At 68.8% G+C, this 900116-nt stretch carries 861 protein-coding genes, 4 tRNA genes, 1 other RNA gene and 16 pseudogenes (2 of these 882 running past the window's edge); 431 read left to right on the top strand and 451 right to left on the bottom strand.

Translation table 11 applies throughout. The features are described 5' to 3' along the window. On the top strand, window positions 1-893 hold the 3' portion of the coding sequence (locus tag ABIE45_RS10405; RefSeq protein WP_192706646.1) for an amino acid aminotransferase. The gene continues 313 nt to the left of window position 1, outside the view; the window shows 893 of its 1206 coding nt (coding positions 314-1206); the start codon falls outside the window, past its left edge; it ends in the stop codon at window positions 891-893. Window positions 894-897: 4 nt separating this feature from the next. After that, entirely contained in the window at window positions 898-1929 is a 1032-nt protein-coding gene (locus ABIE45_RS10400; protein WP_192706645.1) for a hydroxyacid dehydrogenase, read from the top strand. A gap of 87 nt (window positions 1930-2016) precedes the next feature. On the opposite strand, the gene ABIE45_RS10395 is transcribed toward ABIE45_RS10400, so the two are convergent. The 3 genes from ABIE45_RS10395 to ABIE45_RS10385 form a co-directional block, all read right to left on the bottom strand. After that, window positions 2017-2808 (bottom strand): TIM barrel protein, encoded by a 792-nt coding sequence (locus ABIE45_RS10395; RefSeq protein WP_192706644.1) that lies wholly within the window; start codon window positions 2806-2808, stop codon window positions 2017-2019. A gap of 3 nt (window positions 2809-2811) precedes the next feature. Continuing rightward, window positions 2812-3483 carry an aspartate/glutamate racemase family protein gene (locus ABIE45_RS10390; RefSeq protein ID WP_192706643.1) on the bottom strand — a complete coding sequence of 224 codons (672 nt, stop codon included), beginning with the start codon at window positions 3481-3483 and terminating at the stop codon, window positions 2812-2814. Window positions 3484-3588: 105 nt separating this feature from the next. Beyond that, window positions 3589-4629 (bottom strand): LacI family DNA-binding transcriptional regulator, encoded by a 1041-nt coding sequence (locus tag ABIE45_RS10385; protein ID WP_192706642.1) that lies wholly within the window; start codon window positions 4627-4629, stop codon window positions 3589-3591. A 173-nt stretch (window positions 4630-4802) separates the two neighbouring features. Here ABIE45_RS10385 and ABIE45_RS10380 point away from each other — a divergent pair, with 173 nt between their 5' ends. From ABIE45_RS10380 to ABIE45_RS10345, 8 genes are all read left to right on the top strand, one after another. Then, the gene (locus ABIE45_RS10380; RefSeq protein WP_192706641.1) at window positions 4803-6110 is read left to right on the top strand and encodes an alpha-hydroxy acid oxidase; all 1308 of its coding nucleotides are present in this window, start codon (window positions 4803-4805) and stop codon (window positions 6108-6110) included. Between the two features lie 13 nt (window positions 6111-6123). Beyond that, the gene (locus ABIE45_RS10375) at window positions 6124-7194 is read left to right on the top strand and encodes a lactonase family protein (protein ID WP_192706640.1); all 1071 of its coding nucleotides are present in this window, start codon (window positions 6124-6126) and stop codon (window positions 7192-7194) included. Between the two features lie 190 nt (window positions 7195-7384). Next, window positions 7385-8680 carry an MFS transporter gene (locus ABIE45_RS10370; protein ID WP_192706639.1) on the top strand — a complete coding sequence of 432 codons (1296 nt, stop codon included), beginning with the start codon at window positions 7385-7387 and terminating at the stop codon, window positions 8678-8680. A 31-nt stretch (window positions 8681-8711) separates the two neighbouring features. After that, complete coding sequence (locus ABIE45_RS10365; RefSeq protein WP_192706638.1) at window positions 8712-9548, top strand: NAD(P)-dependent oxidoreductase; 837 nt, start codon at window positions 8712-8714, stop codon at window positions 9546-9548. 235 nt (window positions 9549-9783) lie between these two features. Continuing rightward, entirely contained in the window at window positions 9784-10485 is a 702-nt protein-coding gene (locus ABIE45_RS10360; protein WP_192706637.1) for a substrate-binding domain-containing protein, read from the top strand. Between the two features lie 59 nt (window positions 10486-10544). Next, complete coding sequence (locus ABIE45_RS10355; RefSeq protein WP_192706636.1) at window positions 10545-11867, top strand: MFS transporter; 1323 nt, start codon at window positions 10545-10547, stop codon at window positions 11865-11867. A gap of 148 nt (window positions 11868-12015) precedes the next feature. Further along, entirely contained in the window at window positions 12016-13647 is a 1632-nt protein-coding gene (locus ABIE45_RS10350) for an AarF/ABC1/UbiB kinase family protein (protein WP_192706635.1), read from the top strand. Between the two features lie 256 nt (window positions 13648-13903). Then, window positions 13904-15133: a PAS domain-containing sensor histidine kinase gene (locus ABIE45_RS10345; RefSeq protein WP_192706634.1), complete on the top strand. Its 1230-nt coding sequence runs from the start codon at window positions 13904-13906 to the stop codon at window positions 15131-15133. A gap of 74 nt (window positions 15134-15207) precedes the next feature. On the opposite strand, the gene ABIE45_RS10340 is transcribed toward ABIE45_RS10345, so the two are convergent. Beyond that, window positions 15208-15564, bottom strand: a complete 357-nt coding sequence (locus ABIE45_RS10340; RefSeq protein ID WP_192706633.1) for an Hpt domain-containing protein — start codon at window positions 15562-15564, stop codon at window positions 15208-15210. A 366-nt stretch (window positions 15565-15930) separates the two neighbouring features. Here ABIE45_RS10340 and ABIE45_RS10335 point away from each other — a divergent pair, with 366 nt between their 5' ends. The 3 genes from ABIE45_RS10335 to ABIE45_RS10325 all read left to right on the top strand — a co-directional run bounded on the left by ABIE45_RS10335 (window position 15931) and on the right by ABIE45_RS10325 (window position 20245). Next, window positions 15931-17391, top strand: coding sequence for a HAMP domain-containing sensor histidine kinase (locus ABIE45_RS10335; protein WP_192706632.1), 1461 nt, complete (start codon window positions 15931-15933; stop codon window positions 17389-17391). Next, complete coding sequence (locus ABIE45_RS10330; protein ID WP_192706631.1) at window positions 17376-18779, top strand: sigma-54 dependent transcriptional regulator; 1404 nt, start codon at window positions 17376-17378, stop codon at window positions 18777-18779. The genes ABIE45_RS10335 and ABIE45_RS10330 overlap by 16 nt, the downstream gene beginning before the upstream one ends. A gap of 146 nt (window positions 18780-18925) precedes the next feature. Beyond that, window positions 18926-20245 (top strand): MFS transporter, encoded by a 1320-nt coding sequence (locus ABIE45_RS10325; RefSeq protein ID WP_192706630.1) that lies wholly within the window; start codon window positions 18926-18928, stop codon window positions 20243-20245. A 175-nt stretch (window positions 20246-20420) separates the two neighbouring features. Here ABIE45_RS10325 and ABIE45_RS10320 read toward each other — a convergent pair whose 3' ends face one another. Then, window positions 20421-20636 carry a hypothetical protein gene (locus tag ABIE45_RS10320; protein WP_192706629.1) on the bottom strand — a complete coding sequence of 72 codons (216 nt, stop codon included), beginning with the start codon at window positions 20634-20636 and terminating at the stop codon, window positions 20421-20423. 169 nt (window positions 20637-20805) lie between these two features. On the opposite strand from ABIE45_RS10320, the gene ABIE45_RS10315 reads away from it, so the two are divergent. The 3 genes from ABIE45_RS10315 to eda all read left to right on the top strand — a co-directional run bounded on the left by ABIE45_RS10315 (window position 20806) and on the right by eda (window position 24803). Next, entirely contained in the window at window positions 20806-21927 is a 1122-nt protein-coding gene (locus ABIE45_RS10315; RefSeq protein ID WP_192706628.1) for an asparaginase, read from the top strand. A gap of 400 nt (window positions 21928-22327) precedes the next feature. Then, window positions 22328-24154 (top strand): phosphogluconate dehydratase, encoded by a 1827-nt coding sequence (gene edd / locus ABIE45_RS10310; protein ID WP_192706627.1) that lies wholly within the window; start codon window positions 22328-22330, stop codon window positions 24152-24154. 22 nt (window positions 24155-24176) lie between these two features. Next, the gene (eda, locus tag ABIE45_RS10305; protein WP_192706626.1) at window positions 24177-24803 is read left to right on the top strand and encodes a bifunctional 4-hydroxy-2-oxoglutarate aldolase/2-dehydro-3-deoxy-phosphogluconate aldolase; all 627 of its coding nucleotides are present in this window, start codon (window positions 24177-24179) and stop codon (window positions 24801-24803) included. Window positions 24804-25009: 206 nt separating this feature from the next. On the opposite strand, the gene ABIE45_RS10300 is transcribed toward eda, so the two are convergent. Then, the gene (locus ABIE45_RS10300) at window positions 25010-27121 is read right to left on the bottom strand and encodes an ABC transporter ATP-binding protein/permease (RefSeq protein WP_192706625.1); all 2112 of its coding nucleotides are present in this window, start codon (window positions 27119-27121) and stop codon (window positions 25010-25012) included. Between the two features lie 152 nt (window positions 27122-27273). Then, window positions 27274-27591, bottom strand: coding sequence for a hypothetical protein (locus tag ABIE45_RS10295; RefSeq protein WP_192706624.1), 318 nt, complete (start codon window positions 27589-27591; stop codon window positions 27274-27276). A gap of 290 nt (window positions 27592-27881) precedes the next feature. Here ABIE45_RS10295 and ABIE45_RS10290 point away from each other — a divergent pair, with 290 nt between their 5' ends. Continuing rightward, a complete protein-coding gene (locus ABIE45_RS10290) occupies window positions 27882-28514 on the top strand; it encodes a 2OG-Fe(II) oxygenase (RefSeq protein WP_192706623.1) in 633 nt (210 codons plus the stop codon). A gap of 22 nt (window positions 28515-28536) precedes the next feature. Then, a complete protein-coding gene (locus ABIE45_RS10285) occupies window positions 28537-29184 on the top strand; it encodes a peptidase inhibitor family I36 protein (RefSeq protein WP_192706622.1) in 648 nt (215 codons plus the stop codon). A 3-nt stretch (window positions 29185-29187) separates the two neighbouring features. Here the strand turns inward: ABIE45_RS10285 and lpxB are convergent, their stop codons facing one another. The 9 genes from lpxB to ABIE45_RS10240 all read right to left on the bottom strand — a co-directional run bounded on the left by lpxB (window position 29188) and on the right by ABIE45_RS10240 (window position 41092). Beyond that, window positions 29188-30363: a lipid-A-disaccharide synthase gene (lpxB, locus tag ABIE45_RS10280; RefSeq protein WP_192706621.1), complete on the bottom strand. Its 1176-nt coding sequence runs from the start codon at window positions 30361-30363 to the stop codon at window positions 29188-29190. Next, on the bottom strand, window positions 30360-31223 hold the full coding sequence (locus ABIE45_RS10275) for a UDP-2,3-diacylglucosamine diphosphatase LpxI domain-containing protein (RefSeq protein WP_192706620.1): 864 nt from the start codon (window positions 31221-31223) through the stop codon (window positions 30360-30362). The genes lpxB and ABIE45_RS10275 overlap by 4 nt, the downstream gene beginning before the upstream one ends. Window positions 31224-31235: 12 nt before the next feature. Continuing rightward, on the bottom strand, window positions 31236-32054 hold the full coding sequence (gene lpxA / locus ABIE45_RS10270) for an acyl-ACP--UDP-N-acetylglucosamine O-acyltransferase (protein ID WP_192706619.1): 819 nt from the start codon (window positions 32052-32054) through the stop codon (window positions 31236-31238). Continuing rightward, window positions 32051-32527: a 3-hydroxyacyl-ACP dehydratase FabZ gene (gene fabZ, locus ABIE45_RS10265; RefSeq protein WP_192706618.1), complete on the bottom strand. Its 477-nt coding sequence runs from the start codon at window positions 32525-32527 to the stop codon at window positions 32051-32053. The genes lpxA and fabZ overlap by 4 nt, the downstream gene beginning before the upstream one ends. A 291-nt stretch (window positions 32528-32818) precedes the next feature. Further along, the gene (gene lpxD / locus ABIE45_RS10260) at window positions 32819-33877 is read right to left on the bottom strand and encodes a UDP-3-O-(3-hydroxymyristoyl)glucosamine N-acyltransferase (protein WP_192706617.1); all 1059 of its coding nucleotides are present in this window, start codon (window positions 33875-33877) and stop codon (window positions 32819-32821) included. 50 nt (window positions 33878-33927) lie between these two features. Next, window positions 33928-36498, bottom strand: a complete 2571-nt coding sequence (bamA, locus tag ABIE45_RS10255) for an outer membrane protein assembly factor BamA (protein WP_192706616.1) — start codon at window positions 36496-36498, stop codon at window positions 33928-33930. 428 nt (window positions 36499-36926) lie between these two features. Continuing rightward, on the bottom strand, window positions 36927-38081 hold the full coding sequence (locus tag ABIE45_RS10250) for an RIP metalloprotease (RefSeq protein ID WP_192706615.1): 1155 nt from the start codon (window positions 38079-38081) through the stop codon (window positions 36927-36929). Window positions 38082-38246: 165 nt separating this feature from the next. After that, the gene (locus ABIE45_RS10245) at window positions 38247-39833 is read right to left on the bottom strand and encodes a DHA2 family efflux MFS transporter permease subunit (protein WP_192706614.1); all 1587 of its coding nucleotides are present in this window, start codon (window positions 39831-39833) and stop codon (window positions 38247-38249) included. 8 nt (window positions 39834-39841) lie between these two features. Then, window positions 39842-41092, bottom strand: a complete 1251-nt coding sequence (locus tag ABIE45_RS10240; protein WP_192706613.1) for an HlyD family secretion protein — start codon at window positions 41090-41092, stop codon at window positions 39842-39844. A 139-nt stretch (window positions 41093-41231) separates the two neighbouring features. Here ABIE45_RS10240 and ABIE45_RS10235 point away from each other — a divergent pair, with 139 nt between their 5' ends. Beyond that, on the top strand, window positions 41232-41870 hold the full coding sequence (locus ABIE45_RS10235) for a TetR/AcrR family transcriptional regulator (protein WP_192706612.1): 639 nt from the start codon (window positions 41232-41234) through the stop codon (window positions 41868-41870). Between the two features lie 54 nt (window positions 41871-41924). Here the strand turns inward: ABIE45_RS10235 and dxr are convergent, their stop codons facing one another. From dxr to ABIE45_RS10205, 6 genes are all read right to left on the bottom strand, one after another. Continuing rightward, window positions 41925-43103: a 1-deoxy-D-xylulose-5-phosphate reductoisomerase gene (gene dxr / locus ABIE45_RS10230; RefSeq protein WP_192706611.1), complete on the bottom strand. Its 1179-nt coding sequence runs from the start codon at window positions 43101-43103 to the stop codon at window positions 41925-41927. Between the two features lie 19 nt (window positions 43104-43122). After that, window positions 43123-43980 (bottom strand): phosphatidate cytidylyltransferase, encoded by an 858-nt coding sequence (locus ABIE45_RS10225; protein WP_192706610.1) that lies wholly within the window; start codon window positions 43978-43980, stop codon window positions 43123-43125. Between the two features lie 19 nt (window positions 43981-43999). Next, window positions 44000-44563 carry a ribosome recycling factor gene (frr, locus tag ABIE45_RS10220; RefSeq protein ID WP_020092978.1) on the bottom strand — a complete coding sequence of 188 codons (564 nt, stop codon included), beginning with the start codon at window positions 44561-44563 and terminating at the stop codon, window positions 44000-44002. Window positions 44564-44873: 310 nt separating this feature from the next. Continuing rightward, complete coding sequence (pyrH, locus tag ABIE45_RS10215) at window positions 44874-45596, bottom strand: UMP kinase (protein WP_192706609.1); 723 nt, start codon at window positions 45594-45596, stop codon at window positions 44874-44876. Between the two features lie 436 nt (window positions 45597-46032). Then, window positions 46033-46959 (bottom strand): translation elongation factor Ts, encoded by a 927-nt coding sequence (gene tsf / locus ABIE45_RS10210; protein ID WP_192706608.1) that lies wholly within the window; start codon window positions 46957-46959, stop codon window positions 46033-46035. Window positions 46960-47077: 118 nt separating this feature from the next. Continuing rightward, a complete protein-coding gene (locus ABIE45_RS10205) occupies window positions 47078-48145 on the bottom strand; it encodes a 30S ribosomal protein S2 (RefSeq protein WP_192706607.1) in 1068 nt (355 codons plus the stop codon). A 460-nt stretch (window positions 48146-48605) separates the two neighbouring features. Between ABIE45_RS10205 and ABIE45_RS10200 the strand changes: the two genes are divergently transcribed. Further along, window positions 48606-51641: a patatin-like phospholipase family protein gene (locus ABIE45_RS10200; RefSeq protein WP_192706606.1), complete on the top strand. Its 3036-nt coding sequence runs from the start codon at window positions 48606-48608 to the stop codon at window positions 51639-51641. A 10-nt stretch (window positions 51642-51651) separates the two neighbouring features. Here the strand turns inward: ABIE45_RS10200 and ABIE45_RS10195 are convergent, their stop codons facing one another. The 7 genes and pseudogenes from ABIE45_RS10195 to ABIE45_RS10165 form a co-directional block, all read right to left on the bottom strand. Beyond that, complete coding sequence (locus ABIE45_RS10195; RefSeq protein ID WP_192706605.1) at window positions 51652-52392, bottom strand: pseudouridine synthase; 741 nt, start codon at window positions 52390-52392, stop codon at window positions 51652-51654. Continuing rightward, entirely contained in the window at window positions 52389-53294 is a 906-nt protein-coding gene (locus ABIE45_RS10190; protein ID WP_192706604.1) for a class I SAM-dependent methyltransferase, read from the bottom strand. Before ABIE45_RS10190 ends, ABIE45_RS10195 begins: the two co-directional genes overlap by 4 nt. Before the next feature lie 408 nt (window positions 53295-53702). After that, window positions 53703-54677, bottom strand: a complete 975-nt coding sequence (era, locus tag ABIE45_RS10185; RefSeq protein WP_192706603.1) for a GTPase Era — start codon at window positions 54675-54677, stop codon at window positions 53703-53705. Beyond that, window positions 54674-55453 carry a ribonuclease III gene (gene rnc / locus ABIE45_RS10180; RefSeq protein ID WP_192706602.1) on the bottom strand — a complete coding sequence of 260 codons (780 nt, stop codon included), beginning with the start codon at window positions 55451-55453 and terminating at the stop codon, window positions 54674-54676. The genes era and rnc overlap by 4 nt, the downstream gene beginning before the upstream one ends. Next, window positions 55450-56236 (bottom strand): annotated as a pseudogene (gene lepB, locus ABIE45_RS10175) (signal peptidase I). Before lepB ends, rnc begins: the two are co-directional and overlap by 4 nt. Before the next feature lie 191 nt (window positions 56237-56427). Next, window positions 56428-56838, bottom strand: coding sequence for a holo-ACP synthase (gene acpS / locus ABIE45_RS10170; protein ID WP_192706600.1), 411 nt, complete (start codon window positions 56836-56838; stop codon window positions 56428-56430). Further along, entirely contained in the window at window positions 56835-57584 is a 750-nt protein-coding gene (locus ABIE45_RS10165) for a pyridoxine 5'-phosphate synthase (protein WP_192706599.1), read from the bottom strand. The genes acpS and ABIE45_RS10165 overlap by 4 nt, the downstream gene beginning before the upstream one ends. 405 nt (window positions 57585-57989) lie before the next feature. Between ABIE45_RS10165 and rpsF the strand changes: the two genes are divergently transcribed. The 10 genes from rpsF (at window position 57990) to ABIE45_RS10115 (ending at window position 66837) form a co-directional block, all read left to right on the top strand. Next, a complete protein-coding gene (rpsF, locus tag ABIE45_RS10160) occupies window positions 57990-58451 on the top strand; it encodes a 30S ribosomal protein S6 (protein ID WP_192706598.1) in 462 nt (153 codons plus the stop codon). A 3-nt stretch (window positions 58452-58454) separates the two neighbouring features. Then, window positions 58455-58706 (top strand): 30S ribosomal protein S18, encoded by a 252-nt coding sequence (gene rpsR, locus ABIE45_RS10155; RefSeq protein WP_007561044.1) that lies wholly within the window; start codon window positions 58455-58457, stop codon window positions 58704-58706. A 129-nt stretch (window positions 58707-58835) separates the two neighbouring features. Further along, complete coding sequence (locus ABIE45_RS10150; protein WP_192706597.1) at window positions 58836-59852, top strand: hypothetical protein; 1017 nt, start codon at window positions 58836-58838, stop codon at window positions 59850-59852. A 40-nt stretch (window positions 59853-59892) separates the two neighbouring features. Next, window positions 59893-60465, top strand: a complete 573-nt coding sequence (rplI, locus tag ABIE45_RS10145) for a 50S ribosomal protein L9 (protein ID WP_192706596.1) — start codon at window positions 59893-59895, stop codon at window positions 60463-60465. 315 nt (window positions 60466-60780) lie between these two features. Then, entirely contained in the window at window positions 60781-62268 is a 1488-nt protein-coding gene (locus tag ABIE45_RS10140) for a replicative DNA helicase (protein ID WP_192706595.1), read from the top strand. 241 nt (window positions 62269-62509) lie between these two features. Next, on the top strand, window positions 62510-62959 hold the full coding sequence (locus ABIE45_RS10135) for a cupin domain-containing protein (RefSeq protein WP_192706594.1): 450 nt from the start codon (window positions 62510-62512) through the stop codon (window positions 62957-62959). 9 nt (window positions 62960-62968) lie between these two features. Then, window positions 62969-63871: an SMP-30/gluconolactonase/LRE family protein gene (locus tag ABIE45_RS10130; RefSeq protein WP_192706593.1), complete on the top strand. Its 903-nt coding sequence runs from the start codon at window positions 62969-62971 to the stop codon at window positions 63869-63871. After that, a complete protein-coding gene (locus ABIE45_RS10125) occupies window positions 63868-64764 on the top strand; it encodes a VOC family protein (RefSeq protein WP_192706592.1) in 897 nt (298 codons plus the stop codon). The genes ABIE45_RS10130 and ABIE45_RS10125 overlap by 4 nt, the downstream gene beginning before the upstream one ends. Before the next feature lie 79 nt (window positions 64765-64843). Beyond that, window positions 64844-65752, top strand: a complete 909-nt coding sequence (gene lgt, locus ABIE45_RS10120; protein ID WP_192706591.1) for a prolipoprotein diacylglyceryl transferase — start codon at window positions 64844-64846, stop codon at window positions 65750-65752. Beyond that, window positions 65749-66837 carry an SAM-dependent methyltransferase gene (locus ABIE45_RS10115; protein WP_192706590.1) on the top strand — a complete coding sequence of 363 codons (1089 nt, stop codon included), beginning with the start codon at window positions 65749-65751 and terminating at the stop codon, window positions 66835-66837. Before lgt ends, ABIE45_RS10115 begins: the two co-directional genes overlap by 4 nt. A 27-nt stretch (window positions 66838-66864) precedes the next feature. On the opposite strand, the gene ABIE45_RS10110 is transcribed toward ABIE45_RS10115, so the two are convergent. Then, window positions 66865-67143: a fibronectin-attachment protein (FAP) gene (locus ABIE45_RS10110; RefSeq protein ID WP_373622268.1), complete on the bottom strand. Its 279-nt coding sequence runs from the start codon at window positions 67141-67143 to the stop codon at window positions 66865-66867. A 66-nt stretch (window positions 67144-67209) separates the two neighbouring features. Here ABIE45_RS10110 and pgeF point away from each other — a divergent pair, with 66 nt between their 5' ends. From pgeF to ABIE45_RS10095, 3 genes are all read left to right on the top strand, one after another. After that, window positions 67210-67980: a peptidoglycan editing factor PgeF gene (gene pgeF, locus ABIE45_RS10105; RefSeq protein WP_192707345.1), complete on the top strand. Its 771-nt coding sequence runs from the start codon at window positions 67210-67212 to the stop codon at window positions 67978-67980. 271 nt (window positions 67981-68251) lie between these two features. Beyond that, complete coding sequence (locus ABIE45_RS10100; protein ID WP_192706589.1) at window positions 68252-69103, top strand: porin family protein; 852 nt, start codon at window positions 68252-68254, stop codon at window positions 69101-69103. Window positions 69104-69306: 203 nt separating this feature from the next. Further along, window positions 69307-70089: a DUF2076 domain-containing protein gene (locus ABIE45_RS10095; RefSeq protein ID WP_192706588.1), complete on the top strand. Its 783-nt coding sequence runs from the start codon at window positions 69307-69309 to the stop codon at window positions 70087-70089. 94 nt (window positions 70090-70183) lie between these two features. Here the strand turns inward: ABIE45_RS10095 and ABIE45_RS10090 are convergent, their stop codons facing one another. Continuing rightward, a complete protein-coding gene (locus ABIE45_RS10090) occupies window positions 70184-71023 on the bottom strand; it encodes a L,D-transpeptidase (RefSeq protein ID WP_192706587.1) in 840 nt (279 codons plus the stop codon). Between the two features lie 289 nt (window positions 71024-71312). Between ABIE45_RS10090 and ABIE45_RS10085 the strand changes: the two genes are divergently transcribed. From ABIE45_RS10085 to ABIE45_RS10065, 5 genes are all read left to right on the top strand, one after another. Further along, the gene (locus ABIE45_RS10085; RefSeq protein WP_192706586.1) at window positions 71313-72029 is read left to right on the top strand and encodes a protein phosphatase CheZ; all 717 of its coding nucleotides are present in this window, start codon (window positions 71313-71315) and stop codon (window positions 72027-72029) included. 79 nt (window positions 72030-72108) lie between these two features. Next, window positions 72109-74169, top strand: a complete 2061-nt coding sequence (gene uvrC / locus ABIE45_RS10080; RefSeq protein WP_192706585.1) for an excinuclease ABC subunit UvrC — start codon at window positions 72109-72111, stop codon at window positions 74167-74169. A gap of 73 nt (window positions 74170-74242) precedes the next feature. Continuing rightward, entirely contained in the window at window positions 74243-74842 is a 600-nt protein-coding gene (gene pgsA / locus ABIE45_RS10075) for a CDP-diacylglycerol--glycerol-3-phosphate 3-phosphatidyltransferase (protein WP_192707344.1), read from the top strand. A gap of 52 nt (window positions 74843-74894) precedes the next feature. After that, the gene (gene moaD, locus ABIE45_RS10070; RefSeq protein ID WP_192706584.1) at window positions 74895-75146 is read left to right on the top strand and encodes a molybdopterin converting factor subunit 1; all 252 of its coding nucleotides are present in this window, start codon (window positions 74895-74897) and stop codon (window positions 75144-75146) included. Between the two features lie 212 nt (window positions 75147-75358). Then, a complete protein-coding gene (locus ABIE45_RS10065; RefSeq protein WP_192706583.1) occupies window positions 75359-75589 on the top strand; it encodes a hypothetical protein in 231 nt (76 codons plus the stop codon). Window positions 75590-75685: 96 nt separating this feature from the next. Here the strand turns inward: ABIE45_RS10065 and ABIE45_RS10060 are convergent, their stop codons facing one another. After that, window positions 75686-76462: an SDR family oxidoreductase gene (locus ABIE45_RS10060; protein ID WP_192706582.1), complete on the bottom strand. Its 777-nt coding sequence runs from the start codon at window positions 76460-76462 to the stop codon at window positions 75686-75688. Window positions 76463-76619: 157 nt separating this feature from the next. Between ABIE45_RS10060 and ABIE45_RS10055 the strand changes: the two genes are divergently transcribed. Beyond that, window positions 76620-77015: a flagellar biosynthesis repressor FlbT gene (locus ABIE45_RS10055; RefSeq protein ID WP_192706581.1), complete on the top strand. Its 396-nt coding sequence runs from the start codon at window positions 76620-76622 to the stop codon at window positions 77013-77015. Window positions 77016-77027: 12 nt separating this feature from the next. Here the strand turns inward: ABIE45_RS10055 and flaF are convergent, their stop codons facing one another. Next, complete coding sequence (flaF, locus tag ABIE45_RS10050; protein ID WP_192706580.1) at window positions 77028-77399, bottom strand: flagellar biosynthesis regulator FlaF; 372 nt, start codon at window positions 77397-77399, stop codon at window positions 77028-77030. A 111-nt stretch (window positions 77400-77510) separates the two neighbouring features. On the opposite strand from flaF, the gene ABIE45_RS10045 reads away from it, so the two are divergent. Further along, entirely contained in the window at window positions 77511-77813 is a 303-nt protein-coding gene (locus ABIE45_RS10045; protein WP_373323623.1) for a hypothetical protein, read from the top strand. On the opposite strand, the gene ABIE45_RS10040 is transcribed toward ABIE45_RS10045, so the two are convergent. The 3 genes from ABIE45_RS10040 to ABIE45_RS10030 form a co-directional block, all read right to left on the bottom strand. After that, window positions 77814-77957 carry a hypothetical protein gene (locus ABIE45_RS10040; RefSeq protein WP_192706579.1) on the bottom strand — a complete coding sequence of 48 codons (144 nt, stop codon included), beginning with the start codon at window positions 77955-77957 and terminating at the stop codon, window positions 77814-77816. 88 nt (window positions 77958-78045) lie between these two features. After that, entirely contained in the window at window positions 78046-78369 is a 324-nt protein-coding gene (locus ABIE45_RS10035; RefSeq protein WP_192707342.1) for a hypothetical protein, read from the bottom strand. Window positions 78370-78498: 129 nt separating this feature from the next. Further along, window positions 78499-79008, bottom strand: a complete 510-nt coding sequence (locus tag ABIE45_RS10030; protein WP_192706578.1) for a metallophosphoesterase — start codon at window positions 79006-79008, stop codon at window positions 78499-78501. Between the two features lie 148 nt (window positions 79009-79156). Here ABIE45_RS10030 and ABIE45_RS10025 point away from each other — a divergent pair, with 148 nt between their 5' ends. The 6 genes from ABIE45_RS10025 to ABIE45_RS10000 all read left to right on the top strand — a co-directional run bounded on the left by ABIE45_RS10025 (window position 79157) and on the right by ABIE45_RS10000 (window position 86738). Further along, window positions 79157-79876 (top strand): cytochrome c biogenesis protein CcdA, encoded by a 720-nt coding sequence (locus ABIE45_RS10025; protein WP_192706577.1) that lies wholly within the window; start codon window positions 79157-79159, stop codon window positions 79874-79876. Window positions 79877-79910: 34 nt separating this feature from the next. Continuing rightward, the gene (gene selD / locus ABIE45_RS10020) at window positions 79911-80957 is read left to right on the top strand and encodes a selenide, water dikinase SelD (RefSeq protein ID WP_192706576.1); all 1047 of its coding nucleotides are present in this window, start codon (window positions 79911-79913) and stop codon (window positions 80955-80957) included. 87 nt (window positions 80958-81044) lie between these two features. Next, window positions 81045-83024, top strand: coding sequence for a glycosyltransferase (locus ABIE45_RS10015; RefSeq protein ID WP_192706575.1), 1980 nt, complete (start codon window positions 81045-81047; stop codon window positions 83022-83024). After that, complete coding sequence (locus ABIE45_RS10010) at window positions 83021-84124, top strand: glycosyltransferase (RefSeq protein ID WP_192706574.1); 1104 nt, start codon at window positions 83021-83023, stop codon at window positions 84122-84124. The genes ABIE45_RS10015 and ABIE45_RS10010 overlap by 4 nt, the downstream gene beginning before the upstream one ends. Window positions 84125-84406: 282 nt before the next feature. Further along, window positions 84407-85882, top strand: a complete 1476-nt coding sequence (locus ABIE45_RS10005) for a GumC family protein (protein WP_192706573.1) — start codon at window positions 84407-84409, stop codon at window positions 85880-85882. Then, entirely contained in the window at window positions 85875-86738 is an 864-nt protein-coding gene (locus ABIE45_RS10000) for a WecB/TagA/CpsF family glycosyltransferase (protein ID WP_192706572.1), read from the top strand. Before ABIE45_RS10005 ends, ABIE45_RS10000 begins: the two co-directional genes overlap by 8 nt. 2 nt (window positions 86739-86740) lie before the next feature. Here the strand turns inward: ABIE45_RS10000 and ABIE45_RS09995 are convergent, their stop codons facing one another. From ABIE45_RS09995 to ABIE45_RS09975, 5 genes are all read right to left on the bottom strand, one after another. Further along, a complete protein-coding gene (locus ABIE45_RS09995; protein ID WP_192706571.1) occupies window positions 86741-87316 on the bottom strand; it encodes an NUDIX hydrolase in 576 nt (191 codons plus the stop codon). A gap of 38 nt (window positions 87317-87354) precedes the next feature. Next, complete coding sequence (locus tag ABIE45_RS09990) at window positions 87355-87612, bottom strand: sulfurtransferase TusA family protein (protein WP_192706570.1); 258 nt, start codon at window positions 87610-87612, stop codon at window positions 87355-87357. 81 nt (window positions 87613-87693) lie between these two features. Continuing rightward, window positions 87694-88023: a hypothetical protein gene (locus tag ABIE45_RS09985; RefSeq protein ID WP_192706569.1), complete on the bottom strand. Its 330-nt coding sequence runs from the start codon at window positions 88021-88023 to the stop codon at window positions 87694-87696. Between the two features lie 99 nt (window positions 88024-88122). Then, window positions 88123-89490, bottom strand: a complete 1368-nt coding sequence (locus ABIE45_RS09980) for a glutamate--cysteine ligase (RefSeq protein ID WP_192706568.1) — start codon at window positions 89488-89490, stop codon at window positions 88123-88125. A 295-nt stretch (window positions 89491-89785) separates the two neighbouring features. Further along, entirely contained in the window at window positions 89786-90538 is a 753-nt protein-coding gene (locus ABIE45_RS09975; RefSeq protein ID WP_192706567.1) for a 16S rRNA (uracil(1498)-N(3))-methyltransferase, read from the bottom strand. 220 nt (window positions 90539-90758) lie between these two features. Here ABIE45_RS09975 and ABIE45_RS09970 point away from each other — a divergent pair, with 220 nt between their 5' ends. Continuing rightward, window positions 90759-91238, top strand: coding sequence for a hypothetical protein (locus ABIE45_RS09970; RefSeq protein ID WP_192706566.1), 480 nt, complete (start codon window positions 90759-90761; stop codon window positions 91236-91238). Window positions 91239-91322: 84 nt separating this feature from the next. Next, window positions 91323-92270 carry a 4-hydroxybenzoate octaprenyltransferase gene (gene ubiA / locus ABIE45_RS09965; protein WP_192706565.1) on the top strand — a complete coding sequence of 316 codons (948 nt, stop codon included), beginning with the start codon at window positions 91323-91325 and terminating at the stop codon, window positions 92268-92270. Between the two features lie 15 nt (window positions 92271-92285). On the opposite strand, the gene ABIE45_RS09960 is transcribed toward ubiA, so the two are convergent. Then, on the bottom strand, window positions 92286-92741 hold the full coding sequence (locus tag ABIE45_RS09960) for a DUF6101 family protein (RefSeq protein ID WP_192706564.1): 456 nt from the start codon (window positions 92739-92741) through the stop codon (window positions 92286-92288). A gap of 410 nt (window positions 92742-93151) precedes the next feature. On the opposite strand from ABIE45_RS09960, the gene ABIE45_RS09955 reads away from it, so the two are divergent. After that, window positions 93152-93967, top strand: coding sequence for a 3'(2'),5'-bisphosphate nucleotidase CysQ (locus ABIE45_RS09955; protein WP_192706563.1), 816 nt, complete (start codon window positions 93152-93154; stop codon window positions 93965-93967). Between the two features lie 249 nt (window positions 93968-94216). Here ABIE45_RS09955 and ABIE45_RS09950 read toward each other — a convergent pair whose 3' ends face one another. Together ABIE45_RS09950 and ABIE45_RS09945 are read right to left on the bottom strand one after the other, a co-directional pair. Continuing rightward, window positions 94217-94453 (bottom strand): AsnC family transcriptional regulator, encoded by a 237-nt coding sequence (locus tag ABIE45_RS09950; RefSeq protein WP_192706562.1) that lies wholly within the window; start codon window positions 94451-94453, stop codon window positions 94217-94219. Between the two features lie 240 nt (window positions 94454-94693). Continuing rightward, a complete protein-coding gene (locus ABIE45_RS09945; RefSeq protein ID WP_010682786.1) occupies window positions 94694-94903 on the bottom strand; it encodes a cold-shock protein in 210 nt (69 codons plus the stop codon). A 317-nt stretch (window positions 94904-95220) separates the two neighbouring features. Between ABIE45_RS09945 and ABIE45_RS09940 the strand changes: the two genes are divergently transcribed. After that, a complete protein-coding gene (locus ABIE45_RS09940; protein ID WP_192706561.1) occupies window positions 95221-95610 on the top strand; it encodes a hypothetical protein in 390 nt (129 codons plus the stop codon). Between the two features lie 20 nt (window positions 95611-95630). Here ABIE45_RS09940 and ABIE45_RS09935 read toward each other — a convergent pair whose 3' ends face one another. Then, window positions 95631-95834 (bottom strand): hypothetical protein, encoded by a 204-nt coding sequence (locus tag ABIE45_RS09935; RefSeq protein ID WP_192706560.1) that lies wholly within the window; start codon window positions 95832-95834, stop codon window positions 95631-95633. Between the two features lie 159 nt (window positions 95835-95993). Here ABIE45_RS09935 and ABIE45_RS09930 point away from each other — a divergent pair, with 159 nt between their 5' ends. Further along, window positions 95994-96572, top strand: a complete 579-nt coding sequence (locus ABIE45_RS09930) for a type 1 glutamine amidotransferase domain-containing protein (protein WP_192706559.1) — start codon at window positions 95994-95996, stop codon at window positions 96570-96572. Between the two features lie 335 nt (window positions 96573-96907). Here ABIE45_RS09930 and ABIE45_RS09925 read toward each other — a convergent pair whose 3' ends face one another. Beyond that, entirely contained in the window at window positions 96908-98206 is a 1299-nt protein-coding gene (locus tag ABIE45_RS09925; protein ID WP_192706558.1) for a L,D-transpeptidase family protein, read from the bottom strand. A 301-nt stretch (window positions 98207-98507) separates the two neighbouring features. On the opposite strand from ABIE45_RS09925, the gene ABIE45_RS09920 reads away from it, so the two are divergent. From ABIE45_RS09920 to ABIE45_RS09900, 5 genes are all read left to right on the top strand, one after another. Then, the gene (locus tag ABIE45_RS09920; protein WP_373622265.1) at window positions 98508-98822 is read left to right on the top strand and encodes a hypothetical protein; all 315 of its coding nucleotides are present in this window, start codon (window positions 98508-98510) and stop codon (window positions 98820-98822) included. 41 nt (window positions 98823-98863) lie between these two features. Beyond that, window positions 98864-99844, top strand: coding sequence for a DUF1775 domain-containing protein (locus ABIE45_RS09915; protein ID WP_192706556.1), 981 nt, complete (start codon window positions 98864-98866; stop codon window positions 99842-99844). Between the two features lie 106 nt (window positions 99845-99950). After that, window positions 99951-100331: a hypothetical protein gene (locus tag ABIE45_RS09910; protein ID WP_373622264.1), complete on the top strand. Its 381-nt coding sequence runs from the start codon at window positions 99951-99953 to the stop codon at window positions 100329-100331. A gap of 44 nt (window positions 100332-100375) precedes the next feature. Continuing rightward, on the top strand, window positions 100376-102520 hold the full coding sequence (locus tag ABIE45_RS09905) for a TonB-dependent receptor (protein WP_192706555.1): 2145 nt from the start codon (window positions 100376-100378) through the stop codon (window positions 102518-102520). Between the two features lie 180 nt (window positions 102521-102700). Beyond that, window positions 102701-103231, top strand: coding sequence for a DUF1465 family protein (locus ABIE45_RS09900; protein WP_192706554.1), 531 nt, complete (start codon window positions 102701-102703; stop codon window positions 103229-103231). A 164-nt stretch (window positions 103232-103395) separates the two neighbouring features. Here the strand turns inward: ABIE45_RS09900 and rpmE are convergent, their stop codons facing one another. Beyond that, a complete protein-coding gene (gene rpmE, locus ABIE45_RS09895) occupies window positions 103396-103644 on the bottom strand; it encodes a 50S ribosomal protein L31 (protein ID WP_012322259.1) in 249 nt (82 codons plus the stop codon). A gap of 243 nt (window positions 103645-103887) precedes the next feature. Between rpmE and ABIE45_RS09890 the strand changes: the two genes are divergently transcribed. Beyond that, window positions 103888-105732 carry an ABC transporter transmembrane domain-containing protein gene (locus ABIE45_RS09890; protein WP_192706553.1) on the top strand — a complete coding sequence of 615 codons (1845 nt, stop codon included), beginning with the start codon at window positions 103888-103890 and terminating at the stop codon, window positions 105730-105732. Between the two features lie 49 nt (window positions 105733-105781). Beyond that, the gene (locus tag ABIE45_RS09885) at window positions 105782-106804 is read left to right on the top strand and encodes a D-cysteine desulfhydrase family protein (protein WP_192706552.1); all 1023 of its coding nucleotides are present in this window, start codon (window positions 105782-105784) and stop codon (window positions 106802-106804) included. A 17-nt stretch (window positions 106805-106821) separates the two neighbouring features. Here the strand turns inward: ABIE45_RS09885 and ABIE45_RS09880 are convergent, their stop codons facing one another. The 7 genes from ABIE45_RS09880 to ABIE45_RS09850 form a co-directional block, all read right to left on the bottom strand. Continuing rightward, window positions 106822-107289: a methyl-accepting chemotaxis protein gene (locus ABIE45_RS09880; protein WP_192706551.1), complete on the bottom strand. Its 468-nt coding sequence runs from the start codon at window positions 107287-107289 to the stop codon at window positions 106822-106824. A gap of 547 nt (window positions 107290-107836) precedes the next feature. After that, a complete protein-coding gene (locus tag ABIE45_RS09875; RefSeq protein WP_192706550.1) occupies window positions 107837-108850 on the bottom strand; it encodes a peptidoglycan -binding protein in 1014 nt (337 codons plus the stop codon). Then, window positions 108850-109824, bottom strand: a complete 975-nt coding sequence (locus ABIE45_RS09870; protein WP_192706549.1) for a MotA/TolQ/ExbB proton channel family protein — start codon at window positions 109822-109824, stop codon at window positions 108850-108852. Before ABIE45_RS09870 ends, ABIE45_RS09875 begins: the two co-directional genes overlap by 1 nt. Before the next feature lie 100 nt (window positions 109825-109924). Continuing rightward, entirely contained in the window at window positions 109925-110743 is an 819-nt protein-coding gene (locus ABIE45_RS09865) for a TIGR00282 family metallophosphoesterase (RefSeq protein WP_192706548.1), read from the bottom strand. 3 nt (window positions 110744-110746) lie between these two features. Next, the gene (locus tag ABIE45_RS09860) at window positions 110747-111358 is read right to left on the bottom strand and encodes a 5-formyltetrahydrofolate cyclo-ligase (RefSeq protein WP_192706547.1); all 612 of its coding nucleotides are present in this window, start codon (window positions 111356-111358) and stop codon (window positions 110747-110749) included. Next, window positions 111348-111504: non-coding RNA, 6S RNA (ssrS, locus tag ABIE45_RS09855), on the bottom strand. The genes ABIE45_RS09860 and ssrS overlap by 11 nt, the downstream gene beginning before the upstream one ends. Window positions 111505-111601: 97 nt before the next feature. Beyond that, on the bottom strand, window positions 111602-113101 hold the full coding sequence (locus tag ABIE45_RS09850; protein WP_192706546.1) for a formyl transferase: 1500 nt from the start codon (window positions 113099-113101) through the stop codon (window positions 111602-111604). A 261-nt stretch (window positions 113102-113362) separates the two neighbouring features. Between ABIE45_RS09850 and ABIE45_RS09845 the strand changes: the two genes are divergently transcribed. Both ABIE45_RS09845 and ABIE45_RS09840 read left to right on the top strand, forming a co-directional pair. Further along, a complete protein-coding gene (locus tag ABIE45_RS09845; protein ID WP_192706545.1) occupies window positions 113363-115468 on the top strand; it encodes an exopolysaccharide transport family protein in 2106 nt (701 codons plus the stop codon). Next, complete coding sequence (locus ABIE45_RS09840; protein WP_209578320.1) at window positions 115468-116763, top strand: VpsF family polysaccharide biosynthesis protein; 1296 nt, start codon at window positions 115468-115470, stop codon at window positions 116761-116763. Before ABIE45_RS09845 ends, ABIE45_RS09840 begins: the two co-directional genes overlap by 1 nt. Before the next feature lie 7 nt (window positions 116764-116770). Here ABIE45_RS09840 and ABIE45_RS09835 read toward each other — a convergent pair whose 3' ends face one another. Beyond that, the gene (locus ABIE45_RS09835) at window positions 116771-118006 is read right to left on the bottom strand and encodes a cellulase family glycosylhydrolase (protein WP_192706544.1); all 1236 of its coding nucleotides are present in this window, start codon (window positions 118004-118006) and stop codon (window positions 116771-116773) included. Then, a complete protein-coding gene (locus tag ABIE45_RS09830; RefSeq protein ID WP_192706543.1) occupies window positions 118006-119187 on the bottom strand; it encodes a DUF1972 domain-containing protein in 1182 nt (393 codons plus the stop codon). Before ABIE45_RS09830 ends, ABIE45_RS09835 begins: the two co-directional genes overlap by 1 nt. Window positions 119188-119377: 190 nt before the next feature. On the opposite strand from ABIE45_RS09830, the gene ABIE45_RS09825 reads away from it, so the two are divergent. The 3 genes from ABIE45_RS09825 to ABIE45_RS09815 all read left to right on the top strand — a co-directional run bounded on the left by ABIE45_RS09825 (window position 119378) and on the right by ABIE45_RS09815 (window position 122866). Continuing rightward, window positions 119378-120490, top strand: coding sequence for a glycosyltransferase family 4 protein (locus ABIE45_RS09825; RefSeq protein WP_373622260.1), 1113 nt, complete (start codon window positions 119378-119380; stop codon window positions 120488-120490). A 253-nt stretch (window positions 120491-120743) separates the two neighbouring features. Then, the gene (locus ABIE45_RS09820; protein ID WP_192706541.1) at window positions 120744-121733 is read left to right on the top strand and encodes a sterol desaturase family protein; all 990 of its coding nucleotides are present in this window, start codon (window positions 120744-120746) and stop codon (window positions 121731-121733) included. A 2-nt stretch (window positions 121734-121735) separates the two neighbouring features. After that, entirely contained in the window at window positions 121736-122866 is a 1131-nt protein-coding gene (locus ABIE45_RS09815) for a GNAT family N-acetyltransferase (protein WP_192707339.1), read from the top strand. 31 nt (window positions 122867-122897) lie between these two features. On the opposite strand, the gene ABIE45_RS09810 is transcribed toward ABIE45_RS09815, so the two are convergent. Both ABIE45_RS09810 and ABIE45_RS09805 read right to left on the bottom strand, forming a co-directional pair. Next, entirely contained in the window at window positions 122898-124232 is a 1335-nt protein-coding gene (locus ABIE45_RS09810) for a lipopolysaccharide biosynthesis protein (RefSeq protein WP_373622259.1), read from the bottom strand. Window positions 124233-124356: 124 nt separating this feature from the next. After that, window positions 124357-125541, bottom strand: a complete 1185-nt coding sequence (locus ABIE45_RS09805) for an aminotransferase class V-fold PLP-dependent enzyme (protein WP_373622258.1) — start codon at window positions 125539-125541, stop codon at window positions 124357-124359. Between the two features lie 103 nt (window positions 125542-125644). Between ABIE45_RS09805 and glp (ABIE45_RS09800) the strand changes: the two genes are divergently transcribed. Both glp (ABIE45_RS09800) and ABIE45_RS09795 read left to right on the top strand, forming a co-directional pair. Further along, on the top strand, window positions 125645-126895 hold the full coding sequence (gene glp, locus ABIE45_RS09800; protein ID WP_192706540.1) for a gephyrin-like molybdotransferase Glp: 1251 nt from the start codon (window positions 125645-125647) through the stop codon (window positions 126893-126895). 66 nt (window positions 126896-126961) lie between these two features. Next, the gene (locus tag ABIE45_RS09795) at window positions 126962-127834 is read left to right on the top strand and encodes a 4-(cytidine 5'-diphospho)-2-C-methyl-D-erythritol kinase (protein ID WP_192706539.1); all 873 of its coding nucleotides are present in this window, start codon (window positions 126962-126964) and stop codon (window positions 127832-127834) included. Between the two features lie 11 nt (window positions 127835-127845). Here the strand turns inward: ABIE45_RS09795 and ABIE45_RS09790 are convergent, their stop codons facing one another. Both ABIE45_RS09790 and ABIE45_RS09785 read right to left on the bottom strand, forming a co-directional pair. After that, window positions 127846-128319 carry a hypothetical protein gene (locus tag ABIE45_RS09790; protein WP_192706538.1) on the bottom strand — a complete coding sequence of 158 codons (474 nt, stop codon included), beginning with the start codon at window positions 128317-128319 and terminating at the stop codon, window positions 127846-127848. Continuing rightward, a complete protein-coding gene (locus ABIE45_RS09785; RefSeq protein WP_192706537.1) occupies window positions 128316-130130 on the bottom strand; it encodes a chloride channel protein in 1815 nt (604 codons plus the stop codon). The genes ABIE45_RS09790 and ABIE45_RS09785 overlap by 4 nt, the downstream gene beginning before the upstream one ends. Window positions 130131-130293: 163 nt before the next feature. On the opposite strand from ABIE45_RS09785, the gene ABIE45_RS09780 reads away from it, so the two are divergent. Continuing rightward, window positions 130294-130734 carry a helix-turn-helix domain-containing protein gene (locus tag ABIE45_RS09780; RefSeq protein ID WP_192706536.1) on the top strand — a complete coding sequence of 147 codons (441 nt, stop codon included), beginning with the start codon at window positions 130294-130296 and terminating at the stop codon, window positions 130732-130734. Window positions 130735-130776: 42 nt separating this feature from the next. Further along, the gene (locus ABIE45_RS09775) at window positions 130777-131655 is read left to right on the top strand and encodes a methyltransferase (protein WP_192706535.1); all 879 of its coding nucleotides are present in this window, start codon (window positions 130777-130779) and stop codon (window positions 131653-131655) included. A gap of 9 nt (window positions 131656-131664) precedes the next feature. Here ABIE45_RS09775 and ABIE45_RS09770 read toward each other — a convergent pair whose 3' ends face one another. Continuing rightward, window positions 131665-132684: a polyprenyl synthetase family protein gene (locus ABIE45_RS09770; protein ID WP_192706534.1), complete on the bottom strand. Its 1020-nt coding sequence runs from the start codon at window positions 132682-132684 to the stop codon at window positions 131665-131667. Between the two features lie 171 nt (window positions 132685-132855). On the opposite strand from ABIE45_RS09770, the gene ABIE45_RS09765 reads away from it, so the two are divergent. Both ABIE45_RS09765 and ABIE45_RS09760 read left to right on the top strand, forming a co-directional pair. After that, window positions 132856-133080, top strand: coding sequence for a DUF2007 domain-containing protein (locus ABIE45_RS09765; protein ID WP_192706533.1), 225 nt, complete (start codon window positions 132856-132858; stop codon window positions 133078-133080). Beyond that, complete coding sequence (locus ABIE45_RS09760) at window positions 133077-133823, top strand: methyltransferase (protein ID WP_192706532.1); 747 nt, start codon at window positions 133077-133079, stop codon at window positions 133821-133823. Before ABIE45_RS09765 ends, ABIE45_RS09760 begins: the two co-directional genes overlap by 4 nt. A gap of 9 nt (window positions 133824-133832) precedes the next feature. Here the strand turns inward: ABIE45_RS09760 and ABIE45_RS09755 are convergent, their stop codons facing one another. Together ABIE45_RS09755 and ABIE45_RS09750 are read right to left on the bottom strand one after the other, a co-directional pair. Continuing rightward, complete coding sequence (locus ABIE45_RS09755; RefSeq protein ID WP_192706531.1) at window positions 133833-134144, bottom strand: hypothetical protein; 312 nt, start codon at window positions 134142-134144, stop codon at window positions 133833-133835. A gap of 38 nt (window positions 134145-134182) precedes the next feature. Further along, window positions 134183-134857 (bottom strand): trna delta -isopentenylpyrophosphate transferase, encoded by a 675-nt coding sequence (locus tag ABIE45_RS09750; RefSeq protein WP_192706530.1) that lies wholly within the window; start codon window positions 134855-134857, stop codon window positions 134183-134185. A gap of 538 nt (window positions 134858-135395) precedes the next feature. Here ABIE45_RS09750 and ABIE45_RS09745 point away from each other — a divergent pair. Genes ABIE45_RS09745 through ABIE45_RS09735 form a run of 3 tightly spaced genes read left to right on the top strand, consistent with a single transcriptional unit; the run spans window position 135396 to window position 136958 of the window. Beyond that, window positions 135396-136193 (top strand): heme ABC transporter permease, encoded by a 798-nt coding sequence (locus ABIE45_RS09745; protein WP_192706529.1) that lies wholly within the window; start codon window positions 135396-135398, stop codon window positions 136191-136193. 10 nt (window positions 136194-136203) lie between these two features. Then, window positions 136204-136347 carry a heme exporter protein CcmD gene (gene ccmD / locus ABIE45_RS09740; RefSeq protein ID WP_192706528.1) on the top strand — a complete coding sequence of 48 codons (144 nt, stop codon included), beginning with the start codon at window positions 136204-136206 and terminating at the stop codon, window positions 136345-136347. Continuing rightward, window positions 136344-136958 (top strand): DsbE family thiol:disulfide interchange protein, encoded by a 615-nt coding sequence (locus ABIE45_RS09735; RefSeq protein WP_192706527.1) that lies wholly within the window; start codon window positions 136344-136346, stop codon window positions 136956-136958. Before ccmD ends, ABIE45_RS09735 begins: the two co-directional genes overlap by 4 nt. 3 nt (window positions 136959-136961) lie before the next feature. Here the strand turns inward: ABIE45_RS09735 and ABIE45_RS09730 are convergent, their stop codons facing one another. Further along, window positions 136962-137576, bottom strand: coding sequence for a septation protein A (locus tag ABIE45_RS09730; protein WP_192706526.1), 615 nt, complete (start codon window positions 137574-137576; stop codon window positions 136962-136964). A 133-nt stretch (window positions 137577-137709) separates the two neighbouring features. Continuing rightward, on the bottom strand, window positions 137710-139050 hold the full coding sequence (gene ftsY / locus ABIE45_RS09725; protein ID WP_192706525.1) for a signal recognition particle-docking protein FtsY: 1341 nt from the start codon (window positions 139048-139050) through the stop codon (window positions 137710-137712). Window positions 139051-139107: 57 nt separating this feature from the next. On the opposite strand from ftsY, the gene ABIE45_RS09720 reads away from it, so the two are divergent. Further along, window positions 139108-139782, top strand: coding sequence for an RNA pseudouridine synthase (locus ABIE45_RS09720; RefSeq protein ID WP_192706524.1), 675 nt, complete (start codon window positions 139108-139110; stop codon window positions 139780-139782). A 327-nt stretch (window positions 139783-140109) separates the two neighbouring features. On the opposite strand, the gene mtaB is transcribed toward ABIE45_RS09720, so the two are convergent. Together mtaB and dapF are read right to left on the bottom strand one after the other, a co-directional pair. Next, window positions 140110-141336, bottom strand: a complete 1227-nt coding sequence (mtaB, locus tag ABIE45_RS09715; RefSeq protein WP_192706523.1) for a tRNA (N(6)-L-threonylcarbamoyladenosine(37)-C(2))-methylthiotransferase MtaB — start codon at window positions 141334-141336, stop codon at window positions 140110-140112. Next, window positions 141336-142223 carry a diaminopimelate epimerase gene (gene dapF, locus ABIE45_RS09710; protein WP_192706522.1) on the bottom strand — a complete coding sequence of 296 codons (888 nt, stop codon included), beginning with the start codon at window positions 142221-142223 and terminating at the stop codon, window positions 141336-141338. Before dapF ends, mtaB begins: the two co-directional genes overlap by 1 nt. 197 nt (window positions 142224-142420) lie before the next feature. Here dapF and ABIE45_RS09705 point away from each other — a divergent pair, with 197 nt between their 5' ends. From ABIE45_RS09705 to tam, 5 genes are all read left to right on the top strand, one after another. Continuing rightward, complete coding sequence (locus tag ABIE45_RS09705; protein WP_192707336.1) at window positions 142421-143164, top strand: GyrI-like domain-containing protein; 744 nt, start codon at window positions 142421-142423, stop codon at window positions 143162-143164. Window positions 143165-143410: 246 nt separating this feature from the next. Continuing rightward, the gene (gene nth / locus ABIE45_RS09700) at window positions 143411-144172 is read left to right on the top strand and encodes a Fe-S cluster assembly protein HesB (RefSeq protein ID WP_192706521.1); all 762 of its coding nucleotides are present in this window, start codon (window positions 143411-143413) and stop codon (window positions 144170-144172) included. A gap of 93 nt (window positions 144173-144265) precedes the next feature. Continuing rightward, entirely contained in the window at window positions 144266-145330 is a 1065-nt protein-coding gene (gene trpS / locus ABIE45_RS09695; protein WP_192706520.1) for a tryptophan--tRNA ligase, read from the top strand. Continuing rightward, entirely contained in the window at window positions 145327-146028 is a 702-nt protein-coding gene (locus ABIE45_RS09690; RefSeq protein WP_192706519.1) for a haloacid dehalogenase type II, read from the top strand. Before trpS ends, ABIE45_RS09690 begins: the two co-directional genes overlap by 4 nt. Before the next feature lie 23 nt (window positions 146029-146051). After that, window positions 146052-146834 carry a trans-aconitate 2-methyltransferase gene (tam, locus tag ABIE45_RS09685; RefSeq protein ID WP_192706518.1) on the top strand — a complete coding sequence of 261 codons (783 nt, stop codon included), beginning with the start codon at window positions 146052-146054 and terminating at the stop codon, window positions 146832-146834. Window positions 146835-146846: 12 nt separating this feature from the next. On the opposite strand, the gene ABIE45_RS09680 is transcribed toward tam, so the two are convergent. The 11 genes from ABIE45_RS09680 to aroQ form a co-directional block, all read right to left on the bottom strand. Further along, window positions 146847-148922: a methyl-accepting chemotaxis protein gene (locus tag ABIE45_RS09680; protein WP_192706517.1), complete on the bottom strand. Its 2076-nt coding sequence runs from the start codon at window positions 148920-148922 to the stop codon at window positions 146847-146849. A gap of 245 nt (window positions 148923-149167) precedes the next feature. Continuing rightward, a complete protein-coding gene (locus ABIE45_RS09675; RefSeq protein WP_192706516.1) occupies window positions 149168-149821 on the bottom strand; it encodes a pyridoxamine 5'-phosphate oxidase family protein in 654 nt (217 codons plus the stop codon). Between the two features lie 168 nt (window positions 149822-149989). Continuing rightward, window positions 149990-151009, bottom strand: coding sequence for a ketol-acid reductoisomerase (ilvC, locus tag ABIE45_RS09670; RefSeq protein ID WP_012322218.1), 1020 nt, complete (start codon window positions 151007-151009; stop codon window positions 149990-149992). 12 nt (window positions 151010-151021) lie between these two features. Then, on the bottom strand, window positions 151022-151675 hold the full coding sequence (locus tag ABIE45_RS09665) for a TetR/AcrR family transcriptional regulator C-terminal domain-containing protein (RefSeq protein ID WP_192706515.1): 654 nt from the start codon (window positions 151673-151675) through the stop codon (window positions 151022-151024). Between the two features lie 86 nt (window positions 151676-151761). Then, window positions 151762-152406 (bottom strand): glutathione S-transferase N-terminal domain-containing protein, encoded by a 645-nt coding sequence (locus tag ABIE45_RS09660; protein ID WP_192706514.1) that lies wholly within the window; start codon window positions 152404-152406, stop codon window positions 151762-151764. Between the two features lie 125 nt (window positions 152407-152531). Further along, complete coding sequence (gene ilvN, locus ABIE45_RS09655) at window positions 152532-153074, bottom strand: acetolactate synthase small subunit (protein ID WP_192706513.1); 543 nt, start codon at window positions 153072-153074, stop codon at window positions 152532-152534. A gap of 82 nt (window positions 153075-153156) precedes the next feature. Further along, on the bottom strand, window positions 153157-154932 hold the full coding sequence (locus ABIE45_RS09650; protein WP_192706512.1) for an acetolactate synthase 3 large subunit: 1776 nt from the start codon (window positions 154930-154932) through the stop codon (window positions 153157-153159). 425 nt (window positions 154933-155357) lie between these two features. Continuing rightward, window positions 155358-156803: an amidase gene (locus tag ABIE45_RS09645; RefSeq protein ID WP_192706511.1), complete on the bottom strand. Its 1446-nt coding sequence runs from the start codon at window positions 156801-156803 to the stop codon at window positions 155358-155360. Window positions 156804-156978: 175 nt separating this feature from the next. Continuing rightward, window positions 156979-158058 (bottom strand): dihydroorotase, encoded by a 1080-nt coding sequence (gene pyrC, locus ABIE45_RS09640; RefSeq protein WP_192706510.1) that lies wholly within the window; start codon window positions 158056-158058, stop codon window positions 156979-156981. 11 nt (window positions 158059-158069) lie between these two features. Then, window positions 158070-158771 (bottom strand): orotate phosphoribosyltransferase, encoded by a 702-nt coding sequence (locus ABIE45_RS09635; protein WP_192706509.1) that lies wholly within the window; start codon window positions 158769-158771, stop codon window positions 158070-158072. Between the two features lie 146 nt (window positions 158772-158917). After that, on the bottom strand, window positions 158918-159367 hold the full coding sequence (gene aroQ, locus ABIE45_RS09630) for a type II 3-dehydroquinate dehydratase (RefSeq protein ID WP_192706508.1): 450 nt from the start codon (window positions 159365-159367) through the stop codon (window positions 158918-158920). A gap of 175 nt (window positions 159368-159542) precedes the next feature. On the opposite strand from aroQ, the gene ABIE45_RS09625 reads away from it, so the two are divergent. The 3 genes from ABIE45_RS09625 (at window position 159543) to ABIE45_RS09615 (ending at window position 160853) form a co-directional block, all read left to right on the top strand. Next, window positions 159543-160385: a 3-keto-5-aminohexanoate cleavage protein gene (locus ABIE45_RS09625; RefSeq protein WP_192706507.1), complete on the top strand. Its 843-nt coding sequence runs from the start codon at window positions 159543-159545 to the stop codon at window positions 160383-160385. Window positions 160386-160429: 44 nt separating this feature from the next. Continuing rightward, window positions 160430-160503, top strand: a tRNA-Gly gene (locus ABIE45_RS09620). 62 nt (window positions 160504-160565) lie between these two features. Then, the gene (locus tag ABIE45_RS09615) at window positions 160566-160853 is read left to right on the top strand and encodes an MTH1187 family thiamine-binding protein (RefSeq protein ID WP_192706506.1); all 288 of its coding nucleotides are present in this window, start codon (window positions 160566-160568) and stop codon (window positions 160851-160853) included. A 47-nt stretch (window positions 160854-160900) separates the two neighbouring features. Here the strand turns inward: ABIE45_RS09615 and ABIE45_RS09610 are convergent, their stop codons facing one another. Further along, window positions 160901-161074 (bottom strand): metallothionein, encoded by a 174-nt coding sequence (locus ABIE45_RS09610; protein WP_192706505.1) that lies wholly within the window; start codon window positions 161072-161074, stop codon window positions 160901-160903. Between the two features lie 154 nt (window positions 161075-161228). On the opposite strand from ABIE45_RS09610, the gene ABIE45_RS09605 reads away from it, so the two are divergent. Both ABIE45_RS09605 and ABIE45_RS09600 read left to right on the top strand, forming a co-directional pair. Beyond that, window positions 161229-163547: an FdhF/YdeP family oxidoreductase gene (locus ABIE45_RS09605; protein WP_192706504.1), complete on the top strand. Its 2319-nt coding sequence runs from the start codon at window positions 161229-161231 to the stop codon at window positions 163545-163547. Between the two features lie 45 nt (window positions 163548-163592). After that, window positions 163593-164954, top strand: a complete 1362-nt coding sequence (locus ABIE45_RS09600) for a pentapeptide repeat-containing protein (protein ID WP_192706503.1) — start codon at window positions 163593-163595, stop codon at window positions 164952-164954. 30 nt (window positions 164955-164984) lie between these two features. Here ABIE45_RS09600 and ABIE45_RS09595 read toward each other — a convergent pair whose 3' ends face one another. Together ABIE45_RS09595 and selA are read right to left on the bottom strand one after the other, a co-directional pair. Then, window positions 164985-165455, bottom strand: a complete 471-nt coding sequence (locus tag ABIE45_RS09595; RefSeq protein ID WP_192706502.1) for a MarR family transcriptional regulator — start codon at window positions 165453-165455, stop codon at window positions 164985-164987. Window positions 165456-165569: 114 nt separating this feature from the next. Beyond that, window positions 165570-167024 (bottom strand): L-seryl-tRNA(Sec) selenium transferase, encoded by a 1455-nt coding sequence (selA, locus tag ABIE45_RS09590; RefSeq protein WP_192706501.1) that lies wholly within the window; start codon window positions 167022-167024, stop codon window positions 165570-165572. Between the two features lie 198 nt (window positions 167025-167222). On the opposite strand from selA, the gene ABIE45_RS09585 reads away from it, so the two are divergent. From ABIE45_RS09585 to ABIE45_RS09570, 4 genes are all read left to right on the top strand, one after another. Further along, a complete protein-coding gene (locus ABIE45_RS09585) occupies window positions 167223-168653 on the top strand; it encodes a mannose-1-phosphate guanylyltransferase/mannose-6-phosphate isomerase (RefSeq protein WP_192706500.1) in 1431 nt (476 codons plus the stop codon). 129 nt (window positions 168654-168782) lie between these two features. Further along, window positions 168783-169796, top strand: a complete 1014-nt coding sequence (locus ABIE45_RS09580; protein WP_192706499.1) for an SDR family oxidoreductase — start codon at window positions 168783-168785, stop codon at window positions 169794-169796. Window positions 169797-169808: 12 nt separating this feature from the next. Next, on the top strand, window positions 169809-170708 hold the full coding sequence (locus ABIE45_RS09575) for an alpha/beta fold hydrolase (RefSeq protein ID WP_192706498.1): 900 nt from the start codon (window positions 169809-169811) through the stop codon (window positions 170706-170708). A 285-nt stretch (window positions 170709-170993) separates the two neighbouring features. Further along, on the top strand, window positions 170994-171194 hold the full coding sequence (locus ABIE45_RS09570; RefSeq protein ID WP_192706497.1) for a hypothetical protein: 201 nt from the start codon (window positions 170994-170996) through the stop codon (window positions 171192-171194). 41 nt (window positions 171195-171235) lie between these two features. On the opposite strand, the gene ABIE45_RS09565 is transcribed toward ABIE45_RS09570, so the two are convergent. Further along, window positions 171236-171664 (bottom strand): cupin domain-containing protein, encoded by a 429-nt coding sequence (locus ABIE45_RS09565; RefSeq protein WP_192706496.1) that lies wholly within the window; start codon window positions 171662-171664, stop codon window positions 171236-171238. A gap of 98 nt (window positions 171665-171762) precedes the next feature. On the opposite strand from ABIE45_RS09565, the gene ABIE45_RS09560 reads away from it, so the two are divergent. Continuing rightward, window positions 171763-172386, top strand: coding sequence for a ribonuclease D (locus tag ABIE45_RS09560; protein ID WP_192706495.1), 624 nt, complete (start codon window positions 171763-171765; stop codon window positions 172384-172386). A 170-nt stretch (window positions 172387-172556) separates the two neighbouring features. Here ABIE45_RS09560 and ABIE45_RS09555 read toward each other — a convergent pair whose 3' ends face one another. After that, window positions 172557-173195, bottom strand: coding sequence for a VOC family protein (locus tag ABIE45_RS09555; RefSeq protein ID WP_192706494.1), 639 nt, complete (start codon window positions 173193-173195; stop codon window positions 172557-172559). Window positions 173196-173434: 239 nt separating this feature from the next. On the opposite strand from ABIE45_RS09555, the gene ABIE45_RS09550 reads away from it, so the two are divergent. Then, a complete protein-coding gene (locus ABIE45_RS09550) occupies window positions 173435-174355 on the top strand; it encodes a class I SAM-dependent methyltransferase (RefSeq protein ID WP_192706493.1) in 921 nt (306 codons plus the stop codon). Window positions 174356-174452: 97 nt separating this feature from the next. Here ABIE45_RS09550 and glnA read toward each other — a convergent pair whose 3' ends face one another. Beyond that, the gene (gene glnA, locus ABIE45_RS09545; RefSeq protein ID WP_192706492.1) at window positions 174453-175862 is read right to left on the bottom strand and encodes a type I glutamate--ammonia ligase; all 1410 of its coding nucleotides are present in this window, start codon (window positions 175860-175862) and stop codon (window positions 174453-174455) included. A 337-nt stretch (window positions 175863-176199) separates the two neighbouring features. Between glnA and ABIE45_RS09540 the strand changes: the two genes are divergently transcribed. Next, the gene (locus ABIE45_RS09540; RefSeq protein WP_192706491.1) at window positions 176200-177234 is read left to right on the top strand and encodes a glutamine synthetase beta-grasp domain-containing protein; all 1035 of its coding nucleotides are present in this window, start codon (window positions 176200-176202) and stop codon (window positions 177232-177234) included. Between the two features lie 270 nt (window positions 177235-177504). On the opposite strand, the gene ABIE45_RS09535 is transcribed toward ABIE45_RS09540, so the two are convergent. Both ABIE45_RS09535 and ABIE45_RS09530 read right to left on the bottom strand, forming a co-directional pair. Continuing rightward, the gene (locus ABIE45_RS09535; RefSeq protein ID WP_192706490.1) at window positions 177505-177684 is read right to left on the bottom strand and encodes a DUF2735 domain-containing protein; all 180 of its coding nucleotides are present in this window, start codon (window positions 177682-177684) and stop codon (window positions 177505-177507) included. A gap of 185 nt (window positions 177685-177869) precedes the next feature. Further along, complete coding sequence (locus tag ABIE45_RS09530; RefSeq protein ID WP_003600526.1) at window positions 177870-178208, bottom strand: P-II family nitrogen regulator; 339 nt, start codon at window positions 178206-178208, stop codon at window positions 177870-177872. Between the two features lie 194 nt (window positions 178209-178402). Here ABIE45_RS09530 and ABIE45_RS09525 point away from each other — a divergent pair, with 194 nt between their 5' ends. Continuing rightward, the gene (locus ABIE45_RS09525; RefSeq protein ID WP_192707335.1) at window positions 178403-179905 is read left to right on the top strand and encodes an NAD(P)H-hydrate dehydratase; all 1503 of its coding nucleotides are present in this window, start codon (window positions 178403-178405) and stop codon (window positions 179903-179905) included. 4 nt (window positions 179906-179909) lie between these two features. Here ABIE45_RS09525 and ABIE45_RS09520 read toward each other — a convergent pair whose 3' ends face one another. Then, on the bottom strand, window positions 179910-181388 hold the full coding sequence (locus tag ABIE45_RS09520) for a multicopper oxidase family protein (protein WP_192706489.1): 1479 nt from the start codon (window positions 181386-181388) through the stop codon (window positions 179910-179912). A gap of 148 nt (window positions 181389-181536) precedes the next feature. On the opposite strand from ABIE45_RS09520, the gene ABIE45_RS09515 reads away from it, so the two are divergent. The 7 genes from ABIE45_RS09515 (at window position 181537) to ABIE45_RS09485 (ending at window position 188972) form a co-directional block, all read left to right on the top strand. After that, a tRNA-Leu gene (locus tag ABIE45_RS09515) sits at window positions 181537-181621 on the top strand. A gap of 132 nt (window positions 181622-181753) precedes the next feature. Beyond that, entirely contained in the window at window positions 181754-183163 is a 1410-nt protein-coding gene (gene tig / locus ABIE45_RS09510; protein WP_192706488.1) for a trigger factor, read from the top strand. A 124-nt stretch (window positions 183164-183287) separates the two neighbouring features. Then, window positions 183288-183914, top strand: coding sequence for an ATP-dependent Clp protease proteolytic subunit (locus tag ABIE45_RS09505; protein WP_012322036.1), 627 nt, complete (start codon window positions 183288-183290; stop codon window positions 183912-183914). A gap of 184 nt (window positions 183915-184098) precedes the next feature. Beyond that, entirely contained in the window at window positions 184099-185370 is a 1272-nt protein-coding gene (gene clpX, locus ABIE45_RS09500) for an ATP-dependent Clp protease ATP-binding subunit ClpX (RefSeq protein WP_091712519.1), read from the top strand. Between the two features lie 246 nt (window positions 185371-185616). Then, on the top strand, window positions 185617-188043 hold the full coding sequence (lon, locus tag ABIE45_RS09495; protein ID WP_192706487.1) for an endopeptidase La: 2427 nt from the start codon (window positions 185617-185619) through the stop codon (window positions 188041-188043). Window positions 188044-188113: 70 nt separating this feature from the next. After that, window positions 188114-188836, top strand: a complete 723-nt coding sequence (locus tag ABIE45_RS09490; protein WP_192706486.1) for an aspartate/glutamate racemase family protein — start codon at window positions 188114-188116, stop codon at window positions 188834-188836. 60 nt (window positions 188837-188896) lie between these two features. After that, a tRNA-Val gene (locus ABIE45_RS09485) sits at window positions 188897-188972 on the top strand. A 151-nt stretch (window positions 188973-189123) separates the two neighbouring features. Here the strand turns inward: ABIE45_RS09485 and ABIE45_RS09480 are convergent. Further along, entirely contained in the window at window positions 189124-190029 is a 906-nt protein-coding gene (locus ABIE45_RS09480) for an EamA family transporter (RefSeq protein WP_192706485.1), read from the bottom strand. A gap of 103 nt (window positions 190030-190132) precedes the next feature. Between ABIE45_RS09480 and ABIE45_RS09475 the strand changes: the two genes are divergently transcribed. Continuing rightward, window positions 190133-191359 carry a glycerophosphodiester phosphodiesterase family protein gene (locus ABIE45_RS09475; protein ID WP_192706484.1) on the top strand — a complete coding sequence of 409 codons (1227 nt, stop codon included), beginning with the start codon at window positions 190133-190135 and terminating at the stop codon, window positions 191357-191359. Between the two features lie 11 nt (window positions 191360-191370). Here the strand turns inward: ABIE45_RS09475 and ABIE45_RS09470 are convergent, their stop codons facing one another. From ABIE45_RS09470 to ABIE45_RS09450, 5 genes are all read right to left on the bottom strand, one after another. Then, a complete protein-coding gene (locus ABIE45_RS09470; protein WP_192706483.1) occupies window positions 191371-191553 on the bottom strand; it encodes a hypothetical protein in 183 nt (60 codons plus the stop codon). A 26-nt stretch (window positions 191554-191579) separates the two neighbouring features. Continuing rightward, on the bottom strand, window positions 191580-191819 hold the full coding sequence (locus ABIE45_RS09465) for a hypothetical protein (protein ID WP_192706482.1): 240 nt from the start codon (window positions 191817-191819) through the stop codon (window positions 191580-191582). Between the two features lie 21 nt (window positions 191820-191840). Continuing rightward, complete coding sequence (locus ABIE45_RS09460) at window positions 191841-192134, bottom strand: hypothetical protein (RefSeq protein WP_373622256.1); 294 nt, start codon at window positions 192132-192134, stop codon at window positions 191841-191843. Between the two features lie 542 nt (window positions 192135-192676). Beyond that, a complete protein-coding gene (gene phbB / locus ABIE45_RS09455; RefSeq protein WP_192706481.1) occupies window positions 192677-193405 on the bottom strand; it encodes an acetoacetyl-CoA reductase in 729 nt (242 codons plus the stop codon). A gap of 114 nt (window positions 193406-193519) precedes the next feature. Next, window positions 193520-194704, bottom strand: a complete 1185-nt coding sequence (locus ABIE45_RS09450) for an acetyl-CoA C-acetyltransferase (protein ID WP_192706480.1) — start codon at window positions 194702-194704, stop codon at window positions 193520-193522. A 324-nt stretch (window positions 194705-195028) separates the two neighbouring features. Between ABIE45_RS09450 and phaR the strand changes: the two genes are divergently transcribed. Further along, window positions 195029-195619: a polyhydroxyalkanoate synthesis repressor PhaR gene (gene phaR, locus ABIE45_RS09445; protein WP_192706479.1), complete on the top strand. Its 591-nt coding sequence runs from the start codon at window positions 195029-195031 to the stop codon at window positions 195617-195619. A gap of 452 nt (window positions 195620-196071) precedes the next feature. Here the strand turns inward: phaR and rpmF are convergent, their stop codons facing one another. Then, complete coding sequence (rpmF, locus tag ABIE45_RS09440) at window positions 196072-196260, bottom strand: 50S ribosomal protein L32 (protein WP_003601373.1); 189 nt, start codon at window positions 196258-196260, stop codon at window positions 196072-196074. 226 nt (window positions 196261-196486) lie between these two features. On the opposite strand from rpmF, the gene ABIE45_RS09435 reads away from it, so the two are divergent. Further along, a complete protein-coding gene (locus tag ABIE45_RS09435; protein ID WP_192706478.1) occupies window positions 196487-196846 on the top strand; it encodes a helix-hairpin-helix domain-containing protein in 360 nt (119 codons plus the stop codon). A gap of 4 nt (window positions 196847-196850) precedes the next feature. Here ABIE45_RS09435 and ABIE45_RS09430 read toward each other — a convergent pair whose 3' ends face one another. Both ABIE45_RS09430 and ABIE45_RS09425 read right to left on the bottom strand, forming a co-directional pair. Next, window positions 196851-197489: a hypothetical protein gene (locus tag ABIE45_RS09430; RefSeq protein WP_192706477.1), complete on the bottom strand. Its 639-nt coding sequence runs from the start codon at window positions 197487-197489 to the stop codon at window positions 196851-196853. After that, window positions 197486-197788 (bottom strand): hypothetical protein, encoded by a 303-nt coding sequence (locus ABIE45_RS09425; RefSeq protein WP_192706476.1) that lies wholly within the window; start codon window positions 197786-197788, stop codon window positions 197486-197488. Before ABIE45_RS09425 ends, ABIE45_RS09430 begins: the two co-directional genes overlap by 4 nt. A 195-nt stretch (window positions 197789-197983) precedes the next feature. On the opposite strand from ABIE45_RS09425, the gene ABIE45_RS09420 reads away from it, so the two are divergent. Then, the gene (locus ABIE45_RS09420; protein WP_192706475.1) at window positions 197984-200863 is read left to right on the top strand and encodes a phosphoenolpyruvate carboxylase; all 2880 of its coding nucleotides are present in this window, start codon (window positions 197984-197986) and stop codon (window positions 200861-200863) included. 115 nt (window positions 200864-200978) lie between these two features. On the opposite strand, the gene ABIE45_RS09415 is transcribed toward ABIE45_RS09420, so the two are convergent. From ABIE45_RS09415 to ABIE45_RS09405, 3 genes are all read right to left on the bottom strand, one after another. Next, entirely contained in the window at window positions 200979-202349 is a 1371-nt protein-coding gene (locus tag ABIE45_RS09415) for a PAS domain-containing protein (protein ID WP_373622255.1), read from the bottom strand. Window positions 202350-202667: 318 nt separating this feature from the next. Next, on the bottom strand, window positions 202668-203120 hold the full coding sequence (locus tag ABIE45_RS09410) for an NfeD family protein (RefSeq protein ID WP_192706473.1): 453 nt from the start codon (window positions 203118-203120) through the stop codon (window positions 202668-202670). 5 nt (window positions 203121-203125) lie between these two features. Next, window positions 203126-204103: an SPFH domain-containing protein gene (locus tag ABIE45_RS09405; RefSeq protein WP_192706472.1), complete on the bottom strand. Its 978-nt coding sequence runs from the start codon at window positions 204101-204103 to the stop codon at window positions 203126-203128. A 351-nt stretch (window positions 204104-204454) separates the two neighbouring features. On the opposite strand from ABIE45_RS09405, the gene ABIE45_RS09400 reads away from it, so the two are divergent. Genes ABIE45_RS09400 through ABIE45_RS09390 form a run of 3 tightly spaced genes read left to right on the top strand, consistent with a single transcriptional unit; the run spans window position 204455 to window position 207679 of the window. Next, window positions 204455-205549, top strand: coding sequence for a glycosyltransferase (locus ABIE45_RS09400; protein ID WP_192706471.1), 1095 nt, complete (start codon window positions 204455-204457; stop codon window positions 205547-205549). A 1-nt stretch (window position 205550) separates the two neighbouring features. Continuing rightward, window positions 205551-206639 (top strand): glycosyltransferase, encoded by a 1089-nt coding sequence (locus tag ABIE45_RS09395; RefSeq protein ID WP_192706470.1) that lies wholly within the window; start codon window positions 205551-205553, stop codon window positions 206637-206639. After that, on the top strand, window positions 206636-207679 hold the full coding sequence (locus tag ABIE45_RS09390; RefSeq protein ID WP_192706469.1) for a glycosyltransferase: 1044 nt from the start codon (window positions 206636-206638) through the stop codon (window positions 207677-207679). The genes ABIE45_RS09395 and ABIE45_RS09390 overlap by 4 nt, the downstream gene beginning before the upstream one ends. A 415-nt stretch (window positions 207680-208094) precedes the next feature. Here ABIE45_RS09390 and ABIE45_RS09385 read toward each other — a convergent pair whose 3' ends face one another. Beyond that, window positions 208095-208277, bottom strand: coding sequence for a hypothetical protein (locus ABIE45_RS09385; RefSeq protein ID WP_160533674.1), 183 nt, complete (start codon window positions 208275-208277; stop codon window positions 208095-208097). Window positions 208278-208577: 300 nt separating this feature from the next. On the opposite strand from ABIE45_RS09385, the gene ABIE45_RS09380 reads away from it, so the two are divergent. From ABIE45_RS09380 to ABIE45_RS09365, 4 genes are all read left to right on the top strand, one after another. Then, entirely contained in the window at window positions 208578-209738 is a 1161-nt protein-coding gene (locus ABIE45_RS09380; RefSeq protein WP_373622862.1) for an efflux RND transporter periplasmic adaptor subunit, read from the top strand. A gap of 21 nt (window positions 209739-209759) precedes the next feature. After that, complete coding sequence (locus tag ABIE45_RS09375) at window positions 209760-212897, top strand: efflux RND transporter permease subunit (RefSeq protein WP_192706467.1); 3138 nt, start codon at window positions 209760-209762, stop codon at window positions 212895-212897. Between the two features lie 201 nt (window positions 212898-213098). Beyond that, the gene (locus tag ABIE45_RS09370; protein ID WP_192706466.1) at window positions 213099-213656 is read left to right on the top strand and encodes a DUF4337 domain-containing protein; all 558 of its coding nucleotides are present in this window, start codon (window positions 213099-213101) and stop codon (window positions 213654-213656) included. Between the two features lie 135 nt (window positions 213657-213791). Continuing rightward, the gene (locus tag ABIE45_RS09365; protein ID WP_192706465.1) at window positions 213792-214319 is read left to right on the top strand and encodes a phosphate-starvation-inducible PsiE family protein; all 528 of its coding nucleotides are present in this window, start codon (window positions 213792-213794) and stop codon (window positions 214317-214319) included. A gap of 64 nt (window positions 214320-214383) precedes the next feature. Here ABIE45_RS09365 and ABIE45_RS09360 read toward each other — a convergent pair whose 3' ends face one another. Then, entirely contained in the window at window positions 214384-214902 is a 519-nt protein-coding gene (locus ABIE45_RS09360) for a TspO/MBR family protein (RefSeq protein WP_192706464.1), read from the bottom strand. 91 nt (window positions 214903-214993) lie between these two features. Between ABIE45_RS09360 and ABIE45_RS09355 the strand changes: the two genes are divergently transcribed. From ABIE45_RS09355 to ABIE45_RS09345, 3 genes are all read left to right on the top strand, one after another. Further along, window positions 214994-216199 (top strand): aminotransferase class V-fold PLP-dependent enzyme, encoded by a 1206-nt coding sequence (locus tag ABIE45_RS09355; protein WP_192706463.1) that lies wholly within the window; start codon window positions 214994-214996, stop codon window positions 216197-216199. Window positions 216200-216384: 185 nt separating this feature from the next. Next, a complete protein-coding gene (locus ABIE45_RS09350; protein ID WP_192706462.1) occupies window positions 216385-217050 on the top strand; it encodes a response regulator transcription factor in 666 nt (221 codons plus the stop codon). Continuing rightward, window positions 217047-218438 (top strand): sensor histidine kinase N-terminal domain-containing protein, encoded by a 1392-nt coding sequence (locus ABIE45_RS09345; protein WP_192706461.1) that lies wholly within the window; start codon window positions 217047-217049, stop codon window positions 218436-218438. The genes ABIE45_RS09350 and ABIE45_RS09345 overlap by 4 nt, the downstream gene beginning before the upstream one ends. On the opposite strand, the gene ABIE45_RS09340 is transcribed toward ABIE45_RS09345, so the two are convergent. Further along, window positions 218422-218766, bottom strand: a complete 345-nt coding sequence (locus ABIE45_RS09340) for a cytochrome c (protein ID WP_192706460.1) — start codon at window positions 218764-218766, stop codon at window positions 218422-218424. The two genes, ABIE45_RS09345 and ABIE45_RS09340, sit on opposite strands and share 17 nt — an antisense overlap. A gap of 11 nt (window positions 218767-218777) precedes the next feature. Then, window positions 218778-220010, bottom strand: coding sequence for a molybdopterin-dependent oxidoreductase (locus tag ABIE45_RS09335; protein ID WP_373622251.1), 1233 nt, complete (start codon window positions 220008-220010; stop codon window positions 218778-218780). A gap of 176 nt (window positions 220011-220186) precedes the next feature. Here ABIE45_RS09335 and ABIE45_RS09330 point away from each other — a divergent pair, with 176 nt between their 5' ends. From ABIE45_RS09330 to ABIE45_RS09320, 3 genes are all read left to right on the top strand, one after another. Continuing rightward, window positions 220187-220645, top strand: a complete 459-nt coding sequence (locus ABIE45_RS09330) for a hypothetical protein (RefSeq protein WP_192706459.1) — start codon at window positions 220187-220189, stop codon at window positions 220643-220645. A 105-nt stretch (window positions 220646-220750) separates the two neighbouring features. Then, window positions 220751-221680, top strand: coding sequence for an AEC family transporter (locus ABIE45_RS09325; protein ID WP_192706458.1), 930 nt, complete (start codon window positions 220751-220753; stop codon window positions 221678-221680). A 113-nt stretch (window positions 221681-221793) separates the two neighbouring features. After that, a complete protein-coding gene (locus tag ABIE45_RS09320) occupies window positions 221794-223023 on the top strand; it encodes an acyl-CoA dehydrogenase (protein WP_192706457.1) in 1230 nt (409 codons plus the stop codon). 174 nt (window positions 223024-223197) lie between these two features. Here ABIE45_RS09320 and addB read toward each other — a convergent pair whose 3' ends face one another. Together addB and tcuA are read right to left on the bottom strand one after the other, a co-directional pair. After that, the gene (gene addB, locus ABIE45_RS09315) at window positions 223198-226362 is read right to left on the bottom strand and encodes a double-strand break repair protein AddB (protein WP_192706456.1); all 3165 of its coding nucleotides are present in this window, start codon (window positions 226360-226362) and stop codon (window positions 223198-223200) included. A 355-nt stretch (window positions 226363-226717) separates the two neighbouring features. Continuing rightward, a complete protein-coding gene (tcuA, locus tag ABIE45_RS09310; RefSeq protein ID WP_192706455.1) occupies window positions 226718-228214 on the bottom strand; it encodes an FAD-dependent tricarballylate dehydrogenase TcuA in 1497 nt (498 codons plus the stop codon). Window positions 228215-228329: 115 nt separating this feature from the next. Here tcuA and ABIE45_RS09305 point away from each other — a divergent pair, with 115 nt between their 5' ends. Beyond that, window positions 228330-228983 carry a GntR family transcriptional regulator gene (locus ABIE45_RS09305; protein WP_192706454.1) on the top strand — a complete coding sequence of 218 codons (654 nt, stop codon included), beginning with the start codon at window positions 228330-228332 and terminating at the stop codon, window positions 228981-228983. 13 nt (window positions 228984-228996) lie between these two features. Here ABIE45_RS09305 and ABIE45_RS09300 read toward each other — a convergent pair whose 3' ends face one another. The 9 genes from ABIE45_RS09300 to ABIE45_RS09260 form a co-directional block, all read right to left on the bottom strand. Beyond that, window positions 228997-230304, bottom strand: coding sequence for an MFS transporter (locus ABIE45_RS09300; protein ID WP_192706453.1), 1308 nt, complete (start codon window positions 230302-230304; stop codon window positions 228997-228999). Between the two features lie 24 nt (window positions 230305-230328). After that, the gene (locus ABIE45_RS09295) at window positions 230329-231711 is read right to left on the bottom strand and encodes a 2-hydroxycarboxylate transporter family protein (RefSeq protein ID WP_192706452.1); all 1383 of its coding nucleotides are present in this window, start codon (window positions 231709-231711) and stop codon (window positions 230329-230331) included. A gap of 319 nt (window positions 231712-232030) precedes the next feature. Beyond that, complete coding sequence (locus ABIE45_RS09290; RefSeq protein ID WP_192706451.1) at window positions 232031-233632, bottom strand: porin; 1602 nt, start codon at window positions 233630-233632, stop codon at window positions 232031-232033. 655 nt (window positions 233633-234287) lie between these two features. After that, window positions 234288-235895, bottom strand: coding sequence for a porin (locus ABIE45_RS09285; RefSeq protein ID WP_192706450.1), 1608 nt, complete (start codon window positions 235893-235895; stop codon window positions 234288-234290). 962 nt (window positions 235896-236857) lie between these two features. After that, window positions 236858-238507, bottom strand: a complete 1650-nt coding sequence (locus ABIE45_RS09280) for a porin (RefSeq protein WP_192706449.1) — start codon at window positions 238505-238507, stop codon at window positions 236858-236860. Between the two features lie 387 nt (window positions 238508-238894). After that, window positions 238895-239584, bottom strand: a complete 690-nt coding sequence (locus ABIE45_RS09275; protein ID WP_192706448.1) for a metal ABC transporter permease — start codon at window positions 239582-239584, stop codon at window positions 238895-238897. 114 nt (window positions 239585-239698) lie between these two features. Then, complete coding sequence (locus tag ABIE45_RS09270; protein ID WP_192707333.1) at window positions 239699-240064, bottom strand: LysR family transcriptional regulator; 366 nt, start codon at window positions 240062-240064, stop codon at window positions 239699-239701. Further along, a complete protein-coding gene (locus ABIE45_RS09265) occupies window positions 240061-240669 on the bottom strand; it encodes a HupE/UreJ family protein (protein WP_192706447.1) in 609 nt (202 codons plus the stop codon). The genes ABIE45_RS09270 and ABIE45_RS09265 overlap by 4 nt, the downstream gene beginning before the upstream one ends. Window positions 240670-240739: 70 nt before the next feature. Continuing rightward, window positions 240740-241303 (bottom strand): PilZ domain-containing protein, encoded by a 564-nt coding sequence (locus ABIE45_RS09260; protein ID WP_192706446.1) that lies wholly within the window; start codon window positions 241301-241303, stop codon window positions 240740-240742. Between the two features lie 349 nt (window positions 241304-241652). On the opposite strand from ABIE45_RS09260, the gene ABIE45_RS09255 reads away from it, so the two are divergent. The 6 genes from ABIE45_RS09255 (at window position 241653) to ABIE45_RS09230 (ending at window position 248701) form a co-directional block, all read left to right on the top strand. Then, window positions 241653-243140, top strand: a complete 1488-nt coding sequence (locus ABIE45_RS09255; protein ID WP_192706445.1) for an ABC transporter substrate-binding protein — start codon at window positions 241653-241655, stop codon at window positions 243138-243140. After that, window positions 243140-244084: an ABC transporter permease gene (locus ABIE45_RS09250; protein ID WP_192706444.1), complete on the top strand. Its 945-nt coding sequence runs from the start codon at window positions 243140-243142 to the stop codon at window positions 244082-244084. The genes ABIE45_RS09255 and ABIE45_RS09250 overlap by 1 nt, the downstream gene beginning before the upstream one ends. Then, window positions 244081-245010, top strand: a complete 930-nt coding sequence (locus ABIE45_RS09245) for an ABC transporter permease (protein ID WP_192706443.1) — start codon at window positions 244081-244083, stop codon at window positions 245008-245010. The genes ABIE45_RS09250 and ABIE45_RS09245 overlap by 4 nt, the downstream gene beginning before the upstream one ends. After that, a complete protein-coding gene (locus tag ABIE45_RS09240) occupies window positions 245007-246023 on the top strand; it encodes an ABC transporter ATP-binding protein (RefSeq protein WP_192706442.1) in 1017 nt (338 codons plus the stop codon). Before ABIE45_RS09245 ends, ABIE45_RS09240 begins: the two co-directional genes overlap by 4 nt. Beyond that, window positions 246020-246943 carry an ATP-binding cassette domain-containing protein gene (locus ABIE45_RS09235; protein WP_192706441.1) on the top strand — a complete coding sequence of 308 codons (924 nt, stop codon included), beginning with the start codon at window positions 246020-246022 and terminating at the stop codon, window positions 246941-246943. The genes ABIE45_RS09240 and ABIE45_RS09235 overlap by 4 nt, the downstream gene beginning before the upstream one ends. Before the next feature lie 156 nt (window positions 246944-247099). Next, window positions 247100-248701, top strand: a complete 1602-nt coding sequence (locus ABIE45_RS09230; protein ID WP_192706440.1) for a gamma-glutamyltransferase family protein — start codon at window positions 247100-247102, stop codon at window positions 248699-248701. 190 nt (window positions 248702-248891) lie between these two features. Here ABIE45_RS09230 and prfB read toward each other — a convergent pair. The 3 genes from prfB to ABIE45_RS09215 form a co-directional block, all read right to left on the bottom strand. Next, window positions 248892-250020, bottom strand: a protein-coding gene (prfB, locus tag ABIE45_RS09225; RefSeq protein ID WP_192706439.1) for a peptide chain release factor 2 whose coding sequence is annotated in 2 segments (ribosomal slippage) — window positions 248892-249950 and window positions 249952-250020 — 1128 coding nt in all. Because the reading frame shifts where the segments join, the coding sequence is not laid out codon by codon here. A 195-nt stretch (window positions 250021-250215) separates the two neighbouring features. After that, window positions 250216-250575: a hypothetical protein gene (locus ABIE45_RS09220; RefSeq protein ID WP_192706438.1), complete on the bottom strand. Its 360-nt coding sequence runs from the start codon at window positions 250573-250575 to the stop codon at window positions 250216-250218. Between the two features lie 113 nt (window positions 250576-250688). After that, window positions 250689-250901, bottom strand: a complete 213-nt coding sequence (locus ABIE45_RS09215) for a hypothetical protein (RefSeq protein ID WP_192706437.1) — start codon at window positions 250899-250901, stop codon at window positions 250689-250691. Window positions 250902-251222: 321 nt separating this feature from the next. On the opposite strand from ABIE45_RS09215, the gene ABIE45_RS09210 reads away from it, so the two are divergent. After that, entirely contained in the window at window positions 251223-251444 is a 222-nt protein-coding gene (locus ABIE45_RS09210; RefSeq protein WP_210331574.1) for a DUF4287 domain-containing protein, read from the top strand. A 400-nt stretch (window positions 251445-251844) separates the two neighbouring features. On the opposite strand, the gene bchE is transcribed toward ABIE45_RS09210, so the two are convergent. The 3 genes from bchE to ABIE45_RS09195 form a co-directional block, all read right to left on the bottom strand. Continuing rightward, the gene (gene bchE / locus ABIE45_RS09205) at window positions 251845-253395 is read right to left on the bottom strand and encodes a magnesium-protoporphyrin IX monomethyl ester anaerobic oxidative cyclase (RefSeq protein WP_192706435.1); all 1551 of its coding nucleotides are present in this window, start codon (window positions 253393-253395) and stop codon (window positions 251845-251847) included. A gap of 304 nt (window positions 253396-253699) precedes the next feature. Beyond that, window positions 253700-254917, bottom strand: a complete 1218-nt coding sequence (locus ABIE45_RS09200) for an LL-diaminopimelate aminotransferase (protein WP_192706434.1) — start codon at window positions 254915-254917, stop codon at window positions 253700-253702. A gap of 109 nt (window positions 254918-255026) precedes the next feature. Next, window positions 255027-255377 carry a hypothetical protein gene (locus tag ABIE45_RS09195; protein WP_192706433.1) on the bottom strand — a complete coding sequence of 117 codons (351 nt, stop codon included), beginning with the start codon at window positions 255375-255377 and terminating at the stop codon, window positions 255027-255029. A gap of 252 nt (window positions 255378-255629) precedes the next feature. Here ABIE45_RS09195 and ABIE45_RS09190 point away from each other — a divergent pair, with 252 nt between their 5' ends. Beyond that, window positions 255630-257411 carry a PHA/PHB synthase family protein gene (locus ABIE45_RS09190; RefSeq protein ID WP_373622249.1) on the top strand — a complete coding sequence of 594 codons (1782 nt, stop codon included), beginning with the start codon at window positions 255630-255632 and terminating at the stop codon, window positions 257409-257411. Window positions 257412-257576: 165 nt separating this feature from the next. Here ABIE45_RS09190 and ABIE45_RS09185 read toward each other — a convergent pair whose 3' ends face one another. Then, window positions 257577-258896, bottom strand: a complete 1320-nt coding sequence (locus tag ABIE45_RS09185; protein ID WP_192706431.1) for an OmpP1/FadL family transporter — start codon at window positions 258894-258896, stop codon at window positions 257577-257579. A gap of 415 nt (window positions 258897-259311) precedes the next feature. Here ABIE45_RS09185 and ABIE45_RS09180 point away from each other — a divergent pair, with 415 nt between their 5' ends. Continuing rightward, complete coding sequence (locus tag ABIE45_RS09180; protein ID WP_192706430.1) at window positions 259312-260196, top strand: fumarylacetoacetate hydrolase family protein; 885 nt, start codon at window positions 259312-259314, stop codon at window positions 260194-260196. A 78-nt stretch (window positions 260197-260274) separates the two neighbouring features. Next, the gene (gene bioB / locus ABIE45_RS09175) at window positions 260275-261273 is read left to right on the top strand and encodes a biotin synthase BioB (protein WP_192706429.1); all 999 of its coding nucleotides are present in this window, start codon (window positions 260275-260277) and stop codon (window positions 261271-261273) included. A 149-nt stretch (window positions 261274-261422) separates the two neighbouring features. Here the strand turns inward: bioB and ABIE45_RS09170 are convergent, their stop codons facing one another. From ABIE45_RS09170 to mnmA, 4 genes are all read right to left on the bottom strand, one after another. Continuing rightward, window positions 261423-262901 carry a HAMP domain-containing sensor histidine kinase gene (locus ABIE45_RS09170; protein ID WP_192706428.1) on the bottom strand — a complete coding sequence of 493 codons (1479 nt, stop codon included), beginning with the start codon at window positions 262899-262901 and terminating at the stop codon, window positions 261423-261425. Window positions 262902-263098: 197 nt separating this feature from the next. After that, entirely contained in the window at window positions 263099-263881 is a 783-nt protein-coding gene (locus ABIE45_RS09165; protein WP_192706427.1) for a VTT domain-containing protein, read from the bottom strand. Continuing rightward, window positions 263878-264531 carry a class I SAM-dependent methyltransferase gene (locus ABIE45_RS09160; protein ID WP_192706426.1) on the bottom strand — a complete coding sequence of 218 codons (654 nt, stop codon included), beginning with the start codon at window positions 264529-264531 and terminating at the stop codon, window positions 263878-263880. Before ABIE45_RS09160 ends, ABIE45_RS09165 begins: the two co-directional genes overlap by 4 nt. A 25-nt stretch (window positions 264532-264556) precedes the next feature. Beyond that, window positions 264557-265711: a tRNA 2-thiouridine(34) synthase MnmA gene (mnmA, locus tag ABIE45_RS09155; protein WP_192706425.1), complete on the bottom strand. Its 1155-nt coding sequence runs from the start codon at window positions 265709-265711 to the stop codon at window positions 264557-264559. A gap of 250 nt (window positions 265712-265961) precedes the next feature. Between mnmA and ABIE45_RS09150 the strand changes: the two genes are divergently transcribed. From ABIE45_RS09150 to ABIE45_RS09115, 8 genes are all read left to right on the top strand, one after another. Then, on the top strand, window positions 265962-267506 hold the full coding sequence (locus ABIE45_RS09150; protein WP_192706424.1) for a flagellar hook-length control protein FliK: 1545 nt from the start codon (window positions 265962-265964) through the stop codon (window positions 267504-267506). Between the two features lie 74 nt (window positions 267507-267580). Then, window positions 267581-268267, top strand: coding sequence for a flagellar hook capping FlgD N-terminal domain-containing protein (locus ABIE45_RS09145; protein ID WP_192706423.1), 687 nt, complete (start codon window positions 267581-267583; stop codon window positions 268265-268267). A gap of 91 nt (window positions 268268-268358) precedes the next feature. Further along, window positions 268359-268634 (top strand): DUF1153 domain-containing protein, encoded by a 276-nt coding sequence (locus ABIE45_RS09140; protein ID WP_007569077.1) that lies wholly within the window; start codon window positions 268359-268361, stop codon window positions 268632-268634. 425 nt (window positions 268635-269059) lie between these two features. Next, complete coding sequence (gene fliF / locus ABIE45_RS09135; RefSeq protein ID WP_192706422.1) at window positions 269060-270691, top strand: flagellar basal-body MS-ring/collar protein FliF; 1632 nt, start codon at window positions 269060-269062, stop codon at window positions 270689-270691. Window positions 270692-270716: 25 nt separating this feature from the next. Next, entirely contained in the window at window positions 270717-271763 is a 1047-nt protein-coding gene (locus ABIE45_RS09130) for a flagellar motor switch protein FliG (RefSeq protein WP_192706421.1), read from the top strand. Beyond that, entirely contained in the window at window positions 271760-272371 is a 612-nt protein-coding gene (locus tag ABIE45_RS09125; RefSeq protein ID WP_192706420.1) for a FliH/SctL family protein, read from the top strand. The genes ABIE45_RS09130 and ABIE45_RS09125 overlap by 4 nt, the downstream gene beginning before the upstream one ends. A gap of 10 nt (window positions 272372-272381) precedes the next feature. Then, window positions 272382-272714: a flagellar motor switch protein FliN gene (gene fliN / locus ABIE45_RS09120; RefSeq protein ID WP_192706419.1), complete on the top strand. Its 333-nt coding sequence runs from the start codon at window positions 272382-272384 to the stop codon at window positions 272712-272714. Between the two features lie 79 nt (window positions 272715-272793). Continuing rightward, the gene (locus ABIE45_RS09115; RefSeq protein ID WP_192706418.1) at window positions 272794-274155 is read left to right on the top strand and encodes a sigma-54 dependent transcriptional regulator; all 1362 of its coding nucleotides are present in this window, start codon (window positions 272794-272796) and stop codon (window positions 274153-274155) included. A gap of 125 nt (window positions 274156-274280) precedes the next feature. Here ABIE45_RS09115 and ABIE45_RS09110 read toward each other — a convergent pair whose 3' ends face one another. Both ABIE45_RS09110 and ABIE45_RS09105 read right to left on the bottom strand, forming a co-directional pair. Then, window positions 274281-274565, bottom strand: coding sequence for a hypothetical protein (locus ABIE45_RS09110; protein WP_192706417.1), 285 nt, complete (start codon window positions 274563-274565; stop codon window positions 274281-274283). A 100-nt stretch (window positions 274566-274665) separates the two neighbouring features. After that, on the bottom strand, window positions 274666-275979 hold the full coding sequence (locus ABIE45_RS09105; protein ID WP_192706416.1) for a capsule biosynthesis protein: 1314 nt from the start codon (window positions 275977-275979) through the stop codon (window positions 274666-274668). 179 nt (window positions 275980-276158) lie between these two features. On the opposite strand from ABIE45_RS09105, the gene ABIE45_RS09100 reads away from it, so the two are divergent. The 6 genes from ABIE45_RS09100 to ABIE45_RS09075 all read left to right on the top strand — a co-directional run bounded on the left by ABIE45_RS09100 (window position 276159) and on the right by ABIE45_RS09075 (window position 281307). Further along, window positions 276159-276617: a hypothetical protein gene (locus ABIE45_RS09100; protein WP_192706415.1), complete on the top strand. Its 459-nt coding sequence runs from the start codon at window positions 276159-276161 to the stop codon at window positions 276615-276617. A gap of 64 nt (window positions 276618-276681) precedes the next feature. Continuing rightward, window positions 276682-277737 (top strand): flippase-like domain-containing protein, encoded by a 1056-nt coding sequence (locus ABIE45_RS09095; RefSeq protein WP_192706414.1) that lies wholly within the window; start codon window positions 276682-276684, stop codon window positions 277735-277737. A 17-nt stretch (window positions 277738-277754) separates the two neighbouring features. Further along, window positions 277755-278537: a flagellar type III secretion system pore protein FliP gene (fliP, locus tag ABIE45_RS09090; RefSeq protein ID WP_192707332.1), complete on the top strand. Its 783-nt coding sequence runs from the start codon at window positions 277755-277757 to the stop codon at window positions 278535-278537. 84 nt (window positions 278538-278621) lie between these two features. Next, a complete protein-coding gene (locus tag ABIE45_RS09085) occupies window positions 278622-279158 on the top strand; it encodes a TadE/TadG family type IV pilus assembly protein (RefSeq protein WP_373622248.1) in 537 nt (178 codons plus the stop codon). Further along, on the top strand, window positions 279158-279865 hold the full coding sequence (locus ABIE45_RS09080) for a TadE/TadG family type IV pilus assembly protein (protein WP_192706412.1): 708 nt from the start codon (window positions 279158-279160) through the stop codon (window positions 279863-279865). Before ABIE45_RS09085 ends, ABIE45_RS09080 begins: the two co-directional genes overlap by 1 nt. Next, window positions 279856-281307, top strand: coding sequence for a pilus assembly protein TadG-related protein (locus ABIE45_RS09075; protein WP_192706411.1), 1452 nt, complete (start codon window positions 279856-279858; stop codon window positions 281305-281307). Before ABIE45_RS09080 ends, ABIE45_RS09075 begins: the two co-directional genes overlap by 10 nt. Before the next feature lie 351 nt (window positions 281308-281658). Here ABIE45_RS09075 and ABIE45_RS09070 read toward each other — a convergent pair whose 3' ends face one another. The 3 genes from ABIE45_RS09070 to ABIE45_RS09060 all read right to left on the bottom strand — a co-directional run bounded on the left by ABIE45_RS09070 (window position 281659) and on the right by ABIE45_RS09060 (window position 286190). Beyond that, window positions 281659-285030 carry a hypothetical protein gene (locus ABIE45_RS09070; protein ID WP_192706410.1) on the bottom strand — a complete coding sequence of 1124 codons (3372 nt, stop codon included), beginning with the start codon at window positions 285028-285030 and terminating at the stop codon, window positions 281659-281661. A 176-nt stretch (window positions 285031-285206) separates the two neighbouring features. Further along, complete coding sequence (locus ABIE45_RS09065) at window positions 285207-285911, bottom strand: invasion associated locus B family protein (RefSeq protein ID WP_192706409.1); 705 nt, start codon at window positions 285909-285911, stop codon at window positions 285207-285209. A 102-nt stretch (window positions 285912-286013) separates the two neighbouring features. After that, window positions 286014-286190 (bottom strand): hypothetical protein, encoded by a 177-nt coding sequence (locus ABIE45_RS09060; RefSeq protein WP_192706408.1) that lies wholly within the window; start codon window positions 286188-286190, stop codon window positions 286014-286016. A 454-nt stretch (window positions 286191-286644) separates the two neighbouring features. Here ABIE45_RS09060 and ABIE45_RS09055 point away from each other — a divergent pair, with 454 nt between their 5' ends. Continuing rightward, entirely contained in the window at window positions 286645-288090 is a 1446-nt protein-coding gene (locus tag ABIE45_RS09055) for a saccharopine dehydrogenase NADP-binding domain-containing protein (protein ID WP_192706407.1), read from the top strand. A gap of 157 nt (window positions 288091-288247) precedes the next feature. On the opposite strand, the gene ABIE45_RS09050 is transcribed toward ABIE45_RS09055, so the two are convergent. The 3 genes from ABIE45_RS09050 to ABIE45_RS09040 form a co-directional block, all read right to left on the bottom strand. Then, the gene (locus ABIE45_RS09050) at window positions 288248-289129 is read right to left on the bottom strand and encodes a transporter (protein WP_192706406.1); all 882 of its coding nucleotides are present in this window, start codon (window positions 289127-289129) and stop codon (window positions 288248-288250) included. Window positions 289130-289269: 140 nt separating this feature from the next. Then, on the bottom strand, window positions 289270-290121 hold the full coding sequence (locus ABIE45_RS09045; protein WP_192706405.1) for a metallophosphoesterase: 852 nt from the start codon (window positions 290119-290121) through the stop codon (window positions 289270-289272). 8 nt (window positions 290122-290129) lie between these two features. Then, entirely contained in the window at window positions 290130-290735 is a 606-nt protein-coding gene (locus tag ABIE45_RS09040; protein ID WP_192706404.1) for a cation transporter, read from the bottom strand. Between the two features lie 188 nt (window positions 290736-290923). On the opposite strand from ABIE45_RS09040, the gene croR reads away from it, so the two are divergent. The 4 genes and pseudogenes from croR (at window position 290924) to ABIE45_RS09020 (ending at window position 293523) form a co-directional block, all read left to right on the top strand. Beyond that, entirely contained in the window at window positions 290924-291397 is a 474-nt protein-coding gene (croR, locus tag ABIE45_RS09035; RefSeq protein ID WP_192706403.1) for a 3-hydroxybutyryl-CoA dehydratase, read from the top strand. 73 nt (window positions 291398-291470) lie between these two features. Then, entirely contained in the window at window positions 291471-292235 is a 765-nt protein-coding gene (locus tag ABIE45_RS09030; protein WP_192707331.1) for an RNA methyltransferase, read from the top strand. Between the two features lie 25 nt (window positions 292236-292260). Beyond that, window positions 292261-292818 (top strand): annotated as a pseudogene (locus ABIE45_RS09025) (TonB-dependent receptor domain-containing protein); the annotation flags it as partial. A gap of 327 nt (window positions 292819-293145) precedes the next feature. Further along, window positions 293146-293523 carry a hypothetical protein gene (locus ABIE45_RS09020; RefSeq protein ID WP_192706402.1) on the top strand — a complete coding sequence of 126 codons (378 nt, stop codon included), beginning with the start codon at window positions 293146-293148 and terminating at the stop codon, window positions 293521-293523. Window positions 293524-293567: 44 nt separating this feature from the next. Here the strand turns inward: ABIE45_RS09020 and ABIE45_RS09015 are convergent, their stop codons facing one another. Then, the gene (locus ABIE45_RS09015) at window positions 293568-294383 is read right to left on the bottom strand and encodes a hypothetical protein (protein WP_192706401.1); all 816 of its coding nucleotides are present in this window, start codon (window positions 294381-294383) and stop codon (window positions 293568-293570) included. A 246-nt stretch (window positions 294384-294629) separates the two neighbouring features. On the opposite strand from ABIE45_RS09015, the gene ABIE45_RS09010 reads away from it, so the two are divergent. From ABIE45_RS09010 to ABIE45_RS08990, 5 genes are all read left to right on the top strand, one after another. Next, on the top strand, window positions 294630-295340 hold the full coding sequence (locus tag ABIE45_RS09010) for a L,D-transpeptidase (RefSeq protein WP_192706400.1): 711 nt from the start codon (window positions 294630-294632) through the stop codon (window positions 295338-295340). Between the two features lie 276 nt (window positions 295341-295616). Then, window positions 295617-297206, top strand: coding sequence for a phytoene desaturase family protein (gene crtI, locus ABIE45_RS09005; RefSeq protein ID WP_192706399.1), 1590 nt, complete (start codon window positions 295617-295619; stop codon window positions 297204-297206). A 5-nt stretch (window positions 297207-297211) separates the two neighbouring features. Continuing rightward, window positions 297212-297637 (top strand): DUF2141 domain-containing protein, encoded by a 426-nt coding sequence (locus ABIE45_RS09000; RefSeq protein WP_192707330.1) that lies wholly within the window; start codon window positions 297212-297214, stop codon window positions 297635-297637. Between the two features lie 4 nt (window positions 297638-297641). Next, window positions 297642-298631 (top strand): ABC transporter ATP-binding protein, encoded by a 990-nt coding sequence (locus ABIE45_RS08995; protein ID WP_192706398.1) that lies wholly within the window; start codon window positions 297642-297644, stop codon window positions 298629-298631. Next, window positions 298628-299836, top strand: a complete 1209-nt coding sequence (locus ABIE45_RS08990) for an ABC transporter permease (protein WP_192706397.1) — start codon at window positions 298628-298630, stop codon at window positions 299834-299836. Before ABIE45_RS08995 ends, ABIE45_RS08990 begins: the two co-directional genes overlap by 4 nt. 24 nt (window positions 299837-299860) lie before the next feature. Here the strand turns inward: ABIE45_RS08990 and ABIE45_RS08985 are convergent, their stop codons facing one another. Together ABIE45_RS08985 and ABIE45_RS08980 are read right to left on the bottom strand one after the other, a co-directional pair. Further along, window positions 299861-300313 carry a cache domain-containing protein gene (locus ABIE45_RS08985; protein WP_373622247.1) on the bottom strand — a complete coding sequence of 151 codons (453 nt, stop codon included), beginning with the start codon at window positions 300311-300313 and terminating at the stop codon, window positions 299861-299863. Between the two features lie 131 nt (window positions 300314-300444). Continuing rightward, window positions 300445-300747: a hypothetical protein gene (locus tag ABIE45_RS08980; protein ID WP_192706395.1), complete on the bottom strand. Its 303-nt coding sequence runs from the start codon at window positions 300745-300747 to the stop codon at window positions 300445-300447. A gap of 270 nt (window positions 300748-301017) precedes the next feature. On the opposite strand from ABIE45_RS08980, the gene ABIE45_RS08975 reads away from it, so the two are divergent. The 4 genes from ABIE45_RS08975 to ABIE45_RS08960 all read left to right on the top strand — a co-directional run bounded on the left by ABIE45_RS08975 (window position 301018) and on the right by ABIE45_RS08960 (window position 305552). After that, entirely contained in the window at window positions 301018-301860 is an 843-nt protein-coding gene (locus ABIE45_RS08975) for a type 1 glutamine amidotransferase (protein ID WP_192706394.1), read from the top strand. 104 nt (window positions 301861-301964) lie between these two features. Continuing rightward, window positions 301965-303494: a phytoene desaturase family protein gene (locus ABIE45_RS08970; RefSeq protein ID WP_192706393.1), complete on the top strand. Its 1530-nt coding sequence runs from the start codon at window positions 301965-301967 to the stop codon at window positions 303492-303494. Between the two features lie 95 nt (window positions 303495-303589). Next, window positions 303590-304348: a lysophospholipid acyltransferase family protein gene (locus ABIE45_RS08965; protein WP_192707329.1), complete on the top strand. Its 759-nt coding sequence runs from the start codon at window positions 303590-303592 to the stop codon at window positions 304346-304348. A 67-nt stretch (window positions 304349-304415) separates the two neighbouring features. After that, complete coding sequence (locus ABIE45_RS08960) at window positions 304416-305552, top strand: glycosyltransferase family 2 protein (RefSeq protein ID WP_192706392.1); 1137 nt, start codon at window positions 304416-304418, stop codon at window positions 305550-305552. 25 nt (window positions 305553-305577) lie between these two features. On the opposite strand, the gene ABIE45_RS08955 is transcribed toward ABIE45_RS08960, so the two are convergent. Both ABIE45_RS08955 and cutA read right to left on the bottom strand, forming a co-directional pair. After that, window positions 305578-306084 carry a hypothetical protein gene (locus tag ABIE45_RS08955; protein WP_373622246.1) on the bottom strand — a complete coding sequence of 169 codons (507 nt, stop codon included), beginning with the start codon at window positions 306082-306084 and terminating at the stop codon, window positions 305578-305580. A gap of 98 nt (window positions 306085-306182) precedes the next feature. Then, on the bottom strand, window positions 306183-306566 hold the full coding sequence (gene cutA / locus ABIE45_RS08950; RefSeq protein ID WP_192706390.1) for a divalent-cation tolerance protein CutA: 384 nt from the start codon (window positions 306564-306566) through the stop codon (window positions 306183-306185). 143 nt (window positions 306567-306709) lie between these two features. Between cutA and ABIE45_RS08945 the strand changes: the two genes are divergently transcribed. Together ABIE45_RS08945 and ABIE45_RS08940 are read left to right on the top strand one after the other, a co-directional pair. Further along, window positions 306710-307477 (top strand): NAD kinase, encoded by a 768-nt coding sequence (locus tag ABIE45_RS08945; RefSeq protein WP_192706389.1) that lies wholly within the window; start codon window positions 306710-306712, stop codon window positions 307475-307477. Window positions 307478-307479: 2 nt separating this feature from the next. Then, window positions 307480-307962: a GNAT family N-acetyltransferase gene (locus ABIE45_RS08940; protein WP_192707328.1), complete on the top strand. Its 483-nt coding sequence runs from the start codon at window positions 307480-307482 to the stop codon at window positions 307960-307962. A gap of 106 nt (window positions 307963-308068) precedes the next feature. Here ABIE45_RS08940 and ABIE45_RS08935 read toward each other — a convergent pair whose 3' ends face one another. The 6 genes from ABIE45_RS08935 to ABIE45_RS08910 form a co-directional block, all read right to left on the bottom strand. Further along, window positions 308069-308269, bottom strand: a complete 201-nt coding sequence (locus ABIE45_RS08935; protein WP_192706388.1) for a hypothetical protein — start codon at window positions 308267-308269, stop codon at window positions 308069-308071. 37 nt (window positions 308270-308306) lie between these two features. Next, a complete protein-coding gene (locus ABIE45_RS08930; protein ID WP_192706387.1) occupies window positions 308307-308675 on the bottom strand; it encodes a DUF6481 family protein in 369 nt (122 codons plus the stop codon). A gap of 109 nt (window positions 308676-308784) precedes the next feature. Next, window positions 308785-308994, bottom strand: a complete 210-nt coding sequence (locus ABIE45_RS08925; RefSeq protein ID WP_020090869.1) for a cold-shock protein — start codon at window positions 308992-308994, stop codon at window positions 308785-308787. Window positions 308995-309352: 358 nt separating this feature from the next. Beyond that, window positions 309353-310480, bottom strand: coding sequence for a beta-ketoacyl-ACP synthase (locus ABIE45_RS08920; protein ID WP_192706386.1), 1128 nt, complete (start codon window positions 310478-310480; stop codon window positions 309353-309355). 7 nt (window positions 310481-310487) lie between these two features. Next, window positions 310488-310955: a 3-hydroxyacyl-ACP dehydratase FabZ family protein gene (locus ABIE45_RS08915; RefSeq protein WP_192706385.1), complete on the bottom strand. Its 468-nt coding sequence runs from the start codon at window positions 310953-310955 to the stop codon at window positions 310488-310490. Between the two features lie 39 nt (window positions 310956-310994). Then, window positions 310995-311303, bottom strand: a complete 309-nt coding sequence (locus ABIE45_RS08910; protein ID WP_192706384.1) for an acyl carrier protein — start codon at window positions 311301-311303, stop codon at window positions 310995-310997. Between the two features lie 298 nt (window positions 311304-311601). On the opposite strand from ABIE45_RS08910, the gene ABIE45_RS08905 reads away from it, so the two are divergent. Further along, window positions 311602-312732: an AI-2E family transporter gene (locus tag ABIE45_RS08905; RefSeq protein WP_192706383.1), complete on the top strand. Its 1131-nt coding sequence runs from the start codon at window positions 311602-311604 to the stop codon at window positions 312730-312732. A 115-nt stretch (window positions 312733-312847) separates the two neighbouring features. On the opposite strand, the gene ABIE45_RS08900 is transcribed toward ABIE45_RS08905, so the two are convergent. Then, window positions 312848-313339: a thermonuclease family protein gene (locus ABIE45_RS08900; RefSeq protein WP_192706382.1), complete on the bottom strand. Its 492-nt coding sequence runs from the start codon at window positions 313337-313339 to the stop codon at window positions 312848-312850. Window positions 313340-313537: 198 nt separating this feature from the next. On the opposite strand from ABIE45_RS08900, the gene ABIE45_RS08895 reads away from it, so the two are divergent. Next, a complete protein-coding gene (locus ABIE45_RS08895; protein WP_192706381.1) occupies window positions 313538-313801 on the top strand; it encodes a hypothetical protein in 264 nt (87 codons plus the stop codon). A gap of 141 nt (window positions 313802-313942) precedes the next feature. On the opposite strand, the gene ABIE45_RS08890 is transcribed toward ABIE45_RS08895, so the two are convergent. Then, on the bottom strand, window positions 313943-314623 hold the full coding sequence (locus ABIE45_RS08890; protein WP_192707327.1) for a L,D-transpeptidase: 681 nt from the start codon (window positions 314621-314623) through the stop codon (window positions 313943-313945). Window positions 314624-314794: 171 nt separating this feature from the next. On the opposite strand from ABIE45_RS08890, the gene ABIE45_RS08885 reads away from it, so the two are divergent. Continuing rightward, entirely contained in the window at window positions 314795-315238 is a 444-nt protein-coding gene (locus ABIE45_RS08885; RefSeq protein ID WP_192706380.1) for a VOC family protein, read from the top strand. Here ABIE45_RS08885 and ABIE45_RS08880 read toward each other — a convergent pair whose 3' ends face one another. Continuing rightward, the gene (locus ABIE45_RS08880) at window positions 315239-315682 is read right to left on the bottom strand and encodes a cyclic nucleotide-binding domain-containing protein (protein WP_192706379.1); all 444 of its coding nucleotides are present in this window, start codon (window positions 315680-315682) and stop codon (window positions 315239-315241) included. 133 nt (window positions 315683-315815) lie between these two features. Here ABIE45_RS08880 and ABIE45_RS08875 point away from each other — a divergent pair, with 133 nt between their 5' ends. Then, window positions 315816-316577 carry an electron transporter gene (locus ABIE45_RS08875; RefSeq protein ID WP_373622245.1) on the top strand — a complete coding sequence of 254 codons (762 nt, stop codon included), beginning with the start codon at window positions 315816-315818 and terminating at the stop codon, window positions 316575-316577. A gap of 9 nt (window positions 316578-316586) precedes the next feature. Here ABIE45_RS08875 and ABIE45_RS08870 read toward each other — a convergent pair whose 3' ends face one another. Then, a complete protein-coding gene (locus tag ABIE45_RS08870; RefSeq protein WP_192706377.1) occupies window positions 316587-316793 on the bottom strand; it encodes a hypothetical protein in 207 nt (68 codons plus the stop codon). A gap of 242 nt (window positions 316794-317035) precedes the next feature. Between ABIE45_RS08870 and ABIE45_RS08865 the strand changes: the two genes are divergently transcribed. Beyond that, window positions 317036-317224 (top strand): general stress protein, encoded by a 189-nt coding sequence (locus ABIE45_RS08865; protein ID WP_010683678.1) that lies wholly within the window; start codon window positions 317036-317038, stop codon window positions 317222-317224. A gap of 140 nt (window positions 317225-317364) precedes the next feature. Here the strand turns inward: ABIE45_RS08865 and ABIE45_RS08860 are convergent, their stop codons facing one another. Both ABIE45_RS08860 and ABIE45_RS08855 read right to left on the bottom strand, forming a co-directional pair. Then, window positions 317365-317727: a hypothetical protein gene (locus ABIE45_RS08860; RefSeq protein ID WP_192706376.1), complete on the bottom strand. Its 363-nt coding sequence runs from the start codon at window positions 317725-317727 to the stop codon at window positions 317365-317367. Between the two features lie 428 nt (window positions 317728-318155). Then, the gene (locus ABIE45_RS08855; RefSeq protein ID WP_192706375.1) at window positions 318156-318959 is read right to left on the bottom strand and encodes a response regulator; all 804 of its coding nucleotides are present in this window, start codon (window positions 318957-318959) and stop codon (window positions 318156-318158) included. 175 nt (window positions 318960-319134) lie between these two features. Here ABIE45_RS08855 and ABIE45_RS08850 point away from each other — a divergent pair, with 175 nt between their 5' ends. Then, window positions 319135-319485 (top strand): NepR family anti-sigma factor, encoded by a 351-nt coding sequence (locus tag ABIE45_RS08850; RefSeq protein ID WP_373622244.1) that lies wholly within the window; start codon window positions 319135-319137, stop codon window positions 319483-319485. Between the two features lie 168 nt (window positions 319486-319653). Here the strand turns inward: ABIE45_RS08850 and ABIE45_RS08845 are convergent, their stop codons facing one another. Then, window positions 319654-319830 (bottom strand): DUF1328 domain-containing protein, encoded by a 177-nt coding sequence (locus ABIE45_RS08845; protein ID WP_007568853.1) that lies wholly within the window; start codon window positions 319828-319830, stop codon window positions 319654-319656. A gap of 206 nt (window positions 319831-320036) precedes the next feature. Here ABIE45_RS08845 and ABIE45_RS08840 point away from each other — a divergent pair, with 206 nt between their 5' ends. Next, entirely contained in the window at window positions 320037-320213 is a 177-nt protein-coding gene (locus ABIE45_RS08840) for a hypothetical protein (RefSeq protein WP_192706374.1), read from the top strand. A 258-nt stretch (window positions 320214-320471) separates the two neighbouring features. Beyond that, entirely contained in the window at window positions 320472-321350 is an 879-nt protein-coding gene (locus ABIE45_RS08835; protein ID WP_373622857.1) for an MBL fold metallo-hydrolase, read from the top strand. Between the two features lie 19 nt (window positions 321351-321369). Here the strand turns inward: ABIE45_RS08835 and ABIE45_RS08830 are convergent, their stop codons facing one another. Further along, window positions 321370-322149 carry a DUF1499 domain-containing protein gene (locus ABIE45_RS08830; protein ID WP_192706372.1) on the bottom strand — a complete coding sequence of 260 codons (780 nt, stop codon included), beginning with the start codon at window positions 322147-322149 and terminating at the stop codon, window positions 321370-321372. A 64-nt stretch (window positions 322150-322213) separates the two neighbouring features. Beyond that, a complete protein-coding gene (locus ABIE45_RS08825) occupies window positions 322214-324046 on the bottom strand; it encodes an AsmA-like C-terminal region-containing protein (protein ID WP_192706371.1) in 1833 nt (610 codons plus the stop codon). 308 nt (window positions 324047-324354) lie between these two features. Between ABIE45_RS08825 and ABIE45_RS08820 the strand changes: the two genes are divergently transcribed. Then, a complete protein-coding gene (locus ABIE45_RS08820; RefSeq protein WP_192706370.1) occupies window positions 324355-325095 on the top strand; it encodes a CoA transferase subunit A in 741 nt (246 codons plus the stop codon). A gap of 24 nt (window positions 325096-325119) precedes the next feature. Next, window positions 325120-325782, top strand: a complete 663-nt coding sequence (locus ABIE45_RS08815) for a 3-oxoacid CoA-transferase subunit B (RefSeq protein WP_192706369.1) — start codon at window positions 325120-325122, stop codon at window positions 325780-325782. A gap of 55 nt (window positions 325783-325837) precedes the next feature. On the opposite strand, the gene ABIE45_RS08810 is transcribed toward ABIE45_RS08815, so the two are convergent. The 4 genes from ABIE45_RS08810 to ABIE45_RS08795 all read right to left on the bottom strand — a co-directional run bounded on the left by ABIE45_RS08810 (window position 325838) and on the right by ABIE45_RS08795 (window position 332890). Then, complete coding sequence (locus ABIE45_RS08810) at window positions 325838-327535, bottom strand: methyl-accepting chemotaxis protein (protein WP_192706368.1); 1698 nt, start codon at window positions 327533-327535, stop codon at window positions 325838-325840. A 320-nt stretch (window positions 327536-327855) separates the two neighbouring features. Beyond that, window positions 327856-328542 (bottom strand): metal ABC transporter permease, encoded by a 687-nt coding sequence (locus tag ABIE45_RS08805; RefSeq protein ID WP_192706367.1) that lies wholly within the window; start codon window positions 328540-328542, stop codon window positions 327856-327858. 306 nt (window positions 328543-328848) lie between these two features. Next, complete coding sequence (gene acnA, locus ABIE45_RS08800; RefSeq protein ID WP_192706366.1) at window positions 328849-331548, bottom strand: aconitate hydratase AcnA; 2700 nt, start codon at window positions 331546-331548, stop codon at window positions 328849-328851. A 538-nt stretch (window positions 331549-332086) separates the two neighbouring features. Beyond that, window positions 332087-332890: a tetratricopeptide repeat protein gene (locus ABIE45_RS08795; RefSeq protein WP_192706365.1), complete on the bottom strand. Its 804-nt coding sequence runs from the start codon at window positions 332888-332890 to the stop codon at window positions 332087-332089. Between the two features lie 126 nt (window positions 332891-333016). Here ABIE45_RS08795 and ABIE45_RS08790 point away from each other — a divergent pair, with 126 nt between their 5' ends. Further along, window positions 333017-334417: a leucyl aminopeptidase family protein gene (locus ABIE45_RS08790; RefSeq protein ID WP_192706364.1), complete on the top strand. Its 1401-nt coding sequence runs from the start codon at window positions 333017-333019 to the stop codon at window positions 334415-334417. 256 nt (window positions 334418-334673) lie between these two features. Here the strand turns inward: ABIE45_RS08790 and chrA are convergent, their stop codons facing one another. From chrA to mobB, 7 genes and pseudogenes are all read right to left on the bottom strand, one after another. Beyond that, window positions 334674-336047 carry a chromate efflux transporter gene (gene chrA, locus ABIE45_RS08785; RefSeq protein WP_192706363.1) on the bottom strand — a complete coding sequence of 458 codons (1374 nt, stop codon included), beginning with the start codon at window positions 336045-336047 and terminating at the stop codon, window positions 334674-334676. Beyond that, window positions 336005-337177 carry a M20 aminoacylase family protein gene (locus tag ABIE45_RS08780; protein ID WP_192706362.1) on the bottom strand — a complete coding sequence of 391 codons (1173 nt, stop codon included), beginning with the start codon at window positions 337175-337177 and terminating at the stop codon, window positions 336005-336007. The genes chrA and ABIE45_RS08780 overlap by 43 nt, the downstream gene beginning before the upstream one ends. Window positions 337178-337683: 506 nt before the next feature. Then, entirely contained in the window at window positions 337684-338304 is a 621-nt protein-coding gene (locus ABIE45_RS08775) for a 5-formyltetrahydrofolate cyclo-ligase (RefSeq protein WP_192706361.1), read from the bottom strand. A gap of 78 nt (window positions 338305-338382) precedes the next feature. After that, complete coding sequence (locus tag ABIE45_RS08770) at window positions 338383-338709, bottom strand: hypothetical protein (protein ID WP_192706360.1); 327 nt, start codon at window positions 338707-338709, stop codon at window positions 338383-338385. Between the two features lie 338 nt (window positions 338710-339047). After that, window positions 339048-339401, bottom strand: a complete 354-nt coding sequence (locus tag ABIE45_RS08765) for an avidin/streptavidin family protein (RefSeq protein WP_192706359.1) — start codon at window positions 339399-339401, stop codon at window positions 339048-339050. Window positions 339402-339539: 138 nt separating this feature from the next. After that, window positions 339540-340797, bottom strand: a pseudogene (gene glp / locus ABIE45_RS08760) (gephyrin-like molybdotransferase Glp). Between the two features lie 4 nt (window positions 340798-340801). Beyond that, window positions 340802-341320, bottom strand: a complete 519-nt coding sequence (gene mobB, locus ABIE45_RS08755; RefSeq protein WP_210331568.1) for a molybdopterin-guanine dinucleotide biosynthesis protein B — start codon at window positions 341318-341320, stop codon at window positions 340802-340804. Between the two features lie 245 nt (window positions 341321-341565). Between mobB and ABIE45_RS08750 the strand changes: the two genes are divergently transcribed. The 3 genes from ABIE45_RS08750 to fdhF all read left to right on the top strand — a co-directional run bounded on the left by ABIE45_RS08750 (window position 341566) and on the right by fdhF (window position 346689). Continuing rightward, a complete protein-coding gene (locus tag ABIE45_RS08750; protein ID WP_192707325.1) occupies window positions 341566-341880 on the top strand; it encodes a hypothetical protein in 315 nt (104 codons plus the stop codon). A 62-nt stretch (window positions 341881-341942) separates the two neighbouring features. Next, a complete protein-coding gene (locus ABIE45_RS08745) occupies window positions 341943-343661 on the top strand; it encodes an NAD(P)H-dependent oxidoreductase subunit E (RefSeq protein ID WP_192706356.1) in 1719 nt (572 codons plus the stop codon). A 55-nt stretch (window positions 343662-343716) separates the two neighbouring features. Next, window positions 343717-346689, top strand: coding sequence for a formate dehydrogenase subunit alpha (gene fdhF, locus ABIE45_RS08740; RefSeq protein WP_192706355.1), 2973 nt, complete (start codon window positions 343717-343719; stop codon window positions 346687-346689). Between the two features lie 347 nt (window positions 346690-347036). Here the strand turns inward: fdhF and ABIE45_RS08735 are convergent, their stop codons facing one another. The 3 genes from ABIE45_RS08735 to ABIE45_RS08725 form a co-directional block, all read right to left on the bottom strand. Beyond that, the gene (locus ABIE45_RS08735; RefSeq protein WP_373622243.1) at window positions 347037-347474 is read right to left on the bottom strand and encodes a winged helix-turn-helix domain-containing protein; all 438 of its coding nucleotides are present in this window, start codon (window positions 347472-347474) and stop codon (window positions 347037-347039) included. 93 nt (window positions 347475-347567) lie between these two features. After that, window positions 347568-349556, bottom strand: a complete 1989-nt coding sequence (locus ABIE45_RS08730; protein ID WP_192706354.1) for a molybdopterin biosynthesis protein — start codon at window positions 349554-349556, stop codon at window positions 347568-347570. Further along, window positions 349553-350644, bottom strand: coding sequence for a molybdopterin-binding protein (locus ABIE45_RS08725; RefSeq protein WP_192707323.1), 1092 nt, complete (start codon window positions 350642-350644; stop codon window positions 349553-349555). Before ABIE45_RS08725 ends, ABIE45_RS08730 begins: the two co-directional genes overlap by 4 nt. Window positions 350645-351162: 518 nt before the next feature. On the opposite strand from ABIE45_RS08725, the gene ABIE45_RS08720 reads away from it, so the two are divergent. The 4 genes from ABIE45_RS08720 to ABIE45_RS08705 all read left to right on the top strand — a co-directional run bounded on the left by ABIE45_RS08720 (window position 351163) and on the right by ABIE45_RS08705 (window position 355968). Further along, on the top strand, window positions 351163-351858 hold the full coding sequence (locus tag ABIE45_RS08720) for an ABC transporter permease (RefSeq protein WP_192706353.1): 696 nt from the start codon (window positions 351163-351165) through the stop codon (window positions 351856-351858). After that, window positions 351855-352565: an ATP-binding cassette domain-containing protein gene (locus tag ABIE45_RS08715; RefSeq protein WP_192706352.1), complete on the top strand. Its 711-nt coding sequence runs from the start codon at window positions 351855-351857 to the stop codon at window positions 352563-352565. The genes ABIE45_RS08720 and ABIE45_RS08715 overlap by 4 nt, the downstream gene beginning before the upstream one ends. Continuing rightward, window positions 352538-353383 (top strand): substrate-binding domain-containing protein, encoded by an 846-nt coding sequence (locus tag ABIE45_RS08710; RefSeq protein ID WP_192706351.1) that lies wholly within the window; start codon window positions 352538-352540, stop codon window positions 353381-353383. Before ABIE45_RS08715 ends, ABIE45_RS08710 begins: the two co-directional genes overlap by 28 nt. A 764-nt stretch (window positions 353384-354147) precedes the next feature. Continuing rightward, window positions 354148-355968 (top strand): PAS domain S-box protein, encoded by a 1821-nt coding sequence (locus ABIE45_RS08705; RefSeq protein WP_373622242.1) that lies wholly within the window; start codon window positions 354148-354150, stop codon window positions 355966-355968. Window positions 355969-356141: 173 nt separating this feature from the next. Here ABIE45_RS08705 and ABIE45_RS08700 read toward each other — a convergent pair whose 3' ends face one another. Then, entirely contained in the window at window positions 356142-356381 is a 240-nt protein-coding gene (locus ABIE45_RS08700; RefSeq protein ID WP_192706349.1) for a DUF2188 domain-containing protein, read from the bottom strand. A 322-nt stretch (window positions 356382-356703) separates the two neighbouring features. On the opposite strand from ABIE45_RS08700, the gene ABIE45_RS08695 reads away from it, so the two are divergent. Beyond that, the gene (locus ABIE45_RS08695; RefSeq protein ID WP_192706348.1) at window positions 356704-357858 is read left to right on the top strand and encodes an alpha/beta fold hydrolase; all 1155 of its coding nucleotides are present in this window, start codon (window positions 356704-356706) and stop codon (window positions 357856-357858) included. A gap of 138 nt (window positions 357859-357996) precedes the next feature. Here the strand turns inward: ABIE45_RS08695 and ABIE45_RS08690 are convergent, their stop codons facing one another. The 12 genes from ABIE45_RS08690 to ABIE45_RS08635 form a co-directional block, all read right to left on the bottom strand. Continuing rightward, a complete protein-coding gene (locus ABIE45_RS08690; protein WP_192706347.1) occupies window positions 357997-358548 on the bottom strand; it encodes a hypothetical protein in 552 nt (183 codons plus the stop codon). A gap of 58 nt (window positions 358549-358606) precedes the next feature. Continuing rightward, window positions 358607-358846 (bottom strand): hypothetical protein, encoded by a 240-nt coding sequence (locus ABIE45_RS08685; RefSeq protein ID WP_192706346.1) that lies wholly within the window; start codon window positions 358844-358846, stop codon window positions 358607-358609. 30 nt (window positions 358847-358876) lie between these two features. Beyond that, window positions 358877-359914: a formate dehydrogenase subunit gamma gene (locus tag ABIE45_RS08680; protein WP_192706345.1), complete on the bottom strand. Its 1038-nt coding sequence runs from the start codon at window positions 359912-359914 to the stop codon at window positions 358877-358879. 89 nt (window positions 359915-360003) lie between these two features. After that, the gene (gene fdh3B, locus ABIE45_RS08675) at window positions 360004-360600 is read right to left on the bottom strand and encodes a formate dehydrogenase FDH3 subunit beta (protein WP_012320149.1); all 597 of its coding nucleotides are present in this window, start codon (window positions 360598-360600) and stop codon (window positions 360004-360006) included. A 16-nt stretch (window positions 360601-360616) separates the two neighbouring features. Beyond that, on the bottom strand, window positions 360617-363559 hold the full coding sequence (locus ABIE45_RS08670) for a formate dehydrogenase subunit alpha (RefSeq protein WP_192706344.1): 2943 nt from the start codon (window positions 363557-363559) through the stop codon (window positions 360617-360619). Window positions 363560-363566: 7 nt separating this feature from the next. Then, window positions 363567-363809 (bottom strand): formate dehydrogenase, encoded by a 243-nt coding sequence (locus tag ABIE45_RS08665; RefSeq protein ID WP_024829467.1) that lies wholly within the window; start codon window positions 363807-363809, stop codon window positions 363567-363569. A gap of 88 nt (window positions 363810-363897) precedes the next feature. Beyond that, window positions 363898-364470 (bottom strand): molecular chaperone, encoded by a 573-nt coding sequence (locus ABIE45_RS08660; RefSeq protein WP_373622241.1) that lies wholly within the window; start codon window positions 364468-364470, stop codon window positions 363898-363900. A gap of 139 nt (window positions 364471-364609) precedes the next feature. Next, window positions 364610-365359: a DUF3306 domain-containing protein gene (locus tag ABIE45_RS08655; protein ID WP_192706343.1), complete on the bottom strand. Its 750-nt coding sequence runs from the start codon at window positions 365357-365359 to the stop codon at window positions 364610-364612. After that, entirely contained in the window at window positions 365356-365868 is a 513-nt protein-coding gene (locus ABIE45_RS08650) for a DUF3305 domain-containing protein (RefSeq protein WP_091785514.1), read from the bottom strand. The genes ABIE45_RS08655 and ABIE45_RS08650 overlap by 4 nt, the downstream gene beginning before the upstream one ends. Before the next feature lies 1 nt (window position 365869). Beyond that, window positions 365870-366880: a DUF6352 family protein gene (locus tag ABIE45_RS08645; RefSeq protein ID WP_192706342.1), complete on the bottom strand. Its 1011-nt coding sequence runs from the start codon at window positions 366878-366880 to the stop codon at window positions 365870-365872. Between the two features lie 4 nt (window positions 366881-366884). Continuing rightward, entirely contained in the window at window positions 366885-367436 is a 552-nt protein-coding gene (locus tag ABIE45_RS08640; RefSeq protein ID WP_192706341.1) for a DUF6505 family protein, read from the bottom strand. Beyond that, complete coding sequence (locus tag ABIE45_RS08635; protein WP_192706340.1) at window positions 367433-368182, bottom strand: biotin/lipoate--protein ligase family protein; 750 nt, start codon at window positions 368180-368182, stop codon at window positions 367433-367435. The genes ABIE45_RS08640 and ABIE45_RS08635 overlap by 4 nt, the downstream gene beginning before the upstream one ends. A 194-nt stretch (window positions 368183-368376) precedes the next feature. Between ABIE45_RS08635 and ABIE45_RS08630 the strand changes: the two genes are divergently transcribed. Next, on the top strand, window positions 368377-370362 hold the full coding sequence (locus ABIE45_RS08630) for a 4Fe-4S binding protein (RefSeq protein WP_192706339.1): 1986 nt from the start codon (window positions 368377-368379) through the stop codon (window positions 370360-370362). A gap of 8 nt (window positions 370363-370370) precedes the next feature. On the opposite strand, the gene ABIE45_RS08625 is transcribed toward ABIE45_RS08630, so the two are convergent. The 6 genes from ABIE45_RS08625 to ABIE45_RS08600 all read right to left on the bottom strand — a co-directional run bounded on the left by ABIE45_RS08625 (window position 370371) and on the right by ABIE45_RS08600 (window position 378056). Continuing rightward, a complete protein-coding gene (locus ABIE45_RS08625) occupies window positions 370371-371657 on the bottom strand; it encodes a c-type cytochrome (RefSeq protein WP_192706338.1) in 1287 nt (428 codons plus the stop codon). Between the two features lie 269 nt (window positions 371658-371926). Then, window positions 371927-372166, bottom strand: coding sequence for a hypothetical protein (locus ABIE45_RS08620; protein WP_192706337.1), 240 nt, complete (start codon window positions 372164-372166; stop codon window positions 371927-371929). A gap of 27 nt (window positions 372167-372193) precedes the next feature. Then, on the bottom strand, window positions 372194-372826 hold the full coding sequence (locus tag ABIE45_RS08615; RefSeq protein WP_192706336.1) for a PRC-barrel domain-containing protein: 633 nt from the start codon (window positions 372824-372826) through the stop codon (window positions 372194-372196). Window positions 372827-373193: 367 nt separating this feature from the next. Further along, window positions 373194-373490 (bottom strand): hypothetical protein, encoded by a 297-nt coding sequence (locus ABIE45_RS08610; RefSeq protein WP_192706335.1) that lies wholly within the window; start codon window positions 373488-373490, stop codon window positions 373194-373196. A gap of 1621 nt (window positions 373491-375111) precedes the next feature. After that, entirely contained in the window at window positions 375112-375585 is a 474-nt protein-coding gene (gene cueR, locus ABIE45_RS08605; protein WP_192706334.1) for a Cu(I)-responsive transcriptional regulator, read from the bottom strand. Continuing rightward, the gene (locus ABIE45_RS08600; RefSeq protein ID WP_192706333.1) at window positions 375582-378056 is read right to left on the bottom strand and encodes a heavy metal translocating P-type ATPase; all 2475 of its coding nucleotides are present in this window, start codon (window positions 378054-378056) and stop codon (window positions 375582-375584) included. Before ABIE45_RS08600 ends, cueR begins: the two co-directional genes overlap by 4 nt. Before the next feature lie 181 nt (window positions 378057-378237). Here ABIE45_RS08600 and ABIE45_RS08595 point away from each other — a divergent pair, with 181 nt between their 5' ends. Beyond that, a complete protein-coding gene (locus ABIE45_RS08595) occupies window positions 378238-378840 on the top strand; it encodes a glutathione S-transferase family protein (RefSeq protein ID WP_192706332.1) in 603 nt (200 codons plus the stop codon). Here the strand turns inward: ABIE45_RS08595 and ABIE45_RS08590 are convergent. The 11 genes from ABIE45_RS08590 to ABIE45_RS08540 form a co-directional block, all read right to left on the bottom strand. Continuing rightward, window positions 378831-380126, bottom strand: coding sequence for an ATP-binding protein (locus ABIE45_RS08590; protein WP_192706331.1), 1296 nt, complete (start codon window positions 380124-380126; stop codon window positions 378831-378833). The two genes, ABIE45_RS08595 and ABIE45_RS08590, sit on opposite strands and share 10 nt — an antisense overlap. Window positions 380127-380145: 19 nt before the next feature. Further along, a complete protein-coding gene (locus ABIE45_RS08585) occupies window positions 380146-381231 on the bottom strand; it encodes a lysylphosphatidylglycerol synthase domain-containing protein (RefSeq protein ID WP_192706330.1) in 1086 nt (361 codons plus the stop codon). Between the two features lie 151 nt (window positions 381232-381382). Beyond that, the gene (locus ABIE45_RS08580; protein ID WP_192706329.1) at window positions 381383-382012 is read right to left on the bottom strand and encodes a uracil-DNA glycosylase; all 630 of its coding nucleotides are present in this window, start codon (window positions 382010-382012) and stop codon (window positions 381383-381385) included. Then, window positions 382002-382760 carry a PIG-L family deacetylase gene (locus tag ABIE45_RS08575; protein WP_192706328.1) on the bottom strand — a complete coding sequence of 253 codons (759 nt, stop codon included), beginning with the start codon at window positions 382758-382760 and terminating at the stop codon, window positions 382002-382004. Before ABIE45_RS08575 ends, ABIE45_RS08580 begins: the two co-directional genes overlap by 11 nt. A gap of 186 nt (window positions 382761-382946) precedes the next feature. Continuing rightward, entirely contained in the window at window positions 382947-384185 is a 1239-nt protein-coding gene (locus ABIE45_RS08570) for a glycosyltransferase family 4 protein (RefSeq protein ID WP_192706327.1), read from the bottom strand. A 160-nt stretch (window positions 384186-384345) separates the two neighbouring features. Next, window positions 384346-385218 (bottom strand): sugar phosphate isomerase/epimerase family protein, encoded by an 873-nt coding sequence (locus tag ABIE45_RS08565; RefSeq protein ID WP_192706326.1) that lies wholly within the window; start codon window positions 385216-385218, stop codon window positions 384346-384348. Then, on the bottom strand, window positions 385215-386816 hold the full coding sequence (locus ABIE45_RS08560) for a YcaO-like family protein (protein ID WP_192706325.1): 1602 nt from the start codon (window positions 386814-386816) through the stop codon (window positions 385215-385217). The genes ABIE45_RS08565 and ABIE45_RS08560 overlap by 4 nt, the downstream gene beginning before the upstream one ends. Window positions 386817-387040: 224 nt before the next feature. After that, window positions 387041-388036, bottom strand: a complete 996-nt coding sequence (locus ABIE45_RS08555) for a Gfo/Idh/MocA family protein (protein WP_192706324.1) — start codon at window positions 388034-388036, stop codon at window positions 387041-387043. Then, window positions 388036-389217 carry a methyltransferase domain-containing protein gene (locus tag ABIE45_RS08550; RefSeq protein WP_192706323.1) on the bottom strand — a complete coding sequence of 394 codons (1182 nt, stop codon included), beginning with the start codon at window positions 389215-389217 and terminating at the stop codon, window positions 388036-388038. Before ABIE45_RS08550 ends, ABIE45_RS08555 begins: the two co-directional genes overlap by 1 nt. A gap of 44 nt (window positions 389218-389261) precedes the next feature. Then, on the bottom strand, window positions 389262-390191 hold the full coding sequence (locus ABIE45_RS08545) for a hypothetical protein (protein ID WP_192706322.1): 930 nt from the start codon (window positions 390189-390191) through the stop codon (window positions 389262-389264). A gap of 149 nt (window positions 390192-390340) precedes the next feature. Then, on the bottom strand, window positions 390341-391531 hold the full coding sequence (locus ABIE45_RS08540) for an inositol-3-phosphate synthase (RefSeq protein ID WP_192706321.1): 1191 nt from the start codon (window positions 391529-391531) through the stop codon (window positions 390341-390343). 321 nt (window positions 391532-391852) lie between these two features. Here ABIE45_RS08540 and ABIE45_RS08535 point away from each other — a divergent pair, with 321 nt between their 5' ends. Continuing rightward, window positions 391853-393073 (top strand): transglycosylase SLT domain-containing protein, encoded by a 1221-nt coding sequence (locus tag ABIE45_RS08535; RefSeq protein ID WP_192706320.1) that lies wholly within the window; start codon window positions 391853-391855, stop codon window positions 393071-393073. 215 nt (window positions 393074-393288) lie between these two features. On the opposite strand, the gene ABIE45_RS08530 is transcribed toward ABIE45_RS08535, so the two are convergent. Together ABIE45_RS08530 and ABIE45_RS08525 are read right to left on the bottom strand one after the other, a co-directional pair. After that, a complete protein-coding gene (locus tag ABIE45_RS08530) occupies window positions 393289-394899 on the bottom strand; it encodes a DHA2 family efflux MFS transporter permease subunit (protein WP_192706319.1) in 1611 nt (536 codons plus the stop codon). A gap of 65 nt (window positions 394900-394964) precedes the next feature. Beyond that, window positions 394965-396233, bottom strand: a complete 1269-nt coding sequence (locus tag ABIE45_RS08525; protein ID WP_192706318.1) for an HlyD family secretion protein — start codon at window positions 396231-396233, stop codon at window positions 394965-394967. 193 nt (window positions 396234-396426) lie between these two features. Between ABIE45_RS08525 and ABIE45_RS08520 the strand changes: the two genes are divergently transcribed. Together ABIE45_RS08520 and ABIE45_RS08515 are read left to right on the top strand one after the other, a co-directional pair. Next, a complete protein-coding gene (locus ABIE45_RS08520) occupies window positions 396427-397080 on the top strand; it encodes an HdeD family acid-resistance protein (RefSeq protein WP_192706317.1) in 654 nt (217 codons plus the stop codon). A 149-nt stretch (window positions 397081-397229) separates the two neighbouring features. After that, complete coding sequence (locus ABIE45_RS08515; protein WP_192706316.1) at window positions 397230-399704, top strand: PBP1A family penicillin-binding protein; 2475 nt, start codon at window positions 397230-397232, stop codon at window positions 399702-399704. A gap of 4 nt (window positions 399705-399708) precedes the next feature. Here the strand turns inward: ABIE45_RS08515 and ABIE45_RS08510 are convergent, their stop codons facing one another. Then, entirely contained in the window at window positions 399709-400137 is a 429-nt protein-coding gene (locus ABIE45_RS08510; RefSeq protein WP_192706315.1) for a DUF1810 domain-containing protein, read from the bottom strand. 58 nt (window positions 400138-400195) lie between these two features. On the opposite strand from ABIE45_RS08510, the gene ABIE45_RS08505 reads away from it, so the two are divergent. Next, window positions 400196-400573 carry a hypothetical protein gene (locus tag ABIE45_RS08505; RefSeq protein WP_192706314.1) on the top strand — a complete coding sequence of 126 codons (378 nt, stop codon included), beginning with the start codon at window positions 400196-400198 and terminating at the stop codon, window positions 400571-400573. A gap of 22 nt (window positions 400574-400595) precedes the next feature. Here ABIE45_RS08505 and ABIE45_RS08500 read toward each other — a convergent pair whose 3' ends face one another. Continuing rightward, on the bottom strand, window positions 400596-400838 hold the full coding sequence (locus ABIE45_RS08500; protein WP_373622239.1) for a hypothetical protein: 243 nt from the start codon (window positions 400836-400838) through the stop codon (window positions 400596-400598). A gap of 418 nt (window positions 400839-401256) precedes the next feature. Between ABIE45_RS08500 and pcaD the strand changes: the two genes are divergently transcribed. From pcaD to ABIE45_RS08485, 3 genes are all read left to right on the top strand, one after another. Continuing rightward, on the top strand, window positions 401257-402054 hold the full coding sequence (gene pcaD, locus ABIE45_RS08495) for a 3-oxoadipate enol-lactonase (protein ID WP_192706312.1): 798 nt from the start codon (window positions 401257-401259) through the stop codon (window positions 402052-402054). A 114-nt stretch (window positions 402055-402168) separates the two neighbouring features. Next, window positions 402169-403479 carry an O-antigen ligase family protein gene (locus tag ABIE45_RS08490; RefSeq protein ID WP_192706311.1) on the top strand — a complete coding sequence of 437 codons (1311 nt, stop codon included), beginning with the start codon at window positions 402169-402171 and terminating at the stop codon, window positions 403477-403479. Between the two features lie 28 nt (window positions 403480-403507). Further along, window positions 403508-406852 carry an ATP-binding protein gene (locus ABIE45_RS08485; RefSeq protein ID WP_192706310.1) on the top strand — a complete coding sequence of 1115 codons (3345 nt, stop codon included), beginning with the start codon at window positions 403508-403510 and terminating at the stop codon, window positions 406850-406852. A gap of 168 nt (window positions 406853-407020) precedes the next feature. Here the strand turns inward: ABIE45_RS08485 and rimM are convergent, their stop codons facing one another. Genes rimM through ABIE45_RS08460 form a run of 5 tightly spaced genes read right to left on the bottom strand, consistent with a single transcriptional unit; the run spans window position 407021 to window position 410235 of the window. Then, window positions 407021-407716, bottom strand: a complete 696-nt coding sequence (rimM, locus tag ABIE45_RS08480) for a ribosome maturation factor RimM (protein WP_192706309.1) — start codon at window positions 407714-407716, stop codon at window positions 407021-407023. 11 nt (window positions 407717-407727) lie between these two features. Next, on the bottom strand, window positions 407728-408090 hold the full coding sequence (gene rpsP, locus ABIE45_RS08475; protein ID WP_192706308.1) for a 30S ribosomal protein S16: 363 nt from the start codon (window positions 408088-408090) through the stop codon (window positions 407728-407730). Between the two features lie 7 nt (window positions 408091-408097). Further along, window positions 408098-408430 carry a chorismate mutase gene (locus ABIE45_RS08470; protein ID WP_192706307.1) on the bottom strand — a complete coding sequence of 111 codons (333 nt, stop codon included), beginning with the start codon at window positions 408428-408430 and terminating at the stop codon, window positions 408098-408100. Next, window positions 408427-409998, bottom strand: coding sequence for a signal recognition particle protein (gene ffh / locus ABIE45_RS08465; RefSeq protein WP_192706306.1), 1572 nt, complete (start codon window positions 409996-409998; stop codon window positions 408427-408429). The genes ABIE45_RS08470 and ffh overlap by 4 nt, the downstream gene beginning before the upstream one ends. 18 nt (window positions 409999-410016) lie before the next feature. Then, a complete protein-coding gene (locus tag ABIE45_RS08460; protein ID WP_192706305.1) occupies window positions 410017-410235 on the bottom strand; it encodes a glutathione S-transferase in 219 nt (72 codons plus the stop codon). Between the two features lie 311 nt (window positions 410236-410546). Here ABIE45_RS08460 and ABIE45_RS08455 point away from each other — a divergent pair, with 311 nt between their 5' ends. From ABIE45_RS08455 to ABIE45_RS08430, 6 genes are all read left to right on the top strand, one after another. Further along, window positions 410547-411173, top strand: coding sequence for an ATPase (locus ABIE45_RS08455; protein WP_192706304.1), 627 nt, complete (start codon window positions 410547-410549; stop codon window positions 411171-411173). Window positions 411174-411583: 410 nt separating this feature from the next. After that, complete coding sequence (locus ABIE45_RS08450; RefSeq protein WP_373622856.1) at window positions 411584-412621, top strand: Rieske 2Fe-2S domain-containing protein; 1038 nt, start codon at window positions 411584-411586, stop codon at window positions 412619-412621. 107 nt (window positions 412622-412728) lie between these two features. After that, the gene (locus ABIE45_RS08445; RefSeq protein WP_192706302.1) at window positions 412729-412965 is read left to right on the top strand and encodes a hypothetical protein; all 237 of its coding nucleotides are present in this window, start codon (window positions 412729-412731) and stop codon (window positions 412963-412965) included. Between the two features lie 86 nt (window positions 412966-413051). Then, window positions 413052-414113, top strand: coding sequence for an MBL fold metallo-hydrolase (locus ABIE45_RS08440; RefSeq protein ID WP_192706301.1), 1062 nt, complete (start codon window positions 413052-413054; stop codon window positions 414111-414113). Window positions 414114-414261: 148 nt separating this feature from the next. Then, window positions 414262-415881, top strand: coding sequence for an ABC transporter substrate-binding protein (locus tag ABIE45_RS08435; RefSeq protein WP_192706300.1), 1620 nt, complete (start codon window positions 414262-414264; stop codon window positions 415879-415881). A 377-nt stretch (window positions 415882-416258) separates the two neighbouring features. Continuing rightward, on the top strand, window positions 416259-416672 hold the full coding sequence (locus ABIE45_RS08430) for an EF-hand domain-containing protein (RefSeq protein ID WP_192706299.1): 414 nt from the start codon (window positions 416259-416261) through the stop codon (window positions 416670-416672). Between the two features lie 106 nt (window positions 416673-416778). On the opposite strand, the gene ABIE45_RS08425 is transcribed toward ABIE45_RS08430, so the two are convergent. After that, window positions 416779-417792 (bottom strand): GTP-binding protein, encoded by a 1014-nt coding sequence (locus tag ABIE45_RS08425; RefSeq protein WP_192706298.1) that lies wholly within the window; start codon window positions 417790-417792, stop codon window positions 416779-416781. Window positions 417793-418084: 292 nt separating this feature from the next. Between ABIE45_RS08425 and ABIE45_RS08420 the strand changes: the two genes are divergently transcribed. From ABIE45_RS08420 to ABIE45_RS08410, 3 genes are all read left to right on the top strand, one after another. Beyond that, window positions 418085-419407, top strand: coding sequence for an efflux RND transporter periplasmic adaptor subunit (locus ABIE45_RS08420; protein WP_192706297.1), 1323 nt, complete (start codon window positions 418085-418087; stop codon window positions 419405-419407). Window positions 419408-419423: 16 nt separating this feature from the next. Further along, window positions 419424-422573: a CusA/CzcA family heavy metal efflux RND transporter gene (locus tag ABIE45_RS08415; RefSeq protein ID WP_192706296.1), complete on the top strand. Its 3150-nt coding sequence runs from the start codon at window positions 419424-419426 to the stop codon at window positions 422571-422573. A 134-nt stretch (window positions 422574-422707) separates the two neighbouring features. Continuing rightward, window positions 422708-424243, top strand: coding sequence for an efflux transporter outer membrane subunit (locus ABIE45_RS08410; protein ID WP_192707321.1), 1536 nt, complete (start codon window positions 422708-422710; stop codon window positions 424241-424243). A 12-nt stretch (window positions 424244-424255) separates the two neighbouring features. Here the strand turns inward: ABIE45_RS08410 and ABIE45_RS08405 are convergent, their stop codons facing one another. The 4 genes from ABIE45_RS08405 to ABIE45_RS08390 all read right to left on the bottom strand — a co-directional run bounded on the left by ABIE45_RS08405 (window position 424256) and on the right by ABIE45_RS08390 (window position 428430). Next, a complete protein-coding gene (locus tag ABIE45_RS08405) occupies window positions 424256-425047 on the bottom strand; it encodes a flagellar hook basal-body protein (protein WP_192706295.1) in 792 nt (263 codons plus the stop codon). Window positions 425048-425207: 160 nt separating this feature from the next. Then, window positions 425208-425675 (bottom strand): secondary thiamine-phosphate synthase enzyme YjbQ, encoded by a 468-nt coding sequence (locus ABIE45_RS08400; protein ID WP_192706294.1) that lies wholly within the window; start codon window positions 425673-425675, stop codon window positions 425208-425210. Further along, window positions 425672-427390, bottom strand: a complete 1719-nt coding sequence (locus ABIE45_RS08395) for a cisplatin damage response ATP-dependent DNA ligase (protein ID WP_192706293.1) — start codon at window positions 427388-427390, stop codon at window positions 425672-425674. Before ABIE45_RS08395 ends, ABIE45_RS08400 begins: the two co-directional genes overlap by 4 nt. Further along, window positions 427387-428430 carry a ligase-associated DNA damage response exonuclease gene (locus ABIE45_RS08390; protein ID WP_192706292.1) on the bottom strand — a complete coding sequence of 348 codons (1044 nt, stop codon included), beginning with the start codon at window positions 428428-428430 and terminating at the stop codon, window positions 427387-427389. The genes ABIE45_RS08395 and ABIE45_RS08390 overlap by 4 nt, the downstream gene beginning before the upstream one ends. Before the next feature lie 68 nt (window positions 428431-428498). Between ABIE45_RS08390 and ABIE45_RS08385 the strand changes: the two genes are divergently transcribed. Beyond that, window positions 428499-429446 carry a methyltransferase domain-containing protein gene (locus tag ABIE45_RS08385; protein ID WP_192706291.1) on the top strand — a complete coding sequence of 316 codons (948 nt, stop codon included), beginning with the start codon at window positions 428499-428501 and terminating at the stop codon, window positions 429444-429446. 68 nt (window positions 429447-429514) lie between these two features. Next, complete coding sequence (locus ABIE45_RS08380; RefSeq protein WP_192706290.1) at window positions 429515-430309, top strand: YoaK family protein; 795 nt, start codon at window positions 429515-429517, stop codon at window positions 430307-430309. 24 nt (window positions 430310-430333) lie between these two features. On the opposite strand, the gene arfB is transcribed toward ABIE45_RS08380, so the two are convergent. Both arfB and ABIE45_RS08370 read right to left on the bottom strand, forming a co-directional pair. After that, window positions 430334-430765, bottom strand: a complete 432-nt coding sequence (gene arfB / locus ABIE45_RS08375) for an alternative ribosome rescue aminoacyl-tRNA hydrolase ArfB (protein ID WP_192706289.1) — start codon at window positions 430763-430765, stop codon at window positions 430334-430336. Between the two features lie 291 nt (window positions 430766-431056). Continuing rightward, window positions 431057-431353: a BolA family protein gene (locus tag ABIE45_RS08370; RefSeq protein ID WP_192706288.1), complete on the bottom strand. Its 297-nt coding sequence runs from the start codon at window positions 431351-431353 to the stop codon at window positions 431057-431059. A 109-nt stretch (window positions 431354-431462) separates the two neighbouring features. Between ABIE45_RS08370 and ABIE45_RS08365 the strand changes: the two genes are divergently transcribed. The 4 genes from ABIE45_RS08365 to cobT all read left to right on the top strand — a co-directional run bounded on the left by ABIE45_RS08365 (window position 431463) and on the right by cobT (window position 435706). After that, window positions 431463-432089: a J domain-containing protein gene (locus ABIE45_RS08365; protein ID WP_192706287.1), complete on the top strand. Its 627-nt coding sequence runs from the start codon at window positions 431463-431465 to the stop codon at window positions 432087-432089. Window positions 432090-432297: 208 nt separating this feature from the next. After that, a complete protein-coding gene (gene cobS, locus ABIE45_RS08360; protein WP_192706286.1) occupies window positions 432298-433281 on the top strand; it encodes a cobaltochelatase subunit CobS in 984 nt (327 codons plus the stop codon). Between the two features lie 17 nt (window positions 433282-433298). Further along, entirely contained in the window at window positions 433299-433793 is a 495-nt protein-coding gene (locus ABIE45_RS08355; protein WP_192706285.1) for a DUF29 family protein, read from the top strand. 5 nt (window positions 433794-433798) lie between these two features. Beyond that, on the top strand, window positions 433799-435706 hold the full coding sequence (cobT, locus tag ABIE45_RS08350; RefSeq protein ID WP_192706284.1) for a cobaltochelatase subunit CobT: 1908 nt from the start codon (window positions 433799-433801) through the stop codon (window positions 435704-435706). A 280-nt stretch (window positions 435707-435986) separates the two neighbouring features. Here cobT and rpmB read toward each other — a convergent pair whose 3' ends face one another. Next, window positions 435987-436289 (bottom strand): 50S ribosomal protein L28, encoded by a 303-nt coding sequence (gene rpmB, locus ABIE45_RS08345; protein ID WP_091778228.1) that lies wholly within the window; start codon window positions 436287-436289, stop codon window positions 435987-435989. 374 nt (window positions 436290-436663) lie between these two features. Here rpmB and ABIE45_RS08340 point away from each other — a divergent pair, with 374 nt between their 5' ends. From ABIE45_RS08340 to ABIE45_RS08305, 8 genes are all read left to right on the top strand, one after another. Continuing rightward, the gene (locus ABIE45_RS08340; protein ID WP_192707320.1) at window positions 436664-437581 is read left to right on the top strand and encodes a DUF3108 domain-containing protein; all 918 of its coding nucleotides are present in this window, start codon (window positions 436664-436666) and stop codon (window positions 437579-437581) included. A gap of 72 nt (window positions 437582-437653) precedes the next feature. Further along, window positions 437654-437944 carry a DUF1330 domain-containing protein gene (locus ABIE45_RS08335; protein ID WP_192706283.1) on the top strand — a complete coding sequence of 97 codons (291 nt, stop codon included), beginning with the start codon at window positions 437654-437656 and terminating at the stop codon, window positions 437942-437944. Window positions 437945-438048: 104 nt separating this feature from the next. Further along, window positions 438049-438357 carry a hypothetical protein gene (locus ABIE45_RS08330; protein WP_192706282.1) on the top strand — a complete coding sequence of 103 codons (309 nt, stop codon included), beginning with the start codon at window positions 438049-438051 and terminating at the stop codon, window positions 438355-438357. Between the two features lie 90 nt (window positions 438358-438447). Then, window positions 438448-441804, top strand: coding sequence for a helicase-related protein (locus ABIE45_RS08325; RefSeq protein ID WP_373622238.1), 3357 nt, complete (start codon window positions 438448-438450; stop codon window positions 441802-441804). A 9-nt stretch (window positions 441805-441813) separates the two neighbouring features. Continuing rightward, window positions 441814-442107 carry an RNA-binding S4 domain-containing protein gene (locus ABIE45_RS08320; protein WP_192706281.1) on the top strand — a complete coding sequence of 98 codons (294 nt, stop codon included), beginning with the start codon at window positions 441814-441816 and terminating at the stop codon, window positions 442105-442107. A 214-nt stretch (window positions 442108-442321) separates the two neighbouring features. After that, on the top strand, window positions 442322-442660 hold the full coding sequence (fdxA, locus tag ABIE45_RS08315; RefSeq protein WP_192706280.1) for a ferredoxin FdxA: 339 nt from the start codon (window positions 442322-442324) through the stop codon (window positions 442658-442660). Between the two features lie 506 nt (window positions 442661-443166). Then, window positions 443167-443772 (top strand): CarD family transcriptional regulator, encoded by a 606-nt coding sequence (locus ABIE45_RS08310; RefSeq protein ID WP_192706279.1) that lies wholly within the window; start codon window positions 443167-443169, stop codon window positions 443770-443772. 314 nt (window positions 443773-444086) lie between these two features. After that, on the top strand, window positions 444087-444962 hold the full coding sequence (locus ABIE45_RS08305) for an RNA polymerase factor sigma-32 (RefSeq protein ID WP_192706278.1): 876 nt from the start codon (window positions 444087-444089) through the stop codon (window positions 444960-444962). Window positions 444963-445412: 450 nt separating this feature from the next. On the opposite strand, the gene ABIE45_RS08300 is transcribed toward ABIE45_RS08305, so the two are convergent. The 3 genes from ABIE45_RS08300 to ABIE45_RS08290 form a co-directional block, all read right to left on the bottom strand. Beyond that, on the bottom strand, window positions 445413-446645 hold the full coding sequence (locus tag ABIE45_RS08300; protein WP_192706277.1) for an MFS transporter: 1233 nt from the start codon (window positions 446643-446645) through the stop codon (window positions 445413-445415). A gap of 135 nt (window positions 446646-446780) precedes the next feature. Next, window positions 446781-447173 (bottom strand): tautomerase family protein, encoded by a 393-nt coding sequence (locus ABIE45_RS08295; protein ID WP_192706276.1) that lies wholly within the window; start codon window positions 447171-447173, stop codon window positions 446781-446783. A 26-nt stretch (window positions 447174-447199) separates the two neighbouring features. Further along, window positions 447200-447760 carry a DUF4865 family protein gene (locus ABIE45_RS08290; protein ID WP_192706275.1) on the bottom strand — a complete coding sequence of 187 codons (561 nt, stop codon included), beginning with the start codon at window positions 447758-447760 and terminating at the stop codon, window positions 447200-447202. Between the two features lie 88 nt (window positions 447761-447848). Here ABIE45_RS08290 and ABIE45_RS08285 point away from each other — a divergent pair, with 88 nt between their 5' ends. Continuing rightward, complete coding sequence (locus ABIE45_RS08285; RefSeq protein ID WP_192706274.1) at window positions 447849-448724, top strand: LysR family transcriptional regulator; 876 nt, start codon at window positions 447849-447851, stop codon at window positions 448722-448724. Window positions 448725-448743: 19 nt separating this feature from the next. On the opposite strand, the gene secB is transcribed toward ABIE45_RS08285, so the two are convergent. Further along, window positions 448744-449244, bottom strand: a complete 501-nt coding sequence (gene secB / locus ABIE45_RS08280) for a protein-export chaperone SecB (protein ID WP_192706273.1) — start codon at window positions 449242-449244, stop codon at window positions 448744-448746. A gap of 337 nt (window positions 449245-449581) precedes the next feature. Between secB and ABIE45_RS08275 the strand changes: the two genes are divergently transcribed. From ABIE45_RS08275 to gmk, 8 genes are all read left to right on the top strand, one after another. Further along, window positions 449582-450295, top strand: coding sequence for a Tim44/TimA family putative adaptor protein (locus tag ABIE45_RS08275; protein ID WP_192707318.1), 714 nt, complete (start codon window positions 449582-449584; stop codon window positions 450293-450295). A gap of 24 nt (window positions 450296-450319) precedes the next feature. Next, window positions 450320-451513, top strand: coding sequence for an MltA domain-containing protein (locus ABIE45_RS08270; RefSeq protein ID WP_210331562.1), 1194 nt, complete (start codon window positions 450320-450322; stop codon window positions 451511-451513). Next, window positions 451510-452145: a Smr/MutS family protein gene (locus tag ABIE45_RS08265; protein ID WP_192706271.1), complete on the top strand. Its 636-nt coding sequence runs from the start codon at window positions 451510-451512 to the stop codon at window positions 452143-452145. The genes ABIE45_RS08270 and ABIE45_RS08265 overlap by 4 nt, the downstream gene beginning before the upstream one ends. Window positions 452146-452346: 201 nt before the next feature. Further along, complete coding sequence (gene mutM, locus ABIE45_RS08260; protein WP_192706270.1) at window positions 452347-453237, top strand: bifunctional DNA-formamidopyrimidine glycosylase/DNA-(apurinic or apyrimidinic site) lyase; 891 nt, start codon at window positions 452347-452349, stop codon at window positions 453235-453237. A gap of 151 nt (window positions 453238-453388) precedes the next feature. Continuing rightward, entirely contained in the window at window positions 453389-454801 is a 1413-nt protein-coding gene (mltG, locus tag ABIE45_RS08255) for an endolytic transglycosylase MltG (protein WP_192706269.1), read from the top strand. An 82-nt stretch (window positions 454802-454883) separates the two neighbouring features. Next, window positions 454884-455312 carry a VOC family protein gene (locus ABIE45_RS08250; RefSeq protein WP_192706268.1) on the top strand — a complete coding sequence of 143 codons (429 nt, stop codon included), beginning with the start codon at window positions 454884-454886 and terminating at the stop codon, window positions 455310-455312. Between the two features lie 117 nt (window positions 455313-455429). Next, on the top strand, window positions 455430-456305 hold the full coding sequence (locus ABIE45_RS08245; protein ID WP_192706267.1) for a YicC/YloC family endoribonuclease: 876 nt from the start codon (window positions 455430-455432) through the stop codon (window positions 456303-456305). Between the two features lie 49 nt (window positions 456306-456354). Next, window positions 456355-457017 (top strand): guanylate kinase, encoded by a 663-nt coding sequence (gmk, locus tag ABIE45_RS08240; RefSeq protein WP_192706266.1) that lies wholly within the window; start codon window positions 456355-456357, stop codon window positions 457015-457017. A gap of 15 nt (window positions 457018-457032) precedes the next feature. Here gmk and ABIE45_RS08235 read toward each other — a convergent pair whose 3' ends face one another. From ABIE45_RS08235 to ABIE45_RS08185, 11 genes are all read right to left on the bottom strand, one after another. Next, window positions 457033-457479: a DMT family transporter gene (locus ABIE45_RS08235; RefSeq protein ID WP_192706265.1), complete on the bottom strand. Its 447-nt coding sequence runs from the start codon at window positions 457477-457479 to the stop codon at window positions 457033-457035. A 127-nt stretch (window positions 457480-457606) separates the two neighbouring features. Then, window positions 457607-458212, bottom strand: a complete 606-nt coding sequence (locus ABIE45_RS08230) for a biliverdin-producing heme oxygenase (RefSeq protein WP_192707317.1) — start codon at window positions 458210-458212, stop codon at window positions 457607-457609. Window positions 458213-458226: 14 nt separating this feature from the next. After that, a complete protein-coding gene (locus tag ABIE45_RS08225) occupies window positions 458227-460842 on the bottom strand; it encodes a histidine kinase dimerization/phosphoacceptor domain -containing protein (protein ID WP_192706264.1) in 2616 nt (871 codons plus the stop codon). 76 nt (window positions 460843-460918) lie between these two features. Then, window positions 460919-462313, bottom strand: a complete 1395-nt coding sequence (locus ABIE45_RS08220; RefSeq protein WP_192706263.1) for a dihydrolipoyl dehydrogenase — start codon at window positions 462311-462313, stop codon at window positions 460919-460921. A 134-nt stretch (window positions 462314-462447) separates the two neighbouring features. Then, a complete protein-coding gene (gene truB / locus ABIE45_RS08215; protein ID WP_373622237.1) occupies window positions 462448-463476 on the bottom strand; it encodes a tRNA pseudouridine(55) synthase TruB in 1029 nt (342 codons plus the stop codon). A gap of 53 nt (window positions 463477-463529) precedes the next feature. Next, window positions 463530-463955 (bottom strand): 30S ribosome-binding factor RbfA, encoded by a 426-nt coding sequence (gene rbfA, locus ABIE45_RS08210; RefSeq protein ID WP_192706262.1) that lies wholly within the window; start codon window positions 463953-463955, stop codon window positions 463530-463532. Window positions 463956-464061: 106 nt separating this feature from the next. Next, window positions 464062-467007, bottom strand: a complete 2946-nt coding sequence (infB, locus tag ABIE45_RS08205; RefSeq protein ID WP_192706261.1) for a translation initiation factor IF-2 — start codon at window positions 467005-467007, stop codon at window positions 464062-464064. 76 nt (window positions 467008-467083) lie between these two features. Beyond that, entirely contained in the window at window positions 467084-467806 is a 723-nt protein-coding gene (locus tag ABIE45_RS08200; RefSeq protein WP_192706260.1) for an RNA-binding protein, read from the bottom strand. Window positions 467807-467829: 23 nt separating this feature from the next. Next, window positions 467830-469464, bottom strand: coding sequence for a transcription termination factor NusA (nusA, locus tag ABIE45_RS08195; protein ID WP_192706259.1), 1635 nt, complete (start codon window positions 469462-469464; stop codon window positions 467830-467832). Between the two features lie 64 nt (window positions 469465-469528). After that, window positions 469529-470293, bottom strand: a complete 765-nt coding sequence (rimP, locus tag ABIE45_RS08190; protein ID WP_192706258.1) for a ribosome maturation factor RimP — start codon at window positions 470291-470293, stop codon at window positions 469529-469531. 299 nt (window positions 470294-470592) lie between these two features. Then, a complete protein-coding gene (locus ABIE45_RS08185; protein WP_192706257.1) occupies window positions 470593-471603 on the bottom strand; it encodes an aldo/keto reductase in 1011 nt (336 codons plus the stop codon). 181 nt (window positions 471604-471784) lie between these two features. On the opposite strand from ABIE45_RS08185, the gene ABIE45_RS08180 reads away from it, so the two are divergent. The 3 genes from ABIE45_RS08180 (at window position 471785) to ABIE45_RS08170 (ending at window position 473654) form a co-directional block, all read left to right on the top strand. Beyond that, window positions 471785-472714, top strand: a complete 930-nt coding sequence (locus tag ABIE45_RS08180; protein ID WP_192706256.1) for a protein-methionine-sulfoxide reductase heme-binding subunit MsrQ — start codon at window positions 471785-471787, stop codon at window positions 472712-472714. 68 nt (window positions 472715-472782) lie between these two features. Beyond that, window positions 472783-473172, top strand: coding sequence for a hypothetical protein (locus ABIE45_RS08175; RefSeq protein WP_192706255.1), 390 nt, complete (start codon window positions 472783-472785; stop codon window positions 473170-473172). 110 nt (window positions 473173-473282) lie between these two features. Further along, window positions 473283-473654 carry a hypothetical protein gene (locus tag ABIE45_RS08170; RefSeq protein ID WP_192706254.1) on the top strand — a complete coding sequence of 124 codons (372 nt, stop codon included), beginning with the start codon at window positions 473283-473285 and terminating at the stop codon, window positions 473652-473654. A 164-nt stretch (window positions 473655-473818) separates the two neighbouring features. On the opposite strand, the gene ABIE45_RS08165 is transcribed toward ABIE45_RS08170, so the two are convergent. Together ABIE45_RS08165 and ABIE45_RS08160 are read right to left on the bottom strand one after the other, a co-directional pair. Continuing rightward, window positions 473819-473995, bottom strand: a complete 177-nt coding sequence (locus ABIE45_RS08165) for a hypothetical protein (protein WP_192706253.1) — start codon at window positions 473993-473995, stop codon at window positions 473819-473821. Window positions 473996-474144: 149 nt separating this feature from the next. After that, entirely contained in the window at window positions 474145-474552 is a 408-nt protein-coding gene (locus tag ABIE45_RS08160; RefSeq protein WP_192706252.1) for a DUF4174 domain-containing protein, read from the bottom strand. 121 nt (window positions 474553-474673) lie between these two features. Here ABIE45_RS08160 and ABIE45_RS08155 point away from each other — a divergent pair, with 121 nt between their 5' ends. Further along, window positions 474674-475693, top strand: a complete 1020-nt coding sequence (locus tag ABIE45_RS08155; RefSeq protein ID WP_192706251.1) for an NADP-dependent oxidoreductase — start codon at window positions 474674-474676, stop codon at window positions 475691-475693. 168 nt (window positions 475694-475861) lie between these two features. After that, complete coding sequence (ssb, locus tag ABIE45_RS08150) at window positions 475862-476413, top strand: single-stranded DNA-binding protein (protein WP_192706250.1); 552 nt, start codon at window positions 475862-475864, stop codon at window positions 476411-476413. An 85-nt stretch (window positions 476414-476498) separates the two neighbouring features. On the opposite strand, the gene ABIE45_RS08145 is transcribed toward ssb, so the two are convergent. Continuing rightward, a complete protein-coding gene (locus ABIE45_RS08145) occupies window positions 476499-476771 on the bottom strand; it encodes a hypothetical protein (RefSeq protein WP_373622236.1) in 273 nt (90 codons plus the stop codon). Window positions 476772-476870: 99 nt separating this feature from the next. Between ABIE45_RS08145 and ABIE45_RS08140 the strand changes: the two genes are divergently transcribed. The 5 genes from ABIE45_RS08140 to ABIE45_RS08120 all read left to right on the top strand — a co-directional run bounded on the left by ABIE45_RS08140 (window position 476871) and on the right by ABIE45_RS08120 (window position 482229). After that, window positions 476871-479198 carry an FdhF/YdeP family oxidoreductase gene (locus ABIE45_RS08140; protein WP_192706249.1) on the top strand — a complete coding sequence of 776 codons (2328 nt, stop codon included), beginning with the start codon at window positions 476871-476873 and terminating at the stop codon, window positions 479196-479198. A gap of 100 nt (window positions 479199-479298) precedes the next feature. After that, entirely contained in the window at window positions 479299-480030 is a 732-nt protein-coding gene (locus ABIE45_RS08135) for a Crp/Fnr family transcriptional regulator (protein ID WP_192706248.1), read from the top strand. Between the two features lie 4 nt (window positions 480031-480034). Continuing rightward, entirely contained in the window at window positions 480035-480457 is a 423-nt protein-coding gene (locus ABIE45_RS08130) for a hypothetical protein (RefSeq protein WP_192706247.1), read from the top strand. Between the two features lie 165 nt (window positions 480458-480622). Next, window positions 480623-481720, top strand: coding sequence for a PAS domain S-box protein (locus ABIE45_RS08125; protein ID WP_192706246.1), 1098 nt, complete (start codon window positions 480623-480625; stop codon window positions 481718-481720). Window positions 481721-481800: 80 nt separating this feature from the next. Further along, entirely contained in the window at window positions 481801-482229 is a 429-nt protein-coding gene (locus ABIE45_RS08120) for a SufE family protein (RefSeq protein ID WP_192706245.1), read from the top strand. Between the two features lie 76 nt (window positions 482230-482305). Here ABIE45_RS08120 and ABIE45_RS08115 read toward each other — a convergent pair whose 3' ends face one another. Then, entirely contained in the window at window positions 482306-483154 is an 849-nt protein-coding gene (locus ABIE45_RS08115; RefSeq protein WP_373622233.1) for a DUF6456 domain-containing protein, read from the bottom strand. 93 nt (window positions 483155-483247) lie between these two features. Then, window positions 483248-483469, bottom strand: coding sequence for a hypothetical protein (locus ABIE45_RS08110; RefSeq protein ID WP_192706244.1), 222 nt, complete (start codon window positions 483467-483469; stop codon window positions 483248-483250). A 357-nt stretch (window positions 483470-483826) separates the two neighbouring features. Between ABIE45_RS08110 and ABIE45_RS08105 the strand changes: the two genes are divergently transcribed. Together ABIE45_RS08105 and ABIE45_RS08100 are read left to right on the top strand one after the other, a co-directional pair. After that, on the top strand, window positions 483827-485962 hold the full coding sequence (locus ABIE45_RS08105; protein WP_192706243.1) for a S9 family peptidase: 2136 nt from the start codon (window positions 483827-483829) through the stop codon (window positions 485960-485962). Between the two features lie 312 nt (window positions 485963-486274). Then, complete coding sequence (locus tag ABIE45_RS08100; protein ID WP_192706242.1) at window positions 486275-487015, top strand: DUF4336 domain-containing protein; 741 nt, start codon at window positions 486275-486277, stop codon at window positions 487013-487015. 27 nt (window positions 487016-487042) lie between these two features. On the opposite strand, the gene ABIE45_RS08095 is transcribed toward ABIE45_RS08100, so the two are convergent. After that, window positions 487043-487288, bottom strand: a complete 246-nt coding sequence (locus tag ABIE45_RS08095) for a hypothetical protein (protein ID WP_192706241.1) — start codon at window positions 487286-487288, stop codon at window positions 487043-487045. Between the two features lie 206 nt (window positions 487289-487494). Between ABIE45_RS08095 and ABIE45_RS08090 the strand changes: the two genes are divergently transcribed. Beyond that, window positions 487495-488958 (top strand): catalase family protein, encoded by a 1464-nt coding sequence (locus ABIE45_RS08090; protein ID WP_210331509.1) that lies wholly within the window; start codon window positions 487495-487497, stop codon window positions 488956-488958. Window positions 488959-488979: 21 nt separating this feature from the next. Here ABIE45_RS08090 and ABIE45_RS08085 read toward each other — a convergent pair whose 3' ends face one another. Both ABIE45_RS08085 and ABIE45_RS08080 read right to left on the bottom strand, forming a co-directional pair. Further along, window positions 488980-489279 carry a hypothetical protein gene (locus tag ABIE45_RS08085; protein ID WP_192706240.1) on the bottom strand — a complete coding sequence of 100 codons (300 nt, stop codon included), beginning with the start codon at window positions 489277-489279 and terminating at the stop codon, window positions 488980-488982. A gap of 60 nt (window positions 489280-489339) precedes the next feature. After that, window positions 489340-489603, bottom strand: a complete 264-nt coding sequence (locus tag ABIE45_RS08080) for a hypothetical protein (protein ID WP_192706239.1) — start codon at window positions 489601-489603, stop codon at window positions 489340-489342. A gap of 148 nt (window positions 489604-489751) precedes the next feature. Between ABIE45_RS08080 and ABIE45_RS08075 the strand changes: the two genes are divergently transcribed. After that, window positions 489752-490015 (top strand): hypothetical protein, encoded by a 264-nt coding sequence (locus tag ABIE45_RS08075; protein WP_192706238.1) that lies wholly within the window; start codon window positions 489752-489754, stop codon window positions 490013-490015. A gap of 52 nt (window positions 490016-490067) precedes the next feature. Then, complete coding sequence (locus tag ABIE45_RS08070; protein WP_373622232.1) at window positions 490068-490349, top strand: hypothetical protein; 282 nt, start codon at window positions 490068-490070, stop codon at window positions 490347-490349. A 17-nt stretch (window positions 490350-490366) separates the two neighbouring features. Here ABIE45_RS08070 and ABIE45_RS08065 read toward each other — a convergent pair whose 3' ends face one another. Then, complete coding sequence (locus ABIE45_RS08065) at window positions 490367-490612, bottom strand: hypothetical protein (RefSeq protein ID WP_192706237.1); 246 nt, start codon at window positions 490610-490612, stop codon at window positions 490367-490369. A 170-nt stretch (window positions 490613-490782) separates the two neighbouring features. On the opposite strand from ABIE45_RS08065, the gene ABIE45_RS08060 reads away from it, so the two are divergent. Together ABIE45_RS08060 and ABIE45_RS08055 are read left to right on the top strand one after the other, a co-directional pair. Then, on the top strand, window positions 490783-490950 hold the full coding sequence (locus ABIE45_RS08060) for a hypothetical protein (RefSeq protein WP_192706236.1): 168 nt from the start codon (window positions 490783-490785) through the stop codon (window positions 490948-490950). Window positions 490951-491201: 251 nt separating this feature from the next. Continuing rightward, window positions 491202-491435 (top strand): DUF2171 domain-containing protein, encoded by a 234-nt coding sequence (locus tag ABIE45_RS08055; RefSeq protein WP_192706235.1) that lies wholly within the window; start codon window positions 491202-491204, stop codon window positions 491433-491435. Window positions 491436-491465: 30 nt separating this feature from the next. Here ABIE45_RS08055 and ABIE45_RS08050 read toward each other — a convergent pair whose 3' ends face one another. Continuing rightward, the gene (locus tag ABIE45_RS08050) at window positions 491466-491801 is read right to left on the bottom strand and encodes a hypothetical protein (RefSeq protein ID WP_192706234.1); all 336 of its coding nucleotides are present in this window, start codon (window positions 491799-491801) and stop codon (window positions 491466-491468) included. Window positions 491802-491880: 79 nt separating this feature from the next. Then, the gene (locus ABIE45_RS08045; protein WP_192706233.1) at window positions 491881-492639 is read right to left on the bottom strand and encodes a CDP-diacylglycerol diphosphatase; all 759 of its coding nucleotides are present in this window, start codon (window positions 492637-492639) and stop codon (window positions 491881-491883) included. Window positions 492640-492750: 111 nt separating this feature from the next. On the opposite strand from ABIE45_RS08045, the gene ABIE45_RS08040 reads away from it, so the two are divergent. The 3 genes from ABIE45_RS08040 to ABIE45_RS08030 all read left to right on the top strand — a co-directional run bounded on the left by ABIE45_RS08040 (window position 492751) and on the right by ABIE45_RS08030 (window position 494417). Then, window positions 492751-493116, top strand: coding sequence for a hypothetical protein (locus tag ABIE45_RS08040; protein ID WP_192706232.1), 366 nt, complete (start codon window positions 492751-492753; stop codon window positions 493114-493116). A gap of 106 nt (window positions 493117-493222) precedes the next feature. Continuing rightward, entirely contained in the window at window positions 493223-493525 is a 303-nt protein-coding gene (locus ABIE45_RS08035) for a hypothetical protein (protein WP_192706231.1), read from the top strand. Between the two features lie 352 nt (window positions 493526-493877). Further along, entirely contained in the window at window positions 493878-494417 is a 540-nt protein-coding gene (locus ABIE45_RS08030) for a MucR family transcriptional regulator (protein ID WP_192706230.1), read from the top strand. A 46-nt stretch (window positions 494418-494463) separates the two neighbouring features. On the opposite strand, the gene ABIE45_RS08025 is transcribed toward ABIE45_RS08030, so the two are convergent. Next, complete coding sequence (locus ABIE45_RS08025; RefSeq protein ID WP_192706229.1) at window positions 494464-494682, bottom strand: hypothetical protein; 219 nt, start codon at window positions 494680-494682, stop codon at window positions 494464-494466. Between the two features lie 138 nt (window positions 494683-494820). On the opposite strand from ABIE45_RS08025, the gene ABIE45_RS08020 reads away from it, so the two are divergent. The 4 genes from ABIE45_RS08020 (at window position 494821) to ABIE45_RS08005 (ending at window position 498778) form a co-directional block, all read left to right on the top strand. Beyond that, window positions 494821-495081: a hypothetical protein gene (locus ABIE45_RS08020; protein ID WP_192706228.1), complete on the top strand. Its 261-nt coding sequence runs from the start codon at window positions 494821-494823 to the stop codon at window positions 495079-495081. A 115-nt stretch (window positions 495082-495196) separates the two neighbouring features. Then, entirely contained in the window at window positions 495197-496243 is a 1047-nt protein-coding gene (locus ABIE45_RS08015; protein ID WP_192706227.1) for a phosphatase PAP2 family protein, read from the top strand. Between the two features lie 72 nt (window positions 496244-496315). Beyond that, window positions 496316-497245: an oxidoreductase gene (locus ABIE45_RS08010; protein WP_192706226.1), complete on the top strand. Its 930-nt coding sequence runs from the start codon at window positions 496316-496318 to the stop codon at window positions 497243-497245. A gap of 60 nt (window positions 497246-497305) precedes the next feature. Then, a complete protein-coding gene (locus ABIE45_RS08005; RefSeq protein WP_192706225.1) occupies window positions 497306-498778 on the top strand; it encodes a protein adenylyltransferase SelO in 1473 nt (490 codons plus the stop codon). A gap of 30 nt (window positions 498779-498808) precedes the next feature. On the opposite strand, the gene ABIE45_RS08000 is transcribed toward ABIE45_RS08005, so the two are convergent. The 3 genes from ABIE45_RS08000 to ABIE45_RS07990 all read right to left on the bottom strand — a co-directional run bounded on the left by ABIE45_RS08000 (window position 498809) and on the right by ABIE45_RS07990 (window position 502128). Further along, entirely contained in the window at window positions 498809-499024 is a 216-nt protein-coding gene (locus tag ABIE45_RS08000) for a hypothetical protein (RefSeq protein WP_192706224.1), read from the bottom strand. A 273-nt stretch (window positions 499025-499297) separates the two neighbouring features. Then, entirely contained in the window at window positions 499298-499774 is a 477-nt protein-coding gene (locus tag ABIE45_RS07995) for a BLUF domain-containing protein (protein ID WP_192706223.1), read from the bottom strand. Further along, window positions 499771-502128: an EAL domain-containing protein gene (locus ABIE45_RS07990; RefSeq protein WP_192706222.1), complete on the bottom strand. Its 2358-nt coding sequence runs from the start codon at window positions 502126-502128 to the stop codon at window positions 499771-499773. The genes ABIE45_RS07995 and ABIE45_RS07990 overlap by 4 nt, the downstream gene beginning before the upstream one ends. 342 nt (window positions 502129-502470) lie before the next feature. Between ABIE45_RS07990 and ABIE45_RS07985 the strand changes: the two genes are divergently transcribed. From ABIE45_RS07985 to ABIE45_RS07970, 4 genes are all read left to right on the top strand, one after another. Then, complete coding sequence (locus tag ABIE45_RS07985) at window positions 502471-503379, top strand: ABC transporter substrate-binding protein (protein WP_192706221.1); 909 nt, start codon at window positions 502471-502473, stop codon at window positions 503377-503379. A gap of 101 nt (window positions 503380-503480) precedes the next feature. Continuing rightward, the gene (locus ABIE45_RS07980; protein ID WP_373622231.1) at window positions 503481-504689 is read left to right on the top strand and encodes an ABC transporter permease; all 1209 of its coding nucleotides are present in this window, start codon (window positions 503481-503483) and stop codon (window positions 504687-504689) included. Continuing rightward, a complete protein-coding gene (locus ABIE45_RS07975; protein ID WP_192706220.1) occupies window positions 504686-505618 on the top strand; it encodes an ABC transporter ATP-binding protein in 933 nt (310 codons plus the stop codon). The genes ABIE45_RS07980 and ABIE45_RS07975 overlap by 4 nt, the downstream gene beginning before the upstream one ends. Next, complete coding sequence (locus tag ABIE45_RS07970; protein WP_192706219.1) at window positions 505615-506355, top strand: ABC transporter permease; 741 nt, start codon at window positions 505615-505617, stop codon at window positions 506353-506355. Before ABIE45_RS07975 ends, ABIE45_RS07970 begins: the two co-directional genes overlap by 4 nt. 63 nt (window positions 506356-506418) lie before the next feature. Here ABIE45_RS07970 and ABIE45_RS07965 read toward each other — a convergent pair whose 3' ends face one another. After that, window positions 506419-506706, bottom strand: a complete 288-nt coding sequence (locus tag ABIE45_RS07965) for a GCG_CRPN prefix-to-repeats domain-containing protein (RefSeq protein ID WP_192706218.1) — start codon at window positions 506704-506706, stop codon at window positions 506419-506421. A gap of 817 nt (window positions 506707-507523) precedes the next feature. Here ABIE45_RS07965 and ABIE45_RS07960 point away from each other — a divergent pair. After that, window positions 507524-508033 (top strand): hypothetical protein, encoded by a 510-nt coding sequence (locus ABIE45_RS07960; RefSeq protein ID WP_192706217.1) that lies wholly within the window; start codon window positions 507524-507526, stop codon window positions 508031-508033. A gap of 125 nt (window positions 508034-508158) precedes the next feature. Further along, complete coding sequence (locus ABIE45_RS07955) at window positions 508159-508614, top strand: hypothetical protein (RefSeq protein WP_373622230.1); 456 nt, start codon at window positions 508159-508161, stop codon at window positions 508612-508614. Window positions 508615-509054: 440 nt separating this feature from the next. Here the strand turns inward: ABIE45_RS07955 and ABIE45_RS07950 are convergent, their stop codons facing one another. From ABIE45_RS07950 to ABIE45_RS07935, 4 genes are all read right to left on the bottom strand, one after another. After that, a complete protein-coding gene (locus tag ABIE45_RS07950) occupies window positions 509055-509309 on the bottom strand; it encodes a hypothetical protein (RefSeq protein WP_373622229.1) in 255 nt (84 codons plus the stop codon). Beyond that, window positions 509306-509497, bottom strand: a complete 192-nt coding sequence (locus tag ABIE45_RS07945; protein WP_373622228.1) for a hypothetical protein — start codon at window positions 509495-509497, stop codon at window positions 509306-509308. The genes ABIE45_RS07950 and ABIE45_RS07945 overlap by 4 nt, the downstream gene beginning before the upstream one ends. Further along, a complete protein-coding gene (locus ABIE45_RS07940) occupies window positions 509497-509757 on the bottom strand; it encodes a hypothetical protein (RefSeq protein ID WP_192706216.1) in 261 nt (86 codons plus the stop codon). The genes ABIE45_RS07945 and ABIE45_RS07940 overlap by 1 nt, the downstream gene beginning before the upstream one ends. A gap of 132 nt (window positions 509758-509889) precedes the next feature. After that, complete coding sequence (locus ABIE45_RS07935) at window positions 509890-510291, bottom strand: cupin domain-containing protein (RefSeq protein ID WP_192706215.1); 402 nt, start codon at window positions 510289-510291, stop codon at window positions 509890-509892. Between the two features lie 548 nt (window positions 510292-510839). Between ABIE45_RS07935 and ABIE45_RS07930 the strand changes: the two genes are divergently transcribed. Beyond that, window positions 510840-511265: a GFA family protein gene (locus ABIE45_RS07930; protein ID WP_192706214.1), complete on the top strand. Its 426-nt coding sequence runs from the start codon at window positions 510840-510842 to the stop codon at window positions 511263-511265. 27 nt (window positions 511266-511292) lie between these two features. Here ABIE45_RS07930 and ABIE45_RS07925 read toward each other — a convergent pair whose 3' ends face one another. The 4 genes from ABIE45_RS07925 to ABIE45_RS07910 form a co-directional block, all read right to left on the bottom strand. Beyond that, a complete protein-coding gene (locus ABIE45_RS07925; protein ID WP_192706213.1) occupies window positions 511293-513143 on the bottom strand; it encodes an ABC transporter ATP-binding protein in 1851 nt (616 codons plus the stop codon). Window positions 513144-513346: 203 nt separating this feature from the next. Next, entirely contained in the window at window positions 513347-514279 is a 933-nt protein-coding gene (locus tag ABIE45_RS07920) for an ABC transporter permease (protein ID WP_192706212.1), read from the bottom strand. Continuing rightward, window positions 514245-515204 (bottom strand): ABC transporter permease, encoded by a 960-nt coding sequence (locus ABIE45_RS07915; protein WP_192706211.1) that lies wholly within the window; start codon window positions 515202-515204, stop codon window positions 514245-514247. Before ABIE45_RS07915 ends, ABIE45_RS07920 begins: the two co-directional genes overlap by 35 nt. Before the next feature lie 34 nt (window positions 515205-515238). Further along, on the bottom strand, window positions 515239-517029 hold the full coding sequence (locus ABIE45_RS07910; protein WP_192706210.1) for a peptide ABC transporter substrate-binding protein: 1791 nt from the start codon (window positions 517027-517029) through the stop codon (window positions 515239-515241). Window positions 517030-517204: 175 nt separating this feature from the next. Between ABIE45_RS07910 and ABIE45_RS07905 the strand changes: the two genes are divergently transcribed. Continuing rightward, window positions 517205-518626, top strand: coding sequence for a M20 family metallopeptidase (locus tag ABIE45_RS07905; protein ID WP_192706209.1), 1422 nt, complete (start codon window positions 517205-517207; stop codon window positions 518624-518626). On the opposite strand, the gene ABIE45_RS07900 is transcribed toward ABIE45_RS07905, so the two are convergent. Then, entirely contained in the window at window positions 518566-519525 is a 960-nt protein-coding gene (locus ABIE45_RS07900) for a LysR family transcriptional regulator (protein WP_192706208.1), read from the bottom strand. The two genes, ABIE45_RS07905 and ABIE45_RS07900, sit on opposite strands and share 61 nt — an antisense overlap. Before the next feature lie 192 nt (window positions 519526-519717). Between ABIE45_RS07900 and ABIE45_RS07895 the strand changes: the two genes are divergently transcribed. The 4 genes from ABIE45_RS07895 (at window position 519718) to ABIE45_RS07880 (ending at window position 523177) form a co-directional block, all read left to right on the top strand. Continuing rightward, entirely contained in the window at window positions 519718-521028 is a 1311-nt protein-coding gene (locus ABIE45_RS07895) for a dicarboxylate/amino acid:cation symporter (RefSeq protein ID WP_192706207.1), read from the top strand. A 39-nt stretch (window positions 521029-521067) separates the two neighbouring features. After that, window positions 521068-521907 (top strand): bifunctional allantoicase/(S)-ureidoglycine aminohydrolase, encoded by an 840-nt coding sequence (locus ABIE45_RS07890; RefSeq protein ID WP_192706206.1) that lies wholly within the window; start codon window positions 521068-521070, stop codon window positions 521905-521907. Continuing rightward, the gene (locus tag ABIE45_RS07885; RefSeq protein ID WP_192706205.1) at window positions 521904-522422 is read left to right on the top strand and encodes an ureidoglycolate lyase; all 519 of its coding nucleotides are present in this window, start codon (window positions 521904-521906) and stop codon (window positions 522420-522422) included. Before ABIE45_RS07890 ends, ABIE45_RS07885 begins: the two co-directional genes overlap by 4 nt. Window positions 522423-522511: 89 nt before the next feature. After that, window positions 522512-523177 carry an SOS response-associated peptidase gene (locus tag ABIE45_RS07880; protein WP_192706204.1) on the top strand — a complete coding sequence of 222 codons (666 nt, stop codon included), beginning with the start codon at window positions 522512-522514 and terminating at the stop codon, window positions 523175-523177. A gap of 19 nt (window positions 523178-523196) precedes the next feature. Here the strand turns inward: ABIE45_RS07880 and ABIE45_RS07875 are convergent, their stop codons facing one another. The 3 genes from ABIE45_RS07875 to ABIE45_RS07865 all read right to left on the bottom strand — a co-directional run bounded on the left by ABIE45_RS07875 (window position 523197) and on the right by ABIE45_RS07865 (window position 524679). Continuing rightward, window positions 523197-523964: a transglycosylase SLT domain-containing protein gene (locus ABIE45_RS07875; RefSeq protein WP_192706203.1), complete on the bottom strand. Its 768-nt coding sequence runs from the start codon at window positions 523962-523964 to the stop codon at window positions 523197-523199. Between the two features lie 102 nt (window positions 523965-524066). Further along, window positions 524067-524327, bottom strand: coding sequence for a hypothetical protein (locus tag ABIE45_RS07870; RefSeq protein WP_192706202.1), 261 nt, complete (start codon window positions 524325-524327; stop codon window positions 524067-524069). Window positions 524328-524385: 58 nt separating this feature from the next. Beyond that, window positions 524386-524679 (bottom strand): hypothetical protein, encoded by a 294-nt coding sequence (locus tag ABIE45_RS07865; protein ID WP_210331653.1) that lies wholly within the window; start codon window positions 524677-524679, stop codon window positions 524386-524388. Window positions 524680-524807: 128 nt separating this feature from the next. On the opposite strand from ABIE45_RS07865, the gene ABIE45_RS07860 reads away from it, so the two are divergent. Further along, window positions 524808-525029 carry a hypothetical protein gene (locus tag ABIE45_RS07860; RefSeq protein ID WP_192706201.1) on the top strand — a complete coding sequence of 74 codons (222 nt, stop codon included), beginning with the start codon at window positions 524808-524810 and terminating at the stop codon, window positions 525027-525029. A 119-nt stretch (window positions 525030-525148) separates the two neighbouring features. Here ABIE45_RS07860 and ABIE45_RS07855 read toward each other — a convergent pair whose 3' ends face one another. Next, window positions 525149-526441: a hypothetical protein gene (locus ABIE45_RS07855; RefSeq protein WP_373622227.1), complete on the bottom strand. Its 1293-nt coding sequence runs from the start codon at window positions 526439-526441 to the stop codon at window positions 525149-525151. Between the two features lie 107 nt (window positions 526442-526548). Between ABIE45_RS07855 and ABIE45_RS07850 the strand changes: the two genes are divergently transcribed. The 3 genes from ABIE45_RS07850 (at window position 526549) to der (ending at window position 529352) form a co-directional block, all read left to right on the top strand. Continuing rightward, entirely contained in the window at window positions 526549-527157 is a 609-nt protein-coding gene (locus ABIE45_RS07850; RefSeq protein WP_192706200.1) for an NnrU family protein, read from the top strand. 106 nt (window positions 527158-527263) lie between these two features. Beyond that, entirely contained in the window at window positions 527264-527974 is a 711-nt protein-coding gene (locus ABIE45_RS07845) for a tetratricopeptide repeat protein (RefSeq protein WP_192706199.1), read from the top strand. Window positions 527975-528002: 28 nt separating this feature from the next. After that, window positions 528003-529352, top strand: coding sequence for a ribosome biogenesis GTPase Der (gene der, locus ABIE45_RS07840; RefSeq protein ID WP_192706198.1), 1350 nt, complete (start codon window positions 528003-528005; stop codon window positions 529350-529352). Between the two features lie 135 nt (window positions 529353-529487). Here der and ABIE45_RS07835 read toward each other — a convergent pair whose 3' ends face one another. Both ABIE45_RS07835 and ABIE45_RS07830 read right to left on the bottom strand, forming a co-directional pair. After that, window positions 529488-530606, bottom strand: coding sequence for a carboxylate-amine ligase (locus ABIE45_RS07835; protein ID WP_192706197.1), 1119 nt, complete (start codon window positions 530604-530606; stop codon window positions 529488-529490). Window positions 530607-530718: 112 nt separating this feature from the next. After that, window positions 530719-531939 (bottom strand): YbfB/YjiJ family MFS transporter, encoded by a 1221-nt coding sequence (locus ABIE45_RS07830; RefSeq protein WP_192706196.1) that lies wholly within the window; start codon window positions 531937-531939, stop codon window positions 530719-530721. Window positions 531940-532013: 74 nt separating this feature from the next. Here ABIE45_RS07830 and ABIE45_RS07825 point away from each other — a divergent pair, with 74 nt between their 5' ends. Beyond that, entirely contained in the window at window positions 532014-532967 is a 954-nt protein-coding gene (locus ABIE45_RS07825) for a LysR family transcriptional regulator (protein WP_192706195.1), read from the top strand. Here the strand turns inward: ABIE45_RS07825 and ABIE45_RS07820 are convergent. The 4 genes from ABIE45_RS07820 to ABIE45_RS07805 all read right to left on the bottom strand — a co-directional run bounded on the left by ABIE45_RS07820 (window position 532898) and on the right by ABIE45_RS07805 (window position 536440). Continuing rightward, the gene (locus tag ABIE45_RS07820; RefSeq protein WP_043759157.1) at window positions 532898-533308 is read right to left on the bottom strand and encodes a dihydrofolate reductase; all 411 of its coding nucleotides are present in this window, start codon (window positions 533306-533308) and stop codon (window positions 532898-532900) included. The genes ABIE45_RS07825 and ABIE45_RS07820 overlap by 70 nt on opposite strands. Window positions 533309-533405: 97 nt before the next feature. Then, a complete protein-coding gene (locus ABIE45_RS07815; RefSeq protein ID WP_192706194.1) occupies window positions 533406-534155 on the bottom strand; it encodes an SDR family NAD(P)-dependent oxidoreductase in 750 nt (249 codons plus the stop codon). A gap of 75 nt (window positions 534156-534230) precedes the next feature. After that, window positions 534231-535700: an amidophosphoribosyltransferase gene (purF, locus tag ABIE45_RS07810; protein ID WP_192706193.1), complete on the bottom strand. Its 1470-nt coding sequence runs from the start codon at window positions 535698-535700 to the stop codon at window positions 534231-534233. Window positions 535701-535831: 131 nt separating this feature from the next. Beyond that, on the bottom strand, window positions 535832-536440 hold the full coding sequence (locus tag ABIE45_RS07805) for a CvpA family protein (protein WP_192706192.1): 609 nt from the start codon (window positions 536438-536440) through the stop codon (window positions 535832-535834). 531 nt (window positions 536441-536971) lie between these two features. Between ABIE45_RS07805 and alr the strand changes: the two genes are divergently transcribed. Both alr and radA read left to right on the top strand, forming a co-directional pair. Further along, window positions 536972-538066, top strand: a complete 1095-nt coding sequence (gene alr, locus ABIE45_RS07800) for an alanine racemase (RefSeq protein WP_192706191.1) — start codon at window positions 536972-536974, stop codon at window positions 538064-538066. Window positions 538067-538241: 175 nt separating this feature from the next. Then, on the top strand, window positions 538242-539678 hold the full coding sequence (gene radA / locus ABIE45_RS07795; protein WP_192706190.1) for a DNA repair protein RadA: 1437 nt from the start codon (window positions 538242-538244) through the stop codon (window positions 539676-539678). 109 nt (window positions 539679-539787) lie between these two features. Here the strand turns inward: radA and moaA are convergent, their stop codons facing one another. Further along, complete coding sequence (gene moaA / locus ABIE45_RS07790; protein WP_192706189.1) at window positions 539788-540840, bottom strand: GTP 3',8-cyclase MoaA; 1053 nt, start codon at window positions 540838-540840, stop codon at window positions 539788-539790. A gap of 81 nt (window positions 540841-540921) precedes the next feature. Here moaA and ABIE45_RS07785 point away from each other — a divergent pair, with 81 nt between their 5' ends. Both ABIE45_RS07785 and ABIE45_RS07780 read left to right on the top strand, forming a co-directional pair. Then, entirely contained in the window at window positions 540922-541353 is a 432-nt protein-coding gene (locus ABIE45_RS07785) for a gamma-butyrobetaine hydroxylase-like domain-containing protein (RefSeq protein ID WP_192706188.1), read from the top strand. 224 nt (window positions 541354-541577) lie between these two features. Continuing rightward, window positions 541578-541904, top strand: a complete 327-nt coding sequence (locus ABIE45_RS07780; RefSeq protein ID WP_192706187.1) for a cupin domain-containing protein — start codon at window positions 541578-541580, stop codon at window positions 541902-541904. A 53-nt stretch (window positions 541905-541957) separates the two neighbouring features. Here ABIE45_RS07780 and ABIE45_RS07775 read toward each other — a convergent pair whose 3' ends face one another. Beyond that, the gene (locus ABIE45_RS07775; RefSeq protein ID WP_192706186.1) at window positions 541958-542623 is read right to left on the bottom strand and encodes a L,D-transpeptidase; all 666 of its coding nucleotides are present in this window, start codon (window positions 542621-542623) and stop codon (window positions 541958-541960) included. Window positions 542624-543036: 413 nt separating this feature from the next. Next, window positions 543037-544968 carry a glucans biosynthesis glucosyltransferase MdoH gene (gene mdoH / locus ABIE45_RS07770; protein WP_192706185.1) on the bottom strand — a complete coding sequence of 644 codons (1932 nt, stop codon included), beginning with the start codon at window positions 544966-544968 and terminating at the stop codon, window positions 543037-543039. A gap of 271 nt (window positions 544969-545239) precedes the next feature. On the opposite strand from mdoH, the gene ABIE45_RS07765 reads away from it, so the two are divergent. Then, window positions 545240-546754, top strand: a complete 1515-nt coding sequence (locus ABIE45_RS07765) for a glucan biosynthesis protein (protein WP_192706184.1) — start codon at window positions 545240-545242, stop codon at window positions 546752-546754. A gap of 102 nt (window positions 546755-546856) precedes the next feature. Here the strand turns inward: ABIE45_RS07765 and ABIE45_RS07760 are convergent, their stop codons facing one another. From ABIE45_RS07760 to ABIE45_RS07750, 3 genes are all read right to left on the bottom strand, one after another. Then, window positions 546857-547057 carry a hypothetical protein gene (locus ABIE45_RS07760; RefSeq protein WP_192706183.1) on the bottom strand — a complete coding sequence of 67 codons (201 nt, stop codon included), beginning with the start codon at window positions 547055-547057 and terminating at the stop codon, window positions 546857-546859. A 121-nt stretch (window positions 547058-547178) separates the two neighbouring features. Continuing rightward, window positions 547179-548651: a glucose-6-phosphate dehydrogenase gene (gene zwf, locus ABIE45_RS07755; protein WP_192706182.1), complete on the bottom strand. Its 1473-nt coding sequence runs from the start codon at window positions 548649-548651 to the stop codon at window positions 547179-547181. 210 nt (window positions 548652-548861) lie between these two features. Next, entirely contained in the window at window positions 548862-549704 is an 843-nt protein-coding gene (locus ABIE45_RS07750; protein ID WP_192706181.1) for an SDR family NAD(P)-dependent oxidoreductase, read from the bottom strand. 154 nt (window positions 549705-549858) lie between these two features. On the opposite strand from ABIE45_RS07750, the gene ABIE45_RS07745 reads away from it, so the two are divergent. Next, complete coding sequence (locus ABIE45_RS07745; protein WP_192706180.1) at window positions 549859-551037, top strand: endo-1,4-beta-xylanase; 1179 nt, start codon at window positions 549859-549861, stop codon at window positions 551035-551037. On the opposite strand, the gene ABIE45_RS07740 is transcribed toward ABIE45_RS07745, so the two are convergent. Continuing rightward, a complete protein-coding gene (locus ABIE45_RS07740) occupies window positions 551024-552142 on the bottom strand; it encodes an acyltransferase (protein ID WP_192706179.1) in 1119 nt (372 codons plus the stop codon). The genes ABIE45_RS07745 and ABIE45_RS07740 overlap by 14 nt on opposite strands. Window positions 552143-552530: 388 nt before the next feature. On the opposite strand from ABIE45_RS07740, the gene ABIE45_RS07735 reads away from it, so the two are divergent. Continuing rightward, window positions 552531-554183: a L,D-transpeptidase family protein gene (locus tag ABIE45_RS07735; RefSeq protein ID WP_192706178.1), complete on the top strand. Its 1653-nt coding sequence runs from the start codon at window positions 552531-552533 to the stop codon at window positions 554181-554183. A gap of 299 nt (window positions 554184-554482) precedes the next feature. Here the strand turns inward: ABIE45_RS07735 and ABIE45_RS07730 are convergent, their stop codons facing one another. Beyond that, window positions 554483-557158, bottom strand: coding sequence for a bifunctional acetate--CoA ligase family protein/GNAT family N-acetyltransferase (locus ABIE45_RS07730; RefSeq protein WP_192706177.1), 2676 nt, complete (start codon window positions 557156-557158; stop codon window positions 554483-554485). Window positions 557159-557568: 410 nt separating this feature from the next. On the opposite strand from ABIE45_RS07730, the gene ABIE45_RS07725 reads away from it, so the two are divergent. Both ABIE45_RS07725 and ABIE45_RS07720 read left to right on the top strand, forming a co-directional pair. Then, the gene (locus tag ABIE45_RS07725) at window positions 557569-557982 is read left to right on the top strand and encodes a MucR family transcriptional regulator (protein ID WP_192706176.1); all 414 of its coding nucleotides are present in this window, start codon (window positions 557569-557571) and stop codon (window positions 557980-557982) included. 98 nt (window positions 557983-558080) lie between these two features. Continuing rightward, a complete protein-coding gene (locus ABIE45_RS07720) occupies window positions 558081-558830 on the top strand; it encodes a restriction endonuclease (protein ID WP_192706175.1) in 750 nt (249 codons plus the stop codon). A gap of 5 nt (window positions 558831-558835) precedes the next feature. Here ABIE45_RS07720 and ABIE45_RS07715 read toward each other — a convergent pair whose 3' ends face one another. Together ABIE45_RS07715 and ABIE45_RS07710 are read right to left on the bottom strand one after the other, a co-directional pair. Then, window positions 558836-559477 (bottom strand): DedA family protein, encoded by a 642-nt coding sequence (locus ABIE45_RS07715; protein ID WP_192706174.1) that lies wholly within the window; start codon window positions 559475-559477, stop codon window positions 558836-558838. A gap of 92 nt (window positions 559478-559569) precedes the next feature. Next, on the bottom strand, window positions 559570-560049 hold the full coding sequence (locus tag ABIE45_RS07710) for a peroxiredoxin (RefSeq protein ID WP_192706173.1): 480 nt from the start codon (window positions 560047-560049) through the stop codon (window positions 559570-559572). A 181-nt stretch (window positions 560050-560230) separates the two neighbouring features. On the opposite strand from ABIE45_RS07710, the gene ABIE45_RS07705 reads away from it, so the two are divergent. After that, the gene (locus tag ABIE45_RS07705) at window positions 560231-560851 is read left to right on the top strand and encodes a YqgE/AlgH family protein (protein WP_192706172.1); all 621 of its coding nucleotides are present in this window, start codon (window positions 560231-560233) and stop codon (window positions 560849-560851) included. A gap of 112 nt (window positions 560852-560963) precedes the next feature. Here ABIE45_RS07705 and ABIE45_RS07700 read toward each other — a convergent pair whose 3' ends face one another. Continuing rightward, entirely contained in the window at window positions 560964-561956 is a 993-nt protein-coding gene (locus ABIE45_RS07700) for a hypothetical protein (protein WP_192706171.1), read from the bottom strand. Window positions 561957-562347: 391 nt separating this feature from the next. On the opposite strand from ABIE45_RS07700, the gene dnaK reads away from it, so the two are divergent. From dnaK to ABIE45_RS07680, 4 genes are all read left to right on the top strand, one after another. After that, window positions 562348-564264, top strand: coding sequence for a molecular chaperone DnaK (dnaK, locus tag ABIE45_RS07695; protein ID WP_192706170.1), 1917 nt, complete (start codon window positions 562348-562350; stop codon window positions 564262-564264). A 253-nt stretch (window positions 564265-564517) separates the two neighbouring features. Beyond that, window positions 564518-565666, top strand: a complete 1149-nt coding sequence (gene dnaJ, locus ABIE45_RS07690) for a molecular chaperone DnaJ (RefSeq protein WP_192706169.1) — start codon at window positions 564518-564520, stop codon at window positions 565664-565666. 140 nt (window positions 565667-565806) lie between these two features. Then, window positions 565807-566445 carry a class I SAM-dependent methyltransferase gene (locus ABIE45_RS07685; protein ID WP_192706168.1) on the top strand — a complete coding sequence of 213 codons (639 nt, stop codon included), beginning with the start codon at window positions 565807-565809 and terminating at the stop codon, window positions 566443-566445. A 354-nt stretch (window positions 566446-566799) separates the two neighbouring features. After that, complete coding sequence (locus ABIE45_RS07680; protein ID WP_192706167.1) at window positions 566800-567120, top strand: hypothetical protein; 321 nt, start codon at window positions 566800-566802, stop codon at window positions 567118-567120. A 103-nt stretch (window positions 567121-567223) separates the two neighbouring features. Here the strand turns inward: ABIE45_RS07680 and deoA are convergent, their stop codons facing one another. The 9 genes from deoA to ABIE45_RS07635 all read right to left on the bottom strand — a co-directional run bounded on the left by deoA (window position 567224) and on the right by ABIE45_RS07635 (window position 575843). Then, entirely contained in the window at window positions 567224-568522 is a 1299-nt protein-coding gene (gene deoA / locus ABIE45_RS07675; protein ID WP_192706166.1) for a thymidine phosphorylase, read from the bottom strand. A gap of 2 nt (window positions 568523-568524) precedes the next feature. Further along, window positions 568525-569256, bottom strand: a complete 732-nt coding sequence (deoC, locus tag ABIE45_RS07670) for a deoxyribose-phosphate aldolase (protein ID WP_192706165.1) — start codon at window positions 569254-569256, stop codon at window positions 568525-568527. Next, window positions 569249-570073, bottom strand: a complete 825-nt coding sequence (locus tag ABIE45_RS07665; protein ID WP_192706164.1) for a purine-nucleoside phosphorylase — start codon at window positions 570071-570073, stop codon at window positions 569249-569251. Before ABIE45_RS07665 ends, deoC begins: the two co-directional genes overlap by 8 nt. Beyond that, the gene (cdd, locus tag ABIE45_RS07660; RefSeq protein WP_192706163.1) at window positions 570066-570494 is read right to left on the bottom strand and encodes a cytidine deaminase; all 429 of its coding nucleotides are present in this window, start codon (window positions 570492-570494) and stop codon (window positions 570066-570068) included. The genes ABIE45_RS07665 and cdd overlap by 8 nt, the downstream gene beginning before the upstream one ends. Window positions 570495-570567: 73 nt before the next feature. Then, window positions 570568-571332 (bottom strand): anti-sigma factor, encoded by a 765-nt coding sequence (locus ABIE45_RS07655; protein ID WP_192706162.1) that lies wholly within the window; start codon window positions 571330-571332, stop codon window positions 570568-570570. Between the two features lie 93 nt (window positions 571333-571425). Beyond that, window positions 571426-572061, bottom strand: a complete 636-nt coding sequence (locus tag ABIE45_RS07650; protein ID WP_209578322.1) for a sigma-70 family RNA polymerase sigma factor — start codon at window positions 572059-572061, stop codon at window positions 571426-571428. A gap of 56 nt (window positions 572062-572117) precedes the next feature. Continuing rightward, window positions 572118-572672: a glutathione peroxidase gene (locus ABIE45_RS07645; protein ID WP_192706160.1), complete on the bottom strand. Its 555-nt coding sequence runs from the start codon at window positions 572670-572672 to the stop codon at window positions 572118-572120. Between the two features lie 118 nt (window positions 572673-572790). Next, a complete protein-coding gene (locus ABIE45_RS07640; RefSeq protein ID WP_192706159.1) occupies window positions 572791-574482 on the bottom strand; it encodes a CHASE3 domain-containing protein in 1692 nt (563 codons plus the stop codon). A 233-nt stretch (window positions 574483-574715) separates the two neighbouring features. Beyond that, window positions 574716-575843 carry a patatin-like phospholipase family protein gene (locus ABIE45_RS07635; RefSeq protein WP_192706158.1) on the bottom strand — a complete coding sequence of 376 codons (1128 nt, stop codon included), beginning with the start codon at window positions 575841-575843 and terminating at the stop codon, window positions 574716-574718. 353 nt (window positions 575844-576196) lie between these two features. On the opposite strand from ABIE45_RS07635, the gene ispG reads away from it, so the two are divergent. The 6 genes from ispG (at window position 576197) to ABIE45_RS07605 (ending at window position 584219) form a co-directional block, all read left to right on the top strand. After that, window positions 576197-577525, top strand: coding sequence for a flavodoxin-dependent (E)-4-hydroxy-3-methylbut-2-enyl-diphosphate synthase (gene ispG / locus ABIE45_RS07630; protein ID WP_192706157.1), 1329 nt, complete (start codon window positions 576197-576199; stop codon window positions 577523-577525). 423 nt (window positions 577526-577948) lie between these two features. Next, complete coding sequence (locus ABIE45_RS07625) at window positions 577949-579958, top strand: potassium transporter Kup (RefSeq protein WP_192706156.1); 2010 nt, start codon at window positions 577949-577951, stop codon at window positions 579956-579958. 207 nt (window positions 579959-580165) lie between these two features. After that, window positions 580166-580501, top strand: coding sequence for a hypothetical protein (locus ABIE45_RS07620; RefSeq protein ID WP_192706155.1), 336 nt, complete (start codon window positions 580166-580168; stop codon window positions 580499-580501). A gap of 453 nt (window positions 580502-580954) precedes the next feature. Next, entirely contained in the window at window positions 580955-581434 is a 480-nt protein-coding gene (locus ABIE45_RS07615; RefSeq protein ID WP_192706154.1) for a (2Fe-2S)-binding protein, read from the top strand. Further along, window positions 581431-583761, top strand: coding sequence for a xanthine dehydrogenase family protein molybdopterin-binding subunit (locus tag ABIE45_RS07610; RefSeq protein WP_192706153.1), 2331 nt, complete (start codon window positions 581431-581433; stop codon window positions 583759-583761). Before ABIE45_RS07615 ends, ABIE45_RS07610 begins: the two co-directional genes overlap by 4 nt. A 74-nt stretch (window positions 583762-583835) precedes the next feature. Then, window positions 583836-584219 carry a hypothetical protein gene (locus ABIE45_RS07605; protein WP_192706152.1) on the top strand — a complete coding sequence of 128 codons (384 nt, stop codon included), beginning with the start codon at window positions 583836-583838 and terminating at the stop codon, window positions 584217-584219. Between the two features lie 245 nt (window positions 584220-584464). Here ABIE45_RS07605 and ABIE45_RS07600 read toward each other — a convergent pair whose 3' ends face one another. The 3 genes from ABIE45_RS07600 to ABIE45_RS07590 form a co-directional block, all read right to left on the bottom strand. Then, on the bottom strand, window positions 584465-585259 hold the full coding sequence (locus ABIE45_RS07600; protein ID WP_192707307.1) for a DUF1194 domain-containing protein: 795 nt from the start codon (window positions 585257-585259) through the stop codon (window positions 584465-584467). A gap of 311 nt (window positions 585260-585570) precedes the next feature. Continuing rightward, window positions 585571-585795 carry a hypothetical protein gene (locus tag ABIE45_RS07595; RefSeq protein ID WP_192706151.1) on the bottom strand — a complete coding sequence of 75 codons (225 nt, stop codon included), beginning with the start codon at window positions 585793-585795 and terminating at the stop codon, window positions 585571-585573. A gap of 218 nt (window positions 585796-586013) precedes the next feature. Further along, the gene (locus ABIE45_RS07590) at window positions 586014-586727 is read right to left on the bottom strand and encodes a Sir2 family NAD-dependent protein deacetylase (RefSeq protein WP_192706150.1); all 714 of its coding nucleotides are present in this window, start codon (window positions 586725-586727) and stop codon (window positions 586014-586016) included. A 120-nt stretch (window positions 586728-586847) separates the two neighbouring features. Between ABIE45_RS07590 and ABIE45_RS07585 the strand changes: the two genes are divergently transcribed. The 8 genes from ABIE45_RS07585 to ABIE45_RS07550 all read left to right on the top strand — a co-directional run bounded on the left by ABIE45_RS07585 (window position 586848) and on the right by ABIE45_RS07550 (window position 595271). Beyond that, window positions 586848-587408 (top strand): isochorismatase family protein, encoded by a 561-nt coding sequence (locus ABIE45_RS07585; RefSeq protein WP_192706149.1) that lies wholly within the window; start codon window positions 586848-586850, stop codon window positions 587406-587408. Then, window positions 587405-588499: a helix-turn-helix domain-containing protein gene (locus tag ABIE45_RS07580; RefSeq protein WP_192706148.1), complete on the top strand. Its 1095-nt coding sequence runs from the start codon at window positions 587405-587407 to the stop codon at window positions 588497-588499. The genes ABIE45_RS07585 and ABIE45_RS07580 overlap by 4 nt, the downstream gene beginning before the upstream one ends. 246 nt (window positions 588500-588745) lie before the next feature. Further along, window positions 588746-590173 carry a dihydropyrimidinase gene (hydA, locus tag ABIE45_RS07575; RefSeq protein WP_192706147.1) on the top strand — a complete coding sequence of 476 codons (1428 nt, stop codon included), beginning with the start codon at window positions 588746-588748 and terminating at the stop codon, window positions 590171-590173. 48 nt (window positions 590174-590221) lie between these two features. After that, window positions 590222-591217, top strand: coding sequence for an ABC transporter ATP-binding protein (locus ABIE45_RS07570; RefSeq protein ID WP_192706146.1), 996 nt, complete (start codon window positions 590222-590224; stop codon window positions 591215-591217). Window positions 591218-591234: 17 nt separating this feature from the next. After that, complete coding sequence (locus ABIE45_RS07565) at window positions 591235-592497, top strand: extracellular solute-binding protein (protein WP_192706145.1); 1263 nt, start codon at window positions 591235-591237, stop codon at window positions 592495-592497. After that, window positions 592494-593504 carry an ABC transporter permease gene (locus tag ABIE45_RS07560; RefSeq protein ID WP_192706144.1) on the top strand — a complete coding sequence of 337 codons (1011 nt, stop codon included), beginning with the start codon at window positions 592494-592496 and terminating at the stop codon, window positions 593502-593504. Before ABIE45_RS07565 ends, ABIE45_RS07560 begins: the two co-directional genes overlap by 4 nt. A 2-nt stretch (window positions 593505-593506) precedes the next feature. Then, a complete protein-coding gene (locus tag ABIE45_RS07555; RefSeq protein WP_192706143.1) occupies window positions 593507-594394 on the top strand; it encodes an ABC transporter permease in 888 nt (295 codons plus the stop codon). A gap of 190 nt (window positions 594395-594584) precedes the next feature. Continuing rightward, entirely contained in the window at window positions 594585-595271 is a 687-nt protein-coding gene (locus tag ABIE45_RS07550) for a 50S ribosomal protein L25/general stress protein Ctc (RefSeq protein ID WP_192706142.1), read from the top strand. A gap of 341 nt (window positions 595272-595612) precedes the next feature. On the opposite strand, the gene pdxH is transcribed toward ABIE45_RS07550, so the two are convergent. Beyond that, complete coding sequence (gene pdxH, locus ABIE45_RS07545) at window positions 595613-596236, bottom strand: pyridoxamine 5'-phosphate oxidase (protein WP_192706141.1); 624 nt, start codon at window positions 596234-596236, stop codon at window positions 595613-595615. Window positions 596237-596329: 93 nt separating this feature from the next. Here pdxH and ABIE45_RS07540 point away from each other — a divergent pair, with 93 nt between their 5' ends. Continuing rightward, window positions 596330-596821, top strand: a complete 492-nt coding sequence (locus ABIE45_RS07540; protein ID WP_192706140.1) for an RT0821/Lpp0805 family surface protein — start codon at window positions 596330-596332, stop codon at window positions 596819-596821. Window positions 596822-596877: 56 nt separating this feature from the next. Here the strand turns inward: ABIE45_RS07540 and ABIE45_RS07535 are convergent, their stop codons facing one another. After that, complete coding sequence (locus tag ABIE45_RS07535; protein ID WP_192706139.1) at window positions 596878-597174, bottom strand: hypothetical protein; 297 nt, start codon at window positions 597172-597174, stop codon at window positions 596878-596880. Window positions 597175-597516: 342 nt separating this feature from the next. Between ABIE45_RS07535 and ABIE45_RS07530 the strand changes: the two genes are divergently transcribed. The 9 genes from ABIE45_RS07530 (at window position 597517) to ABIE45_RS07490 (ending at window position 608153) form a co-directional block, all read left to right on the top strand. Next, window positions 597517-599118, top strand: coding sequence for a formyl transferase (locus ABIE45_RS07530; RefSeq protein WP_192706138.1), 1602 nt, complete (start codon window positions 597517-597519; stop codon window positions 599116-599118). A 127-nt stretch (window positions 599119-599245) separates the two neighbouring features. After that, a complete protein-coding gene (locus ABIE45_RS07525; RefSeq protein ID WP_192706137.1) occupies window positions 599246-601222 on the top strand; it encodes a monovalent cation:proton antiporter-2 (CPA2) family protein in 1977 nt (658 codons plus the stop codon). Between the two features lie 8 nt (window positions 601223-601230). Next, a complete protein-coding gene (locus ABIE45_RS07520; RefSeq protein WP_192706136.1) occupies window positions 601231-602667 on the top strand; it encodes an MATE family efflux transporter in 1437 nt (478 codons plus the stop codon). A 109-nt stretch (window positions 602668-602776) separates the two neighbouring features. Further along, complete coding sequence (locus tag ABIE45_RS07515) at window positions 602777-603532, top strand: DUF937 domain-containing protein (RefSeq protein WP_192706135.1); 756 nt, start codon at window positions 602777-602779, stop codon at window positions 603530-603532. A 76-nt stretch (window positions 603533-603608) separates the two neighbouring features. Further along, a complete protein-coding gene (locus tag ABIE45_RS07510) occupies window positions 603609-603926 on the top strand; it encodes a cupin domain-containing protein (protein ID WP_192706134.1) in 318 nt (105 codons plus the stop codon). Window positions 603927-604469: 543 nt separating this feature from the next. Continuing rightward, window positions 604470-605774 (top strand): serine hydroxymethyltransferase, encoded by a 1305-nt coding sequence (gene glyA / locus ABIE45_RS07505; protein ID WP_192706133.1) that lies wholly within the window; start codon window positions 604470-604472, stop codon window positions 605772-605774. A gap of 112 nt (window positions 605775-605886) precedes the next feature. Next, window positions 605887-606420 carry a transcriptional regulator NrdR gene (gene nrdR, locus ABIE45_RS07500; RefSeq protein ID WP_192706132.1) on the top strand — a complete coding sequence of 178 codons (534 nt, stop codon included), beginning with the start codon at window positions 605887-605889 and terminating at the stop codon, window positions 606418-606420. Continuing rightward, window positions 606417-607526 (top strand): bifunctional diaminohydroxyphosphoribosylaminopyrimidine deaminase/5-amino-6-(5-phosphoribosylamino)uracil reductase RibD, encoded by a 1110-nt coding sequence (gene ribD, locus ABIE45_RS07495; RefSeq protein WP_192706131.1) that lies wholly within the window; start codon window positions 606417-606419, stop codon window positions 607524-607526. The genes nrdR and ribD overlap by 4 nt, the downstream gene beginning before the upstream one ends. A 3-nt stretch (window positions 607527-607529) precedes the next feature. Then, window positions 607530-608153, top strand: coding sequence for a riboflavin synthase (locus tag ABIE45_RS07490; RefSeq protein ID WP_192706130.1), 624 nt, complete (start codon window positions 607530-607532; stop codon window positions 608151-608153). A gap of 90 nt (window positions 608154-608243) precedes the next feature. Here the strand turns inward: ABIE45_RS07490 and ABIE45_RS07485 are convergent, their stop codons facing one another. The 12 genes from ABIE45_RS07485 to ABIE45_RS07430 all read right to left on the bottom strand — a co-directional run bounded on the left by ABIE45_RS07485 (window position 608244) and on the right by ABIE45_RS07430 (window position 620055). Next, entirely contained in the window at window positions 608244-608672 is a 429-nt protein-coding gene (locus ABIE45_RS07485) for a PaaI family thioesterase (RefSeq protein ID WP_192706129.1), read from the bottom strand. 203 nt (window positions 608673-608875) lie between these two features. Next, the gene (locus tag ABIE45_RS07480) at window positions 608876-610453 is read right to left on the bottom strand and encodes a SpoVR family protein (protein ID WP_192706128.1); all 1578 of its coding nucleotides are present in this window, start codon (window positions 610451-610453) and stop codon (window positions 608876-608878) included. A 132-nt stretch (window positions 610454-610585) separates the two neighbouring features. After that, on the bottom strand, window positions 610586-611887 hold the full coding sequence (locus tag ABIE45_RS07475; protein ID WP_192706127.1) for a YeaH/YhbH family protein: 1302 nt from the start codon (window positions 611885-611887) through the stop codon (window positions 610586-610588). Window positions 611888-612077: 190 nt separating this feature from the next. Beyond that, a complete protein-coding gene (locus ABIE45_RS07470) occupies window positions 612078-614030 on the bottom strand; it encodes a PrkA family serine protein kinase (protein ID WP_192706126.1) in 1953 nt (650 codons plus the stop codon). Window positions 614031-614249: 219 nt separating this feature from the next. Beyond that, window positions 614250-614693, bottom strand: coding sequence for an Ig-like domain-containing protein (locus tag ABIE45_RS07465; RefSeq protein ID WP_192706125.1), 444 nt, complete (start codon window positions 614691-614693; stop codon window positions 614250-614252). A 120-nt stretch (window positions 614694-614813) separates the two neighbouring features. Beyond that, window positions 614814-615233: a hypothetical protein gene (locus ABIE45_RS07460; RefSeq protein WP_192706124.1), complete on the bottom strand. Its 420-nt coding sequence runs from the start codon at window positions 615231-615233 to the stop codon at window positions 614814-614816. Between the two features lie 88 nt (window positions 615234-615321). After that, complete coding sequence (locus ABIE45_RS07455; protein WP_192706123.1) at window positions 615322-615813, bottom strand: MerR family transcriptional regulator; 492 nt, start codon at window positions 615811-615813, stop codon at window positions 615322-615324. Window positions 615814-615953: 140 nt separating this feature from the next. Then, window positions 615954-616274 carry an integration host factor subunit alpha gene (locus ABIE45_RS07450; RefSeq protein WP_192706122.1) on the bottom strand — a complete coding sequence of 107 codons (321 nt, stop codon included), beginning with the start codon at window positions 616272-616274 and terminating at the stop codon, window positions 615954-615956. Window positions 616275-616441: 167 nt separating this feature from the next. After that, entirely contained in the window at window positions 616442-617449 is a 1008-nt protein-coding gene (locus ABIE45_RS07445) for a beta-ketoacyl-ACP synthase III (protein WP_192706121.1), read from the bottom strand. 104 nt (window positions 617450-617553) lie between these two features. Further along, window positions 617554-618588 carry a phosphate acyltransferase PlsX gene (plsX, locus tag ABIE45_RS07440; protein ID WP_192706120.1) on the bottom strand — a complete coding sequence of 345 codons (1035 nt, stop codon included), beginning with the start codon at window positions 618586-618588 and terminating at the stop codon, window positions 617554-617556. Window positions 618589-618967: 379 nt separating this feature from the next. Further along, on the bottom strand, window positions 618968-619483 hold the full coding sequence (locus ABIE45_RS07435; RefSeq protein ID WP_192706119.1) for a YceD family protein: 516 nt from the start codon (window positions 619481-619483) through the stop codon (window positions 618968-618970). Then, window positions 619480-620055 (bottom strand): ubiquinol-cytochrome C chaperone family protein, encoded by a 576-nt coding sequence (locus ABIE45_RS07430; protein WP_192707306.1) that lies wholly within the window; start codon window positions 620053-620055, stop codon window positions 619480-619482. Before ABIE45_RS07430 ends, ABIE45_RS07435 begins: the two co-directional genes overlap by 4 nt. A gap of 191 nt (window positions 620056-620246) precedes the next feature. On the opposite strand from ABIE45_RS07430, the gene ABIE45_RS07425 reads away from it, so the two are divergent. Next, window positions 620247-620744, top strand: a complete 498-nt coding sequence (locus ABIE45_RS07425; protein ID WP_192706118.1) for an outer membrane protein assembly factor BamE — start codon at window positions 620247-620249, stop codon at window positions 620742-620744. On the opposite strand, the gene ABIE45_RS07420 is transcribed toward ABIE45_RS07425, so the two are convergent. The 3 genes from ABIE45_RS07420 to ABIE45_RS07410 all read right to left on the bottom strand — a co-directional run bounded on the left by ABIE45_RS07420 (window position 620681) and on the right by ABIE45_RS07410 (window position 624508). Next, the gene (locus ABIE45_RS07420; protein WP_192706117.1) at window positions 620681-621397 is read right to left on the bottom strand and encodes an HAD hydrolase-like protein; all 717 of its coding nucleotides are present in this window, start codon (window positions 621395-621397) and stop codon (window positions 620681-620683) included. The two genes, ABIE45_RS07425 and ABIE45_RS07420, sit on opposite strands and share 64 nt — an antisense overlap. A gap of 1 nt (window position 621398) precedes the next feature. Next, complete coding sequence (locus ABIE45_RS07415; RefSeq protein ID WP_192706116.1) at window positions 621399-623312, bottom strand: PAS domain S-box protein; 1914 nt, start codon at window positions 623310-623312, stop codon at window positions 621399-621401. A 104-nt stretch (window positions 623313-623416) separates the two neighbouring features. Continuing rightward, the gene (locus ABIE45_RS07410) at window positions 623417-624508 is read right to left on the bottom strand and encodes an alkene reductase (RefSeq protein WP_192706115.1); all 1092 of its coding nucleotides are present in this window, start codon (window positions 624506-624508) and stop codon (window positions 623417-623419) included. On the opposite strand from ABIE45_RS07410, the gene ABIE45_RS07405 reads away from it, so the two are divergent. Further along, window positions 624507-624641, top strand: a complete 135-nt coding sequence (locus ABIE45_RS07405; protein WP_373622226.1) for a hypothetical protein — start codon at window positions 624507-624509, stop codon at window positions 624639-624641. The two genes, ABIE45_RS07410 and ABIE45_RS07405, sit on opposite strands and share 2 nt — an antisense overlap. Window positions 624642-624704: 63 nt before the next feature. Here ABIE45_RS07405 and ABIE45_RS07400 read toward each other — a convergent pair whose 3' ends face one another. The 5 genes from ABIE45_RS07400 to ABIE45_RS07380 form a co-directional block, all read right to left on the bottom strand. Then, window positions 624705-626849, bottom strand: a complete 2145-nt coding sequence (locus ABIE45_RS07400) for a sodium-translocating pyrophosphatase (protein WP_192706114.1) — start codon at window positions 626847-626849, stop codon at window positions 624705-624707. A gap of 439 nt (window positions 626850-627288) precedes the next feature. Next, a complete protein-coding gene (gene thiL / locus ABIE45_RS07395) occupies window positions 627289-628284 on the bottom strand; it encodes a thiamine-phosphate kinase (protein WP_192706113.1) in 996 nt (331 codons plus the stop codon). A 4-nt stretch (window positions 628285-628288) separates the two neighbouring features. Next, window positions 628289-628909, bottom strand: a complete 621-nt coding sequence (gene nusB / locus ABIE45_RS07390) for a transcription antitermination factor NusB (protein WP_192706112.1) — start codon at window positions 628907-628909, stop codon at window positions 628289-628291. Window positions 628910-628920: 11 nt separating this feature from the next. Then, a complete protein-coding gene (gene ribH, locus ABIE45_RS07385) occupies window positions 628921-629415 on the bottom strand; it encodes a 6,7-dimethyl-8-ribityllumazine synthase (protein ID WP_192706111.1) in 495 nt (164 codons plus the stop codon). Between the two features lie 156 nt (window positions 629416-629571). Then, window positions 629572-630153: a carboxymuconolactone decarboxylase family protein gene (locus ABIE45_RS07380; RefSeq protein ID WP_192706110.1), complete on the bottom strand. Its 582-nt coding sequence runs from the start codon at window positions 630151-630153 to the stop codon at window positions 629572-629574. 202 nt (window positions 630154-630355) lie between these two features. On the opposite strand from ABIE45_RS07380, the gene ABIE45_RS07375 reads away from it, so the two are divergent. The 10 genes from ABIE45_RS07375 (at window position 630356) to ABIE45_RS07330 (ending at window position 642434) form a co-directional block, all read left to right on the top strand. After that, window positions 630356-631078 carry an SDR family oxidoreductase gene (locus ABIE45_RS07375; RefSeq protein ID WP_192707305.1) on the top strand — a complete coding sequence of 241 codons (723 nt, stop codon included), beginning with the start codon at window positions 630356-630358 and terminating at the stop codon, window positions 631076-631078. Window positions 631079-631110: 32 nt separating this feature from the next. Next, on the top strand, window positions 631111-632229 hold the full coding sequence (locus ABIE45_RS07370) for a hypothetical protein (RefSeq protein ID WP_192707304.1): 1119 nt from the start codon (window positions 631111-631113) through the stop codon (window positions 632227-632229). Then, window positions 632226-632711, top strand: coding sequence for an NUDIX hydrolase (locus ABIE45_RS07365; RefSeq protein ID WP_192706109.1), 486 nt, complete (start codon window positions 632226-632228; stop codon window positions 632709-632711). Before ABIE45_RS07370 ends, ABIE45_RS07365 begins: the two co-directional genes overlap by 4 nt. Next, on the top strand, window positions 632708-633166 hold the full coding sequence (locus tag ABIE45_RS07360) for a TIGR02301 family protein (protein WP_192706108.1): 459 nt from the start codon (window positions 632708-632710) through the stop codon (window positions 633164-633166). Before ABIE45_RS07365 ends, ABIE45_RS07360 begins: the two co-directional genes overlap by 4 nt. A 159-nt stretch (window positions 633167-633325) precedes the next feature. After that, window positions 633326-633580 carry a hypothetical protein gene (locus ABIE45_RS07355; protein WP_160534062.1) on the top strand — a complete coding sequence of 85 codons (255 nt, stop codon included), beginning with the start codon at window positions 633326-633328 and terminating at the stop codon, window positions 633578-633580. Between the two features lie 104 nt (window positions 633581-633684). Beyond that, window positions 633685-634536 (top strand): folate-binding protein YgfZ, encoded by an 852-nt coding sequence (locus ABIE45_RS07350; protein ID WP_192706107.1) that lies wholly within the window; start codon window positions 633685-633687, stop codon window positions 634534-634536. Between the two features lie 140 nt (window positions 634537-634676). Next, complete coding sequence (locus ABIE45_RS07345) at window positions 634677-635864, top strand: FAD-binding protein (protein WP_192706106.1); 1188 nt, start codon at window positions 634677-634679, stop codon at window positions 635862-635864. A 57-nt stretch (window positions 635865-635921) separates the two neighbouring features. After that, complete coding sequence (glcF, locus tag ABIE45_RS07340; RefSeq protein ID WP_192706105.1) at window positions 635922-637253, top strand: glycolate oxidase subunit GlcF; 1332 nt, start codon at window positions 635922-635924, stop codon at window positions 637251-637253. Between the two features lie 745 nt (window positions 637254-637998). Continuing rightward, a complete protein-coding gene (locus ABIE45_RS07335) occupies window positions 637999-641019 on the top strand; it encodes a ribonuclease E/G (protein ID WP_192706104.1) in 3021 nt (1006 codons plus the stop codon). Window positions 641020-641192: 173 nt separating this feature from the next. Beyond that, window positions 641193-642434, top strand: a complete 1242-nt coding sequence (locus ABIE45_RS07330; protein WP_192706103.1) for a methyl-accepting chemotaxis protein — start codon at window positions 641193-641195, stop codon at window positions 642432-642434. A gap of 7 nt (window positions 642435-642441) precedes the next feature. Here the strand turns inward: ABIE45_RS07330 and uraD are convergent, their stop codons facing one another. From uraD to ABIE45_RS07300, 6 genes are all read right to left on the bottom strand, one after another. Then, window positions 642442-642951: a 2-oxo-4-hydroxy-4-carboxy-5-ureidoimidazoline decarboxylase gene (uraD, locus tag ABIE45_RS07325; RefSeq protein ID WP_192706102.1), complete on the bottom strand. Its 510-nt coding sequence runs from the start codon at window positions 642949-642951 to the stop codon at window positions 642442-642444. Between the two features lie 5 nt (window positions 642952-642956). Then, entirely contained in the window at window positions 642957-643310 is a 354-nt protein-coding gene (gene uraH / locus ABIE45_RS07320; protein WP_192706101.1) for a hydroxyisourate hydrolase, read from the bottom strand. Window positions 643311-643348: 38 nt separating this feature from the next. Further along, window positions 643349-643918, bottom strand: coding sequence for a hydroxyisourate hydrolase (gene uraH / locus ABIE45_RS07315; protein ID WP_373622225.1), 570 nt, complete (start codon window positions 643916-643918; stop codon window positions 643349-643351). 138 nt (window positions 643919-644056) lie between these two features. Beyond that, window positions 644057-644722 (bottom strand): dihydrofolate reductase family protein, encoded by a 666-nt coding sequence (locus ABIE45_RS07310; RefSeq protein WP_192706100.1) that lies wholly within the window; start codon window positions 644720-644722, stop codon window positions 644057-644059. Continuing rightward, the gene (locus ABIE45_RS07305) at window positions 644715-645215 is read right to left on the bottom strand and encodes a VOC family protein (RefSeq protein ID WP_192706099.1); all 501 of its coding nucleotides are present in this window, start codon (window positions 645213-645215) and stop codon (window positions 644715-644717) included. The genes ABIE45_RS07310 and ABIE45_RS07305 overlap by 8 nt, the downstream gene beginning before the upstream one ends. A gap of 16 nt (window positions 645216-645231) precedes the next feature. After that, the gene (locus tag ABIE45_RS07300) at window positions 645232-646023 is read right to left on the bottom strand and encodes a VOC family protein (RefSeq protein ID WP_192706098.1); all 792 of its coding nucleotides are present in this window, start codon (window positions 646021-646023) and stop codon (window positions 645232-645234) included. 129 nt (window positions 646024-646152) lie between these two features. Between ABIE45_RS07300 and ABIE45_RS07295 the strand changes: the two genes are divergently transcribed. Beyond that, complete coding sequence (locus ABIE45_RS07295; RefSeq protein WP_192706097.1) at window positions 646153-646845, top strand: transcriptional regulator; 693 nt, start codon at window positions 646153-646155, stop codon at window positions 646843-646845. Between the two features lie 60 nt (window positions 646846-646905). Here ABIE45_RS07295 and ABIE45_RS07290 read toward each other — a convergent pair whose 3' ends face one another. The 3 genes from ABIE45_RS07290 to ABIE45_RS07280 all read right to left on the bottom strand — a co-directional run bounded on the left by ABIE45_RS07290 (window position 646906) and on the right by ABIE45_RS07280 (window position 648528). After that, entirely contained in the window at window positions 646906-647130 is a 225-nt protein-coding gene (locus ABIE45_RS07290; RefSeq protein WP_373622224.1) for a DUF2934 domain-containing protein, read from the bottom strand. 95 nt (window positions 647131-647225) lie between these two features. Then, window positions 647226-647396, bottom strand: coding sequence for a DUF3606 domain-containing protein (locus tag ABIE45_RS07285; protein ID WP_192706095.1), 171 nt, complete (start codon window positions 647394-647396; stop codon window positions 647226-647228). A gap of 121 nt (window positions 647397-647517) precedes the next feature. Next, complete coding sequence (locus ABIE45_RS07280; protein ID WP_192706094.1) at window positions 647518-648528, bottom strand: 2-keto-3-deoxygluconate permease; 1011 nt, start codon at window positions 648526-648528, stop codon at window positions 647518-647520. 195 nt (window positions 648529-648723) lie between these two features. On the opposite strand from ABIE45_RS07280, the gene ABIE45_RS07275 reads away from it, so the two are divergent. The 3 genes from ABIE45_RS07275 to pdxA all read left to right on the top strand — a co-directional run bounded on the left by ABIE45_RS07275 (window position 648724) and on the right by pdxA (window position 652061). Continuing rightward, window positions 648724-649497: an FCD domain-containing protein gene (locus ABIE45_RS07275; RefSeq protein ID WP_192706093.1), complete on the top strand. Its 774-nt coding sequence runs from the start codon at window positions 648724-648726 to the stop codon at window positions 649495-649497. A 427-nt stretch (window positions 649498-649924) separates the two neighbouring features. Further along, window positions 649925-651016: a four-carbon acid sugar kinase family protein gene (locus ABIE45_RS07270; protein ID WP_192706092.1), complete on the top strand. Its 1092-nt coding sequence runs from the start codon at window positions 649925-649927 to the stop codon at window positions 651014-651016. 19 nt (window positions 651017-651035) lie between these two features. Continuing rightward, window positions 651036-652061: a 4-hydroxythreonine-4-phosphate dehydrogenase PdxA gene (gene pdxA, locus ABIE45_RS07265; RefSeq protein ID WP_192706091.1), complete on the top strand. Its 1026-nt coding sequence runs from the start codon at window positions 651036-651038 to the stop codon at window positions 652059-652061. Window positions 652062-652244: 183 nt separating this feature from the next. Here pdxA and yidD read toward each other — a convergent pair whose 3' ends face one another. After that, a complete protein-coding gene (yidD, locus tag ABIE45_RS07260; protein ID WP_192706090.1) occupies window positions 652245-652583 on the bottom strand; it encodes a membrane protein insertion efficiency factor YidD in 339 nt (112 codons plus the stop codon). Between the two features lie 4 nt (window positions 652584-652587). Continuing rightward, complete coding sequence (locus ABIE45_RS07255) at window positions 652588-653031, bottom strand: iron-sulfur cluster assembly scaffold protein (RefSeq protein ID WP_192706089.1); 444 nt, start codon at window positions 653029-653031, stop codon at window positions 652588-652590. A 406-nt stretch (window positions 653032-653437) separates the two neighbouring features. On the opposite strand from ABIE45_RS07255, the gene folE reads away from it, so the two are divergent. The 6 genes from folE (at window position 653438) to ABIE45_RS07225 (ending at window position 659541) form a co-directional block, all read left to right on the top strand. Beyond that, window positions 653438-654109 (top strand): GTP cyclohydrolase I FolE, encoded by a 672-nt coding sequence (folE, locus tag ABIE45_RS07250; RefSeq protein ID WP_373622853.1) that lies wholly within the window; start codon window positions 653438-653440, stop codon window positions 654107-654109. A gap of 23 nt (window positions 654110-654132) precedes the next feature. Further along, window positions 654133-654555 (top strand): phosphoribosyl-AMP cyclohydrolase, encoded by a 423-nt coding sequence (gene hisI / locus ABIE45_RS07245; RefSeq protein ID WP_192706087.1) that lies wholly within the window; start codon window positions 654133-654135, stop codon window positions 654553-654555. Further along, the gene (locus tag ABIE45_RS07240) at window positions 654552-655535 is read left to right on the top strand and encodes a patatin-like phospholipase family protein (RefSeq protein ID WP_192706086.1); all 984 of its coding nucleotides are present in this window, start codon (window positions 654552-654554) and stop codon (window positions 655533-655535) included. The genes hisI and ABIE45_RS07240 overlap by 4 nt, the downstream gene beginning before the upstream one ends. 330 nt (window positions 655536-655865) lie before the next feature. Continuing rightward, the gene (gene aqpZ / locus ABIE45_RS07235; RefSeq protein WP_192706085.1) at window positions 655866-656606 is read left to right on the top strand and encodes an aquaporin Z; all 741 of its coding nucleotides are present in this window, start codon (window positions 655866-655868) and stop codon (window positions 656604-656606) included. Between the two features lie 721 nt (window positions 656607-657327). Continuing rightward, window positions 657328-658392: a hypothetical protein gene (locus ABIE45_RS07230; RefSeq protein WP_192707302.1), complete on the top strand. Its 1065-nt coding sequence runs from the start codon at window positions 657328-657330 to the stop codon at window positions 658390-658392. Between the two features lie 45 nt (window positions 658393-658437). Next, a complete protein-coding gene (locus ABIE45_RS07225) occupies window positions 658438-659541 on the top strand; it encodes a TAXI family TRAP transporter solute-binding subunit (RefSeq protein WP_192706084.1) in 1104 nt (367 codons plus the stop codon). A 7-nt stretch (window positions 659542-659548) separates the two neighbouring features. Here ABIE45_RS07225 and phnN read toward each other — a convergent pair whose 3' ends face one another. From phnN to phnG, 8 genes are read right to left on the bottom strand one after another with little or no spacing between them, the layout of a single operon-like run. After that, on the bottom strand, window positions 659549-660079 hold the full coding sequence (gene phnN, locus ABIE45_RS07220) for a phosphonate metabolism protein/1,5-bisphosphokinase (PRPP-forming) PhnN (RefSeq protein ID WP_192706083.1): 531 nt from the start codon (window positions 660077-660079) through the stop codon (window positions 659549-659551). Continuing rightward, complete coding sequence (locus tag ABIE45_RS07215; RefSeq protein ID WP_192706082.1) at window positions 660079-661215, bottom strand: alpha-D-ribose 1-methylphosphonate 5-triphosphate diphosphatase; 1137 nt, start codon at window positions 661213-661215, stop codon at window positions 660079-660081. Before ABIE45_RS07215 ends, phnN begins: the two co-directional genes overlap by 1 nt. A gap of 9 nt (window positions 661216-661224) precedes the next feature. Continuing rightward, the gene (gene phnL, locus ABIE45_RS07210; protein ID WP_192706081.1) at window positions 661225-661932 is read right to left on the bottom strand and encodes a phosphonate C-P lyase system protein PhnL; all 708 of its coding nucleotides are present in this window, start codon (window positions 661930-661932) and stop codon (window positions 661225-661227) included. Next, window positions 661929-662702 carry a phosphonate C-P lyase system protein PhnK gene (gene phnK, locus ABIE45_RS07205; protein ID WP_192706080.1) on the bottom strand — a complete coding sequence of 258 codons (774 nt, stop codon included), beginning with the start codon at window positions 662700-662702 and terminating at the stop codon, window positions 661929-661931. Before phnK ends, phnL begins: the two co-directional genes overlap by 4 nt. Continuing rightward, complete coding sequence (locus ABIE45_RS07200) at window positions 662699-663568, bottom strand: alpha-D-ribose 1-methylphosphonate 5-phosphate C-P-lyase PhnJ (RefSeq protein ID WP_192706079.1); 870 nt, start codon at window positions 663566-663568, stop codon at window positions 662699-662701. Before ABIE45_RS07200 ends, phnK begins: the two co-directional genes overlap by 4 nt. Further along, on the bottom strand, window positions 663565-664671 hold the full coding sequence (locus ABIE45_RS07195; RefSeq protein ID WP_192706078.1) for a carbon-phosphorus lyase complex subunit PhnI: 1107 nt from the start codon (window positions 664669-664671) through the stop codon (window positions 663565-663567). Before ABIE45_RS07195 ends, ABIE45_RS07200 begins: the two co-directional genes overlap by 4 nt. Before the next feature lie 3 nt (window positions 664672-664674). Next, a complete protein-coding gene (phnH, locus tag ABIE45_RS07190; protein ID WP_192706077.1) occupies window positions 664675-665262 on the bottom strand; it encodes a phosphonate C-P lyase system protein PhnH in 588 nt (195 codons plus the stop codon). Window positions 665263-665264: 2 nt separating this feature from the next. Beyond that, window positions 665265-665735 carry a phosphonate C-P lyase system protein PhnG gene (gene phnG, locus ABIE45_RS07185; protein WP_192706076.1) on the bottom strand — a complete coding sequence of 157 codons (471 nt, stop codon included), beginning with the start codon at window positions 665733-665735 and terminating at the stop codon, window positions 665265-665267. 79 nt (window positions 665736-665814) lie between these two features. On the opposite strand from phnG, the gene phnF reads away from it, so the two are divergent. Further along, entirely contained in the window at window positions 665815-666558 is a 744-nt protein-coding gene (phnF, locus tag ABIE45_RS07180; RefSeq protein WP_192706075.1) for a phosphonate metabolism transcriptional regulator PhnF, read from the top strand. Window positions 666559-666749: 191 nt separating this feature from the next. Here phnF and phnE (ABIE45_RS07175) read toward each other — a convergent pair whose 3' ends face one another. The 7 genes from phnE (ABIE45_RS07175) to ABIE45_RS07145 form a co-directional block, all read right to left on the bottom strand. Then, window positions 666750-667619: a phosphonate ABC transporter, permease protein PhnE gene (gene phnE, locus ABIE45_RS07175; protein ID WP_192706074.1), complete on the bottom strand. Its 870-nt coding sequence runs from the start codon at window positions 667617-667619 to the stop codon at window positions 666750-666752. Then, the gene (gene phnE, locus ABIE45_RS07170) at window positions 667616-668497 is read right to left on the bottom strand and encodes a phosphonate ABC transporter, permease protein PhnE (RefSeq protein WP_192706073.1); all 882 of its coding nucleotides are present in this window, start codon (window positions 668495-668497) and stop codon (window positions 667616-667618) included. Before phnE (ABIE45_RS07170) ends, phnE (ABIE45_RS07175) begins: the two co-directional genes overlap by 4 nt. Window positions 668498-668513: 16 nt before the next feature. Continuing rightward, entirely contained in the window at window positions 668514-669443 is a 930-nt protein-coding gene (gene phnD, locus ABIE45_RS07165) for a phosphonate ABC transporter substrate-binding protein (protein WP_192706072.1), read from the bottom strand. 102 nt (window positions 669444-669545) lie between these two features. Further along, entirely contained in the window at window positions 669546-670394 is an 849-nt protein-coding gene (gene phnC / locus ABIE45_RS07160; protein ID WP_192706071.1) for a phosphonate ABC transporter ATP-binding protein, read from the bottom strand. Window positions 670395-670487: 93 nt separating this feature from the next. Beyond that, window positions 670488-671126: a chloramphenicol acetyltransferase gene (locus ABIE45_RS07155; RefSeq protein ID WP_192706070.1), complete on the bottom strand. Its 639-nt coding sequence runs from the start codon at window positions 671124-671126 to the stop codon at window positions 670488-670490. After that, entirely contained in the window at window positions 671119-671805 is a 687-nt protein-coding gene (locus ABIE45_RS07150) for a DUF1045 domain-containing protein (RefSeq protein WP_192706069.1), read from the bottom strand. The genes ABIE45_RS07155 and ABIE45_RS07150 overlap by 8 nt, the downstream gene beginning before the upstream one ends. Before the next feature lie 28 nt (window positions 671806-671833). Then, window positions 671834-672982 carry a ceramide glucosyltransferase gene (locus tag ABIE45_RS07145; protein WP_192706068.1) on the bottom strand — a complete coding sequence of 383 codons (1149 nt, stop codon included), beginning with the start codon at window positions 672980-672982 and terminating at the stop codon, window positions 671834-671836. Window positions 672983-673290: 308 nt separating this feature from the next. On the opposite strand from ABIE45_RS07145, the gene ABIE45_RS07140 reads away from it, so the two are divergent. After that, window positions 673291-674919, top strand: coding sequence for an inorganic phosphate transporter (locus ABIE45_RS07140; RefSeq protein WP_192706067.1), 1629 nt, complete (start codon window positions 673291-673293; stop codon window positions 674917-674919). 86 nt (window positions 674920-675005) lie between these two features. Here the strand turns inward: ABIE45_RS07140 and ABIE45_RS07135 are convergent, their stop codons facing one another. After that, the gene (locus ABIE45_RS07135) at window positions 675006-675257 is read right to left on the bottom strand and encodes a hypothetical protein (RefSeq protein WP_192706066.1); all 252 of its coding nucleotides are present in this window, start codon (window positions 675255-675257) and stop codon (window positions 675006-675008) included. 3 nt (window positions 675258-675260) lie between these two features. Next, a complete protein-coding gene (locus ABIE45_RS07130) occupies window positions 675261-675668 on the bottom strand; it encodes a MucR family transcriptional regulator (protein ID WP_192706065.1) in 408 nt (135 codons plus the stop codon). 184 nt (window positions 675669-675852) lie between these two features. Here ABIE45_RS07130 and ABIE45_RS07125 point away from each other — a divergent pair, with 184 nt between their 5' ends. Further along, window positions 675853-676881 (top strand): helix-turn-helix domain-containing protein, encoded by a 1029-nt coding sequence (locus ABIE45_RS07125; protein ID WP_373622223.1) that lies wholly within the window; start codon window positions 675853-675855, stop codon window positions 676879-676881. A 99-nt stretch (window positions 676882-676980) separates the two neighbouring features. Next, window positions 676981-677937, top strand: coding sequence for a helix-turn-helix domain-containing protein (locus ABIE45_RS07120; protein ID WP_192706064.1), 957 nt, complete (start codon window positions 676981-676983; stop codon window positions 677935-677937). A 33-nt stretch (window positions 677938-677970) separates the two neighbouring features. On the opposite strand, the gene ABIE45_RS07115 is transcribed toward ABIE45_RS07120, so the two are convergent. From ABIE45_RS07115 to ABIE45_RS07095, 5 genes are all read right to left on the bottom strand, one after another. Next, window positions 677971-679299, bottom strand: a complete 1329-nt coding sequence (locus tag ABIE45_RS07115) for an MFS transporter (RefSeq protein WP_192706063.1) — start codon at window positions 679297-679299, stop codon at window positions 677971-677973. A 282-nt stretch (window positions 679300-679581) separates the two neighbouring features. Beyond that, on the bottom strand, window positions 679582-680517 hold the full coding sequence (locus ABIE45_RS07110; RefSeq protein WP_192706062.1) for a hydroxymethylglutaryl-CoA lyase: 936 nt from the start codon (window positions 680515-680517) through the stop codon (window positions 679582-679584). Then, window positions 680514-681707, bottom strand: a complete 1194-nt coding sequence (locus ABIE45_RS07105; RefSeq protein ID WP_192706061.1) for a CaiB/BaiF CoA-transferase family protein — start codon at window positions 681705-681707, stop codon at window positions 680514-680516. Before ABIE45_RS07105 ends, ABIE45_RS07110 begins: the two co-directional genes overlap by 4 nt. A 318-nt stretch (window positions 681708-682025) precedes the next feature. Further along, entirely contained in the window at window positions 682026-682967 is a 942-nt protein-coding gene (locus tag ABIE45_RS07100; RefSeq protein ID WP_192706060.1) for a LysR substrate-binding domain-containing protein, read from the bottom strand. 29 nt (window positions 682968-682996) lie between these two features. After that, window positions 682997-683371, bottom strand: coding sequence for a hypothetical protein (locus ABIE45_RS07095; RefSeq protein ID WP_192706059.1), 375 nt, complete (start codon window positions 683369-683371; stop codon window positions 682997-682999). Window positions 683372-683562: 191 nt separating this feature from the next. On the opposite strand from ABIE45_RS07095, the gene ABIE45_RS07090 reads away from it, so the two are divergent. The 7 genes from ABIE45_RS07090 (at window position 683563) to ABIE45_RS07060 (ending at window position 690023) form a co-directional block, all read left to right on the top strand. After that, window positions 683563-684198 (top strand): LemA family protein, encoded by a 636-nt coding sequence (locus ABIE45_RS07090; protein WP_192706058.1) that lies wholly within the window; start codon window positions 683563-683565, stop codon window positions 684196-684198. Between the two features lies 1 nt (window position 684199). Beyond that, entirely contained in the window at window positions 684200-685015 is an 816-nt protein-coding gene (locus ABIE45_RS07085; RefSeq protein ID WP_373622222.1) for a YgcG family protein, read from the top strand. Further along, complete coding sequence (locus ABIE45_RS07080; RefSeq protein WP_192706056.1) at window positions 685005-685637, top strand: hypothetical protein; 633 nt, start codon at window positions 685005-685007, stop codon at window positions 685635-685637. The genes ABIE45_RS07085 and ABIE45_RS07080 overlap by 11 nt, the downstream gene beginning before the upstream one ends. A 259-nt stretch (window positions 685638-685896) precedes the next feature. After that, a complete protein-coding gene (locus ABIE45_RS07075; RefSeq protein ID WP_192706055.1) occupies window positions 685897-687216 on the top strand; it encodes a nucleotide disphospho-sugar-binding domain-containing protein in 1320 nt (439 codons plus the stop codon). A 2-nt stretch (window positions 687217-687218) separates the two neighbouring features. After that, a complete protein-coding gene (locus ABIE45_RS07070; RefSeq protein ID WP_373622221.1) occupies window positions 687219-687452 on the top strand; it encodes a ferredoxin in 234 nt (77 codons plus the stop codon). Then, window positions 687449-688774, top strand: a complete 1326-nt coding sequence (locus ABIE45_RS07065; RefSeq protein WP_192706054.1) for an FAD-dependent oxidoreductase — start codon at window positions 687449-687451, stop codon at window positions 688772-688774. The genes ABIE45_RS07070 and ABIE45_RS07065 overlap by 4 nt, the downstream gene beginning before the upstream one ends. After that, complete coding sequence (locus ABIE45_RS07060; protein ID WP_192706053.1) at window positions 688767-690023, top strand: cytochrome P450; 1257 nt, start codon at window positions 688767-688769, stop codon at window positions 690021-690023. The genes ABIE45_RS07065 and ABIE45_RS07060 overlap by 8 nt, the downstream gene beginning before the upstream one ends. A 260-nt stretch (window positions 690024-690283) precedes the next feature. Here ABIE45_RS07060 and ABIE45_RS07055 read toward each other — a convergent pair whose 3' ends face one another. Further along, window positions 690284-691396 (bottom strand): alkene reductase, encoded by a 1113-nt coding sequence (locus tag ABIE45_RS07055; RefSeq protein WP_192706052.1) that lies wholly within the window; start codon window positions 691394-691396, stop codon window positions 690284-690286. Between the two features lie 273 nt (window positions 691397-691669). On the opposite strand from ABIE45_RS07055, the gene ABIE45_RS07050 reads away from it, so the two are divergent. Both ABIE45_RS07050 and ABIE45_RS07045 read left to right on the top strand, forming a co-directional pair. Beyond that, window positions 691670-692842 carry a zinc-dependent alcohol dehydrogenase gene (locus ABIE45_RS07050; RefSeq protein ID WP_192706051.1) on the top strand — a complete coding sequence of 391 codons (1173 nt, stop codon included), beginning with the start codon at window positions 691670-691672 and terminating at the stop codon, window positions 692840-692842. Between the two features lie 335 nt (window positions 692843-693177). Further along, window positions 693178-694656, top strand: coding sequence for a PAS domain-containing methyl-accepting chemotaxis protein (locus tag ABIE45_RS07045; RefSeq protein ID WP_192706050.1), 1479 nt, complete (start codon window positions 693178-693180; stop codon window positions 694654-694656). 267 nt (window positions 694657-694923) lie between these two features. Here the strand turns inward: ABIE45_RS07045 and ABIE45_RS07040 are convergent, their stop codons facing one another. From ABIE45_RS07040 to ABIE45_RS07025, 4 genes are all read right to left on the bottom strand, one after another. After that, entirely contained in the window at window positions 694924-695133 is a 210-nt protein-coding gene (locus ABIE45_RS07040) for a hypothetical protein (protein ID WP_192706049.1), read from the bottom strand. 99 nt (window positions 695134-695232) lie between these two features. Continuing rightward, complete coding sequence (locus ABIE45_RS07035) at window positions 695233-695772, bottom strand: cytochrome b (protein ID WP_192706048.1); 540 nt, start codon at window positions 695770-695772, stop codon at window positions 695233-695235. Between the two features lie 139 nt (window positions 695773-695911). Then, window positions 695912-697051: an acyl-CoA dehydrogenase family protein gene (locus ABIE45_RS07030; RefSeq protein ID WP_192706047.1), complete on the bottom strand. Its 1140-nt coding sequence runs from the start codon at window positions 697049-697051 to the stop codon at window positions 695912-695914. 14 nt (window positions 697052-697065) lie between these two features. Then, a complete protein-coding gene (locus tag ABIE45_RS07025) occupies window positions 697066-697575 on the bottom strand; it encodes a DNA polymerase ligase N-terminal domain-containing protein (RefSeq protein WP_192706046.1) in 510 nt (169 codons plus the stop codon). A 428-nt stretch (window positions 697576-698003) separates the two neighbouring features. Here ABIE45_RS07025 and ABIE45_RS07020 point away from each other — a divergent pair, with 428 nt between their 5' ends. The 5 genes from ABIE45_RS07020 (at window position 698004) to ABIE45_RS07000 (ending at window position 702561) form a co-directional block, all read left to right on the top strand. Continuing rightward, the gene (locus ABIE45_RS07020) at window positions 698004-698516 is read left to right on the top strand and encodes a DUF892 family protein (protein ID WP_192706045.1); all 513 of its coding nucleotides are present in this window, start codon (window positions 698004-698006) and stop codon (window positions 698514-698516) included. A gap of 72 nt (window positions 698517-698588) precedes the next feature. Next, window positions 698589-698939, top strand: a complete 351-nt coding sequence (locus ABIE45_RS07015; RefSeq protein ID WP_192706044.1) for a DUF3140 domain-containing protein — start codon at window positions 698589-698591, stop codon at window positions 698937-698939. Between the two features lie 3 nt (window positions 698940-698942). Then, window positions 698943-699134 carry a hypothetical protein gene (locus ABIE45_RS07010; RefSeq protein WP_192706043.1) on the top strand — a complete coding sequence of 64 codons (192 nt, stop codon included), beginning with the start codon at window positions 698943-698945 and terminating at the stop codon, window positions 699132-699134. An 88-nt stretch (window positions 699135-699222) separates the two neighbouring features. Further along, window positions 699223-700290, top strand: a complete 1068-nt coding sequence (locus ABIE45_RS07005) for a phosphoesterase (RefSeq protein ID WP_192706042.1) — start codon at window positions 699223-699225, stop codon at window positions 700288-700290. Window positions 700291-700605: 315 nt separating this feature from the next. Next, entirely contained in the window at window positions 700606-702561 is a 1956-nt protein-coding gene (locus tag ABIE45_RS07000) for a YgiQ family radical SAM protein (RefSeq protein WP_192707299.1), read from the top strand. A 93-nt stretch (window positions 702562-702654) separates the two neighbouring features. Here ABIE45_RS07000 and ABIE45_RS06995 read toward each other — a convergent pair whose 3' ends face one another. After that, entirely contained in the window at window positions 702655-703101 is a 447-nt protein-coding gene (locus tag ABIE45_RS06995) for a helix-turn-helix domain-containing protein (protein ID WP_192706041.1), read from the bottom strand. Window positions 703102-703203: 102 nt separating this feature from the next. On the opposite strand from ABIE45_RS06995, the gene ABIE45_RS06990 reads away from it, so the two are divergent. Continuing rightward, on the top strand, window positions 703204-703974 hold the full coding sequence (locus tag ABIE45_RS06990; protein WP_192706040.1) for an SDR family oxidoreductase: 771 nt from the start codon (window positions 703204-703206) through the stop codon (window positions 703972-703974). 47 nt (window positions 703975-704021) lie between these two features. Next, a complete protein-coding gene (locus tag ABIE45_RS06985; RefSeq protein ID WP_192706039.1) occupies window positions 704022-704255 on the top strand; it encodes a tautomerase family protein in 234 nt (77 codons plus the stop codon). A 19-nt stretch (window positions 704256-704274) separates the two neighbouring features. On the opposite strand, the gene ABIE45_RS06980 is transcribed toward ABIE45_RS06985, so the two are convergent. The 3 genes from ABIE45_RS06980 to ABIE45_RS06970 all read right to left on the bottom strand — a co-directional run bounded on the left by ABIE45_RS06980 (window position 704275) and on the right by ABIE45_RS06970 (window position 706042). Then, window positions 704275-704625: a hypothetical protein gene (locus ABIE45_RS06980; RefSeq protein ID WP_373622220.1), complete on the bottom strand. Its 351-nt coding sequence runs from the start codon at window positions 704623-704625 to the stop codon at window positions 704275-704277. 19 nt (window positions 704626-704644) lie between these two features. Then, window positions 704645-705568: a formylglycine-generating enzyme family protein gene (locus ABIE45_RS06975; RefSeq protein WP_192706038.1), complete on the bottom strand. Its 924-nt coding sequence runs from the start codon at window positions 705566-705568 to the stop codon at window positions 704645-704647. Window positions 705569-705751: 183 nt separating this feature from the next. Beyond that, window positions 705752-706042 carry a hypothetical protein gene (locus ABIE45_RS06970; protein ID WP_192706037.1) on the bottom strand — a complete coding sequence of 97 codons (291 nt, stop codon included), beginning with the start codon at window positions 706040-706042 and terminating at the stop codon, window positions 705752-705754. Between the two features lie 1026 nt (window positions 706043-707068). On the opposite strand from ABIE45_RS06970, the gene ABIE45_RS06965 reads away from it, so the two are divergent. The 5 genes from ABIE45_RS06965 to ABIE45_RS06945 all read left to right on the top strand — a co-directional run bounded on the left by ABIE45_RS06965 (window position 707069) and on the right by ABIE45_RS06945 (window position 712236). Continuing rightward, the gene (locus tag ABIE45_RS06965; protein WP_192706036.1) at window positions 707069-708091 is read left to right on the top strand and encodes a transporter; all 1023 of its coding nucleotides are present in this window, start codon (window positions 707069-707071) and stop codon (window positions 708089-708091) included. A gap of 250 nt (window positions 708092-708341) precedes the next feature. Then, a complete protein-coding gene (locus ABIE45_RS06960) occupies window positions 708342-709640 on the top strand; it encodes an ammonium transporter (protein ID WP_192706035.1) in 1299 nt (432 codons plus the stop codon). 107 nt (window positions 709641-709747) lie between these two features. Further along, window positions 709748-711073, top strand: coding sequence for an alpha-amylase family protein (locus ABIE45_RS06955; RefSeq protein ID WP_192706034.1), 1326 nt, complete (start codon window positions 709748-709750; stop codon window positions 711071-711073). A gap of 174 nt (window positions 711074-711247) precedes the next feature. Then, on the top strand, window positions 711248-711448 hold the full coding sequence (locus tag ABIE45_RS06950; RefSeq protein WP_192706033.1) for a hypothetical protein: 201 nt from the start codon (window positions 711248-711250) through the stop codon (window positions 711446-711448). A 326-nt stretch (window positions 711449-711774) separates the two neighbouring features. Then, complete coding sequence (locus tag ABIE45_RS06945; RefSeq protein WP_192706032.1) at window positions 711775-712236, top strand: sigma-70 family RNA polymerase sigma factor; 462 nt, start codon at window positions 711775-711777, stop codon at window positions 712234-712236. 57 nt (window positions 712237-712293) lie between these two features. On the opposite strand, the gene ABIE45_RS06940 is transcribed toward ABIE45_RS06945, so the two are convergent. The 3 genes from ABIE45_RS06940 to ABIE45_RS06930 are packed head-to-tail and all read right to left on the bottom strand — an operon-like array spanning window position 712294 to window position 718250. Next, window positions 712294-715083 carry a hypothetical protein gene (locus ABIE45_RS06940; RefSeq protein WP_192706031.1) on the bottom strand — a complete coding sequence of 930 codons (2790 nt, stop codon included), beginning with the start codon at window positions 715081-715083 and terminating at the stop codon, window positions 712294-712296. 38 nt (window positions 715084-715121) lie between these two features. Continuing rightward, window positions 715122-716483 (bottom strand): HlyD family type I secretion periplasmic adaptor subunit, encoded by a 1362-nt coding sequence (locus ABIE45_RS06935; protein ID WP_192706030.1) that lies wholly within the window; start codon window positions 716481-716483, stop codon window positions 715122-715124. Window positions 716484-716486: 3 nt separating this feature from the next. Continuing rightward, a complete protein-coding gene (locus tag ABIE45_RS06930) occupies window positions 716487-718250 on the bottom strand; it encodes a type I secretion system permease/ATPase (RefSeq protein ID WP_192706029.1) in 1764 nt (587 codons plus the stop codon). A 364-nt stretch (window positions 718251-718614) separates the two neighbouring features. Between ABIE45_RS06930 and ABIE45_RS06925 the strand changes: the two genes are divergently transcribed. Continuing rightward, window positions 718615-718941: a helix-turn-helix domain-containing protein gene (locus ABIE45_RS06925; protein WP_192706028.1), complete on the top strand. Its 327-nt coding sequence runs from the start codon at window positions 718615-718617 to the stop codon at window positions 718939-718941. A 72-nt stretch (window positions 718942-719013) separates the two neighbouring features. Here ABIE45_RS06925 and ABIE45_RS06920 read toward each other — a convergent pair whose 3' ends face one another. Then, window positions 719014-719208, bottom strand: a complete 195-nt coding sequence (locus ABIE45_RS06920; protein WP_373622219.1) for a hypothetical protein — start codon at window positions 719206-719208, stop codon at window positions 719014-719016. 490 nt (window positions 719209-719698) lie between these two features. Between ABIE45_RS06920 and ABIE45_RS06915 the strand changes: the two genes are divergently transcribed. Further along, window positions 719699-720373 (top strand): sigma-70 family RNA polymerase sigma factor, encoded by a 675-nt coding sequence (locus ABIE45_RS06915; RefSeq protein WP_192707298.1) that lies wholly within the window; start codon window positions 719699-719701, stop codon window positions 720371-720373. 139 nt (window positions 720374-720512) lie between these two features. Here ABIE45_RS06915 and ABIE45_RS06910 read toward each other — a convergent pair whose 3' ends face one another. Together ABIE45_RS06910 and ABIE45_RS06905 are read right to left on the bottom strand one after the other, a co-directional pair. Beyond that, window positions 720513-720737 (bottom strand): hypothetical protein, encoded by a 225-nt coding sequence (locus ABIE45_RS06910; RefSeq protein ID WP_192706026.1) that lies wholly within the window; start codon window positions 720735-720737, stop codon window positions 720513-720515. Window positions 720738-721023: 286 nt separating this feature from the next. Continuing rightward, the gene (locus ABIE45_RS06905; RefSeq protein WP_192706025.1) at window positions 721024-721278 is read right to left on the bottom strand and encodes a hypothetical protein; all 255 of its coding nucleotides are present in this window, start codon (window positions 721276-721278) and stop codon (window positions 721024-721026) included. Window positions 721279-721538: 260 nt separating this feature from the next. Between ABIE45_RS06905 and ABIE45_RS06900 the strand changes: the two genes are divergently transcribed. The 3 genes from ABIE45_RS06900 (at window position 721539) to ABIE45_RS06890 (ending at window position 724731) form a co-directional block, all read left to right on the top strand. Further along, window positions 721539-722774, top strand: a complete 1236-nt coding sequence (locus ABIE45_RS06900; protein WP_192707297.1) for an MFS transporter — start codon at window positions 721539-721541, stop codon at window positions 722772-722774. Window positions 722775-723182: 408 nt separating this feature from the next. Further along, window positions 723183-724343 (top strand): AraC family transcriptional regulator, encoded by a 1161-nt coding sequence (locus ABIE45_RS06895; RefSeq protein WP_373622218.1) that lies wholly within the window; start codon window positions 723183-723185, stop codon window positions 724341-724343. A 76-nt stretch (window positions 724344-724419) separates the two neighbouring features. Further along, complete coding sequence (locus tag ABIE45_RS06890) at window positions 724420-724731, top strand: hypothetical protein (protein WP_192706023.1); 312 nt, start codon at window positions 724420-724422, stop codon at window positions 724729-724731. 8 nt (window positions 724732-724739) lie between these two features. On the opposite strand, the gene ABIE45_RS06885 is transcribed toward ABIE45_RS06890, so the two are convergent. The 3 genes from ABIE45_RS06885 to aspT all read right to left on the bottom strand — a co-directional run bounded on the left by ABIE45_RS06885 (window position 724740) and on the right by aspT (window position 730384). Next, the gene (locus tag ABIE45_RS06885; protein WP_192706022.1) at window positions 724740-726899 is read right to left on the bottom strand and encodes a hypothetical protein; all 2160 of its coding nucleotides are present in this window, start codon (window positions 726897-726899) and stop codon (window positions 724740-724742) included. A 132-nt stretch (window positions 726900-727031) separates the two neighbouring features. Beyond that, complete coding sequence (locus tag ABIE45_RS06880; protein ID WP_192706021.1) at window positions 727032-728681, bottom strand: bifunctional aspartate transaminase/aspartate 4-decarboxylase; 1650 nt, start codon at window positions 728679-728681, stop codon at window positions 727032-727034. 26 nt (window positions 728682-728707) lie between these two features. Then, window positions 728708-730384, bottom strand: coding sequence for an aspartate-alanine antiporter (aspT, locus tag ABIE45_RS06875; RefSeq protein ID WP_192706020.1), 1677 nt, complete (start codon window positions 730382-730384; stop codon window positions 728708-728710). Window positions 730385-730782: 398 nt separating this feature from the next. On the opposite strand from aspT, the gene ABIE45_RS06870 reads away from it, so the two are divergent. Next, the gene (locus ABIE45_RS06870; RefSeq protein WP_192706019.1) at window positions 730783-731706 is read left to right on the top strand and encodes a DUF4344 domain-containing metallopeptidase; all 924 of its coding nucleotides are present in this window, start codon (window positions 730783-730785) and stop codon (window positions 731704-731706) included. Window positions 731707-731808: 102 nt separating this feature from the next. On the opposite strand, the gene ABIE45_RS06865 is transcribed toward ABIE45_RS06870, so the two are convergent. The 6 genes from ABIE45_RS06865 to ABIE45_RS06840 all read right to left on the bottom strand — a co-directional run bounded on the left by ABIE45_RS06865 (window position 731809) and on the right by ABIE45_RS06840 (window position 738364). Next, complete coding sequence (locus ABIE45_RS06865; RefSeq protein ID WP_192706018.1) at window positions 731809-732174, bottom strand: PRC-barrel domain containing protein; 366 nt, start codon at window positions 732172-732174, stop codon at window positions 731809-731811. A 39-nt stretch (window positions 732175-732213) separates the two neighbouring features. Further along, window positions 732214-732387: a hypothetical protein gene (locus tag ABIE45_RS06860; RefSeq protein ID WP_192706017.1), complete on the bottom strand. Its 174-nt coding sequence runs from the start codon at window positions 732385-732387 to the stop codon at window positions 732214-732216. A gap of 145 nt (window positions 732388-732532) precedes the next feature. Further along, window positions 732533-733372 (bottom strand): polyphosphate kinase 2, encoded by an 840-nt coding sequence (ppk2, locus tag ABIE45_RS06855; protein ID WP_192706016.1) that lies wholly within the window; start codon window positions 733370-733372, stop codon window positions 732533-732535. Between the two features lie 15 nt (window positions 733373-733387). Next, window positions 733388-736579 carry a multidrug efflux RND transporter permease subunit gene (locus ABIE45_RS06850; protein WP_192706015.1) on the bottom strand — a complete coding sequence of 1064 codons (3192 nt, stop codon included), beginning with the start codon at window positions 736577-736579 and terminating at the stop codon, window positions 733388-733390. A gap of 4 nt (window positions 736580-736583) precedes the next feature. Next, window positions 736584-737702: an efflux RND transporter periplasmic adaptor subunit gene (locus ABIE45_RS06845; RefSeq protein ID WP_192706014.1), complete on the bottom strand. Its 1119-nt coding sequence runs from the start codon at window positions 737700-737702 to the stop codon at window positions 736584-736586. Window positions 737703-737797: 95 nt separating this feature from the next. After that, window positions 737798-738364: a hypothetical protein gene (locus ABIE45_RS06840; RefSeq protein WP_192706013.1), complete on the bottom strand. Its 567-nt coding sequence runs from the start codon at window positions 738362-738364 to the stop codon at window positions 737798-737800. 459 nt (window positions 738365-738823) lie between these two features. On the opposite strand from ABIE45_RS06840, the gene ABIE45_RS06835 reads away from it, so the two are divergent. Together ABIE45_RS06835 and ABIE45_RS06830 are read left to right on the top strand one after the other, a co-directional pair. Continuing rightward, entirely contained in the window at window positions 738824-739294 is a 471-nt protein-coding gene (locus ABIE45_RS06835) for a hypothetical protein (RefSeq protein WP_192706012.1), read from the top strand. 91 nt (window positions 739295-739385) lie between these two features. Then, entirely contained in the window at window positions 739386-739805 is a 420-nt protein-coding gene (locus tag ABIE45_RS06830; RefSeq protein WP_373622217.1) for a hypothetical protein, read from the top strand. A 66-nt stretch (window positions 739806-739871) separates the two neighbouring features. Here ABIE45_RS06830 and ABIE45_RS06825 read toward each other — a convergent pair whose 3' ends face one another. Further along, window positions 739872-741551 carry a SulP family inorganic anion transporter gene (locus ABIE45_RS06825; RefSeq protein WP_192706011.1) on the bottom strand — a complete coding sequence of 560 codons (1680 nt, stop codon included), beginning with the start codon at window positions 741549-741551 and terminating at the stop codon, window positions 739872-739874. Window positions 741552-741706: 155 nt separating this feature from the next. Further along, window positions 741707-742135 carry a potassium channel family protein gene (locus ABIE45_RS06820; protein ID WP_192706010.1) on the bottom strand — a complete coding sequence of 143 codons (429 nt, stop codon included), beginning with the start codon at window positions 742133-742135 and terminating at the stop codon, window positions 741707-741709. 138 nt (window positions 742136-742273) lie between these two features. Here ABIE45_RS06820 and ABIE45_RS06815 point away from each other — a divergent pair, with 138 nt between their 5' ends. The 6 genes from ABIE45_RS06815 (at window position 742274) to ABIE45_RS06790 (ending at window position 750222) form a co-directional block, all read left to right on the top strand. After that, the gene (locus ABIE45_RS06815) at window positions 742274-743635 is read left to right on the top strand and encodes a TAXI family TRAP transporter solute-binding subunit (RefSeq protein WP_192706009.1); all 1362 of its coding nucleotides are present in this window, start codon (window positions 742274-742276) and stop codon (window positions 743633-743635) included. Between the two features lie 562 nt (window positions 743636-744197). Beyond that, window positions 744198-745367: a cystathionine beta-lyase gene (locus ABIE45_RS06810; RefSeq protein ID WP_192706008.1), complete on the top strand. Its 1170-nt coding sequence runs from the start codon at window positions 744198-744200 to the stop codon at window positions 745365-745367. A 645-nt stretch (window positions 745368-746012) separates the two neighbouring features. Continuing rightward, window positions 746013-746354: a hypothetical protein gene (locus tag ABIE45_RS06805; RefSeq protein ID WP_192706007.1), complete on the top strand. Its 342-nt coding sequence runs from the start codon at window positions 746013-746015 to the stop codon at window positions 746352-746354. Between the two features lie 212 nt (window positions 746355-746566). Beyond that, complete coding sequence (locus ABIE45_RS06800; protein WP_373622216.1) at window positions 746567-747685, top strand: DUF3829 domain-containing protein; 1119 nt, start codon at window positions 746567-746569, stop codon at window positions 747683-747685. A 56-nt stretch (window positions 747686-747741) separates the two neighbouring features. Continuing rightward, complete coding sequence (locus ABIE45_RS06795; RefSeq protein WP_192706005.1) at window positions 747742-749895, top strand: M48 family metallopeptidase; 2154 nt, start codon at window positions 747742-747744, stop codon at window positions 749893-749895. 48 nt (window positions 749896-749943) lie between these two features. Further along, window positions 749944-750222 carry a hypothetical protein gene (locus tag ABIE45_RS06790; protein WP_192706004.1) on the top strand — a complete coding sequence of 93 codons (279 nt, stop codon included), beginning with the start codon at window positions 749944-749946 and terminating at the stop codon, window positions 750220-750222. Window positions 750223-750600: 378 nt separating this feature from the next. Here ABIE45_RS06790 and ABIE45_RS06785 read toward each other — a convergent pair whose 3' ends face one another. Continuing rightward, the gene (locus tag ABIE45_RS06785) at window positions 750601-751470 is read right to left on the bottom strand and encodes an AraC family transcriptional regulator (protein ID WP_192706003.1); all 870 of its coding nucleotides are present in this window, start codon (window positions 751468-751470) and stop codon (window positions 750601-750603) included. A gap of 164 nt (window positions 751471-751634) precedes the next feature. On the opposite strand from ABIE45_RS06785, the gene ABIE45_RS06780 reads away from it, so the two are divergent. Further along, window positions 751635-752198 carry a DUF308 domain-containing protein gene (locus ABIE45_RS06780; RefSeq protein ID WP_192706002.1) on the top strand — a complete coding sequence of 188 codons (564 nt, stop codon included), beginning with the start codon at window positions 751635-751637 and terminating at the stop codon, window positions 752196-752198. Window positions 752199-752573: 375 nt separating this feature from the next. Here the strand turns inward: ABIE45_RS06780 and ABIE45_RS06775 are convergent. Both ABIE45_RS06775 and ABIE45_RS06770 read right to left on the bottom strand, forming a co-directional pair. Then, window positions 752574-752672: pseudogene (locus ABIE45_RS06775) on the bottom strand (AraC family transcriptional regulator); the annotation flags it as partial. A 662-nt stretch (window positions 752673-753334) separates the two neighbouring features. Further along, entirely contained in the window at window positions 753335-754333 is a 999-nt protein-coding gene (locus ABIE45_RS06770; RefSeq protein ID WP_192706001.1) for an autotransporter-associated beta strand repeat-containing protein, read from the bottom strand. Between ABIE45_RS06770 and ABIE45_RS06765 the strand changes: the two genes are divergently transcribed. From ABIE45_RS06765 to ABIE45_RS06755, 3 genes and pseudogenes are all read left to right on the top strand, one after another. Next, complete coding sequence (locus tag ABIE45_RS06765; RefSeq protein ID WP_192706000.1) at window positions 754311-755174, top strand: autotransporter domain-containing protein; 864 nt, start codon at window positions 754311-754313, stop codon at window positions 755172-755174. The two genes, ABIE45_RS06770 and ABIE45_RS06765, sit on opposite strands and share 23 nt — an antisense overlap. A 55-nt stretch (window positions 755175-755229) precedes the next feature. Further along, window positions 755230-755658: pseudogene (locus ABIE45_RS06760) on the top strand (MerR family transcriptional regulator). Further along, window positions 755594-755983 carry a carboxymuconolactone decarboxylase family protein gene (locus tag ABIE45_RS06755; RefSeq protein ID WP_192705999.1) on the top strand — a complete coding sequence of 130 codons (390 nt, stop codon included), beginning with the start codon at window positions 755594-755596 and terminating at the stop codon, window positions 755981-755983. The pseudogene ABIE45_RS06760 and the gene ABIE45_RS06755 overlap by 65 nt, the downstream one beginning before the upstream one ends. 271 nt (window positions 755984-756254) lie before the next feature. On the opposite strand, the gene ABIE45_RS06750 is transcribed toward ABIE45_RS06755, so the two are convergent. Further along, a complete protein-coding gene (locus ABIE45_RS06750; protein ID WP_192705998.1) occupies window positions 756255-756458 on the bottom strand; it encodes a hypothetical protein in 204 nt (67 codons plus the stop codon). 45 nt (window positions 756459-756503) lie between these two features. Between ABIE45_RS06750 and ABIE45_RS06745 the strand changes: the two are divergent. The 6 genes and pseudogenes from ABIE45_RS06745 to ABIE45_RS06720 all read left to right on the top strand — a co-directional run. Further along, window positions 756504-756743: pseudogene (locus ABIE45_RS06745) on the top strand (transposase); the annotation flags it as partial. 85 nt (window positions 756744-756828) lie between these two features. After that, window positions 756829-757583 (top strand): IS5 family transposase gene (locus tag ABIE45_RS06740; RefSeq protein ID WP_373622215.1). Its coding sequence is split into 2 segments (ribosomal slippage): window positions 756829-757153 and window positions 757153-757583, totalling 756 coding nucleotides; the frame shifts between segments, so codons are not numbered across the junction. Window positions 757584-758246: 663 nt separating this feature from the next. Further along, window positions 758247-759122 carry an ImmA/IrrE family metallo-endopeptidase gene (locus tag ABIE45_RS06735; RefSeq protein WP_373622214.1) on the top strand — a complete coding sequence of 292 codons (876 nt, stop codon included), beginning with the start codon at window positions 758247-758249 and terminating at the stop codon, window positions 759120-759122. Window positions 759123-759251: 129 nt separating this feature from the next. Further along, entirely contained in the window at window positions 759252-759503 is a 252-nt protein-coding gene (locus ABIE45_RS06730; protein ID WP_192711720.1) for a hypothetical protein, read from the top strand. A 254-nt stretch (window positions 759504-759757) separates the two neighbouring features. After that, window positions 759758-760015: an amino acid transporter gene (locus ABIE45_RS06725; RefSeq protein WP_192711721.1), complete on the top strand. Its 258-nt coding sequence runs from the start codon at window positions 759758-759760 to the stop codon at window positions 760013-760015. After that, a complete protein-coding gene (locus ABIE45_RS06720; RefSeq protein WP_192711722.1) occupies window positions 760012-760191 on the top strand; it encodes a hypothetical protein in 180 nt (59 codons plus the stop codon). Before ABIE45_RS06725 ends, ABIE45_RS06720 begins: the two co-directional genes overlap by 4 nt. 129 nt (window positions 760192-760320) lie before the next feature. Here ABIE45_RS06720 and ABIE45_RS06715 read toward each other — a convergent pair whose 3' ends face one another. Beyond that, window positions 760321-761169 carry a metal-dependent phosphohydrolase gene (locus tag ABIE45_RS06715; RefSeq protein ID WP_192711726.1) on the bottom strand — a complete coding sequence of 283 codons (849 nt, stop codon included), beginning with the start codon at window positions 761167-761169 and terminating at the stop codon, window positions 760321-760323. Window positions 761170-761508: 339 nt separating this feature from the next. Between ABIE45_RS06715 and ABIE45_RS06710 the strand changes: the two genes are divergently transcribed. The 9 genes and pseudogenes from ABIE45_RS06710 (at window position 761509) to ABIE45_RS06670 (ending at window position 769567) form a co-directional block, all read left to right on the top strand. Continuing rightward, the gene (locus ABIE45_RS06710; protein WP_003600567.1) at window positions 761509-761691 is read left to right on the top strand and encodes a DUF3606 domain-containing protein; all 183 of its coding nucleotides are present in this window, start codon (window positions 761509-761511) and stop codon (window positions 761689-761691) included. Window positions 761692-761736: 45 nt separating this feature from the next. Next, window positions 761737-762447, top strand: a complete 711-nt coding sequence (locus ABIE45_RS06705; protein WP_192711723.1) for a hypothetical protein — start codon at window positions 761737-761739, stop codon at window positions 762445-762447. A 112-nt stretch (window positions 762448-762559) separates the two neighbouring features. After that, complete coding sequence (locus ABIE45_RS06700; protein WP_192711724.1) at window positions 762560-763150, top strand: hemerythrin domain-containing protein; 591 nt, start codon at window positions 762560-762562, stop codon at window positions 763148-763150. Window positions 763151-763444: 294 nt separating this feature from the next. Further along, complete coding sequence (locus ABIE45_RS06695) at window positions 763445-763891, top strand: hypothetical protein (protein WP_246695523.1); 447 nt, start codon at window positions 763445-763447, stop codon at window positions 763889-763891. Between the two features lie 110 nt (window positions 763892-764001). Continuing rightward, window positions 764002-764346 (top strand): annotated as a pseudogene (locus ABIE45_RS06690) (enoyl-CoA hydratase-related protein); the annotation flags it as partial. Window positions 764347-764476: 130 nt separating this feature from the next. Further along, entirely contained in the window at window positions 764477-764674 is a 198-nt protein-coding gene (locus tag ABIE45_RS06685; RefSeq protein WP_373622908.1) for a hypothetical protein, read from the top strand. Window positions 764675-765047: 373 nt separating this feature from the next. After that, window positions 765048-766433 (top strand): cupin domain-containing protein, encoded by a 1386-nt coding sequence (locus ABIE45_RS06680; RefSeq protein WP_192711725.1) that lies wholly within the window; start codon window positions 765048-765050, stop codon window positions 766431-766433. A 524-nt stretch (window positions 766434-766957) separates the two neighbouring features. Continuing rightward, window positions 766958-767927, top strand: a pseudogene (locus ABIE45_RS06675) (IS110 family transposase). Window positions 767928-768298: 371 nt separating this feature from the next. Then, window positions 768299-769567 (top strand): NAD(P)/FAD-dependent oxidoreductase, encoded by a 1269-nt coding sequence (locus tag ABIE45_RS06670; protein WP_192711771.1) that lies wholly within the window; start codon window positions 768299-768301, stop codon window positions 769565-769567. Window positions 769568-769601: 34 nt separating this feature from the next. Here the strand turns inward: ABIE45_RS06670 and ABIE45_RS06665 are convergent. After that, window positions 769602-769736, bottom strand: a pseudogene (locus tag ABIE45_RS06665) (class II aldolase/adducin family protein); the annotation flags it as partial. 187 nt (window positions 769737-769923) lie between these two features. After that, on the bottom strand, window positions 769924-770139 hold the full coding sequence (locus ABIE45_RS06660; RefSeq protein ID WP_192711765.1) for a hypothetical protein: 216 nt from the start codon (window positions 770137-770139) through the stop codon (window positions 769924-769926). A gap of 647 nt (window positions 770140-770786) precedes the next feature. On the opposite strand from ABIE45_RS06660, the gene ABIE45_RS06655 reads away from it, so the two are divergent. After that, a complete protein-coding gene (locus tag ABIE45_RS06655; RefSeq protein ID WP_192711766.1) occupies window positions 770787-771155 on the top strand; it encodes a hypothetical protein in 369 nt (122 codons plus the stop codon). A gap of 470 nt (window positions 771156-771625) precedes the next feature. On the opposite strand, the gene ABIE45_RS06650 is transcribed toward ABIE45_RS06655, so the two are convergent. Continuing rightward, complete coding sequence (locus ABIE45_RS06650; RefSeq protein WP_192711767.1) at window positions 771626-771841, bottom strand: hypothetical protein; 216 nt, start codon at window positions 771839-771841, stop codon at window positions 771626-771628. Window positions 771842-772095: 254 nt separating this feature from the next. Between ABIE45_RS06650 and ABIE45_RS06645 the strand changes: the two genes are divergently transcribed. The 4 genes from ABIE45_RS06645 (at window position 772096) to groL (ending at window position 775053) form a co-directional block, all read left to right on the top strand. Continuing rightward, on the top strand, window positions 772096-772284 hold the full coding sequence (locus tag ABIE45_RS06645) for a DUF3606 domain-containing protein (protein WP_192711768.1): 189 nt from the start codon (window positions 772096-772098) through the stop codon (window positions 772282-772284). After that, on the top strand, window positions 772281-772703 hold the full coding sequence (locus ABIE45_RS06640; RefSeq protein ID WP_192711769.1) for a response regulator: 423 nt from the start codon (window positions 772281-772283) through the stop codon (window positions 772701-772703). Before ABIE45_RS06645 ends, ABIE45_RS06640 begins: the two co-directional genes overlap by 4 nt. 325 nt (window positions 772704-773028) lie before the next feature. Then, the gene (gene groES, locus ABIE45_RS06635; RefSeq protein WP_192711770.1) at window positions 773029-773316 is read left to right on the top strand and encodes a co-chaperone GroES; all 288 of its coding nucleotides are present in this window, start codon (window positions 773029-773031) and stop codon (window positions 773314-773316) included. Window positions 773317-773415: 99 nt separating this feature from the next. Next, window positions 773416-775053 (top strand): chaperonin GroEL, encoded by a 1638-nt coding sequence (gene groL, locus ABIE45_RS06630; RefSeq protein WP_373622213.1) that lies wholly within the window; start codon window positions 773416-773418, stop codon window positions 775051-775053. A gap of 454 nt (window positions 775054-775507) precedes the next feature. Here the strand turns inward: groL and ABIE45_RS06625 are convergent, their stop codons facing one another. The 4 genes from ABIE45_RS06625 to ABIE45_RS06610 form a co-directional block, all read right to left on the bottom strand. Further along, on the bottom strand, window positions 775508-776371 hold the full coding sequence (locus ABIE45_RS06625; RefSeq protein ID WP_192711700.1) for a transglutaminase family protein: 864 nt from the start codon (window positions 776369-776371) through the stop codon (window positions 775508-775510). Between the two features lie 402 nt (window positions 776372-776773). Then, complete coding sequence (locus ABIE45_RS06620) at window positions 776774-777526, bottom strand: Crp/Fnr family transcriptional regulator (protein ID WP_192711701.1); 753 nt, start codon at window positions 777524-777526, stop codon at window positions 776774-776776. A gap of 81 nt (window positions 777527-777607) precedes the next feature. Next, window positions 777608-777856, bottom strand: coding sequence for a hypothetical protein (locus tag ABIE45_RS06615; RefSeq protein WP_192711702.1), 249 nt, complete (start codon window positions 777854-777856; stop codon window positions 777608-777610). Continuing rightward, window positions 777853-778632 (bottom strand): Crp/Fnr family transcriptional regulator, encoded by a 780-nt coding sequence (locus ABIE45_RS06610; protein ID WP_192711703.1) that lies wholly within the window; start codon window positions 778630-778632, stop codon window positions 777853-777855. Before ABIE45_RS06610 ends, ABIE45_RS06615 begins: the two co-directional genes overlap by 4 nt. Before the next feature lie 695 nt (window positions 778633-779327). On the opposite strand from ABIE45_RS06610, the gene ABIE45_RS06605 reads away from it, so the two are divergent. After that, window positions 779328-779816 (top strand): response regulator, encoded by a 489-nt coding sequence (locus ABIE45_RS06605; protein ID WP_192711704.1) that lies wholly within the window; start codon window positions 779328-779330, stop codon window positions 779814-779816. Between the two features lie 663 nt (window positions 779817-780479). Here the strand turns inward: ABIE45_RS06605 and ABIE45_RS06600 are convergent. The 7 genes from ABIE45_RS06600 to ABIE45_RS06570 form a co-directional block, all read right to left on the bottom strand. Further along, complete coding sequence (locus tag ABIE45_RS06600; protein WP_192711705.1) at window positions 780480-780704, bottom strand: hypothetical protein; 225 nt, start codon at window positions 780702-780704, stop codon at window positions 780480-780482. A 162-nt stretch (window positions 780705-780866) separates the two neighbouring features. Next, window positions 780867-781049 (bottom strand): hypothetical protein, encoded by a 183-nt coding sequence (locus ABIE45_RS06595; protein ID WP_192711706.1) that lies wholly within the window; start codon window positions 781047-781049, stop codon window positions 780867-780869. Between the two features lie 282 nt (window positions 781050-781331). After that, a complete protein-coding gene (locus ABIE45_RS06590) occupies window positions 781332-781526 on the bottom strand; it encodes a hypothetical protein (RefSeq protein WP_373622212.1) in 195 nt (64 codons plus the stop codon). Window positions 781527-781897: 371 nt separating this feature from the next. Beyond that, window positions 781898-782098, bottom strand: coding sequence for a hypothetical protein (locus ABIE45_RS06585; RefSeq protein ID WP_192711707.1), 201 nt, complete (start codon window positions 782096-782098; stop codon window positions 781898-781900). A gap of 7 nt (window positions 782099-782105) precedes the next feature. Continuing rightward, window positions 782106-782360, bottom strand: coding sequence for a hypothetical protein (locus ABIE45_RS06580; protein WP_209578462.1), 255 nt, complete (start codon window positions 782358-782360; stop codon window positions 782106-782108). A gap of 753 nt (window positions 782361-783113) precedes the next feature. Then, on the bottom strand, window positions 783114-783254 hold the full coding sequence (locus ABIE45_RS06575; protein ID WP_192711708.1) for a hypothetical protein: 141 nt from the start codon (window positions 783252-783254) through the stop codon (window positions 783114-783116). Then, window positions 783254-783505: a hypothetical protein gene (locus ABIE45_RS06570; RefSeq protein ID WP_192711709.1), complete on the bottom strand. Its 252-nt coding sequence runs from the start codon at window positions 783503-783505 to the stop codon at window positions 783254-783256. Before ABIE45_RS06570 ends, ABIE45_RS06575 begins: the two co-directional genes overlap by 1 nt. Window positions 783506-785114: 1609 nt before the next feature. On the opposite strand from ABIE45_RS06570, the gene ABIE45_RS06565 reads away from it, so the two are divergent. From ABIE45_RS06565 to ABIE45_RS06545, 5 genes and pseudogenes are all read left to right on the top strand, one after another. Then, the gene (locus ABIE45_RS06565) at window positions 785115-786086 is read left to right on the top strand and encodes an alpha/beta fold hydrolase (RefSeq protein ID WP_192711710.1); all 972 of its coding nucleotides are present in this window, start codon (window positions 785115-785117) and stop codon (window positions 786084-786086) included. 399 nt (window positions 786087-786485) lie between these two features. After that, window positions 786486-787304, top strand: a pseudogene (locus ABIE45_RS06560) (IS5 family transposase). Further along, window positions 787192-787632 carry a S8 family serine peptidase gene (locus ABIE45_RS06555; protein ID WP_373622851.1) on the top strand — a complete coding sequence of 147 codons (441 nt, stop codon included), beginning with the start codon at window positions 787192-787194 and terminating at the stop codon, window positions 787630-787632. The pseudogene ABIE45_RS06560 and the gene ABIE45_RS06555 overlap by 113 nt, the downstream one beginning before the upstream one ends. Window positions 787633-787689: 57 nt before the next feature. After that, a complete protein-coding gene (locus ABIE45_RS06550; RefSeq protein ID WP_192711696.1) occupies window positions 787690-787962 on the top strand; it encodes a hypothetical protein in 273 nt (90 codons plus the stop codon). 63 nt (window positions 787963-788025) lie between these two features. After that, window positions 788026-789168, top strand: coding sequence for a hypothetical protein (locus ABIE45_RS06545; protein ID WP_192711695.1), 1143 nt, complete (start codon window positions 788026-788028; stop codon window positions 789166-789168). A 24-nt stretch (window positions 789169-789192) separates the two neighbouring features. Here the strand turns inward: ABIE45_RS06545 and ABIE45_RS06540 are convergent, their stop codons facing one another. The 3 genes and pseudogenes from ABIE45_RS06540 to ABIE45_RS06530 form a co-directional block, all read right to left on the bottom strand. Next, window positions 789193-789519, bottom strand: a complete 327-nt coding sequence (locus tag ABIE45_RS06540; RefSeq protein WP_373622211.1) for a hypothetical protein — start codon at window positions 789517-789519, stop codon at window positions 789193-789195. A gap of 128 nt (window positions 789520-789647) precedes the next feature. Beyond that, on the bottom strand, window positions 789648-790250 hold the full coding sequence (locus tag ABIE45_RS06535) for a hypothetical protein (protein ID WP_373622210.1): 603 nt from the start codon (window positions 790248-790250) through the stop codon (window positions 789648-789650). 61 nt (window positions 790251-790311) lie between these two features. Continuing rightward, window positions 790312-791586, bottom strand: a pseudogene (locus ABIE45_RS06530) (IS3 family transposase). 376 nt (window positions 791587-791962) lie between these two features. Here ABIE45_RS06530 and ABIE45_RS06525 point away from each other — a divergent pair. Continuing rightward, the gene (locus ABIE45_RS06525; protein WP_373622209.1) at window positions 791963-792091 is read left to right on the top strand and encodes a hypothetical protein; all 129 of its coding nucleotides are present in this window, start codon (window positions 791963-791965) and stop codon (window positions 792089-792091) included. Window positions 792092-792207: 116 nt separating this feature from the next. Here the strand turns inward: ABIE45_RS06525 and ABIE45_RS06520 are convergent, their stop codons facing one another. From ABIE45_RS06520 to ABIE45_RS06490, 7 genes are all read right to left on the bottom strand, one after another. Further along, complete coding sequence (locus tag ABIE45_RS06520) at window positions 792208-792576, bottom strand: hypothetical protein (protein WP_192711694.1); 369 nt, start codon at window positions 792574-792576, stop codon at window positions 792208-792210. Window positions 792577-792748: 172 nt separating this feature from the next. Further along, the gene (locus ABIE45_RS06515; protein ID WP_192711693.1) at window positions 792749-793012 is read right to left on the bottom strand and encodes a hypothetical protein; all 264 of its coding nucleotides are present in this window, start codon (window positions 793010-793012) and stop codon (window positions 792749-792751) included. 12 nt (window positions 793013-793024) lie between these two features. Further along, complete coding sequence (locus ABIE45_RS06510) at window positions 793025-793291, bottom strand: hypothetical protein (protein ID WP_192711692.1); 267 nt, start codon at window positions 793289-793291, stop codon at window positions 793025-793027. A 325-nt stretch (window positions 793292-793616) separates the two neighbouring features. After that, a complete protein-coding gene (locus ABIE45_RS06505) occupies window positions 793617-793796 on the bottom strand; it encodes a hypothetical protein (RefSeq protein WP_192711691.1) in 180 nt (59 codons plus the stop codon). Between the two features lie 261 nt (window positions 793797-794057). Next, window positions 794058-794276: a hypothetical protein gene (locus ABIE45_RS06500; RefSeq protein WP_192711690.1), complete on the bottom strand. Its 219-nt coding sequence runs from the start codon at window positions 794274-794276 to the stop codon at window positions 794058-794060. Between the two features lie 172 nt (window positions 794277-794448). After that, on the bottom strand, window positions 794449-794649 hold the full coding sequence (locus tag ABIE45_RS06495) for a hypothetical protein (RefSeq protein WP_192711689.1): 201 nt from the start codon (window positions 794647-794649) through the stop codon (window positions 794449-794451). A 70-nt stretch (window positions 794650-794719) separates the two neighbouring features. Then, on the bottom strand, window positions 794720-794980 hold the full coding sequence (locus tag ABIE45_RS06490; RefSeq protein WP_192711688.1) for a hypothetical protein: 261 nt from the start codon (window positions 794978-794980) through the stop codon (window positions 794720-794722). A gap of 170 nt (window positions 794981-795150) precedes the next feature. Between ABIE45_RS06490 and ABIE45_RS06485 the strand changes: the two genes are divergently transcribed. The 4 genes from ABIE45_RS06485 (at window position 795151) to ABIE45_RS06470 (ending at window position 797115) form a co-directional block, all read left to right on the top strand. Further along, complete coding sequence (locus ABIE45_RS06485) at window positions 795151-795465, top strand: hypothetical protein (RefSeq protein WP_373622208.1); 315 nt, start codon at window positions 795151-795153, stop codon at window positions 795463-795465. Continuing rightward, the gene (locus tag ABIE45_RS06480; RefSeq protein ID WP_192711687.1) at window positions 795462-795659 is read left to right on the top strand and encodes a hypothetical protein; all 198 of its coding nucleotides are present in this window, start codon (window positions 795462-795464) and stop codon (window positions 795657-795659) included. Before ABIE45_RS06485 ends, ABIE45_RS06480 begins: the two co-directional genes overlap by 4 nt. Before the next feature lie 296 nt (window positions 795660-795955). Next, a complete protein-coding gene (locus ABIE45_RS06475) occupies window positions 795956-796786 on the top strand; it encodes a cobalamin-dependent protein (RefSeq protein WP_192711686.1) in 831 nt (276 codons plus the stop codon). Window positions 796787-796893: 107 nt separating this feature from the next. Next, window positions 796894-797115 carry a hypothetical protein gene (locus tag ABIE45_RS06470; protein ID WP_192711685.1) on the top strand — a complete coding sequence of 74 codons (222 nt, stop codon included), beginning with the start codon at window positions 796894-796896 and terminating at the stop codon, window positions 797113-797115. A gap of 65 nt (window positions 797116-797180) precedes the next feature. Here the strand turns inward: ABIE45_RS06470 and ABIE45_RS06465 are convergent, their stop codons facing one another. Continuing rightward, entirely contained in the window at window positions 797181-797384 is a 204-nt protein-coding gene (locus ABIE45_RS06465; protein ID WP_192711684.1) for a hypothetical protein, read from the bottom strand. A gap of 78 nt (window positions 797385-797462) precedes the next feature. After that, complete coding sequence (locus ABIE45_RS06460) at window positions 797463-797672, bottom strand: cold-shock protein (protein ID WP_192711697.1); 210 nt, start codon at window positions 797670-797672, stop codon at window positions 797463-797465. Between the two features lie 220 nt (window positions 797673-797892). Here ABIE45_RS06460 and ABIE45_RS06455 point away from each other — a divergent pair, with 220 nt between their 5' ends. Continuing rightward, entirely contained in the window at window positions 797893-798171 is a 279-nt protein-coding gene (locus tag ABIE45_RS06455) for a hypothetical protein (protein WP_192711683.1), read from the top strand. A gap of 37 nt (window positions 798172-798208) precedes the next feature. On the opposite strand, the gene ABIE45_RS06450 is transcribed toward ABIE45_RS06455, so the two are convergent. The 6 genes from ABIE45_RS06450 to ABIE45_RS06425 all read right to left on the bottom strand — a co-directional run bounded on the left by ABIE45_RS06450 (window position 798209) and on the right by ABIE45_RS06425 (window position 802034). Beyond that, window positions 798209-798364, bottom strand: coding sequence for a hypothetical protein (locus ABIE45_RS06450; protein WP_192711682.1), 156 nt, complete (start codon window positions 798362-798364; stop codon window positions 798209-798211). A 133-nt stretch (window positions 798365-798497) separates the two neighbouring features. Then, complete coding sequence (locus tag ABIE45_RS06445) at window positions 798498-798713, bottom strand: hypothetical protein (protein WP_192711699.1); 216 nt, start codon at window positions 798711-798713, stop codon at window positions 798498-798500. 231 nt (window positions 798714-798944) lie between these two features. Further along, the gene (locus ABIE45_RS06440; protein WP_373622207.1) at window positions 798945-799136 is read right to left on the bottom strand and encodes a hypothetical protein; all 192 of its coding nucleotides are present in this window, start codon (window positions 799134-799136) and stop codon (window positions 798945-798947) included. Between the two features lie 12 nt (window positions 799137-799148). Beyond that, the gene (locus tag ABIE45_RS06435; protein WP_373622206.1) at window positions 799149-799310 is read right to left on the bottom strand and encodes a hypothetical protein; all 162 of its coding nucleotides are present in this window, start codon (window positions 799308-799310) and stop codon (window positions 799149-799151) included. 900 nt (window positions 799311-800210) lie between these two features. Continuing rightward, window positions 800211-800965, bottom strand: a protein-coding gene (locus tag ABIE45_RS06430; protein ID WP_373622205.1) for an IS5 family transposase whose coding sequence is annotated in 2 segments (ribosomal slippage) — window positions 800211-800641 and window positions 800641-800965 — 756 coding nt in all. Because the reading frame shifts where the segments join, the coding sequence is not laid out codon by codon here. Between the two features lie 814 nt (window positions 800966-801779). Further along, entirely contained in the window at window positions 801780-802034 is a 255-nt protein-coding gene (locus ABIE45_RS06425; protein WP_192711674.1) for a hypothetical protein, read from the bottom strand. Window positions 802035-802143: 109 nt separating this feature from the next. Between ABIE45_RS06425 and ABIE45_RS06420 the strand changes: the two genes are divergently transcribed. Further along, window positions 802144-802680 carry a hypothetical protein gene (locus ABIE45_RS06420; RefSeq protein WP_192711662.1) on the top strand — a complete coding sequence of 179 codons (537 nt, stop codon included), beginning with the start codon at window positions 802144-802146 and terminating at the stop codon, window positions 802678-802680. Window positions 802681-802724: 44 nt separating this feature from the next. On the opposite strand, the gene ABIE45_RS06415 is transcribed toward ABIE45_RS06420, so the two are convergent. Together ABIE45_RS06415 and ABIE45_RS06410 are read right to left on the bottom strand one after the other, a co-directional pair. After that, complete coding sequence (locus tag ABIE45_RS06415) at window positions 802725-802922, bottom strand: hypothetical protein (protein WP_192711663.1); 198 nt, start codon at window positions 802920-802922, stop codon at window positions 802725-802727. A 1079-nt stretch (window positions 802923-804001) separates the two neighbouring features. Beyond that, window positions 804002-804139, bottom strand: coding sequence for a hypothetical protein (locus tag ABIE45_RS06410; protein WP_373622204.1), 138 nt, complete (start codon window positions 804137-804139; stop codon window positions 804002-804004). Between the two features lie 1588 nt (window positions 804140-805727). On the opposite strand from ABIE45_RS06410, the gene ABIE45_RS06405 reads away from it, so the two are divergent. After that, entirely contained in the window at window positions 805728-805889 is a 162-nt protein-coding gene (locus ABIE45_RS06405; RefSeq protein WP_192711664.1) for a hypothetical protein, read from the top strand. Between the two features lie 462 nt (window positions 805890-806351). After that, window positions 806352-806570 (top strand): hypothetical protein, encoded by a 219-nt coding sequence (locus ABIE45_RS06400; protein WP_192711666.1) that lies wholly within the window; start codon window positions 806352-806354, stop codon window positions 806568-806570. A gap of 51 nt (window positions 806571-806621) precedes the next feature. Here the strand turns inward: ABIE45_RS06400 and ABIE45_RS06395 are convergent, their stop codons facing one another. The 3 genes from ABIE45_RS06395 to opgC all read right to left on the bottom strand — a co-directional run bounded on the left by ABIE45_RS06395 (window position 806622) and on the right by opgC (window position 808418). Then, the gene (locus ABIE45_RS06395) at window positions 806622-807017 is read right to left on the bottom strand and encodes a response regulator (RefSeq protein WP_192711667.1); all 396 of its coding nucleotides are present in this window, start codon (window positions 807015-807017) and stop codon (window positions 806622-806624) included. A gap of 226 nt (window positions 807018-807243) precedes the next feature. Further along, window positions 807244-807771: a DUF4142 domain-containing protein gene (locus ABIE45_RS06390; RefSeq protein WP_192711668.1), complete on the bottom strand. Its 528-nt coding sequence runs from the start codon at window positions 807769-807771 to the stop codon at window positions 807244-807246. A gap of 152 nt (window positions 807772-807923) precedes the next feature. After that, on the bottom strand, window positions 807924-808418 hold the full coding sequence (gene opgC / locus ABIE45_RS06385; protein WP_192711675.1) for an OpgC domain-containing protein: 495 nt from the start codon (window positions 808416-808418) through the stop codon (window positions 807924-807926). Window positions 808419-810186: 1768 nt separating this feature from the next. Between opgC and ABIE45_RS06380 the strand changes: the two genes are divergently transcribed. Continuing rightward, window positions 810187-810363 carry a hypothetical protein gene (locus tag ABIE45_RS06380; RefSeq protein WP_192711669.1) on the top strand — a complete coding sequence of 59 codons (177 nt, stop codon included), beginning with the start codon at window positions 810187-810189 and terminating at the stop codon, window positions 810361-810363. A gap of 345 nt (window positions 810364-810708) precedes the next feature. Beyond that, on the top strand, window positions 810709-811125 hold the full coding sequence (locus ABIE45_RS06375; RefSeq protein ID WP_192711670.1) for a response regulator: 417 nt from the start codon (window positions 810709-810711) through the stop codon (window positions 811123-811125). A 265-nt stretch (window positions 811126-811390) separates the two neighbouring features. On the opposite strand, the gene ABIE45_RS06370 is transcribed toward ABIE45_RS06375, so the two are convergent. After that, a complete protein-coding gene (locus tag ABIE45_RS06370; RefSeq protein ID WP_192711671.1) occupies window positions 811391-811657 on the bottom strand; it encodes a hypothetical protein in 267 nt (88 codons plus the stop codon). A gap of 1010 nt (window positions 811658-812667) precedes the next feature. Between ABIE45_RS06370 and ABIE45_RS06365 the strand changes: the two genes are divergently transcribed. Together ABIE45_RS06365 and ABIE45_RS06360 are read left to right on the top strand one after the other, a co-directional pair. Further along, window positions 812668-813078 (top strand): DUF1236 domain-containing protein, encoded by a 411-nt coding sequence (locus ABIE45_RS06365; RefSeq protein WP_192711672.1) that lies wholly within the window; start codon window positions 812668-812670, stop codon window positions 813076-813078. A 913-nt stretch (window positions 813079-813991) separates the two neighbouring features. Next, window positions 813992-814840, top strand: coding sequence for a porin family protein (locus ABIE45_RS06360; protein WP_192711673.1), 849 nt, complete (start codon window positions 813992-813994; stop codon window positions 814838-814840). A gap of 307 nt (window positions 814841-815147) precedes the next feature. Here the strand turns inward: ABIE45_RS06360 and ABIE45_RS06355 are convergent. Further along, window positions 815148-816289 (bottom strand): IS3 family transposase gene (locus tag ABIE45_RS06355; protein ID WP_373622203.1). Its coding sequence is split into 2 segments (ribosomal slippage): window positions 815148-816022 and window positions 816022-816289, totalling 1143 coding nucleotides; the frame shifts between segments, so codons are not numbered across the junction. Between the two features lie 298 nt (window positions 816290-816587). Here ABIE45_RS06355 and ABIE45_RS06350 point away from each other — a divergent pair. After that, window positions 816588-818726, top strand: a complete 2139-nt coding sequence (locus tag ABIE45_RS06350; protein WP_192711733.1) for an ATP-binding protein — start codon at window positions 816588-816590, stop codon at window positions 818724-818726. Window positions 818727-819053: 327 nt separating this feature from the next. Here ABIE45_RS06350 and ABIE45_RS06345 read toward each other — a convergent pair whose 3' ends face one another. Both ABIE45_RS06345 and ABIE45_RS06340 read right to left on the bottom strand, forming a co-directional pair. Then, a complete protein-coding gene (locus tag ABIE45_RS06345; protein WP_192711732.1) occupies window positions 819054-819422 on the bottom strand; it encodes a response regulator in 369 nt (122 codons plus the stop codon). 8 nt (window positions 819423-819430) lie between these two features. Beyond that, window positions 819431-820411, bottom strand: a complete 981-nt coding sequence (locus tag ABIE45_RS06340; protein WP_192711731.1) for a histidine kinase dimerization/phosphoacceptor domain -containing protein — start codon at window positions 820409-820411, stop codon at window positions 819431-819433. A 118-nt stretch (window positions 820412-820529) separates the two neighbouring features. Between ABIE45_RS06340 and ABIE45_RS06335 the strand changes: the two genes are divergently transcribed. Together ABIE45_RS06335 and ABIE45_RS06330 are read left to right on the top strand one after the other, a co-directional pair. After that, on the top strand, window positions 820530-822317 hold the full coding sequence (locus tag ABIE45_RS06335) for a CHASE3 domain-containing protein (RefSeq protein ID WP_192711730.1): 1788 nt from the start codon (window positions 820530-820532) through the stop codon (window positions 822315-822317). A 2-nt stretch (window positions 822318-822319) separates the two neighbouring features. Then, complete coding sequence (locus ABIE45_RS06330) at window positions 822320-822766, top strand: response regulator (RefSeq protein WP_192711729.1); 447 nt, start codon at window positions 822320-822322, stop codon at window positions 822764-822766. A gap of 260 nt (window positions 822767-823026) precedes the next feature. Here ABIE45_RS06330 and ABIE45_RS06325 read toward each other — a convergent pair whose 3' ends face one another. From ABIE45_RS06325 to ABIE45_RS06300, 6 genes and pseudogenes are all read right to left on the bottom strand, one after another. After that, on the bottom strand, window positions 823027-823287 hold the full coding sequence (locus ABIE45_RS06325) for a PilZ domain-containing protein (RefSeq protein ID WP_192711728.1): 261 nt from the start codon (window positions 823285-823287) through the stop codon (window positions 823027-823029). Window positions 823288-823397: 110 nt separating this feature from the next. Then, a protein-coding gene (locus tag ABIE45_RS06320; RefSeq protein WP_373622202.1) for an IS3 family transposase occupies window positions 823398-824749 on the bottom strand; the annotation gives its coding sequence in 2 pieces (ribosomal slippage) (window positions 823398-824411 and window positions 824414-824749; 1350 coding nt in all). A 389-nt stretch (window positions 824750-825138) separates the two neighbouring features. Beyond that, window positions 825139-825360 (bottom strand): annotated as a pseudogene (locus tag ABIE45_RS06315) (hypothetical protein); the annotation flags it as partial. After that, entirely contained in the window at window positions 825357-826307 is a 951-nt protein-coding gene (locus tag ABIE45_RS06310; protein WP_373622127.1) for an IS481 family transposase, read from the bottom strand. The gene ABIE45_RS06310 and the pseudogene ABIE45_RS06315, both read right to left, overlap by 4 nt. A gap of 376 nt (window positions 826308-826683) precedes the next feature. Next, window positions 826684-827052, bottom strand: a complete 369-nt coding sequence (locus ABIE45_RS06305) for a DUF488 family protein (protein WP_192711593.1) — start codon at window positions 827050-827052, stop codon at window positions 826684-826686. A gap of 1 nt (window position 827053) precedes the next feature. Then, window positions 827054-827857: an FCD domain-containing protein gene (locus ABIE45_RS06300; protein WP_192711592.1), complete on the bottom strand. Its 804-nt coding sequence runs from the start codon at window positions 827855-827857 to the stop codon at window positions 827054-827056. 174 nt (window positions 827858-828031) lie between these two features. On the opposite strand from ABIE45_RS06300, the gene ABIE45_RS06295 reads away from it, so the two are divergent. Further along, window positions 828032-828652: a LuxR C-terminal-related transcriptional regulator gene (locus ABIE45_RS06295; protein WP_192711591.1), complete on the top strand. Its 621-nt coding sequence runs from the start codon at window positions 828032-828034 to the stop codon at window positions 828650-828652. A gap of 401 nt (window positions 828653-829053) precedes the next feature. Here ABIE45_RS06295 and ABIE45_RS06290 read toward each other — a convergent pair whose 3' ends face one another. Together ABIE45_RS06290 and ABIE45_RS06285 are read right to left on the bottom strand one after the other, a co-directional pair. Beyond that, the gene (locus tag ABIE45_RS06290) at window positions 829054-829890 is read right to left on the bottom strand and encodes an alpha/beta fold hydrolase (RefSeq protein ID WP_192711590.1); all 837 of its coding nucleotides are present in this window, start codon (window positions 829888-829890) and stop codon (window positions 829054-829056) included. 165 nt (window positions 829891-830055) lie between these two features. After that, window positions 830056-831345: an adenylate/guanylate cyclase domain-containing protein gene (locus tag ABIE45_RS06285; RefSeq protein WP_192711589.1), complete on the bottom strand. Its 1290-nt coding sequence runs from the start codon at window positions 831343-831345 to the stop codon at window positions 830056-830058. A 686-nt stretch (window positions 831346-832031) separates the two neighbouring features. Here ABIE45_RS06285 and dld point away from each other — a divergent pair. The 7 genes from dld to ABIE45_RS06250 all read left to right on the top strand — a co-directional run bounded on the left by dld (window position 832032) and on the right by ABIE45_RS06250 (window position 840554). After that, window positions 832032-833768 (top strand): D-lactate dehydrogenase, encoded by a 1737-nt coding sequence (gene dld, locus ABIE45_RS06280; protein ID WP_192711588.1) that lies wholly within the window; start codon window positions 832032-832034, stop codon window positions 833766-833768. Between the two features lie 121 nt (window positions 833769-833889). Next, on the top strand, window positions 833890-835626 hold the full coding sequence (gene poxB, locus ABIE45_RS06275) for a ubiquinone-dependent pyruvate dehydrogenase (RefSeq protein ID WP_192711595.1): 1737 nt from the start codon (window positions 833890-833892) through the stop codon (window positions 835624-835626). 45 nt (window positions 835627-835671) lie between these two features. After that, complete coding sequence (locus ABIE45_RS06270; RefSeq protein ID WP_192711587.1) at window positions 835672-837084, top strand: cytochrome ubiquinol oxidase subunit I; 1413 nt, start codon at window positions 835672-835674, stop codon at window positions 837082-837084. Between the two features lie 2 nt (window positions 837085-837086). Beyond that, window positions 837087-838073, top strand: coding sequence for a cytochrome d ubiquinol oxidase subunit II (cydB, locus tag ABIE45_RS06265; RefSeq protein WP_192711586.1), 987 nt, complete (start codon window positions 837087-837089; stop codon window positions 838071-838073). 118 nt (window positions 838074-838191) lie between these two features. Next, window positions 838192-839283, top strand: coding sequence for an FUSC family protein (locus tag ABIE45_RS06260; RefSeq protein ID WP_192711585.1), 1092 nt, complete (start codon window positions 838192-838194; stop codon window positions 839281-839283). Continuing rightward, window positions 839283-839492, top strand: a complete 210-nt coding sequence (locus ABIE45_RS06255) for a DUF1656 domain-containing protein (RefSeq protein ID WP_373622850.1) — start codon at window positions 839283-839285, stop codon at window positions 839490-839492. The genes ABIE45_RS06260 and ABIE45_RS06255 overlap by 1 nt, the downstream gene beginning before the upstream one ends. Window positions 839493-839531: 39 nt before the next feature. Further along, window positions 839532-840554, top strand: a complete 1023-nt coding sequence (locus ABIE45_RS06250; RefSeq protein ID WP_373622849.1) for an efflux RND transporter periplasmic adaptor subunit — start codon at window positions 839532-839534, stop codon at window positions 840552-840554. Between the two features lie 441 nt (window positions 840555-840995). Here ABIE45_RS06250 and ABIE45_RS06245 read toward each other — a convergent pair whose 3' ends face one another. From ABIE45_RS06245 to ABIE45_RS06220, 6 genes are all read right to left on the bottom strand, one after another. After that, window positions 840996-841523, bottom strand: a complete 528-nt coding sequence (locus ABIE45_RS06245) for a chromate transporter (protein ID WP_192711582.1) — start codon at window positions 841521-841523, stop codon at window positions 840996-840998. Beyond that, window positions 841520-842122 carry a chromate transporter gene (locus ABIE45_RS06240; RefSeq protein WP_192711581.1) on the bottom strand — a complete coding sequence of 201 codons (603 nt, stop codon included), beginning with the start codon at window positions 842120-842122 and terminating at the stop codon, window positions 841520-841522. Before ABIE45_RS06240 ends, ABIE45_RS06245 begins: the two co-directional genes overlap by 4 nt. After that, window positions 842100-843029: a phosphatidylserine/phosphatidylglycerophosphate/cardiolipin synthase family protein gene (locus ABIE45_RS06235; protein ID WP_373622847.1), complete on the bottom strand. Its 930-nt coding sequence runs from the start codon at window positions 843027-843029 to the stop codon at window positions 842100-842102. Before ABIE45_RS06235 ends, ABIE45_RS06240 begins: the two co-directional genes overlap by 23 nt. A gap of 110 nt (window positions 843030-843139) precedes the next feature. After that, complete coding sequence (locus tag ABIE45_RS06230) at window positions 843140-843421, bottom strand: hypothetical protein (protein ID WP_192711579.1); 282 nt, start codon at window positions 843419-843421, stop codon at window positions 843140-843142. Window positions 843422-843771: 350 nt separating this feature from the next. Beyond that, window positions 843772-844635 (bottom strand): alpha/beta fold hydrolase, encoded by an 864-nt coding sequence (locus ABIE45_RS06225; RefSeq protein ID WP_192711578.1) that lies wholly within the window; start codon window positions 844633-844635, stop codon window positions 843772-843774. Window positions 844636-846009: 1374 nt separating this feature from the next. Then, a complete protein-coding gene (locus ABIE45_RS06220) occupies window positions 846010-846714 on the bottom strand; it encodes an alpha/beta fold hydrolase (RefSeq protein ID WP_210332094.1) in 705 nt (234 codons plus the stop codon). A gap of 1065 nt (window positions 846715-847779) precedes the next feature. Between ABIE45_RS06220 and ABIE45_RS06215 the strand changes: the two are divergent. Continuing rightward, window positions 847780-848412: pseudogene (locus ABIE45_RS06215) on the top strand (IS3 family transposase); the annotation flags it as partial. Window positions 848413-848535: 123 nt separating this feature from the next. On the opposite strand, the gene ABIE45_RS06210 reads toward ABIE45_RS06215, so the two are convergent. From ABIE45_RS06210 to ABIE45_RS06200, 3 genes are read right to left on the bottom strand one after another with little or no spacing between them, the layout of a single operon-like run. Further along, a complete protein-coding gene (locus ABIE45_RS06210) occupies window positions 848536-849486 on the bottom strand; it encodes an IS481 family transposase (protein WP_373622127.1) in 951 nt (316 codons plus the stop codon). A gap of 57 nt (window positions 849487-849543) precedes the next feature. Beyond that, window positions 849544-849948: a response regulator gene (locus tag ABIE45_RS06205; protein ID WP_192711465.1), complete on the bottom strand. Its 405-nt coding sequence runs from the start codon at window positions 849946-849948 to the stop codon at window positions 849544-849546. 7 nt (window positions 849949-849955) lie between these two features. Beyond that, entirely contained in the window at window positions 849956-851239 is a 1284-nt protein-coding gene (locus ABIE45_RS06200) for an ATP-binding protein (protein ID WP_192711464.1), read from the bottom strand. A 304-nt stretch (window positions 851240-851543) separates the two neighbouring features. Between ABIE45_RS06200 and ABIE45_RS06195 the strand changes: the two genes are divergently transcribed. Then, window positions 851544-852440, top strand: coding sequence for an AraC family transcriptional regulator (locus ABIE45_RS06195; protein ID WP_192711463.1), 897 nt, complete (start codon window positions 851544-851546; stop codon window positions 852438-852440). Between the two features lie 206 nt (window positions 852441-852646). Next, window positions 852647-853621, top strand: a complete 975-nt coding sequence (locus tag ABIE45_RS06190; protein WP_192711462.1) for an AraC family transcriptional regulator — start codon at window positions 852647-852649, stop codon at window positions 853619-853621. 138 nt (window positions 853622-853759) lie between these two features. Here ABIE45_RS06190 and ABIE45_RS06185 read toward each other — a convergent pair. After that, window positions 853760-853978: pseudogene (locus ABIE45_RS06185) on the bottom strand (transposase); the annotation flags it as partial. 1 nt (window position 853979) lies between these two features. Further along, window positions 853980-854217: pseudogene (locus ABIE45_RS06180) on the bottom strand (helix-turn-helix domain-containing protein); the annotation flags it as partial. Between the two features lie 548 nt (window positions 854218-854765). Here ABIE45_RS06180 and dps point away from each other — a divergent pair. After that, window positions 854766-855308, top strand: coding sequence for a DNA starvation/stationary phase protection protein Dps (gene dps, locus ABIE45_RS06175; protein ID WP_192711461.1), 543 nt, complete (start codon window positions 854766-854768; stop codon window positions 855306-855308). Window positions 855309-855708: 400 nt separating this feature from the next. Beyond that, a complete protein-coding gene (locus ABIE45_RS06170; protein ID WP_192711460.1) occupies window positions 855709-856134 on the top strand; it encodes a MucR family transcriptional regulator in 426 nt (141 codons plus the stop codon). 751 nt (window positions 856135-856885) lie between these two features. On the opposite strand, the gene ABIE45_RS06165 is transcribed toward ABIE45_RS06170, so the two are convergent. The 3 genes from ABIE45_RS06165 to ABIE45_RS06155 all read right to left on the bottom strand — a co-directional run bounded on the left by ABIE45_RS06165 (window position 856886) and on the right by ABIE45_RS06155 (window position 861681). Next, window positions 856886-858502: a cyclic nucleotide-binding domain-containing thioredoxin-disulfide reductase gene (locus ABIE45_RS06165; RefSeq protein WP_192711459.1), complete on the bottom strand. Its 1617-nt coding sequence runs from the start codon at window positions 858500-858502 to the stop codon at window positions 856886-856888. Window positions 858503-858932: 430 nt separating this feature from the next. Next, window positions 858933-859133 carry a hypothetical protein gene (locus tag ABIE45_RS06160; protein ID WP_192711458.1) on the bottom strand — a complete coding sequence of 67 codons (201 nt, stop codon included), beginning with the start codon at window positions 859131-859133 and terminating at the stop codon, window positions 858933-858935. A 1177-nt stretch (window positions 859134-860310) separates the two neighbouring features. After that, the gene (locus ABIE45_RS06155) at window positions 860311-861681 is read right to left on the bottom strand and encodes a PAS domain S-box protein (RefSeq protein WP_192711457.1); all 1371 of its coding nucleotides are present in this window, start codon (window positions 861679-861681) and stop codon (window positions 860311-860313) included. 793 nt (window positions 861682-862474) lie between these two features. On the opposite strand from ABIE45_RS06155, the gene ABIE45_RS06150 reads away from it, so the two are divergent. Continuing rightward, the gene (locus ABIE45_RS06150; RefSeq protein WP_373622201.1) at window positions 862475-862663 is read left to right on the top strand and encodes a hypothetical protein; all 189 of its coding nucleotides are present in this window, start codon (window positions 862475-862477) and stop codon (window positions 862661-862663) included. Between the two features lie 44 nt (window positions 862664-862707). Here the strand turns inward: ABIE45_RS06150 and ABIE45_RS06145 are convergent, their stop codons facing one another. Next, window positions 862708-862911 (bottom strand): hypothetical protein, encoded by a 204-nt coding sequence (locus tag ABIE45_RS06145; protein WP_192711466.1) that lies wholly within the window; start codon window positions 862909-862911, stop codon window positions 862708-862710. 247 nt (window positions 862912-863158) lie between these two features. Here ABIE45_RS06145 and ABIE45_RS06140 point away from each other — a divergent pair, with 247 nt between their 5' ends. Further along, complete coding sequence (locus ABIE45_RS06140) at window positions 863159-868972, top strand: HAMP domain-containing protein (RefSeq protein ID WP_192711456.1); 5814 nt, start codon at window positions 863159-863161, stop codon at window positions 868970-868972. Beyond that, window positions 868969-871053, top strand: a complete 2085-nt coding sequence (locus tag ABIE45_RS06135) for a response regulator (RefSeq protein WP_192711455.1) — start codon at window positions 868969-868971, stop codon at window positions 871051-871053. Before ABIE45_RS06140 ends, ABIE45_RS06135 begins: the two co-directional genes overlap by 4 nt. A 374-nt stretch (window positions 871054-871427) precedes the next feature. Here ABIE45_RS06135 and ABIE45_RS06130 read toward each other — a convergent pair whose 3' ends face one another. Beyond that, the gene (locus ABIE45_RS06130; RefSeq protein ID WP_373622200.1) at window positions 871428-872453 is read right to left on the bottom strand and encodes an IS110 family transposase; all 1026 of its coding nucleotides are present in this window, start codon (window positions 872451-872453) and stop codon (window positions 871428-871430) included. A 1294-nt stretch (window positions 872454-873747) separates the two neighbouring features. Here ABIE45_RS06130 and ABIE45_RS06125 point away from each other — a divergent pair. Then, window positions 873748-873870, top strand: coding sequence for a hypothetical protein (locus ABIE45_RS06125; RefSeq protein WP_373622199.1), 123 nt, complete (start codon window positions 873748-873750; stop codon window positions 873868-873870). Between the two features lie 38 nt (window positions 873871-873908). On the opposite strand, the gene ABIE45_RS06120 is transcribed toward ABIE45_RS06125, so the two are convergent. Continuing rightward, window positions 873909-874334 (bottom strand): hypothetical protein, encoded by a 426-nt coding sequence (locus ABIE45_RS06120; RefSeq protein ID WP_373622198.1) that lies wholly within the window; start codon window positions 874332-874334, stop codon window positions 873909-873911. Between the two features lie 388 nt (window positions 874335-874722). Between ABIE45_RS06120 and ABIE45_RS06115 the strand changes: the two are divergent. The 6 genes and pseudogenes from ABIE45_RS06115 to ABIE45_RS06090 all read left to right on the top strand — a co-directional run bounded on the left by ABIE45_RS06115 (window position 874723) and on the right by ABIE45_RS06090 (window position 881406). Next, window positions 874723-876023: pseudogene (locus tag ABIE45_RS06115) on the top strand (flagellin). A gap of 168 nt (window positions 876024-876191) precedes the next feature. Beyond that, window positions 876192-876518 carry a hypothetical protein gene (locus tag ABIE45_RS06110; RefSeq protein WP_192711451.1) on the top strand — a complete coding sequence of 109 codons (327 nt, stop codon included), beginning with the start codon at window positions 876192-876194 and terminating at the stop codon, window positions 876516-876518. An 827-nt stretch (window positions 876519-877345) separates the two neighbouring features. After that, window positions 877346-877849: a hypothetical protein gene (locus ABIE45_RS06105; RefSeq protein ID WP_192711450.1), complete on the top strand. Its 504-nt coding sequence runs from the start codon at window positions 877346-877348 to the stop codon at window positions 877847-877849. A gap of 75 nt (window positions 877850-877924) precedes the next feature. Beyond that, window positions 877925-879052 (top strand): ABC-three component system protein, encoded by a 1128-nt coding sequence (locus tag ABIE45_RS06100; RefSeq protein WP_192711449.1) that lies wholly within the window; start codon window positions 877925-877927, stop codon window positions 879050-879052. Next, entirely contained in the window at window positions 879049-879549 is a 501-nt protein-coding gene (locus tag ABIE45_RS06095) for an ABC-three component system middle component 2 (protein WP_373622197.1), read from the top strand. The genes ABIE45_RS06100 and ABIE45_RS06095 overlap by 4 nt, the downstream gene beginning before the upstream one ends. Before the next feature lie 3 nt (window positions 879550-879552). Next, window positions 879553-881406: a hypothetical protein gene (locus ABIE45_RS06090; protein WP_192711447.1), complete on the top strand. Its 1854-nt coding sequence runs from the start codon at window positions 879553-879555 to the stop codon at window positions 881404-881406. Window positions 881407-881836: 430 nt separating this feature from the next. Here ABIE45_RS06090 and ABIE45_RS06085 read toward each other — a convergent pair whose 3' ends face one another. From ABIE45_RS06085 to ABIE45_RS06050, 8 genes are all read right to left on the bottom strand, one after another. Continuing rightward, the gene (locus ABIE45_RS06085) at window positions 881837-885013 is read right to left on the bottom strand and encodes a CHAT domain-containing protein (protein ID WP_373622196.1); all 3177 of its coding nucleotides are present in this window, start codon (window positions 885011-885013) and stop codon (window positions 881837-881839) included. Between the two features lie 463 nt (window positions 885014-885476). Next, the gene (locus ABIE45_RS06080; protein ID WP_192711445.1) at window positions 885477-886691 is read right to left on the bottom strand and encodes a hypothetical protein; all 1215 of its coding nucleotides are present in this window, start codon (window positions 886689-886691) and stop codon (window positions 885477-885479) included. Further along, complete coding sequence (locus ABIE45_RS06075; RefSeq protein WP_192711444.1) at window positions 886691-887905, bottom strand: site-specific integrase; 1215 nt, start codon at window positions 887903-887905, stop codon at window positions 886691-886693. The genes ABIE45_RS06080 and ABIE45_RS06075 overlap by 1 nt, the downstream gene beginning before the upstream one ends. A gap of 145 nt (window positions 887906-888050) precedes the next feature. After that, window positions 888051-888140: transfer RNA gene (locus ABIE45_RS06070), tRNA-Ser, on the bottom strand. A gap of 60 nt (window positions 888141-888200) precedes the next feature. After that, a complete protein-coding gene (locus ABIE45_RS06065; RefSeq protein ID WP_373622127.1) occupies window positions 888201-889151 on the bottom strand; it encodes an IS481 family transposase in 951 nt (316 codons plus the stop codon). 78 nt (window positions 889152-889229) lie between these two features. Further along, window positions 889230-890348 carry an ATP-dependent RecD-like DNA helicase gene (locus ABIE45_RS06060; RefSeq protein WP_192711334.1) on the bottom strand — a complete coding sequence of 373 codons (1119 nt, stop codon included), beginning with the start codon at window positions 890346-890348 and terminating at the stop codon, window positions 889230-889232. Next, entirely contained in the window at window positions 890345-891277 is a 933-nt protein-coding gene (gene hemF, locus ABIE45_RS06055) for an oxygen-dependent coproporphyrinogen oxidase (RefSeq protein WP_192711335.1), read from the bottom strand. The genes ABIE45_RS06060 and hemF overlap by 4 nt, the downstream gene beginning before the upstream one ends. Window positions 891278-891346: 69 nt before the next feature. Next, complete coding sequence (locus tag ABIE45_RS06050) at window positions 891347-891760, bottom strand: PaaI family thioesterase (protein WP_192711336.1); 414 nt, start codon at window positions 891758-891760, stop codon at window positions 891347-891349. Between the two features lie 435 nt (window positions 891761-892195). On the opposite strand from ABIE45_RS06050, the gene ABIE45_RS06045 reads away from it, so the two are divergent. Further along, window positions 892196-892699 carry a MucR family transcriptional regulator gene (locus ABIE45_RS06045; RefSeq protein WP_192711337.1) on the top strand — a complete coding sequence of 168 codons (504 nt, stop codon included), beginning with the start codon at window positions 892196-892198 and terminating at the stop codon, window positions 892697-892699. Window positions 892700-892773: 74 nt separating this feature from the next. Here the strand turns inward: ABIE45_RS06045 and ABIE45_RS06040 are convergent, their stop codons facing one another. Next, window positions 892774-892953 carry a hypothetical protein gene (locus ABIE45_RS06040; protein WP_192711338.1) on the bottom strand — a complete coding sequence of 60 codons (180 nt, stop codon included), beginning with the start codon at window positions 892951-892953 and terminating at the stop codon, window positions 892774-892776. 176 nt (window positions 892954-893129) lie between these two features. Here ABIE45_RS06040 and ABIE45_RS06035 point away from each other — a divergent pair, with 176 nt between their 5' ends. The 3 genes from ABIE45_RS06035 (at window position 893130) to ABIE45_RS06025 (ending at window position 894606) form a co-directional block, all read left to right on the top strand. Then, window positions 893130-893657: a hypothetical protein gene (locus tag ABIE45_RS06035; RefSeq protein WP_192711339.1), complete on the top strand. Its 528-nt coding sequence runs from the start codon at window positions 893130-893132 to the stop codon at window positions 893655-893657. Window positions 893658-893717: 60 nt separating this feature from the next. Continuing rightward, complete coding sequence (locus ABIE45_RS06030) at window positions 893718-894179, top strand: GNAT family N-acetyltransferase (RefSeq protein WP_192711340.1); 462 nt, start codon at window positions 893718-893720, stop codon at window positions 894177-894179. Between the two features lie 70 nt (window positions 894180-894249). After that, entirely contained in the window at window positions 894250-894606 is a 357-nt protein-coding gene (locus ABIE45_RS06025; protein ID WP_192711341.1) for a hypothetical protein, read from the top strand. A 115-nt stretch (window positions 894607-894721) separates the two neighbouring features. On the opposite strand, the gene ABIE45_RS06020 is transcribed toward ABIE45_RS06025, so the two are convergent. Then, window positions 894722-895435 (bottom strand): peptidoglycan-binding domain-containing protein, encoded by a 714-nt coding sequence (locus ABIE45_RS06020; protein WP_192711342.1) that lies wholly within the window; start codon window positions 895433-895435, stop codon window positions 894722-894724. A 27-nt stretch (window positions 895436-895462) separates the two neighbouring features. Beyond that, on the bottom strand, window positions 895463-897352 hold the full coding sequence (locus ABIE45_RS06015) for an ATP-binding protein (protein ID WP_373622195.1): 1890 nt from the start codon (window positions 897350-897352) through the stop codon (window positions 895463-895465). 254 nt (window positions 897353-897606) lie between these two features. Between ABIE45_RS06015 and ABIE45_RS06010 the strand changes: the two genes are divergently transcribed. After that, complete coding sequence (locus ABIE45_RS06010; RefSeq protein WP_192711344.1) at window positions 897607-897912, top strand: hypothetical protein; 306 nt, start codon at window positions 897607-897609, stop codon at window positions 897910-897912. A 10-nt stretch (window positions 897913-897922) separates the two neighbouring features. On the opposite strand, the gene ABIE45_RS06005 is transcribed toward ABIE45_RS06010, so the two are convergent. Continuing rightward, window positions 897923-899053, bottom strand: a complete 1131-nt coding sequence (locus ABIE45_RS06005) for a DUF2336 domain-containing protein (protein ID WP_192711345.1) — start codon at window positions 899051-899053, stop codon at window positions 897923-897925. A gap of 859 nt (window positions 899054-899912) precedes the next feature. Here ABIE45_RS06005 and ABIE45_RS06000 point away from each other — a divergent pair. Then, window positions 899913-900116, top strand: partial view of a porin family protein gene (locus ABIE45_RS06000; RefSeq protein WP_192711346.1) — the beginning only. 621 nt of this gene lie beyond the right edge of the window; 204 of the gene's 825 nt are visible here — the first part of the coding sequence; the start codon lies at window positions 899913-899915; its stop codon lies off the right edge, out of view.

Raw genomic sequence — 900116 nt, 5'->3', positions numbered from 1 at the left:
GCGGCACCGGCGCGCTGAAGACCGGCGCCGACGTGCTGGCCAAGCTGTACCCGGGCGCCACCGTCGCGGTGAGCAACCCGAGTTGGGAGAACCACAAGGCCCTGTTCAGCCAGGCCGGCTTCACCGTGGTCGACTACCCTTATTTCTCGGCCGAGACCGGCGGCGCCGACTACCCGGCCATGCGGGCCTACCTCCAGGATCTGCCGAAGGGCTCGATCGTGGTGCTGCACGCCTGCTGCCACAACCCGACGGGCGCGGATCTCAGCCTCGACGAGTGGCGCGACCTCGTCCCCCTGATGGCCGAGCGCGGCCTGATCCCGTTCCTCGACATCGCCTATCAGGGCTTCGGCAACGGCCTCGACGCCGATGCCGAGCCGGTGCGCCTGTTCGCCGAGTCGGGTCAGGAATTCCTGGTCGCCTCCTCATTCTCGAAGTCGTTCTCGCTCTACGGCGAGCGCGTCGGGGCGCTGACCATCGTGGCCGAGAACCCGGCCGCGAAGGCGAAGGTCGAGGCGTTCGCCAAGCGGCTGGTGCGGGCGAGCTACTCGAACCCGCACACCCACGGCGCCGCCATCGTCGAGATCGTCCTCACCGATCCGGAGCTGCGCGCCGATTGGGAACGCGAACTCGCGGAGATGCGCGACCGGATCCGCGCCATGCGCGACCGGATGGCCGACAGCCTGCAGCAGCGCCACCCCGAGCGCGGCTTCGACGCCATCAAGACGCAGAAGGGCATGTTCTCCTACACGGGCCTGAGCCCCGCGGAGGCGACCCGCCTGCGCGAGGAGCACGAGGTCTACGCGCTGGAAACCGGCCGGATCTGCGTGGCTGCGGTCAACACCCACAACATCGATCACGTCATCGACGCGATCGACGCCGTGGTGAAGGGCTGACGCCGTGGCGGCTCTCAAGCGCGTCTGCCGGTTCAACGTCTGGATCAATCCGGTCTTCGATACGCGGCTGAGGGCCGAGCCCGACATCGACCTGCAGATCGGCGACCTGCAAGGTCCGGACAGCGCGCTCCAGGCGCTGCTCGAGCAGGCCCATGTCTTCCACGTCTCGCCGGCGCGGGACGAGCTGCCGCGCCGTTGGCACGTCACGGACGATCTGCTCGCCTCCTGCCCGAACCTGCTCGCCGTCTCATCGGGTGGTGCCGGCTTCGACACGGTCGACGCCGCGGCCTGCACCCGGGCCGGCGTCGCGGTGGTCAACCAGGTCGGCGGCAACGCCCAGTCGGTCGCGGAGCTCGCGATCGGCCTGATGCTCGCCGTCTCGCGCAAGATCTGCGTGTCCGACCGCCTGCTCCGGACCCAGCGCGGCTTCTCGCGGGAATCGCTGATGGGTCACGAAATCGGCGGCTTGACCCTCGGGCTCGTCGGGATCGGGCATACCGGCAAAGCGGTGGCCAAGCTTGCCCGCGGCTTCGACATGCGGGTCCTGGCCTACGATCCGCTGCTCTCCGCCGAGGAGATCCGGGCGCGCGGCGCCGAGCCGGTCGATCGGGAGCGGCTGCTCGCCGAGTCCGACATCGTGTCCCTGCATTGCCCGCTTGACGACACCACGCGCGGCAGCTTCGACGCCAAAACCTTCGCGGCGATGAAGCCCGGGGCGCTGTTCATCACCACCGCCCGGGGCGGCGTCCACGACGAGGCCGCGCTGGCCGAGGCTCTGACCTCGGGGCACCTCGCGGGGGCGGGCCTCGATGTCTGGGCGCCGGAGCCGCCGCCCCTCGACTCGGCGCTCCTCAAGCTCGAGACCGTGGTGGCGACCTACCACACCGCCGGTGTCACCCATGAGGCTCGCCGCAACGTGGCGGCGTGGGGTGCCGAGCAGATCATCGGCATCCTGAACGGCGTGACGCCGCCGCGGCTGGTCAACCCGGAGGTCTGGCCGGCGGTGCTTGAGCGCCGGGCGCGGTTGCTGGGCTGAGTTTTGCGCGGCGCCGCTTATCCGGCGTCGGCCCAACCCTCACCCTCAGCCTGAGGTGCGGGTTGGAATCTAAATTCTGCCAGTTCGTTACGCCGCCCGCATCCAGCCCAGCCCCGCCTCGGTGCCGGCCGCCGGATGGTACTCGCAGCCGACGAAGCCGGCATAGCCAACCTCCTCCAACGCGGCGAAGATCGGTTCGAACGCGATCGTCCCGGTCCCGGGCTCGTGGCGGCCGGGATCGTCGGCGATCTGGACATGGGCGATGAGCGGCGCGTGCGCCCGGATCAGCGCCGCCGGGTCGTGGCCCAGGCAGACGCAGTGATACGCGTCGAACAGCAGCTTGACGTTGTCGCGCCCGATCGCCCGGATCGCCTCGACGGCCACCAGCGGGTCGTCGATCACGTAATTGGCGATCGAGCCGGGGCCGATCGGCTCGACGATCACCGTCATCCCGCGTGCCTTGGCGGCATCGGCCGCGAAGGCGAGATTGTCGAGATAGGTCTCCCAGAGCCGCGCCTGCTCGACCCCGGCGGGTCGGACGCCCGCCATCGGGTGGACCATGCGGCAGCCGAGCTGCGCGACGTAGTCCAGGGTCGGCTCGATGGTGGAGCGGTAATAGTCGACCTTGTCCGGAAGGGCCGCGAAGCCCTTCTCGCCCTTGGATGCGTCGCCGGCCGGGAATCCCGTCTGGACCAGCGGCACGCCCGCCCGTTCGAGCCAGCCCGCCACCTCTCGCGCCGGCGTGGCGAACAGGTTCGGGTGTTCGACCGCCCGGAAGCCGGCCTTGGCGGCGGCAGCGAAGCGCTCCGCGAGCGGCAGCTCCGTGAACAGGAAGCCGCAATGGCCGCTGAGGCGGTCCTTGTAGGCACCGAGCTTCATGGGTCAGGCACTCCTGCCGGTCTCGATCATCGCGCGCATCCGGTCCACCGCCGCGTGGGGCGCGGTCAGGACCGGGACATTCACCGCCTTGCGCACCGCCTCGGCCGCTCGCGAGGTCGAGAAATGCGCCAGCATGATCGCGTCGCAATCGGAAAGCTCTGGCGCCCGCTCGGCGACGAGACGGTTGTGGGTCTCGGCATCCCCCGCCCGAAGGCGTGCCATCGCGTCGTCCACCAGCACCGTGCGCAAGGTCGCCGGCCGGTCGGCCTGCCCGACGAACTCCTCGAACTCGTCGGTCATCGTGCCGACGGAGGGGCCGAAGGTGGCCAGCATGCCGATGCGCTGTCCCTGCGCGATCGCCGCGCGGAACATCGCCTCGTTGGGCTTGAGCACCGGGACCGGCACGGTCTCGATCAGCCGGTCGATCGCCGGACCGAAGGCCGAGCAGGTGATCAGGATGCCGTCCGCGCCCATGTCGTGGCCGTAGCGGCCGAACCGCACGAAGCGCTCGATCATGCCCTCCGAGATCTCACCCGGCTCTTTGGCCCGGTCGAGCGACAGGCCATCGTCGAGGAGGTTGACGGTCTCGGCCTCCGGCCAGTTTTCCGCGAAGGCTGCCTGGATCGGCGCCATGGCGACGGGCGTGGCATGCAGGAGAACGATGCGGGGAGCCATGCTGTGTCTCAGGTTGGGCGCTTCGGCACCGGGCCGAAGCGCCATCGATCGACTTGTAAGCGATTTCAAACAGGGAGCAAGATAACGCAAGCTAGGCCCGAAGACCTAGCGCCGGGGCGGCGCTGTGCTCGCGCGGAGGATCAGTTCGGCGTCGATCTCGGTGAGGCGCACCACCGGGCGACCTTGGATCCGGGCGATCAGGTGATCGCCGGCGGCGTGGCCGATCTCGGCAGAGTGGATCCGGATCGTGGTCAGGGGCGGATCCAGGAAGGGCGCGAAGTCGGAATCGTTGTGACCGATCACCGACAGGTCGCCCGGAATGGCGAGGCCGCGGGCGCGGGCCTCGATCATCGCGCCAAAGGCGATCTGGTCGGTGCCGCAGATGATCGCGGTGGGTGGCGGACCGCTCGCGAGCATCTGACGGAAGCCGTCGCGGCCGCCGCCGATCCCGTAGGAGATCTCGATGTCGTGCTCCGGCGCGAGTCGCAGGCCGCGGTCCGCGAGCGCCTGCGCGATGCCGTTTACGCGCGCCCCGCCGCGATCGTTGTCCTTGCGCAGGCCCGAGATCACCCCGATCCGGCAATGGCCCAGATCCATCAGGTAGTTGGCCGCCCGGGCCGCCGAGGCGGCGTTGTCGAACCCGACGCAGGGGCGCTCCCGCGACAGGCTGAAGGTCTGCACCATCGGAATACCGGTGCTGGCGATGCGGGCGTAGAGGTCCGGGTGGTGGATGTCGCCGACCAGCATCAGCCCGTCGACGCCCCGCTCCAGCAGGAAGGTCGCCTCCCGCAATTCGTCCTCCAGGTCGTAGCCGGCATTGGCGGCGACTAGGGTGTAGCCCGCCTGCCGCAGCCGGTCCTGGAAGCTCGACAGAACGCGCACGAAGGCCTCGTTCTCGATGTTGGGGACCACCGCACCCACGGCCATGAACCGGCGGGTCGAGAGCGCCCGGGCCGCACCGTTCGCGACGAAGCCGAGATCCTGCGCGGCCCGCATCACCGCCTCGCGCTTATCGGCCCGCACCCCGGCGGAGCCGTTGAGAACCCGGGACACGGTGGCGGTCGAGACGCCGGCGCGGCGGGCCACGTCCCGCGCGACCGGGCTGCGCGACGGTGGCTCGAGGATGTCGCCCCGCAGATCCAGCACTGAAATCGACCGCTCCCCTGTCACCCGGCTTCGCCTGTCGCGCGACGGCTCAGCCCCCTTCTCGGCGTGTGCGCCGACTCGGACAGGCAGTATATTGACACTCCTCGCACCGCCTGACTATCTGAAAGCGCTTTCAAAAGCCGTCCGGCGCGACGGTCTACAGGGAGGAGCGGATGGCGACGCTCGACCGGCCGGCCTCCGGCCTGGGGTCACCGGAACGCGAGGCGCCGACGGTGGGCGGGGCGGATGCCACGGCCGCGGGCATCGCCGCGCCGCAGGCGATCGTGACCAGCCTCAAGCGCAGCGACGCCGTCACGCCCTACCGGTTCCGCGACCTGCTGGCGCTGGACGATTTCGAGCGCCACGCGCGACGGCTGCTGCCGCCGATGATCTTCCAGTACGTGTCCGGCGGGGTCGAGACCGGCTCGGCCTTGGCGCACAGCCGCGGTGCCTATGCCGACTATGCCCTCGTGCCGCGGCTGATGCGCGATACCTCGGCGCGCGACACCACCACCGAGCTGTTCGGCCAGACCTACGCGGCGCCCTTCGGGATCGGGCCGCTCGGGGGAGCCGCCTTCATCGCCTACCGGGGCGATCTCGTCCTGGCCGAGGCGGCCAAGCGCATGAATATGCCGATGTGCCTGAGCGCCTCGTCGCTGATCAAGCTGGAGGATGTCCACGACCAGAATCCGCAGGCCTGGTTCCAGGGCTACCTGCCGGGCGACCAGAACCGGATCGACCGCCTGCTCAACCGCGTGGAAGCCACCGGCTACCGCACCTTCGTGGTGACCGCCGACACGCCGACGCTCGGCAACCGCGAGCACAACACCCGCAGCGGCTTCTCCATGCCGATCAAGGTCACGCCGAAGGTCGCGTGGCAGAGCGCGACCCATCCGCGCTGGCTGCTCGGCACCGTGGCCCGGACCTTCCTCAAGCACGGCGCCCCGCATTTCGAGAACACCGAGGCCGAGCGCGGCCCCCCGATGATGTCGCAAGGGGCGGTGCGCAACACCATCGCCCGTGACCAGCTCTCGTGGAAGAACCTGGAGGCGATCCGCAAACGCTGGTCGGGCAACCTGCTGGTGAAGGGGCTGCTCGCCCCGGAAGATGTCGAGATCGCCCGCGCATGCGGCGCCGACGGCGTGATCCTCTCGACCCATGGCGGGCGGCAGCTCGACTACGCCATCGCGCCCCTCGACGTGCTGCCGGAGATCGCCGCCCGGAAAGGCGACCTCAAGATCATTGTCGACAGCGGCATCCGCCGGGGCACCGACGTGATGAAGGCGCTGGCGCTGGGCGCCGACTTCGTCCTGCTCGGCCGACCCTTCATGTTCGCCGCAGCTTTGGGCGGGGTCGCGGGCGTCGAGCACGCGATGCGGATCCTCAAGGAGGAACTGAACCGCGACATGGCGCTGATCGGGGTGAACCGCCTATCGGAGCTCAATCCCAAGTTCCTGCGCCGCGTCCCGCGTCGGGGCTGAGCCGGAGATCGCCATGCCCGATGCCGCGCTCCGCCCTGCCCCGCTCGGTCTCGCCTTCGTCGGCTGTTTCACCACCGAGCGCCGCAGGGCGCGCGGACAGGGCATCGACGTGTACCGCACCGGCGCCAGCCTGGAGGGCTGGACCCATCTCGGGCGGGTGGACGGGCTGACGAACCCGTCCTTCCTCGTGACCGATCCGGCGCGTGCCGTGGTGTACACCGTTCAGGGCGACGGCGAGGCGGCGAGCGCCTTCGCGGCCGAGGCCGACGGAAGCCTGCGCACGCTCGGAAGCGCGGCTACCGGCGGCACCAACAGCGTGCACCAATCCCTCGACCCGAGCGGGCGCTTCCTGATCGTCGCCAATTACGCCAGCGGCTCGGTGGCACTGCTGCCGGTGCGCGCTGACGGCGGACTCGAACCAGCGAGCCACGTCCTGCCGCTCCCGGGCGATCCCGGCCCGCATCGGACTGAGCAGGCCTGCGCCCACCCGCACCACGTGGTCGTGTCGCCGGGCGGCAGCCACGTGCTCGTCCCCGACAAGGGTCTCGACCGCGTCTTCGTCCTGCGGCTCGACGGCGACCGGCTCGCGCTCGTGTCGGAAACGGTGATGCGCCCCGGGGCCGGCCCGCGCCACATCGGGTTTCACCCGCGCCGCCCCCTCGCCTTCCTGGTCAACGAGCTGGACTCGAGCGTCGCGACCTGCCGCTGGAACGAGGCGACCGGGACACTGGTCCCCCTGCATCTCGTGCCGACCCTGCCCCCGGACTTCTTCGGCGCGAGCACGGCCGCGGCGATCGTGGTCACGCCCTGCGGGCGCTTCGTCTACGCCTCAAACCGCGGTCAGGACGGCATCGCCCGTTTCCGCCTGGAGGACGCCGCCGAGCGGCTCGACCCGACCGGCTGGACGCCGTCCGGCGGCCGCGACCCGCGCTTCATGACGCTCGCACCCGACGGCAAGCACCTGCTCGTCGCCAACGAGCAGGGCGACAGCCTCGTCGAGTTCACTATCGACCCCGCCACCGGCGACCTGTCCCGGACGGGCACGCGCACGAGCCTCAGCCCCTGCACGATCGCGTTCCTGTGACGGAGACATCCGGATGCGCGGTCGTCCTTCCGCGCGAAGCAAGACAATTCAGGGTTGCAGGATGTTCACCGACGTCGCGCTGCCCTGGGTCGCCTAACTCCACTCTCGAGGACGACGCTTTTCAAGAGATCGATCAAAAGCTGTTCGACGAAGATACAAATAAAAACATGATCTACCCGGAGGAAATCCCATGTTTGCCAAGCGCTACAGGTTTCTGATCGCGTTCCTTCTGTTCATTGCGGGGATCATCAACTACATGGACCGCGCGGCGCTCGGCGTTGCGGCGCCGTTCGTCAAGCAGGACCTTAACCTGTCGCCCTCGGAGCTGGGGGTGATCTTCAGCACCTTCTTCTTCGGCTACGCGATCTTCGCCTTCGTGGGCGGCCAGCTCGCCGACCGCTACGGCCCGCGCAGCGTCTACAGCTGGGCCGCCGCCTCGTGGTCGATCCTGTGCATGCTCACCGGCGCGGTGACCGGCTTCGCCCAGATGTTCGTGGTCCGCGCCCTGTTCGGCTTCGCCGAGGGGCCGATGAACTCGACCACGAACCGGACCATCACCACGTGGTTCCCGCGCGAGGAGACCGCCCGGACGATCGGCTTCACCTTCTCGGGCCAGACCGTGGGCAGCGCCGTCGCGGCTCCCGTCGTCGGCCTGCTGGCGATCCAGTACGGCTGGCGGGTGGCGTTCGTCGCCATCGGCGCCGTCGGCCTGCTCTGGGTCGTGGCGTGGCGGCTCCTCATGACCGACCGGCCGCAGGACAATCCGCGGGTCGGCCCGGAGGAGATCGCCCTCGTCGAGCGCAGCCGGGCCGTGACCCATCTCGCGCCGTCCGATCACGCGCGGTCCCTGCGGGAGTACCTGTTCCTGCCCAGCACCCTGTCGCTGGGACTCGGCATGTTCGCGGTGAACTACACCCTCTACATCTTTCTCTCGTGGCTCCCGAGCTACCTGACTGACGCCCTGCACATGCCGGTGCAGCAGATGGCGCTCGTGGCCTCGATCCCGTGGGCCTGCGGCTTCGTCGGCTATGTCGGCGGGGGTATCGTTGCCGATCACCTGTACAAGCGCATGGGCGACAAGCTGGCCGCCCGGAAGCTCACCACGATCGTGCCGCTCGCCATCGCGGGCGTGGCGCTGATCGCCGTCAATGCCGCGCCGAACGCCGCCGCCGCCGTTGCGCTGATCGCGCTGGCCGTCCTGATGCTGACGAGCTCGGTGCAGTCCTGCTGGGCGACGATCCACGAGCTGGTGCCGGAGGCGCGGGTCGGTGGGGTGAGCGGCTTCATCCACCTGCTCAGCAACATCTCGGGCATCGTCGGACCGACCGCGACCGGGCTCGCCGTCCAGTATCTCGGCGGCTACGCCAGCGCCTTCGTCATCGCCGCCCTGATCGCCGCAGCCGGCGTGATCGCCATGGCGATCTTCGTGCGCCGCCCCCGTCTTCCGGAAGCGGCCCATCCCCTGAATGCGGCCAAGACCGCCTGATCGAGACCGCCTGATCCCGGAGGGCCAGACCATGAGCACGCGTGCCGACACCGTCCCGCAGAAACCCGTCCTCCTGACCGGGGCCTCGGGCGCCCTCGGGCGCGTGCTCACGCGGGCGCTCGAAGAGCAGGGCTGGACGCTCCGACTCACCGACCGGGTGCCCTTCCCGGACCCGCTGCCTGAGGGATCGCGCTTCCAGCTCGCCGACCTTGAGGACGGGCCGGCGATCCTGCGGCTCGCGGAGGGCTGCGGCACGATCCTCCATTTCGGCGGGATCTCGGTGGAGCACCCGTTCGAGACGGTGATCGGCCCGAATATCCGCGGCCTCTATCACGCCTACGAGGCCGCGCGCCGCGAGGGCGCCCGGATGGTCTTCGCCTCCTCGAACCACGCCATTGGCTTCCACGAGCGGACCGAGGTGCTGGATGACGACTGCGCCCTGGCGCCGGACGGCTATTACGGCCTGTCTAAGGCGTACGGCGAGATGATGGGCGGCCTGTATCGCCACAAGCACGGCGTCGAGAGCGTCTTCCTGCGCATCGGCTCCTGCTTCCCCGAGCCGACCGATGCGCGGATGCTCGCCACGTGGCTCTCCTACGGCGACATGACCCGCCTGGTCATGCGCGCCACCCTGGCCCCGACCCTCGGCCCCTCCGGGACGGCCGTGATCTGGGGCGCCTCGAAGAACAGCCGCATGACCTGGTGGCGTCGGGACGGCCGCGAAACCATCGGCTGGGCGCCGCAGGACAGCGCCGATTCCTACGCGGCGGCGCTGGAGGGAAAAACCAGCGGCAACCCGGTGGCCGAGCGCTACCAGGGCGGCGGCTTCACCGCCCTCGACTATTCCCGCAGCGAACCTCCGCGGTGATGACAGGAGGATCGAACCGCCAATCCCCTTTCACCGCCCTCATCCTGAAGTGACCGCGAAGCGGGCTTCGAGGGAGGGCTCCAGGGATCGCAGCGCTCTCTGGACCCCTCCCTCGAGGCCTCCGCTGCGCTCCGGCACCTCAGGATGAGGCCGTAGGCGGGCAACCCAAGACACGCGTGTGCGACCCGGCGGAACGTCGGGCGACCGGCTCTCAGATGAAGTGATGAGACACGATATGGCAGACGAGCAGACCGCGACCCGATTGAAATGTGCCCTCGTGGTGCGGGGCGCCTTCGACGCGCACGTGGTGCCGGCCTTCGAGGCGGCCGGTGGCCGGGCGGCGATCCACTGGGCGCCGACTGCGGTGATCATGAAGGAGATTGAGGCCGGCGCCACCGCCGACGCGGTCTTCGTCCTGTCGGACGCCATGGACCGCCTGATAGCGGAGGGCAAAGTCGAGGCGGAGAGCCGGGTCGACGCGGTGCGCTCCCGCTACGGCATCGCCGTGAAGGCCGGGGCAAAGCACCCGGACATCTCGACCGTGGAGGCGCTCAAGCGGACACTGGTCGAGGCGCGCTCCGTCGCCTACTCGCGCACCGGCGCGAGCGGGATCTACTTCGCGGGGCTCCTGCCGCGGCTCGGGCTCGCCGAGGCGGTGAACGCCCGGGCGACCATCATCCCGCAGGGCTTCACGGCCGAGAAGCTGGTCTCCGGCGAGGCCGACATCGCGGTTCAGCAGATCAGCGAGCTGATGGTCGTGCCGGGCATCGAGGTGGTCGGCCCCCTCCCCGATCCGGTGCAGGAGATGACGACCTTCTCGGCCGCAATCATGCGCGGCGCGACCGACCGCGCGGGTGCCGCGCGCTTCCTCGCGGGCCTGACCACGCCGCAGGCCGCCGAGGCCTACCGGACCAGCGGCCTCGAACCGGCCTTCTGACCGGCGCGGCGACGATCCGGCGAAACCGGTCGAACAGAACGATGTCTCACGAGGAAACGATGCCCCCGAACGAACAGGACCGGATTGTCCGGCAGGTCTTCTTCAGGCTGATGCCGCTGCTCTTCATCGGCTACGTCATGGCCTATGTCGACCGGATCAATGTCGGCTTCGCGGCTTTGCGGATGAACGCCGATCTCGGCATCGGCCCGGCCGTGTTCGGCCTCGGCGCCGGGATCTTCTTCATCGGCTATTTCCTCTTCGAGGTGCCGAGCAACCTGATCCTGGAGAAGGTCGGGGCCCGGCGCTGGATCGCCCGGATCATGATCACCTGGGGCCTGCTCTCGGCGGCGATGATGTTCGTGCAGGGCTCGACGAGCTTCCTTGTCCTGCGCTTCCTGCTCGGCGCGGCCGAAGCCGGCTTCTACCCGGGCGTGATCCTCTACCTCACCTACTGGTTCCCCAAGGCCTACCGGGCGCGGATCTTCGGCGCCTTCGCGGTGGGGATCCCGGTCTCCCTGGCGATCGGCGCACCGCTCTCGACCTCGATCATGCAGCTCGACGGGCTCCTGGGCCTCAAGGGCTGGCAATGGCTGTTCCTGCTGGAGGGCGTGCCCACCACCCTGTTCGGCTTCGTCTTCCTCGCCCTCATCCCCGACCGGCCCAAGGACGCAGCGTGGCTGGCGCCGGCGGACCGCACCGCCCTGCAGGCGGTGATCGACGCCGAGCAGCGGGCGGTCGCGGCCACCCACGGAACCAGCCTGCGCAAGGCCTTCGCCGACCCGCGGCTGATGGCCCTGTCGTTCATCTACTTCGCCAATACCGGCGCCAATCTCGGGCTGGCGTTCTTCCTGCCGCAGATCCTCAAGAGCACCGGCCTGTCCGACATGCAGACCGGCCTGATGACCGCGGTTCCTTACGTGTTCGGGGTGGTCGGCGGCCTGACCATCGGCTGGATCTCTGACCGCACCAACGACCGCCGGGTGACGCTGGCCAGTGCCCTGATGCTCACGGCGGCGGGTCTGGCGCTCGCGGGTTTCGCCACGGGCTCGCTTTGGGCGGTGGCCTTCATGGCGGTGGCGGCAGCCGGCCTCTACGGCGGCAAGGCGCCGTTCTGGGCGCTGCCGCCGGTCTTCCTCTCCGGCAGCGCGGCGGCCGGCGGCATCGCGCTGATCAACTGCGTGGGCAATCTCGGCGGCTTCGTCGCGCCGTCCATCGTCGGCTGGATCCGCGAGACCAGCGGCAGCTTCGAGGCCGGACTGTACTTCCTGGCAGCACTGGCCTTCTCGGCGGTGATCGTGACCCTGCTGGTGGTCAATGCCCGCTTCGGCGATGCCCGCCAGCCGGCGCCGGTTCCAGGCCCGGCGGTGGTGCCGCGCACCTGACGCAATCCGCGTGGGGATCGCTCCCAGATCCCCACCCGCGACGCCGAAGTCGCCCTAGGGTTCGCCATCCCGGGTTCGCGACCGCAAAAAAGTCCTTATGCTCGTGCTGTCCGGACACCTCATCCCGTCGGACCGGATCGCGCCCTCCATGCTGAAGACAGCCTTCGTTGCCGCCCGCGACCGCCAGCGGCTGTCCGAGATCGCGACGATCCTGATCGGCTTCGGCGTCACGCGGGTCGTCGACCGCCTCGGCCTGCGCTATCTGCCGCTGCTGCCGCGCCGCCAGCCCCGGCTCGACGTCACCCGCCTGTCCGAGCCCGAGCGCCTGCGGCGGGCGATCGAGGCGCTGGGTCCGACCTTCATCAAGTTCGGGCAGGTCCTGGCGAGCCGGCCCGACCTCCTGTCGCCCGCCTGGACCGAGGAGCTGCAGAAGCTTCACAGCCAGGTCGTACCAGTCACGTGGGAGCAGATCGGGCCGCAGCTCGAGCAGGATCTCGGCGGCTCGCCGCTGGAAGTGTTCGCCGAGTTCGACACCAACCCGATCGCCTCGGCCTCGATCGCCCAGGTCTACCGGGCGCGCCTGCACTCGGGCGAGGACGTGATCGTCAAGGTCCTGCGCCCGAACCTGCGCAAGATCATCGAGGCGGATCTGCGCCTGATGGCGCACGGCGCCCGCATCGTCGAGAACGAGTGGCCCGACATGGCCCGCTATCAGCCGCGGGAGCAGATGCGCCACCTCGCAGAAGGGTTGAACGGCGAGCTCGACCTCCTCAACGAGGCGCGCAACTGCGAGCTGCTGGCCCAGATCTTCGAGGGCCGCGACGACATCGTCTTCCCGAAGATCCACTGGGAGTACTGCTCCGAGCGCGTGCTCGTGCAGGACTTCATCCACGGCATTCCGCCGAACGACGAGGCGGCCTTGAAGGCGGCCGGTGTCGACAAGAAGCTGCTGGCCCAGAAGGGAACCGACGCCTTCCTGCGGATGGCGCTGATCGAGGGCCTGTTCCACGCCGACCCGCATCCCGGCAACATGCTGGCACTGCCGGGCAACCGCATCGGCTTCATCGATTTCGGCATCATCGGCCGGCTGTCGCAGCGGCGGCGCTCCCAGCTCCTTGTGCTGATCGGCGCCATGCTCAAGCAGGACGCCGACGGCCTGATGGCCGTGCTTCTGGACTGGACCGGAACCAGCAATCCGGACCTGACCCGCCTCCAGGTCTCGGCCCAGTCCTTCGTGGAGAGCCACTCCTCGATCCCGCTCAATCTGGGGCTCGTGCTCACCGACTTCATGAACATGGCCCGCGAGAACGATCTCGCGATGCCCACCGATCTCGCCATCCTGTTCAAGGGGCTGGTCACCGCCGACGGCGTGATGCGCCACCTCGACCCGGATTTCGACCTGTTCGCCGCGGCCGGTCCCACGGTCCGGGCGAGCATGCAGACGCAGTTCTCGCTCTCCGCCCTCAAGCAGAAGGCCGAGGCTCTGGGCGTCGGTCTCTACGGGGCCGCCTCGGAGCTCCCGACGCTGATCCACCTGATGCTGGTGCGCCTCAAGCAGGGCCGCGTCACGGTCGAGATCGAGGTCAAGGGGCTCGACAAGGTCACCCGCGGCATCGAGCGCGCCGCCGCCCGCGTCGCCGTGGCGCTTGTGGTCGCCGCCTTCGCCACCCAGCTCGCCCCGCGGCTGATCGACCTCGGCACGCCGGTGTTCGTGTCGATTGGATTAATTATTTTCGTGCTCGGGATCGGCTGGCTCGTGCTGCTGATGCGTAACAAGTAGACGACTTGATCGCCGATCTTGTTACAAACCTAAGTTATGACTCCGCGGCGAATACCGGGCTCGTTTGATTATCGTCCGCGGCGTGTTAGCGTAACTCATCCAACGATTCGCCGGGTCGCGGACGAGGTATGCACCAGAAGCGGTTAAACCGTCGGTGTAGCCGAGTTCTCGACAATCCGTCGCCGCGCCCTGCCATCGGTGGAAGGCTGGCGGCGCGCCGCGCACAGGCGCCTGCCGGAACCAGAGGGGGCGGGCGATGGATGCGGGCATCGTGTTGCCGTGGACCGATGGGGCGACGCGCCGCCTCGGCGCGCTCGAAGCAGAGAACATCCGCCTCCGGGACCTGCTGACGCAGGCGACCGCGCAGGCTGACCGGGAGCGCCAGCGCAGCCGGCGGCTCGGTCGCATTATCGAGGCAGCAAGCCGGGTCGAGGCCGGCCGCCTCGCTGCCGGGCGCGAACCGCCCCCGCCGGGTCCGACGCGGCGCTCAGGCTCGGACATGACTTCGGGCCATGACCAACGGGCGCCACGTTCCGCACGGCATCAGGCGGCCAACGATTACCTCGAGCTGCTCGACTGCGACGGCCGCCTGATCACGGGCAGCGAGGATGGGCCGGCGCTCTTCGGCCTGTGCGAGGAGACGGACGCGGTCGGTCGCCTGTGGATGGAGATCTGGACCCGTCCGGAGGATCGCGAAGCCGCGGCGGCCGCCCTGGACCGGGCCCGCGCGGGCCGACCGAGCCGCTTCCAGGCGGAGCTGGAGACCGGCGGCACGGTGCGATGGTGGGACGTCGCCGTCACGCCGCTCGGCGCGACGCCCGATCGGTCGGAGCGCATCCTCGCGGTGTCGCGCGACATCACCGAGCTGAAGCTGACCGAGTCCCGGCAGGCGCTTCTGATGCAGGAGTTGGCGCATCGGATGAAGAACACCATGGCCCTGGTCCAGGCTGTCGCGGCCCAGACCATGCGCAACGCGGTGTCCCTGGAAGCGGCCGGTGAGGCGCTGTCGGCGCGGCTGCTGGCCCTCGCCAAGGCGCACGACGTGCTGCTTCAGGGCTCCTTCGCCCGGGCCTCCCTGACCGACCTGGTGGACGGAGCCGTCTCCCTGCACGGCGACGGCGTCCTGGGTCGGTTCGCGGTCGCAGGCCCCGAACTGACCTTGAGCGCGCGCCACGGCCTGACCCTGGCGCTCATGCTGCACGAGCTCGGGACCAACGCCACCAAGTACGGCGCGCTCTCCGTAGCGGCCGGTCGGGTCGGCATCACCTGGGAGGTGACCGAGACGGAGCGCGGTCCGGCTCTGCGGTTCCGCTGGGAAGAGACCGGTGGACCGCCGGTCGTCCCTCCGACGCGAACCGGATTCGGGACCCGCCTGATCGCCAGGAGTCTCGCCCACGGCTTCGGCGGGACGGCAACGCTCCTGTACCCGCGCACCGGGGCCGTCCTGACCTTCGAGGCGCCGCTCGACGCCGTGGTGGCGGCTTGACCAGGGACCGGTGTCTCGCGGTTCCCGGCCGCATGGTCGGACGTGACGTTCGGATGGGCGATGCGGCGGACCCGTTACCCGGTCGCCAGCCGGATCGACGGTTCCACCGCGGGCCGCATGTCCCGGAGAGCCGTGATCGTCCGGTCGCGGAGGATTCTAAGGTCGATCAGCGAGCCCGTGATGTCGTCGCCCGCCTTGGCGGCCTCCTCGAGACCGCGGCATGCCAGAGACAGGGGTGTGCAGCCGAGCATGCCCGACATGGACACGAGGGTATGCGCCTCGCGCCCGTACTCGGCCGGTCCGCTATCGGGGCCCTCGAAGGCGGTGACGAGGCTGGCGACGAACCGGTCGAGGATACGGACGAGCTTGTCCCGGCCGATCGCGGCCGTGAGCTCGTCGAGCGCATCCCGATTCACCAGCGCGTGTGACACCGTCCGTCTCCGGTACCGGGCATGATGCGAGGGTGGTCCACCCTCGGGCTCTTGCCCCGGGAACGCGGTCACGCGGACCCTGTCGCCGCCTGTGCCACGTTTTGAAAAAGAAGCGTAATCTTCCAGCGGAACCTGCGCAGAACCGCGCTGATTTGCAAGCACTGTCGCGAAGCTATTTAGGCGCCGCACCCCGATTTCGGACGCCGGCTTCACCGTAAAGTTGCATTGGTTACCTCAATGAAGCCGGTGCTTGTCCACGACTTCTGCCGACGGATTGGTGGCCGCCGCGACGGGCGGTGCTAAGCATTCGAATCAGGCGGCGCACAACCGTCGAGGAGCGCGCAGCTTGTCTGACCGGACGGCACCGTGACAGCCTACAGCCTGCGTGCGCGGCTTCTTGCCCTGTGGGTGCTGCTGCTGACCTCCGCGGCCGCGACGGCCTACCTCATGTACGGCGTCTACAATCAGTCGACCGGCGTGCAGGTGGCTCAGGCGGAGGTCGCGGTGGCGCGGGCCTGTCGCGCGATCATCGACCGATACGCCGCGCTGGTCCGCAACCGTGGGGCGCGGACGGCGGAAGGTGACCTCGCCGACGTGGTCGAGGGGGCGCTCGGCGGTTTCGGAGGTGTCGAAGGCGGAGTCTGGAGCGCTTCGGACGGTTCGATCGCCTATGCCTATCCCACCTACGAAGGGACCGGACCGAAGACGGATCTCCCGGCGGCCGAGCGCGAGACGATCGCCGCCGTCAACGCCCAGGCGTTGCGCGTCGACCATGCGGTGCCGCAACGTCGGCCGAGCCGCACGCAGGTGCTGCTACTTCATGCCTGTCCCATGCACGGACCCGAGCCCGGGCTGACCGCCTGGACCATGGGCCGCGCCCGCGTCAACGACGGCCCCACCTACACGCGCTTCCTGGCGGGACTCGGCTTCCTCACCGCCACGGTGCTCGGGTCGGCGGCCTTTCTCGGATGGTTCCTGTACGGGTTTTCCGGCCGGATCGCGCGGCTCGAAGCCGCGCTCGCGACCCAGCCGGACGGTGAGGATCTGCCTCGGCTCGAACCGACCGGCGAGCGCGAACTCGACCGCCTGGTCGATGCCCTGAATGCGGCGGGCGGGCGCCTCCGGGACGCGCGGGCGCGGATCGTGGCCGCCGAGCGTCTGGCCACCGCCGGCCGGCTGGCGGCGAGCATCGCGCACGAGATCCGCAACCCGATCGCCGCGATGCGGCTCAAGGCCGAGAACGCCCTGGCTAGCGGTGACTCGAACCGGGCCGCCCTGGCCCTCGAAGCCATGCTCGGCCAGATTGCGCGAGTGGACACGCTTTTGCGCGACCTCCTCAACTTGACCCAGGCGCGGCCGCTCCACCGGACGCCCACCGCGATCGCACAGCTGCTCGCCGAATGCGCGCGCCTGCACGAGGATCTCGCGACCGCCCGCAACGTCCGGATCGAAACCGTGTCGGACGGTCTGCCAGAGTCGGACCACCCGCATATCGACCGGGTCCAGGTCGCGCGCGCGCTCGACAACCTGCTGCTGAACGCGCTCCAACACACGCCCGCCGGCGGCCGTGTCCGCCTCGGAGCCGCGCGGGACACGGTCGATGGAACGATGCGTCTGCGGCTTCGCGTCAGCGATACCGGTCCCGGGGTCGATCCCGCGATCCACCCCAGCCTGTTCGAGCCGTTCGTCACGGGCCGCCCCGACGGGACCGGCCTCGGCCTCGCGATCGTGCGCGAGATCGCGCTGGCGCATCGTGGCACAGCCAGGCTGGTCGAGAACGCGCCGGAGACCACCTTCTGTCTGGACCTGCCATGGCGACCATCCTGATCGTCGACGACGACCGAGCCCTCCGCGAAGGCCTCACCGAGACCGTGGCCGACCTCGGCCACACGCCCGTGCCGGCGGCGTCCGGCTCGGAGGCGCTCGCGCGGCTGCAGGAAGGCCCGGTGGCGGCCGTACTCCTCGACCTACGGATGCCCGGCGATCTCGACGGTATGGCCACGCTGGAGCGGATCTGCGCGCTGCCGGACCGGCCACCCGTGACCGTCCTGACCGCCTTCGCAAGCCCGGCCAACACGATCGAGGCGATGCGCCTGGGCGCCCATGACCATCTCACCAAGCCGATCGGCCGCTCGGACCTCGCCGCCGCCCTCGACGCGATGCTGGCGCATGCCCAGCCGGACGCGGCCGCTCAAGCCGCGCATGCGGGCCATCCGGGTCTCGTCGGATCGAGCGAAAGCATGCGGCGGGTGCAGAAGACCATCGGTCTCGTGGCCGACACCGCGTCCACCGTGCTGATCCGCGGCGAGACCGGCACCGGCAAGGAGGAGGTGGCACGTGCCCTCCACGCCTTCTCGCGACGGCGGGCGCGGCCGTTCATCCCGGTGAACTGCGCGGCCATCCCGGGAGACCAGCTGGAGAGCGAGCTGTTCGGCCACGTCCGCGGCGCCTTCGCCGGGGCGACCGCGGACCGCGCGGGGGCCTTTCATCAGGCTGAGGGCGGCACGCTGTTCCTGGACGAGATCGGCGACATGCCGGCGGCCATGCAGGCCAAGATCCTGCGCGTCATCCAGGATTGCGTCGTGACGCCGCTCGGCGGCCGTTCCACCCGGATCGATGTCCGTCTCGTCGCCGCCACGCATCGCGACCTGCCTGCGCTCGTGGCCGAGGGCGGTTTTCGGGCCGACCTGTACTACCGGCTCAACGTCGTGCCGATCGACCTGCCGCCCTTACGCGAGCGCCTCGCCGACATCGTGCCGCTCGCCGAGCATTTCCTGGCCCCGTCGGGCAAGCGCCTGAGCGGCGGCGCGGCATCCCGCCTGCTGGCCTATGACTGGCCGGGGAACGTGCGCGAGTTGCGCAACGTGGTGGAGCGGGCGGCCGTGCTGGTGCGCTGTGGCGTAATCGCGGCCGACGACATCGACCTGCCGGCGGCCCGGCCCGAGCGGCGAGCCGGTGACGGATCACTTCAGGACTGGCTCTCCGGCGACCTGCCCGGAGCCGTAGCACGGCTGGAGCGGACCATGATCGCGGCCGCCCTGCGCGAGGCCGACGGCAACCGCGCCCGGGCAGCCCGCCGCCTCGGTATCCAGCGCCAGCTCCTCTACGCCAAGATCGAGCGCTACGGCCTCGGCACGCCGGGCGCCGACCTGTCGGGAGACACGACAGGGGATGTCGTGAATCCCGACGCTTCGGATCCCTCTGAGGCGGGCTAAGCCGCTCACGGTACACAGAATCTTGAGGCGGTGGGGTGCAGCCCGCAACCCGTGGGAACCGCAGGCCTGTGCGCGCGTCGAGCATCGCGGCGGGCCGGCGGATCATGTGTACTGGGCCTCGCCGTCGATCGGGGGATCGAGGCACGATGGACAGGATCGACGGGGGCCGGCAGGCCCGGACTGCGCGCGTGCGGACCGCCGACACCAAAGCCCTGCGCGGGCTGGACGCGTTGAACTTCTTCCTCGCCGACGTGCGCGACGGCCTCGGCCCCTACCTCGCCATCTATCTCATCGCGGTGCGCGGCCCCGATCAGGGCTGGAACGAGGCCACGACCGGCCTCGTCATGACGATCGCGGGCATCCTCGGCATCGTCGCGCAGACGCCGGCGGGCGCGCTGATCGACGCGACCAACCACAAGCGCGCCGTGGTGATCGGCGGCGCGATCGCGGTGACGGCGAGCTGCCTCGTCCTGCCGTTCATCGCGAACTTCTATCTCGTGACCGCGACACAATCGATCGCCCACGTCGCCGGGACGATCTTCCCGCCGGCGCTGGCCGCGATCACGCTGGGCCTCGTCGGCCCGAAGATGTTCGCCAAGCGGATCGGCCGCAACGAGGGCTTCAATCATGCCGGCAACGCGGTCTCGGCCGCGGTCGCGGGCGGGCTGGCCTACTTCTTCGGGCCGGTCGTGGTGTTCTGGCTGATGGGGGTGCTGGCAGCACTCTCGATCGGCGCCATGCTGATGGTGCCGGCCGACGCCATCGACAACGACCTCGCCCGCGGCATGACCGATGACGAGGCGCAGACGCAGGAGAAGCCATCGGGCCTCGCCACCCTGCTGCAGAACCGGGCGCTGCTGCTGTTTGCGGTGCTGTGCGCGATCTTTCACCTCGCCAACGCGGCGATGCTGACCTCCGTCGGTCAGCTCCTCACGCACCTGTCGGGCAAGGATCACGCGACCTCGCTGATCGCCGTCTGCATCGTGGCGGCGCAGTGCGTGATGGTGCCGGTGGCGATCTTCGTGGGCGCCAAGGCCGACGTGATCGGCCGCAAGCCGATCTTCCTGGCGGCCTTCGGAGTCCTGGCGCTCCGCGGCGTGCTCTACACGATGTCGAACAATCCGTTCTGGTTGGTGGGCGTGCAGCTTCTCGACGGGATCGGCGCCGGCGTCTACGGCGCGCTGTTCCCGATCGTGGTGGCCGACCTCACCCGCGGCGGCGGTCGCTTCAACGCGGCCCAGGGCGCGGTCGCGACCGCACAGGGGATCGGCGCATCCCTGAGCGCGACGCTCGCCGGCGTGATCATCGTGTCGGCGGGCTATTCCACGGCCTTCCTGGCGCTCGCGGCCATCGCGGCGCTGGGCTTCGTGCTCTACCTCATGCTGATGCCCGAGACCCGCGGCAGCGGCGCAAGCGAGCCGGAGAGCGACGGGACTCTACCGCCGGCCGTGCCGGCGAGCGCCTGAGTGGCGGATATTCGGGGGCTCCTTCGCCGACCCTGTCTTTGCGAGCGCAGCGAGGCAACTCAGGGTACCGCGCCATCGCGAGGGTGGCACTGCTGGACAGCTTCGCGCCGCTCGCAGACGCGAAGAGGCAGCCGCAGCGGCGATGCTGACGGTGTCCCCCTCCCGCGGGGCGGCCTCAGAGGGCGGCGGTCATAACTGGATTCGGCGGCATCGCCGCGACCGTCGCCTCCGGCGGGGCCTTGCGCGAGACGTAGTAGAGATCGATGGCGCGCCAGAACGCGCCCTGCTCCTCGACCGAGCGGCGCGCGAGGGAGCTCTCGAGGATCGTCATCGCGGCCCGCGCGGGCTCGCTCCGCTCGAGTTCCTCGAGCAGGCCGGCGAGATGCAGCATGGGGGCTTACCTCCGAACGGACAGCAACCCCTAACAACGCCCGAGCTTGCCGAACGATCCAGAGTCCGCGCGCGGCCGCATCCCGCACGATCCTTGCCTCGCGCGGAAGCGCGGCTACCATCGCGGCGCCGAGTCTGACTCGCTTTCCTTCAACCATCGAGGATCACCGATGTTCTCAAGCCGAAGCGGCGCGGCTCTTACCGCGCGCGGAGCGGTGTTCGCGCTGGCCCTGGCCAGCACGCTCGGGGCGGGTCCGCTCCTCGCCCGCGAGATGCCCGAGGCCGGCACGGCGGCGGCGGCGAAGAAGCCGAACGTCGTGATCCTCGCCACCGGCGGCACGATCGCGGGCGCCGGGGCGGATGCCGCCAACAGCGCCACCTACACGGCCGCCAAGGTTCCGGTCGACAAGCTGATCGCCGCCGTGCCCCAGATGAGCGCCGTCGCCAACGTGCGCGGCGAGCAGGTCTTCCAGATCGCCTCGGAGAGCTTCACGGATGCGCAGCTCGTCCAGCTCGGGAAGCGCGTGTCCCAGCTGCTGAAGCAGGACGACGTCGACGGCGTGGTCATCACCCACGGCACCGACACCCTGGAGGAGACGTCGTTCTTCCTCGACCTCGTAGTGAAGAGCGACAAGCCGATCGTGGTGGTCGGCTCGATGCGGCCCTCCACCGCGATCTCGGCGGACGGCGCCCTCAACCTGCTGGACGCCGTGACGGTGGCCGCCAGCAAGGAGGCGATCGGCCAGGGCGTCACCGTCACGATGAACGACACCATCCACTCCGGCCGCGACGTGACCAAGCGGACCAACGTCGTGCCGAGCGCCTTCTACAGCCAGTGGGGACCGCTCGGCATGGTGATCGAGGGCAAGACCTACTTCTTCCGCTCCCTGTCGAAGCGCCACAACACGAGCTCGGAATTCGACATTGACCAGATCGACAGCCTGCCTCTGGTGGGCATCGTCTACGGCTCGGGCAACATGATCCCGGGCGTCTACGAAGCCGAGGTCCAGGCGGGCGCCAAGGCCATCGTCAACGCGGGCACCGGCAACGGCTCGGTGGCGGGCTACCTCGTCGACAAGCTCAAGGACATCCGGTCCAAGGGCACGCTCGTCATCCGCTCCTCGCGGGTGCCGGACGGCCTCGTCCTGCGAAACGCCGAGCAGCCCGACGACAAGTACGACTGGGTGGTCGCGCACGACCTGAACCCCGCCAAGGCCAAGATCCTGGCCGCGGTGGCGCTCACCAAGACCAGCGACACCAAGGAGTTGCAGCGGATCTTCTGGGAGTATTGAGCCCGGCGACGTGCCACGTCTTCCAAGCTCGGCCGCACCCTGTAGCACGCCGCGAAGGAGCCCCGACGCGGCGTGCTGACGCCGGACGATGGCGTCGAGGCTGCCGTCTTTGCGAGCGGAGCAGAGCAATCCAGTAGCGCCACGCCGTCGGGGGTCGCGCCGCCCTGGGTCACTTCGCTCCGCTGGTGACGCCTTTGCGGACGGCGTCGGTCGGGAGCGCCAACCGGAGCCGACAAGACTTGGGGCTTCCTTGACGGCCTATCGCTGCTGCCACCGGAACCCGCCCCGGGTTACATCCCACGGCGCACCCCTTAGATACCGGCCTGCGCCGCGGTTGCGCGGGCCGAACCGAATCGCGGCCTTGGCCCTACCCGTCGGCATCGATCCTGGAGGAACGAGCATGACCGAGCTTCATCCCGAAGTCGCGGCGGTCACCGAGCGCGTGGTGGCGCGCTCCCGCGAGACCCGGCGTGCCTATCTCGACCTGATCGCCCGCGAGCGCGAGGCGGGAGTCCGGCGCGGCAAGCTCGCCTGCGGCAACCTCGCCCACGGCTTCGCGGCATCCGGCGAGGATAAGGCGGCGATCCGCGACGAGCGGACGGTGATGAACATCGGTGTCGTCACCGCCTACAACGACATGCTCTCGGCCCATCAGCCCTACGGACGCTACCCGGACCAGATCAAGCTGTTCGCCCGGGAGCGCGGCGCGACCGCCCAGGTGGCGGGCGGCACGCCCGCCATGTGCGACGGCGTCACTCAGGGCCAGACCGGCATGGAGCTGTCGCTGTTCTCCCGCGACACCATCGCCCTGTCGACCGCCGTGGCGCTGAGCCACGGCATGTTCGACGGCGCGGCGCTGCTCGGCATCTGCGACAAGATCGTGCCGGGCCTGCTGATCGGCGCGCTGCGCTTCGGCCACCTGCCGACGATCCTGATCCCGGCCGGGCCGATGCCGTCGGGTCTCGCCAACAAGGAGAAGCAGCGGATCCGGCAGCTCTACGCCGAGGGCAAGGTCGGCCGGGCGGAGCTGCTCGAATCCGAGTCTGCCTCCTATCATTCAGCCGGCACCTGCACGTTCTACGGCACCGCTAACTCGAACCAGATGATGATGGACATGATGGGCCTGCACATGCCGGGCGCGTCCTTCATCAATCCCGGCACGAAGCTGCGGCAGGCCGTGACCCGCGCGGCGATCCACCGGCTCACCGAGATCGGCGCGGCCGGCAACGATTACCGGCCGCTCGGCCTGTGCGTCGACGAGAAGGCGATCGTGAATGCCGCGGTCGGCCTGCTGGCTACGGGCGGCTCGACCAACCACGCGATCCACCTGCCGGCCATCGCCCGCGCCGCCGGCATCGTGATCGACTGGGAGGATATCGACCGCCTTTCCAGCGCCGTGCCGCTGATCGCCCGGGTCTATCCGAACGGGGCCGGCGACGTGAACCACTTCCATGCCGCGGGCGGCATGAGCTTCGTGATGGCCGCGCTGCTCGATGCCGGCCTCCTGCACGACGACATCCTGACGGTGGCGGGCCAGTCGCTGCGCGACCACGCCCGCGACCCGAAGCTCGCCGAGGAGGAGCTGGTCTTCGAGGATGCCGTGCCGGAGAGCCTCGACGACACGATGCTCCGCCGGCCCGAGAACCCGTTCCAGCCGGACGGCGGCATGCGGCTGGTGAAGGGCAATCTCGGCCGGGCGACCTTCAAGACCAGCGCCGTGGAGGAGCAGCGCCGGACCATCGAGGCCCCCGCCCGGGTCTTCTCGGATCAGGACGAGGTGCTCAAGGCGTTCAAGGCCGGCGAGCTGGAGCGGGACGTCGTGGTGGTGGTCCGCTTCCAGGGCCCGAAGGCGAACGGCATGCCGGAGCTGCACAAGCTTACGCCGCCGCTCGGTGTGCTGCAGGACCGCGGCCACAAGGTCGCCCTGGTCACGGACGGGCGCATGTCAGGGGCGTCGGGCAAGGTTCCGGCCGCGATCCACGTGAGCCCCGAGGCGCTCGGCGGTGGCCCGATCGGTCGGATCCGCGATGGCGACGTCGTCCGTCTCAGCGCCGCCGAGGGGCTGCTGGAAGTGCTGGTTGGCGACGACGAGCTGGCCGCGCGCGCGGAGGCCGTCGCACCGGCACCCGCACAGGGCACCGGGCGCGAGCTGTTCGCGTTCATGCGCCATGGGGCCGACACGGCCGAGCGCGGCGCTTCGGCGATGCTCGCCGCCGCCGGCCTCTGAAACCGCACAGGAGGTGCCGACCATGAACGATCTGACCAGCATCGACGCTCTGATGCGTTCCGTGCCCGTCATTCCGGTCCTGGTGATCGACGACGTGGCCCATGCGCGGCCCGTCGCCGAGGCCCTGGTGAAGGGCGGCCTCACCGCCCTCGAGGTCACCCTACGCACGCCCGCCGCCCTCGACGTCATCCGGGAAATGACCCGGGTCGAGGGCGCGGTCGTCGGGGCCGGGACGGTGCTCAATCCCCGCGACCTGGAGAACGCGCTCGCGGCGGGCGCCGAATTCATCGTCTCGCCCGGCCTGACCGAGCTGCTGACCGACGCCGCCAAGGCCAACGGCGTGCCCTATCTGCCGGGCGTCGCCACGGCGGCCGACATCATGCGCGGCCTGGATCACGGGCTCGACCGGTTCAAGTTCTTCCCGGCCGAGGCGGCCGGCGGGATCAAGGCGCTGAAGGCGCACGCGGCGGTGTTCGGCGCGGTGCGGTTCTGCCCGACGGGCGGGATCACCGAGGCGACCGCCCCCGACTGGCTGGCGCTTCCCTCGGTGCTCTGCGTCGGGGGCAGCTGGGTGGTGAAACCCGGCACGCCGGATCCGGCGGCGATCGCGCAGGCGGCCCAGGCGGCCGCGGGGTTGCGGACGGCGTAAACGCAGCGACCGCCGTCTTCGCACGCGGAGCGAAGCGATTCAGGGCCGCGCCACATCTCGAAGATGTCGCGCTGCCCTGGGTCACGTCGCTACGCTCGTGATGACGGGGAGTTCACGGCGCCGGTGTCGATCAACAAGAGACCGGATGGCTGAGTGGCCGGACAAGGCTCCCCTCCCCGTAGGGAGAAGAGCACTGGTGGGGCCCGCTACTCCGCCGGCAGCGGCTGCCGCTGGTCCCGTGGCGTGAACACCCCGCCCTTCGGCTCCAAGATGATGCGCCGGTCGTGGAAGGCCTCGAGCGTCGAGCGGTGGCCGATCGACACGATCGTCGTGCCCGGGAGCTTCTCGCGCAGCATCCGGTAGAGCGCCGCCTCTGAGGGCTCGTCCAGCGAGGCGGTCGCCTCGTCGAGGAACAGCCATTCCGGCTTGGCGAGCAGGGCGCGGGCAATGGCGAGGCGCTGCTGCTCGCCCCCCGAGAGCCGCCGCTCCCAGGTGTCGACCTCGTCGAGGCGGTCCACCAACGGGGCCAGCTGGGCCGCCGTCAGCGCATCCTTGATCGCCGCGTCGGAGAACTGGTCGACGGTGTTCGGGTAGACGACGGCGCCGCGCAACGTGCCCTGCGGGATGTAGGGCCGCTGCGGCAGCAGCAGCGCCGACTGACCGGCGGGCACGTCGACCCGGCCCTTGCCGAAGGGCCAGATCCCCGCGATCGCGCGGAACAGGGTCGACTTGCCCGAGCCGGACGGACCGGTGACCAGGGTCGCACCGCCGCGCGGCAGCGTCATCGCGTCGGCGGTGACGATCGGCCGCCCGTCCGGAAGCGCGAGGACGAGCCCGCGCGCGGTGACGTCGCCGGTGCTGTCGTTGCCCTGCACGAGCCCGTAGCCCGCCGCCTCCAGCGCCTCCGCCTTGGTCATCGCCCGGCGGAAGGAGCCGAGACGGATGGTGTTGGCCTTGTAGGCCGCCAGCGTCGTGTAGGAATCCACGAAGAACGACAGCGAGCTCTGCACCTGCCCGAAGGCCTGCGAGGTCTGCTGGAGCGCGCCCAGGGTGATCTTCTTGGCGAAGAACGAGGGCGCCGCCAGCACCATCGGGAAGATTACGCTGGCCTGCCGGTAGCTGAACGTGAAGGCGATCAGCTTGATGCGGCGGAAGATGATGCCGATGTAGTTGTCGATGACGCTGTGGAACAGCGTCGCGAGCCGCGAGGCCTCCGCCCGCTCGCCGCGCAGCAGCGCGATCTGCTCGGAATAGATGCGATTGCGGGCGAGCGCGAAGCGGAAATTCGCCTCGACCTGCTCCTGCCGGAAGTCGAGCCCGATGAGCGGCCGACCGATCAGATGGGTGAGCCAAGTGCCCACAACTGCGTAGGCGATCACCAGCCAGACGAGGAAGCCCGGGATCACCGCGTCGGTGAACGGCACGACGAAGTCGCGCGACAGGGTCCAGAGGATCACGATGAACGAGACGAGCTGTGCGGCTTGGCTGAGCAGCCGGATCGACAGCGTCGTGGTCTGCACGATGAAGCTGTTGACGTCGGCCTGGATGCGCTGATCCGGGTTGTCCGCCTCCTCGTCGGTGAACGGGATCCGGTAATGCGTGCCGTTGCCGAGCCAGCGCTCGTACAGGCTGTGGGTCAGCCACGTGCGCCAGCGGATCAGCAGCGAGGAATCCACGAACAGGTCGAACATGCCGATGGCGATGTTCATCGTGGCGAGCGGCACGAACACCCAGAGCAGCTGGTACCAGAAGGCGTTCGCGTCGTATTCCTGCAGTGAGTTGTAGATGTCGCGGTAGAAGAAATTGAACCGCAGCGTCAGCGCGACGTCGGCGAAGTTCACGAAGATCGAGAGCGCGACGAGGTTACGGCCGATCCGACCCTCGGTGGTGCCGAACCAGCGGAACAGGCCGATCTCCTTGGTCGGCTTGTCGCGGTTGGCGAAGTACGGGTCGGCGATGTTGGTGATCGCCCGGATCGGTTCGAGATACGAGATGCCGAGCACGATGGCGGCGAACACCACGGCGCCGGTGGCGGCGAAGGCCGGAGGCAGAAGCGCCGCGATCACCGGCGGCAGCAGGCCCATCGCTGCGATGGTCTTCGACCCGGCGAGCAGCAGGTAACCGACGCCGTAGACCGAGACGAAGACCTTCAGATAGGCCGAGATGCGGTTGGACGCGATCAGGATCGCCGCCATGGCGAAGCCGGCCAACGAGACGTAGAGCGGCGGGCTCGGGATACCGGGAACCGCCAGCAGGATCAGCGCGGCGACGGCCGTGAGCACGGCCTGGATTCCGAGCCCGGTCCTGAGTGCAGCCACGCGTCGATCCCCCGTCCCGTTCGCACCCGGTCAAGGGCGCAACCCGGCGGCCTTGGCCCCGGCTGATGGCGAGATAGTGGCACTGGCCCCGCGCTGTCGCGTGAAACTTTCGTCACGTTGCCGCGCTGCGGCGATTTAGGCCGTTGGCGCGCCTACCAGTTCCATTCCTCGAAGCCCGGCTCGCGGCACCGATAGCCGATCGGGCATTGCGGGTTGTCGCGGGTGGGGGCGAAGCGCAGCTCCGCGATCTCGGAGCCGCTGCACTGTCCGGGCCCGCTGACGAAGCGCTCTGGGGCAGCCCCCGCGACGATCACCACGTCGCCCTCGCCCTTCACCAACGCCATCGCCTCCGCGCAGCTCATCCGGGCGGTGACTGATCCGCGCGGCGCGCGCGGTTGCGCAAACGCCCCCGTCCCGGCCGCGACGGCGGCGAGGTGCGAGCACAGCAAAGCGAGGGCCAAAGGCCTCATCAAGAACGGATTCCAACACGGACCCGGGAAGAAAGCCCACGGGCATCGCACCATCCTGCACGGGCCGGCTGCCGGAGACTGTCACCGGAATGCGCCACCGCACGGCTTTCGCCGTCGGACCGCCGCAATCGGCGGATTATGAGATTTTCGGACCGCCGCGAAGCGTTGCACACTCCGAACCGGGGCCGCCTGCGCGGGCGACCCCGGCAAAGCGTCGCGAACGGCCTTCGGCACGCGTGTCCGGCGCCCGGCGTGCCGGTCGACCTGCGTCGGAGCCAAGGGATCCAACGATGTCCGCCCTCTCGATCCTTGACGTCTCTGCGGTGCGCGCCGCGCCCGTATCCCGGGAGCCCTACGCCTATACCCTCGGGAACAACGTGCTCAATCCGGACGCGATCGACGACATCCGGCGCGACTTTCCCAAGATCGGCAAGCCCGGTTACCTCACCGTCGACGAGGTCGCACTCAAGGGCCGGTTCAAGGCGCTGATCGACGAGCTGGAGAGCGACGAATTTTCCGCGATCCTCGGCGAGAAGTTCGGGATCGATCTGGTCTCGTGCCCGCGGCTCACGACGATCATGCGGCGCAGCCAGTTGAAATACGGCTCGATCCACACCGACGGCCCGTCGAAGGTGCTGACGCTCCTCGTCTACATGAACGACGTCTGGGACGCTCCCGCCGCGGGCCGCCTGCGGGTGCTCTACGACGGCAAGAACTACGAGCCTTTCGCGGTCGAGGTGCCCCCGACCATGGGCACGATGTTCGCCTTCCAGAGGGCCGACAATTCCTGGCACGGCCACGAGCCGTTCGAGGGCGAGCGACGCGTGGTTCAGGTCGCGTGGCTCAAGGACGCGTCGGAGCTGGAGCGCAAGCGCAAGCGCAACCGCACGGCGCAGTTCCTGAAAGGCATCTTCGGCCGCTGATCGGACATTTGGGGGGTGGACGATGGGGGCGTTGGTGCTGGCCGATCCGGGAGGCGGAGCGCGTTCCGGTTCCGGGCGTCGCTACGCGTTGCCGGCGCTGCTCATTCTCGGATGGATCGGCCTGTTCGCCTACAGCGCCGCCTACCTGACCGAGGACCTGCCCTTCCGCTCGCAGCCGTCCGAGGCGACCGCCTCGGCAGATGCCGCCGCGCAGCGGGCACCATCGAGCCGGATCGTGATGCTCGATACGCCCGATCTGCCGACCCTGGCTACGCCTCCCGAGACAAAGGCGGAGCCCGCGCCGAGCGTGCCGGCCACGCCCGTGCCGGCGCCGCTCCCGGCCGCTCGACCCGCTCCGGCCTCAGCCCCGATCAGTGCCGAATACGTCGGCGTCTGGGGTCCGACGCCCGAGGCCTGCGGGTCTCGCTCTAGGCGGCGGGGCTATATTCCGGCAACGATCACGCAGGATCGCGCGCGGGCCGGCCGTACGGTCTGCACCTTTCACGACACCCGCCGCAGCGGAAGCGCCTGGGTCACGTCGGCCGAGTGCAGCGACCGCGGCCGTCACTGGTCCTCGCAGGTCCGCCTGACGGTGGAGGGCGATCACCTGACCTGGTCGAGCAGCCGCGGCACTTCGGCGTATATCCGCTGCAGCCGCCGCGCCGGCTGAGCGTCACGGTCCGGGGGCGACCAGCCCCGCAGCCTGCAGGACGATCCGCGCGGCGGCCCGGCTGGGCGTGTCCGCAGCCGCGAGCCGCATGCGGCCATCGATCCGGGCGAGCGCGGCGAGCTGCGCGTCCCGGGCGGCGCCGCCAGACAGGAGCGGCTGCAGGGACTCCGCGAGGCGCGCGGGCGTGCAATCGGCCTGGACGAATTCCGGCATGGCGTTCTCGGCCAGGATCAGGTTCGGCAGTACGATGGTCGGAACCTGAATCAGGCGGCGGGCGATGAACTCCTCGGCCCGCGAGACCTTGTAGGCGACGACCATCGGAACGCCCGCGAGCGCCAGTTCCAGCGTCACCGTCCCCGAGGCGGCGAGCGCCGCGCGAGCCCCGCGGAACGCGGCGTATTTCGGTGCCTCGCCGGTGACGATCCGAACCGGGACCGGCCAATCCGCCGCCAAGCGCTCGATCAGCGCGCGGTGGCGCGTCACAGCCGGCAGCGAAGCCGCGATGGGCAGCGTGCGACCGACCTGGGCCAGCACCTGCCCGAAGACCGGCATGAGCCGCTCGATCTCGGATCGGCGCGACCCGGGCAGCACCACGAGGGTGTAGGGCTGCGCCTCGCGGCGCCCCAGTTCGGGATCGTTGGGACGCAGTTCCGACAAGCGCTCGATCAGCGGATGCCCGACATAGGTGCAGGGCGGGCCGCCGAGCCGCAGATGCGCGTCCGGCTCGAACGGGAGCAGGGCCAGGACATGATCGATAAAGGGCCGCATACCCTTCGCCCGCCAGGGACGCCACGCCCAGACGCTGGGCGAGACGTAGTCGATGATCGGGATGCCGGGCGCGGCCTTGCGCACCCGCTTCGCCACCGCGTGGGTGAAGCCCGGGCTGTCGATGATCACCAGGACGTCCGGCCGGGCGCGCACCGCGGCCTCCGCGGTCTCGCGGATGCGGCGCAGCAGCGTCCGGGCCCGGGCGAGTACCGGCAGGTAGCCCATTACCGCCACGTCATCGAGGGGGAACAGGGACGTGAACCCGGCCTCCGCCATGGCCTCGCCGCCGACACCGCCGAAGGCGAGATCCGGCGCCGCCGCCCGCAGCGCCCGCATCAGCTTGGCCCCGAGCTGGTCACCGGAATCCTCTCCGGCGACGAGCCAGATCGTCCGGAACGGAGGGGCGCTCACGGAGCGCTCCCGTAGCCGGTCACGAACAGCCCGAGGCGATCGGCCTCCGCGGCGGTGGCCTCACGGTCGATCACCAGGGTACCGCCGGCCTCCAGCGCGAGGCCGACGCAGCCGGCCCGGGCCGCGTTCCGGACCGTGCGCGGCCCGACCGCCGGCAGGTCCACGCGCAGGTCCTGGCCGGCCTTGGGCGCCTTCACCAGCACGGTCGCCGGCAAAGGCCGCCCGAAGCCGAAGGGCCGGCGCCCGAGGGCGCGCGCCCGGGCGAGCATCCGGTCGGTGCCCTCCGGTCCCTCGACGGCGAGCACCCGGTCCCCCGCGACCGCCGTCGCCTGACCGAGATCGTAGAGCGACAGGGCCGATAGCACGGCCCGCCCGGTTCGGATCGAGGCGGATGCCTCCGCGTCCGGCGCCCGGCGGCCGATGTGTCCCTCCGGGCAGAGCAGGTCCGGCGCGGCCTCGTGGACGCCGAGGATCCGGTGTCCCTCCTCTTCGACGAGGGAGAGGGCGGCGCGGAGCAGGCGGTCATCACCCCCGCCCGCGATGGCGCGCAGGGCCTCGCGGTTGCGCAGGGCCGCGCCGGCGTTGAGAATGGCGGCCGGGCTCGGGCGGGAGACGCCGCCGGCTGGCACGACCATGGCCGGCCCCCAATGGCGCAGCAGCTTCAGCGTCGCCGCGAGATCGAGAAGATCGACGGTTGCGTCGGCGCTGGCGCGCAGGGTCCGGCCGGTGAAGCCGCGCAACGCGATCACCCGGAACGGCCGGCGGGCCCGGCGGAGCGACTCGGCGACGAGTTCCGGCAGACGGCCGGCCCCGGCGATCAGGACGAGGGCCCCCTCGGGCGCGGGATCGACGATCGCCATGCCCTGCGCCGGTCAGGCGGCGCTGATCGGGGTCGGCACCTCGCGCGGCGTGCAGATCGAGCGCTTGCCGCCGACGCGGATGAAGTCGAGGATCTCCCGCACCGCCGTGTGGGACTCGAAGGTCGCCGCGACGTCCTCGACGCGCTCCATCAGCGTGCCCTCGGGGGCGAAGAGCAGGCGGTAGGCCCGCCGCAGGGCGTGGATGTCCTCCCGCGCGAAGCCGCGGCGCTGCAGCCCGATGATGTTGAGCCCCGAGAGGGTGGCGCGGTTGCCGAGCACCATGCCGTACGGGATGCAATCGTTCTCCAGGCCGGAGAGGCCGCCCACGAAGGCATGCGCCCCGACGCGGGCAAACTGAATCACCGCGGCCCCGCCCCCGAGGATCGCGTAGTCGCCCACCGAGCAATGACCGGCCAGCATCACGTTGTTCGAGAAGATCACGTGGTCGCCGACGCGGCAATCATGGCCGACATGCGAATTTGCCAGGAAGGTGCAATGGTCGCCGACCAGGGTCTCCAGCCCGCCGCCGCTGGTGCCGGGATTCATGGTGACGCCCTCGCGGATCAGGCAGTCGGAGCCGATCGTAAGGGTCGAGGCCTCGCCGCGGTACTTCAGATCCTGCGGCGGATGCCCGATCGACGCGAAGGGAAAGATCCGGGTGCGGGGACCGACATTGGTGCGACCTGCCAGCACGACATGGCTGACAAGCTCGCAATCGCGGCCGAGCACCACCTCGCCGCCGACATGGCAGAACGGGCCGATCCGCGCCCCGTCGCCGATTTCGGCGCCGGGCTCGATCACGGCGCTCGGATGGATGAACGGCGCGCTCACTCCGTCACCAGCATGGCGCCGATCTCGGCCTCCGCAACCAGCGTCCCGTCGACCCGGGCCTCGCCGCGGAACCACCACATGGTCCGGCGCTGGTTCATCTTCGTCATGTGGAAGCGCACCTGGTCCCCGGGGGTAACGGGCTTGCGGAACTTGCACTTGTCGATGGTCATGAAGAACACCTGCTTGGTGCGCAGCTCGTCGGTCCGGATGTGACGGCAGCAGATGGCGCCCGCCGTCTGCGCCATGCCTTCGATCAGGAGCACGCCGGGGAAGACCGGCAGACCTGGGAAATGTCCCATGAACTGCGGCTCGTTGGCGGTGACGTTCTTGATGCCGACGCAGGATTCGTCGCGATCGATCTCGACGATGCGGTCCACCATCAGGAATGGATAGCGGTGCGGCAGCAGCTCCAGCAGCGTCTGGATATCGGCTGTGCCCAGCTCGCCGCCGGTCTCGCGCGCCGCCTCACTCATCAGATTTCGCACCTCGACGTGCCGCCCGAGGCGGCCTGGGATCCGACCGCCGACGGCGGACGGATCGCCCTCTTCGGAAGAAATCGTCGAAAGCGCAAGGTCTTCCCGGTCATGCGCGCGCGGCAAACCCGGTCCCTGACACTCGGACGAGGCCGGGCCGCGCCGAAAGGACGGGCGCCCTGTCCCTCATCCCCAGGCTCAGAAGCAGTGCGGAGGCCTTCAGGGAGGGGCCGGGAGACCTTGTGATCTCCGGACCCGGGTTTGCGCCGGCTGCGGCACAGGATCCTGAGGCTACGCCTCCTCGCCCGCCGCGTCCTTTCCGGAGCGCTCGGCAAGACGGGCCAGCGTCGTCAATTCACGGAACCATGCCCGCACCGGCTTGGCGGGGGTTCCGCCCCAGCGGCTGCCCGGCGGGACATCGCGGTTGACGTTGGAGGAGCCGGCGATCTGGGATCCTCGGCCGATGCGCAGGTGGCCGACGACGCCGACCTGGCCGCCGAGGACGACGTAATCCTCCAGCGTCGTCGAGCCCGAGATACCGACGCCCGACACGATCACGCAGTGGCGCCCGATCACGACGTTGTGAGCAATCTGCACGAGGTTGTCGATCTTGGTCCCCTCCCCGATGACCGTGTCGCGTGAGGCGCCCCGGTCGATCGTGGTGTTGGCGCCGATCTCGACATCGTCCTGGACGATCACGCGCCCGATCTGCGGCACCTTGAGGTGGCTGGCGCCCATGGCGAAGCCGAAGCCGTCCTGGCCTAGCCGCGCCCCCGGATGCACGATCACCCGGTTGCCGAGAAGTGCGTGGCTGAGGGTGGTCCCCGCGCCGATCGCGCAGTCGCGGCCGATGCGCACGCCCGGACCGATCACCGCGTTCGGGCCGATCACCGTGCCGGTGCCGATCTCCGCGCCGGGGCCGACGACCGCGCCGGGATCGACCGCGACGCCCTCCTCGAGCCGCGCGTCCGGATGGACGTGGGCGCCCGGTGCGATGCCGCGGGCCCCGAATTGTGAGCCGGGACGCAACGCGTCCGGATGCAGGCGGCTGAGCAGCACCGCGTAGGCCCGGTAGGGATCGCGGCTGATCAGGGAGACGGTTCCCGCCGGGCAGCGTGCCGCGAAGCGGGGGGAGACCAGACAGGCACCCGCCCGCGTGGCGGCGAGGGCGTCGCCGTAGCGGGCATTGTCCATGTAGGCGAGTTCGCCGGGACCAGCGCTCTCCAGCGGCGCGGCGCCGTCGAGTCTGAAGTCCGGGTCTGCACCCTCCGGGAGGGTCGCGCCGGCGACTGCCGCGACCTCGGCGAGGGTCAGGCCGCCCGCGGCGGTGAAGAAGATGGGATCTGACATGTTCGGCAACGCGTCGGCCGGGACAAACCGGCCGACGCGCGAGATTTTTATCAGAAGCGCGAGCCGCCGGAGAAGCGGAACGCCTGTGTCTGATCCTTGCCGACGTGCCCGTACTTGCCGAGGATCGGCACGTAGACCGCGATACCCTCATCCTTCGTCAGAGCGTAGGCGTAGTCGAAGCGGATCGGGCCGAGCGGCGAGTTCCAGAGGATGGACGCACCGACCGAGGAGCGGATCGTGGCGCTGTCGCGGACGTTCACGCATTCCGGCTCGACGCCGACGTTGAAGGCGTTGAAGTTGCAGCGCCCGGTGACCGGCGACGTGCCGTTGATGAAGCCGTCTCCGTTCACGTCGAAGTTGCGGCGGCTGTTGTAGCCGAACAGCGTGCCGGCGTCGGCGAAGAGCGCGCCCTTCAGGCCCAGATCGCGCGGAACGAGGGGCAGCGGGAACTGCACTTCGAGGGTACCGCCGATATAGGTCGAGCCGCCGATCGCGTTCGAGCGGGCGTCGGCGATGCCGACGTCGCGCGGGCCGATGCCGTTGGGCGCGAAGCCGCGGACCAGCGACGGGCCGAGGAAGAACTCGTCGGTCACCCGCAGCGGCTTGCCGTCGATCGCCGAGATGTGGCCGCCCTGGAACCGGACGAAGCCGACCACGTCCTCGAAGATCTCCTTGTAGTACCGCGCATCGGCGGTCACGCGGAAGAACTTGGAGTCGCCGCCCAGGCCGGCGACGTCGGGCTTCAGCTCGGCATAGAGGCCATTACGCGGCGCGCCGATCACGTCGAGCGTCGAGTAGGCGAGCGTCAGGCCGGCCAGCGAGGTCAGGGTGTTGCCCTGCGAGCCCTTGATGGCGATCGAGGCCTCGCCGTCATACGCGCAGTTCGGATAGAGCGCCTGGCCGCCGATGTTGCGGCCCGTGTTCGGGTCGATCGTGCCTGCCGCGTAGGTCGCGGTGTAGCCGGGGATCGGGACCGAGCAGTCGTTGTACGGCCGCTTGAGGGTGTTCGGCACCTTCAGCTCGGTGTTGTACAGCGAGTAGCGCAGGGTGATGCCGAACTCCTCGGTGATCGGCAGGCCGAGGCGCAGCTGGCCACCGTACACCGTGGTCTCGTAGCGCGAGTACCGGGTCAGGTCGGAGTACTTGTAGAAGGCATCGAAGCCCGCCGCGAGGCGGTAGCCGAGGAAGTACGGCTCGGTGAAGGAGAAGTCGACGCCGCGCGAGTACTGGCCACCCGTGCCGGCGAGGCGGACGTACTGGCCGCGACCGAGGAAGTTCGACTCGGAGACCGAGACCTCGCCGATGATGCCGTCCTGGGTGGAGTAGCCGCCCGCCACCGAGAACGAACCCGTGGGCTGATCCTCAACGTCGATGTTGATGACCACGCGGTCCGGGGCCGAGCCCGGCTCGTTGGAGAAGCGGACCTTCTTGAAGAAGCCCAGACCGTTCAGGCGCCGCTCGGCGCGATCGGTCAGCACCCGGTTGTAGGCATCGCCCTCGGCGATATCGAGCTCGCGACGGATGACGTAGTCGCGGGTGCGGGTGTTGCCGCGGATGTTGATCCGCTCGACGTAGACGTGCGGGCCGTCCTCGACCACGAAGCCGAGGGAGACCTGGTGGCTCCCCGGGTCGCGCTGGCCGGTCGGGCGGACCTGCGCGAACGGGTAGCCGGCGCGGTTGACCTGACGGGTGACGTTGTTGAGCGTCTTCTCGACGTCGTCCGCGTTGTAGACGTCGCCCACGGCGGTGGCGACGTCGCTGTTGAGCTGCGCGGTGTCGAGGCCCGGCAGGCGAGAATCCACCTGCACGGCGCCGACCTTGTACTGCTCGCCCTCGCTCACCGTGACGGTGATGACGTAGCCCGAGGTCTCGCCCTCAACGTAGCGCGCGTCGGCGCTGACCACCTGGAAGTCGGCGTAGCCGTTCTTCAGGTAATAGCGACGGACCTGATCGAGGTCGTTGGTGATGCGGTCGGGATCGTAGACGTCGGAGGTCTTGATGAACGACAGGAAGTTCATCTCCGAGGAGCTCATCAGCCCCTTCAGCGTCCGCTCCGAATAGGCGTTGTTGCCGACGAAGTTGATCGAGATGATGCCGGTCTTATCGCCTTCGTCGATCTGGTAGATCACGTCGACGCGGCCGTTGGGCAGATCGACTGTGCGGTAGGTGACCTTGGCGGTGCCGCGGCCGAAGCGCTTGTAGACGTCGCGGATGCGGGCGAGGTCGGCGTTGATGATCGCCTCGCTGTAAGGACCGCGGGCCTTGGCCTCGACGATCCCCTCGAGGGTCGCCTTCTCGACCTTCTTGTTGCCCTCGAAGACCACCCGGTTGATCAGGTTGTTCTCGCGGACGGTCACCACCGTGCGCCCGCCCGACTGGGCGACCTTCACGTCCGAGAACATGCCGCTCGCCAGCAGGTTGCGGCGGGCCTCCTCGGCCGAGCCGGAGGCCGTTCCGGTCACGTACGACCGGATCGTATCTGCATCGACGCGCTGGTTGCCCTGGACGACGATCTGCTGCGCCTGAGCGGCTCCGCTCAGGACAACGCCAAGACCCGCGGTGACTAGGACGATGGTTCTCCGCACCGACTTGCGTCGGCGCTTCCCCGTCAACGACATCATGCAATCGCCCGTTTCTGTTCTGGTCGCGGGGGTTAGCCCGTCTCAGGCGACCGTTGACCGGTCGTCCCGTCACCTGGTCCAAGCGTGGCTTCGGTCCAAGCGTAGCTCTTAGCGGGATTCCCCTGCCAAGCAAACGCGCGGGAGGCCATCGTCAGGGGATTTTGGGGGGTCGTGGCCTTCGCGCCACTTAACGGTGCGGTCAGCCTGTGGGCAAACCGCAGATCGTGGTAAACGACCCGTAAACGCTTGCGACGACGAGCCTTTTCAGACCCGTCGTCGCCCCTGCAAACGCAGCATTAACCGAGATTTCGACCCGCGCGAGGGCCTGTTCAGGGCGGTCTCCTGGCGAGATCGCGGCGGGAATGAGGCATCCTTTCCCGTGGACCACGGACAGGATACCCAGCGCGACCGCTCGAGGCGGCGGCGCGTCAGGTGTTCCGCCAGGACGCGCCGAGGTTGAGGATGTCGTTCCAGGCCGCGAACAGCATCAGCATCAGGACCAGGGCGAGGCCGATGCGGAAGCCGATCTCCTGGGCGCGCTCGCTCAGCGGGCGGCCGCGCACCACCTCGAAGGCGTAGAACAGCAGGTGGCCGCCATCGAGCAGCGGCACCGGGAAGAGGTTCAGGAGGCCGATCGAGACGGAGAGCAGCGCGATCAGACCGACGAGGCCGCCGACGCCGCCGGTCTTGGCGACCTCGCCGGAAACGCGGGCGATGCCGATCGGGCCGGAGAGCTGGTCGGCGGATTCGCGGCCGGTGGCGAGCTTGCTGAGATACGAGAAGGTGCGCTCGACGACGAAGTAGGTCTCGCGCACCCCGAGATCGAGTGAATCGAGCGCCCCGTAGCGGACCAGCCGGGCTTCCGAGCCGGCGGGCGAGCGGATGCCGAGGCGACCGATCCGGTGGCGGCCGAACGGCGTCTTGTCCTCGAAGGTGGCCGGCGTCGCCTGGATGGTGATCGGCTGATCGTTGCGCTCGACCGTGAAGGTCAGCGGCGTCCCGGCGCTGCCGGTCACCGTCCGGTACATGGCGTTGAAGTCGCCGATCTTCTCGCCGTCGATGGCGGTGATCACGTCACCCGGCTGGAAGCCGGCCTGGGCGGCGACGCTGCCGGGCTCGACCGACGAGACCCGAGCGGGCAGCTCGTAGCGGCCGCCGAGCCAGATCGCGCCGGCGAAGAGCAGGATCGCCAGGATGAAGTTCGCCACCGGCCCGGCGGCGACGATCGCGGCGCGCTTGGATACCGGCTGGGTCGGGAAGCTGATCGCCCGCTCCTGCGGGCTCATCCGGGCGACCGCCTCGGGATCGGGCATGCTCGCCCCGTTCACGTCGCCGTGGAACTTGACGTAGCCGCCCAGCGGGATCGCGCAGAGCTTCCAGCGGGTGCCGCGGCGGTCGTTGAAGCCGAACAGCTCCGGGCCGAAGCCGAGCGAGAAGGCGTGCACGCCGACCCCGCACCAACGTCCGACCAGGAAGTGGCCCATCTCGTGCACGAACACCACGACGGTGAGCACGAACAGGAACGGGATCACGGCGCCGAAGAAGCCGCCGGCGGTGCCGGTCATCGCGTTGAGGAAGTCCATAAGCCGTTCCCTGGCCGTCTTCGCGCCGGCTTCTCGGGCCAGGCATCGAACCGTTCTAGCAGATCGGGGCCGCCCCCTGCCAACGCAATCCTGCGCGCAGGCTGCCGAAGGTCGCACGCGCCGTCCGATTCCGCACGCTCCGATCGCGCCTGCCGGGCGGGAGCGTCAGTGGCCGCCGCCCCCGCCCGCCGCGGCGTTCGGGCGGCGGATCAGCAGCACGGCGCAGGCGATCGCCAGGAACAACGCCGTGAGCGCGAGGAACACGTCCTCGAAGGCCATCACCAGACCCTGGATCCGCACCGTGTTGGTCATCGCCTGCAGCGCCATGCCGGGCGCGGCGCTGCCGTAGGAATCGAAGCCGCGCTGCAACGTGTCGAGGCGCTCCAGCGCGGCCGTATTCGCCCAGGTGAAGCGCTCGTGAAGCCGGGTGAGATGGAGGTCCCAGCGGTCGTTGAGGATCGTGTTGATCAGCGCGAGGCCGACCGCGCCGCCGAGGTTGCGCGTCAGGTTGAACAGGCCCGACGCGTTCTTCATGCGCGCCGGCGGCAGCGTGCCCAGCGCAATGTTGTTGATCGGGATCATGCACAGCATCAGCGAGCAGCCGCGCAGGATCTGCGGCAGCAGCAGCTCGTAGAAGTCCCAGTCCTTGGTGAGACCAGTGACGATCCAGGTCCCGCAGGCGAAGCCGACGAAGCCGAGCCCCATCATGAGGCGCGGATCGACCTTGCCGGACAGACGGCCCGCGATCGGCGCCGTCGCGAACATGCACAGGCCGGAAACGAACATGGTCTCGCCGATCATCAGCGCCGAGTAGCCGCGGACCCGGGCGAGATAGACCGGGTAGATGTAGGTCAGCCCGTAGAGGCCGATGCCCAGCACGAAGCTGGCGACGCAGCCGCTGGCAAAATTCCGGTCCGAGAAGGCGCGCAGGTCGACGATCGGCTGCTTGGCGGTGAACACTCGCCAGAAGAACAGCAGTGCCGAGGTCCCGCAGATCACCGCGCAGGTGAAGACCGCCTCGTCCTGCAACCAGTCGTGGTTCGGGCCTTCTTCCAGAACGTATTCGAGGCAGCCGAGAAACCCGGCCATGAAGGCGAGCCCGGCCCAATCGAACGATTTGATCAGGCCGTAATTGGGCTCGTCGAAATCGACCAGGATCCAGGTCGAGACCGTCACGAAGATGCCCGGCACGACGTTGATCAGGAACAGCCAGTGCCAGGACATCAGGTCGGTGAGATAGCCGCCCACCGTCGGGCCGATCGTCGGCGCCAGCGTCGCCACGAGGCCGATCATCGGCGAGACGATGGTCCGCTTGGAGGGCGGGAAGATCGTGAAGGCCGCGGCGAAGACGGTGGGGATCATGCCACCGCCGATGAAGCCCTGGGCGGCCCGCCAGACGATCATCTCGCCGATCGACGAGGAGGTGGCGCACATCAGGCTCATGGCGGTGAAGCCGCCGGCCGAGATCGCGAACATCCAGCGCGTCGAGAGCACCCGCGACAGGGTGCCGGAGAGCGGAATCGAGATCACCTCGGCGACGAGGTAGCTGGTCTGAACCCAGGGGATCTCGTCGCCCGAGGCCGAGAGGCCGGCCTGGATCTCGTTGAGGGAGGCCGAGACGATCTGGATGTCCAGGATCGCCATGAACATCCCGAAGACCATGCAGAGGAACGCCACCATGCGGCGGCGGTCCAGCGGCGGCTCGGCGGCGCGCGCCGGCGCGCCCGCGGGGATGGCGGCGGTGGCGGCCACGGCCTGCCTCAGCGGCTCGCGGTGCTGACCGGCCGGTCGCCGGCGGCCCGGTCCAGCACGGATCGGTCCGCACCGGCGCGGGTGTCGACCCGCACCACCGCCGACAGGCCCGGCCGCAGCAGACCCTCGCGGGCGACGTCCTCCGGAACGCGCACCCGCACGGGCAGGCGCTGAACGATCTTGGTGAAGTTGCCCGTCGCGTTGTCGGGCGGCAGCAGGCTGAACACCGAGCCGGAGGCGGGCGAGAACGACTCGACCACGGCGTGGATCTCGCGGTCCGGATAGGCGTCGACCGTGACCGTGACCGGCTGGCCGGGACGCATGCGCTGAACCTGCGTCTCCTTGAAGTTCGCGTCGATCCGCACACTCTGGAGCGGCACGAGGGCGGCGATCCGGGTACCCGGCGACACGTAGGCACCCGCCTCGACGGCCTTGTTGCCGACCACGCCGTCGAACGGTGCGCGGATCACCGTGAAGTCGAGGTCGCGCCGGGCCCGGTCGACGGCGGTGCGCAGCTCCGCCGCGAGGCTCTCCGCCTCGTGCTTCTGCGCCTGCAGAACGTCGACATTGGCCCGGGCCGCGACGAGGCCGGCCTCCATGGCCTTGACCGAAGCCTCGGTCCGGTCGCGGTCGGCGCGGGTCTGGTCGATGCGGGACTTGGCGACGTAATCCGCCTGCATCTGCGTTGCCCGGGTGAAGTCCGCCTGGGCGCGGACGGCGTCGGCGCGGGTCGCGTCGAGTTGCGCGGCGGCCTGGGCGACCTGCGCCTGCGCCGCCTCGGCCTGCCGACCGATCCGCGCGATCGTGCTCTCCTGGGTCGCGAGCTTGTCCTGTGCGGCCTGGAGCGCGAGGCGGTAATCGCCGTCGTCGAGCTTGGCGATGACGGCGCCCTTCTTCACCGACAGTCCGTTCACCACCGGGACCGCCTCGAGATAGCCCGGCACCTTTGCGGCCAGCACCGAGATATCGGCCTGCACGTAAGCGTCATCGGTGGCGACGAAGAAACGCCCGACGGTCCACCATTGCCAGCCCTGGTAGGCACCGCCCGTGAGTGCGGCGGCCAGCAATCCAAGCAGGACGAGCCTCCTGAGGGGCCGCTTGCGCCGCGGAGCTTCCGAAGGCGCCACCGCGCTCGCCGGCGCAGCCGCCGCGGCAACCGTCGCACGGGGCGCCGCATGCTCCGCGCGCTCGTCCGCGCCGGTCTCGGCAGGGTTCTCGATACCGGATGTGGGCCGATCCGCGTCCTCGCGAAGGGACATCTCAGCGCCTCAAGGTGGCTGACCGAACCGTTCGGTCAATGAGGAGGACACGTCTTGACGCGCCTCGGAAGACGCCGCAGATTATGTTGACCGAACGGTTCGGTCAAGCGTAGCGGCGTCTCGGGCGCGGAGCGGTACGATGGCACAGGGTGCGGTGCTGGAGCGGGTTCAGGCCCAGCACGAAGGTGACAAGCGGCGGCAGATCCTCGACGGCGCGCGGACGGTGTTCCTGTCGGCGGGTTTCGACGGCGCCAGCATGGGTGAGATCGCCAGGGCGGCCGGTGTCTCCAAGGGCACGCTCTACGTCTACTTCGAGAACAAGGAAGACTTGTTCGAGGCGCTGATCATCCAGGAGAAGACCAGCCTCGCCGAAGCGCTCTTCACCCTCGATGCCGGAGACCCGGACGTGCCGGGTGTGCTGGCGCGGCTCGGCACCAGCTTCCTGACCGAGATGTGCCGGCCGGAGCACGTCTCGGTGGTTCGGATGGTGATCGGCGCCTGCGAGAAGTTCCCGCGCTTCGGGTTGGCCTTCTACGAAGCGGGCCCGGCCTGCGGCGTCGAGCGCCTGTCGGGCTATCTCGATGCGCAGGTCGCGGCCGGCCGGCTGCGGATCGCCGATACCGAACTCGCGGCCCGTCACTTCCTGCACCTGTGCCAGGCGGGCCTGCTGACCCGGCTGTTGTTCGGGGCCGGCGGCATCGCCGACGCGGCCCAGATGCGCCATCAGGTCGACGAGGCGGTGCGGATGTTCCTGGCCGGGTATGGGCCGGAGCGCTGAAGCGCGGCTCCTGCGGCGACCGTCTTGGCTTCGCTGCGCCCGCGAAGACGGGGTTCAGCCTGCCGCGCGCAGCTCCGGCAGCGCCTCGGCGCTCCAGACGCGGACATGGGCGTCGATGGCGAGCGCCTCGTCGACGTCGGCCGGCGCTGATCTGTACTGCCCGGCGAAGTGGGTGCAGGCGCGCTCGACGATATCGCTGATCCCGTAGAAGCCGATCCGGCCGGCGATGAAGGCCGCCACCGCGATCTCGTTGGCCGCGTTCATCACGGTCGGCGCCGCACCGCCCGCCGCCAGCGCCGCACGGGCGATCCGCAGACAGGGAAAGCGCGCCTCGTCCGCCGCCTCGAAGGTGAGCGATCCGAGCTTCACGAGGTCGAGGGGCCGACCCCGCTCGATGGCCAGGCGGTCGCCGAGGCCGAGACAGTGCGAGATCGGCACGCGCATGTCGGGGAGCGCCAGCTCGGCGGTCACGGCGCCGTCGAGCCAGTAGACCATGCCGTGGATCACCGATTGCGGGTGCACCACGACGTCCAGGCGCTCGGGCTCGATGCCGAACAGGTGGTGCGCCTCGATCAGCTCGAGGCCCTTGTTCATCAGGCTCGCCGAATCGATGTTGATCTTCATGCCCATCGACCACGTCGGATGGGCAGCGGCCTCGGCCGCGGAGGCGGCGGCAATCCGCTCGCGGGTCCAGGTGCGGAACGGGCCGCCCGAGGCCGTGATCATCATGGTGCGGACGTCGGCGAGCGGCCGGCCGGCGAGCGCCTGGCTCAGGGCGTCGTGCTCGGAGTCCATCGGCAGGATCGTGGCGCCATAGCGCGCAGCGTCGCGCATGAAGGCGTCGCCGGCGCAGACCAAGCTTTCCTTGTTGGCCAGCGCGACCTTGCGGCCGAGGCGGAGCGCCGCGTGGGTCGATTTCAGCCCGGCCGCCCCGCTCACCGCCGCAACGACGATATCGGCGTCCCGGGCGACGGCCTCCATGACGGCCCCCTCCCCCGCTCCGCTCGGGATGCCGGAGCCCGACAGGGCCTCGGCGAGCGTAGGGCCGGCGGATTCGTCGGCCAGCGCCGCGAACGAGGCGTTCAGCTCGCGGGCGACCTTGGCCAGCGCGACGGGATCTTTGCCGCCGACCAGCGCACCGACGCGGAACCGGTCGGCATGCTGGGCCAGCAGGTCGGCGGTCGAGCGGCCGATCGAGCCGGTGGCGCCGAAGACGCTGACGATCTGGGTCACGGGTTCAACTCCCTCATCGTCACGTGATCAGACCGCCCCCGCGCAGGGCGAGATAGACAGCCGCCAGCAGAGCGACCGCGAAGAATCCATCGAGCCGGTCCATGACGCCGCCATGGCCCGGGATGATCTTGCCCGAATCCTTGACGCCGTAATGGCGCTTGAGACCGGATTCGATCAGGTCCCCCGCCTGACTGAGGACGGAGGCCAGCGCGCTCACGCCCGCCACCACCGGCAGGGAGGCGGCACTGGGCAGGGTCATTCCCGCGAGGTCGGCAACCACCGGGACCAGCGTCCCGGCCGCGACCGCGCCGAAGAGGCCGCCGAGGGCGCCCGACCATGTCTTGTTGGGCGAGACCCGGGGCATCAGCTTGGGGCCGCCGATCTTCCGGCCGGCGAAGTAGGCCGCGATGTCGGTGGACCAGACCACCGCGAACATCCAGGCCGGTCCGACGAGGCCGATGGCGGGATCGTCGCGCAGGGCCACCGGCACCGCGGCGATCGCCGCCGCGCCGAGCACGCCGAGGAAGGCACGGAGCCGCCCCCGGCCGGTCCGGGCCACCGTCGCGCAGGCCGCGGCACCCAGCAGCAGGACCGCGAGGCAGGCCGGCGTTGGGGCGCCGCCGCGCTGGCACAGCAGCAGCGCGCCGAGCGTCGCCGCGCCCAGCGCGATCAGCACCTCGCGGGGCTCGGTGCGGCTCATCACCATCCACTCGGCGTAGCCGACGATACCGGCGGCGAGCCAGATCCCCGCGAAGGGCCAGCCGCCATAGACCAAAGCGGCCAGCACGCCGGCCCCGAGCACGAGGCCCGAGGCGACGCGCAGCCACAGCTCGCGCCGCCCCGAGGGACGCGCGGCCGGTGCGGCGGCGGAGGTCACGCGCGTCCCGCTCTTCGCCTCAGACCTGCATGATCTCCTTCTCCTTGGAGGCCAGCACGCCGTCGATCTCGGCGATGTACTGGTCAGTCGCCTTCTGAACGTCGGTGGCCTGACGCTTCTCGTCATCCTCCGAGATGGCGCTGTCCTTCAGGAGCTTCTTGAGGTGGTCGAGGCCGTCCCGGCGCACGTGGCGCACGGCGACGCGGGCCTCCTCGGTGTACTTGTGGGCGACCTTGACCATCTCCTTGCGGCGCTGCTCGTTCATCTCGGGGATGCGGAGCCGGATGGTCTGCCCCTCGGTCTGCGGGTTGAGGCCGAGGTCGGATTCGCGGATCGCCTTCTCGACGGCCGTGACCATGCTGCGGTCCCAGACCGAGATCGACAGGAGCCGCGGCTCCGGAACGCTGACCGTGGCGACCTGGGCCATCGGCATCATCGAGCCGTAGGCGTCGACCTGGATCGGGTCGAGGAGCGACGGCGTGGCGCGTCCGGTGCGCAGTGAGCCGAGATCCTTCGAGAGAGAAGACACAGCGCCCTGCATGCGGCGCTTGATGTCGTTGAGATCGAATTCCGGTGTGGCCATGAGGGTCGTCCCGAGACGTCTGACGTGGTCTTGAGCCCGGCGCGGGCAGTCGCGGCCTCAATGGACGAATTTTTTCAGGGCCGCAAACCGTCTTCCGGTCGGATCACACCCAAGCCCGTCGGGGCCGGTGGAACGGGCAGGTGCAACGTGTGCCGTCATTTCGGGGCCCCGGCGGCGAGCCCGGAAACCAGAACCCCGGACGGTGCCTTGCTCTTGCCTACCGGCGCGTCCGGATCCCGGGCGCCGCGCGCGGCTTCGGTATGACGATGTGGGCTGCCGGCCCCGGAACGCCGCCGGACAGACGGCTCCGTCAGGGCGCCACGAGGGTGGAAGGCGCTTCACCCGATAGAATCGCGGCGATCGAACTCGGCGGGTGCAGCGAGCCGACGAGTATCGACAGCTTGCTCTCGCGGGCGAGCGCGAAGGCGGCGGTGTCCATCACCTTGAGGTCGCGGGCGATCGCTTCGTCATGGGTGATGCGGTCGTAGCGGGTCGCGCTCGGGTCCGTCTTGGGATCGGCCGAATAGACCCCATCGACCTGCGTCGCCTTGAGCACGGCGTCGCAGCGGAGCTCGGCGGCGCGCAGGACGGCGGCGGTGTCGGTGGTGAAGAACGGGTTGCCGGTGCCGCCCGCCAGGACGACCACCTGACCCTTGTCGAGGTGATGCAGAGCTGGCTGACGGGCGTAGGTCTCGCAGATGGTCGGCATGGAGACCGCCGACATGGTGCGGGCCTGGACACCCGCGGCGTTCAGCGCGGTCTCGATGGCCAGAGAGTTCATGACGGTGGCCATCATTCCGAGCGAGTCGCCGGTCGCCCGGTCGATCCAGCCGGCCGCCGAGATCCGGGCCCCACGGATCATGTTGCCGCCGCCGACAACGATGGCGATCTCGGCGCCCGCCTCGATCGTGCGGGCGATGTCCTCGGCCAACCCCGCCAGGGTCGGGGGATGCAGCCAATAGCCGTCCGGGGCGGCCAGTGCCTCGCCTGACAGCTTCAGCAAGATCCGGCGAAACGGCGTCGTATCCGGCATCGGGTCTCCCGGCTCCATCCCGTATCGGGCAAGCCGGGAGGCTTCTACGTCAGGCGCGGGAGCCGCGTCGAGGGGTTGCGGCGGATCCGGGTAGGGCGTCCCAGCGAAATCGGCACCGACACACGCGCGGATGCCTCACGATTCATTCGTGCGCGAGCGAGGCGCCGGCCTGATTGAGGGCAGGCCGGCGCCCGTTTTCAGCTGCCGACCAGAACGCCGACGGCGCCGAGGACGGTCATTGCGAGACCGGACGCGAACACGCCGATCATGAGGTAGGAGAAGGATTTCAAAGCCATGCGTAGAACGTAGCGCAGCGCGGCAGAATGGCGTGTGCGCCGCAACACGATCCGGCGTGGAACACGATCCGGCCTGCGAAAACACGAAGCCCCGCCCGGCTCGCGCCGGACGGGGCTCAAATCACACGAGGCCGGTGCGATCAGGCGCGGCCGGCCTGCTGCGCAACCTCGGTGGCGAAGTCCGGCCCGTCTTCCTTCTCGATGCCCTCGCCGAGCGCGTAGCGGACGAAGCCCGTCAGGGTCACAGGGCCACCGACCTTGGAGCCGGCCTCCTTGAGGACCTGGCTCACCGTCTTCGAGCCGTCGTGCACGAAGGGCTGATCCAGGAGGGTGACCTCCTTGTAGTAGCTCTTCAGGCCGCTCTCGATGATCTTGGCGAGGACGTGGTCCGGCTTGCCGGCGTTCTTCTCGCGCAGGATGTTCGACTCGCGCTCCACCGTGGCGGCATCGACGCCCGAGGCGTCCAGCGCCACCGGGTTGGTCGCCGCGACGTGCATGGCGATCTGACGGCCGAGCGCCGACAGCGCGTCGACGTCGCCCTCGGATTCCAGAGCCACGAGCACGCCGATCTTGCCGAGGCCCTCGGAGATCTGGTTGTGCACGTAGGAGGCGATGACGCCCTTCTTGACCTCGAGCTTGGTGACCCGACGCAGGTTCATGTTCTCGCCGATCGTGGCGATCAGGGCCTGCAGCTTCTCGGAGACGGTCTCGGTGGCGCCCGGGAAGTGGGCGGCCTGGAGGCCCTCCAGCGTGCCGTCGGTGTTCAGGGCGATCTTGGCGGCCTCGCGGGCGAAGGCCTGGAAGGCATCGTTGCGGGCGACGAAGTCGGTCTCGGAGTTCACCTCGACCACCGCGGCGTGATGGCCGGCGGACTCGACGGCGACCAGGCCCTCGGCGGCGACGCGGCCGGCCTTCTTGGCGGCCTTGGCGAGACCCTTCTTGCGCAGCCAATCGACGGCGGCCTCGATGTCGCCCTGCGTCTCGTTGAGCGCGCCCTTGCAGTCCATCATGCCGGCGCCGGTCTTCTCCCGGAGCTCCTTCACCATCGCGGCGGTGATGTTGGCCATGGCGATCCCTTTCGTGTGGTCTGGATGAGAGAGGCCCGGCGCGCGGGTGAGCGGCCGGGCCCGGTATGCCTGGAACCGCGACGGCCCGATGACGGGGCCGTCGCGGAGTCCCGATAGATCAGGCCGCGGCGGCGGCCTCGACGAAGCCGCGGGCCTGCGAGACCCACGAATCGCGGTCGATGCGGCCGTTGAGCTTCAGGTCGGCATCGACCTTGGCGACGTCCTCGGGGGTCATCGCGGCGAGCTGCCAGTAATGGTAGATGCCGGCATCGTTCAGCTTCTGCACGATCTGCGGGCCGGCGCCGTTAAGCTTGGTCAGGTCGTCCGGCGCGCCGCGCGGGGCGGCGAGCAGCTCGAAATGCTCGGTCGTCTCGGCGAGCATCGCCACGTCGGCCGGGTCGAGGGCGTCGGACTCGACCGAGACGGCCGCGTCGTCGTTGGCCGGCAGCTCCTCGGCCATCGGCTCCTCGGAGGCGCCGAGATCCATGCCCGACGAGCCCTGGGCGCGCGAGATGCCGTCGATGGCGGCCTTGGCGATCAGGTCGCAGTACAGCGCGATCGCGCGGCCGGCGTCGTCGTTGGCCGGGACGATGTGGGTGATGCCGTCCGGGTTGCAGTTGGTGTCGACGATGGCGGCCACCGGGATGCCGAGGCGGTTCGCCTCCTTGATCGCCAGCTGCTCCTTGTTGGTGTCGATCACGAACAGCAGGTCCGGCACGCCGCCCATGTCCTTGATGCCGCCGAGCGCCTTCTCGAGCTTCTCCTTCTCACGGGAGAGCATCAGGCGCTCCTTCTTGGTCAGGCCCGGGCCGCCGGTCTCCAGCGTCTCGGTGACCTTGCGCAGGCGCGAGATCGAGCCCGAGATGGTCTTCCAGTTAGTGAGCATGCCGCCCAGCCAGCGGGAGTTGACGTAGTACTGGGCCGAACGTTTGGCCGCCTCGGCAATCGTGTCGGCCGCCTGGCGCTTCGTGCCGACGAACAGCACGCGGCCGCCCTTGGCGACGGTGTCGCTCACCGCCTGCAGCGCCGTGTGCAGCGCCGGCACGGTCTGGGCGAGGTCGATGATGTGGATGTTGTTGCGCGTGCCGAAGATGTACGGCTGCATCTTCGGGTTCCAGCGGTGGGACTGGTGACCGAAATGGGCGCCCGCCTCGAGGAGCTGACGCATAGAGAAATCGACGGCCATGTCTTTTGTGCTCTCCGGTTAAATCCGCCGCGGAGGGATGCGGCCGCCCGAATGCTCGGACGACCACCGGAAACGCCTCATTCAGGCATGAGGCCGGCTCCGCGTGTGGGATAGGCGGGCGCTTAGCAGAATGTGCGCCCCGCAGCAAGTCTGTCCGGTGCGATCCGGACGGCGAGAGAAGCTGCGGGCCCCACCTCGAAAGGATCTCCGCGCCCGTTCGATCGAGCGCCACCGTCCAGCGGCACCACGCCCGTCGGCGTCCGGAAATCGTCTTGCGCCAGCAATAACTTGTGATCTATATTGTATTTGTTGGATAAAATTGGCAATTCCGACTCAAATACGATTAATTTGAAGCTGATAGATTGAATTTCGACGCGCCGCCCGTCGCTCGATGGGCCGGCGCGGTGCGACGGAACCATGCGCGCCGCTGGTCCGCGGCTTGTTGGGGAGATCGTCAACGATGGCGTCGGTCAATCCTGCGGGGGCATCGGAGGAGAAATCACGCGAGCTGCGCGTCGACTGGAAGACAGCCCTCGCCGAAGAACAGCAAGCGCTCGGCCTCGACGGAGACACCCAGCCGGCGGCCCTCTGCCTCTCGGGCGGTGGCGTGCGCAGCGCCGCTCTGTGTCTGGGCGTCCTGCGTTCGTTGGCGGATCGGAAGCACGCGCTGCTCCAGAACGTCCATTATCTCTCCACCGTCTCGGGCGGCGGATATATCGGATCCTGGTTGACGCGGTTCATCGCCGATCAGGACAGGGCGCAGCGGGTCATCCCGGCGATCACGCGGACGATCGGCAAACGCGCTCATGAAGGCGAGGCGGCACCGGTCCGGCAGCTGCGCCGCTATACCCGCTTCCTGGCGCCGCAGGCGGGCCTGCTGTCCCTCGATACCCTGGCGGGTATCCTGCTGTGGATCCGCAACACGCTGGTCAACTGGCTCATCTTCCTGCCGATCTTCAGCGCGGTGGCGAGCCTGCCCCTCGGTCATTTCGCCCTGACGGCGGCCATGATCGGGGTCCCGGTGAATAGTCCGATCAAGATGCTGGTCGCGCTGGTCGCCTTCCTCGGTCTGATCTCAGGCGCGGCGGCATCGATCCTCTACCTGCCCAGCCACTATCATCCCGACCCGGAGGCGAGCCCCCCGAAAGAGGGCCCGTACGGCATACCGTGGCAGAAGATTCTCGCCGTGGTCGTCGTGCCGATGCTGGCCTGGTGCGTGCTGGTCCCGCTGATGGTCGCCGACACCGTCCTGCCACCTGCACAGATCCGGCACGCGCAGACCGTGTTCGGCACGTGGCCGGACGTGGCGTGCCCCGCCAGCACGCCGGCGGCGTGCCCGCGGGCAGACGGCCAGGCGCCGCTGACCGCGGTGGTGCGCGAAGCCTTGCGGATCGCCGCCAGGGACTCGTCGATTGCGGCGGACGGCCGATCCTGCGGCGCAGCGGTCTCAACAACGGCCTGCGCACGGCCCACGCGCCCCGGCTACCCCTCCGCCGCCGATCTGTGGCGGCTACCGGTCTCGAGTGCCGGTGCGTGCATCCTGGCCTACCTCATTGCGTATCTCCTTATCGCGCGACGGCGCTACGCGCCGATTACGCGGAACGGGAAACCCATCGACCCGCGCAAAAAGCATCTCACCGTGCTCGCGCAAGGCTTCCTTCCCTGGCTGGCCGGCTCCGCGCTGTCCTGCGCGTTCCTTTGGGCGGGCATCGCCCTCGCGCGGGACGGTGGCCTGTTCTGGCTCGCCATTGCGGGCCCGCTCTGGGTCGGTGTGGCGGAGACACTGCGAACGACGGTGTTCGTCGCGTTGCGCCATAAGCGGATCCGCGGCGACCTCGATCGAGAATGGCTTGCCCGCATGAGCGGCGCCAAACTCCTCGTCATCCTGGCTGGCACCGCGGGCGGCGCCGTCGTGGTGGTCGGCGGCGACGGGCTCGCGCTGCTCAGTGGCGGCGCCTTCAAGGCGCTGGCCGGAGGCGGTCTGGCTTCGGGGGGCCTCGTGGCCTGGATCGGGCGAAGCGCCGCGACGGTCTTCACGCCGCGCACCGTCGGCGGCCCCGCGCCCGGGCTTCAACTCCCGCTCGCCGCGATCGCCAACGTTGCCGTCATCGTGTTCGGAGCCACCCTGTTCGCGCTGATCGGCCACGGCATGGCGATCCTGATCGGAGCGACGGCAGCCCGGATCACCGCCCCGGCTGAGCCCGGAATATTCGGGATCTCCGTCCTCTCCTTTGCCGTCGCTGCGGCCTGCGCCGGACTCGCCTGGGGCCTCGGCCTCGCGATCAACCTCAACCGCTTCTCGATGCACGCGGTCTACCGCAACCGTCTGACGCGCGCCTTCCTGGGTGCGGCCCGCAAGCCCGAGAGCCGGCATCCGGACAGTTTCACGGGCTTCGATCCGGCCGACAACCTGCGCATGGCGGACGCCTTCGACCGGCCGTCGGGCGGTAACCGCCTGTTTCCGGTCATCAACGTTGCCCTCAACAGCACGGTCGGTGAGGATCCGGCGCGGGCCGAGCGCAAGGCGGTGTCGTTCACGATCACGCCGCTGCGCTGCGGCTCCGCGGCGCTCGATCTGAAACGGAACATGGCGGACCCGAAGGGCGCCTATGTGCGCAGCGACAAATATGCCGGCGACGAGAAGCAGACCGGCCTGCTCGATGACCGCAAAGGCATCAGCCTCGGAACAGCGATCACGATCTCCGGCGCCGCCGCGAGCCCCAATATGGGCTACCACTCGACGACCCTGATCGCGAGCGTGATGACGCTGTTCAATGTCCGGCTGGGGGCGTGGCTTCCGAACCCGGCCGTCGTCAACGCCCCGAAGCTTCTCGGCCGCGCCGGCCCACGCAACGCCGTCGGGGTCCTGCTCTATGACCTGCTGGGTCTCGCCAGCCTGAAGCGTCCGTACGTCTACCTCTCGGACGGCGGCCATTTCGACAATCTCGGTATCTACGAGATGCTGCGCCGACGCTGCGGCATGATCCTCGCCATCGATGCCGGGCACGACCAGCATTACGCCTACGAGGATCTCACCCGGAGCATCGAGTACGCGCGCATCGACCTCGGCGCGGAGATCACCTTCCTCCCGCCGATCCGTGTCGGCGATGCCAAGCTGGAGGCCCAGGGGGCCTTCGCGGAGATTCTCTACCGGAAGACGACGGAGGATGAACCGCCGCAGACGGGCCGCTTGATCTACCTGAAGGCGTGGCTGCCGCCGGATGCGCCGGTGGAATTGCTGGCGATGCAGAAGCGGAAAACGAGCTTTCCGCACGAGAGCACCCTGAACCAGTTCTTCACCGAGAGTGATTTCGAGAGCTATCGGCGGCTGGGCGAGTACCTAATGGATTGCCTCATCGATCTGTCGAATGCCCCACCCGGCGAAGGCGCAGATCCAGCGCCATCCGCGAACGGGCTGGAGCACCTGTTCGACGGACTTCAACGTCTAGCGCGGAAGGCGCAGCAGGATCGGGCAGTCCCCCCGGCCAGCCCGTAGACCCAGGCCGTCAGGATGCGGCGAACACGCGCGCGACGGCCTCCTGGCTCATGACGCGATAGGCCCCAGCCGCCAGATCCTCCGGCAGATCGAGCCCTCCGACCCGATCCCGGTGCAGCGCCGCGACGTGGTTGCCGACCGCGGCGAACATCCGGCGGACCTGATGGTAGCGGCCTTCCGTCAGCGTCACGGCGCAGCGTGTGGCATCCTCGACGTCGAGCCGCACCGGCAGCAGCGGGCGCTCCTCGCCCTCCAGCATCAGCGTCCCCGCGGCAAACACCGCCGCCTCGCTGCCCGTCAGCGGCCGGTCGAGCGTAACCCGGTAACGCTTCGCCACCTGGGACTTCGGGCTGATGATCCGGTGCAGCAGCGCGCCGTCGTCGGTGAGCAGCAGTAGCCCCGACGTCTCCTTGTCGAGCCGACCGACGGTAGAGAGCGGCGGGTCGCGGCGGCGCCAGCGCTCGGGCAGAAGCCCGTAGACCAGCGGACCGGCCTCCTTGTGCGAGCAGGTGACGCCCAGCGGCTTGTGCAGCATCAGGCACAGGCCCGGCAAAGGATCGAGGGGCGCGCCGTCGATCGTCAGGCGGTCCGGAAGGTCCGGATCGAGGGCGATGCGATCGCCGGCATCCTCCAACTCGACGCCGTCCAGACGGATCGCGCCGGCGCGGGCGAGGCCCTGGATCTCGCGCCGCGAGCCGTAGCCAAGATTGGCGAGGAGCTTGTCGAGCCGGATGGATTTCGCCGCGCTCACCGGCGGGCCTCGTAGACCCGGAAGCCATTCGCCTGCACGGCGACGGTGACGGCCCGGAACGACTCGCGCAGGGTCGCCTCGTAGGGCAGGTGCGCGTTGGCAACGAGCCAGAACGCGCCGCCCGGCCGCAGCACCTCGGCGGCCCGGGCAATGAAGGCCCGGCCGAGAGACGGGTCCTCGGCTCCGCCCTCGTGGAACGGCGGGTTGGTCACGACGAAATCGAGACCGTCCGGCACCACGCCGGGGGTGCGGATATCCGCCCAGTGGATCGTGGCCCGCGGGTCGGCGACGTTGCGGCGCGCCATCTCGACGGCCCGGCGATCGATCTCCACCAGCGTCAGAGCGGTCACCGCGTCGGATCCGAGCAGCGCCCGGGACAGGATCCCGAGACCGCAGCCGAAATCGGCGCCGCGGCCCTTCAGGCTCGGCAGGTTCGCCAGGAGCAGCGCCGTGCCGGCATCGAGCCGGTCCCAGGAGAAGATCCCGGGCTGCGTGCACAGAGCGAGATTGTCGACGTGGCGCGGACCGCCCTCGTCGATCGCCTCCGCGAGGCCGGCCGGAACCTGCGGGCGCTCGGCCGTGCAGATCCGGTGATGCCGGCGCGGCTGGTCGGCGGCGGCGCAGCCGAACGTCGTCAGTTCCTTGGCGAGGCGCGTGCCGCCCCGGTCCTTCGGGGCCAGGGCGACCATGCGGCCGCCGGGGCCCAGGGCCCGCAGCAATTGGGCCAGCACGTAGCGGCGCTCGACCGTTCCGGGTGGCGCCAGCACGGTCGCCGTGTCGAGGCTGTTCTCGGGCAGATCCTCCAGCCGGGCGGCGCCGGGGATCAACGGGGAAAGCTGGACGGCATCGCCGGGGACCTCGGCGAGGTCCACCGGCGGCAAGCCGTAGACGGCATGGCGCATGAAGGATTCGGGATCTTGAGAACCGGAGCCGGAACGCGAATCCGCTGCGGAGCGGGGAGACCCGCGCCCGACTCGGTTCATCCGGGGGGAACACCGCGTTTATACCGAAACCGGCCCGGATGCCCAGCCTTCCGGGCGCGATCACAGAGCCCCGGAAGGGCAGTCCAGGCGCCCGTGCCGGGCTGGGGCTCCGCCCGACGCTCTTATCCGTTCAGGAGATCGCTTCGGCCTGCCCGTCCTTGCGAGCGGAGCAAAGCAATCCGGCAGCGCCACACCCGAAGAGGTCGCGCTGCCCTGGATCCCTTCGCTGCGCTCGTGATGACGGAGGGTCCGTCACCCGAGCGCTTCAGCCGGAAACCGTCTCACGTGTCCCTGCCGGACGCAGCGAAAGAAGCCCGACGAGGTGCATTACCCTCGGGGGAATTCGAGGCCCATCTCGCGGTAGCGGGCCGGATCGTCGGCCCAGTTCTCCCGCACCTTCACGTGCAGGAACAGGTGGACCTTGGCGTCGGCCGCCTCGGCGATCTCGATCCGGGCCGCCTGTCCGATCGACCGGATGGTCTGGCCGCCCTTGCCGAGGACGATGGAGCGCTGGCTTTCCCGCTCAACGAAGATCGTCTGCTCGATGCGCACCGAGCCGTCCGATCGGACCTGCCACTGGTCGGTCTCGACCGTGGAGCGGTACGGCAGCTCCTCGTGCAGCCGGTCGTAGATCTTCTCCCGGGTGATCTCGGCCGCGAGCATACGCAGCGGCGCGTCCGAGACCTGATCCTCCGGGTAGAGCCACGGTCCGGCCGGCATGCGTGCCGCCAGCGCGCGGCGCAGATCATCGACGCCGCTACCGTTGAGCGCCGAGATCATGAACGTCTCGGCGAAGGGCGAGGCAGCGTTGAGCTTCGCGGCGAGGTCGAGGAGCCGCTCGCGCGGGATCAGGTCGATCTTGTTGAGGATCAGCAACTTCTCGCGCCTCACCTCGCCGAGGCGTCGCAGCACGGCCTCCACCTCGGTGTCCACGCCCTTGCGGGCATCCACCAGCAGACAGACCGCGTCGGCATCCGCCGCGCCGCTCCAGGCCGAGTGCACCATCGCGCGGTCGAGGCGGCGCTTGGGCGCGAAGATGCCGGGCGTGTCGACGAGCACGACCTGCGCCGAGCCCTCGATGAAGATGCCGCGCACGAGCGCCCGGGTCGTCTGCACCTTGCGGGAGACGATGGAGACCTTGGTCCCGACCAGGTTGTTCAGGAGCGTCGACTTGCCGGCATTCGGAACGCCGATCAGCGCGACGAAGCCCGCCCGGGCGTCGGCGGGCGTACCCGGAAGGGCCGAGGCCGCGTTGCCGCCCTCCGCTGGTGTCGGGCCGTCGTCCTGATCATTCTCGCTCATGCTGTCTCCGTCGGCCCCGCCTCCGGCAGGGCCCCGATCCCCTCCCGCTCCAATAACGCCTGGGCGGCCGCCTGCTCGGCGATCCGCTTCGATGTGCCCTCGCCGAGGCCGGGCTCAAGACCCTCGACCTGGACGGCGATCCGGAACCGGGGCGCGTGATCGGGGCCGGTCCGCTCAACCACCGCGTAGGTGGGGATCGGCAGACTCCGCCCCATCGCCCATTCCTGCAAGGCGGATTTCGCGTCGCGGCCGCGCGCCGCGGCCGTCGGCTCGCCCGGCCGGAAATGCGCCTCGACCACCGCCCGGGCGGCGTCGAACCCCGCATCGAGGTAAATGGCGCCGAGAATCGCTTCGCAGACATCGGCGAGGATCGTCTGGTTGCGCCGGCCGCCGCCCATCACCTCGCCCTGGCCGAGGATCAGGTGCGGCCCGACCTCCCACGACGCGGCAACCGTCGCGCAGGTCTCCCGCCGCACCAGGGCGGCGAGCCGGCGCGAGAGGTCGCCCTCGTCCGCGTCGGCGAAGGCGCCGTAGAGGCGGTCCGCCACCGCGAGACCGAGCACGCGATCGCCGAGGAATTCGAGGCGCTGGTAGCTGCCGCCCCGCCCACTCGCCTTGCTGGTGTGGGTCAGGGCGCGCGTGAGCAGGTCCTGATCGGCGAAACGATGGCCGATCCGTTCCTCGAGCGCGCCGAGCGGCGGGCGTGGCTTGTGGGCGCGTCGCGTCCGCGCGGAGGATCGAGGCTGCGCCGCGTCGTCCAAGTCCGAACCGGTCAATGGATCGTCGTGAACAGGCGCGACCAGCGGACATGAGCCGGCCAGTTCCACACCTGCCACGCCGGTGTGCCCTCATCGATCGAGAAGAAGATCATCTCGGCCCGCCCCACGAGATTCGCGAACGGAACGTAGCCGACATTCGCGAGGTCGCGCGAATCCGTTGAGTTGTCGCGGTTGTCGCCCATCATGAAGAAGTGACCGGCCGGGACCGTGTAGGGCTCGGTCTTGTCCCAGAAGCCGTTGTCGCCGTCGCGCTCGATCACCGGGTGGACCACGCCGTTTGGCAGCGTCTCGAGATATTGCGGGACCTTGGTCGCCTGGCCGTAGGGATCGGTGGTCTCGTAATCGGCGATGCGCTCGCGCTTCACAGCCTTGCCGTTGATGTTGAGCACGCCGTCGATCATCTGGATCTTGTCGCCCGGCAGGCCGATCACGCGCTTGATGTAGTCGGTCGCGTTGTCCTTGGGCAGCTTGAACACCGCGATGTCGCCGCGTTTCGGCTCGGCACCCCCACACCCGTCCGTCCGCCTGGATCGGAATATATTCTGAGAGCGGCAGCGAGTACTTCGAGTACCCGTAGGAGTACTTCGAGACGAACAGGTAGTCGCCGATCAGCAGGGTCGGGACCAGTGAGCCGGAGGGAATGTTGAACGGCTGGAACAGCAGCGTGCGCACCACCAGGGCGATGAGCAGCGCCTGGATGCCGACCTTCAGCGTCTCGCGGATGCTGGCCCAGGTGCCGGTCTCGGCGGGTTTCCTGAGCGGCTTGCCGTCGTAATCCACGCGCGCGTCCCGTCTTCGGTTGAGGTTCCGTCGCCTGCCGCCAGCGGGGCGCGGCCCCGCCGCGCGCGGCTTAGATGTGCGGTTGTCCTGAGGAATGCGCCGCAATCGTGTCCGCTGTGTGCGGCGGTCTAGACCAAGCGCGAGCCCCCCGCAACGCGCGAGAGCGGCCGGCTAATCCGCGCTGCCGGATCTTACCCGATGCCGGCCACCGGCAGCGCCTCGATGATCACGAAGGCTTGTGCCATGGGCGGATCGTCCGTGAGGCTCACGTGGAGGCGCCCCTCATGGCCCGCCGGCAGCAGCTCCTGAAGCCGCGCCGCCGCGCCGCCAGCGAGTCGCAGGGTCGGCTGGCCGGAAGGCAGGTTGACCACCTCCATGTCCCGCCAGAACACGCCCGCGCTGAGACCGGTGCCCAGAGCCTTGGCGCAGGCCTCCTTGGCGGCGAAGCGGCGGGCGTAGCCCTCCGCGCGGGCGGCCCGCCGGTCGCAGCGGGCCCGCTCGCCGTCGGTGAAAACCCGGTGCGTGAAGCGCTCGCCGTGACGCTCCAGGGTCCGGGCGATCCGGCGGATGTCGCAGAGGTCCGAGCCGATCCCGATGATCATGGTGTACGCGCGCGGTCCATCGCGGCGCGCATGTCCCGAACGGCCTGGGCGAGTCCGACGAAGATCGCGTCGGCGATCAGCGAATGGCCGATATTCAGCTCCCGGATCTGCGGCAGAGCCGCGACCGGGCCGACGCTGCCGAGGGTGAGACCGTGCCCGGCATGGATCTCCAGGCCGAGAGCCGCCCCATGCTCGGCCGCCCGCCGGATGCGGGCGAGTTCGCGCGCAGTGTGGGCTTCGTCCGCCTCCAGGGCGGCCTCGCAATAGCTGCCGGTGTGGAGTTCCACCACCGGTGCCCCCAGGGCGCGGGCCGCGTCCATCACGGCCGGCTCCGGCTCGACGAACAGCGAGACCCGGATGCCGGCCTCCGCCAGGGCCCGGATGCGCGGGGCGAGATGGTCGCGGCCGCCAATGATGTCGAGCCCGCCTTCGGTCGTGCGCTCCTCGCGCTTCTCCGGGACGAGGCAGGCGGCGTGGGGACGGGTGTCCAGCGCGATCGCCACCATCTCGTCGGTGGCGGCCATCTCGAAGTTGAGCGGCACGGTGAGGCCGCGCTTCAGCGCCGCGATGTCCGTGTCGCGGATGTGGCGCCTGTCCTCGCGCAGGTGCGCGGTGATGCCGTCGGCGCCCGCCTCGACAGCGAGCAGCGCGGCCCGCACCGGGTCTGGATAATCGCCGCCGCGCGCGTTGCGCACGGTCGCGACGTGGTCGATGTTGACGCCGAGGCGCAGCTTTTCGGAAGTCATCCGCTCGTTCGTCCCCGTGTCGGCGCGGTTCGACAGGCCTGCGGGCAAGATTTGGCGCGCGTCACGCCGACGCTCCGTAGCTGCGATATGCTGGCGTTTGGCCGCCCCGACAAGACGGGCCGTCGACGCCCGGCGCTCGGGACGGCCCGCCCGTGGGCTTGCCAGCGCCCGGAAAACCGACTAAGCGCCGCCCCTCGCGTTCGCTCCGGCCGGGGGCTGAACGGACGGTGCCGCTTGCGGCATAGGGCTCGTCAAGAACCCGTCGTCCGGTGTCTCCGCCTTCGATCAACCGCTCGGGCCTGAAAATCGGCTCGAAGGGCTTGGCGCCGGGCGATCCGCGAGATGAACCGGCCCGAACCTCCGCCCCCGGCGGCCGGGCTCCTTTTGACGACGAAAGGCCCGACAATGCCTCTCTACGAGCATGTGCTCTTGGCCCGCCAGGACGTGACGTCCCAGCAGGTCGAGACGATGATCGACACCTACAAGGGTGTGATCGAGCAGAACGGTGGCCGTCTCGAGAAGATCGAGATGTGGGGCGTGAAGTCCCTCGCCTACCGGATCAAGAAGAACCGCAAGGCGCATTTCGCGCTCCTCAACATCGACGCCCCGCCGGCTGCCATCGCCGAGATGGAGCGCCAGATGCAGATCTCCGAGGACGTCCTGCGCTTCATGACCGTCCGGGTCGAGGAGCTCGACCAGGAGCCGTCCGCCATGATGCAGAAGCGGGACCGCGACGACCGCAAGGATCGCGAGCGCGGCCGTCGTCGTGACGACGAGGGCTTCGGTGGCGGCGGCTTCGGCGGCGACCGGGGTGACCGCGGCGATCGGGGTGATCGCGGCGAGCGCAGCTTCGGCGGGGAGGGCTAACCCATGGCATTCGGTGCTGGTGCGGGCGGCGGACGCCGTCCCTTCTTCCGTCGTCGCAAGACCTGCCCGTTCTCCGGCGCGAACGCGCCGAAGATCGACTACAAGGACGTCAAGCTCCTGTCCCGCTACGTGTCCGAGCGCGGCAAGATCGTGCCGTCGCGGATCACCGCGGTCTCGGCCAAGAAGCAGCGCGAACTCGCCCAGGCGATCAAGCGCGCCCGCTTCCTCGGCCTGCTGCCCTACGTGATCAAGTAGGCTGAACGAAACCCGCCGGCCCGGCATCAGCCCGGGCCGGTCCTCGCAGAGGGCGGCTCACGCCGCCCGATCGTTGGGGCGCAACGCCGCCTCTAACCCTGCCGCAGCGGCAGCGGGACAGCGGAATCCATGGCACAGCATATCGGCATCGGTATCGGCGCGGGCCTCGTCTCCGCACTCCTGTTCGGGGTGCTGCTGAAGGCGACCCCGCTGGCGATCCTGCTTTACCTCGTGGCGCCGCTGCCGATCCTGATCGTCGGACTGGGCTGGAGCCACAAGGCCGCCCTCGCGGCGGTCGCGACCGGAAGCCTCGCGCTCGCCCTGTTGATCGCGCCCTTCATGGGACTGGCCTTCGGCGCCTATATCGCCCTGCCCGCGTGGTGGCTCGCCTATCTGACCCTGCTGGGACGCGAGACGCCGAACGGCCTCGAATGGTATCCGACCGGCCGCCTGCTCGGCTGGATCGCCGCCACGGCCGCCCTCGCCTTCATCGCCATTGCGGTCCTGTCCTCGCCGAACCACGCCGCCTTCGAGGCGCAGTTGCGCGGGCTCGCCAACACGTTGGTGCAGGCCCGGATGCCGGACGCGCCGACCGAGGCGGGAAAGACCCGTGATGCCGGGCGTGCGTCCGACACCGGGGACGCGGCTGCCGATCCGAAGGCGGTGCCGGACGCGGAGCCGGCCGACGTGACGCGGACCGAGCTGGCCGACGCTCTGGCGCGGGTGGTGCCGGCCTTCGCGGCGAACGGGCTCGCTCTGCTGCTCGCCTTCTATCTCTGGGCCTCGGCCAGGATCGTGAAGATCTCCGGACGGCTGCCGCGTCCCTGGCCGGACATCCCGTCGACCGCCATGCCGCGTGCGACGCTGGCGACCCTCGCGGCCGCCGTGCTGATGTGCTTCGCACCCGGCTATGTCGGTGTGCTCGGCGTCGCGCTGGTCGGCGCATTCAGCGCCGCCTTCTCGCTCCAGGGGCTCGCCGCCTTCCACGACCGCTCGCGCGGTCGCCCGGGGCGCGGGCTGATGCTGTTCGGCATGTACCTGACCCTGTTCGTGACCCAGGGCATCGCCCTGGTGGCACTCACCCTGTTCGGCCTGGCCGACACCGCCCTCGACCGCCGTCGTCCGAAGGACAGTCCGGCGCCGTAGACCCCGGCCTCAGCGGCCGACCACCTGAAGGAGAAAAACCATGGAAGTGATCCTGCTCGAGCGCGTGGCCAAGCTCGGCCAGATGGGCGAGACCGTGAATGTCCGCCCCGGCTTCGCCCGCAACTTCCTGCTCGCCCGCGGCAAGGCCCTGCGCGCGACGGAAGCCAACAAGAAGCACTTCGAGGGTCAGCGCGCCCAGCTCGAGGCCCGCAACCTCGACCGCAAGAAGGACGCCGAGGCGGTGGCCGAGAAGCTGAACGGCCAGAGCTTCATCCTGATCCGCCAGTCGGGCGAGACCGGCGTGCTCTACGGCTCCGTCTCGACCCGCGACCTCGCCGAGGTCGTCGCGAAGGACGGCTTCACGGTCGAGCGCGGCCAGTTCACCCTGAACCAGCCGATCAAGACGCTCGGCCTCCACAAGGTCCCGGTGGTGCTCCACCCTGAGGTCGAAGTCGAGATCACCGTCAACGTCGCCCGCAGCCCCGAGGAGGCCGAGCGTCAGGCCCGTGGCGAGTCGGTCACCGAGCGTGAGGCGTTCAACCTCGACGACCTCGGCCTCGAGGTCGGCGCGGCGCTGGCCGATGCCGGCGAGGGCGCCGACGACCGCGGCTGAGTCCTTTGGCGGCTCCGGCCGGCCTCTCGGCCGGAGCCGCCATCGTGGCGCGGCGTCGGCGGGCCGCTCTGCGGCAGATCGACGGTGCCTGTATACCGGTGAACATCGGGGATCATCGTCCCCGAGACTTGACACGTTCCAGTTTTGTTCCAGCATGGACGCCCGCCGCTTGCGAGAGTCGGCGGGCGTTCGTTTGTTCGGGACCCACCCGAGAAACGCGGTGTCGGCTAGGCTTCGGTAACCATACCGCGGCCAAGGTCGTGCGGTGTGATCCTGGTGCGCCCGCCGCGGCGCCTGATACGGAGTCGTCCGCCGATGGCCCTGCCCAATGCGCTCACGGCCAAGCTCGAAGCGGTTCAGGCCGAGTACCGCGTCGCCCCGCACAACGTGGACGCGGAGCAGGCATTGCTGGGCGCGATCCTGGTGAACAACGACGCCTATTACCGGGTGTCGGACTTCCTGCTCGCCGAGCACTTCATGGAGGATGCCCACCAGCAGATCTTCACGGTGGCGGCATCGCTGATCCGGGCCGGCAAGCTCGCGACCCCCATCACCATGAAGACCTATCTGGGCGACGCCGATTTCGGCGGCCAGACAGTGATGCAGTACCTCGCCCGGCTCGCCGCCGATGCCACGACGGTGATCAACGCCGGCGAGTACGGCCGCACGATCTACGACCTCGCCATCCGCCGCCGGCTGATCACCATCGGCGAGGATCTGGTCAACGGCGCCTACGAGGCGCCGGTGGAGCAGGCCCCGCGGGACCAGATCGAGGAGACCGAGCGCCGCCTCTACGAACTGGCCGAGGCCGGGCGCTACGACGGCGGCTTCCAGAAGTTCTCGGACGCGCTCACCGCCGCCGTCGACATGGCCGCCAAGGCCTACCAGCGCGACGGCAAGCTCTCGGGTATCGCCACCGGCCTGAGCGATCTCGACGCCAAGATGGGCGGCCTGCAGCCTTCCGACCTGATCATCCTCGCGGGGCGCCCGGCCATGGGCAAGACCTCGCTGGTGACCAACATCGCCTTCAACATCGCCAAGGCGTATCGCGGCGAGAAGCAGCCGGACGGCACCACCAAGACCGTGAACGGCGGCATCGTCGGGTTCTTCTCGCTGGAAATGTCGGCCGAGCAGCTCGCCACCCGTATCATCGCCGAGCAGTCGGGCGTCCCCTCTTACAAGATCCGCCGCGGCGATATCCGGCCCGAGGATTTCTACAAGATCACCGACGCCGCCCGGGACATGCAGACGATCCCGTTCTACATCGACCAGAGCGGCGGCATCTCGATCGCCCAGCTCGCCGCCCGAGCCCGGCGCCTCAAGCGCCAGAAGGGCCTCGACCTGCTGATCGTCGATTATCTCCAGTTGCTGTCGGGCTCCGGCAAGCGCAGCGACAACCGCGTGCAGGAGATGACCGAGATCACCACCGGCATGAAGGCACTCGCCAAGGAACTGGCAGTGCCGATCATCGGCCTGTCTCAGCTCTCCCGTCAGGTGGAGAACCGCGACGACAAGCGTCCGCAGCTCGCCGATCTTCGTGAATCGGGCTCGATCGAGCAGGACGCCGACGTGGTGATGTTCGTGTTCCGCGAGGAATATTACGTCGGCAACAAGAAGCCCCGCGAAGGGACCGAGGAGTTCTTCGCCTGGGAAGCCGAGATGCAGCGCGTCCACGGCAAGGCCGAGGTGATCCTCGGCAAACAGCGTCACGGCCCGACCGGCACGGTGGAATTGCAGTTCGACGCCAACATCACCCGGTTCTCGAACCTCGCCCAGACGGATCGGATCCCCGAGCAGATGTAAGGCGCCATCGGTTCGGCCGACTCCGTCATCGCGAGCGCGGCGCAGCGACCCCAGGGCGGCGCGATTGGTCATCGTGGCGCGCCTGGATTGCTTCGCTCCGCTCGCAAGGACGACGGGGCTTCCTGGTAGGCGGGCCTGAGAACCGCGCGGTGGCCATCCGAGTCCCCGCGTTCCCGCCTGCGAACCATCGGCAGCTCCGGCCGTTGAGCGAGGACGATTTCCCGCCGCGGCAGGAGCGACGATGAGCGAGCCGACACCTCCGAAGATGCCGTACTGGCACGTCTACACCGACGCGGAGGGGGTGAGCCGCCAGGAGCTGTTCCACCTGGAGCGCTTCAAGTTCGAGGGGATCAACCCCGAGACCGCGCCCCAGTGGAACGACAAGATGGATCCCGCGCCGTCTGTCGTGACCTTCACGGTCCTGCCGGTGGGCTGGGTCGGCGAGTGGCACGAGAATCCGCGGCCGCAATGGATCGCGATCCTCTCCGGACGCTGGTTCGTCGAGACCATGGACGGCCATCGGGTCGAGATGGGCCCGGGCGAGCTGATGATGGGCGAAGACCAGAACACGAAGGAACGGGACGGCAGGAAGGGTCACCTCTCCGGCACGGTCGGCGATGAGCCCTGCACGATGATCGTGACCGGCCTCCAGGTCGAGCCGACCGTGAACCAGCCGGGCCGGTTCAAGTAAGGACCGGCCATGGACGGCTTCGAACTCACTCAGCCGCGCTTCAAGGCTTACGTTCTGCCGAACGCGCCCTTGCAGAAGCTGGCCGAGGGATTCCGTTGGACGGAAGGTCCGGTCTGGTTCGGTGACCGCGACGAGCTGCTGTTCTCGGATCTGCCCAACAACCGAGTGATGCGCTGGGCGGAATACGCGGGCTTGAGCGTTTACCGGGAGGCGAGCGACTTCGAGAACGGTCATGCCCGCGACCGTCAGGGGCGGTTGCTGTCGTGCTCGCATCGCGGCCGGCGCATCCACCGGACCGAGTTGGACGGGCGCGTCACCAGCCTGGTCGAGGGCTACCAGGGACGGCGGCTGAACTCGCCCAACGATATCGTCTGCAAGTCCGATGGCACGATCTGGTTCACCGACCCGCCCTACGGAATCCAGACCGACTACGAGGGCGGCAAGCAGGAATCGGAGCTGCCCGCCGCGGTCTACCGGTTCGACCCGCGCGACGGCTCGCTACGGGTGGTGGCCGACGATTTTCGGGGGCCGAACGGGCTCTGCTTCTCGCCCGACGAGCGCAGGCTCTACATCGTCGAGACCGGACTTCAGTTCGACACCGACCCGCTCCAGCACGTCCGGGTGTTCGACGTGTCCGACGACGGCGGCCTGTCCGGCGGTGGCGTGTTCTGCACGATCGATCCGGGCAATGCCGACGGGATCCGTTGCGACGAGCACGGCAATCTCTGGTCGAGCGCCGGCGACGGGGTCCACTGCATCGATCCGGGCGGCGAATTGGTCGGCAAGATCCTGGTGCCCTCGACCGTGGCCAATCTGACCTTCGGCGGACGGAACAACAGCCGCCTGTTCCTCTGCGCGTCGCATACGCTCTACGCGATTTACGTGAACGTGCGCGGAGCCCCGCTGCTGTGAGCGGCGTGCGGGCGATCGTCGGCTTCGGCCGCACCGTCCTGGATCTCTCGGTTACCGAGGCGTTCTACCGCGACGGCCTCGGCTTCGCGCGGATCGCCCCGCCGGAACCCGTGCCGGTCGCGCAGGTGGAGGCGATGGGCCTCGCGGATCGGCGCGCATCACAGCTGCGCATGCGGCTCGGCGGGCAGACCGTCGCCTTCCTGGCAGTCGATCCGCCCGGCGCGCCCTACCCGGCCGAACCTGCGGCGACGGACCCGTTCTTCCAGCACCTCGCGATTCCGGTCCGCGACATGGAGGCCGCGATGGCGCAGCTGGCGCGGCTCGCCCCGACGCCCATCAGCCACGGCGGGCCGCAGCGGCTGCCGGCCTCCACGGGGGGCGTGACCGCCTACAAGTTCCGCGACCCCGACGGGCATCCCCTGGAGCTGATCGCATTTCCCGGTGGGCCGCCCGCCGCCCGCTGGCGCGATGCGCCGGGCCTGTTCCTGGGCATCGATCACTCGGCGATCACCGTCACCGACCTCGACGCTACGCTGGCTTTCCTCACCGCCCCCGTCGGCCTCACGGTGGCGGAGCGTGGCCTGAACCAGGGTCCGGAGCAGGCGCGCCTCGACGGGGTGGAGGCTCCGCAGGTCGACGTGATCGCGCTGGAACCGCCGGTCCCGGCGCCGCACGTCGAGTTGCTGCACTACCGCCTGCCCACCACCGAGCGGCGGCAGCGTGTCGGTCCGGGCGACCGGGCCGCGACCCGCTACGTCTTCTCCGCGACCGATCCGGAGGGCCTGTCGCGACGACTGCGCGCGTCCGGACTGGCGCCGCGGGTCTCCGCCGACGGCACGACGGTCTACTGTGCCGGGCCGGACGGACACGGCTTCTTGTTCGTGCGGGCCTGAGCGCACCTGCCCGGCAAGCCCCGCGCGGGCTTGACGCGTCGCCCCTCCGGCGTCCAATCCGGCCGCCCCGGAGGTGAGATTGATGCCGCTCCTCGCCCTGCCCTTTCCGGCCATCGATCCGGTGGCGCTCGCGATCGGGCCGATCACGATCAAATGGTACGCGCTCGCCTACATCGCCGGCCTGATCGGCGGGTGGTACTACGCGCGCCGCCTCGTGATGGCCGACTGCCTCTGGGGCGTGGTGAAGCGTCCGCAGGTCGTCGACATCGACGACCTCGTCGTCTGGGTGGCGCTGGGCGTCGTGCTCGGCGGCCGGATCGGCTACGTGCTGTTCTACAATCTGCCGATGTATCTCGCCGACCCGATCGAGATCCTGGCGATCCGCAACGGCGGCATGTCGTTTCACGGCGGCTTTCTCGGCGCGATCCTGGCCTTCCTGCTCTTCGCCCGGGCCAAGAAGCTCAACGGCTACACGCTGCTCGACATCGGCGCCGTGGTCGTGCCGATCGGCCTGTTCTTCGGCCGCATCGCCAATTTCGTGAACGGCGAGCTCTGGGGGCGGGTCGCGCCGGACTTCCCCTACGCGATCGTGTTCCCCAGCGGCGGGCCGCTGCCACGCCATCCGAGCCAGCTCTACGAGGCGGCGACGGAAGGCCTGCTGCTGTTCATCGTCATGGCGATCGCCGTGCGCCGGTTCGGCTTCCGCAAGCCCGGCCTGCTCGGCGGCATCTTCGTCCTCGGCTACGCCCTGGCCCGAACCTTCTGCGAGTTCTTACGGGAGCCCGACCGGCAGCTCGGCTTCCTGTTCGGCGACCATCTCGGCCCGATGGGTGGCGGCGTGACCATGGGCATGCTCCTGTGCGTGCCGATGATGATCGTCGGGCTGACCTACATCGTGCTGGCCGCCACCGGCCGGACACGACCGCGCCATCCAGTCGAAGGACCCGTTGCCGCCGAGGAGGCGCGCAAGGCGCCCGTGGAGGCGTGACGCCCCTCGGGGCCGAGATCGCCGCGCTGATCCGGCAGAACGGGCCGATCAGCGTCGATCGCTACATGGCTTTGTGCCTCGGCCACCCGATCCACGGGTACTATCGCACCCGCGATCCCCTCGGCGCGCAGGGAGACTTCACCACGGCGCCCGAGATCAGCCAGATGTTCGGCGAGCTGATCGGCGCCTGGACCGCCTACGTTCACGGGCTGATGGGCCAGCCGGATCCGCTGGTCCTGGTGGAACTCGGCCCGGGACGCGGCACGCTGATGGCCGACGCCCTGCGGACCTTGCGCGCCGCGATCCCGGACGTGCGGGTCGCGCCGCACCTCGTCGAGACCAGTCCGATCCTGCGGGCCGCGCAGGAGCGGACCCTCAGCGGCACCGGCGCGATCTGGCACGCGGAGATCGAGACGCTGCCTCTAGGCCCGGCGATCCTGCTCGCCAACGAGTTCTTCGACTGCCTGCCGGTGCGCCAGTTCGAACGCCGGCCGACCGGTTGGCACGAGCGGCAGGTCGGCCTCGGGCCGCAGGGCACTTTCGTCTTCGGCCTCGCGCCGGAGCCGAGCGCGGGGCTCGACGCCGACGGGCCGGACGGAGCCTTGCTCAGCGTGCCGACGGTTGGTCTCGCGGCGATGCGGACGCTGGCGCAGCGGTTCCGCACGTCGGGCGGCGCTCTGCTCGCCATCGATTACGGCCACGTCCGACCCGGCTTCGGCGACACCCTGCAGGCCGTGGCGGGCCACCGGTTCGCGGATCCGCTGGCTGCCCCCGGTGAAGCGGACCTGACCCATCATGTGGATTTCCAGGCGCTGGCCCGGGCGGCGAGTAGCCAGGGGGCGCAGGTCCACGGACCTGTCGATCAGCGGGATTTCCTGTTCGCCCTCGGTCTGCGCGCCCGTGCCGAACGGCTGAAGACGCGCGCGACCGACGCCCAATCCATCGAGATCGACAGGGCGGTCGCCCGGCTGACGGAGTCCGGTGCGCGCGGAATGGGCTCTCTGTTCAAGGTTCTGGCGGTGAGCGGCCCAAGCTTGGGGCCGCTCCCGGGGTTTCCGGACGCCGGATCGTCGGCAGCCGGTTGATGGCCCGGCCCTGCGGACCGAGTCGGATCAGCCGAAGGAACCGAACCCCGAATCCGTCTGGCTGGGTGCCCGTGGTGTCGGCGGCGCGGGCGGGTTCGGATCGTTCGGATTGAAGGCGGCGGGTTCGCCCGTGACCGGATGTGCGGGCGCGCTCGGGATCCGGGGCTCCTCGGACTCCGGCTTGGTCGTTTCGATCAGGGCGTCGGTCTCGATCCCTTGGGCCATTGCGATCCTTCTCGGAATGGAGCCGTCCTCGGCCCCATACTGCATTGCAGCAAGAATCTGACGCCTGAACGACATCGTCAAGGGGCGGGCCTTGCGGTATCGGAGCGCGACAGGGGAACCGGAATGGGAGCGAGCGTGACTTCAGGCATGTCGATCAAGGCGCCGCAACTCTCCGCGCATCCGAACGTCCGTCACGCCTTCTTCACCCGCCAGGGCGGCGTATCCGACGGCATTTACGCCTCCCTCAACGGTGGTCTCGGGTCGCAGGACGATCCGGAGCGCGTCGTCGCCAATCGGGCTCGGATGTGCGCCCAGCTCGACGTTCCGCCGGACAGGCTCGTGAGCCTTTACCAGGTCCATTCCGCCGAGGTGGTGACCGTCGAGGCGCCGTTCCCGGCGGCGATGCGCCCCCGGGCCGACGCCATGGTGACTCGCGTTCCGGGGCTTGCCCTCGGCATCGCCACCGCCGATTGCGGGCCGATCCTCTTTGCCGATGCCGAGAACGGAGTTGTGGGGGCCGCCCATGCCGGCTGGAAGGGCGCGCTCACCGGGGTGATCGACGCGACGGTGGCGGCGATGGAGGCGTTGGGCGCGCGACGGGATCGGATCGTTGCGGTGCTCGGCCCGACGATCAGCCAGGATTCCTACGAAGTCGGGCCCGACTTCGTCGCGCGGTTCCGGACGGAGGCGCCCGGCATGGAGCGGTTTCTCGGCGCCGGGACACGGCCCGACCACGCCCAATTCGATCTGCCGGGCTTCATCCTGGCGCGGCTGGCCGGAGCCGGGATCGGCGATGCGACGTCGCTCGACCTGTGCACGTATGCCGACCCGGAACGCTTCTACAGCTATCGACGCACCACGCATCGCGGCGAAGCGGATTACGGCCGCCTGATCTCGGCCATCGCACTCGCGCCCTGAAGGCTGATTACGAAGACGAAAATCGGGTGCGACAATTTGCCAACCTGGCCCTCGAAAAAAAGCGTAGCCGGAGGCGAACCTTGGCCATTCGAGCGCGTTGTGGGGTCAAGGTGCCGGGGAAAAACGGCGGGTTGCCTTAAGGGGCCGCGATCAGCGGTCGGCGACACCGCGGAGCGCAAAGCAGCCCTGGAACCGCTGGACGACAACCAGAACCGCGCTCCGCACCAGTCCGGTCCACGGGCGGTACGGAACCACCAGTGAGGACCAGATCATGAAATCCCTGCTCCGTCTGTCCACGGCCCTCGCCGGCTTCGCCCTCGCCGGCTCGGCCTTCGCCGCCGACCTGCCGCGCCGCGCTGCTCCGCCGCCGGTGTTCACCCCCGTCCCGGTCTTCACCTGGACCGGCTTCTACGCGGGTTTCAACGCCGGCTACGCCTTCGACGCCAGCAGCCGCTCCAACAATTCGACCTTCGTCGTTCCGGGCGGCGTTGGCCTGACCACCGGCCCGGCCGCGGTCGCCACCTTCCGCAACCGCAGCCAGGACGGCTTCTCCGGCGGCGCGCAGATCGGCTACAACTACCAGTTCACCCCGGGTTCGGGTGTGGTGATCGGCATCGAGGCCGACGCCCAGTACCTCGACTTCGGCCGCGACCGGAACAACGCCTTCGTCACCGGCGGCGCGATCGCACCGGGCCTGATCCTCAACGACCCGCGCGGCCTGTCGAGCCTCGACTACTTCGGCACCGTGCGCGGCCGTCTCGGCTACGCCTTCGACCGCACCCTCGTGTACGGCACCGGCGGCTTCGCCTACGGCTCGGGCAGCGCTGACCGCTCGTTCGGCGGCTTCGCCGGCAACGATAGCTTCCGCACCGGCTACGCGGTCGGCGGCGGCATCGAGTATGCGCTCCCGACCGACTCGTTCCTGAACTTCTTCCGCTCGTCCGCCGTGACGCTGAAGGTCGAAGGCCTGTACGTGAACCTCGACCGCGGCACCCGCAACCAGGGCGTCCTGGTCGTCAACGCCGCCAACCTGGCGCCGGTCTACACCACCGGCATCGGCCGCCGCGACGACGAGTTCGCTGTCGTCCGCGCCGGCCTGAACTACAAGTTCGGCTCGTACTGAGAGCCGGCGACGGCGCGGCTTCGGTCGCGCTGATCCGACCGATCAAGCAAGAAGCCCGGCCGAGAGGTCGGGCTTTTCGCTTTCGGCTTCCAGACGAATGAAGTTTTCGCAATCGCCCCTGACAAAGCGTCGCCGCGCACCCATGTCGTGTCTGCCATGCGGCGCGTTCGAGCCCGCGGGTGAGATTCGAGGAGGACGACTCCATGAACAGCGAAGAACGCGACGTCATATCGGGCATCTTCCAGCGGCTGGAACAGGCGCAGACCCAGCCCCGCGACGCGGAGGCCGAGCGCTTCATCGCCGACAAGATCCGCGCGCAGCCCTACGCTCCCTACGCGATGGCGCAGCTGATCTACGTGCAGGAAGAGGCGATCAAGAGCTTGAACCAGCAGCTCGAGCAGGCGCGCCGACAGGGCGAGCAGGCGCAGTCCTCCGGTGGCGGGGGCTTCCTGTCGAGCATCTTCGGCGGAGGCGGGAGCCAGCGCCAGGAGCCGCAGCAGCAGCCGGGCTACGCCCAGCAGCGCCCGGCCGGCCAGCCGTGGGGGAATACCGGCGCGCCGCCGCAGGGCTATCCGCAGCAAGGCTATCCCCAGCAGGGCTACCCGCAGCAGGGTTATCCGCAGCAACAGGGTGGCCCGTGGGGCGGCCAGCCGCAGGCACAGGCTCCGGCGCGCGGCGGCGGCTTCCTGGCGAACGCACTGCCGATGGCCGCGGGAGCGGCGGGTGGCATGCTGCTCGGTAGCGCCCTGTCGAATGCCTTCGCGGGCGGCCATTCGAGCCTCGGCAGCGCCGCGGCGGCGGGTCTCGGGGGTGGTGGTGAGACGGTCGTCAACAACTACTACGGCGACGGCGGCAACCAAGACCTCGGCTCAGCCCTCGACAACAGCGGCAGCGACCTCGGCGGCTTCCAGGATGCGGGCTACAGCGATCCGGGCGGCGATCTCGGCGGCGACCTGGGCGGCGGCGACGACAGCGACTGGACCTGATCGCCTACCCGGCCGATGACGCAACAGGGCCCGGTCGTGCTTAGGCACGGCCGGGCCTTTCTATACCCGCCTACGGTCGGATGTGCGTTGAGCGTCAGAGAACCTCGACGCGGGTGCCGACGGGGACGCGGTCGTACAGATCGATGACGTCCTCGTTCATCATCCGGATGCAGCCGGATGAGACCGACTGGCCGATGGTGTTGGGCTCGTTGGTTCCATGGATGCGGTAGAGCGAGGAGCCGAGATAGAGCGCCCGCGCACCGAGCGGGTTCTCGGGGCCGCCCGCCATGTGGCGCGGCAGATCGGGGCGGCGGGCCAGCATCTCGGACGGCGGCGTCCAATCCGGCCACTCGGCCTTGCGGCTGACGGTCTTGAGCCCGGACCAGGCGAAGCCGGGACGACCGACGCCGATGCCGTAGCGGAGCGCCCGCTGTCCGGCCTGAACGAGGTACAGGTGCTTGCCGGAAGTGTCGATCACGACCGTCCCCGGTCTCTGCGTTCCGGTGAACGGGACCTCCTGGCGCTGGTATTCCGGCGCGACCGCGCGGGCGATACGGCTCGGATCCGGCTGGGGCGCGCCATAGTAGGGTCCGGCAGCGGCGGTACCCGCAGGGGCGGCTCCGTACGGCCGGGGCGGCACCGCATAGGCCTGGGCCTCCGGCTCGGCCGGCAGCAGCTCGCCGGAATAGGCCGCGACGCGCTGCGGGGCTACGACGGGTTGGGGAGCCCGGATTTGTTGCGGGTTGGCGTAGCGCTGGGGCAAGCTCCGGCCGCCGCTCCCGGCGCTGCCGGTCATCAGATACTCGATGAGGCCGCCGCCGTAATTGCTCCCGTTACCGCTTTCCGCGTAGCGCGCCTGCTGTGCGTGGGCGGGCACGCACCACGCAAGGGCGGCCACGCTCGCCCACACACCGAGATGGACTGATCCCCGCATCGTCGCACGCTCCCGCACCGGGGCTGCACATCCCCGTCGCGCGAATAGTCCCGCCCGAAATCCGCGAATCAGGTGAATGAGCGTGGTGAATCGAGTGCCGGCTCGGCGCTGTCCCACGATCCGGCGACGATACCGTGAATCAGCGGTAAAGCATCGCTGCCGCGGCCCGGAAAACGTCGGGCGCGGCCGAGAACGCGGCAAATGCGCGATCGAAGCGTGGCAGTCACAGTCCGCTAACTGATGTGTTAGACACTTATCGCGACCGAACCCGAACGCCTACGCCCGGACGATGACCCAGAAGCGCTATCGCATCGAAGACGCCCTTGGGCTTCCCGGGGCTCCCCCGCCGGCGTCGAGCACGCCCGCTTCTGGGGAGCGCCTCGAAGACATCTTCAACGCTATCCAGGACCTGCGCCGCGTCACTCAGATGAGCGCGAGCGAGACGATCGAGTCCTGCCGCCGCGAGCTGCACGAAGCGCTCGCGATGCGCACCGAACTCGACATCATGAAGGATGCGATCACGCGGACAAAGGGTGAGCTTGCAACGCTGCACCGGACCGAGAACACGGGCAAGGGCATGCGCCGGGCAGCCGACGAGCTCGATGCCGTGGTCGACTCGACCGAGCGCGCCACGACGCAGCTCCTCGGGGCGGTCGAAGAGATCGAGAGCCACGCCGGCATGCTCAATGCCGCGACCCTGCCGCCCGGCATGAAGCCGCACGTCGACGTGATCCTCGAGCGTGTCATCACCGCTTACGAGGCCTGCAACTTCCAGGATCTGACCGGCCAGCGGATCACCAAGATCGTCGGCGTGATGAAGTTCATCGAGGAGCACCTCGACCGGCTGATCGCAACCTGGTCGGAACTCGACAGCTTCAAGGAACTCATCACCGTCATGCCTGTGCCGACGGCGCTGGACGACGAGAGCTCGCTGCTCAACGGGCCGAAGCTCGATCATGATCCGGGTCACGTCGATCAGAGCGACATCGACTCGCTCTTCGACTGATCCGTCTGCGGGCCGGCGGCGCACGATTTTTGTTCGCCGCCCTGTCCCCCTCGGCGGCAGGAACGCTTAGATCTGCGGTATGAGCCGCAGAGCCCTTACCGACCTGCCCCCCGACACCTTCGACGACGGCCGCGATGCCGAGCGGGATGAGAGCGCCGACGAGGCCGGACTGGCCGCCGACGCCTCGCCGGAGATCGACTTCGACTTCGAGCCGGGCGCGGTCCAGGCCGGCACCGAGGTGATCCGGCGCTTCTGGTCGACGCTGCCGTCCTCCCCCGGCGTCTACCGGATGTTCGACCATCGCGGCGACGTCCTCTACGTCGGCAAGGCCAAGAACCTGAAGGCCCGCGTCGGCTCCTATGCCCGCGGCCAGGCGCATTCGAACCGCATCGCCCGGATGATCTCGCAGACGGCGGCGATGGAGTTCGTCACCACTGCCACCGAGACCGAGGCGCTGCTCCTCGAAGCCAACCTGATCAAGCAGCTGAAGCCCCGCTTCAACGTGCTGATGCGGGACGACAAGTCGTTCCCCTACATCCTGGTCACCGACGACGGCCCGGCTCCGCAGATCGTCAAGCACCGCGGCGCGAGGCGCCGGAAGGGCAGCTATTACGGGCCCTTCGCCAGCGTGTGGGCGGTCAACAGGACGGTCAACGCCCTGCAGCGCGCCTTCCTGCTGCGCACCTGCACCGACAGCTACTACGAGAACCGCACCCGGCCCTGCCTGCTCTACCAGATCAAGCGCTGCTCCGGCCCGTGCACGGGCGAGATCGCGCTTGAGGACTACGCGGCCATGGCGGATTCGGCGCGCGCGTTCCTGGCGGGCAAGTCCAACGCCGTGAAGGATCGGATGCGCGGCGAGATGCAGGAAGCGTCCGAGGCCATGGAATTCGAGCGCGCCGCCCGCTTCCGCGACCGGATCGCCGCGCTCTCGGCGATCCAGGGCGTGCAGGGCGTCAACACGCAGGGCGTCGAGGAGGCCGACGTGTTCGCCCTCGACGAGCAGGCCGGTCAGTTCTGCATCGAGGTGTTCTTCTTCCGCAACTTCCAGAACTGGGGCAACCGCGCCTACTTCCCGAAGGCGGATCGGACGATGACGCCCGACGAGGTGCTGGGCTCGTTCATCGGCCAATTCTACGACGACAAGCCGGCGCCCCGGACGGTGCTCACGAGCCACGCCATCGAGGACGCGGAGCTGGTCGCCGCCGCCCTGTCGAGCCGGGTGGAGTACCGCGTCGAGCTGCACCGCCCGAGCCGCGGCGAGCGCAAGAACCTCGTTGACTACGCCCAACGCAACGCCAAGGAAGCCCTGGCCCGGCGGCTCGCCGACACGGCCTCGCAGGGCAAGCTGCTCGTGGCCCTGGGACAGGCCTTCGGGCTCGACCGTGCGCCGCGGCGGATCGAGGTCTACGACAACTCGCACATCATGGGCACGAACGCCGTCGGCGGGATGATCGTCGCGGGCCCCACGGGCTTCATGAAGACGCATTACCGCACGTTCAACATCAAGTCCGAGGATCTCACGCCCGGCGACGATTACGGCATGATGCGCGAGGTGCTGCAGCGGCGGTTCAAGCGGCTCGTGAAGGAGGCGCCGCGCACCGAGCGCGAGGTCGCCCTGGCGGCGGCCGAAGGCGGCGTGCAGGAGCCGGTGCCGGTCCCAGCCGAGGAGAGCGAGACCTTCCCGGCCTGGCCCGACCTCGTGCTCATCGACGGCGGCAAGGGCCAGCTCGACGCGGCCCGGGCGGCGCTCGACGAGGTCGGCGTCACGGGCGTGCCGCTTATCGGCGTCGCCAAGGGACGCGACCGCGACGCCGGGCGCGAGACGTTTTTCGTACCCGGCCGGCCGCCTTTCAAGCTTCCGCCGCGCGATCCGACGCTCTACTTCGTGCAGCGACTCCGCGACGAGGCTCACCGCTTCGCCATCGGCAGCCACCGGGCCAAGCGCAAGCGAGAGATGGTGAAGAATCCCCTGGACGAGATCGCCGGCATCGGCCCCAGCCGCAAGCGCGCGCTGCTCCACCATTTCGGGACCGTGAAGGCGATCGAGCGCGCCGCCTTCGAGGACCTGGCCAAGACACCGGGCGTCAACGCCGCGACCGCACGGGCGGTCTACGACTTCTTCCATGCCGGCGCCTGAGAACCCCGCCGTCATGACCGAACCGGGTCCTAAGGCGTTGACGCCCGCGCCGGGCTCTGATTTCACCCCGGCGATGAACGCCGTCCTTCCCCGACGACGGTCGCCGGCCTGGACGCTCGCGAATTGCCTGACCTACGGGCGCCTCGTTGCCGTGCCGGTGATGGTCGCGCTGCTGTTCTGGCCCGAGTCCCACACGGCGCGGTGGACGGCGCTCGGCGTGTTCGTCGCGGCCGCGATCACCGACTACCTCGACGGTTATGTCGCGCGGACCTACGACCAGAGTTCCGCGCTCGGCCGGATGCTCGATCCGATCGCCGACAAGCTGCTCGTCTCCGCTTGCCTGCTGATGTTGACGGCGGACCACACCATCATCGGCTCGAATATCTGGGCTGCGATCGTGATTCTGTGCCGCGAGGTCCTGGTGTCCGGCCTGCGGGAGTATCTGGCCGAGCTGAAGGTCGGCGTGCCGGTGAGCCGGATCGCCAAATGGAAGACGACGGTGCAACTGCTGTCGCTGGGCTTCCTGGTGGCCGGACCTGCGGGCGAAACGGTGTTGCCGGGCACGGAATCGATCGGCCTGACGCTGCTGTGGCTTGCCGCCGCCCTGACGCTGTGGACCGGCTGGGACTACATGCGGGCGGGGATCAAGCACGTCATCGACGACCCGCGCTGATGACGCGGCGCGCGGGCGGCTCGGTCCCAGGCCTCTGTTCGGCGGTGTTGCCATGAAGCTCGTCTATTTCGCCTGGGTCCGGGAGCGGATCGGCCGCCCCGAGGAGGAGCTGGCCCCGCCACCGGAGGTCGCCACCGTGACGGATCTCGTCGCGTGGCTGCGCGGGCGGGGCGAGGAGTACGCCTACGCCTTCGAGGATCCGGGCGTGGTGCGCGCCGCCATCGATCGCGCCCATGCCAAGCCCGACGCCTCGATTGTCGGCGCTCGGGAGATCGCCTTCTTCCCGCCGATGACCGGTGGCTGAGGGGCGCCGCGCACGTAGTCGACCCAGCTTGAACCGGTCACGATTCCGGCGTCTCTAACGCCGTCGCTCCGGCTGTGCTTCATGCCGAACGGCGCGCGTTCCGAGCCAAGTTCGTTTACGGGCTCGGCCCGCCTCAAGACTGCGTTGGCTGCGGAACGCCCAAGCTGGGCCGGCCGTTACCGGGGACCAATATCGGTTACCGGAGTCCGAGAATGCGCAAGACCCTGCTCGCCACCGCTGCCCTGTTGAGCCTCTGCGCCGCCGCGCAGGCGCAGACCACCGTCATCGAGCGTGACCGGCCGGCGGTCGTCGTCGATCGTCCGGCCTCCGAGTCGAAGTCCGTGACCGTCCACGAACACGGCGACGGCTGCGTCACCAAGACGGTGCGCAAGGAGAACGACATGGGCGATTCCAAGACCGTGAAGAAGGAGTCGTGCGACTGAGGCACGGCCCTGCGCGGTCGGGCCTCTCCACAGGTCCGGCCGCGAACGCCTCGTCCGCACAGGCGGATGGTGATCGCGGGTGACGGCGGCCCGCCCTCACCGCCAGCCGGCATCCACGAAGTAGCCGTGGCCGGTACACATCCGGGCGTCGTCCGAGGCCAGGAACAGAACCAGGGCCGCGACATCGGCCGGCTGGATCCGGCCGTCGAGGCATTGGGCCGCGACGATCCCGGCTTCCCCCTCCGCCGTGTACCACTTCTCCTGCCGCGGGGTCTGGACGTTCCCCGGCACGATCGCCGCTACTCGGATGCCGTCGCGGCCGAGATCGCGGGCGAGCGCGCGGGTCATGCCCTCGATCGCGGCCTTTGCGGTCTGGTAGAGCGGCATGTCGGGCAATCCGAGATGCCAGCTGATCGAGCCGAAATTCAGGATTACACCCCCGCCGGCCCGCCGCATCGCCGGCACCGCTGCCTGGGCGGCGAAGAACAGATGGCGCAGGTTCACCGCCATGCGGTCGTCCCAGTAGGCCGGCGTCACGTCATCGAGCTTGTGACGGTCGTCGTTGCCGGCGTTGTTGACCAGCACGTCGAGGCCGCCCAGCACCGTCTCGGCCTCGGTCACGAGACCCCGGATAGCCTCGACATCAGTCAGGTCACAGCGTCGGTAGAGTGGCGCGTACGCTGCGCCGGGAGAGAGCCTCGCGATCAAGGCCTGCGCCGCGGCGTCGGCGATATCGCAGAAGAGAACGCGCGCGCCCTGCAGCACGAAGGCTTCGACCAGACCGGCGCCGATCCCGGACGCGCCCCCGGTCACCATCACAAGCTTGCCCTGCAGGCTCGGATAGATCGCGCGATTCCCAGGCGTTGACGACATCGGACGACCCTCCTCGATCGCGAGCACCTCCGCGCCCGAATTGTCGGAGTTTTACCCGCGTGCCGACGCGCCGCAACGCTCCGGCAGGCGTCGTGGATTCGCGAAACGTTAAGAGTTGCCGAATGAGATCGCTGCGTCTTCTAGAAAGGAAAACGCCGTGCCTCTGCGCCTGGAACTCAAGCCGTTCGAGCGGCTCATCATCAACGGTGCCCTGATCCGCAACGGGGACAGGCGGTCCGCGTTCCTGATCGAGACCCAATGCAAGTTCCTGCGGGAAAGCGAGATCATCACGGAGAGCGAGGCCGATACGGCCTGCAAGCAGCTCCACCTGACGCTGACCGTCATCTACCTCGCCGATGACCCCGCACAGGGGATCGACCTGTTCTTCCGCCAGGCGACCGACCTCATCCGCCTGGTTCCGGCGGCCGCCCAGCAGATTGCCGCCATCGCCGAACTCGTCGAGGCCGGCGAGTATTACCGCGCGCTCAAGCTCGGCCGAAAGCTCGTCGAGTGGGAGAGCGCGATCTCGTTGGAGGCTCCGGCGGCGCCTTGAGCGCGCCGCGCCTCAGCCCGGATTGCCCTGCAGACCGGCGGCGAGCTGGTTGTTGATCGAGACCAGCGTCGCGATCTTCTCGGAGGTCGGCTCGATCATCGTGTCGACACAGCTGCGCAGCACGAAGACACCGAGACGGGCGACACCCTGCTTCACGTCGGCCGGAAGCGGGTTCTCGTCGGCCGTCGCCTCGGAGCTGAGCAGCGTCCAGATCCGCTGGTTGAACGAAAGCGCTTCGTTCAGCGACCGGACCTCCCCGGAGGCGAGCCCATGCTCCGCGCTGATGAGGCGTTGCGCCGCCTTCAGCAGCAGAGCGGACTCGGCCTCACGGGGCGACAGAGCGCTGCGCGCGGTTCTGGCATAGGCATTGGCGGCAGTGTTCATCAGCAGTCCCCTCCCGGCATCGGACTCACCTGCGCGGCAGGCTTGCGCGTAGCTGTCGCAGAACAGGAGTTAAGACGGCGTGAGCGTCAGATCCGCCATGATACTGCCGGGTTGGACAACGACCACGGTTTGTGGCTCGAAGGAATCCGCCGCCGGACCCCCTCACCAATGCTGAATTTCTGTCTCGGAACTGTTGCTGGCGGCCTGATCGCCTGCGTTCTGACCATCGCGGCGGCACGTCAACCGGAGATTCAGGCGCGACTCGGCCTGAAACCGACCCTGCCGCCGATGGCTCTGGCGGCGCTTCCGAAGCCGCCGGAGCCGGATTGCGTCCGGCGCCCCGATGCGGCTCCGAAGATCGGCGCGCAGGATATGCTCTTCAACCGTCAGAGATTCTGGTCGGTTTCGCCCTGATCAGAAGGTGCCGATCAGGACGAGCAGCATGGTCGTCGCGACCGTGGTGCTGACGAAGCCGCAGAGCGCGGCGGCGAAGGACGGACCGGTGCGGACAGCGGTCGCGGAGTCGACATCGTTCGAGAGCGTGGTGGCGGGGGTCATCGGCACAGAACCTTCTGGGCGACGTGAGTCGCGCATGTCAGGATGATGCTGCTGGCGTGGCGCGGCCGAGGTGCCGGCGCGCACCCGATCAGTCGCAGCGGTTGATTTTCTTGGCGATCCGCAAGCCCCGAAGCTCACTGCGCAGATCGATCGCCACGACACCCTCGCCGCATCGCTCGAACGCATCGCGGGCATCGTCGTAACGGTCGCCAACCTCATCGAGCGTGTCGCAGACACGATCGTGGTTGCCCAGCCGCACTTCCTGGCGCGCCTGAAAGCGCAGGGCATTCGCCTCATCGACCTTGCGCTGAGCCTCTAGGCACGCCGGCAGAGCCAGCGCCGAGGAGGTCATGACGAGGCCGGCCAGAACACTGGCGAGGCATCGGGACAGAGTGGCCGAACTGGCACTCACGGGAACACTCACACACTGGATGTGATGGCAGACCTTGGTTCGGTCCGCCGGGTTTCTCGGGGCGGCTCGCGTCCTCCCCATCTCTGTCCGCTCAAACGGTGAAGCTGACATGAAGGTTCCGGTCTGTGGTCAGCTCTTCCGGCGCAGGCGAGAGGTGAGGATTGCGGGCAACGCCACGGGGGCCGGCCCCATCGGATCGACCCCGACATCGTATTGCTTGGGCATCGGCTTGAGCTTGCCGTGGCTGTGCCCGTGTAGATTGAGTGCGCCCCGGCTCATGCCATTCCAGGTGCGAAATGCGTAGTGACAGAGCACCACCATCCGGCCCTCGACCGCGAATTCCGCATAGTGGCGTACCGAGGCCCAGCCGGGTGCCGTCAGGGTCTCGGGACCGTCGTTGTTGCCGATGATCAGGTGCTTCTCGCCGTTGAGCTCGTCGAGGATCTCGCGGATCCGCGCCCCGGTCGGACCGAGGGCGAAGTCGCCGAGATGCCAGACGATGTCGGTGGGCGTCACGGCCGCGTTCCAGGCCGCGATCAGGCCGGCATCGTGGGCGGCCAGATCGGGATAGGGACGGTGGTCGAAGCGCAGGGCCCGCTGATCCCCGAAATGCGTGTCCCCCGTGAAGAAGGTCGTCACCCGTCGCTCCACCTTGAGCCCGCCGCCTCGCCGCGAAGCGCGCCGGCAGCGGCGTTGTTCCATCGGAACCGTGACCCACCGGCGCGTTGACGCCATCGGCCACAGGCGCGAAGCGTGGCATCCGGTGCGATCGTGGGAGGGCGCGGACATGCTGGGCACGGTCGGATTCGCCTTCCTGGCCGGCCTGCTGTCGGTGCTCTCGCCCTGCGTCTTGCCGCTTGTGCCGATCGTGCTCGGGACCGCGGCGTCGGAGCATCGGCTCGGTCCGGTCGCCCTTGCGAGTGGGCTCGCCATCGCCTTCACGGCCATCGGCCTGTTCGTGGCGACAATCGGTTTCGCCATCGGGCTCGACGGGGACGTGTTCCGGAGCGCCGGCGCAATCCTGCTGGTGGTCCTCGGCGTGGTCCTCATGCTGCCCCGCCTCCAGGCCCAGGTCGCGACCGCGGCGGGGCCGGTGGGAGCCTGGGCCGAGGAGCGCTTCGCCGGAATCGGGACCGGCGGTCTGTCCGGCCAGTTCGCCGTCGGCGTCCTGCTCGGAGCGGCCTGGAGCCCCTGCGTGGGCCCGACCCTCGGAGCGGCCTCGCTGATGGCGTCGCGGGGCGAGCACCTCTGGAGCGTGGCCCTCACGATGTTGGCCTTCGGGATCGGCGCGGCCGCGCCGCTGATGCTTCTCGGTCTCGTCTCCCGTCAGGCGCTGATGCGCTGGCGCGGCGGGCTGGCGGCCGCCGGCCGGGCCGCGAAGGCGGCCATGGGCGCCGTCATGGTCCTGCTCGGCCTGCTGCTCCTGACGGGGCTGGACAAGCGCGTCGAGGCTGCGGCCGTCGCGGCCTCGCCGGACTGGCTGAACACGATCACGACGCGCTACTGACAGCCGGCGCCAGCGCCCGCAGCGGAGATCAGCGATGACCGAGCCTCCCCGTCTGACCAGTCTCGCGCATGGTGGCGGCTGTGGTTGTAAGCTCGATCCCGCTGTCCTGCGCCAACTCCTCGCCCAGCAGCCCGCCGCCGGCCCGTTCGAACGCCTGCTCGTCGGCAACGAGACCTCCGATGATGCCGCGGTCTGGGAGCTGGACGACGGCACCTGCGTCATCGCCACCACCGACTTCTTCACCCCGATGGTCGACGATGCCGTCGATTTCGGCCGGATCGCCGCCACGAACGCGATCTCGGATGTCTATGCCATGGGCGGCCGTCCCATCCTGGCTCTGGCGATCCTGGGCATGCCGGTGGGCAAGATCGATCCCGAGGTGGTCGCGCGGATCCTGCAAGGCGGCGCGGCCACCTGCGCCGAGGCCGGCATACCGGTGGCGGGCGGGCACTCGATCGACACGCCCGAGCCGATCTACGGGCTCGCAGTGATCGGAACCTGCCGCCGGGAGGCGGTGCGGCGCAACGCCGATGCGCTGCCCGGGGACGCCGTGATCCTGACCAAGGCGCTCGGGGTCGGCGTCTACTCGGCGGCGATCAAGCGGTCGGCCTTGGACGAGGCCGGCTACCGTGATTTCGTCGCCACGACCACGCTGCTCAACCGGGTCGGGGCGGATCTCGCCGCCGAGCCCGCCGTGCACGCCCTCACCGACGTGACCGGCTTCGGCATCCTCGGACATGGGCTGGAACTCGCCCGCGGCGCCGGGCTGACGCTTGTCCTGGAGGCCGATGCCCTGCCGCTGCTGCCGCGGGCGGATGCGCTGGCGCGCGGCGGCTTCGTCACCGGGGCCTCGCATCGCAACTGGGCCGCGTTCGGCGAGGCGGTCGACCTGCCGGCGGGGTTTCCCGAATGGCGCCGCCACCTCTTGACCGACCCGCAGACCTCCGGCGGATTGCTGGTGACCTGCGCGGCCGAGCGGGCGGATGCGATCCTCGCGCGCATCCACGCCGCCGGCTACCCGGCAGCGGCCCGGATCGGCCGGGTCGAGACGGGGCCGCCCCGGATCCGTGTTGACAGCTGAGGACGCGGCGTCGCCGGGGAGGCAATCTTCAACAATCGCGTTCAGGCTCTCGCCCCGCCGAGTGCAAGAGCTGCCGCCAAACCCGCTGTGACCGACACCTCAATCCTGCCGCCACCCCCGCACGGCATCGCCGGCTGGCCGTTCGGGACCGCCGCCGGCGGCCTCGCGCGTCCCGCGTCCTTGCCCGACGGGTGGCCGTGGCCGCGCATCCGCGTCATCACGGTCACGCGGCACGGGGTCGATCCGACCGGGTCCGTGGCGTCGGTCCTGCGCCAGGAATACTCGGATTTCCGGCACGACCTCCTGCCGCCCGGCTCCGGCCGCGCCGCGGTCGAGCGGATGCTGGACGACCCGACCATCGACCACCTGCTCTGGCTCGGCGCGGGCGATCTCCTCGCCCCGGGCGCCCTCACGGCCCTAGCGCTCGAAGCCGCGCTCAGGGGCGCCGCCGCGGTCGCGGGCCTGCGCGTTCTGTACGACGACGCCGTCCGTGCTCTCGATGCGCCGGCCGCCATGGTGGAGCCGGGTAACGGCGCGTTTGCGGGTAGCGCAATCCTGTGGGCGCGGAACGCGCTGTCCACGCACGCCCTCCTCGATGCCGATGGCGCGCTGCAGGCCGCCGCGGCCTGGTCGGCGCTCGGCGAGGCTCGGCGAGCCATCATCGGACGCCCCGTGCTTCTGCACGGCCTCGCGGCGGCGCCGATCCAGGGGGACGACCTGTCGATCGTCTCGCTTACCGGCACGGGCACCCAGGGCGGCGCCGGCGTAGCGCAGCGGCGGTTGGCCGACGCTCTTCTGCTCGCGGGCCACCGCGTGACCGAAGTCGCGTTGAGCATTCGCCCCGAGGCCGCCGAGTGGACCGACACGTTCCCGCAAGCCGAGGCGGCGGTCGCGGCGGCAGCTCCCGATCTGGTGCTCGCCGGCAACCTGCACGGGGCGACTCGCAGCCTCGACGTCGTCGGACGCCTCGCCCGGCGGGGACCGGTCGGCCTCGTCCTGCACGACCTGTTCCCGCTCACAGGCCGCTGCAGCCATCCCCGCGATTGCGGCCGCGCCCTCGCCGGCTGCGACGCCGCCTGCCCGACACCGGACGAGTACCCGCAGCTCGCCCCGGACCGGATCGCCGGCATGCATGTCCGCAAGCGCGCGGTGCTTGCCGGCCCCGCAGGCCCGTGGCTGCTCGCGAATTCCGACTGGACGCTGGCGCGCGCCCGGGATCTCGCGCCGCCTGGCGCGATCGCGGAGCGGATCCGCCTGGCCTTCCCGACCGCCGTGTTCCGGCCGGGCGATCGCGCCGCCCTTCGCCTTCGGCTCGGTCTGCCGCCCGGCGACGTGCTGATCCTGGTCTCGTCGGTGATCGTCGACGGGCCCGACAAGGGCTTCTCGGACCTGCGTGCCGCGCTTCAGGCCGTGATGCGTCCGGGCGTCGGGGTCGTGGCGATCGGCCGGCTCGACGACCCGAGCAAGCTCGGTGTCCCGAACCTGTTCGCGCCGGGCCTCATCGCCGACGAGGAAACCCTCGCCGCCTGGTACGGGGCCTGCGACGTCCACGTCACGGCGAGCCGCCACGAGACGCTGGGCCAGACGCCGATCGAAGCCGGTCTCTGCGGCGTGCCGACGCTCGCCTACCGCGTGTCCGGCCTGACCTCCTCGGTGATCGACGGCGTCTCGGGCCGCCTCGTCCCGGTGCGGCCCGGCGCCCTGGCGGAGGCCCTGACCGCGCTGGTCGAGGACGGCGACGCACGGGCGCGGCTCGGCGCCTTCGCGCGGATCGCTCTGGAGAGCCGCCACAGCCCGGCCGCGGCCGCCCTGTCCCTGGACGCGGTGTTTCGCCGGCAGGGCCTGCGGGACGCCACGCTGCGCCCGACCTTCGCACCGGCGATGCTCGGCCACTTCCCGTTCGCCGCCGCGCTGCAGAAGGGTGCCGTCGGCACGGTTCCGGCGGCCTCGCCGCCGCTGGTGCGCCGGCTGCGCCGGGCCAAGCAGATGGTGCTGGGCCGCCGGATGCCGCTCTTCGTGCGCCGCTGCCTCTACCTCGCCGGCACGCTGCGACGGAGCGCGCCGTGAGGCGCGGGGACGAGGCCGGAAGACGGCGAATCTATCTCGACGAGACGCATCTGCGCGGACACGTGACCGGGATCGAGCGGATCACGCTCGACCTTTTCGCGCCCGAGACCCTGGCACCGCACGAGGTCCGCCCGGTGACCAGCGGATCGCTGCCCGGCATGATCGCCGCGCAGCAGCTCGGCCTGCCGCTGCGGGCGCTCCGGGACCGGGAGGCCCTGTTCCTGTTTCCCGGCTTTCCGCCCGGACTGCTCTGCGCCGTCGCGGCCGCGCGGTGCCTGCTCTACGTCCACGACACCTTCCTGATCACCCGAACGGCGGATCTGAGCCTGCGCAGCCGCCTCTACATGAGCCCGAGCTTCGCCCTCGCCCTGCGCTGGTGCCCGAACTTGTTCGTCAACAGCCGCACCACCGGCGAGGCCGTGCGCGCCCTCTGCGCGGACCGCGCGCGCGTCGCGCTCCTCCGCCCCGGCGTGCGCGACGCCTTCGGCCTTGGCGACCTGCCCGGTCCGGCCGGCTACGCCGCCGGCCGACCCCTGCGGCTGCTCGCGATCGGCACCATCGAGCCGCGCAAGGACTATCCGGCCGCCCTGGCCCTGACGGCCGCGCTGATCCGCGCCGGCGTGCCGGCCGAACTCCATCTCGTCGGCCGCGTCGGCTGGGGCCGGCACGAATTCCTCGACGGTCCGCCCCCCTTCCTGCATCGCTACGGCTACGTGTCCGATGCCGAGCTGCGCGGGCTCGCGGCCTCGTGCCATCTGTTGATCTCGACATCGAAGGCGGAGGGGCTCGGTCTGCCGCTCCTTGAGGTGCAGCACGGCGGCCTGCCGGTGGTGGCGCCGGATGAACCCGTGTTCCGCGAGGTTCTCGGCGCGTCGGGGCTTCTGATCCGCCCGGATCAACCGGATTCTGCCGCCGCGGCGCTGCTCGGCTGGATCGCGGAAGGCGGTCTGACCCGGGCGATCCAGGCGAGCCGGGCCAACGTGGCACGCTGGAACGCGGCTGCGGCCGAGGATGCGCGGCGCTTCCAAAGTTTTCTGGCCGGCGATCGAACAGCCTACGACACGCCGGAGTCAATTGTCGCACCCAGAGGCGACGCATGACACGGAGTACGTAGTCCCCAACAAAATCAGGGGTTCCCGTGCCCCTCAGCCGTGACACTTACGTTTGTCGCTGTATCGCTTATCTGCGCGTTTCCTGCGTCAGGAACCTGCACCACGGCGAGAGTACTTGTTCGGTATGCTGGTTGCTCGACTGCCGGTGACGAGACCGCCGCAAGCGAGGATCTGTCCCGGATCGGCACGTAGCTGCACCGCGGAGAGACAGGGCGATGGAGGCGGTGACGGGCGGCGTTCTCCGCCCCGGCAGGTCAAGGAGCGAGGCGTATGTTCGACTTCTCGACACGAATGGGCGGTGATCAGCCCGTGCGCATGGTGCTGCCCCAGGTCACGCCTCGGACGGAACCGCGCGTGATCCTGCGGCGCCTGTGGCGGGGAAGCGGCTTCATCGTCCTGGGCGCGCTGTTCATGGTCGCGGTCGCGGTCGCGCTGCTCGGGCTCATCACGCCGCGCTACACATCGAGCATGCAGGTGCTCGTCGATCCGAGCGACCTGCGCGTCGTCGAGAACGACGTGAACGCCCGCCAGCCCCAGGCCGACAGCGGCGTCTCGATCGCCGAGAGCCAAGTGCGGGTCATCCAGTCCGATAACGTGCTGCGCCGGGTCATCGCCAAGCTGCACCTCGATCAGGATGACGAGTTCGTGCTGCCGGACGGCAACAACCCCACCCTGAACTGGATCAAGGGCGCGCTCGGCATGCTGCCGCCGCCGGCGAGCCGGGATCCGGTCAACATCGCCCTCGACACGCTCCAGAACCGGCTCACGGTTCGGCGGGCCGAGCGGACCTTCGTGATCGACGTCGCGGTTCAGTCCCGCGACGCCGAGAAGGCCGCGCGGATCGCCAACGCCATCGGCGACGCCTACTTCGCCGAAGAGGCCGCGGCCCGGACCGACACGGCGCGGCGCGCCTCGGAGGCTCTGGCCGGCCGGCTCGCGAACCTGAAGCGGGATGTCGAGCAGGCCGAAAGCGCGGTGGTTCGCTACCGCGAGGATCACAAGCTCGTGGCCTCCAGCGGCAGGTTGCTGACCGATCAGCAGCTCGGCGACCTGAACCAGCAGCAAGTCACGGCCTCGATCAAGACCGCCGAGGCCAAGTCGCGCCTGGAGCAGGCGCGCAGGATGCGGTCCTCGGATCCCAGCACGGCGCTCCCCGAGATGCTGCAATCGCTGGAGATGCAGGCCCTGCGCCAGCAATACGCTACGCTCTCCCGCAACACCGCCGAACTCGCCACCCGTCTCGGCGAGCGGCACCCGGCGATGGCCGAGCAGTACGCCCAGCAACGTGACCTTCAGCGGCTGATCCAGCGCGAGAAGGAGCGGATCATCGAGACGACCCAGAAAGATTACGACCGCGCCGCCGCCAGCGAGGCGGCGATCCGGGCCAATCTCGACCGGGTCAAGACCGAGACGGTGTCCAGCGACCGGGCCTATGTCGGCCTGCGCGAGCTGGAGCGGACGCTCGATGCCCGCCGCGGCGTGTACGAGGCCTATCTGAAGCGGGCCCGCGAGGCGAGCGAGCAGGAGCGGCTGAACACCACCAACGTGCGGGTGATCTCGGTGGCGATCCCCGCCCGCCAGCGGACTTTCCCGCCCTCGCCCAAGATTGTCCTCCCGGTCGCCCTGGTACTCGGACTGCTTCTCGGCGGCAGCATTGCCCTGGCGCTGGGTGCAGACAGCGACCGCCGACGCAACCAGCGCGCCGCCGCCCGTCCCGCCGCGAGCTTCCGGGCCGCCGATGCGTGAAATTGGGAATGTCGGCTTCGGCCTGGACGCTGCGGACGCGCCCCGTCGCGAGGTCCGCACCGCGCGGCTTCCAGCCTCCCTGGTACCCGGCGCCGTGCAGGCGTGCGCGACCGTGGAGCTGTTCGGCCTGCGCTTTAACACCGGGACCGCCGCCGCGATCGTCGCCGCGGTGGCGGCCCGACAGGACGATGCGCCGCGCATGATCGTGACGGCCAACATCGACCACATCGTCCAGCTCAACGAGAATGCCGGTTTCCGCGGCGCCTATGCCCGGGCCGTCGCCAGGACCCTCGACGGCATGCCGCTGGTCTGGCTGGCGCGGGCGGTGTCTCGTCAGCCGGTGCAGCGGGTCACCGGCCACGACCTCCTGGCCTGCGTCCTCGCCGACCCGCACACCTTCGCCCAGCGCGTCTTCTTCGTGTCCTCGCGCCAGGATGCGGCGGATGTCCTGACCGCCCGCCTGCGGGCGGAGGGTCTGCCGGACGGGGCGGTGGCGAGCGTCGTGCCGCCCTTCGGGTTCGAGAACGACCGCAATTACAGCCGCGCCCTGGCGGAGCGGATCCTAGCGCACGGCACCACGCTGCTGGTCCTGGGCGTCGGGGCTCCGAAATCGGAGATCTGGGTCGACCGGTATGCTTCGGCCGTGGGCAACCCGATGGTGCTCTGCGTCGGCGACGCACTCAACGTCGCGGCCGGATGCCTGAAGCGGGCGCCCAGCGTCATGCAGCGCCTCGGCCTCGAGTGGATCTTCCGGTTCCTTCAGGCGCCGCGCAGGCTGTTCCGCCGGTACTTCATCAAATCCTGGCGCTTCGTCGGCATCGCGGCCCGGGCGTGCCTCCCACACCGGATCGGGTGATCTCAGCCCGCTTCGGTGAACAGGTCCGGTCGTCGCAATTGCAGCGCGAACAGCAGCACCAGCGACTTCATGTCGGTGAGGGCGCCGCGCCGACCCATCGCGGCCAGTTCCGGGAGCGGGATCTCGTGCACGGCGACGGCCTCGCTCTCCGAAGCCAAGCCGCCGCCGGCGCCGGTCCGGTCGGCCTCGCGGTAGGCCGCCAGGAACAGGTCCATCCGTTCGGTGGAGATGCCCGGCATCGACCAGGCGCTGGAGACAAAATCGAGCTGCCCGAGGCGTAAGCCCGTCTCTTCCATGGCCTCGCGCCGCGCCTCGTCCTCCGGCAAGCCCTCGTCGAGGAGGCCGGCCGGCACCTCGAGGTGGCTCGACGGGCCGCTGGCGTAGAGCACCGGAGCCCGGAACTGCGAGACCAGCGTCGCGACGCGCCGGTCGGGATCGTAGGGCAGCACCGCCACGGCCCGGCCGTGATCCTCGATCTCGCGCGTGATGCGGGTCCCGTCCTCCTGCATCACCTCCGCCACGAGATAGCGCGCCCAACCGTCGTGCACGAGGCGCACGCCCCCGATCCGTGGTGCCATGCCGTTCCCAACCTCATTCCGAGATCCTGACGGATCGTTCAGGAATGCGGCGGCTTCACGGAGGCAGTCATGCGAAAACGCACGGTCTCGCCGAGGCGCTCGGCCGAATCGAGGCGCGCGCCCTCCTCACGCACGAGGTTGGGGATATCGATCATCGCCAGAGGATCGGTGCAGGTCACCGCGAGGGTCTGGCCGGGCTTCAGCGCCCGGAGAGCCTTGCGGGTGCGCAGCACCGGCAGCGGACATTTCAGCCCGCTGAGATCGACCTCGATGCAGTCCGGATCGTCGTTCCGCAAACGGCTGGCTCCCGGAACGGCGCAGAGGCCCGCTCCGGGTCGGTCATAGGGACCCGTGACCGCCGATGCCAGCGGGTGGCCTCACCATTCGTAGTAGCCGAAGGCTGGGCCGTAATAACCGGCCGGTGCGGACCAGACATAGCGCGGGCCGTAATACCCGGTGTCGAACCCGTGGCTCGGCACCGGCGCGTAGGCGACGCCGTAGCCGAATGGGGCCGGGTAGCCGTATTCGCCGTAGTAGCTGTATTGCGGCCGGCCGCGTGCCGTCACCGTACCGGCGATTCGGCCTTCGGGACCATGGTGCCAGCGACCGGCCCCGTTGTACGGGACCGGGTCGGCGGCCCGGCACGGGCCGGCCGCGATCGTCACAGCAGCCATCGCGGCCAGAAAGATGGTTGTCACACGGATCATGGAACGCCCCCCCGGCGAGGCCGAAGCGGGCCTCAGAACGTTCCAATAGCACGTCCGTTCAGGGATTCGCGCCTGGGCCCCTGCATGCTCGGAGCGCGATCAGAACACGCATTCCGAGAAGGCGGCGCGGACGCAGGAGCCCCAGCGTCCCTCGTAATCGGCCAGCAGATCGTCGGCCCGGGTCCGGCCCGCCGCCACGATGGCTTCGAGCGGCTGGAGGTAGATCGTCTCGTCACGCCCTTCGGCGTCGCGGCGGCCCCGCGCGCGCAGACCCGCCCGGGCGATGGCCAGGGCCTCGGCCGCGACCGCACCGAGCGTCGTGTTGGCCACCGGAGTTGCGAGACCGAGCCGCGGCGCCGTGGCTCGCGCGGCCTCGCGGTTCGCGGGGCTCCACCCCTTCACGAGGTCAAGGGCGGCGCCGAGGGCTGATTCGTCGTAGAGCAGTCCGACCCAGAAGGCCGCCTGCGCGGCGATCATGCCGGGATCGCCGACATCGGCGCCGCGCATCTCGAGAAAGCGCTTCAGGCGGACTTCCGGGAAGGCGGTCGAGGCGTGGTTGGCCCAGTCCGAGACCGTCGCGTACTCGCCCGGAAGCTGCGCGAGCTTGCCGGCCATCAGGTCGCGGAACGAGGCACCCGAAACGTCGTGGTAGGTGTCGCCGCGCTTGACGAAGTACATCGGCATGTCGAGCAGCCAGTCGACATAGGCCTCGTAGCCGAACCCCGCCTCGAAGGCGAAGGGCAGCATCCCGGTGCGGTCCGCATCCGTGTCGCGCCAGATCTCCGACCGGCGCGACAGGAAGCCGTTGGGCCGTCCGTCGGTGAAAGGGGAGTTGGCGAAGAGTGCGGTGGCCACCGGCTGCAGCGCCAGCGAGGCGCGCAGCTTGCGCACCATGTCAGCCTCGGAGGCGAAGTCGAGGTTCACCTGCACGGTGGCAGTGCGCAGCATCATGTCGAGGCCGAGCGACCCGACCTTCGGCATATAGCCGGCCATGATCCGGTAGCGGCTCTTGGGCATGACCGGGGTCTCGTCCCGGCGCCATTTGGGGCTCATGCCGAGAGTGAGGAACCCGATACCCAACGGATCCGCGGCCCGCTTCGTGGCCGCCAGATGGGTGGCGAGTTCGGCGGCCGTGGCATGCACGTCGGGGAGCGCCGCGCCGGACAGCTCGAACTGACCGCCAGGCTCGATCGAGATCGCGCCGCCCTCCTCCGCCGACAGGCCGATGATGTTGCCGAGATCGAGGATCGGCTCCCAGCCGGTCTCGCGGCCGAGACCTTCCAGTAGCGCACGAATCCCGCGCTCGCCGTCGTAGGGCACGGGCGCCCGTGTCTCCCGGTAGAACGGGATCTTCTCGTGCTCGGTGCCGATCGCGAAGCGCTCGCGCGGCTTCTCGCCCGCGGCGAACCACTCGATCAGTTCGGCGCGCGCGGTGAGCGGCGTGGTGTCGTTGCTGTCGCGCGCCATGCGCTGCCTGCCCGTGCGTCTGACCTGTGCCTGGGAGAGGGCGCGCCGAACTGCTTCGGCGGGTCCGCCCGGTGCAAACCCCATCTCGCGAATGGGGTTCGGGCTGACACCCGCCCCCGACCCCGATGAGCCCGCGGCGCAGGCGGCGTCCGGTGAGGGACATAGTCGAGCCGCCGGGAACCCACAACGCGGCGGCGCCGACCGGTGCCCCGCTTCACGTCTGATCCGGCGCGACAATCGCCCGCCGAATCATCCTTATGTGCGCCGGCACACATGGATCCGACAGGCGGACATTTCAGCGCGCATCTCCGAGAACCGCCTGGACCAGGGTCAGCACCGCGACAGCGGCGGTGTCGGCCCGGAGGATCCGCGGCCCGAGCGACAGCGCAACGGTGTTGGGCCGGGCCCGAATCAGCGCCCGCTCGTCCTCGGAGAAGCCGCCCTCCGGGCCGACCAGGACGGCGAGCGGCGGCGGCGCCTGCGGATCGCCCGCCCCGCGCAGGGCCGCCACCGGATCGCCGACCGGGGCGTCCTCGTCGCAGAACACGAGGAGACGGTCCGGCGCGAGGCCGGCCAGCACCGCGGGTAAGCGTTGAGGTTCCGGACAGTCCGGGATCGCCAATATGCCGCATTGCTCCGCGGCCTCCACCGCGTTGGCGCGCAGCCGGTCCATGTTGACCCGCTCGCCCTGCGTGAAGCGGGTGATCACCGGCTGGATCGTGCCGGCTCCCATTTCCACCGCCTTCTGCGCGAGGTAGTCCAAGCGCGCACTCTTCAGAGGTGCGAACAGGTAGTGCAGGTCCGCGGGCCGAGGCTGCGGGCGCGTGCGCGCCGCGACGTGCAGGTCGGCGCCCTTGCGGCCGGTCTGGACGAGGTGCGCACGCCACTCGCCGTCGCGACCGTTGAAGACCAGAACGGGATCGTCCGGCCCACGGCGCAGGACGTTGAGCAGGTAATTCGCCTGCGCCCGGTCGAGCGGAAGAATCACGCCCGCGGCGAGATCGGGCGCGACGTAGAGGCGCGGAGCGGTGAAGTCGTAGGCCGGCATCGGCGCGTGGTTGCCCGCCCCGGCAGGCGTGTCAACGCGGACCAGCCTCCGCACTCTGTTGCCAAAAGGTTACGAAAGCGGCTTTTCCGCGCCTCGTCCACCGCTGCATCGCGCAGCCGGTTTGCCGCTTGATTGACGCCACAATCCTATGGCGAACCCAGGGAAACGGATGAGAGCCGGCCGCACGCGGATTCGGCAGGGGCGTCGAGGGAGTCTTGGAATGGCGAAGGGGAGCTTGAGTCTGGGGGCCGCGGTGCTGGTCGGCACCGTTCTGTTCGGTACCGCAGCCTCCGCGCAGAGCGCGACGCCGGAATGCGGCGCCATTCAGAAGACCCTCGCCGATCGCAAGGCGCTGGTCGGCCGCGCCAACGCGGCCTCGCAGTCCAAGAAGAAGATGACGCCGCAGGAAGCCTGCGCGCTGTTCGGCAAGCTCCAGGCCAACGGCGCTGAGGGCCTGAAGTGGATCACCGCCAACAAGGAATGGTGCTCGATCCCGGATTCCTTCGCCGAAGGCTTCAAGGCCGACCACCTGAAGGTCAGCGGTATCCGCACCAAGATCTGCAGTGTCGCCGCCCAGGCGACCAAGATGGAGGCGCAGGCCCGCGCCCAGGCCCAGGCTCAGGCCAATGGCAACGGCGGCGGCCTGCTCGGCGGTCCGGGCTTGACCGGCAGCTTCAAGCTGCCGCAGGGCGCCCTGTAAGATCGTCTGAGAGGATCACGGATCCGGCGCGGATCCCCTCTGCAGCGGAGGGGGCCTCTAGTGCGGCGACCGGAGATCCGAGCGATGAGCAGGACGGCGATTGACGACGGGCGGCCGGCGGACGCCGTGAGCGGGCACTGGGTCGACCGGTTCGCGCCACGGCCCTGGCGGCCCTATCTGCGCCTGGCGCGCATCGACCGGCCGATCGGGTGGTGGCTGCTGCTCCTGCCCTGCTGGTGGTCGGCCGCGCTGGCGGCGATCGCCGCGGAACAGCCCTTCCCGGACCCCTGGCACTGCCTGCTGTTCCTGATCGGGGCGGTGGCGATGCGTGGGGCGGGCTCCACCTACAACGACATCGCCGATCGCGACCTCGACGCTCAGGTCGAGCGCACGCGCCTGCGCCCCCTCCCCTCGGGGCAGGTGCGGCCGCGCCACGCGGCCGTGTTCCTGGTGGTCCAGGCGCTGATCGGGCTCGCGGTGCTGGTGCAGTTCAACGAGGAGGCGATCCTCATCGGGCTGTGCTCCCTCGTGCCGGTGGCGATCTACCCGTTCATGAAGCGCATCATGCCGCTGCCGCAGGCAATTCTGGGCCTGGCCTTCGCGTGGGGCGCGCTTATGGGCTGGGCGGCGGTGTTCGCCCGCCTCGATCCGCCGGCGCTGCTGCTCTACGCGGGCGCGCTGTGCTGGGTCATCGGCTACGACACGATCTACGCGGTTCAGGACATCGAGGATGACGAGATCGCCGGGATCCGGTCCTCGGCCCGGCTGTTCGGCCGGCGTGTCAAAGGCGCCGTCGGGCTGTGCTACGCCCTGGCGGCAATCCTGATCCTGCTGGCGGCCAGAGGCGCGAGCGCGGGTGTCGTGGGTTACCTGGGCGTTGCGGCCTTCGCGGCGCATCTCGCCTGGCAGGTCGTGTCGCTGCGGGAGCGCGACGGGCGCGGAGCGCTCACCCTGTTCCGGTCGAACCGGGATGCGGGCCTGATCCTGTTCGTCGGCCTCGCTGCCGACGCGTTGCTGCGTGGTCTCTTCTGAGGCCTGCGGAGGCCGTCAGGTGCGGGCGATGATCTCGTTCTCGCCGCGGAAGATCTGCGGCCGGGCCGGCAGCCGGCCGGTCTTGCGGCGGGCCAGGAAGCGCGGGCGGCGGGCGCCCAGCCCGGCATGGCGGCGGCGGATGCGCACCTGACCGAGGATCAGACGGCCGATCTGCTGGGACACCGGCACGAGGACGCCGTCCTCCCGCACGATCATCCGCACCAGCCCGGCCCGGCCCGCAATGTCGCGCCAAACGGCCACGACGTCGTCCTCGTCGAAGCTGCCGAGGCGATGAAGCGCGTGGCCGTCCGCGTCGACGAGGATCAGCGTGAACCGGTCGGTCCCGGTGATCTCGGCATCCTCGGCCGCGTAGGCGAGTGCGATGCCGGCAGCCCGGCGGGCGCCGGACGTCCGGCCGATCACCGGGAGCGGCGAAGCCGTGAAACAGAGCGCGATGTCCGCATCAAGCATCGGCTGTCCTGTGCGACGTTCATCCGCGATCGGGGAAGTGTTCATCGGTCCGAGTCCCTGGATCAAGTGGCGACCCCTGTCGGGCCGTCCGTTATGCCAAGCAAAATCGCACCCGAACTCCTCCGCACCGCTTAAGAGCCGTCGTTAAGCGAATCTGGACAGCGCTGTCATTTGCGGAATGCTCAATGCTTCCTTGAATGCTCAACATTTCCTTGCGCTGTTCGATCATTATCGATCGATCAACCAACATCCTTGTGGCGCTTCGGGAGGCGCCGTACAACGGAGCGGCCGGATGCGCGGCCCTCCCGCGCCCGGTTCTCTCAGCCCAGCCGGGCCCCGACATCCGCTCAGCCGGATGGACGGCGCAACGAGGCCCCCTGCGGGGCCAGACCGATTCCATGCGGAGCGCGATGTCCGAGCCTCTCACCGACGACGCCGTCTCCGCCCTCATGCCGGACCTGCGCGCTGTCATGCGCGAGGCTGCCGAGATCGCGCGGCCGTTCTTCAGGCTCGGCGGCCAGACCTCCGCGCGGATCTGGTCGAAAGCGGGCGGCTCGCCGGTGACCGAGGCCGACGTCGCGGTGGACGCCTTCCTGAAGGTCCGGCTGAGCAGCCTCGTCCCGCAGGCGGCTTGGCTCTCGGAGGAGACGGCCGACGATCCGGCGCGCATCGGCCACGACCTCGTCTGGATCGTGGATCCGATCGACGGGACCCGCGCCTTCCTGTCAGGCCATCCCGACTGGGCGATCGCGGTCGCCCTGCTCTCCAGGGGCCAGCCGCTGATCGGCTTCGTCCACGCGCCGGCCGGCGGTGCGGATTACGAAGCGGTGCGCGGGCGGGGCGCCACCCGGAACGGCGAACCGATCCAGGTCGATGGCCGGCAGAGCCTGCCCGGCGCACGCATCACCGGGCCGAAGCCGATGCTCGACCGCCTCACGCGCGGCGCCGGCCCGGATCCGGATTTCTCGGTGGTCGCGCGGATCCCGTCGCTCGCCCTGCGGCTCGCCCGCGTGGCCGACGGGACCGTCGATGTCGGGATGATCTCCGGCCATGCCCGCGACTGGGATCTCGCGGCCGCCGACCTCGTTCTGCGCGAGGCGGGCGGGATCGTGTGCGACTTCAACGGTGACGCCACACCCTATAATCGCCCGGATCCGGTTCACGGCGAGCTGCTCGCCGCTCCGGTGGTGCTGCGCGATCCCGTCCTGGCGGCCTGGGGCCGCTGACGCGCGGGACTCCTCTTAAGTCGGCTAAGGCCCAATCACGCTGGGTGACGACCGCGATCCTATCTCGTCATTCGGGATAGGCGGAATCCCGGCGCCGCGCAGCGGAGCCCGGGATCGAGGCACGCCGAGGCGCCACGGTTTTAGCAACCGCGGCGCTTATGGCTTCCGGGCTCGCCTGCGGCGCCCCGGAATGATGGCGTGATGAGCGGGAAGCGATCGGTAACGCGACTCGCCGCGACGTCTTGACCGTCAGGCTGCCGCGGACTCGCGGAGCATGACCGCGCCAGGCGCGAGGCCGAGGCGCTCGGCGAGATGCCAGTGCAGTTCCCGAGGGGAATGGTAGTTGTAGGACCGGTCGATCAGGTGGCTGATATCGGCCCCGGTCTGGTCCGTGGTCTTGGCCCGCGCCAGCTTGCCCACCCGGAAGGTCGGCGCATCGGTGACGGGGGAATGGACGCCGCGGCGCCGTGTGTATTCGAACATCATGAATCTGGTCTTTTCTTTTCTGGACCGGACGTTTTACGCCGCCCGGCGTCGTTTCTGGGATGTTGCCTCCGACGCGACCGGATACCGAACGGTCTCGTCCGGCATGGAAGCGTCGGAAGGGGGAACCGCATCGCGCGGCCGGTTCAGGATCCCTCACAAGCGTCCATCTTCCGGACGGTCTCCCTCCGCACGCAGGGCGCAGCGGGAGGCCTGTGAGGGTCTTTCAAACCTGCGGGACGGTCAGGCCGCCTGCAGGTTGCCGGCGGCGTCCTTGCCGCTGCGCTTGTCGGTGAGGATCTCGTAAGTGATCCGCTGGCCTTCGATCAGGTTGCGCATCCCGGCGCGCTCGACGGCCGAGATGTGAACGAACACGTCCTTGCCGCCATCATCAGGCTGGATGAAACCGTAGCCCTTGGTCTCATTGAACCACTTCACAGTGCCGGTATTCACGTAGTGTACCTCGTTCGTCCATAGGCCACCCGCGCGACAAATGAGCCGCGTGATGCGCCAAGGTCTTTCTGGGGTTTGGCCAGTGTGGCGGGGCGCGAGATGCCGGACCCTTAAAGCGTCGGTCTCGGTGGGTAAGCCCCCCGAGGACGTATTTAGGGATCGGCTGCGGCCGCAACAAGGCGGTTCGGACGCAACATCTGCGTCGCAGGCCGGATCGCGGGCGCCTCCGAGGCGCGCCGCCCCCTGTGATTCTCGGCATTCACGATGCATATACGGAATGCGCTCAAGCAGTTAAGGCACGTGGCTCTGGACGGTACATGGCAGGCATCTCGGTCTCGCTGGACGGTGCGAACATCCAGCTCTCTTTCCAGAAGGATGATCAGGCGACGGCGGTGGTGATGGATGCCCGCGCCGCGCGCGCCCTGGTGCGCGCCGTCGGCCAGCTGCTCACGGCGATCGACGATACCGACGAGCCGGATGTGGGGGATGAGATGGGCGACGAGGAGGTCGCCATGCTCGAAGTGACCTCCTCGGCCATCGAGATCGGCACCGACGACGAGGGTCAGGCGGTGGTCGCCCTGCAGGCCGGTGCGCTGCCGCCTTTCCAGCTTCGTCTGACGGACGAAGAGGCCCGCCACGTCGTGACGAGCCTCTCAGAGATCCTTAACGCCCCCCGCGACGTTCGCACCTCGCACGGCGGCCACTGATTCTCATCGCTGTTCGCAGGTCACATCCGCGTCCCGGGATCGGTCGGCGTCCCCGGGAAGATGTCGGGTTCGGAACCCGGGCCGCCGGGCTCGCCGATGCCGGGATCGTTGACCGGATAGGGCGTGCGCGGACCGGTCGGGCCGATATCCGGCTCCTCGTCGGGCGTGGGCGGCACAGGCGGCAGATCGCCGGGCGTGGGTTCGGGCAGGCCGGGATTGGCCATGGCGCGACTCCTGATGCGTGAGGGGATGGTCACTAACGGACTGCGCTCCCGGCGGTTCCTTGGACCGCCCGCGCCAACCTCGACCGCCGTTTGACCGCGGGAACGGGGTGATCGGCCTTCCGTTGGTCGGGCACATTCCCGCAACGAAGGACACCCGCCATGCCCGACATCAAGCAGGCCAAGATCCTGATCCTGGCGACCGACGGCTTCGAGGAAGCCGAGCTGACGGTTCCGCAATCCAAGCTGTCTCAGGCCGGTGCGAAGGTCACCGTCGCGGCCCCGCAATCCCGCCAGAGCAAGGGCACGATCCGCGGTTGGGACAAGACCGACTGGGGCAAGGAGGTCGCGGTCGACACCGATCTGGAGCAGGTCGATCCGTCCGCCTACGACGCGCTGGTCCTGCCCGGTGGCCAGATCAACCCGGACAAGCTGCGGCTCGAGCCGAAGGCGCTGGAGGTGATCAAGGGCTTCCTGACCTCCGGCAAGGTCGTGGCCGCGATCTGCCACGCGCCGTGGCTGCTCATCGAGGCCGGCGCGGCCAAGGGCCGCGACCTGACATCGTTCAGCTCGATCCGCACGGACGTGATCAACGCCGGCGGCCGTTGGTACGACAAGGACGTCGTGACCGATCACGGCATCGTCACCAGCCGCAATCCGGGCGACCTCGACGCGTTCTGCGCCAAGATCATCGAGGAGATCCGGGAAGGCGGCCATGGCACGCGACAGCTCGTGGCCTGAGGTCACGCGCGCGTGCGACGAGCTGCGCCCGCGCTCGCCCGCGACCTTGAGGACGGTGCAGCTCCGGATCGGCCAGCCGTACTCGTCCGTGCCCTCGACCGTGACGCGATGGGCGCCCGGCGGGAGATCGTCCGGGCGCCGCGCCGTACAGATATGGGTTGAGTGAGGGTATCCTGGCCCAGCTCTTCTTCGTCTCCGGGTAGCGCTCGAACGGCTCGGCGACGAACGGGTAAAGACGGCGGTCCCCGAAACGCGCGCGGCCCGCATCCTGCCGGAGGATGCGGGCCGCGGCCTATCAGTATCGAGCTCGAAGAACTCCGCGGCGCGCGGGACGCCTACTCCTCGTCGCCGGGCTCGAACGACTGCGGCATCGGCTCGGCGCTGGCAACCGGGGTCGGGGCGCCGATGGTCGAAGGCACGTTCACGCCGTCGCGCTTGTAGATGTCGTCGCGGAACTGCACGAGGCCGTCCGGGGTCGACCAGGCGGTGATGTAGGTCCAGTAGACCGGCACCGGCTGGGCGATGTTGGCATCGACGCGCTTGCCGCTCTCGATCGCCTCCTCGACCTTCTGGCGATCCCAGCCGGGCGTGTCCTTCAACAGCCACGTGATGTACTCGCGCACGTTCTGCACGCGTACGCAGCCCGACGAGATGAAGCGGAAATCGTCGCCGAACACGCCCTTGGTGTTCGTGTCGTGCATGAACACGCCGTACGGGTTCGGGATGTTGATGCGGACGATGCCCATCGAGTTGAAATCGGCGCCCGAATCCTGCCGGTAGGTGTAGCGGGTGCCCTCGTCGGAGAACCAGTTGACCGACTTCGGCGAGATCTCCTGACCGTTCGACAGGATGCGGATCCGGTTGTCCGTGAGGTAGTTCGGGTCCTTCTGCATCTTCGGGATCAGGTCCTTCTTCACGATGGAAGCCGGGACCGTCCAGGTCGGGTTGAAATTGATCTGGGTCGCTTTGGTGTTCATGATCGGCGACTGCCGGTCGATCTTGCCGACGCCCGCGGCGTGCAGCGTCACGACCTGACCGTTCTCGACGGTCTCGACCAGGGCCGCCGGGATGTTGGTGATCACGAAGCGCCGGCCCAGGTCGCCCGAGTAGGAGCGCAGGCGCACGACGTTGGTCTCGAGCTGGCGCAGCCGGACCTCGGCCGGGACGTTCATGGCCTGCTGCGTGGCGAGGCTCATCGTGCCGGTCTGGCTGAGGCCGTGGCGGGCCTGGAAGCGCTTCACGCCGGCGGCGACGTAGGAATCGTACACGCCCGAGCCGCCGGCCGCCGGATCGAGGTCACCGGTGACGATCAGGCGCTGGCGGACGGCCGCCACGGCCGGGCCGCGCGAGCCGATCCGCAGGTGGTCGGCGCCGGAAACCTGCTTCCAGCCGCCGCGGCCGACGATGTCCTTATAGCGCTCGACCATCTGCTCAGTGGCCGAGACCGTCTGGGGCGAGAGAATCGGAACCGTCTCGCGCTGCACCTGCATCGCGGCGGGTGAGGCGTAGTCCTGCGCCCATTCGGCCTGGGCGTAGTTGCCCTGGTCGCGGGCTTCGGCGGCGCCAACGCCCAGCGCGCCGAGAGCGGCGACGCTCAGGAGGGTGGTGAACCGGTTTTGTGCCTTCATGCGCATCGGTCGCTGGCTCTGGTCCGGAGTACGTCAGAATGTGGCGGGAGCGGATTGTCTCGGACGCCACGGTGTCGGTCTGACGTTAAGAACCCTTATCGAAGGGGCCGGAATGTGGCATCGCGGTGCGCTAGCGCACGCAGCATCCCGGTGCGGCACGCTGGCAACAGCCAAGGCCATACCGGTGTGGCAGTGATGCCATAGCCGTCCGGACCGGACGACGCGCGGGAGCAGCATGAGAGCGGGCCCGTCCCCCACGGATCGACGTGACCGACCTCCGGCCGCTTTTCTGCGGGCGGCGATCGCCGTGCTGGCGCTCTACGCCTTCGTGCTCCAGGCCTTCCTCGGCGGTTTGATGCCGGTCCCGGCCGCGGCCGACGGACTGTGCGCCCAGCATGCCGCGAGCGACGCGGCGCCGGGCAAGGCCCTGCCGCACGGCCACGGCGATTGCTGCACGGTCGCGCAGGCCTCCGCCACGGCGCTTCCGGCGCGGGCGGTTTCGGCCGTCATCGTGTGGACGACTGCTGCGGCCGCGCGCCCAACCTGGGCGACGACCGACGGGCCGCGCGCCCGCGCCCCGCCCGGCGGCATTGCGTCACCGCGAGGTCCCCCCGCCGCCTGAGCGATATCCCCCCTCGGATCTCTCAGGACGGATGCATTCCCATGAAGACCTTTGTCTCGGCCACCCTCGGGCTCGGCCTGCTCGCCTCCGCGGCGCAGGCCCACGCGGTGCTGGAGCACAAGCAGGCGAGCCCCGGCGCATTGTATCGCGGCGTCGTTCAGATCATGCACGGCTGCAGCGGCAGGCCGACCACCCGGGTGAGCGTGACCATCCCGGAGGGGCTGATCGGCGCCAAGCCGATGCCGAAGCCCGGCTGGACGCTGGCGACGACGCGCGGTGCCTACGCGAAGACCTACACGACTCATCACGGCACCGCCTCCGAAGGGGTGACGGCGATCACCTGGAGCGGCGGCTCCCTGCCGGACGACGAAGTCGACGAGTTCACTTTCCTGGCGCAGGTGGCCGACACGTTCGAGCCGGGCGCGACGGTCTACGTCCCCGTGCAGCAGGATTGTTCGGAGGGCGGCTATTCCTGGACCGAGGTGCCGAAGCCCGGTCAGGACGCCCATGACCTGAAGGCCGCCGCTCCCGCGTTCCGCATTGTTCAGGTCGCGCAGATGGGCGGGGCGATGGCGGCTCCCGCGGCGGGTCCCGCCGCATCGGCGCCCGTGAAGGCCGGCGACCTGACCATCGAGACGCCCTGGCTCCGGGCGACGCCGAACGGCGCCAAGGTGGCGGGCGGCTATGTCCGGATCACCAATACCGGGAGCACGCCCGATACGCTCACCGGTGCCGCCGTGCCCTTCGCCAAGTCGGGGGACATCCACTCGATGTCGATGGAGGGCGGCGTCATGAAGATGGCCCCGGTCTCCGGCGGCTTGACGATCAAGCCCGGCGAGACCGTCGAGCTGAAGCCCGGCGGCTACCATCTCATGTTCGAGGGGCTCACCGGGGCGCCGAAGGCCGGCGAGAGCGTGTCGGGCACGCTGACCTTCCAGCGCGCCGGCTCCGTGCCGGTGACCTTCTCGGTTGCGCCGATCGGTGCGGCGTCGCCGGGCGGGCAGCACCAGCACCAGCACTAGCGTTTCCGGACGTCCCGCCGAGCGGCGGATCATGACGGCCCCGGTTCTTGCCAGAAGCGGGCCTGCGGGCCCGACGCCCCTCCCCGTGCGGGAGCGAGCGCCCGTCGTGCTGCCGCGACTGCGAACCGGACCCGGACCGGGCCGCCTGCTCCTGGCGGTCCTGGTTCTCTACGCGCTGGCGCTCCAGATCGTGCTCGGCGGCATGGTGATGGCCGCCGCGCTCGGGCCCGACCACGTTCTGTGCCTCGCCGATGGCGGCGCGCACGGGTCGACGCCGGACAAGACGCACCTGCCGGCCCACGGCCATCTGACCTGCTGCACATTCTGCCACGCCGCCGGTCCTGCCGCCCTCCCCGCACCCGAACCGGACGCGGTCACGCGGCGTCCGATCCGCGTCGCGGCGCCGGGAGCGCGGGCGCATTGCCTAACCATGCCGCGGGCGCCGCCCCGTCTCGGTCTCGGAGCCCGCGCGCCCCCCGCCGTCTGATCGATCGCCCGCCTCTCCCGATCGCCAGACACGGATTTCCACCCATGCCCCGCCTAACCCGGGTCGGCCGCCGCGCCGCGCTCACCCTCCTCGCCTGCGCGGTGCCGCTCGCCGCGCGTAGTCAGACCGCGCCGGCGGCGGCGGTCGCCCTCCCCGAACTCAGCGTGGTCGGCAGCGCCACGCCGACCGGCCCGCTGCCGGGGGAAGCGCGCGGCTCGCTCTCGGTGCCGAGCGTCGATACGCAGCGTGCGACACTCTACGGGACCGTCGGCTCGGTGGCCTTCGTGGACGCCGCCACGATCCAGGATCGCTACGCCAACACCATCCGCGACGTCCTCAAGGACGTGCCCGGGGTCTACGTGCAGGAGCGCTACGGGCAGGAGCTGCGCCTGTCGGTGCGCGGCTCCGGCGTCGCCCGGAACTTTCACCTGCGCGGCATCGAGCTGCTGCAGGACGGCATCCCGTTCAACCTCGCGGATGGCAGCGGCGACTTCTACCAGATCGATCCGCTCGCCCTGCGTTCGGTCGAGGTCTACAAGGGCGGCAACGCCCTCACCTTCGGGGCGACCACGCTCGGCGGCGCGATCAACTTCGTCACGCCGACCGCCTACACGGCACTGGCGCCCAACATCCTGCGTCTCGACGGCGGCAGCTTCGGCACGATCCGCGAGCAGGCGCAGATGTCCCGCATCGACGGGCCGCTCGACGTGCTGGTCAACGCGACGCTCACGAATTCCGACGGCTTCCGCGCCCACGAGGCGCAGGCGACCCGGAACTTCAACGCCAATATCGGCTACCGGATCGCGCCCGATATCGAGACCCGCTTCTATCTCGGCACCTACATCACCGACCAGAAGCTGCCGGGCAGCCTGACCCTCGGCCAGAGCCTGACCACCCCGACGCTCGCCAACCCCGCCGCGATCACCGGCAACCAGTCGCGCAAGGTCGAGACGGAGCGGATCGCCAACCGCACCTCGTTCCTGCTCGATGTCGGGAAGCTCGACGTGGACACCTGGGCGATCCACAAGAGCCTGTATCATCCGATCTTCCAGGCCATCGACCAGGATGGCTGGACCTACGGGATCAGCCCGCACTGGGCCGGCACGTTCGATCTCGGCGGCTACCGCGACGACGTCGTCCTGGGCCTGCGCGCCTACGCGGGCCAGAACTCGGCGCTCCAGTTCGTCAACATCCGCGGCCAGCGCGGCGCCCAGACGCTGAATTCTCTTCAGAGCGCGTCGAGCTACGAGGCCTATGGCGAGAACCGGTTCTGGTTCCTGCCGGACGTGGCGCTGATGACGGGCGCCAAGGCGTTCTCGTCGAACCGGACCTTCAGCGACAAGGGGGGCGTACCCGGGAACGTGACGCCGCGCTTCGCCGACCTGACCTATTCCGGCATCAACCCAAAGATTGGCCTGCTCTGGCAGCCCCTGCCCGACCTGCAGGTCTTCGGCGACGTGACCCGGTCCCGCGACGTGCCGGACTTCTCCGACCTCGTGCAGCAGAACCTGCTGAACACAACCTTCGTCCCGCTTCAGGCCCAGCGGGCCTGGACCTACGAGGCCGGGGCCCGCGGCCGGATCGACCGCCTCGCCTTCGACGTGACCCTCTACCGGTCGGACCTGCGCGACGAGTTGATCAACTTCTCGACCAATCCCGGCCTCAACATCCCGGCCGCCACCTTCAACACGCCGCGCTCGATCCACCAGGGCGTGGAGGCGGCCGTCACGCTCGATCTCGCCCGGGATCTCGCCGCGGCCGGCGACGGCTTGAGCCTGACGCAGATCTGGACCCACAACGACTTCCGCTTCGTCCGCGATCCGGTCTTCGGCAACAACCGCATCGCGGGCATTCCGCCGGATGTCCTGCGCACCGTCCTCAGCTACCGGCACCCGAGCGGCTTCCACATCGCTCCGGCACTCGACTGGGTACCGCAGGGCGCCTTTGCCGATCACGCCAACACCCTCCGGGTGCCGGGCTACGCGCTCCTCGGGATCGAGGCCGGGATCGACTTCGCCAACGGCGTCTCGCTGTTCGTGGATGCCCGCAATCTCACGGATGCGCGCTACGTGTCGGACATCGCGGTGGTCGCCAACGCCGCCGCGACGGCCGGCGGTGCGGGCGCATTGGCGGCGTTCTATCCTGGCAATGGTCGCAGCGTATTCGGCGGCGTCCGCGCCTCGTTCTGAGCGCTGGCATCCGCCGCCGACGATTATATGTGCAGACGGAAGCGGCCCATTAAGGTTAAAAAACGATGAACCCTGATGTCGCCGCCGATCGGCGCTAAGATTGCCCCGTCGTCGGAAAGCCACGGACGGAGCGTCCCAAATCCGGACGGACAGGCCGTCGGACGGCACAGGAGAGGCAGAATGAACGGCTTCGATGTCACGTTCCGGGACGATCAGGACTGGGTCGATTTCGGTAAGTCCTACGTCAATTCCGAAGCCTTCAAGACGCTGTTTCGCGAGGGGATGACGCTCGTCGAGGAGACGGCCGCCTATCTCGACGGCGAGGGCCGCGACGAGTCGCGTCTCGTCTCCCGCGACGCGACGCTGAGCTACGCGGCCGAGAGCATGCGCCTGACGACGCTGCTGATGCAGATCGCCTCCTGGCTGCTCGTGCAGCGCGCGGTCGCCGAGGGCGAGATGACCCCGGCCGAGGCGCTCCTGGAGAAGCACCGGGTCAAGCTCGGCAGTACCGAGCCGCCGAAGCCGCAGGATTTCACCCTGCTGCCGGTGCGGCTCCAGCAGTTGATCCTGCGGGCGCGGCGGCTGCACACCCGCATTCTGCACCTCGACGTGCTGATCACTGAGGACCGGCCGACCCCGGCTCCGGTCGAGAGCCCGGTGGCGCAGCAGCAGGGACTCCTGCGGATGGCGTTCCGCATGGCCGAGGGCTGACCGCGTCCGGGCATGATCGGATGCAACACCCGTCCTCAGCGGGCATCTGCTGAGGACGGCCGCCACACCGACCGGGCGCGCAATGCAAAACGGGCGGCCTCACGCGAAGACCGCCCGTCCTGTCGGCGCCGCGCCGAAGGCGCAGCGCCCGATCCGTCTGGATCTCAGCGCTTGCCGAGGTTGCCGAAGCGCGAGTTGAAGCGCGAGACACGGCCGCCGCGGTCGAGCATCTTCTGCTCGCCGCCGGTCCAGGCCGGGTGGGTGAGCGGATCGATGTCGAGATTGAGGGTGTCGCCCTCCTTCCCGTAGGTCGAACGGGTCTGGTACTCGGTACCATCCGTCATAACGACCTTGATGAAGTGGTAGTCGGGGTGCTCGGTCCCCTTGGCCTTCGCGGCCGCGTCCTTCGCCATGACCTGTCGTCCCTGATCTGGCACGCCGGCGGGAAGCGCAGGAGGCGCCGCCCGACCCGGAATGCGGAAGATATCACCGGTTGCACCGAACCGTGGGTTCGTGGCAACGGCACGTCCAAGCCGACCGTGGTGGCGGCCCGCGGCCATTGAACACACGCAATCGGATGAGCGGCGGCGTATACCGCAGGCTCTCCCCGGTCACAAGCGCCGCGGACCGGGAGAACGACTGACACGTGAGGCGTGATGGCCCGTAGACCCAAGGCGGCCGCGGAAGGCCGGCCCAAAGCCCCGCTCAGCGCGCTCCGGCCGCTGCTGCCCTTTGCGCTGCACTATCGCGGGCGAATCGTCGCCGGCCTCATCGCCCTCGTCTGCGCCTCGGCATCGACGCTGGTCGTGCCGATCGCCATGCGCCGGGTGATCGACCACGGCTTCACGGCAGACGGCTCGGGCGTGATCGATGCCTACTTCCTCGCGCTGCTGGGCGTTGTCGCGGCCTTCGCGCTGTCGAGCGCGGCGCGCGTCTACACGGTGGTGACGCTGGGCGAGCGCGTGGTGGCTGACCTGCGCAGCGCCGTGTTCGCGCGGCTGACGCAGCTGGATCCGGCCTTCTTCGACCGGGCCCAGTCCGGCGAGATCGTCTCGCGCCTCACGGCGGACGCGACGCAGATCAAGTCGGCCTTCGGCGTGTCGGTCTCGATCCTGCTGCGCAACCTGTTCCTGTTCGTGGGCGCCACCGCCATGATGGTGATCACGAGCCCGCGCCTCTCCGTGATGGTGCTGGCGGCCATCCCGGTCATCGTGTTCCCGCTGATCTTCTCCGGCCGCGGCGTGCGGCGCCGCTCCCGCGCCGCGCAGGACCGCTTGGCCGATGCCTCCGCCTACGCCGCCGAGGCGGTCGGGGCGGTTCGAACCATGCAGGCCTTCGGTCGCTCGGCCACGACTGCGGCCCGGTTCGCGGCCGCCTCCGAGGACGCCTACGCGGCTGCCCGCGCCTCCATCCGCGCCCGGGCTCTGCTGACCGGCGTCGCGATCTTCCTGATCTCCGCCTCGGTGGTCGGGGTGATGTGGTACGGCGCCCAGGGCGTCCTCAACCATACGATGACGGGCGGGGAACTCTCGCAATTCGTGCTTTACGCCGTCTTCGGCGCGGGCGCCCTCGGCCAGCTCTCCGAGGTCTACGGCGACCTCGCCATGTCGGCCGGGGCGGCCGAGCGCCTCACCGAGATCCTCGCCGCCGAACCCGCGATCCGCGCGCCGTCGCCGGCCCTGCCGCTGCCCGACCCTGCGCGGGGGGCCGTGGCCTTCGAGGATGTGCGCTTCGCCTATCCGACCCGCCCGGAACACGCCGCCCTCAGCGGCCTCAGCTTCGCGGCCGCGCCCGGCGAGCGCATCGCCATCGTGGGGCCGTCCGGGGCCGGTAAGTCGACGGTGTTCCAGCTGCTCCTGCGCTTCTACGATCCACAGGCCGGCCGGATCGTGGTCGACGGAGCCGATATCACGCAGGTCGATCCCGAGAACCTGCGCGCCCGCATCGCCCTGGTTCCGCAGGACCCGGTGGTTTTCTCCGGGACCGTCATCGAGAACATCCGCTATGGCCGCCCCGAGGCCGCGGAGGCGGAGGTCCGGCGCGCGGCTGAGCTCGCCAACGCGCACGGCTTCATCACCGCCCTGCCGCAGGGCTACGCGACCCAGGTGGGCGAGCGCGGCGTGACGCTCTCGGGCGGCCAGCGGCAGCGCGTCGCCATCGCGCGGGCCATTCTCAAGGACGCGCCGATCCTGCTCCTCGACGAAGCGACTTCGGCGCTGGACGCCGAATCCGAGCGCGCCGTCCAGGCCGCCCTCGACACGCTGATGCAGGGACGTACCACCCTGGTGATCGCACATCGGCTGGCCACGATTCGCGCCGCGGACCGTATCCTGGTGCTCGACGACGGCCGTATCGTCGAGACTGGGACCCACGAGACCCTGCTGGCGCAGGGCGCGCTGTACGCGCAGCTCGCGAACCTGCAATTCACCGACGCGCTGGACGAGACCGCCCGGGGCAAGGAGCCGCGAACGCGCGGCGAGCGTCTGCCGGCGGCAGAATGAGGCGCGCTGCACCGCGACAGGCACGGCCCCACCGTGTAGGACTGTTGCGATGCCGACGCTCGACCTCGCCCGCTTCCCGCGCCTGCCGCTGCTGACGCAGCCGACGCCGATCGAGCCCTTGGACGGGCTGACGCGCCATCTCGGCGACACCCTCAACGGCGTGCGGATCTTCGTGAAGCGCGACGACTTGGCGGGGATCGGGCTCGGGGGCAACAAGCTGCGCAAGCTCGAATACCTGCTCGGCGCGGCCCGAGCGGAGGGCGCCGACACCGTCGTCACGGTCGGCGCCATCCAGTCGAACCACGCGCGGCTCACCGCGGCCGCATCCGCGCAGGCAGGCCTCGCCTGCGAGCTGTTCCTGACACGCAGCGTGCCGCGCCAGGATCCGGACTATACCGGCAACGGCAACCGGCTGCTCGACGACGTGTTCGGGGCCACGGTTCACGAGCTGCCGGGCGACGCGGATTCCCTGGCGGCCGCCGAGGCGCGGGCCGCAGAGCTTCGGGGCCAGGGCCGCCGGGTCTACACCTTCCCGTCCGGCGGCTCGAGCCCGACCGGCTGCCTGGGATACGCGAACTGCGCCGCGGAGATCCTGTCTCAGGCGGACCAGCTGGGTCTGAGCTTCGCGCAGATCATCACGGCGAACGGCAGCGCCGGCACCCATGCCGGCCTCGTGGCGGGCCTCGCCGCCATGGGCCTCGACACGACGCTGGCCAAATCCTTCGCGGTGCTCGCCGAGGACACGCGCGCCCGCGCAGAAGTGCTCGAGAAGGCGAACGCCACGCTCGCGCTGATCGGGTCCGAGCGGCGCGTGTCGCCGCAGGACATCAACCTCGACGGCACGCATCGCGGGCCGGGCTACGGCATCCCCACCGACGGCATGCTCGAGGCGGTTCGGCTCATGGCACGGACGGAGGGCAAGCTCCTCGACCCGGTCTACAGCGGCAAGGCCTTCGCGGGCCTGCTGCACGATGTCCGGGCCGGCCTCTACCCGGCAGGGTCGTCCGTGCTGTTCCTGATGACGGGCGGGACGCCCGGCCTGTTCGCCTACAAGGAAGCGCTCGCCGGCTGAGGCCGCCCTGAAGGCCTTCAGGCGCGCGCGCGCCGCATCGCATCGACCTTGTCCTGCGACCGCTGGGCCGCGGCCTGGATCCGGCCGACCTGCGACACCAGCGTGTCCGTGGCCCTGGCCATCTGCCCGGCCAGATCCTTCACCTCCGCGGCGGCAGCCGCGAAGCCGCGCCCGGCCTCGCCGTTGCGGGCCGCCGCGATCGAGGCTCGGAGGGCCATCAGGCCGGTCTGTCCGGCGATCGCGGCCAGCAGGCCGGTCACGTCCTCGCCCGCCGATAGGTCATGGGCGGGAGCGGCCGCCGCTTCGATCGCCCGTAGCCGGACCAACCCGTCCTCGAAAACCCGCATGGCCGCCGCGACGGCTTCGGCCTGCCCGCCGGCCTCTTCAGGATCACGTTCCGTCGTGGCCGTCTCGACAGGCCTCGTCCCGCAGAGTTCGGTCGCCGTTCGCCCGTCGGGGCGCGTTGATACGTTGCGATTCGACATCGATCCCACCCTCCTCGGATCGCCCGCACCCTGCGGCATCAAGGATAACGCAGAGTTAATTTCATATAGGTGCTGGCAGAGAGCCGGAGCGCAAAGCTTTTTCCAGTTTTACTTTTTTTGTTATCCAGCGCGATTTGCTTATTGCCCGCAGGAGCGGACCAGATTTCGCGAGAGATCTCTTCCCGCCAGGGGAGACCGGCCAGACAAATACTATCTGCCAATCTGCAGAAACATGCGAACGGCCCGACCCATGAGATCGAGTGGCAGCGTGGGTCGCCAGCTTCGGCCTCGCGAGACGCTGCGCGGGCAAGGAGCGTACGGGCGAGCCGTGATAACCGGCTCCTCCCCCGTCCTCGCCCTCATCCTGAGGTGCCCGCGTCAGCGGGCCTCGAAGGAGGGCTCCAGGGACGGCGCGGCTGGCTCGGGGCCTTCTTCGAGGCCTCCGCTGCGCTCCGGCGCCTCAGGATGAGGTCGCGGGGGATGCCCCAGCCCCAGCCCGCCATCAGTGTCCCATCATCGATCGTTTCAAGGCGCCCCAGGAACGCCTTCAGCGCTCCGTGAGCTTCATCTCGATCCGGCGGTTGCGGGCGTAGGCCTCTTCGGTGGTGCCGGCATCGAGCGGCTGGAACTCGCCGAAGGCGCCGGCCAGGAGATGCTGGGCGGGGATCCCCTTGCCGGCCAGATACTGCACCACCGCGATGGCGCGGGCGGCCGAGAGGGCCCAGTTGGACGGGAATTGCGACGTGTTGATCGGCCGGGCATCGGTATGCCCGTCGACCCGCAGCACCCAGGGCAGATCCGCCGGGATCTGCTTGGCGAGGTCCGCGATGGCGCCGGCGATGCGGTCCAGTTCGGGGCCGGCTTCGGGCTTCAGGGTCGCGGAACCGGCGGGGAACAGTACCTCGGATTGCAGCACGAAGCGGTCGCCGACCACGCGGATGTCCGGGCGGTTGCCGAGGATCTGGCGAAGGCGTCCGAAGAAGTCCGACCGGTACCGGGCAAGTTCCTGGACCTTCTGGGCCAGCGCGACGTTCAGCCGGCTTCCGAGCTCGGCGATGCGCGCCTGAGATTCCCGGTCACGGCTCTCGGAGGCCGCGAGGGCGTCCTCCAGGGCTGCGAGCTGGCGGCGCATGGCGCTGATCTGCTCGTTGAGCAGATCGACCTGCGACAGCGCCCGCTTGGTCGCGCCCCGCTCGGCCTCGAGCTGCTTGTCGAGGGCACCCGCCGCGCCCTGGCTGACCGTCGCGGCCTCGGCCTGGGACTTGGCCTGGTCGCGCTCGGCCTCGACGCCGGCGAGTGTCGTGCGGAGATTCCGGGCCTCGTCCTCCTGGCTGCGACGGTTCGAGCGCTCCAGGGCGAGGAGATCGGTCAGGTCGGCGATCTGCCGGTTGAGTCTGACCAGCGTCTCGTCCCGGCCGGTGAGTTCCTGAGACAGGAAGAACTGGCCGACGACGAAGATCGTGAGCAGGAACACCACCGACAGCAGCAAGGTCGCCAGCGCGTCGACGTAGCCGGGCCAGACATTGAGCGTGCGCCGCGTGCGGGTCGCCGTGGAGGCCACTACACCCGCTCCCGGCCGAGCCGGTCGAGCACTTGCTTCAGCTCGCGCTCACGGCTCGCCTGCGCCTCGACCCAGTCGCGGATCATCTGCTGCTCGGCGCGCATGTGCTGGACGAGGCCCTGAATGCCCTCGGCGAGGTTGGTCATGGCGAGCGTGGCGGCGCGGCTGCCCCCGCCCTCGGCCACCAGGGCGCTCAGGCGATCGATCGCGTCCTTCAGCTCCTGCGTGCCGGCAGCCGGCCGGGCCACCACGACCCCCGCCTCGGCGGAAGTCTCGCCGGACATCAGCCAGTCCTGCAATTCGTTGTGGAACCGGGCATGGGCCTGGCCCGCCTGCAGTTCCAGGAAGCCGGTGATCAGCGAGGAGGCGAGGCCGAACAATGAGGCCGAGAAGGCGAGGCCGATCCCCGACAGCGGCACGGCCAGGCCGGATTTCAGCTCGTCGAACATCACCCCGGCATCGCCGCCGCCGCGCATCCCCTTGATCACACCGCCCACCGCCGAGAGCGTGTCGATGAGGCCCCAGAACGTGCCGAGCAGGCCGAGCAGGATCAGGATGCCGGCGATGTAGCGCAGCATCTCGCGGCCCTCGTCGAGGCGCACCGCGATCGTGTCGAGATAGCCGGCGGTCCCCGGAAGGGTCGTCCCGGCGGCCCGAGCCGCGATCATCGGCGCCATGGGGGCCAGGAGCGCCGGCGGCCGCTTGGCCTGGGCGCCGCGCGCCACGGCGTTGACGTAGCTGGTCTCGCGGAACAGCCGGATGACCTGGCCGAAGGCGATCAGCACCGCGATCAGCAGCACGCCGAGGATAAGCCCGTTGAGTCCGGGATTGGCCAGGAAGGCCGGCGTGATCTGCTTGAACAAGATGAAGGCTAGGAAGCCGACGAGGATCAAAAAGATCAGCATCCGCCCGAGATAGATCCCGGGCCGTGCCAGCGGCTCTCTCTTGACTTCGCCGGTATCGCGGGCGGCCATCGATCGCTTTAGCCTAATCTCGAGATGCGGCCGCCGGCGGCGCCCGTCGCGGCCACTGTGGGGGCAGGCTTGCACGCGATCAAGTCACGCGATGGACACGCTAATCCCAGAAGTGCGGCGCGCTCTCCTCGAGATTCGGCCCGAGGCGCAGCGCCGCGACCCGGGTGGCGAGGCCGCGCGCGTCGGTCTCGACAGCGATCCCGCAGAGCGTTCCCTCGCCGACGGCGACCTCCCAGCGCGATCCCGGCGTCTTCTGGATCATGCGGCGGATCGGCTCGTCCTTTTGCATGCCGATGACCGAGTCGTAATCGCCGCACATGCCGGCATCCGACATGTAGGCCGTGCCGCCGGGCAGGATCCGGTGGTCGGCGGTGGGGGTATGGGTGTGGGTCCCGACCACGAGGCTCGCGCGGCCGTCGAGGTAATGGCCGAAGGCCTGCTTCTCGCTGGTCGCCTCCGCGTGGACGTCGACCACCACGGCGTCGGCCGCCGCGCCGAGGGGGCAGGCCTCGATCTCCCGCTCGACCGCAGCGAAGGGATCGTCCATCGCGTCGAGGAAGACCCGGCCCATGACGTTGACCACCAGGACGCGCGCGCCGGCCTGCGTCTCGATGACCGTCGCCCCGCGGCCGGGCGTGCCGGGCGGGTAGTTCGCCGGGCGCACCAGCCGGGGCTGGCGGGCGATGAACACCAGGGCCTCGCGCTGGTCGAAGCTGTGGTTGCCGAGCGTCACGGCGTCGGCGCCGGCCTGGATCAGCTCGTCGCAGATCGTCTCGGAGATGCCGAAGCCGCCGGCCGCGTTCTCGCCGTTCACCACCACGCAGTCGAGGCGCCAGCGCTCGCGCAGGCGCGGCAGGCGCTCGCAGACCACATTGCGGCCTGAGCGGCCGACGACGTCGCCGAGGAAGAGCAGGCGCATGGGTCAGGCCGTCCTGTCGAAACGGATGACCTCCGCTTCCGTGATCACGAAACGCAGCGGCCGGTCGTGCGGCTCGGCGGGCACGTCCGCGACCTCCTGGGCGGCGAAGCCGATCCCGACGGTCAGGATCGGCCGATGGCGCGACAGTCGCGTGATCGCGCCATCGTAGTAGCCGCGACCGTAGCCGATGCGCTGACCGGTCCGGTCGAAGGCCGCGAGGGGCACGATCAGGGCGTCGGGATCGACGGGGGGCAGCGCGGGATCCGGCTCGCTCAGGCCGAAGCGGCCGGCGACCAGGGCCTCGCCCAGGCGCCACTCCCGGAAGACGAGGCCCTCCGGCGTCACATGGGGGAGCGCCACGGCCTGCCCGCGGGCGAGCAGGCCCTCGGCGGCGGGACGCGGATCCACCTCACTGCGGATCGGCCAGAAGGCCCCGACCAGGCGGGCATCGGTGAGTTCGGGCAGCGCGAGCAGCGCCCGGGCGATCACCGCCGAGGCGGCCTGCCGCGCGGCCGGGTCGAGCGCGTCGCGCGCCGCGAGGGCCCCGCGCCGGAGTTCCGCCTTGCGCGCCACGTCGGGAGAGACGGTATCGGGAGAAGTCGGGTGCGGAGCCACGTGAGCCGTTGGAGGATCGATCCCGGGAAACCTACAGCGTAGGTGGGCGCCGTGTTGGCCAAGTCCAGGGACGAGGCCAGGGACAGCTCCCGAGGGAGTCGATAAGGCCCCGGGGATAGTGCTCCTGACGAACTCTGCAGCCCCGCCACCGACATGTAGCTGTCCGGGCAGCCAACCGCCAGGGCCAGGCCGGCTAAAAATCGGTTCCCCGCCGCCGCGTCAGGGACGGGGAACGAGACGGCGTCAGAACCGCCGCGCGCGGGCGGCACCGTCGATGCATTCGATGCCGCCGCCGGCGTTCAGGGTATGCAGGCGGCTGCCCGGCCAGCCTGGGCCCGGCTCAATCCGGGCGAGGACGGTCTGCGCGAAGCCCGCGCCGTCGAGCCGGTCGATCCGCGCCAGCGCCAGGGCGCGGCCGTAGCCGGCGGCGCAATCCTGGATCGGGCGGATCAGATGTCCGCCGCGCGCGACGATGCGCCCGGCCGGACGCGCGAGCGCGGGATCGACCAGCACCGGATTGGACGGATGCGGCGTGTAGGGCCCCCGGAAGTCCGGTGCGGACCAGAGGTAGAGGGCGTCGTGGAAGGAGCCCGCACCGGCCGGCGCGTCGCGCTCGGCATCGCGCACGGTGGCGAAGATCCACCAGTGCCCCCCATGCTCGACCAGGGTCGCATCGCTCGCGACCACGCCGGACAGGAGCGTCGTCTCCTTGACCCAGCCGCCGGGAAAGCGCGTCGCGCGATACAGGTCGACCGTGCCGGCCGCAGAGCTTTCCGGCACCATCCAGACCGAACCAGCGCGTTTGAAGACGAACGGATACGAGAGGTGGTGGGGCTCCTCCAGAACCGGGACGGGCGCGCCTTCGGGACCGTCCGGACCGAAGCGGACTGCCGAGATGATGGCCTTTCCGGTCGCGTGCGGAAAATCCTCGACGAAGAGGTGGGTCGTTCCGGTAACGGCAATCGGGAACGGATCGGCGTAGAAACGGCGACCGTCATCCGGCAGCACGGTCCAGCCCGAGTCGGGCAACCGCCCGAGATCGATCAGGTCGGGTCCCACGAGGCGCCGCCATCCGCAACGCCAGTGCGGGGCGTTGTAGCAGAGGCGGTAGAGCCGGTGGACGAGCGCGCCGGCGAGCATCCGCCCGGCCTGCCTGCCGAAAACCGGCAGCGCCAGGCCACCGGATCGAGCCTCCGGCTCGGCCGAGCCGGCCGGCGCGGCCGCGCGCCCCGCGATCCGGTCGCGCAGGGCCGCGGTGATCACCGTCACCGTGCGGGCCAGCGCATCGTCGAAGCTCGGGAGCACGACGCCCGGCCGGTCCGCGCCGAGACGGCTCTCGGCGATGATCCGGCCGTCCGCCGCCAGCGTGGCACGCGGAACGGCGTGGGCGAGCAGAGAGGCGAGCAGCGCCGCCTCGCCCGGCGCGCCGTCATAGGCCAGCTGCCAGGTCGCAGGACCGGGCGGGACGTCGCCGCACACGTCGATCACGAGATCGGCTGCCGTGCCGCGGTGACGCCACCGGTCGAGTTCGTGTAGCGGAAGGGGCGCCGATCCGAGCGGCTGCAGGCCATGGACCAGGGCCTCGAGCCGGAAGAGCAGATCGGCGCTGGTCGGCCATGCCCCAGGCCCGGGCGCATCGTCGACGCTCACGCTCAGGATTTCGGGGATGTCTGAGATCCGCCGCAGCAGCGCAGCCTGCCACCGGAGCGGTCGCGTCCCGTCGAGGCGAACTCTCACATGCATCGGCGTTCGCGCTCCGGCCCAGCGCGATGATCCGTCGCTCCGTGGACCGTGCAACGCTATATACCGTCAGCCGTATCGAGAACGATAACATCGCGAAAAGGCGCTCAAACCTGTGAAGAGCGTTTACCAACGTTCCAGTAATCAGCGTTTCTCGCTCGACCGATCGCAGTTATCACGGCTTGTCAGAAGCCCGCGCGACTCTTGCAGCAGGGCATGTCACCCGGGCGGGACTGACCTGGATTGAGACGACGGTGACCGATCGTGGCACGGATCGACCCTAATATCGCTGTCGCAACCTGGCTGACCCCCGTGCAGCCCGGTTATCCCGAGCGGCCGAGCCCCAGCCAGCCGGAGACCACGGCCGAATTCGGGGACCTTTGGCGCATCCTGTGGCGCCGCAAGCGGCTCGTCTTCGGGACGGCCTTGCTGCTCGGCCTGCTGGGCCTGGCTTACGCCCTGATCACTCCGTCCCTCTACACCGCAACAGCCCAGATCCTGATCGATCCGCGCGACCGGCAGGTCGTGTCCAACGACGTCAATCCGGGTGCGCTCTCTCCGGACGGCGGCATCGCGCAGGTCGAGAGCCAGGTGCGGGTGATCGAATCGGACGTGGTCCTCGGACGCGCCGTCGCGCAGGCCGGGCTGGAGAAGGAACCCGGTTTCGGGGTGCCGCAGGACAATCGCGTGCTCAGCGCGCTGGCCGCCCTGCGGGAGATGATCACCGGTCCCAGTGTTGAGCGGCGTGTCGATCCGCGCGGCCGCGCGCTCGACCAGCTGCGGCGGCGCCTCGCGGTGAAGCGCGCCGACAAGGTTTTCGTGATCGACGTCGTCGTCACGACAACGGACCCGGACCTCTCGGCCCGCATCGTCAACGCCATCGCGAACGCCTACCTGGCGGACCAGACAGATGCCCGATCCGATGCCGCCAAGCGCGCGGCGGGCGACCTGCGGGGCCGGCTCGACGAGCTTCGCAAGGCGGTCAACGTCGCCGACAAGAAGCTCGAGGATTACAAGGCCCGCAACGGGTTGATCGCTTCGAGCGGCCGCCTGGTGAACGAGCAGCAGCTGACCGATTTGAATACCCGGCTCGTGGCCGCCCAGGCCCGGACAGCCGAGGCGAAGGCGCGCCTGCAGGGCATTCGCAGCGCCCGCGGGCAGCCGGTCGGGTCCGGCGCGATGCCGGAGGCGGTCCAGTCCTCCGCGATCGACCGCCTGCGCGGCCAGTACGCCGAACTCGCCGCCAAGGAGGCGGATCTGCGCACCAATCTGGGGGAGCGCCACCCCTTCATCGCCGCCGTGCGCACGCAGATGCAGGACGTCCGTCGGCTGATCGACGCGGAACTCAACCGCATCGCGGGCGCCGCCGAGACCGAGGCTCAACGCGCCCAGGCCAATGAGCGGACGCTGACGGCCGAGCTGGAGAAGCTGCAGCGGCAATCGGCGGTGACCGCCCAGTCGTCCGTGCAGCTGCGCGAACTGGAGCGCGAGGTCGAGGCGGCGCGCTCGGTCTACAACAATTTCCTGGTCCGGGCCCGCGAGATCAAGGAGCAGACCAGCATCGACAGCTCCAACGCCCGGATCATCACGGCGGCCCGGCCGCCGCAGGATCCGAGCTGGCCGCCCCGGCTGATCCTGGTTGCCGCAGCGCTCGCCGGCGGACTTGGCCTCGGCGCGGGCCTCGCGCTGACGCGGGAGCACCTCGCGCCGACCGTTCTCTCCTCGCGTCAGCTCGAGAGGCTCTCGAACGCGCCGGTCCTCTCCGTGCTGCCGGGCGCTCGGCCGAGCCGCGCCAACGCGGCGGCCGCGGGCTTCACCCTCGACCATCTCGCGGCGACATCGGGGAGCCGCGCACCCTCGCTGGCGCTGCTCGTGACGTCCGGCAAGGCGGATGACGCGCAGCGCCGGGCCGTCATCCGGCTGCTTGCGTCGGTCGCGGTCGGGCGCGGGGACCGGGTGCTGCTCGTGGACGCGGATCTGCGCGCGGACGGGTCCGGCACGGGCGGCCTTCTCGACGTGTTGCGCAGCGAGCAGAGCCTCAACGCGGTCACGCAGACGGATCCGAAATCCGGAGTCCGCCGGATCGGCCTCGGCGACACCCAGAAACCGATCCGCGACGCGCTCACCCAGGCCAACATCGAGCGCTTCATCGCGGGGGTGAAGGGCCGGTTCGAGCTGGTGATCATCGACGGCGGCGTGCTCACCGAGAACCTGCGGCTCGGCCCCTTGGCGGCCGCAGCGGACAGGCTGCTCCTGGTCGCCTGCAACGGCACGACGCGCCAGAGCGACCTGATCGACCTCGTCGACACCTCAGAGACGCTGGGGCGGCCGATCTCGGGCTCCGTGCTGCTGGGCGGACGCCGGGCTTGATGGGTTCGCGTCCGGCCTCGATCGGGCACCGCTTCGATGCGCCCCCGCGGGCGGGCACGGGCGTGCTGGCGCGGGCCGAGACCGTGGCTTTCCTACTCTGGACGCTGGCGCTCGTCGGCGTCTCGGGCGGCCTCCTCTGGGCACTCGGGCTCAATTACGATGGGATCAGCGGCTCGGCGCCGTCCAAGATCCATCCCGCCACCTACATGGCGGTCGCGCTGTTCGGCTGGGTGATGCTGCGCGCCGGCAACCCGGTCATTCCGGTGGCCAAGGCGCTGACCCGCCGCCCGGCCAGCGTTCTACTGGCGGTCTGCGGCGTCCTGCTCCTCGTCCTGATCGCGGCCCGGGGCGGGACGGGCCTCGCAGGCTCGATCGACACGTTCGTGCTGGCCGGCCTGGTCCCGATCCTTCTCATGGACCGCGACGATGCCATGCTCGGGCGGCTCGAGACCGTGTTCCACCTGGTCATGCTCGCCAACGCCCTGCTCGGGCTCTACGAGGCTGTGAGCGGCCAGCGCCTCTTCCCGTTCCGGTTCGACGGGGCCGCCTTCGAAACCGATACCCGGTCTGCGGCGCTCCAGGGTCACCCGCTCGCCAACGCCACCATGACGGCCTGCTACATCCTCGCCCTGGCCAAGGGCGGCGGCCGGCTCGCTCCACCCTTGCGCGCCGGCATGATCGCCCTGCAGCTCGTCGCGCTGGTCACCTTCGGCGGCCGCTCGGCCACCGTGACGACGCTCGTCCTCGGCAGCGGCGTCGGACTTGTCGCGCTGAACCGGACGCTGCGCAGCGGCCGGATCCCGCTCGCCGGTGCGGCCTGCGCCTGCTTCGCCCTCACGCTGGTGCCGCTGGCCGTGGCGGCCCTGGCCGAGATCGGCTTCTTCGACACGCTGTTGAGCCGCTTCGTCTCCGACGGCGGCAGCGCGCAGGCCCGGGTCGACATGCTGGCGATCTTCGACGCCATCCCGCTCCGGCAGCTGATGTTCGGGCCGGACCTCCTCCAGGTGAGCACCCTGCGGCGGATCTACGGCCTGGAATGGGGCATCGAGAACTCGATCATCTCGGACGTCTTCTATCACGGCGTCCTGGTGACGGCGGTGCTCGTGCTGGCGGTGGGCCTCTACCTCACGGAGGTCGCGCGCACCTGCCGGCGGGGCGTCTGGCTCCCGATCCTCGCCTTCGTGATCCTGGTCAACACCTTCGAAGGCTTGGCCGGCAAGACCACGATGCTCGCCAAGTTCGCCCTGATGCTGATCGTCCTGTTCCCGCCCGGCCGACGCGCGCCGCGCAGCTGAGGACGCCTCAGCGCCGCAGGCCGAGCGCTGCCACGAGGCCTGGATCGACGACGTGGGCATCGCTCATCAGGCCGAGCCCGTCGAACAGGTTCCAGAACGACCACCCGAAGCCCGCCCGCTCCGCTGCCTCGCGCACGTCACGGATGTAGGCGGCGCGATCGGGCGCGCGCGCGGCCGTGAACCGGGCATCGGTGCGCAGAGCCCCGAACTCGCCCATGAGAAGGGCGGCGGGCGGGATGCCGTAGAGGTCGGCCCAGGTCGAGACGGGGGCCATCGCCCGGGCGATGTAGGCCGGACCGGGCTCGGCCGCGAAGTACTCGCGCAGCTTGGCCTCGATCACCGCCAGGTCGCGGGTCTTCTCCGCCTGCGGAACCGCGGGGTTGGCGTCCATGTGGGCCCGGACCGCCGCGAGCGTCTCCTTCAGGCTGCCGTGGGTGCCGGGCCACGGCACGGCGTTGAGCCAGCGGTAGAACGGCTCCTCGGTGAGCCACGTCGCGCCCTGGTGGGAGAACAGGTAGGGCTCATAGAAGTGGAAGGTGTAGAGGAGCGGCGCGAACGTCCGGAGCGAGGCCGGATCGAGGGCCGTCAGCCCGTCGACGAGGCTGCCGCAGGCGCCGGTCGCCACCAGGGTGAGCGACGGCGCGGCCGTGCGCGCGGCCGTGAGGAGGCTCGCCTGGACGCGGTTCCAGGCGAGCGCTCCGCAGGCCTGCGGCGGCTCGTTGACCGGCTCCAGCGCCACCCGGTCGGCGCCCTTCCGGGCGCACAGACGGGCCAGATCGACGATGAGATCCCGATAGGGCTGGAAGAGCGGTGCCCGGTCGGATCCGTAGAAGGCGTCCGGCGTGTAGTGGTGCGTCGCCGCGTTCGCCTGGACATTAACCAGGACGCGCATCCCATTCGCCAGCACAGCGTCGATCGCAGACGACAGATCGCCAAGGAGTTCGCTGCGCCGCGCGCCGGTAAAGGCGACGAAGGGACCGGGATCGAGCGGAAGACGCGCGAAGTCGAAGCCGAGCGCCGCGAGCTGGCGCAAGTCGGATCGGCTCGGCACCGGCCGGTCCGCCTGGAACGGCGGCCAGGCATAATCGGTTCGCGGCGCCGGAAATTCGGTGGTGAGCGAGAACCAGGGCCAGAGCGCGATCCCGCGGCGGAGCCGCAGCGGCTCCACGTCGCTCCGGGCCGGGCGCGGTCCCGCCGCTGCGACGGCGAGGCCGCCCGCCAGGAGCGCCCGCCGGCTCGGCATTACAACTCCGTTCCCGCGGTTGCGCGGGCGGGCGCGACGACGGGCGGCGGGCGGCGGGGTGGCGCCTTCGGGTAGCCGCCGACCCGCCGCACCTCGTCCTCGTAGGCCGCCAGCACGTCGTCCCAGCGGAAGCTCTCGGCGCGCCGCCGCGCCGCCGCGCGGGCGCTGTTGACCGCGGTCGCGTCGGCCAGCACGCGCTCGATCGCGGCGGCGCAGGAAACACCGTCCGTGAAGTAGAACTGCGCCTCGCCCGCGGTGCCGCGGTTGAACGGGTTGTCGTGGGCGATCACCGCGTTGCCCGCCCACAGGGCCTCCACCAGCGAGGGGTTGGTGCCGCCCACCGTGTGGCCGTGCAGGTAGGCGCGGGCGTGGACCCGCAGGGCCTGGACCTGGTCGGCGTCGTAGATGGCGCCGGGGAACAGCACCTCGGGCGAGGCGGCATCCTCCACGGCGCGGTGGTAGGGATCGCCGACCGTCATCGTGCCGAGCACCACGAGCCGCATCCCCCTCGGCCGACGCGAGAACGCCTCGACCAGCGTCAGGATGCTGTTGTCCGGCTCGATGCGGGCGATCGAGACGAGGTAACGATCGGGTTCCAGGCCGAGCGGCGGCCGCCCGAGACCCGGCGGCGGCGGATCGCCCCCGTAGGGGATGGTCGCGATGGCGTCGCGCGTGCGGCGCTCGGCGAGATGATCGGCGATGGCCGGATGGTCCGCGACCAGGCGCTGGGACGACCAGGCGGCGATCCACTCGCTGACATAGAAGAACGCCCTGACCGGCAGAGACCATTTCGGGCGGCGCCACTCGATCCCGTCCATGTTGGTCAGGATCCGGCCACCGCGGGCGCGCAGATAGGGCAGGAACACCGCCCCGTTATAGCCCAGCACGAGGCAGACCCCGTCCCGATTGGCGGCGTCGTGGGCGCAGATCGCATCGAAGGCCAGCGTGGCGGCCGGGCCGCGCAGGCCGACCTCGACGGTGATCAGCTCGACGCCCTCCCAGAAACGCGACGAGACCCGTGTGCCCACGCGATCGACGTCCTTCTGGCAATACACCCCGACGCGCCAGCCGCGGCTGGCCATATGGAGCGCGAAGCGTTCAGCGAAAGTCTCGAATCCGCCATGGGCGGCCGGGATGCCGCGCGTTCCGAGAATAAGTACCGCGGGCGCGCGATCCGACATCGTCCTTCCTTCTCAGCCTGCCCCTCATATTGTATTAGGCCTGTGAACACCAACCCTGTTAGTCAAATTTTCAACCTTAGGTTCATAGTTGATCACCGGAACCAATCTTCCAGCGGGTAGATCGACATAGAAGATGACTTGTTCCGGGGGTGGTCGCGGCGTGCCTGAGCGGGGACTACGCATAAGCTGCGTGCACCAGGGCTACGAACTCTACGGGTCCGACCGCTGCTTCATCGAGACGGTGCGCGCCCTGCGGGCCGCCCATCCGCGGGCAGAGATCGACGTGGTCCTACCCCAAGCCGGCCCGATCGTCGCGGCCTTGGAGCCCTATGCGTCTCGAATCGTGGTCGAGCCGCTCTGGATCCTGCGTCGCAAGAACCTGCCGCGCCTCGCCACGCTGGGCATGATGGCGCTGCCGAGTGCGGTGCTGCGCGCGCTGCGACGGATCCGTGCGAGCGACCTCGTCTACATCAACACCTCCGTCGTGGCCGATTACCTGCTGGCCGCCCGGCTGAGCCCCGGGCGCAGCATCGTGCACGTCCACGAGATCGCGGAGGGGGCGGTGCTGGCGGTCCTGCGCGGGCTGATCCGCTGGAGCGGCGCCAGCGTGGTGTTCAACTCGCGCGCCACCGAGCGCGCCTTCGCGCTGCCGCCGCGCCTCCTGACGCGGGTGGTCTACAACGGCATCGCCGGGCCGGCCGAGCCGAACCCGTCGACCTACGACGGGACGCGTCCGCTCCGGGTGCTGATGCTCGGGCGGATCAGCCGGATCAAGGGCCAGGACGTGCTGATCGAGGCGCTGGCCTCCCTCCCGGAGTCGACGCGGCGTCGGATCGAACTGCGCATCGTCGGCAACGCCTTCGAGGACGAGGCCCGCGAGCGCGCCCTGGCGGCCCGGATCGCCGAGACCGGCCTGTCGGACCAAGTCAGCCTCCGGCCGTTCGTGGCCGCCCCGGACACGCTCTATCGCTGGGCCGACGTGGTGACCATGCCGTCGCAGCGGCCCGAATCCCTCGGGCGGGTGGCCATCGAAGCCATGTCGTACGGGGTGCCGCCGCTGGTGACCGCGATCGGCGGGCTGCCGGAGGTCGTCGATGACGGCAGGACCGGATGGATCGTGGCGCCCGGCGGCCCTCAGCCGCTCGCCGACGCGCTGGCGCGGATCGTCGCCGAACCGGAGAGCTGGCGAGACTTCGGCCGTGCGGCACGCGCGCGCTACGAGGCCCTCTTCTCGGAACGCTCGGCGGCCGACGGCATCACCACCATGGTGCAGGCGACCCTGAGCCGATCGTCGGCACCGTGAACAGGGCTGCCAACCCGTGCGAAGCCGGAGGCAGCCCCGTATTCGGCCGCGAATGGTCCGGTATCGCGTTCCATGTTATGAGCGGCCCGCTCCTCGACCGGAACCAGTCTAAGACGGCTGATTTAGAGAGCACGCAAGTGGGGGTGAGCACCGGTCGAAGGTCTTGCCGGCGATCTATCCGGGTTCAAGCGTGGCAGCGCACGCGCCGCATTCGCGGGAATCGGGCCTTTTTCGGCGAAGGGAACGCGACTTTATGGATATTGCCCATTTCATCCAGCAGATTATCCAGAAGGTCTCGGCCGAGAATCTGCTCGCGGCGGGCATGCTGTTCGCGACCGCGCTCGGTTGCGCGCTGATCGCGTATCTCCGAACAGCGGAGAGATACTCGTTCGCGGAATTCTTCGAATTCACGATCCCCCGTGAGGTGATCGCGCATCCGTCCGCGCGGGCGGACCTGCTGTTCTACATCACCCGCAAGGCGATCATGCCGTTCCTGCTGATCCCGGCCGGCGTGACCTTCGTGGTCGCAGTCGGCTATGCCACCAACAGGGTCCTGGGCGCGATCTTCGGGATCCACGAGCCGGTCTTCGGCGCACCGGGAGCGATCACCGTGGTGATCTTCACCGCCACGATGCTCCTCGCCTACGACCTCTCCTATTACCTCTATCATACGGCCCAGCACCGCTATCCGTTTCTCTGGGAGCTCCACAAAGTCCATCACTCGGCCGAGGTCATGGTCGGCATCACCAAGGATCGGGTGCACCCGCTCGACGAGTTGATGAACCGGGCCTGGGACGGGGTGATCCCCGGGATCTGCTTCGGGATCTGGAGCCTCGTCGCCCTCAATCCCGTCGAGCTGACCGTGTTCGGCATCAACGTCTACATCATGCGCAACATCCTGATGATGGACTTCGTGCGGCACACGCATTTCAAGATCTCGTTCGGGCCGCTGAACAACGTCGTGCTGTGCCCCCACTGGCATCAGCTCCATCACTCCACCGCACCGCATCACTACGACAAGAACTTCGGCCTGCTGTTCTCCTTCTGGGATCGCCTGTTCGGGACGCTGTGCGTGCCGGAGCCCAACGAAGATTTCAAATTCGGGCTCGTCGATCGGGATGTTGCGGATTATCAATCCCTCTCGGGCCTCTACCTGCTGCCGCTGAAGAAGATGGGCCGGCGGATCACGCGGCAGGCCAGGCGCCTGCGCGGAGCCGTGTCTCAGCCGCGTCCGGGCGCATGACCATGGCCCTCGAGCACTTCGAGACGATTCGCACGAGCGAGCGGCTGGCCGAGGTCGGTCCGGCCTGGACCGACCTGTGGCGACGCAGCGGCGCCCTCGTCTTCCAGAGTCACGCCTGGATCTCCGCCTGGTGGGCGAGCACGCCGGATCGGGAGCGCCGGGCCCTGGCCATCGTGCTGGCCTGGCGCGGGGAGTCGCTCGTCGGCGTGATGCCGCTCGCGACCGTGCGCCGGAAGGGCCTCCGGGTTCTCGAATGGGCCGCGAAGGAATGCGCGGATTTCGGTGACGCGCTCCTGGCCCCCGGGACGGACCGGGATCTCGTGCGGCGGATGTGGCGCCATGCCGGTCAGGCCGGCGGTTTCGACCTCGCCTACCTGAACCGGCTTCTCCCGGGCGCCGCAGCCCGGGCGCTGCTCGACAGCCCGGGCGGCGGGATCCGGCTGCGCCTGAACCATCGCGAGGAGGCGAATTGGCGGGTGCGCGGTCCCTGGAAATCCGGGGCGGCGTGGTTCGACGCACAGTCGAAGAAGACCCGCCAGAACTATCGGCGCGGCCAGAAATTCATGGGCGAGCGCGGCGCGCTGACCTTCCGCCTCCTCGGTCCGGAGGAGCCGCTCGCACCGGTTCTCGAGCGGCTGACCACCTTCAAGCGGGCCTGGCTCGCGGCCCATGGGCTGGCCTCGACGGCGTTCTACGACGAGGGATCGCAGGCTCTGCCTGCCATGGTCGAGGTCCTGCGCGAGACCGGGCTGCTCCATGCCTTCGTGCTGGAATGCGGCGGCGCGGTCGTGGCGGTCTCAATCAACTTCGTCCAGGCGGGCGCCATGATGGCCTTCGTCACCACCTACGATCCGGCCGCGGAGCGGGGCTCCCCCGGCATGGTCCTGATGATGGACTACATCATGTGGTCGATCGACCACGGGTTGCAGACCGTCGATTTCCTATGCGGCGACGAGGGCTTCAAGGGCCGTTTCGGCACCGAGATCATCACCCTGGCCTCGCTGATGGGCGCGCGCACGCCGCAGGGCGCGGCCGCACATTTCGTGGACCGCGCCCGCCACGCGTTGCGGGGCCGCTTCGGTACACCGGCGGCGCCCGTGGACACGGCGCCGGCCGCCGAGGCTGTCACCTGACGCGACAGATCCTTTCCGGACGCGCCCGGCCTCAGGTCGCGCAGGCGGACGGCGCGGCGTGCGACATGCGCGCGAGGCTCCGAAAGGCGTTCACCGACCAGGCCAGCGTGGCGATCTCGGAGGCGAGCAGGCCGAGGAGCGCGGTGGCCGCCGGCAGGAGCAGGAGGGCCGGCACCATCAGGGCGAAGCCCAGCGCAGCGCTTGCCACGGCGCCCGCGGTGATGGTCCGGAACGCCGCCGATGCTTCCAGGTAGGCGCGGGGGAGCGCGTAGAGCAGCGAGACGGTGACCACGGCCCAGACGCCGAGCCCGATCCATCCGAGCGGCGCGTCGGCGAACCGCCCCTTGAACAGGATCTCCTCGATCAGCGGCAGCAGCGCGGCCATCGCGGCCCCGTAGGCGAGGCAGGCGCAGCCGAGCAGCGCCGCCTGGCGGATCACGATCCGCCGGGCCGCCTGAACCTGCCCGGTCGCGCGCAGCCGGATGATCTCCGGCAGGACCATGTTCATCAGCGCGCTCGTGGGAATGCGCAGGGGCGCGTAGAGCACGAGCGTCGCCGCGATGGGGGCGTAGGCGGCCGGGCCGGCGAGAAGGGCGAACAGCAGGGTCAGGCCCTGGCCCTGCACCGTCAGGCTGGTCACGCCCGCGAGCGACCAGGCCAGGGTTCGCCAGATCGCCCGGTAGCGCGCCCGGGTCCGCGCGTGCAGCGAGATCCGGAGCCGCTCGCGGAGCACCCCGTAGGCCACCGCGATGGCGACCGCGTGAGCCAGCGCGATCGCCGCGAAGGCATGATCGAGGAGCACCGCGCCCGAACCGTCGAGACCGAGTGCCGCGAACACCGTCCCGCAGGCGGCGTAGACGACGTCGCTGAGCCCGGCGATCCGCGCACGGCCGCGAGCAAGGAGCACGATCCGCAGGTAGCTGCGGAAGGCGTAGAGACCCACAAAAGCCCCGGCCGCCAATGCGCCGAGGCCGATCACCGGCACGAGGGCGAGCCCGACGCCGATGCCCATCACGCCGGAGACCAGCAGCGCGCCGGAGCCGAACATCACGTCGTAGCCGAGAGCTGCCGGCCGGCCGATGCTGCGGGCGACATGCAGGGTCGCCGGAATCGCCACCAGCGCGCGGATGTAGGTGATGCCGACGGCGCCCACCGTGAACACGATCGCGAACAGCCCGTAATCGTGCGCGTCGAGTTCGCGTACCAGCAGGATGTTCAGGACGAAGTGGAACAGGCTCTGGGTCAGCTCGCCGGAGAGGATCACGGCGAACCGCCCCGAGACGGCAGCCCTCAGCGCACCGAGCAGCCGGCCGGGCCGCGTACGGCCGGCATCCGTCGTGCGCAGAAGGTCATCGGGATACGACATGTGTCTCGACATACGCGTGCGGGCAGCCATTCGCCGCAGGCAGCGAGAGAGGCTGCCGGCGGAGACCTAGGCGTCGGGGATCGGCACGGCATCCGCACTGTCCCGGACGCTTGGCCTAGCCCCGCTACGTTCCCGCAGCGTGTCTGGTTTCACGTCCGAATTCGTCCTGCAGTGCGGCGAGACAGCGCGCGAGGTCATCCTCGTCGGCCCAGACATGCGGGCTGACGCGCAGGGCCTGCGCGCGCTCACTCACGAACACGCCCCTGCGGTGCAGGCGATCGACGACGCCCGCGGGAAGTCCGCTCGGCGAGCGCAATCCGAGGATGTGGGGCGCGCGCAGGTGCCGCGGCGCGACCGAGAGCGGCAGCGCCGCGGCTGCCTCCGCGAGTCGATCCGTGAGCCCGCGCAGCCGGGTCGCCACGGCCGGCACGCCCCAGCCGGCGATCAATTCCAGCCCGGTCGCCGCCATGGGCAGAGCGACGGGATCGTTCAGCTCGCCGCGATCGTAGCGGCGCGCGCCCACGGCCGGGGGGCGGTTCCCTAGATTGTCCTCGATCGCGGTGCCGTCCTGCCGGTGGGGCGCGGCGTAGAGGAAGCCGAGGCCGTAGGGTCCCAACGCCCATTTGTAGGTCGGGAAGGCCAGAAAGTCGGGCCGCCAGCGCGCGACATCCACCGGCACGGCACCCACCGCCTGCGTCGCGTCGATCACCAGAGCCGCGCCGGTCCGGTGGACCGCGGGCGCCAGGCGGTCGAGATCGATCAGGCCGCCGTCGGTCCAGTGCAGCGGGGTCAGGGTCGCGAGCGCGAGCGGCGGGGCGCCCGGGCGCTCGATCGCGTCCAGGATTGCGGCGGTCCAGTCGCCGTCCCGGGGACGCGCGACCTCCTCGACGACGAGGCCGTGGACGGCGGCGAGCATGTCGAACGCGAAGCGCAAGGACGGGAACTCGTCGGCGACCCGCAGCAGGCGCCCGCCCGGCATCGGCTCGATGTTGCGCGCGGCGACGGCCATGGCGTGGCTGATCGAGCCGACGATCGCGACGTCGTCGGCGGCCGCCCCGATCAGCCCGGCGGCGGCCGCACGGGCCCGCTCGGCCCAGGCGGGGATGGCCTCGCGGGGGTGCTCCCAGGGACGGCTCTTGGTCAGGATGCCCGCCTCGCCGGCCGCGCGGACGGCCCGCGGCAGGGGCGACCACGCCGCCGCGTCGAGGTAGCTGACCCCGGGCGGGACCTCGAAGAGGTGGCGCTGGGACGGGAGCTCTTCGGCGGTCGACATGGCGGGACCGTAGAGGATCGGACCCGTCGGAGCCACGCTCCGGAGCTTGATCGCGCCGCCCCGATGCCGCAAGCCGGCGGACCACATCCCCGAGGCCGCCCGTGCCGACCCACCTGCCCACTCGCGATCCCGCGCCGCCATGGGCCGCCTGAGCGCCGATTGCTTCGACGCCGCGCCCGCCCCGATGCGGGTCGCCGATGCCGTCGCGCTGATCCGGAGTCGGTTGCCGGTTCTGTCCGGGATCGAGACGGTGGACCTCGGGCGCGGGGATGGCCGCGTGCTCGCCGAGGATCTGGTCGCGCCGATCGATCTGCCGCCCTTCGACAACGCCGCGGTGGACGGCTACGCCGTGCGGACGGCCGATCTGTCACCCGGAGCAGAGACCCGCCTGCCCCTCGGCGGCCGTGTGCCGGCGGGGCGTGCACCGAGCGAGGCCGGCGCAGGCTACGCGGTCCGGATCTTCACCGGAGCGCCGCTGCCGCCCGGCACCGATACGGTGGCGATGCAGGAGGATGTGCGCCTCGACGGCGGGACCGTGGTCCTTCCGGCCGGCCTGGCGCTGGGCGCCAATCGCCGCCGCGCCGGCGAGGATGTGGTCCGCGGCCGCCTCGCGATCCCGGCCGGCACCCGTCTCAGCCCGCGGCATCTGGCGCTCGCCGCCGCGCTCGGGCTGCCCGGCCTGCGCCTGCGCGTGCCGCTGCGCGTGCCGCTGCGCGTGGCATTGTTCTCCACGGGTGACGAGCTGGCACCGGCGGGCGAGCCCCTGCCGCCCGCCGGCATCCACGATGCCAACCGGCCGATGCTCGCCGCCCTTCTCTGCCGACTCGGCACCGTGCCGGTCGATTTCGGCATCCTGCGCGATTCGGCCGCCTCTCTCCGGGAGCGCGTCGCGGCGGTGGCGGCGGATCACGACCTGATCGTGACCTCGGGCGGCGTCTCGGTCGGCGAGGAGGATCACGTCCGCACCACCGTTGAGACCTCGGGCGGCCTGACCTTCTGGCGCCTCGCGATCAAGCCGGGCCGGCCCGTGGCCCTCGGGCATGTCGCCGGCACGCCCTTCATCGGCCTGCCGGGCAACCCGGCCGCCGCCTACGTGACGGCGCTGGCGATTCTCCGCCCGCTGGTCCTCCACCTGTCGGGGGCGTTGGACGCGGCGCCGTCGCTCACCGTGCGGAGCGGCTTCGCCAGCGCGAAGCGTCCGGGCCGGCGCGAGTTCCTGCGCGTGTGCCTCCGGCCGGGCGCGGATGGGACACCCGAAGCCGTCCCGGCGCCCGGGGGCGCCCTGTCGAGCCTGTCCGGCAGCGACGGGCTGGTGGAACTCGCCGAGGACCTGACCGCGATCCGCGTCGGCGATGCCCTCCCCTATACCGCGCATGGCGATCTCGGCTGAGCTGTTGTTCCCGTGCGCGAGCCTGTAGAGCCTCGCGGAGCGCTTCCACCACCGTTTCGAGATTCCGTGTCCCTGCTCGCAGACCGCGCCCCCGCCAAGGTCAACCTGACGCTCCACGTTCTCGGACGGCGGGCGGGCGACGGCTATCACGTGCTCGAAAGCCTCGTGGCCTTCGCGGGCACCGCGGACCGGCTAACCCTGGATCCGGGCGCTCCGCTAGGGCTCGCCGTCAGCGGGCCGACGGCCGGGCCGGCTGGCCCGACGGCGGAGAATCTGGTGCTGCGCGCGGCCCGGGGGCTGGCCGCGCGGGTCCCGGACCTGCGGACGGGCGGCTTCCACCTGATCAAGCGCCTGCCGGTCGCCGCCGGCATCGGGGGCGGATCCTCCGATGCCGCCGCGGCCCTGCGCCTGCTCGCGCGCCTCAATGGGCTCGCCCTCGACCATCCGGCCGTCGTCGCGGCGGCGCGGGAGACCGGGGCCGACGTTCCGGTCTGCCTCGATCCGCGGGCCCGGATGATGCGCGGCGCCGGCGAGGACATCGGACCCGCCCTCGGCGTGACGCCGCTCCCGGCGGTGCTGGTCAATCCCGGCGTCCCGGTCCCCACCGCGCCGGTGTTCAAGGCGCTGGGCCTGACGGTCGGCGAGACGCGCGCGGGCGCGGCCCATCCGGTCATCGCCGCGGGTCTCGACCGGGACGCCGTCGTCGCGGCGATCGGCCCGGCCCGCAACGACCTCGAGGCGCCGGCCCTGACCGTGGCACCGGTGATCGGCGAGGTCCTGGCGGCACTGCGGGCGCGCGGCTGCCGGCTGGCGCGGATGTCGGGCTCCGGCGCGACGGTGTTCGCGCTGTTCTCCGACCGCCGCGGCGCGGTGCGCGCGGCGTCCGCCCTGCGCCGTGCCCATCCGGGCTGGTGGGTGGCGCCGACTTTCCTGCGCTGAGGCGCGGGATCTCAGGCGGGCTCCGCCTCATAAAGCGTGACGACGCCGCCGGCCTCCGGCACCATCACGCGCCAGCATCGGGTCCGCGGCAACGCGGCCGGATCGACGGCGCTGGCGAGGCCGGTCGCGACATCGAAGAGTGCGCCCCATCCGGATTCATCGCGGCCGCACAGGTAGGCGCGCCCGTCACCGAGATGGAGGGCGGCCGCTGACGTCGCGGCTTGGCCGGATGCGGGGGCGCCGCTCGGCGCGATGACGGCGCCGCGCAATTCGAGAACGTCCGCGTCGGGCGGCAGATCGGAGCGGACGGGCAGGTGGCCGCCCTCCGTGCTGCGCCGGTTGAGGAGCAGCGCCGCCGGTCGCCCCTCCCGGCTGACCAGGAGGGCAAGATCCGGCCCGTCGCGGCCGGCCATCAGGCAGCAGGCCCCGGGCCGGACTCGGTCGAGCCTGATCGTCCGCCCCGGGATGCGAAGGCCCTCGGTCATGCTCCGACCTGTGTTCGGCGCGCATCGCGGCTGCGGAAGAACGCCCGCCGCTCGGCCTCGGCGCGCACCACGGTTGCGCGGACCTGGAGCAGGTCCTTGCGCGTCAAAAGTCCAACCAGCCGGCCGCTCTGCGGATCCGTGACCGGCAGGCGCCCCTGCCCGGCCGCGAGCATCACGTCGAGCGCGTGCGAGACCACGTCGCCCGGATGGACCACCGCGAGATCGGCATCCGAGACGCGCTCGCCGAGGGTGCCCTCCGCCGCGTCGCCGTCACGCTCCTCCAGGGCCCAGTCCAGCGCGTCGCTGCGCGAGACCAATCCGACGGGGCGGCCTGCCCCGTCGACGACCGGGTAGGCATGATGGGCTCCGTCCTCGATAGCCGTGAGCGCGTCGGTCAGCGGCAGGTCGGCGGCCAAGGTCTCGACCTTCGGGGTCATCACCGCCGCGACCCGCGCCAGGTCGTAGGGGTCGATCCCGTATTCACGGGTCACGTGCTGGCCGCGCCGGGCGATCTTCTCGGTGAGGATCGAGCGCTTCAGAAGCAGGACCGTGACCGCGTAGGCCGCCATGGTGGCGGCCAGCAGCGGGGCCAAAGCGGCGATGTCCCCCGTGACCTCGACCGCGAAGACCACGCCGGTGAGCGGTGCAGGCAAAGTGCCGCCGAGCATCGCGGCCATGCCGATCAGCGCCCAGAAGCCGTGCGCACCCGGCAGGAGCAGGCCGAGCAGCCATCCCACCGCACCACCTATGATCAGGAGCGGCGCGAGCACGCCGCCGGACGTGCCGGAGGACAGGGCGGCGAGCCAGATGATTGCCTTCACCGCCAGGATGGTCACGACGGCGCCGGCCAGCATGTGCCCGGACAGCAGATCGTGGATGACGTCGTAGCCGACGCCGAGCGCCCGCGGCTCCACGAGGCCGCCCAGGCCGACCACCACGGCGCCCAGGGCCGGCCACCACATCCAGTGAATGGGCAGCCGGCCGAAGCCGTCCTCAAGGGCGTACAGAATCCGCGTCAGGCTGCCCGAGATCAACCCGCAGGCTATGCCCACGGCCGCGCAGGCGGGCAGGCCCCACCACGGCAGGTTCGGGTTGTCCGCGAAGGGAAAGAGCGGGCCGGCCCCGAACAGGGCGGGACGCCAGCAGGCCGCCGTCACTGCCCCGACCGTCACCGGGACGAGGCTGCGCGGGCGCCATTCGAACAGCAGCACCTCGAGGGCGAGCAGCACGGCCGCCACCGGCGTGCCGAAGATCGCCGTCATGCCGGCGGCTGCCCCCGACACCAGGAGGGTCTTCCGCTCCGCGGCACTTAGATGGAAGAACTGGGCGAACAGGGAGCCCACCGCGCCGCCCGTGACGATGATCGGCCCTTCGGCGCCGAACGGGCCGCCGGTCCCGATCGCCACGGCCGACGAGACCGGCTTCAGCACCGCCACCTTGGGCGACATCCGGCTGCCGCCGATCAGGATCGCCTCCATGGCCTCGGGGATGCCGTGACCGCGGATCTTCTCGGAGCCATAGCGCGCCATGGCGCCGACGATCAGCGCGCCGATCACCGGGATGGCGACCATCCACGGCCCTGGCGTCGCGTCCGCGAGGGAGGTCAGGGCCGTGTCGAAGCGGCCGTACCACGCGAAGTTGGTCACGAGGCCGATCAGCGTCAGCAGGATCCAGGCGGTGCCGCTCGCGGCGGTGCCGGTGACCACGGCCATCCCGGCCAGCGTCAGGACCCGTCGATCCGCGCTGAAGTCGCCCAACGCCCGGCGCAGCGGCCTCTCGCCGCCACGCTTGATCTCGGTCCCGCCGTTCATCTGGATCTCCGGTTGGTGTGTCCGCCATTTATGTCGTGATACGATATATTCCACAACTGCGCGGCTGCGGACCGAACGCTGTTCGGGCCTTGTGAGGGGGTCGGGCCGGCGGTGGCACAGAAGGCGCACGCCGGGATCCGAGCCGGGACATCTGGAGGCCGTGATGAGTCACGCAGCGCCGAAGGGCGACGCACACACCGAAGCGCTCTCGCCTGAGCAGTACGCGGCGCTGGCGGATTTCCGGTTCCGGCTCCGACGGTTTCTTGCTTTCAGCGAGGCCGCCGCCGCCCGGGCGGGTTTGCCACCTCAGCAGCATCAGGCGCTGCTGACCCTCGCGGGCCATGCCGGGCGCCAACCCGCTACGGTCGGCCTGCTGGCCGAGCAGCTCCTGATCGCCCCCCACAGCGCCGCTGAGCTGGTCACCCGGATGGTCGAGGGCGGTCTGCTCGCCAAGGCGCGCGCGGCGGAGGACCGGCGACGGAGCGAGCTGTCGCTCACCCCGCGGGCCGAGGCGCTGCTGAGGACCTTGACGGCGGCCCATCTGGAAGAGCTCCGCGATCTCGCACCGGCGCTGGTCGAGGCGTTGAAGCCGGCCGTGCCTTGACGGCGCGCGACGCCGGTGGCCCGCTTGCTGCGGGAGCAACCGATGGCGGGCCGGAGCGACTCAGAAGCGCGCAGCGCCAAGCTGCGAAAGGTCTACGCGGCCCTGGTCGCGGGCCCCGCGTCGGTCGCGGACCGGCGGATCGAGGCGGCCTTCGCGGCGATCCCACGGGAAACGTTCGCCGGGCCGGCGCCCTGGACGATCCTGACACCGGCGCCCCGTCGGTTGCGGCAGCGCGGTCCGGTCTACGTGCGGACGCCGGACGACGATCCCGCCTTTCTCTACCAGGACGTGCTGATCGCGCTCGACGCCGAGCGCGGCATCCATATCGGCCAGCCAAGCCTCCACGCCCTCTGCCTCGACGCCCTGGCGCCGCAGCCCGGCGAGACCGCGCTCCAGGTCGGCACCGGCAGCGGCTACTACACGGCGCTGCTTGCGCATCTGGTCGGGCCGACAGGACAGGTCCACGCCTACGAGATCGATCCGGACCTCGCCGCCCGTGCAACCGCCAACCTCACGCCGTGGCCCTGGGTGCAGGTCTGCGCACGGTCGGGCGTGTCGGACCTGCTCCCCGCCGCCGACGCGATCTACGTCAATGCCGGCGCGGCGAGACCGGCCCGCGCCTGGCTCGGGGCTCTGCGGCCGGGCGGGCGCCTGCTCTTCCCGCTCCAGTCCGGTCAGGGCCGCGGCGGAATGCTGCTGCTGCAGTGTCCGAGCAGCGGGTCGGCTTGGCCGGCCCGGTTCGTGTCCTTCGCGATCTTCATACCTCTGCGGGACATGCCGCAAGAGGACGCCCCGGCACTCGCCACGGCCTTCGGCAGGGGCGACCTCCTGGCGGTGCGGTCATTCCGGCTCGCGGGACCGCGCGACACGAGTTGCTGGTACGATGGCGGCGATTGGTGGCTCTCCACGCGGGAACCCTGAGGTGCTGCCTCAGCGTGCCCGCGCCACGCAGAACTCCACGGCGCCGATGAGCGCCGTCTTCACCGGTCCGTCCGGGAAGACGTCGAGGGCCGTCCGGGCCTGGGCGCCGTAATGGTGGGCGCGCGCGACGGTCTCCTCCAGGGCGCCATGGCGCTGGAGCAGATCGAGGGCCGTCTCCAGATCGTCGTCGCGGATCTCGCCCTGCTGGAGGGTCCGACGCCAGAAGCCGCGCTCGCCCTCGCTGCCCCGGCGATGGGCCAGCACGATCGGCAGGGTGATCTTGCCCTCGCGGAAATCGTCGCCGACGTTCTTGCCGAGCTCCGCCGAGGTGCCGCCGTAATCGAGCACGTCGTCGATCAGCTGAAAGGCGATGCCGAGATTCATCCCGTAGGCGCGGGCCGCCGCCTGCTCCGCCTCCGGCCGGCCGGCGAGGACGGGCCCGACCTCGCAGGCCGCGGCGAACAGCTCGGCGGTCTTGCCGCGGATCACCGCGAGATAGGCCGCCTCGTCGGTCTCAAGGTTCTTGGCGTTGGTGAGCTGCATCACCTCGCCCTCGGCGATCACCGTGGCGGCCGCCGAGAGGATGTCGAGCGCCCGGAGCGAGCCGACCTCGACCATCATCCGGAAGGCCTGGCCGAGCAGGAAGTCGCCGACCAGCACGGAGGCTTCGTTGCCCCACTTGATCCGGGCGGCCACGCGGCCACGCCGCATGTCGCTCTCGTCGACCACGTCGTCGTGCAGGAGCGTAGCGGTGTGCATGAACTCGACGCTCGCGGCGAGCTTCACGTCGCCGTCGGTGTCGCCCGCATAGTGGCAGAGCTTGGCGCAGGCGAGCGTCAGGATCGGGCGCAGGCGCTTGCCGCCGCTGGCGATCAGGTGATTGGCGACCTCGGGGATCATCGCCACGTCCGATCCCGTCCGCGACAGGATCGTGGTGTTGACCCGCGCCATGCCGTCAGCCACCAGCGCGACGAGGTCGTTCAGCCCCGCCTCGGCCTCGGGCTTCGGGTTCTCGATGGAGAGGGCCATACCCAAGATCCGTGACCTCCAGACCGGTTGCCCCACAGGGGGCGGGCGATCCCTTCGCACGCGCCCCGCGGCGCCGCAACATCGCTCCCGGCTGGATATGGTGTGCCGGAAACGCGGATCTCACGCGACGAAAGCGCCGATCCGCGCTCCTCTGACTTCGGTGCGCGCCCGATGATCGAGCTGATCCGTGCCAACGACGTCGTGCTGATCGGGTTCGCCCGCTCGGTTCTCGAAGCGGCCGAGATCCCGGTTCTCGTCGCCGACAGCCACATGAGCCTGATGGAGGGCTCGATCGGCGTGTTCGGGCAGCGCCTGCTGGTGCCGCGAGACCATGAGGCCCAGGCCCGGCGCCTGCTCGTCGGTGCCGGGATCGCTCACGAGCTGCGCCAGCCGTGAGCCCGGAGCCGGACGGCTTTCTCGGCGGACGCCTGCGCCTGCATCAGCCACCGCGGGGCGCGCACAGGGCCGGGACGGACGCAATCCTGCTCGCGCAGCTGCTGGTTCCGGCGGCCGGCGATCGGCTCTGCGACGCCGGCGCCTCGACGGGCGCCGTCGGCCTCGGCTGCGCCGCGCTGGTGCCGGGCCTGAAGCCGACGCTGATCGAGCGCGATCACGACGTCGCCGAACTGGCTCGGGCGAATGCCGGGCTCAACGGCATCGAGGCTCGGGTGATCGAGGCCGACCTGCTCGCGTCCGCGGCGGAACGCCGCGCTGCGGGCCTGCTGCCGGACAGTTTCGACCTAGTGCTGACCAATCCGCCCTTCTTCGACGGCGGCGGCCACCGGGCCTCGCCCAATCCAGGACGGGCGACCGCCCACACCTTTGCCGGGCAGGACCTCGACGCCTGGATCCGGGCCTGCACGGCGGTCCTTCGACCCGGCGGTCGCCTTGGGCTCATCCACCGGGCCGACGCGCTGCCCGCCTGTCTCGATGCACTCAAGGGACGCTACGGCGGCATCGCGATCCGCCCGGTCCACGCCCGGGCCGAGGCACCCGCGATCCGCCTCCTGATCAGCGCGACCAAGGGCAGCCGCGCCGCGCTGAGTCTGCGCCCGCCGCTCGTGCTGCACGATCCCGACGGGCGCTTCACCCCGGAAGCCGCAGCGCTCCATCGCGGAGCACCGTGGCGGCCCGCCTGACCCCTCCGTTCACGCGGCCAGGGCCGCCGGCTCCTCCTCGCGGATGCCGAGAAACCGCTCTACCTCGGTGAGATCCGGGAAGGACAAGAATTCCGGGCGCAGCGGCTCGGGCAGGCCTTCGAAATTGAGCCCCGGGAACGTATCGGGGTGCGGATAGAGCTGCCAAGCGGCACCGGGCTCCAGCGGTGGAAACAGGATCGCGACCTTCTCGGCGCCGAGCCGCACGATCCGCGATGGGCTGTACGACAACGTCTCGATGCTCCAGCCCCGGTGGGCGTCCCGGCGGGCCTTCATGGTGCGGCGGCTCGTCGCGCGATGCATGGCGGTCTCCTTCGGTAGGGGGATCGATTGCGGATGGGTTAGGCGGCGCTCTTGCGGCCGGACCGCTTGGGCCAGCCGAGCGCCACGAGGCGCGCTTTTGCGTAGTCCCGGACCTCGTCGCGTGTGCCGGCGGGCATCGTCGCCAGGACGGCCTGGGTGGCGCCGTCCAGCATCAGGTCCGTGACGGCGTTGATCGTCTCGGCCTCGTCGATCCGGCGCTTGAGATCGCCTTCGGCCTCGGTGATCTCGTCGAAGGCCGGCGGCTCCTCGAAATCCTCGTCCACGGCCCGGACCGCGGGCTGGTGGGCGCGGAACTCGTCGGCCTCTTCCTCCGAGTAGACGAGGCCGTGCAGCTCGATCAGCTTGAGGATGACGCGGTCCTTACCCCGCTTCTCGGCCATGGCGTAGACGTAGGCCGCCTGCTTGCCCGAGACGCGGTAGTTCACATTCACCAGAGCCTCGCCCAGCGACCACTCGACCCGCTCGGTCCCGGGCTTCGCGCCGGGCAGGCGGCCGGTCACAAGGATCACGGCCTCGTCGCGCTCGGACCGGATGATGGTCGGCGGCTCGAACACGATCCCGGCCTGTGCGGCGATGCGCTCCAGCGTCTTATGGTAGATCACGGCCGTTCCCTGGACGCGCCAGACGTTGCCCCCGAAGGGCTCGCCGTAGCGGACGAGGATGTCGGCGATCTGCTTGTCGGCGGTTCGCATGCGGGGCTCGTTCCGGCGGGATTGGGCCGCGTCGTCCACAGCTTTGTACGGCGACGCACTTTTGTTCTCTTTTTGTTCGTATCTATATGCGCAATCCCCCCGAGATGCGCAAGGGTCGGCCGCGGATTTGCGGGCCGTCGGACCCATGGGAAAATTTCCGGGCGTCTGGCCGTACGCGCTCGCTGTGCGTGACGCGACCCGCCAAGTCATCCCGGGGCCGCGCAGCGGAGCCCGGGATCCAGACCCGCCGACGCGCGAAAGTCCGGCACCGATGGCGGTTCTGGGTTCCGGACTCGCCTGCGGCGCCCCGGAACGACGGGGCTGATTTCGTGGCCTGCGTGCGGGGTGTTGAGCAGCGTTGGCGTATGCGAGGGCATTCGGGGATGCTGACCCCTTGCCTGCGCAAGTCTTCGACGGATCACCTGTGCGAACTTCGCTCAGGAGCCGCTCACCGGCAGAGCTGCGCCGGAGACCCGCATTGTTGCTGCACCGCATCCTAGGTTAGACCGCAGGAACGATGTCTGAGGCAGCCGCCGCGATGACCCCTTCCCTCTGGACCCGCCTGTCGAATCCGAGCCACTTCATGCGGTGGTCGGGCGCGCTGGTGCCGTGGCTCACCGCCCTGTCGCTCGGCGTGCTGGCCGTCGGTCTGTACATGACCTTCTTCGTGGTGCCGCCCGATTACCAGCAGGGCGAGACCGTGCGGATCATGTATATCCATGTCCCCGCAGCATGGCTCGGGGTCTTCTTCTACGGTGCCATGAGCGTGTCGGCGATCGGCAGCCTGGTCTGGCGCCATCCGCTCGCTGATGTCGCCCAGCGCGCCGCGGCGCCGATCGGGGCCGCCTTCACGCTGATCTGCCTCGTCACCGGTTCCCTGTGGGGCAAGCCCATGTGGGGAACCTACTGGGTTTGGGACGCGCGCCTGACCTCGATGCTGATCCTGCTGCTGATCTATTGCGGCATCATCGCGCTGTGGCGGACCCTGGAGGACCCCAACCGGGCCGCGCGCGCGGTGGCGATCCTGACCCTCGTCGGCGCCGTGAACCTGCCGATCATCAAGTTCTCGGTGAACTGGTGGTCGACCCTGCACCAGCCGGCCTCGATCCTGCGCATGGGCGGGTCGACCATCGATCCGTCGATGCTCTACCCGCTGCTGGTCATGATCGCCGCCGCGACGCTCGGCGGGACGACCCTGCACCTCTACGCGATGCGCACCGAGATCATGCGTCGCCGGGTGCGGACGCTGACGATCCGCGAGGCCGAGCGCCTGGACCGGACCCAGCCGCGCCTCACCCCGACACCGGCGTCGCTGCCGGTCGGTCAGCCGGTCTAGGAGGACCGCGATGGATCTCGGATCTCACGGCGGCTTCATCCTGGCGGCCTACGGCTTCACGGGGCTGGTGATGGTTGCCCTCCTCGGCAACGCGATCCGCGACCGGCGGGCGCAGTTGCGCGCGCTCCGGGGCTTCGGCGAGGATCGGCGATGACCACCCCCCTCGACGAGGCGACCGGGCGGCCGCCGCCCGTCCGCCGCTCGCTCCTGCTGATCGTGCCGGCCCTCGCCTTCGCGGCGCTCGCCGCCGTGCTGTTCCTGCGCCTGCGCTCGGGCGCGGATCCGGCGGCCCTGCCCTCCGCGATGATCGGCAAGCCGGTGCCGAGCTTCGACCTGCCCGCCGTGCCGGGGCTGACCGCCGCGGGCGCACCCGTGCCGGGGCTGTCGAGCCGGGACCTGAAGGGGCAGATCACGGTGCTGAACGTCTTCGCCTCGTGGTGCGCCCCCTGCCAGGTGGAGCACCCGATGCTGATGCGGCTGGCGAAGGAGCCCGGGATCCGGCTCGTCGGCATCGACTATAAGGAGCCGAGCCCCGAGGCCGGCCAGCGCTTCCTGGCCCGGCACGGCGTGCCGTTCAGCGCGGTCGGGGCGGATGCCAGCGGACGTGCGGCCATCGATTTCGGCGTTTACGGCGTGCCCGAGACGTTCATCGTCGGACCCGACGGTGTGATCCGCGACAAGCTCGTCGGCATCCTGACGCCGGAGAACTTCGCGAGCGTGCTCGCGCGCATCCGCGCTGCCGGAAAGGTCGCGGCGGCGCAGTAGCGCCTACGCGCCGGGCTGCGGCTCCTTGCGCTCGTAGCGGGTCAGCAGCGGCGTCTGCGCCAGCGCGAACAGCACGGTGATCGGCATGATGCCGAACACCTTGAAGTTCACCCAGAAATCCTCCGTCTGGGTCCGCCACACCGCCTCGTTGAGCGCCGCCAGCACGAAGAAGAACACGCCCCAGCGGAAGGTAAGCTTGCGCCAGCCTTCCTCGGTGAGGCTGAACATCGAATCGAGCACCACCGACAGGAGCGAGCGCCCGAAGGCGAGTCCGCCGAGCAGCACCGTGCCGAACAGCGCGTTCACGATGGTCGGCTTGACCATAATGAAGGTCTTGTCCTGCAGCGCCAGGGTCAGGCCGCCGAACACCACCACGACCACACCCGAGACCAGCGGCATGATCGGCAGGCGGCGGACAAGGACGTAGTGGATCGTCAGCGCCACCACAGTGGCGGCGATGAACAGGCCGGTCGCAACGAACAGCTTCTGATCGGGCGCGATGCCGAAGCGCTCGGAATAGGCGTTGCCCAGGAAGAACAGTACCAGCGGCCCGAGTTCGAGCGCCAGCTTGACGAGCGGCGGCAGGTGTCGGCGCGGGGGGACGGATTCGATCTGCATGCGCTCTGGCTAGCTCGGATGCGGCGCCCTCGACATATTCGAGGCGCCGGACTCACTCGGTTGCGGGTGTGTGGAACGCGGGGCGGCCGAAGTCCATCACGGCGTGTGCCGAAGACCGGCGGCCACCCGCGCCTCAATCCTTCTCCAGGCCGGCGATCGCCCGGGCGAAGTCGCGGGCCGCGAACGGCTCCAGATCCTCCACGCCCTCGCCGACGCCGATGAAGTGCACCGGCAGGCCGAACTTCGCCGCCAGCGCCACCAGGATCCCGCCCCGGGCTGTCCCGTCGAGCTTGGTCATCACGAGCCCGGAGACCGGCGCGGCCTGCGAGAACAGCTCCACTTGGCTCAGCGCGTTCTGGCCGACCGTGGCGTCGAGGACGAGGAGCGTCGCGTGCGGGGCGTCCGGATCCTGTTTGCGCAGCACACGGACGACCTTCTCCAGTTCCGCCATCAGCCCGGCCTTGTTCTGAAGCCGGCCGGCGGTGTCGATCAGGAGCACGTCGGTTCCGGCGGCCGAGGCTTGCTTCAGGGCGTCGAAGGCGAGCCCGGCCGCATCCGCGCCCTGCGCGCCGCTCACCACCGGCGTGCCGGTGCGGGCACCCCAAACCTTGAGCTGGTCGATGGCCGCGGCCCGGAACGTGTCGCCTGCCGCGAGCATCACGGTGCGCCCCTCCGCCCGGAGCTTCGAGGCGAGCTTGCCCAGCGTCGTGGTCTTGCCGGCGCCATTGACGCCGACAGTGAGGATCACGAACGGCTTCCGGGCGGCATCGATGGCGAGCGGCACGGCGACGGGCTCCAGGGCCCGCTCGACCTCGGTCGCCAGGATCGCCCGCACCTCGTCGGGCGAGATGCCCTTCTCGTATCGGCCCTTGCCGACAGCCTCCGAGATCCGCATCGCGGTCTCCAGACCGAAATCGGCCTGGATCAGGGCATCCTCCAAATCCTCCAGGGTGGTGGCGTCGAGCTTGCGCTTGGTGAACAGGCCGGTGACCCGGTCGGACAGAGCCGACGAGGTCCGCTTCATCCCGGAGGTGAGACGGCTCCACCAGCCCTTGGCCTCGGGCTCGCGGCCCGGGCCGGCCCCGGCATCGTGTGCGAGGGCAGCGGCGGAATCGAGCGGCTGGATGTCAGGAGCCGGATCCGTGATCGGGGCGTGAACCGCGTCCCCGGTATCGACTGGATCGGCCCCGTGCTGCGGATCGTCGCCGGCCGTGCCGGCGGGCGGGCGCTCGGGCTCGCCGGCGATCGGCAGCAGATCCGCGCCCTCGACGACGTCGGCGACGGGCTCGCCCGTCTCCTCGGGTGGCAGCGGCACCTGCTCGACGTCTTCCGCCCCGGTGGCGAAGTCGGGCTGGCCCTCGGACGGCGACGCTGCCTCCGCCGGCAGTTCGGCCTCGGGCTTATCGTCGGCCGCCGCCTGGCCCTTTCGCCCGAACAGGCGTCCCAACCAGCCGGGCTTCTCCTCGCTCGCCATGCAATCGCGTCCTCAACCCACCTTGCCGACCCGGCGCCGACCCTCTAGCCGATCCGGATGCTCAACGCCTTCGACATAGGCGCGCGCCTCCTCTACCGCGATGCCCTGCTGCTCGTCATCGACAAGCCGGCGGGCCTGCCGGTCCATCCGGGTCCACGCGGCGGCGAGACGCTCACCGACCATCTCGACGCGCTTCGGTTCGGCCTGCCCCGTCGGCCCGAAGCCGCGCACCGGCTCGACCGGGACACGTCGGGCTGCCTCGCGCTGGGCCGCCACGCCAAGGCGCTGGCACGGCTGGGCAAGCTGTTCGCCGGTAGCGCCGTCGACAAGACCTACTGGGCGATCGTCGAGGGCGGCCCGTCCGAGGAGAGCGGCCGCATCGACCTGCCGCTGGCGCGGCGCTCGGACGATCCGCGCTCGTGGTGGATGAAGTCCGACCCGGCGGGGGACCCGGCGCTGACCTACTGGCGCGTGCTCGGGCGGTCGGACGGTCGGACTTGGCTGGAGCTGAAGCCGGTGACAGGGCGCACCCACCAGTTGCGGGTCCATTGCGCCGCCTCGGGCTGGCCGATCCGCGGCGACGCGATCTACGGCACCGCGCCACGCGGCAGCGCCCTGCACCTCCACGCGCAGACCCTCTCGATCCCGCTCTACCCGAAGCGCGACGCGATCACCGTGACGGCGCCGCCACCGCCGCACATCGCAGAGGTGGTGGGCGGAATGCGCGCCTGAATTGCACCGTCATCACGCGCGCAGCGACGAGAATCGCGGGCAGCGCGACGGCGCGGACGTGGCGCCGCTGGATGGCTTCGCTCCGCTCGCGAGAACGAACGGTCAGGGCCGCGATAGGCAGGTTCGGTTCCTCCGTCTGCAACCCTCCTGCGCTTCGGCACTGTCGTTGCGGGCGCGCCGCAGGTGAGAGCCCGGAACCCATAACCACGGCGTGATCCGGGTGTGGAGGAGCGTCCTTACGACACCGCGGCTCTGGATTCCGGGCTCCGCCGAGCGGACCCGAAATGACGGGGTTGATTGAGTAGGCACTCAAGCCAAGGCCGCGCGTTAGGCCCCGATGAGCCGCCTACCGTCGTGCCCGGCGATGGCAACGTTGTGGAACGTCCCCGCGGCTTCGGGCGTGGCGAGGCGCACCGCGGTGAAATCCGCGCTCCGCCCGACGCCGCCGCGCTCCGCCAGAACCGTCAGGCGGCGGCCCACCTGAGCGTCGAGGTGCCGCCGGAGGGCATCTCCTCCGGCCTCGCGCAGCCGCGCCGCCCGTGCGCGGATCGCCTCTGGGGCCACCGGCGGCATGCGCGCTGCGGGCGTTCCGGGACGGGGGGAATACGGAAAGACGTGCAGGTGCGTTAGGCCGCATTCCGCCACGAGATCGAGGGAACGGTCGAACTGCGCCTCGGTCTCAGTGGGAAAGCCGGCGATCAGATCCGCGCCGAACACCATATCGGGCCTGAGCCGCCGCGCCGTCTCGCAGAATCGGATCGCGTCGGCACGCAGATGCCGGCGCCTCATCCGCTTGAGGATCAGATCGTCGCCGGCCTGCAAAGACAGGTGCAGGTGCGGCATCAGACGCTCCTCCTCGGCAATGGCGGCGAGCAGCGCCGCGTCCGCCTCCACGGAGTCGATGGAGGACAGGCGCAGGCGCGCAAGGCCCGGCACCGCGCGCAGGATCTGCCGGACCAGGGTACCGAGGCTGAGCGGGGGCCCGGGAAGGTCGCGGCCATAGGCCGTGAGATCCACCCCGGTCAGCACCACCTCGCGGCCGCCATGCTCCACGATCCGCGCGATCTGCATGACGACGTCGGCCGCCGGCACGGAGCGGGAATTCCCACGGCCGAAGGGAATGACGCAGAAGGTGCAGCGATGGTCGCAACCGTTCTGCACCGGCACGAACGCGCGGGTATGCCCGGCGATCGCCTCGAACCGCGTCGGTTCGGCCGTCCGCGCCGCCATCACCGCACCCGGTCCCGTGCCGGCCTCCGTCCATCCCTCAGGCCGGAGCTTCTCGCTGTTGCCGACGAGGCGCGACACCTCGGGCATCGCCGCGTAGGCCTCGGTCTCGACCTCGGCGCCGCAGCCGGTGACGACGATCTCGGCCCCGGGCCGCTCCCGGGCGATGCGCCGGATCGCCTTCCGGGCCTGCCGCCCGGCCTCAGCGGTCACCGCGCAGGTGTTCACCACCACCCGATCCCGCCCGTCCGCCGCCGCGTGGGCCCGCAGGGCCTCGGACTCGACGGTGTTGAGGCGACAGCCGAACGTCAGGGTCTCGACCGTCATCAGGCCGCGCTGTCGAACAGCTCCGGCGCCAGGGTGCCCTCGGCGACGAGCGCGACCGGGCCGGTCATCAGGACGTGGTCGTCGGCGCGCCATTCGACGAACAATTCGCCGCCCGGCAGCGCGACATGCGCCTGCCGGCCGATCATGCGGAGCCGCGAGGCGGCCACCACGGTGGCGCAGGCGGCGGTGCCGCAGGCGAGCGTCAGCCCGGCCCCCCGCTCCCAGACCCGGAGCTTGATCGTCTCGCGGCCCGTCACCTGCGCCACCGAGATGTTGGCGCGCTCCGGGAACAGCGGGTGGTTCTCCAGCATCGGGCCGATCCGGGCGAGGTCGAAGCTGTCCGGATCCTGCTCCACGAAGAACACAGCGTGCGGGTTGCCCATGTTCACGGCACCCGGCGAATGCAGGATCGGATCGTCGATCGGGCCGATCTGCAGCTCGATCCGGCGGGTGTCGGGGAACGGCTCGGACAAAGGGATCTCGTCCCAGGCAAGCCGCGGCCGACCCATATCAACCGTGAAGGCGCGCTCGGAGACGCGGCGCACGCCGAGGAGACCGGCCGCCGTCTCAAGGGTTAGTCGACCGCCCTCGGCGGGCCGGGCCATGGCCGGGTCGTCGAGCATCGCGTAGGCGACACAGCGCGTGCCGTTGCCGCAAGCGCCCGATTCCGAGCCGTCGGTGTTGTAGATCCGCATAAACGCATCGGTGCCCCGGCTCACGGGATCGTGCAGCACCATCAGCTGGTCGAAGCTCGACCCCGGATCCTGCGCAATTGCGCGCGCCTCTTCGGGCCGCACCGTCACCGAGGACCCGCGCAGGTCCAGCACCACGATCGCGTTGCCGGCGCCGTGCATCTTCAGGAAGCGTCTGTGGGCGAGTGCGCTCATGCGGTCCCGCAACGAAAGGGAGGTGGCGGGCTATATGGCAAAAGCGGCCCCCGAGCGCGAGAGGAACGCGCAGCGTGGCAGATGCGCCGCACCTGCAGCTCTCGTCCGCGGCGGTCTCGCGGGCCGTCCCGTTCGCCATTAGGTTATGCGCCGGGAGCCCGCGCGATCATCCGCTGGCCTCGACCGGAGCGCTCACCGTGATCCGCCTTCGTCCGCTCGTCGCCCTCTCGGCTGCTCTCGTGCTCGCGTCCGGCGGCCCGATCGCCGCCCAACAGCAGCCCGCCCCCCCGCCATCCACGGCGCCCGCGCCAGCCCAGACGAATCCGCTGCCGACGACGACGGCGCCGAACCCGGTGCCCGACCCGGGCAAGAGCCCGGCCCCGGCGCCCCAACAATCGGTGGCGCCACCGCCTGCGGGCCAGTCCGCCGTGGGAACGCCCGCGCGGCCGACGCTCCTGGAGAAGGCCGGCGAGCCCGGCGACGTCGACGAGGTCACGCTGCCCGCCAAGCCGGCCGCGATCTTGTCCGGCAAGACCAAGTGGGAAGAGGCGGTTCCGAACCTCAAACAGGCCTTCGCGCGGATCGAGGCCGACCTCGCCAAGATCGGCGTCGCGCCGGCCGGCCGGCCGCTGGCGGTCTTCACCCGCACCGACGACGACGGCTTCGAGTTCGAGGCGATGATGCCGGTCTCGGCGGCCCCGAACCCGGCGCCGGCCGAGACTGACGGGCTGCGCTTCGGCACCACGCCCTCCGGCAAGGCGTTGCGCTTCGCCCACAAGGGCTCCTACGAGTCGATCGACAGCACCTACGAGACCCTGACCGCCTATCTCGATGCCAAGGACATCGTGGTGCAGGACCGGTTCGTCGAGGAATACGCCACCGACCTCAAGGACAGCACCGACGACAACCTCGACGTGAACATCTACGCCCTGGTGAAGTAGGCGGCCGCCATCCGGCGCCGATCCGCGGCGTCCCACTCGACTGCCACGTCCTGTTCGGGATCGAGCGCGGGTCCCCTCTCCCATGCGGGAGGGGGGGTGGGGGTCACACGCTGCCAGCGGCCGCGCTTGCCGCCTGAGACGTGCGAGCGGCGCAGCCTCTCCGGCGTGCGAACCCGACGACGCGGACAGATCGCCGCTACCCCGCCACGGCAGGAACAGGGGCGTCGGCTCGCGGATTCGCTCGACATGCCCGCTGCCGACATCAGATCCGCGACCGTCCCGCGTCCGCGCCGCAAGGTGGCCCCCGCCGTCACGGATCCCGCGCTCGCCGAGAAGGCGCTCGTCATTCACGCGCGGCTCTGCCCGGTCTACGGCTGCCCGATCCCGTACTTCCACAGCCTCGATCCGGTCAGCGAACTCGTCTCCTCGCTCCTGTCGCATCGGACGCGCAACGCCGAATCCGGCCGGGCCTTCAAGGCACTGCGGGCGCGCTTCCCGGACTGGGAGGCGGTGATCGACGCGGACGTTCCGGAGATCGAGGCCGCCATCGCGGGCGTGACCTGGCCGGAGCTGAAGGCGCCGCGCATCCGCGACGTGCTCCGGACCCTGCGCGACCGGTGTGGCAGCCTCGACCTCACCTTCCTGGCCGACATGGAGGTCGAGGCCGCACGGGCGTGGCTGCAGGCGATTCCCGGCGTCGGGCCGAAGACAAGCGCGGCGGTCCTGTCCTTCTCCACACTGCGGATGCCGGCCCTGCCGGTCGACAGCCACCATCACCGGGTCGCCCAGCGCCTCGGGCTGATCGGCAAGTCGGTCGATGTAGGCCCGTCGCACCCGATCCTGCGGGCGCAGCTCCCGGCCGACTGGAGCGCCCAGGACCTCTACGACAATCACGAGATCCTGATGCTCCACGGCCAGCAGGTCTGCCACCATCATCGCCCGGCCTGCGGACGCTGCGTCCTGGTCGATCTCTGCCCGAGCGCGAAGCTGCCCACGCGGGAGCCCTGAGCGAATCCTTGACCGGTCCGGCCTACGGGTGCGAGTAACCCCGCGCCCGGACGGCGCTGAGCCCCGGCCTTACCTTGCTCAGGATCGGCGCCGATGGCCGCGTTCACCGAATTGGTCTTCTCGGGCGTCCAGCCCACCGGCAACCTGCACCTCGGCAATTACCTCGGGGCGGTGAAGCGCTTCGTAGAGATGCAGGAACGCGACGCGCAGTGCCTGTATTGCGTGGTCGACCTGCACGCGATCACCGTCTGGCAGGATCCCGAGGCCCTGCGCGGCCAGATCCGCGAGGTCACGGCCGCCTTCCTCGCCGCCGGCATCGATCCCAAGCGCTCGATCGTGTTCAACCAGAGCCAGGTGCCGCAGCACGCCGAGCTCGCCTGGGTGTTCAACTGCGTCGCCCGCCTCGGCTGGCTGAACCGCATGACCCAGTTCAAGGAGAAGGCCGGCAAGGACCGGGAGAACGCCTCGATCGGCCTCTACGACTACCCGGTGCTGATGGCCGCCGACATCCTGGCCTATCGGGCGACGCACGTGCCCGTCGGCGAGGACCAGAAGCAGCACTTGGAGCTGACCCGGGACATCGCCCAGAAGTTCAACACCGACTTCTCGGGATCGATCACGGCGCACGGCCACGGCGACGCGTTCTTCCCGATCACGGAGCCGCTGATCGGCGGCCCGGCCGCCCGGGTCATGTCCCTGCGTGACGGCACCAAGAAAATGTCGAAATCGGACCCGTCCGACAACGCCCGGATCAATCTCACGGACGACGCGGACGCCATCGCCCAGAAGATCCGCCGGGCCAAGACCGACCCTGAGCCCCTGCCCTCCGAGGTGGCGGGCCTCAAGGAGCGGCCGGAAGCCGACAACCTCGTGGGGATCTACGCGGCGCTCGCTGGAATTGCCCGGGAGGACGTGCTGCGCGACTTCGGCGGGGCGCAGTTCTCGACCTTCAAGCCGGCGCTCGCCGATCTCGCGGTGACGAGTCTCGCGCCGATCGCCGAGGAAATGCGCCGCCTCACCGCCGATCCGGGCCACATCGACGCCGTGCTGGCCGATGGCAGCGCCCGGGCCGAGACCATCGCGGCGCAGACGCTGGACGCCGTGAAGGACATCGTCGGCTTCGTCCGGCGCGGTCCGAGCCTACAGGCGGTGCGGTGACCGTCCGCGCGCTGGTCTTCGACGTCTTCGGGACGCTGGTCGACTGGCGTTCCGGCGTCGCCCGCGAGGCGGGGCGGCTGCTCGCGCCCGTCGCGCCGAACCTCGATGCCGGCGCCTTCGCGGATGCGTGGCGCGCCCGCTACAACCCGTCGATGGAGACGGTGCGCTCCGGCGCCCGGCCCTTCGTCGACCTCGACACGCTCCAAGCCGAGTCGTTGCCCGACGTGCTGGCGCAGTTCGGCGTCACGGGCGTCTCCGAGGCCGTGCAACGGGAGCTGGTCCAGGCCTGGCACCGGCTCGACGCGTGGCCGGAGGTGCCGGACGCGCTGCGGCGGCTGCGGGAGAAGCACCTCCTGGCGCCGAACTCCAACGGGCATGTCCGGCTGATGGTCGACCTGGCCCGCCGTAACGGCCTGATCTTCGACGCTATCCTTGGGGCCGGCTATTCCCGCGATTACAAGCCGAAGCCGGCGCTCTACCGCGATGCAGTCGCGGCCTTCGGCTTTGCGGCTGGGGAGACCATGATGGTCGCCGCCCATTCCAACGACCTCGCGGCGGCGGCGAGCCACGGCCTGTCGACCGCCCACATCGCCCGCCCGCACGAGCACGGCCCGGCCGGCGGCGAGACCGCGCCGACGGTGCCGGTCACCCACGCGGCGCTGGACCTGGCGGATCTCGCCGACCAGCTCGGCTGCTGAGGCGGACATACCGGAGGGTCCAGATGGCCGATTGGAACCCCGCCCTCTACACCTGCTTCGAGGACGAGCGGACGCGGCCGGCAGCCGAACTCCTCGCCCGCGTACCCCTCGACGCACCGGTTCTGGCCGTCGATCTCGGCTGCGGCCCCGGCAATTCCACCGCACTGATCGCGGCACGCTACCCCGACGCGGAGGTGATCGGCCTCGACACCTCGCCGGCCATGCTGGAGAGCGCCCGCGCCCGGCTCTCCGGTCTCGCCTTCGCGCTGGCTGATGCCGCGACCTGGGTGCCCGAACGCGCGCCGGACCTGATCTTCGCCAACGCCGTCCTGCAATGGTTACCCGACCACGCGACCCTGCTGCCGCGGCTGTTCGGTCTCCTCGCCCCGGACGGCGTGCTGGCCGTGCAGATGCCCGACAATCTCGCAGAGCCCTCGCACCGGCTGATGCGCGAGGTCGCCGGCGCGGGCCCATGGTCAGCGGCCATCGGCGATCCGGCCGTGGCCGGCCGCCTCGGCCGGATGCTGGAGCCAACCGCCTATTACGATCTGCTGGCACCCCACGCTGCCGAGGTCGATGTCTGGCGCACGACCTACCACCACCGCATGGCGGATGCCGCCTCCATCGTCGATTGGGTCAGCGCAACCGGTCTCCGGCCCTTCCTCGATCCGCTCGACACAGATCAAAAGCCCCGCTTCCTGGCCGCCTATGAGTGCGCCATCGCAGAAGGCTATCTACCCCGGAGCGACGGGCAGCGCCTTCTCGCCTTCCCGCGGGTGTTCATCGTGGCGCGCAAACCGCGGTAGCAGCCCGCTCCTTCAGGCCGCGCGCACCGTGCCGAGGAAACGGCTCACCTCGGCACTCAGGTGCTCGGATTGCCGGGACAGGTCGGAGGACGAAGCCAGCACCTGATTGGCGGCCGCGCCGGTCATGTCGGCAGCGCCGGCCACCCGGGAGATGTTGGTCGTCACCTCGCCTGTGCCGGCGGCGGCCTGGGTCACGTTGCGCACGATCTCCTGGGTCGCGGCGTCCTGTTCCCGCACCGCGGCAGCGATCGTTGTCGCCACCCCGCTGATCTCACCGACGCGCCCCGTGATGCTGCCGATCGCCGACACGGCCTGGCCGGTGGAGGCCTGAACGCGGGCGATGTGGCCCGAGATCTCTTCGGTCGCCTTCGCGGTCTGGCCAGCCAGTTCCTTGACCTCGGCGGCCACCACCGCGAAGCCTCTTCCGGCCTCCCCGGCCCGGGCCGCCTCGATGGTGGCGTTCAGGGCCAGCAAATTGGTCTGGCCGGCGATTCCATGGATCAGCGCCACCACGTCGCCGATCTTGATTACCGCGGCGTTCAGATCCTCCACCAGCCTGACCGTCTGGGCCGCCTCGTCAGCCGCAGCCTGCGCGAGCCGTGCGGATCCCTGGACCTGCCGTCCGATCTCCCGCACGGAGCTGCCGAGTTCCTCGGCCGCCGAGGCTGCGGCGCGGACGTTGGAGGCCGCCTCCTCGGCTCCGGCCGCGACGGTGATCGACTGGCTGGCGGTCTCCGAGGCCGTATCGGCCAAGCCGCGCGCCGTGGCCTGCAACTCGGTGGCCGCCGCAGTGACCGAGCCGACGATGCCGCCGACGGCGTGTTCGAACGCCTCCGCCAGATCAGCGGTCGCACGCCGGCGTTCCTCCTCGGACTGGGCAAGGGCGGCCGCCCGGGTCCGGGCGTCGGCCTCGGCCTGGGCGCGGAGCGCGTCGCGCAGGCTCAGGACGGCGCGTCCGACGAGCCCGACCTCATCGCGGCGCCGCGCCTCGGGTACGCGCGCCTCGTAGTTCCCCGCCGCCATGTCGCCGATCGTCCTGCCGAGGCTGCGGATCGGTGTCCCGACGAGGCGGTGCAGCACGCCGAGGAGAGCCGCGCACCCGATCAGCACGCAGAGGACCGAGATACCGATCAACATCGCGCGGGCCCGATCCTCCGCGGACGTCAGGGTCGCGACCGGCACCGCGACCACGATGGCCCATCGATCGGGCGTCTCGCCGGCCTGGATATGCTGCGCCATGTAGCGCCACGGCGCGCCATCCGGGCCGGGCGCATCGACGACCACATTCGCGCCCGCCGCGATCGACTGCCTGGCGACGGCGGCCGCGGAGGCGTCAAAGGTCTGCAGCGGCTTTCCGGCGGCTTCGCCGGTCGGGTGCGCCACGGTCGTCCCGCTCGCCGAGACGACGGCCAGGTAGCCGGTTCCGAACGGCTTCACCGCGCCGAGCGCCCGGTTCAGGGATCCGAGGTCGATGTCGACGCCGGCTGTGCCGAGATATGCGCCGTCCACGATGATCGGCGCGCCGAACGACATCATGACGATGTCCTTCCCGGCAACCGGGTAGATGTAGGGCTCGATGGCCACCAGACGGTTGAGCTTCTTGGGTTGAAGGTAATAGGCGCCGTCCGGCTCGGTCTCGTAGCCGGTGAGAACCTCCCGCTTGATCGTGCCGCTGCCGCGGTTCCAGTACGGCATGAAGCGGCCGCTCGCGTCCGAGGATGCCGTGCCGGCGAACTCGCGGTCCCGCCCATCCAGGGCATTCGGCTCCCAGCCCGTCCAGGTCGCGATCAGGTCGGGGTTGGCGCGCAGCAGGTCGCGTAGCGTCGCATCGTAGACCGCCCGATCCCGGATCCCGCCGGCGCGCAGGGCCGACGCCGCAACCGCGAGGCTCTCGGCGGTCTTGGCTGCGGCAGAGAGACGAAGCCTGACGTCGCGCGCCTCACTCGACAGCGTCTCTGACTGGATTCTTGCCGTCTGTTCCTCAAAAGCAGAGTTTATCCGGCGGATCAGGAACGTTGTTCCGGCCGCAAAAATCGCGGCGATCAAGACACTGCATATGATTGCGACGCGGAGCGGAAGCGAGAACATTTCGGATAAGCGTCCGCACGTAGATTATGTGGCTTTCGCCGAGCATTCCTACGCTATCTAACCGGTTCGCTGCCGTCAACGCTACGAACAACATGCGTATCTGCAGATCAATTACACAATATAAAATCCAAATTTACTTCCAATGATGGCTATATGCTCAAATAAATCAAAGCATATTTTTTGAAAATAACCGAAGAAGCGAGTTCGCCGGCCGACGGCGGGATCCGGCGGCCGGCAGCTTCCTTTCAGGCTTCGCCGCGTGCGACCAGCGCCTCGTACTCGGACACGTCCAGCTTGCCTTCCTGGGCAACCCGCGCCTTGTCGGCATCACTGATGACATCGCCCGCGAGGTCGAGACGCTTCCATGCGGCGAGCGGCGTCTCGCGACCGGGCCTTGGGACGTACTTGTTCTGCTCGAGCTTCTTGTACTTGTGGATGTAGCGCGGGCAATTGACCCAGATCTTCGTCACCGCGACCTTCACGAGGTACTTGGCCTCGGTGTACTCAGCCATGAGCGTGTCGTCGCGCAGCAGCGTGGCGTGGCCCTGAACGCGGATGCGGTGCGGCGTCTCAAAGTCAATGAATAGCAGGCCGACCTTGGCCTGACCCTCGATGTTGCCCATCGAGTAGAACATGCCGTTGCCGTCGAAGCCTGGGAACACCAGCGTGCTGGGGTCGAGCACCTTCACGAAGCCCGTGGGGCCGCCCTTGTAGGAGACGGTCGGCATCCCGTCCGGGTCGACGGTCGAGAGGAAGAACATGTCGCGGGAGCCGATGAAGGCGCCCTCCTCCGGCTGGATGCTCTCGTGGACCCAATCCTCGTCGAGCCGCACGGCGAGCTTGGTGGTCCCGAACTCCTTCTGCAGCGCCCGGTGCGCGTCGGAATAGAGCGATGCCATGGCGTATCCTCCCAGCCTTCGTCGGTCCTCGTCGCGCGGGACCGCTGGCCGGGCTTATCGCTGGGAATAGCCGCGCTCGGCAACCAAGAACGCGAAGGGCCGGCCTCGCTCGCGCGTGACCGGCCCCCAGCACGGCCGAGCAGAGCCCGGCCGCACGATGAGAAGAAATCAGTTGCGGGTCTTGTCGACCAGCGCCTTCTCGGAGATCCACGGCATCATGCCGCGGAGCTTGGCACCGACCTCCTCGATCGGGTGGGCGGCGAGCTTGGCGCGGGTCGCCTTGAACGAGGTCTGGTTGACCTTGTTCTCCAGCATCCAGTTGCGGGTGAAGGTGCCCGACTGGATGTCGTTGAGCACGCGCTTCATCTCGGCCTTCGTCTCGGGCGTGACGATGCGTGGGCCGGTGACGTACTCGCCGTACTCGGCCGTGTTGGAGATCGAGTAGTTCATGTTGGCGATGCCGCCCTCGTAGATGAGGTCGACGATCAGCTTCACCTCGTGCAGGCACTCGAAATAGGCCATCTCGGGGGCGTAGCCCGCCTCGACCAGCGTCTCGAAGCCGGCCTTGATCAGCTCGACGAGGCCACCGCAGAGCACGGCCTGCTCGCCGAACAGGTCGGTCTCGCACTCCTCCTTGAAGGTCGTCTCGATGATGCCGGCGCGGCCGCCGCCATTCGCCGAGGCGTACGACAGGCCGAGGTCGTGGGCGTTGCCGCTCGCGTCCTGCGCGATGGCGATCAGGGTCGGCACGCCGCCGCCGCGGAGGTATTCAGAGCGGACGGTGTGGCCGGGGCCCTTCGGGGCGACCATCAGGACGTCGAGGTCCTTGCGCGGCTCGATCAGGTTGAAGTGGACGTTGAGGCCGTGGGCGAACAGGAGCGCGGCGCCCTGCTTCATGTTGCCTTCCAGCGACTCGCGGTAGATGTCGCCCTGCAGCTCGTCGGGGGTGAGCATCATCACGACGTCGGCCCACTTGGCGGCCTCGGCGACCGACAGGACCTTGAAGCCCTCGTGCTCGGCCTTCTTGGCGGTCGCGGAGCCCTCGCGCAACGCGATGACGATGTCCTTCACGCCGGAATCGCGCAGGTTGAGCGCGTGGGCGTGGCCCTGGCTGCCGTAGCCGACGATGGCGACCTTCTTGCCCTTGATCAAGTTCAGGTCGGCGTCGCGATCGTAATACACCCGCATGTCTGTCTCCTCTTAAGTTCGGTGATTCGGGTCGGGTTTGGCCTGACCGTAGAGGGTCAGGAACTGCTCGACGGCGCGGCCCGCATCGCGCCGGATCTCGGCCCCGTCGAGGTCGAGGGTCTCGCCGAGCAGAAGTCGGATCTGGATATCCCGGCCGACGAGGCCGAAGAAGGTGCGGAAGGCGGCCTCGCTGTCGGCGAAGCTCAGCAGGCCGGCGGCGCGGCCGGCCTCCAGCACGGGCTTGACCCGCTCGCCGATGGCGAAGCGCCCGTTCGCGAGCACGATGCCGCCGAGGTTGCTCTTGCGCGAGCCCGCATGCGCGATGGCGATGCGGTTCAGCGCGACCGAGGTCGGGCCGGTGATGACCTCCAGCCACGTCACGGCGAAGTCCTGCAAGCGCTCCCGCAGGGTCACGCCGTCGAGCACCTGCGCGGCGTCGCGCCCGGCATGAACCCGGGAGGCCTGCCAGCGCACCGTCGCGGTCAGCAATCCGTCCCGGTCACCGAACCACTTGTAGAGCGTCTCCTTCGAGCAGCTCGCCCGGCGCGCGACGGCGTCCATGGTGACTTGCTCGCCGTCCTCGACCATGAGGCCGAGCACGGCGTCCAGCACCGCCTGCTGGCGTGCCGAGGGTGCGTCCTGCTCTGCTGTGGCGCTGGCCTGCATCGTCTCGAAATGGCGTACCGTACCGTACGGTACGCGCTGTAGGCCGATTCGGAGGCCGCGGCAAGGGGGTGCCGCGGCCGGCCGTGTCAGCGCGGGAGAGGCAGACCCTCGCGGGCGAAGACGGCCTGGACGGCCGGGCGCTCGGCGACCCGGCGGGCATGGGCGGTCCAGGCCGGGAAGCGGCCGGCCATGTCGAACCGAAGAGTCGGGCCGTTCGCCCAGAACCAGAAGACCATCAGGTAGGCGTCCACCACGCTGAAGCGGTCACCCACCGCCCAGCCACCGTGCGAGAGGCGCACCTCGGTCATGGTGGCGAGATCGGCATAGGTGTTGGCGGCCTTTGCCTTGATGCCGTCGAAGGCGCTCTCGTCCTCGGTGTAGCGCTCCGGCCGGCGGACATGCGCGTAGGTCACGTGGTGGTTGCAGGCGAGCCAGCCGAGCCACTCGTCCGCGGCGGCCTGCTCCCGCAGGTCAGTGGGCCAGAGCCCCTTTTCCGGCACCTGACGGGCGACGTGGCGCAGGATCGCGGCGCACTCGGTGAGCACCCAGCCGTCCTCGGTCAGCGCCGGCACGCGGCCGCGATCGTTGATGGACAGGTATTCCGGCCGACGCTGGTCGCCCGCGGCGAGGTCGAGCTTATTACCCTCGTAGGGCAGCCCGGATTCCTCCAGGATGATGTGGGCGGCGAGCGAGCAGGCGCCGGGGGCGTAGTAGAGAGTGCGGGCGGTCATGCGGAGTCCTTAATCGACGAACGCGGGCGCGGCGTTTTCAGCGACAACGGCCAGCCGGCTGTCGCCTTCGATGCCGACGACGTCTTCCGGCTCCCCCGAGCACCGACTGGCCGCGCGTCAGAAGCTCAGAGCGGGTCCGACCCGCGCCCCATGGCGCTGATGCCGGTGCGACAGATCTCCACCAGCCCGATCACACTCATCAGGCGCACGAACCGGTCGACATCTTCTGTGGCGCCAGTCAGCTCGAACACGAAGGAGTTGAGCGTCGCGTCGAGTGTCTTGGCGCCAAATGCAGCGGCCAGCCGCAGGGCTTCGCTGCGGTGCTCGCCCTCGCCCTTCACCTTCACGAGGCAGATCTCGCGCTCGATGGCGTTGCCCTGGAGCGTCAGGTCCACGACCCGGTGCACCGGCACCAGGCGGTCGAGCTGCGCCTTGATCTGCTCGATCACGGCGTTCGTGCCCGTCGTAACGATGGTGATGCGCGAGATGTGGCGCGCCTCCTCGGTCTCGGAGACCGTCAGGCTCTCGATGTTGTAGCCCCGGCCGGAGAACAGGCCCGAGATGCGGGCGAGCACGCCGGGCTCGTTGTCGACGATCACCGCCAGCGTGTGCCGGTTCACCGGCTCGACGCGGACCGCATCGGGGTAGTGGGTGTTCATCGCGTTCATCGCCGGCCTCGTCCTCGTCGTTCGACCCATCGCCGCCGCAGCGGCGGATCGCGGCCCGGCTTCGACGCCGGGCCGCCCGCCCTCACACCAGCATCTTGCCTTCTTCGGAGATCACGTCGCCGAGCTCGACGCCGGTCTCGCCGAGGTAATCGGACAGGAGCATCTCGTTGTGCGCCTTGCCCGACGGGATCATCGGGAAGCAGTTCTCGGTCTTGTCGACGATGCAGTCGAAGATCACCGGGCCGTCATGGGCGAGCATCTCGGCGATGGCGCCGTCGAGGTCGCCCGGCTTCTCGCAGCGCATGCCCTTGGCGCCGTAGGCCTCGGCCAGCTTCACGAAATCCGGCAGGCTCTCCGAGTAGCTCTGCGAGTAGCGCGAGCCGTGCAGCAGCTCCTGCCACTGCCGGACCATGCCCATGTACTCGTTGTTCAGGATGAACACCTTGATCGGCAAGCGGTACTGCACCGCCGTCGACATCTCCTGCATGTTCATCAGGATCGAGGCCTCGCCGGCGATGTCGATCACCAGCCCGTTCGGGTGCGCGAGCTGCGTGCCGATCGCGGCCGGCAGGCCGTAGCCCATCGTGCCGAGGCCGCCAGACGTCATCCAGCGGTTCGGCTCGTCGTACTTGAAGTATTGGGCGGCCCACATCTGGTGCTGGCCGACCTCGGTGGTGATGTAGGTCTCGCGGCTCTTGCAGGCCTCGTAGAGGCGCTGGACCGCGTATTGCGGCTTGATGATCGTGCCGGACGGCCAGTAAGCGAGGCAGTCCCGCGCCTTCCAGGTCCCGATCTTCTGGAACCACGAATCGAGGTTGGACTTATCCGGCCGCGACGGCAAAGCGCGCCACGCCTCGAGCATGTCGGCCAGCACCGAGGCACAGTCGCCGACGATGCCGACATCGACCTTCACGACCTTGTTGATCGAGGACGCGTCAACGTCGATGTGGATCTTCTTCGAGAACGGCGAGAACGCGTCGAGCCGGCCGGTGATCCGGTCGTCGAACCGGGCGCCGACGCAGATCATCACGTCGCACTCGTGCATCGCGAGGTTGGCCTCGTAGGTCCCGTGCATGCCGAGCATGCCCAGGAACTTCTCGTCCGTGCCCGGATAGGCGCCGAGCCCCATCAGGGTCGAGGTGACCGGGAAACCGGTCTCGCGGACGAGCTCGCGCAGCAGGCGCGAAGCCTCCGGGCCCGAGTTGATCACGCCGCCGCCGGTGTAGAAGACCGGCCGGCGCGCCGTTGCCATCAATTCGACGGCGGCGCGGATCCGATCGGAATCGCCCTTCACGGCCGGGCGATAGGTCTTGTGGCTCGCGATCTCAGGACGCTCGTAGAGCCCCGAGGCGAACTGGATGTCCTTGGGCAGGTCGACGACCACCGGGCCCGGCCGGCCGTTGGCCGCGACGTAGAACGCCTCGTGCAGGATGCGCGGCAGGTCGTCGATCGATTTGACCAGGTAATTGTGCTTCGTGCAGTGGCGCGTGATGCCGACCGTGTCGCATTCCTGGAAGGCATCGGTGCCGATCAGGTGCGTCGGGACCTGGCCGGTGATGCAGACCAGCGGGATCGAATCCAGCATCGCGTCGGTCAGGCCGGTGACGATGTTGGTGGCGCCGGGACCCGAGGTGACGAGGACGCAGCCGACCTTGCCGGAGGAGCGGGCATAGCCCTCCGCCGCGTGGACGGCGCCCTGCTCGTGGCGGACGAGGATGTGCTTGACGGCGTTCTGGTGGAACAGCGCGTCGTAGATCGGAAGTACGGCGCCGCCCGGATACCCGAACAGCGTGTCGACACCCTGATCCTGGAAGGCCCGGATGACCATCTCGGCCCCGGTCATGACCTCGCCGCTCATGCTCGTCTCCTCGCGCTCTCCGGAGCCACCGCGATCCTCGGATCGCCGCCCTGCCCCGTCCTCTCTCACTGCACCTTCGTCCCGCGAAGCGGTCTCCGCCTCGCCCGAACGTGCCCTTCGCGTCGATATCCCGTCTGCGCCGATCCCATGCTGCCCTGACGCGGGCAACAAAAAAGGGCCCCGAGGGACCCTGCATGCGCCACCGCTCGGACCGCGGCCCTAGCTCAGGGCCGCCCCGTCGGTGACGCTACCGCTACAATAAGGATCGTGGTCATCGGATATCCGAACTCGCCCCGCGGCGGCCGACCAATCCAGCATGGATTGCAACGGATCGCGCGTGAAGTGTCGGGCCTCTTAGCGGAGAGCGGGGAGCGGGTCAACGGCTCTGTCGTGCCGTTTCGGTGCTTCGAGCCGCTTCCGCGCCTTCACGACACCGGCGGCGGGTAGCGGCGGACCCAGTTGCTCGCCGCGTCGTAGGCTGTGCCGAGTTGCAGGCAGGCGAGCTCGCCGTGGTTGGGACCGACGATCTGGATGCCGGTGGGCAGTCCGGCCTCTCCGAACCCGGCCGGCACGTCGAGGGTCGGCAAGCCCGCCATGGTCACCGGGATCACGGTCTGCATCCAGCGGTGATAGGTATCCATTCGGCGCCCACCCACCGTCTCGGGCCAGCGCAGAGCCTTGTCGAACGGGAAGACCTGCGCCGTCGGCATCACGAGGTAATCGTAAGTCGCCATGAACCGGCGCAAGGTCTCGTACCAGCGCGTGCGGCCCTCGAGGGCGGCGATGATCTGGTCGGCGGTGAGCGCCAGCCCGCGCTCAACCTCCCAGGCGGCCTCCGGCTTCAGCTGAGACCGATGGCGGGGCTCATCGTAGAACGGGCGCAAAGCCGCCGCGACGGTGAGTGCCCGCAGCACCAGCCAATCCTGCCAGAGCCGCTCCATATCGTAGCGCGGCACCGCCTCCTCGACGATGCAGCCCAGCTCGACGAAGGTCGTCAGTGCGGAGCGTCCGAGTTCCAGCACACCGGGATCGAACGGGATCTGCCCGCCGAAATCGCCGAGCCACGCGATGCGGGTGCCGCGAAAATCTCGGGCGCGCGGGCTAGCGAAGGCGGAGGGGTCCTGACGGATCGCGTTCGGGTTGCGCGGGTCGTAGCCCGCCTGGACGGAGAGCATCAGGCCGATATCGGCGGGCGTGCGCCCGATCGCCCCGAGCACGCCGAGGCCGGGGCTGAACACGTCCTTGGCCTCGGCGGGGATGCGCCCCCAGGCCGGGCGCAGGCCGTAGCAATTGTTGAAGGCCGGCGGGTTCCGCAGGGATCCGGCATGGTCGCTGCCGTCGGCGACCGGCTGCATTCGCAGGGCCACCGCGACCGCGGCGCCGCCGCTCGACCCGCCCGCGGTCTTGTCGTGATCGTAAGCGTTGGCGGTGGTCCCGTAGACCGGGTTGAAGCTGTGCGATCCGAGGCCGAATTCCGGGATGTTGGTCTTGCCGATGAAGATCGCTCCGGCGGCGCGAAGCCGGGCCACCATGATAGAGTCGGTGTCGGCGATCCGGTCGGCGAAGATCGGTGAGCCCTGCGTGAACCGCAGGCCCCGCACGGGATCGAGGTCCTTCACGGCGAGTGGAAAACCGTGGAGCGGTCCGACCGCCTCACCGCGCGCCAGGACGGCATCCGCGGCATCCGCCTCCTGAAGTAGCGCCGCGTCGTCCCGCAGCCCCACGATGGCGTTCACCTGCGGGTTGATCCTGTGGATCCGGTCCAGATAGGCGCGCATCACCTCGGCGCAGGAGACGATCCGGCCGCGGATGGCGGCGGCGAGGTCCACCGCGCCCATGGCCGTGATGCCGTCCGGTCGCGCGTCCTGCATCGTACCGCTCCTTCGATCTGGTGGGCTGCACCGACCACGCCGCGATGCAAGATCGGTGACCGTCTTTGCGAGCGGAGCGAAGCAATCCAGCAGCGCAACGCGGGTTCAGCCTCGCGCTGCCCTGAGTCGCTTCGCTGCGCGCGCGATGACGGTGCGCAGACCTTGCCCTAGGTGATTACGCCACCGACCAGGGCAGGGTCTCCTCGCCCCGGAACACCACAACGGTTGTGTCGTCGACCGCGACCGCCTCGGCGACCCGGCCCGGCCGCCGCTCTAGGGTCAAGGTCCCGGCATTCGGCTCCAGGCCGTGGAAGCGCGCACCGTTGAGCGACGCGAAGGCCTCGAACCGGTCGAGTGCCCCCTCCTCGTCGAAGACCTGCACGTAGGTCTGGAGCGCGGAAGGCCCGCAGAACACGCCGGCACAGCCGCAGGACGCCTCCTTGGCGCCGCGGACATGCGGGGCCGTGTCGGTGCCGAGATAGAAGCAGGCCTCGCCCGAGGTCGCGGCCTTGCGGAGGGCCAGCCGGTGCCGCTCGCGCTTGGCCACCGGCAGGCAGTAGAGGTGCGGGCGCAGGCCGCCCTGGAAGATGTGGGTCCGGTTGATCACCAAGTGGTGCGGCGTGATCGTCGCCGCGCACCGGCTCCGGTGCTCGCGGACCACGTCGAGGATCTCCGCCGTGGTGGCGTGCTCCACGGTGACCTTCAGTCCCTGATGGCGGCCGAGCAGTGGGATCAGGCTGCCCTCCATGAAGGCGGCCTCGCGGTCGAAGATGTCGATCTCCGGGTCGGTCGCCTCGCCGTGGATCAGGAGCGGCATGCCGATCCGCTCCATCCGCTCCAGCACGGGCGCGATCCCGTTGAGGTCGGTGACGCCCGCGTGCGAGTTCGTCGTCGCGCCGGCCGGGTACAGCTTGGCGGCGACCCAGACCTTGTCCCGGAAGCCACGCTCGATCTCATCCGGATCGGTGTCGTCCCGCAGGTAGCAGGTCATCAGCGGCGTGAAATCCATTCCCCCGGGGAGTGCGGCGAGGATGCGCTCCCGGTAGGCCTGCGCGGCCGCGACCGTGGTCACTGGCGGCACGAGGTTCGGCATGATGATGCCCCGGGCGAACTGCGCCGCCGTGTAGGGCAGCACCGCCTTCAGCATGGCACCGTCGCGCAGGTGGATGTGCCAGTCGTCCGGCCGGCGGATCGTGATCCGGTCGACCGGCTTCGCCTCCTGGCGCTCGGCGGGGAAGAGGTCTGCGACGCCCATCGCGAAACTCCTCAGGCCTGACCGAAGGCGGAAATGCCGCCATGGGCCGCCGACCACTCCGCCGGCGCGTTGAGGAAGCGCTCGACCTCTTCGAGGGTCTTCGGATCGAAGGTGTCCATCTCCTTGGCCACCGCCAGAACGTCCCACCAGGTGGTGAGGTAGTGGAGCTTGATGCCGATCTCCTCCATCAGCGCGGCGCTACCGGGGAAAATGTCGTAGTAGAACAACACAAAGCAGTGATCGACCTGGGCGCCGGAATTACGCAGGGCCTTGCAGAAATTGACCTTGCTGCGCCCGTCGGTGGCGAGATCCTCGACCAGCAGGGTCCGGGCGCCCTCGACGATCTCGCCTTCGATCTGGGCGTTGCGGCCGAAGCCCTTCGGCTTCTTCCGGATGTACTGCATCGGCAGCATCATCCGGTCGGCGATCCAGGCGGCGAAGGGGATGCCGGCGGTCTCGCCGCCCGCGATGTGGGTCAGCTTCTCGTAGCCGATCTCGCGCACGATCGTGGCGGTGGCGAAATCCATCAGCGTCGAGCGCAGGCGCGGGAACGAGATGATCTTCCGGCTGTCGGTGTAGACCGGGCTCGCCCAGCCGGAGGTGAACTTGAACGGCTCGTCCTTGTAGAAGAGCACCGCGCCGATCTCGAGGAACATCTTGGCCGCCTCGCGGGCGATCACTTGCCGGTCGAGGGGCAGGAAGGGGCTGGTCATGCGGCGTGCGCGCTCCGCTTGGGTGCTCTCCGGGGCTTGAAGACCAGTCCGGCCGGAGAGAACGCATTAAATAAGGGCCTGACCGCCCTCCTCCGCCCTGTCTCCGCCAGCGTCAACCCTGCGCAGCGCGCTATCCGCGCTTCACTTCACGCGGTCTTGCCGGCCCGCAGATGCGCGAGGTGCCGGATCGCCAGAGCGTAGCCGTGCGTCCCGAACCCCGCCAGCACGGCCGTCGCCGCGAGCGAGATGTAGGAGTGGTGGCGGAAGGCCTCGCGGCGATGGACGTTCGAGATGTGGCACTCGATCACCGGCACCTCGCAGGTATTGAGCGCGTCGAGGATGGCCACCGAGGTGTGTGTGTAGGCGCCGGCGTTGATGACGATGCCGGCCGAGCCGACCCGGAATTCCTGGATCGCGTCGATCAGCACGTGCTCGGCGTTGCTCTGGCGGCACTCGACCGCGAGTCCGAAGCCTGCGGCGGTCTCGCGGCACAGGGCCTCGACATCGGCCAGCGTCTCGCGGCCGTAAATCTCCGGCTGGCGCTTGCCCAGCAGGTTCAGGTTCGGCCCGTTCAGGACCAGGATCGTTTCGTTCATCGTGTGCCTCGCGGCCCGAGAGGTGCGGCAAGCGCCGGCAAGACACAAGGGCAGGATGTCATCCGGCCGGAGATGTCCCGCATACGGACCAGAGTCACACGCCGGTCGGTTCAGATCCGCGACCTGCGGCGCTATCCCGGACGGCGCGAGGGGATGAGGCAGGGAGAATAAATGGATGGCGGCATCCCGAAGCGACGCACCCGTGGTGATCGCGGTGGCGATCACGGGCTCGGTCCCGCGCAAGAAGGACAATCCGGCCGTGCCCGTCACGGTGGCCGAGCAGATCGAATCGACGCATCAGGCCTTCGAGGCGGGCGCCACGCTCTGCCACATCCACGTGCGCAACGACGACGAGTCGCCCTCCTCCGACCCGGACAAGTTCGCCGCCGTGCAGGAGGGGCTGCGCCAGCACTGCCCGGGGATGATCGTGCAGTTCTCCACGGGCGGGCGCGGGCGCGACCCGGCTGCCCGTGGCCTCTCGCTCAGGCACCGGCCCGACATGGCCTCCCTGTCCACCGGCTCGGTGAACTTCCCGACCATCGTCTACGAGAATTCCGCGAGCCTCGTGACCGAACTCGCCAGCCAGATGAAGCAGCACGGCGTCCGGCCCGAGATCGAGATCTTCGATCTCTCGCACCTGCACGGCGCCAAGCGCCTCATCGAGGCGGGCCTGATCGACGCGCGCCCGCACGTGCAGTTCGTGATGGGCGTCCAGAACGCCATGCCGGCCGAAGAGCACCTCCTCGACATCCTGCTCGCCGAGACGCGGCGGATCCTGCCCGAGGCGACCTGGACCGCCGCCGGGATCGGCCGCAATCAGGCGGTGGTGATGGACTGGGCGTTGGCCCGCGGCGCCGACGCGGTGCGCACGGGGCTTGAGGACAACATCCGGGTGGCGAAGGACCGTCTGGCGGCGAGCAACGCCGAGCTGGTCGGGCTCGCCGCCGAGGCCGTGGCCCGCCACGGCCGCCGTGTCGCGACGCCCGCCGAGGCGCGCGCCGCGCTCGGGCTTGGCTGAGCCACCTTCTCACGCGCGGGTCGGCGTGCTAACGCTCCGACCGCGCGGGTGTAGCTCAATGGTAGAGCAGCAGCCTTCCAAGCTGAATACGAGGGTTCGATTCCCTTCACCCGCTCCAGCCCGCGCCGCCGGCCGCGGTCGCCGCGCCGGGTCGCGCCTCTTCCGGATCAGGCACACATCATGAAGGTTTCGGCCGACCTCTGCATCGTGCCGATGGGCGTCGGTCCGTCGGTCTCGCCCTACGTACGCGCGATCAAGGCGATCATCGAGTCGAGCGGCCTGACCGCCACGATGCACCCCAACGGCACCAACATCGAGGGCGAGCTCTCGGAGATCTGCGCGCTGGCCGAGCGGTGCGAGGCGAAGCTCGCGGAACTCGGGGTTCAGCGGACCTTCTTCACGCTGATCTTCTCCACGCGCCGGGACAAGGACCAGTCCATGGCCGACAAGCTGACGGCCGTCTCCTGACGCGGCGCGCGGCGCTCCCGCCGCGCGGTCTGGACGCCCAATCGACCTCAGCCGTGGCAGCTGCAGCCGGCATGGTCGCAGCCGGGATGATCCGTGTGCCCGTCGGCGCACGAGTCGCAGCAATAGGCCTTCCCGTCCCGGGACACCGCCTTCGCGACCGGGATCACGCAGACGCAGTCCTGGCAGGCACACTTCACCATCTCGACGTCGACGCTGGCCACGATCTCCTCCTGTGCTCTTATGTGGACGAGTCGACGCTAGATCCGGGACATCCATAAGCAAAGCCGGCCCGGCCGCGGTGACGCGCCCGTGATCCGTTTCCCGGCTCGCGCGTTTCCCTCGTCCGGTCGTTGGCGTGCCGGACGGGAGGACGGCATGGCTGAACAAGAAACCGGCGACGTACGGATCGAGCCTTATGACGGCCCGGCGGGCGGCTGGGGCTCGGCCCGCTCCCTCGTCGAGATCCTGACGCGTGAGGGTGTGCCGGTCACCGGCTCGGCGATGCTGCTGAAGCAGAACAAGCCGGACGGATACATGTGCGTGTCCTGCGCCTGGGCGAAGCCCGCCAAGCCGCTCGCCTTCGAGTATTGCGAGAACGGCGCCAAGGCGACCGCCTGGGAACAGACACGGCGGCGTGCGACGCCGGACTTCTTCGCGGCCCACACCGTCACCGAGCTGCTCGGCTGGAGCGATTACGCTCTGGAGGAGCAGGGCCGCCTCACCCATCCCCTGCGCTACGATCCCGAGACCGACCGCTATCGCCCCGTCTCGTGGGCCGAAGCGATGGCGGAGATTGGGCGGGAGCTGAAGGCCCTGCGCGCGGCCGACCCGAAATCGGTCGTGTTCTACGCCTCGGGCCGGGCCTCCCTGGAGACCAGCTACATGTGGGCGCTGCTGGCGCGTCTCTATGGCAACAACAACCTGCCGGATTCCTCCAACATGTGCCACGAGCCGACCTCGGTGGCGCTGCCCCAATCGATCGGCGCGCCCGTAGGCACGGTGCTCCTTGAGGATTTCGAGGACACCGACCTGATCCTCTTCTTCGGCCAGAATGTCGGGTCGAACGCGCCGCGGATGCTTCACCCGCTCCAGGAGGCCCGCCGCCGCGGCGCGCAGATCATCACCTTCAACCCGCTGCGCGAGCGCGGGCTGGAGCGTTTCACCGATCCGCAATCGCCGGTGGAGATGCTGACGCGGTCCTCCACGAAGATCTCGACCCAGTACCATCAGGTGAAGGCGGGCGGGGATCTCGCGGCGATCACCGGCCTGTGCAAGGCGTTGCTCGCTATGGACCGGGAGGCTTCCGCGTCTGGCCGGCCCGGCGTGCTCGACCACGCCTTCATCGCCGAGCACACCCACGGGTTTGAGGATTTCGTCGCCTTCTGCGACGGGCAGGATTGGGCCGCGCTGGAGCGGCGCTCCGGGCTCACCCGGGCTGCCTTGGAAGCCGCGGCCGCAGCCTATGCCCGCGCCAAGGCGGTGATCGGCATCTACGGGATGGGCCTCACGCAGCACCGCAAAGGTACCGAGACCGTGCGGATGCTGGTCAACCTGCTGCTCCTGCGGGGTAATATCGGCAAACCCGGGGCCGGGATCTGCCCCGTGCGCGGCCATTCCAACGTGCAGGGCCAGCGCACGGTCGGCATCACCGAGAAGCCGGAACTGGCGCCCCTCGACAAGCTGAAGGAACTCTACGATTTCGAGCCGCCGCGGGAGAAGGGGCTCAACACCGTCGAGACCTGTGAGGGCATCCTCGACGACAGCGTGAAGGCCTTCATCGGGCTGGGCGGCAACTTCCTGCGCGCGGTCCCCGACACCGGCCGCATGGAGCCGGCTTGGCGTCGGCAGCGGCTGACCGTCCAGATCTCGACCAAGCTCAACCGCTCGCATCTCGTGAACGGGGCGGTGGCCTACATTCTGCCCTGCCTCGGCCGCATCGAGATCGACCGGCAGGCGAGCGGCCCGCAGGTGGTCTCGATGGAGGATTCGACCGCGCGCTTCCACGGCTCCCGGGGCGTCTCCGATCCGGTCGGCCCGCACCTGCGCTCGGAGCCCTGGATCGTGGCGGAGATCGCGAAGGCGACCCTGCCACCGAATCCGCGGATCGACTGGGATTCCTGGGTCGCCGATTACGGCCGGGTGCGCGCGGCCATCGAGGCGACCTATCCCAAGGTGTTCCACGACCTGAACGGGCGGATGTTCCAGCCGGGCGGCCTGACCAAGCCGCTGGGCGCCCGCGACCGGAAGTGGGAGACGGAGACCGGCAAGGCGAACTTCGCTGTGCCGGCGGGCCTGGAGGCCGACCCGGACCTGCCGGCCCGCGGCCCGGATGTGCTCGACCTGATCACCCTCCGATCGAACGACCAGTTCAACACGACGGTCTACGGTTACGACGACCGCTTCCGCGGCGTGAAGGGCACCCGCGACGTGCTGTTCATGAACCGGCAGGACATTGCTCGGCTTGGACTGAAGGATGGCGGCGGCGTCGACGTGGAGACCGAGGCCGACGACTCGGTTCCGCGGCGTGTCGGCGGGCTCCGGGTCGTGGCCTACGACATTCCGGAAGGGAATTGCGGCGGCTACTACCCCGAGCTGAACGTCCTGCTGCCGCTCTGGCATCATGACGAGCAATCCAAGACGCCCGCCGCCAAGGCGATCACCGTCCGGGTGACCGCAGCGGCCCGCTCGGGCTGAGAGGAGCGTCTGGCGCGCGGTCGCTCCTTCCGGCAAGGAACGATCATGGACCAGGCGACCCCACCCGACGCACGACCGGACGCTTACGCGGATCCGCGTCTGCTCGCCCTCCTTGACCGGATCGCGGCCGAGACGCCCCTGCGGGCGCCGGGACTGGACCTCTCGCATCTGCGGGCGTGCCCCGATGTGCTGGCCGCTGAGGCGGGGACCGCCGATCCCGAGTCCGGCGGCCTGCCGCTCACCGGGGCCGATCTCTCCGGCGCCCGGATGGAGGAGGCCGACCTCACCGGGGCGAATTTGCGCCGGGCCACGCTCGGCGGGGTGGTCGGGCGCTCGACCCGCTTCACGGGCGCCATCCTGGAGGAGGCCGACCTCTCCGAGGCGGACCTATCGGGCGCGGATTTCACCGGGACGGTCGCGGGCCAAGTGAAGTTCGTCGGCGCCATGCTGGAGGATGCGCGCTTCGGCCAGGCCGCGATGCGGTTCGCCGACCTGTCCGGCGCGCTCCTCGACGGGGCGGATTTCGCGGGCGCCGATCTCTGGGGCACGGATTTCTCCGGGGCGGACGCCGACGACACGGTGTTCCGCGAGGCCCGCCTGGACGAAGCCAAGCTCGCGGATGCCAACCTCACCCACGCGGATTTCGCTGGCGCCAGCCTGACGAAGGCGAGCCTGGCGGGCTCGCGGCTGCGGGGGGCGAATTTCACCGGGGCGAAGCTCGACGGGGCCGACCTGTCGGGGGCTGACCTGTCGGATACCGATCTGGTGCGCTTGAATCTCGCCACCTGCCGCCTCCGGCACGCCCGCTTCTCCGGCGCGTGGCTGAACGGCACGCGGATGAGCGTCGAGCAGCTCGGCGGCGCGGTCGGCGAGGAGGTGGCCGGCGCCTACGAAGCCGCACAAGCGAGCTATCTGGCCCTGGAGCAGAACTGGAAGAGCATCGGCAGCCATGACGCGGCGAGCTGGGCCTACAAGCGGGGCCGCCGGATGGGACGTTTCCATGCCGGGCGGCAGGCGCTGGCCGCCTGGACCGAGCGGGACTGGACCGGCGTTCTGCGGCACGGCTACCGCTGGACCGCCGACCGCTTCGTCGAGTGGCTGTGCGATTACGGCGAGAGCCTGTCGCGCATCGCCCGGGCCTTCGCCTTGCTGATCGTCGTGTTCGCGGGCCTCTACGGGCTGACCGGCGGCCTGTTCATCTTGGCCGGGCCGGAGGCGGGCCCGACCTACAATCCCCTCGATCTCCTGAGCTACAGCGCGCTCAACATGATGACCGCCAACCCACCGGAGATCGGTTTGAAGCCCACCGGCCGCGTCACCAACCTGCTGGTCGGCCTCGAGGGCGCGGTCGGCATCATCCTGATGGGGCTCTACGGCTTCGTCCTGGGCAACCGCCTGCGCCGATGATGGGAGGCTGCGGCCCGCTGCGCGGAGCCGTCACTCGCCCACGCTCAGGCGGTCGATGACGAGGCTGAGGTCCTTGCGCAGGGCGCGGATCTCGGGCTCGCTCAGTTCGAGCTGGCACATCACGCTCTCACGGACGGAGACGGCCTCGGAGCGGAGTGCCGAGCCCTTCGGCGTCAGCGCGATCTCGACCTCGCGCTCGTCGGACTGACGGCGGGTGCGGAGCAGGAAGCCCGCGCCTTCAAGTCGCTTCAGCACCGGCGTGAGGGTCCCGGAATCGAGTCGCAGCCGCCGGCCGATCTCGGAAACCGTGACGCCGTCCTGCTCCCACAGGACCAGAAGGACGAGATATTGCGGATAGGTCAGGCCGAGCCGCTCCAGGAACGGGCGGTACGACTTGGTCATCCGGTGTGCGGCCGCATAGAGCGCGTAGCAAAGCTGATTATCCAGGAGGAGCGGGTCCGACTCTCGCTCCGCCTCTAACGTGTCGGCAGTGTACGCCATATCGTTCGCCCATCGCGGTCCAGGCACCGCCACTCTCGACCGCGACCGCGGGTTTGTCATCATACCATAACACGCGAAGCCGGCGCACAAGGTCCAGCCGAGCGTTACGATTTCCTAACAACCGGGTTGGGATCGTGACTCACTATTTGGCGATGCGAGCGCCGCCAGGGTGTCGAGGAGCCCGGTCTCGTCCTCCAGGGTCCGAAGGTCGAGGACGATCGTGTCGTCGCTGATCCGGCCGATCACCGGTATCGGCAGCCCGCGCAGGCGCTCGGCCAGCCGCTTGCACCGACCGCCGGCGCCGCGCCGGCCCGGCCCGCCCCCCGGATCCGGATGGAGAACCAGCGCGGCGCTGGGCAGGGTCTCGACCGGCAGGGCGCCGGAGCCGATCTGGCTGATGCACGCTGCCACCGAGACCGTCGCGCTGCCGGCGAGCCGCTGCGCCACCGCGGGCGCGAGCCGCTCCGCCTGCTCGGCGATCGCCGCGCGGTCGCGGGTCAGCAGCCGCAGGGTCGGCAGCTCCGCCCGCAGCCGCTCGGGGTGGAGATAGAGGCGCAGCACCGCTTCAAGGGCCGCGTAGGTCATCTTGTCGACGCGCAAGGCCCGCTTCAAAGGGTTCTTGCGGACGCGGGCGATCAGGTCCTTCCGGCCGGCCACGATGCCGCATTGGACCGCACCGAGGAGCTTGTCGCCGCTGAACGTCACCACGTCGGCCCGCGCCAGGGCCGCCCGGACGGTGGGCTCGGCCGGAAGGCCGTAGGCGGTGAGATCGACGAGACTGCCGCTGCCGAGATCGTCGGCAAGCGGCACGCCGCGCTCGCGGCAGAGGGCGTGCAGGGCGGCCGGGTCGGCGGCGGCGGTGAAGCCCGCGATCGCGTAATTGCTCGGATGCACCTTCATCACCAGGCCGGTGCGCGGGCCGATCGCCTCCGCGTAGTCGCCGAGATGCGTGCGGTTTGTGGTACCGACCTCGCGGAGACGGCATCCGGCGCGGATCATGACGTCCGGCACCCGGAAGGAGCCGCCGATCTCCACCAGCTCTCCGCGCGAGACCACCACCTCCTTGCGCGTGGCGAGCGCGTTCAGCACCAGCAGGACCGCGGCCGCGTTGTTGTTCACCACCACCGCGGCCTCCGCACCGGTCAGGCGGCAGATCAGGCCCTCGACGTGGTCGTCCCGCTCGCCCCGGCCTCCGGTTTCGAGATCGAATTCCAGGTTGCTCGCCTGCACCATCACGGCGGCGACCGCCTCGGCGGCCGAGCGCGGCAGCAGGGCGCGACCGAGATTGGTGTGGAGCACGGTCCCGGTGAGGTTGAACACAGGCCGCAGGGAGGGGCGTCGCTCGGCAGCGAGGCGCGCGCACGCGGCAGCCCGGATCTCCGGCTCGTCCGGCACCGGGCCACCCGCAACGCGGAGGTCGGCCAGCACGGCCCGGATCGCGTCGGTGAAGGCTGTCCGCCCATAGACTTCCAGATCGGCCGCCGCCGCACTGCCGACCAAGCGCTCGACGGATGGCATCCGGCGGGGTGTTCCGACGGCGCTCGGGTGGATCTGGGCGGATGAGCTCATGCAGAAGAACAGATAACGATCCGCCGGCGCCGGGCCAGCCCGGCAGCACGCGGACAATCCGCACAGGATTGTTCCGCCCCGGGTCCGACGTTAAGGCCACATCCGGAAAACGGTCGCCGATGGCGTACCAAAGCTTTACGAAGCGGCCCGGGCCCAGGCCATGCGGGCCGCCGGCCGATCCTATCGGGAGACGTCATCATGTCCCGGGCCTCTGCTGTCATCCACCCGATGATCCTGTGCGGCGGGACGGGGACGCGGCTGTGGCCGGCCTCGCGGGAGAGCATGCCCAAGCAGTTCGCCCGGCTGGTGGACGCGGAGCGCTCGACGTTCCAGGCGACGCTGGCGCGGGTGTCGGACGCGGCCGTGTTCGCGAAGGCGACCGTGATCGCCTCGGCCGAGGCCCGGTTCATCGTCGCCGAGCAGCGCGACCAGCTCGGCCTTGCCGCCGACATCCTGCTCGAGCCCCAGGGGCGCGACTCGGCCGCCGCGGTGGCGGTGGCAGCGCTGCACGCGGCGGTGGCCGACCCGCAGGCGGTCGTGCTGATCATGGCCGCCGACCATGTCGTGCCCGACACGGCCGCCTTCGTGGACGCCGTGGTGCGCGCGGCCGCCGGCGCGCAGGCGGGCTACACCATGACGCTGGGCCTCGAGCCGGACCGCCCCGCCACCGATTACGGCTACATCCGCCGCGGCGAGCCGATCACGGAGGCGCCGGGCGCGGCCCGCGTCGCACGCTTCGTCGAGAAGCCCGACCGGGCCGGCGCCGAAGCGCTGATCGCGGAGGGCGCGCTGTGGAACTCCGGCTACTTCCTCTTCCGCGCCGACCTGATGCTGGCCGAGCTGGAGGCGTTCGTGCCGGACGTGCTCGCGGCCGCGCGCGCGGCCCTGGAGGCCGCGGTCACCGACCTCGATTTCGTGCGCCTCGATGCGGCGGCCTTCGCCCTGGCCCCCAAGATCTCGATCGACTACGCGGTGATGGAGCGGACCGCCCAGGCTGGCGTGCTGCCGGTGTCGTTCCCCTGGTCGGATGTCGGCACCTGGGACGCGGTCTGGCAAGTCCTGGACCACGATGAGGCGGGCAATGCCGTGCGGGGCCGGGTGTCGCTGATCGAGACGAAGAACAGCCTGGTCCACAGCCAGGGCGACGGCGTGACCGCCGTGGTGGGCCTGGAGGACGTGGTGGTGGTGTCCACGCCCGACGCGGTGCTGGTCGCCTCGAAGGCGCGCTCGGGGCAGGTGAAGGAGCTGGTGACCGCGCTGCGGGCGAAGGGTGAGCCGGAGGCGGACGCGCATCTGCGGATGTACCGGCCGTGGGGCTGGTACCAGCGGATCGACATCGGCGAGCGGTTCCAGGTGAAGCGGATCCAGGTGGTGCCGGGCGGCCGCCTGTCCTTGCAGAAGCACTACCACCGGGCGGAGCACTGGGTGGTGGTGCGCGGCACCGCCGAGGTTACGATCGACGAGCGGGTGGTTCTGGTCCACGAGAACGAGGCGGTCTACCTGCCGATCGGGTCGATGCACCGACTGGCCAATCCGGGGAAGATCCCGCTGGAGCTGATCGAGGTGCAGGTCGGCTCCTATACCGGCGAGGACGACATCATCCGCGTCGAGGATATCTACGGGCGCTGACCGAAATCGCGCCCTGCGACGCAAACACCCTTCCAGTATCTGGAACCATGAAGCCCTCCCGGTGAATAGCAGTGTGTGGTCGCGTCCCTCGCGGATGGCAGCCGCATATCGAGACACCGGGGGAGACTCATGAAGCACAAGCCGCTCCGCGAGCAGGTCATCGTGATCACCGGCGCATCGTCGGGCATCGGGCTGGCCACAGCGCGGATGGCGGCCGAGCGCGGCGCCCGCGTCGTCATGGCGGCGCGCAGCGGCGATGCCCTGGCGCGCATCCGGGCCGAGATCGAGGGGATCGGCGGCAAGGCGATCGACGTGGTCGCCGATGTCGGCCGCCGGGCGGACGTCCAGGCCGTCGCCGACCGCGCGGAGGCGACCTTCGGCGGCTTCGACACCTGGGTGAATGTCGCGGGCGGCTCGATCTATGGCCGGCTGCGCGAGATCAGCGATGCCGACCATGAGCGACTGATCCAGACCAATTTCTGGGGCACGGTCTACGGGTCGCTGGTGGCGACCGAGCACCTGCGCCAGCATGGCGGCGCGCTCATCAACGTCGGCAGCATTGCCTCGGACCTCGCCTTCCCGTTCCAGGGCATGTACGCGGCCTCGAAGCACGCGGTGAAGGGCTTCACCGACGCGTTGCGCATGGAGCTGATGTACGAGAAGGACCCGGTGTCGGTCACCTTGATCAAGCCGGCCTCGATCGATACCCCCCTGCCCCAGCGCGCGCGCAACTACATGGACCGCGAGCCCAGCCTGCCGCCGCCGATCTACCCGCCCGAGGAGGTCGCGAACGCCATCCTGCACGCGGCGGTGCACCCGCAGCGCGACATCTTCGTGGGCGGCGCCGGCAAGGCCTTCACGGCCGGCAAGGAGTTCGCGCCCGGCGCCTACGACTATCTCGCCCCGGCGATCATCGCGCTCCAGAAGCGCGCGAGCGCCCCCCGCAATCCGGATGGGGCTCTGCATGCGCCCGTGGCGGCGGGCGAGATGCGTGGCGACCCGCCGCTCCCCGTCTTGCGGACCAGCGCATACACCCGGGCGACGCTGCACCCGCTCGCCGCGGCGGCAGGCCTCGTCGGCATCGGTGCGGCTACCGCGCTGGCCGTGCTCAGCAACGCGCCCGGTCGCCGTCGGCCTCTGTAGTTGACCCTTGTGATGGACACTCTGCCCGGTCCGGGCCGACCTGCGTCGGACGCGCAACGCGACCCGCGGGTCGTCCCGCGCGGGATCGTCCAGCTCTCCGAAGACCGGACCATCGCCTACGCGGAAACCGGGCGCGGCCCCGATCTCGTGGCGATCCACGGCACGCTGATGTGCCTGGAGGACATGTGGCTCGGGCCGGTGCCGGCGCTGGCGGAGCATTTCCGGGTGATCGCGGTCGACCGTCCGGGGCACGGCTTCAGCCTGCGCCCTCGCGGACGCGCGGCCGATATCTGGGATCAGGCCGCCCGGATCCGGGACGCGGTGCAGCGCCTGGATGTGCACCGTCCGGTGATCGTCGGTCACTCGTTCGGCGCGGCGGTCGCCCTCGCCTACGGAATGCTTCACCCGGAGGAGATTGCCGGCGTCGTTGCCGTCGCACCGATCTGCTTCCCCGAGCCCCGCCTGGAGCACGTGCTGTTCGGCCCGCGGGCGCTGCCGTTCGGCGGCGATCTCCTGTCCAAACTCCTGAGCGCCGGAAGTGACAGGGCGCTGCTTCCGCTGCTCTGGAACGCGATGTTCTTCCCCAAGGCGATGCCGGACACGTTCGCCCGCCGCTTCCCCTTCGACCTCGCCGCACGGCCCGCGCAGATCACCGCGGAAGGCGAGGATGCCGGATGGCTCTGGCCAGCGCTCACGCGCAGCGTTCTGTCCTACCCGACCGCGCGCGCACCGGCGCGTTTCGTGTGCGGCAGCGCCGATCTGGTCGTGAACACGTTCGTCCACGGGCGGCGCGCCGCCGGCCTGATGCCGCCGGCCACGTTCGAGCTCCTGCCGGGAGCCGGCCACATGCTGCACCATTTCCACGCCGACGCGGTGGTGCGTGCGGCGTTGTCGCTGCGTCCGGCGGCATAGGTCTGCCGGTGCTCCGGGGCTCCCGCGTGCCGCTGCATGCACGGCGCGGCGCGATCCGAATATCTCGACCCGACCCGGGCGCGATGCCGCGCCTCAGGTATGATCCTCGCGCGGCAGCGCCCCTGCGCGTGCCCGCAAGTGGCCGGATGCCCGCCTGTGCTCTGCGGGGATAGCGGGCACAAGCCTTCGCTTAGCCGACACAGGTTGTTGCGCAGGCCAAGCCATTAACGCGTCGAGCCTTTTCGCGGTGCATCATCGAACCATGACGTAGCTCGCGAGCCCGCCATGCACTTCAAGATTCGCGCGACCGGCCGGCATCTCTGGACCTGGGTGCTTCTGGATGACACCGAGGCGACGGTCGCCGAGTCGGACCGGGCGTTCCCGACGCAGACCCAGGCCTCGGCTGCCGCGATGGCGTTCGCGCAGCTCGTGGCGCGAGCAGGCCGATCGCTGAACGCGGGATCGCCCGGGGGAAGCCTGATCTGACCGGATCCTTCGGTCCCTTGTCGTTTGGTCTGCCTGGACAGCTATGCGCGCGGCGTCGGCCGCCAATCGGGCGCGGCCATCTCGAAGCCCGCGAAGTCGAAGCCCGGTGAGACCGTGCAGCCCACGAGCGTCCAGGCCCCGAGGCTGGTGGCCGTCTGCCAATGGCCGGCGGGCACCACGCATTGCGGTCGCTGCCCGGCGGCGAGATCCGGCCCGAGATGTTGCGCGGCGGCGTCATGGCCGTTGGGGCTCGTGGTGATCACCAGCGGCGCGCCGGCATGCCAGTGCCAGATCTCGGTGGAGTCCACCCGGTGCCAGGCCGAGACCTCGCCGAGATCGAGCAGGAAATAGATCGCGGTTCCGACGGAGCGACCGTCCACGGTCCTGGGGTCGCGAAAGGTCTCGCGGTAGTGGCCGCCTTCCGGATGGGGCTTCAGCCCCAGCATCGCGATCACCTCGGCCGCCGTCATGTCCGCCTCTCCGTCCTCGGGCCGGGCGCGAATTGCCTCGGGCTTGCCGGCACTTGGCACCGATGGTACCGGCCGAAAACCCTCAAGGTCCGAAAAACATGCCGAGCCCCACCGTACGCCTCCACCGCGGCGACCTGCCCGCCACCTACGACGCGGGCCGCGCGGTCGCCATCGACACCGAGACGCTCGGGCTCAATCCCCACCGCGACCGGCTCTGCGTGGTGCAGATCTCCACGGGTGACGGCACCGCCGACGTCGTACAGATCCCGCAGGCCGGCCCGGAGCCGGTCGTCCTCAAGCGCGTCCTGGCGGATCCGGACGTGCTGAAGATCTTCCACTTCGCCCGGTTCGACGTTGCGGTCCTGTACAAGGCCTTCGGGATCATGCCGCAGCCGGTCTACTGCACCAAGATCGCTTCGAAACTCGCCCGCACCTACACCGACCGGCACGGGCTCAAGGATGTGGTCCGCGAACTCGTCGGCGTCGATCTGTCCAAGCAGCAGCAATCCTCCGACTGGGGCGCCGAGAGCCTGTCTCAGGCGCAGCTCGACTACGCGGCCTCCGACGTGCTCCACCTCCACGCCGCCCGCGAGAGGCTCGACGCGATGCTGGCTCGCGAGAGCCGGACCGAGCTCGCCGCTTCCTGCTTCGCCTTCCTGCCGACCCGGGCGCGCCTCGACCTCGACGGCTGGCCCGAGACCGACATCTTCGCGCACACGTGACGTCGTTTCGGCGGGATCCGGCGCGATTCCCGTGCGGGGTGAGCCTTTCCTGCCACCGCATCGCGGAACGCCGCTGCTAGTTTGCCCGTGCCGCGGCTTTCGAGTCTCGGCCAGGCCCTCCTCGCCGGTCACTTTCCCGATCAGGCCGGCGAGGAGGGTCCGTCGACGACTCAGGTCAGCGTCCGGACACCGGAGGGTGTCGTGATCCGTGCGCTCCAGCACGGGCCAGGACCTGCCACGACGGTCGGGGGAGCGGCGAGGCCGAGGGCGGCGTGAAGCTTCGCCACGCCGTCCGGCTCCGGATGCGTCAGGACGATGGCTTCGAGGCGGGCGCCGAGATCCGGCATCGAGGCGGCGGGGTTCCCGCGAGGCCCCCAATCCATCACGTACGGCGCGGCACCGTCCGCCGGCCAAGCCCCGTCGGGACGCACGCCGAAGCGCCACGACAGCGCGCCGCGGGTCATCGTGGCGGCCTGCCCGAGGAGGTCACCGTGGGCGGCGAGCACGCCGACGAGCGCGTCGGTGCGGGCGACGAACCCACGCAGCCGCCGGCCCGAATCCCAGTCCGCCCGTACCTGCGCGGCGTCGCCGAGGCCGAACCAGCGGGCGCGGGGCGGGGCGGGTGCCTCCGGATCGACGGCGATCACCTCCAGGAACGTCGCCTCGCCGAGGCGCAGCAGGTGGTTGCGGGTGCCCATCTCGCGGTGGCGCCCGCCTTCGGGAATGCCGAGTCCGAGGCAGTCGCGGACATGCGCTACGCCCTTCGCAAGATCCGGCGCGACGACGACGAGGTGGTCGAGGAAGAGCATTTATAGATCAGGCCTCCAAGACGATTCGGCATTTAATCTTGCGCGAGTCTTACTGCATATAGTGCTGAAATCAGACAAAAATATTCTGCGGATGTCTGTGCCGCCGCCGCGAAGAGGCATGTCTCATTGAGAACAACTGCGTCTCGCATAACCTGCAGAAGCTATGTATTATCGTAAAATTGTGCCACCACACAAAAAGGCGGACGAATTGGCCCATACCGAACTCGGAAAACACTTTAATGTCGGTCGAATACGCGAAAAGTTCTGAACGTATGCCAATAAAAATATGGCAAAATCCTCCGATTGTGCAAAATCCGCCCGCGGATAACGTTATAGTCGACATCATGCAACGTTGGCAGCGCTATTCATCATCATTTATTGATCTTTCCGTCGCTCAAAACGACGACATGCACTTCAAATCTGATGATGGACTTGAAGGATATCTGAAGGTTGGCCGATCGGCGGTGAGAATCATTGCCGAGGCCATGCTGTTGGCGGGGCGGGGTGATTTTGGGTCTGTGCTCGACTTGCCCTGTGGCGGAGGACGCGTCACGCGGCATTTGACAAAATTCCTACCCGATAGCGAACTGTTCGTGGCGGACATCGATCAAGAAAAAGAACAATTTGTTATTGATAAATTTAACGTAAGGAAATTTTCTTTTCAGAAAGATTATGTAGGCATGCCAAGTCAAAAATTCGATCTGATATTTTGTGGATCATTGCTTACGCATTTCGACCGACCCATGTTTGATCGGGCATTGAACTACTTCATAGAGGCGCTGAGTCCGTCGGGGCTCGCTGTCGTGACGCTCCATGGACGAAGCTGCGTCAGTCACGATTTGCTGCAGTATAATCATGCTCATAGCTTGCGGAGGCAATATATTAAGCGACATCTCCTTAGGCACTTATTTATAAAATTTAAATACACAACTACGTTAGATCAGAAAAAGGCGATAAACAGGCATTTCATGCGTCGCGGCTTCGGCTATTTTTCTTGCCCGTTGTGGTCGCGGATGTACGGTCAGAGCTACGGTGGCTCCTACACAGCCCCGTCCTGGGCTATCAATCGAGTCGAGGCCCGAGCTGACTGCCGTATATTGGGCTACAAAGAAATGAGCTTTGCCGATTACCAAGACGTTCTGATTGTTCAGAAGATCTGAGATTGTCTGAGCCGTGAACCACGGTAGCCGACCTATTTGCCAGACTCAGCGTCTTGACTATTAGAGGGGCCGAGCATCGCGCCCGGCCCCTCTCACCTCACAGCGAGTAGTACTGCACGAACTCGATCGGGTGCGGCGTCATCTCGTAGCGCAGCACCTCGGTCATCTTCAGCTCGATGAACGAGTCGATCTGGTCGTCCGAGAACACCCCGCCCTCCTTGAGGAAGGCCCGGTCCTTGTCGAGGCTGGTCAGCGCCTCGCGGAGCGAGCCGCACACGGTCGGGATCTTCTTCAGCTCCCGCGGCGGCAGCTCGTACAGGTCCTTGTCCATGGCCGGGCCCGGGTCGATCTTGTTGCGGATGCCGTCGAGGCCGGCCATCAGCAGCGCCGAGAAGGCGAGGTAGGGGTTTGCCATCGGGTCGGGGAAGCGGACCTCGACGCGCTTGGCCTTCGGGCTCTTCGTCCACGGGATGCGGCAGGAGGCCGAGCGGTTGCGCGCCGAGTAGGCGAGCAGCACCGGCGCCTCGTAGCCCGGCACCAGGCGCTTGTACGAGTTGGTCGACGGGTTGGTGAAGGCGTTCAGCGCCTTGGCGTGCTTGATGATGCCGCCGATGTACCAGAGGCACTCCTGGGAGAGGCCGGCATACTTGTCGCCCGCGAAGACCGGCTTGCCGTCCTTCCAGATCGACTGGTGGACGTGCATCCCTGAGCCGTTGTCGCCGTAGACGGGCTTGGGCATGAAGGTCGCCGACTTGCCGTAGCTCTGCGCGACGTTGTGGATGCAGTACTTGTAGATCTGCATGTGGTCGGCGAGCAGGGTCAGCGTGTCGAACTTCATGCCGAGCTCGTGCTGGGCCGAGGCCACCTCGTGGTGGTGCTTCTCGACCTTCACGCCCATGGACTGCATGGCCGCGAGCATCTCGCCGCGCATGTCCTGCGCCGAATCCTGCGGCGGCACCGGGAAGTAGCCGCCCTTGGTCTGCACCCGGTGGCCGAGGTTGCCGCCCTCGTAATCCGTGAAGCCGTTGGTCGGCAGCTCGGTGGAATCGAGCTCGAAGCCGGTGCGGTACGGATCGGCGCCGAACTTCACGTCGTCGAACACGAAGAACTCGGCCTCGGGACCGACATAGATCGTGTCGCCGATGCCGGTCTGCTGCAGGTAGGCCTCGGCGCGCTTGGCGGTGCCGCGGGGGTCGCGGCCGTACGGCTCGCCGGTGGCCGGCTCCAGCACGTCGCAGACGATCGACATGGTCGCGGCCGAGAAGAACGGGTCCAGCGTGGCGGTCACCGGATCCGGCATCAGCAGCATGTCGGACTCGTTGATCGCCTTCCAACCGGCGATCGAGGAACCGTCAAACATGGTGCCCTCGTCGAAGATCTCCTCGTCGATGAGCGACACGTCGAACGTGACATGCTGCCACTTGCCGCGCGGGTCGGTGAACCGGAAGTCCACGTAGCGCACATCGTTGTCCCGGATCGTCTTCAGCACCTCGGCCGCAGTGGTCATCGTGGGCATCCTCCAGGGATCTTCGAAAAACGTCTCTCGTGGCGCACCCGCACGCGGTCTGGTGCGCAAGCAAGCGGGGCTTGATATCCGGCGCGGGCGTGCCTTGCCACCCGCCGGGTGCCGGAATCGGCTGTCGGATAGAACGGTCGGCCCGCGATCCCGCGCGATCTCGAAAGCGTGATCGCGCACGAGCGTTTTTAGGGCATCGTTGTTCCCCGGCAATGGCCCGCCTGGCACGATCCATGCGAATGCGGCCCCGGCCGTCTACGAGGCGGCAAGCCGTTCGCGTCTGCCCGGGTTGCCCAGGTCGCGCATTGATACGGACGAGAGAACCGGAATGACCAAATATAAGCTCGAGTACATATGGCTCGACGGGTACACGCCGACCCCGAATCTCCGCGGCAAGACGCAGATCAAGGAATTCGATAGCTTCCCGACCCTCGAGCAGCTCCCGATGTGGGGCTTCGACGGCTCGTCCACGAAGCAGGCCGAGGGCGGCAGCTCCGATTGCATGCTGAAGCCCGTGCGCCACTTCCCCGACCCGGCCCGCAAGAACGGCGTGCTGGTGATGTGCGAAGTGATGATGCCGGACGGCGTGACCCCGCACGAGTCCAACAAGCGCGCCACCATCCTGGACGATGCCGGTGCCTGGTTCGGCTTCGAGCAGGAGTACTTCCTGTACAAGGACGGCCGCCCGCTCGGCTTCCCGACCTCCGGCTACCCGGCGCCGCAGGGCCCGTACTACACCGGCGTCGGCTACTCCAACGTCGGCGACGTCGCCCGTAAGATCGTCGAGGAGCACCTCGACCTCTGCCTCGATGCTGGCATCAACCACGAGGGCATTAACGCCGAGGTGGCCAAGGGCCAGTGGGAATTCCAGATCTTCGGCAAGGGCTCCAAGAAAGCCGCCGACGAGATGTGGATGGCCCGCTACCTCCTGCAGCGCCTGTGCGAGAAGTACGGCATCGACGTCGAGTACCATTGCAAGCCGCTCGGCGACACCGACTGGAACGGCTCGGGCATGCACTGCAACTTCTCGACTGCCTTCATGCGCGAGCATGGCGGCAAGGCCTATTTCGAGAAGCTCATGGAGGCGTTCAAGAACGCCCGCGAGGAGCACATCGCCGTCTACGGCCCGGACAACCACATGCGGCTGACCGGCAAGCATGAGACCGCCTCGATCCACGAGTTCTCGTACGGTGTGGCCGACCGCGGCGCCTCGATCCGCGTGCCGCACTCCTTCGTCAACAACGGCTACAAGGGCTACCTGGAGGATCGCCGTCCGAACTCGCAGGGCGACCCCTACCAGATCGCCTCGCAGGTGCTGAAGACGATCGCTTCCGTGCCGACCGAGGCCGCTGCAGCCGCGTAAGACGCAGGGGGAGCCCTGAGCTTCCCGGTGTCATCAACGAAGCCGGGCCCTCGGGTCCGGCTTCGCCGTTTCTGGGACGGTCAATTATGTGGCCGACGGGAGGGGGGCCGAGACCCGCGCCGTCATTCCGGAAGGCCGCAGGCGAACCCAGAGCCTAGAACCGCCGCAGGTGCAAAGTCTTGCTGCATCGGCGCGTCTGGATCCCGGGCTCCGCTGCCTGGACCCGGGATGACGCCGGGGCTTGCAGCGCGGACGGCGCGCTGTCCGATGTCACGGCCGCCGCGGGCGCTCGTCCTCGCGGATGGCGGCCTCGTGGTACCACGCGCCGCCGCCGAAGCTCGGCACCGGCACTGGCTTCGCCTCCGCGACGGCGCGGGGCGTCGCCCGTGCGCGCCGGAACGCGGACAGATCGTAGATCTTGGCGGTTTCGCGCGGGTCCATGGCGGCCATCGCACATCCTCCTCAACGGGTTCAAGCGGCCGATCAGGCCGGCCGTTCCCGATGATGTGGGGTGCGGAAGACGGCGCTCCAGAGCCAGAGACGCCATTGCCGGACATTCGCGCAGTGCGAAATCTTAGGCAGACGTCGCGCGGCCGGCTGCCGCCTGCAGTGCCGGGACCACAGGCGGAGGCGCGTCAGATCGCGTCGGTACCGGTCTCGCCGGTGCGGATGCGGATCGCTTCCTCGATCGTCGAGACGAAGATCTTGCCGTCGCCGATGCGCCCGGTCTGCGCCGATTTGCGGATCGCCTCCACGGCCCCCTCGACGAGGGCATCGGACAGGACGATCTCGAGCTTCACCTTGGGCAGGAAATCGACCACGTACTCGGCGCCCCGGTAGAGCTCCGTGTGGCCCTTCTGACGGCCGAAACCCTTCGCCTCGATGACGGTGATGCCCTGGAGACCGACCTCCTGGAGCGCCTCCTTCACCTCGTCGAGCTTGAAAGGCTTGATGATCGCTTCGATCTTCTTCATGCCGCTCGGGCCTGCGCTGCGGTGCGTGGCATTTCTAACATCCTCGTGACGCCTTCGCCATGCCGTTTTCGCGGCGTGTTCGACCATAGTGCCTATTTCGTGTGCGTTTCACGCACATCCTTCGGGCGCTTCCCAGGATTCTGGCGCGGTTTTAGTCAGAGCTGATCGGCACACGGGCAGAGGCGGAGATGGATATGCATGTGCTGACGGTCGCGGCAATGAGGCAGGTCGATACCGCGGCGATCGACGGCGGTGTGCCGGGCCTTACGTTGATGGAGGCGGCCGGTGCGGCCGTAGCCGATTGCGCCCGGGCCCGGCTGCCGGCGGGTGGCCGCGCCGTCGTCCTGTGCGGGCCGGGCAATAACGGCGGCGACGGCTTCGTGGCCGCGCGCCTGCTGGCCGAGGGAGGCTACGCCATCGACCTTTTCTGTCTCGGCGAGGCGTCGAAGCTGACGGGAGATGCCGCCCAGGCGGCCAAGGCCTGGACCGGGCCGGTGCACGCGCCCGATGGCGCCGCGCTGCCGTCCTGCGATCTCGTGATCGACGCTCTGTTCGGAGCCGGCCTGTCGCGCGACCTCGACGGTTCCGCCCGCGCGCTCGTCGAGACGGTGAACGCTTCCGGGACCCCGGTGCTCGCCGTCGATGTGCCGAGCGGGGTCGACGGCGATACCGGCGCGGTGCGCGGCGCTGCCATCCAAGCGGTGGAGACCGTGACCTTCGTGTCCTTCAAACCGGGGCATCTGCTTCAGCCGGGCCGTGGCCTCTGCGGCCAGCTCAGCCTCGCGGATATCGGGACCGGCCCGGAGGCCTTGGCGGCCGGTCTCGCCGCCTGTCCGCGCCTCCATCGGAACGGGCCCGGCCTGTGGATCCGGGATTTTCCGCGGCTCACCGGAGCCAGCCACAAATACACCCGCGGCCACGCCCTGGTGCTGTCGGGGCCGGCCACCAAGACCGGGGCGGCCCGATTGGCCGCCCGCGGCGCCCTGCGGGTCGGCGCCGGGCTCGTCACGATCGCGTCGCCGACCGCGGCGCTTGCCGAGAACGCCGCCCACCTCACGGCGATCATGCTGCGGCCCTGCGAGAGCGCCGACGACCTCGACGACCTGCTCACCGACGAGCGCCTGAACGTGATCCTGGCGGGGCCGGGGCTCGGCACCGGCGAGCCGACCCGCGAACGGGTCGCCGTGGCGGCGGCGGCCGGACGCGGTCTCGTCCTTGACGCCGACGCGCTGACGAGCTTCGCCGGGCAGGCGCCGCTGCTGGCCGCCCATCTCGCCGACGGGGATGCGCGGGCTGTGCTGACACCGCATGCCGGCGAGTTCGCGCGGCTGTTCGAGAACACGGACGCGATGGCGGAGGGCACCGACAAAGTCGCGCGGACCCGTGCCGCGGCCGAACTCACCGGCGCCGTGGTGGTCTTCAAGGGCGCAGACACGGTGATCGCGGCTCCCGATGGGCGCGCGGCGATCAACGATCACGGCAGCCCCTATCTCGGGACCGCGGGGTCCGGGGACGTGCTGGGCGGCCTGATCGCCGGCCTGCTGGCGCAGGGCATGGAACCCTTCGCGGCCGCCGCGGCCGGCGTCTGGCTCCACGGGGATGTCGGCCTCCGCCACGGGCCGGGCCTGATCGCCGAGGACATCCCCGAGCTGATGCCGGCGGTGCTGCGCGACCTCGTCGCGTCGATCGGAGGCTGACCGATCAGGTGACCTCGAACATCGTCCAGAGGCCGGTGTCGAACCGCTCCAGCACCGTGGCGCTGATCAGCCAGCGACCTGGGTTGTCCGCCAGGAAGCCGATCCGGGCTGTCCGGCCCTCCAGGAGCTGGAACGTGTCGAGCCAGTAGGGCTCCCAGCCATCGTCGAGAGGATGCAGGAGGCGGAAGCAGTGGCCATGCAGGTGAAGGGCCTGCGGGAAGCCGGACTCGTTGCGCAGGGCCAAGACAACGACCTGGCCGCGCTTCACCGAGAAGATTGGCTGGAGGCCGACGGCGCCGCTCACGCCGTTTACCGACCAGATCTTCTGCGGGTCGCCGGTGTAGACCGGATCGGGTGCGGCGCCGTCCTTGGTCCCGTCCTTGGTCTTCGGCACGAAGGCGCCGCCGGTGATCACCACGTCGCGGCGCAGGGCATTCTGCAGCTTGATCTCGGCCGGCAGGCGCTTGTTCTCGCCGATCGGTCCGATCGGCGCACGCTTCTCGGTGATCCTGGCCCCCTTGGTGGTGACACTCGCGAGCGTCAGGCCTTTCCCGATCAGCGCCTCGATCGCGCACCGGGCGCCCTCCTCCTCCGGCAGATCGACCATCAGGTCGTAGCGGGTGCCGGGCGGGAACGGCAGGGTGGCCCGCAGCGGCTCGAACGTGTCGGTGGGCTGCCCGTCGACGGCCGCCACGTAGACCTTCACGCCCTCAAACTTTATGCGCGTTGCCCGGGCGTTGCAGGCATTGCCGAGCCGCAGGCGGATCCGGGAGCCCGGCCGGGCCTCGAAGGCGCCCGGCACCGGCTTGCCATTGACCGTGACGAGGTTGCCGAGCCGGCCATGAGCGGCCGCGAGCGCCGTCTGCCCGAAGGCCATCAGCGTGCCGTCGTCCTGGAGTCGCCAGTCCTGCAGGACAACGCTGACATCGGCGTCGACGGCGGGCGGGTTCGCCTCCTCGACGACCAGCATGCCCGCGAGCCCGCGGCCCGACGGCTCGCTCGCCCCGCCGACGATCAGGGGCCGGATCAGGTAGGAGCCGGCATCCGGCGGCGTGAAACTGTAGAGGAAGTCGCCGCCCGGCGGGATCGGAGCCTGGGTCACCCCGCCGACGCCGTCCATGGCGTTGATATTGCGCACGCCGTGCCAGTGCAGCGACAGCGGCTTGTCGGTCCGGTTCTCGACCTTGAGGCGCACCGCCTGCCCGAGCTTCACACGGACGACGGGCGGCAGGGCCTTGCCGTCGAAGCACCAGACCGGAATCTCGGGCGCGGGCTCCGGCCTGAACCGCGCCTTGCCGGGCGCCGCTTGCAGAACGGCGGGTTCCGATTGAGCGGCGGCCGGCGTATCCGGCGCAGCCCCCGGCGCCTGGGCCCGCACCGCCTCCGGGGCGAGTCCGAAGGCGGCCGCGGCCGCGATCAGGGTCCGTCGCGACGGCCCACCGGCGTGCGAATCGGTCGGCGGCACGGGGCGGGATGGCGGCATGGGAACTCGGCTGCGGCTCGCGACGGGCCCGCTCCTTAGCGGCGTGCGGGCTTGCGCGCCACAGGGACAAGTTTTTTGCTGCGGGCCGGCTGGCCCATGCTATAGGGCGCGCTTCCGGCGGCCGGCGATGCGCCGGATGTCGGCGCGCGCGGGCGTGGCGGAACTGGTAGACGCGCTGGATTTAGGTTCCAGTGTCGCAAGACGTGGGGGTTCGAGCCCCTCCGCCCGCACCAGGACGTCTCCTGAGGGTGCGGTCCCAGCGGACCGCCCTGTCTTCGTACCCGACGTCTCGGCATCCCGAACCGCGTGAGCACGATGCCGGCCCGGCCGGCGACCCCAGGTTTCTTTGAAGAGCGACGACGACGATGCAGGTGACCGAGATCAACGCCCAGGGGCTGAAGCGCGAGTTTCAGGTTCTGCTGGCCGCCCAGGAACTCGAGGAGCGCCTGACCAACGAGCTATCCGGCATGAAGGACAAGGTGCAGCTCAAGGGCTTCCGCCCGGGCAAGGTGCCGGTCGCGCACCTGCGCAAGGTCTATGGCCGCTCGGTGATGGCCGAGGTGGTGCAGAACGCCGTCAACGAGGCGAACCGCCAGATCGTCACCGATAACGGCCTCAAGCTCGCCCTCGAGCCGCAGGTCGAGTTCCCGACCGACCAAGCTGAGGTCGAGAAGGCGCTGGATGCCAAGGGCGATCTCGCCTTCAAGGTCGCCCTGGAGGTGATGCCGAGCTTCGAGCTCGCCGACCTCTCCGACGTCAGCCTGACCAAGTTCGTCGCCAAGCCCTCCGATGAGGAGGTGAACGAGGCCCTCGAGCGCATGGCCGGCCAGAGCCGTCCGTTCGCCGAGCGCGACGAGGGTGCCGAGGCGCAGAGCGGCGACCGCGTCACCATCGACTTCGTCGGCCGCATCGACGGCGAGGAGTTCCAGGGCGGCAAGGGCGAGGGCATCGACCTGGAGCTCGGTTCCGGCTCGTTCATCCCGGGCTTCGAGGACCAGCTTGTCGGCGCCAAGGTCGGCGACAAGCGGCTCGTGAAGGTGACGTTCCCGGAGGCCTACGGGGCCGAGAACCTCGCCGGGAAGGATGCCGAGTTCGACGTGACGGTCACGAAGATCCAGGCGCCGGGCGAGGCCAAGATCGACGACGAGCTCGCCAAGTCGATGGGCATGGAGTCGCTGGAGAAGCTCCGCGAGGCCGTATCCGAGGCGATCGGGCGCGATTTCGAGGCCGCCACGCGCCGCCGCCTCAAGAAGGACCTCCTCGACGCCCTGGACGGCAAGTACGCCTTCGAGCTGCCCCCGTCCCTGGTGGCGCAGGAATTCGCCGCCGTGTGGGCCCAGGTCGAGCAGGATCTCAAGACCCGCGGCAAGACCTTCGCGGACGAGGACACCACCGAGGAGAAGGCCCAGGCCGAGTACAGGAAGATCGCGGAACGGCGCGTCCGTCTCGGTCTCGTGCTTGCGCAGGTCGGCGAGAGCGCCGATATCAAGGTCTCGGATGACGAGGTGAACCAGGCCCTCATTGCCCGGGTCCGGCAGTTCCCGGGCCAGGAGCAGCAGGTCTGGGACTTCTACCGGAAGAATGCACAGGCGCTCGCGGAACTCCGCGCGCCCCTGTTCGAGGAGAAGGTCGTTGACCACGTCCTCGGGCAGGTCAAACTCGTCGAGGAGCCCGTCTCGAAAGAGGCGCTTTTCGCGGACGAGGATGAGGACGACACGACCGGCGAGAAGCCGGCAGACAAGGCCGGGGCCGAGACCGAGCCCAAGGCCGACTGAGTCCCGCTCTGTCCCAGGACGGCGGGCAAGGGTTAGGCGATGGTTAAGCATCGCCGGTGTTCGCTGACATGTCCGGGGCTGCCCTGATTCGCGGCAGCTCCGGGCCTCACTTGGGCAGGACGAGATGAGAGATCCGATCGACGTCTACAACAACGCGCTCGTGCCGATGGTCGTCGAGCAATCGAGCCGCGGCGAGCGCGCCTTCGACATCTACTCCCGCCTGCTGCGCGAGCGCATCATCTTCCTCACCGGCCCAGTGGAGGATTACGGTGCGTCGCTGATCGTGGCGCAGCTGCTGTTCCTCGAGGCGGAGAACCCGAAGAAGGAAATTTCCTTCTACATCAACTCCCCCGGCGGCGTGGTCACCTCGGGCCTGTCGATCTACGACACGATGCAGTTCATCCGCTGCCCGGTGACGACCCTCTGCGTCGGCCAGGCCGCCTCGATGGGCTCGCTGCTGCTGACCGCCGGCGAGCCCGGCCACCGCTTCGCCCTGCCGAACGCCCGGATCATGGTCCACCAGCCATCGGGCGGCTTCCAGGGTCAGGCGACCGACATCCTGATCCACGCCCGCGAGATCGAGGCGCTGAAGCGGCGCCTGAACGAGATCTACGTGAAGCACACGGGCCGCGACTACGACACGATCCACACGGCTTTGGAGCGCGACAACTTCATGACCGCCGACGCGGCCAAGGAGTTCGGGCTTATCGACGAGGTGATCGAGAAGCGTCCCGAGCCGGCTGCCGCCTGAGCGGCATGCGGCGCCTGACCGCCGCGGCGCGGCCTTGATCCCGCCGCGGCAGCGTGTTTGCATCCGAGATTGGGCCCTTCGGTCAAACGCGCGCAGCACACTGTTTCTTTAAACGGGCCCCCTACATTCATGCGATGCGCGTCCGCCCCTAGCCGGCTGCGGATGCGAGGAATCGGAGACCGATATGAGCAAGACTGGCGGCAACGACTCGAAGAGCACGCTGTATTGCTCGTTCTGCGGCAAGAGCCAGCACGAGGTCCGCAAGCTGATCGCCGGCCCGACGGTGTTCATCTGCGACGAGTGCGTCGAGCTGTGCATGGACATCATCCGCGAGGAGTCGAAATCCTCGCTGGTGAAGAGCCGCGACGGCGTGCCGACCCCCAAGGAGATCCGCCGCGTCCTCGACGACTACGTCATCGGCCAGGACTTCGCCAAGAAGGTCCTCTCGGTCGCGGTGCACAACCACTACAAGCGGCTCGCCCACGCGACGAAGCACAACGACGTCGAGCTGGCCAAGTCCAACATCATGCTGATCGGGCCGACCGGCTCGGGCAAGACCCTGCTCGCGCAGACGCTAGCCCGGATCCTCGACGTGCCGTTCACCATGGCGGACGCCACGACCCTCACCGAGGCCGGCTATGTCGGTGAGGACGTCGAGAACATCATCCTCAAGCTGCTCCAGGCCTCGGACTACAACGTCGAGCGGGCCCAGCGCGGCATCGTCTACATCGACGAGATCGACAAGATCTCGCGTAAGTCCGACAACCCGTCGATCACCCGCGACGTGTCGGGCGAGGGCGTGCAGCAGGCGCTCCTGAAGATCATGGAGGGCACGGTCGCCTCCGTCCCGCCCCAGGGCGGCCGGAAGCACCCGCAGCAGGAATTCCTGCAGGTCGACACCACCAATATCCTGTTCATCTGCGGCGGTGCCTTCGCGGGGCTGGAGCGGATCATCTCCCAGCGCGGCAAGGGCACCTCGATCGGCTTCGGCGCGACCGTGCAGGCCCCGGACGACCGCCGCACCGGCGAGATCTTCCGCTCGGTCGAGCCGGAGGACCTGCTGAAGTTCGGCCTCATCCCCGAGTTCGTCGGGCGTCTGCCGGTCCTGGCGACGCTGGAGGATCTCGACGAGGCCGCGCTGAAGAAGATCCTGCAGGAGCCGAAGAACGCCCTGGTCAAGCAGTACCAGCGGCTGTTCGAGATGGAGAACGTCGACCTGACCTTCCAGGACGATGCTCTGTCGCTCGTCGCCCGCAAGGCGATCGAGCGGAAGACCGGTGCTCGCGGCCTGCGTTCAATTCTGGAGACGATCCTTCTCGACACGATGTACGACCTGCCGGGCCTTGAGTCCGTGGAGCAGGTTGTGATCGGTCCGGAGGTGGTCGAGGGCAAGTCGCGCCCGCTCTACATCCACGGCGACCGCAACAAGGACGCGCCCGCCAGTGTCAGCGCCTAAGCGCTTGGTAGGGTTGCATTAAGCGCCCGGCTCAGGCCGGGCGCGCTGCGGGGAACATCTTGAAAACGCTGCGCCCCGCAGCCACCTCAGGCTCAGCGCGGTGGCCGCACGCTCCTTCGAGGTTCGGTCCGCGTCGCCAGCCGCAAAGTTAGCGAAATCCGACCCTCGCGGCCCGGTCGGCCCCTGGCTGTAGGCGCGCTCCGTGCATGGAGGCGCCGAACCCGGGCGTCCTGAGAGGAAGTCAGCATGTCACAGTCGAAATCGCGCCAGCCGGTGGTCCCGGGTTCGACGGGCTCCTACGCCGTCCTCCCCCTGCGCGACATCGTCGTCTTCCCGCACATGATCGTCCCCCTGTTCGTGGGCCGCGAGAAGTCGATCCGCGCCCTCGAGGAGGCGGTCCGCACAGATCGCCATATCCTGCTCGCCACGCAGATCAACGCGGGCGATGACGACCCGGCGACCGATGCGATCTACAAGATCGGCACTCTCGCCTCCGTGCTCCAGCTCCTGAAGCTGCCCGACGGCACCGTGAAGGTGCTGGTCGAGGGCGTCGGCCGGGCGAAGGTCACGGGCTTCACCCGCTCGGACGAGTATTATGAGGCTACCGCGGAAGCCCTGCACGACGAGCTCGGCGATCGCGTCGAGGCCGAGGCGCTCGCGCGCTCCGTGCTCTCGGAGTTCGAGAATTACGTCAAGCTGAACAAGAAGATCTCGCCCGAGGTCGTCTCCGCCGTGACCCAGATCGACGAGCCGTCCAAGCTCGCCGACACGATCGGCTCGCACCTGCTCGTCAAGATCTCCGACAAGCAGGGCATCCTGGAGACGCCCACGGTGGCGCAGCGCCTCGAGCGCGTGCTGTCGCTGATGGAGAGCGAGATCTCCGTGCTCCAGGTGGAGAAGCGCATCCGGACCCGCGTGAAGCGGCAGATGGAGAAGACCCAGCGCGAGTACTACCTGAACGAGCAGATGAAGGCGATCCAGAAGGAGCTGGGCGACTCCGAGGATGGCCGCGACGAACTGGCCGAGCTCGAGGAGAAGATCGAGAAGACCAAGTTCACCAAGGAAGCCCGTGACAAGGCGACGGCCGAGCTGAAGAAGCTGCGCCAGATGTCGCCGATGTCGGCCGAGGCGACTGTTGTGCGCAACTACCTCGACTGGATGCTCGGCATCCCGTGGGGCAAGCGCTCGAAGATCAAGAAGGACCTGCTCGGTGCCCAGGCGCTGCTCGACGAGGACCATTTCGGCCTCGACAAGGTCAAGGAGCGGATCGTCGAGTACCTCGCCGTGCAGCAGCGGGCGAACAAGCTCACCGGCCCGATCCTGTGCCTCGTCGGCCCCCCCGGCGTCGGCAAGACCTCGCTCGGCAAGTCCATCGCCAAGGCGACGGGTCGCGAGTTCGTCCGGATGTCGCTCGGCGGCGTGCGTGACGAGGCCGAGATCCGCGGTCACCGTCGGACCTATATCGGCTCGATGCCCGGCAAGATCGTGCAGTCGATGCGCAAGGCCAAGACCTCGAACCCGCTCATCCTGCTCGACGAGATCGACAAGATGGGCATGGATTTCCGCGGCGATCCGTCGGCGGCGCTCCTCGAGGTGCTCGACCCTGAGCAGAACAGCACCTTCAACGACCACTACCTGGAGGTGGATTACGACCTCTCGAACGTGATGTTCGTGACCACGGCCAACACCCTCAACATCCCGGGCCCACTCATGGACCGGATGGAGGTGATCCGGATCGCCGGGTACACCGAGGAGGAGAAGGTCGAGATCGCGCGCAAGCACCTGATCCCGAACGCCCTGAAGAAGCATGGCCTCGGGACGCACGAGTGGTCGATCGACGACGACGGGCTGATGATGCTGGTCCGCCGCTACACGCGGGAAGCCGGCGTCCGCAACCTGGAGCGCGAGCTGTCCAACCTGATCCGCAAGGCGGTGAAGGAGATCCTGATCACCAAGACCAAGTCGATCGCGGTGACGCCGGAGAACCTCCCCGTCTTCCTCGGCCCGCCGAAGTTCCGCTACGGCGAGATCGATGCGGACGATCAGGTCGGTGTGGTCACGGGTCTGGCCTGGACCGAGGTCGGCGGCGAGTTGCTGACGATCGAAGGCGTCATGATGCCCGGCAAGGGCAAGATGACGGTCACCGGAAACCTGAAGGACGTGATGAAGGAGTCGATCTCGGCGGCGGCGAGCTACGTCCGCTCCCGGGCCATCGACTTCGGCATCGAGCCGCCGCTCTTCGAGCGCCGTGACATCCACGTCCACGTTCCGGAGGGGGCGACCCCGAAGGACGGTCCGTCGGCCGGCATCGCCATGGCCACCGCGATCATCTCGACGCTGACCGGGATCCCGGTCCGTCGCGACGTCGCGATGACCGGCGAGGTGACGCTCCGTGGTCGGGTTCTGCCGATCGGCGGCCTGAAGGAGAAGCTGCTCGCGGCGCTGCGCGGCGGCATCAAGACGGTGTTGATCCCCGAGGAGAACGCCAAGGACATCGCCGAGGTGCCCGACAGCGTGAAGAACGGCCTGGAGATCATCCCGGTCTCGCGGATGGACCAGGTGCTGGAAAAGGCGCTGGTCCGCCAGCCCGAGGCGATCGAGTGGGAAGAGCCGCTGCCGGTGGCCAAGCCCGCCCGGACCGAGGAGGACGGTGCCGCCTTCGTGGCGCACTGATCCATCGGGTCGAATGAGACAAGCCCCCGGAGCTTCGCGCGCCGGGGGCTTTTTCATGCGCGGAGGTCGGATGCGCATCCTGCTGATCAACCCCAACACCAGCGCGCACGTCACCGACCTCGTCGCCGGTCATGTCCGCACGCAGCTCGACGGCCGGGCGGAGCTGCGCGCCGTCACCGGCCGGTTCGGGGCCCGCTACATCGCGAGCCGGGCCGCCGCGGCGATCGCAGGTCACGCCGCGCTCGACGCCCTTGCAGAGCACGGTTCCGACTGCGACGCCGTCTATCTGGCCTGCTTCGGCGATCCCGGATTGCTGGCGTTGCGGGAGCTGTCACGGGTGCCGGTGGTCGGCATGGCGGAGGCCGCCTGCCGCGAGGCCGCCGCGCGGGGCCGTTTCGGCATCGTCACCGGCGGCGGAGCCTGGGAACCGATGCTGCGGGAGTTCGTGGCGGCCCTCGGCCTGTCCGACGCCCTGGCAGCGCTCCGAACCGTGGCTCCGAGCGGCGGCGCCATCGCCAGCGACCCGGACGCGGCGCTGGCGATGCTGGTCGAGGCCTGCCGCGCCTGCGTAGCGTCGGGATCCGAGACGGTCATCCTGGGCGGTGCCGGCCTTGCGGGGCTGGCGACGCGGATCGCTTCGCAGGTCGCTGTTCCGATAATCTGCTCGGTCGAGGCGGGGACCCGCGCGGTTCTGGCCGCAGCTGGCAGATCCGACTCGGCTTGGTTCAGGCCGGACCCGGTCGAAAGCGTCGGCCTGGCACCAGCCCTGGCGGCGCGGCTGATGGATTCCTGACGCGGATCCGGAATGCGGACCTTGCACCGAACCGGCGCCATGCCGTAACGGTCGCCGTCCGGGCGGTTAGCTCAGTTGGTAGAGCGTCTCCTTTACACGGAGAGGGTCGGCGGTTCGAGCCCGTCACCGCCCACCAGACAATGTATCGGTCTCATGCGATCCCGATGACCGCGCCTCCTCGCATGCAGGTCGGTCGCGGCTGAATCTGTGGCTCAGCCGGGGTCGGTGATCGGCCCCGGTAACCGCCCTGAGGCCACCTGGCCAACGCGACCTCTCGGCAACGGATGCTAGCCTCTCGGCGCGGCCCGGGACGCTCGCACCGCCGCGAGCGCCCCGGCCACGATAAGCAAGCAGGCGAGCGCCAGCGCAGGGCCGGGCTTGGCATGGCCGGCCGCCACCAGGATCAGCGTCGAGAGGACCGGCGCCGCATAGGCCGCGACGCCGAGAAGCCGGACGTCGCCGCGCTTGCAGCCGATATCCCAGAGGTAGAAGGCGGCGCCGACCGGCCCGAGGCCGAGCAGCAGCACCGCACTCCACTGAACCGCATCGACCGGCCAGACCGTCGCCTCGACGGCTCGATGGCATGCGAGGCTGAGCGCGGCGGTCGCGAAGCAGAAGCCCACGACCGCATCGGTCGGAACGGCCCCGACCCGGGCCGAGAGTACCGAATAGCCGGCCCAGACGAAGGCGGCAGCCAGGGCCGCCGCGTAGCCCGGCAGCGCCCCCGTGGCGAAGCCGAGTTCGCCGCGGCCTGCAAAGAGAGCCGCGACGCCGGCAAGCCCCAGCGCGGCGCCGGCGAGGTGGCCCGGCCGCAGGCCGCCTGATCCCGGCAGGCGGGCCGAGAACAGGACGATCAGCAGCGGCCAGAGATAGTTGATCAGCCCGGCCTCAGCCGGCGGCGCGAGGCGCAAGGCGCTGAAGTAAAGGGCGTGATAGCCGAACAGGCCGCCCACCCCGAGCATCCAGACCGGCCAGGGCTGGAGGAGCGCGCGGGCGCGCGCCGGTCGGGCGATCCAGGGCAGGCCGCCGCACAGGCCGCCGACCAGGAAGGTCATGGCGGCGAGCTGGAACGGCGGCACCGCGCCGGAGGCCGCGGTGAACAGCGCGAGCAGCGACCAGAGCAGGATGGCGCCAAAGCCCGCGAGGGTCGCGGCCGAACGTGGCGCGGCGGGACAGGGATGACGCGGTTTCACGCATGCGCCGCGGCTATCACGCGGATCCCGAATCGGCGAGACGTGCGGTCATGTGCCTGTCATTGGGGCGTCCTACCGGCGGGCAGGGATAGGGAGAGCGGTGATGCGTGCGATTGCAGCCGGGCTGGCGTTGATCCTCGCGGGCGGTCCGGCACAGGCGGGAGACGCCGCCCAGCTCGGACCGCGGCCGTTCTACCTCGTCGATCAGTTGAAGCCCGGCCCGCTGAAGGACACGCTCGCCGCCTGCGGGACCGACCGCACCTACACGCCTCGGACCTTCTCGATCTCGCATCGAGGCGCACCCTTGATGTTCCCGGAGCATACCCGCGAGGGCCTGTTCGCCGCCGACCGCATGGGCGCCGGCATCATTGAGTGCGACGTCGCCTTCACCAAGGACCGCCAGCTCGTCTGCCGCCACAGCCAGTGCGACCTGCACACGACCACCGACATCCTAGCCCGGCCGAACCTCGCGGCGAAATGCACGCAGGGCTTCCAGCCCGCGGACCCCGCGACCGGGCGCAAGGCCTCCGCCAAGTGCTGCACCAGCGATCTAACGCTCGACGAGTTCAAGTCGCTCAACGGCAAGATGGACGCGGCCGATCCGGACGCCACCACGGTGTCCGCCTACATGAACGCGACGCCCCGCTGGCGGACCGATCTCTACGCCAGCAAAGGGACGTTGATGTCCCACAAGGAGTACCTCGCGCTGGTGAAGGGCATGGGCCGCAAGTTCACCCCCGAGTTGAAGGCACCGCAGGTCACGATGCCGTTCGAGGGCACCTATACCCAGGACATGTACGCCCAGCAGTTGATCGATGAGTATCGGGAGGCCGGCATCCCGTCCTCCGACGTCTATCCCCAGAGCTTCCAGCTGCGCGACATCCTCTATTGGCTGGAGAAGGATCCGGATTTCGGCCGTCAGGCGATCTTCCTCGACGACCGCGACGAGACCGTCAAAGGGTTCGACCCCGAGAAGCCGGCAACTTGGACCCCCGGCATGTCGGAGCTTGCGGCCAAGGGCGTCCGGATCCTGGCGCCGCCGCTGTGGATGCTGGTCCGGCCCGGGCCGGAGGGCGCGATCGAGCCCTCGACCTATGCCCGGGAGGCGAAGAAGGCCGGGCTCGGCCTGATCGCCTGGTCGCTGGAACGCTCGGGCCCGCTGAAGGACGGCGGTGGCTATTACTACCAGTCGATCAAGCCGGTGGTGACCGGGGATGGCGACATCCTGCGGCTCCTCGACGTGCTGCACAGGCAGGTCGGCGTCATGGGCGTGTTCTCCGACTGGCCGGCCACCACGACGTTTTACGCCAATTGCGTGGGAGCACCGTAGGGGGGCGCCGCTCAGTCGGCCCACAGGGCGACGAGCGAGAAGAGACCGGCCATCGCGAAATTCACGATGAGGACGCCGGCGATGATCAGAGCAAGCGTCATGGTAGCCTCGGCGGCGGGGCGTTGTGCCGGAAAGGGATTGAGAAGCGACGCGGCGTTCAGACCCGCGCCGCCCGGGATGGCCCCGCGGATCATCCGCGCGGGCCGAGTTTGGCGTCGTCTCAGGGCGGGCTGATCACCCGGACGAGGTCGAACAGGTAGTCGCCATCCAGCGGCTTCCAGCCCAGCCACCGCCGGACCAGGGCGTAGCCGCCGCACATCAGGGTGGCGCTGGCGACGACGGCCAGCATGAACCACGCGATGTCCTGGGTGACGAACCCGACCGCGATGCTGAACAGGGCCGTCGTCACGAAAATGGTCGTGCTCGGGTCGCGCGGGCCGCGCGTCGTCACGTCGGACATGGGGACCTCCTTCGAACCAAGTCAGCGGGCGCGGCAGTTCGGGCCGTACCAAGTCAGGGTCCGGCGATCCATGCCGCCGTCGGACGAGGCTCCGCAGACAGGGAAGCGCGGGTCGCCGCTGCGCTGAAGGCTCACGAACTTGTAGAGATCCTGCCGTGCCTCACGGCGGCGGTTCTGCTCGGCCAGTTGAGCCTGCCAGTACAGGTTGCTGTTGGCCTGGGCTGCGGCGCGCTGCTGGTGAAGCCCCATCATGCATTCGGCAAAAGCGTCGGTCTCGGGCTCGAACCCGAACGCGTAGCACCGGTTTTGATCCATCGCGTGCCGTTCCTGGGGGGTGACGCAGGCGGCGAGGCCGAGCGCGCAGGCCACCGCGAGGCCGAGCTTGAAGACGGTCGGAAACCCGCGCCGAACGGCAGCCTCGCGCGAAGAACAGCCTCGACCTTCGCCAACAGGATGAACGTCGAATTTACCGTACAACTAGGTGTTCATGATGCCGGCGGTCTCGTTTTTCTGTCCGCGCGAACATCCGCGACGCGACAGAACGGGACCTATACGAGGTGCATCGATTTGTTCGTGTTTCACAGCACGTGCGCGATTGCGCCGATCCCTTCCCGCAATGCCCGTTTTCCCGGGACACTGAATAACGTGAATCGGGAAGGGATTTCCTCACACGTGCACGGCTGAGCGCGGGGCGGGCCATCCCGGCCGACCGGGATCGGCCCTCATCCGCAGGACGTCATCGCCCCGTGCGTGCAACGGAGCGGGTGCGGTGGGTTCGGTCCACCCGAAGAGACGATGCGTCGAACCGGAGCAGGTTTATGGACGCGCCGGGCCGAACCCGGCGCGCCCGGTCGCAATCAGACGAAGTGCTGTCCGCCGTTGATCGTCAGCGTCGAGCCGTTGACGAAGCCGGCCTCGTCGCTGGCAAGATACTCGACCGCGTGGGCGATCTCGTCAGCCTCGCCGAGGCGGCCGGTCGGGATCGTCGAGATGATCTTGTTCCGGATGTCCTCCGGCACCGCCATCACCATCTCGGTGGCGATGTAGCCCGGCGCGATCACGTTGACGGTGATGCCCTTGGCGGCACTCTCCTGGGCCAGCGCCTTGGCGAAGCCGATCACGCCGGCCTTGGCGGCCGAGTAGTTGGTCTGCCCAGCCTGGCCCTTCTGGCCGTTGATCGACGAGATGATGATGATGCGGCCGAAGCTGCGGCTGCGCATGCCCTCAATCAGCGGACGGGTGCAGGTGAACATCGAGTCGAGGTTGGTCTTGATGACCGCCTGCCACTTCTCGAAGGTCATCTTGTGGAAGGCACCGTCGCGGGTGATGCCGGCGTTGTTGACCAGGATGTCCACCGGGCCGAGCTCGGCCTCGATCGCCTTGATGCCGGCCTCGCAGCTGGCAAGATCACCGACGTCGAACTTGAAGACCGGGATGCCGGTCTCGGCCTTGAAAGCGTTGGCCGCCTCGTCGTTGCCGCCGTAATTGGCAGCAACCTTGTAGCCCTTGTTCTTGAGCCGCTTGGATATAGCCGCGCCGATACCGCGGGTGCCGCCCGTCACGAGGGCGACGCGTCCTTGGGTCATTGTTTCCTCCTGTTCGCATCACGTGATGCCGCGTGCGGATGGCGTCCGCACGCGATTTTTTCTGACTTCGGCCTTAAGTCTATGTTGTTGGTCGAGACAGACGTTCCGGACGAATCAGGTCCGCTCGATACACATCGCGACGCCCATGCCGCCGCCGATGCAGAGCGTGGCGAGGCCCTTCTTGGCATCGCGCCGCTTCATCTCGTGCAGCAGGGTGACGAGCACGCGGGCCCCGGAGGCGCCGATCGGGTGACCGATGGCGATGGCGCCGCCATTGACGTTCACCTTCGCGTCATCCCAGCCCATGTCCTTGTTCACGGCCAGCGCCTGCGCCGCGAAGGCCTCGTTGGCCTCGATCAGGTCGAGGTCGGACGGCTTCCAGCCCGCCTTGTCCAGCGCCTTGCGCGAGGCCGGGATCGGGCCCGTGCCCATCACCTTCGGGTCGACGCCCGCGGTCGCCCAGGACTTGATCCGCGCGAGCGGGGTCAGGCCACGGCGCTCGGCCTCCGAGGCCGACATCAGCACGAGCGCGGCGGCGCCGTCGTTGAGGCCGGACGCGTTGGCGGCCGTCACCGTTCCCTCCTTGGCGAAGGCGGGCTTCAGCTTGGCCATCGCCTCGATGGTGGCGCCGTCGCGGATGTACTCGTCGGTATCGACGACGGTGTCGCCCTTCTTGCCGGGCACCGTGACGGGGACGATCTCGTCCTTGAAGCGGCCCTCCTTGCGGGCGGCCTCAGCCTTGTTCTGCGAGCGCGTCGCGAACTGGTCCTGCTGCTCGCGGGTGAGCTGGAAGGCCTGGGCGACGTTCTCGGCGGTCTGGCCCATGTGGTAGCCGTTGAAGGCGTCCCAGAGCCCGTCCTTGATCATGGTGTCGACGAGCTTGAGGTCGCCCATCTTCTGACCGCCGCGCAGATACTGCGCATGGGGCGAGAGCGACATGGATTCCTGGCCGCCGGCCACGATGACCTTGGCGTCCCCGTTGGCGATCTGCTGCATGCCAATGGCGACCGTGCGCAGGCCCGAGCCGCAGACCTGGTTGAGGCCCCAGGCGGTGGCCTTCTCGGGGATGCCAGCCTTGATGGCCGCCTGACGGGCGGGGTTCTGGCCGGCGCCCGCGGTGAGCACCTGGCCGAAGATCACCTCGTCCACGTCGTCGGGCGAGACCTTTGCGCGCTCCAGAGCGGCCTTGATCGCGGTCGCGCCGAGCTCGTGGGCCGGCACCGTCCCGAAGGCGCCGCCGAACGAGCCGACCGGCGTGCGCGCGGCCCCGACGATGACGATCTCTTCGCTGCCTGCCATGTGAACGTTCTCCTCTCACGAGCCGGCGCGCCTTCCTCTTCCCGGGCGCGCTCTGTGCCGGTCTTGGGATGAAGGGCGTGAGAGAGGCGAAGTCAAGGTTGTGCATCGGCGGCGTGAAGCCCCCGATGACGTGTCGAAGAGACTGAAATGATCTGGCCGGCGGGCGGGCTCTGCATTATTCTGCGTTGAAGACGTGCAATTTGCTGTTTTCTGCGCCCGGAGAAGGCTTTAAGGATCGTGCTGCGGGCGCGAAGACGGCCCCCGCCAGGCCGCACCGCGCGCCTGCAACGCCCCTAGGTCCCGAGTCCAGAAAGGCCGTTCCCGATGGCGGATACCGTCAAGGCCACCCAGACCGTCATCAAGAAGTACGCCAACCGGCGCCTCTACCACACGGGCACCTCGACCTACGTGACGCTGGAAGACCTCGCCACGATGGTCCAGAACGGCGAGGACTTCGTCGTCTACGACGCTCGGACGGGCGACGATATCACCCGCTCGGTGCTCACCCAGATCATCTTCGAGCAGGAGAACAAGGCCGGCGCGGAAAACCTGCTGCCGGTGGCCTTCCTGCGCCAGCTGATCCGCTTCTACGGCGACAGCATGCGCACGATGGTGCCGAGCTTCCTGGAATTCTCCATGGCGAACTTCGCCAAGGATCAGGACGGCCTGCGCGAGAAGTTCGCCCACAGCTTCGGCCCGGCCGCGTTCCAGAACGCGATCGAGCAGCAGGTGCGCACCAACATGAGCTTCTTCGGCGATGCCATGAAGATGTTCACGGGCTTCGCACCGCCCGCCGCCGGGTCGCACCCGCCGGCAGCGCCCGCACCGACACCCTATGCCGGCGGCGAGCTGGACGACCTCAAGCGCCAGATGCTCGAGATGCAGCAGCGCCTGGAAGCGCTCGCAAAGAAATAATTACCGCCGGTGCGGCGGTATCGAAGGTTGACGATTAGTAAACATCGGCCCCACCTTTGCGACATCGGCACGGAAACGTGCGGAGGATGTCGCGATGATGCGGATCGGAACAGGCAGTCGTCCCGAGCCGGCACAGGTCCGGCCCGTGCGGGACGTGCCAGGGTCGACCGTAGGCACGCGTCAGGAGGGCACGCAGCCGCCACGGCGCGCGCCACCCGCGTCCGAGGCACGCGCGCTCGTCCTGATCGATGGTGGGCAGTCTGAGCGGTCCGAAAGGGTCGCATCGGCGGAACGCCCGGCCGCGGGAAAACCGCGCGCGGGCTTCATCGCACACTTGCTGACGGCCGGAGACCCGGCGCTGCTTCCGTCGCGTCTGGAGCGAACCCGTATGGCCGCCGCGTGCTACGCGGAGGCCGCGCGGCGCCTCGCCTGAGGCGCCGCCCTCGCGAGGCTCAAGCCTCGGCGGACTTCACCTTGAGCACCTGACGGCCGCGGTACATGCCGGTCTTCAGGTCGATGTGGTGCGGACGGCGCAGCTCGCCCGAATCCTTGTCCTCCACGTAGGTCGGCGCCTTGAGGGCGTCGGCCGAGCGGCGCATGCCGCGGCGGGAGGGGGAAGTCTTTCGCTTCGGAACGGCCATGACTGGATCCTTCGTGACGCCGCGGACAAAGCGGCGCGCGGGCGGCTCCTCGATCGAGGATCGCCACGCACACCGCGGGATACGGATGAGGGCGCGCTTATAGCGCCGGCGCCGCCCCCTGGCTAGAGGCGCCTGACCACAACCGTTAAGCGCGGGTTCAAGCGAAGCCGTGCAAACCTGACGTGACGGTGCCGCGGAGCGGGCCGTGCCTCTCGGGAGAAACGCCATGGCTTCCTCCACCAAGACCCTCGCCCTCATCGCCCTGCTGTCGGGTCTCGTCGGCGCCCCTGCCCTGGCGCAGGCGCCGCAGACCCCGACGACCGCGGCGCCGACCGCCCCGGCCAAGCCGACGGCGCCGAGCGCCCCCGTCACCGGATCGCCAAATGCCGCCAAGGGCGCGCTCCTCGACCTCAACAGCGCGAGCACCGAGGAGCTCGACGCGCTCCCCGGCATCGGCGCGGCCCGCGCGGCGGCGATCATCAAGGGCCGCCCCTATCGCGGCAAGGACGAGCTGGTTTCCAAGAAAATCATCCCGAAGAACGTCTACGACGGCATCAAGGACAAGGTGATCGCCAAGCAGAAGTGACCGCCTACTCGGCGATCGCGCCCTGAGGCATGGAGAAGCCCGGGGGTGTCTTCTCGGCCGCGGCCTTCGGGGCCGCGTTCCGGGCCGGGCTCTTCTTCCGTGCCACGGGCTTCGGTGCCGCCTTCACGGCCGGCGGATCCTCGCAGGCCCGGAAGGTGAGCTCCGCCAGAGGGCTGCCCTCTTCAGAGACGATGGCGATGGGATCGGGCAGCGTCGGCAGGGCCGCCTGCCAACGGATCGGGCCGCCGAGCATCGCCTCGATCGCCGCCGGGGCGCTGCCGCGCCGCAGGGTGCTGAAATCCGGCCCGTAGGCGGTGGCGACCTTGCCGCCCACCACCACCAGCAGGACCTCGTTGACCTCGGGCGTCAGGGGTCGGAGCGGGTTGATCGTCCGGACCTGCCCGGCCCGGGTCACCACCATCTTGAAGCCCTTCGCGCCCTCGAAGCGAGCGGCCCGCGCCCCGCAGGGCTGCTCGACCGGCGGAGCGGCGGCCGGCGTGGGCGTCCCCGCCTGCGGCGTTGACGGATCCGGCGTCGGGCTCGGCGCAGCCGGTGCGGGCGCGTTCTGGGCCAGGGACGGCTGAGACGGCACGGCCGAAAGGCAGGCCGCACCAGCCAGCAGCAGCCACGCGAATGCCCTCATCGCCCGGACTCCGGCCCATCGCGCCGCGGCCGCTCGATCCGCTCCGTCCTGTCGAGTGCTCTGATCGGTTCCAATTCGATCGCGTCCAAATCCAAGACACGCGGATCCAGCACCTGTGCCGTGCGGTCGATCGGGCTCCGGCGGGCGCCGACCGAGCCGATGAGCAGGTGCTCGTCATCCACGTCGAGTTCGGAGTCCATGCGGAGGGGCTCGCGCTGCGTCCTCGCCGCCATGGCAAGAACAGTAACGATGGCGACGGCGAAGACCAGTACGGCCAGGATGATCAGCAGGCGCTCCATGCTGGTCGAAGCTCTACTCTGCCTGGAGGGGCGCCGTCACCCCGTCGCGCGCGACGGCCTGCGCCCGGTGTCCGGAATCGACTCTCGCGGGGCCGGATCCCCCACCGCCTTCCTGCGCGGCCGATGACGCGGAACGCTCCTTGCGTGGAGCGGCGGAGCGGGTAGATGCGGGCAGACCCGAGGCGGAATCGATCGATGCAGCACCAGCCGAGCCGCAAGCCTGAGGAGCTGGAGGGCCACCTCCTCGGCCTGATCGAGGCAGCCCGCGACCAAGCCCGGGAGGATCCGTTCCGCAACCCGGTCCTGGCGGTCACCCTGGCGATCACGCGCCGCTTCGACCGGAACGAGATCTCAGCGGCCGATCTCGACAGCCTGTTCGTACGGCTGCGCGCCGCGTCCCTGGACTCGCGGGCAGCGCGGCTGCGGGCCTATGTCGGGCTGGAGGCTGGGCCGGCCGACCCGCAGGCAGCCATCCCGGTGCGCTTGGTCGCGGCGGTTCCCGACCGGCCCGACGCCTTCGAGGGCTTCGCGGACTTCATCCGCCGCACCGCCTTCGCGGTCGTCTTCACGGCCCATCCGACCTTCGGCATGCCGCGGGCCGTGGCGAGCCTGCTTGCGGAGGCGGCCAGCCTGCCCGACGAGACGGCCCGCACCGGCCTGATCGCGCAAGCCGCTTCGCACTCGACCCGTCCGGACGCGCCGATCACCCTGGATGTCGAGTTCGAGCAGGCTTGCGCGGCCGCCAATAACGGCCGGCTCGCCCTCGATGCGTTCAACGGCGCGGTGCTCGACGCCGCCCGCGCCCGCTGGCCCGACCGCTGGACCGAGCTGACCCCCCGCCCCTTCGCGATCGCCAGCTGGGTCGGCTGCGACACTGACGGCCGCACCGATATCGGCTGGTGGGACACCCTACGCTACCGGCTGATCTCGAAGCGCATGCAGTTCGACCGGGTGATGCGCGAGCTGCCCGAGATCGGGGCCTGCCGCGAGGTCCGCGCCCTGGCTGAGGGCGCCCTGGCGGCCGTGAACCGCCAGCTCGCCGTCGCGCCCCGCCTCGGCGACAAGCCCTCCCTCGAAGCGGTGCACCGCTTCTCGCTGGCGCTGATCATTGAGCGCGAGCGCGCCCAGACCGATGCGGGCCAACTGATCGCCGGTCTCACCGCGGCGCTGGAGGCAGCCGGGGATCCGGCCGACCAGCGCAGGATCGCCGTCCTGCGGGCTGGCGTCGCCACGCACGGCCTGTCGAACGCGCTGCCGCATTTCCGGCTGAACGCCAGCCAGATCCACAACGCGGTCCGCCGCGTCGTCGACCTGGAGGGCGAACCCACCGACGCGGCGCGCCGCCGCTCGCATCTGGCGACAGTTCACGCGCTGCTGAACGACGTGCGGCCCGTGGCGGTGGATTTCGGCGCGCTGGCCGCCGAGCGCGCCTCGGCCGCCCGGCTGATGATGACGATCGCCCAGATCCTCAAGCACGTAGACGGCACGCACCCGGTCCGCTTCCTGATCGCCGAGACCGAGACCGGCTACACCCTGCTCGCCGCCCTCTGGCTCGCCCGCCACTATGGCATCGCCGACCGGCTGGAGATCACACCGCTCTTCGAGACGGCGAGCGCCCTGGAACAGGGCATCCGGGTGCTCGACGATGCCCTGCGCAACCCGCACTGGCGTCAGTACCTGAAGCGCATCGGCCGGCTCACCGTGCAGTTCGGCTACTCGGATTCCGGCCGCTACGTCGGCCAGCTCGCCGCGACCTTCTGGATTGAGCGGCTGCGGCTGCGCATCACCGAGATGCTGGTGCAGAACGGCCTGGCCGATATCGAGCTCGCGATCTTCGACACCCACGGCGAGTCGATCGGGCGCGGCGCCCATCCCACCTCGCTGCGCGACCGCCTCGCCTATCTCGCGCCCGAGGATGCCCGGGACCGAGCCCGCAAGGCCGGGATCAGGGTCCGGCTGGAATCGAGCTTCCAGGGCACCGACGGCTACCTGCTCTACGGCACCGAGGCGATGGCAGCGGCAAGCGTCGCCCGCATCGCCGAGCACGTCTACGCACTCGATGTGGCCGAAGACGACACGTTCTCAGACTACGCCCTCAACGATGCGCAGGCGATCGCCGAGGCCACGGACGACCCGATCTATTCCGAGCCGGACTTCGCCCTCGAATTCTTCACCGCGGCCCGCCAGGACATGGAGGCGCTGGTGGACGATCCGGGGTACGCCGCCCTGCTCGGCACCTTCGGCCCGAGCCTGATCGACCGCACCGGCTCCCGCCCCGTCGCGCGCCAGAGCGACAATGGCGGCCCGGCCCGCATCACCCATCCCCGGCAGATGCGGGCGATTCCCAACAACGCGATTCTGCACCAGCTCGGCTTCCTGGCGAATTCGCTGCACGGGATCGGCCGCGCCGCCCAGCGCGGCCCGGACCTGTTCCGGGATATGCGGCGCGACTCCGTACGGTTCTCGCGTGCCTTTCGGTTGGTCCAGCATGCCGCCTCGGTGGGCGATCTCGACGTGCTGCGCGCCTATATCGACACGCTCGATCCGGCCGTGTGGCTGGAGCGCGCCCGGCGCACGCAGAAGGACTTCCGCCGCGACGAGTTGGTGGTGATCTCGGGCGCGCTGGAGCGCCTCGATCTCGCGTCCGCTCTCCGGAGCCTGTTCGGTCGACTGACCCGCGACTGGCTGGCCCTCACCGCGGCGGCCCCCGACCTGCCGGCGATGTCGGCACGGCTGACGCTGCTGCACGCCCTCCGGCTCGCGCTGATCCACCGGATCTGGTTCCTGGCGGTGCACATCCCGGGCTTCCGGCCGCAGGCCGGCATCTCCCGCGAGCAGCTCTTGGAGCGCTTCCTGCGGCTCGACATCGACGGCTGCCTGAAGCTTCTCGACGAGATCTTTCCGATCACGCCGGATCCGACCCTCGGCCTCAACTTCGGCGAGCCGGCGGGCCCGCGCGATGTCGGCACCTACGAGGCGGAGCACGCCAACCTGTTCCAGCCGATCCGGCGCATGTTCGACCAGGTGCGCGAGATCTCCGGCATGATCCAGCACGAGGTCGGGGCGTTTGGGTAGAAGCGGCGCGCTCGGCTGGCGGCGCCTGTCGGCGCTGGCGCGATCCAGGAGCGTCCCGACACCCAGTCAGCGCGACGAACGCGGGCTGTGATGGGCTGGCCGTCAGACCGCGGGCCTACGGGCTACGGCCTTGATCCGGCAACGGCGCCTCCAGCGTGAACACCACGCCGCGGCGGCGGTAGTCGATCGCCGCCGTGCCGTCCATCTCGGCGGCCAGGGCTCGCTCGATCAGGCGCGAGCCGAACCCGCGGTGCGTCGGCGCGACGACCGGCGGCCCGTCGACCTCCTCCCAGCGCAACCAGAGTTGGGCAGGTTGCGATCCGTCCACCATGTCCCAGTTGAGGATTACGCGGCCTCTGTCGTTCGATAAGGCACCGTATTTCACCGCGTTGGTCGCCAGTTCGTGCAGCGCCATGGTGAAGGCGAGGGTCAGGCGCGGCGGGAGCCAGACCTCGGGACCGCTGACGACGAAGCGTCGCGCAGCGCCGCTCTGAAACGCCAGCAACGCCTCGTCCACGATCTGCCCGAGCGGCGCGCCCACCCAATCCTTCCGAGTCAGCACATCGTGGGCGGTCGCGAGCGATTGCAGCCGGGCATCCAACGTCCGGTACGCCTCCTCGAGTGAGGCCGCATTGCGGAGTGTCTGGTGCGCGATCGACTGCAGGGTCGCCATCGCGTTCTTGACCCGATGGTTGAGTTCCTCGGCCAGAAGCGTCCGATGCTCCTCGGCACGCTTGCGATCGGTGATGTCGATGGTGACGCCGGCCATCGTCAAGGGCTGGCCCTCGGCGCCGTAGAAGGGCTGCCCGCGGGCCTGCAGCCAGCGGACCTCACCGCGCGGCGTGCGCACCCGGTACTCGATGTCGTAGTCGGCCCGCGTCGCAATCGAGGCTTGGACGGCGGCCTGCATCCGTGCGCGATCCTCCGGCAGGATCGCCTCGACCAAGTCCTCGTACGTGCACGGCTCGTCGGGTTCGCGACCGAGATTCCGCTTGCAGCTCTCCGAGGCCAGCAGGCGCATTTCCGTCAAGTCGAGGGTCCATGAGCCGAGCCGCGCGGCCGAGAGGATGAAGCGCAGGCGCTCCTCGCTGCGCATCAGGTCGTTGGTGCGGCGCTCGACCTCCTGCTCCAGCGCGTCGCGGTCGCGCTGGATTCGGGCCAGCTTGTCCCGTTCCAGCGTGACGTCGAACTGCGAGGCGAAGAAGTAGGTCAGCTCTCCGTCCTGGTCGAAGACGGGCGAGATCAGCAGGCGGTTCCAGAAGACCTCGCCGTCCTTCTTATGGTTCAGCAGCTCGATCTCTATAGGAACACGCCGGGCTATGGCGGACCGGATCCTGGCGATATCGTCCCTGTTGGTCTCCGGACCCTGCAGGAAGCGACAATTCTGGCCGACGATCTCGTCGTGGCCGTAGCCGGTCAGCTTCGAGAAGGCCGCGTTCACGAACACGATCGGATTGTCGGGCTGATTGGGGTCGGTGATCAGCATCGGCATCCGCGTCGCCCGGACGGCGGATACGAACGGATCCGTGCTGGCGTCCGTCCGTGCAAACTCCGCCTCGAAGCGGCTGCGCTCTTGGTGATCTGTCACTATCCGTCGCCCACGCCGCGACCACCGGCATGCGTCCTCCGCATCCGTTCCAGCCTGACCGTAACACCGGATAACTCGCTTGCGCGCAACTCACTCTTTGTCGCAGCTGGGCCTCGGGACGGACTTCGCGCGAGGATTTCCCGCGCAGCCCCTACAGGTCGCTCTTGACGCCGCGCGAACACACGGCGGTGGCGAAACCATCCCCGCAGAGGGGCGTCACGCCGCCTCGACCCGCAGCACGGTTCCGCTGATGCCCGTGACCCGCACCCGCTCGCCGACGGCCAGATCCGGTCCCGCGATCCGCCACAGCGTGTCATCGAAGCGGATGCGACCCGCACCCTGCACGATCGGCTCCTCCAGGATGGCCTCCCGCCCGATCAGGCCCCGATCGGGACGGTTCAGCGCCGGCCCGCCCGCGCCGCGCCTGTGCAGGCGGCTGGCGATCCCGACCAGGATGACGGCCAGCCCCGCGAAGAGCAGGGTCTGGCCCTGCCAGGGCATCGAGATCGCGGCCGCGGCGAGCCCGGTGGCGAGCGCCGCCAAGCCGAGCCAGATCAGGAACACGCCGGGAATCAGGATCTCGGCCGCCGCCAGGACGAGGCCGGCGATCACCCAGATCCAGGCAGCTCCGACAGACTCGACGGCGCCGAGGACGGACGTGAGTGTCATAGGCATCACGCCCGTGGCGACGCCACGTTGGGCGGGGTTCCCGCGCGGCGCGGCGGCGCACCGTCGCCGAACACGCTGCGGGTCAGCTCCCCGATGCCCCCGAGGGTCCCGGCCAGCGCGGCCGCCTCGATCGGCACCACGACGACCCGCTGGTTGGGTGCGGTGGCTATGGCGCGGACGGCATCGACGTATTTCTCCGCCACCAGGAAATTCGCCGCCGCGATATCACCCTCGGCGATGGCCCGGCTCACCATCCCGGTCGCCGCCGCCTCGGCTTCGGCGGAGCGCTCGCGCGCCTCGGCGTCGCGGAAGGCCGCTTCCCGCCGGCCCTCCGCCTCGAGGATCGCCGATTGCTTGCGCCCCTCCGCCCTCAGGATCTCGGCGGCGCGCTGCCCCTCCGCCTCGAGGATCGAGGCGCGCTTCTCCCGCTCGGCCTTCATCTGCCGGGCCATGGCCCCCGCCAGATCGGGCGGCAGCACGATGTCCTTGATCTCGATGCGGTTGATCTTGACGCCCCAGGGCGAGGCCGCCGCATCCATGACCCGGAGCAGGCGCTCGTTGATCTCGTCGCGATGGGCGAGCAATTGATCGAGATCCATCGAGCCGACGACGGTTCGGATGTTGGTCATGGTGAGGGTCGTGGCGGCAAGGTCGAGGTTCGAGACCTCGTAGGATGCCCGCGCCGCGTCGAGCACTTGGTAGAAGACCACCGCGTCGATGGTGACGCCGGCATTGTCGCGCGTGAAGGCCTGCTGGCTCGGCACGTCGATCACCTGCTCCATCACGTTGACCCGCCGGCCGACGCGCTCGACGAAGGGCGTGATCAAGCCCAGGCCGGCATCCAGGCTGCGCGCGTAGCGGCCGAAGCGCTCCACCGTGAAGACATAGCCCTGCGGCACGATTTTCACGCCGGCCGCCAGGGTGATGACCGCCAGCGCCGCGGCGCCGACCGCGAAGACGCTCAGCCCGAGCGGAAGATCCATCGATGGCCCCCTGATCCGCCGCGCGCGGATGCCGGCCGACGGTCTGAAGCGCAGCCTATCAGCTGAGCCGCGTGCCCGCGAGCGCCGCCCATCCGCGCTGGCGCGATCCACAATCCGGGGATGGACCGAGCGCTGCGTGAACGCGCGCCCTGCGGATCTGATCATCAGCGGTTCAGGCCGCCGCGCTTAGGACAGACGAAAGCGTCGCGCTTGTCGTCGCTCAGGCCCTCTCATCGCAACGCTTGTTGAAGAAACAATCGGCATGATCCCTGCCACGCTTGCCGCGGAAAGAAGTCCTTTCGCGCCACGGTGGGCGGCAGATTTCCCCATCCTCCCGGACTTGGTGCGCGCGTGAAGATCGCTGTCCTCGCACATCTGAAATACCCGATCGGTCAGCCCTATGCCGGCGGGTTGGAGATGCACACGCACCTCCTTACCGTCGCCCTGAAGCGGCACGGGCACGAGGTGACGCTGTTCGCGAGCCGCGGGTCAGACCCGGCTCTGGACCCGGTGATGCTCTGCGATCCGACCGGGGATGCGCTGCTTGACCCGGAGCGCGAGGACGCGATCGACCGCGCCGAGCACGATGCCTACCGGCGGATGATGGATATGGTCGCGGCCGGCGGCTTCGACCTCGTGCACAACAATTCCCTCCACGCCCTGCCCTTGCGCGAGAGTGCCCGGCTCGGCCTGCCCTGGGTCACGGTGCTGCATACGCCGCCGTTCGACGCCCTCACGGCCGGGGTGGTCGAGGCTGATCCCGACATGGCGTTCCTGGCCGTCTCGCCCTCGCTGGCGCAGGAATGGGCCTCGCTCGTGCCGGGCGCACAAGTGGTCGATAACGGCGTCGATCTCTCGACCTTCGCGTTCTCGGAAAGGGCCGACGCTCCGGCCTTTGCCTTCTGGTCCGGGCGGATCGTGCCCGAGAAGGGGCTGCACCTTGCCATCGACGCCGCCCGCGCGGCCGGGCTGCCGCTGACCTTCGCGGGCCCGAAGCTCAACCCCGGCTACTGGGCCGCCGAGATCGCGCCGCGCCTCGGCCCGGACCTAACGCATCTTGGGCATCTCTCGCACCGGGATCTCGCGCATCATCTCGGGCGCGCCCGGGTGGCGATTGTCTCACCGCGCTGGGAAGAGCCCTTCGGCCTCGTCGTGGCGGAGGCGCTCGCCTGCGGCACGCCGGTGGCCGCCTTCCGCCGGGGTGCCATGCCGAATATCCTCGACGCCCGGTGCGGCCGCCTCGCCCGTCCGGACGATGCACAGGATCTCTCGGTAGCGATCCGCGAGGCGGCCGGCCTGTCGCGCCGCGCCTGTCGCGATCGGGCCGAGGCGCTCTACGATGCCGCCGCCATGACCGACCGGTACCTCGATGCCTACGAGGCGGTGATCGCGCGCTGCGCCGAGCGGGCGCGGCCGGCCCTGCGCATCGCCGGACGGCGGGCCTGACATGAGCGCCGACGCGGACCGCACCCTGCCCTGCGCCGTCTGTATCCCGGCACGGAACGAGGCGGACCGCCTGCCGCGGCTGCTCGCCTCCCTGGCCGAGCAAGACTGTATTCCGCTGCGGAGCGCCTTGCGGGTCGTGGTCCTCGCTAACAACTGCACCGACGGGACCGTGGCGGCGATCCGCGCCCTCGAAGCGTCCGGCGCCCTGGCGCCGCTCGCGCTCCGGTTGATCGAGGTGCGGCTTGCTGGTGCGGAGGCGCATGTCGGCACCGCGCGGCGCAGGGCGCTCGACGCCGGGGCCGAATGGCTCGCCGCGGACGGGATCTCAGACGGCATCCTGCTGACCACCGATGCCGATGCGCGCCTGCCGGCCGACTGGGTCGGAGCCAATCTCCGCGCGCTGGAGGCGGCCGACGTGGTCGGTGGCCGGCTCGTCATCGACGATGACGGCGAGGCGGATCCGGCGCTCGCGGCGCTGCATGCCCGGATCGAGCGCTACTGGGCCGGCGTCCGGCGGCTGGAAGACATCCTCGATCCGCCGCCGCACGATCCGGCGCCGCGCCACGGCGACCATACCGGCGCGAGCCTCGCCGTCCCAGTGGCTCTCTACCAGGCCGTGGGCGGCCTGCCGCCCCTGCCCTGCGGCGAGGACAACGCCCTGGTCGGGCTGCTGCGCGCGCGCGGCGCCCGCCTGCGTCACTGCCCGGCGGTGCGGGTGATGGTCTCGTCCCGCCACCAGGGCCGGGTCTCGGGCGGCATGGCCACCGAGATGGTCCGCCGCGCCCGGGCGATCGGCGGTGAGGCCTACCTGCTGCCGGAAGCGGCCCATTGGCAGACGCTAATCCTGCGCCGGGCGGCCCTGCGCCGGGCGTTCCACCTCCAGCCTCCGGCCCGTGCGGCCGCCTGCGCGCGCCTCGGGCTCGGCCCAGACGACTTCGCCGCTGTCGGCGACTGTCCCAACGACATCGCTTTCGTGGAGCGGGCCGACCGAATCCTCGAAGCGCGCGCCGCGCCAGCGCGGGAATGCCCCCTCGACCGGGCCATCGCCGATCTCGACGCGCTGGCTCTCGCCCTGCGGGATGCCGCGTGACCCGGGGGATCGGCTGGTACGTCCATCACCAGGGCGCCGGCCACCTTCAACGGGCCCGAGCGGTGGCGGCGCATCTGCCCCGCCCCTGCACGATCCTGGGCACGGTCGCCGGCTTCGACACGACCGGACTCGCCGTCCTCGACCTGCCGGATGACCGGCCGCTCGGCGATGCCGCCTTCGATGGACGGGACGGCGCGGCCGACCGGCCGGAGGCGCTGCATTACGCCCCTCTGAACCATCCCGGCCTCCGCGCCCGGATGGCGCGGATCGCCGAATGGGTGGCACGGACCGACCCGGCGCTCCTCGTGGTCGATGTCTCGGTGGAGGTGGCGCTGTTCGCGCGCCTGCTCTCGGTGCCGACTTTGGTGGTGCGGCTCGCCGGCACCCGCACCGACCGGCCGCATCTCGAAGCCTTCCGCAGCGCGAGCCGCCTCCTCGCGCCCTTTCCCGAGGCGTTGGACGGCGGGGGCGTGCCCGAGTGGGTTCGCGCCAAGACAGTCTACGCGGGTTTTCTCACCGGACCGACCCTGGCCAACACCGAGGCGCGCCGCGATATCGTGGTGGTGTTTGGCCAAGGCGGCGTGGGCGGCGACGTTCCCGCCCTGGCCGAGGCGGCGCGGTCCGTGCCCGACCGGGACTGGCACGTGCTGGGCCCGGTCTCTGGCTCGGGCGCGATCCCCGACAATCTGCACCTGCACGGCTGGGTCCCCGACGTCGCGGCCCATGTGGCACGGGCCGCCCTGCTGGTCGGAGGCGGGGGCGACGGGGTCGTGGCGCTGGCTGCGGCGCAGGCCAAGCGCTTTCTCTGCCTGCCGGAGGCGCGGGCCTACGGCGAGCAGACCGAAAAGGCGGCAGCCCTGGCTCGACTCGGTGCCGCTGTCGTGCAGGAGGGCTGGCCTGAAGCCTCCGCATGGCCGGGCCTGATCCAGGCGGGACTCGCCCTCGATCCGGCAGTGATCGGCGGTTTGCATAGTCCGACCGCGGTCGCCGAGTGCGCGGCGGGGATCGATGCGCTGGCTGCTTCATTCGAGCGAACCTGAACGCGGCACCCGCACGCTGCTTTGCACGCCCGCAATGCGCTCAAGCCGGAGCAGGCCACTCCGAATTTCGGCATTGACCCCCCACCGGCTGGAAGCCGTAGTCGAGTCGCCATGGGAGCGAGGACCTACACGATCGGAAGAAGTGGGTCTGTGCGCTGGACCATTCGCCCGACCGGGCGTTTCTGCAATGGCACTTCGACCAGTATGAGAAGAACGCCGGCAGTCTCGAGTGATGTCGTGCCCTACTGGCCACGCTGAACAAGCTATCGCCGATCGCGCCGTATGGGGTTGGTTGAACGCCGCGCTCGAACGCTGTCGTCCGCGCTCTGACGCGTCAGGTCCGGCCGACTCAATCGGCCGAGACTTTCATCGTCGAGGCGAGCCGAACCGATATGCGGCTTCGACGCACGGATCGTTAAGAGATCAGGTCGAGCTTAGCCGCCTCGATTCCGTCCGCCCGGATCGCGTCCGGGATCGCGGAGAAGTCGCGGTATCCGGCTTCACGCGCCATCGCGTCCAGGGCCGTCTGCTCGTCGTCGGCCGCGCCGGTCCAAAGCACCGCACCACTCTTCTTTTGCTTGATCTGAAAGATGCTCATCGATCCATCCCCCATCCTGAGAAGACCATCGCGGAGACAACGTCGCTATTCTCCGCCGGTTGCAGGCCGGGACAGTCAAAGAGCGGTCTTCGTCCCCGTTCCGGGACATGCGGCGTGACATCCGGCGACGGGAACGTGCGGCGGCGCTATGCTGGCTTCCGTGAAGGACAACGCGCCATGAAAACGCCGGCCTGCACAATGATAGAGGTGCGTCATCAATCCAGCACCGAGCGCGAGGCCCCCGTCGTGAAGTACGTCCGTTGGCGCGCGTCCCGCCTCAGCGCCCTGTGCGGGCTCGCGATGCTCGCCGCGGCACCGGCCCAGGCCGTCGAGACCGCCTCCGTTCCCGATGCCGCCGCCATTGCGCCCGCGGTCACCGTCGTGCCGGCCGATAGCCGCGAGATCGTCGAGCGGGCGGTGGTCACCGGGACGCTGGTTCCACGTGACGAGATCCTGGTTTCTCCGGAGGTCGAGGGCCTGCGCATCACCGAGCTGCTCGTCGAGGAAGGCGACCGCGTCAGCAAGGGCCAGGTGCTCGCCCGGCTGTCGCTGGAGATGATCGCGACCCAGGAGGCCTCGAACGCGGCGGCGATCGCCCGGGCCGAGGCGGCGATCGTCCAGGCTCAGAGCCAGATCGTTCAGGCGGAGGCCGCCAACGTCGAAGCCAAGCAGTCGCTGGAGCGGGCCCAGGCGCTCGCCAAGACCGGCAACGCCACGGCGGCGGTGCTGGAACAGCGCGTCTCGGCGGCGCAAGGGGCGGAAGGGCGCCTCGCCGCCGCCAGGGGCGGCCTGCAATCCGCCCAGGCCGACCTCGCCACCGCCCGGGCGGCCGGCTCCGAGATTGCCCTGCGGCGCGCCCGCACCGACATCCGGGCGCCGGAGGCCGGGATCATCAATCGCCGCACCGCCCGGATCGGCGCCACCGCGACCGCGGTGGGAGAGCCGCTGTTCCGGCTGATCGCCCGGGGCGAGATCGAGCTGGAGGGCGAGGTGCCCGAGACGTCGCTGGCCCGCATCCAGGTCGGCAACCCGGCGAGCCTCGACCTCGATGACGGCCGCCGCCTCGCCGGCAAGGTGCGCCGGGTCTACCCGGAGGTCGATCGTGCGACGCGACTCGGCAAAGTGCGCATCCGGCTCGGCGACGATCCGGTCCTGCGGATCGGCGCCTTCGCGCGCGGCAACGTGGAAGTGGCGCGCCGCACGGGCGTCGCGGTCCCGGTCTCCAGCCTACTCTACGCCGCCGACGGCCGCGCCAGCGTCCTCGTCGTGAAGGACGGGCGCGTCCAAGCGCGGCCCGTGACGACGGGACTCTCCGCCGAGGGCTTCACGGAGATCCGCTCCGGCGCCGCCGCCGGCGAGAGCATCGTGGCCCGCGCCGGCAGCTTCCTGCGCGACGGGGACCGGGTGCGCCCGGTCCCGGCGAACACCAGCACGCCGATCGCCGACGCGGCCCCGCGGTAGGACGAGTCGAAGGATCCGGCCATGCGCCTCAACGTCTCCGCCTGGGCGATCCGCAAGCCCCTGCCGTCGGTGGTCCTGTTCCTGGTCCTGATGATCCTGGGGCTGGTGAGCTTCCGCGCCCTGCCGATCACGCGGTTCCCGAACATCGACATCCCGATCGTCTCCGTGACGATCACGCAGTCGGGCGCGGCCCCGTCCGAGTTGCAGACCCAGGTCACCAAATGGGTCGAGGATTCGGTCGCCGGGGTGAAGGGCGTCAAGCACATCCTCTCGACGATTACGGAAGGCACCTCGACCACCACGATCGAGTTCCGCCTGGAGGTGAACCAGGATCGCGCGACGAACGACGTCAAGGACGCCATCGCCAAGATCCGCCAGAACCTGCCGCGCACCATCGACGAGCCGATTGTCTCCCGCGTCGAGATCGCCGGCCTGCCGATCATGGTCTACGGCGCCTCGGCGCCGGCCATGACGCCCGAGGACCTGTCGTGGTTCGTGGACGACGTGGTCGCCCGCGGCCTGCAGAGCGTGAAGGGCGTCGGCGGCGTCGAGCGGCTCGGCGGCGTCGCGCGCGAGATCCGCGTCACCCTCAAGCCCGACCGGCTGCTCGCCCTCGGCATCACGGCCGCGGACGTGAACCGGCAGCTGCGCCTGACCTCGGCCGATATGGCCGGCGGCCGCGCCGAGGTCGGCGGCCAGGAGCAGTCGATCCGGGCGCTCGCCGCCTCGGCGAGTCTCGACACGCTGGCCAAGACCTCCATCGTGGTGCCGGGCAACCGCAAGGTCCGCCTCGACGAGCTCGCCACCCTGTCGGACACCGCCGAGGAGCCTCGCACCTTCGCGCGCTTCAACGGCGAGCCGGTGGTCGCCTTCGCCATCTCCCGCGCCAGCGGCGCCAGCGACGCCGACGTCTCGGTGGGCGTCGCCAAGAAGATCGCGGCGCTCCACGCGGCGAACCCCGACGTGCGCTTCGACCTGATCGACACCAGCGTCGACAACACGATCGGCAACTACCACTCGGCCATGATGGGCCTGATCGAGGGCGCGGCCCTCGCCGTCGTGGTGGTGCTGCTGTTCCTGCGCGACTGGCGCGCGACGCTGATCGCCGCCGTGGCGCTGCCGCTCTCGGTGTTGCCGACGTTCTGGGTGATGAGCGCGCTGGGCTTCTCGCTCAACGCGGTCAGCCTCCTGGCGATCACGCTGGTCACCGGCATCCTGGTGGACGATGCGATCGTGGAGATCGAGAACATCGTCCGGCACATGCGAATGGGGAAGTCGCCCTATCGCGCGTCGCTGGAGGCCGCCGACGAGATCGGGCTCGCGGTCATCGCCATCACGGCGACGATCATCGCGATCTTCTCGCCGGTCTCGTTCATGGGCGGAATCGCCGGCCAGTACTTCAAGCAGTTCGGCCTGACCATTGCGGCGGCAGTGTTCATGTCGCTGCTCGTGGCGCGGCTCATTACGCCGCTTCTCGCCGCCTATTTCCTGCGCGATCACGGACCGGATCACGAGCGCGACGGCTTCGTGATGCGCGGCTACACGCGGCTCGTGGCGTGGTCGGTGCGGCACAAGTTCATCACGCTGGTGCTCGGCATCGCGTGCTTCGCCGCCTCCATCGCCTCCACGGGGCTGCTGCCGGCCGGCTTCCTGCCGGCCGAAGATCAGGCCCGCACCCTGTTCGTGGTCGAGCTGCCGCCGGGCGCCCGGCTTCCCGATACGGTCCGAGTCACCGACCGCATCGAGGAGAAGATCCGCGCGCTGCCCGAGGTGAAGAGCGTGTTCGTGGATGGCGGCCGTCAATTGCCGGCCAAGAAGGAGGTGCGGCTGGCGAGCCTCACCATCAACCTCGTCCCCAAGAACACCCGCCACAGGACCCAGAAGCAGGTCGACGCGGAGGTCGCGGCAATCCTTCGGGAAGAGCCGGACCTGCGCTTCTGGGCACTGCGCGAGGGCGGTCAGCGCGATCTGGCCCTGATCATCGCCGGCCCCGACAAGGCGGTGGTGGCCGAGACCGCCGCCAAGCTGCAGCGCGAGGCCCAGCAGGTCCCGCACCTCGTCAACGTCATGTCGACGGCGCCGCTGGACCGGACCGAGGTCCGGATCCGGCCGAAGCCCGCGGTGGCGGCCGATCTCGGCGTCACCACCGACACCATCGCCGAGACCGTGCGGGTCGGCACGATCGGCGACATCGGCATGAACCTCGCCAAGTTCAACGCCACCGACCGGCAGGTGCCGATCCGCGTGCAGCTGCCAGAGAGCCTGCGCGGCCGGCTCTCCGACCTCGAGACCCTGAAGGTCCCGGTGAAGGGCGGGACTGCCGTTCCGCTCGCCACCGTCGCCGATATAAGCCTCGGCCAGGGCCCGACCGGCATCGACCGCTACGACCGTTCCGTGCGCGTCGCGCTCGAGGGCGACATGCAGGGCACCGACGCGCTGGCCGAGCTGATCAGCCAGGTGATGAACCTGCCGGCCGCCAAGAACCTGCCGCCCGGTGTGACGATCAGCCAGACCGGCGACGCCGAGGTGATGGGCGAGGTCTTCGAGGGCTTCGCGCTCGCCATGGGCGCCGGCCTGATGATGGTGTTCGGCGTCCTGATCCTGCTGTTCGGCAACTTCCTCCAGCCGCTGACCATCCTGTTCTCGCTGCCGCTCTCCATCGGCGGCGCGATCCTGGCGCTGCTGATCTGCCACATGCCGATCTCGATGCCGGTGGTGATCGGCATCCTGATGCTGATGGGCGTCGTGACCAAGAACGCCATCATGCTGGTGGATTTCGCCGTCGAGCAGATCCACGCCGGAATCGACCGCAACACCGCCATCGTCGATGCCGGCCGCAAGCGGGCGCGGCCGATCGTGATGACCACGATCGCGATGGCGGCCGGCATGGTGCCGTCCGCGATGGCCTACGGGATCGGCGGCGAGTTCCGCGCGCCCATGGCGGTGGCGGTGATCGGCGGCCTGATCGTCTCGACGGTGCTGTCGCTGGTCTTCGTGCCGGCGATTTTCGTGCTGATGGATGACCTGTCGCGCCTGATGAAGCGCCTGTTCGGCCGCTTCGTCGGCGAGCGCGACGATCCGGAGGATGCGGTCGCCTTCGACTCGGTCCATCCGGCCAATGACGGGCATCCGGCGCCGCCGCGGATCGCCGCGGAGTAGGACGGAGCGGCCGGAATGTCGTCCGTTCCGTCATCCCGAGGCCGCGCAGCGGGCGCCGGGATGATCCCGGTGCGTGCAGCGCCAGCAGGCGAAGCGGTCGGGCCCGGGTTCTCAGCCCTGTGTATCCGCCGTGCGCATTGCGCGCGGCGCCGCGATGGGCTGTGACTCCCGCCAGCGAATCGAACGAGGACACGAGAAGCGATGTCGGGTGGTCACGGGGCGGTCGAGGGTTCGAACAAGCGCGTCGCGCTGCTGATCTCGGTGCTGGCATTGTTCCTCGCCTTCAGCGAGACCCTGGGCAAGGCGGCCCAGACGGAGTCAATCGGCGCGAACGTCGAGGCCGCGAACCAGTGGGCCTATTTCCAGGCGCGCACGATCCGCTCGACGGTGCTCAAGACCGCCGATGAGGCGCTGGCGCTGGTTCCGCCGGGCCCCAACCAGGATGCGATCGCGGCCAAGCGCGCCGAATGGGCCAAGACGCTGGCGCGCTGGGAATCCGAACCTGCCACAGGCGAGGGCCGCAAGGAGCTGACCGCGAAGGCGAAGGCCTCGGAGGAGCGGCGCGACCTGTCGCTTCTGCGCTACCATCACTACGAGCTGGCCTCGGCGGCCTTTCAGATCGGCATCGTTCTGGCCTCGGCCGAGGTGATCACCGGCATCACCCTGCTGGTCTTCGCCGGCGGCTTCCTGGGGCTCGCCGGCGCGGTGCTCCTCGGCTTCGGCTACCTCGCACCGCACGCGCTGCCGTTCTTCCATTGAGGATCGCATGGAGGATCGTCCGGGCGGGACAGCGGCGTAACGCCACGATCGCTGGCGATTGATTGACCGCGCGCGGCGCCGGGCTGGACGCGCGCGTTGGAAGCTGATCGTTTCGGCATATTCCAGGGGGGAATGATGTCGGATCACTCAGAAGAACAGGGACGCCTGACGAAGATCGCCAGCGCGATCTTCCTGCACACCGAACACGCCATCTACGCGGCACTCGGCCTCCTGCTGGCGCTCACCGCGCTGATCGCGCTGGTCGACGCAGCCGGGTTGACCTTGGAAGCCATGCGGGCGCTCGGCGGCGCCGCGCAGATCCTGGAGGTGATCGACCGGCTGCTGTTTCTGCTCATGCTGATCGAGATCCTTCACACGGTGCGGGTCTCGATGCGGTCGGGCACGCTGACCTGCGAACCGTTCCTGATCGTCGGGCTCATCGCCTCGATCCGGCGGGTCCTGGTGATCACGCTGCAATCCTCCGAGATCACCCACGCCAAGGACTGGTCGCCCGAGAAGCAGGCTTTGTTTCAGGCCTCGATGATCGAGCTCGGCGTGCTGGCCGGCCTGATCGTCACGATGGTCTTCGCGATCTTCCTGCTCCACCGCGCGCGGGACGATGGACGTCCGGCGGGCGAAGAGAAGCCGAGCGGCGCGTCCTGAATCCGCGAGACGCCGCCGTCCTCGCGGGCGGAGCGAAGCCATAACTGAAAGAGCGGAGCCGGCGTCAGTTCATCCGGAGGATCGCGGCGTTGAGCAGGGTCGCGAAGGCGACCCAGGCGGCGTAGGGCACGAGGAGCCAGGCCGCGACCCGGTCGAACCGCCAGGTCAGGCGGATGGTCCAGAGCACCATCACCAGCAGCATCGCCACAACGATCAGGCCGGCCCCGATCGCGTGGGCGGTGAAGAAGACCGGTGTCCAGGCGGCATTGAGCGCGATCTGGACCAGGAAGGCGGCCAGCGCGAGCCACCAGCCATTGCGGCTCGGCCCGGAGCTGGGCATGGCGCCGAGCAGCCGCCAGAGCGCAATCGCGATCATCGTGTAGAGGATCGTCCAGGCCACCGGGAACACCCAGTTCGGCGGGTTGAAGTCCGGCTTGTTCAGGCTTGCGTACCAGCCCGGGATCTCGGCCTGCGTCGCGGCCGAGCCGATTGCTGCGGTGGCCGCCACCGGCAGGATCGCGGCGGCGAGGCGCAGCCAGCGCGGCAGGGGCGATCCTCCGGGGACCTGTGTCGCGGCGGTCATGGTCGTACGTCTCCAGGCCGCATGGGCGCGCGGCTTGCCGGGGCCCACGCGCCGTGGCACGCGCCCGTTTCCATCCGCCGAGATTCGCCAGATGTCACAGCCTAACGCGCCGCAGGGTCCGTCGGATAGCCGAAGCGAAGCCGCGCCGGATGTCACCCGCCGGAGCCTTGCCGCCCAGGCGATGGGCCGGATCGAACCCGAGACCCGGGCGGTGGTGATGCCGCTCCACGTCTCCACCACCTTCATCCGCGATCCCGACAACGGCTACAGCTCGGGCTACTGCTACGCACGGCCGGACAACGCGACGGTGCGCGAGGCGGAAGCCGTCCTGGCGATGCTGGAGGGCGCCGCGGCCGGCGCGTTGCTGTTCGGGTCCGGGATGGCGGCGGCGACCGCGGTGTTCGGCGCCCTCGAACCCGGGGACCATGTCGTCGCCGGCACTGTCATGTACTGGGCGCTGAAGCGCTGGCTGCGGGAGGAGGCACCCCGGCGCGGCATCACGCTGACCTTCGTGGAGACGGACGACCTGGACGCCCTACGGGCCGCCATCGAGCCGGGCCGGACCAAGCTCGTGTGGATCGAGACCCCGGGCAATCCGCTCTGGACGGTGACCGACATCGCCGCCGCGGCCGAGATCGCCCACGGGGCGGGGGCTCGGCTCGCGGTCGATTCCACGGCCGCCTCGCCGGTGCACACGCGCCCGCTGGAACTCGGTGCCGACATCGTGATGCATTCGGCCACCAAGATTCTGAACGGCCATTCCGACGTGGTGGCGGGCGTGCTGGCGGGCGCGCAAGCCGACACGTTTTGGGAGCGGATCCGGAGTATCCGCGCCGGAAGCGGCGGCATCCTCGGGCCGTTCGAGGCGTACCTGCTGATGCGCTCTCTCCGCACCCTGCATCTGCGCGCGGCGGCACAGTCGGCAGGCGCCCTGAAGCTCGCCGAGCGTTTGAGAGGGCACCCGCACGTGACCCGCGTCCTGTATCCGGGGCTGCCGGACGATCCGGGGTACGCGGTTGCCCGAAGGCAGATGCGCGACGGGTTCGGCTTCATGCTGTCGATCCGGGTCGCGGGTGCCGAGGCCGGCGCCATCGCGACGGCGGCGCGGGTGCGGCTCTGGAAGCGCGCGACCTCGCTCGGCGGCGTCGAGAGCCTCATCGAGCACCGCGCCTCGGTGGAAGGCCCGGGCAGCCCCTGCCCGACGGACCTGCTGCGCCTGTCGACCGGCATCGAGGACACGGACGACCTGTACGGCGATCTGGATCAAGCGCTGCGGGCGGCGCACGCGGTGGCCTGAGGGGATCCGGCGGCTGCGGACCGCGAATGATAGATCGGTCAGGCTATTCACTGCCGTGCGAGCCCCGCGATTGCGATCGCCACCTGTATTTCCCAACAAGAACCCACAAAGTCGCCCCATGCCGGCTCTAGGGACGCGTCGCGGCTTCGATGACGCCCCTACCCCGACGCTGAAGCGAGCGACCTTTGCGCATCCTCGTTCTCGAAGATGATCCGATGCTCGCGGATGGCCTGATCTCGGGCCTGTCGCTGCATGCCATGACAGTCGATTGCGTATCGACCTGCGGAGATGCCGTCGCGATCTTCGATGCGACGAACTACAGCGCGGCGATCCTTGATCTCATGCTGCCCGATGGGTCCGGATTGGATGTCCTCAGGCATATTCGTGCGCGTGATGACGCCACCCCCGTCCTGGTCCTGACCGCAATCGACGCCGTCGCCGACCGCATCGCGGGACTCGATTGGGGCGCGGACGATTACATGGGCAAGCCGTTCGACCTCGGCGAACTCGCGGCCCGGCTGCGCGCGATGATCCGCCGGTCGGCCGGGCGGGCCTCCCCGACCTTCGCGTGGCGCGGTCTCACGATCGACCTCGGCCGCCAATCCGTGACCCGGGCGGGCGCCGCCCTCCCCCTGTCGCGCCGCGAATTTGCGCTGCTGGAGGCGCTGATCGAGCGGCCGGGGCGTGTCCTGTCGCGCAGCCAGCTCGAGGCGCGCCTGTACGGGTGGAACGAGGAGATCGGCAGCAACGCCCTCGAAGTGCACGTCCACAATCTGCGCGCCAAGATCGGCCGCGACGCGATCGAGACCGTGCGCGGCCTCGGCTACCGCATGCGGGAGGACCGGGCGTGAACTCCCTGCGCATGCGCCTGTTCGCAACTCTGGTCACGGCCACCGGGCTGGTCTGGCTCGCCGCCATCGTCTGGACCTATGTCGACAGCCGGGCCCAGTTCGAGAGCATCCTCGACCGCCGCCTCATGGAAGCGGCCCGCATGGTCGACAGCCTGTTCACACCGGCCCGGGCCGCGACCGCGCGGCGGCCGGGAAGCGCGGACGGTGACGAGGCCGCGCTGACCCATATGGTGAGCTACGACCGCCATCTCAGCTGCCAGATCTGGTCGTTGGACGGACGGCTCATCGGAGCCTCGGATGGCGCACCCGATCCCAAGCTGTCGGATCAGCGCGACGGCTTCTCCAACCGGGTGATCGACGGGCAGGCGTGGCGGGTGTTCGCCCTGTCCGATCCGGCCAAGGGCTTCCGCATCCTGGTCGGCGACAATCTCGGGCAGCGGCGACAGCTGGAGCACGGCCTCGTCGGCAGCCTGCTGCTCACCGCCGGCTGCGTGCTGCCGATCCTGGCGCCGCTGATCTGGTTCAGCGTCGGCCGCGGCCTGCGTCCGCTGAACCACGCGACACGCGACCTCGCCGCCCGGGACGCCGACAATCTGGAGCGGGTCGAGGTCGGCCGGATGCCCTCCGAAATCCGCCCGCTGGTCGATGCGCTGAACCGGCTGTTCGGCAAGGTGGCGGCCGCGCGCGACCACGAGCGCAGCTTCCTCGCCTACGCGGCGCACGAGCTGCGCACGCCGCTGGCCGGTCTCAAGACCCAGGTCCAGGTTGCCATGGGGGCGCAGGATGCGGCCATGCGCGACGCCGCCCTCGCCCAGACCCTGGGCGCGGTCGATCGGTCGGCGCGCCTCGTCCAGCAGCTTCTGACGCTCTCGCGCCTCGACAGCAGCGTCCGGTCGGTCGCCACCGCCTGGATCCCCGTGGAGGAGCGGCTGCGCGACCTGCTCGCCGGGATGGCCGATATGCCGGCGCCGGAGCGCGTCGCCTTCGCGCCCGCCCTCGCGACCCTCGAGATCCGCATGGACGAGGACCTGTTCGACCTCGCCATGCGCAACCTGATGGAGAACGCCCTGCTGATGACCCCGGAGCCGGGCGCGGTCACATGGGAGGCCGCGCTCGGCGCGGATGGAAGCGCCACCCTGTCGCTCGTCGACGCGGGGCCCGGCATCGCCGAGGCGGAGCGGGCCCAGGTGGTCCAGCGCTTCGTGCGCGGGAGCCGGCGCGCCAAGGTCGGCAGCGGCCTCGGCCTCTCGATCGTCACCATGGCGCTTGAGCAGTCCGGCGCCCGGCTGCGGCTCGACGGGCGGAACGACGGGCCCGGGCTGCGGGCGAGCGCGGTCTTCGACGCCGGGCTCGCCCGATGCGCGCCCGCCGCTACGGCTCGCCTTTGACCCGGGCGAGGTAGTCAACGATCACCCTGGCATCCTCGGGCGTGATCGGCGCCTTGTAGGCGGTGATCATCTTGTCGACGACCGTGTGCCATTCCTCGCGGGAGAGCGACGGCTGGTTGAGGGTGTGGTCGGCGGAGTGGCAGGCCGTGCAGTTGGACGCGATGACCTCCGAGCCCGTGCCGGCGGGAAAACCCGGCGCGTCGCCGAAGGGCAGCTCGACCTCCGGCGTCGGGTGAAGCTCGAGCGGCGCGGCGGCCAGAGCGGCCGACGTGGCGACCGCCAGCGGGCTCAGGACAGCCAGAACGGCGGCGCGGATGGGGCGCAGCATGGTTTTGCTCCTCAAGCCGCCACGAGGTCGAGGGCTTCGACCTGGTTGGTCATGTAGCCGCCTGCGTTCCAGACACGCTGCATCGGCTGCATCACCCGGTCGGTGTTGGTGCAGCGGACCATCACGGTGTGCGCCCCGCGCTCGGGCAAGCTGATCGTGGTCTGCCACTGCCGGAAGCCGTAGGTGCCCTCGTCCTTGCCGAGATTCGTGGGCTGCCAGGTGCGGCCATGATCGAGGGACAGGTCCACGGCAGCGACGCCGCGGTCGCCCCCGAACGCGATGCCGCGCACGGTCTGTGGCGCTCCGGCCGGGACGCTGTCGCCCGCCTTGAGGTTGGTCACGAACGAGCGGGGCAGGTTCCGGGTGATCGGGATCATGGCGACGCCCTTCTGCCCGGGCTCGATCGTGTGGTGCGGCGTGTCCGGCACGCGGTAGCTCCGGGTCGTCCAGACGCTCGGATCGGGGTGATCCATCACCTCGATGTCGTCGAGCATCTTGATCCAGTAGACGGCGCACCAGCCGGGGACGACGAGCTTGAGCGGGAAGCCGTTGAGCATCGGCAGCTGCGCGCCGTTCATCGCGAAGGCCAGCATGACCTCGCCGTCGCGGGCATGGTCGATGTCCAGGGCTTTGACGAATTTCGGCGCGTCGGGCAGCAGCGGCTCGTCGAGCCCGCCGAAGCGCACATGGGTGGCACCGGCCTTCACGCCGGCCCGGTCCAGGACGTCCCTGAGGCGCACGCCCGTGTAGAGGGCGTTGCTCATCGAGCCGTTGGCCCACTGGGCGCCGGCGACCCTGGGCTGGGCGTAGAGGCGCGAATTGCCGGCGCACTGGCTGACCGCCGCGATCTCGAAGCGCGGCAGGTCGCGGATCAGCTCCCGCAGCGACAGCGCCTGCGGCCGCTCGACGAGGCCCCGGACCTTCAGGGTGAAGCTGTCGGTGTCGACGCGGGTCGGGAACGTGGCCCAGTGCCAGCTCACGAAGTGCCGGTTGTTCGGCGTGAACACGCCCGTGTCGAAGACTTCGAAGGGCGTCTCCAGCCACGGCGGCCGCGTGCGCTGGACGATCATGCGCCCCTTCTCGGGGTAGGTGGCCGACATCGGCCGGGTGCTCGGGCCGCCCGGGACGTGGAAGTCGAAGGTCTTGGCCCAGGCGCGGCCCGCGAGCAGGCCCATGCCGCCCAAGGCGGCCGCCGACAGCAGGCCGCGGCGGCTCGGGTTCGATAACGTAAGGTGTTTCGGCATCGACGTGAAAATTCCGCTGCGCCGACGCCCAGCGGGTCGGCGCGGGGTCTCCACGCCCCCCAGCTTAAAGGCACCTTAAGGGCATCGATGGACCGGCGGTGCCAAAGCGGCGAACGGCGCGTTGTGATGGCGATGCCCTTCGCGGGCGCAACCGCTATTGTGAGCACCGCACGCCGATGAGATCCCTCCTCCCCGCCGCCGCTCTCCTCGGCCTCGCCGTGACGGCGGCCCACGCCGATGCGGTGCCCAGCCTCGACGTCGAGCGGACCTGCCGATCGGCGCAGGTCACCAACACGACCATCAGCGACCAAGCCAACTACGATGGCTGCCTCCGCTCGGAGCGCGAGGCCAAGAAGGAGGCCGAGCAGCACTGGGGCAGCTACACCGCCGCCGCCAAGCGTCAGTGCCAGGACCAGTTCAAGGCCGGCGGCTTCCCGTCCTACGTCGAGATGGTGACCTGCCTGGAACTCGCCTCCGGGACCGTGCCGACGCAGAGCAACGAGGGCGGCCGTGCGGTCGGCGGCCCAGGCTCGCCGCGGGATGTGAAGGCCCAGCAGGAGGGCGGCGCCAATCTCACCCGCGAGCCACCCGCGAGCCAGCGCACCAACCCAATTCAGGTGCTGGAGAACAAGTAGGCCGCCGCGGCCGGAGCCGGCGAGCCATTCTCCCGGTGCAGACGCGGGACGCCGCTGTCACGTGCTAAGGGCTGCGTTCCCGCCCTCCGCACGCCGACCGGATCCGTGAACGCCCTCGCCATCATCGCCCCGATCTTCGGGATCGTCCTGATCGGCTGGGGTGCGGCGCTCGCGGGGCTGCTCTCCGACAAGGTGAGCGACGGCCTGTCGGAATACGTCTTCGCGGTGGCCGTCCCGGCGCTGATCATCGCCACGCTGACGAAGCCCGGGATGAGCGGCACCGTGGCGTGGTCCTACTGGGTCGCGTATTTCGGCGGCGCGGGCATCGCCTGGTTCGTCGGCACGCTGATCGCACGCCGGCGCGCCGGGATCGAGCGGCGGGGCGCGATCCTGCACGGCTTCGCGGCGAGCCAGTCGAACACCGTGTTCGTCGGCGTGCCGATGATCCTCCAGGCCTACGGCGAGGAGGGTGCCTTCCCGCTGTTCATGCTGCTCGCGGTCCATCTGCCGCTGATGATGGGCAGCGCCACCTTCCTGATCGAGTCCGATTCCGGCCTGCCGGTCCTGGCGCGGATCCGGGGCCTCGCCCTCGTGCTCCTGCGCAACCCGATCTTCGTGGCGCTCCTGATCGGCATGGGCATGAAAGGGTTCAACCTCGCACCGGCCGGCATCGCCCAGTCGCTGATCGATGCCTTCGCGGGGACGGCCTCCACCTGCGCGCTGGTCGCGCTGGGTGCCGGCCTGAAGCGGTACCGGGTGCTGTTCGACCTCAAGGGCGCCCTGGTGATCGCGCTCCTGAAGAACCTCCTGCACCCGCTGGCGGTCTGGATCCTGGCCTTCCATGTCTTCGCGATGCCGCCCGCCTATGCGGGGGTCGCGACCCTGTTCGCCGCCATGCCGGTGGGGATCAACGCCTACCTGCTGGCGGTGCGCTACAAGACCGAGACCGGGATGGTGGCCGCCTCGGTCCTGGTCTCGACCCTGCTGGCGCCGCTCACCACACTGGCGTGGCTCATGCTCCTCGGCCGGGCGTGACGGCAGCGCCCCGGCGTCACCGCGCGCGTTGGACCGCGCGCCGCGCGGGTCTAGGGTAGGGACAACCGCGCGGGCCTCGAAGACCGGCGCTTCCCTGCAGGCGAGGAATTTTCATGAACGCTCCGATGCGCCCCCCGGGCAGCGCCTCCCCGTCCGCCCCAGCCTCGGCGAGCTTCGTCTGGGACGATCCCTTCCTGCTGGAGGACCAGCTCACCGAGGACGAGCGGGCGATCCGCGACGTGGCCCAGAGCTTCGCGCAGGAGCAGCTCCTGCCCGGCATCGTCGAAGCCTACGCCACCGAGAAGACCGATCCGGGCCTGTTCCGGAAGATGGGCGAGCTCGGCCTCCTGGGGGTGACCCTGCCGGAGGAATATGGCTGCGCCGGCGCCTCCTACGTCGCCTATGGGTTGGTGGCCCGGGCGGTCGAGGCGGTGGATTCCGGCTACCGCTCGATGATGAGCGTCCAATCCTCCCTCGTGATGTACCCGATCCACGCCTACGGCTCCGAGGAGCAGCGCAAGAAGTTCCTGCCGAAGCTCGCCTCGGGCGAGTGGATCGGCTGCTTCGGCCTCACCGAGCCCGATGCCGGCTCGGACCCGGCCGGCATGAAGACCAAGGCCGAGAAGATCGACGGCGGCTACCGGATCTCGGGCGCCAAGATGTGGATCTCCAACGCGCCGTTCGCCGACGTCTTCGTGGTCTGGGCGAAGTCTGACGCGCACGAGGGCGCGATCCGGGGCTTCGTCCTTGAGAAGGGCATGAAGGGCCTGTCGGCGCCGACGCTCAAGGGCAAGCTGTCCCTGCGCGCCTCGACCACCGGCGAGATCGTTATGGAGGGCGTCGAGGTCGGCGAGGACGCGCTGCTGCCGAACGTCTCGGGGCTGAAGGGGCCGTTCGGCTGCCTCAACCGGGCGCGCTACGGCATCTCGTGGGGCGCGATGGGCGCCGCCGAGGATTGCTGGCACCGCGCCCGCAACTACACGCTGGAGCGCAAGCAGTTCGGTCGGCCCCTGGCGCAGACCCAGCTCGTCCAGAAGAAGCTCGCCGACATGCAGACCGAGATCGCCCTCGGCCTCCAGGCCTCGCTCCGGGTCGGGCGGCTGATGGACGAGGGCCGGATGGCGCCCGAGATGATCTCGCTCATCAAGCGCAACAATTGCGGCAAGGCGCTGGACATCGCCCGTACCGCCCGGGACATGCACGGCGGCAACGGCATCATGGGCGAGTACCACGTGATGCGCCACGCCCAGAACCTCGAGACGGTGAACACCTACGAGGGCACCCACGACGTCCACGCCCTGATCCTGGGCCGGGCGCAGACGGGGCTGCAGGCGTTCTTCTAAGGCCCGGAGGACGCGACTCCCACCAGATCACCTCATCCTGAGGTGCGGCGAAGCCGCCTCGAAGGAGGGCTCCAGAGATCGCGCGGCTCGCTGGAGGTCTCCTTCGAGGCCCGCTGTCGCGGGCACCTCAGGATGAGGGCGTGGGTGGGATGAGCCGGCACCGAGCTGTGCGGATTACTCCCCGCTCTCCTCTCCGGCCAACGACCATTCGCGCACCCGGGCGAGATGGTCGTAGGACCCGTATTTGCTGGCAAATTGCGGATAGGGCCGCGCCGTGTAGGCGGCCTCTCCGGTCATGAACCGGGCCACCAGCCCGCGCAGGCGCTCGGCATGCTCGGCGACGATCGCCTCGACGCCGCGCTCCTCGCCACGGGGCGGCTTGACGGGGATCGGCAGGAACGGCTTCCGACCGCCGGAGGCGTGGACGTAGAGCAGGTCCGGCACCGCCTTCACGGCCGGCAGATCCGCGAAGGCGCCGTGCATCAGCATCGCGGCTTCCAGGGTGAGCTGCGGCGAAAACCCGGAGAAGATCATCTTCGCCGAGGGCGGTGCGCCGGTCTTGTAATCGACGATGCAGGCGGTGCCGTCGGCGCGCAGCTCGATCCGGTCGGCGCGGGCGCGCAGCGTGAAGGTCTCGCGCCCCATCGGGATCACCCAGCGCCCGGAGACTTCCGGGTAGACCCGGGACAGGCCAAGCCGGCGCTGCGCCTCCCAGTCGAGATACGCGGTCGCCATGCGCTCGTAGCGCGGCCACCACTCGGCGTAGAGGTTCGGATACTCCGCCTCGATGTCGGCGAAGGCGTTCACCGCGAGGTTCAACAGGCGCACCGCCGAATCCGGCGGCAGGTCCTTGGGATGGCGGCTGGCAAATTCCGCGAAGACGTCGTGTACCAGCGAGCCGCGAGTGGCGACGCCCGGCGCCGCCGCCAGCGGGTCGAGCGGGTCGAGCCCGAGCACGTGGCGGGCGAAGATGCTGTAGGGATCGCGCACCAGCGTCTCGATCTCGGTGACGCTGAGCGAGCGCGGGAACAAGGCCGGGTCCGGCTTCGGCGCCGGGCGCTTCAGCCGCGGCTCCGGCGGCGCCGCGTCGAGCCGGGCCGCGAGACCGGTGAGCCGGCGCCCCGCCTCTAGGACGGTGTCCCAGCGGGGATCGCCCGCGAGCGCCCGCAGCCGCTGGATCAGCCGCGACGGCACGGTCGGCGCGCCCTCGCGCTTCAGCGCCCGGGTGATCACCGCGTCGCGGCAGCCGAGCGCCTGCACGAAGTCGTGGGCCATCTGGCCGATCCGCCGCTCGGGCGGGTTGAGGCCGACGCGCTCGCGCATCGGCCGATTGAGGAACGAGTCGGTCAGCGTGCGCACCGGCCAGACGCCCTCGTCGAGGCCGCCGAGCACGACCCGGTCCACCGACAGCAGGCGCGCCTCCAGCAGGCCGAGGATGCGCAGCCGCGGATGCGGCGCGTCGCCGGTGCAGGCGACTTTGCGCTCGCGGGCGAGCGACGTGAAGAAGGTGGCGTAGTCGTCGAACCGCCCGGGCATCAGGCCGGGCTCGGCCATCTCCAGATCGTCGAACAGGGCGTCCAGACAGGACAGGGATCCGTCCGTTTCGGTCTCGGGCGCGTCCTCCGGTCCGGCGATCAGCCGGTCGCAGGCCACCCGGTGGCTGGTGGCCGTGGTGACGAGATCGCAATCCCCGGCGCCATCGGTCCCCGGGAAATCCCGGAACACCAGATCCAGCCGGTCGAGCAGATCCGCCGCTAGCGCCCAGTCGATGTCCTTCAGGCGCCGTTTGGCCCGGGGCCGATGCTCGGGCGGACCGGCCTGCTCGGCGGCGAGGGCGTTGCGCAGGCCGTCGAAGCCCGGGGCCGGAACCGGACCGCGCAGCAGCCCGATCTCCAGGGCGGCGGCGCCCCGGACCACGTCCGCGCGCGGCAGGCCGAGATGGACCATCGGGTGCGAGAGCAGCGCGATCAGCCGGGCCGGAATCGCATCGGCCTGGTTGCGCGCCAGATCGGCGGCGAACTCGGCCGCGAGCCGGGCGAGCCGCCCGGCCGGGCTTCCGGCCAGCGCCAATCCGGCGGAATCCTCCGCCACGATGCCCCAGCGCAGCAACTCGACGGCGACCCGGCCGGCGAGTCCGCGGTCGGGCGTGACCAGGGCCGCGGTCGCGCCAGGCGTCTGCAGCGTCTCGCGCAACGCCAGCGCCGCGACCAGCGCCTCCTCGCGCTCATCGGCGGCCTCGGCGAGCGCAAGCCCGTCGAGGCCGAGCCGGGCCATGGTATCGCGTCCGGCCGAGTCGAGGGCGGCCCAGGCGTCCGTGGTGTCGGCCGGCCGCAGGGCCTGGGACAGGAGCGCGGCTCGCGCGGCCTGACCGGCATCGGGCTCGCCGAGGGCGACGATCTCCGTGCGGCTCAAGTTGAGATTCTCAGGCCCGAGCAGTCGGTGCAGCACCGCCTGCGGGTGGCCGTGAGCGATCACGCGGGAGAAGCCCTCGCCGGTGTCGATGCCGTCCCAGCCGGAAGCGTCGAGGTCCAGATCGAGGCCCGGCAGCACCACGGCGCCCCGGGGCAGCTTCGCCACGGCGGCGATGAGCCGGGCCGTGGCGGGCACGGAGCCCAGCGAGCCGGCGACGATCACCGGGTCCGGGGTGGCGCTGCGCGACAGGCGCCGCTCCTCGGCGAGCACGAGGCCGCGCGCGCGGGCGACCGGGTCGGCCAGCCCGCGCTCGGCGAGGAGCTTCGGCCAGTTCTCGGCGGCGATCTTCACGAAGTCGAGGGTCAGGCCGAAGTAGCGGGAATATTCGGCCTCGACGGCGGCGCCGATCTCCGACCAGGGCAGCCCCTCGACGGTGAGCGCGTCCATGAGCCGTTCGAGATCGCCGGCGAGCCCAACCGCGTCGGCGGGGGAGGACGGCACGAGGAACGGCACCTCGGCATCCAGCGGCAGCAAGGTCCGGTCGACGGTCTTGGCCCAGGCCTGAACGAGGCGGGCGAGGATCAGCCGACGTTCGAGCGCCGGCATCGGGACGCTCAACGGGTCGGCATTCTCCTCCAGCAGCGGCTCGGCGGCGAGGTCGAGCTCCGCCTCGTCGGCCTCGCCGAGAGGGATCATCCGCGGCAGCAGGGTGGCCTGCCCGGGCGCGTCCCGGCCGAGCCGATCGGCCAGGATCGCGCTGAGCGCCCGCGCCGCGCGGCGGGTCGGCAGGTAGATGGTGACGGCGGCAAGCGCCAACGGGTCATCCGCAACCGGCCCGACGAGCTGGCCGGAGAGCAGCGCCTCGGCGAGCGTCGGCAGGAACGGGACGCCGCGGGAGATGGTGAAGACGGCCGGTCTGGCGGACATGGTCAGGCTTCTACGCCCGCGGCGATGTTCCGGACAGGGGGCGATGAGCCGCTGCCGGGATCAAGGCGGATGGCCGACTGCGCCCGTCGCGGCGCCACGCGCGCGTCACGACTTCGGCATGCGCCGCCCTGTGCCGCGGGCCCCGTCGTTCCGGGACCGCGAAGCGGAGCCCGGAATCCAGACACGCCGCCGCGACCCGAGACTGCCCTGTCGGCGGTTCTGGATTCCGGGCTCGCCTGCGGCGCTCCGGAATGACGGCGGGCACAATGGTCCGGCCGGATCGCTTCATCCGCGAAGCGGGCCCCTTGGAGGCGGGCCGGAGCACGGTTGGTGGCGCTGAAGCCCGTGTTCCCGTTCAGCCCTTCGCCCCTGCGGCAGCGCCGTAGCCCGCCCGCCGGCCGAACACGACGCCGGAGGTCAGCCCCGAGCCGCCCGGGTAGCCGTTGAAGAACACGCCGCCGACCATCTCGCCGCAGGCGTAGAGCCCGGGGATCGTGGTTCCGTCCTCGCGCTTCACGCCGCCGTCGTCGTCGACCTCGACGCCGCCATAGGTGAACGTGATCCCGCCGGTGACCGGGTAGGCCTTGAACGGTCCCGTCTCGATCTTCTGCGCCCAGTTCGATTTCGGCAGAGGAAGCCCCTTAGTCCCGCGCCCGTCCTTCACGGTCGGGTCGAAGGGCACGCTCTCGTCCACGGCGGCGTTGAATGCCGTGATGGTCTGCTTGGCCGCGCCGCGATCAATGCCGTCGAGCTTGTCGAGCAGCCCGTCCAGGGTGTCGGCCTCGACGAAGTGCGCGTCGTGGAACCGGTACTCGCTGTAGAGCAGGTGATCGACCTTGGCGTCGAAGATCTGCCACGCCACGTGCCCAGGTTGCTCCATGATCGAGCGGCCGAACTGGGCGTATGTGTAATTGCGAAAATTCTTGCCCTCGTCGACGAACCGCTCGCCGTTCGCATTCAGCATGAGCCCCAGGAAGTAGCAGATCTTCCGGTAGTGCTTGCGCTCGCCGTGCGGCAACTCGAGGTTGCCGTATTCCGGCATATGCAGATCCATCGGCGTGGCGTGGCAGCCGCCGTAGAAGCCGTGCGCCTTCGCCCCGAGGGCCAGCGCCATCTCGAGACCGTCGCCCTGATTGTGCGGCGTGCCGCGGACCCGGGCCTTGTCCCAGCCCGCGCCGATGAAGCGCGTCCGCAACGCGGCGTTCGACTCGAAACCGCCGCAGGCGAGCACCACCGATGCGGCGCGGAACACGCCTTTCGGGGTCTCCACGCCGACCACGCGCCCGTCCTCGACAATGAGCCCGGTGGCGGGACAGCCGTAGCGGATCTCACCGCCAGCCTTGGTGAAGGCTTCAAGCTCGGTCCGGGCGAGGCCGAAACCCTCGTCGTGGGTGGCGAGCGTCAGGCCACCCCAGAAGACGAAGCGTCCGTCCTTCTCGAACGATTGCCGGGAATAGATCGGCTCGAACTTCACCCCCTGCGTCGCGAGCCAGCGCAAAGCCGCGCCGCTCTCGTCGATCAGGATGCGCTGCTCGCGCGACAGCGGCCGGCCATCGTTGAAGCCGAGTAGATCCTCCTCGAACTTCTGCGCCGTGTAGGCGCCGAAATCGGTCCGCGGCAGGCGCGGATCCTCGGGGTCGACCAGCAGAGGGATCAGGTCGTCGTTACCCTCGTAGACGAAGCGCATGGCGCCGGCCGTGTAGGCGGTGTTGCCGCCTGCCAGATCCTGCTCGGCCTTCTCGATCATCAGCACCGAAGCGCCGCGCTCCAGAGCAGCGAGGCCGGCGCTCATGGCGGCGTTGCCGGACCCGACCACCACCACATCCCAATGATCATCACCCGGACGCTGCATGCCTGCCTCCTCTCCACGAACCGCACTCTCCATATTGTATACGCCTGCATGCAATTTGTCGCAAGCATTTCGGACCGCGCGGTTTCGCGCTATGGCCAAGCTGAGGAGAGCCGGGATGAAGGCCAGCGAAGCGGAGCGCTCCAGCGGCGCCGGCGCCTATGAGCGGCTGCTGCGCGCGATCGAGGAGGGCGAGCTCGCCCCCGGGAGCCGGCTGCGTGAGGCGGAGCTCGCCGAGCGCTTCCAGATCAGCCGCACGCCGGTGCGCGAGGCGCTCGGTCGTCTGGAGGCGCAGGGCCTTGTCGCCCACGAGCCGCACCGAGGCGCCAGCGTGGCGCAGCTCGATTACGGTCAGGTGAGCGAACTCTACGATCTGCGGGAGGTGCTCGAAGGGACGGCCGCCCGCCTCGCGGCGATCCACGCCAGCACGGTCGAGACCGAGATCCTGGAGGAGATGGTCGCCCGGGATCGGACATTGCTGGTAGACGCGCCGGCTCTGGCGCGTACCAACCGCCAGTTCCACCGCCAGATCCACGGGGCGGCGCGCAACCGCTTCCTGCAGGGCACGCTGGAGACGATGCGCCTGTCGCTGGTGCTGCTGCCGGGCGCCACCACGCTGGCGGCGCCCGATCGCGCCGCGGAATCCCTCGCCGAGCACGCCGCCATCGTGGCGGCGATCCGCGCTCATGACGCGGACGGCGCCGAGGCAGCCGCCCGTGCACATATCCGGGCCGCCTTCAAGGCCCGGATACGGATCTGGCAGGAGGCCTGAGCGGCCTCAGCCCTCAGGCGTGGGAGGGGACACGTTCGACCCGCGGACCGCTCCGGAACAGCGCGAGCGTCGCGACGATGCCGCAGGCGGCAGCCGCCATCAGCCAGTAGCTCGGCGCCGCCCGGTCGCCGGTCGTCTGGATCAGGTAGGTCGAGACCATCGGTGTGGCCGTGCCGAACAGCGCGGTGGCGAGGCTGTAGGCCAGCGAGAAGCCGCTCGCTCGGACATGGGCGGGCACCACCTCGGAGAGCGAGACCACCATGGCGCCGTTGTAGACGCCGAAGAAGAACGAGAACCACAGCTCGACGGCGAGCATCTTGCCGAAAGTCGGGTCGGCCACGAGCCAGTGCAGGGCCGGGTAGGTCGTCAGTAGCGACAGGGTCGAGATCGTCAGCAGCACCGGCTTGCGCCCGATCGCGTCCGACAGGGCCCCGCCCACGGGCAGCCAGATGAAGTTGGTAATCGCCACGAACAGCGTCACGATCAGGCTGTCGGTCTCGGTGAGCTTGAGAACGTTCTTGCCGAAGGTCGGGGTGTAGACGGTGATCATGTAGAACGTCACCGTGGTCATCGTGGTCAGCATCATGCCGAGCAGCACGATCCGCCAATTGGCCGCCACCGTGGTCAGGATCTCGCGGGTGCTCGGATGGCGGGTCCGCTTGGCGAATTCCTGCGTCTCTTGGAGCGAGCGCCGGATGAAGAAGATGAACGGCACGATCAGGCAGCCGATGAAGAACGGGATGCGCCAGCCGAAATCGCCGAGCTGCTGCTTGGTCAGGAACGCGTTCAGCCCGTAGCCGATCAGGGCGGCGAACATGATCGCCACCTGCTGGCTCGCCGACTGGAACGAGGTGTAGAAGCCGCGCCGGCCTGGTGTGGCGATCTCGAACAGGTAGATCGACACGCCGCCGATCTCGACGCCGGCCGAGAAGCCTTGCAGCAGGCGCCCGGCGAGCACGATCAGCGGCGCGGCGACGCCGATGGTGTCGTAACTCGGGCAGAAGGCGATGAGCACGGTGCCGCTCGCCATGATGGCGAGCGTGATGATCAGGCCCTTCCGGCGGCCGATCCGGTCGATATAGGCGCCCAGCACGATCGCCCCGAGCGGCCGCATCAGCGCTCCGAGCCAGAAGGTGCCGAAGGTCAGGAGCAGCTCGGTGGTCTCGTTGCCCGACGGGAAGAACGCCCGCGCGATATACGTGGCGTAGAACCCGAACAGGAAGAAGTCGAACATCTCTAGGAAGTTGCCGCTGGTCGAGCGGAGGATCGCCCCGATCCTGGACTTGAGCGTGGCCTCGACGGCCCCCGGATCTCCGGCCATGACGCAATCCTCTCTGGGTGCCGCTCAGGCACCGATCCACTTCATGGCGATGATCGTGCCGGTCACGGTCAGCGCACCGCCGATCCGGGTGGCGATCTGCGCGAACGGCATCAGCGCCATGCGGTTCGCCGCCGTGAGGATCGCCACGTCGCCGGTGCCACCCTGGCCGCTGTGGCACGCGTTCACGATCGCGGTCTCGATCGGGTACATGCCGAGCCAGCGCCCGACGAAGAAGCCGACGGTCATCAGCGTCACCACGGTCGACACGATGGTGATCAGGTTCACCAGCGTGAACGCGGCCATCAGCTCGTGCCAGGGGGTGAGCGCCACGCCGATGGCGAAGAGCAGCGGGTAGGTCATCGAGACCTGCACGAACTTGTAGACGACGAAGCCGCCGGCCTGGAGACGAGGCGACACCGCGCTGGCGAGCTTGGCGAACACGGCCAGGAACAGCATCGCCACCGGCGCCGGCAGGCCGACGAGGTGGTGGGCCATCACGCCGAGCAGGTAGAGGGTGATCGCCGTGAGCCCGGCCGCGCCGATCGTGGCGGGATCAATCTGTCCCTTGGCCGCCTCGGCCCTGGCCTGCGCGTCGCTCGACTTGATCCCGTCCGAGTCGGGCTGGAGCCGCCCCTCGCCGGTGAGGTGCGGGTAGCGCTTGCCGACCGAGTTGAGCGTGCCCGACAGGATGATGGCCGTGAGGGAGCCCAGCATCACCGGCGGCAGCACCTGGGCGAAGACCACGCCCTGCTGCATCCCCAGAATCGCCGCGTAGCCGATGGAGAGCGGGATCGCTCCCTCGCCGACGCCGCCCGCCATGATCGGCACGACAATGAAGAAGAACGTCTTGTAGGGGCCGAGACCGAGCAGCGTGCCGACGAGCGTGCCGACGAGGGCCGCCGCCACCGATCCGAGGGCGAGCGGCGCGAAGATCTTGAGGAACCCCTTGATCAGGACCTCGCGGTCCATGCCGAGGATCGAGCCGACGATGATCGTGGCGATGTAGATGTAGAGGAAGTTGGTGAATTTGGTGAAATCGGTGATCGCCTTCACCATCTGCGGCGGCACCAGCGCGTAGTAGACCAGCGCCGAGGGGATAAAGGTCGCGAAGATCGCGCCGGCGCCGATGTTCTTCAGGATCGGGATCCGCTTGCCGATCTCCGCGCAGGTGAAGCCGCCCATCACCAGCACGGCGATCATCGTCGGGCCGTCGGGCTTGATCTCGCCCTCCTGGACCAGAACGGCGATGAGGATCGCCAGAACGGCGAAGATCGGTAGCGGTATGATGCCGATCTTGAGGTCGATGAGGCGCCACCAGCCCTCCGGCCAGAACCGGATCGCGCGCCCCTCGGACGACGGGCTCTCGACCGGGGCTGGGATCGGCCTCGGCGACGCGGTGCTGGTCATGGACGTCCCCCCGGATGTCTGCCCGCGCGCCGGCCGTCTCGACCCCGGTCTCGCGGCGGCCGAAATCCGCCTCGGCCCGTCAAGGCCCGTTCGGGCGGCGGAGATAAAGTGACATTCGGCGTATCAGCGCTGGCGGGGGGCGGCAACGCGCAGCCGGGAACAAAGCGCGCGACCTGTTCCGTGAACTGGGATTAAAAGTTGCGGACACAACGTTCGCAGCTTCCTTGAGCGTGCAACCTGCTGCCAGTGGCCCGGCTTGAGGCTGGAGCCCGACGTCATGTGCCGGCGCCGAGACAAAATCCCCGCGCCGGCGCAGGGATCAGAAGTCGCGCTGGACGCGGAAGCGAACCTGCGTCAGCGAATCCTGCGTCGCGGTGCGTGGCACGAAGGCGCCGCTGTTGATCCCCGCGACGTTAGCGTAGGCCGTTGGGCTCTTGTCGGAGTCGATGACACGGCCACCCTTCACGCCGACCTGCGTGTAGAACGCCTCGATGCCGATATCCAGATCGCTCACCGGCGACCAGATCAGGCTGGCGCCGACCACAAACTGGTAGGTGTCGCGCAGCGCTTCGCTCAACTGGTAGAAGCGGGTGCCAGGTACGCCGACGGCGCTGGATCCGAAAGCGTTGGCGCCGTTCGGATTCAACAGGCCGAAGAGCGCCCCCTGGGCGAGACGGGCGCCCCGGGTGAAGTCCAGCTCGCCGTAAGACCCGAACAGCGCCGAACGCCATTCCGGCGACCAGTAATGCAGGTATGAGGCGACCGTCGAGAAGCCCGCAGACGTCTGGAGTTGTCCGGTGAACGGGTTGATCGTCGCGTCGGCGAAGGACTGGTTGAACTTCTGACCGTCCCAGCCGCTGTTGGCCTGCGCGTAGCAGCCGGCCACCATGCAGTATCCGATATACATCTGCCCGCCCTTGGCATACGCGCCCTGCAGGTAGAGGGCGTCGCCGGCGCTGATGACGGGCGCATTGATCTTCACGCCACCCTGCACGGCCCAGCCCTGGACCGAGTTGGTGTGCGGGATCCCGGTAAGCACGCCGCCCGCGCCCGCCACCGCGGCGGTGCTCAGGTTACCGACGTTGATCTCGTGCGTGGCGGCCGAGAGCTGGGCGGAGCCCCAGGCCTGATCGACGCGCAGGGCGGCGACGAAGTCGGGAAGCCGCGAGCGCTGGACGCTATCGACGTTGCCGAAGCGGGACGGGATGCCGTCGGCGTAGCCGACGTAGACGGGGCTAACCGCGGGGGTGCTGCCGGTCGGCGCGAAGACCGGCGAACGGGTGAAGACCGGATCCTCGATCGACAGGGTCGCCGAGAGGCCGTCGCCGAAGGTCGCCGTGTAGGCGAGCAGGTTGGTCGACGAATTATCCGAGCCGGCGGTGGCACCGTAGAACTCGAAATCGTGGGCGTAGAAGTCGAAGAACGAGGAGGCGCGACCGGCGGTGAGGCCCGCGAACTGGATGAACGCCTTGTCGACGTTCACATATTGCTGCGACCGTCCCCGCTCGTCCACGCCGACGGCACCGTAGGCTTGGCCGATGCGCAGTTGCGTGCCCGAATGGATGGTGCCGGTGCGCGACGCGGCCTCGAGGCGGGCGAAGGCGCGCAGGGTGCCGTAGGCGGTCTGCGTGCGGGCATCGAGGTTGATGCGGAGCTGACCCCTGTAGCCCGACGTGTCGCCACCGCTGGCCGCCTGCCGGCTGTAGCTGGTCTGATAGCCACCCTCGTACCGGGCGCGTCCCGAGATGCGCAGGCAGGTGTCGGTGCCGGGGATGTAGAAGAAGCCGGCGCCGTAGGCGGTGCAGACCCGAACGTACTCGATCGGAGCCGCCTTTTTGACCGGCAGGTCGGCGGCATGCGCAGCACCCACGACCGCCAAGGCAGCGGCGGACCCGAACAGAAAACGCTTGAACAAACGCATTGTGACCCCCGGTCTTACGAGCATGACAGCAGCTTCGCGAGACGTTGTTTGTATTTGAGAAAATATTTTCGCTTCTCATCCTGCTTGTAGAAGATGTTTTCTGCTTTCATTAAGCTGATTCATCTTCGACTTTATGCTGCAATGCCTTTTCGGGAGCATCAACGGAGAACGCGACGTTTATGAAACTCGACGCGATCTTGTTGCAGCTGCACAACAAGATTGGCCGTAACTCACAAGAGTAAAATTATCGGTGCTGTAATGATATATACATTAGCTATAGATCTATATTACATGGAATAACACGGATAAAGGCGCATTCGTATCTTGTTATTGTTGTTTTGGAAGCGCCACCTTTTGGCCACAGCGGGCAGAATTTGCGACCGGCGGCCGACCATTCGGCTATTCGGGCAGCCCTCCGCCGGGCTCCGGCCTACGTGGACGGCCTGCGATTCGCGCGGCGCTAGACGCCGGCAATTGATCGGGCGGGCACGGGACCAGCGGCTGAGGGTCGGGGCGCATGCCTCCTGCCGCCGGATCAGAGCCGGTCAGCGTCACGCCGCGACGCCCAAAAAAAGCCCGGCACGGAGCCGGGCTTCGAAGTCATCCTGCACGGGGGCCGGCACCAGAGCTGAGGCTCTGGCGCCGGCGTTGCGGATCAGAAGTCGCGCTGCACGCGGAGACGGACCTGCGAGACCGAGTCCTGCGTCGCGGTGCGCGGCACGAAGGTGCCGTTGTTGATGCCGGCGACGTTCGCGTAGGCGGTCGGGCTCTTGTCGAGGTCGATCGCGCGGCCGCTCTTCACGCCGACCTGCATGTACAGAGCCTCCACACCGATATCGAGGTCGCGCACCGGCGACCAGATCAGGCTGCCGCCCGCCACGAACTGGTAGGTGTCGCGCAGGGCTTGGCTCAGCTGGTAGAACCGCGTGCCCGGCACGCCGACGCCGTTGGACCCGAAGCTGTTGGCGCCGTTCGGATTCACGGCATTGAAGATCAGGCCCTGGGCTAGGCGTGCGCTGCGGGTGAAATCCTGCTCGCCGTAGGCACCGAAGATGGCGGAGCGCCATTCCGGCGACCAGTAGTGCAGATACGATGCAACCGCCGAGAAGCTGGTCGATGTCTGCAGCTGGCCTGTGAACGGGTTGATGGTCGCGTCCGCGAAGGTCTGCCCGATCTTCTGAAGCTGGATTAAGGTGTTGACCTGAGTATAGCAGCCCGTGAAGGCGCAGTAGCCGGTGTACATCTGGGCGCCATCCGCGTAGGCGCTCTGGAGATAGAGGGCATCGCCCGGGGCGATGAACGGCGTGTTGATCTTCAGGCCGCCTTGGACCGCCCAGCCTTCGACACTCTTGGTATGAGCGATGCCGGCGGTCACGCGGCTCGCAGCCGGCAGCGGTGCCGCCGTGGTCAGGTTTCCTGTGTTCAGCTCATGGGCCGCGGCCGAGATCTGCGCGGAACCCCAGGCTTGGTCGACACGCAGGGCGGCGACGAAGTCCGGCAGGCGCTCGCGCTGGATGTCGTCGATGGCGCTGTAGCTGGACGGAGCACCGTTGGTGTAGCCCACGAAGACGGGGCTGACGGGCGCGGTACCCGCCGCTGGCGAGAAGACCGGGCTGCGGCGGAAGACCGGATCTTCGATCGAGAGCGTCGCCGAGAGGCCGTTGCCGATCGTGGCCGTGTAGGCGAGCAGGTTGGTCGACGACACATCCGAGCCCATCGTGGCGCCGGCGATCTCGAAGTCGTGGGCGTAGAAGTCGAAGAACGAGGAGGCGCGACCGGCAGTGAGACCGGCGAACTGGATGAACGCCTTGTCGACGTTCACGTATTGCTGTGCGTGGCCGGCCTGATCGACGCCCGTGGCATCGTAGGCCTGCCCGATCCGCGCCTGAGTGCCGGAGCGGTCGTAGCCCGTGCGGGAACCGGCATCGAGGCGGACGAAGGCGCGCAGGGTGCCGTAGGCGGTCTGGGTGCGAGCATCGAGGTTGATGCGCATCCGAGCCTGGTAACCCGCGTCGTCGCCCGCGTTCGTGCCGGCCTGACGCGTGTAGACGGTCCTGTAGCCACCCTCGAACCGGGCGCGGCCCGAGACGCGCAGGCACGTATCGGTGCCGGGGATGTAGAAGAAGCCGGCGCCATACGCGCCGCAGACGCGGACGTACTCGATCGGAACCGCCTTCTTGACCGGAAGATCGACGGCATGCGCGGCACCCACGACCGCGAACGCGGCTGCGGACCCGAGCAGCGAGCTCTTCAAGAGCGTCATAGATATCTCCAAAGCTTCGAGACCCGATGACACCATTCATTGAACACAATTGTGCTTTGAACGGCATTTTATACAATGATCGACATCAAATCTGATGCGATCATCAGGCCTCTCGCGTCCGAGATGCCGTTTGCAGCGGCACAGTGTTTGATCGACCACGATCTGATCAACACTGAATCGTGTACGGCGTTTATCATTGTTTTCTTTGTTGCTCCACAGCCACAGATCTAGCTAACTAGTCAGTACATTTATGAAAACGTGTCGGATTTACTATAGAGATTTCGAATAATATATTTCGTTTATCTATGCATTATCGAGATTGATAATAGAAGATTTTGATAGCCGTGGCGGCGTTTCGCCATCGCGCACAAATGGGCACTGAGACGGGTTGCGGCGCCTCGGATTTCGGGGATGGGCGGTGCGGATATGGCACCCGGTGCCACGCCGGGACGACGACTCGGCGCGAGTCCAGCCGAATCGGCGAATCGATCAGCACGACGCCCCCGACCCGATCGCGGACCGTTCGGCGCTCCGACGCGATAGATTCCGATTGGGATAGTCGGGGCGCATCGCGCGGCTGCGACCAAGCGCACCCGGTCGGATCGCGTTCGGCTTGGACGCCGCAATTGGCGAGATTGGCCGGTTCGCTCCCGCGGCCGCACGGCGAGGCCTGCTCGGCGCGACGCGGTCGCGACGGATGCGGCTTTACGCGATCCGGGTGCGACGCAGCCTCAAGGCGCGGCAGCTCGGCGGCCGAGCGGGAACGGGTGGCCGGAGGCCGGCATCCGGGACACGGTCACGGCCCACCGAAGCCGCCCGATGCGCAGGCTCGGTCCTCAGCATCGCGTCGGTGGGGGCCGTCCTGCGAATGGCCGCGCGCACAGAAAAAGGCCCGGCCGAAGCCGAGCCTTGAGGTCCGTGCAGCACGGGAACTGCCGGGGCCGCGGCCCCGGCAATGTCGATCAGAAGTCGCGCTGGACGCGGAAGCGGACCTGCGAGACCGAGTCCTGCGTGGCAGTCCGTGGGACGTAAGTGCCGGCGTTGATCTGGGAGACCAGGTTGTAGGCACCCGGGTTCTTGTCGAGGTCGATCGCGCGGCCGTTCTTCAGGCCGATCTGCGTGTAGAAGCCCTCCACGCCGATATCGAGATCCTTGACCGGCGACCAGATAAGGCTGGCACCCGCCACGAACTGGTAGGTGTCGCGCAGCGCCTGGCTGAGCTGGTAGAACCGGGTTCCCGGAACGCCGACGGCGTTCGTGCCGAAGCCGGGGGCACCGGTGAGACCGCTCACGAGGCCGTAGATCGCGCCCTGAGCCGCACGCGCGCTCTGCGAGAAGCTCTGCTCGCCGTAGGAGCCGAAGACGGCCGAGCGCCACTCCGGCGACCAGTAGTGCAGGTACGATGCGACGGCGGTGAAGCTCTGCGAGGTCTGCAGCTGACCGGTGAACGGGTTGATCGTCGCGTCCGAGAAGTACTGAGCGAACTTCTGGCCCTGGATGGTGGTCGTGCTCTGGATGTACGAGCCGGTGTACTGAGAGTAGCCGGTGTAGAGCTGCGCGCCGTCGCCGTAGGCACCCTGCAGGTAGAGGGCGTCGCCCGGGGCGATGAACGGGGTGTTGATCTTCAGGCCGCCCTGGATTGCCCAGCCCTGAACGTTCTTGGTGTGCGCCGGCACCAGGATGGGACCGGTGCCGAGACCGCCGGCATTGGCGGCGCTCGACAGGTTGCCGGCGTTCAGCTCGTGGGTGGCGGCCGAGATCTGGGCCGAACCCCAGGCCTGGTCGAGGCGCACGACGCCGACGAAGTCGGGCAGACGCGACTTCTCGATGCTGTCCACCAGCCCGAACCGGCCCGGACCGACGAAGATCGGCGTCGGCTGGACAAGCACGCCGAAGTTCGAGGCGCTGCCGGTGGAGACGGTCGGCGAGACGCCGAACGGCGAGAAGATCGGGGTGCGGCGGAAGACCGGATCTTCGATCGAGATCGTGGCCGACAGGCCGTTGCCGATCGTGGCCGTGTAGGCGAGCAGGTTGGTCGAGAAGATGTCGGAGCCCGCGGTGGCACCGGCGATCTCGAAGTCGTGGGCGTAGAAGTCGAAGAACGAGGAGGCGCGACCGGCGGTGAGGCCGGCGAACTGGATGAACGCCTTGTCGACGTTCATGTACTGCGAGTCGCGGCCGAACTGGTCGGTACCGATGCCGGCATAGGCCTGGCCGATACGCTGCTGGGTGCCGGACTGGCCGACGCCGGAGTAGCCGGTGCGGGCGCCGGCATCGAGGCGGACGAAGGCGCGCAGAGTGCCGTAGGCGGTCTGGGTGCGGGCATCGAGGTTGATGCGCATCCGGCCCTGGTAGCCTGACGTGTCGCCGATGTTGTTGCCGTACTGGCGCGAGTAGCTGGTCTGGTAGCCGCCCTCGAACCGGGCGCGGCCCGAGATGCGCAGGCAGGTATCGGTGCCGGGGATGTAGAAGAAGCCGGCGCCGTAGGCGGTGCAGACCCGGACGTACTCGATCGGAACCGCCTTCTTCACCGGAAGATCGGCGGCGTGCGCGGCACCCACGGCCGCGAATGCGGCTGCGGACCCGAGCAGCGAGCTCTTCAAGAGCTTCATAGATATCTCCAAAGCTTCGAGACCCGATGATGCGGACGTGCCCGGTTTTCCGGGTCTAGCCGCACGTTCTGTAGGTTTGGCCTGCGTCTTGAGCGGCAGGCTCCTGCGGGCTCTCGCTTGGCGATGCCCCCGTGCACCCTCACCATGTGCGAACGGGTTTCGGCCGGCAACGAGGATTCTGATCCGGCTTGGCTGTTCCGAAGCGATGTTGCCGCCTGGCAACAATTTTGGGGTGAGTTAGCCGGCAATTCCCCAATCGCCGCAGCCGGATGCCAATTCGCGGTGCGTCTCTGCTGCGTTTCTGGTCACGAAAAGCCCGGCCTCCCGTTTCCGGCAGGCCGGGCGCGATTCGCGGGCGGCTCCCGCGTGAGCAACAGCCGCGGCGGATCACATCGGCGGCGTCAGGCCGTCCTTGCCAACGGCCACCCGGCGGGCCGTGATCGTGCCGTCGGTGTCGCGCCCGACCACGACGAAGGCTTTGGCGCCGGCGGTCAGGGCGGCCTTGTCGGCCGGCTCGAAGGTCACCACCGGCGCCTGGGGCGGAACCAGGATCTGGATGGACTGGCCCTGGCCGTAATCCACCGTCAATGTCCGCTCCGCGCCGCCGCCGCTCGCCTTGACGGTTCCGTTCGTCATGCTGCTCTTCACCCGGGGGGCGTCCGGTGCAGTGGAGGCCGGTGCAGCCGTGACGGTGCCGTTGGTCATGGCGCTCTTGACCTGGGAGCCGCCGGCCGTCCGATCGGGGATCATGTCCCAATCGTAGCGCCCCTCCCCGGTGCCGCGCATCGCCTCGGGGAAGAGCACGACCTCCAGCGCCACCGGAGGCTCCCCCTTCGTGGCGGTGCCGATGAACACGCCGTCCTTGATCTGGTCCAGCTGGGCCGGCACGACCCATGAGACCTTGGCGTCCGAGGCAAGCGCGATCCGCTCGGACTTGCCGTCGGCCGTCTTCAGCGTGAAGCCGTTGCCGTCGGGCGCTTCGATCGTTCCGCGCAGGCGCTCGACCTTCGCGGCGGCCTGCGCTCCGGTCGCGGCGGTGAGCAGGCCCGCCATGGCGAGCATAAAGAGTTTCGACATCATGGGATCCCTTCGCCGGCCGGATTGGCGCGGCGGGCGGGACCTGGGGCGGGAAGCGCCGGCGTCAGCCCCGGAGGCCCTGTGACATCGCGACCGGTTCAGGGGGACGGACGCTCAGCCGGGCTGCCGGAGCCTTGCCAGGAACGGCGCGGCCGACGCCTCCGCGGCCGCTTCGAGGGCCCGGTACTGCGCCACCACCGCGCCGCCGAACGCCGAGAGCCGGGCGCCGCCCCCGGTCCGACCGCCAGTCTGCGCCTCGACGACCGGGCGTCCGAAACCGGTGTTCATGGCTTCCACGAGGAGCCAAGCCCGCCGGTACGACATGCCCAGCGCCCGGCCCGCAGCCGAGATCGAGCCGTGCTCGGCGATCAGCTCCAGAAGGCGGACCTTGCCGGGCCCGAGACGGTGCCCGGGCCCGAAATCGATGCGGATGCTCAGACGCGGTGTGCGCTCCGCAGGGGTCTCGGCGACCGCGCTCAGGCGGGAAGCGCCAGCATGGCGAGCCCGAAAGCGGCGAAGCCGGCGCCGAGGGCTGGCGCCGTGCGGCCGACGCCGAGGCGTGTCGCGCCGATCCCGAGGCCGATGCCGGCCGCGTGGAGAAGGGCCGTGGCCGCCAGGAAGCCCAGCCCGAAGGACAGGCCGGAGGCAGTCTCCGGCGTCTCGGCACCGTGTGCGTAGCCGTGAAAGACCGCGAACACCCCGACCAGGGCGGCGAGCAGGGCAACCGGCGCCCGCAGGCCGAAAATGGCCGCAAGGCCGAAGACGACGATCGAGAGCGCGATCCCGGTCTCCGCATAGGGCAGCGCGATCCCGGCCATGCCGAGCCCGGCTCCCGCGCTCATCAGCGCCAGGAACGCTAGCGGCAGGGCCCAGAGCGCCCGCCCGCCCCGCAGCGCCGCCAGCAGGCCGACCGCGACCATTGCCAGGATGTGGTCGGCGCCCATCAGCGGGTGCAGGAACCCGGCTTCCGCACCGGTGGCGACGCCGTGGCCCGGATGCGCGAGCGCCGCCTGCGGCAGCAGCGCGAGCGCGGTCGGGAGCGCAGCCAGAGGAACGGCGAGTCGAGCTTTGAGCAGGCGCTTCATGGGAGATCCTTCGCTGGTCCCGGGCAGATGTAGCGCCGTTTCCGCGTCGGTGCGAGGGTCGCCCGCGCCGCTACAACGTCATCGCCTCGTGGACCGCGCTCGGCTCGAACGGCTCCAGGAAGGCGGCGCCGATTCCATGCGTAAAGTGACGCATTACCCGGGCAAGCTTCCGCCCGACCTGGATTGTTGCGCCGATCTCGAGCGATTGCTCGACCAGCAGCGCGACGCCGGAGGCCGAGATGTTGAGCACGTGACCCGAGACGCCAAGGCCGCCATCCAGTGTGACCTGGACGATCTTCTGCTTAGGCACGATGCGGTGATGGACGCGCACCACCTCGGGCCGCAGGTCCTGAGCTCGCGACAGCGCGACGAACTGGCGGGCCAGATCCGTCAACGCCGAGCGGCCACCCCGGACCGAGACGGTGAATTCCTCACCGACCGCCCGGTCGATCCGCGCCTCGAGAAGGCCGATGTGACGTATGCTGCAGGTGAGATCCTCGCCGGGGCTCAGCCGGGATGAGGATCGGAAGCGGATGCCCTCGGTCGAGACGTCCGTTGTGATAGCGTAGAAATCCCGGCGGCGCTGATTCCAGCACAGGGCAGGCAAGATGACGTGGTGTCGTTGGCCATTCATGCCCTTCAACGCCGTACCCGAAACATGGCTGCGTTGTGCGATGGATCAGCCTGACGAGACATTCATGCGGTCTGTAAAATTGAACTGATCTTCTGTCTCGTGCACGCTGTTCTTTAGATCGCGGCAGGCAGAGGACTCATTCGGAACCCTAGCGAAAGCAGGCCATCGGCGGTCATCCGCAGCGGTGGCGCGGGCGATCTGATTGCATACAAAATGCATATTGACTGATTGGCATGGATGCTGCCTTGGGATTGTGCATACCACGGCGGCGTACGACACTGCCCGTCGTCGCATGGATCGGTCGCGCCGGTCCCGTCCCACTCCTCGCGCCTGCATCCGGACCGGTCCCATGTTGCGTCTCGCCGCCTGCCTCCTCGCCGGAACCCTTGTCGCCGGGCCCGCCGCGGCGCAGACCCTGCGCTACGGCATGATGGAGGATCCGGACGCCCTCGACCCGACGCTCGCCCGCACCTTCGCGAGCCGGATGGTGTTCGCCGCCCTCTGCGACAAGCTCGTGGATATCGGGCCCGATCTGAAGCCGGTGCCGCAGCTCGCGACCTCCTGGGAACTCTCGCCTGACGAGAAGGCGCTGACCATGCACCTGCGCCCGGGCGTGCTGTTCCACGACGGCGAAAGGCTTGACGCCGCGGCGGCCAAGTTCTCGATTGAGCGCCACATGAAGATGCCGGGCTCGCAGCGCCGCTCGGAGATCGCGCCGATCGACTCCGTGGATGTCGTCGACGACCTGACTTTCCGCATCAACTTGAAGCAGCCGTTCGCGCCGCTGCTCGCGCAGTTCACCGACCGGGCCGGCATGATGGTCTCGCCCAAGGCCGCCGAACGGCTCGGCGACAAGTTCGCCTCCGCGCCGGTCTGCGCCGGTCCGTACAAGTTCGTCGAGCGGGTGCCTCAGGACCGGATCGTGGTCGAGCGTTTCGCCGACTACTGGAACAAGGACGCGATCAGCATCCAGCGCATCGAGTTCCGGCCGATCCCCGACGCGACGGTGCGGCTCACCAACCTGCGGGCGGGGCAGCTCGACCTGCTGGAGCGGCTCGCCCCCACCGACGTGGCGCAGGTGAAGCGCGACGCCAAGCTGAAGCTCGACTCGACCACCGAGCTCGGCTTCCAGGAGATCCTGTTCAACCCCCACAAGGCCGGCTCGCCGGTCTCCGACCCGAAGGTGCGCGCCGCCTTCGAGGCCGCCATCGATCGCAACGCCATCAATCAGGTGGTCTACAACGGCGAGTTCCTGGCTGGGAACCAATGGGTCAACCCGAAGAACCCGAACTACGTCGCCGAGTACCCGATCCCGAAGCGGGACGTCGCCAAGGCCAAGGCGCTGCTGGCCGAGGCCGGGAAGCCGAACCCGCAGATCACGCTGACCGTCTACGCCAACAGCGAGTCGCCGCAGGTGGGCCAAGTGATCCAGGCGATGACCAAGGAAGCGGGCTTCGACGTGAAGATCCAGGCAGTGGACTTCACCACGGCGCTCGATGCCGCCGACAAGGGTAATTACGAGGCGCAGCTCTATTCCTGGAGCGGCCGCTCGGATCCGGACGGCAACACGTTCAGCTTCCTGTTCTGCAAGGCGGCGCTGAACTACCCGAAGTACTGCAGCCCGGAGGCCGACGCGGCTCTCCAGGCCGAACGCGGCACGATCGATCCGGCCAAGCGCAAGGCAGCCTGGAAGGCGCTGGCCGATCACGTGCTGACGGACCGGCCCGGGATCTACATCCTGCACCGCAAGCTGCTCTGGGCCTACAGCCAGAAGCTCACCGGCTTCGTGCCCTATCCGGACGGGCTCGTGCGTTTCACCGGCCTGAAGCTCAACTGATGTTGCGCTTTCTCGCCCGACGCCTCGCCTTGGCGGTCCCGACGCTGATCCTCGCCTCGATGATCATCTTCGCCCTGCAGCAATTGCTGCCGGGCGACGTCGCCACGGCGCTGACCGGCGAGGAGCGCGACCCGCAGGTGATCGCCTTCATCCGCGAGAAGTACCACCTCGATGAGCCCCTGCCGGTGCGCTACGCCTACTGGGCCAGCGGCGTGCTGCGGGGCGATCTCGGCGAATCGATCCGGCTGCAGAAGCCGGTCTCCGAGCTGATCGTCGAGAAGCTGCCGGTGACCCTCGAACTCGCCTGCCTCGCCATGCTGGTGGCGCTCGCCATCGGCGTGCCCATGGGCGTGCTCTCGGCGGTCAAGCGCGGCCAGGCCGCCGACACGGTCGCCAACGGCATCGCCCTCTGGGGCCTGTCGGTGCCGAACTTCTGGCTGGGGATCCTGCTGATCCTGCTGTTCTCGGTGGAGCTCGGCTGGCTGCCGGCCTCGGGCTACGTCTCGCCGTTCGAGAGCCTGTCCGAAAACCTCGCCGCCATGGTGATGCCGGCCTTCGTGCTCGGCAACGCCATCGCGGCGGTGATGATGCGCCACACCCGCGCGGCGATGCTGGGCGTGCTCGGCTCCGACTACGTCCGCACGGCCCGCGCCAAGGGTGTCTCCCCGCTGCGGGTGACCCTGCGGCACGCGCTGCCCAACGCCGCGATCCCGATCATCACCCTCGGGGCGCTGGAATTCGGGCAGCTCCTGTCGGGGGCGGTGCTCACCGAGCAGGTCTTCTCCGTGCCGGGCTTCGGCAAGCTGATGGTCGATGCCGTGTTCAACCGGGACTTCGCCACCGTACAGGGCGTCGTGATCTGCACCGCCGCCACCTACATCGCCCTGAACCTCGCCGCCGATCTGCTCTCGGCCGCCGTGAACCCGAAGCTGAGGCGGGCATGAGCACCGGCAGCGAGATCGCCCGCGCCGAGGCCGTCGGCCTGGAGGCCGCCCCGTCCGGCACCCCCGCCCACGTCGTCCTCCAGGAGCCCGGCACCCTTGCGGCCTTCTGGCGACGCCTGCGCGCGCGCAAGAGCGCAGTCGCGGGCCTCGTCATCGTCGGCCTGCTGGTGCTGATGGCGGTCTTCGCCCCCTGGATCGCCCCCTACGACCCTACCGCCACAGACTGGGGCAACGTCCGCGGCGCGCCGAGCCTCGCCCACCCGTTCGGCGGCGACGAGGTCGGGCGCGACGTGCTCTCGCGGATCATCTTCGGGGCGCGGGCCTCGCTCGGCGCCGGCCTCGTCTCGGTGGCGCTCGCCGTCTCCCTCGGCCTGCCGCTGGGACTGCTGGCCGGCTACGCGGGCGGCTGGATCGACGGCGCGATCTCCCGGCTGACCGACGCGCTGCTGGCGATCCCGTTCCTGATCCTGGCGATCGCGCTGGCCGCCTTCCTCGGTCCGAGCCTCGTCAACGCAATGATCGCCATCGGCCTCTCGGCGACCTCGACCTTCATCCGGCTGACCCGGGCGCAGGTGCGCGCCGTGGCGGCGGAGGAGTTCGTGGAGGCGGCCCGTGCCATGGGTAATCCGCCCTGGCGGATCGCCCGGGTCCACATCCTGCCCAACATCGTCCCGGCGATCCTCGTCCAGGCGACGCTGACCATCGCGGCCGCTATCATCGCGGAGGCGAGCCTGTCGTTCCTCGGCCTCGGCCAGCAGCCGCCCGAGCCGTCCTGGGGGGCGATGCTCAACACCGCCAAGAACTTCATGGACGAGGCGCCCTGGATGGCGATCTGGCCCGGCCTGTCGATCTTCCTGGCGGTGCTCGCCTTCAATCTGTTCGGCGACGGCCTGCGGGACGCCCTCGACCCGAGGCAGCGCACATGACCCAGCCCCTCCTCGAAGTCCGCGACCTCGCGGTGGCCTTCGACACCGACGGCGGGGCGGTCCACGCGGTCAACGGCGTGTCCTACACCCTGCACGAGGGCGAGACGCTGGGGATCGTCGGCGAGTCCGGCTCCGGCAAGAGCGTGCACGTGCTCGCCATGCTGGGCCTGATCCCGCGCCCGCCCGGCCGCATCACAGGCGGTCAGGTGCTGTTCGAGGGGCGCGACCTGCTCGCCCTGAAGGAGCGGGACCTCCGAAACATCCGCGGCGGCGCGATCGGCTTCGTGTTCCAGGATCCGATGAGCTCGCTCAACCCCGGCATGACCGTGGCGGCGCAGATCATCGAGCCTCTGCGCATCCATCTCGGCCTCGACGCGCGCGCGGCCCGCGCCCGGGCCAAGGAGCTGCTCGACCTCGTGCGTATCCCGAACGCGGCCGCGCGCCTCGACCAGTACCCGCACGAGTTCTCCGGCGGCCAGCGCCAGCGGGTGATGATTGCCATTGGCCTGAGCTGCCGGCCGAAGCTGCTGATCGCCGACGAGGCGACCACCGCCCTCGACGTCACCGTACAGGCCGAGATCGTCGCCCTGGTGCAGGAGCTGAAGCGCGAACTCGGCATGGCGATCATCTGGATCACCCACGATCTCGGCGTGGTCGCGGGGATCAGCGACACCGTCCAGGTGATGTATGCCGGCCGCATCCTGGAGTGCGGCCCGGTCGACGACATCTTCTCGGATCCGCGCAACGCCTACACGCTCGGGCTGCTTCGCTCCCTGCCAGACCTTTCCGGAGGTCGCGCCGGGCGCCGCCGACTTCATCAGATCGAGGGCGCGCCGCCGGACATGCGCCATCTCCCGCCGGGCGACCCGTTCGCGCCGCGCAATGCCTTCGCGACACCCCGCTGCCGGACCGAGATGCCGCCCCTGGCGCAGGCGCAAGGCGCCGCCCCCGGCCACCTCGTCGCCGCCTGGTACGACCTGCCGAAGCTCCTGAGCCAGGAGGCCTCTCGATGAGCGGGCTGGAGCAACCAATCGTGTCGGTGCGCAACCTGTCCAAGCACTATCCCCTCCGGTCCTGGTGGGGCGGCAAGAGCGCGGTGTTCCGCGCGGTCGAGGGCGTGAGCTTCGACATCCGCCCCGGCGAGACCCTCGGCCTCGTCGGCGAATCCGGCTCCGGCAAGTCGACCATCGGCCGGGCCGTGACCATGCTCAACCCGCCGACTTCGGGCACGATCGCCTTCGAGGGCACCGACCTCGCCAAGCTCTCCGCGGGAGCGATGCGGAAGATGCGGGCGCGGATCCAGACCGTGTTTCAGGATCCCTACGCCGCCCTCAACCCGCGGATGAGCGCCGGAGACTACGTCGCGGAGGCGTTCAAGCTGCACCGGCGCGCCATGCGCAGCCCGGAGCGGCGGGAGGCGGTGGCGGCTCTGTTCCAACGGGTCGGGCTCGATCCGCGCTTCATGGGCCGCTACCCGCACCAGTTCTCGGGCGGCCAGCGCCAGCGCATCTGCATCGCCCGGGCGATCGCCCTAAAACCCAGTTTCATCGTCGCCGACGAGCCGATCGCGGCGCTGGACGTCTCGATCCAGGCGCAGGTGGTGAACCTGCTGCAGGACCTGCAGGACGAGATGGGCCTGTCCTACCTGTTCATCTCCCACGACCTGCGGATGGTGCGCTACCTCTGCCACCGGGTCGCGGTGCTCTGGCGCGGTCGGATCGTCGAGTTGGCCGAGGCCGACGCCCTCTACGAGGATCCGCGCCACCCCTACACACGCCGGCTGCTCGCCGCGGTGCCGGTGCCGCACCCGGCCGAGGAGCGCGCCCGCCTCGCCGCCCGGGACCTCGCTGGCCACGATCAGCCGCCCGACGGGCCGCTCACCGAGGTGGCGCCGGGGCACTGGGTGGCGCTGCCAGTCGGCAGTGCTGGTTGAGTAGGACGCCCCCTCTCCGCCCCCTTGCGGGGAGGAGCCGGAGGTGGGGGTGGCGCAGAAGGAACCGCACTGCTCGATCCTGAAGCACCCCCACCCCTACCCCTCCCCGCAAGGGGGAGGGATCCGCTGGACGACTCGGAAACGACAGGACATCCCGTGAGAGACTTCTCCGCCCCCGGCCGCTCCCCGGTCTACGCCGCCAACGCCGCCGTCGCGACCTCGCACCCGCTCTCGACGCTCGCCGCCATCGAGGTGCTGCGCGCAGGCGGCAATGCCGTCGATGCCGGGATCGCGGCGGTCGCCGTGCAATGCGTGGTCGACCCGCTGATGACTGGCATCGGCGGCGATTGCTTCGCCCTCTACGCCCCTGCGGGCGCCACGAAGCCCATCGCCCTCGACGGCTCGGGCCGAGCGCCCGCCGCGGCCACGCCCGACTGGTACGCTGAGCACGGCGTCGCGATCACGCCGACCTCGCCGCATGCCGTGACCGTGCCGGGCGCGGTCGCGGCCTGGGAGCTGCTGGTGCGCGAGCACGGCACCCGCTCCCTCGGCGAGCTGCTCCAGCCGGCGATCCGCTACGCGGAGGACGGGTTCGTCGTCCAGCAGCGCGTGGGCTGGGACTGGCTGCGCGGCGCCGAGCGCGTTGCCGCGGATCCGCATGCCGCCGAGACCTACCTGCCCGGCGGCCAGCCGCCGGCAATCGGCAGCGTCGTCCGCCTGCCGAAGCTCGCGGCGACGCTCCGGACGATCGCCGAGGCGGGTGCGCGCGCCTTCTACACGGGACCGGTCGCCGAGGACATGGTGAGCCGGCTGAATGCCCTCGGCGGCCTGCACACCCTGGACGACTTCGCCACCGCCCGACCCGACGTGGTCGTGCCGGTCTCGACCCGCTACCAGGGCTACGACGTGTACGAGTGCCCGCCCGCGGGACAGGGCCTGGCGGCGCTGATGATGCTCAACGTCCTCTCACACTACGATGTCGGCGCGCTCTCGGACCTCGACCGGCTCCACCTCTTCGCCGAGGTGTGCAAGCAGGGCTACCACCATCGCGACGTCCTGTTCGGGGACGCCGCCCTCGCCAACGTCCCGATCGAGCACCTGCTCTCCGACGCCTGGAAGGCCGCGGCCCACGGGGCGATCGACATGGGCCGCGCCCGCGAGCCCGAGATCTATCCCGAGATCGCCCGGGAGGTCGCCGAGGGCCGCGCTCACAAGGACACGGTCTATCTCTGCGTGGTCGACCGGGACGGCAACGCGCTGTCGCTGATCAACTCGATCTTCCAGGGGTTCGGCTCGGGCATCCTGGCGCCGGAGAGCGGCGTGCTGCTGCACAATCGCGGCCTGTCCTTCCGCACGGAGGGCGGCCACCCGAACAGCGTCGGACCGGGCAAGCGGCCGATGCACACGATCATCCCCGGCATGCTGATGAAGGACGGGCAGGCCGTCGCGCCGTTCGGCGTCATGGGCGGCCACTACCAGGCCATGGGCCATGTCGAGCTGCTCTCCGGCCTGCTCGACCGGGGCCTCGACGTGCAGGAGGCCCTCGATGCCCCGCGCAGCTTCGCCTATGGCGGCAGCCTCGAAATTGAGGGCGGGATCTCCGACGCCGTGATGGCGGGGCTGGTCGAGCGTGGCCACCCGGCGATCCGCGCGCCGCTCCCGCTCGGCGGCGGACAGATCATCTGGATCGACCGCAAGGCCGGCACGCTGGCGGCCGGCTCGGACCCGCGCAAGGACGGGGCGGCGCTGGGCTATTGAGAAGTGTTTGACGGGGGTGGGCGCTGCCCATTCTCACCCTCGGGTGCCCGGAAGGGTGGGCTTCCATCGGCACCACCGTCTTTGCGAGCGGAGCGAGGCAATCCAGACAGCGCGACGCTGATCGATGGCGCACCGCCCTGTGTCGCTTCGCTGCGCTTGTGATGACGGTGCGGCAGCCCTCGCTGCCGCCTCAGTCGATATCCTCGACCGCCTCGCCGCCGCCGTAGACTCGCTGAGCGAGCGACGCCTCCATGAATGGATCGAGGTCGCCGTCGAGCACCTCGTCCGGATCGGTGGACTGGGTGCCGGTGCGCAGGTCCTTCACCAGCTGGTACGGCTGCAGAACGTAGGACCGGATCTGGTGGCCCCAACCGATATCGGTCTTGGAGGCGGCCTCGGCGTTGGCCTTCTCCTCGCGCTTCTTCAGCTCGGCCTCGTAGAGCCGGGCGCGGAGCATGTTCCAGGCGGTCGCCCGGTTCTTGTGCTGCGAGCGCTCCTGCTGGCACGCCACCACGATCCCGGTGGGATTGTGGGTGATGCGCACCGCCGAGTCGGTGGTGTTGACGTGCTGGCCACCGGCGCCGGACGACCGGTACGTGTCGATCCGGCAGTCGGATTCCTTGATCTCGATCTCGATCCGGTCGTCGATCACCGGGTAGACCCAGACGCTGGCGAAACTGGTGTGCCGCCGGGCGCTGGAATCGTAGGGTGAGATCCGCACCAAACGATGCACGCCAGACTCGGTCTTGAGCCAGCCATAGGCGTTGTGGCCCTTGATCAGGAGCGTGGCGCCCTTGATCCCGGCCTCTTCGCCGTCGGTCATCTCGACGACCTCGACCTTGTACTTCCGGCGCTCGGCCCAGCGGGCATACATGCGCTGAAGCATGTTGGCCCAGTCCTGGCTCTCGGTCCCGCCGGCGCCGGCATGGACTTCGAGATAGGTGTCGAACCCGTCGGCCTCGCCGGACAGCAGCGTCTCGACCTGCCGGCTCGCGGCCTCCTTCTCGACGGCCAGGATCACCGCCTCGCCCTCGCGGATCGAGGATTCGTCACCCTCCATCTCGCCGAGTTCGATCAGCGTGGCGCCGTCCTCAAGATCGCGCTCGAGCTTCTTGATCGCCGTGACGGCCTCGTCGAGCTGCTGGCGCTCGCGCATGACCTTCTGGGCGGCCTCGGCATCATTCCAGAGGTCGGGGTTCTCGGAAGCCGCGTTCAGCTCCGCGAGGCGTTTATCGACTGTATCCCAGTCAAAGATGCCTCCTCAGCAGCCCTATAGACTGCTTGGCGGCATCCGAGGCTTGCTCGATCTCGGCGCGCATCTGGTTTTTCGGGAATGAGGTGCAGGAGAGAGATGGTTCGTGTCGGGCCGGGGTGATAGCCCCCGGGGCGCGGCCTGTAAACGCCGCGGCCCCGCGTCGCCATCGCCACGGGCGGGTGCCCGTTCGAAGGGACAACCGCGCGCCGACCTGAGACGCCCGGGCGGATTTCGCGTCCCGCGGGCGCCTTGTGGCGGCTCAGTACCGCGGCGGGATGATGTAGGCGGGCGCGATCACGTACTCCTTCGGACGCTTGCGCGCGCCGAAGCGGCCTTCGGTGATCTGGTCGCTGAAATAGTCGAAGCCGGTATAGCCGAAGCCGCCGCCGTTCATCACCTCGGCCACCGGCACCGGAGGGACGGCGAGGTCAGGGCGTCCCGGCGGCACGATCACCTGGCAGCAGCCCTCCGTCCGGAGGACCGTCGGACCGTTCGGGGCGGTGAACACGAAGGCCCGCGGTTGGTAGGGCGCGGTCGGGTAGGCCGCGTCCGACGCGGAGGCGCCCTGCCCCGCCCCGAGGGCGAGCAGTCCGGCGAGGATCAGGGTCTTGGTGCTCACGCGATGCTCCGTCACGGGGCCGGCCGGGCCGGCAACTGGCCTACACTCTAGCTGATCGCGGGCGGATTGTCCGGCCTATCCGAGTCGACCGGTTACCGAAACGCCGGACCGGATCAGCCGCGGGCGCGCAGGACCACCTGCGGACTCGCCGGCACGGGACGGCAATCCGTCATGAAGGTGTTGAGCGGCAACGGCTTCGAGTCGCACGCGTACACGTCCGCCGGCCCCGGGGCGGGCACCGGATCCCGGGCGATGATCGGGTTCGGCGCGCAGGCCGAAGCCGCGGCGGCGAGCAGCAGGGCGGCGATCAGGTTCAGGCAGCGCATGCGGCTCTCGGGACGCGGGAAGACCCCCGCGGCTGACCCTGGCCATCGCAATCCGCCCTGACAAGCGTCGGCGCAGGACCTGGGTGCCTTTGGCGAGGCCTGTCGCCCCGCGGCAACAATCCGGACCGGACTGCCGGTGGCAAGGTCGGTCGCCTGGGACGCGGCCGTGTCGGGCGCACCGGATCTGTTTGGCAGTCGAATCTTCCGGCGACGGGCTGCCTCCGAGCGGGTCTTGACGCGCGGCCTGCATCAACCGGTAAAGTGCCTCGCGCTGTGAACGGCCGCAGGATCGAACCGCCGCCCGACGCCACCGTCCGGAGGATGCTCGCCGTGTCTGCTGAAGCCACCAAGGGACCGGCGTCGTACTTCCCATCCATCGAGAAGACTTACGGACGCCCCATCGGCGAGTGGCTGCAACGCGTGCGCGACAAGCTTCCGGCCAAGCACATGGACCTGGTCGCGATGTTGAAGACCGAACACGGGATGGGTCACGGACACGCCAACGCGATCGTGGCGGCGGTCCTGGCTGCAGAGAAGCAGTGATCGACACGCGGCGCGGCGGATCGAATAGCGGTCGGATGACGTTCCTCACCGCCTACACTGGCCAAACAAGAGGAACGCCCATGCGTATTCGCTATCTGCTGCCACTCGTCGGCTTGCTCGCGCTCACGGCTTGCAAAGACGAGAAGAAGGCTGAGAATCCCGCGCCTCCTCCGCCCTCTGCCAGCACTGCGCCGGCAAACCCCGCGCCGCCGGCGACGACGACAAATCCGGCTCCCGCCAACAAGCCGTAGCCGACGAGCCCTGAAGGAGGCGGGCCCTGGCACGCCTCCCGAGACCACAGGGTCCATCAATCGCAACCGGGGCTGATGTCGCCGCTCCGGACGCGAAACTCATACTCGGGGGCGTGAGCTGGACGGGCCTGGCAGAACGTGGCCTTCGATTAAGGGGCACCAACAGTGCCGTGCGTCGTAGCTCCGATCAGGTGAGGCTTCGGCGAACGGGCCGCACTGGAAGCCTCTTCCTCGTGGTCGTGTGCCGCGCCGAGATGATCGAAGACTGTTCGGCCGTCAGCTCGAGCGTGGTCCAGGAATATAAACGCCGCTATTTCGTGGATCCACACTCGACGACCCATTCGATAGTACCAGCGGATTGCGTGCCGTATCTTCGGATCCGGGTGCCAGATCCACCTCATAAGCGCTCTGGGGCGAAGCTGCGCGGCGGCTTCGATCAATTTGACCCAAGCAAAGAGACGGACCGGCGACATACGAGACATGCCTAAGACTTGATGCTTGTAATCCCATTTCGTCAAATCTTGCTGCACAACGAGACGGTTTTGCGCGAGACGATAGTAAGGGGTCCAACGATGCGGCGTCACATAAAGTGCCTGGATCTGGTCCGCGTCGTATGAGATGAGCTGGCGAAGCCCGCGCAACAGATCTGAGTCGGTCTGATCATCGAAGCCGGCAACCCACGTTGCCATTGAAAGGATGCCGTGCTGCCGCAGGAGGCGAATGGCCTCGCGGTCACTGGCAATTGCGCCTCCCTTCCGGATCAGTTTCAACGTCGCCGCGTCGGTATTCTCCATTCCCATGAGGAAGCGTTCAAAGCCAGCCTTCTTGTAAAGGTGAAGAATATCGGCATCGCGCACGATGTCATCAGCGCGGGTCGAGCCCACCAAAGTGACCGAAATATCTTCCTCGATCAGGGCTTCGAGGAGGGCTCGCCAGGGCTTGCGACAGGCGCTGGGATTTTCGTCAGCGAAATTGAAGACCTCGACAGCATGGTCACGGTGCAAGCGGGCGATTTCCTTCGCAAGCCGCACAGGATCGCGATGACGCCAACGTGTCCAGAAGCCCCGTTGGCCACAGTAGTTGCAGAGATGCGGACAGCCGCGAGAAAATTGGATCACGACCGCGCGCTTGCCACCCCAATAACTGTAACGCGCATGGTCTATAAGCGCCCATCCAACGCGATAAGCATCGAGATCGATGATTACGGTTGCCGCACTTGTTGCAACAGGCTTCCCGTCGCGGATGAAGGCGATACCGTCGATGTCGCTCAGAGAATGATCCAGATCGATCGCCCGCATGAGACGTCGTGCGGTCTCTTCGCCTTCTCCCCGCACGATTGCCCGGACATGTGGTTCTTGCGCGAGGATCTCCCGCCAAAAATAGGTTGGATGAACGCCGCCGTAGATGATCGCGACATTGGGCAGGGCCTGAGCAACGGCGGCGGATACTTGAGCGATGATAGGGTGGCCCGACGACGAACCTGAATGGCCGAACAAGACGGCTTCCGGCTTCCGCGAGATGATCGTCGTCGTCAGGTCCGTGAGTTCGATGGGACCGAGTTCCGCATCGATCAACTCGACCTCGTGCCCGTCATCAATGAGGGGGCCGCCGATGCAGAGCAGACCGAAGGGAGGCAGCTGCTCCTTGGGAATGCGGCTGCCGATGGCCGGATGAGGCACGTTGACGAGAACAATCTTCAATCTCGCACCCTTCGGTCGGCGACATCGACCGAGTATGAGCGCCACTTCGGCAAAAAATGACAAACGACTTGAGGGCGTGACTTTCGGCACCGGCCTCAACGAAGGGCGAACGTCCGCTTCCGGAAGTTTCTGGGAGCTAAGGAGCGTCCTGCATGGGTCGAAAGCAGACCCGCGCGCCCGATACCGAGCCTCGGCTATCGACGACAGAAGCCGCCGCCCCGGTGGCACCGGGACGGCGGCTTCAGATCTTGGCGACACCGCGCTCGCTCGTGACGAACCGGATCTCGGTTCGCCGGGCGGCGCCTCAGCCGACGCGGGCCATGGGCACGACGTTGTGCAGGGTCTTGTCGCCGCCGTCGAAGAAACGACGGACGTTGCGGGCCGCCTGCCGGATGCGCTGCTCGTTCTCCACCAGCGCGATGCGGACGTACTCGTCGCCGAACTCGCCGAAGCCGATACCAGGCGCTACCGCCACGTCGGATTTCTCCAAGAGCAGCTTGGAGAATTCGAGGCTGCCCATTTCCCGGTAGCGCTCCGGGATCGGAACCCAGGCGAACATCGAGGCGGCGGGCGACGGGATCGTCCAGCCGGCCTTGCCGAAGGATTCCACCAGCGCGTCGCGGCGCTTCCGGTAGATGCCGCGCATCTCGTTGATGCAGTCGTCGGGCCCGTTGAGGGCGGCGGTGGCGGCGACCTGAATCGGCGTGAACGCGCCGTAATCGAGATAGGACTTCACCCGGGTCAGCGCCGCGAGCAGGCGCTCGTTGCCCACCGCGAAGCCCATGCGCCAGCCGGCCATCGAGTAGGTCTTCGACAGCGAGGTGAACTCCACCGTGCAGTCGATCGCGCCCGGCACCTGCAGCACCGACGGCGGCGGGTTGCCGTCGAAATAGACCTCCGCGTAGGCGAGGTCCGAAAGCAGGATCAGCTCGTGCTGCTTCGCGAAGGCGACGAGGTCCTTGTAGAAGTCGAGGCTCGCCACGTAGGCGGTGGGGTTCGACGGGTAGCAGACCACCAGGGCGACCGGCTTCGGGATCGAGTGGCGCATGGCCCGCTCGAGCGCCGGGAACATCGCCGGGGTCGGCTCGGCCGGCACGGAGCGGATCACGCCGCCGGCCATCAGGAAGCCGAAAGCGTGGATCGGGTAGCTCGGGTTCGGGACCAGCACGACGTCACCGGGGGCGGTGATCGCCTGGGCCATGTTGGCGAAGCCTTCCTTGGAGCCCAGGGTCGCCACGACCTGCGTGTCGGGGTTGAGGCTCACGCCGAAGCGGCGCTGGTAATAGCCGGCCTGCGCCCGGCGGAGGCCCGCGATGCCCTTCGAGGCCGAGTAGCGGTCGGTCCGCGGCCGGCCCGCCGTCTCGCACAGCTTGGCGATGACGTGCTTCGGCGCGTCCAGATCCGGATTGCCCATGCCCAGGTCGATGATGTCGGCGCCCTGCGCTCGGGCGGCGGCCTTGATCCGGTTGACCTGCTCAAAGACGTAGGGCGGCAGTCGCTTGATGCGGTGGAAGTCAGTCATGGGCGTGTCCATCGGCGCGTCCCGAATCTGGCGTCTCTCGTCTGTGCCGGTCGCGCGAACCATCTGCCGTAGCAGATTTGCGCGCCGTCGCCGACCCACAAAAGCGTTGCTATTGCGGGGGCGCCGGGGCCGGCTTGATCGTGGCCGCGGCGCCCTGGCCGGCACTCGCGGCGGCGCGCCCGCGCGCCTCGTTGCGCCCGCGGGCGCCCTCCAGCTCCGCCTCCAGGGCCTTCTGGCCGGTGACCGATTTCGCCCGGACCGAGCGCTTTGGCGCATCGACGCCCACCGGCATGAAGTCGGGCTGCTCCTTGCTGCGGGACTCCGCGACGAAGTCCGGCGCCGCGACTTTCCGTGGCCCGTAGCCTGCATCGGAGGCCAGGGAGCGCACGACGTCGCCCGAGCAGGCCGCCAGCGATCCCGCCAGGAACGCCACGACGGCCGCACCGGCGATCCGAGGCATCGCGGCACCGCGATGCGCACGCGCGACGGGGTTCAAAATGGCGCGCTCCATCGTCACATGCCCATGAGAAGATCGGCCGGATGTTTCGGCGACGTCGGGAGCCGGGCTGGCGAAACCTCTGGCTCGCTCCTTATTTTGTCGGAAACGAGGCCCGCGCCATCGCGCCGACAGACCAAACACAGGGAGGCACGCTTGACGAGCCCGCAGGCGCCGGATCGGACTGCACCTCCGAAGTCGGTCTCAGACGGTGCGATGCCGGACGGGATCCAGACCCCGCTTCCGGATATCGAGGCGCTGACCCGCAATGCGGGTCAGTTCGTGGAGGCGATGGGCCGCAATGTCGGCCGCCTCCTCAAGCCCGAGACCCAGGCCGGCGGCCCCGGCGACGAGTTGAGCGATGCGGCCAAGGTCCTGGGACAGGTGGCCGAAACCTGGCTCGCCGATCCGAAGCGGAGCGCCGAGGCGCAGGCCCGTCTGTCGCAGGCCTTCCTGACGCTGTGGGGTTCGACCTACCTGCGCCTGCAGGGCCAGCCGGCCGATCCAGTGGCGCTCCCCGAGTCCCGGGACGCGCGCTTCGCCCATGCCGAGTGGTCGACCAACCCGTATTTCGACTTCATCAAGCAGGCTTACCTGCTCGCCACCCGCTGGGCCGAGAGCCTCGTCGACGAGGCCGAGGGTCTCGACGCGCATACGCGCCACAAGGCGCAATTCTACCTGCGCCAGCTCACCAGCATGCTCTCGCCCTCGAATTTCCTGCCGACTAATCCGGAGCTGATCCGCCACACCCTGCAGGAGAACGGCGCCAACCTCGTCCGCGGGCTGAAGATGTACGAGGAGGATCTGGAGGCCGGCGGCGGGCAGCTGCGCGTGCGCCAGACGGATCCGAGCGGGTTCGAGGTCGGCCGCAACATGGCGGTCACCCCGGGCGAGGTGGTGTTCCGCAACGACCTGATCGAGCTGATCCAGTACGCGCCCACCACCGAGACCGTGCTGAAGCGCCCGTTCCTGATGGTGCCGCCCTGGATCAACAAGTTCTACATCCTCGACCTCAATCCCCAGAAGAGCTTCTTCAAGTGGATGGTCGATCAGGGGCTAACCGTCTTCTGCATCTCCTGGGTGAACCCGGATACGCGCCACGCCGACAAGGATTTCGAATCCTACATGCGCGAGGGGATCGAAGCGGCCATCGACGCGATCGGCGTCGCCACCGGTGAGACCGAGGTCACGGCGGCCGGCTACTGCGTCGGCGGCACCCTGCTCGCCGTGACGCTGGCCATGCAGGCGGCCACGGGCAACCGGCGGATCAAGAGCGCGACGCTGCTCACCACCCAGGTCGACTTCACCCATGCGGGCGACCTGAAGGTCTTCGCCGACGAGGAGCAGATCCGCCAGATCGAGGCCCGCATGGCCGACCAGGGCTACCTGGAGGGCGCCCGGATGGCCAACGCCTTCAACATGCTCCGGCCGAACGACCTGATCTGGCCTTACGTCGTGAACAACTACATCAAGGGTAAGACGCCCTCGGCCTTCGATCTGCTGTACTGGAACTCGGACGCCACCCGGATGCCGGCGGCCAATCACTCCTTCTACCTGCGCAACTGCTACCTCAACAACACGCTGGCGCAGGGCCGGATGGTGCTCGGCAACGTCCGCCTCGACCTCAAGAAGGTTCAGGTGCCGATCTTCAACCTCGCCACTCGCGAGGACCACATCGCGCCGGCCCTCTCGGTGTTCGAGGGCTCGAAGGCCTTCGGCGGCAAAGTCGATTTCGTGCTCGCGGGCTCGGGCCACATCGCCGGCGTGATCAACCCGCCGGCCAAGCCGAAATATGGCTACTGGACCGGCGGCCCGGTGAAGGGGACGCTGGAATCCTGGATCGCCGCCGCGGTTGAGACCAAGGGCTCGTGGTGGCCCTACTGGTTCCAGTGGATCGAGGCGCAGGCGCCCGAGCGTGTCCCGGCCCGGCAGCCGGGCGGCGACGCGCTGCAATCCCTGGGGCCGGCCCCGGGGACCTACGTGCGGATGCGCGCCTGAGACGACGCATCCCGAAATCGGAACGGGATCGGCGCGATAACCGCACCGTCGTCACGAGCGAAGTGACCCAGGGCAGCACGACATCCGTCAGCGTGGCGCTACCCTGGATTGCTTCGCTGCGGGCGCGAGGACGGCGACAGCGAAGCGCTCAACCAGAGCTGGCTTTCAGTACTTCCGCACCAGCGGCGCGGGGGCCGGGGCCGGGGCCGGCGGGGCGCCGAACACGTAGCGGAAGCCCACCGAGACGATGTCGGCGCTGGAATCGACCACGCCCGCGAAGGCGATGTTGCTAACGTTGTAGTCGCGCCCGATGCCGGCGAGGATCCGCGACCGGTCCAGGAAGAAGTGCGAGTAGGCGACGTTGAGGGTCAGAGCTTGGCTCCAGCGGTAGCTGGCGCCGACCGAGACGTTGTAGCGGTCGCCGTCGGGCAGGCGCACCGACCGGTTCGAGAAGTCGATCGGCGAGGTCTCGTAGGCGAAGCCGGTCCGCAGGGTCAGGTTCGCGCTAGCGTCGTACTCGGCGCCGATCGAGTAGGTGTAGCCGTCCTTGTAGTTGAGCGGCAGGGAGTTGACCGGCAGGCCGAGCGTCTTCGAGACGATGCCGATATTGCCGAGCCTCGACCAATTGTCCCACTCGAAGCCGAAGTTCACGCGGGCCACCGGCGAGATCGCCTGGGTCAGGCCGACGCTCAGCTTCTCGGGCGTGTTCAGCCGCGCGCGGACCTGCCCGGCCAGCGGCGCCAGCGCGACCAGCGGCACGCCGATCGAGCCGTCGATGTCGTGATGCACCGAGGAGCGGTAGCCGATGCCCAGAACCGTCCCGTCGCGGGGCGTCAGCGTGGCGCCGGCAGTGAAGCCCGCGCCCCAGGACTCACCCTTGAGGAAGGAACTCGGATAAACGGTCGGCTGGATGCCGGGGATCGGCAGGGCCTGCCGCAGGGTCAGGCGGAAATACTCGATGTTCGGGCCGGCCGCGACCGACAGCCACTCGTTGACTTTGAAGCCGAGCACCGGGTTGATCGCCAGCGAGAAGATCCGCGACGAGCGCCCGTAGACCTCGCCGGCCCACACGTCGCGCGGCTTGGTCACGAGACCGAACGGGGCGCCGGTGGAGAGGCCGAGCCAGAGGCGGTCGTTGAGCTGATAGGAGGTGGCGCCCGCCGGCACCACGGCGCCCTGGCCGATATCGCCGGAGCCGCCCAGCCGCGCGAAACCCGGATTGGTGCCGAGATCCGGACGGATCGTGGAGGACAGGCCGATGAAGGTGAAGTTCTGCTCCGCGACGAAGCCCGGGTTCATCGTGATCGTCGCGGGATTCCAGAAGATCGACGAGACGCCGCCCGAGCCGGCCGCCGCGCCCGCGAAAGCGAGGCCCTGCGCCTCGGTGCTCTGCTCCCGGATGCCGAAGGCGCCCGCTTGCGCTTCCCCGACGCCGAGGATCGCCACCGTGGCTGCGAGCATCGCCGCGCGCACTGTCCCGCCCATCTTGTTCCCCCAGATCCTTTGTTCTGACCGGCACCGATTGCTTGCCCGAAACCCGTTATCCGACGGCCGTTTCGTGCATGGTGCCGGTTTTACGAGCTGAATCGCAACGACCATCTCCCTATCCGGAGCCAAGACGAGGCACGGAGTAACGACTGCGATCAACGCCCACGCACAAGTGCAGCGAAACGATCATCAGTAGTCGCCGCTTAAATCTTGAGTTGCCTCCGACATTCTTTGCCATGAATAATAGATCCGGAAACCACCGGATCTGCACTTTTCCGCCGGCCTGTTGCGCGGTTGCGACACCCCATGTGGTCCGGCGACCCGGCCTGTGCGCTTGCGCCGGGACGGGCGCCCGGCCATGGTCCCGCCGTCCGGCGCAGACCGGCACCAGGGAAGGATGAGGAGTGCGGCGATGAAGCTCTTCCGGCACGGCCCGAGCGGCGACGAGAAGCCCGGCCTCGTGGATGCGCATGGGGGGCTGCGCGACTTGTCGGGAATCGTCCGGGACATCACCGGCCCGGCGCTGGCGCCCGAGTCGCTGGCCCGGCTGCGGGCCCTCGATCCCGAGACCCTGCCGAAGCTGCCGCCGGACGTGCGGCTCGGCCCCTGCGTTGGCGGCACCCGGAACGTCGTCGCCATCGGGCTGAACTTCGCCGACCACGCCGCCGAGACCGGCTCGCCGATCCCCGCCGAGCCGATCATCTTCAACAAGGCGCCGTCGAGCCTGTGCGGACCGAACGATACGGTAATCATTCCCAAGAGCTCGCACAGCACCGATTGGGAGGTGGAGCTCGCCGTCGTGATCGGCCGGCGCGCCAGCTACGTCCACGCCAACGAGGCGCTGAGCTACGTGGCGGGCGCCTGCATCTGCAATGACGTCTCCGAGCGCGAATGGCAGATGAACCGCGGCCCGACCTGGACCAAGGGCAAGAGCGCGCCGACCTTCGGGCCGCTCGGCCCGTGGCTGGTGACCCTGGACGAGATTCCCGATCTGAAGAATCTTGCCATGAGCCTCGACGTGAACGGTGAGCGCCGCCAGACCGGCTCCACCGCGACGATGATCTTCGACGTGCCCCAGCTCGTCGCCTACACGTCGCATTTCATGCTGCTGGAACCCGGCGACGTGATCACCACCGGCACCCCGCCGGGCGTCGGCCTCGGCATGAAGCCGCCGCGCTACCTCAAGGCGGGCGACGAGATGGTGCTGCGCATCGAGCGGCTCGGCGAGCAGCGCCAGAAGGTCATCGCCTTTGACGATTGGACCGCCAAGGTCTCGGCCGGCCAACCGACCGATTGAGAGGCCGCGCCGCCTCCGCGGGGTCCGCTTCGCGCGGAGGCGCTTGATTTTTCGTCGCCGATCCCACTCAAGGGAGCCATGAGCCAAGCCGCCGACCCGCACGCGACCGATATCCGCCACGACTGGAGCGTGGCCGAGATCCGCGCGATCCACGACCTGCCGCTGATGGACCTCGTGTTCCGGGCCGCGCAGCTGCACCGCCGGCACAACGACCCGGCCGACATCCAGCGCGCCTCGCTCCTGTCGATCAAGACCGGCGGATGCCCGGAGGATTGCGCCTACTGCCCGCAATCGGCGCACCACAAGGGCGCGGGCGTCGCCCGCGAACGGCTGATGCCGGTGGAGACGGTTCTGGCCGAGGCCGCCGCCGCCAAGGCCGCGGGCGCCCAGCGCTTCTGCATGGGCGCCGCGTGGCGCCAGCCCAAGGACGGCCCGGAATTCGATGCGGTGCTGGCGATGGTGCGCGGCGTGCGCGGGCTGGGCATGGAAGCCTGCGTCACCCTCGGCATGCTCACGCCCTCCCAGGCCGGCCGCCTCGCCGAGGCGGGGCTGACGTCCTACAACCACAACCTCGATACCGGACCGGACTTCTACGGCGACATCATCTCGACACGGACCTACGACGAGCGGCTGCGGACGCTAGAGAACGTCCGCGAAGCCGGGATCGGCGTGTGCTGCGGCGGGATCGTGGGGATGGGCGAGGGCATCACCGACCGCGCCGCGATGCTGCAGGTTCTGGCCAACCACGCGCCTCAGCCCGAGAGCGTGCCGATCAACGCGCTCGTGGCGGTGCCCGGCACGCCGCTCGAGGACCAGCCGGCGATCGATCCGTTCGACCTCGTGCGCATGTGCGCCACCGCGCGGATCGTGATGCCGCGGTCCCGGGTGCGGCTGAGCGCCGGCCGCAAGAGCCTGACCCGCGAGGCGCAGGTTCTGTGCTTCCTGGCGGGCGCCAACTCGATCTTCTACGGCGAGCGGCTGCTCACCACCGCCAATAACGGTCAGGACGACGATGCCGCCTTGCTGGCCGATCTCGGCATCCGCGTCGGCGAGCCGGTTCGCGCCGCGGCCGAGTAGGCCGCGGACGCCGCTTCACCGGCAGCGCTCCGCGTCTCTTCGAGCGGAGCGAAGCAATCCAGTCGGCGTAACGCATCCCTCTGTCGCGCCACCCTGGGTCGCTGCGCTCGCGATAACGGTGCAGGCTCCATCAAGCACGCGCGATCGCGTCAGCCCTCCGGCAGCGCGATCCGGAACCGCGCACCGGGCTCGCAGCCGTCGAGGCTGAGGGTGCCGCCGTTGATCCCGATCAGCTCGGCGGCGATCGGGAGGCCGAGACCGGTGCCGCCGGAGCGCATGGATCCCTGGAACGGCGCGAACAGGTTCTCCCGGGCGCGCGCCGGCAGGCCCGGGCCGTTGTCGGCGACCAGGATGGTCACGCGGCCCGGCTCGCCACAGCAGGCGGTGACCCGCACCTCGGCGCCCTCGACCGCCGCGCCGTCGAGGGCCTGCACGGCGTTGCGGACGAGATTGGCAAGCGCCCGGCCGAGCTGCTCCGGATCGGCCTGGACGCTCAGGCCGCCCGCCGCGACCTGAACGGCGACGGGATGCCCCGCCAGAGCGGCCAGATCCGGAAGCTCGGCGAAGATCGGCGCCAGCGGCGTGCTGGTCAGGTTCGGCGCCCGCTCGGAGACGCGGCCGTAGGCGAGGGTCGCCTCGCAAAACCGGATCGCCCGGGCCAGCGTCCCGACCAGGCGCGGCGCCACCCGCTGCACGGTCGGATCGGCGGTGCCCTCGAGGCGGTCGCCCAGGAGCTGGGCGCCGGTGAGCAGGTTGCGCAGCTCGTGGCTGATCTTGCTGACCGCGAGACCCAGCTCGGCCAGCCGCCGCTTCTGGCGGAGCTGGTCGGCGAGGCTGCGCTGCATCCGCCCGAGGGCGAGCTCGGCCTGCCCGATCTCGTCGCTGCGGCGGGACGGGGCGATGATCCGGCCGGCATCCTCCGGATCGTCGGCGAAGACCGTGATGCTGGTGGCGAGCCGCCGGACCGGGCGCACGATCAGAACCTGCAGCACGACAAAGACGAGGCCCGCCGCCGACGCCGCGATGATCAGCGACGAGACCAGCAGGCGCAGGGCGTAGTCGATCATCGCGGTGCGCAGCGGCGCCTCGTCGAGCAGGATCTCGACCCGCTCGAAGCCGATCCCGCCCTCCCCGACCACGCGGATCGGCTCTCGCACCGGAGCCACGAGCGTGCGCCACGCGCCGCGGATGGCGGACAGGGAGGTCACGTCCCGCAGATCGACCGTGTCGGCCACGGTTTCTGGCATCGGCTCGATGGCGAGCAGGCGCTGGGCTCCGCCGCCGCGAACCGCAATCGCCCGCGCGTTGACGCCGGCGAGCAGCCGGCTCTCCAGCGCCTCGGAGACCGGTTCGCCGGTCCTTCCGTCCAGCACCAGGGCCGCCACCTGGGCGGCGGCCAAGCGGTCGGACATCCACTCGATCCGGTAATTGGCCACCGCTGGCACGTAGGTCAGCACCTCGGCCACGACCACGAAGGCGACGGTGACGAGGAACAGCCGGCCGGACAGGCCGAGACGCGCCGCGCGCCGGTCGAGGCCCTCGCGGGTGGAGGCTGTCCCCGGCGCCGGCGGAGCCGCGGCCGTGGTGTTGGACTCGAGGGTCACGCCGGTCATGCTCCGCGCGGGCATCGCAGATGGGGATCGGCGGAGTGGAGGTCGTAGGTGCTCGAGCCGGTCCCGGCCTTCGCGGAGAACATGTTCGCAAGCCACAGTTTCGCAGGCGGGACTACAGACTCTCGATGGCGAGCACTATACGGCAACCACCCGCACGCGGTTGCATGCGTTCTTAGACACAGGAACACATGAACCGCTTCGAAATGCGGAGCTCAACAGCGCCGGGCGCGCCGGCTCACCAGCAGGCTCGCCAGGGCGAAGACGGCGAGCAGGACAAGCCCGGCCACCATCTTCGGCGTGACGAGCGCTCGCAGCGCCAAGGCATTGTCGCAGCCGCCCTCGCCGGTCGCGAGGCACGCCGCCTTGGCGGTCTCGTGGGCGGCGACCACGTCCTCGATCCCGGCCCCCGTGGTCGCGTAGACGAAGGCGCCCGGTAGCAGGCCCAGGAAGGTCGCGAGGACGAACACGCGCATCTTCACGCCGAACGCGGCCGGCGCGATATTGGTCAACCAGAACGGGAACAGGGGCAGCAGACGCAGGATCACGATGTAGCCGAAGGCGTCGCGGCGAAAACCCTCGGCGAGACCCGCCAAACGGGTCCCGCCGATCCGGCGGAGCAGATCGGCGCCCGGTCCGCGGCCGATGGAGAACACGATCGCGGCGCCCGTGGTGGCCGCGCAGACTGCGGTGAGCGCCCCCGGCAGGATCCCGAACAGGAAGCCGCAGATCATGGTCAGGATCAGCGTGGCCGGCACCGACACCACGACAGCCCCGACATAGAGGCAGTAGGCCGCCACCAGCGCGCGAAGATAGCCGACCTCCACGAAGCCGCGCAGCCAGGCCCGCGAGGCGAGCAGCCGATCGAGGCTCAGGAGGTGCGCGGCCCCCGAGACGAGCACGATCGCCGACACGCTCAGGAGCAGCACCAGCGGCAGCCAGCGCAGCCATCGCCGCCAGCGCCCCTCGACGACGGGTGCGGGCGCGATGTCCCTCACCCGGGCTTGCGCATCCGCAGGATCTTGAAGAACCCGCCCGGGAAGGTCGGCTTCAGACCGACCACCTCGACGCCGTTGCGCCGGGCCCAGGCCTCGATCCGGGTGGCCTTGAAGTCCGAGGACCAGCCGATCTTGGTGCAGAGCGGCGCCACGATCTCCTCGACGCGGGCGACGGGACCGTCGCTCTGGCCGAAATGGTTGGCGAGCACGATGCCGCCGCCGGGCCGCACTACGCGCAGGAACTCCGACATCGCGGCCTCGGGATCGGGCACCAGGGTGATCAGGAACTGCGCCACCACGGCGTCGAAGCTCGCATCGGCATAGCCCAGGTGGCAGACATCCATGACCTGGAGGCCCTTCACGTGGGACAGGTTCCGGCGCCGGACCTTGGCGCGGGCGCGCTTGAGCATGTCCTCGGACAGGTCGACGCCGCAGACGAAGCTCGCCTTCGGGTAATAGCCCAGCGCCAGCCCGGTGCCGACACCGGCCTCCAAGATGCGCGGACCGTGCTCGGCGGCGGCCTCGACGGCCGCGCGGGCCGCCGGCTCCGTGAGCTTGTCGTAGACCACGTCGTAGACGGGCGCCCAGCGGGCATAGGCCTTGCGCATCAGGGCCGTGCTCGGCCCGGCCATCTGCGGCTCGCTCAGCATCGTTCGCAATTTCCAGAGGTTGAGATCAGGCGGCCTCGCGGGGCCGGGCCGACAACGCGTCGACGCGCCGGATGGTGCCGCCGCCGAGTACCCGCGCCCGGGGGCCGTCGTCCGCGTAGATCGCGCAGGCCTGGCCCGGCGACACGCCGTCCTCGGGCTCGGCGAGCACGATCTCGGCGGTGCCGTCAGGCCCGCCCGTGAGCGTCGCCGGGCGCGGCGGCCGGGTCGAGCGCACGCGCACCGCCACGGCAAGGTCGCGCACGGTCTCGACCGGGCCTGCGCCGAGCCAGTTCAGGTCCGAGAGGCGGATGCGGGTCGTGGCCAGCGCGGTGCGCGGACCGACCACCACGCGGGCCGTATCCGGCTCCAGGCGCACCACGTAGAGCGGCTCGGGCCCCGACAGGCCGAGCCCCTTCCGCTGCCCCACCGTGTAGTGGACGATGCCGTCATGCCGGCCGAGCACGTGCCCGGCGAGGTCGACGATCTCGCCGGGCCGCGCCGCGTCCGGGCGCAGGCGGGCGATCACGTCGCTGTAGCGGCCCTGCGGCACGAAGCAGATATCCTGGCTGTCGGGCTTCTCGGCAAGCGACAGACCGAGCTCCTTCGCGAGCGCGCGCGTCTCGGTCTTCTCCATTTCGCCCAGCGGGAAGCGCAGGAAGTCCAGCTGCTCGGCCGTGGTGGCGTAGAGGAAGTAGCTCTGGTCCCGGGCGGGATCGAGGGCGCGGTGGAGGGCCCGCCCACCGCCCGGCAGCGCGCGGCTCGCCACGTAGTGGCCGGTGGCGAGCGCGTCGGCGTTCAGGTCCCGGGCGAGGCCGAGCAGGTCGCGGAACTTCACCGTGCGATTGCATTCGACGCACGGAATCGGCGTCTCGCCCGCGAGATAGCTCTCGGCGAACTTCTCAATCACCGCGTCGCGGAACCGGTCCTCGTAATCCAGGACGTAGTGCGGGATGCCGAGATGCTCGGCCGCGGCCCGGGCGTCGTTGATGTCCTGGCCGGCGCAGCAGGCGCCTTTGCGATGCGTCGCCGCGCCGTGATCGTAGAGCTGAAGCGTCACGCCGACCACGTCGAAGCCCTGCCGCTTCAGCAGGCCGGCCACCACGGAGGAATCGACGCCGCCCGACATGGCGACGACGACGCGCGTCTCGTGGGGGGCTTTGGGAAGATCGAGCGCGTTCATCATGAAGGTCCGCAGCCGCCGGCTCGGAAGCTTCCTGGCTGCACGGTGCGTCTATAGCGGGACTCCGCTCTGCTTTCCAGGCCAGCCGATGCGCCCAGACATGCTCGCTCGGCAGATCCTGCCGGGCGTGCGGCAGCTTCGGCCCTGAAGGCGCGACAGCCCGACACGAGAAGCACTGATTTCTGAGTTACTTATCCGAACCATTCGGTGGCGCGCGCCTTGCTGTGAGGGATGTCGAGAGGAGCCCGGCATGGCGAGCGGCACGACGGATCGATTGGATGTCACATCGTGGATCTCATCCGCGCGGACGGCGTCCACCACGCGCTCGGGCTGGGAAGCAGCGGGTGTCGCGGCCCGTGCCGGAGACTCGTCGCAGGACCATTTCGGCGCCGCCCTGAGCGCCGCCCAGACCCGGGACAACGCGGTCCAGGTGCGCGCCCGGGCGACCGCCCGCCAGGACCAAAATGACGCGGCGCGCGCCCGCCAGACGGCTCAGCGCGATCAGGCCGACGCGACGCGGGCGGCTTCGGAGCGCACGCGGAGTGCGAGCCTGCAGGCCGAGGCCCGAGCGGATGACAGGCGTGCAAGCCAAACCAAGCCGGCGCATGTCTCCGCGCAAGCTCCGGGCACGTCGCGGACCGATGGTCCGGCCGCCTCGACCGCCTCAGCGATAGATGCGGGAAAATCGACTGCCACGACCCAGGCGGGGAGCGGCGATGCGGCTCCGGTCGCACCGAAAGCCGGCGCGACGACAGCGGCCGCCGGGGAGACAAGCCCCCAAGCGTCCGAGGTGGCGCCCGATCAGGACCAACACGCCGAAGCGGCGCCGCAGCCGCCACAGGCGAACGCCGTGCCTCCGGCCGCGACCGCCGATCCCGCAGCCACGCTGCTGGCGCTGCTGACCACACCGGCGGAGAGCGGCTCGGCCCGCGCCGCCGGTGCAGCGGCGGCTGGCGACGGTTCCGAGTTAGCCTCGCCCGGCGCGGTGACACCCGGACAGCCCGGCGCGGGCTCGACGGGCGGTGACGCCAGGGACGGCGTCGCCGGAGTGGCGGGGTCGGTCACCGGGGCGGCAGCACTCACGACGTCGACGGCCTCCGGCAAGGCCGGAAAGAGCAGCTCTCCGGTCGAGGTCGTACAACCCGGTACCGGCGACCCGGTGGGTGCGTCGGCCGCCGATGGCAAGGATTTCCTCGCGGCCCTCGCCGATGCCGGCCAGAGAAGCGCCCAGGATGCGGGTCCGGGCACGGCCGGTGGCGCCGTGCAGGCGGCGCCTCCGGCGAATCCCGGCCTTCTGCCGGCCGCCGGGACCAATGCAGCGCATGCCGCAACCGCCGCGCAGGCCGCCGCTCCCGCCCAGACGGACCCGGCGATTCCCATGGGCCAGGTGCCGATGGCCATCGGCCTGCGCTCGATGAACGGATCGAGCGAGTTTCAGATCCGGCTGGACCCGGTTGAGCTGGGGCGGATCGACGTCAAGCTGGAAATCGACAAGGCGCGCGGCACGGTCACGACCCACTTGGTGGTCGATCGGCCCGAGACCCTGGCGATGCTGCAACGCGATGCCGGCCAGTTGCAGCAGGCGCTGTCTCAGGCGGGCCTCGATCCCTCGGCCGGAGGCCTGAACCTGTCGCTGCGCGGCGACGGCGGCGCGCAGGGCGGCAATGGCGGACAGCAGGGCGACGCGCCCCGCGGCGGACCGGCCACCTGGAGCCGGGATCAGGCCGAGGCTCCGCAGGACATCGCGCCGACGCGCTGGCTCCGCGGCTACGGCGGCGTCGACATCAGGATTTAGCCGGTCCCACGGACCGACATACAGACATCGCGCATCCGGGCCCCGCGCTCCGATGCCTCATCGGAGAGAACGACATGACGAGCGGCATATCCAGCCTCACCAACACGACGTCCACGACGGGCTCCTCGTCGAGCAGCAGCGGCAACGCCACCGAGATCGCCAGCAACTTCACGCAGTTCCTGACGCTGCTCACCACGCAGCTCAAGAACCAGAACCCCCTCGACCCGATGGACACCAACCAGTTCACGCAGCAGCTGGTGCAGTTCGCCGGCGTCGAGCAGCAGCTCAAGACCAACGATCGCCTCGACAACATCCTGAGCGCGTCGCAATCGGCGAGCTCGGCCTCGGCCACCAGCTACATCGGCAAGACCATCACGGCCGACGGCAGCTCGGCGCAGCTCTCCAACGGCTCCGCCTCTTGGACGCTGGCACCCGCCCGGGCAGCCTCCAAGGCGGTGATCACGATCCTCGATTCCAAGAACAACGTCGTGGCCACGCAGACCACGTCGCTCACCGCCGGCAGCCAGACCTACACGTGGAACGGCAAGACCTCGGCCGGGCTCAGTTCCACGGACGGCACCTACTCGATCAAGGTCTCGGCCACGGATGCCACCGGCTCCAGCGTCGCGGTCGACACCAGCCTGACCGGCACCGTGGACGAGGTTGATCTCAGCGGGACGACGCCGGTCCTGATGATCGGCTCACAGAAAGTGCCGCTGTCCAGCGTGCAGACCATCGGGTTGTCCACAAGTGGCACTTAACGAATCACATCCGAGTGACTCGCTTCAACATCTCTTAAGCGGGCGCAAGTACCTTCAATGCTCGACAGGTCAGTCGAGTGTAGAGCGTATCATGACCGAACCGAGCCGCCCGAGAGTGAAGTACGTGATCGGGCCCGACGGCAGCCCCCTGACGATCGCGGATCTTCCGCCTCCGAGCACCCGCCGCTGGGTGATCCGGCGCAAGGCGGAGGTCGTGGCGGCCGTGCGCGGCGGTCTCCTCAGCCTGGAGGAGGCGTGCAAGCGCTACACCTTGACCACCGAAGAATTCCTCAGCTGGCAATTCTCCATCGACCAGCACGGCCTGGCGGGCCTGCGTACCACCCGGATCCAGCATTACCGGCACTGATCCCCGGCGCCACCACAGGACGGTGGCGTGAGGACCGCAACCGCCCTGCTTCGACACGCAGAGCTTCGCCATCGCACCGTCGTTCCGGGGCGCCACAGGCGATCCCGGAACTCGTCAACACCGAAGGTGCCACGACATGGCGCATCGGCGGTTCTGGACCCGGGGTCCGCTTCGTGGCCCGGGAAGGACGGGATGGTCACCGCTCCCGAAGCGTGCGCCCTCGGGAACGCAGTTTGGGTCTTTGGATCGGTCTCGGGAGACTATGAAGCCGCGTCCGGACCCCGGGCGCGGCTTTTCAGCGTCTCGGCGCCTCCTGCGGCCGCCGCACGGCCCGGCATTAACGGCCCGCTAACCATGGACCGGGCAATTTCTGCCGGGCGGGCCGTGGGGGTCCGCCTCGCGTTCAGAGTGCAGCGACCCCGCCCGTGAAGCCGGTCCTCGATCTCGTCACGAAGCTCGGACCGGCCCGCATCGCCGCCATGGCGGCGGTGACGCTGACGCTCATCGGCTTCTTCGCCTTCATCATCCTGCGGGTCTCGCGCCCGGACATGGGCGTGCTGTTCTCCGACCTGTCGATGCAGGATTCCGCCAACGTGGTTCGCGAACTCGACAGCCGCGGCATCCGCTACGAGACCCGGGGCGATGCTGGTCAGACCATCCTGGCGCCCCGCCCCGATCTCGCCAAGCTGCGCATGGACCTGGCCGGCAAGGGCCTGCCGACCCAGGCCGGCGTCGGCTACGAGATCTTCGACAAGGGCGACGCGTTCTCGTCCACCAATTTCGTGCAGAACGTGAATCACCTGCGCGCGCTCGAGGGCGAGCTGGCCCGCTCGATCCGGGCGATCGGCCGGGTGCAGGCGGCCCGCGTCCATCTGGTCCTGCCCGAGCGCCGCCTGTTCGAGCGCGACCGCGAGAGCCCGAGCGCCGCCATCGTGCTGAAGCTGATGGGCGACCTCGATGCCGGTCAGGTGCGGGCCATCCGCCATCTCGCGGCCTCGGCGGTGGAGGGGCTCAAGCCTGAGCGGGTCTCGATCGTCGACGAGCGCGGCCGGCTTCTGGCCGACGGCGCCCGGGACGCCAAGGCCGACGGCGCTGAAGGTTTCGAGGACCGGCAGGTCGCCCTCGAGCGTCGCCTGCGCGGCCAGATCGAGGACGTTGTCGCCGGCATCGTGGGCCCCGGCCGGGCACGGGTTCAGGTCAACGCGGAGCTCGACCTCAACCGCATCGAGAGCCGCTCGGAGACCTTCGATCCCGAGAGCCGCGTGGTGCGCTCCGCCCAGACCCGCACCGAATCGGCGCTGACCAGCAATGCCGACGGGCAGGTCAGCGTCGGCAACGAGCTGCCGGGTGCCAATGGCGGCGACAAGGCGCCCAGCCCGAAGGACGCGACCAACAAGAACGAGGAGACCACCAATTACGAGATCTCCCGCGTCACCAAGACCGAGATCGCGGAGGGCGGCCGGATCAAGCGGCTGTCGGTGGCCGTCGTGGTCGACGGGCTCTACGCCACCGCGCCGGACGGGAAGCCGGCCTACAGCCCGCGGCCTGCCGCCGAACTTGAGCGGATCACCGCCCTGGTGCGCAGTGCGGTCGGCTTCGACAAGGCGCGCGGCGACCAGATCGAGGTGGTGAACCTGCGCTTCGCGGAGGCGCCGAGCGTGCCGCAATTCACCGAGCCGACGCTGATCGAGTCGCTGCTCGCCCCCACCAAGGAGGACGTGCTGCGCATGGCCGAGTTCGCCGTGCTGGCTCTCCTGACGTTGGTCGTCCTCCTCACGGTCGTGCGCCCGCTGGTGCGTCAGGTGCTCGCGCCGATTCCGGCGCCGCCGTCGCTCGCCGGGCCCGGGATGGGCATCGTCGGCGACGCGTCCGTGGTCGCGGGTCCGGGCGCCACGGTCACGGTCATCGACCGCGACAGCCCGACGGCGCGGCTGATGGAGTTCGCCAAGATCAACGGCCAGATCCAGGCCGAGACGGTCCAGCGCGTGGTCGACATGGTCCGGGCGAGCCCCTCCGAGACCGTCGAGGTGCTGCGCACCTGGATCCAGGATGAGTGACGCGTAGGGAGTCGAGAGTAGGTCGATGGCGGCAGGATTGGCGAACACCTTGGCGGCGGCGGGCGGCGATTCCTTCGCGACGATGCCCGGTCCCCAGCGCGCGGCAGCGCTCCTGCTGATGCTCGGCGAGGAGGAAGGGGCGCCGATCTGGCAGATGCTGGAAGAGGAGGAGATCAAGAAGGTCAGCGCCGCGATGGTCCAGCTCGGCACGCTGGAGGCGGCGACCGTCGAGAAGCTGATCATCGAGTTCGTGACAAAGCTCGGCAACAGCGGCGGCATCTCGTCGAATTTCGAGCGGACCGAGGCGCTGCTCCTGAAGATTTTCCCCAGCGACCAGGTCTCGCTGATCATGGCGGAGATCAAGGGCGCGTCCGGCAAGCGCGTCTGGGCCTCGATCGCCCAGGTCGATCCGGAGATCCTCGCCTCGTTCCTGCGCAACGAGTATCCGCAGACCGTGGCGGTGGTGCTCTCGCGGGTGCGGGCCGACTACGCCGCCAAGGTGCTGACCATCCTGCCCGAGGACTTCGCCATCGACTGCCTCAACCGGATGCTGCGCATGGAGACCGTGCAGAAGGAGGCCCTGCGCCACATCGAGGAAACCCTGCGGGTCGAGTTCGTTTCGACCATCGCGCAGACCCAGCGCCGCGACGCCCACGAGATGATGGCCGACGTGTTCAACGCCTTCGACCGGCAGACCGAAGGCCGCTTCCTCGCCGCCCTGGATCAGGCCAATCGCGGCTCGGCCAAGCGCATCCGCGAGTTGATGTTCACCTTCGAGGATCTGCTGAAGCTCGATCCGGGCAGCGTCCAGACCCTGATGCGCTCGGTCGACAACGAAACTCTGTGCCGCGCCCTGAAGGGCGGCAACGAGCGGACCCGGGCCTTCTTCATGCAGCAGATGTCGACCCGGGCGGCCAAGAACCTCACGGACGAGATGGCCTCCCTCGGCCCGGTCCGGCTCAAGGAGGTCGACGAGGCGCAGGCGAAGATGACCGAGATCGCCAAGGACCTCGCCGAGAAGGGCGAGATCATGATCGCCAAGAATAGCGCCGAGGAGGAGCTGGTCTATTGAGCGCCCAATCCGCCCGGAGCGCCAAGCCGTTCCTGTTCGAGACCGATTTCCGCAGCGCACGTCCCAGCGCCGAGGCGCAGCGCGCCGCCGAGGCCGCCGCCCAGTCAGAGGCGGAGGCGCATGCGCGCGGCGTGCAGGAGGGGCGGATCCAGGCCGAGTCGCAGGTCCAGGGCCGGCTCGCTGACGCCATGACCCGGTTGGCGCTGGCCGCGGCGGGCCTGATCGCCCAGGCCGACGCGCGGGACCTCGAGCGCGAGGCGCAGGCGGTCGAGGTGGCCATCCTGATCGCCCGTAAAGTCGCGGGCGACGCCCTGGACGCCGCGCCCCTCGCCGGCATCGGCGAGGCGGCCCGCACGGCGCTCCAGCATCTGCGCGGCGTGCCTCATTTGGTGGTGCGGGTGCATGACAGCCTCGTCGAGGAGGCCGAGACCCTGGTGAAGCGCCTCGCCCGCGAGCGCGGCTACGAGGGCCGCCTGGTGGTTCTGGGCGATCCCGACATGGCGGCGGGCGACGCCCGCATCGAATGGGCTGATGGCGGCATCGTGCGGGAGCGCGCCCGCATCGAGGCGGCGGTTCTGGACGCCCTCGGCCTGCCGACGAGCCCGTGAGGAGATCCTGATGTCCGACGATTTCAGCCTGCCCCAGCTCGGCGACCACGACACCGACTACGCGGCGGGGTCGATCCGCGACGCGCCCACCACCCCGAAGACGGCGGCCGATCTCGAGCAGCTCTTCGACGTGCCCGTGATGGTCTCGGCGGTCCTCGGCTCCGCCCGGATGCCGATCGGCGATCTGCTCCGGCTGGCGCCCGGCGCGGTGCTGGAGCTCGACCGGAAGGTCGGCGAGGCGATCGACGTGTTCGTCAACAACCGGCTTGTCGCCCGCGGCGAGGTCGTCCTGGTCGAGGACCGGCTCGGCGTCACGATGACCGAGATCGTCAAGGGCGAATGATGGGCGGGACGGGCGCCGACGCCGGCAGCCCACCCAACGCGCGCGCAACCCGCGCCAGGATGTTTGAGAGGGACGAACCATGCGGCTCCTGATGATCGGGCGGCTCAACGGCGAGCTGATCACCGCCTCGAAGATCGCCATGCAGCGCGGCGCCTCCGTGACGCAGGCGGATGCCGTGCCGCAGGGCCTCAACGTCCTGCGCGCCCGCGGCGCCGACCTCATCATGATCGACGTGGGCCTGCCGATCCGCGACCTCGTCACCGCGCTGGAAGGGGAGCGGATCCGCACGCCGGTGGTCGCCTGCGGCGTCTCGGCGGATGCCTCGGCCGCCGTGGCGGCGATCCGGGCCGGCGCCAAGGAGTACATCCCGCTGCCGCCCGATCCCGAGTTGATCGCCGCGGTGCTGGAGGCAGTCGCCACCGACCGCGCCGCCTTCGTCTGGCGCGACCCGTCGATGGAGCGGGTGGTCAAGCTCGCCGAGCAGGTCGCCCGCTCCGAGGCCTCGGTGCTGATCACCGGCGAGAGCGGCACCGGTAAGGAGGTGCTGGCCCGCCACGTCCACCAGAAATCCAACCGCGCCGGCAAGCCCTTCGTGTCGGTGAACTGCGCGGCGATCCCCGAGGCTCTGCTCGAATCCGAATTGTTCGGCCACGAGAAGGGCGCGTTCACCGGCGCGGTCGCCCGGCGCATCGGCCGGTTCGAGGAGGCCAACGGCGGCACGCTGCTCCTCGACGAGATTTCCGAGATGGACGTGCGCCTGCAATCGAAGCTGCTGCGGGCGCTGCAGGAGCGGGTGATCGATCGGGTCGGCGGCACGGCCCCCGTGCGGGTGGACATCCGCGTTCTCGCCACCTCGAACCGCAACCTCGTGGAGGAGGTCCGCAAAGGCACGTTCCGCGAGGACCTGTTCTACCGGCTGAACGTCGTCGCCCTGAAGCTGCCGCCCCTGCGCGAGCGGCCGGCCGACATCCTGGAGCTCGCCGCGCATTTCGCCAAGAAATACGCCGCCGTGAACGGTGTCCCGGCCCGTCCGCTCTCGGCAGAGGCGCGCGCGCTGGTGCTGAAGAACCCGTGGCGCGGCAATGTCCGCGAGCTGGAGAACACCCTGCATCGGGCGGTGCTTCTGGCCTCGGGCGACGCGATCGGCCCGGAGGCGATCCTGTCGCCGGAGGGCGAGGCGATCACCGCGCAGGGACCGGCGGCGCGGGCCGCGCAGGTCGCCGAGGCCGCCACCCGTGGGCTCGTCGGCCGAACCGTGGCCCAGGTCGAGTGCGACCTGATCCTCGACACGCTGGATCACTGCCTCGGTAACCGGACCCACGCGGCCAAGATCCTGGGGATCTCGATCCGGACCCTGCGCAACAAGCTGAACGAGTATGTATCGGCGGGCCTCGACGTGGCCGAGCCCGGCAGCGTCCGGGCGAGCATGGCCTGCGGTTGAGAGGATTCAGGGCCGCTGGACCGCGCGGGAGCCGTGCCGGTCGCGATGCGATCGGGCACGGCTCCGGGTCCTGGCTCGACCGCGCGCTCGCCGCTTAACCGGCATCCGCTTCGGCGGAGAAGGCTCTAGCGGCGGCCGGCCTGGGACGCTTTGTCGGCAGTGTTCTGGGCCGCGAAAGCTGCCTCGAGCTTGCGCAGCGACGCGTAGCGGGCAACGTCGCCCTCCACGTCGCGGATCGTTTCCTCGACGAGATGACGCTGGAGCGCCACGCGCGGGTCGTCGGGCGGCAGCGCCTCCCGCTCCTGCAGACGGAGCACGGCCTGCCGCACCACGGTATAGACCGCCTCGCGCTCCTCCCGGGTCATCGACGGCTGGATCGCCTTCGCGACGAGATCGGAGAAATCCGACATGGAGTGTTAGACTTCGCTCGTTTCACCGGGGCGCCCGGAGACCGGGCCGCTTCCCTCTACAGACCGCGAAGCGCGGGATCCAGAGCCCGCCTGCGGCGGGCTACATCCGCTGGTCGCGGATGCCGGCGACCAGGAGCGAGCACGAGCTCCAGATCACCAGGAAGCAGAAGAACGCCACGAGGAGAGTATGGCCCCGCTCGGGGTAGAGGCTGTCCGTCGGCAGGACCGGGGGCACGAACGTCGCCAGGAAGATGTGCTGCTTGCTGGCTGCGACGCGGGCGCGGTCGAGCATCCCGCTGGCCGATTCCTCGAGCTTCTCGGCGATCGTGCGTTCGACCAAGAGCCCCTCGTACTGGAGCAGGGCTTCCGTGAGGTTGGGACCGCCGCCCGCCGCCGCGCCCGCGCTCGTCAGCTCGTCCTGCAGGAGCTTCATCTGCTGGTCGATGGCCGCGCCGTTGGCAACCAGCGTCTGGATGGAGCGCGAACGCTCGTCGAGGTTCGAGCTGCGCAAGACCTGCAGGTCGTTCTCGTTCTTCAGCTTATCCTTCCGCAGGGTGTTCAGGGTGGTGAGTGTCCCCTCGGCCGACTTGATCGGGTCGATCACGCCCCATTGGTTGCGGAAGCTTTGCAGCGCGACGTGCGCATTGCGCAGGCGTTCCTGCGCCGTCGCGGCGTCGGCCTGAGCCTGCGTGACCATGTCGGCCTGCGCGCGCTTCGAGATGGCGTTGATCAGGGTTTCGGACCGGACCACCACCTCACGGGTGATAGTCAGGGCATCCTCGGGGGTGAAGGCGCGCACCGTGAGGCGGATCACGCCCGAGATCGAGTCGATATGCGCTTCGACGTGCTTGCGCCAGTACTTGGTCAGATCCTCGATCGGGTCGCTCGGGTCGAAGCGCGTCCAGAAATCGGCCTCGGGCCGCGAGAACATCTTGGAGATGCCGATGCTCTTCTCCAGCGCCTCGACCATCGTCTGGCTGCCGATGTAGTCGCGGACGATGAAGCTGTCCTGGCTGTTGTGCTTCTGAATCAGGTTCGTGTACTGGCCGAGCGAGATGTTCTCCATCGGCTCGACATTGCCGCGGACCGCGAACTGGGCCTCGGCGACGTACTGATTGGAGGCGAAGCCGAACAGGTAGAGCCCGATCACCAGGGTCGGCAGCAGGACGAACAGGCCGACACGCCGGATGATCCGAGAACCGTAGGTGGACGTGTCCTCCTCGCGCGGGCCGAGGCCCGGCAGGCGCGTCCAGTCCATGCGCTCGCGGATCGAGGCCATCAGCGCCCGGGCGTTGCGCTTCTCGGGAACCGGCCGAATCGTTTCCGCGCTCCGCCGCAGCTCGGGCACGGCCGAGGCGGCAAACGTCACGATTTCACCTTCGCGCGTGTCGTCCTTGACGTCGTCGAAGCTCATCCGCTCTGTGTTCCTGGGTCTGCGCCGGTTCCGCTGCCGCGGCGCCGGCCGAGGGGCGGCCCGTGCGCGGCTTCGGAATCCCGTTCTTTTAGGCCCTTTTTATGGCGCCCCCGCCGTTTGCCGCACCGCGGCGACGGGCACCGTAGCCCAGCTCCCGTATCGCGTCCTAGAGTCTCCGGATGATGACAGAACCTCGTTTCGAGGGCGATGCGGATCGCCGCCCCGCCGGCTGCTCGGCCAAGGCTGTGGCCAAAGGCTTGGCCAAAACCAAGCTCGCCGAGGTCGTGGTGGTGTGCGCGAAATGTGCGAAGCGGCAGGGCCTGCGCCCGCGCGCCGTCCGTGCACTTCTGAAGCGGGCCGGGAAGCAGGCGGCCAAGGATGGGCGGACGGGCAGCCGGACGAAGCTCTGCATCGTCGAATCCGGATGCCTTGGACCCTGCCCGAAGCGCGCGGTGGCGGTCGCGACGGGGGCCAGCGTCGCGGCCGGTCGCGTCATCCTCCTGGACCCTGGGGCCAGCCCGGAAGAGGCGCTCGCCGCCGTGCTTCAACCCGGGAGGCCTCGTTCTTCGGCCCCCGAATTCGGCCCTAATACCGCTCTAGCGGCGATGCCGACCGACGAATCGCCGCCGGCCGGTTGACCGGCCCAGACCTGGAGCTGCCGTTCTTGCCCCCTTCCCGACGCGCAACCCGCACGCCCCGACTGTGACCGGCAATCGCGTCTCCTGGAAGAGCCGGGCCGCCCGGGCCGTGCTGCGCCGCCTGCCCCTGTTCGGCACGCTGATCGGCCTCGGGCTCGCGGTCTGGCTCGTGGCGACCAACGATCTCGGCGCCGTCGCCGCGGCGTTCGGGCGGATCGGGGTGGCAGGCTTTGCCGGCGTCACGCTGGTGCGGGCGCTCGTGATCGTGCTGTGCGGCATCGCCTGGGCGCGCATCCTCGATGGGCTGTCACCCGCCCCGGCGGCAGCCTGCCTGATCCTGCGCTTCGTGCGCGAGGGCATCAACGTGCTGCTGCCCGTGGCCTCGGTCGGTGGCGAGGTCGTGGGCGCGCGGCTCCTCACCTTCTGGGGTGTCGCGGGCTCCCTGGCGGCCGCCTCGGTGCTCGCCGACCTCCTGTTCCAGGTCGGAACGCTCGGCCTGTTCGCCGGCCTGGGGGCCGGGCTCCTGACCCGGGTCGAGGGCGCGCAGGCCGCCGAGCTCGCGAACTGGACGCTGCGGACGCTGGCCGTCGCAGGATTGGCGATCGCGGCCTTCTTCGCGCTCCAGCGCACCGGTGTGGTGCGGGTGATCGAGGATCGGGTCGCCGCCCTCGGACGACGCTTCGTCCGCGAGACCGAGGCCCGCCCCGAGCCGAGCCAGCGCATCCAGGGCGCGCTGGACGCGGTCTGGGCGGCGGGACGGCGCGGCCACCTCGCGCAATCCTGCGTCCTGCACGCCCTGGCATGGCTCTTGGGCGCGGCCGAGATCGCCGTCGTCCTGGCCTGCATCGGGATCGACCACGTCAGCATCTCGGAGATCCTGGTGATCGAGGCGCTCAGCCAAGCCATCAAGGCAGCCGCCTTCCTGGTCCCGAGCGGCCTCGGCGTGCAGGAAGGCGGCCTCGTGCTGGTCTGCGGCCTGTTCGGGATCGATGCCGGCACGGCCATCGCCCTCTCGCTCGCCCGCCGGGTGCCCGACGTGGTGCTCGGCCTGCCCGCGCTGCTCGTATGGCAGAATCTCGAGGCCCGGCGGTCCAACGTGCGCCCGGCGACACCGACCTGATATTGCCCGTGACGCCGATGATCGACGTGCCGACCCGCCTGACCTCCACGCGCCCGATTCCGCGCTCCCGACACCATGTCCTGGCCGCCCTGGCAGGGCTGGCTGGCGCGCTGCTCGCCGCGAGCCCGGCGCTCGCCCAGAGCGTCACCCTCGATCTGGGCGCCGGCGGCACGACCGAGCGCGCGCTCCAGCTGGTCGCGCTGATCACCATCCTGGCGGTCGCGCCCTCCGTGCTGGTGATGGCCACGGCCTTCACCCGGATCGTGGTCGTGCTGTCGATCCTGCGCTCGGCGCTCGGCACGCAGACGGCGCCGCCGACCGCGGTGCTCGTCAGCCTCGCGCTGTTCCTCACGGCCTTCGTGATGGCGCCCACCGGGCGGACGGCCTACAGCGCCGGGATCGAACCCCTGATCGCCGGACGGATCACGCAGGCTCAGGCCTTCGAGCGCGCATCGGCGCCGTTCAAGACCTTCATGCTGCGCAACGTGCGCGAGAAGGACCTCAAGCTGTTCCTCGACCTCGCGAAGATTCCGGCGCCGAAAGGTCCTGAGGATGTCGGTCTCGAAATCGTGACCCCCGCTTTCATGATCTCGGAGTTGCGCCGCGCCTTCGAGATTGGTTTCCTGCTCTTTATCCCGTTCCTGATCATCGACCTCGTGGTCGCCTCGGTCCTGATGGCCATCGGCATGATGATGGTCCCGCCGGCCACAGTGTCCCTGCCGTTCAAGCTGATCTTCTTCGTGCTGGTCGATGGGTGGACCCTGGTGGCGGGCTCGCTGGTGCAGAGCTATGGTGGATAACAACCTATAGACTTAACATCGGAGTCTTCAGGGTTGCTTTAACCGACATTTAGCAATCCTATGCGAACAAGGTGCATGTTTTCCATGCGCAGCTTTGTTCACGATCGTGGAGGCGCCGCAGCCGTCGAGTTCGCCCTCGTCGCCGGACTGTTCATCCTGGCTATTCTGTTTGTCATGACAGTAGCCACTATACTTTTTATCAATCAATCACTTGATTATGCCACCACGCGCGCGTCGCGGCAGATCATGACCGGCGCGGCACAGACCCAGTCCATGGATCAGGCCGGGTTCAGGACGGCTCTGTGCGGCTACCTGCCCGCCGTGCTCAAATGCAGCAACGTCATGATCAACCTGTACGTGGTGCAGCCCGGAGGCTCGCCGAGCGGGTATTACAGCTTCGTCAAATCGGACGTAAGCGGCTTGGCGATCCCGACGCTGACACCGGGTTCGGGGCAGTACACGCTGGGTTCGCGCGGCGCCTACCAATACCTGCTGGTGATCTACCCGATCACGTTCATGCCCGCGGCCTTTGCATCGATCCTCGGCAGCAGCGCGACCTTCAACGGCGCGCCCGCCTACCTGACGGTTTCGACGGCGGCCTTCCGCAACGAATTGTACTGATGTCCGCCGGCCTGCCATCGCCGACGCGCGGCTTCATCGCCGACACCCGCGCGGTGTCGGCGGTCGAGTTCGCGCTGATCTTTCCGATCCTGCTGGTCCTGATGCTCGCGGGGATCCAGCTCGTCACCTACATCAACGCTACCCGCAAGGTGGAGTTGATCGCGCAGTCGATCAGCCAGATGATCTCCCAGGCTCAGCCGCCCCAGAATTCCACCACCGCCACCGTCAACGCCGCGGACCTGCATTTCAGCTTCGACTCGGCCCTCGTCCTGTTCCCCTACCTGATGAAGGACGCGCCCCGGCAGGGCCTGCAATGGTGGCAGGACATCGCGATCACCTTCGCGTCGGTCAACTTCACGCAGACCGCCTCCAATTGCATGGGCACCACCGACCTGAGCAATTGCTACGCCGCCAAGGTCGTCTGGACGAGCACCGGGACGACCGGGGGGAACTACCGGCCCTGCACGCCCGCACAGCTCCCCGCCGACAACACCGCCGCGCCGAGCCGCGCCACGCTGCCGCGCTCCGTCTTCGGTCCGGGCTCCCTCATCGCGGTCGACGTAGTCTTCACGTTCCGGCCGTCATTCGGCGCGCGGTTCATCCCGGCCATGCGGATCGCCCGCTCGATGTACGTGCAGCCGCGCTACGCCTCGCTCGTCGATCTCGACCCGACGGGCAACGACGGGATCGCCACGAAATGCCCCTGATCCGCAACCCTGCCCGCCGCCTCCGGGACCGGGCCGCGTCCCTGCGCGGTGCCCAATCCGGCAACGTGACGATCATGTTCGCCTTCAGCCTGATCCCGCTGATCGGCCTGGTCGGCTACGGCGTCGATTACGGCGTGGCGATCACCGACAAGGCGAAGGTCGATGCCGCCGCGGACGCGGCCGCCATCGCGGGTGTCGTCGCCAGCAAGGCCTATTTCGCGGCCAATCCGGGCCAGACCAACCTGAGCGCCAACGCATTCGCCGCCGGAGCCGCGCAGGCGACCAACGCCTTCACGGTCAACACCGGCAACGTGCCGTTCGCGCAAGTCCAGCTTCAGGCGCCGCAGATCTCCCGCCGGGGCCAGACGATCACCTCGACGATCACCTACACGGCCACGGTCAAGAACAACTTCGGCCAGATGTTCCGGACGCCGACCACGACATTCGGCAACACCGTTACGGCCACGGCCGATCTTCCGAGCTATCTCGACTTCTACCTCCTGCTCGACGTTTCCGGTTCCATGGGCCTGCCGGCCACGACCGACGGCATGGCGAAACTCGCATCCCAGAACACCGACAACTGGTCGGACTACAAGCAGGGTTGCCAGTTCGCCTGCCACTTTCCGGGCTACAAGGGTTGGAGCCTCGCTTCGGGCAATATCCAGCTGCGGTCGGACGCGCTGAACAGCGCGGTCTGCTCCCTCATCACCCGGGCCTCGAACCCGACGATGCAGAACCAGTACCGGGTCGGCCTCTACCCCTTCATCAACCAGATGGGCGTGCTCGCCGACATCAACAGCTCCATCGCGACGCTGAACACGGCTGCCCAGTGCTCGGGCCAGCCCTGGCCCCTTGCGCTCACCAACCTTCTGGATACCGGCACCACGCAGCTCTACACGAACAACGACCCGAGCACCGGCACGGGCGCCGGCGGCACGCATTTCGAGGTCGTCCTGCCGCAGATGCAGAGCACCATCACGGCGTCCGGCGGCTTCAACGACGGCTCCAGCACGACAGCACGCAAGCCCTTCGTCTTCCTCGTGACCGACGGGATGCAGAATAGCCAGCATTACTCCACAAATAGCGGCGGGAAATACTATTACCCGGGCAATCCCTCGACGTTCAGAGGCTATGCAGCCGGGAACTGGGACGGATCCCAGCCCGCTCAGATCGATCCGTCCCAATGCGCGGCCCTGAAGAAGGCTGGCGCGACGGTCTCGGTCCTGTACATCCCGTACAACATCATCAACTTCAAGGATTACGGCGGCGGCATCGCCTGGGAGAACAACCGCGTCAACGGGTTCAGCCCGACGCTGGCGACCCCCCTGCAGAGCTGCGCGTCGCCGGGCTTCTTCTTCACGGCCAATTCCCCGGCGGACATCACGTCCGCCCTCAACGCCATGTTCGACAAGGCCCTGCAGGTCGCCCACCTGACGCAGTAGACACCGGGCGACCCGGGTTTTCCCGATCCTCGGCGCGGTGGGCTGCCGAACCGGCGGATCCGCGTGGGCGACAAAGCCAGCCCGTCGTTCCGGGGCGCCGCAGGCGAGCCCGGAAACCAGATCCGCCGTGGGTGCTTACCTTCGGTGCGCCGGCGGTTCCGGATTCCCGGCTCCGCTACGCGGCCCCGGAATGACGGGGTGGAAGATCGACAAGCCTTCGCATCATGCCGACCGGCTGCCTGCGCGGCAGCGTGGAGGCACAACCACGTTCGCGCATCCGGGCGGTGCCAGGCACGACTCGGCCTGGGCCCGCGATCGCCCTGTATCCCTTGCGAGCTCCCGCCGTGCCGCTCAACCCGGCGGCGAACCGGCCGGCGCGGCGCTGCTCTGCTGCTCGGCGCCCGACGGCTCCTGGCCGCCCGCGGCGTTCGGTTTGCCGCGCTCGGGCGTCGCGGCGTCCGGGTAGCGCTTGCGGTACTCTGCCAGGAACGCCGACAGGGTCTCGGCCTTGGTGGCGCGGGCCGCGATGGCGCGGAAACCCGGGGCAAGGGTCGGGTTGGCGCCCGTGAGCAGCGCGAAGGTGCGCGCGTCCGGGCTCGCTGCCATGGCTTCCGAGAACTTCGCCTTCAGCCGCTCCAGGCCGATCACCTCGCCCGCAAGATCGTAGGCAATCGCGGCGCGCACGGCATCGGAACGCGCCGTCTCGTCCAGAGGCTGGCCCGACCGCCACGCGTCGCCGAGGAGCCCCTCGTGCGCCTCCCCGGCCTCGCGCCACCGGCGGGCCCCCCAGTAGATGTCGGCGCGCAGCCGCTGGATGTCGGGGCCGCTCTCGTCCTCGATCGTCTCCAGCGCGAGATCGGTGCGGCTGAGATCCGACAGGGCGCGGGCGCGGACGAGACCGCGGGCGCGCTTCAACTCGCGCGGGAGTTCCGGCAGATCGGTGGCGTCGAGCACCTGCAGCGCCTGCATGGGCTTGTCGTCCATCAGCCGCACCGTGGCGAGCCGCGCCGCGACGGCCGAGCGGGCCGGTCCGGTCAGCCGGTTGTCAATCTGGTATTTGAGGAGGTCGGCGGCCGGGTCCAGCAGGTCGAGCTCGACCAGACGATCGGCCAGACGCCGCACCACCTCGTCGCCGCGCCGCCCGATCGGGCTCATCTCGCGGAAGTCGAAGAACAGCGCGACGGCGTCGACCCCCGAGAGGCTGTCGCCCTTGTCGGTGAGATACAGGTCCTCGAAGGCGGCCTGCGCGTCGCGCGTGAGGGCCTCCGAGGCGGGCGCATTCGGCGCGAACGCGTTCACTCGGCGCACCGTCGTGAAGGCATCGCGCCAGCGGCCGGCCGCGAGATAGAGACGCGCGAGGCCGGCCGTGATGGCTTCGTCGATCGGCCCGCGATGCCAGGTCAGGCCGATGCGTTCCAGCCGCTCGATTGCGGCGTCGGACGTGAGCTTGCCCGCAGCCCGGGCCAGGAGCGCGCCCCGCAGGCTCGCTTCGACCGAGACCGGGCGCAGTGCGGTGCCCTCCAGGCGGGTATAGGCGTCGAGCGCCGCCTCGGTCTGACCGGTGGCTTCCGCGGCGCGGGCGCGGACCAGGGCCAGCCGGTCGCGGATCCACGGCGACAGATCGCGCGCATCCTCCGCGCGAGCCGCCGCAGTCTCGGCGTCGCCGGTCTCGATCGCCGATTCCGCCGCGGCGGCGCGGATCTGCTGGGCGAGATCGGCGGGGTAGCCGTTCGCGAGCGGCAGAACCCTGAGGAAGCCGTTCTCGGCGGCCTTCCAGTCTCCCGATCCGGCCGACGCCATGGCCCGCCATAGGGCGGCCTCGGGGTCGTCGGCGAGCGTCGGCAGACTCAGTGCCTTCAGGGCTTCGGCGGTCCGCCCGATCCGGACGAGTGCGATCCCGCGCAGGACAGCGGTGTCGCGCTGGGCCGCGAGCAGCGGATCGTCGGACGCGGCCGTCTCGAGAGCCGCAAGGGCTTCGAAATCGAGACCGTTGGCGAGATCGGCGCGCGCGAGCGTGAGGCGGGCAGGGCCGCGCTCGGCAGGCGTTGCCGCGGAGGCCGCGTTGGCCAATCCGCGCAGGGTCTCGCGCACGTTTCCGGCCCGCGCCCGCTCCCAGGCCTCCCGCGCGATGGCGAGGGTCCCCGCCTCGGCGAGAACCGTTTCGGCCTTCCGGGCGATTGCCGAGGCGGCGAGACCGCCCTCCCGCCCGATCGTCACGGCATCGAGTTCGGGCCGTACCGCGAGGTCGTCTGCCCCGGCGAGCACCGCCAGCCCGTGCCGGCTGGGCAGGATCTCGAAATCGACGAAGCGGCGGCTCTTCGGATTGCCGACGGGGCGCCGCGCCGCGGAGGTGACCACCGCGACGCGCTCGCCATCGAGATCGAGCCATGTCGCCGAGCCGGGCCGCGGCAGGCCGAGCGAGACGGCGACGCGGCCCGAGGGGTCGGGCTGGCGTACGGGATCGAGGCTGTCGCTCGGGCTCAGCGTATCACCGGCCGACAGCTCCCAGCCGAGGCCACTCCCCTTTGTGACCGCGTTGAGGTCGACCAGGCGCCCCTGCGGAACCGAGAAGCGCAGCACCGTCAGCGGCCCGGTCCGAGACGGCGGGCCCAGCGGGACCAGCCCCTGGCTGCTCGTCGGCAGGGTGACCTGCTCGGTGGTCTCGAACGCCAGGGTGGCGATGCCGCCGCGCTCGAACAGGAGTGCCGGCGGCAGGGACTGGAACGGAAAGACGAGACCGGACCCGGCTTGGCGCCGCGGAGGCGCCTCGGGCGACAGGTTCCGGACCGCCGGCGCCTCCGCGCGGCTCGGCGTCACCGGAGCGGGACCGGGCAGAGCCGCGGCGGCCGGCTGCGCGGTCGGCCCGGGAACCTCGACGACGGTCTTGACCGGCTCGGGCGGCTTCCGACGGACCGCGTCGAGGACGAGAGCCCCGTCCTCCCGCTCCGTGCCGATCGTGTACCCGTCTTCGGGCGTGACCAGGAGGCTGGCCGAGGTCGCATCGGTCTCGGTTGCCAGCTTGGCGATTCCGGGACGTGGTCGTCCGCGGGTCTCGCCGGAATCGATGGTCCAGGCTCCGACGACCCGCAGCCGCGTCACCGGTCCCTCGCTGGTCACGGTGGTCACGGCTTCCGCCGGGACGCGCAGCGACAGACGCGTCAGCGTCGGAAGCCGGGCGAGTTCGAGGGACAGGGGCTTGCGCACCGGTTCGGGTATGCGCGCCTTGAGGGCTTCCTCGGCCACCCTGGCCCGCCGCGCGAGTTCGGCGACGACCTCCGGCGGCAACGGCGGCGGAAGGCCTGACCAGCCCTCCGGCAACAGATCGACGAACACGCGCTCACCGGCCGATTGCACATTGATCCGATAGGGCCTCTGCAGGGCGACCCGCAGGCCGGTCCCGTCGGGATCGCGGCGGACGCTGGACACGTAAGCCGGCATCTCGTCGGCCAGATGCTCCGGTCCCTGCGCGACGTGCTCGCCATAGCCGACCAGCAGGACACCGCCCGCAAGCTTGGCCTTGACCGAAACAGGCTTGTCGAAATTGAGCACGATCCGGCCGTAGCCGCCCGCGCCGCTGCCGGTCTCGCTGCCCTTGGCGCCGATCAGTTTGGCGGCCAGCGACGGATCGACCGACGCCAAAAGGGCGAGCACGGGCAGCGACATGCGCAGGAGCCGCACGCCGAACCCACGACCGATGCAGGGGCGCCCGCCCTCCGATCCCATTGCCTCGCCGATCCGATCCCGGCGCGCGGCACCAGTGGGGCCGCAGCGCGCGGCGCCACATCACAGCGGGATCCTGCGGCAGCGCGGCTAACGCTGCCTTAACCGTATCGGGAAAATCGGCCGGAACGCCGCCTCGGTCGCCGCGGGCGTGCCCGGGATCACGGGCGCGCCGATCCTCAGCCGCTGAAGGCGACGGCGCGATCGAAGGCCTGCGCGAAGCCTTCGAGGGGGACCGTGATCGCGGCCGGATCGGAGCTGCCCGACTTCTGGCCGGTCACGATCAGCTTCTTGGCGGTCCGCATGCCGTCGAGGGCGAGCGTCGGGAAGCTGATCGGCACGAAACAGCCGTCCTGGCTGCAGGCCGTGTAGGGCGCACCCTTGCCGAGAGTCTGCTCGTCGAGCTTGAACGTCACGCCCGGCTCGATGGCGAGGCCGAACGGCATCAGGACGATGCCCTCGGACCGGCCGTTCGCCGGCGTCTGGAGCTCGAAACCGAACTTGCGGCGCCCGGTCTGCGAATCGCCCTGCGATTGCGCCACGATGCAGATCACCTTCTCGCCGGGACGCGTGCAGGTCATCGTCCAGTCGCCGTAGCTCTCACTGACGGTGCTGGCACCCGTAGGCCAAGCGGCATGGGCCGGCGCTGCCGCGGGCGTCGCCGCCGGTGCGGCGGCCTCGGCCGGGCCGGGCTTGGCCGGCGTGGACTTGGCCGCCGGCTTCGGCGCGGGCTTGGGACGGGGCTTGGGACGGGCCTGCGCGGGCGCGTCGGCGGGCGGAGCCGCCTCGGGCTCGGCATCCTGAGCGCGCAGCGACAGGGTCGAGCCGGCCAGGGCCAGCGTCCCGATCAGGCTGACGCGTACCAGCGCGCGAAGTGTCGACATGGAATCACGATCCCCCGTGGCCAGAGAGCGGCAGTGCCGCCTAATGCCCAAGCCGGGGGGACGCAATCGCCGAGGCATGCACGACGCGCGGTCGTGATGCCGTCAGAGCGGGTTCGGGCCGCCGACAGCGCGGGCCAGCGCACAGCGTCGGGCGAAGGCAGTCTCGCTGCCGGTGCGGACGGCACGGGCGACGGCGAACACGAGGGTCAGGAAGCCGGGATCGCGGTCGGCGGACTCGGTGGCCGGACCGGGGATCCGAGAGGTGATGAGCGCGAGCATGACGGACTCCGAAATCGAGATCTCGAGCGCTTCCGCAAACCCCTATCGCGCGACCGTCTCGGCGGCCTTGTTGCATTGCAATATGAGACCTGCAGCCGGCGCCTGCCATCTGATCGGACGCGCATGACGCATGCGCCGAACTCATGCCCGACTCCGGGATGTTCAAAGGAAGCTTAACAGTTTCTGGTGCAGCTTCCGGCACAGCATCCGCGATGGACTGAGCTGCATTGCTTTCGGTCCGCAGTGCCGATTCCAAGCACGAGCCGACGCTGCGGCGCGGTTGACCGTCGGCGGCTGAGCCGCCATTGAGCGCGCTTCCGGCGACTCGGACCCTGGGCCGTATCGGCCCCGCCTGCGCGGGCCTGTCGCCGCCCTGTCACATGCGCGCCATAACCCGCCCGCCAGCCAGAACCCGCGGATTCACGACCTGTCCGCCCGACCGAGGACCTCCCGCATGACCGACCAGCCGACCCGTCACCCGATCCACGGCCGGATCACCGGTCCCATCGTGATGATCGGCTTCGGCTCGATCGGCCGCGGCACCCTGCCGCTCATCGAGCGGCACTTCGAGTACGACCGCACCCGCTTCACGGTGATCGATCCGGTCGACACACACCGGGCGCTGGCCGGGAAGCACGGCCTGCGCTTCGAGAAGGTCGCGCTGACCCCGGAGAACTACCGCGACGTGCTGACCCCGCTCCTCACCGAAGGCGGCGGTCAGGGCTTCTGCGTCAACCTCTCGGTCGACACCTCGTCGCGCGCGATCATGGAACTCTGCCGCGAACTCGGCGCCCTCTACATTGACACCGTGGCCGAGCCCTGGCCGGGCTTCTATTTCGACAAGTCCAAGAGCCAGGGCGACCGCACCAACTACGCGCTCCGCCAGGACATCCTCGACGCCCGCGCGCAGAAGCCCGGCGGCAAGACCGCGGTCTCCTGCTGCGGCGCCAATCCCGGCATGGTGTCGTGGTTCGTCAAGCAGGCGCTCCTGAACATCGCGCAGGATACCGGCCTGCAGCGGCCGGAGCCCAAGACCAAGGCCGAGTGGGCCGGCCTGATGAAGGATCTGGGCGTGAAGGGCGTCCACATCGCCGAGCGGGACACCCAGCGCGCCAAGACGCCGAAGCCGCGCGGCGTCTTCGTCAATACCTGGTCGGTTGAGGGCTTCGTCTCGGAAGGCAACCAGCCGGCCGAGCTTGGCTGGGGCACCCATGAGACCTGGAAGCCCGCCAATGCCCGCGAGCAGGAGAAGGGCTCGCGCTGCGCGATCTACCTGCTGCAGCCGGGCGCCGACACGCGGGTGCGCACCTGGGTGCCGACCGCCGGCGCGCAGTTCGGCTTCCTGGTGACCCACAACGAGGCCGTCTCGATCGCCGATTACTACACGGTGCGCGACGGCGAGACGCCGGTGTTCCGGCCGACCTGCCACTACGCCTACCACCCGGCCGACGACGCGGTGCTGTCGCTCCACGAGATGTTCGGCAATGCCGCCAAGGTGCAGGAGCAGCACCACATCCTCGACGAGACCGAGATCGTCGACGGGATCGACGAGCTCGGCGTGCTCGTCTACGGCCACAAGAAGAACGCCTACTGGTACGGCTCGCAGCTCTCCATCGAGGAGACCCGCCGGGTCGCACCCTACCAGAACGCCACCGGCCTGCAGGTGACCTCGGCGGTGCTCGCCGGCATGGTCTGGGCGCTGGAGAACCCAGAGGCCGGCATCGTCGAGGCGGACGAGATGGATTTCCGCCGCTGCCTGGAAGTCCAGACCCCGTATCTCGGCCCGGTCGTGGGCGTCTACACCGACTGGACGCCGCTGACCGACCGCCCCGGCCTGTTTCCGGAGGACATCGACACCCGCGATCCCTGGCAGTTCCGCAACGTGCTGGTGCACGGCTGAGGGTCCGGCGCCAACAGGTCATCCCGGGGCCGCGGAGCGGAGCCCGGGATCCAGACACGCCGAGGCGACTCGTATCGGCGGCCGCGGTGTCTCTGGATTCCGGGCTCGCCTGCGGCGCCCCGGAAAGACGACGCTGGGGCAACCAGGACGGGCACGCCTACTCGGCCTGACGCCGGGTCACCAGGGTGCGGCCCGGCTCGACCTCGGCCGAATCCTGGTACAGCGGCACGATCGCCCGCAGCCAGCCGCGGATCTCGCGGCCGCCGTAGTTCCACGCGACCACGTCGCGGGTGAGGTAGGCCTGCAGGTTCACCGGCCCGAAATTATAGCCGACGAGACCGCCCACCGCGATCTGCCCCTGTGGACGGTAGCCGACGACGCGGGTCGGCAGGTCGGTGGAGCCGAACGCGACCGCGCCCACCTGCCACTTGCCGAATTTCCGCGTCGCCGTCAGGTCGAGGTTCAGGTAGTCCGGATAGAGCGTGCCGGCCGGCGAGCGCGGGTCGAGGAAGATCCCGTAGAGCAGGTTCGCGGTGAGGTTCCAGTCCTGGCCGGTGTAGCTCGTCGCGAAGCGGTGGGTCAGCGAGGCCGACTGCGTGAGAAACCCTGTCTGGATCGGCAGATAGCCGCCGAACAGGTAGCTGACGCCGACATCACCGCCGAGATCCCAGGGGAGCTGGGCGGCCAGCAATTGCTGCCCGATCCCGCTCTGATAGGGCGCGCCCCGGCTGCTCGCCGCCGCGACCGGCTGCGTGAAGAAGAACTGCAGGCGCCCGCCCGCGATGTCCCAGGGGGTCGACCACGCGAAGGTCGGTAGGTTGACGTTCGTTGAGGAGTCGCGCGGGTGCGTACTGCGCGTACCGAAGCTCGACAGGTTCACGAAGTACAAGCCCACCGGGAGCTGGGCGCCGACCGGAAGCCCGACGGTTTGGCCGGGCTGAGCCGCGGACCCGGCGCGCACATCCGTCGTAGCGAGGGCTCCGTAGACGGCAAGAACAGCCGCCGCGATCCCGCGTGTCGTCAGGCTAAATCCGGCCATGAGGTTCCCGAACCAAAGCCCCGACATCCGGGGCTGATCAGGGTTGGACGCACATCCGGAGCGCCCAAATCCCGCCGTTACAGCCAAGCTGTGTGGAACGACACGGGATCGATATTTCGATGGGACGAAGCGGGACTAAACTACTCGCCGTCGATGACAACGACGCGATCGGGCCGGTAGGTCGCCCCCTCCACCGGGTTCGCGACCCAGCGGCACCGGCCGATCCGCATATCGTGACCCGCGTGGAAATGGCCGGAGATCCACAGGCCCGGCCGCTCGGGATCCGCGAGGTCGTCGAGTACCGTGGAGGCGTAGAAGGCCGGCACCCACCAGGGGACGCCGGGCGCGTCCCGAAACCGGTCGGCCGCCAGGGGGCTCGCCGGGTGATGGGTCACGACCACGGTCGGGCCGTCATGGGCGATCCGGAGAGCCTCGTGCAGGGCCGCCCGCTCGATCCGGTGGGCCGCCATCGCGTCCGCTGGCTGCCAGGGGGAGCCGTCGGCCTTGCGGATCGATCCGCGATACTCGCGGGAGCCGGTGACCGGATCGGTCATGCGCGCGGCCGCGTAGGCCACCGGATCCTCGGGGCGATCGGGCGTCTCGGCCGTGAGCCAGCGCCCGGCGAGGGTCCAATCGCTCCACAGGGTGGTGCCGATGAAGCGCACGCCGTCGATGACGCAGCTCTGCGCGCGCTGAAGCAGATGGATGCGGGCCCCGAGTCCGTTTACCCGGGTGACCTCCGCCTCCAGGGCCGCCAGCAGCTCGGGCGCCGTGCGCGGGTCGCCGGTCGGGGCGTAGCGCTCGTGGTTGCCCGGCACCAGCACGATCGGCCGGCCCTGCGCAAGGTGCAGCAGCGCCGCGAGCCCCCGCTCGGGGTGACCCTCGTACAGGTCGCCTGGGCACGCTAGAAGGTCGAAGGGTTCGGCCGGCGGCGCGATCAGGTCGAGGCGCCGCCGCTCCAGGTGCAGGTCAGAGATCGGGAAGATGCGCATGGGTGTCGTTATCCGGCGGCCCGGCGCTCGGCCGCGGCGGCCCGGAGGATGTCGGCGGCAGAGTCAGCGTTGAGGATGGCGATCCCGGCCGCGGCGACGAGATCCGGCCAGGGTGAAGGATGGAGGGCGGTCACCAGCCCGGCCGCGATGATCGCGAGGTTGGCGAAGGCGTCGTTGCGGGCCGAGAGATAGGCCGCCCGGGTCAGGCTGCCCGAGCCGGAGCGGTGCCGGGCGAGCATCAGCGCGCAGGTAAGGTTCACCGCCAGCGCGCCGAGGCCGGTGAGGGTCAGCGGCAGCGCCGCCGGGGCCACGAAGTCGGAGGCCTTCGCGTAGGCCGCCCAGGCGCCGGCGAGCGCCGGCAGGAGCAGGATGCCCGCCATCGCGGTGCCGAGCCGCGCGCGGTTCCGCGCACTCCAGCCCAGGCCCGCGAAGATCAGCAGATTGATCGCCGCATCCTCCAGGAAGTCGAGGCTGTCGGCGATCAGCGCCACGGAGCTGATAGCGAGCGCCACGGCGATCTCGATGCCGAAGTAGCCGAGATTGAGCGCCGCCACGCGGGCGACGACCGGACGGAGGGAGGGCGGCTCGGCCCGCTGCGCATCATCGGCGATCACGGCGCGCGTCTTCGCCGACGCCCGCCCGCCTGTCGAGGCCTGTTGAGAAATCTGCGCCCGCCGCTCAAGAAAGTTCAGGGATCTTGCGCCTTTGTCCGGGTGGATTCGGCGCCGGGATCGTGCGAGGCGGTTGCGGGAGCCGGCCGCGCGAGACGGGCGACCGGCGGGAACCGGAGGTCTGCCGAGCCATGCTGCCCGAATTGCGCGTGCTCTATTTCGAGGATCTCGAGGTCGGGCTGTCCGAGACTTTGTCGAAGACGATCGCCTCCTCGGACGTGGTGGGCTTTGCCGAGATCACCGGCGACCGCAACCCGATCCACCTCTCCGAGCACTTCGCGGCGCGCACGCCCTTCGGCACGCGCATCGCCCACGGCCTGTACACGGCGGGGCTGATCTCGGCGGTGCTCGGCACGCGCCTGCCCGGACCGGGCGCCGTCTACATCTCGCAGACCCTGAACTTCCGCGCGCCGGTGCGCATCGGCGATGTCGTCGAGGTCACCGTCACGGTCGCCGAGCTGATGCCCGAGCGGCGGCGCGCCCGGCTCGCCTGCCGCTGCGCGGTGGCGGGCGAGACCGTCCTCGACGGCGAGGCGCTGGTGAAGGTGCCGACCAAGGCCGAGGCCGACCCGCTCGCGAGCCGGACCGAGCGCGCGCAGGGCTGAGGTGGCGGCGACCGAGGCGGTCCCGGAGACGATCGCCGATCCGGACGACCCGCGCCTCGACGCCTACACGCGGATGCGCGAGCGCGACCTCGTCGGCCGGGCCGGGCGCTTCATCGCCGAGGGCGAGGTGACCCTGCGCTTGCTCTTGAGCCGACGCAGCCGCTTCCGCGCGGAATCGGTCCTGCTCGCGCCGGAGCGCTGGCCAGGACTGGCCGACGCCATCGCCGCCTGCCCGGACCCGCCGCCGGTTTACTGCGCCGCCAAGGCCGTGATGAGTGCCGTCACGGGCTTCCCGATCCACCGCGGGGTACTGGCGATTGGCGTGCGGGGCGCGGAGCCGGACGCGGCCACGATCGTGCCGCCGCCCCCGGCGCCGGCCCTCGTCCTCGGCCTCTCGGGGCTGACCAACCACGACAATGTCGGGTCCGCCTTCCGCAACGCCGCCGCCTTCGGGGCCGACGCGGTGCTCCTCGACGCGGGCAGCTGCGATCCGCTCTACCGCAAGAGCATCCGCGTTTCGGCCGGCGCGGCGCTGATCCAGCCTTTCGCGCGCCTTTCCGCAGGGCAGGATTGGCTTGAGGTTGCGGAAGCCCTCGGGCTTCAAGCCCTGGCGCTCAGCCCGGGGGCCGCCGAGACCCTCGAGGACGGCGCCGTGCCGGCACGGGCACTCCTGATCCTCGGCACGGAGGGACCGGGCCTCGACGCGGCGACGCTCGGCCGGGCGCGCCCGGTCCGGATCCCGATGGCGGCCGGTTTCGACTCGCTCAACGTCGCTACTGCAGCGGGTATCGCCCTGCACGCCATCGCCAGCGCCCAGGGACGGCTCGACCGCGCCTGACGGATCGACCACCGCGCAGCCGGGATGGTCGCACTACGGGTTGATCGACGCCACCTTCCAGTTCCACGCGACGCTCTGGTCGCCCAACGACCCGCTGGCCGGCGCCGGGGCGGCCGGCGGCGCCGTGGGCGGCGACGTGATCCCGAACGGCGGCATCCGCGTGCGGCCGGGCGACAAGATCCCGCTGATCCCGGACCACCAGATCAAGACCGGATTCGAGTACAGCATCACGCCGAACTGGCGCTTCGGCCTCAACGTCTCTGCCTTCACGTCGTCCTATTTCCGCGGCGACGAGTCGTACCTGAACCGCAAGCTGCCGGCCTACTACGTGCTGAACCTGACCACGAAATATCAGGTCACCAAGAACCTGGAGATCTTCGGTCGGATCACCAACCTGACGAACAACCGCTACGCCACCTTCGGGACTTTCGCGGAGAAGGGTGCGGTGGCCGGCAACCTCTCGATCAACGATCCGCGCACGACCACCCTGGCGCCGCCGCTCTCGAATTATGCCGGCCTGACATACAGGTTCGGGGCCGATCCGGTGCCGATGACGCCGGAGCCGATCATCCGGAAGTACTGACACCGGAGCCCACGAGCAGAAGCTGATGAGCCGCGGACGATGCAGCTCCTTTTCGATCGTGGAAGACCGCACGGGTTGACGGGCCGCACGGCGCGTCCATGCCGGCGCCCGCACCGCTCATCGATCGATGGAAATGGTGCCGAGCCGAGAAAGAGTCTGGATCCAGCCTGCAGTCGGAGGCAGGCAGCGGACAATCCAGTGCGCCGTCTTGAGAGGCCGGCAACTTAATTCCCCAAAAACAATACGTAGATTTTTGGATTCGGCTTGGTCCGCGGATTTGCCTTTGCTACGGCGGATTTGACGTCGTTTTGAGCAAGGAATTCAATGATGATGCGCACCATCACGGCCGCCGGCGCCGCTTTGATCGCGGCTCTGGCCTTCGTCGGGACTGCGGACGATGCGCGGGCCGGCTGCCACCGCTGCGGCCCGGTGTCGCCCGGCTACCGCGTCAGGACCGTGAATCAGGTCTCGAACCGGACGCAGTATCGGGACGTTCAGCGCACGCACTACGTTCAGAAGACGCGTCCCATCTACAATGTCACGCGTGTCCGCCCGATCGTGCGCGTCCATACCGTCACGCGCGTTCATCATCATACGGTGCCGGTGATCCGCAACGTCAACGTGTACAGCGTGCAGCGACTGCCGGCACAGTACATCCACACCAACAGTGTGCAGAACTACTATCACGGCTGCGGCTGCAACTGAGCCCAGCCTGCCCCGGCCTCGCGCCGCCGTTCTCGGCCGGCCGCTCAATCGCGGCTGGCCGTTTTCGATCCCGTATTCAGGCACGCCTTCGGGCAGATGGGGGCGCGACCGAGCAAACGCCCAAGCGCGGCTTGCGTCCGCATCACGCACAGCTTGCCCAGGAAATCCTTGTCCTCGTCGCCGAAATCCGGGATCCGGCAGGACGCGACCATCGTGTGCTCGGCCTGCGTCCAGAGGGTCGAGACAGCGGCCGCAGTCCCGGGGCGCTTCAGCGCGGACCAGGCGGCCGGGTCGTTCTCGGCAGTCTCGACGTAGAGCGCGACGAAGCTCATCAGCGCCGCCAACCCGTCCCGATGGTGCCGCTGGACATCCGGATCGCGCCGATCGCTGAGCGCGATCGCGGTGTCCAGGTCGTGCGTGTAGGCGTTGAGTTCGTCGAGCAGGTAGCGGAAGTCGACCGCGGAGGTCGCGCCTTTCGGTCGCAGATACGTGTCCACGAACAGGCTGGACCGGAATAGCCGCGCGATCCTGGCCGGCGCGAGCAGGGCCCCGTCTTCGGCCGGGCGCTTCACCGCGCCCCCGCCGACGAGCGGATAGGCGTCCCCGTCCGCGGTGATCAGGTGCACCGATTCGTGCACGGCCGTCGGCAAGCCGTACTGGGCATCGTCGCAATCGAGCCAGGTGCGGAAGAACGCCTTGTCCTTGACGGTGCGGAACACGGCGTAACCGTTCGACGACGCGGCTTTCAGAACGTCGATGGCCTGAGCCCGGCAGTCGCCGGCACTTGCCGGTCCGACGCCCAGAGATGCGGCAGCCTGCAGGACGAGCCCGCACAGGGCTGCTCGAACGGTCTTGCGCATCGGGCCGCATCCTTGGAGATCTGGATCCTGTGGCCGGCGTGGTTAAAGAACGGTTCCGGCACCGTTCCCGAGATTGTCGATCGGTATTGGTCACACTCTCGACGCATTCGGCCCGCTCTCAATTCTGGAATGGCCGAGCTTGCCGGTCCGCAGGATCCCGGCACGTTCACGCTGCGCCTCAGGGCCGACGGGTGGATGCGTGCGCGCACGAACCCTCCGGCCGCAGGACATGGGAAGTCCGGAACCATGCTGTTGAACGTTGCGAATGCCGGTGCCGGCTCAGCGGACGAGGACGCGCGGTTCCCGCGCGGCTCCGAGCAACTCAGCCGCCGATCGTTCCTGGTCGGCTCAGCGCTCGGTATCGGCGCGCTCGGGCTCGGCGGCTGCGGGACTTCCGACAGCCTGCTCCTCGCCGAGGCGCGGAACACCTACGGGCCGATGCCGGGCGAGAAGTTCCCGATCCCGGCGGTCGACATCAGCAAAGTCGATCCGAAATACTATCGCCGCACCGTCAGCTACCAGACCAAGGAAGCGCCCGGCACGATCATCGTCGATCCGGCCAATTACTACGTCTACCGGGTTGAGGGCGACGGGGCTGCTACCCGCTACGGCGCCAATGTCGGCCGCCAGGGGTTCCTGTGGAGCGGCGACGCCTATGTCGGCCGCAAGTCCGAGTGGGCGACCTGGACGCCGCCCGCGGAGATGATCCGGCGCCAGCCGGAGGCGGCGAAATACGCTCGCGGCATGCCGGGGGGCCTCGACAACCCGCTCGGCGCCCGGACCCTCCACCTCTACCAGAACGGCGCCTACACGCTCTACACGATCTACGCGAGCAGCGACGCCGAATCGATCGGCTCCGGCATCACCAGCGGCTGCGTCGGCCTACTCAGCCAGGACATGATCCATCTCTACGCACGCACGCCGGTCAAGACGAAGGTCGTCGTCCTGCCCGCGTAGCGGGAATAGCCGGCTCCCGGACCAGGCTCTGTTCGGCCCCAGAGCCATGTTCCCCGCCGGACGGACCCGGCATCGGACGGCGGGTCCCAAGTGCTCCCGCCGAGAGGGTCGAACGAAGATGCGACTTCGGCACGCTGGCACAGATCTCCCATCCACGTCCGCACGGTACGGCCGCGTCCGTGAATCTGCGCGCGACAAACGGCTGCAATTGCCGTGCGAGAATGCAAGTCTAGCTTGGCCGCAGGGGTGCGGGGATTCGGTGGGGAGTCGTCAGCGTTGCTTCAGTCTGGGGATGGGTTGCGGGCGTTGACCGGACGCCGGGTGGCTGTGGTCGGAGCCGGTCCGGGCGGACTGGCCGCAGCCCTGCTCCTGGCCCGCGCCGGAATCCACGTCACCGTGTTCGAGAAGGACGCGCAGGTCGGCGGCCGCACCAAGACCGTGGAGGCGCCGGGCGGCTACCGGTTCGACATCGGCCCGACCTTCTTCCTCTATCCCCAGATCCTCGCCGACATCTTCGCGAGTTGCGGCGAGCGGCTCGAGGATCACGTCAAGCTCGAACGGCTCGATCCGCAATATCATCTCGTCTTCGAGGGCCCAGACGGGATCTCCGGCACGATCCGCGCCACCGGCGACGTCGAGCGTCTGGAGCACGAGATTGCCGGCCTCGCGCCGGACGACGCCAAGAACGTCAAAGCCTTCTTCGAAGAGAACCGCACGAAGCTGCGCTACTTCAAGCCGGTGCTCGAGCAGGCCTTCCACACCCTGCGCAGCATGGTGAGCCCGGCGATGCTGGCGGCCCTGCCCTACCTGCATCCGGGCCGGAGCGTCGACCGCGACCTCAAGCGCCACTTCGCCGACCCGCGGGTGCGCCTCGCCTTCTCGTTCCAGACCAAATACCTCGGCATGTCGCCGTTCCGGTGCCCGAGCCTGTTCACGATCCTGTCGTTCCTCGAATACGAGCACGGGGTCTACCACCCGGTGGGCGGCTGCGGCGCGGTCTCCGAGGCGATGGCGGGCCTGGCTACGCGGATCGGCGTCGACCTGCGGCTCAACACCAACGTCGAGCGGGTGCTGTTCGACGGCAAGCGCGCCAGCGGGCTGGTGGCGGACGGCGAGACGTTCAACGCCGACGCGGTGCTGATCAACGGCGACTTCGCCAAGGTGATGCGCGCCCTGGTGCCGGAGCGACACCGCCCGCGCTGGCGCGACGCCAAGATCCAGAAGGCCCGCCTCTCCTGCTCGACCTTCATGCTCTATCTCGGCATCGAGGGGAAAATGCCCGACACGCTCGGGCATCACACGATCCTCCTGGCCGAAGGCTACGAGAAGAACATCCGCGAGATCACCGAGGGCACGCTGCCGATGCAGCCGTCCCTGTACGTGCAGCACGCGGGCTACACGGATGGCGGCATGGCGCCCGCCGGCCACACGGCCCTCTATGTGCTGGTACCGGTGCCGAACCTGAAGGCCGGGATCGACTGGAAGACGATTCGGGAGACCTACCGGGCCCTGATCCTGGAGCGGCTCAAGCTCCTGGGGCTCGGCGATATCGAGTCCCGGATCCGCTACGAGCGGATTATCGATCCGACCCAGTGGGAGGAGGATTTCGCCGTCCACGAGGGCGCCACCTTCAACCTCGCCCACGACCTGATGCAGATGCTGTATTTCCGGCCGCACAACCGCTTCGGGCCGGGCCTCTACATCGTCGGCGGCGGCACCCATCCGGGCTCCGGCCTGCCGGTGATCTACGAGGGTGCCCGGATCTCGGCGCGGCTGCTGATCGAGGAGCTGGCCGGCGCCCGCGCCGCCGCCACCGCGGGCATCCCCGAGACCGCACCGCTGGCGACCTCCGGCGAGGCTTCGTGAGCGCGCTGCGCGCCCGGATCGTCCTGATCGCGGCTCTCTGCGCCGTCGCGCTGCCCGCTTCGGCCGCGACCGTCCAAGTCGAGGTGGACGGGATCGAGCCGGGCGCCGGCAGGGTGCGGGTCGCCCTGTGCCAGGGCGGCCTTTCGGAGGCGTCCTGCGCCCGCGGTGACGACGCGCCGGCCTCGGCGGGCCGCGCGCTGTTCACCTTCCAGGCTGTCGCGCCGGGCACCTACGCGGTCGCCGCGTACCAGGATTCCAACGGCGACGGGCGGCTCGACCGCACAGGCCTCGGATTGCCGCTGGAACCCTACGGCTTCTCCGGTGCGGTGAGCCGCCGGGCGCGGCCGGACTTCGCCGAGGCCGCCTTCGCGTTGCGCGAGCCGGGCACAGCCCTGCGGGTGCGTCTCGCCCGCGCCCTGCCGCGGCGGTGACACGATGGGCGAGCCCCTCGTCCGGATCGAGGGCGTCGGCCTCGACCTGCGCGGACGCCGGGTGCTGGAGCGGGTCGACCTCGACCTTGAAGCCGGCGAGACCCTGGCCTTGCTCGGACCGAACGGGGCCGGCAAGTCGTCGTTGATGCGCCTCGTGGCGGGCCGCCTGAGGCCCGATGCGGGTTCCGTCCGCGTGGCCGGAGCGGACCCGTTCCGAGCGGGCGATGCCCGTCGCGCCATCGGCTGGGTGCCGCAGGAGATCGCCCTCTATCCGAAGCTGACCGTGTCGGAGAATCTCGGCGTCTTCGGCCAGCTCGCCGGCGTGCGTCGGCGCGACCGGAGGTCCGCCGTCGAAGCGGCCCTGGACATGGCCGATCTCGCCGATGTCGCCCGTCGGCCGGTCGGCATCCTGTCCGGCGGCTACCGGCGCCGGGTCAACATCGCGGCGAGCCTGATGAACCGGCCCCGGCTGGTCCTCCTCGACGAGCCGACGAGCGGGGTCGACCTTGCCGCGCGGGCCGCGATCCACGCGGTGCTCGATCGGCTCAAGGCGGCCGGCACCGCGATCCTGATCGCGACCCATGATTTCGGAGAAGCGGAGCGCCTCGCCTCGCAGGTCGCCTTCCTGGCGCAGGGACGGATCGTGCGGGCCGGGCGGCTCGCCGATCTGCTGGCGCAGCTGCGCACGGGCGCGCCGGAACGCGAGTTGAGCCTCACGGTCCCGGCGGATGCTTCGGCCGAGGCGGTGCTGCGCCGCGCCGGCTTCGCGCCCGCCGAGCCCGGCGGCGTGCTCTGGCGCTCGGTGGAGCGCGGCGGCCTCGACGGCGCGGCCCTGCTCGGGCGATTGCGGGCCCAGGGCGTGCCGGTTGCCGAAGTGCGGGTCCGCGCGCCGCGGCTGGAGGCGCTCTATCTCGACGCGCTTCGACCCCGCGGCATCGCCGACCACGACGCAGCACGGGCATCGACGCCCCTGCGGGCGGGAGCGGCCGGGTGATCGGCGCGGCGTTCCGCGTGATGGCGCTGAGCCTCCTGCGCGACCGCGCGGCTTTGGTCATGGCCTTCGTGCTGCCGACCGTGATCTTCTCGATCTTCGCGGCGATCTTCTCCGGGGCGACCGGCGACCGGATCCGCATCCATCTCGGGCTGGCCGACTTCGCCCACACCGTGGCGACAGGGCGCCTGGTGGACGCGCTGGCCGCCGACCCCTCTCTGCGGGTGACGCGCCTGCCGGCGACGGACCTCGACGCCGTGGCCCAGGCCGTCCGCTCGGGCGAGGTCGACGTGGCGCTGGTCCTCCGCGGCGACCTGATCGCCGCCCCAGCGGGCGACGCGCCCGGGCCTGTCGACCAGCCGGTTGTGCTGGTCGAGAACCCCGCCAAGGCGCTCGCGACCCCGATCGCCCTCGGCCAGCTGCAGCGGGTGCTGAACGAGGCCCTGCCCGACGTGGTGCTGTCCCGGATCGTCGCCGACGTGGAGCGCACCGGCAAGATCGGCCCTGACGAGCGCCGCTTCCTGGAGGATGCTTTCGCCGAGCAGCGCGCCAGGAAGGAGCCGTTCAGCTTCGCAGCCCTGGTCGAGCGGCGCAGCACGGCCGCCGGCACCGCCAATGCCCGCATCAGCTACTACGCGGGGGCGATCACCGCGGTGTTCCTGCTCTTCGCTGCCATGCAGGGCGCGATGTCGCTGGTCGAGGAGCGCGAGACCGGACTCACCGAGCGTCTGATGGCCGGCCCCGGCGGCCTGCCGGTGGTGGTGCTCGGGAAGTTCGGCTTCCTGACGCTGCAAGGTCTCGTCCAGGCCGGCCTGATCTTCCTGGCCGCCGCTCTGCTCTACGGCGTCGAGATCGGACCCCACTGGCCGGCCTTCCTGACCGCCTGCCTGCTGGTCTCCGCCATGGCGGCCGGCTTGGCGCTCGCGGCCTGCGCGCTCGCGGCCTCGCGGCAACAGGCGCACCTCGCCTCGACCTTCGGGGTGCTGCTGCTCTCCGCGGTCGGCGGCTCGATGGTGCCCCGGTTCCTGATGCCACCCTGGCTGCAGCAGGCGGGCTGGCTGACGCCCAACGCCTGGGCGATCGAGGCCTATCAGAGCGCGCTGGGCGAGGGATTCGCCGCCGCGGCCCCGGCGCTTGCAGTGATGGGCGCGCTGACGCTGTGCGGGCTCGGCCTCGCGCTCGCGCTGGCGGCGCGTCGGACCGCGTAGGACGGTGGCCGGTCCGAGCCGGCGCTAATCGACATAGACGCCGGCTCCTATGAGCGCCTCCACCCCATCAACATGCGTCGCGCAGACATAGCTCCACTTCACGCTCGGTGCGGCTTGGCCGGGCTTCGGGAACATGTAGTCGACCCAGCCGGAGCCAGATGTTGTCACGACCTCGACGAGGTCCCGGTGGAACTGCTTCCCGTCGGCATCGCGCTCGTTGAGCAGATCGCGTCCCTCCCGGTCCGGGCGGGCGGCGTTGAACAGGACGATCCCGCGCAGATCGAAGACGAACAGGTAGACGTCCCCGTAGCGCCAGCCGCCGCCCTTCCGCCTGAACGCGCCGAACGCCCGGGCGCCCTGCTCTTCCAGCACCTCGGCCGCCCTGTTGACGAGGGTCTCGATCTCCGCGGCCTGATGAACTGGCGGAGGCGATCTCTTCGCGAAGGCCGGGATCGCCGTCTCCAAGACCAGCAGCACCGGCCATATCAGCAGGGCTCTCAACATACCGTCGCCTCGCCGATCGAGCCTCCTCTCCGCGTAGAATTTACAGTTTGTGCCGCAGGGCGATCGATCGCGGAGTGCCCGAACCCGGCGGTGCCCTTCCCGCGCTAGGCCGTCGTCCTCGCGAACCAGCCCTCATCGGCCGGACGCTGGCGCAGGAGAGGCCGCCACGTCCACTTCTGGGGGGTAGGCGGGCTCACCGCGTTGGGCAGCGCCTCGAATGTCAAACGAGTGCGATGACGGTCGATGATCCGGCTGAGATGCCGGAGCGCCGTGAGGCCCTGCTTCGCCATCATGAGATGGCCCTCGCAGGCTCCATTCCGTCCCAGACAATCGAGGGTCGCTTCGGCGCGGGCCAGGATCTCCCGGGCCTCCACGCAATAATGCTCCAGCTCAGCGAGATCTGGCATCGTGTCCTCCGCGCCGACCATGTCTCGGAGTTTGACGGCGCATCGATACCGCCACGGCCGCCCGCCGCACATCATCCATTTGAGGGTCACGATCGGCCTCGCGGCTTATGGGGCCGACCGAGGATCGCTCGACGGCGGATGGCGGATCCGGCATGCCGTCCTCCACCGTGCGGCGCCGGGCTCCCGCGACGATCCGCGCCGTTCCTGTGCTGTGCCGCGCACCGTCATAGCGGCGTTGATCCGTCACTGCCCCGCTCACCGGAATCCAGAATGCTCCGCCTGCTCATCGCCGACGGCAACGACCGCGCCGCCCGCGACCGCCACGTCGCGGCCACGGGCCGAACATCGGCCGAATCCTACGCCGCGGTGGTGCAGGATCTCGCGCCGGAATCCGCCTGCCGGCACATCAACCCCGCCGATGCCGACGCCACCGTGCCGGCGGGTTTGTCGGATTTCGATGGGCTGATCTTCACCGGATCGACGCTCAAGGTCTCCGAGGGTACGCCTGCGGTGACCCGGCAACTCGCGCTGATGCGTGCCGCCTTCGAGGCCGGGCTCGCCGTGTTCGGCTCGTGCTGGGGCGTGCAGGTCGCCGCCACCGTGGCCGGCGGCCACGCCGCGGCGAACCCGCGCGGACCCGAATACGGCTTCGCCCGGGCGATCACCCCGACCGAAGAGGGCCGAACCCATCCCCTCCTGGCCGGACGGCCGGCGACCTGGGACGCGCCCGCGATCCACTCGGACGCGGTCCTGGAGCCGCCGCCGGGTGCCCGGGTGCTCGCCGGCAACCGCATGCTCGGCATCCAGGCCGTCGAGATCCGGCAGGGGAGCGGCTGGTTCTGGGGCACGCAGTACCATCCCGAACTCGACCTCGACGAACTCGCTGCGATGCTGCGGCTGTGCGACACGGGCATCGTGGAAGCGGGCCTTGCCGAGTCTCCGCAGGCGGTGGCGGCCTATGCCGACGAGATCGCCGCCTTGCAGGGCAGCGACTATGAGGCGGCGCGCCGCCTCGCTTGGCGCCACGGCATCGGCCCGGAGGTGCTCGAGGCGGATCTGCGGCGCCGGGAGATCGGCAACTTCCTGGCCCACCTGTCCACAGGGGAGGCCTGACCGGCAGCCGCCGCGACCGGGTGGCGCGTTGACCCGCCCGGTCTCAGGTCTAGCTTCGCTCCTGCGGGCCACGCCGTTTCGGGCCCGGGGAGCGACCCAGCAGGATGAGCCAGGATTCTACGGTCGCCGTCATCGGCAGCGGGCTCGGCGGACTCGCGGCCGCGTGCGTCGCCGCCGCGCGGGGCCACCGCGTGACGGTCTACGACAAGAACGGCTGGCTCGGCGGCAAGGCGGCGGTGCTGCACGAGGGCGGCTTCCGCTTCGACATGGGCCCGACCATCCTGACCGTGCCGCGGGTGCTGGAGCGGATCTTCGCGGAGGCCGGACGCTCGGTCCACGACTACATGGACCTGCGCCGCCTTGACCCGCAATGGCGCTGCTTCTTCGACGACGGCACCCACATCGACCTGATGCAGGATGTCGAGCGGATGGCGGACGACATGGAGGGCTTCGCCCCCGGCACCGGCGAGGGCTACAAGAAATTCATCTCCATCTCCGAGCACCTGCACGGGGTTTCAGAACGATTCTTCTTCTGGAAGCCGGTGGAGGATCTGTTCGACACGATCAACATCCGCGCCAACATGAATCCCGGCACGCTGCGCGACGTGCTGTCCCTGCGGATGCACGCCTCCGTGGCCTCGACGATCCGCGGCAAGGTCAAGGATGCGCGCCTCGCGCAGATGCTCGACCACTTCGTGCAGTATGTCGGCTCCTCCCCCTACGGGGCGCCGGCGGTGCTCTGCGCGATCGCCCACATGCAGACGGCCGATGGCGTTTGGTACCCGATGGGCGGCACCCGCGCCGTCGCCGAGGGCTTGGCGAAGCTCGCCCAGGAACTCGGCGCCACCTGCAAGACCGACACCGAGGTGACCGGGATCGAGACCGCCAACGGCGCGGTCCGGGGCGTGCGTACCGCCGAGGGCGTCACGCCCTTCGACGCGGTGATCTCCAACATGGATTCGGTGCGCACCTACCGGGAGCTCGTCGGAGGCGAGGCGGCCAAGACCTACGCCAAGAAGAACCCAGAGCCGGCCTGCTCGGGCGTGGTGCTCTATCTCGGCCTGAACAAGCGCTACGAGCACCTGAACCACCACGACTTCGTCTTCTCCCGCGACCCGGAAGAGGAGTTCGACTACATCTACAACAAGGGCGAGCCGGCCCCGGACCCCACCGCCTATCTGGCGGCCCCCTCCTCCACCGATCCGAGCGTGGCGCCCGACGGTGGCGAGGCGCTCTACGTCCTGGTGCACACGCCCTACCTCCGGCCGCACCACGACTGGCGCCCGGACGGGCCGCTGTTCCAGAACTATCGGCGCACGATCCTCGACAAGCTCAAGCGCACCGCCGGCATGCCCGACCTGGAGGAGCGCATCGTCGTCGAGCGCCACCTGACCCCGCAGGACATTCACGAGCGCTACAAGGTCCTCAACGGCGCGATCTACGGGCTTGCCTCGCACGGCCGGGTGATGGGGGCGTTCAAGCCCGGCAACCGCTCGCGGCAGGTGCGCGGCCTCTACCTCGCCGGCGGCGCCGCCCATCCGGGGCCCGGGATGCCGATGGTGATGATGTCGGGCTGGATCGCAGCCGACGCGCACGACCAGGATGCGCGCGGCGCCCTGCGCGAGACGGCGTGAGACCCACGCCGCCGTCCCCTCCCTCCGTTTGGGAGAGAGGGCGCGGAACCCGCGGCGTGCCGCTTCCGCGGGTTTCGCTGCCGATCCGGAACTTCATGGTGGCGTGGTTCGAGCGCTACCTGCACCGCCATCTCGATGCCCTGCGCCTGCCGCTCTGGAGCACGCCGCCGACCGCGGACCATCGCGGCCCGATCGTCGTCTACTGCAACCACCCCGCTTGGTGGGATGCCGCCCTGATCATCGTGCTGGCCGGCCGGCTCTATCCGGAGCGGGCGAGCCGGGCGCCCTTCGACGCCGCGATGCTGGCCCGCTACCGCATCTTCGAGCGGATCGGCGCCTTCGGGGTCGACCTCGACACGCCCCGCGGGGCCGCGCAGTTCCTGGCCGCCGCCCGCGCGATCCTGGCAGGGCCGGACGGCATGATGTGGATCACCGCGCAGGGCCGCTTCGCCGATGCCCGCGCCCGACCGCTGGCGCTGCGCCCTGGAGTGGCGCGGCTGGCCGAGTTCGCCCCCGACGCCCTGTTCGTACCGCTCGCGCTCGAATACGCCTTCTGGGACGAGCGCGGCGCCGGGGCTTTCGCGGCGTTCGGGACCGGGATCCGAGGATCCGACCTCGCCGTCCTGCCCCGGGCGGAGCGGCTCGCCCGGCTGGAGGCCGACCTGACCGCGACCCTCGACCGGCTCAGCGCCGACGTGATCAGCCGCGAGCCGGCCCGGTTTCGCGCCCTGGTGTCGGGCCGGAAGGGCGTCGGCGGGATCTACGATGTCTGGCGGCGCGTGGCGGCCTGGCTCACCGGGCGCCGCTTCGACCCGGCGCACCGGACCCTGAACGGCAATGATCGCGCGCCATGACCCCTTCCGTCCCGTCCGGCCCGCATGCGATGCCGGGGGATCGCCGCCTCCTACCCCGGCACGGACGATGACCGATTCGATCCTCACGGCCCTGGCCCTGGTTTGCCTGGCCGCGGCCCTCCTGCCCGCCGTGCTGGCGGCGGTGAACCTCGCGGTCCTGCGCCGGCCGGTACCGGAGGCCGATCCCGGCCCGGTCTCGATCCTGATCCCGGCCCGGAACGAGGCCGGCAACATCGAGGGCACCGTGCGGGCGGCCCTGGCCAGCACGACGGTGCCGGTGGAGGTGATCGTCGGCGACGACCATTCCACGGATGCGACCGCCGCGATCGTGCGCGCCATCGACGATCCGCGCCTGCGCCTCGTCGCCGTGCCGGCACTGCCCGAGGGCTGGACCGGCAAGAACCACGCCTGCAGCCACATTGCCGGCCTCGCCCGCGGCCGCCAGCTCCTGTTCATTGACGCCGATGTGCGCCTCGCGCCCGAGGCCGCCGCGTGCCTGGCTGCGCAGGCCCGTCGGACCGGCGCGGCGCTCGTCAGCGGGGTGCCGCGCCAGCGCACGGAGACGCTCGGCGAGATGCTGACCGTCCCGATGATCGACTTCCTGCTCCTGGGCTACCTGCCGGTGCCGCTGATGCGCCGCCTGCCCGACCCGTCGCTCGGGGCGGCCTGCGGCCAGCTGATCCTGGCCGACCGCGCGGCCTATGTCGCCACCGGCGGGCACAGTGCGATCCGGACCTCCCTGCACGACGGCGTGCGCCTGCCCCGACTGTTCCGGGCGGCGGGATACCGCACCGACCTCGCGGCGGCCGCGAGCCTCGCTACCTGCCGGATGTACCAGGGCTTCGCGCAGGCCTGGGCGGGCTTCTCCAAGAACGCCCATGAAGGCATGGCCACGCCCCGCGCCCTGCCGGTCTGGACCCTGCTGCTCGGCGGTGGGCAGGTCCTGCCGCCGCTCCTCGTCCTGCTCGGTTTCCTCGGCCTGATCCCCGCGACCGCCCTGCTGCCGGCCGCTTCGGCCTGGGGGCTGTCCATCGCCACCCGGGCGGCCATCACCTTGGCGACGCGGGCGCCGCTGGCGACGATCCCGCTCCATCCGGCCACCGTCCTGGTGGCGCTGGCGATCCAGTGGAACGTGCTCCTGCGCCGCGAACGGGCCGGCGCCGCCACCTGGAAGGGCCGCAGCTATCCGGTGAGCGGGGCCTGAGATCCGTTCCGCCGGAACCCGGTCCTCACCGCGATGCCGGCTGACACGGCTCGGTTGAAGGGGACGCTCCCGCGGGCTTCTTCAGGGAGACGATGAGCTGCACGTTCGGCACGTCGCCGACCTGCCGGGTCAGGTGCCCGACATGCTTCTCCGGCCCTTGCGGGGTCGATCCCATATCGGCGTTGAACTGCACCTCGCCCGGCCCCTGCTCCAGCACGGTGCCGTCCGTCGCCTCGACGGACCAGCGCCCCGACAGGGTGATGACCCATTGCGGGCCGGGCGCCGCGTGCCACGCGCCGACATAGCCGACGGGCAGCACCGCGTACCTGATCGACGTGACGTCACCCGGCGGGACGCCGACGAATTGCGGCGCCGCCGGCGGCGCGTAGCTCTTGAAGACGAAGTTCTTCACGTCGCAGTACTGGACGTGACTCTGCCCCCTGTCGTCCGCGTAGAGGACGCCGTAGCGAAGGACCGGCGGATCGGCCGAGGCGAGGCCGGCCGGGCCGGAGGGCGCCGGCGCGATGGTCATCGGGGGCTCGCCGGCCGTGCCATCGGCCCGCGCGCCCGCACCGCACGCAAGCGTAGCCAGCATAAGCGCGGCCGCGCGACCTGCATCCTTGGCGCGTATCATGGGCCCAGCCTCCCAAAGCTTCCGCCCGTGGCGCCCGGATCGGCCGCCGAGACCGCGCCGCCGAGGCCGGTCTCCGCCAGCATCCAGGCCGCCGTATCGGCATCAGCGCCGGCAACCGGCAGGTGCAGGATGATCGGCGTGTCGTAAGGGTGACGGGCCTTGAGCGCGACCGACAGGGCATCGGCGAGACCCGTGCGGCTCTTCAGGATCGCCGCGACCTCCTCGCCGTGCTCCACCGCGCCCTTCCAGCTGTAGACCGAGCGCATGCCGGGCAGGACGTTGATGCAGGCGATCAGGCGCTCGCGGACCAGGGCCTCGCCGATGTTGAGCGCCGAGGCGGCGTCGGGAAAGGTGGTGTAGACGAGGAGCGGACGCTCCATGCTATGCCTCCGGATATGCGTGCGTCCGGAGAGTGAGGCGCCTGCAGGGTATGAACGTCAACCGGGCGGTTCGCTCATGAGACTGGAGCCGTGACGTGACACCCGACGCGACCCCGATCCATCCGACCGGCTGCGCCTGAGCCATGCCGCATTTCAAGAAGATCGCCTTCGTGGCGAGCCCGACCGGCCATGCCCGCGAGGCAGCCGCCGCCCTGATGCGGCGCTACGACCACGTCCCGCCCGAGGAAGCCGACGTCGTCATCGCCCTGGGCGGCGACGGGCTGATGCTCCAGGTTCTGCACCGGTTCATGGACAACCCGAAGCCGATCTATGGGATGAACCGCGGGACGGTCGGCTTCCTGATGAACGAGTTCCGGGACGACGATCTCCTGGAACACCTGGAGGCGTCACAGCGCAGCGTCATCCACCCGCTGGTGATGGACGTGCTCGACACCGAGGGCCGTTCGCACCGGGCGCGGGCGATCAACGAGGTCTACCTGCTGCGCCAGACCCACCAAACGGCCAAGCTCAAGATCGCCGTCGACGGCAATGTGCGCCTGGATCTGCTGATCGCTGACGGCGTGCTGGTCGCCACGGCGGCCGGCTCCACCGCCTACAACCTGTCGGTCGGGGGCCCTATCCTGCCGCTGGACGCGAAGCTGCTAGCGCTCACCCCGATCTCGGCCTTCCGGCCCCGGCGCTGGCGCGGCGCGCTCCTGCCGGACTACGCCCGGATCCGGATCGACGTCCTCGATGCGCCGCACCGGCCGGTGGCGGCGGTGGCAGACCATATCGAGTTCCGTCGGGTCTGCACGGTGGAAACCTCCCTCGACCGGGCCACCGAGCTGGTGCTCCTCCACGATCCCGGCCACAGCCTCGACGAGCGCATCCTCCGGGAGCAGTTCGGGTGAGCCTGACGATCAGACCGGCGCGCGCGGTCGATCACGCGGCGATCGCCCGCATCATCCTGCCGACCATCCGCGCGGGGGAGACCTACGCGCTCGACCGCGACCTGAGCGAGGCCGACGCCCTCGCCTACTGGACCGGCGCGGACCGCGAGACTTTCGTGGCCGAGGCGGACGGAGCGGTGCTCGGCACCTACTACCTGCGCGCCAACCAGGCGGGCGGGGGCGCCCATGTCGCCAATTGCGGTTTCATGACCGATGCGGCCGCGACGGGACGCGGAGTGGCCCGCGCCATGGGCGCGCACGCCCTCAAAGCCGCGCGGGCGCGCGGCTTCGCGGCGATGCAGTTCAACTTCGTGGTGACCACCAACATCCGGGCGGTGCGGCTCTGGGAGAGCCTCGGCTTCGCGATCGTCGGCCGGCTCCCGGGCGCCTTCGCGCATCCGAGCCTCGGGTTTGTCGACGCCCTGGTGATGTTCCGGACACTCTGAGGGTTAGACCGTCCTGGGAAGCTCCAGCGGCAGGTGTTCAGCCCCGGCCTCTTCCGGAGTTCGGCCTAGAGAATCCCAGCTCAGAGGGAGCCGGGTCGCGACCCGATCAGCCGAGGGGTGCCTCCACCAGATCGCTCTCGCGGATCGCCCGCTCGCCGGTCTGGGTGCGGATCCGGTAGCTGCGCTCGCCCGTCTGGTCCTCCGGCATCAACCGCAGGACCTCGAACACCTCGCCGTCGCCCTTGTCGCCAGGAAGACCGAGCCGGGGCCGGCACACGCGCTGGCCGATCTTGAACTTGTGGGACATGCCGGACTCCGGGAGCGAGGTGTCGATGGGCGACGCCTCAGCGGCGCTTCTGGGCTTTGGCCTTGCGGGCGAGATAGCGCGCGTCGCGCTGGGCCTTCTGCTCGGCCTGCAGAGCCTTGGCACGCTCCTGGGCGGCGAGCTGCTCGGCGTGCTTGCGCTCGATCTCGGCGAGGCGTTCGGCCTCGGCGAGCGCTGCGGCACGCGCGATCTCGGCCTGCCGTATAGCGGCGCGCTCGGCCGCACGGGCCTCGCGGGCATCGATCACCGAGCGGCGGGCGGACTGACGGGCCAGGACGGCGGGATCGTCGGCGGACGGGCGTGCCCGGAACCGGGCCAGCATCTCGGACCGCGCCTTCGCGGCCGTCTCGAGGCGATCGACGACACCCTGCTTGTTCGGAAAGCTCACAGACACTCCTGGGTCGGGCGCGGCGGAGGCCGACGCCCCGAAAGGGGATTGCAGATACGAAGAAGCCGCTCTTGGAGGAGCGGCTTCAAAAAGACCGTTCGAACGGCGATCAGGCCGTCTGGAGCTGGCCGGCGGACTGCTTGCCGCTGCGGCGGTCAGTCTCGAGCTCGTAGGTGACCTTCTGGCCCTCGTTCAGGCCACGCAGGCCGGCGCGCTCGACGGCCGAAATGTGGACGAACACGTCCTTGCCGCCGTCATCCGGCTGGATGAAGCCGTAGCCCTTGGTCTCGTTGAACCACTTGACGGTTCCGGTGCTCATGGAAGTCCTTGATCTTCGCAGGAATAGTGAGAGATGGCACACACCCGTGGGGCGTGGCGCCGGCATCGACCGATAGCGATAGGAAAGTCAGAACCGCCCTGCGAAGGCGTAACGGTCCAAGATATCCGGACACGTGCCGATGAGTGAGAGGTAGACCCTTCGGGGCTTCTTGGCAAGCGCGAGGAACTATTTACCGCGGCCGGCGGCCCGGCGGCCGCGAATTTCTTGCCGGAACAACGCGATCATCCGCTCCGGAATCGCCATCTGACAGCAGGAGAGCGGAATGTACGGTCGCGGGAACACTTGAAACCTGTGGTTTCCGTCGTGCCATTTGGCACGCGGCGGATCCGGGATCCGCTCAGGCCGGGACGAGACGCAGCACGCCTTCGCCGCGACGATGGCCGATCGCGGTCACGGCGACCTCCCGCGCGCCGTGGTTGGCGACGAGCGCGGCCGCGAGGGCCGCACCGAACGGGGCCGCCACTTCGAGCCCGTGCCCGATCACGTCGCCGAGGGCGCGCAGGCGCGCCTCGGGTGCGAGCCGCCCGAGGGTGTCGCGCTCCTCGGCGGTGATCGGGGCGAGTCCGGTCGCTCCGGACAGGACGTGGTCGGGCGCCGCGATCCCGACCTGCCGCCAGAGGGTCTCCAGGCTCGCCGCGACGCCGCCGGGCTCGCGCCGGGTCCGGTCACTGGCCACCGCCTCGAGCCGGGCGAGCGCGCGGGCGCCGCGGCCAGCCGCATGGTCCGCCGATTCCAGCATCAGGAACGCCGCACAGCTTCCGAGGATGAAGCCGCCGGTCTCGCCACGCTGGAAGACCGGGCTGAAGCTGCCGCGCGCGAGGTAGCCGCCCATCTCGTGGATCACCAGCACGTCCGGCCGCTCGGCACTGTACGAGCCGCCGACCAGGATCGCGTCGATCTGGCCCGAGGCGACCCGGGCCTGGGCGATCCGCAGGGCATCGACCCCGGCGGATTCCTCGCCCATGAAGGTACGCGAGGCGCCCGTGACCCCGTGGACGATGGCGATGTTGCCGGCCAGCAGGTTCGACAACTGGGCCAGGAACAGCGTCGGGCGCAGGTCGTTCTGGAGCCGCTCGTTCAGGTAGGCGCCCGGATCGGTGGCCTCCCGCAGGCCCGTCAAAATCGCGCCATCGACCGCGTAGTCGCGCTCGCCGCCGCCGGCCGCCACGACGAGGTGGAGCGCCTGCTTGAGGGCGGCCTCGTCCTTCACGCCGGCGGCGTCGAGGGCCAGCCCCGCGGCGTAGACGCCGAGCCGCTGCCACGCCTCCATCTGGCGCTGGTCGCTGCGCTTGGGGATCTGCCCGTCCCAGGCGATCGCCGGCGCGGGATGCACCGGATAGGGCGCGAAGGTCTCGGTGTCGGTGCGGGGGGCAGCCTGCGCGTCGAGGGCCGCGAGATGGGCCTCGACGCCCTCGCCAGCACAGGAGACGAGGCCGAGCCCGGTGACGACGACGGGGCGGTTCATGGCGGGCTCACGACTGCGCGGGATCCAGGAACAGACCGATCGCCTGCGCCCGCGCGCGCATCGGCGCGTCGAGCCCGTCCGGGAACGGCATGGTGCGGAAGCGCAGCTCCGCGTCGCAGAGCGCCTTGCCGGCATGGCTGATCGCCGCCTTGGTCACCGCGTAGCCCGAGCCGTCATGCTCGAGGCTGGCCGTGACGACGAGTTCCGCCCCCGGGCCGACGAAGGAACGGAACCGCGCCTTGTCGACGCCGGTGAGGAACGGCATCCGGGCGAAGTCCAGATGGGCCAGCACGAGATACCCGGAGGCCTGCGCCATCGTCTCCGTCAGGAGGACGCCGGGCACCAGCGGATGGCCGGGGAAATGCCCCTCGAAGACGGGGCTCTCGAGCGGCACCCGCGCGAGCGCCTCGATCCGCCCGGCGGCCCGGTCGAGGAGCCGCACGGAATCGATCATCTCGAAATATTCGAGGCGCATGGCAGGACCGACGTAGCGGGGCGAATCAGAGTGCGGGCGTCAGACCTTGGCGGCCTTCTCGGCCACCAGACCGTCGATGCGCGCGCACAGGTTCTTGAGGACGAAGTACTCTTCGGCCGGGACCCTGCCCTCGTTGACCTCCTGGGTCCAGCGCTCCAACGGCAGCTTGATGCCGAAGGCCTTGTCCACCGCGAAGGCGATGTCGAGGAAGGCGAGGCTGTCGATGCCGAGATCGTCGATGGCGTGACTCTCGGGCGTGATCTTGTCGCGCGGGATGTCGGCGGTCTCGGCTATGATGTCGGCCACGCGCTCGAAGGTGGCGCTGCCGTGGGCGGGCTCGTCGGACATGTCTTCTCGCGGGCTGTTCGAATTCCGGATCGGTCGGGCGGGGAGCCCCCTCGCCGCCGGGCAGCCCGGCGCTCACGCCCCGCGCGGCCACCCTAAACGTCAGTCGGGCCTCGTACGCGGCCCCGTCGGATGGCGGCGACCTCTACACGAGGGTGTCAGGAGCGGCAACCGCGACGGTTCCCCCGGCGTTTCAGCGCGTATCCACAAGCGCGCGTCGCTGCGGGTGAGGACGCGCGGACGCTCTGGCCGCGCCGGCCCCGGCTGACGCGCGACCGCGCGTTTCCAGGAGTTCAGACGGATGCCACCGATCACCAAACCCGCCGCTCCGCCGGCGCGGATCGAGGCGGCGCCCCCCGCGCCCCCGCTGGCGCCGCACGAGCGGGCGCGCTCGCAGGGTGCGGCCCGCGTCCTCCTGGTCCTGGCGCTCTCCGCGCTCGGCCTGTGGATCCTGCACGGCTTCCTGCCGGCGCTGGCCTGGGCGCTCGTGCTCGCCATCGCCCTGTGGCCGCTCTACACCCGCCTGGAGCACCGCTTCCCGCCGGGCAAGCACAACATCCTGCTGCCCTCCCTGATGACGGCTGCCGTGGCGCTGATCTTCCTGGTGCCGCTGGCGATTCTCGGCGTGCAGGCGGCCCGCGAGGCCCACGACGTCGCCGATTTCGTGCGCAACGCGGAGGCGAACGGCGTCCCCGCACCCGAATTCCTGCAGCATCTGCCCTACGGCGCCGCGCAGGCGACCGCGTGGTGGAACGATAATCTCGGCCACGCGCAGGCAGGCTCGGACCTGCTGCACCGGTTCGACAATCACTCGGTGATCGGCGCGTCGCGGAACTTCGGGCGCGAGGTGGTGCACCGGATCGTGCTGTTCGGCTTCAGCCTCGTAGCCCTGTTCTTCCTGTTCCGCGACTGGCGCACCGTGCGGGATCAGTCGCTGACCGCCTGCCACCGCCTGTTCGGCCCGCGCGGCGAGCGCGTCGCCCGCCAGATGGTGGCCTCGGTGCACGGCACCGTCGACGGGCTAGTCCTCGTCGGCCTCGGCGAGGGCTTTTTGCTCGGGATCGTCTATTACTTCGCGGGCGTGCCGCACCCGGTGCTGCTCGGCGCCTTCACGGCGGTGGCGGCGATGATCCCGTTCGGCGCCGCTCTGGCCATCGCGATCGCGGCACTCCTGCTGGTGGCGGCCGGCTCGGCGAAGGCGGCGATCGTGGTCGCCGTCGCGGGCCTCGTCGTCACCTTCGTGGCCGACCATTTCGTGCGGCCCGCCCTGATCGGCGGCACCACCAAGCTGCCGTTCCTGTGGGTGCTGCTCGGCATCCTGGGCGGCGTCGAGACCTTCGGCCTGCTCGGCCTGTTCGTCGGTCCCGCCGTGATGGCCGCCCTCGTCCTGCTGTGGCGGGAATTCACTGAGGGGCACGACGAGACGGCCTGAGCTCCGGCCTCACTCGGAGCCGTGCCGGATCGTGCCGCCATCCGGAACGGCTCCGGGTATCCGCATTCACCCGCCCCGTCCTGCCGAAGGGCGGGACGCCGCGGCGGAGGGGACCCTAGTCGACCGCACTCGCCTCGACGCGCCGCCGGTCCTGACGCCAGTCGGCCGGCTTCTCGAAGGTGCCGGCCCAGATGCCGCGGCGGGTGGCCCAGGCCTGACCTTCCTGCCGGACATAGGACGCCGTGACGTGTCGGCTGGCCAGGGCGTGGCCCTGCGCCGCCATCCAGGCGGACAGGTCCTCGCCATGGACGTGGCAGACGCCGGCGACACGGCCCGCGCCGCCCCCCTCGCGCCGCTCGCAGGTGACCACGCTGCCGGCGATCCGCGCGCGCAGGGCCTGCTCGGCCTCACGGCCGCAGCGATACTCCAGACCGGACGCCGTCTCGCAACTCTGCGCCGTCTCGGGCGCGTCGATGCCGTAGAGGTGGATGCGGGTGCCCTGAACCTCGATCGTGTCGCCGTCGATCACCGTCGCGGGGCCGCTGATCGTGCCGGCCGCCGCGGCGGAGCCGGAGAGGAGGAGCAGGGCAAGCATCGGTCTGATCATCGGGAGACTGTCCACGCGGAGGGCGGTCGAACTGGCAAAAGGCTGGTGAAGCCGGGATGCTGCGCCGCCAATGTGGCGATTTTGCCGGGCGGCCCCGGCGCAGGGTTCGCCTGGAGGCGAAGGATGCCGCTCTGGGGTTGCGAAAGTGTTCCACCCGGCACCGCGGGAACGGCGGCCCGGCAGCGACCGTTGTGACGCATGGCGTTTCTCAAGACCCTGCTGGGCACGGTCGCCCTCTGCGCGGCGCTCCTGATCTGGGCCGATTACGCGATTGGACCGGAGCGATCGGGCTCGGAGCCGGCCTCGGGCCTCACGGCCGCGGCGGTGCTGGCCAGTGACGGCATGACGCCGGACGGTTCGCCGGGAGTTGACCGCCTCGACCGCGCGGCCCTCGACAGGCTCGCCCGCGCTGCCTCGGCTGAGTCCCTGGCGGCAGGCGCGGCCGAGAGGCCCGCCAGTTGACGGGCGGGTCCCGGTCGCCAGGCAGCGCGGCCATTCCGTCATTTCGAGCCGGCGCGGCGGCGTTCAGGACCCGGACCAACCACCGGCCCGGATCCTGGGACGACCAGCGCGTCTGAACCGCGCGTCCAGAGCGTGGCCGCGTCAGGCCCGGTACTTGCCGCTGCGCTTCACGAGCACGCGGGTCCCGACCGGCACGCGCTCGTAGAGATCGGCGATGTCCTCGTTGAGCATCCGCACGCAGCCCGACGACATCTGCTCGCCGATGCTCCACGGCTCGTTGGTGCCGTGAATCCGAAACAGGATGTCCCGGTTACCCTGGTAAAGGTAGAGGGCGCGGGCGCCGAGGGGATTGTCGAGGCCGCCCTTACGGGTCCGCGGCAGGTCCGGATTGAGCGAGACCATGGTGGCTGTCGGGCTCCAATCCGGCCAGACCCCCTTCCGGCCGACCCGGGCCTCGCCCTTCCAGGAGAAGCCCGCCTTGCCGACGCCGACGCCGTACTGCATCGCGGTCCCGTCGGCCTGAACCAGCATCAGCTGGCGCTTGTCGATGTCGACCAGGATGGTGCCGGGCTGCTCGGGGCCGTTGTAGCTCACCTGCTGCCGACGGTACTTCGGATCGAGTCGCCCGGTATCGACCAGGGGAATGTCGAAAGGTTTGTCGGGCTTGGCGCCGATATACCACGCCGCGTCGTCGTCCTGCGCGAGCTGGGCCGGGCGGGTCTGGCAGGCTGCGAGGGGCGCGATCGCCACGAGAGCGAGTACGAGGCGCGAGAGCAGGATCCGGCGGATCCGGGTCCAGGCCAGGGGGCGCGTCACGGTCATCAGTTCTGTCATGCAGGCTAAGGTCCTCAGGTCCTGCCTACCGCCTCCCCGCCAGTGACGATGTAGCTTTTCCGCCGCAGCAGGCCGTGTGCGGCCCGCTCCCGCGGCCACGGTTGCGCCCTAATTCATAATGGAGGCGGTGCTTCGTCGAGCGCCGCGCGGAGGCGATCGATGCCTGAGACCGAGACGATTCCCGAGCCGGCAGAGGTCCCGCCCGCCCTGGCGCTCAGCCCTGCGATCCACCTCGATCATTGCGTGATCCACGTCAGCGATTGGGCGCGGTCCAACGCCTTCTATCGCGACGTGGTGGGCGCCGAGGTGATCGAGCGGGGGAACGGCTACGCCTACCGGTTCGGCGGCGTGCAGCTCAATTGCCACGGTCCCGGCGTGAAGGCGGAGCCCCTGGCGCTACGCCCCGTCGAGCCCGGCAACAGCGATCTCTGCTTCCGATGGTCGGGGCCGATCGCGGATGCGATCGCCCATCTCAATGCCGCCGGCGTCGCGGTGGAACTCGGGCCCGTGGAGCGGCACGGCGCCGCGGGCGCCGGGATCAGCGTCTATTTCCGGGATCCGGACGGCTCGCTCCTCGAGTTCATCACCTACCCGACAGGCTGATCAGCCCCGGCTCTCGGCCAGTGCCTGGTTGGTCTGCTCCAGCCGCAACGCCAGCACACGCATCAGTGCGATGCTGATCTGTGGAAATTGTGCCAGGAGTTCGAGGAACACGCCGCGGTCGATGCGGAGCGCGGTCACGGCGGATTCGGCCGTCACGGTGGCCGACCTGGGCTGTTCGGCCAGGATGCCCATCTCACCAACCAGGGCATCCTGGCCGAGCAGCGCCAGCCGCACCGGCCCGGCGGGACCATCGATGCTGACCTCCGCGGTCCCCTTGAGGATCACGTAGGCCGCATCGGCCACATCGCCGCGGGCGAAGAAGCGCTGCCCAGGCTCGAAATGCACCCGCTCGCTGGTGAAGGCCAGCAGCTTCAGGCGCGCCGGTTCAACTTCACGGAACAGTGGCACCTGCTTGAGAGAGGAAACCTCGGTGTCGAGGGTCATACGTGGGCTCCACGACGGGTCTCGGGGCGGGAACGGACGAGCCTGCGCATCCATGCGGTTCATCAGGCACTTGTCCAGCCCTGCACCCGACGCAGCCCGTCACCGCCAGCATCGCGGGGTCTGCGCAGTTCTCGTGTTGGCCGTCCTATTTGTGGGTGGTCCGGCCCAGGCCCGGCTGAGCCAGAGTGAACTCGCCCGCGTTGCCGCGGCGCCGGCACCCGGAGCGCAGGCACCGCTGGATCTCCGCGTCACGGACGCCCTGACCGGTCAGTCGACGACGCTGGGGCAGGTCTTGGCGGGACATCCCGTTCTGTTGCTGCCGGTCGACTACACCTGCAGCAATGTCTGCGACCCGATGGTGTCGATGTCGGCCGAAGCGTTGGCGGCGACGGGTCTCGCACCCGGTGACTCGACGCTGGTGCTCGTCGGCATCGATCCGCGCGACGATGCCGCGGCCGCGCGCCGCATGCTTGTGGACACGTTGGGCGAACGCGCCGCGTCGGTTCGGCTGAAGGCGTTGATCGTCTCGGACGCCGCACTCGCCCGTCTGACCGGGGCGCTCGGCTACAATGCGGTGTACGATCCCGGCACCGACAGCTTCGCCCATCCGGCCGCCGCCCTGCTGCTCACCGGTGACGGACGGGTCGGCCGGGTGCTCTCACCCCTGGCGCTGACCGGGCGGGACCTCCGCTTCGCCCTCACGGAGGCCGGGGAAGGCCGCGTCGGGGGTCTGGCCGACCGGCTCGCCCTGCTCTGCTACGGCTACGACGCGGCCCGTGGCGTCTACACCCCCCTCGTTCGGCGCATCCTGACGGTGGCGGGCCTCGTCACGATCCTGGCGATCGGCGTCCTCATTTTCGGACTGACCCGCCTCGCGCGAACGCGGGCGGGCTGAGAGCCCGAATCAGCGCCGCGTCGAAAGGCCCTGCTCACCGGCCGCCGGGGCCTCGCGCTTCAGGCTGGCATTCAGATGGGGCGAGTCGACCGGCTCCTCGCGGGTCGTCGGCGTCGCCGAGTCTTCCGGGGCGGGCATCGGCGGCAGCGGCGGCGTATTCGGCCTCACATCGGGGCCACCACCGGCGGCATCCTTGACCATGTTGCGGTTCGTCATACGCGATCACCTTCTTGCATCCCGCACGGTCGAACGCTCCGTTCCGGCCTCTGAGCCAGTTCGGCAAGCGTCCCTCAGGGCAGATGCGGTCGTCTACCCAGGTCGATCGACAACCAACGCGGCAGATAAGACCCCGGTTGCCGTCAAGCTTAGCTATTCGAAGCTTGGCTAGGTCTCGACATAGGAACCTTGGTTATTGCTGAAGGTTGTTGCGGGGTGAAGCGAAGCCTGAGGAGGAACTGATGGCATCCGGAAATTCGACCTCGAAGCGAGGCTTTGCCTCGATGGACCTGGAGCGGCAGCGCGAGATCGCCAGCAAGGGCGGCCGCAGCGTCCCCGCCGAGAAGCGCTCGTTCTCTCAGGATCGCGAACTCGCCTCGTCCGCCGGGCGTAAGGGTGGCCAGTCCACGGGTACCGGCCGCGCCGAGTGAGGCAGACCACTAACCGTGTCGCGTAGCGGCGCCGTGTCCTCGAGACCGGCGCCGTTTTTCTTTGTGATGGCTTCCGCACAGCAAAAGGCCCCGCCTCATCGACGGGGCCTTTTGCTGTGCGGTCCGGCTTTGAATTCGGATCAGGAGATGCAGCGGCCCGGCGTCATACGACGCGCCTCCGGGCCTACCAGAGAGCTGAGAGCGGTCTCACAGCCCTCGCGGACCATACGACGCACCGGCGGCTTGAGCACCGGCTGGATGCCCATTTCCTGTGCCTCGCCGGCGATGGGGGACCGGTTTTCGAGCTTCTGAACACCCGCCACGCGGGTCGGGCTGATCGCCAGCGAGACCGGCCGCATGCCCGGCAGGGGCATCTGCACGGTCTGAGCCGTCAGCGTCGGGGGCGTCCAGCGGTCGGCCGTGTCGCGCACCACCGGCTGGACCAGCACGGTGAGGAGAGCGGCAGGAGCACTCACGCCCAGGAGGAAACCAGACCGCAGCATTGCCCCGACCTCATTGCGAGAGCTTGACAGGATGTTTTGATAACGCGCCCTGCAATCACAGGTTCCTAGACTGTCTCGCGTCTATGAGGATTTAAGTATTCGATGGCAGCTCGGCCGTTGGTGCGGCGGCGCACCCGCCTCATCCACACCCATCCCCTGTTGCATCGAAACCACGTAAGCCGAAAAAGCGCATTTTCTGGAACCTGCCTGGCCGGCGGCCGTTACCTCAACACCCGGCCACCTGGTCCTCCCCGCATTCCCCTTGTGCATCGGCCGGAACCTCACCGACGGGCTGGAGCCTTCTCCGGCCCGTTTTTTTGCGTCCTGTCGCCGACCGCGCGGCAACAAAAAACCCCGGCTCGCGCCGGGGTTTCTCGTATCGATGAGAGTGCCGCAGACCCGTCAGGATCTCCGTCGCGGCACCAGGCTCAGGCCGTCTTGGCTTCCCGCCGGCGGGCCGTCTGCTGGAAGAACAGCGCCTGGCTGATCACCGCGGAGACGTTGGCGGGCTGGAACGGCTTGGCGATGAGGAAGGCCGGCTCGGGACGCTCGCCCGTCAGGAAGCGCTCCGGATAGGCGGTGATGAAGATCACCGGCACTTCGAAGGACTTCAGCAGGTCGTTGACCGCGTCGAGCCCGGACGAGCCGTCTGCGAGCTGGATGTCGGCCAGGATCAGACCCGGACGCTTGCCCTCGCCGGCGATCTTGACCGCCTCGGTGCGGGTCCGTGCCACGCCGATCACGTTGTGGCCAAGACCTTCGACCAGCGCCTCGAGATCCATCGCGATCAGCGGCTCGTCCTCGATGATGAGGATCTCGGTCGCCATGTCGGCAGCAAGTTCGCGGCCGGCCTCGTCAACGAGGTCGCGCACCTCAGAGACGTCGACGCCCAGAATGATGGCGGCGTCCTCCTCGGAGAAGCCTTCCAGGCAGGAGAGCAGGAAGGCCTGACGCGGCAGCGGCGTGATCTGGCCGAGGCGCACTTCGGCGGGCAGGTCGTGCTGGACCTGCTCGCTGCGGCCGTTCACGGACAGCGAGTTCCAGATCCGCGTGAAGACCCGGAACAGATCCGCCTTGATGTTGGTGCTCCGGCCGAGCGTGTCCGGCTCGTTGACGAGGGTCTCCAGGGTGGCGGCCACGTAGGCGTCGCCCGCCACTTGGCTACCCGTGAGCGCACGCGCGTAGCGGCGCAGGTACGGCAGGTGCTGTACCACGAGTTGCGATGTCGACATTCGATCCCCTGTGCCTCGCCGTGTTGCCCGGCCGCGATCGCCTCGATCCGTTGACCGAGGGCCTGCCGGGGCCGGCTTTGTGTCCTGCGCAGCCTACCGCCCAACGCGGAGGCCCGCACTCCGTTCCACCCCCCGGCGGAACCGATCCCGGCGGGCAGGCGTTGCCGGCGCAGCCATGGCGTATGTCGAGCCGCAGCACAATGCGGCCGGGCCGACTTCGGCAATAAGGGGCCTGTTGATGGTGGACCAGGGAAAGGAAGCGCGTCCCCGCGCGCTTCGGCCGCGCGCGGACGGTACTGCGGACGACGTTTCCGACGAGCAGACCGGCGATCCCGTCGAGGCGGGCGCATCATCCGCTTCAAATACAGGCCCCACGGCATCCCGTACGGGATTGAGCGAGCACACCCGCAACCGGATCGCCTCTCAGCTGCGCACCATGTACGACTCGATCGCGCAACAACCGGTGCCCGACCGCTTCGCGGACCTCATCGCCAAGCTCGACAGCGGCGACCGCGAGAAAGCCTGACATTATCCACTTGTCTTCAAGTCCGTCAGTCTGCCCATCACGCCCGCCTCGCACGTGCAGGCAAAACCGTGCAGGACCTGGACTTGCAAAAGGGCTGCCGCGTCGGGCGGCAGCCCTTTCCGACCTTCTTCACCAGCCTGAGACCAGTCCCGGCTGCTACAGTCCCCCTCAAAGGGTCGGTGAGCGGCCCCGCATCAGGCCGACAACGGCCGAGATCGCGAACAGGACGATCGCCACGAAGAAGACCAGCTTCGCAGCCTCCATGGCGGTGCCGGCAATGCCGCCGAAACCAAGCAGAGCCGCCACGAGGGCAACGACAAGAAAAGTTACGGCCCAACCGAGCATCGTTCGTATCCTTCAAAAGTGCCAACGCGGGCTCAGCCGCGCCGTTCTGAACACAAAAACGCCAAGGTTTCGGTCCGGTTCCGCCAACTTGGCAGAGTCGTGTGCGTAGATCCGGGCAGCCGATCCGGCCGCGACGATGGGTGACGGAACGGGACAAGAGCGCTAGCGTTCGAAGATAGGTCTTCAGGTTCGATCCGGGATCCGCGATGCTGCAATCTGCCAAGAGTGCCGTTCAATCAAAGGCCGCCGCGATGGCGAGCCGCCTCGCCGACGTGGCCGACAAGGCCGGCGACGCGTTGCGTGCCGCGCTTCTCGGGCTCGTCGTATCGCCGGCGCCCGTGCCGGTCCGCGTGCGCGCCCGCCGCTCAGACCGATCGCGCTGAGCCATCCCTTCCCAGCACGCCGCGGGGCCGAGCAGAGCAGCCGGCCCCGCCCCCTCGCGCGGCGGTGTTGCCGGTGCCGCGCATCGTACCAGCCGTGGACGGCTGGAACCTTCCGAGAGGCAGGGCCTCGTCCTGCGGGGCTCCGGCCGCTTCCCAATTGCGGACGCAGCCGGAAGCCGCTTTAGGAGTGGTCGACCATCTCGCGCGGGGTAAGCGATGGCGGACACGGACGAGAGCAGCCTGACCTTCGATCGATCGATGCCGCAGCCGGATCGGCTGGAAACCGTGGCGCCGCTGATCCGCCGGCGGATCGCGCCGAACGGCGGCCCGTTCACGGCTAGCGGCACCTGCACGTACGTGGTGGGCCGCGACCGCGTCGCCGTCCTCGATCCGGGGCCCGACGACGCGGCCCACATCGATGCGCTCCTCCGGGATCTCGCCGGTGAGCGGGTCGAAGCCATCTTGGTCACCCACACGCACCGCGATCATTCTCCGGGGGCCCGTCTCCTCGCCGCCCGAACCAGCGCGCCCATCCTCGGATGCGCTCCGCACCGGGCCGCACGGGCGCTATCCGAGGCCGAGATGCCGATGCTCGACGCGAGCGCCGACCGGGCCCATACGCCCGAGCGTGTCATGGCGGAGAGCGATACGGTCTCAGGCCCGGGCTGGACGCTAGTGGCCGTGGAAACGCCCGGCCACACGATGAATCACCTCGCCTTCGCGTTGCCGGAGGCGCAGGCCTTGTTTTCGGGGGATCATGTCATGGCCTGGTCCACGACGATCGTGGCCCCGCCGGACGGCGAGATGCGGTCCTACATGGCGTCCCTCGACAAGCTGCGGGGCCGCACCGAGACGATCTTCTGGCCCGGCCACGGCGATCCAGTACGCGATCCGGCGCGGTTCCTCCGCGGCCTCGTGGGCCATCGCCGGCAGCGCGAAGCCGCGATCCGCGCGCGTCTGGCCGCCGGCGATACGCGGATCGCCGACATCGTCGCGGCGATCTACCAGGGGCTCGATCCGCGCCTCAGAGGCGCGGCAGCCCTGTCGGTCTTCGCCCATCTCGAGGATCTCGTCGGGCGCGGCCTCGCCGCGTCCGAGGGCGCACCGCGGCTGGACGGGGCCTACACGGCCGCCTGAACCCCTTCGCGGCCGACGATCACTTCACTGCGAGGGCGAGGTTGGCGACATCGTCCAGGTAGGCGCGGATCCGGTCGGCGTTGCTGCCGAAGTCGCGCCCGCCGAGCCGTGAGGCCGAGCGCACGTCGATCCGCGCCCCGTCGGCGCGCGGGCGGATCCGCACGGTCACGTCGTCGGGCAGGTTGAGGATCAGGCCCCGGGCCACCGCCTCGATCCGGCCGTTTCCGGTGCGGCCGCCCGGCCGGATCGCCTCCACGATCTGCCAGTGACGATTGAGAGCGGCCTTCCGGGCCAGCTCGAACGCCTCGTCAGCGCCGATATCGAGGGTGAGCGGCGCGATCTGCGGATAGGCGCCACGCTGGCGCTCGCGAAGCGCCGGTCCCGGATCCGGCGGATAACGTCCGCCGCGGGCCGCGAAGGCGGCCCGCGAGCGCGAGAAGGCGGGCGGATTGTCGATGTCGGTGCTGATGTCCGGAACGGCGGGCAGGCGCAGACCGCGCAGACCCAGGAAGGCGGGATAGCCCAGGACGACGAGCGCCAGGATCAGCCCGGCCAGGGCGGCGCCCAGGCCACGCGCGCCCTCGCGCCAGACCCGGACGAAGGCGAAGATCGCGGCAGCGGCTGCCACCAGCGCGACGCCGAACCCGGCCATGAGGGCGGCGAGCGCCGCGTCGGTATCGGCACGCGGATCGCGCACCAGGATCAGGGCGAGCCCCGTCACGAGGATGGAGAACAGCGCCAGCCGCCTGGCCAGCGGCCCCGCACGGGTGATGGGTTCCTCGACGAGTAGGCGGCGCATGGGCATCATGGAGGCGTTCGGGGCCCGATCTTACAGCTTGGCCATGACGGACGCCATCGCGGTGCTACGGGGCATAGGCGCGGGCATTGCCAGGCAGGCCGAGGGTTGCCGGCTGCTTGAGGCTCTCGGGCAGCATCGCCTCGCCGGGCCGGCTCGCGGCTTCCGCGGCCTCGCCGTGCGCCAGGATCTGGACGGCCGGCGCGCTCCAGGGTCCCGAGACGGCGAACAGAAGACCGCGCGGTGGGGCGGAGGCGGGTCGCAGGGCGAGATTGCCCCTGGCGTCGAGCCGCCGATCCGGCAGCGAGACCTGACCATGCAGCGTCGCGCCGACGCTCGGACCGATCAGGCCCGCCTCTGTGATCTCGCCGACCCCGTCGGTGAAGCGCAGGGTGATGGCGGCGCGCTCGAACGCGGTCCGGCTGTTGCGGCGCGCGAGCGCCCCGGGCGCGATGGCGCCGTTGCGGTGGATGACATCGGCGAGATCGAGCCCGGCGATCGCGCCGCCCTCGACGGACAGCGCCGCCCGTCCGCCGAGATGCGCCAGGAGGCCGGCGCTGTCGCGGGCGCTCGAATCCAGGGAGAACTGCCCCTGCACGGGTCCCCCCACCCAGCGCGAGGCTCCCATCTCGCCGGACAGGCTCCCGAGATCGAGGTGGTCCAGGCTTCCCTGCAGGCGCATCTCGGTCTCGGCTGGGTCGGCCCCGCTCACCAGGGTCATCCGTCCCTTGAAGGTGCCCTCCTGGACGCGCGCCCGATTCACCGCGATCTCCATCGCGGCGTCCCGAACCAGGATGCTCGCCGCGAGGTCCTGCACCGGAACCGATCCGAGCCGCGCATCGGCCGCCGACAGACGCAGGTCGAGATCGCCCCGGGTGAACGGCGCCAAGGCCAGCGGCACGGCTTCCGGCTCCGACAGCCGCACGAGATCACCGACCAGGGGCGCGAGATCGAGCGTCTCGGCCGCCAGCGTCGCCTGGATCGACAGCCGCGGCGCCTCGCCCGGGCCGAGCGCGACGGCACCCGCGCCCTCCAGCACGTTCTGGCCGAATCCGACTCGCAGGCTCGGCCAGGATACGGACCGTTCCGCCGTCTCGAAGTGGCCGGAAACCGAGACCGCGCCCGCCAGCGGCGAGAGCGGGGCATCCCAGCCGATCCACGACAGGGTCTCCGGCAGCGAGCGGGTCTCGAAACGCACCTGGCCCATGAGGTTGGGCAGCGCGGCTGCCTCCGGGAAAGGCTCCGCGGTCCCATCCGCCGCCAGACTGCCACCCGGCCATGTCACCGCCGCGGTGAACGGGCTGCGCCCGCCCAGAGCCATGTCGGCCGGCCGGAGGTGCGTGAGCGCGACCTGCGTCGGGACGCCCCGCCATGTCAGCGTCGCGTGTCCTTCGGCCGACCCGCTCCAAAACGGCCATGCAAGGTCGAGATCGAGATCCCGGACCTCTATGCCCTGCGCGATCTGCGCGCCGGTCACGATGATCCGGCGCGGCCGGGCCGTGATATCGGACCGGACCTGCGCGCCGAGGCGCCCCAAGGGCCCGCTCCACGCCGCGGCCTCCCCCGACAGGCGCGCGCCTTCGAGGCGCAGCCCGCCGATTGCCGCGCGGCCGCCGAGCAGGCTGGACGGATCGAGGTCGATGCTCAGGCGGCCCTCCTCCACCAGAGCCGGTCCCGTGGTCCCGGCTGCGACCCGCACGCGGCCGAGGGTGAGGCGCGGCAGAGGCAGCACGGTCAGGCTCGCAGGCCCCTGCGCGCTTAAGGTGAGCCCGTAGGCGTCGAAGGCCTGACCGACGAAGGCCGTCGCCCGGTCGGCCTCGACCGGCCAGTCGCGCAGGCCGAGGCCGGCAACGATCAGGCTCCCGAGAGCGAGGACGAGGGTCGGGCGGCGCAGCGACATCATGCTCCGGACGGGCCGCGGCTGCGGCCGGAAGCCGGGTGCCGCAACAGGCCCCCTCAAGCCGTCGCGGCCCGGCAGGGTCTGCACGTCGAGGGGGTGTTCTAGCGCCCTTCGCGGCGTTTGTCTGCCGGACCTGCGCGAAGCCGCTGGTCCCTCCCCAGGCCGCGGCGGTTACGGATCAACCCGGACCGCACCGGCTCGCGCGGCGCAGCACTGGATTTCGACGGCGGAATCGGGAACAGCAGGCGCGAGGAAACGCGCTTGCCAAAGTTTCGGCCGGTCAGGCCCGGCGGGAAAAGGACGGTTCGATGAAGAAGGTCTATACGGATGCCGCCGCGGCCTTGGCCGGGCTCCTGCGCGACGACATGATGGTGATGTGCGGCGGCTTCGGGCTGTGCGGCATCCCGGATGAGCTGATCGAGGCGGTGCGCCTCTCGGGCGTCAAGGGCCTGACGGTCGTCTCGAACAATGCCGGCATCGACGGCGTCGGCCTCGGCAAGCTCCTCGATACCCGCCAGGTGCGTAAGATGATCTCGTCCTATGTCGGCGAGAACAAGGAATTCGCCCGCCAGTATCTCGGCGGCGAGCTGGAGATCGAGTTCAACCCGCAGGGGACGCTGGCCGAGCGGATCCGCGCCGGCGGCGCCGGCATCCCGGCCTTCTTCACCAAGACCGGGGTCGGCACCAAGGTTGCCGAGGGCAAGGAGGTCCGCGAGTTCGACGGCGAGCCCTACGTGATGGAGCGCGGCCTGTTCGCCGACATCGCTCTGGTCCACGCCCATACCGGCGACACCGAGGGCAATCTCCGCTACCGGATGACCGCTCGTAACTTCAATCCGATGATGGCCACCGCGGCCAAGATGACGGTGGCGCAGGTCGAGCACCTCGTAAAGCCGGGCGAGATCGATCCGGACACGATCCACACGCCGGGCATCTTCGTGAAGCGCATCATCGACGTGGGCGTGCGCGACAAGCGCATCGAGCAGCGCACCACGCGCAAGCGCGGCGACAGCACCCCGGCCGCGGCGGCCGGCGGCGGCACGCACTGATCGGACGGGAAGGGAGCGAACGATATGGCCTGGACCCGCGAGCAGATGGCGGCGCGCGCCGCCAAGGAGCTGGAGGACGGCTTCTACGTGAACCTCGGCATCGGCATCCCGACGCTGGTGTCGAACTACATTCCCGAGGGGATGTCGGTGCAGCTCCAGTCGGAGAACGGCATGCTCGGCATGGGCCCTTTCCCCTATGAGGGCGAGGAAGACCCGGACCTGATCAACGCCGGCAAGCAGACCATCACCGCGCTGCCGACGACGAGCTACTTCTCCTCGGCCGATTCGTTCGGGATGATCCGCGGCGGACACATCAACCTGTCGATTCTCGGCGCCATGCAGGTGGCCGGCAACGGCGACCTCGCCAACTGGATGATCCCCGGCAAGATGGTGAAGGGGATGGGCGGCGCCATGGATTTGGTGGCGGGCGTCAAGCGCGTCGTCGTGGTCATGGAGCACGTCGCCAAGAACAAGGACGGCACCGAGAGCCCGAAGCTTCTGAAGGCCTGCGACCTGCCGCTCACCGGCACTCAGGTGGTCGATCTGGTGATCACCGATCTCGGCGTGTTCGAGATCGACAAGAAGGGCAACGGCGGCATGAAGCTCATCGAGCTCGCCGACGGCGTCACCGAGGACGAGATCCGGTCGAAGACCGAGGCGGATTTCACGACCGCCCTTAAGGGATGACCGATTTCGGACCGGGGCCGCGCGTCGGCGGCTCCCGTCCGGGGATGCCCGCCGATCAGGCCGCACGCACGCTGTTGAGGAAACGGATCACCTCGGATCTCAGTCGATCGGCCTGACTCGACATCTCCGAGGCGGCGCCAAGGACTTGCGTGGCAGCCGTCCCCGTCTGACCCGAGGCCTCGGCAACAGCGGCGATGTTGGTCGTCACCTCTCCGGTACCGGCTGATGCTTCGCTGACGTTGCGCACAATCTCGCTGGTCGCGGCGCCCTGTTGCTCGACCGCAGCGGCGATCGTCGCCGCCACACCGTTGATCTCGCCGATCCGCGCCGTGATCGTGCCGATCGCCGCGACGGCCTGTCCGGTGGCGCACCGAACCTCGTCGATCTGCCCGGTGATCGCCGCGGTGACCTTGGCGGTCTGCTCAGCCAGAGCCTTCACCTCGGCGGCGACCACCGCGAAGCCGCGCCCGGCCGCTCCCGCCCTGGCAGCCTCAATCGTCGCGTTCAGCGCCAGGAGATTGGTCTGGCTCGCGATATCGGCAATCAACCCGACCATCTCGCCGATCCGGTGCGAGGATTCGTGCAGGGTGTTGACGAACTGCGTTGTTGCGCCGGCCTCGTCGACCGCGTTCCGGGCGAGGCCGACTGAAGCTGCGATCTGGCGCCCAATCTCCTGGATGGATGAACCGAGTTCCTCGGCAGCGGCCGCGACCGTCTCGACGTTGGCCGCCGCCTGCCCGGCCGCCGCCGCAACAGTATTGGATTGCTCGGCCGAGTCCGCGGCCGTGGCCGTCAACATCTCGGCCGTCGCGTACAGCTGCGTAGCGGAGGACGAGACCACGTCCACGACCCCGCCGATCGTCTGCTCGAACGTGTCCGCAAGTTCGCTCATGGCACGCTTGCGCCCCGCTTCGGCTGCGACGGCGGCTCGTTGACGCATCTCGGCCTGCTCCTCGGCCTGCTGGGCAACCAACTGCTTGATATCGTCGACGGCCCGGCCCACCGCCCCGATCTCGTCGGCACGGGCCGCCTGTGGGATCGCGATCTCCACATCCCCCTGAGCCATACGCTGCAGGACCCCACGCAAGCCACGCAGCGGACCGGTGACCCCGACGCGGACGACGAGGCCGGCGACACCGATCGCAGAGAGGAGACCGAGGACGGCGGCAATGACCAGCATGGTAACGGACCGCTCGACTTCATGATCGGATTGATCACGCACTGCCTGCAGCGCGCTTTCCAGCGTTTCGAGCTGCGCACGCACGATACTGTTCATCTCGATACTGATCGGAACCGCGTCGTTGATCAGGATATTTCTGGCCGTCACGTTGTCGTTCACGAGAGCACGCGCGGACACGTGATCGAGTGCAGATAAGAAGTCAGCGAATTTTGCCCGAAGACGCACATCCGCAGCGTGTTGCGCGTCATCATCCGGCAAGGCAATCAATTGATGCAGCAATGTGTCTGCACGCGCTCGACTTTGATCGGACCGCGCCTTGTAGGCAGCCATTTCCTTATCGCCGGTCTCAATAATCAGATCCCGAACGTGCGTGGCTAGATCGCCGACCACGACCCGGAATCGCAACATCAGGTTGAGGTGCCGAGCCTCGACGTCGACGATCCGACGCATCTGAGAGGATAAGCTCAACATGTTCAGCCGCGCGTATGCGATCAGACCGCCGGAGATCACGGCGACCAGCAGAATAGGCAGCATAAACTTGAAAAATATCCTGGCGTCGCGAAGCATAGACATGACACGTCTCGCGTTACGGGCTTAAACGCGCGGACACTTATGCTTCTATCAACTAGATGTCCAGCAAACCTAAAGGAAATACAGCAAACTATGAGTTAAATATATTTGAATTTACTTCGCAAATCGGGCGCATAACGAAAACAATCGGGCTTATACGATGCCCGAGTCTGTGAAATAATTTTGCACACTGGTTCAGTCGAGAGACGGCAGGTCGTGATGTCAACACAAGCGGCACGTCGTGGCGGCCGCCGTGCCTCAACGGGAAGCATGGCGGCCGCCGAACGATGGGATTGGGTTGAGAGGGCGTCCTGCGTTCCTGCCTACATCGGCGGGGTCAGGCCATCCTTGCCGACCGCCACGAGCTTACCCTCGGCCTTGCTGCCGTCCTTGGCGACCACGGCGAAGACCTTCGAGCCGGGGGTCAGGATCGCGTTGTCGGCCGGCTCGAAGGCGACGATCGGCGCCGAGGACGGCACCACGATCTCCTTGGAGCCGTCCTTGCCGTAACTTACCGTCAAGGTGCGCTCGCCGCCCGAGGCCGCCTTGTCGGCCTTCACCGTGCCGTTGGTCATAGCGCTCTTGACCTTGGGCGCGTTCGACGTCTCGGCCTTCACGGTGCCATTGGTCATGGCGCTCTTCACCTTGGCGCCGGCGCCAGCGGTCTGGTCGGTGATCGTGTCCCAGCCGTAATGGCCCTCGCCGGTGCCGCGCATCGACTCGGGAAAGAGGACCACCTCCAGGGCAGTCATCGGGTTCTCGCCCTTGGTGGCGGTGCCGATGAAGACGCCGTCCTTGATCTGGTCGAGGCTCGACGGGACCACCCAGGCGAACTTCGCGCCGCTCACATCGACGGTCTCGGACTTCCCGTCGTCGGTCTTGATCGTGACGGTGCTGCCGTCGGCCTTGTCGACCGTGCCGCGGACGCGCTCGACCTGCGCGGCGAACGCTGCACTCGACAGAAGGGCCGTCAGGCCGGCGGCGACGAGGGTCTTGCTGAGGTGCTTCATCGAGGTCCCATCCTGGCTTCAGGAGCCGGGTTATGGGGCGCCGCGCTCGGCAAACAAGGTTGTGCGCAAACGAAATGCACGAACTGAAAAGCAAATGAGGCGGCGCCCGGTTGAGCGCCACCTCATGCTGGCCGGGCTGGGCCGGCGCCTCGCACCGTCATTCCCGAGCGCCGAAGGCGAGCCCGGAAATCAGAACCGCAACGGTGCCCATTCTGACACCGCGGCGGATCTGGATCCCGGGCTCCGCTGCGCGGCCCCGGGATGACGGATCGGCAGCAATCGCCTCTCCGAAAGGACCCGACCTGATCAGGCCGCGAGCGAGCGCAGCACGTAAGGAAGGATGCCGCCGTTGCGGAAGTACTCCAGCTCGTCGAGGGTATCGATCCGGCAGGTCAGCGGGACCTGCTTCACCGAACCGTCGGCGGACTTGATCTCCGCGATCAGCGTCTGGCGGGGCTTCAGCTCGCCGGCGAGGCCCTTGATGGTGACGGTCTCGTCACCCTTCAGGCCCAGCGACTGCCAGCTCGTGTCACCCTGGAAGACCAGCGGCACCACGCCCATCCCGACGAGGTTCGAGCGGTGGATGCGCTCGAAGCTCTCGGCCACCACGGCGCGCACACCGAGTAGCTTCGTGCCCTTCGCCGCCCAGTCGCGCGACGAGCCGGTGCCGTACTCCTTGCCGGCGAAGATGACGAGCGGCGTGTGCTGCTCGGCGTACTTCTGCGCCGCATCGTAGATGAACATCTTCTCGCCCGAGGGCTGGAAGAGCGTCCAACCGCCCTCGACCACGGTGCCGGTTTCGTCCCGCACCATCTGGTTCTTGATGCGGATGTTGGCGAAGGTGCCCCGCATCATCACCTCGTGGTTGCCGCGTCGCGTGCCGTACTGGTTGAAGTCCTGCACGCGCACCTGATGCGACTGCAGGTAGGCGCCGGCCGGTGACGCCGCGCGGATGTTGCCCGCCGGCGAGATGTGGTCGGTGGTGATCGAGTCGAGGAACAGGCCGAGGATGCGCGCATCCGCGATGTCCTCCACCGGCTTCGGGGTCTTCTCCATGCCGACGAAGTAGGGCGGGTTCTGCACGTAGGTGGAGCCCGGGTTCCACGCGAAGGTCTCGGCCTCGGTGACCTGGACGTCCTTCCAGTTCTGGTCGCCGCCGAACACGTCGGCGTAGCGCGACTTGAACAGCGCCGAGGTGATGTTCTCCTCAATGAACTGCTGAACCTCGGCCGAGGTCGGCCAGATGTCCTTCAGGTAGACCGGCTTGCCGTCGGAACCCTGGCCTAGCGGCTCCGTGGTGATGTCGATCTGGAGCGAGCCGGCGAGCGCGTAGGCGACGACCAGCGGCGGCGAGGCGAGGTAGTTCGCCCGCACGTCGGGGTTCACGCGGCCCTCGAAGTTGCGGTTGCCCGAGAGCACCGCCGCGGCGACGACGTCGTTGTCGTTGATCGCCTTGGAGATCGCCTCCGGCAGCGGGCCGGAATTGCCGATGCAGGTCGTGCAGCCGAAGCCCACGAGGTTGAAGCCGAGCGCGTCCAGCGGCTCCTGCAGGCCGGACTTCTCCAGGTACTCGCCGACCACCTGCGATCCGGGCGCCAGCGAGGTCTTCACCCACGGCTTGGAGCGCAGGCCCTTGGCGACGGCGTTGCGGGCGAGCAGCCCGGCGCCGATCATCACCGAGGGGTTCGACGTGTTGGTGCAACTCGTGATCGCGGCGATCACCACGTCACCGTGCCCGATGTCGAAGTTGGTGCCCTCGACCGGGTAGCGGCGCGCGAGGTCGGCGGCCTTCTTGAACTCGGTTTCCATGGAGGCCGCGAAGCCTGGCTTGGCGCCGTCCAGGAGCACACGGTCCTGCGGGCGCTTCGGGCCGGCCAGCGACGGACGGACCTCGCCCATGTCGAGCTCCAGCGTGTCGGTGAAGACCGGGTCGGGCGTGCTGGCGTCGCGCCACATGCCCTGCGCCTTTGCGTAGGCCTCGACCAGGGCGATCCGGTCGTCCGAGCGGCCGGTGACCTTCAGGAAGTCGATGGTCTTCTGGTCGACCGGGAAGAAGCCGCAGGTCGCGCCGTACTCGGGGGCCATGTTGGAGATCGTAGCCCGGTCGGCGACCGCCATGTCGTCGAGGCCGGGGCCGTAGAACTCCACGAACTTGCCGACCACGCCCTTCTTGCGCAGCATCTGGGTGACGGTGAGCACGAGGTCGGTGGCGGTGGTGCCCTCGGGCAGCTTGCCCGACAGCCTGAAGCCCACGACCTCGGGGATCAGCATCGACAGCGGCTGGCCGAGCATGGCCGCCTCGGCCTCGATGCCGCCGACGCCCCAGCCCAGCACCGCCATGCCGTTGACCATGGTGGTGTGCGAATCGGTGCCGACCAGCGAATCCGGGTAGGCCACGTCGGAGCCGTTCTCGGACTTGGTCCAGACGGTCTGCGACAGGTATTCCAGATTGACCTGGTGGCAGATGCCGGTGCCCGGGGGCACCACCGAGAAGTTGTCGAAGGCCGATTGGCCCCACTTCAGGAAGGTGTAGCGCTCACCGTTGCGCTCGTATTCCAGGGCGACGTTGTCGGCCAGCGCCTTCGGGGTGCCGAACTCATCGACGATCACCGAGTGGTCGATGACGAGGTCCACCGGCACCAGCGGGTTGATCTTCTGCGGGTCGCCGCCGAGCGCCACCATGGCGTCGCGCATCGCCGCGAGATCGACCACCGCCGGCACGCCGGTGAAGTCCTGCATCAGCACGCGCGAGGGGCGGAACGCGATCTCGACCTCGGCCTTGCCCTTCTGGTCGAGCCAGCCGACGGCGGCCTCGATATCGGCCTTCTTGACCGAGCGATCGTCCTCGTAGCGAAGCAGGTTCTCCAGAATGACCTTCATGGAGAAGGGCAGCGCGGCTGCGGAGGCGAGGCCGTTCTTCTCGGCCGCGGGAATGGAATAGTAGGTGTAGGTCTTGCCGCCGGCTTCGAGCGTCTGGCGGGCCTTGAAGCTGTCGAGTGAGGGCACGGCTGGTTCTATCCTCGCTGCGGGTTGTCGAACACGCGCAGGCAAGACCTGCGCTACGAAGTTGTGTTCGGCCTGTGTAGCGCCCGACGGGCGCGCGCCGCCCCGGGAGTGCCCGGGCAGGAGACGATGCGCGGGGGCGATTTGGACGCCCGTGGAGCCGCGCGGCGCAGCCAGGGAGGGATATAGAACTTTTCGAATCTGGCCGCTACCGGGTCGCGATGACAGGCGCGTTTTCCTGTCGGAGATACGATGGACGAGCGGAGGCGGCCGGCTGTGACACCCGTTCAGGTCTGCCGCACGATCTCGGAGCCGCATCAGCCGGTCATCCCGGGGCCGCGCAGCGGAGCCCGGGATCCAGACCCACCGAGTCGCCACAACCCGGCACCGAAAGCGGTTCTGGATTGCCAGCCTCCAGCGTGCCCCTTCGGGTCCGGGCTCGCCCGGGGCGACCCGGAATGACGGTGCGGCTGCCCTGGATTGCTTCGCTCTGCTCCAAGGACGATGGGGCCGGAGCAATCCAGCCGAAGCTATCGCGACCCTAGCCCGGGATGCTTCCCCCCGGCAGCGCCTTGGACCGGTTCGGCTGGGCCGCGAGCTTGCGCAGGGATGCGACATTGGCGGCCGCCTCCTCGGGGCTCATGTCGCGGCGCAGGAGCGCCTCGGCATCGGCGAAGCGGCCTTTGAGACCCAGCACCATGGCGAGATTCGCCCGCACCCGCGCATCGGCGCCGGGCTGGTCGGCGGCGAGCCGCAGGGTCTGCTCGGCCTGGTCGAGGTTTCGCGACAGCGCGTAGGACAGGCCGAGATTGGACAGGAGCGAGGGCTCGTTCGGTCGGATCTTGAGGGCGGCCTCGTAGAAGCTCTGTGCGCGGGTCTGCTCGCCGAGCTGCGCGGAGGCCGAGCCCTGCGCCGACAGGATCCGCCAATCGGGCGCGGCCGGCGAATGGGCGTTGGCGAGCACGTCGATCGCCTCCCGGAAGCGGCCGGCCTCGACCAGCGACTTGCCGTAGGCGCCGAGGAGCGCCGTATCGCGCGGGTTGCGCAGGGCGGCCTGCTGCAGGACCGCCGAGGCCTGGCTGATCTGGTCGTTCGCCCGCAGGGCGCGGGCATAGGCGATCGCCACGCGAGCGTCGCCGGGATTGGCGTTGAAGCGCTCGGCCAGGGACGCCGTCTCCTGACGCGCGGCCGGCGGCCGTCCACCGAGCTCGCCGATCGAGCCAGTGGTCTCGGGGGAGCGGGTGTTGCAGCCGGCGAGCCCGAGGGCGACGAACATCGCCAAGAGCGTTACGCGGCGTCCGGCGGATGCCGCAGGTCCCGGGACCCGGATCAGGGCCGTCATCATCGTGCGCTCCGCCGCCAGCTCAGCCCAGGGCTCTGGCGCGTGCTTCACGCCCCCGGCCGGCCGGTGATAGAGCGTTAACCCTAATCACCGGTTAAGCCGCCGGTCTCGACGGCGCATGAGAGGCACATGACCCAGGCCGATACCCAGGCATCGACGCCCGCTCTGCTGCCCGGCGACACGCCGGCCGTGCCGGTCACTTTGGTGACCACGGCGAACTGGGCGGAGGCCGAGGCTGCCCTGCCGCCGCTCCAGCGCAGCTTCGCGAACGCCGTCGGGTTCAAGCCGAAGGCGGGCAGCCTCGCCCTGCTGCCCGGCCCGGATGGCACCCTCGCCCGGGTGCTGTTCGGCCTCGGTGATCCCGAGGCGGGAGCCTACGACCGGCTGCTCGCCGGCAAGCTGCCCGGCCTGCTGCCCGAAGGCACCTTCCGCCTGGAGAACGCGCCCGAACCCGCCGAGGCCGCCCTCGCCTGGCTGATGGGAAGCTACCGGTTCGGCCGCTATCGCTCCGCGGGCGGGACCAAGGCGCGCCTCGCGGCGCCGGCCGGCATTGATGCCGCCGAGGTGGAGCGGATCGCCGCCGCGATGGCGCTGGGCCGCGATCTCGTCAACACGCCGGCCAACGATCTCGGGCCCGACGAGATCGAGGCCGCCGCGCGGGCGCTCGCGGCGCGCCACGGCGCCGCCGTCAGCGTCACGCAGGGCGATGCCCTGGAACGGGCGTTTCCGCTGATCCACGCGGTCGGCGCCGCCTCGCCGCGGGCGCCCCGTCTGATCGACCTGACCTGGGGACCGGCCGAGGCGCCGCGTGTGACCCTGGTCGGCAAGGGCGTCGCCTTCGATACCGGTGGTCTCGACATCAAGCCGTCGGCCGCGATGCTGCTGATGAAGAAGGACATGGGCGGCGCCGCCGCGGCGCTGGCCGCCGCCGACATGGTGATGGGCGCCGGCCTGAACCTGCGCCTGCGCGTGCTGATCCCCGCCGTGGAGAACGCGGTGTCCGGGAACGCCTTCCGCCCGGGCGACGTGCTGCCGAGCCGGGCCGGCCTCAGCGTCGAGATCGGCAACACCGACGCGGAGGGCCGGCTGATCCTTGCCGACGCGCTGACCCTGGCGGACGCGGAGGGCCCGGAACTGATCCTCGACTTCTCGACGCTCACGGGTGCTGCGCGCGTGGCGCTCGGGCCGGACCTCCCGGCCTTCTTCACCGAGGACGAGGCTCTGGCCGGCGCCGTGACGGAGGCCGGGCTGCGGGCGATCGACCCGGTCTGGCGCATGCCGCTGCACGCGCCCTACGCGAGCCTGCTCGACTCCAAGGTGGCCGATCTCAACAACGTCTCGGGCGGCCCGTTCGCGGGTGCCATCACTGCCGCCCTGTTCCTGCGCCGCTTCGCGCCGAAGACCAAGGCCCACGGCCATTTCGACCTCTACGGCTGGAATCCGTCCACCAAGCCCGGTCGCCCCGAAGGCGGCGAGGTCCAGACCGCGCGGCTGACCTACGCGCTGCTGAAGGCGCGCTACGGCGGCTGATCCGGCCTCGGCGCCGCGCGCGGGGGCATCGGTCGAGTCGTATCAGGGCCCGTGTGCGAGACGGATCACCATCGTCGTTCCGGGGCGCCGAAAGCGAGCCCGAAACCCAGAGACTCCGTGGCCCATAATCCGGCGCCTCGGCGGCTCTGGATCCCGGGCTCCGCTGCGCGGCCCCGGGATGACGGGCTGTGATGGCGAGCTTTGGGTCCTTTCGGGCATCGCATTACCGGATCCCCGCGCGCGATGACGGCGCGGCTCAGGCAAGCCCCGCCTGCCGCAGCAGCATCCCGGCCCCGGCGCAGAGCGCGAGGGTCTGCAGCGTGCCGAGCCCGAAGCGGAACACCGCCAGGATGGCGGCGAGCGTCAGCGCCAGGGCGGCCAAGTCGAGGCTCGTCGGCACCGGCAGGTCGAGGCGCAGCGGCCCGAGCGGAACCGTCTCCACCTGGGCAAACAGCGTCCGCAATCCGAACCACACCGCGAGGTTGAGGATCACCCCGGCCACCGCGGCGGTGATCGCCGAGAGCGCGCCCGCGAGCCGGCGGCTGCCGCGCAGGCGCCCGATCAGCGGCGCGCCGGCGAAGATCCACAGGAAGCACGGCACGAAGGTGACCCAGGTGGTGAGGAGCCCCGCGAGCGTCCCGGAGACGAGCGGCGGCAGGGTGCCGGGCGCCCGGAAGCCCGCCAGGAAGCCCACGAACTGGAGCACCATGATCAGCGGGCCGGGGGTGGTCTCGGCGAGTCCGAGCCCGTCGAGCATCTCGCCGGGCTGCAGCCAGCCGTAATGCTCCACCGCCTGCTGGGCCACGTAGGCCAGGGCCGCGTAGGCGCCCCCGAAGGTGACGAGCGCCATCTTGGAGAAGAACAGGGCCGTCTGCCCGAAGACCGGCGGCACGCCGGGCAGGACGAGCAGCGCCGCCACTGGCAGGAGCCAGATCGCCAGCCACAGGGCGGCCACGCGCAGCGAGGCTGCGGCGCCGACGCGCTCCCGCGGCAGCGCCGCCTCACCGATGACCACGTCCGCCTCGTCCGCGGGCGCCGCATTGGTCTCGCCGGCGGGGCGCCGGCCGCGGGCGAGGCCCAGCAGGCCGGCCGCGATGACCACCAGCGGGAACGGCACGGCCAGCGCGAAGATCGCCACGAAGGCCGCGAGGGCGACGAGCCGGTCCGTCCGGTCGCGCAGGGCGCGGCCGCCGAGCCGCCAGAGGGCGTGCAGCACGATCGCCAGCACCGCCGCCTTCAGCCCGAAGAACAGGCCGGCGACGACATCGACATGGCCGTACAGCACGTAGAGCCAGCTCAGCGCCATCAGGGCAAGGAGCCCCGGCAGGACGAACAGCCCGCCCGCCACGAGGCCGCCTGCGGGCCCGTGCATCAGCCAGCCGATATAGGTCGCGAGCTGCTGCGCCTCCGGCCCGGGCAGGAGCGTGCAGAAGCCGAGCCCGTGCAGGAAGCGGCGCTCCGAGATCCAGCGCCGCTCCTCCACCAGGATGCGGTGCATCACGGCGATCTGCCCGGCCGGGCCGCCGAACGATAGGGCCGCCACCCGCAGCCAGACCGGGACGGCCTCGGCGAGGGTCGGCAGGCGTTTCAGGCCGTGAGCGGCAGCCCCGTCTCGATCAGGCGCGCCCACAGGGAAGCCCCGTACGGCGCGGCCGCGTCGTTGAAGTCGTAATGCGGGTGGTGGAGTGAGGCACTGTCGCCGTTGCCGATGAACATGTAGGCGCCGGGGCGGCGCTCGAGCATGTAGGAGAAGTCCTCGGCGGTCATCATCGGCGCCACCGCGCGGTCGACGTTCTCCCCACCGACCACAGCCTCGGCGACGTCGGCCATGAAAACCGTCTCGGCCGGATGATTCTCGGTGACCGGGTAACTGCCGCCGAACTCGGTGACGCCGGTCGCGCCGAAGCCCGCGGCGATCTCGGCCACCAGGGTCTCGATCCGCGTCCGGACCTGCGTCCGCACCGCCTGGGACAGGGTGCGCACGGTGCCCCGCAGGGTCACGGTCTGCGGCAGCACGTTGAAGGCCTCGCCGGCTTCGAGGGTACAGACCGAGACCACCGCGGATTGCACCGGGTCGAGGTTGCGCGACACGATGCTCTGCAGGGCGATGATCACGTGGCTCGACACCAGCACGCTGTCGACGGCGTTCTGCGGCAGGGCCGCGTGGCCACCCCGGCCCTCGATGGTGATGGTGAAGCGGTCGGTGGACGCCATGATCGGCCCTGGCCGGACCGCGAAGGTGCCGATCTTCATGCCGGGGATGTTGTGCATCCCATAGACCGACTCGACGCCGAACCGCTCCATCAGCCCGTCCTCGACCATGGCCTCGCCGCCACCGCCGCCTTCCTCGGCGGGCTGGAAGATCAGCACGGCGGCGCCGTCGAAATCGCGGGTCTCGGCGAGGTACTTGGCGGCCCCGAGGAGCATGGTCGTATGCCCGTCATGGCCGCAGGCATGCATCATGCCCGGGACGGTGGAGCGGTAGGGCAGGTCCCGCACCTCCTGGATGGGCAGGGCGTCCATGTCGGCGCGCAGGCCGATGGCGCGGTTGGAGCTGTGGCCCCTGCCGCGGATCACGCCCACCACACCGGTGCGGCCGATGCCGGTCACCACCTCGTCGCAGCCGAAGGTCCGGAGTTTCTCGGCGACGAATCCGGCCGTCCGCTCCACGTCGTAGAGCAGCTCGGGATGGGCGTGCAGGTCGTGGCGCCACGCCTGCATCGTGTCGGCGAAGTCGCGGATCCGTTCGAGGACGGGCATTGGGTTGGGGCTCTCGTGGCCTTCGGGTTTCGGCCTCCAGCAAAGCCGGGGCCAGAGCCGGCGTCAACGGCCGCGCTCGGCGAGTCTGCGGCGCGTCCTGTGCTGGGGTTGAGATCGGGATCCGCTTTCGCTCGACCGGCCCGTCGGAGCGGCAGCGCGGGAACCGACGCCCTCCCTCCCGGACATCCGTCGACAGGGAAAGGTGATCCGGCGCCCGACACAGGCCGCACCGTCCAGGGCCGCCTGCCGCGCCGGGCCACGTCAATCAGACAGCCCTGGACGCGCTCGATTGTCCAACCGCTGCGTTACGTATGTTGCCCAACTCGACTTACGGCATAGAAATCCGGTCTACAGCGCGCCGTAAATCGAAGTTCGGCCCGCAACCCGCGAAGGCAGACTGGGACCGACTGCAGAATGTCGGCTTCATGAGTCACCGACACCTTCGACAAGTACCCTCGGTCTACTCACCCGATCAGAGCAGTCGGAAGTCGACCTTTCAGGTCACGTCATGCCTCCGTGATGATCCGCTCCAGCGGAATGTCGTGCGACTGCGGGCAGATCGTTTCCAGGCGTCCGAGTTCGAAGCCGACACCAACGGTGCGCGGCCTCTCCGGCATTGCGGCAATGGTCCGGTCATAAAAGCCGCCGCCATAGCCGAGCCGGTAGCCCTGCCTGTCGAACCCGACCAGCGGCACCACGAGGAGGTCCGGGAAGACTGCCTCGCCCGATTCAGGCATCGGGATCTTCCAAGTTCCTTGCACCATCAGGCTGCCAGGGGACCACTCCCGGAAGACGAGCGGCTGCCCGCGTTCGACGATCACCGGCAGAGCTAGGCGTGAGCCGCGCTCCCGCATCGCGGTGAGAACGGCTCGTGGATCATACTCGCCCCGGAACGGCCAGTAGAAGCCGATCAGTCTGCCGGCGTACGGCTCGAGAACCGCTTCCAGGGTCCGGCTGATCCTCTCGCTCCAAGCGGACCGATCCTCGGCCGAGATGCTGGTACGCCGCGCGATCAGTCGCTCCCGGGTTTCCTTGCGCCAGTCACGGATCGTCGGCCAATCCGCATTGGCGGCTGGCCATGCCGGTCCGGGGCCGGTGACCTCACACACCTCATTCACGGAACTCATGGTCTCGCTCCCGCCGCTCCCGTGTTGCTGCCTGTGAAACGCCATTGGTCAGTGCAGGTGCATCCCGTGTCGCAACGGCTATTGCCCGCCGAAGGCGCGCAAGGGCCGCCCGGCTTCCGACCGGTGCATCATCACGGCCGTTCCTGCAGCATCATCGATCGCGGCAAGCCGAGGCCCCACGGCTGCATGGAGGGACATCTCGCTGCGATCCAGAACGAGGTTGACGCGCTCGCACCATTCACTGTCTGGGCTGTTCGCTGCTTCTGCTTCCAGAAGCGCCTCGGCGATCACCTGACGGACCTCCGTCACGAGTTGGCGCGTCAAGGGCGGCCGTGTTTTAGCAGCATACGCCTCGCTGATGATGCCGGCCCACTCGTCTGCCGTTCGACCAGAGTGTGTGCCCATATGCCCTCCCTCGCGGCGCGAAATGTACTCAATATTCAAATCGATTCCGAGTGATCACACCTGCATTGAGCATCTAATACACTCATCGAGAACCGGAACCAGCTTTTGGCCACAAGAGCGATTTCACGACGAGAATAGGCCGAGGGAAGAACCGTACAACTCGTCGCAATCCTTGAAAGGCGACTCACACAGAGGAGCAGTCGGCCCGCGCCTGTCCTCGGAACGGTTGCGGTGAGGGAAAGCCGATCTTTGCCGGCAATCGATGCGCCGACCGCGCGTCGCCTCGATTTCTCCTCCCGTTCCTCAGAACAAGATCGAGGAGGGACGAGGCTCTGCCTTTATGAACAGGCGTTCTCGACCTTTGAGAAGATGGTCGTTTCGAGCGCGATGTGATCGTCCACGGCCTTCGGCTGCGAACACCGTTCGACGGCATGGAAGACCGCGTGGATCTCCTCGGCCGTTTTTTCGTCGGCCCGGACGAGACGCCCGGTCCAGGCCGTGATTTCCTGTGGCGACGACGTGCTGGTCACGAAGCCGATGATGTCGCCCTCGGCCGTGCCGACGAGGATGCGGCTTCGATACGTCTGCGCAAAGCCGGGATTGGCGGCGGTGTAGGTCCCGGAGACGGCCTCGCCCATCTGGAGGAGGCGAAGTTCCGCGCCTGCTTGGCTCCGCCAGACACCATCGAACATCGTTGTCCAAGCCCGCCGATCGAGCGGCCGTTCGCACGGCCAATCACAAGCGATATAGCAGAATTGATATAACGGAAGCCCGAGCCCGGCAATGCTCCAGCGCGGTCTGTGTCTGGCGAGGCTCTGAGTACGGCTTCGCTACCAGAGGGCTTCGTGCAGATGGAACCGCACGACGTCGCCCGGCACGACCTCGATCCGGCCCTCCTCCAGCTCCACGAGGCCGTCGGTATCGGTGAGCGATGACAGCATGCCCGCGCCGTCGCGCTGGAACTTCCGGGCTTCCCAGGTGCCGTCGGCGTCCTGAGCGAGGCTGGCCCTGACGAACTCCCTGCGGCCCGCGCGCTTCCGATAGGAGAAAGCCGCCCTGACGGTGAATCCGCGCGGCGGCGCGTAAGCCGCGCCGGCGAGCCGGGCGAGGAGCGGCCGCACGACGAACACCAGGGTGACGTAGACAGCCACCGGGTTGCCCGGCAGGCCCAGGAACGGCTTGCCGTCGATCATGCCCATCGCGACCGGCCGTCCCGGCTTGATCCCCAGCCTCCAGAACACGAGGCGCCCCGACGGTCTCGACGGCGGTCTTCACATGATCCTCGTCGCCGGTCGACACGCCGCCCGACGTCAGGATCACGTCATGCTCGGCGGCCGCCGCCGAGAGCCTCGCCGCGAGTGCCGCCGGGTCGTCACGGATGACCCCGAGGTCACGCGCCGCGACGCCCATCCGCCGGAGAAGGGCAAGCAGCAGGATGCGGTTCGAGTCGTAGATCGCGCCTGGCCTCAAGGGCGCACCCGGCTCGACGAGCTCGTTGCCCGTCGAGAACACGCCGACCCGCAGGGTGCGGCGGACCTTCAACGTGCGCAGGCCGACCGCGGTCGCCAGAGCCAAGTCCTGCGGCCGGAGACGCCGGCCGGCCGGGATGATCGACGAGCCCTTCGCCGCATCCTCGCCGGCGTCGCGGCTGTTGGCGCCGCGCTTCAGCCCGAGCGGCAAGGACACCCGGCCGTCGGGCAGGACGTGGACGTCCTCCTGCATGAAGACGGTGTCGGCCTCCGCCGGCATCGGGGCCCCGGTGAAGATCCGGGCGGCCGAGCCCGCCACCGACACGCCTTCGGAGGAGCCGCCGGCTACGACGACAGCCCCAACCGGCAGGATCGTCGCATCGGAGGCGCGCAGGTCCGCGAAACGGACCGCGTAGCCGTCGACGGCCGAGTTGGGGAACGGCGGGACGTCGATGGGCGTGACGCAATCCTCGGCCAGGATGCGTCCGTCGGCCTCCAGAACGGGAACGTTCTCGGTGCCGACGACCGCGACGAGCCGCTCGCCGAACAGCGCGTGCGCGTCCTCGATGGTCATCAGAGGACCGCCGAACGCGAAGCAGTCGTCGCTGAGCTGGGCCATCCGGCTAGAGCCTCCCGAGGACGTCTTCGAAGGAAACGGCCACCCCGAGCATCAGCCCCGTCACCGCCTCCGCGTCGTTCAAATCTACGACGGGAATGACCGATGCCGGAAATGCGACGTCGCTCGCGATGCCCACGATGGTGGTGTCCAGAGGATGGATGGGCGGGCGGCCGTTGTCGGCGCGATGGACCTCGATCTTGGGGATCGGCTCCCGCTTGTACCCTTCCACGACGATGAGGTCGCAGGGGCTGATCCGCCGCAGGAGCTGACTCAGGGTCGCTTCCTCCTCATCCCGCAGCTCGTGGACCTGGGCCCACCGGCGACCCGACGACACGAGAACCTCGCTCGCCCCCGCCCTGCGGTGCTCGTACGAGTCCTTCCCGGGCCAGTCGGTGTCGAAGTCGTGGTGCGCGTGCTTGATGGTCGCCACCTTCACCCCGCGGGCGACGAGCACGGGGATGGCCCGAACCAGCAAGTTGGTCTTGCCAGCCCCGCTCCACCCGGCAAGTCCGATTACGCGCATGCCGGACACCACTGCCCCCCTCGTGACGTTTCCACTGCCCCGCTCGACGGCTCAGGGCAAGCATCAGCCACGCCCCGGGACGCGTGACTGCGGCCCCGCACAAATTGAAACGCCTTCAAAAACGATATAACACCTGCGCTATAACGGCTGCCATTTGGTATGCCACGAGCGAACGCCACGCCAACGGACCCGAACGGGCACGCCATGCACGACTTCAACCTTCCCTCGATCGCGCAGGCATGAGCATGGGCGACGCATCCCCTGCGGCGGACTGGGCCGACATCGTGACGGACGCCTACTGCGCCGACGCGAAACCGCCGCTCACGCAGGAGCTCACCGACCAGGTCCGCGACGCGCTCGCGAAAGCTGTCGCTTCCCCGGCCGGAGACGCCCCGAATTCCCTAATGGACCGCCTGAACGACGCCCTCGACGCGTTCGAGACCGAGCTCCGGTCCGTCGTCGGGCCCAGGATCACGTCCCTGGACGAGGCGACAGGAGCCGTCGCGATGAAACACCGGTCCGAGGCCGGCCAGCCGCTCCGGGCCTTCGGCGGCCAGTAGATCCGATCGGACCGCGGGACGCCGCGACCACCCGCCCCAGCAGTTGAGAACCAGATACCGCAATGAGTGAGGCACCGGGGACAGTCAGGACCTTCTCGCATCCCGGCCGGGGGCGGAACAAGGCGCGCAGCGTACCCAAGGGGCGCCAGGTCGAGCCGCGGGCGAAGGTCGAGATCGAGGAGCTTCTCGGCTCCCGCTCGCGCCAGCGCGACCTGCTCATCGAGCACCTCCACCTGATCCAGGACACCTACGGCCAGATCAGCGCCGAGCACTTGGCGGCGCTGGCCGACGAGATGGCCCTGGCCTTCGCCGAGGTGTTCGAGACCGCGACCTTCTACGCGCATTTCGACGTGGTGAAGGAGGGTGACGCCTCCATCCCGAGGCTGACCGTCCGGGTCTGCGACAGCATCACCTGCGCGATGTTCGGCGCCGACGCGTTGCTGGAGACGCTCCAGCGGGAACTCGCCTCCGACGCCGTCCGCGTCGTGCGCGCGCCCTGCGTCGGCCTGTGCGACCACGCGCCCGCCGTCGAAGTCGGACACAACTTCCTGCTTAAGGCCGACCTCGCGTCCGTGCGGGCCGCGGTCGAGGCCGGCGACACGCACGCCCACGTCCCGGACTATGTCGACTACGACGCCTATCGGGCCGCCGGCGGGTACGCGACCCTCGACCGGCTCCGCAGCGGCGACCTTCCGGTCGACGACATCCTGAAGGTGCTCGACGACGGTGGCCTGCGCGGCCTCGGCGGCGCGGGATTCCCGACGGGGCGCAAGTGGCGCTCGGTGCGCGGCGAGCCCGGCCCCCGGCTGATGGCGGTCAACGGGGACGAGGGCGAGCCCGGCACCTTCAAGGACCAGCTCTACCTCAACACCGACCCGCACCGCTTCCTCGAAGGCATGCTGATCGGCGCCCACGTCGTCGAGGCGCCGGAGGTCTACATCTACCTGCGGGACGAGTACCCCATCTCCCGTGAGATCCTGACGCGGGAGATCGCGAAGCTCCCCGAGGGTGGCCCGCGCATCCACCTGCGCCGCGGCGCCGGCGCCTACATCTGCGGCGAGGAATCCTCGCTGATCGAGTCCCTCGAGGGCAAGCGCGGGCTGCCGCGGCACAAGCCGCCATTCCCGTTCCAGGTCGGCCTGTTCAACCGTCCGACGCTGATCAACAACATCGAGACGCTGTTCTGGGTCCGCGACCTGATCGAGCGGGGCGGCGATTGGTGGAAGAGCCACGGCCGCAACGACCGCGTCGGGCTGCGCTCCTACTCGGTCTCGGGGCGGGTGAAGGAACCGGGGGTGAAGCTCGGCCCGGCCGGCCTCACCATCCAGGAACTCATCGACGAGTATTGCGGCGGCATGGCAGACGGCCACACCTTCGCGGCCTATCTGCCGGGCGGCGCGTCGGGCGGCATCCTGCCGGCGTCGATGAACGACATCCCGCTCGATTTCGGGACGCTGGAGAAGTACGGCTGCTTCATCGGGTCCGCCGCCGTCGTGATCCTGTCGGACCGGGACGATGTGCGCGGCGCCGCGTTGAACCTGATGCGGTTCTTCGAGGACGAGAGCTGCGGGCAGTGCACCCCCTGCCGTTCGGGGACTCAGAAGGCCCGTATCCTGATGGAGCAGGGCGTCTGGGACACCGAGCTCCTGGGCGAGCTGTCCCAGTGCATGCGGGACGCCTCGATCTGCGGCCTCGGCCAGGCCGCCTCGAACCCGCTCAGCAGCGTCATCAAGTATTTCCCCGACCTGTTCCCCGCCCCGCGCGCCGCGGCTGCCGAGTGAGGCAACCGATGGCGCAGGCGAACCCGACCCCGATGTCCGAGCCAGGAGCGGCCGCATGAGCAACGCCCCCGAACAGCACGGCAACAAGACCGAGAAGTCCGAGATCCGGGCCGACGGGCTGCAGGATGCAGGCGGGCCCGCGCAGGGCCCGAAGCCGGAGGCCGGCGGCTCCTACTCGGAAGGCGCGAAGGCGGGCGGCCAGGCGGCACCGGAGCCGTCGGGACTGCACGATCTGAAGGAGCGGCCGACCGCACCCCCGACCATCGCGTTCGAGCTCGACGGACAGCAGGTCGAGGCCGGCCCCGGCGAGACGATCTGGGCCGTCGCCAAGCGCCTCGGCACCCACATCCCGCACCTCTGCCACAAGCCCGAGCCCGGCTACCGTCCGGACGGCAACTGCCGCGCCTGCATGGTCGAGATCGAGGGCGAGCGCGTGCTGGCCGCCTCGTGCAAGCGCACGCCGGCCGTGGGCATGAAGGTCAAGACCGCGACCGAGCGCGCCACCAAGGCGCGCGCCATGGTGCTCGAACTGCTCGTGGCCGACCAGCCCGAGCGCGAGACCTCGCACGACCCGACATCGCACTTCTGGGTGCAGGCCGACTTCCTCGACGTATCCGAGAGCCGCTTCCCCGCGGCCGAGCGCTGGACCGGCGACTTCAGCCACCCGGCCATGAGCGTCAATCTCGACGCCTGCATCCAGTGCAATCTCTGCGTCCGCGCCTGCCGCGAGGTCCAGGTCAACGACGTCATCGGCATGGCCTACCGCTCGGCGGGCACCAAGGTCGTGTTCGACTTCGACGACCCGATGGGCGGCTCGACCTGCGTGGCCTGCGGCGAGTGCGTCCAGGCCTGTCCGACCGGCGCGCTGATGCCGTCCGCCTATCTCGACGCCGAGCACAACACCCGCACGGTCTATCCCGACCGCGAGGTGACCTCGCTGTGCCCCTATTGCGGTGTCGGCTGCCAGGTCTCCTACAAGGTGAAGGACGAGAAGATCGTCTACGCCGAGGGCGTGGACGGCCCGGCCAACCACAACCGGCTCTGCGTGAAGGGGCGCTTCGGCTTCGACTACGTCCACCACCCCCACCGCCTGACGGCGCCGCTGATCCGCCTGGACAACGTTCGGAAGGACGCCAACGACCAAGTCGACCCGGCCAACCCGTGGACGCACTTCCGCGAGGCGACCTGGGAGGAGGCGCTCGACCGCGCCGCCGGCGGCCTCAAGACGGTCCGCGACACGCACGGCCGCAAGGCGCTCGCCGGCTTCGGCTCCGCGAAGGGCTCGAACGAGGAGGCCTACCTCTTCCAGAAGCTCGTCCGGCTCGGGTTCGGCTCGAACAACGTCGACCACTGCACCCGGCTGTGCCACGCCTCGTCGGTGGCCGCCCTCATGGAGGGCCTGAACTCGGGCGCCGTGTCGGCGCCGTTCTCGGCGGCGCTCGACGCCGAGGTCATCATCGTGATCGGCGCCAACCCGACCGTGAACCACCCGGTCGCGGCGACCTTCCTCAAGAACGCCGTGAAGCAGCGCGGCGCCAAGCTGATCGTCATGGACCCGCGCCGGCAGGTACTGTCGCGGCACGCCTACAAGCACCTCGCGTTCAAGCCCGGCTCGGACGTGGCGATGCTCAACGCGATGCTCAACGTGATCATCGAGGAGCGGCTCTACGACGAGCAGTACATCGCCGGCTACACCGAGAACTTCGAGGCGCTGAAGGAGAAGATCGTCGAGTTCACGCCGGAGAAGATGGCCACGGTCTGCGGCATCGACGCGGAGACGCTGCGCGAGGTCGCCCGGCTCTACGCCCGCGCCAAGTCGTCGATCATCTTCTGGGGCATGGGCATCAGCCAGCACGTCCACGGCACGGACAACTCGCGCTGCCTGATCGCTCTGGCCCTCATCACGGGGCAGATCGGGCGTCCGGGCACCGGCCTGCATCCGCTGCGCGGCCAGAACAACGTCCAGGGCGCGTCCGACGCCGGCCTGATCCCGATGGTCTATCCGGACTACCAGTCGGTCGAGAAGGCCGCGGTGCGGGAGATGTTCGAGGAGTTCTGGGGTCAGAAGCTCGACCCGCAGAGGGGTCTCACCGTCGTCGAGATCATGCGGGCGATCCACGCCGGCGAGATCAAGGGCATGTTCGTCGAGGGCGAGAACCCGGCGATGTCCGATCCCGACCTGAACCACGCCCGTCACGCGTTGGCGATGCTCGACCACCTCGTCGTGCAGGACCTGTTCCTGACGGAGACCGCCTTCCACGCCGACGTGGTGCTGCCGGCCTCCGCCTTCGCCGAGAAGGCCGGCACCTTCACCAACACCGACCGTCGCGTGCAGATCTCGCAGCCGGTGGTGTCCCCGCCGGGCGACGCGCGGCAGGATTGGTGGATCATCCAGGAACTGGGGAAGCGCCTCGGCCTGCCCTGGAACTACGGCGGTCCGGCCGACATCTTCCGCGAGATGGCCATGGTGATGCCGTCGTTCAACAACATCACCTGGGAGCGCCTGGAGCGCGAGGGCGCCGTGACCTACCCGGTCGACGCGCCGGACAAGCCCGGCAACGAGATCATCTTCTACGCCGGCTTCCCCACGGAGAGCGGGCGCGCGAAGATCGTCCCGGCCGCCGTGGTGCCCCCGGACGAGCTGCCGGACGAGGACTACCCGATGGTCCTGTCGACCGGCCGCGTGCTGGAGCACTGGCACACCGGGTCGATGACCCGGCGCGCCGGCGTCCTCGACGCGCTGGAGCCCGAGGCGGTCGCCTTCATGGCCCCGAAGGAGCTCTACCGGCTCGGGCTGGAGCCCGGCGACACGATGAAGCTGGAGACGCGCCGCGGCGCCGTCCACCTGAAGGTGCGCTCCGACCGCGACGTGCCGGTCGGCATGATCTTCATGCCGTTCTGCTACGCCGAGGCCGCGGCCAACCTGCTGACGAACCCGGCGCTCGACCCGATGGGCAAGATCCCCGAGTTCAAGTTCTGCGCGGCCCGGGCCTCCGCCGTTCACGCGACGCCCATGGCCGCCGAATAGGCGACGAGACCTCCGGCGGCGCGCTCAGGCGTGCCGCTGGATCCTGGTAGCGGACAGCGGGCGCATGTCGCGGGCGGCGCCGGGAGCAGCTGGCCTACCGACACCGAGCCACGGGCTGATACCGTTTCCGGTTGATCAGTCGGTGCCGTCTTTGCGAGCGCAGCGAAGCAATCCAGTCGGCGCTCCGCTGACAGATGTCGCGCAGCCCTGGTCGCTTCGCTGCGCTCGCGATGACGCGGCGGGCTGCACAGACCGAAGTATTCAACCGGACACCGTATGACGGGCCGACGCCCGACCTCGGGAGACTGCGCCCGACGGATGCGTGCCTCCGCGCGCCGTCCTTGATCCTAGGAGTCGGGCTTCATCAGCGACGCGAGAAGGTCGAGTTCGCCCGCCACGGCCCCCGAGGCGAGCCGCTCCATGCGCAGATAACTGTCGAGGATGGTGTCGCCCGTGCTCGTCAGGACCGCCCCGCCGCCTCGGCGTCCCCCCTTGCTCGCGGAGACGAGCGGCTCCTGGAACGCCTTGTTCAACGTATCGATGAGGTACCAGGCTCGCTTGTAGCTCATGCCCATCCGGCGCCCTGCGGCGGCGATGGAGCCGGTGTCGCGGATGCCACTCAGAAGGGCGGCCTTGCCCGGTCCCAGCAAGGTGTCCGAGCCGAGCTCGATCCGCAAACTGATGCTCGTGTCCTCGCCCAACGCACACCGCCGCTTCGCCGGAGGCCCCAGCGCCTCGCAGGCGTCCCTACGCGAAACGGCCTCGTCGATCATCCCGGCGGCCAACAGGATCGTCCGTTTCGTTCCATCGAGGTGGGTCCACCTCATCGCGGGTCGGGGGCACGCCGCCTGCGACCAGGCCGGCGGGCCATGCATGCGTCACGCGGTTTCTGCGGCGGGCGAGAAGCCCAGATCGCGCAGCGCTGCGGCCGTCCCGGGCTCGCCGAGCAGACTCAGGAAGGCCGCGAGCGCCGGCATCCCCTGGGCGTCGTCGCGATATGCCAGGTCGTAAGCCTCTTCCGTCAGCGGACGGAAGCCAAGCCCGTAGGCATCCGCGACGCTTGCTATGGCCACGCCCCAATCCGCCCTGCCTTGCGAGACCGCCGCGGCGACGGCGTTATGCGAGCGCGGCTGGTTCCAGAACCCCGCCGGCCGGGCACCGTTCAGCAGCCCGTCGACAAGCAGGCGCGTGCCCGATCCGGCGTTGCGGTTGACCATCACGGCGTCCGGGTCGGCGAGCGCGGCGGCGACCGCGTCCGCGGCGTCCCGACCTTCGAACCTGACGTCGCCGCGGCGAAACACGACGCCCTGGAGGCGGCGCCAGCCGGGCACGAGGGACATCCCTTCGGCAAGGAACGGGGCATTGTACCGGCCCGTCTCGGGATCGAAGAGGTGCATGGCGGCGACATCGCATTCGCCGCGTCGCAGGGCGGCAAGGCCGCCGGCCGATCCGACCCAGATGGTGCGGGCGCGGTAGCCGCGCTCGGCGAGCAGGCCGACCACCCGGTCCAGACCGATGCAATGGCTGCCGACGATCGTCAGGTCAGGCGCCCGAACGCCGGCCCCCAGGCGGACCACGGCGACGCCCTCTCCGGCTTCAATGCCTGCGCGCGCGGCTGGAACCGCGAAGAACCCGTCCGCCTGCGAGAAGGCGGTGACCGAACCCGAGCCCTTCGGCAGCGGCAGGGCCATCGTCCCCTCTGGACCGAGGGCGAGCGAGGTCATCACGAACTCGGTGCGACCGAACTCGGAGGGTACCCGCTGTGACACGCGCGCCTCGATCGTCTCGTCCTCCCGCGGCGGCAGCCCGGCAAGCGCCCGCACGAACGGGACGACGAAGTCGTGGAAGGTGAACATCGCGGAGGTGGGGAATCCCGGCAGGACAATGATCGGCTTTCCCTGAGACACCGCCACGCAGAGCGGCTTCCCGGGCTTCAGGGCCACGCCGTGGAACAGGATTCCCGGCTCGCCGAGGCGGGACAGCACACGGTGCGAGACGTCGCCGGCGCCTTTGGACGTGCCTCCCGACAGCACGACGAGGTCGCTGTCCCGGAGGGCGGACCGGATGGCTGCCTCGAGGACGGAGGCATCGTCGCGCACGATCCCGAGCTGGATCGGCTCCCCGCCGTTCTCGGTCACTGCGGCCGCGATGATCGCGCCGTTCGAGTCGTAGATCGCGCCTTCGGGCAGGGGCTCGCCCGGTGCGACCAGTTCGTCTCCCGTGGACAGGACCGCAACGCGCGGGCGTCTGGTGACATCGACGGCCGACAGGCCGCACGCCGCCAGCATGCCGATTTCGCGGGCGGTGATCCGCGCTCCCTTGCGCAGCACCGTCTCGCCGCGGGCCATATCGGCCCCGGCATAGCCCACGAACTGCGCGGGCCGAACCGCGGTCAGGACATCGACGGCGAGGCTCCGGGCGTCGAACTCCGAGTGCTCGACCATCACCACCGCGTCGGCGCCACGAGGGACCATGCCGCCGGTGGAGATCGGCGTCGCCGTTCCCGGTCGGACGACGACGGTCGGCGCGACGCCGCAGGCAAGGATCTCGCGGTTCAGCGTGAGACGCCGCGGGCTCGCCGGCCCGGCTCCTTCGGTATCGGCCGCGCGCAGGGCGAACCCGTCGACCAGGGAACGGTCGAAGGGCGGAACGTCCATCGGCGAGTCGACGTCGCGGGCGAGCACGCGCCCGAGCGCGTCTTCCAAGGGCACCGTCTCGGAAGGCAGGCGCGTGTGCGGGACCGCCGCCCGGAACGTTGCGAGCGCATCGTCCCGGCTCATCACCCTGAGAAACTGCTCCTGGCTCGAGGCCGCGGCGAGACGCTCGGCGAAATCCGCTGCCTCGTTACGGTCTGCATCGGCGTTCACAGGGCCCAAACCTCTGCCTCCTCGCCGGCCCGGAAGCCTTCGCTTTCCGGCTCGACCACGATGATGCCGTCCGCCTGCACCAACCGACTGAGCGGAAGGCCGGCTCCGCCGAGTGGCTCGACGCCATCCGGGCCACTCCGGACGAAGACGACCTCGGACAGACCGATCGACGAGACGATCTTCCGTACGAGGACGTGCCGCCGCGGCAAGCAATCCTGCGCGCCGGCGAGCCGCGCGATGAGAGGACGGCCGAGGGCCAAGAATGCGGCGAGTGCCGCCTCGGGACGCCCGGGCACCAGAAGAACCGGCCTGCCGGCTGCGGAGCCGACGGCGGTGGTTTCCCCGGGCCGCATTGCGATGCCGTGCGCGCGGACTTCCCCGGCGATGGCGAGGGCCGCAGCGCTATGGTCCGAGCGGCCGAAACCGCTTCCCCCGACCACCAGCACCGCGTCCGCTGCGCCGCCGCGGATGGCCTCAGCGATGTCCCGGACTCCCTGGGCGCGAACGGCCTCGGTCGCCCCGCCTGCCCGCGCGATCAGACGCCCGAGCAGGGGCGACACGGTATCGAGGATGGACGACCCCGCGGTGACGACGCGCAGGAGCGGCTGACGGACGTTCACCACCTTGAGACCGACCGACTCCAAGATGAGCAGGTGAAGCGGCTCGATCCGGGTGCCCGCCTCGATCAGCCTCTCGCTGCCAGCGACGTCGTCGCCGGCTCCACACACACCTTCCCGCGGGGCGATATCCGCGACGACCATGCCGTCCACAAAGCCTTCCGGAGGCAAGACCGCATCGGTGCCGGACGGCAGCGGCTGTCCGGCTTCGACCCATGGCGGTGGCCGCCCCAGGAAGATCGGCGCGTAGGCCGATGCGCCGCCCACCGAAGCGGCATCGACCGCGAAGCCGTCCCGCATTGCCGTCAAACCCACGGGCACATCGGAGCGCGCGACGACCGCTCCTGCGGCTACGCGTCCGAGCGCCGCTGCGAGCGGAACCGTCGCGGGGGCGACAGGAGCAGCTTCGCCGCTGAGCAGGTTCGCCGCCTCCCGAAGCGGGATCAGCGCCGAGGACGCATTTCGGATCATCATGGCGGCGATGCGCCATCCGGGTTCGATGATCAAGGGCCGGCATCGTGAACCCCTGTCACCCCCGTTTCATCACATCGGCGACCGGTGCTTCCATGCCTGCTCGCGCGCTAGACGAACACGATGTCGGCGGCCACTGCCTTCAATCGATCCGGCGCGCGCTGCTTCCGCTCGGCGCAGCGGTCGACCCGGCGTGCGCCGCGTTCGAATACCGAAAGAAGCCGCGTCGGCGAGAATACGTGCGGCTCTGCCTGGAATGCGGCACGACGATGCTCCCGTGGCGAGCATGTTCCCCCGCGAAGGGTGACTGCTCGCTTCCCTGACGGACAGCGATGGCCTCGTCGAACGTCCCGACGCCACGACAACGGTCGCCTCGGGCGATATGATCACTGACTATCCGCACGCGTTTCCCTGGTAGGCATGACAGGTCCATTCCGCCGAACCTGCGTCTCGAGGTCGGACTCATCGGCTGATCGCGCCATCCGCGTCGTCCCGTTCCTGAGGACGGGCCCGGGCGCATGATGCAGACGCTTCAGGAAATCCTGTCCCGCCTGTGCAGTCTGGATCGCGACGTGCTGGCGATCGCGTGGCTGTCGCTGCGTGTCAGCTTCACCGCCGTCGGCATCGGTCTCGTGCTCGGCATACCCCTGGGTGCGTGCGTGGCTGTCGCCCGCTTTCCCGGACGCGGCGCTGTGGTCGGCCTGCTGAACGCCTTTATGGGGCTGCCGCCGGTGCTCGTCGGCCTCGCCCTCTACCTCGTCCTCTCCCGCTCCGGTCCGCTCGGACCGCTCGGCCTGCTGTTCACCCCCGGCGCGATGATCGCCGCACAGGCGACGCTCGCGACCCCGCTCGTCGCCGCCCTGACGCAGCAGGTCGTCGCCGACGCCCGGGTGCATCTCGGGGAGCAGCTGCGCTCCCTCGGGCTCTCCGCGCCGCGTCAGGCCGGGGCGATGATCTACGACGTGCGCTTCTCCCTCGTGACCGCGGCGCTCGCCGCGTTCGGCCGGGCGATCTCGGAGATCGGCGCGGTCCTCGTCGTCGGCGGGAACATCGACGGCTATACCCGCACGATGACGACGGCGATCTCGCTGGAGACCCAGAAGGGCGATCTCAGCCTCGCCCTGGCGCTCGGCCTCGTGCTGATCGGCCTCGTTCTGGTGGTGAATGTCGCCGTGGCCCTGCTCCGCCGGCACGCCGCACGGGTGTATGGATGAGCGCGACGCCGGCCATCCGCCTCGAAGACGTGGCTCTGTCCCTCGACGGGCGAACGGTGCTCGACCATCTCTGCCTGGAGGTCGCCTCGGGCAGCGTCACGGCCATCATCGGCCCGAACGGAGCGGGCAAGAGCGTCACCCTCAGGGTCATCGACGGGCTCCTGCGACCCGACAGCGGAACGGTACGGGTCGGCCCGCACCGGCGGGCCTTCGTGTTTCAGCGGCCCGCGCTGATCCGCGCAACCGCGGCCGCGAACGTCGCGCTGGCTCTCGGGGGCCTCCCTCGTCCTGCGCGCGCCGCGCGGGTGCAGGAGGCGCTCGCCCGGGTCCGCCTCGCCGAGCGTGCACGCGATGCCGCGACGCGGTTCTCCGGCGGCGAGCAGCAGCGGCTGGCGCTGGCCCGCGCCTGGGCGGTCGAACCGGACCTGCTCCTCCTCGACGAGCCGACCGCGAACCTCGACCCGGCTTCGACCGAGATCGTCGAGGGGCTGGTGTCCGCGATGGCGCGGGCGGGCACCACCGTGGTGCTCGTCTCACACAATCTCGGGCAGGTGGCGCGCCTCGCCGACACGGCGATCGTGCTGGCCTCCGGCCGCGCCGTCGAGCATGGTCCATCCCGCCAGATCCTGTTCTCGCCGCGCACCTCCGAGGCGCGGGCCTACCTCGCTGGGGAGTTGCCGTGGACCCCTTCCGTCGTCGCATCCTGACCCTGGGATTGGCCGCCCTCCTGAGCGCGGCTGGCCTCCTGCCGTCGGCTGACGCCGAACCGACCTCGATCGTCGTCGCCTCGACAACCTCGACCGAGCAGTCCGGTCTGTTCAAGCACATCCTCCCGCTCTTCCGGGAGACATCCAAGATTGACGTGAAGGTCGTCGCTCTGGGCACGGGCCAGGCGCTCGACGCAGCGCGCCGCGGCGATGCCGACGTGGTGCTGGTCCACGACCGTCCCGCCGAGGACAAGTTCCTCGCCGAGGGCTTCGCCAAGACGCGGTACGACGTGATGTACAACGACTTCGTGCTGATCGGCCCGGCCTCCGATCCGGCCGGCGTGCGCGGCCTGGGCGTGCGCGAGGCCTTCGCCAAGCTCGCGGCCAGCAAGGCGGCCTTCGTGTCGCGCGGTGACCGCTCGGGCACCCACAGCGCCGAGCTGCGCGGCTGGAAGGAGGCGGGCGTCGATCTCGCGGCCGTGCGCGGACCCTGGTACCGGGATGTCGGCCAGGGCATGGGCCCCGCGCTCAACGCGGCCTCAGCGCTCGGCGCCTACATCCTCGCCGACCGGGGGACCTGGCTCGCGTTCAAGAACCGCGCCGACTTGGTCATCCTGGTTCAGGGGGACCCGAGCCTGTTCAACCCCTACGGCGTGATGCTGGTCAATCCCGACAAGCACCCTGGCGTGAAGGCGAAAGAGGGGCAGGCCTTCATCGACTGGCTTGTCTCACCGGCGGGGCAGCAGGCGATCGCGGGCTACAAGGTCGGCGGCGAACAGCTGTTCTTCCCGAGCGCCGGCGCGCCTGTGACGCGCTGACCCGGTATCCGCGCGTCGGAGGGCCGGACTGGCATCGACGCGCTGCCCCGCGGGCTGACACGCGGTGACCAGGTATGTTGTGCGCGTTCCAAGGTTCGTCGTCGAAGACACCAACTCAGCAGCTCAGGGCCCGATAGGCGCTTTGGCATTGCGCTCGCGGGCCGCGACAGCACCGCCGCGATGTCAGCGTCCCAGGGATCACCAGGGGACGCATTCCAGTTCCGCAACGTTCTTCTCAAGGCGCAGCGCGCGCATGTCCGCGCCAGCTCAATCGTCGACATGGCTGGGCGGCTGGGAGAACGCCTATGCCCACGACGATCAGACGCGTTGAACTCGCGCAAGCCGCTCTCGACGCTTACCTCCACGCCGAAGGCGCTGACCGGCGTTGGACCGGTGGTGTGCCCGCCTGCGAGATCGTAGACTTGATCACCGACCTGCTGCTTCTCGCGAGAACCAGAGGGTATGATCCCTGCTCAGTCCTCAGCAAGGCGCGGCATCACGTGGAAGCTGAGACTGGCGTGCGCTGCTGAATGCGCTCTGCTGTCTCTGGCCGCTCAGCGGACTGAAGGTGTCGGCTGTTCTCCGACGCGGCAGACCTGATTACTGCCTAGCCCTTATCACGCGAGACTCTGAGCCAAGCGGCGTCACCTGCGTTGCTGTCCGTCGCTTCAAATCTCGGATAAACTCGGTCCTGACGGCAAGATTTGAGACGCAGGATGGGTAGCAATACCAGCTCGCCTGTGTGGAGACCCGGCCAGGGAGAGATGGCCGAGCGCATTCGTGCTCATGATTGGGCGGCAACACCGCTCGGATCGGTCGAGCACTGGTCGCCGCGCCTCAAGCTCGCTGTCGAGATGGTGCTGGCCAACCCGCTGGTGGCCAGCCTTGTCTGCGGGCCCGATCACATCCTGATCTACAACGATGCCGCCGCCGCGCTCTACGGTGCGCACCATCCCGCAGCTCTCGGCCAGCCTCTGCCAAAAGCCTTTCCGGCCGGTTGGGTTACGACTGAACCCTTCTACCGGCGGGCGTTCGCGGGCGAGGTCGTGCAAGTCCACGGTCAGCCGCTCGACACGCGCGGCGAAGGCACTCCGCAGGCCGCCGCATTCGACGCCATTCTCACGCCCGTGCGCGAGGAGGCGGGACATGTGGCTTACGTCCACATGGTGGGCACCGAGATCGGCAGGCGCACGCGCGCCGAGACGGCTCTGCGTGCGAGTGACGAGCAACTCGCCGCGATCTTCGGCAATGCAGCTGTCGGGTTGTCGGAACTCGCGCAGGATGGCCGCTTCCTGCGGGCCAACAATGAACTCTGCCGAATCCTGGGGCGCACCCGTGACGAGGTTCTGCGCCTGACGGTCATGGATGTCACTTACCCGGACGATGTCCCACCGAGCCTGAAGGCCGTCTCCGAGGCACTCCGGACGAATCAGCCCGCTTCCCTCGACAAGCGCTATATGCGCCCGGACAGCACGTTCGTGTGGGCCAACAGCCGCGTACAGCCGCTGCACCATGGACCAGATCAGCCGAGCACGCTGCTGGCGGTCACAGCCGATCTCACAGACCGGCACGGCGCCGAGGAGCGTCTCCGGGAAAGCGAAGAGCGGTTCCGGGCCCTGGCGAGCCTTGTGCCCGTCATCCTGTGGCGCTCGGACGCAAGCGGCACGAACTTCTCGGAGAACCGGTCCTTCCTCGACTACACCGGCCAGCTGACAGGTGAGGTGGACGATTTCGGTTGGCTTGAGCCGATTCATGCCCACGACCGAAAGGCCGCCCGTGAGCTCTTCCGAAGCGGGATCGAGAGCCGGCAGCCGATCAGCATGCAGCTCCGCTTGCGCGGCCGAGACGGGCAGTACCGCTGGTTTCTGGCGCGACAGGTGCCGATCTTCGACGCGCAGGGCCAGGTGACGGAATGGTTTGGCGCGGCCATGGACATTCACGAGCTGCGCGAGTTGCAGGAGCGTCAGGCCGTGATGGTCGGTGAGCTGCAGCACCGCACCCGCAACCTGATCACGGTGGTGCGCGCCATCGCGCAGAAGACCATGGTGCAGACCGGCCCGACGGAAACGTTTTGCGAGCAGTTCAACGACCGGCTCTCAGCTCTGGCCCGCGTGCAGGGGCTGCTCTCGCGCTCCGACCAGGAGCCCATCACGCTCAGGGGGCTGATCCGCACGGAACTCGAGGCCTTCGGGGTGTCTGCCATGCAGAACCGCGTGGCGCTTGAGGGGCCGCGCGTGGTTCTGCGCAAGGCCAGCGTGCAGACACTGGCTCTGGCCCTGCATGAACTGGCCACCAACGCGCATAAATACGGGGCTCTGGCCAGCGCGCAGGGCGAGCTATGGGTCAGTTGGGACACCTATACCGCCAAGGCCGGGGAGCAGCGGCTCTCCTTGCTGTGGCTTGAGGAGGGGATCCGGAAGCCTGAGGGGCAGAGCGCGGTCCAGCGCGGCTACGGGCGCGAGCTGATCGAGAAGGCGCTGCCCTACGCGCTCAAGGCGCACACGAGCTACGAACTGGGTGAGGACGAGCTACGCTGCTCGATCGATCTGCCGCTTGCTGACACGCACGAGCGGACCGTTCGCTGAGGCGCGCCTCAACGGGCAAAGGCGGCTACCGGACAGCATCTGACCTGAACGGCTGTCCATTTCCCCGATCAGCCCCAAGGCGCCCTCAGGCCCGGATGAGCGCGCAAAAGTCGATCTGACGGTGGACGAACGCCAAAGCCGGGAGAAGCAGGCAGGTCTGCTACCCACCACCATCAATCCTCGACGTTCGTCTCGGGCCGGTCACCGCCCCGGGCGGTCTCGTCGTGCCACCGGTACTTCTCATCTTCGTAGCTGATCACGGTGTCATCGTCCGGTGCACGCTGCTCCGCTGCCGCACGTTCCGCAGCCGCATGCGCATCCTTCCGAGTTGGGAACGTCTCGGAGAACACATCACCGACTTTATACGCCCAACCTCCATCGTGCTCGACCACTTGGTACGTGACGCTTGCCATGGCGGAACCTCGCGCTTGCACGAGGCAACGCGGCACTCCACTCTTCTGTTCTAGCGGGATGCAACTCTCTGCGCATTCTGGTCGGGGGTGGCCGTCAAGCAGGCTTACCGCCGATTGTTGCCGTCCAGCGGAACCCGGCAGGATCCCGCAAGCGGACGGTGTCCGCTCGTCCAAGCGGCGGTCTGAACCGATCTATAGAGAGGCGCTTTGGGAAAGCTGCTGCGGGAGTTCAGCTGCGTTGCTCCGCGGCCGGATTGGCCGGTCCCGGGTCGCGCGCTAGGTTCGGGCACCGCGCCCCTTTGGCAGCCGTGGAGCGCACGAAATGGGTATTGCCAACCTCTCGCCACTTTCCTTCGAGGCGCTTCCACACGGGATCCGCGCGCGCTTCGTCGACGGCGTGAACGGGCTGCGCATGCACGTGCTGGAGACCGGCCACGGCGAGCCCGGCCGCCCCCTTATCCTTCTGGTGCATGGCTTCCCAGAGATCGCCTTTTCCTGGCGCAAGATCATGCCGGCCCTGGCTGCGGCCGGCTACCACGTCGTAGCCCCCGACCTGCGCGGCTATGGTCGCACGTCGAACGGCCCGGTCGGCTACGACGATGACCTCGCGCCCTACCGCCTACACAATCACCTTCTCGATCTGCTGTGTCTGGCGAGCGCACTTGGCCGGCACCGAGCCGCCGCCATCATCGGGCACGATTTTGGGTCCTGGATCGCCGGCTACTGCGCGCTGGCCCGGCCTGACGTGTTCGGAGCAGTCGTGCTGATGAGCGCGCCGTTTGCCGGTGCCCCGACGTTCGACGCGCTGGAGCGAAGTCTGCATGCCCCCGCCGACGACCCGATCCACGCCGCGCTCGCGGCCCTGCCGCGCCCGCGCGAGCACTACCACCTCTACTATGCGTCACGATCGGCCGCGCCCGACATGGATGGCAGCCCGCAGGGCCTGACGGCCTTCCTGCGCGCCTATTTCCACCACAAGAGTGCGGACTGGCCGGACAACCGCCCGCACGCGCTCGCGCGTTGGACCGCCGAGACGCTGGCGGAGCTACCGGCCTACTACATCATGGATCTCGGACGGAGCATGCCGGCGACGGTCGCCCCCGAGATGCCCGCCGACGCGGGTGGCAACTGCGCGTGGCTGACCGATCGGGAACTTGCAGTCTACATCGACGCGTACGCGCGGACCGGTTTCCAGGGGGCGCTCCAGGGCTACCGCTGCCGAATGGATGGGAGCCTGGCCCGCGACCTCGCGCGGTTCGCCGGTCGGCGGATCGAGGTTCCCGCGCTGTTCGTGGCCGGGCAGAGTGACTGGGGTCCGTTCCAAGCCCCCGGCGCGCTGGAGCGTATGCAGGGGGAAGCCTGCGCGCGCATGCTCGGCTGCCACTTCGTCGAGGGGGCCGGCCACTGGGTGCAGCAGGAGCAGCCCGAGGCCGTAATCGAGTTGGTCCTCGAAGCCCTTGCGCGCGCCGCCGCATGATCCGCGCCTCGCGGGGCCCTACATCCGCCCTTGGCCTGAGACATCATCGCGAAGGATCACGAAGGCCGGACGCGGCCGGTGCGCGCTGGTTCTAGAAGCCGCCAGCGCACCGCGACGTGAGGTGCTGAAGACCGGATGCTACCGACCGTAAAATTTCGGATCGAGCGCGGCGAGCGCAAGGAGCGGTGGCGGGAGGGCAACACCGTGCATCCGCATTGTCCGCGCGGCGGAACGGCATCCGAGCTGGTCGTCGGCTGCGGCCGCGGCCTCGACCGCCGCGATGGTGGCGGCGTCCGGGTGAGGTGCCGATGCCGGCTTGGTGGCAGCCGGCGCATCCTTCGCCTGATTCGCCGGCCCGCGCTGAGCATCGGTGCCCGCCTGATTTGGCGAACCTCCCGGGGTCGGGCCACTCAGCCCGGACTTCTGCTGGACGTCGCCGCCTGCGGAAGAGGCCGTACCCTGGCTTGCCCCCGAGGGATTTGAAACAGCGGTCGCCTGTTGCGGAGGCGTCGCGGCGGCCTCCTTCGCCGGCTCCGGCTGCTTCACGAAGGCCAGAAGCTCCTGGCAGAGATTGGCTGGACGCCCGGACGGGGCGGCTGTGCCGCTCTCCTGCGCGAGCGCGTTGTCCGCTCCGAGCAGGGCCCCTGCCAGACCGATTGCCTGGGCGAAAGTGCTCAGTCGCCGCTTCATCGGATGCGCTCCTCCTGAAAGCTTGGTCTCGTCGCTGCTGGCGCTCGAATGCCGGGCCTCAGGAGCGCTTCGGCTGCGAGGCGGCGCCCTCGGCTTTCCCATGCGGCTCGCCGGCGAACTCATCGGGGGACGGGTCGCCGTTCCAACGTGGGCCGACCAGGTTGGTGCCCGGCTCGGAGACCCGCGCACCGGAGGTGGCGAATGCCTGGTAGGCGAACTTCTGATTGCTCGTGAGCGCCAGCATGGCCGCGACGCCCAGGAGAACGGCGGCAAGGACGGCGGCGATGAAAGCCTTCATGTCAGCTTGTCCTGATCTGAGCCCGGCCCATCACTCGGCCGGTGCCGGGCGGGATCCGAGCTGCGGGCCGCTCGCGGTGCGAGCCTGCTCCTGCTCGACCCAGAGGTCGTGGTGCGCGCGTGCCCAGGCCAGATCGACCTGACCGCTGCCCATCGCGTCGTAGGCGCCCTTCATCCCCAGCGTGCCGATGTAGATGTGGGCCAGGATACCGGCGATGAAGACGATGCCGATCAGGGAATGGATCACCTGCATGATCTGCATCCCGTTGACGTCGAGGAGCGCGAACGGGAAGAGCATCATCAGGCCGGTGGCGCCCATGGCGGCGCCGAAGCCGGCCACCATCCAGAACACGCCCTTCTGGCCCGCGTTGAAGCGGCCCGCATGCGGGTGCTTGCTGCCGATGAAGCCGCCCCCCGCCTTCAGCCACTCCCAGTCGATCCGGTTCGGGATGTTGTCCCGGATCCAGACGACGATCATGAAGGCGACGCCCAGCATGAAGGGCCAGGCGAGATAGACGTGGCTGTACTTCGCATACTGGGCCAGCGCACCGAAGGCATCCGGCCCGATCAGCGGCATCAGCAGCCGCTTGCCGAAGATGTAGTTCAGGCCGGACAGGGACAGGATGATGAAGCACACGGCCGTCATCCAGTGCGTGAAGCGCTCGAACGCGTTGAACCGGAGGATCTTCTTGCCGGATTCCTGGCTGTGATCCGTGATAATCCGGCCGCGCCAGAGGAAGAAGAGCGCCAGGGCAGCGAGCATGCCGAGGATCACGAGCGCCCCGATCCAGGGCAGCCATCCCTCGCGGAACATCTGGTACGCGCGGCCCTGCGGCTGGATCAGGTTGGCGGCCTTGCCGTCCGGGATGCTGATGCGCCCGCTGATCTTGGGGGCCTGCCGGAACAGAAGCTCCTCATTGATCGAATCCGCCGTGGGATTCGCACCCATCGGGTTCTGCCCATCGGCCTGGATCGGGTTCTGCGCCTGCGCGGCCCCGTAGACACCCGGTGCCGTCCAGAGCGCCGCTGCCAGGACGAGAGTGCTGAGAAGCGTCCATGCCCGCCGCATCGGCGTTCCTTTCAGATCGGTCGAGCGGTCCGCGGACGCTGCCGCGGTCCCTGTTCCTGCGCGCCCCTCAGCGGAGGAGCAGCCCCACATCAGATCGCGATCGTCTCGCGATAAGCTGTCTTCCAGCCCCAGGCCCCCGAGCCGTACCCGCGCTTGATCACCCGCTGCTTGTAGATCTCGGCGATCATCTCGCCGTCGCCCGCGAGCAGAGCCTTGGTCGAGCACATCTCGGCGCAGAGCGGCAGCTTACCCTCCGCGAGCCGGTTCGAACCGTACTTCTCGTATTCGGCGGTCGAGAGATCGGGCTCGGGGCCACCCGAGCAGTAGGTGCACTTGTCCATCTTGCCCCGGGACCCGAAGTTCCCGACGCGCGGATACTGCGGAGCGCCGAACGGGCAGGCATAGAAGCAGTAGCCGCAGCCGATGCAGATGTCCTTGGAGTGCAGCACCACCGCGTCGGCGGTGGTGTAGAAGCAGTTGACCGGGCACACGGCCGCGCAGGGCGCGTCGGTGCAGTGCATGCAGGCCATCGAGACCGAGCGCTCGCCGGGCTTTCCGTCGTTGAGCGTCACCACCCGCCGCCGGTTGATGCCCCACGGCACTTCGTGCTCGTTCTTGCAGGCGGTGACGCAGGCGTTGCACTCGATGCAACGATCCGCGTCGCAGAGAAACTTCATGCGCGCCATGATCAGGTCGCTCCTCTCAGGCCGCTCGGATCTGACACAGGGTGGCTTTCGTCTCCTGCATGCCGGTGACGGGATCGAAGCCGTAGGTCGTGACGGTGTTGACGCTTTCGCCGAGCACGACCGGGTCGGTGCCCTTCGGGTAGTAGTCGCGCATGTCCTTGCCTTGGTACCAGCCGGAGAAATGGAACGGCATGAACGCGACGCCTTTCCCCACGCGGTCGGTCACGAGGGCCTTCACCTTCGTCTTGGAGTTGTTCTCCGCGCCCGTGACCCAGACCCACTGACCATCCTTGATGCCGCGCTCGGCCGCGTCACCGGTGTTGATCTCGACGAACATGTCCTGCTGCAGCTCGGCGAGCCACGGGTTGGAGCGGGTCTCCTCGCCGCCGCCCTCGTATTCGACGAGGCGGCCCGAGGTGAGGATGATCGGGAAATCCCGGGCGACGTTGCGCTCGACGGCCGCCTTCTGCACCGAGAACCCGATATTGGGCATGCGGAACTGACGCTCATCGGGCCGGGTCGGGTACTTGGCGACCAGATCGGGGCGCGGTGAGTAGATCGGCTCGCGGTGGACCGGCACCGGGTCGGGCAGGTTCCAGGCATTCGCGCGCGCCTTGCCGTTGCCGAACGGCGAGACGCCGTGCTCGAGACAGACGCGCTGGATGCCGCCCGAGAGGTCGGTCGCCCAGCTCACCGTATCGGGCTTGTCGCCGCCGATCTTCAGGATCGTCGCCAGTTCGTCCGCCGTGAGATCCTTGTCCCACCCGAGCTTCTTGAACACGCCGAGGGTGAATTCTGGATAGCCGTCGGTCAGGTCCGAGCCGTTGGAGTAGGAATCCTCGGCCAGCAGGGTCTCGCCGTTGCGTTCGGTGCCGAAGCGCGCGCGGAACGTGCCGCCGCCCTCCTTCACGTGCAAAGCCGTGTTGTACAGGATGGCCGAGCCCGGATGGCGGATCTCCGGCTTGCCCCAGCAGGGCCAGGGCAGGCCGTAATAATCCCCGCCGACCTCCGGGTCGTCCTTCGGCGCCCGCAGGGTGACGAGGTCGAACTTCTGCTGGTTGCGCATATGCGCCTTCAGGCGCTCGGGCGACTGCCCGCAATAGCCCGTCGACCAGCCGCCGCGGTTGATCTCCCGCAGGATGTCCTCGGCCAAGGGGACGTTATTCTCGACCTTGATGTTCTTGAACATCGGGTCGGCGAAGCCGAGCTTCTTCGAGAGCAGGTAGAGGAACTCGTAGTCGTTCTTGGACTCGAAGGCGGGCTTCACGATCTGCTCGCCCCATTGCAGGGACCGGTTCGAGGCCGTGCGGCAGCCGTCCATCTCCAGCGAGGTGCAGATCGGGAGCAGGTAGGTGTTGTCCTGCCGGGCGTCGAGCGCCGCGAAGGTGGTCGGATGCGGGTCCGCGACGACCATCAGGTCAAGCTTGTTCAGGCCTTCGAGGGCCTCGGGCAGGCGCGTGACGGTGTTGCCGCCATGGCCCGAGATCATCATCGCCCGCGTGGGGCTGCGCTGATCGATCTGGTCGGGCGGGAGGTTCACGGAGTCGAACCAGCGGGTCGAGGTGATGCCCGGGGTCTCCATGTTCTCCTTGCGGGACCGCGCCTTGCGGCCGGCAGCCGCGGGAACCTCATCGAAGCGCGATTGCAGCCACGCGTAGTCCACCTCCCAGACGCGGGCCCAGTGCCGCCAGCCGCCCTCGACGAGGCCGTAGTAGAGCGGCAGCGTCGTCACATCGAGGCCGAGGTCAGTCGCACCCTGCACGTTCGTGTGCCCGCGGAAGATGTTGGCGCCCGTGCCCGGCTTGCCGACATTGCCCGTGGCCAAGCACAGGATGCAGAGGGCGCGCACATTGGCGGTGCCGACCGTGTGCTGCGTGTTGCCCATGCACCAGATCATGGTGGCGGGCTTCTCCTTGGCGAACTTCTCCGCCACGCGGCGGAGCTGCTCGCCCGGCACGCCGGACACGCGCTCCACTTCCTCGGGCGTCCACTTGGCGACCTCCTTGCGGACGTCGTCCATCGCGTAGACGCGCTGGCGGATGAATTCCTTGTCCTCCCAGCCGTTCTGGAAGATGTGCCAGAGCATGCCCCACGCGACCGGGATGTCCGTCCCCGAGCGGATGCGCACATAGTCGGTGGCGTGCGCCGCCGTGCGGGTGAAACGGGGGTCGATGACGATCAGGTTGGCGCGGTTGATCTCCTTCCCGGACAGCACGTGCTGCATCGAGATCGGGTGCGCCTCGGCGGGATTGCCGCCCATGATGATCATGGTCTTGGCGTTGCGGATGTCGTTGTACGAGTTGGTCTGGGCGCCGTAGCCCCAGGTATTCGCCACGCCGGCCACGGTGGTCGAGTGGCAGATGCGCGCCTGATGGTCGACGTTGTTGGTGCCCCAGAAGGCCCCGAATTTCCGCAGCAGGTACGCGGCCTCGTTCGTGTACTTGGCCGAGCCGAGCCAGTAGACGGAATCGGAACCCCACTTCTCGCGGATCTGCAGCAGCTTATCGCCGATCTCGTCGATCGCCTGATCCCAGGAGATCCGCTGCCACTGGCCCCCGACGAGCTTCATCGGGTATTTCAGGCGGCGGTCCGACGAGACCAGCTCGCGGATGGCGGCCCCCTTGGCACAATGGGTGCCGCGGTTGATGGGACTCGCCCAGGACGGCTCCTGGCCGACCCACACGCCGTTCACCACTTCGGCGGTCACCGTGCAGCCGACCGAGCAATGCGTGCAGATGTTCTTCTTGATGACCGTCCCCGGCCCGACCGCCGACGAGCCGGCGGCCTCGACCTTGCGGACGGCGCCGAGCTGGATCGAGCCCGCGGCGGCGAGCGCTCCGGCCGTGAGCCCAGACTTGCGCAGGAACGCACGCCGGTCGAGCACGCCCGCAGCGAGACCGGCCGCGACCGCCTGATGCTTGCTGCGGCTGGCCTCGCCGCTCTTCCGCTTCGTCAGCATGGCAGCCTCACTTCGTCCCCGGCGCAGGATCGGGATTTTTCAGGAGCGTCTCGTAGCCGTTGGTCCGGTAGAACGCCTTCACGTGATCGCTCAGGCGGTACCGGCTGCGCGTCTCGTCCTGGCCCGGGTCGTAGGCCTGGGCCTCCGTCGCAGCCATCGGCGACGCGACCGCGGCGGCGGCCGCCACGGTGCTTCCGCCGAGCGCCCGGAAGAACTGGCGACGACCGAGCGTCTTCGGATCCTGCCGCATCATCCAACTCCCTCAGCGACACCCGCTTGATAGCAAACCCACGTCACGCCTTTCGGTCACGCTCCGACCACCGGGCACCGCATCCCCGTCACGCATCCATCGCGAAGGCTTCCGCCTCCACCTCCATGAAGATCCGTCCCAGGCTGCCCACCGCCCGGTAGAAGCGCGCGTTCTTCGCCCGCTCAAGATCCCCGAAGAAGCGGTCCGCCCAGGGGACGAGGTGCCGGCCGAAGAAGCGCGCCTGTACATCGGGCTCGGCCGCGAACCGCCCGCCGGCGAGCCCCGCCATCACCTCCATGAGGAAGGCCAGGTGGTCCTCCGGCTCGCTCATAGCCTCGGCTCGCGAGAGGCCGAGGGCCGCGAGATCCTCTCGGACCAGCGCGAGCGGGCGCTCGTTGAGGAAGCCGGTGAGATAGTAGGAGGCGTAGGGAAGCAGCTCGCCCCTGCCCACGCCGATGAACAGCGCGAAGAACTCGCGCTCGACCCCCGCGCCCGTAGCCTCTGCCGCCGCGCGGCTCAGATCCGCGACGTGCTGGCCGAGGATCCCTTCGCCGCCCGAGAGGCCGGCGAGCGTATCGAGCAGGGCCTGGCTGGGTGGACGTCCGAGCAGGACGGCCAGGAGATCGTAGTGCCGCGCGCGGAGACTGTCGACGTCGTCCACGCGGGCGCCGCCCAGCGCCTCCGATTCCACAGGTCCGAACGCCGACGCCACTGGAGTTTTCTACTCGCCCGAGATCGGACGGATCTCGCTCTCTGGAACGACAATAAGAAGGGCTCTTATCTCCCGCAATCCAAAACTCCTAGCTCGTATTGGGCATCGCGCCGCCGTGCCGCCGCAGGCGCGGTCCCGGACTCGTCTCCTTTCCGTCGACCACGGGCACGGGATCGCGCGCGGGCGTCGGATCAGGGAAGGCCGGAGCGGCTCGCTGGACTGTGGCCGCGGGGGCCGGGAGGGCCGGCGCATGGTCCTGCGGATCGGGTCCGGGCGGAGCGGCATCGGCCACAAGGGGACATTCCGGCGCCCGACCGGGCTCCGGCGAACCTTCGGGCTGGCTATCGCGGGTCTCACCCGACGCCGGCGTCGCTTTGGCGGCCCCGCCCAGCAGACGCCGGAGCATTGCCTCGACGTCGTCGCTGGGCAGAAGCGGACCGAGACCAGGGACGCCACCCGGGCTGTTCCAGTCGTAAGCGTATTCCCGCGCCTCGCTGACGAAGTCGCGGATGGCAGGGTCGAGCGACCACATCCGGCGCAGGGCCGCGTTGCGCAGGGCCGTCGGAACGCCGGCCCGCAGGAACGGGGCGAGATCGGTCTCCGGGGTCAGGGCTTCGAGGGGCGGGAGATCCACAACCGGATCGTCCGCCAGCTCCGGTTCCGGCGGCCGCGCCTCGGATCCGGGCTGCGGCGCGATGAGATCCGTCTCGGCGGCCCCCGCGTCCGGCGCCGGGCGAGGCGCCGCGTCGGGGGCGGTCGGCGCGCCGCGTTCCGCCAGGGCGGCGGCGCGCACGGCGAGCTTGCGCCGCGTCCACCGCGAGAGAAACCCCTCGCTCATTCGCGCCGCTCCCGGGCCCCGTGCGCCCGGCGGGCCAGCGCCTCGGGATCGGCGCGATCGCGCTTGCGCTTCTCGAACTTGCGCTCGACGTGGAAGGCCTCGAAGAAGGCCAGAAGCTTCGCCTGCACCTCCGGAGGCATCGGCACCGGCTCGACGATCTCGCCGACCCCTTCGGCCATGGATTCCCCCTCATACGGGTCGGCCGTGACGCTCGCGACCTCGTAGGTCTCGTCGCCGCTGTTGCGCAGGGCGACCCAGAGGGAGGGGCGCCCGGAGACGAGATTGTCGCGGTAGTGCCCGGTCTCGCCCGGATGCAGCGCGACTTCGTACGAGCCGGCATAGAAGGTCGCCTCGTCCTCGGTCTCGGAAAGCTTCGTCCAGGGCGACGCGGCGGCCGCCGCCGGCAGGGCGCCGACCGGGAGCCAGGCATGGCTCGCCCAGGGGCCGGTCAGGCGCCGCCGCGCGACGATGATGCCGACCTCGAAACGATGCTCGGGCGTCGTGGACATGTCAGGCGGCCTCCCGGCCTTCGGCGAGGGGCAATCCGACGACGAGATTATGCGGCTTGAGCTGCACGCTGCGATCCGGCGCCGCCGCGAGCAGGAGATAGACCGGGCGCTCCCCCACTGTCGGCAGGACCTGCGCGGGGTCGTCGAAGGTCAGGCTGAAGACGGCGAGCACTCGCTCGCGTGTTCCGGCATCGAGCGTGTCGCCGCGCCAGAGCGCGTTGCCGATGCGCGTCCCCTCCTGGTCGAGACCGACGAACCAGCGCCAGTCGGGGTCGTCCAGCCGGTCGAGAGGTGTCACGCGCACCGCGACGTTCAGCAGGTGGCCGACGAAGGTTTCGATCACCTGCGCCAATCCCGCGCGGCTGCGAGGATCGGAGCCGAGATTGAGCGCCATCGTGAAGGCGTCCGACCGGCTCCAGTACGTCCAGGCATTCTCGGCCGTCAGCACGTCCAGCTCGTTCGCTGCCTCCTTGCCCAGCATCGTCAACAGGGGCGAGAGCGGCGCGCTTCCCTCGCGGGCGGCGATCACCTCGGCGTCGGCCAGGAGCACGGCGCCCTCGTGGAAGCTCACGCGTTGGGGGCGGAAGAACATCTCGGCCGCGCGCAGGACGAAGGGGTCGTCGCAGCCGTCGAGGGCGTTGCGCAGGATCAGGTGGACGAGCTGGTTCAGGAACAGGGACGGCACGCCCTGGAGGTCGCCGCGCACGAGCGACAGATATCCCGCCTCGACGGAGCGGGACGCGAGCAGCCGGTCGCGGAAGGCGAGGATCACCGCCCAGTTCTCCCGGGCGTCGGCGTCGGCGATGGCGGCGATCTCGGCCGGCTCCACAGGCCGCCGGGGCGCGTCCAGGAGGGCGGCGTGGAGTGCGACCTCGGATGCGCAGGCGTCGTCCGGCGGCACGAGTTCGGGCCGCGCCAGATACGCGAGGATCAGTTCGTCCGTGACCGTGAGGCCGCCTCCGGCCGTGCGCTGCGTGAGGTGATGGCCGCTTGAGACCCAGAACTCGGTCATCCGGTCAGCCTCCCGCCGTCGTATCACGCAGAAGGCCGACGAGGTCGGCCTGTTCCTCCGGCTCGTCCGCGTCGGCCTCGACGAACAGGAACGCGCGCCCGTGGGACCGGTCGACGCCGGGCCGTTGGTGCAGCGTCCGGAAATCCTCCCGGATCGCCCCGTCCGTCGCGACGCGGTGCATCGCGACGACGCTGCCGACCGGCAGATCGCAGAGGGACGCGGCGACGTCGAGTTCCTCGCGGGCGGCCGCACGGGCGGACTCCCGGTCGGGAGCCCCGAAGCGCGCGTGGATGTGACCGGCGAGGTGCTCCTCCGCCTGCGCGCGCTCCTCTTCGCTCGCCTCGCTCACCACCACCAGGGTGGAGAAGCCGAGCGAGCGGACGCCGACGAACCCCGAGCGGAAGGCCGTCAGGGCCTTGCCGGTCAGCCGCGACGGATCCCCGTCGAGGAACAGGAAGGTCCCGGTGACGGCCCATTCTCCGGGTTCGGCGGCCTGCGCGAACACGAAGGTGTCGGAGGGGTCGAGCCGCAGGGTTCGGGGGAGCTTGAGCGTCACAGCCGGACTCCGCCGGTCTTCGGATCGCGCCAGTCCGGCGCCTCCAGGCTCGCGCGCAGCGGGAGGTGCTCGACCTGCCCGTCGGGCCAAGTCAGCCTCCCGTCGCCCTCAGGCTCGATCGCGGCCCGCAAACCGGATTCCCGCGGCAGATGGGCGAGGTAGAGCGCCGCGACATGGCCGAAACCGTCCTCGCGCCAGATCTCGAAGGTCTTAGTCAGATGGCGCGCGAAGCTCTCGACCAGCGGCGCGCGCAGGTCCGTGCCGAAACCTTCCTCCTCCAGGGCGGTGGAATCCGGCGTGTGGCCAGGGTCGCCCGCCGCCAGCTTCGAGGCGAGCAGCATCCCCGAGAAGACCAGCCAGTCCGGCTCCTCGTCCTCGCGGCACGCTTCAGGCCAACCGAGGCGCCCCCCTCCGAGGCGCGCGCCGTTGAACAGCAGCGTCCCGGGCCATTCGAACGTCACCGGGATCTCCGGCGGTCCGAAGACGCCGACGGCATTCGCCAGGGCGACCATCCCGGCGAAATGCGCGCGGCGCGCGGTGGCGAGCGGCTCGGCCGGGGCGAGCACCACGGCGAGGTCGATCAGGTCGTCGCGCCGGCTCAGGACGAGCGTCGCCGCCTCCGCCTCGCCCGACGCGGCGAGCCGGCAGGCTTCCGCGTGCGCGTCGGAATGCGGCTCCGCTGCGCGCTCGCTGAAGCCGGGGGGCAGGACCAGCCTCGACGGGCCGGCATCGACAAGGATGGTCATGGAGCGGCTTTGGCGAGGGGCCGATAAGAGTGCGGGCCAGGGTTGCGGCCTGCGCCCGCATGCCGGATCGTTGTTTCGAATGGTTCGAGTATAAGGGACGGGCCCCGCCGCGCGAAGGGGCTATCCATTCGCAGTTGTATTCGGGTCCGATCTTGTCCGACCGCCTCGTACTCGCCTGCTCCTGCGAGCGGACGATGTCCCTCGACACCGCCGCCATGGGCCAGGCCTGCGGCGGCGAGCTTCGCACCGCCGATCAGCTCTGCGGCCGCGAACTCGACCGCTTCCGGGAGGCCCTGGCCACCGGGCGGCCCGTCACGGTGTCCTGCACGCTGCAGGCGCCGCTGTTCGACGAGGTGGCCGAGGAGGCAGGCGGAGAGGACCGGGTCGCCTATGCCAAGATCCGGGAAACCGCCGGCTGGTCGTCCGACGCCGCTTCGGCCGGACCGAAGATGGCCGCCCTGCTCGCCGCGGCGGCGGAGCCGCTCCCCGACGCCGGCACCGTCTCCCTGGAAAGCCGCGGCGTGGCCCTGATCTACGGGCGCGACGAGGTGGCCCTCGAGGCCGGCCGGCGCCTCGCCGAGCATCTGGACATCACCGTCCTGCTGACCCGCCCCCGCGAGATCCCGCCGCTTCACCGCAACGCCTTCCCGGTCCTGCAGGGCACGATCCGGACCGCGAAAGGGTACCTCGGAGCGTTCGAGCTCGGCATCGACGATTACGCCCTCCCGGCCCCGTCCTCGCGCACGCACCTCGTCTTCGGCGCACCGCGAAACGGCGCCGTATCGACCTGCGATCTCGTCATCGACCTCTCGGCCGGCGCGCCGCTGTTTCCGGCACACGCGGTGCGGAGCGGTTATCTGCGCGCGGACCCGGGCGATCCGGCCGCCGTCGAGCGCGTGCTGGCGGACGCGTCCCATCTGGTTGGCACGTTCGACAAGCCGCGCTTCATCGCCTTCCACGGCGAATTGTGCGCGCATAGCCGCTCCCGCATCACGGGCTGCACGCGCTGCCTCGAAATCTGCCCGACCGGCGCGATCGCGCCCGCGGGCGACACCGTGCACATCGACCCTTACGTCTGCGCGGGATGCGGCTCTTGTGCCGCGGTCTGCCCGACAGGGGCCGCCGCCTACACGCTGCCGACCTCCGACGCGCTGATGCGCCGGCTGCGCAGCCTGATGCGCGCCTACCGGGCGGCGGGCGGACAGAACGGCCTCGTCCTGTTCCACGACGGCGACCACGGCGAACCCCTCGTCGACGCGCTCGGCCGCTACGGCGACGGCCTTCCCGCACACGTGCTGCCGGTGCAGGTCAACGAGGTGACGCAGATCGGACCCGAAGTGATCGCGGCCCTGTTTGCCTATGGCGCGGCCGGAATCCGGGTCCTGGTCCGGGCCCGTGCCAAGCACGACCTCGAACCCCTGTACCGAACGCTGTCCCTCGGGGAGACGCTGGCGCAGGCGCTGGGCTACGGTGCGGAAGGCGGCGGGCGCGTGGTCGAAACCATCGAGACCGATGATCCGGATCTCCTGGGCGCCGCCCTCCGGCAGGCCACGCCGGGGCGGCAGGCCGCGGCGCCGGCCGGTCTGCTGTTCCTGGGGAACAAGCGCGAGGTGCTGCGCCACGCCTTCCGCGACATGCACAGCGCCGCACCGGCACCCGTGAGCCGGGTTCCGCTCGCGGCCGGCGCCCCCTTCGGCGGCCTCGATTTCCGGGTCGCGGACTGCACCCTGTGCCTGGCCTGCGTCAGCGCCTGTCCGACCCACGCGCTCTCCGACAGCGCCGAGCAGCCGCTTCTCGGCTTCGAGGAGAGCCTCTGCGTGCAGTGCGGCCTCTGCGCCGCGACCTGTCCCGAGGATGTCATCGCCTTGCGTCCGCAGGTGGACTTCGAGGCCTGGGCGGCGCCCCGTCGGGTCGTCAAGGAGGAAGAGCCCTTCTGCTGTACGCAGTGCGCCAAGCCCTTCGGCACGCGCTCGACGATCGAGCGCATCGTCGAGCGGCTGCGCGAGCGGCACTGGATGTTCAGCGGGGCGGGCGGCGAGGCACGCCTGCAAGCACTGACGATGTGCGAGGATTGCCGGGTCGAAGTCGCGGTGAATCAGGGCTTCGATCCGCACGCGGCGCCGGAACGCGACAAGCCCCGTACGACCGAGGATTACCTGCGCGAACGCGCGAGCGGCTGACGGGCGCCTCAGTGGCGCGCGGTGGCGCGTTCGAGAAATTCGATCAGCGCCGCGCGGTCCGCTTGGCTGCCGATCGTCTGCTCGGGCATCTTCGTCCCGGGCGTGTAGCGGGCGGGACCGATCTCGAAGAGCCGCGAGACGGTCTCGGGTGTCCAGACGAGGTCCATCCGCTTCAGCGCGTCCGAGTACCGGTAACCGGGCACGCTGGCGATCCGGCGGCCGAACAGGCCGGCCAGCGTCGGCCCGGCCCGCTCGCCCTCGTCGGACGTCAGGGTGTGGCAGGCGGTGCACGCCCCGAACACCTCGGCGCCCCGGCCGCCCTGCCGGACAGCGAGGGGATCTGCCGGGCGCCGCATGATCAGCGCGCCGATCGGTGCGCCGCTCTTCGCGTCCCAGCGCCGGACGAGGCGGTCGCCGCCGCCCGTGACGAGCTCCGCCCCGTCCGGACGCCACGCGAGCGACCAGACCGGCAGGCCGGGTCCGACGAGCCGCAGCTGGACCTGGCCGGTCGCCCGGTCGACCACCGCGATGGTCCCGCCCGCTGTCGCAGCCGCCACCCTGGCCCCGTCCGGAGACAGGGCCAGGGCGATCACCGGGTTCGGGCCGAGCTCGGCAGTGGCCCGGACCACGCCGTCGGTGCGGACGAAGCGGAGGATCGCATCGGCCCCGGCGACCGCGATCTCGCCGTCCGCCGCGGCCGCGACGGCGTTGAGGCCCGTGGGCGCGATGGCGAGTACCTGGGATCCGCCCTCCGGGGGCCAGATCCGCACCGCCCCGTCGGCACCGGCCGTGACCGGCGCGCCGCCCGGCAGGAAGGCCACCGCGTTTACCGGCCCGCGGTGCGGATCGAGCGACCGGCTGTCCTTCCCGGAGAGCGGCCAGATCCGCGCCGTGCCGTCCCAGGAGGCGGAGGCGAGCGACAGGCCGTCCGGCGAAACCGCGAGCGCGACGATCGGGCCCGTATGACCGTCAAGCACCCGTTCCGGCTCCGCGCGCCCCAGGCGCCACAGGGCGATCCGCCCGTCCTCGGAGGCCGTGGCGAAACGGCCGTCCGGAAGCGCGGCGACCGCATTCACGGCGCCGTCGTGGAAGCGCAGCACGCCGAGCGCGGCACCGGTCTCGATGCTCCACACGATGGCGGATTGGTCGAAGCCGCCCGAGATTGCGAGGCGACCGTCGGCAGTCACGGCGAGCGCCCGGACTGGGCCGCCGTGGCCGCGCATCTGCGCGCGGGCCGGGGCGCCGCAGAGCAGCAGGAGGGCGATCACGCCCAGGATCCGCGCAAAGCTGGTCATCGAGGCTCGGCTCTCAAGGGGCCGTCCACCATAGCGGAGCGCCGACCGGCCTGTCGCGGCGACTCCGGCGGTCATCGATCGCCTTCCGGGCGCGGATACAAAGCGCGCGGCATTGCCGGGGCGGCGCACAGGTCGAATCCTGATCATCAATCCGGGATGACGCATCGCTCCGGCGATGATCCGAACCGCCTCCGCGGCCCTGCTGCCGCTCCGGGACGCGCTGCCCCTGCTGTGCGGCGCCGGCGCGCCCGTGACGCGCGGGCCGGGGATCAGCGGGGTGGCGGACCGGACTGACGTCGACGCGCGATGTACCAGAGGGCAAGAACCACGACGGCCACGACCAGACTCAGCCAGACCCAGTTGAAGTCGACCGCCGCGGCCGTGGCCGCGCCCGAGCTGGATTGCGCGGGGCCCGACTCCGAGATCGGGGGTGCCGGGTGGGTCTGCTGTGCCAGCGCGCCCTGAAGGCTCGAAGCCCAGATCAGGCCGGTGAGAACGGCGCTTCGCATGACTCTCTCCCGGGCGAGGCGTGAACGCTAGAGGCGGGACTTCCCGGAGCGGAACGCCGGCGCTGCATCCAGTTGCGCCCGCGTCAAGCGGACTTCGGCGCGCCAGAGCTTCTCGCCGACGAGGACCGTCGCCGGCGTGCCGCTGGGTCGCTCGGCTTCCACGGAGCCGGTCGCTTCGGTCACGCGCCCGGTATGCTGGTTCTGAACCGCACCGAGGGTATCGCGGGTGGTCCGCGCGCCCGGCATCGTGTCCGGCCCCGCCCGCTCGGCCGCCTCGGCGCCGGGCGCGGTCTTGGGCGTCACGATCGAGTTCGGGCCGCTTGTCAGCGACACATCGCTGAAATTCCAGGCGATCTGGTCGAAGGGCAGCGCAACGGATTTCTCGCCCAGTCCCAGGAAGCCGCCGACCCCGATGATCACGGCCCGGACCTGACCACCTCCGTCGACCAACACGTCCTCGATCTTTCCAACCCCCACGTGGTCCATTCCAATCACCGGAACCCCGATCATCTGCGAGGCCGGTATGGTTCCGGGCTCGGGGCCTTCGATGAACCGGGCCGCGGGTGCATCCGACGGCGCGGACGGCGACGCCGCCGCAGGCAGCGCGGCGGTGACGAGGAGGACACCCAGCATCCTGGCTTTGAGAAGGGCACCGCGCATCCCAGGCTCTCTGAACTCGTGCCAAAACAGACACGACGAGAACGATGGATTGTGCCCTTGGGTTCATCGACGGTGCGGCCGGCGGCCCGGCGATCGTGTCGACCGCGCTCAGAGCCTTTGGAAGGCCTGCTGTGACGAACGCCCGATCAAGCATTTTCAGCTGAGACCAGCGATAATTGCCGTGCACAAATATTGTCTCGCGGATACCTTGTAGTGGGGCGGCTTTGCCCGGTCCAAGCAGGGGGTCGAATACCAAATCAACCCGAAGAAAGATGCTCGCTCTCTAAATCTTGCGCTCATTGAATGGCGACTGCCACAATGTTTGGTGCCCCATCCGTCATCGGAAGCATGATTGAGGGCAGCCGGCCTAACCCGCGCTGTCATCGATCGAGCGGCGCTCCTGCGGGATCATGGCGCTGCGTTCCGGCTGTCTGGCGACCGTCCTGATCGGTTGGATGTAGCTTTGCAGCACGGTCAGGCCGTCCTCGGTGATGGCCCATCGGCGCGTGCCATCTGCGGACGGATCGGGAAGAGGCGCGATCAGGCCACGGCGGGACAGAGCTTTACACTGGTAATCCTCAGGGCCGTACTGCCGAGGCCCCCGGGAGAGGAGCTTCAGTCGATAACGCGCGCTCACGGTGAGATGTAATCGTTCCGCTGCCACGACGGCACTCCCTCTCCCGAACGCAACTCTTCGGATGCGCTTGTTGGTCAGGATGCCTGATTGCTCGCAGCTTTGTCGACCTTGATCAGCCACTTAACTCGCAAACACATGTTGCGAAATGCACTCGGAAGCAGCGGTCTCTCCGAAGATCCCAAAACCGCAGCCGGTATGGTCAGCCGCGCCCAGTAAAGCACGGCCCCGCAGCCACCGTGTCACACTTCGAGGCGGAGTCCTGGAAGTGTCCCGATTTTCACCTCCGGGCTTAGTTTTGGCGCGCCGAAGCCGACGAACAGGTCACGAATGATTTACAATCAACATTTTTACGAAGATGCCGCCGATCATCCGGATCACTTCTGGCTTGTCGCCTCATCGCCGTTAATCGTCGACATCGTACGCGGCGGCGGCGTTGCTGTTCCGCCCGTCTTACCCAATCCCGCAGCTACGTTACGGCCTGTGCACGAGGGAAGGCTTCGGGCGGCATGGGATACACTAACCTCAACCGGCCAAGCTTTGAGTCGAGCGGTTTGAGCACGGCGAGGCCCGATGCCAACGGGACCCGATCGCAAGCAAATTGACCATGGATTTGAGTAAAGCATCTATAAAAGCAAGATGACCCTAAAATGCATCGCATGGCAAGCCGCCATCCGGATGTGCTTTCAACGTCAAATCGCGGGTGTCGATTTGCGCCTGGGGGCTCGCTTCAGAGACAGGTGGCGTCGTCAACATCGTCAGCCAGAACACGCTCGTCGCGAGACCGAGAGCGGCCAGAAACATACTTATTTTGCGCATTGATCGCCTCCGTCAGGACCCAGGCTCCGCTCAATGAATTGTTTTCACGACCAATAAAATGTGTCGATCGGGATCATATCAGCACGGAATGCAGAGGTGCGCAATATAGAGATCTATTTCTGTAACCGGATAAATTATTCCTATAATACCCTGGTCGATGGACTTTACGCGCCTGCGTCTGCATAGGAGCGAAGCGTTGATTGCCTTCTCGATCATCAGCGATCTGAGACAATCTGAATGCTAGCGCTTCCGCAACAATATCGCTTCAGCACAGCGCTGGGAGGGCAACGTCGTACGGCCGCCTGAGCGGCGAACGAGCGCTTCTCAACCCGAGCCTCTCCAGCGCAGTGCGGCTGAAGCCGCGTCGCCGTAACGTTGAGAGGTCTTCCGGGTCGGAGCGATTCAGATCTTCATCGCTGCGGAGGACAATCCTCCGCCACACGTTCACGCACGGCACACGACGCAGGGCGGGGTCGCTCGGTTTCGCTTCTCGTTCCTCTCGGACGTGGCGGCGCTCGACAGGTTCGAGCAGCGGGGTAGAAACCCAACCGCGTAGACGCTGGATGAATTAGAGGAATCGATCGTGCGGGCTCTGCCAGCTTGCGGCGCTGAGTGGTGCGCCACTCATGGAGATCGTCACGGGATCGGCCTGGTCAACCGCCGCATCGTAACCCGCCCGGATGCGAATGCGGACGGGGTGTTGGCGAAGTCCTGCGAAAACCAAAATCTTCCAAGTCAGCTCGTTCCGAAAACGCTCAAGCGTCTGAACGACAGCCCAGACCGGCCTGTTCCAGGGACGTGGCGACCTCCCTCCGAAGAGAAGTCGCCGCGCTCACCCGGCTCTGCGCGCGGCGCCGCGTCCGGAGAGCCCGCGGCGCGATGGCCGAGGCGTGGGCGGACGGTCCGCCGCGGCGAGGTCGTCCAGGATCGGGCAGTCCGGCCGCTCGTCGCCGCAGCAGGCGCCCGCCAGATGCTCCAGCGTCCGCGCCATACCCTCCAGCTCGGTGATGCGGCGGCGCAGATCCGCGATCTGCTCCTGCGCGATCGCCTTCACGCCGGCGCTCGGCCGATCCCGGTCACGCCAGAGCGCCAGCAGGTCGGCGATTGCGTCGACGCTGAAACCGAGGTCGCGGGCGCGGCGGATGAAGCGCAGCGTGTGCAGATCGGCCTCGCCGTAATGGCGGTAGCCGGATTCGGAACGCGCGGCCGGCGGCAGCAGGCCGGTCGCCTCGTACCAGCGGATCATCTTGGCCGAGACGCCGGTGCGCCGCGCCGCCTCGCCGATCGTCAGGAGCGCCGCGCTCATGCGGTCCTCGGGGTGAGCGCCGCCGGCTCGGCAGGGGTCGGCCGCCCGCCGGCCCGGCGCAGCCGCAGCGCGTTGCCGAGAACGAAGACACTCGAGAACGCCATGGCGCCCGCGGCCAGGATCGGCGACAGGGCCGGGCCGCCGAACGGCACCAGCACGCCCGCCGCGACCGGGATCAGCGCGGCGTTGTAGGCGAAGGCCCAGAACAGGTTCTGTCGGATATTGGCCATGACCGCCCGCGAGAGCGCCAGCGCCTCCACGAGGGCGTCCAGGCTCCCCGACATCAGCACCACGTCGGCGCTGTCCACGGCGATGTCTGTGCCGGTCCCGATGGCCAGCCCGACATCGGCCTCGGCGAGCGCCGGCGCGTCGTTGATGCCGTCGCCCACGAAGGCCACCGGCCCGTGCGCCGCCCGGAACCGCTGGACCGCCTCGACCTTCCCGCCGGGCAAAACCCCGGCGGCCACATGGTCGATGCCGAGGCGTTCGGCGACACAAGCGGCGGCGCGGGGATCGTCGCCCGTCACCATCGCGACGGTGAGGCCGCGCGCCTTGAGCGCCGACACCGCCTCGCGCGCACCGGCCTTCACGGGATCGGCCAGGGCCAGCACGGCAGCGTGGCGGCCGTCGAGGACCAGATGGACCGGGCTCCGTCCCGCCCCGGCTAGCCGTTCGGCGCGGTCGGCGAGCGCCGGATCCAGTACGACACCGAGCCGGTCGAGATAGCGCGGCGCGCCGAGCGCCACGGCCCGGCCGGCTACGCGGCCAGCGATGCCGAACCCGTCCATTGCCTCAAAGCTGTCCGGTTCGGGCACCCGGAGGCCGCGCTCGCGGGCGGCCGCCACGACGGCGCCGGCCAGCGGGTGTTCCGAGCGGGTCTCGAGGCCGGCCGCCAGGGCCAGAGCCTCGTCCGCCGCGACGCCGTCGGCCGGGGCGAGATCCGTGACCCGGGGCCGCCCCTCCGTCAGGGTGCCGGTCTTGTCGAGGGCGACGACCCGCACGTCGCGCAGGCGCTGCAGCGCGGCGCCGTCGCGGAACAGGACACCCCGCGCCGCCGCGCGCCCGGTCCCGACCATGATGGCGGTCGGCGTCGCCAGGCCCATGGCGCAGGGGCAGGCGATGATCAGCACCGCCACCGCATTGACCAGTGCCGTCCCCAGCGCGGGCGCCGGCGCGAGCAGCAGCCAGGCCAGAAAGGTCACCGCGGCGATCCCGATCACCGCCGGCACGAACCGCCCGGTGACCCGGTCGACCAGCGCCTGGATCGGCAGCTTGCCGCCCTGGGCCCGCTCGACCATGGCGGCGATCTGCGCGAGCACGGTGGCGGCCCCGACCGCGTCGACGCGCAGGTCGAGGCTGCCGCGACCGTTGAGGGTGCCGCCGACCATGCGGTCGCCCGGCGCCTTGCGCACCGGCGCCGGCTCCCCGGTGACCATGCTCTCGTCGACGTGGCTGGTGCCGGAGGCTACGACACCGTCAGCGGCGACACGCTCGCCCGGGCGCACCCGGACCACATCGCCGACGCGCAGAGCGGCGAGCGGCACCTCGGCCTCCGCGCCGTCCCGGACGACCCGGGCGGTCTTCGGCGCGAGGTCCATCAGCCGGGCGATGGCCTGCCCGGTTCGCCCCTTGGCGCGAGCCTCCAGGGTCCGGCCGAGCAGGATCAGCGTGACGATCAGCACGCTGGCCTCGAAGTAGAGATGGGCCGCGCCCGTCGGCAGCAGGCCGGGCGCCAGCGTCGAGACCAGCGAGTAGAGGTAGGCGGCCCCAGCCCCGAGGGCGACGAGGGCGTTCATGTCCGGGCGGCCGCGCAGCAGCCCCGGAATTCCCTTGAGGAAGAACCGCCGGCCGGGCCCGGCCAGCATCGCGGTGGCCAGGACGGCTTGGACCAGGGCCGTCACCACGCCGCCGTGCAGGCCCGGCAGGACGTGGCCGCCCATGTCGAGGATCACCACGGGTGCGGAGAGGAGCGCCGCGGCGATCAGGTCGCGGCGCAGGGTTCGGCCCTCGGCGTCCTGCCGGACCGCCGGGTCGACCGGCTGGGCCGCATCGACGGCTCGCGCCGCGTAGCCCGCCGCCTCCACGGCCGCCACCAGATCGGCCATCGCCACGACGCCCTTGGGATGGCGGACCACGGCGCGCCCGGCGGCCAGGTTGACGCTGGCGCCGGTCACGCCCGGCACGGCGGCGAGCGCCCGCTCGACACGGCCGACACAGCTCGCGCAGGACAGGCCCTCCAGCGCCAGCAGGCTCTGCGTCTCGGGAACGGGGTAGCCGGCATCCGCCAGCGCCGCCGCGGCGTCGGATGGCCGCGCGCCGCCGCCCAGGACGAGGCTGGCGCGGTTAGTGGCGAGGTTCACCGCCACGTCGCGGGCGCCGGGCAATGCCGCGAGGACGTGCTCGACGCGGCCGACGCAGGAGGCGCAGGACATGCCCTCGACGGGGAGGGTCAGGGCGACGGGGTCCGACATGGCGGCGGTTCCGTTCGAAGCTTCCAGGCCCAGTGAGATGGGGGTTCCCATCATGGGAAGGTCAAGGGGCGGGACTGGCGCCAGAGCGATGCGCGGCAATGCGCAGGGATTTCCCAAGGCAATGGTTGTGGAATCGGCCATGTCCGGCCAGGGTCCGCCAGCAACCTTGCGGAGAACAGGGATGACCGAGCCGCTCACGATCTACGGCGATCCGGGATCCGGGAACTGTCTCAAGGTCAAATGGGTCGCGGCCCATCTCGGCATTCCCGCGACGTGGCGCGATGTGGACGTGCCGGGCGGCGGGACGCGCACGCCCGAGTTCCTGGCGCTGAACCCGGCCGGGCGCGTGCCGGTCGTGGTCCTCCCCGACGGCGCGGTGCTGTCGGAATCGAACGCGATCATCGTCTACCTGGCGGAGGGCTCCCCGCTCGTCCCGGAGGCACCGCTCGACCGCGCCCGCATGCTGCAATGGATGTTCTGGGAGCAGTACAGCCACGAACCCTACATCGCGGTCCGTCGCTACCAGCTCCGCTACCTCAGGCGCGCGCCCGAGGATCTGGATCCGAAGCTTGCCGAACGCGGCGCGGACGCGCTGCGGCTGATGGACGGGACGCTCGCGCGCTCCGCCTTCATGGCAGGGGACGCCCTGACGCTCGCCGATGTGGCGCTCGTCGCCTACACCCGCATGGCGCATGAGGGCGGCTTCGACCTCGGACCGTATCCGGCTGTCCGCGGCTGGATCGGGCGCGTCGAGGCGCAGCTCGGGATCGGCGCCTATGCCTGATCGGCCGCCGCCGGGAGCGGCGCGGTGGCGCCGTGTTCCGGCAGGCTGACCCGCACGATCGTCCCCTGCCCCACCGCACTCTCGATGGCGAGGCGGCCGCGATGGCGGTTGAGGCTGTGCTTGACGATGGCGAGCCCCAGCCCCGTGCCGCCCCGCGCCCGGCTCGACGCGACATCGATGCGGTAGAAGCGCTCGGTCAGGCGCGGAATGTGCTCGGGCGGGATGCCCGGCCCGTCATCGGAGACCGACAGGATGATGCGGCGGCCGAGCCGGGCATCCTCCTCCCGGGCCAGCCCGACACTGACTTGGCCACCGCCGTACTTCACCGCGTTCTCGATCAGGTTCTCGATCACCCGGGCGAGCTCATCGGCATCACCGGGCACCGGATAGGGGCCGGCCCCGTCCTCGAACCGGATCGACGCGCCGCGGGCCTCGGCGGGCGGCCCCTGGGCGTCGACCATCTGCCGCGCGAGGGCTCCGAGATCGACCACGGCGGTCGGCGCCACGTGCTCGCGCAGCTCGATCCGCGACAGCGAGAGCAGGTCGTCGATCAGCCGCGTCATGCGCAGTGCCTGAACGCGCATGATCTCCAGGAAGCGCGCACGCGCCTGCGCATCGTCGCGGGCCGGCCCCTGCAGGGTCTCGATGAAGCCGATCAGGGTCGCGAGCGGCGTGCGCAGCTCGTGGCTGGCATTGGCGACGAAATCGACCCGCATCGCCTCCAGGCGCCGGGCCGAGGTCAGGTCGCGCAGGAACAGCACGGCGCTGACGCCGGACCCGTCGGGCATCGGCAGGGCGCCGATCTGGACCTCGAAGGTCCGCTCCAGGGGGATCCGGGTCGAGAAGGCGATCCGGCGGGGCATGCCGGAACTCAGCACCGCCTCCACGCCGTCGAGGACCTCCGGGTCGCGCAGGGCGAAGGACAGCGGCCGGGCCTGGTGCAGAGCCGGCAGGAGCGCCCGGGCGGCAGGATTGGCTTCCACCACCAGGGTCCGGCGATCGACGAGGATCACCGGGTCCGGCACATGGGCGAGCAGCGCCTCGGCGACCGCGCTGCGCGGCGCGGCCGCGGCCGGCCGCGGCGGCGACAGCGCCCGGTCGCGGCCGGCCAGCCAGCCGCCGAGGCAGACCGCGCCGAGGCCCGCGAGGATCAGCGGCAGGTCGAGGCGCCCGGCCAGGGCGGCCGCGAGCCCGAACAGCCCGGCCGCGATCGCGGCGCCCGTCCAGGCCGGGGAACCGCGCAGGCGCTCCGGCAACGGGCGGTCGGGCAGCGGGCGGTCGGGCATGGCGGGCCGGCCGATCCGGTCAGCGGGGGCCGGACCCGTCGTGCCACGCCCGGCCGGACGGGCCGGCGGTGCCCTCCGGCGGTCCCGGATCGCGCGCGCCGCCCGCGCGCTTGACGATCTCGTACAGGCCGAGCATCGCCAGGGCGGTCACGAACGGAACCACGTAGTAGCAGCCCCGGAACAGGAGCAGCGAGGTCAGCACCTCGTTGCGCGGCAGGCTCGACAGGGCGAGCAGGATCGTCGCCTCGAACACTCCGATGCCGCCCGGCGCGTTCGACGCGATGCCCAGCATGGCGGCGAGCACGTAGATCGCCAGGAAGGTGGTGAAGGCCAGCGTCGTCTCCTGCGGCAGCAGGACGTAGAGCACGGCCGCCGCCGCGCAGACGTCGCCGATCCCGACGATCATCTGGCCGATGGACACCGAGGCGCCGGGCAGCTCCAGGCGCCAGTGCTTGACCGTGATGCTGCGCTTCTTGGCCGAGACCCAGGCGAGATAGCCGAGCACAAGGGCGAGCGCCGCAAGGCCCACGCTCTGGTTGATCCGGATTGACGTGAAGGCGAGCCCGGCGAGCTGGCCCGCCTCGATAATCAGGCTCAGGCCCAGCACCACACCCATGCCGAGCCAGAAGGTGAATCCGGCGATCACCGTGAGCGCCGCGATCTTGGCGGTGGACAGGCCCTGCCGGGCGTAGATCCAGTAGCGGATGGTGCCGGCGGTCAGCAGGGGAAAGCCGAGGGTGAAGCTCACCGCGTAGCTCGTGAACGAGGCGAGCGCGGTGATCCGGTACGGCACCTTGATCCGGAGCTGGCGTAAGGCCAGCGCGTCGTAGCCGGTGAGGAACAGGTAGCTGATGCCGACGAACAGGAAGGCCAGGCTGAGTTGCTCGAACGTCGCCGCCTTGATGGCCGCGTGGACCTCGGCCCAGCTCACGCTCTGGACGAGCTTCCACAGCACGCCGAGTGAGACCGCGAACAGCACGATGCTGGCGCCCGTGCCGATCCAGGCATAGCGGCTGCGCCGGCTTTTCCGCGGTACGGCCGCGGGGTCGTGCTGGACCGGCTCGGCCTTCTCGGCCGCGCTCCGGTGCTGTCCCTGAAAATTCATGCCGTTCGGCGTCCGCCCTTCCGGCTGCGCGGCCCGGCCGCCGGGCATCAGCCCGTGCCGGAGTCTCCCGGACCGCGGCCCGTTGCCCCGCATGTAGGCCGAACGGGCGCGCAAGGCCAGGGAAGGCGCCGCCCGGACACACGTTCTATCCTCAACTGGCCGGCCGACCGAGGATCGCGGCGGCCTCGGCGAGGCCGTTCCGGATCCGGGCCGGGACGTCCGGTGAGGTGCAGACATAGGTCGGGCTCGGGTGCGGCACCCGGATCACCGGCAGGTCCGGCCGGAGCGCCGCGACAGCCGGCGCCGCCTCGCCCGCGAAGCGGCCGGCCAGCACCGCGACGGCGAGGCGCGGCAGCAGGTCGAGGAGCGGGGCCAGATAGGGCGCGGCGGCCGCGACCTCGGCCCGGCGGGGGGCACGATTGAGGGCGCCCGCTTCGTGGATCAGCCAGGGCACGACATTCCAGATCAGCGTGTCGGCCCGGGCGATCCCGGCCTCGGCGAGGAAACGGAACAGGTTGGCGGCGGTGCCGTTCGCGCTGTCGCGGGTGACGAAGCCGGTGCGCAGCACGGCCGGGCCGGGCGTCTCGAGGAGGAGGAGCATCCGCGCACCGACGCCGCCATCCAGGGGGTCCGGCACGGGGACCGGCGCCCCGCGTTCCGCCGCAATCCGGTCCGCGAGCGCCCGGATCGGCGCGATGTGAGGCGCCCCGATCAGGGCGCGGCGCGCCGCGAGGGCATCGGGATCGGCCAGCGCCTTCGGCGCCTGCGGCTCAGCCCTCATCGAGGCCTGGGATCGCCGCGCCGAGCCGGCCCGAGAGGCGGAAGCGCTCGATCCCCGCCTCGCGGGCCAGGCGCGCGTTCAGTCCGGCCTCGCCGCCGAACTGGAAGCCGATTTGGCTGGCATAGGCCGCGCAGGCCGTGCGCTTCCGAGCCTGCGCGTCCGGATCCAGGCGCATTTCCGCCTCGGCGAGGGTGGCGAACAGGCCGACGAGGGGCTCCTTCGGTGCGGCCTCCCGCACCGTATAGGGGAAGTCGCGCCACCACAGGACCGGCGCCGCGACGTCCAGGCTGCGGAGCGCCCGGACCGCCTGCACGTGATCGACATGGCCGCCGATCGCCTGGGGCGCGAGGACGAGATCGGTGCTCTCCGCGGCGATCAGGCCCGCGAGCGCGGGTGCGAGCTCGGCCGCGACGCCGTCGTCGGCGCGGGTGTCCGAAAAAAGCTCCGGCGCCGAGCCGTAGCCCCGGTGCGGTGCCTCCCGGAACGGCAGGTGCACGGGCGGAGCGATGCCGAGCGCGACGGCGGCGCGAACATCCTCGTCCCGGCGCAGGGCCATGTAGTCGACATCCGGCGCCAGACCCTTGTCGAGCTGGCAGGCCAGCGCAAAGCCTTGCGGATCGGCGACGCTGCCGGTGAACAGGGTCGCCATCACCACGCGCCAACCGGCCTGCGCGAGACTCGCCAAAAGGCCGCCACAGGAGAAGGCCGCATCGTCGAGATGGGGCGAGAGGGCGAGCGCGGTGGGCATGGTTCAGGGTCTATCGGCTGGTGCGAGCTCCAACCCGTCACCTCACCCTGAGGCGCCGGAGCGAAGCGGAGGCCGCGAAGGAGGTCTCCAGGGATCGCAGTGGTATCTGGAGCCCTCCTTCGAGGCCCGCTGGCGCGGGCACCTCAAGATGAGGCCGCGGGTTGGATTTCCAAGACTGAAGCGCCTTCAGAGCAGATGCGGCTCGGCGCGGAACCGGCAGGTCGGATCGTGGGGCAGGTCCGTCGCGAAGTCGGTGGCGGGCCGTTCGTCGCGCACCTGGGCGTAGACGTCCATGATCTGCCGCCCGACAGCATGCCAGGAATAGATCCGCCGGCATTCCTCCAGGCCGGCGGTCGCCAGACGGCGGCGCAGATCCGCATCCGTGATCACCCGGGTGAGCGCGGCGGCCTGCGCGGGCACGTCGCCGGGATCGACAAGCAGCCCGTTCTCGCCGTCGCGCAGGCAGTCCGAGACGCCGACCGCGTGGCACGACACCGTGGCGAGCCCGGCCGCAAGCGCCTCCAGGATCGTGTTGGAAAACCCCTCCGCGTAGGTCGGCGAGACGAACACGTCGGCGCGCCGGTACAGGTCGGGCACGGAGCCGTATTCGGCATAGCCCGTGAAGGCGATCTCGCGCTCCGAGAAGGCCAGCTCCGCGGCCAGTGCCTGCGCGGGCTCCACGTCGGGACCGATCCCCGAGATCGTTGCGGCAAACGGCGTGCCCTGCTCGCGCAGGATCGCCAGGGCGTTGATGAAGTCGAGCACGCCTTTCCGGCGGTCGACCCGGCCATGGTAGAACAGCCGCACCGGCCCGGCATGAGGCGCGGGCAGCCCGTCGGGCGTGCCTTGCGCGAAGCGGTCGGTGTCCACCGCGCCGGGCACGATGGTGAAGCGGGCGGGATCCGATCCCAACCGCTCGCAGACCTCGTCCACGAAGGAGGCGCCGCCGATCAGCAGCGCGTTGGCGTGGGCCAGGACCTCGCACATGGCGACCCGGTGCGTCTCGCAGCAGGAGCCGACCCAGTGGCCGTCACCGCCTTGGATCGAGATGACGCTCGGCACCCCGAGCTTGCGCGCCGCGAGCAGCACCGCCCAGCCGGTCGGGTAGCCGTACTGCGCGTGCAGGACGTCGAAGGGCTTTTCGGCATGCTCTCGGGCGATGGCGTCCACCATCGTGTCGATGTCGCGCTCGAAATCGCCGGAGGTCTGCTCACCGAGCTGCTCCAGGCCGATCACCCGCACGCCCGGCACCGGCGGCGGCGGCCCGCCGCCGTAGACGCGGGTGCCGAAGGCGTCGCCTCGGTACTGCGAGATCATCGTCACGTCGTGGCCGTCATCGACCAGCTCGCGCAGCAGGTTCTGCGCGTAGACGCTCATGCCGGATATTGCCGGGAAGTAGCGACGGCTGAGGAAGAGAATTCTCATCGTTGCACGCGATGCGGAGTGCGGGCCGGTCGGGATCCCCTCTCCCTTGCCGGGAGGGGTAGAGGTGGGGGTGGTGCAGGAGGCACCCGATCGCTCGATCCTGCACCACCCCCACCTCCGGCTCCTCCCCGCAAGGGAGAGGAGAGGCGGGCCGCCATCCTCACTGCCACTGCCGCCGCGTCTCCTGCTCGCCCGCCAGCACCGGGCCGGCACGGCGGCAGCCGCGGAGGTAATCCAGCGCCTGGGGGATCATCACGTCGGCCCGGTGGCTCTCGCGGGACAGCTCGACGCAGATCAGCTTGCCGAAGCCGACTTCCTCCAGGGCCTCCAGCACGCCCGGCACGTCCATGTCGCCCTCGCCGAAAGGCAGATGAATGTGGCTGCCGCGCTTCATATCCTCGATCGCCACGGTGCCGATCCGGTCTGAAAATTCGCGCACCGCCGCCGCGGGCTCGCGCTCGCCCGTGACGAGGCAGTGGCCGGTGTCGAGGGCGAGCTTGAGCCCCGGCACGTCGAGGGCCGCATAGTCGTCGAGCGTCTCGATCAGCATGCCGGGCTCCGGCTCCAGACACAGCACGACCCCGGACTCGGTGGCGAAGGTCGCGACCTCGTGCAACCCCTCGACCAGCCAGCGCCGGGCCTCGCCGTGATCGACGCCGGGCTTCGGCACGCCGGCCCAGAACGACACCGCCTCGGCGGAGAGCATGGCGCCGATCTCAACGGCCCGCTTGAGGAAGCCGACCCGGCGGGCGCGGCCAGAGGCATCGGCCGTCACCAGCGTCGGCTCGTGCTTGGCGTTGGGGTCGAGCAGGAATCGGGCGCCAGTCTCGATGACGCAGGTCAGCTCCAGCTTCTCCAAGAGACTCGCCACCCGGCCGGCCTCGGCCGCCCAGGTCTCGGCGAACGGATCGAGGTGGTGGATGTCGAGCGTCAGGGCCACGCCATCGTAGCCCGCCGCCTTGATCAGATGGAGCGCGTCGTCGAGGCGGTGGTTGGCCGCGCCGTTGGTGTTGTAGGCGAACCGGAGCGTCACGCCGCCCTCCCCTGCCGTTGGGCGAGGCGGAACGGCGCATGGTGCGATTCCGGCTCGCGGTACAGCGGATAGTGCCGCCCGACGATCGTCTCGGCCAGGGCCGTGTCGAACAGCGGCTGGCCGCCGAACCGCTCCAGGGCCTCCGGCGTGAGCCGCACCGGGCGAAGGGTCTCGCTCTCGGTCCCGAAGCGGATCAGCGGGTGATCGCGGTCGAGGAGCTTTCGCGTGTTGCGCTCACCGATCCGGTAGTAGCTCATGGTCTCGACCTCGAGCCCCGGCACGATCGCCTTGACCACGCCGACCCGGCCGCCCGGCGGCGTGCAATCGACGTAGAGCACGTCGAACCCGGCCTCCAGCAGCCGGTCGCAGGCGATCTTGCCCCGCGCATGGCCGTCGGCGGCCGAGGTCGAGGGCAGCTCCGAGAACCGCTTGGTGCTCCGCTCCGAATAGACCGTGTCGGCCAGCACGCCGCGCAGGTCGGCCGCCGGCATCTCGATCCATTCGAGCATCGCCTGCAGGGCGCGGCTCTCCTCCAGGTCCAGGCTGGGGAGCGCCTTCTGGATGAACGCATCGACGTAGCCGGGCGGCGTCACCGTGGCGGCCATGTCGAGGGGGCCGTGGCCGAAGGTCTTGCGGACCCGCGCGGCCTGGAACTCCAGGAGCGCCTTGCGCAGCGCCCGCTCCCGGTCCGGATCGCAGGCCTCGCCGCAGGCCGACAACGCGATCGGCGCCGGGGTGCGCGCCGGATCCTCGTCGTAGCCGACGACGTAGAGGTTGGTCAGCCCGAACTGGTCGGTGGCGAATTTCGGGAGCGCCCGGATCCCGAGCTCCTTCAGCCGGGCCAGCATCGCGGCGTTCTCCGGGCCGATGCCGTCGAGGTCGAGCATCACGCCCTGGTCGAGAGCCCGGAACAGCAGGCCGTTGCCGTCCCGCTGCAGCAGCTCCAGCACGCCGTGGCCCAGGGCGAAGGGCACGTCGGGCCCTGCGCCGAGCCCGTTTGTGATCAGGTTGGTGAAGGGCTTGTAGCCTTCCGACAGCTCGAAATAGTCGGTGGCGGCGATATCGAGCGGCATCAGCACGATCTCGCCCGTGGCGTGCCGGACGCTGGGCGTCCATTCGAGGACCGTGTCGCGACCGACCGGAGAGCCGGCCGGGAGGCAGAGGGTCAGCGGGTCGGCGACGGATTTGGTGCCGTAGACGCGCACGAGGTCGGCGTAGCTCGCCCGCTCCTTCGCCCGCGGGAGCACCGCGAGCGACGGCATCAGGTTCTCGGCGATCTCCGCCACGGCGCCGATCAGCGCCTCGTCATCGGTGGCGCCGTAGCCGATGCCCGACGGCATTGCGCCGACGAAGAACGGGTCGTCGAGGAACAGGGCCACGAACCAGACCGGGATGCCGGTGCGATCGAGGGGCGCCAGCGGGAAGCCGACGATGCGCCCCTCCGGCAGGACGTCGAGATAGGCCTTGACCGGGTCGGGCAGGGTCTCGGGCAGGCCCTCGATCGGCCGCTTGGCGCCGAAGCGGTAGGGGCGCGGCGCCTTGATCCGCTCGTGACGGGCGCGGTCGTCCTGGTCGTTGAAGGCGTCTGCTTGGGTCAAGTCGTGTTTCCGTCTGCCGCGAGCCGTGCGCCGTGCCCCTGTCCCATCCACCCACCTCATCCTGAGGTGCCGAAGCGCAGCGGAGGCCTCGAAGGAGGGCTCCGTGAGGGCGCCGTGATCTCTGGAACCCTCCTTCGAGGCTGCTGCGCAGCACCTCAGGATGCGGGCGCGGGTGAGATGGATCGGGTCGCGGCTCGGTGTTGTGTCATCCTGTCCGGCGGTCGTTACCCCTGCCCGTAGGCGCGGGCGACGAGCCGCATCGTGTGAAGGTCCCGCGCCGCCGAGTACGCGGCCCGCTCCTCGGGCCGGCGCAGGGCCGAGCCGAAGGCGCGCACCTGCTCGGTGAAGGGCGAGCTGTCGGCGTCGAAGGCGAGCGGTTCGGCGCGCCCGCTGGCGCCGTCGACGAAGGTCAGCGACCCGCCGGCCGTCTGGCCCATCGTGTTCTCGGCGACGAGCAGGCCCTTCGTGCCGACCACCTCCAGGCGGCGGCGGGGCAGCGCGTCGGGGCAATTATAGGCAACGTGCAGGCTCGCCAGGGCACCGCCCGCGGTCTGCCCGATCAGCAGGGCGCCGTCGTCGACCGCGTAATCCTGGGCCTTGATCTGGGTCAGGGCCGCGATGGTGGTGATCGGCTCGCCGAGCAGAAAGTCCACGAGGTCGAGCCCGTGCGGGGCGAGGTCCATCAGGGCGCCGCCCCCGGCCTGGGCGGCGTCGATCCGCCAGTTCGGCTGGCCGGCCTCCGACCAGTCGCGCCCGAGCCAGCAGGCATAGACGATCCGCACCGCCGTCACGGTGCCGAGCCGGCCGGCCTCGAGCTGCGCGCGGATCGCCCGGTGAGCCGGGTGATGCCGCTGGTCGAAGGCCGTCCCGTAGAAGATGTTTTGCGCCTCGACGGCGTGGGTAATGGCCTCGGCGTCCTTCAGCGTCGCCGCCATGGGCTTCTCGCACAGCACCGCCTTGCCGGCAGCCGCCAGGGCTTCGACGGCGCCGCGGTGGAGATGGTTCGGCGTCGCCACGTAGACCGCCTCGACCGCGGGCTCGGCGATTAGGCCGGCGAGATCGGCGTGCCCGCGAGCGCCGGCCCGCTCGGCGGCCGCGCGGCTCTCCGGGTTCGGGTCGCAGACGGCGACCAGACGGTGCCCGGCCGCGCGGATGCCCGGCTCCATGTAGTCGCGAGCGACCCAGCCGTAGCCGACGATGCCCCAGCCGACCGCATCCATTACCACCGCTCCGGGAGGTCGACGAACTCGCGCACCCGCACGCGCTGCGTCTCCGACGCATCGAGGCTTTCGTCGAAGGTCAGCGTCTCGGGTCCCGGCGAGTGCAGCGGGTAGGTGGCGCGGGGGCGGTATTCCGCCTCGTAGCGCTCCGAGGGCCAGCGGATGACGTAACCGTCGCCTTCTTGCGCGTAGAGCGGGTTGAGCCGCAGCACGGTCCCCGGCTTCGGCAGGGTCAGGCCATCGACCAGCGCGCGCGGCGCCGGGCGCATGCCGGGGCCGCACACCACCGAGAACGCCTCGCAGCTCCGCAGGGCCGCAGGCTCCTGCGGGCCCGGGGCCCGCGCCTCAACTAGCGCGCGGGTCAGCTCCGCATCGTCGTAGACCAGGGCGTCGGGAAACAGCTCGGCGATGTCCTCGGCCGTCACCGCGCGGCCGGCCGAGAAGCCCGGGCAGTCGCGGTTGTGGATGTGGCTCAGCGCCAGCCAGCCGTCGTCGCCGGCATTCTGGCGGAGGCAGTCGAGCAGCGCCGCCTTGTCGTCGAGGAAGTAGAAGGCGTCGTTGCAGACAACGAGATCGACCGGCGCCCCAGGGATCGGCCAGTGGGCTGAGCCAGCGTCGAAGCAGACGAGCTGGGCCTTCTCGGCCACGACCCAGTGGCGCGCCACCCAGAGCTTGGCGAAGACCACGTCGGCCCCGGCGACCTTGCAGCCGCGCCGCTGCAGCTCCCGCAGGTAGTGGCCGATGCCGCAGGCGAACTCGAAGACGCAAACGGGCTCGTTCCAGTGCGCTTCCAAGAGAGACAGGCCAGCCAGGAAGGTCGGGTCGCTCCACCGGTGCAGGAAGTAGTCGCCGACGCGGCCCCAGCCGAGGAGCTCGACCGCATCGCGCAGGGTCGCGGTGCGGCGTTCCTTGATCAGGCGGATGATCCCGGCGGGATCGGCCGGCGGCCCGTTCCACCAATCGTCCTGATCGACCAGCAGCGCGGCCAGCGCCTCGTCGGGCTCGCCGGCGTCGAGATGGGCGAGCACCCGCTCGACCAGGGCCGCGCGGTTGATTCGCAGGTACGGGATGCCGTCGATCACGGGCCAGCGCGCGCCGGTCTCCGCATCGCGCAGGGCGTGCGGGCCGTCGGCCTTCAGCGGGTTGCCGGTTTCCGGCGATCTGAGTTCGAACGGGATCATGGTTCTCGGAGCCGCCCGGGCAGATGGGCGACCGGGCCCGGCGATCAAGGGATGCGCATGTCGGCGAGGACACGATCGTGGAAGCCCTTCACCGGGCCGGCATGGACCAGCTCCCACTCGTCGAGCACCATCCCCATCGTGGTCGAGGCCCCGCGGAGATGCTGGGCGATCTGAAGGACCCGGTCGATGCAGTCGGCCGCGTGGAAGGCGCGGCCCTCCGCGGTGGCGTCGTCGGGCAGGATCGCACGGGCACGCTCGACCTGACCGCGCAAGGGTTCGTCGAGCTCGGCGAGCGCCCAGGCGGTGGTGGTCGCCATGATCGGGCCGAGATGGCCGCCGAGCAGCATCTCGCCGGTGAAGCCGGCATCTGGCATCGCGGCATTGTGGAAGTGGTGGGCCATCGCGGCCAGGAACACGGTGCCGGGATCGGCCCGGTGGAACGGGCTGAGGCAGACGCCGTAGACCGCTACGATCAGGCAATGCTCGGCATGGTTCTCGGGCGGCTCCAGCAGGATCCGGGCGCGGCCGGGACAGGTGACGCCCGCCCGCGGCTGCTGCGCCAGGGCGGCGACGAAGCCCGGCAGCGGCCCGGGCCGGCCCGCCGGACGCGGCGCGAGCCGCGCACGCAGGCGGTCGCGGAGTTCCGGATCGAGGTCTCCGGTGACAGCGTCGAAGCCCGCCACCAGCACCGCGGAGGCGTCCGCGTCGGAGAGCCCCGCCGCGGTCAGGAAGGCCGCGTCGAGGTCGCAGAGGCGCGTCGCCGCGAGGGTGGTCGCGGTGATATCGAGGGCGACGTCATCGGGCGCGCCGCCGCCGGTGAGGAGTCCCCATCCCTGCGCGAACAGCCGCTCGGCGATCGACCCCTGGCGGCCCGCCGAGCGGACCCGCTTGAGGTCGTTCATCTCGACCAGAAGGTCGCGCAACGCCTCCGGCGCGGCGGCGCCGGAGGGGGACGGGTGGTTCTCGCTCGGCATCGTTACTTTCAGACGGCGTGCAGCAGTTCGGGTGCGGCCTGCACCGGACGCCCCAAGGACCCTTCCGGCTCGCCAACCGACGAAGGTTGAAGCGCGCGTCTCCTCCCCTGTGCGGGGAGGAGCGTACATTGTGGTGCGTCAGCGCTCGTTCAGTGCACGCCCAGCCAATCGTGGAGCATCTTCTCCTGCTTGCCGAAGGCGTGCTCCGGCCCATGGCCGTTCTTGACCATCGGCGCCTTGAAGAAGGTCGAGAGCTGCTCCTGCACGCCGCCATCGCCGCGCTTGTTGGCGAGGTCGAGGACGCGGGCGATCTCGATGACCAGCGGGGCGGCCAGGATCGAGTCCTTGCAGAGGAAGTTCACCTTGATCTGCATTCGCTGGCCCATGAAGCCGGTGACGTCGATGTTGTCCCAGGCTTCCTTGTCGTCGCCGCGCGGCCGATAATAGTGGATGTGCACGAGGTGGTCCTCGACCGGGTAGCCGAGGATCGAATCGAGCACTGTGCCCTTGGTGTTGAGCTTGGACTGCAGCGAGTTCGGGTCGTTCAGCGCCAGGCCGTCGCGGTTGCCCAGGATATTGGTCGAGAACCAGCCGTCGACGTGCAGGGCGCGCGCCTTGAAGGCAGGGGCCAGCACCGTCTTCATCATGGTCTGGCCGGTCTTGCCGTCCTTGCCGGCCACCGGGACGTTCAGCTCCTTGGCGAGGTCCAGGAGCGCCGGGACGTCCGCGGCCACGCTCGGGGTGAAGTTGGCGTAGGGGATGCCGCTCTTGATCGCCGCGTAAGCGTAGAGCATCGCCGGAGAAATCGCCTCGTCGCTCGAATCCAGGCCCTTCTCGAAGGCCGCGGTCGAGTTCAGGGTCGGGTCGTTCAGGTCGGGCCAGCGCTCGGTGGAGGCGAGGTTCACCACGACCACATCGTCGAGGTTGCTCTCCTTCTGGAAGCGGCGAAGGTCGTTGGCGATCACCGAGACCGCCTCGCGGTGGTCCTTGGCGACGATGCGGTTCTGGCCGTCGATGTTCTTGCAGAACTTGGCGCTGCCCACCGCCGGCCAGGGGGTGATGCCCTTCAGGACCTGGGCGCCGTTCTCGATGTCGTCCTTCGAGAGCACGCCGTGCCCGCTCGCCGCCGCGGCGAGGTCGTCGCCGTTCAGGTCCCAGCCGCCGAAGACGAGATCCTTGTAATCGGCCAGGCCCGCCACGGAGAGGCCGGCGAGCGGCAGCCCGTCGAGCCGGTTCGAGCCGGATTTGATCATCTCGATGCCGGCGATGGCGGTGGTGGCGACGGCGCCCCCCATCCCAACGAAGGCGACACCGACGCGGCGACCGGACTGCATGCTCATCGGAAACTGATGTCCTTGTGGGGACGCGGGTGGCGTCTTGGGACGGAAAGTTCGGCCCCCCCGGGCGGTACCTAACTGGCTCGGACGTGCAGCGTTCCAAGCCGAATGCGACAACTTTGCGCCTCCGTTCCTTGGGGCGCGGCGCGATCACGGCGTTACGGCGGCCTTAAAAAGCAGGGTTAACCCTTCGTTGACCGTGCCACGCTTGGATCACGGAGCCGTCCCATTCTGGTCACGGCCGGCGCCGATACGGCCGCCGCTTCCAAGGACCTGGCCGCCAGACGCCGGGCCGACAAAGGAAAAATCTGAAGAGGACCAGTGATGGGGGTTTTCCCGGAGCCGGCGCGTTGCGCCGACGACGTGAGCCGACTCGCGCCGACCGCGAGCCAGATCGAGGATGAAACCGTGGCGTGGCTGCCGCGGGCCGGACGCGGAACGGAGCGCCGGTCACTTCGCCGCACAGGCCAGAATGGGATCCGCCGGCTCTCCGGAACGCTGGTCCTGGGCCTGATCGCCGGGTTCGGCCTGCCGCAGGCGGCCTTCGCGCCGGCCTATTTCGCGCCCGCCGCGCAGGCTCACGACCGAGTGGACACCAGCCCGCGTGCCGCGCAGGCGCTCGCCCGCTCCGCGATGGACGCCGCGCCGATCGAGGCCTCTTCCGAAGCCTACGCCGCCTGGAGCGGACTGCCCGTTCCGGAGCAGGAGCCGGCCACCACGGCGCTGATCCAGGACAACCTCGCCGCTCTGCCGCGCGTGACCCAGGAGCAGGGCGAGGCCGCCGTCCGGTTCGGCCAGCGCAGCGTCCCGGGCAAGGTGGTCGACACGATCGTAAAGGCTTCCGACGAGGCCGGTGTCGATCCCGTCTACATGATGGCGCTGGCCGACAAGGAATCGAGCTTCGACACCGACGCGAAGGCTGCGACCTCCTCGGCGCAGGGCCTGTTTCAGTTCGTCGCCCGCACCTGGCTGGAGATGATCCGCGATTACGGCGCCCGCTACGGGCTCGCCAACGAGGCCGCCGCCGTGAAGGGCCGCGGCTCTGCAATCACCGTCACGGCCGGAATGCGCACCCGGGTCCTCGGCCTGCGCAACGATCCGCGCGTGGCGGCGCTGATGGCGGCCGAGTTGATCAAGCGCGACCGCGAACGGATCGAGGCGCGGGTCGGTCGGGCCCTCTCCACCACCGAGCTCTACCTCGCGCATTTCCTCGGCACGGCCAGCGCCGGACGCTTCCTGTCGCTCTCCTCCGAGAGGCCCGACGAGGTCGCGGGGCGGGAGTTCCGCAGCGCGGCGCGGGCCAATCGCAGCCTGTTCACCGAGAAGGCCGGCGGCAAGCGCCGCAGTCTGACCGTGGCCGAACTGCACGGGCGGATCGAGGACATGATCGACCGGCGGCTGACGCGCTACAAGGGCGTCGCGGCAGTGGCCGAGGCCCTGGATAAAACGCCGGCTCAGACCGAGGTCGCCGCCGACGAGGCAGGGCAGGCTGCGGGCAACCGCCGCGTGCAGGTCACGGAAGCGCTGCCGCCGGACGGGGTGTGAGGACCGGGTCTCCATCCTGACGCGCAAGGGTATCGTGATTGAGGCGTCGCAGGCATCACCCCGTCATTCGGGGGCCGCGCAGCGGAACCCGGTATCCAGAGCCGCCGATGCGTCAGGTCCTGGCACGCGCGGTGTTTCTGGATTCCGGGCTCGCCTGCGGCGCTCCGGAACGGCGGAGCCGGGAGCGCGGTGCTTCCCGAGGCTGATCGTCCGCCTCAATGCCCGCCGGCCGGCGCACCGCCGCCGAGCTTGACGCTCTTCAGGCTCAGCGCCAGCGGCACCGCGCAGGCGGCGACCATGCCCAGCACCCAGAATACGTCGATATAGGCCCAGTAGGCGACCTCGGTGCTCAGCACGCTGCCGATCCAGGCCGTCGCCTGGTTCTGGGCCTCGACGCCGACATAGCCGTGCTCGGAAAAGTACTGCGTCGCCCGCCGCATCGTCTCCTGGTAGGCGGGCTCGGCCGGATTGATGCTCTCGACCAGCCGGCTCTGATGGAACTGGCTGCGATAGGCCAGGATGTTCTGGGCGAGCGAGACGCCCATCGAGCCGCCGACGTTGCGGGCGACGTTGATCAGGGCCGAGGCCTGGTCGGTCTGGTCCTTGCGGATGCCCTCGTAGGAGGCCGAGGTGATCGACAGGAACACCATCGGCAGGCCGATGCCGATCCAGACGCGCGACCACGCGAAGAACGCGAAGGTGGTCGTGCCGTTGAGCCGCGTCAGGTCGTACATCCCGAGCGCCACGATGGTCATGCCGGCGGCGATCAGCCATTTCGGCTGCACGTAGGCCGAGACCCGGCCGGTGAGGAACATCATCACCACCGTGACGATGCCGCCGGGACCGAGCACGAGGCCCGACAGGGTGGCGGTGTAGCCGTAATATTCCTGCGTGATCTGCGGAATGAACTGCGTGGTCGAGATCAGGATCGCGCCGGTGAACATCATCACCAGGAAGCACGAGCCGAACTGGCGGTTGCCCAGCAGGCTCAGGTCCACGACCGGATTCTTCTTGTTCAGGAGCCACGGGATCATGGCCACGAACGAGACCACCATCAGCACGCCCGACACGTTCATCAGCGTCGAGGTGCCGAACCAGTCCTTCCGCTGCCCCTCGTCGAGGATCACCTCCAGCGAACCGAGGAACAGGGCGACCAGAACAAAGCCGACGATGTCGAAGCGAATGCCCTTCCGGACCAGGGCGCGGCGCTCCTTCTTGGCCGCCTCGCTGTCCTCGATCAGCCAGTACATCAGCCCCAGCGCGATCACGCCCACGGGGCCGTTGATCAGGAAGCACCAGTGCCAGGAGGCGTTGTCGGAAAGCCAGCCGCCGAGCGTCGGCCCGATCACCGGCGCCACGACGATGGCGACGCCGTAGAGCGCGAAAGCCTGACCGCGCTTCGCCGGCGGGAACGAATCGGCCAGGATCGACTGGGCGAGCGGGGCCATGCCGCCGCCGCCGAGCCCCTGCAGCACCCGGAACAGCAGCAGCGATTCGAGGCTCCAGGCGAAGCCGCACAGGATCGACGAGATCGTGAACAGCCCCACCGACCACATGAAGAACGCCTTGCGGCCGTAGCGCTTGGCCAGGAAGCTCGAGGCCGTGAGCGTGATCGCGTTGGCCACGAGGTAGCTCGTCACCACCCAGGCCGCCTCGTCGGGCCCGACCGCGAGGCCGCCCGAGATGTAGCGGAGCGCCACGTTGGCGATGGTGGTGTCGAGCACCTCCATGAAGGTCGCCAGCGCCACCACGCCGGCGATCAGCCAGGGATTGTGGCCGCCCGGCGCCTTGCTTGAAGCGGACTTGCCCGAAGCGGACTTGCCCATCCGTGGCTTGTCCGCATTCGGCTTCCGCCCGGGCGCGGCCGACCCGCCCTCGGCGGCCATCGCGCTCACCGGACCGTGACGGTCGGAACGATCGACATGCCCGGGCCGATCGAGACGTCCGTCGGCCAGTCGCTGACGACGATCTTCACCGGGATGCGCTGCGTCACCTTCACGTAATTGCCGGTGGCGTTCTGCGCCGGCAACAGGCTGAAGGCGGTGCCGGAGCCCGGCTGCACCGAGGCCACCGTGCCGTGGATCTTGCGGCTCGGGTAGGCATCGATCGCAATGTCGACCGGCTGGCCCGGACGCATGTCGGTGATCTGCGTCTCCTTGTAGTTCGCCGTCACCCAGATGTCGTCCGGCACGAAGGTCGAGAGGGTCTGCCCGGCCTGGGCAAGCTGACCGATGCCGCCCGTCAGCCGGACGACGCGGCCGGACTGCACGGAGCGGATTGTGGTGTAGCCGAGGTTCAGTTCCGCCTGCTCGACCTGCGCCTTGTCGCGGGCGAGCTGCGCCTCGGTCGAGGCCTTCTGCGCCTGGAGCGAGCCGATCTGCTTCTGCGCGGCGACCACGCTGGCATTGGCGCTCTGCAGCGAGGCCTGCCGCTGCTGCAGCGTCGAGGTCGCCGATTGCGATTGCTGGATCGAGCCCGAGCCGCGCTCGGCGAGGTCCTTGTACCGGGCTGCGTCCTCCTGGGCGAATTTCAGCGCCGCCTCGGCGGTGGCGACCTGCGCCTTCGACACGTCGATGTTGGCGTACTGTGCCTGGATCTGGGCATCAATGTTCTTGATCGCGGCGTTGTCGGCCTCGACCTGGGCGTTCGCCTGCTCCAGGGCGATCTGATAGTCGCGCTGGTAGATCTGGAAGAGGACCTGCCCGGCCTCGACGTGCTGGTTGTCGGTGACCGGCACGTCGACGAGGTAGCCGCCGACCTTGGGCTGGATCGAGATGCTGCGCGCGTCGACGAAGGCGTCGTCGGTGCTCTCGTACGGGTGCATGTACAGGAGCCAATAGAAGAACACGCCCACGCACAGAGCGACCACCGCGAGCGCGCCGAGCAGAAACGCGAACGGGTGGCGGCGCAGGATGTTGGGGCGGCGCTCCTCGTCCTCCTGATCGTCCGCCCCGTCGTCGGTCTCCTCCTTCGGCGCGTCCTGATCCGTCTCTTGGTCCTCGCCCTCCGCGCCGGGCTTGCGCGCGGTCTCGCGCTCCTGCGCTGGCCGGCCGAGATCCAGGACATCGCGGTCGACGACATCGCGGTCGACCGTATCGACCCGGCCATCGGCCGGCCGCGCGCGCGCCGCCTCGGAGGCCTGCCGCTGATCGTCAAACATGGGAAATCGTCGCCCGGTGGGCCGGCCCCCAAAGGTGGCCGGACAGTGCATAACGCCCGCCTCGCACTGCAAAAGCCGAGCGCTGGCCCAAGGTTCCATGGTGCGGCGGTCGCCCCCAGGAACGCTTGCCGCACTGCGGCGTTCTGCGCCGGGAACCTCTGCCGCTCACGGCTGCCAGGTTCGGAGTTTCGCAATGACCAGCAGTCCGACACCGAATTCCGGCCCCACCGTTACGTCTCCGTCCGGCGTCCCGCTCGTCGGCGTCGCGCGCCTCGACGCCATGAGCGCGGCGCTCGCCCGCAACTGGTGGCTCATCGCCCTGCGCGGGGTCATCGCAATCCTGTTCGGCGCCGTGGCCTTCATCGCGCCCGGGGCCTTCGTGCTCTCGCTGGTGCTGTTCTTCGCCGCCTACATGGTCGCCGACGGCGTCTTCGCCATCATCGGCGCGGTCCGGGCGGCGCAGCGTCACGAGCGCTGGGGCTTCCTGCTGCTGGAAGGCCTCGTCGACATCATCGTGGGTGTCGCGGCGGTTCTGGTCCCGGCGGCGGCGGTCTGGGCCTTCGTGCTGCTGCTCGCCGTCTGGGCCCTGGTGACCGGCGGGCTGATGATCGCCGCCGCCTTCCGGCTGCACCTCCATTACGGCCGCTGGTGGCTCGTCCTCGGCGGCATCGTGTCGATCCTGTTCGGGATCGCGCTGATCCTCGAGCCGGGCATGTCGGCCCTGGTGCTGACGTGGTGGATCGGCTCCTACACCTTCGCCTTCGGCGTGCTCCTGCTGATCCTGGCCTTCCAGCTTCGGAGCCGGCACGGAGCCGCCGGGTCGTCCATCACCCTGACCGGGCGCTGATACGAACCGGATCCGTGGCCCGATCCACACGGCCGCGGTGGGATCGTCATCCGGGTTCGATCACGCCGCGGTGATTGCGGGACACGGGGCCTGAAGCAGCCTAGAACACCGCGTCGACCGGAGCGGCCGGTCCCGGACCCTGCAATGCGATGACGCCCGACGCGCCGGAGCGCGCCCCGACCGACGGGCCGACACCGTCAGATCCGAAGGCCGCGCGCCCAGCGAAGAGCGATGCGCCCGACCCGCGCCTGGCCGCCCGCGAGGCGCGGCGCGCTGCTCTCGACCTCCTCCGGCACCTGTGGGTCCTGCTCGCCGCGGGCGGCCGCGGGGTCGCGCGCCTCGGGGGCGCCGCATCCGCCCGCTCCGGCGCGCTCCTGGCGCGCAGGCGCGATCGGGCTCGAACGGAGGCTCGGCCGAGCGTGCCCGCCGCCGACCGGCCTGCCGCCGAAGCGGGGACGCGCTGGGGCGGACAAGTGCGGCGGCGGCCGGTCCTGCTCGCGGCCGGTGCCGCGATCCTGCTGCCGGCCCTGGCGCTGGCGCTCTACCTGCTCGCCGCGCTCCTGACCCTGCCGCCGCTCGGCGGGGCCGTCGTCGAGACCGGTCAGCGGGCGATCACCGTCGAGGCCGATGACGGGCGCGTGTTCGCCACGCGCGGAAGCTTCCGCGGCCAGAAGCTCACCGCCGCCGACCTGCCGCCGCATCTCGCGCAGGCGATCGTGGCGATCGAGGACCGGCGCTTCTACAGCCATTGGGGCCTCGACCTGCGCGGGCTCGTCCGGGCGGCGTGGCGCAACGTCACGGGCGGCGGCGTGCGCGAGGGCGGATCGACGATCACGCAGCAATATGCGCGCCTGACCTCGCTCAATCAGGAGAAGACGCTCTGGCGCAAGGTCCAGGAGGCTTTCCTGGCCCTGCGCGTCGAGGCGACGATGAGCAAGGACGAGATCCTGCTCGGCTACCTCGACACCGCCTATTTCGGCGCCGGCGCCTACGGGGCGGATGCGGCGGCGCGGCGCTATTTCGGCAAGCCGGCCAAGGCCCTGAGTCTTCCAGAGGCGGCCATGCTGGCCGGTCTGGTGCGCGCGCCGTCTCAGCTCGCCCCGACCCGCAACCTCGGCGGCGCCAAGGAGCGGGCCGACGTGGTGCTTCAGGCCATGGTCGAGACCGGCGCGATCACGCAAGGAGAGGCCGACGCGGCCCGCCGGCAGAGCGTGACCCTGAAGACGCCGCCCGAGGCGCCGCCCGGGACCAATTACTTCCTCGACATGATCGCCGGCGACGTGAAGCGCCTCGCCGGCAAGGACGGCGACGTCACCGTCCGCTCGACCCTGAACCTCGACCTGCAGAGCCTCGCCGAAGGCGTCGTGGCCCGGCGTCTCGATAAGGACGGGCGGCGCCGTAAGGTCGGTCAGGCGGCAATGGTTGTGCTGTCGAAGGCGGGTGCGATCCTCGCCATGGTGGGCGGCCGCGACTACGAGGACAGCCAGTTCAACCGCGCCGTCCAGGCCAAGCGCCAGCCGGGCTCGCTGTTCAAGATGCTGGTCTACCTGACCGCCTATGAGAACGGCTACAGCCCCGAATCGGTCCTGGTCGATCGTCCGGTCCAGATCGGCAATTGGGAGCCCGAGAACGACGACGGGCGCTATCGCGGCCCGGTGCCGCTGCGGACCGCCTTCGCGCTCTCGATCAACACGGTAGCGGCCCAGCTCGGCCAGGAGGTCGGCATCCCGGCGGTGATCGCCACCGCGCGCCGGCTCGGCATCCAGTCCGACCTGCCGAACGTGCCGAGCCTCGTCCTCGGCTCCGGCGGCGTGACCCTTCTGGAGATCACCCGCGCATACGGATCGGTCCTCTCCGGCCGAACCCCGCTCCAGGCCTACGGCATCCAGGCAATCCGCGGAGCGGCGCCGCAGCCGCTCTACGTCCAGACCGATCCGGCACCCGGCGCGACGCTCGCGCAGGAGCCGCGCACGATGATGCTCGACTCGCTTCAGGCGGTGGTCGAGTCCGGCACCGGCCGGGCGGCGCGGGTGCCCGGTCAGATCATCGGCGGCAAGACCGGTACGAGCCAGGATTTCCGCGATGCCTGGTTCGTCGGCATGACGCCGGACCTCGTGGTGGGGGTCTGGATCGGGAACGACGACGACAGCCCGATGAGCCGGATGTTCGGCGGGGAGATGCCGGCCGGGATCTTCCACGATTTCGTCCAGCGGGCGTCGGAGAAGCTCGCCAAGGGCAAGCCGCGTCCTTCGGCGGAGCGGGCCGAGCCGGCCCGGGCGGTCGCGGCCGCGGCGGATCCGCCCCCGGCCGGCGAGATCCGGGGCGTGCCGGAGGTGATCGATACCGGGACCCTGAACCTGCGCGGCCGCGTCGTGCGCCTTCTCGGGGTGGAAGGCGAGCGCGGACATCTCGCCCGGCAGCTCGCCAGCTACCTGCGGCGGCGCGAGGTGGTCTGCACGGGCGTCTCCGACGGGGCCAAGGCCCGCTGCCGCATCGAGGGCGACGACCTCGCCGGGCTGATCCTGGCGGCGGGCGGCGCCCGCGCCGCGGAGGATGCGCCGCCGGACCTGCTCGGGGCCGAGGAGCAGGCACGGGCCGAGCGGGTCGGCCTGTGGGGCCGGTAGGGCGTCAGGCCCGGCCGAGCTTGGCGAGCGTCAGCGGGTCGGGCGAGCCGCCGAAATAACGTGCCAGCGCTTCGGCGAAGAGCGGCTCGTCCGGCGCGGCGGCGGCGAACAGCGTCATGCTGGAGCGGAATTTGACGTCGTCGGGCGCGCCCAAGATCGCGTGCGCCGATCGCCCGGCCACGGCGTTGACGGCCTCCGTGCAGCTGCGCAGGCGCGCGCCGAGCACCGGATGCGCGCAATAGGCGCGCGCCTCGCCCAGGGATCCGATCGCGTAACGCTGCGCCATCGGGCTGGAGCCGAGGCCGGCGATCTGCGGGAAGATGAACCACATCCAGTGGCTGCGCTTCGCCCCGGCCTGCAGCTCCGCGAGGGCGCGGGCGTACACACCCTCCTGCGCGGCGACGAAACGGTCGAGATCGTAGGGCTCGGCCATGTGGTGCTCCTCGACATCGCTCCCTGACGCACCGGCCGCCCTGGTGTATGCGGCCGCCATGCTCGGAATTCTCATCGGCTTCATGATCGCGAACCCGGCGGCGAGCCACGCGATGACGGCGGTTCTGGAGACCGCCGGGATGGCCGCGGCCCTGATCCTCCTGCGCACGCCCCGTCCCGAGGGCACCGCGGCGCTTCTGGTCTCGACCTACTATTACGGCCGCGAGGCCGGACAGCGCGAGCACGACATCAAGCATGCCGGCTGGGACGCGGTTCAGGCGCATCTCGGCGCCGAGTTCCTGTACGGCTGGTCCGTGCCGAACCTGCAGCAATGGATCGCGCCGACCTGCGCGGCCTGGGCGGTGGCGGCCGCGCTCTATCTGATCCGGTTGCGGGGAGCGCGGCTCCCGACCGCCGCGCTGGGACGCCGCCCCTAGTCTCCCGTCGGCGCCGCGGTGCTCAGCCTCGCGTGAACGACCCGTCCGGCGGCCCGATCTCGCTGCGATCGCCGAGAAGCCGCCGGCCCGAGGCGATGATCTGCACTGTCTCCCGGCTGCCGCACTGACGCCGGGCCAGCGCCTCGAGGTCACGCAGGTAGTCGATCAGCGGGCCGCGCTGCTTCTCGCCGCGGCCGATCACCGGCTCGACCTTGGCGGTCACCGTTCCGGCAACCGAGTCCCAGAAATCGGCGGGGTTTCCCATGGACTTTCCGATCGAAGGCTCGTGCATCGCTCGTCCCTTCCGGCTCACGGGCGGCTTGTCGGGCCATTCGGGAGGGGCCGCATTGACCCATGTTGAAGGCCGGGCCGGGATCGCCCGTCCGCAGCGCGCGGCTCACTGCATCGTCATCGCGGGGCGGCGCTGCACGGGGTCGAGGCCGGTCCCGACACACGGCAGGGGACCGACATCCCGTCCGATGGTTTGCCAGCTTACGGCGACCTCGTACCTGGAGAACGTGCAGTTGCGAAATCCGCGGAGAGCGCCCCGGCTCGATCGCCGAGGCCGTGAACGGGCGCATCGTCGGGAGCCTCGACACGCTGGCGCGGGGCCTATCTTGACGGAACCTGCCTCCTGACGGCGTGACGCGCCGTGGCCCGGACCTGCACTCGGAGATCATCGCATGCCGCAGATCACCATCGGCGGACTCTCGTTCCGGTACCTCCTCGAGGGGCCCGAGGGGGCCCCGGTCGTTGCCTTCTCGAACTCGCTGGGTGCGACGCTGGAGATGTGGGATGCCCTGCTGCCGGCACTCGGCGGGCGATACCGGACCCTCCGGTACGACACGCGGGGCCACGGCGGCTCGGAGACGCACGACGCGCCCACGGAGATCGCCACCCTGGCCCAGGATCTGTCAGGGCTGCTCGATGCCCTCGGCCTCGGCCGGGCTCATCTGGTGGGCCTGTCGCTCGGCGGCATGACCGTGCAGGCGCTCGCGAGCGCCGATCCCGCGCGGCCGCTCAGCGCGACCCTCATGGCGACCGCCGCCTCCATGCCGAGCGCGCAGACTTGGAACGAGCGCGCCGAGACCGTGCGGGACCAGGGAACCGCGGCAGTCGTCGAGGCGACGCTGGGGCGCTGGTTCACCGCGGATTTCTCGCAGCGCGCGCCGGAGACGGTGCAGGCGATCCGAGACCATTTCCTCGCCTGCGACCCGGCGGGTTACGCGGTCTGCTGCGGCGCGATCGGACGCATGGATCTGCGGCCGACCCTCGCGGCCATCACGGCGCCGACCCTGGTGATCGCCGGACGCGACGATCCGTCGACGCCACCGGCGATGGCCCAGGAGATCTGCGACGGGATTCCCCAGGCCGAGCTCGTGGTGCTGCCGCGGGCCGCCCATCTGCTGGCCGTCGAGCGCGCCGAAGCCGCCGGCGGCTATCTCCGCGCCTTCCTCGACCGCAACACGTCAGGAGGTTGAACGGCTCGGCGCGATCCGGACTCTCGCGCCTCCGACCCGAAGCCGATTCTCAACCATTGACTGTCAGTCTGACGGCTGCGGGCCTGCGTCATCGGCCCGCGGAGCCCGCGTATCATGGCCCATACCGCAGCGCCCGGCGCCCCGGCTCCGTCCGGGATGACGGCCGGCATCCCGCTCCTGGCGGCCATCGAGGGCTTGGCCAAGGCGCTGTTCGCGGCCTTCATCTTCTTCGCCTGCTTCGCCTTCTCGGAGACGTCGCCCTACGACGCCGTGGCGATCCCCACGATCGTGCTGTGGCTCTGCCTCGGCGTGCGCCTCCACCGCGGGACCGTGCCGCTGCTCGCGCTCCTTCTGCTCTACCTCGCGGCAATCGTCACGGCGCTGCTGCCGTACCTCAACGAGGATTTCCCGGTCACCTGGACGATCCAGCTGATCTACCTCACGGTCACCTGCATCTTCTTCGCGATGTTCTTCGCGGACGACACCCACGCCCGGATGGAGCTGGCGCTCAAGGCCTACACGGCGAGCTGCGTGTTCTCGGCGGCGCTCGGCATCGTCGGCTACCTGCAATGGCTCGGGATCGAGGACCTGTTCTACAAGTACGACCGCGCCTCGGGGACATTCCAGGACCCGAACGTGTTCGGCTCGTTCCTGACGCTGGGCGCCCTCTACCTGATGCACGGCCTGCTCACCGGCTCCACGCGGCGGCCGCTGGTATCGCTCGCCGGGCTCCTGATCATCGTCGCCGGCATCTTCCTGTCGTTCTCGCGCGGCTCCTGGGGCGGCAGCGTCGTGGCGGTGCTGCTGATGGTGGGGTCGGTCTACGCGGGCAGCACCTCGCCCCGCCTGCGCCGCCGCATCGCGTTCCTGACGCTCGCGACGATCGTGCTCGGCACCGTGGCGGTGATCGCCCTGCTCTCGGTCGACCACGTCCACAAGATGTTCGAGACCCGCGCCGCCCTGACCCAGGATTACGATCAGGGCGAGACCGGCCGCTTCGGCAACCAGATCCGGGGCTTCGCCATGCTGCTGGAGCGCCCGTTCGGGATGGGGCCGATGCATTGGCGGCTGATCTTCGGGCTGGAGCCGCACAATTCCTATATCGGATCCTTCGCCAATGGCGGCTGGCTCGGGGGCGCGGTCTTCATCGGGCTGGTGCTGACCACGAGCGTGGTCGGCTTCCGGCTCCTGATGCGGCCGTCGCCCGTCCGGGCGCACGCGCAGATCGTCTGGCCGGCGCTGCTGATGTTCTTCCTGCAGGCCTTCCAGATCGACATCGAGAAGTGGCGTCACGTCTACATGATGCTGGGCATGGTCTGGGCGCTGGAGGCCGCGCGGGTGCGCGCTGGCACGCCGCAGGCCGGGCGCGCTTGTAACGCGGCCGCGGCCGGGTCATCGCTGGCCCGCGGCCGAGCTGATCGCTGAGCGGCGCAGCCGCACCGGGAGGCGGTACGTGACGACACAGCCGGACATTGAGGAGGATCGGCTCGCGGCCCTGCACGCCCTGGGGATCCTGGACACCCCGCCCGAGCCGCACTTCGACGCCGTCTGCCGCACCGCCCGCCGCCTGTTCGGCGTGCGCAGCGCCTTCGTGGCGCTGATCGACGACACGCATCAATGGCTGAAGACGCCCTGCGCCGACGTTCCGGCCCGGATGCCGCGCTCGGAGAGCTTCTGTCAGCATACGATCCGCGGCGACGCCCTGCTCGTCGTTCCCGATGCCCGGCTCGATCCCCGATTCCGCGACACGGCCCTGGTGACGCGCGCGGACGGGATCCGTTTCTACGCGGGCGTCCCGCTGAGCCTTGAGAAGGGGCTGCGGGTCGGCACGTTCTGCCTCGCCGATCCTGAGCCCCGCGCCACCTTCTCGGAGGCCGACAGGGCGGCCCTGCGCGACCTCGCCGAGATCGTCGTGGCCCATCTGCGCCTGACGGAGGCCAATGCGCGCCGGGGCCGCGAGATCGAGCAGGGCGCCATCCGCGAGGCCCTGATCCGTGAGCAGCACCGCGAGATCAACGCCCGCGCCCGCGCCCAAGAGGCGGTGAACCACCAGCTCACCATGGCCGAGCAGCTCGCCAGCATCGGCAACTGGCGCGTCGAGTTCGCCGACGGCCGGCAGGTCTGGTCGGCCAGCCTCCACGCGATCGCCGGTCGCGACCTCGATACGCCGCCACCGCGCCTCTCAGACTTCGCGCAGATCTACCATGCCGACGACCGGGCCGGCGTCGAGGCGATCGTCGCGGACGCCATTGCCCACCGCAGGAGCTTCGACTTCGAGGCGCGGCTGTTGCGCCCCGACGGTCAGACCCGCCACGTGGTCGTCCGCGGGATGGTCCGCGGGGATGGCGCGGTCGGCGGCCTCGTCGGCGTGCTGATCGACGTCACCGAACGTCGGCGCGCCGAGGACGAGGTCCGCCGCAGCGCGCTGCGCTACCGCGGCCTTGCCGAGACGCTGCCGCTCCTGGTCTGGACCATGCGGGTCGGCGACGGGCAGGCGACCTACGCCAACGCGCAGTTCCACAGCTACTACGGACCGATCGGGCCGGAGCGGGCCGAGCGCCTCGTCCGCAACCATCCGGAGGATGCCGCCGCCATGGAGGCGGCCTGGAACCGGGCCGTCGAGACCGGTACGGGCTACAGCGGCCAGTGGCGGATCCGGCGCCACGACGGCGTCTATCGCTGGCACAAGATCTCGCTGATCCCGATCCGGCTCGATCCCGCCAGCGGGGCGGTGGCGGAGTGGCTCGGGACCGCCCTCGACGTCGATGACATCGTCACGGCGCGGCTGGCGGTCGAGGAGGCCCGCGGCCTGCTGGGGATCGCCCTGGATGCCGCGGGCGCCGGCACCTGGGACTGGGACATGCGCACGGGGCTCGCGACTCTGAGCCCGGAGAGCGCGCGCATGCACGGCCTCCCCGATTCCGGTGAACCCCACACGCTCGCCGCGGCGGACTGGACGGCGCTCCTCCACCCCGACGATGTCGGCGATGTCTGGAACGAGATCCGGCGGGCGGTGGAGACCTCCACCACCTACACGGCCGAGTTCCGGGTGGGTGAGCGCTGGCTCTACGCCCGCGGGCGCACCGTGTTCGGGCCCGAGGACCAGCCGCAGCGCATGGTCGGCCTGCATCTCGACATCACCGAACGCAAGGCCGCCGAGGCGGCTTTGCGCGCGGCCACCTGGGACGCGGAGGCAGCACGCGCCGAGGCCGAGCGGGCGAGCGTGGCCAAGAGCGAGTTCCTGGCCGCCATGAGCCACGAGATCCGCACGCCGCTGAACGGCATCATCGGCTACGCCGATCTTCTCCTCGACGAGAGCACCATCCAGAACGAGGACCGGCGCCGCCTGGAGCTGATCCAGAGCTCGGGCGCGGCGCTGCTCACCGTCGTCAACGACATCCTCGACTTCTCGAAGATCGAGGCCGGCGAACTCGCCCTCGATCCGGTCCCTTTCCCGCTGATCTCGATCGTGGACAGCACGGTCTCGATCGTGCGCGGCAGCGCGATCCGGAGCGGCCTCGCCATCGAGGCCCGGATCGATCAGGCGCTCCCAAACTTCGTGGTCGGCGACCCGGGCCGCCTACGGCAGGTCTTGCTGAACCTCCTCAACAACGCCGTGAAGTTCACCCCCGCCGGCTCCGTCACCGTGACCGTGCAGCGGGAGGGTGAGAGCCTCGCGCCCGACGGCAATCCCGGCGACGTCGTCCGGTTCGCCGTGACCGATACCGGAATCGGCATCGCGCCGGCGCAGCAGGACCGGCTGTTCAAGCGCTTCAGCCAGGTCGACGGCTCGATCAGCCGCCGCTTCGGCGGCACCGGCCTTGGCCTCGCGATCTCCCGCCACCTCGTCACGCTCATGGGCGGCGAGATCGGGGTCATGAGCCGCGAGGGTGAGGGATCGACCTTCTGGTTCCGGCTCATCCTGCCGCGGAGCGCCGAGGTCGCCGACGCGAACGGCGTGCCCGCCGGCGACGACACGGCCGCGGCGCGGCGATCGTCGCCGGTCGTGGAGGCCGCGGCCCAAACGGCTCCGAAAGCGGCGCCGCTCCGGTTGCTCCTCGTGGAAGACGTGCCGCTCAACCAGGAACTCGCCTGCGCGGTCCTCGAATCGCAGGGCTACGCGGTGGACGTCGCCGGGGACGGGGCCGAAGCGATCACGGCAGTCGGGACATCGGTCGCCGCGGGCCGCGCCTACGACCTCGTCCTGATGGACGTCCAGATGCCCCTGGTCGACGGGCTGACCGCCACCCGCCGGATCCGCGCGCTCGCGCCGCCGGCCTGTGACATCCCGATCGTGGCGATGACCGCCAACGTCCTGCCGGCGCAGATCGAGGAGCTGCGCGAGGCCGGGATGGACGATCATGTCGGCAAGCCCTTCCGCCGGGCCGACCTCTTCGCCACGATCAGCCGTTGGACGGCGCCGGGCGCACGCCGTCCGGCACGCTCGGAGGAGCCGCGCCGCCGGGCGCAGATCGATTCCGCCATCCTCGACGCCGCGGTGCTCGGCGAGATGGAGGTGAGTTTCGGATCCGACCGCGTGTCGGCCCTTCTCGATCTCCTGGCGAATGAATTGTCGGAGCGGTTCCGGCCGAGCGAGACCGATCGGCTTCAAATCGCCCACGACGCGCACGCGCTGGTGGCGGCGGCGGGGCTCCTGGGCTTCGTCGGCCTGTCCAGCCTGTGCCGCGAGGTCGAGGCCGCCGCCCATGCGGGCGCCGACCTGATGCCGCTGATCCGGCGCCTGGAGGTCCAGCGGGCAACCGCCTTGCGGGCCATTCGCCAGCTGCGCGCGGCGTAAGCCCAGATACGGGTTGTGGGCCTGAGCCCCTCCCCGGCCGGTGGCTTCGCCGACAGCGGCGGTGCGACGCTATCCGGCCTGCACGACGCCGACGGGCGTCCCGAGGTCGATCCCGACACGCGCGATGGTGACGCGCGCTTCATAGACCGAGGGTTTCGACCGGAAGCCTCAGCCTGGATCGTCGGCGGGCTTCTCGCCGGGCGGGGCGAACAGGTCCTCCGGCGCGATCACGGTGACGCGGCGCTGTGCCAGGTCGAGAACCGGCACGAAGGCCTTCGTGAAGGGAAGGAGTGCGGTGGCGCCTCCGCCCGGAGGGCGCAGTTCCAGCAGGTCGCCGCCGCCGTAATTCGGCACCGCGACGATCACTCCAACGGTCGCCCCGGCCTCATCCACCGCCGTGGCGCCGATCAGGTCGGCGGCATAGACCTCCTCGTCATCCTCGGGCGCGGCCAGACGGTCGCGGGGAACGAACAGGGCAACGCGGTTGAGCGTCTCCGCGGCGTTGCGCCCGGAGATGCCGGTGACTCGGGCGATCAGCATGTCGGGCGATGAGCCCGGAGCAGGGCGCACCTCGGCGAGCGTCAGCGTCCGCCCGTCCGCTGTCTGCAGGGGGCCGTAACCCGCGATCGCCCGCGGATCGCCGGTATAGGATTTGAGCCGGATCTCGCCGGTGAGACCGTGCGCCCGCCCGAACTCGCCCAAAAGGACGAGGTTCGGATCGGGCGGCACGGGCGGCGGCGCGGGCTTGGGGGCCGGTGCCTTGGGCGAGGTTGCGGCGCCCGGCGCAATCGCGCCGATCGCCGTGCTCGTGCGGCCACGGCGGCCGCCGTCGCGGGGCGTGGGACCTGCGGGGCGGCGCGCCATGACCGAGCGCCTTACGCGGCGGCGTCCTCGGCGGGCGCCGCGGCCTTCTCGGCGCGCTTGGCGGCACGCTCCTTAGCCTTCTCGCCCGGCTCCGCCTTCTGCGGGTTGTTGCGGGTCGGGCGCTTGGCAAGGCCGGCCTGATCGAGGAAGCGCAGGACGCGGTCGGTCGGCTGCGCGCCCTTGGCGAGCCAGCTCTGGATCTTCTCGTTGTCGAGGATGATGCGGGCCGGATCGTCCTTGGCCTTCATCGGATCGTAGGCGCCGACCTTGTCGATGAAGCGGCCGTCGCGCGGGGCGCGGGCATCGGCGACGACGATGCGGTAGTAGGGGCGCTTCTTGGCGCCGCCGCGGGTGAGACGGATCTTGAGGGCCATAATCTGACTACTTTCGCTGTTGCTCGATCTGGGACTCGTGGTCCGCCTTGATCGACTGGTGGTGCCGAATGACTTCCTTGACCACGAAGGCCAGAAACTTCTCGGCGAAGTCGGGGTCGAGATTGGCGTCGACCGCGAGCTTGCGGAGCCGGGCGACCTGACGGGCCTCCCGGTCCGGATCGGAAGGGGGGATCCCCTTTCGGGCCTTGAGCTCGCCGACCCGCTGCGTGCAGCGGAAGCGTTCGGCGAGGAGATGGATCAGCGCCGCATCGAAATTGTCGATGCTGTCCCGCAGGCGCGCGAGTTCGGGATCGACGGCCTGCGCCGCGAGCACGCTCATTTCTTCTTCCCCGGCATGAACCCACCGAGACCCGGCAGCTTCGGACCGCCGAGGCCCGGAAGCCCCGGAAGTTTGGGCATTCCGCCTCCGCCCAGGCCCGGCGGCATCGACGGCAGCTTGCCGCCGAACTGCTTCTCGAGCTGCGCGATCTGCTCGGGCGTCGGCTCCGGCATGCCGGGCGGAAGGCCGGGCATGCCGGAGCCCATTCCACCCCCCATACCGCCGCCGAGCCCGAACATCGAGCCGAGCGCCTGCCCGATCCCGCGCTTGCCCTGACCCATCGCCTTCATCATGTCGGCCATGGTCCGGTGCATCTTCAGGAGCTTGTTGATCTCCGAGACGTCGACCCCCGAGCCGGCCGCGATGCGTTTCTTGCGACTGTTCTTGAGGAGGTCGGGATTCTTCCGCTCCTGCGGCGTCATCGACGAGATGATCGCCCGCTGGCGCTTGAACATCTTCTCGTCGAGGTTGGCACCCTCGACCTGCTTCTTGATCGCGCCCATGCCGGGCAGCATGCCCATCAGGCCGCCGATGCCGCCCATCTTCTCCATCTGGGCGAGCTGCATGGACAGGTCTTCGAGATCGAACTTGCCCTTGCGCATCTTCTCCGCGGTGCGGAGCGCCTGCTCGTGGTCGATGGTCTCGGCCGCCTTCTCGACGAGCGAGACGATGTCGCCCATGCCGAGGATGCGGTTGGCGACGCGGGACGGGTGGAACTCCTCCAGCGCGTCGACCTTCTCGCCGACGCCGACGAGCTTGATCGGCTTGCCGGTGACGGCCCGCATGGAGAGCGCCGCACCGCCGCGGGAATCGCCGTCCATACGCGTCAGCACGATGCCGGTGACGCCGAGCCGCTCGTCGAAGGCGCGAGCGGTGTTGACCGCGTCCTGGCCGGTGAGCGCGTCGGCGACCAGCAGCACCTCGTGCGGCCGGGTCGCGGCCTTCACCTCGGCGGCCTCGGCCATCAGGCCCTCGTCCACCGTGGTGCGGCCGGCGGTGTCGAGCATCACCACGTCGAAGCCGCCGAGGCGGGCGGCGTCCATGGCGCGCTTGGCGATCTGCACCGCCGACTGGCCGGCGACGATCGGCAGGGATTCGACGCCGACCTGCTTCGCCAGCACCGCGAGCTGCTCCATGGCGGCCGGGCGGCGCGTGTCGAGGGAGGCGAGCAGCACCTTGCGCTTCTCGCGCTCGGCCAGGCGCCGGGCGATCTTGGCGGTGGTGGTGGTCTTGCCCGAGCCCTGCAGGCCGACCATCAGGATCGGCACCGGAGCGGGGGCGTTGAGATCGACGGTCTCGGCATCGGTGCCGAGCATCGCCACGAGCTCGTCGTTGACGATCTTCACGACCATCTGGCCGGGCGTCACCGACTTGAGCACGACGGCGCCCACCGCCTTCTCGCGCACCTTGTCGGTGAAGCCGCGAACCACCTCGAGGGCGACGTCGGCCTCCAGCAGGGCGCGGCGCACCTCGCGCATGGCGGCGGTGACGTCGGCCTCGGTGAGCGCGCCGCGGCGCGTCAGCCCCGAGAGGATGCCGGAGAGGCGATCGGACAGGCCTTCGAACATGATCCTGACGCCCCGCCGTTACTGCTCGAGCCCGGCGCGCTCGACGCGGCGCGCCTGGAGGGCGGCCTCGAAGCTGCGCACGGCCTTGGCGAATTTGTCCCGGCACTCCGGGTTGCAGAAGCCCACCACGGCGCCGTTATAGAGCGTCAGCGAGTCGGCCGAGATCGGCTTGCCCGACCACGGGCAGGTCTCGTTGATCGCGTCCTCGATCTTCAACGCTTCTTGATCTCGCGTCATGCGGGTGCCTCGGCCGGCGAATCCCGTCGCGGCGGATCGAGCCAACACCCATCGCGCCCGAGGGCGCAGACGCGCTGTCGGGCGTTGACCTCCGGTCTCACGGGACCGGTCGGCTTGGCATCGGTCGATCAGCTACGGATCGGGAGGGCGGGGCGTAGCCGCGATGGGGCGGAAAGTCAATTTTTCGTCCCGCGCGACGCCGAGCCAAGCTTGCAAGGCCCGAAACGGGGCGGCCCATCGCCATTAACTTTTACCGATCGTTAAGTATGTTGCGATTGTCATTGCCAGGTATTCGCTCAGGACGCCTGCCGATGTCGGAACCCGCCCGCTCCACACCGCCGCTCGAGGCCGGCGGGCGCTCCGCGCCCGGTCCGCTCCGCGACTGGCTCGCTGCCATGAAGTCCCAGGCTCCGGCCGAGCTGCGCGGCGACGCGCGGACCGAGGAGGCGCATTCCGAGCCGAAGGCCGGTCGCCCGGCCGAGACTTGGTCGCCGCGGCTCGTGCAACCGGCCGAGCAGCCCCGTGCCGTCGCCGAGGATGCCGACGTGTCCGAGCTGATGGCCGAGAACCTGATGCTCAAGGCCAAGCTTCGCGTGGAAGCCGAGCGCCAGGATGAACTCCAGGCGATCCTGGCCGAGGAGATCCGCACGCTGCGCGAGCATATCCGCGAAGAGATCGGCTCGATGGAGGATCTGCGGGCCGAGCAGGAGGAGATCCGTGCGGAGCGCGACGAGTTCCGCCGGGAGCGCGAGCGGTTCCGCATCGAGCGGGAAGAGATGCGGGCCGAGCGCGACCGGGCGATCACCGAGCGCGACACGCTTCGACTCGAGCGCCTCACCCTGGCGGGCGAGCGCGATGCCCTGCGCGAGGAGCGCGACCTGTGGCGGGCCCGTACGGAAGCGCTGGCCCAGCCTCTGTTCCAGAGCCAGAAGCGCTGAGAGCGCCCGGACGCGACCCTGAAAAGCCGAAGGGCCACCCGAGAGGGTGGCCCTTCCATTGCCGAACCGTGATGTCCGGCGGAACTGTCCCGAGATCGGAGCTCTGACGCGTCTTAGAACGACACGCCGGAGGCGACGGTCCAGGTCCGATGAGCCGAGACACACGGCTGATGACAATGAGACACTGGATCACCTCCTTTCGTTGGTTGCGGATGACGCGAAGGTAGGTGGCCGCGCCCGGCTTGTGAAGCCCCGTGCCTGCGCCCGTTTGTCCTCCCCCGCGCCGACGCTTTGCCGCCCGGGCGGCCGGGCGTATGACGGGCGCTCCGCAGTCAGCCCGAACCGCCTTGAACGCGCCCTTCACGAATCCGCCGCGTCCCGCCGACGAGGCCGCGCTCGATCCCGACGCGATGCGCCAGCCGCTCGGCAACGCGTGGTATTGCGTCGGCCAGTCCCGGAGCCTGGGCAAGGCGGGCACCAAGTCCGGCCTCCGGGCCGTGGCGCTGAACGGCGAGCAGATCGTGATCGGCCGCGCCCCGGACGGAAATCCGTTCGCGCTGCGCGACCGATGCCCCCACCGCGGCATGGCCCTGTCGAAGGGCCGCTTCGACGGCGACACGCTGATGTGTCCCTTCCACGGCTGGCGCTTCGGAACGGACGGGCGCTGCCGCGACGTCCCGACCCTGTCGGAGCACGACGCCGCCGATTTCTCCCGAATCCAGGTGCAGCGCTTCCCGATCCGCGAGAGCGCCGGCTTCCTCTGGGTGAACCCGCATATCGGGCCGGCAGCCGGCGACGTGCCGGCCGTTCCGGAGCTGGATTTCGCGCCGGCGGGATCCCTGGTGGTCGAGCTCGTGGTCGAGGCCTCCTTCGATCTCACGACGTTGAGCCTCGTGGATCCGGGCCATGTCGCCTTCGTCCACGATTCCTGGTGGTTCCGGCCCTCCAAGCAGCTCCGCGAGAAGGTGAAGACCTTCCAGCCGGTCCCCCACGGCTTCGTCATGACGAGCCACGCCACCACGACGAGCTCGCCGGTCTATCGCCTGCTCGGCGGGGTGCCCGAGGTCGAGATCGAGTTCCGCCTGCCGGGCGTCCGCCTCGAGCGGATCCGCGCGGGGGCCAAGCGGGTGGCGAACTACACCTTCGCGACCCCGCTCACGCCGGACCGGACGCTGCTCACCAACGCCCTGTACTGGAGCATGCCGGCGCTGAACCTGCTGAAGCCCGTCGCACGCCCGCTGATGCGCCAGTTCCTGACCCAGGACCAGCAGGTGCTCCAGCACGCGCAGGACGGGCTCGACCGCAAGCCGACCATGGTGCTGTTCGGCCAGGGCGACCTGCCGTCGCAATGGTATTTCCGCCTCAAGCGCGAGGCGCTCGAATCCGCCCGCGATGATCGACCGTTCACGAACCCGCTGGAGCGTCGTGAGTTACGCTGGCGATCCTGACGGCGGGCCAGACGTCGAACCGCACATATCCCGTGATTTAAGACCCTATTAACCATACTAAGAGCAATCATTCCGGCGCAGTACCTCTTCTGGGACGCTACGCGCCGATGCCCCGCTTCTTCATCGACCTTCATGACGGCCTGCAGCCGATCCACGACGAGGTCGGCTTCGAACTGCCGGACCTGCCGGCCGCGCGCGCCAAGGTTACCCGGATCATGTCGGCGATCGCCCGCGACATGCTGCCGGATGTCGAGCGTCAGGATTACGTGGCCTGCGTGCGCGACGGCGTCGGCAAGGTGGTCTACCGGGCGCGCCTGTCCCTCGCCGCCGAGATGGTCGACTGAGCGATCCGGCGACGGCCCCGCCCTGGGTCTCGCTGCCGCAAGGTCCGAGAACTTGACCGGAGCGCGCGATCGGCCATCTCCGGTCCATGAAACGGCGCAGCCTGCTCACGGTCGCCAGCGCGGCCACGGTAATGACGCTCGGCGGTGTCGGCTATGCCGCGCACCGGCGCGGCAAGAACCCCTATTATGGCGGACCGACCTCGGACCATTTCGATGGGCTGCGGTTCTTCTCGCCCGATCAGGCGACCGACAAGTCGTTGCCGGACGTGCTCCGCTGGCAGACCAAGCGTCAGCGCGAGCCGTGGCCCAAATCGTTTCCGAGCCCGTTTCCGGCGGACCGGCCGCCCGAGCGCGTCTCCGGGCTGCGGGTCGTGCTGATCGGCCATGCGAGCTACCTCGTGCAGGTCGCCGGCCGCAACATCCTGATCGATCCGATCTTCGCCAAGCGCGCGAGCCCGGTCCGCTTCGCCGGGCCGAAGCGGGTCAACCCGCCGGGCATCGCGCTGGCCGATCTGCCGCCCGTCGACGCGGTGCTGATCACCCACAATCACTACGACCATCTCGACGGACCGAACCTCGCCCGGATCTGGCAGGCGCACCAGCCGCTGATCGTGGCGCCGCTGGGCAACGACGCCATCCTGCGCGGCTACGATGACACGATGCATGTCGAGACGCGCGACTGGGGCCAGTCGGTCGATCTCGGCGACGGCCTGCAGGTCCACCTGACGCCCGCGAACCATTGGTCGGCCCGAGGCGTCAACGACCGGCGCATGGCGCTGTGGTGCGCCTTCGTGATCACCTCGCCCCGGGGCGTGCACTATCACGTCGGCGATACCGGGTTCGGCGACGGTGCGCTCTTCCGCGAGATCCGGGCCCGCTTCGGGCCGCCCCGGTTGGCGACCCTGCCGATCGGCGCCTACGAGCCGCGCTGGTTCATGCGGGCGCAGCACGTGAATCCGGCCGAGGCCGTCGAGGCCTTCATGCTGCTCGGCGCCGAGCAGGGGCTCGGTCACCACTGGGGCACGTTCCAGTTGACCGACGAGGGTGTCGAGCGGCCCGTGGAGGCGCTGACGGCGGCGCTCGCGGAGGCGGCGCTTCCGCCCGAGCGGTTCGTCGCTTTGCGGCCCGGTCAGGTCTGGCAGGCCTGAACGCCGGCGGATCGGCTGCCGCCCCAATAGGCATGATGCGTGCATCATACCGCATGCAGCATGGATCCGCGGCACTGAGGTGTCCGCCGCGCGCCTGAACGGCGTGCGCCGCTCCATGCGGTGCACCCGCTTTCAGCCGAGAGACACGATGGACCTGATCAAGCCGACACGCCGCTCACTGATGGCCGGAGGCGCGGCGCTGGCTGCCTTCGGGGCGGCGGGCCGGGCCGGCGCGCAGGGCGCGGCCCCCGGCAGCCTGACCTACGGCATCTCGATGACCGACCTGCCGCTCACCACCGGCCAGCCCGACCGGGGCGCGGGCGGCTACCAGTTCACCGGCCTGACCCTGTACGACCCCCTGGTCGCCTGGGAGCTCGACGTCGCGAACCGGCCGGGCAAGATGGTCCCCGGGCTCGCCACGTCCTGGGAGAGCGATCCGGCCGATCCCAAGGTCTGGACCTTCCACCTGCGCGAGGGCGTGGCGTTCCACGACGGCTCGGCCTTCGATGCCGACGCGGTGATCTGGAACTTCGACAAGGTGCTCAACAAGGAGGCGCCGCATTTCGACCAGCGCCAGGCCGCCCAGGTCCGCCCGCGGCTGCCCGGCGTGGCGAGCTACCGGAAGCTCGACGCCAAGACCGTCCAGGTCACGACCAAGACCCCCGACAGTCTGTTTCCCTACCAGATGCTCTGGTTCCTGATCTCCTCGCCGGCCCAGTACGAGAAGGTGGGCCGGGACTGGGCGAAGTTCGCCTTCGAGCCCTCGGGCACGGGACCGTTCCGGATGGGGCAGCTGGTCCCGCGCGTGCGCCTCGAGCTCCTGCCGAATGCCGGCTACTGGAACCCCAAGCGGGTGCCGAAGCTGTCGAAACTCACGCTCACCTGCGTGCCGGAAGACCTCGCCCGGGTGAACGCGCTCCTGTCCGGCAATGTCGACCTGATCGAATCGCCGGCGCCCGATGCGGTACCGCGCCTGAAGGCCGCCGGCATGCGCGTCGTCGGCAACGACACGCCCCATGTCTGGAACTACCATCTCTCGATGCTGGAGGGCTCGCCCTGGCGGGACCTGCGCCTGCGCAAGGCCGCCAACCTCGCGATCGACCGGGCCGGGGTCGTCGAGCTGATGGGCGGCCTGGCCCAGCCCGCAATCGGGCAGGTGCAGCAATCCAGCCCGTGGTTCGGCAAGCCGAGCTTCCAGATCAAGACGGACGTGGACGCGGCGCGCAAGCTCGTCGAGGAGGCGGGCTTCTCGGTCAAGAATCCAGTCAAGGCGACGATCCTGATCCCGACCGGCGGCACCGGGCAGATGCTATCCCTGCCGATCAACGAGTTCCTGCAGCAGAGCTGGGCCGAGATCGGCATCCAGGTCGAATTCAAGACCGTGGAGTTGGAGGTGGCCTACACGGCCTGGCGCCAGGGGGCAGCGGATCCGAGCCTCAAGGGGGTCAGCGCCGGCAACATCGCCTACGTCACCTCGGACCCGTTCTACGCGATCCTGCGCTTCTACGATTCGAAGCAGATCGCTCCGAACGGGGTCAACTGGAGCCATTACCGCAATCCGGAGGTCGATGCCCTCTGCGACAAGGTCAAGGCGAGCCTCGACACGGACGAGCAGAACCGGTTGCTGGCGCGGATCCACGAGATCGTCGTCGATGATGCCGTACAGGTCTGGGTCGTGCACGACACCAATCCGCACGCGCTCTCACCGCGGGTGAAGAACTATGTCCAGGCGCAGCACTGGTTCCAGGATCTGGCCACGCTCGCCTGACCAGGCTCGAGGCGGCGGGACGGCCTCGAATCGCCTCCGTCATCCCGGGGCCGCGCAGCGGAGCCCGGGAGCCCTACAGGCCGACGCGGCAAGTTCTGAACCGCCTGTGCTTGGGGACGGCGACCGCCTCGACAGGCCGATCCTGCGGCAGGCGCAATCGATGCCCTGTCTGCCGCGGGACCGGATACTGCTTCGGCCTGCCGCATGCCTTCCGATCACTCGTCGCTTCTGGGAGGCCGGCTCACGCCGGCCTTTCCTTGTCTGTGCCGGCCCGTCCCAAGACATGGCGATCCAGGAGGAATCGGCAATTTCGCACTTGCAGCAAAGCCGCTTGCGAGCTAGGACGCTCGGGCAGACAAATTCGGGAGCATCTGGCAATGGCCGTTCGTTTTATCAGTGGTTTCGCGGCGGTGACCCTCGCGCTGTCCGGCCTCTCGATCCCGGCCGCACTGGCCAAGCCGGCGACGGGTGCGAGCGCGGTCAAGATGATCGACACCGACAACGACGGCACGGTCGACCTGAAGGAAGTGGAGGCGGTGGCCTCGGCGACCTTCGATCGCCTGGAGAAGGATGCCGACGGCACCCTCGACGCCAAGGAGCTGAAGGGCCGCCTGAGCCAGGCCGGCGTGAAGCAGGCCGATCCGGACAACGACGGCACCCTCGATAAGAAGGAGTACCTCGCTGCGGTCGGCGAGCGCTTCAAGCTGGCCGATCCGGACAGCGACGGCACCCTCGACGCCAAGGAGCTGAACTCCAAGGCCGGCAAGGCGCTGCTCGCCCTCATCAAGTAAGTCGTCCGCGACGCTCAACGTCGCGTGCTCAAGGTTCGAGGCTCCCGCGGACTTCTTCCGCGGGAGCCTTGTCATTTCGTGGACGCGCGAGCCCACGCGCCTCACCTCAAATCCGGCAGCTCTCGAACCCGGCGCGGATCGCCGCCTCATCGAGGTTGCGCCCGATGAACACCACCCGGGAGACGCGCGGCTCATTCGGTCCCCAATCGCCCTGCACGTCCCCGTCGAGGATCATGTGGACGCCCTGGAAGACGAAGCGCTTCGGCTCGTTCGGGAAGGCCACGATCCCCTTGCAACGCAGGATGTCGGGCCCCTGGACCTGGGTCAGGTTCGAGATCCAGGGCATGAACTTCTCGGGATCCACCTCGCCCTCGATCTTCGCCGAGAGCGACCGGATGTCGGAGTCGTGATGGTGGTGGTGCCCCTCCTCCAGGAAGTCGGGCTCCACGTCGAGGATCCGGTCGAGGTCGAAGGCATTGCGCTCCAGCACGGCGTCGAGCGGGACGGCGCAGTTCTGCGTGCGGTGGAGCTTCGCCAGCGGGTTGATGGTGCGGATCTCGGCCTCGACCCGGTCGAGGTCGGCGGGCGACACGAGATCGCTCTTGTTGAGCAGGATCACGTCCGCGAAGGCGATCTGGTTCTTCGCCTCGGGCGCATCCTTCAGCCGGTCGGACAGCCACTTGGCGTCGGCCACCGTCACCACGGCGTCGAGCCGGGCGGCCTCGCCCACATCCTGATCGACGAAGAAGGTCTGCGCCACGGGCGCCGGGTCGGCGAGGCCGGTGGTCTCGACGATGATCGCGTCGAACTTGCCCCGGCGCTTCACCAGCCCGTCCATGATCCGGATCAGGTCGCCGCGCACCGTGCAGCAGACGCAGCCGTTGTTCATCTCGAACACTTCCTCGTCCGCGCCGACGACGAGGTCGTTGTCGATGCCGATCTCGCCGAACTCGTTGACGATCACGGCGTAGCGCTTGCCGTGGTTCTCGGTGAGGATCCGGTTGAGGAGCGTGGTCTTGCCCGCGCCGAGATAGCCGGTGAGCACGGTCACCGGGATCTTCCCGGCCGTGGATCCGGCCGTGGGTCCAGCTTGGGCGGAAACGGGGCTCGTGTCGGTCATGGCGGGTTCTTCGATGGGGTCAGCGGACGGGCGCGGTGCGCCCATGAGCGTTGTCATATTGTAACAAATCCCGTCAAAGGAAGACGGAGCCACACGGTTTCGCGACCACGGCTCCCGATCGATTGCGCGTCGGACAAGCTTTGCTCTAGGCACTTGATGCCGCGCGGACTCTTCCGCGCGGTACGCCATAGAAAAGCACCGACGATCGCATTGATGTGGGCCTCGTCCCGGCGCGAATCGTACACTTGTCAGTCAACCCGGTCTCTTCGCCCGGACCCGGAAGATCATTCGCATGGACGCCCGAAATCCGCTGGACCAGGATGAGGCGATCTCCGCACCCCGCCGCAAGCGCCGGGGACCGGGGCTCCTCCTCATCCTCCTGCTGCTCGCGGCCGCAGCAGGGGCGGCGTTCGCCTTCTCCGACCGGGTTCGCGAGGCCACGTCGGGCCTCGTCGCCTCGCTGAGCGGCCTGCTCGCGCCGAGCAATCCGGATCCCGGGATCGATGCGGAGAAGGCCGGGGCCGTGGAGCGGATCTTCAGGCCCACCAAGGAGCAGCGGGCCGCCTTCGAGATCCTGCCGGTCGCCACGCAGGTCTTCCGTCCGGAGGGCACCGCGGAGGGACGCATCGCCCTCAATGAGGACGACAACGTCCCGGTCGTATCGCCCTATGCGGGCCGGGTGACGAAGGTGCTGGCCCGCGCGGGCGACGACGTGAAGGCCGGCGACGTGCTGCTGACGCTCGAGGCCACCGACATGGTCCAGGCGCAGAACGATTACCAGGCGGCCCTGAACAATCTTCAGAAGCAGCAGGCGCTTCTGAAGCTCGACCAGACCATCGCACAGCGCCAGCAGGAACTGTTCCAGGCGCACGCGACGGCGCTGAAGGACTACCAATCCGCCCAGAACGACGTGATCGCCGCCCAGAGCGACCTGAAGACCGCGGAAGCCGCCCTCGACGCCGTGAAGAACCGCCTGCGGCTGCTGGGCAAGACCGATGCCGAGATCGCCGCCTTCGAGAAGAAGGGCACGATGAGCCCCGAGACCCAGATCCGGGCCCCGATCGCCGGCACGATCGTCCAGCGCAAGGTCGGCACCGGGCAGTATCTGTCGGCGTCCAGCGACCCCGTCTTCGTGATCGGCGACCTGTCGACCGTCTGGCTCATCGCCAATGTCCGCGAGAGCGAGATCCCGAAGATCCGCATCGGCCAGGAGGTCGAGGCGAAGGTGGCGGGCTTCGGCGCGCGGGTGTTCAAGGCCCGGGTCAACTACATGGCCTCCAGCCTCGACCCGGCGACGCGGCGGCTCGCGGTGCGGAGCGAGGTCGACAATCCCGACCGGGTGCTGCGCCCGGAGATGTTCGCCACCTACACGATCGTCACCGGCAAGGGCGAGCCCAGCCCGAGCGTGCCGGTGGGCGCCGTCGTGTACGAAGGCGACCGCACCCACGTCTGGGTGGCGCGGCCGGACGGAGCCGTGGAGGCACGGGACATCAAGCTCGGGCTGATCAACGGCGAGAGTGCCCAGGTGGTCGAGGGCTTGCGCCCGGGCGAGCAGGTGGTGACCCGCGGCGCCCTGTTCATCGACCGGGCGGCGAGCGGCGAGAAGGCGTCCTGAGCGAGGATTCGGTCCGATGAACAGCCTGATCGTCTTCTCGCTCCGCCAGCGCGTGCTGGTGGTGCTGATGTTCGTGGTGATGCTGGGCATCGGCTACGGAGCCTATACGCAGCTCAACATCGAGGCCTATCCCGACCCGGTCCCGCCGCTCGTCGACGTCATCACCCAGAACCCGGGCCAGTCGGCCGACGAGATCGAGCGCTACATCACGATTCCCCTCGAGGTGGCGCTGGCCGGCATCCCCAACGCCCAGGTGGTGCGCACGATCTCGCTGTTCGGCCTGTCCGACGTGAAGGTCCAGTTCAACTACGAGTACACGTACGAGCAGGCCCTGCAGCGGGTGCTCAACCGCCTGTCGCAGGCCCCGACGCTGCCCAACGGCGCCACGCCGCAGATCTCACCGACGAGCCCGGTGGGCGAGATCATGCGCTACAAGCTGGTCGGTCCGGCGGGCTACTCGCCCATGGACATGAAGACCCTGCAGGACTGGGTGCTGCAGCGCCGGTTCAAGGCGATCCCCGGCGTGGTCGACGTCACGGCCTTCGGCGGCAAGGCCAAGGAATACGAGGTCGCGGTCGACCTGAATCGGCTTCAGGCCCAGGGCCTGACCCTGGTGCAGCTGACCAACGCGCTGAACAACGCCTCGATCAACGTCGGTGGCCAGACGCTGAATGTCGGCCAGCAATCGGCGGTGGTGCGCGGCATCGGCCTGATCCGCGACATGGACGACATCCGGGATACGATGATCAGCCTCGTCAACGGCACCCCGGTGCTGGTGCGGGACGTGGCGGAGGTGCGGGTGTCGAACGCCCCGCGCCTCGGCATCGTCGGCCACGACGACCAGCGCGACATCGTCGAGGGCATCGTGCTCATGACCCGCGGCGGCAAGAGCCTGCCGACGCTGGAGCGGGTCGAGGCCGAGATCGACAAGATCAACAGCTCCACGATCCTGCCGCCCGACGTGAAGATCGAGCGGATCTACGACCGCTCGGGCCTGATCCACACCACCACCCACACGGTGATGCACAACCTCGTCTTCGGCGTGGTGCTGGTCTTCGTGGTGCAGTGGCTGTTCCTCGGCTCGCTCACCAGCGCGATCATCGTGGCGGCGACGATCCCGTTCGCTCTCGGCTTCGCGATCCTGATCCTGGTGATCCGCGGCGATTCGGCGAACCTCCTGTCGCTCGGCGCGATCGATTTCGGCCTGATCGTCGACGCCACCGTGATCATGGTCGAGAACGTGTTCCGCCACATCGCCGAGCCCGACCACGTCAAGGGCGAGGTCCCGCCGGGCGGCCTGACCGGGCGGCTCGGCACGATCGCGGTCGCCGGCCGCGAGGTGAACCGGGCGATCTTCTTCTCGGCGACGATCATCATCGTCGGCTTCCTGCCGCTGTTCACGATGACCGGCGTCGAGGGTCACATCTTCGGCCCGATGGCCAAGACCTACGCGTACGCGCTGCTCGGCGGCCTGCTCGCGACCTTCACGGTCTCGCCCGCGCTCTCCGCCCTGATGCTGCCCAAGAACCTGGAAGAGCGCGACACGCTGATCGTGCGGGTGCTGCGCGTCGGCCACGAGCGCGTGCTGGCCTTCGGCCTGCGCAACCGGGTCCTGGCGCTCGCCGTGATGCTGGCGGTGCTGCTGGTCTCGGGACTGACGGCCCGCAATCTCGGCCTGGAATTCCTGCCGCGGCTCGAGGAAGGCAATCTCTACGTGCGCGGGACGATGCCGTCCTCGATCTCGCTGGAGGCCGGCAATGCCTACGTCCAGCGCATGCGCAAGATCTTCCAGGAGGTTCCGGAGGTCACCACCGTCCTGTCGCACCAGGGCCGCCCGAACGACGGCACCGACGCCACCGGATTCTTCAACGTCGAGTTCCTGGCGCCGCTCAAGCCCATCGATCAGTGGCGGAAGGGCCTCGACAAGGAGACGCTGATCCAGGACCTGAGCAAGCAGCTGGCATCCGAATTTCCCGGCATCGAGTTCAACTTCTCCCAGTATATCGAGGACAACGTCCAGGAAGCCGCCTCGGGCGTGAAGGGCGAGAACTCGGTCAAGATCTACGGCAACGACCTCGCGCAGCTCACCAAGACCGCCAATGCGGTCAAGGCGGCGCTGGCCACCGTCCAGGGCGTCACCGATCTGTCGGTGTTCGAATCCCTCGGCCAGCCGACGGTCCGGATCGACGTCGACCGCCACAAGGCCGCCCGCTACGGCCTGTCGATCGGCGACGTGAACACCACGATCCAGGCGGCGATCGGCGGCCAGACCGCGGGCGACCTCTACGAGTACGGCTCGGACCGCCACTTCCCCATGCGGGTGCGGCTCGCCAAGGAGTACCGCTCGTCGCTGGCCGGGATCCGCAACATCGCGGTGGGGGCGCAGAACCCCAATGGCGGCGTGATCCAGGTACCGCTCTCCGAGATCGCCGACGTCGACCTCGTCTCGGGCGCATCGTTCATCTACCGCGAGGATCAGGAGCGCTACATCCCGGTGAAGTTCTCGGTGCGCGGCCGCGACCTCGGCAGCGCCGTCCTCGAAGCCCAGCGCAAGGTCGCCGACGCCGTGGACCTGCCGCCGGGCTACCGCCTGGAATGGGTCGGGCAGTTCACCAACCTGAAGGAGGCGGCGGCCCGGCTCAGCCTCGTGGTGCCGCTCACGCTGCTGCTGATCGCGCTGCTCCTGTACATCAACTTCTCGTCGGTGGCCGACATGCTGCTGACCCTGTCGGTGATCCCGATGGCGATGATCGGCGGCATCTTCGCGCTGTTCCTGACCGGCACGCCGTTCTCGATCTCGGCGGCGATCGGCTTCATCGCGCTGTTCGGCATCTCGACCATGGAGGGGGTGATCCTGCTGGCCTACTACAACCAGCTCCTCGACGAGGGCTGGAAGAAGCAGGAGGCGGTCTGGCAGGCCGCCGTGGTGCGCATGCGCCCGGTGATGATGACCTGCGTGGCGGCCTGTGTCGGCCTGCTGCCGGCGGCGGTCTCCACCGGCATCGGCTCGCAGGTGCAGAAGCCGCTGGCGCTCGTGGTGGTCGGCGGCATCATCCTGGCGCCGAACCTGATCCTCGTGGTCGTGCCGGTGCTGATCTCGCTGTTCTCGCGGCGCCGCCCGAACCCGGACGCACGGGCGCGGACTGAGCATCAGGTCGCCGCGTGAGCCGACCCAGGAAGCCGGGACAACGCGTTGCAGGGGGGCCACAACGCCCGTGCCGCGCGCGCGACCTGGGGACAGTTGCATTGACTTGGATGCGCGCCGCGCCGCTCTACCAGGGTGAGGCTTTCGGGGGCGGAATGGTGAGCTTTGGGCCGAACAGGTGCGGACGGGCGGCCGCATGGCTGACGGCCTCCCTGGCCCTGTCGGCCTGCGCGGTCGGCCCGAACTTCGTGCCGCCGGAGGATCCGCCGGTCAGCCGCTACACCAAGGAGCCGCTGAGGAACCCGTCGGCCGCCGACAAGATCCGAACCCGGCAGGGCGGCTCGGCCGACCAGAGCTTCGTCTCGGGCGCCGACATCCCGGGCCAGTGGTGGACGCTGTTCCACTCGAAGGCGCTGAACCGGGTCGTCGAGCAGGCGCTGGCCAACAACCCGACGCTGGAGGCGGCCCAGGCCTCGCTGCGGGTGGCGCAGCAGAACGTGCTCGCCCAGAAGGGCACGCTCTACCCGAGCCTGACCGCGACACCGCAGATCCAGGGCAATCTCGCCCCCGGCCTCGACCTGCAATCGCCGCTCAACAATCAGACCAACTATCTCTACAGCCTCGCCACGCCGCAGGCGGTGGTCTCGTACAATCCGGACGTGTTCGGCGGGAATCGCCGCCAGATCGAGTCCCTGGAGGCTACCACCGAGAACCAGCGCTTCCAGCTCGAGGCGGCCTATCTGAGCCTGACTGCCAACGTCGTCGCCGCCGCCATCCAGGAGGCGGCGCTGCGGGCGCAGATCGACGCCACCCGCAAGGTGATCCAGGCCCAGACCGAAGTTCTGCAGCTCTACAACAAGCAGCTCTCCCTGGGGCAGATCGCCGGCGCCGACGTCATCCAGCAACAGGCCGCGCTGGCGCTGTCGCAGCAGCTGCTGCCGCCGCTGGAGAAGGCCCTGGCCCAGCAGCGCAACCTGCTCACGGCACTCGCCGGTCGGCTGCCCTCCGACGAGGTCAGCGAGACCTTCGACCTGGCCGCCCTGCGCCTGCCGACCAAGCTGCCGGTGAGCCTGCCCTCGCGGCTGGTCCAGCAGCGGCCCGACGTGAAGGCGGCCGAGGCGCTGGTGCAGGAGGCGAGCGCCAATGTCGGCGTCGCGGTGGCCAACCGCCTGCCGCAGTTCAGTCTCACGGCCACGGGCGGCTCCAGCGCGACGCGGATCGCGCAGGTGACCAATCCGGGCGCGGCGTTCTTCACGATCATCGGGCAGGCGACGGCACCGATCTTCGATGCCGGCACCCTGTTCCGGCGTCAGCGCGCGTCGGAGGAATCGCTGACGCAGGCGCAGGCGCAGTACAAGGCGACGGTGATCACCGCCTTCCAGAACGTCGCCGACGCCCTGCGGGCGCTTCAGGCCGACGCCAAGGCAGTGGCCGCGGCCGATGCCGCGGTGAGCGCCACCAACCAGAGCCTCGGCCTGATCCGCAAGCAGTACACCGCGGGCGCGATCACCTCCTCGCAGGTTCTGATCGCCCAGCAGGGCTACCTCTCGGCCCTGGTCACCTCGGCGGGCGCGCGCGCCACCCAGTATGCCGACACCGCGGCGCTGTTCGTGGCGCTGGGCGGCGGCTGGTGGAACCGCGCCGACGTGGCGCCGCCGCCGCCCGAGAAGGACCCGCTGAAGGTGCTGTGACGCGCGGCCGGCTCAGGCGTACATCGCGATGGCGTCCTGCAGCATCTGGTCCGCGGTGCTCATGACCTTGGTGTTGGCCGTGTAGGCCTGCTGCGTCTCGATCATCTTCGAGAACTGGTCGGTGATGCTGGCGTTCGACTGCTCGACGGCGCTGGCCGTCACGGTCGCGCCGTTGAGGCCGTAGCTCGGCGTCCCGGACTGACCGTTGGCTACGTAGGTCCCGCCGTCGAGCCCGGTCAGGTTGTCCTGCTGGCCGAACTGCGCGAGCGTCAGCGCGCCCAGCGGCAGGGAGCTGCCATCCGCTTTGGTGCCGGTCAGGGTGCCGGCCGGCGAGACGGCGAGGCTCGCCAGCGTGTTCGCGCCGGTGGGAACCGTGACGGGCGCCGTCGCGGATGGCCCGGCGAACAGGTAATAGCCCGCGCCGTTGACGAGGTAGCCGTTCGCATCCGCCGAGAAGTCGCCGCGCCGCGTGTAGCCGGTCTCGCCGGCGAAGGTCGGGCTCTGATCCGTCCCGGTATTCTCGCGGACGATGAAGTAGCCGTTGCCCGAGATGGCGAGGTTGGTCGGCACGCTGGTCGACTGCACCGTGCCCTGGATGTTCAGGCTGTTGCGCGTGCTCGTCGCCACGCCCCCGGCCTGCTGCGGAGCCTTCGCCGACTGCGCCAGCATGTCGGCGAAGCTCGTCTCCGTGGTCTTGAACCCCGCCGTCTGGGTGTTGGCGATGTTCCCGGAGATGTTGTTGAGCGCCAGCGACTGCGCCGAGGCGCCGGAAATCGAATTCGAGAGCGCGTCGTAGAGGCTCATCGGGGTCTCCGTCCGTGAGACCGGCAGAAACCGATCCGACGGAGAAGCATAAGCGCCCACTATGGTTAACCGGCCGTGTGTGACGGAGTGTTGCGGGCTTGAGACCGGGTTCGAGCACCGCCGCCGTCCGGGCGAGTGCAGCGATGACGGGACCGACGGGTCAGGCGCCGACGGCGCTCAGCACGATCTCGCGCCGGTGCGGCCGGTCGCGGTGCTCGATCAGGTAGATCCCCTGCCACGTGCCCAGCGCGAGCCGTCCGTCGATCAGCGGGATACTCAGGGCGGAATCGGTGACCAGCGTGCGGATATGGGCGGGCATGTCGTCGGGCCCCTCGGCCCCGTGGACGTAGCCGGCGTTGCGTGGCGCGAACCCGTCCAGTGCGGTCATCAGGTCGGTCTGCACGTCCGGATCGGCATTTTCCTGGATGGTGAGCGAGGCCGAGGTGTGCCGGCAAAACACCGTGACCAAGCCGTCGCGGATGCCGCTCCCGCGCACGAAGTCCGCAACCGCGCCGGAAAAGTCCGTGAATCCCTGTCCGGCGGTCGCGATGGTGAGGCGCCCGCTGGCATGACGCTCGATCCGGCCGGAGGCCAGGATCTCCACCGGACCGATCTTGCCCTGCCTCATGCGCTCTTCTCCAGCAGCGTCGCGCCCGGCGCGACCTCGCGCTCGCCGCGGGCGAGGATCCGTTCCAGCACGTCGATCCGGTCCGCCTCTGCGGGCGGCTTGTCCCAGCGGATGCGGCTGACCCGCGGAAAGCGCATCGCCACGCCCGACTTGTGCCGGGTCGAGCGCTGCACCCCTTCGAACGCGATCTCCAGGACGAGCCCCGCCTCCCGTCCGTGGGCGACCTCGCGTACCGGGCCGAAGCGCTTGGTGGTGTTGTTGCGGACGTAACGGTCGAGCTTGGCGAGCTCGGCGTCGGTGAAGCCGTGATAGGCCTTGCCCACCGGCACCAGCTCGTCCCCGCCCTCCGGAGCCGCGCGCCAGACGCCGAACGTGTAGTCCGAGTAGAAGGACGAGCGCTTCCCGTGCCCGCGCTGGGCGTACATCATCACCGCGTCGACGATATGCGGCTCGCGCTTCCACTTCCACCACGGCCCCTTCGGCCGGCCCGGCAGGTAGGGGCTGTTGAGGCGCTTGAGCATCACGCCCTCGATGGCGTCGGCATCCTCGCCGGCGCCGACGGAAGCCGGATCGGCCCGGGCGGCGGCCAGCGCCTCCCAATCCGCGAAGGGCACCAGCGGCGAGATGTCGATCCGTCCGTGGTCGAGGCGCGTGACGAGGGCTTCCAGCTTCTCTCGCCGCGTAGCGAATGGTTCGGTCCGCAGGTCGTCGCCCTCCAGGGTGAGGAGGTCGTAGGCCCGCACATGGGCGGGGAACTCCTCCAGGAGCTTGGCCGTGACTGCCTTCCGGTTCAGGCGTTGCTGCAGGACGTTGAACGACTGCACCCGCCGCTCGCGCAGGATCAGAAGCTCGCCGTCGAGCGCGCCCGTGAAGGTGATCGCCTCGGCCAGATCCGGGAACGCCCCGGTGATGTCCTCGCCGGTGCGGGAATAGACCTTCCCGACCTGATGGCCGGCCCGGTCGCGACCGCCGACGAGCTGGACGCGGATGCCGTCCCATTTCCACTCGGCCGAGAACGCCTCCGCCTCCAGCTTCTCGAGATCGGCTTCCTCCTCGATCGGGTGCGACAGCATCGGCGGCCGGAACGGGGCCGGGTTGAGGGTCTCGGGCCGCTCGGCCCGGCCCTCGACCCAGGCGAACAGGGTCTCGAAGGGCGGGGTCAGCCCGTGCCAGACCTCCTCCACCGCATCGGCGTCGTGACCGCCCAGCGCGCCGACCGCGGTCTTGGCGAGACGGGCCGAGACGCCGACCCGCAGGTTGCCGGTGACGAGCTTCAGGAGCGCCCAGCGTCCGGTCTCGTCGAGGGCGTCGAGCCAGTCGGCGAGATGGCTGGGCAGTTCGCGCTTCGGGATGGTCGCGAGGGTTTCGACGACCTCGGCCAGGGTCGGGACGTGGGGCGGCGGGTTGTTGTGGCCGGGCCCGGGCTCCCGCGGCGCCTCTGCCGGGCCCGGCCAGATCAGCGCCGTGGTCTCGGCGAGATCGCCGACGTAGTTGTGCGAGAGCCGGAACAGCACCGGGTCGATCCGCGCCTCCACGAGTCCGCGGATCAGCGCCGGCTTGGCTTCGCGAAAGCTCAGCGTGCCGGTCATGGCGCCGAGCGCGTAGCCGCGCTCGGGATCGGGCGTGCGCGCGAAGTAATCCTGGAGCATGCGCAGCTTCGCGTTGCGGCGCGGCTCGTAGGCGAGGCGGTCGAGGAGATGGGCGAAGTCGTTCACGCGGCCGCCTCCGCCTCGATGCCGGGTTCGGTCTCGCCGTCGTCGCCGTAGCCCAGCAGGTGCAGTGGCTTCGCCCGGATGCCCTGCGTCCCGCACCAGTGGACCAGCGCGTCCTCCTGGCCATGCGTGACCCAGACTTCCTCGGCGCCGGTTTCGCGGATGGTGCGGCACAGGTCCGGCCAGTCGGAATGGTCGGAGATGACCATCGGCAGCTCGACGCCCTTCTGGCGGGCGCGGGCGCGCACGCGCATCCAGCCCGAGGCGAAGCAGGTCACCGGGTCGGGGAATTTGCGCGACCACAGGTCCTGGATCGACGAGGGCTGGCAGAGCACGATCGCCCCGTGCAGATCCTTGCGCTCGGCAGCCACCACCTTCGGCGTGTCGCCCAGCGGCACACCCTCGTCCTTGTAGAGGGCGGTCAGCTTCTCCATGGCGCCGTGCAGGTGGATCGGCCGGTCCCAGCCCTCCTCGCGCAGCAGCGCCATGACCCGCTGCGCCTTCCCGAGCGCGTAGGCGCCGACGATGTGGGCGCGTTCCGGGAACAGCGCCACCGAGTCGAGGAGCTTGCGGACCTCGCCGCGCGTGTCGGGATGCGTGAACACCGGCAGGCCGAAGGTCGCCTCGGTGATGAACACGTCGCAGGGCACCACCTCGAAGGGCAGGCAGGTCGGGTCCGGCGCCCTCTTGTAGTCGCCCGAGACCACCACCCGGACACCGTCCCGCTCGATGGCGATCTGCGCGGAGCCGAGCACGTGTCCGGCAGGCGCGAAGCGAACGGTGACCTCACCGATGCGGATGGACTCGCCAAGCCGCGCCTCCTGCCGCTGGCGGCAGAAATCCGCGCCGTAGCGCACCGCCATGATCCGCAGGGTCTCGGGGGTCGCCAGGACGTGGCCGTGGCCCGACCGGGCATGGTCGGCATGGCCGTGCGTGATCAGCGCGCGCTCCACCGGCCAGGTCGGATCGATGTGGAAGCGCCCGAGCGGGCAGTAGAGACCCTCGCGGGTCAGGGTCAGGAGATCGCTGGCGCGTATTGGCATCGGGCCCGTGCTACCGGTGGAGTCCGGCGGAAGCCCCGATATATAGGCGCCCCGGATCCGGCAGACGCATGGCCTCGCAGCTCAGTTCCGGCGATCTCCTCGCCGATCGCCGCTATCGTTACGCGGAAGCCTGTCTGGCGGAGGGCGACCATGCCGGGGCGGCGGATCTCGCCGAGCAGGCCCTGGAGATCGCCCCCCGCTACGCGCCCGCCTGGCTGCTCCTCGGCCGGGCACGGGAAGGCTTGGCCGAGCCCGGCGGCGATCCGGACCTGCGGGCCGCGGCGGCCCGGGCCTATGCCTGCGCCCTCGACATCGACCCGGACGACACCCTCGGCGTGCGGGCGCACCTCGTGCGCCTGGGCAGCAGCGACGGCCTCCCGGCCCTCTCCCCCGCCTATGTCAGGGCTCTGTTCGACGGCTACGCGCCGCGCTTCGAGCGCCATCTGGTCGAGGGCCTGGGCTATGTCGGCCCGGACCTCGTCCGGGACGCGCTCCCGCCCGAGCCCCCGCATTTCGCAACGGCACTCGATCTCGGCTGCGGCACCGGCCTGATGGGCGCGGCGATCCGCGACCGGGTCGGTCATCTCGCCGGGGTCGATCTCTCGCCCGGCATGCTGGCCCTGGCCCGGGCCAAGCTCCAGAACGCGCGACCGCTCTACGATCGCTTGGTCGAGGGGGAGCTGACCGCGTTCCTGGTCGGTGAGCCGGCGGCCTCCGCCGATCTCTGCCTCGCCGCTGACGTCCTGATCTACGTGGCCGATCTCGGCCCCGTCCTGGCCGAGATGGGCCGCGTGCTGCGGCCGGGGGGCCTCGCCGCCTTCACGGTACAGTCCCACGACGGGACTGGCGCCGCCCTGGGTCCGGATGGCCGCTACGCCCACGCCGATGCCCATGTCGCGGCGGCGGCCGCCGGAGCCGGCCTCGCGATCCTGACATTGCGGTCCGCCGACGTCCGGCGCGAGGCCCGCCGACCGGTGCCGGGGCGCGTCGTTGTGTTGCGCCGCACAGCAGCATGAAACTGCTTTGCTGTTCGTCCATTGTCAGTCGGCTGCGACAGGCGCGGCCGCTGAATCGGGGGATCAGCATGGCGAATTACGGCAGCAGGACAGGGGCGGACGCGCCCGAGCGGAAGCCCGATCCGCCGGCGGACCGCTCCTTTCCGGCCGATCCGCGCACGCGGATTCCCTTCGCCATCGCGCTCGCCACCCTGGCGGGCTGCGCCGATTCCATCGGCTTCCTGGAGTTCTCGCAGCTGTTCATGTCGTTCATGTCGGGCAACACCACGCGCTTCGGCGTCGCGGTGGCCAATGCCGACTGGGAGAACGTCACGCGCGTTGCCAGCACCATCAGCGTCTTCTGCTTCGGCGCCTTCCTGGGCACCCTGATCGCCGCCTGGGTCGGACGCTGGCGCCTGGCCGTCCTGCTGACCCTGCAGGCGCTGCTGCTCGCCGGCGGGTTGCTGATGCCCTGGGGCACCTTCGCCTACCCGCTGCACGCCTACCCGATCGTGCTGGCTCTGGGGCTCCAGAACGCCACGCTCCAGGACGAGGGCGGCCGCTCCCTGGCGCTGACCTACGTCACCGGTGCGGTCGTGCGCTTCGGCACCGGCTGCGCCAACCTGCTGCTCGGCACGGTGGCGCCCTCCTTCTGGATCCAGGCGCCGCTCTGGGCCGGCCTCAGCACCGGCGCGGTGCTGGGCGGTCTGCTCGACATGCGCTACGGCGAATCGGCGTTCCTGTTCCCGGCGGCGCTCGCCGCCATCCTGGCGCTGATCGCCATCGCCCTCACGGTCGCGAAGCCGGGCAGCACCTTGGTGGCGGGCTCGGCGCCCGCGCCCGACGCGAGCCCGAAGGCCAAGGTGATCGACGCGATCCACTGAGCGGAACCGACGAGCCGGGGCCGCTCAGCCGTCCGAATCCCGGACGCTGCCCCGGCCCTGCTTGATCGTGGCGCGGTTCTTCTTGGCGCCGATGCGCCGTTCCTGCGAGCCCCGGGTGGGCTTCGTCGGCCGGCGGATCGGCGGCGGCGGCTTGGCGGCCTCGGCCACGAGATCGACGAGGCGCTGCAGGACGTCCGCCCGGTTGCGCTCCTGCGTCCGGTGCCGCTGGCCCGCCAGGACGAGCACGCCGTCCTTGGTCATCCGCCGTCCGGCCAGCCGCACGAGGTTCGCCTTGACGCGGTCGTCCACGGAGGGCGAGTCCAGGGCCGGCCAGCGGAGCTGGACCGCGGTCTCGACCTTGTTGACGTTCTGTCCGCCGGCGCCCGAGGCGCGCATGAAGGACAGCTCGATCTCGTCATCGTCGATGGCGATGCGTGGGGTCACGCGCAGGGGCATGGCGGCCTCCCCGGCACGCTAGCGGAGGCACGCCGCGCCTGCTCATCGGGTGCAGGGCCGACGACCGAGCCGGTGCAGATCGTTGCCCGCATCACCATATCGCGTTCGTGCTCCCCGTCCCGATCACCCTCCGCTGCCGGAGCGATCTGTCCCGTTATCGCGCGCGCAGCGAAGCGTCCCAGTGGAGCGCAGCGACACGCTCCGTGGCGCCGACCGGCTGGCTTGGCTGCGCGCGCGACGATGGCGTCACATCTCGAACCCGGGCCGCACAGCGGAAGACCACGGGCGGGCTCAGGCGGCCTCGGCCGGCGTCCGGGCCCGGAGCGCGAGGGCGTGGAGGCCGCGCTTGAACGCATCCTCCAGAAGCGCGTTCACCAAGCGGTGCCGCTCGACGCGGCTCTTGCCCTCGAAAGCCGACGCGACGATGTCGAGCCGGTAATGGGTTTCGCCCCCCGGCCGTGCCCCGGCATGGCCGGCATGCAGATGCGACTCGTCGATCACGTCGAGGCGCGCCGGCGCGAGCTGCTCGCGCAGCCGCGCCTCCATCCAGTCCCGCAGGGTGCCGCCCGCGCCCGCACCGTCCGCCATCGTGCCCTCGCGTCGTGTTCGTGGGTGCCCGTCAAGCCCGATCTCGCGCATGCGTCATCAGGCCCGGTGCCCTTGTGTCTCAGGTCCGCCCCCTCATAATCGGCCCGTCATGGATCTCAACTCGCGCCTGTTCGACAGCATCCGGATCAAGCCATCCTGCGACGAGCCGAAGGCTGCGGCCGAGGGCGTCTGCGAGAGTCCGGGCTGCACGCAGCCGGGCCTGTACCGGGCGCCGAAGGGTCGGAAGGCGGAGGGCCAGTACTGGCGCTTCTGCATCGACCATGTCCGCGCCTACAACGCCACCTACAACTACTTCGACGGCATGAACGACGCCGCCGTGCAGGCCTACCAGAAGGACGCGATCATCGGGCATCGCCCGACCTGGGCGATGGGCGTGAACCGGACCGGCGAGGCCAAGCCGGCGGACGAGCCTGTCCGCGACTGGGCGTATGTCGATCCGCTCGGCATCCTGCGCGGCGAGGGTGTCGGCGACGCGCGCCGGCGCGCCCGCCAGCCCGAGGAGCCGCGCAAGCCCAAACACTCGGCGACGGTGCGCCGCGCCCTCGACGTGATGGGACTCGAGGAGAACGCCGATTCGGCCGCCATCAAGGCGCAGTACAAGGTTCTGGTGAAGCGGTTCCACCCCGACGCCAATGGCGGCGACCGCTCCTTCGAGGAGCGGCTGCGCGACATCATCCGCGCCCACGACGTCCTGCGCGCGGCCGGACTCTGCTGAACGGCACGAAGGATGCACGCCGGTTCAATCCCAGGATAGGGAAAACCGCGCGACGGGACCCTATATGGGATCCATGCCGGTCGGTGGCGCGCGAGCGCGCCGCCGTTTAAGGATGGCTCCGCCCCGCCGCGGAGGCCCGGCTCGACGTTCTTCCGCGCGGATGCTTCACTGTTTGGCAGTGGAGCGCCCGCGCCTCACGAGGTTCCGAATGCTCTCTGACGCTACGCCCGCCGCGCTGCCCGACCGCACCGTCTCCGTCCGCGATGTCTTCGGCATCGACCTCGACCTCAAGGTCCCGGCCTATGCCGAGGCCGAGGAGCACGTGCCGGATCTCGACCCGGACTACATCTTCGACCGGGAGACGACGCTCGCGATTCTCGCCGGCTTCGCCCGCAACCGCCGCGTGATGGTCACCGGCTATCACGGCACCGGCAAGTCGACCCATATCGAGCAGGTGGCCGCCCGGCTGAACTGGCCGTGCATCCGCATCAACCTCGACAGCCACGTCTCGCGCATCGACCTCGTCGGCAAGGACGCGATCGTCCTCCAGGACGGCAAGCAGGTCACCGCGTTCCAGGACGGCATCCTGCCCTGGGCGCTGCAGAACAACGTCGCGCTGGTGTTCGACGAATACGATGCCGGCCGACCGGACGTGATGTTCGTGATCCAGCGCGTGCTGGAGCTGTCGGGCCGCCTGACGCTCCTCGATCAGAAGCGCGTGATCCGCCCGCACCCGGCCTTCCGGCTGTTCGCCACGGCCAACACGGTGGGCCTCGGCGACACGTCGGGCCTCTATCACGGCACGCAGCAGATCAACCAGGGCCAGATGGACCGCTGGTCGATCGTCACCACACTGAACTACCTGCCGCACGACCGCGAGGTCGACATCGTGCTCTCGAAGGCGACCCATTATCGGGGTGACCAGGGCCGCGACATCGTCAACCGCATGGTGCGGGTCGCGGATCTCACCCGCAACGCCTTCATGAACGGCGACCTCTCGACCGTCATGAGCCCGCGCACGGTGATCACCTGGGCGGAGAACGCCGACATCTTCAAGGATGTCGGCTTCGCCTTCCGGGTGACCTTCCTCAACAAGTGCGACGAGCTGGAGCGGACGCTGGTGGCCGAGTTCTACCAGCGCGCCTTCGGCAAGGAGCTGCCCGAGAGCGCGGTGAACGTCGCGCTGAGCTGACCCGCATGGAGGACGCGATGGCGCATCCGGCCCCGACGCGCGAGGACGCTCCGGCGACTGCGCACGCACGGGTGCGGACGCGCTACGCGGACGATCTCTACACCTGGGTTCAGGAGCAGGTGGCGCTGCTTCGCGCCGGCCGGGTGGACGCGCTCGACCTCGACAACATCGCCGAGGAGCTGAGCGACGTGGGCTCGGAGCAATACGACAAGCTTGAAAGCGCGATCGATGTGCTGCTGGCCCATGCCCTCACGTGGGACCATCAGCCCGAGCGGCGCAGCCGAAGCTGGTCGCTGACGATCGCAGAGCAGCGGGTGCGGATCGACAAGCAGTTGCGCAAGGATCCCGGCCTCCAGTCGCGGATCGTCGAGGCCATCTCGGAGGGTTTCAGGCTCGGTCGAATCCGGGCCGCCCGCGAGATGAAGCGCGCGCTCAAATCCCTGCCCGCGGACTGTCCCTACACCTGGGACGAGATCCTGAACCGCCCCTTCGCGTTCGAGGACGACCGGTAGCGCTGATGTCCATCTCCAACCGCAAGCCCGGCGAGCGCCGCGAACCCGTGGCCGAGCCCCTGAAGCGCTCGGTGGCCGGGTGCCTGCGCGCCATCGCCCGGCGCTCCGAGGTCGAGGTCACCTACGCGACCGACCGGCCGGCGCTCACCGGCGACAAGGCCCGCCTGCCCGAGCCCCCGCGCAAGCTCTCGGCGCAGGACGTCGCGGTGCTGCGCGGCAATGCCGACGCCATGGCTTTGCGCCTCGGCTGCCACGACGTGGCCGTCCACCGCCGCCTCGCCCCCGAGAACAGCGCCGCCCGGGCGGTCTACGACGCCGTCGAGCAGGCCCGGGTCGAGGCGATCGGCTCGCGGCGGATGGCAGGCGTCGCCAGCAACATCTCGGCGATGCTGGAGGACCGCTACCACCGCGGCGGCAAGTACGAGACCATCACCGACCGGGCCGATGCCCCGATGGAGGACGCCGTCGCCCTGATGGTGCGCGAGCGGCTGACCGGTCAGAAGCCGCCGGAGGCCGCCACCAAGATCGTCGAGCTGTGGCGCGAGCATATCGAGGCCAAGGCCGGCCCGAACCTCGACGGGCTGCTCGGCTCGATCGAGGACCAGCGCAAGTTCGCCCGCTCGGTGCGCGACCTCCTCACCTCGCTGGACATGTCGGACGAGACGCCGTTCGACGCCGAGGACGACGAGAACGACGACGAGAACGACGCCCAGGACGACGAGCAGAACCCCAGCGAGGGCGATTCGGAGGAGAAGAGCCAGGGCGAGCGCGCCGAGATCGAGACCTCTGAGGAGGCTTCCGACGAAATCGAGGACGGCGCCCAGGAATCCGCCGATGCCCCCTCGGGCGAGCTGCCGGAGGAGGCCGAGGATGCCGAGTCCGAGGAGGCCTCCGAGGCGTCGCGCCCGCCGCAGCGGCAAGGCAACGAGGCGCGCGGGCCCGAGTACCGGGTGTTCAACGCCCGATTCGACGAGGTCATCCACGCCGAGGAGCTGTGCGACGCCGACGAGCTGTCGCGCCTGCGCTCCTACCTCGACAAGCAGCTCTCCCATCTGCAGGGCGTGGTCGGGCGCCTCGCCAACCGGCTCCAGCGGCGTCTGCTCGCGCAGCAGAACCGCGCCTGGGATTTCGACCTGGAGGAGGGTCAGCTCGACCCGGCGCGGCTCGTGCGCGTGGTCATCGATCCCTACCAGCCGCTGTCCTTCAAGCAGGAGAAGGACACCAATTTCCGCGACACGGTGGTCACGCTGCTGCTCGACAATTCGGGCTCGATGCGCGGCCGGCCGATCACCGTGGCGGCGACCTGTGCCGACATCCTGGCCCGGACGCTGGAGCGCTGCGGCGTGAAGGTGGAGATCCTGGGCTTCACCACCCGCGCCTGGAAGGGCGGTCAGAGCCGCGAGGCGTGGCTCGCCGCCGGCAAGCCGCCAAATCCCGGTCGCCTGAACGACCTGCGCCACATCGTCTACAAGTCGGCCGATGCACCCTGGCGGCGCGCGCGCAAAAACCTCGGGCTGATGATGCGCGAGGGATTGCTCAAGGAGAACATCGACGGCGAGGCGCTCGACTGGGCGCACAAGCGCCTGCTCGGCCGGCCGGAGCAGCGCAAGATCCTGATGGTGATCTCCGACGGCGCGCCGGTGGACGATTCGACCCTGTCGGTGAATGCCGGCAACTACCTCGAGCGGCACCTGCGCTGGATGATCGAGGAGATCGAGACGCGCTCGCCCGTGGAGCTCCTCGCCATCGGCATCGGCCACGACGTGACCCGGTACTACCGCCGCGCCGTGACGATCATCGACGCCGAGGAGCTCGGCGGGGCGATGACCGAGAAGCTGGCTGAGCTGTTCGAGGAGGACGGCGCGCCGGCACCGACGGGCCGGATGCTGCGCGCGGCGGGCGGCCGGCGCTGACGGCCCGCCGGGCTTCGCGGACCTTCTCAGGCCTCAGGCCCGTCTCATCCAGAACCTCATCTTGAGGTGTCGGAGCGCAGCGAAGCCTCGAACGAGGCCTCCAGGAGAAGCTGAGAGACCTGGAGCCCTCGTTCGAGGCCGCCCGGCATGAGCACCTCAGGATGAAGGCGCCACTGGGTCGCTCGGATCCGGCGACGTACCGCACGCAAGCGGAAACCGCCGCGGCCTTGATGGCCAAGGCGGCTTAAACCGTCCGATGAGGGGCGTGAAGCCCGAAGCCTTAGGCCGCGGCGGCCGGGGCCTCGGCGAGCTTCTTATGGATCTCGCGCTTCAGGAGGCGCGCGGTCTGCGACAGGTCGCCCTCGCCGGCCTTGATCAGGAAGGCGTCGAGGCCGCCGCGGTGCTCCACCGAGCGCAGGGCGTGCGCGGTGACCCGCAAGCGCACCCGCTTGCCGAGCGCGTCGGACTGGAGGGTGACGTTGCACAGGTTCGGCAGGAACCGGCACTTGGTCTTGCGGTTCGAGTGGCTCACGAGGTGGCCGACCTGAACGGCCTTGCCGGTGAGTTCGCAGCGGCGCGCCATGATAAAAAACGATCCCGTCTCGTTCCGCCCGAATAGACCCGATCGCGACCGGCGCGATCATCGTCGCAGCGGGCGGCGCCCATTGCGTGTTCCAGGTCCGGCGGAGTCCTGTTGAAGGCGCGAGCCTATAGGTGACAAAGCCGCGCCGCGTCAAGGTGCCGGCGGGCAGAGGCGGCGCATCGGCCGTCCAACGGTCTGTTAACCACGATGTTGGGATATAGCCTTCTTCCACCTGCAGGAAGGTGCCTCTCCCGGCTCCGGGCGTCGAGAGGATGCCGACGAGCGGGTGTTCGAGAGGGTGTGTTCGAGCGGGTGTCTTGGGCCGCCCGCCCTGGGATGCGATCCGGATCATGAGCGCCACGCCAATCGGTCGGATGATCAAGCCTGTGACGAAGCACGCTGTCGGGCGCCTCGCGGGCAGCCTTCTCGCGGTCGCGGCCCTCGCGGCCCCGGCCGATGCCGCCGCGCGCGGGTCACGCGGGAAACGCGCCGCTCCGGCCGCCGCGACCGTGGCGGTGGATTACGGCATCAATCTCGCCGGCCTGCCGATCGGCACGGCGCGTCTTGCCGGATCCTTCGAACGCGACCGCTACGCGATGGACGTGTCGGCGGTGCTCACCGGCCTCGTCGGCGCGATCACCGGCGGCAAGGGCTCGGCCCGGGCCTCCGGGAGCTTCTCGGCCGCGCCGCAGCCCGGCGCCTTCGCCATCGCAACGCAGACGGCGAGTTCCGGCATCGCGGTGCGCATGGCCCTGGCGCACGGGAACGTGGTCCAGGCCGAGGTCACGCCGCCGCTCATCGACATGCAGGACCGCGTGCCGGTCACCCCGGCCAACAAGCGCGGCATCATCGACCCGGTGAGTGCCCTGCTGATGCCAACCCAGGGGCGCGGCGAGCCCCTCGATCCGGAGAATTGCAATCGAACGCTGCCGGTCTTCGACGGCGCAACCCGCTTCAACGTGGTGCTCAGCTACGCCGAGACCCGCCCGGTGCAGAAGCCCGGCTATGCCGGCCAAGTTCTCGTGTGCAACGCCCGCTATCAGGCAGTGGCCGGCCACCGCCCGGACCGGCCAGGGGTGAAGTTCATGGAGGAGAACCGCGAGATGTCGGTCTGGCTCGCCCCCGTCGAGGGAACGCGCGTCCTGATCCCGCTGCGCATCTCCGTGCTCACCACGATCGGCACCAACATCATCGAGGCCACGCGCTGGAGCCAGGGCGGCAATCCGACCACGACCGCGACGGCCGGCGCCGCCGGCGGCAGCGTCGCGCAGGCGAGCTTGGCCGGGCAGTAAGGGCGGTTTGACCGGCGGCGGCTTTCCCGGCACGTCCGCCCGGCGCGTCCGCCGCGCCAGGGAGGTCAGCCAGTGCCCAAAGGCTACATCATCGTCCGGATGACGGTCACCGACCCGGACGCCTACAAGGACTACGCCGCCATGGCCTCCGAGGCCATGCGCAAGTACGGCTGCAAGCCGCTGGTCCGGGGCGGCCGCAGCGAAGCGCTCGAGGGCGAGGCCCGTCCGCGCAACGTCGTGCTCGAATTCGAATCCTACGAGGCGGCGCGCACCTACTACTTCTCGCCCGAGTATCAGGCCGCGATCGAGAAGCGCCGGCCGGCGGGGATCGGCGAGGTGGTGCTGGTGGAAGGCGTGGATTGAGCCGCTTCCGGTTGGACCCTTCGTTTCCCACTGCATCGCGGGCACTGCGAAGCGGCGACGGAGGCCGTGGACGAAATCTTCATCCGCCGCGCGATAATCCGCGGATGCGCCTATCTGCCCTCCGAATCGCCCTCGCCCTGACCGTCCTCGGCGGCCCGGCCGCCGCGCGACCGCTGACCGCCGGCACCGCGGAATCCGGCTGCGGCGGCGACGCCTACTCATCGGCCGAGATCGTCGAGCACCGCCGCGGCCCGCTTGTGGCGATGCCCGACACGCTCTGCGCCGATGTGGCGCCCCAGCCGGGCACGCCGACGACGCAGATCGACGTCTACCCGCTCATCACGCCGCAGGTTGGACCTGGCGGCGGCGGCATCCCATATGGGGGAGGATTGATCCGGCCCTATCGTCCCTGACGCGACCGGCCGCCCCAGCATCCCCCGCTCCGCGCCCTGCCGGCGCCGCGACGGCCTTCCGGTCCGAAGGAATCGCCGACCATCGACGCCTTGCTTCGCCCCTCGCCCAGCCGCTCGCTGTCCCGAGACGCCCGCGCCCGCGGCGTCACGGCAGTCCTCGGGCCGACCAACACCGGCAAGACGCATCTCGCCATTGAGCGGATGCTCGCGCACTCGACCGGGATGATCGGGCTGCCCCTGCGGCTCCTCGCCCGGGAGGTCTACCTGCGCGTCGTCGCCAAGGTCGGCCCGGAAAAGGTCGCGCTGGTGACCGGGGAAGAGAAAATAAAACCGGACCGGCCGCGCTACTGGATCTGCACCATCGAGGCGATGCCCCGCGACCTCGACGTGGCGTTCGTGGCGATCGACGAGATCCAGCTCGCCGCCGACATGGATCGCGGCCACGTCTTCACCGACCGCCTGCTCTACGTGCGCGGCCGGGAGGAGACCCTGCTGATCGGCTCCTCGACCGTGCTGCCGCTGGTCCAGAGCCTGATCCCAAACGTCCACACCACCACCCGGCCGCGGCTGTCGCAGCTGACCTTTGCGGGGGAGAAGCGGCTCTCGCGTCTGCCCCGCCGCACCGCCATCGTCGCCTTCTCGGCCGAGGAGGTCTACGCCATCGCCGAGCTGATCCGCCGCCAGCGCGGTGGCGCCGCGGTGGTGCTGGGCGCGCTCTCGCCCCGGACGCGCAACGCCCAGGTCGAGATGTACCAGGCGGGCGACGTGGATTACCTCGTCGCCACCGACGCGGTCGGGATGGGACTCAACCTCGACGTCGACCACGTCGCCTTCGCGGCCAACTGGAAGTACGACGGCACCCGCTTCCGCAAGCTCACCCCCGCCGAGATGGGCCAGATCGCCGGCCGGGCCGGGCGGCACCTCGCGGACGGCACCTTCGGCTCCACCGGCCGCTGCCCGCCCTTCGAGCCCGAGCTGGTGGAGCGCCTCGAGAGCCACGACTTCGACCCGTTGCGCATCCTGCAATGGCGCAACCCGGATCTCGCGTTCGGCAACCTGGAGGCGCTGCAGGCGAGCCTCGACGAGCACCCGCGCGAATCGGGCCTGACCCGCGCCCCCATGGGCGAGGACCAGCAGGCCCTCGAGATCCTGATGAAGGAGGAGGACATCCGCGACATGGCGCGGAGCGCCGCCACGGTTCGGCGGCTCTGGGACACCTGCGGCGTGCCGGATTACCGCAAGGTCCACCCGCAGGTGCATGCCGACCTCGTGGCCCAGCTCTACCGATTCCTCATGAAGGGCATGGCCGGGCGGATCCCCGACACGTGGTTCGCCGAGCAGGTGGCGATGATCGACCGCACCGACGGCGACATCGACACCCTGTCCCGTCGGATCGCCCAAGGACGCACCTGGACGTTCGTCGCCAACAGACCCGACTGGCTGCGCGACCCAGAACATTGGCAGGGCGAGACGCGTCGGGTAGAGGACAGGCTGTCCGACGCCCTGCACGAACGCCTCGCGAGCCGCTTCGTCGACCGGCGCACAAGCGTCCTGATGCGGCGCCTGAGAGAGAACACGATGCTCGAAGCCCAGATTACCGCCGACGGTGACGTCACCGTCGAGGGTCAGCATGTCGGCCACCTTCACGGATTCCTGTTCGTTCCCGATGCCAGCGCTGAGGGGCACGAAGCCAAGACCCTGAGGAGTGCCGCCGAGAAGGCGCTCGCCGGCGAGATCGAGGCGCGGGCCGACCGGTTCGGCGCCACCGCCGATTCGACCCTCGTGCTCGCGCATGACGGCACGATCCGCTGGACCGGCGCGCCCGTCGCCAAGCTCACCCCCGGCGAGAAGCTGTTCGCCCCGCAGATCCGTCTGCTGGCGGACGACAGCCTGACCGGTGCCCATCGCGAGAAGGTCGAAGCGCGCCTCGACGCGTGGCTGAAGGCCACCATCGTGCGCCTCCTCGGTCCGCTCATGGAGATCGAGACCGCGGCCGACCTCACCGGTCTCGCCAAGGGGATCGGCTACCAAGTGGTCGAGGCGCTGGGCGTGCTGGAGCGCTCGAAGGTCGCGCACGAGATGCGCAGCCTCGATCAGGACGGCCGCGGGGCCCTGCGCCGCCACGGTGTCCGGTTCGGCGCCTATCACATCTTCCTGCCGGCCCTGCTCAAGCCGGCGCCCCGCACCCTCGCGGCCCAGCTCTGGGCCCTGCGCAACGGCGGCCTCGACCAGCGCGGCCTCGACGAGATCGCGCATCTCGCCGGCTCCGGCCGCACCTCGATCAAGGTCGATCGGGAGATCGCCAAGGGCCTCTACCGCGCCGCCGGCTTCCGGGTCAGCGGCGAGCGCGCCGTGCGCGTCGACATCCTGGAGCGGCTCGCCGATCTGATCCGCCCGGCGATCGCCTACCGGCCCGGCACCACGCCGGGCGCCCCGCCGGACGGCACCGCCGACGGCGACGGCTTCGTGGCCACCGTCGGCATGACCTCGCTGGTCGGCTGCTCGGGCGAGGATTTCGCCTCGATCCTGAAGTCGCTCGGCTACAATTCCGAGGCGCGCCCCGGCCCGGCCATCACCGTGCCGCTCGTCCCGGCCGCCGCCACCGCGCCGGCCGTACCGGCGGCGGCCGCCGAGGCCGCCTCCGATGAGGCGGTCACCGCGCAGGCGGATGCCGCCGAGCCGGCCGACGACGAGGCCTCCACGGAAGCGGCCGAGCGCGGCGAAGGCTCCGCCGAGGAGGCCCACGCCTCCGCGGAAGAGGTCTCCGCGAGCGGAGCCGAGGAGCCCCCCGCCGAGATCCCGGCTCCGGAAACCGAAATCGCGGCCGTCGAGGAGCCGGCGGCGGACACGCCTCCGGCCGAGGCAGGCGCTGCCGAGGTGGATCAGCCGGCCGAAGCGCCCGAGGCGCCCGTCGTGGCCGAGAGCGAGGCAGGGTCCGAGCCGGCCGAGGCCGGCGCCGAAGCGGCCGCCGACGTGGCTGGCGACGTGACCGCCGAGGCGGCGGCCGAAACCGCGCCCCCGGACGGCGAGCCGACCGCAGAGGTGCCGCAGATCGAGGTGTGGCGCCTGCAGCGCCATCAGCGCCCGACCCATCAGCGGCCGCAGAACCGTCCCCGCGGCGCCGGCCGCGGCCGCGACGGTGGCCAGCAGGGTCAGCACCCGGGACAGGGACGTCCCGAGGGCGGCCGGCCGGAGCACCGCCGGGCGGCCGAGGGCGGAGACGGCGGACCGCGTCCGGGACGGGATCGCGGCCCCCGTCGCGACCGCTTCGAGGGCGGCAGGCCGGAGCGCCGGGACGATCAGCGCGGCGCCGAGCAGCGCCATGCGGGTCCACGGCCCGATCAGCGGCCGCCCCGGCGGGAGCGGGCGCCGGATCCGGATTCGCCCTTCGCCAAGCTGGCCGCGCTCAAGGCGCAGCTCGAAGCCGGCGACGGCGGGAAGCGCTGATCCCCGCGCATGCGGGAGGACCGGCAGCGCCTCGACAAGTGGCTGTGGTTCGCGCGTTTCGCGCGGACCCGGTCCCTCGCCGCGCGGCTGGCTTCGGACGGTTTCGTTCGGGTGAACGGGACGCGCGCCGACAACCCGGCGAAGGGTATCGGCATCGGCGACGTGGTGACGGTCGCCGCGCCGCACGCCACGCTGGCCGTGCGGGTTCTCGGCCTCGGCGCGCGGCGCGGACCGGCCCCGGAGGCGCGGCTTCTCTACGACGATCTGTCGGGCGGCTCCGTTCACGCGGATCCCACCGAGTGACGCGACGGGGTCACAACCGTCCTCAGAGCGATCGGCAGCACAACATGCGGCGCCCGCGCGCTTGTCAGCCCGAGAGGCAGCGTCTAGAGCCGTGGCCTTCGAAGCCCGGCTCCGCGCCGGACCTCACCGGCGTCCCCTCGCAGCGCCACCCGGGCGTGCGGGCCGTCCCCAGGCTCCGCCCGGGCCAAGTCGTGTTTTAGGACGAAGACATCCGATGACCTACGTCGTCACCGACAATTGCATCAAGTGCAAGTACACGGACTGCGTCGAGGTCTGTCCGGTGGATTGCTTCTACGAAGGCGAGAACATGCTCGTCATCCACCCGGACGAGTGCATCGATTGCGGGGTCTGCGAGCCGGAATGCCCGGCCGAGGCGATCAAGCCCGACACCGAGTCGAACCTCGACACGTGGCTGAAGCTGAACGCCGACTATGCCAAGACCTGGCCCAACATCACGCAGAAGAAGGAAGCCCCGGCCGACGCCAAGGATTGGGACGGCAAGACGGGGAAACTGGAAGCCCATTTCTCGCCCAACCCCGGCTCCGGCGACTGAACTGGGCGGCGGGTCCACAGGCTTTCCCACTGCATCTCGCCCGAGCCGACCCGGCGGGCAGAGTTTTGCCGGCCGACCATCGCGTGCGGTGACGTTGCTTGGCCTGCGTCTTACGAAGCCCTGATCCGCAGCTGCGGCATTTCTGCCCGGCTACGCCGGTGTAAAACTCTTCGTCGCCGCGCAGGGCATGCGTGTGCGTCTTCAGGTATGCTTTGATCTGCGCGCCGGATTGTGGTACACAATCGGTCTGCCGTCGCTTGCGCCTGACGTGCTTCCTCCAGCCGAAACACCTTCGATCTTCGTGGGTTAGGAGTAGTACGCGACCGACCGCTGAAGGCGACTTCGGCGGACGTTCCAGGCTTTTGCGCGGCCGCGCCGGGGAACGCCCGGGATCTCGCACTTTGGCGAAGGTCCTGGGAGCGGCGAGGCAAACCGGGTGTCCCGCCCGGAAGAACACGGTTTCGCGCGGCGTCGAAACGCTGCGCGCCAGTGGAGGCCCTTCTCGCATGACCACAGCCAAGAAGACGACGACCACAGGCCGGCAGGGCTTCAAGACCGGCGAGGCTGTCGTGTATCCGGCCCACGGCGTCGGTCGCATCACCGCGATCGAGGAGCAGGAGATCGCGGGTTACAAGCTTGAGCTGTTCGTAGTGTCGTTCGAGAAGGACAAGATGGTTCTGCGCGTCCCCACCGCGAAGGCCAACAGCGTCGGTATGCGCAAGCTGGCCGAGCCGGAACTGGTGAAGAAGGCCCTGGACCTGCTGACCGGCCGCGCCCGGATCAAGCGCACCATGTGGTCGCGCCGCGCCCAGGAATACGAGGCCAAGATCAACTCGGGCGACCTGCTGGCCGTCACCGAAGTGGTGCGCGACCTCTTCCGCTCCGAGGCTCAGCCCGAGCAATCCTATTCCGAGCGTCAGCTGTACGAGGCCGCCCTCGACCGGATCGTGCGCGAGATCTCCTCGGTAAACCGCATCACCGAAACGGAGGCCCTCAAGCTCATCGAGCAGAGCCTTGCGAAGTCGCCGCGGCGGGCCAAGAGCGAGGCGGAGCCCGAGGCCGAAGCCGAGGGTGACAGCGAGGGCGACGATATCCAGGAGGAGGCGGCCTGAGGCCAGCCACGCCCTGAAGCAACGACAGACCCGGCCCCAGTGGCCGGGTTTTTTTTGGCCTGCTGACGCGCCCGCCGCCAGCCGGCCAGACATCTTCGAGCAATCCGGGACTGGACGGAGCGGCAGCCAAGCCCATCTGATCCCGAGAGAACACGAAATCGTGGCCGGCCGACTGTCGCATTCTGGGGCAACGCGGCGGAACTTTCGCGTTCAGCCTTCCGTTGTCGGTTGCCTGGCGTCGCCCCTCGGTGACGCCTGCGCGCCGGGCAGCAGGTCCGGCGCCGCAACAGCACTCGACAACAAGAGGCAGGCGGATGGCTGAGATCGCGGGAATTCGTCGGCAGTTCATACGGACTGCCATGGAGGCGCCCTTCCTGGCCCGGGAGGAAGAGCGCGGCCTCGCCGTCCGTTGGAAGGACGATCGCGACGAGCGCGCCCTCCATCGCCTGATCTCAGCCCATATGCGCCTCGTCATCGCCCTGGCGGGGCGTTTTCGTCACTACGGCCTGCCGATGGCCGATCTCGTCCAGGAGGGGCATGTCGGCCTGATGGAGGCGGCCGCCCGCTTCGAGCCCGAGCGGGACGTTCGCTTCTCGACCTACGCGACCTGGTGGATCCGGGCCTCGATCCAGGATTACATCCTGCGGAACTGGTCGATCGTGCGCGGCGGGACGTCCTCGGCCCAGAAGGCGTTGTTCTTCAATCTGCGCCGGCTGCGCGCCCGGCTGATGCAATCCACCGAGGAGCATGTCGGCGACGAGATCCACCGCCGCATCGCCAGCGCGATCGGCGTCTCGCGCGACGACGTCGCCCTGATGGATGCGCGCCTGTCCGGTCCCGACATGTCGCTCAACGCCCCGGTGGGCGAGGACAACGACGCCTCCTCGGAGCGGATGGACTTTCTGGTCGACGGTGCCGACCTGCCGGACGAGACCGTGAGCGCGACGGTCGATGGCGAGCGTCGCCTCAGCTGGCTGCAGCAGGCGCTGACCGTCCTGTCCGAGCGCGAGCTGCGCATCCTGCGCGAGCGTCGCCTCGCCGAGGATCAGGCGACCCTCGAAGCCCTCGGGCAGCGTCTCGGCATCTCGAAGGAGCGGGTCCGTCAAATCGAGAACCGCGCCCTGGAGAAGCTGCGTCGCGCCCTGGCCGATCGCTTCCCGGCCGCCACCGGCAGCCCGCATATCGGCTGACCGGCACGACGCGTCGTCCCGAAGCCCGGCCTCGGCCGGGCTTTCGCGTTTTGAGGGTTCAGCTGCTCGCTGCGCCACCCTCGACGCGTGTAGCGAAGCGGCTCAGGGTTAGCGAGAGGTCGGGACCGTAGCTCGATCTAGAGCCGCTCCCGACCGCGTTGGGTCACAGGAAAGGACCGCGTCCTGGGCCGCGGTGCCCGATCCCTCCCCCTCATCCTGAGATGCCGGAGCGCAGCGGAGGCCCCGAAGGAGACCTCCAGGGATCGCGCGGCTGGCTGGAGCCTCCTTCGAGGCCCGCTGACGCGGGCACCTCTGGATGAGGGGCAGGAGTTGGACGACCGCTCTTCGAAGTGGCCTGCCGCCTGGCGCAACCCGATCAGGAGCGGCTCTCGATCACTCCGCCGCGCTCGCAAAGACGGGTCGATTGGGCTCCCTGATCGCGCTGCCGGTTCAAGCGCTCTGGACGGCGGCGCTGTGCCGTTCCCGCCGACGGCGGCGGCGGCCGGGCTCGGGGGTTGCGTCGAGCCAGATCACCAGCGCAAGGGCGATCAGCGCCGGTAGGCCGAGGGCGAGAAACGCGCCGGTCCAGCCGACCATGCTGTAAGCCAAGCCGCCGTACCAGCTCGACAGGGCGCCTCCGACGCCCTGCACCGCATTGACGCTGCCCAGCGCCGTCTGGGTCCGCCCGGAGCCCCAGGTCAGGTCGGCCACCACCACCGGCACGGCCACGCCGACGATGCCCGAAGCCACGCCGTCCAGCACCTCGGCGGCGATCAGCCAGACCGGATCGTCGATCAGGCCCGACATCAGCGCGCGGACCGGCAAGACCGCGAAGGCGACCATCAGCATCTGGCGGCGGCCCCGCCTGTCCGCGAGCGATCCGGCGAACAGCGCCACCGGCACCATCACGAGTTGCGCCACCATCACGTAGCGGGCCGTCCAGGTGGTGGCGTCCGCGGCGGTGGCCACGAGCTTCTGGCCGAGCAGCGAGAGCATGCCGCCGTTGCCCAGGTTGAACAGGGTCAGCGCCACGGTCAGCACCAGCAGCCGGCGGTTGCCGAGAACCTGCCGGATGCCGCTGCGCTCCGGCTCGTCCTCGTCGTCCTCTTTCCAGCCGACGGCCCGGCGGCGGTTCCAGGCGCCGGCCGGCGTCGTCAGCGTCGCGACGATCGCCGCGACCGCCATTCCGCCGAGGACCCAGAACGCGATGGCGGGGCCGAAATAGCCCGTTCCGAGGCTGATGCCGCCGGCCGCGATCAGGATGCCGAGATGGTTGAACGCCTGGTTGCGGCCCTGCTGCTTCGGGAAGCGGTCCTTGCCGACGATGCCGAGGGTGAGGGCCGCGACGGCCGGCAGCAGCAGGGTCCCGCCCGCCGCCGCGAGAAGCTGCGCGCACAGCACGGCGGGGAAGCTGCGCGCCGGAAGCAGCAGCAGCGTGCCCGCCAGGATCGCCCCGCAGGCCAGGGCGATCAGGAGGCGCGGCGAGCGGGAGCGGTCGACCAAGGCACCGAACGGGCCGCTGAGAAACAGGGTGCCGAACCCGACCAGGGTGATGACGAACCCCACCCGCGCCGGGCTCCACGATGCCGCCTCCGCCAGCCAGGTCCCCAGGAACGGCCCGAGGCCACCCTGGATATCCCCGATGAACAGGTTGATCAGGGCAAGGTTAGCGGTGGGAGCCATGCGATCCTGGAGCCGTTTCGGGCCCCGGACCTGGACTTGCACCCGGTTACGGTCAAGCCCGGGCCGCCCGTCGCGGCACCGAACCGCGGCCGTATGCCGCCGGACCTGTGGACCGCGCGAATCCGCGTCGCAGGCTCAGGATTCGGAAGGTCCATACGTCATCAGGCCGTGACCGAACGACCAGTTCTCGGGCGAGACCTCGACGAGAGTGATGATGACATCTGCCGGATTCACCCCGGGATCGCGGCCGAGATTGTCGGCGATGGCGGCGTAGAGGGCCCGCTTCTGAGCGGTGCTGCGGGTGGCGCTCGCGATGATCTGGACGATCACGAGATCCGCGCTGTGGCGGATGCCGACATATTCCGGGCTGAAGATGAAATCCGCCGCCGCATGCTCGTGGATGACCGTGAAAAGGTCGCCGTCCGGCACCGCGTAGGTTTCGCGCATCGCGGCGTAGATGCCGGAGACGAGGGCGGCGCGATAAGCCTCCGTCGTGCCGGCGCGCAGGGAGATACGGGTCAGGGGCATCGTGACACTCCAAGGAAGCCGGGTGATCAGTGGCCGCGCGCCGCGGCGAGGCCGGGACGGGCGAGATGCGCGATCGCCACGGCCGGCGTACCGGTGGCCGGTTCGGACCGGAGCGTGAAGCGGGTCAGCCGCCAGCCCTCGGGATCAAGGCCGGCCAATGTTCCGAGAATGCCGGGCTCGCCGGCGATGGCGCGGCCGCGCGTCCGCTCGGTCTCGCTCAGCGTGGCGAGATCCTCCTCGGGGGCGACGAGGCGTGACTCCTCCGATAGGAAACGGGCCGTGGCGGCAGGCCCGAAATCCACCGTCGAGAGCAGCCAAGTCTCGACACGCGGTCGCCCGAAGCTGTCGACGACGGCTCGGAAAGCGGGAGCGGCCAGGAAGGCGGCCGCCGCGCCGGCGTCCTGCCATAGATAGAGCGAGCTGTAGGCGTTCGTCGCCGCACCCCGGCCCCGCTCCTCGATCGTGACAGCCTTGAGGACCAGCCCCGGCATGACATCCCAGGCGGGTGCCCGCTCAGCGACGCGCGCACGGATGCGGTTCATGTCGTAGTCGGCCGGCAGGCGGTGACGGTATCGGGCGATCAGCATCGGGCAAACCTCGTTGGCGCCCGCAAGCTTGCACGACAGTTTGATAACTGCGACATATCGAAACCGATATCTGTCATTTCATTTTTTTATGACCGTACCTCCTCTCGATCTCGACGGTGTCCTGACCTTCGTGCGGGTGGCCGATCTCGGCAGCTTCACGCGTGCCGCCGAGGCGCTTGCCACTTCGCAAGCGGCGATCAGCCTGCGCCTCAAGCGTCTGGAGGACAGGCTCGGCACGCGCCTCCTCGACCGGACGCCGCGGCACGTCGCCGTGACCCGACAGGGTGCGCAGTTCCTGCCGGCGGCCCGGCGGCTTCTGGAGGCGCATGACAGCGCGCTGGCGGAGGTCGCGGGGACGGTGCCGGCCCGCCTGAGCCTCGGCATCAGCGACCATGTCGCCGGGCCGGGCCTCCCCGCTCTGTTGAGGCGGCTCGGCCTCGACGGGGCCGGTCTCGTTACGGAGGTGCGGATCGTGGCGTCGCGCGATCTCGCGGCCGCCTTCGACGCGCCCGGCGAAGGCGGCTACGACGCGGTAATACTGCGCACGGAAGCGGCGTCCGGGCACGACGGAACGGTGCTGGCGGAAGAGCGCCTGGGCTGGTTTGCCGCGCCGGACTTTCCCGCACCACATGCGGGCGAGCCGCTGCGGCTCGCCGGTCTCGCCGGTCCGTGCAACGTCCGGGGTGCCGCGACGCGCGTCCTCGACGCGGCGGGCCTGCCCTGGACCGAGGTCTTCGTCGGCGGCGGCGTGATGGCGGTCGGGGCGGCGGTCACGGCCGGCCTCGCGGTCGCGGCTCTGGCGCCGAGCACCGCGCCGCCGGGCGCCATGGAGGTCGGCGCGCGGCTCGGCCTGCCCGAATTGCCCCGGACCTGGATCGTGCTGCGCGCCCGCCGCCTGGACGGGCGCGCCGCCCAGGCCCTGCGGGCTCTGGCGGCGGCCTACCGGAACCCCGGCGGCCGCTGACGGGCCGCCGGTGTGAGCCTCAGGAGGCGAGCGGCCCCTGGGCGCCCTGCTGCTCGATCATCTTCTGCCGGTACAGACCGACGAAATCGATCGGGTCGATGTACAGGGGCGGGAAGCCGCCGTTGCGCACCGCCTCGGCCACGATCTGGCGGGCGAAGGGGAACAGCAGGCGCGGGCACTCGATCATCACGGCCGGATGGATCTGGTCGGCCGGAATGTTCAGCAGGCGGAACACGCCCGCGTAGGTCACCTCGAAGGCGAACAGCACCTCGTTCTGGACCTTGGCGTCGCCCTCGAGCTTCAGCTCGACCTCGAAATCGGTCTCGGAGAGCTGCTGCGCGTTGACGTTGACCTGGATGTTGATCTGCGGCCCCTGCCCCTCCTTGGGCTGCAGCGAGCGCGGCGCGTTCGGGTTCTCGAAGGAGAGATCCTTCGTGTACTGCGCCAGGGCGTTGATGGTCGGTACGTCGCCCTGCGGCATGCCGCCGCCGTTGCCGTTCGCTGCCGGGGAATCGGCCATGCGGATCATCCTTCTCGATCAGCCGGCGCGGCCGGCGCGGGTTGGTGTCGCGGCGGGTGCCGCTGGATAAAGCCGCGGAACTGCCCAAACTGCAGGGCCGCTAGCACGCGGACCATCCCTGGACAAGCGAGCTGGCGCGACGCTGGCGTTGCCGGCCCGAGCGACCCATATCGCGATCAAGTCGCGCGAGCCGACTCCGCACGCGTACAACCGGCTCGCTCCTTACGCGTTGGTCGGATATGAGTCGCCAGGACCTATGCGTGCCTCAACGGCGCCGCACCGCGTCTGACCTGAGCAAATGGCACAGGGTCTTGCCGCGGCCACCATCGGATCGGTGATGCAGGACAGTTTCGACGTTACGACCATCATCTTCCTCGCGCTCGCAGTCTTCGTGATCTGGCGTCTGCGCTCGGTGCTCGGCCAGAAGACCGGAGCGGAGCGCTCCCCGTTCAAGCCGGTCGATCGCAGCCGCACCGAGCCCCAGGCGCGGTCGGACGGCGACAACGTGGTTCGCCTGCCGGGCGCCGACCGGGTTCAGCCCGCGCCGCCGCCGGCCGCGGCACCGCGCGACTGGCGCGGAATCGCCGAGCCCGGCTCCGAGATCGCGCGCGGCCTTGAGGCCTGCGTCCAGGCCGAGCCCGGCTTCGATCCGCGCGCCTTCCTGGAGGGCGCCAAGTCGGCCTACGAGGCGATCATGATCGCCTTCGCCAAGGGCGACCGGAAGACCCTGCGCGGGCTCCTGTCCAAGGAGGTCGGCGAGGCGTTCGAGCGCGCGATCGTCGAGCGCGAGCGCAACCGGCAGACGCTGGAGACCACCTTCGTGTCGATCGACAAGGCCGAGATCGTCGCCGTCGAGGTGCGCAACCGCGTCGCACAAGTGACCGTGCGCTTCCTGTCGAACCTCATCACGGCCACTCGCAACGCGGAGGGCAAGGTGGTCGATGGCAGCGCCGAGACCGTGGTCGAAGTACCGGATGTCTGGACCTTCGCCCGCACTCTTGGCTCGCGCGATCCGAACTGGCAGCTCGTGGCCACCGAGGCCGGCGCCTGAACGCGTGGCAGCCGAGCCGTGCCGCTGCCACGCCTCCGATCCGGAACCGTTCCGGCCGCCGTCGCCGCGCTCGCCCTGACCCAGCTCGTCCTGACCTATGCGGCCAGCGCCGCACCTGAGACGGTCGGCGGCGCCGTCCTGACGCCCGTCGCGATCGAGACTCTGCCGGGCTTTCCCGGCCCGAATCCCGCCGCCGCGCGCGACGCCTTCCGCCGCGTCTGCACCGCGCCGCCCCCGGCCCTGCCGCAGCAAGCGAGTGTGGCGGGTGATCCCGCAGCCCTGGCCGAGGCCTGCGCGGCGTCCGCGGACGACGTTCCGGATGCCGCCACGTTCTTCCGCGATCATTTCGACGCGTTCCGCGTGGAGCGGCCGGGGGCCGGGCAGCCCGGCTTCCTGACCGGCTATTTCGAGCCGGAGCTCGAAGGCTCCCTCGATCCCACCGGCGATTTCCCGACGCCGGTGCTCGCCCGCCCCGACGACCTCGTGTCCCTCGGCCCCGGCGAGACCCGCCCCGGCCTCGATCCGTCCCTGCGGGCCGCACGGGCCACCCCGGCCGGGTTCGCGCCCTATCCCGACCGCGCCGCCATCGAGGACGGGGCGCTCGGCGCGCAGGCACGGCCGATCCTGTGGCTACGCGACGCGGTCGATCTGCTCGTGCTGCAGGTGCAGGGCTCAGGGCGCGTCCGCCTGCCGGACGGGCGCGCGGTGCGGGTCCTCTATGACGGGCGCAACGGCCGGCCCTACACGGCGGTGGCCAAGCTGATCGTTCAGGAGGGGCACCTGCCCCTTGAGGGCCTGACCCTCGCCCGCTGGACCGGGTGGCTGCGCGACCATCCCGACACCGCCCGCCGGCTGATCCGCGCGAATGCCTCTTACATCTTCTTCCGCCTCGCCGACGTGGCGGATCCCGCCCTCGGCCCCCCGGGGGCCGCGAACGCGCCCTTGAGCCCCGGCTACAGCCTCGCGGTGGATGCCGGCCTCTGGCGCTATGGGCTACCGTTCTGGCTCGCCGGAAGGCTGCCCGATCGAGCCGAAGGCGGGGCGGGACGCCTCGTGATCGCCGCCGACACAGGATCGGCGATCGTCGGGCCGGCCCGCGGCGATCTCTTCGTCGGCACCGGTGCCCGGGCCGGCATCGTCGCTGGAAACCTGCGCGATGCCATCGGCTTCGTGGTCCTGCTGCCGAAGCGCAAGGCGTCCCGGGAGCTGGCGCCGTGAGGGCGCCCCGCCGCGGGCGCCGCCTCAGTGCGGGCGAGGCCCGGCTCTGGGACGCGATCGCCAAGCTGGTGACGCCGCTGCCCGGACGCGCGCCGCCGATCCCCGAGGCCGCCCCCATCCCGGCGACGCCGACCGCCACCATGCCGGCCCTCTCGGCCCCGATCCTGAAGCCGAGCGCGGCACCGGCCGCCAAGAAGCCGCGGTCGAAGCCTCCGCCCAAGCCGGCAGCGGCACCGCCGCGTCCCGTGACCGCCGCCCCCTACCAGGCACCGCCTCAGCACCACGCGCCGAGCGCGGGGCTCGAGCGAACCGCCAAGGTCGGCCTGCGCCGCGGGCGCCTCCCCATCGAGGCGCGGATCGACCTGCACGGGATGGTGCAGGCAGAGGCCCATGCCGCGCTCACGGGTTTCCTGCTGCGGGCGCGGGCCGCCGGACATGCCTACGTGCTGGTCGTCACCGGCAAGGGCGGACCGGGCTATTCCGAGGCCTTCGCCGAGCGCGGAGTCCTGCGCCGCAGCGTGCCGCACTGGCTCCGGGGGCCGGACTTGCGCGGGATCGTCCTCGGCTTCGAGGAGGCCGCCCGCCACCACGGCGGCGGCGGCGCGCTCTATGTGCGCCTGCGGCGCCGATAGGGCATCGCGCGTCGTTCCGGCCCGGATCCGTCCAACGGCAGGGCCTTCGGTCTCCCCCGCCCACCCCGAGGCGCCTTCTGGCCGTCTGGCTCGACCCAATGGGGCGTCAAACCGCGCGGGGCCACGCTGTTGCGGCAAGGCCCGTTCGCGCCGATATCGGGGCCCGGCGCACGCGGCGCCGCGCACACAGCCGTTCGAGAGATGCCGGAGCTTCCCGAAGTCGAGACCGTGCGGCGCGGACTGGCCCCCGCCCTGGTGGGGGCGCGTTTCAGCCGCGTCACCCTGCGCCGGGCCAATCTGCGCTTCCCATTCCCGGAGCGCTTCGCCGCCCGGCTCGAGGGGCGGGCCGTCACGCATCTCGCGCGCCGGGCCAAGTACCTGACCGCCGACCTCGACTCGGGCGAGACGCTGGTCATGCATCTCGGCATGAGCGGCCGGTTCGACGTGGCGCTGCCCGACGGCCGCAACCTGTCGCCGGGGGACTTCTACCTCGAAGGGGCCCAGGGCACCCCCAAGCACGACCACGTGGTGATGGCCATGAGCACCGGCGCCACGGTCACCTACAACGATGCCCGCCGCTTCGGCTTCATGGATCTCGTCCCGAGCGCGGATCTCGCCGCCTGCCGCCACTTCGCCCGGATGGGCGTCGAGCCCCTCGACGGGCTCACGGGGGCTGTGATCGCGCGGCTGTTCCGCCACAAGTCCGCGCCGCTGAAGGCCGCGCTCCTCGACCAGCGGCTGATCGCGGGTCTCGGCAACATCTACGTCTGCGAGGCGCTGCACCGGGCGCGCCTGCATCCGGAAGCGCCGGCCGGGAGCCTCGCCAAGCCCGACGGTCGCCCGACCGCCAAGGCCAACGCCCTGGCGAAGGCGATCGTGACGGTCCTGGAGGCGGCGGTCGAGGCCGGCGGCTCGACCCTACGCGACTACGCGCAGACCGACGGCCGTTCGGGCGCCTTCCAGCACGCCTTCCGGGTCTACGACCGGGTCGGCCTGCCCTGCAGCCGGCCGGGCTGCGGCGGCGCGATCACCCGCATCGTGCAGGCCAACCGCTCGACCTTCTTCTGCGCCGCCTGTCAGCCCCCCGACTGACGGAACCGATCCGTCGACTCTCGCGCCGCGAAACGGCATTTTCGCCACAAACCCGGCTAGGGTCGGAGCCCTCGACGTGCGCACCCGGTTGCGGGCAGCCGATCCCGGCCCGCGACGCGTCACGGGTCGCGCGGGCCCAGACAGGATCCCGATGTTCTTCCGCCGCTCAAAGCCCCCCGCGCCCGAGACCACCGCGCTGGATCCGACGGACGGGCCGGCCCTGCCGCAGCGGCTCTCGCCGCGCTCGCCCGGCGAGGCGATCAAGCCGACCGCTGCCCCGCCGCCGCCAGAGAAGCCCGAGCGCGAGCGGAGCGGGCTCGTGGGCATCGTCAGCGGGGCGCTGACCTTCGCGGTGGTGATCGCCATCGCGGCGATGATCGGGATCACGCTGTTCCAGCGGCAGGTCCGCGAGCCGGGACCGCTCGCGGCCGACAAGGTCGTGGTGATCCCGACCCACAGCGGAACGTCCGAGATCGCCGACACGCTGAAGCGCGAGGGCGTGATCGACCATACCGGCCTGTTCGAGTTCGCCGCCCGGTTCGGCGGCCGGCCGGCGCTCCGGGCCGGCGAGTACGTGTTCAAGGCGCATGCGAGCATCGCCGACACGCTCGACACGATCGCCACCGGCCGGCAGGTCCAGCACGCCATCACGTTCCCGGAGGGCCTGACCTCCGAGCAGATCGTGACCCGCCTCAACGACAACGACGTGCTCACCGGGGAGGTCAACGATATCCCGGCTGAAGGCTCGCTCCTGCCCGACACCTACAAGTTCGAGCGCGGCGCCACCCGACAGCAGATCGTCAACCTGATGAAGGCCAAGCAGCGCGAGGTGCTGAACCAGATCTGGCTCCGGCGCAGCGCCGACGTGCCGGTCCGGACCCCGGCCGAGATGGTCACGCTGGCCTCGATCGTCGAGAAGGAGACCGGCCGCGCCGACGAGCGTCCGCGGGTGGCGGGCGTGTTCATCAACCGCCTGAACAAGCGGATGAAGCTGCAATCCGACCCGACGATCGTCTACGGGCTCGTGGGCGGCCGCGGCACCCTCGGCCGCGGGATCATGCGCTCGGAGATCGACCGGCCGACGCCCTACAACACCTACGTGATCGAGGGCCTGCCGCCGGGCCCGATCGCCAATCCCGGCCGGGCTGCCCTGGAGGCGGTCGCCAACCCCTCGCGGACCAAGGACCTCTTCTTCGTGGCGGACGGGACCGGCGGGCACGCCTTCGCCGATTCGCTCGAGGCGCATCAGCGCAACGTCGCCCGCTGGCGGGCGGTGGAGAAGAGCCGGCAGGCGCCGCCGGACGCGGTCGACAAGGTCGAGCCCGGCCCCGATCCGGCGACGCCGGGCCGCGCCTCGGCCTACGCGCCGGGCGGCGCGCCCGCGGGGAACGGAACCAACACGAACGCGGCCTTCCTCGAAACCGGAGCGCCGAGCTCGCGGGCGTTCGACGCCTCCGAGGGCACGCGCCTCGATCCGCTGAAGAACCGCAGCTACGATCTGGGTTCGCCGAAGACCGTCCCGGCCCTCGCCGATCCGACGCCGGCGCCGCGCGGCCGGCGCTGACGGCCGGGGCCGGATCGCGGCCCCGCCGTTTCCGAGACGCCCGGCCGGACGTCGAGCCGCCTGCCGCGGAAGGGAGAGCCGGATGCCCCGGATGATCTTCGTGAACCTGCCCGTGGCCGACGTCGAGCGCGCGGCCGGATTCTACGCGGCCCTCGGGGCGGAGCGGGACGCCCGCTTCTCCCAGCCGGGCACGGCCGCCGCGATGGTGTTCTCCGACGCGATCGTGGTGATGCTTCTCAGCCACGCACATTTCGCCCATTTCGCGCCGCGCCCGATCGCCGATGCCCGCACCGCCACCGAGGTGCTGATCTGCCTGTCCGAGGAGAGCCGGGCCGCGGTCGATGCGCGCGTCGCGCAAGCGGTCGACGCCGGAGGACGCGCCGACCTCAGGGCCCCGCAGGCGATGGGCGAGATGATGTACAGCCGCAACCTCGAGGATCTCGACGGCCACGTGATCGAGCTGATGTGGATGGACGCGGCGGCCGTGACGCAGGATCAGCCCGGCGCGTGATCCCACCGTGCCCCCCTCCTCCAGGGGCCTCGCCGGCGCCGACGAACCGACCGACCTCTTCCCCACCCGCCGATCCGTGCTACAGGCCCCGATCTTCGAGGGGGGATGGGGGTCGCCATGGCCCAGATCGCGAGCATGACCGGCTTCGCCCGCGCGGCGGGCACCACCGGGCCGGTGCAATGGGCCTGGGAAGTCCGCAGCGTCAACGGGCGCGGCCTCGACGTGCGCGTCCGCGTGCCGGCCGGCTATGACGGCCTCGGCGAGACCGCCCGCACGGCCCTCCAGAAAACCCTCACCCGCGGCCAGTGCCAGCTGACGCTGACGCTGACCCGGCCGGAGGCGACGACGCGGGTCCGGATCAACGAGGCCCTTCTGGCCAGTCTCGCGCAGGCCGTGGCCCGGGTGCCGGTTCCCGAGGGCGTGGCACCTGCCACTCTGGACGGGCTGCTCGGCATCCGCGGCGTGATCGAGACGGAAGACGAGGCGACGGACACGGAGGTGCTCACCCGGGACCTCGCCGCCAGCGTCGTCCAGTTGGTCGCGGATCTCGTCGAGGCGCGCCGCGCCGAGGGCCGTCAGCTGGAGCAGGTCGTCGGCGCCCAGGTCGCCCGGATCGCCGCGCTGACGCAGGCCGCGGAGGACAACCCAGCGCGTCAGCCCGAGGCGGTGCGCGCGCGCCTGGCGGCCGCCGTGGCGGCGCTGGGCGGCAGCAGCCTGGATCCCGACCGTCTGCATCAGGAGGCCATGCTGCTCGCCGGGAAGGCGGATGTCCGCGAGGAGCTGGACCGCCTCAGGGCCCATGTCGCCAGCGCCCAGGAGCTGCTGGCCGCCGGCGGCGCGATCGGCCGCCGCCTCGACTTCCTGGCCCAGGAATTCGGACGCGAGGCCAACACCCTGTGCGCGAAGGCTAACGACATCACCCTGTCGCGGATCGGGCTCGACCTGAAGGCCGTGGTCGAGCAGTTCCGCGAGCAGGTCCAGAACATCGAATGACCGGTCGAGACGTGAGGATATGGATGCCGAACCCCGCGGAGACACGCGCATGACCGAGCCGGCCGGCAGCGCCTCCAACCCCATCGCGCGGCGTGGGCTGATCCTGATCCTGTCCTCGCCCTCCGGGGCGGGCAAGACCACCCTGACGCGGGCGATCGCGCAGGATCCGGCCTGGGCGCTCGACCTGTCGATCTCCGTGACCACGCGGTCCCGCCGCCCGTCCGAGATCGACGGGCGCCACTATCACTTCATCGATCGCGAGGCGTTCGAGGACCTGCGCAGCCGCGACGACCTGCTCGAATGGGCCGAGGTCCACGGCAATTTCTACGGGACGCCCCGCCGGCCGGTGGAGAAGGTGCTCGGGGCCGGCCGGGACATGATCTTCGACATCGACTACCAGGGCACACGGCAGGTGCGCGCGAAGCTGGCTCAGGATGTCGTGACGGTCTTCATCCTGCCGCCCAGCATGGCCGAACTGCGCCAGCGCCTCGAGCGCCGGGCCGAGGATTCGGCCGACACCATCGAGAAGCGTCTCGCCAACGCCCGGACCGAGATCCAGCGCTGGATCGAGTACGATTACGTCATCGTCAACGACGACCTGCAGAACGCCTTCAAGGCGCTCCAGGGGATCCTGGCGGCCGAGCGGCTCAAGCGCGCGCGCCGCACCGGACTAGCGCAGTTCGTCGACGGCCTGCTGGCCGAGACGCCCTAAGGACCGAGAGCGCTCCTATCGGCGGATCAGCACGACGCCGCCGATCAAGAGCCCGACCCCGATCAGGCGCGGCAGGTCGACGGATCGCTGCGCCAAGCCGAGCAGGCCGAACTGATCGAACACGATCGAGGCGAGCATCTGACCCGTCACCAGGAGGGCGAAGAAGGTCGCGGCGCCGAGCTTCGGGACGAGAAGGATCGCCAGCCCGATGAAGAGCGCGCCGAACAGGCCGCCGCTCCAGGTCCACCACGGGATGCGCCCCGCCACGCTCGCTGCCGGCACGGGATCGCGCAGGGCTCCGGCGAGGAGCGCCATGCAGGTGAGGCCGACCGCGTAGCTGGCGAATCCCGCCCACGACGCCGAGGCGAGCCCGGCGCGCAAATTCGCGTTCAGGATCTGCTGCAGGACGAGGCCGGCCCCTGCCAGGACAGCGAGCAAGGCGGGTATCGCGAGAGCGAGCATCGGGGAACGGGCCTGTTTGGAGGGGTTGATCCACCCGGAGTGACAGCCGCTCCGGCGCAGGCCGTCAAATGCCGTGCCTGCTGGCTTTATGGGAAACCCGCGCGCCCGCCGGCTGGATATGCGGCGCTCAGGGCCCGGCAGCACCCTCGGGCGCGGGGCTCAGCCACGCGCGCATCGCCGCGAAGGTGGCCACCGCGGCTCCGGTCAGGACCGCTTCCGCGGCCGGATCGTCCGCGAAGATTTCGAGCCGCGCCCGGAGGGCCGCCCACATCGACCCGGCGGCCGGGCCGTGCGCCCGGTAATAGGCGAGCCCGGCGCCGGACAGGCCATGCAGGTCAGCGATATGCCGGCCGATCACTTTGCCGCCCAGCGTCGAGCCCTCCAGCACGTAGAGCGCGCCCGTGGCCGCGGCCGGTCCCCGAAGGACGGGCCCCTCACGACCGCCAAGCATCGGCAGCGGCAGCGCGGCCACCGCATCGGCACTCAGCCCGAGATGTTGGAGGTCCGCGGCCAGCAGCGCGAGGCGGCGGCGCGGTGCGAGAAAAGCGTCATCGGCCAGCTCGGCGCCGATCACCGGCTCCCAGGCCGCATGGAAACCGTGGAGCCGCGCCAGCAGGGTGCGATAGCCCGGCAGCGTCGCGACGCGCGCCCGCCAGTCGAGGGAATCCTCCAGGGCCTGGTGGGCTGGCCCCGTGGCCGTCCGAAGCCTGGCATGCAGGCTGTCGCGGCCCATCGATCCCGGTGCGCTCACGCGGTGATCGTGAAGCAGGCGCCGGGATTGTTGGCGACGTCGAGCCGGGCGTTGATCTGTTCGAGCATCGCCCGGATCAGCTTCATGCCCAGGCCGGATCCCTTGGCGCGGGCCTTGGCGTCGGCCCAATCGTCGGGCAGGCCGGCGCCATCATCGCAGACCCGGAGCTGGACCTCTCCGGGACCGGAGGCCGAGACCTTCACCTCGACACGGCCGCCCCCGGCCGGATTCGCGGCGTACTTGAAGGCGTTGGTCACGAGTTCCGTGGCGATCAGCGAGAGCGCGACCGCCTTGCGGTAGGGCACCATCAGGCCCGGCTCCGCGGACATATCCACGGCGTGTCCGTCGCCGGCGAGTCCCGCGAGATCGTTGCACAGGCTCTCGATGGTCTGGCCGAGATCGACCTCGTCGAAGCGTTCCGCCTGATACAGGCTGTCGTGCACCCGGGCGACGCTCATCACCCGGGCGGAGGTATCGGCGAAGGCCTGCCGGGCTTCGCCGTCGGCGATCTGCCGCCGTTGCATCTGCAGGAAGGCGGAGACGATCTGCAGGGAGTTCTTCACCCGGTGGTCGATCTCGCGGGTCAGCAAGTCCTTCTGCTCGAGCAGGCGCTCCTTCTCGGCCAGAAGGCTCGTCAGCTCGTCGATTTTGCGGCTCTGGCGCAGCACGACGCCCTCCACGGCCTCGGTCAGCGAAGCCGCGAGCTGGAGCTGCCACTCCGCCCAGGGTGCCGCGAAACCGGTGCGCTCCTCCACCCAACGCTCGAAGGAGCGGCGCGGCAGCACGGCGACAGGGCCGCTTCCGGCGAGAACGGGCTTGCGCGGGTCGCCGCCCCACGTGACGGTGCTGGGCACTTCGGGGCGGAACCAGAGCAGCAGGTTCTCCCGCGACTCGTCGACGAAGGCGGCCAGCAGGCCGCTCGCGATCTCGCGGTGCGGCGCCGCTTCCAGGTACTCGGTGGTGAAACTGTTGCTGCTGTAGACGCTTTCCCCCGAGGGCATCCGTTCCCGCAGCCAGCCCGCGATCGCCACCATCATGTCCGGCGGCGGCGTCCGGCCAATCTGCGTGACCCGCTCACCCGAGACGATGCCGGCACCCGTGGCGCTGAACAGGTCGAGCAGCGTGGTCGCGCCGCCGGTCAGGGCCGCCACGAAATCGTCGGACCGGGTCAGCCCGCGCACGAGGCGCCCCTCGACATCGAGATGGGCCTGGCGCTCGTCCCAGAGCCGGCGGGACTCGATCTCCTGCACCCGCATGGCGAAGGCGTCGGTGAGCACCGTCGCGGCGGAGCGGGTCTCCGGCGTGACGTAGTGCGGACGGCGGTGGTGGCCGATCATCAAGCCCCAGAGCCGGCCCTCGACCATGATCGAGATCGACATCGACCCGTTCACGCCGAGGTTGCGCTGGTACTCCAAGTGGATCGGCGACAGCGTCCGATGCTGCGCGAAGGTGAGGTCGATCGGGGCGTTGCCGGCGGCGGGCGCCGCAACCAGACCGACCGGCACGCTGTCGCGGTCGATCACGAAGCGGCTCTTGGCCTTCGTGTAGAGGGCACGTGCCTGGGCGGGGATGTCGGAGGCGGGAAAGCGCAGGCCCAGCAGGCTCCGCGACCAATCGGGCACCTTGTCCTCGGCCACCGCCTCGCCGTTCCAGTCGCTGTCGAACCGGTAGACCAGCACCGCCTCGAAACCCGTCAGGGCGCGGATCTCGAGGGCGGCGATCCGGGCGGCACCCGCTAGGGTCGCGGCCTCGCGCAGGCGGCCGACTGCGAGTTCGACGTCGACCTGACTGGCCGTGGCGAAGTCGTCGGCTGAGTCGGGTTCCAGCTCGAGTTCGACGATGAGCCGTCCGGCATGGGCATGGGCGACAGCGTGGTAAGGGGTGCTCCGGCCCGGAAGGAGCAGCCGGCGACGCACCGAGCGGCCGTCATCCAAGGTCCCGCTCGCCAAGCGCGCCTGAACCGCCTCGATGAACGCCACCGGCAGGATATCGGCGAGCGGGCGGCCCGCCAGCGGCAGCTCGGACGGATCCACGATCTCGGACACGTTCGCCGAGTAAGCGAGCACCAGCAGGGTCGCCGCGTCGGCGGCGAGCATCACGGCATTGGGCTGGATCGAGCCGGGGATGTGGATCGGCTCGCGCTCGCAGATGCTGGCATCGACCGGCTCGGCCCGGACGCGTTGCCCGATCGCCGCCATCACGGCCTCGCGCGACAGGCCGGCCCCGAGGCTCTCAAGCGGATCGATGGTCAGCCACGTCACCGGAGCACCCGCCGCGATCGTTCCGTGACGCATATGGACCCGGGCCCGGAGCGGCTGCGGCAGCCGACCGAAGACGTAGTCGAAGCTCTCGTCCAGGGCGCCGCGACGGGCGCCGGCGAGGAAGCGGCCCCGGAAGCCCGGGACGTTGGTGCCCGGCATCACCTCGCGGAAATAGTTGCGCCCCAGGACGGCGTCGCGTGACAGGCCCGAGATCGCGCTCGCGCCCTCGCTGAACGCCACGACGGCTCCGGCCGCGTCGAGACCGATGACCCCCTGATCCAGGCGGTCGATCGCGTCGGGCGCGAGCACGTCGAGGTCGACGCCGTTATCGGGGACCTGGCTCGGCGGCATCAGGAACGAAACCAGCTCATTCAATCGGATATGACGGCACGATGGACCAAGCGCAACGATTGTGGTCGCGACAAGATCAAGACCCGTAAATCTTTCGTTGAACGTCGGACATTGCGCTCATAAGTCCTTCCTCAACTGTAGGATGATATGCCGGTCTCTGGCACAGGCTCCTCACCGTGCGGCCCTCGGCAAGAACATAGATCAACAGATGCGCAAGGTGCTCCGCAGCGGGGCCCAGCATCTCGCCGCCGAGCAGCCGGCCGCTCCGATCGGCCCAGAGGCGGATGCCGCCGCGGTTCAGGCCCTCGACGCGGGCCCGCCCCTGATTGGAGAAGTCCATTCCTCCGACGACGCGGTCCTGGTCCTCGGGATCGTGAGGCGCTCCGACCACAGCAACCTGGGGGTGTGTGAACACCATGGCGAAGCCTGGAAGGGGCCCAGGCGACTCGACGGCACGGCCGGCGGCCAGGGCGGCGGCATTGGCTCCGGCGATCGTGCCCTGTCGGCTCGCCTCGTGCAGCACCGGCCGCCAGGCATCGGCATCGCCAGCGATCAGGATAGGCGCCCCTGAGCAGACGAGGCTCTGGCGGTCGAAATCCGGCACGCCGCTCTCGCCGACGCGCAGGCCGGCAGCCTCGAGATCGAGATCGGCGAGATTGGGTGACCGGCCCGCCGCGGCGAGGATGCGGGTCGCCCGCGTGACCTGCGGCTGCCCGGCACGATCGGTCCAGGCGACGCGAACGCCGTCGCCGTCCGGTGCGGCGTCTTGCACCCGGGCGCCGAGGTGCAGGTCGAACTCTGCACCGAAGATCTCGATCGCCTGCCGGTTGAGTGCAGGCTCGGACAGGCCGGCGACGGCATTGCCGGCATCGATGACCGTGACCGCGACGCCGAGCCGCGCCATCGCCTGGGCGATCTCGATCCCGACAGCGCCGGCGCCGAGGATGGCCAGCGAATCGGGCAGGTCGGGGATCTCGAACAGGGTGTCGGTGGTCAGGAGGCGCTCGCCCAATCCGTGGAGCGGCGCCGGCGCGACCGGGCTCGATCCCGTGGCGATGACAGCCGCGCGAAACCGGATCTGCGCCTGATCCTGCACGACGAGGGTACGCGCATCGACGAATCGGGCACTGCCCGCAATCCGGGTGTCGTCCGGCAGCGCGTCGAGCCCCTCGAGGACGCTGGCGACGAAGCGATCGCGCTCGGCGCGGAGACGTCTCAGCACGGCCGGGCCGTCGACGGTGACGCCAGCGACCCGGATTCCGAACAGATCGGTCCTGCGGGCCGCGTGCGCGGCGGCACCGGCGGCGATCAGCAGCTTGGAGGGCATGCAGCCGACCCGGGCGCAGGTGGTGCCGCCCGGTCCGCGCTCGATCAGCACCGCGCGGGCACCGGCGGCCGTGGCGGCGCGATGCGCGGCGATGCCGGCCGTTCCGGCCCCGATCACCGCCACATCGACATCGAGTTCGCGCATCACCACCCCGGACGTTCCGCCGGGGCCAAAGTCTCACGGCTCAGGTTCGTTCCACCTGTGCGCTCGCGCCTCAGTCCGATCCGAACCGGCCGGGGCCCTGCACGCGCCGTCGCCGACTGCGCAGGGCTATGGACTCAGGCGCTGCGGCCGGGAGCCGTGCCGCCGAGGTGGAAAACCCGGTGCGGCACCAGCTCGCCGCGCTCCACGTCCCCCACGGCGACCAGGATTCCGGCGCAGGTCGCGAACGCCTTGCCTTCAACGGGAGCGTCGCGGCCCCGGAGGATCACCGGCTGACCCCGCATGAGGCGCAGGCCCAGATCGCGAGAGACGGCGACCTCCGGGATGGCATCGAGAGCCGTCTCGACCGGACGCAGATAGGCGAGTGCGGCTTCGGGGGTGCCCTCCGACAGCACCGAGACCGGGCACGCCTCGGCCTCCGAGAACGGGCCGACGCGGGTCCGGCGCAGGGCCGAGACGTGGCCGTAGCAGCCGAGCATGCGGCCGAGATCGCGGGCCAGGGCGCGCACGTAGGTGCCCTTGCCGCATTCCGCCTCGATCACCGTCCGCTCGCCGTCATGCTCGACGACCGCGAGCCGGTCGATCTGCACCGGGCGTGCGACCAGCTCCACGACCTCGCCCTCGCGGGCGAGATCGTAGGCGCGCTCGCCCTGGATCTTGATAGCCGAGTAGCGCGGCGGCACCTGCTCGATCGCACCCACGAAAGCCGGCAGCGCCGCCTCGACCGCCGCGCGGTCGGGCCGGGCGTCGCTGGTCGCCACGGGCCGCCCCTCGGCATCATCGGTGTCGGTTTCGATGCCCCACTGCACGGTGAAGCGGTAGGCCTTGCGGCCATCCATCACGAAGGGGACGGTCTTGGTCGCCTCACCGAGCGCGATCGGCAGAATCCCGGAGGCCAGCGGGTCGAGGGTGCCGGCATGGCCGGCCTTCTTGGCGTTGAAGGCGCGCTTCACCACCGCGACCGCGTGGGTCGAGGTCATGCCGACATGCTTGTCGAGGATCACCCAGCCCGACACGTCCCGACGCTTCGGCCGGTCCGGACGAGGTCCGCGCTGCGGGCGCCGTCCCTCCGAGCCCCGGCGCTCTGCGCCCGGAGCAGGAGCGGCGCGCTCGGCCGGCGGCTGATCTTCCATGGAAACCGTCATGTCCGCGTGTCCCCGGGGTCGATGCCCCGTCCCTTTCTGTTCGGTGACAGGGTTCAATGCCCCGTCCCGGTCTCCGGTTCGTCGTCGCGCCCGGAATCGAGGTCGCGCTGCACACGCTCGTCCCGCAGCAGCTTATCGATGCGGGCCGCCTCATCGAAGGTCTCGTCGCGGCGGAAGCGCAGCTCCGGCGCGAACTTCAGGTTCACGCGTCGGGCCACCTCCTGGCGCAGCACTTTCCGGTGCCGCTCCAGGGCCGCGATCACCGGCGCCTCATCGAGGCCGCCGAGCGGCATGACGTAAGCCGTGGCGAGCTTCAGGTCGGGCGACATCCGCACCTCCGGCACAGTCACGACATGCGTGCCGAGCACCGGATCCTGGATGTCGCCGCGCTGGAGCACCTCGGCGAGCGCGTGGCGGATGAGTTCGGCCACGCGCTGCTGGCGCTGCGAGGGGCCGGTGGAAGTCGGTTTCTGGGCCATTCTGTCTCGGGCCGGCGCCGCTGGGGTGGCCGGATCACGTTCTGAAAAAAAGAAAAGACGGCCGCGGCGGGTGCCGCGGCCGCCCTGTCCGGACGGGTCCGGACGATCAGAGCGTGCGGCGGATCTCCTCGACCCGGTAGCACTCGATCACATCGCCCGCGCGCATGTTCTCGAAGTTCTCGAAGGCCATGCCGCACTCCTGGCCGGAGGTGACTTCCTTCGCGTCGTCCTTGAAGCGCTTGAGCGTCTTCAGCTTGCCCTCGTGGATCACGACGCTGTCGCGGATCAGGCGGACATGGGCGCCGCGCTCCACGATACCGTCGGTGACGCGGCAACCCGCGACCTTGCCGACCTTCGAGACCTCGAAGACCTCCTGGATGGTCGCCTCGCCGAGACGATCTTCCCGCAGGGTCGGCGGCAGCATCCCCGACAGCGTGGCTTTGATGTCGTCCACGAGGTCGTAGATGATGTTGTAGTACCGGATCTCGATGCCGGCCCGCTCGGCGGCCTCGCGGGCCTCCTTGTGGGCGCGCACGTTGAAGCCGATGACCACGGCCTTCGACGCCTGGGCCAGGGTGATGTCGGACTCGGTGATGCCGCCGACGCCGGACAGGAGGATGCGGGCCGCAACCTCGTCGTTGCCGAGCTTCTCCAGCGCGCCCGAGATCGCCTCGACCGAGCCCTGCACGTCGCCCTTGATGACGACCGGCAGCTCCTTGCGGCCGGCGCCTTCCTTGAGGTCGCGCATCATGTCGACCAGCGAGCGGTTGGCACCGCCGGTCCGGGCATTCTGGCGCTCGCGCTTCTGGCGTGCGCGGTACTCGGTGACCTCGCGGGCGCGCGCCTCGTTCGGCACCACGATCACGCGGTCGCCGGCGTCCGGCGTGCCGTTGAAGCCCAGCACCTCGACCGGCACGGACGGTCCGGCGTACTGCACGTTCTCGCCGAGGTCGTCGATCAGGGCGCGCACGCGGCCCCACTCGGCGCCCGCCACGACGATGTCGCCGGTGAACAGGGTGCCGCGCTGAACCAAGACCGTCGCCACGGGACCACGCCCGCGGTCGAGCTGGGCCTCGATCACCGTGCCCTCGCCGTCGCGCTTCTCGTTGGCGCGCAGGTTCATGATCTCGGCCTGGATCTGGATGCCGTCCAGCAGCTCGGACAGGCCGGCGCCGGTCTTGGCCGAGACCTCGAACTCGAGGGTCTCACCGCCCATCGACTCGACCTGGATGTCGTGCTGGAGCAGTTCCGTGCGGACCCGCTCCGGCTTCGCATCCGGCTTGTCGATCTTGTTGACCGCGATGATCATCGGGACGCCCGCCGCCTTGGCGTGCTGGATGGCCTCGATGGTTTGGGGCATGACGCCGTCATCGGCAGCCACCACGATCACCACGATGTCGGTGACCTTGGCGCCGCGGGCGCGCATCGACGTGAACGCCGCGTGGCCCGGGGTGTCGATGAAGGTGATCATGTCGCCGGACGGGGCCGCGACCTGATACGCGCCGATATGCTGGGTGATGCCGCCGGCCTCGCCCTCGACCACGTTGGCCTTGCGGATCGCGTCGAGCAGCGAGGTCTTGCCGTGATCGACGTGGCCCATGATGGTGACCACCGGCGGGCGGGGATCGAGATCCTCCTCGAGATCCGGCTCGTCGGACGACAGGCCTTCCTCGACGTCGGACTCGGCGACGCGCCGCACCGTGTGGCCGAGCTCCTCGGCGATGAGCTGGGCGGTATCCGAGTCGATCACGTCGGTGATCTTATGGATCTGGCCCTGCTTCATCAGCATGCGGATCACGTCCACGGCCCGCTCCGACATGCGGTTGGCGAGTTCCTGGATGGTGATCGTCTCGGGGATCGTCACCTCGCGGGACAGCTTCTCTTTCTGCTCGACATGGCCACGGCCGCTCATCCGCTGCTGGCGGCGGCGGAACGACGCCACGGAGCGCGTGCGCTCGTCCTCACCCGACGTGGCGGTCGCGATGGTCAGGCGGCCGCGGTTGCGGTCGCCACCCGGCGACTTCGGCGTCTTGGGCGGGGTGATGATCTTGAGCGGCATGCCCGGCCGGCGGATCACCCGCTTGGTCTCGGACTCGTCGTCGTTGGTCTGGGCTCCGCGACCGGCGGGACGCGCTGCGGCACCCGCACCGGCCGGACGCGCGGCGGTCGTCGGCGTCGCGCTCTTCTCGGGCTCAGGCGCCGGGGCCGGACGGGCCATGAAGTTGAGGTCGCGCGGCTTGCGCGAATCGGCCGTGATGGTCTTGCGCGGTTCGCCCGTGGACGGACGGGGCGTCAGCGGCGGGCGCGGGGCAGCGGGCGAAGTCGCGGCGGGCGCGGGCCGCGCGCCGGCCGGGCGAGCGGCATCGGGCTGACGAGCCGGCGCGGCCGGACGAGCCTGAGCTGCAGCAGCCGGGCGAGCCGGCGCAGCGGCGGGCTGCGCAGGAGCCTGAGCCGGACGAGACGGCGCAGCGGCCGGCGCCTCGGCGGCAGGCGCGGCGGCCGGTGTCGGGGCAGCGGGTGCGGGCGGGGGCGCAGCAGCGGCCGCCTTGGCGGCTTCTGCCGCCTCGGCAGCGGCAGCAGCGGCCGCAGCCTTGCGCTCTTCCTCCTCGCGGCGGCGAGCCTCGGCGGCTTCACGCTCGCGGCGGGCCTGCTCCTCGGCCTCGCGGCGGCGCTCCGCAGCTTCAGCTTCCGCCTTCTGACGCGCTTCGGCTTCGCGACGCTGCGCGTCGGCGAGGGCGGCCGCGCGAGCGGCGCTCTCCTGCTCGCTCAGGGTGCGCAGGACGACGCCCGAGGCGGCGCGCTGCGCAGGCCGCGGGGGCGGCGTCGTCGGTGCGGGGGCTGCCGGACGCGGAGCGGGAGTAGGCTCACGGGCAGGGGCGGCCGGTGCCGCACCGATGACGCGGCGCTTCACCGTCTCGACCACGACCTGCTTGGAGCGGCCATGGGAGAAGCTCTGACGCACGGTGCCCGCCTCGATCGGCCGCTTGAGAGAGAGCGGCTTCGGGGAAGTCCGGTTCAGAGTCTTGTCGCCCGGGTTGTTCGTATCGCTCATTCAGCCTGAACCCTGAGGGTTTCCATCGTCCCGTGAACCGACACCCGGTGGCGCCGGTCAAAATAGTCCTGCGTCGTCAACGTGAGGCTTCGTCGATCCCGCCGATTCGGGCTGGATCGGGCTCCCCGGTCGCCGCGGCGGTGCCCTCAAAGGAGCGTAGCCGACGCCAACGCGACAGGCAGCCGGCGGCTCCGGCTCCTGCGACGAGCGCAGCGTGTATCACATGATCCCGACCTAAGGCCATGTCCAATTCGTCTTCGGACAGGTCATCAATGATCGGGATCCTTGACATGGCCCCGCCGTGACGCCTGTGCAAGGCCGACGCGATCTTCCGCCGGCCGTCCGGGCTCGCCTCAGCGGCATGAATCACCGCAATGGCGCCCGGTTGTCCACCGATCGCCGCCTCGACCTTCGAGAAGCCCGCCACAATGCAGCCCGCCTTGTTGGCGAGCGCGATCGCCTGCCGCAGGTCGTCCCGGAGCGCGGCGGCGATCCGGTCCGGCAGGTCGGGGGCGGCCGGGGTCGGCCCCTTGAAAGCCCGCGAGAACAGGTTCTTGCGGACGGCCTCGGCGACGACCGCGCGCCGGGCGCTGACCCAGGCACCGCGGCCCGGCAGCTTGGCGCGCAGGTCGGGCACGACGCTGCCATCGGGCCCGCGCACGAATCGGATCATCGCGTCCGGCGCCTGGGCAACGCGCGTGACGATGCAGGTCCGCTCAGGCGCGCGGCGGCCGGGGCCGGCATCGAGCCCCCCGGCAACCAGCCCATCCTCGGGCAAGGTCGTGTCGACCGCGACCATCGCGCCTCCGCGCCGCCTCTCGCTCAGGCCTCGGCCTGTGCCGGCGCCGCCTCATCGCCTTCATGGCCCTCGGCGGCATCCGCGCCGTCCTCGCCTTCCGGCTCCGGCAGGGCCTCGATCCAGCCGGCCTTCAGACGGGCGGCCATGATCAGGGCCTCGGCTTCGGCGCGGGACAGGTCGAACCCGTCGAGGTAACCGGCATGGCGCACGGCCTCGGGGCCGCGGCCCTCCGTGTAGCCGACGAGGTCGTCGGTAGCGCAGCCCGCCAGATCCTCGACGCTCTTCACGTCGTTCTCGCCGAGCGCGACCATCATGGGCGTGGTGATGCCCTCGATCTCGCGTAGCTCGTCGGCGACGCCGAGCTCGGTGCGGCGGGCGTCGTGGGCCTGCTCGATCCGGGCGAGGTGGTCCTGGGCGCGGGCCTGGATCTCGGTACCGGTCTCCTCGTCGAGCCCCTGGATGCCGGACAACTCCTGGATGTCGACGTAGGCGATCTCCTCGACGTTGCGGAAGCCTTCCGCCGCGAGCAGCTGGCCGACGGTCTCGTCGACGTCGAGGGCCTCCATGAACACCTGGGTCCGCTCGGCGAATTCCTTCTGGCGGCGCTCCGATTCCTCGGCCTCGGTGAGGATGTCGATGTCCCAGCCGGTGAGCTGCGAGGCGAGGCGCACGTTCTGGCCGCGGCGGCCGATGGCCAGCGACAGCTGATCGTCCGGCACCACCACCTCGATCCGGTCGGCCTCCTCGTCGAGCACCACCTTCACCACCTCGGCGGGCTGGAGGGCGTTGACGATGAAGGTCGCCTCGTCCTCGGACCACGGGATGATGTCGATCTTCTCGCCCTGAAGCTCGCCGACCACGGCCTGCACGCGCGAGCCGCGCATGCCGACGCAGGCGCCGACCGGGTCGATGCTACCGTCGCGCGAGATCACCGCGATCTTGGCGCGGGAGCCGGGATCGCGGGCCACCGCCTTCACCTCGACGATGCCGTCGTAGATCTCGGGCACTTCCTGGCCGAACAGCTTGGCCATGAATTGCGGGTGCGAGCGCGACAGGAAGATCTGCGGGCCGCGCACTTCCGAGCGCACGTCGAACAGGTAGGAGCGGATCCGGTCGCCCGGCCGGAAGGTCTCGCGCGGGATCATCTCGTCCCGGCGCACGATGCCCTCGCCACGGCCGAGATCGACGATCACGTTGCCGTACTCGACGCGCTTGACGACGCCGTTGAGGATCTCGCCGATGCGGTCCTTGTACTCGTCGAACTGGCGGGCGCGCTCGGCGTCGCGGACCTTCTGGACGATAACCTGCTTCGCCGACTGCGCGGCCACGCGGCCGAAATCGAAGGGCGGCAGGGTGTCGGAGATCACGTCGCCGACCAGCGCGCCCGGGTTGTAGCGGCGGGCCTGATCGAGGGTGATCTCGCGGGCGTCATTCTCGACCTGATCGACGACCAGGAGGTGACGCGAGAGGCGCAACGCCCCGGTCTTGGAATCGATCTCGGCGTGAACGTCGGTCTCGGCGCCGTAGCGGGAGCGGGCCGCCTTGGCGATCGCCTCCTCCATCGCGTCGATCACGATGGAGCGGTCGATCACCTTCTCGCGGGCGACCGCGTCGGCGATCTGGAGGAGTTCGAGCCTGTTGGCGCTGACGACGGCCATCGGTGTCGGTCCTTCTCTTCCGTCAAATCTTCGGGCCGGCCGCTGGGCGGCCGACGCTGGGGTCTCAGTGCAGGGAGTCGCGGTCCTTGAGCCGGGATGCCTTGGTCACGATCGGCTTCTTGGGACCGGTCCGGACCGGATGCTTGGGCTTCGCCGCGGGGCTGGCCTTCTTCGGCCCCTGCGGGCGGAAGGGGCTTCGGGCCGGCGGCGCCGCGCGATCCTCGGCAACTTCCTCGTCCGCGCCCTCATCCGCCTCATCCTCGGCAGGCGGCCCGCCGCGCCGAAGCGACTCGCGGACCAACTCGTCGGTGAGGACGAGATGGGCCTCGGCAAGGTTCTTGAGCGGCAGGTCGATGCGGCTCGGCAGCCCTTCCTTGACGTCGGGCAGATCGATCGGGACCGTCAGCCCAGCCGAATCAGGCGCGCCGAGAATGCCGCGGAAGCGTTTGCGCCCGTCGAGCGGCGGGCTCAGCTCGACTTTGGCCTCGTAGCCGACCCAGCGGGCGAAATCCGAGACCCGCACCAGCGGCCGGTCGATCCCGGGCGAGGAGACTTCCAAGTTGTAGGCGCCCCCGACCGGATCATCGACGTCGAGGATCGGCGAGATCGCGCGGCTCACCGCCTCGCAATCGTCGATGGTGAAGGTGCCGTCCGGCCGCTCCGCCATGATCTGCACGGTGCAGCCGTTGATGTTGGACACTTTCACCCGGACCAGCCGGAAGCCGAGGCCCTCGAGCGGCCCCTCAATCGCCTGCGCGACGCGCGCGGCGACGCCGGCCTCTCGGACGAGGCGCTTCTCGGACAGATCCGCTTCGATCTCGGACGACATGGGTTTGAGCGCGCAACCTTCGCGGCGTTCTGCCTGGCCCGTCCGCAGCGTGCGGCCTTCAGCGGCGAGAGGCTGTGCGGCGAAAAAAAAGAGCGGACCCGGTGGGGCCCACTCCCGAACCGCAGCCTCGCGACTGCCATCAGAACTGTTGAGAGCTAGATAGCGACCCTTTGTTGGAAGTGCAAGGTGGATCCGCTGCACCGCGCGGCCCGGTTCTTCCAAATCTCGCCCTCATCCTGAGGTGCCGGAGCGCAGCGGAGGCCTCAGGATGACGGGGATGGTTGGAGATCGGGTGCCTTTCAGCCGCTCCTCGGCACCCGCCCCTCCAGCGGGTAGGCCGGATCGTTGTAGCCGGGCGTCGTCGGGTGGCCGGCGGCCACAAACCCGTCGACCAGCGCCTCGTCCTCGGGGGTGAAGGCGTAGTCGAGGGCGCCGAGATATTCCTGCCACTGCGCCTCGGTTCGCGGCCCCGCGATGACGCCGGTGACGAGGCGGTTGTTCAGCACCCAGGCGGTGGCGAACTGGCCGGCCGTGATGCCCCGCGCCTCGGCATGCTCCTTGAGCGTCCGGGCGATGCGCAGGGATTCCGGCCGCCACTCGGTCTGCATCATCCGGGTGTCCTGGCGGCCGGCGCGGGACTCGGCCGGCGGCGGCGCGTCGGGATCGTACTTGCCGGTGAGCACGCCGCGGGCGAGTGGCGAGTACGGCACGACGCCGAGCCCGAAATGGGCGCAGGCCGGCAGGTGCTCGGTCTCGGGCATGCGGTTGAAGGCGTTGTAATAGGGCTGGCTCACCACCGGCCGGTCGATCCCGTTCTCGTCGCACAGGCGGCAGATCTCGGCGACCCGCCAGGAGCGGTGGTTCGAGACGCCGAAATGCCGGATCTTGCCGGCGCGGACGAGGTCGGCCATCGCCCGCACCGTCTCGGCTAGCGGCGTGTCGTGGTCCTCCTTGTGGAGGTAGTAGATGTCGATGAAGTCGGTCCCGAGCCGGCGCAGGCTGTCCTCGGCGGCCTTCATCACGTGGACCCGCGAGAGGCCGCGGTCGTTGACACCCTGCCCGGTCGGGTTGGCGACCTTGGTGGCCAGGACCCAGGCGTCGCGCTCGGTCTTGATCGCCCGGCCGGTGATCTCCTCCGAGCGGCCCTCCGTGTAGACGTTGGCCGTATCGATGAAGTTGATCCCCGCCTCGCGGGCACTGCCGACGATCCGGCCGGCCGTCGCCTCGTCTGTGGGACCGCCGAACATCATCGTGCCGAGGCAGATCGGCGAGACCTTGAGGCCGGAGCGGCCGAGTTTGCGGTACTGCATGGGATCCATCCGGTGTCCGTCCTCACGCTAATTCGCCGCGGGGACGCTGAGGTCAACCACCACGTGTAACCTGACTGTGACCGCGGCGAACCGACCCGTGCCGGCACGATACGGCCGGGCGATCGTTCTCGCCCGGAGCAAACCGCCGCCCGCCTCCCTCACGAGCGCCCTGTTGGAGACCATGATCGACCGCTTGGCCGTCCCCCTCCCCTGGCTCGACCGGGCCGGCCGCCTCTCCTGGCTGAAGCTCGCGGTGCTCCTCGCCTGCATCGCGCCCGCCCTGTATCTCGCCGCCGCCTACCGGCTCGATGCGCTCGGCGCGAAGCCGATCACGGCGCTGATCCACGCCACCGGCGAGTGGGCGGTGCGCTTCCTGCTGTTCTCCCTGGCGATCTCGCCGCTGCGCCGCATCGCCGACTGGCCGAAGGTCCTGGTCGTCCGGCGGATGCTCGGCATCACCGTGATGGCCTACGCGGTGGCTCACCTCACCCTCTACGCGGTCGACCAGAACCTGATCCTGACCAAGGTCGTCTCGGAGATCGCGCTCCGGCTCTACCTGACGATCGGCTTCGTGGCGCTGATCGGCCTGATCGCCCTGGGCCTGACCTCCACGGACGCGGCGATCCGCAACCTCGGCCCCAACTGGAACCGGCTGCACCGGCTCGTCTACACGATCGCCGTGCTGGCCCTGGTCCACTACTTCCTACAGTCGAAGATCGACGTCACCGATCCGGTCTTCTCCGCCGGGCTGTTCCTGCTGCTGATGGGCTGGCGGGTAATGCGGCGCTTCCGATGGCCGGAGCGGGTCTGGTCGCTCCTCCTGCTCGCGGTCCTCGCCGCGCTCGCGACCGCAGGGCTGGAGGCGGCGTGGTACGGTCTCGCCAGCGGCGTCCCGGCGAACCTCGTCCTCGCGGCCAACCTCGACTTCTCCGGCCCGATCCGGCCGGCCTGGTGGGTGCTGGCGGTCGGGCTGGTGCTGCCCATCGTGGCGCTGGTGCGTGGTCCGAGACCGCGCGCGGCCGGGCAGGCCCCACGCAGCCGGCCGGCCTCTCCGCCCCGCCGGGAACTCGCACGCGAGGCCGCGGGAGAGCCCTTGTCGCCGCGGGCCTGATGCCGCAGAACCCGCTCCCGGTCCCCCGCCGCCGGCGGCGCCGGGCCCAGCGGAGCTTCCAAGACGCCATGCGCGGCACGCTTCTTCTGATCGCGAGCTTGCTCGCGCCGACCGCCGCCGTCGCGGCGCCGCCCGCGAAGCCGGCCGCCAAGGCGGCGCCCGCTGCGACGGCCCAGACGGCCCCCGCGCCGGCCGCCGCATCCTGCACGCCGCCCGAGCCGCCGCCGGCCGCCGCCCGGCCGACCAAACCGGCGCTGCCGGCCAAGCCCGCCTGCCTCGACACCAAGGAAGGCTGCCCGGGCTGGGAGGCCTACAGCTACAACGACGCGATCAAGGCCTATAATCTGCAAGCGCAGGCCTTCCGGCCGATCGCCGAGGCCTACCTGCAGAAGCTCAACGCCTACGTGAAGGCGAGTTCGGAATACGCCCAGTGCGAGGTCAACGCGCTGCAGAACTAGCCGGCTGAACGGCAGCCGTCATCGCCGCACGGGGGCGGTTCAGGCAATCCGGTGCAATCTCCGGGGACGATGGCCGCGATCCCCGCGCGCCCGATCAAGCCGAGGCCCCCGTGCCCGCTCGTCGTCTTCTCGTCCGCACCGGCTTCTGCGCCCTGCTCCTCGCCGCCGGCCCGGCCCTGGCCGCCGATTTCGACGGCCCCTATCCGCCGCGCGACGATGGCGGCCTCGCTCAGGAGGACGAGCCCGAGCGCCGGCCGCCTCCGCCACCACCCCGGCCGGAACCGGAATTCCGAGGGCCCCGCTTCACCGCGGCGCCCCCCGAAGCCTGCCGGGAATTCGTACGCCGGCGGTTCGATCCGGATGGCGCGCCGGTGCTGCGCCGGGTGCGGGTTTGCGACGAACCGGTGGTCGACCGTGGGCCGCCGCCCCCTCTGCCCCCGGAGGACATCCCGCCTCGTCACTGGGGCGGCCCCCGTTGGTAGGTCCCGCCTGATCCAGGCCGCGGTCGACGCTCCGGCATCGCCGTCCGTGCGAGCAAAGCGAAACTATTCGGGAGAATGGCGGTCGCGTGCCCCGATTCTCATCGCGCTCCGTCCGTGATGACGGAGCGCGATACATCAACCGCCAGCCTCGATGTGAAGCCGGCTCAGATGCGGACCGGCGCCTTCTTGAGCGCGGCCGCGAAGGCCTTGAGCTGGCGGTTCAAATCCGCCAGTTCGTTCAGCGCAATGGTCTTGTGGCCGTCGCGGACCGCGCGCTCGATATCCTCGACCTGCAGGTCGACGAGGCGGCGGATGGCGGTGGCGACTTGTTGTCGGGTCATCGATTCGAGCGTCTCGTCCGAGCGTCCTGGCGGGCCTCAACGGACGGCCGTTTCGCGGCCGTCGACACGTTTCGGTGATAGGCCGGTAGGCTTAACCGTTGGTGTCCGCGGCCCCGCCGTGCACAGGGGACCAGGCCCTGGACGAGGCCCTAGCGGCGCTCGCGCATCTCGGTCCGGCGCATCGGCATCGCGTCGATCGTGGCGAACAGCCGCTGCGGCGCGATCGGCGCCGCTTCGGTGATCTTGGTGCCCCCGTCCTTGCCGATCAGGATCGCGCGGAAGCTGTCCGCGGGGAGGCCGAGGCGCTCGCGCAGGGCCCGCGCCTCCGCCCCGGAACCGACCGCCTCCAGCACCACGAGGTCGCGCTCGGCGACACCGGCGCGGTCCGAGGCCAGCGCGACCCGCTGCGCCCGGAGCTGCGCGTCCCTGGAATCGGGCGCCGACAGGACCAGCACCCGCGCCCGGCCGCGATAACCGTCGAGGGGACCGGCCAGGGCAGCCCCCGCCGCCATGGCGGCCATCGCCGCCAGCCCAAGGCCGAGTGCCGTTTCCCGCATGCCGCCGCTCCGCGCTTCCGAGCCGGGACAACGCGCGATCCTCGCATGAGATCACGCCTATGCGTTTGCCGCCGAGGCCGGGCGCCCCAGATCGGAGGCAGCCAGTCTCCGGGAGTCCGCCATGACCACCGCCATGAACCGCCGCATCGTCCTGGCCTCGCGCCCGCACGGCGAGCCGCGGCCCGAGAATTTCCGCCTGGAGGAGGTGCCGGTGCCGCAGCCCGGACCCGGCCAGGTCCTCCTGCGCACCCGCTGGCTGTCCCTGGACCCCTACATGCGCGGCCGGATGAGCGACGCGAAATCCTACGCGGCCCCCGTGGAGATCGGCGCGCCGATCACCGCCGAGACCGTGGGCGAGGTGGTCGCCTCGAACCATCCCGACCATGCCGTCGGCGACCTGCTGACCGCCTTCGCGGGCTGGCAGGAGTACTGCGTCACGGACGGCAAGGGCTCGCGCAAGGTCGATCCCGCCGTCGCCCCGCCCTCGACGGCGCTCGGCGTCCTCGGGATGCCGGGCATGACCGCCTACACGGGCCTGCTCAACATCGGACAGCCGAAGGCCGGCGAGACGGTCGTGGTGGCCGCCGCCGCCGGTCCGGTGGGATCGCTCGTCGGACAGATCGCCAAGCTGAAGGGCGCTCGCGCGGTCGGGATCGCGGGCGGTCCGGATAAATGCCGCTACCTCACCGAGGAACTCGGCTTCGACGCCGCCGTCGACCACCGCGGCGCCGACCTGCCCGGGGCGCTCGCGGCCGCCTGCCCCAAGGGCATCGATGTCTATTTCGAGAATGTCGGCGGCGCCGTCTTCGCCGCCGTGATGCCGCTGCTCAACCCCTTCGCACGGATCCCGGTCTGCGGCCTCGTCTCGGCCTACAATGCGACCGAGGTCCCGCCCGGTCCCGACCGCCTGCCCGGCCTGATGCGCTCGGTCCTGACCAACCGGCTGCACATCCAGGGCTTTATCGTCTGGGACTTCGCCGCGCAGGCGGAGACGTTCCGCCAGGAGGTCGGCGCCTGGATCCAGGCGGGCCGGGTCCGCTACCGCGAGGACGTGGTCGAGGGGCTGGAGAACGCCCCGGAAGCCTTCATCGGCCTGTTGAAAGGCCGGAATTTCGGCAAGCTGGTCGTGCGGGTTTCATAACCCCGGCTTGCTGCCGAATTGGAACGGATGTAGAACAAACAAATCCGGCGGCGCTGCGGAAAGCGGGCACAAGCCCGTCCCGCAGGTTGCCGCTCCGGAGGCCCGGGCGCATGGTTCGCGCGCCGCCGGGCAAATGCCCTGTGAGATCCGTACGGTCAGGAGAGAGCGATGGCGGGCAGCGTCAACAAGGTAATTCTGGTGGGCAATCTCGGGCGGGACCCTGAGATGCGCCGCCTCGGCTCGGGCGATCCGGTGTGCAACCTGCGCCTCGCCACCTCGGAGTCGTGGAAGGACAAGGCGTCTGGCGAGCGCAAGGAGAAGACCGAGTGGCACTCGGTCGTGATCTACAACGACAACCTCGCCCGCGTCGCCGAGCAGTACCTGCGCAAGGGCTCGAAGGTCTACATCGAGGGCCAGCTCCAGACCCGGAAGTGGACCGACAATTCCGGCGTCGAGAAGTACACCACCGAGGTGGTGCTCCAGCGTTTCCGCGGCGAGATGACGATCCTCGACGGGCGCGGCGGCGGCGGCGACTTCGCCGGCGAGGACGAGGGCGGCGGCCAGATCAGCCGCGGCGGCGATCGCGGTGGTGACCGGGGCGGCGATTTCGGCGGCGGCCGCGCCCAGGGCGGCGAGCGGCGTCCGGCTCCGGCCTCCTCGGGCGGTGGTGGCGGCGGCAGCCGCGGCGGCTACGACCTCGACGACGACATCCCGTTCTAGGCCTGTCGCCGGATCCGGGAATCCCGAACCCGCCGCCTTGCGCGGCGGGTTTCTTGTTGGGGCCGATGCCGGTGCGGCCGGCGCGTCAGATCCGGTAGGGCCGCCGGGACTCGGCGCGATGCGTGAGCAGGCGGATCAGGCCGAAGCCGAGGAGCCCCGTCGCGCCAGCCAGGATGAAGGCCGGCCGAACCCCGGTCCGAACCGCGGCTCGATCGAGCGCCACCTCCAGGCCTCCGGCAATGTTGGCGACCAGCGGCACAACCTGTGTGTCGAGGAACAGCTTCGGTGCCGATGGGCCCGACGGCTTCTTCAGCAAGTAGTCCTGGCCGATCACCAAGCTAACCTCCGTTAAGGTCATCGTATTTCCGCGAACAAAGCTCCGTGGCCGCGGTTTCGATGGAGAACGCCGCGATGCAGCCGGTGTATCCCGCGACTGCAACGGCCCGGAGATCGCCCCTTGGACAAGCCCGAATTCAAGCCGTATGCCCTCCCCGCGGGCGGATGGGGCTCCGCCCTCTCGGTCGGCAACATCCTGAAGCGCGAGGGTGTTCTGGCGAGCGTGCCGGTCGTGCTGAGCCGGCACAACAAGGTCGACGGCTACCAGTGCAACAGCTGCGCCTGGGTAAAGCCGGCGAGCCCGCTGCCGTTCGAGTATTGCGAAAACGGCGTGAAGGCGGTGGCCTGGGAGCTGACCGCGCACCGCTGCACGCCGGACTTCTTCGCCACCCATACGGTCACCGAACTGCTCGACTGGGACGATTACCAGCTCGAGCAGACCGGCCGCCTGACGCATCCGCTGCGCTACGATGCGGCGAGCGACAAGTACGTGCCGGTCTCCTGGGGCCATGCCGTCGACGAGATCGCCCAGGAGCTCCGGGCCGTCGAGGACCGGAAGAAGGGCGCCGTGTTCTACAGCTCGGGCCGCCTCTCGAACGAGGCGAGCTACCTCTATCAGCTCTTCGCGCGGCTCTACGGCAACAACAACCTGCCGGACTCGTCCAACATGTGCCACGAGACGACCTCGGTGGCGCTGCCGGTGAGCATCGGCCAGGCGGTCGGCTCCGTGTCGCTCGACGATTTCGGCAAGTCCGACTGCATCATGTTCTTCGGGCAGAACCCCGGCAGCAACGCGCCGCGGATGCTGCATCCGTTACAGGAGGCGAGCCGGCGCGGCGTCCCGATCATCACCTACAACCCGCTCCGCGAGCGGGGCCTGGAGCGGTTCCTGAACCCGCAATCGCCCACCGAGATGCTCACCGGCAAGGCGACGCGGATCAGCTCGCAATACCATCAGGTCAAGGCGGGGGGCGATCTCGCCGCCATCGCGGGCATCTGCAAGGCAGTCCTCGCCGCCCATGACGCGGCGAAGGCCAAGGGCGGCTCGGTCCTCGACGAAGCCTTCATCCGCGACAACACGAGCGGCTTCGAGACCTTCGCCGACTGGCTGCGCGCCCAGGACTGGGACGAGCTCGAGCGCCGCGCGGGGCTGCATCGCGCCGACATGGAATCCACCGCCCACGTCTACTGCCATTCGCAGGCGGTCATCGGCGTCTACGGCATGGGGCTGACCCAGCACCGGGCCGGTGTCGAGACCGTGCAGATGCTGGTCAACCTCCTGCTCATGCGCGGCAATATCGGCCGCCAAGGCGCCGGGATCTGCCCGATCCGGGGCCACTCCAACGTGCAGGGGCAGCGCACGATGGGGATCACCGAGAAACCCGAGCTGTTCGATCTGGACAGGCTGGGGCAGCAGTTCAACTTCGAGCCGCCGCGCGAGGCGGGCTACAACACCGTCGAGGCCTGCGAGGCGATCCTGCGGGACGAGGTCCAGGCCTTCATCATGCTGGGCGGCAACTTCGCCCGCGCCATCCCCGACCACGGCCAGATGGAGCCTGCCTGGCGCCGCCAGCGGCTGACGGTCAACGTGATCACCAAGCTCAACCGCACCGCGCTGCTGCCGGGTGCCATCAGCTACATCCTGCCGGTGATCAGCCGCCTGGAGATCATCGAGACCGCCAAGGGCCAGCAGGTGCTCTCCATGGAGGACACCTCGGCCTGCGTGCACGGCAACCGCGGCGTGCGGCGCCCGGCCTCGCCGCACCTGATCGGCGAGATCCGGCTGATCTGCGAATTGGCGCAGCGGGTGCTCGACCCCAACCCGCGCGTGCGCTGGGACCTCTATACCGACGATTATGCCGAGATCCGGAAGGAGATCGCCGAGACCCTGCCGGCTTCGTTCTGGGATTACGAGCGGCGCATGTGGGAGCCGGGCGGCTTCCAGCGTGACCTGCCGGCGAATCGGCGGGACTGGCACACGGAATCGGGCCGGGCCAACTTCATCACGCCGACCGGTCTCGACGAGGATGCCGACATGCCCGGCGTCGGGCACGACGTCTTGCGCCTGATGACGCTCCGCAGCAACGACCAGTTCAACACCACGGTCTACGGCTATTACGACCGGTTCCGGGGCATCAAGAACACGCGGAAGGTCGTGCTGATGAACCGGTCGGATATCGATCGGCTCGGCCTCAAGATCGGGCAGCCCGTGACGCTGCGGACAGTGGCCGATGACGGCATCGATCGGAAGCTCTCGGGACTGCTCGTCGTCGCGTACAACATCCCGATCGGCTGCATCGGCGGCTATTATCCGGAATGCAATGTCCTGATGCCGATCTGGCACTACGCCATCGGCAGCAAGACCCCGGCTGCCAAGACGATTCCCGTGACGGTGCACGCCGACAGCGACAAGGTCCTGGCACCGGAGCTGGAATACGCCACCGGCTGAACCACCGGACCTCACCGGCTGCGGATTGTGCGAGACCCATTGGAACGGATACTTGTTTTCGGACATGTTAGACCCGTCATCGGTCCAGATATCCGCTGCCTTGTCGCACCGCCTCATCCGCAAGCTGGCCTACGGCGCCGTTCTCTCGGAGGAGGACCGCGCCGGCCTGATGCACATGATCCGGCACACCCGCGCCGTCGAGGCGCGGCACAGCCTCGTCCGCGAGGGGGAATCGATCCCGCGGGTCCTCGTCATGCTGGACGGATGGGCCTGCCGCTCGAAGCTGCTGGCCAGCGGCCACCGCCTGATCACCGACCTGATCCTGCCCGGCGACATCAGCCACGTGCAGTCGAACCTGCTCGGCTATGCGGATTACTCGGTGACCACCTTGACCGCGGGCGTGGTCGCCGAGATCAACCCTGCCGAGATCCCCGGGGCGCTGGAGCGCTGGCCGGGCCTCGCGCGGGCCGTACGCTGGTCGACGCTCCAGACCGACAGCCTCCTGCGTCAGGCCCTGATCAACAACGGGCGGCGTCTCGCGGCCCCGCGCATCGCCCACCTGATCTGCGAGGTGCGCGCCCGGCTGCAGGCCGTGGACGAACCCGTCAAGCGCGGCTTCGACTGGCCGCTGACGCAGGACGACCTCGCCGACGTGACCGGAATGACGCCTGTTCACGCCAACCGGTCGCTGCGGGTTCTGCGCGACAACGGCCTGATCCTGCTGGACCGGCGCCGGATGCATGTTCCGGATTCGGATCGTCTGGCCGCCTATTGCGAGTTCCGGCCCGACTACCTGCACCACGCCCATGCTCCCTCAAATCCGGTGCGCTGAGGTCATGCCGCTGTACTTCTTCCATCTGCGCACCCCCCACGGCCTGGAGCGCGACGCGTTCGGTCTCGACCGGCCGAGTGTGGAATCAGCCTATCTGGAAGCCTGCCGGACGATTCCGGACCTGTGCGTCGACCTCCTGAACGAGGGCACGGCGCCGCTGGCCTGCGCGTTCCTGATCTGCGATGCGGACGACACCGAGCTGATCGAGGTGCCGTTCAACGAGCAGTTGCACGATGGGCGCAGGCCCGGACGGCCTAATCCGGTCCCGGAGCAGTTCGCCTGCCTGGCGGAGGTCCGGAAGGGGCGGCGGCTGGTCGCCGAGATGCGAGCCCAGATCGCCGAGATGCGCGCGAGCGCGGCCGAGATGCGGGCTGCGGCGCGGCGGGTCTGCCCGAGCATCGAAGCGGCGGGTCCGGCCGAGGCCTAGACGCTTGACCTGCACCCGGCCGGAGCGATGCGGCCCGATCCCTGTGAATGACCGCCTCAAACACGGCTTCACGCCGGAACGGCGATCCGGCCGGCACGTTGACCGGCGCGATCCGCTTGCGGTCACCTCGTCTCACACATCCTGTCAAAGCGAATCGGGTCACGAATGGTCGGTCAGCCACCAGGGTTCGGAAAGGCTGAGCCGCCGGACGACGGTCCGGCGGGAAGTACCGGAACGGGTCCGGCGCAGGGAACCGCGGAGGCGGCGGCCCTGAGCGCGAGCTTCAAGCGGTTCGCCGACGTCGTGCCCTTGATGATGTGGCGCTCCGACGAGAACGGCCACGCGATCCACCACAACGAGTGCTGGCTGGAATTCACCGGGCGGCCTCTCGAAGAGGAACTCGGCCTCGGCTGGCGCAGCGGACTGCATCCTGAGGATTTCGAGCGGCACGCCAAGGTCGTCGCGGACGCCTTCGACGCGCGGCAGCCCTTCACCGTCGAGTTCCGGCTCCGCCGGCACGACGGCGAGTACCGCTGGCTGCTCGACACCGCCCGCCCCCTCGTGGAGGACGGCCGGTTCCAGGGCTATCTGGGCTCCTGCTTCGACATCACCGATCGCAAGCACGCGGAGGAGCATATCGAGCATGCGCTGGCCGAGAAGGAGGCGCTGCTCGCGGAGGTCTACCATCGCGTCCGCAACAATCTGCAGGTGATGGTCAGCCTGATCGGCCTCTACGGCCGGGCGGCGCCGGATCCCTGCCGCGGCAGCTTCGAGGCCCTGGGTCAGCGGGTCCGGGCGATCGCGCTGGTGCAGCAGCACCTGCACGAGGCGCCGCATATCGCGTCGATCGACCTCAAGGATTATCTGCACCGCCTCGCCTCGGGACTCGGGCAACTTCGGCGGGCCGGGCGGATCAGCGTCCAGGTCGGCGGATCGGGGAACGGTCTGGTCGAGCCGCGGATCGCCAATGCCCTCGGCATGATCGTCGCGGAGATCGTGGCCGAGTGCCTCGACGCCACCGCCGAGCACGTTGCCTGCTCGATCACCATCGACATGGAGGCCGCGGGCGACGAGCCCCTGCGCCTGGCGATCGTCTCCGGGGTGAGCGAGATGGCCGCCTCCGGCCGGCCGAACGTGCCGAAGCTTGGGCCACGCCTGATCGCCGCCTATGCGGCGCAGGCCGAGATCGTTGTCCAGGGTGATGCCAGCCCGGCCGATCCCCTGCGCCTGACCTTGCCGACGCCGCGTCCCGGCGCGCAATGACCACCCGCGGCGCAGCGCCCTGTCGCCACACCGGCGCGGGCGGCCTATAGCGGCGCAGATCACTCCGGATCCGGCCGAGCATGCTTCCCCCGATCGACACTATCATCGAGAACTTCGAGATCGTCGAAGACGACGATATGCGGCTCGAGTACCTGATCGAGCTCGGCCGTGCCCTGCCGCCCATGCCCGAGGCGGAGCGGACCGAGACCAACCGTGTCCAGGGCTGCGAGAGCCAGGTCTGGATTAACACGAAGGCGGAGCCGTCGGGCGGAACGCCGCGCCTCGTCCTGCACGGCTTCAGCGACTCGTTCATCGTCCGCGGTTTCGTCGCGCTGATGGTGGCGCTCTACACCGGCAAGACTCCGCGGGAAGCCGCCGAGACGGACGGCCTGGACCTGTTCCGGCAGTTGCGCTTCGGCGCTCACGTGACCTCGAAGCGCTCGAACGGCGTGCGGGCGATGGCAGAGCGCATCCACCGCGACGCGGTCCGGCTCGCCGCGGAGACCTGAGAAGCCGCGCCGTCCTTGCGAGCGGGCGGCTCGGGGCGGCGCCCTATTGCAGATTGTAGCCGCCGACAGGGCCCTTTCACCCGCGCCACAGCCGCAATCGCCCGCGCTCAGGCCCGGTGGCCTCCCGCTCCAAGCCATAATGCTCGGCAAGCCGCCCGAGGGCGATGCGGGCCACGACCTTGGCCGACCGGGCCGGCCAGCGCCGCTCCGCCTCGATTCGCTCCAAGCCCTTCAGGAAACCGCACAGGTCGATCAGCAGGCCCGACAGGTCGCTTCCGACCGCGTCGAGAGCGCCGCGCACGCGCTGCCGGGCCGCGATCACGTGATCCGCCGCGGAGGCCGGGTCGCGTGGGCCGGCGCCATCGACGCGCGGGGCGCCGAACGCGCTTCCCATGCGCGGCAGCAGCGCCGCCGTGGTCATGTCCCGGCGCAACCGCTCTCCCGCCTCGAAGGAGGCTGCGTCGATCAGCGGCGTCCCGTCCCGGTCCCGTCGGCGCACCATCCAGGACAGGGGATTCTCCGAAGCGTTGCGCAAGATCGGCTCCGAACCGCCTTCCACCACGGTGAGGTCATGGTGCTGCGCCGGGAAAGCCATGTCGCCCGGCATGGCCTGCCGCCGCAGCCGCGCCCGGCCGGCAGCCGTGATCGTCAGCTGCGTGCCGGCGGCATTCCACGTCGCCAGATCGGCGGCCGCGAGGACTTGGCCCGATGCCGTCGCGAAGCGTCCGCTGCCGATCGAGACCCCGCCGCCTTCTCGCCGAGCCACCAGGGCATCCTCGACGAGAGCATCGGGCCGCGCGTAAGCGCCAGCCTCACCGAGCCGTGCCAGCAGGCGGGCCGCCTCGACCGGAAGGTCGCTTGTAGCGGTACGTACCCGCTCCGCAACTACGGTCTTGGCAGACTTGTCCTTGTCCTTTTTGTTCATGTTTTGTTCCAACGGTGCTAAGCCGGGTGCGCGAGACCCTGATCTTCTCAGGAAATTTTAGCGCGTCAAGGTATTTTTACCTACAACTCACAGCTATTCCGAGGCGGTCTGTGACCGCAGCGTCGGCGGGCGATGGAGCACATCCGCGATTTCATCTTCCGACTTGCCGCGAACCGCGTAGCCCATCGCCTCGAAGCGCTCGATCAGCGCCGCGCTGGTCGCCGCGGACCGCGCCGCCCATCTCGCGAGCAGGTCGTTCACCTGCTCCAGATCCGCCTCGGGGTGATCGTCCTGCGGATCAGGGGTCGCGACCATGTCGGCACCTCGGCGTCGAACGGCGGCCGTGATCGTCGCCACGGCCCGCGGTTCAACGCCCGAGGTTGTCACGGGCTCCCGATAAGCGTCCGGCGTTTGCGAGTCCGCGGCGGCGCCGGCGGGCTCGGGATCCGGAGGCAGCGAACGTGCGCAGGCTGGCAGCGTCAGCGGGCCGGGTTCCGGGTTCCGCGGCGCGGCCTTGGAATGACCGGGCGATCCGCACGGAACTCCGCGTCTCCCATCTTCCTCCGCGACACACGCGTCGGGCCCCGGTCCTGCGCCCCTGGCGCCTTGCATCGCGGCGCCCGGCGGGACACATCCCCTCACCCGGATGTGTGGGGATCTGACGGAGAGACGATGACGGAGATCGGCCACGGCTTGCACGCTCAATCCATCGGCGCGCCGGTCGCCGAAGCCCGGCCGCGGCGCTTCAGCGTCCACGGGCAGGAGGTCACCGACCCTTACGCGTGGCTGAAGGCCGAGAACTGGCAGACGGTCCTCAAGGACCCGGCCGCCCTCCCCGAGGATATTGCCGCCTACCTCAAGGCCGAGAACGCCTTCTCCGAAGCGGCGCTCGCCGGGACCGCGGCCTTGCGCCAGACTCTGGTCGCCGAGATGCGCGGGCGCATCCAGGAGGACGAGAGCGGCGTGCCGGAGCCCGACGGGCCGTTCGCCTACTACACCCGCCACCGGGAGGGCGGGCAGCATCCGCTGGTCTGTCGCCGCCCGGTGACCGCGCCGGACGTGCCCGAATCCGGGCCGGATCCGGACGAGACCATCCTCATCGACGGCGATCGCGAGGGCGAAGGCCTGCCGTTCTTCGAGATCGCCGCCGCGGTCCATTCCGACGATCACACCCGGCTGGCTTGGAGCGTCGACACCAAGGGCTCCGAACTCTACACGATCCGGGTTCGCGATCTCGCCACCGGCCTCGACAGCGACGACCGCGTCGACGCGACCTCCGGCGAGGCAGTCTGGGCCGGGGACGGGAAGAGCTTCTGGTACGTAGCGGTGGACGCCAACCACCGGCCCGCCAAGGTCATGCGCCACCGCTTCGGCACCCCGCAGAGCGCGGACGAGACCCTCTACACGGAAGCCGATGCCGGCTACTTCGTGCATATCGGCAAGACCCAGTCCGGCGCGTTCCTCGACGTGACGGCGAGCGACCACGAGACCTCCGAGGTCCGGCTGCTCGACCGCCACGCGGAGGGCGCACCCTTACGCCTCATCGAGCCGCGCACGCCGCTGCTGATCTACGGGGTGGAGCATCGCGGCGACCGGCTGTTCATCCGGACCAACGCCGACGGCGCCGAGGACTTCAAGATCGTCACCGCCCCCCTCGACGATCCGGGCCGCGCCACCTGGACCGACCTCGTGCCGCACCGGGCCGGTGTGATGATCCGGCACCTGCACGTGCTCGCCGGCCACCTGATCCGGCTGGAGATCGAGAACGCCAGGCCGCGGATCGTCGTGCGCGCCCTCACCGACGACACCGAGCACACGGTTGCGTTCGACGAGGAGGCCTATTCCCTCGGCCTGCGCGCCGGGCTCGCCTTCGACACGGCGACGATCCGCTTCGTCTACTCGTCGATGACGACGCCGTCGGAGACCTGGGATTACGATTGCGCGAGCCGGAGACGGACCTTGCGCAAGCGGCAGACGGTGCCGAGCGGGCACGATCCGGCCGCCTACGTGACCCGGCGGCTCTTCGCCACCGCGCCCGACGGCGAGCAGGTCCCGATCTCGCTGCTGCACCGGCGGGATCTCGCCCTCGACGGCAGCGCGCCGCTGCTGCTCTACGGCTACGGCTCCTACGGCACGTTGATGCCGGCGGCGTTCCGGACGAACCTGCTCAGCCTCGTCGATCGGGGTTTCGTCTACGCCATCGCGCATATCCGCGGTGGCACCGAGAAAGGCTGGCGCTGGTATCTCGACGGCAAGCGCGAGAAGAAGCCCAACACCTTCACGGACTTCATCGCTTGCGCGCGGGCGCTGATCGAGGCCCGCTACACGTCAGAGAAGCGCATCGTCGCCCATGGCGGGTCGGCGGGCGGGATGCTGATGGGTGCGGTGGCCAACCTCGCACCGGAGCTGTTCGCCGGGATCGTCGCCGACGTGCCCTTCGTCGACGTGCTCAACACCATGCTGGACGCGGAGCTGCCGCTGACCCCGCCGGAATGGCCCGAATGGGGCAACCCGGGGGAGAGCGAGGCCGCCTTCCGGACGATCCTGTCGTACTCGCCCTACGACAACGTCGCCGCCAAGGAATACCCGGCGATTCTGGCGCTCGGCGGGCTCACCGACCCGCGGGTGACCTACTGGGAGCCGGCGAAGTGGGTCGCGCGGCTGCGGGCCACCATGACCGGCGGCGGGCCGGTGCTGCTGCGGATCAACATGGAGGCCGGCCATGGCGGCGCAGCCGGCCGGTTCGACCGGCTCGAGGAGGTCGCGCTGATCTACGCCTTCGCGCTCATGGCGGTGGGGAAGGCGTAGAGCTCGAACGGATACCTGCGCTGTTCCAAGATCCCTGCGCCCGCGGGCGAGACGCCCTCTCCCTCGGACGTACCTGGCGGATTCAGACCGAGCCGCCCGGCGGGTACGACGCGGAGGATGAGCCCGGTGTCCCCGCCTGCTCCGTTCGGCACGGTGGGGACCGTCGCGCACGAAGGCTTCAACCCGACCGGACAGAACGCATCGCGCGACCCGGTCGCCGGATGCGCCCGGGAAACCCCTTGGGTCTCCGGTGTTCCCGTAGTGCCGACCCTGGCGCACGGGGCCGCCTGTCTTCGTTCGGAGAGTCCGTTCTTGCCCGAGGCGACCTATCCACCGCTCGACGTGCTCAAGCCCGTGGCCGACGGCCTCTGGATCGTGGACAGCGGCCCCCTGCGCGCCCTCGGGATCCCGCTCCCGGTCCGGATGACCGTGATCCGGCTTCGCGACGGCTCGATCTGGCTGCACTCGCCGACGCGCTACGATCCGCAATTGCACCAGGACATTGCCGCGCTGGGGCCCATCCGCCACATGGTCGCGCCGAACATCGCCCACTGGACCTTCCTGAAGGAGTGGCAGACGCATTGTCCGGAAGCACTGACCTGGGCCGCCCCGAACCTGCGCCAGCGCGGGCAGGTCCGCCGCTCGGGCCTGCGCATCGACCGGGTGCTCGATGACGCGGCGCCGCCGGAATGGGCCACGGACTTGCGCCAGGTGGTGGTACCGGGCGGCCTTTCGTTCCGGGAGGTCGGGTTCTTCCACGGGGCGAGCCGCACCCTGATCCTGACCGACCTCGTCCTCAACTTGGAACCGGCCAAGATGCCGGCGCTCCTGCGCCCGCTCCTGCGGCTCGCCCGCATGACCACGCCGGACGGGCAGCCGCCGCCCTATCTGCGCCTCGTGATCAGGCTGCGGCGGCGCGCGGCCGTGCAGGCGGTCTCGGAGCTCCTCGCGCTGAAGCCCGAGCGGGTCGTGTTCGCCCACGGCCTGTGGTTCATGCGGGACGGCGCCGCGCACCTGCGGCGATCCCTGCGCTGGCTCGGCGCGTTCGACTGATCGCGCCAGCCCGGTCCCGCACCCGGCTCAGGACCCGGCGGCGAGCTGCCGGATGATCCAGAGCCGCGCGGCACCGAGATCCTCGAACAGGGAGGGCGCCACCGGATTGACCGGGCCGAACCCGGCTTCGAGGAACCATTTCCCCGCATCCGCGCCGTGCTGCTCGGACAATCGGACCAGGACCGCGACGAGGAAGCCGTCCGCGAAGACGAGCTGGCTCTCGGCATCGTCGCTGTTCGTCGCGACCTGCACGGGCTGCAGGCTCAGGATCATGCGGCGATCGGCTTTCCAACAGGGATTCCGGACTGAGGACCCACCATGCTCGCGATCAGCGACACCCCTCATCCGCACCTCTTGGCCAATCAGCCCGTTTCGCCGAAGTTCCGAGCCAGTCATGCCCTGGAACACCGCCAGGACCGTCCGGTTGGCCAATCATGGATCGGCGGCGCAGAACGGGATCTTCCATCGATGATCGGACGATGGCCCGCGGGCTGGCCTGGTTCGGAATCGGCCTGGGCTTGGCCGAGACCTTCGCGCCCCGTCGCGTCGCCGAAGCGACGGGGCTGGAGGGACACGAGGGCCTCATCCAGATCTACGGGCTGCGCGAGATCGCCTCGGGTGTCGCGATCCTGGCCGCGGACGAGCCGGAGCGGCACCTCGGCCTGCGCGTGGCCGGGGACGTCCTGGACGGCGGCTTGCTGGCGGCGCGGGCCACGCCCTCCAACCCGAGACGGGGCCGCACCCTCGCGGCCGCCCTGGCAGTGGCGCCGATCGTCCTGCTGGACACCGCCTTCTGGCTGAAGGCCAACACCCGGGCCAAGACCCGGACCCGGCGGATCCCCAGCAGCCCGGCCGAGCTCCGCCACGTGCGCTACAGCGCCGATGTGGAGACGATCGCGGCGGACGAGGACGCGACGATCGATCGGATCGTGGAGTCACAGAAGCGGCTGCACGCCCGGAATCTCAAGACGTTTGGCCGCCCGGTACGCGCCTCGCACGGCAAGCTGCACGGCGCTGCACTGGGCGAGCTGGAGGTGCTCCCGAATCTGCCGCCCTGGCTCCGGCAGGGCCTGTTCGCGGAGCCAGGACGCTACCCCGTGGTGGCGCGACTCGCCAACGTTCCGGGCGAGATCGCGTCCGACGCGGTCGCCACCCAGCGCGGCTTCTCCTTCAAGGTCATCGGCGTTCCAGGCGCGATGCTGCCCGGGCATGCCGGCGAGCTGACCCAGGATTTCGTGCTCGACAGCGGTCCCCGCTTCGCGGCCGGGACAGCCCGGCAATTCCTGGCGAACCATCTCGCGCTGGAGCACGGCCCGCAGATCCCGGACGGCGTGAAGGCGGCCGTCTCGTCTGTGGCGCGGGCCGGAAACGCGGCCCTCGACGCCGTCGGCGCCGGCAGCGCGATGCTCGACTTCTTCGGCCATCCCCGGGTGCATCCGCTGGCGGAAGCCTATTTCTCGCAGGCGCCCCTGCGCTTCGGCGCCTACATCGCCAAGCTCGCGGTCGTTCCGGTGGGGGCCGCCCAGCGCGCCCTCGCGGACGCGACCGTCGACCCGGCCCAGGATCCGGACGCCCTTCGGACGGCCACGGTTGACTACCTGCGCGAGCACGACGCGGAATTTGACGTGCGCGTGCAGCTCTGCACCGATCTGGATCGGATGCCCGTCGAGGATGCCAGCGTCGCCTGGCGCGAGGACGAGAGTCCCTACCAGACGGTAGGCCGGCTCCGCTTCCCGAAGCAGGACGCGTTCAGCGCGGCACGCCGTGCCTATGTCGACGAGGCCCTGTCGTTCTGCGTCTCGCACAGCCTCGCGGCGCACCGGCCGCTCGGCTCGATCAACCGGGCCCGGATGCGCGCCTATCCCGAGATGGCGCGCATCCGGAGGGAGGCCGGCGCGCATTCCGTGCGGGAGATCCGGTCCATCGCCGAGGTCCCCGCCTGACGCGGGGACACAGCCGTCGGATCAGGCGCCGGGCGGATCCATTCCGACCGAGCCCTCCGCTCGGTTCAGGGCACTGACCCGCGGGCCGCGAAGCCCCGGGTTCTGCTGCTCGAGGGCGTCCAGCACGGCATTGGCGGCGCCGATGATTGCGCCGGGCGAGCCGCCCGGGATCTCCGGCCGGATCGCCTCGACGAGGCGCGTCAGGAATGTCTGCTCGACCTGCGGGTGTTCGGCCCCTTGAGCCTGGCGCCAATAGGCGGCGTGAACGTTCTCGGCGATCGTGCGGGCCGTCCGATCGACGCCTGGGGTGTCCTGCTCCATTGCTTACCTGCCTCGATCCCTATGCTGAGAAAGAGAAGGGTGGTCCTGAACGCGGCGCGTTCAAGGGCCGCCGGTCTCCGGGGCCGGATCGACGCCGTCGAGGGATTTGGCGAGTTCGGTCAGCACCTCCTCCACCATGGGCGGCCAGGGCGCGTTCGCCTCATCCATCAGGCGCGCGGCGCTGACCAGGGCGGCGACCTGCTCCTCGTAGACCGGTCGCCCGACGAGTTGCGCGTAGCGGACCCGGGCCGCGAGCGCCGTCGCCAGGCGCTGAACCTCCGCGATCTTCGCGTTCGGCGCGCCGGTGCCGTCGCCGTTGGTCATCCACCCACCCCCATTGGCCGCCCGCAGCCCCTTTTAGGCCATGACCGATATGCCGTCAGGAGGGCGGCGCGGTCGAGCAGCGGGAACTTCCGTCGCTCGGATGCGTCGATTTCATGAAGGCAGACGCATGCCGTGTTGGGAGGTTCACATGCGCAGATCGACGATCCTCACGCTGGCCACGGCCTTTGTCCTGAGCGCCGCCCCGGCCTTCGCCCAGTCTATCAGCCAGACGGGCACCGGCGGCGGCCCCACCTCGGCGGCCAAGGCGCCGCACACCGCAGCGACCGGCCAGACCGTGCCGAATCCGGGCGCCCTCAATCCCAACGAGACCGGAAGCATCGAGCGCCGGGACGCCACCGAGCAACGCAACGACGCCATCACCCGCGGCATCTGCATCGGCTGCTCCCGCTAAGGTCGATCCGTCGGGCCGGCGACCGGACGCGGCACCGGCCCGATGGCTGTTCATGACCGCGTCGCGAAGCATCGCTCAGGTCTTGAAGGCGCGCGCGCCTTCGACCAAATCAGTGGCCGCACTCACCATGAACAGGAGTTACGGCGTGGCGAACGAGGCTGTCGAGCAGGCGACAGACAAGACCTATTACGGCCTAACACTGTCACAGCACGCGGATCGCATCAGGAAATTGGCGACGGAACGTGGCCTGACCGGTGAGGTCTTCGACCGTGTGACCGCGAAGGCTGTCGAGATGATCCCGACCATCCGGTTGAACGACGGCGGCCAGCGCTGACGCTGGACTGGGTCGGCTCACCGCTCGGCCCGTAAGCTCTTGACGATGCGGCTGGCGATCTTGCGCACGGCCGCATCATCCCGCGCCTCGCCCTCGACCTTGTCCCAAAGGTGGTCGAGGCTGCCCTCGAGTTCGTCCAGCAATTCCGGATGGCGCTGAGCCAGGAAGCGGATCGTCCCGAACAGCAGATGCTCGGTGGCCATCTCGCGGCGTCGCGCTTCGACGACGGGATCCAGGTGCGGCGTATGGGTCGGGTCGGTCATGATCGCCCAACGATCCGCCGACGCTGCGGTTCGGCGCGTCCGGCGCGGTGTGACGCCGCGGAGATCGGCCCCTTCCAAGAGATGGCCTGGGCGAAGACGCGAACAGGAACAGCATCCTCCCGCTCTGGTTGAATCCTGTCGAGGAACGACATCTCAGAAGGGAGAGGACGATGGGCGATACCGACCCTGCCAAACCGGGCGACGAGGCTCCTCCCGGCACGTCCGGAACCGGCGAGAATCTGTGCCGCGCCTGCGGTGGCACCGGCAAGGTCGCCGACAAGACCTGTACCGAGTGCCAGGGCACGGGCAAGGTGACCACCGGCATCGGTGGCGCCTGACCGGACACGCGGCCGCCCGATCGCCTCCAGGCATATCGTGGTCCTTCCATCGGCCTGGAGCGCCGCAAGCGCGGACGCGGTGACGACGGTCGTTGTTCCCTCCCACGCCAGCCCGTCTAGATCGCGGCCTCCGCGGGGCGCCCCGGGCCGGCAGGACAGTCGGTGTCGCCGCGAAGATCGTCGCGGTGCCTGCTCCGCTCGGAACGGGTCCGGACCGGCTCGATTGTCTTGGAGAAACCGGGAGGATCCAGATGGCCGATGCTGCGCAGATCCAAGAACATGCCGAAGTGGTCGGCTCTGATGGGGTTCATGTCGGGACGGTCGACCATGTCGACAAAGGCGAGATCAAGCTGACGAAGCGCGATGCCGCTGCGGGCGGCCTGCACCACTATATCCCCCTCGACTTCGTGCAGTCGGTCACGGACGGCAAGGTTCACCTGGACCGGCCGGCCGACGAGGTGAAGCGCGAGTGGTCGACGTCGTGATCGGCAGGCCGGACCGGAACGCCGCGGCGGTCAGCGCCGCAGCGCACCGAACCAGGCTGTCAGCGGCTCCACGAAGGCCGCCCAGGTGCGCGCCCAGACCGTTCCGCTGCGGCCGTCCTCGGCGCCGCGACCCGACATAAGGGCCGCGACCAGCGCGTCCTCGCGAGGCTTACACTCGTCGAGGGCGTTGCGCTCGTCGCCGGCACGGCCCTGCCCTGACGGCTGGTGGGCGTAAGCCTCGCGCAGGCAGCGGTGCCAAGCCTGCTCCAGCGCCCGCGGATCGGCCGGATTGGCCGCCGGCGTTGCGACCGCCGGAGGGGCGACCAGGAGGAGCATCGCGGACAGGCTGAGCACCGGCATGCGCATGCCCCTCCTATGCCCCACCGCGGCATCGGCCGGATAGAACGTATCGGCAACAGTACAGCCTGGTCGGTGCGCCGAGGGCTCAATCGGCCCGGTGCGATCGGGCCGCCCGGCAGCTGTGATCCATGAGATCCTCGGCACTGGCCTCCGGCATCCTGTAGGCCAGGACGATCATGCCGGCTTGCGGGTTCTCGGGGTCGGCCGCGACGGCCGCGAAGCTGACGTCATGCAGCTTTCCCTGCCAGCCCGGCGCGCGGGCGAGCGCCGCGAACGGGTTGAAGCCCTCCACCCGATCGGCCGGAACCTGGAGGGCGAGGTAGCGCGTCTCTCCGAACGGGATGGGAAACGGCGCCCAGGTCTCGCCGACCGCGGGTCCATGCGCCTTCAGGGCAGCCATCACGCTCCGGCGCATGCAGTCGAGGTGGATATGCAGCTGGTCCTGGCTGCGGCCGCCCACCGAGTTCACCTCAAGGCCGACGGCCGCGATGGGCAACCGGCCCTGCAGCGCGTCCGACACGGCGTGCCGGGCTGCGAGCGCCGCCCGCCAGTAGGCCGCGCCGCGGGGCCCCTGAAGCACGGGCGCCTCGATCCCCGACACGTTGTCGGTCGGCATCACGACCGTATGGGTCGGCTGGCCCGGCGCGCGCAGCACCGCCGTCCCCGGGCGCTCGCCGTCCCCGAGATCGACGGACAGGCACGGGAAGCTCCGGCCGGCCGCCTTCTTGGCCAGCACACACCCCTGAAGCGCGACCCACAGCACGTCCCGCACCGGGTTGGCCGCGCGGGCAGCCGGTACCGACGTGACGGCGAGCAGGGTGGCGACGATCAGCAGCCGGCGCATGATCAGGTCTTCCGGTCCTCGGCAGCCAGTATGCTACAAGCCACGGTCGACGATCACTGTAGGCTCGTGCTGTCAGTGCAATGTTACGGAGCTTCGATGCCGAGAGGGGTCATGCAGCGATTGGGCCTGGTGCGCACCGCGACCTGGATTCTGGTCGCCCTCATCGTCGCCGTCACCCTCGTGCCGCTCGGACTCCGGCCGGTGGTAACGGCCAATCCCAGCGTCGAGCGGGCTGCAGCCTATGCGCTGACTGGGCTGCTCATGATGGTGAGCTATCCGAAGCACTGGCGGCGGATCCTCATCGGCAGCATCCTCCTGGCCGGCGGCCTGGAGGCGGCGCAGACCTTGACCGGCACGCGCCATGGCCGGTTCGACGATTTCCTGGTGAAGGCCGGTGCCGCGCTGGCGGGTGCGGTCGCGGGCCTGGCGCTCGCAGGTCTGGCGAGCCGACGCCTGAACGCTCGGGCGGGTGGATGAATCCGGTCCGGCGCCGGCCCGTTCAGGCGGCCGGCACGCGGCCGGGCCCGGAAACTGCCGAGCTTTCCGAGCGTTGCTCCCGCGGGGGTCACACGCGAGGTGCGGCATGTTCGGCGCGGCCAAACTCACGGGACGATTCTGGTTTCGCAAGACGTGGACAGGCAAGCTGGTCCTGCTCGTCGAGGAAGAGCGGCCGCGTTGGTTCGGGCGCGGCGGGCTGACCAAGCTTCGCTGGCGCGACGCGCGCCTGCTCGATTTGGCGGAGGCACCCATGCGGACGCTGATGACGCTGGAGCGGACCTACCGGGCAGAATACGGGGCCGGTCCGGCGCGGGTTCTTCAGGCTGTCGTGCCATCCGGCAAGCGGGGCGCCATCGCCACGCCGCTCGGAGACGCCGCCAGCGCCTGAGCGCTGACGAAGGCGCGGGTCGAGCCTCAGGGACAGAGCTCGACCCGCCTGCCGTTCGGCTTCTGTCCCCAAAGCCGGAGCGGCGTCCCGACAGACCACGGCAGAGTTAACGCGCCGTAAATGTCTGCGCGCCGTTCGCTTCGTCCGACCGGACACGCTCGACTGGGACAACCCACGCCCAGAGCGCTTTGTAACTCATTTTATCTGCGCGCAGCAGTCCACTGATCTATGTTGGTATTGGGCCGCAGATACGGTAGATAACGACGATTATCGGTTATCTTCTTGCAGATAAGCACTTGACTGCGGAGAAGAGACTCCACGTTCATGGCTCACTCCCGCGTGAGAGGCGCTAATGGACGACAGCACTTCAGTCCCGAACCAAGACCAGATCGATTTCGTCGAACTGACCGCCGACATCGTTTCGGCCTACGTGGCCAACAACTCCGTTCCGGTCCCTGATCTGCCGACGCTTCTGTCCGGCGTTCATGCTGCTCTGACCGGTCTCGGCCAGACCTCCGCTCCGGCTGAGCCGGAGTTCAAGAAGGCGACGCCCGCTCAGATCAAGAAGTCGATCACGCCGGACGCGCTGATCAGCTTCATCGACGGCAAGCCCTACAAAACACTCAAGCGTCACCTGACCGGCAACGGCATGACCATCGAGCAGTATCGGCAGCGTTACGGCCTTCCGCCGGACTATCCGACCACGGCGTCGGCCTATTCGGCGATGCGCGCCGAGTTCGCCCGCAATGCCGGCCTCGGCCACAAGCGCCGGGCTCCGGCCGCGAAGCGCGCCGAGGTATCCGAAACCGCCCCGGCGGCTTCGGAGGCAACCGGTCGCGGCACGAAGACCGCGAAGGGCCGGAAGTCCAGAAAGGCCGACGCCGAGGCGTGAGCGTTCCGGCCCGGCCTCTCGCGAGTCGAGGCCGGAACGCCGCCGGTCAGTGCTTCTCCTCGGCCGGGCTGTGCTTCTGCGGCCCGTGGCCGTCCTGACCGGCGTTGTTGTGCTTGTGATGATCCCGGCTCTCCTGCTGGGACTGGCTGCGCAGCGCGCGCGGCGGGCTGTTGCGGATCCTGGCACCGCCGCCCGCCGGCACGTTCGGCCCCTCCTTGTGCTCGATCGTCCGGATCTCGAGGTCGTGGGTCTTGCTGCCTGCCATCGATGCCTCACGAGTTCGTCACACCCGCCGGCGGTTGCGGCGGATGCCCGGCGGACCGCGGGACCGGGATAGTGTTCCCATGCCCGGAACGAGGCGGGCGGGCAGCCGTTGCCTCGCTTGAACGCCAGGGAGCCGCGCTTGAACCAATCGATCCCCGCCCTTCTTCTCGCCGCCGCGGCCCTCATCGGCGTCCCGGCAACGGTCGCGGCGCAGGACAGGGCCAGCCCCGGGCAGGCGCCGCTGGCCGAGACCGCCGGCAAGCCGGCCGCCGACACGCAGGACCCGGGCAAGACCGCCACGGAGGCCGTGACCCATCCCTCCGCAGTGCCGCCCGCCGAAGGCGCTGTCGGCACCGGCAAGCCGCCGACCAGCGGAGAAGCTCCGGCCTCGGGCCGCTAGACCGCGCAGCGCGGTGCGGACGGACTCGAAGCGTCCGCGCGCGAACCAATGCGGCCTTCGGGAGTCTCCCTGTCGCGGCCAAGCATCGGCTGTGGCGGGCGAGGTAGACCGGATCATGCGTCAAGACGGGGTCGTTCAAGCCCATCGCGAACCCGCCGCGCCCGATCGAGCCCGCACCCGTCCCTGGCTCCGGCACGTGCACCGGCACACGTCCGGGATCGCCGCCCCCGATCCCCGCCTCTGGGCACTCGCCCTCGCGATCGTCGGGATCGATGCCGTGTGGATGCGGATCGCCCGGATCGACGCCGAACCGGCGGGCTTCGCGCTCGCGGCGGCGGCCGTCGCGATCCTCCTGATCGCTGCAGCCTGCTTGAGCACGCTGAAGTCGGACCCGCCCTTACGCGGAATGGCCCTGGGGAGCGCGTTTCTGATCGCCTTCACGGTCCCGGTGGCGGTCCTGCACTTCCTTGCGGCGGGGCTCGCGCTGCCCTTCGTCGATGGCTCGCTGGCCCGGTTCGAGGCCGGCCTCGGCTTCGACTGGACGGGCTACGTGGCTTTCCTCGCCCGGCATCCGACCCTGTCGTGGTGGCTGGCGCTCGCCTACCATTCCAGCGGACCGCAGGTCGGTCTCGTGGTGATCGCGCTGAGCGCCGCCCGCCGGCTCGGGCGGCTGTGGACTTACGTCCGGCTGTTTTCCGTGACGCTCCTGTGCGTGATCGTCGTCGCCGCGCTGCTGCCGGCGCTGGGGCCCTACGCGTACTACGCGCCGAGGATCGTACCGGCGGAGCACCTGGAGACGGTCGGGGCGCTCTGGCACCTAGAGCCGGTCGCGCGGCTGCGGACCGGCACGCTGGACACGCTCGCGCTCGGCGACCTGCGGGGCCTCGCGACATTCCCGTCCTTCCACGTCTGCCTGGCGATCCTGACCGCCTGGGCGCTGGCACCGGTCCCGGTGCTCGGGCCCCTCGCGATCCTGCTCAACGCCGCCGTGATCGTCGCGACGATCGGCGCAGGCGGCCATTACCTGCCGGACGTGCTGGCCGGGGCGCTGCTCGCGGGCGCGGCCCTCGCGTGTCGGACCAGGGGCCGGCGCCGCGAGACGGTCACCGCACTGGAATGTCCACCGCCCACCGCCGGCGCGATCGGCGCGGCCGACGCCTGAGAGATGCGGCAGCGGGACCGCGAACCAGCGCGTATCCGGGAGATTAGCCGGACAGCGGAGAAGCGAGGGACCATGCCCCAGACCCGATGGACGACCCGCTCCATGCCGAGCCTGGCCGGACGGTGCGCGGTCGTCACCGGCGCCACCAGCGGGATCGGCTACGAGGCGGCGCTCGCACTGGCGGGTGCCGGCGCCGAAGTCGTCCTCGCCGCCCGGGACGCGGCGAAATCCGAGCGCGCGATAGCATCGATCCGGCGACGGCACCCGGGCGCCCGGCTCGCATTTGAGTCCCTCGACACCGCGCGCCTCGCCTCCGTCCGGGCCTTCGGCGAGCGGTGGCAATCCGAGGGCCGACCGATCGACATCCTGTTGCTCAACGCCGGCATCGCCACCGTGCCGAACCGCGAGGAGACCGAGGACGGGTTCGAGCGCCAGCTGGGCACGAACTATCTCGGCCATTTCGCCCTGACCGGCTTGCTCCTGCCCTTCATTCGACGGGATGCGGCTTCGCGGGTCGTCGAGGTCGCGAGCCTCGCCCACAGGCCCGGGCGGATCCATTTCGACGATCTCCAGCTTGCCCGCTCGTATGGCCCGCAGCGCGCCTACCGGCAGTCGAAGCTCGCGATGTTGATGTTCGGCCTTGAGCTCGACCGGCGGCTGAAGGCGGCCGGCTCGCCGATCCGGTCTGTCCCGGCCCATCCCGGCGCGGCCCGCACGGATGTCTTCCGGCGCGGCGACCGGGCCGGGCCGGTCCAGCGGCTCGCCGGGCACGCGATCTTCTCGGTGATCGGCCAGTCCGCCGCACAGGGAGCGCTGCCGCTGCTCTTCGCCGCCACGGCGCCCGAGGCGGAGGGCGGCGCCTATTACGGGCCGGACGGGATCTGGGAATTGAAGGGCCATCCGACCCGCGCCGACATCGCCGCGCACGCCCGGGACAAGGGCACGGCGGAGCGGCTCTGGTCGGTGTCCGAGGCGCTCACCGGGATCCGCTGCGCCGTCTGACCCCGCACCCGCCGCGCGGCTCCGCTTGCCCGCCCGCCACCCCTTCCATAGATCCTGACGATGACAGCCCTTCCCTTCGACAACAGCTACGTCCGCCTACCGGAGCGCTTCTACGCCCGCCGCGCGCCGACGCCCGTGGCGGCACCCCGCCTGATCCGGCTGAACCGGGCGCTGGCTGAGGCGCTCGGCCTCGACCCGGACTGGCTGTCAGGCCCCGAGGGTGTGGCGGCGCTTGCCGGGAACGGTGTGCCGGACGGCGCCGATCCGATCGCGGCTGCCTATGCCGGACACCAGTTCGGCAACTTTGTGCCGCAGCTCGGCGACGGCCGCGCGATCCTGCTCGGCGAGGTGATCGACCGGATGGGGCACCGCCGCGACATCCAGCTCAAGGGCTCGGGCCCGACGCCGTTCTCCCGGCGCGGTGACGGGCGCGCGGCGCTCGGTCCGGTGCTGCGCGAATACCTTGTCAGCGAGGCGATGGCGGCGCTCGGCATCCCGACGACGCGCGCGCTCGCCGCCGTCACGACGGGTGAGCCCGTGGTGCGCGAGACCCTGCTGCCCGGCGCGGTCCTCACCCGCGTGGCCGCCAGCCACATCCGGGTCGGCACCTTCCAGTTCTTCGCGGCGCGGGGCGATGTCGAGGGCGTGCGGGCGCTTGCCGACCATGTCGTGGCCCGGCACTATCCGGAGGCCGCGCAGGCGGCGAACCTTTACCGGGCGTTGCTGGACGCGGTCATCGCCAGGCAGGCCGAGCTGGTGGCGCGCTGGCTGCTCGTGGGCTTTGTCCACGGCGTGATGAACACCGACAACATGTCGGTCGCCGGCGAGACGATCGATTACGGCCCCTGTGCCTTCCTCGATGCCTATGATCCTCGAACGGTCTACAGCTCCATCGATCGGAACGGGCGCTACGCCTACGGCGAGCAGCCGCGCATCGCGCTCTGGAACCTGACGCGGCTGGCCGAGACCCTGCTGCCGCTGCTCGCCGACGACGAGAGCGTTGCGGTCGCCGAGGCGGAAGCGGCGCTCGCCGGCTACGCGGCGCGCTTCGAGGCCGCCTACCACGGCGGACTCGGCCGGAAGCTCGGTCTGGGCGAGACACGCGAGGGCGACCCTGCGCTGGCCGGCGACCTCCTCAAGCGCATGGCCGAGAACCAAGCCGACTTCACGCTGACGTTCCGGAACCTGTGCGCCGCGGCAGAGCGGCCGGAGGTGGGGGCGGTGCGCGACCTGTTCGTTGACCCCACGGCCTTCGATGACTGGGCTTCCCGCTGGCGCGAGCGGCTGGCCCAGGAGGGCCGCGACCCCGCTGCCACCGCGGCGGCGATGCGGGCGGTCAACCCGGCCTTCATCCCGCGCAACCACCGCGTGGAGGCGATGATCGAGGCTGCTGTGGAGCGGGGCGACTTCACCCCCTTCGAGACGCTTCTGACCGTGCTGTCCCGGCCCTACGCTGAGCAGCCAGAGAACGCTGCCTACGCAGAGGCACCCGCGGGGGGCGGCGTCGGCTACCGGACGTTCTGCGGCACCTGACCCAGGGCGGGGTCTCGGCTCGGAGCTTCCTCAGGCGTGGGGCCAAGTATAGATTTCGTGCACGTTGCCGTCGGCCCGGAACCAGTGCACGCGGGTGGCCGGATTGAACCCATGATCCCGATACGACGTGGCGATCAGCGACACGAGCGCCGCCGCCGCCGAACGATCATGGATGTCATAGGCCAGGAGTTGCGGAGACCGCCCATCCATCTGGGCAAGATCGCGAACGAAGATCGAATACGACATACGCCTCACTCGGCCCGATCTTAAAACAACCTATGCGAGTATAAATCACACGGACCGTAGCCGTTCATTGCAGGCTGACGTAAAGGTTAATCGGTTTTAACCAGCCTCCGACGCTTTGATCGGATCTTCGTCGAGCGGGATGCGGCGAAGCTCGTGTACCGCGGGTCGCTTCACGTGATCACGCCCGGTGATCACCCTGCCCTGTTCGTGAAGTGCCGGAGCCGTGTGGAGAACCTGAGGGAATGCTGCTTCGCGGCCGGCTGCGCCCGGATTTCAGGACGCGCGCATGAATGGGATCGGCTCGCGATCCTTCCCGGCAGCCGTTGTCTGAAGCAGCGTCAGCATCAGCTTCATCGCCGCCGCGGCGGCCTCGACGCATTCGGCCTCGCTGTCGAGCCGGTCCAGCAAGGCGCCGGCATCGGCATCCGGCACCAGGTGGCTCATGGGCCCGTTGCCGAAGGCCGGTTCGAGCACGGGTCCGCACTCGACCACCTCGATGCCGGTATGGCGCAGGTCGCGGCAGATCCGGTCGAAGGTCGCCTCCACGGCGGAGGCCGGCCCTTCCAGAGCCTGCACGAAGTGCAGGCTGGCAAAGAGCAGCGCACCGGTGACGCCGGCCCCGGCATTCCGGTGCTGGGACGCCGCCACGATCGCGCCGACGATGCGCTGCACCTCCGCAGGGCTGCCCGCGATCGCGCTGCGGCTCCGGTAAACCAGCCGGAACAGGTCGGAGCGGTCCCTGGGATTCATGCGGCCTCGCGCGCGTCGACGAACGACAGGAACTCCGCTTCCGGCAGCGGGCGGCTGACGTGATAGCCCTGCACCTGGTCACAACCTGAGGCGGCCGTGAAGGCGAACTGCTCGGCCGTCTCGACGCCTTCGACCGTGATGGTCATGCCGAGGCACGCCCCCATGGTGATGATCGCCCGGACGATGGCGGCGCTCTCCGGGTCGCCCGGAAGCTGCCGCACGAAGGATCGGTCGACCTTGATCTTGTCGAAGGGAAAGCGGCGCAGGTAGCTCAGCGAGGAGTAGCCCGTCCCGAAATCGTCCATCGAGATGCTGACGCCCGCCGCCCGCAATCGGGTCAGGGTGGCGAGGGTGCGCTCTTCGTCGGCCAGCAGCACGCCCTCGGTGATCTCCAGCTCCAGGCGGTTTGCGGCAAGACCGGAAGCGGTGAGCGCCGCCTTCACGGTCTCGGCGAGGCGGAGGTCCCGGAACTGGGCCGGGGAGAGATTGACGGCCACCCGGATGTGCGACGGCCAGCGGGCCGCCTGGGTGCAGGCCGTGCGCAGGACCCATTGTCCCAGCGGTCCGATCAGGCCCGTCTCCTCGGCGAGCGGGATGAAATCGGCGGGCGGGACGAGGCCGCGCTCCGGATGGCGCCAGCGCACCAGCGCTTCCGCCGCGGTGATCCGGCCCGAGCGCGCGTCCACCAGCGGCTGATAGTGCAGCTCGAATTCCTGCACCACGATCGCGCGGCGCAGGTCCGCCTCCAGGCTGCGCCGGGCTTGAAGGCGCGCGTCCAGCATGGGATCGAACCGGCGGAAGGTGCCCTTGCCATCCGCCTTGGCCTTGTACAGCGCGAGGTCGGCGTTGCGCAGCAGCGTGCCGGGCTCGTCGCCATCCGCCGGCGCCAGCGCGGCACCGACCGAGGCGCCCACATTGACGAGCTGTCCGTCGATCAGGAACGGGCGGTCGATCAGCTCGATGATGCGCGCGGCCAGAGCGTGCACCGCCTCTGGACCGTCCGGGGCGGGCTGCAGGATCGCGAATTCGTCGCCGCCGAGCCGCGCGACCACGTCCTGCGGGCCCAGCGCCGCCGTAAGGCGCTGGGCCGTCTTGCGCAGCAGCGTGTCGCCGAGACCGTGCCCGAGGGTGTCGTTCACGAGCTTGAACCGGTCGAGATCGAGAATGAAGACCGCGAAGGGCTGATCGCGTTCGCCGCAGGACGCGGCGTGGCGGGCGAGCAGGTCGTGGAAATGGGCGCGGTTCGGCAGGCCGGTCAGCGCGTCCGAATAGGCCAGCATGCGCATCCGCGACTCGGTCTGCAGGCGCTCCCGCTGATCGCGGACGGCCAGCACGGTCTGAAGCCCGCTGCCGAGGGGGACTTCGCTGCGCAGCACGCGCACCGGCACGCTCTGCCCGTCGGCGCCGATCAGCTCGGCCTCCCGCTCCTCGCGCTCGGGCAGGGCCGAGACGACGAGGCCGGGCAGGACTTCCGACAGGCGGCGGCCGCTCAGCGCACCGGCGCCGACACCCGACATCTGCTCCAGGCTCCGGTTGGCGGTCTTGATGGTCTCGCCGTCGCAGACGGCGAGACCTTCGACGGCGAGGTTGGCCAGCTCACGCAGTCGCTCCTGGTCCCGTCGGGCCTGCGCCCGGGCGCTCAGGGTCAGGCGCAGGCCGACGAGGGCCAGGGTCAGGAGCCCGAACGAGACGCACGCCACGATCGGCGCCACCACCTCCGGCGGGACCGCCTCGGCCGGCAGCGGTCGCTCCGGATCGAAGGTCAGCGTCATCGCCGCCATGCCGCCGAGATGGAGGACACCGATCCCCGCAAGCAGCAGCGGTGCCGCCGCCCGCCGCCACGGACGCCGCCGCTCGCCGGCGACCATCAGGGCCGCACCGAACATCAGCAGGCTCGCCGCCAGCGAGACGGCCACGAGGGCTGGATCCCACTCCACGGTCCCGGCGACCAGGTAGGAGGCCTCGCCGAGATAGTGCAGCGCCGCGATGCTGATCCCGAGGGCGAGGCCGGCCGCGAACCGGCGCGCCCGATCCCGCTGGCCGATCACGAATCCGATGCTGATCCCGATGCCGCCGATGGCGATCAGGAGCGACAGGGCCGTGAGGGTCGGCTCGAAGCCGGCGGGCATGCCGGGCCTGAAGGCGAGCAGTGCGACCATGTGGGTGGCCCAGGCGGTGCAGCCCGACGCCACGATGGCGGCGGCGCCCCAGGTCCAGGCGGCACGCCCCGCCGAGCGCGCCGCCTGAGCCGCCACCGAGAACGAGCCGTAGACGCCAGTGACGCAGATGCCCGCAGCGAGCAGGATGAGGCGGTGATCATGTGCCTCGGTGAGACACGTATAGACGGATCGCATGGCAAGCTCCGAGGCTTAAGGCCTAGGCTCGACCGGTTAATCAAAATCCCTATAGCCAGCAGCGAAAGTTACTCCGACCTCACGAAAGATCATTCTTCATCCCTGATCCGTTAATCTGCGTTATGGTTCAAACTGTCGCGCAGCGAACAACACAACATGTGTTGCGGTCGAGGCCCGACGGCGCGACAATTCGCGCCAGGTCGCCGGTCTTGGACCAGCGCCGTCCCTCTGTCGCGACGCCCGCGACGCTTCGCGCTCGACGGCCTCCTCCGTCTCGGTCCTGAACCCCCTGGCAAAAAGCGCTACGGACGATCGGATGACGCAGACGGGATGTCTCACGCGATGACGAAGCGGCTTCTGGCGGGATTCCTCGCGCTGCTTCTGACGGTGGCCGGCGTGCAGGCGGCCGGCATCGTCGTGTCATCTAAGCTCGATACGGAGGGCAGCGTCCTCGGGAACATCATCCTGCAGGCCCTGAAGGCCAAAGGCCTGCCGACCGTCGACAAGATCGAGCTCGGTGCCACACCGATCGTGCGCCAAGCCCTGCTGGAGGGTCAGATCGACATCTACCCGGAATATACCGGCAACGCGGCGTTCTTCTTCGGCAAGGCGGACCTCCCGGTCTGGAAAGATCCGGAGGCTGCCTACGAGACCGCCAGGACCCTCGATCTCCAGGCGAACGACCTCGTCTGGCTGAATCCGGCCTCGGCCGACAACACCTGGGCGATCGCGGTCCGCGCGGACATCGCCCAGGCCAATGGCCTGCGGACGATGAGCGATTTCGGCCGCTATGTGGCCGGCGGCGGCCGGATCAAGCTCGCCGCGTCCTCGGAGTTCGTCTCCGCGCCGGCCGCGCTCCCGGCCTTCGGCAAGGCCTACGGCTTCGCGCTGAGGCCGGACCAGCTCGTCATCCTGTCGGGCGGCGACACCGCCGGCACGATCGCCGCGGCGATGCGGGGCACCTCCGGCACGAACGCCGCCATGGTGTTCGGCACCGACGGCAGCCTCACCGTCGCGCGGCTCGTCGTCATGGCGGACGACAAGCGCGTCCAGCCGGTCTACCAGCCAGCGCCGGTGGTCCGCGGTCCGGTTCTCAAGGCGCATCCGGAGATCGCCACGGTGCTCGATCCGATCTTCCGCAGGCTCGATCTGGCCACGCTGCAGGAACTCAACGGCCGCGTGCAACTCGGCGGCGAGCCGGCCTCGTCCGTCGCGGCGGATTACCTCAGGCGGAACGGCTTCGTGCCCTAGGCGCCCTCAGCCGGAGCACGGCCTTCAGAGCCGCCCCGGATTGCAACGCGGCGGGAAACGGCTCTAGTGCGGGCCAGTTACGGCCGCGCTCGGAGCACCGGATGAGCGGACACATGGCGGCACAGGCGCGCGCCGGTTCCCGCCCGGCTCGGACGGCGGCCGACCCGCTGGGTTCGGTCTTCGCGGCCCTCCTCGGCCTCGGCCTCCTCGCCCTGCCGCTGGTGACGGCGCGCCCGAACCGGATCGCGTTGGGCACGCCCCTGATGGCGTGGTCGGCCCTGCCCCTCGGCCAAGCCCTGGCGCTCGGCGCCGTCCTCGGAAGCGTCGCGCCGCTGCTCGCGCTGCGGATCTCACCGGGCCTGCGCCTCGCCGCCGGGAGTGCCGCGCTCGGGCTGCTCTGCCTCGCGGCCGGCTGGGCGGCCGATCACCTGACGCCGCCCGGCGACCGCTACGGCCGGATCTCCCTGGATGCGGGCTGGTGGCTGGCCTTCGCGGCCGCCGGCCTCGCGGCCGGCGACGGGCTGGCGCGGCTGCGGCCGAGCCCGGCGCTGCGGATCGGCGCGCTGGCGCTCGTTGCAGCCCTCGTAGGGCTCGTCCTGCGCTCCGGGTTCTGGGACAACCTCTCGGTGCTGCGGGAATATGTCGGCCGCTCCGACACGTTCGGCCGGGAGGTCCGGACCCATGCCGGCCTCGCCCTGTCCTCGGTGGCCGCCGCCGCCCTGGTCGGGATCCCGGCGGCGATCCTGGCCCGCCCGGTCCCCACCTTACGGGCGGCGCTGCTCTCGGTCCTCAACGTCGTGCAGACGATCCCGTCGATGGCCCTGTTCGGGATGCTGATCGCTCCCCTCGCCTGGATCGGCCGCACGGTCCCGGGGGTGGCGGATCTCGGCATCGCGGGGATCGGCGCCGCGCCGGCCTTCGTGGCCCTGTTCGCCTACGCGCTCCTGCCGGTCACCGCCGCGACCGTCGCCGGCCTCGACGCCGTGCCCGGGCCGGTGCGCGACGCCGCGCGGGGTGTCGGCATGACCGACCGGCAGCGCCTCGCCCAGGTGGAGCTGCCGCTCGCCCTCCCGGCCATCCTCACCGGTCTCCGCATCGTGCTCGTCCAGAATATCGGGCTGGCGGTGATCGCCGGGCTCGTCGGCGGCGGCGGTCTCGGCGTGTACGTCTTCCAGGGCATCAGCCAGAATGCGGGCGACCTCGTGCTGCTCGGCGCGCTGCCGACGGTGGTCATGGCCAGCGGCGCGGCGGTGCTGCTCGATGCGGTCATCGACCTCAGTCGCGGCCGGGCGGCGGACCGGATCCCATGATCGAACTCGCGCATGTCAGCCGCGTCGTCGGCGGGCGCACGATCGTGGCCGATGTCAGCCTGCGGGTCGCGGCCGGAACGATCCTGACGGTGGTCGGCACCTCGGGTTCGGGCAAGACGACCCTGCTGCGGCTGATCAACCGCCTCGTCGAGCCGAGCGCCGGCACGATCCGGGTGGCGGGCCGGGACGTCCGGACCGTTCCGCCCCACGCGCTGCGCCGCGAAATCGGCTACGCCATCCAGGGTCACGGGCTGTTTCCCCACCGCACCGTCGCGGAGAATGTCGGCGTGGTGCCCAAGCTCCTCGGCTGGGACCGGGCGCGGATCGCCGCGCGGGTCGACGAGCTCCTCGCCCTGTTCCGTCTCGATCCGGCGCTCTACCGGGACCGCTTTCCGGCGGCGCTCTCCGGCGGCGAGCAGCAGCGGATCGGCGTCGCCCGCGCCCTGGCCGCCGAGCCGCCGATCCTGCTGATGGACGAACCCTTCGGCGCCCTCGACCCGATCATCCGCGGCCGGGCTCAGGACGATTTGAAGGCAATCCAGCAGCGCTACGGCACCACCATCGTGCTGGTGACCCACGACATAAACGAAGCGCTGCGCCTCGGCGACCGAACCGCAGTAATGGACCGGGGGCGCCTTGTGCAGGAGGCCGACCCGACGGCTCTGATCGGCGCGCCGGCGACCGAATTCGTCGGCGCCCTGCTCGGCCGCGGCGACCGCGCCTTCCAGCTCATGGCTTTGCGGATCGTGGACGATCTCGTCGAGCCCGGCTCGGCGCCGGGCGCGCCGATCCCGGCCGGCACCTCGGTGCGCGCCGCCCTGGCCGAGAGCCTGTGGTCGCAGCGCCCGGCCCTGCCGGTGAGCCGCGACGGCGTCATCCTGGGCCGGGTGACGCGGGCGACCCTCGAGGCGCAGGGCGCGGGCCCGTGAGCCGGGCGTCGATCCCGAAGGCCGCGCTGCTCGTCCTGCTGGTCGCGTTCCTGGCGGCGCCGGACGCGTTCGCGGGGCTGTTCCGGCCGTTCGCGCCCGCCGGCACCCCGCCGATCTACACGCAGACCCCGCTCCTGACGCTGGCCGTCAACCACCTCCTGCTGGTCGCGGGCGCGACTTTGGCGGCCAGCCTGCTCGCCCTGGTCTCCGCAATCGCGGCGACCCGGCCGGCCGGGCGCGACGTCCTGCCCTTCGCCCGCGCGCTCGCCAATCTCGGCCAGACCTTCCCGCCGGTCGCCGTCCTGGCGCTGGCGGTGCCGATCTTCGGCTTCGGCACGGTCCCGACGCTGATCGCCCTCATCCTGTACGGGTTGCTGCCGATCTTCGAGACTGCCCTGACCGGCCTGGAGGGCCTCGATCCGGCGCTGATGGAGGCGGCACGCGGCATCGGGATGACCGATCGCCAGCGGCTCGTGCAGGTGGAGCTCCCCCTCGCGTTGCCGATGATCCTCTCGGGGATCCGGCTCTCGGCCGTCATCGGCCTCGCGACGGCGACGATCGGCTCGACAGTCGCGGCCAGCACCCTCGGCGAGGTCATCGTCTCCGGCCTTCTCACCGGCAACACCGCCTACGTCCTGCAGGGCGGCCTCGTGGTCTCGGCGCTGGCGATCCTGATCGACGCCGGCCTGCGCGTGCTCGAAGCCGGAGCGGCGCGCCGGGCCGGGTCTCATCGGTAGGAGCGATGGGACGCTTTGGACGGGAGCCGGCACGCGCGTGCCGGCTCCGCGGCCTTCACCCGATTACCATCCGTGGTGCCAAGCCGCGTGACGCCAGCCGCCATGGTGGTGCCAACCCCAGGGGCGGTGCCAACCGACGTGGCGCCAGGCCCAGGGACGGTGCCAGCCGTAGACCACCGGCCGTGCGTAGTAGACCGGGCGGTAGGCGTAGGGGCGCCAATTGGGCTTGCACCAGCCGTAGAAGCCCCTATGGAACCCGGGGCCGCAGCCCTGCGCGGCGTCCGCCGTGCCGATTGTGGCGGTCAGGATGCCGAGCGCGAGGAATGCGGCGCCTGCAAGCTTCATTCGCATGTCTTCCTCCTGTCAAATGCAAGCAAAGTCATCACGTGGCGACGCTCGATCGAGATGTCGTCCGTTGATGCCCGGCCGTTTGCGAAAAGCCGGAAGTGCACCCAAAACATCCAGACAGAGAAAGCGTTTCTTCACGAATATGTGCGCAGGCCGACCCGCGATTGAGCGCGAAGCTCTGCCGGAAACCTGCACTTTGCCCGGACGCGGCCATCCGGTTCCGACACTGTGCTTACGAGCACATGCCGGAGACCGCACCAGGGCGCGGCCGGGGGACGGGAAGCGCATCGGAGCCGTCCGGCCGGCCCGCCGCCATACCGAGGGAGGTGCGGCCTGGAATTCCGCTCAACCGGGCGGCGCTCCTTCCGCTCCTCGATATGGAACGGAGCACCAAGGCCGCCGCTTCAGCGACCGCCGACAACCAGGACGTCGATGAGCCCCGATACAGAGCTCTGCGGCTACGGGCGCACGGTTCGCGACGCCCTCAGCCATGATCCGCGACCGGCCACGACGAACAGCTCCGGCCGTGCAGCACGATCGGGCGGTGGGCCAACGTCACCGAGAATTGCACCACCTCATGGACATGAATTCGGCCCACTCCATCGCGGGCCGAACATTGCACAGCATCAGTTACATAGAATTGTTGAATATTGATTTTGTCAGCATCACTCTTCGCCTGGCGCAATCGATTCGGAGGGCCAGACCTCGGAACGACGATCGGTGTCTAGCGGCCTTCTCTGCGCCTGATAGGGAGGTTACCGTGACAAGAAGGGACAGACGGACAACATCGCTCGTCACCTGCACGGCGGCGACACTCGGAATGCTGCTTCTGAGTTCCGGACCGTCGGCCGCGGAGGACATGCCGCGCCAGGGCGAGTTCCGGATCACCTACACGGCGACGATTCCGGCCGCGCCGAAACCTGTGACAATCGGCGAGAACCGCATGGCGTCAGCCACGATCAACATGATGACGGCCGTCAACGAGTCCGGCGGGAAGCTCCTGCACAACATGGCCGGCCGCTGCACCTCCGCGCCGCTGATCGACAACACCGCCAAGACGGTCGAGAACCACGGTTATTGCGACTACGTCGATGCCGACGGCGACCACGTGTTCGAGAAGTGGGACTATCCGGTGCAGCCTCTCGGGGCGGCGAACGAGGGCACGGGCGAGTGGATCGGCGGCACGGGCAAGTTCGCCGGCCTGTCCGGCACGATGAAGATCCGCTCCCGCCGGCTGAACACGCTCACGGACGGGGCCGTGCAGGTGGTCGGCGAGAAGCTCGGCAGCTACAGCTTCACCAACACCGTGGCGAGCGCCAAGCCGAACTGAGGGCGTAGCCACCGAGGCCCGAGACCGCGCGTCGGTCCCGGGCTTCAGCCGGTCCCGGCCCGACGTCCCGGACCTCGCGATGAGCGGCGGGACAGACGGACGGGCTTGGCGGTATGACAGCGGCCATGAAGTCCGTGATGACGCCTGCGGACCGGGATCGGTTCGAGAAATGCCTCGTGCTCGCCGAGCACGGCGCCACGACCGGCGAACGGACGGCCGCCCGCGCGGCCGCCGAACGCATCGCCCGCGGCGCCGGCCTGACGCTGGCCGAGGCGACCCGGGCGTTCGGGCAACGGCGAGAGGCACCGCGCTCGGAAGCCCGGCCCTCGCCGGCACCCCGCCGTCCCTACGCCTGGGCGCAGCCGAAGGAGCCGGTGAAGCCCGTCACCGTCGAGGAGCTGGCGCGCCAGAAGGCCGAGACCGAAGCTTGGCGGAAGCGGGCTTCGGCCGCTGCCGATCGCCAGAGGAAGCGGGAGCGTGCGGAACAGGACGCCTACGCGGCCGAGGAGCGGGCCCGGCAGGCCGAGCGCGACCGCGACTGGGCGCGCGCCCGCGCGGCGGCCGCGTCGAGCGAGCGCTAGACCCGTCGGTCCTGCGCGGCGGTTCAGCGGTGCCGCAGGACCGCTGTCCTGTGATGCGCGCGCTTCCCGCGATGGCGGTGCCGGACACGCGGCCTCGACACGGCCTGTGGCGCCGCGTCCGGGAGCGGCGCCGCGTTCGGAAGCGGCGGCGCGGTGACGCCGTCATGCGCCGCGATCACGCGGCGCGCCTCCTCGACGCTCATGTCACAGGCGCTGGTCATGCCTTGCAACGCGCCCAACGCCCGATTGTATTCGGGCAGGTTGGTGCATCCGGGAACGCCCCAGGCCCGGGCCGCAACTGGCGCTCCGACCAACGCAGCGACCACGACGGCGGCAAAACCCTTCCTGAACGACAAAGCCTACCCTCCCGCGGTCGAGGCCCGAGACCGACCAAAGCCAAGAATCAACACGCGACAGCCCACGAAGGGTGCGCGCCGAACTCAGGCGCCGCCGCACATGTGCTGCGAATCCGGCAACGTCCAGGAATCGAGGGTCCGCAGGTTGGTGGTGGTGTACATCTTCCCGCGATCGTCGCCCTTCGGACAGCCTTTCGGCAGGGCGACGAGGCAGGTGATGGCGCGATCGCCGACCCGCGATCGCGCAACGGCTTCGACATACGCGTAGGAAATTCCGTAGACGCCGTTCTTCAGGTCGACGCTGGTTCCCTCGTCGAGGCCGTCGCGCTGCGGCTTCACCAGCCGGTCGCTGACCGCGTCCCGATCCGCGCGATGGTGGTGGCGACGCAGGTGCCGATCCGCGCCGGGACCTGGGCCCGCGCCGCTCCTGACGGCATGCCGGTCCCGGCCGCGATCCCGCAGACGACCATGGCCGCGCCGAAACAGACCCGCACGGCCTTCTGGCGGCGCCCGCCCGAACCCGCCATCAGGCGGCTTCGAGGAGGAAGTTGGTGCGGCGGAACATCAGCTCGCGACGGTAGAAGTAGACGCCGCGGTGCCGCATGGCCTCGTGTGCCGCGTCGACATCGAACCCGAATGGTCTGTCCCGCGACGTGTCGATGCAGCTCACATACATCCACTGCACGCCGTCGATCATCTGCGGAATCGGCTGATCCTGCCGAATGGCGCAGAACTGCCGGTCGTCAGTCGCCTTGACGAAGATGTAGTAGGTCTTCCGCGCGCACATCCGAACCTCCAGGGACCCGGGCGATGTATCCGCAACGCAACGGTCAAGCTATAAAGTGATTCGAGCCGAATAGTCAAGCTTTCGACACATTGTCGCCACGGATGAGGCAGCCCCTCCCCTGTGGCGACCGGCTCAGTCGGCAGCCTCCTGGAGCGGCCGGCCCTTGTCGACGACGTAGACCGACAGGATCTTCAAGGTCCTGTCGCCGACCACCGTGTAACCGGCATGGGGAACACCGCGCTTGTTAATCCCGCGCTCGCCCGTGGGCCGCTCCTTCGGCCCCTGACCGGGCAACTGCGCCGAGCCGCCCTCGATGACGTAGAAGGCCTCCTCGCCGTTATGAAAGTGTCGCCGCGAGGTCGCCCCTGGCGGAATCTCAACCAGCTGCATGACGATCTCCCGGCTGTCGTCGCCCGAGACCGGCATGCGGCTGAGCTCGGTCCGCTTGACCTCCTGCGCCGTCGCGGCGCCCGCGAGGATCAGGGTGCCCGCCACACAGAAGCCCGCCACAGCAAGGCCGCGCCCGCATCTCATGTCATCCTCCCGGTTTCGGTCAGAATGACACGGCCCCGCTCGGCCAGGAACGCCCGGACGGCAGCCGGTCGTTACAGCCTCGCTGATTGGATCGTCTACCGACGCCCGTCTCCGCCGTCCGCGAAGCGGAGGCGTACGACTGCTTTGGGCACGCAAAGGTCGATTCCGGCTACGCCGCCAAGCGCTCGCAGAGCGCCAAGGCCATCCAGCTCGGCCACATGGCGGCCCGACGAACACACGATTCGCGAACGCTGCGCCGCATCGCGTGCAATTTCCTCACGTGATGCGTGAAGACTTGATGGATTGTTCGGTCGTATCGCGCGCCTTATCGTCCGATCACGATCAGCGCCCCGCAGGCACGACAGCGATCGGATCCGCATCAATCGCGCCTGACGCCGCGTCCAGTCTGCGGACGATGCTGGCAACCCACGCCTGTCGGGACCCACGCGGGAGGCCGTATCCGGGCCTCACCCGCCGGCGGCACCGATGCGCATGGATGCGCCCGACGGACCGGGTCGGCACAGAATCTGACGGGAGACACCCCCACCATGGCGGGCGACATCACCATCCGGTCCGGCCAATGCCATTGCGGCGCCGTGCGGTTCGAGGCGCGGCTCACGGATGACCTCGCCTCGGCCCGGCGCTGCACATGCTCCTTTTGCCGGATGCGCGGAGCCGTCGTCGTCATGGCCGAGAAGGGCGGGATCAGGATCCTGCGCGGCGCGGACACGCTGACGAGTTACCGCTTCCACACCGGCGCCGCGCAGCACTTCTTCTGCTCCCGATGCGGGATCTATACCCATCATCAGCGACGTTCGAACCAGGACCTCTACGCCGTCAACGCGGCGTGCCTGGACGGGGTCAGCCCGTTCGATTTTCCGGAGGTGCCGGTGATGGACGGGGTCAACCACACGAACGATACCGGCAAGCCGACGCGCCGCGCCGGCACGTTGTGCTTCATCCCGGCCGAGTGACGCGCCGGGATCTGGAGTGGATCCTGATCAGGCGGCCGCGATCTCCGGCGCCGCTGCGGCCCAGTCGGTCCCCCAATCCTGCACGACGTGGCCGGGCGCGACCTCCCGGTAGAGCCGCTCCGGCGCCACGTAGTCGGGGGCCCGGATCGGGCTGCGGATCTCGTCGTCCGGCAGCGCGTGCCGCTCGCCCCGCCGGGCCGGATCCGGCACGGGCACGGCAGCCAGCAGCTTCTTCGTGTAGGGGTGCTGCGGGTCGCCGAAGATCGCGGCCCGGGGGCCGATCTCCACGATCTCGCCGAGATACATCACCGCCACCCGGTGGCTCACCCGCTCCACCACCGCCATGTCGTGCGAGATGAACAGGTAGGCGAGGCCGAACTCCGCCTGGAGATCGAGCATCAGGTTCACGACCTGCGCCTTCACCGAGACGTCGAGGGCCGAGACCGCCTCGTCGGCGACGATCAGGCGGGGGTTCAGGGCGAGCGCCCGGGCGATGCAGATGCGCTGGCGCTGGCCGCCGGAGAATTCGTGCGGGAAGCGCCCGGCGGTCTCCGGAGGAAGCCCGACCCGGGCCAGCAGGTCCTCCGCGCGCCGCCGCGCCTCGCGGGGCGTCGCGAGGCGGTTGATCAGCAGCGGCTCCGCCACCGCAGCGCCGACGCTCAGGCGCGGGTCGAGGCTGGCGAACGGGTCTTGGAAGATCATCTGCATGCGCTGGCGGCGGGCGCGCAGGGTCTTCGGGTCGAGGCCGGTGACGTCCTCGCCGTCGAGCAGGACCGAGCCCGAGAGCGGCTCGACGAGGCGCAGGATCGCGCGGCCAGTGGTGGACTTGCCACAACCGGACTCGCCGACGAGCGCGAGGGTCTCGCCGGCCGCGAGGCTGAACGAGACCCGCTCCACCGCGTGGACGCGGCCGGTGACGCGGCCGAGGAGTCCGGAGCGGATGTCGAACCGGGTGGTCAGGTCGCGCACCTCCAGCACCGGGCGCTCGGCGGCCCGGACGGTGTCGGGCGTCTCGGGCGTCGGCGCCGCCAGGCCGGTCGCCCGGTCGACCACCGGGAAGCGCATCGGGCGGGGGCGGCCCGCCATGGTCCCGAGGCGCGGGACCGCGGCCAGCAGCGCCCGCGTGTAGGGCTCGGCGGGGGTGTCGAAGATCCGCGCGGTCGGTCCGGCCTCCACGGCGCGGCCCCGGTACATCACCACGGTGCGGTCGGCGATCTCGGCGACCACGCCCATGTCGTGGGTGATGAACAGGACCGACATGCCCTCCTCGTCCTGCAGGCTCTTGATGAGATCGAGGATCTGGGCCTGGATCGTGACGTCCAAGGCCGTGGTCGGCTCGTCGGCGATGAGGAGCTTCGGCCGGCAGGCGAGCGCCATGGCGATCATCACCCGCTGGCGCATGCCGCCCGAGAAGCGGTGCGGATACTCGTGCAGGCGCGACCGGGCGGCCGGGATCCGGACCTTGTCGAGGAGCCGCAGCGCCTCCGCCTCGGCGGCGGACCGCGACAGGCCCCGGTGCCGGATCAGCGCCTCGGCGATCTGGAAGCCGATGGTCAGGACCGGGTTTAAGGAGGTCATCGGCTCCTGGAAGATCATAGCGATGGAATCGCCGCGCACCCGCCGCATCTCGGCCTCGGGGGCGGCGAGCAATTCGCGGCCTTCGAAGCGCACGCGGCCGCCGATGCGGCTCGCGTCCCGCGGCAGGAGGCGCAGGATCGACAGGGCGCTGACGCTCTTGCCGGAGCCGGATTCGCCGACGAGCGCCACGGTCTCGCGCGGGCCCACGTCGAAGGAGACGCCGTGCACGACCTCGCGCCAGCGCCCGTCCGAGCGGAAGGAGACGGTGAGGTCTGAGACCGAGAGGATCGGGTCCGTCACGGGCTTCACTCCTGATCCATCCTGGTTTGGCGCCGCAAGGATCCGCCCATCCGCGCCCTCATCCTGAGGCGCGGCAGTGACGCGGAGGCCTCGAAGGAGCCCTCCAGATGCCGCCGAGATCCCTGGAGTTCTCCTTCGAGGCGGCTGCGCCGCACCTCAGGATGAGGGAGGCGGATGGGAGATCCGGGAGCCGACCGCGCCATTCAGAGCACCCGCCGCGGGTCGAGGGCGTCGCGCAGCCCGTCGCCGATGAAGTTGATCGACAGCACCGTCAGGAAGATCGCGCCCCCCGGGAACAGCGCCCAGTGCGGCGCGACGTCGAGGTGGTCCTTGGCGTCGAACAGCAGCCGCCCCCAGGTCGGGATGTCCGGCGGGAAGCCGAGCCCCAGGAAGGACAGGGTCGATTCCGCGATGATCGCGGACGAGACCTCGATGGAGGCCGCCACGATCACCGGCCCCAGCGCGTTCGGCAGGATGTGGCGGCGCACGAGGTGTCCGGTCGTCGCCCCCTGAGATCGGGCTGCCTCCACGAACTCCTTCTCGCGCAAGGACAGGAACTGCGCCCGCACCAGCCGGGCGACCGGCATCCAGCGCAGGCCCCCGATCACCGCGACGATCATCAGGAACACGCCGCCCTGGCTGCCGAACACGGCCTTCAGGCTGTCGCGGAACAGGTAGATCACGAGGAGCAGCAGCGGCAGCTGCGGCAGCGACAGGAACAGGTCGGTCAGCCACATCAGCACCGGGTCGAGGAACCGGCGCGACATGCCGGCGAGCGCGCCGACCAGCACCCCGATCAGGCTCGCCACCGCCATGGCGGCGAAGCCGACCGCGAGCGAGATCCGGCCGCCGTAGATCATCCGGGCGAGCAGGTCCTGGCCGAGATCGTCGGTGCCGAACGGGTGGTCCCAGGACGGGCCCTGGAGCTGGGCCGCGAAGTCGATGTCGTCGATGGCGACGGGCCAGAGCAGGCCGCCGAACACCACGCCGGCGACGAGGAGCGCCAGCACGCCGACGCTGGCGAGTGCCAGCCGGTGCCGCCGGAAGCGCCGCCACGTCTCCCGCCCCGGCGAGGCCGGCGGCCGGGCGACGGGCACCGCCTCATCGGAGGGCGATGCGAGGGTCGAGCCAGCCATAGAGCAGGTCCGCGACGAGGTTGAACAGGATGACGAGGCCGGCGAACACGAAGGTCACGGCCATCACCACCGGCGTGTCGTTGGCCAGCATGGCATCGATCAGCAGCGAGCCGATGCCGGGGATCCGGAAGATCTGCTCGGTGACGATGGCGCCGCCGAACACCGCCGGGATCTGGAGGGCGACGAGCGTCACCACCGGGATCAGGGCGTTGCGGGCGATGTGCCGGCGAGTCACCGTGCCCTCGGTCAGGCCCTTGGCGCGGGCCGTGGTGACGTAGTCGAGCCGGGCGACGTCCAGCGCCGAGGCGCGCACGTACCGGGTGTAGGAGGCGGCCTGGAAGAAGCCCAGCACCGCCACCGGCATGATCGCCTGCCGGACATTCGCCCAGACCCAGGGCAGTCCGGAGCCCGGCAGGTCGGCCTGGTAGACGAAGGGCAGCCAGCCGAGCTTGATCGAGAACAGCAGGATGAACAGCAGCCCGGTGAAGAAGGTCGGCAGCGAGAAGCCCACGAAGGCCAGGGTATTGGCGACTTGGTCGGCGAGCGAGTAGGGCCGGCGCGCCGCGTAGAGGCCGACCGGCACGGCGATCAGCAGCGCCAGCACCTGGGAGGAGCCGACGATGAACAGGGTCGTCGGCAGCCGTTGCAGGATCAGCGTGTCGACATTCACCCGGCTGGCGAAGGAGAAGCCCCAGTCGCCCTGCAGCATGGCGGTGAGCCAGTGCAGGTAGCGGGTGAGGATCGGGTCATCGAGGCCGAACTTCACCCGCAGCGCCGCCCGGACCTCCGGGGGCACGTTCGGGTTGCTGGCGAGTTCGCCGAACGGGTCGCCCGGCGCGAACGCCAGGACGGTGAACAGGATCAGGCTGATGCCGAGCAGGCTCGGGATCGCGATCAGGAGGCGTCGCAGGATGTAGGCGCCCATTTTTGTGCTCGACTCTTGGCGCTACGCCTCCCGCTCAGGCCTCCCTGTACCAGTCGGGCAGGAACGACAGGTCGTTGTCCCAGCCGCTGCGGGGCGCCGTGAGCGTGGCGCCCACCGCCGAGACCTCGGCGCGATGGATCAGCGGCAGCACGTTCTCGGAAACCACGAGGTCGTTGCACTTGATGAGAAGCGCCGCCCGCTTGACCGGGTCGAGCTCGCTCTGGGCGGCGTTGTAGGCTTCGTCGTAGGCGGCGTCGCGCCAGCGCACGACGTTGCGGCCCTGCCACTTGTTGGCCTTCTGGGCCACCTCCCAGGAGGCGTACATCAGCAGCCAGATCGCCGGATCGGCCTGCGTCATGCTGTAGGCGTACATCTCCATGTCGGCGTAGAAATGCGTGCAGGTGTCGGGGTTCGCCGGGTCGGAGGAGAAGAACACCGAACCGGTCACCGATTTCAGCTCGATCTCGATGCCGGCCTTGGCAGCCGCCTGCTTGATGATCGCCTGCGTCTTCTGGCGCGGCGCGTTGATCGAGGTCTGGAAGACTAGCTTGAGCTTCTTGCCATCCTTGGCGCGGATGCCGTCCGAGCCCTTCTTCCAGCCGGCCTCGTCGAGGAGTGCGTTGGCCTTGGCCGGGTCGAAGGCGAAGCTCGTGTTCTTCGAGACGAAGCGGTCGGGGCCGTTGACCGTGTTGGCGGTGGGCCTGCCGGTGCGGCCGTAGATGTAGGTCTGGATCGACTTGCGGTCGACCAACAGGTTCATCGCCTGGCACACCTTCGGGTCGGAGAAGGCGGGGTGCTTGGTGGTGATCGAGGCGCGCTCGCCGTCGACCTCGACGTTCGGGTCGGTGGCGTTGAGGAGCAGGAACTCGAGCTTGCCGCCGTAGACCACGTCGACCCGGCCCTTGCCGCCGGTCTCCAGGCGCTTGAGCACCTCGTCCTCGATCAGCATGTTCCAGGCGTAGTCGTACTCGCCGGTCTGGAGCACGGCCCGGGCGGCCGAGACCGCGTCGCCGCCGCCCTTCATCTCGACCGTGTCGAAATACGGCCGGTTGGGCAGGTGGTAGTTGGGGTTGCGCTCCCCGCGGACGATGTCGCCGGGCCGGAACTCCACGAACCGGTACGGGCCGGTGCCCACCGGGGCGAGGTTCTGGGGCGCGTCCCGGGACTTGGCGCCGCTGTAGGGTCCGAACAGGTGCTTCGGCAGCACCATCCCGACGATGCCCACGAAGGCGTCGCACCAGTAGGGCGTCGGCTTGTCGAACAGCACCCGGACGCTGAGGTCGTCGACCTTCTCGACTTTGCAATCCTTGTAGGAGCCGGCCGTCACCGCCGCGGTGGCGGGGTCGCGGGCGTATTCCCAGGTGAAGACGAGGTCGTCGGCGGTGAGCGGCTTGCCGTCGTGCCACTTCACGCCGGGCTTGAGCGTCCAGACCACCGAGCGGCCGTCGGCGGCGAGCGCCCCGTTCTCCTTGGACGGGATCGAGGCGGCGAGCACCGGCACGAGGTTGCCGTCCGCATCCCAGGCGGCGAGCGGCTCGTAGAAGATCCGCGAGGCGTCCTGGTCCTTGGTGCCGATGGCGAAATGCGGGTTGATCAGCGTCGGCGCCTGCCACCAGAGCAGCCTGAGGGCGCCGCCGCCGCCGGCCTTGTTCGGCTTGTAGCCGGCCCGGATGTCGGCCGCCATCGCGACCCCGTTCCCGGCCAGCATCAGTCCGGCCATGGGCGCGGTGAGGCCGACAGCCACCATCCGCTGCACGAAGGCGCGCCGCGACAGGCGGCCGTCCCTCACCCGCCCGATGAGGCCGCGCAGATCCCGCTCGTCCATGTACGCATCCCGTCTACCGCCACGCGCGGCACAGCAACATTCCGGCAGCGGCCTTGGCAAGGGGCGGGCCAGTGACGGTTCAACCGAAACGTGTCGTGGCCGACTCTATCCCTGTGGTTTCCTGGCCCCGACCCTGCAACAGGACGGCCGACACGTCCTCCCGGAGATCTTCGCCATGGACAACCGCAATGCCGTGTGGCGCCACGTCGACGCGCAGACGGAGCGGCTGATCGCCCTGTCCGAGCGGGTCTGGGGCATGCCGGAGGTCTGCTACACGGAGACGCGCTCCTGCGCCGAGCACGTCGCCGAGCTGCGTCACCAGGGCTTCCGGATTACCGAGCAGGTCGCCGGCATCCCCACCGCCGTGATGGGCGAGGCCGGGGACGGCGGGCCGGTCATCGCGTTCCTCGGCGAGTACGACGCCCTGCCGGGCCTGTCGCAGGAGGCGGGCGTCGCCGAGCACCGGCCGGTGGAGGCGGGCGGGCACGGCCACGGCTGCGGCCACAACCTCCTCGGCTCGGCGGCCTTGCTCGCCGCCACCGCCCTGAAGGACTGGCTCGCCGAGACCGGCACCCCCGGCCGCGTGCGCTACTACGGCTGCCCGGCGGAGGAAGGCGGCGCCGCCAAGGCCTTCATGGTCCGCGCCGGCGCCTTCGCGGATGCCGACATCGCGATCTCCTGGCATCCCGGCAGCTTCTGGGAGGTGGCGCCGCCGGTGGCGCTCGCCAACACGCGGGCCGACTTCGTCTTCACCGGGCGCACCGCCCACGCGGCGGCGGCCCCGCATCTCGGGCGCTCGGCGCTGGACGCCGTCGAGCTGATGAGCGTCGGCGTGAACTACATGCGCGAGCACATGCCGTCCGACGCGCGGGTCCACTACGCCTATCTCGACGCGGGCGGCATCGCCCCGAACGTCGTCCAGGCCGGCGCGACGGTCCGCTACTCGATCCGGGCCCGCGACCTCCCCGGCATGCTGGCGCTGGTCGAGCGGGTGAAGAAGATCGCGCAGGGTGCCGCCCTGATGACCGAGACCGCGGTCGAGGTGCGGATCGTCAGCGCGGTGTCCAATCTGCTGGGCAATACGCCGCTGGAGCAGGCGCTGCACGGCGTAATGGAGGAGCTCGGACCGCCGCATTTCGACGATGCCGACCGGGATTTCGCCGGGAAGATCCGCGCGACCCTCACCGACGGCGACATCGATGCCGTGTTTCGCGCCATCGGGCTGCCGCGCACCGAGGCACCGCTGGCCGATTTCCTCGTGCCCCTCGACGCGCCGCGCAATCCGGCCGTGGGCTCCACCGATGTCGGCGACGTGAGCTGGGTGGTGCCGACCGTCCAGGCCCACGCACCCACGGTGGCGATCGGCACGCCGTTCCACACCTGGCAGGTGGTGGCGCAGGGCAAGACTCCCGCGGCCCACAAGGCGATGGTGCAGGTCGCCAAGGCGATGGCCGCCACCGGCGCCCGGGCGGTGACCGACGCGGCCCTGCGCGACGCCGCCAAGGCGGATCTCGCCCGCCGGGTCGGCGCGGCCGGCTACGTCTCGCCGCTGCCGCCGGAGGTCGAGCCGCCGCTGCGCATGTCGCTCGGATCCTGAGCGGCGCGATCGGTGGATCGCCCCGCCGGGTCGCCGTCGGCGCGGACCAGACCGAGGAAACGTTCGACCAGCGGCTGCCGCGGCCGGGTCCACAGCGCGTAGACGTCGGCCCGGATGTGCGGTCCCTGGATCGGCTTGTAGACGACGTCGGCATGGGCCAGCCGGGCGACGAATTCCGGGATGATCGCCACGCCGAGCCCCGCCGCGACGAGGCTCGTGAGGGACGCGGCCTCCACGGTCTGGTGGGTGATCCGCGGGACGAACCCGGCCGCGACGCAGCAATCCCAGAGGTACTTGGCGAACAGCGAGTCGGTGAGCCTCAGGAAGACGAAGGTCTCGTCCCTCAGATCCGCGAGTCTCACCGGCGCTGCCGCGAGGCGGTGATCCTTGGGCAGGACGAGGCTGACGGTCTCCCGCCACGCGAGCTCGCTCACCAGGTCGGCATCGTGCGGCGGGCACCGCAGGAAGCTCACATCGGTCTGACCGGATTTCAGCATCGCGATCTGTCGGTCCGGCGACATTTCGTGGATGCGCAGATCGACCCCGGGATAGGCGTTCGCGTAGCCCCGGATCGCCCGGCCGAGAGGGCCGGCGAGCATCGATCCCGTGAGGCCGACATTGAGGATGCCGGCCGTGCCCGCCCCGATGGCGCGGGCCCGGCCGACGGCCTCGCCGGCCTTCTCCAGGATGGCCGACGCCTGTGCCTGGAGATCCTCGCCCGCCCGCGTCAGCGTCACGCGCCGCGTGGTCCGCTCGAACAAGGGCGTGCCGATCTCCGCCTCGAGATCGCGGATCTGCTGGCTCAGCGGCGGCTGCGCGACGCCCAGGCTCTCCGCGGCCGCGGTGAAGCTCAGGTGCTTGGCCACGGCCAGAAAGTAGCGCAGGTGCCGGAGTTCCATGTCGATATGTTTTACATATGATTTCAGACGAAAGATATACTTGACGTCTCAATGGGCTCGAAGGATTGTGCCGAGCGCAGAGTCGACGCGTGTCCGCCCGGCACAACGCCACTGATCGGCCTCGGCCCGCCGCCGACGCCGCGAGGCCGGGTGGCACGGCAAGAGCGACCCGAGACTATCAGGGAGGTTGCGATGGGGCGCTTCTTCGCGTCGCTCTTCGGGCAGGTGGTGGTCGCCCTCGTTGCCGGCATCGTGCTCGGCATGGCCTGGCCGGATTTCGCGGTCGCGCTCAAACCGCTGGGCGACGTCTTCATCAAGCTGATCAAGATAGTGGTGGCGCCGCTGGTGTTCGGTGTCGTCGTGCACGGCATCGTCGGCGCCGGCGACCTGCGCAAGGTCGGCCGCGTCGGGCTCAAGGCCCTGATCTATTTCGAGGTGGTCACCACCGTCGCGCTCGCGCTCGGCCTCGTCCTCGCCTACCTGTTCGCGCCCGGGCACGGCATGAACATCGATCCGGCAACCCTCGATGCCAAGTCGCTCGCCGGCTACACGGAGCGCGTCGGGCAGGTTACCGGCAACGTCGACTTCCTGATGAAGCTCGTGCCGACGACCTTCGTCGACGCCTTCGCCAAGGGCGACATCCTCCAGGTCCTGATCCTCGCGATCCTGTTCGGCGCCGGCCTGTCGCTGCTCGGCGAGCGGGGCCAGCCGCTGGCCGACGGCCTGGAGCGGATCACCGAGGTGCTGTTCAAGATCGTCGGCTTCATCGTCCGGCTCGCGCCCCTCGGCGTGCTGGGCGCCGTCGCCTTCACGGTGGGCAAATACGGGATCGTCTCGCTGAAGCAGCTCAGCATGCTGGTGGTGCTGTTCTACGCCGGCGTCGCGTTCTTCGTGCTGGTGGTGCTCGGCGGCATCCTGCGGCTCGCCGGCTTCAGCATCTTCAAGCTCCTCGCCTACCTGCGCGAGGAGCTGACGGTCGTGGCCGGCACCGCCTCCTCCGACTGCGTCCTGCCGCAGGTGATGCGCAAGCTGGAGCGGCTCGGCATCAAGGATTCCACCGTCGGCCTCGTGATTCCGACGGGCTACTCGTTCAACCTCGACGCCTTCTCGCTCTATCTCACCCTCGCGACGGTGTTCATCGCGCAGGCGACCAACACCGACCTGTCCTTCGGCCACCTGATGCTGATCCTCGGCATCGCGCTCCTGACCTCGAAGGGCGCGCACGGCGTGCCGGGCTCGGCCATCGTGGTGCTGGCCGCCACCCTGTCGGCGGTGCCGGAGATCCCGGTGATCGGGCTGGTGCTGGTCCTGTCGGTCGACTGGTTCGTCGGGATCGCCCGGGCGCTCGGCAACCTGATCGGCAATTGCGTGGCGACGGTGGTCATCGCCGCCTGGGAAGGTGATATCGACCGCGCGCAGGCCCGGCGCATCCTGGACGGCGAGCCGGCGACGGACACGGCGCTGATCCTCGATGCGCCCATCCCGCACCCCCAATCCGCCTGACGGCGGCGTCCCGGCCCGGCGGATCATCGGAGACCTGTCATGACCGCACCGACGTACCATCCCACCTGCGGCGGCCTGCCGGGGCAGACGTCGCTGATGACCGGCCGCGCGGTGTTCACGGAGGCCTACGCGGTCATCCCCCGGGGCGTCATGAGCGACATCGTGACGAGCTTCCTGCCCGGCTGGGACGGCACCCGGGCCTGGATCCTGGCGCGCCCCCTGTCGGGCTTCGCCGAGACCTTCGCCCAGTACCTGATGGAGGTCGCGCCCGGCGGCGGCAGCGAGCGGCCCGAGCCGGATGCGCAGGCGCAAGGCGTGCTGTTCGTGGTCGAGGGCGATCTCAGCCTGGGCCTCGAGGGCCGGACCCATGCCCTGCGGCCGGGCAGCTACGCCTACCTGCCCCCCGGGGCGGCCTGGAGCCTGCGCAACGGCGGCGCCGAGCCGGCTCGCTTCCACTGGATCCGCAAGATCTACGAGCCCGCGCCGGGCCTCGCGGTGCCGGACGCCTTCGTGACGCACGAATCCGCGATCGAGCCGGCCGGCATGGCCGGCACCAACGGCGCCTGGGCGACGACCCGCTTCGTCGCCTCGGAGGATCTGCGCCACGACATGCACGTGAACATCGTCACCATGCAGCCGGGCGGGACGATCCCGTTCGAGGAGACGCACGTGATGGAGCACGGCCTGTTCGTGCTGGAGGGCAAGGCCGCCTACCGGCTCAACCGCGACTGGGTCGAGGTCGAGGCGGGCGACTTCATGTGGCTGCGCGCCTTCTGCCCCCAGGCCTGCTACGCGGCCGGCCCCGGCCGGTTCCGCTATCTCCTCTACAAGGACGTGAACCGGCACCCGGCCCTCAGCCTGCGCGGTCCCGCGCGATGAGCGCGCAGCCGGCCACCCGCTCTGTCACGGCCCGGCCGCTGACGGCCGAAGCCTTCGCGCCGTTCGGGCAGGTGATCGACACCGCCGGGACGGCGCCGCGCCCGATGAACGCCGGCATGGCGCGCCGCTTCCACGATCTCGCCGCGATCGAGGTCGTCGGCGACGGGGCCCACACGGTGATCGGGCTGGTCGAGGCGCAGCCCTACCCGCTGCCGCTGCGCCTGACCTTGGTCGAGCGCCATCCCCTCGGCGCACAGGCCTTCGTCCCCTTGAGCGCCGCCCCGTTCCTGGTCGTGGTCTGCCCGGACGCGGATGGCCGGCCCGGCCGGCCCCAGGCCTTCGTCACCGCACCCCGCCAGGGAATCTGCTACGCCCGCGGCACGTGGCACGGCGTGCTGACGCCGTTCGGGGCCAGCCAGGATTTCGTCGTGATCGACCGCGGCGGGCCGGGCGCGAACCTCGAGGAACACGTCTTCGCGGAGCCCTGGACAATCCACCTGCCCGGCGCGGGCTGACGGCCGGCCTTCCCGCACCGGATCGCGGAGAACGTGTATACGCGGTCGCGCGGCGCGGCTGGGCGCCGGGCGAACCGTCCGGGATCACGATGTGCAACCTCTACAGCCTGCGCACCGGACCCGCGGAGCTGCGCCGGGCCTTCGGGATCGCGGAGGACCACACCGGCAACCTGCCGCCGCTGCCGGCGATCTTTCCCGACCAGCTGGCGCCGGTGGTGCACACCGGCGCGGCCGGCCGGGACCTCGCGATGATGCGCTGGGGCATGCCGGGGCCGAAGGCGTTCGGCGAACAACCCGTCACCAACGTGCGCAACACGGCAAGCCCGCACTGGCGCCCCTGGCTGGGACCGGCCCATCGCTGCCTCGTGCCGGTCACCGCCTTCAGCGAGTACGCCGATACCAAGCCGCGCAAGACACCGGTCTGGTTCGCCCTTGATGAGGAACGGCCGCTCTTCGCCTTCGCGGGCATCTGGCGGCCCTGGACGGGCGTGCGGGGGACCAAGCGCGAGAACCCCGACCGGGTGGCGCAGGAGCACCGGGTGTTCGCCTTCCTCACCACGGACGCGAACGGAATCGTCGGCCCGGTCCACCCCAAGGCGATGCCGGTGCTGCTGACCAAGCCGGAGGAATGGGCGACCTGGCTCGAAGCGCCCACCGCCGAGGCGCTCCGGTTGCAGCGCCCCCTGCCGGACGACGCGATGCGCGAGGTGGCCCGCGGCGCGCGGTCGGACGGGCCCGGAATCGACGAGGCTTGACCGGGGCAGCCCGTCCGCGTCAGCCGCCGGCGGGATCGGCGGACGGATCTGCCGCGGCGGGCGGCCTCTCGGCGCTCCAGCCGCGGCCGCGCCAACGCGCCACTACGGCGGCGTTGAGCCGGGCGATCCGCGCCCGGTGCGCCTCCCAGAACGAGCGCGGCGTTGCCGGCACCGGGTCCGCCCGTTCCCGATGCACGGCGGCCGACGCTCGGGCGGCGAAACGGATCGGCCCGGCCGGGCGCGGACTCGCGTTGGCGAGCCGCGCCTCGGGATCGGCAAGGATCGCCTGGGCGCGGGCGCAGTAGAGCTGCGACAGGGGCGACATCACCTCGGACCCGTGTCCGGCCCGGTACTTCATCAGGGCGCGGCAGAGATCACCGTCGGCCCGGCGCCACGCCTCGGCGAGGTAGCGTACCCCGTAGCGCACGTTGATCTCCGGCGCCGCCAGTTCCGCGACGGTGCCGCGGAAGCCGAGCATCGCCGCCGTGGTGGGCCGCACCTGCATGAGCCCGACCTCGCCGACGCTGCCCACCACGGTGGGATCGTAGCCGCTCTCGATCCGCGCGACGGCGTCGGCCACCGCCAGCGGCAGACCGGTCCCGGCCGCCTCGCGGGCGATCAGTGGCAGGAAGCGGGCGCGCGCATCCGCGGCCGGCATGGGCGCCGCACTCGGCGGCACCGGCGGCAGGGCGGCCATGCCCAAGGCATGCACCGCCAGGAAGGTCGCGGGCCGCGCCTGCGCGGGCGCGGCGCAGACCAGCAGCAGCAGGAGGAACGGAGCGCGCATCGGCCGCCACGCGGGAGGTTCGCGCTCTGGTTACGCTTCCCGCCTCAACGAAGCCTTAGCGTGCGGGGCGCCGCCGGATCGTCGCGCCGGCAGCCGCACGCGTCACTGGACCGAGCCCCCGTCCCGCGCCTGGAGCAGCCGCAGGGCTTCGCCCAGCACCGCGTGCAGATCCGCGGCGCCCTGCAGGCTGAGGGGCAGGCCGACCCGCTGGCCGTGGATCGTATCGAGCACGACGACGGCGAGATCCTCGCCGATCAGCAGGCTGGGCTTCGGCAGGCAGAGCGGCAGGACGAAATCGCCCGCGGTCTCGCCGAGGACGTCCACCGCCTCGGTCGGGCGGAAGGGCGGTTTCGGTTCGGTCATCGCATCCTCCTGTCCACGCGGTTCGGGCCGGCGCGACAGGCGGCGCCGGCCGCGCGCCTCAGTCGCGGTCACGGTCCGGCAGGCGGAGCGACCGCACCGTCAGCGTGTCGATGTCCAAGGACCCGACCTGAAGGGAATCGACCCGGGCGCGGCCGACCGAGAGGCGGCCGATCGCGAAGGCGCCCAGCGCGATCGCCCCGATGGCCGCAACCCCGACCGCGAGGGCGCCCAGGGCCGAGGCTCCCACCGTTCCGGCCCCGACGGCGCCCGCCCCGAGCACGGCGGTGTCGCGGGGCGGTCCAGCCGCAGCCGCGTGGCGGCCGGCTTCCTCCGGAACCCTCGATGCGCTCATGCGGGATCCTCTCGCGATCCGTCCGTCGGAACGATCCCTATACCCGACCTTAACCGCGTTTTCACGCCGAGGGCGGAGGCTGACCACCGACCCGGACCGCGCATCCGCGGCCAGAAAGGAGCCTTTCCGTGCAGCATCTGCTCCAGGCCCTCGCGATCTTCTCCTTCGGCTGCGTGCTGATTCATGTCGGACGCCCCTACGCCCGGGCGACCACATTCCTGCTCTCGGCCACCGCGCTGATGCTGAGCGTGACCCTCGGAACCGTGCTCTGCCAGCGGATCGGCCTGCCTATGGGCACGGCCGAGGCCGGTGCGCCGTCCTGGCTGTCGCCGGGCCCGATCGATCAGTAGAGCCGCGTGCGATCGGCGCCGGCGATCGTCGCCTCCGCATCGACGACGTTAGCGGCGGCGGTCTGGTCGGAAAGGATGCGCCCGACCTGACGCGGTGGGCTGGTCTCGGTCAAGGTGGATCAGGGCCAGACACGGATCGCCACCGGGCGGCGGATCAGGTCCCGGTCGGAGGTGATGGTGCAGCCCTCTATGCGCAGGCTCGCGTAGGTCAGGAGCGCCGTATCGCCGACATCGTCGAAGTTGCGCCCTTTGGCGTCCGGATCGAGGAGTGACGGATAGGCGACGAGCGGGGCCGTCGCCGTGCAGGGGTCGTCGTAGAGGGTGGCGCCTTCCACGAGCAGGCGCGGGCTGTCCCAGGTGATCAGGTCGCGCGAGGACGTCCAGTAGAAGCCGGAGCGCGGAAACCCCTCGCCGGCCTTGGCCATGAACACGGCGATCCAGGCGCCCGAGCCCCGGTGGCGGACCACGGCGCCGACCGGCCCCGGGAACGGTCCGACCGGCCGGCAGGTGGCCGGGTTCGGGCGGGTGGCCAGATACGGGTCCGGAAAGGCTGCGCCGAAGCCGGTGCCGGTCCAGGCGCGCCAGCGGGCCGGGTCGGCCGGCTCGTCGCTGCGGAACAGGCAGACCCCCGCCTCCTGATCGCTGCCGGGGCGGGTCCAGCCCGTGGTCGAGGCGAAGAAGTAGCGCCAGCGCCCGTCCGCGACGATGTTGGACGGGTTGAAGAAGCCCCGATGCCGGCCCTGGTCGACGTCCTGCCGGAACGGGGCGCCGGCCACGACGACCGGCGGAGCCTTCCGCTTGAAGCTGCGCCCCCCATCCGCCGACGCGGCCGCCGTGATCGTGTTGTACCAGCAGGCCATGTAGGTCCCGGCCGGGCAGCGGCCGGGATGCTCGTTGGCCTGGTACTCGTGGTGGAGCAGCGCGGCCACGTGGCTGCCGTCCTCGGTCCAGGTGGCGGTGATCCAGGACCGGTCGTCGTAGAGGGCCGGATCGGATTTCTCGCCGGAATCCAGCACCACCGTGCAGTCGAGCTTGAGCTGGCCGAGATTTGGTCCCCGCAGCGCCCGGTTGCGGTAATGCAGGCCGAAGACCGCCACCGCGCCCGACGCATCGCGGAAGGCGCGCGTCGGCGCATCCGGCACGTCGGCCCCGTCGCAGGCGTCGCGGCCTGCCTTGAAGACGATCGTCGGCGGGCCGACGAGGGTCAGGGCCGAGAGCGGAGGCTCGGAGGCGGCCCGGGCCGGGAGCGAGGCTACGGCAAGGACCAGCAGCAGCGTTGCGCGAGCGCGGTGCGATGCGCTCCGTCCCCCCGCAAAGGAGCGACGGAAAGGCCGCTGAGCCGTGCGCGCGACTATGCACAGACGCGCGGCACCGCGACACGATCCCGCGAAGATCCGATCCGCTACGCCCATGGCCGCCACCCGGCTGCGTCCCGGCCACGCCTGGACAAACAGGGCGAGATTCGCTTGAGAACCATTACAGAGTGCTTGCACTCCACTGGCCCGTCCAAGAGTCTCCCATGGTCCTCCTGATCCTCGGGCTCGTGCTGTTCCTCGGCACGCATGCCTTCTCGATGGCGCGCACCCGGCGCGCCGCGATCGTCGGCCGGATCGGTGAGGGCCGCTACAAGCTCGGCTACACGGCCCTCTCCCTCTTGGGTCTGGTGCTGATCGGGGTCGGCTTCCACGATTACCGGCTGAACGGCTACATCCCAGTCTGGGACCCGCCGGTCTGGACGCGCCACCTCGCCCTGACCCTGGTCTGGCTGGCCTTCGTCTGCCTGGCGGCCGCCTACCTGCCGGGTCATATCCGCGCCAAGGCCAAGCACCCGATGCTGCTCGCCGTGAAGATCTGGGCGACCGCGCATCTCCTGGCCAACGGCGATCTCGGCTCGATCCTACTGTTCGGCGGCTTCCTGGCCTGGGCGGTCTCGGCGCGGATCAGCGCCAAGCGCCGGGCGCTCGCCCCAGGCGCCGTCGTCGCCCAGCACGCCGGCCCGGCCGTTGCGCCCCATGGCTGGCGCAACGACATCCTGGCATTGGTGATCGGCACGGCCGCGTGGTTCGTCTTCGCCCGCTACCTGCACTATCCGGTGATCGGCGTGCCGGTCTGGCCGGGAACGGCCTGAGCCACGGCCGAGAGACACCGCTGTCGCCAACCCGGCGCCCGTGTGTTAGGCGCGGGGCCCGATCGAGGTACGAGGTGGCGCGCCGATACAGGCGGGCCGGGATATGATGGCCGAGAACAACGAGTTCCTTCGCGAGGTCGACGAGGATTACCGCCGCGACCGGATCCTCCAGATCTGGAAGCGCTACAGCGGCGTGATCATCGCGCTCGCCGTGCTCGTGGTGGCGGGCGTCGCGGGCTGGCGCTACTGGCAGAACCAGCAGCGCGCGGCCGCAGAGACCGCCTCGGTGCAGTTCGACGATGCCAACCGCCTCGCCAAGGACGGCAAGGTCGCGGAGGCCGACAAGGTGTTCGACGCCCTGGAGGCGCAGGGCCCGGCAGGCTACCGCCTGCTCGCCCGGTTCCGGTCGGCTGCCGAGACCGGCAAGCGCGACGCCGCGGCGGGGGCCGCGGAGTTCGACAAGCTCGCGGACGATACCGGCCTCGGCGATGGCCTGCGCGATCTCGCGCGCCTGCGCGCCGCGTTGCTGCGCCTCGACGGGCCGAACCCGGACCCGGCGCTGGCCAACCTTCAGGGGCTGGCCGCCGGCACGCCGTTCCGCCACACCGCCCGCGAGATGCTCGGCCTCGCCGCCCTGAAGAAGGGCGACTATGAGGAGGCCGGCCGCTGGTTCGACCAGATCGTGGCCGATCCCGACACCCCGCGGAACCTGCGCGAGCGCATCGAGGTCTACGCGGCGATCGTCGCGGGCGGCCCCGTCACGGTCACCGAGGCCAAGCCCGAGGCCGCCGCGCCGCCCCCGCCGATCACGCGCTGATTTCACTTCTGACTGTTCGAGAACCACCATGGATATGCCGACCGTCGCCATCGTCGGGAGGCCGAACGTCGGCAAGTCGACCCTGTTCAACCGTCTCGTGGGCAAGAAGCTCGCGCTGGTCGACGATCGCCCGGGCGTCACCCGCGACCGGCGTGAGGGCGACGTCGCGTTCGGCGGCCTCCACTTCCGGGTGATCGACACCGCCGGCCTCGAGGAGGCCGACGCCGCGACCCTCACCGGCCGGATGCGGATGCAGACCGAGGCGGCGATCCTCGCCGCCGACGTGGTGCTGTTCGTGATCGACGCCCGCGCCGGCGTGCTGCCGGCCGACCAGCCCTTCGCCGAGCTGGTGCGCCGCGCCGGCTGCCCGGTGATCCTGATCGCCAACAAGGCCGAGGGCGGCGCGGGGCTCGCCGGCGCCTACGAGGCCTTCACCCTCGGGCTCGGCGACCCGATCCCGTTTTCGGCCGAGCACGGCGAGGGCCTGGGCGAGCTGCACGAGGCGCTCAAGGGCGCCCTGCCCCAGCGCGACGACGATGAGGAGGAGGACGCGGACGCCGCCGGCAGCCGATCCCTGAAGGTCGCCATCGTCGGCCGCCCGAATGCCGGCAAGTCGACGCTGATCAACCGCATGCTCGGCGAGGACCGCCTGCTCGTCGGCCCCGAGGCCGGCATCACCCGCGATTCGATCTCCCTCGATTGGGAATGGCGCGGGCGCCGCATCAAGCTGCACGACACGGCCGGGATGCGCCGCCGCGCCCGGATCGACGACAAGCTGGAGAAGCTGGCGGTCTCGGACGGGCTGCGCGCCGTCCGCTTCGCCGAGGTGGTGGTGGTGCTCCTCGACGCCACGATCCCGTTCGAGAAGCAGGATCTCACCATCGTCGACCTCGTCGAGAGCGAGGGCCGCGCCCTGGTGATCGGCCTGAACAAGTGGGACTTGGTCGCCGACCAGCCCGGCCTGCTCAAGCAGCTGCGCGAGGATTGCACCCGGCTTCTGCCGCAGGTGCGCGGCGTCGCCGTGGTGCCGCTCTCGGGCCTCGCCGGCGACGGCGTCGACAAGCTGATGCAGGCGGTGGTGCAGGCCTCGGAGGTCTGGGACCGGCGCATCTCGACCTCGCGCATCAACGACTGGCTGAACGAGGCGACCTCCCGCAACCCGCCCCCGGCGGTCTCGGGCCGGCGGATCAAGATACGCTACGCCACGCAGGTGAAGAGCCGGCCGCCACATTTCGCGCTGTTCGGCAACCAGCTCAACGCCCTGCCGAAATCCTACACGCGCTACCTCGTGAACGGCCTGCGCGAGGCGTTCGACCTGCCGGGCACGCCGATCCGGCTGAGCTTGCGGACCTCGCAGAACCCGTTCGACAAGGGGTGACCCCGCCTCTGCTCGCCGTCCTTGCGAACGAAGCGAAGCAATCCAGGTAGCGCGACGATGCCCGATGTCGCGCTACCCTGGGTCACTTCGCTCCGCTCGTGATGACGAAGCGGTTGCGGCAGCCGTGCGCAGCCCTCAGCGGACCGCCTCGGCGATCCAATCCACGGCCGCCGCGAGGGCGGCGCGCTCGTCTCTCCCCTCGGCGAGTGCCGCCTCGAAGGCCCTGATCTGCCCGTCCGCGCTGGTCCCCTCGGCGACGATCACCCGGGCGCGGGCCACATCGGCGGCGCAGCCGAGCGCGTCGGCATCCTCGGCCACCAGGGCCAGGACCGCCTCCAGCGCCTCCGCGAAGGGCACGGCCTCGCCGCGCGCCTCGTCGATCAGCGTCGCCCGCACGCCGCTGTGCTGGGCGCGCCACAGGTTCTCTGAGGCCAGGGCCCGCGAGACGCCGTCGAGACCGGCATGGATGTCCGGCCGGCGCACGCACAGGCGCACGAGGCAGCGGAATAAGGCGGCGAGGCAGAGGGAATCGTCCAGGCGCGTGCAGGCATCGGCGATGCGCAGCTCCAGCGTCGGAAACTTGATCGACGGTCGCAGCGACCACCACAGGAAGCTCGCGTCGGCGATGGCGCCCGACCGGGTCATGATGTCGACGAACCGCGCGTGGGCGGCCGCATCGGAGAAGATCTCCGGCAATCCGGTGCGCGGCAGCTCGCCGAACACGCTGAGCCGGTAGGCCATCAGCCCCGTCGCCTCGCCCTGCCAGAACGGCGACGACGCCGACAAGGCGAGCAGGAGCGGCTGGAACGGCAGCAGCCGGTTCATCAGATCGATGCGCGCGTCCGGATCCGGCACCTCGACGTGGACGTGCATCCCGCAGATCAGCGCCCGCCGGGCCGCTATGCCGACATTCGACAGGATCCCTTTGTACCGAGCCCCGTCGGTGGCGGTCTGGCGGGCCCAGCGCGCCAGAGGATGGGTCCCGCAGGCCAGCAGGTTGAGCCCGTTCTCCGCCGCGATGCCGGCGAGCTGCGTCCGCTGGCCGCCGAGATTCTCCCGGGCGTCCTGCGCTTCGGTGAGCGGGGGCGTGCAGACCTCGACCTGCGCGGCCACCAGCTCGCGCCCGGTCTCGGGCAGTTCCGCCTTCACCCGCGCATGGAAGGCGGCGAGGTCGCCCCGCGGCGTCCCGCGGGTCTCGGCATCGGCGAGGAAGTACTCCTCCTCGATGCCGAAGCGGTAGCTGTGGGCGCTCATCGTGGTCTCCGGGCGATCATCACTCCAAGATAGACGCCGCAGACGCAGTTTCGACCGCACAGGACCGAACCGATCCGGCGCGCGGGCCCGAACGTCCCGGGATCAGGTCGGATCAGGCTGGCCGGACGCTCGTGGGGTCCGGTCGCGCGCCGCGCCACAGCCACAGGGCCGTGAGGAGCAACAGGAGCGTCGCGAGCGCGCCGGCCCAGCTCAGCGCGTCCCAGCCGGCCCAGCGGCCGGGACCGATGCCGCGCACGAGCAGCGGGCCGACGATCTGTCCGGCCGCGAAGGCAGTGGTCATCCGGGCGAGCAGGGGCGTCGGATTGTCGGGCCGCGCCTCACGCGCCAATTGCAGGCCGGCCATGGTGGCGATCATGAAGGTGCCGCCCACGCAGATCGCCGACACCGCGACCGCCCAGAGGGCCTGGACGACCAGGGGCAAGGCCGTCCCGAGCGCCATGATGCCCTGGGCCGCCGCCCAGAGCCGCCGGCGTGGCACGTGGGGCAGCCACAGCGCCACGGCCGCGACCGAGACGGCCGCCGCCAAGCCGAACAGGGGCCAGGCGAGGCCGAACACTAGGGGATCCGGCGCCAGCGCCCGCGCCATGGCGGGGAGGAAGGTGGCCGGCACGATGTAGCCGAACCCGAACGTGCCGTAGCACAGCACCAGGCCGAGCTGCCCGCTCCGGCCGCCATGGGCCGTCGCCGCTGCCTCGCGCGCCACCTGCTTGTCCGAGGCCGCATCCGGGCCCCGTGGCAGCGACCAGGCGAGGAGCGCGCCCGCCGCGGCGAGCAAGCCGAGTTCGAGCCAGAGCCAATCCGCCGGCTGACGGCCACCGAGCCAAGCCAACGTGCCGGCCAGCGCGATCCCGAGGCCGACCCCCGCGTAGATCCACGCGCCGAGCTGCGGGGCCCGGCGCCGGGCCAGTTCGGCCAAGCACCAGCTGCTCGCACAGACCAGGGCCCAGGCGCTGAACACGCCGGTCGCCGCGCGCAGACCGGCGCCCGTCACGTGCGCCGCGGCCCTGTCGGCTGCCGCCGTCGCCAGCGTCGCCAGCGCCACGCCGAGCAGGCTCAGCAGCAATCCGCGGCGCGGGTTGCCGGCAAAGCGCGCAGCCGTCAGGGCACCGACCAGATAGCCGACATAGTTCGCCGCGGCCCATTCGGCGCCCGCGTCGGCGCTGAGCGTGCCGTCGCGCATCATCAGCGGCATGAGCGGCGTGAACGCGAAGCGGCCGATCCCCATGGCGACCGCCAGGGCGACGAGGCCGCTGCCGACGACGGCAAGGGCCGCCGGGTCGACGGGACGGGAGGAAAGATCGCGGGTGCTCATCGGACGGATTGAGCACGGCGCGACCCCGTTGAAAAAGTGAATTCTTCTGACGTATCGTTCTCTCGATGAGAACGATGGACCTGGACGACCTGCACATCTTCCGCTGCGTGGTGCGGGAGGGCGGCGTGACGCGGGCCGCGAGCCTGCTCCATCGCGTGCCGTCGAACGTCACCACCCGGATCAAGCAGTTCGAGGAGCGCCTCGGGGTCGCCCTGTTCCGCCGCCAAGGCCGCAATCTCGCCCTGACCGAGGCCGGACGGACGCTCCTGGGCCATGCCGAGAAGCTCCTGGACTTGGCGGACCTCGCCGAGCAGGAGCTGCGCAGCGGCGTCGTGGGCGGGCTGCTGCGGCTGGGCTCGCTGGAGAGTGCCGCCGGCGCCCGGCTGCCGCCGATCCTATCGGCCTTCCACGCGCGCTACCCCGACGTGACCATCGAGCTGAGAACCGGCACGACCCGTGCGCTGCTCCAGCAGCTGGAGCGTTTTGAGGTCGAGGCGGCCTTCGTGTCCGAACCGTTCGAGCGCGGGAAGCTGTCGTCGGTGCCGGCCTTCGACGAAGATCTGGTGCTGATTACCGGACGGACGGCGCCGCGTGGCGGCCGCTCCGCCGCGCTGGGCGGGCAGACCGTCGTGGCGTTCCCGCACGGCTGCTCCTACCGTCAGCGCCTGATCGAGTGGCTTGCCGAACAGGGCACCGCGCCCGCGCGGATCCTGGAGATGAGCTCGTATCACGCCATCGTGGCCTGCGTGGCCGCCGGCACCGAGGTCGCGATCATCCCGACCGAGGTGCTCGATCAGGCGGTGGTGGGGCATGCGGTCGAGCGCCATCCGCTGCCGGCGCATCTGCGCCTCAATCGGACCCAACTCGTCTGGTCAGGGGAGGCCAGCGCCCCGTTGCAGGCGCTGATGGCGCTGCTTCCCCCGGCGGCCGGGGCGGCGCGGTCCGTGGAACCCGCGCCTCAGGCTGCCCGCAGCGGGCCACCGACGAGCCACGCGGGATCGAACCAGCGGTCGGCCTCGCCGTCATAGGGCAGGCGCGTGATGTCCCAGTTCTGGATGTACTTGGCGTAGACGTTCCACACGGCGATGCCGCCGCCCACAAAGATCCGCCGGCCCGGGTAGCGCTTGAGCACCTCTTCGGGATCCTCGTGGCTGCGGATCACGTCGATGGTGCGGTCCTTGAAGGCGAATTCGGGCACCGAGGCCACGGTCTTCGGCCCGGCGATCAGCACGTGGCCCATGGTGAGCGCGAAGAAGCGCGTCACGTCCTCGACGAACAGCGGGTCGGTGTTCCCCTCCCAGGGCAAGTGACCGTTGAGGCCGAGCTGGCCGCGCAGGCCGATCGCACAGATGCAGCGGACGTCGATCATTGAAGGCAACTCAGTGAAAGGAAGCCGGTTTGTCCCGTCCCATCTCTCATCCTGAGGTGGCGGGTGGGACGACCCAATCAAGCAACCGCCGATCCCGTCATTCGGGTGCGCGGAAACTCAGCACCCGGTCGGTCGGAAAGTCGTAGAGCTTGCCGGTCTCGGTCCAGTCCGGGGCGGCGAGCCGCACGAAATGCGGTGCGAGGTCCTCGGGCGTCCGCAGCGTCTCGGGATCCTCGCCCGGCATCGCCGAGCGGCGCATCCCGGTGCGCAGGGGACCCGGGTTGAGCAGCATCGCCTTGATCGCCGTGGTCTCGCTCTCGGCCGCGTAGGTGCGCACCAGCGCCTCAAGCGCGGCCTTCGAGACCGAGTACGGCCCCCAATAGGGCCGGCACTTCGACGACGCCCCGGAGGAGACGAAGATCGCCCGGCCGGCATCCGACATGCGCAGCAGCGGATCCAGCGACCGGATCAGGCGCCAGTTGGCGGTGACGTTCACGTCCATCACCTGCCCCCAGATCTTCGGGGTGATGTGGCCGATCGGCATGAGCGCGCCGAGGATGCCGGCATTGCCGACGAGGATGTCGAGCCGCTTCCAGCGCGCGTTGATCGCCGCGCCGAGCCGGTCGATGGCGTCGTAATCGGCGAGGTCGAAGGGCACGAGAGTGGCGCTGGAGCCGGCAGCGCGGATCGCGTCGTCCAGCTCCTCCAGGGCGCCGACCGTGCGCGCCACCGCGATCACGTGGGCGCCGGCGCCGGCGAGCGCCAGGGCGGCGGCGCGCCCGATGCCGCGGGATGCGCCGGTGACGACCGCGACGCGGCCTTCGAGGGGTCTCTGAGACTCAGCCATGCGCAGGACCTAGCGCATTTCCGCGCGCAGGGGATCTCCGTTGGAGACCCGTTCGCGCGGAACCCCCAGATCCTGTCAGTCCGCCTCGGCCAGCATGGCGAAGCGCTTCGGCCCGGCGATGGAGAGATCCGTCAGGCCGGTCGGGTACTCGCCCGTGAAGCAATGGTCGGTGTATTGCGGGCAGGCCGCGTCCCGCGCCTCCTCGCCCATCGCCCGGTAGAGGCCGGGGATCGACAGGAAGGCGAGCGAATCCGCGCCGATATACTTGCGCATGCCCTCGAGATCGTGGGTCGCGGCGAGCAGCTTCTCCCGCTCGGGCGTGTCGATCCCGTAGAAATCCGGGTAGGTGATCGGCGGCGAGGCGATCCGGAAATGCACCTCCGCGGCGCCGGCCTCGCGCATCATCCGGACGATCTTCACCGAGGTCGTGCCGCGCACGAGGCTGTCGTCCACGAGGACGATGCTCTTGCCCTCGATCGCCGCGCGGTTGGCCGAATGCTTCATCCGCACGCCGAGCTCGCGCACCGACTGGGTCGGCTGGATGAAGGTCCGGCCGACATAGTGGTTGCGGATGATCCCCATCTCGAACGGGATCCCGGTCTCCTGCGAGAAGCCGAGTGCCGCCGGCACGCCGGAATCCGGCACCGGCACGACGATGTCGGCCGCCACGGAGGCCTCGCGGGCCAGCTCCCGGCCGATCGCCTTGCGCACCGCGTAGACGCTCTTGCCGTTCACCACCGAGTCCGGCCGGGCGAAGTAGATGTACTCGAAGATGCAGGGCCGCATCGGCACGGCGTCGGCGAAGCGGATCGACTCGATCCCCTCCTCGGAGATCACCACGATCTCGCCGTTCTCGATGTCGCGCACGAAGCGGGCGCCGATGATGTCGAGGGCGCAGGTCTCGGAGGCCAGCATGTAGCGGCCGTCGAGCTCGCCCAGCACCAGCGGACGGATGCCCAGCGGGTCGCGGGCGCCGATCAGCTTCTTGTTGGTCAGTGCCACGATCGCGTAGGCGCCCTGGATCGCCTGGAGGGCGTCGATGAAGCGCTCGATGATCCGCGGCTTCCGCGAGCGGGCCGCGAGGTGCAGGATCACCTCGGTGTCGGAGGTCGACTGGGTGATCGCGCCGTCGCGCACGAGGTCGCGGCGGATCGAGAGGGCATTGGTCAGGTTGCCGTTATGGGCGACCGCGAGACCGCCGCTGGCGAGTTCGGCGAAGAGCGGCTGGACGTTGCGCAGGATCGTCCCGCCGGTGGTCGAGTAGCGCACGTGCCCGATGGCGGCGCGGCCCTTGAGGCGGGCGATGGTCTCGCCGTCCGAGAAGGAATCGCCCACGAGGCCGGGCCGCCGCTCGGAGTGGAACACGGAGCCGTCGAAGGAGACGATGCCGGCCGCCTCCTGGCCGCGGTGCTGGAGGGCGTGCAGCCCGAGGGCCACGATGGCGGAGGCCTCCGGATGTCCGAAGATACCGAAGACGCCGCATTCCTCGCGGAGCGTGTCGCCGTCGAGGTCGAAATCGGCGCTGGGATTGGCGGCGTGTGACATGAGGCGGTCGATCACTCACAGGACCCGGCGGCGACGGGCCGGCGCGCCGGTCGTCGCGGATACAATCCGATCAACACCGGAACCGCTATCTAGGGGTTCCGCGCGCGCCAACCTACGGCGAATACCGCAGATCAGCGTCGCGTCGGGGTCGGCGCGGTCTCGGTGCGGCGCTGGGGCGCCGGATCGGTCTCGGCCGGCGCGTCGGCAGCCTCGTTGGGCGGCGCGCCGGTCTTCGGCTTCTTGAACTGCTTGAGGAAGCCTTCCGGATTCTCGGGCAGCTGCGCCACCAGGGCGTCGCCGGACTTCTCCAGCATCGGGCGCGAGCGCGCCTGCGCGGCCCAATCGGGCACCTTGCCCTGGACCAGCCAGGACAGGAACACCCAGCCGATCACGCAGATCAGGAAGCCGCGGGCGGCCCCGAACAGGAAGCCCAGCGAGCGATCGACCGCGCCGATGCGCGAATCGAGTACCACGTCCGAGATCTTCACCGTGATGATCGACACGATGATCAGCGTGCCGAGGAAGATCGCCGCGATCGAGGCGACCAGCGCGACGGTGTCACTGTTCACGTGCTGCTTCACGGTCGGAAGAAGCATCGGGTACAGCGTCCAGGCGACCGCGGCGGCAGCCACCCAGGCGACGATCGCCAGCACCTCGCGGGTGACGCCACGCACGGCCGCGAGCAGCGCGGAGACCGCGACGATGCCGAGCACGACGAGATCCAGGACGGTAAACGGCATCGTTGAGCTTTTTGGTACCCGCGGGGATAGCGCGTCGGCCGTGCGGCTCCCCCGGACCGCAGTGGATTTATACCAAGCCGGACCTCGGCCGTCACCCGGGGCCCGCGCCTCGGTCCGAGGCTGTGCCGTCCATGCATCAGATGGGCTCTGTCACGATGCCGCGCCGGGCCGGTCTGAGTTCCCCTTACCGCATGCCGGTCACCGACCCGTTCGGCACGTCGCGGTCTCGCGCCGATCGACCCGCGCCGTCTTTCCGGGGCGCCGCAGGCGAGCCCGGACCCGAAGGGGCACGCCGGAGGCGGGCAATCTAGAACCATGTAGTCGCCAGGACCCGATCTGTCGGCGTGTCCGGATCCCGGGCTCCGCTGCGCGGCCCCGGGATGACGGAGTGAGACGGCGGTGACCGGCAAGGCGATCTCCGTGCAGAGGCGCAGCTTCGCTTCGCGGAGACCGGATGCCGACCGCATCTCGCCTTGCAGGTCCGCGTCGTGCATCCCCATTCCTCAAGGATCGGGGATCGGGAGCAGTACGGTGACGCAATCCGCAACCGACATCGGTGCCCACGGGGCCCGGCTGACGATCGACCTCGGGGCGATCGCGGCGAACTGGCGAACCCTCGCCGCGCGCGGCGGCGGTGTCGCCTGCGCCGCCGTGGTGAAGGCTGATGCCTATGGCTGCGGCATCGCTCGGGTCGGGCCGGCTCTCTGGGCGGCCGGCTGCCGGACCTTCTTCGTCGCCCACCTGTCCGAGGGCGTCGCGGCCCGCGCCGCCCTGCCGGACGCCGCGATCTACGTCCTGAACGGCTTGGCCCCGGGCGCCGCCGCGGCTTTCGCCGAGCACGGACTGCGTCCCGTGCTCGGCAGCATCGAGGAACTCTCGGACTGGGCGGCGTTCTCGGCCGGCCGCGCGCTCGCGGCGCTCCATGTCGACACCGGCATGAACCGGCTGGGCCTGTCGGTGCCGGAGGCGCTGGATCTCGCGGGCGACCCGCGGCTCGCGGCGTCGGGCATCGATCTGATCCTCAGCCACTTCGTCAGCGCCGAGAAGCCGCAAGATCCGGTCAATGCCCGGCAGATCGCCGACTTCGCCCGGGTGCGCGCGGCCTATCCGGCCCTGCCCGCCTCGCTGGCGAACTCCTCCGGCATCTTCCTCAAGGGCGCGCAGCACGACCTCCTGCGGCCGGGCTACGCCCTGTTCGGCGGCAACCCGACCCCCGGAACCGCGAATCCGATGCGCCCGGTGGTGCGGCTGGAGGCGATGATCGCGCAGGTGCGCGATGTCGAGACCGGCGCCACCGCGGGCTATAACGGCCGCTGGGCCGCCGCCTCGCCCAGCCGGCTGGCGACGCTCTCGCTCGGCTACGCCGACGGCTTCCCCCGGGCGATCAGCGGACGCGGACAGGCGCTGGTCGGCGGCGTCCCGTGCCCGATCCTCGGCCTCGTCTCGATGGACCTGATCATCCTCGACGTCACCGCGGCCCCCGCGGCCGAGCGCGGCGCCACGGCCGTGCTGATCGGCGACACTCTCGACATCGACGCGGTCGGCCGCGCCGCCGGAACAATCGGCTACGAGATTCTTACCGGCCTGGGTTCTCGTTATGTTCGAACCTATGTAGAGTCTTGCTGATTCACCCGTCGCACTGAAAAGACATTCCGTCACTCCGGGGCGCCGCAGGCGAACCCGGCATCCAGAACCGCGGCCGGGCCTTGGCGCGTCGGCGGCTCTGGATGCCGGGCTCCGCTCCGCGGCCCCGGAATGACGGCCAGTCCCGAAGGCACGCGACGCTGGACCCGACCGAGCCATGGCCAAGATCCACCAGACCTTCGTCTGCCAATCCTGCGGGGCGGTCTACAACCGCTGGCGCGGGCGCTGCGAGGCCTGCAACGGCTGGAACACGATCGTCGAGGAGGCGCCCGCGGCTCCCGGCCAGTCCGGGCCAGCCGCGACTCGGCCGTCGCGCAGCCGCGGCCGCGTGTTCCCGCTGGAAGGCCTGACCGGCGAGGCGAAGGAGGCACCGCGCATTCCCTCGGGAATCGGCGAGCTCGACCGGGTGACCGGCGGCGGCTTCGTGCGCGGCTCCGTGATCCTGCTCGGCGGCGATCCGGGGATCGGCAAGTCGACCCTGCTGATGCAGGCCTCGGCAGCCATGGCGGGGACGGGCGAGCGGGTCGCCTACATCTCGGGCGAGGAGGCGGTCGGGCAGGTGCGGCTGCGGGCCGAGCGGCTGGGGCTCAGCGCGCTCCCGGTGCAGCTCGCGGCCGAGACCAATGTCGAGGACATCGTCGAGACCCTGAGCCAGGGCCGGCCGCCCGCGCTCGCGATCATCGACTCGATCCAGACCATGTGGACCGAGACGGTGGAATCCGCCCCCGGCACGGTCACGCAGGTCCGCTCCTCGGCCCAGGCGCTGATCCGCTTCGCCAAGACCACCGGCACGGCGGTCATCCTGGTCGGCCACGTCACTAAGGACGGCCAGATCGCCGGCCCCCGGGTGGTGGAGCACATGGTCGACGCGGTCGCCTCCTTCGAGGGCGATCAGGGCCACCATTTCCGCATCCTGCGCGCGGTGAAGAACCGCTTCGGGCCCACCGACGAGATCGGTGTGTTCGAGATGACCGATGCGGGCCTCAGCGAGGTGCCCAATCCCTCCGCTTTGTTCCTGGCGGGCCGCGACCACCAGGCGGCGGGCACGGCGGTCTTCGCCGGGATGGAGGGCACGCGGCCCCTGCTGGTCGAGATCCAGGCGCTCGTCGCCCCCTCCTCCCTCGGCATGCCGCGCCGCGCCGTGGTCGGCTGGGACCCGAACCGGCTGTCGATGGTGCTGGCCGTGCTGGAGGCCCATGGCGGCATCCGGCTCGGCAGCCACGACGTCTATCTGAATGTCGCCGGAGGCCTGCGCATCACCGAGCCCGCGGCGGATCTGGCGGTGGCGGCCGCCCTCGTTTCATCGTTGTCGGGCGCGGTGCTGCCGCCCGAGACGGTGTATTTCGGCGAGATCGGGCTCTCCGGCGCGATCCGGCCAGTCGCACAGGCCGGATCGCGGCTGAAGGAAGCCCAGAAGCTCGGCTTCGCCAAGGCGCTGATCCCGCAGGGTCGCGGCGAGGGTGAGAAGGCCCTGTCGGTGGAGACGCTGCGCCACATCGCCGATCTGGTGGCGGGGATCAGCGCGGGCGCGCCGCGGAAGGGCTCCGGGCAGCGCGGGCGGCAACAATCGCGTTACGCCGACGAAGAGGTGTGAGCGCCTCCGTCCTTGTTAGCGCAGCGAAGCAACCCGGGGACACGCCACCTTCTGGCAACGCCCGCCGCCCTGGATTGCTTCGCTGCGCTCGCAAAGACGGCTGAGGCTTTTACCCCCCCGTCACGCTCATATGCCGCGGCACGGCGGCCGGGCGCTGGCGCTCGATGACGAAGTCGTGGCCCTTAGGCTTGCGAGTGATCGCCTCGACGACCGCCTGGGCCAGCACCGCGTCATCCTGGGAGGCGCGCAGAACCGCGCGCAGGTCCGCCGAATCCTCCTGGCCCAGGCACATGTAGAGCTGGCCCGTGCAGGTCAGGCGCACGCGGTTGCAGCTCTCGCAGAAATTGTGGGTCAGCGGCGTGATGAAGCCGAGTTTCCCGCCGGTCTCCTCGACCCGCACGTAGCGTGCCGGGCCGCCGGTGCGGTCGGGCAGCGGCGTGAGGGTATAGCGGGTCTCCAGGCGCTGCCGCGCCACCGACAGCGGCAGGAACTGGTCGGTCCGGTCGGCCTCGATCTCGCCCAGCGGCATGACCTCGATCAGCGTCATGTCCATGCCGAGGCCGTGGGCCCAGGCGATCATGTCGGGGATCTCGTCGGCGTTGACGTCGCGGAGCGCCACCGCGTTGATCTTCACCTTCATCCCGGCAGCCCGCGCCGCCGCGATGCCGTCGAGCACCACCTTGAGGTCGCCGCGGCGGGTGATCTCGTGGAACTTGTCCGGGTCGAGGGTGTCGAGCGAGACGTTGATCCGGCGCACGCCGAGGCTCGCCAGCTCGTCGGCGTAGCGCGTGAGCTGCGTGCCGTTGGTGGTGAGCGTCAGCTCCTCCAGCGCTCCCGAATCGAGGTGACGCGAGAGCCGGCGGAACAGGTGCATGATGTCCCGACGCACCAACGGCTCGCCGCCGGTGATCCGGAGCTTGCGCACGCCGCGCGCGATGAACACGCCACAGAGGCGGTCCAGCTCCTCCAGGGTCAGCAGGTCGCGCTTGGGCAGGAACTGCATGTGCTCGGACATGCAGTAGGCGCAACGCAGGTCGCAGCGATCCGTCACCGAGATGCGCAGGTACGAGATCGCCCGCTGGAACGGGTCGATCAGCGGCGCGGGCCCGGTGGGCGCGCCGAGCGCGGACGTCTGCGGCGTCAGGGAGCTGTCATCGAGCATTGTCCGGCATATGATGCCCCAAACGGTCGCGGGCAAGCAGGTCCCGCGCCGCAGCCCCAGATTGCGTGAGGAGTGTGACCCGTGACCGAGGATCTGTGGCCGACCGAGATCCGCCTGTCGGCCGACCGGCGGAGTCTCAACGTCGCCTTCGAGGACGGGGCGCGCTACGCCCTGCCGGCCGAGTACCTGCGGGTGTCGAGCCCGTCCGCCGAGGTGCAGGGGCACTCGCCGCTGGAGCGCAAGGTGATCGGCGGAAAGCGGTCCGTGGCGATCCTGGCGGTTGAGCCGGTCGGCAACTACGCGGTGAAGCTCGGCTTCGACGACATGCACGACACCGGCATCTACGGCTGGGGCTACCTGCATACGCTCGGCCGCGAGTACGAGAGCCGCTGGCAGACCTATCTCAGCGAACTCGCCGAGCGCGGTCTCGACCGTGACACGGCGCGGCAGGCGCCGGTGAAAGGCGGCGGGAGTGGCGGGGGCTGCGGGTCGGGTTCCTGCGGGTGCCACTGAGGGCAGCCGCTCTGTTCGGTGTGGATTCTGGCATCGGGCGTCGACGTCATCGCGAACGGAGCGACGCAATCCAGGGCGGCGCCACGGCTATCGGCGTCGCGGATTGCTGGGCCGCCTCGCTGCGCGCGATGATGGGGTGTTGAGCTGTTCCGCCGAGAAGGCCGGAGGCTTGCATCGTGTGAGACGCGTGCCTCATCCGATTGCTCGCCATCTCTGGAGACCCCATGGCTTTCGCCTGCACCATCCCCGCTACGCCTACGATCCAGCAGGACGACGCCACCGTGCGCATCACGCGCTGGGACTTCCCGCCCGGCGGCGTGACCGGATGGCACGAGCACGGCTGGCCGTATTTCGTGGTGATGCTGGTGGACGGGATTTTGCGCGTCCATGACGGTGCGGCGGTCAGCGAGACGGCACTCGCGGCCGGGCAATCCTACATGCGTCCCGCGGGCATCCGGCACGACGTGATGAACGGGTCCGACCACCCGATCGCGTTCATCGAGATCGAGGTGAAGCGCCCGGACGCGCTGGTGACCCTGCCGGCGGCCTGAACGCAGAAGGGCCGACCTCACGGCCGGCCCTCCCCCGAAAAGCCCCGAACAAATCAGCGCTGGACGATGACCTTCGTGCCCACCTTGGCGTGGGTGTAGAGGTCCATCACGTCCTCGTTGGTCATGCGGATGCAGCCCGACGACACGGCCGTGCCGATCGTCTCCGGCTCGTTGGAGCCGTGGATGCGATAGATCGAGCCGCCGAGATACATGGCGCGGGCGCCGAGCGGGTTCTCGATACCGCCCTTCATGTAGCGCGGCAGGTCGGGCCGGCGCTTCAGCATGGTCGCCGGCGGGCGCCAATCCGGCCACTCGCGCTTCATCGTGATGGTCTGCACGCCGCCCCAGGTGAAGCCCGGACGGCCGACGCCGACGCCGTAACGGAGGGCCTGACCGCCGCCCAGCACGTAGTAGAGCCGCCGCTCGGCCGTCGACACGACGATCGTGCCGGCGCCGTAGGGGCCGTTATACGCCACGGTCTCCCGCGGGATCGCCGACATCTGCGGCACCGCGGCGTCGGCGCTCAGCGGGTCGGCGGGGTTGAGCGAGGCGTTGGCCACCGGCACCGCGACGGTCTCGACCGCCTGCGGGCGCACCCGCACGGTGAGCGCGTCGTTCAGCGGCTGGCGGGTCAGCGGGTCGATCTCGTAGGCCAGAGCCGGCGCGGCGCACGCGGCCGCGCCGAAAAGCCCGATCAGGGCGGGGAGAAAACGACGCATCAAAGCCTCTCGGGGCAGGCGCGGACTATGGCGGGAACGCGGCGAATACCGGGGCACGATGCCGTGCCGATCCTCGCCAAGGGGTAAACGCTCGCGCCTCAAATCCAAGCCTGAAACCGCCCGATCCAGGCGGTTCCGCCCGTCCGTGACTCGATGGCAACACTGTGGCAGCTTGGCCGTAAGAGCGGGGATGAACGGTGCGGGCCCGGGCGTTCGCGACCCGTCCCCGCGGGCGGCTCGAAGGCGCGTCGGAAGCCTTGCCGTGAGGAGGCGTCGCTGCCGTCTCGCCGCATCATCCCGGGACCGCGCACCGGAACCCGGGATCCAGATGCATCACGGCGCCAGTACCCTGCTCCGAGCGCGGCTCCGGGTTCCGGGCCTGCCTGCGGCGACTCGGACGGTGCGCGGCCGCGTCAGGCCTCGTCGGCGGCGAGCCAGATGGCCGGCTCGCGCGGAGCCGAGCGGAGCGGGGCCGGCGCGGCGGGCAGGCCGCGCAGCTGGGCGAGTTCGGCGAGTTCCGGCGCCTGCGCGGTGTCGTCGGCGGTCAGGAACAGGCCCCGGGCCCGGGCGGCGCGGCCGAGATCGGCCCGGCTCGTCCAGACGCTCTGGGCCGGGCTCGTGAGCAGCGCCAGGGCCACGGGCGCCAACCAGAGTGCGAGCCAAAGGCTCCCGACGAGGACCAGGGCGAAGATCATCAGCGCGCCGACCACCACGGCATCGGCCTGGAGCCGGAAAGCCTCCGACCAAGAGACCTGCCGGTCATCCCGATCCTGCGTCTCCCAGCGCACCACCCGGCCCAGGAAGGTCGAGACCACGGCGCTGGCGGTGAACAGGGTCAGGACCGGCCACAGGATCACCCACACGGCCTGCTCCAGGGCGGCGCTCGCGAGCAGCGCCCGGGTGCCGCCGAAGGCCGCCCGACGCTCCGGCGCCGCCAGGACATGGCCGAGGCTCAGGAGCTTCGGCAGCGCCAGCACGGCGATGCTGAGGATCGCCAGCGCATGGGCCGCCGCCCCCTGCCCGGTCAGGCCGTAGGCCAGCAGGCCGAGATCGCCGGTCCGCGCAGCCTGCCAGGCGGCCAGCCCGACGAAAGCGATCCAGAGCGGCAGCACCCCGTAGGAGAGAATGCCGACGAGGAGGTGCCAGCGGCTCGCAGCGCGCAGTCCCGTCCAGGGCAGCACCCGCAGGTGCTGGAGGTTGCCCTGGCACCAGCGACGCTCGCGGCCGAGCAGGTCGACGAGGTTCGTGGGCATCTCCTCCCAGGTCCCGCCCATCTCGGGCAGCAACCGCACCTCCCAGCCCGCGCGGACCATCAGGGCGCCCTCGACGATGTCGTGGCACAGGATCTCGCCGCCGAGCGGCTCCCGACCCGGGAGTTTGGGAAGCTGCGCGTTCGCCGCGAATGCCTCGATCCGCAGGATCGCGTTGTGGCCCCAGTAGCTGCCCTCCGGCCCCTGCCAGGTCTCCAGGCAGCGCAGCGCCAGCGGCGCGTAGAGGCGGACGGCGAATTGCTGGATGCGGGCGAAGAGCGTGTCCCGGCCCGCCGCGTACGAGACGGTCTGGATCAGGCCGGTGCGCGGGCTCTCCTGCATCAGCCGCACGAGCCGGGTCATCGCCGCGCCCGTCATCAGGCTGTCCGCGTCGAGGACGATCATGAAGGCGTACTCGGCGCCGTAGCTGCGGCAGAACTCGCCGATGTTGCCGGCCTTGCGGCCGACATTCTCGGTCCGGCGCCGGTAGCGGATCCGCGGCAGCGCCGGGTCGGCGGCCGCCCAGGCCTGGATGCGGGCGAATTCGTGCTCCTCGACGGCGGCGATCGCGCCGTCGCGCGTGTCGGAGAGAACGAAGATGTCGATATCCTGCGCCTCGGCGCGGGCCAGCGAGCGCGCCATTACCCGCAGGCGGGCGAACACCGCCACCGCGTCCTCGGCGTGGATCGCCACCACGGCGGCGGTGCGTCCCGCGCCCGCGATCGTGGCCTCGGCCTGCTCGGAGCGGCGCTCCAGCACCGACTTGGCCCGGTCACCCAGGAAGCCGGCGATGAGCCCGTAGGCGTATTGGCAGGCGACGAAGGCCTGCCAGCCCATGACGAGGCTGAACAGCACCAGCACCGCCCAGGCGAGCGGGCTGACACCCGCCGGATAGGCGAGCGCGGCGAGCCACGCGAGACCACCGGCCGTGACGAGGCTCGGGATCGCCAGGGCGAGGCGGCGAGCCCAGAGTGCGCGCGCCGGTCGCGTACCCGTCCAGACCTCGTGCTGTGGGATCCCGGTCGATGGATCGGATGTGACCGGGCCTGCGTTCCGATGCGGTCGCTCGGCAGAGGAGGTAACGCGTGGGGACATGGCGCGAGGAACTCGACCGTGGAAGGCTGCCGGCCGCCCGGCCGTCTGGAGCCGAGAACCGATGACCGTGGATACCGATGTGCGGGGTGAGGACACGGAGCCGACCCGGCCGCGTAGGCCGCCGGAAGCCGAACGGATCAATCCCCCCTCCCGGCGCCGCGTTCTTGGAACAGTCCTGACCGCGGCTGCCGGCACGGTTCTACCTAGCGCGGCCGATCTGAATGGGTCCAGAACGTGGGCCGGGTCGGCGCTTCCGCCGCAGGACGGCCCGATGACGTTCGAAACGCTGTCGGATCAGGCGGCGCGCCTGGCCTCCGCCCCCTACACCGCACCGCCCGAGGACCTGCCGGCGGCGCTCGCAGGCCTGGATTACGACCGCTACCGGGCCATCAGGTTCCGGCCGGACGAGAGCCTGCGCCTCGGCAACAACTTCAGTGCGCAGCTCTTCCACCGCGGCTTCCTGCAGCGCAAGCGCGTGGCCCTCCACCTCCAGCCGCAGCGCGGGCCGGCGCACCGGATCCCCTACGAGAGCCGCCTGTTCGACCTCGGCCCGACGCTCGCCGGGCAGACCTTCGCGCCGGATCTCGGCTTCGCGGGCTTCCGCCTGCACTACGCACTCCCGGACACGCCCTCGTGGCGCCCCAAGGGCTTCCAAGAGGAATTCCTTGTCTTTCTCGGCGCCTCCTATTTCCGGCTGCGGGCGGCGAACCAGGAATACGGCCTCTCCGCCCGCGGGCTCGCGATCGGCACGGGTGCCCCGGAGGGCGAGGAATTCCCCGACTTCATCGCCCACTGGATCTGCGAGCCGGAGCCCGAGGCCCGCAGCCTGACGGTGATGTCGCTCCTCGACAGCCCGAGCGTGGCCGGCGCCTACCGGTTCGAGATCACACCCGGTGACCCGGCCCGGATCGCCGTCACCGCGGCGCTCCATCCGCGTCGGACGCTCGCGAAGTTCGGCCTGGCGCCGCTCACCAGCATGTTCCTGCACGGCCAGAACGGACCCGGCGCCCGGGGCGCGACGCCGTTCGACGACTTCCGGCCGCAGGTGCACGATTCCGACGGGCTGTGCGTCGCGGCCGGGAGCGATCCAGCGCGGGTCGACCGTCTCTGGAGGCCTCTGGTCAACGGTCGCAGTCAGCCGCAGATCTCCGCCTTCGCGGCCAAGCCGCTGGCGGGTTTCGGGCTGCTGCAGCGCGAGCGACGGTTTGAGGCCTATCTCGACGTGGAGGCGCGCCAGGAGGCACGGCCCGGCCTGTGGGTCGCGCCCGATCGCGCGCGCGGCGCCTTCGCGGAGGGCGCGGTGCAGCTCTACGAAATTCCCTCCGGCGAGGAATACGCCGACAATATCGTCGCGGCCTTCGTGCCGGCGGCTCCGGCGCAGCCCGGCACCCCGCTGCGGCTCGCCTACGGCCTGACCACGGTCGGAGCGGAGCCCGTGGCGGCGATCCCCCAGACCGCCCTCGCCAGGGTCACCTCCACGCGCTTCGGCTCGGCGGAACGCCTGCGCCCGACCAACCCGCCGAGCCCGCAGCGGCGGCTCTGCGTGATCGATTTCGAGGGTCCCGACCTGCCGAAGGGCGCCGACGAGGACGTCGCCGCGGAAGTCTCGGCCAGCGCCGGCACGATGCACGAGCCGGTGGCCAATTTCGTGCCGCAGACCGGCGGATGGCGGATCTACGTCGAGTGGCGCCCGCCGGACCCGATGCCGAGGGGCGATGTCGTGCTGCGCGCCCGGCTCATCCGTGGGACGACGCCCCTCAGCGAGACCTGGGACGCCGCCGTGTGAGCCCGTCCGCGCATGCAGCGAGGCGACTCTAGCAGGCGCAGGATGGCAAGGCCGGTGCGGTCCGGGATTGCCTCGCGCGCGGATGTTCCGGGCCGGGCGCGTTCAGGCGGTCCGGCGTTCCTGCTCCAGGCGACGCGCGAGACGGGTGGCGCCGTACACCTCGCTCAGGCGGCGGCGTGCGGCGGAGATCGGCGGCGCCTGCCGCTCGACATGGGCGGCGGCGATGACGCGCAGGGCGGCGGCGACCGAACGCTCCAAGCGGCGCTCGGCCTGCGCGGCCGGGTCCTGATGGGTGGCCAGCATGTGATGATCCCTCGTGCATACCGTATCCACCCTCTTGTGGGGCGGTGATCGGCGGCACAGACAGTGTTCACATCTGGCTTGACCGCATCAAGGCAGCTTGGCCGTAAACCGGCGCGCGTCGTTACCGCAATTCCTCGTGCCATGTCCGGCCATCGCGCTCGATCAGCGCGATGGCGGCGGTCGGCCCCCAGCTCCCCGCCGGGTAGGGCCGCGGCGCCTCGGGCCGATCGGCCCAGGCCTTGAGCACGCCGTCGGCCCAGGCCCAGGCGGCCTCGACCTCGTCGCGGCGCATGAACAGGGTGGCGTTGCCGCGGACCACGTCCATCAGCAGGCGCTCGTAGGCGTCGGGATAGCGCTGCTTGAAGGTCTCCTCGAAGGAGATGTCGAGGTCGGTCGGGCGCAGGCGCAGGCCGCCGGGACCGGGATCCTTGGTCATCACCTCGAGCTTCATGCCCTCCTGAGGCTGCAGGCGGATCACCAGCCGGTTCGGCTCGCGGCCGAAGGCCTCCTCGGGGAAAATCGAGAAGGGCGAGGCGCGGAACTGCACCACGATCTCGGAGAGCTTCTGGGGCAGCCGCTTGCCGGTGCGCAGGTAGAACGGCACCCCGGCCCAGCGCCCGGACTGGATCTCGACCTTCATGGCCACGAAGGTCTCGGTCCGGCTCTCGTGACCGAGTTCGGTCAGGTAGCCCTCCACGGGTTTGCCGTCGACGGCGCCCGCCACGTACTGGCCGCGGACCGTGGCGAACTGGATGTCGTGGGCGGTGATCGGCTTGAGGGCGCGGAGCACCTTCAGCTTCTCGTCGCGGACCGAATTGGCTTCGAGGTTGAGCGGGCTCTCCATCGCGGTGAGGCAGAGGAGCTGCAGGATGTGGTTCTGCAGCATGTCGCGCATGGCGCCCGACGTGTCGTAGTAGCCGGCCCGCCCCTCGACCCCCACGGTCTCGGCGACCGTGATCTGGACGTGGTCAATCACATCCGAGGTCCAGAGCCGCTCGAAGATCGTGTTGGCGAACCGGAGCGACAGCAGGTTCTGGACCGTCTCCTTGCCGAGGTAGTGGTCGATCCGGAAGATCTGCGATTCGGGGAAGACCTCGCCGACCGCGTCGTTGATCGCCCGGGCCGATTTCAGGTCCTTGCCGATCGGCTTCTCCAGCACGACGCGGGACTTCTCGCCGACGAGCCCGTGTGCGGCGAGGTTGCGGCAGATCGAGCCGTAGAGGTCGGGCGAGGTGGCGAGATAGTAGGGCCGGACCTGGTCGGGCCGCTCGTCGAGCTTGGCGACGAGGTCGGTCCAGCCGCTGTCGCCGGCGCCGTCGACCGCCACGTAGTCGACGTGGTCGAGGAAGCGCTGGAGCATGTCCTCGGTCAGGTCGGAGGCCGGCACGAAGCGCTTGAGGGCGTCGCGGGCGTGCTCGTGGAAGGCGTCGATGGACAGTTCCGAACGCGAGGCACCGATGATTCGGCTCGTCTCGGGAATCTGGCCGTCGCGGAAGCGGTAGAACAGCGCCGGCAGCAGCTTCCGCGCGGTCAGATCGCCAGTCGCGCCGAACACGACGCAGTCGAAGGAAGCGACGGGGATGATCGTGGCCAAGTGCGGCTCCCGGTTGTCGTGCGCTGGTCTCGTGCGGCGGCTGCGTCGCACTGACCTAGCCCGTGTGCAAGGGCTTCGCCAGACGAGGGGCGCAGGCCTGCGCTGCCCGGGCCGGGGCTCGGCCGCGACAGGTCCGGGCGACCCGATCGCGTCACGCTCAATCTTCGCGAGCGCAGCGAAGTGACTCAGGGCAGCGCGAGGCCGATTGGGTCAGCCCTCCATGTACCGCTTGAACGCCTCGGCGTAGTCCGGATGCCAGCGCGACAGGGCGGGCCGGTTCTCGACGATGTCGCCGGACGCCCAGGCGATCCGCTTCGCATCCTGGGCGCGGGTGGTCTCGTTGTCGGGGCAGAGAATGTAGAAGTCGCCGGCGGCGAGCCGCTCCAGCATGAACGCCACGGTCTCCTCGGGCGTCCAGGCGCCGGCCGGCTTCTCGGCGACGCCGCGGGCCTTGGTGAGCCCGGTATAGACGAAGCCGGGGATCAGGAGATGCGCGGTGGTCTGGCACGCTTCTCGGTTGCGCAACTCGTGGGCGAGCGCCTCGGTGACCGCCTTCACGCCCGCCTTCGAGACGTTGTAGGGCGCGTTGCCCGGCGGGGTGGTGATGCCCTGCTTCGAGCCGGTGACGATGATCGCCCCGGCCTTGCCGCCCTCGATCATGGCGGGTGCGAAGGCGTGGATGCCGTTGACCACGCCGCCGAGGTTGGTGCCCAGGATCCGCGCCCAGGTATCGGCGTCGGAGAACAGTTTTCCGCCGGCCTCGATCCCCGCATTCAGCATCACCAGGGCGGGCGGTCCGGCCTTGGCGACGGCGGCCGCCAGGGCCTCCACGGCGCCCCGGTCCGAAACGTCGGTGGGTACGGCGCGCACTTCGACGGCGGCGAGTTCGGCGACGGCGGCCCGGGCCGCGTCCAGGGCCGGCCCCGGCAGGTCGGCGAGCCAGACATTCATGCCGGCCCGGGCGAAGGCCTGCGCGGCGGCAAGCCCGATGCCGCTCGCAGCACCGGTGACGACCACGTTGCGACCGGGGCTGATCGCGGGGTGCTGGCTCATGACGGATCCTCGGCTGACTGGCGCCCATCAGATGGGGCGAGCCTGGAGGAAGGCGAGTTCGCGGCAGCGTACCGAAACCCCGCAGAACCCGCGGATCGCCCCAGGAGCGGCGTCTGTTAGGGTGAGGCTGCGCCCTCAGGATTCCAGGACCCGGATGCCCCCTCCCCCGAGCCGCCGGTCGATCCTGGCCGGTGTGGCCACCCTCGGTCTCGCGGCGACGGCGCGGGCGGCCGGTCCGGCCGGGTTCGGCCCTCCCGGCCGCCCATCCTGGTCGGGCGACAGCCTCCAGGCGGCCGCGTCGGCCAAGGGCCTGCTCTACGGCTGCGAGGTGCCGTTCCACCGCTTCGACGCGACCCCCGCCTACCGGCAGGCGGTGGCACGCGAGTGCGGCCTCCTCGTCTGCGGCACCGAGATGAAGATGGAGGAGGTTTTGCCCGCCCCCGGCAAGACCGACTTCGCCCGCGGCGACGCCATCCTGCGGTTCGCCCGAGCGAACGGCCAGCGCATGCGCGGCCACACGCTCGTCTGGCACGCGGCGCTGCCGCCCTGGGTCGGGCCACTGCTCGGCCGGGCCAGCGCCGTCCAGGCCGAGGACTTCATGCGGCGCTGGATCGAGACGGTCGCGGGGCATTACCGGGGCCAGATCGTCGCCTGGGACGTGGTCAACGAGATCCTCGGCAACGAGGCCGATCCCGACCGCGGCGGCGGCCTGCGCGACTCGCCCTGGCTCGCCTCGATCGGCCCCGGCTACGTCGACCTGGCCTTCCGGATCCTGCACGAGACCGACCCTACGGCGGCCGGCACGTGGAACGAGGACGCGGTGGAGCAGGGCGTGCCCTGGATGGAGGCCAAACGCACCAAGGTCCTGCGCCGCCTGGAGGCGATGCGCGCCCGCGGCGTGCCGATCCGGCGCTTCGGCCTGCAATCGCATCTCACCAGCACGATCCCGATCGACCAGGGCCAGCTGCGCCGCTTCCTGCGGGAGATCGGCCAGATGGGGCTCGGGATCGAGATCACCGAGCTCGACATCGACGACCGGGCGTTTCCGTCCGACGTGGCCACCCGCGACCGGAGGGTGGCCGACTTCGCCCGCCGCTTCCTCGACGTGGTGCTGGACGAGCCCGCCTGCCTCGATGTCGTGACCTGGGACATCTACGACCCGGATACGTGGCTGAACGACCACCCCTACCGCAAGCGACCCGATGGCCTGCCGCAGCGGGCGCTGCCGCTCGACGCGCAGTTCCAGCGCAAGCCGCTCTGGCACGCGGTGAAGGCGGCCTTCGAGGCCGCGCCGGATCACAGGGCCACCCGCGACAAGCTCAGGCGGGCGTGACGCCGGCCCGACGGCTGTCCTCGGCGAGACTCGGCTCCGGCGGCCGGTCCGCCAGGAGGCGGCGGCGGAGTCGCGCGCAGGGGCGTTCGACGAGGCCGTACATGCCCCAGCACCAGAGCAGCGTCACCGGGAAGGCCGCCAGCATCAGCCCGAACCCGTGGAGTCCAGGCCGCAGGTGCAGCACCAGGGCCACCACCGTCATGTGGGCGAGGTAGAAGCTGTAGGACCAGAGCCCCAGCTGCCGCATCGGCCGGCTCGCCAGCACCCGCACCAGAGACCCCTCCCCGTGCAGCAGGTACGCGAAGGGCACGAACAGGGCGGCGCTCTGGAGCGTGTAGCGCAGGCTCTCGCGGAAGGCGGGATCGCGGACCGCCAGGGTCCCGAGGATCACCGCGAGGCTGGCGGCGACCTGCCAGAGCGTGGGGCGCCGAGCCCGGTCGGCCGGGATCACCGGGTTGTTCCACAGGCCGAGGCAGCAGCCGAACAGGATCGCGTCGATGCGGGTGTGGGTCCAGCTGTAGTTCAGGCTGTAATCCGGCAATCGCCAGACATTGCTGCACCGGATCGCCAGGACCGCCGCGCAGAGTGCCAGACAGGCGAGCGCGGCCCGGCGCGGCGCGAGACGCCCGAGCCACAGCACGAAGGCCAGCGGGAAGACGAGGTAGAAGTGCTCCTCGATCGCGAGGCTCCAGAGCGGCACCGGCAGGACCGCCTCGGTGCCGAACAGACCGGGATAGTTGGTCAGGAACGTCACTTGACCCAGCACCGCCGCCGGCGCGACGGGCATCCAGTCGAGGAGACCCGCCGCGTAGAGCGCTCCGGAGGCGAGCAGCGTCAGGTACATCGGCGGCAGGATGCGCAGGCTCCGCCGCAGATAGAAGGCGGAGAGCGAGACCGCATCCGTCCGTGCCCGCTCGATCCGCAGGAGCGTGGTGATCAGATAGCCGCTGAGGAAGAAGAAGATTGTGACGCCGAAGCCGCCCGGCACGATGTGGCTGTAGCCGCAATGGGCCGCGAACACGATCAGGATGGCGAGCGCCCGAACCCCGTCGAGCTGCGGCAGGTAGGGCATCGCTGCGGGACACGGGTCTCCGGGATGCGGCATGGCGGGAACCGATCTCCTGTCTGGGTCTGGGCAGCCGTGGCGGACCAGCCATGCGGTGTCCGATGGAACGCTTCGATTGAGGTGTCTCACGCCGTCATCGCGAGCGGAGCGACGTGACCCAGGGCAGCGCGCCGTCGATGAACGGGGCGCTGTCTGGATTGCTTTGCTCCGCTCGCAAAGACGGCGGTGCCGAAGCCAGCACGTCATAAAATGTATAAGCGCCGTTTTCGCGCCAGCTGACATCCGCACGAAACCTCACGCGGCTGAACCAATTGCAGGATCGTGAATCCGGGTCTCGGGCCACTCTCATGGCCGGAGGAGATTGGTAACCACGCCGGCCCATCATCCGGCCCGGTCGCGCCGCCTGAGCGCGTCGGGAGTGTTGCGTATGGTCCCGGTCCCACCCCGCCGTCCTGCCGGCCCGCGTGCCCGTCTCGGTACGGGCCTGTCGCTCCTGGCGCTGCTCGGCACGTCCGTCGCGGCGCTGGCGCAGGGCGCCCCCGCGGCCGTCCCGGCGGCCAGCCCGCCTCCGGGGCCGGTACCGCCGCGCGCCATTCCGGCTACGCTGCCGCCGAGCCCGGACACCGGATCGGCCGGCAAGGGCCCGGAGACCAAGGTGCCGGAGGCGAAAGGCCCCGAGACGAAGCCGGCCGAATCCAAGCCCGTGGAGACGGCATCCCCCGAATCAAAGCCCCTCCCGGGCAAGCCGCAGGAGACGGCGCGGAAATCGCGTGAGCCGGCGCCCCTCGTCTACGCCAAGGTCTCCGCCGACCCGAACCCGACGCTGACGGCGCGCACCTTCCTGGACACGCTTCGGGCGGCGGAGCGTTACGCGGCCTTTGCGGAGGCCGGCGGCTGGGAGCGGCTGCCCGAGGATCTCGCGCGCCTGAAGCCCGGCGAGCGCAACCCGGCGATCCCGGCGTTGCGCCACCATCTGACCCTGACCGGCGACCTGCCGGCGGACGCGCCCCCGAGCGACCGCCTCGATCCGCCCCTCGTAGCCGCGATCGCGGCCTTCCAGGGCCGCCACGGCTTGCCCGACAGCGGCATCCTGGGCCGGCTCACGATCAACGCGCTCAACGTGCCCGCCTCGGTGCGTCAGCGTCAGCTCGCCGCCTCGGCGTCCCGGCTGATGGGCTCGAAATTCCCGTTCGGCGAGCGCTACGTCTTGGTCAACATCCCCTCGGCCGTCGTCGAGGCGGTGGAGAACGGCACGGTGGTCCGCCGCTACGTCGCGGTGGTCGGCTCCCCCGACAAGGCGACCCCAGCCGTGGAGACGCGCATCACCGACATCAACTTCAACCCGACCTGGACCGTCCCGGCCTCGGTGGTGAAGAACGAGATCATCCCGCAAATGCGCAAGAATCCGGGCTATCTCGCCAAGAACCACATCCGGATCCTCGGGCCCTCCGGCGAGGTCGACCCGACTAAGATCGATTGGGCGGGCGAGAAGGCCGTCAACTACACGCTGCGGCAAGATTCCGGCTTCGACAATTCGCTAGGCCAGGTGCGGATCGACATGCCGAACCGCTTTGCCGTTTACATGCACGACACGCCGGCGAAATCGCTGTTCGCCGCCAGCGTGCGCTTCCACAGCCACGGCTGCGTCCGCGTCGGGCAGGTGAAGGAGCTCGTCGGGTGGCTGCTGCAGGGCACCGACGGCCCGAACGGCCCGGGCACGAGCTGGGGGCCGATCGAGATCGAGACCGGCATCGCCGACGGCGAGCGCCGCGACATCAAACTGCCCAAGCCGGTTCCGGTGACCTTCGTGTACCTCACGGGCTACGCCACCCCGGACGGCAAGGCGCATTTCCGCGACGACATCTACAATCTCGACACGCCGGCTCCGGAACCCGCGGCCACCGGCGCGATCCCGCCTGCGGGCAGCGTCCCCGCGCTTGTGAAGCCGGCCGCCGCCGCGCCGACGGCCAGACCCGCTGGGATGCCCGCAGCGGCGGCCAAGCCCGGCCCGACGAAGCCCGCTTCGGCCAAGCCCACGGCGGAGCGCCGCACTTTGGAATCCGTTGACGCTATCCGCTGACCCAACCCCGCGATGTCGATGAGCGCTCGTGTTTGCGCCACCAGATCGTCCGGAACGCCACCGACAGCGGCCATTTCACGGGTGCGGGCTTTCGGATTAGAGCCTCGCGAAGCCTGACGTCCTCGAGGGTCACCCCTCAGCGTCATTCCGGGGCGCCGCAGGCGGGCCCGGAATCCGGACGCCGTGTCGGTGAAAGGCTTGCCGCGTCGGTAGGTCTGGATCCCGGGTTCCGCTCCCGCGGACCCGGGATGACGATGGCGGGGGCTTAGCGACGAAGGCGTCCTGCATCCGAGCAGGCATCAAGCCCCCGCCAGATCCAGCCGCACTTTGACCAAGCCGGGATCCTCCGGGTCGCGGCTCTGCGCGAAGCCGAGGCGGCGGCAGACGGCCAGCATCGGCCTGTTCTCGGCCAGCACCGAGCCCTCGACCCGGCCGATCCCCTCCGAGCGCGCCCAGTCGATCATCAGGCGCATGAGGGCGAAGGCCAGACCCGTGCCCCGGACGTCGCGGCCCACCGCGATCGCGTACTCGCCGCTCTCGTGGTTGGCGTCGGCGTGCAGCCGCACAGCGCCGAGCATCCGCTCGCCACCGTTCGGCTCGACCTCGGTGGCCACGAAGGCGATGGCCCGGGCATAGTCGAGCTGGGTGAGCCGCGCCAGGAAGGCATGGCTGAACTCGCGCACCGGCCCGAAGAAGCGCAGACGCAGATCCTCCGGGTCGAGCCCCTTGAAGAAGGTCAGGAACAGGCCCTCGTCCTCGGGTCGAACCGGCCGCACGCGGATCGTGCGGTCCTTGAGATTGAGGGTGCGAACCCACTCCGCCGGGTAGGGGCGGATCGCGAAGCGCGGATGGCCGCGGCCGTATTGCCTCTTCTCGGAGCGATGGATCCGGACCTTGGCGTCGAGTGCCAGCACGCCGGTCTCGTCGGCGAGCAACGGGTTGATGTCGAGTTCGCGGACCTGCGGCAGGTCGGCGGCCAATTGGGACAATTTCACCAGCGTCAGCGCGATCGCCGGCAGGTCGGCCGCCGGCACGTCGCGGTAGCTGTCGAGACGCCGGGCGACGCGGGTGCGGCCGATGAGGTCGCGGGCGAGGATCAGGTCCAGGGGCGGCAGGCCGAGCGCCCGGTCGTCGATCACCTCCACCGCCGTGCCGCCGCGGCCGAAAACCACGACAGGGCCGAAGACCGGATCCTCGGCGAGGCCGGCGATAAGCTCGCGCCGCTGGCCCCTGCGCACCATCGGCTGCACGGCGAAACCGGTGACCCGCGCATCCGGCCGCTCCCGGCGCGCCCGGGTCAGGATGCTGCCCGCGGCCGCGCGGACATCGGCCTCGCTGGTGAGGTCGAGATGGACCCCGCCGACATCGGATTTATGCACGACGTCGGGAGAGACGACCTTGAGGGCTACGGCCCCGCCCGCCGCGATGATCGGCCACGCGGCGGCGGCGGCCGCATCCTTGTCGGGGGCGAGGGTGATAGGGACGGTCGGGATGCCGTAGGCCTCCAGTAGGCCGTTCACCGCGACCGGATCGAGCCACGCGGCGCCCTGACGGAGGGCGCCGGCGATGATCGAGCGGGCGCGGGCCGTATCGGGGGAGAAGTCGCGCGGCAGCGAACCCGGCGTGCGCATGAGGTCGTCCTGCGCCTCGCGGTAACGCACGAGATGGAGGAAGCCCTCAATCGCCTCCGAATCGGTGGTGAAATGCGGGATCCCGGCCCGGGCGTAGGCGTCGCGCGCGGCCTCGGCGTCGCCCAGGCAGACCGCGAAGACCGGCTTCTTGCGCGTCTGGCCGGCCCGGGCCCGCTTGACCGTGTCGGCGATCGCGCTCGCGACCTCGCCGGCCTCCGAGCGGGCGGTCGGGACGTGGATCGCCAGCACGGCATCGCTCGTCCGGTCCACGAGCATCGGGCCCAGGGCGCCCGAGAAGGCCGGGCCCGCCGCGTCGATGCCGAGGTCGAGCGGATTGCCGGCCGGACGCCCCTCGGCTGCGGCGGCTCCGGCAAGGCTGCCCGATTTCTCGATCAGCCGGTCGGCGGCGAGCAGGCCGATGCCGCGGCCGTTCGACAGGATGGCCAGCCGGTCGCCCGGGAACGGACGCTGGCGCCCGAGGGTCTCGACCGCGGAGAACATCTCGTCGAGATCCTGGACGGCCAGGAGACCGGCCCGCCGGAAGGCCGCCGCGTAGACCGCGTCCGGCCGGGCCAGCGCGCCGGTATGGGTCACGGCCGCGCGCCTGTCCGGGCGGTGACGGCCGGCGCGCAGAACCACGACGGGTTTCGCGCGGGCCGCAGCGCGCGCCGCCGACATGAACCGGCGCGCATCGGCGACCCGGTCGAGGCACAGAAGGATCGCGCGGGTGCGGTAATCGGCGGCGAAGTGATCCAGGCAATCGGCCACGCCGATATCGAGCACGCTGCCCAGCGACAGGACCGCCGAGAAGCCGGTCCCGTGGCGGGCGCCCCATTCGACGAGGGCCGCGGCGACGGTGCCGGATTGCGAGACGAGCGCGAGGTCCCCGGCCTTGGGGGCATGGGCGAAGAGGCTGGCATTGAGCTTGGCGCCCGGCACCGCGAGCCCGGCACTGTCAGGCCCGAGCAGGCGCAGGCCATGCGCACGGGCGATCCGATGGGCCGTCGGCCCGGGATCGTCCGGCTCCGAGCCGAGCCGGGCAGTGAGGATGACGGCCGCCCCGGCGCCGATCGCGGCGGCCTGCGCCACCACGTCGGGAACACCCGGCGGCGGCACCGCGATCAGGACGAGATCGGGGACGGCTGGCAGATCGGCGATCCGTGGCACGCAGGGCAGGCCGTCGATGGTGGCCTGATCGGGCTGCACCGGCATGATCGCGCCCGGAAAGCCGGCGCCGCGCAGGCTGTCCAGCACGCTGCGACCCAGCGAGCCCTCCCGCGTCATGGCCGCGACCAGGGCGATCGAGCGGGGCGCCAGCAGCTTGTCGAACCGATAGGTACTCACGACCGGCCGCTCACAGGTCCGCCGTCACGGGATGAGATCCTGTGGGGGATGCGTGCCGGCGTGCATGCGGTGTCCCTCGCTGGCATCGGGATCCGGCGAGCCTCCAGGCCTGCGCCGCTCTACCAGATGGCGCAGCCCGCCGCACGGGCAATGCCCGATCGGCCCGCCCCTGTCGGACGCGGCTCCGGGGCTGCCGGGCCCTACAGAGACACCCGCGATGTCCAATATCTATCAACCTTTACCGTCGTCAAAACGGATTTTGTGAACCGATCTAGATTGGTCTTGCCATCAAATTCGCGCCACCATAGTAACTGCGCCTCAACTACCCTGTATCGGGCCAACCAGAAACAGATTCCGGCCCTTCGGCGCAGAGCGACGGCCGAGGCCAGGGATCACGAGGAGATTGCGGGATGGATGCCACGGTTGAAGGGCAACCGGACTATCTCACGCTGTCGGTCGACATCGTATCGGCGTTCGTGAGCAACAATCCGGTGCCCGCGCCGGAACTGCCGAGCCTGATCGCGGCCGTCCACGCGACTCTGCATGGGCTCAGCCAGCCGGCGGCGGCGCCGGCGGAGGAGTTACGGCCTGCCGTCCCGGTCCGGCGCTCGGTCCAGCCGGACTTCATCGTGTGCCTGGAGGACGGGAAGAAGTTCAAGTCGCTCAAGCGCCACCTGCGCACCCATTACGACATGACGCCCGACGCGTACCGTCAGAAATGGGGTCTCCCGCCCGACTACCCGATGGTGGCGCCGAACTATGCGGCCGCCCGGTCCAGCCTCGCCAAGAGCATGGGGCTCGGCCATCAGCGCCGGAAAGGCTGAGCGCGTCCACGCGCATCCACAGCTTTCCAGCCCCGGTTTAGGTATCGGGCAAGGGGAGCTTGCGAGGGTCGGACGCCCCTCCGCACTCCCGAGACCCGATGTCCGGCAAGCCCAGCCCCGTCGCCCGCCTGTTCTGGACGGCCGTGATCGGCTGCCCATTCGGGTTCTGGTTCGGCACACCCGGCTTCGCGGCGACGGGCGCCGCTCTCGCGCTGGTCCTGACGCGCCATGTCGGCCGGCCCCGCCGGTTCCGGGCTCGGGTCCGCCGCATCGCCCGGGCGCATGGCGAGACCCTGGCGCTCCGGCGGCGCCAGGAGAGCTTCTGCGACGCCTACGGCAACTGGATCGAGGACGGCTGGCTGCGCGAGCGGGCGTACTTCCTCGATCGCACGGTGCTGCCGCAGATTGGTCCACGCTACGCCGATCTCGCCGTCTCGGAGCGCGAGCGGATGCTGGCGATCGTCGAGGCCGAGGCCGCTGCGGTCGCGCTCCCGGACGAGGAGGACGCTCCGGAGGAGGGGCTCGAGTACGAACGCTTCTGCGCGGATCGCCTCGCTGAGGCCGGCTGGCGGGCGCACAGGACGCCGGCGAGCGGCGATCAGGGTGCCGACATCGTCGCAGTGCGTGACGGCCTGCGCCTCGTGGTTCAGTGCAAGCGGCTGAGCAAGCCCGTCGGCAATGCCGCGGTGCAGGAAGCGGCGGCGGCCCAGCGCTACTGGGCGGGCGACCGCGCCGCGGTCGTGTCGAATGCCGGATTCACGCCGGCGGCCCGCCGGCTCGCGGCCGCGACGGGCGTGCTGCTCCTGCATCACGATGCCCTCGCCGCGCTCGACCTCGCCGCGCGGTGACGGCTTCAGGCGAGCGGGCCGGGAATGGCGATCTCCGCCTCGCCGAGCAGGCGCGCCTCGTGCCGACGCACGAACAGCCAGAGGGCCAGGCCGCCGAACACCACCAGGGCCAGCAGCGTCAGGCCGACCGGACCCACGATGTGCTCGATCGAGCGCCCGCAATAATATGAGCCGATGCCCATGCTGGCCGCCCAGGTGATCCCGCCCAGCGCGTTGAAGGCGAAGAATCGGCGGGCATCCAGGCGGTTCACGCCCGCCAGCAGGGCCGCGTAGGCACGCAGCATCGCGGTGAAGCGGCCGAAGAACACGATCTTCCCGCCATGGCGGCGGAACAGGTATTGGCCGAGCTTGAGGCGTCCGTGATCGAGGGCGATCACGTGTCCGTAGCGCAGAAGCAGGGGCATGCCCCAGCGGCGACCGGCCCAGTAGCCGACATTGTCACCCAGGATCGCGGCCGCCGCGGCCGCGGCGATCACGAGGCCGATGTTGAGGTTGCCCGTGCTGCCGGCATAGACGGCGGCCGAGATCAGCACCGTCTCGCCCGGGCAGGGCACGCCGGCGCTTTCCAGGGTGATGATCACGAAGATGGCGATGTAGCCGTAATTCGCGATCAGATCGGCGATAGGCAGGTCGTTCAGGAAGGCCATGCGGTCCTCGAGGCCGGTCTTCGGGCAAAGCCCGAAGACAGAAGCGGGCGGAACGTGGCCTTAAAAGGGCTCGCCGAGGGCGGGAAGCCGGCTCAGAGCACCTTCAGGAGCGCCTCCGCACCCGAGGCCTCCGCCTTAGAGGGAGTCTCTTCCACGTTCAGGATGCGCACGACGCCATCCTCGACGAGCATGGAGTAGCGCTTCGAGCGCATGCCGAGACCGAAACCGGTGCCGTCCATCTCCAGGCCGATCGCCTTGGCGAAGTCGGCATTGCCGTCGGCGAGGAATTCCAGGCCTTCGGCCCCGCTGGCCTTCGACCAGGCGTCGAGCACGAACACGTCGTTGACGCTGGTCACAGCGATCGCATCGACACCGCGGCCGAGGATCTCGTCCTTGTGGGTGACGAAGCCCGGCAAGTGGTTGCGGTGGCAGCTCGGCGTGAAGGCGCCGGGCACGCCGATCAGCACCACGCGCCGGCCCTTGAACACGTCGTCGGTGGTGCGGGCGATCGGGCCTTCCGGACCGGTCACCCGGAACGTGGCCTGGGGCAGATGGTCGCCAACCTGGATCATCGCGGGTTCCTCGTTGCCGCGCGCCAAGATTGCGCGCGTGAGCAGCGCGCCTGACCTAGCGTGACAGACAGGACCTGTCGAGGAAGCCGCGTGCTTGAAGTCCGGTGCTCATGACGCCGCGCCAAGCCGGTCGCGCGCTTTGTCCGCTGGACAAGCGGAGGGCACCGCGTAGCATGTGGGTATGCAGAACCCAGCGTCGCCCGCGCGTTCCGCGCTCTCCGGACCGAACTTCCTCGACGGCCAGTTCCTTGTGGCGATGCCGGGGATGGCGGACGAGCGCTTCGCCCGCTCGGTGATCTACGTCTGCGCCCATTCCGCCGACGGGGCGATGGGCATCATCGTGAACAAGGCGGCGACCGACATCAGCATGCCGGATCTGCTGGTCCAGCTCGACGTGGCGCCCGAGGCGGACGCGATCCGCCTGCGCGAGCGCGTCGGTCACATGCCGGTCCTGATGGGTGGTCCCGTGGAGGGACGACGCGGCTTCGTCCTCCACACCGACGATTTCCACATCCAGCAATCGACGCTGATCATCGACGACGGCATCTGCCTGACGGCGACCGTGGAGATCCTTCGGGCCATCGCCAGCGGCGAGGGACCGGCGAGCGCCGTGCTGGCGCTCGGCTATGCCGGCTGGCAGGCGGGCCAGCTGGAGAGTGAGATCATGGCCAATGGCTGGCTCAACTGCCCGGCCGATCCGGCCCTGATCTTCAACGCCGACCTCGACGCGAAGTACGACCTCGCCCTGCGGGCGAACGGCATCGACCCCGCGATGCTGTCGATGACCGCCGGCCGGGCCTGATCCGGCCGGGAGCGCGACTGGCCTCACGTTGCGCCGGGTTGCATTGCTTGGCGCGCAAGGGCGCTCGAGCCGAACTGCCAGCCGGCGATGAGGCGCGGATCGGCGCGGTGGCCTATTCCTGAACGGCGTCGGCACCGCCGCCCGCGTCCGGGTTCATGCCTTCGACGGCGGGCTTCGGCCGGGGCCGGCGCGGCGCGGCCGCGGCGGTCGGAACCGCCGTGTTGGCACCGAGGCGGGTGGCCAGGGCCAGAGCCCGGTTCTCGGTGACGCGCAGGTGGCAGAACCCGTGCGAGCCTTCCCGAGAATAGGTGCGGCAGAGCTGCTCCCGATCCGACGAGAAGGCAGCCTGCTCGCTTACGATCGGCCGCACGTCCTCGCGCCGGGCCCGCTGCGTCATGAGCTTGTAATTGTCGCGCACGGCCTTGTCGGCGACGCCCCGACCCGTGTCGAATTCGCCGGCCCGCGGAATCAGGGTGGCGGCGGCCGGCCCCCAGAGACCCGTGGGGGTCGTGGCGCAGTCCGCGGCCGAGAAGGTGCAGACCGGACCTGAGCCGAGGGTCGAGACCAGGATCCCACCCTCGGTCACGTCGAAACGCAGCGGGCACTCGGCCCCGGCGGCCTCGAAACGCGGGACGCCCTCGGGCTTGCCCTCGGCGCTCAACGAGACGGGATTGCCGCCCGCGAGCGGCACCGTGCACGTCTCGGCCGGCTGCGAGATCTTGGTCCCCGGCAGCTTGATCCGGGCGGTGATCGCGGTGCCGGACCGTTCCAGCTTCAGGGCGCCGGACAACCCGTTCAGCATGAGCTCCTGCCCGAGGATGCCGTCCTCCGACGGAGCCTTGAGCACGACCGGGCGCGCCGGCACGGGCGCGGGGCGCGGCGCTTCCGCCGCTGGAGGCTGCCCAGGCTCACCGGGTGCGCCCGGCGCGGGTGCCGCGGGCGGAGCCTCGGGAACGCCGCGGGGCGGCACCGGGGGTCGATCGGGCTTGATGCCGAACAGACGCTCGAAGAAGTTCTGCGCATGCGCAGGCGGCGAAGTCAGCATCGCGGGCGCCGCGACGGCGACCGCCAGGATCGGGAGCAGGAAGCTGCGGTTCAGACGCATCGTTCTCTACGGGGGACACGAAGTGGCGGGGCCACACGCAACCCCTTGTCGAAACGTTAACACGCCCTCGATGGCGCGGACGTGGCAGCGAAGCAACAAAATGCCATCACGCCATCCGGCAGGATCGCAGTCTCGGGCGATATCCTGCCGGGAACACAAGGAGATAGCAACGCTGCGCCCGGCCGATCGCCGCGTGCAGGCTTCGCCTTGCGAGCCCGTTGCGGGCTTCTTATATCGCCCTCGACGCGGGATTGCGCGCTGGGTTTCAGCCGTTCACGGCCCTTGATCCGGCCCGGGTCCCATACTCACATCACCTCCGTACACCGCCATGGGCCGAGCTGCTTCGGGGCTCGGCGGTCTGCTTGAACGCGACACAAAGAGGGATCCCACCATGGGTAAAGTTATCGGCATCGACCTCGGCACCACCAATTCCTGCGTGGCCGTGATGGAAGGCACGCAGCCCAAGGTCATCGAGAATTCGGAAGGCGCGCGCACCACGCCGTCCATCGTCGCCTTCACGGACGACGGCGAGCGGCTCGTCGGCCAGCCGGCCAAGCGCCAGGCGGTCACGAACCCCGAGCGCACGTTCTTCGCCATCAAACGGCTCATCGGCCGGACCTACGACGACCCGATGACCCAGAAGGACAAGGGCCTCGTGCCCTACAAGATCGCCCGCGGCGATAATGGCGACGCCTGGGTCGAGGCGGACGGCAAGAAGTACTCGCCCTCGCAGATCTCCGCCTTCACGCTGCAGAAGATGAAGGAGACTGCCGAGTCGCATCTCGGCCAGCCGGTCACGCAGGCGGTCATCACGGTCCCGGCCTACTTCAACGACGCCCAGCGTCAGGCCACCAAGGATGCCGGCAAGATCGCGGGCCTAGAGGTGCTGCGCATCATCAACGAGCCGACCGCGGCGGCGCTCGCCTACGGCCTCGACAAGAAGAAGTCCGGCACGATCGCCGTTTACGACCTCGGCGGCGGAACCTTCGACGTGTCGATCCTGGAGATCGGCGACGGCGTCTTCGAGGTGAAGTCGACGAACGGCGACACCTTCCTGGGCGGTGAGGACTTCGACAACCGGGTCGTCGAGTATCTGACGGCCGAGTTCAAGAAGGAGCAGGGCATCGATCTGACCAAGGACAAGCTCGCCCTTCAGCGCCTCAAGGAGGCCGCCGAGAAGGCGAAGATCGAGCTGTCCTCGGCCACTCAGACCGAGATCAACCTGCCCTACATCACCGCCGACAACACCGGCCCGAAGCACCTCGCGCTGAAGCTCAGCCGCGCGAAGTTCGAGTCGCTCGTCGACGATCTGGTGCAGCGGACGATCGAGCCTTGCCGCAAGGCGCTCAAGGATGCCGGCGTGTCGGCCTCCGAGATCGACGAGGTGGTGCTGGTCGGCGGCATGATCCGCATGCCGAAGATCCAGGAGGTGGTGAAGTCCTTCTTCGGCAAGGAGCCCCACAAGGGCGTCAACCCGGATGAGGTCGTGGCCATCGGCGCCGCCGTGCAGGCGGGCGTGCTCCAGGGCGACGTCAAGGACGTGCTGCTCCTCGACGTGACCCCGCTGTCGCTCGGCATCGAGACACTGGGCGGCGTGTTCACCCGGCTCATCGACCGCAACACCACGATCCCGACCAAGAAGTCCCAAACCTTCTCGACGGCGGAAGACAACCAGAACGCGGTCACGATCCGGGTCTTCCAGGGCGAGCGCGAGATGGCGGCCGACAACAAGCTGCTCGGCCAGTTCGACCTCGTCGGCATCCCGCCGGCGCCCCGCGGCATGCCGCAGATCGAGGTGACCTTCGACATCGACGCCAACGGCATCGTCAACGTGACGGCCAAGGACAAGGCGACCAACAAGGAGCACCAGATCCGCATCCAGGCCTCGGGCGGCCTCTCGGACGCCGACATCGAGCGCATGGTCAAGGACGCCGAGGCGAATGCCGAGGCCGACAAGAAGCGGCGTGAGCTCGTCGAGGTGAAGAACCAGGGCGAGAGCCTGATCCACGCCACCGAGAAGTCGGTGACCGAGTACGGCGACAAGGTCCCGGCCTCCGACAAGGGGGCGATCGAGACCGCGATGACCGCGCTCAAGACCGCGCTCGAGGGCGAGGACGTCGAGGCGATCAAGGCCCGCACCACGGACCTGATGCAGGCCTCGATGAAGCTCGGCGAGGCCATGTACGCCGCCAATCAGGCGGCCGGCCCGGACGCCGGTGCCGAGGCGGCGGCCTCCGAGAAGAAGGACGACGTCATCGACGCCGACTTCCAGGAGGTCGACGAGAAGGACCAGAAGAAGCGCGCCTGAGGCGCATTTCTGATACGACCGCGCAGGGCCGGAGCGATCCGGCCCTGCGTTTGCGTGGGCAGCTGATCCGAAGGCTCCGTCATTCCGGCGACGCGAAGCGAAGCCCGGAAGCCAGAAGCGCCGACAGATCAACGTTCTGCACGGGCAGTGCTTCTGGATTCCGGGCTCGCCTGCGGTGCCCCGGAATGACGAAGCGAGAGTAGAAGCGTCGCGATCCGAAGTTCGGGCCGACGGGAAGGCACCTGAGGGCGGGATGTCGAAGCGGGACTATTATGAGATCCTGGGGGTCACCAAGACCGCCACGGAAAGCGAGATGAAGGTCGCTTTCCGCAAGCTCGCGATGACCTATCATCCCGACCGCAATCCCGGCGACAAGGACGCCGAGATCAAGTTCAAGGAAATCAACGAGGCCTATCAGTGCCTCTCCGACGGCCAGAAGCGCGCCGCCTACGACCGGTTCGGCCACGCGGCCTTCAGCCAGGGCAGCGCCGGCGGACCCGGATTCGGCAACGAGTTCGGCGACTTCATGTCGGACATCTTCGACAATTTCTTCGGCGACGGCCGTGGCGCCGCCGGCGGCGCCCGGGGGCGCGGCGGCGCGCCGGGCCGCGAGCGTGGGGCCGACCTGCGCTACAATCTCGAGATCACCCTGGAGGAGGCCTTCGCCGGCAAGGCCGAGACCATCAAGATTCCGACCTCGGTGACCTGCGAGGCCTGCGACGGTTCCGGCGCCAAGCCCGGCTCGAAGCCCAGGACCTGCCCGACCTGCGCGGGCTACGGCCGCGTCCGGGCCGCACAGGGCTTCTTCGCCATCGAGCGCACCTGCCCGAACTGCCACGGCCGCGGCGAGATCGTCGACGATCCCTGCACCGCCTGCCAGGGCGCCGGGCGCGTCAACCGCGAGCGCACCCTCTCGATCAACGTGCCGGCGGGCGTCGATGACGGGTTGCGGATCCGGCTCGCCGGAGAGGGCGAGAGCGGGTTGCGCGGCGGCCCGGCGGGGGACCTCTACGTTTTCCTGTCGATCAAGCAGCACGAGTTCTTCCAGCGCGACGGCGCCGACCTGTTCTGCCGGGTGCCGATCTCGATGGTCACCGCCGCGCTGTCGGGCGAGATCACCGTGCCGGTGATCGACGGCTCGCAGACCCAGGTGCGCATCCCTGCGGGCACGCAGACCGCCAAGCAGTTCCGCATCAAGGGCAAGGGCATGCCGGTGCTCCGCTCGCGGGAGGTCGGCGACCTCTACATCCAGGTCTTCGTCGAGACCCCGCAGAACCTGACCAAGCGCCAGCGCGAGCTGCTCCAGGAGTTCGACCAGTCGGCCTCCCCGGAGAACCACCCCGAATCCGCGGGCTTCTTCTCGAAGGTGCGGGACTTCTTCGGCGGCACCGTCCGTCCGTGAGGTCGGATCCCAAACCGGGGAAGACCTGTTATGCATGCGGTCGGCGTGGCCTGCGTACCCTAGGCGCCGTCCCGGCTTGACTGTAAGACAGCGCCGTTCTCTAGCCTTTCATTCTCATCCGGCATCAAGGAATCCAGGACTTGCCGCCGCTCCGCCGTCCCAACGCGAAGGCTCCTGCCGCCAGGAGCGCGATTTTCGGGCCGCGGCGCGACCCCTTGGAGGACGAGGCCCGCTTCCTCCGCTCCTGGTTCGAGCGACCGCTGGTGACGGGTGCCGTGACGCCCTCGGGCAAGATGCTGGCCCGGACCATGGCATCCTACGTCGATCCGCGGCGGGAAGGCCCGGTCGTCGAGCTTGGGCCCGGCACCGGCCCGGTGACCGAGGCGCTGATCCGGCGCGGCGTTGCGCCGGAGCGGCTGATCCTCGTCGAGTTCAACCCCGACTTCTGCCGCCTGCTCACGCATAGGTTCCCCGGCGTCACGGTGATCCGCGGCGACGCCTACGACATGCGCGCCAGCCTCAAGGCCGTGCTCACGCAGCCCGCCGCCGCGACGATCTCCAGCCTGCCGCTGTTCACCAAGCCGCTGGAGCAGCGGCTCGACCTGCTCAACACCGCCCACGACCTGATGCAGCCGGGCGCGCCGTTCGTGCAGTTCACCTACGCGGTGGTGCCGCCGATCCCGGCCCGCTGCGAGGCCGGCAGCTACACCGCCGACCGCTCCAACCGGGTCTGGCTGAACCTGCCGCCGGCTCGGGTCTGGGTCTACCGCCGGCCCTGAGCTGAACACGGCCCTCGCTGCAGGGACGATTGTCCAGACGGCAGCGATCGACCACCCCGTCATTCCGGCGCGCCGCAAGCGAGCCCGCAATCCAGAAGCACCGTCCGTGCAAGGTCTTGGCAGGTCCGCGTTTCTGGATCCCGGGCTCCGCTGCGCGACCCCGGGATGACGGGTGAAGGCTTATGCGTCGACGCGCCCCCGAACGCGGAGAAGAGCAGACGTTTCAGAAGCGGCGGCCGGGTCGACCTGAACACGGGCTGAGCGAGCAGCTCACGTTGATGTCAACTTCAACGGTTCACACCTGAGACACGGCCGGACGCGCAATCGCGCCCGGCGTGGAACAGGAGAACCTCGATGTTCACCAAGACCGCACGCACCCGCTTGGCTGCAGCGCTGGCCTTCGGCGGCCTTGCCCTCGCGGCGCCGGCCATGGCCGCGCCGCTGAGCCGCGACGCAGGATTGCAGCAGGGTTCCGGCGAGGTCCACACCGTCCAGTACGGTCATGGCTACGGTCACCGCCATGGCGGCTGGGGTCACCACGGTTTCGGCCCGCGCCATCACCATCACGGCGGCTGGGGTCGGGGGCACCATTACGGCTGGCGCCACCATGGTTTCGGCCCGCGTCACCATCACCACGGCGGCTGGGGTCATCGGCACGGCCACGGCCGCTGGTAGGCTCCTGAGGGGCGCGCGTTCCACGTGAGCGGGGCGCGCCTTTTCAGGACATCGCAGCCGCGCCCGGCCGCCACCCGGGTGCGGCCGCTCGACGGGCCGGACGCTAACCGGCGCTCACCCGCTCGATGACGGCCGGCCGCTCCGCTGGCGCCGCCCCCATCCGATAGGCGGCCCGCAGGGCGGCCTCCGCCTGATCGGCCGCGGCCTCATCGGCGGCGTGGACGATCCCGAGCAGGCCGCCGGACGCGCCGGGGCCGGCGAGATCGGTGAAGCCGACCCGTGGGTCGATGGCATCCTCCGGCCGGGTGCGACCGCCGCCGAGTTCGATCACCGCCAAGCCGAGCGCCCGCGTCGCGACTGCCGCGACGGTTCCGGTCTGATGGACCGGCCGCTGCACCGGCGCCTCGGACAGGGACCGGGCCGGCTTTTCCAGGAGGTCGCCCGGCCCGCCGAGGGCGGTGACCATGCGGGCGAAGCGCTCGGCCGCCCGGCCCGTGGCGAGCGCCTGCTCCAGCCGCGCCGCAGCGTCGTCCCGATCCGGCGCCAGACCGCCGGCCACAAGCATCTCGGCGCCCAGCGCCAGCGTGACCGCGTGGAAGCGCGGCTCGCGGCGTACGCCCGTCAGGTAATCGATCGCGTAGGCGACCTCGACGGCGTTGCCGGCGGCGCTGGCCAGCGGCGCGTCCATGTTGGTGATCAGCGCGGTCGTGCGCAGGCCCGCGCCGCCCGCCACCGTGACGATGCTCTCGGCCAGCGCCTGCGCCGCCGGCAGGCTCTCCATGAAGGCGCCGGAGCCCTGCTTGACGTCCATCACCAGCCCGTCGAGGCCCGCGGCCAGCTTCTTCGACAGGATCGACGCGGTGATCAGGTCGAGGGATTCCACCGTGCCGGTCACGTCGCGGATCGCGTAGAGGCGCCGGTCGGCCGGGGCGAGGTCGGCCGTCTGCCCGATGATCGCGCAGCCGACCTCCCCGACAACCCGTCGGAACGCGTCGAGCCCCGGCGTGGCGTCGTAGCCCGGGATGCTGCCGAGCTTGTCCAGCGTGCCGCCGGTATGGCCGAGCCCCCGGCCGGAGATCATCGGCACGTAGCCGCCGCAGGCCGCCACCATGGCAGCGAGCGGCAGGCTCACCGTGTCGCCGATCCCGCCGGTGGAATGCTTGTCCAGCACCGGACCGGGCAGGCTCCAGGTGAGGACGCGGCCCGACTCGGCCATGGCGCGGGTCAGCGCCACCCGCTCCGGCAGCGCGAGCCCGCGGAAGAACACCGCCATCGCGAAGGCCGCGGCCTGTCCCTCCCCGACCGCACCGTTGGTGAGACCCTGGACGAAGGCGCGGATTTCCTCGGGGTCGAGGGACAGGCCGTCTCGCTTGGCGCGGATCGTCTCCTGGGGAAGCCGCACCCTCAGACTTCCCGCGCCTGCATCAGGGTCTCGAACAGGCTGCTCGCCCCGAGCCGGAAGGTCTTCTGGGTGATCCAGCCCGGCCCCATGACCCGATCGGCCAGGGCGAGGTAGGCCGCGGCGTCGGCGACGCTGCGCAGGCCGCCGGAGACCTTGAGGCCCGCCGGTCGGCCGCTCGCGCGGATCTCGGAGAGCATCGCCTCGGCCGCGTCCGGAGTCGCCGAGACCGGGCTCTTGCCCGTAGAGGTCTTGAGGAAGTCGGCGCCCGCCTCCAGGGCGAGCCGGCTGGCTTCCCGGATCCGCGTCGGATCGGCGAGCTCGCCCGTCTCCAGGATCACCTTGAGGATCGCCGAGCCGCAGGTGTCGCGCACGGCCTCCACCATGTCGCGGGCGAGGGCCGCGTCGCCCCGCAGCAGGGCGCGGTAGGGCAAGACGAGGTCGATCTCGTTCGCCCCGTCGCGCAGCGCCTCGGCGGTGTCGTCGGTGGCGCGGGCGCAATCCTCGCCGCCAGCCGGGAAGTTGATCACCGTGGCGACACGGATCCCCGTGCCCGCGAGCGCCCGTGCGCCCTGCTCGACGAAGCGGGGCCAGACGCAGATCGCCGCCACGCCGCCGCGTTTCGCGTCCCGGCAGAGGGTATCGATCTTGGTCTCGGTGCAGGTCTCGCCGAGATCGGTGAGGTCGAGGAGTGGCAGCGCCCGGCGGGCGACCGCGCCGGCTTCGGGATCACTCATCGGACATGTCTCCGTCGGGCAGGCCGGCCACGAAGGCCCGGACCAAGCGTCCGAGATCCGCCGCGGCGCGGGCTGCCACCGCCTTCGTCTCCGCGTGGTGCGGCGCGCCCCCGGCAATCCCGGCCGCCAGATTGGTCACCACCGAGACCGCGGCGACCGGCAGATCGAGGAAGCGGGCGAGGATGACCTCGGGCACGGTGGACATGCCGACGCAATCGGCCCCGAGGATGCCCGCCATACGAACCTCCGCGGGCGTCTCGAAGCTCGGGCCGGAGAACCACGCGTAAACGCCCTCTCCCAGAGGCACACCGCAGGCCGCGGCCGCCGCGCGGAGCCGCGCCCGAAGGTCCGGATCATAGGCTTCGGTCATCGGCACGAAGCGGGCGTCGCTGGCCTCACCGATCAGGGGATTCAGGCCGGAGAGATTGATGTGGTCGGCGAGCAGCACGAGGCTGCCGGGGCCGGTCTCAGGCCGGAGCGAACCGGACGCGTTGGTGAGCAGCAGGCGCCGGGCGCCGAGCTGCCGGGCGCAGGCGAGCGGCACGCGCATCACCGCCGGATCGCCGTGCTCGTAGGCATGGGCCCGCCCCTCGAACACCAGGACGGGTCGCCCTGCCAGGGTGCCGCGGTGCAGCCGGCCCCCGTGGCCGCTGACGCCAGGCCCCGGAAAGCCGGGGACCGCCGCGTAGTCGATGGCAATCGCGTCCGCGAGGGCGGCGGCGATGCCGCCGAGGCCGGTGCCGGTGACCACCGCGCAGGCGTAAGGTCCCGCGAAGCCGGCGGCGCGCAGCGTATCGAGGGCAGCCGCCTCACTCACCCAGCGTCTCCGGACCGAAGGATTCCGGCAGAAGCTCCGCCAGCGTGAAGCTGCGGAGGACACCCTCCGGCCCGGCCGCGTGGATCGGCGTGTCCGGCGCGGCGAATTCACGGATGCGCTGGCGGCAGGCACCGCAGGGCGTCACGAGGCCCGCGCCGTCGCCGCAGACCAGGATCGCCGCGACCCGCCGGCCGCCGGCCGCGATCATCGCGGCGATCGCCCCCGCCTCCGCGCAGGTGCCGACCGGATAGGCGGCGTTCTCGACATTGCAGCCGGCATGGATCGCGCCGACCTCGTCGCGGAGCGCGGCGCCGACCCGGAAGCGGGAATACGGAGCGTGCGCCCGTTCGCGCACAGACCGGGCTGCCGCGAACAGGGCGGCGAGCCCGTCATCCTCGTGTCCTGAACCGACGGCCTGCATGGCCGATCTTTGGCACCCGCCGGGGCGCCCTGTCGAGGGCCCCACCGGAGGTCAAAGTTCGGTCAGGGTAGGGTCAGCGGATCGCCGCGCCGGCCCCGAGCAGGCTCGCGGCCTGGCGCAGATCCGCGTCGTCCCGCGGGCCGCTGAGGGCGTAGGCGGTGTCGCCGGCATTCCACGAGAGGACGTCGCCGTCGTCCGAGCCGGTGAGCGTCGCCGGACCGCCGCGGATCCCGCGGGTAGCGAACAGCGACGCCTCGCCGAAGGTCCCGGCGTCGAGCGCGATCTCGATGCCGGTGCCGTGCCGGGCGGGGAAGATCTGGATGTCGCGCACGTGCCAGCCCTCCGGAAGGGTCGGCAGGTCGATGCCCGTGACGGTGCGGAGGCGCGCCCGGTCGTAGACCGGACCGTCGCCCTGCCCGGCGATGCTCTTGCGCAGCTGCGCCACCGCGCGAGCCTGCCGGGCATCCGACAGCAGCGCCGGATCCGGGGTCGCCGCCAGGGTATCGGGCACGCCGAACTGGCCGATCTCGTCGTGGGCGAGCCAACCGGCGCCGACGAGCACCGCGATGGCGGCGGCCCGCTTCAGGCGCGAGGCCACCCGGCGCCAGCGCAGGTTCCGGTCGAAACGGCGCGCCAGCGCGACGGTCCGGTCGGGCCCGGGTCCCGGCACACGCTCGAAACAGGCCCGGAGGGCGTCGCGGTCGTGCATCTCGGCCATCACCCGGGCCGCGGCTGCGGGATCGGCCGCCAGATGCGCCTCGACCTCGAGGCGGCGCATCGGGTCGATCTGCCCGTCGACGAAGGCGATGAGATCGTCGTCTGTGATCGGATCAATCATCGTGAAGTCCTCGAATCCAGCGTAGCCCGGAGGGCGATCCGCCGGTCGCAATCGTCCTATCCTGCCGGCACCGCGGGCGGTGCCGGCCTATCCTCAGGCCTCACCGACGGCCCGCCGGAGCGGCCAAACCGAGTGGCGCTGCGGCTCGTCCGACACGACGAGCCGCAGCGCCGACGGTGGCCCGCGCCGTGTCTCGGGGGATCGGCCGGACTCCGCCTCACCGGCGGCCCGGTCGGTCCGCGCGCCCTCCTCGAAGGCCCGCAGCGCCGCCCGGCCGCGACCGAGGCGGGACATCAGCGTGCCGATCGGGATGCCGAGCACGGCGGCCGCGTCGGCATAGGCCATTCCCTCCAGGGTCACGAGGTGCAGGGCGGCGCGCTGCTCCTCGGGCAGGGTGAGAAAGGCCTGGCGGATCTGGGCGAGACGGACCCGGCCCTCCTGGGCCGGCGGCGCCATGTCGTCGGCCATCCGGACCAGCGTGTCGGCGTGGCGCGCCTCGACCTGCCTGCGGCGCTGCTCGTCGATGAAGGCGTTGTGCAGCACCGTCATCATCCAGGTGCGCAGGTTCGTGTTCGGGCGCAGCGAGCCCTGCATCTCCAGGGCGCGGACCAGGGTGTCGTGCACGAGGTCGTCGGCCCGCAGCGTGTCGCGGGTGAGCGACCGCGCGTAGCGCCGCAGCGGCACGAGCAGATCGAGAAGGTCGGGACGCTTGTTCTTATCCGATGCCATAGGGTGTGAACGCGGACGCGCGGACGTTTAATCCCTCCGCCCGCGCACGGCGTTGCTCAGGCCTGATCGAGGGTGGCGGCGATCCCCGAGATCACGCGCGGATCGGTGGGCTCGACCTGCGTGGCGAAGGCGGCCGCGAGGGTGCCGTCGCGGGCGATCAGGTACTTGTGGAAGTTCCAGCGGGGCGTCTCGGCCGGGCGCTCGGCCGCGGCCCAACGGTAGAACGGGTGGGCGCCCGGCATCCGCACGCGGGTCTTGGCGGTCAACGGGAAGGTGACGCCGTGGTTCTTCCGGGCGGCCTCCGCGATCGCCGGCCCGTCCAGGGGCTCCTGATTGCCGAAATCCGGCGAGGGCACCCCGATGACCGTGAGGCCCCGGTCGCGGAAGCGGGTCCACAGCGTCTGAAGGCCGGCGAGCTGTCCGGCATAGCCGCAGGCCGTCGCGGTGTTGACCACGAGGATCGGGCGGCCGGCATAGGCCGAGAGGGGCATCGGGCCGCCCTCCGGCGTATCGAAACCGAAATCGGTCGCCCGCGGCCCATCGGCCGCATGCGCGCCGCCGGCGAGCCCGGCGCCGATCAGGATCAGGGCTTCCCGGCGCAGCAATGTCATGACGGCAGCCTCGTTCCGAGGGGGCGACCGCGCGCCCGATGGCAGGTGCCCGAACGTGCCACGCCGCGCGGGGTTTCGTCACGCGCGGGGTCGATTCGTCGCAGACGCCAGCTGCGCCTCAGGCCGCCCGGATCGAGTCGAGGAACTGGCGCATCTCCGCGTCGAGCTTCCGGGCCTGGGTCGAGAGGCCCGAGGCCGAGTCTAGGACCTGCGCCGCGGCCGTGCCGGCGCCTTCGGCCGCGCGGGCCACGCCCGCGATGCTGGTCGTGACCTCTCCGGTCCCGAGCGCCGCCTGCCCGACATTCCGGACGATCTCCTGGGTCGCCGAGCCCTGCTGCTCGACCGCCGCGGCGATCCCGCCGGCCTGCCCGCTGATCTCGCCGATGCGGCCGACCACGACCGCGATCGCGTCCGACGCATCTCCGGTCCAGGACTGGATCTCGCCGATCTGCTTGGCGACCTCCTCGGTGGCTCTGGCCGTCTGGCCCGCGAGCTCCTTGACCTCGCTCGCCACCACCGCGAAGCCGCGGCCCGCCTCGCCGGCGCGCGCGGCCTCGATCGTGGCATTGAGCGCCAGCAGGTTGGTCTGCGCCGCAATGCCCGAGATCAGGCCGACCACGTCGCCGATCCGGGCGGCGCCCGCGCGCAGCGTCTGCATGAGGTCGGCGGACTTTCCCGCCTCCGCGACGGCCGCATCGGCGAAGTCCGCCGAGTTCTGTACCTGCCGGCCGATCTCCGCGACCGTGGCGCCGAGTTCCTCGGCCGCCGCCGCCACCGTGTTGACGTTCGAGGCCGCCTGTTCGGCCGCCGAGGCCACGGCGGTCGATTGCCGTGCGGTCTCGGTCGCGGCCACGCTCATGGTCTCGGCGGTGGATTGCAGCGAGGTTGCGGCCTCGGAGACGGCGCGCACGACACCGCCGACCGCCGCCTCGAAGCCGTCGGCCATCTCGTGCATCGCCGCCTTGCGTTGGGCGTCCAGCGCGTCCCGCGCCTCCGCCGCCTTCGACTCCAGGACCTTGGCCCGGGCGAGCCCGTCCCGGAAGACCTGCACGGCATCGGCCATCGCGCCGATCTCGTCGCCGCGCCCGACGCCCGGGACCGCCACCGAAAGCTCGTCCGCGGCCAGCCGGGTCATCGTCCCCGTGATTGCGTGGATCGGACGGGCGATGCTCACCTGCAGGAGCGCCAGCCCGGCAAGGGCCGCGAACACCATCAATCCGAAGCCGACGAAGCTGGCGGTGCGCGACGACGCGATGGCCGCCGTCGAGCCCGCGGCGCGGATCTTGAGGAGATCCTGCTCGGTCTTCGTCAGCTCGGCCGCCTTCGCGCGCAGACCGTCCATTGCCGCCTTGCCGGTCCCCGAACTCTCGATGCGCCGCGCCTCGTCCCGGGTCGACGGATCCTTCATCAGGGCGATCTCGCGATCCGCGACGGTGCGGCTCCACTCCTCGGCCAGCACCTTCAGGTCCGCGAGTCTCGCCTGCTGCGACGCGTTGCGCGCCGTCAGGTCTCGCGCCGCGGCCCAGGCCGCCGCGAAGGTCGCCCGGCCCGCCGCCTCGGGCTCGAGGAAGCGGGGATCGGCGGAGATCAGGTAGCCGCGCAACCCGGTTTCACGGTCGATCATCGCGGTGGTCATCCGGCCGATCTCGGACAGGACTTCGTGGGTGTGGACGGTCCAAGTCTCCGCTTCCTCGATCTGGCCGACGTTCCGGAGGGAGATCACCGAGACGCCGACTGTGATCGCCAGCATTACCGCCATGGTCAGCGCAATCTTCACGCTGATCCTGAGATCGGCCAATCGAACGCCCATGAACCGCCCCGCCCTCACGATGGAGCCCGACGGGGCAACCATTTCGCGCGGATCAGGTAGATGATCTCTGTAAAAATCAAGCCGTCATCGCAAAAATCCGCTCCATCAACGTGCATCCAGCCGCATAAATCAACGTCAAAACTGATTTTCTACTGCTTTATTTGCGACCACCGGTCTTTAAACGGAAAAGTTTTAATCACCAAAATCGCTCAACAACTGTGACTCGGGCGGCATTACTGATACGCCTGCTGCAGATCGACGGTGCAGTCCCGGCCGACCCGCTCGTAATTCTCGGCGAGCCAGGCCTGCGCGGCGGCCCGGCCCTTGTCGCGCAGGCGCTTGAACACGGTCCACCGCGCGTCGAGCTTGGACGCCGCGTTGTACGCTTCCAGGGCGTCGGTGCCATCGATGCGGTGGACCAAGACCCGGCGGTACTGCCCCTGGCCCAGGGTCCCCTCCTCGATCAGCCCGTCGAGGAAGTCGATGGCCCGCAATTCCCGCATCAGGTTGGCATTGAAGGTGATCTCGTTGAGCCGGTCGCGGATCTCGCTCTCGGTGCGCGGCGTCTCACGCCGCTCCACGGGATTGATCTGTACGAGGAGGATGTCGCGCGTCCGGGCGCCGCGATGGAGCGGATAGAGGGGTGGATTGCCGAGATAGCCGCCATCCCAGTACGGCACGCCGTCGATCTCCACCGCCTGGAAGACCGTGGGCAGGCAGGCCGACGCCATCAGGTGGTCGATGGTCAGGCGCTCGCGCTCGAACACCGCGAGCTTGCCGGTCCAGACGTTGGTGGCGGAGACGAACAGGCCCGCCGTGTCGGCCGCGCGCAGGCGGTCGAAATCGACCTGCTCGGCGAGCGCCTTGCGCAGCGGGTTGATGTTGAGCGGGTTCGACACGTAGGGACTGGGCGACAGCATCTTGGCCCAGAACTCGGCCACCGGATTGCCCTTCCACAGGCTGAACAGGCCGCTGACGACGTTGCGCTGGGCCGGCCCGAGATCGCCGTCGAGGCTGACCTCGCGCCAGAATCGCTCCAGCCCGTCGCGGGCGCCGTCCGGGCCGCCCTTGAGCCAGCCGTCCACCAGAACGACGGCGTTCATCGCACCCGCGCTTGCCCCCGTCACCGCCTCGAAGGCGAGACGTCCGTCCTCGATCAGGGCGTCGAGCACGCCCCAGGTGAACGCGCCGTGCGCGCCCCCGCCCTGCAGCGCCAGGGAGACCGGCTTCTCGGCCCGAGGTCCGGACAGAACCTGACCGGTCGGCTGCGCGGACACGGCCTCGATCGCGTCCGAGACCGGACCCTCGGGCACGGCCGTCGCGGGGTTCTGCGGCGCAGCTTCGCCGGAATGCTCGCTCATGATGGCCTCCTCGAACAGGACCGAAGATGGGATGCTGCGCTGCAGCATCAACCGCGCATCAGGGTTGCGGCCCGAAGCGCGACCCGGACGGGCCCCGCGCGAATCGGCAACAGACGCCGACGAAAACCCGGCGGCGTGCCGAGCAAACTCGACATCCGCGCCCGGATACGACATGACAGCGGCGATGCTGTCATGCGCGATGCTGTCCTGCGCGGCGCCGGCTTGACGCGGCGCCGGGTCGTCCGCAGCTAACCAAAGGCAGCCCCGAAGTCCCGGCGAGGCGCGTCCCCGGACCGGTCCGGCAGCCCCTCAGGGCTCCCACGGCCCGCGAGACGCGCACGCGAAGGTCCACGATGGAAGTCATGGAAGCCACCCGTTCCGAAATCCCCGCCGAGAACCCGCTGGCCGGCGGCGGTCCGGAGATCGCAGGCCCCGCCCCGCGCCACCGCACGGTTGGCGTCACGGTCGGCGAGGGCGCCGGCGCGGTCACGGTCGGCGGCGGCGCACCGATCGTCGTCCAGTCGATGACCAACACCGACACGGCCGATATCGACGCCACGGTGGCCCAGGTCGCGCAGCTCGCCCGGGTCGGCTCGGAGCTGGTGCGCATCACGGTCGACCGCGACGAGGCGGCCGCCGCGGTGCCGAAGATCCGCGAGCGCCTCGACCGGATCGGCGTCCACGTGCCGCTGGTGGGCGACTTCCACTACATCGGCCACAAGCTGCTCGCCGACCACCCGGCCTGCGCCGAGGCGCTGGCCAAGTACCGGATCAACCCCGGGAACGTCGGCTTCAAGGACAAGAAGGACACGCAGTTCTCGTCGATCATCGAGCAGGCGATCAAGCACAACAAGACCGTGCGGATCGGCGCCAACTGGGGCTCCCTCGACGGCGAGCTGCTCACCCACCTGATGGACGAGAACGCCAAGCTGCCGCGGCCGATCGATGCCCGCGCGGTCATGCGCGAGGCGATGGTCCGCTCGGCGATCGGCTCGGCCGACCGGGCCGTGGAACTCGGCCTGCCGCAGAATAAGATCATCCTCTCGGCCAAGGTCTCGGCGGTGCAGGACCTGATCGCGGTCTACCGCGAGGTGGCGCGCCGCTCGGACTACGCGATCCATCTCGGCCTGACCGAGGCCGGCATGGGCTCGAAGGGCCTCGTCGCCGCCTCGGCCGCCATCGGCGTGCTGCTCCAAGAGGGGATCGGCGACACGATCCGCTACTCCCTGACCCCCGAGCCGGGCGGCGACAGGTCCGTCGAGGTGAAGGCCAGCCAGGAACTCCTGCAGACCATGGGGTTCCGCACCTTCGTGCCGATGGTGGCGGCCTGCCCGGGCTGCGGCCGCACGACCTCGACGACCTTCCAGGAACTGGCCCGCGACATCCAGAACTGGATCGTCACCTCGATGCCGGAGTGGAAGAAGACCTATCCGGGCGTGGAGGGGCTGAACGTCGCCGTGATGGGCTGCATCGTGAACGGCCCGGGCGAATCGAAGCACGCCGACATCGGCATCTCGCTGCCCGGCACCGGCGAGACCCCGACCGCGCCGGTCTTCATCGACGGCAAGAAGGCGATGACGCTCCGCGGCCCGACGCTGGCCAAGGATTTCGAGACGATCGTCATCGACTACATCGAGCGCCGATTCGGCCAGCAGGGCGGGACGCGCACCGCCGCCGAGTAAGAGGCGCGGGGCGGGTCTCCTCCGACCGGAAGATCAGTCTCCCGCACCGTCATTCCGGGGCGCCGCAGGCGAGTTCGGACCCGGAGGGGCACGCCGGAGGCGGGCAATCCAGAACCGCTGGCGGTGCAAAGTCTGAGCGCGTCGGCGGCTCTGGATCCCGGGCTCCGCTCCGCGGCCCCGGGATGACGGGACGGCGGCCAGGTCTGGGCCCACCGCGCCGAGACCCAGCTCCGCGCTCTTCGCATCTGCACACGGTTTCCGCCTGCACGCGGCCGTGGTAGCAACGCGGCACGATCCCGTGAAAGGTCGGCCCGGTGGCCGTCCCGCGCGGTTCGGCGGAGTCTTCGCGTTTTCTGCCCGGCCCCGACTGGCCCCTGAGCCGAACCGCGAAGCGCCGGCCACGCCCAAGCTTCCGACATCCACATGAGCCAAACCTTCGCACCCGGCGTAGCAGCCCAGCCCGCGCCCGCGGCGCCCGACGCCCCGCGCGAGGCCGCTCCGGCGGCCGAGGGCGAGGGTTCCATCCAGGGGCCGGCCACCTCCGGCACGCTCGATGCCCCCGAGAAGGCCGAGACGCGCCACGGCCATGCCGGCTTCTGGACGCTGCTGGTCGGCTCCGTGGGCGTCGTTTACGGCGATATCGGCACGAGCCCGCTCTACGCGTTCCGCGAAGCGCTGGTCCCGGCCCGCACCGACGGCATCCTGCTGCCAGAGGAGGTGATCGGCACCGTCTCGCTGATCCTCTGGGCGCTGTTCATGATCGTGACGGTGAAATACGTCGCGATCCTGCTGCGCATGGACAACAACGGCGAGGGCGGCATCCTCTCGCTGATGGCGCTGGCCCGGAAGGCGCTCGGCGGCTCGCGCATCGTGTTCATGCTGGGGCTGCTCGGCGCCTCGCTGTTCTACGGCGACGCGGTGATCACCCCGGCGATCTCGGTGCTCTCGGCCGTGGAGGGGCTGAAGCTCGTCACCCCGGCCCTGAACGACTACGTGCTGCCGATCACCGTGACGATCATCGTCGCCCTGTTCCTCGTGCAGAACCGTGGCACCGCCAAGGTCGCGGCCTTCTTCGGGCCGATGACCGTCGTGTGGTTCGTCGCCATGGCGCTCGCGGCGCTGCCGCATATCGGCCTGCACCCGGAGGTGTTCCGGGCGATCAACCCCTGGTACGCGGTGCATTACCTGCTCGGCCACGGCAGCGGGGCGCTGGTGGCGCTCGGCGCGGTGTTCCTGGCGGTGACGGGCGCCGAGGCCCTGTTCGCCGATCTCGGGCATTTCGGCCGCAAGCCGATCCAGGTCGCCTGGGTCTGCCTCGTCTTCCCGGCGCTCGCGCTCAACTATCTCGGGCAGGCGGCCCTGGTGCTGGAGAAGCCCGATACCGCCGATCCGTTCTTCCAGTTGGTCCCGGCCTGGGGCCTGCTGCCGATGGTGGTGCTGGCGACGCTGGCGACCGTGGTGGCGAGCCAGGCGGTGATCACCGGGGCGTTCTCGCTCTCCCGGCAGGCAATCCAGCTCGGCCTGCTGCCACGGCTGGAGATCCGCCACACCTCCGAGTCGCATGCCGGCCAGATCTACCTGCCGCAGATCAACGGGCTGCTGATGATCGGCGTCGTGCTGCTGGCGGTGCTGTTCAAGACTTCCTCGTCGCTCGCCTCGGCCTACGGCATCGCGGTGACCGGCACGATGCTGCTCACCGCCTCCATGACCTTCCTGGTGATCTGGCGGATGTGGGGCTGGTCGCCGGTGGCGGCGGCCGCCGTGATGCTGCCCTTCATCATCCTCGAATTCCTGTTCCTGCTCTCCAACCTGATCAAGGTGGTGGAGGGCGGTTACGTGCCGCTGCTGCTCGCCGGCGGCCTGATCATCCTGATGTGGACCTGGGTGCGCGGCGTCACGATCCTGTTCAACAAGACGCGCAAGACCGACGTGCCGCTCGTGGAACTGGTCGGCATGCTGGAGAAGAGCCCGCCGCACCATGTCCGCGGCACCGCGGTGTTCCTGACGAGCGACCCCGAGATCGCCCCGGCGGCGCTCCTGCACAACCTCAAGCACAACAAGGTGCTGCACGAGAAGAACGTGATCCTCACCGTCGAGACGGTGGACACGCCCCGATCCAACGAGGCCGACAAGGTGCGGATCGAGCCGGTGGGCCCACATTTCTTCAAGGTCGTGATGAAGTTCGGCTACATGGAGACGCCGAACATCCCGAAGACCCTGGTTCTGCTGCGCCGCCAGGGCTTCAAGTTCGACATCATGGCGACGTCGTTCTTCCTGTCGCGCCGCTCGATCCGGCCGGCCGCCCATTCGGGCATGCCGCTCTGGCAGGACCGGATTTTCATCACGCTGGCCAAGAACGCCAACGATGCGACTGACTTCTTCCAGATTCCGACCGGGCGTGTGGTGGAGGTCGGGACGCAGGTGACCGTGTAGGCGGGCGGCCTCGCCGACACAGAATAAATCCGATTCACAGTTCAGACTGATGCTGCGCTTCCGCCGCCAAGATTTACACAGCCATACGATTTTTCGAGCCTTTTTTCGCCGAATAGACATTCAGTTTCCGCGCTTGAGTCGGAGCGGCACATAGGCAAGTCTCCGAGATCAGCCGAATGAGTCCTTGCGACTTCTCGAGGTCGAACCATGGTGATCGCAGAGCGATCTCTCTCGATAGAGGACGGACCCGAGCCCAAAGCGTGCAAGGTTACGATGCACGCGCCTGAAGACGCCGACGGGATGTGGATCTGCCGCTATACAATTTCATGGCCGACCGCTCCGGAAGAGAGCTTCGGCGCTGGCGTGGACGCCTTCCAAGCGCTCCACCTCACGCTTCAGAAAATCGGCATCGCGCTTTATGCCAGCGCCTATCACAAAGCGGGCATCTTGGTGTTCGACAGGCCCGGGAGAGGCTACGGCTTCCCCATGCCGAAGAACGGGCGTGACCTTCTGATCGGGGACGACAAGATCTTCGACGGGTGAGCGCCGGGCTCGCGCGCCGGCTGTTCGGCACCCTTGTCACTGGCCGCGGGGCAACTCTGGCGGGGGTCCCGCGGCGGCGCCAAATCGCTCCTCCCTCAGGATGGGATCCGGGCCTCTGATCGGCAGGTTGATCCTGCAACACTCGGTGGCAGGGCCTGACGAGCCGCGCCGGCCGATTGGACACAACCTCGAGCTGTTCCCACGGCCACGCACATCATGTGCGCCGCCGCACGCGGCATGACCTGAGCGCAACCAAGCGAGGATGACCTTCCCCGTCCGTGCGTTGCGCCCGGGACAGGGCCTGCTTTAGAATATTTATTATTCTGAGCTTGAGCGTTTGCCCGGCGATCTTCCCCGCATCGGCACGCGTGAGCCGGCAAAGCCGGCACCGGCCCCAGGCCCGGCTCGGACCCGACTGAACGCCGCTCCGGCGCCGCCAGACAGGACGCAACGATGATCAAACTCACCGTGAACGGGGCTGCGCGCAGCTTCGACGGCGACCCCGACATGCCGCTGCTGTGGTACCTGCGGGACGAGCTCGGGCTCACCGGCACCAAGTTCGGCTGCGGCGTCTCGCTCTGCGGCGCCTGCACCATCCATCTCGGCGGCGCGGCGACCCGTGCCTGCATCACCCCGGTCTCGGCGGCCGAGGGCCAGGAGGTCGTCACCATCGAGGGGCTGTCGCCGGACGGCAACCACCCCGTGCAGGTGGCGTGGCGCGACCAGAACGTCGCGCAGTGCGGCTTCTGCCAGTGCGGCCAGATCATGCAGGCCGCCGCCCTCCTGAAGGACACGCCCAAGCCTACCGACCAGGACATCGACGACACGATGAGCGGCAACATCTGCCGCTGCGGCACCTATCCGCGCATCCGCACCGCGATCCATCAGGCCGCCGGCCAGACCGCGCCCGCCAGCAAGGGAGAGCGCCTGTGATCCACGACGCCAAGCTGAGCGCTGAGCGCGCCGCCGGCACCAAGCCGGCCCTCGACAATGTCAGCCGCCGCGGCATCCTCGGCGGCGCCGGCGCCCTGGTGCTGGCCCTCTCGCTGCGCCCCGCCCGGGCCGACGAGACCCAGACCCAGGAGCAGAAGGAGCAGAAATTCGGCGCCGACGGCATGCCGCATGGCTGGCGCGACGATCCGAAGGTCTTCGTCGCGATCGCGCCGGACGGCACCGTCACGGTGACCAACCACCGCTCCGACATGGGCCAGGGCATCCGCACCTCGGTGGCCTTCACGGTCGCCGACGAGCTGGAGGCCGACTGGTCGAAGGTGAAGGTGGTCCAGGCCTGGGGCGACGAGACCCGCTTCGGCAACCAGGACACGGACGGCTCGCGCTCGACCCGCCACTTCTTCCAGCATTTCCGCCACGCCGGCGCCGCCGCGCGGCTGATGCTGATCCAGGCCGCCGCCAAGCAGTGGGGCGTGCCGGCCTCCGAGGTGACGGCGGTCAACCACACGCTGAGCCACGCCAAGTCGGCCCGCACCCTCGGCTACGGCGCGGTGGCCCAGGCCGCCGCCGAGCTTCCGGTTCCGACCGACGTCAAGCTGAAGGATCCCAAGGACTTCCGCTACATCGGCACCGGCAAGGTCGGGCTGATCGACAACTTCGACATCACCACCGGCAAGGCGATCTACGGCCTCGACACCAAGCTCGACGGGATGCTGTACGCGGTCGTCGCGCGCCCGCCGGTCTACGGCGGCAAGGTGAAGTCGTTCGACGACAGCGAGGCCAAGAAGGTCGCGGGCGTCGTGAAGATCTTCAAGATCGACGGCGGCGAGATCCCGTCCGAGTTCATGCCACTCGGCGGCGTGGCGGTGGTGGCCAAGAACACGTGGTCGGCCATGAAGGCGCGGGACGCCCTCAAGATCACCTGGGACGACGGCCCGAACGCCGGTTACGACACCGACGCGTTCCGCAAGGAGCTGGAGGCCGCGGCCCGCAAGCCCGGCAAGGTCGTGCGCACGCAGGGCGATGTCGACGGCGCCCTGGCCAAGGCCAAGACGCGCGTCCAGGCCGAGTACTTCGTGCCCCACCTCGCCCAGGCGCCGATGGAGCCCCCGGCGGCGGTCGCCCGCGTGAAGGACGGGTTCTGCGAGGCCTGGGCCTGCGTGCAGGGTCCGCAGGCGGCCAACGACCGCCTGATGAAGGCGCTCAAGCTGCCTGACGACAAGGTCAAGGTGAACGTGACGCTGCTCGGCGGCGGGTTCGGGCGCAAGTCCAAGCCCGACTACGTGGTCGAGGCGGCGCTCTGCTCGCAGGCCGTTGGCGGCGCGCCGGTGAAGCTCGCCTGGACCCGCGAGGACGACCTCCACCACGGCTTCTATCACACGATCTCGGTGGAGCATCTGGAGGCCGGCCTCGACGAGAAGGGCATGCCGGTGGCGTGGCTGCACCGCTCGGTGGCGCCGACGATCGGCTCGATCTTCGCGCCCGACCCGAAGCACGAGCTGCCGTTCGAGCTCGGGATGGGACTGGTCAACACGCCGCTCAACATTCCGAACATGCGGCTGGAGAACCCCGAGGCCGCCGCCCATGTCCGGATCGGCTGGTTCCGATCGGTGTCGAACATCCCGCACGCCTTCGCGATCCAGTCCTTCGTGTCGGAGCTGGCGCACGCCGCCGGCCGCGAGCCGAAGGAGTACCTGCTCGACCTCATCGGACCCGATCGCAAGATCAGCCCGACCGAGATCGGCGACGTCTGGAACTACGGCGAGGATCCCAAGCGCTACCCGATCGAGACCGGCCGCTTGCGCGGCGTGATCGAGGCGGCCGCCAAGGGCGCGGGCTGGGGGCGGCAGATGCCCAAGGGCAGCGGCCTTGGCGTCGCCGGCCACTACAGCTTCGTCACCTACACGGCGGTGGCGGCCGAGGTGGAGGTCGACGACAAGGGCCAGGTGAAGGTGAAGGCGATCGACATCGCGGTCGATTGCGGGCCGCAGGTGAACCCGGAGCGCATCCGTTCGCAGATGGAGGGTGCGGTGGTCATGGGGATGGGGCTGGCGCTCACCTCCGAGATCACCTTCAAGCAGGGCCGGGCGGTGCAGAACAACTTCGACGGCTACGAGGTCCTCCGGATCGACGCCGCCCCGAAGGTGGTCCGCGTGCACCTCGTGCCGACCGGTTCCTATGACGGGCCACTCGGCGGCGTCGGCGAGCCCGGCGTGCCGCCGGTGGCGCCGGCGATCGCCAACGCGATCTTCGCGGCCACCGGCCGCCGGGTCCGGCAGCTGCCGATCCGCGATCAGCTGAGCGCCTGAACCGTCACCCGTCGCGAGACGTTGGGGCCGTGGGGGAACCCGCGGCCCCTTCTTTTTGGAAAGTACCCGACCCGATGATGCGTCCTGCCTTGACGGCCTGCCTGACCCTGATCCTGACGGCGGCCCCCGCCCTCGCCTCGCCCTGCGGCGACCGGATCGACAGCGTGTCGAAGCGCGTCCAGTCCGAGGTGAGCCAGTCGATCTCGGCCAACACCAGCGGCCAGGGCAACGCCGCCAAGCGCGGCGGTGAGGGGCTCACCGGGACGGAGGGACAGCGGGCAAACGAGTCGCCGCAGGCGCCGCCGGAGAAGTCGGCCCAGGCCGGCCAGGGGGCGGACGCCGCCCAGCAGGCGAAGGTCGCCCTGGAAGAGGCGCGCACGGCGGATCAGAAGGGCGACGTGAAGGCGTGCGAGGCGGCGCTCACCCGCGCCGAGCAGCAGTTGAAGAAGGCGCCGTGAGGCGCTGATACGCTTTTTGGTTGTCTGCTTCGATCCCACCGTCTTTGCGAGCGGAGTAAGGCAACCCAGGGTCACGCCAAGCTATCCGAGATCGCGCTGCCCTGGGTCACTTCGCTTCGTTCGTGATCACGGGGAGAAGCGACACCGGGAGCCTTCGTCAGGTCCACGCCGGCCCCTCGCCGTGGGCTCAATGCCGGCCGCAAGCGCGCTTCGATCCGCGTGACGTACGCCCGAGGCAAGAGCCCCTACCGACCCAGCGCGCTGATCTCGATCACGAATTTCCGACGCAGTGCCCGCGAAAAGTCGCCGTAGCCGGCGGCCGCCAGCAGGAACGCGCCCGGGCCGCCGATGACGTGGGCGCGGTACCATTGCTCCAGGCTCGTGCGCTCCTGCGGCAGCGGCGTCGGGAGCAGGCCGTAGCCGGGCGCCCGGCAGGCCCCGGCCCCCACCACGTCGTTCTCGCCCGGCACCAGGATCGGCAGGCCGTTGACCGTCGCGCCGGTGTCGAGCAGCGTCCGCTGCGCCTCCGCGAGGCTGTCGGCGTCGGTGCAGTTGTCGATCCCGTCGCCGGAGACGTCGATCACCACGCGCTCGGCCGGAACCGGCAGCGCCGGGAGCACGGCGGCGGTCACCGTGCGGAACATCTGGCCGAGGCAGGTGAACTCGCCCGCCTGACGCGGGGTGGCCCGGACCAGCGCGGCGACGGCGGCCGCGTCGGCCCGGCCAGCGATCCGCCGCCAGCCGACCGCGAGGTCCGCCCGGTCCGCCCAGGTCACTATCGCGAACAGGATCCCGCCCGGATTGCCGGTGATCGCGCCGAGGACCGACGGATCCTCCAGAGCCTCGGCGATGCCCTCCATCTGCAGCCGGAAGCGCGCTTCGTCGACGGGTTGCGAGACGTCCACGGAGACGATGAGCGCGGTGGCGACGCTCTCGGGCGCGGCCTTGACGGGCTCGGCTTTGGCGGGCGCGAGCCCGAGGAGCAGGAGGCCGGCGCCCCGCAGCACGCCGCGGCGGATCCGTCGCGAACCCGTCCGCATCATCGGCCTCGGCGCTCCCGGAAGGCGCGGCCCTGCGGCCGTCGCGCATCCGTTAGGCCACGTTTCGACGTCGCGCGAAACCGGCCTTTCGGGGGGCCCGTCGTGCGGACCCGCCCGTCGGGCCGACGCGCCGTGGGAGATCCCGAATGCGCGTCGGCGGGGTGTCGATCGGGCAGATGCCCGGCCCCGGTGAGGATAGCTCGGCTCCGGCGGCGGTGACCCGCTCATCTCGGAGGCGGCCCGTCCTCCGGCCTCATCCCTGGGCCGGCCGCGGGGCAGTCGGGGACGGCATCGACCGCCCCGGAGAGGGCTCAGGCGGCCGCGGCGCCGAACGCGTGCGGGTTGCCGTTCAGGCCGGCGCAGAGATCGTCGATCTCGGCGAGGTCCAGCGCATCGCCGGCCCGGCCGGCGATGGTGTCGATCAGGTGATCCTGTCGGGGATCGAACGGATGCCCCTGCATCCGGTAGAACTGGTAATAGCGCAGCGCCGCCAGGACGGTGTCACGCTCGCGGTCGGTTACGGTGAAGTGCTGCATGGGTAGTTGCTTCCCCTTGTGGCTTCAACGAACGCTCGGGTAGGCCGCGACGCCGATCCCGAGCTTGACTGTTGTAACCCGTGGGCAACTGCCCGACCAGTTCTTGACAGCTCGCACGGACGTGATTCGCGGGCCTCAAAACGCTGTCGCGCGTCCGCGGCAGCTGAAACCTGGATCAGAAATCCAGTCCTTTCAGAGGCTTGCCGGAGTTTGGCTCGTCACAGACCAAGATCGGCCAGATAGCGCGGCAGCGCCTCGCTCGCCGGCCCGTAGCGCGCCTCGTCGAAGGCATCGGCGTTGTCCGACGGTTCGAGGTTGATCTCGCAGGTCGGGATGCCGAGAGATTGGGCTTGCCGCACGTAGCCCGCCGCCGGGTAGACCGCCCCCGACGTGCCCACGGCCACGAACAGGTCGGCTGCGGCCAGCGCCGCCTCGATCGCGTCGAGATGCATCGGCATCTCGCCGAACCAGACCACGTCCGGCCGCATCCGGTCCGGTGCGCCGCAGGCGGGGCAATTGTCCGCTCGGCTCAGGTCGGCGCGCCACGGCGTGACGGCGCCGCAGGCGCAGCAGCGGGCCTTGAGCAACTCGCCGTGCATGTGGGTGACCGCCCGCGAGTCGGCCCGCTCGTGGAGGTCGTCGACGTTCTGCGTGCACAGAAACAGCCGCCCGCCCCGCGCGGCGATCCGCGCCTCGGCCCGCGCCAGGGCGCGATGCGCGGCGTTCGGCTCGGCCGCGACCACGCCGCGGCGGCGATGATCGTAGAAATCGAGCACCGTGTCGGGGTCGGCCGCGTAGGCCTCGGGGGTGGCGAGCTTCATCGGGTCGAACCGCGCCCAGAGGCCGCCGCGATCCCGGAACGTGCCGAGCCCGCTCTCGGCCGAGACGCCGGCCCCGGTCAGCACGAAGATCGTCTTGGGATGTCCCGTCATGGGCGGCTCCTGCGCGTCGGAGATTGGCCGGATATGTCCGCTGGTTGGCGGTGCGGTTTCTTTCCCGCAGCGTCCAACCGGTGAATGCTGCGGCTCGCTTTACTGAGCGGGAAACACGAAATGTCCGATGTTGCGCTGCTGGTCATCGATGTCCAGGAATCCTTCCGGCATAGGCCCTTCTGGAACGACGCCGATGTCCCGCCCTTCACCCAGCGTCTGCAGGCACTCATCGACGGCGCCGCCGCGCGGCAGATCCCGGTCCTGCAGGTCTTCCACGTCGCCGAGAGCGGACCGTTCGCCATCGCTTCCGGCCATGTCCGCACCCTCGAACCGATCGTGATCGCGCCGACGGCCACCTTCCACAAGCGCCGGCACAGCGCCCTGGTCGAGACCGGCCTGTCCGGCTGGCTGACGCAGCACGGCATTCGCCGGCTGATCGTGTCGGGCATCCGGACCGAGCAGTGCTGCGAGACCACGGCCCGCCACGCCTCCGACAGCGGCTGGCAGATCGACTACGTGACGGAAGCCACCCTGACCTTCGCCATGACCCACCCGGACGGCCGCCGCTTCGGCGCGGACGACATCAAGGCCCGGACCGAGCTGGTGCTGACCGACCGCTTCGCCCGGATCGCCACCGTGGACCAGGCGTTGGCCGGCCCGGACCTGCCGGTCGCCGCATGAGCGGGACGGCGCGGCACATCCCGGTCCTCGTGGTCCTGCCGCCGCGCGCGCTGCTGCTCGACCTCGCCGGCCCACTGGAGGTGCTGCGGATCGCCGGCACCGTCCAGGACCGGGTCGGCTTCGCGGTGGCCTACGCGGCGCCGCGGGCGCTCACCCGCTGCTCGATTGGGCTCGACCTGGGCGGTGCCGGACCTCTGCCGGATACGGTAGCCGACGGGACAATCGTGCTCCTGCCGGGCTCCGCGACGCAGGTGCTCGGCGACGCGCCCGACTCGGCAGCCGACGCCGACGCGGAGGCCGAGATCGTCGCGTGGCTGCGCGCCCTCATCCGGCCGGGCCACACCGTCGCGACCGTCTGCGAGGGCGCCCTGCTGGCGGCGCGGGCCGGGCTCCTCGACGGCTACGCCTGCACCACCCACCATGCCAGCTGCGACCGGCTGATGGCGGCGGCGCCCCGGGCCCGGGTCCTGGAGAACCGCCTGTTCGTCCAGGACCGCGACCGGTTCAGCAGCGCCGGCGTCACGGCCGGCATCGACCTGATGCTGCACCTCGTGGCGGAGTGGGCGGGACCGGCGACGGCGGTCGCCGTCGCGCGGACGCTCGTCGTGTACATGCGGCGCGGGCCCGACGATCCCCAGCTCTCGCCCTGGCTCGAGGGGCGCAGCCACCTGCACCCGGCGGTGCATCGGGCCCAGGACGCGATCGCCGCCGACCCGGCCCGGGACTGGTCGCCGGCGCTGCTCGGCCGGGTCGTGGGCGCGAGCCCGCGCAACCTCGCGCGGCTGTTCCGGCTCCACGCTGGCATGACCGTGACGGACGCGATCAACCGGTCCCGCGTGGCGCTGGCCCGGGACCTGATCGCCCAGAGTGACCTCGGCCTGGAGCAGGTCGCCGAGCGGGCCGGCTTCGGCTCCGCCCGGCACATGCGCCGCGTCTGGCGGCAGTTCCACCCGGCGGCGCCGTCGAGCCTGCGCTCCGGATCCTCGGATGAGGCGTCCGGGCCGGTCATCCCGCAGCCCGAAGGCCGGGGTTCTGCCTGGAACTCCGCGCATCAGCCGTCCTTGCAAGCGCAGCGAAGCAATCGAGGATAGCGCTCCGCTTACCGGCGTCGCGCAGCCCTGGGTCACTTCGCTGCGCTCGTGATGACGGCGCGAGCGACGACGGCCGAAGGCCTCGATCGGAAACCGTTGGCGTCAGGCCGTTCCGCTCGCGCGGCGCGGCCCGCGCTGGACCCGAACGGCCGCCTGTGACCTCCTGCCGTGCCGACCCCGTCCGCCCGAATCGGCGCGGACCCTGCATCGGCCCGGCGCGCCCGTTGGCGCGGAGGAGTGAGCGGCATGCCCGAATTCGACCTTGCCATCCGGGGCGGCACGGTGGTCACGGCGAGCGACACGGTCCGGGCCGATATCGGCGTGCGCGGCGGCCGGATCGTCGCCGTGGCCGAGGGCATCGCCGACGCCGCCCGGGTGATCGACGCCTCCGGCCTGCTGGTCCTGCCCGGCGGCATCGACAGCCACGTCCACATCGCCCAGGAATCCGGCCCCGGCATCGTCATGGCCGACGACTTCGCCAGCGCCACCCGGGCGGCGGCGGCCGGCGGCAATACCTGCGTGATGCCGTTCGCGCTTCAGCCCCGGGGCGACTCCCTGCGCGGCGCCGTCGACGCCTACCGGGCCAAGGCCGAGGGTCAGTGCCACGTCGATGTGGCGATCCACATGATCATCTCGGACCCGACCGAGGCGGTGCTCGGCCAGGAGCTGCCGGCTTTGGTCGCCGACGGCTACACCTCGTTCAAGGTCTTCATGACCTACGACGACCTCGTCCTGAACGACCGCCAGCTCCTCGACGTGTTCCACGTCGCGCGGCGGCAGGGCGCCCGGGTCATGGTCCACGCCGAGGGCTACGACGCGATCCGCTATCTCAGCGAGCGGCTGGAGCGGGCGGGCGAGACCAAACCCTACGGCCACGCCCTGTCGCGCCCCGAGATCGTCGAGCGGGAGGCGGCCCACCGGGCGATCAGCCACGCCGAGCTGATCGACCTGCCAATCGTGATCGTCCACGTCTCGGGCCGCGAGGCCACCGAGCAGATCGCCTGGGCTCAAGGACGGGGCCTGAAGATCCGGGCCGAGACCTGCCCGCAATACCTGACGCTGACGGCCGAGGACATGAAGGGGCTCGGCCACGATGACTCGATGGCGGGGGCGAAGTACGTCTGCTCACCGCCGACGCGGGACGTCGAGAGCCAGGAGGCGGTCTGGTCGGGGATCCGGCGCGGGATCTTCGACGTGGTCTCGTCCGACCATTGCCCGTTCCGCTACGACGACCCGCAGGGCAAGCTGAACCCGCGGGGTAAGACCTCCTTCCGCTGGATCCCGAACGGCATCCCCGGCATCGAGACGCGGCTACCGGTGTTCTTCTCGGAAGGGGTTTCGAAGGGGCGAATCAGCCTCAACCAGTTCGCCGCGCTGACCGCCACGAACCACGCCAAGCTGTACGGCCTCTACCCGCGTAAAGGCTCGATCGCCCCGGGTTTCGATGCCGACCTGACCCTGTGGGACCCGAACAAGCGCGAGACCATCCGCCAGGCGAACCTGCACCACGGCTCCGACTACACACCGTGGGAAGGCTTTGAGGTCACCGGCTGGCCGGTGGTGACCATCGCGGGCGGTGAGGTGATCGCCGAGGACGGCAAGGTTCTCTCCGCGCCGGGACGCGGACGGGTGCTCGACCGGGCGGTCGACCCGGCCGAGCGGCGGGAGGCCTGACGGTCACGCTGGCCCGCCGCTTGCCTGCAGCGCCCGGGGGAGAACCGCATGGACGTCGAGCTGATCGGCCTGACCAAGCGCTACGGCGCGGCCATTGCGGTCGACGGCATCGACCTGAAGGTGCCGTCCGGCGCCTATTGCTGCCTGCTCGGCCCCTCCGGCTGCGGCAAGACCACGACGCTCCGGATGATCGGCGGCCACGAGCACGCCAGCGCGGGCGACGTCGTGATCGGCCCCAAGGCGGTGGGCGACGCGGCCCCGGCCGAGCGCGGTACCGCCATGATGTTCCAGAGCTACGCGCTGTTCCCGCATCTCGACGCGCGCGACAACGTCGCCTTCAGCCTCAAGATGCGCGGAATCGGCAAGGCGGAGCGCCGCGCCAAGGCGATGGCGATGCTCGACCTCGTGCAGATGGGCCACCTCGCCGGGCGCCTGCCGGCCCAGCTCTCGGGCGGCCAGCAGCAGCGCGTGGCCCTCGCCCGCGCCCTGGTCACCGGCCCGAAGGTGCTGCTGCTCGACGAGCCGCTCTCCGCCCTCGACCCGTTCCTGCGGGTGCGGATGCGGGTGGAGCTGAAGCGGATCCAGACCGAGCTGGGGCTCACCTTCATCCACGTCACCCACAGCCAGGAGGAGGCGATGGCGCTCTCGGACCTCGTGGTGGTGATGAATGCCGGCCGGATCGAGCAGGCCGCCGACCCGCGCACCGTGTTCGAGCGTCCGGCCACCGCCTTCGTGGCCCGGTTCATCGGCGGCCACAACGTGATCCGGCTGCCCGAGGGCCTCGTCGCCGTGCGGGCCGACCGGATGCGGCTCGGCGCCGAGGCCGGGCCCGCCGCCCTGCCGGCCCGGGTGGTGGCGGTCGAGTACCAGGGCACCAGCGTCCATGTCGGCCTCGACGCCGAGGGGCTGGAGCGCGCGCCCGAGAGCCCCGCCGCCCTCACCGCCATCCTCAGCGACGCGGCGTTCGCGGCCCGCCCGTTCCATCTCGGCGACACGATCCCGGTCGGCTGGGACGCGTCCGCCGCCCACCGCCTCGACGCCTGACAGCCCCGGAGACGACCATGGACCTGCCCCAGAAGCCGAGCCGGCGCACGCTCCTGAAGGGCGCCGCCGCGCTCGCCGCGACGCCGGTGACCGGCTTCCCGGCGGTGCACGCCGCCGAGCCCGTCACCCTGCGCTACCTCGGCACCGCGGTGAACCAGTCCGCCGACATCGCCCGGAAGGTGAAGGAGGATCTCGGCCTGACCATCGAGTACATCCCGGTGGTCACCGACGAGGTGACCAAGCGCGCGGTCACCCAGCCGAACTCCTTCGACCTGATCGACACCGAGTATTTCAGCCTCAAGAAGATCCTGCCCTCGGGCAACCTGCAGGGCATGGACGCCAGGCGGATCAACCTCGCCGACAAGATTTCTTCCGTTTTCACCAAGGGCGAGGTGGCGGGCAAGAAGATCGGCGACCAGGGCACCGCGCCCAAGAAGGTCTTCTACCTGGAAGGCCAGGAGTCCAAGAAATTTGCCGGCGAACAGACCCAGTGGATCTCGCTGATCCCCACGGTCTACAACGCCGACACGCTGGGCATCCGGCCGGACCTGATCAAGGTGCCCGTCACGAGCTGGAAGGAGCTCCTGAACCCGGCCTTCAAGGGCAAGGCCTCGATCCTCAACATCCCGTCGATCGGCATCATGGACGCCGCCATGGTGGTGGAGGCGACCGGTGACTACACCTACGGCGATAAGGGCAACATGACGAAGCCCGAGATCGATCGCACCATCAAGGTGCTGATCGAGGCCAAGCGCGCCGGCCAGTTCCGCGCCTTCTGGCAGGACTTCAACGAATCCGTCAACCTGATGGCCTCGGGCGAGACGGTGATCCAGTCGATGTGGTCGCCCGCCGTCACCAAGGTCCGCGCGCAGGGCGTGCCCTGCACCTACCAACCGCTGAAGGAGGGCTACCGGGCCTGGGCCTCGGGTTTCGGCATCCCCAAGACCCTGAGCGGCCGGAAGCTCGACGCGGCCTACGACTTCATCAACTGGTTCCTATCCGGCTGGGCCGGGGCCTACCTCAACCGGCAGGGCTACTACTCGGCGGTGCTGGAGACCGCCCAAGCGAACATGCAGCCCTACGAGTGGGCTTTCTGGATGGAGGGCAAGCCGGCCGAGAAGGACATCCTCGGCCCCGACGGCACCCTGATCGAGAAGGCCGGCGCCACCCGCGACGGCGGCTCCTTCGAGGCGCGGATGGGCGCGGTCGCCTGCTGGAACGCCGTAATGGACGAGAACACCTACATGGTGCGCAAGTGGAACGAGTTCATCGCGGCGTGAGCGGGCTCACCTTTCCCCTCCCCCCTGTGGGGAGGGGCAGGGGTGGGGGTGGTGCAGACGGCACCGCACCGCTCGATCCTGCACCACCCCCACCTCCGGCTCCTCCCCACAAGGGGGAGGAGAGTCGCGTCGCGCCCTTTCAGCCCCGCCGCGCCCTCGCCTACCTCCAGGCCGCGCCGCTGGCCCTTGTCTTCCTTGTCTTCCTCGTGGTGCCGCTGGTGCTCACCGGGATCGTCTCGCTCTGGGAGTACAACGAGTACGAGATCATCCCGGCGCTCACCCTGCAGAACTACGCCGACGTGTTCGACGGCTGCCTGTCGGCCGACCTCTGCACCACGATGCGCACCTACATGTCGACGGTGAAGTTCGTCGTGCTGACGCTGGCGATCACCCTGCCGCTCGGCTTCGCCATCGCCTACTTCCTGGCCTTCCACATCCGCTCGGGCACGGTGCGGATGGGCCTGTTCCTGCTCTGCACGATCCCGTTCTGGACCTCGAACGTGATCCGCATGATCTCGTGGATCCCGCTGCTCGGCCGCAACGGCCTCGTCAACGACACGCTCCGCACCCTCGGGCTGATCCGCGCGCCGATCGACGGTCTGCTCTACTCCGACTTCGCGGTGGTCCTGGCCTTCGTGCACCTCGACACGGTGTTCATGATCGTGCCGATCTTCAACAGCCTCGCGCGCATCGACCGGCGGCTGATCGAGGCGGCGCGCGACGGCGGCGCGTCCGGCGCGCAGATCCTCTGGAACGTGATCCTGCCGCTGGCCAAGCCCGGCATCGCCATCGGGACGATCTTCGTGACGACCCTGGTGATGGGCGACTTCGTCACCGTGGGCGTCATGGGCGGACAGCAGATCGCCAGCGTCGGCAAGGTCATCCAGGTGCAGATGTCCTACCTGCAATTCCCGGCCGCCGCCGCCAACGCCGTGGTGCTGCTCGCCGCCGTGCTGCTGATGATCCTGGGGCTCACCCGGATGATCGACCTCCGGCGGGAGCTGTAGCGATGGACCAGCCCCGCGGCCGCGCCTTCTACCTACTGGCGGCGGTCTTCGCCCTCTACGTCCTTTTCCTCTACGGGCCGACGCTGACGATCCTGGCGCTCAGCTTCCAGGGCCCGTCCGGCGGCCTGACCTTCCCGATGAACGGGGTCTCAACCCACTGGTTCGCCAAGCTGTGGGAAGGCGTCGGCGTGGTCGACATCTGGGCGGCGCTGCGGCGCTCGCTGGCCCTCGGCCTCGTGGTGATGGCGCTCACAGTGGGAATCGCGTTCTACGCCGGCCTCGCCTTCCGGAAGGGGTTTCGCGGGGCCGGCCTCGTCTTCGCCCTGGCGGTGTCGAGCCTGATCGTGCCCTCGATCGTGGTCTCGCTGGGCATCGGCCTGGAGTTCCGGCTCCTCGACGACGCCGTCAATGCGCTGGCCGCCGCCACGGGCTGGGGGTTCCTGCAGGAGCACGGCACGCTGATGGGTCTCTACACCTCGGCGCTGGGGGCGCATCTCACCTGGACGCTGCCCTTCGGCCTGCTGATCATGTTCGCGGTGTTCAACCGGTTCGACCCCGCCTACGAGGAGGCCGCGCGCGACCTGGGCGCCAGCGGCCCGCAGACGCTCCGCCACGTGGTGGTGCCGATCCTCGCGCCCGCGCTTGTCGGCGTCGCCCTGTTCGGCTTCACCCTGTCGTTCGACGAGCTCGCCCGCACCAGCCAGGCGATCGGCGGCCGCAACACCCTGCCGCTGGAACTGCAGGGCCTGACCACCACGGTGACGACGCCCGAGATCTACGCGCTCGGTACGATCACCACGGCCGTCTCGGCCCTGGTGATCGGCACGGCGCTCGTCCTGACCCTGTGGCTGCAGAAGCGCCGGGCACGGCGGGCGCTGTCCGGCATGTGAGGGAGGCCGGGCGGCCGGCCCGCCATCGGTCAATGGAGCCTCGACATTGCCAATCTACCCCCGTCCGTGTATGCGCACCGCGCGCCCCCGAGACACCCTTGGAGGCAGGGGCGCGCCGGGAAGGTCGTGAGCCGTCCGCATCGGGCGGCTTTTTCGCGTTCCGGCTCCAGCAATCGTAAAGGATCACGCCATGAGCGCTGTGAAGACGCTTGAGGCCGTGGCACGCGACCGGGTCGGCAAGGGGGCCGCCCGGGCCGTTCGTCGCCAGGGCCAAGTTCCCGCCGTCATCTACGGGGGCGGCCAGCCGCCGCAATCCATCGCGGTCGACCTCATCCGCACCCGCACCCTGATCTACGCCGGCGGCTTCAAGACCACGCTGTTCGAGATCAACGCCGGCGGCACGAAGGTCCGCGCGATCCCGCGCGACTTCCAGCTCGACCCGGTCAGCGGCGTGCCGCTGCACGTCGACTTCCTGCGCGTCGTCTCGGGTCAGACCGTCACGGTCGAGGTGCCGGTGCACTTCGTCAACGAGGACGCGGCTCCCGGCATCAAGAAGCTCGGCGGCACCCTCAACATCGTGGCCCACACGCTGACCCTCGACGTCGCCCCGGACCAGATTCCGGACGCCATCGAGGTCGACCTGACCGGCCGCCAGATCGGCGACGTGATCCACGTCTCCGACATCAAGATCCCGGCCGGCACCCATACCGGCGCGCCGACCGACCCGGTGGCCAACATCGTGCCGCCGACCGTGCTGGGCGCCGAGGTGGAGGCCGAGGAGGCCGCCATCGCCGAGGCGCAGTCGGCCGAGGCCGCCGATGACAAGGCCGAAGAGTCCGCCGAGGACGGCGAGAAGAAGGACGGCGAGGAGGCCTGAGCCTCGTCGCCACCTGTCACGCGAAGCGAGAGCCCCGGCCCTGCCGGGGCTCTTTTGCGTTCAGACCGATCGCCGTTGGCCGTCTTTGCGAGCGGTGCGAAGCAACCCAGCCCCCGCCCGGCGCGCAACGTGCTGCCCGGGGCACGAGTGTCTTCTTTTGCCACGACCGCCAGACCTAACGGGTCTGGTCAGCGCCGTCGTTCCGGGGCGCCGCCGACGAGCTCGAATCCGGGAGGGGCAGGGCCGAAGGCGGGCAATCCAGAGCCTCTGCCGGTGCCAAGCCGTCCCGCGTCGGTGGGCCTGGATCCCGGGCTCCGCTCCGCGACCCGGGGATGACGCGGCTACGGATACAGCCGCGCGCGGCTCCAGCCCTCACCCGTCCGGGTGAAGCGGACCCGGTCGTGCAGGCGGAAATCGCCGTTCTGCCAGAACTCGATGCTCACCGGCGCGATGCGGAAGCCGGTCCAGTGCGCCGGCCTCGGGATCGGACCGTCCCCGTAGCGCTCCGACAACGCCGCCACGGCGCTCATCAAGGTGTCGCGGTCGGCGAGCGGGCGCGATTGCTGGCTGGCGATGGCGCCGAGCCGGCTCTCGCGGCGGCGGCTCTGGAAATAGGCGTCCGCCTCCTCCGGCGTCACCGGTTCGATCGGGCCCCGGGCCCGCACCTGCCGGCGCAGGCTCTTCCAGTGCAGCACCAGCGCGGCCTGGGGATTCTCGGCCAGCTCCGCGCCCTTGGTAGACTGGGTGTTGGTGTAGAACACGAAGCCGCGCGCATCGAAGTCCTTCAGCAGCACCATGCGCACGTCCGGCAGCCCGTCGGACCCGGCGGTGGCGAGCGCCATCGCGTTCGGATCCTCGGGCTCGGCGGCCTCGGCCTCCTTCATCCAGGCGGCGAACAGCGCGACCGGATCTTCGCTCAGCGTGAAGTCCGCACGCTTCGGGTCATCGGTCCTTAACTGATCCACGCCAAGACTCCTGCCTGCCGCGTCCAGGGGCCTGAGGGGGCACCGACATCGGCATGTTCGGTCGAGCGGAAAGCCCGTCGTGAGTCAGGTGTAATGCGGCGATGCGCGTGTAAAGAGCCGAGCCGGCGGTCGCACATCGTCGCGTCCCTGTCGGCCCTGTCGTTGACGGTCGCGCTGTGCGGATGCAGCCAGCCGCTGCTCGTGTTCCGCGGCGAGGTCGCCGAGGCGCCGCGGGTGGTCGAGGAGCCCGTCGTCACCGGCAGCATCGAGAAGCGCCCCATGAGCTTCGGGGACGATCTCGCCGAGGAGGATTGGCGCCGCGCCCGCGCGGCCTTGGGCGTCGCGCTGGACCCACAGGGCAATGGGCGTCCGGTGAAGTGGGACAATCCCGAGACCGGCCTGCACGGGACCGTCAATCCGACCGGACTGCCCTACGTCGCCGAGGACCTGATCTGCCGCAACTTCCTCGCCTCGGTAGTCGCGCCGGGCCGGAGCCGGTTCGTGCGCGGCACCGGCTGCAAGCCGTCGGGCGGCCAATGGACGCTCAAGCGCGTCCGGACCGCGACGAAGACCGAGCGTTCCTGAGAGCCAGGGATGCCGGGCCCTCGCGGGAGGACCCGGCGGGATCCGTCAGAAGCGCCTCAATACGGGTAGCCGTAATACGGCCGCATGCGCAGGCGCGGCTGGGCGGCCGGCGGGGCGGCGTAGCGGGCCGCGGCCTCCGGATCGTAGGCCCGGATGTACGGGTCGAGGGCGGGATCGCGGTAATTGCCGTTGTTGACCCCCGCCGAGCGGTCATTGCCGCTGAGCGCCGCGTAGGGCGAGAGCCCGCTGCCGCTGTCACCGCCACCGCCGCCACCCCCGAAGGCGAAGGCCCCACCCGGGACGGCGGCGAGGAGCATCGCCGCGAACGGCACCGCCAGCGTCTTGCGCATCATGTCGTGTCTCCACATCACGTCTTCGATAGCGAACGGCCAAGCCGAACGGGGGGTTCCCGGGCTGGGCGCCGACGACCGCGCGACACGGTATCACGCTGCTGTAACGGGGATTTACCAGAGCGGAGAAAACCCGACCCTTTTCGATGATGTCAGCAGAAATCCGTCCGCATGGCAGGCTTGTACCGGTAGACTCCCAGCCCCTCTTGCTTGATCGTGCCGTCGAGCAACAGATTTCGAGCCTGCAGCGACCGTATCGGCGGTGTCGGCGGGCGCTTTCAGGATCCCGGTCGCCGTGAACATCGTTACGAAAACCGGGGTGTCGGGGGCGAGGCTTCCCTGCTGATGGAGCGGACGATCGGCGGCACGGATCGGCCTCAAGCCGGCGGCGGCCGGGCTCCGGCCCATCCGGAGACGCGGATCCCCGAATCCTGCCCCATCGTGCGGGTGGTCACCGTGCGGCTCAACCGCAGGTCTCTGCGCGGCTGGCACATCCGCCTCCTCGACCAGCTCGGGCAGCGACCCGACCGCCGGATCCGGATCGCCTGGACCGAGGATGCGGGCGGCCTGCCGCCGAACGCGGAGCTGCTGTTCCGGCTGGAAGCCGCGATCCACGGGTTGCCGCGGCCCGGCCTGGCGACCGCGGCCGAGCCGGTCGCCCTCGCGTCCTACGAGGCCGGCCCCGGAGCGGCCGACGGCGAGATCGTCCTCGACCTGTCGGAAACCCCCGCGGATCCGGCCCAAGCCGCGACGTGGCGGCTCGATTTCGACGGGGTGCCCGGCGAGGCGGGCCTTCTCGCCGCCCTGTTCGGAAAGCGCGCGCCGGTGGCGGCCCTGCGCGGGCCGGACGGCGCTCCGGTGGCGGTTGGGCGCCTCGGCGCGGAATCGCACACCGTAATGCTGGCCGCCTTCGAGGATTACCTTGCGCGGACCATCACGCTGATCGTGGCCGCCCTCGACGGCGCGCGCGCGACCCGGCTTCCCGACGGGACCGAGGCGCCGCTGCAGCCCGGTAGCCCCTTCGACCTCGGCGGCCTCGGGGTCGGCCGGCGCGCCGCCGAGGGGCTCGCCCGGCAGATTGCCCGCAGGCTCTACGCCCTCTGCTTCCACCGGCCGCAATGGCGGGTCGGCTGGCGCCGGCTCGCCGGCCCCGACCTCATCGACCTGCGCCATCACCCGGAGGGCGGCTGGATCGACCTGCCCGACGACGGGCGCCGCTTCTATGCCGACCCCTTCGCCATCGCCCGGGACGGGGACGTGACCCTGTTCGTCGAGGAGTTCGACTATCGCCGCGGCAAGGGGGTGATCTCGGCGGTGCGCTTCGCGGCCGACGGCCCGCAGGGGCGGCCGGAGCCGGTCCTGGAACTCGAGACCCACCTCTCCTACCCGTTCGTGTTCGAGGCGGACGGGCAGGTCTGGATGATCCCGGAATCCCACGCCTCGGGGACGATCGACCTCTACCGGGCCACCGCCTTCCCGCGCGGCTGGGTCCACGAGCGGGTTCTGGTGGACGGGGTCGTGGCGAGCGATGCGACGCTGCTGCATCACGGCGGCCGCTGGTGGCTGTTCGCCACGGTCCGGGCCGGCGGGGGCAGCTACTCCGACACCCTGCATCTCTGGCACGCGCTGGATTTCCGCGGTCCCTGGATCCCGCACCGGCGCAACCCGGTGCTGATCGATGTCGGCTCGGCCCGCGCGGCCGGCGCGATCGTGGAACGGGACGGCGCCCTGATCAGGCCGGTCCAGGATTGCCGCGGCGGCTACGGCGCGGCGCTCGGCCTGGCCCGGATCCTGCGCCTCGACGAGGGCGGCTACGCGCAGCACGTCGAGACGCGCCTCGAGCCCGGGGCCGCCTGGCCCGGCTCGCGCCTGCACATGCTGAGCGCGGCCGGCGGATTCGAGTTCATCGACGGCTCGCGGCGGGCCCGCCCGCGCCTTCTGGGCTGATCGCGCGGCACGCAGAAGCCCCGTTGGTGCCGAACGGCACCCGCGCACGGCTCGCATCGCGGCGCCGCGCGCGCTAAGCGGGTGCTCCACGCGCGCGAAGCTTAGAAGAACCGCCAGGACGATCTTCATGGCGAGCCCCGTCGAACATGCGAGCTTCCTGCCGCCGGTCCTGACCTTCCTGTCGGCGGCCGTGATCGGCGTGCCGGTGTTCCGGCTGATCGGCCAGAGCGCCGTGCTCGGCTACCTCGTGGCCGGCGTGCTGATCGGGCCGTCCGGCCTGTCGCTGATCGCCGAGCCGGACACCGCCGCCAGCGTCGCCGAGATCGGCGTGGTGCTGCTGCTCTTCATCGTCGGCCTGGAACTGCACCTGTCGCAGCTCGTCTCGATGCGCCGCGACATCTTCGGGCTCGGCGCCGCGCAGCTCGTGGTTTGCGCGCTGGTGCTGGGCGGTGCCGGCGTGCTGGCCGGCCTCGCTCTCGGCGCCGCCGCGGTGATCGGCCTCGCCCTGGCGCTCTCGGCCACCGCGGTGGCGCTGCAACTCCTGGAGGAGCGGGGCGACCTCGGCAGCGCCTATGGCGGCCGCGCCTTCGCGGTGCTGCTGTTCCAAGATCTGTCGGTGGTCGGCATCCTGGCGCTGATGCCGCTGCTGGCCTCGGCGGGCGAGGCGACCGACGCGTCGTGGCTCGGCGAGGCCGCCGCCTCGACCGGCAAGGCGCTCGCCGCGATCCTCACGGTGGTGCTGGTCGGCCGCTACGGCCTCAACCCGTTCTTCCGGCTGCTGGCCGCGAGCGGCGCCCGCGAGGTGATGACTGCCGCAGCGCTGCTGGTGGTGCTCGGCACGGCGCTGCTGATGGAGCAGGTTGGCCTGTCCATGGCCATGGGCGCGTTCCTTGCCGGCATCCTGCTCGCCGAGTCGAATTTCCGCCACCAGCTCGAGGCCGACATCGAGCCGTTCCGCGGCATGCTGCTCGGCCTGTTCTTCATGAGCGTCGGCATGTCGATCGACGGCGCCCTTGTGCGCGAGGTCTGGCCGGCCCTGTTCGGCGCGACGCTGGCGGCGATCCTCGTCAAGGTCGCGCTGGTGGCGGGCCTGTTCCGGCTGTTCGGCTCGGATACGCTCGGAGCTTTGCGCGGCGCCGCCGTCCTGGCGCCCGCGGGCGAGTTCGCCTTCGTGCTTCTCCCGCAGGCCGAGGAACTCGGGCTCACCGGCGCCAAGGCGACGCGTTTCGCTGTGGCGCTGGCCGCGCTGACCATGCTGATCGGGCCGATCGCCGCGAAGGGCCTCGACAAGCTGATCGAGCGGCGCAACGCGCGGACCACGCACGACCTTGAGGAGCCCGCGTCCGAACTCGCCGAGAGCGGCGACGCCCGGGTGCTGGTGATCGGCTTCGGGCGGTTCGGGCAGGTGCTGACGCAGGTACTGCTGGCCGAGGGCATCCCCGTCACGGTGATCGACAAGGACGTGGAGCAGTTGCGCGCCGCCACGCGCTTCGGCTTCCGCATTTATTACGGCGACGGCACGCGGCTCGACGTGCTCCGGGCCGCCGGGATCGGGCGGGTCGAGCTGGTCTGCATCTGCGCCGACGACCGTGAGGGCGCCCTCAAGATCGTCGACATCGTGCACGAGGAATTCGCCAGCGTGCGCACCTTCGTGCGCGCCTACGACCGCCTGCACGCGGTCGAGCTGATGAACCGGGACGTGGATTACCAGATCCGCGAGACCTCCGAATCCGCCCTCGCCTTCGGTCGGGCGGCCCTGGAGGGCCTCGGGCTGTCGCCGGAGGCGGCCGCGGCGCGGGCCGACGATGTGCGCAAGCGCGACATCGCCCGCCTCGTGCTGCAGCAGGCCGGCGCCCTGCCGGACGGGTCCAGCTGGATGCGCGGGGCCGCGGCCGGCCTCAAGCCCGAGCCGCTGACCGTTCCCGTGCGGCCCGCCCGGGCCCTCAGCACCGAGACCCGCGACCTCGTGGGCAGCGACCGGCGCGAGGCGGCCGAGCGGCTCCTGGAGAAACCCGCCCTCGCCCCGCAGGAGACCGATGGTGCGGACGCCGAGGGCGATCCGGACGCGGAACTGGAGTCCGAAGGCAGCGCCCGGGATGCGTGACGGCGCGGATGTCTGACGGGGCCCCCGCGGCCGGGACGGGCCGCTTCGTCACGGGCTCGATCCTCCGGCACGTGATCGTGATGGCCGCGACCGGCTCGGTCGGGCTGATGGCGATCTTCGTCGTCGACCTGCTGTCGCTGTTCTACGTCTCGCGGCTCGGCGACCCGAACCTGACGGCCGCGGTCGGTTTCGCGGGAATCGTGCAGTTCTTCGCCACGGCGGTGAATATCGGCCTGATGATCGCCGCCGGGGCGCTGGTCGGAAAAGCGGTCGGCGCGCGCGACCCGGTGGCGGCGCGCCGCTTCGCGACGTCCGCGCTGGTGCTCGGCAGCGTCGTCTCCGCCCTGATCGCGGTGCTGATTGTCGCGCTCGCCGACCCGCTCCTCGCCCTGATCGGCGCCAGCGGCGAGGTCCTGAGCATAGCGCGCCTGTTCCTGCACATTACCCTGCCGTCAAACGTGCTGCTCGCCGCCGGCATGCTGTTCACCGGCTTGCTGCGCGCGGTCGGCGAGGCTCGGCAGGCGATGCTGGTCACCCTGGCGGGCGCGGTGATCACGGCCTTCCTCGATCCGCTGCTGATCTTCGGGGCCGGCCTCGGCGTGGAGGGCGCGGCGATCACGGTCTGCGTGGCGCGGGCCACCTTCGTTGCGGTCGGAATCCGCGGCGTTGCCGGCCATGGGCTTCTCGGGCGGCCGCGCCTCGCCGACCTGCCCTCCGATGCCGCCGCCCTGTCGACGGTCGCGGGACCGGCCATCCTCACCAACCTCGCGCCGTCGGTGGCGAGCGCCTTCCTGGCACGCCTCTTTGCCGGCTACGGGGCCGACGCGGTCGCGGCCGCGTCGGTGATCGATCGCCTGACGCCGGTGGCCTTCGGCGGCCTGTTCGCTCTCTCGGGGGCAATCGGTCCGATCCTGGCGCAGAACTGGGGCGCGGGCCGGTTCGACCGGATGCGCGGCGTCCTGCGGGACTCGGTCCGAGTGACGCTGGCCTACGTGACGGTGGTCTGGCTCGTCCTGGCGCTCGCCCGCGGCTGGCTGGCGGCCCTGTTCGGCCTGCACGGGGTCGCGGCCGAGTTGTTCGGCTTCTTCTGCCTCGTCGGCGGCGCGATCTGGTTCTTCAACGGGCTGCTGTTCCTCGGCAACGCCGCCTTCAACAATCTCGGCTTTCCCTTACGCTCGACGCTGCTGAACTGGGGGCGGGCGACGCTCGGCACCATCCCACCCGCGATGCTCGGCGCGTCGCTCTTCGGACCCCGGGGCGTGGTGGCCGGCATGGGGCTCGGCTCGCTGGTCTTCGGGGTGCTCGGCATCCTGCTCGCCCGTCGCACGGTCGATCGGCTGGAGGGGGGCGGTCCGCGCCGGCGCGAACCTCAAAGCGCGGCAGAGGCGTCCCAGCGGGCGGCGCCGCTGCCGCCGGGCCACGCCCATCCCGAGCCGTTGAGCTGAGGGCGCGGGGGCCGGACACAGGTTTCGCGGGTCAGAACTGGTATTTCCCTGCGCAAACGGTCACGATGCCCTGTCCCGGCCGGTCCGACCGGGGCAGGATCGAGGCCTCATGTTCAACCCGCTCGAGATGTTCCAGGCGCAGGGCGAGGCCGGGATTCAGGCCATGGCCCAGCAATTCGGTCTGACGACCGAGCAGACGGCCCGCGCCTTCCAGGCGCTGATGCCGGCCCTGACGCTCGGCCTCCAGCGCAGCGTCGGCATGGACCCGAGCAGCTTCACCCGGATGTTCGGCCTGCCCGAGGCGGCTCGGCCCGCGGCACCGCAGGGGCTCGAGGCGCTTGGCCAGATGTTCGGCTCGGCGCAGCTCATGCAGGCCGTGCTGCAACAGGCCTCGGCCACGAGCGGCGTCGGCGCCCAGGTCCTGCGCCAGATGCTGCCGATGATGGCGGGCGCCGTGGTGGCGAGCATCGTGCACGTGATGCTCAACCAGCCGCAGGCCGCCCCCGTCCACGCCCAGCCGAGCGCGCCGCCCCCGCCCGTGCCGTTCCCGTTCGGTCCGGCCTGGGCCGAGATGGCGAAGGCGTTCCTGCCCGCGGCGGCGGCGCCCGCTCCGAAGCCAGCCCCCAAGCCTCCCGAGGTCAAGGCGGGCGAGGCCGGCTCCGACATGCTCCACCAGATGCTCCGCACCGGCGCGGAGGTCCAGGGCAACAACATCCGGGCGATGCAGGAGCTGTTCGAGACCTTCTGGCCCTCGACCGGCGCGACGGCCGGCGCGGCGCCCCAGGGCGGCCCGCCCGCTTCCCCATCCCCCGATCCGGCGGCGCCCAAGCCCCGGCGCGGGCGGCCGTCCGGCGGGACCGGTTGACGCGGGGACGCGGCCTCAGGGTGCCGTTGACCCGATGGGTCCGGACAGCATGTCCTGTCGCGCAGGAGATCCGAGGATGACCGACCACCTGACCGCCTGGGCCGAGTGCGCGGAGAGCGTCGCCGAGAACGGCGTTGCCAAGCGCACGATTCCGGGCGCGGGCGCGAGCCTCGTGCGCGTGGCGGTGCCGGCGGGCATCTCGGCCTCGCGCCACAGCCACGCGCACGAGCAGTTCGTGCAGGTCATCTCGGGATCGGGCGTCTTGGAGACCGAGCAGGGCCGCAAGCCGTTCTCCGCCGGCAGCGTGTTCCACTTCCCCGCCGAGACCTGGCATGCCGCGATGTTCGAGACCGAGACCGTGCTGATCGAGACGAACCTCTCGGCGCAGGGCTGACAGAGATCCGGAGACCGGCTTCCGGATCGGCCCTCCGCCGGGCGGAGTGCTGCCGGATGAAGCCTCTTCCCGCACGAGGCTGGTCAAGGCTTCGTGGGCGGAGCGCATCGCATCCTCGGCGGCGATCAAGCTGCCCCCCTGTGGATCGGAGGCGATGCCGCCCAATCGGTTCACGCGGGCGGCGACCGCCATCCAGGCAACGGCGCAGCCCGGAAACGTGGAGACGTAGAACGCAGGGACGCAAGCCCATGCCCCCGAAATCGATCTCCGGGTAAGTTTCCGTCAGGTCAGAAAGGGGAATGACCGAGCACTCGAACCCGACCTCGCCGCCTTCCCAGGTTGCCGGCATGTACCCGTCCACGGCAGTCCGGAACATCCGACGGTCCGGACAAACCCAACCTGCGGCAAATTATTCTTTGTGCGCGCCCAAAATGCCTGTGCTTGGCCTGAACGCGTCGCGCGTGTAGGAATCCCACCTTCAACGCCCGCCCGTGCACGCCGACGAAAGGCCGGGCATCGCCCCTACCAGAACAGAGGCTGACCATGAGCGCCGGTACCGCCGCCGACAAGCACTTCTCCAACAGCTTCTTCGCCGCCCCGCTGACCGAGGCCGATCCCGAGATCGCCGAGGCGGTGGCCAAGGAGCTCGGCCGCCAGCAGCACGAGATCGAGCTGATCGCCTCGGAGAACATCGTCTCCCGCGCCGTACTGGAGGCGCAGGGCTCGGTGCTGACCAACAAGTACGCCGAGGGCTATCCGGGCCGGCGTTACTACGGCGGCTGCCAGTTCGTGGACATCGCCGAGGACCTCGCCATCGAGCGCGCCAAGCGCCTGTTCGATTGCGGCTTTGCCAACGTGCAGCCGAACTCGGGCTCCCAGGCCAACCAGGGCGTGTTCCTGGCGCTAATGCAGCCCGGCGACACGTTCCTCGGCCTCGATCTCGCCGCGGGTGGCCACCTGACACACGGCGCCCCGCCGAACGTCTCGGGCAAGTGGTTCAAGCCGGTCTCCTACACGGTGCGCCGTGACGACCAGCGGATCGACATGGAGCAGGTCGCCCAGCTCGCGCAGGAGCACAAGCCGAAGGTGATCATCGCCGGCGGCTCGGGCTACCCGCGCCATTGGGACTTCGCCAAGTTCCGCGAGATCGCCGACTCGGTCGGCGCCTACTTCATGGTCGACGCCGCCCACTTCGCTGGTCTGATCGCGGCGGGCGTGCATCCGTCGCCGTTCCCGCACGCCCATGTGGTCACCACCACGACCCACAAGACGCTCCGCGGCCCGCGCGGCGGCATGATCCTGACGAACGACGAGGCGCTCGCCAAGAAGTTCAACTCGGCGATCTTCCCCGGCCTCCAGGGCGGCCCGCTGATGCACGTCATCGCCGGCAAGGCCGTGGCCTTCGGCGAGGCGCTCAAGCCCGAGTTCAAGATCTACGCCCGCCAGGTGGTCGAGAACGCCAAGGCGCTCGCCGACACGCTGATCTCGGGCGGCTACGACATCACTTCGGGCGGCACCGACAACCACCTGATGCTGGTCGACCTGCAGCGGAAGGGCCTGACCGGCAAGGCGGCGGAAGCCGCGCTGTCGCGGGCCGACATCACCTGCAACAAGAATGGCGTGCCGTTCGACCCGCAGAAGCCGACCATCACGTCGGGCATCCGGCTCGGCACCCCGGCCGGCACCTCCCGCGGCTTCGGAGTCGCCGAGTTCAAGCAGATCGGCGGCTTCATCGTCGAGGTGCTGGACGGGCTCACCGCCAAGGGCGAGGCGGGTGACAGCGCGGTCGAGGCCGACGTCAAGCGCCGCGTCCATGCACTGACGGATCGGTTCCCGATCTACGGCTGAGGCCCAAGCGGGGCCCGAGCGGGGCGGCCTTCCGGCCCGCCCCCGAGTGGATTAGGAAACGGCCGCGGACCCAACCGGTCCGCGGCCGTTTCCATGCCCGAGTGCGAAACCCATGCGGTGTCCTTATTGCGGCGGCTCCGAGACCCAGGTGAAGGACTCGCGGCCCTCCGAGGACGGCGCCGCGATCCGGCGCCGCCGGGTCTGTCCCGACTGCGCCGGCCGCTTCACCACCTTCGAGCGGGTGCAGCTGCGCGAGGTCGTGGTGCTGAAGCGCTCCGGCAAGCGTGTCCCCTTCGACCGGGACAAGCTCCAGCGCTCGATCGACGTGGCTCTGCGCAAGCGGGCCGTCGATCCCGAGCGGATCGAGCGGCTGGTCAGCGGCATCACCCGGCAGCTCGAGAGTGCGGGCGAGCCGGAGGTGACCTCCGAGGCGATCGGCGAACTGGTGATGGCGGGGCTCAAAGGTCTCGACGATGTCGCCTACGTGCGCTTCGCCTCGGTCTACAAGAATTTCCGCGAGGCCAAGGATTTCGAGGACCTGCTCGGCACGCTGAGCGACGGCACCCTGGTGCCGGCGGCCCCGCCCGGGCCTGAGGTCGAGCCGGAGCCCGAAGCATCGGGACGCCGCCGCGCCGGCCGCTCATGAGCGACGACACGAACTTCATGCGCCTCGCCCTGGCGCTGGGCCAACGCGGGCTCGGCACCACTTGGCCGAACCCGTCGGTCGGCGCCGTCGTGGTCGAACCCGGGACGGGGCGGATCCTCGGGACGGGGGCGACGGCACCGGGCGGGCGCCCGCACGGCGAGCCTCTGGCGCTCGCCGCCGCGGGCGACGCTGCCCGCGGCGCGACCCTCTACGTCACCCTGGAGCCGTGCTCGCATCACGGCCGCACGCCGCCCTGCACCGACGCGATCCTGACTTCGGGGATCGCCCGGGTGGTCAGCGCGATCGAGGATCCGGACCCGCGCGTGGCGGGCCGCGGCCACGCCTTGCTGCGGGCCGGCGGCGTCACGGTCGAGACCGGGCTGTTGCGGGACGCGGCGGGGCGCGACCATGTCGGCCATATCACCCGGGTGACACGCGGCCGGCCGGCCCTGCACCTGAAGCTCGCCCGCACCCGCGACGGCTTCTGCGCGGCCGCCGGGCCGGAGCGCCTGCGGATCACCGGGCCGGTGGCGGACGGGGCGGTCCATCTCTGGCGGGCCCATGCGGACGCGATCCTGATCGGCATCGGCACTGCTCGGGCCGACGACCCGTCGCTGACCGTGCGGCTGCCGGGGCTGGCGGCGCGCTCGCCCCTACGGATCGTACTCGACACACATCTGCGGCTCTCCCCGGCCAGCGTGCTCGCCCGGACGGCCCGCGACACGCCGACCCTGGTGCTCACCACCCGCTCGGCCCCGGCCCATGCGCGGCGCGCCCTGGAGGCCCTGGGCGTCGAGGTCGCGGCCGTGCCGGCGGACGCGGCCGGTGGGATCGATCTCCCGGCAGCTTTGGCGCATCTCGGCGAGCGTGGCCTGACGCGCCTGTGCAGCGAGGGCGGCCCCCGCCTTGCGGAGGCGCTGGCGCGGGCCGATCTGATCGATGCCTGCACGCTGGTCACCGGGCCGGTGGAACTGGGGCCAGCGGGCGGCCTGCCGGCGCTGGGGCCGGTCCTGGCGGAGGCGCTGGCGAGCGACCGCTTCCGCGAGGGCGAGCGGTCGCAGCTCGGGCCCGACGCGGCCGTGACCTACGAACGCAACAGGACGTAAGCGATGTTCACGGGGTTGGTCAGCGCCATCGGCACGGTTGTCTCGATCGCGGGCGAGGGCGACCTGCGCCGGATCGCGATCCGCGCCTCCTACGACCCGGCGACGATCGCGCTCGGCGCCTCGATCGCCTGCGCGGGCCCGTGCCTCACGGCGGTGGCGGTGGAGCCGGCCGAGGGCGGCTGTGTCTTCGCGGTGGACGCCGCCGCCGAGACCCTGGCGCGCACCACTGTGGGCTCCTGGGTCGCGGGCACGCGGATCAACCTCGAACGCTCGCTGAAGATCGGCGACGAGCTCGGCGGCCATCTAGTCACCGGCCACGTCGATGGCCTCGCCGAGATCGTGGAACGCGAGTCCGTCACGGCCGACGCCTGGGGTGCCAGCGAGCGCTTCACCCTGCGGGCGCCTTGGAACCTGGCCAAGTTCATCGCCGAGAAGGGCTCGGTCTGCCTCGACGGGACCTCGCTCACGGTGAATTCGGTCCGGGACGACCTGTTCTCGGTGCTGCTGATCCCCCACACGCTGCAGGTCACCACCTGGGGCGAGCGGCGCGCGGGAGATCGGCTCAACCTGGAGGTCGACCTGATCGCCCGCTACGCCGCTCGGCTCAGCGAGGCGCGAGCCGGCTGATCCGAAAGCCTTCGTCATTGCAAGCGGAGCGAAGCAATCCCGCAGCGCTGGGTTGCTTCGCTCCGCTCGCAATGACGGCTCGAAGCCTCATCAGCGCGGCGGGATCGAGTAGGTGCCGGTGGCGTGGCAGACCAGGTCCGGGCTGCCGGCGGCGGTGATCAGCACTTCACCGACGGCCAGCCGCCGGCCGAGCTTGAGTAGCCGGCATTCCGCCACGAGATCCCCCGAAGCGGGCTTGCGCAGGAAGTTGAAGCTCAGGCTCGTCGTCACGGCGAGCGCCACCGGGCCGATATTGGCGAGGATCGCCGCATAGAGGGCGTAGTCGGCGAGCGCCATCATGGCCGGCCCCGACACGGTCGCGCCGGGGCGCAGGAAGCGCTCGTGGGCCTCCAGCCGCATCCGCGCCGAGAGCGGGCCAACCTCTTCAAGATGGTAGGCGCGCCCGCCCGCCTGCATCTGCGGGAATTCGCGATCAAGGAAGTCGCTGGTCTCGGCGAGGGTCAGGATCGTGGCGCTCATGCGTGTTTGCAGCATGGGCGGAGATGTGGGGCAACCGGCCTGATCCCGCCTGTCCCCTCATCCTGAGGTGCCGGAGCGCAGCGCAGGTCTCGAAGGAAGTCTCCAGGGATCGCGAGCCTGGCTGGAGGTCTCCTTCGAGGCCCGCTATCGCGGGCACCTCAGGATGAGGGTGTCGGGTTGGAACACCGGTTCTGCCAACCCGCTCAGAAAAAGATCGGCCGCGCGCTGGCTGTGATCTCGCCCAGCACCGTGCCGGTGGCCGGCTCGACCTCCCTGAGCACCACGTCGTAGCCCCAGAGGTCGGCGAGGTGCTGCAGCACGCGCTTGGCATCGTCCTTCTGCAGGGTGATCTTGTTGATCGCCTTATGATGCAGGATCAGGCGCCGGTCGCCCTCAAGATCCACATCCACCACCTCGATATCCGGGTCGAGCCACGCCACGTCGTACTGGCGGGCGAAGGCCCGGCGCAGCTTGCGGTAGCCGCGCTCGTCGTGGATCGCCTCCACCCGCAGCTCCGGCTCCTCGGGGTCATCGACCACGTGGAACAGGCGCAGGTCGCGCATCAGCTTGGGCGACAGGAACTGCTGGATGAAGCTCTCGTCCCGGTAATTTTCCCAGCAATCGCGCAGCACCGCCATGGCGTCGCCGGTGCCGGCGATGTCGGGGAACCACGCCCGATCCTCCTCCGTCGGCTGCTCGGTGATGCGGGCGATGTCCTGCATCATCGCGAAGCCGATCGCGTAGGGATTATGGCCGCCATAGGAGCGGTCGTCGTAGTTCGGTTGCCGGATGACGTTGGTGTGCGACTGGAGGAACTCCAGGTAGGCCGCCTCAGTGATCTGTCCGGATTCCGAAAGGGCGTTCATGATCCGGTAGTGGCAGTAGGTGGCGCAGCCCTCGTTCATCACCTTGGTCTGGCGCTGCGGGTAGAAATACTGGGCCACCAGGCGGACGATCCGCAGGATCTCCCGCTGCCAGGGGCGTAGACGGGGCGCGGCCTTCTCCAGGAAGTACAGGATATTCTCCTGCGGCAGTTCGAGCAGCGCCTTGCGCCGCTCGGCGGCCGCGTCCGGACGCGCCGTGCCGATCTTCTGCGGCAGGGTCCGCCAGAGGTCGTTGTAGATCTGCTCGCCGTGCTCGATCCGCTCGCGCTCCCGACGCTGCTCGGAGGCGAGGTCCGGCCGCTTCTTGCGCGGGTAGCGGTGGACGCCCTGGCTCATCAGCGCGTGCGCGGCGTCGAGCACCTGCTCCACGGCTTGGTGGCCGTAGCGCTCCTCGCAGCGGCTGATAAAGCCTTTCGCGAAATCCAGGTAGTCCAGAATACCTTCAGCGTCGGTCCATTGCCTAAACAAATAATTGTTCTTGAAGAAGTGGTTGTGGCCGAACGCGGCGTGGGCGATGACCAGCGTCTGCATGGTCGCCGTGTTCTCCTCCATCACGTAGGAGATGCACGGGTCGGAGTTAATGACGATCTCGTAGGCGAGCCCCATCAGGCCGCGGCGGTAGCCAGCCTCGTGCTGGGCGAAGTGCTTGCCGAACGACCAGTGCTTGTAGAACAGCGGCATGCCGATCGACGCGTAGGCGTCGAGCATCTGCTCGGCCGTGATGATCTCGATCTGGTTCGGATACCAGGACAGGCCGAGCTGCGGCCCGGCCACCGCCTCGCAGGCGTCGTGGATCCGCCGGATCGTGTCGAAATCCCAGTCGTTGCCGGTGAACAGGGGTTTATCGACCTTGACGGCCGGCGCACGCACCGTGGATCGGCTGAGGCTGGTCACCATGAAACCCTCATCACATCCTCCCCTCCCCTTGTGGGGAGGGCCGGGGGTGGGGATGGTGCAAGAGGCACCGCGGCGATCAGACCTGAACCACCCCCACCCCTATCCCTCCCCACCAGGGGGGGAGGGACAAACTTACCCCTCCGCCTCCGCCCGCGCGTCCTTGCGGCCGAACAGCTCGCGGAAGACCGGGTAGATCTCCCGCCGATGGTTGACCTTGCGCATGGCGATCGGCCCGCCGGCCTTGGCGATCGCCTCGTAGGTCCGCCACAGGGTGGTGCGGTGCTCGACGAAGCCGGCGCGCGGGCCGTTCTCGTCGCCGACCTCCAGATAGGCGAAGTGCTGGCAGGCCGGCAGGATGTGCGACCGCAGCAGCTCCGTCGAGGTCGGCCCATCGGAGGAGACGTTGTCGCCGTCGGAGGCCTGGGCGGCGTAGATGTTCCAGTCGTTGGGATCGTAGCGCTCGGCGATGACGCGCTTCATCTCCACCAGCGCGGACGAGACCAACGTGCCGCCGGTCTCGCGAGAGCCGAAGAACGTCTCCTCGTCCACCTCGGTCGCCCGGTCGGTGTGGCGGATGAACACGATCTCGACGTGCCGGTAGCGGCGCGTCAGGAAGATGTGCAGCAGGATGTAGAACCTTTTGGCGAGGTCCTTCATGTGCTCGGTCATCGAGCCGGACACGTCCATCAGGCAGAACATCACCGCTTGCGCGATCGGCCGCGGATAGGGCTCGAATCGGCGGAACCGTAGGTCGATCGGGTCGACGTAGGGGATGCGCTTCGCGCGCTCGCGCAGCTTCAGGAGCGCCTGCTCCAGCTCCGGCCGCTCCGGGTCGCCCTCCGGCAGGGCGTCGAGCCGCGCCTCCAGGGCCGCGACCTCCTCGGGCTTCGGGCGCTTGAGGGCGATCCGCCGCGACATCGAGTTGCGCAGTGTGCGGGTGAGCGCGAGGTTCGCCGGCGAGCCCGTCACCGTGTAGCCCGCCCGGCGCAGCCCCTCCGTTTCCACCACCGCGAGGCGGCGCTTGGCGAGGTCGGGCAGCTCAAGGTCTTCGAGGAAGAGTTCCAGAAACTCCTCGCGGGTGAGCACGAAGCGGAACGCGTCCTCGCTGTTTTCGCCGCCCTCCCCGCCTTCTCCGGAGCCGCGCCCGCCGCCACCGCCCGGCGGACGCTCGATCGTGTCGCCCTCCACGTAGGTCTTGTTGCCGGGCAGGATGTGGTCCTGCAGGCCGGTGCCGGGCTGGCGGGAGAAGCGCGGCTCGCGCACGCCGTCCGCCGGCACACTGACCCGGCCGTCCTTGCCGAGATCCTTGATGTCCTTCTCGCGGGCGGATTCCCGCACGGCACGCTGAGCCACGTCCTTCACACGGCGCAGGAAGCGCTGGCGGTTGGGGAGGCTCTTGCCGCCCGGGTTCAAACGTCGGTCGACGATGTGCATCCGCTGCGAAAACCCTCGTCCGCGTGTGCCGGCCGGGTCCGGACCTTTATCGTACCATGCTGCGACCGGAGGTATGGATCCCTCTTTCGCAACTGGCCTGAGATCTTCACCGGCCGGTCGTCCGAAACTGTGGCGGCGGAGGGTTTAAACTTGGCCCGGCCGGATTGGACCCGGCCGGGCGCCCCGCGCCTCAGCCCGCCTGCTTCACCCGCATGTACCATTCCACCAGGCGGCGAACCTGCCGCTCGGTATAGCCGCGCGCGACCATGCGCTCGACGAACTCGCCGTGCTTCTTCTCAGTCTCGCCGTCCTTCTTGGAGCCGAAGGAGATCACCGGCAGCAGTTCCTCCACCTGGGAGAACATCCGCCGCTCGATCACCTCGCGCAGTTTTTCGTAAGAGGTCCAGCTCGGGTTGCGGCCGCCATGCTGGGCTCGGGAGCGCAGGGCGAACTTCACCACCTCGTTGCGGAAGTCCTTCGGGTTGGCGATGCCCGCCGGCTTCTCAATCTTGGTCAGCTCCTGGTTCAGGAGCTCGCGGTTCATCAGCTGGCCGGTCTCGGCGTCCTTGAAGTCCTGGTCCTCGATCCAGGCGTCGGCATAGTCGATGTACCGGTCGAACAGGTTCTGCCCGTAGTCGTGGTACGATTCGAGATAGGCCTTCTGGATCTCGTGGCCGATGAACTCCGCGTAGCGCGGAGCCAACTCGGTCTTGATGAATTCCAGGTACTTCTTCTCGGTCTCGGGCGGGAGTTGCTCGCGGCGCAGCGACTGCTCCAGCACGTACATCAGGTGCACCGGGTCGGCCGAGACCTCGGTAGTGTCGTGGTTGAAGGTCGCGGCCAGCACCTTGAAGGCGAAGCGGGTGGAGATCCCGTCCATGCCCTCGTCGACGCCGGCCGTGTCCTTGTATTCCTGCATCGAGCGGGCGCGGGGATCGACCTCGCGCAAGCTCTCGCCGTCATAGACCCGCATCTTCGAGAAGACGTTGGAATTGGCGTGCTCGCGCAGGCGGGAGAGCACCGAGAATCGGGCCAGCATCTCCAGCGTGCCGGGCGCACAGGCCGCGTCCGACAACTCCGAGCCGGAGATCAGCTTCTCGTAGATGTGCTGCTCCTCGGTCACGCGCAGGCAGTACGGGACCTTGATCACGTAGATCCGGTCGATGAAGGCCTCGTTGTTCTTGTTGGTCTTGAACGTCTGCCACTCGGCCTCGTTCGAGTGCGCCAGGATCACGCCCGTGAACGGGATCGCGCCGATATTCTCGGTGCCGACGTAGTTGCCCTCCTGCGTCGCGGTGAGCAGGGGGTGCAGCATCTTGATCGGCGCCTTGAACATCTCGACGAACTCGAGAATGCCCTGGTTCGCCCGGTTCAGGCCGCCCGAGTACGAGTAGGCGTCGGGATCGGCCTGCGACAGCGTCTCCAGCCGGCGGATGTCGACCTTGCCGACGAGCGAGGAAATGTCCTGGTTGTTCTCGTCGCCCGGCTCGGTCTTGGCGATGGCGATCTGGCGCAGGCGCGAGGGCCGGACCTTGATCACCTTGAAGCGCGAGATGTCGCCGTTGAACTCGTCGAGGCGCTTCAGCGCCCAGGGGCTCATCAAGCCGGTCAGCCGCCGGCGCGGGATGCCGTAGCGGCGCTGGATCTCCTCGCCCATCGTCTCGGGGTCGAACAACCCCAGCGGGCTCTCGAAAACCGGCGACACCTCGTCCCCAGCTTTGAGTACGTAGACGGGGTGAACCTCCATCAGGAGCTTCAGCCGCTCGGCCAGCGACGACTTACCGCCGCCCACCGGGCCCAGAAGGTAGAGGATCTGCTTGCGCTCCTCCAACCCTTGCGCGGCGTGGCGGAAGAACGAGACGATCCGCTCGATCGTCTCCTCCATCCCGTAGAACTCGCGGAAGGCCGGGTAGGTCCGGATCGTCCGGTTCATGAAGATCCGGCCGAGGCGCGAATCCTTGGATGTATCCACAAATTCGGGTTCGCCGATCGCCGCCAGGATGCGCTCGGCGGCCGAGGCGTACATCAGGGGCTCGTCGCGACAGGCCTCGAGGTACTCGGAGAGCGTCATCTCCGTGTCGCGGCGGGCCTCGTACCCTCGGGCGAAGCTCTGGAAAAGGTCGTTCGTCGCATGCATGGGCATTCGATAACCCTCTCAGACCGTGACAGCTTCATCCTGTCTCGGCTTGGATGCAACCGACAGGCCCGCTTTTGTCGCAGTGCGGCGAGCATGGTGCTCGGCATGTCGATTGCTTGCAACACCTACGGGTGCTGAGCGCGGCGCGGACGAGTCTCCGCGCCGTCTCGCGCCGCATGCCGGAAGCGGCAAAACAGGACCCGACCCGCGAACGGCCGACTCGGCTCACAAATCGGTGCCCTCTTTCTTGGACTCGTCGCCCGATTTGGCTGCCGCTGCTCCGACCGTGATCTTCACGGTCTGGGTCTGGACTTGTCCGTCGGAGCTCTTCACCTCGAACGTCACTTCGTCGGACCCGGTGAAACCGCTGTTGGGCTGGTAGAACAGCGCCTGCACCGCCGCTTCCTTGTTGGGGCAGCGATAGCTTGCCGGCGTCTTCAGCTTGCCGACCTTGGTGATGATCGAGCCGTTCTTCGGCGGCCCGGAAACCTTGAACTCGGGCATCGGCCCAGGAGAACAATCCTTCTTGAGGTTGGGCGCGATCTCAAGCCGCACCGACTTGCCGGGCGCGACCGTCTTGGTTCGGTTCGCCGTGGACTGGGCGAAAGCCGGCCCGGCGAGGGCCAGACTGCCCACGAGGAGCGCGGCGAACGGACGAAGGGCGATCATGGCAGCGTCTCTCCGGTGCCGACCCGGGGCCTGTCTCCGGAAACGCCGCCCGGTGCCCCGTTCATCGGTCGAGAACATGTGGGGACGCCGCGCACGAGCGTCGAGGGCTCGGCCGGTGGCTTAATTCTGCAGCGCCGCGGCCACGATCCCCGTGACCCGGGCGATCTGCGCGGCGTCGAGCTCTCCGGCCAGGGCGGCAGCGAGCCGCGCCTCGACCTGCGCGCGCTCCCCGGCATCCGCGATCGGCGTGGCGGGAATCTCGTCCTCGGCGAGACGGCACACGCGGCGGATCGCCTCCGCGGCCGAGAGCAGCTTCTCCCGATCGGTGGGTCCCATCTCCCAGAGCGGGTTGCGCAGGCGGCTGATCACGCGCTTCGCGTCGCGGTACTCCCGGTCGACGTTGGTGGCGGCCTCGATCTGGCTGACGAGGAACATCAGTTCCAGGACTTCGGACGCCGCTTCCGGGCAGGTGCGGACGATCCGCATGATGCGGGCCATCAGCTCCTGGCTGGGCGACAGCTTGGATTTGGGCACGGCCATGCGGGCGACAACGCGAGTTGTTGCCGGAAAGTTCGCCTGCCACGTGTATGATCGGCACCGGAGCGTCCGGGCGGATCCGCGGTGCCGGTCAGGTCTCCGCGCCGGGCATCTCGCGCAGGCCGTCGAGCAGGGCGCGGCAGGCGCGCAGCTCCTCCAGGACGTCCGCCAGGACCGAGCGGTCGGAGACCCCGAGCGGCTCGGTCCGGGCGCCCGCCTCGAACTCGGCCTCCGGGAACAACGGCTCGGCCGGCACGGCCTCGCCGCGGCCCACCGCCTGGACGAAACGGATGCCGTTCTCCTTGATCACCCGCTGCGCCCCCGCGATCGTGTAGCGCCGCACGTGCAGGAGATGGCGGATGCCGGCGACGAGCTCGACATCCTGGGGCCGGTAGTAGCGCCGTCCCCCAGCCCGCTTCACGGGGCGGATCTGCCCGAAGCGGGTCTCCCAAAAGCGCAGCACGTGCTGAGGCACGTCGAGTTCCTCGGCGACCTCGCTGATGGTGCGGAACGCGTGGGCGCTCTTCTCGCCGGTGACGGCCGGCGGTTCGTCGGTCTCTTCGGCGGCGAGGGCTGGCGGCATGGCTGTCGTACGGATCGGATGGAGACGGCACGATCTTGCCGGCTCGCAGAGCCGTACTCAAGCCTGACCAGCGCAGGAATTCCGCCGCGTTCCGGGACGGGACAGCGCGCGCGACAGGCCCTGCGCGGGCCCGCTTCGCCTCAATCGTCGTCGTGCTGATCCGCACCGTTGAGGCCGTTGATCTTGGCCTTGAGCACGTTCGACGGCTTGAACACCATGACTTGGCGGGGCTCGATCGCGACCTCCACTCCGGTCTTGGGATTGCGGCCGACGCGCTTGCCCTTGCTGCGCACCACGAAGGAGCCGAAGGAGGACAGCTTCACCGTCTCGCCGCTCGCCAGGCAGGTGCAGATCTCCGACAGCACGGTCTCGACGAGGGCGGCCGACTCGGTCCGCGACAGGCCCACCTGGTGGTAGACGGCCTCGCTCAAGTCGGCGCGCGTCACCGTCTTGCCTGCCATGCCGTGTCCCCTCGCCCGCATCGCTCGCCCCATGGCGCATGGCGCAGCACCCATGGCCGCACCGAACGCTGAAGGCGTATCCCTATGATCCGGCACGCTAATCGGCGCTCCGCCCCCGGTCAACCGCGCCGGCGCACCGAATTGTTTCGGGCGTGTCTCCGGATGCGTCACCAGCGGATCAGCGCGGCCCCCCAGCTGAAGCCGCCGCCGATCGCCTCGATCATCACCAGGTCGCCCGCGCGAATGCGGCCGTCCCGGCGCGCCACGTCGAGGGCCAGCGGGATCGAGGCCGCCGAGGTGTTGCCGTGGCGGTCCACGGTCAGCACGATCTTCTCCCGCGCGATGGCGAGCTTGTCGGCCGAGGCCTCGATGATCCGGCGGTTGGCCTGGTGGGGCACGAACCAGTCGAGTTCGTCCGCGGTGACGCCAGCCTGCGCGAAGGCCTCGACGATCACGTCGGTGACCTGCCCGACGGCGAACCGGAACACGTCGCGGCCCTCCATGCGCAGGCGCCCGGTGGTGCCGGTCGAACCGGGTCCGCCGTCGACGTAGAGCTTCTCGCGGTGCCGCCCGTCCGAGCGCAGGCTGGTGCTCAGGACTCCGCGGCCGTCCGCGTCCTCCCGCGCCTCCAGAACGACCGCCCCGGCCCCGTCGCCGAACAGGACGCAGGTGGTGCGGTCCTCCCAATCGACGATTCGCGAGAAGGTCTCGGCGCCGATCACCAGCGCCCGGCGGGCCGCCCCGGTGGTCAGGAATTTGTCGGCGGTCGAGACCGCGAACACGAAGCCGGCGCAGACGGCCTGCAGATCGAAGGCGGCGCCCTGGTGGATGCCAAGCGCGGCCTGGATCTGGGTCGCGGTGGACGGGAAGGTGTGGTCCGGCGTCGAGGTGGCGCAGATGACGAGATCGATGTCGTCCGCCGTCAGGCCGGCATCGTCCAGGGCGGCCTGGGCGGCCCGGGTGCCGAGCACCGAGGTGGTCTCGTCGGAATCCGCGATGTGCCGCTGGCGGATGCCGGTCCGCTGCACGATCCACTCGTCCGAGGTGTCCACCTGCTCGGCCAGGGCAGCGTTGGTCACCACGCGCGCGGGCAGGCACGATCCGGTTCCGACCACCATCGAGCGCAGGGCTGGGACGCGCCGATTCTGCTCGGGGTCTGTACGGAGGGTTGCCATCATTGTCCTTCCCGGGCAGCGCGGGTTCACACCCTTCCGGTGTGTCGCCGTGGACGCCCGATTTCCATCCTGTCCGCCAATAGGCCTAGGCCGGCACCGGCCGTTCAGGCCGGCGCCAGGGCCGCCGTCTGGTCGAGCCTCTCGCGGATCGTGCGGATCATGTCGTGACGCGCCATGTCGTGCGCCAGATCGATGGCGGCCGCGAAACCCTGCGCGTTCTCCGAGCCGTGGCTCTTGATGACGATGCCCTCCAGGCCGAGGAACACGCCGCCATTGGCCCGGCTCGGGTTCATCTTGTCGCGGAGGGCGCGGAACGCCTGCCGGGCGAAGAGGGCGCCGATCTTGGCCGCCAGCGTCCGCGTCATGGCCGCACGCAGATAGCTGCCGATCTGCTTGGCCGTGCCCTCGGCGGTCTTGAGGGCGATGTTGCCGGTGAAGCCCTCGGTCACGACCACGTCGACCGTGCCCCGGCCGAGATCCGTGCCCTCCACGAAGCCGTGATAGCTGAGGCCGGGGCTCTCCATCTCGCGCAGGATCCGGGCCGCCTCTTTGACGGCCTCGTTGCCCTTCATCTCCTCGGTGCCGACGTTGAGCAGGCCGACAGTCGGCCGGTCGAGGTCGAACACGATGCGGGCCATGGCTGAACCCATCACGGCCATCTCGACGAGGTGCTCGGCATCCGTCCCGATGGTGGCGCCGACATCGAGCACGATGCTCTCGCCGCGCACGGTCGGCCACAGACACGCGATGGCCGGGCGCTCGATGCCCGACATGGTCTTCAGGCAGATCTTCGACATCGCCATCAGGGCGCCGGTGTTGCCGGCCGAGACGCAGGCATCTGCCTGACCGTCGCGCACCGCCTGGATCGCCTGCCACATGGACGACTTGCCCCGGCCCTGGCGCACCGCCTGGCTCGGCTTGTCGTCCATGGCGACGGCCACGCTGGTGTGGCGGATCTCGACGCAATCCTTGAGGCGGGGCTCCTTGGCGACCAGCGGTGCGATCACCGCCTCGTCGCCGAACATCAGGAAGGTGGTGCCGGGATGGCGCTCGCGGGCGAGGGCCGCGCCGGGCACGACCGTGGAGGGCCCGTGGTCGCCGCCCATGGCGTCGAGCGAGATGCACACGCGTTGAGACATGTCGTTCAGGCGGGTCGCGGGGTCTCGGCGGGAAAAGCGGTGGACAGGGACGAGATAGCCCTGTCGGGCGCGGCGGACCATAGCGATACCGGGCCGGCGGGCAAATGAATTCGGGCAGCACGCGCCAGGTCGCCGCCATGTGGTGGCGTAACCGCTCGGGGCCCGGGACTGCCAGGACGGTCGGAATATCCTCCGTCATTCCAGAGCCGCACAGCAGAGCCCGGAATCCAGACGCGCTGTCGGTGCAAGATCTTGACGCGTCGGCGTGTCTGGATTCCGGGCTTGCCTACGACGCCCCGGAAAGACGGCGCGTCCGTGACGTCATGGCGTCGCGCGGCGGGCAGGCGATCGATGCCGCGCGGTGCGCGGGCGTCGGTGCTCAACCCTCGCCGTCGCGAAGCTTGCGCAGCCCGGCCAGGGGGCCTGCGTCCTCGCCCACCACCACGGGCTCGAAGCTGATGCCGGGCTTGCGGGGATAGGGGTCCAGCCCCAGCGCCAGGAACTCCGCGGTGAGCGCGCCGAAATCGATGCGGCCGCCGACGAGCGGGTCGGGGATGTCGGCGTCCTCGGCATCGGTGCCGGCGAGCCGGTCGGTGTCGGTGAACACGACCTCGACCGGTTCGCGCACCGGGGCCTCGAACGATTCGAGGCTGACGGTGCAGACCTGCGTCACGATGGCCTCCACGGTGCCCGTCACCGTGATCCGGCTGGTCGAACCCTGGATCTCGAACCGCCCGACCAGGTCGCGGATGGCGGGGATCCCGAAATCGGCCGCGAGGGCCGCGCACTCGGCCGGGCTCGCCTCCACGGTGGCGCTGCCGTGTCCCTGGGGCAGGCGCTCGACATTCACCCAGCGCGAGAGCGGGCCGCTGGCCTGGCTGCTGTCCCGGGTCATGCGCGGTCTCCTGCTCTGTCCTCGTTGGGCGCGAAAGGTGGCGCGAAGCCGTCCGGCTTCGGGAAGGGCGGGCCATCGCCGAGCAGCCCGTCGAGGTCAACCGCGGCCAGAGCCGCGTCGACCGCCTGAACGTAGGCGGCGAGGCCCGTCCCGTCCCCCTGCCCGCCGAGCACGTTGCGGACGAGGACAGCGCGCAGCGCCGCCGTGTCGCCCGCGTCGAGGGCGGCGTCGTAGCCCGTGGCCCGGCCGTAGAAGGCGGCGCCGAGCTTCTTCATCCGCTTGGACACGCCCATGTCGCCGACGCCCAGTTCGCGCAGGGACGCGTCGAGCTGGGTGAAGACCGAATTCACGAGATCCTGCGCCACCTCGGCGGCCGGCGCCGGCAGCCGGCTCAGCCGGCGCAGGACCAGGATCGCGTGGAGGCACAGGGCCTCGAACCGGCCCTCGACGGTGTCGGGGACGCCGAGACGCGTGTACAGGCCCGGCTGGCGTGCGGCCATGCTCAGGGTAAGGTGCAGCCCCTCGACGGCACGGCGGCGTGCGTTCGCGCGGCGGAACAGCCCGGCGATCATGGGCACCCCAGCGGGACAAATCGGACGGCGCCGCACCCGGCACGGATGTCGGCTGCCTGTGGCCAAGCTTGCCTTGTCAAAGCCATAACCCCGCGGTACGGCAACCCACGCCCAGGGCGCAAGCGCCGTCGGAATCCCGTGCCGGCGGCCTCGGTTGCGTCCCGTCCGTCCACACGCTCTCTGGGGGCCCGATGCGGCGCCGTCTCGTCCAGTCCTTCGCGCGCCTCGCCCTGCTCGGCCTTGCGGGAGCCGGCCTGTCCGGCTGCATCGGCGAGGAGCTGCGCCACGGCTATCAGGTCGATCAGGCGGCGCTCGCCACGATCAAGCCCGGCATGAGCCCCGAGCAGGTGCTGCAGATCCTCGGCACGCCCTCGACGGTCTCCACGGTGGGCAACAAGTCCTGGTACTACATCTCCCAGAACACCCGCCGGACGATCATGTTCATGGGCGAGCAGGTCGAGGACCAGAAGGTCACGGCGGTCTACTTCAGCCCCGGCTTCAAGGTCGAGCGCGTGGCGCTCTACGGTCTCCAGGACGGCCGGGTGTTCGACTTCATCGAGCGCACCACGCCGACGAGCGGCGCCGACCGGGCCTTCCTCAGCCAGCTGTTCCGCGGCCTGACCCGCTACGAGCCGTTCGGCAGCGGCAACGGCGCCAGCGTCGTGCCGGGCGCGAACCGCGGCCTCTGAACAACGGCGCCCGCCGCAAGGCGGGCGATCTCCGCGGGTTCTGAAAACACGTATTCGGGTCCGAGCGCCGCGAGCGCCCGCGGATCGGTGTAGCCCCAGGCCACGGCGCCGAACGGGCAGCCGAGGGCGCGCGCCGCCTCCAGATCCCGGATCTCGTCGCCGATGCAGAGCGCCCGGTCCGCGGCAATCCCGGTCCGCGCGAGCAGCGCCTTCAGCCGACGCGCCTTGCCGAAGATCGAGGCCCTGCAGGCGTAGGCGTCGATGCGGGCGGCGTTGCCCGGCCCGAGCACGCGGCGGACGGTTTCCCGGCGGTTCGACGACAGGATCGCCAGCGGCACGCCCGCCTCGGCGATCTCGGCCAGCATCGCGGTGACGCCGGGGAACAGTGCGATCCGTGCGGCGTCGCGCGCGGCCAGGGCGTGCATGTGTCGGGCGATGAGCGGCAATTTCCAGCGGGGGATGCCGAGATGGGCCACGATCGCCCGGGCGCCCTGCAGCCGCAGCTCCTCGACCTCATGCGCCTCGACGCGCCGGAACCGGTAGCGGTCGGCCACGCCGTTCAGGACCGAGCAGAACCAGTCGAAGCTGTCGGCCAGTGTGCCGTCGAAATCGAGGACGATGAGGCCAAGCCCGCGCGCGGGCTCCCGGGCCATCTCAGGTCCGCAGGTTCTCGAGCGGGACGCTGAGGCGCAGCAGCAGCCCGCCCGGCGCCCAGTCGTGCTCCAGCACGCCGTCGAGCTGGCCGGCGACGCTGCGCTCGGCCAGCACCGTGCCGAAACCCTTGCGGGACGGCGCGCCGACGACCGGGGGGCCACCCGCCTCCTGCCATGTCAGCGTGTAGCGGTCCGCTTCCCGGCGCCCCATCAGCGAGACCCCGCCCGCCTTGGTGGAGAGGCCGCCATATTTCATCGCGTTGGTCGCCTGCTCGTGCATGATCAGCGCGAGGGCGGTGGCGGTGCGCTCGCCGATCTCGGCATCGTCGCCGGAGATCGCCACCCGGGCGCGGCCGCCCTCCTCGTAGGCGGCCATGATCAGGCGCATGAGCCCCAGCACCGTCTGGCCCGCCACCGCGGGGGCGCTGTCGGGGGAGTGCGGCCGGACATATTCGTGGGCCCGCGCCAGGGCGCCGAGCCGGTCCCGGAAGGCGGCCGCGAAGGGCTTGGCGGCCGGATCGCTGCGCGCGGTCAGCGCGGCCAGCCCGCCGACCACCGCGAAGATGTTCTTGATCCGGTGCGACAGTTCGCGGATCAGCAGGTCACGTGCCTCCTCGGCGCGCTTGGCCTCGCGCAGGTCGCGGGTGACGGTGGCGTAGCCGACCTCGGCTCCGGTCGGGTCGCGTACCGGGAAGATGTTGTACAGGACCGCCACCGGCTCGCCGCTGACGAAGTGCCGGAACGCCAGCTCGCCCTCCCAGAAGCCGTTCCGGCGGACCGCCGGCATCACGGTCTCGGCCAGCACCCGGCGGCTGTCGTCCGTGAAGAAATCGGGAATCCTGCGCCGGCGCGCGGCGGCGAGGTCGGGCAGTCCGACCAGGGCCAGGGCCGCCTCGTTGAGGTGGGTGATCTCACCCTCGAGGGTGCAGAGGCCGATGAAGTCCTTCGAGGTCTCCACGATGGCGGCGAGCTGGCGCGCCTCGGCCTCGGCGCGCTTCAGGTCGTCGATGTCGGTGCAGGTCCCGAACCAGCGCTCGATCCGCCCCTCCGCGTCGCGGATCGGCATGGCGCGGCCCAGCGTCCAGCGATAGGCGCCGTCGCGGTGGCGCAGACGGTACTCGATCTCGTAGGGCTCGCCGGTCTCCAGCGAGTGGCGCCAGCGTGTCCAGGCCCGTTCCTGATCCTCGGGATGGAACACGTCGTTCCAGCCCTCGCCATCGGTGGAGCCGTAGGGCACGCCGGTGAACTCGTACCAGCGGTCGTTGTAATAGTCGTGGAACCCGTCCGGCTGCGTGGTCCAGACCATCTGGGGCATTGCCGCGGTCATCACCCGGAAGCGACGCTCGCTCGCGGCGATCTCCGCCTCGCGGGCCGCGACCTTGGCGAGGGTCCGGCGGTGCTCCAGCAGGCTCGAGATCTGGCGCGCCAGGGCGAGCAGCGTGGCGGTCTGCTCCGAATCGAGACCCTTCGGCCGGGCGACGCGGTCCAGCACGCAGAGGGCGCCGAGAGGGATGCCCTGCCCGCCCCGGATCACCGCGCCGGCGTAGAACCGGAACTCTTCCGGCCCGGTCACCAGCGGGTTCTCGACGGTCCGCGGATCGGTGGTGAGGTCCGGGATGACGAGCATCTCGCCCGCCTCGATCGTGTAGGCGCAGACCGAGCAGTTGATCGGGAGCTCGCGCTTGCCGAGCCCGACCTCGGACTTGAACCATTGCCGCTGGGCATCGACCAGGCTGACGAGGGCGACCGGCGCCCGGCAGACATAGGCGGCGACGCGCACCAGATCGTCGTAGAGCGGCTCGGGCTCCGAATCGAGGATCGCGAGGTCGCGCAGTTCCGCGATCCGGGCCGAGGCGCTCCAGCGCGCGTCGGTCGGTTCGGAAGCCGCGAGCGCGTGAGGTGCCGGCACATCCATGGTCCCGTCCCCAAATAGGTGCGCCGACGGCGCCTGCCTAGGCACCGCCGCGCATTGCCGCCACGCTTTCATGGGCGCGGCGGCTGATCGAGGCCGCGGGCGCCTCAGGCGGCGCGGGCCTCGCTCAGGGTCGGGTAGTCGATGTAGCCCTCCGGGCCCTGGCTGTACCACGTCGCGGCGTTGTCCTTGTTGAGCGGCGCGCCCTTGGCGATCCGCTCGACCAGGTCCGGATTGGCAATGTAGGTCCGGCCGAACGCGATGGCGTCGGCCTCGCCGGCATCCAGCACCTTCTGGCCGCTGATCCCGTCGTAATCGGCGTTGAGGATCATCGGGTTGCGGAACACGCGCCGCATCGCCGGGGCGATCGGCGGGTGGTCGGCCTTGCCGAAGGTGCCGTCCGGGCCCGGCTCGCGCATCTCCAGGAAGGCAATGCCGATATCGGCCAGTGCCTGCGCGGCGGCCACGAACAGCGGCTCCGGGTTCGAGTCGTTGCAGCCCTGGATCGCGCCGTTCGGCGAGAGGCGCACGCCGGTGCGCTCGGGTCCCGCAACCTTGGCCACCACCTCGGTGACCTCGCGCAGCAGCCGCACCCGGTTCTCGATGGAGCCGCCGTACTGGTCGGTGCGGTGGTTGGTGCCGTCGCGCAGAAATTCGTCGATCAGGTAGCCGTTCGCCGCGTGGATCTGCACGCCGTCGAAGCCCGCGGCCAGCGCATTGGCGGTGGCGCGCTCGTAATCTGTAAGCAGGCGCGGGATCTCGGCGAGCTCCAGGGCTCGGGCCTCACCGTAGGGCTTCTTGCCGGAATAGGTGTGGGCCTGGTCGGGCGCCGTGGTGGCCGAGGACGAGACCGGCTTGGCGCCGCCGAGGAAGTCCGGATGAACCATCCGTCCCATGTGCCAAATCTGGCAAACGATCTTGCCGCCCTTGTCGTGGACCGCCTTCACGATTGGCCGCCAGGCATCGACCTGGGCGTCGGACCAGATGCCGGGCGCGAACGGCCAGCCCAGCCCCTCCTGGGAGATGCCGGTGGCCTCGGTGAGGATCAGGCCGGCGCCGGCGCGCTGGGCGTAGTACTCGGCCATGATCGGGGTCGGCACGTGCTCGCGGGTGCCGCGGCCCCGGGTGAGCGGGGCCATGAAGATCCGGTTCTTGGCCTTGATGGCGCCGATGCGGATCGGGTCGAGCAGGGATGGCATGGATTACCTCGTGCTGGTGCGACGTGGGAGGCCGCATCCGGTTCGTTCCGGCGCCGAGGTGGCGCTGCGGCGCGGTGATGCCAAGGTGCAGCGCAACCGGAACGACGGCGGCGTGCGGGCGCGCACATGCTGAAATGCGAAGGACCGGGCCCGTCCGGAGCCCGGTCCTCGTCGCACATCCGGCTTTCGCCAGATCTCAGCTATGCGCCAGCACGGCCAGCAGCAGCAGGGCGATGATGTTGGTGATCTTGATCGCCGGGTTCACCGCCGGGCCGGCGGTGTCCTTGTAGGGGTCGCCGACCGTGTCGCCGGTCACCGCCGCCTTATGGGCCTCCGAGCCCTTGCCGCCGTGATGGCCGTCCTCGATGTACTTCTTTGCGTTGTCCCAGGCGCCGCCGCCCGAGGTCATCGAGATCGCCACGTAGAGCCCGGTGAGGATCACGCCGAGCAAGCTCGCCCCCACCGTAGCGAAGGCCTGGTTCTTGCCCGCGATCAGCTGGATCACGAAGAACAGCACGATCGGCGACAGCACCGGCAGCAGCGACGGGACGATCATCTCCTTGATCGCCGCGCGGGTCAGCATGTCGACCGCCCGGCCGTAATCCGGCCGGTCCGTGCCCTGCATGATCCCGGGCTTCTCCCGGAACTGGCGGCGGACCTCCTCCACGACCGCGCCCGCCGCGCGCCCGACCGCCGTCATGGCGATGCCGGCGAACAGGAACGGGATCAGGCCGCCGAGCAGCAGGCCCACCACCACGTAGGGGTTGGACAGGGAGAAATCGACGCTGACGCCCTGGAAGAAGCGGTACTGCGTCGGGCTCGCATTGGCGATGAAGTAGTTCAGGTCCGACGTGTAGGCGGCGAACAGCACCAGCGCGCCGAGGCCGGCCGAGCCGATCGCGTAGCCCTTGGTGACCGCCTTGGTGGTGTTGCCGACCGCGTCGAGGGCGTCGGTCGACTTGCGCACGTCGGAGGGCAGGCCCGCCATCTCGGCGATGCCGCCGGCATTGTCGGTGACCGGCCCGAAGGCGTCGAGGGCCACGATGAAGCCGGCCAGCGCCAGCATGGCGGTGACCGCGATGGCGATGCCGAACAGGCCTGCGAGCGCGTAGGTGCTGATGATGCCGCCGACGATCACCAGGGCGGGAAGGGCCGTGGATTCGAGGGAGATCGCCAGTCCCTGGATCACGTTGGTGCCATGGCCGGTGACCGAGGCGGTGGCGATCGACTTCACCGGGCGGAAATTGGTGCCGGTGTAGTACTCGGTGATCACCACGATCAGCGCCGTGATGGCGAGCCCGATCACCGCGCAGCCGAACAGGGCGGCCGAGGTGAAAGTGACGCCCGTCGAGGTGGTGAAGGACGTGGCGAAGCCGCCGAGCAGCGTCATGTTGACGAGGGCGATGGCCGCGACCGAGAGCACGCCCGCCGCGATCAGGCCCTTGTAGAGGGCGCCCATGATCGACTGGTTGGCCCCGAGCCGCACCGCGAAGGTCCCGGCGATCGACGTGACGATGCAGGCCGCGCCGATGGCCAGCGGGTAGAGCATCATCGGCTCCAGCACATCCCGGCCGCTGCCGGTGGGGCCGGAGAAGAAGATCGCCGCCAGCACCATGGTGGCGACGATCGTGACCGCGTAGGTCTCGAACAGGTCGGCCGCCATGCCGGCGCAGTCGCCGACATTGTCGCCGACATTGTCGGCGATGGTGGCAGGGTTGCGCGGATCGTCCTCCGGAATTCCGGCCTCGACCTTGCCGACGAGGTCGCCGCCGACATCCGCCCCCTTGGTGAAGATGCCGCCGCCAAGGCGGGCGAAGATCGAGATCAGCGAGGCGCCGAAGCCCAGGGCCACCAGTGCGTCGATCACCTCGCGGCTCGACGGGTCGAGATGGGCGCCGCGGGTGAGATACAGGTAGTACAGGGCGACCCCGAGCAGCGCGAGGCCGGCGACCAGCATGCCGGTCACCGCGCCGGACTTGAAGGCCATGTCGAGGCCCCCGCCCAGCGAGGTCGAGGCGGCCTGGGCGGTGCGGACGTTGGCCCGGACCGATACGTTCATGCCGATGAAGCCCGCCGCGCCCGAGAGCACGGCGCCGATCAGGAAGCCGATGGCGACCTTGATCCCGAGGAACACGGCGAGCAGCACGAACAGCACCACGCCGACGATACCGATGGTTGTGTATTGCCGCCGCAGATAGGCCTGCGCGCCCTCCGCGATGGCCGCGGCGATCTCCTGCATGCGCTGAGTGCCGGCGTCGCGCCGCATCAAGTCGAGAATCGTGACGATGCCGTAGGCGACGGCGCAGAGCCCGCCCGCGATGATCAGAACCAAGGGAATCATTCGACCGTCCTTGTTATTATCGTGCCTGGCGTGGGCTTGTGCTTGTCGAGCTTGACCGCCGCGAGACGGCCATGGGACGCGGTGCTCGGATTCGGGGCTTTCCTTCCCAAAACAAGGCCTTGATTGCCAAACTTCGCTGGAGAGCGCAAACGCCGAGTTGAAGATGTTTGCAGCGCGGCGCGCGAATGCTGCATTGCGGAAACACGAAGCCGGCGCATTATTGTGCAGGATCCGGATCTGGCGGCTCTGGGCTGAGCCGATCAGGGGCGATGCAGGGGACCGGGATTCCAGCGGCCGGCACGGGCACGGCGCCCTCCCCGCTGGACGACGGCGGACGCCGTGCCCGACCCTTCACTTTCCGGTGGAGATCCTCCGGCAACGTCCACTCTCCGTCATCGCGCGGAGACGGCCATGCCGGAGCGGTCGACCGGAAACCGTCTCAGAAGTGGCTGAACGAGCCCGCGGCGAACACACGCGCCGCGCCATCGTCCATCACGAAACGGGGCGGCCCATCGCCGGCGGTGACGGTGCCGATGGCCGTGAGCGGAACGCCGCCCTCCTCCGCCTCGGCTCGGAAGGCGTCGAGCTGTTCCGGCGCCACCGTGCAGAGGATCTCGTAATCGTCGCCGCCGGTCAGGATCGTGTCGATCAGGCCGGGCTCGGCCGCGAGAGCGCGCCGGGCCGGTTGCGAGAGCGGCACGGCGGCTCCGTCGATCCGGGCGCTCCGGCCTGCGCCGAGCATCTTGGCGAGATCACCCGCCAGACCGTCCGAGACGTCCATCGCCGCGGAGGCGTGGCGGCGGACGGCCGGTGCCGCCGCGAGGCGCGGCCGCGGGTGCAGGTATCGGTCGGCCAGGAGGGCCCGCAGCGCCGGATCGAGCGCCGCCGACCAGGGCGCCTGCGGCTCCAGGCGCAGGCGCAGGCCGAGCGCCGCGTCGCCGATCGTGCCGGTGACGCAGATCCGGTCGCCGACCCGGGCCGTGTGGCGCCGGACGATCCCGCCGGTCGGCACCTCGCCCATCATCGTCACGCCGATCAGCGCCGGCCCGCTGGAGCGCACCGTGTCGCCGCCGAGGAGCGGACAGCCGGCCTCCGCTGCCGCCCCGCCGAGTCCGCCCGCGAAGCCGGCGAGCCACGCCTCCGTCCAGTCGTCGGGCAGGGCCAGCGTCAGCAGGAAGCCGCGCGGGACCGCGCCCTTGGCGGCGATGTCGGACAGGTTCACGCCGAGCGCCTTGCGGGCGATGGAGGCCGGCGGATCGTCCGGGAAGTAGTGGATCCCCGCCACCACCGCGTCGGCGGTGAGGACGAGGTCGTGGCCGGGGGTCGGTGTCAGGGTGGCGGCGTCGTCCCGGAGCCCGTCGGCGCCCGGCCCGGCCAGCGGCGCGAAGTACCGGGCGATCAGCCCGTCCTCGGAGATGCGGGACGGGCCGGCCAAGGGTTCAGGCCTTCTTGGCGGAAGGATTCTTGGCGGAAGGCTCCTTGGCGGAGCCGGACTTGCCGGAGAGCGGCTTCGACGAGCCCGGCTTGCTCGAAGCCTTGGCGGCCCCGACCTCGCCCGGCCGGACTTCCCGGGCAAGCCGGTCGAGCACGGCATTCACGAGGCCCGGCTCGTCGGCCGTGTAGAAGCTGTGAGCCACGTCGACATAGGCCGAGATCGCCGCTCCCACCGGCACGTCGGGCCGGAACATCAGTTCGTAGGCACCGGCCCGCAGGATCGCCCGCAGCACGATCTCGATGCGCCGCAGCGGCCAGCCCTGGGCGAGCGCCTGATCGAGCTTCGGGTCGATCGCCCGCTGCTCCTCGACGGTGCCGCGCAGGAGGTCGCGGAAGAAGGCGGTCTCGGCCTTCGGATGGGCGATCCCGTCGACCTCCCGGCCGATCCAGAAGGCCTCGAACTCCGCGAGCGCGTCGAGAACGCCCTTGCCGGAGATGTCCATCTCGTAGAGCGCCTGCACCACGGCGAGGCGGGCGCCGCTGCGCGGGCTGAACTTGACGGTGCTGGCGGTCGTCTCGGTGGACGCGGCGCCGGTCTCCGGCTGGGTCTCGGGTGTCCCGGTCATTGAGGTATCCGTCATCGCGGGCGGGCGGCCTCGGCCGCGCGCTTCAGGGCGAGCACGCCGAGCGCCGCCTCGGCCGCGCCGCCGCCCTTGTTCATCTCGGCGACCCGAGCGCGGGCCAGCGCCTGCGCCTCGGTCTCGACGGTGAGGATGCCGTTGCCCAGCGGCACGCGGCGGCCGACCGACAGGTCCATCAGCGCGCGGGCGCTTTCGCCGGCGACGATGTCGTAATGGCCGGTCTCGCCGCGGATCACGCAGCCGAGCGCTACCACGGCGTCGTAGGACCCCGTGTCGAGCAGGATCGCCACTGCGGCGGGGATCTCCAGGGCGCCCGGCACCGTCACCACGGTGGCCTGCGCGGCGGCCGCCTCGATCGCCGCCAGGGCGCCGGCGAGGAGCTCGTCGGCGATCGCGTCGTAGTAGCGCGCCTCGACGACGAGGATCCGGGCACCGGCCAGGGCCGGATCGGTGGGCTTGGGCGCCGAATCGGCGCGGGTATGGGCGACCATGGCTCTCGTCCGGCCGGGTTTTCGGGGGCTGGCGGATCGCACGACGGGCGCCCGCATGGGGGAGGACGGTTAGACCGAAGCGGCCGGCGCCACAAGCGGTGCGGATGCGGGTGGGGACTGCGATGCGAAGGGGCGCTGCGACGGCACCTCCCCACCCTACCCCACCAGCGGCGGCAGCGGCGCGGATCCGCCCTCCGGGACCGCCGTACGGGCGACGTTCATCGTCATGGCGAGCAGCGCGTAATAGCCGTTGATGCCGGTGAGATCGATCGCCCCCTGCTCGCCGAAGCGCGCCACCACGGCCGCGTAGGTCGCGTCGCTCACCGCGCGGTTGCGCATCAGTTCGGTCGAGAAGGCGTAGGCCAGGGCCTCGTCGGCGCTCATCGTGTCGGGGCGCCGCCCCTCGGCCACGGCCTGCGCGGTCTCGGGTGCGACGCCGGCCTTCAGGGCGATTGGGTGGTGGATGGCCCATTCCACCGGCTGGCTCCAGTCCCGGGCCACGATCAGGATCGCGAACTCGCTGATGCGCAGCGGCAGGGCGCTGCCGTAGCGCAGGTAGAGCCCCATCCGGCTTGCGCAGAGCATCAGCTCGGGGCTGCGCAGCAGCGGCACGAACGGCCCGAAAACCGGAACGCCGCGCTCGGCCTCGAACGCCGCCGCGGCCGCGGCCTGCGCCTCCGTGAGGCCGTCGGCCGGGAGCGCCGGCATGCGCTCCGCGCTGGTCTTCTCGCTGGCCATGCGTTTTCCCTCCCCTGCATCGTCCCTGCATCGTCCCTGCATCGTGCCCGGCACGCGGCGTGCTCTGGATTTCCGGTCCCCGTGCGCCTAGACCGTTCAGGCTCAGCGGCACGACCCGCGCGCCCGGACCGGGCTGCGATCCTTTAGAACGCCAGCGAGGCTTACGGCTTTGGCCCTCCCCGTCAACGAACGCCGGCGCATCATGCTGCTCACGGGTGCGAGCCGGGGCATCGGCCACGCCACCGTCAAGCGGTTCTCGGCCGCGGGCTGGCGCGTGATCACCTGCTCGCGCCACGCCTTCCCGGAGAACTGCCCCTGGGAGATGGGTCCCGAGGACCATCTCCAGGTCGATCTCGCCGATGCGCAGGACACGGTCCGCGCCGTCGAGGAGGTCCGGGGCCGGCTCGCCGCCGAGGGCGGCGTGCTGCACGCGCTGGTCAACAATGCCGGCATCTCGCCCAAGGGGCCGGACGGCGAGCGCCTCGGCGCCTTGGCGACCGAGTTCGATGCGTGGCAGCGCGTGTTCCAGGTCAACCTGTTCGCCACGATTCTTCTGGCCCGCGGCCTGCGCGACGAGCTCGCCCGGGCCAAGGGCTCGATCGTCAACGTGACCTCGATCGCGGGCTCGCGCGTTCACCCCTTCGCGGGCGCCGCCTACGGCACCTCGAAGGCGGCGCTGGCCGGCCTGACCCGCGAGATGGCCGCCGATTTCGGGCCGCTGGGCGTGCGCGTCAACGCGATCTCGCCGGGCGAGATCGACACGTCGATCCTGTCGCCCGGCACCGAGAAGCTCGTCGAGCAGATCCCGCAGCGCCGGCTCGGCACACCGGACGAGGTCGCCAAGGCGATCTACTTCCTGTGCACCGAGGCCTCGTCCTACGTGAACGGGGCAGAACTCCACATCAACGGCGGCCAGCACGTTTGACCAGAACGCCTGCCCCCTCGGGCACGAACGCCGTGGGTCACGGCCCGGCTCCTCTGCGCCGGGCGCTCCTCATCGGCCTGCTCCTGTGCAGCGTGCCTCTGGCCGCCGCGCGGGCGGAGCCCGGGATCCGGATCCTCGACCTGCCCTTCAAGGTCCGGGCCCTGCGCGGCCCCCGCAGCGAGGCCGCCGTCTCGGTGGCGACCTCCGGGCTGCTGCCGATCGCCGGCGCGAAGGTGAGCCAGCAGGCCGGCGACGAGGAGAGCGCGCCGATCGCCGTGGTCTGGGGCGACGACGGTGGTGCCGTGCTGTCGCTCTCCGAGGGAGCCGTGAGCGTCCGCCCGATCGGCCGGGAGGCGGTCGAGGGGCTGACCGCCGCGGAGACGCCGCGCGGGGCCGTGCCGGGCTCGCGCCGGGCGCTCTCCGGTCCCTTGAGCGCCTATCTCACCGGACGCACCCGCGCGCCGGACGGCAGCGCCGCGGCGGCCGTCCTGACCATCCGCGAGCGCCAGCCGATGGCGGTCAGCACCGACCCCAAGCCCGTCCCGGTGGCGACCGTGACGGTTCCGGCCGGGGGCGACGCGGTGTTCGCGCCCCTGCGGCCGCGCCTGCTCCGCCTCGGAGATCGTCCGGCGCTGCTGGCCTCCACGCGCTCGGGTGCGGAGACCGGCGGGCTCGCGCTGATCGAGCGCCAGGCCGGTGACCGGGGCGCGGCCTGGACAGTCGCGGCACGCACGCCGCCGCAGCCCAGGCCGCCCCTGAAGATTGCCGGCATCGCCGACTTCTCCGGGTCCGGCGCCGTCCAGGCCGCGACGGTCAGCGCCGGCGGCCGGCTCCAGCTCTGGACGCTGCATCCCGACCGGATCGAGGCCGCCGGCGCGGCCGAGGGCTACGCGGCCGGCGACGGCGATTCCGACCTCGCCGTGACAACACCCGCCAGCGGCGCGCCCGAGCTGGTGCTGCCCGTGGCGGGCCGCGCCGAGATCGCCCTGGTCTCGGCGAAGGGATCCCTGCACGAGCGCCTGCGCGTGCCGCTCCCGGCCCCGGCCGAGACCGGAATCGTGGTCCTGGGCGAGGGCGCGGCGGCGCGGCTGCTGGTCGGCCTCGCCGACGGCCGGGTGGCGGTCGTCGCGCCCGATGGGGGAAAACCATGACGGCGGACGCCCAGGCCGACAGCCGCCTGTTCCCGGCGCGCCCGTTCGTGGGTGCGTCGATCGCGGTGATCCGGGACGAGCGCGTCCTGCTGGCGGCCCGCGCCAACGAGCCGATGCGCGGCGTCTGGACGCTGCCGGGCGGCCTCGTGGAGGCGGGGGAGGCTTTGGCCGAGGCGGCCCTGCGCGAGTTGTCCGAGGAAGTCGGCCTGACCGCCGAGGTGGTCGGCGTGCTCTCGCCCACCGAGATCATCGTCCGGGACGAGGCCGGCCGCGCCCGGCACCATTACGTCGTGCACCCGCACGCCGCCCTGTGGCACGGCGGCGAGCCGGTGGCCGGACCCGAGGCCCTCGGCACCCGGTGGGCGACGCTCGCCGAGGTCGCCACCCTGCCGACGACGCCGGGCCTGGTCGAAACCCTGCAGGAGGCGTTCGCGCGGGTTCGGGACCGCAATCCGGCCCGCGGCGGGGAGGCGACGGCGTGAGGCGCGCCGCGACGATCCTGTGCCTGCTGTCGGCGCTCGCCGCCCACGCCGCCGCGCCGGCTTTGGCGCAGCAGCGCTCCGGCCGCCCGGCGGCGTCCGCCACCAAAGACGCCAAGGACGCGCCCAAGGAGGCGAATGCACCCGCCGACAGTCCGGCCCCCTACGACCGCGACCTGATGCGCATGTCCGAGATCATCGGGGCGCTGGCCTTTCTGCGCGGCCTCTGCAGCGCGCCGGATGCCGCGGACTGGCCGGCCCGCATGAAGGCGCTGATCGACTCCGAGGGCGTGACCCCCGCCCGCCGCGACCGTCTGGCTGGCGCCTACAACCGCGGCTATCGCGGCTACGCGCTGACCTACCGGGTCTGCACGCCGGCCGCCCACGAGGCGGCCGCCCGCTACGTCGCCGAGGGCGACCGGCTGTCGCACGCGCTGGCAGGCCGTTTCGGGGGGTGATGCAGGCGCAACACACTGCTCAGGGATGCCGGCGAAGCGTCGGATTTGAGCCCTCGCGTTAACCGATTCGAAATTCCCGGCTGGCCGAGCCGCAGGGACCTGCTTATCATCCGTTGTGTCCGCTGGGTCTTGTGCCCGGCGCAATGGAAGTATCGGGCCATGCAGCATATCTCTCACACCGCTCCTCTCGAGGTCGATGTCGAGGAGAAACGTGTCGCGCTGAGTTACGTCTCGGAAGCGTTCGCAGAAGGCTGCCTCGATGGGCTCGACGGAGACTGCATGGCTCAGGCCGCCCTGTTCGCCGCCTTCCAGGAACTGGTCATGACCTACGGTGAGGAAGCCACGGCCCGTTACGCGGAAGGATTCCCGGAGCGCATCCGCGGCGGCGCCTTCACCACGACCCTCCAGCACTGAGAGCCGGGATCGCGGACGGTTGAGGCGCGGGCGGGCAGCGACTACCTCCCGCTTCCGCGGTCCGGCACGCTGGACCGCTCCCGTCCTGTGAGGATCAGCCTGCCATGCCCGTCGCCCTGCTGCCGGACCGCGCTCTCGTCGCCGTCACCGGCCCGGACGCCGCCGCGCTCCTTCAGGGCGTGCTGACCTGCAATGTCGAGACGCTGCAGGCCGGCGAGGCGCGCCTCGGTGCCCTGCTGACGGCCCAGGGTAAGATCCTGTTCGACTTCCTTGTTTCGCGGCTGCCAAACGGGTTCCGGTTCGACGTGCAGGCGGACCGGGCGGCCGATCTCGCCAAGCGGCTGACGCTCTACCGGCTGCGCGCCCAGGTCGCGATCGCCGCCGACCCGACCGTGGCGGTGGCTGCCGCCTGGGACGGGCCCGCGCCGGCCGCCGCCGAGGCGGTCGCCGATTCCCGCCACGCCGATCTCGGGGCCCGGCTCTACGCGGCCGAAGGCGCCTTCTCGGCCGACGCCGCGGAGGCCGATTACCACGCGCTCCGGATCAGGCTGAGCATCCCGGAGGGCGGGCGCGACTACGCCTTTGGAGACGCGTTCCCGCACGAGGCGCTGATGGACCAGCTCGGCGGGATCGACTTCAAGAAGGGCTGCTATGTCGGCCAAGAGGTGGTCTCGCGGATGCAGCACCGGGGTACCGCCCGGACCCGCATCCTGGCGGCCGCCTACCCGGACGGCCCCCCCGCGCCCGGCACCGAGATCACGGCTGGCGGCAAGGTTCTGGGCACCACGGGCAGCTCCGCCGGCGGGCGCGGCCTCGCCCTGGTCCGGATCGACCGGCTGGCCGACGCGCTCGCCGCTGGGGAGACACCGCTTGCCGGTGATCGCCCCGCGACGCTGGAGCGGCCTGCCTACGCGACCTTCCCGATGCCGGAGGCCGCAGCGAGCCCGGCCGGGTGAGCTGCGATCGCGCCGCGGACACGGCTCAGATCAGGAAAGCCGGCCGCTGAAACCCCGCGACGCCGCCTCCGCTTGAATCCGCCGCCCGTTCCGGCGACACCCGTCCTGGAATGGCTACAAACAGGACCGGGGCGGAAACGATGGGCGTCTACGAGCCCGGCACCGAGGCGGAGGCCGGGGAGATCGTGCGGGTAGCCGCCGGGCGCGGCGAGCGCCTGCGGCTGGCCGGCGGCGGGACCGCCGCGGGTCTCGGCCGGCCCGCGCAGGACAGCGCGACGCTCTCGGCGAAAGCGCTCACCGGCGTCACGCTCTACGAGCCTGCCGAGATGGTGGTGGCCGCCCGGGCCGGCACGCCGCTCGCCGAGGTCGAGGCCCTGCTCGCCTCCCGGGGCCAGATGCTGCCCTTCGAGCCGATGGACCTGCGCGGCCTCTACGGCACCACCGGCGAACCGACCTTCGGGGCCGTGGCGGCGATCAACAATGCCGGCCCGCGACGGATCAATGCCGGGGCGGCGCGTGACAGCCTGATCGGCGTGCGCTTCGTCAACGGGCGGGGCGAGGCGATCAAGTCGGGCGGCCGGGTGATGAAGAATGTCACCGGCCTCGACCTGGTGAAGCTGATGGCCGGCGCCCACGGCACGCTCGGGCTCCTCACCGAGGTGACCTTCAAGGTGCTGCCATCCTGCGAGCGCGTCGCCACGCTGATCTTCCCGGGTCTCGACGACGCGCGCGGGATCGCGGCCCTGTCGGAGGCCCTGGGCTCGCCGTTCGAGCTGACCGGAGCGGCCCACCTGCCGGCGGGGATCGACGCCCCGCAGGCGCGGACCCTGATGCGCCTCGAAGGCTTTTCGGACTCGATCGACTACCGGACGGGCGAGTTGCGCCGCCTGCTCAAGCGCTACGGGTCGGCGGAGATCTTGGACGGCGAGGCGGGCGCCGCCCTCTGGCGGTCGGTGCGCGATGCCGCGCCGCTGGCCGAGCCGCGCAAGGCCGCGCTCTGGCGGATCTCGACCGTGCCGACCCACGGGCCGGCCCTGGCGGCGGCGGTCGCGGCGGAGTGCGACGCTCGCTGGTTCTTCGACTGGGGCGGCGGCCTGATCTGGCTCGCCACCGGCTCCGAAGGCGATGCCGGCGCCGCGACGGTGCGCCGGGCCGTGCAGGCCCAGGGCGGCCACGCCACGCTGGTGCGCGCCCCCGACGCCGTGCGCGCCGCCGTCCCGGTGTTCCAGCCGCTGGCTGAGCCGCTGATGCGGCTCACCGCTGGCATCAAGGCGGCGCACGATCCCGCCGGATTGCTCAACCCCGGCCGGATGTACGCCGGACTGTAAGCTTCAGATTCCGCCCCTTCCCGGTCGCGGGGATGCGAGGCGCCGAGGATGTGACCCGTGCAGACCAACTTCGCCCCCGCCCAGCTCGCCGACCCCGCCATGGCGGCCTCGGAGAAAATCCTGCGGACCTGCGTGCATTGCGGCTTCTGCACGGCGACCTGCCCGACCTACCTGCTGCTCGGCGACGAGCTCGATTCCCCGCGCGGGCGGATCTACCTGATCAAGGACATGCTGGAGGGCGGCAAGCCGGCCTCGCAGGAGGTGGTCAAGCATGTCGACCGCTGCCTCTCCTGCCTGTCCTGCATGACCACCTGCCCGTCGGGGGTGCATTACATGCACCTCGTCGATCATGCCCGGGCGCATATCGAGAAGACCTACGCGCGGCCGACGGGCGACCGCTTCCTGCGCGCCCTGCTCGCTCAGGTCCTGCCCTACCCGAACCGCTTCCGCCTCGCGCTGGTCGCCGCCAAGCTCGGCGCGCCGTTCCGCGGGCTGGTCGGCCGCCTGCCGCGCGTGGGCAACCGCCTCGCCGCGATGCTCGACCTCGCCCCGGCCGGGATGCCGCCCCGTGAGCCGACAAACCGGCCGGGCCGGTTCGCGCCGGCGAACGGACAGGCCGCCAAGCGCGTCGCGCTGCTGCGCGGCTGCGCCCAGAGCGTGCTGCGGCCGGACTTCAACGCGGCGGCGATCCGGCTGCTCAACCGCCACGGGATCGAGGTGGTGCACGCCAACGAGGGCTGCTGCGGGGCGCTCACCCACCACATGGGCAAGGAGCATTCGGCCCACGCCCACGCCAAGCAGACGATCGACGCCTGGGATGCCGAGATCGCCAAGGGCCTCGACGCGATCCTGGTGACGGCGTCCGGCTGCGGTACGACGATCAAGGATTACGGCTTCATGTTCCGGGACGACCCGGCCTATGCCGAGAAGGCGCAGCGGGTCTCAGCCTTGGCCAAGGACGTGACCGAGTACGTGGCGCAGCTCGACCTGAAGACGACCACGGACGCGAGCGACCTGGTGGTGGCGTACCACTCGGCCTGCTCGATGCAGCACGGCCAGGGCATCCGGACAGAGCCGAAGGCCCTGCTCAAGCGGGCCGGCTTCACCGTGAAGGACGTGCCCGAGGGCCATATCTGCTGCGGCTCGGCGGGGACCTACAACATCCTCCAGCCCGAGCTGGCCCTGAAGCTGCGCGCCCGGAAGGTCGCCAATATCGAGCGCGTGCGCCCCGACGTGATCGCCACCGGCAACATCGGCTGCGCGACGCAGATCGGGAAGGGCACAAGCATCCCGATCGTCCACACGGTGGAGCTGCTCGACTGGGCGACCGGCGGCCCGAGGCCCGCGGCGCTGTCGGGGGTGGCGCCGCAACTCGCGGCGGCCGAGTAGAAGCAGGACGACGTTTGCACCCGCTCCATCATTCCGGGGCGCCGCAGGCGCGCCCGGACCCGAAGGGGCACGCCTGAGGCGGGCGATCTAGAACCACGTCGTCGCCAGAACTTTCTGTGTTGGCGCCTCTGGATCCCGGGCTCCGTTGCGCGGCCCCGAGATGACGGGCCGCTTGGCATCACAGCCGTGACAGCCCCGTGACATCTCTTCACGCTTGACCCTTGCCAAATCCGCGCAGCGGTCTGTAATGATACCGACCCCTTTCCGGTCCCGCCGGCCGCCGCAACGGCCCGCGGACGTGGCCGAATTCCTTGCGAAAACGGTTGCGGTATCGCGGCGGATCCTGTCGGTCCGTCTGGCGGCGACGGTTGTCGCCCGCGATCGGGCAGGTGTCGCACGACGCGGCGGGGATCCTCCGCCGCACCCCAGGAATTCACGGCCGGTTCCCGCCGGCCGAGATCGTTTCGCGAGGTCGGAACCACGATGGACGGACGCACGGCCCAGCATAACGCTGCGCGTGCCCCGGAGGCGCGAGAGGTGCGTCGGTCCGGTCCGTCCCTCGATCCGGCCTGTTTCAACCCCAGGCGCCCAGGGCGCCGAACGGCGGTTGACGGCAATTTCCCCTCGAACCCATCCGCCTCGGCGACGAGGCCGGCACCACGCCCGACAGGTTTGACGTCGGGCGAGGCGCCGCCGGGACCACGGGCACGGAGAACGACGTCGGCCGCCATGCCGAGAGTCCGACATGGCCAACAAAATGCTGATCGACGCGATGCACTCGGAGGAGACCCGAGTCGTCACGGTTCACGGGTCTAGGGTCGAGGAGTTCGACTTCGAAGCCGCCAACCGGCGTCAGCTGCGCGGCAACATCTATCTCGCCAAGGTCACCCGGGTGGAGCCGTCGCTCCAGGCGGCCTTCGTCGAGTACGGCGGCAACCGCCACGGCTTCCTGGCCTTCAACGAGATCCACCCCGACTACTACCAGATCCCCCTCGCCGACCGGCAGGCGCTCCTCGAGGAGGAGGCCCGCGACGCCGAGGAGCACCGCGAGCGCGAGGAGCGCCGCCGCCGCTCGCCCCGCCGCTCCCGCGGTCGCCGCGCCGAGGCCCGCGCCCGCAGCGTCGACGAGACGGTGAGCACCGAGGACGCGCACGAAGCCGCGCAGGTCGAGGGTGACGAGGGTCAGGCCGCGGAGCGCGCCGAGACGCCCCCGGAGGCCGGGATCGCGCCGGCCGGCATGCCCGACACGCTCGCCGAGAACCCCGAGGCGGTGCAGGAGGCGCTCGCCTCCGAGACCGCGGCCGGGGATATCGCCGAGCCGGCGCAGGGCGCCGAGCCCGCCGCCGAAGCCATCGACCCCGCCCCGGTCGCGGCGCAGGCCGAGGACGCCGCGACCGACCAGGACAGCCCGGTCGAGCCCGAGGCCCGGATCGCCATCGCGGAAGCGCTGACCGTGGCTGAGGCGCCGGCCGATACCGTCACGGCGGACGCGTCCGAGCCGGTCGCCGACGACGAGGCCGACGCGTCCTCCGACGAGGAGGATGCGGAGGACGAGGAGTCCGACGACGACGAGGATGAGGACGACGAAGACGAGTCCGACGAGGATGACGACTCGGACGAGGATGACGGCTCGGACGAGGATTCCGACGACCCCGACGCCGAGCCCAAGATCGCGCAGGTCGGCGGCAACGGCGACGCGCTGGCCGAGATCCCCGAGCGGCCCCGCCACTACCGCCGCCAGTACAAGATCCAGGAGGTGATCAAGCGCCGCCAGATCATCCTCGTGCAGGTGGTCAAGGAGGAGCGCGGCACGAAGGGCGCGGCGCTCACCACCTACCTGTCGCTCGCCGGCCGCTACTCGGTGCTGATGCCCAACACCGGCCGCGGCGGGGGCATCTCCCGCAAAATCACCTCGGCGGCCGACCGCAAGCGCCTCAAGGAGGTCGTGCAGGACCTGGAGGTCCCCGAGGGGATGGGCGTGATCCTGCGCACCGCCGGCGCCTCGCGCTCCAAGCCCGAGATCGCCCGCGACTTCGAGTACCTGATGCGCCTGTGGGAATCGGTCCGCGAGCTGACGCTGACCTCGATGGCCCCGGCGCTGGTCTACGAGGAGGGCTCGCTGATCAAGCGCGCCATCCGTGACCTCTACAACAAGGATCTGGACGAGGTTCTGGTCGCCGGCGAGGACGCCTACCGCGAGGCTAAGGACTTCATGCGGATGCTGATGCCCGGCCAGTCCAAGGTCGTGAAGCCCTACCGCGACCCGACGCCGATCTTCGCCCGCTTCGGGGTCGAGCAGCAGCTCGACGCGATGTTCTCGACCCACGTCTCGCTGAAGTCCGGCGGCTACCTCGTGATCAACCCGACCGAGGCCCTGGTCTCGATCGACGTGAATTCGGGCCGCGCCACCCGCGAGCACGACATCGAGGATACCGCCCTCAAGACGAACCTGGAGGCCGCCGAGGAGGTCGCCCGCCAGCTCCGCCTGCGCGACCTCGCGGGCCTGATCGTCATCGACTTCATCGACATGGAGGAGAAGCGGAACAACCGCGCCGTCGAGAAGAAGCTCAACGAGTGCCTGAAGAACGACCGCGCCCGCATCCAGGTGGGCCGGATTTCGCCCTTCGGCCTCATGGAGATGAGCCGCCAGCGCATCCGCACCGGCGTGCTGGAATCCTCCTCGATCCCCTGCGCCCATTGCGGCGGCTCGGGCTTCGTGCGCGCCACCGCCTCGGTGGCCCTGCACATCCTGCGCTCGATCGAGGAGGCGCTGCTCAAGTCGGCTTCCCACAACCTGGTCCTGCGCACCCGCACCGAGGTCGCCCTCTACATCCTCAACCAGAAGCGCGGGCACCTGCGCGAGCTGGAGGTGCGCTTCGGTGTCACCATCACGATCGCGGCCGACGAGCGCCTGGCGGCCACCGCGGCGTTCCAGCTCGACCGCGGCGAGCCGGCCCAGCGCGCGGAGGGCCCGGTGACGGGGGTACGCGCCCAGGCAATCTCGCCGACGACCGAGTTCGAGGACGAGGACGAGGAGGCCGACGAGGTCGAGGTCGAGGCCGAGGCCGAGGCGGAAACCGAGGGCGAGGCCGAGGAAGGCCACGCCGAGGCCCGCGAGGACGCGTCGCGCGAAGAGGGCGACGGCCGGCGGCGTCGGCGGCGTCGGCGTCGGCGCGGCGGTCGGCAGGAAGGCCGCTCGGAGGACGGCAGCGCCGAGGAGAATCGCCAGGCCGGCGAGCGCTCCGAGGAGGACGGCCCGGACGAGGAGTGGGACGGCGAGGAGCCGGCCGCCGACGAGCCGGCCCAGCCTGCCGTTGCGGCCGAGGCCGGGGATGCCGAGGAGGCGGTGGCCGGACCGGACGAGTCGGCCCGCGCGGACGACGAGGGTGGGCGCCGCCGTCGCCGGGGGCGCCGCGGCGGACGTGGGCGCGGCGAGGGCCGCGGCCGCGAATCCGCCGAGCAGGACGAGGCCCCGGAGGCTGCGGGCGAGGCGGTCGCTCTGCCGGCGGAAGAGCCGGTGAGCGCGCAGGCCGTGGCCGAGGCGGTCGAGGCCGCACCGGCGGCGAACCGCGACGAGGCTGCGGTGGACCTGCCGGTGGCATCTGCGCCGGATTCTGCGGCGCCGGAAGCCGCGGAGCCCGCCAAGGCCGCGGCCGAACCGGCGCCCGAACCCGTCGCGGTCGTGCTGACGCCCCCGTCCGATCCGGACCGGCCGAAGCGCGCCGGCTGGTGGTCCCGCACCAAGGCGGCTCTGACGGGCGAGTAATCTCAGGTGCCCCTGGACTGAATAGGTCCAGGGGCACCGTAATCGCGCACGACGACGTGAACGCTCTGCTGAATCCGCGATTCCAGCCGGGCGCAGAGACATGCCTCAACCTTCATCATTGGTTGAAGATTCGGTGCGACAGTCCCGCTGATTAATGCGTCGGAGGGAACCGCATGTTCAGTTTGCGCCGGCAGCGCCAGAGCCAGGACGCGGCCGTAACCCCGGTGAAGGCGATTGCCGCGACCGAGGTGCCGCCCGCTGCTCCTGCCGAAACGAGCCCTCGCCCCGAGACGGCCCCAGCCGTCGATCGCGAGTGGCTGTCCCTTCTGGCCCGTCTGTCCGCCTCGGCTTCGGATGCCGGGACCTCGATCGGCTGGATGACGCACGACGCCTCCGGCACCGCCGAGCAGGCCCGGTTGATCGCCGCTGCCAGCGAGGAACTCGCCGCCACAACCGGTGAGATCGCGGCCCGCTCCTCCTCGGCGGCCGAGACCGCCGAGGCGGCCCGGGCGGGTATCGCCACCTGCGTCGGCGACCTGCATCGCGCCACCGAGGGCATGCGCGGGATCGAGGAAGGCACCGAGGAGATCGGCGGCCGGCTCGACAGCTTCTCGGTCGCGGCCCTGCGGATCGAGGAGATGGCCGGCACCATCGCGGCGATCTCCGCCCAGACCAACCTCCTGGCGCTGAACGCCACGATCGAGGCGGCCCGGGCCGGCGAGGCGGGCCGCGGCTTCGCGGTCGTCGCCGCCGAGGTCAAGACCTTGTCGGCGCAGACCGCCAAGGCGACCGACGAGATCCGCGCCCGTGTGAACGGCCTGCGCGAGGAGATGGCCGCGATGCAGGCGGCGGTCACGCGCAGCCGCAACGCGGTCGAGGCCGGCGCCGCCGCCATGGTGCGGGCCAATGCCCGGGTCGAGACGGAGAGCGGCGCCGTGGCGAATGTCGCCGCGCAGATGCGGGAGGCCTCCGAGATCCTAGGCCAGCAGATCCTGGCGACCGGCGACATCGCCCGCAATGTCGGCCGGATCGCCGAGGGCACCGACAAGGCGCGGCGGGAGATCGGCGACGCCCTGAGCCAGCTCGAGCAGATCGAGGATCTGGGCCGGACCCTGCTCGACCGGCAGAAGGCGGAGGCCGTGCACGACCGCCTGGCCCGCATCCCGGCCGATTGCGCCGCGTGGCGCCGCGCCATCGCGGCGACCCTTGTGGGGATGCGCTCGGCGGACAACCCGCCGGCGGGCATCGCCGCCGATTCGACGCGGCCGGCCGGCCTTGAGGCGCCGCTGACGCGTGCCCGCGAGCAGGCGGCGGCCCTCATCCGCCACGTGCGCGCCCATGCCTGGGACGAGGCCACCACCGCCTTCGTCGCCTTCGAGGCGGCGATCAAGGACGCCCGCGCGGCCGTGGCCTGAGCCACTTTCAGGCGTCGATCAGGCGATCGAGGCGCATGCGGGTAATCTGCGCGACCTCGTCCAGCGCGGTCGCCTCCTCGGCCGCCGGATCCCGCCCGATCCGGGCCTCGAACACCGCCAGGATCTCGGCCCGGCTCCGGCCGCGCACCGCGATGATGAACGGGAAACCGAACCGCGCCCGGTAGGCGGCGTTCAGGCGGTCGAAGGCTGCTGCGTCGGCCTCGGTCATGCGGTCGAGCCCGGCGCCGCCCTGCTCGCTCGCCGAAGCCGCCGTCAGGCTGCGCGCCCGCGCCTCCGGTCCGGCGAGTTCCGGATGGCCGTTAAGGAAGGCGCGCCGCGTCTCCGCGGGGACCGCGCGGACCGCCCGCATCATCGCGGCGTGCAGGGCCGCGACGCTGGCGAACGGCCGCTCGTGCCAGGCGGCCCAGGCCACCCAGGCGGCGTGCTCGAACACGCCTCCGAGGAGGCCCACGAAGGCGTCCTCCTCCATCCGGTTGACGGCGGCGAGATCGGGCACGGGCCTCAGCTGCCGCGATAGGTGGTGAAGCTGCCGGGCGCACAGAGCATCGGCACGTGATAATGCTGCTTCGGGTCGAAGATCGCGAAGCGCACCACGGGATTGTCGATGAAGATGTCGGCCTCGTCGGTGCCGGCACGATCCCGGAAATAATCGTCGACGTGGAAGGCCAGCTCGTACTGGCCGGCCTTGGCCTCGTTCGCCGCCAGGATTGGCGCGTCGGTCCGCCCGTCGGCGTTGGTCACCACGCTCTTCAGGAGCCGCCACGTCTCCCCGTCCAGCACCGAGAAGTCGATGCGGACCCCGGCGGCGGGGCGCCCGCGATCGGTGTCAAGGACGTGGGTCGAGATGCCGGCCATGCCTGCGGGGTCCTCAGCGAAGCGGTTCGGAGCGGGCGTCAGCTGCCGCGATAGTAGGAATAGCCCCACGGCGTGAACAGCACCGGCAGGTGGTAGCGCTGGCCGGCATCGCGGATCCGGAAGCGGATCGGCACGCGGCTGAGGAAGTTCGGGCTCGGCAGGATCACACCGAGGGCCGCGAAATACGCCTCCACGTGCATCAGCAGCTCGTACTGGCCGGGCTTGAGGGCGTCATCCACGAGGAGCGGCTCGGCCGGCCGACCGTTGGCAGCGGTGGTGACGGTCTTGAGCAGCCGGTAGGTGTCGCCGTCGCGCACGGACAGGTCGCAGACCATCCCGGCCCCCGGCGTGCCGTGGAAGTTGTCGATGGCGTGCAGCGTCAGGCGCGGGCCGAGGCCCGCCTGCGAGACCGGGCCGGCGGTGAGCGTCCCGGGCTTGCCCGGCGCCCCCGGCGCCTGGGCGTGCGCGACGTTCCCGGACGCGGCGGCCGCGACGCCGCCGAGGCCGAGTGCGGCGAGGCTTCGACGGGTCAGGGCAAGGGGCTCCGCGTGTGGCGCCTGCCGCTCCTCGGGCGCAGGACGATCGATCGGAGATGGTACAGGCGACACGGGGCTGCGCTCAACCGCACGCCGCAGCGGCGGCCGGAGGAACCTGCGCCGCCCTCTTGCGACAGATCGGCCCCATCCCGCACGCTCCCGGCTCACCAGACCGGGGGACGACGCAAGGGCCGCGCCAGGGAAGCGGCCTTACCAGCGGCCTTCCGCCTGGCGCTGACGGAGGGCGCGTTCCTCCGCGCTCGGGGGCTTGGTGGCGAAGCTGCCGGTTCGAACCGCGCCGCCGCGCGCGAAGGACGCGAAGTGGACGCCGTTCGGCGCGTGCGCCTGCTCGATCAGCGTCCACGATCGGGCTGCCGCCGGATCGTCCGCGTACCAGCGCTTGCCGCGGCCGAGCATGACCGGGAAGGTGATCAGCACGATCCGGTCGATGAGCCCTGCCGGGAGCAGGGCCGGGTACAGCAGGCTGCTGCCCTGGATGAGGAGATCGGGACCGTCGCTATCCTTGAGGCGCGTGACCTCCGCGACCGGATCGCCGACGAGACGCTGGCTGTTGTTCCAGTCCAGCGACCGGTCGGACGACGTCACGACATGCTTGCGCACGGCATTGAAGGTCGCCCCGATTGGCTGGTCACCGTTGTGCGGCCAGTAGGCGGCGAAGATCTCGTAGGTCCGCCGCCCGAGCAGCAATTCATAATCGCTCCCGAGCAGCCGACTCATCGGGCCGTCGAGGGACTCGTCGAAGTACGGGAAGGTCCAGCCGCCGTGCCGGAACCCGGTCTGGTCCTCCTCAGGCCCGCCGGGCGCCTGGATCACGCCGTCGAGCGACTGGAATAGGGAGCCGGTGATCTCACGCATCGGCGGAGCCTCCGCGCAGGGCCGCTTCGATCCGGGCGATGTCGATCTTGCGCATGGTCATCATCGCCTCGAACGCGCGCCGCGCCGCGGCCCGGTCGGGATCGCTGTTGGCGCGCAGGAGCGCCCGCGGCGTGATCTGCCACGAGAAGCCCCAGCGGTCCCGGCACCAGCCGCACTGGCTCTCCTCCCCGCCGCGGCCCACGATCGCGTCCCAGTAGCGGTCGGTCTCCGCCTGATCCTCGGTTAGCACCATGAAGCTGACCGCCTGATTGGCCCTGAAGGCGGGGCCGCCGTTGAGGCCGACGAACGGTCGGCCGAGCACGGTGAACGCGACCGTGAGTTCGGCGCCCGCGGACCCGCCCGGGAAATCCGACGGGGCGTTCATGGGGGCGCCGACATGGCTGTCCGGGAAGGTCTCGGCGTAGAATTCCGCGGCCCTGCGGGCCTCGCCGTGGTCGAACCACAGGCAGGTCGTCAGCTTGTCGCCGGTCATCGCGGGTCGCTCCCCTTCACGCTGCGTTGCGCGGGCCGGCGAGGCCGAGCCTGTTGCCCGCCGGATCGGCGATGTTGGCCGAGTAGCTGCCGCCGGGGATCGGGTCGGGCCCCTGGAGCACCGTGCCGCCTGTTTCCCGGACGGTCGCGAGCGCGGCGTCGATGTCGGCGACATGGACGTACCAGTTCCACCGTGCCGGGGTGCCGGTCGCCGCGCTCGACATTACCGCGCCGGGGCGCAGGTCGCCCCGCCCGATGAAGGCGTACTCGCCCATCGCGCCCATTGGCATGGCGCCAAGCTTCTCCCAGCCGAACAGCGCGCCGTAGAACGCGAAGGCGCCCGCGGGATCGGGGGTGGCGAGCTCGATCCAGACGCCGTGGCCGACGGTCGGCTGCGTCCCGAGCGGCACCGGCCCGAAGGCCCGGCTCTCCCCGGGATCGGTCGCCGCCAGGAGCGCGAAGACCACGTCCTGCGGGTCGCTGATCATCGCGAAGCGGCCGACATGGGGGATGTCGACCGGCCCGAACCGGACCCGACCCCCGAGTTCCACCACCCGCCCGGCGGCGCCATCGACGTCGCGGGTGGCGAGATAGACCGCCCATCCGGGGAAGCCGGGCGCCTCCGGCATCGTCTGCCGGATCCCCGCCACGGGGTGCCCGTCGGCCGCGCCGATCCGGTATCCGCCGTGCTCGGGCATGGGCGAAGGCGCGACGTGCCAGCCCGCGACCGCCTCGTAGAAGGCCTGAGCCGAATCCGGATCGCCGGCGTTCAGCTCGAACCAAACGGGCGTCCCCTCGGAAATGGGCATCGGGCGCATTCCTCCGTGTGAGTGGGCACGTTGGCCCAGCGCGGCGCGTTTCTCGCGGCGATTTGTGTGGCGGCGATTCGTCCGGCCCCGCTTTGCACAAGCTGGCAGTCTCGGTTACACAAAGCAACCATGCAGTCAGAAAAAATAACTAACGTCGGACCGAGCTCGCGGGAGCGCCGCTACGACGATGCCTGCGGCACCGCCCTGGCCCTGGAATTCATCGGCGAGCGCTGGTCGCTGCTGATCATGCGCGAGCTCGTGTTCGGCCCACGCCGCTTCGGCGAGATCCGGGCGAATCTCGCAGGCCTGAGCGCCAACGTGCTGACCCAGCGCCTGGAGAGCCTCGAGGAGGCCGGCATCGTTCTGCGCTACCGGCTGCCGTCGCCCGCCAGCGTCCAGGTCTACGATCTGACGGAGTGGGGCCGCGAGGCCGCGCCGCTGATGCGCGCCATGGGGCGCTGGGCGGCGCGCTCGCCGCGGCACGACCGGAGCCTGTTCATGTCGGCGGCCTCGGCCATGATGTCGCTCCAGGCCCTGGTCGATCCGAAGCGCGCCGCGTCGCTGACCGTGTCGGCCGGATTTCACTTCCCCGGCGAGGATTTCGTTGCGACCGTCGAGGGCGGCGAGGTTCACGTACGCCGCGGTGTCATGGACGCGCCCGACCTCGCCTTCACGGGCGATACGCGGGCGCTGCGCCGGACGATCTACGGCAAGGCGCCCCTCGCCCGGGACGGAGCCGGCGGCACGCTCGCCTTCGCGGGCGAGGCCGATCTCGCGCGCGCCTTCGTCGACCTGTTCACGCTGCCTGCCAAGAGGGCCTGAGCGGCGGCGCAAGCCGGCCCACCCGGGCCGCGACCGGCCTGCGCCCCGTTGGGCCGCGCTCTAGCTCGGCGGCGGGTCGGATTGGGCGGGCGGCGGCGTGTCGGTGGTCTTCTGGCGCTCGCGCTCCTTGCGCAGCTCCCGTTCGGCCAGGAGCCAGAACTCGATCTCAAATCCCTCGGGCCGGTGATTGCGCTCCCACAATTCGTAGGCGCGCTCGCGGATCTGCTCGAAGGTGATGGCATCCGGCGCCCGGGGCGGCGGAGGCGCGCGCGGGGAATCGGGCACAGGCGAAGACCCAGGGGGCTGAGGCGGGCGCCCCGGGGCCGAAGCCCCCGGGGACGGATGAAGGTCGGGCTTCACGTCGTCGCCGCCGGCGGCGATCAGGGGGCCGGCCTGTCGAGATAGGCGGCCACGCTGGTGATCCGGCTGCCCACCATGGTGACGGCCTTGCGCAGCCGCTCCTCGCTCACTCCGAAGCGATGGGCCCAGGCCTCGCGCACGGTCCGGTCGTAGATGTCGATATGGGTCTTGCCTCGCGCTTCAGTGGACATGCTGTGCCCGCTCCGGTCTGTCGGTGCGCCGCGGCTGTGCCGGGCTGTCTGCCGAGACAACCGGACGTCCCCGGATTCGGTTGCTGCCCCGGGGCGCGGCCGGGGCCTGTCCGTCGCGGGGTCAGTGCGCCGTCGTCACGGGCTGCGGGACCGGGTCCAGCAGCGGCTCGGCCTCCGGCGCCTCCTGCCGGACCCGGGCGGCCACGAAGGCGGTTAGCAGCGGCACCAGCAGGGCGGTGACCACGACGCTCGCCGCGACCAGCACCGTCGCGGGCCCGGCGGCATCCGCGTAGGCCGGGTTGGCGGCCGCGATGATGGCCGGCACGGCGGCGGCGTTGCCGGCCGTCGAGGCGGCGGCGACGCCCGCCACGCCATTGCCGCCGGTGAGCCGGTCGGCGACGAACAGCACCGCCCCCGTCACGACGACGACGGCCACGCCCAGCCCGATGCCGAGCAGGCCCGCCTGCCAGATCTTGGCGAGGTCGAGCCCGAAGCCGAGGGCGAAGGCGAAGAACGGGATCATCACCGGCGCGGCGCTCGACAGGAAGGCGCGCATGTCGCGGTCGAGGTTGCCCAGAACCATGCCGATGAGCAGCGGCAGGATGCTGCCCACCAGCGTCGGCCACGGGAAGGCGGAGAGGCCGGCCAGCCCCAGCGTCACCATGGTCAGGAACGGGCCGGATTCGAGGCTCATGATCGCGTAGGCGCCCGCATCCTTCGGGCGGCCGAACTGGCCCATCAGGGCGAGGTAGAGCCCGCCATTGGTGTCGTTCATGGCGGCCACGATCGCCAGCGTCGAGATGCCCGCGAAGGCGCCGCTGAGGACCGGAGCCTCGCCGAGGAAGTGCCCGACCACCACGCCCATGAGCGCCGCCACGCCGACCTTGGCGGCCAGCAGCACCCCGCCCTTGCGGGCGATCGCCGGGGTGGCGCGGAAGTCGATGCCCGCGCCCATGCAGACGAAGAACACGGCGAGGATCGGGAGCGCCCCGTTGAACAGGGCGCCGGTGAACGAGCCGAAGAAGGTCGCGGTGTTCGGGAAGAGCGTGTGGAGGATCGCCCCGAGGAACAGCGGCACGACCATCAAGCCGCCGGGGACGCGCTCCAGCGAGCGCTTGATCGGAATCTGCATGGGTCGTCCTCCGGTGCGGCCTCTGTCCCGGGCCTGACACCCGCAAGTCCCCCCGGCCGCCTGCTACAACCTTTCGACAAGTGCGTGCAACACGCCGCCTCGCACGTCGCTCGGCCGGTGTCCTTGTCGACAAATCGTTGACAAGCGTGCGGCTTCCACGCTGACTTGGCCGAGCGCGGACGGAGGTGCTTCGGGATGTCGTCAGCCCTGCCCGACGAAGCGGAGGCCTCCGATCCGGCATCCCGTCCCGTCACGGTGCCGGTGCGGCCGACCGCTCCGGCCGACGGTATCTACCGCGCGATCCGCGCGGGCATCGCCAACGGCACCTACGCGGCCCACGCCCGCCTACCCGGCGAGCACGACCTCGCACGCCATTTCCGGGTCTCGCGCCCGGTGGTGCGGGCGGCCCTCGATCAGTTACGCCGGGAGGGTGCCATCGTCTCGCGACAGGGGGCGGGCAGCTTCGTCCGGCCGCGCGGGGCCAGCCCCGCGCCGGGTTTCGCGCCGGTGGAGAGCATCGCCGACATCCAGCGCTGCTACGAGTTCCGCCTGACGATTGAGCCGGACGCCGCCGGCCACGCCGCGGCGCGGCGCGACGCGACCGCCCTGGCCCGGATCGAGGCTGCCCTCGACCTACTCACCGTCGCCACCCGTCAGGAGCAGCATCGGGAGGACGCCGATTTCGCCTTCCACCACGCGGTCGCGGCGGCCGCCAACAACCATTACTTCGCGGCCTCCCTGCAGGCGCTGCAATCGCACATCGCGATCGGCATGAAGATCCACGGCCTCGCCCTGCTCGGCCCGAATTCCGGCTTGCGCGGGGTGCTGGAGGAGCATCGCGGGATCTTCGCGGCGATCCGCGACGGCGATGCCGCGGTCGCCCGCGCCCGCATGGACGCCCATATCCGCCGCTCGCGCGACCGCCTGTTCGAGGGGCGGCTCCTCGACCTGTCGATGTCGCCGCCGTGAGTATCCGGCGCGCCGGTGTCGCGACGAGGCAGGCGGTTTCCGACAGATCACCTCGTCATTCCAGGACTGCGAAGCAGGGCCCGAAATCCAGAACCGCCGACGCGGCCGGTCCTGGCACCGCAGCGGTTCTGGTTTCCGGGCGCCGCTGTGCGGCCCCGGAATGACGGTGCGGTTTGATCGCCACCGTTCCGGCGGCCTCGTCAGCACGCGACGCCCTCTGCGGCGTTCCTTGACCGGCGACGCGAGTCGGGCGTATCCGGCGAACAGCTTCACAACAAGTCAGGGCTGTGCCCACCGCGAGGATCCTCAGGATGCGTGCCGAAGCCGGCGCTGCTGCCATCGGACCGGCCGGCGATCCGGCCGCCGGCCGCAAGGACCGGCACAGGCGCGGCTCGGGCCATGCCGCGGTGAATGCCTCTCGCGCATCATGACCCGCCTGCGCCTCATCGCCGACGACCTGACCGGCACCCTCGACACGGCGGCCGGCTTCACCGGCCTGTGCGGGCCGATCCCGGTGGCGTGGCCGGAGATCCTGCCCGCCGAGGCGCCCGGCTGCCTGGCGATCGACTCCGGGACCCGCGAGCTGTCGGAGGGGGCTGCCGCCGGGATCGTCGGCGGCCTCGCGCCCCGGCTGCGCGACGCCGACATCGCCTTCAAGAAGGTCGACAGCCTGCTGCGCGGCCCCTGGGCGGCGGAACTCGCCGCCGTGATGCGCCTCGGGGCCTGGGATCGCTGCATCGTCGCGCCCGCCTTCCCCTATCAGGGCCGCCGCACGGAGAATGGGCGCCAGCTCGCCCGGCGGGACGGTGGCTGGGCGCCGGTCTCGAGCGACATCGCCGAGGCGCTGCGGGCGGTCGGGCTGCCGGCGCGGCGGGCCTCCGTCGCCGACGGGCCGGTTCCGGGCGTCGCGGTCTACGACGCGGACAGCGACGCCGATCTGGCGCAGGTGGCGGAGCTCGGCCGGGACGGCGCTGTGCTGTGGTGCGGCAGCGGCGGCCTCGCGGCGGCCCTGGCGCGCGGCGTCGCGGCCCCGAGCGACGCGCGTCTCGCCGGCCCGGTGCTCGGCCTGTTCGGCTCCGACCGGCCCGAGACCGCCGCGCAGCTCGCGGCCTGCGGCGGCCACCACCTCATCCTGCCACCGGACCACCCGGACCACGCCGGCGCCGTGCGGACGCGCCTCGACCGGGACGGCGTTGTCCTGGCGAGCCTCGCCCTGCCCGACGGCACCGCCCGGGAGGACGCGGCAGCGCGGATCGCCGCAGCTTTCGCGGGCGTGGTCGACCGGATGCCGAAGCCCGGCACGCTGCTGGTCGCCGGCGGCGAGACCCTGAAGGCGCTGTGCCTCGCGCTCCAGGTCGAGCGCCTCGACGTGACCGGCCAGATCACCCCCGGCCTGCCGCGTTCGACCCTGCGGGGCGGCCGCTGGGACGGTCTCGCGGTGGTGTCGAAATCGGGCGCCTTCGGAACGGAGGGCGTCTGGCGCGATCTACTTCATCGGAACGGCCTCAGACCGGGCTGACGCCCGACAGGAGCGACCCATGACCCAACACCTGGCCATCACTATGGGCGATCCGGCCGGCATCGGCCCGGAGATCATCGTCAAGGCCGCTTCCCGCCTGAAGGACCGGATCGACGCCGGCGACCTGCGCCTGATGGTCATCGGCAGCGCCCCGGCCCTGCGCCGCGCCGAGGCCGCGCTGAAGCTCCTGCCGGAGCAGATCGCCGAGGTCGCCGAGGACGGCGACTGGCCGGCCCTGTGCTGCCTTCAGGCGGATGCCGAGGGCGCGCCGATCGAGCCGGGCCGACTCTCGGCCGATGGGGGGCGCTTCGCCTACAAGGCGATCGAGGCCGGGGTGCGCCTCGCCATGGCCGGCAAGATCGGCGGCATCGTCACGGCGCCGCTCAACAAGGAGGCGCTCAACAAGGCCGGCTACCATTATGCCGGCCACACCGAGATGCTGGCGGAGCTGACCGGCGTGCGCGGCTCGGTGATGATGCTGGCCCACGGCAACATGCGGGTCTCCCACGTCACCACCCACGTGGCCCTGGAGGACGTGCCGAAGCGCCTGACCCCGGAGCGCCTGCGCCTCGTCATCGACCTCACCGACAAGGCCCTGAAGGGGCTCGGCCTCGCGAAGCCCAAGATCGCGGTGGCGGCGCTCAACCCCCATGCCGGCGAGGGCGGCCTGTTCGGGCGCCAGGACATCGATGTCAGCACCCCGGTGATCGAGATGGCCAACGCCGACGGGCTCGACATCCACGGGCCGGTGCCGGGCGACACCGTGTTCGTGAAGCTGCGCGCCGGCCAGTACGATGCGGTGATCGCCATGTACCACGATCAGGGGCACATCCCGGTGAAGCTCCTCGGCTTCGAGATCGACCCGGCGACCGGCAAGTGGATGGATCTGTCGGGGGTGAACATCACCCTGGGCCTGCCGATCATCCGCACCTCGGTCGATCACGGCACCGCCTTCGACATCGCCGGCACGGGCATCGCCAACGAGCGCAGCCTGATCGAGGCGATCGAGTTCGCGGAACGGCTCGCCGCCAATCGGGTGGCGTGAGGCGACGGGCCGTCATCCCGGGGCCGCGAAGCGGAGCCCGGGATCCAGACCCGCCGATGCGTCAGATCCTGGCTCTGCCAGCGCTTCTGGATTCCAGGCTCGCCTGCGGCGCCCCGGAACGACGGCGCGGATCAGAGACCACACCGTCTGTTTCACGTGAAACAAAACAGGAACGCTGGCTGCTCAACGTGCCTCCACCCGGCCACCCTCCTCCATCGCCTCGCACACGAAGGGCGAGGGCGGCGCCTCGACGCTGCGCCAGCGGGCGTAGCGCCACGGGCGGTACCAGGCCGAACCGTCCGGCAGCCGCTCCGGCACGAGGTCGATGCCGTGGGTGCCGAGCGGGCCGCAGCGGCAGATCCGCGCGAAGCCCATCCAGCCGCCGGGCCAGAGCCCGTGCCGGGTGATCGCCGTGTCGGTGTACTCGGAGCAGCTCGGCCAGTGCCGGCACTGGCGGCCGATCACCCCCGACAGCGTGAGCTGGTAGCCGCGGATCAGCCCGTGCGCGGCGCGCCGGATCACGCGCTCACGCGGCCTGGCGCTTGGCGGCGATCTGGTCAAGGGCGTCGACCACGGCGTCGAAGGTCAGGAGCGTCGAGGCGTGGCGCGCCTTGAACTCCCGCACCGGCTCCAGCACCGCGAGATCCGACCAGGCGCCGTCCGGGGCAGGGCCGTTCTCCTTGAGCATCGCCCGCATGGCCGCGCGCACGCCGCGCAGTTCGTCCGCGCTGGCGCCGACCACGTGCCGCCCCATCAGCGACGAGGAGGCCTGACCGAGGGCGCAGGCGCGGACCTCGTGGGCGAAATCCGCCACCCGTCCGTCCTCGCCCAGCACGAGATCGACCGTCACGGTCGAGCCGCACAAACGGGAATGCGCCGTGGCGCTGGCGTCGGGGCTCTCCAGCCGGCCGAGCCGGGGGATGTCGGCGGCGAGTTCCAGGATACGGCGGTTGTAGATGTCGTCGAGCATCGGATCCTCGGCCGGGTGCGCGGAGCGCGGCGCAGAGCCCTCGGGACTCTGCCGCGCGACTCGCGCATTGCCTGCGCATTGCGTGTTGCCCCGCGAACGATGATATAGGCCCCTCACGGCCGCTTCGCGAGGAGGCGCGTCGTCGACCAGGGTCGCGCCCACGGCCGGGGTGAGCCCAGGCTCTCTTCCAACCGGGGCGCCGGCTTGAAACCTTTTTCGAGCCCGGGATCTTCCCTCAAACGCCCGACGCGATCCGACGATGTACGCCAAGCCCGACAGCACCCCGATGAAGTCCCGCATCGCGCGGGCCGGAGATGCCATGGATGCCGCGCTCAAGTCCTTATCCTATCAGGGCGACGGCCAGGGTTTCGACCGGAACGGGATCAACGGGCAAGGTCTGAACGGCATGCGCAATGACAATCGGCCGGCCGATGACGGCCGCTCCGTGGAGATCGCTCCCGAGCCGGCCTCCGCGACCCGCGTGCCCGACGGGATCGAGACCGGCCGCCCGAGCCGCGCCGAGGCCGAGGCCGCCGTGCGCACGCTCCTGCGCTGGGCCGGCGACGACCCGGCCCGGGAGGGCCTGCGCGATACCCCGGCCCGGGTGACCAAGGCCTACGAGCAGCTGTTCGGCGGCTACGGCGTCAATGCCGAGGCGCTGCTCGAACGCGTCTTCGAGGAGGTCGAGGGCTACTCGGACATCGTGCTGGTGCGCGACATCCCGTTCCATTCCCACTGCGAGCACCACATGGTGCCGTTCATGGGCCTCGCCCACATCGCCTACTACCCGACCAAGGGCGTGGTCGGCCTGTCGAAGCTCGCCCGGGTGGTCGACACCTTCGCCCGCCGCCTGCAGACGCAGGAGACCATGACGGCCCAGATCGCCGACGTGATCGAGAGCATCCTCAAACCCCGCGGCGTCGCCGTGATGGTGGAGGCCGAGCATCTCTGCATGGCGATGCGCGGCGTCCAGAAGGCCGGCGTCTCGACGATCACCAGCCAGTTCCGCGGCGTGTTCAAGGACGACGCCAACGAGCAGGTCCGCTTCCTGACCCTGGTGCGCGGCGGCGCCAAGTAACCTCCCGGACGATCCTCGGCGCCATGACCGGCAGCGACAGCGCATTCGATCCCCCCGGCACCCGCGCCGAGGTCGAGGAGGGCACGGCCCTCACCCCCCGCTTCGACCGGGACGGGCTCGTCGCCTGCATCGCGGTCGACGCCGAGGACGGCCGCGTGCTGATGCTCGCTTATATGAACGCCGAGTCGCTGGCGCGCACGCTCGAGACCGGCGAGGCCTGGTACTGGTCGCGCTCCCGGCAGGAACTCTGGCACAAGGGCGCCACCAGCGGACAGATCCAGCGCGTCGTCGAGATGCGTGTCGATTGCGACCAGGACGCTCTGCTGATCCGCGTCGCGGTCGGCGGCGACGGCGGCTGCTGCCACACCGGCCGGCGGGATTGCTTTTACCGCAGCGTCGAGCGTGCCCCGGACGGCCGTGTCGTCCTGAAGGCCGCCGGGCGATGAGCCGGCCCCTTGCCACAAAGTGGCAAGGCGAATCGGCCGAGTCGCTGTTCCTCCCCGGCACCGTCGAGCCGGTCCGGCCGCCGCCGAGCGCCGGTCCGCGGATCGGGCTCGCCCTGGGTGGCGGCTCGGCCCGTGGCTGGGCCCATATCGGGGTGATCCGGGCGCTCGAGGAAGCCGGCCTGACGCCGACAGTGGTGGCGGGCTGCTCCATCGGCGCGGTGGTCGGCGCCTGCTACGCGGCCGGGCGGCTCGACCGGCTCGAGGCCTTCGCGCGGGCGCTGACCCGACGCCGGGTGGTCGGGCTGATCGACCCGCGGCTGCCAGGCTCCGGCCTGATCGCCGGCAACCGCCTGCGCCAGCGCCTCGCCGCCGATCTCGGCGAGCGCCGGATCGAGAGCCTGCCGGTCCGCTTCGGCTGCGTCGCCACCGAGTACGGCACCGGCCACGAGGTCAGCCTGACCGAGGGGCCTGCGGTGGACGCGGTGCGCGCCTCCTACGCGATCCCCGGCCTGTTCCCTCCGGTCGCCCATGACGGACGGGTGCTGATGGACGGGACGCTGGTCAACCCGGTGCCGGTGGCTCTGGCCCGGTCGCTCGGCGCGGATCTGGTGATCTGCGTGAACCTCAACGGCGACACCGGCGGCCCGGTCGTGCGCGAGGCGCCCGAGCCGGCCCCGCGCCGGGGCTTCCTGCGGGTGGTGCGCGGGCGCCTGCCGGGCTTCGACCGGGCCGAACCCGAGATCGCCGTGCCGGGCATCGCCCGGGTGGTGCTCGACGCGTTCAACATCACCCAGGACCGGATCTCCCGGGCGCGGCTGGAGCGCGACCCGCCGGACGTGGCCATCGGCCCGGACGTGGCCGGCTTCGGCCTGTTCGATTTCCATCGCGCCGCCGAGGGGATCGCCCTGGGGCACCGGGCCGCCCGGGCGGCGCTGCCGCGGATCCGGGCCGTGCTGGAGGGGGCGGCGGCACGGGCGTGAGCGGCGGACGCTCCATCGTGATCAAGGTCGCGGAGACCAGCTTCTCGACGCGGCATTTCCCCCATCGCTTCGGGCAATCCATCGTCCGTCAGCCGACGGAAAGTCATCATCGAATACCATCTCCCATCGCCTTTTTGACAGTTTATACTTTATTAAAAATAATCGACGGCCTCATAATTGCGCATGATTTTGTGACATGCAATCATCGCGCGCTGCGTCAGCAGAGTGTCCGTAGCTGACGCAGGCAAGTCACCCTCGCGACGCGCCAAGAACCCTTTCGCAACCTGCTTCATGAGTGCCTCGCGGGCCTACGCGGCGGGAGGTATCAGCATGGATCATGATACGATGCGCCGGGCGACGGCCGAGTTCTTCGGCACGTTCTGGCTCACCTTTGGCGGCTGCGGCGCCGCCGTCTTGTCGGCCGCGTTCCCCGAACTCGGGATCGGTTTCCTGGGTGTCGCGCTCGCCTTCGGTCTCACGGTGCTCACGATGGCTTACGCCGTGGGCCACATCTCAGGCGGCCACTTCAATCCTGCCGTGACGCTTGGACTCTGGTCGGGCCATCGGTGCGCGACGCGGCACGTTCTGCCCTATATCGGCGCTCAGGTGATCGGTGCCGTCCTCGCCGCAGGGATCCTTTACAGTATCGCCTCCGGCAAGGCGGGCTGGGTTCCGAATGGCTTCGCGTCCAACGGCTATGGCGAGCTCAGCCCCGGCAAGTACGGCCTCGCAGCCTGCCTGATCACCGAGTTCCTGACGACATTCTTCTTCCTGTTCATCATCATCGGCACGACGTCGAAGGGCGCCGCGGTGGGATTTGCCGGGATCCCGATCGGCTTCACCCTGGTGCTGATCCACCTCGTCTCGATCCCGGTGACCAACACTTCGGTCAACCCGGCGCGCAGCACCGGACCGGCCCTGATCGCGGGCGGCGCGTACATCGGTCAGCTCTGGCTGTTCTGGCTGGCGCCGATTGTGGGCGCGATGGCGGCGGGGGCCTTGGCCCGGTGGCTGTATGAACCCGCGGATATCGTCGAGACGACCGTGGTCGAGAAGCAGGCCGCCGTCTGAGCGCAGCTCTCCTCCGGACGAGGGCGACCCGGATCGGCGCTGCGCATCCCAGCGGCCTCACAACGGCTGCAACAGGTGGTCCCGCGGCCGGCCAGCGGACCTTCGAAGACCCGCCTCAGGCCGTGAGCAGCCCGGGCCGCGAGACGCCGCGCTGGAATTTCAGGGCGCGCGGCGATCTCGACCCCGCTCACATTCCGCCGGCCCGGCCCCCCGGCGACGATGCGGCGCGCGACGTTGCAGGCCTCTTCGTGCCCATCCGTTGCGAAGCGGACGGTCTATTATTTCGCCGAATACCCTTGCCAAAATTGATCAAAGCCAGCCTGCAACAGATTTATTCACCTACTGATCACAAATCACTCGCGTGCTTCTCGGAAGTTGCGCTGACAAGAGTGGCCCACATTCAGGCGGCCTTCCGCTCGACCGCCCGAATCATGCGACCCGGTTTCGCGGCACACCCCTCGCGCAAGCCGACGACAGCGACTGGCCGAAACGACCCGGCGCCGTGAAGGGATTGAGATGGGGCCGTCCGTGACTGTGGACCGCGCCCGAACCCTGCGACGTGACGCAGTCGCCGATCAGAATCACTTTCAAATCAACTGATTTCGTCACCTATTTCCACGATACATCCTCTGAGTCTAACCAATATTAATTGACGACGACGGATCATCACTGTACTCGACGCCATATATAACGGAATAGCGCCCGACAAGGAGTGCATCCGATGGAAACGCTTTGCCGAAATAGGGCGGGATACGCGCCGACTCTGGCAGCACTCGCGTCGATCGCCTGCTTCGCGCCGCCGGCCTCTGCGCAGAGCGCGGGCGGTAAGCCTCCCGCCGATGCCGCCGCGCCGGGCAGCGCAAGCGATGCGGATCCCGCGCGGGGCAAGACGGCAGATCTGTTCGTGGCCACGCACGATGTGTCCGGAAAGCTCGGGACCCCGCTTCCGCTGGATGTCAGGCTTGTCCGCGTGGGTGCGATCTCCATCGAGGCCATCCATCTGCTCGGCCTGCCCCGAGGCGTGACGATCAGCGACTCCACCAACACCTTCTCGCCGTCCGACGACAAGCGGGAGGTGGACATCAGCGCGTGGGATCTTCCGAATATCCAGATCACCCAGACCGACGGGCGCGAGAGCAGCTTTCCGCTCGCCGTCGCGGCGATCTGGACGCCGGAGCCCGGTGGGCAGGTCGATGTTGCGACGAGCCTCCTCAACGTCAATTTCCTCCCCAACGATCCTGACCGGCCCGTGACCGCCGGCGACGGGCCGCGCGGCTCCGATTCGCCACCGGCACCCACGCGCGGCGCGCCGTCGGCCACCCCGGTCATCGCCAAGGCCGCGGCGCCCGATGCGGCGGTCACGACCGCGGGCGCCGGCGTGCCGCCGGCCAGCGGTACGCCGACCGAGACCATTGCGGCGATCGATCGCCCGGCGCCGCCGGCCGTCGTCGAGAGGCGGCCGACCGCCGAGGGCGAGTCCGGGCGGCTCGCGCATCCCCCGGGGACCGCCCAGCCGACGCCGCAGGTCGACCCGCTGGTGGAGCGCGCCAGGGGCCTGATCCGGCGCGGCGACATCAGCGGCGCCCGCCTCCTGCTGGAGCGTGCACAGGCGCGCAACGCGGCGGACGCGACCTTTCTCCTCGCCCAGACCTGGGACCCGGCCATGCTGCGGCGCTGGAACGTGCGCGGCCTGCGGGCCGATCCGGATCTCGCCCGAAGTCTGTACGCGAAGGCTGCGGGTCAGAACCCGACCGACGAGCGGCTGCTCGCCGCGACGGGCCGCTGACCCCGCGCCCTGACCACAATCCGACGATCACCGAGGGACACGCACATGCCGAGGCTTGCCCGATACGCTGCCCTTCTCGGGCTCGCCCTGATGGCGTCCGGCCCCGCCGCCGCCGCCTCCGACTCCTCGCCTCCCGATAGCGGCCCGACAACGGAGGCCGCTCTCGGCGAGCGCATGAACGCCAACACCGTGACGGTGGTGACCGGCACGCCCGGCGGAACCTATTTCCGCGTCGGTGCCGATCTCGCCTTCGTGCTGGACGACGGCGACAAGCTTCGGGTCCTGCCGATCCTCGGCAAGGGGGCGGGCGAGAATGCCTACGACATCCGCTTCCTGAAAGGCGTCGACCTCGGCTTCGTCCGCACCGACACGCTGGAGCAGCTTCGGCAGGACAAGCGGCTCAAGAACATCGAGCGGCACATCCAGTTCATCGCCAAGCTGTTCGATGACGAACTCCACGTCATCGCGCCCAAAGAGGTCCGGACGGTCGGCGATCTGGCCGGCAAGCGGGTCAGCTTCGACGTCAAGGGCAGCGGCACCGACTACAGCGGCAGGGCCATGTTCCGCGAACTCGGCGTGACCGTGGAGGCGATCAACGTCGACCAACCGACCGCCCTCGAGATGCTGCGCAAGGGCGAGATCGCGGCCGTCGTGTCGGTGGCGGCGAAGCCCGTGGCCTTCATCGCGGGCTTCGATCCGGGGGACCGCTTCCACTTCGTGAAGGCGCCCTACCCGGACACGATGAACGAGGCCTACATCCCCGCGGCCCTGACCCGGGCCGATTACCCGAAGCTCGTGGCCGACGAGGCGGTGGAGACCGTCGCGGTGGGCACGGTCCTCGGCGTCTACAACAGTCCGCGGGGCTCGGCGCGCTACGACAAGCTCGTCCGCTTCGTCGACGCCTTCTTCGGCCAGTTCGACAAGTTCCTGGCTCCGCAGCGGCATCCGAAATGGCGCGAGGTCAACCTGGCCGCCTCGGTGAACGGCTGGACGCGCTTCCGGCCCGCGCAGGACTGGCTCGATCGCCACCGGGAGCAGGAGGCCGCCGACCGGCCGGATCTCGACCGGTTCTTCCAGTCACAGCCCAACCGGAAGGCCGGGAAGGAAGAGATCTACCAAGCCTATCTGAAATGGCGGCAGGGCCAGTGATCGCCGCTCAACAGCCGCGCAGATGCGCCACCAACCGCGCGGCCCCCGCCTCCGGCGCCCCCGTGTTGAGGATCCGCACATCCGGCTCGACCTGCCCCTCCCGCGCCAGGCGCGCGGCGAGGTCGCCGTCCTCCGGACGGCCGCGGGCCGCGAGGCGCTGCGCCAGGATCTCGGGGGGCGCGGTGATCTCGACCACGCTCACAGGCCGGCCGGCCGCCCGGGCCTCGGCGACGATGCGGCGCGAGACGTTGCAGACCACCACGTGCCCGTCCGCCGCGAGCCGGCCCGCCGCCTCCGGCAGGGCGTAGCCGAGGCCGTGGGCGCGCCAGCTCAGGGTGAACCGGCCCGCCGCGCAGCCCTCGGCGAAGGCGGCCTCGTCGATCTGGTCGTTGTCCTCGTCCGCCGAGGGCGGCCGCGTTACGAGGCGGCGCGGGAAGACGTAGCGCGGATCGTCGGCCAGAGCCTCGCGGGCCAGCCGGATCAGCGTGTCCTTGCCGGCCCCGCTCGGGCCGACCACGAGGACGAGGCAGCCCGGCATCAGGCGACCCGCGCCCCGGCGCGCCAGACCGCGCGGACCACCGGCACGCCCTCGGCCCGCTGCACCCGCACGAGGTCGGCCCGCAGGCCGGCCTGCAGGGCGCCGCGGTCGGTCAGGCCGGTGGCCCGGGCCGGGTTCGCCGTGACGGTGGCGAGCGCCGCCGGCAGGGTGATGGCGGGAATCTGCTCGGGCAGCAGGAAGGCCGCCATCAGCAGGCTCGCCGGCACGTAATCCGACGACAGGATGTCGAGGCGCCCGGCCTCGGCCAGGGCGGCGGCGGCGACGTTGCCCGAATGCGAGCCGCCGCGGATCAGGTTCGGCGCCCCCATCATCACGGTGATCCCGTGCCGGTGGGCGGACTCGGCCGCCTCCAGGGTGGTGGGGAACTCGGCGAGCCGCACCCCCTCGCCGACCGCGAGATCGACATCCGCCAGGGTGGTGTCGTCGTGGCTCGCCAGCGGGATCCCCATCTCGCGGGCGAACTGGACGAGCGCCGGGCGGTTCTTGGCGTTCAGCGCCCGGCCGTCGCGGATCTTGCGCTCGGTGTTGGCGCGGATCTCCTCCATGGGCCGGCCGCCGCGGGTGGCGTAGGTGTAGTACTTCTCCATGTCGCGGAACTGCCGCTGGCCCGGGGTGTGGTCCATCAGCGAGATCAGCCCCACGGGATAGCGGGCCGTGAAGGAAGCCACCGTGTCGAGCACGTCGGTGGAGGGCAACTCGCAGCGCAGGTGCGTGAAGTGCTCGGCCCGGAACAGGTCGCCGGCCCGGGCGGTGGCGATGGCGCCCGCGAGCTGCTCCAGCTCGGAGCCGAGGCCGCTGCCGTCCGGATCGCTGCCGGCGCGCAGCGAATCGAACACCGTGGTGATGCCCGAGGCGGTGATCTGCGCGTCGTAGGCGAGCACCGCGCCGAGCGGGTGCCAGCGGACCTTGGGGCGCGGCGCGTAGTGGCTCTCCAGATGATCGGTGTGCAGCTCGATCAGCCCGGGGATCAGGTAATCGCCGGCGCAATCGAAGCCGCGCGCGGGCGCCCGGCCCTCGCCGATCTCGGCGATCGCCCCGTCGGAGACGGCGAGCCAGCCGCGCTGCACCCGGTCGGGCAGGACCAGGGTGGCGTTCTCGAGGATCAGGTCGTCCATCGTTGTTCCTCAGGCTGCCCGGGCTTGCGGCGCGAAGCGGGTGACATCGACCACCCGGGTCGCCACAGCGTCGCGCATCTCGCTGTCGTGGAAGATGCCGAGCACGCCGGCCCCGGCCTGGAGCTTCTCGCAGACGAGGTCGGCGACCACCGCACGGTTCTGCGCGTCCAGGGAGGCGGTGGGCTCGTCGAGCAGCAGAAGCGGCCGGTCGGCGATCAGGCCCCGGGCGATGTTGACCCGCTGCTGCTCGCCGCCCGAGAAGGTCGCCGGCGGCAGGCCCCAGAGCCGCTCGGGCAGGTTCAGCCGGGCGAGCAGGTCCTTGGCGCGGGCCTGCGCCGTCTCGGCGTCGAGCCCGCCCTCGCGGCCCGCGGCTTCGACCACGTCGAGGGCCGAGACGCGCGGGATCACCCGCAGGAACTGCGACACGTAGGCGATCACCCGCGCCCGCAGCGCCAGCACCACCCGCGGGTCGGCCCGGACGACGTCGACCACGGCGTCGCCGTCGCGGACCCGGATGGCACCCGCGTCGCAGCGGTAATTGCCGTAGGCCATCTTGAGGAGCGAGGACTTGCCCGCCCCCGATGGGCCGCCGAGCACCACGCATTCGCCGGGCTCGACCGTGAAGCTGACGTCGCCCACCACCGGCAGCACGATGCCGCCGCGCAGGTGCAGGGTGAAGCTCTTGGCGACGTCCTCGAAGGTCAGAAGCGCGGTCATGCGGCGAGCACCGAGGAAACGAGGAGCTGGGTGTAGGCGTGCTCGGGATCGTCGAGCACCCGGTCGGTCAGGCCGGTCTCGATCACCCGGCCGGCCCGCATCACGGCGATCCGGTGCGAGAGCAGCCGCGCCACCGCGAGGTCATGGGTCACGATGATCACCGCGAGCCCCAGCTCCGCCGAGAGGCGCCGGATCAGGTCGAGGAGCCGGGCCTGGACCGAGACGTCGAGGCCCGAGGTCGGCTCGTCCATCAGCACGAGGCGGGGCCCCGTGACGAGGTTGCGGGCGATCTGCAGCCGCTGGCGCATGCCGCCGGAGAACTGGCTCGGCGGGTCGTCCACGCGGCCGGCCTCGATCTCGACCCGGCCGAGCCAGTCCAGCGCCTGGCCGCGGATCCGGCCGTAATGGCGCTCGCCCATGCCCATCAGCCGCTCGCCGACATTGCCGCCGGCCGAGACCGCCATGCGCAGGCCCTGGCGCGCGTCCTGGCGGACGAAGCCCCAGTCGGTGCGCATCAGCCGGCGCAGCTCGGCGGGCCCGAGATCGGCGAGGCTGCGGGTCCGCCCGTCGCGCATCCGGTAGCGGACCTCGCCGGAATCGGGGGCCAGCTCGCCCGCGAGCAGCGACAGGAGCGTCGATTTGCCCGAGCCCGACTCGCCCACGATGGCGAGCACCTCGCCCTCGGTGACGTCGAGATCGATCCCCGCGCAGGCGAGGCGATTGCCGTAGGCCTTGGTCAGGCCGTGGGCGGAGAGGAGCGGCGCGCTCATCGGGCCGCCTCCGCCACGCGGGTCTCGCAGATGTCGGTATCGGAGCAGATGAACATCCGGCCTCCGGAATCGTCGGTGACCACCTCGTCGAGGTAGTGGCCGCTTGCCCCGCACAGGGCGCAAGGTTGGGTGAATTCCTGCACGCGGAACGGGTGGTCCTCGAAATCGAGGCTGCGCACCCGCGTGAAGGGCGGCACCGCGTAGATCCGCCGCTCGCGGCCCGCACCGAAGAGCTGGAGCGCCGGGCAATCGTCCATCTTCGGGTTGTCGAACTTCGGCGTCGGCGACGGGTCCATGACGTAGCGGCCGGCGACCTCCACCGGATACGCGTAGGTGGTGGCGATGTGGCCGTGCCGGCTGATGTCCTCGTACAGCTTCACGTGCATGGCGCCGTACTCGGCGAGCGCGTGGAGCTGGCGCGTCTCGGTCTCGCGCGGTTCGAGGAAGCGCAGGGGCTCGGGGATCGGCACCTGATAGACCAGGGTCTGGCCCTCGGCGAGCGGCGTCTCGGGGATGCGGTGGCGGGTCTGGATGATGGTCGCCTCGGTGGTGCGGGTGGTGGTCGCCACACCGGAGGTCCGGGCGAAGAAGCGGCGGATCGAGACCGCGTTGGTGGTGTCGTCGGCGCCCTGATCGATCACCTTGAGCACGTCCGATTGCCCGAGGATCGCGGCCGTGACCTGCACGCCCCCGGTGCCCCAGCCATAGGGCATCGGCATCTCGCGGGAGGCGAAGGGCACCTGATAGCCCGGCACCGCGATCGCCTTGAGGATGGCCCGGCGGATCATCCGCTTCGTGCCCTCGTCGAGATAGGCGAAGTTGTAACCCGGTTCGCTCTCCGGGCGCTGCGCGATCGCGGCGCTCATTCGGCGGCCTCCTGCATCTCGACGGACTCGGATGTCTGCTCGAACTCGGCACGCAGGCGCCGGACCAGCTCCAGCTCGGCCTGAAAGTCGACGTAGTGGGGCAGCTTCAGGTGCTCGACGAAGCCGGTCGCCTGGAGGCTGTCGCAATGGGCCAGGACGAATTCCTGATCCTGGGCCGGGCTCGCCACCGGCTCGCCGAGCTCCTCCGCGCGGAGCGCCCGGTCGACCAGGGCCATCGCCATGGCCTTGCGCTCGCTCTGCCCGAAGCTCAGCCCGTAGCCGCGGGTGAACTGGGGCGGGGCCGCGCGCGAGCCCTTGAACTGGTTGACCATCTGGCACTCGGTGAGCCGCACCCGGCCGAGCGGCACCGCGAAGCCCAGCTCCTCCGGCACGAACTCCACCGCGACTTCGCCGACCCGGATCTCGCCCACGAACGGGTGGGTGCGGCCGTAGCCGCGCTGGGTCGAGTAGGCGAGGCTCAGGATGAAGCCCTCGTCGCCCCGCGCGAGCGCCTGGAGCCGCAGCGCCCGGTCGGCCGGGTAATCCACCGGCTCGCGGGTGAGGTCGCCCGCGGGCGCGCCGTCATCCGGCGGCGACGGCTCGATCAGGCCGTCCTGCGCCAGCAGGTCGGTGACCCGCGGGCAGGTGGCGGTATCGGCCCGCGGCTCGGCCTCGGCCGCGGGCTCGACGTCCGCCTCGGCGGCCAGGGCGAAGTCGATCAGCCGGTGCGTGTAGTCGAAGGTCGGCCCGAGCACCTGGCCGCCCGGAAGGTCCTTGAAGGTGGCGGAGATCCGGCGCTCCACCGCCATCGCGCCGGTCTCCAGCGGCACGGAGGCGCCGAACCGGGGCAGCGTCGTCCGGTAGGCGCGGACCAGGAATACCGCCTCGACCACGTCGCCGCGGGCCTGCTTGAGGGCCAAAGCCGCGAGGTCGGGATCGTAGAGCGAGCCCTCGGTCATCACCCGGTCGACCAGCAGCGCCATCTGCGCGCGGATCTGCGCCACGGACAGTTCCGGGACGGACGGGTCGCCGCGGCGCGTCTCGGCGAGGAGCCGGTGGGCATTGTCGATGGCGGCCTCGCCGCCCTTCACGGCCACGTACATGGCTCAAGCCTCCGTCACGACGGTGGAGCGCGGCAGGCCGGCGACCTGGCCCGGAGCGGTGAGGATCAGGTCGACGCCGAGGGGAAAGTCGGCGCGGTTCTCGGCGAGCTGGCCGACGAAGCCCGCCCGCAGGGGCGTCAGCGCCATGCGGGCGCTCCCCGCGATGCCGGGACCGGTCAGGTGCAGCCCCGCCCCCGACGTGATGGCGTCGAGGGCGAGAACCAGGGTGGTCGAGGTGTCGGGGTAGGCCGGCGTACCCGGCGCGAAGCAGCCGAGCGACGGGCAGCGCGCGGGCTCGCGGACGAGCGCGAAGGCGGCCCGGGCCGGATCGTCGGTGAGCGGCGCTCCGGTGTGGAAGCGCAGATAGGCGGCGACCTCCGGCGCGTCGGCGAGGGCGGCGTCGAGCCAGACCGGCGTCTCGGCGTCGGTGAGCGCCAGCGCGACGGCGGCGAGTTCCGGCGTCAGCGGCGCGGGCGGCGTGAGGCCGGGGTCGAGCGGCCGGATCCGGCCGGGCCGGGCGAGCGCGTCCATCACGGCGCGGAACGCCGCCTGCGCATCGTGGACGGGATCGGCGAAGCCGGGTGCGAGCATGCTCAATCCTCTCCGCGGGCGAGGGTCAGGAAATCCACCCGGGTCGCGGCCGTGCGCCGGGCCGCCTGCGCGTGGGACGCCTCGACCCGCCGGGCGGCAGGCTCCAGGGCCGCCTCGACCCGGGCGCGCCGGGCCGGGTCCTGCCAGAGGGCATCGAGGATCGCGGCGAGCCGCGCCTTCGTGCGGTCGCGACCGAGATGGTAGGCGAAGCCGGCCGGGCCGTCCGCGAGGCGGATCGCGGCCCGGGTTACGCTGACCTCGCCGAGATTGAACGGGCGCCCATCGCCGCCGATCCGGCCGGTCGCCATCACCAGGCCGGTCTCCGGCGGCCGCAGATCGGCGCTGGCCGGGCTGTCGAGCGCCGACAGGGCTGCCTCCAGGTCGGCGCGGCTCGCCTCAGCGCAGAGCGCCATCACGGCGCGGCGCGCCGCGCCATCGCCGCCGCATTCCGGATTCCTCGGGTTCGTCGTCACCGCGACTCCCTCCTTCGCTCGGTTGTATAGGTGTATAGACAACTGGCGTACTGGCCACAAATGAAGTTTGGATGACAGGATGGATGCGCAGGCGCAGGCACCCGGCCTTGTCCGGGGCGAGGGGCTGACGGCGTGGCGGCAGATCGCCGACGCCCTGACGGCCGAGATCGCGGCGGGCGGTTACGCACCGGGCCAGAAGCTGCCCCCGGAAGCCGTCCTGGCGACGCGGTTCGCGGTGAACCGGCACACGGTGCGGCGGGCGCTGGCCGCTCTGGCCGAGGGCGGCCTCGTCCGCGCCAGCCAGGGCCGAGGCACCTTCGTGGAGGAGGCGCCCCTCGCCTACCCGATCGGGCCGCGCACCCGCTTCTCCGAGATCGTCGCCGGGGCGGGCCGCGAGGCCTGGGGCGACCTGATCGGCTCGACCACGCGTCCGGCCGGGCCCGAGCAGGCGGCGGCGCTCGCCCTCGCCACCGGCGCGCCCGTTCTGGAACTGCTGACGGTCCACCGGGCCGACGACGCGCCGCTCTCGACCGCGCTGACCTGGCTGCCGCTGCCGCGCTTCGCCGGCTTCGGCGAGGCCTATGCTGCGCGCGGGTCGATCACCCGGGCCTTCGCGGCCTGCGGCGTCCCCGACTACACCCGGCTCTCGACACGCGTCCGCGCCCGCCCGGCCGATGCCGAGGAGGCGCGGCGGCTCGATATCGCGCCGGGGCGGGTCGTCCTCGTGGTGTCGAGCGTGAACGTCGATCCCGCGGGCGTGCCGATCCAGGCGAACCGGACCCTGTTCGCCGCCGACCGGGTGGAGCTGGTGATCGGGGGGTGAGCAGACCTGGATGAGGCCCGGATGCGGCGGGTCCCGCTCACGCGCCGCGTCGTTCCGGGGCCGCGAGGCGGAGCCCGGAACCCAGAACCGCCTGCGATGTGCAATCCTGCCGCGTCGGCGGGTCTGGATTGCCCGCCTCCGGGTCCGGGCTCGCCTGCGGCGCCCCGGAATGACGTCACCCGGCCAGAGTTTCAGCGCGCCGCCGGCCCGATGATCGCCCGGCGCAGGCGGGTCGAGATCCAGTCGATCGCCGCCACCGTGACGAGGATCATCAGCACCAGGAAGGCGACCTGCTGCAACTCCAGCACACGGATCAGCTCGGTGAGGTACTGGCCGATGCCGCCGGCGCCGACGATGCCGATGATCGTGGCCGAGCGGGTGTTCGACTCGAAGAAGTACAGCACCTGGCTCGCCAGCACCGGCAGCACCCCGGGGATCAGCCCGAAGCGGATGCGGTGGAGGGCCGAGCCGCCCGAGGCGACGACGCCCTCGCCGGCGCGGCGGTCGCAGGTCTCGATCGCCTCAGAGAACAGCTTGCCCAGCGCGCCCACATCCGAGCAGGCGATGGCCAGCAGGCCGGCGAAGGGGCCGAGCCCGACGACGTTGATCCAGATCAGCGCCCAGATCAGCACATCCACGGAGCGCAGGATGTCGAGGCCGCGGCGGACCGCGAACCGGGCGAACGGGTTCGGCACGACGTTCCGGGCGGCTAGGAACGCCACCGGGAAGGCCAGCACCGCCGCCGTGAGCGTGCCGAGGAACGCGATGCCCAGCGTCTCGCCGAGCGCGTGCAGGAAGGTCCAGAGATGGCCCTCCGGGGACGGCGGCAGCATCAGCACCGCGAAGGTGCCGAGCCGCCCGAGCCCGTGGAGGATCCGCGCGGCCGACATGTCGAGCCGCCAGCACGCCAGGGCAGTGAGACCCACCAGGACGCCGAGACCGACGACGAGGCGCGCCCGCGCCGCCCGGTCGGCGCGGAACTGCGCCGGGTAGCGGGCGCGCAGCCGGGCGAGGTCGGCGCGGGCCGCCGCCCGCAGGGCTCCAGTGCGGGCCGCGCTCATCGGGCGGTCTCCGGGCCGATCAGCCGGTGGCGGACCCGCTCGGTGGCGAGGTCGATGCAGAATACGGTCAGGATGATCAGCACGAGGATCGCGCTCACGTCCGCGTAGTAGAAGTTGCGGATTGCGGCCAGGAACTCCTGGCCGATCCCCCCTGCCCCGACGAAGCCCAGCACCGCCGCCCCGCGCACGTTGATCTCGAAGCGCAGCAGCCCGTAGGAGGCGAAGTTCGACAGCACCTGCGGCAGCACCGCGAAGCGCACGGTCTCGACCCAGGAGGCGCCCGAGGCGGACAGGCCCTCGACGGGCCGCATGTCGATATTCTCGACCACCTCGGAGAACAGCTTGCCGAGCGCCCCCGTGGTGTGGATCGCGATGGCCAGCACGCCGACCATCGGTCCGAGGCCGAAGGCGATCACGAAGATCAGCGCGAACACCACGTCCGGGACGGTGCGGCAGACCTCCAGGAAGCGCTTGGCCAGGATCCGCAGCAGCCGCGACCGCACCAGGTTGGCGGCGGCGACGAAGCTGAGGGCGAAGCCCGCCAGCGCCCCCAGCAGCGTGCCGAGATAGGCCATCAGCAGGGTCTCGCCCAGCAGCGCCAGCCAGCCGGGCAGGCCCCAGTACCAGGCGCGCAGATCCTCGACCGGATGGTCGAGGCCGACCGGCGGCAGGATCTGCTGGATGTAGGCGGTAAACTTGCCGATGTTCCCGGCGAGGACCAGCGGCCGCACCTCGGCGGCGTACCCGGCGAGGACGGCCAGGGCCGCGACCGCCGCGAACCCGGCCAGCGTCCGGCGCCGCGCGGCACCGGTCGAGGCCGCGTAGAGGCTGGAGAGGGCGGCTTCCCGCTCCGGCGGCAGCTTCGTCAGGCCAGGCAAGGCCGTCGCCTCCGGATCAGGACTTCTTGCGCTGCTCGTCGTTGAACCGCAGCATATCGATGATCGGCTGGTAATCCTTGAGGGTCACCGGCTTGAGGCCCTGGTCCTTGCCGTCGGAGAGGCGGTCGAAGGCGGCCTTGTCGGCCTTCGGCAGGGCGACGAACGCGTCCCGGATCTTGGCCTTCAGGTCGTCCGGGAGGGTGGACAGCATGGCGTAGGGCCCTTCCGGCAGGAAGTCGGACTTGAACACCACCCGGAAGTCGGAGGTCTGCATCGGCGTGCCGTCGGGCTTCTTCAGCATGCCCTTGGTGATCATGCGGGTGACGATCGAGTCGGTCTCGGAATTCCACAGGTTGGCGGCGGCCTCGACCGTGCCCTGGGTCAGCGCCAGGACGGCGTTCTCGTGGCTGCCGGCGAAGACCGCCTTGCCGAAGAACTTGTCCACGTCGTAGCCGGCCCGCTTCAGGAAGAAGCGCGGCGCCTGGTTGCCGGAGGTGGAGTTCGGATCGACCAGGGCGAGGTTCTTGCCCTTCAGATCCTCGATGGTCTTGTACGGGCTGGAGGCCAGCGCGTAGATCACCGAGTAGTAGCCCGCGGCGCCGGTCTCGTGGATCGGGCTCACCACCGGCTCGACCTTCACGCCGGTCATCGCGGCGCGGGCGACGGAGGCCGGTCCGTAGAAGGCGAGCTGGATGTTGCCGGCGCGCTGGCCCTCGATCACCGCGGCGTAGTCGCTGGCGACCCGCAGCTTCACCGGCACGCCGACCGTCTTGGTCAGGTAGTCCGCCAGGGGCGCGTAGCGGTCGACGGTGCCGCTGGCATTCTCCATCGGAATCACCGCCAGGGTCAGCTCGGGATACTGCGCCTTCCAGTCCTGGGCGGCGGCCGGCAGGCCTAGAAGCGCGAGGGCCGTGGCGGCCGCGGCGAGGGTGCGTCGGGTGATCATCGTGTCGTCCTTCGTGTCGGCGTGTGTCGCGGGTTCGGCCGGGCGCGTGGCCGGCCGGGCGTTTCCCGATCCGTGGTTGGTGTTGGGGCCGGACGGCCCGGTTCAGGCGCCGAGAGCGGCCTCGCGCACGGGCCGCGCCGGCACGAGGCCGGGCCGGCCCGGCATCGCCGCCCGCTGCTCGGCCTCGCGCCGCGCCGAATCATCGAGCACCTCGCCGGCCTCCAGGCCGTAGAGCCGGCGGGCGACATCCTCGGTGAGGTCGAACGGCCCGCCCTCGAACACCACCCGGCCGGCGCTGAGCCCGACGAGGCGGTCGCAATAGGCACGGGCGAGGTCGAGGGAGTGCAGGTTGCACAGGACGGTGATGCCGTAGCGGCGGTTCACCTCGGCCAGCGCGTCCATCACCAGGCGGGTGTTGCGCGGATCGAGGGAGGCGACCGGCTCGTCGGCGAGCAGGATCTCGGGCTCCTGCACCAGGGCGCGGGCGATGGCGACGCGCTGCTGCTGGCCGCCCGACAGGCCGTCCGCCCGCTGGCCGGCGAACTCGCCCATGTCGAAGCTCTCCAGGGCGGCGAGCGCCATCGCCCGGTCCTCCTCAGACCATTGGCGCAGCAGGGACCGGTAGCTCGGCACGTGGCTCAACCGGCCCATCAGGACGTTGGTCATCACGTCGAGGCGGCCGACGAGGTTGAACTGCTGGAAGATCATGGCGCAGCGGGTGCGCCAATCCCGCAGGGCGCGTCCCCGCAGCCGCGTGACGTCGCGCCCGTCATGGAGGATGCGCCCGGAACTCGGGTCGGTCAGCCGGTTGATGAGCCGCAGCAGCGTCGATTTGCCGGCACCGGACCGGCCGATCACGCCGACGAAGCTGCCGGGCTCGATCTGCAGCGAGACACCGTCGACGGCGCGCCGGCCGCCGTACTGGCGCGTAAGATCCTCAATGACCAGCATGCATCCATCCGCCGCGGAATGGCCGCACCTAAACGCCGGTTCCACGACGATTGGATGACGAATACGATCCAATGTTGTTTGCCGGCACAACGTCTACTGTCGATTGCCGCTCTCGGCTTCGTACCGGTCGAGGAACGCTTCGATCGGAAGCCTGCGGAAATCCGGGAGCGCGCGGCGCAGGCGCTCGTGGTCCCAGTCCCACCAGGCAAGGCTGTCCAGGCGCGCGGCGACGGCGTCCGGGAACCGGCGCCGGACCGGACGGGCGGGATTGCCGACCACGATCGTGTAGGGTTCGACGTCCCGGGTGACGATCGCGCCGGCCCCGACCACCGCGCCGGTGCCGATGGTGCGGCCGGGCAGGACCACCACGCCGTGGCCGATCCAGACATCGTGGCCGATCGACACCGGGCTCGCCCTGCGTCGGTCGAAGAAAGCCGGCTCGTCGGCCTCCTCGGGCCAGTAGGATTGCGCCCGGTAGGTGAAATGCGCCTGGGAGGCGCGCTCCATAGGGTGATTGCCGGGGTTGATCCGGACGCTGGCGGCGATCGAGCAGAACTTGCCGATCGTGGTGTAGATCACCTCGCCGTCCTGGCCGATGTAGGAATAGTCGTCGAGGCTTGTCTCGGTGAGACGGGTGCGGGCGCCGATCTCGGTGAAGCGGCCGAGGCGGCAATCCGCGACCCGGGCGCTCGGGTCGACCGCCGGCTCGAGGCCGAGGGAAAGGTCAGCCACGGGGTTCTCCGAAGGGCAGGCGTGCCAGGAGCCGGAACGGCCCGGCCCCGTCCTGGGTCAGGAGGCCGAGGGCGTCGATCACCAGGGGCTCGGGCCCGGAGGCGGCGTAGGCCTCCGACAGGCGCCGGTGCCAGGCGTCGCGTTCGGCCTCCGGCAGGGCGTCGGTCAGGGTCATGTGGAAGCGGAAGGCCTCGAACACGTACGGGTAGCCCCAGCGATCGAGCAGCGCCCGGCCGCGCGGGTCGAGGCGCTCCGGGCGGCGATTCGCGCGCTCGGCCTCGGTGAGCGGCGCGCGGAACGGGTCGAGCGCCGCAACGCACTCGGCGGCGAGCAGCCCCAGGGCCGGCGGCGGGTCTTCCGGCACCAGGGCGAGGAACGCCCCGAGCGCGGCGACCACCAGAGGCCCGACCGCCACCGGCGGGTGCGCGGCCGCGAGGTCGCGGGCGGCGGCGATGAGCCCGGCCTCGGTGGCACCCGCCGCGAGGCGCAGGGGCGCCTTGAGGGTGGCGTGGAATCCGTAAATCCGGGCCCCCGTGGTGATGGCCGCAAGTTCGTTCAGGCCCGCCGGATGGGGAACCGGCGCCCCGGAGACGTTGTCGTAACCGAGCACGCCCCGTCCGAAGGCTTCGAGGCGTGAGTTCGGGGCGGGCAGGCAGTACAGGGCGTAGCGGCGCGACACGTCTCGGCCTCCGGATTGTCGGGCGCCGTCAGGCCGTCGGCGCGTAGCTGCGCGCCTCGGCGGCCCGCCGCGGGCGCACGTCCATGGCGTTGCCGCGCCACACGATGGCGCTCTGGACCCAGGCGCCGAGCCAGATCGCCGGGATCAGGGCGTCGCGCACCAGGAAGGCCGCCAGCATGCGGGGCGAACGGTGCCAGCCCGCGCGGAGCGCGAGCCGGTGCTCGGCGCCATAGCACAGGGCGGCGAGGCCGGCAGCGCCGGCAAGGCCCGCGAGGCTGCCGGCCCAGAGGGCGACGAGGAGCGCCGGCAGCAGGACGCCGCTGCCGATCTCGGGCGCGAAGAACAGCGGGAAGGTCACGCGGCGCAGGCGCGCCCAGCGGAGCTGCCGGGACCAGACCTCCCGGAAGCCGCGCGGGCCCAACGGCTGCTCGAACGGGCTCGCCACGAGGTGGACGCGCTTGCCGGCCGCGCGCACCAGCTTGGTGGCGGCCGCGTCCTCGGCGATTTCGGCGGCCAGCGCCTGAAGGCCGCCCCGCTGGTCCAGGAACGGCTTGTGCCAGAGCATGCTCTTGCCCTGCGCGAAGCCCAGCCCAAAGGCCTCGGCGGCGTATTGCCAGCGCGCCTGCAGGGTGTTGAGGAAGGCGCATTCCACCTCGGCCATGAAGCTGCCCGGGCGCGCCCCGGCGGGGGTGGAGCAGACCAGGCCGGTATCGGCGCGCCACGCCGCCTGGAGGCGCTGCAGGTAGTCCGGCGGCATGGCCACGTTGGAATCGGCCAGGACAACCCAGTCGTGGGCGGCGGCGCGCCAGCCGCGCAGGCAGTTGTTCAGCTTCGGGTTCTCGCTGATCCGCTCATCGCCGAGGATCAGGCGGGCGGGCACCTGCGGGTGGGCGGCGATCAGGCGCTCCACCATCGGCACGATCGGATCGCCCGGATCGGCCACGCAGAAGATCAGTTCGTAGGCCGGATAATCGAGGCGGAAGCTCCGGATCAGCATCTCCTCGCTGTAGGATTCCAGCCCGTGAAGCGGGCGGATCAGCGAGACGGGCGCGCCTGCCGGAAACCGCGACGGGCCGTGCACCTGCCCGAGGCGTCGCCCCGCGATGGCGATGCTGCCGATCTGGATGAGGGCCAGGAGCGCGCCGAACGACAGGGCCGGCACCGTGGCGTCAATCATGCGGATCTCTCGTTCGCTCGTGCGCGGTCCGGTCGCTAGCGGCCCGATCGCGTCAGGCGTGTGACAGCCGCCTGACGGCGGGGCGACCGTCGGAGCGGCCGGTCACCCGGCCCGGGCGCGTCGTTCATCGATCGGCGATCGGATCTTCGGCGGTGAAGACAGGCTAGGCGGAGACGCCCGCGTTGATCCTAAGGTCCTGGCCGATCGGATATGGCTTCGACGACCGGTCACGGGCGCTGTGTCACCGGGCCGTCACGCGCGCATTTTAATCCCGGCTCACCACCAAAAATGATTTCGCGCGAGGCTGCATGTCCGATTCCGCCGTGATACCGTCGGGCGCCGCGCGAGGCAGGCCCGAGGGCGGCCCGCGCCTCGATCACGGGATGCATCTGGGCGGCCTCGTCGCCTTCCTGCTCGTGCTGGTGGCGGGGCTCTCCTACGCCGTCGTGAGCCTGATCGCCGACATGAACGCGGTCGGCGAGGCGCCGCTGGCCTACGGCGCCTTCGCGCTGCTCGGGCTCGCGCTGCTGATCGCGCTCGGCTTCGAGTTCGTGAACGGCTTCCACGACACCGCCAACGCGGTCGCCACGGTGATCTACACGCACTCGCTGCCGCCGCTCGTGGCGGTGATCTGGTCGGGCTTCTTCAACTTCCTCGGGGTGATGCTCTCCTCCGGGGCTGTGGCCTACGCCATCGTCACCCTGCTGCCGGTGGAGCTGATCCTGAATGTCGGCTCCCATGCCGGCTACGCGATGATCTTCGCGCTGCTGCTGGCCGCAATCATCTGGAATCTGGGGACCTGGGCCTTCGGCCTGCCGAACTCCTCGTCCCACGCGCTGATCGGCTCGGTGCTCGGCGTCGGCCTCGCCAACCAGCTGATGAATGGCGGCGACGGCACCTCCGGGGTCGACTGGACTCAGGCGCTCAACGTGTTCAAGGCGCTGCTGTTCTCGCCCGTCTGCGGCTTCGTGCTGGCGGCCCTGCTGCTGCTCGCGCTCAAGTTCGCCGTGCGCCGCAAGGACCTCTACGAGGCGCCGAAGGGCGATACGCCCCCGCCCCTGTGGATCCGCGGCCTGCTGATCCTGACCTGCACGCTGGTCTCCTTCTTCCACGGCGGCAATGACGGGCAGAAGGGCATGGGCCTGATCATGCTGATCCTGATCGGCGCCGCCCCGACCGCCTACGCGCTGAACCGCACCATGGCGGACGACACGACCCCGACCTTCGTGCAGAGCTCGACGGCGGCGAGCCAGGTCTTCTCCGCCCGCGCCCCCGGCGCACCGGCGCCGGACGCCGCCGCGGCGCGCCGGACGGTGACGGAGGCGTTGAAGACGAAGGCGCTCGACCAGCCGCCGGTCTATGCCGCGCTCGCGGCGCTCTCGAACGACATCGCCGCAAGCGTGAAGAGTTACGGGGCGATCCGGACCGTGCCGGCCGCCCAGACGCAGAACCTGCGCAGCGACATGTACCTCGCCGCCGACGCGGTGCGGCTGCTGCCGGGCACCGGGGCCGACCTCTCCGAGACCGACAAGGCGACGCTGAAACGCTATTCCAGCCTGCTCAACGACGGCACCCGCTACATCCCGGGCTGGGTGAAGGTCTGCGTCGCCCTCGCCCTCGGGCTTGGCACTATGGTCGGCTGGAAGCGCATCGTCGTGACGGTGGGCGAGAAGATCGGCAAGACCCATCTCACCTACGCCCAGGGTGCCTCGGCCGAGATCGTGGCCGCCGGCACGATCGGGCTGGCCGAGCTCTACGGCCTGCCGGTCTCGACCACACATATCCTGTCCTCGGGCGTGGCCGGCACGATGGCCGCCAACGGCTCCGGGCTCCAGACGTCCACGGTGCGCAACATGGCGTTGGCCTGGATCCTGACCCTGCCGGCGGCGATCACGCTCGCGGCGCTCTTGTTCTTCCTCCTGCGCCACCTGTTCTGACGCGTGGCCGGGCCGGTGACCGCAGCCGCCCCGCGCAACGGAACGAACAGTCTCCGACCCAGCCTCCTGAGGTGCCCCCCGACTCCTCAGGAACTCGACATCGCCCGCACGAAGGCCAGGCAGGTCCGGCGCGCGGCCGGGTTCTCGATCGCCACGAAGGCGGAGACGAGGTCGGCCGCCTGCGCGATCGCCGCGTCCGGACGGTCCTCGTCCGGGAAGAAGGTCGTGACCGGGACGCCGAGCGTCCGGGCAACGCGCTCCAGGGCGTCCCGAGACCGCGCCGTGTCCGGACGCGGCTCCGGCGACCGGTCCGGAGCCTGCGAAAGGCCGGACGCCATGGCTCAGCCGGCCTTCTGTCCGAGCTGGATCGCCCGGGCAATCTCCGACCGCCTGGCGGCGTAGCCCGGGGCGACCATCGGGTAATCGGCCGGCAGGCCGTACTTGGCCCGGTAGCGCTCGGGCGTCAGGCCGTTCGCCGTCAGGTGGCGCTTCATCGTCTTGTACGAGCGGCCGTCGATGAAGCTGATCAGGCCATCGCGCTGGATCGAGGCCTCGACCTGCGCGGGCGTCAGCCCGGCTGAGTTTGCGCCCGAGCCGCCGCCCCGGAGGACCGAGATCGCCGAATGGACTTGGTCGATGAGGCCGGGCAGGTCGGCCATTCCGACGGCATTGCGGGACACGTAGGCGGCGACGATGGTGCCGACCTTTTCCAGCATGAAGGAGGCGTGTGTTTCGTTCAGGTTGTTCATCTGCGTCATCGCTACTGTGGGCCGTATCGGCTGCTCTCTGGAAGGTCAGATCGTAAGCGTCTGCACCGCATGAGTTCTGGCGGATGGGTGAGGCCGCGCCGGGTCTGAATTCCGTATCACCTCAAGTTTTCAAACCACCATTTCTTGAGGATGCAGATAATATACAATATGAAACGGGAGCATCTTGTCCGGGAGCGCGATGTTTTTTGCCCGATCGCGCGAACGGGGGGCCAGACAAGGTAAACGATTGATGCAGCCACTGTTTTCGACCGTGGGGCTCCATCCGAGGAACAATTTTCAGCGCTGGCAAGAGATCCTGCTCGAGCGCCGAGTGCCCCTCAAGCAGACGCGCCTCGACCCCGGGTCGTTCGAGGGCCGGCTCGACGTCGCCGGGATCGGCCCGCTGCTGATGACGCGCATCACGCAAGGGCCGATGCGCAGCGAGATCACGCCCGCGATCATCCGGCGCTTCGACAAGGGCGACACGCTCGTCGTGGTCTTCAAGCTCGCGGGTGTGTCGACCACGTCGCAGGACGACCGGTCCTGCCCACAACGGACGGGCGATCTGTTCGTGCTCGATCACCGCCCGGCCGTGCTGACGTCCGGCGCGGGCAGCCAATCCATGTTCCTGGAGCTGCCGCGCGCGCGCCTGGAGAGGCTCCTGGGACCGGCCCGGCTCTACACGGCCCTGACGGTCGGCGGGGACCTCGCCTCCACGATACTCACCACGACCTTCTTCCACGAATTGATCCGCATCCGCGACCAGCTCGGTCCGGAGGCCGTCGCGCGCATGACCGGAATCGGCGTGGGCCTGATCGTGGCCAGCATCGCCGAGCGGATGGCCCAGGAGGTCCCTCGGCCCGTCCAGGGCTCGGTCGTGGTCCAGCGCGCCAAGGCCTATGTCGAGGTGCATCTCGGCGACCCCGCCCTCGACCCGCCGCAGCTCGCGGCCGCGGTTGGCGTGTCGCTGCGACGGCTGCAGGAACTGTTCCACGAGCGCGGCCGGCACGTCTCCGACTGGATCTGGGAACGCCGGCTGGCCGCCGCCGCCGAGCGGCTGACCGATTTGGCCTGTGCCCATCTGCCGATCGGCCTGCTGGCCTACGGCTGCGGTTTCGCCAGCCAGGCCCACTTCGCCCGGCGCTTCAAGGAACGGCACAGCCTGAGCCCGCGCGAATACCGGCACGCAGCCCACCAGCCGAGCCCCGCCTGAGGCGTGCACGGCGCCGGGTCGGGCAGCGCCGGAGCGGCGCGAGCTGAGCCCGCGGCGGCGGACGGATCCGGACACACCCACACGACGCGACGACGGGCGATGCAGACCTTCTTCTCGACAGACGGGATCCATCCCAGGAACGCCTTCCGCCGATGGCGGGAGGTGATGTGCGACCAGATGGTGCCGAACGAGATCCGGAGCCTCGACGCCGCACGGTTCCACGGCCGGATCGAGGCCGCCGCGTTCGGGTCGCTCCTGATCACGCGCAGCGTCCAAAGCTCGACGCGCACCGAGGTGACGCCGGAGGCGGTTCGGCGGAATGGCCGGGGCGACCGCCTCTACGCGGTCTTCACCCAATCCGGCCGCCATGCCCTCCAGCAGAACGAACGCGAGGCCATGGGCTTGGCCGGCGAGTTCGTCGTGCTCGATCATCGCCCGGGTGTGAGCGCGATCGAGACAGGCACCTTCCTGATCCTCGACCTGCCGCGCGAGCGTCTGGAGCGCGTGCTCGGTCCGTCCCGGCTGTTCACCGCCCTCACGATCGGAGCCGACCGCGCGTCCACGACCCTGACGAGCACCTATGTCCAGGAACTGATCCGGGTGGGCGACCAGCTCCCCCCTGACGGCAAGGCGCGGATGGCGTCGATCGGGATCGACCTGATCGTGGCCGGCCTCGCCGAGCGTCTGACCCAGGAGGTGCCACGCTCCATCCACGGCAACGCCACGGTCCAGCGCGCCAAGGCCTTCGTCGAGTCGAATCTCGGCGATCCGGCGCTCGACCCACCCCACCTCGCCGCCGCGATGGGCGTGTCGCTGCGCCGGCTTCAGGAGCTGTTCCACGAACGCGGCCAGCACATCGCCGACTACATCTGGGAGCGCCGGCTCGCGGCGGCGGCCCAGCGCCTGGCCGACCCCGCCTGCGCCCACCTGTCGATCGGCCTGCTGGCCTACGGCTGCGGCTTCGCCAGCCAGGCCCACTTCGCCCGCCGCTTCAAGGAGTGCCACGGAACGACGCCGCGGGACTACCGGCACGCAGCCCTCGTGGGCGCCCCGTGATCCACCGGCCCGGGACGCCCGACGCGTTCTGGGTCAGGCCGAGCGGTCGCTCCGGCGCAGGCTCGCCGGCAGGGCGAAGAGGGCGAGCCCGGCCGCGACGAGGCAGAGCACCCCGATGCCGTAGAGGGCCGGGGTCGTCGAGCCGGTGAGGTCCTTGACCCAGCCGACCATCACCGGGCTGACGATGCCGCCGAACTGGCCGAGCGTGTTGATCAGCGCGATCCCGCCCGCCGCGCCGACGCCGGTGACGAGCTTGGCCGGCAGAGTCCAGAAGGTCGGGATCGAGGCGACGATACCGGCGCCGAGCAGGGCCAGGGCGCACATCAGCGGCACGATGTGCTTGTCGAACAGGCCGGCGCCGAAGAAGCCGAGCGCCGCCGCGATGGCCAGCCCGGCGACGAATTTCGGCCGCTCGCCCGAGGCGTCGGACAGGCGCCCGATCACCACCATGCTGATCGCCCCGCAGATGTAGGGGATCGCCGTGAGGAAGCCCACCGAGGCCGCCTGCCCGCCGCTCGCGGTCTTGATCAGGTCCGGGCCCCAGAAATTCAGCCCGTAGGAGCCGATCTGCAGGAGGAAGTAGATCAGCCCGATCATCAGGAAGCCCGGCTGCCGGATCGCCCCGAGCAGCGAGTGGTCGCCGATCTCGCGGTTGTGGTGGGCGATGCGGCCGGACAGGAGCGCCTTCTCGGGCTCGGTGAGCCAGCGCGCGTCGGAGATCCGGTCGTCGAGGCGCGTCAGCACGAGCAGGCCGAGCACGAGGCAGGGCAGGCCGCCGGCCAGGAACAGCCACTGCCAGCCGGCGAGGCCGCCGACGCCGTTGAGCCCGCCCAGGATCAGGCCCGCTACCGGCGCGCCGAAGATGCCCGAGAAGGCCGAGGCGACGAACATGAACGACGTGATCCGGCCGCGATGCGAGGCCGGGAACCAGATGGTCAGGTAGTAGAGGATGCCCGGCGCGAAGCCCGCCTCCATGGCGCCGATCAGGAAGCGCAGGGCGTAGAAGTGCCATTCGCTGCGGATGAAGATCATCAGCGCGGTGGCGATGCCCCAGGAGATCATGATCCGGGCGATCCAGCGCCGCGCCCCGACCCGGTAGAGGAACAGGTTCGAGGGCACCTCGAAGATCACGTAGCCGACGACGAACATGCTCGCGCCGAGCCCGTAGGCGACGTTGCTGAAGCCGAGGTCGCTCTGGAGCTGGAACTTGGCGAAGCTGATGTTGATGCGGTCGAAGAACGCGAACATGTAGCAGATCATGATCAGCGGCATGAGCCGCCACGCGACCTTGCGGACGACGCCGTTCTCGGTCACCGCGCCGGCCTCGGCGGCGGCCGGCGACCCGGACAGGGCTGCGGTCATGGTTTCCTCCGTTGTGTGTTTTTGGGGCGTGTGGTGCGCGGTGCCGCCTTCGGGCGGGCGGCTTGTCCGCGTGAACTCAGAGCCTGTTCGATTGGGCCTCTCCAGCCCGCGCCCTCATCCTGAGGTGCGGCGAAGCTGCCTCGAAGGAGCCCTCCAGACGGCTCTGCGATCCCTGGAGGCCTCCTTCGAGGCCTCCGCTACGCTCCGGCACCTCAGGATGAGGGCGCGCGTGGGATCTCCATCATGTCGCGCGGGCTCAAGGATGCAGGAGCTGACAGAGTCTCAAGCCGCCCTGGCGGGCGCCGGGTGGAGGTCGCAGGGCCGTCCAGCCTTGGCGACCTGCCCGGGCACGTCGTGGCCGACGAGGCGGGGCAGGTCCCGCGACAGGCCGATCAGCGCCGCGAGGTCGAGGCCCGTCGGCACGCCCATCTCGTGGGCCATGCTGACGAGGTCCTCGGTGCAGATGTTGCCGGTCGCGCCCGGCGCGAACGGGCAGCCGCCGAGGCCGCCGAGCGCCGCGTCGAACCGCCGTGCGCCCGCATCGTAGGCCGCCAGCACGTTGGCGAGGCCGAGGCCGCGGGTGTTGTGGAAGTGGAGCGTCAGGCGCTCCGGTCCGACCAGCGGCAGGACCCGCGCGACGAGGCGCGCGACCTGCCGGGGATTGGCCATGCCGGTGGTGTCGGCGAGCGTCACGCCGTCGATGCCGAGTGACAGGTAGCGCTCGACCTGGGCCAGGACCTTGTCGGCCGGCTGGTCGCCCTCGAACGGGCAGCCGAAGGCGGTGGCCACCGTGGCGTTGGTGCTCACCGGCGCGCCGCGGACCGAATCCATGATCCGGGCGAATCCGGCGATCGAGTCGGCCGGGCTCATGCCCATGTTGGCGCGGTTGTGGGTCTCGCTCACCGAGGCCACGAGGTTGATCTCGTCGACCTTGGCGGCCAGCGCCCGCTCGGCGCCCTTCGGGTTCGGCACCAGGGCGACGTAGACCGTGCCGGGCCGCCGCCGGATCCCGGCGAAGACCGCGGCCGCGTCGGCGAGCGCCGGCACCGCCTTCGGCGACACGAAGGACGAGACTTCGATCCGGCTGAAGCCGGCCTCCGCCAGGGCGTCGATCAGCCGGATTTTCTCCGCCGTCTCCACGAAGACGGGCTCGATCTGGAAGCCGTCGCGGGTGGCGACCTCCTGGACGATCAAGGCGTCGCTCGACAAGGCGCTCATGCCACGGCTCCCTTCGCGCGCAGGGCGGCGATGCGCGCATCGTCGAGTCCGAGTTCGGCGAGCACGGAATCCGTGTGGGCGCCGAGTGCCGGCCCCTGCCAGCGGACTTCACCGGGGGTCTCCGACAGCTTCGGCACGATGCCGGGCATCTTCACCGCGGTCCCGCCGGGGAGTTCCGCCTGCAGGATCATGTCGCGCGCCTGGTAGTGCGGATCGGCCACGATGTCGGCCACCGAGTAGATCCGGCCGGCCGGCACGTCGGCGGCGGCGAGGGCGGCGAGGGCCTCCTCGACCGTCTGGGTCTTCGACCAGTCGGCGATGGTGCCGTCGAGCATCGCCGATTGCTGCGAGCGGCCCTCGTTGTTGCGCAGCGCCGGGTCGTCCGCGAGGTCGGGCCGGCCGATCGCCGTCATCAGGCGGCGGAAGATCGGGTCGCTGTTGCCGGCGATGACCACGTAGCCGCCGTCGCGTGTCGGGTAGGTGTTCGACGGCGTGATGCCCGGCAGGGCGCCGCCGGTGCGGGTGCGGACCTCGCCCAGCAGGTCGTATTCGGGGACGAGGCTCTCCATGACGTTGAACACGCTCTCGACGAGCGAGACGTCGATGACCTGACCGGCGCCCTGCCCGGTCTTCACCCGCAGCAGCGCCATCAGCGCGCCGATCACGCCGTGGAGCGAGGCCAGGGTGTCGCCGATGCTGACGCCGACGCGGGCGGGCGGCGAATCCGGGCTGCCGGTGGTGAAGCGGATGCCGCCCATCGACTCGCCGATGGCGCCGAAACCCGGGCGGTCGCGGTAGGGGCCGGTCTGGCCGTAGCCCGAGATCCGGACCATCACGAGGTTGGGGTTGAGCGCCGAGAGCACGTCCCAGCCGAGCCCCAGCTTTTCCAGGCCGCCGGGGCGGAAGTTCTCGACCACTACGTCGGCGCTCTGGGCGAGCTGCTTGACGATGTCGAGGCCGTCTGGAGACTTCAGATTGACGGCGATCGACTTCTTGTTGCGCGACTGCAGGTACCACCAGAGCGAGGTGCCCTCGTGCATCTTGCGCCATTTCCGGAGCGGGTCGCCCTCGCCCGGCGGCTCGACCTTGATGACCTCGGCGCCGAACTCGGCCATCAGCCGCGTCGCGAAGGGCGCGGCGATCAGCTGACCAAGCTCGAGAACGCGGATACCGCTGAGCGGACCGGACACGGCTTTCCTCCATCGTTTGTTGTCTCGGCCATACTGCCGTTGCCGCCGCGAAGTCCAAACGTCATGCGCCAGCATGCGTTCTCGTGCGGAGAACGCAAGATTTCAGGACACAAGGGCGACGCAGCCTCGGATTTCCGAAAGCGAGCCACGTCCCAGATGACCAACCCGTCATCCCAGGGCCGCGCAGCGGAGCCCGGGATCCAGACCCGCCGAGGCGCCAAGACATGGCACCAACAGCGGCTCCGGGTTGCCCGCCTCGGGCGTGCCCCTCCGGGTCCGGGCTCGCCTGCGGCGCCCCGGAACGACGGTGCGGGCGTTCTAGGCCGGATCCCGCCTCGCGCCGGCCGCGGCGCCGCGCAAATGCTCCAGCAGGAGCGTCGCCGCCGGCGTCAGGGGACCCGGGCGGACCACGAGTGAGAGCGTGCGCTGCGCCCAGGGATCCGTGAGCGGCACCGCCGCGAGCCGCATCGGCGGCCCGAGCAGGGCGTAGACATGCTCGGGCACGGTGCCGAGGCCCATGCCGACCTGCGCCATCCGGCAGATCGCGTCGAAGCTCGGCACGTGCATCCGCAGCCGCAGCGGACGGCCGAGGCGCCGGGCCTCGTCGCGCAGGGCGGCGTAGATCGAGCTCTCCGCGTGCAGCCCGACATGGTCGTAGTCGAGGGTGTCGGCGAGAGCGACGCCGCCGCGCCCGCTCAGGGGATGGCCGGCCGGCATCACCAGGACGAGGCGGTCGCTCCGGTACGGATAGGCGGTGAGGCTGCGGGTGTCGGAGGTGTCGGCGCAGAGGCCCAGATCGGCGAGCCCCTCCTCGACACCGGCCACGACGCCGCCGCTCGGGCGCTCCTCCAGGTCGAGCCGGATCCCGGGCTGCGCCGCCAAGAAGGCCTGCAGGTCCTCGGGCAGGAATTCCACGATCGCAGAGAGGTTGGCGAGCACGCGCACGAAGCCGCGGACCCCGCGGGCGTGCTCGGCGAGTTCCAGGGCGATCTGCTCGGCGCTCGCCAGCATGCGGCGGGTGTGATGCAGGAGGGTCTCGCCGGCGGGCGTGAGCCGCATGCCGCGCGGCTCGCGGGTCAGCAGAGTGCAGCCCAGCGCGTGCTCCAGATCGGCGAGGCGCTTGCTCACCGCCGAAGGGGCGATCGCCACCCGCCGGGCCGCGCCGTTCAGCGTCCCCTCCTGGCAGATCGCCGCGAACAGGCGCAGCGTCTTCAGGTCGAGCCGGCTCAGGGTCGCGGCCGCGGGCAGGTCTGCGGACATCCGGCGGCGATCCCGGTCGGCGGCCGGCGCTAGTCCCGGGACCCGACCGGCTGGCCGTAGGTGCCGTAGCCGAGCTTGGCCCCCTCCCGGTTGACGAGTCCGAAGCGCAGCACCGCCTGCTCCAGATAGGCGATCGCGTCGACCAGATGGGCACGGGCCTCGGCGATGCTGTCCTCGCCCTCCTCGACCGGCGTCTCGGCGAGCTTCACGGCGGCGATCAGGACGCGGTCGCGCTCGTCCTCGATCCGCGGGTCGCGGGCGACGTGGCCGCGGATCTTGGCGTCGAACGCCTCGATGACGGACCAGGGCAGCGCGTCCTTGCCGGACGGCGCCTTGAAGGCCAGGGCGTGGCGCCGCGCGGCCGCGCTGGCGGCTCTGACATGGTCGGCGAGTGCTGCATCCATTCCCGGTCTCCGCGGCTCCGACTCGATCTCCCGAACGCCCCGCGGCGCGGTCCGTTGCCCGTGACGCCTTACCGGGCGCAGCAACAATCCTTCAAGGCGGCGCCGGCCAGGGGGTTACCTTGGCGGTTCGCGCCCTTATCTCTCGGTTCTGTGATCAACGGGCCGGACCGGCCCGGCGAACGGGGGACGATATGGGAACGACGCTGAGCGCCGGCGGATGGCGCCCGACATCCGCGGCGGCGCGCCTCCTCGGCGTGCTCTCGGTGATCCTGGTGGCCGCGGGCCTGTCGGGCTGCGGGGCGATCAACCAGGTGCCAACCCTGCAGGAGCAGGCCAAGTCCGCCTGGAGCGAGGTGCAGAACCAGTACCAGCGCCGCGCCGACCTGATCCCCAACCTCGTCGAGACCGTGAAGGGCTACGCCCAGCAGGAGAAGGACGTGCTGATCGGCGTCACCGAGGCGCGCGCCAAGGCGTCGAGCGTGAAGGTCGACGCGTCCACGGTCAGCGACCCGCAGAAGTTCAAGGAATACCAGGATGCCCAGAACCAGCTGTCGGGCGCGCTCGGCCGGCTGCTGGTGACGGTGGAGAAGTATCCCGACCTCAAGTCGAACCAGAACTTCCTCGCCCTGCAATCGCAGCTGGAGGGCACCGAGAACCGCATCGCGGTGGCGCGGCGCGACTACATCACCGCCGTCCAGGCCTACAACACCGAGGTGCGCACCATCCCGGGCCGCTGGATCGCGGCGTTCCTGTATCCCGACGCCAAGCCGATGGAGACCTTCACGGCGACGCCCAACGCCGACCGGCCGCCGAACGTGAAGTTCTAGGATGCCGCCCATGGGCCGGAGCATCCCCAACCGGGTGCGGCTCGCCCTGGCGCTCGCCGTCCTCTGCGCCTGCCTGACGATCTACGCGGTCGGGGCGTTCGCCGCCGAGCTGACCTTCCCGACGCTGACCGGCCGCGTGGTCGACGTGGCCGGCATCCTCACGCCGGAGCAACGCGGCCAGCTCGAAGGCAAGCTGAAGGCGCACGAGGACAAGACCTCGGACCAGGTGGTCGTCGCCACCGTGCCCAATCTCCAGGGCACGACCATCGAGGATTACGCCAACCGCCTGTTCCGGGCCTGGAAGCTCGGGCAGGCCAAGACCAACAACGGCGTCCTGCTGCTCGTCGCGCCGAGCGAGCGCAAGGTTCGGATCGAGGTCGGCTACGGGCTGGAGGGCGCCCTCACCGACGCGCTCTCCCGGGTGATCATCGCCAGCGCGATCACGCCCCGCTTCAAGACCGGCGACTTTTACGGGGGCCTCGACGCGGGCGTCGACGGGATCCTGTCGATCCTGGCCGGTGATGCGCAGGAGTGGCAGCGCAAGCCGCAGGTGCGCGCCGACGAGGTGGATAGCGGCCAGGTCGCGGTCTTCATCATCCTGTTCCTGATCGTGCTGTTCGTCGCCTGGCGCATGAGCCGCGGCGGCGGCCGGGTTGGAAGCCGGGGCGGACGCGGCGGCATCATCATCCTGCCGGGCCCGGGCTCGGGCGGATGGGGCGGCGGCTTCTCGGATGGCGGCTCGTCCGGGGGCTTCGGCGGCGGATTCTCCGGCGGAGGCGGCTCGTCGGGCGGTGGAGGAGCCTCCGGTGACTGGTAAGGGCGCGGACGTGCTGACGCCGGAGGCGCGGGAACGGCTCGCGCGGGCGGTGTCGCGGGCCGAGGCCGGCACGTCCGGCGAGATCGTCGTGATGGTGAGCCGCCGCGCGGGCGCCTACCGGTCGATCACTCTGCTCGCGGCCCTGATCGCCGCGCTGGTCCTGCCCTGGCCGCTGATCGCGCTGACGAGTTGGAGCGCGGCGTCGATCGTCCTGACCCAGGCCGCCCTCGTGGCCGCGATCCTGGTGGCGAGCGAGAATGAGCGGCTGCGCCTCGCCCTGGTGCCGCGGCGGCTGCGCAGCGCCCGGGCCCGCGAGGCGGCCCAGCGGGCCTTCTGGTCCCGCGGCCTGAGCCTCACGCGCGGGCGCACCGGCATCCTGCTCTACCTCTCGCTCGCCGAGCGCCATGCGGAGATCGTCACGGATCTCGGCGTGCTCCGGCACATCGCGCCCGCCGCCTGGGACGGGATCCTGGCCGACCTCGTCACCGCCCTGGGGCGCGGCGCGATCGAGGCCGGGCTGACCGTGGCGGTGGAGCAGGTCGGCCGGTGCCTCGCGGAGAATCTTCCGGCGGGGATCGGTGATCCGGACGAGCTGCCCAACCGCGTGATCGTCGTCGATTGAACCGCGTCCGCCGTCCGGTTCAATGCCGGGGTGGAACCAAAGGCTATCGATGATAGGCCGGTGATGCAGATTCTGATTTGGGATATGTCTTGCGGCACAGCTTGTGCGACGCCGCACGAAGGTTTCTGGCGGACCGTAACCGACCGGCGGCGCGTGCGATTTTGCCGTTGAGACCCGCGCCGCTGCGGCGGCTGCCGCCTACGTGACGGCGCCGGGTGACGCGGGGTTCGGCCGACCGGCCCTGCCCGAGGAGGCCGTGATGAAGATCCTGATCGCCGCATCGCCGCTGACCGGCCACGTGAACCCGCTGCTCGCCGTCGGCCGTGCCGCCGCCGCGCGGGGGGACGCGGTTCTGGTCCTGACGGATCCGGCCTTCCAACCGAAGGTTGAGGCGGCCGGCCTGCGCTTCACGGGCTATCCCGACAACGATTCGGCGACGTTCCGCGAGACCGACCTGCCCGCCGGACCGGAGCGCTACCGGCGCGAGTTCGAGCGGCGGTTCATCGATCCCATGCCGGTCCAGGCCGCGACCCTGCGTCGGCTGATCGCCGAAGAGGCGCCGGACGTCATCGTCGCCGGCAGCATGTTCCTGGGTGTGCTGCCCCTTCTGCTCGACACGGCGCCGCGGCCGCCGATCGCGACGGTCAATGTCAGCTTCCTGTTCCTGGACCGGCCCGACCACGCGCCCGTCGGTCTCGGCCTGCCGCCCGCCCGGGACCAGGCCGAGCAGGTCCGCTACGCGGCCCTGAAGGCCGGAATGGATGCGGCCTTCGTCAACCCGGTGCGCGCCTACACGGATGCCCAGCTGGCCCGGCTCGGGCTGCCGCCGATCCCGGCCTCGCTGACGCACTCCATCGTGCTGCTGCCGGACCTGTTCCTCCAGCCCACCGTGCCGGGCTTCGAGTACGATTACGGCACCTTGCCGCCGGGCGTGCGCTTCATCGGCCTGCTGCAGCCGCCCACGCCCCCGGCACCGCTGCCGGATTGGTGGCCGGAACTGGAGCGGGCGAACGCGGCGGGCACGCCGGTCGTGCTGGTGACGCAGGGAACGCTCGCCAACGCGGATTTCGGCGAACTGGTCGAGCCGACCCTCGCGGCCCTGGCGCATCGGGACGACCTGCTCGTCCTGGCCACCACGGGCGGCCGTCCCGTCGACGTGCTGCGCGGTCCGATCCCGGCCAACACGCGCGTCTCCTGCTTCCTGCCGTTCCGCGAGCTGCTGCCCCGGGTGAGCGTGCTCGTCACGAATGGCGGTTACGGCAGCGTCTCGCAGGCGCTCTCCGCCGGGGTGCCGATCGTCTCGGCCGGGCTGACCGAGGACAAGGCCGAGGTGAACGCGCGGATCGGCTGGTCGGGCGTCGGCGTCAATCTCGGGACCAACGCACCGACATCCGAGGCCTTGGGCGAGGCGGTGTCGCGGGTGCTCGATGATCCCGGGTTCCGGCAGCGCGCCGGGCGCATCAGCGAGGCGTTCGCGGCCCGGGACGCGATGGCCGCCATCCTGATGGCGGTGGACGATCTCGGCCGGTCCGGGGCGAGAGCCGGCCGCGACGCGGTCCCGATGGCGAGGTCGGCGTGACGATGGCCACAGATGCAAAGGCGCTGCGCGTCGTTGTCGATCTCAACCGCTGCCAGGGCTACGCGCAGTGCTGCTACGCGGCGCCCGATGCCTTCACCTTACGCGGCCACGAGATCCTGTTCTACGATCCTGCCCCGCCGGCCGCGCGACGCAGCGCGATCGAGCGGGCGGTTCAGGCCTGCCCGGTCCGCGCCATCCAGCTTCAGGCCGGCGCGGATGATGGAGAGACGTCGTGACGCCTGAGCCGGCCGGCATCGTCGTGGTCGGTGCCTCGCTGGCCGGCCTGCGCGGTGCCGAGGCGCTGCGCCGCCGGGGCTATGCCGGTCCCCTGACCCTGGTCGGCGCGGAGCCGCATCGCCCTTACGACCGCCCGCCTTTGTCGAAGCACGTGCTGGTCGGCGACCTGGACGCGGATGCGACCCGGCTGCCGGAGCTGGCACCCCTGCACGCCCGGTGGCGTCTCGGCAGCCCGGCCATCGCCCTCGACCGCTCCGCCCGGACGCTCCGGCTCGCCGACGGAACCGCGCTGGCCTACGACAAGCTCCTCATCGCCACCGGGGCCGAGGCCCGCGCCTGGCCGAGCGAGACCGGTGGGCGTCTGAGCGGCGTCTTCACCCTCCGCGGACGCGACGACGCGGCCGCCCTGCGCGCGACCGTGCAGGCCCGCCCGCGCCGGGTGCTCGTCGTCGGCGGCGGCCTGATCGGCTGCGAGACGGCCTCGTGCCTGCGCGACCTCGGCCTGGCCGTGACCCTGGTCGATCCCAACTCCACCCCCCTGGCCGCCGCCCTCGGGACCTTCGTCGGCGGGGTCATCGCCGAATGCCTGCGCGACGCCGGCGCGGAATTTCGCCCCGGCACGATGGTGCGCGCCTTCGAGGGCGACGCGGCGGGTCGGGTCGCCCGCGCGCGCCTGTCGGATGGCGGGACCATCGAGGCCGACCTCGTCATCGCCGCCCTCGGCGCGACCCGGGCGACCGGTTGGCTCCAGGGCGCCGGCCTGCGGGCGGATTCCGGCGGCCTCACCTGCGACGCGGCCTGCCGGGTCCTCGACGCCGACGGAACGCCCTGCCCCGACATCTACGCCGCCGGCGACGTGGCGCGCTGGCCGATCCCGCTCTACGGCAACCGCCTGGTCTCGGTGGAGCATTGGGGCAATGCCGTCGAGCAGGCGGGCCACGCCGCCCGCAACATGCTGGCGCCACCGGACGACCAGCACCCCTACCAGCACACGCCGGCCTTCTGGTCGAGCCAGTTCGGCATCAACATCAAGCTGACCGGCCTGACCGCGGGTGCCGACGCACTGGCCGTGGTCCAGGGCACGCGGGCGTCGCGGCGTTTCCTGGCGGTTTATGGTCGGAACGGGCGCAGCATCGCCGCCCTCTCCTTCGACCAGGCGCGCTGGCTGCCGGCCTACGCGCAGGCGATCACGGCCGGCAGCGCCTTCCCGCCAATCGTCGATGCCACCGACCAGCCCCGGATCGAGACGGCCGCGCCGGGTTTCCCGCCGCCGCGCGCGACCGCCCCGGCGCCCAGCCGCTCCGAGACCGTGCATGCCTGACGACGCGCTGTTCGCCGCCGTGATGGACCCGGCCAACCGGGCCGATCCCTATCCGCTCTACGCCCGGCTGCGCGAGCGCCCGGTCTCGCGCCAGCGCGACGGGAGCTACGTGGTCAGCACCCACGCGGAAATCCGGACGCTGATCTTCGATCCGCGCCTCAGCTCGGAGGATCTGCCGCCGTTCAAGCGGCCGTCCACCGGGAACCCGATCCGCGACTGGATCATCAACCCAATCCGCAGCAGGATCGCCACGGCGCATCGCCCGCTGATCTTCCGCGACCCGCCCGACCACGACACCCTTCGCGCCGCGGTGATGCGCGAATTCACCATCCCGCGGGTCCAGGGCCTGCGCCCCCGCGTGGTCCGCGAGGTCGATGCGCTCCTGGACAAGTGCCACGGGCGCGACCGGCTCTGCCTCGTGGAGGACCTATCCTATCCGCTGCCCGTCTCGGTGATCTGCGAGTTGCTCGGCGTGCCGGTGACCGACGAGCCGCGCTTCCAATCCTGGGCGACGCAGCTCGCCACTGCGTTGGAGCCGGATGCGCGCGGCGACGTCGAGAGCCGGCGGCGCACGGTGGCGGCCTTCGACGCGATCTCGGACTACATGCGCAACCTCATCCGCGAGAAGCGCACACGGCCGGCCGACGACATGCTGAGCGGGCTCGCCGCGCCCGGGCCGGGCGGCGCGAAACGCATGAGCGATTTCGATCTGATCTCGACGGCGATTCTGCTCTTGGTCGCGGGCCACGAGACGACGGTGAACCTGATCACCAACGCGATGCTGACCCTGCTCCGGCATCCGCAGGAGCTGGAGCGCCTGCGCGCCGATCCCGAGCGCGCCCCGCGGGTGATCGAGGAGGTGCTGCGCTACGAGCCGCCGGTGCATTTCCGGACCCGCAAAGCGCTCGGCGCGATCACCCTGGCCGGTGAGACGATCCCGAAGGGGGCGCCGGTGATCCTGCTCTTCGCGGCAGCCAATCGCGATCCGGCCCGCTTCGAAACCCCCGACCGGTTCGATCCGGACCGTCCGGACATCGAGCATTTCGGCTTCGGCGGCGGGCTGCATTTCTGCGTGGGCGCGCCGCTGGCGCGGCTCGAGGCCGAGATCGCCCTCGTCGCGTTGAGCCGCCGCCTCGCCACGCCGCGCCTGGTCCGGGATCCGCCGCCCTATCGGACGGGCGCCTCGCTCCGCGGCCCCGAGCAGCTGGCGATCGACATCGGCGGGATCGCCCCCGTGCAAGCGTCCTAGGGCGACACGCGTTCGGGAACCTATCGCCGCGTCAATCTTCCATGGAACGATCAGACGTCATTCCGGGGCGCCGGAGGCGAGCCCGGAATCCAGAAACGCCGTCAGTGCCGAAACGTGGCACGTTGCGTTTCTGGATTCCGGGCTCCGCTGCGTGGCCCCGGAATGACGGGGTTCATGCGTAAAGAGCAGGTGAAGACGAACGTTTCACGTGAAACATTTGTAAACCACCGGCCCGACCAATGCTGGCGACCGCAGAAACGTCACCGGCGCACCGGCACCGGTCCGTTCATGCCGGGCCAGTCGGAATAGCCGTTGGCACCACCCCCATACCAATAGGCTTTCGGCGCCTCGGCCAGCGGTGCGCCGCTGGTGAAACGGCCGACGAGATCGGGATTGGCGAGATAGGGGCGACCGAAGCTGAACAGGTCGGCGCGGCCCTCGGCCAATTCTTTCTCGGCGAGGTCCAGGGTCAGATCGTTGTTGCCGATATAGGCGCCCTTGAACCGGCGGCGCAGTTCGAGGAAATCGATCCCGTCTGGCACGTCCCGGGATTGCTGAGTCACGCCCTCGATCGCGTGGACGTAGAGCAGATCGAACCCGCTGAGCGCGTCGAGATAGGCGCCGTAGGTGGCGTGCGGATCGGAATCGAGCGGTGTCTCGCCGGGCTGCGTCGTGGCGGGCGAGATCCGGATGCCGACGCGCCGGCCGCCGCCCCACACCTCGGTGACGGCCTGGACCACCTCCAGGGGAAAGCGCAGGCGGTTCTCGACCGAGCCGCCGTACCGATCGGCGCGCCGGTTCGTCGAATCGCGCACGAACTGCTCCAGCAGGTAATTGTTGGCCGAGTGGATCTCGACGCCGTCGAACCCGGCACGCTTGGCGTTCTCGGCCGCCCGCCGGTAATCCGCGACGATCCCGGCGATCTCGTCGGTCTCCAGCGCTCGCGGCGTCACGTGAGGCTTCATGCCGTCCTGCGTGAAAGCCGTGCCCTCCGGCTTGATCGCCGAGGCCGAGACCGGAAGCACCCCGCCCGGCTGAAGCTCGGGATGCGAGATCCGGCCGGTGTGCCAGAGCTGGAGGAAGATCAGGCCGTCGTTGGCATGGACCGTCCGGACGATGCGCGACCAGCTCTCCACCTGCGCGTCGGACCAGATGCCCGGCGTGTAGGCGTAGCCCACGCCCTGCGGCGAGATGTTGGTCGCCTCGGCGATGATCAGGCCGGCACTGGCCCGCTGCCCGTAGTAATCGGCCGCGAAGTCCGGCGGCACACCCTCGTTGTTGGAGCGGCTGCGGGTCAGCGGCGCCATCACGACGCGGTTCTTGAGCTCCAAGTCGCCGATAGTGACGGGCTGGAGGATCGGGCTACTCGGCATGATGTCTCGCTGGGACTGGTGAGAGGCGGGCCGGCGCGGCGCCACGATCGGACGGCACCACGGGTCGGCGAGAGGTCCACGAACCCTGCCGCCGGCCTGACAACAGGTTGAAGCGGGCGTCCGGTTCCGGAGATGGACGAAGCGTCAGCGTTCCTGCGCCCCGCATCCGTGGTTGCGATGTCGCGGTGCCGGAACTTGGCCGTACGGCCGCAGGCTTTACCTCCGACGTGGCCGACTTGGTCACACCCCCATCGACCTCTGGAGACCCTTGCGATGAAGGCACTGTGCTGGCACGGCCGCAACGACATCCGCTGCGATACGGTCCCGGATCCGGTGATCGAGGATTCCCGTGACGTCATCATCAAGGTGACGAGCTGCGCGATCTGCGGCTCGGACCTGCACCTCATGGACGGGCTGATGCCGACCATGGAGAGCGGCGACGTCCTCGGCCACGAATTCATGGGTGAAGTCGTCGAAGTCGGCCAGGGCTTCACCAAGTACAAGAAGGGCGACCGGATCATCGTGCCCTTCAACATCAATTGCGGCGAATGCCGTCAGTGCAAGCTCGGCAACTTCTCAGTGTGCGAGCGCTCGAACCGCAACGCCGCGATGGCCGCCGCCCAGTTTGGCTACACCACGGCCGGCCTGTTCGGCTACTCGCACCTCACCGGCGGCTATGCGGGCGGTCAGGCTGAGTATGTGCGCGTGCCGATGGCCGACGTCGCGCCCATGAAGGTCCCGGACGGCATGGACGACGAGTCGGTCCTGTTCCTCACCGACATCCTGCCCACCGGCTGGCAGGGCGCCGAGCATTGCGAGATCCAGGGCGGCGAGACCATCGCGATCTGGGGTGCAGGGCCGGTGGGCCTGTTCGCCATCCAGTCGGCCAAGATCATGGGCGCCGAGCGGATCATCGTTATCGAGACGGTGCCCGAGCGGATCGCCCTGGCCAAGAAGGTCGGCGCCACCGACGTGATCGACTTCATGAACGAGGACGTGTTCGAGCGGATCAAGGAGATCACCAAGGGCCAGGGCGCCGACGGCGTGATCGACTGCGTCGGCATGGAGGCGAGCGGCGGCCACGGCGGCATCACCGGCGTGCTCTCCACGGTGCAGGAGAAGCTCACCGCCACGGAGCGCCCCTACGCGCTGGCGGAGGCGATCAAGGCAGTCCGGCCCTGCGGCATCGTCTCGGTGCCGGGCGTCTATGGCGGCCCGATCCCGGTCAACATGGGCTCGATCGTCCAGAAGGGCCTGACCCTCAAGAGCGGCCAGACCCACGTGAAGCGCTACCTCGAGACGCTGACCAAGCTGATCCAAGAGGGCAAGTTCGACATGACCGGCCTGATCACGCACCGCTCGCAGGATCTCGCGGACGGGCCGGACCTCTACAAGACCTTCCGCGACAAGAAGGACGGCTGCGTGAAGGTGGTGTTCCACCTGTAAGCCGCACGAGGCGCGCCGCGATCGGAGCCGTCCGCGGCGCGCCGCCCCGGTTTTAATGATCTTCTAGAAGCCAGTTTGCTTATGATACCTGTCTCTGAGAACAGGTTTGAATAATAATAGAAACAAAAGCAATCTTATCCGAGCCAACAACAGTATCATTCGTCCGATCCGCAACCATGCATGTTAATCATCATTGCTCATGCACACGTACTGCTTGACGGGAACATCGACAGCGAAGAAGCTTGCGCCCACATTGGCAGCCCGAGATCCGACGCGGCAGCGGGTCAAGCATAAAATCTTCATCCGGCCGGGATGAAGCAAGGAGGGGACGACCAGTGGGTTTCGTGCGCGACAAGGATCTGCACGCCAGGATCAAGGCCCTGGACAGATCTCAAGCCGTCATCGAATTCGCGACCGACGGGACGATCCTGGCCGCCAACAAGAACTTCCTCGACACGCTGGGCTACGCGCTGGACGAGATCCAGGGCCGACCGCATGCGGAACTCGTCGATCCGGCATACCGGGAGAGCGACGCGTATCGCGACTTCTGGGCGGCGCTCCGGCGTGGGGATTACCAAGCCGGCGAATTCAAGCGGATCGGCAAGGACGGCCGCGCGGTCTGGCTTCAGGCGACCTACAATCCCATCCTGGACCGACGCGGCAGACCGCTCAAGATCGTCAAGTTCGCCAGCGATGTCACCGAGCAGGTGACGCGCGCAATCGCCTACGAGGGTCAGATCCGGGCGATCAACCGCTCCCAGGCGGTGATCGAGTTCGCGCTCGACGGGACGATCCTGACCGCCAACGACAACTTCCTCGCCGCCATGGGATACCGTCTGGAGGAGGTCACGGGGCGTCATCACAGCCTGTTCATCGAGCCGGAGGTCCGCGACAGCGCCGCGTACCGGGCGTTCTGGGACCGTCTGGGCCGCGGTGAGTACGAGGCCGCCGAGTTCAAGCGCCGCGCCAAGAGCGGCCGCGAAGTCTTCATCCAGGGTAGCTACAACCCGATCTTCGATCGGGACGGACGCCCCCTGAAGATCGTAAAGTTCGCCACCGACGTCACCGCGCAGGTGCTGGATCGCCAACGCCGGACGGAGTTGCAGACGGCGCTGGCCCGGGACCTGAATGCCATCGCGGAGGCGTCCTCGAAGGTCTCGCGCCAGGCGGGAGAGAGCGCGCAATCGTCGGCCCACGTCTCCGGCGACATCCAGTCGATCGCGTCGGGGGCGGAGCAGATCGCCACTTCGGTGGCGGAGATCAGCGCTCAGGTCGTGCAGGCGTCCGAGATGTCCGGACGGGCCGTAGAGCAGGCCCAGGCGACGCAGGCGATCATCTCGGGTCTGAATGACTCGGCCGAGCAGATCGGCGCGGTTGTGGCGCTGATCCAGATTATCGCCTCCCAGACGAATCTGCTGGCGCTCAACGCGACCATCGAGGCGGCCCGCGCCGGCGCGGCGGGCCGGGGCTTCGCGGTGGTCGCCTCCGAGGTGAAGGCGCTCGTCGATCAGACCGCGAAGGCGACCGAGCAGATTGCTGTCCAGATCACCGGAACCCAAACCGCGACCGGAAAGGCGGTGGCGGCGGTTGGCTCGATCCAGGCCACGATCGTGGGTCTTAACATGGTGGCGGCCACCATCGCCACGGCCGTCGAGGAGCAATCCGCGGTGACCCGCGCGATGTCGACGACCATGCAGACCGCAGCACAGGGGGTCGGGGCGATCACCTCGGGCCTCGGTCTCATCGCCGAGTCCGCCGGCCAGGCCGACGAGGCCACGCAGACGCTGCGCGCCGCGGCTCAGAGTCTCGCCTAGCCCCCGTCCCGATCGGGTTACGACGGGATCGAGGGAGCACGTCGCGGCCGCCTCGGCCGATGACGCTCGTCTTGCGAACCGGTGCAGCGCCCGGCGCGACAGGATCACGCGCGCCGCAGAACCGATGATGCTGAGCCGGCTCTGCATCGAACCGGCCCGCTGGTGGCAGCCACGGCCGGTTCGCGGCGGGCGCGTCCGGACACGCCTCTTCGCCTTCGCTGCGGCCGGCTTGTTCAGAGGGCTAGGATTGGTCCCGCCTCGAAGATGCTAGCGCAGGGTCGGCGACTCGCCCGGCTTCAGGTGCCGGTCCTCGCCGTCGGGACCACCGAGCGAGACGTGATTGTTGAGCCGGCTCAGATGTTCGAAGACGTGCGCGAACGCATCGGTCACGGCCTGCTCGAAGCTGCCGTCGCCCTTGCCCTGGGCCGCTCTCAGCGCGCTGAGAAGGGCGTGGTGCTTTTCGGTGTCGCTCGACATGACGGACCTCGCCGCCGGGCGGGGTGCCCGCGCGTCGAGCAAAGCATCGCCGGCGATCGAAGTTCCTGCGGGCGACCGCGCGGTGCCGTGCGAGCCGCGTCAGGCCATCCGGGCCAGCACGTCCTCCTGCCGCACCCGGCGATGGATCAGCGCCATGGCGGCATGCCCGAGCACGACGACCAGCAGGGTGAAGCCGAGCCAGTGATGGAGGAGATCGCCCGGAGCCACCATCCAGGCGATCTTCGTGTCCCGCCCCGGCATCAGAGGAAGGCCGTAGGGCGTGAACGGCTTGCCGGAGCCGTACTGGCGGAGCAGGGCGAGGCCCGGCGTGAGGACCATCAGTAGATAGATGAACGCGTGACCGGCCACCGCGGCACGCCCCAGGCGTCCGGGATGCGGCGGTCTGCGCGCCACGTTCGCAAGCCCCCAGAGGCCGCGCAGGAGCACGAGGACGAAAAGGGTGAAGCCGAGGGTGAAGTGGCTGCCGCCGACGAAGCGTGTCAGGGCCGTGTCGCCGATCGCGACGTAGAGGAGCGCGCCGGCGAATTGCCAAGCGAAGAGCGCGGCCATGAGCCAGTGGAACGCCCGGCTGATCCGGCCGTAGCGCTGCGGCGTGTCGAGCCAGCCGTTCATCCGCATGATGGGCCTTCCTGGCCGACGCGCCCGTGGCGCCGCGTGTGGTCCGTTGTGGCTCGTCCGTAGGCGGGCAGCATTGCATGCGCGCCGCGCACGGCGCGGTGCGTGACGCTCTCGCCCGGTGGCGGTGCGGCGGCCCGGCTCATTCCGCGCCTCCGGCCCACAGGTGCTCCGCCGCGCCGCCCACCCGCAGGATCTCTTCGGCCGCGCTGGTGAGCGCACCGTCCGGCGCAGGCTGGCGCAGGTAGGTCGCGAGGTCGCGGGACAGGCGCTCCAGGGGATGGGACCGCAGGAAACCCTGCAGGCCGACGGACCGCTGAGCGAGTTGCAGCACGTCGAGCCCGGCCTTCTCCACGGCGAGCCGGGTCAGGTTGACGAAGGCGACGACGCGCTCGGGCGGAAGGTCGTTCTCCGCGACGATCCGGGCGGCGCGCTCGATCCAGTGTCGAGCACCCTCGACCGCGATGGCACCCTCGCCGAGCCGCGCGCGCTGATGGGGATCGCCGCCACGACCGGTTGCGCCGAGGTGGGCGCGCCACGCATCGAACACGGCCTCGATGCCGCCGAACTGCACGGCCGCGAACCGCCAGGCCCCGCTCGAGAAGGTCGGTTGGCGCTGGTAATCGTCCCGCCCGCCGAGGATCGCGTCCGCGCCGACGGCGATGTCCTCGAAATCGACGGTGCCGGTGGCGGAGGCGCGCATGCCGTGCGCGCGCCAGCCGGTCAGATCGGCGCGGCTGCCGGGCTCCAGGGGCACGACCAGCATTAGCGACGCCGCATCCGGCTCCCGCGTGACCGTCACGAGGGCGCGGGTGACATAACCGGCCCCCGACGCGAAGGCCTTCACGCCCCGGAGCCGGCCATCCTCTCCCAGGCGCAGGCTGTCGCCTGGCCGGTTGGTATTCCAGACTCCGAACAGGTGCCCCGCGCGCGCATCGGCGAACAGGCGTGCCTGCTGCGCGGGGGCGCCGTAGCGCGCCACGAGCTGGAGCGCGTTGACGTGGCCCTCGTAGAGGCGCCCCAGCGCCAGGCTGCCGTACCCGACGAGCCGCAGCACCGCCGCGAGCTTGCGCGCGCCCGGCTCCTCGCCGAGCCCGACCCCACCGTCGCTGGACGGAACCGGCGCGGCGAGCAGGCCGCATTGGGCGAGGTCGGCGACATCCTCGGCCGGAAAGCCGTCGTCGCGGTCCTGGGCGCCGGCGCGCTCGGCCGCAGTGATCGACGCTTGTCGCGCGACCGCGACGGCGTCGAAGGCCAGGTTGATCGGAGTCCTCTGGTCCATGCGCCTTCCCCCCATTAGGCCACCGCAGCGGCGATATCCTCGACCGTGCGTCCGGTCAGGACCGATCGCGGCGCTTCCTCCAAGATGTCGGGCTCGCCGGCCGCGCGGGCCGCCCCGTCGTGGGACTTCACCAGCAGCCACGAGACCTGGCGCTCCCGCGGCTTCGGCCGCATCCGCATGAGACGCCAGCGACCGGTCAGCTTCTGCCCATGCAGGGTGAAGGCGAGCGACCCCGAGTCCAGTGCCGCGTCCGGATCGCCCTCCGGCTCCCAGGTCCCCCGGTCCCAGAGCAGCACGGTGCCCGCACCATACTGGCCCGGCGCGATCACGCCCTCGTAGTCCGCGTAGTCCAGGCCGTGATCCTCGACAGCGACGGCGAGGCGGCGTTCGCCCGCGACGAGGCTCGGCCCGCGCGCGACCGCCCAGCTCTTGAGGACCCCGCCGACCTGCAGCCGGAAGTCGTAGTGCAGCCGGCGGGCCGCGTGCTTCTGCACGCGGTAGGCCAGGACCCCTGGGTCAGACATGGTCGGCCCGCCCGACCCGATCCCGAACCGGGATGGCGGTCTCCCCCTTTGGCGACGGTCCCTGGTCCCGGCCTCGGCAGGCGTTCTCGGTTTTCATGTCGCGACAGCCTCCGACAGCCGCACCAGACTGCCTGGCGACCCCGAAAACCAACTTAAGGCAAGCCCGAATTTTCCTGGGCCACGCTGCGACCAAAACGACCGGGCCTCAGGACAACCGTGGCATTCGCGAGCCTTCCAGAGATCCATTTGAATGAACGACAGGCCCGAGGAAATCTTCGTGGTGGCGAACACGCCCTGAAACAAACGCGCCAAGCAGAACCGTCATCCCGCGCCGGTGGGCGGCGTTTACGTCGCAGCCTTCGACTGGAAACGGGGATCGCCATCGACGTTTGCCGACGAACCCGAAACGAACCTGGAGCTTCGAAAGCATGGCTAGCACAGATATCGGCACGATCTACGCCGGAGCGCTGCGGAACACGCGCGCCTTGGAGAAGCAGGGCCTGGAACAGATCGAGCGGCAGCTCTCCGGCTTGGAGCGGTACCCGGATTACGCCGCCGTGCTGCGCCGGCATGCCGAGACCACGAAGGGACAGCTGGCCCGTCTGGACCGGGCGCTGGAGGGCATCGGCGCGAGCGCATCCACGCTGAAGGAGACGGTCACGAGCGTCGCCGGCTCGATCGGAGCCGCGGTCCATGCGACGGCGCAGGACGAGACGCTGAAGAACCTCTACGCCGGATACGCCTACCAGTACGACCAGATCGCCGCCTATCGCTCGTTGGCGGTCATCGCGGAGCGGGCCGGCAAGTCGGACCAGGCCTCATCCTTCCGCGCGGCGGTCGAGGAGGAGACGAAGGCGGCCGAGGAGATCGCCGCGCTCATCGAGCCGGTGACCCGGACCTACCTCGACCTGACGCTCGCCGGCGGCAAGGCCGACAGCTGATCCGCAGTCGATCCTAGTTGTCGGGGCGGCCGCGCCTGCGGGGCCGCCCATCCCACCATTGGAGGGTGACCCATGGCCGAGACGGACGATCACGCGACGACCTACAAGGAGTTCAAGGAGGTCGTGAACATGACGGCCTCCGCCCTGGAGAAGCATCTCGCGAGCGAGGCCAGCCAATCGGTCGGCCAGAAGAAGGATGGGGGCGAAGCGACGGGCCACGTGGAGGGGCGCCACATCGTCGCGATGCTGCACAAGAAGAAATCCGAGCTGTCGGACGAGGATTACCGGCACATGCGCAAGGTGATCGGCTACGTGCACCGGCACCTGAAGCAGGGCGGCCCGAAGGACAAGGATGAGGTGAAGGATTCGCCCTGGCGGCTGTCTCTGATGAACTGGGGCCACGACCCCCTGAAGGCGGCCTGAGCCATGGACGATCCGACGCCCATCGCCGTCACCGTCGAATCCTGCGGCGACGGCGGCGCGCGGTTCCGCTGGCACCTGACGGACGCCGACGGCGTGTCGATCCGGGTCTCGCCGGAGGCGTACGCCTCGCCCGAGGACGCGCAGGACGCGGGTGAGGCCGCCCTTCAGGCGTTCGGCGCGGCGGCGCGCGCATGACGCGGGCCGACAGCCCGCCGCAGGGTGTGGCCGGCCGGCCCGCGCTGGCGGCCGGGATACGCCCGCGTCCAGCGGCGGCCGGGCCGTCGTGACCGCCCTCGCAGCGCACGGAGCCGCCTTCGCCCGCCTCGCCGCACACTTCGGACCGGGCGCACCGGTGGTCCTCTGCCACGATGACGCGGACGGCCTGTCGGCGGGTGCCCTCCTGGCCCGAGCCCTCATGCGCGCCGGGCACAGCGAGACCCGGGTCCGCATCATCGGCCGCGGCGAGTCCCCGTGGTCGGCCGCCCTCCGCGACGAGCTCGCGGCCCAGACGCCCGGCGGCCTCGTGGTTGCCGATCTCGGCGTCCAGGCCGAACCGATCCTGCCGGGCGTGCCGACGGTGCTGGTGGATCATCACGTGCCGCGCTCCTGGCCCGAAGCCGACGCGGCCACGGTGATCAGCGGCCACGCGGACGCGCCGATCCCCACCTCCAGTCTCCTCGCACTGGCCTGCGCGACAGCCCTGGGCCCTGCGGACGATCTCGCGTGGCTTGCCGGGATCGGGCTCGTCGGCGATCTCGGCGAGCGCAACGCGAGCAGCGACTTCCCCGAGATCATGGGTCCGCTGCGCAAATCCTACACCGTCAAGGCGCTGCGCGAGGCCGTGAGCCTCGTCAACGCGCCGCGGCGCACGGCCTCGGGCGATGCGAGGGCCGCCCTGTTGCTGCTCCTTCGTGCCTCTGGTCCGGCGGAGATCGTCACCGGGACCGCTCCGGCGGCCGAATCTCTGCGCGAGGCGCGTTCCGAGGTGAAGGCCGCGCTCGATGCCGCGCGCCGCATCCCGCCGCTCTTCGCCGGTCCGGTCGCCCTGATCCGCTGCGACTCCCCGTGCCAGATCCATCCGCTCGTCGCGCAATCGTGGACCGGCCGCCTGCGCCGGCAGGTGGTGATCGGCGCGAATGCGTCGTTCCGCACCGGCTTCGTGCATTTCGCCGCGCGCAGCGCGTCCGAGCCGGACCTGATCACGTTCCTCCAGGACCGCGCACCGCCGCTCGGGCCGGACGACCAGTTCGCCCAGGGGCATCGACGCGCCACCGGCGGCCAAGTCCGCGTCGAGACCTGGAACCGCTTCGTGACCGATCTCGGCTTCGGACCGGAAGCCCGGGCCCCGTGAGCGGGGCTGCGGCCGGGCGTCCCGATGTGGCCGAACGCCGCTGGTCCGCTCCGGAGAGCTGTGAACGGACATGCGGGACCACGTCGATCCTTGACGACGCATAGCCGCTTACCAGCGCGATTTCTGGTGCAGCCAGACAAGACGCCTCAGCCGCTTCGACGCGCTCGCGCGGCTTGGCCCTCCCCTCCCCTTCGTTGAGATCGCGGTTCCGACGGCCTATGCATGGGCGCCATGGACCTCCAAGCCTCCGCCACACCCGCCGTAGCGTCGTTCGCCTGCAAGCCCTCGACCGGAAAGGCGGCACCGTTCCTGCCGATGAGCCGCGCCGAGATGACGGCGCTCGGGTGGGAGTCCTGCGACATCGTGCTGGTGACTGGCGACGCCTACGTAGACCACCCGAGCTTCGGCATGGCCATCATCGGCCGGCTGCTCGAATCGCAGGGCTTCCGGGTCGGCATCATCGCCCAGCCCGACTGGCAGTCGGCGGAGCCGTTCAAGGCGCTCGGCAAGCCGAACCTGTTCTTCGGCGTCACCGGCGGCAACCTCGATTCGATGGTGAACCGCTACACGGCGGACCGGCGGCTGCGCCACGACGACGCCTACACGGCCGGCGGCGAGGGCGGCCGGCGCCCGGACCGCTGCACCATCGTCTACACGCAGCGCTGCCGCGAGGCCTTCAAGGACGTGCCGGTCGTGCTCGGCGGCATCGAGGCGTCGCTGCGCCGGATCGCCCACTACGATTACTGGTCCGACAAGGTGCGCCGCTCGATCCTGGCGGACGCCAAGGCGGACCTGCTGATCTACGGCAACGCCGAGCGCGCCGTGGTCGAGGTGGCCAACCGCCTCGCGGCCGGCGAGGCACCGCACCAGCTCGACGCGATCCGGGGCGTCGCCCTGTTCCGCCGCGTGCCCGCCCACTACACCGAGCTGCCCGCCGACGACCTCGACTCGACGGACGAGGCCGCCACCCGCCGGCCGGGCGAGACCGTGATCCGGCTGCCCGCCTACGACGAGGTCAAGGACGACAAGGAGGCCTACGCCCGCGCCTCGCGCGTGCTGCACCGGGAGGCCAATCCCGGCAACGCGCGCCCGCTCGTCCAGCGCCACGGCGACCGCGACCTGTGGCTGAACCCGCCGCCGATCCCGCTGACCAGCGACGAGATGGACGCGGTCTACGACCTGCCCTACGCCCGCGCCCCGCACCCGTCCTACGGCGACGCGAAGATCCCCGCCTGGGACATGATCAAGTTCTCGGTGACGATCATGCGCGGCTGCTTCGGCGGCTGCACCTTCTGCTCGATCACCGAGCACGAGGGCCGCGTCATCCAGAACCGCTCGGAGGGCTCGATCCTGCGCGAGATCGAGCGGATCCGCGACAAGACGCCGGGCTTCACGGGCGTGATCTCGGATGTCGGCGGCCCGACGGCGAACATGTACCGGATGGCCTGCAAGGACCCGAAGATCGAGGCGGCGTGCCGGCTGCCCTCCTGCGTCTTCCCGGACGTCTGCCCGAACCTGAACACCTCGCACGACGACCTGATCCGGCTCTACCGCAAGGTCCGCGAGGTGAAGGGCGTCAAGAAGGTGATGGTCGCCTCGGGCGTGCGCTACGACCTCGCGGTGAAGAGCCCCGAATACATCAAGGAGCTCGTCACCCACCACGTCGGCGGCCGCCTGAAGATCGCGCCCGAGCACACCGAGCGCGGCCCCCTCGACAAGATGATGAAGCCGGGGATCGGCACCTACGACCGCTTCAAGGAGATGTTCGACGCCGCCGCCAAGGAGGCGGGCAAGAAGTACTACCTGATCCCGTACTTCATCGCGGCGCATCCGGGGACGACCGACGAGGACATGATGCACCTCGCGCTCTGGCTCAAGAAGAACGACTACCGCGCTGACCAGGTCCAGACGTTCCTGCCCTCGCCGATGGCGACCGCCACCGCCATGTACCACACCGAGATCAACACCCTGCGGGGCGTGCGGCGCGGCGGCAGCGAGCCGGTCGAGGCGATCAAGGGGCTGCGCCAGCGCCGGCTGCACAAGGCGTTCCTGCGCTACCACGACCCCGAGAACTGGCCCCTGCTGCGCGAGGCGCTGCGGGAGATGGGCCGCGCCGATCTGATCGGGCCGCGGCCGGACCAGCTCGTGCCGTTCTCGCAGCCGCCGGGAACCGGCGCGGGGGCGGGCCGGACGGGCGGCCAGCCGCGACCGGTGTACCGTCCGGGCGGCGGCCAGCGCTTCACCACGAAGGGCGTGCCGCTGCGCAAGTGACGGTCTCGCGCGTCTGATGAACAGGCAATCCGAGGCCGGCTTCCGACCTCGGTCGCTCCTCTACGGCCTCACGCCTCTTGCCGCCTGGACCGGTCACGGCGTCTCAGCGCCGGCGGTCGGGTCCGACGCTTCGGCGGCCGCGAATGCCCGACGGGCTCGCTCGACCTCGGCGTGGTGCGTCTCGGCCCAGATCCACACACCGCAGAACGCAGCTCCCAGGCTCTGGCCCAGCGGCGTCAGCGTGTAATCCACACGCGGCGGGATCACCGGGTGGACCCTGCGCCGCACGAGACCGTCGCGTTCCATCTGCCGGACCGTCTGCGTCAGCATCTTCTGGCTGATCCGGCCCACGGCCTTGCCGAGTTGCGTGAACCGGAGGGTCCCGTGCTCGTCCAGGGCTTCGAGGACCAGCATGGTCCACTTGTCGGCCACCTTTGCGATGATGTCGTTCACCAGCGCCTCGATCGCCGGGTCGACATCGTCCGGGATCGGCCCGCGCCGCTGTGCCTCGATCGCGGGATCCGGGGCGGCCCTGCGCATCCGACACTCTCCTTTCGGTAAGTACAAATCTTTTCGGTGCCTACTTCAGGCTGGAGAGTGTGATCCATACCCTCTGCGGCGACAACAACGGAGGTCGCCGTCATGAAAACCTCGGGCAACACAATCCTCATTACCGGAGGCGGGTCGGGGATCGGAGCCGCGCTCGCGCACCGCTTCCACGATCTGGGCAACAATGTCATCGTCGCCGGCCGCCGGCTGGAGGCCTTGGAACGGGTCACCGCCGGCCGGCCGGGCCTGCACGCGATGCCGCTCGACATTGCGGATGCCGGCGACATCGCGGCGTTCGCCCAGCGGGTCATTGCCGAGCACCCGGCCCTGAACGTGGTGATCAACAACGCCGGGATCATGCGCTTCGAGGCGCTGGATCGGGCCCGAGACCTCGCGGACGCCGAGGCGACGATCACCACCAACCTGCTCGGCCCGATCCGGCTGACCGACGCCCTGATCGGGCATCTGGTCGGGCGCCCCGATGCGGCGCTGATCAACGTGTCCTCGGGCCTGGCCTTCGTGCCGCTGACGGCGACCCCGACCTACTCGGCGACGAAGGCGGCCATCCACAGCTACACGGTCTCGCTGCGCGAGGTTCTGAAGGACCGGGTCGAGGTGATCGAACTCGTACCCCCCGCCGTGCAGACCGACCTGACGCCGGGCCAGTCCACCCGCGCGGGCTACCTGCCGCTGACCGACTTCATCGACGAGGTCATGACCCTGTTCCAGCAGCAGCCGACGCCGCGCGAGATCCTCGTGCAGCGCGTCGCCTTTCAGCGCAACGCCGAAGCCGAGCACCGCTTCGATGCGGCCGTGACGACCTTGAACGAGGCCGCCCGCCAAGCACGCGCGGCGCAACGCTGAGGCCTGCCGCTCGACCCGTGTTCGTCGCTTCAATTCGGAGAAAGCCGATGCCGTTTGCCAACTTCAAGATCCCGCAAGGCATGATGACCGCCGCGCAGAAGGCGGACCTGATTCACCGCACGACAGATCTGCTGGTCTCGTATTTCGGTGAGGGCGCGCGCGCCCACACGATGGTTCTGGTCGATGAGGTCGTGGATGGCGGCTACGGGCGCGCGGACGCGGTGTTCGACCTTGAGGCCCTCCGACGGATGCAGGCGCGATTGGAGCCGCGTTCGCGCTGACGGGGCACCTCTTCACGCGCTACGGAGAGCGGGCGGCAACGGCCGCGCGCCGCCGGCCCGCTCCGGGGAGGAGCCGACGCATTGCCCCCAGAGGGCCCGGCTCATGTCGCCATCGCCGCCCGAGCGGCCTGGATTTTCGCCTCCCGGCGTCGAGGTTGAAGCTCGCGCCCTTCCGCATCGGCGAGAACTCGATGGCGGTCATCGCCAGCTTCTCCATCTCCTGCTGGACGAAGGTGAAGCGCCAGACCTCGTACAGGAACCAGTTCATGTAGTCCTGTGTGCCGGTCTTGGTCCCACTGTCGGGCCAGCCCGTCCGCTCGAACGGGTCGAGCCGCAGGTTCGTGATGGAGGGGACATCGGGTTTGGTCATGTCCCCGAGCCAGCGTGCGTCATGACCGATCCCCCTCTCTCAGGATGCACCGGAAGCCGACATGGCTCATGGAGGTGTCGACGGGTTGCGCGTGCCGGGCCGCCGGCCGATAGCGGCGGCAGTAATTCGGCGCGCACAGGTGCGAGCCGCCCTTCACGACCTTGCAGGGGATCGGAACCTGCGGATTGCGCGGGTCGACGCTGTCCTCCTCGCGCCCGCCCTGCGGGTTTCGGGGGATGCAGCAGGCCTTCGCGGCCTCGGCCGGATGCGTCGCGCTGTACCAATCGGACGTCCACTCCCAGACATTGCCGATCATGTCGAAGAGCCCGTAGCCGTTCGGGGGGAACGCGCCGACCGGCGTCGTGCGTTTGTCGGGCCCGGTGGCGGTGTTGAAATGCGGGAAGTCGCCTTGCCACGTGTTGGCCATCCGGCGTCCCGCGGGCGCGAAGTCGTCACCCCAGGCGTATTCCGCGCCATCCAGCCCTCCACGGGCCGCGAACTCCCACTCCGCCTCGGTCGGAAGGGCCTTGCCGGCCCAGGCGACGTAGGCCTCGGCGTCGCGGAGCGCGACGTGCACCACGGGATGATCGTCGAGGCCCTTGATCGAGCTCCCCGGACCGTAGGGATGCCGCCAGTTCGCTCCCCGCAGAAACGTCCACCATCGCGTCCAGTCGCGCGTGTCGCCGGGCTCACGCGGCGGATGGAAGGTCAGCGAGCCGGCATAGAGCATCTCCGGCTGCGCGCCCGGATAGTGTGTCGGATCCGGGGGGCTCTCCGCGACCGTCCGGTAGCCGGTCGCGCGGACGAAGTCCTTGAAATGGCGGTTGGTGACCGGGACCGGGTCGATCCAGAAGCTGTCGACGCTGACACGATGCGCCGGCGCTTCCTCGGGATAGTGATTGTTCGACCCCATGCGGAAGGTTCCGCCGGGGATACGGATCATCCCTTCACCGGTCCTCGAAGACGAGTCGGGAACACGTCGTGCCAGCGTGGAGAGCGAAGCACCCGCCATCGCATGCTCCTCATCCAAATGCCCCCGTGCTTCCGTTGGAGCAGCGGATCCGTAAGTTTCTCAGTCTACGGACTGTGAATACAGCTGCATTGATCCATGTGGACGCACAAGGATCTACATCTGAAGACACGTCAGCAACGCAACGTAGCTCGGCGGCCCACCGATGCTCACTTCCTGAACGCAGGCGTTGCGGCGGTTCGTCTTGAACCCTGGCCATTGCTGTTCAAGCTGTGTGCGAGCCTGTGTCTCGTCATGGATGCAGCCCCGATCGGTCGCCTGAGCGCTCTGACCGATCGACGGTGCTGCGCCGCAGATTGCCTTGATGTCGAAGCGCGGCACCTCCTCGGCATAAGCAGCCGTTGCGGCGGGAAGTGCCAGGATCAGCAGGCCCAACGGCTTCAACATCGCCTGCCCCTTCGCTGGACTTCGACGCGATACGCTTTCTCACTCAACGCGGGATGGATCAGGCGGCCCGACTCGGGTCCGGGCAAAATCACGCTCCGCGTCAAGCAATAGGTCGCCGCGCCACGTTTGTAATCGGCAGCCGACTCGCTGTTGGATCACCGATACAATAAACATTTGACATCCAAATGTGTCAAGCGGACACGTCGAAATGGATTGTCATGAAGAGCGCCACTTAAGGGGAAGTGAGCAGGCGGATGCCGAACGAGAGTGAGGAGCCGGGGCACGCCGCAATCGAATTACACTGGTCGGAGATGATTGCTCTAGAATTAATACGCAATTCCGGTTGTAAACGAAGCGCGATCCGCTCTCGATCACCCAACATCATCAATGGCTCGCATGGTCGCTACGTGAGGGTCCGGGTAGATCGCCGGTCCATATCCGCTGCACTGCTCGGTCCTAGAGCCGCTCCCGGTCACGTTGGGACGGCCGACGACACGGCACGAATCGTTGCGCCGGATCGGATCATCCCCGCCGCGACCTCATCCTGAGGCCTCCGCCACGCTTCGGCGCCTCAGGATGAGGGGGATGGCACATGGGCCGGTCGTTGCCGGCTCGCCAATATGCCCCCACGCGCGAAGCGTGTCGCAAGACGGACAGTCGCGGCCCTCGCACGAGACAGACGCGAAACACGGCGCCTTTCGCCGACGTCGTCCGCGCAAATGTTTTCCTGGCAGGCGCGCGTCTTGCGCCAGGATGTACAAGAATCAGTTCCGGCACGCGCAACTCCACGACCCCCGATCCAAGCCGATGGCCATCGTGCGCTGCCGAAACACAGTGTCATGGAATTGCGGTCGGTATCCGTCACATCGAAACCGCCTTCATCCACAGAGAGTGTCGCAAAATTACATCAAACGGCCGGCATTATAAAACCTCGCTCCGCTCGAACGCTTGTTTACCGGCACATGCTGTGCCAGCGTTGCTTAAAGTCTCAGCGATTCCCCTCGCCAAAACTTGGGAGCTGAAGATATGCAACGCCCCGGCACGCCCATCCGATGGGCTGCGGCAGCTCTCCTGGGCGTATCGGCCCTGATGGCCGCCGAGGAGGCCCGAGCGGCTGAATATGCGCAGGGCGTCTACGTGCTCGGCAATCGCGGCCCGCTCGCGGGCGTAACGCCGCCGCCGGGCTTCTACTTCGAGAGCGAGACGTACTTCTATCAAGGCGACCTGGGGGCGAACCGTGTCTTCCAGGGTGGCGGTGTCGTGGCCGCGGGAGTCAAGAATTCCACCGTGGCGAACTTTGCGTCGCCGATCTGGGTGACGCCGGTCGAGATCCTGGGCGGCAATCTCGGCTTCTCCATCACCATCCCGTTCGGGACGCCGGATGTCAGCGCGGCCGCAGTCCTGTCCTCACCGCGCATCGACCGCATCATCGCCGGCCGCGAGCACGATGCCGTCTTCAACGTCGGCGATATCTATCTCGCGTCCTTCGTGGGCTGGCATGCCGGCAATTTCCACTGGACTGCGACGGCGCTCGGCGTCGTTCCCTCCGGCTCGTTCGAGAACGGCCAGCTGTCCAACATCGCGCTGAACCGCCCGGCCCTCGATCTCAGCGGCGCTCTCACCTACCTCGACCCGGTTCTCGGCTACGAGCTCTCGATCGTGCCCGGCATCACGTTCAACTGGATCAACCCCGCGACGCGATACCTGACCGGCACCGAGTTCCACCTGGAATGGTCGGCATCGAAGTACCTGAGCAAGGACTTGTCGATCGGCCTCGTCGGCTATTTCTACGACCAGCTGACGGGTGACAGCGGGTCCGGCGACCGGATCGGCCCGTTCAAGGGCCGGGTCGTGTCGCTGGGCGGCCAAGTCGGCTACACCTTTCACGCCGGTGAGATCCCCATCTCCACGAGCGTCAGGGTCTATCGCGAATTCGACGTCCGGAACCGGTTCCAGGGCACCGCGACGTACCTGACCATCTCGGCCCCGCTCTGGGTCGCGCCGCCGAAGGCCACCGCGGAGGCGAAGCCGGTTGTCGTGAAATATTGAGATGCGCCCGGGGCCGCCGGCGCGCGCTCCGGCCGTGACCGCTCTGGAGCCTGCGACCGCAGGTATGCCCGTCACATTCTGACGACGTGGTGAGGCGCATCGCGCTTAATCCTGCGCCGCAGTCACGGGTGTATCGCGGCCGCGACACACGAGAACTTGTTCGGCGCCGCCCCCGCCGGGGACACGCGCGTGCTTGCCTAGTTGCTAGGCAGTCTGCTTGAGAGCGCGGCTGTTCCCAAGGGTGCCCCTCATGTTGTCGCTCTCCACGCGGGGCCTGTCCGGCCTCGCGCTCCTGGTCCTTTCCGCCACGCCCAGTCTGGCGGCAGCCCCCACGCCAGACAGCGGCAGCACGGCCTGGATCCTGACTGCCTCCGCCCTCGTCCTGTTCATGACTCTGCCGGGCCTCGCCCTCTTCTACGGCGGGCTCGTCCACGCGCGGAACGTCCTGTCCGTGCTGATGCAGTGCTTCGCGATCTGCTGCATCGCCTCCGTGCTCTGGGCGATCTGCGGCTACAGCCTCGTGTTCGACGGGGACGGGGCGCTCATCGGGACGCTCCACAAGGCGTTCCTGGCTCATCTCGAGCCGCTGCGGACCGGAACGCTCCTGCCTGAGCCCGTGTTCGCGCTCTATCAGATGACCTTCGCGGTGATCACGCCGGCCCTCATCATCGGTGCCATCCCGGAGCGCGTGGCCTTTCCCTTCGTCGCCCTGTTCTCGGCCCTGTGGCTGCTGCTCGTCTACGTCCCGGTGGCGCACTGGATCTGGGGCGGCGGCTGGCTGGCCGCGCTCGGAACCCTCGACTTCGCCGGCGGCGTCGTGGTCCACACCACGGCGGGAATCTCGGCCCTGCTCCTCGCCATTCTCGTGGGCCGCCGTCGCGGCTTCCCGACGACGCTGACGCCGCCACACAGCCCCGGAATGACCATGATGGGCGCTGGCATGCTCTGGGTCGGCTGGTTCGGCTTCAACGGCGGCTCTGCCCTTGCCGCCGACGCGAGCGCGGCGAATGCCATCCTGGTCACGCATCTGTCGGCCGCTGCGGGCGCCATGGCGTGGACGGCGGCGGAATGGGTGAAGATTCGCAAGCCCACCTCGATCGGGATCGTCACCGGCTGCGTGGCGGGTCTGGCCACGATCACGCCGGGCGCGGGCTACGTCTCGCCGGCCGCTTCCCTGCTGATCGGGGCCGCCGGCGGTCTCGTCTGCTTCTTCGTCACCTTGTACGTGAAGCATCGCCTCGTCATCGACGATTCCCTCGACGTCTTCGCCGTGCACGGCGTGGGCGGCATTCTCGGTTCGCTCCTGCTCGCGGTTTTCCTGCTGCCGGATCTCGGCGGCGTCGGTCTGAGCGAGGGCCGCACGGTCCTGGGGCAGCTCGCGGTTCAGGCGCTCGCCGTCGGGGTGACCGCCCTGTGGTCGGGGCTCCTCACATTCGGCCTGGCGCGGCTTCTCGGCGTCGTGACCCCGCTGCGCGTGGACCAAGAGGCCGAGCATGACGGGCTGGACCTGGCGAGCCATGGCGAGCGCGCCTACGAGTACACCACCTGATCGGACGCCCCGCCCTCGACTCGCGACGGTGGGAGCGAACGGGATCGGCACTGCAACGTTAACGGCGGCGTGACGTTCACCCGCGGCGCGCGGTGCAAGGAGGCCTGGTGCCGGACTGGATCCAACACACTGTCTGGTGGCAAGTCTTCCCACTCGGCTTCGTCGGAGCCGAGCCCGAGGCTGCGCCCGCCGCGCCGGTCGTGCAGCGTTTGCCCCACCTGCACGGCTGGCTCGACTATGCCGTCGAACTCGGCGCTTCGGGATTGGCCCTGGGGCCGATCTTCGCGGCCTCGACCCACGGCTACGATACCGTCGACCCCTTCCGGATCGATCCGCGTCTCGGAGACGATGCCGATTTCGATGCGTTGATCGAGGCCGCGCACGCACGCGGCCTGCGCATCCTCCTCGACGGGGTGTTCAACCACGTCGGCCGCAGGCATCCGGCTTTCCAGGAGGTCCTGCATCGCGGCCCGCAGGCAGAGCGGGCGAATTGGTTCAAGCTGTCCTGGCCGCGCGGCACCGTGCCCGGCTCCGAGCCGGACTATGCCTGCTTCGAGGGGCATCGGCAGCTTGTCACGCTCAATCACGACGCGCCGCAAGTGGCGGATTACGTCGCGGCGATCATGGACCACTGGCTCAGTCGCGGCGCGGATGGCTGGCGCCTGGACGCGGCCTACGCGGTCCCGCGTCGGTTCTGGGCCCAGGTGCTGTCCCAGGTCCGCTCCGCGCACCCGGACGCCTACATCGTCGGCGAGGTGATCCACGGCGACTACACCGGCATCGTGCGGGAGACCGGCATGGATGCCGTGACCCAATACGAGCTCTGGAAGGCGATCTGGAGCGGCCTCAACGACCGCAATCTGTTCGAGCTCGCCCACGCGCTGGAGCGCCACAACGGCTACCTGGATGCCTTCGTGCCGCTGACCTTCGTGGGCAATCACGATGTGACGCGCATCGCCAGTCGCCTCACGGACGAGCGGCACCTGCCCCACGCGCTCGCGATCCTGTTCACCTGCGGCGGCACGCCCTCGATCTACGCCGGCGACGAGCAGGCCTTCCGCGGGGTCAAGGAGGAACGGGTGGGTGGGGATGATGCGATCCGCCCGTCGTTCCCGCCGACGCCGGCAGAACTCGCTCCCTATGGATGGCCGATTTACCGGTTGCATCAGAGCCTCATCGCCCTGCGCCGCCGTCATCCCTGGCTGCATCGCGCTCGCACGCGGCAGGTGCATCTGGCCAACGCGCAGCTCGTGCTCGCGATGACGGAGGCGGCCCAGGCGCTGTTCGTCGCGCTGAACCTCGCCGATGAGCCGGTCTCGCTGCCCGTACCGGAGGCTCGGCGCATCGAGGTGGGAGAGGGTCAACTCGTCAGCGACGCGGGTGGCGTGCGGGTGAGCCTCGGCCCACAGGGCTGGGCGATCCTGACCGCTTGAACAGCGGCCCGCTGGAACCCCGCTCCAGCCCGGTCAACCGAGCGGGGCGTCGATCACGCCCGGGTGATGCGGTGGCTGGACGTTGAGCGCGCCGCCTACGAAGCGGGTTGACCTTGCCACGATGGCAAGGTGCAGCGTTGCCGATCGGACCGCTGAGCCGAGAGGAGACGTCCTGTGAAAAGCCTGTTCGTGACCACTGCCGCCCTGCTGATGCTCAGCGCGGCCCCCGCCTTGGCCATGAGCTGCTGTGGCGGAGGCAAGGGCGCGATGATGTGCGGAAAGAACAGCATGGCGACGAGCCATACCGGCAAGGCCAAGAAGGGCAGCTGCTGTTGCGAGGGCATGAATGGCCGCAACATGAGCAGGCGCATCTAAGCGACGCCACGACGCTCCGTATCCACGCCGGCCTGACCAGCGGTCTGCTTCACGGTGCGAGAGGCGGGTGAAAAGAGCTGTGCCTTTCGCCCCTCATCCCCTCCCGGATTTATCGATACGCATGCTTGACGTCCGGGATGGTCGAGAACGGTCGCCACAGCGGCGTCCGCTTCATCCAGCACGCGCCGGGAAGCCGACAGGCGCACCACCACCTTCAACGGGTGGCAGCAGAACGCCGGGCGCGTATGCGCAGCTAGCCATACAGCAAACCTCTATCGTATACTCGCTGTACGATTTTGCATGGTGAGATCAGGATCAATCACCCCATGCCGCTCCACCCGGATACCCGTTCACAGTCCCGCGCTGATGAAAGCGGAACGGCGCCGCATCCGAAGGCCGAAGGCCGGCCGAACTTGCCGCGCGTCCAAACCTGCACCGCGGACCTTCGCCTGCACAGCCTGCCTGGGCAGATCGATCGGGCGGATGCGGAGCCGTCGCAGGCGCCTGACCCGGACCTGTTTCGCGACGACCTTCTGCGGCTGCTGCCCGAACTGAGGCACTTTGCGAGATCGGTCACGCAGGCGGCCGAGCAGGCCGAAGACCTCGTCCAAGAGACGCTTCTCAGGGCTTGGCAGAGCCAGGATCAATACCGCCCGAGCAGCGACTTGAAGGCATGGGCCTTCGCGATGATGCGGAACAGCGTCTTGTCCCACAGGCGCGACACGGACCGCGAACTCCCCGATCTGGGCATGGCCGCGGCAGGGCGATCGGCCGGCTCCGTTAATTGAGGGTCCACGTCCAGCCGGCCCTGAAGCTCCCGAGCGGTCGCGTGTTCGACCGCGCCATCAGTGGTGCAGATCGATGTGGTGCGCGTTCGTGCCCTGATCCGAAAGCCCGATCAGCTCGACGTTGCCATGCGACCCAGCCTCGGCCGGTGTGTGGCTTGGCGCGGCAGCATGCCCGCGCTGGCCATCGGATGAGAACACGAGATTTCCGGCTGGGTCGACCTGCGCTGCCGGCGGCTGCGCCTGACTCTGCCCACCGGCATGGGATGTCTGGCTGACGGAGGACGGCTGACCACCGCTCACGGCGGGCGATGCGCCCGAGCCTGGCGGATCAACCGGCTGACCGGAGCTTATCTGCAGCCCAGGATCTGCCGACGCAGGAGTGTTGGCGTGAGGCGCGCCCTGAGCCTCGGTGCCGGGTTGGACGTGCCCTGGATCCGCGCTGTTCGCCTCAGCCTGCGATGCTCCGGACTGATGGCCCGCATTCGTGCCGTTGACGGCGCCATGACCGCCGGCGCCCTGCGTGGCTGATCCGCCCTCCTTGAGTTGACCCGGTGCCTCGGCGCTGTTGCCGGGTGCCTCGCTGGCTTGAGCAGAGCCTGGATCCGCGCCGTTCGCCTCGGCTTGCGACGCGCCGGACTGATGGCTCGCGTTCGCGCCGGCGGCGGCGCCATGACCCTCGGCGCCCTGTGTGGCTGATCCGACCTCGTTGAGGTGACCGGGCGCTTCGGCGCTGTTGCCGGGTGTCGCGCTGGCTTGAGCAGAGCCGGGATCCGCGCCGTTCGCCTCGGCTTGCGACGCGCCGGACTGATGGCCCACGTTCGTGCCCGTGGCGGCACCGTGACCGTCGGCGCCGTGCGTAGCTGATCCGGCCTCCTTGAGCTGACCCGGTGCCTCGCCGCTCTTGCCGGGTGTCTCGCTGGCTTGAGCAGAGCCTGGATCCGCGCCGCTCGCCTCCGCCTGCGCTGCGCCGGGCTGGTGGCTCGCATTCGTGCCACTGGCGGCGCCATGACCGTCGGCGCCCTGCGTGGCCGATCCGGCCTCGTTGAGCTGACCCGGCGCCTCGCCGCTCTTGCCGGATGCCTCGCTGACCTGAGCAGAGCCTGGATCCGCGCCTTTCGCTTCAGCCTGCGATGCACCGGACTGATGGCCTGCATTCGTGCCCGTGGCGGCACCGTGACCGTCGGCGCCGTGCGTAGCTGATCCGGCCTCCTTGAGCTGACCCGGTGCCTCGCCGCTCTTGCCGGGTGTCTCGCTGGCTAGAGCAGAGCCTGGATCCGCGCCGTTCGCCTCAGCCTGCGCTGCGCCGGACTGATGGCCCGCGTCCGTGCCGTTGGCGCCGCCATGACCGTCGGCGCCGTGCGTGGCCGATCCGGCCTCCTTGAGCTGACCCGGCGCCTCGCCGCTCTTGCCAGGCGACCCGTCGGCCTGAGCAGAGCCTGGATCCGCGCCGGTCGCCTCAGCCTGCGACGCGCCGGACTGATGGCCCGCATTCGTGCTGTTGGCGCCGCCATGACCGTCGGCGCCGGGCCGGTTTTGATCCGGCTCGCTTCTGCCGGAATGAGCCGGATCTCCAACCGCATTCGCGGCACGCAAGGCCTCTTTCTCTGAAACGGGGCCGCCCCGCGCGGCGTGCTCCTGTCCCCCGGTCCCGTCCTCCCTCCGCGCAGGCGCCAAACGAGTCAGGTCGGCCTGCGTCGTCGCAGTGAGCCCGTCGATCAGCGATGACGGCGTCTCGGTCGCTGAATGCCCGATTGTCTGCGCTGCGCTCTGATGCTGAGACGCGGTCTCACCATTCGTGGCGGGCGACGGGCCCGCCTGCCCCGCACCGTCGGCGCTGCCCGACGCAGCCGCACCGGCGTCCGACCGGGCCTCCGGCGACGTCGACGACCCTGCGGTTCGGGGTGTGCCCGCCTCCGCCGCTTGGGCCGAAGCCTGATATGCGGGCTCCAGGCCTGCCCAGGCAGGACCGTGCACGAGCGTCGGATGTCCGGGACCGATGGCTCTGACATCGGTGCTGCCCGGTTGGGAGGGCGCGACCGAAATCGGCTCGGCCGTCGTGGAACCGGCAGTTCCGCTCGCGGCCTGGCCGCTCGCGCCGGACGTGAGCGGCACACCCGCGCTCGCGGTGCGGATCGCCTCGCCTGCAGGCACCGGGACGCTGCCCTGCTCCCACACGGCGGCAGCGTTGCCGCCCGCTGAGCCGAAGGACAGGCCCGGCTCCGTCGCCGGCTCGCCGTGGTCGGCCGCGAAGGCATCGGCCGCGAAGACCATCGCGGAGAACACGATGACGCCGAACTGCTTGCGATGGCTGTCGCGCTCATCGGCATCGCCGGAATCTCCGGCGCCCGCCGCCCGGTGCTGGAGCGTTTGGCCCAATGGACCGGCCGGAACCGGGCTGTTGCCCGCGTGCTCTTGGTCAGCCGCGAACGCGTCTTGGGGTGACAGGCTCAAAGCCGCAGCCGCGACGAGAGCGGCAAGCAGGGCGGCCGGATGGACCGAGAGCTTCGTTCCGTCGGCGCCTTGCGGGATCGGAAGGAGTTCCGGGTAGCGCTGGGCGACCTGGTTGATCAGGGCACGGAAGTCGCTGCCCCGCATCGGGCTGTCCAAGACTTCCGAGGCAATGACGTAGCTGCCGTCGATCCGGGCGAAATGCATGATCGCGTCGCCGTCGGGCCGGCAGAAGACGAACCAGGGCTCCGCCTCGTCGCTCAGACCCTGCTCGCTGCCGATCTGCAGGCCGGCCCGGATCAGCGCGGCCTCGACGCGGTAGAACTCCGCGAGCTCCTGCTGCGACCAGCCGCCCTGGCTGGTCGATGCGGGCCGGAAGAAGGAGATGACCGCACCCATCGGGACCTCACTTCCGCACGTGGACTGACGAACAGGCTTTATCGCTCATGGAAACCGTGTCCGAGGGCTTCAAAGAACGGCGCAACCAGATAGTCGAGCGCCGTGCGCTCGCCGGCCGACACGACGATCTCGGCAGGCAGGCCCGCCAGGAGACGGGGCCGTACGTCGTCGGGCAATTGCTGATCGTCGATCTCGACCGTGCCGGCGAAGTAAGGCTGCTTTGTCCCCTCATCGAGCAGGCGATCGCGGGAGACCATCGTCAGCGTTCCGAAGATGGCGGGCGTGCGGCGCGTCTGGAAGGCCGGGAACTTGACCTCGGCGCGCATGCCGGCATGGACGGCCTCCAGATCGTTCGGCGCGAACTGGACGCTGATCACGAGCCGGTCGTTGGTCGGGACGATCTCCATCAGCGGCTCGCCGGAGCGGATCACCTGCCCGATCGTGTAGACCTTCAATCCCTGGATGACGCCCTGATGCGAGGCCCGGACCTCGTGCCGCCGGAGAACATCCTGGGCAACGATGAGCTTCTCGCGCAGTTCGGAACTCTTCTGACGGACATCCAGAAGCTGTGCCGTCAGTGTCTCCTGGAGCTTCTGCTTGAGTTGCGCCGCCTGCATCCCCGCCTCGTTGATGCCGTTCTGCGCCTTGGCGGTCTCGGCCACGGACCGCCCGATCACACCCGCGAGGCGTGCGTGCTCCCGCTCCATCATCAGGACGCGGGAGAGCGGGATGAGGTTCTTCTCGCGCAGGCCGCGCAGGCCTTCCAGCTCCTGCTGGATCAGGGCGACCTGTTGCTCGACCGAGGCCTTCTCGACCGCGAGTCCGGCGATCTCGGTCTTCAGCTGCGTGACGCGCGCCTGAATGAGCCCAAGCTGTGCCTGAAACGACGCGCGCCGCTCCGACAGCTGACTGGCTTGGTCGTCGATCATGCGGGCCACGGCCTGGTCATCCCGTCGCGACGCGATCTCCTCCGGCAGGACCAGATCCGGCGCCTGCACCTGCTCGGCGCGCAGCCGCGCCTCGAGGATCAGGGCCGCGTCGAGCTGACCGCGGAGCAAATCGTTGCTGGCGCGCGATTGCACGGGATCGATGCGGAGCAGGACGTCGCCCGCGTGGACGGTCTGCCCGTCTCGCACCAGCACCTCCTGCACGATGCCGCCTTCGAGATGCTGCACCACCTTGCGGCTGCCTTCCGCGACGATGATGCCCGGACTGATGACCGCCCGGTCGAGGCGCGCAGTGGCGGCCCAGCTCCCGACGACGCCGAACGTCGCGACGATGACGGCGTAGCCGGCGACAGCGTACACGCGCCAATTCGTAGGACCGCCGCCCGCCCGCTCCACGTCAGGCGTGCGCTGCGGGGGCGACAGGCTCGGCATCGCGGTTCGCGAGAGGGTCATCGCCTATCCCGCGCCCCGCTGCGCCTCGAAGTCCCGGCGGCCCTGGGACGCCGAGGTAGCGACGGGCGGCACCAGGGTCGGGACCGGGCGCGGGCCGGTGATCTGTGACAGAACCTGCTCCGCGGTGCCGTCGGTCTGCAAGGTGCCCCCGCTCATGAGCAGGACGCGGTCGGCCTCGGCCAGCAGGCTCACCTTGTGGGTCACGATCACCACCGTCGTGCCCGACTGCCTCAGCTCCGCCACCGCCTGCATCAGCGCGGCCTCACCGACCTGGTCGAGACTCGCATTCGGCTCGTCCAGCACGACCAAGCTCGGCTCACCGTAGAGGGCGCGGGCCAGCGCGATGCGCTGACGCTGGCCGCCGGACAATCCGTGCCCGTCCCGCCCGATCACCGTATTGTACCCGTCCGGAAGGGACTGGATCAGCTCGTGACAGCCCGCCCTCCGGGCCACCGCGATGACGCGCGCGTCGTCCTCGGCGGCGAACCGCGCGATGTTCTGCGCCACCGTGCCGTCGAACAGCTCCACGTCCTGGGGCAGGTAGCCGACGTGCTGGCCGAGCGCCTGCTTGTCCCAGTGACGCAGGTCGGAGCCGTCGATGCGCACGGTGCCGTCGAGCAGGGGCCAGACCCCGGTCAGGGCGCGCACGAGGGTCGACTTGCCGGCCGCACTCGGGCCGATGATGCCCACGAGGCTGCCGGGCTCAAGCCGGAAGCTCACCGCGCTGAGGATCGGCCGCGTCGAGCCGGGTGCCGCCACGGAGATATTCTCGACTTGGATCGAGCCCTGCGGGCGCGGCAGCATTAGGCGGCGGGTCTCCGGCCCGGCGACGTCGATGAGATCCGTCAGCCGCCGGTAGCTGGCGCGGGCGGCCGAGAAGCCCTTCCAGTTGCCCACGACGGCCTCGATCGGCGCGAGCGTGCGGCCGATGATGATCGACGCGGCGATCATCGACCCGGCGGAGATCTCGCGGCGGATGGCAAGGTACGCGCCCGCCCCCAGAACCAGGGTCTGCAGGAGCATACGGACGAACTTCGTCCCGGCGACGATCAGGCCGGCCCGATCGCTCGCACGGGCCTGAAGGACCAGGACGTCGTCGTGGCGCCGACGCCAGAGACCGCGCAGGGACGCCAGCATGCCCATGGCCTGCAACACTTCCCCGTTCCGGAAGACGGTGGCGGCCTGCTGCCCCGCCTCGCGCGAGGCCTGACTGGCGGCGTCGAGTGTCCAGCGCGTCGCGATCTCGGTGAGCAACGTCAGCCCGAGGATCGTGCCGCCGCCCACGAGCGCCATCCAGCCGAACCAAGGATGCAGCACGAAACAGGCGAGCAGAAAGATCGGGATCCAGGGCAGGTCGCAGAACGCAAGCATCCCGCTGCCGGTCAGGAACTCGCGCAGGACATCCACGTCGCGCAGCGCCGTGTCGTGACGCGCGCCGGGCCGGATCAGCATGCCGCGGTGGGCGGCATCGAAGATCGGATCGGCGATCTCCCGGTCGAAGATCACGCCGCCACGCACCAGAAGGCGCGAGCGCAGCATGTCCAAGGTCGCGTAAACGGCAAGGCCGAACGCGGCGATCAGCGTGATCCCGATGAGCGTCGTTTCACTGCGGCTCGGAATGACGCGATCGTAGATCTGAAGCATGTACAGCGGGCTGACGAAGAGCAGCAGATTGATGAACAATCCGAAGATCACAGCCGTCGCCAGAACCGGTCGAAGCGCGCGCAGGCCGGTGGTCAAGGTCGACGGCAGTGAGTGATCGCCCATACTGCTTTCGTCCTGCAATCGACCGGCGCAATCAGCGGCCTTCGAAACCCCACGTCGCGAAGTCATCGCGCCGACGACCACCGGACGCCGACCTCCGCACCCTTGAGCCAAGGGTCCGATCGTCGCCACGCCCGAGCGGCCGATCGGGAAGACCATATGGCAGGCTGGCCATCGGCACCCTCTTCCATGTTGGTCCCCGAGATCAACATGATAGGGCCATTCGGAGGCATGCCAAGCATCTCGTCGCGGGAGCGACGACGTTCATCGGCCGGTGTCTGGACAGGGCATGGCCGTCGCAGCTATATGGCTTTTACTGTATAAGCACCGCGTGCAGCCGCGATCGCACGCAGGAAGGCAAACCCTCGTGTATGCGCATTACCAACGCCTGGACTCGGAGGAGGTGCTGGAGCTGCGTCGCGAAGGTGGGCGGTATCTGAAGGAATTGCGGGAGGCGCAGGGCCTGTCGCAACGGCAGCTCGCCGCTCTCGTGGGTGCGGAATACTATACGTTCATCTCGCAACTCGAGACGGGGCGCGGCCGCATCCCTCCGGATCGCTACCGGGCCTGGGCAGAGGCGCTGAAAATCGAGCCCCGGGAGTTCGTCCGGAACGTGATGCGCTTCTACGATCCGATGACGTACGAGATCCTGTTCGGCGATCTCACCGCCCGGGCCGAGGACGACGAAGCCTAGGCCGTCGTTTGCCCTTGGGGCGCGGGTGCGTGGAAGAGCAGATTCCGAGGCGGATGGAGGCAGGGCCCACGCTCAAGACGTGGTTTGATCGGCATCGTGCGCCGTCTGCGATCCCAGGCGCGACGCCTCCTGCGACGCGCCGTCGGCCGACGATACGGGCGCACCGACCGCCGCCATCAGGACCCGTAACCCGTCGATCCAAACATCGACCTCGGCCCGCGTGACGCATCCAGAACGCTTGAAGACCTTGCCGGATGCGAGCGTCACGACAACATCGAAACGGCCGTCCGACCTGTCTTCGATTCGATAGACTACGCTTTGTGGCATCGTCGCTGCCCAGCGGTTCCTTTTCGAACGACAACGGGAGCGATCCAAACCCGTCCCCGGCAGCGCCCCGAACGAGCGCCGTTCCCGACCAGCCCCCTCGTTTGGCACGGCCCGAGGTCCGGGCATCGCTGAACGCAACGATCCTCGCGGCTCCTGCTCGTCTCACCAAACTCCGCTGCCGACCGAACGGAGCCACCACAAACGCACAAGCCTCACAGAACGATCCTCGGCTTGCAGGGTTAGATGTTCACTGTACAGTCAGGTGGCGGGGCCTATGGCAGAGGGTGGACGCTTGAAGACGCGCATTTCCGGGACGCCATCGCTGGATGGCCCATCGTTTCGCGCCGTCACGTCGGACGACGTGCACGATGGACCGGGGCTCGGCAGTACGGCGGATGTCTTGAGAGGACATGTCTTGACCGACAGGTTGATGAGCGAAGGGTCGGCATCCGGCCGGCCGAAACCACCCGACCGCCTGGATACGGCCTCACTCCCTCCCGGTGTGCGGGATCATCTCGGCGCCCATCTGCGCGGCGCCTACGAAGCGCTGACGCGGGCGCAGACACCGCAGCGTCTGCTTGATCTCGTGGCGCAGCTCGACGCCACCCTGGAGGGGCAGAGCCGCGAGAGGGCCTTGTTCTTTCGCGCGGAGCTGACCAAAGCGCTTCCTGGGCTGCGCGCGTTCGCCTTGTCGCTCATCGCCGACGCCTCGCGCGCCGACGACTTGGTGCAGGAGACCGTCCTGCGGGCCTGGGCTCACCAGAACCTGTTCGCAACAGGCTCGAACCTGAAGGCGTGGCTCTGCACCATCCTGCGCAACCAGTTCTACACCGAGTGCCGCAAGCGGAAGCGCGAGGTCGAGGATGTGGATGGCGCTGCGGCGGCGCAACTCACGGCTCCGGCAGCCCAGGAGCACGGTTCCGACCTGCAGACCGTCTGGTCCCATATCGGCAAACTGCCCGAGCTTCAGCGCGAGGCCTTGCTGCTCGTGGGTGCACAAGGCCTCACGTATGAGGCGGCCGCCGAGGTGATGGGGTGTCAGACCGGCACGGTGAAAAGCCGGGTGAGCCGCGCCCGAGCCCTGCTCGTCGCCGAACTCGCGTAGCGTTTGCAACGCCCTCGTCGGAGCCCCCGACACCGACGCGCTCGCGACCGGGATGACGGCTGCGAGTGGGGATGGTTGAACGGCCGCGGTGGCAGCCGAGAATCCGGGGCGATCCGCGCCCGGAAGCTCGGGTCCGGTCTCAGGCGAGATCGAGTTCGAGGACCAGATCCGTCAGGTAGAATGCGATGCGGCGGCTCGCCTCGCGATCCGCGCACTCGACGCTGAAGCCGACCGTGAGAGGCTCGCCCGCGTAGCGGCGCAGGACAGATTCGGCCATCAGGGCGGCCTCGCGCTCCGCGGCCGCGGTGAGGACGCGTCGACCGTCGCGGGTTTCCAGCGTCACCCGGAACTGGTTGTGAGGCATCTCAGGGTGCTCCCCCAGCCAAAGCAGGCAGCCCCATCGGACCGGTGCATGGGCCCTCTAACGTCCCTGCCGGCCAAACCGATCCAGCGTCGTACAGCAAAACCGCTACTCGATCGGGCGGGAGGTGCCGGGCCGAGACCGGACATGGCTTCAGCAGCACCTTGGCGCCGCGCGGCGGGCGAGTTGCGGCTGGCGAGAACCGCGAAGCGGCCAGCATCGGGCTGGCAAGAACCCAGATGGGGCGCCCGACAGGGCGCCCCCGAGAGTCTCCGAACGGGGCGGCCGCTCAGTCGTCCCAGTCGTGATGGCGGTGGAAGCCGCCATCACGACGCTCGATCACACGCACGCCCGGGCGATCCCAGTCGCGATGCCGGGAGCCGACGCCGCGGTAGCCGTCGCGATAGCCCTCCCGAACGATGACGCGGGAGTGACCGTAGCCGGGACCATAGCCGTAGCCGCCACCCCACTCATGCGCCTGGGCAGTGGAGGCGGCGCCCACGAGAGCGGCACCGGCGGCGAGGGTCAAAGCGATTGTCTTCAAGCTGTGTCTCCGCTTCAATAATGGCTCCAAGAACGTCATCGCCTCGAAAACCGTTCCCTCGAAGTACGACCCCTGGTTTGAGGCAATCGCTAAACTTGATCCGGCGCTACGTCTCCGGCCGTCTACCTGCGATCACGCGCAACGCGTCCGACGCGGAACGGTTTAGGTTGTTCGAACGTCTCTGGTGACCTGTCTTCGCGCATCGAGCGCGGGCTACGACGCCCTTCTTCCGGGAGGTCGTGGCACACCGGCCTGAGACCATGCTCGCCACCACGCACCTTGCGCTCATCAACGTCTTCACCGGTGACATCCAGGGCGGCCTCGGCCCCTTCCTGGGAACGTGGCTCGCCGAGACGGGCGGATGGTCACCGGCGCGGGTCGGGTTCGTCACGACGCTGGTGGGCGTCGGCGCGCTGTGCCTGAGCGGGCCGGCCGGCGCCCTCGTCGATCGGATCGGGCGCCCCCGCCTCCTCATCGCCGCCGCCTGCGCCGCCATCCTGGCCGGCACGCTGCTGATCTTGCCGGCCAAGTCCTTCCCGGCCGTGTTTGCCGCCCAGATGCTGGCGGCCGCCGGCGGCGTGCTGCTTCTGCCCGCCGTCACCGAGTTGACGCTCGGCATCGTCGGCAAGGACCGCTTCCCGAAGCAGCAGGGCCGCAATCAGGCCTACAACCACCTCGGCATTCTCATCGCGGCAGGCCTCATCAGCTTCGGCACCGTCCAGTTCGGACCCGCCGTGGCCTTCTGGGTGCTCGGAGCCATGGCCGTGCTGGCCATCGCGGCCAGCGTGACGACGCCCGGTCACTGCTACAACGGGCGCCGCGCGGTCGGCTGGAAGGAGGACGATCCGGACGACAAGCCGGAACGTGCGACCACCCGCAGCGTGCTCGCGAACCGCAAGCTGATGGTGCTGGCGGTGGCGCTCGCGCTGTTCAACCTCGGCAATGGCGGCATGCTGAGTCTGCTCGGGCAGAAGCTCGTGGCGGCCGGCACGGACGCCACGGCCTGGACGGCCCGGTACGTCATGGTCGCGCAGCTGGTCATGATCCCGGTGGCCCTCTTCGCCGGCTCGCTCGCCGACAAGCGCGGGCGCCGCAAGCTCCTGCTGGTCGCCCTCGCCGTGCTGCCGGTGCGCGCAGCCCTATCCGCCTTCATCGACGACCCGGTCTGGCTCATCTCGGCCGAGATCTTCGACGGCGTGGCCTCGGGGATCGTCGGGGTGGCCGTGCCCGTGGTGGTGGCGGATCTCACCTGGGGCTCGGGCCGCACCCAGACGGCGCTCGGCACCGTCAACGCCGTGCAGGGCATCGGCGGCGCGCTCTCGGCCTGGTACGGCGGCCTGGCGCAGTCCGTGCTCGGCTGGACCGGTTCGTTCCTGGCGCTCGGCGCGCCCGCGCTGATTGCCCTCGCCCTGGTCATCTGGCTCGACGCGACCTCCGAGCCGGGACGCCGCACGCGCAGACGCGAGCGCTCGGCCACACGCTTGCAGCCAGCCTGACCTAGGATGCCACGGGCCAACATCCTCGGGCGCTGGTGCCCCGGGGTCCAGCTGTTCGGCGAGACGCGTGCGCGCCAGCGTGCCGGTTCTGGAAAGCCACGCGAACACCGCGGATCGGGACAGCGGACTGCTGAGGAGGGTTTCGGAGGCAGTCTCTGTCGCGTGTCGAGCAAAGCTCGAACGGTGAAACAGCGCTGCAACCGGCTGCTTCTCGCCGGCAGCAGATCCTGGCCGACTGAACCTTTCGGGGCCTTCGCGTCCGTCTGATCCCGGACAGAGTCCCATTCGATCAAGACGTCCCGTCTTATCTTATGTCAACTGCACTGCTTGTACCGACTCAGGGTTGAAACAGGGGTGGCCATGTCCTCTTCTGTCACAGCAGGAGCGCCGGGACACGCAGCGCGGCCCATGGGACCTCGCAGCGCCGGTGCGAACGGGCAGCCGCTTCCCGTCGCGTTGAGCCGTCCGGGGGTCAAACAGGCGATCTACGCCGCCCTTGTCGAACTCGGTGCCGATCCGGGCGACCTCCTTGCCGAGCTCAAGCTTGACCCCGGTTTTTTCCACGGCGGCACGCGCGTCCCCTACGCGGACCTCAACCGGCTCATCGCGCTCGGGGCCGACCGGACGAACTGTCCGCATCTCGGGCTGCTCATCGGCCAGCGCGCGTCGCTGGGGTCTTTGCGACAGCTCGGCGTGCTGATGCGGCACTCGGAGACCGTTGGCGACGCCTTGCGCGCGCTCGTCTTGCACGTCTGCGTCCAGAACTGGGGGGCGGTGGTCGGGCTTGGCATCGACTGCGACGTCGCCATCCTCAGCTACGCTCCGTATGGTCCGGAAGCCGATTGGGCGGCCATTCATTCGGAGCGGCCGCTCGCCACGATGGCCAACGTCCTTCGGGCGCTGTGCGGGGCCGATTGGGCTCTGCAGGAGGTTCTGCTGCCGCGCGCCAAGCCGCGCGACGCCAGTCCCTATGACCGCTTCTTCCAAGCGCCCGTCCGGTTCGATCAGGAAGTCGCCGCTCTGGTGTTCTCGGCCAAGCTTCTGGATCAGCGTGTCGCCGGGGCAAAACCGGTTGTCTGCCGGATGGCAGAGCGCCGCATTCGCCGGCTTGAGGCCGAACAAGCGTCGAATTTGACGGATGAGCTTCGTCAATATCTTCGGATCCAGGTGACGCGGCAGCGCTGCAAGGCTGAGCGCGTGGCGCGCATGCGGCTCGTGGACCGCCGCACCTTGAGCCGTCGCCTGCGGGCTGAGGGAACGACCTTCAGGCAGCTCGCCAACGAGGCGAAGTTCCGGGTGGCCAAGCAGCTCCTCGCTGACACCACCATGAGCGTGACGCAGATCTCGGAGGTCCTCGGCTTTTCCGAACTTGCCGCCTTCACACATGCGTTCCGGCGCTGGTCGGGCACGACGCCGAGCGCGTGGCGGCGCGAGAACAAGCCGGCGGACACCGCTCAGCTCATGAACGCTCGGAACGCGACCGAAAGGCCCAACCCCTTATTCCGAGCCCGGTATCTCAGAGGTCCGATCTTCTTCTGTCATCTGCCCACCCCGATCGACCCTGCATAAGCGCGCGTATCAGGCGCAGCGGCGGCTGTTCGGCCCCGAAACACAGTGCGACGGCCAACAACGAAGACGTGCCGTTATGAACCCCAAGCTGCTGTTGCCCCTGATTGTTGCTCTCTCGGCATGCTGGTCAGCGACGTCGGCCCCGGGCCACATCGAGGCGCTGGGCAAGTTCTACTACCAGCCCGATTCCGGATACCACCAGAAACGGTGCGAGCGGGTGAGCGCCTTGCTGGCGTCTCGACTGTCGACTCATTACACGTGCAGCAAGCTGAATTCGTCTCGTAGTTTCGGGAAGAGCTGCCTGAGCGCGAAAGGCCCGGAATTCGTGCTGTTCGACACCATGGCGGCGTGCGAGCACAGGAAGAACGGCAAAGCCAACCTGAAATAGTGCGACTTCTACTCCGGAGGTCGAAATCGCGCGGAGGCGGGTCCCGCGTAGAGCTGACCGTCAGGACCGAACGCACCGGCGAAGGCCTGACTCCCGCTGGTTTCCGCGCAGACGAGATCCTGCTCGGAATCCTCCGTCACCGCGCATCCCGAATTTGCCGCCAGCGCGCCCGGAATGAGCCGAAAGTCGCCGCGTTCGGGCGCCGCGAAGCCTGGATCGCCGGCACGTCCGTGAGGCTCGATCCCGCGCGCGTGCTTGAGCGCGACAGGAAAGCCGTTGCTGCTGACATCGTAATCGAAGACGCTCGCGAGCGCGGGGAGATCGCGGCCGGACTCGTCGACGGGCAGCCACCGGAAGCAGTCGAAGAACGGCAGCGTTCCCGTTTCGCCGAGATAGCGGGCGAGACCGTCTCCGCCGACGACGCCGCGTCCGCAGGTGCTCACATCGAACCTGCCGGGCCTCGGCCGGCACAACTCCCTCTTGTAACCGGGCACGCCGTCCTCGCAGAACAGCAGGGCGTTGTTCCAGTGCCTGAGATTGGCGGCCGGGCCGATCCCCGTCACCGGCGAACGCAGGTACCAGCTGTTGTTGAACAGGTAGATCGCCCCGCGCTCCGCGTAGCGATAGGTCCCGGGCTGCCCGTCCAGAGGCGGAAGCGCGAGCTTGACGACCCGGCCCTGGAGGCTGGCCTCGCAGGTCTGATCGCGCGGATCCATCCAGGAGACGTCACCGGCCGGGCCGATGCTCTCGACCCCGACGGGCAGCCAGCGGGCGCGTGCGTAGTCGTAGCGCCGGTCGAGCTTCGGGTCGAACGCCCCGTTGGCGGCCGGTTTCTCGACAGGATGGCGCGTGCAGGGCGGCGGGAACGATGAATGATCCGGCAAGGCGATCGCCGGGACGTCGTCGAACCAGCCGCGATTGCCGTAGACGTAGATCGGACCGCCGCCCATGTCGTCGAACGAGAACCACGCGTGGGCATTGACGATCCGGTTGCGGTAGATCCGGACGTCCGTCGCCCAGGTCTCCAGTTCGACGGGGTTGTCGCGCACGTAGGCGAACAGGTTGTCGTAGATCCAGACGTCCCGATTGTAGGGACAGGTTTCCGGCGAGAGGTCCGAGGCCTTGCGGTCGTCGCAGGCGGAAGCCTTCAGCCGAACGCCGTTATAGGCCGAGAGGACCGTGTTGCGGCGGAAGATGATCGGTCCCCGCACGTCGGTTCCGCCGAGCAGCGCGCCGTTGAAATGATCGTAGGCGCCGTGGTGGCCCACGCCCCAGGGGATGCTCCGCCAGAGCAGGCCCGGGCAACCGAGCGGGCTGACGCGGCCGTCGACGCAGCGGAACGGCCCAGCGCGTGTCAGGGCCGCGGCGTCGTAGCCGCTCGCGTCCTGCACCCATGTCACGTCCTCGACCACGAGAGAGTCAACAGGACGCTCCCGGCTGCCGCGTGCCGCAAGGCCGTAGCTGCTCCCGATCACGAGGGAGCGGTGCAGCGTGACGCGGCGACTGCCGATCGCACGGACGGCCGCGAGCCAGCACCCGTCGAATGTCAGATCCTCGATCGTGACGCCGTCACTCCGGTCGATGTCGAGGCAGGCGGCCTCCGCAAGCCGCCCGGAACGGCCGATCGGTATGGCGAGCCGCGAGCGGCGGCTGCGCTCCGGCTCGCCGGTCGAAGCCGGCGTGGTCAGGGCACCGAGCAGGTCCGAGGCCTGGGGGGCCGCGAGGGCCGTCGCGAGGCCGCCGCAGGCCTGCTCGACATCGTCCTCGGGCATCGGGCAGCCGCGGACCTCATCGACCGTGCGTCCAACCAGCCGCGTGCGCCCGCCGAGACCCCTGATCAGGATCGGCGGCGCGTCCCGCACGCCCAAGCCGGACAGAACGATCCGCCTGGCGTAGAGCGCCGCGACGGTAGGATCCGGGCTGTCGGCGAGAAGCTGGACGACGTCTCCCGGGCGCAGTCCGCGCATCGCCTCGGTGGAGAAGGCTTGCGTCTGCGGGGCGATCATCCGGCCGTCCGCATCGTAGCCCGGTCCGGACCCTGCGGGCGTGACGTAGATCGTCCGCGCCACGGCGGCCTGCGTCCCCAGGCAGAGCAGCCCTGCCGCGAGCAGGCGCCGCGCGCGGTGGCCGTCCAGAAGCGCCCGAAGACGGGCCGGCGGATGTGTCATGGCGGCGTCCGCCTGACCGATGAAAGCCATCGTCGGCGCCTCGACGGTCCAAGTGTAGCCTAGAGGCGGCCCGGAGATGCGGTCGGCCGGCCCGGGTCCGGCGCGCGGACCCGGCACCCGGCGTCGGGGCGGTCACTCGGCCGGGACCTGCTCGACCTCCTGCGTGCCCGCCGCGGAGGCGCGCGTGGCGGCCTCGTAGGCGTCCCGATAGCCGCGCGCGACGGCGCGCACGCCGCGTCCGATATCGGCGTAGGCCTCGTCGGGCAGGTTGGCGAGGGAGACCCGCAGGGACCAGTCGGGCGCTTCGAACCCGCCGCCGTTGAGCAGCACGATGCCGTGGACCTCGGCCAGCCGGAAGGCGAGGTCGAGGGGATGGACGTTGCGCTTCAGGTAGGCAACGGCCTCCTCGCCGATGTTCTTGCGCGCCCAGAACTCGAAATCGATCAGCCCGTAATAGGCATCGTAATTCGGGTTGGGCGTGATTTGGAGGCCGAGCCCTTCGATCATCGACCAGGCGCGCCGGTTGACGATCTCCATGCAGGCATCCTGATAGGCCTTGTTCTCGTCCATCAATTCGGCGAGCGAGAACAGGCTCATCATCACCTGCTGCGGCAGGGAGAGGCCGGCGGTGTGGTTGAGCGCGATGTCGCGACTGTCGGCCACGATGCGGTCGATGAACTTGAGCTTGCGCGGCTCCAGGGTCAGCGGCCCATAGCGCCTGTCGAGATCGGCGGTCACGTCGGCCGGCAGCTTCGCGATGGCCGTGTCGAAGATATTGTCCTCGTGGATCGCGATGGCCCCGAGCCGCCAGCCCGTGCAGCCGAAATATTTCGAGAACGAGTAGACGCCGATGGTGTTGTGCGGCAGCTCCGCCATCAGCGATCGGAAGTCGTGCACGAACGTGCCGTAGACGTCGTCGGTCAGGATCATCAGATCGGGCCGCTTGTCCCTGACCAACCGGGTGATCTTTGCGATCGTCTCCGGGCTCAGCGCCATCCCGGTCGGGTTGCCGGGATTGACGACGAAGAAAGCCTTGACCTTGGGATCGAGCAGCTTGTCGATCTCGGCATCCGTGTACTGGAATTTGTTCTCCTGCGGCGCCTTGATGTGAACCACGTCGAGGGCATAGTCCTCGAGATGCGTCATCTCGAGATAAGGCGTGAAGATCGGCGTGCCGAGGGCGATCGTATCGCCCGGCATCAGGAGCCGGTTGGCCTTGAGGGATTTGAACAGGTAGCACATCGCCGCCGTGCCGCCCTCGACCGCGTAGATGTCGAAACGGCCGGCGGGCTTGCGCGACCCGCACATCGCCCACATCAGGTATTCGTGCACGATCCGCTCGTTGTGGACGAGCATCCGATCCGGAACGGGGTAATTGTCGCCGACGATCGAATCGACGAGTTCGTGCACGAAGGCGTCCGGCTCGAAGGCAAACGTCCGGGTCGCGTAGGGGACGAGGGCCGCCAGGAAGTCGGCGCCGGGCTGATCGGCACGCTGCTGCAGCCAGGCTGCGAGCCGCTCGGCGCTTCCGGACGCCTGCGGCATGCCGCCGAGCCCGGCCGGGTGGCTCATCACGCGCCGGCTCTCGCTCATCGCGAACTGGCCGAGGAGGAAGAAGGCGTCGCGCGGCGTCGTGGCGACCCAGTTCGGGTTGCCCCGCCCCGCATTGAGGAAGGCCGATTGTGTCCGGCGCGACGTCGCCTTGGCCAGCTTGATCAGTTCGTCCTTGATCTCGAACGGGCTGAGCGACTCGAAGTCCCGCAGATCGAACGATTCTGACATGACAATACTCCCCGTTGCGGGTTGCCTCAGGAAAAGACGAGCACCATCACCATCCCGTAGATGGTGAGCACAGTGTTGCCGATGGCGTAGGGCATGCCGTAGCCGAGAGCCGGGATCTTGCTCTTGGCGGCTTCCTGAACCATGCCGAGGGCCGCCGTGGTGGTCCGCACGCCCGCACAGGCGCCGAACAGGATCGCCGGGTGGAACTTGAAGATGTACCGGCCGATGTAGACCGACAGGACCATCGGGATGGCGGTCGCCAGGGCGCCCCAGAGAAGGAGACTCAAGCCCACGGCCTGAACGCCCGCCACGAAGCCCGGACCGGCGCTGATGCCGACGACGGCGATGAAGATGTTGAGGCCCAGCGTATTCAGCAGCCAGAGGGCCGGCCCCGGGATACGCCCGAAGACCGGGCGGATGGTCCGCAGCCAGCCGAGCACCAGACCGGCCAGCAGGGCGCCGCCGGAGGTCGACAGGCTGATCGGGATGCCGCCGAGCTTGTAGCTCAATGCACCGACGAGGCCGCCGAGGACGATGCCGGCGGCCAGGAAGGCGATATCGGTCGTCTCGACCGTCCGGTCCGGGTAGCCGAGCTGCTTGATCGCCGCTTCGACGTGCCGGCGGCCTCCGGCGAGCGTCAGGATGTCCCCGCGCAGGATCTCGGTCCGCGGCAGCACCGGGATCTCGACCATGTTGCGCATGATCTTGCGCAGATAGACGCCGCGTGCCCATTCATGGCCCGCAAGCGCCTCAAGGGTCATGCCGGCGACGGTGCGGTGCGTGACGAGAACATCGACGACCTCCGCCGGAACATTGAGGAGTTCCCGGTCCTGAACCTCCTCGAGCATGGGGTTGAGGCTGTCGACGAGGCGCTCGCGACGACCGGAGACCGCCACGATGTCGTCCGGCCGCAGCATGGTCTCGCCATCGGCCTCGATGATCTGATCGCCGCGCCGCACGCGTTCGACGAAAACGCGCATCCCCGGCCAGATCTCCCGCACCGGCCGGCCGACGATGCTGTCGTCGTCGGGCACCCGGTACGCCCGGAGCTCGATATGGCGAATGGCCGAGATGAGGCCGCCCTCGCTCACCTCGCCGCCCATCGTACGCTCGTAGTCTTTGCAGGCCTTCTCGAGGTCGACGCCGATCAGCTTCGGCCCGAGCTGCGCCAGGATGATCGCCGACCCGATCGTGCCGAAGATGTAGGTGACCGCGTAACCGATCGGAATCTGATCGAGATAGGTCTTGGCTTGGTCGGCCGGCATGTCGAGCCGCGCGATCTGGTCGGATGCCACGCCGATCGAGGCCGAGATGGTCTGCGAGCCGGCGTACAACCCCGCCGCGTAGCCGAGATCGAGGCCGGCGAGCTTCGCGCACAGGACCGGGGCGAGCAGGCAGAGGACGAGGACGACGAGGGAGAAGCCGATCTGCCGCGGCCCCTCCTTGGTCAGGCCGCTCACAAATTGCGGCCCGACCCCATAGCCGACCGCGAAGATGAACAGGATGAAGAACGTCGATTTGACGTTGGGTGAGATGGCGATCCCGAGCTGACCGATGGCGACGGCGGCGAGAAGGGTCGCCGTGACGTTCCCGAGGCTGAAGCCCCCGATCTTCCGGGGACCGATTGCAAACCCGATCGCCAGTGACAGGAATATTGCCAGCTCAGGATAGGTTTGAAAGGTCTTGACGAGCCAATCGGCCATGGGAGGCTTCCCGATCTGGCCGCCCGCCCTCGCTCCAGCGAGACCAGGCGCGCGGATGACAGCTGCCAATCTTGCCGCAACATCCAACACACTGCGTCGCGGCGAGAACGCGCGTGTGAAGCGGTGAATATTTGGATCTTCAACGAAACGGATACATTTTGCTTGATCGTATGGGACAAACCTCTACTCGAGAAATCCGATTTTCGTTGGCCGACATTCTGCTAGGTTGCGCGGCCGGGCGGCAGTTATGATCTCGGCGGCCGACGGGATGTGGCGCAGCGCTCGACCGGACGGGCCCCCGGAAACGGGGCGTCCATTCGCCGGTCGGATGATCACCGTGAGACCGTAACTGGGCCGATCCGACCCTTACGGACCTCTCATCCGTCGGGTTGCCCGTCATGGACATGGCACACAACCCACAGACGATACCGACATCCGAGTTCAGCGGTCGGGGCCGGGACGGCGGCAGGGTCGAGCGCGTCCGGTTTGGAGCCATCCCCGGGGTCCTGCTGACGGCCGCCACCCTCCTGTCGGCTGCGCCCGCCCATGCCCTGCCCGTGTCGCACGGCCGCGATCGTGTCGTCGTGACTTACGTGCCGCCGAGCGACCCCGCGCATGGCGAGATCTATCGGGCTCTGCGGCGGCAGCACGTGCTGGAGCGGCTCGGCGCGGTCGTGCGCCTCGTGCGGCTGCCCCGGCGCCTGACCCTCCGGATGAAAGGGTGCGCGGGAGAGGCGAACGCTTGGTACGATTCCGACAGCCGCGCCGTCACGATGTGCTACGAGCTGGTCGCGGGCATCATCGCGCGCGCGCCGCACGAGCCCTCGCCGGCCGGCGTCACCCAGGAGCAGGCGACCCGCGGGCCGATCGCCCAGATCCTCGTGCACGAGACCGGCCATGCCCTGTTCCACTTGTTGCGCGTCCCGATCTTCGGGCGCGAGGAGGACGCGGCCGATCAACTCGCCGCCCTGCTCCTGCTCCACCTCGCCCCTGCGCAAGCCCGGGATCTCGTCGGCGGCAGCGGGTACTTCTTCGCGATGCTCGGGCGGCAGGAAGCAACCGACACAAGCCGTTTCGCCGATGTCCACGGCCTGTCGTGGCAGAGATTCTACAGCCTCGTCTGCCTCGCCTACGGCTCCGATCCGCGTCGCTACGCCGACGTCGTCGCGAAGGGGTATCTACCGGCCGATCGGGCCACGACGTGCGGCGATGAGTACAAACAGGTCGCGTACGCGTTCAGGCGGCTGATCGGCCCGCACCTACGCGTGCGCCCGCATCGCGGCGAACGCCTCCGGCGCGCGTGGCAAGCGCGGGAGCCGTGATAGAGCGAAGGCCGATGCGGCCGGCGGCCGCCGCGCCCAGGTCGACGGACGCCCGGATCGCGGTCTTGAGGACGCATGGCGCTGATCCGGTCGGCGCCCGTCTCAGGGTCTGATCACCGGAAGCTGTCGGATATCGTCGCGCGTGGCGCTGACGGTCAGGTCGTTGTCGCGCTGATGCAGCCGTGGGACCGGGATACCGATCTCCCCGCCCCCGAGCCATCGCCGGCGGGCGACGACGGCAATCAGCGTATGGCCGTCCGGCGAGACCCGGACATCCTGCACGCGCCCGACGGCGAGCTTGTGATCGGCATGGAGCCATCGTCCCCGGAGTGTCGGGATCAGCGAGGCCGCAGCCATCTGCATGCGCGAATCCGTCTCGACCGCGACCAGCGACCGGGTCTCCTGCGCGCGCGCCGCGGTGGCGAGCACGGCGAGGGTGCAAGCCAAAATGCGAACGGGGTGTCGCATCCGTTGTCCCTCCCTAACCCGAGCGCGGTTTTTCCAGTCTCAGACCCGTCGGCGAACGGCCGGGTCCGCGCCGGCAATCGTCTGCTGGAGGCGCGTTGCCGGAACGACCAAGGCGATCCTGTCCCGATCGAGCCGGACGGGCGCGTCGGAGCGCTCGGCCACGGCCGCCTCGGTCAGGCAGAAGCTGGTGCGCAACGCGACGGACAGGGGCATCGTCGCATCCTCCCACGCCAGCTAATCCGACCCCTCGTTTCCTGCTTGATCGAACAGGACACCGGAACAGCACCGACCTTGGCAAGCGCCACCTCGATCGTCGTCGATGCGGAGCGCGCGGTGAAACGCGGACGGCGGCCGACGCTCAGTACAGCTCCGGCACGAAGCGCTGGTCGCGCAGCGTGTCGTCGTAGGCGTTCTTCTTGCAGCGCTTCGGCAGGGTCACCGGCTCGGGCTTGAGCTTCCTGTAGGGGATCAGATGCAGCAGGTGCGCGATGCAGTTCAGCCGCGCCCTGCGCTTGTCGTTGGAGCGCACCACATACCACGGGAGATCATCGGAATCGGTTGCCGCGAGCATCGCGTCGCGAGCGCGGGAATAATCATACCAGCGCCGATACGATTCCAGGTCCATCGGGCTCAGCTTCCACTGCCGCAGCGGATCGCTGATGCGCGCCTCGAAGCGGAGCTTCTGCTCTTGGCGGCCGACCTCCAGCCAGAACTTGACGAGGTGAATTCCGCTCCCGGTGATGAACTGCTCGATCTGCGGACAGAGGGTCAGGAAGCGGCGCTGCTCGGCCTCACTCGTGAACCCCATGACGGTCTCGACGCCCGCGCGATTGTACCAGCTGCGGTCGAAGATCACGATCTCGCCCGCAGCCGGGAAGTGCGCGATGTAGCGTTGCAGGAAGAGCTGGCTCTTCTCGCGGTCGGACGGCGCCGGCAGAGCGACGACGCGGAACACGCGCGGGCTGACCCGCTCGGTGATCGCCTTGATGGTGCCGCCCTTGCCGGCCGCATCGCGGCCCTCGAACACCACGATGATCCGCGCGCCGGTGGCCTTCACCCAGGCCTGCAGGTGACAGAGCTGCACCTGGAGCTTGCGCAACTCGCGCTCGTAGGCCTTGCGCTTGAGCCGGCTGTGCTCGACGAGCGGCTCGGCGTCGGCGGGCCTGTCGGCGAGCAGCACCTGATCGGTCTCGTCCATCGGGGCAACCCTCCGCTACTCGGCCGGCAGATGCTCCGGCGTACCGGCGGGCACCTTGGGCGGCACTGCCGGATGATCCCTGCCCTTCCCGCGACCCAGGAGCCGCCACGCCCGCTCGCGCAGGCCCTGGAACACGACGTAGAGCGGCGGGATCACGAAGATGCCGAGGAACGATGCGGCGATCATGCCGCCGAACACCGGCGTCCCGACATCGCGCCTGGCGAGCTGCGAGGCGCCGGTGGCGATCACGAGCGGGAGGAGCCCGAGGATGAAGGCGAAGGACGTCATCATCACTGGGCGGAAGCGGAGGCGCGCGCCCTCCGTCGCGGCCTCGCGCAGTGGCACGCCCTTCTCGCGCTGCTCCTTGGCGAACTCGACGATGAGGATGCCGTTCTTGGCGGCCAGGCCGATCAGCACCACCATGCCGATCTGCGCGTAGAGGTCGAGGGTGAGGTTGCCCCAGACCATCGCCAAATAGGCGCCGACGATGCCGACCGTCACGGAGAGCAGCACGGGCACCGGGATGGTCCAGCTCTCGTACAGGCCGACCAGGAACAGGAAGGCGAACAGCACCGCGAAGGCCAGAATGATCGCGGTCTTGCCCTCCGCCCGCTTCTCTTGGAAAGCGGTGTCGGTCCATTCCCCGCCGAAGCCCGCGGGCAGTGTGCGCGCTGCGACGGCCTCCATGGCCGCGAGCGCCTGGCCCGAGGAGACGCCCGGCGCGGGGCCGCCCTGCACCGTTACGGCACGGAGGTTGTTGTACCGGATCAGCGCGGGCGGCCCGACAACGATGCGGGCCTCCGCAAGGCTGCGCAACGGCACCATCCCGCCGTCCTTGTTGCGCACGTTGATGCGGTAGATGTCGTCGATCTTCTGGCGGTCCGTCGCCTCGGCCTGGACCTGGACCTGCCACGCGCGGCCGAACAGGTTGATGTCATTGATGTAGTAGCCGCCGAGCGAGGCCTGCAGCGCCTGGAACACGGCGTCGAGCGACACCCCGAGGATCTGGACCTTGTTGCGGTCGATATCGAGGTAGACCGAGGGATTCGTCGCCGAGAAGGTGCTGAAGACCCGATTGAGCTTCGGCTCTTGGTTCGCCGCGACGAGGAGCCCGCGCAAGACTTGCGCGAGCTCCTTCGGGTCGCCGCCGCGCAGGTCCTCCAGAACGTAGGCGAAGCCGCCGCCGGTGCCGAGACCGATGATCGGCGGCGGCGCGATCGGCACGACCGTGCCGCCGGGGATCTCGCGGAAGCGCTGGCCGAGCCGCGCGATCAGCGCCGCGGCGCCGTCGCCCGCGCCCTTCCGCTCCTCGAAGGGCTTGAGCGTCACCACTTGGAAGGCGGCGTTGCCCTGCGAATAATTGTCGATGAAGTTGAGGCCGACGACCGTGGTCGTGTCCGCGACCGCATGCTCCTCGCGCAGGATCGCCTCGGCTTGCGCCGCGACCGCCGAGGTCCGGTCGACGGACGCACCCTCGGGCAGTTGCACGACCACGAAGAACGCGCCCTGATCGTCCTCCGGCAGGAAGCCCGTGGGCGTGATCTTGGCCAGCTCGACCGTGCCCCAGGCCGCCGCGAGCGACAGCACGACGCCGATGATCGACAGGCGGACGATGCGGGCGACCGCCACGCCGTAGCCGTCGCGCACCCCGTCGATCGCGCGCATGATGAAGCCCATGATCCCGCGGCGCGGGCCGTGGTGCGGCCGCAGCAGCACCCCGCAGAGCGCGGGCGAGAGCGTCAGCGCGTTGATCGCCGAGAGGAACATCGAGACCGCGACCGCCACGGCGAACTGGCGGAACAGCTCCCCCGAGATGCCGGGCACGAAGGCGACCGGCACGAAGACCGAGAGCAGGACCAGGGTGATCGCGATGATCGGGGCCGTGATCTCGGCCATCGCCCGCTTGGTGGCCTCGCGCGGGGACAGCTCGGGATGCTCCTCCATCACCCGCTCGACGTTCTCGACGACCACGATGGCGTCGTCGACCACGATGCCGATGGCGAGCACCATGGCGAGCAGCGAGACGGAGTTCGCCGAGTACCCCACCGCCTTCAGGGCGATGAAGGTGCCGATCAGGCTGACCGGCACGGCCAGCGTCGGGATGAGCGTCGCGCGGAGGCTGCCGAGGAACAGGAACACCACCACCACGACCAGCACGAACGCCTCGATCAGGGTCTTCTGCACCTCGTGGACGGTCTCGGTGATGAAGGCCGTCGGGTCGTAGGTGACCTTCCACTCCAGCCCCTCCGGGAAGGAGGGGGCGAGCGCCGCGACGCGGGCCTTGACCTCCTTGAGCGTCGCGATCGCGTTGGCGCCCGGCGATTGGTAGATCGCCACGACGGTCGCCGGGCTGCCGTTGAGCCGGGTCTCACGGTCGAGGCTCGCCGCACCCAGTTCGATCCGGGCGACGTCGCCGAGGCGAAGCAGGGAGCCGTCCGGGTTCGTGCGCAGGACGATGTTCTGGAACTGCTCGGGCGAGGTGAGCCGTCCCTGGGTCTGGATGCTGAGCTGAAGCTGCTGCGCGTTGGAGATCGGCCGGGCACCGATCCGCCCCACGGGCGCCTGGACGTTCTGCGCCTTGATCGCGTCGATCACGTCGCTCGTGGTGAGGTTGAGCCCGGTCAGCTGGTCGGTCCGGACCCAGGCCCGCATCGCGTAATCCTGCGGCCCCCACAGGGTCGCGTCACCGACGCCGGGCGTGCTCTTGATGCGGTCGAGCAGGTTGATGGTGACGTAGTTCGAGATGAAGAGCGGGTCCTGAGCGCCCTTGGGCGAGTAGACCGCGAGCACGCCGAGCAGGGCGGACGACTTCTTCTTGACCGTGATCCCCTGCTTGCGAACGTCCTCGGGCAGCTTGGCCAGGGCGATCTGGACCCGGTTGTTGACGTTGACGGCGTTGATGTCGGGATCGGTTCCGAGTTCGAACGACCCGGTGAGCGTGTAGCTGCCGTCGTTGCCGCTGACGCTCTTCATGTAGATCATCTTGTCGACGCCCACGACCTGCGACTCGATGGGCTGGGCGACCGTGGATTCCACCACCGCGGCGGCGGCGCCGGGATACGTTGTCGTCACCGAGACCTGCGGCGGCACGATGTCGGGGTATTGCGCGACCGGAATGGTGAGCAGCGCCAGGGCACCGGCGATCGACGTGACGATGGCGATGACGATTGCCAGGCGCGGGCGGTCGACGAAGATCGCGGACAGCATGGCCTCAGATCCCGCTTGCCGACTGGGCGATCGGGTTCGCCCGAACGGCGATCCCGGGCCGCACCCGCTGGAGGCCGTCGACGATGACCAGTTCGCCACCCGACAGGCCCTCGTCGACGATGGCATCCGGTCCGGTGCCGCCGGAGCCCAGCTTGACCCGCCGGATCACGGCCCGCCCGTCCTCGACGACGAAGACGTAGACGCCGCCCTGGTCGGCGATGAGGGCAGCCTGGGGCACCATCACCTTCTCCACAGGCGCACCGGTCTGCAGCGCGACCTTGACGAGCTGGCCGTCCCGCAGGGTGCCGGCGGGGTTCGGCATGCTGGCGCGCACCAGCACCGTGTCGGTGGTGCGGTCGACGCTGATGTTCACGAAGTTGACCCGGCCGAGCTGGTCGTAGGTCGTGCCGTCGGAGAACTGGATCCGCACGGCGATCTTGCTGCGGTCCAGGTGGGCACCGCTCTGCTGCACCCGGAGGAACTCGCGCTGGCTGACCGGGAAGGCGACGTACATGGGATCCTGGCTCACGATGGAGGTGAGCACCCCGCTGTCCGGCCCGACCACGTTGCCCTTCGTGACGCTGGTGCGTCCGATCCGGCCGGCGATCGGGGAGAGGATCTTGGTGTAGCCGAGGTTGATCTGCGCCGTTCTCAGGCTCGCCTCGTCGCCCATCACGGCGCCTTGCGATTGTTCGAGGGCGGCGCGCGCTTGGTCGCGCGCGACCACGGTGCCGGAATTGCGGTCGAGGAGATCCTGCGCGCGCTGGAGCTGGATCGCCGCGAGCGTCTCGGCCGCGCGGGTGCGCTCCAGCGCCCCCTCCGCCTGACGGACGGCGGCCTCGAAGAGGTCGGGCTCGATCCGGTAGAGCGGCGCGCCCTCCGCGACCAGCTCGCCCTCCTTGAACAGGACCGCGTCGAGGTACCCCGTGACCCGCGCCCGCACCTCGACGCGGCTCACGGCCTCCACCCGGCCGACGAAATCGAGCGCCGTGTCGATGGCCTTCTTCTGCGCGGCGACGGTGCCGACGGGCAGCGCCGCGGCGGGCGCGGTCTCCGCGGCGGCGGAATGCGATCCTGCGGTCAGAAGAGCGAGGATGAAGAGACAACGAGACCAGCGGAACATGACCGTCCCTCGCCCGGAGAATCCCCGCGCATCCTTGCAGATTGCGTCTGTCCGGCTTGATCGGACGGGACAGCCGGACCTCCCGCCCGGACCGATCAGGCCCTCGGTGGCACCTCGGAACCCGAGAGCATCAGCGCCCTCAGCGTGTCGCGGCCGAGCACGCGCCCGAGTTCGCGCCACGTGAAGTAGGGGACGAGCGCGATGGCCATAATCACCGTCATGACCGCGAGGCCGCGCACGCCGCCGCCGCCGATCGCCGGCAGGGCGTCGGCGAGGCTATGCCCCTTCCACAGATTGATCGCCGATTCCTCTGCCGCGTAGGCGCAGACCAGCAGCAGGGCAAACCCGGCGGATCGCAGCGCGATGGGCAGGATCAACGGCCGGCCCGCGAAGTGCGGGCGGGCGTCGAGCCCTTCCGCCACCAGCATCACCTTGGCGAGGATCCAGGCATTGATGAAGGCGAGGCCGTAGAACTGGGCGCTCAGGCCGTGCCGCGACAGCACCACCGATTCGTGCAGCACCAGCACGCCGAATACGACCCACAGATAGATGAAGATCGCGGCGATGCGTTTCGCCTCTTGGGACACGCGCCGTCCGATACGCCGCCAGCGATCCGTCGCCCCGGTGTTGCGGACGATTGCCGGATCAGCGGGCGTGCTCATCCGCTCCCCTCCTGTCCGACCGTCCTGGATCGTCCGATCGCGAACGCCGTGCGCGACGACGATGATCATCGACAGCCGCCTGTCCCGTACGCACGCGTCGCAGGGTAGCAGTTCGGCTCTGCCGAGCGACCGTACGCGATGACCTTTCCGATCATAGGCCAAAACAATCAGCCCAGGAATGCGCTTCTGCTACATCTATGAAATTTAATCTGAAGCAATCCAGGCCATATCATCTACCGGCAATCGTATCGGGCAGGAATCGTCCTTCAGTCCTGCTTCCAATACGGCCGGGCGGCCTCGGTCCGGAACCATCGCGTGTGTCCCTTTCGATCAAGCTTTCCGATCCGGCCTAGATTAGAAATCGAGCCAATCTACTCGCATGGTGGAATGTTCATATCTCCGCTTTGGCACGCGACGAGGCTGGGCCGGCCGTTCCATCAACAAGGAGGAGCCGATCTCATGAAGTGCTTCATCATTGCTGTCTCCGCCGTCACCGCCCTGATTGTCACCAGCGCCGCTGCGGAGGCACGCGGCTTTGGGGGTGGCGGCTTCCGGGGTGGCGGCTTCCGGGGTGGCGGCTTCCGCGGCGGCGGCTTTCACGCGGGCGGCTTCCGAGCCGGTGGCTTCCGAGCCGGCGGTTTTCATGGCGGAGGGATCGGAGGCTATCGCGGCGGATACCGCGGTGGTTATGCCTACCGCGGCGGCGTCGGCCGCTATGGCGGTGCCTATGCCTATCGCGGCGGCTATGGCCGTTACGTTCGCCCCGGCTACGGTGCCTACGGCTATCGCTATCGCCCGTATGGCTACGGGCTGGCGGCCGCCGGCGTCGGTGCCGCCGCGGCGGCGGCTGGCTACTACGGAGCGACGTCCGGCGGATGCGGTCCGTACCAATACTGGGACGCCTATGCCGGCGTCTGCCGCCCGAACTGAGGTCAACCACAGGGACGGCATTACCGCGCCAGGAACGCCGACCTCCGGCGTTCCGCATCACCCCGTCACGTGATCCGATGAGGTGTCCGTCATGCGAACCAGGATTGCTGCTTTCTGTCTCGCCGCTGCCGGATTGTCGTCCGCACAGGCGCAGGCGCAGGACTTCTCGAGCACGCCGCCGCTCCTCGTGCACGGCAATTACTGCGGCCTTGGCAACCGCGCACCGCTTCCCCCCGTCGACGCGCTGGATCGCGCCTGCGCGCGCCACGATGCGTGTACGCCCGCGGGCGGCCTGCCGCCTCGGCTCTGCAATCTCCGCTTGTCGCGGGAGGCAGACCTGATCGCTCGGGATCCCCGTCAGCCCGACGACGTTCGGGCGGCGGCCGGGTTCATCGCCTTCAGCGCCGCGACGATGCCGTTCGACCCAGCGCCGCGGGCCGTGATGGTCGTGGCGCCCGGTGCCGCCGGCCCTTACGTCCGCCAACGTGCGCGCGTCGGGTACGACTACTAGCCTCCGGAGGCGTCATCCAAGAGCGGTCACGCAGGAGCGGGCGGCCGGCGCCGGCCGCGCTGCCGCTCAGGGTTCCGTCGACGGTGCCGTGGCCGACCGGAGCGCACCGTAGCGTGCAATGGCCGTACGGGCGTTGAACAACAGGCGGTCCGGGCCGAGTTCCCGGTCCAGGCCCGTGCGCCGCACCATCCGGAGCACGTCCGGGTTGCAGCCCACGAGCCAGACGCTGACGGCAGCGGACCGTATGCCCTCCCGCAGCATCTGAAGCGCAGAATACTCGATGTCGGGCACGCGGCTGAGGTCGAGGGCGACGACGCGCGGCTTGTGCTCCTCCGTCAGCGCCCGCATCCGCTCCCCTACGGTCTGGGCGTTCGCGAAATACAGACGGCCCTCCGGACGGAGGATCAGAAGCCCGTCGACGGTCTCATCCTCGGGATGGTCGAGGGACTGTGGACGCAGGACGTCGGCCCCGGGCTTACGGACGATGATCGAGATACGGGGCTGAGCCGTCTGGAGGGCGAGGCCCAGGAACGAGAGGACGATGGCCACGACGATGCCCTGGAGCGTCCCGAAGGCGAGGACGCCGATTGCCGCCGCGACGGCCCAGCGAAACTCCATGCATCGGACCGTATAGATGGCGCGGAACTCCGCCGGCTGGATCAGGCTGGCCGAGTACACGACGACGATCGCCGCGAGGGTCGCCTGCGGCAGGAGGCCGAGGATCCCGGCGAGGAACAGCATCGTGGCGAGCGCGGCGACGGCGGTCGCGAGCGAGGTCGCCTGCGTCCGGCCGCCGGCCGCGCGAACGACGCTCGTCTGCGAGGTTCCACCACCCGCCGGCATGGCGCCGAGCAGGGCTCCGCCCAGGTTTGCCGATCCGGTCGCGACCAGTTCGCGGTTGGCATCGACGGGCGGATCGCCGGGGCCGACGAAGGCCCGTGCCGCCGCGATGCTCTCCGTGAAGCTCATCAGGGCGATCCCGACCGCGCCCGGCAGGAGCGCGAGGACGAGTCCGGGATCGGGCACGGTCAGGGACGGCAGGCCCTGCGGGATCGGCCCGACTGTGGAGACGCCCCGCGCGCCGAGGTCCAGCATCCACGAGGCGGCGATCGCGGCGGCGGCCACGATCAGGGGCGCCGGCGAGTGCGGCTTCAACCGTTCCATGCCGATGAGGATGGCCAGCGTCGTGCCACCGACGGCCAAGGTTGGCAGAGAGATCTCGGGGAGGTGGCGGACGACGCTCGCCAGATCGGCGAAGAACGACTGCTTCGCGATATGCAGCCCGAGGAGCTTGGGGGCTTGGTCCAGCAGGATCACGAGACCGATACCGGTCTTGAAACCCGTGAGCACCGGCACGGAGATGAAGCTTGCGATGAAGCCCAGCTTCAGGACCCGCGCCGCCAGAAGCAGCGCGCCCACAAGGGCCGTCAATGTCGCCGCGGCGACCGCAAGTCTCGCCGGATCGCCGTCCGGAACCACAGTGCCGAGCTCGGCCCCGGTCAGGATAGCCAGCGTCGTCGTCGAGCTCACGCTGAGGACGCGCGACGAGCCCAGCCATCCGTAGACGAGCGGCGGCACGAACGCGGTGTAGAGCCCGACCGACACCGGCAGTCCGGCCACCGTAGCATAGGCCATCGCCTTCGGCAGGACGACGGTCGCGGCCGTGAGCCCCGCCACGACGTCGTGGCCGAGATCCGGTGACACACGGTTCCCGTCAGTTCGACGCGCCTTGCCGGGATCTCTCATCGGAACCCCCGTCTTCAGGGCACACAACCGACTGTAGCACCGTTCGGGAGAGTATTGCGGGGTGAAGACGCGGCGACGTCTGATCTGTTTTTCGGGTCGGCTTTGAAAGATCGACGCCGGACGGCGCCCGGAAGCTGGACATACAGGACGTGGCCTCAGAACGCATCTCTCTCCATGAGGGCCAGGGTTCGTCGCAGGATCTCGAAGATCACAGCCGTCGACCAGCCGAACAGCAGGATCCCGTTCATTGCGGCAACCGGACCGAGGAGGCGCCAGCGTTCGGCTGGAACGATGTCTCCGTAGCCGAGCGTTGTATAATTGACGAACGCGAAGTACAGAAAGTCGGATCCTGCTGGCGCTATGCGGATCATTTTGTAGATCGCGGCCCAGATCGCAACTTCAACAGTATGCGCCGCCATAATGACGCACACGGCTGACGACATGATGCGCCAGAGGGTCACGCTGCTGTAGCCGCGGATAGCGCCGTGCACACGAACCACCTTCAGGATGAGGGTCATCATGAAGGCGTGGATCGTGATGCTGCACACGCTCCCGAGCGCGCCGATCGCGAGTTGCGCCAGCATGTCGTTCCCCCGGAATCGATGATACTTGAGCACGCGCCAGGACAACAGTCGATCATGATGGCATGCCATCGCGGTCCAGGGCCGCTCGCCCGGCAGAGCGCAACGGACACGTCGAGCGGCTGAGGGCCGGGAGTAGGCATGCGCAAATCGGCGTTTCCAGTCGGTCGTGAGGCATGGCTCACCCTCGGATTGGTGCTCGTGCTCGTCGCCACCGCGGCAGCGGGGTTCTATTTCACCCGCGCCACGACCCTGACCCTTGCGGTCGCCCCGAATGGCGGAACCGAGCCGGACTTGCTGCGGGCCTACGCGGGCGAGCTCGCCCGCCGGAAAACCGGTGTCCAGCTCAGGATCCTAGACTTCCCGGGAGTCCGCGAGAGTGCGGAGGCGCTCAGGACCGGCAAGGCGGATCTGGCGGTGGTCCGACCGGACGTCGCCATGCCCGGGAACGGCTTGACCCTCGCGATCCTGCGCGAGCTCGCGGCCTTCGCGGCGGCGCCGGCGGGATCCGGCATCGGGAGCATCCCGGATCTGGCGGGCAAGCGGCTGGGCATGCTGGCGAGCCGGGACGCGGACAGGACGCTTCTGCGCGACCTGCTGACCCGCGACGGGCTGGAACTTCTTACCGAGGCCCCGAACGGCCCCGTTCCGCCGCAGGCCGTTCTCCTCGTGCCGCTCGAGGAAGCGGACGTGACGGCCGCATTCGGCGACGGGCGCATCGACGCGATGGCGCTTGTGACGACGCCCACGCTTCCGGCGGCGCGGCGCTTGGTCGGCTTCGTCCGCGCGGCGAGCGAGGACGGCACGGTCGCGCTGGTCGGCGTGCCCGACACCGCCGCGGTGCTGGCGCGCTGGCCGCGCCTCCAGTCGGTCACGGTGCCGGCCGGGCTGTTCAGCGGCAACCCACGCCTGCCGGCCGAGGACATCGCGACCGTCGGCTCGTCCTACCGGTTGATGGCGCGCGCCAGCCTGTCGCGCAGCGTCGCCGCCGAGGTCACGCAGCATCTGTTCGAGATGCGCACGGCGCTGGCCGAGACCGTCCCGGCCGCCGAGGCGCTCACCTATCCGGCCTATGAGGACACGGCGGATGCCACCACCGCCCGCCTGCCCATTCACCCGGGCGCCATCGACTATTACGAGCGTGAGCAGGAGACCTTCATCGAGCGCTACGAGAGCTGGATCTATCTCGTGGCCATCTTGGGCGGCGGCGTCTGCTCGACCATCGCTTGGCTGCGGCAGCGCCTCGGGCGCATCCGCCGGCAGCGGATCGAGGTCGCGACGACGCGCCTCCTCGCCCTCCGCTCGACCGCCCGGCGCGAGACCGACCGGGACCGTCTGGACGCCATCGCGGCTGAGGTCGACGACCTAGCGGCGAGCATCGCCCGTCACGCCCTGAACAGACCGACGGAGCCGCGGCTGCTCGGCGCCGCCACGGTGGCGATCGAGGCCGCGCGCTCGACGGTCCGTCGGGCCGCGACGCGCCCCGATCAACCGGCCTGCTGATGGAAGTTCGACAGAGGCTGTCCATGCCTCGATGATCTGCGAGCGATGAGGCCTGTCACCCGGGCCATCCGCCCGATGCGAGTGCTGGTCCTCGAGCGCTGCGGCGAAAGCGAGAGAACGCAATCTGCAAGAACCGCCTGATCTCTGCCGATCGTGTCGATGAACATGATCGCCCGGCGGCACCTACAGGGTAAAAATCCTCGATCCCCCGCGATGGAAAAGGCACGGTGGTCGGGTCGAACGAGCCTGCAATATGCAGGGCATCAACCATGCGGCTTCCGTCCAGAACTCCAGCTTGATGGTGGGACAAAAGGTGGGGCGAGCCCCGCGTCAGCCGAACAAGCGCTGCTACTCAAAGTTACGTGGCGGAGCGTGGGTCCGCCGGAAAAGCTGACGATCTCCTTCTGACCCATATCAGGCGTGCCAACGGTCGGCAGGACCTTCCGAAAGCAGCCGTAGGTCGGCCTCCATTCCCGGTCGGCGCAGGGTGAGTACCAGTCGTTTCTAGTGCCGTCCCTCGTTGCTGCCCTACATCGCACCAGACGACATCGACCGAGGCACGATGACTGACGAGCACCCTGCTCCACACTGGCGCACGAAGCTGGTGCATCCCGGGGTGAGGGCCCCTCAGGACTTCCGGGCGCTCGTTCCCGCGGTCCACCGCGGCTCCACGGTGCTGTTCGATCGTGTAGCCGATGCTCGCGATGACTGGCGTGGGGACGGCTACACCTATGGCCTCTACGGCACGCCTACCACGCGCGAACTCGCTCTGCGCGTCGCGGATCTGGAGGGCGCGAAAGCCAGCTTCGTCGTGCCGGGCGGGCAGGCCGCCATCGCCCTCGTCTACCTTGCCCATTGTCGCGCGGGCGACCACGCCCTTGTGCCGGAGAGCGCCTACCGCCCCAACCGCGAACTGGCCGACAAGCTGCTCGCCGGGCTCGGTATCGAGGTGCAAGCCTACGACCCGCTGCTCGGCGCTGAGATTGCGACACTGATCCGCCCGAACACGCGCCTGATCTGGTGTGAGAGCCCCGGTACGATCACGATGGAGGTGCAGGACGTACCCGCCATCGTCGCGACCGCGCACGAGAGAGGCGTGCCGGTGGCGCTCGACAACACCTACGCTGCGGGCGTCCTGTTCGACGCCTTCGCCCATGGCGTGGACGTGAGCATGCAGGCGCTCACCAAGTACGTGGGCGGCCACTCCGACCTCCTGCTCGGCACCGTATCGGTGGGTACGGTCGAGGCGCACGAGCGGGTGGGTGCAACGCACCGCCTTCTCGGGCTGGCGGTGTCGCCGGACGATTGCGCGCTGGCACTGCGCGGGTTGGAGACGCTGGCGGTACGCTTAGACCGCCTGCAAGCGACAGCGCTAAACGTGGCGCACTGGCTAAAGACGCGCCCAGAGGTCGAGTTAGTGCTTCACCCAGCGCTACCAGACTGTCCCGGCCACGATGTCTGGCGGCGCGACTTCACAGGTTCGGCGAGCGTGTTCTCAGTGGTGTTCCGGCCCGAGTGGGATGCCGAGCGGATCACGCGCTTCGTGGAGGGGCTACGGCTGTTCCGGCTAGGGTTCAGTTGGGGTGGCACGCACAGCCTCGTCATGGCCTACCCGCCATTGCCACGCATGCAGCGGGGCTACGAAGGTCGTGTGGTGCGGCTCAACGTTGGGCTAGAGGAGCCTGCCGACCTCATAGCCGATCTGCGTCACTCCCTGTCACAGGTCTCCTGACGGTTTGCTGGGTGCCGAGAAGGAGCGGAATGGCTACGTCCGCTCTGGTGCGTTTGCCTCTCGGAAGCGGACCACTGCAATTCCACCCATCCCAGACGCTCGGAGGATCATCGGCGGCATCCGGATCTGGCCGAAAGCTGTCCGTCTGGTTTCTGGCGATCGGTGGTGTGAAGCAGACAGGGTAGATGGCCTGTGCATCACATGCTGCCACGCCAAGATGGTACTGTCACGTAGCAGGAGCTTCGAGCCACTACGATGCACAGACCCAACGGTTAAGCGCCTGCGCTACAAGCGTGCAGACTGCACCGGGGGAGGAGGGAAGCACCCACTGCAATCAACCCTAAGGTGCTCGCCACCAGCATGGCGATGAGCGGCGCGAAGCCGACGCAGATGAACCACGCCGCCGTGGCCACCGTACCCGCACGCCGTGATGGAAAAACAGCACAGCCTAATCCTGCAGACCAGAAATCACGCTCAACGCTTATTCTGATCAGTTCACAACGCCGTGAACACAGCGGCGCCTCATTCCCACGCCCAAGAGGAAGCCGAGCGCTCCCACAAGGCGCTGCCGAATCGCCATCCCGTGCGATGCATGTCTCTTCGCCACCTCGGCTGGAGGCTTCGGGTAGAACTTAGGCGGTGTTGATGCTGTTCATCTGGTCAGGCTGGGGGATCGTGGTCATCCCCGTCGTGGTCGGCACGGCTGTCGCGGTCGGGGCGGTGGGCGGGGTGGCGCTTCGGGCCCTCGGTCACCCCGAACTCACCTTTCTCGCCATCAGCCTCGGGTTGTTCGCGGCCGCAGCCGCCAATTGGATCGTCGGCCGGCGAATGAACGGCAGGGCGCCGCGCGAACTCATTGATCCGACCACGAGCGAACGCGTTCTTCTCCGCCGTCGACACGCGCTGTTCTGGGTACCGGTGCAGTACTGGTCCGTGCCAGTCGCGCTTGCCGCGCTCGTCCCATTGCTTGCCCTGCGCGATCTCTGAATCTGACGCCCCCAACCAGTCATACAGTTGAGGAGATGAGCATGCCGCGTGGCAGCTGTGAGCGTGCGGAGAGACCCCGTCGGTTCCTTGTGGCCTGTCTCACCGTAGTGATGGCTACGCCCGCCACGGCCGTGACACCGATGACGCCTGTGGGTGTTGAGAGCTGCGACGCCTTTCTAGATGCCTACGCTCAGTGTGCAGCAAGCCCTGGCGTGCCGGAGGCCGCCCGCCCCAACATCCGGCAAGGGATCGGCACGCTGCGCGAGAGCTTCCGCGACGCCATCAGCCGCAACACGGCCGCCCGCCCGACGGTCGCCTACCAGTGCGCGCAGGCCCATGAGGCCGTGCGTAAGAGCATGGTCGACGCCTTCAGGTGCGACTTCCCCGCTCCGCCGCCGGCCTCCCAGGCTCTGCTGCAGGCCGCGCCACCCGCGGCCTCGGCACAAGCGCCGGCCCGGGGGGCCGTGCGCGCCACCCCACCCCCGCCAAGCCCCGAGATGCAGGAGGTGGCCAAGGTGAACGCCTACACCGAGGTGCAGAACCACCTCGTGCGTTCCCATCCCCTGGAACGACAGCTCGCCGAATACCGACGCGACAACGAGCGCGTGCTCAAGCTCGGCACGAAGCTGGGTGCCAACGCCTGGTACCATTTCGGCATCGTGGACTTTGACGGGGTGATCGACGAACTGGACAAAGCGACCGCCCTGCCGGGGACCATTCCCGAGGTCGACTCCCAGGCCACCCGGCTGCTCGCAGCCTTGCGCGAGCTCAACCCGGTACTGAAGGCGCTGACCCGCTATCAGACCACGCGAGAGTTCAAGGAGGACGGCTACAAGTTCGCCCGCGAACAGCATCCGATCCTCGTGCCCAAGGTCGAAGCCGCCGCCAAGGCGATGGACGCCTACGGCACCGCCCTGTTCGAGCGCGAGCTCGCCCGGGACGAGCGGCGGATGGCGTTGCTGGCGGAGGACGCCCCAGCACGCCGACTGCTCGCCACCAGCTTGGCGCTACGCCGGGCAGTGCAGCGCTTCGAGGCCCTGGCGCCAAGGTCCGATACCGCCCCGTTCCTGGCCGCTCTCAGCGACGTGTCGACCGCGAATCGACAGCTCGGGGCAGCGTTCGACGGCATGAACCCCAAAGCGAATTCGTCGTGCATCGGATACGCGGACACGGTGGCGAGCGTGATCGGTCACGGCCGCGACGTCGCCCGAGACATCAAGGCGAAAGGTGACCCGAGCCAGCCGGCGCGGCTGTTCAACGACGCCTACAACCGCTCGGTGCGCGATCTCGAATCCTGCCAGCGGTACGAGAATAGGGTGCGGCCGAGCTGACCGACGCTGGCACAGCGCAGGCTGGCAGCCACTGACAATCGAACGCCGAGGGGCAGATGATCATGCCGCTTCATCAGGACCGCCGCGGCAATCGCTGGCTTCCTCCCGTCGTCTGGCTCGTCGCCTGGGTCGTCGGCGTTCCGGCATTGCTCGGCGGGCTCGGGGCTTGGGAGGTCGAGCGCGGGCTGGCGAGCGCCGAGAGCTATACGCGGCGACTGGTTGAGCTGCCGGTCTCCGTCGTCCAACTGCGGCTGCTGGCGGCGACAGATCCCTACGCCTCAGTCCGTTTCGAAGGCGGGCGCACCGCCTACGGGGCGGCACTGGCCGCCGACAAAGCTCAGGAGGCGCTGGCCGCGGCCACACGCGACCTGCCGCTGGCCCGGGCTCGCGCGTGGGTGCCGTACGCGACGCTCGGCGGCGCGCTGCTCGCACTGCTGACCGGTCTCGTCGCGCTGGCCGGCGGCGGAGCCGCGGGCCTGTGGGCGCGGCGCTCGCGCGACGCCTTGCTCGCCAGTTTTGGCCTCGTGCGCCGCGTGCTGCCGATGCTGCTTGGACTGCAGATCGTGGGCTTGAGCCTCGCGGTGCTCGCGGCCGCTCTGTTCGAGGCCACCGGGCTGTGGTTCACGCAGCGGTTCTCGGCCGGCGAGGCCAAGCTGCTGCTCGGCGCGCTGGTCATCGCCGCCTTGGCGGCCTGGGCCGCGGTCGCGGCGGTACGCGGCCTGCGCGGGGTGTTCGCGCTGTTCACCCCCGAGCCCATCGACGTACGCGGCCGCGTCCTCGACGAGGCCGATGCACCGGGTCTGTGGCGCCTTGTGCGCGAGCTCGCCGGGCGCGGAGAAGCGCTGGTCCCCGACGCGGTGGTCGTCGGCTTGACCGGTGGCTTCTTCGTCACAGAGTCCGCCGTGCGCCTGAGTCCAGACGGGCGGACGCTGACTGGGCGCACGCTGTACCTGCCGGCCCCCTATCTCGGCGTGCTTGACGGGCGCGAGCTTTCCGCGGTGATCGGGCACGAACTCGCGCACTTCTCGGGCGAAGACACCGCCTATAGTCGGCGCTTCACCCCGATCTACGCCGGCCTACATCGCGCGCTGACCGCGCTGGGCAATGTCGGTCCCGGAGACCTGCTTACCCGCCCAGCCGCCTATGTCGGCCACCGCAGCCTCGGCACCTTCGACGCGGCGGTGGCGCGTTGGAGCCGGGCGCGCGAGCTCGAGGCCGACCGGCGCGGTGCCCAGGTCTCTGGAGCACCGCCCGCTGCCTCCGCCCTGCTGCGCGTCGGCGTCCTCGGCCCGGTGGTGGGCGAGACGCTCGGAAACGCCTACGGCGAGCCTGACGCGGCGCCCGACGATCTTGTCGCGGGCGTACTCGACGCAATCCCCGCTGCCGGCTTCCCCGACCCGGGGGCGCACCTCGACGACCGGCAGGCGCACCCCACCGACACCCACCCGCCCGATCGGCAGCGTATCGCGGCGCTCGGCGTTCCGCTCGACGCCGAGCTACTCGCCCGCGCCGCCCGGCCGCTCACCGTAGGGGATCGCGCCTGGCCGGCCGCCCTGGTCGCGGACTGGGCTGGCCTGTGCCGCTGGCTCAGCGCGGACTTCCTCACCGGGGCACGGGAGCACCGGGCTGCCGAGCGGCTATACTTGGAGGAGACCGCGGCGGCAGTGCCAGTCGAGGAGACGCTGGTGCACGAGAATGGTGCGCCGATGGTCTGGACGATGGGCATCCTAGCGCTCCTCTCCGCCGGGGCCGGCGCCGGCCTGCTGCTGTACCCCCGCGCACTCGGCATCGCGCACGATGCGCTGGCCCAGCAGATCCTCGCCGCCGTCGCCGCGGCGGGTGTCGCTTTGGCAGGCATCGTCGCCGCACACGTGCATCGACGCGGCCGGACGCCGCTGCTGGTGCTGACGCCGGACGTGCTGCGCTCGCCGCTGCTCGACGGCGCGGTCGCGTGGCAGGATGTGGCGGACTTCCAGGTCACGCACGGCAAGCGGCTCACCTTGACGCTGGCACTCGCGCCAGACGCCGCACTGCCGAGGGCCAAGCACCTGTTCTCGCAGGCCCGTGTTAGCCGACGGCGACGTCACGTCAGCGTGCAGTCTCTGGGCGCGCGCGGCCTGAAGCCCGACGCCTTCGCCGTGCTGGTCGGACGCTACCTCGCGGCCTCTCGCGCCCGCGTGCACCTGTCAGCGGCGCATACAGGGATCTGATCGCTTGGGCACCGGCAAACGTCCTTCCACGCGCTGGCTCAATGCCGCTTGTGGTTCGTCGCCCTATTCTTCGCGGCATTCCTGATCGGGCTAATCTGGCTCGTCGTCGGCAACCTGCCCAAGGTCGAACACCACTACGTCTTGGAGCAGATCCTCGACTGCGAGCCGGCCCGCGAAGATCCGGACCTCGTTGCCCGCACCGAGCGCCTCGATGCGTTGAAGGTGGTCGAGGAGCGGATCAAGGCGCTCAACCGCACTGCTTTCAAACTCAACGAGCGAGAGGCCGCCTTGGCTACCGTCGACGCCGAGCTTCGTGCGGCGGCGTAGAGCCAACTCGAAGCAGCAGAGCGTGGACAGGAGTTGCGCGTGTTCGGCTAGCTGCCGCTGCTCGGCGCTCGATAGGCGGTCTCGATCATCCGGAGCAGATCCTCGCGGCCTTGGTTGTCGTCCGCTGCCATGTCCGCTTCTGGGTTCAACCGATGACGTGCCCGATGGCTGATATGGGCGCCAAGCCGAACGTCCGGTCTTGCGCGCTGGCAATCCGGCGTGGCGAAGTCTGACCGAACGGGGAATGGCTGCTTCAGATCAGCGTCGCCGGAACAGCGGACGGCCGCCTATCGGTCCAAGTCGGTCGTCGGTTGCCTCGGCTAACGATCGCCGAAGCGGACGTCGGCGAAGCCATCCGCCGTGAAACGGTTGCAAGCCTCACGCCTCGTCCCGCGGCGGATGCCCGAACAACGCCTTGTAGGCACGGCTGAAGGCAGCCTCCGACTCGTAGCCAACCCGCAGTCCGATCTCACCAACGCGCGCCTCACGCCGCATGAGCATGTCCCGGGCAAGACCGAGCCGCCACTCGTTCTGATAGCGCAGCGGTGCGCGTCCGACGAGTTCGGTGAAGCGCTCGGCGAAACTCGAACGGGACATCCCCGCCACCTCGGCCAGTTCCTCGACGCTCCAGGGCCGCATCGGCCGCTCGTGCATAACTTTGAGCGCACGCGCGATGCGCGCGTCGGATAAGCCGCCAAGCCATCCGGACGTGTGCCCGAGATGCACCCACGTGCGCAGGGTACGAATGACGAGCAGGTCGATGATCCGAGAGATCATCAGGGCAGCCCCGGGCTGCGCGTCGACGGTCTCACGCATCATGAAGGGGACCATACCGTCGAGCCATTCCGCCCCGTCGGCGTGGCAGATGTGGATGCGCTCCGGCAGGGCGGAAATCATGCCTCGCAGGCTGTAGGGGTCGAACCAAAATCGGCAGACGATGGCGACCGCCTGCCCGTGCGGTGCCTCAAGGCGTGACGCCCCGGGGCCGCGGGGTAGAAGCACCAGGTCGCCCACGTCGATCATGGTGAGCGCATCACCGGCGCTGATGCGAAGAGAGCCTTCCGCGACTACAAGGACATAGGCCGCGTCAATCTCAAGCTCCAGCCGGGCCGCCTGCGCGACGGTGCGCGCTTGGACTTGGTCCCCGGTGAGGCGGATCTGCGCCAACACGTGCGAGAGAAGATCGCCGGAGGCGCCGCGCGAACCGGCGTCCGGAGGATTGATCAAGTTTTCCCGCGTTCCCGTCATGGCCTGTATCGATTGAGGGTTTTACGAAGTCCTCCGACGACGGCGCCTATCCCATTGATGGCGAGCGATATTCTGGGATCGCACCCGTGCGCCTACTCGTCGCTCCGCTTGATCGGCGCTTTGCCGATCCTCGGCGCGGATAACCCAGCACGAAAGACAAGGCGATGATACCTCTTACAACACCACGCTGGTTGACCTCCTATTACTTCGTTCGCGCGGGCGTTGCCGCGGCCTGGGTTGCGGCGGCCTACACAATCGGGCGCAGCACGCCTCTTTTCGCGGCAGCGCTCTTGGTCGCCTATCCGGCTTGGGATGCCGCCGCAAACCTCGCCGATGCCCGCCACAGCGGCGGACTGGCTCGCAACCCCAGTCAGGTCATCAACGCGGTCGTCAGCATCGTCACCGCGCTAGCGGCGGCTCTTGCCCTGCGGCAAAGCCCTTACGCGGTGCTCGACGTATTCGGCGCCTGGGCTATCCTGGCTGGTCTGTTGCAGCTTGCTACCGGCGTTCGGCGCTGGAGCACGGGCGCTCAGTGGGCGATGATCCTGAGCGGGGCGCAGTCAGCGCTGGCGGGCACCCACTTCGTTGTGAAGGCGAATGGCCCTACGGTCCCTGGGATTACGGACATCGCGCCTTACGCCGCCTTCGGCGCCTTTTACTTTCTGGTCTCGGCGATATGGCTGACGGTGACTCGGGCGCGGCACGCCTCGCAGGGTCGCGCTGTCTAGCTCATGGCTTTGTGAGCCCTTCCTCCGCGACGGCGCAGAGCCCGTCATCGATGCGTCCCATGATGTTATGGCCGCCCAGCGTGGAATTTTCGACCAATGGCTGCGGTTGGGTGGCGGGCGCCCGTTGCGGCCGCTCCCGTCAGCGGCTTCGAAGTGGCGCAACTGGGACGCACAAGCCGAGGCGGTCAAACGTCCGCTTCGCGGATGCCGCAAGAGACGGCTGAGCGTCCGAGATGGGCGCATTGCGGTACGTCGGCTTTCAGCCGGAAGCTCTATGGCAGATCGGCATCCGTCCGAGACGCTCACACGAAGTCCATCAGCTAACGAGGACGACAGCCGGAAAGCGGACGCGACCGACTGCACATCCCGCCTGTGCGCGTGCCGGTACTCACGCGGGTTCATGGCGTAGCGATCTTTGAAGCGGCGGGCGAAATGCGCCTGGCTACTGAAGCCGCAGCCGTAAGCCAGCATGCCGAATTTCGCTTACGCCCGTTCGATGATCGAGCACGACGAAATCCCCGGCTCACCGCCTCACGCTGGTTCTGCTGGACGGCATGGCAGCCGCGTTGAGTTAAGAGCGCAGAGAGGCAATCGTCCCGGCCGTTCCGCCGAACTGCCTCGGGTATTACTTCGGTGTGAGCGGAGCTCTGAACGCTTCGCATAATTTGCAAAGGTTCGAACGCGGTGAACTCGATCCGACCTTGCAATGGCGCAGCGTCAAGTTGCCGGATCTCGTTCGGCACCATCTAACTGCACATCATTTCCCGCCATCGGCGGAAGGCGATACCAAGATGACATCCTTCGGTCGAGAACAGAGGTTACCTCCGCAGCCCTGGCCTACAACTTGCCATTCAACAGCGCAGGTTGGAAGGTTCGATCGTCTATTGTATATAGTTTGATGGATCAACAATCGCATGCCGAAAACTGTCTCACTCCCTTAGAAAGCGGTCCTCCCTGAGGTATGTCTTTGCGCCATGTGGAGGATGTTTTCAGGGGGCAGGCCTCACGACCAATTTCTTTTAAACTTGTACACCAAGCGTCCCTTGGCGGCGTGATCCTGGGCGCGTTCCCCAATCTGCCCGGTATAGGACAGCCGGGCGCTCAGGCCCGGCGCCAGCATAGCCTTGAGCCCAACCTCACTCACCAGCGCATTCCGGTCGATCGGAAGGCCCCGGCTCGTGAACCGTGCCCCGGTCCCCCGGAATGCCAGCGGCACGGTCGTGACCAGGTCGCCGAACGAACACCGGTAGGTGATCATCCGGTGCGGTGAAGGCGTTACCGGTGACCTGGAGGGTTCCGCCGTCGAAGGCGAGGGGACCGCTGGCGGCGCCAAGGTTGGTGTCGCGCGACACCGAGAGGGTGCCGCCCGCCAGGACGACGCCGCCCGAGGAGGTGTTCGTGCCGCTCAGCGTCAACGTGCCGAGCCCGAGCTTGAACAAAATCCCCGGACCGGACACGACGTTCGACACCGTCAGGGTCTGAGCCGGGTCAATGGCCAGACCCGAGACACCTTGCAGGGTGAATGGGCGCGCTGACGTGAAGCTCGCCGTCGCCTCCAGGGCGGCGCCGTCGCCGATCGTGACTGCACCGTAGGGTTGGCCGAGATTCGCCTCCCGCAATCCGGCACGACGACGGTCGTGTCGAGCCCGGCCGCGCAGGTGACCACGGCGCTCCTGAACCAGACCGCGTCCGGCGTCGTGCGGGCGCTCAACAGCCTGTCGGGCGAGATCCAGGGCTCGGCGGTGATGTTGCGGGCGCACAGCGCCCTCGCCGCGCAGGGCACCCTGCTCGAACACCTGCGCTTCGGCGCCGATTCGGCCGGTAGTCCCAGCCTGACAGGCGCTGCCGGCCAGCGCTTCGCCCCCGGCACCACCCTGCCGGCCGGCTACACTGCCTTCACCCCGGACGAACCTGCCACCGGCCTCGTGCCGGTGCGGCCGCTCGCGCCGCGCTACACCGTTTGGGGCCAAGCCTTCGGGGTGTTCGGTGCGAGTGACGCCACTCGCAACACCGCCCGCCTCACCCGGGAGTCCGGCGGCTTCGTGCTCGGCGCCGAGACCGGCCCGGCCGTGCTCGGCGACGGGCTCCGGCCTCGACGGCTGACGCCTCGGCGTGGCGGGCGGCTCCGGCGTCACGCAGTTCGACGCGACAACCCGCCAGTCGCCCGGTCGGATCGAGGGCAGCTTCGGCGCCGCTTATGTCACCGGAACGCTTGGACCCGTGCAGGTCCGGCTCGGAGCCATGCATGGCAGGGACGCTCTCGACACCCGCCGTACGGTGCTGTTCCCGGGCTTCTCGCAGGCAGTCAGCGGCCGCGACGGAGGCAGCACGCTGCAAGGCTTCGGCGAGGTAGGCTACCGAATCGGCGGGGCGGAGCGCTACGTCGAGCCGTTCGTAGGCGAGGCGGCGCTGCGCTTGCGCCAGGACCGCTTTACCGAGACGGCCGGCTCGGCGGCGCTGGCAGTATTCCGGCGGACCGACATGATCGAGACGGCCACGGCAGGCGTTCAGGCGCAGATAGTGGTGGCAGATCTGTTCGGGAACGCCGGCCCACTGTTAGCGCAGGGTCTGATCGGCTACCGGCGGGCGTTCGGGGACGTGGTGCCGGCCGCGCTGCTGGCGTTCCGCGGCAGCACGGCCTTCCGGACGTCCGGCGCGCCGCTGGCCCCGGACGCGGCCATGGTGACCGCAGGCCTAAACTGGGCGGTGGCGCCGGGAAGAGTGATGGGTTTGAGCTACGACGGCCAGATCGGGGCGCGGACGAGCGACCACGCCGTCAAGGGCAGCCTCTCGTATCGCTGGCGAGCGGGGTTAGTTTCAGATCCAGGTTCATACCGCATGTTATGGGAATGGCCGGCTCAGGATCGCGATCGCACCTCGACGCCTCGTCCAGATCCGGACGGGCTGCTTGCAACCCAATCCGGTTGCCTGCGGCGCTATCAGCGCTTCCCCATAGCGGCTCAAATAGGGCCTTGACTTAGAGCGCACTCAAACTCCTAGCCTCAGACGCGTCGTGGCGAGAACGGTGCTCATGAAGATTGGGAAACTGGCGAAGCATTCGGGATTGTCCGCTCACACTATCCGCTATTACGAGCGGATCGGGCTGCTGCCCTATGCCGACCGGGACCAATCGAGCCAACGTGACTACGATGCATCGATCCTGACCTAGATCGCGTTCCTCGGCCGTCTCAAGACGACCGGAATGCCGATCCGGGAGATGCTGCGCTACGCAGCCTTGCGGGAGAGCGGCGGCGTCACGGAGGCTGAGCGACGTGACATGCTGGAGCAGCACCGTGAGCGCGTCCGCGCCCATGTGGCTGATCTACAAGCCTGCCTCCTCGTCCTCGACACCAAGATCGCCGGCTACGCCGGTCCGGACGAGAGGACACAGGCCTATGACGAAATCCCACCACAGCGGCGGCGAAAGCCGGCTCGAACGCGGACGGCGGGCGCTCGCTGAGATCGATGGCCAGGCCGGAGAGAATGTCGTCGCCTCGCTCGCCGACATTGCCCCTGATTTCGCGACCTATCTGCTTGAATTCCCCTTTGGCGACATCTACAGCCGCCCCGGCCTTGACCTGCGCGCCCGCGAAATCGCCACCATCGCAGCTCTAACGGCGATGGGCAACGCGGCCCCGCAGCTCATGGTTCACATTGAGGCGGGCCTTAATGTTGGTCTCTCGCGCGAGGAAATTACCGAGATCATTATGCAGATGGCCGTCTACGCCGGCTTTCCCGCGGCTCTGAACGGCTTGTTTGCTGCCAAGGAAGTGTTCGCGAAATGATACCTCGACTGATATGACTACGGCGGGTCGAACGCCAATGTCATAATGAGGTCCGCTCCGATGCGCTCGTCGCTCGGAAGCGGACCACCGCGAAACCACTCAATCAAGTCGTCGGTAGGCTTCTGCATCGTCGGCTGCCTGGATGCGGGCCGTTCCGAGGCGCATGATGGAATACGCGCGTTCGCTGAAAGCCGCGCCCTGCCTCGTTCCGTAGCGTTCCCTTCTGCAAACAGCCGCTATGGCGTGGAAGCGGCAAGGTGCCGGGTGCTGGTCAGCGATATAGTCCCTCGGCCTGAAGACGGCTGAGCAGCGCGCCAGCCTGCTCCTGGGCCGCAATGCCGTCCTCAGGCCCCTGGAAGCCATACTCGCACATCGGCATCAGCTTCTGCATCGCCTGGTCCATCGCCGAGCCTTCGCACAGGATCAAAACTTGGCGGTCGGTCGGGTCCTTGAGGAAGCGCCAGAGCATCAGCATGAGGTTCAGGGCCGGCCGCTCTTGCCAATCGGCGAACGCCTGCCGCGTGAGGCGCTCGAGGCGGCAGGGGCGCGGCTCCTCTACCGCCCGCCCTATTCGCCCGACTTCAATCCGATCGAGCAGATCGTCTCCAAGCTCAAGCGCCTGCTCCAAACTAGGGCAGCCCGCACCGTGCCCGACCTGTGGGCTGCCATCCGGCAGGCGCTTGCCCGCTTCACAGCGCACGAGTGCCGCAACTGCCTCGCCGCCGCCGGATACGGAGACGACGTGGCCATTGCTACATGATCGGGCGAGGCTCTAGGTCGCGAACCGATAACGGCTGGCACGGTTGAACCGCGGCGTTGTTAGCCCTCTGAGCAGGAGGGTCTTGATGGCGCGGTTTGATCTGACGGATGCGGAGTGGGCGGTGATCGAACCGCTGTTGCCGACGGACGTGCGCAGCAAGGAGCGCGTGGATGATCGGCGGGTGCTGAACGGGATCTTCTGGCGGCTGCGCACGGGCGCGCCCTGGGCCGACCTCCCGGCGCGCTACGGCCCACATACGACCTGCGGCAACCGTTTTCGGCGCTGGCGCAAGCGTGGCATCTGGGATCGGCTTTTGGATGCGGTGTCAAAGGCTTACGACGGCGACCTGCAGATGATCGACGCGACCAGCGTGCGGGTTCACCAGCATGCCGCCTGCGCCCAAAAAAAGACGGCCGATCCGGTGGCATGGGTCGCTCGCGCGGCGGCCTGACGAGCAAGATCCACGCGCTGGTAGATGCCGACGGCCGTCCGGTGGCGCTCAAGATCACCGAGGGTCAAGCGCACGCTGGGCGCGCGGCGGCCGACATGCTGGGCGGTCTGGGCGCGGGCCAGATCCTGCTGGGGGATCGAGCCTATGACAGCGACGCGCTTCGCACTCGGATGGCGGAGCAGGGCGCGTGGGCGAATGTGAAGCCGATGCCCAACCGCAAGCGAGTGCCGGCGTTCAGCCCGTTCCTGTACAAGTACCGCAACTTGGTCGAGCGCTTCTTCAGCAAGATCAAGCACTTCCGGGCAGTCGCCACCCGTTACGACAAGGATCCCGACAACTTCCTAGCCAGCGTCAAGCTCGCAGCCCTGCGGGTCTGGCTGCGAGCTTAATGAGTCCGCGACCTAGATCAGCGTGGCCGCTACGTGCCGACCATCAACCCTACTGTGCCTCATCGCTGCTATCGAGGCGAGGCGTCGGCCCTCGCGCGCGAGGTCATTGTCCGCCAATGGCCGAAACAAGCCAATTGAAAATGTGGGCCCGCAGCTTTAAAGGGGCCGATTTCTTGAGTTAAAACAATGATTTAAAATAAATAGTTGGCGGAGAGGGTGGATTCGCCGCCGCACGCTCGAGCCCACTGCAAATTAAAGGCTTTTGCTCGCTCCGAGTCGAAACTTCGTAGCAACGTCTCGGGACACCCGTCAAACGTGGGGAGAGGTCAGAACGGCGCGCGATCACCCGCTCTCAGGGCCAATGGGTATCAGCATACGATCCGGTAGTGCTGCCGGATTGCGAGGCCCTTCGCTCATGACAGCGCCAGCACTGGGGCCAAACTCAGCGCCGATAAGCGGACGTGCCGCTTTGCGCCCATCCCGGCCATTCAGCTGACTGTGGCGACTTCCCGTAAGCGGACGTTGCAAGCTACGATCAGCCAATAGCGCTGCGCGGTGTGCTTCAGGCCGCATGCACGCGGTCTGAGTCGGATCGCGGGTGCTGGGCGGCCTGATGGATCGACTCCGGGACGGGAAGGGGCTGCGCGAATGTCGGTCAGCAGGGTGGACCTCGTGGACGCGGGCTCGCCGGAGGCGCTCGTCAAACGCATCCTACAGGCCGAGCCGAACCTTCCGGTGCCCGTGCCGATCCAAGAGCTGTGCGCACGACTCGGCATCCTCCGGATCCAGGACCTCGACACCGACGAGTTCGAGGGTGGCCTCGTTACCGACGCGAAGCGATCTGAAGGCACCATCCTCGCCAGGCGCGGGGGCGAACCGCGTCGCCGCTTCACGATCGCACATCAACTCGGCCACTTCCTGATGGCGCACCACGTCCCGGATCAGCCCGGGCGGTTCCTGTGCAAGAGCTCTGACCTGCTCCGCGTCACAGCGAAGGAGGGCGATCAGCGGAAACGCAGGGAGGTCGAGGCCAACCGCTTCGCCACCCTCATGCTGATGCCTCCGCACCTGCTGCGGGGAGCGATGGCGGCCTTTCGTGAGCTGGATCTGGAGCACGTTCTTGTGCTCGCGCGCGACTTCGCGGTCGGCAAGGAGGCGGCGGCTCGGGCCTACGTACAATACCATCCCGAGCGGATCGCCATCGTCGTGGCGGGCAACGGCCGGGTGCAGCGGTGCTACCGGAGCCTCTCCTTTCCCACCATCACCTGCGCGGTCGGCAGCCCGGTCCCGACAGGCTCGCTCTTTCACAGCAGCCCACATCGGCCGAACATCGTGAGCGACACCGCCGCGTGCAGTCCCGATCTCTGGATCGACGTGAAGCGCGACCTCCGCGCGCCAGACCTCTATGAGCAGGTGTACCGTCAGCAGAACGGCTTTGCGATGATCCTGCTGCGTCTGGACGCTGTCCCGGAGGAGAGCGCTGAGGAGCGCAGGCTGAATGAGGGCTGGCGTCACCGCTTCCACTCGGGGCGACGGTAGGCAAGATCCGGCTCTGACGGGACAGCCCTGACGGCCCTAACCTGCTGCTTCGTCAGAGCGGGCCGTACCGCCGTTCCGTCGCTGATCCGGCGCACTCCCGAGGTCGGTCGGGGAGCAATGAGGTCATGAATGGCGGGAACTGACGACAGCCTTCGGCCGCTCCTCAACCAGGCCGCGGCAGAGGAAGCGTTCCTCGACCGTGTCGGCCTCCCCGAGGACGCCGAGCTGAACGCGATGGGCAGCGCGCCTGCGACGTCTCCTGCCGTGTCGTTGATGATCACGAACCGTCAGCGGGCGGCGCTTCGTGAGCTTGGCTTTTCCGAAGAAGCCATTCGGCAGATGACGCCCGCCGAGGCGCATGGGAAGCTGGGATTGGCCTAGCTGCCGTCCCCACAGCGCATATCAAGCGCTTCGAGGCGCCTGCCGACCTCATCCAAGAAGCGGCGTACGCTCACCATCTGCCTCCTCCGCCGCCGATAACCGCCGACAGCCGAGCGCTCGTATATTGGGGATGGTGGCGCCAAAACCGGCGAAAAGGCAGGATCGACCCTGGATTTTGTTCCTGTTTTGTTCTAAATGGCCTCACGGATCGAGCCCCTGTTCAACCCCTCGGTTGCTCCGAGCTACCCCGTGTCATGGCCGATACCGAAATCCCGCCACTCAGCCCCGACGACGCTAAGCTGATCCGCAATGAGCGGGCGAAGCTGACGGCGATGTGGGTCAACGGGGTCGCAGTCGCCTCCGTGGCTGTCGGCGGCATCTCCCCGTCAGTGGCAATCTTCTCGGGCACCGCCAGCGCGCTTACAGCCAGCACTCTCCTGGTTGGTTGGAGTCTCCTGGCAGGTATACTACATCTGGTGGCTAGACGCCTGCTCGGAGCCCTGCGCGCGTGAGCCTGACGCTCGCACAGATGGTTGTTCTTTTTCTCGGCCCGCTCGTCCTGGCGACGATGGTCGCCGTCGTCCTGTGGCTGACGCATGAGAGAGAATCCGACCGCCTCAAGCGCGCTGAAGCGGATCGCGCGATTTGGCTCAAATATCAAGACGAGCGGAAAGTGCCCGGAGAGTAGTTTCTCTCCCTGTCTGTTGGTCCGCCAACGTATAAAATTGATCATCATCCGATTTCGCCAAGACAGCGAGTTTGTCTTGGTGGTTGGTGTAGCTTTCGCGAGGAGTTGCGAGGTTTGCTCTTGCGTGGCTCAGCCCGGGTGCGGTCCCATCCGGCGGCGGTCATGCTCGATGGCGAACACATGACTGTAGAGGTTCGCCACCCAGCTCCTCCCCTCAACCGTGAGATCGAGAAAGCGAATCGCGTCCCCGATGACCGGTTCGATCTTGCCCCAGAAGAACGCCGGGTATCGCTCCGCGAGGTCCGCCGGGTTCGCATAGCCGAGCTGGTCAGCCAGGCCGACCTCGGCGAACTCGTGGAACAGCGCGTTCAGTTTACGAGGGTAGAGCGGATCGCCAAGTTGCCCGATCAGGTCAGCCGCACGCATCAAGCCGGCTTCGGTCCCGGTTTCCCGGTGCTCGTCGTCCGCAGGCACGGGGAAACGGGTCAACTCGATGGCGCGGATCACCCGCTGCGCATCGACGAGGTCATTCGTGCCGAAGCGCTCCTGCACTGCCAGCTTCGAGCGCTCGATGTGGTAAGGTGCCAGCGCTGCATCGGACGCACCTCGTGGCAGACCGATGGTGGTGCCCTGCGCGTCGATGACGAAGGCGTTCGCCCGGTCGCCTGAGCAGACACCACGCACGTAGCCGATGTCATGGTACAGAGCCGCCAGGATCATGTGCAGCCAATCCTCCGGCGTGATGCCCTTGTCGAGGAACCGGCCGCGCAGGATGTCCTGAGCGACGAGGGTGACGAGAGCCGTGTGGTCGCCGTCATGGTAGAGCGCATCGCTGCCGACGATCCGCTCGATGGTCAGACGTGCGGACGTCTCGATCACCTCGGCAAAACGTGGCTCGCGACTGCCGAAGGTGCGCTGATAGGTTAGAGCGAGATGCTCGCCGAGCGCGTCGGCCAGCATCTTCGTCACATCGAACATGACCGGAATCCCGCACATCGAGCAAACGCCGATTTTGGCTGTCGTGTCGGTCTGCATCATGACATCAAGTGAGCGGCAACCCATATCGGGAACTCGCCCTCTGAGCGTCGAGGCATCAAGCTCCAGGTAGGCTCGTATGATTTCACAGCCGCTGTAGCCGCGCTCGTTCTCTAGCTCAGCCGATATCATCAAGCGCCGTTTCGGCCGCCTCAACCGGAGGCCGAAGCACCAGTCAGGCTAGGCTGCCGTTGCGGTTCCTCGCATCCCTTTGCACGCCTCACCGCCAGGTCGGTTGAGACCCTTTCCAGATCACGTGAAACCAAACCGATAGGATTCCCCATGGCCGGCCTTAAAGACAAACGTGGCTTCATCGACAAGGACCGACTTGATCTGTCGGAACGCAAGGCTGTCGAGTTTTGGATGAAGCGCTGGGGCGTCACGCAGGACCAGCTCACGGCGGCGCATCGGAAGGTCGGTCGAATGACCAAGGATATCGCCGCCGAGTTGGGCAAAAAGCGTTAGGGGGGCGCTCGCCACAACAGGGTATCTCCTCAGGGGACGTCGTTGATGGATAGGCCGCACCCTGATCGTGTTCGGACCAGCGCCCTGGATTTCTGGTTGGCCCGAAGCGCCGTCGCCTGCGTTGCCGCCCTCCAACTGCTCGTTGTGAACGACTTCTCGCTCGGACCGCGCTGGCTTGCCCCGACGCTCGAACTCGCGCTGCTGGTGCCACTCTCGGCCGCCACGGCCTGGAACCAGGGCCGGGCGCGGCGCGCCACGACGGACGCACACTGGGCCGAGGTCCACCGCCACCATCGCCTGATCCGCAGGATGGCACTCTTCATGACTGCGCTGGTCACCGTGACCAACACCGCCGCCCTCGCGGCCCTGGTCCACGCCCTCCTGAACGGCAAGGCAGCCGGCGGCCCGACCTTACTGATCGATGCCCTCAACATCTGGGGCACCAATGTCGTGATCTTCGCCCTGTGGTTCTGGACGACAGATCGCGGTGGTGCGGCTTTGCGCGGCCATCCGAGTGCGCGGGATCCGGACTTTCTGTTCCCACAAATGACGCTTCCGCAGCAGGATGCGGCAGCCCCGTTCGTGCCGGGCTTCGTAGACTATCTGTTTCTGGCCTTCACCAACGCCACCGCCTTCTCACCCACTGACACGCTGCCGCTGACGCCGCGTGCGAAATTGCTGATGATGGCTGAGGCGTTGATCTCCCTGCTTACTGTGGCCCTTGTCGCCGCACGCGCCGTCAACATCCTCGCATAGTCAGGCCGCGGACCTCGATGGGTACTACGACGCCGGATCAACCGATCGCCCGTTGGAAACGAGCCGACCTCCTCCGGGTTGGCCAAGGCCACCCGCAAAGATGATCCGGCGCATGAACGTCTGGCAGCTCATCGCCCACGATCACGCCTACCTCGCGCATCTGATCGCAGAGAGTCGGTACACTTTCGGTGGGTCGGCGATCCACGACCGTGAGGAGGTGCTGGGCGGCTTAATCGATGAGCTTGCCGCTCATGCCGAGGCGTTGGAGGCCAGTCTCTATGCGCCGCTGCGCCACCTGGATCGGACACGCCAACTCGCCGAGGACCTGCACCATGAGCATGCGCAGTTCCTCGGGCAACTTGATGCTCTCGCGAGATCGCGGCAGGGCGGCTTTTCCTCGCAGACGGGTATGATCCTCGACGTCGCTCTGATCGGTCAGCACCTCCGCCGTTACACTCAGGAGCTGATACCGGCAGCTCAGGAGCTTCTCTCTCCGGCGCAAGTCGATGCCGCCGCACACGCCTTCGTTCGTGCGAAGATGCAAACTCTGAAGGCACGGCATGGTCGCAGATCCGATAAACTGACGTTGGCCAGAATCGCACGGGCCTGCGCCGTCTGCGCTGCTGCGGCCGGTATCGGCTACCTTGCTGGGCGTTCGGCCTCGGCCAAAGGGCGGAAGCTTCTCGTCACATCTACGCGTTGAGATCGCGCCGCAGCATAACCGCTAAGTCTATCCGGCGCAGACACGCTGGGTAGAGATTGAACGGCTGCATCGCTGCCGCGAGTTCGATGAGCGCGGCTTGAGGCGCAGCGGCGCGACTGACCAGGCGCAAAGCGGCGGAGTCCCGACTTCTGCAACTCGCGATACATCCTCAAACCGCCCGATGATGTGCGCCGTAAACAAGCATTAACTCTGCGCGGGCATCGTTCTGGGCCTGATCGATTAGCCGTTCGGACCAACGGGGTCCGCCCACTCGAGACGGGAGACAACCGGTCCATGCCTCGCCTGCTCGAACTGCTGCGCTGGAAACTTCAGATGCTTTTTGCATGGAAGCCGACACGTGCTCAGTTGCTGCCCCTGATCCTGGGGGTTTACGCCCTAGCGGGTTGGGGAGCCTATGCGAATAAAGCTTCAGCCAACCGCGATCTCACCACTCAGGTCGCCCTCCTTCAGACGGAGCGAGACGGGTTAGTGAGCCGTCAGAAAGAGTCGGAGCAGGCGAGCATCGAGCTCGTTCGTGAGTGGCAGGGCAAACTCGCCTCTGCCCGCGCGGAACTCGGCCAAGCTATCGCGGCTCGTGACGCAGCGAAGGGGCAGCTAGCCGGTTCACAGCGCGAGCTTATCGCTTCGAAGAAGCGCTTCGATCAAGCTCGTGATCGAGTATCCGAGACGGGAAGCATCAAACCGGCCGAGCCGTCAAAGAAGGCCGCAAGTAAGCCATAGACCCGCTGGGTCGGCCTTTGGCGTGATGAACTCGGACTCACGCTGTTTCCTTTGGGGATTAAGCTTCAGGAAGTCTGGTTGGGACGCCGTGCCGAGGCCGCGGCTGCCGTGTGTACGAAGAGCTGGCTGCCGGGCTCGCCCGCATCGAGGACGACCCGGCGATCCGCGTCGCCGTCCTGCGCGGGGCTGGTGGTAAGGCCTTCGTCGCCGGTACCGATATCGAGCAGTTCGTGGGCTTCTCCGGGGATGACGGGGTGGCCTACGAGGCGCAGATTGATACCTGTGTCGCCGCGCTGAAACGCGTGCGTGTCCCGACGATCGCTCTCGTCGAGGGGCTCTGGCGGTCGGGGGCGGTCTTGCGATGGCCAATGCCTGCGATCTGCGCATCGCCGCGGCCGGAGCGCGGTTTGGCGTTCCGATCGCCCGGACCCTCGGCAACTGCCTGTCGCCGCGAACTTGCGTCGTCTCACGGCGACGTGGGCCTGAGCACCGTCAAACGCATGCTCCTCCTGGCCGACGGCCGAGAGCCTGGAGCCGCTCGGCTACCGCGCCGCGATCACCAGCCCCGAGACGCTGGAGGCGACCGTGGCGCAGATCTGCCAGCGCCTGCTCGGCCAGGCGCCGGTGACCATGCGCGTCACCCGGGAAATGCTGGCCGCGCTCGCCGTCGATCCCAACATCGACGGGGGCGACGGCATCCGCACTTGCTACGGCAGCCGAGACTTCGCCGAAGGAGTTCGGGCCTTTCTCGACAAGCGATCCTCGGCTTGGTTGAGAACCTGATTGGACGATCCGCATAGAACAAGAGCTACAGACCTCTCCTCCGAGGAAAACACCGTTGAGGAGAGGAGGCGTTCACCGTCTGCTGTGGCCAGCAACGCACCCAAAAGCTGCCGTGCCGCTATCGGCCAGGACTGGCCAACTGCTTAGCTCCCATCTCAGCCCTTCAGAGTTATAGTGGAGCTCATCCAACCGGTGCACCGCGGTTCGAGCGCCGTGTCATTGGACGCCCCGAGGATCTCTGCGCAAGCGGCTCTGCCCTGGTGGCTGCTCGGAGCCCCGCCGAGCCCAAGGCTTGCTCCAGAACACCTGTCCCTCTTCGCCGTCCAAGCGGGGGCCGAGATCGAGACGCTCCGCGTGGAATGACATCAGTCGTTTGTCGCCGGACACAACAGCGTTTGCCGAATATCGCCGATCAATTTTCTATCGAATACGTTCTATCATCCATTCGAGGGAAGACAAATGGAGCCTTGGCAGTAATGTAGCCCCATCGTCACGGCAGCGCTTACACGTTCTCTCACCGCGCTGCGCGCAACACCCCGGATCGGCGGCGAGCCGTGCCGGACCGGAGGGGCACGTGGAGACAGAGCGGCGCTTTTTTCTCGGCGGCCTCGCCTTCGGCGTCGGCACCATTGTGTCCGGCCGGGCGCTTGGAGCCGACGGAGACGGTCGGGCAGACGGCAAAAACGCGTCGTCCTCCTCGAGCTTCGTCCGGACGATCCCGCGCAAGACCGGTGCAGCCCAGGCCTTCACCGGGCACCTCGACGGGGGGGCGATCAAGGCGACGTCGGGCGGGTGGGCCCGCGATCTGACCGCCCGTCAGCTGCCGATCGCGACCGGCATCGCGGGCGCACACCTGTTCCTCAATCCGGGCGGTGTGCGCGAGATGCACTGGCACTCCTCGGCAGAGTGGGCCTACATCATCGCCGGTCAGTGCCAAGTGACGATCATCGATCCCGACGGCGGCCTCGAGGTCGTCAATTTCGGTCCCGGTGACACGTGGTCGTTTCCCGCCGGCCATGCCCACGCGATCCCGACGCTCGGCGAGACGCCGTGCCACGCGATCCTGGCGTTTGATGACGGCCTGTACGGGGATCACGGCACCTTCGGCCTGAGTGACTGGCTCAGTCGTCTCGACCCCACGACCCTGCAGGCCGCGTTCAGCCTACCGGATACGGTCATCCGCAACCTGCCGGAGGGCGAGGTCTATATCGCGCAGGGGCCCGTCATCCCGCTGGACGGGGCCGTCGCGCGCGAAGAGCGTCGCGTGAACGCTGCGGCCTCCCATCGGTTCGCCCTCGCCCAGGCTCAGCCCATGATCGCGCGTGCGGCCGGGACACTGCGCGCTGCGCCCGCCCAGGCCTTCCCGATGTCGACCACCATGACGGGCTTCAGCGAGACGCTGCTTCCAGGCGCCTTGCACGCGCCGCACTGGCACCCCGGGGCGAACGAGTGGCACTTCCTGCTCGAAGGCCGCACGCGTGTGACGGTGTTCGAGCCCGAGAAGCGGCTCGCCACGGCGGAGCTGATGCCGGGCGATTGTGCATACTTCCCGAAAGCCGCCGCGCACATGATCGAGAACATCGGGAGCGAGCCCTGCACGTTTGTAGGCGTGCACGACAGCCCTGCGCACCAGGAGTGTTCGCTCTCGCAGTGGCTGGCGCTGGCCCCTCGGCAGGTGATCGCGGCGAATCTTGGTTTGCGCGAGGATGAGCTGGCGAGATTGCCGAAGGAGCCGATCGCCTTCGCGCGATCCGCCTGACCATGGCGGCGTCGCGTCGCGCGGTTGCGGTCGGGGCCCTGCTCCTCTGCGCAACGGCAAGCCGCTCCGTCGCGGGGATCGGAACAGATCAGCCGCGGAACGCGGTAGACCTACAATCGGCGGACGCGCCGCTGACCGGAACCCGTGTCGACCTCGATCTAGCCGGCGATTGGGGGATGGTCGGCATCGATCCACGCTCCGTGATCTCGGTGGAGCCTGTTGAGGGCAGGGCAAACGAGGCGTGCCGCGTCGTGTGGCGCGACGGACAGGCCCTCATCTTGGGAAGCGTGAACCAGACGAGGACGCGGCTCGGCTTGGAGCGAGCGCGCTGATTGGGAGGCGGGCGGCTGTCGAGCTTGTGAGCCGCGTCCCCCAAATGCGATGAATCACCTTGCGTTCGGTTCAATACCCGGAACGCCGCGAAAGCAGATGGGGTGGATGGCTCCCGCTCCGACTGACGGCATCTCGGTGCCAAGATGTGGTTGCTGTCGAACAGCAGCCACGCAGATGCAGGAGCCATTCTCATGGAGATCACCACCGTCGGCATCGATCTGGCCAAGAGCATCTTTCAGGTCCACGCCGTTCTTTTCCAAGCTGCCGCGTAGCCTGATCGGCATGGAGGCATGCGGCACGGCGCACCACTGGGCCCGGGAACTCATGAAGCTCGGCCACGACGTGCGGCTGATGCCGCCGGCTTACGTGAAGCCGTACGTCAAGCGTGGCAAGACCGATGCGAACGACGCTGCTGCCATCTGCGAGGCGGTGACGCGCCCCAGCATGCGCTTCGTGCCGGTGAAGTCGACCGAGCAGCAGGCGGCGCTGGCGCTGCACCGGACGCGCGACCTGCTGGTCAAGCAACGCACGCAGTTGGTGAACATGATCCGCGGCCTGCTCGCCGAGTTCGGGATCGAGATGGCGCGGGGCCTGCGGCACGCGCTCGAACTGGCGGCCCGGCTCTCGGCCGGAGACGCGGCCGAGGTGCCGCCGTTAGCCCAGCGCGTGGTGACCGGGTTGGCCGATCAGATCGGTGCCTTGCAGATCCAACTCACCCGACTGGAGAAGGAGTTGCTCGCCTGGCATCGGGACAGCGACCTGTCGCAGCGCCTGGCGACGATCCCGGGTGTCGGCATCGTCTCGGCCACCGCGTTGGCCGCCTCGGTGAGCGAGCCCGAGCGCTTCCGCTCCGGTCGGCAGTTCGCGGCCTCGTTGGGCCTGACACCGCTGCAGAACTGCAGTGGCGGCAAGGACCGCCTGGGCCGGATTTCGCGCATGGGCGACCGCTACCTGCGCCGGCTGCTCGTAGTCGGCATGACCTCTCTGATCCGGCGTGCGAAGACGACACCGACCTCGGTCGACCCGCGGCTGCCGGCGCTGCTGCAGCGTAAGCCGGTGCGTGTGGTGACTGTTGCGGCGGCCAATCGCACGGCGCGGGTCGCCTGGGCGATCATGACCCGCGGCGGCACCTACCGCGCACCGGCGGCCACGGCCGCCTGACAGCACGCAGGGGAGACGTTTCCAGGTTGCGAGGACGATGAGAGTTGATGGCGAACCGGTCAGACCGGGAGCCGGGACACCCCGCCGCCTGTCCAGGGCATCATAGCCCGCAAAGCAGAGTGGGACCCAGCTCGCGGATACCATCAGGGCCAGCGGTCAACATGAACGACTGCATCAACAGCCGGACACAAGACTGCACCCGACCAACGCGTCAGAAGCTCAATTCGCCACTTGCAATGCGGGAGCCATCCACACAGGACGTTCGAGCAGCCCAGCGCGTAAGCCCGAGTAGCGTTCATCGGCTTCAACAGGTCGTTCTCCGCGACCCTCGGTGCTTGTGTCATCCGACGGTCGGTCTCACCTACGTCCACATGGCCAGCGATTTCGACGTCATCATCGTAGGCGGAGGAGCCGCCGGAATCGGCGCGGCGCGGAACCTCGCGAGGAGCGGCGTGGGCGTGATCCTGCTTGAGGCGTCATTGCGGCTCGGGGGCCGCGCCTTCACCCAGGATCTCGGAGGCTATCCGCTCGACCTCGGTTGCGAATGGCTGCACTCGGGCGACCGCAACGCCTGGGTCGACATCGCCGAGGCGTCGGGCTTCCCGGTCGACCGGACCGACCCGCCGTGGGCGAAGGCGCATCCCGGCATCGCCTGGGACGAGGACGACGAGGAGGCGGCCCGGAAGGCGTTCGGCGATTGGGAGGAGCGGCTCCGGGCGGTCGCGCAGGGCAGCGACCGTGCGAGCGATGCCCTGGAGCCCGGGGGTGAGTGGAACGCCTACGTGCGAGCCATCGCCGGCTTCATGAGCGGGGTCGCGCCGGAGCGCATCTCCGCCACCGACTACGTGGCCTACGACGATGCCTCGACGGGCCAGAACTGGAACCTGCCGCTCGGCTACGGCACGCTCGTCGCGGCCAGCCTCCCGCCCTCGGTGGTGCTGCGTCTGGCGACCCCCGTCGGCCGGATCGAACTGACGGCGGACGGCGTCGCCGTCTCGACGCGCGCCGGCACCGTCCGCGCCAAGGCCACCATCCTCACGGTCTCGACCGCGGTCCTGGCCGGCGACGCCATCCGCCTGCCCCCGGGAACCGAGCCCTGGCGCGATGCGGCCGCCGCCCTGCCGCTCGGTCGTAACGAGAAGGTCTTCCTTGAGATCGGGCGCGACGCCGCCTTCGAGCCGGATTCGCACGCCTACGGCAACCTTCGCGACGCGCGGTCAGCCGCGTATTCCATCCGGCCCAACGGCTGGCCGGTCATCGAGGCGTTCCTCGGCGGCGAAGGAGCCCGCATCTTGGAGGAGGAAGGCCCGGCCGCCGGCTTCGCCCGCGCTACGGCCGAGTTGGGCGCCCTGTTCGGGAGTGATGTGGCCTCGACCCTCCGACCGTTTGCGGCCACGTCATGGAGCCGAATGGCGTCCATCGGCGGCGCCTATAGCTGCGCCCTGCCGGGGCAATCGAACGCGAGGGCGCGGCTGGCCCGGCCGTTCGAGGACCGGCTGTTCTTCGCGGGCGAGGCGACGCACCCCTTCGACTTCACGACCGCCCACGGGGCCCACGACAGCGGGCGAAGGGCCGCCAACGAGGCTCTGGGAGCACTCCGGGCGAGACTTCCCACTGGTCGGTTCGTGCGTTCCGCTTGAAGCCATTGCGGGCGGCATCGGAAGGCTTGCGCTGGAATTCGGCTCGCGCCCTTGGACGAGATCGGTGAGGCCGGTCATGGATATGGAACGCCGTCGCCTCCGGCTTCCCATTCCCTTCACGGACATGCCCGTCGAAGTCGCAGACGAGTAGGCTCGACGCCGTCACTTCGGCGATGCGAGCCCTTCACGCTGAAGCAGTGCGCGGCGAAGTAGGTCCCAGCTTCGAAGCCGTCCGACAGCGAGATCAGGCGATTAACATTATGCGCCCGCCGCGCAGCGAGGATTTCGGCGACGATCTCTAATCCGTGACCGGCCGCGGCGGCGTCGATCGCGACCTCCGGCGTCTCCTCGTCGTGCTACGCCTGCGCACTGCCGAAGTCGATAAACGCCAAGACATCGAAGCCCTCCGACGAGAGCGACCGACCGATGCACTCGCGCCGGTCCTCGTCCTCGGACAGGACAAAGCCGAATGGGCGGCCGGCCCGTTCGTCCATCCGGCCGGTCATGCCGCCTTCCGGGTCCTGCTGGCGGTCGCCGTGCCCGAAGTGCGCTTGCTTACCAGCGCCGAACACCTCGTTTTCGCCTTCCTGGGCCCCAACTTACGGGCGGCTCCCGTTCCAATGCAGGCCTCTGCATCATGGCGCGGACCTGCCATTGTCTCGGTAGGTGGCAATCTCTTGCCTCGCACCAAGTGAGATCAGCGCACGGCCCCCGCTACTCGACAGCGGATACTCATCGACTCGACGGAACCGAAAACGAGCGTATTCTCCGATAGCTCCACAAGAGGGCACGGGAGGAATAAATGTCTGCAAATTGGAAAGCGGTCAAAGAGGACTTGGATTGGAGTTTGAATTCGGGGGAAAATGTTCAAGGCCGCAACGACCTGAAAGCAGCCTTCAGCAAAGACAATTCACGGCACATGGATGCTGTAATACAATCTTATAAACACGGCCAGCGCGATAATCACAAAATTTCGAATCTTTCAAGATGCGCGCATGAAGACGAGAAGCGACTGTATAACATAGGAAGAAAATTAGTCGGCTTGAAGCCTCTATGACTGGACGCACTCAGTCTGCCTCGCTCGCTGCCCCGCTTCGTGGGCCTGCCATTCGGCTCTACTGCTCAGCGGGCATCATGGCGGCGCCTCTGAGCCCGAAGCTAGCTGGTATGCGTTGCCTCCGAAAAGGCACCGCCGCTGCTGCCCGTTCAGGACACTCCGATGAACTCACTCATGTGGCTGCTCTCCAAAATCGTCCAGTTTCTCTTCGGCAGTGGGGGGCAGCGTAGAAGCACCTCGATTGGAAAAGAGAACGAGGCAGGAGCCTACAGGGGCCAGACCGCGACCAGAAGCAGGAACTTCGATGACGATTATCGCGCCGCCACGAAGATCCTGAAGATGCGAATGGACGCGCGCTTCCCCGACAATTACCATGCGCGGATGGGTACCGAGACAAACAGCATGCGTGACTTCGGGGACGAGCGGGCCGGCGCGATCGACACAGCATCGTCCACAATAGCCGAGGCGCTGCGCAGGGGGGCAACCGTCAAACAGGCGGCTGAAGCCGGTGCTGCGAGCGTGGGAATCTAAACGGCGTGACAGGATCTCGGCGACCGCCGGCGTGGCTCTGCTGGGTGATACCTCTCCGGGAAGACTCTCGCGATGCTCAGGGTTGTCGGGGCCGAGGGCTGGGAATGAGCCGAGGTCGATATCAGTGACGGTTTCACCGAACGCCTCGTTGGCCGAGTGTCGGACGAAAGCGAGGCCGCCCTTAAAACTGCGCATCTAGTCCCATCGGTCTCCATCAGGACTGGCATAAAGCTCGAGCGTGCGCATTCCGGGTCCCATATTCCTCAGTTGGCGCCAAGCATACTCCGCCATGAGGAGCCGCGCGAGCGTGACCAACTGTTGAGACTAGGTTAACAACCCTTCCCTACGCTGCATGTTGGGCGGCATCGCATATTTGGTTGGCCCCAGCTTTGCGGAGCGGCAACATGCCTCGCCAGCCGTGATCAGACCTGGCTGCGATGCTGCCCGTGATGTTTCAGATCCGGCCGGCCTCAGTGTCCTCCCGGGTTCCACACGAAGACCTCGGCTCCGCCTTCATCGAGAATGCGAACGCCATCAGGCTTTTGCGGGAGGTCCAAAGACCCGAACAAAGAACGAGCCTTCATCATCGCGGCATCCAGATCCGATGCCTCCTGCTGGATTCGCTCTAGCGTGGCATGCGCCTTATCGCCCGGCCTGATGCGGTAAAACTCGAATGTGTAGTTCATGGTCGCTCCTGCTGCGCGCTAAGCATACACGTCACATCGCATTGTGTGATGCGAACGCGGGCCTCGATCTGCATGGATCTACGACGGTCGCTCATCCGTCGCTGAAGCCGCGATTGGGAGCCGCTGTCAGTCCGCGAAGAGGTAGCAGCATTCGGCGAGGGAACGATGCAACCCTGCCGGTTGTCCCACGTTGGCAATCATCCATCCAACAGAATACCTGAGGCGCGGTCTTCGTGAGAAGTCGCGAAGCTCCCATGCCGTTCAGCTCGACAGCCGATCAAAGTCGCGCCGCCATCCATATCGACATTCATGATCACGTCGTTCGAGCTGCCTGGTCCGAGCGTTTCGGCGTGACGGACGCGCAGCTGCGCAAGGCGGTGAGAATGGTCGGCTCCCGAATCACCACCCTCTCAAGCCACCTAAGCGGGCCGTCCGGATCATGACGGCCCCCGCTGCTCTAAACCAACGGGCAAAGTTGGCCTTGCACCAGCTCGGCGTCCTCATCGTCGACGATGATGCAGTGCAGCTGATGGACATGGCCCAGATGTTGGGCGATTCCGGAATGGTCGTGTTCGAAGCGCGCAGCGCTGGCGAGGCGCTTGGCGTACTCGGGACTCGCACCGACGTGCGTGTGATGATCACTGACGTCGATATGTGTCGCGGCGACCTGAACGGCCATCAGCTGGCGAAGGCAGTCTCGGCGCGGTGGCCCGAGATCAGCTTGCTGATCGTGTCAGGCCAGAGCTACCCCAAAGCCGCCGACTTGCCAGAAGGCGCGCGCTTCATGGCCAAGCCGTACGCACCCAGCATGCTCACCGCCAACGTGTTCGACTTCGTGTCGCAGCAGAGCGGCGGCATCTAGGCCGCCAACGGCGATGGCTTAAACGGGTACACCGACGAGCACGGCGGGACGTGTAGCTGCGGGAGAATGACCCGAATCGTGACAGTATCAGCGGACTGAATCAGGCGGCGTGCAGCTGTAATGTTTGAACTGATGCTCCCGCTTCTCCGAGGTATCCCGACAGGTGAAAAGGCGGATTTGGTTGCCGGAATAGGATTAGCACTACCGTATGACGAGTGCTAAGGTGCATCGATCGGGCCGCGATGCTCCTCTTCGCCGCTACCTCTCCCGCGACAGCGCCAACCATGTCGGTTGGATCTCGCTTGGGAACGATCAGGATCTCACAATGAAATTCCGTCCGCTGCACGACCGCGTGGTGCTCCGTCGCATCGAAGGCGAAGAGAAAACCAAGGGCGGCATCATCATTCCCGATACGGTCAAGGAGAAGCCGCAGGAAGGTGAGGTCGTCGCCGTGGGGCCAGGTGCACGGGACGAGGCCGGCAAGATCAACGCACTCGACGTGAAAGCCGGCGACCGCGTCCTGTTCGGCAAGTGGTCCGGCACCGAGGTCAAGATCGACGGTCAGGACCTCCTGATCATGAGGGAATCCGACATCCTGGGCGTCGTCGCCTAGCTCGGATCAGGCCGCAACGGCCTTGATCCTCGACCTGCCCTTTGAGGCGCCCGCTGTGGCGTGCCTCGGGGTCAAACGACAGATGATGAGCGCCCCACCATGTCCGCCAAAGACGTTCGCTTTTCGGTCGATGCCCGCGAGAAGATGCTGCGTGGCGTCGAACTGCTCGCCAACGCGGTGAAGGTGACGCTGGGCCCGAAGGGCCGCAACGTCGTGATCGAGAAGAGCTTCGGCGCCCCGCGGATCACCAAGGACGGTGTGACGGTCGCCAAGGAGATCGAGCTCGCCGACAAGTTCGAGAACATGGGCGCCCAGATGGTGCGCGAAGTGGCCTCGAAGTCCAGCGATACGGCCGGTGACGGTACCACCACTGCGACCGTGCTGGCCGCGTCCATCGTCCGCGAGGGCGTGAAGTACGTCGCCGCCGGAATGAACCCGATGGACCTGAAGCGCGGCATCGATTTGGCGGTAGCCGCAGTCGTGAAGGATATCGGCGAACGCTCACGCAAAGTCGCCTCGTCGGAAGAAATCGCCCAGGTCGGCACGATCTCCGCCAACGGCGACAAGGAGATCGGCGAGATGATCGCCCACGCCATGCAGAAGGTGGGCAACGAGGGCGTGATCACGGTCGAGGAGGCGAAGACCGCCGAGACCGAGCTCGACGTCGTCGAGGGCATGCAGTTCGACCGCGGCTACCTCTCCCCGTACTTCATCACGAACGCGGAGAAGATGGTCGCCGAGCTCGAGGACCCCTACATCCTCATCCACGAGAAGAAGCTCTCCTCGCTCCAGGCCATGCTGCCGGTGCTTGAGGCCGTGGTCCAGACCGGCAAGCCGCTCCTGATCATCGCCGAGGACATCGAGGGCGAGGCTCTGGCCACGCTGGTGGTCAACAAGCTCCGCGGCGGCCTGAAGGTCGCGGCCGTCAAGGCGCCGGGCTTCGGTGATCGCCGCAAGGCGATGCTCGAGGACATCGCGATCCTGACCAAGGGCCAGATGATCGCCGAGGATCTCGGGATCAAGCTTGAGAACGTGACGCTCCCCATGCTCGGCCGCGCCAAGCGCGTGCGCATCGAGAAGGAGAACACCACGATCATCGACGGCGTCGGCGAGAAGTCCGACATCGAGGGCCGCATCTCGCAGATCAAGGCGCAGATCGAGGAGACCACCTCGGACTACGACCGTGAGAAGCTGCAGGAGCGTCTGGCCAAGCTCGCGGGCGGCGTCGCGGTGATCCGCGTCGGCGGTTCGACCGAGGTCGAGGTCAAGGAGAAGAAGGACCGCGTCGACGACGCCCTCAACGCCACCCGCGCGGCGGTTGAGGAAGGCATCGTCCCGGGCGGCGGCACCGCGCTGCTGCGCGCCAAGGCAGCCGTTCAGCGCCTCTCGAACGACAACCCCGACGTCCAGGCCGGCATCAAGATCGTGCTGAAGGCTCTCGAGGCCCCGCTGCGCCAGATCGCCCAGAACTCGGGTGTCGAGGGCTCGATCGTGGTCGGCAAAATCACCGACAACACCTCGTCGGAGACCTTCGGCTTCAACGCCCAGACCGAAGAGTACGTCGACATGATCCAGGCCGGCATCGTCGATCCGGCCAAGGTAGTCCGTGCAGCGATCCAGGGAGCTGCCTCCGTGGCCGGCCTGCTGGTGACCACCGAGGCGATGATTTCCGAGGCTCCGCGTAAGGAGGCTCCTGCCATGCCTGCCGGCGGTGGCATGGGTGGGATGGATTTCTGACCTGCCAAACAGACTCAAAGCGCTCTCCGGCATGCCGCGATGCGGCTGTTTGGAGAGCGCTTTGGAGCACCGCTGAGTGGTGGATTGGTCGGCTGAGACTAACGACAGCTCCGCGCCGCACTTACGGTTTTCAGGCCGTCAATGATGACCGCTCGCTTGGCGCGTCGCGAGCCGAGCTCAAACAGGAACACGGCGCGTCGCTGCGTCATCGTATGGATTTTCGACCTTAGACGGCGAGCCGTGCCGTTCGCGTCCGTTGTCCGTCAAGGGATTTAAGAACCAATCCCGACGTCGCTATCGCCCCTGCCGACTACGAACGCCGTCGGAACTCCACGCAGGATGAACGCCCCTATCGACCCTCGGCGAGCCTTGTCCGGATCAGCGTATGCAACAGACGCGGATCACCATCAGCATGCCAACCTCGACGTCATCTTCGACAACCAGCATTTGGCGCCTACCCGTCGACGCTGACCTCTACGGACATGTCCGAGAAGGCATCTGCCGGCCCGACGAAGCTTCCGATCAGCGGCATAGCTTGCCTGATGTCGCGTGCGACCGCGACGGGGATTAGGTTCGCGCCGCCGACGCTCTGGTTCGTCGGATCGAATGTGACCCACCCCGCACCCGGCAGGAAGATTTCTGCCCAGGCATGCGTGGCTCCAGCATCCGCAGAGCCGAGCAACGTTCGCGACGGGTCATGGAGGTAGCCTGAGACGACCCGGGCTCCGAAGCCGAGGCTGCGCACCGCCTCGACGAGGAGCGTCGCCAAGTCCCGGCACGAACCCACCCCGAGGGACAGGGTCTCACTCGGGGACTGCGTACCTTCGTCCTCCCGAACCCGGTAGACGATGGTGCTGCCGACCCCCGCATTCAGGTCCTTGAGCAAGGACAGCGTGTCGGTCGGATAGGCCGCCACGAACCCTTGCGCCCAGACCCTCAGGCTTGGCGATTCCTCCGCATACTGCCGAACCGTCAGACTGCCGAGGTCCGTCCATTCGTCGTCGGTGTACCGGAAGGGAAACGTGATGGCGGAACCGGCGATGGCAAAGACCGGATAGGCCGCGGCCGAGAGTTCGACCCGCGATACACTTTCCACGACAAGGCGCTCGGCCAACGACCCGAACGTCGCAGTCGCCACGGCATTGCCGGCGACGTCGTAGGCCCAGGTGAGAGTCGCGTCCGGCGATAGGCTGATGTCATTCGACAGCAGGCGCAGGTCTCGGCTCTCCCGCGGCCTCATCATCAGCCGATGCGGTCCGAGGCTGACTGGCTGGCGATAAAGGTATGTCGTACGGTGGCGAATACGAAGCTCGACCAAAGAATCGCCCTCTCAATTCTTCACGTCCGCGCGGCGCGCCAGCTATTCCGACGCAGCCTAGCATGCATTCGGCCCTATCCTGATCCGGAGCGCGATCGGCTTGCCGGGATCAGGAATTCGTCGGGGGAGACTTGTCCGGCAAAATAGGATTTAGACTCTGTGACCCATGTTGCTTAGGGCGATGAGCCTCACGCTCTCATCGTCGATGACGACACCCTGATCCGCTTTCGAGCCATTGCGGATGCTGAGAACGTCCGATTAGGCTGGTCAGTCACTCAAAGGGAACCGACCGAAGCGGGCAGTCTCGCTCAAGCTATTTCTGAGTTGAAAGTCGCGGTGCATTTATCGAGTAAACGATGTGTCCGAGCCTGGCTCGGCGTTCACGATTACCAAAACAGAAGCCTATATGCCGTCCTGGCTACTCATATGTAGGTAAGTCGGGTCGAATTCCGCCGCCGCCGTTAGCCCCTCCCAATCGTTCACTGTCAGCCGTCTGCTGCGCAGTGTGATCAACCCCGCCTCTCTGAGGCTCCCCAAGGTGCGATTCACGTGCACCGGCGTAAGCCCGAGCGCGTCGGCCAATTCGGGCTGCGTCATGGGCAGCGAGCAGGTACGATCCTGGACGAGCCCGACTGCCTCCAAGCGGGTCATCAACTCGCAGAAGAGATGGGCCATGCGGGCATAGGCGTCGCGCCGGCCGATGTTGAGCATCCACTCGCGAATGATGGCCGCATCGATCAGCGTCGAACGCCAGAACGCGCCCAGCAGCCTCGGCTGAGCTTGAAACAGCGCACGAACTGCATCGTGCTCGACAAAGCCTATCCGGCATGGGCTAACCGCCGCGATGCTGTTGTCGAGCACCTTCAGGTGCAGACTCTGAAGATCAGGTACGTCGCCGGGGACGTGGTAGGCCATGACCTGACGCTTGCCTGAGCGCGTGGTCTTGTAGACGGCGGTGAAACCCTCCAGCACGGCGAAGCAGCGGGAGGGCCGGTCACCCTCGCGTACGATGTCCTGAGACCCGTCGAACTGCGCCACATGCATCGGCAGGGCGAGCAGCGCGGCCCGCTCCGCCTCCGACAGAGGGAAGAGCGCGATGCTCTCTACCTTGCGCACGAATGGGTGCGTGCCGCGCGGGTGGAGAGATCCGGTCATCACGTTCCCACCCTGTGCTCGAGGACGCAATTCCACTGGCCGCTAAGCTCAACGTATCGACCTCGCCTATGTTGCCGCGGCTCAAGCGAAAGGCAGTCCGAGCTTGCCCAAGATCCAGGACTGCGCCGCGTCAATGTCGGAGAACACGGGACCGGAGAAGTCACTGACCGGGCCGAAGCCCGCTTCCAGGAACCACTTGCCGGCGTTTGCTTCGTGCTGGTCGGAGAGGCGCACCAGGATCGCGACGAGGTAGCCGTCGTGGAACACAAGCTGGCTCTCCTGGTCGTCGCTACCCGTTGCAACCTGCACGGGTTGGAGGCGAAGGTTCATGCCGCGTCTCTCCCGCCCAGATGCAGGTAGTTCGGCTTGAACTCGGCCAGCGCCTCCAAGCCGGCCCGATCCAGGATCTTCAACTGCCGTCCTGACAGTTCAATCAGCCCGCGCTGCTTCAAGGTCCCGAGCATGCGGTTGACGTGGACGCTGGTCAGGCCGGTGGTGTCGGCCAGATCCTCCTGGGTGATCGGCAGGGTGTAGCCCTCGCCAGCCGTCCGGCCCACGGCGCGCAGCCGCAGCAACAGCTCACACATGAGATGCGCGATGCGCTCGTCCGCAGAGCGCCGGCCGACGTTGACCAGCCACTCGCGCAGTGTCGCCTCATCCACCAGCGTGGCCAGCCGCAACGCATGCGCGATGCCGGGATGGTCTCGCAGCAGGTTCTCGATGGTGTCCAGATCGATCCGGACCACTTGGCAGGCCGACAGCGTGCCGATCGCGTGGTCCATGGCCTTGAGCATGGCCACGTCCAGGTCGCAGTAGTCGCCCGGTACGAGGTAGGCCATGATCTGGCGCGCACCGCTGGCTCTGAGCTTGTAGCGGCAGGCGATGCCGTCGAGGATCAGGTAGACGCCGTCCGGCTTGTCGCCCTCACGGATCAGGTCCGTACCGGCTGGGACAAGATGCGGCTTGGCGCTGATCCGCTCCAGCACCACCCGGTCGTCATCGGAGAGCCTGGTGAGGCTCTCCAGCTTCAGGATCAAGGGGTTGTTGGTCCACCCAGCCGGGCGGGATGTGCCGTCACCAGCAGCAGCTTTGTCGTTGTCCTGCATCGCCTTTCACCCGACTCGTGCGTGAGACTGCCGAGGGAAGTAGGCAGTCCGTCCCTGTTTCGCGATTAAGGCATCGCCGATGCAATCGGCATCGTGCAAGCTTAAGCCTCTGCCGCGATAATTCCTCTTCGCAATGGGCGGTGTAAACCAAAGTTCCGCTTCGGCCACAACACAGGATTGTTGCGGCGCAAAGCGTCGACTTCTGCACCATAGGTCTCGGCGTCGTCCGACGAGCAGCAGAGGCGGCTCCAATATGTGGAAATCCGTAGAACGCATTTGTGCTGGCAGCTTACGGACCGGTAAAAGCGTCTGGGTACCGTGCTACGTCTGAACCGATCGAAGGATCGAAAAATGCAGACGGTTACCGAGATGCCGCCGAGACGAACGACTACGTTTGAGCCCGGCTTAGGGCGGCCTCTAAGGCAAAGTTGAGTCAGACGCAGCCTGGGCGCTGAGGGTGATTTTGCGACGGTCCCGGATGTGGCGAAGGATTGACAGACGGAACCTGAGCTTTCGACGACGCGGTTCAACAGCGCGCTCGCCGGTGGAGACAGCTCCCGGATTAGGCATCCTGCCCCTGGTGCGATACGATATCGAGTGGCTCCTACATTCATGGAGCAGCGACATCGCCATGCCGGAGTGCTCCGAAGCTCCTCGTCCTGACGACCGTAAGTTCGAGATCAGGAGCGGGCTTGATGGTCGTCGACAGCAGGCCTGTAGCAATCCTCATCGCGGAAGCAGATCGGCTCGTCCGTACGATCACGGCCGACATGCTGAGCGACGTGGGCTTCCGGACTATCGAGGTGCAGACTGCAGCTGAGGCCTTGGTGGTGCTCGAAGGCCCGGCCGCTGTACACATCCTGATCACGGGGCGAAGAATCGTGGGCGATGGTGTCGCCCTGGCCCACCTCGTCCATCGCCGTTGGCCCGCTGTGAGCATCATCGTCACTTCGGGAGCTGGAGCGGATATGCAGCACGTGTTGCCGCCGGGCACACGCCTGCTGAGCAAGCCGTACGATTTTGTGGACCTCATCCACGAGGTGGAGGCTGGACTCGGACATGTTCAGGAGGAGCCTGCGGCCGCTCCCGTACTGCCGAGCGGTGTGCCGCCCCATACAGGAACCGAGATGAGCAACGGCATGAGAGCTGTTGCCGCTCCCGCGACAGAGCCGGACAAGACGTAAGCTTCATCTTCCCAGCCGTACATCCCGGACCAATTCATTTGCCATAAGATGTCCGTACGGTTGATCTCCGTCCCGGAAGCGACGATTGGACGCTGCTCCACTCGTCTGCTTTCGAGATTGGCGCGCATCAGCAGCATCGGCGGGGTTGGGTCGAAACCAGCCCGTCCGCTCAAAGGGCCTCACCGCAGGGAGCATCGGTTCGAGCGACTTCTCGCCTCGTCGGCATGCGCTGACGAGGCGAAAGGCGATGGGACATTCCGCATACGATCCGGCCACCAAAGGGCGACCGGCCTGGAACGCTGGCCTCGAAGCTGCCTTACGTTCCCTTGCGTGTGAGCGCGGGCCTATCGAGGTTTTGGTCTATAACGCTTACAGGATCCGCATCCGGCTCCCGGTGCACCCGTGCCACGGAACTTCGCGGCCGAACCTCCAGGCGAACGTGGTCAGAGCCTACGCGGCAGCTCGGACGATCCGCAATCTGATTGCGCCTCGCGGGCGCGGCGGCATCATCCTGACCGGTGGCGGCCTAGCCATCGATCCCCAGCCTGGCCCAGTGCGTTTTCCCTCTCTGCCGGAAAGGCGGCTCTACGCATCGTGAGCGACCCCAGCATCACTTCAGATAGCCCTTCGCTTTCAGGCGCTCGGTGAGGGTGGTAGCCATGCTTAACCTCCGCTCCGATTGTTCATCTGAACAAGCCGGGTCAGCACTTCTTCAAAGCTCGGGTCTCTTTCCACGCCATCCACGACGGTCGCAGTCGCGATCAAGTCACGCTGCATGTCGGCCTCCAGTAGGGGCCACGCCAGGATCACGGCCGCTCCCAATTGGGCTAAGGCGACGCTGTCCTGTTCGCCGTGCGTGTCGATGAGTGCACGATCTTGATCGGCCATGGAAGCCTCCTGCTTGGCGCCAGGCATACGCCATCGGGAGGGAACGCGCGACGACTAGGAAAGGAGCACCCTAGAAGCTCGCATAGCGAACGGCGTCAGACTCACTTCAGGTAGCCTTTCGCTTTCAGGTGCTCGGTGAGGAGCTACGCAACGACACTCATATCACGGCTTCTTTGCACCAGCCGCGGAGGCATCTCGTGCAAGCCGTGCGGCCTTCAGACGAGCCGTGTTTTGGTCCGCGTCGCTGAGGCTTGTCTCGACAGCGACATCACCGCCGGGACGGACCTGCGTTTTGGCAAAAGCCTCCTCGGCGTGCTGTCGCTCTTTGCTGTGGTTGTCAGCCATAGGAAACTCCGTCAGTTCGCTGACTCAGGACCCCGCAGCGCCGTACGTAATCCTGGTCCGTGAGCCATCAGGTTGCCGCGCTCTCCCGTGCAAGCCTCATCGCCCGCAGCCGCTCCGTTCGCTCATCAAGCGTCTGGCGCTCAGCTTCAATTTCATCCCTTACTTGAGCAGATGTTGACACTCGGGTCTCTGCCTTTAGTTGGGCGCTTGTGCGATCAAAGTGGTGGGATGACGGGAAGTGGGACATGCACTCTCCTCGCTGAGCGGCGGCCTGGGATAGGATCAGGTGCGGCTTTGTCCTGCGCCCAATCCCTTGAGCGGCACGCCAGTTCTGAAGCGGTCGTACCTGCGGCCGACGTTATCGAGCTGATCGCCCAACCCAAAGAGCGTGACGTGAAGATCCTTGCGGTCGACCACCCGTAGTAGACGAGCACGGAAAAGTGAGTCGGGCTCAGGATCGCTCATAAATTCCTTCACCAACGCTTCGGTTTCAACACTTCCCCGAGAAGGCGGCGGATCGCTTCAGAAGTTCAGGTATTGGACACTGGCCGAGCCGACTCCAGTCGCTCAGCCATCTCGCGCACAACTTCTTGCACGAGGGGCGGCCAAGTGATGTTGTTGTCCGTTAGGTACCGGGCAGCTATCACAAGCGCCGTGAGGTGGCTCGTTGGAATTGACCGGCCCATGATCTGTGAACCGAGCATCTGCTCAGCTAGCGCGTTTGCCAAACGCAGAACCTCGGACATCTTCGTAGGCTCTGCGTCGGCGTTTGTCATTTTAGATAACCCTTCGCCTTCAGTCACTCGGTGAGGGCTTCGCGGAGAACCTGAAGACTGGTCAGCTCGGGCTCAGGTGTCATCATCTTCGGTGCCGCCATCCCCGAAGCCGTCGAACCCATCCAGCGGCACACCGGTCCAGCACACGTCGTACTTGCCACCCAACGCGTCCAGCCGCTTTCCCGTCGCTCTGATCACAAGGTCCCGATCACCGTCATGGACTTCTCGCAGCATGCGCTCGCGGAAGTCGGCATCAGGCTCGGGATTGCTCATGCGTCACCTAGGTTCGCTTCGCCTTCAGGGCTTCCTTCACGAGGCGACGAATGGCTTCAGATACCTTGATACCCTCGCACTCAGCATAGGCGGTGACCTCGGCCACGCATGCTGGCGTCATCCGCACCGGGATCGGATCAGCGAAAGCAGCGCCTGCTGGACGACCACGCTTTTTTCCTTCCACAGGAAGTGATGCCGAAGCCATATTACCCTTATACAGAAATTCGGGCCGAACGGAAGGGCTCAAGCTTCCGTCCAGCATAAGCTAGACTCGGCAGGAATATACTGAGCCTGGACGGGGCAAAAACCGCCTTCCAAGACTTCCGCCTTCGCAATCTGTGGATTGCAAATCCAATAGCACCCACGCCCGCAGACCTCTCACCGGGGGAAGCAAACTCCGAGAACGTAGGCGGTCGCCAGGATCAGCGACATTGGAAGGTTCCTTCTGCCCGGCAACACTGGTTACCTGCTTCTGACACGGCATCCACGCCCGCCCGCTCGGATCGGGAAGAGAGAGCGGGCGTGGAAGGTCAGTGGCGCGGGGCTGCCACCAACTCAGTCAACCTGCGCCGAAGTAGCAAATCGGCGTCGGCCTTAAGGCACGTGCGGCTGGATCAAGCGGCCAACTTGGCCACTTGGCCGACCGAGGGTTCGCCAAACGGGCAAGGGCACCCACGCCCGCTGACCTATCGCCCAAGGAGGGTGTGGCGATCACTGCGGACGCGGGCGGTCGAGCCCCCATCCCGAGACCTCGACCACTGTGCTTAACCTAGATCAACCCAGTCTCCGAATGGGCTAAGGATCCCAGAGGTTGCAAACAGCGCAGATTGGGGCGGTTAACTACAGCATTCACGGGCGCGGCGACGGCTTTTTTGGGCGCACACAAAGCATCGAGCGGGCGCGAAAGGTCGGGCAGTCCGGTGACCGCCGACAGCAGCCGTTAGCTGAGACCGGGACAACAGCCTGATCAACGCCCTCGCGAATGCCGCTCACACATCGGGTGCGAGCGTCAGACTTAGGCGCCTTGCGCGATCCAGCCGAGAACCGTCGCGCAGCGCTCGGCTTGGTTGCGGGTCAGTCCTGACGCGACGGCTGCACCGTTGCGGTAGACCGCGAAGGTGCCGTCATCAGTGACGCGGATCTTGACCGAGGGCATCAGGCGCCTCGGTGGTCAAACGCGCCGAGCTTCTCCAGGCCTGCCGGAGTGATCTGCCACTTCGAGAAGGTGCCACCGAGATGAGGGCCTGCCTGCTCCCCAAGCCACACGAGTTCGCCTCGGCTCTCAAGATTGCACAAGCGGCTGTGATCACCGGGCCAAGCTCGGTCCAGCTGGCGTTTGACAGAGACGCATCCGTCGGTGGACTGGGCGGCCTTGGTAAGCAGGCGGCGCTCGTGGTTGACCAGCATCGGCTCTCCTGGGTGCGGGCTCCATCGCGCGTCGCGTTCGAACAATGCGGCGCGTATGGTTAAGCTTCAGCAACAGTGCGGCAACAATGTGGTTTTCTACGTAGTCATCTCAGCCCTCACGAACGCCGCTCGCGCATCCGGTGAGGGCGGGACGGGACGACCATTATGCCGCTAATCTGTAGGCCGGAGGGTGCTCGGATTGAGCAAGCTGTAGGTGTGATCGCACCAATTATGCGTCAGAGCCCAAAAGGGACCCACTCGCCTCTTTTGGGTCGAAACCTTAACCCGCCGATCGGCGTCCAAATCGCAGTCTACTGCAAGCGGAGTGATGATCCCGATGCCGCCGGACGCGATGGTGTCTCGTCTGCCAGGCCACGAGCATACAACTTGGCTACAATGACCCAAAACTCTGGGCAGTCGCGCTCTTCCAGCTGGGAATCGATCTTCCGCCGGGCAGCCTGGGCGTACTCTTCAACCCAGTCGACCGGGATCTCTAGAGGCATGACCATCACTTCGCCCTCGCGGACGGAATGTGGCGCCCGTTCACATTAACCCATGAGAAGAAGCATCGATCCGGCAGGCCACTGCCAGCGCTCCCTCAGCTGCGAGCCGTGCTCCCTCTCATGCTCCCGGGCCAGCCGCACCGCCCGCTCACGACCCTTCTCAGACCTTGAGAGTGTCCGCTTCTGTCCCATCCGATCAAGCGGAGGCGGATGATCGGGATAGTCGGTTCAGCGACGTTTCGCTTTCAGGCCGTCTGCTGGTTGTAACGCACAACGTGGCCCGACCGGCAATGACCTTATCGAGTCGGGTACCCTCTATGTCCCGCAGCCACGCGTTTCGCCGCCGTTCGTAGCAAACCAGGACAATCCAGGACGCGTTCGTATCTGCAGTCCGGCCTGACTGCGGACCCGCGACGTAGGCTTCGCTGCCCCGTACGCCGGGTGCACCCGCCCCAATTCGGATCTTTCCTCGATCGCTAGGGATCGTTCTCGGCATCCGAGGGTTTTCATGTTGCACCGCAACCATCCCTGCAATCACCCGTCGGCCGCGTGAGTATCCCGCTGCCGCTCGGATCGTGCGGCCTGCCGCCATGGCAAAGCGTGGATCAACGGCTCGCGGTACAAAGGACCCCTCATGCGCCTCGAACTCTCTCTTGCGGCTTCAGCCCTTCTACTCGGCCTTACGTAGCTCCCTGCTCGGGCCAGCTCCTGCGCCGAGCAGATCGGGACAATCGACCGCCGTCTCGACAGCGCCGGCGCTGTTCACGTGGCCGGTCTCCAGGACGGCCATGCGATCCGCAGCAGCTCTTCGCCAAAGGCTCTCGCCGCAGCTCCGACTGGCGAACCCAGCGACGCCACGATGATCCCCACGTCGGCGCACGTCGCTGAGGCGCGTCGGCTTCTGAGCCGAGCCGTCGAGGAGGATCGCCAGGGTCATCAGCGAGCGTGCGAGGACACGATGACTCAAGCCAAGGGCATGATTGGCGCGCTGCCGTAGCGCGCAGGAACTCCCGGCTCGGCATTCAATCCGCGCCGACTGTACCGCATGGCTTCAGAGCGATCCGATTGATCGAGGAGCATGTCCCGCAATCCACCAGGATCATCTCATGACACGCCATTCCTCTACCGGCCGTTGGCTCGGACCGACGCTACTCGGATCCGCCGCAGCGGTCGCTGCATCGGCGCTCTATGCTGCCTCGAAGACGCGGGATGCTGAGCGCCAAACCCCGCCGATCGGCCAGTTCCTGACCGTCGACGGGGTGCGGCTGCACTACATCGAGCGGGGCCGCGGCGAGCCGCTGGTGCTGATCCACGGCAATGGCATGATGATCCAGGATTTTCTGGTCAGCGGCATCGTCGACGATCTCGCCAAGCGCTATCGCGTCATCATCATCGACCGACCCGGTTACGGCTACAGCGATCGCCCGCGCGGACTCTGGACGCCACGCGCCCACGCCACGCTGTTCCAGAAGGCGCTTCAGCAGCTCGGCGTCACGCAAGCTGTCGTGCTCGGGCACTCCTGGGGGGCATTGGTCGCGGTCGCCCTCGCGCTTCAGGCCCAGCAGCTCGTCCGTAGCCTCGTCCTGGCCTCCGGGTACTACTATCCAACGTTGCGGGCCGATGTGGTCCTGTTCTCCCCACCTGCCATCCCGGTGCTCGGGGATGTGATGCGCTACACGATCTCGCCCGTGCTCGGGCGTATTCTGCAGCCCGCCTTGATCAAAGCTATGTTCGCACCCGCCGCCGTCACAGAGCGGTTTGACCGCACATTCCCGAAAGCCATGATGCTGCGGCCCTTGCAGCTACGGGCCTCGGCGGAGGACGCCGCGCTCATGACGCCGGTGACGGTCGAGCTTCAAAAGCGCTACCGCGACCTGAAGCTCCCGGTGGTGATCATCGTAGGCGGGGACGATCAGATCGCCGACGTGGAGCGGCAGTCGAAGCGCCTGCACAGCGAGCTACGTAACAGTGACCTCATCGTCGTCCCCGGCATGGGCCACATGATCCAGCATCTGGCACCAAGAGAAGTCATCGCCGCAATCGACCACGCATCGGAGCTGGTTCGCGAAGCTGCCTGATGAGCAGACGGTGCGGATCCCCGTGTTGCGATCGTGCGGTCCGAGTATGAAGACGCGCCCGTTCGTCGACGAGGGCGCGTCAGCGATCAAGGCGGGGGCCTAATTGATTGCCCTTGACTGCTGCACCCCGAACGCCTGCTTCCGGGAACGGCGCCAGCAGGTTTCTACGATGTTATTGGTTCGTGGGCGAAACGTCCGCTTCAAGGTGGAAGGCCAAGGTCCGGTTGCCACCCTTTGCGGAAGCTGGGAATGTCCGCTTGAGGGCTGATTGGCGAGCCTGAGGCCACTGCCGGGATGGGTGGTTTCCTGCCCGTCCGCTTCTGAGCGGCGGATGCATCGAAGGCGGCTTAGAGCGCCTAACGGAACGGGCACGGATTGCGTGGGCGGGCGTTGGTGGTGATGGCTCGTCCGCTTCTGCCCGATGATCTCTGGACCGAGATTGCGCCGCTTCTGCCGCCGCCCCGCCCACGTCCAAAAGGCGGCCGTCGGCCGATCGAGAACCGAGCTGCGTTGACCGGCATTCTGTTCGTGCTGCGCTCAGGCGTTCCGTGGGAGAGGCTGCCTGCGGAGATGGGCTGCGGAGATGGGCTGCGGCTGCGGGATGAGTTGCTGGCGCCGCTTACGGGACTGGCAGGCGGCCGGCGTGTGGGCGCGCCTGCATCAAGTGCTCTTGGAGCGCCTGCACGGGGCGGGTCAGATCGACTGGAGCCGAGCGAGCCTGGACAGCGCCTCTGTCCCGGCCAAAAAAGGGGCTCTGCCACCGGCCCGAACCCGACGGACCGGGGCAAGGCGGGCCAGACGCGCCACCTCGTCACCGACGCGCGCGGTACGCCGCTCGGCGTCTGCCTGAGTGGGGCCAACCGGCACGACAGCGTGATGATGGCACCGACCCTCGATGCCATCCCACCCGTGCGCAACGGTCGGCGGGGCCGGCCGCGACACCGCCCGGACAAACTGCACGCCGACAAAGCCTACGACGCTCGACCGCGCCGACACGAGTGCCGGGCACGTGGGATTGTACCGCGCATCGCACGCCGCAGCATCGAGAGCAGCGAGAGACTGGGCCGGCACCGATGGGTGGTGGAGCGCACGCACGCTTGGTTCAATCCCTTCCGGCGCTTGCCGGTCCGCTACGAGCGACGCGCCGACATCTACGAGCCCTTCACCAGCCTCGCGGCCAGCCTCATCACACTCAACCAGATCAAACGGTTCTGTTAGGCGCTCTAAATCGGGAACGAGCATGGCCGCGCCGGCGGTCGCGGGAGCGCTTGCGCTGATTCTTGCCGAGGCAGCGTCCCGATCGCTCAAGCTGATGGCCCATGAGTCGCGATCCCTTTTGATCCAGTCCGCTCGGAGGCCAGCCGGCGAGGCCGGGTGGAACCGGCGATGGAGCGCCGGACGCCTGGAAGTCGCGGCTGGCATGGCGCTTCTCACTGCGACGCCTTTTGTCGCGAAAGCGGGGAACCCTGACGATCCCTCTCCGGCGTGTGGTTCCGTGGCAGACCTGCCTGACCACGATGCCGGCAGCGAGCGCAAAACAGTGTAAGGGAACGTTGTACGAACGCTGCCGTGTATATAAGTTCCGTCGGCAAGGAGCGCTGAGATGAAGTTCGCGATCTCGAACAACGAACGCAGCCGCGTTCAGGTGCCTACGGCACGCGAGGCCACGATGAACCCATCCGACGATGTCGAGGTCGCGGTGAACGTGACGACGCCGCGCTATGTCCCTCAAGGCGTGACGTTGCGCGCACGCGTGAGTGATCAGCTCTTCACGGCCGTCACGAAGGCGTACAATCTCACCAATCTGGAGCACGACCCTCGAGCCAGATCGGTGCAGGTCGGGCGAACGTTGAGAATTCCCGATATCGTCGAGTAACCGGCTTCCAGGCGCGCTGATTTTTCTACATGAAGGATGCACTCAGCCGAGCAGGAAAATTTTGTGTCGTACGACCCTAAGTTCGATGGCTTGAAGATATTCGTTGCTGATATTTCTCTCTTGAGAACCGGGGATGTACTCCTCACCCGAAACCGGATGACGACATCTCTGAACGATCGACGGCAAGCGGATATCATCAGCGTGTTATCAGGCGGAAACTTCAGTCACGCTCTTCTGTGCACTGGATCGCCGACGTTCATCGAAGCAGTCGGACTAGGCGTCTCGAACCTCAGCCTTCAGAATTGTTACGCTCATAACCTTACGGACGTTCGGTTACTCAGGCACCACGATGATTCAATTGCCAGTGCCGCTGGCAATTGGGCGTTGACCCGTCTAGGCCAGAACTACTCGGTGCGACTAGCCTTCGAGTCGATACTCCCTTCCAAGATCGTACCTCGGGAAGACCGAGGCACTTTCTGTTCGGCATTGGTGGCGACCGCCTATCGGGCGGTGGGCGCTAGGGAATTTGCCGATAGCGATCCTCTCAAGATCACGCCGGCCACCCTGGAACATTCGTCCTGCTTCCACGATGTAACGAACACTGTCTTCAAGCAGATCCTGGCGCCTAGAAACGCGGAAAGGATGAGCGCGCTCGACGGCGATCGCAGTCCGAGTCCCGTCAGCGAACAGGCATTTATACACGCCGAGATATATGCGGCTATCTTTTCGAAGATCCATGACATCGTCTTACGCTACAATCTTCCAGGAAATAAAATTCCTGATACATTCATGGACGTCTTGTTATTTATTGTGGAACTGAGGAAAGTGGGCAAATACCGGGACGCGCCTCAGGAATTCCAACGTGATATAGATCTGCTCGATGTCCTTTTGCGGGAAGCTATGAGCAGGAGCAGGTTGGAGATGATGCTATACGAAAGCATTAAAGCGGACGACAATTATTTGGAAAGAACGATTAGAGAATCGTTCGATTCTAAACCAGATCTAGACGTGGAGTCTCTCCGGTCCATGCTCAAAGCGACGATGGACCAAATCGCGCGCCGTGGTTCCATCATGGACAACGCTGATTATCCACGCGGCTTATCCCAGGCGTGGGATCTGTGGCTTGATTTGACCGAAAGATCACTGAGTGCATTTGCAGTCAGACGACAGGTGCTTGAGGAGACAATCAGTAGATTGCGTGCGTGAAGGGAACGGCGCCCCCTAACCCGCTTACGCCCTGTTCTGCAACGTTGCTAACTTGCGCACGGCTCCGCGCTGAGCTCGCAATCGCTCGCCGTAGCGGGCCGGCATCGCGGGCGTCTTCCACGATCCGGCCTGCATCACCTCGAGCAACTCGAAGCCGGCTGCGAACATGTCCTGCGTCGCCCCGACCCGGGTCGAGTGCCCTGAGGGCAGTCGCGCCAGCTTCAGCCCGGCCGCTGTCGCGAGGTCGCGAAACACCCGCGCCACCTCCCCTGCCCCGAGCGCGGTCGCGCCGACCTGCCCGCCCTTGGTCAGCGGCCGGAACAGCGGCCCGCTCGTGAGCTGCGCAGCCACGAGCTAGGCATCGATGTGCTCCACGGTGTCGGGGGCGAGGTATTTGATCGCCCCCTCCCCTTCCTGGTCGGCTTTCGAGCGCCGCACCAGCACCGTGCCGGAGCCGTCGGCGCCCTTCTGCAGATCCGCTATATAAAGAGACGAGCTCGGAGCGGCGCAGCAGCGTGTCGTAGGCGACCGCGACCAGGGCGGCGTTGCGCAGCGCGATCAACGGCGTCTCGCGCTTGGCCTCCGTCACGCGCCGGTGCAGTCGTCCGGGCGTCTTCACCTGCAGCATGCGCGTGATGCTGGTGCGGTTGAGCGGCTCGGCCTGCTTCTGGCGCCGGCCCTTGGCGCGGTTCATCCGCTTCACCGCGAGCCGGACGATCTCGTCGGCGCAGGGATTCTGCAGGCCGGCGGCGCGGTGCAGCGCCGCGATCGACGAGCGGTAGCGCTCGACTGTGGCGCGCCTTGGTCTCAGCTTGCGCGTCGATGAACGCGGCGACCGTCTCGGGGGTCGCCGGCAGCATCGCCCTCCCCGCCTCCCGGCACCAAGCGGCGAAGATCCGGCTATCGGCGGCGAGCGCGCGGAGCGTGTTGTCGGCGAACGCGCCGCGCGCGGCGCGGGCGTGCTGCTCCAGCCGCTCGATCAGCAGGTCGAGGCCCGGCGGCAGCGCGTCGGCGAACGGGACCAGCGCGGCAAACGAGTCGCGGGGCGGCTCGGAGACTGGATCGGCGGCGTCAAGCTCCATGGCGGGAGCTTAGCCGTTCATTTCCTACCAATCCACAAATTCCCCACGATAGATGCCCTTATCATGGGTAATTTGTACGACGCCTTCCAAGAGCTGAGCTGCCGTTGACCTGACCGGTATTTTCGACCGAGCCGAGTGGGAGGCCACTGCATGGTAGCGGCCACGGGTAGCCGGAGGGCCAGATCTGGGAAGCTGACAGGCGCGGGGGCCGGTAGCCCAGGGCGAGTGCGGCCGGACGCGGTTGTCGGTGTTCTTCCACAGCCCGATCACGATCTGAGCTTCCTTCAGTGCGTAGAAGATCTCTCGGCGGAGGCACTCGTCGCGCAGCTTGCCATTGAAGCTCTCGCAAGACTCGCTCTCCCACGGCGAGCCGGGTGCAATGTACTGGATCTGCGGCCCCGTCTTGGCGACCCATTGGCGATCCACTTGCGCAGCGCCTTCGAGATCATCTCGCTGCACGGTCCTTCGGTTCAGGGCCGTTGTCGCAGCGGATGTGGTCCGGGATGCCGTGCAGGCACATCGCCTCTGCTAGGGCCTCGATCACGCCGGTGCTGTTGATGCGTCGCGCCACCTTCAGCGCGAGGCAGGCCCGGCTGTGTTCGTCGATCAGTGTCAGGATGCGCAGGCTCCGGCCGTCGTGCGTCTGCCTCTGCACAAAGTCGAAGCTCCAGACGTGGTTGCGGCGGAGCGGGCGCAGCCGCACGCACGAGCCGTCGTTCAACCACAGCCGGCTGCGTGGTCTGTGTTTTTGCGAGACCTTGAGCCCCTCGCGACGCCAGATGCCCTCATCCTGAGGTTCTCGAAGGATGAACCCGATCCTTGCCCACCTGCCAGCCCGCGGCCTGCAGCAGCGCGGTGACGCGGCGGTAGCCATAGCGCCCGTACTCGGACGCCAGGGCGATAACGGCGCGAGGCAGCGCGCCCTCATCGGCCGGCACGGTGGGCACGGTGCGTTGCGTGCCCCGATGCTGGCCGACGATCCGGCAGGCGTGACGTTCCGAGAGGTCTTACTTCTCCCGGATGCCAGCAACCGCCTGCCGGTGTCGTTCGGGGGCTACAAGGTTCCCGAGGCGACGTCCGCCAGCGCCTGACCCACCAGAGACAGATCGGCCTCAAGCCGCCGCAATCGAGCGTCCTCGCGCTCCAGGTCTTCCATCCTCCGCGCCTGATTGACCTGCCGGCCGCCGTACTCCTTGCGCCAGCGTGAGTCGCTCTGCTCGGGGATCTCCGCCTCCTTGCACGCCAGTGCTAAGCGGTTGCCCTGGGCCGTCTGCACCTCGATCCGGCGCAGCTTCAGCACGACCTGCTCCGCGCTCGTCTTCTGACCTCGCCGCATGTCCGACGCCTCTGGTCCAGGCCGATCCTCTCAATCAGCCCGGTCCAAAGCCAGCCGGTCAGGTCAGTGGTCTACGGCCCGAGGCACGTGAGCCACCTTCGTTGGCGCTCAGGAAAACCAGAGATCAGCGCGGCAACTCAGATTTGGGCATTAACTCTTCGTTAACCATAAGCCCCAAATCTGAGCTCGGTCCTTGACTCGGACATACACCTTCGGCCCGCCCGATTCACCGAAGCGGGCTTTTCTCGTGTCGCGCCAAGATCCAGCGAGGCCTGATCCGCCCTAAAGTATGCATAATACATCACGTAACCACAACTTGTGTTGATTCGGGGCATCAAACGATCGTTGTATGAGGAGGTTCGCCGGAGACGCGAATATGCCGGATGAGACCGCCGCTGCGGACGCTTCCGAGATCATCCCAGACGAGCGGTCCCTGCTGCTTCTGGCCGGTCTTATCAGTATCGAGTTCGTAACCCTGCTCGCAATCCTGATTTGGATGCGCTGACGCTGTCAGCAGCTAACCTCTTTCGCGACATCGTGCAGAACCATGGGCGGCAGATGGCGAAGGCGGATGGGGGCTGGCTCCTCACTTCTCGTACGCTGAATACAGTTTGGCGCAGATCATAGGGTGCTACCGCGCAGGTGTCTTCCTGATCTATAGCTGATTATGCGTACAAATTTATCGTCATCGTTCAGCTCGATGGTGACGGCCAGTAGATAATGGTCCGCATCTTCCAGCACAAGACAAATTGTATGCGAATCCTCCATCGCGCTGACGATGTTAAATGTCGGAAGCTTTCGCGGGTATGATCGCAATCCGAGCGAAAACTTTATTTTACCTTTGAGCCGAAAGCTGCTCAGCAACACCGGCATTTTTGGAAGCCGCGCTTCCAGCACAATGTCGGCGGCGAGCTGGTCAAGGATGAATTCGACGTCGGAGCGGTTCCATGCCTCGACGAGTTGTTCGCCTCGGGCAGAGCCAGACTGCATCCTTGATCGTCTACTCGACATACAGCGAGTCTTCCGCGCCTAGCACGGGTAAGGCGGCCCTCGCATGCAAGTTCCGGTTGTTGACTTGGGAGCGACTGCGCTAGTTCAACGCGCTCCTCATTCCAAGCAGCCCATCGCCTTCAACGCCTCTACCGCGATCCGGCGTACCGGGTCAGTGCTGAACGAGCGGAACGACACCCGTGAAAGTTGCCATGCCGTTTGCCTCGACCATCGCGGTAAAAGCAGCGTAGGCTTCCTGATCCGTCGCGAGCGCCTCCTTCCAAGCGGTGCAGCCACCTGACGACAGGTCGATCACGACCAGCTGCCAGGGCTCCTGCGTGCCGGCATAGCAGTAGATCTCGACGTCCACAGTCTCGCTATCGCGGCTGAATGAGCCAGACAGCGGCGAGTGCTCAAAGTCACGGTCCTCTTCCATCAGTGGCAGCCCTTAGGATCTCTTCGTGGAGGTCAGATCCCGCCCCAAGTGGACGACAACACTGTCGCCTTTGGTGGTCGGCTCGGTCCTCCCGACCCGCTTAGCGACCTCCATCACGAGGTACTCGACCGACGGCGGCCACTGCACGCCGTTATCAAGGAGCATCCTGGCGGCGCGCACCAGCATGGTGAACTGCTCCGGCGGGATCGATGTCCCCGCCTCGTGCTGTTCGAGGATGCGATTAGCAATTGCGGCCGCCAGCGCGGAAACCTCAGCCATCTTCTCGGGCCGGCCGCTGCCGCTGCTGCCGCTAGTCACTTCAGATAGCCCCTCGCTTTCAGCGCCTCTTCCACGAGGCCAGGGACACTACCGGCGGTAGAGCCACTACCACAACTTCAGCCGCCAGTTCTGCGCCTTCTGCATCAGCCGACGCAACTGGCGGCGCGCAAAATGAGGTGACGTCTCCCACGGCCCTTTCCGCGGCAGCAGGTCAATCGGCATCAGATACAGCCTTCCTCAGCGTCAGCCGCACACCCGGTCCCTTGCCGTTCTCCTCGATGAAGATGATGCGAGCGGCTTCGAGGGCGGCAGGACGGAGCAGCCTTCAGACCTGAGCGTGCTCTCGTGCTAGGAGCGCCGCTCGCAGCTGCATCGCACATCGGTCGACAGCGCGGCGCTCGGCTTCCACCCGCGCCCAAAGCCCTTCCGCGTTATCGAGGAGCGCCTTCTCTCTGGCTGCCTTGATTTCCTGCAGCCTGCGAATGTGGCTCGACAGATAGGGCATGGCCGCTCCTCCCGGAGTGAACATCAGAGAGGAGACGCCTGATCCGTGGAGCAATTATGGCTATCGCCTCCGGCGCCTCTTCCACGAGGGCAGACGGTCAGTGCAACCGCCAAACCCTCGGGTTCGTGGCAACCATAGCGAGAACGTAGAAGGCGACGCCAAGCAGCGTGCCGTATGCGATTACGAGAACGCCGATTCCGATCTAGGCGATCAGTATTGCGGCCATGATGGCGAGCACGACCGGGTTCATGGTGACCTCCTTCAGCGCCTATTCCACAAGCCCTCGGGCAACCTCGAAGCTGGATGATCGCTCGCTGCTTCGAAGCCCTTCAGCGGCACGCCGGTTCTGAACCGATCGTACCGACGGCCAATGATATCAAGCTCGGCCCCCGAGGCGATCACGACATAGGGTCGAAGCTCCTCGCTGACGACGTGGACGAGGCGCTCACGAAAAATGGCGTCGGGTTCGGGGTCGCTCATCTTATCCCGACAATCGCTGCAGAGGGCTATCTAATCTAAGTAACCCGCCGACCAACGTCTGGATCGGCCGCTGCTTTCACCTCGTCCAAGTGCTGCTCACTTCAGATAGCCCTTTGCCTTCGCTTGCTCGGCGAGGGCCTCGCGGCAAACCTGAAGGCGGGCTGGCCGAGGGTCAGGCGTCATCATCTTCGGTGGCGCCATCCTCGAAACCGTCGAAGCCATCGAGTGGAACACCGGTCCTGTACACGTCGTACTTGCGACCCAGCGCGTCGAGCCGCTTTCCGGACGCGCTGATCACAAGGTCCCGATCGCCGTCAGAGACTTCTCGCAGCAAGCGCTCGCGAAAGTCGGCATCTGGCTCGGGATCGCTCATGCGTCACCTATGATCGCTTCGCCCTCAAGGCTTCCTCTACGAGGCGGCGGATGAAGCCAGTATGGTCTACTTATCTCTCGGCGTCGCCGTCGTCCGGCTCTGATTTGGTGGCCGCCATGTGCTCCCGGATTTTGTCTAAAGCCCCCTGCACGGTCGCTGGCCAAGGCACGTCGTTCTCGTGAAGGAACTGGGCAGCTCCGATCAGTGCCTTGGCCCTTGCAGGAGACATCGAGCGCGCCGGGATTTCGGACACCAGCAACTGCTCCGCAAGCGCTGTTGCTAGACGGAGGACCTCTTCCAGTTCGCGGGGCTGAGCGTCGTTATCACTCACTTCAGATAGCCCTCCGCCTTCAGGTGCTCGGTGAGGAGCTTCACAAGCCGACACCTGCGATGGCTCTCAGGGAGAGTGCCCGCGCCGGCTCTGCGGATCAACACGGGCGGAAGGTCGTGTGCGAGACTGAAAAGGACTCAACGGTATGGTTGGGGGCTGACGAGAAAGGGTTGACCTTCGGCGCCTCGACCAGGCTGCCAGGGACGATACGTCAGAGCATGGCCAAAGAAATCCCCGGCGTCGGCGACTTGCGCCGGAAGTCCGAAGTTTCGGATGATGAGATCGAGGCGGCAGCCGCGGCCTACCTGAAGGACGAGGGCGCCAAGCCGTTCGCCTTCAAGTCGGGGCACACCATCGACGTGGCCAAGACGGTCGAAATGCACCCGCAAGCCAAGAAGCTGCTCGCGGATAAGACAAGCGCGCCCGGCCTGCGCCGCACGATGGTGATGACCGCCGTCATCATGGGCTTCCCGGTTCAGAAATGAGTGGTCTGAGCGCCAAGCACGAGCTTGTCGCCAACCGCGTGATGGCGCGTCTGAGCGGCTTCATCCAGGGCATCGGCATGAGCGGCCAGGATGCCCGGCAGATTGTGGATCGCGCTATCATCGACGATCCGTCTGCGGCCGATCACGACATTGAGGCGAAGGCACGCGCTTGGATGCTGATCGCACTGGCCTAGTGCTGGCGTCAGGGCTCACGCCCATGAGGCCGCAGGCCGCCAAGACCGGCACCGTGGTTCTGAAGTCTGGCAGCCGCGTCGTGCTGCCCGTTGGAACTGCCGAATGACGCGCTTCATCCTCAAGCCGTTCTCGGCCGAGATGGTTGAGGCGCATCTCGAGGAAATCCTGCCGGACAGGCAGTAGCCGGAACGGCTGCGCGCCTCAGCCACGCCGCAGATAACGAACTATAATTCCTATTCAGATTTGCCTTCCGCTCCCAGAGAAACCTATAGTGCCGCGAAGATCGGGGGCGCTGATGCCTGAGATGGTGGGTCTCGATGGCGCGGGCACGAGTGCCGGCCAGCACTCCGGCCGCAGTCGCGGCGCGGCTACCCGCAACACGGCCTACATCCATGCGGGTCTTGCGCGGATCATTGAGGGCGAGATCCTGCCGCGCCTCGCGCTCGCCCACCAAGAAGGCAAGCAAGCGCTCGCATCGGATACGCAATCGCCTACTCCAGAACGCGTTGCGGCGTTCGCCCAGGCGCTCATGGAGGGCAGCCCGCATGGTGAATGGGTGCGCGCTCTCCTGGAAGAGGGCTTATCCCTAGATACTCTCTTGCTCGACCTGTTCGCCCCAGCAGCGCGCCGCCTCGGGCAACTCTGGGAAGAGGACGAGGCAGACTTCCTCGATGTTGCAGTCGCGCTCGGCCGCCTTCAGAGCCTCACCCGCGCGGTGTGTGCCCACTTGGAGGGTGAGGATGTTCCAATGAGCGGGCGGCGCGTCCTCCTGCTACCCTGCCCTGGTGAGACGCACCTCTTCAGTCTGGCCCTCGTGGCAAGCTTCTTTCGCGAGGCGGGCTGGGACGTCGTCTTGTCGAACGGAGTGGACCAGGATCCCGCCACTCTGATCCAGGCGGAACAGTTCGATCTGATCGGCATCTCGCTGTCCTGCGACGTGCTCCTGCCGGCGATGGCCGACTTCGTGGCTAAGCTGCGTGCAGCCTCGTGCAACCCGGGCGTTCGCGTCATGGTCGGCGGCCCGCTGTTCCTGCGGGAGCCTGCCAGTGCAACCACCATTGGGGCAGACGCTGCCGCCGACGATGGGCGGTCCGCCGTCGCGGTGGCCGAGGCCCTGTTCGCGTGATGGCGGGGCCACGTCCGTCATCGGCCCTGGTGAAACGGCGAGGCGTGGATCCGTTTTCGCGCAGAAGGTGTTAGAGGCGGGCCGGGTCAACCTGTGAGGTCCAGACGTTGCCGGACTTCGACGAGCATCTAGCGCATGAATTCGTCCGGGGGCTCGTGCAATCTTCCATTGCCCGAGGGGTCGATCCAATTGCTCGTCTTCAGCAGTTTCGCTCGCTGCAGCAGGTAACCACCGTCATGGCGCGGGAACCTGCGGTTATTCAAGCGGCCGAACATCTGATCCAGGCGATTGACGTCGCCCTATGCGAATTGGCGCCCATAAAATCATAGACTCAATCAACGAGCAGCACGGTCGCGCTGTGCACGGGCAAAATGTTTGGTGGATGGTAGGGCTCTCAGCGGCCTCTGAAATCGCTGCTAGGCTTCATGGCCCGCTCTACGGCTTCCATGGCGTTCTCCAAGGCTTTGGCCTCGCTGCGGTGCGGGCGATCAGACCGCTCGATCAGCTTACCGCTCCGGCGGATCGCCCACTGGAAGTGGCCCTCCGGCTTGGTAAGCGGCAAGACTTCGATGGAGTAGGGGGGCGGCACGTCTGACATGCCTACCCTATGCCCTGTCAAATGCGATGGCGCCACCGCAGAAGCGACGCCATCGAGCCTGTGTGGGCCTGCTGCGGCTCAGGCGCTTTTCAGGTTGGCGGCGCTCTCCTTGCCACTGCGCCGGTCAGCCTCGATGTCGTAAGAGACCTTCTGACCCTCGATCAGGTTGCGCATCCCGGCGCGCTCGACGGCCGAGATGTGAACGAACACGTCCTTGCCGCCGTCGTCGGGCTGGATGAAGCCGTATCCTTTGGTCTCGTTGAACCACTTCACGGTGCCAGTAGCCATCGCAACAATCCTAATCGTATGCGGCACGCCAATGTGGCGCGCCATCAGGTTCGAACTGGCCGTATCGGCCGCCCGTTCCGTCAGCTTTCGTGCCACTTCATCATCCGCGCTATCCTTGCCGCCCATAGAGGCGCAGGATGCCGTCATCGGCGAATGGACGGCCTCAGGCTCCCACGCTTGAGGTTCTGGGTCCCGCCCTTTGCAGCGGATAGGCGTGCGCATGGCAGACGTCGTGAGCTTTCCAGCCGACCGGCGCTCCTCTTGCACGATCTCGCCATATCGGGCTTACCGGTTCGCACCAGACGGCAGCGTCAGATCGACGATCTTGATTGAGGCTGACACCGACGCGGAGGCTGCAGAACGTGCTCTGCACCTGAGCGACGGAGATCGCGTCGAACTCTGGTCACGTGCACGCTTCGTCGCCCATGTCGGCCCGTTGGACGGCCCGGTCGCGTCATCAATCAGGCTGCTTGAGGACGAGCCGACGATGGACCCGTGAGCGTTGCCCTCGAGCGAACGCCCTCGGATCAATCTCGTCAGGCCTTCGTGACCAGCTTGCTGGCCTTGAAGTTCTTGCTTCTCGGCTCGGCCTTGCGCGGGTCCGGCTTGTCGGCAAGCAGACGCCTCACGCGTTCGTTGAAGTCTTCGGGGATAACGGCCTGAGCTTTGCCGGTCGTGAGTTCGCGAGCCATCTCGGCCTCCGCTCCGTTGCCCAGAGCACGGGAATGCGCGGAGGGACGCCTTCTATATGGGCTCTTACACGACGGAGCGCTGATTGATGGCGATCACAGCTACCGTGGGTTTTCCGGCCCAGCGGGGCGTGTTTCAGATCTCGACTACGGCCGTAGTGGGTGAGTGCGTCTGTTCGCTCTTGCCTTCACGTTCTTTATCGTAATTAAGGTCATTCGTGTCGAGGAAAGCTTGAACGCCGACCGGGTGTTTCGGCACTCCGAGCAGTCGCGCTAACCCATCAGCGACACCGCGACGGACGGCATCCTCCAATTCGTGGTCGTCCTTGCTGCCCACAACCGTAAAATTCATGCGGACGCTCCACCGAAATCTCCACGTAGGTTAATTTAACGGATCGTTCTCGGTTCCAATTGGGTCAGGTCCGCTGGCTTGCGGATGATAGTGCGGATACCTGTTTCGGTGGAGGTCTTGCGGGCTGTCGGGGCACCACGCCCAAGAGACCGCAGGTCGCTTCGATCGTGACCAGCACGGTGAAGCCCAGCAACGGCTGCGTGCTGCTGATCTGCGTGAAGAGCCGGTAGCTCACCGGCCCGCGCCCTTCTTGGCGAACTCCCAGACCGGAATGCCCCACTGTTGGCCCTGCTTGTTCCGGTAAGCCGAGCCGCGCTCGAACATTACTCGGGTTGGCTCGGCGGCCTGCGCCTGGTTGCCGGTGATCATCACCCCGCAGACCTCGATCCGCAGCGTCCCGTGTTCCGGATGGAGCGCAAACAACTCGACTGCCGTTCAGCCGAGCGCGTGCGCCTCAGCGCCCAGACGGTCGCAGAAGTCGATGGCGGCTTCCCGGATCGGCGCCCAGTGGGCCAGGACGAGATACCGGCAGGGCGAGGCATGTGGAGACAGGTCCTCGATAGCGCTGCACCAGAGGGCGGCTGCGTCGGGGAGCATGGAGGGCGCGAAACTGGAAGCCATTCGCGAGCTACGGCAGCCGCGATCGGATACCCATGCGGCCAGAAGCGGGGGTTGCCCAGGATACAGGGAGGCGAACAGCGGTGTGGCGTTGAGGCGCTGGCGATCCGCGCTCCAGCATGGCAGGTCGGTGCCATGCCGAACCCTGATCCGCAGACCTGTGAAGTGAAGATCGGGGGCGCGTGGATCGCCGTCAGTCTGGACGAAGCTGCGGCCCAGCACATCATGGCCATCAAGCGCTGTCCGGCCTGTCACGGGCGTGTAGCACTTAGCGGGACGTACAGCGGACCGAACGTCCAACGGCGCCTGTATCACCGCAAGGCGCACAGCGGCTGCCCGCTCAAGTCTGACACGTACTCCGGTACACCGTCGCCACATCCGCAGGCTGTGACATAGCCCTGCATCTGCCCCGCCGCCCGATCCAATGAGAAAAGCCCACCCTGGTGTTCCAGGTGCGGGCTTGTTGCGACTGCGCCGGCGAGGCCGCACCGAGGCCAAGGGGGAATAGGCCTCGGTGCTGCTCTTCCGGCGCTCGCCCCCCGACCGGTCGCTGCGGTCATTCTGGCATCGTATCGTTAATGGTCCGTCAACGGGTGCTGTTCTGTTCGTGCTTGCCCATGACACACGGCCGGTTGATGCCGGCGTTCTCGGTTATCCGCCTCGCCATGTTCTGCGCCCGTTCTAGATCCTGCCTGCGGATCACAGGATGGACAACGGCGAGGCGAGGGGTCTTCGTCCGGGCCGAGGAGGTCGCCTTCTTGGAGGTGGTCTGGCGAGTGGATGTAGATGCAGAAACACGGCTCAGTCGTGGCCCGCTGCTGGCATGGCTCTGAAGCTGATCGCCATGCGGTTGTAGGCGTTCATTAGGTCGCGGACTCATTAAGCTCGCAGCCAGACCCGCAGGGCTGCGAGCTTGACGCTGGCTAGGAAGTTGTCGGGATCCTTGTCGTAACGGGTGGCGACTGCCCGGAAGTGCTTGATCTTGCTGAAGAAGCGCTCGACCAAGTTGCGGTACTTGTACAGGAACGGGCTGAACGCCGGCACTCGCTTGCGGTTGGGCATCGGCTTCACATTCGCCCACGCGCCCTGCTCCGCCATCCGAGTGCGAAGCGCGTCGCTGTCATAGGCTCGATCCCCCAGCAGGATCTGGCCCGCGCCCAGACCGCCCAGCATGTCGGCCGCCGCGCGCCCAGCGTGCGCTTGACCCTCGGTGATCTTGAGCGCCACCGGACGGCCGTCGGCATCTACCAGCGCGTGGATCTTGCTCGTCAGGCCGCCGCGCGAGCGACCCATGCCACCGGATCGGCCGTCTTTTTTTGGGCGCAGGCGGCATGCTGGTGAACCCGCACGCTGGTCGCGTCGATCATCTGCAGGTCGCCGTCGTAAGCCTTTGACACCGCATCCAAAAGCCGATCCCAGATGCCACGCTTGCGCCAGCGCCGAAAACGGTTGCCGCAGGTCGTATGTGGGCCGTAGCGCGCCGGGAGGTCGGCCCAGGGCGCGCCCGTGCGCAGCCGCCAGAAGATCCCGTTCAGCACCCGCCGATCATCCACGCGCTCCTTGCCGCGCACGTCCGTCGGCAACAGCGGTTCGATCACCGCCCACTCCGCATCCGTCAGATCAAACCGCGCCATCAAGACCCTCCTGCTCAGAGGGCTAACAACGCCGCGGTTCAACCGTGCCAGCCGTTATCGGTTCGCGACCTAGTTCAGTTAGATCACCTGAACGCGCGGCCGGGATCAGGACCAGGAAGCCGAAGCGGCTGAGACCCTGATGCCGGAAGTGGCGGCCGAGGCGCAGCCCGAGGCGTTCGTGACCCAAGTGTCGCCTCTTTGGTGGGACGGTCGCGGGAACATCGTGGCCGCTGTCGGCGTAGCGCTTCTCGACCTCGCCAAGGTGCGCAGATGCCGACCACGCTCCCTAGCCGCTCCAACACTGCTGCACTCGTTCAACGCCTGTCCTGGCCCGACACAGCCCGGCTCCTGATCCTGATGTTGAGGGTGCGGTGGCTCAACCGCCAGCTGGAGGGTGCCCGCCGACGCGTTGCGCGTCAGGGCCTTGATGTTGCTGGTGTTGACTTGGTTGTCATCGCCCGCCGCTGGCTAGCAACCCACGAGGCCATCCAGGCCTTGCTGGGAACGCCAGAGCCGCTGGAGGTCGCGAAGGTGCGAGCGACCTTGCGTCCGTTGGATGAGATCAGAAGGCGCTCAGCCGCCGCCTCACCTCGTGGATAAGATCAGCTTTCTCGAAGTTGATCCGGGTCCGCCTCGCCTTGCTCAGCCTGACGTGGACGATCGCCGAGCCTTCCACTCTTGCCCGGATGGCACGTAGGGCAAGCGTAGAGGTTAGCGCAAAGCCAATGCGGCCAACCGGTCAGAAGCGTCGTGGTTCTAGTCCGTACAGCCCGACCGAGTGGTTTAACGTGACGGTTGACAGTCGAGAGGTGTTCTAGTCCCGCGTGAGCTTCGGTTCGGGCTTGGCAGCTCGCGTGAGTCTCTGGATCGCACGCGGTGTCCGACCAGCCTTCTGGGCGATCTCGGCCTCTTGCTGCTCGATGAGCTGACGCGCGGGCTCGTCGCCGTCTAAGCCGCCCAGGATCTCCATCGGCACGCGCCGGTTCGAGGCGCGGCTGCCATCCTCGAACACGACGTCAAACAGGATTGAGCCCCGATCCTGAGGATATTGCTTCACGCGCTTTGCCATGCCGGGCTGATACGCTGACAGGCTCGGCAGCACCAGAACGAAGGACGCGATTGACGCTTTAGCCGTACAGGAGGAGGCTCATGCGGGGGCGGCTACGGAGTTAGCCACCATGAGCGACTACGATCACATCCTAAACTGGAAGCTTCTCCGGGGCTCGCACGCCTTCCCTGGACCAGACGGCGGCACCTGCATCAACGAGGCGGCGATTTTGGCAGCCGGGTTTCGCTATCGGCCCGTCCGGTCGGCCAATTCGATGCCGCCCTGCTTCTCCCGGCCAATCTGCCAACTCGCCATGCATCTGAACGATATGGCGACGGACACGCAGCGGCAGCGCCTGATACCATTTGTGACGCGGCTAGCCTGTGCGGACACACCCGCAGCCGAGCTTGAGCGGACCCGTTACATCGACGCACAAATCGGCTGCCCGCTGTTCCCGGATTATTTCAGCTTCGACAAAGGGCTCAAAGCTCTCGAAGGTGCGCTCGCCATCGGGCGACGAGCGGATCCGCTGGAAGAGGAAGAGGTGGCAAGCCGGTTGGACGCAGTTCGTGGCCCAGACAACTCCACCAAGAAGCGCCCCGGCATCCTGCCTGCGAAGGTGAAGGGTTGGCTGGGCCTGTCGCAGGCGCTTGAAAGCGCGGAGTAACGCTCAGTCCGAGGCGATGCCAAGGAGCCGACGAGAAACAGCCCCTAATCCTCGCTTAGGGCCTGCAGATCGTCGCGCTTCGTGAACAGATCGTCGAGATGCCGCCGATAGACCTCGATGCTCGCTCGTTCGCGGTTGGCGCCCTCAACCGACAGGGTCGGGTCGCTGAGGGCGTGCGTCGAAGACCGGACACTCTCCTGCAGGATGGCGATCTCGCGCTCGACCTTCTCAAGCTCGGTCATCGTTGCCCCAACGTTGACTTAACGGTGCCGCCCGGCCGACATGAGCCGTTCCGGTGCGGCCTTGCTTGGAGAACAACCTATCATCCACCGGCATTCAGCAGAACCGGCGAAGGGCTGACAACGGGGCAGCGCGTAATCCCAGCCGAGGCGACCTCATGAGAGATCTCGCGGGTCGTGGAGCGGGTCGAGCTATGCGGTAACAGTCTGCGGCTGGACGGTTTGAAGAACGCCGTAGAAGCCGATGATGTGCCTGTCTCAAGCCACCGGCACTGACACGGCTGCGATCTTCACTTCACCTGCAGGGTTCGGCCGTGTGACGCAGGTGGGATCACTGAGTCTCTGACCATTGTTATAGAACGAGGGGCATGGAGGAGAGTTAGTTGTGGGGATCAAGACAAGCTTAGCGGTTACCGTTCTTGTTGCTGGGCTAGTAGGACCGGCTCCAGCTTGGGCTTGGACTTCACCAGGCTGCGTCAATCTCCCCGAATACGAGCGGGCCCTCGGTGCTCTCCAGGGTATGACGAGCGCCTGCGATATGAGCATCGAAAAGGCGAATAGGATCGTCGCCGCTCAGGGATACAGACCCGGAGGCTTATTCGGTGCGCTCTTGAGCGGTCCGACCCGACCGGAAGCCGAAGCTGTTCCGATCTCGGGCTACTCCCAGAGCCGCGCACCGGAGCCGTACCACCGCCGCGCTCACCACAACACCGCTCATAACCGCGAAGCCGTCGTTCGCTGAACTGCACTCGCTTAAATAGCACAGCCACATGCACACCTTGGTCAAGACCAAGGGCACCAAACGGGACGTGTGCCGTGACGGAGCGAACCGGTTCGGTGCGCGATCGATCCAGATGGGACGATAGGCGACCGGCCGGTATGCACCTGCTACAGCGCCGTTTCTTCCTGCCAGTGCGCCTGAGGCATACGCGACACCACATGGCCCGCGGCGGGCAAGCACGTGACGACAGGCGCCTCTGGGCCGGTTCCCTCGGGCTCGCCCGTGAGGCCGTGGCCGGGCAATCGTGTGGGAGTCGGCGCGGCGGGAGAACTGGACACTGCAAGCGCTGGATTACGGCCTATCATTGCAGGCGGGCCGCGTTGGTATCGGCCTTGATCCAGCGTGGCGAGAGGATGTCGCTGTCCTCGGTGATAATCCAGGGCTGCCCGTCCTCGGCATTCATGGCCTCAGCCGCCTCAGCAAGCGCCTCGCGGAGCATTGGGAACTCGTGGCCCCCCGCGAAAGGGGTGCCCGGCCGTGGCCAAGCCACACGGTCAACTCGGCACGCTTCTCGAGATCGGCTCGCGTCATGCCCTCGCTCATGTCTGTTGCGGAAGCGCCTGTGCCTACCGCCGGCCTGCGGCGATCATTCGGCGGTTTGGTTACGGATCTGACTCTACCGGCTCACGACTGAGCGGGGCTGAGAGATGCGGAAGCCCGCTCCCAAGACCAGGGGCAAGCCTGGCTTCAACACTCCCCATCCGCCTGCATGCCAATCAAACAGTTTGATATCCGACAATTCAAAGTTGGAAGGCCTAAGTTTTCGAAATCTTTGCCGCACCCTTACAAACGGAACTTTGCGACTTTGTGCGAGTATGCCCACATACCTTGAGTTTCACGTGCATATCTGCCGGGTTTTTACATGCGCACACCGTTACTGATCGCGGTGGCCACGCTCATTAGCGTGGCCTCTTATCCTGCCCTGGCCCAAGGTATGGACCAGATGGGGACTGGCCGAGGGGGTGCCTCGGCTGAGGGGGCGCCCGGCATGGTGCATACGGGACGGAGGGCGCCGCACCCGAGCGTACTTGGGCCTCAGGAGACTGGCAGCATCCTGCGGCGCACTCAGAACGATCAGCGCAACGATACGATCACCGAGGGCATCTGCATCGGCTGCTCTCGTTAAAAAGTCCGGGTCCACACGGCGCTGACACAACGCCGCAAGCAGCAGCGGCTTATCGCATCGCACCCCATATCTGTTGCAGCGCACGCAGGGCTCGGCCCTGCGCTTTACGGAGTACCCCATGTCGAATTTGAAAGACCGCGCAGCTGCGCGCATCGCTCTCGTGCCCGCGGCCGTTGCACCTGGGTATGCGGATGCAATGGCGCGGCTGCCGCGTGTGCAGATCATTAAGCGCCGCCCTTCGGCAGACCGTGATCTACCAGCGGTAAGTTCGTTCAACTGAGGCAGACGGCCCGCCCCTCAGAGAGCGGGCCTCACGCCGCCTTCAATTTCGCAACCCGCAGGCCGGCTTTCCGCGTAAAATCCGCGGCGCAACGGCACGCTGAGGCGTCCTCGCCCACGAGCAGATGCCATCGGGGAACTCTGACCCGTACAACCGGTTGGCCCGGCAACTGTGTCGAGCAGAACCACCCTCACGGTGCTCGACAGTGGTTTCGCCCGGCCAGGGATCATCTCTCCTTGGTCGGGCTTTTCTGTCCGCCAGCAACACAAAGATTCAAATCTGCGACGCCTTGTACTTCCCGTGACGGGATCCAGCGTGCAGCAAACCGGGTTTTTAGATCACGCTTCTGGATAGGAGATGATCCTGATGAAACGTCTTGCTCTTGCCTCAACGGCGGTCTTGGCCGCGCTCGCTTTCGTTCCGACTGGTGCTGATGCACGCGGCTTTGGCGGCGGTGGTTTCCACGGTGGCGGCTTTGGTGGCGGGTTCCGTGGCGCTGGGTTCCGCGGTGGCTATGGAGGCTTTCGGGGTGGGTACGGTGGCTTCCGCGGCGGCTATGGTCGTTACGGCTACGGATACGGTCGTGGATATGGCTACGGCGGCCTGGGACTTGGCCTCGGCTTGGCCACGGGTGCTGCCCTTGGATACGGCCTCGCTGGCGGGTACGGCTATCCCTATGGCGGCTACGGTTACGGCTACGACGGCTACGCCCCCGTGGGCTACTATGCCGGCCCGTACGGCTACTACCGCCGGCCTTACGGCTACGGGTACTACGGCTACTGAGCGCGACGCACGGGCGCCATACACGCGCCCGTAACCGAGGCCTCTCCATCATGCTTTCGGGCCAAGTTGCGTATCGGCTCGGCTCACGCTGGTGAGATCGGACGCTCCTCCGCCCCATGAGCAGTTCGGGGCGGGGCCGAGCGGACGGGCCTGCCGGAACCCATGTGGTCCGTACGCCTTCCTCTCACAACACCAAGGGAGGCCAGCATGGGACACGACGTAGACGCGGCGCGCGAAGCCTTCGGCACGGTACCGCAGGCCCCACTACACCGTGAGAACAAGAACATCACGCCGGAAGCGGGCGGCAGCGGCCCGCACTCTCCAGGAAGTCCAATGCCTGATGTTGGCGAGGCACCTGAGAGCGGCGGCTACGACAACCGGCCGGACATGCCCAGGCCCGACAACGCCAAGGGCGGCCACGGCGCTGGCTGACGTGCAACGACGTGATCGGAGACTCAGCACGTGGAAGCCAATGACCTGAAGCACCCGCTCTTTCGCGTGCTCACATTCCGTGACGGGCAGCAGGTGATCGCCGAGGATGTCAAGACCGAGGTGGCTGCACGGACGCGCTTCGCCTCAGCGGTTGACCTTTGCAAGACTCGCGACGACGCCCACGGCCATCATGTCGAGCTGCATGCCGGGTCGGAAGTGCTGGAGAGGTGGTCGAGCGCTGAGGCCTGACGTCGCTGGCTCCACCAGCAGACTGAACCGCGATTGCCGCGGGCGGTCGGCTTACGAGCCGATTCCCCGCGCCGCCAACACGGCGCGAAGTGCTTGTGCGAGCCCTTCGAGGGCGAACGGCTTACGCAGGAAGCGTGCCCCCATCGGCATCTGCTCCTCGCTCGGCCACTCCACTCCCGACACGATCAGGATCGCGACCTCTGGCCAGCGCGCCGCTACGGCTTTTGCCAGGGTGAAGCCGCTCAAGGGCTCACCGGCGAGGTCGACGTCTGCAACCATGGCCACGAGCTCTGGACGGGCCGCCAAGTGGGCCTGAGCCGCCTCCACTGTCGAAGCCTCGGCGACCTCGTACCCAGCATCCCGCAACGCCGCAGCCGCTTCCATGAGCTGCACGGGATCGTCCTCGACAATCAGCACGGCAAGCCGCGGCGTGAAGGCGTCCGCCATTCAGGACCTCCGCATGATCGGTGCTACATCAACGCAGCTGGCCCTGATTGTGTCTCATTCGATCGCACCGGGCTCGGGCTGCTGCCAGCCGATCCGCGCGGTGTCCGTCTGGGTGACGTTGCCGTGCCGATCCCGGTACGCCCGGGTGGTGGGCTCACTGGCGTTTCCGCCAGTGAGATCCGAGCTGACGCACTACAGGGCAAGTGTACGTCCAGGCTCGTTGGCCTTACTTGGCGAGATCCTCGGCCATCTTCTGGTGGTGCTCAACGATCGGCAGCGTCTTCTCCGCAAACGCCTTCAGGTCCGCGTTATCGCCGCCCTTGGCGTAGCGCCTGTACAGGTCGACCGTATCCTTGTGGCCGGAAATCTGATCGGAGCGGTACTGGTTCTCGAAATCGTCGCCGTTCAAACCCTTGAGTTTATCGAGCATGCTCTGGTGCTTGCTGTCGAGAGATCCCGGAATGTCCGCCTTCACCTTGCCGCTTTGAACTAAGTTTTTGATGGCTTCGCTCGATGTGGCGTGGTCGGCAATCATCTTGTTCGCAAAATCGTTTACCTTCGTGCCCTTCTTCTCCTGAGCAAGCTTACTCGACTGGATTTCGAACATGTCGCTGATAGCAGCCTCAGTGACGAAGTCCTGCGTATTCGGGCTGGCGCCGACTAGCGAGTTCAGACCAGTCTTCTCGGACACGCTCTCGGCGAGAGCTGGGCCAGTGAAAACCAGGCATATAGCTAAGATAGCGAGCTTCTTCATGACGGTCCCTCCTGATTTGTGTCAGGAAACTGTGGAGCGCCGATGCCGTTCCGCACGAAACATTCCGCCCACCGCGGCGGTCCGGCGCGACTGGCCTCGCAAGAGGCTGGCGAGCCGCACCTTGGGCACGAACAGTCACCTGTCGGCGTTCCTCACCGCCTGTGTTGCGTAGCCGGAGAATGGCCTTGGAGATCGTTAGCCCGTTCGCGCCACCGAGGAAGAGGCGGAAGACCGGGTTGCTGAACCCCGCCTCTCGCGGTCCAGACGATCGAGGAGACAGCATATTCCAGGCGGGCATGTTTGCGCTGATCGCGCTCGATCTCGTGATCAGGTTCGGGACCGACCTCTGGCATCTGTTGCCGTAGTCGGCCGATCAGCGAGGGCCACGCCCTCAGCGCGTTTTGTTCGTTAATCCGCTGCAGCCGCCGCCGTCCACACCCCAGCTGACGACCTGTGATAAGCGTCCCGTGCGGCACGGTGCGCGCACGGTGATCAAGGAAGCCAGCGAGGCCTAGCATCGCGGCAACCCCGCCGAGATTGACCACGATCTGCAGGAGGCCTGTGACATCGAAGGTGCAGTAGAGGATGCGGCCAATGAGTGCCGCCAAGCACCCCGCCGCGAAGATCTTCAACGAATGCCTGCCGATCCATAACTGGCACGTACTGGTCGACGCAGATTTCTACGACACTCTTGCTAGTCCAGTACAATTTGGCCCTTTCCGAACGCCTTTGCCGCAATGGTGATGAGGCCCTCGAACCGTCGCGAGAGCGGGTGCGACTGGCCGAAGCTTTGGCGGCTCGGGTGAACCTGCTGTCGCTGGCAACGATGCGGTGAGGCGTAAGTCGCCAAGCTAGCGACTCTACTTGGCCGAGGGTTGGACAACGTGGCGAAGGCACCCACGCTCGCTGACCTATCGCCACTGGGGTTATGTGGCGATCACAGTGAGCGTGGGCGGCCGGGGCTGCCTGCCTAGCGCCCCGACGGGCCAGACTGGCTTGGATCAGTCGCGTTGGTCTTGATCAATGTCGGCATCCACGTCCTCTTTTGGCCTTGAGGGGGGGAAGATGGCTTCCCAGAGGGCGTGGAGGTCGGCGCGACGCTGATGCGACAGATTATTCAAGGCCGAATGCCATGCCATGTCAGACGTGGCAGCCAGGCCGCGCAAAGGCTTCCTCCTCAGGAGCCCCAGCACAGGCGTGGAGATCGGCACGAGGCTGACGACGCTAAGTTAATCGGCGAGAAAGACAGCGGTCCTTAACATGCGATAATTATGCCGATGTACTTCGATGATTTACCGAAAAAACGGCATGCAAAAGCCAATCGTTCCAAGCGCTACAACAATCAACACGCCGCCAATATTTTCCATCAATGTCCTTTGGGATGGATCTTTGGCAGCCAAATGCGCAACTGCCACGCCATAAACAAGGCAAATCAGGACGAAAAACGGCTTCATCCGATAATTGTAATATATCTGGTGCAGAAGTGCAAATTTGATTAACTCTGCAGATTGAAGATCTCATGTCTACAGGGAGCGTGGAGCAGAAAATGACACACCAGCGGATCTAAGAAGCTGTTTTGGATGAGGGACTGGTTCTATCTGATGAGCCGGCCGTTACGGATGGCTGATCGCCCCATCCCACACGAACGCCGCCCGCGCATCCGGTGCGGGTGGCTCAAGCAAAGAGCGCCCACGCCGCCGATCTATCGTCGTAGGGGGGCCAACGGCAATCACCGCGGACGTGGGCGGCCGAGGACCCCATCCGGAGCCCCGACTCGCAAGAACCAACCTGGATGAGCTACCCGCAGCTTGATCAAAGTGGACATCCCCCCGTCTGCCCCAATCATCTGACGAAGGCGTTGAACGGGCAGAAGCGGCTGGCGCCGAGGTGCCGAGCCCTTGCGCCAAATCGCAAAAGACGGCCCCAGCAGCGGTGTCGTCCACGGTCGAGCCTCAGATGGCGTCGCCAGCAGCGACCGCCGAGTTGCTATCTGCGGTGGCGAAAGTGCCGATGCATCAAGCGGCGTTCCGCGCGATGCATGCGGCGGATCGGGTGCCAGCGAACGTCGGTGATGCTGTCCTGGGCGCCGGTGATAGTGGCGGCTGGAGCCGGACTGAAAGGCGCCGCCGAAGCCGGCGTAGTGAGGGCGGCGGCACTGAACGCGGGCAGCATAGCCGCGGTGATCATAGATGTTCGCAAGCGACGTCTCCTCTCGTGCCATGCTCCGGCCGGGAGCATCCCTGCCGTTACGGATCTCGGCCTGGCCCGGAAGGCGATCCACGAGGCCCGTCAGCTGCGCGACGCGTAGGTGATTTTTCTCACTCCATGCGGCTGAAACGCAACCTATACAGACTCGCTACGGGACGTTCTCCAATCCTGTGCTGATGATCGGCGGTCAAACAAGGGGTGGCCGTGATGAAGGTTTATCGAGTTCGGCAGAGCGTAACTGGGACAATCCTCTGGACCGGCTCGGCGACGGATCCGCTCGCCGCCTTGGACGCCATGGCCCACGAGGCTGGGTACTACGACCATTCCGACATTCCTGATTACCTGCGAGCCGGCGGCATCCAGGTCGAGGAGATCCGGCCCTAGGGCTCCGAGCTGCCGAGCTATGTGCGCCAGGGCGGCTTGCGCGGTGCCATCCCGCAAGCCGAGGAGTGGGGCAGCTGGGCGGATCGTGAGATTGCCCGGCGGTGCGCGGTTCACCACGAGATAGTTGGCCGCGTACGGGCTGAACATCTGGCGGAAACGCCAAATGCGGCCCGCACGGTCTCGCGCGGCGGCACGGTCTGCTCACTGGACGCCGGCCGCATCGGCCGCCAGCAGCCCGAGACCGATCCGCCTGCCCAAGATAGCGTCCCCGCGCCGGGCACGCTTGAGTGCGACGCAATCGGGGGCGACTGCGTTGATGTAGCACCGATCATGCGGAGGTCCTGAATGGCAGACGCCTTCGCGCCACGGCTCGCCGTGCTGATTGTCGAGGACAATCCCGTGCAGCTCATGGAAGCGGCTGCAACGTTGCGGGATGCTGGGTACGAGGTCGCCGAGGCCTCGACTGTGGAGGCCGCTCAGGCCCATCTGGCGGCTCGCCCCGAGCTTGTAGCCATGATCGCGGACGTGAACTTGGCCGGCGAACCCTTGAGCGGCTTTACCCTGGCAAAAGCCGTAGCGGCGCGCTGGCCCGAAGTCGCCATCCTGATCGTATCGGGAGTGGAGTGGCCGGGCGAGGAGCAAATGCCAACGGGCGCGCGGTTCCTGCGTAAGCCCTTCGCGCATGACGGGCTCGCCGAAGCCCTTCGCGCCGTGCTGGTAACGCGAGGTAGGGCTTTTCAAGCCTGGATCGAGATGTACTGAGCGCAGTCTTAACGGCGCATTTACCATGCGGCTCCAAGCGTCAGCACGTAATCGGAGCACCCTGTCCACCATGCTTGATGTCGTGTTCTGGTGGTGTGCATCCGTCGCTCTTGCCGGATCAGCCGCCTTAGTTGGCCTCGCTCTGCTTGTAGGGCGCTCACTCAAATCTCAACCCGCAGGGATTCAGCTGACCCGGGGAGAACCCGTCCCAGTGAGATATTTCGGTCGGGCGTAGGACGCTGGCCGGCGCTGCCCCGTGTACGTGCTACCGCGGAGAAACAGGTCGCACGAGCCACGTGACGGACGCGAAAGCGCCCAGCCAAGAACCGAGCGCGGCGAAGGCCACGTACACGGCGTTCTCCGTGTAGCTGATCACGGCGAACGCCGAGAGCAGGTACCAGCATGCCGACCAGTTTGCGGCTGGGATGCGCCGGCGGGCAGCCACAGCGGCGTTGAAGAAAACGTAGGCCGCATCAGTAACGGCAGTGGCGGCGACGACGCCTACCGCGATCAGCGGGTCGATAATCATCATGAAGATCCCTCAGGGTTGGCTGAGGGATCTTGGCCGCCGGTGCAGTTCGGCAACCACGAGACCGTTGCTGCCCCGCCGCCCGACCTGATCACGGACTGGCGGGGCGTGCCGTGGGCTACACGGCCTGAGCCAGTACGCTACGCGGCTCGGTGGGCAGGATGGCTGTAGGAGGTTAGAGGGCCGTCAGCTGAACCGGCCTGCCGCTTTGTCGGAACAGGCCGCTCAGGAGCTGGAAGGGACATCCGGCAGCGGCATCCAATGTGTCGGGATCCCGCCGTCCCACGGAGCCGGCCTATCCCCGGTCCATAGGCGCCACTCTCCCGTATGCTTATGGTTGTACCGGGTCAGAACGCCCACGAACTGGTACGTGCCGTCGAAGAGAAGGACTCTGCTACCCTCCTCGGTCGGTGCCGTTTCCATCGTTTCCCACCCACCTACCATGGTCGATCACCGATGCAGCGCTGTGCCCACTCACAGAGCAAACATCCGCCTGCGAATTCGGTCACCAAGACAGCGCCGCGTTCTTGCGGTCGGCCTTCTCACCGCCGACGCCCCGCCCCAGATCGTCTGAGGACCCGACGTCGCGAACCGCTGTCGTCGCCGAAGCGCTGTTCGTGCTTGTCGACGAGACGCAACGGCCCACGAGTGCGGCGCTCCAGACGCTGCTCGACGAGTTGGCTCATCGCAGAACGGCATGAGGGCAAGGATCCGGCCCGAGGCGTCGCGGACGGTGCAAGGGTTCGGTAACCGACGGCCGTCACCGTCGCCGGTATGTCAAAGCGAACGATCCGAACCCTGAGAGGCGCTCTCTGGATCGCTGCCTTCGCGCTCTGCTGTTTCTCGGCCGCGATGCTGGTGGAGGCCAATCGGCCCGCTGAACCAACGGTCGCGCGTCTGCCATCTGCTGATCCCACGGTGACTGGCGCGATCAACCAAGCGCCGATCCGGTGGTGTGGAGCTGCTGCTTGGTGCCGCTAAACGCCAGTCATACCCAGCCTCAAGGATGCAGAATGCGGGTCACGACCACTCTCATGCTCATGGCAACGCTTGCCCTCATGGGGGCCGCCCATGCACAAGGGTTGGAGCGAGGCGCCCGGGACGGGGTTGCACGCGGAGAGGAAGTCGCCGGTCCGCTCGGGGCACTCGTCGGCGGTGCAATCGGTGCAGCCGTCGGCACGGCCAACGGCATCCTCGGCGTCGACCGGCGTGAGCGCTTCCGCATCTACGCGCTGGCTGAGCACCGCCCATCCATCGCGCTCGCCGTCCCAGTGCGGGTCGGCACCGTTCTGCCAGAGGAGGGTGTGTTCTACTACGATGTGCCTCGGGAATTCGCGCTGCCGGAGTACAGTTACACGATCATCAATGGCCATCCCGTGCTCGTCGAGCCGGGGAACCGACGCATCGTTGAGGTGATCGAGTAGCCACAGACCAGAGCGCAGCCCGAAACCACGGGCTATGTCCAGCGCAATTGTAAATTCACGATTAGCTATTCCAGGCACTCGGGTGGAACGGCGAGCTTGGCAGTATGTTCTGCCAGCATGGAACGCTATCGATCCACCCTTGCGACCACAGCTCTAGCTGCACTGGGACTGGTCGTCGCCGCGCACGTTCTGCACCCGGGCAATTATGAGCGGGTAAGCCGCCAGGCACGGGTCGTCACAGTGACGGCTGAGGCGCCGTCTGTGTCGACGATCTGGACTGATCCGTCCCAAAGGTTGCACGGCACTGAGCCCGCCGCACTGATGGCGGAAAGCAGCAGTCTCCTAGCTCATCGTCTGACGATTGCGCTGCCGCCAGGAGCGAGGACAGTGCCGAGATTGTCGAGCACGCTGTTACCTCCAACTACTCAGGGCAAGGATGCTGATGGTGACCCGATTGGAACCCTGATCCGCGGGCTCGATCTCGATCAGGATAGCTGACCGGTGGCCGATCCGCTTCGGCCTCGATCTCAATCACAGGATTCGCTGAGCAAGTCCCAGGCGCTTTCCGGCGAAATATTTTACGCCAGCGCTGCCACTGCTGCCCTGACCAATCGTGGATCATACGGTCGGATGATCCAGTTTGCAGTGCTTCAGCTGTTCCAGTTGATCCAGCCCATCGCTTTTCTGTCACATGCACACCGAAACTCACCGGCCAGACGCAACCATAGCGTCGTTGAGATGTTGTGGCGCCCAGCCATGTCCAGCCTGAAGTATTCTGGCAGCTTCAGGCATGTTCATAATCGCTTTACTATGTCGCTCAGCCTAGATGTCGACGAGTGTGTCCGTAAAACTACAGCCAATTCGGCCACGGATCGGTAGTCATACATCCAGACTGAAATCTGGACCTGACCCGATGACCAAGCTCCTGGCCTCGCTGGCCGCCTTCACCGCCCTGACCGCTGCCGCTTCGGCCGCCGACCTGCCGCGCCGCGCTGCCCCGCCGCCGGTGTTCACCCCCGTCCCGGTCTTCACCTGGACCGGCGCCTACTTCGGTATCAACGCCGGCTACGCCTTCGACGCCAGCGACCGCAACAGCGGCAACACCTTTATCGTGCCGGGTGGCGCAGGCGGGTACACCGTCAGCGGAGCCCCGGTCGCGGTGACCTTCCGCAACCGCAGCCAGGACGGCTTCTCGGGCGGTGGCCAGATCGGCTACAACTACCAGTTCACCCCGGGCTCGGGCGTCGTGATCGGCTTCGAGGCCGACGCGCAGTACCTCGACTTCGGGCGTGACCGAAACAACGCTTTCGTGAACGGCGGCATCCGTCCCGGCTTCTACGCCACCGACCCGCGCGGTCTGTCGAGCCTCGATTTCTTCGGCACAGTGCGCGGCCGCCTCGGCTACGCGTTCGACCGCACCCTTGTGTACGGCACCGGCGGCTTCGCCTACGGCTCGGGCAGCGCTGACCGCTCGTTCGGCGGCTTCGCCGGCAACGACAGCTTCCGGACCGGTTGGACGGCTGGCGGTGGCGTCGAGTTCGCGCTCCCGACCGAGTCGTTCCTGAACTTCTTCCGCTCGTCCGCCGTGACGCTGAAGGTCGAAGGCCTGTACGTGAACCTGGATCGTGGCACCCGCAATCAGGGCGCGTTCCTCATCGACGCCGCTTCGAACGTCCCGGTCCTCTACAGCGGCGTCGGCCGCCGCGATGACCAGTTCGCCGTCGTGCGCGCCGGCCTGAACTACAAGTTCGGCTCGTACTAAGATCCGGTCGAGCTGCTCCCGGGTGTCTGTCCCGGAAGATGCGGCGGCGGGCGAAAGATAGTTGGTTCTCCTCATCGCTCTCCGCCGCTGAAGAGGAGCCGCCCGGCTGGCCTTCGCATTCCCCAGCCCGATCAAACTGGCCGCGAGGTCGGCGACACCCTGGGAGCCCTGCTCCTGGGGTGTTTCTTGTTCGGAGCTCGGACGGCGGTAGGTCTTTGGGCGGTATGTGCTCGGGCACACCTCGCGGAAACTGAGCCAGGCGTATCAATTGACCTGACCGGTATTTTGGACCGGGCCAGTTGCGAGGTTACTGCATGGTTGCGCCCATGGGTAGCCGGAAGGCCAGATCCGGGAAGCTGACAGGCGCGGGTGGTCGGTAGCCCAGCGACGAATGCGGCCGGACGCGGTTGTACGTGTTCTGCCAGAGGCCGATCACGATCTGTGCCTCCTTGAGTGAGTAGAAGATCTCCTGCCTCAGGCACTCGTCGCGCAGCTTGCCGTTGAAGCTCTCACAGTACCCGTTCTCCCACGGCGAGCCGGGTGCGATGTACTGGATCTGCGAGCCGGCCTTAGTGACCCACTTGCGCAGCGCCTTCGAGATCATCTCAGGACCGTTGTCGCAGCGGATGTTCTCCGGGATGCCGTGCAGGCACATCGCCTCTGCTAGGGCCTCGATCACACCCAGGCTGTTGATGCGCCGCGCCACCTTCAAGGCGAGGCACGCCCGGCTGTGCTCATCGATCAGCGTCAGGATGCGCAGGCTCCGGCCGTCGTGCGTCTGGGCCAGCACGAAGTCGAAGCTCCAGACGTGGTTGCGGTGGAGTGGCCGCAGCCGCACGCACGAGCCGTCGTTCAGCCATAGGCGGCTGCGGGGTTTATGTCGGCTGGGGACCTTCAGCCCCTCGCGACGCCAGATCCGCTGAACCCGGTCCTTGCCCACCCGCCAGCCGTCTGTCTGCAGCAGCGCGGTGACGCGTCGGTAGCCATAGCGCCCATACTCGGAGGCCAAGGCAACGATGGCTCGGGTCAGCCCATCCTCGTCGGCCGGCACGGTGGGCACGGTGCGCTGCGTGCCGCGGTGCTGGCCGACGATCCGGCAGGCGTGACGTTCCGAGAGGCCGTACTTCTCCCGAATGCCGTCGACCGCCTGCCGGCGTCGCTCGGGGGCTACAAGTTTCCCGAGGCGACGTCCGCCAGGACCTGCTTCTCTAACGATAGATCAGCCACAAGCCGACGAAGCCGAGCGTTCTCGCGCTCCAGATCTTTCATCTTCTTAGCCTGATCAACCTTCAGGCCGCCGTACTCCTTACGCCAGCGGTAGTAGCTCTGCTCGGAGACGTCCGCTTCTTTGCAGGCGACTGCGATGCTTTTGCCTTGTGCCGTCTGCACCTCGATCTGGCGCAGCATCAGCACGACCTGTTCCGCGCTCGGCCTCTGTCCTCGCTTCATCCCCAACTCCTCTGGTCCAGGCTGATCCTCTCAATCAGCCCGGTCCAAGACCAGCCGGTCAGGTCACACTGAGCGTCCAACCTACTGGACTGGGCGGAACTGGCCCGCGACAGCGACGCCAAGGTCTGATGTCATTCGAATGGCTGGTGCGATCGGCCAATCCGTGTGAGCGCCTGAACCTCATAGGCCAAGCCAAGCTTGGTCGCCCTCTTGGCTGGATACAGGTTGGCCGAGACCTATTATCAGGTTTGTGCAACCGCCGTAGCAGTCCGGCTCGCCATCCGAAGCGTCGTTCGCCGTGCGTCTCATCAAACCCAGCTTTTCCTGGCCGCTTCGCCTCATCGTAGTCCTGAGCCTGCTCGGCCCCACTCTCCTGTTCGCCTATGCCGCTTGGTCTACTCACGCCGAAATCAGTCAGCGCTCGGATGAGCGGATCGAACGCGCGCTCGACATCCTGCAGGAGCACACGCTGAAGGCCTTCCAGACGGTCGAGCGAACGCTTGCAGAGACAAACGAGGTGCTGCGCGGGTATGACGATCCAGCCATCCGTGGTGAGGAGGCTCAACTCTCACGCCGGCTTCGACGCATCCAGGATGTGCTCCCGCAGATCCAGGCAATCTGGGTGTTCGATGCGTTTGGGCATCCTCTCGTCTCCAGCACCGTCTTTCCGGTCCCGGCCAGCCTGAACAACGCCGACAGGGACTACTTCCGGGCGCAGAGTTCCTCCGACGCCGGCACCTTCATCGGCGAGGTGGTGCAGTCGAAAGTGGGCAACTTCCGCTTCTTCGTCGTCAGCGCCAGACGGCCGGAGCACGATGATGGCACCTTCAACGGTGCTGTCGCGATCAGCCTGCTGCCCGCGCACTTTTGGGATTTCTACGAGCGCCTATCCCACGGCGTCGCGGACTCCTTTGCTCTGATGCGAGCCGACGGAGCGTTCCTGGCCCGCTTTCCCCAAAACCCTGATCGACCCAGCCGACTTGAGCCGAAGAGCGCCTTCCTGAGCATGGTCACGCATCGGCCGGATAGCGGGCTGTTCACCGCGACCTCGCAGATCGATGGCGTAGAGCGGCGCATCGGCTACCGCCGAGTCTCAGGCTATCCGATCTACGCTCAGGCTGGGATCGAGACCGCCACGATGTGGCGCGAGTGGCGGCAGACGTTGCTGGGCCATCTGCTGTTTGGTCTGCCAGCAACCCTCGCTCTGTTCGGGCTCGCACTCTACGCACTGCGCCGGACCGAGCACTTTCGCGTCGAGGTTACGCGCCGCGAGAACGCGGAGGCGGCCCTCAAGCAGTCACAGCGCCTCGAGGCGGTCGGCCAGCTCACCGGTGGCATTGCGCACGACTTCAACAACCTCCTCATGGTGGTGAGCGGCAACTTGGAGCGCCTGAAGCGCTACCCGGTCGCTGACGAGCGGCAGCGCCGCGCGCTCGATGCGATCGAGGCTGCCGCGCAACGTGGGTCCAGCCTGACCCGTCAGCTGCTCTCCTTCTCACGCCGCCAGGCACATCAGGCGGTGCCGGTCGACCTCAACGAGTGCCTGACCCGGCTTGAGGACATGCTGCGCTCCAGCGTGCGGGGTGACGTCGCTGTCGAGGTGCAGGTCACGCCTGGATTGTGGCCGACGAAGGTGGATCTGTCCGAGTTGGAGCTCGCCGTGCTCAACCTCGCGGTCAACGCACGGGATGCGATGCCCGGTGGCGGTCGGCTGACCCTGGCGGCACAGAACGTGAGCCTTGCGGATGCGAAGACCATCGGCCTGAGCGGCGACTACGTCGCGCTGAGCGTCACTGACACGGGAACCGGCATGCCGCCCGACGTGCTGGCGCGCGTGTTCGAGCCGTTCTTCACAACCAAGGAGGTTGGGAAAGGCACCGGCTTGGGCCTCTCACAGGTCTATGGCTTCGCGCAGCAGTCGGGTGGGACTGCCACTGTGGCAAGCCATCCGGGTCAGGGCACGACGGTCACTCTCTACTTGCCCCGCACCGATGAGCCTGTGCTGACACAATCTCCCCAGCGCGCGGACGTGGCTCCAGCCCGCCAGGATGGGCGGCGTGATCACGTCCTGTTGGTGGAGGACAACGCAGAGGTGGCAGATGTCTCCAGAGGACGGCTCGAAGAGCTTGGCTTTTCCGTCACCCACGCTCCTGATCCGGCATCGGCTCTGGTGATCCTGCGCTCATCGACCCGGATCGATCTCATCTTCAGCGACATCGTCATGCCAGGCGGGATGAACGGGCTGGATCTGGCACGTGCCGTTCGACAGGAGTTCGGGGCCGCAATCCCTGTGGTGCTGGCGACGGGCTACAGCGACGTGGCGCAACAAGCTGCAGCCGAGGGCTTCCCGCTCCTGCGCAAACCCTTCGACCTGTCGCAAATGCAGGAAGTGCTTGTCCGTGCACGGCAGAAGACGGTCCTGCGAGTGGTGGCCTGATCCATGCAGCCTTGAAGCAGCGCCCCGCGATGGCTTCGCGCACCAGCAGATCATGTCACTGGCTGCAAACCGGGCCGCGCTGCTTGCGCTCGGCCATGAGCCTGATGCTCGGATCCAAAGTCCCGATGTTCGTGGCTTGAGGAACCGAGCTCGACGACCCTCATGACGAGCCTCGCCGAGGTCCTCGGCGACATGCACCGGCCGACCTCAGGAGCCGGTACTGCGATACCTGAGACGACATCGCGCCCGTGATGAACGGGCCATGGTCGGCGAGACGATCGACGGCAGCCCGCCAATCGTGCGTCTGGCTTGTGTCAGGCCGGTCGCTCAAGTTCCGAGTGTTTCGGCAGCCACCTCGGACAATACTGCGCTAAGCTGCCGCTCATTGACCGGTTTCTGCAAGAACGCGAGCGGATCAGTCGCTCTCGCGGCGGAGCGCGTGGCCGGATCGCCGGATCCCGACAAGAATACGTGTGTCACGCCTTGCGTGCGCGCAACTTCGGCTACATCCACGCCCGTCAGGTCGCCCTTGAGCTTGATGTCAAGGATCGCGAGTTCGACGCCACCCCGTTTCAGATGCTCGATGGCATCTTCTCCGGTCGCGCACATCGCCATGACCTTATGGCCCCAATCCTCCATGAGGTCGGCGACGTAGGTGGCGACGAAATACTCATCCTCGACGATCAGGACGCGCAAGCTGCGGCTCACAGGGCCACTCCGACGCTGACCCGTGTGCCGGGGTGGGTGTCCTCGATGTTCACCGTGCCGTCGATCTGCTGCGCCAGACGTTCGACGAGGTGCAGCCCCATTCCGGCAGGTTGCGATCTGAGGCCGCTCTCAAACCCACGACCATCATCCTCGACCGTCAGGACACAGCGGTCACCCTGGCGCTGCAAGCGCACCCTCATCCTGCCCCCCTGCGCCTCGTCTGAGAAGGCGTGCTGAACCGCGTTGGTGATGATCTCGTTCGCCAGCAAACCAAATGGCACAGCGACGTCCACCGGCAACTCCACAGCCTCGATTTCGGCTACAAGCGTGACCGGTATGGGAGCCAGCGCGGACAGGCGCTCCGCCAACTCGCCCAGAAAAGCTCCGAACTCGACGCGGCGGAAGTCCGGGGAGCGGTAGAATTGCTCTTGGAGGCTACTTAGGGCCTGAATGCGCTGCCGAAGGTCGGCAAGTTGCTGGCGGTCGGCGGCATCCCTGAGCGTCTTCTCGGTCTGGCGGATGAGGCTGATGACGATCTGAAGGTTGTTGTGTAGCCGGTGGTAGAGTTCGGCCAGAACCAGATCTCTATTCTCCGACAGCGCGCGCTGCGTCTGTCCACGCTCGAGTACCAAGCGAGCGGTGAGACCGAGGCGCTTCAACTGATTGCGGCCCTTCACGATGTAGTCGTCGAAGCCGGCCTTCATGGCGCGAACCGCCAGATCCTCGTTCCCCGTCCCGGTCACCATGATCGCGTGGCAGTGCGGGTGAGCGTCGCGGACGCGAGTCAGGATCTGAAAGCCATCTGTCCAGCGAAGGTCGTAGTCGGTCACCAGCAGATCGGGAGCGGCGGAGAGCGCCTGCTCGAGGCTTGCGGGATCTGCCACCTCGACGATGTCGAGATCGGGAATTTCGTGCGCGATGGCCCGCATGTTCAGGACACGGGTATCCGGATCGTCGTCAGCTACGATGACTCGCATGGGCGCTACACGTAAGGAGAACAGACTCACGGTTCAAACCCAGGCGTTCAGGCGTTTGATCCTGCGGCATGCGGCCCAGCGACGTTGATCTACCTTGTGGCAAAGCTTCAAAGCTGAAATGGAGCGCATCACCCATTACAAGCGTGGCGGTTTGTCCTCCTTCGGGGTTACAGCCGTGGTCGTGGCGCTCCTCCTCACGGCGGTGAGCAGCAGCGTGCTCGTCCTCAACCTCTGGCGGCTTGACGCCAGCCGGGTCGAGGTCGCGCGCATCAACACCGTCCTGAAACAGGTCGCCGATCTGCACGAAGCCGTGCGGGCCGCCGAAACCGGGCAGCGCGGCTTCCTGTTGACCGGGGATCAGCGCTATCTCGCCACCTACGAACAGGCCGTGCCTCGCGTCTGGAGCAATCTGGAGGCTGCAGAGCGGACGGTACGCGTTCCGCAACAGGTCCAGCGTCTCGCGAGCTTACGCGCTCTGATCGAGAGCAAGCTCGATGAGTTGGCCAACACCGTGGCGCTCCACGCGCGCAGCCAGAACGCGGCCCTTCAGGTGGTCCGCAGCGATATCGGCCAGCAACTCATGGAGCGGATCGACGCCTCGATCCACGAGATGCGCGACGCGGGGTCCCGGATCCTGGAGGCGCAGTCCGCGGATGAGCGGCGGGATGCGGCATGGTCCACGACGGTGGCGATCCTGAGTGGTGTCCTCGCGCTCGCCGCCGCGGTTCTGGGGGTGTTCTCCCTCGTGGGGAAACGGGCGCAAACCCGGCTGTTCGAGGCCGAGGAGCGCTTCCGGAACTTGGCGACGAACATCCAAGAGGCGTTCTGGGTGTCCGACCCCCGCACCAGCACGCTCCTCTACATCAATCCCGCTTTTGAGCGGATCTGGGGCCTCGCGCGCGCAGCGCTGTACAAGAATGCGCGGCTCTGGCTCGAAGCGATCGTGCCCGAGGATCGCGAGCGGGTTCGCGGCAGCTACGCCGAGCACGCCGCGCGCGGGACCTACGACGAGACCTACCGCATCACGCGGCCTGACGGGGCGCTACGGTGGATACGGGATCGGGGCTGGCCGGTGCACGACGAGAACGACAAGTTCGAGTACGTGGTCGGTATTGCCGAGGACATCACCCAGGTGCGTCAGGCGCAGGATGCATTGGCTGCCCTCAACGCTGACTTGGAGCGCCGGGTTGAGGACCGCACGCAGGCTCTGGCCGAGGTCAACCGCGAGCTGGACGCGTTCGCCTACTCCATCTCGCACGACCTGCGCGCGCCGCTTCGGGCGATGCAGGGCTATGCGGACGCACTGATCGAGGATTTCGGAAGCGGGCTACCCGCCGAAGGGCGGCACTACACACAGCGGATCGCCGCTGCAGCCACGCGGATGGAAGATCTCATCGCCGACATCCTCGCCTACAGCCGCCTTGCCAAGGATGAGGTCAGCGTCAGGCCGGAGTCGCTCGAGGCGGTGCTCGATCAGGTCCTGGCCGACCTTGAACCCGTGCTCACTAGGCGGGAGGCGGCGGTGCGGGTGAAGCGCCCCTTGCCCGAGGTTCAAGCCAACCGTGTGGTCTTACGACAGGCGCTGAACAATCTGATCACGAACGCGGTGAAGTTCGTCGGGCCGGGTGATAGACCAGCGGTCTCGGTCCACGCAGAGCTCCGTTCAGGTCGCGTGCGCCTGTGGATCGATGACAATGGCATCGGGATCGCGTCCGAGCACCAGCAGCGCATCTTCGCCCCGTTTCAACGCCTGCACGGGGTCGAGGCTTACCCCGGAACTGGCATAGGATTGGCGATCGTTCGCCGTGCGGTAACCCGTATGAGCGGTGCATGCGGCGTCGAGTCTGAATTCGGTCAGGGCAGCCGTTTCTGGATCGAACTCCGGTCCGTTGAGCAGAGGGCATGAGAATGGTCGCACCGCTTCAGGACGTGATCGTGATCGTCGAGGACGACCCGGATGACCGGCACCTCTTGGCCCGTGCGTTCAAGAAGCTTGGAACGAGTGTCCCGCTCCGCTTTGCCAGCGACGGTGATGAAGCGGTGACGCTGCTCAGTGAGGTCATGTCGCCTTCCAACATGCGAATCCGGCCGATCGTGATCCTACTCGACCTGAAGTTGCCGCGAAGGTCCGGCTTCGAGGTCCTGTCCTGGGTGAAGGCGCAACCAGAGCTGCGTCGGATCCCCGTGGTGATCCTCACCTCATCACGCGAGCAGACCGACCTAAAGCAGGCCTACGACCTTGGGGCTAACTCGTTCCTGGTTAAGCCGAGTCAGCCGCAGGCTCTGCACACCTTGGTCGAGCAAGTGAACGGGTACTGGCTCGGCCACAACGAGGTCGCGCCGATCGCGCTCTGAGGAGCGCGCCCACAGGCCGAGATCAACACAGCGTGCGCGAGCAGCTGGCGTTGATGGTTAGGCTGATCTCAGCGAACCGGTCCATACACCGGCCTTGTAGTAATACGGCCTTTGGGTCCTGCTCAGTCTCAATGAAGCGATGCCCGAATGGAGGCTGACCTAATTCATCGACGTAGGTGACGGATGGGTTCTCCAGCCTGACGAGCGCAGGACCTATCTGGAAGGCAGCGGCACCTGGTCCGCTCACACAGGGAGGCGGTTCAGATGAACATCACGTCCAGCTCTTTCCCACCTTTTTTTGTGATCTGACATAGCCGAGAGAAGCCATCCGCCTCAATCAGGAGCTTGAACGTCTCCGGAATACCAACTGAGCTAACGATCTGCAGGCCAGCACCTGCATCGGACAGGCTCCTCACCGTGCAATCGATGGCAGACCGCCCGGCGTTGAACGAGATCCGGCCTGCTTTGAGGACGCGGCGGCGAGTGCTCTGCTGAGCAATCGCGACTGGTCTCCATTCCATACACCTATTTCGGCCATCCTCCTTGGCCGTATAGAGTGTCCGTCGTCAGATGATTTGAGACGATTGGAGGCGCTCAGGAACGGAGGCTCTGGTCCACCCTGGGTGAGAGGTTAGGCAGCTTGCGCGTGGTGGCGCAAGCGGCGGTCCATGAGGGTCTGACGCTTGATCCGCGCCCGCTCCTGCAGGATGGCCTCGCCGCGGCCGAAGTAGACGTCGGCAGGGGTGAGGTTGCCCAGGCTCTCGTGAGCCCGAGCGTGGTTGTAGTGCTCGACAAAGGCGGCAACCCGCGCCTCCAGTTCGCCGGGCAGGTAGGCGTGTTCGAGCAGGATGCGGTTCTTGAGCGTCTGGTGCCAGCGCTCGATCTTGCCCTGGGTCTGCGGGTGGCGCGGGGCACCGCGGATGTGGGTCATGCCGCGGCTGTCGAGCCAGTCAGCCAAGTCACCCGCGACGTAGCTCGATCCGTTGTCGGTGAGCAGCCGTGGCCGATGCACCACCTGCACGTGGTCGAGCCCGGCGGCCGCCAGCGCAAGGTCGAGCGTGGCGGTGACGTCGCCGACCTGCATCGTCGTGCACAGCTTCCACGCCACGATGTAGCGCGAGAAGTCGTCGAGCACGGTCGAGAGATAGTACCAGCCCCATCCCACGACCTTCAGGTAGGTGAAGTCCGTCTGCCAGAGCTGGTTGGGCGCGGTGGTCTTGTCGCGGAACGCGTCGGCGGCTTTGACGACGATGTAGGCCGGGCTGGTGATCAGGTCCTGGGCCTTGAGCAGGCGGTAGACGGTTGCCTCCGAGACGAAGTAGCGCCGCTCATCGGTGAAGCGCACCGCCAACTCGCGTGGGCTGAGCTCCGGCTGCTTCAGCGCGAGGGCGACGATCTGCTCGCGAACCTCGGCGGGCAACCGGTTCCAGACCCGGCTGGGTCGGGACGGGCGATCTGCCATTGCCTCGGGGCCGCCACGCTGGAAAGCGTCGTACCAGCGGTAGAAGGTGGCGCGCGGGATGCCGAGCTTGTCCAGGGTGGCGCGCACCGGCAGGTGGGATTGCTCGACCAGCCGGATGATCTCCAGCTTCTCAGAGGCCGGGTACCTCATGCCTCGTCGCCCCCAGCCCCGGTCATGCTTTTTTTGAGCAGGCGGTTTTCCAGGACGAGATCGGCCACGACCTCCTTCAGCGCACCTGCCTCGCGGCGCAACTCCTTGACCTCATCAGCCGTGGCAGCCCGTGCCGTGTCGCCGGCCAGCCGCTTCTTGCCGGCCTCCAGAAACTCCTTGGACCAGCCATAGTACATCGAGCTGGCGATGCCCTCGCGCCGGCACAGCTCGGCGATGCTGTCCTCACCGCGCAGCCCTTCCAGCACGATGCGGATCTTCTCCTCGGCCGAGAACTGCCGGCGCGTGGCGCGGCGGATGTCCTTGATCACGGCTTCTGCCGGCTTCCGCGCCGGCCCGGACGTCTGTTTCATCTTCGCTCCTGGGGGCTACGATGAACCAGCCATCCTCCGTTCGTGAAGACCCTCAATCTGTCTCAGGAGTGCTGACGGCGGACACTGCCGGACAACCGCAATAGGGGCCAAATCTGCCCCTTTTTCAATGGGCCGCAGCGGTGGCTGCCGGCTACCGAGAGTGGATAAGTGGTCCGGTGAAGCGCGTGTCCGCCTCGGCCAATTTGAAAAATCGAAACGGAGTCATGCGATTGGGCATGAGGATCTACATGATACTATTATCCACATTGAAATCAGTCGGCGCCACTGAGGGGCGGCATGTCGGTGTTCGGTCTGATCCCGCTCGGTGCAGCTGAGTTCGCCGACAATCCTGAGCCGCGTTAGCCCTGCTTTGTCCTCTTGGACGTTCCTCAGGTTGGTGCGGTGGCAGGTCGCTGAGGGGCTGGCTCGTTGGCCCGAACGTAGTCCCAAACCTTGGATATGACGACAGACCCTTCGCCTACCGAAGCCGCAACGCGCTTGACGGAACGGGCTCGCACATCGCCGACGGCGAAAACTCCAGGGTGCGACGTGGCGTAGGGCGAACTCGCGCCAATCTGTTCCCCGGTTAGAACGAAGCCGGAGTCGTCTAGGTGTATGGTCCCGGGATGAGGTGTGACGGGTCGATCCTGAAGCGATTGGGCTCTTTCGTCCAGGCGTTCAGGATGAACTCGGTGGGTGTCAGGCCCCGCAGGGTCTTGAGCCGACGAGCGTGATTGTAGGCATCGACGAACAGGTGCAGATGCGTTCGAAGCTGGTCGTGGCTGTCGTAGTGGTAGCGCTTGACCGTCGCATCCTTGATGGTGCGGTTCATCCGCTCGACCTGCCCGTTGGTCCAAGGATGGTTCACCTTGGTCAGCCGATGCTCGATGTTGTGCTCGTCGCAGACGCGGTCGAAGATGTGCTTACTATCGTAGATGTCCTGTCGACGTGATGTGAACTGAACGCCGTTATCTGTGAGCACGGTGTGGATGCGGTAAGGCACCGCCTCAATGAAGTCGCGCAGAAACTGGGCGGCCTCCATCTTGCCGGCGCTCTCCACGAGCCGCACGAAGGCAAATTTGCTGGTTCGATCGATGGCTACGAACAGCCTGAGCTTACCTTCGGCCGTGCTCACCTCGGCGATGTCGATGTGGACGTAGCCAATGGCGTAGGTCGCAAAGCGCTGCTTCTTGGGTTTGTCGCCTTCGATCTCGGGTAGTCGGCTGATGCAGTGCCGTTCCAGGCAGCGATGCAGCGAGGATCGCGTCAGGTGCGGGATCGTCGGCTGCAAGCCATAGAGGCAGTCGTCAAGCGGCAGCAGGGTATGCCGGCGGAAGGCGACAATGATCGCTTCCTCCTCGACGGTGAGCACGGTGGAGCGCGGTTCCTTGGGGCCCATCCGGGCATCCGCTGTGCTCGTCCGTTTGCGCCACTTCTGCACCGTCGTCGGGCTGACGCCGTAGCGCTTGGCCAGCGCTCTTACGCTCTCTTCACGTAGCTGGATCGCGCGACGGACTGCCTCCGTCGTGGTGGCGCTTCCATGAAGAACCTGGCCCATAGCGCATCCCTCGCAGCATGGTGGTCAACCGTACCACCACACCGCGGGATCAAACACCTAGGAAGGCCTTTGATCCTCCTTTCGGTGATTGAAAGGTTGGCCGGACAGAGCTCCAATTCGTCATGGCAAGGTAACTCGGGCGAGTAGCAGGCGTCCTTGTGGAAGAACTTGGCCTTCCGGTACTTACCGGCGCTGCAGGAATGCCCCTGGGTAGCTTCAAGGCTTTCGTTAGAACGATCAGTTCCCCGAGACACTGCCGGAGTTAATCCGTCCCAGCATTGCCGGCCGCAAACATCGGCGCCGTCCATACTGCCTGCGTACGGCAATCCACTTGCATTTTATGTAGAGATCGCCCGCAATGCGCTTGATATTCCATCTACTTGTCCAACAGCACCTCCTGCAGCACAACCGCATCGTTATGGGCCTGGTCGCGGGCCGAGTAGATCAAACTTACTTGGCCTTTTGCGATAAGATCTCTCAACTGGTTCACCAGTTCAGATTTCTGACAAAGCTCCATCTTATATTGAGCTCGAAATTCATCCCAACGGGCCGGGTCATGATTGAACCACTTCCGAAGACTACTACTAGGCGCAATCTCCTTCATCCACATGTCGATTGCGGCGCCGGATCTCGAGACTCCACGTGGCCAGAGCCGGTCGACCAGGATCCTGACACCGTCCCCCGCCGCAGGCTTCTCGTAAGCTCGCTTCAGATTCAAGTTTTCAGGCTGCAGCCGCACTTTCATCTTAGCTCTTCGATCGCTCGCGCGCCTTGTCCTTCTCGCGCGCGCTAAGATGACCGCCTTGGATGCGGCGCAACGAGATCTCCAGTCGCGCCTCGGCAGCGGCGATCTCGCCTAGGACTCGACGCGTGTACAGCATGTGGTCCTCGGCGGCTTTGCCGGCGGCAGCCGGGTCATGGGCCATGATAGCGTCGTAGATGGCACGGTGCTGGTCGCGCAGCACGTTCCTGATCTCGGAGCGCGCGTAGAGCTTCTCTCGGTTGTGAAAGACCCCTTTCCGCAACATTCCCGACAGTGCCCGCATGATGTGTAGCAGAACGACGTTGTGGCTGGCCTCGTAGACGCCGATGTGCAGGTCGAGGTCAGCCTCGGCCTCCTGTTCCGGTTCGGCCTCCGCGTAGGCGCGGTCAATCTGCTCCATGCAGCGAGTTAGCATGGCGCGGTCCACGTCGTTGGCTCTGACCGCCGCCAGTCTAGCCGCCATGCTCTCCAACGTAGCGCGGAGCTCCAGGTAGTCCTCCACCGCTTGACCTTGTGTGGACATCAGCTCGATCAGCGGGTCGGCGATGCTACTGGCGAGCGGCGCCACCCGGCGAGCGCCCCCGGTATCCGAAACGATCAGGCCCTTGTCCTCAAGCATCTTGATCCCTTGGCGCAATGTGGGACGCGACACGTTCAGCGGCAGCGCCAGCTCCCGCTCCGGCAGGAGCTGATCGCCCGGACGCAGCGAGCCTTCGAGGATCAGGCGTTCGATATGGCTGGCTGCTGCCTCCGCGGCGCTGCCTGCCTTGTTACGTTCGCTTCCCACAGTACCGCACACCGGAGCTTCACATGGGGACTGCCCCTGATGGATCGCAGCCTACGCTGGCCGCAAACACGGAGCAACGATTTTCCCGATTGACGGACATGGTCAAACTGATTTACCAGACAGTCAGATTTGGTACTATTACCTTCCCAGTGAGTGTCCAACCTCGCGATCCAGATGCACGAAGGCACCGTCCATATCGTCGATGACGACCCGGCCCTGCGCACCGCGCTCGTCCGGCTCTGTCGGTCGGCAGGTCTTGTGGCCGTTGGCCACAGTGGGATCGCGAGCCTTATCTCGAGGCAGCGTTCCGGTCCCGAGTGCATCCTCCTCGACGTACAGCTTGGCCAGCACAACGGCCTGGAAGTGCAGGAAGCGCTTCGCTCCGCCGGATGTCGGGTTCCCATCATCTTTCTCACTGGCTTCGGAACCATCCCGTTGACCGTCGAAGCGATGCGGGGGGGAGCCGCTGACGTCCTCACAAAGCCGGTCATGGACGAGGTTCTGCTCGACGCGATCGATCGGGCCCTGAGAGCCGATGCCGCCGCGATCTCGGAAGCCCAGACGCGCGACGAACTGGCGAGGCGCCATAAAACCCTGACGCCGCGCGAATGCGACGTCATGGCTTGTGCGATTGGCGGCTTGATGAACAAGCAGATCGCCGCCGAGTTGGACATCTCTGAGGTTACTGCCAAGGTTCATAAGCGGCGCGTCATGGAGAAGATGCAGGCGACATCGCTGATCGACCTGATCCGCATGGCCGATCGGCTCGGGATTGCGCCGAAACGGCAGCGGTGATGCGGTGGCAACTGGGAACGACCACCGGAACGCCTTCCAGCTTTCCCGGCGCCGACGGCGACGACCTCCCGCTCGGCCCATTCCGGACCGCGTCGGTGCCCTCCGCCACCTCGCATTAGGCTATTCCTATATGGTCGTCCGTAATCGCCAGCAGGGTGCGCGAGTCAGCGCGCTTCGCCGTTGCACCCGAAATTCGAGAACGTGCGGGGGCGCCCGAAGCGCCCCGTCGTCGACCATACCGCGGCCGCTAACTGGTCTGGTCATGTTCTCTTCAACAAGAACGCGGTGATGCCCCCGCGTGGTCCTCGGAAAGCACCTCCGGACAGAAGCCGACCTGCAAAGCGTGCGTCACGTGCACGATGCCCGTCCATGCCCGATGCTTGGCCGGACGTCGTGTCCCCTCAGTCGCCGATAAAGGCGAGCAGGTCCGCGTTGAGGACATCGGCGTGCACGGTGAGCATGCCATGTGGGAAGCCGGGGTAGGTCTTGAGCGTGCCGTTCTGTAGGAGCTTGATCGATCTGAGCGCTGCGGCGGCTACCGGTACGATCTGGTCGTCTTCCCCATGCATAACCAGCGTCGGCACGGTCATCGCCTTTAGATCCTCCGTTTGATCTGTTTCGGAAAAGGCCTTGATACCGTCATAGTGGGCCTTGGCGCTTCCCATCATGCCCTGTCGCCACCAATTCTGGATCACGCCAGGATAGATTTTCGCGCCGACGCGATTGAAGCCGTAGAACGGACCTGTCGGCACATCGAGGAAAAATTGCGCTCGGTTGTCTGCGAGCGCTTTGCGGAATCCATCGAATACCTCCAGCGGCAGGCCTCCGGGGTTAGCATCGGTCTTGACCATCAAGGGAGGAACGGCGCTCACCAGCACGGCCTTGGCAACCCGCCCCTGAGGTTCGCCAAACTTTGCGACGTACCGCGCGACCTCGCCCCCGCCAGTTGAGTGGCCGATGTGGACGGCGTTCCTCAAGTCGAGATGATTAGCGACCGCGGCGGCGTCGGCCGCGTAGTGATCCATATCGTGTCCCTCCGAGACTTGTGCGGAGCGCCCATGACCACGGCGGTCGTGTGCGACGACACGGTAGCCGTTCTGGGCAAAGAACAGCATCTGAGTATCCCAATCGTCCGAGGAGAGTGGCCAGCCGTGATGGAACATGATCGGTCGCCCTCCCCTCGGGCCCCAATCCTTGTAGAAAATCTCGACACCATCTGAGGTCTTGATAGTCGGCATTTGGATGATCCTCTTCGAGCAGGAGTTGCTGAGGGATATAAAGAGCGATGTTGGGTGGAGCGGGCTTCGCGGGCTCGTTAGCCTGTTCTTTCAATGCCATCGGGTCCGGATCGCTAGGGATTTTGGAACAGGTGGCTGCCGATCGAACCTCGCCAAGCTCGCGCTTCACTCGTTCAGGACAGGGCAGCCGGTTTGATGGTGTCTGGCTCGATCGTCGGCCCGCGCCGCCGGGCGGCCACCGTCCGAAAGGAATGCTTCGAACGTGAACACTTCCAGGGGCTTCGCGAGCCCGCGCAAAGGGAAAGTGCCCAGACGCGCCAATTCGCCCCCATCGTGAGCCAGAGCGGCGAATGCACCGGAGAACAGCACATGATATCCTAGTACCTTCGTGAGGTTCTCAAGCCGGGCTGCAACGTTCACCGCGGAACCGATCATGGTGAAGTCCAGCCGCGCGTGCGATCCGATGTTCCCGTAGGTCACGATGCCGACGTTGACACCGATCCCATAGCCGAGCTGCGATAGTCCGCGCCCAGCACGGTCGCGGTTCAAGGCCTTCATGCCGCTGCAGGCCTCGCGAGCGGTCCGGAGGGTTGCACGGCAGGCATCGGGCTCGCTCAAGGGGAATGTGGCGAGGAGGCCGTCGCCCATAAATTTCAGGATCTCGCCGCCATTGCGTTCGATTGGGGCGCAGATGGCGTCGAAGAAGTCGTTCAGTGTCCCTATCACCTCATCCCTTGGACGCCGCTCGGCAAGCTCGGTGAAGCCCCTCAGGTCGGCGATCAAGACCGCCGCCTCCATGGTCGTTCCGCTGCCGCGCCGGGTGACGCCGTCGAGGATCATCTCCCCCGCGTGCGGACCCACGTAGGTGTCCAACAGCAAGCGCGTGAGCCGATTCTTGTGGCGAACCTCGACGACGACGGCGAGCGCCGGCAGTAGGTCCTCGAGCAGGTCCCGCTCAGCGTCCGAGAATCCGTCTGGATGATCACTCGCGAAATCCGCCATGTGCCGCTTGCCGAGCGTGAAGCGAAGGGGCCAGGCGACGTAGTCCGTCAGCCCTTGACCATCGAGGCGGTACAGCGGGTCCATAGCGGCGCCGGCTGTTCCGGTCCCCTCGGCGTGGAGGCGCCGATGGACCCGTTCGGCGCCGCTCAGGATCGCGGCGACAGGGCCGTGGGCAGCGGCCTCGGCATCCAGGTAGCCATATGCGAGAGGCTGCGATCTCGGCTCTGAAATGCCCAGCTGCCAGAGGATCCGGATGCCGAGCCATTGGGGATGATGAGTGCTCAGGTGGAGCGTCGCGCGCGCGACCGACACTCCGCCCGCGCGGAGACGCTCGCAGAATGCGACCAGGATGTTATCGAGGTAACGCTCGCAGATCGTGCCGCTAAGGAGCCATCGCAACGTTTGGTCGCGAAGGCCGGCAAGGGACTCACGGGTCCCGATGCGGATAGGCATGGGCGCACAGGCACCAACCATGTTCCCCTACCATCGAGAGAGGTATCCGAGGTCTCGTTCCGTTCGGAGCGAGCCAGTCTCGGCGCCGTCGAAGACCTCCGGCTGCCCGACGCCAGTCAGTCTCTTACCGGTGGCCAAGGTTCTTGCACGTTCGCGTCGCGCTTTGGACCGACTATGCGCGAGCTCCCGTGACACGACGGGAGCCGACAATTCGCGCCGCATCCTTGCATGCGGCTGGATCCATCTCGAGGCACGCGGACGGCAGCCCGCGGTTCGCCACCATAGTGCAGCAACGACCACCTCTGTATGAGACACCGGCCCGAAGCTCTGGACGACACGCACGTGGCGCTCGATCGGCACGGCGTGGGGCGCTCGACTCGCGACCGTGCGCTGAGCTAGCCCCTGCTTTTAGCGCCCGCGATGCGACCTCCGAATAGTGTTGTTCCCAGACAACGTCCCACATCCTGACGTCGACGTCCAGCTACTGACCGAGAAATCTCGAGTGACTCGAGGTTAGCACGGCTTACATGTCGTCGCCGCAGAAAACCACCAGCGCGAGACATTCAACGCGCGGTGCAACGCGACCCACGACGCGTCCAAACAACGTCGGAAACGTACAAGATGTGCCGACGTACAGGGCCCTAGTCCATCCGCGAGCTAAGCCCGGCAGCGCGAGGAGCCCGATCATGAACGTGCGATCCGATTTCAGATGCCAGGACGTCGGCTCAAGCCTGAGCAACGATCAACTCCTGGCCGGCTTGCGCGACGTCGTCGGAGCCGCCCACGTGCTGACCAGCCCGTCGGCGACGCAGCGCTATCGCAAGGGATTCCGCTTCGGAAACGGTCCGGCCATTGCCGTTGTCCGCCCCGGGTCGCTGGTGGAGATGTGGCGTACTCTCAAGCTTTGCGCCAGGGCAAATAAGATCGTCATTCCACAGGCCGCGAATACGGGCATCACCGGAGGCTCCACGCCGGACGGCGATACCTACGACCGTGAGATCGTCATCATTAGCGGAATGCGGCTCGACGTCATACACCCGATCCAAGGCGGTGAGCAGGTGGTATGCTTGCCTGGGTCGACGCTCTTCCACTTGGAAAGACTGCTGAAGCCTCTGGGCCGTGAGCCGCACTCCGTCATCGGCTCGTCGTGCATCGGCGCCTCGGTGTTCGGCGGCATCTGCAACAACTCCGGCGGGGCCCTGATTCACCGGGGACCGGCATTCACGCAGACGACCCTCTACGCGAGGATCGACGAGACAGGTCGGGTCGAACTCGTTAATCACCTCGGCATCTCGATTGCAGGGGACGAGGAGGCGATCCTTGAGGCTGTGCAGGCCGGGCGCTTCGATCCCGCAGCCATCGAGAACGATCCCGCTCGGCATTCGTCGGATCACGACTATCAGAACCACGTCCGTCAGATCGAGGCTGACACGCCGGCGCGCTTCAACGCCGATCCAAAGCGCCTCTTCGAGGCCTCGGGGAGCGCGGGCAAGGTCCTGCTCCTAGCCGTGCGACTGGACACGTTCCCGATCGAGACGGAGACCGCGACCTTCTACATCGGGAGCAACGATCCCAGCGAGCTGACCGCGATCCGGCGGCACATCCTCTCCACGTTCGCGTCCCTGCCGATCGAGGGCGAGTACGTGCACCGCGAGGCTTTCGACGTCGCGGAGAAGTATGGAAAGGACACTTTTCTCGCCATCCAGTATCTCGGCACCGACCGGCTGCCGATGATGTTCGCGATGAAAGGGCGGTTCGATGCCTTCTGCGAACGCTTCAAATTCCTGCCGCACGATCTATCCGACAGGATCATGCAAGCAATTGCAAGCGTGTTCCCGAAGCATCTTCCGCAGAGACTTTATAACTATCGCGACCGCTTCGAGCACCACCTGATCTTGAGAATGGGGCGCGCCGGGATCGACGAGGCGCGCAAGTACCTCTCCGGCATCTTCCCGTCCGCGCAGGGCAACTACTTCGAGTGCACGAAGGATGAGGGCGAGAAGGCGTTCCTCCATCGCTTCGCTGTCGCCGGTGGGTCCAACCGCTACCGTGCGGTGCACCGACCGGATGTCGCCGGGCTTCTCGCCCTCGATATCGCCCTGCCCCGCAACGAGATGGATTGGTTCGAGAAGCTACCGAAGTCAATATTAGATAAGCTTGACGTTAAGGTTTATTACGGACATTTCTTCTGTCAGGTTTTTCACCAGGAATACATCGTAAAAAAGGGGTACATTATCGACGAAATCGAACGCGAAATGTGGAAAATACTGGACTCAAGGCGAGCAGAGTATCCAGCCGAGCACAACGTTGGACATTTATATTACGCTAAGCCGGCTCTTGTTGACCACTACCGAAAGCTCGATCCCCGCAACACTTTCAATCCAGGCATTGGCCACACCTCGAAATGCGCGTGCTGGCGCTGAGAGCGCCGCATCCGCTTTCCCGTGCGGCGGCACCCCTGGGCGGCCCAGCTCCGGTCAGGATCGCCTTCCAGCTTCAATCGTCGGGCGGTCGGCCGCCCAGCTCATTCAAGGAGTGACTGCCGTGTCGATCAGCACTGTCGCGGATCTCATCATCGAAACCCTGAACGAGGCGGGGGTACAGCGGATCTTCGGCGTCGTCGGCGACAGCCTAAATGGGTTGACCGACTCTCTTCAGAAGCGCGGTACGATCGAGTGGATTCACGTCCGCCACGAGGAAGTCGCAGCCTTCGCTGCCGCAGGCGAGTCGCAGATCACCGGGCAGCTCGCAGTCTGCGCGGGTTCCTGCGGGCCCGGCAACCTGCATCTCATCAACGGACTCTACGACGCGCAGCGCACCCGCACGCCGGTGCTCGCCATCGCGGCCCACATTCCTTCGGCCGAGATCGGGGGCGGCTACTTCCAGGAGACACATCCCCAGAACCTGTTCAGGGAATGCAGCGTCTATAGCGAACTCGTCTCAGATCCGGCTCAACTCCCCTACGTGCTGCAGAATGCCATCCGGGCTGCCGTCGGCGAGCGAGGCGTGGCCGTCGTATCCATTCCCGGCGATGTCGCCCTCAAGCCGGCGCCGACGAAGGTGGTCACCCCGAGGGCTGGACTTCTCCCGCCACCTGTCGTCGTCACACCGCGCGAGCGGGAGCTCGATGCTCTCGCCGACTTCCTGAACGGGGCCGGACGCGTGACGCTGTTCTGCGGGCGCGGCTGCGCCGGGGCACACGCGCTCCTTTTGCAACTCGCCGAGACCCTCAAGAGTCCCATCGTGCACGCGCTCGGCGGCAAGGAGTATGTCGAGTACGACAATCCCTACGATGTCGGGATGACAGGCTTCATCGGCTTCGCCTCGGGCTACGAGGCAATGCATGCCTGCGACGCTCTCCTGATGTTGGGGACGGACTTCCCCTATAAGCAGTTCCTGCCGACGGCGTGCCGGATCGCGCAGGTCGATATCCGACCCGCGAACCTCGGTCGTCGGGCGAAGCTGGACCTCGGCGTCGTCGGCGACGTCGGGGCGACGATCTCGGCCCTCCTCCCGAAGCTGAGGACCAAGACGGACCGGCTGCATCTCGATGACAGCCTGACTGCCTATCGGGAGGCGCGCCGCGGGCTCGATCACCTCGCCCAGGGTACTCCGGGTCGCAAGCCAATCCACCCCCAGTACCTAGCAAAGGTCGTGAGCGACACAGCCGCCGACGACGCGGCCTTCACATTCGATGTCGGGACGCCGACGATTTGGGCTGCCCGCTACCTCGCCATGAACGGGCGACGGCGCCTCGTCGGCTCGTTGGTGCATGGGTCCATGGCCAACGCCATGCCGCAGGCCATCGGCATCCAGGCCGCGCAGCCAGGACGACAGGTGATTTCGCTGTCGGGCGACGGCGGCTTCAGCATGCTGATGGGCGACCTCATCACGCTAACGCAGGCGAACCTGCCGGTGAAGGTCGTGGTGTTCAATAATGGGACGCTAGGCTTCGTCGCTTTGGAGATGAAGGCGTCGGGCTTCGTCGAGACCGGCACCGATCTGAAGAACCCTGATTTCGCGGCGATGGCCAGAGCCATGGGCATCCACGCAGTCCGCGTGGAGGATCCGGGCGACCTTCCTGGCGCAGTCGCTGAGATCCTGGCCCACGATGGTCCAGCCCTCCTCGATGTGGTCACCGCGAAGCAGGAGCTGTCGATGCCGCCCACGATCGGCCTCGAGCAGGTCAAGGGCTTCAGCCTCTGGCTGCTGCGGGCCGTGATGAGCGGGCGCGGCGACGAGGTGATCGATCTCGCCAAGACCAACCTGCTTCGCCGCTGAGGGTCGCCAGCGTCTTACGACAGCTTCTCACGGGAATAATCCTCCATGGATGTGACGCCGCTCCTCCTATCGAGAATACAATTCGCCTTTACGATCACACTCCACATCATCTTCCCGGCCTTCACGGTCGGGTTGGCGGCGTGGCTGACCTTCCTCGAGGGCTGCGGACTGGTGACGGGTCGCGCCATCTACCGGCGGCTGTCGGACTTCTGGTTGAAGATCTTCGCTGTCGCCTTCGGCCTCGGCGTCGTGTCCGGCATCGTCATGGCCTTCCAGTTCGGGACGAACTGGAGCGAACTTTCGCGTCGCACCGGGCCCATCCAGGGTCCGCTCCTCGGTTATGAAAGCTTCACCGCCTTCGCCCTGGAGGCCGGCTTTTTCGGCGTCCTGATGTTCGGCCGCGACCGGGTACCGCGGTGGGTCTACTTCCTTGCGTGCCTGATGGTGGCGCTCGGAACGAGCATGTCCTCGTTCTGGATCATGGTGAACAACTCATGGATGCAGGAGCCGGTCGGGTTCACGACACGCCCGGACGGCGTCTTTGTTCCGGTTGACTGGCACGCCATCATCTTCAGCCACGCCGTGCTCGTACGCTTTCCGCACATGATGCTTGCGGCCTACGTTACCGGAGCGTTTTGCGTTGCAGCGACGGGTGCCTGGTACATGCTGCGCGGAAACGCCGTTCAGGAAGGACGGGCCATGCTGACCATGGCACTGCGCCTCGCGGCCATCCTCGTCCCCGTCCAAATCGGCTTCGGCCATCTCGCCGGCGACTTCGTCCACGACAAGCAGCCGACCAAGTTCGCCGCGATCGAAGGACGCTGGAACGACGAGCAGCCCGCCTCCGAGGTGCTGATTGCTTGGCCGGACGAGAAGGCCGAGACGAACCGCTTCCAGATCGCTATTCCGTACCTCGGCAGCGTCATCGGCTCGATGAGCCTCTCCTCGAAAGAGGTGGGCCTGAAGAGCTTCCCGGTCGCCGACCGGCCACCCGTGGCGATCCCCTTTTTCACCTTCCGCATCATGGTAGGTTGCGGCCTCCTGATGCTGGCGATCGCTTGGATCGGCAGCTGGCTGAGCCTCAGTGACCGGATCCTGCGTGCCCGCCTGCTCCTTTGGGCCACGTTCCTCTCGTTTCCGCTCGGTTTTGTCGCGACCATAACTGGCTGGTTCACCGCCGAGGTCGGCCGTCAGCCGTGGACGGTCTACGGTATGCTCCGGACCGCCGAGGCCACCACGCCTTTTCTGACGACGCCGCAGGTCGCGACGAGCTTGGTGATCTTCGCCTCCGTCTACAGCCTCATCTTCACGTTCGGTGCCCTGTACATCTACCGGCTTCTCCGGGCCGGGCCGATCCCTGCTCCTGACCTCGACCTGCAAACCACTAATCCGAAGCGTCCGCTGTCCGTCCCGGGCGACAGCCCAGGTCTGCGTGCAACCGTTCCGGCAGGAGAATAACCATGGTCGAATTCTGGGCCGCCGCCCTCGCCCTCTCCCTTCTTCTCTACGTCCTGCTCGATGGCTTCGACCTCGGTGTCGGCATGCTATTCCCTTTCGGACCGGACGAAAGGGCACGCCGGCATATGCTCACGGCGATCTCGCCGGTTTGGGACGGCAACGAGACATGGCTCGTCCTCGCAGCCGCGACGCTCTTCGGCGCCTTCCCACTCGTCTACTCGACGCTGCTGTCGGCATTCTACCTGCCTGTGATGGTGATGCTCGCCGGATTGATCCTGCGCGGCGTCGCCTTCGAGTTCAGGTACAAGACTGTCCGCCTACGCTGGATGTGGGACGTGGGCTTCGTGGTCGGCTCCTATACGGCGACGCTGGTTCAGGGCGCGACGGTCGGAGCTCTGGTGCAGGGACTAGCCATCGAGAACGGCCGATACGTGGGTGGCCCCTTCGCTTGGCTAAGCCCCTTCGCTCTCCTGTGCGGTGCAGGCCTGTGTCTGGGCTATGCCCTCATCGGCTCGTGCTGGCTCGCCGGTAAGACGGAGGGCGAGTTGCAGGACTTCGCCTTCCGGGCTGCACCCCGTCTGCTCGTGGCGCTGCTGGTCTTCCTGCTCGCCGCCTTCGCCTATGCGGCATTCCTCGACCTCCGCGTCATGAACCGCTGGGTCGAGCGTCCGATTCTTATCATCTTTCCCCTGATCGGGCTCGCCGCGGTCGCCGGTCTCGTTCAAGCCATTCGCGCGCGGGACGAGCGGCGCCCGTTCCTCATGGGCGCCCTAATCTTCGCCGCCGCATTCTGCACGTTGGCCGCCTCGTTCCTGCCATACATGGTGCCGTTTTCCATCACGATCGATGAGGCCGCCTCGCCCGAGAGTTCGCTCCTCTTCCTGTTCTGGGGGGCGGGTTTGTTCGTCTTCCCCATAACCCTCGCCTACACGGCGGCGGTCTACTTTATCTTCCGTGGTAAAGTACGAGACCAGGGTGGATACCATTAAGTGCAGACTGCGCGACCGAAAGGTGCGGCAAAGATTGTGATCCTCGGTTCAGGCGGGGAAAGCCGGCCTTCGGCTGCCGCCTGAACCATGACGGCTCGGAGCAACTCCCGGATCCTCGATGCGCCCCACCCCTGATGGATCGACGCTCGACGCCGCGATGCAGCGGCCCCGCCGACACATGAATGTCTGTGCGTCGGTGCCATCTTCCGGGGTTCCCTTCGGCATCCGCTCCGCCTCAGCGGCTCTTGCGGCGCTCTGGCTCGCCATGTGGCTCCAACTCGAAACCCCACGTTGGGCAGCTTGGACCGTCATGGCGCTTGCGCTCCCGACGCGTGGGCAGGTCGGACGCAAGGGTCTGTGGCGCGTGGGTGGGACCATTCTCGGCCTCGGGGCTGGGTTGGCCGGCGTCGCGGGGTTCGCTCAGGACTCACTCGCGATGGGAACATTCGTCGCCCTGTGGTTCGCCCTGAACGCCTATGTCGGCGGCCGCCTTCCCGGCTTGGCATCCTACGGGGCCGCACTCTCAGGGCTGACGGCGGGCCTGATCGTCGCCCTAAGCGCGACGGATCCTGGTTCGGCGCTCGAGATCGCGTTGGCGCGCGGAGCCGAAATCGTCCTCGGCGTCGGGTGCGTCTACGTCGCGAGCGCGCTCGCCGAAATCGCACAAGGCTCCCCGCCCGCCCGCGCATCCGCGCCTCCGACCGTCCTGCCCTCAGCGGAGATGGTGACGGCGAACGCCGTCCGCGCCTTCCTCGTGGTAGCGGTCGCCTGGGCAATCTGGGTTACGACAGCGTGGCCGTCTGGCGGCCTCTTCGTAGTCTTCGCCGGCGTCGTCTCGGTCGTGTTCGTGACGATGCCTGACGGCGACCTGCGCGCGCGGGACTACTTGTGGGGCGCGGCGCTCGGGCAAGCGACCGGGCTCGTCGTTAAGTACGCCCTCTTGAGCTCATCGTCCTCGTTCGAGATGCTCGCGGCCGTCCTGTTTCCATTCCTCTTGATAGGTGGCATCGGGATGACCGACCAACGCAAGGTTGCGCTGACGCTCGGTTACAACCTCTCCTTCCTAATCGCGCTCGAGCCGCGCAATCCGATGCAATACGACCTCGCGGCCTCTCTCAACGAGGCTGCCGCTGTCTTCGCGGGCATTGCCTTCGGCGTCTTAGCATTTCGGGTCGTCTTCCCATACCGGATCTGGAGGGGCATGCGTTGATGCTGCCCCTCCGGGAAATCGACGTCCTCGGCGTCTTTGTCGCGCCCTTCGCCGTCTGCCTACTCCTAGCGGTGGCTGCCACGTACTGCGTGGCGGCTAGACTGGGCCGCATCCCCGCCGCCAGCCGATGGGCGAGCACGCCCCTGTTCGAACTCACGCTGTTCGTGGCCGTGCTGTCGAGCCTTGTTCTCCTGCTCGGACGCATCTGAGCAACCCACTTGAAACGGAGCGAGCTGATCTTGGCTGCCGTGACCCCTCCCTCGCCCGACAGGCCGACGCCGGTCCCACCCTCGGCCTTCGGGCTGTTTGCCGCCTCCGCGGCAGTCGTCGGCTCGGGCCTCCTCGCGTGGCTGGCGTGGACCTATTACTTCGATAGTCCCTGGACTCGCGACGGCAGCGTGCGCGTCTACACCGCCCAGGTCGCCGCGGAGGTCTCCGGTCGGGTGACCGACGTGCTCGTCTCGGACAACCAGGCAGTGCGCAAAGGTGACGTGCTCTTCCGTATCGACGACCGCGATTACCGCATTGCAGTGCTGCGGGCGCAGGCCGCGCTGGAACGGGCAGCGGCCGAGCTAAGGAACAGCCAAGCCAAGGCCGCCCGGCGCAACCAGCTCGACGATCTGGCGGTGAGCATTGAGGTTCGCCAGACCTATCAAAGCGTCGCAGATGCAGCGCAGGCGGCCTATCAGGGGGCCACCGCCGATCTGGACAACGCGAAGCTGAATCTCGAGCGTGTTGAGGTGCGCTCGCCTGTCAACGGCTACGTGACTAACCTCCTGCTTCAAGCCGGCACCTACGCCACGATCGGTCAGGCCGCGATGACCCTGATCAACGCCGACAGCTACTGGGTCGCCGGCTACTTCGAAGAGACCCAGTTGCGCCAGATCGCAGTGGGCGACCCTGTCTCCATCACGCTGATGGGTTACTCGGATGCGCCTATCGAGGGCGAGGTCGAGAGCCTCGCCAGGGGCATCATGGATCCGAACGCGACACCCGGGGTCGCCGGCCTTCCCTCCGTGAACCCGGTGTTCACCTGGGTCCGCCTAGCCCAGCGCATTCCCGTCCGGATCCGCATCAAGCAACTGCCCCCAGACCAGCATCTCGCGGCGGGCATGACGGCGACCGTGCGCGTCCGCCCGAGGCAGGGACCGGGCCCTACCCCTCAGTTCCTCGGTTGCGAGTCGTCCTTCGCGAAGTGGGCATCCGAGTGGCGGAGGCTGCTCGGTGCACGTCTGGGTGGGCCGTCCTGCACCGGCAGGGATGTCGGCTGAGAGCCCCGGGCCTGCGCCGGAGCATGTCGATTCGGGCCCTGGATCGGGCGGATCGGCTGGTAGGCGACGAAGTCTGGTCGACTGTCAGGACCATTTCTCCAACCATCCGATTGAAATCGCGTCTCGAACGTGCCGTTGGCCGAGTTCGACCGCCGCCTCAAAGCTCGACAAACCCGCAGGTCACATCCAGCCGAATGCTAGAGTGATCCATCAGAGCAGCAGTGTGAGCTTTGAGGAATTTCGGCCGAATGAACTCGGTCAACCGATCGACGTCCCCTCGGCGAGGGCGCCCCCCCAAGGGACTTTCTTTTGCTGATGAACAGCCCTTTCGGACCCAAGTGAAGTTTATGCTCGACGAATCGCGACTCGTTCACAGCACATTGGGCGCGATGGCAGGACGAATATGCACAAGGAGCAAACCTCAATTCCGGAGGATTGGCATCAGATCAAACCGGTCCAGCCAAGAAAACCTGCGCCCGCGAGAACAGGGAGCGGATTAAGCTTCGTGCGCCAGAACAGAAGCGTGCACAGGCTGACCGCAGCGTAGCCGCGATACGAGAAGCCGGCGTTCTCGGCGATGATGCAGCCGCTCGCCAGGATAAGGCCGACCGCGATCGGACCGAGCGCGCGCTCCAGAGCAATGTGCCAGCCGCTGGCCGATGTCCGCTGCCAGACCCGTGCGACCAGGATCATCAGCAGCCCGGCCGGAACCATCATGGCAGCCTGCGCGACCACCGCGCCTGCGATCCCGGCGACCTTGTAGCCGATCATCGCGACGATTAGGTTGCTCGGCCCCGGGGCGGCCTGCGAGATCGCGAAGACGTCGGCGAAGGCATTGCTTGTCAGCCAATGCTGCTCGCGTACGGCGTGGCGGGCCATCTCCGGCACGACGCTGTTGCTGCCGCCGATCGACAGGATCGACAACGTGCTGAAGAAGCTCGCGAGTGCGACGAGGTCGGTGAGTTTCATGGCCCGATCCTGTCCCTGTCGCGCCGGTGCACATTGCGCCACGCCAACAGGAAGGCCGGCGGCCCGAGGATTGCCAGGACCGCGGGCAAGGGCAAGTGCAGCAGGAGTGAACCGGCGAACGCCAAGGCAATGAAGGCGAGGCCGGTCGGCCGGCGTGCGAAGCCATCCCCGGCCTTCAGCCCCGCCGCCAGTGCAAGGCCGACCGCAGCCGCGGTGACCCCGCGAAGGACGTCCTGAACCGCCGGCGACGTGCCTGTGTCGAAGTACATCCAGGCGAAACCCACGACGATACCGAACGGCACGAGGGTGAGGCCGAGGAGCGCGGCGGTGGCGCCGGGCACGCCACGGAAGCGATGTCCGACATATATCGCGAAGTTGGCCTGGTTGGCGCCCGGAAGAACCCGGGCGAGCGCGTAGGCGCTCAGGAACTCGGTGTCGTCGAGCCAGCCCTTCTCCTCGACGATCAACTTTCGCGCCCAGGCTGTGAGGCCTCCCCCGAAACTGACCAGCGTCAGCTGATTGAATAACAGGAAGAGCTCGCGGAGCGACGGGGCGGGAATCTGGCCCGCACGGCCTTCAGCTGTGCTGCAGGTCGGCATCCGACTTGAACTCCGTGCTCTCCATATGGTCGGGCGGCGAGATCGGATAGGGCGGCTCATACTTGCGCGAGCTCCTCCAGTCCGCCTCGAACACGGCGGCTATTCCGTGCACCACTGCAGGGTCCCGCACGATCAAGCCCAGCTCGCGCCGCAAATCGAAGGCGGGCTGGTCGAAGTTTTGTGATCCGAGAAAGACGCGGTCTCCGTCGACGATCACGACTTTTCCGTGGCTGCGAAGCCCGCGCTGCTTGTGAAGTCGGCCGCCAGCCTCCCGGAACAGCCGCCATAGGGCGAAGGAGTACATCAGGTCCGGCTGGTGAAGGCCGTGCTTGCCGCCGCAGAGGAGGCGGACGCGGACGCCCCGTCTGAGGGCGGCGTGGATCCGCTCGAAGATCACCGGCTCGGCGAACTTCGGATGCGCGAGGTCGATGCTGCGCTCCGCGCCGTCGAGCATGTCGCACAGGACGGCACGGGCGTTGCCGGGGCTCCACGACAGCTCGCCACCTCGGTCGGGCACATAAGTCTCGCCGCTCCAGTCGCCCTCGAAGCAGGCCCGGATGCCGGCGACCTGGCCAGGGTCGGAAAGGACCACTCCGTAGTCTCGCGTCTTGCTGAAGTACTTTTCCATGAAGTTGAAGGTCGCGATCATGGCGCGGGCGCCGTCGACCACCAGCGACTTTTCATGGGTGACGAGGAAGTGCGGAGGTGTCCATCGCACCGGCACGCCCGCCGCCTCGAACCTGGCGAAGGTCGCGTCGTTGATCCGCTCGCCAGTGACCTTGGCCGCATTCAGCAGGACGCGAACCGCGACGCCATCCGCATGCCGCGCGATGACCTCGTCGAGCAGGATGGGATGGTCGAAGGTGAACTGCTTGAGCAGGATCTCGCGCGCGGCGCTCCGCAGCATCGCGACCACCGGTCCGACTCCGTGGTCCGGTTGGACGATGAGGTTGGGTGCGCCGACCCTCGTTGTGTCTTGCATTCTATGGGCCTGGAGATGTTCTCGGAGCGGCGGGATCAATCCTCGTCGATGTCCGCCGGCGACCCAGGCGGTAGTGGGCCATCGTCGATGACGCCAGGATCACCGTAGTTGAAGGGCGGTCCATCCCAGCCGACGACGCCGTCCGGGTTGTCCGGCGTCACGTTCGGATCGATTGCTGGCTGACCGTCCCGGTCGAGACGCCGGTCGAGACGTTCCATGCGTCTGAGATCGCGTCGGATCGGAACATCCTGCCCCTGAGCGAACGCGTCGGGAGCGGCCGCGAAGGCCACGAGGGTGCCAATAGCCAGAAGCCTCATGTTAGACCGCCCTTCCCTCTCGTTGTCACGGTGCGCGGCCTTCCCGAGCCTGCCGGCACTGGCTCGGTCGCCCGATACATCGACCCACCTGCGCCTCGAGCACCGTGACAGGCAATAGCCTCAAACACGATGTCTGGGCGGACCAAAATATGGGCCAGCCCGGCCGCCGCCTCCTGCAGGACAATGACGAGGAACGGGCAGGCGGAGCGCGGCGCTGATGGCCGATTAACATGCTGAAGCCTCCAGCGGATGTCGCCAAACTTTGCCGAAAACGGCGGTCAAAAAGCGTGGATTTTTGCCGGACTCGGCGGCCGTGCCGGCAGCAGGCGACAATTGAGAGAATTTAGGAGTTATCCGTGCCACCCGTTGAGGAAATCGAGCAGAAGGCTGTTCACCTCCTCCGGGCGCTCCTCGTGTGGAAGGTGTCCGCAAGACGGGATCGCGGCAGTGCGAAGATCGTCGGCCATCTCGGCCCAGACAGATGCCATGTCGAACATCTTGCCCACCGCCCCAAAATCCGCACCCCAGAGAGCTAGGACGGGGCAGGCGATCTTCACATCCGCGTCGACCAGATCCTGCGCGTTGTCCTCGGCGTTCGCCCGGTAGTCTGCCATCGCGCCGCGTACCGCACCCGGTGCCCGGTAGGCCGCAACGTAGGCCTCGAGGTCCGCGCCTGAGATCGTGGACGGGTCGAAACACCAGTCCGAGAAGAAGTGACGCAGCCAGATGTCTTCCCGCCCAGCGATGAGTGCCTCCGGCAAGTCGGGCACAAGATGGAACATGAAGAACCAATAGGCCTTGGCAATCTGTGCGTTCATGCTACGCGCAACGATGCGCGTCGGCACGTTGTCCATCACTACAAGACGGTCGAGTAGGTTCGGGTGATCCTTGGCGAAGCGTGTAGCGACGCGGGCGCCGCGGTCGTGGCCGACGAGCGCGATGCGGCCGATTCCAAGCGACTTCAACAACTCCAGAAGGTCGAGAGCCATCGTACGCTTGTCGTAGCCGCTCGCCGGCTTGTCGGTCTCGCCGTAGCCCCGCAGGTCCGGCGCCACCACGCGGAAGTGCTCGGCGAGCACCGGGATCTGATGTCGCCAAGCGTAGTTCGTTTCGGGAAAGCCGTGCAGGAGCACCACGGGCGGCCCCGAACCGGCTTCAAGGTAATGTTGGCGGATGCCGTTCGCGTGGACCGTGTGGCGGCGAATCGCGACCATTACTAACCTTTCGCTTGGGTTCGTTCGTCTTTGGATACGATGACCGCAAGCCCGCCAGACACGGGGAACGATGCGGCGATCTCTCTAGGCGGCTGATTCGACGTGCGGACGCCCACGCATCCGAGGATGCGCTTCCGGCGAGCGGGGCGCCTCTCCGGTAGGCGCCGTTCTCCCGGACGTCCGAATGACGTTAAGTGGCGCAGACTTGACAAGTGTCGCGCCCGCCCTTCCTCGACGCGGACGCCGGGTCCGTACCTCAATAGTCGTCGCTGTCGGCCGGAGATCCAGGCGGAAGCACGCCGCGACCGATGACGTCGCCGCTCACTGAGGGCGGAGGGCCGTCGAAACCGACGACTCCATCGGTACGGTTCGGCGCAACCGCAGACGGCAAGCGGAACTCGACGCTCTGATCCGTCGGATCCCCTTGTATCGAGTCGCGCCTAACCGGGCTCCCCGACGAGACCTGCGCCAAGCCTCCGTACGCACCGGCGAACAAGAGAAGAACGACAATGGCAAGCAACCTCATGTGTACATTCCTCAATTCGCTCGAATTGGTTTCATGCCGCGACTGCTCGGAGATGTGGACGGAACGAACTTGCGGCGATCAAGCGGGCGTCGGCGCTTTTCAAGGCCGGGACCGCCGTGGGACGCTGGAACCACTCGCGCGATCCTGAGAGATCCAAGAGCGGCCCTTCCCGTGATCGGAGGCAAACGCGAACGGAGACGCGAGCATCTAACGTTTCGGGAGGCATCCAATGCAGATGCTCATATCGATTTTGTCCATGTCGACGTCATCTTTCGACCGCTTGACGGGAAGGTCTCTCGCGGTGGGACTTGCGTCGCGGCTCGGCGGCTTAGTCCGTCCGGTCGAAGTCGTATATGGGGCCGTCTCGGTCGAGAGCGGGCCGCCGCCCGTACCGGTCTGGTCGGGCTGCGCGAGCGCCACTCCACCGCAGAGGAGGCCGATGCCGACAGCACACGACAGCTTCGATCTGCGATGCCAAGTCGACATGCGCGAGCGAATTTCCATAGCCTGTCCTGTAATCACAACGACCTCGCGCTAAATCGACTGACCTGTTCCAATCAAAATTTAAGAGCCTAGCAATGACCGCTAATCCTCGACCGATAGATCCAATTAACGACCAGATGTTTGGGCGCTCTCCTTGTGACACCCCAAGGTCCATTCGGAAACCGTCGAGCAATTTCCAAGATTTGGGCCGTGGTTCGTTTTGGGACCGCGGCGGTGCCCAGGGACAGTGCCCGAGCGGGCGGGTATCGCCGACGACCGACGTCAGCGATCCCGTCGGGCGTCGACGCCTCCCGCGAACGGGCTCCGACGATGTTGCGCCCTACGACGCCTGACGACGACAGATCTCAGCCGGCCACAGCCTGGACCGCGTCGATGATGACGTCCGCAACCGCCTCCGGCATCGAGAGCAGCGAAAGGTGACTCGCCTTCAATTCGGTGGTCTTCGCCTGCATCGCCGCCGCGAATTTCCGCTCCAGTTCGACGCTCACGACGCGATCTTCCGTCGAGACGACGTACCAACTCGGACGCGCTTCCCACGCGGCCTTCGTGATCTTGTCCTTGAACGTGCTCGCCGCCAACGGTGGCTGAAGCACTGCGAGGACGCGCGTCTCGTCCTCGGGTAGGTCCTGCCCGACGTCGTAGACCCACCCTTCCGTGCTTATGCGGAGAAAACCGTTCCCGTCGTCGCCGACACAGGCGAGCGCAGGAGGCGCAGCGTGCGCGTTGACGAGGTCGCCGACGGTCTCGCCGGCCTTTGGCGCGAAAGCCGCAACATAGACGAGAGCTTTCACCTTCGGATCATTTCCGGCTTCGGTGATAACCGCGCCACCCCAGCTATGGCCGACCAGCACGATCGGCCCATCGACGGTTTCGAGCATGCGCCGAGTGACGGCGACATCGTCGGCGAGCGACGTCGTTGGATTCTGGACGGCGACGACCGAGATGCCACGCCTCAGCAGCAACGGGATAACGCGACGCCAGCTTGAGCCGTCGGCCCATGCTCCATGGACGAGGACCACAGTCGGACCAGAGTGCGGGGATATTGTCATAGTCGTGGGCTTCCGGTTCAACGAATGAGTGGCCGGCATCCTCAGATCGTTACCGCGATCGATCTTGTCGGAACGAGAGTGAATTTGGACGAATCCAACCTCTGGATCCATGATGCTTAAACGCGCCCAATGCGTGGCGGCATCCAACCATGTCTTCCGAGAAGGAACTTTTCTGCGATAGAAAACCCGAGTATGCGTCACGCAGCTTCAAAAGACGACAAGATCCGACAAGATCGGCCGGCGCGCTGCTGTCATCTGTGAGAGGCAGCTCAAGGGGCCACCAGGACCGGTTTGGATAAGATGTCTAAAAACTTGAGAGAAAGCTGTGTCAGGCGTGCCGAATTGTCATCGGCGGACAGACGGAGCACGCATTCGATCTAGTGGCAACTCGCTGAGTGCCACCCCAGGCATCAGGACCTGCGAGCCGTCCAGCCGCGGGATCGTCGGGCCACGGCTCGACAGGCCGCCCGAGAGCAGCCAGCCGCCGCCCGCAACGATTCCGCTCGCGATGCGGGCTCCCGCATCCCGCAGCGCAGGCGAAAGGTGACGCTGATGCGGCAGGAGCAGCGCGCGCCTGCCCGTTCGCCCTTTGAAGTTGGCAGAACAAGGGATCGTGCTACTCAGTAAATGCCAAGGCTGATACTTAAAAAGGGTCGACAAGCAATGAACAAAATGGTCTTTATAATCCTTGCTGCGACTTTGTCCGCATCAACCGCAAGTGCCCAGACCCCCAGCCCCGCCTATCGGTACTCCGGTCCGCACGCAGGAGGACCTGCAGACGACCTCATCCGCACTGGCAAGCCGCGCCCGGTCGTGCGGACCGTCAGGGATAGAGCGTATCGCTATTCTGGAAGCCATGCGGGAGGGCCGGCCGACGATCTCATTCCCGCCGGCAAACCGAGGCCCGTCGCGCGTCCGGTCAGGAGTCAAGCATATCGATATTCCGGCAGCCACGCCGGGGGCCCAGCGAACGACCTGCCGCGCAAGTAGGGCGCTCTAAACGCTGCCGCCTTTGGCTAAACCCGAACGTCGGCGCGTTCCTCGATGGATGCCGAGGAACGTCCCCGGATCATGGGGCTGCAGGGCATCGTGCGTGGCAAGAAGGTTCGCACCACCATCCCGGACCCGGCCGCGGCCTGCCCGCTCGACCGGGTGAACCGCCAGTTCAAGGCGCCGCGCCCCAACGCCTTGTGGGTCAGCGACCTCACCTAAGTCGCGACCTGGGCCGGCTTCATCTACGTCGCGTTCGTGATCGACGCCTACGCCCGGCGCACCGTCGGTTGGCGGGTCTCCCGCACGGCTCACGCCGCCTTCGTGCTCGATGCTCTTGAGCAGGCTCTGCACGAACGTCGTCCTCTCTGGGGCGGAGGGCTTGTGCACCATAGCGACAGGGGCGCGTAATACCTCGCTCTGCGCTACACGGGACGGCTGACGGAGGCGGGGGTCGAGCCCTCAGTCGGCAGCATTGGGGACGCTTACGACAACGCCATGGCCGCGACGATCAACGGTCTGTTCAAAGCCGAAGTGATCCATCCCCGTGGGCCGTGGCCATCCTTCGAGGCAGTCGAGTTCGCCACCCTCGAATGGGTCGATTGGTTCAATACCCGCCGCCTGCTCGGACCGATCGGCAACGTGCCTCCCGCCGAGGCTGAGGCGCGCTACTTTGCTCAAGCCGAGGCGCAAGCCTTGGCCGCTTGAGCTAAATCAAACGGCCTCCGGGAAACTCGGGGCGGTTCAATTGCCTGTCGCTTAGCATCGTACCTCTTCGGGTATGACAGACAAAATGTGCGCTCTACAAAATGGTTTAGGCGACGACAGAACCTAAGTGTATGGTCCCGGGATGAGGTGTGACGGGTCGATCCTGAAGCGATTGGGCTCTTTCGTCCAGGCGTTCAGGATGAACTCGGTGGGTGTCAGGCCGCGCAGGGTCTTGAGCCGACGAGCGTGATTGTAGGCATCGACGAACAGGTGCAGATGCGTTCGAAGCTGGTCGTGGCTGTCGTAGTGGTAGCGCTTGACCGTCGCATCCTTGATGGTGCGGTTCATCCGCTCGACCTGCCCGTTGGTCCAAGGATGGTTCACCTTGGTCAGCCGATGCTCGATGTTGTGCTCGTCGCAGACGCGGTCGAAGATGTGCTTACTATCGTAGATGTCCTGTCGACGTGATGTGAACTGAACGCCGTTATCTGTGAGCACGGTGTGGATGCGGTAAGGCACCGCCTCAATGAAGTCGCGCAGAAACTGGGCGGCCTCCATCTTGCCGGCGCTCTCCACGAGCCGCACGAAGGCAAATTTGCTGGTTCGATCGATGGCTACGAACAGCCTGAGCTTACCTTCGGCCGTGCTCACCTCGGCGATGTCGATGTGGACGTAGCCAATGGCGTAGGTCGCAAAGCGCTGCTTCTTGGGTTTGTCGCCTTCGATCTCGGGTAGTCGGCTGATGCAGTGCCGTTCCAGGCAGCGATGCAGCGAGGATCGCGTCAGGTGCGGGATCGTCGGCTGCAAGCCATAGAGGCAGTCGTCAAGCGGCAGCAGGGTATGCCGGCGGAAGGCGACAATGATCGCTTCCTCCTCGACGGTGAGCACGGTGGAGCGCGGTTCCTTGGGGCCCATCCGGGCATCCGCTGTGCTCGTCCGTTTGCGCCACTTCTGCACCGTCGTCGGGCTGACGCCGTAGCGCTTGGCCAGCGCTCTTACGCTCTCTTCACGTAGCTGGATCGCGCGACGGACTGCCTCCGTCGTGGTGGCGCTTCCATGAAGAACCTGGCCCATAGCGCATCCCTCGCAGCATGGTGGTCAACCGTACCACCACACCGCGGGATCAAACACCTAAGTCCGGCCCTGAGTAAATCCTGCATTTTGGTTGTGCCCGTCGCTAAACAATTGATGCAGCCAGCCTTCAAGCTGATCGGCCCCGAACGGCTTCGCCAAGCAAGCCAGTGCGCCGAGCGCAAGGGCGCGCCCCTCCATCGCCTCGCTTGGGTAGGCGGTCATGACCAGGACAGGCAGATCCGGCTTGTGCTCAGAAAGAAGACGGAGCAGTTCGAGACCGTTTAAGTGCGGCATCTGTACGTCAGTGATGACCATCGCGATCCCGTTGCCTGCCAAGGCATCCAGGAACGCCCGTCCGCCCTCGAACAGCCTCGCCTCGTAACCGAGGGCGCGCGTGAGGCGTTCGAGCGCCGAACGCACGGAGGCATCGTCATCCACGATGGCGATGACAGGAACACCCATCGCTGTCTCAGCCCTGCAAGATCGGCAAACGAAAATGGAACGCCGCGCCACCTGTTGGCGCCGCCTCGGCCCAGATATCTCCTCCGTGGCCGTCGATGAGATTGCGGCAGATCGCAAGCCCGAGTCCCATGCCGCCAAGCTTGTCCGAATGGAACGCCTCGAAGATCCTGCGCCGCCGATCCGGCGGTATGCCGGGACCGGTATCCGTTACCGAGACGGTGAGGGACTCTTCGGTCCGGCGAAACGAGATTGTGATATCCCGTCGGCCGGCCTGCTTCGACATGGCCTGCGCGGCATTGACAAGCAGGTTCACGAACACCTGCTGGATCTCGATCCGGTCCGCCCGGAGAAGAGGGAGATTCTCCTCCGGGGAGAGGTGGACGGAGGCCCCGTGCCTCCGGAGTTCGCTCTCTATCAGTAGATTAGCCTCGCGCGCTGCCTGCACAATGTCGACAGGCTGCAATCGCCTAGGAGCGTTGCTCAAGAATGAGCGTGTACGCGCGACGACATCGCGGGCACGCGTTGCGTCCGCGACGATATCGTCCAATGCTGCTGTGGCTTCCTCGAGCTCTGGGACGGGACGCCGAAGCCAGCGAAGTCCGGCTTGTGCGTTGGCGAGTATCGCCGCCAACGGCGAGTTCACCTCATGGGCAATTGAAGCTCCAAGAGCCCCGACGGTGCTGATCCGGACAGTGCGCGCAAGCTCAGTGTCGGCCGCGGCCAGCCGTGCCTGAGAGCGTATGAAGCCAGTGACATCGAGGGAGATCACGATGATGTCGGAGAACCCGACGAAGTCTGTCGGCAACGCCGCCGTGAAAAGCACGTCGAGCTCGCGTCCGTCTGGACACGTGATATGCGCCATTGAACGGAAATGCCGGTCGCCGCGCCCGAACGCCACAAGCCACTGCGCGAAGGTCTGATCCGTATCCGGCAAGAGCCGGTCGAGTGAACCGAGATATGCGCTCTTGTCGGGGGCTCCAGTTTCCTCCAGCGAGAAGGCATTCACATCTTTGATCTGCACCTGCGAACGTAAGGCGCGAAGCTCCTCCGGCCGGTTCGCGAAGTGGCTTTCCAAGTCCACAACGCCGTTGCTCCGGAGGAGCCTGATCGCCTCGCCGACAACTGTCCAGTCCTCACGCCAGATTGCGATGCCCGCGCGGTCGTAGATCGCACGAAAGCCTTCTTCGGCCGCCCGGAGGGATCGCAATGCACTGTAGGCCGCGAGCGTCGCGACTGAAGCGATCAGAAGCGCGAGGATGCCGACAAAGGGCCTGCCGTTAACATCGAGCACGGCGTCGCGTCCCGCGAGGAATGCTGTGCCTGCTGGAAGGAGGACGAGGAGCGCCGCACCTCCGAGGCTCCGAAGACCATTGAGTCCTCGGCGGGTCGGCTTCGATAGCATCCAAGCCGGTAGGCACTGGGCACTCGCGGGGTCTTCTGGGGCGGAATGCGGCAGGCTTGGCCATCGTGAAAAAACCTGTCGCATATCGGTTGCCGAGCGAGCATTCGTACCGCGAGGATGCGGGAGGGGATCGGGGGCTCCGCGATACGCCTGTATAATAGCCTAGCTTGCGCATAGATTGAATGATGCGTGCATGGACCTACACCAGCACGGCACACTCAAGTTCCCGAACGCAGGCCTTCACGCCACATCCCGCAACCGCGGGTGGCAAGGGATAGCGGCCGAGCTACGGTCGCACCCTGCGGGTAACCTCCCTGCCCTAGTCCCGACTCAGCTGGAGATAACGCTGGCAACGCGCCGGTGCGCTGGCGCCCACGTTAGCCGCAAGGGCGCGGGGCTGCGACAGACGACCGCGGTCGAAGCTGGCACGGTGTGGCTGTGCCCGGTCGGTGTGGGAGAGGATGACACCAACATCTCCGCACCACTGACAGACATCCTGCACATCTACCTGCCGGCCGACCGCTTCGGGACGCTGAATGAACTATATGGTGACAGCCGCATTCGTGCCGACAACGTACGATATCTCGCCGACGTCGACGACCCGCTTATTAAGCAACTCGGTATGACGATCCTCACTGAATTGCTGCAGGAGTCTTCCGGCGGACGTATGCTGGTTGAGAGCGCCGCCCTCGCACTCACAGCAAGAATTGCCCATGCTCACGGACAATCCGGACCCAGCGCAATTAGCGCGAAGGTAGAACGTGTCGAGTGTCCGGAACGCATCCAGCGTGCCGTTGACTACATCCGCGAGAATCCGCATCTTGACATCACAATTTCGGAGCTTGCCGATATTTGCTGTCTCAGTCCATTTCATTTCGCTCGTTCGTTCAAGCGAGCTACAGGGAAGACCCCTCACGGTTTAATCAGCGAGGTACGCCTGAATCACGCACGCAAGCTCTTGGCGGATCGGAAGCATTCTCTGGCAGATGTCGCGTTGTTGTCAGGCTTCTCTAACCAGTCCGCTTTCAGCAATGCTTTCAAGAAGGCGCTCGGATGCACTCCAGGATCATACCGGCAGATGGTCAGCTAACCACCCGTTCGGTAGGATAATGCCACAGAGAGCCGCAGTCCAATGATGCGCTCGGGAAGCCGCATTCCTTTAGAATTCCTCCAGTGTATCGTTTAATCGACAGCTTCGCTTTCTCCTGAGCAACCTGACGCAATAGGTGAGCAACATCGCGCAATACGTCGCTTGTGGCCGCATGTACCGTGCCCTTCTAGTCAACAGGGAAGATCATGACGGTGGCGATGCCGATGAACGCCATGGAGTTCCGAGTACCTGCTTTTTGCGACGGCAAAAATTCGCTGCCGCCAGATATGCACGGACTGTGCGGCTCGGTCGGGCGGGAGCATCTGGCGAAACGCGCTTTGCCATCCGTCGCGTTCGAGGATTGGTCGGACGGCATCGCTTTCTGGATAAGTCCGGCAAATCGCGATTGTCCGGTTCCGTTCGGGCGGTGTAATGCGATCCTGATCCAGGCTGCCCCAAGCATGTCCTTCGACGTGTTGGGCGAGGTATACGCGGCCCACAAATTCGCGGAAGACGAGATAAGGCTGATCGATATGCGCGCGTCCGCGTTCCGGCCTTGCGCAGGCGCCATCCACATTGCTTTAAGCCATTCCGTCTTCGAGGAGATCTCCGGCGGGAAGGACCAGCTCGGCCTCGACCTGCTCGATGCTTTCAGGGATCGCTTTGACAGGCCACTGCTGGACAAGGCGGCCCGCAACATGATCCTGATGGCTGCTTCCACCATAGGCCGTTCGGATCGTTACTCCACACTTGTTCGCCGTCAATTGGCTCGGGCGCTCGCAGCCCACGTTTTTGGCACCTACGCACTGAGTTCCAGCGCAGGCGAACGCAAGCGTGGCGGTCTTGCCCCTTGGCAACTTCGCCGCCTTCAGCAACGCGTTGAATCCGAACCGGCCAAGTCGTTGAGCCTGCAGACGATGGCACAAGATTGCGGCCTGTCCACCGGACACTTCGCACGTGTCTTCCGCAGCTCAGTTGGATCGTCGCCGCGGGCTTGGCTAATCAAGGAGCGTATCAAGGTTGCGAAGCAGCTGATGCGACAGTCGGACCTTTCCCTCGCAGAGATCGCATTGGCTTGCGGCTTCTCCGATCAGAGTCATTTCACGAGAATCTTTACTCGTGCGGAACAAGTCAGCCCCGGCCGTTGGCGCCGACTACTCGATCCGGAAGATCGCGGCTAAATCTGAGGGCGGAGCTCACGCCGGACTGTTGTGTCGAGAAATTGCCGGCACCGAAAAAGCTCGAGGTGCTCTAACCCGTGGCTCGCGTCGGACGCGAGCCACGGCCATAACCGACCTCGACCTAGGGTTCGGACTCGATCAGCACCAGAAGGCGATGACGGCAGCCAGGGCGACGGCTGAGGCGTAGTTGCGGGCGAGCTTGTCGTACCGGGTGGCGATGCGGCGGAAGTCCTTGAGGCGGTTGAACGTCGCCTCAATGCGCCAGCGCTCCCGGTAGCGCCGCTTGTCGTGACGGATCCCTCTCTTGCGGCCTCGCTTGCCCGGGATGATCGACATGATGCCGCTTCTGCGTAGGTCAGCGGGCGAGCTTGGTAGGTCTGCCGGATAAGCTCGGCATGAGCCTCAATGTGACGGGAGCGCTGGTCGCCGCCCAGCGGCTTGGGCGCGACGTGGCCCACGCGCCGCTTCTGCTGCGACCAGCGGCTGGCGCTAACCCGGCTCACGCCGAAGCGCTCGGCGGCCTGCCGGCAGGTCGCTCCGGCTGAGACCGCGGATGCCACGCGCTGGCGCAGATCGACGGACAAGGTCGTCCGCATGAGCGCCTCCTCGCCCCATCAACCCCCAGCCACCCAGCACAGCTTCCGATCGGACGAGCCTCGCTCTAGCGCAGGGGCCTGTGATGAGAGCGCCCGGCCTCAGACGGAATGGGCTTCCAGGTCGGCGAGGCCGGGTCGCCGCGCCCCAACCCCATAGGTCCAGCCGGGACCGTCGTACAGACAATCCGTATGAATTAAGCTCGGAACGTCCAATCGAGCGTGCGTTTGTACAAGGCTGACACAAGAATTTTCTGCAAGAGCCCCTAGATGGCGGCACGGCAATAATCCACTTCGTGGGATCTCGTGAAGAGGTCACACCGAGCGCTCCGAGCCTTACGCGCCGCAAGACTGACGCGGCACCTCGCCCACGCGATGACCTTGGCTTCTAGCATTGAAGATAGTGAAGCCCTGGTGCTCCGCAGCCCGCAGGGGAATCAGTTGTTGCGCCGTCGCCAATCGCGGCAGGCCTGTTCGAGGACTAACGGCGGGCGCCTCGCCGCTCAACCAAGCGGCTCGAGAGACGTGCCGCTCATGCGGAGAACCGGATCATGAACGAATTCACGAATCTTCAACTTTACGGAACACGCAATGATGTAAGTGCGAACGCGAAGAGCGTTTCGATTCAGGCATTAAGTGAGCGATTGGCAGACGGGATTGATTTGGCATTAGCTATCAAGCAGGCACACTGGAATTTAAAGGGGGCGCAATTCATCGGCGTTCATCTCATGCTTGACACGTTTCGCAACGAACTGGACGATCTCAATGACAAGGTAGCCGAACGCATCGTCCAGCTTGGTGGAACGGCTTGCGGCACGGTAGCCGCAGTGGCTGCGAGATCGCGCCTAGCACCTTATCCGATCGATGCACACGCGGTCGGCAGCCATATCGTAGCGCTGGCCGATCGATATGCCGATTTCGCCAGCGCCGTACGTCGAAACATAGACGATACGGACGAGGCGGGCGATGCTGGCACCGCGGACTTGTTCACGGAACTATCCCGCGGCGTCGATAAACAACTCTGGTTCCTTGAGGCACATATTCAGGAGGCGGCCGGATCGATGCCCGGCCCAGGACGCATCACCGACCGATAGTAATTCGCGAACCATCGCCTGCACGCTCGACTTCGGATCCGACATGTGGCGGAACGGATCACGCTAGAAGTGTCCGGCCCTTGTCACTTGGTTTGGGCAGACGAGCGTGTAGGGCCTTGAAGTCGCGCGGGAGCTTCGGCCGGCGGCCGGCATCAATGGGTGATGGCGGTCGTCGGTCGAAGCGCATCCTCTTCGTGGCAGCGCCAAGCCGACCACTATCGAGGCCTGCCGCCGACGAGCGGCTCTGTATGCTGACAAGGCGGCCCCGGTTGCAGAGGCGTGCCGGCCTGGGCGGCGCCGACGTAGCAGGCCGTGCCTCGACCCGGCGCCGCGGATCGACGTGACGGCTACAGGGTCTCTCGCGTTGCCCTCAATTTTTGATCTTCGATGGTTACACCTAATGAGACGAAACAAAATTTCGGGAGTGAACCGACCGTCGGTCCCTGGCTCGATTTCTCTGACGGCAGAGGTCGTTGCAGCCTACGTAGCTAATAATAGTTTGCCGCACGCGGACTTGCCGTTGCTGATCGTCTCCACGCACGTGGCGCTTGCCGGCCTCGGTCAGACTCGGACTTCAGCCCATTCCGGCGAAGAGAGGCCCACGGCCGCGCAGATCAAGCGGTCCATCACGTATGACGCACTGGTCTCTTTCGAGGACGGCAAGCCGTACAAAACCCTGAGGCGGCATCTAACCCTGCGAGGTCTCAGCCCGGAGGCATACCGGGCAAAGTGGGGCCTGCCCGCCGACTACCCAATGACCGCCGCCGGCTATTCTGACGTGCGTTCAGCCCTGGCGCGGAGTTTCGGCCTCGGCCGAGCGAAGTAGCACGCCTATCATCGCAAATACCCGGCTGCCTGCGCGTGGGCACCTTCTAGGGCATGGCGTCTCGCTCAGGCTGCGTAGCGAGGGTCCTGAGCGAAAGCCGCGATGGGGCTCGAAAGACTGCATGACCGCCACTAGGCGGCGAACCGATGTCTGCTCTGGACGCACCGAAGATGTTTGGTCCGGCGAGTGTCAATGTCCTGTGTGGATGGCTCCTGCGTTGCAGGCCAGGAGCGAGGAAATGGCCGGCGAGCGTTTCTGACGGTTGTCGTGCAACCGGTCGAGGTGTGGCACACGCTAGAGTACAGCGATTGTGTGGCAAACACGCCGCTCGCTCGACCAGCCGGAGCGCAGATTTTATAGTGGGTAACATTTTTCGCTAAACGACTGAGCCTCTCTTCGATGTCTGCTTACGAGATGCAAGTAAGTGCGGTTGAACGGCTGCAATGGGCGCGAAGTTGAACGGCCGTTTTTGCGCCCGGTGGCGGTCTGGCACGACTTAGGTTGGCCGAAAACCGCCCCTCCCGCTTCAGAGCGGCCAAAACGAAGAAGCGGACACGCTGGCTTTGATCCAACACCGGCACGCTGACCGCAATCCGCGCCTCGTCACGGCATAACTGAGTTCAGGGCTTAGTCGCCGAGGTCCCGAGGGCCTCGGCTGAACGTCGCAATCCGCCGGGCTGCAACGGCAAGAGCGCGAGCCCGTCATCAGGGGATCCGGGGCCCCGATCGGACGCGGCATGTGAGGCGAGGTCTACTTCCGAACGTGTTCCCACACCTTGGAGATGACGACCGATCCCTCGCCGACCGAGGCTGCGACACGCTTGACGGAGTTGGCGCGGACATCGCCGACCGCGAAGATTCCCGGATGAGACGTCGCATAGGGTGAACTCGCGCCGATCGCGTCCCCAGTCAGGACGAAACCGTGGCCATCGAGTTCTACGAGCCCAGAGAGCCAGCCGGTATTGGGGGCGGCGCCAACCATGACGAACACGGCACATGTCGAGATCGTGCGCGTCGTTCCGTCGGCGACATTGCGGATCGTCACCGCATCAAGATGGTCGTCGCCGTGTAGGGCAATGACTTCGGCCCCATACTCAATGCTGATCGCCGGATCTGCCTCCAGCCGACTCGAAAGATACCGCGACATAGAGGTTGCGAGCGATTTTCCGCGCACCAGCAGGCGAACGTGCCGGGCCGAGCGACTGAGATACATCGCCGCCTGGCCCGCCGAGTTGCCGCCACCGATGATGATCGTCTCGGCATTCCTGCAGTAGCGGGCCTCGATCTCCGTCGCAGCGTAGTAGACGCCTGCGCCCTCGAAAGCCTCCAGGCGCTCGATTGGCAATCGCCTGTATTGGACGCCCGTCGCGACGACGACGGCCTGTCCCCGGACGCGCCGGCCGTTGTCGAACGTCGCACAGAACGACCCGTCCTCAAGCCGTTCCAGCTTCGCCACACGCCGCGGCATCGCGAACCGCGTGCCGAACTTCATCGCCTGGACCTCACCGCGCCAGACGAGATCTGCGCCTGAGATCCCGGTTGGGAATCCCATGTAGTTCTCGATCCGGCTCGAGGTGCCGGCTTGACCGCCGATCGCCACATCCTCGATGACCAACGCGCGAAGCCCCTCTGCTCCCGCATAGACGCCCGCCGCGACGCCGGCTGGGCCACCGCCTACAATGAGGACGTCGAAGGCCTCGTCGTCGACGAGGCCGTAGTCGAGACCGAGCAGCTGCGCGACCTTGGCGGGCGTTGGCTCGGTCACAACGATGTCCCGGCCGAAGATGACCGCCGGTCGTTCGGACGAGATCGAGCAACTCGTGGCTACGCTCGCCGCCTCCGGGCTGCCCAGCGGGTAGGACCTGTAGGGGAGGCGGTTGCGGCTGGCGAACTCCGCGATCCGCCGGACGCTCCGATCGTTGTCTTCGCCAATGAGCACCAAGGTGCCATCGTGTGAGTCGAGCTGGCGGCGCCGCCTTGCGGCAAGAACCGTGATGATGATGTCCGACATCTCCGGGATCTCGGATAACAACCTCAGCATCGCCGGACGCGGCACCTCGGTGACGATGGTATCCGTGCACGCTCGCATGGGCATCGACCAGACGCCGCCGTTCAGGAACGAGATCTCTCCCATGAACTGAGTTGGCCCGAGGGTGGAAGGAAGATGGCGCTCGTCCGTGAACGGGTTCACCACCTCGATCTCGCCAGCCTCGACATAGACAAAGCGGTCGGCGGGGTCGCCGGCGCGCACGAGGAAGGTGCCGGCCGGGTAGTGCTTCTCGGCTCCGATGGCCCGGAGTGCGGCGACGTGCGTTGCGGCGAGGGGAATGCGCTGCATCTCGCGCAGGTCACGACCGATCGATTCCATGGTGGTTCCTGTCGCAGGTCATCCGCTGCGGCGCAGCATCGTCGGATCGATTTCGCTAGGCAAGACTCTCGGCGCGGACGTTTGTCTGAGCGGCGCCGCAGGTTCGGAATGGTGCGTAGGACCTGCAATCCGGCCCGAGCCGACGTCTGCTTCGGAGATGCCAACGACGACCAACGAATGGCCGAAATGGGCGCGAAGCTGAACGGCCGCTTTTGCGCTCTTCAGCGATCCCGCATGGCGTAGTCTGGCCGGAAGCAGCCGGTCTGCTCTCGAGGACGTCCGCCGGAAAAGCGGACGCGCGGCTTCCGACTCAACATCGCCGCAATGGCGCATCGGCGCCTTTCTTGAAAGCGGACACAGGTCGCGCAGCCAATACGACCGCTACCCTGCGGCCGACCACGTCACGACCAGCACCGCCGGCTCTCACCTCTCACTGCGCGTCACGCCACAGAGCGGCCATTTCCTGGAGAGCGGCTTCGCCTTGACGGAGCGCCGTCTGCTCGTCGGACAACGAGTAGAGGCATTGCCGGAGGATGCAGTCCTGATCGCGGATGACCCAGCGATAGCGCGAGGAGTCCTCAGGACAGATCTCAACTTGCAGGGAGAGGACTGCGAGGGCTTTCGCTTCCATCGTAGGCTCCTTCAACTTGCCGGACTACGCTCCTGCCATCGACGGGTGGGCAGTCGGGGAACTGCATCCAGTGTGTGAACGCGTCGGTCCGGTAGCTGTGCTCGCACGAGGCGACGTGCCAAGGTGCTGCATCGTCAGCGCGCTTGGGATCCCAGCGGATGATGGCGCGCTGGTCGGGCTCGTCACGGTTGATGGCGATGATCCACCGCCCATCGTGCGGGGCCCGATCCATCGTCCTCCAAGTGCGCATGGCACCCTCCCGGCGCCTTGCTCACGGCGCCTCATCGCATCGAGGCACCAGGAACGCTCGAACGGCTGAAACCGTTCGGGCGTCCTTCTTGCATGCTCCCGGATCATCACGACAGAGCGAGGCGCCGATCCGGCCGCACCTACGCGCGGTGCTGCCGGTCGTGCGCCGCTGTGATACAGGGCCCGCCGAACCGCCGACGCCCTGGGAACCGTCCTTGAGGCGCTAGCGGCTCTGTAGCGACCGTAGCTGCCATAACCGCCGGGACGTCCTTCGTAGATGCGCACGTCCCGGCGGCCGTAGCCGCCAAACTCCCGGTGGCCGCGATAGCCGTGCGCCGGTGCCCAGGGCGGCGGGCCACCGTGACGGAAACCGCGCTCACCCCTGGCCCATGGCGGATCGGCCATGGCAGGCGAGGTGGCCCCCACGACGCCAACGGCTAGGGTCAGTGCGCCGAGCGCAGCCAACGTGGATTTGCGAAACATGAAGTGCCTCCCTCGTGTCAGGATGTTGCCGACCACGGACCAGAGACGGCGTGCACGGGCGAACCGTTCCAACGCGATTGGCTCGGACGCGAGCCGCTCGCGTAGCTGCCGGAAGAAGCTTCTGGACGAGCATGTCAGACTCCCGGATCGAGGAGCTGCTGCAGCAGAATGCGAGGATCGTGGCGGCCGATGAGGAGGTCACCGCTCTGCTGCATCGACTCCGCGCGTTGCACTAAGAGGGGCGAGACAAATCAGAGGCCGCAGGGCTGTTGGTCACGAAGCTGAAGCAGCTCCTGCGGCTGCGCGTCCAACGAGATCGCAATCTTCGGAGATGGACGGGCACAGCATGATGTCTTGCGCCGTGCCGACATCTGAGCTTTGAACTGTCCCGGTGACATGTCGGGCGACCGGGTGGACCGATCGGCCTCTCTCAATCTCTAGCAAGTCAGCTGAGCGGCAGATTAATCCGGCAACGTAAATCCTTCTCGCCCAGGTCGTAGCTGGTCAGGGCTCGCAACGCGTAGGGTAGCGCGCGTTCGATCAGTTCTCGGCCATAGCCACTTCGCATCACGGCGCCGTACTCCCCGCTCGGCCCTTTGATGCCCTCCTCGACCCAGTCCAGCACGAGGCGGCGCTGTCCCGCATCGGTCTTGTGGATCTGCCACCTTATCGAGAGCTGACCAGCTTCGCTGGACAGCGCCCCGTACTTGCACGCGTTGGTGGCGAGTTCGTGTAGGGCGAGCGCGAGGGTCTGCACCGCAGCCTTGCGCAACCGGACTGAGGGCCCTTCCAGCACGGCGCGATCCCGCACAGTGTCAGCGCCGAGCGCGTCAAGTTCTGTCTGGATCAACATCCGGATGGTGATAGGCACCTGTTCGGAGCGGGACAACAAACCCTGGACGCGTGAGAGGGCGGACAGCCTGTCGCTGAACTGTCTCGTGAACGCCTCGGTCGGCCCGGTGCGTGACATGGTCTGCATCGCGATTGAGCGCACGACCGCCAGGAGGTTGCGGGTGCGGTGCTGCAATTCGGCGACCATCACTTCCAGGCGAGCGGCATTCGCCTTCTGCTCGGAAATGTCCTTTGCGATGCCACCGATGCGTCGCACGCGACCTTCCGCGTCCGGCAGCGGAAACGCCGTACTCTCGATCCAGCGCGAGCCGCCGTCGGAGGTGTCAGCTGTCCTGAACTGGTAGGTGACCGAGACGCCAGTGCGGGCTCGTCGTACACCGGCCATGACGCGATCCCGGTCCTCCGGGTGAACGAAGGACAGCCAGGTGTTGATGTGTGTGTCAGCTAGTGCGAATTTGCGATTGGACTCGTAGAGCCGCTCGAAGGCAGGGCTTACATACTCGAGCTGTAGCGTCTCGGCATTTCGCATCCAGACTAGGTCCGACGAAGCCTCGCTGAACTGCCTGAAACGCTCCTCGCTGTCGCGCAAAGCCGCCTCGACCTGCCGCAAATCTGTGATGTCACGCTGGACCGCGATCCAGTGGGTGAGATCGCCAGATTCATTGCGCATGGGTGTGATCAGCCACTCGACGCGATAGGTGCTGCCGTCCTTGCGGTAGTTCACCGTCTCGCCCTGAATGGCGACGCCTTGTGAGAGTCTCTCACGGACGTGGTCGAGAACTGCGCGGTCAGTGTCAGGTCCCTGCAGGAAGCGCGGGGAGTGGCCGATCACCTCCTCAGGGGTATAGCCAGTCATGCGGGAGAAGGCGGGATTAGCGTAGAGGATCACCGGCCCGGGCGCATCGAGGTTTGGTGTGGTGACGAGTACCGCCTCGCCGATCGCGTCCAGAGCGGTCTTGAACAAAGCGGAATCCGGCGGCGCGTAAGCATGGCTGCCATCAGGTTCACGCGTCACAGGCAGAGCCCCTCAGATCCTTCGCTGTTGAACCGGGCGGCGCCTGCACTGTTCCGAATGGCCGCGGGCGCCCGCCATCAGAGCATTGCATGCGGATTGGTGGAGCAGGGCTACAGGGCGCAGTATTACAACCTACCCTCAGCGGACGAGCCGAGCATTGGACTCTGGCGTGACATATGTACGACCGTCGGCCAATCAGGTCGCCCTGTGGCTACTCACCCGAGGCTAGGCTCGTTGGATCAAAGCGGCCTATGAACCGGCCTCTGTCCCACAGCTCTACGCTGCGCCCGTCCGTCATCCCGCGTGCTGTAGCGATAGCCTCATCGTCGTTTAAAGATCGGATAGCTTCTGCACCATCAATCCGCCCTTCACCACCGAGCCAGTACACTCGATATCGAGCCTGAGCTTCATCGCGGGATTGCGCACGAGCGGTCATGGTGATGCTCCGAGGATTGCTTGAAGCGGCGGCCCTTTCGCTGCCTGAACTCATGCAAGTACCGGTTCTCACTGGAGCGTGCGTCAGCGGATTTGACTGAGAAATTAACTGGATCAAGACAGCCTACAATTTTTGGTTGTTAGCCGGCATAACAGTCGGTCGGTCGCCGTGTAGATTCCGCGGTGATCCTCATTCCCGATCCGCTGCTAAGCTCGATTTTGGCCATTTGCGGCGGGTCGAGTGGGCGGAGCTGACGAAGCGGGCGTGACGGATAGGCTGGTGGCGTCCCCGCCAAGAGACACCGCCATGCTGCCCCTGCCCACCCCCTTCGCCGGGATCATCCTGGCGTTCGCACCGCTGTCCGTCCGCCGGCCGGCCGGACTGGAGGTCATAGGCGACCTGCGGCTCCGCCAGTCCACCCTGCTGCACCTCTGCAGCGTGGCCAAGCGGCCGATCACGATGGCGGATGTGCTCGGGCTTTCAATCGCGGCATAGCGGACCGCCCGACGAGGCTGCTCTCGAGGAAACTTGAACTTGGGTCAAACCGGCTGGTGGGCAGCGTGACTGCGTTCGGGAACGTACCAGGTCGGCCGCTCAGACGTAGCCGCCGTGATCGTCTCCAGCATGCTCATCATCGGGGTCAGCCCGTTGCCGCCGCTGACGCGCACGATCAATGCCGCGATGATTTCACTCCCGCAAGCGGTCGGGAGACGCCCCGAACCAAAGCCGAACGCCGCTAACATGCATTAGGTCCAAAGCGTGCATCGAAAGCTAAACAGCAACATCCGGTGACCTGCGCTCCGTTTTCGGTCCAATCGATGCCCGTCAGGATGTGCAACGTACTAGCCCACTCCGCGAGTCGAACGATTGGGCAACCATCCACGTCGGGCCCTATTGCTGTTCGTCGTCGTCGGTGCTTTTTCGATGCCATCTGCGTTCCAGACGGCCATCTCGCCTGGCCGTAAGCAGCTACCTTGGGGTTGTATCTGAATGACGCCGACCACGTCGCAGTTGGAGCCGAAGCTCCTCCTGAAGAGCCTCCGCGCGTTTCGGAAGGGCGACTTCTCGGCCCGCCTGCCGCTGGACCTGACAGGCATCGATGGCGAGATCGCGGAAGCGTTCAACGACATCGTCGAGTTCAATCAGGGGCTCGCGCGGGAACTCGACAGGGTCGCGCGCGCGGTCGGCAAGGACGGGCGCATCAATGAGCGCGGCAAGCTGCCGGCGGCGACCGGCGGCTGGAACGACTGCGTGGACTCGGTCAACACGATGATCGGCGACCTCGTTCAACCGACCACCGAGGTCGCGCGGGTCATCGGGGCGGTGGCCAAGGGCGATCTCGGTCAGACCATGCAGCTCGAGATCGAGGGCCGCCCGCTGAGGGGCGAGTTCCTGCGCATCGGCAAGGTGGTCAATACGATGGTCGACCAGCTGAACTCCTTCGCGTCCGAGGTGACGCGCGTGGCGCGCGAGGTCGGCTCGGAAGGCAAGCTCGGCGGTCAAGCCCAGGTCAAGGGCGTCGGCGGGACCTGGAAGGATCTCACGGATAACGTGAACCTGATGGCGGCCAATCTGACGGGTCAGGTGCGCAACATCGCCGAGGTCACGACAGCTGTGGCTAACGGCGATTTGTCCAAGAAGATCACCGTCGACGTCAAAGGCGAAATCCTCGATCTGAAATCGACCATCAACACGATGGTGGATCAGCTCAATTCCTTCGCCTCCGAGGTGACCCGCGTCGCCAAGGAAGTGGGTTCCGAGGGCAAACTCGGCGGGCAGGCTCAGGTGAAGGGCGTCGGCGGCGTCTGGAAGGACCTGACCGACAACGTGAACATGATGGCCGAGAACCTGACAGGCCAGGTCCGCAACATCGCCGAGGTCACCACCGCGGTGGCGCGAGGCGATCTATCCAAGAAGATCACGGTCGACGTCAAGGGCGAGATCCTGGCCCTGAAGCTGACCATCAACACGATGGTGGATCAGCTGAACTCTTTCGCATCGGAAGTTACCCGCGTCGCGCGCGAGGTTGGCACGGAGGGTAAGCTCGGTGGTCAAGCCCAGGTCGAAGGTGTCGGCGGAACCTGGAAGGACCTCACCGACAACGTCAACATGATGGCTGCCAACCTCACCGGCCAAGTGCGCAACATCGCCGACGTCACCACCGCGGTGGCCAACGGCGACCTGTCCAAGAAGATCACCGTCGACGTGCGCGGCGAGATCCTGGAGCTCAAGAACACCATCAACACGATGGTGGATCAGCTCAATTCCTTCGCCTCCGAGGTGACCCGCGTCGCCCGCGAGGTCGGCTCGGAGGGCAAGCTCGGCGGACAGGCTCAGGTGCGCGGCGTCGCTGGCACCTGGGCCGACCTGACCGACAACGTCAACCTGATGGCGGCCAATCTGACGGGTCAGGTGCGCAACATCGCCGATGTGACCACCGCGGTGGCCAACGGCGACCTGTCCAAGAAGATCACCGTCGACGTCAAAGGCGAGATCCTGGAGCTCAAGAACACCATCAACACGATGGTGGATCAGCTCAATTCCTTCGCCTCCGAGGTGACCCGCGTCGCCCGTGAGGTCGGCTCGGAAGGCAAGCTCGGCGGACAGGCCCGCGTCGAAGGCGTCGCTGGCACCTGGGCCGACCTGACCGACAACGTCAACCTGATGGCGGCCAATCTGACGGGTCAGGTGCGCAACATCGCCGACGTGACCACCGCGGTGGCCAACGGCGACCTGTCCAAGAAGATCACCGTCGACGTCAAAGGCGAGATCCTGGAGCTCAAGTCGACCATCAACACGATGGTGGATCAGCTCAATTCGTTCGCCTCCGAGGTGACCCGTGTCGCCCGCGAGGTCGGCACCGAGGGCAAGCTCGGCGGACAGGCGCAGGTCAAGGGCGTCGGCGGCGTGTGGAAAGGCCTGACCGACAACGTGAACATGATGGCGGCCAACCTGACCGGCCAGGTGCGCAACATCGCCGAGGTCACGACGGCTGTCGCCAACGGCGACCTGTCCAAGAAGATCACCGTCGCCGTCGAGGGCGAGATCCTGGAGCTCAAGTCGACCATCAACACGATGGTGGATCAGTTGAACTCCTTCGCGTCGGAGGTGGTCCGCGTCGCCCGCGAGGTCGGCATTGAGGGCAAGCTCGGCGGTCAGGCCCAGGTCCGCGGCGTCGGCGGAACCTGGAAGGATCTCACCGACAATGTGAACATGATGGCGGCCAACCTGACGGGGCAGGTGCGCAACATCGCCGACGTGACCACCGCGGTGGCCAACGGCGACCTGTCCAAGAAGATCACGGTCGACGTGAAGGGCGAGATCCTGGAGCTCAAGTCCACCATCAACACGATGGTGGATCAGCTCAATTCGTTCGCCTCCGAGGTGACCCGCGTCGCCCGCGAGGTCGGCTCGGAGGGCAAGCTCGGCGGACAGGCACAGGTCCGCGGCGTCGGCGGGACCTGGAAAGACCTCACCGACAACGTGAACATGATGGCTGCGAACCTCACCGGACAGGTGCGCGGGATTGCGGATGTCGTCACCGCGGTGGCGCAGGGCGACCTCAAGAGGAAGCTCTCGGTGGACGCCAAGGGCGAGATCGCCGCCCTAGCCGACACCGTCAACGAGATGATCGAGACGCTCGCCACCTTCGCCGATCAGGTCACCAACGTGGCCCGCGAGGTGGGTGTTGAGGGCAAGCTCGGCGGTCAGGCCCGGGTGCCGGGTGCCGCGGGCCTGTGGCGCGACCTGACCGACAACGTGAACCAGCTCGCGGCGAACCTCACGACCCAGGTGCGCGCCATCGCGGAAGTCGCGACCGCCGTGACGAAGGGCGATCTTGCACGCTCGATCTCGGTCGAGGCCTCCGGCGAGGTTGCCTCGCTGAAGGACAACATCAACGAGATGATCCGCAACCTGCGGGACACGACGCTCAAGAACGCCGAGCAGGATTGGCTGAAGACGAACCTCGCCAAATTCACGCGCATGCTGCAGGGCGAGCGCGACCTCGCCACCGTGTCGAATCTGATCCTGTCCGAGATCGCATCTCTCGTGAACGCCCAGCGCGGCGTGTTCTACATGGTGGAGGACGAGGGCGGAGAGCCCGTCCTGGATCTGATGGCAAGCTACGCCTTTACGGAGCGCAAGAACCTCTCGAACCGGTACCGCCTTCGTCAGGGTCTCGTGGGTCAATGCGCCTTCGAGAAGAAGCGCATCCTCCTCACCCACGTCCCCGGCGACTACATCACGATCGGCTCGGCGCTCGGCGAGGCACCGCCTCTAAACATCATCGTGCTGCCGGTCCTGTTCGAGCAGGAGGTCCGGGCGGTCATCGAACTGGCCTCGTTCAACCGCTTCAGCGAGACGCATCAATCCTTCCTCGATCAGCTCACCGAGTCGATCGGCATCGTGCTCAACACGATCGCCGCCAACATGCGCACCGAAGGCCTCCTCAAGCAGTCGCAGCTCCTGACCGGCGAATTGCAGAGCCGGCAAGAGGAACTCAAGAAGACCAACGACCGCCTGGAGCTGCAGGCTGCCTCGCTGCAGCAATCCGAGGACCTGCTCAAAAACCAGCGCGAGCGGCTGCAGCAGACCAACGAAGAGCTGGAGGAGAAGGCCCGGCTCCTCGAGATCCAGAAGCGCGAGGTCGAAGGCAAGAACCGCGAGGTCTCCATCGCCAAGACGGCTTTGGAGGAGAAGGCCGAGCAGCTGAGCCTGACCTCGCGCTACAAGTCGCAGTTCCTGGCCAATATGAGCCACGAGTTGCGCACGCCGCTCAACAGCCTGCTGATCCTCTCGAAGCTTCTCTCCGAGAACCGGGATGGAAACCTGACCGACAAGCAGCGGGAATTCGCCAAGACCATCAACGCGGCCGGGACCGACCTCCTGTCGCTGATCAACGACATCCTCGATCTCTCTAAGATCGAGTCCGGGACGGTGTCGCTCGAAATCGGTGACGTGACGCTGCAGGACCTTGTCGAGAACCTCAACAGGACCTTCCGGCAGCTCGCCGAGGAGCGCCACCTCGCCTTCGTTATCGATGTCGAGCAGGGCCTGCCGCGCGCGGTGCGCACGGATTCGAAGCGCCTGCAGCAGGTTCTCCGGAACCTTCTCTCCAATGCCTTCAAGTTCACCGAGAAGGGCAGCGTCTCCCTCAAGATTGGCTCCGCGGAGGGGTCGCCGCTGCGCGCCGGGAGCCAGTGGATGGCCCTGTCCGTCACCGACACCGGGATCGGCATCGCCGAGGACAAGCAACGCATCATCTTCGAGGCGTTCCAGCAGGCCGACGGGACCACGAGCCGCAAGTACGGCGGCACCGGCCTCGGCCTCGCGATCAGCCGCGAGATTGCCCGCCTTCTGGGCGGCGAGATCGTGGTGGAAAGTCGGGTCGGTTCGGGCAGCACCTTCACCCTGTTCCTGCCCTTCGAACCGCCCGTTCAAACGGGAACGGGCCGCGCAGTGGAGATATCTGAGGGGAACGGGACCTCGGCGCTGATGGGCCGGCAGCCAAATGCCGCGATGGCGCTCTCGGCCTCGGCGGATGACCGTCATGCCATCCATCCGGGTGATCATATCGTGCTTATCGTGGAGGACGACGCGATGTTCGCCTCGGTGCTGCTGGAACTTGCGCGCGAGCGCGGGTTCAAGGGCCTGATCGCGCAGGATGGCGCCGGCGCGCTGAGCCTCGCCCATCGCTTCAAGCCGCACGCCATCACCCTCGATATCGGCCTGCCCGACATGGACGGCTGGGCCCTGCTCGACCTCCTGAAGAACGATTCGCGCACCCGGCACATCCCGATCCACGTCATCTCGGTCAACGACGAGAAGAAGCGCGGCCTGCGCGCGGGGGCCTTCGGCTTCCTGGAGAAGCCCGTGGAGCGCGAGGGCCTGATGCGGGCCCTCGAGCGCTCGAAGGAGTTCATCACGCGGCCCGTGCGCAACCTCCTGCTCGTCGAGGATGACGAGAACCAGCGCGCCAGCATCACGGCGCTCATGAGCGAGGAAGACGTCAAGATCTTCGGGGTCGGCACGGCCGCGGCCGCGCTGGAAGCCCTGACTGGCGGCCGGTTCGATTGCGCGATCATCGATCTCGGCCTGCCCGATATCGGCGGTTCCGAGCTCATCGAGCAAATCCGCGCCTCGCAGGAGGGCGAGGAGATGCCGATCATCGTCTATACGGGCCGGGAGCTCACGGCCGCAGAGGAGCAGCAGCTCAGGCAGACCGCCTCGACGATCATTCTTAAGGATACGCGCTCGTCTGAGCGGCTCCTCGACGAAACTGCTCTGTTCCTGCATCGCGCCATCGCCAGCGTTCCGGTCGACGAGCAGATCCGCGTCGAGCGGAAGGACGTGGCGTCACTCCAGGGGTGTCGCGTCATCTTGGTCGACGACGACCTACGCAACATCTTCTCGCTCACGAGCGCCCTTGAGCAGCATGGGCTGGAGGTTCTGTTCGCGGAGAATGGGCAGGACGGTATCGAGCTGCTCAAGATTAACCCGAACATCGATGCGATGTTGATCGACATCATGATGCCCGGGATGGACGGCTACGAGACGATGCGGGCGATCCGGGCCCAGTCCAGCTTCCGGAGCTTGCCGCTCATCGCGGTGACCGCGAAGGCCATGAAAGGCGACCGCGAGAAGTGCCTCGAGGCGGGCGCGTCAGATTACGTCTCGAAGCCGATCGACATGGATCAGCTTCTCGCCGTGCTGCGCGTGCAACTGGCAAGGCGTGGGGAGGTCATGAACGGCGCCGCGCCGGTTCGTGGCGGCGCACAGGACCTTGAACGGCAGACACAATGACGGACCGACTGGATTTCTATCCGACTGGTACGGGTGCTGCCGAACAGCTCGCTGCGCTCGCCGGCGCGGATGCTATCCGGGCTAAAATCCTGATCGTCGATGATGATCAGCGCAATCTGCTCGCCGCCTCGGAGATTCTCGCTGATCCGGCGATAGACCTCGTCCTGGCAAACTCACCGGAGGAAGCCCTGCGCCGGGCACTCCGAGAAGATTTCGCCGTAATCCTGCTCGACGTGCAGATGCCGCGCATGGACGGCTACGAGGTGGCCGCGCTCATCCGCAGCCGCTCGCGCACGGCGCGTGTCCCGATCCTATTCCTCACGGCGCACAACAAAGACGACATGCACATCTTCCGCGGCTACTCGGCGGGAGCGGTGGACTATGTGTTCAAGCCCATCCAACCTCTCGTGTTGAAATCGAAGGTCGACGTCTTCGTCGACCTGTACCGCAAGACCGAAGAGATCAAGCGCAAGGCGGCGGCTGAGAAGCAGCTGCTCCTGGAGAACCTGCGCGTGCGAGGCGAGAAGCTTGAGGCCGAGCAGGCGCTGCGCAGGCAGGCGGAGCATCAGGCCGCCGTGCTGCGCGGCCTCCCCATCGCGCTCTATACCTCACCGCTCGGCGTGGAAGACCGGCGGCTCCACTTCACGAACGACAGCATCGAGCGCATCACCGGCTTCTCGCGCGACGCTTTCGCCAAATCCAGCCTCTGGGAGTCCCGCCTCGAAGCGGAAGACTGGGACCGCGTTTTGGCCGCTCTGCGCACCGTCTCGGAGGCTGGCGCAGTGGCTCTGGAATATCGCTGGCGCAACGCGGACGGCACGGAGCGGCACATCCTCGACCAGATCGCGGTCAATTGCGACGAGAGCGGAACGGCGGTCGAGCTCTTCGGGATGTGGTTCGACGTGACTGAGCGCAAGGAGCTTGAGCTCAGCTTGCAGCACGCCTCGAAGCTTGAGGCAGTCGGCCGTCTGACCGGCGGGATCGCCCACGATTTCAACAACATGTTGAGCATCGTGATCGGCAATCTCGACCTAATGAAGGGCTCGCTCCAGGGGAATGAGAAGGCGCTCCGTCGCATCGAGAGTGCCATCGAGGGGGCGCAACGCTGCGCAGAACTCACCAGCCGTCTGCTGGCCTTCTCCCGGCGCTCTCCTCTCCAGCCAAGAGAGATCGACTTCACGAGCTTCATCCCTGGCCTGATCAAGCTCCTCGAGCGTACGCTCGGCGAGCGGATCACGATCTCCGCGAACGTGGAGCCGAACCTACCGGAAGTCTGCGTCGATCACGCCCAGCTCGAAGCCGCTCTCATCAACCTCGCTGTAAATGCGCGGGATGCGATGCCGGACGGAGGCACGTTGAGCATTTGCATCCAGCGTCGCGACGCACCTGCGGCCGGATGCGTGGAAGACTCAAGCTCCGTAGAAATTGCGGTCGCCGACTCGGGTACCGGGATGTCGCCCGCTATCCTCGCCCGCGTATTCGAACCTTTCTTCACAACGAAGGAGGCTGGCAAGGGAACCGGCCTCGGTCTCAGCATGGTTTACGGCTTCGTGCAGCAGAGTGGTGGAACCATCTCTGTCGACAGCAGCCCTGACCAGGGCACCCGATTTGTTATCACGTTGCCCGCGCTTGTTAGCAGGAATTGTACGTCCCAGGACATCGATCCGGGGATGACTGCCGGAGCGTCGAACCCGATCAACGGCGCCGGCAAGGCCGTGCTCGTCGTTGAGGATGACGCTGATGTTCGATCCACCGTTGTATCAACCCTTGAGACGCTAGCATTCAGGGTGCTCAGTGCGCAGGATGGGAGCGAGGCTTTGCGTCTCTTGCAGATGGAAACGAACATCGCCCTCGTCTTTAGCGACGTGAACATGCCTGGTGCAACGAACGGCATCGAGCTTGGACACACCATTCGTCAGCGATGGCCGCAAATGCCAATCCTGCTGACCTCTGGCTATCTCCGAGAAGATCAGGACACCAATGGCTTCGAGTTGCTGCAGAAGCCGTATCGCGCGAGCGATTTAGTTGAAATGTTACGGATTTTGCTGAGCGACTCTCGCGAGGAGACGACTTTTGAATGACCGCTTGACAGCTATCGAGTGCGGACGGAGCGCCGCTTAGATCGCGATGTCCGCTTCGAAGAAGTTGTCCTCCGGCTTTGGATGACCGGGTTGGGCGCAAAGCTGAATGTCCGTGTGTGGACGCCCCATCGGATTCAAGGGGGTGTTTGAGAGATCTGTGCGCGCAGGTTCAGGTGCTGCCGTGTGTCCGGCCTTTTGATGCAGCCATGCTCACGGCTGCGGGCCTGTATGGAGATCGCGGATCGGGTCCAAGTCGCTTTGGCGCGCTCGAGGCGCCTGGACATTCACTGGTTTTCTCGACCCCGTCTTCTGACCGTTGCGCCATACCTCTCAACGGACCTTCCCTGCCTCCCTGACGCCTCAGGCCGCGGCGATCACGCCTTGGCCGGAGCTCTGTAGGAGCCGCCATGGGCCATCAAGGCCCAGACGATCCTCGCCATCTTGTTCGCCAGGGCGACGGTGATCAGCATGCGCGGCTTGCGCGACAGCATGCCGGCCAACCACGCCCGAGCTTTATCGGGATCACGCGCCGCGACCTTGGTCGCAGAGCTCGCGCCCAGGATCAGCAACCGTCGCAAGCTGCGCTCGCCCATCTTGGTCGTTCGCCCCAGCCGCTCCTTGCCGCCGCTGGAGTGTTGCCGCGGGACGAGACCGAGCCAAGCCGCAAAGTCGCGCCCGCGGCGGAAGGTACTGGCGGCCGGTGCCAAAGCCACGAGTGCGGTCGCGATTACCGGGCCGACACCCGGTATCGTCATCAGCCGCTTGGCCACGGCATCGTCCTTCGCGCGTTGAGCGATCTCGCGGTCCAGAAGCGCGATCTGCGCCTGGAGCGCCTCCAGGCTGCCCGCAATGATGGCCAGGACCGGCCGTGCCTCGGCTGGCACGTCGGATGTCGGGTCGCGGACACCGATCGCCACGAGCTTGCCGACGTGCCCGACACCGTGGCGAACGACGTACCCGAACTCCGTGAGGTGCCCGCGTAGTGCATTGATCAATTGAGTCCGCTGACGCACGAGCAGGTCGCGCGTACGGAACACCACTGCGGAGGCCTGGGCCTGCGCGCTCTTGCCCTGAACGAACCGCATCGTCGGCCGCTGCGCCGCCTCGCAGATCGCCTCAGCGTCGGCCATGTCGTTCTTCTGCCGCTTCACGAACGGCTTCACGTAGGCTGGTGGAATAAGCCGCGTTTCGTGGCCTGCCAAGGCTATCTCACGGGCCCAGTAATGAGCGCTGGCGCATGCTTCCATAGCGACCATGCAACGCGGAAGTGTCGAGAAGAACGTCAGCACCTGATCGCGCCGCAGCTTCTTGCGGAAAACGACGGCGCCGCTCGTATCCGCGCCGTGAACCTGGAAAACTGATTTAGCCAGATCGATCCCGACTGTGCTAACCTCACCCATGGACGCCTCCTGCAGTGGTGTTGCAACACCTCCACTCTGGCACAGCGATGCCGTCAGGGGGCGTCCACCCCTACGCTCCTGCGTGCGACGGCGATCTGGTGCGACGGAGTCTGGCCGCTTGCGGCCCGTCTGCTTTTAAGACACGGCCAGGGCTACATAGACGCCTATCGCATCTTGGCATTCCTCTACCGTTAAATGAAGCATAGGCCATCCACCAAATCTGATCTTCAGTCCGCCACGACCGCTCAGAAATTTCGTTCTTTGATGTTCGAACTGAGCCTGTGCGAACAACAAATCAGTGATCGGACCACCGATGATTTGCCAACCAATCCTCCACCGCACCTACAAATTCGTGGCGCATACCGCTGGATGCCGCCACTGAAAGCATCGAGTCTAGTGCCGCTGCTGGATCGGGCAGCGGCCGCTCGATTGAGGTCTGGTGCTCTGTCGGCACGGCATACCGCTCGATCAAACTGATCAAGTAGATGGCGTGGGCAGGCGGCCCTCGCCTCGGCCCATAGGTGTACAGTGCGGCGGGAAACTCCAATTTCGTGCGAGAATCCGATCTGAGTGCGACCAAGGCGCCGCAGAGCGTTTTTAAACTCGTGTCCCGTCATAACCGGCCGCAAACCTTCCCGATGCGGCGCTCGAGACGACCCTCGCGAGCCTGCGCCGAGGTAGGCGAATTCCTTCGACATTGCTTCGATCCGAAGCAATGTCGAAGGAATGGTAACATCTCCTACAGCCGTGCCGCGATAGGCGTGAAACTCGTAATCCACGAGCAACTCCGGACAGTCGCCCCTATGGGTTTTCGACATTCTTCCGAGGACGAGCGCCATGAAGCCGAGCGTGAGGCCGAAGCATTGCCGGACGGTCCAACCTTTGTGAGGGAACGGCCCGTGGTGGTCGAGACCAAGGTACGACGCTCATCGCGCTTGGCCGGAGCTACGCCGAACCCCTCGTCCACGACGACCACCATCAAGGTGGTTCAGAAAATCAGAAGAGAGAAAAATTCGGTCGGCGCCGTAGAAAAACGACCGCCTCCGAGGATCGAGCTTGCCCCGATCAAGCCGCTTCCAAGGAAGAAGTAGGGTTCGGCAACGGAAATTCATTCCTATCGGCAACACGAGGCCGGATTGGAAGATCGCGTGTTTGCGAACGGATGCCCCGACGCGGAGAACATATTTGCCTTACGCGCCGGGGCCTAACGCAGTGACGTTTGTTGGCGGAACGTCCGAGCCAGAAACGTTCCACTTCGAAAATCTTAGTCCTGGGCAACTCCACGACTGAGATCATGCCTAAGTCTTTCGAACTCTACTCGTCTTCTTACTATCTCGGTCAGACCCTCGATGAGAATCTCGCGATCGCCGTCGAGGATCTCGCACAAGGCATCGATCGCGTCCGCGAGAAGCTGTAGATCGCCCATTTCGGAGGCGGAAGGCGGTAACACGAACATCACTGCACCTCCTCGACGTCGGAGACCGATCCGCACGGATTCTGTTCGGCGTTGGTCGCCAAGACGCGTTCGATTTCTACCCGGGAGAGGTACCCTTTTCGTTCGAGGAGATGGGCGATCGCCTGCAGGGCCGGCCTGCGCTCCGTGAGAATCGCTCGTGCCCGCTCACCCGCACGACGTAGTCTCTCGGCGACCGCCGGCAGCAGACCCGCGATCATGATCATCTCGCCGGATGCCGCCTCCAGATGGATGTTGCCGAGATGACCGAAGCCATAGCTCAGTTCGATGTTGCGTGCGATGTGCGTAGCGATCGCGAGATCGGAAGCCGGTCCAAGCCCTGCACCGGCCGATCCGGCGCCGAGTTCAATCTCCTCCGCGATTCGACCTGCAAGAGTCGAAGCCAGTGCCGCCTCGAGGCCGGCCAAAGTCGTAGCACCGTCGCCTGCAAGCGACACCAACCGCCATCAGGCGGCGGCGAGCCGGCATCCTGCGAGGAAGGCCTCTGGGCCCTGGTGTCCGGTCGAGGGTCGCCAATCATGCGGTCACATGGATCGCTGCGGCCGCGTGATGGACCGGTAGGCAACCCGTGTAGCAACGGCCAAGCTAAAAGCCAACCTAGCGTTGACGCCGAAGTCCATTTTCCTGTGAAGCAGGCTCGAATTTGTAGCTCTGGACAAAAAATACCGAGATCTGGACGATAAGTACCCAGTCTCCATTGGGAGAACTCAAATATTTACCGCTCCTGAAAGCGCGTGTTCCGAGGATGTATCTGCCGCCGAACTGGCGGAGAACGGCACAGAACGGAGCCTCCGGATGTCCTCGTCCATCACCCTGTCCGCCGCCACGCGGCAGAACCTGCTGTCCCTGCAGGACACCGCGGCGTTGGCCGCCACCAACCAGAGCCACCTCTCCACCGGCAAGAAGGTCAATTCAGCCCTCGACAACCCGGTGAACTACTTCACCGCCCAGGGGCTGTCCGACCGGTCGAGCGCTCTCTCCAGCCTCCTCGATGGGATCTCGAACGGCATCCAGACCATCCAGGCGGCCAACAACGGCGCGTCCAAGATCGGCGACCTCGTGAAGTCGCTCCAGTCCACCATCACCCAGGCTCAGACCGAGGCCGCCGCCAACCGCCCGACGGCCACGGGTTCCGCCCTGGCCACCGCGGCCGAGGCGAAGGCCGCGGGCACCAGCCTGCGCACTACGGTCATGAACATGGCGCTGGGCGGTGCCGCCGCGCGGCCCTCCGACGCCTCCGCGGGCTCGCTCGGCATCGCCGGCGACAAGGTCGCCATCACGCTGACCGACGGCGAGAACACGTTCACGAAGACGCTCGACAAGACCGCGACGGTGGGTGACCTGGTCAACGCGATCAACGCCTCCGGCCTCGCCTCTGCCGCGGTGGACGACGCCGGCAAGATCACTGTCACCGGAAACTCCGACAGCCTGAAGGTCGGCCTCGGCGGCGGCGCGGACGCCGACGCGGCGCTAGTCAAGGCGAAGACTGGGGACTCGAACACGGCCATCGGCCTGACGGCGGGCGCGTACACGACCGCGGCCTGTCGAGCGACAAGACCTCGGCCGCCCGCACCGCCCTGGCCTCGCAGTTCAACGACCTGCGCGACCAGATCGACCAGATCGCGAAGGACTCCGGCTACAACGGCATCAACCTGCTCGGCGGCGACATGCTGACCGTGGCGTTCAACGAGAAGACCGGCACGGACCAATCCAAGCTCGCCGTCAGCGGGCGCAAACTGACCGCCGATAGCCTCGGCGTCTCCAAGGCGGTGAACGGCACGGCCGCCGACGGGGAATTCGACATCCAGACCGACAAGGGTCTGGCCTCGATGCAGGACACGCTCAAGACCGCGCTGGCCAGCCTAAAGAGCCTACAGTCGGGCTTGGGATCGAACCTGTCCAGCGTGCAGACCCGGCAGGACTTCACGAAGACGGTCAACACCATCCTCGACACTGGCGCGGCAAACCTCGTGAACGCCGACATGAATGAGGAGGCGGCGAACTCACAGGCCCTCTCGACCCGGCAATCGCTTGGCGTCTCGGCCCTGTCGCTGGCGAACACGGCCCAGCAGGGCATCCTGCAGCTCCTGCGCTGAACCTCCCTCCGATGGCATCCCGGCGTCGCGACGCCGGGTGTCGCTTAGCTCGGGTGAACGCGCGCATCGCACGGCCACGTCGGGCCATGCCGGCGTACGCGCTCGCCTCAACCGCCCTTCGCCACCCACAACCAGGAATCCACTTCCGTGCCCTTCAGATCACTCTCAATGCCCGTGGCCGCCCTCGGCCTGTCCCTGGCCGCATGTTCCGGCGAGCCGTCCGAGTCCGAGATGCTCCAAGCGGTCACCAAATTCACGTCTACCCTGTACCAGCAGCAGACCGCGGCGATGGCGTTCGTGGTCGGGACCGGGCGCGGCGGCATGCCGGCGATGCCGACCATCACCGCGTTCCGGAAAATCGGCTGCCAGCCCGTCGAGATCGGCGCCGGGCACGTGTGCGAGTTCACCGCCACGCTTAGCGGCAAGGGGGAAACACGGGACCGCGCCCGCTTCGTCCGGGCTGCCGAAGGCGCCCTGGTCATGTCGGTCAACTGACCGGGCTGGGAACGGCATGGCCCGAATCACAGCCCAGGCGGCCGCCTTGGCCATCTGCCTGCGGAGGCTGTCGCCGCGCATCTGCTCGGGACGGGAGAACCGGATGTAGGAATAGGCCTTGGGCATGATGCCTGACCGTACGGCCCAGGCTTTCCGAAGGTCAATCTGGTGTGCCACGACATCAGGACGTTGTGGCCGCCGGAACCTGCTATTCCATGTAAATGACAGCCTTCGAAAGCTAGGCGGCCATTCCAGCGGTTCTGTTAGGAGGGCCGCTTATGGCGCGACTCACACTCGCGAACCCAACCGTTCTTAAGTCCGCTTCCGGACGTTAGAGAAGCTTCCGCCTTCCGTTCGGGGCGTACCTCAGGAATGGAAATCACGCGTCAGATTTGGGACCACTAGGGCCTTCGGAACAACGTGACAGCCGAGGCACCAGACGATCTCAGAGGCGCTGTGGTTTGGGCGGCATGCCTATATCGGTTCGCATTGGGTACCCATCCTCGCTTGTCGAACCACGCTCAGAACTGGTGGTCCTGAAGTGCAGACCAATCACGGCCTCCTTCAAAGCGCGACCGCCACAAGCTCGGAGAAAATTCCCTGATTTTTCAATGATCGCGGTGCCGCAGCCGCAAAACTATGCCGCGATCATAGCAACGATCACTGCAAAAAACGCAAATCTATGGTGTGCGTCATGCTTGAGTGGCGGAGAGGGGGTCCGACCAATTTCCGAGGCATCGCTCTGATTTCATGAGCTTTGATGCCGTTGCTCTTGGTCGCGCCCCAGCATTTACCCCAGCGGCTCTGCCTACAGTGAACCCAGTGAGGTGGCAGCATCACGCTGCACGGGGCTAATCGAGAAACTGAAATTCGAATTGCAGAATCGTCGAGCTTTGCGTCGGCCGGCGACGAGTTGGCTTTGGGCGGCGATGAGCAGCGATGGCAGCGCGTGTCCGCATAATCACGAGCCCAGCGGCCACCAGGGCGATGCGCTCGATCGCGACTGGGTCGGTGAGGCCGCGCCGGTACCGGAGGTGCCAGACTACATCATCGGCATAGACACCAGCGCCGAGACGGCGACGCTTCGCCATCACGTCGGCGGCCGTGCTTTCTGCGATGGCCTGATCAAGGATCGGCGGAGAGGTTACGAATGGGACCTCGGCCCGGCTATGCACGAGCTGCAGGCGGGGTCGGCCGGGTGGAACCCGGTAATGCGGCTTGAGCCTCACGGTGCTCCCCTCTTCCTGTCGCTTCAGCCGCCGGATATGTCACGACGGGCGTGCGCAGCCTGTTCGTTGAGTGCTTTTTCGCCCGCGCAAGAGCCGGTCTGACATCTACTCAACCATGAGCTGTGCATGTTACCAGCGAGGCGCACACGGAAGCGCTTGGAAGGGTGATCGGGTTCGGTGGCTAAAAAAGCGGATGACAAGCCCGGAGCCCCGGAAGTTCTGCCCTCTCCCAGCCCTTGGCCTGGCGCAAATGCCCGCTTGCTCGGTCTTGGGGTTGGTCTACCGGTCAGCGAGCTGGACCGCCTCGCCCAGTTCAGCCCGGCTGAGTTCGAGCGATTCACGCTTGAATGGGCTTCGGATTTTCTCGCAGCGAAGATCCCGGAAATTGTCGAGGTTCAGCAGCGCGGGGGCGCGGGAGATAAGGGGCGCGACGTTATAGCTTGGCTCGATCCCACGACCGCTCCAAAGCGACGTTGGCGGCTATATCAGTGCAAGCATTACGGTTCTGCCCTGGGAGCGGGCACGGCCGCAGGCGAGATAGCCAAAGTTATGTTCTATACACAGCGTGGCGACTATACGGCTCCCGAGAAGTACGTCTTTATCACACACAAGGGTGTCACCTCCCCCTTTCAGGACCTGCTTGACGCCCCCGATGAATTGAGGAAATTTGTCATCAATAATTGGGACAAATATTGCCGAGAAGAAGTTCGGAAGGAACCGTTGGAACTTACAGAAGATCTGCGGGCCCATATAGACAACTTCGATTTCACCATATTTGGCGCGAAACAACCGCTCGAACTGCTAAATGAGCATGCGGCGACACGCTATCATCTGACTGTATTTGGCGCCCCACTTATTGATCGCGCTAATCCACCAGCTCCGCCTTCTGAAGTTTCGCCGGGCGAAATGGGCTATATTACCCAATTATTCGATGTAATCGGCGAACAAATCGGCTCGCCAGTTTCGTCGCTCAGTGATTTTTCTCACATCGATAAGCATCGTCGCTTGTTCGACCGTTCACGCCTAACGTTTTATTCGACCGAGGGGTTGAAAGAGCTTGCTCGCGACCAAATGGCAGATGTTCGCTTTTTTCATAGCCTTCTCAATGAATTCAGCGACGGATTATATCACTGGTATAGCGACGCACAGTGGTCTGGCTATCAGCGGCTATTAAATACTGTCAAAGGCGCGCAGCAAATTCAGCTTGGTAGCCATGCTTTGGCCCCGCACGTCCTTGCGAACGATCGTGAGGGCATGTGTCACCAGATGGCAAATGAGGGGCTCGTGCAATGGTGCGAGCCGTGAAGGAACGCTCACAGCACAAACGTCCTTTTAACTCGCCGCTCGAATGCGGCTTGCGCCTCCTCTTTGTTCTCGCTGCAGCGGGAGAGCACGCGTGCGATCTTCAGCGCCTGGTCTCCTACGACTACCTGATGGTTCACTCGGGCGACGTTCCTGGTGGACCAAAAAGCCTCCACCCAGCGGTCCCTTTTCGCGGGAGCGAATTATTAGTGAAAAGAGACGTTCTTCAGGTGGGACTTAATCAGATGTTTTCTCGAGAATTACTTGAGAAAAAATTCGATACGCAAGGTATCACCTACCGTGCAAACGATCTGACCGGCGCTTTCGTGGGGCTGATGAAGACCGTGTACGCAAATGCTCTACGTGACCGAGCGGCTTGGGTAATCAAACGCTTTCACGTGCTGGATGATGGAGCGCTGAAGCAATATATGTCAGAAAACATTGGTCGCTGGGGCGCCGAATTTGAGCGACTGTCAGCCATCAAAGATTTGGAGCTGTAGGCCATGCTACAGCTTCGTCGCATAATTCTTGAAGGGGAAGGCGTTGAAAACGCCTCCGTATCTTTTGATTCGGCAGCAAATATCATTGCTGGCGAGTCAGATACCGGAAAGAGCTACCTACTTCATTGCATTGACTACATATTTGGGTCTGACGATCTTAGAAAACGCGTTCCACAAGCCGAACCGTACTCACGTCTGCTCGTTGAGTTTCAAAATTCTGGAGGACAGTTCCTTTGTTTAGTGCGGCATCTCTCAGGAGGAGATCTTTCCGCCTACAGATGTCGAGCTGAGGACATCACCGGTGATGGCGAAAAGATCGCGTACCGGCGGCATGGTAAGAGCATTGCGCCTGACGTTACATCCGTCTTGTTCCCATTTTCAGGAATACCTGAAGCAACCCTTCGCGCGAACAATGATGGCAAAACTCAGCGGCTCTCGATAAGGAATTTTATCCCGCCGATCCTTGTCGACGAAATCTCAGTTATCGAGGAGCAGTCGCCCGTTCTTGGGCGATCTGGATACGACAGCACCGCCCGCGAACGGATGTTCGCGTTCATGCTTTCTGGAAAGGACGATAGAGGGGTGATCGCGGCTGAGCGTCGCGAGATAACTACCACGAGGCTCAATGCCCAGCTCGGTCTCATTGTTGATCTTTTGGCACCGCTGGAAAAGCGGCTGGTCGGAGAAGACTCTGAAGGTCTGACTGGCAACATAGAGCGCGTCGAGGCGACAATTGCTTCCGTCACCGCCTCCATAGAGCAGCATGAGGATGAACGTGTTCGACTTGTTAACGGTCGGCAGTCGGCAATTGCGGATCATCAACGCGCGGAGACCCAGCTCGTGGCGATCGACGAGCTACTGACGAGGTATCGTCTCCTTGCTGAGCGCTATAGCTCTGATCTTGAACGATTAGATTTTATTTCGGAAGGATCTCACTATTTTGAGAGCCTCCAGGATGTGAAATGCCCGCTCTGCGATCAACTCATGACACCCGAACACTCACATGTTGCAATGGCCGGGAGCGAGAACGTTTATGTCTCAGCGCGAGCGGAAGCAGCAAAAATTCTCGCGCTACGTGGCGACCTGGATGATGCCGTGGCGAGCCTGGAAGCCCGTCGTGAGGTGCGGAGCCACGAGCTGACTATCGCGCAGCGGACGCTCGCCCACACGACGAACCGACTAGAAGAGATCGTCCAACCGGCCCTGCGGGCAGATGCTAGACGGCTTCAGAATTTGCTGGATCGCCGGGTCGCACTCGAGACGACCAAGAGTGATCGAGAGCAACTCGAGACGCTCTTGGCCAAGAAGGAAGAGATCGAACGTACCGCAGCGTCGTCGCGCGCTGGAAAGCGTGAGTGGGAGCCCTTACCGGGCAAAGCGCTACGCGATTTCTGCGATGAGGTTGAGGCCGTTCTCAAGGAATGGCAATGGAACGGAACTGGACGCGTCGAGTTCGATGCGCGCAGTTATGACCTCATCGTCGATGGGCAGGCAAGGCAGTCGCACGGCAAAGGCGTTCGGGCGGTGCTATACTCGGCTTTTGTCATTGGCCTATTGCGTTTCTGTGCCCGTAATAATCGCCCTCATCCAGGCTTCGTTGTTATCGACTCCCCCCTTACAAGCTACAAAAAGCGTGGCGCCCAAGTAAATGGCACTGAAGGCCCGATTAGTTTGGGCGTAGAAGCTGCGTTTTGGGATGCGCTGAAGCGTGTACCTCCGGGCATCCAGATCATCATCGTCGAGAATAAAGAGCCCCCAGCTGACGTGGCAGAAGCTGTGCACTACGAGTGGTTCGCAGGAGATACTGCTGAGCCGGGAGATCGTATTGGTTTCATACCTCCGCACAAAAAGAGCTAGTGGACAAAATCTGACGGATGGCACCGATGCTTCGGGCCGGCTTCCGACCCAACGCAGCCGTTCGTGTGCGGCCGTGGTGCTCCTGAATGCGGACGTATATTCCGCCGCTGCTCTGGTAGTGATGCGCCGAAGTCGGTCGCTCAGCAGGATAGTTGTGCCTATCCGAGACGGGCGCTCACCACCGGAGGCGTTCAGTCCGGACCGGGTGGTCTGCGGGCGTATGAACGTTACAAGGTATGGTCCGCATCAGCACCCGGAGGGGATATGGACGCGGGAGCTGTGCGGTCGCCTTGTATGGCCCGAGTTGAAAGGATGCAGAGAGAAAGCTTCCGCAGGACCAAGTAGGAAGGCAGACGTGAGCGGCTCGGCGGTAGCGGCCAAGCTCCGTCGAGAGGCGCGATGGTGACTTCACCTGAAGCCAGAAAACCTCTTAGTTCGGATTTCGGGTGACCATTGGATCTCCATAAACATGCATAGCATGTCGCGAGTCAGCTTGCCCTCGCACTGCTTGGTTCGCGTATGCGCTGGCGTCAATTACCGGGACACCATGGCTCCAGGCGTCTAAGAACGTTGGGAGCCATCGACGCGGGATGTCTCCACTGAGCGGCCACGGCGAGCCAATGACAGCGGAGCAGCCGCGATCGAGCAGCATTCTACCTAGGCCGAGGCTGGCTTGCGCCCCAGGCTCCACGTCAAGCCGTCCGCCGCTGCAGATAAATAGAATGGCTACCTTCGCGCCGGAGAGCCCCCTCGCGATCCGGTCGCCGGAGATGGCGTGGCGTCGCTCGTCCGCGACACTACGAAAAAAACGACCCTCGACCTTCCCAAGTCCGCCATGCGCGCAGATGATCGCGAGTTCGGCGCATTTGAGTTCTGGCGGAATTTCTGCCGCTTGACTCATACGGATCCCGGCCTGGGCCAGGATCGGCTCCAGATCCATGGCCACCCGCGGTAGGAGGTCGTTCGTTGCCGCGGCGACTGTGGGCACCCAGGCAAAGGATGGACCTCGCAGCTTCGTGCGTCGCTGAGCGGCACCTCTCAGCCAATGCAAAGATGGCGTTACCGCTATCCTTCTCGTCTCGCCGGCGAACGCTCCGTCCACAGGCAGTAGGTTCGCTGGAAGGTCGGCGAGTTGAGCATCCAACACCAGGACGACGCGTTGCAGTGGCAGGTCGGACACCCCAAGTCCCCGAACGCTGTTCTCGAATAACTGGCCAAGATGAAAGGCATCTGGCACGCGACCGTATTCATCTGCCTCGGACAGAAAGGCATAATGGAATGGATAGCTCCGGCGCCAGTCGTTAAGTCTTGGCCGGGAAAACACGTCAGCAGGCTCGTGGACCGGATCCGCGATAGCGCCGTCGGCTACGTCCACACGCACCAATTGATCTGCACTGTTGAGCCCGAGGAGGGAGACATTAAAACCGCACTTTGAAATCGCTTGGGCAGTGCTGATCACCTCGCTCGGGGAGGCGGGCAAGTTTCCCGGAATTTCCTCGCCGCCCAAGTCGCGTCGCATGAGGCCATGATCCGCCAACAGTTCGATCGCGAATGCAGCTCCGCTAGGAGTGAGGCCGGCACTCGCTAAGTGACGACGGGCAAGAATGACCAGGGGCGCGACGTCCTGCGCGAAATTGCGTCCGTACCGCGCGCCTTGCAGCTCGGTGGCCGCCCCAACTAGAGCTTCAATATTTGGGTCGCTGCTGAACCGAGATAACCGCTGCGCGGCGCGCTCAGGCATCCTCCTAAGGAGCTGAGCCATAATCTCATCCGCATCGCCGGAGACTAAAATTTGGTGAGAGCGCGCAATTCGAAGCGTTTGCAGCAATATGGCGGCGATCGGCGACGGGTCATCGTTTACATCAAGCACCGCGCGACCGGCGGCCACAGCGCGAGCTACGAAGGCTTCTAGGGTGGCTGGCGCTGAAGAGGCGCTCGCAATAGCCGGCACCATGTCGATCTGCAGGCGCATCGTCTGGATTCGCGAAGGCGCTTGGGGTGACTGGTCCAAGATCGGCAACGCTTCGGCTTCATTGAGAAGGCTGAGGGCAAGCTCCCGTTCGCCAAGGTCGCGGGCCAAGCGGTGTACGGCGAGCAACTCGTACCAAGCATCCGCCGGGGCTATAGGAACCTTGCAGCCCAGGGCGGCACTCACCGCGATCGCCGCTTCGTAGGGATCGCCCGTCATACGGTGCACTTCCCCATACGCGATCCATGCAGCGCGTGCACGGCGCGGATCGCCTTCAACTATTTGCAGGACCGTTTCGATGAGGTCGCGCGCCTTCTGGGCATGGCCAGCCCGCGCGAGTAATGTCGCCGCTTGCTTCAGAGCCTCAATGTCTAGATTCCTGTCCGCGCCTTTGAGGTGGGGCGCGAAAGCCGCGATAATGGCGACGTAATTTTGCAGGACCTCTATGCCGTTTGGTTCATCAAGGCGATGGCCCAATTTCTCAATTTGATGGATCGCCTTTAACAAGACGCCCGCGTGAAAGCTCGACGGCAGGTCGTCCAGTGAGGCTCGCGACCGACCGATCACCAGAACAGCCTGGCCGCTCAGCCGAGGCCAAGCATGTCCTGCGGACAAGAATGCCTCGAACTCGTCGTCGCTCACTTCGGGCGTGTTGATCTGAGGAGCGGACGTGTCTGGCGCAGGAGAGGCGCGATCATTGAAAATCTGACGTATGGCGAACCGGCCAAGTAAACCGCTCTCGCTCGTCGCCATCAGGCTCCCGAGGCTCCCTCGCGTAAGACGATCCTCTGGATAGCGACTTAGGCGCTCTAGGGCATGCTCCGTCACGCGCAGGAGTGCGGCAACCAAGTTGTCAGACTCTGCAGCGCCATCGTTCAGCAGGGCCTCGCCCATCGCCGAGATTAACCGACCAGTCCGTAGCTCGGACGATGGTGCGTCGTCCAAGTGTCTGAGCAGAAGTTCTACGGCGTGCAGGTGCTGGTGATGGCGCTGGGCATCGAGGCACACAGATTGAATGATCATCGTCGAGCGAGCGGACTCGTCCGACAGAGCAACGACCACCGCTTCGTAGTTCGGTCTGTGCACTTCCAAGGCCGTGGCCAACCGGATCTCGAAAGCGGCATCGTCCTTAAGGCCGGCGGCCATGAGGAGTTCGGCGGCACGTCGGTGATCGCCACTATGCTGAGCCCGGGAAACGCGATGGTTGAGGAGGACGGTAGAATGCGACGCCACGTCTTCGAGGCGCTTTGCGGCTACTTCAGCAAGGGAGTCCAACCCCAGATTATAAGTGACCTCAATGACTGATTCTAGCTCCTCCTGTGACGACGCTGCGGTAAGGGCGTCGACGACGAAGACGGACGACAACTGCGAATCCTGAGCTGTTTGTGCGAGAAGCGCAAATTGCAGAGTCTGTGCCAAAGATAGCGGCAGCTTCTTATCGCGGATCTGCCGGAGCTTCGTCACCGCCTGCGGAATAGCACCGGCAGACAGGAATATGGTCGCCTCCAAGGCCAACTTCGCGGCCTTGGCAACGGGAAGGCCTTCAGCGCGTTCGAAAGCGTCCGCGTACTTGCCTTCCTCGGCAAGCTTGGAAATCTGGGCCAGCTGCGCCCTCAGCTGCTCGTCCGACATCCCCATCAACTTCCTCCTCCCACTCCGCAAATATCTTCTCCGACATGAAGAGTCTCGTGGGTACCGACGACCCAAGTAGACTTCGTCCAACATGGTTGGAGGAAATCGGGCGCCATCGCCCGGCCAGCTTCGACGGCATCCACCTGGGCCGTCTCCATGACGGTAAAGAGTGCCGCTGTTGCCACAGAGTGTCGAGATATTCGTTGATCGACGTGTCGAAGATGATTGTTCTCGTGCCGATTTTGTGTGCCCGAAGACTTCCGTCTCGTATCAGGCTGAAGATTTTGGTCCGCCTACAACCGATGATCTCGCCGGCCTCGTCGATCGAGTGGCCTCGGCGCGTCACACCCCGTTCCATCATACGTCTCCGATCGCCCCAAATCGCTGGAGCGCTTAGACGATCGCTGACGCGCCAGGGTCGCGATAACCCTGATCACGAAGGAATTTTCAGATGCTGAGTGGGGGTAGTTCAGCCGCCGTTGAGATGGACGCCCGCTTCGATGCGCTTGGCGAAGTGCCCATGGGGTCTCGCTTCCCAGCCCATCATCAGCCAGGCAGATCGAACGTATTCCTCGAACAGGCCATTTCCGGTGCGACCGGGGGTTTCGCTGGTTAGGAGCCTCCAAGAACTCGCCATCTGGTCGACGAACTCGTTTGCCAGATGATCCTTGCGGCTGTCACGGCCGTAAATTGGCTCGTGCAGCGTAGTTTCTAGATATTTAATACTGGCGATGAGACATTTCGCGCGCTTTCTTGCTCTCATTAAAGCGCGTTCGGCATTACCTAAAATCAAATCAACCGGATGGTCTTCGTTATCGGGTATTGGAGCCGTAAAATCCAGGAATAGTCTGGCGTCATCATGATCGACATGATCAAGAAAACCTTCAAGATTTTCGATGATCGAACGTAAATGATCGTTGATCTGGCGTCTGTCCGCCTTCACTTGCGGCCATGCTTCGGCTCGTTCCTTCGCGATCTTATAAGCAACCTCTCCGAATCCCAGCGCCATCGCCCGGACATGCACGAATAGCGACGTAGCGTCTTCGTCGGGCAATAAGGCGTTTATAACCCGACCAGCTTCGAGAAGCTTTCGAGTGATTTTGTCGATGTCACAGGAGCCCTCTGGCCCACGGAAATTCAGTGGTTTTCGCGGTGGGCTTTCTCCGAGGTGGCCGCTCACCAGAGGAGCCCGCCACCCGGCGGCACGGGCGGCAGCGAGGCGAGCGCCGGCTCGATCCGCTTCGCGGCGTTCTTCGTCTGCCCGCGCGCGGTCGATCTCGAGCCAGAGCGTTTCAGGTACCGCTTCGTGACTCGGCGCGTCCGAGGCGGAGACGTGTCGCCCGATGCAGGCCGCCGCGAACTGAGCCGGAGACAACGGAATATCGGCCTGCGCGTTATCGCGCCATGCCGAGCGCAGCGTCAGGCCCCCACCTCTATCCTTCGGGCGGCCGTGAAGTGGTCCGACCCCGGCAAGCGCGATCCCCGCGGAAGTTCGGACCGCGAATTCACTCTGGAAGTCCGCCGCCCGCGATTCCGGATCGATCGTCAGTAGCTCGCCAACGGTGACCGTGAATGCTTCCTCGGCGACTGTGGCAACCCGGAAAATCAAGCGGCCGTCCCGTTCGCCCACCTGCTCCAGGCGCGTGAAGCGATCCGGCGGCACGTTGATGGGCAGGGGGCTCATCAGGCTGCTCCGGCTGGCCGTAGCGGGACGACGTTGCCGGCCGCCGATGTGGCGAGAAAAGCCGCCCACGCATCCATAAGCCCGCGCCGCTTCTCCAGCGCATCGCCTCGCCGATAGGCGAGTTCAACCGCGTCGCCGACCGCATGTGCCAGCGCAGCCTCGGCGACCTCCCGCGGGGTCACTGTCGCTTCGCCAGCCCAGTCACGGAAGCTCGATCGAAAGCCGTGCGCTGTGGCGGCGCAGCCCATCCGGGTCAGCAGCGCGCTAAACGCCATGTCGCTAAGGGGTCGATCGGCCCGAAATGATGGAAAGATGAGATCGCCGCGCCGTAGCGGGGTGACCGTCTCGAGGATCTCAGCCACTCGAGCGACGAGTGGCACGCGATGTTCGCGGCCTGCCTTCATGCGCTCTGCGGGAATGATCCAGAGGCGGTTCCGAGTGTCGATTTCAGCCCAGGTCGCACCGCGGACCTCACCGCTGCGCGCTGCGGTGAGAATTAGGAATTCGAGCGCCAACGCGGCCACCCCGGTCCGCTGCCTGAGATCGGCAACGAACGCAGGCATCTCGACGAACGGCACAGCCGCATGGTGACCGCGGGTCAGTCTACGGCGCTTCGGTAAGAGGTGGTCGAGATGGCCCCGCCACCGGGCCGGGTTCTCCCCTTCGCGCAGGCCTTGAGCCTTCGCCGCGTCCAGCACGCGCTCGATGCGTCCCCGCACACGAGAGGCGGTTTCAGCTTTCTCAGTCCAGATCGGACGCAATGCCATTAGCACGTCTTCGGTAGTGATCTCCGCGATCGGCTTGGACCGAAGCGGGCCGGCGTAGGTCGCGAGCGTCGAAGTCCACTGCGCTGCGTGTTTTTCGTTGCGAAAACCTTTTGAAAGCTCCGGGATGAGCTGATCGGCGAAGGCACCGAATGTGACGGCCGCGGACCGGCGAGTACCTACGGAGCGGCGCGCGTCGATCGGGTCGCGGCCCTCGGCGAGCAACCTTCGCGCCTCGTCTCGACGACGCCGTGCATCTGCGAGGCTGACGGAGGCCAAGCCTCCAAGGCCCATTTCCCGCTGCCGACCCTGGCTGCGGAATATCAGGAGCCACCGTTTCGTGCCGGACGAATCAACTTGGAGATAGAGGCCGCCGCCATCACCATAGCGACCGGGCGCCGTAGTAGTAGCCACGGATCTGGCGTTGAGCTTGTCGACAGCGCGGGGCATGTGTCCGCCCAACCCCTAGCATTTACCCCAGCATCTGGCCCGGATTGTAGCGGACGGTTGCGAACGCCGGCAACCGTCAGGACGCTATGTCCTCTGCGGAAAACAGGCCGATCCGAACAGGGGCAAACGGTAGCGGACAGGTAACTGGCGGAGAGGGGGGGATTCGAACCCCCGATGCCCTTGCAGGCATGCCGCATTTCGAGTGCGGTGCATTCAACCGCTCTGCCACCTCTCCGCAAGGTGCCTCGATGAGACGGGCGGTGCCTAGCACGCGGGATCAGGCTTCACAAGCGATCTAGGTGTATGGTCCCGGGATGAGGTGTGACGGGTCGATCCTGAAGCGATTGGGCTCTTTCGTCCAGGCGTTCAGGATGAACTCGGTGGGTGTCAGGCCGCGCAGGGTCTTGAGCCGACGAGCGTGATTGTAGGCATCGACGAACAGGTGCAGATGCGTTCGAAGCTGGTCGTGGCTGTCGTAGTGGTAGCGCTTGACCGTCGCATCCTTGATGGTGCGGTTCATCCGCTCGACCTGCCCGTTGGTCCAAGGATGGTTCACCTTGGTCAGCCGATGCTCGATGTTGTGCTCGTCGCAGACGCGGTCGAAGATGTGCTTACTATCGTAGATGTCCTGTCGACGTGATGTGAACTGAACGCCGTTATCTGTGAGCACGGTGTGGATGCGGTAAGGCACCGCCTCAATGAAGTCGCGCAGAAACTGGGCGGCCTCCATCTTGCCGGCGCTCTCCACGAGCCGCACGAAGGCAAATTTGCTGGTTCGATCGATGGCTACGAACAGCCTGAGCTTACCTTCGGCCGTGCTCACCTCGGCGATGTCGATGTGGACGTAGCCAATGGCGTAGGTCGCAAAGCGCTGCTTCTTGGGTTTGTCGCCTTCGATCTCGGGTAGTCGGCTGATGCAGTGCCGTTCCAGGCAGCGATGCAGCGAGGATCGCGTCAGGTGCGGGATCGTCGGCTGCAAGCCATAGAGGCAGTCGTCAAGCGGCAGCAGGGTATGCCGGCGGAAGGCGACAATGATCGCTTCCTCCTCGACGGTGAGCACGGTGGAGCGCGGTTCCTTGGGGCCCATCCGGGCATCCGCTGTGCTCGTCCGTTTGCGCCACTTCTGCACCGTCGTCGGGCTGACGCCGTAGCGCTTGGCCAGCGCTCTTACGCTCTCTTCACGTAGCTGGATCGCGCGACGGACTGCCTCCGTCGTGGTGGCGCTTCCATGAAGAACCTGGCCCATAGCGCATCCCTCGCAGCATGGTGGTCAACCGTACCACCACACCGCGGGATCAAACACCTAAAGCGCGGCGGCAAGGGATCAGACCACCACGGTGATCGCCTGCGCCGCCCGGGTCAGGCCCGTGTAGAGCCAGCGCGCCCGGTGCTCGCGGAACGCGTAGGATTCGTCGAACAGCGTCACCCGATCCCACTGCGACCCCTGAGCCTTGTGCACCGTCAGCGCGTAGCCGTAGGTGAACTCGTCGGTCTCCCGGCGCAGGAACAGCGGGATCTCCTCGTCCGTGCCGGAGATCATCGCGCGCAGCACCTTGATGTCGGTGGGCTTCCGGCGGAGCGCCGGATCGTCCTCCGGCACCACGTCGAGGCGGATCAGGTCAGGCCGCGGCGGCGCGCGCAGGGCCTGCACGGTCCAGGTCGAGCCGTTGAGCAGACCCTTCACCCGATCGTTGCGCAGGCAGACCAGCTTCTCGCCGATGGCCGGCATCGGATCGGTGTGGCCGGCGAGCTCCCGGAGCCGGGCGTTGTAGAGGCGACGCGTCTTGTTGAGGCCGACCAGGACCTGGTCGCATTCGAGCACCTCGGCCGGATCCAGGGCGCGGCGCGACACCACGCGGCTCTGCCCGTAGCTGCCGAGTTCCAGCCGCCCGCCCTCGCGGATGGTCATCGCCATGCGGACGATCGGGTCGTCCTTGGCCTGCCGGTGGACCTCGGTGAGCATCACGTCGGGCTCCGCCTCGGTGAAGAAGCCGCCGCCGCGCACCGGCGGCAGCTGCGCCGGGTCGCCCAGAACCAGGACCGGCCGCTCGAACGACAGCAGGTCGTTGCCGAGGTCGGAATCGACCATCGAGCACTCGTCGATGATGATCAGGTCCGCCTTGGCGGCCGGGCCCGAGCGATTCAGCGTGAAGGTCGGCCCGCCCTCTTCCGCCTCCTTGGTACGGTAGATCAGCGAGTGGATCGTGGCGGCGTCGTAGCAGCCCTTCTGGCGCATCACCGAGGCGGCCTTGCCGGTGAAGGCGCCGTACACCACCGTGCCGTCGACATCCTCGGCGATGCGGCGGGCGAGCGTGGTCTTGCCGGTGCCGGCATAGCCGAACAGGCGGAACACCTGGGATCCGCCGTCCCGCCGCCACGCGGCGATCGCCTTCAGCGCCGCATCCTGCTGCGGGGCGTAGGCAGCCGGCAGGCCCGCGCTCACGGCCAGCGCACGGTCGGCGGCATCGAGGACAAGATCGACGCGACGTTGCCGCCGGTCTTCAGGCCGAAGATCGTGCCCCGGTCGTAGAGCAGGTTGAACTCGACGTAGCGACCGCGCCGCACCTGCTGCTCGTGACGGTCCGCCTCGGTCCAGGGCGTGCCGAGATTGTCGCGCACGATCTTCGGGTAGGCCTTCAGGAAGGCCTGGCCCACATCACGGGTATAGGCGAGGTCGGCCTGCGGATTTCCGCTCCAGAGATAATCGTAGAAGATCCCGCCGATGCCGCGCGGCTCGTTCCGGTGCTTGAGGTGGAAATACTCGTCGCACCACGCCTTGTAGCGGGCGTGATCGATGCCGTGGGCCGCGCAGGCGCGCTCCAGGCAGGCGTGGAAGTGGCGGCTGTCCGGATCGTCTTGGTTGCGGCGCCGCTCCAGGACCGGGGTGAGATCGGCGCCGCCGCCGAACCACGCCCGCGTCGTCGCGACGAACCGGGTGTTCATGTGCACCGTCGGCACGTGCGGGTTCCACGGATGGGCGATCAGCGAGATCCCGGTGGCGAAGAAGCGCGGGTCCTCGGCCGCGCCGGGCATCTGCGCGCGGAATTCCGGCGCAAATTCGCCGTGCACCGTGGAGATGTGCACGCCCGCCTTCTCGAACACGCGGCCCCGCAGCATCGCCATGACGCCACCGCCGCCCGGCCGGCCGGTATGGTCGGTCCGGTTCCACGGGGTCTTCTCGAAGACACCGGGGCTCTCCGGCGCGTCCGGATGGAACGGGCCCGCCGCCTCCGCCTCGAGGGTCTCGAAAGCCGCCAGGATCCGGTCGCGCAGGCTTTCGAACCACGCGGCGGCCTCAGATTTCATGGCCGTGACATCGGCCTCGGAGGGAGGCGCAACCAGGGCTGCGCGCGCGTCGTCCGGCATTGTCATGGACGAGGCTTTCCCACCGCGCCGCGCCGGCGTCAATTCGCTTCCCGCCGGATGCCGGCCCGCAGGCCGCTAACGCGCCGTCGGCGGCTCGCCGACTGGCTTCAGCAGACCGGTCGCGCTGGCCACCAGCTCGCCGGCCGCATCGCGGATCTCGGCCTCGCAGAAGATCACGGAGCGGCCCGCCCGGGTGACGCGGCCTTCCGCGAGCAGGACGTCGCGGCCCGGAGCGAGGAAGCGGGTCTGCATATCGAGGGTGACCACGGGCCGGCCGGCCCGCAGACGGGCTGCGGTGCCGAGGGCGACGTCGAGCAGGGTGCAGATCACGCCGCCATGGGCGATGCCGAGATTGTTGGCATGCTCCGCCCGGAGCGCCAGACGCAGCCGCGTCCGGCCGTCCCGCACATCGAGCGCCTCGATCCCGCAGAACCGCACGAAGGGGATGTGGGCGCCGAAGACGGTGTCGGGCTCCGATTGCTGGTTCACGCCGATGGCTCCGGATCTCTCCCTGGTAGACCCGTTATGACCCAGGCCCGCACACTTGCCCACGCTTCGCCCGCGACATTGTCCGAGCCGTCTCCGCCAGACTTGGCGGCGACCGCGCATGCAGAGAGACGCGTTCCGCAGGACATCTCGGGAGACCTCGCGCTTCTTGTCAGACAGGAAACGCTCTTTGCAGACGAAGGCACCTGCCGGGGTTCGATGCCGGGCAGAGGGGGGAGGCGTCGAGAGGCGCCAGCGCGTGCAAGTGTGCCAGCTGGGGCCTGGATTTTTCAGGCTACGATTTCAGCTCCACCGTCGGCTTGAATAATATGCGTGTTCACGACCTGAGCCTTGTGCAGGGAAATGCTCGACGACGACTTGATTTTGTTGCAAAGACGATAGAACCGTAGGACCACCGTCAGATAGAGGGAATCATCGATGGACGACAACGCCACTGAACAGCAGCAGACCTTTATCGAGCAGGCATCGGACATCGTATCGGCCTATGTCTCGAACAACTCCGTTCCGATCAGCGAGCTGCCTGGTCTTCTCGCCGGTGTCCACGCGGCTTTGACGAAGCTGTCCGCCCCCACGGCGACTGTCACCGAGACGGCCGACAAGCCGACGCCGGCCCAGATCCGCAAGTCGGTGACCCCGGATGCGCTGATCTCCTTCATCGACGGAAAGCCGTACAAGACGCTCAAGCGCCATCTGTCGCGCAACGGTCTGACGATCGAGCAGTATCGCGAGCGCTTCGGGCTGCCGCGGGACTACCCGTCGACGGCCGCCAGCTATTCCGCCCAGCGCTCGGAACTCGCGCGCAGCCTCGGCCTTGGCCAGCAGCGCCGCAAATCCGCGGCGCCGGCAGAGGAGCCCGTCGAGCCGGTTGCCGAGAAGCCGAAGCGCGCGAGCCGTCCGCGCAAGGCCAAGGAAACGGCCTGACGCCAAGCGCCGGCTCTCCATCGCGAGCCGGCTCTACGGATCTCGAACGGCACGCGGCCCGCGTGCCGTTCCCGTCAGGCGAAATCCGCGAGGTCGTCGGCCACGTCCCATGCGGCGATCTCCGTCTCGGCCTTCTCGCGCTCGACCCCGTCGCGCGCGCTCCGGTCCTCGGACCGGCGATCCGGGTGTGCCGTCTCCGACGCCTGCGCGTCGCCCTGTCCGTCCGGAGACCGATCCGGTACCCGCCCCGCCATGCTGCGCTCCCCGCCGACCCCGCGGCTGCAGAGCAATGCCCCGCGCGCCCGGCGCGTTCCGGGCCGTGATCAGGAGCGGCGCGGTTTCACGCGCCCGGAGAGAAAAACGCGAAACATCCCCATTGCCTGATGGAATGCCGCCGGGAACGCCGTCGGCAACAGGGATGGAACGCACGATGACGGACACGCAAACCCGGGCGGAGACGAGCCGGCGCGACCTGCTCGCGGCCTCGCTCTTCGGAACATTACCCTTGCTCCTGGCCGCCGGCGCCGAGGCCAGCCCGCTCAATCCGGATCAGACCATCATCCGCGCGCCCGACGACCTCCCGTGGGTGCCGTCGAAAGGCTATCCCGAGCGCAGCGTCGACCGCTGCACTCTCACGGGCGACATCAACGGCAGCGGCCTCTACTATACCCTGATCCGGTGGTGGCCGGGCTACATGAGCGCGCCGCACACCTACACCACGGATCGGTTCTGCATGGTCCTGGCCGGCACGTGGTGGTGCAACAGCGGGGCGGATTTCGATCCGGCCGCCTGCGTGCCCGTGAAGGCGGGCAGCTTCGTCCGCCGGGTTGCGGGAACGCCGCATTACGACGGCGTCGTCCGCGACGGCACCGAGCCTGCGGTCATCGCCATCTGCGGCATGGCACCGGTCAATTACAGGCTGGTCGACCCGTCGCAGCCGGGCTGGCGCCGGGTCTGAGGGCGACCGATCACCCAGTCCCGCGTTGAATGGCCGGAGCTTGTCGATCGGGAGCGGGATTTGGGCAATCGCTACGGGCTGGAGATCCGCGCGGCGACGGGCCCCGACGCCGCGGGCCTCGCAGCCCTGCTGGGCGAGACGGGCGTCGCGGTCGGGGCAGCCGATCTCGCGACCCGGCTCGACGATCTGCAACGCAACGGCGGCACCGCCCTCGTCGCCGTCGAATGGGGGCCGCCGAGCGGTCTCGTGGCGCTCGCGCCGGTCCGCACGCTCGACGCGCCGCGGCCATCCGGCCTCATCACCACCCTCGTGGTCGCCACCGAGTCCCGGCGCAATGGCATCGGCCGGATCCTACTGAAGGCGGCCGGGCGCGCGGCACGGCAGGCCGGCTGCGACCGGCTGCTGCTCACCGTCGGCCCGACCCAGGACGACCTGCGCGCCTTCTGCGCCGCCGCCGGCTTCACCGAGGAAGGTCGAACCCTCGCGCGTCCGTTGCTGAAGCGCGGATCCGGCGACGCTTGAGGCCCGCGACATCCTGACCGCAGCCGACGACGGTTCCGGGCGTTGACGGAGACACGCTGGAGCCCTGCCGATGACGCTGCGATCCGAGACCCCACCGCCACCCGCGAACCTGCCCGTCGATCCGCCGCCGGATTCGGACGCGCCGACCACTGCCCAGCTCAAGGGTGACATCGACAGCGGCCGCACGGCCGACAAGACCCCGCATATGGATGTCGGCGCCGCCCCGCTCGGGACCTGCGAGGAGGCCGGCGGCACACCCCCGACCTCGCAGGAGGTCCGGCTCGCACGGCAGAACGAGCGGGCGCCCTCCGAGAAGGCCGCCAAAGGCTACGTGCACCAGCGGCAGCCCTGGGTCCTTCCGGCCTATGCCGGCTTCATCGTGCTGGCCGCGGTGGCGCTCGGCGTCGGGCTCTGGCTGACGCATTGAGGCCGCGATCGCAGCACCGCAGCGCAACGCGCGGCTATCCTGATCGCTGGAACAAGCGTGGCGATCGTCGCCTTCGCGGCCTGATCCTGTGGGCCTGCACCGAGGCCCCGGCGGGCTATACGGCGCCGGCCCGGGTGACCAGCTCGCGCAGGGTCCGGCCCGAAACCTCGCCGGTGACCGGCAGCTTGGCGCTGCGCTCGAACTTCTCGATCGCGGCCCGCGTGCCCGGGCCCATCGCGCCGTCGGCCTTGATCGGATAGCCGAGCTTCGACAGCGCCTTCTGGGCCCGCAGGACCGGATCCGTCTCCTTCTCGGACTTGGCCGTTTTCGACGCCTCCTTCGGGGCTTCCTTGGACGCCGGCTTGGCGGCGGCGCGCGGCGGCGATCCCTTCGGGGTCACCGAGGCCGTGGTCTCGTCCGCATGGATCAGCTCGCCGATCGCGTCCCGGCTCGCCGGCTTGGCCGGAACCGCCGTGGCCGCCCGGTCGGGCTCGGGGCGGGCCGGATCCCGCGCGACGTCCCGGACGGGCTCCTTCGCGGCCGGGGCCGCGTCACGCGGCGGCGCCTTCTGAGCCAGCTTGGGCAGGATCGGCGCGGGATGGCGCCCGGCCTGATAGCCGAGGGCATTGACGCAGACGAAGGCCGCCGCGCCCACGGCCACAAGGCTGCCCAGCACGGTGCCGGGGCTGGTCCGGCAGGTCGTACCCGCCGCCTTCAGCGCCCCCATGAGGACGGCGCGCCAGTCGCCCTGGCCGGCGGCCCGGCGCGGGGCGGGGCGGCGGGCGCGGCCGACTTCACCCGGGATGGCGATCTCGCGGTAGCCTGACATCCTATCTCCTTCCGGGGGACCGTGGGCTCAAGCGGTGCGGCGCAGGGCCGGGCCGGCGGGCGCCGCGGCGGGACCGGGCTCCGCGTCGAACAGGCCGAGGGGCAGGCGCACCACGCGGCGGGACGGCGCAGCGCCCCGGACGGACGTGCGGACCGGGGCGGGCCCGGGTGCGGCCAGCGGTCGGCACAGGAGGGGCAGCGTCACGGTCACGGCGGTGCCGGCCTGCGGAGCGCTCTCGATGAGCAGCGCGCCGCCGTGCAGGCCGACTAGGCCCTGAACCACCGAGAGGCCGAGTCCGGTCCCCTCGTGCTGGCGCTTGTAGTCGCCGCCACCCGCCTGGAAGAACGGGGTGCCGAGCTTGGGCAGGTCGGCCGCGCCGATCCCAGCGCCGGTATCGGCCACGACGATCTCCAGGCTGTCCGCGCGGCGGCGCAGGGACAGCTCGACCCGGCCGCCCCGCGGGGTGAACTTCACAGCGTTCGACAGGAGATTGATCAGAACCTGTCGGCATGCGCCGGGATCGGCGGTGATCTCCACCGGCCCCCCTGCCGAGACCGCGAGCGTGACGCCGGCCGCTTCGGCCTTGAGGCGCATCAGGTCGCAGCAGCCCTGGAGCAGCGCCGCGATGTCGAAGCTCTCGGGCGCGTAATCGAAGTTGCCGCTCTGAATCCGGCTCATGTCGAGGAGCGTGTTGACGACGCCGAGCAGATGATGGCCCGACGCGCCGATGATCCCGGCATATTCCCGCGCCTGGTCCGGGCTGAGGCTGACGGCGCCTTCGCCCGCCAGGACCTCGGAGAAGCCGATGATCGCGTTGAGCGGCGTGCGCAGCTCATGGGTGACGTTGGCGAGGAAGCGCCCCTTGATCGCGTCCGCCCGCTCGGCCTCGGCGCGGGCACGCTCCAGCTCCTCGGCGTGGCGATGATGCTCGGTCATGTCGCGGGTTACCGCCACCACCGCCATGGCGGTGTCGTGGGACCCGTTCTCGATCCGATGGGCGCGCATCTCGGCATGGATCAGGCGCGCGCCGTCGGGCCGGTCGGCCTGCGCCTCGACATGCAGCCGCAGCGGCAAGGTCGCGGGGCGCCCGGTGGCGGCGACATCGCTGACGGCCTTGAGGAAGGCCGGCCGGTCGGCCACGTGAACCCGCTCCAGCAATCCGTGGCCGCGCAGCCGCGCCGGCTCGCTGCCGAGGAGCCGCGTCGCCGAGACCGAGGCCTCCAGCACGCGGCCGTTGCGGTCGTGCCAGGTCACGAGATCGTCGATCGCCGAGAGCAGCAGCCGGTCGCGCGCCTCGTTGTCGCGCAGGCGGTCCCGCCACGCGCCCTCGTTGCGCATGTGCTCCAGGGCCTGGGCGGCGACGTGGCCGATCGCCGTGATGGCGAAGGCCGGCAGGGCGAGGCTCGCCGAGATGTCCATGACCGGCAGGGTGTCGGTCCAGGCGCCGAGGCCAACCACGGCCAGAACGCCGAGGATCGCCATCACGGCCGCCGCGGCGGTCGCGCGCAGGGAGCCGGAGACCAGCGCCTCCAGAGGGATCGCCACGAGCCAGACCGAAGCCGGCGAAGCGACGCCGCCGGTGACGCTCGCCAGGGCGACCACGATGCCGGTCAGGCCCGCCGAGGAGACCGCGTGCGCCAGCCACAGGGACCCCGTGCGGGCGAGCAGCACGGCGGCGAGAACCGGCAGCAGCAGGCTCGCGATCGCCAGCACCTCGATGCCCGAGGGCACGCCGCGCCAGAGCAGGTAGGGCGGCAGCCCGGCCATCATCACGGCGCCGGTGGCGAGGCGCGACACCAGGAAACGCTGGTGGCGGGATTGGGCGGCCGCGTTGTCGGCCACGGATTCGTGGACGAGACCCGCGAGGCGGTCGTCGATCAAGGAAGTCAGGACTTTCTGAATGGGCAAGGCTGGCACGCGTCGCGTTGGATACGTTTTGCGCATCCGTCGCGCCTCCGGTTCGACTTCGAACGACTTCCGGACGGTCGCAGAGCCGGCTTAAACGAGTGTTGCGGGAGATATCCGAATGAACAGGATGCTTTCCGCAAGGTAACCAGCCGCTCTGCGGCAAGATTTGTTCACCATCGCGCGGGAAAGCCCGGACCGGTTGAGGGCCGGTTCACGAAATCTGTCGAATTCTCGCGCTCGACACCGAGCGGAGGAGTCGACCCATGACCGTCCTGCTGCGCGCCGCGCTGGTGATCGGCGTGCTCTCGTACCTGGCGCTGCTGCGCAACGGCGCCGATCCGGCCGCCGAGGCCCGCAAGGCCGCGGGCGCCTTGCCGAGCGCCCAGGCCGTGCTCCCGGCAGCGCTCGACGCGGTGCCGTCCGAGACCCGCGAGCGCGCAGTCCGCGCGGTGCTGGCCCGGGGCCTGATGGCCGAGCTGAGCCGCCGCGCCGCGGAGCCGCCGGCTTCGACCGACACCCTGGAGGCGGCCGACCGGCAGCCGGCCTGGCGGGGGATCGAGCCCCGCTGAGGACAGCCCGTCAGCCGGTCTCGCCGCCGCTCGCCGAGCGCGCGCGGATCGGCAGCGGCGTGCGTTGCGCGGCGGCGCGCTCGGCACCCTGGCGCAGCTTGGCTTCGGGACCGTGCAGCGGCTGGTGTGCCTCGCTCCGCCCGCGCTCGGTGAACGGCCGGTCGAGGATCGCCGCGACGAGGTCCCGGGACGCCGGTCGGCTGACGGTCCGGAACAGCCGGACGAGGGCGGCCACCCGTTCCGCCGAGCGCGCCACCCCCTGGTTCAGGGTGAGGAAGATGTAGACCGCCTCTTCCTCGTGCAGGCCGGCGGCGCGCAGGCCGAGGGTCAGGAGATCGTAGCGAGCCCCCGGATCGGCGACCACGGTGAGGAAGTCGCGGGGCAGGCCGAGCCCGTCTGCCAGGGCAGCCATGAAGGCGGGCACGTCCTGCGCGCCCGAGAGTCGGGTCAGGTCCTCGCCCAGGCCGCGGGGCGGCGGCGGGCAGGGACGCAGGGCCGCGGTCGCCTCGACGGTCCGGCCGATCACGTCGCGGCGGATCGGGTCGGCATGCAGATAGAGGGGCACGAGGTCGGCAGCCGAGACGTCGGGGCGCACCAGGAGCAGCTTGGCCAGGTCGGAATTGCCGCGGCCGCGGCCCACGAGCCGGGCGAGCGTCGCCCCGCGCAGGGTGATGCCGAGATTGGCGGCCAGGGCCCGGTCGATCTCCGGGCGGCCCTCTCGGGAGAGCTCGTCCACGACCTCGCGGTTCAGGCCGGCCCGAGCCGCGATGCGGGCGGCGAGGTCCGACCCGTCCGCGAGGGCTGCCTCGATCAGGCGATGGCTCAAGGTCGGAGCCAGCTCCACCACCGCGTCACGGGCGCCGCCGCCCCGGAGCGCCAGGGCCTCCAGCACCGCCGAGGGCGTCTCGGGGCAAGGGGCGAGCTTGCGCGCGACCACGCGAGCCGTCTCCTCATCCACTGTGGGGATCAGGCCGCAGGCCAGGGACTCGAAGATCTCGACCTCCGTCCGGTCCCGGCCCGGTGCCCGGACGAACAGGTCGGTCTGTACCCGGAGGATCACCGGCTTGAGATCGAGATTCTCGATGCGGGACAGTTCGAGGAGCCCGGACAGGTCCGGCGGAGCATCGACGGATGGGGGCATGGAGGATCGGTTTACGCAGGACTGCAGTAAGGCCACGCTAACCGCATCGACGTGAATCGACCTTTAAACCGCCCCGCGCGGACCCGTGCCGTCCTGCATCAAAGCGGTGCAGCCTCGGCGGCGGGGGCGGGAGCGATCAGAGCTTGGAGGCTCCGGTCCTCGGTTCCGGCACGGCCTGCCTCGGCAGACCGCTATCCTGGCCGGGCGAGACGGCCCCGCCGGTCCCGGACGCGAACCCCGTCACGGTCCGGTTGGCAGCGTCCGGGCCCGATCACGGCTAGCACGGCGCGTCGACCGGTACCGTCGCGAACCTTGTCGCGCGCCGCGACGACCGCCCCATCGCCCATCCCTCCCCTCATCCTGAGGTGCGGGTGGGATGACCCATCCCCACGCCACGACCCGTATCGGCCGTCGTCAACCCACCGTGATCGGGAACAGCGCGAGCCGTCATGGAGATGGATCGGCGCCGACGAGCCCCCCACCGTCCGGGCCGACCGCGACTCCACCGTGCTGACGGTTGCGCGGCCTGTCGGGCTGATAGGCGGCGTGCCCTCGTCGAGATCCGGATGGCCGGTGCCCGACAGGCCGATCGGATCCGCCCCGGCGATCAGGAGAGCGGGTCTAGCGGTCTGCAAAAATCCCGGGCGCGCCGGGATTAAAGCACAGCCTGATGCGTTGCTCTCACTTTATCAGTATGTAGACATGTTGTCGCAGGTCTAAGTGCGACTTTCCCGGATTTTTCCGCCCTACTCGATTGCAAACACCAGGTTTTAGATTCCGCTGTGACTTTGCAGAGACATCGTGCCCGGACATTTGTGGGTAGCTTGCGGCCGATCAGAATTCGGGGAGCCACTTGCAGATGAAGACGTCTCTGGCCGTGTTGGCCACGTTCGCCGCCATGACGGCCACCGCCTCAGCCGCCGACCTGCCGCGTCGCGCAGCCCCGCCGCCGGTTTTCACGCCCGTGCCGGTGTTCACGTGGGCCGGCGCCTATTTCGGCGTCAACGCCGGCTACGCCTACACCGAGTCGGACACGATCCGGACGGTCGGCATCGGCACCCTG

Source organism: Methylobacterium sp. OAE515 (assembly GCF_041806315.1).
Classification (GTDB): Bacteria; Pseudomonadota; Alphaproteobacteria; order Rhizobiales; family Beijerinckiaceae; genus Methylobacterium; species Methylobacterium tardum.
This window is presented reverse-complemented; position numbering and strand designations above follow the sequence as displayed.

What these genes read in the sequence shown, in the direction of transcription:
- ABIE45_RS10395 (WP_192706644.1), bottom strand. Translation starts at nt 2,808, where the DNA reads ATGAAGCTCGGTGCCTACAAGGACCGCCTCAGCGGCCATTGCGGCTTC.
- ABIE45_RS10390 (WP_192706643.1), bottom strand. Translation starts at nt 3,483, where the DNA reads ATGGCTCCCCGCATCGTTCTCCTGCATGCCACGCCCGTCGCCATGGCG.
- ABIE45_RS10380 (WP_192706641.1), top strand. Translation starts at nt 4,803, where the DNA reads ATGGCGACGCTCGACCGGCCGGCCTCCGGCCTGGGGTCACCGGAACGC.
- ABIE45_RS10375 (WP_192706640.1), top strand. Translation starts at nt 6,124, where the DNA reads ATGCCCGATGCCGCGCTCCGCCCTGCCCCGCTCGGTCTCGCCTTCGTC.
- ABIE45_RS10370 (WP_192706639.1), top strand. Translation starts at nt 7,385, where the DNA reads ATGTTTGCCAAGCGCTACAGGTTTCTGATCGCGTTCCTTCTGTTCATT.
- ABIE45_RS10365 (WP_192706638.1), top strand. Translation starts at nt 8,712, where the DNA reads ATGAGCACGCGTGCCGACACCGTCCCGCAGAAACCCGTCCTCCTGACC.
- ABIE45_RS10360 (WP_192706637.1), top strand. Translation starts at nt 9,784, where the DNA reads ATGGCAGACGAGCAGACCGCGACCCGATTGAAATGTGCCCTCGTGGTG.
- ABIE45_RS10355 (WP_192706636.1), top strand. Translation starts at nt 10,545, where the DNA reads ATGCCCCCGAACGAACAGGACCGGATTGTCCGGCAGGTCTTCTTCAGG.
- ABIE45_RS10350 (WP_192706635.1), top strand. Translation starts at nt 12,016, where the DNA reads ATGCTGAAGACAGCCTTCGTTGCCGCCCGCGACCGCCAGCGGCTGTCC.
- ABIE45_RS10345 (WP_192706634.1), top strand. Translation starts at nt 13,904, where the DNA reads ATGGATGCGGGCATCGTGTTGCCGTGGACCGATGGGGCGACGCGCCGC.
- ABIE45_RS10330 (WP_192706631.1), top strand. Translation starts at nt 17,376, where the DNA reads ATGGCGACCATCCTGATCGTCGACGACGACCGAGCCCTCCGCGAAGGC.
- ABIE45_RS10325 (WP_192706630.1), top strand. Translation starts at nt 18,926, where the DNA reads ATGGACAGGATCGACGGGGGCCGGCAGGCCCGGACTGCGCGCGTGCGG.
- ABIE45_RS10320 (WP_192706629.1), bottom strand. Translation starts at nt 20,636, where the DNA reads ATGCTGCATCTCGCCGGCCTGCTCGAGGAACTCGAGCGGAGCGAGCCC.
- ABIE45_RS10315 (WP_192706628.1), top strand. Translation starts at nt 20,806, where the DNA reads ATGTTCTCAAGCCGAAGCGGCGCGGCTCTTACCGCGCGCGGAGCGGTG.
- edd (WP_192706627.1), top strand. Translation starts at nt 22,328, where the DNA reads ATGACCGAGCTTCATCCCGAAGTCGCGGCGGTCACCGAGCGCGTGGTG.
- eda (WP_192706626.1), top strand. Translation starts at nt 24,177, where the DNA reads ATGAACGATCTGACCAGCATCGACGCTCTGATGCGTTCCGTGCCCGTC.
- ABIE45_RS10295 (WP_192706624.1), bottom strand. Translation starts at nt 27,591, where the DNA reads ATGAGGCCTTTGGCCCTCGCTTTGCTGTGCTCGCACCTCGCCGCCGTC.
- ABIE45_RS10290 (WP_192706623.1), top strand. Translation starts at nt 27,882, where the DNA reads ATGTCCGCCCTCTCGATCCTTGACGTCTCTGCGGTGCGCGCCGCGCCC.
- ABIE45_RS10285 (WP_192706622.1), top strand. Translation starts at nt 28,537, where the DNA reads ATGGGGGCGTTGGTGCTGGCCGATCCGGGAGGCGGAGCGCGTTCCGGT.
- ABIE45_RS10275 (WP_192706620.1), bottom strand. Translation starts at nt 31,223, where the DNA reads ATGGCGATCGTCGATCCCGCGCCCGAGGGGGCCCTCGTCCTGATCGCC.
- fabZ (WP_192706618.1), bottom strand. Translation starts at nt 32,527, where the DNA reads ATGAGTGAGGCGGCGCGCGAGACCGGCGGCGAGCTGGGCACAGCCGAT.
- lpxD (WP_192706617.1), bottom strand. Translation starts at nt 33,877, where the DNA reads ATGTCAGATCCCATCTTCTTCACCGCCGCGGGCGGCCTGACCCTCGCC.
- bamA (WP_192706616.1), bottom strand. Translation starts at nt 36,498, where the DNA reads ATGATGTCGTTGACGGGGAAGCGCCGACGCAAGTCGGTGCGGAGAACC.
- ABIE45_RS10250 (WP_192706615.1), bottom strand. Translation starts at nt 38,081, where the DNA reads ATGGACTTCCTCAACGCGATGACCGGCACCGCCGGCGGCTTCTTCGGC.
- ABIE45_RS10240 (WP_192706613.1), bottom strand. Translation starts at nt 41,092, where the DNA reads ATGTCCCTTCGCGAGGACGCGGATCGGCCCACATCCGGTATCGAGAAC.
- ABIE45_RS10235 (WP_192706612.1), top strand. Translation starts at nt 41,232, where the DNA reads ATGGCACAGGGTGCGGTGCTGGAGCGGGTTCAGGCCCAGCACGAAGGT.
- frr (WP_020092978.1), bottom strand. Translation starts at nt 44,563, where the DNA reads ATGGCCACACCGGAATTCGATCTCAACGACATCAAGCGCCGCATGCAG.
- pyrH (WP_192706609.1), bottom strand. Translation starts at nt 45,596, where the DNA reads ATGCCGGATACGACGCCGTTTCGCCGGATCTTGCTGAAGCTGTCAGGC.
- tsf (WP_192706608.1), bottom strand. Translation starts at nt 46,959, where the DNA reads ATGGCCAACATCACCGCCGCGATGGTGAAGGAGCTCCGGGAGAAGACC.
- ABIE45_RS10205 (WP_192706607.1), bottom strand. Translation starts at nt 48,145, where the DNA reads ATGGCCGTCGATTTCTCTATGCGTCAGCTCCTCGAGGCGGGCGCCCAT.
- ABIE45_RS10200 (WP_192706606.1), top strand. Translation starts at nt 48,606, where the DNA reads ATGGCGTCGGTCAATCCTGCGGGGGCATCGGAGGAGAAATCACGCGAG.
- ABIE45_RS10190 (WP_192706604.1), bottom strand. Translation starts at nt 53,294, where the DNA reads ATGCGCCATGCCGTCTACGGCTTGCCGCCGGTGGACCTCGCCGAGGTC.
- era (WP_192706603.1), bottom strand. Translation starts at nt 54,677, where the DNA reads ATGAGCGAGAATGATCAGGACGACGGCCCGACACCAGCGGAGGGCGGC.
- acpS (WP_192706600.1), bottom strand. Translation starts at nt 56,838, where the DNA reads ATGATCATCGGGATCGGCTCGGACCTCTGCGACATCCGCCGGATCGCC.
- ABIE45_RS10165 (WP_192706599.1), bottom strand. Translation starts at nt 57,584, where the DNA reads ATGACTTCCGAAAAGCTGCGCCTCGGCGTCAACATCGACCACGTCGCG.
- rpsF (WP_192706598.1), top strand. Translation starts at nt 57,990, where the DNA reads ATGCCTCTCTACGAGCATGTGCTCTTGGCCCGCCAGGACGTGACGTCC.
- rpsR (WP_007561044.1), top strand. Translation starts at nt 58,455, where the DNA reads ATGGCATTCGGTGCTGGTGCGGGCGGCGGACGCCGTCCCTTCTTCCGT.
- ABIE45_RS10150 (WP_192706597.1), top strand. Translation starts at nt 58,836, where the DNA reads ATGGCACAGCATATCGGCATCGGTATCGGCGCGGGCCTCGTCTCCGCA.
- rplI (WP_192706596.1), top strand. Translation starts at nt 59,893, where the DNA reads ATGGAAGTGATCCTGCTCGAGCGCGTGGCCAAGCTCGGCCAGATGGGC.
- ABIE45_RS10140 (WP_192706595.1), top strand. Translation starts at nt 60,781, where the DNA reads ATGGCCCTGCCCAATGCGCTCACGGCCAAGCTCGAAGCGGTTCAGGCC.
- ABIE45_RS10135 (WP_192706594.1), top strand. Translation starts at nt 62,510, where the DNA reads ATGAGCGAGCCGACACCTCCGAAGATGCCGTACTGGCACGTCTACACC.
- ABIE45_RS10130 (WP_192706593.1), top strand. Translation starts at nt 62,969, where the DNA reads ATGGACGGCTTCGAACTCACTCAGCCGCGCTTCAAGGCTTACGTTCTG.
- pgeF (WP_192707345.1), top strand. Translation starts at nt 67,210, where the DNA reads ATGTCGATCAAGGCGCCGCAACTCTCCGCGCATCCGAACGTCCGTCAC.
- ABIE45_RS10100 (WP_192706589.1), top strand. Translation starts at nt 68,252, where the DNA reads ATGAAATCCCTGCTCCGTCTGTCCACGGCCCTCGCCGGCTTCGCCCTC.
- ABIE45_RS10095 (WP_192706588.1), top strand. Translation starts at nt 69,307, where the DNA reads ATGAACAGCGAAGAACGCGACGTCATATCGGGCATCTTCCAGCGGCTG.
- ABIE45_RS10090 (WP_192706587.1), bottom strand. Translation starts at nt 71,023, where the DNA reads ATGCGGGGATCAGTCCATCTCGGTGTGTGGGCGAGCGTGGCCGCCCTT.
- ABIE45_RS10085 (WP_192706586.1), top strand. Translation starts at nt 71,313, where the DNA reads ATGACCCAGAAGCGCTATCGCATCGAAGACGCCCTTGGGCTTCCCGGG.
- uvrC (WP_192706585.1), top strand. Translation starts at nt 72,109, where the DNA reads ATGAGCCGCAGAGCCCTTACCGACCTGCCCCCCGACACCTTCGACGAC.
- pgsA (WP_192707344.1), top strand. Translation starts at nt 74,243, where the DNA reads ATGAACGCCGTCCTTCCCCGACGACGGTCGCCGGCCTGGACGCTCGCG.
- moaD (WP_192706584.1), top strand. Translation starts at nt 74,895, where the DNA reads ATGAAGCTCGTCTATTTCGCCTGGGTCCGGGAGCGGATCGGCCGCCCC.
- ABIE45_RS10065 (WP_192706583.1), top strand. Translation starts at nt 75,359, where the DNA reads ATGCGCAAGACCCTGCTCGCCACCGCTGCCCTGTTGAGCCTCTGCGCC.
- ABIE45_RS10060 (WP_192706582.1), bottom strand. Translation starts at nt 76,462, where the DNA reads ATGTCGTCAACGCCTGGGAATCGCGCGATCTATCCGAGCCTGCAGGGC.
- flaF (WP_192706580.1), bottom strand. Translation starts at nt 77,399, where the DNA reads ATGAACACTGCCGCCAATGCCTATGCCAGAACCGCGCGCAGCGCTCTG.
- ABIE45_RS10040 (WP_192706579.1), bottom strand. Translation starts at nt 77,957, where the DNA reads ATGACCCCCGCCACCACGCTCTCGAACGATGTCGACTCCGCGACCGCT.
- ABIE45_RS10025 (WP_192706577.1), top strand. Translation starts at nt 79,157, where the DNA reads ATGCTGGGCACGGTCGGATTCGCCTTCCTGGCCGGCCTGCTGTCGGTG.
- selD (WP_192706576.1), top strand. Translation starts at nt 79,911, where the DNA reads ATGACCGAGCCTCCCCGTCTGACCAGTCTCGCGCATGGTGGCGGCTGT.
- ABIE45_RS10005 (WP_192706573.1), top strand. Translation starts at nt 84,407, where the DNA reads ATGTTCGACTTCTCGACACGAATGGGCGGTGATCAGCCCGTGCGCATG.
- ABIE45_RS10000 (WP_192706572.1), top strand. Translation starts at nt 85,875, where the DNA reads ATGCGTGAAATTGGGAATGTCGGCTTCGGCCTGGACGCTGCGGACGCG.
- ABIE45_RS09995 (WP_192706571.1), bottom strand. Translation starts at nt 87,316, where the DNA reads ATGGCACCACGGATCGGGGGCGTGCGCCTCGTGCACGACGGTTGGGCG.
- ABIE45_RS09985 (WP_192706569.1), bottom strand. Translation starts at nt 88,023, where the DNA reads ATGATCCGTGTGACAACCATCTTTCTGGCCGCGATGGCTGCTGTGACG.
- ABIE45_RS09980 (WP_192706568.1), bottom strand. Translation starts at nt 89,490, where the DNA reads ATGGCGCGCGACAGCAACGACACCACGCCGCTCACCGCGCGCGCCGAA.
- ABIE45_RS09975 (WP_192706567.1), bottom strand. Translation starts at nt 90,538, where the DNA reads ATGCCGGCCTACGACTTCACCGCTCCGCGCCTCTACGTCGCGCCCGAT.
- ABIE45_RS09970 (WP_192706566.1), top strand. Translation starts at nt 90,759, where the DNA reads ATGGCGAAGGGGAGCTTGAGTCTGGGGGCCGCGGTGCTGGTCGGCACC.
- ubiA (WP_192706565.1), top strand. Translation starts at nt 91,323, where the DNA reads ATGAGCAGGACGGCGATTGACGACGGGCGGCCGGCGGACGCCGTGAGC.
- ABIE45_RS09960 (WP_192706564.1), bottom strand. Translation starts at nt 92,741, where the DNA reads ATGCTTGATGCGGACATCGCGCTCTGTTTCACGGCTTCGCCGCTCCCG.
- ABIE45_RS09955 (WP_192706563.1), top strand. Translation starts at nt 93,152, where the DNA reads ATGTCCGAGCCTCTCACCGACGACGCCGTCTCCGCCCTCATGCCGGAC.
- ABIE45_RS09950 (WP_192706562.1), bottom strand. Translation starts at nt 94,453, where the DNA reads ATGATGTTCGAATACACACGGCGCCGCGGCGTCCATTCCCCCGTCACC.
- ABIE45_RS09940 (WP_192706561.1), top strand. Translation starts at nt 95,221, where the DNA reads ATGGCAGGCATCTCGGTCTCGCTGGACGGTGCGAACATCCAGCTCTCT.
- ABIE45_RS09935 (WP_192706560.1), bottom strand. Translation starts at nt 95,834, where the DNA reads ATGGCCAATCCCGGCCTGCCCGAACCCACGCCCGGCGATCTGCCGCCT.
- ABIE45_RS09930 (WP_192706559.1), top strand. Translation starts at nt 95,994, where the DNA reads ATGCCCGACATCAAGCAGGCCAAGATCCTGATCCTGGCGACCGACGGC.
- ABIE45_RS09925 (WP_192706558.1), bottom strand. Translation starts at nt 98,206, where the DNA reads ATGCGCATGAAGGCACAAAACCGGTTCACCACCCTCCTGAGCGTCGCC.
- ABIE45_RS09915 (WP_192706556.1), top strand. Translation starts at nt 98,864, where the DNA reads ATGAAGACCTTTGTCTCGGCCACCCTCGGGCTCGGCCTGCTCGCCTCC.
- ABIE45_RS09905 (WP_192706555.1), top strand. Translation starts at nt 100,376, where the DNA reads ATGCCCCGCCTAACCCGGGTCGGCCGCCGCGCCGCGCTCACCCTCCTC.
- ABIE45_RS09900 (WP_192706554.1), top strand. Translation starts at nt 102,701, where the DNA reads ATGAACGGCTTCGATGTCACGTTCCGGGACGATCAGGACTGGGTCGAT.
- rpmE (WP_012322259.1), bottom strand. Translation starts at nt 103,644, where the DNA reads ATGGCGAAGGACGCGGCCGCGAAGGCCAAGGGGACCGAGCACCCCGAC.
- ABIE45_RS09890 (WP_192706553.1), top strand. Translation starts at nt 103,888, where the DNA reads ATGGCCCGTAGACCCAAGGCGGCCGCGGAAGGCCGGCCCAAAGCCCCG.
- ABIE45_RS09885 (WP_192706552.1), top strand. Translation starts at nt 105,782, where the DNA reads ATGCCGACGCTCGACCTCGCCCGCTTCCCGCGCCTGCCGCTGCTGACG.
- ABIE45_RS09880 (WP_192706551.1), bottom strand. Translation starts at nt 107,289, where the DNA reads ATGTCGAATCGCAACGTATCAACGCGCCCCGACGGGCGAACGGCGACC.
- ABIE45_RS09870 (WP_192706549.1), bottom strand. Translation starts at nt 109,824, where the DNA reads ATGGCCGCCCGCGATACCGGCGAAGTCAAGAGAGAGCCGCTGGCACGG.
- ABIE45_RS09865 (WP_192706548.1), bottom strand. Translation starts at nt 110,743, where the DNA reads ATGCGCCTGCTCTTCCTCGGCGACGTCGTCGGCCGCTCAGGCCGCAAT.
- ABIE45_RS09850 (WP_192706546.1), bottom strand. Translation starts at nt 113,101, where the DNA reads ATGCATGTGAGAGTTCGCCTCGACGGGACGCGACCGCTCCGGTGGCAG.
- ABIE45_RS09840 (WP_209578320.1), top strand. Translation starts at nt 115,468, where the DNA reads ATGGGTTCGCGTCCGGCCTCGATCGGGCACCGCTTCGATGCGCCCCCG.
- ABIE45_RS09835 (WP_192706544.1), bottom strand. Translation starts at nt 118,006, where the DNA reads ATGCCGAGCCGGCGGGCGCTCCTGGCGGGCGGCCTCGCCGTCGCAGCG.
- ABIE45_RS09830 (WP_192706543.1), bottom strand. Translation starts at nt 119,187, where the DNA reads ATGTCGGATCGCGCGCCCGCGGTACTTATTCTCGGAACGCGCGGCATC.
- ABIE45_RS09820 (WP_192706541.1), top strand. Translation starts at nt 120,744, where the DNA reads ATGGATATTGCCCATTTCATCCAGCAGATTATCCAGAAGGTCTCGGCC.
- ABIE45_RS09815 (WP_192707339.1), top strand. Translation starts at nt 121,736, where the DNA reads ATGGCCCTCGAGCACTTCGAGACGATTCGCACGAGCGAGCGGCTGGCC.
- ABIE45_RS09810 (WP_373622259.1), bottom strand. Translation starts at nt 124,232, where the DNA reads ATGTCGTATCCCGATGACCTTCTGCGCACGACGGATGCCGGCCGTACG.
- glp (WP_192706540.1), top strand. Translation starts at nt 125,645, where the DNA reads ATGGGCCGCCTGAGCGCCGATTGCTTCGACGCCGCGCCCGCCCCGATG.
- ABIE45_RS09790 (WP_192706538.1), bottom strand. Translation starts at nt 128,319, where the DNA reads ATGACCGAGGGCCTTCGCATCCCGGGGCGGACGATCAGGCTCGACCGA.
- ABIE45_RS09785 (WP_192706537.1), bottom strand. Translation starts at nt 130,130, where the DNA reads ATGAACGGCGGGACCGAGATCAAGCGTGGCGGCGAGAGGCCGCTGCGC.
- ABIE45_RS09780 (WP_192706536.1), top strand. Translation starts at nt 130,294, where the DNA reads ATGAGTCACGCAGCGCCGAAGGGCGACGCACACACCGAAGCGCTCTCG.
- ABIE45_RS09775 (WP_192706535.1), top strand. Translation starts at nt 130,777, where the DNA reads ATGGCGGGCCGGAGCGACTCAGAAGCGCGCAGCGCCAAGCTGCGAAAG.
- ABIE45_RS09770 (WP_192706534.1), bottom strand. Translation starts at nt 132,684, where the DNA reads ATGGCCCTCTCCATCGAGAACCCGAAGCCCGAGGCCGAGGCGGGGCTG.
- ABIE45_RS09765 (WP_192706533.1), top strand. Translation starts at nt 132,856, where the DNA reads ATGATCGAGCTGATCCGTGCCAACGACGTCGTGCTGATCGGGTTCGCC.
- ABIE45_RS09755 (WP_192706531.1), bottom strand. Translation starts at nt 134,144, where the DNA reads ATGCATCGCGCGACGAGCCGCCGCACCATGAAGGCCCGCCGGGACGCC.
- ABIE45_RS09750 (WP_192706530.1), bottom strand. Translation starts at nt 134,857, where the DNA reads ATGCGAACCGCCGACAAGCAGATCGCCGACATCCTCGTCCGCTACGGC.
- ABIE45_RS09745 (WP_192706529.1), top strand. Translation starts at nt 135,396, where the DNA reads ATGACCCCTTCCCTCTGGACCCGCCTGTCGAATCCGAGCCACTTCATG.
- ccmD (WP_192706528.1), top strand. Translation starts at nt 136,204, where the DNA reads ATGGATCTCGGATCTCACGGCGGCTTCATCCTGGCGGCCTACGGCTTC.
- ABIE45_RS09735 (WP_192706527.1), top strand. Translation starts at nt 136,344, where the DNA reads ATGACCACCCCCCTCGACGAGGCGACCGGGCGGCCGCCGCCCGTCCGC.
- ABIE45_RS09730 (WP_192706526.1), bottom strand. Translation starts at nt 137,576, where the DNA reads ATGCAGATCGAATCCGTCCCCCCGCGCCGACACCTGCCGCCGCTCGTC.
- ftsY (WP_192706525.1), bottom strand. Translation starts at nt 139,050, where the DNA reads ATGGCGAGCGAGGAGAAGCCCGGCTGGTTGGGACGCCTGTTCGGGCGA.
- ABIE45_RS09720 (WP_192706524.1), top strand. Translation starts at nt 139,108, where the DNA reads ATGCTCAACGCCTTCGACATAGGCGCGCGCCTCCTCTACCGCGATGCC.
- mtaB (WP_192706523.1), bottom strand. Translation starts at nt 141,336, where the DNA reads ATGACGGTCGAGACCCTGACGTTCGGCTGTCGCCTCAACACCGTCGAG.
- dapF (WP_192706522.1), bottom strand. Translation starts at nt 142,223, where the DNA reads ATGAGCGCACTCGCCCACAGACGCTTCCTGAAGATGCACGGCGCCGGC.
- nth (WP_192706521.1), top strand. Translation starts at nt 143,411, where the DNA reads ATGCCCGCTGCCGACATCAGATCCGCGACCGTCCCGCGTCCGCGCCGC.
- trpS (WP_192706520.1), top strand. Translation starts at nt 144,266, where the DNA reads ATGGCCGCGTTCACCGAATTGGTCTTCTCGGGCGTCCAGCCCACCGGC.
- tam (WP_192706518.1), top strand. Translation starts at nt 146,052, where the DNA reads ATGGCCGATTGGAACCCCGCCCTCTACACCTGCTTCGAGGACGAGCGG.
- ABIE45_RS09680 (WP_192706517.1), bottom strand. Translation starts at nt 148,922, where the DNA reads ATGTTCTCGCTTCCGCTCCGCGTCGCAATCATATGCAGTGTCTTGATC.
- ABIE45_RS09675 (WP_192706516.1), bottom strand. Translation starts at nt 149,821, where the DNA reads ATGGCATCGCTCTATTCCGACGCGCACCGGGCGCTGCAGAAGGAGTTC.
- ilvC (WP_012322218.1), bottom strand. Translation starts at nt 151,009, where the DNA reads ATGCGGGTGTATTACGATCGCGACGCCGACCTGAACTTGATCAAGGGC.
- ABIE45_RS09665 (WP_192706515.1), bottom strand. Translation starts at nt 151,675, where the DNA reads ATGCAGGCCAGCGCCACAGCAGAGCAGGACGCACCCTCGGCACGCCAG.
- ABIE45_RS09660 (WP_192706514.1), bottom strand. Translation starts at nt 152,406, where the DNA reads ATGACCGCCCGCACTCTCTACTACGCCCCCGGCGCCTGCTCGCTCGCC.
- ilvN (WP_192706513.1), bottom strand. Translation starts at nt 153,074, where the DNA reads ATGAACGCGATGAACACCCACTACCCCGATGCGGTCCGCGTCGAGCCG.
- ABIE45_RS09650 (WP_192706512.1), bottom strand. Translation starts at nt 154,932, where the DNA reads ATGAGCGGCGAGGTCATGACCGGGGCCGAGATGGTCATCCGGGCCTTC.
- ABIE45_RS09645 (WP_192706511.1), bottom strand. Translation starts at nt 156,803, where the DNA reads ATGCAGGACGCGCGACCGGACGGCATCACGGCCATGGGCGCGGTGGAC.
- pyrC (WP_192706510.1), bottom strand. Translation starts at nt 158,058, where the DNA reads ATGGGCGTCGCAGACCTCTTCCCCGCCGAGCGCCAGGAGGCGAAGCCG.
- ABIE45_RS09635 (WP_192706509.1), bottom strand. Translation starts at nt 158,771, where the DNA reads ATGACCAGCCCCTTCCTGCCCCTCGACCGGCAAGTGATCGCCCGCGAG.
- aroQ (WP_192706508.1), bottom strand. Translation starts at nt 159,367, where the DNA reads ATGAACGAAACGATCCTGGTCCTGAACGGGCCGAACCTGAACCTGCTG.
- ABIE45_RS09625 (WP_192706507.1), top strand. Translation starts at nt 159,543, where the DNA reads ATGGCGGCATCCCGAAGCGACGCACCCGTGGTGATCGCGGTGGCGATC.
- ABIE45_RS09615 (WP_192706506.1), top strand. Translation starts at nt 160,566, where the DNA reads ATGAAGGTTTCGGCCGACCTCTGCATCGTGCCGATGGGCGTCGGTCCG.
- ABIE45_RS09605 (WP_192706504.1), top strand. Translation starts at nt 161,229, where the DNA reads ATGGCTGAACAAGAAACCGGCGACGTACGGATCGAGCCTTATGACGGC.
- ABIE45_RS09600 (WP_192706503.1), top strand. Translation starts at nt 163,593, where the DNA reads ATGGACCAGGCGACCCCACCCGACGCACGACCGGACGCTTACGCGGAT.
- ABIE45_RS09595 (WP_192706502.1), bottom strand. Translation starts at nt 165,455, where the DNA reads ATGGCGTACACTGCCGACACGTTAGAGGCGGAGCGAGAGTCGGACCCG.
- selA (WP_192706501.1), bottom strand. Translation starts at nt 167,024, where the DNA reads ATGAGCTCATCCGCCCAGATCCACCCGAGCGCCGTCGGAACACCCCGC.
- ABIE45_RS09585 (WP_192706500.1), top strand. Translation starts at nt 167,223, where the DNA reads ATGTCCCGGGCCTCTGCTGTCATCCACCCGATGATCCTGTGCGGCGGG.
- ABIE45_RS09580 (WP_192706499.1), top strand. Translation starts at nt 168,783, where the DNA reads ATGAAGCACAAGCCGCTCCGCGAGCAGGTCATCGTGATCACCGGCGCA.
- ABIE45_RS09575 (WP_192706498.1), top strand. Translation starts at nt 169,809, where the DNA reads ATGGACACTCTGCCCGGTCCGGGCCGACCTGCGTCGGACGCGCAACGC.
- ABIE45_RS09570 (WP_192706497.1), top strand. Translation starts at nt 170,994, where the DNA reads ATGCACTTCAAGATTCGCGCGACCGGCCGGCATCTCTGGACCTGGGTG.
- ABIE45_RS09565 (WP_192706496.1), bottom strand. Translation starts at nt 171,664, where the DNA reads ATGACGGCGGCCGAGGTGATCGCGATGCTGGGGCTGAAGCCCCATCCG.
- ABIE45_RS09560 (WP_192706495.1), top strand. Translation starts at nt 171,763, where the DNA reads ATGCCGAGCCCCACCGTACGCCTCCACCGCGGCGACCTGCCCGCCACC.
- ABIE45_RS09555 (WP_192706494.1), bottom strand. Translation starts at nt 173,195, where the DNA reads ATGCTCTTCCTCGACCACCTCGTCGTCGTCGCGCCGGATCTTGCGAAG.
- ABIE45_RS09550 (WP_192706493.1), top strand. Translation starts at nt 173,435, where the DNA reads ATGTCGGTCGAATACGCGAAAAGTTCTGAACGTATGCCAATAAAAATA.
- glnA (WP_192706492.1), bottom strand. Translation starts at nt 175,862, where the DNA reads ATGACCACTGCGGCCGAGGTGCTGAAGACGATCCGGGACAACGATGTG.
- ABIE45_RS09540 (WP_192706491.1), top strand. Translation starts at nt 176,200, where the DNA reads ATGACCAAATATAAGCTCGAGTACATATGGCTCGACGGGTACACGCCG.
- ABIE45_RS09535 (WP_192706490.1), bottom strand. Translation starts at nt 177,684, where the DNA reads ATGGCCGCCATGGACCCGCGCGAAACCGCCAAGATCTACGATCTGTCC.
- ABIE45_RS09530 (WP_003600526.1), bottom strand. Translation starts at nt 178,208, where the DNA reads ATGAAGAAGATCGAAGCGATCATCAAGCCTTTCAAGCTCGACGAGGTG.
- ABIE45_RS09525 (WP_192707335.1), top strand. Translation starts at nt 178,403, where the DNA reads ATGCATGTGCTGACGGTCGCGGCAATGAGGCAGGTCGATACCGCGGCG.
- ABIE45_RS09520 (WP_192706489.1), bottom strand. Translation starts at nt 181,388, where the DNA reads ATGCCGCCATCCCGCCCCGTGCCGCCGACCGATTCGCACGCCGGTGGG.
- tig (WP_192706488.1), top strand. Translation starts at nt 181,754, where the DNA reads ATGCAGGTGACCGAGATCAACGCCCAGGGGCTGAAGCGCGAGTTTCAG.
- ABIE45_RS09505 (WP_012322036.1), top strand. Translation starts at nt 183,288, where the DNA reads ATGAGAGATCCGATCGACGTCTACAACAACGCGCTCGTGCCGATGGTC.
- clpX (WP_091712519.1), top strand. Translation starts at nt 184,099, where the DNA reads ATGAGCAAGACTGGCGGCAACGACTCGAAGAGCACGCTGTATTGCTCG.
- lon (WP_192706487.1), top strand. Translation starts at nt 185,617, where the DNA reads ATGTCACAGTCGAAATCGCGCCAGCCGGTGGTCCCGGGTTCGACGGGC.
- ABIE45_RS09490 (WP_192706486.1), top strand. Translation starts at nt 188,114, where the DNA reads ATGCGCATCCTGCTGATCAACCCCAACACCAGCGCGCACGTCACCGAC.
- ABIE45_RS09475 (WP_192706484.1), top strand. Translation starts at nt 190,133, where the DNA reads ATGCGTGCGATTGCAGCCGGGCTGGCGTTGATCCTCGCGGGCGGTCCG.
- ABIE45_RS09470 (WP_192706483.1), bottom strand. Translation starts at nt 191,553, where the DNA reads ATGATCCGCGGGGCCATCCCGGGCGGCGCGGGTCTGAACGCCGCGTCG.
- ABIE45_RS09465 (WP_192706482.1), bottom strand. Translation starts at nt 191,819, where the DNA reads ATGTCCGACGTGACGACGCGCGGCCCGCGCGACCCGAGCACGACCATT.
- ABIE45_RS09460 (WP_373622256.1), bottom strand. Translation starts at nt 192,134, where the DNA reads ATGGATCAAAACCGGTGCTACGCGTTCGGGTTCGAGCCCGAGACCGAC.
- phbB (WP_192706481.1), bottom strand. Translation starts at nt 193,405, where the DNA reads ATGACCCAAGGACGCGTCGCCCTCGTGACGGGCGGCACCCGCGGTATC.
- ABIE45_RS09450 (WP_192706480.1), bottom strand. Translation starts at nt 194,704, where the DNA reads ATGGCAGGCAGCGAAGAGATCGTCATCGTCGGGGCCGCGCGCACGCCG.
- phaR (WP_192706479.1), top strand. Translation starts at nt 195,029, where the DNA reads ATGGCGGATACCGTCAAGGCCACCCAGACCGTCATCAAGAAGTACGCC.
- rpmF (WP_003601373.1), bottom strand. Translation starts at nt 196,260, where the DNA reads ATGGCCGTTCCGAAGCGAAAGACTTCCCCCTCCCGCCGCGGCATGCGC.
- ABIE45_RS09435 (WP_192706478.1), top strand. Translation starts at nt 196,487, where the DNA reads ATGGCTTCCTCCACCAAGACCCTCGCCCTCATCGCCCTGCTGTCGGGT.
- ABIE45_RS09430 (WP_192706477.1), bottom strand. Translation starts at nt 197,489, where the DNA reads ATGAGGGCATTCGCGTGGCTGCTGCTGGCTGGTGCGGCCTGCCTTTCG.
- ABIE45_RS09425 (WP_192706476.1), bottom strand. Translation starts at nt 197,788, where the DNA reads ATGGAGCGCCTGCTGATCATCCTGGCCGTACTGGTCTTCGCCGTCGCC.
- ABIE45_RS09420 (WP_192706475.1), top strand. Translation starts at nt 197,984, where the DNA reads ATGCAGCACCAGCCGAGCCGCAAGCCTGAGGAGCTGGAGGGCCACCTC.
- ABIE45_RS09415 (WP_373622255.1), bottom strand. Translation starts at nt 202,349, where the DNA reads ATGCTGATCACCGACCCCAATCAGCCCGACAATCCGATCGTGTTCGTG.
- ABIE45_RS09410 (WP_192706473.1), bottom strand. Translation starts at nt 203,120, where the DNA reads ATGACACTCACGTCCGTCCTCGGCGCCGTCGAGTCTGTCGGAGCTGCC.
- ABIE45_RS09405 (WP_192706472.1), bottom strand. Translation starts at nt 204,103, where the DNA reads ATGGATCTTCCGCTCGGGCTGAGCGTCTTCGCGGTCGGCGCCGCGGCG.
- ABIE45_RS09395 (WP_192706470.1), top strand. Translation starts at nt 205,551, where the DNA reads ATGAGCGCCGACGCGGACCGCACCCTGCCCTGCGCCGTCTGTATCCCG.
- ABIE45_RS09385 (WP_160533674.1), bottom strand. Translation starts at nt 208,277, where the DNA reads ATGAGCATCTTTCAGATCAAGCAAAAGAAGAGTGGTGCGGTGCTTTGG.
- ABIE45_RS09380 (WP_373622862.1), top strand. Translation starts at nt 208,578, where the DNA reads ATGCTCGCCGCGGCACCGGCCCAGGCCGTCGAGACCGCCTCCGTTCCC.
- ABIE45_RS09375 (WP_192706467.1), top strand. Translation starts at nt 209,760, where the DNA reads ATGCGCCTCAACGTCTCCGCCTGGGCGATCCGCAAGCCCCTGCCGTCG.
- ABIE45_RS09370 (WP_192706466.1), top strand. Translation starts at nt 213,099, where the DNA reads ATGTCGGGTGGTCACGGGGCGGTCGAGGGTTCGAACAAGCGCGTCGCG.
- ABIE45_RS09365 (WP_192706465.1), top strand. Translation starts at nt 213,792, where the DNA reads ATGTCGGATCACTCAGAAGAACAGGGACGCCTGACGAAGATCGCCAGC.
- ABIE45_RS09360 (WP_192706464.1), bottom strand. Translation starts at nt 214,902, where the DNA reads ATGACCGCCGCGACACAGGTCCCCGGAGGATCGCCCCTGCCGCGCTGG.
- ABIE45_RS09355 (WP_192706463.1), top strand. Translation starts at nt 214,994, where the DNA reads ATGTCACAGCCTAACGCGCCGCAGGGTCCGTCGGATAGCCGAAGCGAA.
- ABIE45_RS09340 (WP_192706460.1), bottom strand. Translation starts at nt 218,766, where the DNA reads ATGCTGCGCCCCATCCGCGCCGCCGTTCTGGCTGTCCTGAGCCCGCTG.
- ABIE45_RS09335 (WP_373622251.1), bottom strand. Translation starts at nt 220,010, where the DNA reads ATGCCGAAACACCTTACGTTATCGAACCCGAGCCGCCGCGGCCTGCTG.
- ABIE45_RS09330 (WP_192706459.1), top strand. Translation starts at nt 220,187, where the DNA reads ATGAGATCCCTCCTCCCCGCCGCCGCTCTCCTCGGCCTCGCCGTGACG.
- ABIE45_RS09320 (WP_192706457.1), top strand. Translation starts at nt 221,794, where the DNA reads ATGAACGCTCCGATGCGCCCCCCGGGCAGCGCCTCCCCGTCCGCCCCA.
- addB (WP_192706456.1), bottom strand. Translation starts at nt 226,362, where the DNA reads ATGTCCGCCAGACCGGCCGTCTTCACCATCTCCCGCGGCGTCCCGTTC.
- tcuA (WP_192706455.1), bottom strand. Translation starts at nt 228,214, where the DNA reads ATGCAGCGTCCGGGTGATGATCATTGGGATGTGGTGGTGGTCGGGTCC.
- ABIE45_RS09305 (WP_192706454.1), top strand. Translation starts at nt 228,330, where the DNA reads ATGAAGGCCAGCGAAGCGGAGCGCTCCAGCGGCGCCGGCGCCTATGAG.
- ABIE45_RS09300 (WP_192706453.1), bottom strand. Translation starts at nt 230,304, where the DNA reads ATGGCCGGAGATCCGGGGGCCGTCGAGGCCACGCTCAAGTCCAGGATC.
- ABIE45_RS09295 (WP_192706452.1), bottom strand. Translation starts at nt 231,711, where the DNA reads ATGACCAGCACCGCGTCGCCGAGGCCGATCCCAGCCCCGGTCGAGAGC.
- ABIE45_RS09290 (WP_192706451.1), bottom strand. Translation starts at nt 233,632, where the DNA reads ATGCGTTTGTTCAAGCGTTTTCTGTTCGGGTCCGCCGCTGCCTTGGCG.
- ABIE45_RS09285 (WP_192706450.1), bottom strand. Translation starts at nt 235,895, where the DNA reads ATGACGCTCTTGAAGAGCTCGCTGCTCGGGTCCGCAGCCGCGTTCGCG.
- ABIE45_RS09280 (WP_192706449.1), bottom strand. Translation starts at nt 238,507, where the DNA reads ATGAAGCTCTTGAAGAGCTCGCTGCTCGGGTCCGCAGCCGCATTCGCG.
- ABIE45_RS09275 (WP_192706448.1), bottom strand. Translation starts at nt 239,584, where the DNA reads ATGTCGAAACTCTTTATGCTCGCCATGGCGGGCCTGCTCACCGCCGCG.
- ABIE45_RS09265 (WP_192706447.1), bottom strand. Translation starts at nt 240,669, where the DNA reads ATGAAGCGCCTGCTCAAAGCTCGACTCGCCGTTCCTCTGGCTGCGCTC.
- ABIE45_RS09260 (WP_192706446.1), bottom strand. Translation starts at nt 241,303, where the DNA reads ATGAATGGCCAACGACACCACGTCATCTTGCCTGCCCTGTGCTGGAAT.
- ABIE45_RS09255 (WP_192706445.1), top strand. Translation starts at nt 241,653, where the DNA reads ATGTTGCGTCTCGCCGCCTGCCTCCTCGCCGGAACCCTTGTCGCCGGG.
- ABIE45_RS09250 (WP_192706444.1), top strand. Translation starts at nt 243,140, where the DNA reads ATGTTGCGCTTTCTCGCCCGACGCCTCGCCTTGGCGGTCCCGACGCTG.
- ABIE45_RS09245 (WP_192706443.1), top strand. Translation starts at nt 244,081, where the DNA reads ATGAGCACCGGCAGCGAGATCGCCCGCGCCGAGGCCGTCGGCCTGGAG.
- ABIE45_RS09240 (WP_192706442.1), top strand. Translation starts at nt 245,007, where the DNA reads ATGACCCAGCCCCTCCTCGAAGTCCGCGACCTCGCGGTGGCCTTCGAC.
- ABIE45_RS09235 (WP_192706441.1), top strand. Translation starts at nt 246,020, where the DNA reads ATGAGCGGGCTGGAGCAACCAATCGTGTCGGTGCGCAACCTGTCCAAG.
- ABIE45_RS09215 (WP_192706437.1), bottom strand. Translation starts at nt 250,901, where the DNA reads ATGCGCTGCCTGAACCTGATCGCCGCCCTGCTGCTCGCCGCCGCGGCT.
- ABIE45_RS09210 (WP_210331574.1), top strand. Translation starts at nt 251,223, where the DNA reads ATGCTCGCCGTGTCTGCTGAAGCCACCAAGGGACCGGCGTCGTACTTC.
- ABIE45_RS09200 (WP_192706434.1), bottom strand. Translation starts at nt 254,917, where the DNA reads ATGACTGACTTCCACCGCATCAAGCGACTGCCGCCCTACGTCTTTGAG.
- ABIE45_RS09195 (WP_192706433.1), bottom strand. Translation starts at nt 255,377, where the DNA reads ATGCCTCGGATCGCCGGTGCGGCCGTCGTGGCGTTCCTGGCGGGATCG.
- ABIE45_RS09190 (WP_373622249.1), top strand. Translation starts at nt 255,630, where the DNA reads ATGCCGGACGGGATCCAGACCCCGCTTCCGGATATCGAGGCGCTGACC.
- ABIE45_RS09185 (WP_192706431.1), bottom strand. Translation starts at nt 258,896, where the DNA reads ATGGGCGGGACAGTGCGCGCGGCGATGCTCGCAGCCACGGTGGCGATC.
- ABIE45_RS09180 (WP_192706430.1), top strand. Translation starts at nt 259,312, where the DNA reads ATGAAGCTCTTCCGGCACGGCCCGAGCGGCGACGAGAAGCCCGGCCTC.
- bioB (WP_192706429.1), top strand. Translation starts at nt 260,275, where the DNA reads ATGAGCCAAGCCGCCGACCCGCACGCGACCGATATCCGCCACGACTGG.
- ABIE45_RS09170 (WP_192706428.1), bottom strand. Translation starts at nt 262,901, where the DNA reads ATGCCCGCGCGGAGCATGACCGGCGTGACCCTCGAGTCCAACACCACG.
- ABIE45_RS09160 (WP_192706426.1), bottom strand. Translation starts at nt 264,531, where the DNA reads ATGCTGAGCGAGCCGCAGATGGCCGGGCCGAGCACGGCCCTGATGCGC.
- mnmA (WP_192706425.1), bottom strand. Translation starts at nt 265,711, where the DNA reads ATGAACGCGCTCGATCTTCCCAAAGCCCCCCACGAGACGCGCGTCGTC.
- ABIE45_RS09150 (WP_192706424.1), top strand. Translation starts at nt 265,962, where the DNA reads ATGGCGAGCGGCACGACGGATCGATTGGATGTCACATCGTGGATCTCA.
- ABIE45_RS09145 (WP_192706423.1), top strand. Translation starts at nt 267,581, where the DNA reads ATGACGAGCGGCATATCCAGCCTCACCAACACGACGTCCACGACGGGC.
- ABIE45_RS09140 (WP_007569077.1), top strand. Translation starts at nt 268,359, where the DNA reads ATGACCGAACCGAGCCGCCCGAGAGTGAAGTACGTGATCGGGCCCGAC.
- ABIE45_RS09130 (WP_192706421.1), top strand. Translation starts at nt 270,717, where the DNA reads ATGGCGGCAGGATTGGCGAACACCTTGGCGGCGGCGGGCGGCGATTCC.
- fliN (WP_192706419.1), top strand. Translation starts at nt 272,382, where the DNA reads ATGTCCGACGATTTCAGCCTGCCCCAGCTCGGCGACCACGACACCGAC.
- ABIE45_RS09115 (WP_192706418.1), top strand. Translation starts at nt 272,794, where the DNA reads ATGCGGCTCCTGATGATCGGGCGGCTCAACGGCGAGCTGATCACCGCC.
- ABIE45_RS09110 (WP_192706417.1), bottom strand. Translation starts at nt 274,565, where the DNA reads ATGTCGGATTTCTCCGATCTCGTCGCGAAGGCGATCCAGCCGTCGATG.
- ABIE45_RS09105 (WP_192706416.1), bottom strand. Translation starts at nt 275,979, where the DNA reads ATGAGCTTCGACGACGTCAAGGACGACACGCGCGAAGGTGAAATCGTG.
- ABIE45_RS09100 (WP_192706415.1), top strand. Translation starts at nt 276,159, where the DNA reads ATGATGACAGAACCTCGTTTCGAGGGCGATGCGGATCGCCGCCCCGCC.
- fliP (WP_192707332.1), top strand. Translation starts at nt 277,755, where the DNA reads ATGATCGACGTGCCGACCCGCCTGACCTCCACGCGCCCGATTCCGCGC.
- ABIE45_RS09085 (WP_373622248.1), top strand. Translation starts at nt 278,622, where the DNA reads ATGCGCAGCTTTGTTCACGATCGTGGAGGCGCCGCAGCCGTCGAGTTC.
- ABIE45_RS09080 (WP_192706412.1), top strand. Translation starts at nt 279,158, where the DNA reads ATGTCCGCCGGCCTGCCATCGCCGACGCGCGGCTTCATCGCCGACACC.
- ABIE45_RS09075 (WP_192706411.1), top strand. Translation starts at nt 279,856, where the DNA reads ATGCCCCTGATCCGCAACCCTGCCCGCCGCCTCCGGGACCGGGCCGCG.
- ABIE45_RS09070 (WP_192706410.1), bottom strand. Translation starts at nt 285,030, where the DNA reads ATGGGATCGGAGGGCGGGCGCCCCTGCATCGGTCGTGGGTTCGGCGTG.
- ABIE45_RS09065 (WP_192706409.1), bottom strand. Translation starts at nt 285,911, where the DNA reads ATGTCGACACTTCGCGCGCTGGTACGCGTCAGCCTGATCGGGACGCTG.
- ABIE45_RS09060 (WP_192706408.1), bottom strand. Translation starts at nt 286,190, where the DNA reads ATGCTCGCGCTCATCACCTCTCGGATCCCCGGTCCGGCCACCGAGTCC.
- ABIE45_RS09055 (WP_192706407.1), top strand. Translation starts at nt 286,645, where the DNA reads ATGACCGACCAGCCGACCCGTCACCCGATCCACGGCCGGATCACCGGT.
- ABIE45_RS09050 (WP_192706406.1), bottom strand. Translation starts at nt 289,129, where the DNA reads ATGGCCGGATTTAGCCTGACGACACGCGGGATCGCGGCGGCTGTTCTT.
- ABIE45_RS09045 (WP_192706405.1), bottom strand. Translation starts at nt 290,121, where the DNA reads ATGCGCATCTTCCCGATCTCTGACCTGCACCTGGAGCGGCGGCGCCTC.
- croR (WP_192706403.1), top strand. Translation starts at nt 290,924, where the DNA reads ATGCTGCCCGAATTGCGCGTGCTCTATTTCGAGGATCTCGAGGTCGGG.
- ABIE45_RS09030 (WP_192707331.1), top strand. Translation starts at nt 291,471, where the DNA reads ATGCGCGAGCGCGACCTCGTCGGCCGGGCCGGGCGCTTCATCGCCGAG.
- ABIE45_RS09020 (WP_192706402.1), top strand. Translation starts at nt 293,146, where the DNA reads ATGATGCGCACCATCACGGCCGCCGGCGCCGCTTTGATCGCGGCTCTG.
- ABIE45_RS09015 (WP_192706401.1), bottom strand. Translation starts at nt 294,383, where the DNA reads ATGCGCAAGACCGTTCGAGCAGCCCTGTGCGGGCTCGTCCTGCAGGCT.
- ABIE45_RS09010 (WP_192706400.1), top strand. Translation starts at nt 294,630, where the DNA reads ATGCTGTTGAACGTTGCGAATGCCGGTGCCGGCTCAGCGGACGAGGAC.
- ABIE45_RS08995 (WP_192706398.1), top strand. Translation starts at nt 297,642, where the DNA reads ATGGGCGAGCCCCTCGTCCGGATCGAGGGCGTCGGCCTCGACCTGCGC.
- ABIE45_RS08980 (WP_192706395.1), bottom strand. Translation starts at nt 300,747, where the DNA reads ATGCCAGATCTCGCTGAGCTGGAGCATTATTGCGTGGAGGCCCGGGAG.
- ABIE45_RS08975 (WP_192706394.1), top strand. Translation starts at nt 301,018, where the DNA reads ATGCTCCGCCTGCTCATCGCCGACGGCAACGACCGCGCCGCCCGCGAC.
- ABIE45_RS08970 (WP_192706393.1), top strand. Translation starts at nt 301,965, where the DNA reads ATGAGCCAGGATTCTACGGTCGCCGTCATCGGCAGCGGGCTCGGCGGA.
- ABIE45_RS08965 (WP_192707329.1), top strand. Translation starts at nt 303,590, where the DNA reads ATGGTGGCGTGGTTCGAGCGCTACCTGCACCGCCATCTCGATGCCCTG.
- ABIE45_RS08960 (WP_192706392.1), top strand. Translation starts at nt 304,416, where the DNA reads ATGACCGATTCGATCCTCACGGCCCTGGCCCTGGTTTGCCTGGCCGCG.
- ABIE45_RS08955 (WP_373622246.1), bottom strand. Translation starts at nt 306,084, where the DNA reads ATGACCATCGCGCCGGCGCCCTCCGGCCCGGCCGGCCTCGCCTCGGCC.
- cutA (WP_192706390.1), bottom strand. Translation starts at nt 306,566, where the DNA reads ATGGAGCGTCCGCTCCTCGTCTACACCACCTTTCCCGACGCCGCCTCG.
- ABIE45_RS08945 (WP_192706389.1), top strand. Translation starts at nt 306,710, where the DNA reads ATGCCGCATTTCAAGAAGATCGCCTTCGTGGCGAGCCCGACCGGCCAT.
- ABIE45_RS08935 (WP_192706388.1), bottom strand. Translation starts at nt 308,269, where the DNA reads ATGTCCCACAAGTTCAAGATCGGCCAGCGCGTGTGCCGGCCCCGGCTC.
- ABIE45_RS08925 (WP_020090869.1), bottom strand. Translation starts at nt 308,994, where the DNA reads ATGAGCACCGGAACCGTCAAGTGGTTCAACGAGACCAAGGGCTACGGC.
- ABIE45_RS08920 (WP_192706386.1), bottom strand. Translation starts at nt 310,480, where the DNA reads ATGAACCGCCCCGTCGTCGTCACCGGGCTCGGCCTCGTCTCCTGTGCT.
- ABIE45_RS08915 (WP_192706385.1), bottom strand. Translation starts at nt 310,955, where the DNA reads ATGCGCCTCGAATATTTCGAGATGATCGATTCCGTGCGGCTCCTCGAC.
- ABIE45_RS08910 (WP_192706384.1), bottom strand. Translation starts at nt 311,303, where the DNA reads ATGTCCGACGAGCCCGCCCACGGCAGCGCCACCTTCGAGCGCGTGGCC.
- ABIE45_RS08905 (WP_192706383.1), top strand. Translation starts at nt 311,602, where the DNA reads ATGCCACCGATCACCAAACCCGCCGCTCCGCCGGCGCGGATCGAGGCG.
- ABIE45_RS08900 (WP_192706382.1), bottom strand. Translation starts at nt 313,339, where the DNA reads ATGATCAGACCGATGCTTGCCCTGCTCCTCCTCTCCGGCTCCGCCGCG.
- ABIE45_RS08895 (WP_192706381.1), top strand. Translation starts at nt 313,538, where the DNA reads ATGGCGTTTCTCAAGACCCTGCTGGGCACGGTCGCCCTCTGCGCGGCG.
- ABIE45_RS08890 (WP_192707327.1), bottom strand. Translation starts at nt 314,623, where the DNA reads ATGACCGTGACGCGCCCCCTGGCCTGGACCCGGATCCGCCGGATCCTG.
- ABIE45_RS08885 (WP_192706380.1), top strand. Translation starts at nt 314,795, where the DNA reads ATGCCTGAGACCGAGACGATTCCCGAGCCGGCAGAGGTCCCGCCCGCC.
- ABIE45_RS08880 (WP_192706379.1), bottom strand. Translation starts at nt 315,682, where the DNA reads ATGACCCTCGACACCGAGGTTTCCTCTCTCAAGCAGGTGCCACTGTTC.
- ABIE45_RS08870 (WP_192706377.1), bottom strand. Translation starts at nt 316,793, where the DNA reads ATGACGAACCGCAACATGGTCAAGGATGCCGCCGGTGGTGGCCCCGAT.
- ABIE45_RS08865 (WP_010683678.1), top strand. Translation starts at nt 317,036, where the DNA reads ATGGCATCCGGAAATTCGACCTCGAAGCGAGGCTTTGCCTCGATGGAC.
- ABIE45_RS08860 (WP_192706376.1), bottom strand. Translation starts at nt 317,727, where the DNA reads ATGCTGCGGTCTGGTTTCCTCCTGGGCGTGAGTGCTCCTGCCGCTCTC.
- ABIE45_RS08855 (WP_192706375.1), bottom strand. Translation starts at nt 318,959, where the DNA reads ATGTCGACATCGCAACTCGTGGTACAGCACCTGCCGTACCTGCGCCGC.
- ABIE45_RS08850 (WP_373622244.1), top strand. Translation starts at nt 319,135, where the DNA reads ATGGCGTATGTCGAGCCGCAGCACAATGCGGCCGGGCCGACTTCGGCA.
- ABIE45_RS08845 (WP_007568853.1), bottom strand. Translation starts at nt 319,830, where the DNA reads ATGCTCGGTTGGGCCGTAACTTTTCTTGTCGTTGCCCTCGTGGCGGCT.
- ABIE45_RS08840 (WP_192706374.1), top strand. Translation starts at nt 320,037, where the DNA reads ATGCTGCAATCTGCCAAGAGTGCCGTTCAATCAAAGGCCGCCGCGATG.
- ABIE45_RS08835 (WP_373622857.1), top strand. Translation starts at nt 320,472, where the DNA reads ATGCCGCAGCCGGATCGGCTGGAAACCGTGGCGCCGCTGATCCGCCGG.
- ABIE45_RS08830 (WP_192706372.1), bottom strand. Translation starts at nt 322,149, where the DNA reads ATGCGCCGCCTACTCGTCGAGGAACCCATCACCCGTGCGGGGCCGCTG.
- ABIE45_RS08825 (WP_192706371.1), bottom strand. Translation starts at nt 324,046, where the DNA reads ATGTCGCTGCGCCGCCCGACCCTCGTCCTCGCTCTCGGGAGCCTGATC.
- ABIE45_RS08820 (WP_192706370.1), top strand. Translation starts at nt 324,355, where the DNA reads ATGAAGAAGGTCTATACGGATGCCGCCGCGGCCTTGGCCGGGCTCCTG.
- ABIE45_RS08815 (WP_192706369.1), top strand. Translation starts at nt 325,120, where the DNA reads ATGGCCTGGACCCGCGAGCAGATGGCGGCGCGCGCCGCCAAGGAGCTG.
- ABIE45_RS08810 (WP_192706368.1), bottom strand. Translation starts at nt 327,535, where the DNA reads ATGTCTATGCTTCGCGACGCCAGGATATTTTTCAAGTTTATGCTGCCT.
- ABIE45_RS08805 (WP_192706367.1), bottom strand. Translation starts at nt 328,542, where the DNA reads ATGAAGCACCTCAGCAAGACCCTCGTCGCCGCCGGCCTGACGGCCCTT.
- ABIE45_RS08795 (WP_192706365.1), bottom strand. Translation starts at nt 332,890, where the DNA reads ATGATGACGGCCCTGATCCGGGTCCCGGGACCTGCGGCATCCGCCGGA.
- ABIE45_RS08790 (WP_192706364.1), top strand. Translation starts at nt 333,017, where the DNA reads ATGACCCAGGCCGATACCCAGGCATCGACGCCCGCTCTGCTGCCCGGC.
- ABIE45_RS08780 (WP_192706362.1), bottom strand. Translation starts at nt 337,177, where the DNA reads ATGCCCGTCCTCGAACGGATCCGCGACTTCGCCGACACGATGCAGGCG.
- ABIE45_RS08775 (WP_192706361.1), bottom strand. Translation starts at nt 338,304, where the DNA reads ATGAGTTCCGTGAATGAGGTGTGTGAGGTCACCGGCCCCGGACCGGCA.
- ABIE45_RS08770 (WP_192706360.1), bottom strand. Translation starts at nt 338,709, where the DNA reads ATGGGCACACACTCTGGTCGAACGGCAGACGAGTGGGCCGGCATCATC.
- ABIE45_RS08765 (WP_192706359.1), bottom strand. Translation starts at nt 339,401, where the DNA reads ATGTTCGATGGTGTCTGGCGGAGCCAAGCAGGCGCGGAACTTCGCCTC.
- mobB (WP_210331568.1), bottom strand. Translation starts at nt 341,320, where the DNA reads ATGCGCGTAATCGGACTTGCCGGGTGGAGCGGGGCTGGCAAGACCAAC.
- ABIE45_RS08750 (WP_192707325.1), top strand. Translation starts at nt 341,566, where the DNA reads ATGGGCGACGCATCCCCTGCGGCGGACTGGGCCGACATCGTGACGGAC.
- ABIE45_RS08745 (WP_192706356.1), top strand. Translation starts at nt 341,943, where the DNA reads ATGAGTGAGGCACCGGGGACAGTCAGGACCTTCTCGCATCCCGGCCGG.
- fdhF (WP_192706355.1), top strand. Translation starts at nt 343,717, where the DNA reads ATGAGCAACGCCCCCGAACAGCACGGCAACAAGACCGAGAAGTCCGAG.
- ABIE45_RS08725 (WP_192707323.1), bottom strand. Translation starts at nt 350,644, where the DNA reads ATGATCCGAAATGCGTCCTCGGCGCTGATCCCGCTTCGGGAGGCGGCG.
- ABIE45_RS08720 (WP_192706353.1), top strand. Translation starts at nt 351,163, where the DNA reads ATGATGCAGACGCTTCAGGAAATCCTGTCCCGCCTGTGCAGTCTGGAT.
- ABIE45_RS08715 (WP_192706352.1), top strand. Translation starts at nt 351,855, where the DNA reads ATGAGCGCGACGCCGGCCATCCGCCTCGAAGACGTGGCTCTGTCCCTC.
- ABIE45_RS08705 (WP_373622242.1), top strand. Translation starts at nt 354,148, where the DNA reads ATGGCCGAGCGCATTCGTGCTCATGATTGGGCGGCAACACCGCTCGGA.
- ABIE45_RS08700 (WP_192706349.1), bottom strand. Translation starts at nt 356,381, where the DNA reads ATGGCAAGCGTCACGTACCAAGTGGTCGAGCACGATGGAGGTTGGGCG.
- ABIE45_RS08695 (WP_192706348.1), top strand. Translation starts at nt 356,704, where the DNA reads ATGGGTATTGCCAACCTCTCGCCACTTTCCTTCGAGGCGCTTCCACAC.
- ABIE45_RS08690 (WP_192706347.1), bottom strand. Translation starts at nt 358,548, where the DNA reads ATGAAGCGGCGACTGAGCACTTTCGCCCAGGCAATCGGTCTGGCAGGG.
- ABIE45_RS08685 (WP_192706346.1), bottom strand. Translation starts at nt 358,846, where the DNA reads ATGAAGGCTTTCATCGCCGCCGTCCTTGCCGCCGTTCTCCTGGGCGTC.
- ABIE45_RS08680 (WP_192706345.1), bottom strand. Translation starts at nt 359,914, where the DNA reads ATGCGGCGGGCATGGACGCTTCTCAGCACTCTCGTCCTGGCAGCGGCG.
- fdh3B (WP_012320149.1), bottom strand. Translation starts at nt 360,600, where the DNA reads ATGGCGCGCATGAAGTTTCTCTGCGACGCGGATCGTTGCATCGAGTGC.
- ABIE45_RS08670 (WP_192706344.1), bottom strand. Translation starts at nt 363,559, where the DNA reads ATGCTGACGAAGCGGAAGAGCGGCGAGGCCAGCCGCAGCAAGCATCAG.
- ABIE45_RS08665 (WP_024829467.1), bottom strand. Translation starts at nt 363,809, where the DNA reads ATGCGGCAGGATCCGAAGACGCTCGGTCGTCGCCAGTTCTTCCGGGCG.
- ABIE45_RS08655 (WP_192706343.1), bottom strand. Translation starts at nt 365,359, where the DNA reads ATGAGCGAGGGGTTTCTCTCGCGGTGGACGCGGCGCAAGCTCGCCGTG.
- ABIE45_RS08650 (WP_091785514.1), bottom strand. Translation starts at nt 365,868, where the DNA reads ATGTCCACGACGCCCGAGCATCGTTTCGAGGTCGGCATCATCGTCGCG.
- ABIE45_RS08645 (WP_192706342.1), bottom strand. Translation starts at nt 366,880, where the DNA reads ATGACCGAGTTCTGGGTCTCAAGCGGCCATCACCTCACGCAGCGCACG.
- ABIE45_RS08635 (WP_192706340.1), bottom strand. Translation starts at nt 368,182, where the DNA reads ATGACCATCCTTGTCGATGCCGGCCCGTCGAGGCTGGTCCTGCCCCCC.
- ABIE45_RS08630 (WP_192706339.1), top strand. Translation starts at nt 368,377, where the DNA reads ATGTCCCTCGACACCGCCGCCATGGGCCAGGCCTGCGGCGGCGAGCTT.
- ABIE45_RS08625 (WP_192706338.1), bottom strand. Translation starts at nt 371,657, where the DNA reads ATGACCAGCTTTGCGCGGATCCTGGGCGTGATCGCCCTCCTGCTGCTC.
- ABIE45_RS08620 (WP_192706337.1), bottom strand. Translation starts at nt 372,166, where the DNA reads ATGCGAAGCGCCGTTCTCACCGGCCTGATCTGGGCTTCGAGCCTTCAG.
- ABIE45_RS08615 (WP_192706336.1), bottom strand. Translation starts at nt 372,826, where the DNA reads ATGCGCGGTGCCCTTCTCAAAGCCAGGATGCTGGGTGTCCTCCTCGTC.
- cueR (WP_192706334.1), bottom strand. Translation starts at nt 375,585, where the DNA reads ATGAGCGCGGCGCTCCTGACGATCGGCGAGGCGGCGCGGCGCACCGGC.
- ABIE45_RS08600 (WP_192706333.1), bottom strand. Translation starts at nt 378,056, where the DNA reads ATGTCGGACCCCGTCGCCCTGACCCTCCCCGTCGAGGGCATGTCCTGC.
- ABIE45_RS08595 (WP_192706332.1), top strand. Translation starts at nt 378,238, where the DNA reads ATGACCGAGCCGCTCACGATCTACGGCGATCCGGGATCCGGGAACTGT.
- ABIE45_RS08590 (WP_192706331.1), bottom strand. Translation starts at nt 380,126, where the DNA reads ATGCCCGACCGCCCGCTGCCCGACCGCCCGTTGCCGGAGCGCCTGCGC.
- ABIE45_RS08585 (WP_192706330.1), bottom strand. Translation starts at nt 381,231, where the DNA reads ATGAATTTTCAGGGACAGCACCGGAGCGCGGCCGAGAAGGCCGAGCCG.
- ABIE45_RS08580 (WP_192706329.1), bottom strand. Translation starts at nt 382,012, where the DNA reads ATGAGGGCTGAGCCGCAGGCGCCGAAGGCGCTGGCCGATCCCGATGCC.
- ABIE45_RS08575 (WP_192706328.1), bottom strand. Translation starts at nt 382,760, where the DNA reads ATGCCCACCGCGCTCGCCCTCTCGCCCCATCTCGACGATGCGGCCTTC.
- ABIE45_RS08570 (WP_192706327.1), bottom strand. Translation starts at nt 384,185, where the DNA reads ATGAGAATTCTCTTCCTCAGCCGTCGCTACTTCCCGGCAATATCCGGC.
- ABIE45_RS08555 (WP_192706324.1), bottom strand. Translation starts at nt 388,036, where the DNA reads ATGGATGCGGTCGGCTGGGGCATCGTCGGCTACGGCTGGGTCGCTCGC.
- ABIE45_RS08550 (WP_192706323.1), bottom strand. Translation starts at nt 389,217, where the DNA reads ATGATCCCGTTCGAACTCAGATCGCCGGAAACCGGCAACCCGCTGAAG.
- ABIE45_RS08545 (WP_192706322.1), bottom strand. Translation starts at nt 390,191, where the DNA reads ATGCCGAGCGAGAACCACCCGTCCCCCTCCGGCGCCGCCGCGCCGGAG.
- ABIE45_RS08540 (WP_192706321.1), bottom strand. Translation starts at nt 391,531, where the DNA reads ATGAGCATGCAGTCCGGTCGCCGCGTCGGTGTCGCCTTCGTTGGGATG.
- ABIE45_RS08535 (WP_192706320.1), top strand. Translation starts at nt 391,853, where the DNA reads ATGGGGGTTTTCCCGGAGCCGGCGCGTTGCGCCGACGACGTGAGCCGA.
- ABIE45_RS08530 (WP_192706319.1), bottom strand. Translation starts at nt 394,899, where the DNA reads ATGGGCAAGTCCGCTTCGGGCAAGTCCGCTTCAAGCAAGGCGCCGGGC.
- ABIE45_RS08525 (WP_192706318.1), bottom strand. Translation starts at nt 396,233, where the DNA reads ATGTTTGACGATCAGCGGCAGGCCTCCGAGGCGGCGCGCGCGCGGCCG.
- ABIE45_RS08520 (WP_192706317.1), top strand. Translation starts at nt 396,427, where the DNA reads ATGACCAGCAGTCCGACACCGAATTCCGGCCCCACCGTTACGTCTCCG.
- ABIE45_RS08515 (WP_192706316.1), top strand. Translation starts at nt 397,230, where the DNA reads ATGACGCCCGACGCGCCGGAGCGCGCCCCGACCGACGGGCCGACACCG.
- ABIE45_RS08510 (WP_192706315.1), bottom strand. Translation starts at nt 400,137, where the DNA reads ATGGCCGAGCCCTACGATCTCGACCGTTTCGTCGCCGCGCAGGAGGGT.
- ABIE45_RS08505 (WP_192706314.1), top strand. Translation starts at nt 400,196, where the DNA reads ATGCTCGGAATTCTCATCGGCTTCATGATCGCGAACCCGGCGGCGAGC.
- ABIE45_RS08500 (WP_373622239.1), bottom strand. Translation starts at nt 400,838, where the DNA reads ATGGGAAACCCCGCCGATTTCTGGGACTCGGTTGCCGGAACGGTGACC.
- pcaD (WP_192706312.1), top strand. Translation starts at nt 401,257, where the DNA reads ATGCCGCAGATCACCATCGGCGGACTCTCGTTCCGGTACCTCCTCGAG.
- ABIE45_RS08490 (WP_192706311.1), top strand. Translation starts at nt 402,169, where the DNA reads ATGGCCCATACCGCAGCGCCCGGCGCCCCGGCTCCGTCCGGGATGACG.
- rimM (WP_192706309.1), bottom strand. Translation starts at nt 407,716, where the DNA reads ATGGCGCGCCGCCCCGCAGGTCCCACGCCCCGCGACGGCGGCCGCCGT.
- rpsP (WP_192706308.1), bottom strand. Translation starts at nt 408,090, where the DNA reads ATGGCCCTCAAGATCCGTCTCACCCGCGGCGGCGCCAAGAAGCGCCCC.
- ABIE45_RS08470 (WP_192706307.1), bottom strand. Translation starts at nt 408,430, where the DNA reads ATGAGCGTGCTCGCGGCGCAGGCCGTCGATCCCGAACTCGCGCGCCTG.
- ffh (WP_192706306.1), bottom strand. Translation starts at nt 409,998, where the DNA reads ATGTTCGAAGGCCTGTCCGATCGCCTCTCCGGCATCCTCTCGGGGCTG.
- ABIE45_RS08460 (WP_192706305.1), bottom strand. Translation starts at nt 410,235, where the DNA reads ATGACGCGAGATCAAGAAGCGTTGAAGATCGAGGACGCGATCAACGAG.
- ABIE45_RS08455 (WP_192706304.1), top strand. Translation starts at nt 410,547, where the DNA reads ATGTCGGAACCCGCCCGCTCCACACCGCCGCTCGAGGCCGGCGGGCGC.
- ABIE45_RS08450 (WP_373622856.1), top strand. Translation starts at nt 411,584, where the DNA reads ATGCGCCAGCCGCTCGGCAACGCGTGGTATTGCGTCGGCCAGTCCCGG.
- ABIE45_RS08445 (WP_192706302.1), top strand. Translation starts at nt 412,729, where the DNA reads ATGCCCCGCTTCTTCATCGACCTTCATGACGGCCTGCAGCCGATCCAC.
- ABIE45_RS08440 (WP_192706301.1), top strand. Translation starts at nt 413,052, where the DNA reads ATGAAACGGCGCAGCCTGCTCACGGTCGCCAGCGCGGCCACGGTAATG.
- ABIE45_RS08435 (WP_192706300.1), top strand. Translation starts at nt 414,262, where the DNA reads ATGGACCTGATCAAGCCGACACGCCGCTCACTGATGGCCGGAGGCGCG.
- ABIE45_RS08430 (WP_192706299.1), top strand. Translation starts at nt 416,259, where the DNA reads ATGGCCGTTCGTTTTATCAGTGGTTTCGCGGCGGTGACCCTCGCGCTG.
- ABIE45_RS08425 (WP_192706298.1), bottom strand. Translation starts at nt 417,792, where the DNA reads ATGACCGACACGAGCCCCGTTTCCGCCCAAGCTGGACCCACGGCCGGA.
- ABIE45_RS08420 (WP_192706297.1), top strand. Translation starts at nt 418,085, where the DNA reads ATGGACGCCCGAAATCCGCTGGACCAGGATGAGGCGATCTCCGCACCC.
- ABIE45_RS08415 (WP_192706296.1), top strand. Translation starts at nt 419,424, where the DNA reads ATGAACAGCCTGATCGTCTTCTCGCTCCGCCAGCGCGTGCTGGTGGTG.
- ABIE45_RS08410 (WP_192707321.1), top strand. Translation starts at nt 422,708, where the DNA reads ATGGTGAGCTTTGGGCCGAACAGGTGCGGACGGGCGGCCGCATGGCTG.
- ABIE45_RS08405 (WP_192706295.1), bottom strand. Translation starts at nt 425,047, where the DNA reads ATGAGCCTCTACGACGCGCTCTCGAATTCGATTTCCGGCGCCTCGGCG.
- ABIE45_RS08400 (WP_192706294.1), bottom strand. Translation starts at nt 425,675, where the DNA reads ATGAGGCAGGGCAAGATCGGTCCGGTGGAGATCCTGGCCTCCGGCCGG.
- ABIE45_RS08390 (WP_192706292.1), bottom strand. Translation starts at nt 428,430, where the DNA reads ATGCCAATACGCGCCAGCGATCTCCTGACCCTGACCCGCGAGGGTCTC.
- ABIE45_RS08385 (WP_192706291.1), top strand. Translation starts at nt 428,499, where the DNA reads ATGGCCTCGCAGCTCAGTTCCGGCGATCTCCTCGCCGATCGCCGCTAT.
- ABIE45_RS08380 (WP_192706290.1), top strand. Translation starts at nt 429,515, where the DNA reads ATGGCGAATTACGGCAGCAGGACAGGGGCGGACGCGCCCGAGCGGAAG.
- arfB (WP_192706289.1), bottom strand. Translation starts at nt 430,765, where the DNA reads ATGCCCCTGCGCGTGACCCCACGCATCGCCATCGACGATGACGAGATC.
- ABIE45_RS08370 (WP_192706288.1), bottom strand. Translation starts at nt 431,353, where the DNA reads ATGGCGGACGGTGCGGGCGCGGGCGGCACCCTGCGGGACTGGATGGAG.
- ABIE45_RS08365 (WP_192706287.1), top strand. Translation starts at nt 431,463, where the DNA reads ATGGATCTCAACTCGCGCCTGTTCGACAGCATCCGGATCAAGCCATCC.
- cobS (WP_192706286.1), top strand. Translation starts at nt 432,298, where the DNA reads ATGCTCTCTGACGCTACGCCCGCCGCGCTGCCCGACCGCACCGTCTCC.
- ABIE45_RS08355 (WP_192706285.1), top strand. Translation starts at nt 433,299, where the DNA reads ATGGCGCATCCGGCCCCGACGCGCGAGGACGCTCCGGCGACTGCGCAC.
- cobT (WP_192706284.1), top strand. Translation starts at nt 433,799, where the DNA reads ATGTCCATCTCCAACCGCAAGCCCGGCGAGCGCCGCGAACCCGTGGCC.
- rpmB (WP_091778228.1), bottom strand. Translation starts at nt 436,289, where the DNA reads ATGGCGCGCCGCTGCGAACTCACCGGCAAGGCCGTTCAGGTCGGCCAC.
- ABIE45_RS08340 (WP_192707320.1), top strand. Translation starts at nt 436,664, where the DNA reads ATGATCAAGCCTGTGACGAAGCACGCTGTCGGGCGCCTCGCGGGCAGC.
- ABIE45_RS08330 (WP_192706282.1), top strand. Translation starts at nt 438,049, where the DNA reads ATGCGCCTATCTGCCCTCCGAATCGCCCTCGCCCTGACCGTCCTCGGC.
- ABIE45_RS08320 (WP_192706281.1), top strand. Translation starts at nt 441,814, where the DNA reads ATGCGGGAGGACCGGCAGCGCCTCGACAAGTGGCTGTGGTTCGCGCGT.
- fdxA (WP_192706280.1), top strand. Translation starts at nt 442,322, where the DNA reads ATGACCTACGTCGTCACCGACAATTGCATCAAGTGCAAGTACACGGAC.
- ABIE45_RS08310 (WP_192706279.1), top strand. Translation starts at nt 443,167, where the DNA reads ATGACCACAGCCAAGAAGACGACGACCACAGGCCGGCAGGGCTTCAAG.
- ABIE45_RS08305 (WP_192706278.1), top strand. Translation starts at nt 444,087, where the DNA reads ATGGCTGAGATCGCGGGAATTCGTCGGCAGTTCATACGGACTGCCATG.
- ABIE45_RS08300 (WP_192706277.1), bottom strand. Translation starts at nt 446,645, where the DNA reads ATGGCTCCCACCGCTAACCTTGCCCTGATCAACCTGTTCATCGGGGAT.
- ABIE45_RS08295 (WP_192706276.1), bottom strand. Translation starts at nt 447,173, where the DNA reads ATGCCCCTGACCCGTATCTCCCTGCGCGCCGGCACGACGGAGGCTTAT.
- ABIE45_RS08290 (WP_192706275.1), bottom strand. Translation starts at nt 447,760, where the DNA reads ATGCTGATCGCCCGATACCGTCACCGCCTGCCGGCCGACTACGACATG.
- ABIE45_RS08285 (WP_192706274.1), top strand. Translation starts at nt 447,849, where the DNA reads ATGACCGTACCTCCTCTCGATCTCGACGGTGTCCTGACCTTCGTGCGG.
- secB (WP_192706273.1), bottom strand. Translation starts at nt 449,244, where the DNA reads ATGGCCGATTCCCCGGCAGCGAACGGCAACGGCGGCGGCATGCCGCAG.
- ABIE45_RS08275 (WP_192707318.1), top strand. Translation starts at nt 449,582, where the DNA reads ATGCAGGACAGTTTCGACGTTACGACCATCATCTTCCTCGCGCTCGCA.
- mutM (WP_192706270.1), top strand. Translation starts at nt 452,347, where the DNA reads ATGCCGGAGCTTCCCGAAGTCGAGACCGTGCGGCGCGGACTGGCCCCC.
- mltG (WP_192706269.1), top strand. Translation starts at nt 453,389, where the DNA reads ATGTTCTTCCGCCGCTCAAAGCCCCCCGCGCCCGAGACCACCGCGCTG.
- ABIE45_RS08250 (WP_192706268.1), top strand. Translation starts at nt 454,884, where the DNA reads ATGCCCCGGATGATCTTCGTGAACCTGCCCGTGGCCGACGTCGAGCGC.
- ABIE45_RS08245 (WP_192706267.1), top strand. Translation starts at nt 455,430, where the DNA reads ATGGCCCAGATCGCGAGCATGACCGGCTTCGCCCGCGCGGCGGGCACC.
- gmk (WP_192706266.1), top strand. Translation starts at nt 456,355, where the DNA reads ATGACCGAGCCGGCCGGCAGCGCCTCCAACCCCATCGCGCGGCGTGGG.
- ABIE45_RS08235 (WP_192706265.1), bottom strand. Translation starts at nt 457,479, where the DNA reads ATGCTCGCTCTCGCGATACCCGCCTTGCTCGCTGTCCTGGCAGGGGCC.
- ABIE45_RS08230 (WP_192707317.1), bottom strand. Translation starts at nt 458,212, where the DNA reads ATGGGCCGCGACAGCCTGCATGCCAGGCTTCGGACGGCCACGGGGCCA.
- ABIE45_RS08225 (WP_192706264.1), bottom strand. Translation starts at nt 460,842, where the DNA reads ATGCCGCCGAGCCAGGTCCCCGATAACGGCGTCGACCTCGACGTGCTC.
- ABIE45_RS08220 (WP_192706263.1), bottom strand. Translation starts at nt 462,313, where the DNA reads ATGCGCGAACTCGATGTCGATGTGGCGGTGATCGGGGCCGGAACGGCC.
- truB (WP_373622237.1), bottom strand. Translation starts at nt 463,476, where the DNA reads ATGACGGTTTCCATGGAAGATCAGCCGCCGGCCGAGCGCGCCGCTCCT.
- rbfA (WP_192706262.1), bottom strand. Translation starts at nt 463,955, where the DNA reads ATGGCCCAGAAACCGACTTCCACCGGCCCCTCGCAGCGCCAGCAGCGC.
- infB (WP_192706261.1), bottom strand. Translation starts at nt 467,007, where the DNA reads ATGAGCGATACGAACAACCCGGGCGACAAGACTCTGAACCGGACTTCC.
- ABIE45_RS08200 (WP_192706260.1), bottom strand. Translation starts at nt 467,806, where the DNA reads ATGGTCGCGGTCGACACGACCTTGCCCGAGGATGGGCTGGTTGCCGGG.
- nusA (WP_192706259.1), bottom strand. Translation starts at nt 469,464, where the DNA reads ATGGCCGTCGTCAGCGCCAACAGGCTCGAACTCCTCCAGATCGCCGAC.
- rimP (WP_192706258.1), bottom strand. Translation starts at nt 470,293, where the DNA reads ATGTCGTCCGAGATCGAAGCGGATCTGTCCGAGAAGCGCCTCGTCCGA.
- ABIE45_RS08185 (WP_192706257.1), bottom strand. Translation starts at nt 471,603, where the DNA reads ATGCAGTACCGCAAACTCGGCCGCTCCGGCCTCAAGGTCTCGCCGATC.
- ABIE45_RS08180 (WP_192706256.1), top strand. Translation starts at nt 471,785, where the DNA reads ATGATCGACCGCTTGGCCGTCCCCCTCCCCTGGCTCGACCGGGCCGGC.
- ABIE45_RS08175 (WP_192706255.1), top strand. Translation starts at nt 472,783, where the DNA reads ATGCGCGGCACGCTTCTTCTGATCGCGAGCTTGCTCGCGCCGACCGCC.
- ABIE45_RS08165 (WP_192706253.1), bottom strand. Translation starts at nt 473,995, where the DNA reads ATGACCCGACAACAAGTCGCCACCGCCATCCGCCGCCTCGTCGACCTG.
- ABIE45_RS08160 (WP_192706252.1), bottom strand. Translation starts at nt 474,552, where the DNA reads ATGCGGGAAACGGCACTCGGCCTTGGGCTGGCGGCGATGGCCGCCATG.
- ABIE45_RS08155 (WP_192706251.1), top strand. Translation starts at nt 474,674, where the DNA reads ATGACCACCGCCATGAACCGCCGCATCGTCCTGGCCTCGCGCCCGCAC.
- ssb (WP_192706250.1), top strand. Translation starts at nt 475,862, where the DNA reads ATGGCGGGCAGCGTCAACAAGGTAATTCTGGTGGGCAATCTCGGGCGG.
- ABIE45_RS08145 (WP_373622236.1), bottom strand. Translation starts at nt 476,771, where the DNA reads ATGACCTTAACGGAGGTTAGCTTGGTGATCGGCCAGGACTACTTGCTG.
- ABIE45_RS08130 (WP_192706247.1), top strand. Translation starts at nt 480,035, where the DNA reads ATGCCGCTGTACTTCTTCCATCTGCGCACCCCCCACGGCCTGGAGCGC.
- ABIE45_RS08125 (WP_192706246.1), top strand. Translation starts at nt 480,623, where the DNA reads ATGGTCGGTCAGCCACCAGGGTTCGGAAAGGCTGAGCCGCCGGACGAC.
- ABIE45_RS08120 (WP_192706245.1), top strand. Translation starts at nt 481,801, where the DNA reads ATGCTTCCCCCGATCGACACTATCATCGAGAACTTCGAGATCGTCGAA.
- ABIE45_RS08115 (WP_373622233.1), bottom strand. Translation starts at nt 483,154, where the DNA reads ATGAACAAAAAGGACAAGGACAAGTCTGCCAAGACCGTAGTTGCGGAG.
- ABIE45_RS08110 (WP_192706244.1), bottom strand. Translation starts at nt 483,469, where the DNA reads ATGGTCGCGACCCCTGATCCGCAGGACGATCACCCCGAGGCGGATCTG.
- ABIE45_RS08105 (WP_192706243.1), top strand. Translation starts at nt 483,827, where the DNA reads ATGACGGAGATCGGCCACGGCTTGCACGCTCAATCCATCGGCGCGCCG.
- ABIE45_RS08095 (WP_192706241.1), bottom strand. Translation starts at nt 487,288, where the DNA reads ATGATCCTGAGCCTGCAGCCCGTGCAGGTCGCGACGAACAGCGACGAT.
- ABIE45_RS08090 (WP_210331509.1), top strand. Translation starts at nt 487,495, where the DNA reads ATGGCCCGCGGGCTGGCCTGGTTCGGAATCGGCCTGGGCTTGGCCGAG.
- ABIE45_RS08085 (WP_192706240.1), bottom strand. Translation starts at nt 489,279, where the DNA reads ATGGAGCAGGACACCCCAGGCGTCGATCGGACGGCCCGCACGATCGCC.
- ABIE45_RS08080 (WP_192706239.1), bottom strand. Translation starts at nt 489,603, where the DNA reads ATGACCAACGGCGACGGCACCGGCGCGCCGAACGCGAAGATCGCGGAG.
- ABIE45_RS08075 (WP_192706238.1), top strand. Translation starts at nt 489,752, where the DNA reads ATGCGCAGATCGACGATCCTCACGCTGGCCACGGCCTTTGTCCTGAGC.
- ABIE45_RS08070 (WP_373622232.1), top strand. Translation starts at nt 490,068, where the DNA reads ATGACCGCGTCGCGAAGCATCGCTCAGGTCTTGAAGGCGCGCGCGCCT.
- ABIE45_RS08065 (WP_192706237.1), bottom strand. Translation starts at nt 490,612, where the DNA reads ATGACCGACCCGACCCATACGCCGCACCTGGATCCCGTCGTCGAAGCG.
- ABIE45_RS08060 (WP_192706236.1), top strand. Translation starts at nt 490,783, where the DNA reads ATGGGCGATACCGACCCTGCCAAACCGGGCGACGAGGCTCCTCCCGGC.
- ABIE45_RS08055 (WP_192706235.1), top strand. Translation starts at nt 491,202, where the DNA reads ATGGCCGATGCTGCGCAGATCCAAGAACATGCCGAAGTGGTCGGCTCT.
- ABIE45_RS08050 (WP_192706234.1), bottom strand. Translation starts at nt 491,801, where the DNA reads ATGCGCATGCCGGTGCTCAGCCTGTCCGCGATGCTCCTCCTGGTCGCC.
- ABIE45_RS08045 (WP_192706233.1), bottom strand. Translation starts at nt 492,639, where the DNA reads ATGCGCCGGCTGCTGATCGTCGCCACCCTGCTCGCCGTCACGTCGGTA.
- ABIE45_RS08040 (WP_192706232.1), top strand. Translation starts at nt 492,751, where the DNA reads ATGCAGCGATTGGGCCTGGTGCGCACCGCGACCTGGATTCTGGTCGCC.
- ABIE45_RS08035 (WP_192706231.1), top strand. Translation starts at nt 493,223, where the DNA reads ATGTTCGGCGCGGCCAAACTCACGGGACGATTCTGGTTTCGCAAGACG.
- ABIE45_RS08030 (WP_192706230.1), top strand. Translation starts at nt 493,878, where the DNA reads ATGGACGACAGCACTTCAGTCCCGAACCAAGACCAGATCGATTTCGTC.
- ABIE45_RS08025 (WP_192706229.1), bottom strand. Translation starts at nt 494,682, where the DNA reads ATGGCAGGCAGCAAGACCCACGACCTCGAGATCCGGACGATCGAGCAC.
- ABIE45_RS08015 (WP_192706227.1), top strand. Translation starts at nt 495,197, where the DNA reads ATGCGTCAAGACGGGGTCGTTCAAGCCCATCGCGAACCCGCCGCGCCC.
- ABIE45_RS08010 (WP_192706226.1), top strand. Translation starts at nt 496,316, where the DNA reads ATGCCCCAGACCCGATGGACGACCCGCTCCATGCCGAGCCTGGCCGGA.
- ABIE45_RS08005 (WP_192706225.1), top strand. Translation starts at nt 497,306, where the DNA reads ATGACAGCCCTTCCCTTCGACAACAGCTACGTCCGCCTACCGGAGCGC.
- ABIE45_RS08000 (WP_192706224.1), bottom strand. Translation starts at nt 499,024, where the DNA reads ATGTCGTATTCGATCTTCGTTCGCGATCTTGCCCAGATGGATGGGCGG.
- ABIE45_RS07995 (WP_192706223.1), bottom strand. Translation starts at nt 499,774, where the DNA reads ATGAATCCCAGGGACCGCTCCGACCTGTTCCGGCTGGTTTACCGGAGC.
- ABIE45_RS07990 (WP_192706222.1), bottom strand. Translation starts at nt 502,128, where the DNA reads ATGCGATCCGTCTATACGTGTCTCACCGAGGCACATGATCACCGCCTC.
- ABIE45_RS07985 (WP_192706221.1), top strand. Translation starts at nt 502,471, where the DNA reads ATGACGAAGCGGCTTCTGGCGGGATTCCTCGCGCTGCTTCTGACGGTG.
- ABIE45_RS07980 (WP_373622231.1), top strand. Translation starts at nt 503,481, where the DNA reads ATGAGCGGACACATGGCGGCACAGGCGCGCGCCGGTTCCCGCCCGGCT.
- ABIE45_RS07975 (WP_192706220.1), top strand. Translation starts at nt 504,686, where the DNA reads ATGATCGAACTCGCGCATGTCAGCCGCGTCGTCGGCGGGCGCACGATC.
- ABIE45_RS07965 (WP_192706218.1), bottom strand. Translation starts at nt 506,706, where the DNA reads ATGCGAATGAAGCTTGCAGGCGCCGCATTCCTCGCGCTCGGCATCCTG.
- ABIE45_RS07960 (WP_192706217.1), top strand. Translation starts at nt 507,524, where the DNA reads ATGCTGCTTCTGAGTTCCGGACCGTCGGCCGCGGAGGACATGCCGCGC.
- ABIE45_RS07955 (WP_373622230.1), top strand. Translation starts at nt 508,159, where the DNA reads ATGAAGTCCGTGATGACGCCTGCGGACCGGGATCGGTTCGAGAAATGC.
- ABIE45_RS07945 (WP_373622228.1), bottom strand. Translation starts at nt 509,497, where the DNA reads ATGGCGGGTTCGGGCGGGCGCCGCCAGAAGGCCGTGCGGGTCTGTTTC.
- ABIE45_RS07940 (WP_192706216.1), bottom strand. Translation starts at nt 509,757, where the DNA reads ATGTGCGCGCGGAAGACCTACTACATCTTCGTCAAGGCGACTGACGAC.
- ABIE45_RS07935 (WP_192706215.1), bottom strand. Translation starts at nt 510,291, where the DNA reads ATGAGATGCGGGCGCGGCCTTGCTGTGGCGGGCTTCTGTGTGGCGGGC.
- ABIE45_RS07930 (WP_192706214.1), top strand. Translation starts at nt 510,840, where the DNA reads ATGGCGGGCGACATCACCATCCGGTCCGGCCAATGCCATTGCGGCGCC.
- ABIE45_RS07920 (WP_192706212.1), bottom strand. Translation starts at nt 514,279, where the DNA reads ATGGCTGGCTCGACCCTCGCATCGCCCTCCGATGAGGCGGTGCCCGTC.
- ABIE45_RS07915 (WP_192706211.1), bottom strand. Translation starts at nt 515,204, where the DNA reads ATGGGCGCCTACATCCTGCGACGCCTCCTGATCGCGATCCCGAGCCTG.
- ABIE45_RS07910 (WP_192706210.1), bottom strand. Translation starts at nt 517,029, where the DNA reads ATGGACGAGCGGGATCTGCGCGGCCTCATCGGGCGGGTGAGGGACGGC.
- ABIE45_RS07905 (WP_192706209.1), top strand. Translation starts at nt 517,205, where the DNA reads ATGGACAACCGCAATGCCGTGTGGCGCCACGTCGACGCGCAGACGGAG.
- ABIE45_RS07900 (WP_192706208.1), bottom strand. Translation starts at nt 519,525, where the DNA reads ATGGAACTCCGGCACCTGCGCTACTTTCTGGCCGTGGCCAAGCACCTG.
- ABIE45_RS07895 (WP_192706207.1), top strand. Translation starts at nt 519,718, where the DNA reads ATGGGGCGCTTCTTCGCGTCGCTCTTCGGGCAGGTGGTGGTCGCCCTC.
- ABIE45_RS07890 (WP_192706206.1), top strand. Translation starts at nt 521,068, where the DNA reads ATGACCGCACCGACGTACCATCCCACCTGCGGCGGCCTGCCGGGGCAG.
- ABIE45_RS07885 (WP_192706205.1), top strand. Translation starts at nt 521,904, where the DNA reads ATGAGCGCGCAGCCGGCCACCCGCTCTGTCACGGCCCGGCCGCTGACG.
- ABIE45_RS07880 (WP_192706204.1), top strand. Translation starts at nt 522,512, where the DNA reads ATGTGCAACCTCTACAGCCTGCGCACCGGACCCGCGGAGCTGCGCCGG.
- ABIE45_RS07875 (WP_192706203.1), bottom strand. Translation starts at nt 523,964, where the DNA reads ATGCGCGCTCCGTTCCTCCTGCTGCTGCTGGTCTGCGCCGCGCCCGCG.
- ABIE45_RS07870 (WP_192706202.1), bottom strand. Translation starts at nt 524,327, where the DNA reads ATGACCGAACCGAAACCGCCCTTCCGCCCGACCGAGGCGGTGGACGTC.
- ABIE45_RS07865 (WP_210331653.1), bottom strand. Translation starts at nt 524,679, where the DNA reads ATGAGCGCATCGAGGGTTCCGGAGGAAGCCGGCCGCCACGCGGCTGCG.
- ABIE45_RS07855 (WP_373622227.1), bottom strand. Translation starts at nt 526,441, where the DNA reads ATGGGCGTAGCGGATCGGATCTTCGCGGGATCGTGTCGCGGTGCCGCG.
- ABIE45_RS07850 (WP_192706200.1), top strand. Translation starts at nt 526,549, where the DNA reads ATGGTCCTCCTGATCCTCGGGCTCGTGCTGTTCCTCGGCACGCATGCC.
- ABIE45_RS07845 (WP_192706199.1), top strand. Translation starts at nt 527,264, where the DNA reads ATGGCCGAGAACAACGAGTTCCTTCGCGAGGTCGACGAGGATTACCGC.
- der (WP_192706198.1), top strand. Translation starts at nt 528,003, where the DNA reads ATGGATATGCCGACCGTCGCCATCGTCGGGAGGCCGAACGTCGGCAAG.
- ABIE45_RS07835 (WP_192706197.1), bottom strand. Translation starts at nt 530,606, where the DNA reads ATGAGCGCCCACAGCTACCGCTTCGGCATCGAGGAGGAGTACTTCCTC.
- ABIE45_RS07830 (WP_192706196.1), bottom strand. Translation starts at nt 531,939, where the DNA reads ATGAGCACCCGCGATCTTTCCTCCCGTCCCGTCGACCCGGCGGCCCTT.
- ABIE45_RS07825 (WP_192706195.1), top strand. Translation starts at nt 532,014, where the DNA reads ATGGACCTGGACGACCTGCACATCTTCCGCTGCGTGGTGCGGGAGGGC.
- ABIE45_RS07820 (WP_043759157.1), bottom strand. Translation starts at nt 533,308, where the DNA reads ATGATCGACGTCCGCTGCATCTGTGCGATCGGCCTGCGCGGCCAGCTC.
- ABIE45_RS07815 (WP_192706194.1), bottom strand. Translation starts at nt 534,155, where the DNA reads ATGGCTGAGTCTCAGAGACCCCTCGAAGGCCGCGTCGCGGTCGTCACC.
- purF (WP_192706193.1), bottom strand. Translation starts at nt 535,700, where the DNA reads ATGTCACACGCCGCCAATCCCAGCGCCGATTTCGACCTCGACGGCGAC.
- ABIE45_RS07805 (WP_192706192.1), bottom strand. Translation starts at nt 536,440, where the DNA reads ATGCCGTTTACCGTCCTGGATCTCGTCGTGCTCGGCATCGTCGCGGTC.
- radA (WP_192706190.1), top strand. Translation starts at nt 538,242, where the DNA reads ATGGCCAAGATCCACCAGACCTTCGTCTGCCAATCCTGCGGGGCGGTC.
- moaA (WP_192706189.1), bottom strand. Translation starts at nt 540,840, where the DNA reads ATGCTCGATGACAGCTCCCTGACGCCGCAGACGTCCGCGCTCGGCGCG.
- ABIE45_RS07780 (WP_192706187.1), top strand. Translation starts at nt 541,578, where the DNA reads ATGGCTTTCGCCTGCACCATCCCCGCTACGCCTACGATCCAGCAGGAC.
- ABIE45_RS07775 (WP_192706186.1), bottom strand. Translation starts at nt 542,623, where the DNA reads ATGCGTCGTTTTCTCCCCGCCCTGATCGGGCTTTTCGGCGCGGCCGCG.
- mdoH (WP_192706185.1), bottom strand. Translation starts at nt 544,968, where the DNA reads ATGTCCCCACGCGTTACCTCCTCTGCCGAGCGACCGCATCGGAACGCA.
- ABIE45_RS07765 (WP_192706184.1), top strand. Translation starts at nt 545,240, where the DNA reads ATGACGTTCGAAACGCTGTCGGATCAGGCGGCGCGCCTGGCCTCCGCC.
- ABIE45_RS07760 (WP_192706183.1), bottom strand. Translation starts at nt 547,057, where the DNA reads ATGCTGGCCACCCATCAGGACCCGGCCGCGCAGGCCGAGCGCCGCTTG.
- ABIE45_RS07750 (WP_192706181.1), bottom strand. Translation starts at nt 549,704, where the DNA reads ATGAGCCAGCACCCCGCGATCAGCCCCGGTCGCAACGTGGTCGTCACC.
- ABIE45_RS07745 (WP_192706180.1), top strand. Translation starts at nt 549,859, where the DNA reads ATGCCCCCTCCCCCGAGCCGCCGGTCGATCCTGGCCGGTGTGGCCACC.
- ABIE45_RS07740 (WP_192706179.1), bottom strand. Translation starts at nt 552,142, where the DNA reads ATGCCGCATCCCGGAGACCCGTGTCCCGCAGCGATGCCCTACCTGCCG.
- ABIE45_RS07735 (WP_192706178.1), top strand. Translation starts at nt 552,531, where the DNA reads ATGGTCCCGGTCCCACCCCGCCGTCCTGCCGGCCCGCGTGCCCGTCTC.
- ABIE45_RS07725 (WP_192706176.1), top strand. Translation starts at nt 557,569, where the DNA reads ATGGATGCCACGGTTGAAGGGCAACCGGACTATCTCACGCTGTCGGTC.
- ABIE45_RS07720 (WP_192706175.1), top strand. Translation starts at nt 558,081, where the DNA reads ATGTCCGGCAAGCCCAGCCCCGTCGCCCGCCTGTTCTGGACGGCCGTG.
- ABIE45_RS07715 (WP_192706174.1), bottom strand. Translation starts at nt 559,477, where the DNA reads ATGGCCTTCCTGAACGACCTGCCTATCGCCGATCTGATCGCGAATTAC.
- ABIE45_RS07710 (WP_192706173.1), bottom strand. Translation starts at nt 560,049, where the DNA reads ATGATCCAGGTTGGCGACCATCTGCCCCAGGCCACGTTCCGGGTGACC.
- ABIE45_RS07705 (WP_192706172.1), top strand. Translation starts at nt 560,231, where the DNA reads ATGCAGAACCCAGCGTCGCCCGCGCGTTCCGCGCTCTCCGGACCGAAC.
- ABIE45_RS07700 (WP_192706171.1), bottom strand. Translation starts at nt 561,956, where the DNA reads ATGCGTCTGAACCGCAGCTTCCTGCTCCCGATCCTGGCGGTCGCCGTC.
- dnaK (WP_192706170.1), top strand. Translation starts at nt 562,348, where the DNA reads ATGGGTAAAGTTATCGGCATCGACCTCGGCACCACCAATTCCTGCGTG.
- dnaJ (WP_192706169.1), top strand. Translation starts at nt 564,518, where the DNA reads ATGTCGAAGCGGGACTATTATGAGATCCTGGGGGTCACCAAGACCGCC.
- ABIE45_RS07680 (WP_192706167.1), top strand. Translation starts at nt 566,800, where the DNA reads ATGTTCACCAAGACCGCACGCACCCGCTTGGCTGCAGCGCTGGCCTTC.
- deoC (WP_192706165.1), bottom strand. Translation starts at nt 569,256, where the DNA reads ATGAGTGATCCCGAAGCCGGCGCGGTCGCCCGCCGGGCGCTGCCACTC.
- cdd (WP_192706163.1), bottom strand. Translation starts at nt 570,494, where the DNA reads ATGCAGGCCGTCGGTTCAGGACACGAGGATGACGGGCTCGCCGCCCTG.
- ABIE45_RS07655 (WP_192706162.1), bottom strand. Translation starts at nt 571,332, where the DNA reads ATGATTGATCCGATCACAGACGACGATCTCATCGCCTTCGTCGACGGG.
- ABIE45_RS07650 (WP_209578322.1), bottom strand. Translation starts at nt 572,061, where the DNA reads ATGGCATCGGATAAGAACAAGCGTCCCGACCTTCTCGATCTGCTCGTG.
- ABIE45_RS07645 (WP_192706160.1), bottom strand. Translation starts at nt 572,672, where the DNA reads ATGACATTGCTGCGCCGGGAAGCCCTGATCCTGATCGGCGCCGGGCTC.
- ABIE45_RS07640 (WP_192706159.1), bottom strand. Translation starts at nt 574,482, where the DNA reads ATGGGCGTTCGATTGGCCGATCTCAGGATCAGCGTGAAGATTGCGCTG.
- ABIE45_RS07635 (WP_192706158.1), bottom strand. Translation starts at nt 575,843, where the DNA reads ATGAGCGAGCATTCCGGCGAAGCTGCGCCGCAGAACCCCGCGACGGCC.
- ispG (WP_192706157.1), top strand. Translation starts at nt 576,197, where the DNA reads ATGGAAGTCATGGAAGCCACCCGTTCCGAAATCCCCGCCGAGAACCCG.
- ABIE45_RS07625 (WP_192706156.1), top strand. Translation starts at nt 577,949, where the DNA reads ATGAGCCAAACCTTCGCACCCGGCGTAGCAGCCCAGCCCGCGCCCGCG.
- ABIE45_RS07620 (WP_192706155.1), top strand. Translation starts at nt 580,166, where the DNA reads ATGGTGATCGCAGAGCGATCTCTCTCGATAGAGGACGGACCCGAGCCC.
- ABIE45_RS07615 (WP_192706154.1), top strand. Translation starts at nt 580,955, where the DNA reads ATGATCAAACTCACCGTGAACGGGGCTGCGCGCAGCTTCGACGGCGAC.
- ABIE45_RS07605 (WP_192706152.1), top strand. Translation starts at nt 583,836, where the DNA reads ATGATGCGTCCTGCCTTGACGGCCTGCCTGACCCTGATCCTGACGGCG.
- ABIE45_RS07600 (WP_192707307.1), bottom strand. Translation starts at nt 585,259, where the DNA reads ATGCGGACGGGTTCGCGACGGATCCGCCGCGGCGTGCTGCGGGGCGCC.
- ABIE45_RS07595 (WP_192706151.1), bottom strand. Translation starts at nt 585,795, where the DNA reads ATGCAGCACTTCACCGTAACCGACCGCGAGCGTGACACCGTCCTGGCG.
- ABIE45_RS07590 (WP_192706150.1), bottom strand. Translation starts at nt 586,727, where the DNA reads ATGACGGGACATCCCAAGACGATCTTCGTGCTGACCGGGGCCGGCGTC.
- ABIE45_RS07585 (WP_192706149.1), top strand. Translation starts at nt 586,848, where the DNA reads ATGTCCGATGTTGCGCTGCTGGTCATCGATGTCCAGGAATCCTTCCGG.
- ABIE45_RS07580 (WP_192706148.1), top strand. Translation starts at nt 587,405, where the DNA reads ATGAGCGGGACGGCGCGGCACATCCCGGTCCTCGTGGTCCTGCCGCCG.
- hydA (WP_192706147.1), top strand. Translation starts at nt 588,746, where the DNA reads ATGCCCGAATTCGACCTTGCCATCCGGGGCGGCACGGTGGTCACGGCG.
- ABIE45_RS07570 (WP_192706146.1), top strand. Translation starts at nt 590,222, where the DNA reads ATGGACGTCGAGCTGATCGGCCTGACCAAGCGCTACGGCGCGGCCATT.
- ABIE45_RS07565 (WP_192706145.1), top strand. Translation starts at nt 591,235, where the DNA reads ATGGACCTGCCCCAGAAGCCGAGCCGGCGCACGCTCCTGAAGGGCGCC.
- ABIE45_RS07555 (WP_192706143.1), top strand. Translation starts at nt 593,507, where the DNA reads ATGGACCAGCCCCGCGGCCGCGCCTTCTACCTACTGGCGGCGGTCTTC.
- ABIE45_RS07550 (WP_192706142.1), top strand. Translation starts at nt 594,585, where the DNA reads ATGAGCGCTGTGAAGACGCTTGAGGCCGTGGCACGCGACCGGGTCGGC.
- ABIE45_RS07540 (WP_192706140.1), top strand. Translation starts at nt 596,330, where the DNA reads ATGCGGCGATGCGCGTGTAAAGAGCCGAGCCGGCGGTCGCACATCGTC.
- ABIE45_RS07535 (WP_192706139.1), bottom strand. Translation starts at nt 597,174, where the DNA reads ATGATGCGCAAGACGCTGGCGGTGCCGTTCGCGGCGATGCTCCTCGCC.
- ABIE45_RS07530 (WP_192706138.1), top strand. Translation starts at nt 597,517, where the DNA reads ATGGAGCGGACGATCGGCGGCACGGATCGGCCTCAAGCCGGCGGCGGC.
- ABIE45_RS07525 (WP_192706137.1), top strand. Translation starts at nt 599,246, where the DNA reads ATGGCGAGCCCCGTCGAACATGCGAGCTTCCTGCCGCCGGTCCTGACC.
- ABIE45_RS07520 (WP_192706136.1), top strand. Translation starts at nt 601,231, where the DNA reads ATGTCTGACGGGGCCCCCGCGGCCGGGACGGGCCGCTTCGTCACGGGC.
- ABIE45_RS07515 (WP_192706135.1), top strand. Translation starts at nt 602,777, where the DNA reads ATGTTCAACCCGCTCGAGATGTTCCAGGCGCAGGGCGAGGCCGGGATT.
- ABIE45_RS07510 (WP_192706134.1), top strand. Translation starts at nt 603,609, where the DNA reads ATGACCGACCACCTGACCGCCTGGGCCGAGTGCGCGGAGAGCGTCGCC.
- glyA (WP_192706133.1), top strand. Translation starts at nt 604,470, where the DNA reads ATGAGCGCCGGTACCGCCGCCGACAAGCACTTCTCCAACAGCTTCTTC.
- nrdR (WP_192706132.1), top strand. Translation starts at nt 605,887, where the DNA reads ATGCGGTGTCCTTATTGCGGCGGCTCCGAGACCCAGGTGAAGGACTCG.
- ribD (WP_192706131.1), top strand. Translation starts at nt 606,417, where the DNA reads ATGAGCGACGACACGAACTTCATGCGCCTCGCCCTGGCGCTGGGCCAA.
- ABIE45_RS07490 (WP_192706130.1), top strand. Translation starts at nt 607,530, where the DNA reads ATGTTCACGGGGTTGGTCAGCGCCATCGGCACGGTTGTCTCGATCGCG.
- ABIE45_RS07485 (WP_192706129.1), bottom strand. Translation starts at nt 608,672, where the DNA reads ATGAGCGCCACGATCCTGACCCTCGCCGAGACCAGCGACTTCCTTGAT.
- ABIE45_RS07480 (WP_192706128.1), bottom strand. Translation starts at nt 610,453, where the DNA reads ATGGTGACCAGCCTCAGCCGATCCACGGTGCGTGCGCCGGCCGTCAAG.
- ABIE45_RS07475 (WP_192706127.1), bottom strand. Translation starts at nt 611,887, where the DNA reads ATGCACATCGTCGACCGACGTTTGAACCCGGGCGGCAAGAGCCTCCCC.
- ABIE45_RS07470 (WP_192706126.1), bottom strand. Translation starts at nt 614,030, where the DNA reads ATGCCCATGCATGCGACGAACGACCTTTTCCAGAGCTTCGCCCGAGGG.
- ABIE45_RS07465 (WP_192706125.1), bottom strand. Translation starts at nt 614,693, where the DNA reads ATGATCGCCCTTCGTCCGTTCGCCGCGCTCCTCGTGGGCAGTCTGGCC.
- ABIE45_RS07460 (WP_192706124.1), bottom strand. Translation starts at nt 615,233, where the DNA reads ATGGCCGTGCCCAAATCCAAGCTGTCGCCCAGCCAGGAGCTGATGGCC.
- ABIE45_RS07455 (WP_192706123.1), bottom strand. Translation starts at nt 615,813, where the DNA reads ATGCCGCCAGCCCTCGCCGCCGAAGAGACCGACGAACCGCCGGCCGTC.
- ABIE45_RS07450 (WP_192706122.1), bottom strand. Translation starts at nt 616,274, where the DNA reads ATGGCAGGCAAGACGGTGACGCGCGCCGACTTGAGCGAGGCCGTCTAC.
- ABIE45_RS07445 (WP_192706121.1), bottom strand. Translation starts at nt 617,449, where the DNA reads ATGGCAACCCTCCGTACAGACCCCGAGCAGAATCGGCGCGTCCCAGCC.
- plsX (WP_192706120.1), bottom strand. Translation starts at nt 618,588, where the DNA reads ATGTCTCAACGCGTGTGCATCTCGCTCGACGCCATGGGCGGCGACCAC.
- ABIE45_RS07435 (WP_192706119.1), bottom strand. Translation starts at nt 619,483, where the DNA reads ATGACCCGGGACAGCAGCCAGGCCAGCGGCCCGCTCTCGCGCTGGGTG.
- ABIE45_RS07430 (WP_192707306.1), bottom strand. Translation starts at nt 620,055, where the DNA reads ATGATCGCCGGGCTGTTCCGCCGCGCGAACGCACGCCGCCGTGCCGTC.
- ABIE45_RS07425 (WP_192706118.1), top strand. Translation starts at nt 620,247, where the DNA reads ATGCGGCGCCGTCTCGTCCAGTCCTTCGCGCGCCTCGCCCTGCTCGGC.
- ABIE45_RS07420 (WP_192706117.1), bottom strand. Translation starts at nt 621,397, where the DNA reads ATGGCCCGGGAGCCCGCGCGCGGGCTTGGCCTCATCGTCCTCGATTTC.
- ABIE45_RS07415 (WP_192706116.1), bottom strand. Translation starts at nt 623,312, where the DNA reads ATGGATGTGCCGGCACCTCACGCGCTCGCGGCTTCCGAACCGACCGAC.
- ABIE45_RS07405 (WP_373622226.1), top strand. Translation starts at nt 624,507, where the DNA reads ATGGATTACCTCGTGCTGGTGCGACGTGGGAGGCCGCATCCGGTTCGT.
- ABIE45_RS07410 (WP_192706115.1), bottom strand. Translation starts at nt 624,508, where the DNA reads ATGCCATCCCTGCTCGACCCGATCCGCATCGGCGCCATCAAGGCCAAG.
- ABIE45_RS07400 (WP_192706114.1), bottom strand. Translation starts at nt 626,849, where the DNA reads ATGATTCCCTTGGTTCTGATCATCGCGGGCGGGCTCTGCGCCGTCGCC.
- nusB (WP_192706112.1), bottom strand. Translation starts at nt 628,909, where the DNA reads ATGACCGGGACACCCGAGACCCAGCCGGAGACCGGCGCCGCGTCCACC.
- ribH (WP_192706111.1), bottom strand. Translation starts at nt 629,415, where the DNA reads ATGGTCGCCCATACCCGCGCCGATTCGGCGCCCAAGCCCACCGATCCG.
- ABIE45_RS07380 (WP_192706110.1), bottom strand. Translation starts at nt 630,153, where the DNA reads ATGGCCAGCGAGAAGACCAGCGCGGAGCGCATGCCGGCGCTCCCGGCC.
- ABIE45_RS07375 (WP_192707305.1), top strand. Translation starts at nt 630,356, where the DNA reads ATGCTGCTCACGGGTGCGAGCCGGGGCATCGGCCACGCCACCGTCAAG.
- ABIE45_RS07365 (WP_192706109.1), top strand. Translation starts at nt 632,226, where the DNA reads ATGACGGCGGACGCCCAGGCCGACAGCCGCCTGTTCCCGGCGCGCCCG.
- ABIE45_RS07355 (WP_160534062.1), top strand. Translation starts at nt 633,326, where the DNA reads ATGCAGCATATCTCTCACACCGCTCCTCTCGAGGTCGATGTCGAGGAG.
- ABIE45_RS07350 (WP_192706107.1), top strand. Translation starts at nt 633,685, where the DNA reads ATGCCCGTCGCCCTGCTGCCGGACCGCGCTCTCGTCGCCGTCACCGGC.
- ABIE45_RS07345 (WP_192706106.1), top strand. Translation starts at nt 634,677, where the DNA reads ATGGGCGTCTACGAGCCCGGCACCGAGGCGGAGGCCGGGGAGATCGTG.
- ABIE45_RS07335 (WP_192706104.1), top strand. Translation starts at nt 637,999, where the DNA reads ATGGCCAACAAAATGCTGATCGACGCGATGCACTCGGAGGAGACCCGA.
- ABIE45_RS07330 (WP_192706103.1), top strand. Translation starts at nt 641,193, where the DNA reads ATGTTCAGTTTGCGCCGGCAGCGCCAGAGCCAGGACGCGGCCGTAACC.
- uraH (WP_192706101.1), bottom strand. Translation starts at nt 643,310, where the DNA reads ATGGCCGGCATCTCGACCCACGTCCTTGACACCGATCGCGGGCGCCCC.
- ABIE45_RS07310 (WP_192706100.1), bottom strand. Translation starts at nt 644,722, where the DNA reads ATGCGTGAGATCACCGGCTCCCTATTCCAGTCGCTCGACGGCGTGATC.
- ABIE45_RS07305 (WP_192706099.1), bottom strand. Translation starts at nt 645,215, where the DNA reads ATGACCGGCGACAAGCTGACGACCTGCCTGTGGTTCGACCACGGCGAG.
- ABIE45_RS07300 (WP_192706098.1), bottom strand. Translation starts at nt 646,023, where the DNA reads ATGCCCATTTCCGAGGGGACGCCCGTTTGGTTCGAGCTGAACGCCGGC.
- ABIE45_RS07295 (WP_192706097.1), top strand. Translation starts at nt 646,153, where the DNA reads ATGCAGTCAGAAAAAATAACTAACGTCGGACCGAGCTCGCGGGAGCGC.
- ABIE45_RS07285 (WP_192706095.1), bottom strand. Translation starts at nt 647,396, where the DNA reads ATGTCCACTGAAGCGCGAGGCAAGACCCATATCGACATCTACGACCGG.
- ABIE45_RS07280 (WP_192706094.1), bottom strand. Translation starts at nt 648,528, where the DNA reads ATGCAGATTCCGATCAAGCGCTCGCTGGAGCGCGTCCCCGGCGGCTTG.
- ABIE45_RS07275 (WP_192706093.1), top strand. Translation starts at nt 648,724, where the DNA reads ATGTCGTCAGCCCTGCCCGACGAAGCGGAGGCCTCCGATCCGGCATCC.
- ABIE45_RS07270 (WP_192706092.1), top strand. Translation starts at nt 649,925, where the DNA reads ATGACCCGCCTGCGCCTCATCGCCGACGACCTGACCGGCACCCTCGAC.
- pdxA (WP_192706091.1), top strand. Translation starts at nt 651,036, where the DNA reads ATGACCCAACACCTGGCCATCACTATGGGCGATCCGGCCGGCATCGGC.
- ABIE45_RS07255 (WP_192706089.1), bottom strand. Translation starts at nt 653,031, where the DNA reads ATGCTCGACGACATCTACAACCGCCGTATCCTGGAACTCGCCGCCGAC.
- folE (WP_373622853.1), top strand. Translation starts at nt 653,438, where the DNA reads ATGCGCAATGACAATCGGCCGGCCGATGACGGCCGCTCCGTGGAGATC.
- hisI (WP_192706087.1), top strand. Translation starts at nt 654,133, where the DNA reads ATGACCGGCAGCGACAGCGCATTCGATCCCCCCGGCACCCGCGCCGAG.
- ABIE45_RS07240 (WP_192706086.1), top strand. Translation starts at nt 654,552, where the DNA reads ATGAGCCGGCCCCTTGCCACAAAGTGGCAAGGCGAATCGGCCGAGTCG.
- aqpZ (WP_192706085.1), top strand. Translation starts at nt 655,866, where the DNA reads ATGGATCATGATACGATGCGCCGGGCGACGGCCGAGTTCTTCGGCACG.
- ABIE45_RS07230 (WP_192707302.1), top strand. Translation starts at nt 657,328, where the DNA reads ATGGAAACGCTTTGCCGAAATAGGGCGGGATACGCGCCGACTCTGGCA.
- ABIE45_RS07225 (WP_192706084.1), top strand. Translation starts at nt 658,438, where the DNA reads ATGCCGAGGCTTGCCCGATACGCTGCCCTTCTCGGGCTCGCCCTGATG.
- phnN (WP_192706083.1), bottom strand. Translation starts at nt 660,079, where the DNA reads ATGCCGGGCTGCCTCGTCCTCGTGGTCGGCCCGAGCGGGGCCGGCAAG.
- ABIE45_RS07215 (WP_192706082.1), bottom strand. Translation starts at nt 661,215, where the DNA reads ATGGACGACCTGATCCTCGAGAACGCCACCCTGGTCCTGCCCGACCGG.
- phnL (WP_192706081.1), bottom strand. Translation starts at nt 661,932, where the DNA reads ATGACCGCGCTTCTGACCTTCGAGGACGTCGCCAAGAGCTTCACCCTG.
- phnK (WP_192706080.1), bottom strand. Translation starts at nt 662,702, where the DNA reads ATGAGCGCGCCGCTCCTCTCCGCCCACGGCCTGACCAAGGCCTACGGC.
- ABIE45_RS07200 (WP_192706079.1), bottom strand. Translation starts at nt 663,568, where the DNA reads ATGAGCGCCGCGATCGCGCAGCGCCCGGAGAGCGAACCGGGTTACAAC.
- ABIE45_RS07195 (WP_192706078.1), bottom strand. Translation starts at nt 664,671, where the DNA reads ATGTACGTGGCCGTGAAGGGCGGCGAGGCCGCCATCGACAATGCCCAC.
- phnH (WP_192706077.1), bottom strand. Translation starts at nt 665,262, where the DNA reads ATGCTCGCACCCGGCTTCGCCGATCCCGTCCACGATGCGCAGGCGGCG.
- phnF (WP_192706075.1), top strand. Translation starts at nt 665,815, where the DNA reads ATGGATGCGCAGGCGCAGGCACCCGGCCTTGTCCGGGGCGAGGGGCTG.
- phnE (WP_192706074.1), bottom strand. Translation starts at nt 667,619, where the DNA reads ATGAGCGCGGCCCGCACTGGAGCCCTGCGGGCGGCGGCCCGCGCCGAC.
- phnD (WP_192706072.1), bottom strand. Translation starts at nt 669,443, where the DNA reads ATGATCACCCGACGCACCCTCGCCGCGGCCGCCACGGCCCTCGCGCTT.
- phnC (WP_192706071.1), bottom strand. Translation starts at nt 670,394, where the DNA reads ATGCTGGTCATTGAGGATCTTACGCGCCAGTACGGCGGCCGGCGCGCC.
- ABIE45_RS07145 (WP_192706068.1), bottom strand. Translation starts at nt 672,982, where the DNA reads ATGATTGACGCCACGGTGCCGGCCCTGTCGTTCGGCGCGCTCCTGGCC.
- ABIE45_RS07140 (WP_192706067.1), top strand. Translation starts at nt 673,291, where the DNA reads ATGTCCGATTCCGCCGTGATACCGTCGGGCGCCGCGCGAGGCAGGCCC.
- ABIE45_RS07135 (WP_192706066.1), bottom strand. Translation starts at nt 675,257, where the DNA reads ATGGCGTCCGGCCTTTCGCAGGCTCCGGACCGGTCGCCGGAGCCGCGT.
- ABIE45_RS07130 (WP_192706065.1), bottom strand. Translation starts at nt 675,668, where the DNA reads ATGAACAACCTGAACGAAACACACGCCTCCTTCATGCTGGAAAAGGTC.
- ABIE45_RS07120 (WP_192706064.1), top strand. Translation starts at nt 676,981, where the DNA reads ATGCAGACCTTCTTCTCGACAGACGGGATCCATCCCAGGAACGCCTTC.
- ABIE45_RS07115 (WP_192706063.1), bottom strand. Translation starts at nt 679,299, where the DNA reads ATGACCGCAGCCCTGTCCGGGTCGCCGGCCGCCGCCGAGGCCGGCGCG.
- ABIE45_RS07110 (WP_192706062.1), bottom strand. Translation starts at nt 680,517, where the DNA reads ATGAGCGCCTTGTCGAGCGACGCCTTGATCGTCCAGGAGGTCGCCACC.
- ABIE45_RS07100 (WP_192706060.1), bottom strand. Translation starts at nt 682,967, where the DNA reads ATGTCCGCAGACCTGCCCGCGGCCGCGACCCTGAGCCGGCTCGACCTG.
- ABIE45_RS07095 (WP_192706059.1), bottom strand. Translation starts at nt 683,371, where the DNA reads ATGGATGCAGCACTCGCCGACCATGTCAGAGCCGCCAGCGCGGCCGCG.
- ABIE45_RS07090 (WP_192706058.1), top strand. Translation starts at nt 683,563, where the DNA reads ATGGGAACGACGCTGAGCGCCGGCGGATGGCGCCCGACATCCGCGGCG.
- ABIE45_RS07085 (WP_373622222.1), top strand. Translation starts at nt 684,200, where the DNA reads ATGCCGCCCATGGGCCGGAGCATCCCCAACCGGGTGCGGCTCGCCCTG.
- ABIE45_RS07075 (WP_192706055.1), top strand. Translation starts at nt 685,897, where the DNA reads ATGAAGATCCTGATCGCCGCATCGCCGCTGACCGGCCACGTGAACCCG.
- ABIE45_RS07070 (WP_373622221.1), top strand. Translation starts at nt 687,219, where the DNA reads ATGGCCACAGATGCAAAGGCGCTGCGCGTCGTTGTCGATCTCAACCGC.
- ABIE45_RS07060 (WP_192706053.1), top strand. Translation starts at nt 688,767, where the DNA reads ATGCCTGACGACGCGCTGTTCGCCGCCGTGATGGACCCGGCCAACCGG.
- ABIE45_RS07055 (WP_192706052.1), bottom strand. Translation starts at nt 691,396, where the DNA reads ATGCCGAGTAGCCCGATCCTCCAGCCCGTCACTATCGGCGACTTGGAG.
- ABIE45_RS07050 (WP_192706051.1), top strand. Translation starts at nt 691,670, where the DNA reads ATGAAGGCACTGTGCTGGCACGGCCGCAACGACATCCGCTGCGATACG.
- ABIE45_RS07040 (WP_192706049.1), bottom strand. Translation starts at nt 695,133, where the DNA reads ATGTCGAGCGACACCGAAAAGCACCACGCCCTTCTCAGCGCGCTGAGA.
- ABIE45_RS07035 (WP_192706048.1), bottom strand. Translation starts at nt 695,772, where the DNA reads ATGCGGATGAACGGCTGGCTCGACACGCCGCAGCGCTACGGCCGGATC.
- ABIE45_RS07030 (WP_192706047.1), bottom strand. Translation starts at nt 697,051, where the DNA reads ATGGACCAGAGGACTCCGATCAACCTGGCCTTCGACGCCGTCGCGGTC.
- ABIE45_RS07025 (WP_192706046.1), bottom strand. Translation starts at nt 697,575, where the DNA reads ATGTCTGACCCAGGGGTCCTGGCCTACCGCGTGCAGAAGCACGCGGCC.
- ABIE45_RS07020 (WP_192706045.1), top strand. Translation starts at nt 698,004, where the DNA reads ATGGCTAGCACAGATATCGGCACGATCTACGCCGGAGCGCTGCGGAAC.
- ABIE45_RS07015 (WP_192706044.1), top strand. Translation starts at nt 698,589, where the DNA reads ATGGCCGAGACGGACGATCACGCGACGACCTACAAGGAGTTCAAGGAG.
- ABIE45_RS07010 (WP_192706043.1), top strand. Translation starts at nt 698,943, where the DNA reads ATGGACGATCCGACGCCCATCGCCGTCACCGTCGAATCCTGCGGCGAC.
- ABIE45_RS07000 (WP_192707299.1), top strand. Translation starts at nt 700,606, where the DNA reads ATGAGCCGCGCCGAGATGACGGCGCTCGGGTGGGAGTCCTGCGACATC.
- ABIE45_RS06995 (WP_192706041.1), bottom strand. Translation starts at nt 703,101, where the DNA reads ATGCGCAGGGCCGCCCCGGATCCCGCGATCGAGGCACAGCGGCGCGGG.
- ABIE45_RS06990 (WP_192706040.1), top strand. Translation starts at nt 703,204, where the DNA reads ATGAAAACCTCGGGCAACACAATCCTCATTACCGGAGGCGGGTCGGGG.
- ABIE45_RS06985 (WP_192706039.1), top strand. Translation starts at nt 704,022, where the DNA reads ATGCCGTTTGCCAACTTCAAGATCCCGCAAGGCATGATGACCGCCGCG.
- ABIE45_RS06980 (WP_373622220.1), bottom strand. Translation starts at nt 704,625, where the DNA reads ATGACCAAACCCGATGTCCCCTCCATCACGAACCTGCGGCTCGACCCG.
- ABIE45_RS06975 (WP_192706038.1), bottom strand. Translation starts at nt 705,568, where the DNA reads ATGATCCGTATCCCCGGCGGAACCTTCCGCATGGGGTCGAACAATCAC.
- ABIE45_RS06970 (WP_192706037.1), bottom strand. Translation starts at nt 706,042, where the DNA reads ATGTTGAAGCCGTTGGGCCTGCTGATCCTGGCACTTCCCGCCGCAACG.
- ABIE45_RS06965 (WP_192706036.1), top strand. Translation starts at nt 707,069, where the DNA reads ATGCAACGCCCCGGCACGCCCATCCGATGGGCTGCGGCAGCTCTCCTG.
- ABIE45_RS06960 (WP_192706035.1), top strand. Translation starts at nt 708,342, where the DNA reads ATGTTGTCGCTCTCCACGCGGGGCCTGTCCGGCCTCGCGCTCCTGGTC.
- ABIE45_RS06945 (WP_192706032.1), top strand. Translation starts at nt 711,775, where the DNA reads ATGCCGCTCCACCCGGATACCCGTTCACAGTCCCGCGCTGATGAAAGC.
- ABIE45_RS06940 (WP_192706031.1), bottom strand. Translation starts at nt 715,083, where the DNA reads ATGGGTGCGGTCATCTCCTTCTTCCGGCCCGCATCGACCAGCCAGGGC.
- ABIE45_RS06935 (WP_192706030.1), bottom strand. Translation starts at nt 716,483, where the DNA reads ATGACCCTCTCGCGAACCGCGATGCCGAGCCTGTCGCCCCCGCAGCGC.
- ABIE45_RS06930 (WP_192706029.1), bottom strand. Translation starts at nt 718,250, where the DNA reads ATGGGCGATCACTCACTGCCGTCGACCTTGACCACCGGCCTGCGCGCG.
- ABIE45_RS06915 (WP_192707298.1), top strand. Translation starts at nt 719,699, where the DNA reads ATGAGCGAAGGGTCGGCATCCGGCCGGCCGAAACCACCCGACCGCCTG.
- ABIE45_RS06910 (WP_192706026.1), bottom strand. Translation starts at nt 720,737, where the DNA reads ATGCCTCACAACCAGTTCCGGGTGACGCTGGAAACCCGCGACGGTCGA.
- ABIE45_RS06900 (WP_192707297.1), top strand. Translation starts at nt 721,539, where the DNA reads ATGCTCGCCACCACGCACCTTGCGCTCATCAACGTCTTCACCGGTGAC.
- ABIE45_RS06895 (WP_373622218.1), top strand. Translation starts at nt 723,183, where the DNA reads ATGGGACCTCGCAGCGCCGGTGCGAACGGGCAGCCGCTTCCCGTCGCG.
- ABIE45_RS06890 (WP_192706023.1), top strand. Translation starts at nt 724,420, where the DNA reads ATGAACCCCAAGCTGCTGTTGCCCCTGATTGTTGCTCTCTCGGCATGC.
- ABIE45_RS06885 (WP_192706022.1), bottom strand. Translation starts at nt 726,899, where the DNA reads ATGACACATCCGCCGGCCCGTCTTCGGGCGCTTCTGGACGGCCACCGC.
- ABIE45_RS06880 (WP_192706021.1), bottom strand. Translation starts at nt 728,681, where the DNA reads ATGTCAGAATCGTTCGATCTGCGGGACTTCGAGTCGCTCAGCCCGTTC.
- aspT (WP_192706020.1), bottom strand. Translation starts at nt 730,384, where the DNA reads ATGGCCGATTGGCTCGTCAAGACCTTTCAAACCTATCCTGAGCTGGCA.
- ABIE45_RS06870 (WP_192706019.1), top strand. Translation starts at nt 730,783, where the DNA reads ATGGACATGGCACACAACCCACAGACGATACCGACATCCGAGTTCAGC.
- ABIE45_RS06865 (WP_192706018.1), bottom strand. Translation starts at nt 732,174, where the DNA reads ATGCGACACCCCGTTCGCATTTTGGCTTGCACCCTCGCCGTGCTCGCC.
- ABIE45_RS06860 (WP_192706017.1), bottom strand. Translation starts at nt 732,387, where the DNA reads ATGCCCCTGTCCGTCGCGTTGCGCACCAGCTTCTGCCTGACCGAGGCG.
- ppk2 (WP_192706016.1), bottom strand. Translation starts at nt 733,372, where the DNA reads ATGGACGAGACCGATCAGGTGCTGCTCGCCGACAGGCCCGCCGACGCC.
- ABIE45_RS06850 (WP_192706015.1), bottom strand. Translation starts at nt 736,579, where the DNA reads ATGCTGTCCGCGATCTTCGTCGACCGCCCGCGCCTGGCAATCGTCATC.
- ABIE45_RS06845 (WP_192706014.1), bottom strand. Translation starts at nt 737,702, where the DNA reads ATGTTCCGCTGGTCTCGTTGTCTCTTCATCCTCGCTCTTCTGACCGCA.
- ABIE45_RS06840 (WP_192706013.1), bottom strand. Translation starts at nt 738,364, where the DNA reads ATGAGCACGCCCGCTGATCCGGCAATCGTCCGCAACACCGGGGCGACG.
- ABIE45_RS06835 (WP_192706012.1), top strand. Translation starts at nt 738,824, where the DNA reads ATGAAGTGCTTCATCATTGCTGTCTCCGCCGTCACCGCCCTGATTGTC.
- ABIE45_RS06830 (WP_373622217.1), top strand. Translation starts at nt 739,386, where the DNA reads ATGCGAACCAGGATTGCTGCTTTCTGTCTCGCCGCTGCCGGATTGTCG.
- ABIE45_RS06825 (WP_192706011.1), bottom strand. Translation starts at nt 741,551, where the DNA reads ATGAGAGATCCCGGCAAGGCGCGTCGAACTGACGGGAACCGTGTGTCA.
- ABIE45_RS06820 (WP_192706010.1), bottom strand. Translation starts at nt 742,135, where the DNA reads ATGCTGGCGCAACTCGCGATCGGCGCGCTCGGGAGCGTGTGCAGCATC.
- ABIE45_RS06815 (WP_192706009.1), top strand. Translation starts at nt 742,274, where the DNA reads ATGCGCAAATCGGCGTTTCCAGTCGGTCGTGAGGCATGGCTCACCCTC.
- ABIE45_RS06810 (WP_192706008.1), top strand. Translation starts at nt 744,198, where the DNA reads ATGACTGACGAGCACCCTGCTCCACACTGGCGCACGAAGCTGGTGCAT.
- ABIE45_RS06805 (WP_192706007.1), top strand. Translation starts at nt 746,013, where the DNA reads ATGCTGTTCATCTGGTCAGGCTGGGGGATCGTGGTCATCCCCGTCGTG.
- ABIE45_RS06795 (WP_192706005.1), top strand. Translation starts at nt 747,742, where the DNA reads ATGATCATGCCGCTTCATCAGGACCGCCGCGGCAATCGCTGGCTTCCT.
- ABIE45_RS06785 (WP_192706003.1), bottom strand. Translation starts at nt 751,470, where the DNA reads ATGACGGGAACGCGGGAAAACTTGATCAATCCTCCGGACGCCGGTTCG.
- ABIE45_RS06780 (WP_192706002.1), top strand. Translation starts at nt 751,635, where the DNA reads ATGATACCTCTTACAACACCACGCTGGTTGACCTCCTATTACTTCGTT.
- ABIE45_RS06755 (WP_192705999.1), top strand. Translation starts at nt 755,594, where the DNA reads ATGACGAAATCCCACCACAGCGGCGGCGAAAGCCGGCTCGAACGCGGA.
- ABIE45_RS06750 (WP_192705998.1), bottom strand. Translation starts at nt 756,458, where the DNA reads ATGCTGATGCTCTGGCGCTTCCTCAAGGACCCGACCGACCGCCAAGTT.
- ABIE45_RS06730 (WP_192711720.1), top strand. Translation starts at nt 759,252, where the DNA reads ATGGCGGGAACTGACGACAGCCTTCGGCCGCTCCTCAACCAGGCCGCG.
- ABIE45_RS06725 (WP_192711721.1), top strand. Translation starts at nt 759,758, where the DNA reads ATGGCCGATACCGAAATCCCGCCACTCAGCCCCGACGACGCTAAGCTG.
- ABIE45_RS06715 (WP_192711726.1), bottom strand. Translation starts at nt 761,169, where the DNA reads ATGTTCGATGTGACGAAGATGCTGGCCGACGCGCTCGGCGAGCATCTC.
- ABIE45_RS06710 (WP_003600567.1), top strand. Translation starts at nt 761,509, where the DNA reads ATGGCCGGCCTTAAAGACAAACGTGGCTTCATCGACAAGGACCGACTT.
- ABIE45_RS06705 (WP_192711723.1), top strand. Translation starts at nt 761,737, where the DNA reads ATGGATAGGCCGCACCCTGATCGTGTTCGGACCAGCGCCCTGGATTTC.
- ABIE45_RS06700 (WP_192711724.1), top strand. Translation starts at nt 762,560, where the DNA reads ATGAACGTCTGGCAGCTCATCGCCCACGATCACGCCTACCTCGCGCAT.
- ABIE45_RS06695 (WP_246695523.1), top strand. Translation starts at nt 763,445, where the DNA reads ATGCCTCGCCTGCTCGAACTGCTGCGCTGGAAACTTCAGATGCTTTTT.
- ABIE45_RS06670 (WP_192711771.1), top strand. Translation starts at nt 768,299, where the DNA reads ATGGCCAGCGATTTCGACGTCATCATCGTAGGCGGAGGAGCCGCCGGA.
- ABIE45_RS06655 (WP_192711766.1), top strand. Translation starts at nt 770,787, where the DNA reads ATGAACTCACTCATGTGGCTGCTCTCCAAAATCGTCCAGTTTCTCTTC.
- ABIE45_RS06650 (WP_192711767.1), bottom strand. Translation starts at nt 771,841, where the DNA reads ATGAACTACACATTCGAGTTTTACCGCATCAGGCCGGGCGATAAGGCG.
- ABIE45_RS06645 (WP_192711768.1), top strand. Translation starts at nt 772,096, where the DNA reads ATGCCGTTCAGCTCGACAGCCGATCAAAGTCGCGCCGCCATCCATATC.
- ABIE45_RS06640 (WP_192711769.1), top strand. Translation starts at nt 772,281, where the DNA reads ATGACGGCCCCCGCTGCTCTAAACCAACGGGCAAAGTTGGCCTTGCAC.
- groES (WP_192711770.1), top strand. Translation starts at nt 773,029, where the DNA reads ATGAAATTCCGTCCGCTGCACGACCGCGTGGTGCTCCGTCGCATCGAA.
- groL (WP_373622213.1), top strand. Translation starts at nt 773,416, where the DNA reads ATGTCCGCCAAAGACGTTCGCTTTTCGGTCGATGCCCGCGAGAAGATG.
- ABIE45_RS06620 (WP_192711701.1), bottom strand. Translation starts at nt 777,526, where the DNA reads ATGACCGGATCTCTCCACCCGCGCGGCACGCACCCATTCGTGCGCAAG.
- ABIE45_RS06615 (WP_192711702.1), bottom strand. Translation starts at nt 777,856, where the DNA reads ATGAACCTTCGCCTCCAACCCGTGCAGGTTGCAACGGGTAGCGACGAC.
- ABIE45_RS06610 (WP_192711703.1), bottom strand. Translation starts at nt 778,632, where the DNA reads ATGCAGGACAACGACAAAGCTGCTGCTGGTGACGGCACATCCCGCCCG.
- ABIE45_RS06605 (WP_192711704.1), top strand. Translation starts at nt 779,328, where the DNA reads ATGGTCGTCGACAGCAGGCCTGTAGCAATCCTCATCGCGGAAGCAGAT.
- ABIE45_RS06600 (WP_192711705.1), bottom strand. Translation starts at nt 780,704, where the DNA reads ATGGCCGATCAAGATCGTGCACTCATCGACACGCACGGCGAACAGGAC.
- ABIE45_RS06595 (WP_192711706.1), bottom strand. Translation starts at nt 781,049, where the DNA reads ATGGCTGACAACCACAGCAAAGAGCGACAGCACGCCGAGGAGGCTTTT.
- ABIE45_RS06585 (WP_192711707.1), bottom strand. Translation starts at nt 782,098, where the DNA reads ATGAGCAATCCCGAGCCTGATGCCGACTTCCGCGAGCGCATGCTGCGA.
- ABIE45_RS06580 (WP_209578462.1), bottom strand. Translation starts at nt 782,360, where the DNA reads ATGCTGGACGGAAGCTTGAGCCCTTCCGTTCGGCCCGAATTTCTGTAT.
- ABIE45_RS06575 (WP_192711708.1), bottom strand. Translation starts at nt 783,254, where the DNA reads ATGCCCTCGGTCAAGATCCGCGTCACTGATGACGGCACCTTCGCGGTC.
- ABIE45_RS06570 (WP_192711709.1), bottom strand. Translation starts at nt 783,505, where the DNA reads ATGCTGGTCAACCACGAGCGCCGCCTGCTTACCAAGGCCGCCCAGTCC.
- ABIE45_RS06565 (WP_192711710.1), top strand. Translation starts at nt 785,115, where the DNA reads ATGACACGCCATTCCTCTACCGGCCGTTGGCTCGGACCGACGCTACTC.
- ABIE45_RS06550 (WP_192711696.1), top strand. Translation starts at nt 787,690, where the DNA reads ATGAAGTTCGCGATCTCGAACAACGAACGCAGCCGCGTTCAGGTGCCT.
- ABIE45_RS06535 (WP_373622210.1), bottom strand. Translation starts at nt 790,250, where the DNA reads ATGGAGCTTGACGCCGCCGATCCAGTCTCCGAGCCGCCCCGCGACTCG.
- ABIE45_RS06525 (WP_373622209.1), top strand. Translation starts at nt 791,963, where the DNA reads ATGCCGGATGAGACCGCCGCTGCGGACGCTTCCGAGATCATCCCAGAC.
- ABIE45_RS06520 (WP_192711694.1), bottom strand. Translation starts at nt 792,576, where the DNA reads ATGCAGTCTGGCTCTGCCCGAGGCGAACAACTCGTCGAGGCATGGAAC.
- ABIE45_RS06515 (WP_192711693.1), bottom strand. Translation starts at nt 793,012, where the DNA reads ATGGAAGAGGACCGTGACTTTGAGCACTCGCCGCTGTCTGGCTCATTC.
- ABIE45_RS06510 (WP_192711692.1), bottom strand. Translation starts at nt 793,291, where the DNA reads ATGGCTGAGGTTTCCGCGCTGGCGGCCGCAATTGCTAATCGCATCCTC.
- ABIE45_RS06505 (WP_192711691.1), bottom strand. Translation starts at nt 793,796, where the DNA reads ATGCCCTATCTGTCGAGCCACATTCGCAGGCTGCAGGAAATCAAGGCA.
- ABIE45_RS06500 (WP_192711690.1), bottom strand. Translation starts at nt 794,276, where the DNA reads ATGAGCGACCCCGAACCCGACGCCATTTTTCGTGAGCGCCTCGTCCAC.
- ABIE45_RS06495 (WP_192711689.1), bottom strand. Translation starts at nt 794,649, where the DNA reads ATGAGCGATCCCGAGCCAGATGCCGACTTTCGCGAGCGCTTGCTGCGA.
- ABIE45_RS06480 (WP_192711687.1), top strand. Translation starts at nt 795,462, where the DNA reads ATGAGTGGTCTGAGCGCCAAGCACGAGCTTGTCGCCAACCGCGTGATG.
- ABIE45_RS06475 (WP_192711686.1), top strand. Translation starts at nt 795,956, where the DNA reads ATGCCTGAGATGGTGGGTCTCGATGGCGCGGGCACGAGTGCCGGCCAG.
- ABIE45_RS06465 (WP_192711684.1), bottom strand. Translation starts at nt 797,384, where the DNA reads ATGTCAGACGTGCCGCCCCCCTACTCCATCGAAGTCTTGCCGCTTACC.
- ABIE45_RS06460 (WP_192711697.1), bottom strand. Translation starts at nt 797,672, where the DNA reads ATGGCTACTGGCACCGTGAAGTGGTTCAACGAGACCAAAGGATACGGC.
- ABIE45_RS06455 (WP_192711683.1), top strand. Translation starts at nt 797,893, where the DNA reads ATGGCAGACGTCGTGAGCTTTCCAGCCGACCGGCGCTCCTCTTGCACG.
- ABIE45_RS06450 (WP_192711682.1), bottom strand. Translation starts at nt 798,364, where the DNA reads ATGGCTCGCGAACTCACGACCGGCAAAGCTCAGGCCGTTATCCCCGAA.
- ABIE45_RS06445 (WP_192711699.1), bottom strand. Translation starts at nt 798,713, where the DNA reads ATGAATTTTACGGTTGTGGGCAGCAAGGACGACCACGAATTGGAGGAT.
- ABIE45_RS06435 (WP_373622206.1), bottom strand. Translation starts at nt 799,310, where the DNA reads ATGCTCCCCGACGCAGCCGCCCTCTGGTGCAGCGCTATCGAGGACCTG.
- ABIE45_RS06425 (WP_192711674.1), bottom strand. Translation starts at nt 802,034, where the DNA reads ATGGCAAAGCGCGTGAAGCAATATCCTCAGGATCGGGGCTCAATCCTG.
- ABIE45_RS06420 (WP_192711662.1), top strand. Translation starts at nt 802,144, where the DNA reads ATGAGCGACTACGATCACATCCTAAACTGGAAGCTTCTCCGGGGCTCG.
- ABIE45_RS06415 (WP_192711663.1), bottom strand. Translation starts at nt 802,922, where the DNA reads ATGACCGAGCTTGAGAAGGTCGAGCGCGAGATCGCCATCCTGCAGGAG.
- ABIE45_RS06410 (WP_373622204.1), bottom strand. Translation starts at nt 804,139, where the DNA reads ATGCTCCGCGAGGCGCTTGCTGAGGCGGCTGAGGCCATGAATGCCGAG.
- ABIE45_RS06395 (WP_192711667.1), bottom strand. Translation starts at nt 807,017, where the DNA reads ATGGCGGACGCCTTCACGCCGCGGCTTGCCGTGCTGATTGTCGAGGAC.
- ABIE45_RS06390 (WP_192711668.1), bottom strand. Translation starts at nt 807,771, where the DNA reads ATGAAGAAGCTCGCTATCTTAGCTATATGCCTGGTTTTCACTGGCCCA.
- ABIE45_RS06380 (WP_192711669.1), top strand. Translation starts at nt 810,187, where the DNA reads ATGAAGGTTTATCGAGTTCGGCAGAGCGTAACTGGGACAATCCTCTGG.
- ABIE45_RS06375 (WP_192711670.1), top strand. Translation starts at nt 810,709, where the DNA reads ATGGCAGACGCCTTCGCGCCACGGCTCGCCGTGCTGATTGTCGAGGAC.
- ABIE45_RS06370 (WP_192711671.1), bottom strand. Translation starts at nt 811,657, where the DNA reads ATGATGATTATCGACCCGCTGATCGCGGTAGGCGTCGTCGCCGCCACT.
- ABIE45_RS06365 (WP_192711672.1), top strand. Translation starts at nt 812,668, where the DNA reads ATGCGGGTCACGACCACTCTCATGCTCATGGCAACGCTTGCCCTCATG.
- ABIE45_RS06360 (WP_192711673.1), top strand. Translation starts at nt 813,992, where the DNA reads ATGACCAAGCTCCTGGCCTCGCTGGCCGCCTTCACCGCCCTGACCGCT.
- ABIE45_RS06340 (WP_192711731.1), bottom strand. Translation starts at nt 820,411, where the DNA reads ATGCGAGTCATCGTAGCTGACGACGATCCGGATACCCGTGTCCTGAAC.
- ABIE45_RS06335 (WP_192711730.1), top strand. Translation starts at nt 820,530, where the DNA reads ATGGAGCGCATCACCCATTACAAGCGTGGCGGTTTGTCCTCCTTCGGG.
- ABIE45_RS06330 (WP_192711729.1), top strand. Translation starts at nt 822,320, where the DNA reads ATGGTCGCACCGCTTCAGGACGTGATCGTGATCGTCGAGGACGACCCG.
- ABIE45_RS06325 (WP_192711728.1), bottom strand. Translation starts at nt 823,287, where the DNA reads ATGGAATGGAGACCAGTCGCGATTGCTCAGCAGAGCACTCGCCGCCGC.
- ABIE45_RS06310 (WP_373622127.1), bottom strand. Translation starts at nt 826,307, where the DNA reads ATGGGCCAGGTTCTTCATGGAAGCGCCACCACGACGGAGGCAGTCCGT.
- ABIE45_RS06305 (WP_192711593.1), bottom strand. Translation starts at nt 827,052, where the DNA reads ATGAAAGTGCGGCTGCAGCCTGAAAACTTGAATCTGAAGCGAGCTTAC.
- ABIE45_RS06295 (WP_192711591.1), top strand. Translation starts at nt 828,032, where the DNA reads ATGCACGAAGGCACCGTCCATATCGTCGATGACGACCCGGCCCTGCGC.
- ABIE45_RS06290 (WP_192711590.1), bottom strand. Translation starts at nt 829,890, where the DNA reads ATGCCGACTATCAAGACCTCAGATGGTGTCGAGATTTTCTACAAGGAT.
- ABIE45_RS06285 (WP_192711589.1), bottom strand. Translation starts at nt 831,345, where the DNA reads ATGCCTATCCGCATCGGGACCCGTGAGTCCCTTGCCGGCCTTCGCGAC.
- dld (WP_192711588.1), top strand. Translation starts at nt 832,032, where the DNA reads ATGAACGTGCGATCCGATTTCAGATGCCAGGACGTCGGCTCAAGCCTG.
- ABIE45_RS06270 (WP_192711587.1), top strand. Translation starts at nt 835,672, where the DNA reads ATGGATGTGACGCCGCTCCTCCTATCGAGAATACAATTCGCCTTTACG.
- cydB (WP_192711586.1), top strand. Translation starts at nt 837,087, where the DNA reads ATGGTCGAATTCTGGGCCGCCGCCCTCGCCCTCTCCCTTCTTCTCTAC.
- ABIE45_RS06260 (WP_192711585.1), top strand. Translation starts at nt 838,192, where the DNA reads ATGCGCCCCACCCCTGATGGATCGACGCTCGACGCCGCGATGCAGCGG.
- ABIE45_RS06255 (WP_373622850.1), top strand. Translation starts at nt 839,283, where the DNA reads ATGCTGCCCCTCCGGGAAATCGACGTCCTCGGCGTCTTTGTCGCGCCC.
- ABIE45_RS06245 (WP_192711582.1), bottom strand. Translation starts at nt 841,523, where the DNA reads ATGAAACTCACCGACCTCGTCGCACTCGCGAGCTTCTTCAGCACGTTG.
- ABIE45_RS06240 (WP_192711581.1), bottom strand. Translation starts at nt 842,122, where the DNA reads ATGCCGACCTGCAGCACAGCTGAAGGCCGTGCGGGCCAGATTCCCGCC.
- ABIE45_RS06235 (WP_373622847.1), bottom strand. Translation starts at nt 843,029, where the DNA reads ATGCTGCGGAGCGCCGCGCGCGAGATCCTGCTCAAGCAGTTCACCTTC.
- ABIE45_RS06230 (WP_192711579.1), bottom strand. Translation starts at nt 843,421, where the DNA reads ATGAGGCTTCTGGCTATTGGCACCCTCGTGGCCTTCGCGGCCGCTCCC.
- ABIE45_RS06225 (WP_192711578.1), bottom strand. Translation starts at nt 844,635, where the DNA reads ATGGTCGCGATTCGCCGCCACACGGTCCACGCGAACGGCATCCGCCAA.
- ABIE45_RS06220 (WP_210332094.1), bottom strand. Translation starts at nt 846,714, where the DNA reads ATGACAATATCCCCGCACTCTGGTCCGACTGTGGTCCTCGTCCATGGA.
- ABIE45_RS06210 (WP_373622127.1), bottom strand. Translation starts at nt 849,486, where the DNA reads ATGGGCCAGGTTCTTCATGGAAGCGCCACCACGACGGAGGCAGTCCGT.
- ABIE45_RS06205 (WP_192711465.1), bottom strand. Translation starts at nt 849,948, where the DNA reads ATGGGTGTTCCTGTCATCGCCATCGTGGATGACGATGCCTCCGTGCGT.
- ABIE45_RS06195 (WP_192711463.1), top strand. Translation starts at nt 851,544, where the DNA reads ATGGACCTACACCAGCACGGCACACTCAAGTTCCCGAACGCAGGCCTT.
- ABIE45_RS06190 (WP_192711462.1), top strand. Translation starts at nt 852,647, where the DNA reads ATGACGGTGGCGATGCCGATGAACGCCATGGAGTTCCGAGTACCTGCT.
- dps (WP_192711461.1), top strand. Translation starts at nt 854,766, where the DNA reads ATGAACGAATTCACGAATCTTCAACTTTACGGAACACGCAATGATGTA.
- ABIE45_RS06170 (WP_192711460.1), top strand. Translation starts at nt 855,709, where the DNA reads ATGAGACGAAACAAAATTTCGGGAGTGAACCGACCGTCGGTCCCTGGC.
- ABIE45_RS06165 (WP_192711459.1), bottom strand. Translation starts at nt 858,502, where the DNA reads ATGGAATCGATCGGTCGTGACCTGCGCGAGATGCAGCGCATTCCCCTC.
- ABIE45_RS06160 (WP_192711458.1), bottom strand. Translation starts at nt 859,133, where the DNA reads ATGGAAGCGAAAGCCCTCGCAGTCCTCTCCCTGCAAGTTGAGATCTGT.
- ABIE45_RS06150 (WP_373622201.1), top strand. Translation starts at nt 862,475, where the DNA reads ATGCTGCCCCTGCCCACCCCCTTCGCCGGGATCATCCTGGCGTTCGCA.
- ABIE45_RS06145 (WP_192711466.1), bottom strand. Translation starts at nt 862,911, where the DNA reads ATGTTAGCGGCGTTCGGCTTTGGTTCGGGGCGTCTCCCGACCGCTTGC.
- ABIE45_RS06140 (WP_192711456.1), top strand. Translation starts at nt 863,159, where the DNA reads ATGACGCCGACCACGTCGCAGTTGGAGCCGAAGCTCCTCCTGAAGAGC.
- ABIE45_RS06135 (WP_192711455.1), top strand. Translation starts at nt 868,969, where the DNA reads ATGACGGACCGACTGGATTTCTATCCGACTGGTACGGGTGCTGCCGAA.
- ABIE45_RS06130 (WP_373622200.1), bottom strand. Translation starts at nt 872,453, where the DNA reads ATGGGTGAGGTTAGCACAGTCGGGATCGATCTGGCTAAATCAGTTTTC.
- ABIE45_RS06125 (WP_373622199.1), top strand. Translation starts at nt 873,748, where the DNA reads ATGCCTAAGTCTTTCGAACTCTACTCGTCTTCTTACTATCTCGGTCAG.
- ABIE45_RS06110 (WP_192711451.1), top strand. Translation starts at nt 876,192, where the DNA reads ATGCCCGTGGCCGCCCTCGGCCTGTCCCTGGCCGCATGTTCCGGCGAG.
- ABIE45_RS06090 (WP_192711447.1), top strand. Translation starts at nt 879,553, where the DNA reads ATGCTACAGCTTCGTCGCATAATTCTTGAAGGGGAAGGCGTTGAAAAC.
- ABIE45_RS06085 (WP_373622196.1), bottom strand. Translation starts at nt 885,013, where the DNA reads ATGGGGATGTCGGACGAGCAGCTGAGGGCGCAGCTGGCCCAGATTTCC.
- ABIE45_RS06080 (WP_192711445.1), bottom strand. Translation starts at nt 886,691, where the DNA reads ATGAGCCCCCTGCCCATCAACGTGCCGCCGGATCGCTTCACGCGCCTG.
- ABIE45_RS06075 (WP_192711444.1), bottom strand. Translation starts at nt 887,905, where the DNA reads ATGCCCCGCGCTGTCGACAAGCTCAACGCCAGATCCGTGGCTACTACT.
- ABIE45_RS06065 (WP_373622127.1), bottom strand. Translation starts at nt 889,151, where the DNA reads ATGGGCCAGGTTCTTCATGGAAGCGCCACCACGACGGAGGCAGTCCGT.
- hemF (WP_192711335.1), bottom strand. Translation starts at nt 891,277, where the DNA reads ATGACAATGCCGGACGACGCGCGCGCAGCCCTGGTTGCGCCTCCCTCC.
- ABIE45_RS06045 (WP_192711337.1), top strand. Translation starts at nt 892,196, where the DNA reads ATGGACGACAACGCCACTGAACAGCAGCAGACCTTTATCGAGCAGGCA.
- ABIE45_RS06040 (WP_192711338.1), bottom strand. Translation starts at nt 892,953, where the DNA reads ATGGCGGGGCGGGTACCGGATCGGTCTCCGGACGGACAGGGCGACGCG.
- ABIE45_RS06035 (WP_192711339.1), top strand. Translation starts at nt 893,130, where the DNA reads ATGACGGACACGCAAACCCGGGCGGAGACGAGCCGGCGCGACCTGCTC.
- ABIE45_RS06025 (WP_192711341.1), top strand. Translation starts at nt 894,250, where the DNA reads ATGACGCTGCGATCCGAGACCCCACCGCCACCCGCGAACCTGCCCGTC.
- ABIE45_RS06020 (WP_192711342.1), bottom strand. Translation starts at nt 895,435, where the DNA reads ATGTCAGGCTACCGCGAGATCGCCATCCCGGGTGAAGTCGGCCGCGCC.
- ABIE45_RS06010 (WP_192711344.1), top strand. Translation starts at nt 897,607, where the DNA reads ATGACCGTCCTGCTGCGCGCCGCGCTGGTGATCGGCGTGCTCTCGTAC.
- ABIE45_RS06005 (WP_192711345.1), bottom strand. Translation starts at nt 899,053, where the DNA reads ATGCCCCCATCCGTCGATGCTCCGCCGGACCTGTCCGGGCTCCTCGAA.